The organism is Sphingomonas sp. AP28 (assembly GCF_056680455.1).
In genome coordinates this window covers 633329-1538033 of the sequence record NZ_CM155283.1, presented here as the reverse complement: position 1 = coordinate 1538033, position 904705 = coordinate 633329, and the positions used below count along the sequence as shown (strand labels likewise).

Annotated in this window: 842 protein-coding genes, 11 tRNA genes, 1 other RNA gene, 3 pseudogenes, 3 riboswitches and 1 other annotated feature (2 of these 861 cut by a window edge); of the genes and pseudogenes, 456 read left to right on the top strand and 401 right to left on the bottom strand. The window is 65.4% G+C overall.

From position 1 onward, the window contains the following. From hslO to queE, 3 genes are all read left to right on the top strand, one after another. A protein-coding gene (hslO, locus tag AC1MH0_RS06940; protein WP_480965281.1) for an Hsp33 family molecular chaperone HslO crosses the window boundary here: on the top strand, positions 1-367 show its 3' end. 551 nt of this gene lie to the left of the window's left edge; only the last 367 of its 918 coding nucleotides appear in the window; the start codon falls outside the window, past its left edge; its stop codon occupies positions 365-367. Between the two features lie 300 nt (positions 368-667). Next, complete coding sequence (queC, locus tag AC1MH0_RS06935; protein ID WP_480965280.1) at positions 668-1372, top strand: 7-cyano-7-deazaguanine synthase QueC; 705 nt, start codon at positions 668-670, stop codon at positions 1370-1372. A 1-nt stretch (position 1373) separates the two neighbouring features. After that, on the top strand, positions 1374-2006 hold the full coding sequence (gene queE, locus AC1MH0_RS06930) for a 7-carboxy-7-deazaguanine synthase (protein WP_480965279.1): 633 nt from the start codon (positions 1374-1376) through the stop codon (positions 2004-2006). 245 nt (positions 2007-2251) lie between these two features. On the opposite strand, the gene AC1MH0_RS06925 is transcribed toward queE, so the two are convergent. The 3 genes from AC1MH0_RS06925 to lipB all read right to left on the bottom strand — a co-directional run bounded on the left by AC1MH0_RS06925 (position 2252) and on the right by lipB (position 4299). Beyond that, positions 2252-2962: a hypothetical protein gene (locus AC1MH0_RS06925; protein ID WP_480965278.1), complete on the bottom strand. Its 711-nt coding sequence runs from the start codon at positions 2960-2962 to the stop codon at positions 2252-2254. A gap of 298 nt (positions 2963-3260) precedes the next feature. After that, positions 3261-3542, bottom strand: coding sequence for a hypothetical protein (locus AC1MH0_RS06920; RefSeq protein WP_056065069.1), 282 nt, complete (start codon positions 3540-3542; stop codon positions 3261-3263). A 103-nt stretch (positions 3543-3645) separates the two neighbouring features. Further along, the gene (gene lipB / locus AC1MH0_RS06915) at positions 3646-4299 is read right to left on the bottom strand and encodes a lipoyl(octanoyl) transferase LipB (protein WP_480965277.1); all 654 of its coding nucleotides are present in this window, start codon (positions 4297-4299) and stop codon (positions 3646-3648) included. A 118-nt stretch (positions 4300-4417) separates the two neighbouring features. On the opposite strand from lipB, the gene AC1MH0_RS06910 reads away from it, so the two are divergent. Both AC1MH0_RS06910 and AC1MH0_RS06905 read left to right on the top strand, forming a co-directional pair. Continuing rightward, positions 4418-5278: a hypothetical protein gene (locus tag AC1MH0_RS06910; RefSeq protein WP_480965276.1), complete on the top strand. Its 861-nt coding sequence runs from the start codon at positions 4418-4420 to the stop codon at positions 5276-5278. Then, positions 5275-6015 (top strand): hypothetical protein, encoded by a 741-nt coding sequence (locus AC1MH0_RS06905; RefSeq protein WP_480965275.1) that lies wholly within the window; start codon positions 5275-5277, stop codon positions 6013-6015. Before AC1MH0_RS06910 ends, AC1MH0_RS06905 begins: the two co-directional genes overlap by 4 nt. A 110-nt stretch (positions 6016-6125) precedes the next feature. Here AC1MH0_RS06905 and AC1MH0_RS06900 read toward each other — a convergent pair whose 3' ends face one another. The 3 genes from AC1MH0_RS06900 to AC1MH0_RS06890 form a co-directional block, all read right to left on the bottom strand. Next, positions 6126-6719 (bottom strand): GNAT family N-acetyltransferase, encoded by a 594-nt coding sequence (locus tag AC1MH0_RS06900; protein WP_480965274.1) that lies wholly within the window; start codon positions 6717-6719, stop codon positions 6126-6128. Positions 6720-6723: 4 nt separating this feature from the next. Next, on the bottom strand, positions 6724-7566 hold the full coding sequence (gene hemF, locus AC1MH0_RS06895) for an oxygen-dependent coproporphyrinogen oxidase (protein WP_480965273.1): 843 nt from the start codon (positions 7564-7566) through the stop codon (positions 6724-6726). Between the two features lie 175 nt (positions 7567-7741). Continuing rightward, positions 7742-8191: a tRNA (cytidine(34)-2'-O)-methyltransferase gene (locus AC1MH0_RS06890; protein WP_480965272.1), complete on the bottom strand. Its 450-nt coding sequence runs from the start codon at positions 8189-8191 to the stop codon at positions 7742-7744. A 203-nt stretch (positions 8192-8394) separates the two neighbouring features. On the opposite strand from AC1MH0_RS06890, the gene petA reads away from it, so the two are divergent. The 5 genes from petA (at position 8395) to AC1MH0_RS06865 (ending at position 12858) form a co-directional block, all read left to right on the top strand. Beyond that, on the top strand, positions 8395-8961 hold the full coding sequence (gene petA, locus AC1MH0_RS06885) for a ubiquinol-cytochrome c reductase iron-sulfur subunit (RefSeq protein WP_056489394.1): 567 nt from the start codon (positions 8395-8397) through the stop codon (positions 8959-8961). Between the two features lie 10 nt (positions 8962-8971). Then, positions 8972-10303, top strand: coding sequence for a cytochrome b (locus AC1MH0_RS06880; RefSeq protein ID WP_480965271.1), 1332 nt, complete (start codon positions 8972-8974; stop codon positions 10301-10303). Positions 10304-10324: 21 nt separating this feature from the next. Further along, complete coding sequence (locus AC1MH0_RS06875) at positions 10325-11167, top strand: cytochrome c1 (protein ID WP_480965270.1); 843 nt, start codon at positions 10325-10327, stop codon at positions 11165-11167. 146 nt (positions 11168-11313) lie between these two features. Next, on the top strand, positions 11314-11862 hold the full coding sequence (locus AC1MH0_RS06870) for an adenine phosphoribosyltransferase (protein WP_480965269.1): 549 nt from the start codon (positions 11314-11316) through the stop codon (positions 11860-11862). 252 nt (positions 11863-12114) lie between these two features. Continuing rightward, a complete protein-coding gene (locus AC1MH0_RS06865) occupies positions 12115-12858 on the top strand; it encodes a hypothetical protein (RefSeq protein WP_082453166.1) in 744 nt (247 codons plus the stop codon). Between the two features lie 274 nt (positions 12859-13132). Here AC1MH0_RS06865 and AC1MH0_RS06860 read toward each other — a convergent pair whose 3' ends face one another. The 4 genes from AC1MH0_RS06860 to AC1MH0_RS06845 all read right to left on the bottom strand — a co-directional run bounded on the left by AC1MH0_RS06860 (position 13133) and on the right by AC1MH0_RS06845 (position 17142). Further along, on the bottom strand, positions 13133-13594 hold the full coding sequence (locus AC1MH0_RS06860; protein WP_480965268.1) for a MaoC family dehydratase: 462 nt from the start codon (positions 13592-13594) through the stop codon (positions 13133-13135). Between the two features lie 11 nt (positions 13595-13605). Continuing rightward, a complete protein-coding gene (locus tag AC1MH0_RS06855; protein WP_480965267.1) occupies positions 13606-14910 on the bottom strand; it encodes an alkaline phosphatase family protein in 1305 nt (434 codons plus the stop codon). 177 nt (positions 14911-15087) lie between these two features. Then, the gene (locus AC1MH0_RS06850; protein WP_480965266.1) at positions 15088-16737 is read right to left on the bottom strand and encodes a hypothetical protein; all 1650 of its coding nucleotides are present in this window, start codon (positions 16735-16737) and stop codon (positions 15088-15090) included. Between the two features lie 51 nt (positions 16738-16788). Next, positions 16789-17142, bottom strand: coding sequence for a hypothetical protein (locus AC1MH0_RS06845; RefSeq protein WP_480965265.1), 354 nt, complete (start codon positions 17140-17142; stop codon positions 16789-16791). 125 nt (positions 17143-17267) lie between these two features. Between AC1MH0_RS06845 and AC1MH0_RS06840 the strand changes: the two genes are divergently transcribed. From AC1MH0_RS06840 to AC1MH0_RS06830, 3 genes are all read left to right on the top strand, one after another. Further along, complete coding sequence (locus tag AC1MH0_RS06840) at positions 17268-17507, top strand: hypothetical protein (protein ID WP_480965264.1); 240 nt, start codon at positions 17268-17270, stop codon at positions 17505-17507. A gap of 114 nt (positions 17508-17621) precedes the next feature. Further along, positions 17622-17996 carry a hypothetical protein gene (locus tag AC1MH0_RS06835; RefSeq protein WP_480965263.1) on the top strand — a complete coding sequence of 125 codons (375 nt, stop codon included), beginning with the start codon at positions 17622-17624 and terminating at the stop codon, positions 17994-17996. Positions 17997-18165: 169 nt separating this feature from the next. After that, a complete protein-coding gene (locus AC1MH0_RS06830) occupies positions 18166-18567 on the top strand; it encodes an excalibur calcium-binding domain-containing protein (protein ID WP_480965262.1) in 402 nt (133 codons plus the stop codon). A 21-nt stretch (positions 18568-18588) separates the two neighbouring features. Here the strand turns inward: AC1MH0_RS06830 and ychF are convergent, their stop codons facing one another. Continuing rightward, on the bottom strand, positions 18589-19686 hold the full coding sequence (gene ychF, locus AC1MH0_RS06825; RefSeq protein WP_056047251.1) for a redox-regulated ATPase YchF: 1098 nt from the start codon (positions 19684-19686) through the stop codon (positions 18589-18591). A 344-nt stretch (positions 19687-20030) separates the two neighbouring features. Between ychF and AC1MH0_RS06820 the strand changes: the two genes are divergently transcribed. After that, complete coding sequence (locus AC1MH0_RS06820; protein ID WP_480965261.1) at positions 20031-21095, top strand: NAD(P)-dependent alcohol dehydrogenase; 1065 nt, start codon at positions 20031-20033, stop codon at positions 21093-21095. Positions 21096-21399: 304 nt separating this feature from the next. Here the strand turns inward: AC1MH0_RS06820 and AC1MH0_RS06815 are convergent, their stop codons facing one another. The 4 genes from AC1MH0_RS06815 to AC1MH0_RS06800 form a co-directional block, all read right to left on the bottom strand. Then, a complete protein-coding gene (locus AC1MH0_RS06815) occupies positions 21400-22005 on the bottom strand; it encodes a TIGR02466 family protein (protein ID WP_480965260.1) in 606 nt (201 codons plus the stop codon). Further along, a complete protein-coding gene (gene pth / locus AC1MH0_RS06810) occupies positions 22002-22571 on the bottom strand; it encodes an aminoacyl-tRNA hydrolase (RefSeq protein ID WP_056488650.1) in 570 nt (189 codons plus the stop codon). The genes AC1MH0_RS06815 and pth overlap by 4 nt, the downstream gene beginning before the upstream one ends. A gap of 205 nt (positions 22572-22776) precedes the next feature. Next, a complete protein-coding gene (locus AC1MH0_RS06805; protein WP_480965259.1) occupies positions 22777-23475 on the bottom strand; it encodes a 50S ribosomal protein L25/general stress protein Ctc in 699 nt (232 codons plus the stop codon). Positions 23476-23728: 253 nt separating this feature from the next. Beyond that, positions 23729-24595 carry a TraB/GumN family protein gene (locus AC1MH0_RS06800; protein WP_480965694.1) on the bottom strand — a complete coding sequence of 289 codons (867 nt, stop codon included), beginning with the start codon at positions 24593-24595 and terminating at the stop codon, positions 23729-23731. 200 nt (positions 24596-24795) lie between these two features. Here AC1MH0_RS06800 and AC1MH0_RS06795 point away from each other — a divergent pair, with 200 nt between their 5' ends. From AC1MH0_RS06795 to ppdK, 3 genes are all read left to right on the top strand, one after another. After that, positions 24796-25635 (top strand): glycine--tRNA ligase subunit alpha, encoded by an 840-nt coding sequence (locus AC1MH0_RS06795; RefSeq protein WP_480965258.1) that lies wholly within the window; start codon positions 24796-24798, stop codon positions 25633-25635. 232 nt (positions 25636-25867) lie between these two features. After that, positions 25868-28288 carry a glycine--tRNA ligase subunit beta gene (glyS, locus tag AC1MH0_RS06790; RefSeq protein WP_480965257.1) on the top strand — a complete coding sequence of 807 codons (2421 nt, stop codon included), beginning with the start codon at positions 25868-25870 and terminating at the stop codon, positions 28286-28288. A gap of 91 nt (positions 28289-28379) precedes the next feature. Beyond that, positions 28380-31043 carry a pyruvate, phosphate dikinase gene (ppdK, locus tag AC1MH0_RS06785; protein ID WP_480965256.1) on the top strand — a complete coding sequence of 888 codons (2664 nt, stop codon included), beginning with the start codon at positions 28380-28382 and terminating at the stop codon, positions 31041-31043. 44 nt (positions 31044-31087) lie between these two features. On the opposite strand, the gene AC1MH0_RS06780 is transcribed toward ppdK, so the two are convergent. Both AC1MH0_RS06780 and AC1MH0_RS06775 read right to left on the bottom strand, forming a co-directional pair. Then, on the bottom strand, positions 31088-33232 hold the full coding sequence (locus AC1MH0_RS06780) for a GDSL-type esterase/lipase family protein (protein ID WP_480965255.1): 2145 nt from the start codon (positions 33230-33232) through the stop codon (positions 31088-31090). 36 nt (positions 33233-33268) lie between these two features. Next, positions 33269-35392 (bottom strand): alpha-glucuronidase family glycosyl hydrolase, encoded by a 2124-nt coding sequence (locus AC1MH0_RS06775; RefSeq protein ID WP_480965254.1) that lies wholly within the window; start codon positions 35390-35392, stop codon positions 33269-33271. Between the two features lie 154 nt (positions 35393-35546). On the opposite strand from AC1MH0_RS06775, the gene AC1MH0_RS06770 reads away from it, so the two are divergent. From AC1MH0_RS06770 to AC1MH0_RS06750, 5 genes are all read left to right on the top strand, one after another. After that, the gene (locus AC1MH0_RS06770; RefSeq protein WP_480965693.1) at positions 35547-37916 is read left to right on the top strand and encodes a glycoside hydrolase family 3 N-terminal domain-containing protein; all 2370 of its coding nucleotides are present in this window, start codon (positions 35547-35549) and stop codon (positions 37914-37916) included. A gap of 10 nt (positions 37917-37926) precedes the next feature. Next, positions 37927-39138 carry a D-mannonate dehydratase ManD gene (manD, locus tag AC1MH0_RS06765; protein WP_480965253.1) on the top strand — a complete coding sequence of 404 codons (1212 nt, stop codon included), beginning with the start codon at positions 37927-37929 and terminating at the stop codon, positions 39136-39138. Then, complete coding sequence (locus tag AC1MH0_RS06760) at positions 39126-40415, top strand: MFS transporter (protein WP_480965252.1); 1290 nt, start codon at positions 39126-39128, stop codon at positions 40413-40415. Before manD ends, AC1MH0_RS06760 begins: the two co-directional genes overlap by 13 nt. Next, on the top strand, positions 40412-41824 hold the full coding sequence (gene uxaC / locus AC1MH0_RS06755) for a glucuronate isomerase (RefSeq protein WP_480965251.1): 1413 nt from the start codon (positions 40412-40414) through the stop codon (positions 41822-41824). Before AC1MH0_RS06760 ends, uxaC begins: the two co-directional genes overlap by 4 nt. 333 nt (positions 41825-42157) lie before the next feature. Then, on the top strand, positions 42158-43210 hold the full coding sequence (locus AC1MH0_RS06750; protein WP_480965250.1) for an SMP-30/gluconolactonase/LRE family protein: 1053 nt from the start codon (positions 42158-42160) through the stop codon (positions 43208-43210). Between the two features lie 316 nt (positions 43211-43526). On the opposite strand, the gene AC1MH0_RS06745 is transcribed toward AC1MH0_RS06750, so the two are convergent. The 4 genes from AC1MH0_RS06745 to AC1MH0_RS06730 form a co-directional block, all read right to left on the bottom strand. Then, the gene (locus AC1MH0_RS06745; protein WP_480965249.1) at positions 43527-43703 is read right to left on the bottom strand and encodes a hypothetical protein; all 177 of its coding nucleotides are present in this window, start codon (positions 43701-43703) and stop codon (positions 43527-43529) included. Positions 43704-43757: 54 nt separating this feature from the next. Continuing rightward, positions 43758-46775 (bottom strand): TonB-dependent receptor plug domain-containing protein, encoded by a 3018-nt coding sequence (locus AC1MH0_RS06740; protein WP_480965248.1) that lies wholly within the window; start codon positions 46773-46775, stop codon positions 43758-43760. 203 nt (positions 46776-46978) lie between these two features. Then, complete coding sequence (locus tag AC1MH0_RS06735; protein ID WP_480965247.1) at positions 46979-47710, bottom strand: FadR/GntR family transcriptional regulator; 732 nt, start codon at positions 47708-47710, stop codon at positions 46979-46981. Further along, positions 47700-49046, bottom strand: coding sequence for a GntP family permease (locus AC1MH0_RS06730; protein ID WP_480965692.1), 1347 nt, complete (start codon positions 49044-49046; stop codon positions 47700-47702). The genes AC1MH0_RS06735 and AC1MH0_RS06730 overlap by 11 nt, the downstream gene beginning before the upstream one ends. A gap of 285 nt (positions 49047-49331) precedes the next feature. Here AC1MH0_RS06730 and AC1MH0_RS06725 point away from each other — a divergent pair, with 285 nt between their 5' ends. Beyond that, positions 49332-49589 (top strand): helix-turn-helix domain-containing protein, encoded by a 258-nt coding sequence (locus AC1MH0_RS06725; protein WP_480965246.1) that lies wholly within the window; start codon positions 49332-49334, stop codon positions 49587-49589. Between the two features lie 121 nt (positions 49590-49710). After that, the gene (locus AC1MH0_RS06720; RefSeq protein WP_480965245.1) at positions 49711-52740 is read left to right on the top strand and encodes a glycosyl hydrolase family 28-related protein; all 3030 of its coding nucleotides are present in this window, start codon (positions 49711-49713) and stop codon (positions 52738-52740) included. A 17-nt stretch (positions 52741-52757) separates the two neighbouring features. Here the strand turns inward: AC1MH0_RS06720 and AC1MH0_RS06715 are convergent, their stop codons facing one another. From AC1MH0_RS06715 to AC1MH0_RS06700, 4 genes are all read right to left on the bottom strand, one after another. Beyond that, positions 52758-53963, bottom strand: coding sequence for an MFS transporter (locus AC1MH0_RS06715; protein ID WP_480965244.1), 1206 nt, complete (start codon positions 53961-53963; stop codon positions 52758-52760). A 97-nt stretch (positions 53964-54060) separates the two neighbouring features. Then, a complete protein-coding gene (locus AC1MH0_RS06710; protein WP_480965243.1) occupies positions 54061-55488 on the bottom strand; it encodes a deoxyribodipyrimidine photo-lyase in 1428 nt (475 codons plus the stop codon). A gap of 110 nt (positions 55489-55598) precedes the next feature. Further along, positions 55599-55730, bottom strand: coding sequence for a hypothetical protein (locus AC1MH0_RS06705; RefSeq protein WP_480965242.1), 132 nt, complete (start codon positions 55728-55730; stop codon positions 55599-55601). A gap of 142 nt (positions 55731-55872) precedes the next feature. Next, the gene (locus AC1MH0_RS06700) at positions 55873-56274 is read right to left on the bottom strand and encodes a GNAT family N-acetyltransferase (protein ID WP_480965241.1); all 402 of its coding nucleotides are present in this window, start codon (positions 56272-56274) and stop codon (positions 55873-55875) included. A 185-nt stretch (positions 56275-56459) separates the two neighbouring features. Between AC1MH0_RS06700 and AC1MH0_RS06695 the strand changes: the two genes are divergently transcribed. The 5 genes from AC1MH0_RS06695 (at position 56460) to AC1MH0_RS06675 (ending at position 61628) form a co-directional block, all read left to right on the top strand. Next, positions 56460-56795, top strand: coding sequence for a hypothetical protein (locus tag AC1MH0_RS06695; protein WP_480965240.1), 336 nt, complete (start codon positions 56460-56462; stop codon positions 56793-56795). 300 nt (positions 56796-57095) lie between these two features. Beyond that, a riboswitch (TPP riboswitch) is annotated at positions 57096-57205 on the top strand. Positions 57206-57328: 123 nt separating this feature from the next. Next, entirely contained in the window at positions 57329-59560 is a 2232-nt protein-coding gene (locus tag AC1MH0_RS06690) for a TonB-dependent receptor (protein ID WP_480965691.1), read from the top strand. Between the two features lies 1 nt (position 59561). Beyond that, positions 59562-60695, top strand: a complete 1134-nt coding sequence (locus tag AC1MH0_RS06685) for a phosphotransferase enzyme family protein (protein ID WP_480965239.1) — start codon at positions 59562-59564, stop codon at positions 60693-60695. Next, positions 60692-61249, top strand: a complete 558-nt coding sequence (pnuC, locus tag AC1MH0_RS06680) for a nicotinamide riboside transporter PnuC (protein WP_480965238.1) — start codon at positions 60692-60694, stop codon at positions 61247-61249. Before AC1MH0_RS06685 ends, pnuC begins: the two co-directional genes overlap by 4 nt. A 22-nt stretch (positions 61250-61271) precedes the next feature. Beyond that, a complete protein-coding gene (locus AC1MH0_RS06675) occupies positions 61272-61628 on the top strand; it encodes a hypothetical protein (protein WP_480965237.1) in 357 nt (118 codons plus the stop codon). A 49-nt stretch (positions 61629-61677) separates the two neighbouring features. Here the strand turns inward: AC1MH0_RS06675 and AC1MH0_RS06670 are convergent, their stop codons facing one another. From AC1MH0_RS06670 to AC1MH0_RS06635, 8 genes are all read right to left on the bottom strand, one after another. Beyond that, positions 61678-62070, bottom strand: coding sequence for a hypothetical protein (locus tag AC1MH0_RS06670; RefSeq protein ID WP_480965236.1), 393 nt, complete (start codon positions 62068-62070; stop codon positions 61678-61680). Between the two features lie 54 nt (positions 62071-62124). Beyond that, on the bottom strand, positions 62125-63117 hold the full coding sequence (locus AC1MH0_RS06665; RefSeq protein WP_107954488.1) for a type II secretion system F family protein: 993 nt from the start codon (positions 63115-63117) through the stop codon (positions 62125-62127). Positions 63118-63127: 10 nt separating this feature from the next. Continuing rightward, complete coding sequence (locus tag AC1MH0_RS06660; protein ID WP_480965690.1) at positions 63128-64093, bottom strand: type II secretion system F family protein; 966 nt, start codon at positions 64091-64093, stop codon at positions 63128-63130. Between the two features lie 46 nt (positions 64094-64139). Further along, positions 64140-65429, bottom strand: coding sequence for a CpaE/TadZ family protein (locus tag AC1MH0_RS06655; RefSeq protein ID WP_480965235.1), 1290 nt, complete (start codon positions 65427-65429; stop codon positions 64140-64142). Continuing rightward, positions 65429-66061, bottom strand: coding sequence for a CpaD family pilus assembly protein (locus tag AC1MH0_RS06650; protein ID WP_480965234.1), 633 nt, complete (start codon positions 66059-66061; stop codon positions 65429-65431). The genes AC1MH0_RS06655 and AC1MH0_RS06650 overlap by 1 nt, the downstream gene beginning before the upstream one ends. 71 nt (positions 66062-66132) lie before the next feature. Further along, positions 66133-67767, bottom strand: coding sequence for a type II and III secretion system protein family protein (locus tag AC1MH0_RS06645; RefSeq protein WP_480965233.1), 1635 nt, complete (start codon positions 67765-67767; stop codon positions 66133-66135). Position 67768: 1 nt separating this feature from the next. After that, the gene (gene cpaB, locus AC1MH0_RS06640; protein WP_480965232.1) at positions 67769-68812 is read right to left on the bottom strand and encodes a Flp pilus assembly protein CpaB; all 1044 of its coding nucleotides are present in this window, start codon (positions 68810-68812) and stop codon (positions 67769-67771) included. Between the two features lie 49 nt (positions 68813-68861). Beyond that, entirely contained in the window at positions 68862-69335 is a 474-nt protein-coding gene (locus tag AC1MH0_RS06635) for an A24 family peptidase (protein WP_480965231.1), read from the bottom strand. Positions 69336-69414: 79 nt separating this feature from the next. On the opposite strand from AC1MH0_RS06635, the gene AC1MH0_RS06630 reads away from it, so the two are divergent. Further along, a complete protein-coding gene (locus tag AC1MH0_RS06630; RefSeq protein ID WP_480965230.1) occupies positions 69415-70368 on the top strand; it encodes an alpha/beta fold hydrolase in 954 nt (317 codons plus the stop codon). Next, on the top strand, positions 70350-71450 hold the full coding sequence (locus tag AC1MH0_RS06625; protein ID WP_480965229.1) for an NAD(P)/FAD-dependent oxidoreductase: 1101 nt from the start codon (positions 70350-70352) through the stop codon (positions 71448-71450). The genes AC1MH0_RS06630 and AC1MH0_RS06625 overlap by 19 nt, the downstream gene beginning before the upstream one ends. Positions 71451-71452: 2 nt before the next feature. Here AC1MH0_RS06625 and rnhA read toward each other — a convergent pair whose 3' ends face one another. Genes rnhA through ispH form a run of 3 tightly spaced genes read right to left on the bottom strand, consistent with a single transcriptional unit; the run spans position 71453 to position 73822 of the window. Continuing rightward, on the bottom strand, positions 71453-71917 hold the full coding sequence (gene rnhA, locus AC1MH0_RS06620; protein ID WP_480965228.1) for a ribonuclease HI: 465 nt from the start codon (positions 71915-71917) through the stop codon (positions 71453-71455). Then, positions 71914-72864 (bottom strand): homoserine kinase, encoded by a 951-nt coding sequence (thrB, locus tag AC1MH0_RS06615; protein ID WP_480965227.1) that lies wholly within the window; start codon positions 72862-72864, stop codon positions 71914-71916. Before thrB ends, rnhA begins: the two co-directional genes overlap by 4 nt. A gap of 1 nt (position 72865) precedes the next feature. Then, entirely contained in the window at positions 72866-73822 is a 957-nt protein-coding gene (gene ispH / locus AC1MH0_RS06610) for a 4-hydroxy-3-methylbut-2-enyl diphosphate reductase (RefSeq protein WP_480965226.1), read from the bottom strand. A gap of 79 nt (positions 73823-73901) precedes the next feature. On the opposite strand from ispH, the gene AC1MH0_RS06605 reads away from it, so the two are divergent. Continuing rightward, positions 73902-74582 (top strand): hypothetical protein, encoded by a 681-nt coding sequence (locus AC1MH0_RS06605; protein ID WP_480965225.1) that lies wholly within the window; start codon positions 73902-73904, stop codon positions 74580-74582. Between the two features lie 80 nt (positions 74583-74662). On the opposite strand, the gene AC1MH0_RS06600 is transcribed toward AC1MH0_RS06605, so the two are convergent. Further along, positions 74663-75271 (bottom strand): Dps family protein, encoded by a 609-nt coding sequence (locus AC1MH0_RS06600; protein ID WP_480965224.1) that lies wholly within the window; start codon positions 75269-75271, stop codon positions 74663-74665. A gap of 165 nt (positions 75272-75436) precedes the next feature. Here AC1MH0_RS06600 and AC1MH0_RS06595 point away from each other — a divergent pair, with 165 nt between their 5' ends. From AC1MH0_RS06595 to AC1MH0_RS06585, 3 genes are all read left to right on the top strand, one after another. Continuing rightward, positions 75437-76351 (top strand): ROK family protein, encoded by a 915-nt coding sequence (locus AC1MH0_RS06595; protein WP_056488750.1) that lies wholly within the window; start codon positions 75437-75439, stop codon positions 76349-76351. Between the two features lie 87 nt (positions 76352-76438). After that, complete coding sequence (locus tag AC1MH0_RS06590; RefSeq protein ID WP_480965223.1) at positions 76439-78349, top strand: putative bifunctional diguanylate cyclase/phosphodiesterase; 1911 nt, start codon at positions 76439-76441, stop codon at positions 78347-78349. Then, positions 78349-80199 carry an ATP-binding protein gene (locus AC1MH0_RS06585; RefSeq protein WP_480965222.1) on the top strand — a complete coding sequence of 617 codons (1851 nt, stop codon included), beginning with the start codon at positions 78349-78351 and terminating at the stop codon, positions 80197-80199. The genes AC1MH0_RS06590 and AC1MH0_RS06585 overlap by 1 nt, the downstream gene beginning before the upstream one ends. A gap of 2 nt (positions 80200-80201) precedes the next feature. Here the strand turns inward: AC1MH0_RS06585 and dinB are convergent, their stop codons facing one another. After that, positions 80202-81287, bottom strand: a complete 1086-nt coding sequence (dinB, locus tag AC1MH0_RS06580; protein ID WP_480965221.1) for a DNA polymerase IV — start codon at positions 81285-81287, stop codon at positions 80202-80204. A gap of 100 nt (positions 81288-81387) precedes the next feature. On the opposite strand from dinB, the gene AC1MH0_RS06575 reads away from it, so the two are divergent. Next, positions 81388-82827 carry a phospholipase D-like domain-containing protein gene (locus AC1MH0_RS06575; protein WP_480965220.1) on the top strand — a complete coding sequence of 480 codons (1440 nt, stop codon included), beginning with the start codon at positions 81388-81390 and terminating at the stop codon, positions 82825-82827. A gap of 233 nt (positions 82828-83060) precedes the next feature. Here the strand turns inward: AC1MH0_RS06575 and ctrA are convergent, their stop codons facing one another. From ctrA to AC1MH0_RS06555, 4 genes are all read right to left on the bottom strand, one after another. After that, positions 83061-83762 (bottom strand): response regulator transcription factor CtrA, encoded by a 702-nt coding sequence (gene ctrA / locus AC1MH0_RS06570; RefSeq protein ID WP_480965219.1) that lies wholly within the window; start codon positions 83760-83762, stop codon positions 83061-83063. Positions 83763-83914: 152 nt separating this feature from the next. Further along, positions 83915-85006 carry an AI-2E family transporter gene (locus AC1MH0_RS06565; RefSeq protein WP_480965218.1) on the bottom strand — a complete coding sequence of 364 codons (1092 nt, stop codon included), beginning with the start codon at positions 85004-85006 and terminating at the stop codon, positions 83915-83917. 365 nt (positions 85007-85371) lie between these two features. Continuing rightward, a complete protein-coding gene (mqo, locus tag AC1MH0_RS06560; RefSeq protein WP_480965217.1) occupies positions 85372-87090 on the bottom strand; it encodes a malate dehydrogenase (quinone) in 1719 nt (572 codons plus the stop codon). A gap of 248 nt (positions 87091-87338) precedes the next feature. Then, a complete protein-coding gene (locus tag AC1MH0_RS06555) occupies positions 87339-88244 on the bottom strand; it encodes a LysR family transcriptional regulator (RefSeq protein ID WP_480965216.1) in 906 nt (301 codons plus the stop codon). A 239-nt stretch (positions 88245-88483) separates the two neighbouring features. Here AC1MH0_RS06555 and AC1MH0_RS06550 point away from each other — a divergent pair, with 239 nt between their 5' ends. The 3 genes from AC1MH0_RS06550 to AC1MH0_RS06540 all read left to right on the top strand — a co-directional run bounded on the left by AC1MH0_RS06550 (position 88484) and on the right by AC1MH0_RS06540 (position 90642). After that, entirely contained in the window at positions 88484-89203 is a 720-nt protein-coding gene (locus AC1MH0_RS06550) for a pirin family protein (protein ID WP_480965215.1), read from the top strand. Between the two features lie 210 nt (positions 89204-89413). After that, positions 89414-90016 carry an NAD(P)H:quinone oxidoreductase gene (wrbA, locus tag AC1MH0_RS06545; RefSeq protein ID WP_056064956.1) on the top strand — a complete coding sequence of 201 codons (603 nt, stop codon included), beginning with the start codon at positions 89414-89416 and terminating at the stop codon, positions 90014-90016. A 110-nt stretch (positions 90017-90126) separates the two neighbouring features. Beyond that, positions 90127-90642, top strand: a complete 516-nt coding sequence (locus AC1MH0_RS06540; protein WP_056489424.1) for a YciE/YciF ferroxidase family protein — start codon at positions 90127-90129, stop codon at positions 90640-90642. A gap of 63 nt (positions 90643-90705) precedes the next feature. On the opposite strand, the gene AC1MH0_RS06535 is transcribed toward AC1MH0_RS06540, so the two are convergent. The 6 genes from AC1MH0_RS06535 to AC1MH0_RS06510 form a co-directional block, all read right to left on the bottom strand. Continuing rightward, positions 90706-91086, bottom strand: coding sequence for a hypothetical protein (locus AC1MH0_RS06535; RefSeq protein WP_243644432.1), 381 nt, complete (start codon positions 91084-91086; stop codon positions 90706-90708). A gap of 100 nt (positions 91087-91186) precedes the next feature. Next, complete coding sequence (locus tag AC1MH0_RS06530; protein ID WP_480965214.1) at positions 91187-93445, bottom strand: glycosyltransferase family 4 protein; 2259 nt, start codon at positions 93443-93445, stop codon at positions 91187-91189. Beyond that, positions 93442-94542, bottom strand: coding sequence for a zinc-dependent alcohol dehydrogenase (locus tag AC1MH0_RS06525; protein WP_480965213.1), 1101 nt, complete (start codon positions 94540-94542; stop codon positions 93442-93444). The genes AC1MH0_RS06530 and AC1MH0_RS06525 overlap by 4 nt, the downstream gene beginning before the upstream one ends. Then, the gene (locus AC1MH0_RS06520) at positions 94535-96598 is read right to left on the bottom strand and encodes a glycosyltransferase (RefSeq protein WP_480965212.1); all 2064 of its coding nucleotides are present in this window, start codon (positions 96596-96598) and stop codon (positions 94535-94537) included. The genes AC1MH0_RS06525 and AC1MH0_RS06520 overlap by 8 nt, the downstream gene beginning before the upstream one ends. Then, positions 96595-98793, bottom strand: a complete 2199-nt coding sequence (gene glf, locus AC1MH0_RS06515) for a UDP-galactopyranose mutase (RefSeq protein WP_480965689.1) — start codon at positions 98791-98793, stop codon at positions 96595-96597. Before glf ends, AC1MH0_RS06520 begins: the two co-directional genes overlap by 4 nt. 180 nt (positions 98794-98973) lie before the next feature. Further along, on the bottom strand, positions 98974-100164 hold the full coding sequence (locus tag AC1MH0_RS06510) for a glycosyltransferase family 4 protein (RefSeq protein ID WP_480965211.1): 1191 nt from the start codon (positions 100162-100164) through the stop codon (positions 98974-98976). Between the two features lie 150 nt (positions 100165-100314). Here AC1MH0_RS06510 and AC1MH0_RS06505 point away from each other — a divergent pair, with 150 nt between their 5' ends. After that, a complete protein-coding gene (locus AC1MH0_RS06505; RefSeq protein WP_480965210.1) occupies positions 100315-100617 on the top strand; it encodes a hypothetical protein in 303 nt (100 codons plus the stop codon). Between the two features lie 163 nt (positions 100618-100780). Here AC1MH0_RS06505 and AC1MH0_RS06500 read toward each other — a convergent pair whose 3' ends face one another. Next, positions 100781-101623: an alpha/beta fold hydrolase gene (locus tag AC1MH0_RS06500; protein ID WP_480965209.1), complete on the bottom strand. Its 843-nt coding sequence runs from the start codon at positions 101621-101623 to the stop codon at positions 100781-100783. Between the two features lie 309 nt (positions 101624-101932). On the opposite strand from AC1MH0_RS06500, the gene AC1MH0_RS06495 reads away from it, so the two are divergent. Next, positions 101933-102535, top strand: coding sequence for a TMEM175 family protein (locus AC1MH0_RS06495; RefSeq protein ID WP_480965208.1), 603 nt, complete (start codon positions 101933-101935; stop codon positions 102533-102535). Between the two features lie 32 nt (positions 102536-102567). Here AC1MH0_RS06495 and AC1MH0_RS06490 read toward each other — a convergent pair whose 3' ends face one another. The 10 genes from AC1MH0_RS06490 to AC1MH0_RS06445 form a co-directional block, all read right to left on the bottom strand. Continuing rightward, complete coding sequence (locus AC1MH0_RS06490) at positions 102568-104151, bottom strand: phospholipase D-like domain-containing protein (protein ID WP_480965207.1); 1584 nt, start codon at positions 104149-104151, stop codon at positions 102568-102570. A 124-nt stretch (positions 104152-104275) separates the two neighbouring features. Beyond that, a complete protein-coding gene (locus AC1MH0_RS06485) occupies positions 104276-104419 on the bottom strand; it encodes a hypothetical protein (RefSeq protein ID WP_156348916.1) in 144 nt (47 codons plus the stop codon). Positions 104420-104589: 170 nt separating this feature from the next. Further along, complete coding sequence (locus AC1MH0_RS06480) at positions 104590-105483, bottom strand: hypothetical protein (protein WP_480965206.1); 894 nt, start codon at positions 105481-105483, stop codon at positions 104590-104592. Positions 105484-105521: 38 nt separating this feature from the next. After that, positions 105522-105773, bottom strand: coding sequence for a hypothetical protein (locus AC1MH0_RS06475; protein WP_480965205.1), 252 nt, complete (start codon positions 105771-105773; stop codon positions 105522-105524). After that, a complete protein-coding gene (locus AC1MH0_RS06470; RefSeq protein WP_480965204.1) occupies positions 105770-107302 on the bottom strand; it encodes a PAS domain S-box protein in 1533 nt (510 codons plus the stop codon). Before AC1MH0_RS06470 ends, AC1MH0_RS06475 begins: the two co-directional genes overlap by 4 nt. A 4-nt stretch (positions 107303-107306) precedes the next feature. Continuing rightward, a complete protein-coding gene (locus tag AC1MH0_RS06465; protein ID WP_056064930.1) occupies positions 107307-107672 on the bottom strand; it encodes a CsbD family protein in 366 nt (121 codons plus the stop codon). A gap of 41 nt (positions 107673-107713) precedes the next feature. Beyond that, positions 107714-108043, bottom strand: a complete 330-nt coding sequence (locus AC1MH0_RS06460) for a hypothetical protein (RefSeq protein WP_480965203.1) — start codon at positions 108041-108043, stop codon at positions 107714-107716. A gap of 122 nt (positions 108044-108165) precedes the next feature. After that, positions 108166-108339: a hypothetical protein gene (locus tag AC1MH0_RS06455; RefSeq protein ID WP_480965202.1), complete on the bottom strand. Its 174-nt coding sequence runs from the start codon at positions 108337-108339 to the stop codon at positions 108166-108168. A 197-nt stretch (positions 108340-108536) separates the two neighbouring features. Next, positions 108537-110462 carry a CocE/NonD family hydrolase gene (locus tag AC1MH0_RS06450; protein WP_480965201.1) on the bottom strand — a complete coding sequence of 642 codons (1926 nt, stop codon included), beginning with the start codon at positions 110460-110462 and terminating at the stop codon, positions 108537-108539. A 73-nt stretch (positions 110463-110535) separates the two neighbouring features. Further along, the gene (locus tag AC1MH0_RS06445; RefSeq protein WP_480965200.1) at positions 110536-112881 is read right to left on the bottom strand and encodes a GH92 family glycosyl hydrolase; all 2346 of its coding nucleotides are present in this window, start codon (positions 112879-112881) and stop codon (positions 110536-110538) included. Positions 112882-113242: 361 nt separating this feature from the next. Here AC1MH0_RS06445 and AC1MH0_RS06440 point away from each other — a divergent pair, with 361 nt between their 5' ends. From AC1MH0_RS06440 to AC1MH0_RS06415, 6 genes are all read left to right on the top strand, one after another. Further along, positions 113243-114442, top strand: a complete 1200-nt coding sequence (locus AC1MH0_RS06440; protein ID WP_480965199.1) for an ROK family transcriptional regulator — start codon at positions 113243-113245, stop codon at positions 114440-114442. A 366-nt stretch (positions 114443-114808) separates the two neighbouring features. Further along, positions 114809-117895 (top strand): TonB-dependent receptor, encoded by a 3087-nt coding sequence (locus tag AC1MH0_RS06435; protein WP_480965198.1) that lies wholly within the window; start codon positions 114809-114811, stop codon positions 117893-117895. An 83-nt stretch (positions 117896-117978) separates the two neighbouring features. Then, complete coding sequence (locus AC1MH0_RS06430; protein ID WP_480965197.1) at positions 117979-119073, top strand: glycoside hydrolase family 43 protein; 1095 nt, start codon at positions 117979-117981, stop codon at positions 119071-119073. 122 nt (positions 119074-119195) lie between these two features. Further along, a complete protein-coding gene (locus tag AC1MH0_RS06425; protein WP_480965688.1) occupies positions 119196-121457 on the top strand; it encodes a GH92 family glycosyl hydrolase in 2262 nt (753 codons plus the stop codon). A gap of 14 nt (positions 121458-121471) precedes the next feature. Beyond that, complete coding sequence (locus AC1MH0_RS06420; RefSeq protein ID WP_480965196.1) at positions 121472-122923, top strand: glycoside hydrolase family 125 protein; 1452 nt, start codon at positions 121472-121474, stop codon at positions 122921-122923. Between the two features lie 21 nt (positions 122924-122944). Next, the gene (locus AC1MH0_RS06415) at positions 122945-125269 is read left to right on the top strand and encodes a GH92 family glycosyl hydrolase (RefSeq protein WP_480965195.1); all 2325 of its coding nucleotides are present in this window, start codon (positions 122945-122947) and stop codon (positions 125267-125269) included. Between the two features lie 24 nt (positions 125270-125293). On the opposite strand, the gene AC1MH0_RS06410 is transcribed toward AC1MH0_RS06415, so the two are convergent. Further along, a complete protein-coding gene (locus AC1MH0_RS06410) occupies positions 125294-127051 on the bottom strand; it encodes an aspartyl protease family protein (protein WP_480965194.1) in 1758 nt (585 codons plus the stop codon). Between the two features lie 277 nt (positions 127052-127328). Between AC1MH0_RS06410 and AC1MH0_RS06405 the strand changes: the two genes are divergently transcribed. From AC1MH0_RS06405 to AC1MH0_RS06375, 7 genes are all read left to right on the top strand, one after another. Beyond that, positions 127329-128195, top strand: coding sequence for a cytochrome ubiquinol oxidase subunit II family protein (locus tag AC1MH0_RS06405; RefSeq protein ID WP_480965193.1), 867 nt, complete (start codon positions 127329-127331; stop codon positions 128193-128195). Continuing rightward, entirely contained in the window at positions 128192-130291 is a 2100-nt protein-coding gene (locus AC1MH0_RS06400; protein ID WP_480965192.1) for a cbb3-type cytochrome c oxidase subunit I, read from the top strand. Before AC1MH0_RS06405 ends, AC1MH0_RS06400 begins: the two co-directional genes overlap by 4 nt. After that, a complete protein-coding gene (locus AC1MH0_RS06395) occupies positions 130288-130914 on the top strand; it encodes a cytochrome c oxidase subunit 3 (RefSeq protein ID WP_480965191.1) in 627 nt (208 codons plus the stop codon). Before AC1MH0_RS06400 ends, AC1MH0_RS06395 begins: the two co-directional genes overlap by 4 nt. Beyond that, positions 130911-131216 (top strand): cytochrome o ubiquinol oxidase subunit IV, encoded by a 306-nt coding sequence (locus AC1MH0_RS06390; RefSeq protein WP_480965190.1) that lies wholly within the window; start codon positions 130911-130913, stop codon positions 131214-131216. The genes AC1MH0_RS06395 and AC1MH0_RS06390 overlap by 4 nt, the downstream gene beginning before the upstream one ends. Positions 131217-131316: 100 nt before the next feature. Further along, entirely contained in the window at positions 131317-131505 is a 189-nt protein-coding gene (locus tag AC1MH0_RS06385; protein ID WP_480965189.1) for a hypothetical protein, read from the top strand. Between the two features lie 40 nt (positions 131506-131545). After that, the gene (locus AC1MH0_RS06380; protein ID WP_480965188.1) at positions 131546-131905 is read left to right on the top strand and encodes a GIY-YIG nuclease family protein; all 360 of its coding nucleotides are present in this window, start codon (positions 131546-131548) and stop codon (positions 131903-131905) included. Positions 131906-132053: 148 nt separating this feature from the next. Beyond that, positions 132054-132257, top strand: coding sequence for a DUF5818 domain-containing protein (locus AC1MH0_RS06375; protein WP_120301000.1), 204 nt, complete (start codon positions 132054-132056; stop codon positions 132255-132257). Between the two features lie 262 nt (positions 132258-132519). Here the strand turns inward: AC1MH0_RS06375 and rpsU are convergent, their stop codons facing one another. Then, a complete protein-coding gene (rpsU, locus tag AC1MH0_RS06370; protein ID WP_031393196.1) occupies positions 132520-132720 on the bottom strand; it encodes a 30S ribosomal protein S21 in 201 nt (66 codons plus the stop codon). A 233-nt stretch (positions 132721-132953) separates the two neighbouring features. After that, positions 132954-135179, bottom strand: a complete 2226-nt coding sequence (gene katG, locus AC1MH0_RS06365) for a catalase/peroxidase HPI (protein WP_480965187.1) — start codon at positions 135177-135179, stop codon at positions 132954-132956. A 222-nt stretch (positions 135180-135401) separates the two neighbouring features. On the opposite strand from katG, the gene AC1MH0_RS06360 reads away from it, so the two are divergent. The 4 genes from AC1MH0_RS06360 to AC1MH0_RS06345 all read left to right on the top strand — a co-directional run bounded on the left by AC1MH0_RS06360 (position 135402) and on the right by AC1MH0_RS06345 (position 137405). Next, complete coding sequence (locus AC1MH0_RS06360; RefSeq protein ID WP_480965186.1) at positions 135402-135656, top strand: hypothetical protein; 255 nt, start codon at positions 135402-135404, stop codon at positions 135654-135656. A 184-nt stretch (positions 135657-135840) separates the two neighbouring features. Beyond that, on the top strand, positions 135841-136335 hold the full coding sequence (locus tag AC1MH0_RS06355) for a hypothetical protein (protein ID WP_480965185.1): 495 nt from the start codon (positions 135841-135843) through the stop codon (positions 136333-136335). A 77-nt stretch (positions 136336-136412) separates the two neighbouring features. Next, positions 136413-136961 carry a DUF4142 domain-containing protein gene (locus AC1MH0_RS06350; protein ID WP_480965184.1) on the top strand — a complete coding sequence of 183 codons (549 nt, stop codon included), beginning with the start codon at positions 136413-136415 and terminating at the stop codon, positions 136959-136961. An 84-nt stretch (positions 136962-137045) separates the two neighbouring features. Continuing rightward, positions 137046-137405, top strand: coding sequence for a hypothetical protein (locus AC1MH0_RS06345; protein WP_480965183.1), 360 nt, complete (start codon positions 137046-137048; stop codon positions 137403-137405). Between the two features lie 181 nt (positions 137406-137586). On the opposite strand, the gene AC1MH0_RS06340 is transcribed toward AC1MH0_RS06345, so the two are convergent. Further along, on the bottom strand, positions 137587-137958 hold the full coding sequence (locus AC1MH0_RS06340; RefSeq protein WP_480965182.1) for a Crp/Fnr family transcriptional regulator: 372 nt from the start codon (positions 137956-137958) through the stop codon (positions 137587-137589). Between the two features lie 379 nt (positions 137959-138337). Between AC1MH0_RS06340 and AC1MH0_RS06335 the strand changes: the two genes are divergently transcribed. After that, on the top strand, positions 138338-139351 hold the full coding sequence (locus AC1MH0_RS06335; protein WP_480965181.1) for a cupin-like domain-containing protein: 1014 nt from the start codon (positions 138338-138340) through the stop codon (positions 139349-139351). A 41-nt stretch (positions 139352-139392) separates the two neighbouring features. On the opposite strand, the gene AC1MH0_RS06330 is transcribed toward AC1MH0_RS06335, so the two are convergent. Genes AC1MH0_RS06330 through AC1MH0_RS06315 form a run of 4 tightly spaced genes read right to left on the bottom strand, consistent with a single transcriptional unit; the run spans position 139393 to position 145079 of the window. Beyond that, the gene (locus AC1MH0_RS06330; RefSeq protein WP_480965180.1) at positions 139393-140412 is read right to left on the bottom strand and encodes a cupin-like domain-containing protein; all 1020 of its coding nucleotides are present in this window, start codon (positions 140410-140412) and stop codon (positions 139393-139395) included. 52 nt (positions 140413-140464) lie between these two features. After that, positions 140465-142102, bottom strand: a complete 1638-nt coding sequence (locus AC1MH0_RS06325; RefSeq protein WP_480965179.1) for a tryptophan halogenase family protein — start codon at positions 142100-142102, stop codon at positions 140465-140467. Further along, positions 142099-143568 carry a tryptophan 7-halogenase gene (locus AC1MH0_RS06320; RefSeq protein WP_480965178.1) on the bottom strand — a complete coding sequence of 490 codons (1470 nt, stop codon included), beginning with the start codon at positions 143566-143568 and terminating at the stop codon, positions 142099-142101. Before AC1MH0_RS06320 ends, AC1MH0_RS06325 begins: the two co-directional genes overlap by 4 nt. Beyond that, positions 143568-145079, bottom strand: a complete 1512-nt coding sequence (locus AC1MH0_RS06315) for a tryptophan halogenase family protein (protein ID WP_480965177.1) — start codon at positions 145077-145079, stop codon at positions 143568-143570. Before AC1MH0_RS06315 ends, AC1MH0_RS06320 begins: the two co-directional genes overlap by 1 nt. Positions 145080-145329: 250 nt before the next feature. On the opposite strand from AC1MH0_RS06315, the gene AC1MH0_RS06310 reads away from it, so the two are divergent. Then, on the top strand, positions 145330-148806 hold the full coding sequence (locus tag AC1MH0_RS06310) for a TonB-dependent receptor (RefSeq protein WP_480965176.1): 3477 nt from the start codon (positions 145330-145332) through the stop codon (positions 148804-148806). A gap of 460 nt (positions 148807-149266) precedes the next feature. Here AC1MH0_RS06310 and AC1MH0_RS06305 read toward each other — a convergent pair whose 3' ends face one another. Continuing rightward, positions 149267-150253, bottom strand: a complete 987-nt coding sequence (locus tag AC1MH0_RS06305; RefSeq protein WP_480965175.1) for an aspartyl/asparaginyl beta-hydroxylase domain-containing protein — start codon at positions 150251-150253, stop codon at positions 149267-149269. A gap of 188 nt (positions 150254-150441) precedes the next feature. Further along, complete coding sequence (locus tag AC1MH0_RS06300; RefSeq protein ID WP_480965174.1) at positions 150442-153513, bottom strand: TonB-dependent receptor plug domain-containing protein; 3072 nt, start codon at positions 153511-153513, stop codon at positions 150442-150444. Between the two features lie 206 nt (positions 153514-153719). Between AC1MH0_RS06300 and AC1MH0_RS06295 the strand changes: the two genes are divergently transcribed. Then, positions 153720-154217, top strand: coding sequence for a hypothetical protein (locus AC1MH0_RS06295; RefSeq protein WP_480965173.1), 498 nt, complete (start codon positions 153720-153722; stop codon positions 154215-154217). 180 nt (positions 154218-154397) lie between these two features. Here the strand turns inward: AC1MH0_RS06295 and AC1MH0_RS06290 are convergent, their stop codons facing one another. Further along, entirely contained in the window at positions 154398-155975 is a 1578-nt protein-coding gene (locus AC1MH0_RS06290) for a GH39 family glycosyl hydrolase (protein WP_480965172.1), read from the bottom strand. Positions 155976-156440: 465 nt separating this feature from the next. Here AC1MH0_RS06290 and AC1MH0_RS06285 point away from each other — a divergent pair, with 465 nt between their 5' ends. The 4 genes from AC1MH0_RS06285 (at position 156441) to AC1MH0_RS06270 (ending at position 164914) form a co-directional block, all read left to right on the top strand. After that, entirely contained in the window at positions 156441-159521 is a 3081-nt protein-coding gene (locus AC1MH0_RS06285) for a TonB-dependent receptor (protein ID WP_480965171.1), read from the top strand. Between the two features lie 76 nt (positions 159522-159597). Next, a complete protein-coding gene (locus AC1MH0_RS06280; RefSeq protein ID WP_480965170.1) occupies positions 159598-161127 on the top strand; it encodes a tryptophan halogenase family protein in 1530 nt (509 codons plus the stop codon). After that, a complete protein-coding gene (locus AC1MH0_RS06275) occupies positions 161124-162668 on the top strand; it encodes a tryptophan halogenase family protein (RefSeq protein WP_480965169.1) in 1545 nt (514 codons plus the stop codon). The genes AC1MH0_RS06280 and AC1MH0_RS06275 overlap by 4 nt, the downstream gene beginning before the upstream one ends. Further along, entirely contained in the window at positions 162665-164914 is a 2250-nt protein-coding gene (locus tag AC1MH0_RS06270) for a WD40/YVTN/BNR-like repeat-containing protein (protein ID WP_480965168.1), read from the top strand. Before AC1MH0_RS06275 ends, AC1MH0_RS06270 begins: the two co-directional genes overlap by 4 nt. 65 nt (positions 164915-164979) lie before the next feature. On the opposite strand, the gene AC1MH0_RS06265 is transcribed toward AC1MH0_RS06270, so the two are convergent. The 3 genes from AC1MH0_RS06265 to AC1MH0_RS06255 are packed head-to-tail and all read right to left on the bottom strand — an operon-like array spanning position 164980 to position 169825. Beyond that, positions 164980-166611 carry an alpha-L-fucosidase gene (locus AC1MH0_RS06265; RefSeq protein ID WP_480965687.1) on the bottom strand — a complete coding sequence of 544 codons (1632 nt, stop codon included), beginning with the start codon at positions 166609-166611 and terminating at the stop codon, positions 164980-164982. 2 nt (positions 166612-166613) lie between these two features. Next, a complete protein-coding gene (locus AC1MH0_RS06260; protein ID WP_480965167.1) occupies positions 166614-167411 on the bottom strand; it encodes an SGNH/GDSL hydrolase family protein in 798 nt (265 codons plus the stop codon). Then, positions 167411-169825 (bottom strand): glycoside hydrolase family 31 protein, encoded by a 2415-nt coding sequence (locus AC1MH0_RS06255; protein ID WP_480965166.1) that lies wholly within the window; start codon positions 169823-169825, stop codon positions 167411-167413. The genes AC1MH0_RS06260 and AC1MH0_RS06255 overlap by 1 nt, the downstream gene beginning before the upstream one ends. A 190-nt stretch (positions 169826-170015) precedes the next feature. Here AC1MH0_RS06255 and AC1MH0_RS06250 point away from each other — a divergent pair, with 190 nt between their 5' ends. From AC1MH0_RS06250 to AC1MH0_RS06220, 7 genes are all read left to right on the top strand, one after another. Continuing rightward, positions 170016-171650: a DUF5597 domain-containing protein gene (locus tag AC1MH0_RS06250; protein WP_480965165.1), complete on the top strand. Its 1635-nt coding sequence runs from the start codon at positions 170016-170018 to the stop codon at positions 171648-171650. Positions 171651-171964: 314 nt separating this feature from the next. After that, positions 171965-172540, top strand: coding sequence for an RNA polymerase sigma factor (locus AC1MH0_RS06245; protein ID WP_480965164.1), 576 nt, complete (start codon positions 171965-171967; stop codon positions 172538-172540). Then, on the top strand, positions 172524-173471 hold the full coding sequence (locus AC1MH0_RS06240; RefSeq protein ID WP_480965163.1) for a FecR family protein: 948 nt from the start codon (positions 172524-172526) through the stop codon (positions 173469-173471). Before AC1MH0_RS06245 ends, AC1MH0_RS06240 begins: the two co-directional genes overlap by 17 nt. A gap of 93 nt (positions 173472-173564) precedes the next feature. Then, entirely contained in the window at positions 173565-176408 is a 2844-nt protein-coding gene (locus AC1MH0_RS06235) for a TonB-dependent siderophore receptor (protein ID WP_480965162.1), read from the top strand. A 57-nt stretch (positions 176409-176465) separates the two neighbouring features. Next, positions 176466-178550 carry a hypothetical protein gene (locus AC1MH0_RS06230; RefSeq protein WP_480965161.1) on the top strand — a complete coding sequence of 695 codons (2085 nt, stop codon included), beginning with the start codon at positions 176466-176468 and terminating at the stop codon, positions 178548-178550. Continuing rightward, on the top strand, positions 178547-180814 hold the full coding sequence (locus tag AC1MH0_RS06225; RefSeq protein ID WP_480965160.1) for a glycoside hydrolase family 3 N-terminal domain-containing protein: 2268 nt from the start codon (positions 178547-178549) through the stop codon (positions 180812-180814). Before AC1MH0_RS06230 ends, AC1MH0_RS06225 begins: the two co-directional genes overlap by 4 nt. Then, positions 180762-181070, top strand: coding sequence for an SDR family oxidoreductase (locus tag AC1MH0_RS06220; protein WP_480965159.1), 309 nt, complete (start codon positions 180762-180764; stop codon positions 181068-181070). Before AC1MH0_RS06225 ends, AC1MH0_RS06220 begins: the two co-directional genes overlap by 53 nt. A 298-nt stretch (positions 181071-181368) precedes the next feature. Here AC1MH0_RS06220 and AC1MH0_RS06215 read toward each other — a convergent pair whose 3' ends face one another. The 3 genes from AC1MH0_RS06215 to AC1MH0_RS06205 form a co-directional block, all read right to left on the bottom strand. Further along, positions 181369-182262, bottom strand: coding sequence for an alpha/beta hydrolase (locus tag AC1MH0_RS06215; protein ID WP_480965158.1), 894 nt, complete (start codon positions 182260-182262; stop codon positions 181369-181371). Continuing rightward, entirely contained in the window at positions 182262-184751 is a 2490-nt protein-coding gene (locus tag AC1MH0_RS06210) for a glycoside hydrolase family 9 protein (RefSeq protein WP_480965157.1), read from the bottom strand. Before AC1MH0_RS06210 ends, AC1MH0_RS06215 begins: the two co-directional genes overlap by 1 nt. A gap of 89 nt (positions 184752-184840) precedes the next feature. Next, positions 184841-185764 carry an alpha/beta hydrolase gene (locus tag AC1MH0_RS06205; RefSeq protein WP_480965686.1) on the bottom strand — a complete coding sequence of 308 codons (924 nt, stop codon included), beginning with the start codon at positions 185762-185764 and terminating at the stop codon, positions 184841-184843. Positions 185765-186325: 561 nt separating this feature from the next. Between AC1MH0_RS06205 and AC1MH0_RS06200 the strand changes: the two genes are divergently transcribed. From AC1MH0_RS06200 to AC1MH0_RS06190, 3 genes are all read left to right on the top strand, one after another. Continuing rightward, on the top strand, positions 186326-188137 hold the full coding sequence (locus AC1MH0_RS06200) for a DUF885 domain-containing protein (RefSeq protein ID WP_480965156.1): 1812 nt from the start codon (positions 186326-186328) through the stop codon (positions 188135-188137). A 126-nt stretch (positions 188138-188263) separates the two neighbouring features. Next, positions 188264-188752 carry a DUF3833 family protein gene (locus AC1MH0_RS06195; RefSeq protein WP_480965155.1) on the top strand — a complete coding sequence of 163 codons (489 nt, stop codon included), beginning with the start codon at positions 188264-188266 and terminating at the stop codon, positions 188750-188752. After that, positions 188749-189441, top strand: coding sequence for a VIT1/CCC1 transporter family protein (locus AC1MH0_RS06190; RefSeq protein WP_480965154.1), 693 nt, complete (start codon positions 188749-188751; stop codon positions 189439-189441). Before AC1MH0_RS06195 ends, AC1MH0_RS06190 begins: the two co-directional genes overlap by 4 nt. Before the next feature lie 139 nt (positions 189442-189580). Here AC1MH0_RS06190 and AC1MH0_RS06185 read toward each other — a convergent pair whose 3' ends face one another. Continuing rightward, on the bottom strand, positions 189581-191404 hold the full coding sequence (locus tag AC1MH0_RS06185) for a diguanylate cyclase (RefSeq protein ID WP_480965153.1): 1824 nt from the start codon (positions 191402-191404) through the stop codon (positions 189581-189583). Positions 191405-191542: 138 nt separating this feature from the next. Here AC1MH0_RS06185 and AC1MH0_RS06180 point away from each other — a divergent pair. Beyond that, positions 191543-192238: pseudogene (locus AC1MH0_RS06180) on the top strand (APC family permease); the annotation flags it as partial. A 63-nt stretch (positions 192239-192301) separates the two neighbouring features. On the opposite strand, the gene AC1MH0_RS06175 reads toward AC1MH0_RS06180, so the two are convergent. The 7 genes from AC1MH0_RS06175 to nusG all read right to left on the bottom strand — a co-directional run bounded on the left by AC1MH0_RS06175 (position 192302) and on the right by nusG (position 200650). Continuing rightward, positions 192302-194128, bottom strand: a complete 1827-nt coding sequence (locus AC1MH0_RS06175) for a DUF885 domain-containing protein (RefSeq protein ID WP_480965152.1) — start codon at positions 194126-194128, stop codon at positions 192302-192304. Between the two features lie 168 nt (positions 194129-194296). Then, on the bottom strand, positions 194297-196021 hold the full coding sequence (locus AC1MH0_RS06170) for a DUF885 domain-containing protein (protein WP_480965151.1): 1725 nt from the start codon (positions 196019-196021) through the stop codon (positions 194297-194299). 121 nt (positions 196022-196142) lie between these two features. Next, a complete protein-coding gene (locus tag AC1MH0_RS06165) occupies positions 196143-196919 on the bottom strand; it encodes a ferredoxin reductase (RefSeq protein ID WP_480965150.1) in 777 nt (258 codons plus the stop codon). Continuing rightward, a complete protein-coding gene (locus tag AC1MH0_RS06160) occupies positions 196894-197424 on the bottom strand; it encodes a molybdopterin-dependent oxidoreductase (protein WP_480965149.1) in 531 nt (176 codons plus the stop codon). The genes AC1MH0_RS06165 and AC1MH0_RS06160 overlap by 26 nt, the downstream gene beginning before the upstream one ends. Positions 197425-197556: 132 nt before the next feature. Then, on the bottom strand, positions 197557-198693 hold the full coding sequence (locus tag AC1MH0_RS06155; RefSeq protein WP_480965148.1) for a terminase gpA endonuclease subunit: 1137 nt from the start codon (positions 198691-198693) through the stop codon (positions 197557-197559). Beyond that, positions 198662-199102: a terminase gene (locus AC1MH0_RS06150; RefSeq protein ID WP_480965147.1), complete on the bottom strand. Its 441-nt coding sequence runs from the start codon at positions 199100-199102 to the stop codon at positions 198662-198664. The genes AC1MH0_RS06155 and AC1MH0_RS06150 overlap by 32 nt, the downstream gene beginning before the upstream one ends. A 1107-nt stretch (positions 199103-200209) precedes the next feature. Continuing rightward, positions 200210-200650: a transcription termination/antitermination protein NusG gene (gene nusG, locus AC1MH0_RS06145; protein WP_480965146.1), complete on the bottom strand. Its 441-nt coding sequence runs from the start codon at positions 200648-200650 to the stop codon at positions 200210-200212. 509 nt (positions 200651-201159) lie between these two features. On the opposite strand from nusG, the gene AC1MH0_RS06140 reads away from it, so the two are divergent. Together AC1MH0_RS06140 and AC1MH0_RS06135 are read left to right on the top strand one after the other, a co-directional pair. Beyond that, positions 201160-201501 carry a hypothetical protein gene (locus tag AC1MH0_RS06140; RefSeq protein ID WP_480965145.1) on the top strand — a complete coding sequence of 114 codons (342 nt, stop codon included), beginning with the start codon at positions 201160-201162 and terminating at the stop codon, positions 201499-201501. 93 nt (positions 201502-201594) lie between these two features. Next, positions 201595-201762, top strand: coding sequence for a hypothetical protein (locus tag AC1MH0_RS06135; protein WP_480965144.1), 168 nt, complete (start codon positions 201595-201597; stop codon positions 201760-201762). Positions 201763-201782: 20 nt separating this feature from the next. Here AC1MH0_RS06135 and AC1MH0_RS06130 read toward each other — a convergent pair whose 3' ends face one another. From AC1MH0_RS06130 to AC1MH0_RS06115, 4 genes are read right to left on the bottom strand one after another with little or no spacing between them, the layout of a single operon-like run. Then, positions 201783-202664 (bottom strand): hypothetical protein, encoded by an 882-nt coding sequence (locus AC1MH0_RS06130; RefSeq protein ID WP_480965143.1) that lies wholly within the window; start codon positions 202662-202664, stop codon positions 201783-201785. Then, positions 202664-204088, bottom strand: a complete 1425-nt coding sequence (locus AC1MH0_RS06125) for a replicative DNA helicase (RefSeq protein ID WP_480965142.1) — start codon at positions 204086-204088, stop codon at positions 202664-202666. The genes AC1MH0_RS06130 and AC1MH0_RS06125 overlap by 1 nt, the downstream gene beginning before the upstream one ends. After that, positions 204085-205080, bottom strand: coding sequence for a DUF7146 domain-containing protein (locus tag AC1MH0_RS06120; RefSeq protein ID WP_480965141.1), 996 nt, complete (start codon positions 205078-205080; stop codon positions 204085-204087). The genes AC1MH0_RS06125 and AC1MH0_RS06120 overlap by 4 nt, the downstream gene beginning before the upstream one ends. Next, positions 205077-205547 (bottom strand): hypothetical protein, encoded by a 471-nt coding sequence (locus AC1MH0_RS06115; RefSeq protein WP_480965140.1) that lies wholly within the window; start codon positions 205545-205547, stop codon positions 205077-205079. The genes AC1MH0_RS06120 and AC1MH0_RS06115 overlap by 4 nt, the downstream gene beginning before the upstream one ends. Before the next feature lie 17 nt (positions 205548-205564). Here AC1MH0_RS06115 and AC1MH0_RS06110 point away from each other — a divergent pair, with 17 nt between their 5' ends. Further along, positions 205565-205798: a hypothetical protein gene (locus AC1MH0_RS06110; RefSeq protein ID WP_480965139.1), complete on the top strand. Its 234-nt coding sequence runs from the start codon at positions 205565-205567 to the stop codon at positions 205796-205798. 194 nt (positions 205799-205992) lie between these two features. Here AC1MH0_RS06110 and AC1MH0_RS06105 read toward each other — a convergent pair whose 3' ends face one another. After that, positions 205993-206256 (bottom strand): YdaS family helix-turn-helix protein, encoded by a 264-nt coding sequence (locus AC1MH0_RS06105; RefSeq protein WP_480965138.1) that lies wholly within the window; start codon positions 206254-206256, stop codon positions 205993-205995. Positions 206257-206278: 22 nt separating this feature from the next. Between AC1MH0_RS06105 and AC1MH0_RS06100 the strand changes: the two genes are divergently transcribed. The 5 genes from AC1MH0_RS06100 (at position 206279) to AC1MH0_RS06080 (ending at position 209857) form a co-directional block, all read left to right on the top strand. Then, positions 206279-206965, top strand: coding sequence for a helix-turn-helix domain-containing protein (locus tag AC1MH0_RS06100; RefSeq protein WP_480965137.1), 687 nt, complete (start codon positions 206279-206281; stop codon positions 206963-206965). 255 nt (positions 206966-207220) lie between these two features. Continuing rightward, positions 207221-208594, top strand: coding sequence for a hypothetical protein (locus tag AC1MH0_RS06095; RefSeq protein WP_480965136.1), 1374 nt, complete (start codon positions 207221-207223; stop codon positions 208592-208594). Beyond that, positions 208591-209127: a hypothetical protein gene (locus AC1MH0_RS06090; RefSeq protein ID WP_480965135.1), complete on the top strand. Its 537-nt coding sequence runs from the start codon at positions 208591-208593 to the stop codon at positions 209125-209127. Before AC1MH0_RS06095 ends, AC1MH0_RS06090 begins: the two co-directional genes overlap by 4 nt. Then, a complete protein-coding gene (locus AC1MH0_RS06085) occupies positions 209124-209612 on the top strand; it encodes a hypothetical protein (protein WP_480965134.1) in 489 nt (162 codons plus the stop codon). The genes AC1MH0_RS06090 and AC1MH0_RS06085 overlap by 4 nt, the downstream gene beginning before the upstream one ends. Continuing rightward, on the top strand, positions 209609-209857 hold the full coding sequence (locus AC1MH0_RS06080) for a hypothetical protein (protein WP_480965133.1): 249 nt from the start codon (positions 209609-209611) through the stop codon (positions 209855-209857). The genes AC1MH0_RS06085 and AC1MH0_RS06080 overlap by 4 nt, the downstream gene beginning before the upstream one ends. A gap of 345 nt (positions 209858-210202) precedes the next feature. On the opposite strand, the gene AC1MH0_RS06075 is transcribed toward AC1MH0_RS06080, so the two are convergent. From AC1MH0_RS06075 to AC1MH0_RS06065, 3 genes are all read right to left on the bottom strand, one after another. Then, the gene (locus AC1MH0_RS06075) at positions 210203-210448 is read right to left on the bottom strand and encodes a hypothetical protein (protein ID WP_480965132.1); all 246 of its coding nucleotides are present in this window, start codon (positions 210446-210448) and stop codon (positions 210203-210205) included. Between the two features lie 166 nt (positions 210449-210614). Further along, positions 210615-210803 carry a hypothetical protein gene (locus tag AC1MH0_RS06070; RefSeq protein WP_480965131.1) on the bottom strand — a complete coding sequence of 63 codons (189 nt, stop codon included), beginning with the start codon at positions 210801-210803 and terminating at the stop codon, positions 210615-210617. 42 nt (positions 210804-210845) lie between these two features. Next, the gene (locus tag AC1MH0_RS06065) at positions 210846-211025 is read right to left on the bottom strand and encodes a hypothetical protein (protein WP_480965130.1); all 180 of its coding nucleotides are present in this window, start codon (positions 211023-211025) and stop codon (positions 210846-210848) included. 98 nt (positions 211026-211123) lie between these two features. Here AC1MH0_RS06065 and AC1MH0_RS06060 point away from each other — a divergent pair, with 98 nt between their 5' ends. The 5 genes from AC1MH0_RS06060 (at position 211124) to AC1MH0_RS06040 (ending at position 214238) form a co-directional block, all read left to right on the top strand. Then, positions 211124-211360, top strand: coding sequence for a hypothetical protein (locus AC1MH0_RS06060; RefSeq protein WP_480965129.1), 237 nt, complete (start codon positions 211124-211126; stop codon positions 211358-211360). Between the two features lie 244 nt (positions 211361-211604). After that, positions 211605-212684, top strand: coding sequence for a tyrosine-type recombinase/integrase (locus AC1MH0_RS06055; protein ID WP_480965128.1), 1080 nt, complete (start codon positions 211605-211607; stop codon positions 212682-212684). Between the two features lie 66 nt (positions 212685-212750). Next, complete coding sequence (locus tag AC1MH0_RS06050; RefSeq protein WP_480965127.1) at positions 212751-213227, top strand: hypothetical protein; 477 nt, start codon at positions 212751-212753, stop codon at positions 213225-213227. Then, positions 213215-213703: an ImmA/IrrE family metallo-endopeptidase gene (locus AC1MH0_RS06045; RefSeq protein ID WP_480965126.1), complete on the top strand. Its 489-nt coding sequence runs from the start codon at positions 213215-213217 to the stop codon at positions 213701-213703. The genes AC1MH0_RS06050 and AC1MH0_RS06045 overlap by 13 nt, the downstream gene beginning before the upstream one ends. 28 nt (positions 213704-213731) lie before the next feature. Next, positions 213732-214238: a beta family protein gene (locus tag AC1MH0_RS06040; RefSeq protein ID WP_480965125.1), complete on the top strand. Its 507-nt coding sequence runs from the start codon at positions 213732-213734 to the stop codon at positions 214236-214238. On the opposite strand, the gene AC1MH0_RS06035 is transcribed toward AC1MH0_RS06040, so the two are convergent. Next, positions 214235-215406, bottom strand: a protein-coding gene (locus AC1MH0_RS06035) for an IS3 family transposase (protein WP_133021543.1) whose coding sequence is annotated in 2 segments (ribosomal slippage) — positions 214235-215142 and positions 215142-215406 — 1173 coding nt in all. Because the reading frame shifts where the segments join, the coding sequence is not laid out codon by codon here. The genes AC1MH0_RS06040 and AC1MH0_RS06035 overlap by 4 nt on opposite strands. Before the next feature lie 36 nt (positions 215407-215442). Between AC1MH0_RS06035 and AC1MH0_RS06030 the strand changes: the two genes are divergently transcribed. Beyond that, positions 215443-216096 carry a beta family protein gene (locus AC1MH0_RS06030; protein ID WP_480965124.1) on the top strand — a complete coding sequence of 218 codons (654 nt, stop codon included), beginning with the start codon at positions 215443-215445 and terminating at the stop codon, positions 216094-216096. Here the strand turns inward: AC1MH0_RS06030 and AC1MH0_RS06025 are convergent. The 6 genes from AC1MH0_RS06025 to AC1MH0_RS06000 form a co-directional block, all read right to left on the bottom strand. Further along, positions 216065-216871, bottom strand: coding sequence for a sce7726 family protein (locus AC1MH0_RS06025; protein ID WP_480965123.1), 807 nt, complete (start codon positions 216869-216871; stop codon positions 216065-216067). The two genes, AC1MH0_RS06030 and AC1MH0_RS06025, sit on opposite strands and share 32 nt — an antisense overlap. A 181-nt stretch (positions 216872-217052) precedes the next feature. After that, positions 217053-217127: transfer RNA gene (locus tag AC1MH0_RS06020), tRNA-Glu, on the bottom strand. Positions 217128-217188: 61 nt separating this feature from the next. Next, entirely contained in the window at positions 217189-218952 is a 1764-nt protein-coding gene (gene recJ / locus AC1MH0_RS06015; RefSeq protein WP_480965122.1) for a single-stranded-DNA-specific exonuclease RecJ, read from the bottom strand. 412 nt (positions 218953-219364) lie between these two features. Then, positions 219365-220048, bottom strand: coding sequence for a prolyl hydroxylase family protein (locus AC1MH0_RS06010; protein WP_480965121.1), 684 nt, complete (start codon positions 220046-220048; stop codon positions 219365-219367). 114 nt (positions 220049-220162) lie between these two features. Further along, on the bottom strand, positions 220163-221152 hold the full coding sequence (locus tag AC1MH0_RS06005; protein ID WP_480965120.1) for an RcnB family protein: 990 nt from the start codon (positions 221150-221152) through the stop codon (positions 220163-220165). A gap of 404 nt (positions 221153-221556) precedes the next feature. Continuing rightward, complete coding sequence (locus tag AC1MH0_RS06000) at positions 221557-222102, bottom strand: (2Fe-2S)-binding protein (protein ID WP_480965119.1); 546 nt, start codon at positions 222100-222102, stop codon at positions 221557-221559. Positions 222103-222207: 105 nt separating this feature from the next. Here AC1MH0_RS06000 and AC1MH0_RS05995 point away from each other — a divergent pair, with 105 nt between their 5' ends. Further along, positions 222208-223503: a sugar MFS transporter gene (locus tag AC1MH0_RS05995; RefSeq protein ID WP_480965118.1), complete on the top strand. Its 1296-nt coding sequence runs from the start codon at positions 222208-222210 to the stop codon at positions 223501-223503. 61 nt (positions 223504-223564) lie between these two features. Here the strand turns inward: AC1MH0_RS05995 and AC1MH0_RS05990 are convergent, their stop codons facing one another. From AC1MH0_RS05990 to AC1MH0_RS05975, 4 genes are all read right to left on the bottom strand, one after another. Continuing rightward, on the bottom strand, positions 223565-224698 hold the full coding sequence (locus AC1MH0_RS05990) for a CaiB/BaiF CoA transferase family protein (RefSeq protein WP_480965117.1): 1134 nt from the start codon (positions 224696-224698) through the stop codon (positions 223565-223567). 73 nt (positions 224699-224771) lie between these two features. Continuing rightward, positions 224772-225956 (bottom strand): acyl-CoA dehydrogenase, encoded by a 1185-nt coding sequence (locus tag AC1MH0_RS05985; protein ID WP_353470429.1) that lies wholly within the window; start codon positions 225954-225956, stop codon positions 224772-224774. 67 nt (positions 225957-226023) lie between these two features. Further along, positions 226024-226344 carry a hypothetical protein gene (locus AC1MH0_RS05980; RefSeq protein WP_480965116.1) on the bottom strand — a complete coding sequence of 107 codons (321 nt, stop codon included), beginning with the start codon at positions 226342-226344 and terminating at the stop codon, positions 226024-226026. Positions 226345-226346: 2 nt separating this feature from the next. Next, complete coding sequence (locus AC1MH0_RS05975; protein ID WP_165895153.1) at positions 226347-226523, bottom strand: hypothetical protein; 177 nt, start codon at positions 226521-226523, stop codon at positions 226347-226349. A 125-nt stretch (positions 226524-226648) separates the two neighbouring features. Here AC1MH0_RS05975 and AC1MH0_RS05970 point away from each other — a divergent pair, with 125 nt between their 5' ends. Further along, positions 226649-227269, top strand: a complete 621-nt coding sequence (locus AC1MH0_RS05970) for a S24 family peptidase (RefSeq protein WP_480965115.1) — start codon at positions 226649-226651, stop codon at positions 227267-227269. Positions 227270-227455: 186 nt separating this feature from the next. On the opposite strand, the gene AC1MH0_RS05965 is transcribed toward AC1MH0_RS05970, so the two are convergent. The 9 genes from AC1MH0_RS05965 to AC1MH0_RS05925 form a co-directional block, all read right to left on the bottom strand. Then, positions 227456-228355 (bottom strand): SDR family NAD(P)-dependent oxidoreductase, encoded by a 900-nt coding sequence (locus tag AC1MH0_RS05965; protein WP_480965114.1) that lies wholly within the window; start codon positions 228353-228355, stop codon positions 227456-227458. A gap of 98 nt (positions 228356-228453) precedes the next feature. Next, positions 228454-228819 (bottom strand): hypothetical protein, encoded by a 366-nt coding sequence (locus AC1MH0_RS05960; protein WP_056489016.1) that lies wholly within the window; start codon positions 228817-228819, stop codon positions 228454-228456. A 116-nt stretch (positions 228820-228935) separates the two neighbouring features. Further along, complete coding sequence (phoB, locus tag AC1MH0_RS05955) at positions 228936-229628, bottom strand: phosphate regulon transcriptional regulator PhoB (RefSeq protein ID WP_055873047.1); 693 nt, start codon at positions 229626-229628, stop codon at positions 228936-228938. Beyond that, complete coding sequence (gene phoU, locus AC1MH0_RS05950) at positions 229628-230317, bottom strand: phosphate signaling complex protein PhoU (RefSeq protein ID WP_056057297.1); 690 nt, start codon at positions 230315-230317, stop codon at positions 229628-229630. Before phoU ends, phoB begins: the two co-directional genes overlap by 1 nt. A gap of 14 nt (positions 230318-230331) precedes the next feature. Further along, positions 230332-231111, bottom strand: coding sequence for a phosphate ABC transporter ATP-binding protein PstB (pstB, locus tag AC1MH0_RS05945; protein ID WP_107962677.1), 780 nt, complete (start codon positions 231109-231111; stop codon positions 230332-230334). Beyond that, on the bottom strand, positions 231111-232409 hold the full coding sequence (gene pstA, locus AC1MH0_RS05940; protein WP_480965113.1) for a phosphate ABC transporter permease PstA: 1299 nt from the start codon (positions 232407-232409) through the stop codon (positions 231111-231113). The genes pstB and pstA overlap by 1 nt, the downstream gene beginning before the upstream one ends. Further along, entirely contained in the window at positions 232402-233778 is a 1377-nt protein-coding gene (pstC, locus tag AC1MH0_RS05935) for a phosphate ABC transporter permease subunit PstC (protein ID WP_480965112.1), read from the bottom strand. Before pstC ends, pstA begins: the two co-directional genes overlap by 8 nt. Positions 233779-234118: 340 nt before the next feature. Beyond that, entirely contained in the window at positions 234119-235177 is a 1059-nt protein-coding gene (locus tag AC1MH0_RS05930; RefSeq protein ID WP_480965111.1) for a substrate-binding domain-containing protein, read from the bottom strand. A gap of 46 nt (positions 235178-235223) precedes the next feature. Next, complete coding sequence (locus tag AC1MH0_RS05925; RefSeq protein ID WP_480965110.1) at positions 235224-236450, bottom strand: ATP-binding protein; 1227 nt, start codon at positions 236448-236450, stop codon at positions 235224-235226. 214 nt (positions 236451-236664) lie between these two features. Between AC1MH0_RS05925 and AC1MH0_RS05920 the strand changes: the two genes are divergently transcribed. Genes AC1MH0_RS05920 through AC1MH0_RS05905 form a run of 4 tightly spaced genes read left to right on the top strand, consistent with a single transcriptional unit; the run spans position 236665 to position 239219 of the window. Beyond that, complete coding sequence (locus tag AC1MH0_RS05920; protein ID WP_480965109.1) at positions 236665-237099, top strand: hypothetical protein; 435 nt, start codon at positions 236665-236667, stop codon at positions 237097-237099. A gap of 4 nt (positions 237100-237103) precedes the next feature. Next, positions 237104-237379, top strand: a complete 276-nt coding sequence (locus tag AC1MH0_RS05915; RefSeq protein ID WP_480965108.1) for an HPr-rel-A system PqqD family peptide chaperone — start codon at positions 237104-237106, stop codon at positions 237377-237379. After that, entirely contained in the window at positions 237376-238236 is an 861-nt protein-coding gene (locus tag AC1MH0_RS05910) for an HprK-related kinase A (RefSeq protein WP_480965107.1), read from the top strand. Before AC1MH0_RS05915 ends, AC1MH0_RS05910 begins: the two co-directional genes overlap by 4 nt. Continuing rightward, a complete protein-coding gene (locus tag AC1MH0_RS05905) occupies positions 238233-239219 on the top strand; it encodes a nucleotidyltransferase domain-containing protein (RefSeq protein WP_480965106.1) in 987 nt (328 codons plus the stop codon). Before AC1MH0_RS05910 ends, AC1MH0_RS05905 begins: the two co-directional genes overlap by 4 nt. On the opposite strand, the gene AC1MH0_RS05900 is transcribed toward AC1MH0_RS05905, so the two are convergent. Both AC1MH0_RS05900 and AC1MH0_RS05895 read right to left on the bottom strand, forming a co-directional pair. Continuing rightward, entirely contained in the window at positions 239216-239575 is a 360-nt protein-coding gene (locus AC1MH0_RS05900; RefSeq protein WP_480965105.1) for a VanZ family protein, read from the bottom strand. The genes AC1MH0_RS05905 and AC1MH0_RS05900 overlap by 4 nt on opposite strands. Beyond that, positions 239572-240255, bottom strand: a complete 684-nt coding sequence (locus AC1MH0_RS05895) for an HAD-IA family hydrolase (RefSeq protein ID WP_480965104.1) — start codon at positions 240253-240255, stop codon at positions 239572-239574. Before AC1MH0_RS05895 ends, AC1MH0_RS05900 begins: the two co-directional genes overlap by 4 nt. 62 nt (positions 240256-240317) lie before the next feature. Between AC1MH0_RS05895 and glmU the strand changes: the two genes are divergently transcribed. From glmU to AC1MH0_RS05860, 7 genes are all read left to right on the top strand, one after another. Further along, complete coding sequence (gene glmU, locus AC1MH0_RS05890) at positions 240318-241700, top strand: bifunctional UDP-N-acetylglucosamine diphosphorylase/glucosamine-1-phosphate N-acetyltransferase GlmU (RefSeq protein ID WP_480965103.1); 1383 nt, start codon at positions 240318-240320, stop codon at positions 241698-241700. 22 nt (positions 241701-241722) lie between these two features. After that, positions 241723-243546, top strand: coding sequence for a glutamine--fructose-6-phosphate transaminase (isomerizing) (gene glmS / locus AC1MH0_RS05885; protein ID WP_480965102.1), 1824 nt, complete (start codon positions 241723-241725; stop codon positions 243544-243546). A gap of 252 nt (positions 243547-243798) precedes the next feature. Continuing rightward, a riboswitch (glycine riboswitch) is annotated at positions 243799-243902 on the top strand. 154 nt (positions 243903-244056) lie between these two features. Next, on the top strand, positions 244057-245289 hold the full coding sequence (gene gcvT, locus AC1MH0_RS05880) for a glycine cleavage system aminomethyltransferase GcvT (RefSeq protein ID WP_480965101.1): 1233 nt from the start codon (positions 244057-244059) through the stop codon (positions 245287-245289). A 1-nt stretch (position 245290) separates the two neighbouring features. Beyond that, positions 245291-245662 carry a glycine cleavage system protein GcvH gene (gene gcvH, locus AC1MH0_RS05875; protein ID WP_056057335.1) on the top strand — a complete coding sequence of 124 codons (372 nt, stop codon included), beginning with the start codon at positions 245291-245293 and terminating at the stop codon, positions 245660-245662. A 131-nt stretch (positions 245663-245793) separates the two neighbouring features. Then, positions 245794-247152 carry an aminomethyl-transferring glycine dehydrogenase subunit GcvPA gene (gcvPA, locus tag AC1MH0_RS05870; protein ID WP_426281375.1) on the top strand — a complete coding sequence of 453 codons (1359 nt, stop codon included), beginning with the start codon at positions 245794-245796 and terminating at the stop codon, positions 247150-247152. Further along, positions 247149-248786: an aminomethyl-transferring glycine dehydrogenase subunit GcvPB gene (gcvPB, locus tag AC1MH0_RS05865; protein WP_480965100.1), complete on the top strand. Its 1638-nt coding sequence runs from the start codon at positions 247149-247151 to the stop codon at positions 248784-248786. The genes gcvPA and gcvPB overlap by 4 nt, the downstream gene beginning before the upstream one ends. 150 nt (positions 248787-248936) lie before the next feature. Then, positions 248937-249449, top strand: a complete 513-nt coding sequence (locus AC1MH0_RS05860; RefSeq protein WP_480965099.1) for a CcdC protein domain-containing protein — start codon at positions 248937-248939, stop codon at positions 249447-249449. Between the two features lie 156 nt (positions 249450-249605). Here AC1MH0_RS05860 and AC1MH0_RS05855 read toward each other — a convergent pair whose 3' ends face one another. Continuing rightward, complete coding sequence (locus AC1MH0_RS05855) at positions 249606-250502, bottom strand: DMT family transporter (RefSeq protein WP_480965098.1); 897 nt, start codon at positions 250500-250502, stop codon at positions 249606-249608. Between the two features lie 85 nt (positions 250503-250587). Between AC1MH0_RS05855 and AC1MH0_RS05850 the strand changes: the two genes are divergently transcribed. Both AC1MH0_RS05850 and AC1MH0_RS05845 read left to right on the top strand, forming a co-directional pair. Continuing rightward, a complete protein-coding gene (locus tag AC1MH0_RS05850; RefSeq protein WP_480965097.1) occupies positions 250588-252123 on the top strand; it encodes an aminoacyl--tRNA ligase-related protein in 1536 nt (511 codons plus the stop codon). 175 nt (positions 252124-252298) lie between these two features. Further along, complete coding sequence (locus AC1MH0_RS05845) at positions 252299-252661, top strand: VOC family protein (protein WP_480965096.1); 363 nt, start codon at positions 252299-252301, stop codon at positions 252659-252661. 264 nt (positions 252662-252925) lie between these two features. On the opposite strand, the gene AC1MH0_RS05840 is transcribed toward AC1MH0_RS05845, so the two are convergent. Both AC1MH0_RS05840 and AC1MH0_RS05835 read right to left on the bottom strand, forming a co-directional pair. Beyond that, positions 252926-253996 carry a PA0069 family radical SAM protein gene (locus tag AC1MH0_RS05840; protein WP_480965095.1) on the bottom strand — a complete coding sequence of 357 codons (1071 nt, stop codon included), beginning with the start codon at positions 253994-253996 and terminating at the stop codon, positions 252926-252928. Positions 253997-254038: 42 nt separating this feature from the next. After that, positions 254039-254728 (bottom strand): outer membrane protein, encoded by a 690-nt coding sequence (locus tag AC1MH0_RS05835; RefSeq protein ID WP_480965094.1) that lies wholly within the window; start codon positions 254726-254728, stop codon positions 254039-254041. A 171-nt stretch (positions 254729-254899) separates the two neighbouring features. Here AC1MH0_RS05835 and AC1MH0_RS05830 point away from each other — a divergent pair, with 171 nt between their 5' ends. Then, positions 254900-255079 carry a hypothetical protein gene (locus AC1MH0_RS05830; RefSeq protein ID WP_480965093.1) on the top strand — a complete coding sequence of 60 codons (180 nt, stop codon included), beginning with the start codon at positions 254900-254902 and terminating at the stop codon, positions 255077-255079. A gap of 75 nt (positions 255080-255154) precedes the next feature. On the opposite strand, the gene AC1MH0_RS05825 is transcribed toward AC1MH0_RS05830, so the two are convergent. From AC1MH0_RS05825 to AC1MH0_RS05810, 4 genes are all read right to left on the bottom strand, one after another. After that, a complete protein-coding gene (locus tag AC1MH0_RS05825) occupies positions 255155-255403 on the bottom strand; it encodes a hypothetical protein (protein WP_480965092.1) in 249 nt (82 codons plus the stop codon). A 323-nt stretch (positions 255404-255726) separates the two neighbouring features. Continuing rightward, positions 255727-256254 (bottom strand): molybdenum cofactor biosynthesis protein B, encoded by a 528-nt coding sequence (moaB, locus tag AC1MH0_RS05820; protein ID WP_056057366.1) that lies wholly within the window; start codon positions 256252-256254, stop codon positions 255727-255729. A 5-nt stretch (positions 256255-256259) separates the two neighbouring features. Then, entirely contained in the window at positions 256260-258131 is a 1872-nt protein-coding gene (locus AC1MH0_RS05815; RefSeq protein WP_480965091.1) for a lytic transglycosylase domain-containing protein, read from the bottom strand. Beyond that, complete coding sequence (locus AC1MH0_RS05810) at positions 258128-258910, bottom strand: uracil-DNA glycosylase (protein ID WP_480965090.1); 783 nt, start codon at positions 258908-258910, stop codon at positions 258128-258130. Before AC1MH0_RS05810 ends, AC1MH0_RS05815 begins: the two co-directional genes overlap by 4 nt. A 139-nt stretch (positions 258911-259049) precedes the next feature. Between AC1MH0_RS05810 and AC1MH0_RS05805 the strand changes: the two genes are divergently transcribed. The 4 genes from AC1MH0_RS05805 to recA all read left to right on the top strand — a co-directional run bounded on the left by AC1MH0_RS05805 (position 259050) and on the right by recA (position 265104). Further along, positions 259050-260705 (top strand): electron transfer flavoprotein-ubiquinone oxidoreductase, encoded by a 1656-nt coding sequence (locus AC1MH0_RS05805; RefSeq protein ID WP_480965089.1) that lies wholly within the window; start codon positions 259050-259052, stop codon positions 260703-260705. Between the two features lie 28 nt (positions 260706-260733). Then, entirely contained in the window at positions 260734-262119 is a 1386-nt protein-coding gene (locus AC1MH0_RS05800) for a tetratricopeptide repeat protein (protein WP_480965088.1), read from the top strand. Between the two features lie 343 nt (positions 262120-262462). After that, on the top strand, positions 262463-263395 hold the full coding sequence (locus AC1MH0_RS05795; RefSeq protein ID WP_480965087.1) for a 4-(cytidine 5'-diphospho)-2-C-methyl-D-erythritol kinase: 933 nt from the start codon (positions 262463-262465) through the stop codon (positions 263393-263395). Positions 263396-264030: 635 nt separating this feature from the next. Continuing rightward, positions 264031-265104: a recombinase RecA gene (gene recA / locus AC1MH0_RS05790; protein ID WP_056047175.1), complete on the top strand. Its 1074-nt coding sequence runs from the start codon at positions 264031-264033 to the stop codon at positions 265102-265104. A gap of 385 nt (positions 265105-265489) precedes the next feature. Here recA and AC1MH0_RS05785 read toward each other — a convergent pair. Continuing rightward, positions 265490-266676 (bottom strand): annotated as a pseudogene (locus AC1MH0_RS05785) (IS256 family transposase). A gap of 407 nt (positions 266677-267083) precedes the next feature. Between AC1MH0_RS05785 and AC1MH0_RS05780 the strand changes: the two are divergent. Continuing rightward, entirely contained in the window at positions 267084-267920 is an 837-nt protein-coding gene (locus AC1MH0_RS05780) for a class I SAM-dependent methyltransferase (protein ID WP_480965086.1), read from the top strand. A gap of 16 nt (positions 267921-267936) precedes the next feature. Continuing rightward, on the top strand, positions 267937-268560 hold the full coding sequence (locus AC1MH0_RS05775) for a glutathione S-transferase family protein (protein WP_480965085.1): 624 nt from the start codon (positions 267937-267939) through the stop codon (positions 268558-268560). Between the two features lie 227 nt (positions 268561-268787). Here the strand turns inward: AC1MH0_RS05775 and AC1MH0_RS05770 are convergent, their stop codons facing one another. Next, positions 268788-270125: a dicarboxylate/amino acid:cation symporter gene (locus tag AC1MH0_RS05770; RefSeq protein ID WP_480965084.1), complete on the bottom strand. Its 1338-nt coding sequence runs from the start codon at positions 270123-270125 to the stop codon at positions 268788-268790. A gap of 71 nt (positions 270126-270196) precedes the next feature. On the opposite strand from AC1MH0_RS05770, the gene AC1MH0_RS05765 reads away from it, so the two are divergent. Further along, positions 270197-271477 (top strand): M24 family metallopeptidase, encoded by a 1281-nt coding sequence (locus tag AC1MH0_RS05765; RefSeq protein WP_480965083.1) that lies wholly within the window; start codon positions 270197-270199, stop codon positions 271475-271477. Positions 271478-271788: 311 nt separating this feature from the next. Beyond that, positions 271789-274440, top strand: a complete 2652-nt coding sequence (alaS, locus tag AC1MH0_RS05760; RefSeq protein ID WP_480965082.1) for an alanine--tRNA ligase — start codon at positions 271789-271791, stop codon at positions 274438-274440. A 285-nt stretch (positions 274441-274725) separates the two neighbouring features. On the opposite strand, the gene AC1MH0_RS05755 is transcribed toward alaS, so the two are convergent. Continuing rightward, complete coding sequence (locus AC1MH0_RS05755; protein ID WP_480965081.1) at positions 274726-276372, bottom strand: thiamine pyrophosphate-binding protein; 1647 nt, start codon at positions 276370-276372, stop codon at positions 274726-274728. Positions 276373-276463: 91 nt separating this feature from the next. Between AC1MH0_RS05755 and AC1MH0_RS05750 the strand changes: the two genes are divergently transcribed. The 10 genes from AC1MH0_RS05750 (at position 276464) to AC1MH0_RS05705 (ending at position 285078) form a co-directional block, all read left to right on the top strand. After that, positions 276464-277363 (top strand): SMP-30/gluconolactonase/LRE family protein, encoded by a 900-nt coding sequence (locus AC1MH0_RS05750; RefSeq protein WP_480965080.1) that lies wholly within the window; start codon positions 276464-276466, stop codon positions 277361-277363. 237 nt (positions 277364-277600) lie between these two features. Further along, complete coding sequence (locus AC1MH0_RS05745; protein ID WP_133031584.1) at positions 277601-278311, top strand: CoA transferase subunit A; 711 nt, start codon at positions 277601-277603, stop codon at positions 278309-278311. A 134-nt stretch (positions 278312-278445) separates the two neighbouring features. Then, positions 278446-279267: a 5'-nucleotidase, lipoprotein e(P4) family gene (locus tag AC1MH0_RS05740; RefSeq protein WP_480965079.1), complete on the top strand. Its 822-nt coding sequence runs from the start codon at positions 278446-278448 to the stop codon at positions 279265-279267. Next, a complete protein-coding gene (locus AC1MH0_RS05735) occupies positions 279267-279575 on the top strand; it encodes a DUF5076 domain-containing protein (RefSeq protein ID WP_056047204.1) in 309 nt (102 codons plus the stop codon). Before AC1MH0_RS05740 ends, AC1MH0_RS05735 begins: the two co-directional genes overlap by 1 nt. Next, positions 279575-280210 (top strand): CoA transferase subunit B, encoded by a 636-nt coding sequence (locus AC1MH0_RS05730; protein WP_480965078.1) that lies wholly within the window; start codon positions 279575-279577, stop codon positions 280208-280210. The genes AC1MH0_RS05735 and AC1MH0_RS05730 overlap by 1 nt, the downstream gene beginning before the upstream one ends. Beyond that, positions 280210-280893: a glutathione S-transferase family protein gene (locus AC1MH0_RS05725; RefSeq protein ID WP_480965077.1), complete on the top strand. Its 684-nt coding sequence runs from the start codon at positions 280210-280212 to the stop codon at positions 280891-280893. The genes AC1MH0_RS05730 and AC1MH0_RS05725 overlap by 1 nt, the downstream gene beginning before the upstream one ends. Then, a complete protein-coding gene (locus AC1MH0_RS05720; protein ID WP_480965076.1) occupies positions 280860-281783 on the top strand; it encodes an alpha/beta hydrolase in 924 nt (307 codons plus the stop codon). Before AC1MH0_RS05725 ends, AC1MH0_RS05720 begins: the two co-directional genes overlap by 34 nt. Before the next feature lie 170 nt (positions 281784-281953). Beyond that, entirely contained in the window at positions 281954-283390 is a 1437-nt protein-coding gene (gene leuC / locus AC1MH0_RS05715) for a 3-isopropylmalate dehydratase large subunit (protein WP_480965075.1), read from the top strand. A 97-nt stretch (positions 283391-283487) separates the two neighbouring features. After that, positions 283488-284117, top strand: coding sequence for a 3-isopropylmalate dehydratase small subunit (leuD, locus tag AC1MH0_RS05710; RefSeq protein ID WP_480965074.1), 630 nt, complete (start codon positions 283488-283490; stop codon positions 284115-284117). Further along, positions 284080-285078 carry an NADPH:quinone oxidoreductase family protein gene (locus AC1MH0_RS05705; protein WP_480965073.1) on the top strand — a complete coding sequence of 333 codons (999 nt, stop codon included), beginning with the start codon at positions 284080-284082 and terminating at the stop codon, positions 285076-285078. The genes leuD and AC1MH0_RS05705 overlap by 38 nt, the downstream gene beginning before the upstream one ends. Positions 285079-285100: 22 nt before the next feature. On the opposite strand, the gene AC1MH0_RS05700 is transcribed toward AC1MH0_RS05705, so the two are convergent. Further along, a complete protein-coding gene (locus AC1MH0_RS05700; protein WP_480965072.1) occupies positions 285101-285244 on the bottom strand; it encodes a hypothetical protein in 144 nt (47 codons plus the stop codon). 162 nt (positions 285245-285406) lie between these two features. On the opposite strand from AC1MH0_RS05700, the gene AC1MH0_RS05695 reads away from it, so the two are divergent. The 6 genes from AC1MH0_RS05695 to nadA all read left to right on the top strand — a co-directional run bounded on the left by AC1MH0_RS05695 (position 285407) and on the right by nadA (position 289124). Continuing rightward, entirely contained in the window at positions 285407-285730 is a 324-nt protein-coding gene (locus tag AC1MH0_RS05695) for a DUF1476 domain-containing protein (RefSeq protein WP_480965071.1), read from the top strand. A gap of 1 nt (position 285731) precedes the next feature. Continuing rightward, on the top strand, positions 285732-285962 hold the full coding sequence (locus AC1MH0_RS05690; protein WP_056489106.1) for a BolA/IbaG family iron-sulfur metabolism protein: 231 nt from the start codon (positions 285732-285734) through the stop codon (positions 285960-285962). Between the two features lie 11 nt (positions 285963-285973). Next, on the top strand, positions 285974-286297 hold the full coding sequence (gene grxD, locus AC1MH0_RS05685; RefSeq protein WP_056057434.1) for a Grx4 family monothiol glutaredoxin: 324 nt from the start codon (positions 285974-285976) through the stop codon (positions 286295-286297). A gap of 249 nt (positions 286298-286546) precedes the next feature. Then, entirely contained in the window at positions 286547-287404 is an 858-nt protein-coding gene (locus AC1MH0_RS05680) for an MBL fold metallo-hydrolase (RefSeq protein ID WP_480965070.1), read from the top strand. Beyond that, entirely contained in the window at positions 287386-288111 is a 726-nt protein-coding gene (locus AC1MH0_RS05675) for a DUF4230 domain-containing protein (protein WP_480965069.1), read from the top strand. Before AC1MH0_RS05680 ends, AC1MH0_RS05675 begins: the two co-directional genes overlap by 19 nt. A 29-nt stretch (positions 288112-288140) precedes the next feature. Further along, a complete protein-coding gene (nadA, locus tag AC1MH0_RS05670; protein WP_480965068.1) occupies positions 288141-289124 on the top strand; it encodes a quinolinate synthase NadA in 984 nt (327 codons plus the stop codon). Between the two features lie 69 nt (positions 289125-289193). On the opposite strand, the gene AC1MH0_RS05665 is transcribed toward nadA, so the two are convergent. Beyond that, positions 289194-289346: a hypothetical protein gene (locus tag AC1MH0_RS05665; protein WP_480965067.1), complete on the bottom strand. Its 153-nt coding sequence runs from the start codon at positions 289344-289346 to the stop codon at positions 289194-289196. 165 nt (positions 289347-289511) lie between these two features. On the opposite strand from AC1MH0_RS05665, the gene nadC reads away from it, so the two are divergent. From nadC to AC1MH0_RS05650, 3 genes are read left to right on the top strand one after another with little or no spacing between them, the layout of a single operon-like run. Continuing rightward, a complete protein-coding gene (nadC, locus tag AC1MH0_RS05660) occupies positions 289512-290363 on the top strand; it encodes a carboxylating nicotinate-nucleotide diphosphorylase (RefSeq protein WP_480965066.1) in 852 nt (283 codons plus the stop codon). Positions 290364-290415: 52 nt separating this feature from the next. Further along, positions 290416-290865: a hypothetical protein gene (locus AC1MH0_RS05655; protein WP_480965065.1), complete on the top strand. Its 450-nt coding sequence runs from the start codon at positions 290416-290418 to the stop codon at positions 290863-290865. Further along, complete coding sequence (locus AC1MH0_RS05650; RefSeq protein WP_480965064.1) at positions 290862-291575, top strand: ribonuclease T2 family protein; 714 nt, start codon at positions 290862-290864, stop codon at positions 291573-291575. The genes AC1MH0_RS05655 and AC1MH0_RS05650 overlap by 4 nt, the downstream gene beginning before the upstream one ends. Positions 291576-291814: 239 nt before the next feature. On the opposite strand, the gene AC1MH0_RS05645 is transcribed toward AC1MH0_RS05650, so the two are convergent. Beyond that, on the bottom strand, positions 291815-292072 hold the full coding sequence (locus AC1MH0_RS05645; protein WP_480965063.1) for a hypothetical protein: 258 nt from the start codon (positions 292070-292072) through the stop codon (positions 291815-291817). Positions 292073-292143: 71 nt separating this feature from the next. On the opposite strand from AC1MH0_RS05645, the gene AC1MH0_RS05640 reads away from it, so the two are divergent. The 3 genes from AC1MH0_RS05640 to AC1MH0_RS05630 all read left to right on the top strand — a co-directional run bounded on the left by AC1MH0_RS05640 (position 292144) and on the right by AC1MH0_RS05630 (position 299320). Beyond that, positions 292144-294138, top strand: coding sequence for an autotransporter assembly complex protein TamA (locus AC1MH0_RS05640; protein WP_480965062.1), 1995 nt, complete (start codon positions 292144-292146; stop codon positions 294136-294138). Positions 294139-294200: 62 nt separating this feature from the next. Further along, positions 294201-298280, top strand: coding sequence for a translocation/assembly module TamB domain-containing protein (locus tag AC1MH0_RS05635; RefSeq protein ID WP_480965685.1), 4080 nt, complete (start codon positions 294201-294203; stop codon positions 298278-298280). A 38-nt stretch (positions 298281-298318) separates the two neighbouring features. Then, on the top strand, positions 298319-299320 hold the full coding sequence (locus AC1MH0_RS05630) for a glycoside hydrolase family 3 N-terminal domain-containing protein (RefSeq protein WP_480965061.1): 1002 nt from the start codon (positions 298319-298321) through the stop codon (positions 299318-299320). A gap of 300 nt (positions 299321-299620) precedes the next feature. On the opposite strand, the gene map is transcribed toward AC1MH0_RS05630, so the two are convergent. Further along, positions 299621-300394 (bottom strand): type I methionyl aminopeptidase, encoded by a 774-nt coding sequence (gene map, locus AC1MH0_RS05625; protein WP_480965060.1) that lies wholly within the window; start codon positions 300392-300394, stop codon positions 299621-299623. A 1-nt stretch (position 300395) separates the two neighbouring features. Further along, on the bottom strand, positions 300396-300602 hold the full coding sequence (locus AC1MH0_RS05620; RefSeq protein WP_480965059.1) for a ParD-like family protein: 207 nt from the start codon (positions 300600-300602) through the stop codon (positions 300396-300398). Between the two features lie 106 nt (positions 300603-300708). On the opposite strand from AC1MH0_RS05620, the gene AC1MH0_RS05615 reads away from it, so the two are divergent. Genes AC1MH0_RS05615 through tatC form a run of 5 tightly spaced genes read left to right on the top strand, consistent with a single transcriptional unit; the run spans position 300709 to position 303700 of the window. Continuing rightward, positions 300709-301431: a segregation and condensation protein A gene (locus AC1MH0_RS05615; protein ID WP_056055791.1), complete on the top strand. Its 723-nt coding sequence runs from the start codon at positions 300709-300711 to the stop codon at positions 301429-301431. Continuing rightward, positions 301428-302030: an SMC-Scp complex subunit ScpB gene (gene scpB, locus AC1MH0_RS05610; protein ID WP_480965058.1), complete on the top strand. Its 603-nt coding sequence runs from the start codon at positions 301428-301430 to the stop codon at positions 302028-302030. The genes AC1MH0_RS05615 and scpB overlap by 4 nt, the downstream gene beginning before the upstream one ends. 35 nt (positions 302031-302065) lie before the next feature. Next, positions 302066-302311 (top strand): Sec-independent protein translocase subunit TatA, encoded by a 246-nt coding sequence (locus AC1MH0_RS05605; protein ID WP_056055794.1) that lies wholly within the window; start codon positions 302066-302068, stop codon positions 302309-302311. Positions 302312-302349: 38 nt separating this feature from the next. Beyond that, positions 302350-302874, top strand: coding sequence for a Sec-independent protein translocase protein TatB (tatB, locus tag AC1MH0_RS05600; protein WP_480965057.1), 525 nt, complete (start codon positions 302350-302352; stop codon positions 302872-302874). 43 nt (positions 302875-302917) lie between these two features. Next, on the top strand, positions 302918-303700 hold the full coding sequence (gene tatC, locus AC1MH0_RS05595) for a twin-arginine translocase subunit TatC (RefSeq protein WP_056057478.1): 783 nt from the start codon (positions 302918-302920) through the stop codon (positions 303698-303700). 98 nt (positions 303701-303798) lie between these two features. Here tatC and AC1MH0_RS05590 read toward each other — a convergent pair whose 3' ends face one another. The 3 genes from AC1MH0_RS05590 to AC1MH0_RS05580 form a co-directional block, all read right to left on the bottom strand. Beyond that, positions 303799-303933: an entericidin A/B family lipoprotein gene (locus tag AC1MH0_RS05590; protein WP_056055798.1), complete on the bottom strand. Its 135-nt coding sequence runs from the start codon at positions 303931-303933 to the stop codon at positions 303799-303801. A gap of 302 nt (positions 303934-304235) precedes the next feature. Beyond that, positions 304236-305777: a sensor histidine kinase gene (locus AC1MH0_RS05585; RefSeq protein ID WP_480965056.1), complete on the bottom strand. Its 1542-nt coding sequence runs from the start codon at positions 305775-305777 to the stop codon at positions 304236-304238. Between the two features lie 86 nt (positions 305778-305863). Continuing rightward, the gene (locus AC1MH0_RS05580) at positions 305864-305953 is read right to left on the bottom strand and encodes a NepR family anti-sigma factor (RefSeq protein WP_162236688.1); all 90 of its coding nucleotides are present in this window, start codon (positions 305951-305953) and stop codon (positions 305864-305866) included. A gap of 348 nt (positions 305954-306301) precedes the next feature. Between AC1MH0_RS05580 and AC1MH0_RS05575 the strand changes: the two genes are divergently transcribed. The 3 genes from AC1MH0_RS05575 (at position 306302) to AC1MH0_RS05565 (ending at position 308062) form a co-directional block, all read left to right on the top strand. Next, positions 306302-307105: a response regulator gene (locus AC1MH0_RS05575; protein WP_353464037.1), complete on the top strand. Its 804-nt coding sequence runs from the start codon at positions 306302-306304 to the stop codon at positions 307103-307105. Positions 307106-307180: 75 nt separating this feature from the next. Next, a complete protein-coding gene (locus AC1MH0_RS05570) occupies positions 307181-307318 on the top strand; it encodes a hypothetical protein (RefSeq protein WP_162236661.1) in 138 nt (45 codons plus the stop codon). A gap of 96 nt (positions 307319-307414) precedes the next feature. After that, positions 307415-308062, top strand: a complete 648-nt coding sequence (locus AC1MH0_RS05565) for a sigma-70 family RNA polymerase sigma factor (RefSeq protein ID WP_056057495.1) — start codon at positions 307415-307417, stop codon at positions 308060-308062. A gap of 25 nt (positions 308063-308087) precedes the next feature. Here AC1MH0_RS05565 and AC1MH0_RS05560 read toward each other — a convergent pair whose 3' ends face one another. Next, positions 308088-308270 carry a hypothetical protein gene (locus AC1MH0_RS05560; RefSeq protein ID WP_480965055.1) on the bottom strand — a complete coding sequence of 61 codons (183 nt, stop codon included), beginning with the start codon at positions 308268-308270 and terminating at the stop codon, positions 308088-308090. Positions 308271-308421: 151 nt separating this feature from the next. Here AC1MH0_RS05560 and AC1MH0_RS05555 point away from each other — a divergent pair, with 151 nt between their 5' ends. The 7 genes and pseudogenes from AC1MH0_RS05555 to AC1MH0_RS05525 all read left to right on the top strand — a co-directional run bounded on the left by AC1MH0_RS05555 (position 308422) and on the right by AC1MH0_RS05525 (position 314792). After that, the gene (locus tag AC1MH0_RS05555) at positions 308422-311031 is read left to right on the top strand and encodes a bifunctional [glutamine synthetase] adenylyltransferase/[glutamine synthetase]-adenylyl-L-tyrosine phosphorylase (protein ID WP_480965054.1); all 2610 of its coding nucleotides are present in this window, start codon (positions 308422-308424) and stop codon (positions 311029-311031) included. Further along, positions 311024-311476 (top strand): peroxiredoxin, encoded by a 453-nt coding sequence (locus AC1MH0_RS05550; RefSeq protein ID WP_480965053.1) that lies wholly within the window; start codon positions 311024-311026, stop codon positions 311474-311476. Before AC1MH0_RS05555 ends, AC1MH0_RS05550 begins: the two co-directional genes overlap by 8 nt. A 443-nt stretch (positions 311477-311919) precedes the next feature. Next, positions 311920-312516, top strand: a pseudogene (locus AC1MH0_RS05545) (M23 family metallopeptidase); the annotation flags it as partial. A 47-nt stretch (positions 312517-312563) separates the two neighbouring features. Beyond that, positions 312564-312902, top strand: a complete 339-nt coding sequence (gene erpA, locus AC1MH0_RS05540) for an iron-sulfur cluster insertion protein ErpA (RefSeq protein ID WP_480965052.1) — start codon at positions 312564-312566, stop codon at positions 312900-312902. A 7-nt stretch (positions 312903-312909) separates the two neighbouring features. Then, entirely contained in the window at positions 312910-313680 is a 771-nt protein-coding gene (xth, locus tag AC1MH0_RS05535; RefSeq protein WP_480965051.1) for an exodeoxyribonuclease III, read from the top strand. After that, positions 313677-314465, top strand: coding sequence for a transporter (locus tag AC1MH0_RS05530; protein WP_480965050.1), 789 nt, complete (start codon positions 313677-313679; stop codon positions 314463-314465). Before xth ends, AC1MH0_RS05530 begins: the two co-directional genes overlap by 4 nt. Then, complete coding sequence (locus AC1MH0_RS05525) at positions 314466-314792, top strand: hypothetical protein (RefSeq protein WP_480965049.1); 327 nt, start codon at positions 314466-314468, stop codon at positions 314790-314792. Positions 314793-314913: 121 nt separating this feature from the next. Here the strand turns inward: AC1MH0_RS05525 and AC1MH0_RS05520 are convergent, their stop codons facing one another. After that, entirely contained in the window at positions 314914-316065 is a 1152-nt protein-coding gene (locus AC1MH0_RS05520; protein WP_480965048.1) for an N-acetyltransferase, read from the bottom strand. A 176-nt stretch (positions 316066-316241) separates the two neighbouring features. Between AC1MH0_RS05520 and AC1MH0_RS05515 the strand changes: the two genes are divergently transcribed. Then, entirely contained in the window at positions 316242-317351 is a 1110-nt protein-coding gene (locus AC1MH0_RS05515; RefSeq protein WP_480965684.1) for a fatty acid desaturase family protein, read from the top strand. A gap of 44 nt (positions 317352-317395) precedes the next feature. On the opposite strand, the gene AC1MH0_RS05510 is transcribed toward AC1MH0_RS05515, so the two are convergent. The 7 genes from AC1MH0_RS05510 to AC1MH0_RS05480 all read right to left on the bottom strand — a co-directional run bounded on the left by AC1MH0_RS05510 (position 317396) and on the right by AC1MH0_RS05480 (position 322367). After that, positions 317396-318169 (bottom strand): tetratricopeptide repeat protein, encoded by a 774-nt coding sequence (locus AC1MH0_RS05510; RefSeq protein ID WP_480965047.1) that lies wholly within the window; start codon positions 318167-318169, stop codon positions 317396-317398. After that, positions 318166-318933 carry an alpha/beta hydrolase family protein gene (locus AC1MH0_RS05505; protein WP_480965046.1) on the bottom strand — a complete coding sequence of 256 codons (768 nt, stop codon included), beginning with the start codon at positions 318931-318933 and terminating at the stop codon, positions 318166-318168. The genes AC1MH0_RS05510 and AC1MH0_RS05505 overlap by 4 nt, the downstream gene beginning before the upstream one ends. Positions 318934-318953: 20 nt before the next feature. Further along, positions 318954-319883 (bottom strand): alpha/beta fold hydrolase, encoded by a 930-nt coding sequence (locus AC1MH0_RS05500; protein ID WP_480965045.1) that lies wholly within the window; start codon positions 319881-319883, stop codon positions 318954-318956. Between the two features lies 1 nt (position 319884). Beyond that, the gene (locus AC1MH0_RS05495; protein WP_480965044.1) at positions 319885-320088 is read right to left on the bottom strand and encodes a helix-turn-helix transcriptional regulator; all 204 of its coding nucleotides are present in this window, start codon (positions 320086-320088) and stop codon (positions 319885-319887) included. Then, a complete protein-coding gene (locus AC1MH0_RS05490; RefSeq protein WP_480965043.1) occupies positions 320085-320492 on the bottom strand; it encodes a hypothetical protein in 408 nt (135 codons plus the stop codon). Before AC1MH0_RS05490 ends, AC1MH0_RS05495 begins: the two co-directional genes overlap by 4 nt. Before the next feature lie 201 nt (positions 320493-320693). Beyond that, positions 320694-320948: a DUF6356 family protein gene (locus AC1MH0_RS05485; protein WP_480965042.1), complete on the bottom strand. Its 255-nt coding sequence runs from the start codon at positions 320946-320948 to the stop codon at positions 320694-320696. A gap of 24 nt (positions 320949-320972) precedes the next feature. After that, positions 320973-322367, bottom strand: coding sequence for a glutamate ligase domain-containing protein (locus AC1MH0_RS05480; protein ID WP_480965041.1), 1395 nt, complete (start codon positions 322365-322367; stop codon positions 320973-320975). Between the two features lie 52 nt (positions 322368-322419). Between AC1MH0_RS05480 and AC1MH0_RS05475 the strand changes: the two genes are divergently transcribed. The 4 genes from AC1MH0_RS05475 (at position 322420) to AC1MH0_RS05460 (ending at position 329379) form a co-directional block, all read left to right on the top strand. Then, positions 322420-323235: an LD-carboxypeptidase gene (locus AC1MH0_RS05475; protein WP_480965040.1), complete on the top strand. Its 816-nt coding sequence runs from the start codon at positions 322420-322422 to the stop codon at positions 323233-323235. Between the two features lie 75 nt (positions 323236-323310). Further along, on the top strand, positions 323311-325302 hold the full coding sequence (thrS, locus tag AC1MH0_RS05470; protein WP_480965039.1) for a threonine--tRNA ligase: 1992 nt from the start codon (positions 323311-323313) through the stop codon (positions 325300-325302). Positions 325303-325400: 98 nt separating this feature from the next. Then, positions 325401-325931, top strand: a complete 531-nt coding sequence (gene infC / locus AC1MH0_RS05465; RefSeq protein ID WP_031396176.1) for a translation initiation factor IF-3 — start codon at positions 325401-325403, stop codon at positions 325929-325931. Between the two features lie 532 nt (positions 325932-326463). Further along, on the top strand, positions 326464-329379 hold the full coding sequence (locus AC1MH0_RS05460) for a TonB-dependent receptor (protein WP_480965038.1): 2916 nt from the start codon (positions 326464-326466) through the stop codon (positions 329377-329379). A 167-nt stretch (positions 329380-329546) separates the two neighbouring features. On the opposite strand, the gene AC1MH0_RS05455 is transcribed toward AC1MH0_RS05460, so the two are convergent. Then, positions 329547-332294, bottom strand: coding sequence for a [protein-PII] uridylyltransferase (locus AC1MH0_RS05455; RefSeq protein ID WP_480965683.1), 2748 nt, complete (start codon positions 332292-332294; stop codon positions 329547-329549). Positions 332295-332385: 91 nt separating this feature from the next. On the opposite strand from AC1MH0_RS05455, the gene AC1MH0_RS05450 reads away from it, so the two are divergent. Further along, positions 332386-333675 carry a homoserine dehydrogenase gene (locus tag AC1MH0_RS05450; RefSeq protein WP_480965037.1) on the top strand — a complete coding sequence of 430 codons (1290 nt, stop codon included), beginning with the start codon at positions 332386-332388 and terminating at the stop codon, positions 333673-333675. A 173-nt stretch (positions 333676-333848) separates the two neighbouring features. Here AC1MH0_RS05450 and AC1MH0_RS05445 read toward each other — a convergent pair whose 3' ends face one another. From AC1MH0_RS05445 to AC1MH0_RS05430, 4 genes are all read right to left on the bottom strand, one after another. After that, a complete protein-coding gene (locus AC1MH0_RS05445; RefSeq protein ID WP_480965036.1) occupies positions 333849-334259 on the bottom strand; it encodes a hypothetical protein in 411 nt (136 codons plus the stop codon). 10 nt (positions 334260-334269) lie between these two features. Beyond that, positions 334270-334605 carry a hypothetical protein gene (locus tag AC1MH0_RS05440; RefSeq protein WP_480965035.1) on the bottom strand — a complete coding sequence of 112 codons (336 nt, stop codon included), beginning with the start codon at positions 334603-334605 and terminating at the stop codon, positions 334270-334272. A 55-nt stretch (positions 334606-334660) separates the two neighbouring features. After that, complete coding sequence (locus tag AC1MH0_RS05435; protein ID WP_480965034.1) at positions 334661-335092, bottom strand: CoA-binding protein; 432 nt, start codon at positions 335090-335092, stop codon at positions 334661-334663. 98 nt (positions 335093-335190) lie between these two features. Further along, a complete protein-coding gene (locus AC1MH0_RS05430; RefSeq protein ID WP_480965033.1) occupies positions 335191-336141 on the bottom strand; it encodes an Mrp/NBP35 family ATP-binding protein in 951 nt (316 codons plus the stop codon). A gap of 70 nt (positions 336142-336211) precedes the next feature. Here AC1MH0_RS05430 and hflK point away from each other — a divergent pair, with 70 nt between their 5' ends. The 5 genes from hflK to AC1MH0_RS05405 all read left to right on the top strand — a co-directional run bounded on the left by hflK (position 336212) and on the right by AC1MH0_RS05405 (position 343037). Further along, positions 336212-337345: a protease modulator HflK gene (gene hflK / locus AC1MH0_RS05425; RefSeq protein WP_480965682.1), complete on the top strand. Its 1134-nt coding sequence runs from the start codon at positions 336212-336214 to the stop codon at positions 337343-337345. Continuing rightward, positions 337342-338208, top strand: a complete 867-nt coding sequence (gene hflC / locus AC1MH0_RS05420) for a protease modulator HflC (protein WP_480965032.1) — start codon at positions 337342-337344, stop codon at positions 338206-338208. Before hflK ends, hflC begins: the two co-directional genes overlap by 4 nt. 102 nt (positions 338209-338310) lie before the next feature. After that, positions 338311-339867, top strand: coding sequence for a Do family serine endopeptidase (locus AC1MH0_RS05415; RefSeq protein ID WP_480965031.1), 1557 nt, complete (start codon positions 338311-338313; stop codon positions 339865-339867). A 112-nt stretch (positions 339868-339979) separates the two neighbouring features. Continuing rightward, on the top strand, positions 339980-341620 hold the full coding sequence (locus AC1MH0_RS05410; protein WP_480965030.1) for a helicase HerA-like domain-containing protein: 1641 nt from the start codon (positions 339980-339982) through the stop codon (positions 341618-341620). A 172-nt stretch (positions 341621-341792) separates the two neighbouring features. After that, complete coding sequence (locus AC1MH0_RS05405; RefSeq protein WP_480965029.1) at positions 341793-343037, top strand: M20 metallopeptidase family protein; 1245 nt, start codon at positions 341793-341795, stop codon at positions 343035-343037. 191 nt (positions 343038-343228) lie between these two features. On the opposite strand, the gene AC1MH0_RS05400 is transcribed toward AC1MH0_RS05405, so the two are convergent. From AC1MH0_RS05400 to AC1MH0_RS05390, 3 genes are all read right to left on the bottom strand, one after another. Then, positions 343229-344341 (bottom strand): serine hydrolase, encoded by a 1113-nt coding sequence (locus AC1MH0_RS05400; RefSeq protein ID WP_480965028.1) that lies wholly within the window; start codon positions 344339-344341, stop codon positions 343229-343231. A gap of 118 nt (positions 344342-344459) precedes the next feature. Beyond that, a complete protein-coding gene (gene nadB, locus AC1MH0_RS05395; protein ID WP_480965027.1) occupies positions 344460-346037 on the bottom strand; it encodes an L-aspartate oxidase in 1578 nt (525 codons plus the stop codon). Continuing rightward, positions 346034-346972, bottom strand: a complete 939-nt coding sequence (locus tag AC1MH0_RS05390) for an ABC transporter ATP-binding protein (RefSeq protein ID WP_480965026.1) — start codon at positions 346970-346972, stop codon at positions 346034-346036. The genes nadB and AC1MH0_RS05390 overlap by 4 nt, the downstream gene beginning before the upstream one ends. 266 nt (positions 346973-347238) lie before the next feature. Between AC1MH0_RS05390 and AC1MH0_RS05385 the strand changes: the two genes are divergently transcribed. Together AC1MH0_RS05385 and tldD are read left to right on the top strand one after the other, a co-directional pair. Continuing rightward, a complete protein-coding gene (locus AC1MH0_RS05385; protein ID WP_031393477.1) occupies positions 347239-347472 on the top strand; it encodes a zinc-finger domain-containing protein in 234 nt (77 codons plus the stop codon). Between the two features lie 18 nt (positions 347473-347490). Beyond that, positions 347491-348918, top strand: coding sequence for a metalloprotease TldD (gene tldD / locus AC1MH0_RS05380; protein ID WP_120299871.1), 1428 nt, complete (start codon positions 347491-347493; stop codon positions 348916-348918). Here the strand turns inward: tldD and AC1MH0_RS05375 are convergent. Further along, on the bottom strand, positions 348915-349205 hold the full coding sequence (locus AC1MH0_RS05375) for a CcdB family protein (protein ID WP_353464067.1): 291 nt from the start codon (positions 349203-349205) through the stop codon (positions 348915-348917). The two genes, tldD and AC1MH0_RS05375, sit on opposite strands and share 4 nt — an antisense overlap. Beyond that, on the bottom strand, positions 349206-349451 hold the full coding sequence (locus tag AC1MH0_RS05370; RefSeq protein WP_480965025.1) for a type II toxin-antitoxin system CcdA family antitoxin: 246 nt from the start codon (positions 349449-349451) through the stop codon (positions 349206-349208). Positions 349452-349500: 49 nt separating this feature from the next. On the opposite strand from AC1MH0_RS05370, the gene AC1MH0_RS05365 reads away from it, so the two are divergent. Together AC1MH0_RS05365 and AC1MH0_RS05360 are read left to right on the top strand one after the other, a co-directional pair. Further along, positions 349501-350061 (top strand): pyridoxamine 5'-phosphate oxidase family protein, encoded by a 561-nt coding sequence (locus AC1MH0_RS05365; RefSeq protein ID WP_480965024.1) that lies wholly within the window; start codon positions 349501-349503, stop codon positions 350059-350061. After that, positions 350058-350255, top strand: coding sequence for a putative signal transducing protein (locus tag AC1MH0_RS05360; protein ID WP_480965023.1), 198 nt, complete (start codon positions 350058-350060; stop codon positions 350253-350255). Before AC1MH0_RS05365 ends, AC1MH0_RS05360 begins: the two co-directional genes overlap by 4 nt. 213 nt (positions 350256-350468) lie before the next feature. Here AC1MH0_RS05360 and AC1MH0_RS05355 read toward each other — a convergent pair whose 3' ends face one another. The 15 genes from AC1MH0_RS05355 to AC1MH0_RS05285 all read right to left on the bottom strand — a co-directional run bounded on the left by AC1MH0_RS05355 (position 350469) and on the right by AC1MH0_RS05285 (position 362353). Continuing rightward, positions 350469-351797 (bottom strand): PQQ-dependent sugar dehydrogenase, encoded by a 1329-nt coding sequence (locus AC1MH0_RS05355; protein WP_480965022.1) that lies wholly within the window; start codon positions 351795-351797, stop codon positions 350469-350471. Positions 351798-352011: 214 nt separating this feature from the next. After that, positions 352012-352605, bottom strand: coding sequence for an outer membrane protein (locus AC1MH0_RS05350; protein ID WP_480965021.1), 594 nt, complete (start codon positions 352603-352605; stop codon positions 352012-352014). Positions 352606-352678: 73 nt separating this feature from the next. Continuing rightward, a complete protein-coding gene (locus AC1MH0_RS05345; protein ID WP_480965020.1) occupies positions 352679-353575 on the bottom strand; it encodes a hemolysin family protein in 897 nt (298 codons plus the stop codon). A gap of 8 nt (positions 353576-353583) precedes the next feature. Continuing rightward, positions 353584-354093, bottom strand: coding sequence for an rRNA maturation RNase YbeY (ybeY, locus tag AC1MH0_RS05340; protein WP_480965019.1), 510 nt, complete (start codon positions 354091-354093; stop codon positions 353584-353586). Between the two features lie 9 nt (positions 354094-354102). Next, positions 354103-354498 carry a type II toxin-antitoxin system VapC family toxin gene (locus tag AC1MH0_RS05335; protein ID WP_480965018.1) on the bottom strand — a complete coding sequence of 132 codons (396 nt, stop codon included), beginning with the start codon at positions 354496-354498 and terminating at the stop codon, positions 354103-354105. Beyond that, positions 354495-354752 (bottom strand): type II toxin-antitoxin system VapB family antitoxin, encoded by a 258-nt coding sequence (locus AC1MH0_RS05330; RefSeq protein WP_120300446.1) that lies wholly within the window; start codon positions 354750-354752, stop codon positions 354495-354497. The genes AC1MH0_RS05335 and AC1MH0_RS05330 overlap by 4 nt, the downstream gene beginning before the upstream one ends. Before the next feature lie 48 nt (positions 354753-354800). Then, positions 354801-355805, bottom strand: a complete 1005-nt coding sequence (locus AC1MH0_RS05325) for a PhoH family protein (RefSeq protein WP_480965017.1) — start codon at positions 355803-355805, stop codon at positions 354801-354803. A 386-nt stretch (positions 355806-356191) separates the two neighbouring features. Further along, the gene (gene miaB / locus AC1MH0_RS05320; RefSeq protein ID WP_480965016.1) at positions 356192-357508 is read right to left on the bottom strand and encodes a tRNA (N6-isopentenyl adenosine(37)-C2)-methylthiotransferase MiaB; all 1317 of its coding nucleotides are present in this window, start codon (positions 357506-357508) and stop codon (positions 356192-356194) included. 292 nt (positions 357509-357800) lie between these two features. Further along, on the bottom strand, positions 357801-358487 hold the full coding sequence (locus AC1MH0_RS05315) for a lysophospholipid acyltransferase family protein (protein WP_480965015.1): 687 nt from the start codon (positions 358485-358487) through the stop codon (positions 357801-357803). A 31-nt stretch (positions 358488-358518) separates the two neighbouring features. Continuing rightward, positions 358519-358941, bottom strand: coding sequence for a Fur family transcriptional regulator (locus tag AC1MH0_RS05310; RefSeq protein WP_056047123.1), 423 nt, complete (start codon positions 358939-358941; stop codon positions 358519-358521). 74 nt (positions 358942-359015) lie between these two features. Beyond that, a complete protein-coding gene (locus AC1MH0_RS05305) occupies positions 359016-359504 on the bottom strand; it encodes a GNAT family N-acetyltransferase (RefSeq protein ID WP_480965014.1) in 489 nt (162 codons plus the stop codon). Further along, the gene (tsaB, locus tag AC1MH0_RS05300) at positions 359504-360121 is read right to left on the bottom strand and encodes a tRNA (adenosine(37)-N6)-threonylcarbamoyltransferase complex dimerization subunit type 1 TsaB (protein WP_480965013.1); all 618 of its coding nucleotides are present in this window, start codon (positions 360119-360121) and stop codon (positions 359504-359506) included. The genes AC1MH0_RS05305 and tsaB overlap by 1 nt, the downstream gene beginning before the upstream one ends. Positions 360122-360235: 114 nt before the next feature. Beyond that, entirely contained in the window at positions 360236-360829 is a 594-nt protein-coding gene (locus AC1MH0_RS05295) for a malonic semialdehyde reductase (protein ID WP_056057630.1), read from the bottom strand. After that, positions 360829-361401, bottom strand: coding sequence for a NifU family protein (locus tag AC1MH0_RS05290; RefSeq protein ID WP_093398839.1), 573 nt, complete (start codon positions 361399-361401; stop codon positions 360829-360831). Before AC1MH0_RS05290 ends, AC1MH0_RS05295 begins: the two co-directional genes overlap by 1 nt. Positions 361402-361615: 214 nt before the next feature. Then, positions 361616-362353: an aspartyl/asparaginyl beta-hydroxylase domain-containing protein gene (locus AC1MH0_RS05285; protein ID WP_480965681.1), complete on the bottom strand. Its 738-nt coding sequence runs from the start codon at positions 362351-362353 to the stop codon at positions 361616-361618. A gap of 286 nt (positions 362354-362639) precedes the next feature. On the opposite strand from AC1MH0_RS05285, the gene AC1MH0_RS05280 reads away from it, so the two are divergent. Then, entirely contained in the window at positions 362640-365552 is a 2913-nt protein-coding gene (locus tag AC1MH0_RS05280; RefSeq protein ID WP_480965012.1) for a M16 family metallopeptidase, read from the top strand. Positions 365553-365905: 353 nt separating this feature from the next. On the opposite strand, the gene AC1MH0_RS05275 is transcribed toward AC1MH0_RS05280, so the two are convergent. The 3 genes from AC1MH0_RS05275 to AC1MH0_RS05265 all read right to left on the bottom strand — a co-directional run bounded on the left by AC1MH0_RS05275 (position 365906) and on the right by AC1MH0_RS05265 (position 370849). Continuing rightward, entirely contained in the window at positions 365906-367690 is a 1785-nt protein-coding gene (locus tag AC1MH0_RS05275) for an AMP-dependent synthetase/ligase (protein WP_480965011.1), read from the bottom strand. 164 nt (positions 367691-367854) lie between these two features. Beyond that, positions 367855-369588 carry a gamma-glutamyltransferase gene (gene ggt / locus AC1MH0_RS05270; RefSeq protein WP_480965010.1) on the bottom strand — a complete coding sequence of 578 codons (1734 nt, stop codon included), beginning with the start codon at positions 369586-369588 and terminating at the stop codon, positions 367855-367857. Positions 369589-369769: 181 nt separating this feature from the next. Then, complete coding sequence (locus AC1MH0_RS05265) at positions 369770-370849, bottom strand: quinone-dependent dihydroorotate dehydrogenase (protein WP_480965009.1); 1080 nt, start codon at positions 370847-370849, stop codon at positions 369770-369772. A gap of 298 nt (positions 370850-371147) precedes the next feature. On the opposite strand from AC1MH0_RS05265, the gene AC1MH0_RS05260 reads away from it, so the two are divergent. The 10 genes from AC1MH0_RS05260 to AC1MH0_RS05215 all read left to right on the top strand — a co-directional run bounded on the left by AC1MH0_RS05260 (position 371148) and on the right by AC1MH0_RS05215 (position 380066). Continuing rightward, positions 371148-371591: an SUF system Fe-S cluster assembly regulator gene (locus AC1MH0_RS05260; protein ID WP_480965008.1), complete on the top strand. Its 444-nt coding sequence runs from the start codon at positions 371148-371150 to the stop codon at positions 371589-371591. Between the two features lie 124 nt (positions 371592-371715). After that, positions 371716-373206, top strand: coding sequence for a Fe-S cluster assembly protein SufB (gene sufB, locus AC1MH0_RS05255; RefSeq protein ID WP_480965007.1), 1491 nt, complete (start codon positions 371716-371718; stop codon positions 373204-373206). Next, complete coding sequence (locus AC1MH0_RS05250) at positions 373203-373529, top strand: hypothetical protein (RefSeq protein ID WP_480965006.1); 327 nt, start codon at positions 373203-373205, stop codon at positions 373527-373529. The genes sufB and AC1MH0_RS05250 overlap by 4 nt, the downstream gene beginning before the upstream one ends. Further along, positions 373529-374272, top strand: a complete 744-nt coding sequence (gene sufC, locus AC1MH0_RS05245; RefSeq protein WP_480965005.1) for a Fe-S cluster assembly ATPase SufC — start codon at positions 373529-373531, stop codon at positions 374270-374272. Before AC1MH0_RS05250 ends, sufC begins: the two co-directional genes overlap by 1 nt. A gap of 2 nt (positions 374273-374274) precedes the next feature. Continuing rightward, positions 374275-375348: a SufD family Fe-S cluster assembly protein gene (locus AC1MH0_RS05240; protein ID WP_480965680.1), complete on the top strand. Its 1074-nt coding sequence runs from the start codon at positions 374275-374277 to the stop codon at positions 375346-375348. Beyond that, positions 375345-376559, top strand: a complete 1215-nt coding sequence (locus AC1MH0_RS05235; RefSeq protein WP_480965004.1) for a cysteine desulfurase — start codon at positions 375345-375347, stop codon at positions 376557-376559. Before AC1MH0_RS05240 ends, AC1MH0_RS05235 begins: the two co-directional genes overlap by 4 nt. After that, complete coding sequence (locus AC1MH0_RS05230) at positions 376556-377017, top strand: SUF system Fe-S cluster assembly protein (RefSeq protein WP_056057670.1); 462 nt, start codon at positions 376556-376558, stop codon at positions 377015-377017. Before AC1MH0_RS05235 ends, AC1MH0_RS05230 begins: the two co-directional genes overlap by 4 nt. Positions 377018-377149: 132 nt before the next feature. After that, entirely contained in the window at positions 377150-377503 is a 354-nt protein-coding gene (locus AC1MH0_RS05225) for a HesB/IscA family protein (RefSeq protein ID WP_056057673.1), read from the top strand. Between the two features lie 305 nt (positions 377504-377808). Next, positions 377809-379200 (top strand): amino acid permease, encoded by a 1392-nt coding sequence (locus AC1MH0_RS05220; RefSeq protein ID WP_480965003.1) that lies wholly within the window; start codon positions 377809-377811, stop codon positions 379198-379200. After that, complete coding sequence (locus AC1MH0_RS05215) at positions 379197-380066, top strand: S-methyl-5'-thioadenosine phosphorylase (RefSeq protein ID WP_480965002.1); 870 nt, start codon at positions 379197-379199, stop codon at positions 380064-380066. Before AC1MH0_RS05220 ends, AC1MH0_RS05215 begins: the two co-directional genes overlap by 4 nt. Before the next feature lie 536 nt (positions 380067-380602). Here AC1MH0_RS05215 and acnA read toward each other — a convergent pair. Together acnA and AC1MH0_RS05205 are read right to left on the bottom strand one after the other, a co-directional pair. Next, a complete protein-coding gene (gene acnA / locus AC1MH0_RS05210; protein ID WP_480965001.1) occupies positions 380603-383287 on the bottom strand; it encodes an aconitate hydratase AcnA in 2685 nt (894 codons plus the stop codon). A 241-nt stretch (positions 383288-383528) separates the two neighbouring features. Further along, positions 383529-383879: a hypothetical protein gene (locus tag AC1MH0_RS05205; protein ID WP_480965000.1), complete on the bottom strand. Its 351-nt coding sequence runs from the start codon at positions 383877-383879 to the stop codon at positions 383529-383531. Positions 383880-384021: 142 nt separating this feature from the next. Here AC1MH0_RS05205 and AC1MH0_RS05200 point away from each other — a divergent pair, with 142 nt between their 5' ends. The 7 genes from AC1MH0_RS05200 to AC1MH0_RS05170 all read left to right on the top strand — a co-directional run bounded on the left by AC1MH0_RS05200 (position 384022) and on the right by AC1MH0_RS05170 (position 393264). Next, complete coding sequence (locus AC1MH0_RS05200) at positions 384022-384171, top strand: hypothetical protein (RefSeq protein WP_480964999.1); 150 nt, start codon at positions 384022-384024, stop codon at positions 384169-384171. Positions 384172-384395: 224 nt separating this feature from the next. Next, positions 384396-387800: an autotransporter domain-containing protein gene (locus AC1MH0_RS05195; RefSeq protein WP_480964998.1), complete on the top strand. Its 3405-nt coding sequence runs from the start codon at positions 384396-384398 to the stop codon at positions 387798-387800. A 200-nt stretch (positions 387801-388000) separates the two neighbouring features. Beyond that, the gene (locus tag AC1MH0_RS05190) at positions 388001-388471 is read left to right on the top strand and encodes a MarR family winged helix-turn-helix transcriptional regulator (RefSeq protein ID WP_480964997.1); all 471 of its coding nucleotides are present in this window, start codon (positions 388001-388003) and stop codon (positions 388469-388471) included. Continuing rightward, positions 388468-389877 (top strand): efflux transporter outer membrane subunit, encoded by a 1410-nt coding sequence (locus tag AC1MH0_RS05185; RefSeq protein WP_480964996.1) that lies wholly within the window; start codon positions 388468-388470, stop codon positions 389875-389877. Before AC1MH0_RS05190 ends, AC1MH0_RS05185 begins: the two co-directional genes overlap by 4 nt. Continuing rightward, positions 389874-391037 carry an EmrA/EmrK family multidrug efflux transporter periplasmic adaptor subunit gene (locus tag AC1MH0_RS05180; protein ID WP_480964995.1) on the top strand — a complete coding sequence of 388 codons (1164 nt, stop codon included), beginning with the start codon at positions 389874-389876 and terminating at the stop codon, positions 391035-391037. The genes AC1MH0_RS05185 and AC1MH0_RS05180 overlap by 4 nt, the downstream gene beginning before the upstream one ends. Before the next feature lie 274 nt (positions 391038-391311). After that, the gene (locus AC1MH0_RS05175) at positions 391312-392856 is read left to right on the top strand and encodes a DHA2 family efflux MFS transporter permease subunit (protein ID WP_107953850.1); all 1545 of its coding nucleotides are present in this window, start codon (positions 391312-391314) and stop codon (positions 392854-392856) included. 135 nt (positions 392857-392991) lie between these two features. After that, on the top strand, positions 392992-393264 hold the full coding sequence (locus tag AC1MH0_RS05170; protein WP_480964994.1) for a hypothetical protein: 273 nt from the start codon (positions 392992-392994) through the stop codon (positions 393262-393264). Here the strand turns inward: AC1MH0_RS05170 and AC1MH0_RS05165 are convergent. Together AC1MH0_RS05165 and AC1MH0_RS05160 are read right to left on the bottom strand one after the other, a co-directional pair. Further along, complete coding sequence (locus tag AC1MH0_RS05165) at positions 393261-394313, bottom strand: lactonase family protein (protein WP_480964993.1); 1053 nt, start codon at positions 394311-394313, stop codon at positions 393261-393263. The genes AC1MH0_RS05170 and AC1MH0_RS05165 overlap by 4 nt on opposite strands. 48 nt (positions 394314-394361) lie before the next feature. Beyond that, positions 394362-394490: a hypothetical protein gene (locus AC1MH0_RS05160; RefSeq protein ID WP_480964992.1), complete on the bottom strand. Its 129-nt coding sequence runs from the start codon at positions 394488-394490 to the stop codon at positions 394362-394364. A 143-nt stretch (positions 394491-394633) separates the two neighbouring features. Between AC1MH0_RS05160 and AC1MH0_RS05155 the strand changes: the two genes are divergently transcribed. Continuing rightward, positions 394634-394909 (top strand): hypothetical protein, encoded by a 276-nt coding sequence (locus AC1MH0_RS05155; protein ID WP_480964991.1) that lies wholly within the window; start codon positions 394634-394636, stop codon positions 394907-394909. A 22-nt stretch (positions 394910-394931) separates the two neighbouring features. Here the strand turns inward: AC1MH0_RS05155 and AC1MH0_RS05150 are convergent, their stop codons facing one another. From AC1MH0_RS05150 to AC1MH0_RS05120, 7 genes are all read right to left on the bottom strand, one after another. Next, positions 394932-395207 (bottom strand): hypothetical protein, encoded by a 276-nt coding sequence (locus AC1MH0_RS05150; protein ID WP_480964990.1) that lies wholly within the window; start codon positions 395205-395207, stop codon positions 394932-394934. Positions 395208-395298: 91 nt separating this feature from the next. After that, the gene (locus AC1MH0_RS05145; RefSeq protein WP_480964989.1) at positions 395299-396726 is read right to left on the bottom strand and encodes an efflux transporter outer membrane subunit; all 1428 of its coding nucleotides are present in this window, start codon (positions 396724-396726) and stop codon (positions 395299-395301) included. Positions 396727-396736: 10 nt separating this feature from the next. Further along, positions 396737-399916 carry an efflux RND transporter permease subunit gene (locus tag AC1MH0_RS05140; protein ID WP_480964988.1) on the bottom strand — a complete coding sequence of 1060 codons (3180 nt, stop codon included), beginning with the start codon at positions 399914-399916 and terminating at the stop codon, positions 396737-396739. A gap of 173 nt (positions 399917-400089) precedes the next feature. Beyond that, positions 400090-401367: an efflux RND transporter periplasmic adaptor subunit gene (locus tag AC1MH0_RS05135; RefSeq protein WP_480964987.1), complete on the bottom strand. Its 1278-nt coding sequence runs from the start codon at positions 401365-401367 to the stop codon at positions 400090-400092. Next, positions 401364-401762 (bottom strand): hypothetical protein, encoded by a 399-nt coding sequence (locus AC1MH0_RS05130; RefSeq protein WP_093400325.1) that lies wholly within the window; start codon positions 401760-401762, stop codon positions 401364-401366. Before AC1MH0_RS05130 ends, AC1MH0_RS05135 begins: the two co-directional genes overlap by 4 nt. 314 nt (positions 401763-402076) lie before the next feature. Continuing rightward, positions 402077-402691 (bottom strand): TetR/AcrR family transcriptional regulator, encoded by a 615-nt coding sequence (locus AC1MH0_RS05125; RefSeq protein WP_480964986.1) that lies wholly within the window; start codon positions 402689-402691, stop codon positions 402077-402079. 63 nt (positions 402692-402754) lie between these two features. After that, positions 402755-404056, bottom strand: coding sequence for a UDP-glucose dehydrogenase family protein (locus AC1MH0_RS05120; protein WP_480964985.1), 1302 nt, complete (start codon positions 404054-404056; stop codon positions 402755-402757). A gap of 131 nt (positions 404057-404187) precedes the next feature. On the opposite strand from AC1MH0_RS05120, the gene AC1MH0_RS05115 reads away from it, so the two are divergent. Beyond that, positions 404188-404634 (top strand): phasin family protein, encoded by a 447-nt coding sequence (locus AC1MH0_RS05115; RefSeq protein ID WP_480964984.1) that lies wholly within the window; start codon positions 404188-404190, stop codon positions 404632-404634. A gap of 119 nt (positions 404635-404753) precedes the next feature. On the opposite strand, the gene AC1MH0_RS05110 is transcribed toward AC1MH0_RS05115, so the two are convergent. Further along, positions 404754-405752 carry an inorganic phosphate transporter gene (locus AC1MH0_RS05110; RefSeq protein ID WP_480964983.1) on the bottom strand — a complete coding sequence of 333 codons (999 nt, stop codon included), beginning with the start codon at positions 405750-405752 and terminating at the stop codon, positions 404754-404756. 195 nt (positions 405753-405947) lie between these two features. Beyond that, complete coding sequence (locus AC1MH0_RS05105) at positions 405948-407066, bottom strand: DUF47 family protein (protein ID WP_480965679.1); 1119 nt, start codon at positions 407064-407066, stop codon at positions 405948-405950. Positions 407067-407261: 195 nt separating this feature from the next. Between AC1MH0_RS05105 and AC1MH0_RS05100 the strand changes: the two genes are divergently transcribed. Further along, a complete protein-coding gene (locus AC1MH0_RS05100) occupies positions 407262-407426 on the top strand; it encodes a hypothetical protein (protein ID WP_480964982.1) in 165 nt (54 codons plus the stop codon). A 104-nt stretch (positions 407427-407530) separates the two neighbouring features. Here the strand turns inward: AC1MH0_RS05100 and AC1MH0_RS05095 are convergent, their stop codons facing one another. Then, entirely contained in the window at positions 407531-408856 is a 1326-nt protein-coding gene (locus AC1MH0_RS05095) for an MFS transporter (protein WP_480964981.1), read from the bottom strand. Between the two features lie 114 nt (positions 408857-408970). Between AC1MH0_RS05095 and pgsA the strand changes: the two genes are divergently transcribed. From pgsA to AC1MH0_RS05080, 3 genes are read left to right on the top strand one after another with little or no spacing between them, the layout of a single operon-like run. Then, on the top strand, positions 408971-409522 hold the full coding sequence (gene pgsA / locus AC1MH0_RS05090) for a CDP-diacylglycerol--glycerol-3-phosphate 3-phosphatidyltransferase (protein WP_480964980.1): 552 nt from the start codon (positions 408971-408973) through the stop codon (positions 409520-409522). 2 nt (positions 409523-409524) lie between these two features. Further along, on the top strand, positions 409525-409782 hold the full coding sequence (gene moaD, locus AC1MH0_RS05085; RefSeq protein WP_480964979.1) for a molybdopterin converting factor subunit 1: 258 nt from the start codon (positions 409525-409527) through the stop codon (positions 409780-409782). Beyond that, on the top strand, positions 409779-410228 hold the full coding sequence (locus AC1MH0_RS05080; RefSeq protein ID WP_480964978.1) for a molybdenum cofactor biosynthesis protein MoaE: 450 nt from the start codon (positions 409779-409781) through the stop codon (positions 410226-410228). The genes moaD and AC1MH0_RS05080 overlap by 4 nt, the downstream gene beginning before the upstream one ends. A 118-nt stretch (positions 410229-410346) precedes the next feature. Here the strand turns inward: AC1MH0_RS05080 and AC1MH0_RS05075 are convergent, their stop codons facing one another. The 4 genes from AC1MH0_RS05075 to AC1MH0_RS05060 form a co-directional block, all read right to left on the bottom strand. Then, positions 410347-411000 carry a fasciclin domain-containing protein gene (locus AC1MH0_RS05075; protein WP_480964977.1) on the bottom strand — a complete coding sequence of 218 codons (654 nt, stop codon included), beginning with the start codon at positions 410998-411000 and terminating at the stop codon, positions 410347-410349. A gap of 135 nt (positions 411001-411135) precedes the next feature. Beyond that, complete coding sequence (locus AC1MH0_RS05070; protein WP_480964976.1) at positions 411136-411759, bottom strand: fasciclin domain-containing protein; 624 nt, start codon at positions 411757-411759, stop codon at positions 411136-411138. Positions 411760-412017: 258 nt separating this feature from the next. Next, on the bottom strand, positions 412018-412920 hold the full coding sequence (locus tag AC1MH0_RS05065) for a hydrogen peroxide-inducible genes activator (protein ID WP_480964975.1): 903 nt from the start codon (positions 412918-412920) through the stop codon (positions 412018-412020). A 121-nt stretch (positions 412921-413041) separates the two neighbouring features. Further along, the gene (locus tag AC1MH0_RS05060) at positions 413042-413809 is read right to left on the bottom strand and encodes a sulfite exporter TauE/SafE family protein (protein ID WP_480964974.1); all 768 of its coding nucleotides are present in this window, start codon (positions 413807-413809) and stop codon (positions 413042-413044) included. Between the two features lie 162 nt (positions 413810-413971). On the opposite strand from AC1MH0_RS05060, the gene epsC reads away from it, so the two are divergent. Together epsC and AC1MH0_RS05050 are read left to right on the top strand one after the other, a co-directional pair. After that, on the top strand, positions 413972-414664 hold the full coding sequence (epsC, locus tag AC1MH0_RS05055; RefSeq protein WP_480964973.1) for a serine O-acetyltransferase EpsC: 693 nt from the start codon (positions 413972-413974) through the stop codon (positions 414662-414664). 13 nt (positions 414665-414677) lie between these two features. After that, a complete protein-coding gene (locus AC1MH0_RS05050; protein ID WP_056051400.1) occupies positions 414678-415016 on the top strand; it encodes a DUF2794 domain-containing protein in 339 nt (112 codons plus the stop codon). 155 nt (positions 415017-415171) lie between these two features. On the opposite strand, the gene pncB is transcribed toward AC1MH0_RS05050, so the two are convergent. After that, positions 415172-416476, bottom strand: coding sequence for a nicotinate phosphoribosyltransferase (pncB, locus tag AC1MH0_RS05045; protein ID WP_480964972.1), 1305 nt, complete (start codon positions 416474-416476; stop codon positions 415172-415174). Between the two features lie 83 nt (positions 416477-416559). On the opposite strand from pncB, the gene AC1MH0_RS05040 reads away from it, so the two are divergent. Further along, entirely contained in the window at positions 416560-417174 is a 615-nt protein-coding gene (locus AC1MH0_RS05040; protein WP_480964971.1) for an isochorismatase family protein, read from the top strand. An 85-nt stretch (positions 417175-417259) separates the two neighbouring features. Here the strand turns inward: AC1MH0_RS05040 and AC1MH0_RS05035 are convergent, their stop codons facing one another. Further along, positions 417260-418555 (bottom strand): glycoside hydrolase family 130 protein, encoded by a 1296-nt coding sequence (locus AC1MH0_RS05035; RefSeq protein ID WP_480964970.1) that lies wholly within the window; start codon positions 418553-418555, stop codon positions 417260-417262. A gap of 241 nt (positions 418556-418796) precedes the next feature. Between AC1MH0_RS05035 and AC1MH0_RS05030 the strand changes: the two genes are divergently transcribed. Continuing rightward, a complete protein-coding gene (locus AC1MH0_RS05030; RefSeq protein ID WP_480964969.1) occupies positions 418797-418925 on the top strand; it encodes a hypothetical protein in 129 nt (42 codons plus the stop codon). Positions 418926-418944: 19 nt separating this feature from the next. On the opposite strand, the gene AC1MH0_RS05025 is transcribed toward AC1MH0_RS05030, so the two are convergent. From AC1MH0_RS05025 to AC1MH0_RS05010, 4 genes are all read right to left on the bottom strand, one after another. Continuing rightward, a complete protein-coding gene (locus AC1MH0_RS05025) occupies positions 418945-419667 on the bottom strand; it encodes an EF-hand domain-containing protein (protein ID WP_480964968.1) in 723 nt (240 codons plus the stop codon). A gap of 77 nt (positions 419668-419744) precedes the next feature. Then, on the bottom strand, positions 419745-421184 hold the full coding sequence (locus AC1MH0_RS05020; RefSeq protein ID WP_480964967.1) for a sensor histidine kinase: 1440 nt from the start codon (positions 421182-421184) through the stop codon (positions 419745-419747). Next, the gene (locus tag AC1MH0_RS05015; RefSeq protein WP_480964966.1) at positions 421184-421906 is read right to left on the bottom strand and encodes a response regulator; all 723 of its coding nucleotides are present in this window, start codon (positions 421904-421906) and stop codon (positions 421184-421186) included. Before AC1MH0_RS05015 ends, AC1MH0_RS05020 begins: the two co-directional genes overlap by 1 nt. Before the next feature lie 58 nt (positions 421907-421964). After that, the gene (locus AC1MH0_RS05010) at positions 421965-422873 is read right to left on the bottom strand and encodes a LysR family transcriptional regulator (protein WP_480964965.1); all 909 of its coding nucleotides are present in this window, start codon (positions 422871-422873) and stop codon (positions 421965-421967) included. 95 nt (positions 422874-422968) lie between these two features. Between AC1MH0_RS05010 and AC1MH0_RS05005 the strand changes: the two genes are divergently transcribed. Next, positions 422969-423850, top strand: a complete 882-nt coding sequence (locus tag AC1MH0_RS05005; protein WP_480964964.1) for an aldo/keto reductase family oxidoreductase — start codon at positions 422969-422971, stop codon at positions 423848-423850. Positions 423851-423889: 39 nt separating this feature from the next. Next, entirely contained in the window at positions 423890-424147 is a 258-nt protein-coding gene (locus AC1MH0_RS05000) for a hypothetical protein (protein ID WP_107962814.1), read from the top strand. A 13-nt stretch (positions 424148-424160) separates the two neighbouring features. On the opposite strand, the gene AC1MH0_RS04995 is transcribed toward AC1MH0_RS05000, so the two are convergent. The 6 genes from AC1MH0_RS04995 to AC1MH0_RS04970 all read right to left on the bottom strand — a co-directional run bounded on the left by AC1MH0_RS04995 (position 424161) and on the right by AC1MH0_RS04970 (position 430441). After that, positions 424161-424910: a 3'(2'),5'-bisphosphate nucleotidase CysQ gene (locus tag AC1MH0_RS04995; protein WP_480964963.1), complete on the bottom strand. Its 750-nt coding sequence runs from the start codon at positions 424908-424910 to the stop codon at positions 424161-424163. After that, positions 424907-426844 (bottom strand): sulfate adenylyltransferase subunit CysN, encoded by a 1938-nt coding sequence (gene cysN / locus AC1MH0_RS04990; protein WP_480964962.1) that lies wholly within the window; start codon positions 426842-426844, stop codon positions 424907-424909. The genes AC1MH0_RS04995 and cysN overlap by 4 nt, the downstream gene beginning before the upstream one ends. Then, complete coding sequence (cysD, locus tag AC1MH0_RS04985; RefSeq protein ID WP_480964961.1) at positions 426844-427749, bottom strand: sulfate adenylyltransferase subunit CysD; 906 nt, start codon at positions 427747-427749, stop codon at positions 426844-426846. Before cysD ends, cysN begins: the two co-directional genes overlap by 1 nt. A 275-nt stretch (positions 427750-428024) precedes the next feature. Further along, positions 428025-428465, bottom strand: a complete 441-nt coding sequence (locus AC1MH0_RS04980; protein ID WP_480964960.1) for a CoA transferase — start codon at positions 428463-428465, stop codon at positions 428025-428027. Between the two features lie 5 nt (positions 428466-428470). Further along, positions 428471-429082, bottom strand: coding sequence for a CoA transferase (locus AC1MH0_RS04975; RefSeq protein WP_480964959.1), 612 nt, complete (start codon positions 429080-429082; stop codon positions 428471-428473). A 78-nt stretch (positions 429083-429160) separates the two neighbouring features. Next, on the bottom strand, positions 429161-430441 hold the full coding sequence (locus AC1MH0_RS04970) for an NAD(P)/FAD-dependent oxidoreductase (protein WP_480964958.1): 1281 nt from the start codon (positions 430439-430441) through the stop codon (positions 429161-429163). Positions 430442-430655: 214 nt separating this feature from the next. Here AC1MH0_RS04970 and AC1MH0_RS04965 point away from each other — a divergent pair, with 214 nt between their 5' ends. The 3 genes from AC1MH0_RS04965 to AC1MH0_RS04955 all read left to right on the top strand — a co-directional run bounded on the left by AC1MH0_RS04965 (position 430656) and on the right by AC1MH0_RS04955 (position 432714). After that, positions 430656-431669: a sensor histidine kinase gene (locus tag AC1MH0_RS04965; protein ID WP_480964957.1), complete on the top strand. Its 1014-nt coding sequence runs from the start codon at positions 430656-430658 to the stop codon at positions 431667-431669. Positions 431670-431908: 239 nt separating this feature from the next. Next, positions 431909-432193: a CsbD family protein gene (locus tag AC1MH0_RS04960; RefSeq protein ID WP_056057800.1), complete on the top strand. Its 285-nt coding sequence runs from the start codon at positions 431909-431911 to the stop codon at positions 432191-432193. A gap of 248 nt (positions 432194-432441) precedes the next feature. Beyond that, on the top strand, positions 432442-432714 hold the full coding sequence (locus AC1MH0_RS04955; RefSeq protein WP_480964956.1) for a hypothetical protein: 273 nt from the start codon (positions 432442-432444) through the stop codon (positions 432712-432714). 76 nt (positions 432715-432790) lie between these two features. On the opposite strand, the gene AC1MH0_RS04950 is transcribed toward AC1MH0_RS04955, so the two are convergent. Together AC1MH0_RS04950 and AC1MH0_RS04945 are read right to left on the bottom strand one after the other, a co-directional pair. Further along, on the bottom strand, positions 432791-433276 hold the full coding sequence (locus tag AC1MH0_RS04950) for an Hsp20 family protein (protein ID WP_480964955.1): 486 nt from the start codon (positions 433274-433276) through the stop codon (positions 432791-432793). Positions 433277-433446: 170 nt separating this feature from the next. Next, the gene (locus AC1MH0_RS04945; RefSeq protein ID WP_480964954.1) at positions 433447-433851 is read right to left on the bottom strand and encodes a DUF2147 domain-containing protein; all 405 of its coding nucleotides are present in this window, start codon (positions 433849-433851) and stop codon (positions 433447-433449) included. A 189-nt stretch (positions 433852-434040) separates the two neighbouring features. Between AC1MH0_RS04945 and AC1MH0_RS04940 the strand changes: the two genes are divergently transcribed. Next, the gene (locus tag AC1MH0_RS04940; protein WP_480964953.1) at positions 434041-436662 is read left to right on the top strand and encodes a PAS domain-containing protein; all 2622 of its coding nucleotides are present in this window, start codon (positions 434041-434043) and stop codon (positions 436660-436662) included. Positions 436663-436693: 31 nt separating this feature from the next. Here the strand turns inward: AC1MH0_RS04940 and AC1MH0_RS04935 are convergent, their stop codons facing one another. Continuing rightward, a complete protein-coding gene (locus tag AC1MH0_RS04935) occupies positions 436694-437521 on the bottom strand; it encodes a helix-turn-helix transcriptional regulator (protein ID WP_480964952.1) in 828 nt (275 codons plus the stop codon). 97 nt (positions 437522-437618) lie between these two features. On the opposite strand from AC1MH0_RS04935, the gene AC1MH0_RS04930 reads away from it, so the two are divergent. After that, positions 437619-438524 (top strand): SDR family oxidoreductase, encoded by a 906-nt coding sequence (locus AC1MH0_RS04930; protein ID WP_480964951.1) that lies wholly within the window; start codon positions 437619-437621, stop codon positions 438522-438524. Positions 438525-438643: 119 nt separating this feature from the next. Continuing rightward, entirely contained in the window at positions 438644-440200 is a 1557-nt protein-coding gene (locus tag AC1MH0_RS04925) for an amidase (RefSeq protein ID WP_480964950.1), read from the top strand. A gap of 11 nt (positions 440201-440211) precedes the next feature. On the opposite strand, the gene AC1MH0_RS04920 is transcribed toward AC1MH0_RS04925, so the two are convergent. Then, positions 440212-441486 (bottom strand): MFS transporter, encoded by a 1275-nt coding sequence (locus tag AC1MH0_RS04920; protein ID WP_480964949.1) that lies wholly within the window; start codon positions 441484-441486, stop codon positions 440212-440214. Positions 441487-441760: 274 nt separating this feature from the next. Between AC1MH0_RS04920 and AC1MH0_RS04915 the strand changes: the two genes are divergently transcribed. Together AC1MH0_RS04915 and AC1MH0_RS04910 are read left to right on the top strand one after the other, a co-directional pair. Then, a complete protein-coding gene (locus AC1MH0_RS04915) occupies positions 441761-442873 on the top strand; it encodes a metallophosphoesterase family protein (RefSeq protein ID WP_480964948.1) in 1113 nt (370 codons plus the stop codon). Positions 442874-442925: 52 nt separating this feature from the next. Further along, positions 442926-444179 (top strand): arsenic transporter, encoded by a 1254-nt coding sequence (locus AC1MH0_RS04910; protein ID WP_480964947.1) that lies wholly within the window; start codon positions 442926-442928, stop codon positions 444177-444179. Between the two features lie 21 nt (positions 444180-444200). On the opposite strand, the gene AC1MH0_RS04905 is transcribed toward AC1MH0_RS04910, so the two are convergent. Beyond that, entirely contained in the window at positions 444201-445514 is a 1314-nt protein-coding gene (locus AC1MH0_RS04905; protein WP_480964946.1) for a metal-dependent hydrolase family protein, read from the bottom strand. A 187-nt stretch (positions 445515-445701) separates the two neighbouring features. Here AC1MH0_RS04905 and AC1MH0_RS04900 point away from each other — a divergent pair, with 187 nt between their 5' ends. From AC1MH0_RS04900 to AC1MH0_RS04885, 4 genes are read left to right on the top strand one after another with little or no spacing between them, the layout of a single operon-like run. After that, positions 445702-446208: a 2Fe-2S iron-sulfur cluster-binding protein gene (locus AC1MH0_RS04900; protein WP_480964945.1), complete on the top strand. Its 507-nt coding sequence runs from the start codon at positions 445702-445704 to the stop codon at positions 446206-446208. Continuing rightward, the gene (locus AC1MH0_RS04895) at positions 446205-447191 is read left to right on the top strand and encodes an FAD binding domain-containing protein (RefSeq protein ID WP_480964944.1); all 987 of its coding nucleotides are present in this window, start codon (positions 446205-446207) and stop codon (positions 447189-447191) included. The genes AC1MH0_RS04900 and AC1MH0_RS04895 overlap by 4 nt, the downstream gene beginning before the upstream one ends. Next, complete coding sequence (locus AC1MH0_RS04890; RefSeq protein WP_480964943.1) at positions 447188-449524, top strand: xanthine dehydrogenase family protein molybdopterin-binding subunit; 2337 nt, start codon at positions 447188-447190, stop codon at positions 449522-449524. Before AC1MH0_RS04895 ends, AC1MH0_RS04890 begins: the two co-directional genes overlap by 4 nt. A gap of 39 nt (positions 449525-449563) precedes the next feature. Continuing rightward, on the top strand, positions 449564-450742 hold the full coding sequence (locus tag AC1MH0_RS04885) for a nucleoside hydrolase (protein WP_480964942.1): 1179 nt from the start codon (positions 449564-449566) through the stop codon (positions 450740-450742). Between the two features lie 98 nt (positions 450743-450840). On the opposite strand, the gene AC1MH0_RS04880 is transcribed toward AC1MH0_RS04885, so the two are convergent. The 7 genes from AC1MH0_RS04880 to AC1MH0_RS04850 form a co-directional block, all read right to left on the bottom strand. Next, positions 450841-451446: a hypothetical protein gene (locus AC1MH0_RS04880; RefSeq protein WP_480964941.1), complete on the bottom strand. Its 606-nt coding sequence runs from the start codon at positions 451444-451446 to the stop codon at positions 450841-450843. A 98-nt stretch (positions 451447-451544) separates the two neighbouring features. After that, positions 451545-451620 (bottom strand) — tRNA-Lys (locus AC1MH0_RS04875). A 157-nt stretch (positions 451621-451777) separates the two neighbouring features. Beyond that, positions 451778-452884, bottom strand: coding sequence for a rod shape-determining protein RodA (gene rodA, locus AC1MH0_RS04870; protein WP_480964940.1), 1107 nt, complete (start codon positions 452882-452884; stop codon positions 451778-451780). 19 nt (positions 452885-452903) lie between these two features. Then, complete coding sequence (gene mrdA, locus AC1MH0_RS04865) at positions 452904-454946, bottom strand: penicillin-binding protein 2 (RefSeq protein WP_480955825.1); 2043 nt, start codon at positions 454944-454946, stop codon at positions 452904-452906. A gap of 26 nt (positions 454947-454972) precedes the next feature. Next, positions 454973-455503: a rod shape-determining protein MreD gene (gene mreD, locus AC1MH0_RS04860; RefSeq protein WP_480964939.1), complete on the bottom strand. Its 531-nt coding sequence runs from the start codon at positions 455501-455503 to the stop codon at positions 454973-454975. Then, positions 455500-456372 carry a rod shape-determining protein MreC gene (locus AC1MH0_RS04855; RefSeq protein WP_192238804.1) on the bottom strand — a complete coding sequence of 291 codons (873 nt, stop codon included), beginning with the start codon at positions 456370-456372 and terminating at the stop codon, positions 455500-455502. The genes mreD and AC1MH0_RS04855 overlap by 4 nt, the downstream gene beginning before the upstream one ends. A gap of 106 nt (positions 456373-456478) precedes the next feature. Continuing rightward, positions 456479-457522, bottom strand: coding sequence for a rod shape-determining protein (locus tag AC1MH0_RS04850; RefSeq protein WP_055878614.1), 1044 nt, complete (start codon positions 457520-457522; stop codon positions 456479-456481). A 171-nt stretch (positions 457523-457693) separates the two neighbouring features. Between AC1MH0_RS04850 and mutL the strand changes: the two genes are divergently transcribed. From mutL to AC1MH0_RS04795, 11 genes are all read left to right on the top strand, one after another. Continuing rightward, the gene (mutL, locus tag AC1MH0_RS04845; protein ID WP_480964938.1) at positions 457694-459499 is read left to right on the top strand and encodes a DNA mismatch repair endonuclease MutL; all 1806 of its coding nucleotides are present in this window, start codon (positions 457694-457696) and stop codon (positions 459497-459499) included. 26 nt (positions 459500-459525) lie between these two features. Further along, complete coding sequence (locus tag AC1MH0_RS04840; RefSeq protein ID WP_480964937.1) at positions 459526-459936, top strand: hypothetical protein; 411 nt, start codon at positions 459526-459528, stop codon at positions 459934-459936. Positions 459937-459984: 48 nt separating this feature from the next. Next, complete coding sequence (locus tag AC1MH0_RS04835) at positions 459985-460230, top strand: hypothetical protein (RefSeq protein ID WP_480964936.1); 246 nt, start codon at positions 459985-459987, stop codon at positions 460228-460230. Between the two features lie 154 nt (positions 460231-460384). Continuing rightward, entirely contained in the window at positions 460385-460753 is a 369-nt protein-coding gene (gene rpsM / locus AC1MH0_RS04830) for a 30S ribosomal protein S13 (protein ID WP_056015521.1), read from the top strand. 84 nt (positions 460754-460837) lie between these two features. Next, entirely contained in the window at positions 460838-461227 is a 390-nt protein-coding gene (gene rpsK / locus AC1MH0_RS04825) for a 30S ribosomal protein S11 (protein ID WP_031395237.1), read from the top strand. Positions 461228-461342: 115 nt separating this feature from the next. After that, positions 461343-462413 (top strand): DNA-directed RNA polymerase subunit alpha, encoded by a 1071-nt coding sequence (locus AC1MH0_RS04820; protein WP_031395236.1) that lies wholly within the window; start codon positions 461343-461345, stop codon positions 462411-462413. A gap of 228 nt (positions 462414-462641) precedes the next feature. Beyond that, a complete protein-coding gene (rplQ, locus tag AC1MH0_RS04815; protein WP_056482675.1) occupies positions 462642-463064 on the top strand; it encodes a 50S ribosomal protein L17 in 423 nt (140 codons plus the stop codon). Between the two features lie 94 nt (positions 463065-463158). After that, complete coding sequence (gene guaA / locus AC1MH0_RS04810; protein ID WP_480964935.1) at positions 463159-464715, top strand: glutamine-hydrolyzing GMP synthase; 1557 nt, start codon at positions 463159-463161, stop codon at positions 464713-464715. 78 nt (positions 464716-464793) lie between these two features. Further along, positions 464794-465717, top strand: coding sequence for a subclass B3 metallo-beta-lactamase (bla, locus tag AC1MH0_RS04805; RefSeq protein ID WP_480964934.1), 924 nt, complete (start codon positions 464794-464796; stop codon positions 465715-465717). Between the two features lie 5 nt (positions 465718-465722). Continuing rightward, positions 465723-466376: a DUF969 domain-containing protein gene (locus tag AC1MH0_RS04800; RefSeq protein WP_480964933.1), complete on the top strand. Its 654-nt coding sequence runs from the start codon at positions 465723-465725 to the stop codon at positions 466374-466376. Beyond that, positions 466373-467314, top strand: a complete 942-nt coding sequence (locus tag AC1MH0_RS04795; protein ID WP_480965678.1) for a DUF979 domain-containing protein — start codon at positions 466373-466375, stop codon at positions 467312-467314. Before AC1MH0_RS04800 ends, AC1MH0_RS04795 begins: the two co-directional genes overlap by 4 nt. Here the strand turns inward: AC1MH0_RS04795 and AC1MH0_RS04790 are convergent. The 4 genes from AC1MH0_RS04790 to AC1MH0_RS04775 all read right to left on the bottom strand — a co-directional run bounded on the left by AC1MH0_RS04790 (position 467293) and on the right by AC1MH0_RS04775 (position 470432). Further along, positions 467293-467784: a cupin domain-containing protein gene (locus AC1MH0_RS04790; protein WP_480964932.1), complete on the bottom strand. Its 492-nt coding sequence runs from the start codon at positions 467782-467784 to the stop codon at positions 467293-467295. The two genes, AC1MH0_RS04795 and AC1MH0_RS04790, sit on opposite strands and share 22 nt — an antisense overlap. Beyond that, positions 467784-468881, bottom strand: a complete 1098-nt coding sequence (locus tag AC1MH0_RS04785; RefSeq protein ID WP_480964931.1) for a Gfo/Idh/MocA family protein — start codon at positions 468879-468881, stop codon at positions 467784-467786. The genes AC1MH0_RS04790 and AC1MH0_RS04785 overlap by 1 nt, the downstream gene beginning before the upstream one ends. After that, positions 468881-469765, bottom strand: a complete 885-nt coding sequence (locus tag AC1MH0_RS04780) for an alpha/beta hydrolase (protein ID WP_480964930.1) — start codon at positions 469763-469765, stop codon at positions 468881-468883. Before AC1MH0_RS04780 ends, AC1MH0_RS04785 begins: the two co-directional genes overlap by 1 nt. Before the next feature lie 70 nt (positions 469766-469835). Next, a complete protein-coding gene (locus AC1MH0_RS04775; RefSeq protein ID WP_480964929.1) occupies positions 469836-470432 on the bottom strand; it encodes a gluconokinase in 597 nt (198 codons plus the stop codon). A gap of 170 nt (positions 470433-470602) precedes the next feature. On the opposite strand from AC1MH0_RS04775, the gene AC1MH0_RS04770 reads away from it, so the two are divergent. Next, positions 470603-473638 (top strand): glycosyl hydrolase family 28-related protein, encoded by a 3036-nt coding sequence (locus AC1MH0_RS04770; protein WP_480964928.1) that lies wholly within the window; start codon positions 470603-470605, stop codon positions 473636-473638. 67 nt (positions 473639-473705) lie between these two features. Continuing rightward, positions 473706-474818 carry a lactonase family protein gene (locus AC1MH0_RS04765; protein WP_480964927.1) on the top strand — a complete coding sequence of 371 codons (1113 nt, stop codon included), beginning with the start codon at positions 473706-473708 and terminating at the stop codon, positions 474816-474818. 15 nt (positions 474819-474833) lie between these two features. Here AC1MH0_RS04765 and AC1MH0_RS04760 read toward each other — a convergent pair whose 3' ends face one another. From AC1MH0_RS04760 to treF, 3 genes are all read right to left on the bottom strand, one after another. Then, a complete protein-coding gene (locus tag AC1MH0_RS04760; protein WP_480964926.1) occupies positions 474834-476405 on the bottom strand; it encodes a carboxylesterase/lipase family protein in 1572 nt (523 codons plus the stop codon). Between the two features lie 101 nt (positions 476406-476506). Next, the gene (locus tag AC1MH0_RS04755; protein WP_480964925.1) at positions 476507-477391 is read right to left on the bottom strand and encodes an exonuclease domain-containing protein; all 885 of its coding nucleotides are present in this window, start codon (positions 477389-477391) and stop codon (positions 476507-476509) included. Between the two features lie 69 nt (positions 477392-477460). Then, positions 477461-478987, bottom strand: a complete 1527-nt coding sequence (treF, locus tag AC1MH0_RS04750; protein WP_480965677.1) for an alpha,alpha-trehalase TreF — start codon at positions 478985-478987, stop codon at positions 477461-477463. Positions 478988-479215: 228 nt separating this feature from the next. Here treF and AC1MH0_RS04745 point away from each other — a divergent pair, with 228 nt between their 5' ends. Continuing rightward, positions 479216-479881, top strand: a complete 666-nt coding sequence (locus tag AC1MH0_RS04745; protein ID WP_480964924.1) for a UPF0149 family protein — start codon at positions 479216-479218, stop codon at positions 479879-479881. 60 nt (positions 479882-479941) lie between these two features. On the opposite strand, the gene AC1MH0_RS04740 is transcribed toward AC1MH0_RS04745, so the two are convergent. The 3 genes from AC1MH0_RS04740 to AC1MH0_RS04730 form a co-directional block, all read right to left on the bottom strand. After that, a tRNA-Arg gene (locus AC1MH0_RS04740) sits at positions 479942-480018 on the bottom strand. Between the two features lie 182 nt (positions 480019-480200). Continuing rightward, a complete protein-coding gene (locus tag AC1MH0_RS04735) occupies positions 480201-480461 on the bottom strand; it encodes an SWIB/MDM2 domain-containing protein (protein WP_031394799.1) in 261 nt (86 codons plus the stop codon). A 47-nt stretch (positions 480462-480508) separates the two neighbouring features. Then, on the bottom strand, positions 480509-480712 hold the full coding sequence (locus tag AC1MH0_RS04730) for a hypervirulence associated TUDOR domain-containing protein (protein WP_056048079.1): 204 nt from the start codon (positions 480710-480712) through the stop codon (positions 480509-480511). A 119-nt stretch (positions 480713-480831) separates the two neighbouring features. Between AC1MH0_RS04730 and AC1MH0_RS04725 the strand changes: the two genes are divergently transcribed. The 3 genes from AC1MH0_RS04725 to fghA are packed head-to-tail and all read left to right on the top strand — an operon-like array spanning position 480832 to position 483166. Continuing rightward, positions 480832-481938 carry an S-(hydroxymethyl)glutathione dehydrogenase/class III alcohol dehydrogenase gene (locus AC1MH0_RS04725; protein ID WP_107954987.1) on the top strand — a complete coding sequence of 369 codons (1107 nt, stop codon included), beginning with the start codon at positions 480832-480834 and terminating at the stop codon, positions 481936-481938. Positions 481939-481949: 11 nt separating this feature from the next. Next, the gene (locus AC1MH0_RS04720; protein ID WP_480964923.1) at positions 481950-482333 is read left to right on the top strand and encodes a VOC family protein; all 384 of its coding nucleotides are present in this window, start codon (positions 481950-481952) and stop codon (positions 482331-482333) included. Further along, positions 482333-483166 (top strand): S-formylglutathione hydrolase, encoded by an 834-nt coding sequence (gene fghA / locus AC1MH0_RS04715; protein ID WP_480964922.1) that lies wholly within the window; start codon positions 482333-482335, stop codon positions 483164-483166. The genes AC1MH0_RS04720 and fghA overlap by 1 nt, the downstream gene beginning before the upstream one ends. Before the next feature lie 411 nt (positions 483167-483577). Here the strand turns inward: fghA and AC1MH0_RS04710 are convergent, their stop codons facing one another. Continuing rightward, positions 483578-486637, bottom strand: a complete 3060-nt coding sequence (locus tag AC1MH0_RS04710; protein ID WP_480964921.1) for a TonB-dependent receptor domain-containing protein — start codon at positions 486635-486637, stop codon at positions 483578-483580. A 203-nt stretch (positions 486638-486840) separates the two neighbouring features. Between AC1MH0_RS04710 and folE the strand changes: the two genes are divergently transcribed. Genes folE through AC1MH0_RS04695 form a run of 3 tightly spaced genes read left to right on the top strand, consistent with a single transcriptional unit; the run spans position 486841 to position 488592 of the window. After that, entirely contained in the window at positions 486841-487479 is a 639-nt protein-coding gene (folE, locus tag AC1MH0_RS04705; protein ID WP_480964920.1) for a GTP cyclohydrolase I FolE, read from the top strand. Beyond that, positions 487479-488249: an SDR family NAD(P)-dependent oxidoreductase gene (locus tag AC1MH0_RS04700; protein WP_480964919.1), complete on the top strand. Its 771-nt coding sequence runs from the start codon at positions 487479-487481 to the stop codon at positions 488247-488249. The genes folE and AC1MH0_RS04700 overlap by 1 nt, the downstream gene beginning before the upstream one ends. Then, complete coding sequence (locus AC1MH0_RS04695) at positions 488242-488592, top strand: dihydroneopterin aldolase (RefSeq protein ID WP_480964918.1); 351 nt, start codon at positions 488242-488244, stop codon at positions 488590-488592. The genes AC1MH0_RS04700 and AC1MH0_RS04695 overlap by 8 nt, the downstream gene beginning before the upstream one ends. 154 nt (positions 488593-488746) lie before the next feature. On the opposite strand, the gene leuA is transcribed toward AC1MH0_RS04695, so the two are convergent. From leuA to miaA, 6 genes are all read right to left on the bottom strand, one after another. Next, a complete protein-coding gene (gene leuA, locus AC1MH0_RS04690) occupies positions 488747-490405 on the bottom strand; it encodes a 2-isopropylmalate synthase (protein WP_480964917.1) in 1659 nt (552 codons plus the stop codon). A gap of 192 nt (positions 490406-490597) precedes the next feature. After that, on the bottom strand, positions 490598-491203 hold the full coding sequence (locus AC1MH0_RS04685; RefSeq protein ID WP_480964916.1) for a YceI family protein: 606 nt from the start codon (positions 491201-491203) through the stop codon (positions 490598-490600). 464 nt (positions 491204-491667) lie between these two features. Next, on the bottom strand, positions 491668-492687 hold the full coding sequence (ilvC, locus tag AC1MH0_RS04680; protein WP_480964915.1) for a ketol-acid reductoisomerase: 1020 nt from the start codon (positions 492685-492687) through the stop codon (positions 491668-491670). 140 nt (positions 492688-492827) lie between these two features. Then, positions 492828-493343, bottom strand: a complete 516-nt coding sequence (gene ilvN / locus AC1MH0_RS04675) for an acetolactate synthase small subunit (RefSeq protein ID WP_056048113.1) — start codon at positions 493341-493343, stop codon at positions 492828-492830. 143 nt (positions 493344-493486) lie between these two features. Further along, on the bottom strand, positions 493487-495235 hold the full coding sequence (locus tag AC1MH0_RS04670; protein WP_480964914.1) for an acetolactate synthase 3 large subunit: 1749 nt from the start codon (positions 495233-495235) through the stop codon (positions 493487-493489). 82 nt (positions 495236-495317) lie between these two features. Further along, entirely contained in the window at positions 495318-496247 is a 930-nt protein-coding gene (gene miaA / locus AC1MH0_RS04665) for a tRNA (adenosine(37)-N6)-dimethylallyltransferase MiaA (RefSeq protein WP_480964913.1), read from the bottom strand. Between miaA and serB the strand changes: the two genes are divergently transcribed. Beyond that, entirely contained in the window at positions 496240-497121 is an 882-nt protein-coding gene (gene serB / locus AC1MH0_RS04660) for a phosphoserine phosphatase SerB (protein WP_480964912.1), read from the top strand. The genes miaA and serB overlap by 8 nt on opposite strands. A gap of 130 nt (positions 497122-497251) precedes the next feature. Here the strand turns inward: serB and AC1MH0_RS04655 are convergent, their stop codons facing one another. From AC1MH0_RS04655 to AC1MH0_RS04645, 3 genes are all read right to left on the bottom strand, one after another. Further along, positions 497252-497734: a hypothetical protein gene (locus AC1MH0_RS04655; protein ID WP_480964911.1), complete on the bottom strand. Its 483-nt coding sequence runs from the start codon at positions 497732-497734 to the stop codon at positions 497252-497254. 99 nt (positions 497735-497833) lie between these two features. Continuing rightward, positions 497834-498043 carry a hypothetical protein gene (locus tag AC1MH0_RS04650; RefSeq protein ID WP_480964910.1) on the bottom strand — a complete coding sequence of 70 codons (210 nt, stop codon included), beginning with the start codon at positions 498041-498043 and terminating at the stop codon, positions 497834-497836. A gap of 45 nt (positions 498044-498088) precedes the next feature. After that, on the bottom strand, positions 498089-499246 hold the full coding sequence (locus tag AC1MH0_RS04645) for an SPOR domain-containing protein (RefSeq protein WP_480964909.1): 1158 nt from the start codon (positions 499244-499246) through the stop codon (positions 498089-498091). A gap of 479 nt (positions 499247-499725) precedes the next feature. On the opposite strand from AC1MH0_RS04645, the gene AC1MH0_RS04640 reads away from it, so the two are divergent. Then, positions 499726-501087 (top strand): SPOR domain-containing protein, encoded by a 1362-nt coding sequence (locus AC1MH0_RS04640; protein WP_480964908.1) that lies wholly within the window; start codon positions 499726-499728, stop codon positions 501085-501087. 178 nt (positions 501088-501265) lie between these two features. On the opposite strand, the gene AC1MH0_RS04635 is transcribed toward AC1MH0_RS04640, so the two are convergent. Both AC1MH0_RS04635 and AC1MH0_RS04630 read right to left on the bottom strand, forming a co-directional pair. Then, on the bottom strand, positions 501266-502486 hold the full coding sequence (locus AC1MH0_RS04635) for a dihydroorotase (RefSeq protein WP_480964907.1): 1221 nt from the start codon (positions 502484-502486) through the stop codon (positions 501266-501268). Continuing rightward, the gene (locus AC1MH0_RS04630) at positions 502483-503469 is read right to left on the bottom strand and encodes an aspartate carbamoyltransferase catalytic subunit (RefSeq protein WP_480964906.1); all 987 of its coding nucleotides are present in this window, start codon (positions 503467-503469) and stop codon (positions 502483-502485) included. The genes AC1MH0_RS04635 and AC1MH0_RS04630 overlap by 4 nt, the downstream gene beginning before the upstream one ends. A 122-nt stretch (positions 503470-503591) precedes the next feature. On the opposite strand from AC1MH0_RS04630, the gene AC1MH0_RS04625 reads away from it, so the two are divergent. After that, entirely contained in the window at positions 503592-505151 is a 1560-nt protein-coding gene (locus AC1MH0_RS04625; RefSeq protein WP_480964905.1) for a hypothetical protein, read from the top strand. On the opposite strand, the gene ruvX is transcribed toward AC1MH0_RS04625, so the two are convergent. Both ruvX and AC1MH0_RS04615 read right to left on the bottom strand, forming a co-directional pair. Further along, the gene (gene ruvX / locus AC1MH0_RS04620) at positions 505148-505615 is read right to left on the bottom strand and encodes a Holliday junction resolvase RuvX (protein WP_480964904.1); all 468 of its coding nucleotides are present in this window, start codon (positions 505613-505615) and stop codon (positions 505148-505150) included. The two genes, AC1MH0_RS04625 and ruvX, sit on opposite strands and share 4 nt — an antisense overlap. After that, positions 505612-506718, bottom strand: a complete 1107-nt coding sequence (locus AC1MH0_RS04615; RefSeq protein ID WP_480964903.1) for a DUF3089 domain-containing protein — start codon at positions 506716-506718, stop codon at positions 505612-505614. The genes ruvX and AC1MH0_RS04615 overlap by 4 nt, the downstream gene beginning before the upstream one ends. Before the next feature lie 141 nt (positions 506719-506859). Here AC1MH0_RS04615 and gatC point away from each other — a divergent pair, with 141 nt between their 5' ends. From gatC to gatB, 3 genes are read left to right on the top strand one after another with little or no spacing between them, the layout of a single operon-like run. After that, a complete protein-coding gene (gatC, locus tag AC1MH0_RS04610; protein ID WP_480964902.1) occupies positions 506860-507162 on the top strand; it encodes an Asp-tRNA(Asn)/Glu-tRNA(Gln) amidotransferase subunit GatC in 303 nt (100 codons plus the stop codon). Then, positions 507162-508646 (top strand): Asp-tRNA(Asn)/Glu-tRNA(Gln) amidotransferase subunit GatA, encoded by a 1485-nt coding sequence (gene gatA, locus AC1MH0_RS04605; protein ID WP_480964901.1) that lies wholly within the window; start codon positions 507162-507164, stop codon positions 508644-508646. Before gatC ends, gatA begins: the two co-directional genes overlap by 1 nt. 1 nt (position 508647) lies before the next feature. After that, on the top strand, positions 508648-510129 hold the full coding sequence (gene gatB, locus AC1MH0_RS04600) for an Asp-tRNA(Asn)/Glu-tRNA(Gln) amidotransferase subunit GatB (protein WP_480964900.1): 1482 nt from the start codon (positions 508648-508650) through the stop codon (positions 510127-510129). Positions 510130-510396: 267 nt separating this feature from the next. On the opposite strand, the gene AC1MH0_RS04595 is transcribed toward gatB, so the two are convergent. The 3 genes from AC1MH0_RS04595 to AC1MH0_RS04585 form a co-directional block, all read right to left on the bottom strand. After that, on the bottom strand, positions 510397-510960 hold the full coding sequence (locus AC1MH0_RS04595; protein WP_480964899.1) for a retropepsin-like aspartic protease family protein: 564 nt from the start codon (positions 510958-510960) through the stop codon (positions 510397-510399). A gap of 135 nt (positions 510961-511095) precedes the next feature. Next, entirely contained in the window at positions 511096-511314 is a 219-nt protein-coding gene (locus tag AC1MH0_RS04590; protein ID WP_192977071.1) for a hypothetical protein, read from the bottom strand. A gap of 2 nt (positions 511315-511316) precedes the next feature. Then, positions 511317-511472 (bottom strand): hypothetical protein, encoded by a 156-nt coding sequence (locus AC1MH0_RS04585; protein WP_192145012.1) that lies wholly within the window; start codon positions 511470-511472, stop codon positions 511317-511319. Between the two features lie 121 nt (positions 511473-511593). On the opposite strand from AC1MH0_RS04585, the gene AC1MH0_RS04580 reads away from it, so the two are divergent. From AC1MH0_RS04580 to clpX, 9 genes are all read left to right on the top strand, one after another. Then, a tRNA-Leu gene (locus tag AC1MH0_RS04580) sits at positions 511594-511678 on the top strand. 68 nt (positions 511679-511746) lie between these two features. Continuing rightward, a complete protein-coding gene (gene tig / locus AC1MH0_RS04575) occupies positions 511747-513402 on the top strand; it encodes a trigger factor (protein WP_480964898.1) in 1656 nt (551 codons plus the stop codon). Between the two features lie 107 nt (positions 513403-513509). Beyond that, positions 513510-514427, top strand: a complete 918-nt coding sequence (locus AC1MH0_RS04570) for a hypothetical protein (RefSeq protein WP_480964897.1) — start codon at positions 513510-513512, stop codon at positions 514425-514427. 77 nt (positions 514428-514504) lie between these two features. Continuing rightward, entirely contained in the window at positions 514505-515047 is a 543-nt protein-coding gene (locus tag AC1MH0_RS04565) for a hypothetical protein (RefSeq protein ID WP_480964896.1), read from the top strand. Beyond that, the gene (locus tag AC1MH0_RS04560; RefSeq protein WP_480964895.1) at positions 515044-516060 is read left to right on the top strand and encodes a glycosyltransferase family 2 protein; all 1017 of its coding nucleotides are present in this window, start codon (positions 515044-515046) and stop codon (positions 516058-516060) included. Before AC1MH0_RS04565 ends, AC1MH0_RS04560 begins: the two co-directional genes overlap by 4 nt. 93 nt (positions 516061-516153) lie before the next feature. Then, positions 516154-516876 (top strand): hypothetical protein, encoded by a 723-nt coding sequence (locus AC1MH0_RS04555; RefSeq protein WP_480964894.1) that lies wholly within the window; start codon positions 516154-516156, stop codon positions 516874-516876. Continuing rightward, the gene (locus AC1MH0_RS04550; RefSeq protein ID WP_480964893.1) at positions 516849-517481 is read left to right on the top strand and encodes a hypothetical protein; all 633 of its coding nucleotides are present in this window, start codon (positions 516849-516851) and stop codon (positions 517479-517481) included. The genes AC1MH0_RS04555 and AC1MH0_RS04550 overlap by 28 nt, the downstream gene beginning before the upstream one ends. Positions 517482-517588: 107 nt before the next feature. Continuing rightward, a complete protein-coding gene (locus AC1MH0_RS04545) occupies positions 517589-518278 on the top strand; it encodes an ATP-dependent Clp protease proteolytic subunit (RefSeq protein WP_120299976.1) in 690 nt (229 codons plus the stop codon). 123 nt (positions 518279-518401) lie between these two features. Beyond that, a complete protein-coding gene (clpX, locus tag AC1MH0_RS04540; protein WP_056048170.1) occupies positions 518402-519667 on the top strand; it encodes an ATP-dependent Clp protease ATP-binding subunit ClpX in 1266 nt (421 codons plus the stop codon). A gap of 315 nt (positions 519668-519982) precedes the next feature. On the opposite strand, the gene AC1MH0_RS04535 is transcribed toward clpX, so the two are convergent. Then, the gene (locus tag AC1MH0_RS04535; protein WP_480964892.1) at positions 519983-520399 is read right to left on the bottom strand and encodes a hypothetical protein; all 417 of its coding nucleotides are present in this window, start codon (positions 520397-520399) and stop codon (positions 519983-519985) included. Positions 520400-520532: 133 nt separating this feature from the next. Here AC1MH0_RS04535 and AC1MH0_RS04530 point away from each other — a divergent pair, with 133 nt between their 5' ends. After that, positions 520533-521657: a calcium:cation antiporter gene (locus AC1MH0_RS04530; protein ID WP_480964891.1), complete on the top strand. Its 1125-nt coding sequence runs from the start codon at positions 520533-520535 to the stop codon at positions 521655-521657. Positions 521658-521659: 2 nt separating this feature from the next. On the opposite strand, the gene AC1MH0_RS04525 is transcribed toward AC1MH0_RS04530, so the two are convergent. The 3 genes from AC1MH0_RS04525 to AC1MH0_RS04515 are packed head-to-tail and all read right to left on the bottom strand — an operon-like array spanning position 521660 to position 524078. Further along, positions 521660-522046 (bottom strand): c-type cytochrome, encoded by a 387-nt coding sequence (locus tag AC1MH0_RS04525; RefSeq protein ID WP_480964890.1) that lies wholly within the window; start codon positions 522044-522046, stop codon positions 521660-521662. Further along, a complete protein-coding gene (locus tag AC1MH0_RS04520; protein ID WP_480964889.1) occupies positions 522043-522297 on the bottom strand; it encodes a hypothetical protein in 255 nt (84 codons plus the stop codon). The genes AC1MH0_RS04525 and AC1MH0_RS04520 overlap by 4 nt, the downstream gene beginning before the upstream one ends. 56 nt (positions 522298-522353) lie before the next feature. Continuing rightward, positions 522354-524078, bottom strand: a complete 1725-nt coding sequence (locus AC1MH0_RS04515; protein ID WP_480964888.1) for a M1 family metallopeptidase — start codon at positions 524076-524078, stop codon at positions 522354-522356. A 250-nt stretch (positions 524079-524328) separates the two neighbouring features. Between AC1MH0_RS04515 and lon the strand changes: the two genes are divergently transcribed. The 7 genes from lon to AC1MH0_RS04480 all read left to right on the top strand — a co-directional run bounded on the left by lon (position 524329) and on the right by AC1MH0_RS04480 (position 532441). After that, positions 524329-526722, top strand: a complete 2394-nt coding sequence (gene lon, locus AC1MH0_RS04510) for an endopeptidase La (protein ID WP_480964887.1) — start codon at positions 524329-524331, stop codon at positions 526720-526722. Between the two features lie 127 nt (positions 526723-526849). Beyond that, on the top strand, positions 526850-527122 hold the full coding sequence (locus AC1MH0_RS04505) for an HU family DNA-binding protein (protein WP_056048186.1): 273 nt from the start codon (positions 526850-526852) through the stop codon (positions 527120-527122). A gap of 67 nt (positions 527123-527189) precedes the next feature. Beyond that, positions 527190-527264 (top strand) — tRNA-Val (locus tag AC1MH0_RS04500). Positions 527265-527543: 279 nt separating this feature from the next. Beyond that, on the top strand, positions 527544-528182 hold the full coding sequence (locus AC1MH0_RS04495; protein WP_480964886.1) for a CerR family C-terminal domain-containing protein: 639 nt from the start codon (positions 527544-527546) through the stop codon (positions 528180-528182). After that, positions 528179-529360: an HlyD family secretion protein gene (locus AC1MH0_RS04490; protein WP_480964885.1), complete on the top strand. Its 1182-nt coding sequence runs from the start codon at positions 528179-528181 to the stop codon at positions 529358-529360. The genes AC1MH0_RS04495 and AC1MH0_RS04490 overlap by 4 nt, the downstream gene beginning before the upstream one ends. Before the next feature lies 1 nt (position 529361). Further along, on the top strand, positions 529362-530978 hold the full coding sequence (locus tag AC1MH0_RS04485; RefSeq protein ID WP_480964884.1) for a DHA2 family efflux MFS transporter permease subunit: 1617 nt from the start codon (positions 529362-529364) through the stop codon (positions 530976-530978). Continuing rightward, entirely contained in the window at positions 530978-532441 is a 1464-nt protein-coding gene (locus AC1MH0_RS04480) for an efflux transporter outer membrane subunit (protein WP_480964883.1), read from the top strand. The genes AC1MH0_RS04485 and AC1MH0_RS04480 overlap by 1 nt, the downstream gene beginning before the upstream one ends. Positions 532442-532745: 304 nt before the next feature. Here the strand turns inward: AC1MH0_RS04480 and AC1MH0_RS04475 are convergent, their stop codons facing one another. After that, a complete protein-coding gene (locus AC1MH0_RS04475) occupies positions 532746-533081 on the bottom strand; it encodes a DUF6481 family protein (protein WP_480964882.1) in 336 nt (111 codons plus the stop codon). A gap of 309 nt (positions 533082-533390) precedes the next feature. Between AC1MH0_RS04475 and AC1MH0_RS04470 the strand changes: the two genes are divergently transcribed. Together AC1MH0_RS04470 and AC1MH0_RS04465 are read left to right on the top strand one after the other, a co-directional pair. Next, positions 533391-535019, top strand: a complete 1629-nt coding sequence (locus AC1MH0_RS04470; RefSeq protein WP_480964881.1) for a hypothetical protein — start codon at positions 533391-533393, stop codon at positions 535017-535019. Positions 535020-535127: 108 nt separating this feature from the next. Continuing rightward, entirely contained in the window at positions 535128-537935 is a 2808-nt protein-coding gene (locus tag AC1MH0_RS04465; protein WP_480964880.1) for a TonB-dependent receptor domain-containing protein, read from the top strand. Between the two features lie 362 nt (positions 537936-538297). On the opposite strand, the gene AC1MH0_RS04460 is transcribed toward AC1MH0_RS04465, so the two are convergent. After that, on the bottom strand, positions 538298-538954 hold the full coding sequence (locus tag AC1MH0_RS04460; protein ID WP_480964879.1) for a prolyl hydroxylase family protein: 657 nt from the start codon (positions 538952-538954) through the stop codon (positions 538298-538300). 137 nt (positions 538955-539091) lie between these two features. On the opposite strand from AC1MH0_RS04460, the gene AC1MH0_RS04455 reads away from it, so the two are divergent. From AC1MH0_RS04455 to AC1MH0_RS04360, 20 genes are all read left to right on the top strand, one after another. Then, positions 539092-539919, top strand: a complete 828-nt coding sequence (locus tag AC1MH0_RS04455) for a type II secretion system protein N (RefSeq protein ID WP_480964878.1) — start codon at positions 539092-539094, stop codon at positions 539917-539919. Beyond that, complete coding sequence (gspD, locus tag AC1MH0_RS04450; protein ID WP_480964877.1) at positions 539916-542129, top strand: type II secretion system secretin GspD; 2214 nt, start codon at positions 539916-539918, stop codon at positions 542127-542129. The genes AC1MH0_RS04455 and gspD overlap by 4 nt, the downstream gene beginning before the upstream one ends. Beyond that, positions 542126-543796 carry a GspE/PulE family protein gene (locus AC1MH0_RS04445; RefSeq protein ID WP_480964876.1) on the top strand — a complete coding sequence of 557 codons (1671 nt, stop codon included), beginning with the start codon at positions 542126-542128 and terminating at the stop codon, positions 543794-543796. Before gspD ends, AC1MH0_RS04445 begins: the two co-directional genes overlap by 4 nt. Before the next feature lie 122 nt (positions 543797-543918). Continuing rightward, a complete protein-coding gene (gspF, locus tag AC1MH0_RS04440) occupies positions 543919-545145 on the top strand; it encodes a type II secretion system inner membrane protein GspF (protein WP_093397136.1) in 1227 nt (408 codons plus the stop codon). An 8-nt stretch (positions 545146-545153) separates the two neighbouring features. Then, positions 545154-545594, top strand: a complete 441-nt coding sequence (gspG, locus tag AC1MH0_RS04435; RefSeq protein ID WP_082444053.1) for a type II secretion system major pseudopilin GspG — start codon at positions 545154-545156, stop codon at positions 545592-545594. Between the two features lie 4 nt (positions 545595-545598). Further along, positions 545599-546084: a GspH/FimT family pseudopilin gene (locus AC1MH0_RS04430; protein WP_480964875.1), complete on the top strand. Its 486-nt coding sequence runs from the start codon at positions 545599-545601 to the stop codon at positions 546082-546084. Next, positions 546074-546478, top strand: a complete 405-nt coding sequence (gene gspI, locus AC1MH0_RS04425) for a type II secretion system minor pseudopilin GspI (RefSeq protein WP_480964874.1) — start codon at positions 546074-546076, stop codon at positions 546476-546478. The genes AC1MH0_RS04430 and gspI overlap by 11 nt, the downstream gene beginning before the upstream one ends. Further along, a complete protein-coding gene (gspJ, locus tag AC1MH0_RS04420; RefSeq protein WP_480964873.1) occupies positions 546475-547161 on the top strand; it encodes a type II secretion system minor pseudopilin GspJ in 687 nt (228 codons plus the stop codon). The genes gspI and gspJ overlap by 4 nt, the downstream gene beginning before the upstream one ends. Then, positions 547148-548146, top strand: coding sequence for a type II secretion system minor pseudopilin GspK (gspK, locus tag AC1MH0_RS04415; protein WP_480964872.1), 999 nt, complete (start codon positions 547148-547150; stop codon positions 548144-548146). Before gspJ ends, gspK begins: the two co-directional genes overlap by 14 nt. Further along, complete coding sequence (gene gspL, locus AC1MH0_RS04410) at positions 548143-549228, top strand: type II secretion system protein GspL (protein ID WP_480964871.1); 1086 nt, start codon at positions 548143-548145, stop codon at positions 549226-549228. Before gspK ends, gspL begins: the two co-directional genes overlap by 4 nt. Further along, on the top strand, positions 549225-549701 hold the full coding sequence (gene gspM / locus AC1MH0_RS04405; RefSeq protein WP_480964870.1) for a type II secretion system protein GspM: 477 nt from the start codon (positions 549225-549227) through the stop codon (positions 549699-549701). Before gspL ends, gspM begins: the two co-directional genes overlap by 4 nt. Further along, positions 549698-550423 (top strand): type II secretion system protein N, encoded by a 726-nt coding sequence (gspN, locus tag AC1MH0_RS04400; RefSeq protein ID WP_480964869.1) that lies wholly within the window; start codon positions 549698-549700, stop codon positions 550421-550423. The genes gspM and gspN overlap by 4 nt, the downstream gene beginning before the upstream one ends. Before the next feature lie 66 nt (positions 550424-550489). After that, positions 550490-550566: transfer RNA gene (locus AC1MH0_RS04395), tRNA-His, on the top strand. 111 nt (positions 550567-550677) lie between these two features. After that, the gene (locus AC1MH0_RS04390; protein ID WP_480964868.1) at positions 550678-551727 is read left to right on the top strand and encodes a Leu/Phe/Val dehydrogenase; all 1050 of its coding nucleotides are present in this window, start codon (positions 550678-550680) and stop codon (positions 551725-551727) included. A 188-nt stretch (positions 551728-551915) separates the two neighbouring features. After that, on the top strand, positions 551916-552641 hold the full coding sequence (gene ccmC, locus AC1MH0_RS04385; protein WP_333922851.1) for a heme ABC transporter permease CcmC: 726 nt from the start codon (positions 551916-551918) through the stop codon (positions 552639-552641). 97 nt (positions 552642-552738) lie between these two features. Then, on the top strand, positions 552739-553185 hold the full coding sequence (ccmE, locus tag AC1MH0_RS04380; protein ID WP_480964867.1) for a cytochrome c maturation protein CcmE: 447 nt from the start codon (positions 552739-552741) through the stop codon (positions 553183-553185). After that, positions 553182-555095, top strand: a complete 1914-nt coding sequence (locus tag AC1MH0_RS04375) for a heme lyase CcmF/NrfE family subunit (protein ID WP_480964866.1) — start codon at positions 553182-553184, stop codon at positions 555093-555095. Before ccmE ends, AC1MH0_RS04375 begins: the two co-directional genes overlap by 4 nt. After that, positions 555092-555619 carry a DsbE family thiol:disulfide interchange protein gene (locus AC1MH0_RS04370; RefSeq protein ID WP_480964865.1) on the top strand — a complete coding sequence of 176 codons (528 nt, stop codon included), beginning with the start codon at positions 555092-555094 and terminating at the stop codon, positions 555617-555619. Before AC1MH0_RS04375 ends, AC1MH0_RS04370 begins: the two co-directional genes overlap by 4 nt. Before the next feature lie 134 nt (positions 555620-555753). Beyond that, positions 555754-556137 carry a cytochrome c-type biogenesis protein gene (locus AC1MH0_RS04365; RefSeq protein WP_480965676.1) on the top strand — a complete coding sequence of 128 codons (384 nt, stop codon included), beginning with the start codon at positions 555754-555756 and terminating at the stop codon, positions 556135-556137. Then, positions 556053-556781, top strand: coding sequence for a tetratricopeptide repeat protein (locus tag AC1MH0_RS04360; RefSeq protein WP_480964864.1), 729 nt, complete (start codon positions 556053-556055; stop codon positions 556779-556781). Before AC1MH0_RS04365 ends, AC1MH0_RS04360 begins: the two co-directional genes overlap by 85 nt. 42 nt (positions 556782-556823) lie before the next feature. Here the strand turns inward: AC1MH0_RS04360 and AC1MH0_RS04355 are convergent, their stop codons facing one another. After that, on the bottom strand, positions 556824-557042 hold the full coding sequence (locus tag AC1MH0_RS04355; protein ID WP_056058060.1) for a DUF3072 domain-containing protein: 219 nt from the start codon (positions 557040-557042) through the stop codon (positions 556824-556826). Between the two features lie 51 nt (positions 557043-557093). Continuing rightward, complete coding sequence (gene ald / locus AC1MH0_RS04350; RefSeq protein ID WP_056048250.1) at positions 557094-558200, bottom strand: alanine dehydrogenase; 1107 nt, start codon at positions 558198-558200, stop codon at positions 557094-557096. A 127-nt stretch (positions 558201-558327) separates the two neighbouring features. Between ald and AC1MH0_RS04345 the strand changes: the two genes are divergently transcribed. From AC1MH0_RS04345 to AC1MH0_RS04315, 7 genes are all read left to right on the top strand, one after another. After that, complete coding sequence (locus AC1MH0_RS04345) at positions 558328-558768, top strand: Lrp/AsnC family transcriptional regulator (protein ID WP_056482500.1); 441 nt, start codon at positions 558328-558330, stop codon at positions 558766-558768. A gap of 350 nt (positions 558769-559118) precedes the next feature. Then, a complete protein-coding gene (locus AC1MH0_RS04340) occupies positions 559119-561017 on the top strand; it encodes a potassium transporter Kup (RefSeq protein WP_480965675.1) in 1899 nt (632 codons plus the stop codon). Positions 561018-561162: 145 nt separating this feature from the next. Next, complete coding sequence (locus AC1MH0_RS04335) at positions 561163-561681, top strand: 2'-5' RNA ligase family protein (RefSeq protein ID WP_480964863.1); 519 nt, start codon at positions 561163-561165, stop codon at positions 561679-561681. 66 nt (positions 561682-561747) lie between these two features. Then, positions 561748-561824, top strand: a tRNA-Met gene (locus tag AC1MH0_RS04330). Between the two features lie 439 nt (positions 561825-562263). Beyond that, entirely contained in the window at positions 562264-562653 is a 390-nt protein-coding gene (locus AC1MH0_RS04325) for a phage integrase central domain-containing protein (RefSeq protein ID WP_480965674.1), read from the top strand. 56 nt (positions 562654-562709) lie between these two features. Then, positions 562710-563153, top strand: a complete 444-nt coding sequence (locus AC1MH0_RS04320; RefSeq protein ID WP_480964862.1) for a hypothetical protein — start codon at positions 562710-562712, stop codon at positions 563151-563153. Between the two features lie 445 nt (positions 563154-563598). Beyond that, positions 563599-564603: a glycosyltransferase gene (locus AC1MH0_RS04315; protein ID WP_480964861.1), complete on the top strand. Its 1005-nt coding sequence runs from the start codon at positions 563599-563601 to the stop codon at positions 564601-564603. A 38-nt stretch (positions 564604-564641) separates the two neighbouring features. Here AC1MH0_RS04315 and AC1MH0_RS04310 read toward each other — a convergent pair whose 3' ends face one another. Further along, complete coding sequence (locus AC1MH0_RS04310; protein ID WP_480964860.1) at positions 564642-565655, bottom strand: glycosyltransferase family A protein; 1014 nt, start codon at positions 565653-565655, stop codon at positions 564642-564644. A 548-nt stretch (positions 565656-566203) separates the two neighbouring features. On the opposite strand from AC1MH0_RS04310, the gene AC1MH0_RS04305 reads away from it, so the two are divergent. From AC1MH0_RS04305 to AC1MH0_RS04295, 3 genes are all read left to right on the top strand, one after another. Then, the gene (locus AC1MH0_RS04305; protein WP_480964859.1) at positions 566204-566518 is read left to right on the top strand and encodes an HIRAN domain-containing protein; all 315 of its coding nucleotides are present in this window, start codon (positions 566204-566206) and stop codon (positions 566516-566518) included. 292 nt (positions 566519-566810) lie between these two features. Then, positions 566811-569183 (top strand): FdhF/YdeP family oxidoreductase, encoded by a 2373-nt coding sequence (locus tag AC1MH0_RS04300; protein WP_480964858.1) that lies wholly within the window; start codon positions 566811-566813, stop codon positions 569181-569183. Further along, positions 569180-569968, top strand: a complete 789-nt coding sequence (locus AC1MH0_RS04295; RefSeq protein ID WP_192977044.1) for a formate/nitrite transporter family protein — start codon at positions 569180-569182, stop codon at positions 569966-569968. The genes AC1MH0_RS04300 and AC1MH0_RS04295 overlap by 4 nt, the downstream gene beginning before the upstream one ends. Before the next feature lie 33 nt (positions 569969-570001). Here the strand turns inward: AC1MH0_RS04295 and fdhD are convergent, their stop codons facing one another. The 3 genes from fdhD to AC1MH0_RS04280 are packed head-to-tail and all read right to left on the bottom strand — an operon-like array spanning position 570002 to position 573590. Beyond that, positions 570002-570793, bottom strand: a complete 792-nt coding sequence (gene fdhD, locus AC1MH0_RS04290; RefSeq protein ID WP_480964857.1) for a formate dehydrogenase accessory sulfurtransferase FdhD — start codon at positions 570791-570793, stop codon at positions 570002-570004. After that, positions 570790-571278: a molybdenum cofactor guanylyltransferase gene (gene mobA / locus AC1MH0_RS04285; protein WP_480964856.1), complete on the bottom strand. Its 489-nt coding sequence runs from the start codon at positions 571276-571278 to the stop codon at positions 570790-570792. Before mobA ends, fdhD begins: the two co-directional genes overlap by 4 nt. A gap of 23 nt (positions 571279-571301) precedes the next feature. Then, positions 571302-573590 carry an FdhF/YdeP family oxidoreductase gene (locus AC1MH0_RS04280; RefSeq protein ID WP_480964855.1) on the bottom strand — a complete coding sequence of 763 codons (2289 nt, stop codon included), beginning with the start codon at positions 573588-573590 and terminating at the stop codon, positions 571302-571304. A gap of 126 nt (positions 573591-573716) precedes the next feature. Between AC1MH0_RS04280 and trxB the strand changes: the two genes are divergently transcribed. After that, on the top strand, positions 573717-574685 hold the full coding sequence (trxB, locus tag AC1MH0_RS04275) for a thioredoxin-disulfide reductase (RefSeq protein ID WP_056048273.1): 969 nt from the start codon (positions 573717-573719) through the stop codon (positions 574683-574685). Positions 574686-574707: 22 nt separating this feature from the next. Here the strand turns inward: trxB and AC1MH0_RS04270 are convergent, their stop codons facing one another. From AC1MH0_RS04270 to AC1MH0_RS04260, 3 genes are read right to left on the bottom strand one after another with little or no spacing between them, the layout of a single operon-like run. After that, entirely contained in the window at positions 574708-575466 is a 759-nt protein-coding gene (locus AC1MH0_RS04270; RefSeq protein ID WP_480964854.1) for a hydrolase 1, exosortase A system-associated, read from the bottom strand. Continuing rightward, positions 575454-576128 carry a hypothetical protein gene (locus AC1MH0_RS04265; RefSeq protein ID WP_480964853.1) on the bottom strand — a complete coding sequence of 225 codons (675 nt, stop codon included), beginning with the start codon at positions 576126-576128 and terminating at the stop codon, positions 575454-575456. Before AC1MH0_RS04265 ends, AC1MH0_RS04270 begins: the two co-directional genes overlap by 13 nt. A 28-nt stretch (positions 576129-576156) precedes the next feature. Continuing rightward, on the bottom strand, positions 576157-576435 hold the full coding sequence (locus AC1MH0_RS04260; protein WP_480964852.1) for an acyl carrier protein: 279 nt from the start codon (positions 576433-576435) through the stop codon (positions 576157-576159). Between the two features lie 77 nt (positions 576436-576512). Between AC1MH0_RS04260 and AC1MH0_RS04255 the strand changes: the two genes are divergently transcribed. The 12 genes from AC1MH0_RS04255 to AC1MH0_RS04200 all read left to right on the top strand — a co-directional run bounded on the left by AC1MH0_RS04255 (position 576513) and on the right by AC1MH0_RS04200 (position 592008). After that, positions 576513-578105, top strand: coding sequence for an acyl-CoA ligase (AMP-forming), exosortase A system-associated (locus AC1MH0_RS04255; protein ID WP_480964851.1), 1593 nt, complete (start codon positions 576513-576515; stop codon positions 578103-578105). Continuing rightward, positions 578102-579328: a pyridoxal-dependent decarboxylase, exosortase A system-associated gene (locus AC1MH0_RS04250; RefSeq protein WP_480964850.1), complete on the top strand. Its 1227-nt coding sequence runs from the start codon at positions 578102-578104 to the stop codon at positions 579326-579328. Before AC1MH0_RS04255 ends, AC1MH0_RS04250 begins: the two co-directional genes overlap by 4 nt. A 140-nt stretch (positions 579329-579468) precedes the next feature. Then, the gene (locus AC1MH0_RS04245) at positions 579469-580113 is read left to right on the top strand and encodes an XrtA/PEP-CTERM system exopolysaccharide export protein (RefSeq protein ID WP_480964849.1); all 645 of its coding nucleotides are present in this window, start codon (positions 579469-579471) and stop codon (positions 580111-580113) included. Positions 580114-580123: 10 nt separating this feature from the next. Further along, complete coding sequence (locus AC1MH0_RS04240) at positions 580124-581647, top strand: XrtA system polysaccharide chain length determinant (RefSeq protein WP_480964848.1); 1524 nt, start codon at positions 580124-580126, stop codon at positions 581645-581647. Positions 581648-581651: 4 nt separating this feature from the next. Continuing rightward, positions 581652-582734, top strand: coding sequence for an AAA family ATPase (locus tag AC1MH0_RS04235; RefSeq protein WP_480964847.1), 1083 nt, complete (start codon positions 581652-581654; stop codon positions 582732-582734). 23 nt (positions 582735-582757) lie between these two features. Then, positions 582758-584410 (top strand): TonB-dependent receptor, encoded by a 1653-nt coding sequence (locus AC1MH0_RS04230; protein ID WP_426284215.1) that lies wholly within the window; start codon positions 582758-582760, stop codon positions 584408-584410. Between the two features lie 13 nt (positions 584411-584423). Beyond that, positions 584424-585497, top strand: coding sequence for an ExeA family protein (locus tag AC1MH0_RS04225; RefSeq protein ID WP_480964846.1), 1074 nt, complete (start codon positions 584424-584426; stop codon positions 585495-585497). Between the two features lie 19 nt (positions 585498-585516). Further along, positions 585517-586344, top strand: a complete 828-nt coding sequence (locus tag AC1MH0_RS04220; protein ID WP_480964845.1) for an XrtA system polysaccharide deacetylase — start codon at positions 585517-585519, stop codon at positions 586342-586344. 8 nt (positions 586345-586352) lie between these two features. After that, complete coding sequence (locus tag AC1MH0_RS04215) at positions 586353-587378, top strand: FemAB family XrtA/PEP-CTERM system-associated protein (RefSeq protein WP_480965673.1); 1026 nt, start codon at positions 586353-586355, stop codon at positions 587376-587378. Further along, on the top strand, positions 587375-588649 hold the full coding sequence (locus AC1MH0_RS04210; RefSeq protein ID WP_480964844.1) for a glycosyltransferase: 1275 nt from the start codon (positions 587375-587377) through the stop codon (positions 588647-588649). The genes AC1MH0_RS04215 and AC1MH0_RS04210 overlap by 4 nt, the downstream gene beginning before the upstream one ends. Then, complete coding sequence (gene xrtA / locus AC1MH0_RS04205) at positions 588646-590121, top strand: exosortase A (RefSeq protein WP_480964843.1); 1476 nt, start codon at positions 588646-588648, stop codon at positions 590119-590121. Before AC1MH0_RS04210 ends, xrtA begins: the two co-directional genes overlap by 4 nt. Further along, positions 590122-592008, top strand: coding sequence for an XrtA/PEP-CTERM system amidotransferase (locus AC1MH0_RS04200; RefSeq protein ID WP_480964842.1), 1887 nt, complete (start codon positions 590122-590124; stop codon positions 592006-592008). 141 nt (positions 592009-592149) lie between these two features. Here AC1MH0_RS04200 and AC1MH0_RS04195 read toward each other — a convergent pair whose 3' ends face one another. The 5 genes from AC1MH0_RS04195 to AC1MH0_RS04175 all read right to left on the bottom strand — a co-directional run bounded on the left by AC1MH0_RS04195 (position 592150) and on the right by AC1MH0_RS04175 (position 597045). Further along, complete coding sequence (locus tag AC1MH0_RS04195; RefSeq protein WP_480964841.1) at positions 592150-593820, bottom strand: formate--tetrahydrofolate ligase; 1671 nt, start codon at positions 593818-593820, stop codon at positions 592150-592152. 122 nt (positions 593821-593942) lie between these two features. Beyond that, positions 593943-594428: a DUF4142 domain-containing protein gene (locus tag AC1MH0_RS04190; protein ID WP_480964840.1), complete on the bottom strand. Its 486-nt coding sequence runs from the start codon at positions 594426-594428 to the stop codon at positions 593943-593945. A gap of 27 nt (positions 594429-594455) precedes the next feature. Then, positions 594456-595241, bottom strand: coding sequence for an SDR family NAD(P)-dependent oxidoreductase (locus AC1MH0_RS04185; protein ID WP_480964839.1), 786 nt, complete (start codon positions 595239-595241; stop codon positions 594456-594458). Positions 595242-595253: 12 nt separating this feature from the next. After that, positions 595254-596432 (bottom strand): zinc-dependent alcohol dehydrogenase, encoded by a 1179-nt coding sequence (locus AC1MH0_RS04180; RefSeq protein WP_480964838.1) that lies wholly within the window; start codon positions 596430-596432, stop codon positions 595254-595256. Between the two features lie 31 nt (positions 596433-596463). Next, complete coding sequence (locus AC1MH0_RS04175; RefSeq protein WP_480964837.1) at positions 596464-597045, bottom strand: SRPBCC family protein; 582 nt, start codon at positions 597043-597045, stop codon at positions 596464-596466. A 257-nt stretch (positions 597046-597302) separates the two neighbouring features. Here AC1MH0_RS04175 and AC1MH0_RS04170 point away from each other — a divergent pair, with 257 nt between their 5' ends. Then, positions 597303-598898, top strand: a complete 1596-nt coding sequence (locus tag AC1MH0_RS04170) for an isocitrate lyase (RefSeq protein ID WP_480964836.1) — start codon at positions 597303-597305, stop codon at positions 598896-598898. A gap of 184 nt (positions 598899-599082) precedes the next feature. Here the strand turns inward: AC1MH0_RS04170 and AC1MH0_RS04165 are convergent, their stop codons facing one another. Both AC1MH0_RS04165 and AC1MH0_RS04160 read right to left on the bottom strand, forming a co-directional pair. After that, positions 599083-602202, bottom strand: coding sequence for a PAS domain-containing protein (locus AC1MH0_RS04165; protein WP_480964835.1), 3120 nt, complete (start codon positions 602200-602202; stop codon positions 599083-599085). A gap of 354 nt (positions 602203-602556) precedes the next feature. Further along, on the bottom strand, positions 602557-604110 hold the full coding sequence (locus tag AC1MH0_RS04160) for an aldehyde dehydrogenase (NADP(+)) (protein WP_480964834.1): 1554 nt from the start codon (positions 604108-604110) through the stop codon (positions 602557-602559). Positions 604111-604525: 415 nt separating this feature from the next. Here AC1MH0_RS04160 and AC1MH0_RS04155 point away from each other — a divergent pair, with 415 nt between their 5' ends. Both AC1MH0_RS04155 and AC1MH0_RS04150 read left to right on the top strand, forming a co-directional pair. Beyond that, positions 604526-605617 (top strand): LacI family DNA-binding transcriptional regulator, encoded by a 1092-nt coding sequence (locus AC1MH0_RS04155; protein WP_480964833.1) that lies wholly within the window; start codon positions 604526-604528, stop codon positions 605615-605617. An 80-nt stretch (positions 605618-605697) separates the two neighbouring features. Next, positions 605698-607476, top strand: a complete 1779-nt coding sequence (locus tag AC1MH0_RS04150; protein WP_480964832.1) for an IlvD/Edd family dehydratase — start codon at positions 605698-605700, stop codon at positions 607474-607476. Positions 607477-607903: 427 nt separating this feature from the next. Here AC1MH0_RS04150 and AC1MH0_RS04145 read toward each other — a convergent pair whose 3' ends face one another. The 5 genes from AC1MH0_RS04145 to AC1MH0_RS04125 form a co-directional block, all read right to left on the bottom strand. Next, positions 607904-609319 carry a sugar porter family MFS transporter gene (locus tag AC1MH0_RS04145; RefSeq protein WP_480964831.1) on the bottom strand — a complete coding sequence of 472 codons (1416 nt, stop codon included), beginning with the start codon at positions 609317-609319 and terminating at the stop codon, positions 607904-607906. Positions 609320-609377: 58 nt separating this feature from the next. Continuing rightward, the gene (locus AC1MH0_RS04140; RefSeq protein ID WP_480964830.1) at positions 609378-610268 is read right to left on the bottom strand and encodes an SMP-30/gluconolactonase/LRE family protein; all 891 of its coding nucleotides are present in this window, start codon (positions 610266-610268) and stop codon (positions 609378-609380) included. A 1-nt stretch (position 610269) separates the two neighbouring features. Beyond that, positions 610270-611037, bottom strand: coding sequence for a D-xylose 1-dehydrogenase (gene xylB / locus AC1MH0_RS04135; RefSeq protein WP_480965672.1), 768 nt, complete (start codon positions 611035-611037; stop codon positions 610270-610272). 21 nt (positions 611038-611058) lie between these two features. Next, positions 611059-612228, bottom strand: a complete 1170-nt coding sequence (locus AC1MH0_RS04130; protein ID WP_480965671.1) for a fumarylacetoacetate hydrolase family protein — start codon at positions 612226-612228, stop codon at positions 611059-611061. A gap of 308 nt (positions 612229-612536) precedes the next feature. Next, positions 612537-612613, bottom strand: a tRNA-Arg gene (locus AC1MH0_RS04125). A 61-nt stretch (positions 612614-612674) separates the two neighbouring features. On the opposite strand from AC1MH0_RS04125, the gene AC1MH0_RS04120 reads away from it, so the two are divergent. Then, positions 612675-613430, top strand: coding sequence for a queuosine precursor transporter (locus AC1MH0_RS04120; RefSeq protein ID WP_480964829.1), 756 nt, complete (start codon positions 612675-612677; stop codon positions 613428-613430). Positions 613431-613560: 130 nt separating this feature from the next. On the opposite strand, the gene purQ is transcribed toward AC1MH0_RS04120, so the two are convergent. From purQ to purC, 3 genes are read right to left on the bottom strand one after another with little or no spacing between them, the layout of a single operon-like run. Next, the gene (gene purQ, locus AC1MH0_RS04115) at positions 613561-614229 is read right to left on the bottom strand and encodes a phosphoribosylformylglycinamidine synthase subunit PurQ (protein ID WP_480964828.1); all 669 of its coding nucleotides are present in this window, start codon (positions 614227-614229) and stop codon (positions 613561-613563) included. Between the two features lie 13 nt (positions 614230-614242). Beyond that, positions 614243-614473: a phosphoribosylformylglycinamidine synthase subunit PurS gene (purS, locus tag AC1MH0_RS04110; RefSeq protein ID WP_056050714.1), complete on the bottom strand. Its 231-nt coding sequence runs from the start codon at positions 614471-614473 to the stop codon at positions 614243-614245. Then, on the bottom strand, positions 614474-615253 hold the full coding sequence (gene purC, locus AC1MH0_RS04105; RefSeq protein WP_056050712.1) for a phosphoribosylaminoimidazolesuccinocarboxamide synthase: 780 nt from the start codon (positions 615251-615253) through the stop codon (positions 614474-614476). Between the two features lie 198 nt (positions 615254-615451). Here purC and AC1MH0_RS04100 point away from each other — a divergent pair, with 198 nt between their 5' ends. Beyond that, the gene (locus AC1MH0_RS04100) at positions 615452-615646 is read left to right on the top strand and encodes a type II toxin-antitoxin system HicA family toxin (protein WP_480964827.1); all 195 of its coding nucleotides are present in this window, start codon (positions 615452-615454) and stop codon (positions 615644-615646) included. A gap of 40 nt (positions 615647-615686) precedes the next feature. Further along, positions 615687-616073 carry a type II toxin-antitoxin system HicB family antitoxin gene (locus AC1MH0_RS04095; RefSeq protein WP_480964826.1) on the top strand — a complete coding sequence of 129 codons (387 nt, stop codon included), beginning with the start codon at positions 615687-615689 and terminating at the stop codon, positions 616071-616073. Between the two features lie 8 nt (positions 616074-616081). On the opposite strand, the gene kynU is transcribed toward AC1MH0_RS04095, so the two are convergent. Then, positions 616082-617296, bottom strand: a complete 1215-nt coding sequence (kynU, locus tag AC1MH0_RS04090; protein WP_480964825.1) for a kynureninase — start codon at positions 617294-617296, stop codon at positions 616082-616084. Then, positions 617293-618207 (bottom strand): alpha/beta hydrolase family protein, encoded by a 915-nt coding sequence (locus tag AC1MH0_RS04085; protein WP_480964824.1) that lies wholly within the window; start codon positions 618205-618207, stop codon positions 617293-617295. Before AC1MH0_RS04085 ends, kynU begins: the two co-directional genes overlap by 4 nt. 123 nt (positions 618208-618330) lie before the next feature. Here AC1MH0_RS04085 and parC point away from each other — a divergent pair, with 123 nt between their 5' ends. Next, positions 618331-620580, top strand: coding sequence for a DNA topoisomerase IV subunit A (gene parC, locus AC1MH0_RS04080; RefSeq protein ID WP_480964823.1), 2250 nt, complete (start codon positions 618331-618333; stop codon positions 620578-620580). Positions 620581-620645: 65 nt separating this feature from the next. Next, a complete protein-coding gene (locus tag AC1MH0_RS04075; RefSeq protein ID WP_480964822.1) occupies positions 620646-622319 on the top strand; it encodes a putative bifunctional diguanylate cyclase/phosphodiesterase in 1674 nt (557 codons plus the stop codon). On the opposite strand, the gene AC1MH0_RS04070 is transcribed toward AC1MH0_RS04075, so the two are convergent. The 4 genes from AC1MH0_RS04070 to AC1MH0_RS04055 are packed head-to-tail and all read right to left on the bottom strand — an operon-like array spanning position 622316 to position 625227. Beyond that, positions 622316-623494, bottom strand: coding sequence for a CCA tRNA nucleotidyltransferase (locus AC1MH0_RS04070; protein ID WP_480964821.1), 1179 nt, complete (start codon positions 623492-623494; stop codon positions 622316-622318). The two genes, AC1MH0_RS04075 and AC1MH0_RS04070, sit on opposite strands and share 4 nt — an antisense overlap. Next, positions 623485-624081 (bottom strand): CoA pyrophosphatase, encoded by a 597-nt coding sequence (locus AC1MH0_RS04065; RefSeq protein ID WP_480964820.1) that lies wholly within the window; start codon positions 624079-624081, stop codon positions 623485-623487. Before AC1MH0_RS04065 ends, AC1MH0_RS04070 begins: the two co-directional genes overlap by 10 nt. Further along, a complete protein-coding gene (locus AC1MH0_RS04060) occupies positions 624078-624656 on the bottom strand; it encodes a DUF1285 domain-containing protein (protein WP_480964819.1) in 579 nt (192 codons plus the stop codon). Before AC1MH0_RS04060 ends, AC1MH0_RS04065 begins: the two co-directional genes overlap by 4 nt. A gap of 43 nt (positions 624657-624699) precedes the next feature. Beyond that, a complete protein-coding gene (locus AC1MH0_RS04055) occupies positions 624700-625227 on the bottom strand; it encodes a GNAT family N-acetyltransferase (RefSeq protein ID WP_480964818.1) in 528 nt (175 codons plus the stop codon). Between AC1MH0_RS04055 and AC1MH0_RS04050 the strand changes: the two genes are divergently transcribed. From AC1MH0_RS04050 to AC1MH0_RS04040, 3 genes are read left to right on the top strand one after another with little or no spacing between them, the layout of a single operon-like run. Next, positions 625220-625402, top strand: coding sequence for a hypothetical protein (locus AC1MH0_RS04050; RefSeq protein ID WP_480964817.1), 183 nt, complete (start codon positions 625220-625222; stop codon positions 625400-625402). The genes AC1MH0_RS04055 and AC1MH0_RS04050 overlap by 8 nt on opposite strands. Further along, positions 625402-625773, top strand: coding sequence for a dihydroneopterin aldolase (locus AC1MH0_RS04045; RefSeq protein ID WP_480964816.1), 372 nt, complete (start codon positions 625402-625404; stop codon positions 625771-625773). The genes AC1MH0_RS04050 and AC1MH0_RS04045 overlap by 1 nt, the downstream gene beginning before the upstream one ends. Further along, complete coding sequence (locus AC1MH0_RS04040; RefSeq protein WP_480964815.1) at positions 625754-626053, top strand: Rossmann fold domain-containing protein; 300 nt, start codon at positions 625754-625756, stop codon at positions 626051-626053. The genes AC1MH0_RS04045 and AC1MH0_RS04040 overlap by 20 nt, the downstream gene beginning before the upstream one ends. Positions 626054-626073: 20 nt before the next feature. Here the strand turns inward: AC1MH0_RS04040 and AC1MH0_RS04035 are convergent, their stop codons facing one another. Continuing rightward, a complete protein-coding gene (locus tag AC1MH0_RS04035; RefSeq protein WP_480964814.1) occupies positions 626074-626970 on the bottom strand; it encodes a hypothetical protein in 897 nt (298 codons plus the stop codon). 224 nt (positions 626971-627194) lie between these two features. On the opposite strand from AC1MH0_RS04035, the gene AC1MH0_RS04030 reads away from it, so the two are divergent. The 5 genes from AC1MH0_RS04030 (at position 627195) to AC1MH0_RS04010 (ending at position 630384) form a co-directional block, all read left to right on the top strand. After that, the gene (locus AC1MH0_RS04030; RefSeq protein ID WP_480964813.1) at positions 627195-627875 is read left to right on the top strand and encodes an energy transducer TonB; all 681 of its coding nucleotides are present in this window, start codon (positions 627195-627197) and stop codon (positions 627873-627875) included. 53 nt (positions 627876-627928) lie between these two features. Then, positions 627929-628723 (top strand): MotA/TolQ/ExbB proton channel family protein, encoded by a 795-nt coding sequence (locus AC1MH0_RS04025; protein WP_480964812.1) that lies wholly within the window; start codon positions 627929-627931, stop codon positions 628721-628723. Positions 628724-628814: 91 nt separating this feature from the next. Further along, entirely contained in the window at positions 628815-629291 is a 477-nt protein-coding gene (locus AC1MH0_RS04020; RefSeq protein WP_056058193.1) for an ExbD/TolR family protein, read from the top strand. 59 nt (positions 629292-629350) lie between these two features. Next, the gene (locus AC1MH0_RS04015) at positions 629351-629779 is read left to right on the top strand and encodes an ExbD/TolR family protein (protein WP_056058196.1); all 429 of its coding nucleotides are present in this window, start codon (positions 629351-629353) and stop codon (positions 629777-629779) included. Between the two features lie 245 nt (positions 629780-630024). Then, the gene (locus AC1MH0_RS04010) at positions 630025-630384 is read left to right on the top strand and encodes a tetratricopeptide repeat protein (protein ID WP_480964811.1); all 360 of its coding nucleotides are present in this window, start codon (positions 630025-630027) and stop codon (positions 630382-630384) included. 560 nt (positions 630385-630944) lie between these two features. Here AC1MH0_RS04010 and dcd read toward each other — a convergent pair. Then, positions 630945-631499 carry a dCTP deaminase gene (gene dcd / locus AC1MH0_RS04005; protein WP_055878967.1) on the bottom strand — a complete coding sequence of 185 codons (555 nt, stop codon included), beginning with the start codon at positions 631497-631499 and terminating at the stop codon, positions 630945-630947. A gap of 280 nt (positions 631500-631779) precedes the next feature. Between dcd and AC1MH0_RS04000 the strand changes: the two genes are divergently transcribed. The 3 genes from AC1MH0_RS04000 (at position 631780) to AC1MH0_RS03990 (ending at position 635012) form a co-directional block, all read left to right on the top strand. Next, complete coding sequence (locus AC1MH0_RS04000; RefSeq protein WP_480965670.1) at positions 631780-632412, top strand: N-acetylmuramoyl-L-alanine amidase; 633 nt, start codon at positions 631780-631782, stop codon at positions 632410-632412. 199 nt (positions 632413-632611) lie between these two features. Then, an RNA gene (gene rnpB / locus AC1MH0_RS03995) (RNase P RNA component class A) lies at positions 632612-632996 on the top strand. A 48-nt stretch (positions 632997-633044) separates the two neighbouring features. Beyond that, a complete protein-coding gene (locus AC1MH0_RS03990) occupies positions 633045-635012 on the top strand; it encodes an energy transducer TonB (protein ID WP_480964810.1) in 1968 nt (655 codons plus the stop codon). A gap of 161 nt (positions 635013-635173) precedes the next feature. Here the strand turns inward: AC1MH0_RS03990 and AC1MH0_RS03985 are convergent, their stop codons facing one another. Beyond that, complete coding sequence (locus tag AC1MH0_RS03985) at positions 635174-635812, bottom strand: carbonic anhydrase (RefSeq protein ID WP_480964809.1); 639 nt, start codon at positions 635810-635812, stop codon at positions 635174-635176. Then, on the bottom strand, positions 635809-637389 hold the full coding sequence (locus tag AC1MH0_RS03980; protein ID WP_480964808.1) for a SulP family inorganic anion transporter: 1581 nt from the start codon (positions 637387-637389) through the stop codon (positions 635809-635811). The genes AC1MH0_RS03985 and AC1MH0_RS03980 overlap by 4 nt, the downstream gene beginning before the upstream one ends. Positions 637390-637605: 216 nt before the next feature. On the opposite strand from AC1MH0_RS03980, the gene AC1MH0_RS03975 reads away from it, so the two are divergent. Then, positions 637606-638145, top strand: coding sequence for a J domain-containing protein (locus AC1MH0_RS03975; RefSeq protein WP_056058203.1), 540 nt, complete (start codon positions 637606-637608; stop codon positions 638143-638145). Beyond that, positions 638130-638489 (top strand): (2Fe-2S) ferredoxin domain-containing protein, encoded by a 360-nt coding sequence (locus AC1MH0_RS03970; protein ID WP_480964807.1) that lies wholly within the window; start codon positions 638130-638132, stop codon positions 638487-638489. The genes AC1MH0_RS03975 and AC1MH0_RS03970 overlap by 16 nt, the downstream gene beginning before the upstream one ends. 56 nt (positions 638490-638545) lie before the next feature. Here the strand turns inward: AC1MH0_RS03970 and AC1MH0_RS03965 are convergent, their stop codons facing one another. The 9 genes from AC1MH0_RS03965 to AC1MH0_RS03925 form a co-directional block, all read right to left on the bottom strand. Beyond that, positions 638546-638950 (bottom strand): SufE family protein, encoded by a 405-nt coding sequence (locus AC1MH0_RS03965; RefSeq protein WP_480964806.1) that lies wholly within the window; start codon positions 638948-638950, stop codon positions 638546-638548. A 200-nt stretch (positions 638951-639150) separates the two neighbouring features. Next, entirely contained in the window at positions 639151-639390 is a 240-nt protein-coding gene (locus AC1MH0_RS03960; protein ID WP_480964805.1) for a hypothetical protein, read from the bottom strand. Positions 639391-639399: 9 nt separating this feature from the next. Next, positions 639400-639642, bottom strand: a complete 243-nt coding sequence (locus AC1MH0_RS03955) for a hypothetical protein (RefSeq protein ID WP_480964804.1) — start codon at positions 639640-639642, stop codon at positions 639400-639402. Then, complete coding sequence (locus AC1MH0_RS03950; protein WP_480964803.1) at positions 639639-639992, bottom strand: hypothetical protein; 354 nt, start codon at positions 639990-639992, stop codon at positions 639639-639641. Before AC1MH0_RS03950 ends, AC1MH0_RS03955 begins: the two co-directional genes overlap by 4 nt. 12 nt (positions 639993-640004) lie before the next feature. Then, positions 640005-640316, bottom strand: a complete 312-nt coding sequence (locus AC1MH0_RS03945; RefSeq protein WP_480964802.1) for a hypothetical protein — start codon at positions 640314-640316, stop codon at positions 640005-640007. Positions 640317-640343: 27 nt separating this feature from the next. Continuing rightward, positions 640344-640730, bottom strand: a complete 387-nt coding sequence (pspC, locus tag AC1MH0_RS03940) for an envelope stress response membrane protein PspC (RefSeq protein ID WP_480964801.1) — start codon at positions 640728-640730, stop codon at positions 640344-640346. Position 640731: 1 nt separating this feature from the next. Next, complete coding sequence (gene pspB, locus AC1MH0_RS03935) at positions 640732-641022, bottom strand: envelope stress response membrane protein PspB (RefSeq protein WP_480964800.1); 291 nt, start codon at positions 641020-641022, stop codon at positions 640732-640734. A 1-nt stretch (position 641023) separates the two neighbouring features. Next, complete coding sequence (pspA, locus tag AC1MH0_RS03930) at positions 641024-641689, bottom strand: phage shock protein PspA (RefSeq protein ID WP_056482347.1); 666 nt, start codon at positions 641687-641689, stop codon at positions 641024-641026. Positions 641690-641737: 48 nt separating this feature from the next. Then, entirely contained in the window at positions 641738-641881 is a 144-nt protein-coding gene (locus AC1MH0_RS03925) for a hypothetical protein (protein ID WP_480964799.1), read from the bottom strand. A gap of 172 nt (positions 641882-642053) precedes the next feature. Here AC1MH0_RS03925 and pspF point away from each other — a divergent pair, with 172 nt between their 5' ends. Beyond that, positions 642054-643091 carry a phage shock protein operon transcriptional activator gene (gene pspF, locus AC1MH0_RS03920; RefSeq protein WP_480964798.1) on the top strand — a complete coding sequence of 346 codons (1038 nt, stop codon included), beginning with the start codon at positions 642054-642056 and terminating at the stop codon, positions 643089-643091. A gap of 137 nt (positions 643092-643228) precedes the next feature. Here the strand turns inward: pspF and AC1MH0_RS03915 are convergent, their stop codons facing one another. After that, entirely contained in the window at positions 643229-644437 is a 1209-nt protein-coding gene (locus tag AC1MH0_RS03915) for a cation:proton antiporter (protein WP_480964797.1), read from the bottom strand. Positions 644438-644685: 248 nt separating this feature from the next. Here AC1MH0_RS03915 and AC1MH0_RS03910 point away from each other — a divergent pair, with 248 nt between their 5' ends. Then, the gene (locus AC1MH0_RS03910; RefSeq protein ID WP_480964796.1) at positions 644686-645606 is read left to right on the top strand and encodes a right-handed parallel beta-helix repeat-containing protein; all 921 of its coding nucleotides are present in this window, start codon (positions 644686-644688) and stop codon (positions 645604-645606) included. 126 nt (positions 645607-645732) lie between these two features. Here the strand turns inward: AC1MH0_RS03910 and AC1MH0_RS03905 are convergent, their stop codons facing one another. Then, complete coding sequence (locus AC1MH0_RS03905) at positions 645733-647373, bottom strand: alkaline phosphatase family protein (RefSeq protein WP_480964795.1); 1641 nt, start codon at positions 647371-647373, stop codon at positions 645733-645735. 108 nt (positions 647374-647481) lie between these two features. Here AC1MH0_RS03905 and AC1MH0_RS03900 point away from each other — a divergent pair, with 108 nt between their 5' ends. The 4 genes from AC1MH0_RS03900 (at position 647482) to AC1MH0_RS03885 (ending at position 653035) form a co-directional block, all read left to right on the top strand. After that, complete coding sequence (locus tag AC1MH0_RS03900) at positions 647482-649530, top strand: protein-disulfide reductase DsbD family protein (protein WP_480964794.1); 2049 nt, start codon at positions 647482-647484, stop codon at positions 649528-649530. 234 nt (positions 649531-649764) lie between these two features. Beyond that, a complete protein-coding gene (locus tag AC1MH0_RS03895) occupies positions 649765-651291 on the top strand; it encodes a circularly permuted type 2 ATP-grasp protein (RefSeq protein WP_480964793.1) in 1527 nt (508 codons plus the stop codon). Next, positions 651291-652226 carry an alpha-E domain-containing protein gene (locus AC1MH0_RS03890; RefSeq protein ID WP_480964792.1) on the top strand — a complete coding sequence of 312 codons (936 nt, stop codon included), beginning with the start codon at positions 651291-651293 and terminating at the stop codon, positions 652224-652226. Before AC1MH0_RS03895 ends, AC1MH0_RS03890 begins: the two co-directional genes overlap by 1 nt. Continuing rightward, positions 652226-653035, top strand: coding sequence for a transglutaminase family protein (locus tag AC1MH0_RS03885; protein ID WP_480964791.1), 810 nt, complete (start codon positions 652226-652228; stop codon positions 653033-653035). Before AC1MH0_RS03890 ends, AC1MH0_RS03885 begins: the two co-directional genes overlap by 1 nt. 229 nt (positions 653036-653264) lie before the next feature. On the opposite strand, the gene AC1MH0_RS03880 is transcribed toward AC1MH0_RS03885, so the two are convergent. After that, complete coding sequence (locus AC1MH0_RS03880; protein ID WP_480964790.1) at positions 653265-654041, bottom strand: arginyltransferase; 777 nt, start codon at positions 654039-654041, stop codon at positions 653265-653267. A 128-nt stretch (positions 654042-654169) separates the two neighbouring features. Beyond that, entirely contained in the window at positions 654170-655429 is a 1260-nt protein-coding gene (locus AC1MH0_RS03875) for a threonine ammonia-lyase (protein ID WP_480964789.1), read from the bottom strand. 57 nt (positions 655430-655486) lie between these two features. Between AC1MH0_RS03875 and AC1MH0_RS03870 the strand changes: the two genes are divergently transcribed. Beyond that, a complete protein-coding gene (locus tag AC1MH0_RS03870; RefSeq protein ID WP_480964788.1) occupies positions 655487-656341 on the top strand; it encodes an NAD(P)-dependent oxidoreductase in 855 nt (284 codons plus the stop codon). 149 nt (positions 656342-656490) lie between these two features. Next, positions 656491-658149 carry an amidohydrolase gene (locus AC1MH0_RS03865; protein ID WP_480964787.1) on the top strand — a complete coding sequence of 553 codons (1659 nt, stop codon included), beginning with the start codon at positions 656491-656493 and terminating at the stop codon, positions 658147-658149. A 9-nt stretch (positions 658150-658158) separates the two neighbouring features. Here AC1MH0_RS03865 and AC1MH0_RS03860 read toward each other — a convergent pair whose 3' ends face one another. The 6 genes from AC1MH0_RS03860 to AC1MH0_RS03835 all read right to left on the bottom strand — a co-directional run bounded on the left by AC1MH0_RS03860 (position 658159) and on the right by AC1MH0_RS03835 (position 666229). Continuing rightward, positions 658159-659046, bottom strand: a complete 888-nt coding sequence (locus AC1MH0_RS03860) for an acyl-CoA thioesterase (RefSeq protein ID WP_480964786.1) — start codon at positions 659044-659046, stop codon at positions 658159-658161. A gap of 73 nt (positions 659047-659119) precedes the next feature. Continuing rightward, the gene (locus AC1MH0_RS03855) at positions 659120-660247 is read right to left on the bottom strand and encodes an acyl-CoA dehydrogenase family protein (RefSeq protein WP_480964785.1); all 1128 of its coding nucleotides are present in this window, start codon (positions 660245-660247) and stop codon (positions 659120-659122) included. A gap of 91 nt (positions 660248-660338) precedes the next feature. Further along, positions 660339-661520, bottom strand: coding sequence for an acyl-CoA dehydrogenase family protein (locus AC1MH0_RS03850; RefSeq protein WP_120300063.1), 1182 nt, complete (start codon positions 661518-661520; stop codon positions 660339-660341). A 4-nt stretch (positions 661521-661524) separates the two neighbouring features. Beyond that, complete coding sequence (locus AC1MH0_RS03845) at positions 661525-662829, bottom strand: amidase family protein (protein WP_480964784.1); 1305 nt, start codon at positions 662827-662829, stop codon at positions 661525-661527. A 37-nt stretch (positions 662830-662866) separates the two neighbouring features. Then, positions 662867-664912, bottom strand: coding sequence for a 3-hydroxyacyl-CoA dehydrogenase NAD-binding domain-containing protein (locus AC1MH0_RS03840; protein WP_480964783.1), 2046 nt, complete (start codon positions 664910-664912; stop codon positions 662867-662869). 96 nt (positions 664913-665008) lie between these two features. Then, the gene (locus AC1MH0_RS03835; RefSeq protein WP_480964782.1) at positions 665009-666229 is read right to left on the bottom strand and encodes a serine hydrolase domain-containing protein; all 1221 of its coding nucleotides are present in this window, start codon (positions 666227-666229) and stop codon (positions 665009-665011) included. Positions 666230-666422: 193 nt separating this feature from the next. Between AC1MH0_RS03835 and AC1MH0_RS03830 the strand changes: the two genes are divergently transcribed. After that, the gene (locus AC1MH0_RS03830) at positions 666423-668129 is read left to right on the top strand and encodes a class I adenylate-forming enzyme family protein (protein WP_480965669.1); all 1707 of its coding nucleotides are present in this window, start codon (positions 666423-666425) and stop codon (positions 668127-668129) included. A 131-nt stretch (positions 668130-668260) separates the two neighbouring features. On the opposite strand, the gene glpK is transcribed toward AC1MH0_RS03830, so the two are convergent. Beyond that, a complete protein-coding gene (gene glpK, locus AC1MH0_RS03825) occupies positions 668261-669745 on the bottom strand; it encodes a glycerol kinase GlpK (protein ID WP_480964781.1) in 1485 nt (494 codons plus the stop codon). Positions 669746-669917: 172 nt separating this feature from the next. Here glpK and AC1MH0_RS03820 point away from each other — a divergent pair, with 172 nt between their 5' ends. From AC1MH0_RS03820 to AC1MH0_RS03810, 3 genes are all read left to right on the top strand, one after another. Then, positions 669918-671066, top strand: coding sequence for an AI-2E family transporter (locus tag AC1MH0_RS03820; RefSeq protein ID WP_093398070.1), 1149 nt, complete (start codon positions 669918-669920; stop codon positions 671064-671066). A gap of 54 nt (positions 671067-671120) precedes the next feature. After that, positions 671121-671197 (top strand) — tRNA-Asp (locus AC1MH0_RS03815). 98 nt (positions 671198-671295) lie between these two features. Then, positions 671296-671372: transfer RNA gene (locus AC1MH0_RS03810), tRNA-Asp, on the top strand. A 291-nt stretch (positions 671373-671663) separates the two neighbouring features. Here the strand turns inward: AC1MH0_RS03810 and AC1MH0_RS03805 are convergent. From AC1MH0_RS03805 to AC1MH0_RS03790, 4 genes are all read right to left on the bottom strand, one after another. Beyond that, positions 671664-671864 carry a DUF2842 domain-containing protein gene (locus tag AC1MH0_RS03805; RefSeq protein ID WP_056048481.1) on the bottom strand — a complete coding sequence of 67 codons (201 nt, stop codon included), beginning with the start codon at positions 671862-671864 and terminating at the stop codon, positions 671664-671666. Further along, positions 671861-672394 (bottom strand): 5-formyltetrahydrofolate cyclo-ligase, encoded by a 534-nt coding sequence (locus tag AC1MH0_RS03800; RefSeq protein WP_480964780.1) that lies wholly within the window; start codon positions 672392-672394, stop codon positions 671861-671863. The genes AC1MH0_RS03805 and AC1MH0_RS03800 overlap by 4 nt, the downstream gene beginning before the upstream one ends. A gap of 207 nt (positions 672395-672601) precedes the next feature. Next, entirely contained in the window at positions 672602-672910 is a 309-nt protein-coding gene (locus tag AC1MH0_RS03795) for a cell division protein ZapA (RefSeq protein WP_056048487.1), read from the bottom strand. Next, positions 672910-673131 (bottom strand): hypothetical protein, encoded by a 222-nt coding sequence (locus tag AC1MH0_RS03790; protein ID WP_254687365.1) that lies wholly within the window; start codon positions 673129-673131, stop codon positions 672910-672912. The genes AC1MH0_RS03795 and AC1MH0_RS03790 overlap by 1 nt, the downstream gene beginning before the upstream one ends. A 144-nt stretch (positions 673132-673275) precedes the next feature. Here AC1MH0_RS03790 and gap point away from each other — a divergent pair, with 144 nt between their 5' ends. The 3 genes from gap to AC1MH0_RS03775 all read left to right on the top strand — a co-directional run bounded on the left by gap (position 673276) and on the right by AC1MH0_RS03775 (position 676068). Then, positions 673276-674286: a type I glyceraldehyde-3-phosphate dehydrogenase gene (gap, locus tag AC1MH0_RS03785; RefSeq protein WP_056048489.1), complete on the top strand. Its 1011-nt coding sequence runs from the start codon at positions 673276-673278 to the stop codon at positions 674284-674286. A 61-nt stretch (positions 674287-674347) separates the two neighbouring features. Further along, positions 674348-674881 (top strand): MOSC domain-containing protein, encoded by a 534-nt coding sequence (locus AC1MH0_RS03780; RefSeq protein ID WP_480964779.1) that lies wholly within the window; start codon positions 674348-674350, stop codon positions 674879-674881. Next, a complete protein-coding gene (locus tag AC1MH0_RS03775; protein WP_480964778.1) occupies positions 674878-676068 on the top strand; it encodes a phosphoglycerate kinase in 1191 nt (396 codons plus the stop codon). Before AC1MH0_RS03780 ends, AC1MH0_RS03775 begins: the two co-directional genes overlap by 4 nt. Here the strand turns inward: AC1MH0_RS03775 and AC1MH0_RS03770 are convergent. Then, positions 676065-676553: a TlpA family protein disulfide reductase gene (locus tag AC1MH0_RS03770; RefSeq protein ID WP_480964777.1), complete on the bottom strand. Its 489-nt coding sequence runs from the start codon at positions 676551-676553 to the stop codon at positions 676065-676067. The genes AC1MH0_RS03775 and AC1MH0_RS03770 overlap by 4 nt on opposite strands. Positions 676554-676683: 130 nt before the next feature. Here AC1MH0_RS03770 and relB point away from each other — a divergent pair, with 130 nt between their 5' ends. From relB to AC1MH0_RS03640, 26 genes are all read left to right on the top strand, one after another. Then, a complete protein-coding gene (relB, locus tag AC1MH0_RS03765; protein WP_426281932.1) occupies positions 676684-676914 on the top strand; it encodes a type II toxin-antitoxin system RelB family antitoxin in 231 nt (76 codons plus the stop codon). Further along, on the top strand, positions 676911-677240 hold the full coding sequence (locus AC1MH0_RS03760) for a type II toxin-antitoxin system PemK/MazF family toxin (protein WP_480964776.1): 330 nt from the start codon (positions 676911-676913) through the stop codon (positions 677238-677240). Before relB ends, AC1MH0_RS03760 begins: the two co-directional genes overlap by 4 nt. A gap of 14 nt (positions 677241-677254) precedes the next feature. Continuing rightward, positions 677255-678175: a class I fructose-bisphosphate aldolase gene (locus tag AC1MH0_RS03755; protein ID WP_480964775.1), complete on the top strand. Its 921-nt coding sequence runs from the start codon at positions 677255-677257 to the stop codon at positions 678173-678175. A 74-nt stretch (positions 678176-678249) separates the two neighbouring features. After that, complete coding sequence (thiE, locus tag AC1MH0_RS03750) at positions 678250-678939, top strand: thiamine phosphate synthase (protein WP_480964774.1); 690 nt, start codon at positions 678250-678252, stop codon at positions 678937-678939. Between the two features lie 65 nt (positions 678940-679004). Then, positions 679005-680018, top strand: coding sequence for a L,D-transpeptidase family protein (locus AC1MH0_RS03745; RefSeq protein ID WP_480964773.1), 1014 nt, complete (start codon positions 679005-679007; stop codon positions 680016-680018). Between the two features lie 4 nt (positions 680019-680022). Beyond that, a complete protein-coding gene (locus AC1MH0_RS03740; RefSeq protein ID WP_480964772.1) occupies positions 680023-680628 on the top strand; it encodes a M23 family metallopeptidase in 606 nt (201 codons plus the stop codon). 73 nt (positions 680629-680701) lie between these two features. Continuing rightward, on the top strand, positions 680702-681265 hold the full coding sequence (gene efp, locus AC1MH0_RS03735) for an elongation factor P (protein ID WP_056058307.1): 564 nt from the start codon (positions 680702-680704) through the stop codon (positions 681263-681265). A gap of 101 nt (positions 681266-681366) precedes the next feature. Next, the gene (locus tag AC1MH0_RS03730) at positions 681367-682179 is read left to right on the top strand and encodes an inositol monophosphatase family protein (RefSeq protein ID WP_056048515.1); all 813 of its coding nucleotides are present in this window, start codon (positions 681367-681369) and stop codon (positions 682177-682179) included. A gap of 744 nt (positions 682180-682923) precedes the next feature. Beyond that, complete coding sequence (locus tag AC1MH0_RS03725) at positions 682924-683298, top strand: NADH-quinone oxidoreductase subunit A (protein WP_056048518.1); 375 nt, start codon at positions 682924-682926, stop codon at positions 683296-683298. Further along, positions 683289-683837 (top strand): NuoB/complex I 20 kDa subunit family protein, encoded by a 549-nt coding sequence (locus AC1MH0_RS03720; protein ID WP_056058310.1) that lies wholly within the window; start codon positions 683289-683291, stop codon positions 683835-683837. The genes AC1MH0_RS03725 and AC1MH0_RS03720 overlap by 10 nt, the downstream gene beginning before the upstream one ends. After that, entirely contained in the window at positions 683834-684658 is an 825-nt protein-coding gene (locus AC1MH0_RS03715; protein ID WP_480964771.1) for an NADH-quinone oxidoreductase subunit C, read from the top strand. Before AC1MH0_RS03720 ends, AC1MH0_RS03715 begins: the two co-directional genes overlap by 4 nt. 20 nt (positions 684659-684678) lie before the next feature. After that, positions 684679-685890, top strand: a complete 1212-nt coding sequence (locus AC1MH0_RS03710) for an NADH-quinone oxidoreductase subunit D (protein ID WP_274705252.1) — start codon at positions 684679-684681, stop codon at positions 685888-685890. Further along, positions 685890-686558 (top strand): complex I 24 kDa subunit family protein, encoded by a 669-nt coding sequence (locus AC1MH0_RS03705; RefSeq protein WP_056048529.1) that lies wholly within the window; start codon positions 685890-685892, stop codon positions 686556-686558. Before AC1MH0_RS03710 ends, AC1MH0_RS03705 begins: the two co-directional genes overlap by 1 nt. Beyond that, complete coding sequence (gene nuoF, locus AC1MH0_RS03700; protein WP_480964770.1) at positions 686558-687859, top strand: NADH-quinone oxidoreductase subunit NuoF; 1302 nt, start codon at positions 686558-686560, stop codon at positions 687857-687859. Before AC1MH0_RS03705 ends, nuoF begins: the two co-directional genes overlap by 1 nt. Further along, positions 687859-689853 (top strand): NADH-quinone oxidoreductase subunit NuoG, encoded by a 1995-nt coding sequence (gene nuoG, locus AC1MH0_RS03695; RefSeq protein WP_480964769.1) that lies wholly within the window; start codon positions 687859-687861, stop codon positions 689851-689853. The genes nuoF and nuoG overlap by 1 nt, the downstream gene beginning before the upstream one ends. After that, a complete protein-coding gene (nuoH, locus tag AC1MH0_RS03690) occupies positions 689850-690896 on the top strand; it encodes an NADH-quinone oxidoreductase subunit NuoH (protein WP_056058320.1) in 1047 nt (348 codons plus the stop codon). Before nuoG ends, nuoH begins: the two co-directional genes overlap by 4 nt. Then, positions 690893-691378 carry an NADH-quinone oxidoreductase subunit NuoI gene (gene nuoI, locus AC1MH0_RS03685; RefSeq protein ID WP_055877898.1) on the top strand — a complete coding sequence of 162 codons (486 nt, stop codon included), beginning with the start codon at positions 690893-690895 and terminating at the stop codon, positions 691376-691378. Before nuoH ends, nuoI begins: the two co-directional genes overlap by 4 nt. Positions 691379-691421: 43 nt before the next feature. Continuing rightward, a complete protein-coding gene (locus AC1MH0_RS03680; RefSeq protein WP_480964768.1) occupies positions 691422-692033 on the top strand; it encodes an NADH-quinone oxidoreductase subunit J in 612 nt (203 codons plus the stop codon). Beyond that, positions 692030-692338, top strand: a complete 309-nt coding sequence (nuoK, locus tag AC1MH0_RS03675; RefSeq protein ID WP_082441002.1) for an NADH-quinone oxidoreductase subunit NuoK — start codon at positions 692030-692032, stop codon at positions 692336-692338. The genes AC1MH0_RS03680 and nuoK overlap by 4 nt, the downstream gene beginning before the upstream one ends. Before the next feature lie 5 nt (positions 692339-692343). Next, a complete protein-coding gene (nuoL, locus tag AC1MH0_RS03670; RefSeq protein WP_480964767.1) occupies positions 692344-694449 on the top strand; it encodes an NADH-quinone oxidoreductase subunit L in 2106 nt (701 codons plus the stop codon). After that, on the top strand, positions 694449-696005 hold the full coding sequence (locus tag AC1MH0_RS03665; RefSeq protein WP_480964766.1) for an NADH-quinone oxidoreductase subunit M: 1557 nt from the start codon (positions 694449-694451) through the stop codon (positions 696003-696005). Before nuoL ends, AC1MH0_RS03665 begins: the two co-directional genes overlap by 1 nt. Further along, the gene (gene nuoN / locus AC1MH0_RS03660) at positions 696005-697450 is read left to right on the top strand and encodes an NADH-quinone oxidoreductase subunit NuoN (protein ID WP_480964765.1); all 1446 of its coding nucleotides are present in this window, start codon (positions 696005-696007) and stop codon (positions 697448-697450) included. The genes AC1MH0_RS03665 and nuoN overlap by 1 nt, the downstream gene beginning before the upstream one ends. A 2-nt stretch (positions 697451-697452) precedes the next feature. Continuing rightward, the gene (locus tag AC1MH0_RS03655; protein ID WP_480965668.1) at positions 697453-698184 is read left to right on the top strand and encodes a biotin--[acetyl-CoA-carboxylase] ligase; all 732 of its coding nucleotides are present in this window, start codon (positions 697453-697455) and stop codon (positions 698182-698184) included. A 10-nt stretch (positions 698185-698194) separates the two neighbouring features. Next, complete coding sequence (locus tag AC1MH0_RS03650) at positions 698195-698971, top strand: type III pantothenate kinase (protein ID WP_480964764.1); 777 nt, start codon at positions 698195-698197, stop codon at positions 698969-698971. 63 nt (positions 698972-699034) lie between these two features. After that, complete coding sequence (locus tag AC1MH0_RS03645) at positions 699035-700672, top strand: ribonuclease J (protein WP_480964763.1); 1638 nt, start codon at positions 699035-699037, stop codon at positions 700670-700672. A 4-nt stretch (positions 700673-700676) separates the two neighbouring features. Beyond that, complete coding sequence (locus AC1MH0_RS03640) at positions 700677-700958, top strand: DUF1467 family protein (protein WP_480964762.1); 282 nt, start codon at positions 700677-700679, stop codon at positions 700956-700958. Positions 700959-701108: 150 nt separating this feature from the next. Here the strand turns inward: AC1MH0_RS03640 and AC1MH0_RS03635 are convergent, their stop codons facing one another. Both AC1MH0_RS03635 and AC1MH0_RS03630 read right to left on the bottom strand, forming a co-directional pair. Beyond that, a complete protein-coding gene (locus tag AC1MH0_RS03635) occupies positions 701109-701888 on the bottom strand; it encodes an SDR family oxidoreductase (RefSeq protein WP_480964761.1) in 780 nt (259 codons plus the stop codon). A 76-nt stretch (positions 701889-701964) separates the two neighbouring features. Then, the gene (locus AC1MH0_RS03630) at positions 701965-704250 is read right to left on the bottom strand and encodes a coiled-coil domain-containing protein (RefSeq protein WP_480964760.1); all 2286 of its coding nucleotides are present in this window, start codon (positions 704248-704250) and stop codon (positions 701965-701967) included. Positions 704251-704530: 280 nt separating this feature from the next. Here AC1MH0_RS03630 and AC1MH0_RS03625 point away from each other — a divergent pair, with 280 nt between their 5' ends. The 3 genes from AC1MH0_RS03625 to AC1MH0_RS03615 are packed head-to-tail and all read left to right on the top strand — an operon-like array spanning position 704531 to position 708224. Beyond that, positions 704531-705712 carry a hypothetical protein gene (locus tag AC1MH0_RS03625; RefSeq protein WP_480964759.1) on the top strand — a complete coding sequence of 394 codons (1182 nt, stop codon included), beginning with the start codon at positions 704531-704533 and terminating at the stop codon, positions 705710-705712. A gap of 35 nt (positions 705713-705747) precedes the next feature. Next, the gene (locus AC1MH0_RS03620) at positions 705748-706845 is read left to right on the top strand and encodes a DUF2336 domain-containing protein (protein ID WP_480964758.1); all 1098 of its coding nucleotides are present in this window, start codon (positions 705748-705750) and stop codon (positions 706843-706845) included. Further along, positions 706842-708224 (top strand): sensor histidine kinase, encoded by a 1383-nt coding sequence (locus AC1MH0_RS03615; protein WP_480964757.1) that lies wholly within the window; start codon positions 706842-706844, stop codon positions 708222-708224. The genes AC1MH0_RS03620 and AC1MH0_RS03615 overlap by 4 nt, the downstream gene beginning before the upstream one ends. Here AC1MH0_RS03615 and AC1MH0_RS03610 read toward each other — a convergent pair. Genes AC1MH0_RS03610 through gltX form a run of 3 tightly spaced genes read right to left on the bottom strand, consistent with a single transcriptional unit; the run spans position 708198 to position 711140 of the window. Then, positions 708198-708401, bottom strand: coding sequence for a hypothetical protein (locus AC1MH0_RS03610; RefSeq protein WP_107962026.1), 204 nt, complete (start codon positions 708399-708401; stop codon positions 708198-708200). The genes AC1MH0_RS03615 and AC1MH0_RS03610 overlap by 27 nt on opposite strands. Beyond that, positions 708401-709684, bottom strand: coding sequence for a citrate synthase (locus AC1MH0_RS03605; RefSeq protein WP_060524737.1), 1284 nt, complete (start codon positions 709682-709684; stop codon positions 708401-708403). Before AC1MH0_RS03605 ends, AC1MH0_RS03610 begins: the two co-directional genes overlap by 1 nt. A gap of 25 nt (positions 709685-709709) precedes the next feature. Continuing rightward, positions 709710-711140, bottom strand: a complete 1431-nt coding sequence (gene gltX, locus AC1MH0_RS03600) for a glutamate--tRNA ligase (RefSeq protein ID WP_480964756.1) — start codon at positions 711138-711140, stop codon at positions 709710-709712. A gap of 90 nt (positions 711141-711230) precedes the next feature. On the opposite strand from gltX, the gene AC1MH0_RS03595 reads away from it, so the two are divergent. Further along, the gene (locus AC1MH0_RS03595; protein ID WP_480964755.1) at positions 711231-713513 is read left to right on the top strand and encodes a ComEC/Rec2 family competence protein; all 2283 of its coding nucleotides are present in this window, start codon (positions 711231-711233) and stop codon (positions 713511-713513) included. Between the two features lie 286 nt (positions 713514-713799). Here the strand turns inward: AC1MH0_RS03595 and lexA are convergent, their stop codons facing one another. Together lexA and AC1MH0_RS03585 are read right to left on the bottom strand one after the other, a co-directional pair. Next, the gene (gene lexA / locus AC1MH0_RS03590; RefSeq protein WP_480964754.1) at positions 713800-714474 is read right to left on the bottom strand and encodes a transcriptional repressor LexA; all 675 of its coding nucleotides are present in this window, start codon (positions 714472-714474) and stop codon (positions 713800-713802) included. A gap of 68 nt (positions 714475-714542) precedes the next feature. After that, the gene (locus AC1MH0_RS03585; protein ID WP_480964753.1) at positions 714543-715724 is read right to left on the bottom strand and encodes a molybdopterin molybdotransferase MoeA; all 1182 of its coding nucleotides are present in this window, start codon (positions 715722-715724) and stop codon (positions 714543-714545) included. 581 nt (positions 715725-716305) lie between these two features. Between AC1MH0_RS03585 and AC1MH0_RS03580 the strand changes: the two genes are divergently transcribed. Beyond that, positions 716306-716998 carry an energy transducer TonB gene (locus tag AC1MH0_RS03580; protein WP_480964752.1) on the top strand — a complete coding sequence of 231 codons (693 nt, stop codon included), beginning with the start codon at positions 716306-716308 and terminating at the stop codon, positions 716996-716998. An 89-nt stretch (positions 716999-717087) separates the two neighbouring features. Here the strand turns inward: AC1MH0_RS03580 and moaC are convergent, their stop codons facing one another. The 4 genes from moaC to AC1MH0_RS03560 are packed head-to-tail and all read right to left on the bottom strand — an operon-like array spanning position 717088 to position 720002. Beyond that, positions 717088-717555 carry a cyclic pyranopterin monophosphate synthase MoaC gene (gene moaC / locus AC1MH0_RS03575; protein ID WP_480964751.1) on the bottom strand — a complete coding sequence of 156 codons (468 nt, stop codon included), beginning with the start codon at positions 717553-717555 and terminating at the stop codon, positions 717088-717090. Further along, complete coding sequence (gene trpC, locus AC1MH0_RS03570) at positions 717552-718328, bottom strand: indole-3-glycerol phosphate synthase TrpC (protein WP_136190387.1); 777 nt, start codon at positions 718326-718328, stop codon at positions 717552-717554. Before trpC ends, moaC begins: the two co-directional genes overlap by 4 nt. 1 nt (position 718329) lies before the next feature. Next, complete coding sequence (trpD, locus tag AC1MH0_RS03565) at positions 718330-719322, bottom strand: anthranilate phosphoribosyltransferase (RefSeq protein WP_480964750.1); 993 nt, start codon at positions 719320-719322, stop codon at positions 718330-718332. Continuing rightward, positions 719319-720002 carry an anthranilate synthase component II gene (locus tag AC1MH0_RS03560; RefSeq protein ID WP_480964749.1) on the bottom strand — a complete coding sequence of 228 codons (684 nt, stop codon included), beginning with the start codon at positions 720000-720002 and terminating at the stop codon, positions 719319-719321. Before AC1MH0_RS03560 ends, trpD begins: the two co-directional genes overlap by 4 nt. A gap of 184 nt (positions 720003-720186) precedes the next feature. On the opposite strand from AC1MH0_RS03560, the gene AC1MH0_RS03555 reads away from it, so the two are divergent. After that, positions 720187-720591, top strand: coding sequence for a hypothetical protein (locus AC1MH0_RS03555; protein ID WP_480964748.1), 405 nt, complete (start codon positions 720187-720189; stop codon positions 720589-720591). A 167-nt stretch (positions 720592-720758) separates the two neighbouring features. Here AC1MH0_RS03555 and trpE read toward each other — a convergent pair whose 3' ends face one another. Next, a complete protein-coding gene (gene trpE / locus AC1MH0_RS03550; RefSeq protein WP_480964747.1) occupies positions 720759-722252 on the bottom strand; it encodes an anthranilate synthase component I in 1494 nt (497 codons plus the stop codon). 4 nt (positions 722253-722256) lie between these two features. Next, positions 722257-724212: a peptidylprolyl isomerase gene (locus tag AC1MH0_RS03545; protein ID WP_480964746.1), complete on the bottom strand. Its 1956-nt coding sequence runs from the start codon at positions 724210-724212 to the stop codon at positions 722257-722259. A 150-nt stretch (positions 724213-724362) separates the two neighbouring features. On the opposite strand from AC1MH0_RS03545, the gene tpiA reads away from it, so the two are divergent. Continuing rightward, entirely contained in the window at positions 724363-725106 is a 744-nt protein-coding gene (gene tpiA, locus AC1MH0_RS03540; RefSeq protein ID WP_480964745.1) for a triose-phosphate isomerase, read from the top strand. A 191-nt stretch (positions 725107-725297) separates the two neighbouring features. Further along, entirely contained in the window at positions 725298-725972 is a 675-nt protein-coding gene (locus AC1MH0_RS03535; protein WP_480964744.1) for a hypothetical protein, read from the top strand. 113 nt (positions 725973-726085) lie between these two features. Here the strand turns inward: AC1MH0_RS03535 and AC1MH0_RS03530 are convergent, their stop codons facing one another. Both AC1MH0_RS03530 and AC1MH0_RS03525 read right to left on the bottom strand, forming a co-directional pair. Beyond that, positions 726086-727471: a leucyl aminopeptidase family protein gene (locus AC1MH0_RS03530; RefSeq protein ID WP_480964743.1), complete on the bottom strand. Its 1386-nt coding sequence runs from the start codon at positions 727469-727471 to the stop codon at positions 726086-726088. Next, positions 727468-728859, bottom strand: a complete 1392-nt coding sequence (locus AC1MH0_RS03525) for a serine hydrolase domain-containing protein (RefSeq protein ID WP_480964742.1) — start codon at positions 728857-728859, stop codon at positions 727468-727470. Before AC1MH0_RS03525 ends, AC1MH0_RS03530 begins: the two co-directional genes overlap by 4 nt. Before the next feature lie 165 nt (positions 728860-729024). Between AC1MH0_RS03525 and AC1MH0_RS03520 the strand changes: the two genes are divergently transcribed. Beyond that, a complete protein-coding gene (locus tag AC1MH0_RS03520; protein ID WP_107954842.1) occupies positions 729025-729171 on the top strand; it encodes a lmo0937 family membrane protein in 147 nt (48 codons plus the stop codon). A gap of 94 nt (positions 729172-729265) precedes the next feature. Here the strand turns inward: AC1MH0_RS03520 and rimO are convergent, their stop codons facing one another. Continuing rightward, positions 729266-730621 carry a 30S ribosomal protein S12 methylthiotransferase RimO gene (gene rimO / locus AC1MH0_RS03515; RefSeq protein ID WP_480964741.1) on the bottom strand — a complete coding sequence of 452 codons (1356 nt, stop codon included), beginning with the start codon at positions 730619-730621 and terminating at the stop codon, positions 729266-729268. A gap of 94 nt (positions 730622-730715) precedes the next feature. Here rimO and AC1MH0_RS03510 point away from each other — a divergent pair, with 94 nt between their 5' ends. Beyond that, positions 730716-731858 carry an anhydro-N-acetylmuramic acid kinase gene (locus AC1MH0_RS03510; protein WP_480964740.1) on the top strand — a complete coding sequence of 381 codons (1143 nt, stop codon included), beginning with the start codon at positions 730716-730718 and terminating at the stop codon, positions 731856-731858. A gap of 306 nt (positions 731859-732164) precedes the next feature. Here AC1MH0_RS03510 and AC1MH0_RS03505 read toward each other — a convergent pair whose 3' ends face one another. The 4 genes from AC1MH0_RS03505 to AC1MH0_RS03490 form a co-directional block, all read right to left on the bottom strand. Further along, positions 732165-732491 carry a hypothetical protein gene (locus AC1MH0_RS03505; protein ID WP_480964739.1) on the bottom strand — a complete coding sequence of 109 codons (327 nt, stop codon included), beginning with the start codon at positions 732489-732491 and terminating at the stop codon, positions 732165-732167. Positions 732492-732580: 89 nt separating this feature from the next. Then, entirely contained in the window at positions 732581-733759 is a 1179-nt protein-coding gene (locus tag AC1MH0_RS03500; protein WP_480964738.1) for a vWA domain-containing protein, read from the bottom strand. A gap of 12 nt (positions 733760-733771) precedes the next feature. Further along, positions 733772-735685: a CocE/NonD family hydrolase gene (locus AC1MH0_RS03495; RefSeq protein WP_480964737.1), complete on the bottom strand. Its 1914-nt coding sequence runs from the start codon at positions 735683-735685 to the stop codon at positions 733772-733774. Between the two features lie 216 nt (positions 735686-735901). Continuing rightward, complete coding sequence (locus AC1MH0_RS03490) at positions 735902-736468, bottom strand: CHAP domain-containing protein (protein ID WP_480964736.1); 567 nt, start codon at positions 736466-736468, stop codon at positions 735902-735904. A 376-nt stretch (positions 736469-736844) separates the two neighbouring features. Here AC1MH0_RS03490 and AC1MH0_RS03485 point away from each other — a divergent pair, with 376 nt between their 5' ends. Next, a complete protein-coding gene (locus tag AC1MH0_RS03485) occupies positions 736845-737273 on the top strand; it encodes a hypothetical protein (protein ID WP_480964735.1) in 429 nt (142 codons plus the stop codon). Between the two features lie 54 nt (positions 737274-737327). On the opposite strand, the gene AC1MH0_RS03480 is transcribed toward AC1MH0_RS03485, so the two are convergent. Together AC1MH0_RS03480 and AC1MH0_RS03475 are read right to left on the bottom strand one after the other, a co-directional pair. Then, positions 737328-738182 (bottom strand): AAA family ATPase, encoded by an 855-nt coding sequence (locus tag AC1MH0_RS03480; RefSeq protein WP_121885167.1) that lies wholly within the window; start codon positions 738180-738182, stop codon positions 737328-737330. A gap of 66 nt (positions 738183-738248) precedes the next feature. Continuing rightward, positions 738249-738923 (bottom strand): DUF6975 family protein, encoded by a 675-nt coding sequence (locus AC1MH0_RS03475; protein WP_480964734.1) that lies wholly within the window; start codon positions 738921-738923, stop codon positions 738249-738251. Positions 738924-739255: 332 nt separating this feature from the next. Here AC1MH0_RS03475 and AC1MH0_RS03470 point away from each other — a divergent pair, with 332 nt between their 5' ends. The 6 genes from AC1MH0_RS03470 to AC1MH0_RS03445 all read left to right on the top strand — a co-directional run bounded on the left by AC1MH0_RS03470 (position 739256) and on the right by AC1MH0_RS03445 (position 751822). Continuing rightward, a complete protein-coding gene (locus AC1MH0_RS03470; RefSeq protein ID WP_480965667.1) occupies positions 739256-741529 on the top strand; it encodes a S9 family peptidase in 2274 nt (757 codons plus the stop codon). A gap of 6 nt (positions 741530-741535) precedes the next feature. Then, positions 741536-742252, top strand: coding sequence for an MgtC/SapB family protein (locus AC1MH0_RS03465; RefSeq protein ID WP_136190373.1), 717 nt, complete (start codon positions 741536-741538; stop codon positions 742250-742252). A gap of 369 nt (positions 742253-742621) precedes the next feature. Continuing rightward, complete coding sequence (locus AC1MH0_RS03460; RefSeq protein ID WP_056482153.1) at positions 742622-743647, top strand: aspartate-semialdehyde dehydrogenase; 1026 nt, start codon at positions 742622-742624, stop codon at positions 743645-743647. 552 nt (positions 743648-744199) lie between these two features. Beyond that, positions 744200-748864, top strand: a complete 4665-nt coding sequence (locus AC1MH0_RS03455) for a beta strand repeat-containing protein (RefSeq protein ID WP_480964733.1) — start codon at positions 744200-744202, stop codon at positions 748862-748864. A gap of 149 nt (positions 748865-749013) precedes the next feature. Next, on the top strand, positions 749014-749775 hold the full coding sequence (locus AC1MH0_RS03450; RefSeq protein WP_480964732.1) for an alpha/beta fold hydrolase: 762 nt from the start codon (positions 749014-749016) through the stop codon (positions 749773-749775). 214 nt (positions 749776-749989) lie between these two features. Then, positions 749990-751822: a M2 family metallopeptidase gene (locus tag AC1MH0_RS03445; RefSeq protein WP_480964731.1), complete on the top strand. Its 1833-nt coding sequence runs from the start codon at positions 749990-749992 to the stop codon at positions 751820-751822. A 263-nt stretch (positions 751823-752085) separates the two neighbouring features. On the opposite strand, the gene AC1MH0_RS03440 is transcribed toward AC1MH0_RS03445, so the two are convergent. The 3 genes from AC1MH0_RS03440 to AC1MH0_RS03430 form a co-directional block, all read right to left on the bottom strand. Continuing rightward, positions 752086-752592, bottom strand: coding sequence for a hypothetical protein (locus AC1MH0_RS03440; protein WP_480964730.1), 507 nt, complete (start codon positions 752590-752592; stop codon positions 752086-752088). 77 nt (positions 752593-752669) lie between these two features. Then, positions 752670-754106: an AMP nucleosidase gene (locus AC1MH0_RS03435; protein ID WP_480964729.1), complete on the bottom strand. Its 1437-nt coding sequence runs from the start codon at positions 754104-754106 to the stop codon at positions 752670-752672. 186 nt (positions 754107-754292) lie between these two features. Then, complete coding sequence (locus AC1MH0_RS03430; RefSeq protein ID WP_398456802.1) at positions 754293-754772, bottom strand: peroxiredoxin; 480 nt, start codon at positions 754770-754772, stop codon at positions 754293-754295. A gap of 109 nt (positions 754773-754881) precedes the next feature. Here AC1MH0_RS03430 and AC1MH0_RS03425 point away from each other — a divergent pair, with 109 nt between their 5' ends. The 11 genes from AC1MH0_RS03425 (at position 754882) to AC1MH0_RS03375 (ending at position 772579) form a co-directional block, all read left to right on the top strand. Beyond that, positions 754882-755442: a YqgE/AlgH family protein gene (locus AC1MH0_RS03425; protein ID WP_480964728.1), complete on the top strand. Its 561-nt coding sequence runs from the start codon at positions 754882-754884 to the stop codon at positions 755440-755442. Positions 755443-755704: 262 nt separating this feature from the next. Next, a complete protein-coding gene (gene ahcY, locus AC1MH0_RS03420; RefSeq protein ID WP_107954828.1) occupies positions 755705-757138 on the top strand; it encodes an adenosylhomocysteinase in 1434 nt (477 codons plus the stop codon). A gap of 187 nt (positions 757139-757325) precedes the next feature. Next, the gene (locus tag AC1MH0_RS03415; protein ID WP_480964727.1) at positions 757326-760481 is read left to right on the top strand and encodes a TonB-dependent receptor domain-containing protein; all 3156 of its coding nucleotides are present in this window, start codon (positions 757326-757328) and stop codon (positions 760479-760481) included. A 146-nt stretch (positions 760482-760627) separates the two neighbouring features. After that, on the top strand, positions 760628-762997 hold the full coding sequence (locus tag AC1MH0_RS03410) for a PAS domain-containing sensor histidine kinase (protein ID WP_480965666.1): 2370 nt from the start codon (positions 760628-760630) through the stop codon (positions 762995-762997). Between the two features lie 127 nt (positions 762998-763124). Beyond that, the gene (gene tsaE / locus AC1MH0_RS03405; protein ID WP_480965665.1) at positions 763125-763565 is read left to right on the top strand and encodes a tRNA (adenosine(37)-N6)-threonylcarbamoyltransferase complex ATPase subunit type 1 TsaE; all 441 of its coding nucleotides are present in this window, start codon (positions 763125-763127) and stop codon (positions 763563-763565) included. After that, positions 763562-764542 (top strand): aminoglycoside phosphotransferase family protein, encoded by a 981-nt coding sequence (locus AC1MH0_RS03400; protein ID WP_480965664.1) that lies wholly within the window; start codon positions 763562-763564, stop codon positions 764540-764542. The genes tsaE and AC1MH0_RS03400 overlap by 4 nt, the downstream gene beginning before the upstream one ends. Beyond that, positions 764539-765294 carry a nucleotidyltransferase family protein gene (locus AC1MH0_RS03395; RefSeq protein WP_480964726.1) on the top strand — a complete coding sequence of 252 codons (756 nt, stop codon included), beginning with the start codon at positions 764539-764541 and terminating at the stop codon, positions 765292-765294. The genes AC1MH0_RS03400 and AC1MH0_RS03395 overlap by 4 nt, the downstream gene beginning before the upstream one ends. Beyond that, entirely contained in the window at positions 765287-768247 is a 2961-nt protein-coding gene (gene addB / locus AC1MH0_RS03390) for a double-strand break repair protein AddB (RefSeq protein ID WP_480964725.1), read from the top strand. Before AC1MH0_RS03395 ends, addB begins: the two co-directional genes overlap by 8 nt. After that, positions 768231-771662 carry a double-strand break repair helicase AddA gene (addA, locus tag AC1MH0_RS03385; RefSeq protein ID WP_480964724.1) on the top strand — a complete coding sequence of 1144 codons (3432 nt, stop codon included), beginning with the start codon at positions 768231-768233 and terminating at the stop codon, positions 771660-771662. The genes addB and addA overlap by 17 nt, the downstream gene beginning before the upstream one ends. 64 nt (positions 771663-771726) lie before the next feature. Then, positions 771727-772050: a thioredoxin TrxA gene (trxA, locus tag AC1MH0_RS03380; RefSeq protein ID WP_055877560.1), complete on the top strand. Its 324-nt coding sequence runs from the start codon at positions 771727-771729 to the stop codon at positions 772048-772050. Between the two features lie 97 nt (positions 772051-772147). Next, entirely contained in the window at positions 772148-772579 is a 432-nt protein-coding gene (locus AC1MH0_RS03375) for an avidin/streptavidin family protein (RefSeq protein WP_480964723.1), read from the top strand. 14 nt (positions 772580-772593) lie between these two features. On the opposite strand, the gene argJ is transcribed toward AC1MH0_RS03375, so the two are convergent. Continuing rightward, positions 772594-773820: a bifunctional glutamate N-acetyltransferase/amino-acid acetyltransferase ArgJ gene (argJ, locus tag AC1MH0_RS03370; protein WP_480964722.1), complete on the bottom strand. Its 1227-nt coding sequence runs from the start codon at positions 773818-773820 to the stop codon at positions 772594-772596. 48 nt (positions 773821-773868) lie between these two features. Here argJ and AC1MH0_RS03365 point away from each other — a divergent pair, with 48 nt between their 5' ends. The 5 genes from AC1MH0_RS03365 (at position 773869) to AC1MH0_RS03345 (ending at position 779339) form a co-directional block, all read left to right on the top strand. After that, a complete protein-coding gene (locus AC1MH0_RS03365; RefSeq protein WP_480964721.1) occupies positions 773869-774711 on the top strand; it encodes an energy transducer TonB in 843 nt (280 codons plus the stop codon). 24 nt (positions 774712-774735) lie between these two features. Continuing rightward, the gene (locus AC1MH0_RS03360; RefSeq protein WP_480964720.1) at positions 774736-775038 is read left to right on the top strand and encodes a hypothetical protein; all 303 of its coding nucleotides are present in this window, start codon (positions 774736-774738) and stop codon (positions 775036-775038) included. Between the two features lie 99 nt (positions 775039-775137). Then, on the top strand, positions 775138-777876 hold the full coding sequence (secA, locus tag AC1MH0_RS03355; RefSeq protein WP_480964719.1) for a preprotein translocase subunit SecA: 2739 nt from the start codon (positions 775138-775140) through the stop codon (positions 777874-777876). 298 nt (positions 777877-778174) lie between these two features. Further along, positions 778175-778591, top strand: coding sequence for a secondary thiamine-phosphate synthase enzyme YjbQ (locus AC1MH0_RS03350; RefSeq protein ID WP_480964718.1), 417 nt, complete (start codon positions 778175-778177; stop codon positions 778589-778591). 127 nt (positions 778592-778718) lie between these two features. Next, entirely contained in the window at positions 778719-779339 is a 621-nt protein-coding gene (locus tag AC1MH0_RS03345; protein ID WP_056059563.1) for a CC0125/CC1285 family lipoprotein, read from the top strand. 170 nt (positions 779340-779509) lie between these two features. On the opposite strand, the gene mfd is transcribed toward AC1MH0_RS03345, so the two are convergent. Beyond that, on the bottom strand, positions 779510-782980 hold the full coding sequence (mfd, locus tag AC1MH0_RS03340; protein ID WP_480964717.1) for a transcription-repair coupling factor: 3471 nt from the start codon (positions 782978-782980) through the stop codon (positions 779510-779512). Between the two features lie 121 nt (positions 782981-783101). Next, positions 783102-783368, bottom strand: a complete 267-nt coding sequence (locus tag AC1MH0_RS03335; protein ID WP_056048683.1) for an FAD assembly factor SdhE — start codon at positions 783366-783368, stop codon at positions 783102-783104. A 73-nt stretch (positions 783369-783441) separates the two neighbouring features. Here AC1MH0_RS03335 and recG point away from each other — a divergent pair, with 73 nt between their 5' ends. Next, positions 783442-785493, top strand: coding sequence for an ATP-dependent DNA helicase RecG (gene recG / locus AC1MH0_RS03330; RefSeq protein ID WP_480964716.1), 2052 nt, complete (start codon positions 783442-783444; stop codon positions 785491-785493). A gap of 4 nt (positions 785494-785497) precedes the next feature. Here recG and AC1MH0_RS03325 read toward each other — a convergent pair whose 3' ends face one another. The 5 genes from AC1MH0_RS03325 to serS form a co-directional block, all read right to left on the bottom strand. Then, a complete protein-coding gene (locus AC1MH0_RS03325; RefSeq protein WP_480964715.1) occupies positions 785498-785815 on the bottom strand; it encodes a PilZ domain-containing protein in 318 nt (105 codons plus the stop codon). Between the two features lie 104 nt (positions 785816-785919). Then, the gene (gene tyrS / locus AC1MH0_RS03320) at positions 785920-787161 is read right to left on the bottom strand and encodes a tyrosine--tRNA ligase (RefSeq protein ID WP_480964714.1); all 1242 of its coding nucleotides are present in this window, start codon (positions 787159-787161) and stop codon (positions 785920-785922) included. A gap of 100 nt (positions 787162-787261) precedes the next feature. Continuing rightward, a complete protein-coding gene (locus AC1MH0_RS03315) occupies positions 787262-788389 on the bottom strand; it encodes a peptidoglycan DD-metalloendopeptidase family protein (protein ID WP_480964713.1) in 1128 nt (375 codons plus the stop codon). Further along, a complete protein-coding gene (surE, locus tag AC1MH0_RS03310) occupies positions 788389-789153 on the bottom strand; it encodes a 5'/3'-nucleotidase SurE (RefSeq protein ID WP_480964712.1) in 765 nt (254 codons plus the stop codon). The genes AC1MH0_RS03315 and surE overlap by 1 nt, the downstream gene beginning before the upstream one ends. Then, a complete protein-coding gene (serS, locus tag AC1MH0_RS03305) occupies positions 789153-790430 on the bottom strand; it encodes a serine--tRNA ligase (RefSeq protein ID WP_480964711.1) in 1278 nt (425 codons plus the stop codon). The genes surE and serS overlap by 1 nt, the downstream gene beginning before the upstream one ends. Before the next feature lie 103 nt (positions 790431-790533). On the opposite strand from serS, the gene AC1MH0_RS03300 reads away from it, so the two are divergent. The 5 genes from AC1MH0_RS03300 (at position 790534) to AC1MH0_RS03280 (ending at position 793424) form a co-directional block, all read left to right on the top strand. Further along, positions 790534-790974, top strand: a complete 441-nt coding sequence (locus AC1MH0_RS03300; RefSeq protein ID WP_480964710.1) for a host attachment family protein — start codon at positions 790534-790536, stop codon at positions 790972-790974. 102 nt (positions 790975-791076) lie between these two features. After that, complete coding sequence (locus tag AC1MH0_RS03295) at positions 791077-791352, top strand: hypothetical protein (protein ID WP_480953921.1); 276 nt, start codon at positions 791077-791079, stop codon at positions 791350-791352. A 114-nt stretch (positions 791353-791466) separates the two neighbouring features. Next, a complete protein-coding gene (locus AC1MH0_RS03290; RefSeq protein ID WP_480964709.1) occupies positions 791467-791829 on the top strand; it encodes a hypothetical protein in 363 nt (120 codons plus the stop codon). A 673-nt stretch (positions 791830-792502) separates the two neighbouring features. Next, entirely contained in the window at positions 792503-792973 is a 471-nt protein-coding gene (dksA, locus tag AC1MH0_RS03285) for an RNA polymerase-binding protein DksA (protein ID WP_307085501.1), read from the top strand. A 61-nt stretch (positions 792974-793034) separates the two neighbouring features. Further along, positions 793035-793424 (top strand): PilZ domain-containing protein, encoded by a 390-nt coding sequence (locus AC1MH0_RS03280; RefSeq protein ID WP_480964708.1) that lies wholly within the window; start codon positions 793035-793037, stop codon positions 793422-793424. A 49-nt stretch (positions 793425-793473) separates the two neighbouring features. Here the strand turns inward: AC1MH0_RS03280 and AC1MH0_RS03275 are convergent, their stop codons facing one another. Together AC1MH0_RS03275 and AC1MH0_RS03270 are read right to left on the bottom strand one after the other, a co-directional pair. After that, positions 793474-793629, bottom strand: a complete 156-nt coding sequence (locus tag AC1MH0_RS03275) for a YdcH family protein (protein WP_480964707.1) — start codon at positions 793627-793629, stop codon at positions 793474-793476. Positions 793630-793678: 49 nt separating this feature from the next. Then, positions 793679-793864: a hypothetical protein gene (locus AC1MH0_RS03270; protein WP_480964706.1), complete on the bottom strand. Its 186-nt coding sequence runs from the start codon at positions 793862-793864 to the stop codon at positions 793679-793681. A gap of 46 nt (positions 793865-793910) precedes the next feature. Between AC1MH0_RS03270 and AC1MH0_RS03265 the strand changes: the two genes are divergently transcribed. Continuing rightward, positions 793911-794072, top strand: coding sequence for a DUF465 domain-containing protein (locus AC1MH0_RS03265; protein WP_480964705.1), 162 nt, complete (start codon positions 793911-793913; stop codon positions 794070-794072). Positions 794073-794214: 142 nt separating this feature from the next. Then, a complete protein-coding gene (locus AC1MH0_RS03260; protein ID WP_480964704.1) occupies positions 794215-794649 on the top strand; it encodes a DUF1465 family protein in 435 nt (144 codons plus the stop codon). Positions 794650-794759: 110 nt separating this feature from the next. On the opposite strand, the gene AC1MH0_RS03255 is transcribed toward AC1MH0_RS03260, so the two are convergent. Next, positions 794760-794836, bottom strand: a tRNA-Pro gene (locus AC1MH0_RS03255). Positions 794837-794944: 108 nt separating this feature from the next. Between AC1MH0_RS03255 and lepA the strand changes: the two genes are divergently transcribed. After that, complete coding sequence (lepA, locus tag AC1MH0_RS03250) at positions 794945-796765, top strand: translation elongation factor 4 (RefSeq protein ID WP_056049136.1); 1821 nt, start codon at positions 794945-794947, stop codon at positions 796763-796765. Between the two features lie 331 nt (positions 796766-797096). On the opposite strand, the gene AC1MH0_RS03245 is transcribed toward lepA, so the two are convergent. Further along, complete coding sequence (locus AC1MH0_RS03245; protein WP_480964703.1) at positions 797097-797315, bottom strand: hypothetical protein; 219 nt, start codon at positions 797313-797315, stop codon at positions 797097-797099. A gap of 306 nt (positions 797316-797621) precedes the next feature. On the opposite strand from AC1MH0_RS03245, the gene AC1MH0_RS03240 reads away from it, so the two are divergent. The 5 genes from AC1MH0_RS03240 to AC1MH0_RS03220 all read left to right on the top strand — a co-directional run bounded on the left by AC1MH0_RS03240 (position 797622) and on the right by AC1MH0_RS03220 (position 805671). After that, positions 797622-799940 carry a TonB-dependent receptor gene (locus tag AC1MH0_RS03240; RefSeq protein ID WP_480965663.1) on the top strand — a complete coding sequence of 773 codons (2319 nt, stop codon included), beginning with the start codon at positions 797622-797624 and terminating at the stop codon, positions 799938-799940. 245 nt (positions 799941-800185) lie between these two features. Next, positions 800186-803554: a polysaccharide deacetylase family protein gene (locus AC1MH0_RS03235; protein ID WP_480964702.1), complete on the top strand. Its 3369-nt coding sequence runs from the start codon at positions 800186-800188 to the stop codon at positions 803552-803554. Between the two features lie 107 nt (positions 803555-803661). After that, positions 803662-804393: a molybdate ABC transporter substrate-binding protein gene (modA, locus tag AC1MH0_RS03230; RefSeq protein WP_480965662.1), complete on the top strand. Its 732-nt coding sequence runs from the start codon at positions 803662-803664 to the stop codon at positions 804391-804393. Then, positions 804393-805082 (top strand): molybdate ABC transporter permease subunit, encoded by a 690-nt coding sequence (gene modB / locus AC1MH0_RS03225; protein ID WP_480964701.1) that lies wholly within the window; start codon positions 804393-804395, stop codon positions 805080-805082. The genes modA and modB overlap by 1 nt, the downstream gene beginning before the upstream one ends. Then, entirely contained in the window at positions 805072-805671 is a 600-nt protein-coding gene (locus AC1MH0_RS03220; RefSeq protein ID WP_480964700.1) for an ATP-binding cassette domain-containing protein, read from the top strand. Before modB ends, AC1MH0_RS03220 begins: the two co-directional genes overlap by 11 nt. A 17-nt stretch (positions 805672-805688) precedes the next feature. Here AC1MH0_RS03220 and AC1MH0_RS03215 read toward each other — a convergent pair whose 3' ends face one another. Both AC1MH0_RS03215 and htpG read right to left on the bottom strand, forming a co-directional pair. Further along, the gene (locus AC1MH0_RS03215; protein WP_480964699.1) at positions 805689-807920 is read right to left on the bottom strand and encodes a glycoside hydrolase family 3 N-terminal domain-containing protein; all 2232 of its coding nucleotides are present in this window, start codon (positions 807918-807920) and stop codon (positions 805689-805691) included. 80 nt (positions 807921-808000) lie between these two features. Then, positions 808001-809905 carry a molecular chaperone HtpG gene (gene htpG / locus AC1MH0_RS03210; protein WP_480964698.1) on the bottom strand — a complete coding sequence of 635 codons (1905 nt, stop codon included), beginning with the start codon at positions 809903-809905 and terminating at the stop codon, positions 808001-808003. 463 nt (positions 809906-810368) lie between these two features. On the opposite strand from htpG, the gene AC1MH0_RS03205 reads away from it, so the two are divergent. From AC1MH0_RS03205 to AC1MH0_RS03170, 8 genes are all read left to right on the top strand, one after another. Further along, on the top strand, positions 810369-811901 hold the full coding sequence (locus tag AC1MH0_RS03205) for a flavin monoamine oxidase family protein (RefSeq protein WP_480964697.1): 1533 nt from the start codon (positions 810369-810371) through the stop codon (positions 811899-811901). Positions 811902-812160: 259 nt separating this feature from the next. After that, on the top strand, positions 812161-814731 hold the full coding sequence (locus AC1MH0_RS03200; protein ID WP_480964696.1) for a TonB-dependent receptor plug domain-containing protein: 2571 nt from the start codon (positions 812161-812163) through the stop codon (positions 814729-814731). A gap of 68 nt (positions 814732-814799) precedes the next feature. Beyond that, positions 814800-815327 (top strand): RidA family protein, encoded by a 528-nt coding sequence (locus AC1MH0_RS03195; RefSeq protein ID WP_480964695.1) that lies wholly within the window; start codon positions 814800-814802, stop codon positions 815325-815327. A gap of 170 nt (positions 815328-815497) precedes the next feature. Then, the gene (locus AC1MH0_RS03190) at positions 815498-815977 is read left to right on the top strand and encodes a DUF4126 domain-containing protein (protein ID WP_480964694.1); all 480 of its coding nucleotides are present in this window, start codon (positions 815498-815500) and stop codon (positions 815975-815977) included. Beyond that, positions 815974-817356, top strand: a complete 1383-nt coding sequence (locus tag AC1MH0_RS03185; RefSeq protein ID WP_480965661.1) for an FAD-containing oxidoreductase — start codon at positions 815974-815976, stop codon at positions 817354-817356. Before AC1MH0_RS03190 ends, AC1MH0_RS03185 begins: the two co-directional genes overlap by 4 nt. After that, entirely contained in the window at positions 817353-819011 is a 1659-nt protein-coding gene (locus AC1MH0_RS03180) for an FAD-dependent oxidoreductase (protein ID WP_480964693.1), read from the top strand. Before AC1MH0_RS03185 ends, AC1MH0_RS03180 begins: the two co-directional genes overlap by 4 nt. Continuing rightward, positions 819008-819313 (top strand): UBP-type zinc finger domain-containing protein, encoded by a 306-nt coding sequence (locus AC1MH0_RS03175; RefSeq protein ID WP_480964692.1) that lies wholly within the window; start codon positions 819008-819010, stop codon positions 819311-819313. Before AC1MH0_RS03180 ends, AC1MH0_RS03175 begins: the two co-directional genes overlap by 4 nt. Before the next feature lie 346 nt (positions 819314-819659). After that, positions 819660-820337, top strand: a complete 678-nt coding sequence (locus AC1MH0_RS03170; RefSeq protein WP_480964691.1) for a peptidylprolyl isomerase — start codon at positions 819660-819662, stop codon at positions 820335-820337. A gap of 363 nt (positions 820338-820700) precedes the next feature. Here AC1MH0_RS03170 and AC1MH0_RS03165 read toward each other — a convergent pair whose 3' ends face one another. Further along, positions 820701-822317 (bottom strand): NAD(P)/FAD-dependent oxidoreductase, encoded by a 1617-nt coding sequence (locus tag AC1MH0_RS03165; RefSeq protein ID WP_480964690.1) that lies wholly within the window; start codon positions 822315-822317, stop codon positions 820701-820703. A 54-nt stretch (positions 822318-822371) separates the two neighbouring features. Between AC1MH0_RS03165 and cobO the strand changes: the two genes are divergently transcribed. The 5 genes from cobO to cobS all read left to right on the top strand — a co-directional run bounded on the left by cobO (position 822372) and on the right by cobS (position 826246). Then, on the top strand, positions 822372-822977 hold the full coding sequence (gene cobO, locus AC1MH0_RS03160; RefSeq protein ID WP_480964689.1) for a cob(I)yrinic acid a,c-diamide adenosyltransferase: 606 nt from the start codon (positions 822372-822374) through the stop codon (positions 822975-822977). Positions 822978-823142: 165 nt separating this feature from the next. Next, positions 823143-823338: riboswitch (cobalamin riboswitch) on the top strand. Positions 823339-823510: 172 nt separating this feature from the next. After that, the gene (locus tag AC1MH0_RS03155; protein WP_480964688.1) at positions 823511-823918 is read left to right on the top strand and encodes a DUF1636 domain-containing protein; all 408 of its coding nucleotides are present in this window, start codon (positions 823511-823513) and stop codon (positions 823916-823918) included. Next, the gene (cobT, locus tag AC1MH0_RS03150) at positions 823915-824928 is read left to right on the top strand and encodes a nicotinate-nucleotide--dimethylbenzimidazole phosphoribosyltransferase (RefSeq protein WP_480964687.1); all 1014 of its coding nucleotides are present in this window, start codon (positions 823915-823917) and stop codon (positions 824926-824928) included. The genes AC1MH0_RS03155 and cobT overlap by 4 nt, the downstream gene beginning before the upstream one ends. Before the next feature lie 11 nt (positions 824929-824939). Next, positions 824940-825497, top strand: a complete 558-nt coding sequence (locus AC1MH0_RS03145) for a histidine phosphatase family protein (RefSeq protein ID WP_480965660.1) — start codon at positions 824940-824942, stop codon at positions 825495-825497. Next, a complete protein-coding gene (gene cobS, locus AC1MH0_RS03140; RefSeq protein ID WP_480964686.1) occupies positions 825494-826246 on the top strand; it encodes an adenosylcobinamide-GDP ribazoletransferase in 753 nt (250 codons plus the stop codon). Before AC1MH0_RS03145 ends, cobS begins: the two co-directional genes overlap by 4 nt. Here the strand turns inward: cobS and AC1MH0_RS03135 are convergent. Genes AC1MH0_RS03135 through AC1MH0_RS03125 form a run of 3 tightly spaced genes read right to left on the bottom strand, consistent with a single transcriptional unit; the run spans position 826187 to position 829573 of the window. Continuing rightward, complete coding sequence (locus AC1MH0_RS03135; RefSeq protein WP_480964685.1) at positions 826187-827680, bottom strand: cobyric acid synthase; 1494 nt, start codon at positions 827678-827680, stop codon at positions 826187-826189. The genes cobS and AC1MH0_RS03135 overlap by 60 nt on opposite strands. After that, positions 827668-828606, bottom strand: a complete 939-nt coding sequence (gene cbiB / locus AC1MH0_RS03130) for an adenosylcobinamide-phosphate synthase CbiB (protein WP_480964684.1) — start codon at positions 828604-828606, stop codon at positions 827668-827670. The genes AC1MH0_RS03135 and cbiB overlap by 13 nt, the downstream gene beginning before the upstream one ends. After that, the gene (locus AC1MH0_RS03125) at positions 828599-829573 is read right to left on the bottom strand and encodes an aminotransferase class I/II-fold pyridoxal phosphate-dependent enzyme (RefSeq protein ID WP_480964683.1); all 975 of its coding nucleotides are present in this window, start codon (positions 829571-829573) and stop codon (positions 828599-828601) included. Before AC1MH0_RS03125 ends, cbiB begins: the two co-directional genes overlap by 8 nt. 94 nt (positions 829574-829667) lie before the next feature. Here AC1MH0_RS03125 and cobU point away from each other — a divergent pair, with 94 nt between their 5' ends. Next, on the top strand, positions 829668-830225 hold the full coding sequence (gene cobU / locus AC1MH0_RS03120) for a bifunctional adenosylcobinamide kinase/adenosylcobinamide-phosphate guanylyltransferase (RefSeq protein WP_480964682.1): 558 nt from the start codon (positions 829668-829670) through the stop codon (positions 830223-830225). Between the two features lie 325 nt (positions 830226-830550). After that, positions 830551-831288 (top strand): Crp/Fnr family transcriptional regulator, encoded by a 738-nt coding sequence (locus AC1MH0_RS03115; protein ID WP_480964681.1) that lies wholly within the window; start codon positions 830551-830553, stop codon positions 831286-831288. 21 nt (positions 831289-831309) lie between these two features. On the opposite strand, the gene AC1MH0_RS03110 is transcribed toward AC1MH0_RS03115, so the two are convergent. Next, positions 831310-831528, bottom strand: a complete 219-nt coding sequence (locus tag AC1MH0_RS03110) for a hypothetical protein (protein WP_480964680.1) — start codon at positions 831526-831528, stop codon at positions 831310-831312. Between the two features lie 208 nt (positions 831529-831736). Between AC1MH0_RS03110 and AC1MH0_RS03105 the strand changes: the two genes are divergently transcribed. Next, entirely contained in the window at positions 831737-833584 is a 1848-nt protein-coding gene (locus tag AC1MH0_RS03105) for a DNA cytosine methyltransferase (protein WP_480964679.1), read from the top strand. A gap of 126 nt (positions 833585-833710) precedes the next feature. Here the strand turns inward: AC1MH0_RS03105 and AC1MH0_RS03100 are convergent, their stop codons facing one another. Continuing rightward, positions 833711-834769, bottom strand: coding sequence for a hypothetical protein (locus AC1MH0_RS03100; protein WP_480964678.1), 1059 nt, complete (start codon positions 834767-834769; stop codon positions 833711-833713). A 377-nt stretch (positions 834770-835146) separates the two neighbouring features. Between AC1MH0_RS03100 and AC1MH0_RS03095 the strand changes: the two genes are divergently transcribed. Next, the gene (locus AC1MH0_RS03095) at positions 835147-835284 is read left to right on the top strand and encodes a hypothetical protein (protein ID WP_480964677.1); all 138 of its coding nucleotides are present in this window, start codon (positions 835147-835149) and stop codon (positions 835282-835284) included. A 12-nt stretch (positions 835285-835296) separates the two neighbouring features. Here the strand turns inward: AC1MH0_RS03095 and AC1MH0_RS03090 are convergent, their stop codons facing one another. Then, a complete protein-coding gene (locus tag AC1MH0_RS03090; RefSeq protein WP_480964676.1) occupies positions 835297-835737 on the bottom strand; it encodes an HIRAN domain-containing protein in 441 nt (146 codons plus the stop codon). Between the two features lie 45 nt (positions 835738-835782). On the opposite strand from AC1MH0_RS03090, the gene AC1MH0_RS03085 reads away from it, so the two are divergent. From AC1MH0_RS03085 to AC1MH0_RS03065, 5 genes are all read left to right on the top strand, one after another. After that, positions 835783-835932 carry a hypothetical protein gene (locus AC1MH0_RS03085; RefSeq protein WP_480964675.1) on the top strand — a complete coding sequence of 50 codons (150 nt, stop codon included), beginning with the start codon at positions 835783-835785 and terminating at the stop codon, positions 835930-835932. After that, positions 835929-836141 (top strand): hypothetical protein, encoded by a 213-nt coding sequence (locus AC1MH0_RS03080; RefSeq protein ID WP_480964674.1) that lies wholly within the window; start codon positions 835929-835931, stop codon positions 836139-836141. Before AC1MH0_RS03085 ends, AC1MH0_RS03080 begins: the two co-directional genes overlap by 4 nt. Positions 836142-836151: 10 nt before the next feature. Next, complete coding sequence (locus tag AC1MH0_RS03075; protein ID WP_480964673.1) at positions 836152-836337, top strand: hypothetical protein; 186 nt, start codon at positions 836152-836154, stop codon at positions 836335-836337. Between the two features lie 55 nt (positions 836338-836392). After that, the gene (locus tag AC1MH0_RS03070; RefSeq protein ID WP_480964672.1) at positions 836393-836728 is read left to right on the top strand and encodes a hypothetical protein; all 336 of its coding nucleotides are present in this window, start codon (positions 836393-836395) and stop codon (positions 836726-836728) included. 204 nt (positions 836729-836932) lie between these two features. After that, positions 836933-837613, top strand: coding sequence for a PEPxxWA-CTERM sorting domain-containing protein (locus AC1MH0_RS03065; RefSeq protein ID WP_480964671.1), 681 nt, complete (start codon positions 836933-836935; stop codon positions 837611-837613). Positions 837614-837680: 67 nt separating this feature from the next. On the opposite strand, the gene AC1MH0_RS03060 is transcribed toward AC1MH0_RS03065, so the two are convergent. The 37 genes from AC1MH0_RS03060 to AC1MH0_RS02880 all read right to left on the bottom strand — a co-directional run bounded on the left by AC1MH0_RS03060 (position 837681) and on the right by AC1MH0_RS02880 (position 869136). Continuing rightward, positions 837681-839111: a DUF1996 domain-containing protein gene (locus AC1MH0_RS03060; RefSeq protein WP_480964670.1), complete on the bottom strand. Its 1431-nt coding sequence runs from the start codon at positions 839109-839111 to the stop codon at positions 837681-837683. Between the two features lie 9 nt (positions 839112-839120). After that, positions 839121-841316: a glycoside hydrolase family protein gene (locus tag AC1MH0_RS03055; protein ID WP_480964669.1), complete on the bottom strand. Its 2196-nt coding sequence runs from the start codon at positions 841314-841316 to the stop codon at positions 839121-839123. Between the two features lie 16 nt (positions 841317-841332). After that, positions 841333-841662: a hypothetical protein gene (locus AC1MH0_RS03050; protein ID WP_480964668.1), complete on the bottom strand. Its 330-nt coding sequence runs from the start codon at positions 841660-841662 to the stop codon at positions 841333-841335. Positions 841663-841684: 22 nt separating this feature from the next. Further along, entirely contained in the window at positions 841685-842323 is a 639-nt protein-coding gene (locus AC1MH0_RS03045; protein ID WP_480964667.1) for a hypothetical protein, read from the bottom strand. Between the two features lie 48 nt (positions 842324-842371). Further along, positions 842372-842695 carry a hypothetical protein gene (locus AC1MH0_RS03040; protein WP_480964666.1) on the bottom strand — a complete coding sequence of 108 codons (324 nt, stop codon included), beginning with the start codon at positions 842693-842695 and terminating at the stop codon, positions 842372-842374. 86 nt (positions 842696-842781) lie between these two features. Beyond that, positions 842782-843321: a hypothetical protein gene (locus AC1MH0_RS03035; RefSeq protein ID WP_480964665.1), complete on the bottom strand. Its 540-nt coding sequence runs from the start codon at positions 843319-843321 to the stop codon at positions 842782-842784. A 243-nt stretch (positions 843322-843564) separates the two neighbouring features. Further along, a complete protein-coding gene (locus AC1MH0_RS03030) occupies positions 843565-845973 on the bottom strand; it encodes an SGNH/GDSL hydrolase family protein (RefSeq protein ID WP_480964664.1) in 2409 nt (802 codons plus the stop codon). A gap of 558 nt (positions 845974-846531) precedes the next feature. Further along, positions 846532-848463 carry a hypothetical protein gene (locus tag AC1MH0_RS03025; protein WP_480964663.1) on the bottom strand — a complete coding sequence of 644 codons (1932 nt, stop codon included), beginning with the start codon at positions 848461-848463 and terminating at the stop codon, positions 846532-846534. A gap of 2 nt (positions 848464-848465) precedes the next feature. Further along, the gene (locus tag AC1MH0_RS03020; protein WP_480964662.1) at positions 848466-848885 is read right to left on the bottom strand and encodes a DUF6950 family protein; all 420 of its coding nucleotides are present in this window, start codon (positions 848883-848885) and stop codon (positions 848466-848468) included. Continuing rightward, a complete protein-coding gene (locus tag AC1MH0_RS03015) occupies positions 848882-849526 on the bottom strand; it encodes a hypothetical protein (RefSeq protein ID WP_480964661.1) in 645 nt (214 codons plus the stop codon). The genes AC1MH0_RS03020 and AC1MH0_RS03015 overlap by 4 nt, the downstream gene beginning before the upstream one ends. Continuing rightward, entirely contained in the window at positions 849523-850116 is a 594-nt protein-coding gene (locus tag AC1MH0_RS03010; protein ID WP_480964660.1) for a hypothetical protein, read from the bottom strand. The genes AC1MH0_RS03015 and AC1MH0_RS03010 overlap by 4 nt, the downstream gene beginning before the upstream one ends. Continuing rightward, positions 850113-852794, bottom strand: a complete 2682-nt coding sequence (locus tag AC1MH0_RS03005) for a phage tail length tape measure family protein (protein WP_480964659.1) — start codon at positions 852792-852794, stop codon at positions 850113-850115. Before AC1MH0_RS03005 ends, AC1MH0_RS03010 begins: the two co-directional genes overlap by 4 nt. Before the next feature lie 8 nt (positions 852795-852802). Continuing rightward, on the bottom strand, positions 852803-852958 hold the full coding sequence (locus tag AC1MH0_RS03000; protein ID WP_480964658.1) for a DUF7697 family protein: 156 nt from the start codon (positions 852956-852958) through the stop codon (positions 852803-852805). A gap of 32 nt (positions 852959-852990) precedes the next feature. Then, entirely contained in the window at positions 852991-853551 is a 561-nt protein-coding gene (locus tag AC1MH0_RS02995; RefSeq protein ID WP_480964657.1) for a hypothetical protein, read from the bottom strand. Next, a complete protein-coding gene (locus AC1MH0_RS02990; RefSeq protein WP_480964656.1) occupies positions 853551-854522 on the bottom strand; it encodes a phage tail tube protein in 972 nt (323 codons plus the stop codon). Before AC1MH0_RS02990 ends, AC1MH0_RS02995 begins: the two co-directional genes overlap by 1 nt. Before the next feature lie 12 nt (positions 854523-854534). After that, the gene (locus tag AC1MH0_RS02985) at positions 854535-854975 is read right to left on the bottom strand and encodes a hypothetical protein (protein WP_480964655.1); all 441 of its coding nucleotides are present in this window, start codon (positions 854973-854975) and stop codon (positions 854535-854537) included. Beyond that, positions 854972-855619, bottom strand: a complete 648-nt coding sequence (locus AC1MH0_RS02980; protein ID WP_480964654.1) for a DUF6441 family protein — start codon at positions 855617-855619, stop codon at positions 854972-854974. The genes AC1MH0_RS02985 and AC1MH0_RS02980 overlap by 4 nt, the downstream gene beginning before the upstream one ends. Then, positions 855616-855930: a head-tail joining protein gene (locus tag AC1MH0_RS02975; RefSeq protein ID WP_480964653.1), complete on the bottom strand. Its 315-nt coding sequence runs from the start codon at positions 855928-855930 to the stop codon at positions 855616-855618. Before AC1MH0_RS02975 ends, AC1MH0_RS02980 begins: the two co-directional genes overlap by 4 nt. A 2-nt stretch (positions 855931-855932) precedes the next feature. Further along, the gene (locus AC1MH0_RS02970) at positions 855933-856190 is read right to left on the bottom strand and encodes a hypothetical protein (protein ID WP_480964652.1); all 258 of its coding nucleotides are present in this window, start codon (positions 856188-856190) and stop codon (positions 855933-855935) included. An 81-nt stretch (positions 856191-856271) separates the two neighbouring features. After that, positions 856272-856610, bottom strand: a complete 339-nt coding sequence (locus AC1MH0_RS02965) for a DUF2190 family protein (RefSeq protein ID WP_480964651.1) — start codon at positions 856608-856610, stop codon at positions 856272-856274. 34 nt (positions 856611-856644) lie between these two features. Next, complete coding sequence (locus AC1MH0_RS02960) at positions 856645-856968, bottom strand: hypothetical protein (protein ID WP_480964650.1); 324 nt, start codon at positions 856966-856968, stop codon at positions 856645-856647. Positions 856969-857018: 50 nt separating this feature from the next. Then, on the bottom strand, positions 857019-859046 hold the full coding sequence (locus tag AC1MH0_RS02955) for a prohead protease/major capsid protein fusion protein (protein WP_480964649.1): 2028 nt from the start codon (positions 859044-859046) through the stop codon (positions 857019-857021). After that, on the bottom strand, positions 859039-860556 hold the full coding sequence (locus AC1MH0_RS02950) for a phage portal protein (protein ID WP_480964648.1): 1518 nt from the start codon (positions 860554-860556) through the stop codon (positions 859039-859041). The genes AC1MH0_RS02955 and AC1MH0_RS02950 overlap by 8 nt, the downstream gene beginning before the upstream one ends. Then, on the bottom strand, positions 860553-860765 hold the full coding sequence (locus AC1MH0_RS02945; protein ID WP_480964647.1) for a phage head-tail joining protein: 213 nt from the start codon (positions 860763-860765) through the stop codon (positions 860553-860555). The genes AC1MH0_RS02950 and AC1MH0_RS02945 overlap by 4 nt, the downstream gene beginning before the upstream one ends. Then, positions 860765-862789, bottom strand: a complete 2025-nt coding sequence (locus tag AC1MH0_RS02940) for a phage terminase large subunit family protein (protein ID WP_480965659.1) — start codon at positions 862787-862789, stop codon at positions 860765-860767. Before AC1MH0_RS02940 ends, AC1MH0_RS02945 begins: the two co-directional genes overlap by 1 nt. 52 nt (positions 862790-862841) lie before the next feature. Then, positions 862842-863264, bottom strand: a complete 423-nt coding sequence (locus AC1MH0_RS02935) for a hypothetical protein (RefSeq protein WP_480964646.1) — start codon at positions 863262-863264, stop codon at positions 862842-862844. A 307-nt stretch (positions 863265-863571) separates the two neighbouring features. Next, entirely contained in the window at positions 863572-863751 is a 180-nt protein-coding gene (locus AC1MH0_RS02930; protein ID WP_480964645.1) for a hypothetical protein, read from the bottom strand. Positions 863752-863860: 109 nt separating this feature from the next. Next, a complete protein-coding gene (locus tag AC1MH0_RS02925; protein ID WP_480964644.1) occupies positions 863861-864433 on the bottom strand; it encodes a hypothetical protein in 573 nt (190 codons plus the stop codon). A gap of 30 nt (positions 864434-864463) precedes the next feature. Further along, the gene (locus tag AC1MH0_RS02920) at positions 864464-865090 is read right to left on the bottom strand and encodes a hypothetical protein (RefSeq protein WP_480964643.1); all 627 of its coding nucleotides are present in this window, start codon (positions 865088-865090) and stop codon (positions 864464-864466) included. Next, positions 865080-865796: a hypothetical protein gene (locus tag AC1MH0_RS02915; protein ID WP_480964642.1), complete on the bottom strand. Its 717-nt coding sequence runs from the start codon at positions 865794-865796 to the stop codon at positions 865080-865082. Before AC1MH0_RS02915 ends, AC1MH0_RS02920 begins: the two co-directional genes overlap by 11 nt. Further along, a complete protein-coding gene (locus AC1MH0_RS02910; RefSeq protein ID WP_480964641.1) occupies positions 865797-866024 on the bottom strand; it encodes a hypothetical protein in 228 nt (75 codons plus the stop codon). A 2-nt stretch (positions 866025-866026) separates the two neighbouring features. Continuing rightward, positions 866027-867010, bottom strand: coding sequence for a DUF2303 family protein (locus tag AC1MH0_RS02905; RefSeq protein WP_480964640.1), 984 nt, complete (start codon positions 867008-867010; stop codon positions 866027-866029). Positions 867011-867036: 26 nt separating this feature from the next. Next, a complete protein-coding gene (locus AC1MH0_RS02900; RefSeq protein WP_480964639.1) occupies positions 867037-867462 on the bottom strand; it encodes a hypothetical protein in 426 nt (141 codons plus the stop codon). Between the two features lie 19 nt (positions 867463-867481). Further along, on the bottom strand, positions 867482-867916 hold the full coding sequence (locus AC1MH0_RS02895; protein WP_480964638.1) for a hypothetical protein: 435 nt from the start codon (positions 867914-867916) through the stop codon (positions 867482-867484). 184 nt (positions 867917-868100) lie between these two features. Continuing rightward, complete coding sequence (locus AC1MH0_RS02890; RefSeq protein WP_480964637.1) at positions 868101-868565, bottom strand: phage regulatory CII family protein; 465 nt, start codon at positions 868563-868565, stop codon at positions 868101-868103. Beyond that, entirely contained in the window at positions 868562-868906 is a 345-nt protein-coding gene (locus AC1MH0_RS02885; protein WP_480964636.1) for a hypothetical protein, read from the bottom strand. The genes AC1MH0_RS02890 and AC1MH0_RS02885 overlap by 4 nt, the downstream gene beginning before the upstream one ends. Continuing rightward, entirely contained in the window at positions 868906-869136 is a 231-nt protein-coding gene (locus AC1MH0_RS02880; protein ID WP_480964635.1) for a hypothetical protein, read from the bottom strand. Before AC1MH0_RS02880 ends, AC1MH0_RS02885 begins: the two co-directional genes overlap by 1 nt. Before the next feature lie 93 nt (positions 869137-869229). Here AC1MH0_RS02880 and AC1MH0_RS02875 point away from each other — a divergent pair, with 93 nt between their 5' ends. After that, on the top strand, positions 869230-869445 hold the full coding sequence (locus AC1MH0_RS02875; RefSeq protein WP_480964634.1) for a hypothetical protein: 216 nt from the start codon (positions 869230-869232) through the stop codon (positions 869443-869445). Positions 869446-869529: 84 nt separating this feature from the next. Here the strand turns inward: AC1MH0_RS02875 and AC1MH0_RS02870 are convergent, their stop codons facing one another. Further along, positions 869530-869727, bottom strand: coding sequence for a helix-turn-helix transcriptional regulator (locus AC1MH0_RS02870; RefSeq protein ID WP_480964633.1), 198 nt, complete (start codon positions 869725-869727; stop codon positions 869530-869532). A gap of 92 nt (positions 869728-869819) precedes the next feature. On the opposite strand from AC1MH0_RS02870, the gene AC1MH0_RS02865 reads away from it, so the two are divergent. Then, positions 869820-870494 (top strand): helix-turn-helix domain-containing protein, encoded by a 675-nt coding sequence (locus AC1MH0_RS02865; protein WP_480964632.1) that lies wholly within the window; start codon positions 869820-869822, stop codon positions 870492-870494. Positions 870495-870974: 480 nt separating this feature from the next. Here the strand turns inward: AC1MH0_RS02865 and AC1MH0_RS02860 are convergent, their stop codons facing one another. Beyond that, positions 870975-871214, bottom strand: a complete 240-nt coding sequence (locus AC1MH0_RS02860) for a hypothetical protein (protein WP_480964631.1) — start codon at positions 871212-871214, stop codon at positions 870975-870977. 25 nt (positions 871215-871239) lie between these two features. Between AC1MH0_RS02860 and AC1MH0_RS02855 the strand changes: the two genes are divergently transcribed. The 14 genes from AC1MH0_RS02855 (at position 871240) to AC1MH0_RS02790 (ending at position 876975) form a co-directional block, all read left to right on the top strand. Continuing rightward, complete coding sequence (locus tag AC1MH0_RS02855) at positions 871240-871629, top strand: HIRAN domain-containing protein (protein WP_480964630.1); 390 nt, start codon at positions 871240-871242, stop codon at positions 871627-871629. Between the two features lie 90 nt (positions 871630-871719). Continuing rightward, positions 871720-872130 carry a DUF968 domain-containing protein gene (locus AC1MH0_RS02850; protein WP_480964629.1) on the top strand — a complete coding sequence of 137 codons (411 nt, stop codon included), beginning with the start codon at positions 871720-871722 and terminating at the stop codon, positions 872128-872130. Continuing rightward, a complete protein-coding gene (locus AC1MH0_RS02845) occupies positions 872127-872573 on the top strand; it encodes a hypothetical protein (RefSeq protein WP_480964628.1) in 447 nt (148 codons plus the stop codon). Before AC1MH0_RS02850 ends, AC1MH0_RS02845 begins: the two co-directional genes overlap by 4 nt. After that, positions 872570-872824 carry a hypothetical protein gene (locus AC1MH0_RS02840; RefSeq protein WP_480964627.1) on the top strand — a complete coding sequence of 85 codons (255 nt, stop codon included), beginning with the start codon at positions 872570-872572 and terminating at the stop codon, positions 872822-872824. Before AC1MH0_RS02845 ends, AC1MH0_RS02840 begins: the two co-directional genes overlap by 4 nt. Next, positions 872814-873122 carry an HU family DNA-binding protein gene (locus AC1MH0_RS02835; RefSeq protein WP_480964626.1) on the top strand — a complete coding sequence of 103 codons (309 nt, stop codon included), beginning with the start codon at positions 872814-872816 and terminating at the stop codon, positions 873120-873122. The genes AC1MH0_RS02840 and AC1MH0_RS02835 overlap by 11 nt, the downstream gene beginning before the upstream one ends. A gap of 103 nt (positions 873123-873225) precedes the next feature. Beyond that, positions 873226-873477: a hypothetical protein gene (locus AC1MH0_RS02830; protein WP_480964625.1), complete on the top strand. Its 252-nt coding sequence runs from the start codon at positions 873226-873228 to the stop codon at positions 873475-873477. Next, on the top strand, positions 873477-873644 hold the full coding sequence (locus tag AC1MH0_RS02825) for a hypothetical protein (protein ID WP_480964624.1): 168 nt from the start codon (positions 873477-873479) through the stop codon (positions 873642-873644). The genes AC1MH0_RS02830 and AC1MH0_RS02825 overlap by 1 nt, the downstream gene beginning before the upstream one ends. Beyond that, positions 873637-873828, top strand: coding sequence for a conjugal transfer protein TraR (locus tag AC1MH0_RS02820; RefSeq protein WP_480964623.1), 192 nt, complete (start codon positions 873637-873639; stop codon positions 873826-873828). The genes AC1MH0_RS02825 and AC1MH0_RS02820 overlap by 8 nt, the downstream gene beginning before the upstream one ends. Beyond that, the gene (locus tag AC1MH0_RS02815) at positions 873821-874507 is read left to right on the top strand and encodes a hypothetical protein (RefSeq protein ID WP_480964622.1); all 687 of its coding nucleotides are present in this window, start codon (positions 873821-873823) and stop codon (positions 874505-874507) included. Before AC1MH0_RS02820 ends, AC1MH0_RS02815 begins: the two co-directional genes overlap by 8 nt. Beyond that, on the top strand, positions 874504-875079 hold the full coding sequence (locus AC1MH0_RS02810; RefSeq protein WP_480964621.1) for a Lar family restriction alleviation protein: 576 nt from the start codon (positions 874504-874506) through the stop codon (positions 875077-875079). Before AC1MH0_RS02815 ends, AC1MH0_RS02810 begins: the two co-directional genes overlap by 4 nt. A gap of 2 nt (positions 875080-875081) precedes the next feature. Beyond that, complete coding sequence (locus AC1MH0_RS02805) at positions 875082-875438, top strand: hypothetical protein (RefSeq protein WP_480964620.1); 357 nt, start codon at positions 875082-875084, stop codon at positions 875436-875438. 1 nt (position 875439) lies between these two features. Further along, a complete protein-coding gene (locus tag AC1MH0_RS02800; protein WP_480964619.1) occupies positions 875440-875748 on the top strand; it encodes a hypothetical protein in 309 nt (102 codons plus the stop codon). Continuing rightward, entirely contained in the window at positions 875745-875981 is a 237-nt protein-coding gene (locus AC1MH0_RS02795) for a hypothetical protein (protein ID WP_480964618.1), read from the top strand. Before AC1MH0_RS02800 ends, AC1MH0_RS02795 begins: the two co-directional genes overlap by 4 nt. Positions 875982-876069: 88 nt before the next feature. After that, positions 876070-876975: a site-specific integrase gene (locus tag AC1MH0_RS02790; protein ID WP_480964617.1), complete on the top strand. Its 906-nt coding sequence runs from the start codon at positions 876070-876072 to the stop codon at positions 876973-876975. 95 nt (positions 876976-877070) lie between these two features. Here the strand turns inward: AC1MH0_RS02790 and AC1MH0_RS02785 are convergent, their stop codons facing one another. The 4 genes from AC1MH0_RS02785 to AC1MH0_RS02770 are packed head-to-tail and all read right to left on the bottom strand — an operon-like array spanning position 877071 to position 880766. After that, positions 877071-878087: an arginine N-succinyltransferase gene (locus AC1MH0_RS02785; protein WP_480964616.1), complete on the bottom strand. Its 1017-nt coding sequence runs from the start codon at positions 878085-878087 to the stop codon at positions 877071-877073. Next, complete coding sequence (locus tag AC1MH0_RS02780; RefSeq protein ID WP_480964615.1) at positions 878084-879289, bottom strand: hydrolase; 1206 nt, start codon at positions 879287-879289, stop codon at positions 878084-878086. Before AC1MH0_RS02780 ends, AC1MH0_RS02785 begins: the two co-directional genes overlap by 4 nt. A gap of 40 nt (positions 879290-879329) precedes the next feature. Continuing rightward, the gene (locus tag AC1MH0_RS02775) at positions 879330-880232 is read right to left on the bottom strand and encodes a DUF481 domain-containing protein (protein WP_056481996.1); all 903 of its coding nucleotides are present in this window, start codon (positions 880230-880232) and stop codon (positions 879330-879332) included. A 39-nt stretch (positions 880233-880271) separates the two neighbouring features. After that, on the bottom strand, positions 880272-880766 hold the full coding sequence (locus AC1MH0_RS02770; RefSeq protein WP_056481993.1) for an RNA pyrophosphohydrolase: 495 nt from the start codon (positions 880764-880766) through the stop codon (positions 880272-880274). Positions 880767-880840: 74 nt separating this feature from the next. On the opposite strand from AC1MH0_RS02770, the gene AC1MH0_RS02765 reads away from it, so the two are divergent. The 3 genes from AC1MH0_RS02765 (at position 880841) to AC1MH0_RS02755 (ending at position 884590) form a co-directional block, all read left to right on the top strand. Next, on the top strand, positions 880841-881743 hold the full coding sequence (locus AC1MH0_RS02765) for a histone deacetylase family protein (protein WP_480964614.1): 903 nt from the start codon (positions 880841-880843) through the stop codon (positions 881741-881743). A 33-nt stretch (positions 881744-881776) separates the two neighbouring features. Continuing rightward, positions 881777-883138, top strand: a complete 1362-nt coding sequence (locus AC1MH0_RS02760) for a cryptochrome/photolyase family protein (RefSeq protein WP_480964613.1) — start codon at positions 881777-881779, stop codon at positions 883136-883138. Between the two features lie 207 nt (positions 883139-883345). After that, positions 883346-884590 (top strand): class I SAM-dependent methyltransferase, encoded by a 1245-nt coding sequence (locus AC1MH0_RS02755; protein WP_480964612.1) that lies wholly within the window; start codon positions 883346-883348, stop codon positions 884588-884590. Between the two features lie 81 nt (positions 884591-884671). Here the strand turns inward: AC1MH0_RS02755 and AC1MH0_RS02750 are convergent, their stop codons facing one another. Together AC1MH0_RS02750 and purF are read right to left on the bottom strand one after the other, a co-directional pair. After that, the gene (locus tag AC1MH0_RS02750) at positions 884672-885382 is read right to left on the bottom strand and encodes an SDR family NAD(P)-dependent oxidoreductase (RefSeq protein WP_480964611.1); all 711 of its coding nucleotides are present in this window, start codon (positions 885380-885382) and stop codon (positions 884672-884674) included. A 16-nt stretch (positions 885383-885398) separates the two neighbouring features. After that, positions 885399-886856, bottom strand: a complete 1458-nt coding sequence (gene purF / locus AC1MH0_RS02745) for an amidophosphoribosyltransferase (protein WP_056058607.1) — start codon at positions 886854-886856, stop codon at positions 885399-885401. 120 nt (positions 886857-886976) lie between these two features. On the opposite strand from purF, the gene hisI reads away from it, so the two are divergent. Genes hisI through AC1MH0_RS02725 form a run of 4 tightly spaced genes read left to right on the top strand, consistent with a single transcriptional unit; the run spans position 886977 to position 890112 of the window. Next, complete coding sequence (gene hisI, locus AC1MH0_RS02740) at positions 886977-887339, top strand: phosphoribosyl-AMP cyclohydrolase (RefSeq protein ID WP_133019667.1); 363 nt, start codon at positions 886977-886979, stop codon at positions 887337-887339. Continuing rightward, positions 887336-887821, top strand: coding sequence for a hypothetical protein (locus tag AC1MH0_RS02735; protein WP_480964610.1), 486 nt, complete (start codon positions 887336-887338; stop codon positions 887819-887821). Before hisI ends, AC1MH0_RS02735 begins: the two co-directional genes overlap by 4 nt. Before the next feature lie 32 nt (positions 887822-887853). Beyond that, complete coding sequence (locus AC1MH0_RS02730; protein WP_480964609.1) at positions 887854-888306, top strand: MerR family transcriptional regulator; 453 nt, start codon at positions 887854-887856, stop codon at positions 888304-888306. A gap of 3 nt (positions 888307-888309) precedes the next feature. Continuing rightward, positions 888310-890112 carry an acyl-CoA dehydrogenase C-terminal domain-containing protein gene (locus AC1MH0_RS02725; protein WP_480964608.1) on the top strand — a complete coding sequence of 601 codons (1803 nt, stop codon included), beginning with the start codon at positions 888310-888312 and terminating at the stop codon, positions 890110-890112. A 235-nt stretch (positions 890113-890347) separates the two neighbouring features. Here the strand turns inward: AC1MH0_RS02725 and AC1MH0_RS02720 are convergent, their stop codons facing one another. The 3 genes from AC1MH0_RS02720 to AC1MH0_RS02710 are packed head-to-tail and all read right to left on the bottom strand — an operon-like array spanning position 890348 to position 893960. Further along, positions 890348-891643 carry a cell wall hydrolase gene (locus AC1MH0_RS02720; protein WP_480964607.1) on the bottom strand — a complete coding sequence of 432 codons (1296 nt, stop codon included), beginning with the start codon at positions 891641-891643 and terminating at the stop codon, positions 890348-890350. 47 nt (positions 891644-891690) lie between these two features. Continuing rightward, a complete protein-coding gene (gene cysK / locus AC1MH0_RS02715; RefSeq protein WP_480964606.1) occupies positions 891691-892611 on the bottom strand; it encodes a cysteine synthase A in 921 nt (306 codons plus the stop codon). Continuing rightward, positions 892608-893960 (bottom strand): MFS transporter, encoded by a 1353-nt coding sequence (locus AC1MH0_RS02710; RefSeq protein ID WP_480964605.1) that lies wholly within the window; start codon positions 893958-893960, stop codon positions 892608-892610. The genes cysK and AC1MH0_RS02710 overlap by 4 nt, the downstream gene beginning before the upstream one ends. Positions 893961-894415: 455 nt before the next feature. Between AC1MH0_RS02710 and pdhA the strand changes: the two genes are divergently transcribed. Continuing rightward, positions 894416-895468 carry a pyruvate dehydrogenase (acetyl-transferring) E1 component subunit alpha gene (pdhA, locus tag AC1MH0_RS02705; RefSeq protein WP_056048766.1) on the top strand — a complete coding sequence of 351 codons (1053 nt, stop codon included), beginning with the start codon at positions 894416-894418 and terminating at the stop codon, positions 895466-895468. Continuing rightward, positions 895468-896895, top strand: coding sequence for a pyruvate dehydrogenase complex E1 component subunit beta (locus tag AC1MH0_RS02700; RefSeq protein WP_480964604.1), 1428 nt, complete (start codon positions 895468-895470; stop codon positions 896893-896895). The genes pdhA and AC1MH0_RS02700 overlap by 1 nt, the downstream gene beginning before the upstream one ends. A gap of 37 nt (positions 896896-896932) precedes the next feature. Here the strand turns inward: AC1MH0_RS02700 and AC1MH0_RS02695 are convergent, their stop codons facing one another. The 3 genes from AC1MH0_RS02695 to AC1MH0_RS02685 are packed head-to-tail and all read right to left on the bottom strand — an operon-like array spanning position 896933 to position 900257. Beyond that, entirely contained in the window at positions 896933-897718 is a 786-nt protein-coding gene (locus AC1MH0_RS02695; RefSeq protein ID WP_480964603.1) for a TadE/TadG family type IV pilus assembly protein, read from the bottom strand. Beyond that, positions 897715-898326, bottom strand: a complete 612-nt coding sequence (locus AC1MH0_RS02690; RefSeq protein ID WP_480964602.1) for a TadE/TadG family type IV pilus assembly protein — start codon at positions 898324-898326, stop codon at positions 897715-897717. Before AC1MH0_RS02690 ends, AC1MH0_RS02695 begins: the two co-directional genes overlap by 4 nt. Then, on the bottom strand, positions 898323-900257 hold the full coding sequence (locus tag AC1MH0_RS02685; protein WP_480964601.1) for a Tad domain-containing protein: 1935 nt from the start codon (positions 900255-900257) through the stop codon (positions 898323-898325). Before AC1MH0_RS02685 ends, AC1MH0_RS02690 begins: the two co-directional genes overlap by 4 nt. Before the next feature lie 132 nt (positions 900258-900389). Between AC1MH0_RS02685 and AC1MH0_RS02680 the strand changes: the two genes are divergently transcribed. Both AC1MH0_RS02680 and AC1MH0_RS02675 read left to right on the top strand, forming a co-directional pair. Further along, positions 900390-901043 carry a squalene/phytoene synthase family protein gene (locus tag AC1MH0_RS02680; protein WP_480964600.1) on the top strand — a complete coding sequence of 218 codons (654 nt, stop codon included), beginning with the start codon at positions 900390-900392 and terminating at the stop codon, positions 901041-901043. Positions 901044-901109: 66 nt separating this feature from the next. Next, complete coding sequence (locus tag AC1MH0_RS02675; RefSeq protein ID WP_480965658.1) at positions 901110-901580, top strand: EF-hand domain-containing protein; 471 nt, start codon at positions 901110-901112, stop codon at positions 901578-901580. Here AC1MH0_RS02675 and trmFO read toward each other — a convergent pair. After that, entirely contained in the window at positions 901516-902883 is a 1368-nt protein-coding gene (gene trmFO, locus AC1MH0_RS02670) for a methylenetetrahydrofolate--tRNA-(uracil(54)-C(5))-methyltransferase (FADH(2)-oxidizing) TrmFO (protein WP_480964599.1), read from the bottom strand. The two genes, AC1MH0_RS02675 and trmFO, sit on opposite strands and share 65 nt — an antisense overlap. Positions 902884-902956: 73 nt before the next feature. Between trmFO and AC1MH0_RS02665 the strand changes: the two genes are divergently transcribed. Together AC1MH0_RS02665 and AC1MH0_RS02660 are read left to right on the top strand one after the other, a co-directional pair. Further along, a complete protein-coding gene (locus tag AC1MH0_RS02665; protein ID WP_480964598.1) occupies positions 902957-903400 on the top strand; it encodes a DUF488 domain-containing protein in 444 nt (147 codons plus the stop codon). Between the two features lie 210 nt (positions 903401-903610). After that, positions 903611-903666 (top strand) — a sequence feature (sul1 is cis-regulatory element that is thought to sense ions involved in sulfur or methionine metabolism; They are found in Alphaproteobacteria). 68 nt (positions 903667-903734) lie between these two features. After that, positions 903735-904705, top strand: partial view of a SulP family inorganic anion transporter gene (locus tag AC1MH0_RS02660; RefSeq protein ID WP_480964597.1) — the 5' portion only. It continues 496 nt past the right edge of the window; 971 of the gene's 1467 nt are visible here — the first part of the coding sequence; the start codon lies at positions 903735-903737; its stop codon lies beyond the right edge, outside the window.

Here is a 904705-nt window from a genome sequence, read left to right as displayed (position 1 = left end):
CGGCGGGCTGTTCCTCCAGCATCTTCCCGAAGGCGAGGACGGGCGCGAGCGGTTGCATACCAAGCTCGACCATCCGGAATGGGAGCATGTCGCCACGCTCGGCAACACGATGGGCGTCGACGAACTCACCGACGCGACGTTGCCACTGGAGACGCTCGTCTGGCGCCTGTTCAACGAGGAGGAAGATGTCCGCATTCTCGCCGACATCCCGATCATGCGCGGGTGCCGCTGTGATCCGGATTATATCCGAGGCGTGATCTCGAAATTTCCCCTGGAGGAGCGCCAGTCGATGGCGGACGAGTCCGGCTTCATCATCGTCGACTGTGCATTCTGCGCGACCAAGTTCCCGGTGCCGGTGGAGGATTAAAACCCTCTCCCTGCAGGGGAGAGGGAGGGGCCCGCGCGAAGCGTGGGAGGGTGAGGGCAAGGTTGGGGCGATCACGTGCCCTCACCCTTCCGTCGCCTACGGTTCCTCCCTCCCTCTCCCCCAAGGGGAGAGGGGATGTACGGCGTTAACGGCGTTTTTACGTCTCACCCTTATCTTCGGTTACGTGCTCTTATTCAGCACGTTTTTCTCCCTTGTGGCGCACGTCCGCGCCAAACTCGGGGCTGCCCCGCCGGGCGGCCCCTTTCTTTTTTGTGCTCGCTGGCCTAGCGAGCACGCATCATGACATCCCCTGCTCCCTTTGCGGTCGCCCTCGTATCGGGCGGGCTCGACTCGATGGTATCCGCCGCCCTCGCGCGCGAAGCCGGCCAGCGCGTGCTCGCGCTGTCGTTCGACTATAACCAACGTCACCGGATAGAACTCGCCGCCGCGCGGCGCGTCGCCAGCGCACTCGGTGCCGAGCGCCACATCGTGCTGCCGATGGACCTCTCCGCGTTCGGCGGCTCCGCGCTGACCGCCGATATCGACGTGCCGAAGGACGGCGCGGGTACCGAGGACGGCGGCGGCATTCCGGTCACCTACGTACCTGCACGCAACACGATCTTCCTCAGCCTCGCGCTCGGCTGGGCCGAGGCGGCCGGCGCGCGCGACATTTACATCGGCGTCAACGCGCTCGATTACTCCGGCTATCCCGATTGCCGCCCCGAGTTCATCGCCGCGTTCGAAGGCCTCGCCGAACTCGCGACCAAGGCTGGCGTCGAGGGCGAACCATTCCGCATCCAGGCGCCGCTGCAGATGATGACCAAGGCGGATATCGTCCGCGAGGGCACGCGTCTCGGCCTCGACCTCGGCCTGAGCTGGTCGTGCTACGATCCAACGCCTGCCGGTGAGCATTGCGGCGAGTGCGACAGCTGCCGCCTGCGTTCGCGTGGCTTCGACGAGGCGGGGATCGCCGACCCGACGCGCTACGCCGTAAAGCCGGCCTGACATGAGCTACGCCGTCAAGGAAATGTTCCTCACGTTGCAGGGCGAGGGCGTCAACGCCGGCCGCCGCGCGGTGTTCGTCCGGTTCGCCGGCTGCAACCTCTGGTCGGGCCGTGAACAGGACCGCGCGACCGCGGTCTGCAAGTTCTGCGATACTGAATTCGTCGGCACCGACGGGCTCGGCGGCGGCAAGTTCGCCGATGCGCAGGCTTTGGCGTCAGCGGTAGCGGGCTTCTGGGGAGAAGGGGTGCACGATCGATTCGTCGTCCTGACCGGCGGCGAGCCGATGCTCCAGATCGACGACGCTATCGTCGATGCGCTGCATGCGTACGGCTTCCGCATCGCGATGGAGAGCAACGGTACGATCCCGGCGCATCCGGGAATCGACTGGATCTGCATCAGCCCCAAGGCCGGCAGCATCGTCGTCCAGCGCGCCGGGCACGAGCTGAAGCTCGTCTGGCCGCAGCCGGGCAGTGACATTGAGGAAGTCGAGACCTGGGACTTCGCAAACTTCCTGCTGCAGCCGCTCGACGATCCCAAGGCGGATGCGAACCGTGAGACCTGCGTGGATCTGGTGATGGAACGCCCGCAATGGCGACTGTCGCTCCAGACGCACAAGCTGCTCGGCCTGCGCTGATCGATCGAATAAGGACGCACGGGTAGGGGGCGCTACCGTCCCCCTCCGTCATCCCAGCGAAAGCTGGGATATCCCCGTGTGACTACCGTCATCTGACCCGCAAGATACCCCAGCTTTCGCTGGGGTGACGGACGAGGTTAGGTGGTCGGGATGTCGAATGATGTCGATGCCCGCCGACCGCGTGCTTGGTGCGAAGGGTGCGGACAGATGTGCACCCTCAGATCACTCGACCCTCAGCCGGCAACTCAGCGGGTCGCCATACCCATGCCGGCCGGTGGCCAGTTCTGCGCGCCGCACTTCTTCACGACCCATTCGCCCTTCTTGTTCCAGCAGATCGGATCGAGCCGGATCATCATCGGCGCCGAGCGCTCTCGACCGATGTACCGCGGAAAGCGCTGCTCGCCCCACGGGATCAGGCTGTTGCGCAACTCACGCGAGCGCGCCAGCGCGACGTCGGCGAAATGACCGCGCGGTGCGAACACCGCATCGCGCCCGATCGACCCTGCGGTCTGGCAAAAACCGTACTGCGCCGCCACGGTGGCGAAGCTCGAATAGGTCCGCGTCCCGAACTGGTCGAGCGCGCCCTGACCCGCCCTGGGCCCCGCCGCCTTGTTCACGCGCAGGAAGTATTTGGTGAGCGTGTCGAACGCCCCCTTCAGCTCTTCGCCGTGATCGGCCAAGATCGAATTATAGTTCGGCACGGTCAGCAAAGTCGGTTCGAACTGGCACTGCAACGCCGCGACGTTGAGCGCCGCGCGCATGTGCCATACCAACGCCGCGCGCATTTCCGCCGACGTCGCACCGGGCAGGGGCTGACCAAGGTCGGATTCTTCGCCAGTGACGGCTGCGCCCGAGAAATCGCGCGACTGTAAAAAGAACTGCGCCGACGCCGACTGCGCCATAGCGAGCCCGCTCGACGCCACGCAAAGCGCGAGCGCGGTACGCAACACCTTCATTCCAACCTCCCCAGGGCATTCCAAGTGATCGAATCTAAAGCGTTTCCGTGAAACCCCCAAGCGATTTTAACCTTTTCGACCGGTCGTCCGACGCCATTGTCGGGTGGGAACGTCAGAAATCCGTCGGCGCCGAAACGATCGCTCGACGACGATGCCGCGGGGGCTGCCGTAGAATGCCCAATAGAGGGTGCGGCCGCACGCGCTGCGATCGCCGAAACCATCGCGCACCACCAATAACGAAAAGGGCCGCCCGGTTGCCCGGGCGGCCCTCCACAACGTCGTAGTTTCCTTGCGGAAATTACATTGCGTTGGTGGTCATCGCGTTGTTCGTCATCATGGTGTCGTTCGACATCATCGTGTCGTTCGCCATCATGGTGTCGTTGGCCATCATGCCACCGTTCGACGCACCGTCGACTGCGGTCATGTTGTCGGACATCGTGTCCATGCCCTCAGTGGCGTTCATGTCGGTGACCATCGTGTTGTCGGTCGTCGTCTCGGTCTTCGGACCGCATGCCGAAACGGCAAGTGCTGCGCTGGCGATCAGCGAACCGGTCAGGACCTTGGAAATGAGTGCACGCATGTGGAAGCTCCCTAGATAGAGGATTTGGCTGGCTGCTCGCCCTTAATACCCAAATCGTAGTGGACATTAATCCGATAACGTCTCGCCCTCAAGCCTCGTTTTCTCAAGGACAAGAAACTGTTTCAAGGAAAGCATCGACCGTCAACGCCAAGGCGGCGTCGAAGGTTGCAAGGTCCGCCGGAATGCCGAGCGTTTGCAGGCTCGTAACGCCGTACTCCGGCAGGCCGCAGGGCACGATACCACCGAAGTGCGACAGGTCGGGGTCGACGTTGACCGAGAAGCCGTGGAGCGTCACCCAGCGCTTCACCCGCACGCCGATCGCCCCGATCTTGGCCTCGCGGCCTCGATCGAGCGTCCAGATGCCGACCCGGCCATCGACCGCGAACGCCTCGACGCCGAGTTCGCCGAGCGCCGCGATCACCCAGGATTCGAGCGCGTGGACGTAACACCGCACGTCGCGTCCGCGCTTAGTAAGGTCGAGAACGACATAGCCGATCCGCTGGCCTGGCCCGTGATAGGTGTATTTGCCGCCGCGCCCGGTCGGGATCACCGGAAAGCGCGCATCGATCAGGTCGCCCGGCTCGGCACTGGTGCCCGCGGTGTAGACCGGCGGATGCTCAAGCATCCACAACAGCTCGCGCGCATCTCCAGCGCCGACCGCGACCGCGCGCGCCTCCATCTCGGCGAGCGCATCGGCGTAGGGGGTTAGGCCGGCACTGGTCCGCCATTCGATATCGGAGGGGAGAGGGGTGGTCACCGATCCCAATTGCGCACCCGAATCCGAACTTGCAACCGCGACGAGCGTTTCAACCATGTGGTCAAGTGCGAGGGCTTGGGCTAACTCGCGCTGGAACGGGAATGGCGGGAGCACGGGCATGGCGACGACGGGCGCGAGGACGGGCATGATCAACGCACGCGTGAAGATGGGAACGGTCTGGGATCGCACGATCGAGGTGCTCAACGGACGCACCGGCATGATCGCGCGGATCGCGGTGCTCGGCATCTTAATGCCGACGGTCGTACGCGATGGCTTCGTCGCGTTCTCGTCGCGCACAAACCCGGTTTCGATGCTGGTTGGCGCAGTCCTGACGATCGGCGCGCTGTTCGCGTTGATCTGGGCACAACTCGCGATCGTCGCGATCGCGACCGATCCCGCTGTCGATGCGGCATCCGCCCGTCGCCAGGGAAGCGCGCGCGTCCTGCCCGCGTTCGGCATCACCGTCCTGCTGACCATCGTCGCCGTCCTGCTCGCGATGCCGCCGATCGTCGTTCTGGTGCAGTCCGGTTTCGACTTCGCGGCCGCCGCGAACGGAACGAGCGTCCAGATGACGCCGCCCAGCGTCGGTGCCGCCAGCTTCACCGCGCTCTACGGTCTCGCCTATCTGCTCGTGCTGCTCTGGATCGGCGCGCGGCTGGTGCTGCTCAACCCGGTCATTCTCAACGAGCGCCTCGGTGTCGGTGCGATCCGTCGCTCGATCCAGCTGACCAAGGGGATGACGTGGCGGATCATCGGCGTCCTGGTGCTATTCTGCATCGTGCTGTTGGTAGCGACGGGCGCCGCGCAGTCCGTCACGGGTATCGTCTTCCGTCTCGTGCTAGGCGCGGACTCCGTCGCAACGGCGGCCTTCCTTGCGGGGGTTGCGGGCTCGATCGTCACCACCGCCTTCACGGCGCTCGCCGCCGTCTTCACCGCGCAGCTCTACGTCGCGACCAGAGAGAAACACGCCGTCCCATGAAGCTCGATTTCGCGACCGTTCTCACCGACGCCTGGACGCTGTTCAAACGCGACCGCGACCTGTTGCTGCGGATCGCCGCGCCGTTCCTGTTCCTCCCCGCATTCGCGCTCGCGCTGGTCGTGCCCGATCCGCCGATGCCCGACGCGGCGGCGGGCAACAACGAGGCACAGGCGATGGTCTGGGCCGATGCGGTGCAGACCTGGGCGGCGGCGCATGGCGGCTGGTATCTGCTCGCTTATGTCACGAGCTTCTTCGGCACGTCGCTGTTCTACGCGCTGTATCTCGACCGCGATCATGTCGACCTGCGCACCGCGTTGACCCGCTGCCTGCGGATCTTCCCCCGCTTCCTGCTGGCGATGGTGATCGTCTCGCTGCCGGCGGGGGCAGGGCTGTTGCTGTACGCGATCCCCGGCCTCTACATCCTCGGCCGGACGATGCTGACCGGCCCGGCAATGTTCGCCGAAGCCCCGCTCGGTGCGCTGGCTGCGATCCGCCGCAGTCTCGTACTCAGCCGTGGGTCGGGGCTGCCGCTGATGGGGCTGGCGGCGTTCAGCTACATCAGCGGCTGGCTCGTCGGCGCGCCGTTCATTATGCTCGACCGAGCCCTCCGCGAAGGCGGGCAGGCCAACCCGGTCGCGCTGGCGATCGTCGATGCCGGTGCTGCCGTGGCAGCAATGGCAGCAGGTACAGTGATGGCCCTGATCGCGATCTCTGCTTACCGGCGGCTGGCTAGGTAGGGCGCAGAGTTCAGCGTTCGCCAAGGAAGTAAACTTCCTGCCTCTTGTTCTCCCGCGAAGGCGGGAACCCAGTCTGGATCCCCGCCTTCGCGGGGAAACATGTCTTCTTCCTATGCTCGCTTAGCCAGATACGGGATCTGCGGCGCCGTCTCCGGCGGCAGCAACCCAGACGCCCGCGGGTCCGGAAACGTCTCGATCGTCCGCTTCACCGCCACGAACCCCTGCGCCCGATAAAACCCCAACGCGCTCGGATGATCGAGCGTGCAGGTATGCAGCCAGACCCGCTCCACCCCCTTCGCCCAGGCCCGCGCGCAAGCTTCGGCCATCAGCCACCGCCCATGACCTTGCCCCGCCAGCTCCGGGATCAACCCGAAATACGAAATCTCGCACGCACCCGCCCCGCGAAAGTCGAGTTCGAGCATTCCCACCTCGATCCCCGCGGGATCAAGCACCGCATACACCGCGATCCCCGGATCATGGACGATCGCCGCCAGCGCATCGTCCGCCATCACAAGCCGCGAGAACCACAGCCACGGGCTCCCCACCCGCCGGAATAGCGCGCGATACTTCTCCAGCGTCGGCCGCTCCCACTTCACCAGCCGCAACCGCGACCCGGGGCTAGGTCGCAGGGGTGGCCGCTTGCGCATTTCCAGCGTCGTGACGATCGTCGCGAGGACGTCATCGGCAACCGGGATCAGCGCCACTGGATCACGACCACGTAGCGCGCGGCGGCAGGCTCATCAGGATCGCGTCGATGTTGCCGCCGGTCTTCAACCCGAACAGCGTCCCGCGGTCATAGACGAGATTGAACTCGGCGTAGCGCCCGCGCCACTCGAGCATCCGCCCCTCGTCGGCCGCATCGAACGGCGTATCCATCCGCCGCCGCACGATCCGCGGATAGGCATCGAGAAACGCCTCGCCGACATCGCGCGTGAAGGCGAAATTGCTCTCGAAATCGCCGTCGAGATGGTCGAAGAAAATTCCGCCGACGCCGCGGCTCACTTTCCGATGCGGGATGTAGAAATAGGTCTCCGCCCACTCCCTGAACCGCTCGTAATAGGCCGGATCGTGCGCATCGCACGCCTCCTTCATCGTCGCGTGAAAGTCGGCCGTATCCTCCTCGATCGGCAGCGGCGGGTTAAGATCGCCGCCGCCGCCGAACCAGCGCTTGGTCGTGTTCAGGAAGCGGCAATTCATGTGCACCGCCGGCACGTGCGGGTTGGTCATGTGCGCGACCAGGCTGATCCCGGTCGCAAAGAACCGCGGATCCTCGCCGGCGCCGTGGATCGACTTGGCGAAGTCTCCCTCGAACGTCCCGCCGACGGTCGAGACGTTGACCCCGACCTTTTCGAACACCTTGCCCTTCATCACGCCGCGCACTCCGCCACCGCCGGGTTCGCCTGAAGGATCGATCCGGTCCCACGGCGTGTACTCGAAGCAGGCGTCGGAACCAGCCTCCCGCTCGATCGCCTCGAACTCCGCGCAGATTCGGTCGCGCAGAGATTCGAACCAGTGGCGGGCGGCGGCTTGCTGAGGGTCGAGATCGGTCATGACACCGCCCTTACCAAATCCTCCCCGGAACGGGGAGGGGGACCGTTCGGCTACTTGGCCGAAGGGTGGAGGGGGATTTCCGCGAGCGTTACGGTTGTGATGACGGAGCGGGACGTTCGCGGTGAACCCCCTCCACCATGCTTCGCACGGTCCCCCTCCCCGCGTGCGGGGAGGATCAGCTCGGCCAGCCGCCGGTCTGCCGCAACGCTTCCGCCGCAACGATCCCCGTCGCCACCGAAATATTCATCGACCGCAACCCCGGCCGCATCGGGATCAGCACGCGCACGTCGGCCCGAGCATGCACCGTCTCCGGCACGCCAGCCCCCTCGCTCCCCATCAGCAGCACGTCGTCGCTACGGAACTCGGCCACATCCAGCCTTACCGCGCCCTTGGTGGTCAGCAACACGATCCGCCCCGTCACTTGGCGCAGGAACGCATCCCAATCGGCGTGCCGCACCACGTCGACCGCGCCGACATAATCCATCCCCGAGCGCGCGAGAGCCTTGTCGCTCCACGTGAATCCCATCGGTTCGATCAGGTCGACGCCGATTCCCATGCACGCGGCGGTTCGCAGGATCGCGCCGACATTTCCGGCGATATCGGGCTGGTAGAGGGCAATTCTCATGCCCGATCCCATAGCGTGCCGGATGCCCGGCGGTAACCCAAAGCAAAATGCAGTTGGCAAACCGGCACCCCGCCGTCTATCAAAGGCCAGCCTCCGTGGGGACGGTCGGGCAAGGTGGGCAACGGTTCGTCGAAACCTGAAGCCCCGCCAGGCCACGAAAAAAATAACGTGCAAGGGCGAGATGAATGGCGACAGTCGACGACATGGTTCCTCCCGGCGAATCGCCAGAGCCGTTTCACGAAGAGGCCCATGATCCTCGCCGCCGTGATTTCATCAATATCGCCGCCGTCTCCTTCGCCGGTGTCGGCGCGGTCGCGATCGTCCTGCCGCTGATCAACCAGATGAACCCGAGCGCCGACGTGCTCGCACAGTCGACCACCGAGATCGACCTCTCGAAGATCCTCCCCGGCCAGGCGATCAAGACCTCGTTCCGCAAGCAGCCGCTCTTCGTGCGCAACCTGACGCCGAAGGAAATCTCGGAAGCCGACGCGGTCGACATCTCGACGCTGCGCGATCCGCAGACGCTCGAGCAGCGCACCAAGGCGGGCAAGAAGAACTGGCTGATCACGCTGGGCGTCTGCACGCATCTCGGCTGCGTCCCGCTCGGCGCGGGCGAGGGTGAGAACAAGGGCCCGTTCGGCGGCTATTTCTGCCCGTGCCACGGCTCGGCCTACGACACCGCCGCGCGCATCCGCAAAGGCCCCGCTCCGTCGAACCTCCACGTTCCGGACTATGCCTTCAACTCCGACACCGTCGTCACGGTAGGCTGAGGAAAACACCATGAGCTTTCCCTGGGCCAAGCAATACGAACCGAAGCTGCCGCTGACGCGGTGGCTGGATGAGCGGCTTCCCGTTCCCCGGCTCGTCTATAACTCCCTCGGCGGCGGCTATCCCGTCCCGCGCAACCTCAATTACTTCTGGAACTTCGGCGTCCTCGCCGGCGCCGCGCTGGCGATCCAGATCGTCACCGGCATCGTGCTGGCGATGCACTACGCCGCCAACGGCGCGGTCGCGTTCGACTCGGTCGAGAGCATCATGCGCGACGTCAACGCGGGCTGGTTCCTCCGCTATGCGCACGCAAACGGCGCCTCGATGTTCTTCATCGTCGTCTACACGCACATCTTCCGCGGGCTCTATTACGGCTCGTACAAGGCGCCGCGCGAGATGGTGTGGCTGCTCGGCGTGGTCATCTTCCTGCTGATGATGGCGACCGCGTTCATGGGCTACGTGCTTCCCTGGGGCCAGATGAGCTTCTGGGGCGCGCAGGTCATCACCGGGTTCTTCTCGGCTATCCCGCTGGTCGGCGACACCATCCGGATCTGGCTGCTCGGCGGATTCGCGCCCGACAACGCCGCGCTCAACCGCTTCTTCTCGCTGCATTACCTGCTGCCGTTCGTGATCGCGGGCGTCATCATTTTGCACATCTGGGCGCTGCACATCCCCGGCTCGAACAACCCGACCGGCGTCGACGTGAAGGGCGAGCAGGACACTGTCCCGTTCCACCCGTACTACACCGCCAAGGACGGCTTCGGGCTCGGCATCTTCCTGCTGATCTTCGCCAGCCTGCTGTTTTTCTTCCCGAACTATCTCGGCCACCCGGACAATTACATCCCGGCGAACCCGCTTTCGACGCCCGCGCACATCGTCCCCGAATGGTATTTCTGGCCGTTCTACGCGATCCTGCGCGCCTTCACCGCGGACTTCATCCTGCCGGCCAAGCTGTGGGGCGTGCTGGCAATGTTCGGCTCGATCCTGCTGCTGTTCTTCCTCCCCTGGCTGGACAGTTCGCCGGTTCGCTCGATGAACTATCGCCCCAAGGCGCGGATCGCATTCTGGGTGCTGGTCGCGGATATCTTCGTGCTCGGCTATTGCGGCGGCGCACCAGCCAACGCGTTCTACGTGATCCTCAGCCAGATCTGCGCGGCCTATTACTTCGCGCACTTCCTGATCATCCTGCCGCTCATCTCGCGCTCCGAGCGTCCGCGGCCGCTGCCGAACTCGATCACCGAGGCCGTGCTGGCCAACCATGGTGGCACGAGCCCGGCGCAGACCGCGCTGTCGACTGCGCCCACGTCGCACGGCGCGGCCTCCGCGCCGCACGCCGCGCACTGATACGAACTAGAGGACACACACATGGTTCGTCTCATCGCATCCTTCGTCGGCGCGGCCTTCGTGCTGGTGCTCGGCATCGCGCTCTTCGGCAGCATCTCGGGGGCGATCACCGACCCCGTCGCGCCCTCGGCTGAGAGCGTCGCGCACAAGCACCCCAAGGAACTCGAGCTCGCCTCCAACGGCGTCTTCGGCAAGTTCGACCGTCGCCAGCTTCAGCGCGGGTTCCAGGTTTACAAGGAAGTCTGCTCGGCCTGCCACTCGCTCCGGCTGGTCTCGTTCCGCGACCTGACCAAGATCGGCTATACCGACCCCGAGGTTAAGGCGATCGCCAACCAGTGGGCGATCGAACAGCCGACGATCAACCCCGAGACGGGCGAGCCCGCGACCCGCAAGAACATCCCGTCGGATCGCTTCCCGTCGCCGTTCGCCAACGAGATCGCTGCGCGCGCCGCCAACAACAACGCGCTGCCGCCCGATCTTTCGCTGATCACCAAGGCACGCGAAGAGGGCACGGCGTACGTCCACTCGCTGCTGACCGGCTACACGACGCAGCCCGCCGCGCTGCTGAAGGAGTTCCCGGACATCAAGACGCCGACGGGGCTTCACTACAATCCGTATTTCGCGAACCTCAACATCGCGATGCCGCCACCGCTCACGTCGGATGGCCAGGTCGCTTACGCGGACGGGACCAAGGCGACGAAGGAGCAGATGTCGACCGACGTCGCGGCGTTCCTGACCTGGACCGCCGAGCCCAATCTCGAGGCGCGCCATGCCGCCGGGTTCGCGTCGATCATCTTCATCCTGATCTTCTGCGGCCTCGCCTGGGGCGCCTACCAGAACGTCTGGCGCGACGTTAAGCATTGATGATGGCCGGGCTCCCACGGTAAGGGCGCACGGATAGAGGGAGCGGCGGACGGGCGACAAGCCTGATCCGCCGCTTTCGTTTTGGCCGTCACGCAACACAGCGTCTCGGCACGTCCGCCGCCCCCGCGCGGAGAGAAGGAACGCCCATGTCCGATACCGACGCGCGCAACGCCGATCTGAAGGCCCTTATCCGCACCATCCCGGACTTCCCCAAGCCCGGCATCCAGTTTCGCGACATCACCACACTGTTGCTCGACCCGGCAGGCTGGGCGACCGCGATCGAGCGGATGGTCGAAGCAGTCTCCGGCCCCGTCGACCTAGTCGCCGGAATCGAAGCCCGCGGCTTCCTCTTCGCCGCCGCCTTGGCCGCCCCGCTAAAGGCCGGCGTCCTGCTGATCCGCAAGGACGGCAAGCTCCCCGGCGCCACCATCGCAGAGGACTACGCGCTCGAATACGGCACGGACCGCATCGCGATCCACGCCGACGCCTTCGCGCCCGGCGCGCGCGTCCTGCTGGTCGACGACCTGATCGCCACCGGCGGCACCGCCCGCGCCGCCGTCCGCCTCCTCCACAAGGCTGGTGCGGTCGTCACGCAAGCCCAGTTCCTGGTCGACCTTCCCGACCTGAGCGGCGCGGAAGCACTGCGCACAGACGGCATCGAAGCAACCGCGCTAATTCACTTCCCCGGCCACTGACTGTCCGAAGGACATAACCACATAGCCGTTCCCCCGCGGACGCGGGGGCCCAGCTAAATACCGTAGCATACCGTCACCCTGGATCCCGGCGTTCGCGAGGGAACAGCAAGGGGAGGGCGCCACGTGCGCACAGGCGCTGACCACCAGACGAAACCCCGTCAGACCCCATTCATGGAACTTGCGATACACCGACTCCGTTATGCGATGAATGGCGGCGCGTTGTGTCCGCTCTCCACGTATGGGAGAACTTCCATGTTTATGAAGCGCTTCGGCATTATCGGCCTAGCCTTGGGTCTCGGACTAGGCGTCGCAGGCTGCACTGACGGTTACGGCTATGGCGGCGCAGGCGTCGGTTATGCCAGCGACCCCTATTACGGTGGTGGCTACGGCGACGGCTATTATGGCGCAGGCTATGGCGGCGGCTATGATGGCTTCGCCGGCTATGGCGGCCTGAACTCCTATTACGGCTGGAGCGGCGATTATTATTATCCCGGCTCGGGCGTGTACGTCTACGACCGCTACCGTCGCCCGCACCGCTGGAACGGCAACCAGCAGCGCTATTGGCAGGGCCGCCAGCAATATCGCGGCAACCACAACGACGGCGGTCGCGGCAACTGGGGCGGATTTGGCAACCGCGGCAATGGCGGCCGAGACGGAGGCTGGCGTGGCAACCGTCCAGGCTACCAGGGCAATCCCGGTACACCCGGTCAGGGCCAGTTCGGCAACGGCCGTCCCGGCCGAGGTCCCGGCCAAGGCTGGGATCGTGGCCGTGGTCCCGATCGCGGCCAGTTCGGTCAACCCGGCCAGCCGGCTCAGCCCGGCCAGGTCACCAACCCGCAGCAGCCCCAGGCCCAAGGCGGCTTCCGCGGCAACCGTGGCGACGGCGCGTTCCGAGGCAATCGCGGCGGCGGCGGTCAGCGTTTCGGCGGCGGACAGCGCTTCGGTGGCGGACGTCAGGGCGGTGGCAACCGCGGCGGCGGTCGTCCGGCGCAGTAACTAGAGCAGGTTTGGTTCACGCGAAGGCGCGAAGGCGCGAAGAGAAGGACTAGTTTTTCACGCGGAGGCGCGGAGACGCGGAGAGTAGCTCAGGAACGGCACGGTCCACTCTTCGCGACAGGAAACCCCTCGACGAAGCTCTGCCATCCTAAATCTCTCCGCGCCTCCGCGTCTCCGCGTGAACAAATCTTCTCTTAGCGCCTTCGCGCCTTCGCGTAAAAAACACCAACGTCAGACGAAGAGTCGGAATACGTGAGGGGCGATCGACCGCCAATCAACCGGTCGGCGTGCCAGCAGGGCGGGTAGCTACTAACCCATTAGACACGAACGTCATCACCATCACGTCGTCCTGATTGAACACCCGCATCCGGCTCTTCAAGATCCCCATCTCCGGCCGGCTTGCCGACACGCGCTTCTCCAGGATCTCGGTCTCGCAGCGCAGAGTATCTCCCGGATACACCGGCTTTACCCACTTCAATTCGTCGATCCCCGGCGACCCGAGCCCGGCCTGCTGGTTTTCCTTCAGGTTCGCGACCACCATCGACATCACCATCGCGCACGTATGCCAGCCGCTCGCCGACAACCGCCCGAAATGCGTCTGCGCCGCGGCCTCGTCGGACAGATGAAACGGCTGCGGATCGTATTTCGCGGCGAAGTCCATCACCTCCTCGCGCGTAACCGCGTAGGAACCAAACGACGCGGTCCGACCGACCTCGATATCCTCGAAATACTGCACAACCTCTCCTCTTATCGTTGCAGCACCTTCTGAAAGGGTGCGGCGGTGCCGTCCAGCCCCGCTTCGGCCGGCAACCCGATCAGATCACGCAGCAGAGGCTCGATCGCGACGTTGTCGAAGCTCGGAATGGTCTTGCCCGCCACGAACGCCGGCCCGTTGGCGATGAACAGCGCGCGCATCTCGGGCGCCATGTTGTCATAGCCGTGCATCCCGCCGATCGAAGCCTTGGTCGGCGCGCTCGGATCGACCCGCCAGCCGACATCGGCAAGGCACAGATAGCTCGGCACGCGCGGATTGCGCCCATAATGGAACCGCGCCGGAATCTCTCCCTTCCGCCAGCATTGCAGATGATCGTGGCGGGTCAGCAACCGCGCCTCCAACGCCGCCTCATGCCCCGGCAGCGCGAACAGGGTCGCGTACGGCCCCGTCTCGACGGTGCGATAATCCGCCTTGTCCGCAATCGCGTCGAGCGCCACCACCCGCGTGCTGCTCGTCGCCGCCATGCCGTGATCCGCGACGATCACCAGGTTCGCCCGCTGCCCCAGCGCGGCCAGCCCATCGACCAGCGCGCCGATGCTCGCATCGACATCCGCCACCGCCTGCGTCACGCCCGCGCTGTCCGGCCCACCCGCATGACCCGCGCTGTCGACCGTATCGAAATACAACGTCACCAGCTTGGGGCGGATCGCGGCCGGCCGCCGCATCCAGTCGAGCACCACGTTGACCCGCTGCGTCCCCGAAACCTGCTGGTTGAACTGCTGCCAATCCTCCGGCCGCGTCCCGCCTTCGATCGCACCATGGCTGTTCGGCTTGGCCGTCCCCCCGACCGCGATGTTCGCGCCCGGCCAGAACATCGTCGCAGTCCGGATACCCGCCTTCTCCGCATCGACCCAGATCGGCGAACTCTCGCTCCACCAGAACGGATCGTCGGTCGCCATCGTGAACGTCTCTCCCGGCCGCCCCGGATCCTCCATCTTGTTACCGACGATCCCGCTGCGATCGGGCCGCAGCCCAGTCACCAGAGTCCAGTGATTGGGAAAGGTGATGCTCGGAAACGACGGCCGCATGCTCGCGAACACCCCGCCCGCACGCAGCCGGTTGAGGTTAGGTGTCACGCCACGATCAAGATAATCCGGTCGAAACCCATCGATCGACACGAGAATCGTGACCGGCGCCCGAGTCTCGCCCGGCATCGCAGCCGCCGCCGTCGTGGTCGGAGCAGGCGCAGTAATCGGCGCAAGGGCAGGGGGCGTATACGGATACGCACACCCGGCGAGCGTCAGCCCTAGAAATGCGAGCACAGCCGTCTTCATCATAACCGTTCGTCCCGAGCAGGTGGCGACTTCGCGCGATCCTTACTCGGCACGAACGATGAGAGAAAGCGATCCGTGCGGAGCGAACTTATCCTCGCTTGTTTCCCCGCGAAGGCGGGGACCCAGACTGGGCTCCCGCCTTCGCGGGAGAACAAGAGGTGCTGTCCGATGTTATGCAGCCTACAGCCCCACCGCCAGCTTGCTGAACAAAGTCCAACTCACCGGCGTCTTCCCATACGCCGCCTCCAACGCCGCCGGCTTCGCATACGCAGCGACGGTCCCGCCAAGCGCCAACCCAAGCGGTCCGACGATCGGCGCCCGGTACGCATACCCGACCTCCGCCTTCGTCACCCGGAATTTCCGATCGTGCAGAGGATCGCCCTCATCCGGAAACAGCTCGTCGTTCGCCACATTCTCGAGTCTGCCGAACACCGCATGGCGAGCCGAAAGCTCGTACGTAGCCTCCGCCAGGAACGCGCTAAGCTTCTCCCCAGGCACCCGGTCCTTGAGACTATACGCAAACGTCGTCGCCAGCCCGCCCCGCGCATATTGCACGCTCGCGGTCGAGCGGTTCTCGTCCTCCCCCGGATGCTGCGCCTCGGGTTCCTTCAGCCGCCCATGGCTCACCTGCACCGCCCAGAACGGCGACGGCGTCCACGTCCCCCGCACGCTCCACGAATCGAGCCGCGGCGTCTCGATATTCCAGCGATGCTCGTCCGGCTCGCGCCCCTTGAACGCCGAGGCCTCCAGCTGGAACGCGGGGGTCGCATACCCCGCCGTCACCACGCCGTAGGTGATGTGCGTCGAATCGAACCAGTGATGCGTGATCGGCGACATCGGCTGATACCGCGCCGACCCGCGGTGCATGAACGCGCTCGGCCCCAGCGCCGGCTCGCCGACCGGCCCGCCATACAGGAACAGCGTGTCGCCGTTCCCCAGCCGGTAATCGATCTTCGCGGCAAGCTCCATGAACAGGTCGTGCGGATGCTGCCGATCGACCAGCGGCCGGTCGTTCGCCAGCTCGCCGGTCGCGAACAGATTGGTGTAGCCGCGCGCGCCCATCAGCGGCTCGAGGCTGTTCATAGTCCGCAGCTGGATGTGAAACCGGTCGCCCAGGTCGCGATCCGCCATCAGCATCGCCATCGACTGCACGAACGCCTCGCTCTTCCCGCGCGGCCCCCCTTGGTCGGTCGCCACGCCCCACGCATAGCCATGCGCCATCAGCATCCACTCGCCGACCTGCGCCATATACCCGCGCATCGGCCCCTCCGCGGCCGGCAGCCGCGACGTCCCGCTCCCCTGGCTGTAGAAGCCGGCGGACGTCCCCATCGCCATCCCCGCCATCGCCGAACCCGCCGGCATCTTCGCCAGCGCCGCATCGGACGCCGCGCGATAGGCGGGGTCGGCGATCATCGCATGCCCCATCGCGCCATGATTCATCGCCATCCCGGGCATCGCGGCGTGATCCGTCTGCGCATGATCCATGCCGGAGATAGCCTCGGGCATCGCAGACGATGTGGCCGAAGTCGGAGGAGCGACCGGAGCAGCGTGGCCCATCGCCGAATGGTCCATCGTCGAATGATCGACAGCACTCCCCGGCTGCAACGCGTGAGCCGACGGAGCAGCCGAACGCACACCCGAACGCTTAACCACCGGCCGCGGCTTGGCCTCCTTCACCGTCTTCCTGGGAGCCGCATCAGGCATCGTCATGCCCGGCATGGCCATGGCATGTTGTGCCACCGCACCAACCGGCAACACCGCCCCCACGACACCGCCCGCAAGCAGCATCGCCCTCACGGCCCCAGCTGCGAGAAACCTCGATCGAGTCATCGTTATATCCTTGGAAAAGCCTAAAAATCACGGTGCCTCAGCACCCGACGATCAAGCCTCTCGCGGAGGCCGCAAAGCCGGCGCGACGCCAGTTCCAAGATCCAGCACCGCCACCCGCTCGGTAACCATAGCCGGCTCCCGCAACGCCACGCCGAGCACCCGGGCGGTATTCCAGTTCGAAGGCGGCACGCACCCGATGCACCCATGCAGCGGCGTAGCCTTCCGGTCGGGCGCCTCGTGATCCGGCCGATGGCCCGATATTGCCGCGTGCGTCCCGCGCATCGCCGCCATGTCCATGACGACGGCATGCCTGCGCGAAGCAGACGCATCATGACACGCCGCCGGCGCCACCGCAGGAAACGCAAACGCAGCAAGGAGCAAAGCCAGGATCAGGCGCGCGAGCATGCCGCCGGTCTACCCTCCCGCACGACCCGCCACAACATCGCAGTCTCTCCCCCGAACCCGGCAAACCGCTCGTGGCGCCAAAGCGCAGCCTTGCCCGAAAGCCGCGAAAGGTTCAGCCTCGACCCATGAAGATCCCAAAACACCCCGAACGAACCAAAACCTCAAGCGCCCCCGCCGCCAAAGTCTCGATCAGGATCGGCAAGCGCACCACCTTCGACGCCTCGGTAACAACCGTCGGCCTGCTATCGGTCGGCGCCCTCGTATCCAGCATCCTCTTGTCCAGCGCCGTCATAGTCGCCGCAGCAGGCCGCAAGACCGCAAGACGCCCGCTGGCCTTGTCTGACCATACCAAGACCGACGGCTAGCGCTCAACTGCGGACACTCAATCGCGCGGAATAATTGCCTCAAAGTCGCCGTTCGTTCATCGTTCCCGACAGAGGCGCTAAATCGACGTAGTACGCCAACTGGGATTGCTGCTGATGAAAAACGCGGAAGATAGCTGGTCGGCGGACGATGAGAATAATCGATACGAACAGATCGATCCCGAAGAGGGCTGGGATACAGAGTTGGCAAGCGATCTGGTGCGATCGACGCTATACGTCGGCTTAACGTTTGTCGACCATAATGGCGTCGTTAAAAGGCGAGAACAAATCTTTGGAATAGTCCAAAGCGTTTCCATCACAGCTGGTATAAAGCTGCTGCGGACAAATGGAGAGACGTTCACCATGGCTCCGGTTCTCGACGCGATCGATCCGGGGGATCGGGACCGCTATCAACTCGGTGCCGACGATGAACCTGTCGAAAATCCGGACTTCGTAGCCTGGATAACCGCTATCGAGCCGCTACGTAGTTAACTTGGTCTACTCTGCCGGCACACCTGAATGGCCGTTTATGTAAGCCTGCGCTACAACGCGGAACGTCCGCAATCCTTCCCATAGCAGACATCACGTCTTTGCTGTTTCGCCCCTGCGATAGCAACCGCCGGTAAATATTCGTCAACCACTACGCCCGTATGGTGGCGTCATGGAGCGTTCCTTTATCGCGGTCACGGCGATCGCCTCGACATTGATGTTTGCCGGTGTTTGGAAAGCCACTGAGCCGCAGCCCGTTCCTGCCCCGGCTATCGTCGATACCAAGGCGGTCCCCGACTTGGCGACTGCTGCGCCGCCGGTTGCGCGGCGACGCACTGTCGCGCTTGCCCCGCGAGCCGCCGACGCCGAGCCCTACAACGTCGTTCGACCTGCTTTGGGATCATCGCCAACGGCCCGCCGTTCCACCAACTCCGGGACGGAAAGCTCGGTACTCTACAGCGGATGCCGCGAAGTGCGGGCGGCGGGGGCCGCGCCGCTACACCGCGGTCAGCCGGGATATCGTGCCGGCATGGACGGTGATGGCGACGGGATAGCCTGCGAAAACTATCGCTAACCCGCCACCGCCGCCGAACCCTCAGCTGTGCAGGAAGTGCATCACGTCGCCGTCGTGGACGACATACGCCTTGCCTTCCGCGCGCAGCTTGCCCGCCTCGCGTGCCTTCGATTCCCCACCCAGCGCGATGAAATCGTCGAACGCGATCGTCTCGGCGCGGATGAAGCCCTTTTCGAAATCGCCGTGGATCTCGCCCGCGGCCTGCGGTGCGGTCGCGCCCTCGTGGACGGTCCAGGCACGCGCTTCCTTCGGGCCGACCGTGAAGAAGGTTAGCAGATGGAGCAGCTTGTAGCCCGCGGTAATGACCCGCGCGAGGCCGGTTTCCTCCAGCCCCAGTTCGCCGAGAAACTCGCCGCGATCTTCCGCCGGCATTGTCGCGATTTCCGCCTCGATCGCCGCCGACACCACGACCGCTTCCGCGCCCTCGGCCTTCGCCTTCTCGAACACGCGCGCCGACAGTGCATTGCCGTTCGCGGCATCGCCCTCGTCGACGTTGCACACGTACAGCACGGGTTTCGCCGTCAGCAGCTGCGCCTGCGCGAAGACGCGCGCTTCGTCCTCATCCTTCGGCACGGTCAGCCGCGCGGGCTTGCCTTCGCGGAGCAGTTCGAGCGCCTGGCCGAGCACGGCGGCGCCGATCTTGGCTTCCTTGTCGCCCTGCATGCCCTTTTTGGCGAGGTTCGGCACGCGCTTCTCAAGGCTCTCGAGGTCGCTCAGCATCAGCTCGGTGTCGACCGTCTCGGCGTCTGCGATCGGATCGACCTTGTTGTCGACATGCGTCACGTCGCCGTCCTCGAAGCAGCGCAGCACGTGGACGATCGCGTCGACCTCGCGGATGTTGCCGAGGAACTGGTTGCCGAGCCCTTCGCCCTTCGACGCGCCGCGCACCAGCCCGGCGATATCGACGAAGCCGAGCTGGGTCTCGATGATCTTCTGCGATCCGGCGATCTTGGCCAGCGCGTCGAGCCGCTTGTCGGGCACGCCGACGTTACCGACGTTCGGCTCGATCGTGCAGAACGGATAGTTCGCCGCCTGCGCCGCGGCCGTCTCGGTCAGCGCGTTGAAGAGAGTGGACTTGCCGACGTTCGGCAGCCCCACGATGCCGCAGCGAAAACCCATGATATGCCCTTGGTATAAGAATGTGCGGGCGCTTTAGGGCAGGGCGCGAAGGAAGGCCAGCGGAGGACGCCTGCGCGCATCATCGGCGCCACCTCAATTATCTCCACCACCCCGGCGAAGGCCGGGGCCCAGTTGGGCAACGTCGCTAACGGAAGGTCGGCACGCCGTTATTGCCACCTTTCCAACTGGGCCCCGGCCTCCGCCGGGGTGGTTTCTGATTTGGACGGAAGTCCTGATCGACCCACTCGATTGCCGCAGTGCAGCAAAATAATCATACCGAACGGTAGTTATCATATGGTCGACGATTATATCCCGAGTCCAGCTTGAGATAGATCACGAATTCCATGACCACGACCGCCCACGGCTACGCCGCGCAATCCCCCGAAACACCGCTCGCCCCGTTCAGCTTCGAGCGCCGCGAACCCGGCAAGACCGACGTCGCCATCGACATCGCGTTCTGCGGCGTCTGCCATTCCGACCTCCACACCGCCAAGGGCGAGTGGGAAGGCACGCTCTACCCCTGCGTCCCCGGCCACGAGATCGTCGGCCACGTCACCGCCGTCGGCAGCGACGTCACCAAGTTCAAGGTCGGCGACGTCGTCGGCGTCGGCTGCATGGTCGACAGCTGCGGCGAGTGCCCGTCGTGCAAGGACGGCGAGGAGCAATATTGCGAGACCACCGGCTTCGTCGGCACGTACAACGGCCCCGATCCCGTGCTCGGCGGCCACACGTTCGGTGGCTATTCGGACAAGATCGTCGTCGACGAGGGCTTCGTGCTGAAGGTCTCGCATCCCGAAGCCGACCTCGCCGCGGTCGCACCGCTGCTCTGCGCCGGCATCACGACGTACTCGCCGCTCAAGCACTGGAAGGTCGGCCCCGGCCAGAAGGTCGGCATCGTCGGTCTCGGCGGTCTCGGCCACATGGGCGTCAAGATCGCCAACGCGATGGGTGCCGAGGTCTATGTGTTCTCGACCTCGCCGAACAAGCGCGACGACGCCAAGCGTCTCGGCGCGAAGGACCTGATCGTGTCGAAGGACGAGGCCGCGATGGCCGAGCACGCCAACAGCTTCGACTTCATCCTGAACACCGTCGCGGCGAGCCACAACCTCGACACCTTCACCGCGTTGCTGAAGCGCGACGGCACGATGACGCTGGTCGGCGTCCCCGAGCACGCGCATCCGTCGCCCTCGGTCGGCAATCTGATCTTCAAGCGCCGAGCGATCGCCGGCTCGCTGATCGGCGGCATCGCCGAGACGCAGGAGATGCTCAATTTCTGCAACGAGCACGGCTTGGTGTCGGACATCGAGATGATCCGCATGGACGAGATCGAACCCTCGTATCAGCGCATGGTGAAGAGCGACGTGAAATACCGCTTCGTCATCGACATGGCGACGATGAAGGCGGCCTGATTAGGCAGGGGGCGGTGCTCAACGAGTGCCGCCCCCAACTCCCTCCCCTTCAGGGGAGGGTCGGGGTGGGGCAGTGCCGCGAGCGCATGCATGTGCGGCCAAGCCCCACCCCAACCCTCCCCTGAAGGGGAGGGGGTAAGAAGGCGTCGAATGCTTCCAAAACATCACCACCCCGGCGGAGGCCGGGGCCCAGGTGGGAAGGCTAATCTGATGCAAGGCAGTCCTTCGTTAGCGACGTTTCCCAACTGGGCCCCGGCCTTCGCCGGGGTGGTGCCATTTCAAGCACAGTGCCCGCCCGCCCCAATCACCACCGATAATTGAAACTAATACTGATCCGCTCGCCCTTGGCGGCATTCGGCACGACCTCATGCCGCAACCAGCTCTCCCACAAGAACACACTCCCCGGCTTAGGCTCGGCATAGACGAACGTCCGCAGATCCTCCGCCGCATTCTCCAGCCGCGTCGGCGCCGCCATCATCATTGGCAGCCGCGGATCCTCCAGCTTCAACGCCCCGGCCCCTTCCGGAATCGCCACATACATCGTCCCCGACACGACGCTATGCGGATGAATATGCCCCGAATGCGCGCCCCCAGGCTTCAGGACGTTCACCCAAAGACTGTCCAGCTTCAACTTTCGCCCGCCGAGATCGAACGCGCAATCCTTCGCGAACTGCGCGACATGCTTGTTCAACAACCGCACAAGATCCCCGAACCGCGGATCGCGGAGTGGCAGGTCGTTCAGCGACGCATACGACGTATACCCGCGATACCCATGCGCCTTCGACCACGCGACTCCAGCGCGATCCGCCTTCGCCAGTTCGAGCGCGGCGTCCTCGAGTTCCTCGACCAGATCGTCGTCGCCGAGATCGGCCTCGTAGAACCGCGTGGCAAACAGGGAGCGGGTGGTCATGGCTGCATCCTCAACGCGACATCGTTCATGAAGCGGACGTCGTCGCCTTCCGCCAGCCACTTGGCCTCCGCCGCGACCGCGCCGAGCATGTCGCTCAACGGCTCGATCTCCGCCTTCGCATAATTGCCGAGCACGTACCCGGTGACGCGATCCTTGTGCCCCGGATGCCCGATCCCCAACCGCACCCGGCGAAACTCCGGCCCCAGATGCTGGTCGGTCGAGCGCAGCCCGTTATGACCCGCGGTCCCGCCGCCGGTCTTCACCTTCACGCGGAACGGCGCGATATCGAGCTCGTCGTGGAACACCGTCAGCGCCTCGACGCCGAGCTTGTAGAAGCGCAGCGCCTCACCGATCGCGCGGCCGCTCTCGTTCATGAAGGTCGCGGGTTTCAGCAGCAGGATCTTGGTCGAGCCGATCCGCCCCTCCTGGGTCCAGCCCTGGAACTGCTTCTTGACCGCGCCGAAGCCGTGCACCTCGGCGATCGCGTCGGCGACCATGAACCCGACATTGTGCCGGTGCATCGCATATTGCGCCCCCGGATTGCCGAGTCCCGCCCAGATCTGCACGTGTGATTCTCCAAAAGACCGCGTCGGCCAAACAACCGTGTTCTCCTGCGAACGCAGGAGCCCAGGGTAACGGGCGGCGGCGCTGCTTGATCCTGGGTCCCCGCGTTCGCGAGGGAACAGGAGGGCAAGCCCCATAAAACGAAACGGGCGGGAAAGCCCTAGCTTTCCCGCCCGCCAGATCATCCTAAGACGAAGGGCTGAACCCTCAGTCCTTCTTCTGCGGCGTGATCTTGTCGTCGTGGTTGTCGTCGTCGTTCGGCTCAACGACCGGCTCTTCGTCCGAAGCAGCCTCGGCAGCCTGTGCTTCGGCGACTTCAGCCTCGAGCTCTTCGTCCTCGACGGTCGGCACGGTCGGCGGCACGATCGTTGCGATCGCGAAGTCGCGGTCGTCGATCGCAGGCGTCGCGCCCTTGGGCAGCTTCACGTCGCTGATGTGGATCGAATCACCGATCTCCAGACCGGCGAGCGAAATCGTGATCTCGCTCGGGATGTCCGAAGCGTCGACGACCAGCTCGATCTCGTGGCGCGTGATGTTGAGGACGCCCTTGCCCTTCTTGATGCCCGGTGCGTCGTCCTCGTCGGTGAACGCGATCGGCACCGCGACCGTCACGGTCGAATGCTCGCCGATGCGCAGGAAATCGACGTGGATCGGGCGATCCGAAACCGGATGGAACGAGACGTCCTTCGGCAGCGTGCGCACGCCGTTGACCATCACGACGGAATTCATGAAGTGGCCGGTCATCAGCGCCTTCATCAGCGCCTTTTCCTCGAGGTGAACCGAGGTTGGTTCCTGGTTCAGGCCGTAGATCACGGCAGGCACGCGGCCATCACGACGCAGCGCCCGGGAGGCTCCCTTGCCAACCCGGTCACGCGTCTCGGCTGCGAGCGTCAACTGGTCGCTCATCAATATTCTCCGAAACTCGTTTGTTGTCCTTCCCGCCCACGCCTCCAGGGATGACCATGGACCGGAAGCGCGGGCGCATAGCGGAAGTAGGGGAGAAAAGCAATTCTACCCCTCTCCCCCCGGGGGAGAGGGAGGGAGGCGCGCTTGCGCCGGAAGGGTGAGGGCACGCGCTTGCGGCCGACCGTGCCCTCACCCTCCCACTGCTTCGCAGCGGGCCCCTCCCTCTCCCCGGAGGGAGAGGGATCTAGTGGCATCAATACTTGACCCGCTCAGCCTGCACCCCAAGCTTCGCCAACTGCGCCTGAACGCTGTCCTTACCCGCCAGATGCCCCGCACCGACCGCGATAAACACCGTGCCCGGCGACTTCATCCGGTTCGCAACCCACTCGGCCCACCGCGCATTACGGTCCACCAGCAGCACCTTCGCGACCTCGGGCGAGTCCTTCAAACTGTCGTTCATCTCTTTCGCCAAAGCTTCAGGATCCCCCTTCGCCCACTCGTCGACCATCGTCGCCATCGTGCTCTCGAGCTTGGGCAACTCGTCGATCGTGCTCCCCAGAAACTGGATCTGCGCGGTCTGCGAAAGCCCCCCGAAATACCCGAGCTGCTGCTCCGCGGTCTCCAGCCCGATCACCGGCTTCCCCGCAGCCTTCGCCGCCGCCGTAATCACCTGCTCGGGCCCGTTCGCCGCATCATAGCCAAGCTTCGACAGCGGTGCGATCGACAGGTTGGTCGCCGCCAGCCACGGCTTGAACCGATCGAACGCATTCGCCGGCAAGCCCAGGTCGGTCACCGCCTTCGCATACGCCGTGCGCTTGTCCGCGGGCAGCTGCTCGGTCAGCGTCGGGCCGTCCTTCGACACGCCGGTCGCCATCACCAGCGACTGCATCTTGGCCGGATCCGGCATCACCAGCTCCAGCACCACCTGTTGCGAGCGATCGAACGCAGTCTTCACCGCCTCGTCGAACCACGTCATGCCGGGCTTCAGCACATGGATCGTCCCGAACAAATAGATCGTCGTGTCCTTGTCCTTCACCACCCACAAGGCCGGATCGGCATCGTTCGCGGCTTGCACAGGCTTCGGCGCGACCTGCGCACAGGCGGGCAGGGCGAACGCCATGGCGATGGCAGAGAGCGCGGATCGGAACGAAACGATCTTCGAAAACAGCTTCAAGGGGAGGGCATCCTTATCGTTGGTGCAGCCCATGTAGGACGCCGGACCTTAACGCACCACTTGCCTCCCGCACCCCCATCCGCCAAAGCCCGCGCGTGACCCAACCCCAGATCCAGCCAACGATAAAGCCTCTTAGCTTCCAGCGCATGATCCTCACGCTCCACGATTACTGGAGCGAACACGGATGCCTGATCCTGCAGCCCTACGACATGGAAATGGGCGCGGGCACCTTCCACACCGCCACGACGCTCCGCGCGCTCGGGCCGAAACCGTGGAACGCCGCGTTCGTGCAGCCCTGCCGCCGCCCGACCGACGGCCGCTACGGCGAGAACCCCAACCGGCTTCAGCATTATTACCAGTACCAGGTCATCCTGAAGCCGAGCCCCGCGAACCTGCAGGAACTCTACCTCGGCAGCCTCGCGGCGATCGGCATCGACATGCTGAAGCACGACATCCGCTTCGTCGAGGACGACTGGGAAAGCCCCACGCTCGGCGCCTGGGGGCTCGGCTGGGAGGTCTGGTGTGACGGCATGGAGGTGACTCAGTTCACCTATTTCCAGCAGATGGGCGGCTTCGACATGAAGCCCGTCGCGGGCGAACTCACCTACGGGTTGGAGCGCTTGGCGATGTACATCCAGGACAAGGACTCGGTCTACGACCTGGCGTTCAACGATGCCGGCGTGACCTACGGCGACGTGTTCCTTGAGAACGAGCAGGAGATGTCGAAGTGGAACTTCGAGATCGCCGACACGTATTCCTTGTTCGACCAGTTCCGCAAGCACGTAGCGGAATGCGAGAACAGCCTCTCCGCCAAGCTCCCGATCCCGGCCTACGAGCAGGCGATCAAAGCCAGCCACATCTTCAACCTGTTGCAAGCCCGCGGCGTAATCTCGGTCGCGGAACGCCAAGCCTATATGGGCCGCGTCCGAGACCTCGCCAAAGGCGCCTGCGCCGCCTGGATGGACAAGCACGGATGGGCGGCGTGATGGCTGTTTGTCGACAAGAAGGTTTTTGCGCGCAGAGGCGCAGAGGCGCGGAGCAGAAGGAAATGGAGTCGGCATATCGACCTGCGATCCGGCTTCGGCATGGTGAAAGACGCCTGCGGCGTCAGTTGGTCGCGCGCAGCGCAACCGCTCCAACCTTCTCTTCTACCATTCTCCTCCGCGCCTCTGCGCCTCTGCGCGAAACCCCTTCTCTCTTCTTCGCGTGCGAACCCAAATGACCGACTTCCTTCTCGAACTCCGCTCCGAAGAAATCCCCGCCCGGATGCAGTCCAAGGCGCGTGAAGACCTCGCCAGGCTGTTCGCCGTCGAGCTCGCCAAGGCCGGCATCGCCACCAGCGCCATCGTCACCTACGCGACCCCGCGCCGCCTGACGCTGATCGCGCGCGACCTGCCGCTCGAGACCGCCGCCGTCTCCGAGGAAACCAAAGGCCCCAAGACCTCCGCGCCGCCCCAGGCGCTCGAAGGCTTCCTCCGCAAAACCGGCCTAACCCGCGAGCAACTGATAGACCGCAACGGCACGCTGTTCGCGGTCACCGAGAAGCCCGGCCGCGCCACCGCTGCTGTGCTCGCCGAGGCGATCCCGGCCATCGTCCGCGCGTTCCCGTGGCCGAAGTCGATGCGCTGGGGGGATGCGTCGGCCAGCACTGAATCGCTCCGGTGGGTCCGCCCGCTGCAAGGCATCGTCGCGCTGCTCGGCGAAGAGATCGTGCCGTTCGAGATCGCCGGCATCGCCAGCGGCGCCGCCACGCTCGGTCACCGTTTCCACCACCCGTACCAGATCACGATCGGTGGCGCGCACGACTATGTCGAGAAACTGCGCGCCTGCCACGTCATCGTCGACCACGACGAACGCGCCACGCTGATCCGCGACCACGCCCGCGAAGCCGCCGCGCAGGCCGGGCTCGAACTCATCGAGGACGAAGGCCTCGTCGCGGAGAATGCAGGCCTCACGGAATGGCCGATCCCCCTGCTCGGCCAGTTCGACCCCGCGTTTCTCGACGTCCCGCCCGAGGTGATCCAGCTCACCGCACGCGTGAACCAGAAATATTTCGTCTGCCGCGGGGCCGATGGAAAACTGGCGAACGCGTTCGTCTGTACCGCTAACATCGCCGCGCACGACGGCGGCGCGAAGATCGTCGAGGGCAATCGCAAGGTCCTCGCAGCGCGTTTGTCCGACGCGAAGTTCTTCTACGACACCGACTTGAAGGTCCCGCTCGAAGAGCAGGCGGACAAGCTGTCGAAGATCGTCTTTCACGAAAAGCTCGGCACCGTAGCCGACAAGGTCGACCGCGTCGCGAAACTCGCCCGCTGGCTGGTAGAGGAGGGCATAGTCACTTCTGCTTCTGCTCCCCTCCCGCTCGCGGGAGGGGTCGGGGGAGGGCTTGACGCAACCACCACCGCCGCGTTTGAGGCTAGCCCCTCCCCCGACCCCTCCCGCAAGCGGGAAGGGAGCAGTGAGTTGGCTACCCTCGCCGACCGCGCAGCCCGCCTCGCAAAAGCAGACCTCGTCACCGGCATGGTCGGCGAGTTCCCCGAGCTGCAAGGCCTGATGGGCGGCTACTACGCCGCCGCGCAGGGCGAGCACCCGTCCGTCGCCACCGCCATCCGCGACCACTACAAGCCGGTCGGCCAAGGCGACGACGTCCCCACCGACCCGGTAACGGTGGCCGTGTCGCTGGCGGACAAGCTTGATACGCTTGTGGCATTTTTTGCCTTCGGATTAATACCGACGGGTTCGAAGGATCCCTTTGCTTTACGGCGAGCAGCGCTCGGAACCCTCGCCCTCCTTCAAAGGAATAACATACGGCTACCGTTGGCGACGTTTTTACAGTCTGACTACCTGCCCGATCTTCTGCGGCCGCTAGTCACGGCTGGTTTTGACGTAGATATTAAACGTGATTTCGCAGCATTGAAGCGTAGCGGCTTAGATGCTGAAAACTTTGATGTTCAGCAGTATGTTGCAAAATTGCGCGAGGATTTAATTCCAGTAGGTGTTGCGGACGCGCTAGTGGAATCCGCGTTTGAGATTATTCCATTTTTTATCGACCGCCTCAAAGTCCAGCAACGCGAAGCCGGCGTCCGTCACGACCTCATCGACGCGGTGTTCGCGCTCGGTGGCGAGGACGATCTCGTCCGCTTGCTCGCGCGCGTCCACGCGCTTCAGGCGTTCGTGACCACCGAGGACGGCGCGAACCTGCTCGCCGGCTACAAGCGCGCTGCCAATATTTTGAAGAAGGAAGCGCCTTCTGCTCCCTCTCCCCTGCGGGGAGAGGGTAGGGGTGAGGGGCTGCCAAGCAGTGCAGCGCTCGGTACTGCCCCTCACCCCGACCCTCTCCCCGCAGGGGAGAGGGAGCAGGAGCAGGAAACGCTGTCCTACACCCCCGAACCCGCAGAGACCGCGCTGATGACCGCGCTCGACTCCGCCGAACCCCGCGCAACGGCCGCGATCGCACGCGAGGATTTCGCCGCGGCGATGGCCGCGCTCGCGTCTCTCCGAGCCCCGATCGACGCGTTCTTTGATAGCGTTATCGTAAACGATTCCGATCCCGCCAAGCGATCCGCTCGTCTCGCGCTACTTGAGCGAGTCCGCGCCGCAGTGCACAACGTCGCGGATTTCTCGAAGATCGAGGGGTGATTTGAGGCGAAGTGCAGATGCTCCCAGCGTCTGCACTTTGTGCACTTCCGCGCCGTCTTGCGGGTAAAAACAAACACTTAGAGGACCGACCATGACCCAATATGTGTATCGCTTCGGCGGCGGTGTTTCGGATGGCGGCAAGGGCGACAAGAACCTGCTCGGCGGCAAGGGCGCGAACCTCGCCGAGATGGCGTCGATCGGCCTGCCGGTCCCGCCGGGCTTCACGATCTCGACCGATTTTTGCGCGGTCTATTACGACGAGGGCGGCCAGTTCCCGCAAGGCCTGCGCGACGAGGTCGCCACCGGCCTCGCGCACATCGAGGGCGTCACCGGCAAGAAGTTCGGCGATCCCGCCGACCCATTGCTCGTGTCGGTCCGCTCCGGCGCCCGCGCCTCGATGCCGGGGATGATGGACACCGTCCTCAACCTCGGCCTCAACGACGAGACCGTCGAAGGCCTCGCCGCCAAGTCCGAGGACGCGCGCTTCGCCTGGGACAGCTATCGCCGCTTCATCCAGATGTACGCCGACGTCGTCCTCGAACTCGATCATGGCGCGTTCGAGGAAGCGCTGGAGATTGCCAAGGAAGATCAGGGCTTCACGCTCGACACCGAACTCTCGGCCGACGACCTGCGCAAACTCGTCGCGGAGTATAAGGGCCTCGTCGAGAAGCTCTGGGGCAAGCCCTTTCCGCAGGACGTCCACGACCAGCTCTGGGGCGCGGTCGGCGCGGTGTTCGGCTCGTGGCAGTCGGAGCGTGCGAAGGTCTATCGCCGCCTCAACGACATCCCCGGCGGCTGGGGCACCGCGGTCAACATCCAGGCGATGGTGTTCGGCAACATGGGCGACACCTCGGCGACCGGCGTCGCGTTCACGCGCGACCCGTCGAAGGGCGACCGCGCCTATTACGGCGAATTCCTGATCAATGCGCAGGGCGAGGACGTCGTCGCCGGCATCCGCACGCCGCAATACCTCACCAAGACCGCGCGCGAAGACGCCGGCGCTAAGCCCGCCTCGATGGAAGAGGCGATGCCCGAGGTGTATCACCAGCTCGCCGACGTGTTCGACACGCTCGAAAATCACTATCGCGACATGCAGGACATCGAGTTCACGGTCGAGAAGACCAAGCTCTGGATGCTCCAGACGCGTGCCGGCAAGCGCACTGCCAAGGCCGCGCTGAAGATCGCCGTCGACATGGCCAACGAAGGTCTCATCACCCGCGAGGAAGCGATCCTGCGCATCGAGCCGATGGCGCTCGACCAGCTGCTCCACCCGACGCTCGATCCCAAGGCGCACCGTGATGTGCTGACCAAGGGCCTCCCCGCATCGCCCGGTGCAGCCTCGGGTGCGGTCGTGTTCGACGCCGATGCCGCCGAGAAGAAGGCTGCCGATGGCGTCGCCGTGATCCTCGTCCGGACCGAGACCTCGCCAGACGACATTCACGGCATGCACGCGGCCAAGGGCATCCTGACCGCACGCGGCGGGATGACCAGCCACGCGGCCGTGGTGGCTCGGGGCATGGGCCGCCCCTGCGTTTCCGGCGCCGGCACGCTGTCGATCGACGCCAAGGCGAAGATCATGCGCTGCGGCGGCCGCGAGGTGAAGGAGGGCGACCTGCTCACCATCGACGGCACCACCGGCGAAGTGATGATCGGCGCGGTCGCGACCGTGCAGCCCGAACTGTCGGGTGATTTCGCGACGTTAATGGTGTGGGCCGACGAGGTCCGTCGCCTGAAAGTCCGCGCCAACGCCGAGACGCCGGAAGATTGCCGCGTTGCGCGCGAGTTCGGCGCCGAGGGCGTCGGTCTCTGCCGCACCGAGCACATGTTCTTCGAGAGCAGCCGCATCACCAACGTCCGCCAGATGATCCTGGCGAGCGACGAGAAGGGCCGCCGCGTCGCTTTGGAGAAGCTGCTCCCCGAACAGCGCAAGGACTTCACCGAGATCCTCGAGGTGATGGCCGGCCTGCCGGTGACGATCCGCCTGCTTGATCCGCCGCTCCATGAATTCTTGCCCCACGAGGAATCCGAATTCGCCGAAGTCGCGACTGCGGCGGGCGTCGACGTCGACACCTTGAAGCGCCGCGCGGCGGAGTTGCACGAGTTCAACCCGATGCTCGGCCATCGCGGCTGCCGTCTCGGGGTGACCTATCCGGAGATCTACGAGATGCAGGCCCGCGCGATCTTCGAGGCGGCGGTCGACGTCGCCGAAAAATCCGGCGCAGCCCCGATCCCCGAAGTCATGATCCCGCTGGTCGCCACCCGCCGCGAACTGGAGCTGATGAAGGCCGTCGTCGACAAGGCCGCCCAGGCCGTGTTCGCCGAGAAGGGCCGGACGATCGAGTATCTCGTCGGCACGATGATCGAACTCCCCCGCGCAGCCCTCCGTGCCGGTGAGATCGCAGAAGTCGGCGAGTTCTTCTCGTTCGGCACCAACGACCTGACGCAGACCACTTTGGGCGTCAGCCGAGACGACGCCTCGCGCTTCCTCGGCGCGTATGTCGAGCAGGGCATCTACGCGAAGGACCCGTTCGTCAGCATCGACGTCGAAGGCGTCGGCGAACTGATCGAGATCGCCGCCGAACGTGGGCGCAAAACGCGGGCAGGAATCAAGCTCGGCATCTGCGGCGAGCACGGCGGCGATCCCGCCAGCATCGCGTTCTGCGAAAAGATCGGCCTCGATTACGTCTCCGCCAGCCCCTACCGCGTGCCCATCGCCCGCCTTGCGGCAGCACAGGCAGCACTTAACAAGAAGTGACGTGAAACCCCTCTCTCCCGATCCGCGGGAGAGAGGGGCGGTAGTCAGCTACACCGGCCAGCCGGCGGACCGGCCAACGCGGGCAGGGCAGGCGGGCCAGCCAGCAACGGCGTCGGCCCCGGCAGCGAAAGGTCGACCGCGGGCGCATAATAGGGATCGGCTTCCGCCTCGGGCAACGTCACGAAACGAAACCCCATCTCGCGGTACAGCGCGAGCAGCTTAGGCAGCATCCGCGCATCGAACGCCCCGACATGCATCAGCAGGACATAGGGAATATCGCGCCCAACCTGAGCCTTGGCCCGCGCCCGTGCCGCCAATGCGGCAGCGCGCGCATCGCCCAGAAAGCTGGCCTCCAGCTTGGCGATGGCCCCAGCATCCCGCTTGACCGAGCAGGCGGCATAAACCGGGTTCCAGCTGAAATCGTTGAAGCTCATCGTCACCGCCGCAACCCGATAACCCCGAGTCCGCAGGTCGGCACGGGCGGCGTCGCGAACTGCCGGCGTGCTACCCTCCGAAAGGAACGGATACCGAAACCAGTGCCAGTCGGTCCCCTTAGCGGCGGTAGCAAGCGGCGCTTCGTTCCGCACCACATCGGCGGAAAACGCAGCCGCGCCGACCTTGTCGAGATTGGCATGCGAATAAGAGTGGGTGCCAAGTGGCAGTCCGGCAGCACGCCAAGCCGCGATCGCCCCTGCAGCATCGTCCGGCGCATCCAGCCCGAAACCCGCGTTCAGGAACCCAAAAGCAGGCGCCTTCGCAGCGGCCAGCGCCTCGGTAATCGCCCGGATCACATCCACCCGAGTCTGCCCCGGTATGAGTGGCCCGTGTGCCGGAATATCGTCGAAGGTGATCGCGATGGCAGGCCCCTTGGCCACGCCGCGCTCGGAAGGACCGACCGGCACCGGGGCCGCAGCGCCAATCACCGATCGCGACCGGGCCGACGCACGCGAGCCGCCGAACAGGCTTAGCGGTACGGCGTCGCCCATCGTCTTATAGCCAACTTCGGACGGGTGCAGATGGTCACCCGAGTCATACGCAGGAGACAGCCGATCGGGATGCGCCGGGTCGCGCATCAACCGGTCGAAATCGATCACGGCGTCGAACACCCCGGACGTGCGAATGAAGCTGTTGACGGCCTGCCGATCCGCCTCGTTCTCCGCGGTTGGATGATAATAGGTGTTGCCGCCGAACGGCATCACCGTTCCGCCGATCACCTTGATCCCGTGGGCATGTGCACGCGCGACGACCTGTGAGAAGCCGGCAGTAATCTGCGCGACGATCGCCGCGTGTTGCGAAGGCGTGGCGGGTGCCTCGCGCGTCAGGACGCCAAGGTCGTTGATGCCCTCCAGTACGATCGCCCAGCGCACGCCGCTGCGCGCGATCACGTCGCGGTCGAATCGTGCGAGCATATTGGGACCAAGTCCGTCAAGCAGAACGCGGTTGCCGCCGATCCCCGCATTGACGACGCCGATCGCGCGCGTCGCCGTAGTTCCGCGAAATCTCCGCGCGAGCACGTCGGTCCAGCGGGTGTTGCGCTCGGGCTTAACGCCGTAACCGTCGGTGATCGAGTCGCCGATCGCCACGATCGTACCCGCCGTCGGTGCCGCAGCGACCTCGACATCCGCGATCGCATACCAGTGCGTCGTCGGCGTCGCGCCCGCCCACGTCGCGTCCGCCACCGCGTTGCCGGCCAGCGTGAAACTCCTCGCGCGAGAGCCGGGGTGGCCGGTCTGCGGGCTTGCGGCTTCCGGGAGATATAGGCTGATGGCGAGGTCTGCACCGGCTGCGACGGGCAACGCGACAGCGTCGCTATACATTTCCGCGCCGGGCGGGATGACCGCGTCGCTACGGCCGGAGAAGGTCAGCCGCGCGTCGCCTTCGATCCGCGGCGTACCGGGGGCGACCGATCGGGCGACGTGCGCACCGCCGATCGCGAGGGGACGCGTGCCGAACGCGTTGGAAAGCCGGATGCGTACGCGTTCACCGCCGGCCGAAACCCGCACCACTTGGCGCAGCGTGATCGCACCGGCCCGATCGGCCGGGAGCGCATTGTCCCCCTCGGCGATCATCTGCGCCGACCCCCAGGTTGCAATCCAATGCGCGCCCCGAGCGGGCGTAGTGTCCCGCGCGCCTGCGCCCGTCACGATCAGCGCGCCCAACATCAGCGCTACCGGCCACCGTCTCATCATCGCGTTGTCGTCCTCTCGTATAGTGTCAGCGCGCCGCTATTGCGGATTGCCGGGCGCGTACGGGAAGCGCTGTGCCTTGTACCATGCCAGGTCATGCGCTGGCGCCGCGGCCCCTGCCGGGAGCGGCAGGTCGTTGACCGACATCCAATAGGCAAGGCTGGCATCGCGCCACCAGCGCGCCTCGCGCTCCTGAACCGCGAGATACGTCGCGGTCTTCACCCAGCGCTCGGCATCGACCTCGGTCTTCACGCCGTCCCACTGCCGACGCATGCCGGCCACGTAGCCCACGCCCGCATCGTAATCATGGACCATTTCCGCCCACACCGATCGCCCTGAGTTCGTCCGGTACGTCCAAGGCACATGGTGGAACCACAGCAGGTCGCGCTCAGGGGCAGTCGCAGGATCGGCCAGTTTGCGGGCAAGCTCGGGCGCGTATTGCGTAACCGCGTTGCTCCCGGTCTTGGTCCGATCGAAGCCGATCCCGGCCTTGTCCGCGCGGTGGTAATAGACCGGGTTCCATTCGGGGCGCTTGAGGTCGGCCACCCACGGGCCGGGGCCGTAGTGATGCCCCGTCGCCATGACGTGCGCGAGGCCAAGGGGTGTCATGTAGTCGATTACCGCCTCGCGCGATCCCATCATCATCGCGACCACCGGATCGACGACGGCGGGGGAGGGGGCGAACGTCATCGCCGCCCATTCGCGCGCGATTGGGGCGGCGCCGAGCGTCGGATCCCACGCCATCCGGCCGAACGCGTACCAGTTCGCCTGGTTGAACGTTGACCCTGCCCAGTCACGGTCGCGGCCGATATTCGCCACGCCCGCCATGCCGGTAAGTCTATGACCTTCGACCGAGCCATCGACGACCTTCGCCACGGTTTCGCCGGGCGTCCGCATCGTCTGACTGCCGAGCGTCTCGGCGAACAGCGGCCCGAGATAGGCGAGGTGCGTTGCGAAGCCGAGATACTCCTTGGTGATCTGGAACTCGATCATCAGCGGGGTCCTGGGCATCGCGCCGAACAGCGGATGGAACGGCTCGCGCGGCTGGAAGTCGATTGCGCCGTTCTTGACCTGAACGATGACGTTCGGCGCGAACTTGCCGTCGAGTGGCTTGAATTCGGTATAGGCCTGTTTCGCGCGGTCATCGGGGTCGGTCTCGGCATAGACGAACGCGCGCCACATCACGATCCCGCCATGCGGTGCGACTGCGGCGGCGAGCATGTTGGCGCCGTCCGCATGGCTGCGATGGTAATCGCGCGGGCCCGGCTGGCCCTCGCTGTTCGCCTTGACCAGAAAGCCGCCGAAATCGGGAATGCTGCGATAGATTTCGTCGGTCTTCGCCTTCCACCACGCGGCGACCTGCGGATCGAGCGGATCGGCGGTCTTCAAACCGCCGAGTTCGATCGGCGCCGAGAACCGTGCCGACAAATATACCTTGATCCCGTACGGCCGGAACACGTCAGCGAGCGCGGCGGCTTTCGCGATGTACGGCGCGGTCAGGCTTTCCGTCTTCGCGTTGACGTTGTTGAGGACAGTGCCGTTGATCCCGATCGAGGCGTTGGCGCGCGCGTAGTCGGTGTAGCGCGGGTCGCGGAAATCGGGGAGCGTCCACCAGTCCCACAGCGACGCGCCGGCATAACCACGCTCGACCACGCCATCCAGATTGTCCCAGTGATTGAGCACGCGCAGCTTCACGCGCGGGGTCGAGGTCACGTCGATTCGGTCGATGCTGCCGCCGGTCTGGAGATGTCGCAGCAACGCGAAGCTGCCATAGAGTACGCCGCGATCGGTGTTGGCGGTGACGAGCAGCACGCGGCGGGAGCCGAGCGTGACTGGTCCGACGCGGTATCCCTCGTCGCCGAGCGCTGCCAGGGGAAGGCGGAGTGCTGCGACGTCGGGATCGTTGGTGGTGGCCAGCAGGATCGGCAGCGTGCTCGTCCCGAACAAACCTACGCCGCGGCGTAGTTCCGCGGCGGCCACCTTTAGCGTAGGTGTATCGCCGTGCGCCTCGATCGCGGGTGCACCGCGCGCGCCTGTCGTCGCCGAAGCCGGATATCGCAGCCAGAGATCATAGCCGTCCTCAGCTTGCGCCGGTCCGGTCAAACCAATTACGGCGCCGAACAGAAGCACGAACTTACCGATCCATCGGTCGAATATCGTCATAATCCTCTCCCGCCGTTCCGCACCACATTGACAGGATCGCGGATGATCAGCCATGTTATCGCTATCACGACGACGGCTTCGACAGCAATGCCGCGTTTCACATTAGGAGATAATCTTGGGCGGTACGAAGACAGCAGGGAGTGCGCCGACCTTGATGCCGACGCGGCGTGACCTTTTTGGCCTGCTCGGGTCGGTCTCCATCACAGGGCTCATTCCCGGCGTTGCGTACGCCGCTACCGCGTCACCCACCTACCGAGATCCCCACGCGCCGGTCGATCTTCGGGTCCGCGACCTGATGGCGCGCATGACGCTAGAGGAGAAAGTTGGCCAGACCATTTCCTTGTGGGCGACCAAGGCTGACGTGATGGTGCCGGGTGGGCTTGATTTCGATCCGGTGCGCGCGACCGCGGCGTATCCGGCGGGGTTCGGGCAGGTCACGCGGCCGTCCGACAAGCGCGGCGGGCCGTCGGTCGCAGTGACGGCCGGCGGCACCGGGGCCGCGTGGCGAGGGACGGCTTCGACGATCGCGTTCGTCAACGCGGTCCAGCGCTGGGCACAGGGCACGCGGCTCGGCATCCCGGTGATCTTCCACGAGGAATCGCTGCACGGCTACATGGCGCCCGACGCGACGATGTTCCCGCAGGCGATCGGCATGGCAGGCAGCTTCGACCGCGACCTGATGCGGCGCGGGCAGGCGATCATCGGCCGCGAAGTGCGCGCGCACGGCAGCCACCTCTCGCTGTCGCCGGTCGTCGATATCGCGCGCGACCCGCGATGGGGCCGGATCGAGGAGACGTTCGGCGAGGACCCCTATCTGTGCGGCGAGATGGGGGTCGCCGCGGTTGAGGGGCTGCAGGGCGACAGCACGACGCTGGCGCCGGGCAAGGTCTTCGCGACGCTGAAGCACATGACCGGCCACGGCCAGCCTCAGGCCGGCAACAATATCGGCCCCGCACCGATCGGTGAGCGCGAACTGCGCGAGAGCTTCTTCCCGCCGTTCCGCGCGGTCGTGACGCGGACCGGGATCGGCGCGGTGATGCCCTCGTATAACGAGATTGATGGCGTGCCGAGCCATGCGAACCACTGGTTGCTGGGCGACGTGCTGCGCGGCGAATGGGGGTTTTCGGGTGCGATCGTCAGCGATTACGGCGCGATCGAGGAACTCGACACGATCCACCACGTCGCGCGCGACCTCAACGGGGCGGCGAAACTCGCGCTGGCGGCCGGGGTCGACAGCGCGCTCCCCGACGGTCTCGCCTATCGCACGCTGCCCGCGCAGGTGCGGGCGGGGACGGTGCCGATCGCGCAGGTCGACGCCGCCTGCGCGCGCATGCTGGCCTTGAAGTTCCGTGCCGGCTTGTTCGAGGACTCGGCGGTCGATCCCCGCGTCGCCGCTCGTCTGACCGGTAACGCGGAAGCGCGCGGCGTCGCGCTGGAGGCTGCCCGCAAATCGATGTGCCTGCTGACCAACGACGGCACGCTACCGCTCGCGCCCAAGGGCAAGATCGCCGTGATCGGGCCCAACGCGGCAATCGCGCGGCTCGGTGGCTATTCCGCGCCGCCGCGCCAGACAGTGTCGCTGCTCGACGGCGTGCGTGCGCTCGTGGGGAACGCAGCGACGATCGTCCATGCGCAAGGCGTGTTCATCACGCAGAGCGAGGACCGGTCGCAGGACACGGTGCTGCTCGCCGATCCCGCCAAGAACCGCGCGCTGATCGCCGAGGCGGTCGAGGTCGCGCGCGGGGCGGACACGATCATTCTGGCGATCGGCGATACCGAGCAGACCAGCCGCGAGGGGTTCTCGGCGAACCATCTCGGCGATCGCACTACGCTCGACCTGCTGGGCGAACAGAACGCGCTGTTCGAAGCGCTGCATGCGCTGGGCAAGCCGATCGTGATCGCCGCGATCAACGGCCGTCCGCCGAGCTGGCCGAACGTGATGGCGAAAGCGAACGCGGTGCTCGAATGCTGGTATCCGGGGCAGGAGGGCGGCACCGCGATGGCCGAGGCGCTGTTCGGGCGGATCAATCCGGGCGCCAAGCTGCCTGTGACGGTGGTGCGCGAAGTCGGCCAGGTACCGTTCTACTACAACCGCAAGCTGTCGACCCAGCGCGGTTATCTGTTCGCGGAGACGGCGCCGCTGTTCCCGTTCGGCTACGGGCTCAGCTACACGCGCTTCGAGGTGAGTGCACCGCGGCTGTCGGCGGCGAAGATCGGCATCGCCGGCAGCGTCGGGATCGAGGTCGACGTCGCCAATATCGGTCCGCGTGCCGGCGACGAGGTCGTGCAGCTGTATGTGCGTGACCAGGTTTCGTCGGTCGCGCGGCCGGTCATGGAGCTGAAGGGGTTCGAGCGCGTGACGCTTGCGCCCGGCGAGCGGCGGACGTTGCGCTTCACGCTCGGCCCCAATGCCTTCGCGCTGTGGGACGTCGACATGCGCGAGGTCGTCGAGCCGGGCCTGTTTACGATAATGGCCGGGCCGAGTTCGGCACAGCTGAAATCCGCCATTCTCGAAATCGCCTGAAGGACCTTCGATGCCCAAGATCGTTTCCGCCCGCGTCATCGTCACCTGTCCGGGCCGCAATTTCGTCACGCTGAAGATCACGTGCGAAGACGGTACCACCGGGCTTGGTGACGCCACGCTCAACGGTCGCGAGTTGAGCGTCGCGAGCTACCTGACCGACCATGTCGTGCCGTGCCTGATCGGTCGCGACGCGCACCGGATCGAGGACGTCTGGCAGTATCTCTACAAGGGTGCGTATTGGCGGCGCGGCCCGGTGACGATGGCGGCAATCGCGGCAGTCGACACCGCGCTCTGGGACATCAAGGGCAAGCTCGCGGGCATGCCCGTGTACCAGTTGCTCGGCGGTGCGGCGCGCGATGCGTGCATGGTCTACGCGCACGCCAACGGCACGACGATCGAGGACACGATCGCGGTCGCGAAGGCCGAGCAGGCAAAGGGATACAAGGCGATCCGGCTGCAATGCGGCGTACCCGGTCTCGCCTCGACCTACGGCGTCGCCAAGCACGGCGCGCGCTACGAACCCGCCGACGCCGACCTGCCGAGCGAGAGCGTGTGGTCGACCGAGAAATACCTTCGCGTCGTCCCCGAACTGTTCAAGGCAGCGCGCGAGGCGATGGGCTGGGACGTGCATCTGCTCCACGATATCCACCACCGGCTGACGCCGATTGAGGCGGGGCGGCTCGGCAAGGCGCTCGAGCCGTACAACCTCTTCTGGATCGAGGACCCGACGCCGGCCGAGAACCAGGAGGCGTTCAAGCTGATCCGCCACCACACGACGACGCCGATCGCGGTCGGCGAGGTGTTCAATTCGATCTGGGATGCGAAGGACCTGATCCAGAACCAGCTGATCGACTATATCCGCGCGACCGTCGTGCATGCTGGCGGCATCACGCACCTGCGCCGGATCGCGTCGCTCGCCGACCTGTATCAGGTGCGGACAGGGTGCCACGGCGCGACCGACCTGTCGCCGGTGGCGATGGCGGCGGCGCTGCATTTCGGGCTGTCGGTGCCCAATTTCGGCGTGCAGGAGCATATGCCGCATACCGACGAGACCGATGCGGTCTTCCCGCACGCCTACAGTTTCGACGACGGCATGATGCATCCGGGTGAGGCGCCGGGGTTGGGCGTCGACATCGACGAAGATCTCGCCGCGACTTATGACTATAAGCGCGCGTATCTCCCGGTCGCGCGTCTCGAGGATGGCACGCTGTGCAACTGGTGACCGCCGCCGCCGCGATCGAGAAGCCGCGCGGCAAAGTCCGCTGGATCGTCTGCGCGCTTTTGTTCGCCGCGGTTGCGCTCAGTTATATCGACCGCTTGGTGCTACCGGTGCTCAAACCTGAACTCCAGGCGCGCTACAATTGGAGCGAGCAGGGCTATGCCGATCTCGCGATCGCGTTCCAGGCTGCGTACGGCATCGCCTATGTGCTGTTCGGGCGGTTCGTCGACCGGGTCGGCGCGAAGATCGGCTATGCGGTCGCGGTGACGCTGTGGACGATCGGTCACGTCGCACACGCGCTGTTTACCAGCGCCGGCATGATGATCTTCGCACGCATCCCGCTCGCGATCGGCGAGGCCGGGGCGTTCCCCGCCGCGCTGGCCGCGGCCAACGAATGGTTTCCGCAACGCGAGCGGGCGCTGGCGATCGGCATCTTCAACGCGGGCTCGAATGTCGGTGCGATCCTGACGCCATTGATCGTGCCGGTGATCGCAGTGACGTTCGGCTGGCGGATGGCGTTCATCGCGACCGGGGCGCTGACCGTGATCTGGCTGGTGGCGTGGCTCGCTTTCTACCGGTCGCCGCGCAAGCATCCGCGCATCACGCCCGAGGAACTGGCGTGGATCGAGGCCGATCCCGTGCCCGCTGCCAAGCCGGTCCGCTGGCGCACGCTGCTCCGACTGCGACAGACCTGGGCGTATATGCTCGGTCGGTTCCTGATCGATCCGGTGTGGTGGACCTTCCTGTTCTGGCTGCCCGACTTCTTCAACCGGCAATACGGCGTGAAGATGCTCGATTTCGGTCCGCCGCTGGTCGCCGTGTACGTGCTGGCCGACGTCGGATCGGTCGCGGGCGGCTGGTTCTCGTCGCGGCTGCTCGCACGCGGCCAGACGCCCAACCGTGCGCGCAAGACCGCGTTGTTCGCCTGCGCGCTGTTCGCGTTGCCGATCATCTTCGCCGCACAGGCACAGGGATTGTGGTGGGCGGTCGCGGCGATCGGCCTCGCCTGTGCGTGTCACCAGGGCTTCTCCGCCAATGTGTACGCGATTCCCGGTGACCTGTTCCCACGCGGCATGGGCGGATCGGTGATCGGTCTCGGCGGGCTGGCGGGGGCGTTCGGCGGCATGCTGATGGCCAAGTTCGCTGGCACGATCCTCGCCGGCGTCGGCAGCTATGGTCCGATCTTCGCGGTCGCCGGATGCGCCTATCTCGTCGCGTTGCTGGTTATCCACCTGCTCGTCCCGCACTATACCCCCGTCGATCCGGAACGCCTCGCATGACCCATCCGCTACGCCTCCACCCCGACCGCCTGTTCCCCAGCGACGGCCGCACTCGCGACATCGCGCGCGCGCTGCATGCCGGGGTGAAGGACCTGCCGATCGTCAGTCCGCACGGCCATACCGATCCGGCTTGGTTCGCGGGGAACGAGGCGTTCAGCGATCCCGCCTCGCTGCTGATCGTCCCAGATCATTATGTGTTCAGGATGCTCTACAGCCAGGGCGTGCCGCTCGACGCGCTCGGCGTGCCTACAGTGGATAGCAGCCCTACCGAGAGCGATCCCCGCGCGATCTGGAAGATTTTCGCGGCGAACTATCATCTGTTCCGCGGCACGCCGTCGAGAATGTGGCTCGATTGGGTGTTCGCAGAGGCGTTCGGGATCGACGTCCGCCTCGAACCTGCGACCGCGGATCTGTATTTCGACACGATCGATGCTGCGCTGAAGACGCCTGAGTTCCGCCCACGCGCACTGTTCGACCGGTTCGGCATTGAGCTCATCGCGACCACCGAAAGCCCGCTGGACCCGCTGGAGCATCATGCCGCGATCCGCGCGAGCGACTGGAACGGCCGCGTTGTCACCGCCTATCGTCCCGACCCGGTCGTCGATCCCGAGACGCCGGACTTCGCCGCCAACGTCCGCCACTTCGGCGAGACCGCGGGCGAAGACGTCGGCAGCTACGCGGGCTATCTTGCGGCGCACCGCTTCCACCGCGCGCGCTTCCGCGATGCTGGCGCGACCTCGACCGATCACGGCCATCCTTCGGCTGCGACCGCAGACCTGACGCCCGCCGAAGCCGAGGCGCTCTATGCGCGCGTCATGGCGCAGCCGACCGCCGCAGACGCCGAACTCTTCCGCGCGCAGATGCTGACCGAGATGGCGGCGATGTCGGTCGAGGACGGCATGGTGATGCAGCTTCACCCCGCCGTCTCGCGCAGCCACAACGCCTCGGTGCTCGCGCGCTTTGGTCGCGACAAGGGTGGCGACATTCCGCTCCCCGGCGAGTTCGTCCGCGCATTGAAACCGCTGCTCGACCGGTTCGGCAACAACCCGGCGCTGACGCTGATCCTCTTCACGCTCGACGAGGACACCTACGCGCGTGAGCTCGCCCCGCTCGCCGGGCATTACCCGTCGCTGCGGCTTGGCCCGCCCTGGTGGTTCCACGACAGTCCGGAGGGCATGCGCCGCTTCCGCGAGCGGGCGACCGAGACCGCCGGCTTCTACAACACGGTCGGCTTCAACGACGACACCCGCGCCTTCCTCTCGATCCCGGCGCGGCACGACGTCGCCCGCCGGATGGACTGCGCGTTCCTTGCCAAGCTCGTCGCCGAACACCGGCTCGAAGAGGACGAAGCGCACAAAGTCGCGCGCTTGCTCGCCTATGATCTGGTCAAGCAAGCGTACAGGCTTTGATAGGGCTCGAAGGATGCGCCCGCGGCAAAGACGGTTGCAATCCCGGCCTGATCCCGCTCGCCGCTGACCTTCTCCCCTTCCTCAAAGGGAGGGACTGGGGGTGGGTGGGCCGGCTTTGGTCCCAGAGTGTCTGAACAAACGGAACCTGACCCACCTCCGCCCCCTCAGGGAAGGAAGAAGATTATGCCGCTGCCCAACTGCGAGGTATAAATTCGCGCCTTAGGGCAAGGACGCTTCGCGCAAACAAAGGTCAGGACGATATGAACATGGGCATTGCCGGACAGGCCGAGGTTCCGCCGACGCACCACGACCTGCGTACCCACTGCCCCGCCGATGTTTGAGGATCGCACAGTCGGTCCCTTCCGACCGGGACGTCGCGAGATCCTGTTCGGTGCGGTGGCGATGGCCGCCGCGCCAGCCTTTGGTGCCAGCCTTGCGGCATCGCCGGCCGAGCCGCGCATCGAGCGGATATCGTCGGCATTCGACCGGATGGTCGCGCCCGGTACGCGGGTCGAGACGATCGCGACCGGGATACGCTGGGCGGAGGGCCCGGTATGGGTCGAGACCGGGCAGTATCTGCTGTTTTCCGATCCGCCTGCCAACATCGTTCGGCGCTGGCGCAAGAATGGCCCCGCCGTGCCGTTCCTCGATCCGTCGGGGGCAGGTGGCACCGATCCGAAGCTCGTCCGTGAGCCAGGTGCGAACGGACTGACGCTGGACCGTGAGGGCCGGCTGTTGATCGCGAACAGCGGCGGGCGGTCGATCGACCGCGTGGATCTGGTGACGCGGCGGCGCGAGACGGTCGTCGACCGGTATCAGGGAAAACGGTTCAACAGCCCGAACGACATGCACGTCGCGCGTGACGGGACGCTCTACTTTACCGATCCGCCGTACGGCCTGACCGAAGGCGATGCGTCGGCTCTCAAGGAACTGGCTGTGAATGGCGTCTATCGCGTGCGGCCGGGCGGTGCGGTCGAACTGCTGGACGGCAGCCTGACCCGACCGAACGGAATCGCGTTGTCGCCCGACGAGACTCGCCTTTACGTGTCAGTGTCCGACGAGGTCGCGCCGAGGATCATGGTCTACGACGTGGATGCGAAGGGCGTGCGCAATGCCTGCGTGCTGCTCGATGCCAAGGCCATGAAGGCGCGGGGCGGGGCGGGGTTGACCGACGGCATGAAGGTCGCGCGCGACGGGACCTTGGTGTGCTCGGTACCCGGCGGCATGATGTTCATGACCCCCGATGCCGAGCCGCTGGCGCTGGTGACAACCGGTGCGCCGATCGCCAACTGCGCATTCGGGGAGCAGGGGCGAGCGCTATACATGACGGCCAACGACCGCGTCCTGCGCCTACCGCTGCGTGCGGGATGGCAGAGCCGAGGCTGATCGTTGCAACTCGGCGGGGCTCGTACCCGTTGCGAAAGGACCTCCCTTGCGGAGGCCGGAGCCCAGGTGGGGAACGAAGGTAACGACGGACGCGCCTTCGTTACGTCGACCCTCCCGACTGGACCTCGGCCTTCGCCGGGGAGGGGGAGTTTGGGGATAGCAATATTGCTTGAGTCCGTTTGGGTAATAGAGCGGTTTTAGGCCCGTCACGCTTTGAAAGCATCGGGTTCAGACATGCCCTGCGGCGCTAGAATTCCTGCTAGGGGTGGCTCTACCGGGGGATGGGTGATCAGAATTGCGCGCGGACGCCGAGCCGCTAAATGCGACCGCGCGTGTTGTACTGCGCGGGGTTCACGTCGAGGCCGGTGTTGGTCTGCGGCGCGGCCTCGGGGTCGTGGTCGAACAGGTCGGCGACCTTGAAGACCATGCCGACCTGCCTGGTCCCGCTCGCGGATCCGCCACCGAGGTCGATGAAGACACCGGGTCCAGACATGCCCTGCAGCGCAGAAATTCCCCGGTAGCGGTGGCTCTACCGGGGAATGAGCGATCAGAATCGGGCGCGGACGCCCAGGCGGTAGAAGCGGCCGAGCGTGTCGTACAGCGCCGGGTTCACGTCGAGGCCGGTGTTGGTCTGCGGTGCGGGCTCTGGATCGTGATCGAACAGATTGTCGACCTTGAAGAACATGCTGACCTGCTTGGTCAGGTTCACCGAACCGCCGAGGTCGATGTAGAAGGCACCCTTCATCTTGTTATAGTCGATGGTCGGGTGGTTGGCGGTCGAGGCCGGGCAACCGGTGGTGCAGACGACATATTGATTGCCGAACACGCCGTCCGAGAACCAGCGCTCCTGCAGGTTGAGGCTGAAGACGTCGTTGTCGTAGCTCTGCGTCGCCAACCACTTCCAATCCGGCGTCGCGCCGTTGTTGGCCCCGGCCTGGTCGACCACGTCAACGCCGGCGATCCCGGCGTCGACGAGGAACTCCTTCACATGCGTACCCAGCACGCGGAGCGTGAAGTTGCCAGGAATGCCGAGCGGCTTCTTCCACTGATAGCTCGCCTCGATGTCGAACCCGCTGGTCTTCCACGATGCCAGATTGAACGGCTGGACGTTGATGAAATTGCCGCCCTGGGTCGGGCTGTTCAGCACGAAGCCGCCGCAGAACGCCTGATTGCCCTCGAAGCAGAAGCGGACGATCTGGTCGGGCGACAGCGTCGAGACGACGCCGTCGAGCTTGATCTTGTAGTAATCGAACGACAGGCCGAGACCCGGCGCCCATGACGGGTGCGACAGGACGATACCGACCTCGGTATTGCGCGCGATTTCCGGCTTCAGATTGGGGTTGCCGATCGTGTTCTGGAATGCCTGCACGCCGCCGGCGGGCGGGAAGGGGTTGGTGAAGTTCGGCAGCGTGGTGACGGTCGGTGCGGCGAACAGTTCGGACAGGTTCGGCGCGCGGACGTCGCGCGACGTGACGGCGCGCAACCGGATGCCGTCGAGCGGCGTATCCCAAGTGCCGCCGGCCTTCCACGCCCAGACCGTGCCCGACGTTGAGTAGTGCGTCACGCGACCGGCGCCGTTGAGGTTGGCACGACCGATGGCTTCGCTGTTGAACAAGGGCAGGTTGAGTTCGAGGAAGCCTTCGTACACCTCGTACTTGCCGCGGCCGTTCTTGTAGTTGCCGGCTGCCCAGTTGCTGCCCAGCGCGGAATTCAACAGTGGATCGGCAGGATAGGCGGTGCTGTTGGGGCTGAGTGCGGTGACGCCGGCGCCATAGGGATCGCCGTGGACGTGGTAGAATTCGCGACGATACTCGCCACCGAAGGCAACCGACAACGGCCCGGCCCACAGGTTGAGTGGCTCGCCGGAGAAGTTGAGGCTGGCGACGTCCTGCGTCAGCTTGGTGCGCTGGAGCGGGCCGTTGGCAGGCGTGACATAGGCGAGCGCCGATGCCGACGGCACCGCACCGCCGAAGATGTTGATCGGCTGGCATCCGGCGGCACGCGCGGCCGGATCGGCGCAGACGATCGCGCCGTTCAGCGTGATCGCGTTGGTCGCGGCGACGTAGCGCGGCTGCAACACGGTATTGTCGACGTCGATCGCCGCCAGCGTAATGCCGTGTTCGTAATAGGTGTCGTAGTTCCAGGGCGTACCGCCGATCTCGAACTTGCCCTTCAGGCCGCCGACGAAGCGGTATTGGCGACGGTCGGTCTGGACCAGCGGATCGGGAAAGTTGCCGTTGCTCGTACCGAAGCCGAACTGCGTGATTCCCACGGTATTGGTGGCGGGATTGATCGCCGTCGCACAGCGATCACGCACGAGCTGCGGTAGGAAGGGGTTGGCGCACTGCACGGTCAGGCTGGCGCGGTTGTAGCCCGGGCTTGGCTGGTTGCTGGTCTTCACTTGCGCGATGTTGACGGTCACATAAGCTTCGTTGTTCTCCGCGAAATCGAAGCCTATCCGCCCGAAGCCGTTCAGTCGCTCAAGCGACGATTTCAGCGACGCGCCCGAGCCCGGCGCACCGCTCAGGTCGCCGCCAACGCAGAAGCTGTTGCCGGGGAAGCAGCCGGTAACGCCGGCCGGGGCATTGTTGTTCGGAACGTTGCGGACCGGGACGCCGTTCGAGCCATAGTTGAAATTGTACGGCGCGCCGTTCTGGTCGAACGCGATGCCCTGCAACGGGCCGTTGTTGATCAGACCGTAGCGCGCATATTGATAGGGCTGGGCATAGTCGCGGTAGTTGAACTGCGGCAGGCCGTTGTTCGCCTGTCCGGTGTTGACGAGCGTGGTGGCGCGGTACCAGTCGCGCCCCTTGGCGAGATCGGTGCCGAAATCGCCCGGGCCGACGCCGTCCTCGTCGTCATACTCGCCGCTGACGATCAGGTGCAGCTTATCGCCGAACAGCGACGTGCCGAACGCGGCCTGGACCAGGCCCTGCTTGTCGTCGCCGTAATTGGTGATGCCGCCCTGGACGTTCGCCTTGAAGCCCTTGAAGCGCGTGTCGGTGATGAAGTTGACCACGCCGCCGACCGCGTCCGAGCCGTACGAGGCGGATGCGCCCCCGGTGACGACGTCGACGCGCTTGACCAGCAACTGCGGGAACATGCTGATGTCGGGCACGCCAGAGACGTTTGCGCCGACGACGCGCTGGCCGTCGAGCAGGGTCAGCGTACGGATCGGGCCGAGGCCGCGGAGCGAGAAGGAGCTCAGTCCTTGCGTACCGCTGGACGTGCTGAACGTGCCCGTGGACGCGCCGGTCGAGCCTTGCAGCGACGGCAACTGCGCGACCGCGTTGAAGATGTTGGGCTGCGCGTTCTTGAGGATCTGGTCCTCACCGATCACGGTCGTGGGCGTAGGTGCGTTGTAGCCGCTCGAGACGATGCGCGATCCCGTGACGACGATGTCCTTGTCCGGCGCGGCCTGGTCCTCGGCGGCGGTCTGCGGGGTCAGCGTCTGGGGCGGCGCTGCCGGATCGGCCGATTGAGTCGAAGCGGGCAGGTCGGACGGCGGGGCAATTGTCTGGGCTGCGGCAGGGGCGCAGAGCAACGCGGTGGCCAGCACGATCATGCTGGTTGCGTTAACATTGAAAGATCCGACTGACCGTCGACCGCGCGTAACCTTGTTCATCCGTCCATCCCCTTGTCGCACGTGGCGCGTGCCGTGGTCCGGCTTGGCGACGTGTCATTCTTGTCGTTCTCTACGATATACCGAGCGCGGTATCATCTACGACCATGGTCGCAGGTGCGGCGCGTGAGCCGAAGCCTGACGCGTCAGGGCATCAGGCGCTTGCGGCCTTGCGACAGGTGCCAGCGCATCGCCAGCGCGGCGCCGTCCGCATCCTGCGCACGGATGGCTTCGACGATCGCGTCGTGCTCGTCCATCATCGCCTTAATCACTTCCGGCGCGCGCGACCGCGAGATGTCGACACCGGCGCGCAGGATCCGCATCACCGCGTCCTGGAGGTGATCGAAGACCGGCAGGAACGCGGCGTTGGCGGTCGCCTCGGCGATCGCGCGGTGCAGCACCCAGTCCTCGTCATGCGCCGGCGCGTTCGACAGCAACGCGGTCCGCAACGCCTCCAATGCGTGCTCGATCGCGTCCAGCTGGTGGTGCGACCGGCGTTGTGCCGCGAGCCGCGCCGCCTCCGCCTCCAGTACGAAGCGGACTTCGTAGGTGCCGAGCGTCGCCGCAATGTCGGCCATCGGCATGTGCGACCCGAGCCGCTCCGACGGCCGTCGCTTGACGTAGGATCCCGCGCCGCGCCGGGCCTGCGTGATGCCGTCGGACGCGAGCCTCGCGAGCGCCTCGCGGACGATCGTGCGGGACATGCCGAACATTGTCGCCAGCTTGTCCTCGGCCGGAAGCCGGTCGCCGACCGCGAGCTGTTCGTCGAGGATGATTTGGACGATCGCGGTATAGGCGCGGTCCGCCAGCCTTGTGCCGTTCGCGGCGGGCTTGTCCGGAACGATCGGCGGCGGGGTGCCCGGGGTCTCAGACGACATGGCTGAGCGCCAGGACGAACGCGAGGCCGACGACCGAGATCGACGTCTCCAGCATCGACCAGGTGCGGAACGTGTCCGCGGTGCTGGTGCCGACATAGCTCTTGACCAGCCAAAACCCCGGATCGTTGACGTGGCTGAAGAATACGGAGCCCGCGCCGATCGCCAGCACGACCAGCTCCGGCGACACGCCCGAGCTGGCGACCACGCCCGGCATGATGCCGACCGCGGTAATCGTCGCGACCGTTGCGGACCCAGCCGCGAGGCGGATGCCGACGGCGACCAGCCAGCCGAGTAACAGCGGCGAGATCGAATACATCAGCACGGTGCGCGCGAGCAGGTCGGACAGGCCTGCGGTCACCAGCACCTGCTTCAACGCGCCGCCCGCGCCGATCGCGAGCAGGATCGCGCCCGCCGCGCCCATCGTCTCGTGCCACACCGCGTTCTGGATCGCAGCCTCACGAAGCCGCCGGCCGAACAGCAGCGGGAGTGCGATCAGGTTGGTCAGCAGCAGCGCGACGACAGGGTTGCTCGCGGCGACCAGCCATGCTGTTCCTTTCATACCCGGGATCATCTGGCCCAGCTCGCCGGTCGCGATCATCAGCACCGGCAGGAGCACGATCAGCAGCGACCACAGCCGCAGCGGCGGCGCGATGCCCAGCCCCGGATCGTGCAGCACCGGCGCTTCGAGTCGCACGCCGCGGGTCGTGAACTTCCCCAGCAGCGGACCGGAGATGATCGCCGTCGGGATGGCGATCGCGATGCCGTACAACATGGTCTTGCCGAGGTTGGCGCCCAATGCCTCGACCGCGAGCAGGGGGCCAGGATGCGGCGGGACCAGCGCATGGACGACACCGAGCCCCGCCAGCGCCGGCATGATCAGCCTCAGCTTGGCGGCATCGCGTTCTGCGCCGTCCTTGCCGGTCATTTCCTCGGCGGCCGCGACGACGATCGGCAGCAGCAGGACGAGGCCGGTCTCGAAGAACAGCGGCAGGCCGACGATAATCGCGATACCGAGCGTCGCCCAAGGTGCTGCCTGCTTGCCGGTCAACTGCAACGCGCCTTTGGCAAGCGACGCCGCGGCCCCCGACAGATGCAGCATCGCGCCGAGCGACAGGCCGAGTGCGACGACCAGCCCCGTGCCGCCGATGATGTCGCCGACCCCCTTCTGCACCGCCTTGGCGACATCGGGGAGGGGGAGTCCGGCGAGCAGGCCGACGGTGAACGCGCCGCACAACAGGCCGATAAAGGGGTGGAGTCGACCGCGAACGATCATCAGGACGGCAAGGAATATCCCCGCGAGTGCAGCGATCACGAGTCGCATGTCGGGGCTGATCATCGGCATGCGGGTCGCAGTTGCGCGCGCTCGTCCAGTGCTCGTGACATTACGCCCCTCCCGATAGTCGGCGGCGCGTTCGCCTGCCGAATTGATTGAATATCTGTACGACAGGTCTTTTCGATCTGACAACAAAAAAGGCTTGATTGCGTCCGATCGCACGGCCCATAGTCAAAACCTGTCCAACCGAATCCGCGTAACGGATCACTGGATCAACAGCGACAGCCACCGCGTCTCGGCCACCCATCGGCCGCTACGACTTCGGCCGGCGCACAGGGAGGGATGACCATGGAACGGCCTGGATACGATACGCATCAAGCTTCGGTCGCGACCACTGCCGCGACGTGCGCCGCGTCGCCGCGCCTGACGCCGACGCAGATCAGGGTCCTTCGCGGGGTCCATTCGGGTCTGCTCAACAAGCAGATCGCCTTCGATCTGGGCATCGCCGAGGCTACCGTGAAGGTCCACATGACCGCCCTGATGCGCAAGCTGAACGTCCGCAACCGGACGCAGGCCGCGATCGTCGCGCAGACGCTGGCGATCTGACACTTGCCTTCGATTTCCCTCTGGCGGGGAGGGGCGAAGGGCTACGAATACGACCTTCGTCGCAGATGAAGCGGGCGTCCACGAACGGTAGGACTGCTGTCCTGATAACGGGAGACGGACGATGGTTGCGAAATGGCTGCTCTGCGGAACGGCGCTTCTTGTCGCCAGCCCGGCCGTTGCAAAGACCGTGGCTGCAAAGACGGCGGCGCCAACCAAGTCGGTCTCGGTCTATCTCAGCCAGCCCAACGATCCGCAGGCGGTAACCGTCAAGGGCGTCGGCGATGGCCGCGCGGACGACAGCGCGGCGATCCAGCAGGCGATTGATGCGGCGGCGGCTCGTGGTCATGGCGGCGTCGTTTTCCTGCCGTCGGGACGCTACCGGATCACCCGCACGATCTTCATCCGGTCCGCCGTCCGTGTCTTCGGCGTCGGCGCGACTCGCCCCGAGATCGTACTCGCCGACAACAGTGCCGGCTTCGGATCCGGCGTGGCGGCGATGGTCAGCTTCACCGGCGAGGATCAGTACCGCGTCGGCAAGGCGCCCGTACCGCCGCGCACGAGCGTGCCGTTCGATCCGGCGATCTTCGACGCGACATCGAGCACCTTCTATTCCACGCTGTCCAACGTCGATTTCCGAATCGGCGACGGCAATGCCGGCGCGGTCGCGGTGCGCTTCCGCGTCGCACAGCACGGCTATCTGCGGCACATCGACTTCCACATCGGCTCGGGTCTTGCCGGCGTCTACCAGGCGGGCAACGAGTTCGAGAATCTGCGCTTCTTCGGCGGTCGCTACGGCATCATGTCGGAGAAGACCTCGCCCGCGTGGCAGTTCACGTTGCTCGATTCGGAGTTTCAGGGTCAGCGCGACGCTGCGATCCGCGAGCACGAGGTCGATCTGACGCTGGTCAACGTCGCGATCCGCGATACGCCGGTCGGGATCGAGATCGACCGCGGCTATTCGGACTCGTTCTGGGGCAAGGACGTCCGGTTCGAGAACGTATCGCAGGCGGGCATCGTCGTTTCCGCCGAGAACAGCGTCTTCACGCAGATCGGCTTCGACAATGCGGTCGCCAGCAATACGCCGACCTTCGCGCGCTTCCGCGACAGCGGCAAGACCGTCGCGGCGGCGGGGCCGACCTACCGGGTCGCCGACTTTTCCTACGGTCTGAAGCTGGCGGGCCTCGGTACGATCGGCGAATATGCGACTGACGTTTCGATCGCGCCGCTGTCTCGATTGCCCGCTCGACGCGCGCCTGCGATCCGGGCCATGCCAGCCGTGCGCGAATGGGCGAACGTGCATGATTTGGGCGTCAAAGGTGACGATACCACCGACGACACCGCAGCCTTGCAGCGGGCGATCGACACCCACCGGGTGCTGTATCTCCCGGTCGGTCGCTACCGCGTCACCGACACGCTGAAGCTGCGGCCCGACAGCGTGCTGATCTCGCTACACCCGAGCCTCACGCATCTCTATCTCCCCGACGAGACGCCCGCGTATATGGGTGTCGGCGGTCCGAAGGCGCTGCTGGAGAGCGCGAAGGGCGGCAACGCGATCGTCTCCGGCCTGGGCTTATGGACCGGCGGCGTGAACCCGCGTGCGACCGCGCTTCTCTGGAAGGCCGGCGAGGCGTCGATGATCAATGACGTCAAGATCCAGGGCGGCGGCGGCACCGTGCTGACCAAGGGCAGCCCGATCGGCTTCGGCGATCCGCGCGCGCGCTTCGACGGTCAGCACCCGAGTATCTGGGTGACCGACGGCGGCGGTGGCACGTTCGCGGCGATCTGGTCGCCGAACACGCTGGCCTCGGCCGGCTTCCACGTCTCGAACACCAAGACCCCCGGCCACGTCTACGAACTCTCGGCCGAGCACCATTATCGCGCCGAGATCGTCCTCGACAACGTTGAGAACTGGGAATTCCTCGCGCCGCAGACCGAGCAGGAGGTGCGCGACGGCGTCGACGCGATTTCCACCGAAATCCGCAATTCGCGCAACATCCTGTTCGCCAATTATCACAGCTACCGCGTCACGCGGTCGATCAAGCCGATGGACGCGGCGGTAAAGCTCTACAACTCGGGCGAGATCCGTTTCCGCAACGTCCATGTGAACGCCGAAAGCGGGTTCGCGAGCTGCGACACGAAGGGCTGCGGCACGTATCTGCGCGCGAGCAAGTTCCCGTTCGAGAACACGATCAAGGACATGACGCGCGGGCAGGAAGTGCGCGAACTCGAATTCGCCAAGCTCGACGTGCCGGCCGCATCGGCGACGGGAGTGCGAACTCCGATACCGGCAACGCCTGGCGTGGAGAAACTGGCCGATGGCTTCCATTCGATCGCCGGCGGTGCGGTCGATGCGCAGGGCAAGTTGTACTTCATCGATCGCCGCTTCCAGCGGATCCATGGCTGGTCGAAGACCGAAGGCCTGTCGATCGTGGCGGAAGCGCCGCTCGACGCGGTGAACCTCGCCGTCGACAAGTCCGGCAATCTGCTGGTGCTGTCGTCGGCCGGGCGAGACGGGACCGTCTACAGCATCGATCCGACCAAGCCGGCTGACGTTCGAGTCATCGCACCGACCCCAGCCAAGGCGAGACGCGGTGCGGCGACGGTGCTGCCCGTCAACGTCTGGGCGAACGGCGAGTTCGCCGACCGGATCGATCCGACGACGTACCAATATCCACCGCTCGCCGATTTCTTCACCGGCAAGATGGGCGAGGCGAAGGCGCAGGAATATGTCTCGCCCGACGGTTCGCTGGTGCTGCCGGCGTTCCGCGTGTGGAACCAGGGGCCGGACGATCATCAGGGTTGGCGCTGGTCCGATACGCTCGACTCTTACGGGTTCGTCACGGCGCCCCCCGGCGAGCGGGTGGTGCTGACCAACGGGTCGGAGAACCGCACGTATAGCGGTCTCGTAGGCGACAATGGCCGGGTGACGGACCTCAAGGTCGTCGCACCGCGCGGCGGCGAGAGCGCGACGCGCGATGCGGCTGGCAACCTGTACGTCGCCAATGGACAGGTGTTCGTCTATCGGCCGGACGGCTCGCTGTTACGCCGTATCGACGTCCCGGAACGTCCGCTGCAACTCGTCATCGGTGGCGCGGATCGTCGCACCTTGTTCATCCTGGCGCACCACGCACTTTACTCTATCGGACTGTAAGCGCGTCGGGCGATCGGTCAGATCGCCCGCTTGCGCCGAACCAGGCTGGCCGTCTGGATCAGCGTCGCCAGCGCGGTCAGCACGATGCCGAGCATGACTACGCCGGACCACCCGGCCGCGGCCCAGGCTTGCGTTGCGGCGGCGGACCCGACCGCGCCGCCCAGGAACATCCCGCCCATGAAGATCGTGTTGAGCCGCGCCCGCGCTTCGGGGCGCAGCGCGTAGACGATGTGCTGGTTGGAGACGAGCGCGCTCTGGACGGCGAAATCGAGCACGATGACGCCCACGACCATGCCCGCGATCGACGTCCACACGCCGAACAGGATCCACGACACCAGCGTCAGCGCTGCGCCGAGCGCGATCACCATGTGCGGGCCCTTTCGATCTGCGTACCGTCCGGCGATCGGTGCGGCGAAGATGCCGACTGCGCCGACGATGCCGAACAGCCCCGCCACGTCGGCGCCCATCGCATAGCGCGGCTCCTGAAGTCTGAGCGCGAGGATGGTCCAGAACGCGGTGAACGCGGCGAAGATCAGCGATTGGGTGACGGTCGCCAGCCGCAATGCGCCGAACTCGCGCCACAGCCCGACTAGCGAGCGGAGGAGACCGCCATAGGACAGCGTAGCGGCGGGCTGGCTGCGGGGCAGCTTGATCGCCATCCAGAGGCCGACGGTGAGCGCCATCGGCACGCCGAGCCAGAACATCTCGCGCCAGCCGGCATGCGTGGCGACGAAGCCGGCGAGTGTTCGGCTCAACAATATGCCGCACAAAAGGCCCGACATGACCGTGCCGACGGTTGCCCCGCGTCGGTCCGGCGCGGCGAGGTTGGCGGCTAGCGGAACGATCTGCTGCGCGACCGTGGAGGCGATACCGACCAGAAGCGATGCGGCCACGACGAGCCCCGCGGTGGGCGCGATCGCGGCGGCGACCAGCGCGGCGGCGAGAACCGCGAACTGGATCACGATTAGGCGCTTGCGCTCGATCAGGTCGCCGAGCGGTACGAGGAAGAAAAGGCCCGCGGCATAGCCGAGCTGCGTCGCGGTGGGGATCAGCGTGGACAGCTTGCCCGGCAGATCCTTCTCGATCACGCCGAGCATCGGTTGATTATAATAGATGTTGGCGACCGCGACGCCGGCAGCGGCGGCCATCGCGAACGTCACGCTGCTGGTCAGGACATAGCCCGTCGTACGAGGTTCCGGGCGGTCTTGCGCAGTCGATGTCATGGTCAATTCCGGTGTACGGCGCTGCACCTGACGGGCGCGCCATACTTGCAGGTGAATGGGTCGGGCTGTCGATAGCGCGCGGCGACGCGCATTCGGGTTAGATGGGCAGTTCGCCCGTAAGGTAAAGTGCGGACGGTAGGCTCGACGGCAGCGTAGGTTCAGGCGCGGCACGCGTTGCGGCGGCGTGAAGCCACTCCGGGCCACCGTCGCGGTGTCGGGTCGAGCCGTCCGACCGCGTCGGCACCTTGCCGTAGATCGGCGGCCCGTCGCGGCCGGGCGATCCTGCACCGAACGACGCCGCGATGTTGCCGTAGGTCGACGGATCGCGCCCGTCGAGACTGAGCCGGTCGTTCAGGTAACAGGCAGTCGCCCATGCGGTCTCGGGATCGGGCGTCAGGGCGATGATCCGCTTGGCCCAGTACATCCGCAGATTATTGTGCATCCAGCCATCGACCAGGAACTGGCGCTGGCAGGCGTTCCAGGTCTCGTCTCGCGTGGTCCCGGCGAGCAAGTCGGCTAGCGTTTCCACTTCGGGACGCGGGTCCGAAGCGTGCGCCCCGAGCGTTTCGCGGGCCCAGTCGGATACGCGGTCGTAGCGCTCGGGCGAAGGGAGCGCGTGGGCTTGGTAGTGAAACCACTCGCGCCATGTCAGCAGTTCGTCGGCGAACTTGGTTTTCGCGGCGGCAGGCGCATCGGCGGCGTCGACGGTAGCCATGACTTCGCGCGGGCCGATCACGCCGAAGTGCAGATAGGGCGAGAGCATGCTTGCGCCGACAGGTTTGGTGGCGTCGTTGCGGGTCGTCGCATAGGTCGGCAGCACCGTGTCCATCAGCCGTTCGAGCTTCTTCAGCGCACCGTCGCGACCGGCGGGGAAGTCGGGACTGAGCGCAAGCGAATGGTCGATCGCGGCGTGCTCGACCAGACGGTCCAGATCGGCATCGCTACAGGATTCGAGACGATCGGAGGTGAAGGGCAAGGGGCCGTCATACGCGGCGACCCCCGGCTGAAGATCGGCGATCGCCAGCCAGTCGCCCCGCACCGGCTCATGCTTTCGCCGGAACGCTGTCGTCGAGCCGATGCCGTCGCCGAGCACCGCGGGTGGCACCACGCAGGCGGCGTTGACCGCGAACATCGCGACGTCGGTGCGGGCGGCGACGCGGTCCGACTGCCAGCGCGCGACGAAGGTCGGCTGGTCCTCGACGAATACCGCGGCGCTGTCGGCGGCCAGACGGTAGACAAGGCCCTTCTCGCGCGCGTCGTCGCGGTCGACATGCTGGACGCAGGCAAGACCGCGCTGGCGACAGTCTCGCGCCAGATCGCGGCTCGCACCCAGAATGAAGCGGTGAAGGCGATCGGACGCGTAGGGGTAATCCTCGCGCAGTCCGTGGTAGACGAGGACGGGCAGGCCAAGCTCGTTGCCGAGGTGAATCGCCGCGTCGATCACCGGATTGTCGCGGGCACGCAACGCCTGTTGCAGCCAGCAGAGGACGTAACGCCCGCTTGGTCGGATGTCGGCTGCGTTCATCCGACGAACGCGAGGCGCCTCCGACCAGGATTGTAGTGACGGGACGTTCGAAGCTTGCGGGAATTGCGGTACCATTGTCGCCCAACACGCAGGCTTCGCTCTACGATCCCTTAAGGTCGTGAGTATGTCATTGCATCGAGCGCTTCGGAGATCAGCGCGGCGACGACAGTCTGGCCAAGCGCATCCGCCTCCACCAGGGCATCCTCAAGATGCTCGCGAAGCCGTTGATCGGGATTTAGCATCCGTTGTGGCATATCCGAATATACCGACCGCAACGTCTGACTACAGAAGTTGTCTCTTCGGCTAGTCCCGCAAAAATAACGTTTCGGCCCGCTAATTCTAGAATACGGTATCTCTACCTTACACGTCTGCCCGTCTCTCGACTCATAAATCGCGGTAGTAAAATATCTCTGGTTCGTTTGCCGGACGTAAACCGACGATCTGCCCCGCCGGTTGCCAGTTGGTAAGCCTCAAAAGTCCGACCGCTGCGCTGTTGTCGGCACCCGCTGAAATGAAAACCCGGCCGTTCAAGATCGATTTCAGTTCGGCTATCAACGATTGGGCGATCCCGTGGCGACGATAGTCGGGGTCGACGACCAGTTTGTTCACATAGTCCATGCCGATGCATCCGCCGGTCTGCCACGCGATATAGCCTGCGATGACGCCATCCACTTCGGCGACCAGCATACGGCGCTCGACGATCTCCGCGATCCGGTCTCCGGGAAAGGAATCGAACGCCATCAACCGGGACAGGTCATACGGTTCGGCGGCTCGGATCGCGGTCATGGTCTCTCCCTGCTGCACCCGATCGCTGGTTCCAGGTCGGCGGCTTGAAGGGCAGAACGGACGTTCCGGCTGGAAGTCTCACGAGTTGCTTTAGATCATAGAGATTCCTGGTACGTTCTCGCTTCGAGCAGCGGCCGTGCGCGAACGAGTTGCCTGGACCGTGTTCGCGCGGATAAGCTGGCGCCATGGAAAACACCGCACCGCAGCTCGACCTGTTCACCCGCCTCGAAATCGCGATCGAGGAACGCAACGAAGCCGCCGAAGCCTTCGACGTCTTCAAGCAGGATGCCGTGATGGCACACGCTCCAGCCGCTGGTGCGGAGCCGACCGTGACGAGCGAGGATGCTGCCGATGCTGCAGCGGGTGAGGTCGACGACTTCAACGCCGAAGTGAACGCGCTGCTGCAAGGCGCGACGGACGCCGAGCTTGCGGGCGCGTACGAACAGTCGGGCGGCGAGGTCGGCAACCCGGTGGCCGAGGCGCTGCTGGGCGAGATCAAGCGCCGCGAGGGTCGCGCCTAACCTCGCCAACTGTCGCTGCCGGCGAGACAATTTAAGGCGCGATGAGTCTAAATGCCGCGCTGCAACGTATTTGTAATATCGCTGCGGCGTTGGCACTCCCTTGCCGACCCGGGCGCTGCTCGTTCGTCGAGCTGCCGAGGCGGTCGGCCTACCTTGTTTTCACAGCATGTTTTCTGGGTAGGCCGGCCGCTGCGCGCCGTTCTTGGGGAGGGTCTCGAGGTTCGCCAGCGCACGGCGTGCGACACTCCAGCCAGATCAACGCGATAGCGCTTTCCACCGCCCGCCCAACCGCCTAAGCGAAACGCATCCCCGGGGGGCCGCTCATGCGCGGCTGAGAGGTGGGCAGCAGCCCATGACCCGCTGAACCTGATCCGGCTTATACCGGCGTAGGGAGGGTCTGCGGCTGGCCCGTCGTCCCTCCGATTGGAGTGGACGTGACGTTTTTAACTGCTGGTTGTGTTGTGACTTCCGTTGGGCGCGAGCGTAGGCTTTTAGGCTGTGTCGTGCTGTCCCTGGCGACGAGCCTCGCCGCATTGTCGGCAAATGCGCAGGTGGCTGATCCCGGCGAACCCGCTGAAATACGGGTTGTCGGCAAGCAGGATCCGGCCGGCCTGCTCCCCGACCAGAAGGTGCCGCGCGCGCAAAGTGCGATTTCGGCCGACTTCATCGTCAAGCAGGCGCCGACGCTCAACGCGTTCCAGCTGGTGACGCTGTTGCCCGGCGCGAACGTCGCGTCGAGCGACCCGTACGGCCTGTCGACGAGTTCCAGCCTCACGTTGCGGGGGCTCGGCCAGGACGAGATCGGCGTGCTGATGGAGGGCGCGCCGCAAAACGACATCGGCTATTATTACGCCTATCCGTCGCAGTTCGCGGACCCCGAGAACCTCAAGCGCATCTCGTTGGCGCAAGGATCTGTCGATATCGATTCACCGACATTGGGCGGCGCGGGCGGGCTGTTGTCGCTGTCGCTGGACGATCCGAAGGCGCGTCCCGGCGCACTCGTCGACCTGTCGCTCGGCAGCTATTCGGCGCGACGCGGCTTTTTCCGCATCGATAGCGGGACGATCGGCAACACCGGGCTGAAGGCGTTCCTGTCCTATTCGAACACCCGCGCCGACAATTGGCGGGGTGCCGGTTTCGACACGCGCCAGCATATCGACGCCAAGCTGCTCAACGAATGGGGCGCCGGCAACCGCGCCAGCCTTGCGCTGTCCTACAACGATGCGAACTCGTCGAGCTACCCGAGCCCGACGCTGGCCGAGTGGAACGCGCAGGGTCGCGGCTTCAATTACGACAAACGCTACACGGAGGGGAACACCAACTATTGGCGGCTGTACCGCGCGCCGTTCCGCAACCTCTACGCCTCCGCGCCGGTGCATCTGGTGCTGACCGATCGCCTCGCGCTCGACACCACCACCTACCTCCAGTTCGGCTACGGCAACTCGCCCTACGGCACGCAGCTGACCACCGAAGGCAATTTCCTCGGCACCGAGGAACTGGCGCAGCCGATCGCGCTGCCGGGGGCAGTCGACGGCGTTGCGACCGTGCTAGGCAACTATACCGGTGACCAGATGCGCACCGGCAACGTCAGCAAGCTGACCTTCAAGACCGGCACACACACGGTCACCGCCGGGCTCTGGTTCGACTACGGCACCGACCGCGTCACGCAGTCCTACACCTCGGTCGACGCCGATGGGCAGCCGACCGACCGCTGGGGCTACCGCGCAAAGGCGATCCGTACCGTCGACGGCCGCCTGCTCGCCTACGAGAACCAGCGCACCGTCACCGTCACGAAAGGCTTCTTCCTCGCCGACAGCATCGCACTGACGCCGCGGCTGACGATCGACGCGGGATTCAAGGGTGTCAACGTCCTGCGCAACGGCCGCAACTACCTGCCCGGGCCGCAGGACAAGGTGCGCAACGACAGTTTCGCCGCGTTGCCCCGCGCCGCGATCCACTACCGGATCGACGATCGCCAGCAGCTGTTCGCCAACATCACCACCAACTTCCGCACGCCCAACGAGTTCACGCTCTACAACAGTTATTACGGTGGCGAAGTCGTCGTGCAGGGGACGAACGCGCTCAAGAACGAATATTCGGTGTCGCAGGAGATCGGCTATCGCTTCATCGGCGAGCAGCTCTCCGCCTCGGTGACCGGCTTCCACTACAAGTTCCGCAACCGCCAGCTCGCGACCGTGCTCGACCAGGGCGGCGCGCAGGTCAACGCGACACTCAACGCCGGCGGCCAGACCTCGTACGGCGTCGATGCGGAGATCGACTACCGCCCGGTCGCAGGCGTCAGCCTGTACCTCTCGGGCGAATATCTGCGCGCGCGGATCGACGACGACTTGCCCGTCGGCGCGGACTTCCTGCCGACCAGGGGCAAGCACGCGGTGTCCAGCCCGACCGTCCAGTTCGGCGCGGGTGGGATCTACGACGACGGGCGTTTCTTCGGGAGCGTCGCGTCGAAATATATCGGGCGGCAATATGCGAGCTTCATGAACGATGAGCGCATCAAGGGCTATGCGACGCTCGACCTGTCGGTCGGCATGCACCTCGCCGACTGGCTCGACGGCAAGCGCACCGACCTGCGCGTCAACGCGATCAACGTCACCGATCCGCATGTCCTCGCCGGCGTGCAGTCGGTCAGTACCAATGCGCAGGACACGATCGGCCGCAACGGCACCGTGATCGCCGGTTCGCCGCCTGCCTATTACATTGGCAGCGGCGCTGCGGTCATGGCGACGATCTCGCGGGCGTTCTGAAGTGGCGTCGCAGCTGAAGCATCTGGTCCACGGCATGGGTACGACGCTGGAGGCGCCGACTTGGCCCGCCATCGCTGCAGACGAGGCCGAGGCGGTGCTGGCGCATTTTCCGGCGGCGGGGCGGATGACCGGGCTGCACTGGCATTCCCCGCGACCGTTTTCCGCCGCGACGCTGGTGTACACAACGAACGGTGCGTTCCTGTTGAAGCGCCACCATCACCTGGTCCGCACGGTCGAAGGGCTGGCCGAGGAACACGCGTTTATCGCGCATCTCGCCGGTGCGAGCGTATCGGTGCCCGAATTGATGGCGACTGCACAAGGGGCGAGCGCCGTCGCGATCGGTCCGTGGTCGTACGAACTGCACCGCCAGGCGCCGGGGGAGGATTTGTATCGCGACCGGCTGTCGTGGACGCCGTTCCTGTCGCTCGACCATGCCCATGCCGCCGGCGTGGCGCTGGCGGAACTGCACGTCGCGGCGCGCGGGTTCGATGCGCCAGCGCGACGCCGACACCCCCTGGTCGCGAGTTTCACGATACTCCCTGCCGCCGATCCCGTGGCCGCAGCGTGCGCCTATGTTTCCGCCCGCCCGGCGCTGGCTGCGTTCCTTGCGGACCGGCCATGGCAGGCGCAACTCGCGCGATTGTTCGCGCAGGCCGATAGCGACCTGTCGTCGCTTCTCGCGAAACAGGTGCCGTTATGGACGCACAATGATTGGCACCCCTCCAATCTTCTCTGGACTCGAGAGGGCGCGGTGCGGACCGTGTTCGACTTCGGGTTGGCGGATCGTACGAACGCCGTTCACGACATCGCGACGGCGATCGAGCGGACGGCGGTGCGGTGGCTGGACCTGGGGCAGGGGGCGGACGATGCGATCGCCGATCCCGAGACGGCGCTGGCGCTGATGGCGGGCTATGCCACTGTCCTGCCGCTGCGCGATGAGGAGATCGCCGCGATCGTGTCCTTGTTGCCTTTGGTCCATGTCGAATTCGCGCTGTCGGAGGCCGATTACTTCACCGCCGTCGTGGCGGACACCGCGTCCGCCGCCATGGCTTGGGATGATTACCTGATCGACCATGCGGCGTGGTTCTTCTCGCCTCCAGGCCAGGACTTCCTGCGGCGGATCGCGCCGTCATGACGCCGCTCGAGATCGTTGCGGTCGCCGTCAGTTTCGCCGGGATATGGCTGACCGCCAAGCGCAACATGCTGTGCTGGCCGGTCAATTTCGTCGCTTGTGCGCTTTACTTCAAGCTGTTCCTCGACGTACGGCTCTATGCGGACATGGTGCTTCAGGCGCTGTTTGCGATCGCGATCGTCTATGGCTGGCTGGCATGGGCGCGCGGCAAGGACGATAAAGGCGATGTCGTCGTCGAGCCGTTGCGGCCATCGCGCGCGCTCGCCGGTCTCGGCGCGGGCGCGGTCGGGGCGTTCGTGATCGGCTGGTTCATGAGCCGTTACACCGACGCGGCATTGCCCTGGGCCGACGCGACGCTCAGCAGCTTCAGTCTGGTCGCGCAATATTGGGTCGCGCGGCGTCATGCGGCGAACTGGCTGCTGTGGATCGCGGTCGACGTCCTGTATGTCGGGATGTTCGCCTACAAGGGGCTCATGCTCACGGCCGGCCTGTACGCGGCGATGGTCGTGCTGGCCGTGATCGGATATCGGCGCTGGCAGGCGCGCTCCATCGGCTAGCGCGCGAAACGGAGATTGGGCGTTGGCGGACAAAAAGGACTGGGACGGCGACGCGGTCCGCAAATGGCTGGACGCACGGGGGATTGCCGCACGCTCCGAGCAGGTTGTAGCCGAGCGTGGCGGCCGTGAATTGCAGGATGACTGCGACAAGGCATCAGCCGAGGAAATGGTCTGTGCGCTGATGAGCCGGAGGGGCGTAGCGGACAGCCAAGCCGCGTTTGCTACCGCGCTTGCTGCGCTGTTGGAGCGAGACGAGTATATCTGGCGCGGCGTCTACAACGATACCCGCTTCGACCGGCACGTGCGATCCTACGCTAGAAAGCTCGTTAAAATGGCGAAGACGAACACCGGGTTCGAGAACGTCGCACATTACCAATAGGCTTCGATAGGCCGGCCCGCTCGATGAAGAGCGGGCCGCATTTTAGCGATTAGCGACGGTCGAAGTCGAACCAACCGCGCTTCGTGCCGTCAGTGTTGTACGCCGGGCGCGCCGACGACGCGGCTACGGGACGCGTGTCGGGCGACACGAAGATCGAGCGATCCTCGACCGGCGCACGGGTCGTCGTCACGGGGGCGACCGGCGCTACCGGCGTAGCCTTTACCAGCCGCGCATTCTCATGCTCGGCCTCGACCGCGCGCTTTTCAGCGGCGGCGGCGCGGATGTCCGCATCCTTCTTGGCGGCCGCGTGCGCGTCACGTTCGGCATGATAGCGCGCCTTCCACTTCTTGCCACCGGGATGGCTCGCCAATCCGAACAGCCAGCCGGCGACGAAGATCAGTGCGAGCGCGGCGAATTGCGTGGGCGTGGAAAACAACGGCATCTGGAAAACCCTCCTGTTACGGGGGCTCAACGATCCGCCCGCGTTGCGGTTGCCTTAGCCCTTGAGCAGCGCGTCGGAGATCGAACAGGCGGCTGGCCCGAGGATGACCACGAACAGCACCGGGAGGATGAACAGGATCAGCGGCACGGTCATGATCGCGGGCAGACGTGCCGCTTTCTCCTCGGCACGCATCATGCGTTCGTTGCGGAATTCGCCCGACAATACGCGAAGTGCGGAGGCAAGCGGCGTGCCGTATTTCTCGGTCTGGATCATCGTCGTGACGACGCCCTTCACCGCGTCCAGCTTCACGCGCAACGCGAAGTTCTCGAACGCGCTGCGGCGGTCGGTCAGGAAGCCCAACTCGATCGCGGTAAGGGTAAATTCCTCGCCCAGTTCGGGATAAGCACGGCCGAGTTCGCGCGCGACGCGGTGAAAGGCGGCATCGACGGTCAGGCCGGCCTCGGCGCAGATCACGAGCAGGTCGAGCGCGTCGGGAAGCCCCTTGCGGATCGCGTCCGAGCGCTTCTTGATCTTGTTGTCGAGATACAGGTCGGGTGCCTTGTAGCTCAGGATGAAGCTCATCGCGACGAGTCCGTATTTCTTCAGCGGGCCCCAGGTCGCGAAACCGTCGGTGCCATAGACCCAATAGAGCATCGCCCCGCCGATCACGATCGGCAGCACCAGCCGTCCGAAGATCACCGCCGGCGCCCATTCCTTCGAACGGATGCCGGCCTGCATCAGCTTGACCTGGACCGCCTTGACCTGGCTGTCCTGCAGCACTTTCATCGACGACAGGATGCCGCGCATCCGGTCCGCAGTGTCGTTGCGCGTGACCAGTTTGGCGCGGCGCTTGGTCGAGGCGGTGATGCCGGCCTTTAACTGTTCACGTCGGTCGTTCAGCGCCTTCACGCGCTTCGCCATCGGATCGTGGACCGTCGTCACCGCATAGATCGCGATCATCACGGCGAACGCGGCGACGCCCGACAGGATCGTCGCGACCCAGAGTACGTCGATCCCGAGCAGGGTAGGTCCGGCGGTCTCGCCCATCGTCAGTCCCTCAGATCTCGAAGTTGATCATCTTGGCCATGATGAAGGCGCCGATCGCCATCCATGTCATGCCCCCCATGCCGATCATTATCAGCCGCTCGTCGACGAAGAACCGCTGCATATAGGTGCCGTTGATGAACCAGATCAGCCCGAACACGATGAACGGCAACGCGCCGATGATGTAGGCCGACGCCTTCGATTCTGACGACATCGCTTTGATCTTGAGCTTCATTTGGCCACGCATGCGTAGCACGTTGGCAAGGTTCGCGAGCGTCTCCGCGAGATTGCCGCCGGTCTCGCGCTGGATCGCGATGGTGATAACGAAGAACTGGAATTCGGGCGTGCCGAGCCGGTCCGCGGTCTCCTGCAGCGCGGCGTCCATGGTCCGGCCGATCTTCATCTTGTCGCTGACCGAGCGGAATTCCTCGCCGACCGGGCCGTCGAGTTCCTGGCCGACGACGCCGATCGTCTCGCTGATCGGCAGGCCGGAGCGCAGGCCGCGGACGAGCAGTTCGATCGCGTCGGGAAATTTCGTGGTGAACTTGGTGACGCGCCGCTTGATCGTCTTACCGACGACGAGATGCGGCAATCCGACTCCCACGAACAGGCCGAACAGCAACGCGAGCAGGATAGGCATGCCCTTGAACAGCATGAGCATCGCGACGACCAATGCGATCCCCGCGGTCGCCATGCCGTATTGGCCGACGGTCCAGTCCTTGCCGGTCATCGCGAGCCGCTTGGCCAGCAATACCGGGTTGGGCAGGATGCGACCGAAGGCCACGTCCATCTTGGTGTCGCGCGCGTTCGAGATGCGGCGCATGTGCGCATCCGCGACCGATACCGTGTCGTTGTGCCGATCGCGCAACGATACGAGGCGACGGGATTTCGCACGGCCCGCGGATGGCCCGGCGAACGCGAACACGATCATCCCCAGCACGATACTCGCGCCGATCATCACGAGCAGAAGCGGCGCCATGCCGGTCATCGCGCCATGTCCATCAAACAAGCGTCCACCCGCACGGTCATTTCGCTTTTGCCGGCTTCAGGGTGCGCTTCGTCATCAGGCCCCGCAGTTCGCCGAACTTGCCCATCAGCGACCGGCCCCGTTGGGTCTTGGCGCCGTCGATGCCGCAGTCCGCAACCGCGGCGGCCAGCGCGCTGGCGAGCGCAACGATCGGGGCGACCGTCTTGCTGGTCTTGCCGACCTCGACCATCGGCTTGCCCAGCTTGGCCGCTTGCGCCGCGAGCTTCTGGTCGAACGACACGAGATAATCGATCTTGCGCTCGATCGAACCCTCGAAGTCCTTGCGGCTGATCTCGAGCAGTCCGCCGGTGTGGACCCGGTTGGCGACCACGAACAGATCGATCTGCGATGCGTTCGTCTTGAGCCACGACAGGATGCGGATCGTATCGCGCGCCGCGGCGAGCGTCAGGTCGGTGACGATCACCGCGAGCTTCACGTCATTGATCAAATGCGGGTGCTGGATCATCATCGCCCGCGGCAAATCGACCACGGTGCATTCGAACGCGGCGCGCATTTCCTCCTGCAACTGTTGGAAGGCGGAGCCGTCGGTGACCAACGGCGTGCTGATCGGCGCTTCGGCACTGAGCACCGATAGGTTTTCGGTGGCCTTGACCATCGCCCGTTCGATGAACAGCCCGTCGATGCGGCTCGGGTTCTCGATCGCGTCGGTCAACCCGCGACCGGGCTCGAGGTCGAGGCTGAGCGCACCCGTGCCGAAATGCACGTCGAGGTCGAGCAACGCGGTCGAGCGCTTTTCCTTGTCCGCGAGCAGCCACGCGATCGAGGTCGCGATCGTCGATGCGCCGACGCCGCCGCGCGTGCCGATCACGCCGACCGAACAATGCGGACGCTCCGGCGACAGGTCGACGGGCTTCGGCGCATTGAGCATGATCTGCGCATGGACGAACGCCTCGCGCAGCATGTCGGGATGGAGCGGCTTCAGGAGGTAATCCTGGATCCCGCTGGCAACCAGATCGCGGTACAGGCGGACGTCGTTGACCTGACCAGCGGCGATCACGACCGTGCCGGGCTCGCAGACTTCGGCTAGCGCGTGGATGTCGTTCAGCGGATCGCCCGACTCGGCGAGATCGACGAACAGGATCTGCGGCGATGCGGCAACCGACAGCGACTGGATCGCATTGCGCAACCCACCCTTGTGGATTTTCTCCACCGCCCAGCCCAATTCGGTCGCGATCGGGCGCAGTGCCGCGGCGGTCGTCTCGTCACAGACATAGGCGGTGAAGGGATCACGACTGGCGACGCCTGCAGGCTTCCACGGAGCGTTCATCACTTGCCTCCCGGCGTGGTGGCGGCCAGCGAACCGGCGCCGGTCGGTGCCTTCTTGCGATACGTGTCGATCGCCTTGTACGAGGCAGCGGCATCGGTGGTTTCCGCCCCTTCCTTGCCCCGGACGAGGTCGGCCGGATTGGCGATCATCGCCGCCAAGTTGCTGTTGATCGCGCAGCCGAAGTTGGACGATGTGTTGGCTTCGAACTCGTTCGTCGCGTCACGCGACCAATCCGGGCAGTGCGGCACTTTCGCGCGCATCCGGCTGACGACCACACGGATCGTTCCCGGCGTGACTGCCGCGGGCGTGATCGGTGCATCCTCGCTCAGCAACAAACCATACGTCGCAACCACCGCGGCAACGTCACCACGCGAGGCCGGCGCTTCATCGGCAGGATCGTCGATCGCCACGAGGTCGCCATAGCCGAGTCGCATCGCGCTCATCCAGCCGGCAAGCCGTCTCTGCTCGCCCGCAGCCAGTGCGCCGCCCGACACGCCCAGATCGAGCGCGTAGTCGGACCGACTGACGACCGGCTGGTGGACCGATTCCAGGCCGCGATTTTCCGTGCCCATGCAGCCACCGAGCAACAGCGCGGGGACGAGGGACGCTAACAGGATCGACTTGGTGATCATCGGAAATCCTCGATGCGGTGGTCGCGTGCGGCTGAACCGCGGTGTTCGCGAGCGACGGAGCAGGCGCCGGCTCAATTCGAAAAGCCCGGCATGGGTGCGGCGCCGTTCCTGGTCTTGGCGTTTTTCCCGGTCTTGGCCGTTGCGGTCATGTCGGCCTCGCTGCGACGCACATCGCTACCCGGCATCGGCATGACGGGCGCCGCGACGCCGATCGCCGGCGGGACATAGGATGGTCGGGCGATCGTCGGCACCGGTCGCTTGCCGCCGCCGCTGGCGCTCAACGTTCCCAACAGCACGCGGTCGATATCGGCAGGTGCCCGCGCGCCATCGGTCGGCAACGCGATGTCGCTGGCGTTGTTGACCGGCTTCACCAGGTACGGCGTGATGACGATCACGAGTTCGGTCTCGTTGCGCTGGAACGCGTTGGAGCGGAACAGCGCGCCGATGATCGGCAGGTTGGAAAGACCCGGCGTCTTGTCGTAGCTATTGTTGTTGTTGTTCGAGAGCAGGCCGCTGATCATCATGCTCTGGCCCGAGCCGAGTTCGACCGTCGTCTCGGTACGGCGGGTGGTGAGACCCGGCACGCGCGTCCCACTGAGCGTGATCGCGTTCGCATAGTCGAGCTGCGAGACCTCAGGGCGTACCCGCAGCGAGATTCTACCGTCAGACAGGACCGTCGGCGTATAGGCGAGGCTGATGCCGTATTGCTTGTACTCGACCGAGATCGTGCCGAGCGCCTGTGCCAGCGGGATCGGGATCTCGCCGCCGGCCAGGAACGTCCCCGTCTCGCCCGACAGCGCGGTCAGGTTCGGATTGGCGAGCGTCGTCACCTGACCGAGCGTTTCACCGAGATCGATCGCGCCGAGCAGATCCATCCCGAGCAGGCGCCCTGCCAGACCGACGGTCGACCCGATCGCTGCCTTGGCGGGAAAGCCGAACAGCGTGCTGCCGGGATATGCGCCATTGGCATCGATCGGCGTGTTCGGTGCACCAATGACACCCGGCACGGTCGTGATGCTGCCCTGCCGACCCTGCGCGATGTTGAAGAGGAAGTTGCCCGAACTCCGGCTCGTCAGGTTCACCCCGATGTTCTTCACGAAGTTGCGCGTCACTTCGGCGACACGTACCTGGAGGTTCACCTGCAGAGGCGTGGCGGTCTTCAGGCGCGACAGGACCTTGGTGGAATCGCCGACGAACGCCTGCACCAGCCGCTCGGCTTCGGCCGCATCCTCGGGGGCGGCGACCGTGCCGGTGAGCAGGATCAACCCGTTCATCGGCGTCGCGACGACCTGCGCTTCCGGCATCGCCAGGCCGAGCATCTGCTGGACCGAGTCGAGATTGTTGCCGACACGAACCGTCGATGCATAGACGACCGCGCCACCCTTCGCCGTCGCCGAGATCGTCGTCTCGCCGGTCTTCTTCCCGAAGATGTACAGCTGAGTGGGCGAGCGGACCTGTACGTCGGCAATGGTATCGTCGGCCACGAACAGGTCGCTCATCGGCCGCGTCAGCGTCACGAGGCGCCCGCGACCAGTGTTGACCTGCACGACGGGCAGCCCCGACGATGCCGTCTGCACGCGACCCTGCGCGCGTTGGGCCATGGCAGGAACGGAGGGCGCGGCGGTCGTTGCGGCCAGGGCGACTGCGAGTGGCCACAAGATCTGCCGCCCAGCCGGCGAAGCGGCGCGCGTCATGGAGATACGCATCTTAATTCTTCCCCCCGACCGGAACGACGGTCACTGCGTTGCCGCGGGCGACCCGTACTGCCGGGCCTTGCATCACGACGGTCGCGCCGCCGCTCGGCTGTGGACTGTTCATGACCTGCATCCCGCCACCATTGGGTCCGCCGCCTTCCGGTGGTCGGCCGGGAACCGTGCTGCGCCGATAGCGCGAGACGTCGGCGCCGGTCTGATAGCTGGACGCGCCAGAGATGGGCTGGCTGGCGACCCGCACCAACATCGCCTTCTCGGCCTTCGGATCGGTGCCGTTGGGCACGCTCACGGCGCCCGACGCAATCGCCTCCTCCAGCTCGGCGGAATTGTCGGCGATCGACCGCAGCGACAACGACAGCGAGCCGAGCGTCTGCGCGAGCGCGACCTGCTCCGCGATTTTCGGCGTCGCCTCGATCGTCACGTTGGAGAAGGTCTTGACCTCGGTCTTGCCGTCGGATCCCACCAGATTGTCGGTACGCTGATCGGTCGCGAGCACGCGGATGTTGCGCAGGATCGTCTCCGACACCTTGAGCGGCTCTCCGTCGCCACCGCCCTTCACCTCCTGGGTGAGGACGAGATCGATCCGGTCGCCCGGGAACACGAAACCGGCGACTGCGGCCTGTGCCGACACTGGAACGGTGACCGCGCGCATGCCGGGCCCAAGCGCGGCGGCGAGGAACCCGCGATCGCCGGGCTTGACCAGCGCACCCTGCGTCACCGGCTGCCCGGCGGTGATGATGCTGCGTACCACCGTGCCCTGAAGCGATTTCAGGTCGGTCTTGTCGCGAAGGTAATAGGCGTTGTCGACCAGCTCCTTTGGCCAGGGCTGGAACTTCAGCGCGGTCGCGTCAAGGATGGTGCCGACCGGAAGCGAGCGCGTTGCCACCAGCACTTCGGGACCGTCGATGACCGGCGCGGCGATCGCCACGGCGCCGGCTTGCGGCGTCGAACTGCCGGCGATAAGCGTGCGAGCAAAGAAAGCTGTGATCGCAGCGACTATAAGCGCGCCAACCAGCAAAATGATCTTGCGTGTATCCATGACTAGATCGTGCCTTTCAGGCGCCGCGAATGTACTTCGCTGTTAATCATCACTGAAACTGGTTAAGGAGTGGTTCGCGGAATGCGAGAAGGCCGGCGATTGCTATTGCGACGCCGTAGGGAACCTCGACTTGCCCGATGTTTTTCTTTGCACGATGTTCGATCATCATGACCACCGTGACGAGGCCGCCGCAGATCGACATGACCATCAGCATCGACAGGAATGCAGGAAACGGCAGCCATAAGGCGAGCGCGACGATCAGCTTCACGTCGCCGCCGCCCATCATTCCGAAGTGGAACGCGAGTAGGAAGAGCGCGAACACACCGAGCGCCACGCCGATCTGCAGCGCCATGTCGGGCCACGGATCGAGGCCGTTGGCATACCACCAGACCGGCGCCAACAGTGCGACGGCGGCGGTTTTCCAATTGGCGATCTCGCGGGAGCGCGCATCCTGGATGCCTGCCGAAACCAGCAGGCCGCCGACCACCAGAATCAAAATTGAAAGAGCAATGTTCCATCCCATCGGCTAGTCCCTAACGGACATGGCTTTCGAAAAAGTAACCGTGCTTGGAGGAATTTCGAATGATGCCACGGGCTTGCGCATGACGAGCGACTTGGCAGCAGTGCGCCGGGCGATTCCGGACGACGCGCGCATCGGCTATTGGACCACGCCCGACGGCTGGAAGCTGCGGAGATTCGACTGGCCGGCACGGGCGCCGCGCGGCCGGATGCTGTTCCAGACGGGGCGGGGCGATGTCTTCGAGAAGTATCTCGAGACGTTCGCGCATCTGCATGCGCAAGGATGGTCAGTGACCGCGTTCGACTGGCGCGGACAGGGCGGGTCGGGGCGTTTGTCGGGCGATCCGCATGTCGGGCATGCGAGCGACTACCGCGTGTTCGACGCCGATCTCGCCGCATTCTGGGCCGACTGGAGCGCGAAGGCGGCGGGCGGCAACGTGCCACGCGTGGTGCTCGGCCATTCGATGGGCGGGATGATGGTGATGCGTGCGCTTGCCAATCGCACGATCGATGCCGATGCGGCGATCCTGGTGGCGCCGATGATCGGTTTGAAAGCACCGTTCGGGGCCACGGTCAGCGCGCGGATCGCGCGGTGGATCGCCGGTCGCGGCGATCCCGCGCGGGCGGCGTGGCGCAGCAACGAGCGGCCGGGATCGGTCGCCTCGCGCCAGTCGCTGCTGACGCATGACGCCGATCGCTACAGCGACGAGGGATGGTGGCAGGCGGCGCATCCCGAACTCGTCCTGGGGCCGCCGAGTTGGGCCTGGCTTGCGGAAGGGTTCGCCGGCGCTGCGGCGCTCGCGACCGATCCGCGAGTCGAGTCGATCGAGACGCCGGTGCTGGTGCTGGTCGCGGAGGCCGACAAGCTCGTCGATCCGCGTGCCGCGCTCCGGCTCGCGGCGAGGCTGCCCGATGCGCAGGTGGTCCGCTTCGGTGGCGAGTCCGCGCATGAGATCCTGCGTGAGGCGGACGAGGTCCGAAACCGCGCGCTGTCGGCGATCGATTCGTTTCTGGCCGCGTGCGCGGTCCGACGGTGACGAACGTGTACGACATCGCCATCGTCGGCGCGGGGATGGCGGGGGCGAGCCTAGCTGCGGCGATCGGGTCGCGGGCCCGCGTCCTTGTTCTCGAAGCGGAGGATGCGCCGGGCTATCACGCGACGGGGCGCTCGGCCGCCTTTTGGTCGGAGACCTATGGCGGGCCGGCTATCCAGCCGCTTACCACGGCGTCGGGCCCGTTGCTGCGTGCCGGCGGGCATCTCGCGGCGCTTGGTTCGCTGCACATCGGTCGCGCCGGGGACGAAGCGGCGATGAACGCGTTCCTTGCCGAGTTCGCGGATAGCGAGGTGCGTCTGGACCAAGTCGATCCTGCCACCTTCGTGCCCGGACTGCGCCCCGAATGGACGCTCGGCGTACAGGAAGCGAGCTGCGCGTATATCGACGTCGCCGCACTCCACGCCCAAAGCATCGCCACCGCGCGCCGTGCCGGTGCTGTCTTCGTCACCGATGCCGCGTTTACGGGGGCGGCGCGTGCCGACGGTACATGGACGATCGAGACGAAGGCGGGCGTGTTCCAGGCGCAGACGATCGTCAACGCGGCCGGGGCATGGGCGGATACGGTCGCCGTGCAGGCCGGCGTGCGCCCGCTCGGCTTGCAGGCCTATCGCCGGACTATGGCGCAACTGCGTACCGAGCCGGGTACCCCGGCCGGCATGCCGCATGTCGCCGATCTCGGCGGGCGCTTCTATTTCAAGCCCGAACCCGGCGGGCGGCTATGGCTCAGTCCGCATGACGAGACGCCGACGGACCCATGCGACGCAGCCCCCGAAGAGATCGATGTCGCGATCGCGATCGATCGGTTCGAGCAGGTTGTCGACTGGCGAGTCGCCGCCGTCGAGCGACGCTGGGCAGGGCTGCGGACATTCGCGCCCGATCGCCTGCCGATCTATGGGTTCGACCACGACGTGCCCGGCTTCTTCTGGTGTGCGGGGCAGGGGGGCTTCGGCATCCAGACCGCACCTGCCGCCGCGTTGCTTGCCGCTAGCCTGGTGCTGGGGACCGACCCGGACCCCGCTGTCGCTGCAATCGATGCGGCGCGCTATTCGCCCGCGCGGTTCTAGGTCTACTTGCGTCCGGCAGCGACCGCCGCGTCGCTCGCCAGCTTGTCTGCCCGCTCGTTCTCCGGGTGGCCGGCATGACCCTTGACCCACTGCCACTCGATCTTGTGCCGCGCCACCGCCGCCAACAGCGCGTGCCATAGTTCGGCGTTTTTGACCGGTTTCTTGTCGGCGGTCTTCCAGCCGTTGCGCTGCCAGCCCTTCACCCACTTGGTGAGGCCGTCCATCACGTATTTGCTGTCGGTGTACAGCGTCACCGCGCATGGCCGGGTCAGCGCGTTCAGCGCCTCGATCGCCGCAGTCATCTCCATCCGGTTGTTGGTCGTCGGATTTTCGCCGCCCGCCAATTCCTTCTCGTGCGCGCCCATGCGGATCACCGCGCCCCAGCCGCCGGGGCCCGGATTACCCTTGCACGCGCCGTCGGTGAAGATCTCGACCTTGGTGATGGAAACGGGAGCTTCGTCAGTCATGCGAATAGATCGTCCTTGCGATACGCCTCGAACCGCCGCCAGTACGCCAACGGATCCTTGCGCGTCACCAGCGCATCCGCCGGCGTGTTGAGCCAGTCCCACGCCCGCGTCGCCAGGAAGCGGAGGCACGCCCCCTGCGCCAGTACCGGCAGTGCGGCGCGCTCGGCGGGGGACAGCGAATGCCGATCGACATAGCCCGCGACCAGCGCCTTGCCGACCTCTGCGTCGTAATTTTCGCCGTGCGCATCGAACGCCCAGGCACTGTGCATGATCGCCAGATCGTACGCGCGGACGTCGGTGCACGCGAAATAGAAGTCTATCAGCCCCGTTACCCGGTCGCCAAGCATCAGCACGTTGTCGGGAAACAGATCGGCATGAATCACGTTGCGAGGTAGGTCGGCGGGCCACGCGGCGACTACGTCATCCGCCGCCGCACTCACCATGTCGAACAACCCGGGCTCGATCGCATCCAGATCCCGGCCGCACTTCGCCAGCAACGCGCGCCACCCATCCGGCCCTAGCGTATTTGGGCGCACACCATCGAAGCCGGCAAGGCTCACATGCATCGACCCCATGGCGGCACCGGCCGCGCGTGCCTGCGCTTCGGTCGGATGCGACACCGACACCCCGGTCAGGAACTCGATCAGGCACGCCGGCCGCCCGCACAACTCGTGGATCAGCGCACCGCTGCGATCGGGCAGCGCACGCGGCACTGGATTCCCGTCGACCGCAAGATGATCGAGCATCGCCATGAAGAACGGCAGATCGTCCGCCGACACGCGCTTTTCGTACAGCGTCAGGATGAACCGCCCGGTCGTTGTATCGACCAGATAGTTGCTGTTCTCGACTCCCTCGGCGATGCCCTTGGCCGAGACGAGGTCGCCGTGATCGAACTTGGCGAGGAACGCGCCCAAAGCCTCAGCCGAAACCTGCGTATAGACCGCCATACTAGGCGGCCGCCTCCAGTCCGCGCGGCAGCTTGAACGCGATCGTCTCGCGGTTTGTCTCGACCTCGCGCTCCGTTACTGTGAAGCGCTCTGACAGCCGGTCGACCAGTTCGCGGACCAGCAATTCGGGCGCCGAAGCGCCAGCCGTGATTCCCAGCGTGCCGACGCCTGCGAGGAAGTCCCAGTCCAGTTCGCTCGCGCGCTGGATCAGCATCGCGGGCGTTCCCTCGCGCTCGGCGACCTCGACGAGTCGTACCGAGTTGGACGAATTCGGCGCGCCGATCACGAGCACCGCGTCAACGCTATGCGCGATCGCCTTGACCGCAGTCTGGCGGTTCGACGTCGCGTAGCAGATGTCCTCGCCGCGCGGCGGCAGCATCTGCGGGAAGCGGCGCTGCAACGTCGCCACCACCGCGGCCGTGTCGTCCACCGACAGCGTCGTCTGCGTGAGGAAGGCAAGGTTGGTATGATCGATCGGCATGAACACCTCGGCGTCCTCGACCGTCTCGATCAACGACATCGCGCCTGCCGGAACCTGTCCGAACGTGCCGATCACCTCGGGATGCCCGGCATGGCCGATGAACACGATATGGCGCCCCTGCGCGACCAGTCGCTCGGCCTGGCGGTGCACCTTCGACACCAGCGGGCACGTCGCGTCGAGATATTCGAGACCGCGATTCTGCGCGTCGAGCGGCACCGACTTGGGCACGCCGTGCGCCGAGAACACGACCGGGGCACCATCGGGTACCTCGTCCAGTTCCTCGACGAAGATCGCGCCCTGCACCTTCAGCGTGTCGACGACGAACTTGTTGTGGACGATCTCGTGGCGGACATAGACCGGCGCCCCGTGTTTCTCGATCGCCAGTTCGACGATCCGGATCGCGCGGTCGACGCCTGCGCAAAAGCCTCGGGGTGCTGCGATCAACAGTTCGAGCGGCGGCTTGTCGATTGGGCTCATGATGCCATGCCTCTACGCGATTGCTTGCCTGGACGATAGCCGGTTCCTATGGTGCGCCGCGACAGGGGCCGCTTGCGACATGCGGCGGCCCTTTCGCTCGTTCGAGAAGGTAAGCGTCGCCGTGAAAGCCCCTATCCTAGCCGTTTCTGCGTGTGCGATCTTGTTGAGCGGGTGCGCCGGCAAGGGCGAAGTCGATGCGACCGGCGGCATTTCCGCAGTCCGTTCGGTCTGCCCGCCCGTGGCGATCCCGGCTGCAACCGGCGACATCACGCTGTTCGATCCGGTCACCAGCCGCGACCAGGCCGCGATCGACGTCGCCGCGTACATGACCAACGTCAGATCGACCTGCGCGGATGCGACCGACCAGGTCGTCACCAACGTGACGTTCGATATTCGCGCCCGCCGGACGCGCACCGAGGCGGCGCGCGACGTGACATTGCCGTATTTCATCACCGTCGTGCGCGGCGGCAGCGCGGTCGTCGCGAAGCGTATCGGCCGTGTGGCGTTGCACTTCGACGCCGGGCAAGCGCTGGCTTCGGCGTCGGGCACGACTACCGCCACCGTGTCGCGCGCGGCGGCGACTTTGCCGGAAGACGTTCGGGAAAAGCTGACCCGTCGGCGCAAGGCGGGCGATCAGGATGCTGCGGTCGATCCGCTGAGCACGCCGGAAGTGCGCCAAGCCGTGTTGCGTGCGAGCTTCGAGGCGCTGGTCGGGTTCCAGCTGACCGACGATCAGTTGAAGTATAACGCCACGCGCTAAATGCGCCGTGCGGCTATCGCCCACGGGATTGCCGGAACGAAAGTACGGCCCCCTCTTCGCACGAAAAGGGGGCCGTAATCTTACTTGTCGCTGCGGACCAGTTCGGTCGCGGCGAGGTGCTCCGCCAGGAACCACACCTGCGGCTCGTGCGTGCGAATGATGTTGCTCACCAGCAGATCGTTGGTGCCGTCGTCACCCGATTCGTCGGCAGCTTCGGCGCCTTCATGAGCCTGACGCAGGATGATTTCATGCGCTTCGAGCAGGCGCGCGAGCTGCGTCGGTACGTCCTCGCGACCCTTTGGCGGGCGGGGGATCGTCGTCATCTCCGCAACATCGTGCGACATCGCGATCGAGATACCGCCAAGCGCCATGATGCGTTCGGCGACGAGATCGACGAGTGCTGCCTGCTCCTCGTAATGCTTGTCGAGGAGCAGATGCAGTTGGTAAAACGTTGCGCCCGACATCTGCCAGTGATGCTTTTTGTACATGTCGCGAATCGTCATCGTGTCCGCGAGAACCTGATTCAGCGTCGCGACGCTCTGGGCGCGGGCATTGTCCTCAAGTGCGATCGGCAGGCTCTTCAGCGTGCCATACGGCTGGATCTCGCGATACTCGACCTTGTACTGGGGCTGTGCCTCGACCGAAACATCGGTGTCTGCCTTGATCAGCTTCGCGGGTTTCTTCGCCATTCGGAATTCCTGTCTGTTCGGGTGAACTCGACCGGCATAACGCACGAACGGACGGATCGACAGCAGATCAAATCCTCGTTCAGCGTGATCGTCAGAACCGACCTGCTCTTGACTGGACGGCGTCGGCGAAGGAAGCGGGCGCGGTAAACGTGTTGGGAGTTGAGGATGACGGAAGCACCGCTGGTCGCAGGTATCGAACTTGGCGGCACCAAATGCATCTGCATTCTTGCGCGCGGACCCGACCAGATCGAGGAAACCGTGCGGATACCGACCACGCGCCCCGAAGAGACGCTGGCCGCGATCGAGGCAGTGCTGGACCGGTGGAGCGGGTTCGTGGCGATCGGTATCGCGAGCTTCGGGCCGGTCTCGATCGATCGCCATTCGGGCGATTACGGCCATATCACCTCGACGCCAAAGCCGGGCTGGGCCGGGACCGACATCGCGGGACGGCTGAGCCGGCGTTACGGCGTGCCCACGGGTTTCCATAGCGACGTAGTCGGCGCGGCGCTGGCCGAGGCGTTCTGGGGCGCGGCGAAGGGTTTGCCGGACATCGCCTATGTCACTGTCGGCACTGGTGTCGGCGCCGGCATGATCGCGGGCAACCGGCCGGTCGACGGGCTGACACATTCCGAACTTGGCCACATCCGCCCCGCTCGGTTCCAGGGTGACGACTGGATCGGCAATTGCCCGTTCCACGGCGCGTGCATTGAGGGACTGGTCGCGGGCCCGGCGATCGCGGCACGGATCGGCTTTCCGGCGGACGAAGCTCCCGCCGAGCATCCGGTCTGGGACAACGTCGCCGACGCGCTCGGGCAGCTTTGCCACACCCTCGTGCTCACCGGCATCCCCCGCCGGATCGTTATGGGCGGCGGCGTGATGGGCGCATCGCACCTGTTCCCGCGGGTCCGTGCGGCGATGACGCGGAGCCTTGGCGGATATATCACGCTGCCCGAGGTCGCGCTGGTCGATACGTTCATCGTGCCGCCCGCCTTGGGCAACAACGCCGGGCCGCTCGGCGCAATCGTCTTGGGCGCTCAAGCGCTTGGACATAAGTTACAAACATCGTTCACAGCCTCTTAACTGATTTAGGTTACTATCCTTCGTAACGATGAAGGCACTTGGCGTACCGCAAGGCACGGATGCGGTGGCCGGTGAAGGACGGTAACGATGCGCATTCTGATCGTGGACGACGAGCCAGCGATGCATGACAGCTACCGGCGCAGCTTCGCCGGTCAGCGGTCGGAGAGCGGCGGGGCGCTCGGCGCGATGGCGGCGGACCTGTTTGGAGGATACGCCAGCGATCTGCGCCGCGGAGACATCGCCGGCTTCGCGCTGACGCATGCGCATCAAGGGCTGGACGCGGTTGCGGACGTCGCGCGGGCGTTGGCGGACGGCGAACCTTTCGCGGTCGCGTTCATCGATATCCGCATGCCGCCCGGTATCGACGGGCGCGAGACGGCACAGCGCATCCGGGCGCTCGACCCGGAGATCAACCTCGTCATCGTCACCGGCTTTTCCGATTTCTCGCCGATCGAGATCAGCAAGATTGCCGGGCCCGCCGACAAGATCTTCTACATCGCCAAGCCGTTCGAGGTCGCCGAGGTGACACAGACCGCGACGGCGCTGGCGAAGCGGTGGGAAATCGATCGCGAGCTGAAGGCGGCCCGCGTCACGCTGGCCGCGCAGGTTGTTCAACTCGAAGAGCAGAGCGCCGAACTCGCCGCGAACGAGAGTCGCGCGGTGCATATGGCGACGCATGACTCGCTGACCGATGCGCCGAACCGGCTCGCGTTCCTGCGCGCGCTTGCCGAACGAACGCGCGCGACCGGGCTGTTCGCGACGGTTATGGTCGATCTGGATCGGTTCAAGCTGGTCAACGACACGCTCGGCCATCTGGCGGGCGACGCGCTGATCCGCGAGATCTGTGCGATCCTGCAACGATCGGCGCCGGATGGCGCACTGGTTGCGCGGCTGGGCGGCGACGAATTCGGCATCCTGTTCGAGACGTCCGGCGAGGCGGCGGGTGTCATGGCGTGCGAGCAAGTCGTCGCGGCGTGCTCGGTCACCCTGCAGGTGTTCGGCAATTCGGTGCAGGGCGGCGCGTCGGCGGGTGTGGTCGTCAGCGAGGGTGGGCAGGGCCGCGATCCGGTCGATGTCATGCGGCGGTCCGACCTCGCGCTCAACGACGCCAAGCGCGGTGGGCGAGGGATCGTCCGCCTGTTCGACGAAAGCATGGACGAAGGCATCAGCTTTCGCCGACGGGTCGAGGGTGGGCTGAGCCAGGCGATCGCGAAGGGCGAGTTGAGCCTGGTCTACCAACCGATCGTGTCGCGCGACGCGGTCGAGGTGATCGGTTTCGAGGCGCTCATCCGCTGGAACACCGACGAATATGGCGCGATGAGCCCGAGCACGTTCATTCCGATCGCCGAGGAATCGAACCTGATCCACGAACTGGGCGACTGGGTGCTGGGCGAAGCGCTGCACGTCCTGAAGCAGTGGCCCGGTCAGTATGTCTCGGTCAATTTCTCGCCGCGCCAGTTTCGCCGGCACAATTTCGTCGGGCATATCATGGAGAGCGTCGAGCGCGCCGGGATCGAGCCTGCGCGATTGCAGATCGAGATCACCGAAACCGCGATCTTCGACGATGCCGAACGGGCTGCGGAAACGCTCTACAAGCTGCGCCAGATGGGCTTCCGGATCGCGCTCGATGATTTCGGAACGGGCTATTCGAGCCTGTACAACATCCGCAAGTTCGCGCTCGACTGCCTGAAGATCGACCGCTCGTTCATCGATGGGATGGGTCGGGAGCGTGAAAGCGCGGCGATCGTGCATTCGATCATCCATCTCGGTCGCGCGCTGGGGCTGGGCGTGATTGCCGAGGGGGTCGAGACCGACGCTCAGGTCCAGGCGCTCAAGCTGGCTGGAGCGAGCCATTTCCAGGGCTATTTCTACTCGCGCCCGGTTGCCGCGGATGTTGCACTCGAGATGGCAAACGCGCGCTATCTCGGCGGCGAAGACGATGTGGCCGGTGACGGACCGACGGCACCGCGGCAATTGGGCAACGGGATGCTGAACTGATGCCGACCGTCGGAATGGGTCGCGTTCCGGCGACGCTCGGGCGGCAATTCGGCAAGGTACGGCGGCCTACGTCGCTCGGTGCGAAGCTCGTGCTGATCATGACGGTAGTGGCGCTGTGCGGGACGGTCGCGATCACGGTGCTGTTGGCGTCGATCATCACGCCGAGCTTCACCAAGCTCGAGGACGCGGCGGTCGCTGGGCAGGTGGAACGGACTCGCGCGATGCTGTCCAGGTACGCCGCCGATGTCCAGGCGGAAGCGCGCCACCACCGTGATGCAACAGGGGTGGGCGGGGGCCAACGGGGGTCCGGTAGTAAAGCTACGCCCGCTGCGCGACCTTTCGTCGCCGACGGTATTGCCGAGATAACGGCTGAAGGCCGTATCGACCGCACCGGGTGGAACGGACCCGCCGGTTCGAGCCTGCGGGGCCAGTGGGTCGAACTGCTCGGGCGCACGGACTTCGCGCGTGTTCTTGCCGGTCGGCGATCGGCGCGGTTCTATGCACGACTGGGGGATAGCGTCGCTGCGGTCGGCATCGCGCGAATGGGGGGGGCGGCGCGCACCGATCCCGTGCAGGGCTATGTCGCCATCGCGCGCGTGATCACCGCTAGGCAGCTTTCAGAGACGCTGGGTGTCGAGGCGGCTATAGATCTTGGCTCGGGAAATACGGCGGCGGCGACATTCCGCGGCTCCAGAGCGGCGATCATCGTGCCGATGACCGGCGCCGATGGACGTGTCGTGGCGACGACCCGGTTCGACGTGCCGGACAATGTGGCGAGACTGAGCCGGCGCGTGCTGGTGCTCGCGGTGGCTGGATCGATCCTGCTTCTCCTGCTCGTCCTGATCGTGCTGCGTCGGCTGATCGCGCAACTCGTTCTGCGTCCCCTGTTGCGGATCGAGAACCATATGCGACGCGTGCGCGCGTCGGGATCGCTTGCGCTGCTCGATGAGGACGAGCGGCGCGACGAAATCGGTTCGCTCGGCCGCAACTTCAACGCGATGTTGCAGCAATTAAAGGATTTGCGCGAACAGATCGGCGTGCAGTCGTTCGATCTGGGACGGAGCGAGAGTGCGGTGGCGGTGATGCACAACGTCCGCAACGCGCTTAACCCGATCAGCACGATCCTGAGCCGCGAGATCGCGCAGGCGCCGCCGATCGACCGCGCCACGCTCGACCGGGCGATCGAGGAACTCACGCGAAGCGATGTTTCCGACGAACGCCGCCAGAAACTTGCCGCGTTCGTCTCCGCAGCCATCGACGCGGACGACGCCAACCGCGATTCCACCCGTCACGAACTCAGCATTGGCCGCGAGGCGATGGGGCATGTTCTGGAAATCATCGGTCAGCAGCAAGAGGCGGCACACGAACGCCCCGCGCTGGAGATATGCGACGTCACCGCGATCATCGCGCGCAACGCGACGATCGTGCGCTATCTCGACGGTGCCTCGATCGCGTTCGGGTTTCCGGCTGGGCCCAATCTCGTGATGGCTAATCGGCTGATCCTGAGCCAGGTGATTGGCAATCTGTTCGCCAACGCCGCCGAGTCGATCGTCGCGCGGGGAACCGGCAGCGGATCGATCGTTACCACCATCGATCAGGTCGACGGCCGTGTGACGATCGAGATTCGCGACGATGGCGAAGGGGTCACGCCCGAGGTCGCGGCGACATTGTTCCACCGAGGCTTCTCGACGCGTGCACATAAGTCGGGCGGGCTGGGACTGCACTGGTGCGCCAATTCGGTGAACGCGATGCAGGGTTCGCTGCGTCTGGAGAGCGAAGGGCCGGGGCAGGGCGCGGTTGCGATCCTGACCCTGTTGGCGCCCGATGTAGGGGTCGTCGACGTCGGTTGAACCTACAACAGGCTTGGCTGCACTTCGTCGTCTTCGCCCATGATGCCCGACAAGGTGAGCCCGAGCAGGCGCACGCCGTCCGGCACGGGCAATTGCGCCATCAGCAGGTCGAGCCCTGCCGCGAGGAATGCGGCCTTGTCCGTCACCGGCGCCTGTGATGATCGTGCGCGCGTGATCGTGCGGAAGTCGGCGTGGCGCAGCTTGAGCGTGACCGTGCGACCGCGGGTGCCGTGCCGTTCGATCCGCACCCAAGCCGCATCCGCCACCCGGTGCAGCGCCGTGCGCAGGTCCTCCGCGGTCGTCAGGTTCGTCTCGAACGTCCGCTCCGCGCCGGCCGACTTGGCGGCGCGGTTGACGCGCACGGGCCGGTGATCGATGCCGCGCGCCGCGCCGTAGAGATAGTCCGCATAGCTGCCGAAATGCGCCTGTAGGAACGCGAGCGTCATGCCGTAAAGGTCCGCGCCGGTGAGGATGCCGAGCCGTTCCATCTTCTGCGCGGTCACTGGGCCGACACCGTGGAAGCGCTTGACCGGCAGCGACTGGACGAACGCCGCGCCGCGCTTCGGCGTGATGATGCAGATGCCGTCGGGTTTGTTCTGGTCCGAGGCGAGCTTGGCGATGAACTTGTTGTAACTCACCCCGGCGGACGCGGTGAGACCGGTATCCGCCTTGATCCGCGCGCGAATTTCTTCCGCGATCGCGGCCGCAGTGCCCAGCCCGCGGATGTCCTCGGTCACGTCGAGATACGCCTCGTCGAGCGACAGCGGCTCGATCAGGTCGGTATAGTCGGCGAAGATCGCGCGAATGCGGTCCGAGACTTCACGGTACACGTCGAACCGGGGGGGTACGAACACGAGGTCGGGACATTTTCGGATCGCGGTGACCGACGGCATCGCGCTGCGCACGCCGAACGCGCGCGCCTCGTAGCTCGCGGCCGCCACCACGCCCCGCGCGCGAGATCCGCCGACTGCCACCGGGCGGCCCTTGAGCGAGGGATCGTCGCGCTGTTCGACCGACGCGTAGAAGGCGTCCATGTCGACATGGATCACCTTGCGCTGCGCCGGCGGCTGGGTAGGAGGAGCGGCCATCGTCATCCCAGATAGGGCGGCTGGGCGCGACGATACAGGGCATTCACGCAACCAAACCGCGCGCCACGCATATCAGTCGGCAACGGACGAAGGGATACCGATGCAGGTTGGGACGGAGTGCTGGCGGATCGAACGCGCCGAGCGGATGGCGGTGATCGTCGATGCGGCGGACTATTTCCGGACGGCGCGCGTCGCGATGCTGGGGGCCAAGCGCCGCATCCTGCTGATCGGCTGGGACTTTGATGCGCGCATTTCGCTCGAGCCAGGCGTCGATCGGCCGGGCGAACCCAAGACGCTGGGGGCGTTCATGCACTGGCTGGTCGAGCGCGAACCCGAACTCGAGATCTTCGTGCTGCGCTGGGATACCGGGGCGATCAAGTCGCTGTTCCGCGGATCGACGCTGTTCACGATGATCAAGTGGATGCGGCACAAGCGGATCCATACCAAGCTCGACGGGCATCATCCGACCGCGGCATCGCATCACCAGAAGATCGTCATCATCGACGATGCGCTGGCGTTCTGCGGCGGGATCGACATGACCGGGGACCGCTGGGACACGCGCGAGCACCGCGACGGCGATCCGCACCGCGTCCAGCCATCGGCCAAGCCGTACAAGCCGTGGCACGACGCGATCAGCGCGGTGCAGGGCCCCGTCGCGCATGCGCTGGGCGAGCTGTTCCGTCGGCGCTGGCGACTGGCGGGGGGCAAGCCGATGGCGGCGGGCTTGGCCGGTGGGACGTTCTGGCCTGAGGGGCTTGCGGTGGATTTTCGCGATGTCGATGTCGGCATCGCGCGGACCGAGCCGGAGATGTCGGACCAGGCCCCGGTGTACGAGAGCGAGGCGCTGTTCCTCGGGCAGATCGCTCGCGCGAAGAAGCATCTGTATATCGAGAGCCAGTATTTCGCGTCGCGGAAAGTGGCGGAGGCGGTGGCGAGGCGGCTCGACGAGGCAGATGGGCCGGAGATCGTCATCATCAACCCGACCGTGGCGCAGGGGTGGCTGGAGCCGCTGGCGATGGATACGGCGCGGGCGCGGTTGATGGAGGCACTGCACCGGCGTGACACGCACCGGCGGCTGCGGATGTATCATCCGTACACGAAGGACGGCGCGCCGATCTATTGCCACGCCAAGATCCTGATCGCGGACGACGACGTGTTTCGGTTGGGGTCTTCGAACGTCAATAATCGGTCGCTGCGGCTCGATACCGAGTGTGATCTGGCGATCCGGGCTACCGACGCCGCGACCTCGGAGGGGATTGCGGCGATCCGAGACGGGCTGATGGCGGAGCATCTGGGCGTTGCGGTGGAGGTGGTCAGTGCGATGATCGCCGAGACCGGGTCGTTGATCGAGACGATCGAACGGTTGCGTCAGGACCGGGTCGGCGTGAGCAAGACGCTTCGGTGTTACGAGGTGCCCGATCTGACTGCGGTCGAGGCTTGGCTGGCGGATAACGAGGTGCTGGATCCGGAGGGCCCCCAGGAGATGTTCGAGTCGCTCAGCAAGCGGGGGCTGTTCCGGCGGTGGCGGCGTAAGGCTTAGGGCGGATTTCAGTATCCTCCCCCGCAAGGGGGAGGTGGCGCCGTAGGCGACGGAGGGGGAGGATGCGCAACCGACGTTTCGCTTTCCTCCCCCTCCGTCTGGCGAGGGCCAGCCACCTCCCCCTGGCGGGGGAGGATGAGAGGGGCAGCTTGGCACCCCATAACTAGAAATAAATAGGAAAGGCCGCGGCACCCCCCGATGCCGCGGCCTTCGTGCGCCCGAAAACTGGGGAGTTACGCGACCTGGGATTCGAGCACTTCGTCGGGTTCGCGCAGCACGTAGCCGCGACCCCAGACGGTCTCGATGTAATTCTCGCCGTCGCACGCGAGGCTGAGCTTCTTGCGGAGCTTGCAGATGAAGACGTCGATGATCTTCAACTCGGGCTCGTCCATCCCACCGTAGAGGTGGTTGAGGAACATTTCCTTGGTCAAGGTCGTGCCCTTGCGGAGCGAGAGCAGCTCCAGCATCGCATATTCCTTGCCGGTCAGATGAACGCGGCTGCCGTTGACCTCGACGGTCTTCGCATCGAGATTGACCGCCAGCTTGCCGGTGCGGATGACCGACTGGCTGTGCCCCTTCGAGCGACGGACGACGGCGTGGATGCGCGCGATTAGTTCCTCGCGGTGGAACGGCTTGGTGACATAGTCGTCGGCGCCGAAGCCGAAGCTCCGTACCTTCGAGTCCATCTCGTTGACGCCCGACAGGATCAGCACCGGCGTCGCGACACGGGCGACGCGCAGGCGCTTGAGCACGTCATCGCCATGCATGTCGGGCAGGTTGAGGTCGAGCAGGATGATGTCGTAATCATACAGCTTGCCCAGATCGAGGCCTTCTTCCCCGAGATCGGTGATGTAGACGTTGAACCCTTCGGTCGTCAGCATCAGCTCGATAGCCTTGGCCGTCGTCGGCTCGTCCTCGATCAGCAGCACTCGCATGCGTCGTCCCCTGTTCGCGAGACCGTCCGACACCCCATGTCAGCCGCTCGACTTCCATTCATTAACCACACAACATCTGAAGGCAAAAGGTTAATTTCGAACTAAGGTTGACGCGGCGAATCGCGCTGTTCGCCAGCGAGCGGTTGAATTTCTTACAAATCTTCGGCCGGGGGGCTCGGCGTGAGGTGGGGGCCGAGCAGCGTCCGGTGGACCGTCTTCGGGATATCCTCGCCGAGAACCTCGCGCAGATACAGGCTGCGGACGAGCGTGAAGATCACCACCAGCAATGCGGCCGAAAAGAACAAGCCGAACAGGCCGAAGATCGTGCCGATACCGATGATCGCGAAAACCGTGATCGCGGGCGGGATCGAGATCACGCGGTTCTGGACGTACGGCGTGATGAAATTGGTCTGGACGAGCCGCACGACGGCATAGGTGACGAGCGTACCGACGATCGACGAGGTCCCCTGCGTCGCGGCAAGCCCGAGCGCCGGGATCATCGCTGCGGTGGGGCCGATATACGGAATGAACTCGGACAATCCGGCGAGCAGGCCAAGCGCGGCGGCGCTGGGAACGTTCGACAACCAGAGCCCGATGCCGACCAGGATTCCCATCGTCGTCATCAGGATCAGCGACGAGCCGAGCCACAGCCGGAGCGTCGAGCCGACGTCGAACAGCGCATCCTCGACCGCGGCCCGCTTCGAGCGCGGGATCAGCAGCAGGAAACCGCGCTCGTACACCTTGGGATCGGCGGCGAAGAACAGCGCGCCGACCAGCAGCAACAGGCAGTTGAGCACGAGTTCGCCCGCGCCCGTCACGAGGCCGCCGACGTCCTGCGCGACCTTCGACCCGGCATAGGCCTGCTGCACGGCATCGACGAGCTTCGCGCCGACCGCGCTTTGCGAGAGATACGCGGCGAGTTGGTCGAGCAGCGCCGGTGTCTGGGCGATCAGGACGTTGACCTGGCTGCGGAACTGCACGCCGAACAACCAGACGAGGAACGCGATGACGCCGAGCACGGTGGCGATGCCGAGGCCGAGCGCGGGCTTGCGTGGAACGCGGAGATGGTCGCGGTAGAGATCGGCGATCGCGTGGATGACGATCGCACCCAGGATCGATCCGAAGGCGAGGATGAGCAGGTCGCCCGCCTTGTAGAGCGCCGCGACGACCGCGACGATCACGATGGTCAGGATGACGCGACGGATGAAGCGCGAATCGTCTGCATCGGGGGCCAGGCGGTTCATGTTGCGGCCCGCCGAAAAGTTGGAAGTTCACAAAGTGCACACGCTGGCGCGGTTTGCGCGGATTGTGCACTTCCGGCTTTTAGAGCCGATCCTTGGCTGGCTTGATGGCGGTTTTGCGAGGAGGGCGGGGCGATCATCTTGCGACCGTGGCAGATCGTCGCAGCGTAGGACAGTCGTTCCAAGGACTTAAGGTACGTTCCGGAAACGACGCTCGCTGATCCTCCCCCGCAAGGGGGAGGTGTCGCCGAAGGTGACGGAGGGGGAGGACACGCAACGGCAGTCATCGCCTGCCTCCCCCTCCGTCTGGCAAGTGCCAGCCACCTCCCCCTGGCGGGGGAGGATTGTAGAATGGACGTGGGTATAGCTTAGAGCGCGAGGTCGGGGCTGCGGTCTGGCTTTACGCGCATGGCCGCGGGGCGTGGGCTGGCTGCGACGCCGACCGTGGGCGAGGGGATCGCGAGTTGCAGCGTGTCCGCGGTCGAGGCCCAATGCTCGGCCAAGACGTCCGGAGTCTCGTTGAGCATCACGCCGTAGGTCGGCACGATCTCGCGGATCTTCGCCTGCCAGCCGGCGGTCGCCAGATGGTTCGGGAACACCTTCTTCAACAGGTTGAGCATGATCGACGGCGCGGTCGAGGCCCCCGGTGAGGCGCCCAGCAGCGCGGCGATCGAGCCGTCCTTCGACGCGACGATCTCGGTGCCGAGCCGCAGCACGCCGCCCTTTTCGGGATCGCGCTTGATGATCTGGACGCGCTGACCCGCCTGCCACAGGCGCCAGTCGGCGTCCTTCGCACCCGGGAAATACTCGCGCAGGGCGTCCATCCGGTCGCTGTCCGACATGATGAGCTGGCCTGCGAGATATTCGACGAGGTCGAAATCGTCCCAGCCGACCGCGAGCATCGGCCGGAAATTGTCGAGCGTGACCGACGCCGGAAGATCGAAATACGAGCCTTCCTTGAGGAACTTGGTCGAGAAGGTCGCGAACGGGCCGAACAACAGCGCCTGCTTGCCGTCGAGGAAGCGCGTGTCGAGATGCGGCACGGACATCGGCGGCGAGCCGACCGCGGCCTTGCCGTAGACCTTGGCGAGATGGCGGTGCGTGATTTCAGGCTTGTCCGCGACCAGGAACGAGCCGCCGACCGGGAAGCCGGCATAGTCGTCGGCCTCCGGAATGCCGGACTTCTGGAGGATCGGCAGCGCGCCGCCGCCTGCGCCCGCGAACACGAAGCGCGCCTTGATGACCTGCTTCTCGTCGGTCTTCATGTCGCGCGCGGTGACGCGCCAGCGCGCCTTCTTGCCGCCGATCGTCTCGCGTTCGAGCGAGCGGACCTCGTGGCCCGTGGTCAGCGTGAAATTGTCCTGCTTGGCGAGCGAGGCGATGTACTGGCGCGTGACCTCGCCCCAGTCGCAGTCGGTGCCGAGCGGCGAGCGCGTCGCGGCGAGCTTAGTGCCGGGCGCGCGGCCCTCCATCATTACCGGCACCCACTGCGAAATCTGCTTCGGGTCGGTGGTGAATTCCATGCCGGAGAAGAGTGGGCTCGCCTGGAGCGCGGCGTGGCGCTTTTGCAGGAAGGCGACGTTGGCATCGCCCCACACCAGGTTCATGTGCGGCGTCGAATTGATGAACGAGCGCGGGTTGGCGAGGATGCCGGTATCGACCTGGTGGCTCAGGAACTGGCGCGTGACCTGGAACTGCTCGTTGATCTCGACCGCCTTGGCGATCTCGACCTTGCCGTCGGCCGTGTTGACCGGCGTATAGTTGAGTTCGCACAGCGCGGAGTGGCCGGTACCGGCGTTGTTCCAGCCGTTTGAGCTTTCGTCGGCGACCTTGTCGAGGCGTTCGACCATCTCGATCGTCCAGGTCGGCTCGAGCTCGCGGAGAAGGACGGCGAGCGTCGCGCTCATGATGCCGCCGCCGATCAGCAGGACGTCGACGGTGCGCTCGGTGGTCGCGGCGTCGGCGTGCGCGATCGGCAGCGCGGCTGCACCGCCGGCGACGATCGCCGAGCCGAGCAGGTTGCGCCGGGTCACGCCGGTCTTGGTTTCTGGGGAGATCGTGTCGTTTGCGTCTGGCCGCATGGTCATGCCTTTTCGTTTCGGCATGGTCCGCTGTCCCGACACAGGCCGAAGACGACGAGAATCCATGACCGGATTATCGGGTCAGCCACGCGGAAATCACGGAATCGATACATGAACTACCGACTGAGCGCGGCCGCTGCTCAAAGTCCTCATCCCGGTATCGGGTGTCGTTGGGATCGCGCTGGGGTGCAAACTCGAGCGTCTATCCAGCCTCTTACATGGCATCCGGCCCGGTTTTGCGCAAGGTCGCCGCTTTACGCTTGCCCTGCATTGGGGTCGCGAAGGCGTGCTGCAAGGAAGTCTATCAGTGCCTCGACGCGCGCCGGGCGGAGGGGGCTCGGCGGGGTAAGAAGATGGAGTCCGATCTTCGCGGGCGCCCAGTCGTCGAGGATCGTGACGAGTGCGCCGGACGCGACATGGCGGTCGACGATGAAGTCGGGCAGGCGCGCGATGCCGAGGCCGGCGATCAGCGCGGGGACGATCGCCTCGCCGCTGTTGGCGGTGAGCTGGCCTTGCAGGCGGACCGAGACGTCGGCGCCGCCGGGGCCGTGGAAGCGCCACGGGCCGACGACGTTCGAATAGCCGACCAGCTGGTGCTCGCCGAGTTGGGCCGGGTGCGACGGGGTGCCGTGCTTGGCGAGGTAGCTGGGTGCGGCGACGGTGTGCGCCTGGATGCTGCACAGGCGGCGCGCACGGAGCGAGCTGTCGGGAAGCTCGGCGATCCGCAGCGCGACGTCGAACCCTTCGGCGACGATGTCGACGCGCGCGTCGGAGAGGTGGAAATCGACCTCGATACCCGGGTGCGCGACGAGGAACTCGGCGAGGATTGGCGCGACGTTGGTGACGCCGAAGCTCATCGGGGCGGCGAGGCGGACGCGGCCGGTATGCGCGCTGGCGGCGTCGTGCGCGGATTCCTCGGCGGCGCGGGCTTCGGCGAGGATGCGCGCGGCGTGCTCGGCGAGCGGCTTGCCGGCTTCGGTGAGCGCGAGGCGGCGCGAGGTGCGGTGGAAAAGCGACTGGCCGAGATGCGCTTCGAGACGGGTGATCGCCTTCGACACGGTCGCCTTGCTGAGCCCGACCGCGTCGGCGGCGGCGCTGAACGAGCGGTGCTCGACGACGCTGGCGAAGATCGCCCAGGCTTCGAGATCGGGCAGGCGCATGTGGGGGTCTCCGCAAACATCCGTAGAATACCACCCCGGCGGAGGCCGGGGCCCAATTGGAGAGGCCAATGTAACGACGGACGGCGCGTCGTTATCGATGTCCCCCAATTGGGCCCCGGCCTTCGCCGGGGTGGTCGATTGGCCGGTACAGGATAGCCACCGAAACGATCGGTTTCCAGCGTTTCTATTTACGCCGTAATCGCAGCGCCTATCTTGGGATCAACCAGTGGAGACCTATCATGACGACCACGACCCTTTCCAAAGTAGACCGCCGCCCCTTCGACAGCCTAGGCCATGCCGATCATGGCTGGCTGAACGCGCGGCATCATTTCTCGTTCGCCAGCTATTACGATCCGGCCCGGATGGGCTGGGGCGCGATCCGCGTCTGGAACGACGACCAGATCGCTGCGAACTCGGGCTTCCCGCCGCATCCGCATCAGGACATGGAGATCATCACCTATGTCCGCAGCGGTGCGATCACGCATCAGGACTCGCTCGGTAATAAAGGCCGAACCGAGGCTGGCGACGTGCAGGTGATGAGCGCGGGCACCGGCGTGCGGCATGCCGAGTATAACCTCGAGCCCGAGACGACGACGATCTTCCAGATCTGGATCGAGCCGTCGCGTAAAGGTGGCGCGCCGAGCTGGGGTGCCAAGCCGTTTCCGAAGGGCGAGCGCTCGGGCCAGTTCGTGACGCTGGCCAGCGGGTTCGAGGGTGACGGCGATGCGTTGCCGATCCGGGCGAATGCCCGCGTGCTGGCGGCGACGCTCAAGGCCGGCGACAGCGTCGACTATGCGGTCGGCGAGGGCCGCCATGTGTATCTGGTGCCGGCGACCGGTGCGATCACGATCGGCGACGACGCCTTTGGTGCGCGCGACGGAGCGGCGCTGCTGGGCGGTCAGACGGTGACGATCAGGGCTCGGGAGGACGCCGAGATCGTTCTGGTAGACTCGGAGTAAGCACTTCCCCCTTCCCGCTTGCGGGAGGGGGCAGGGGGTGGACTCGCGCTCACCTCCCGCTGTGACCATCGTTGAAGATACGCACTACGATCCGGCTCGTTTGACGAAGCCGGGTGCCCACCCCCCAGCCCCCTCCCGCAAGTGGGAGGGGGAGCCTAGAAGAAACGCTCCCTCCCGCTTGCGGGAGGGGGAGCCAAGAAGGAAATGCCCATGACCAAGGTTCTCGTGCTCTATTACTCGTCCTACGGCCATATCGAGCAGATGGCGGATGCCGTCGCCGAGGGCGCGCGTGCCGGTGGGGCCGAGGTCGACATCCGTCGCGTCGCCGAAACCGCTCCGCAGGCGGTAATCGAGGCTGCGCACTTCAAGACCGATACCGCGCATGCCGAGATCGAAGGCCCCGCCGCGCTCGAGCAGTATGACGCGATCATCGTCGGTGCGCCGACCCGCTTCGGCCGGATGCCCGCGCAGATGGCGCAGTTCTGGGATACGACCGGCGGCCAGTGGTTCTCGGGCGCGCTGATCGGCAAGGTCGGCGGTGCGTTCACCTCGACGGCCAGCCAGCATGGCGGCCAGGAAACGACGTTGTTTTCGATCATCACCAACCTGATCCATCACGGCATGACGATCGTCGGGCTCGACTATGGCTTCCAAGCGCAGATGGGCGTCGACACGGTCAAGGGCGGCTCGCCCTACGGCGCGACGACGATCTCGGATGGCGACGGCAGCCGGATGCCGAGCAAGGACGAACTCGATGGCGCGCGCTACCAGGGCAAGCGGATTGCCGAGACGGCGGCCAAGCTGAAGGGCTGATCCCCCGAGACTCCGGTGGCTGGAGAGACGAAACTTACCCCGCGGTAAGGGCGTTTCCCCACCACCGGAGCATTTCGCTTCGCGTGCACCAGCTATGCGAGGATATGATCATGGGCCTGTTTTCCAAGGACATCGCGACGTTCGAAGACCTGTTTCTGCACCAGTTGCAGGACGTGTATTATGCCGAGCACCAGATCACCAAGGCACTGCCGAAGATGACCGACAAGGCGACTGCGCCGGGTCTGAAGGCCGGGTTCGAAACGCACTTGCGCGAGACCGAGGGACAGATCGTTCGGCTCGAGCGGATTTTCGAACTGCTCGGCGAGAAGGCAAAGGCCGTAACCTGCCCGGCGATCGACGGGATCATCAAGGAAGCGAACGAAGTCGCGGGCGAGATCGCCGACAAGGCTGTCCTCGACGCGGCGCTGATCGCGTCGGCGCAGGCGGTCGAGCATTACGAGATTACGCGCTATGGCACGCTGATCGCGTGGGCGAACCAGCTTGGTCGCAGCGAGATCGCGGCGATCCTGAAGGAAACGCTCGACGAGGAATATGCGACCGACGACAAGCTGACCGCCATGGCGACGTCGAAGGTTAATCCGAAGGCCGAGGCGGTGACCGCCTGAGACTTTCGCGACGTGAGTAAGGAAACGGGCCGGCGATCCTGCGATCGCCGGCCCGTTTTTCGTTCAGGCCTTCTTGCGCGCGCGCTTGGGCGCCGCGGCGGCGGCGACGTCCTCTTCCTCGTCGGGTGCGTCCTCACCGGCTTCGGTCAGCGCTTCGCCGAGTGCCTTCAGCTTGTCCTGCGACTTGTCGGCCTTGTCGGCGATCTTGGTCGTCGCGGTGCCGAGGCGGTGGAGCAGCGCGTGGACGCGGTCGGCGTCGGGCGTGTCCTTCTCCAACTGCTTGCGCAGCGAACCGAGGTCGCGAAGGATGCCCTTGGCGCCGGAGACTTCGGTATCGGCCAATGCGGCTTCCCAATCCTCGACCATGTCGGCACCCTTGGTAGGCTTGGTCGCGTCGAGCCCGCGATTGATCGCGTTCATCGTTCCTGCAAATTTAATGGCCATGTGATCTCTCTCCGCATGCCTTTGTGGCAACCGTCAACGCGACGTAGCGGCGGAAATGTCCCCTCGATCGTATCGACTTCGATCAGTATCGGGGCCCAAGTTAACGCAGGATATCGCGCCCCTGCGCCTGCCGGATGACGTCGGTGAGCGCGGCGTTCGGCACGCGGTCGGCGAGGACCGGCGAGCAGGCGAGCAGGCCGTTGGGGCAGTAGCGATCGTCGTCCCAGCCGGGGTGGTCCAGGATCGGGTAGAGGCACACGCCCTCGATCGGCACGCCGAGCGACTGAGCGATCTTCACCTCGCGCAGGATCATGCGAAGCCAGGCAGGGCGGGCGCTGCCTTCGATGCCGGTTTCGGCGATGAAGATCGGGCGGCCGTAGCGCGCATAGGCGTCGGCGAGGATCGCATGGAGCGGGCGGCTGAGGGGGTGGTCGTACGACAGCGGTGGACCGCCGTGGATCCACTGGTTGTTGTGGTAGAAGTTGACGCCGACGATATCGAGCAGCGCTGAGCGGCCGCCGATCTGGGGCCACGCCTTCCCTGCGATCATGTCCCAGGCCTGGTATTGTGCGAGGCGGTGGCCTTCGGCGGCGGGGGCGTCGTGCGGGCGGGTGGGGTCGGTTATGACGTTGATGACCGGGTCGGCGTGGACGAACCTTGCGGCGGGGTCGACCGCGAGGATCGCTTCCATCGCGGCGATCGAGGCGCGGGCGAGCTGCACCTTCAGTTCGTAGCCGCGGCGTTGCGCGAACGGGTTGAGATAGGCTGCGTCGCCGCCGCCCCAGGCGAAGAACGAGATCTCGTTGACGGGGGCGTAGAAGCGGGTCTCGCCAGGTGCGGCCGGGCCGATGTGGCGCGCGGCGGCGGCGGCGAAGGCGGCGAAGCGGGTGACGAAGGCAGGCGTCCAGATGTCGATGTCGTCGGGCCAGCCGTAATGGAGCAGGTCCCAGATGACTTCGGTGCCGATCGTGTTGGCTGCGTCTAGCTGGCGGTCGAGGCTGGACCAGTCGTAGCGGCCGGGTTCGAGCTCGATCAGATGCCAGCGCAGGCCGTCGCGGACCGTCAGGATGCCAAGCTTGGCGAGTTCATTGTAATCATGCGCGGCGAGGGTGTCGTGATGGCTGGCGGCGATGACGTCGACGCGCTTGCGGTCGTGCGCGCGGCGGTGCGTGGAGGATTCGAAGCCGCCTTGCAGGAAGCTGCGGAAGAGGCCGGTCGGGCTAGGCAGGGGTGGCCGGTCGGACAGGACTTCGGCGAACAGGGCTTCCCAGCGGGGGACTACGGCGGCGACGGCGTACTCGCTGTCGACCTTGGCGCGGAGGGCGGTGCCGAGGCGGGTTCGGAGTGCTGGGTCTTCGAGGAGCTTCGTGATCGCGGCTGCGACGGCTGGCGGGTCTTCGTGGGGGACGAACAGGCCGCTGACCCCGTCGACGATCTGTTGTTCCGAGCCGTTGTCTCGCGTTGCTATGACGGGGAGGCGTGCGGCGCCGGCTTCGGCAATGACATGCGGCATACCTTCGCCGCGGGAGAGCCAGACGAAGATGTCGAGCGCGGCGAGCAGGTCGGGCACGTCGTCGCGGTCGCCGAGGAAGGTCAGGGCGGTGTCGAGGCCGAGCGCGTGCGCGCGGTTGCGGAGTGCTGCGGCATATTCGGGAATGAAGGCGTCCGGTCCGCCGATGACGACGAAACGCGCACGGGGGTGGCTAGCGTGGACCAGTGCGGCGCCTTCGATGAAGTCCTCGACGCGCTTCTTCGGGTCGAGTCGGCCTAGCCAGCCGATCAGCGGTACGTCTTCGGCGATCCCTAGCGTCGCACGGACCGGCGCGTGGCGCGCGGGGTCGAAGGCGCGCGTGTCGACCATCGACGGGATCTCGACGGCGTGGTGTTCGCGGCCGGGCATGCGGCTGGCGGCGGCGTCGCGGATCGAGGCGCAGACGCCGACATAGCGCGCGGTGAAATGCTTGGGGCCGGCGAGCGCTTCGGAGACGAGGCCGCCATGCTCGATCAATGGCGGGCGAAGGTGCATGCGTTCGAGCGCGGGATAGATGTCCGCGACGTTCTGGCACGAGACGACGACGTCGTACGCGGGCAGCTTGCTCGCGAGGTAGGCGACGGTCTCGTCGAAGCCGAGCGCGTAGGGCGTGCGGTCGACGGGGACGCCGATCGCTTCCAACTGCGCGTGCGTCTGCTCGGGCATGCCGTCTTTTCGGAAGCAGGCGACGACCTCGATTCGGTAGCGTGTCGGGTCGAGCGCCTGGGCGAGCAGGCGCACCTCCGTCTCCTCGCCGCCGACGACGAGCCAGGCGAAGACGAACAGGATGCGGATCGGGCGGGCGTCGGCAGTGAGTGCGGTGCTCAATCGCCGACCTTGAACACGATCTGGAGGAATTCGGGCCGCTCGCCGACCAGCTTTGCGATGAAGGCGGGGGCGTCGTCATAGGGCACGACGTGCGTGATGAGTTGCGCGCGGATCTCCGGGCCACGCGCGAGCAACAGCTTCACCGTCTCGTTGGCAAGGCGGCGGCGGTCCCATTGGAAGCCGAGCCCGCGGGGGACGCGGTTGATCTGCGCGCAGCGGAGGTTGAGGCCGTTGTGGTGGAATTCCTCGCCGAGCCGGAGCCGGTCGGCGCCACCCTGGTAGAAAGCGAGATCGATCACCGTGCCTTGTGGCCTCAGCGCGCGCATCGCGGCGTGGAGGCTGGCGGCGTCGGCGCGAGTCTGGAACACGACGTCCGCGCCGCGATCGTCGCCGCCGTGGAGCCAGCGTGCCTTGGCGTAGGCCCAGGCCTGGTCCTCGGTCATCGCGGTGATGCCGAGGCATTCGGCGCGCAGGCGGCGGAAGGGGGACGGGTCGGCGATCACGACTTCGCTCGCGCCGGCGGCCTGGGCGAACAGGGCCGTCAGCATGCCGACGATGCCTGCACCGATGATCAGCGCGGGACGTCCGCGGATGCCGTCGCCGAGGTTGACGACGTTGGGGCCGAGTAGTTCGGCGTCTGCGTGAAGAATGCCGTTGGCGGCGATCGGCCCCATCTGGCCGATATAGATGCCGAGGATCGGATCGAGCTCGGGCGGGAGCTTGGTCAGCAGGTCGTTGAACGGGTCTGCGGTGTGGCCGGTCTTGTGGCCGAAGACGGTGCCGACGACGTCCCCATTGGCGAAATCGTCGACCCGGCTGTCGCTGACGCGCGCGCATTCCATGTAGCCGAGGAACGGCACCGGATAGTGCGCACTCGGTTCGCCGGGGACGAACACGCCGCGGCCTGCGTCCCAGCGGGAGTGGAGATACGGGTTGCTGTTCTTGACGAAGGTGAGTTCCGTGCCGGCGGAAAATCCGGTGTAGAGCAGGTCAAGGCGGACCTGGCCGTCGCCCGGAGGTGCTTCGTCATAGCCGAAGAAATAGGCCTGGCCGGGGCGTTCGACGCCGAGCGAGCGGACGTGGCGCCACTCAGACATGGATCACCTCCCGCTCGCGGACGTCGATCGCTCGGCCTTCGACGGCGGAACGTTCGATCGCCAGCGCGAGGCGGAGCGTTTCGAGCGCGGCGGGATAGGGGCAGCGGATCCGGTTCTCGCCCCCACGGACCGCGTCGATGAAGTCGCGATCCTCGAGCACGACCGGATCGCTGCCGGTGCCGCGAACAGGGCGACCGCGACCGATGTCGATCATCACGTCGCGATCGGTGAGTTCGATCGCGAGGCCTTCGCCGAAGAGGTGGAGGCCGACGCGGTGGTTCCAGTTGAGCAGGCAGGTGGAGGCGAAATTGGCGATCGCGCCGCTGGCGAAGGTGAGCATCGCGGTACTGGTTGTGGCGACGTCGAGGCCGGGGAAGGCGGCGCGATCGATGTGGCCCGACTGGCCGTAGACGCGGACGACGTCGCCGACGAGGTAGCGCGCGAGATCGACTAAGTGCGTCGTCTGTTCGAGCATCTGGCCGCCCGAAGCGTCCTTCTTCCACCACCAGCGCGGTGGCGGGGTGGAGTCGAGCCAATAGCCGGAGAGCAGGCGGGCGGGGGTTGCCGAGAGCAGCGCCTTCACCTCGTCCACGGTATCGAGATAGCGCCAGTGATAGCCGACCGCGGTGACGAGACCGAGCCGGTCGACTGCGGCTGCGACGTCCTCTGCGGTGCCGAGGTCGATCGCGACGGGCTTCTCGACGAAGAACGGCAGCTTGTGTTCGATCGCGAGGCGTTCGGGTTCGCCGTGCGCGAACGGGGGCACGCAGATGTAGAGCGCGTCCAGCTCGACCGCGGCCAGCATCGCCGCGGCATCATCGAAAGCGCGCGCGCCGAAGCGGGCGGCCGCCTCGGTCGCGCGGGCCATGTCGACGTCGGCGACCGCGACGATCGCGACTTCGTCGAACTGCTCCAGCACGCCGAAATGGCGGTTGGCGATGCCGCCCGCGCCTATGAACCCGATCCGTGTCCGCTCCACGCCGTCTCCCTTTGTGTTTTGGTCTTGCACGGCGGCGTAGACCGCGCGCGTGTCGGCGATCATGCGATCCGCCGAGAACAGGTCCTGCTGGCGCTCGATCGCGGCGTTGGCCATTGTTTTTAGGCTGTCGCGGTCGGCTAGCAGCGTGACGATCGCATCGGCGAAACTGGCCGGGTCTGCGGCGGTCAGGCGACCGGTGACGCCGTCCTCAATCGCTTCGGCATTGCCGGGCGCGACGGTGGCGACGACGGGGAGGCCGGCGGCCATCGCTTCGAGCGCGACCAGCGGCAGGCCTTCGAACGCGGACGGCAGGACGAGCAGGTCGGCGAGCGTCATCAGGTCGGCGACGTCGCTGCGGGTGCCGAGCATGCGGACGGTGCCAGCGAGACCCTTCGCGGCGATGGCGCGTGCGGTTTGCGTCAGGAGGGGGCCTTCGCCGGCGAGCAGCACGATCAGGTCCGGGTGTGCGGCCCGGATTGCGGGCAACGCGTCGAGCAGGAGCGCGTGGCCCTTTTGCTCGGCGAAGCGCGCGACCATGAGCAGGACGGGGGCATTGCCAACACCCCATTCGCCACGGAGGGCTTCGCGTGGACGCGACGGTCTGTGTGCGCCTACGCCGTTGTGGATCGTCGCGACGAGGGCTGGATCGACGCCGGCCGCGCGGTGGCTGTCGCCGACTGCGTCCGACACGCAGATCAGGCGTGCGAGCGCGGCCGAGGTATCGCGGTGTTCGTCGCGTTGGGCGGGGTCGGTGAGGAGATAGGGGAGGTGCTCGGTGCGGATAACCGGCACACCCGCGGCGTGAGCGGCGCGGACGGCGGCGTGTCCTTCCCAGCCTATGCCGGCATGGACGTGGACGATATCGGGCGTCGCGCGGTCGAGCCAGCGGGCGAGGTTCGCATCGTCGTCGAGCGCCTTGACTGCGTAACCCTTGGCGGCGGCGTGTTCGAGCAGGCCGGTGCCGGGGCGGGCGGCTACTACGATCTCGTCTCCGCCCAGTCCTTCGGCGAGCGTCATCATGTGCGCGCCGACGCCGGACGGGGCGAGGCTGTCGGTCAGCAGGCAGATGCGGGTCATTCGGCGGCCATCACGGGGGTTTCGAGGACGGCGGACTTGGCCACCATGCGGCGATAGGTGGCGAGTGCCTGCCCCACGACCTGATCCATATTGTAGTAGCGATACGTCGCGAGCCGCCCGACGAAGGTCACGCCCTCCTCCGCATCGGCGAGTGCCTCGTAGCGTTTGAACAGCGCCTGGTTCTCGGGGCGGGGGATCGGGTAATACGGGTCGCCCTCCGCGCTTGGGAATTCGTAGCTGATGCTGGTCTTCGCGTGGAGCTGGCCGGTCAGATGCTTGTATTCGGTGATGCGGGTCTGCGGCACGGTTTCGTCCGGGTAGTTGACGACGGCGACCGGCTGGAACTGCGCGACGTCGTGCGTCTCGTGGCGGAACTGGAGGCTGCGATACGGCAGCTTGCCGAAGCGGAAGTCGAAATATTCGTCGATCGGGCCGGTAAATACGATATGGTCGACGTCGACGCGGTCGATCACGTCGCGATATTCGACGCCGAGATCGAGCGTGATGCCGGGGTGATCGAGCATCGCCTCGAACATCCGGGTGTAGCCGTTCGCCGGCATCGCCTGGAATTTATCGGTGAAATAGCGATCGTCCGTCGAGGTGCGCGTGGGCACGCGCGCGGTGACGGCGCGGTCGAGTTCGGACGGGTCGAGGCCCCATTGCTTCCGCGTGTAGCCGCGGAAGAACGTCTCGTAGAGATCGCGACCGACCGCTGCGACGACGACGTCCTCGGAGGTGCGGATGTCCTCGACCGATTCCGCGCGGCTGGCGAGGAAGGCTGCGGCTTCCGCGTCGTCCTTGAGCGACAGGCCGTAGAGGTCGTTGAGCGTGGTGCGGTTGATCGGCATCGGCACGAGCTTGTCGTCGACGTTTGCCAGCACTCTGTGTTCGTAGGGGCGCCACTCAGTGAAGCGCGAGAGGTAGTCGAACACGTCGGCGGAATTGGTGTGGAAGATGTGCGGGCCGTAGCGGTGGATCAGCACGCCAGCCGCGTCATGCTCGTCATACGCGTTGCCGCCGATGTGCGGGCGGCGGTCGACGACGAGGACGCGCTGGCCGCTGTCGCTGGCCAGGCGTTCGGCGAGGACCGCGCCGGCGAACCCTGCGCCGACGATCAGCGTGTCGTAGCGTTCGCGTTTCGGCGCGGGGGCGTATTTTTTACCGTTTAAGATGCGGTCAATCTCGGTTGCCATGGCGGTTTGCGTGCGGTCCCAGGATTGCGTGGCGAGCAGGCGGTCGGCTTCGTCGCGCCATGCGCCTTCGCGGGGGAGCGTGAGGGCGGCCTCGCACGCGGCGACGAACGCCGGCGCGTCGGACGCGATCGAGACGGCTGCTGCGTCACCGTAGTGGCGGATCACGTCGACGATCGGCGTCGAGACGACGGGCAAGCCGCCGGCGAGATATTCGGGCGTCTTGGTCGGGCTGATGAAGCGTGTCGCGGCGTTGATCGCGAACGGCATCAGCGCGACGTCCCAGCCCGAGAGATAGGCGGGAAGTTCGTTGTAGCCGCGCCCGCCGAGCCAGTGGATGTTGGCGCGGCGTGGCAGGTGCGCGGGGTCGATCTTCACGACTGGGCCAATCATCACGAACGACCAGTCGGGCCGCTCAGCGGCGACGGCGTCGAGCAGTGCGAGGTCGATGCGTTCGTCGATGACGCCGAAGAAACCGAGCTTCGGGCCGGGAATGTGGCGCTGGTCCTCAGGTTCGGTGTTGCCGGTGCGGGCTTGGGCAAAATGCGCGACGTCGACGGCGGAGGGGAAGGCGTGGACGTCGCGGTGGCGGCCGCGCTTGGCTTCGTACAGGCTGTAGCCGCCGGTGAACACGACGTCGGCACGCGCGAGCAACCGGGCTTCGCGGTCGAGCAGGGCGGGGTCGGCGAAGCGGAACGCGGACAGTTCGTCCATGCAGTCGTAGACGACCGCGGCGGCGTCGAGATGCTCGGCGAACGGGAGCATCATCGGCGTGTAGAACCAGAGCACCGGCTTGGTCCGGATGCTCGTCGCGACAAGCATGTCGAGAAGTTGCCGCAAGCCTGCCTCGACCTGCTCGGCACTCCACCAGTGCGGAAGGCGCGGGCGCAGTGCGATCACGTTGTCGGCGGGAAACGGGTGGTGTTCGAGGAAGGGCAGCGGGTGGTCGCAGAGGATGTGTTCTTCCCAGACGAACACGCTCTGGGTTTGCGCGAACCGCTTCATCAGATGCTGCGGGCGCTGCGTGACGAAATCCCAGCGGAGATGCGAGAAGCAGATCAGCGGCGGCGGCGGGCTCGTATCGTCGGTCGTGGCGAGGCTGGGGGTAGGTCCGATACCGTGCACGCTCTTCCAATCCGCGAATCCGCGGTCATCCGCGTTGTTAATCGAACCTAAGCCCACGCTTCAGACCTGACTATGCAAATGTAATTGCTTTGCATCATGTATTTGCTGGATAATCGCACCCAAACGCACAACGCTATGCTGCCAAGTCCAACGCTCCAATACGGCGTCGCGGGGCCGGAATTCGGCGTAGGTTTCACGCATTGTAAGGATCGCATCGGCAAACCCGGTTGTCGAAGCGGTCATGCCGGTCTCGGGCAGGATGAACTGCAATCCGCAGCGTAATCCCGCGTTGGCGAGCACCGGCAGGCCGGCGAGCATGTATTCGGTGAGGATCGCGGGCGCGCCGTCGTCGATGCCGCAGACGACTCCGAACCTGGCGCGGTTCATCAGGCGGTTGACCTCGTCTATGGGTACGCCCGGCGGTCCGACGAATTCGATCGAGAGATTCTGGTCACGCGCGCGTTGGCGGAGTGCGTCGGCATCCTCGCCGTAGCCGAAGACGCAGAGCGCGCGGACGTCGCGCGGCAGTTGTGCAAGCGCGTCGAACAGGATGTCGTGGCGCTTATACGGCTGCGCGGCGGCGACGTAGATCAGGTCGACATCCTTGGGCGTGCCGAGCGGACGGAACTGGTCGACCGCGGCGAACTCGGGGCCGACCGGCAGGATCACGGTGCGCATGCCGGGGTGGCGGGCCTCGACCTCGTCGGACTGCCACTGCGCGCCGGTGATGACGAGATCGAAATGCTCGCTGACTTCGGGCGGTACGCGCAACGAGGGCGCGTCGATCGAATTGTAGAGGATGATGCTGTTCGCACAGAGCGCGAGGAGCTCGGGCGCGACGCCTAGCCCGAGCACGACCAGGATGTGCGGTGCACCGAAGGTCCGCACGAAGTCGAACATCTCGGTGGAGGCGAACGGCGCGCAATCGTGGTCGAGGCGGAAGGCGCGGCGCGCGAGCACCGGACTGTCGCGGTGGAATGGTGGGTCGCCTTCGCCGCGCCAGTGATGCCAGATCTCGGCCTGCTCGACGATGCCGGCCGCGACGAGCGCGAGCGGAAGGCGTTCGAGATACCCGCCGGCGACGGGCTCGCGGTGGCCGGCGGCACCCGTCCAGGGTCGGCTCACGGGATCGATCGCGCGCCATGCCGATCCGTCGCGAGGAGGCGGTACGGTGAAGGGATCCGCAGGGGGCCAGCCGTCGACCCAGTCGCTGATGACGACGACCGATCGCCGTTCGCTCAACGCCACCATGCATGCATCCCCTGCATCGGTATCTCCCCTAGGTCTTGCTCCCTTTGGTTGCAGGACAGGCGCTTAACGGGCGAAATCGAGGAACGGGATCATGCAGCTCAAATTTTATCCGCGCGCGTATTCCCAATCATGCTCGACCGGCGGCGGGGCTTGCGCCGCGATCGACCATGTGTCGCTCGGTCCGATGCCGATCCTGGGAGCGCCCGATGCGCTGAAGGTGTCGGGCGTGTCGCTGAGGCTGAACGGGCGCGGTGCGGCGCGGGTTGCGGAAGTGCGCCGTTCACGCTCGCGGCCGGGCGGACTGCGGCGAAGGACGTGTTCCTGTCGCCCGCCGATCTTGCCGATGGGCAAGGCAGGGCGGGGGACGCGCGTCTGGTGTCGGTGCCGGCCGCGACGGTGACTCTGTCCTCGCTTGCCGATGCGGGGGTGCCGACGTGGAATATCGTGCTGTAGGCGGTGCTGCTCGCGGCGACGGCATTGCTGGCCGGGGTGGCGTGGATGTTGTGGTGGCAACAGGCGGTGCAAACGCCGCGCGATCCGCACTGACGGTCGGGGTCTTAGGTATCGGCCCGCCGCGTGCTTTCAGATCACGCGGCGGGCCGGCCCCTACGGCCGTTCAGCTTTTCACGAACGCCAGCAGATCGGGGTTGAGGACCTCGGCGTGCGTCGTCAGCATGCCGTGCGGAAAGCCCTTGTAGATCTTCAGCGTGGCGTTCTTGAGCAGTTTCGCCTGCACGAGCGAGGCGTCTTCATAGGGGACGATCTGGTCGTCATCGCCTTGCAGCACCAGCATTGGCACGGTGATCGCCTCCAGATCCGCGGTCTGGTCGGTCTCCGAAAACGCCTTGATGCCGTCGTAATGTGCGAGCGCGCTGCCCATCATCCCCTGACGCCACCAATTCCGGACGACGCCATCCGAGACGACCGCGTTCGGACGGTTGAAGCCGTAGAACGGCCCCGATGCGACATCGAGGAAGAACTGCGCGCGGTTCTGGGCGAGCGCCTTGCGGAATCCGTCGAACACCGCGATCGGCGTGCCGCCGGGATTGGCGTCGGTCTTGACCATCAGCGGCGGGACCGCGCTGACGAGGACGGCCTTGGCGACGCGGCCCTGGGGCTGGCCGAACTGCGCGACATAGCGCGCCACTTCGCCGCCGCCGGTCGAGTGGCCGATATGCACCGCGTTGGTCAGGTCGAGATGCTCGGCGACGGCGGAGGCGTCGGCGGCATAATGGTCCATGTCGTTGCCGGTTTCGGCCTGTGACGAGCGACCATGCCCGCGGCGATCATGCGCGACGACGCGGTAGCCCTCCGCGAGGAAGAACAGCATCTGCGTGTCCCAGTCGTCCGACGACAAGGGCCAGCCGTGATGGAACACGATCGGCTGCGCGTCCTTCGGTCCCCAATCCTTGTAGAAGATGTCGACGCCGTCTTCGGTCTTGATGAAGCCGCTGCTCATTTCGGTAACTCCGTCTTGTCATGGAAGTGCAAGGAAGCGTGCGATTCAGGGTCAAGCCTCTCCGAACACAGGTTTTCCTGATCTGCCGGGCGTTTATCACGTCTACAAATGGCAAACAGAAACTGCGTCGTCAGAGGAATGACACGCCGCGACACGATGTAAAAGCCCGGATCGGACTGGGATAGATCGGTCAATCGTTTATAGGTCATAGTATCGCAACGGCTGAGACCGAGCCGGTTTATTGCAAGATACTGAGTTCACATTTCTTATTGTGGCCAAGCTCACGGTGAGAGCTGGCGGGGGGCGACTATGAGCGGACGACGACTGGGGCCGGGCAGAGTCGAGGCCTTCACGGACGGCGTGGTCGCGATCATCATCACGATCATGGTGCTGGAACTGAAGGTGCCGGAAACGGGCGACCTGCACGCGTTGATCGGGAGTGCGCCGGTGCTGCTGGCGTATGTGTTGAGCTTCGTGAACGTCGGGCTGTTCTGGAACAATCACCACCACATGTTTTCCGCGGTCGAGCGCGTCGACGGGCGCGTGATGTGGGCGAACCTGTTCCTGCTGTTCTGGCTGAGCCTGGTGCCGTTCGTGATCCGCTGGCTCGACGAAAGCGCGTTCGCGGCGGGGGCGACGGCAGCTTACGGCATCGTGCTGGGCTTGGCGGCGATTGGTTATTCGCTGACCGAACGCGCGATCATCGCCTGCAACGGCAAGGAGTCGGCGGTCGCGCGCGCGATCGGTTCCGACTGGAAGGGGTGGGGCAGCATCGCGCTCTATTTCACCGGCGTGCCGCTCGCGTTCGTCAGCCGCTGGTTCGCGATCGCGTTGTACGTGGGGGTGGTTGCGCTGTGGCTCATCCCCGACCGGCGGATCGTGCGCGCGTTCGAGGATGAGCTGCGAGGCTGAGTCCTCCCCCTCGAGGGGGGAGGATTTGCGCATCATTTCCTGGTGCGGAGGCCCCATAGCATCGTCCCGACCAGCGCGATGCCGGCCGCGGTGCCGCCGACCGCGACCGCGGCCATGACCGGCGAGATGCTGCCGTCGGCGCGGTGGAGGTGCGGGCGCAGGTTCTTGAGCAGCGGCTTGCGGCCCGACAGTCCCTCGAACATCTCGCCCGGACCCTCGGGATCGAGGATCTTGTTGTCGGCCAGCCACTCGCGCACCGAATCGAGTTCGGGAACCTCGTACGGGCGAAGCGAGCGGCCATCGCCGCGCAGCAGTTCGATGGTTTCGATCAGCGAGCCGGTTTCCGCGATCGACGTCTCGATCGTGGCGACGTCGGTGTCGAGATGTTCGGCGAGCAGGCCGTTGCGAATGCTTGCGATCGTGTCGCGCTCACCGGCGTTGCGGTCGCGCGCGGCGTCGATGACGACGTCGCATTCGCTGTCGAGCCGCAGCGAACGGTTGTTGAAGTTGGACGAGCCGACGCGAAGCACCTCGTCGTCGACCACCGTCACCTTGGCGTGGACGTAGATCGGCTGCCCACCCGCGGTGAAAGGGTGGTAGAGCCGCAGCCGATTGTGCGGATCCTGTTCGTGCAGCGCCTCGACTAGACGTGCACGTGCGGAGTCCATTGCGATCGGTTCGAGCCAGCCCTCCGCCGTGGTCGGGTGGACGATGACGAACTCGGGACCGTCGGGTTCGCGCAACCGCTTGCCGATCGCCTCGGCCACCTTGCGCGACGCGAAATACTGGCTCTCGGCGTAGAAGAAACGCTTCGTCCGCGCGATCAGGTCGACGTACAGCGCCTCGATGTCGTGGCGGGGCTCCTGCTCGGCCATTTCGGGTATCGTAAGCGCGATGCCGACTTCGACGTCGGTGAAATCAGCCTTCACGTGATCGGGCCAGCAGTCGGCGCCATCGGTCACCGGCTCCAGCGCGCCACCGCCGGACACTTCCCAGCGCCCACGGCACATGTCGCCGAGTGCGCGTGCGACCGGGCCTTGCAGGATCGTGGTCGCGTCGTGCCACGGACCGTAGGGCGAGCCGTCGGGCTCGATCCGGCGCGGTTCGTCGTCGGCATGCGCGCGCGTGTCCCAGCGGTCGACGGTCATGTCGATCCCGCCGCAGAACGCGACGTCGTCGTCGATCACGACCACTTTCTGGTGATGCGAACCGGCGGGGGGATGATGGCCGTCGAGCCGCAGATGGACCTGCGGGTCGCGGATCCACTTGGCGATGCGCAACAGCGTCTGGCCGTGGAACAGCGTCTTGATCGCGCCGGTATCCCAGCGGAGGATATGGATGTTGAGCCCCGGCGTGCGGCGCGCGAGCCAGGTGACGAATTCGCCGACCCGCTCGGGACCGCCATCGTCGTCGTCCCCGCCGTCGTCGCCGCCACCGAAGCGGATGCGCGCGTCGAAATCCCAGCCGACGAGCAGGATCTGCTTCCTGGCCTTCATCATCACCGCGCGGGCGGCTTTGAAATAATCGTCGGCGTCGACGATGACGGTGGCCTGCTTGGCGGGTTCGATCCGCCAGCAGTTGCGGCCGGGCTCGAGCAGTGTTCCGTGAGAATTCATGATGCTGCCATCGCAGGCTTGGCGCGATCAGCCAACCCACGGAGGCGCGTTTTGCCGCTCGATGGACGAACTGCGGGCAGCATTCATTATAAAATGTTCGTGGCGCGCACGCACAATGGGTATCTTATTCGGACAGTTCGTTCTCGGCTGCGTCGAGCGCCTGCGCCAGCAAGGCCGCCACGAGATGGTCGTCCTGGGCGTCGGCAAGTTGCAACGCACGGACGATGGCAATGCGAAGCGAACGGCGATCCTGTTGCGACGTGGTCATCTCGGTACCCTTGGATTTTTATCAGGTCCTCGCCGCAGGTCCTTACCCGGTCGGCAGCGACGATGTAACCTGTTTGACGAACGAACGGCCGCGCGATTGCGCGGCCGTTCGCCGAATGGGATGCCGTCCCGTTACGCGGACGGCACCCGTTACATGAACCGGTCGCCGTATCAGACGGCGTCGGTGTAGACGCGGCGGCGGGCGGCGGTGGTGGCACCGAAGCCTGCAGCGGCAGCGCCGATGAGCAGCGCGATCACGATCATGAACGACGTACCTGCGGCTGCACCGGCGGCGGTGTCGGTCGCCGACTTGGCGGTCTCGATCGTTTTGTTCTTGGTCTGGACGAACTGAGCCTTGGCGCGCGTCACCTGGGCCTGAGCCTCCGGACGGCTGATCTTGCGCTGTGCGGCGACGATGTCGACGATGCGGCTTTCAGCCTGTGCGCCGTCCTGGCCACCCTTTGCGAGTGCCGGCAGCTCCTTGGCGATTTCCTTCTGGGCCTGCTCCGGCGTCATCTGCGCAGGGTCCGACGGTGCGTCCGACAGATACTGAGCAGCTTCCTGGCGAACGTCGGTGACGTCGACATTGGCGACGTCGGCAACCTTCGGGGCTGCTGCGCCGATGCCGGTACCGGCTGCCGATGCGACCGAACCGACGGTGCGGAATGCGCCGCCGATGATGCCGCCGACGGCCGAGGTGAGCAGGTACATGGTTAGGATCAGGGTGACGCCCCAGACGACCAGGCCGTGGATCAGGCCGTCGAACCGGTCATCCACGCCAGCGCCGCGTGCTGCGGCATAACCGCCTGCGCCCAGCGCGATGACCGTCGTGATGATCCAGTAGATCCCTGCGCCGATGCCAAAGCCGGTCGCGCCGGGGGTCGTGCCCTCGACCGGATCGACCAGGCTGAGGCCGATGCCGGTGCCGAGGATGCCGAGCACGAGCTGAATCGCGATCGCGATCACGACGCCGGCGAAGATTGCGCCCCACGAGATGCGGGTCGGGGTCTTCACGCGACGGAAGTCGTCCGTCGGCAGGACGCCGGGATTTACATGGTTAGCCATAATTCACTCCTGTTATTCACGAAATTCGAGGAACGGCGTCAGTCTTTGCCGTGCCTATCGATGGGTGTGTCGATCTGTTTGTCGGCCTTCGCGGTTCCGGCCTTCGAGCCCTTGCCAACCTTCGAGGCTTTGTCGGCCTTGGCTTCGCGGGCGCCGGCTTCGCTTTCCTGCGAGCCGCGCTGTTCGATCGCGGGGTCGCCGATGATCTTGCCGATCGCCTCCTGGATCGAGCCCTTCGCCTGGCGGGTGCGGGCTTCGTCCTGGTCCGATTTGTCCTTGTCGCGCGTCATGCTGCGATCTCCTTCGAAGGCGCCTTGAGGTGGAGCGCGTGCGGGATGGAATCGCCGTCGAACCCCCGCGCGCGCGCCCAGGCGGCGGCGGCGTTGCGGCGGTTGACGCCGATCTTCGAATAGATCCGCGCGACATGGTTGCGCACGGTGTTGCTTGAGACGTCGAGCGTGCGCGCGATCGACTTGTCGTCGAGCCCGCGACAGATCAGCGCCAGCACCTCGCGCTCGCGCTGCGTCAGTTCGTCGAGCCCGACGCCGACCGGCTCGGCGTTCGGCGTGCGGATCCGCGCGAGCTTTTCCATGATCGACCGGCTGAGCCAGCTCGTGTCCTTCATCACCGCCTCGATCGCGTTGACGAGTTCGCGCTCGGACGCTTTGCGCGTGCTGATGTCGCGCATCGCCCACAGCACGCACGCTTCGTCGTCGAGCTGGATCGGCTCGGTCGAGACGATGCAGTCGATGATGTCGCCGTCCTTGCCGCGGATGCGGACTTCGCGGTCGCGGATCGGTAGGCCGGCGTCGATATCGGCCTCGATCGCATGGCGCAGCGCGGGCGTTTCCCACAGGTCGACGTCGCCGAGCGGGCGACCGATGATCTCCGCCGAAGAATAACCGGTGAGGCTGGTGAAGGCCTCGTTGACGTCGCACAGCCGGTGACCATCGCGCGCGCCGATCGCGAGCGCGACGGGTGCGAGCGAGAAGGTCCGCATGAAGCGCTCCTCGCTATGGCGCAGCTGCGTCTCGGCCTTGCGGCGTGGCTCAAGGTCGGCGAAGGTGAACAGCATGCAGGGCTGATCGCCCATGTCGATCGGCTGGCCGGCGACGATCACGAGCTTCGTCTCGCCGTCGGGAAGGCTGAGCTCCGCCTCCATCTGCGGGATGGTGCGGCCCTCGGCGAGGCGCTCCTTGCCGAGATCGCGCTTTTCGCCGCGTTCGAGTACGTCGATATCGTAGACCGTGCGCGACAGTACGGCATCGCGGTCGTGCCCGGTCATGTCGATGAAGCCCTGGTTGACCTTCACGAAGCGAAGATCGCACAGGCGACAGATGACCGCTGGCGCGGGGTTCGCGTTGAACGACTGTTCGAAGCGATCCTCGGCCTCGAACTGTGCGGACACGTCCTGGATGATCATGACGAGGCATTCGGGCTCGTCGTCGTCGTTAGTCAGGACGAGGCTGCGCACCTGATGCACCCAGCGGGGTTCGTCCTCGCCGGCGACCGCGACCTCGACCACGACTTCGGAAAAGGCCTCGCCCGACACGACGCGCTCGATCGGGTAGTCGGCGTCGTTGAGCTTGTGGTTGTTGCGGTAGCGCAGCTGGAATCGCTGGCGGTAATCGTCGACCGTGGCACCGAGATCCTCGACCGAGTCGACCCCGTGCATCCCGAGTGCGGCCGTATTGGCCCACAGGATGTCCTGATCGGGATCGACGAGGATGACGCCTTCGTCCAGCCCCGCGATGATCTGGCGCAGGTGGCGCAGATCGGGGGAGTCACGAAGCGACTTGAGAGGCGGCGCCACGGTCATGCGATCAGTCGCGTTGGCCGTGGACGAGCCATGCGAGGCCGTAGCCGATCGCGGCGGCGCCGAGCGCCCAGAGGACGGGCGCGTCCTTGGCCGATGCCTGCGCGGTCGAGGCGGCACGACGAGCGGCGTCGGCGGCACGATCGCCGGCTTCGCGCGCTTCGCTGCCGATCTTGTCGGCGAGTTCGGGGGCACCGTCGACGGCGTCCTCGATCGCCGACTTGGCGCGGCCGTACAGGTTCTGCGCACCGCCGGCGACCTGGTCGACGACGCCGTCGACCTGCCAGTCGCGGCTGTTCACGGTGTCGCCAACAGCCTTCTCGACCTTGCCGCCGACATAGCGGGCGCCGCCCTGGAATTCGTCCTTGTTCATGTCAGATCCTTACGTTTGGAATTGGGTGGAGAAGGCCTGCGTTACGGCAGCACGCCGCAGCCCGCGGCGGCCTTGCCGACTTCGAGCGCGATCTTCGGGTCGCGGAGTTCGGAGGCGACGCGGATGAGATCGGACGGGGTGAGCACGCCGGGCGTGGTGTCGCCCTGGCGGTACGCCGCGGCGGCCTTGCCCAGACGCTGCAACTGGCTGAGCGAGAGGTTCGCCTGGAGCCGATCACCGACGCAATCGGAGCGCGATTGATCGAGCCCGTAGCGCTGGAGCCCAGACGAAATGCGGGTCGCGGGCGCGGCGCAACCGGCAATGGACGCCAGCAGGGCCAAGGCCCCGGTGGCGGACGTCATGCGCTTCATGTGAGCAGCTCCAGTACATTGCCGCACGCGGGGTATCGCGACGGGACTGGACGCATAAACCTAGCAGTAACTACTTGGTTCCTGGTAGTTTTGTGTAGGACTACTAGCTGTAATGTACCATATCAGGACGTCGCACGCGCCGCATAGAGCCGCGCGAACCGCAGATTGAGCGACCGCGTGCTAGAGTCTTCGGCGACCTTTGCGCGACCCTCATGCCACTCGGCTCGACGCTGAAAATAGCTCGAATCGTCGCTGTCGTCGGCGGGGAAGCAGGTGTCGTCTTGATCCGTCGTCATGGCATTGCCCTTGGTAACCTGCGCCTTCAGTACGAAATTGCAGGCGGCCGCGCGTGATCGGAAACGACTAGGCGACGGAGTAGTATGATCAGTCTGGCGTCAGGGGTAATGACTCTGCGGGGGCGCCGCCGCGGCCGAGTTGGCCGGGCGACGATGTCTGTTCAGGTGGCTTCTAATACCGCAGGGATCGGTGCGAATTATTTCGCCATTGCCGCGGATTGATCGAGCGGCACCACCGGCAACCAGACCGCGCTCGCCGATGCGCCGCCGCGGACGATCGTCACCGTTGCCGGCTTATAGTCCGTTTTCTTCGCGAGGAAGATGTTCGGGACGAAGGTCTGCGGGTTGCGATCGTAGAGCGGGAAGAGGCTCGACTGGACCTGGATCATGATCTTGTGGCCCGGCTGGAAGACGTGGTTCACGGTCGGCAGGCGGAACTTGTATTCCTGCACCTTGCCCGCCGGGATCGCGGTCGGCTTGGCGAAGCTCTGGCGATAGCGACCGCGGAAGATGTCGAGGCTGATCGGCAGTTCGTATCCGCCCATCTTGGGATCGGTCGCGTTCTCGGCGGGGTAGACGTCGATCACCTTGACGACGAAATCGCCGTCGGTGCCGGTCGTCTTTGCGAAGATGTCGGCGATCGGCGCACCCGACACGCGCACCGGCGTGGTCAGCGCCTCGGTGGTGTAGGTCATCACGTCGGGACGGCCATCGACGCCGCGCTGGTCGCTGACGAGCCAATCGCCCCAGCGGCCGTCGCCGAAGTTCACCGGGCGTGGCAGATGCGGCACGGGCTTCGACGGATCGGAGACATAGCTATCGCCGCCGGTCGTCGCCTTGCCGAAGCCGAGCGCACCGCCCTCCTGCAGGTAGATCGGCTTCAGCGGCGACGTGCAGCCCGTCTCGCACGCGAGCGGCCACGTCGCGAACTTGTCCCAGTGGTTCTCACCAGTGTTGTAGATCGCGGCGGCGGGCAGCGTGACGGCCGGGCCATCCTTCAGATACTGGTTGAAATAGGGGAGCAGCATGTCCTCGCGGAATTGCTGCGCGGTGTCGCCATTCCACTGGAACGGCCCGAGGCTGCGGCCCTCGCGGTTGATCTGGCTGTGGCGCCACGGCCCCATCACGAGGTGGTTGTTGCCGAGCTTGCCCTTGGCTTTCAGTGCCTCCCACGCGGTGATCGCGCCGTACATGTCCTCCTGGTCCCAAAGCCCCTGTTCCCAGATCGTCGGCACGTTTGACGGGTTGGCGGCGAGCAGCTTGTCGAGCGCCTGGCCCTGCCAGAAGCCGTCATAGGCGGGGTGCGACACCATCCGCTGCCAATAGGGCAATTGGTCGTAGCCGGACTTCTTCGCCCAGTCGCCGGCCGAGCCGACCTCGCGGAAATTCTCGTAATCGTCATAGCCGCCGGTGGGTGGCGCCTTGCCCGCGCCCTTGTAGCCGGTCTGGCTGCCGAGCCAGGCGATATTGGCGAGGCGGAAGGCGCCGTAGTGGAACCAGTCGTCGCCCATCCAGCCGTCGATCATCGGGCTCTCGGGCGCGGCGACCTTCAGCGCGGGGTGCGGGGCGAGCAGCGCCATCGCGACCGTGAAGCCCTCGTAGGACGAGCCGATCATGCCGACGCGGCCGTTAGATTCCGGCAGGTTCGCCTTGTTCACCAGCCAGTCGATGGTGTCGTACGCGTCGGTGACGTGGTCGACCTTGGTCGGGTTGAGCGAACCGATGACGGGGCGCGTGACGACGTACTCGCCCTCCGACCCGTATTTGCCGCGGATGTCCTGATACACGCGGATATAGCCCGCCTTGACGAACATCTCGTCGGCGAGCGGCAGCGTGGCGAGGATGCTCGCACTGTCCGAGCGGTTCGCGCGACCCTTGGCGTTGTAGGGCGTGCGGGTTAGGACGATCGGCGCGTTCGCTACGCCCTTGGGATAGACGATGACGGTGTAGAGCTTGGTCCCGTCGCGCATCGGGATCATCACCTCGCGCTTTACATAGTCCTGCGCGGCGGTCGGCGGCACGAACTTGGCGGGGATGTCGCCGCCGACGGGCGCGGTCTTGTCCTGCGCGATGGCAGTGGTGGCGAGGGCGATCGAGGCGAGCAGGACGAATTTGACGGACATGGCGAAGGGCTCCGGAAGCGTTGGAGCGAAGCTAGGCGCAACCGGGGCGCGGGGGCAATCGGTCTGACGGTCTTTAGTGGCGCGTTGGGATCGAAGCCGTGGTCGAGGACGAGAACGGCCGGGCCTTCGCGCCCTTGCCCCAGAGCTTGTTCGGTTTCGCGGCCATCACGAAGCGGAGTTCGCCGCCCTGGCGGATCTCGTCATCGCGCAGATAGCTGCGGGTGAGGGGTGTGCCGTTCAGCGTGACGGAGCGGATATAGGGGTTGGCGTCCGACAGATTATCCGTCCGGATCGCGAACTGCTTGCCGCGGGGCAGCGCGAGCGTCGCCTGCGACAGGAACGGGCGGCCGATGACATATTCGTTCGATCCGGGCGCGACCGGGTAGAAGCCGAGCGCGGTGAAGACGAGCCATGCGGACATCTGGCCGAGATCGTCGTTGCCGCTCAGCCCCTCGGGCTTGGCGCCGTATTGGCTCCGCACGATCTGACCCAGCCGCTCCTGCGTCCGCCACGGTGCGCCGGCGTAATTGTAGAGATAGGCGACGTGGTGGCTCGGTTCGTTGCCGTGGATATATTGGCCGATCAGCCCGGCGATATCCTCCGCGTGGCTGTAATCGACCTTCGAATTGTCGAAGTCGAACATCGCGTCGAGCTTCTTCACGGTTTTCGCATCGCCGCCGAGCAGCCGGAACAGCCCCGCCTGATCCTGCGGCACGAACCAGCTATATTGCCACGCATTGCCCTCTGTATAATCGGAGCCGTAATTGATCGCGGTCGGATCGAAGGGCGTGCGGAACGTTCCGTTCGCCAGCCTTGCGCGCAGCCAGCCGGACTTCGCGTCGAAGCTGTTGCGCCAGTTGCCCGCGCGCTTTTCGAACCGCTCGGCGATGGCGGTCTTGCCCATCCGCCGCGCCATCCGTGCGATCGTCCAGTCGTCATAGGCGTATTCGACGGTCTTTGATGCGGCCTCCGGCTCCTTGTCGATCGGGACGTAGCCGCGCTTCATATACTCGCCGAGCCCGCCATAGGAGGCGTGGTCGGCGCTCGCGACCATCGCCTGCAACGCGGCGTCCGCGTCGAAGCCGCCAATGCCCTTCATATACGCGTCGGCGATAACGGGGACCGCGTGATAACCAATCATCGTCCACGTCTCGCGCCCGGCGAATTGCCAGACCGGGAGGATGCCGTCGGGGCTGTGCTGCTGACTGGCGATCAGCGAGCGGACGATGTCGCTGTTGGTCTTCTCGGGCTGGATCAGCGTCAGCAACGGATGTTCGGCGCGGAACGTGTCCCAGAGCGAAAAGGTCGATCGGACGGTGAAGCCGGACGCCTGGTGCACCTGGTCGTCGGGGCCGCGGTAGCGCCCATCGCTGTCGCTCCAAACGCTGGGGGCGAGCAGGCTGTGGTAGAGCGCGGTCGCGAAGATGCGGCGCATTGGTGGGGCCGCCTCGAACTTGACGGCGCCGAGCGCGGTATCCCAGTCGCTTCCAGTCTTGGCTCGGACAGCGTCGAAGCCGCCGGGTTCGCTGTCGAGGTTGGCGAGCGCGCCGGCTTCGTCGACGCCGGAGATCCCGACCTTCACTTCTAGAGGAGCATCGAGCGGCCCGAAATCCAGCCGCGCTTCCAGCGCCTGGCCGAGCTTCTCCGCCAGCGCATCGCTACCGCGGCCTGGGCCCTGGAAGCCCTTGTACGGGATATCCTTCTCGCGGTTGACCAGCGCGTGGCCGACCAATGGAGCGGAGAACCGCATCGCGAAATAGAGTTTGCGGCCGGGCGCCCAGCCGCGCGTCTCGCGGAAGCCGGTGAGCACGCCATCGTCGCGCAGGTGCAGCCCCGACCAGAGGATCTTGCCGGGGTAATTATACAGTGACGACCGGAGATCGACGACGATGTGCGCGGCCTTGCCCTTGGGGAAGCTGTAGCGATGCACGCCGATCCGCGTGCCCGCCGTCATCTCCGCGCGTACGCCCGGACCGTCGAGCGTGACCGCGTAATAGCCCGGCTTGGCGACCTCGCTCGCGTGCGAAAAGCGCGAGCGGTAGCCGGGGGCCGCGGGCGTGCCGGGGTCCATCGGCACGGTCTCGCCCGATACCGGCATGACGAGGATGTCGCCGAGATCGGAATGCCCCGCGCCCGAGAAATGCGTGTGGCTGAACCCCTCGATCGTCGGATCGTCGTAGCGATAGCCGGCGGCGTGGCCGTAGCAGGTGCGGATCACGCACGAGGTATCGGTATCCGGCGACAACTGGACCATGCCGAACGGCGCGACCGCGCCGGGGAAGGTGTGGCCTTCGCCGCCGGTGCCGATGAACGGATCCACCGCATCGCTCGGTTTGGTGGCATCCTGTCCGAAGGCGGGGCCGGCGAGGATCGTGGTGAACAGCGCACTCACGAAGCACGATCGCGTGAAGATGGACATCGAGGTCACCCGTTCGGAGGGGAATAAGCGGGGAAGCTTGCCGGGTGCCAAGTGAACCATGTCGCGCACATCCCCTCTATTCGTTCGGTCGCCAGACTGGCTTCATCGCCAGCTCTTGCGCAACCGCAGAAGTGGATTGGAACATCAAATTGGATAATTCAAACGAACAGTTTGAAAGCGGGGGGATGCAGAAGATGGTCTTTAGACCGGGCCGATATGCCGCGCGTTCACTGAACGCCAATAGTGTGCGCTTGCCAAGCCTCCGCAATCGCGGGATCACTTCGTCGCCAACGCTGAAGTCGCTATGTTGCAGCGCAGTGCGGCTTCGCCTTCTGTTCTCGAACCTGGATTATTGGTCCGCATGACTCTTCAAACGCCGCCGCGTCTGTCGGGGACCAACCTCGAGCGCGCCGCCGACCACAACCAGCGCGTGACGTTGCATGCCATCCGCCTCGGCGGATCGCTGACGCGGATCGACCTTGCACGGATCACCGGGCTGACCGGGCCGGCGATCGCCAACATCACGCGGCGGCTGTTGCAGGAGGGGGTGATCGAGGAGGCGGGGCAGCGCCGCGGCGGGCGCGGCCAGCCGCCGACCAAGCTCGTCGTCCGCGCCGATGCGTGTTACTCGATCGGCGTCAATATCGACCGCGACCATATCACGATCGTGCTGGTCGATTTCCTGGCACAGACCCTTGCGCGCAAGTCGATCGAGATCGGCTTCGCGCTGCCCGACGACGTCCGCGATCTCTTTCGGCGTTCGGTGCGCGCAATGCTGAAAAGCGCGAAGGTCGATCCTGCCAAGCTGGTCGGCATCGGTGTCGCGCGGCCCGATGACCTCGCGCTGGTGGCGATGCCGGGCCGTCCGGCGGCCTATGCGGCGTGGGACGGGATCGACATGGCGACGCTGTTCGAAAAGCCGCTGTCGCTGCCCGTGTTCGTCGAGAACGATGCCGCCGCCGCGGCGATGGGCGAAATGCAGCTCGGCTTCGGACAGAATTACAGCAGCTTTTTCTACATCCTCGTCTCGTCGGGGCTGGGCGGCGGCTTCGTTGCGGATGGCGCGTATGTTCGCGGCACGCACGGGCGCAGCGGCGAGCTTGGTTTCATGGCGGCTGGCGGCGGCAAGCGGGGGCGCGAGACCGTCCAGAAACTGGTCTCGCTGTCGGGGCTTGCCGAGCATCTGGCGAGTGCGGGGTTCGAGATCGGGCAGGTGCTGCACCAGGCCGAGTGGGCACCGGATGTCGAACGCTGCCTGGAGGAATGGGTGGAGCGGGCGGCTCACACGCTGTGCACACCACTCGACGCGATCAACTGCCTGATCGATCCGGCGGTGATCCTGATCGGCGGGCGCCTGCCGAGCCGGTTGGTGGAACGGGTGGCGGAGCGCGTCAACGCCTTGATCCGGGACGCGACCGATGCTCCCGCGATCGCGCCGGTCCGCCGTGCCGCGTTGTCGGAGGATGCGCCAGCGGTCGGTGCGGCGATCCTGCCGTTCAGCCACTTCCTGCTGCCCAAGGCCGGGGCGCTCTGGAAAGATTCGGGCGCGCCCGCGGACTGACGCCGGCCGCCAATTCAGCACTTTGATATCCGAGTGAGTTGCCCGGAACGCATGGCGTTGCGGAGGCGGACGGCTGTCTTCGCGGCGTGCGACTATTTGAGAACAAGCGAAAATCATGGTGATGTCTTCATCCAGACTATCGACACGCCAACGGGTATTCGTCAAGTTATGTCCGCAACGGGCCAAAACTAGATCAACAATCTATTTGACAATTTGCTTTTGTAATTGGCAGATAGACGCGTCGAGACTGTGCACCGACAGAATCCGATTCAACCGGACAGCCCAACCGAAAACGGTGGGCAGGCGCGCTATTCGCAGGGGTAAGTGAGGGGGCGCAGGCATCCTCACGAGGAAGAGGAAAGTCTGATGACCGCAAGCATAGAATCGTGCTCGATCGTGGCGCGTCGCCATCGTCCGTTGTCGTTCCTGTTGGCCACGGTCAGTCTTACTGCTGCGTTGGCCGGTGCCGCGCAGGCTCAACAGGCCGCGCCCTCCGCTATGCCTCCCCAGAGCGCGACGCCGTCCGACCAGGCGGAGCCCGCCTCGACTGCTACGGCGGAGTCCGGGCAAGCCGCCGGCACGACACAGCCGGATGGGTCGGCGCAGGACACCGCCCCTGATCCAGCACAGGACATCGTCGTTACCGGGTATCGGCGCTCGATCGAGAAGAGCCTCACCCAGAAGCGCGAGGCGAACGCGTTCGTCGACGTGATCACCGCCGAGGACGTCGGCAAGTTCCCCGACAAGAACGTCGCCGATGCGTTGCAGCGCGTGCCGGGCGTGGTCATCACCCGCGACGGCGGCGAGGGCAGCCGGGTCAGTATCCGCGGCCTTCAGTCGGGCCTGACGCTCACCTTGCTCAACGGCAATTTCCTCGCCGGCGCCGACAGCGGTGAGCCGCAGCGGTCGTTCAACTACGTGCTGTTGCCGTCCACGTTCATCGCCAGCACCGAGGTCTACAAATCGCCCGAAGCGCGGCTTGAGGAAGGCGGCGTCGGCGGCACGATCATCCTCAACACGCGGCGGCCGTTCGACGTGCCGGCGTGGTCGGGTTTCGTCTCCGCCGAGGGGACGTATTCGGACACGACCGAGAAGTACGAACCGCAGCTTGGCGGGCAGGTGTCGTGGAAGAACAAGGAGGAGACGTTCGGCCTGCTGGTCGGCGGCGTCTGGCAAAAGCGCACCAACCGCGAGCTGCGCAGCTCGTCCGAGAGCTGGCTATGGTGGAGCGATCGCGACGCGCAGGGCAACGTCCTCAAGCCCGCGACCGACGTCGACGGCAAGACCTTCGCGAACAACGACGCAATCTCCTACTGGCCGGGCCAGGGCACGACTGCGCGCGATGGCACGCATTATTCGGGCTATTGGGCGCCGCAGTCGGTCAACGCCGAAGTCTTCGACCAGGAGCGCGAGCGGTACGGGATCCAGGCGACCGCACAGTTCAAGCCGTTCGAGTCGGTCACGGTCACCGCGAACTATTTCCGGTTCGGCTATAGCAGCAACTTTACCTCGAACGTGCTGAAGATCCCGGAATGGGGCTACGACAATTTCTTCACCGGTGCGACGTTCGACAAGAGCGGGACGATCTTCCAGTCGGCGAACTTCGCGGTGCCGGCGGCGGGGACGGGCTGCCTCGCGCGCCCGACCCCGTGCACGATGGAGACGCCGCAGATCGCCGGCACGTACAGCCGCGAGAAGCAGGTTTCGAACACATTCGAGACCGAGGTCAAATATAGCCAGGATCGCTTCGACGCCGTCCTGAAACTGGGCAAGACCAAGTCGAGCGGTGGCCCGTCGGTGCGCTTCAGCGTCGCCGCCAAGCCTCGCCTGACGACGCCGGGCCGGGAGCAGAACGGCAATCTGGTCAGCAACTGGGACATCTCGGACGGCATCGCCAATTTCGAGTTCTCGCCCGAGCTGCAGAACAACATCCGCAACGGGATCGCGCAGATCGACGTGGGCTCGACCGGATCGAGCTTCGTCAACAGCGATCTCGGCCAGCGTTATGCACAGCTCGACCTGACAAGGCGGTTCGACGGGTTCCTGAAATCGGTGCAGATCGGCGGCAAGTGGCGCGACCTGAAGATCGGCCGCGAGACCGGTCGCAACGACTGGTATGCCGATCCGGCGACGCTGCTCCGCTATCAGGATACCGCAGCTGGCGCCGTCGCGCGGCCCGAATTCTTCTACGCGAACCAGATCGGCAACATTAACGGCGGCTTCAACGCGAACGTCGTGCCGGGCATCAATTTCGACGAATATCTCAAGTATCTGAATTCGACCTACGGCCAGGCGGTGCGGGTCTACGAGCCCGACTTCGTCTACGCGCTGGGGGAGCGGGTCTTCGCCGGTTACGCGCAGGTGAACTTCGGGACCGGTGGACTTCGCGGTAACGTCGGCCTCCGCATGGCCAATACGAAACAGTCGGGCAACACGTCCGATCGCCTGCAATATCTCAACGACTATTGCGTCAACGGGCCCGGTGGGGCGGCCGATCCCAACCGTCCGCTCGGCCCCGATGGCAACTGCCAGGTGCTGCCGCTCAGCGTGCGCGAGACGATCGTCAACACGCGTGCCGACCAGTCGAAGACGTACACGGACTGGCTGCCGAGCTTCAACGTGTCGTACGAGGTCACGCCTGATCTCCTCGTTCGCGGCGCAGTCGCGAAGGTGATCGCGCGGCCGTCATTCGAGAATCTGGGGTCGCAGCGGTCGCTCACCTTCCGCTCGGATGCGTATGCGTTCGATCGTGGCCAGTTCGGTGAGTTCGCCGGCTGGTCGGGCAGCGGCGGCAATTCGGACCTGAACCCGTTCTCGGCGTGGCAATACGACCTTGGCATCGAATGGTATTTCCACCGCGGTTCGGTGCTCGGCGCGACCTTCTTCCGCAAGGATGTGTCGGACTTCGTGGTGCCGTTGGTGCTCAACGTCACCCGCGACGTCAACGGAACGCAGCAGTTGATCCAGCCTTACTCGACCGTCGCGAACGGATCGAATGCGCGGTCGCAAGGTGTCGAACTGTACGCGCAGCACACGCTGTCGTTCGGTCTCGGCGCGCAGGTCAACTTCACCTATAACGACACGTCGGTGGCGGACGTGACGCTCGACGGGCAGAAAGTCGGTTCGTCCGCGCTCGTCGGCAGCGCCAAGACGCAGGTCAACGCCTCGGTCTTCTACGAACACGGCAAGGTGCTGATGCGTGCCTCGTACAACCGGCGGGGCGAAGTCGTCGGCGGGTTGCAGTCGGGCCTGAACGAATACACCGATCCGTATGCACAGGTCGATCTCAACGCCGCATACGCGCTGACCGACCGGCTGAACCTCACCGCCTCGGTGATCAACCTCACCAAGGCCGAGGAAAGCCGCCATCTCGGCAATGATACGAAGGACCGCTTCACCTACCGGAATTACTTTGGGCGGCGGGCCTATGTGGGCGTGTCGTTCAACTTCTGATGACCTGGTTTGATCGGCTTGTCTCTCGGGTGGCGCCTTCGCGGCGCTACCCTCCCTTTTCTCGCAGCGTCGCGTCACCGCATGTGGGCGAAACGCGCGGACGGCGCGGGGTTCGGATCGCGCTGACCGCGTCCGCGCTGATGATGTGCGGGCTGGCGAGTGCGTCGAACCCGATCGTTCCCGGCTGGTATGCTGACCCCGAGATCCGGGTATTCGCCGTGCGCTACTGGATATATCCGACCTATTCGGATCATTACGGCAAGCCCGACGTCACCAGCCGTTTCTCGGCCGCGCAGAAATTAGCGCGGCAACGCAAGACGGTCCGTCCGTCCTACGGCATGCAGACCTTCTTCAACGCGTTCTCGTCACCCGATCTGGTGCACTGGACCAAGCACGACCATGTGTTCGACGTGCGGAACGCCGCCTGGGCGGCCTATGCGATCTGGGCGCCATCGGTGATTCAGGCGAACGGGCGCTACTACATGTTCTTCAGCGCGAACGACATCCAGAGCGATGCGGAGGTTGGCGGGATCGGCCTCGCGGTCAGCGAGCGGCCCGGTGGTCCGTTCAAGGACGCGATCGGCAAGCCACTGGTCGGCGCGTTCCACAACGGCGCGCAACCGATCGACCCGTTCGCGTTTCGCGATCACGATGGCCAGGTCTATCTGTTCTACGGCGGCTGGAAGCATTGCAACGTCGTCCGCCTCAGCCCCGACCTCAAGCGCATTCTGCCGTTCGCCGATGGCTCGACCTACAAGGAAGTGACGCCGCCCGGCTATGTCGAGGGCTCGTTCATGATCGAGCGCAAGGGCGTCTATTACCTGATGTGGTCGGAGGGCGGCTGGACCGGCCCGGACTATAGCGTCGCCTATGCGACCGGGCCGGGGCCGACCGGGCCGTTCACGCCGCGCGGCAAGATCCTGTCGCAGGACCTGCGCATCGCGCGCGGGGCGGGGCATCACTCGGTCGTCAACGTCCCCGGCACCGACGACTGGTACATCGCGTATCACCGCCGTCCGCTCGACACCGATCGCGGCGAACACCGGCAGATCGCGATCGACAGGATGGTCTTTGCCGCCGATGGTCGGATCGAGCAGGTGGTGATGACCGATGCGGGCGTGAAGCCGCGATCGATCGGCGTGCAGAAGCCGACACGAAATACAGGGAGAGCGATGTGATAAACAGGGCGATCGCCAATTTGCGCGGCACGGTAGCGGCGGTTGCGTCGCTCGCTCTCGTCGCGCCCGCGCCGATTCTGGCCCAGACCAAGGCGACGGCCGCCGCGTCGGCCAACGGCGCGATGCAGCCGCAGGACCAGCCTTCGGTCGATCTGGTCAACCCGCTGATGGGGACCGATTCCGACTACACCTTGTCCTACGGCAATACCTATCCCGCGGTGGCGGTGCCGTGGGGGATGAACTTCTGGACGCCGGTTACAGGCAAGACGAACAGCGGCTGGGGCTACACCTACGACGCGAACAAGATCAACGGCATCAAGCAGACGCACCAGCCCAGTCCCTGGATGAACGACTACGCCGCGTTCTCGCTGATGGCGACGACCGGTGCGTTGAAGGTGAAGGAGGACGAACGCGCGTCCTGGTACAGCCACAAGGCGGAGGATAGCCGGCCGTACAGCTACAAGGTCTACCTCGCCGATTACGACGTATCCGCGGAAGTGGCGCCGACCAACCGCGCCGCACAGTTCCGCTTCACCTTCCCGCAGAGCAACGACGCGCACATCATCCTCGACGGCTATGCCGGCGGCTCGATGGTCTCGATCGACAAGGCCAAGCGCCGCATCTCCGGCTATGTCCGCAACAACCACGGCGGCGTGCCGGACAATTTCCACAATTACTTCGTCGCCGAATTCGACCACGACTTCACCGTCAGCCAGACCTGGGACGGCAAGGGCCAGGTCAGCGCGACGTCGACGCGCGAGGGTGACCATGTCGGCGCGGTCGTCAGCTTCAAGACGCGTAAGGGCGAGCAGGTCGGCGTCAAGGTCGCCTCGTCGTTCATCAGCCTCGAACAGGCCGAGCGAAACCTGCGCGGCGAGATCGGCGGCGACGGGTTCGAGCAGACCAAGACGAAGGCGAAGGCGATCTGGCAGCGCGAGTTCGACCGCGTCCAGGTCACCGATCCCAACCTCGACAACCGCCGGATCTTCTACTCGGCGCTGTACCGCATGCTGCAGTTCCCGCGGATGTTCCACGAGGTCGATGCCAGGGGCCAGACCGTCCACTACAGCCCGTATGACGGCAAGGTGCACCCGGGATTCCTCTACACCGACAACGGTTTCTGGGACACGTGGCGCGCGGTCTTCCCGTTCTTCGCACTGATGTATCCCGAGCGCGACAGCGAGATCATGCAGGGGCTGGTCAACACCTACAAGGAGTCCGGCTGGCTGCCCGAATGGGCGAGTCCCGGCCACCGCGACGTGATGATCGGATCGAACTCGGCGAACTTGATCGCCGACGCGTATCTGAACGGCGTGCGCGGGTTCGACGTCGAGACGCTGTACCAGGCGATGGTCAAGAACGCGACGACCTCGCAAGGGAGGCCGGTCGACAAGAAGGGCAAGGTCGTCGGCGCGGTCGGGCGCGAGGGCGTCGAATACTACAACCGGCTCGGCTATGTGCCGTATGACGTCGGCATCAACGAGAATGCCGCGCGCACGCTCGAATACGCCACCGCGGACTTCTCGATCTCACGGCTCGCGGCGGCACTCGGCAAGACCGAGGATGCGAAGCTCTACGCCACGCGCGCGCAGAATTACCGCAAGCTCTACGACACGCAGAGCGGCTGGATGCGGGGCCGCAAAAAGGACGGCAGCTGGTCGACGCCGTTCAGCCCGTACAAATGGGGCGACGCGTTCACCGAGGGGAATGCGCTGCATTACAGCTGGTCGGTGATGCAGGACGTGCAGGGGCTGGCCGACCTGATGGGTGGGCGCGAGGCGTTCGTGAAGCGGCTCGATTCGATCTTCACCACGCCGCCGATCTTCGACGACAGCTATTACGGGCAGACCATCCACGAGATCCGCGAGATGCAGATCGTCGACATGGGCCAATATGCGCACGGCAACCAGCCGATCCAGCACATGACCTATCTCTACGACTGGGCCGGGGCACCGTGGAAGACGCAATATCACGTCCGCGACGTGATGAAGAAGCTCTACTCGCCCGCGCCGGACGGCTATCCGGGCGACGAGGACAACGGCCAGACCTCGGCGTGGTACGTGTTCTCCTCGCTCGGCTTCTACCCGGTCACGCCTGCGGTCGGGCAATATGCGATCGGCAGCCCGCTGTTCCAGACCGTGAAGCTGACCATGCCGGGCGGCAAGACGCTGACGATCGAGGCGGCGAACAATGGCCCTGGCAACGTCTATATCCAGTCGGCGAGCTTCAACGGCACCCCGCACGACAAGCCCTGGCTGACGCGCGCGGCGTTGCAGCAGGGGGGCACGCTGCGGTTCGTGATGGGGCCGACGCCGAACACCGCCTGGGGTGCGGCAAAGGCCGATGCGCCGTTCTCGATGAGCGCACCGGTGGCGGGACGTTGACCGTGGAGACCGGAATGCGCCTTCGTCGACGCGACGTGATGACGGGCGCCGCCGCGCTGGCCGTCACCGCCAGCCTCCCGCGCGCTGCGTTCGCCGCTGCCGCCGCGCCACTCGTGAGCAAGCGACCGCCGCGCGGCCAGCGCCGCTTCGTCAGCCCCGCGGTCGAGGCCGAGATCGCGCGCGTGAAGTCGAAGATCGCCGACCCCGAACTCGCCTGGCTGTTCGAGAATTGCTATCCCAACACGCTCGACACCACGGTCAAGATCGGCACGGTCGATGGCAAACCCGGGGGCAAGCCCGACGCGTTCGTCATCACCGGCGATATCGAGGCGCTGTGGCTGCGCGACAGTTCGGCGCAGATGCAGACCTATGTGCACCTCGCGCCGAAGGATGCCGGCCTGCGCCGCGTGTTCACCGGGCTGATCGCGCGGCAGGCGCGCTGCATCCTGATCGACCCTTACGCGAACGCGTTCATGGAGGATCCGACCGCCAGGTCGAACCTCGGCGCGCGGACCGACCAGACCGACATGAAACCGGGCGTCGCCGAGCGGAAGTGGGAGATCGACTCGCTCTGTTATCCGATGCGGCTCGCGCACGGCTATTGGACCGCGACGCGCGACAAGACGCCGTTCGACGATCTGTGGGCAAAGGCGATGCGCCGTGCGGTCGCGACTTTCCGCGAACAGCAGCGCAAGGACGGCAAGGGCCCGTATCATTTCCAGCGCCTGAACGTCTCGCCGACCGAGACGCTGATGTTCGAGGGCTACGGCGCCCCGACGCGGAAGGTCGGCCTGATCCATTCAATGTTCCGCCCGTCGGATGACGCGTGCCTCTATCCGTTCCTGATCCCGTCGAACCTGTTCGCGGTGTCGGCGCTGCGCATGCTTGCGACGGTCCAGCGCGAAGCGCGCGGCGATATGGCGGGCGCGACTGACAGCGAAGCGCTTGCGAGCGAGGTCGAGGCGGCACTCCGCGCGCATGGCCGGATGCCGGACGGGCAGGGCGGCGAGGTCTGGGCGTATGAGGTCGATGGCTTCGGCAACGCGATCTTCATGGACGACGCCAACGTGCCGAGCTTGTCGGGCCTGACGCTGCTCGGCGCGGCGGATCGGAGCGACCCGCTGTTCCGCCGCACCGCCGCGCTCGCGTGGAGCGATCGCAACCCGTATTTCTTCACCGGCACCGCCGCGCGCGGGATCGGCGGCCCGCATATCGGGCTCGACATGATCTGGCCGATGTCGATCATCACGCATGCGATGAACAGCGACGACGACGCCGTGATCCGCCAGTGTCTTGCGTGGCTCAAGACGACGCATGGCGGCACCGGGTTCATGCACGAATCCTTCGATAAGGACGATCCGGCCAAGTTCACGCGCAGCTGGTTCGCCTGGGCCAATGGATTGTTCGGCGAGCTGATCCTCGACCTCGAGCGCCGCAAGCCTGCCTTGCTGGCCGCGCATTACTGATATGGAATACGGGAGACTTACATGACCACCGCCAACCGCCGCCAAGTGCTCGCCGGCACCGGGCTTGCGGGCCTCGCCGCCGCGTTGCCCGTCACCAACGCGGCGGCCGCGCAGGCGCCGGTCGCGGGCAAGCCCGATTTGTTCGTCGGCACCGGCGGCCACGGTCATACCTATCCCGGCCCATCGCTGCCGTTCGGGATGGTGCAGCTCGGCCCCGATACCGACAACAGCCGCTGGGATGCGTGCTCGGGCTATCACCAGGACGATGGCTCGATCATGGGCTTCAGTCACACGCATCTGTCGGGCACCGGGATCGGCGACATGCTCGACGTGCTGGTCGTGCCTACGCGCGGACCATTGCAGCTGAAACCCGGCGCGCTGGGAAAACCCGAAGAGGGGTATCGCCAGCGTTTCACCGACGAACTCGCCGAGCCCGGCTATTACCGCGTGAAGCTCGAATCGGGCGTGCTCGCCGAACTCACCGCGACCGCGCGGACCGGCCACCACCGCTACACCTTCCCGCAAGGGCCGGGGCACATACTGGTCGACTTCGCGCACATGATCCTCGACGTCTGGGACAAGGGTACGTTGATCGACGAGGCCTCGCTGGCGATCTCCCCCGTCGGGATGCTGACGGGCAGCCGCCGCGTCCATCGCTGGGCAAAGGGCCGACGCATCCATTTCGCGATGCAGCTGTCGCGCAAGCCCGACCGCGTCCAGTTCTTCGGTGACGACGACGCGGCTGCACCCGCGGGCGCGAAGGGCGTTACCGGCAACCGCCTGAAGGTCGCGTTGTTCTTCGACCAGGCGGGCGGCGCGCCGATCCTTATCAAGACCGGCATCTCCGCGGTCGACGTCGCCGGTGCAAAGGCGGCGCTCGACGGCGAGGCGGCAGGGTGGCAGTTCGACGCGGTGCGGCGCTCGGCGGCGCGCACGTGGCAGGCCGAACTCGACCGCGTCCGCGTCGATGGCGGCACGCCCGAACAGCGCACGATCATGGCAAGCGCGCTGTATCACGCGTTCCTGTCGCCGACGCTCTTTACCGACCGCGACGGCCGCTATGTCGGGCTCGACCGCAAGGTGCACCAGACGACCGCCGCCGAACCCGCGTTCAGCACCTATTCGATGTGGGACACTTACCGCGCGCTGCATCCGCTGCTAACCCTCGTCCAGCCCGACAAGGCGGCGCAGTTCACGCGCGATCTCGTCCGCCAGACGGTGCAGAGCCCGACCGGATCGCCGGTCTGGCCGCTGCAGGGCGTCGAGACCGCGTGCATGATCGGCTGGCATTCGGTGTCGGTGCTCGCCGAAGCCTGCGCCAAGGGGATCAAGGCGGATTACGCCGCGGCGTGGCCGCAGATCCGCAGCCGCGCGTTCGATCGCAATTTCCCCGACATCGACAGCACGCTCGGCCGCGGCTTCTATTACGACCTTGGTTTCGTGCCCGCGGACAAGACGTGGGAGTCGGTCAGCCGCACGCAGGAATACGCCTATGACGACTGGGCGATGGCGGTGCTCGCCGACGCGGCAGGCGCCAAGGCCGACGCCGCAGCGCTCCGCACGCGCAGCCTCAACTACCGCAACGTCATCGATCCCAAGATCGGTTTCGCCCGGCCGCGCTTCGCCGATGGCAGCTGGTGGGCCGATTACGATCCGATCCAGCTCGGTCATAACCCCGACAAACAGCGCGACTATACCGAGGCGAACGGATGGCAGGCGACGTTCCTCAACCAGCACGACGTCTACGGCCTGATTGCGCTGTTCGGTGGCGATGCGGGGTTCGTGACAAAGCTCGACGCGCTGTTTACCGCGCCGTCGACGCTCCCCAAGAATGCGCCGCCCGATATCACCGGGCTGGTCGGCCAGTACGCGCACGGCAACGAGCCGGACCAGCACGCCGCCTATCTCTACGCCTATGCGGGCGCGCCGTGGAAGACGCAGGCGATGGTCCGTCGCCTGCTGACCGAGATGTACAAGGCCGAGCCCGACGGCGTCATCGGCAACGACGATTGCGGCCAGATGAGCGCGTGGTTCATCCTGTCGGCACTTGGCTTCTATCCGGTCGATCCGGTCAGCGGCGTCTATGTCTTCGGTTCGCCGCTGTTCGACGCGGCGCAGGTCGATCTCGGCCAGGGACGCACGTTGCGCGTCGTTGCGAAAGGCAACGCGCCGGCCAGCCCCTATGTCCAGTCGGTCCGTTGGAACGGCAAGCCCTGGACACGGAACTGGATCGCACACGCCGACATCGCGCAGGGTGGCGAACTCGAATTCACGATGGGACCGAAGCCGTCGTCGTTCGGCACCGCCAAGGCAGACCGCCCGCCGTCTTTCGGATCCCGGCCGTGATAAGGGTGCTTCGCCTGCGTTCGGTCAGCCGTCGAGCCCGTACCGCGCCGCGCGTTTGGCGACGTTCGGGTTGATCGCTAGCGCGGCCTTGCGGTCCGCGTCCGCCGCTTCGGTCTTGCCCGCGCGTCGTTCGGCGATCGCGCGGGTGTAGAGCGACCAGGCGTTGCGGGGGTTGGCTTTGACCGCGGCGTCATAGTCGACGAGCGCAGCGTCGAGCTTGCCGAGACGCAGGTTCACCAGCGCGCGGCTGTCCAGATAGGCGGCATAGCCGGGGCGGAGCTTCACGGCGGTGTTGCAATCGGACATCGCACGATCGAGCTCGCGGTTCAGCAGCGCGCGCGCCCAGCATCGGCCGTTAAACGCGGTGGAGCGGGCGGCGTCCTCGGGATGCATCTTCAGCCAAGCATCGTAATTGACGATCGCGAGCTTGGGCTGGTCGAGATTTTCGTACAAGCCGGCAAGCTGGAGCCGGCGATCCGATCCGGCAGGCAGCGCGCGATCGGCGACCTTGGCATCTTCGCCCGCGCCATCCGGATCGCGGCTCATCAAGCGGAGGCGTGCGCGCAGCAGGCGGACGTCGGTGTTGTCGGGCATGAGCGTCACGGCCTTGTCGAGATCGGCCGCGGCAAGCAGGAGCTGGCCGTGCGCGAGCCGGGCTTGTGCGCGCTGATACACGTAGCGTCCTTCGGTCGGCGCCATCGCCACCGCCTTGTCGAGATCGGCGAGACCCTCCTCGATCCGGCGCTTCGACAGGAACACCGCGGCGCGTCGGCTGAACCCCTCGGCATCGGTCGGTACGGCGGCGGTGTCGGTCAGGTCGAGCTTCTCGCCCGCGGTGGTACGCGCGCCGCTTGGCGTCAGCCCGAAGACCGGACCGCCTTCATAGGTCATGTAGAGCAGGTGGTTCGCGTTCGACACGAAGATGCGGTGCGTCAGGAAGAAATCGAACCCGATCAGCATGTCGCCGTCGATCCGGATGTCGGCGATCTGGAATTTCGGATGCGGCACGATCTCGCCGCCGAGGTCGATCGTGTCGAACGGAGCGCGCCAAGTCGCGAGCTGCTTCGAGCCGATGCCCGAGTTCAAGCCGACCGCGGTCACGCCGGGACTGGTCGGGGTGATGCCTGCGCGCTTGGCCGCGGCGAGCGTCATGACGGTGGTCTGCGCGCCCGAATCGAACACCGCGCGCATCTTGACCCCGTTGACCAGGACGGTGCCGATCGTGTGCGGCTTCCACGGTCCGGTGCCGCCGCGTTCGAGCGGGATCGTCGAAAACGGTTTCCCCGCGGCCCAATAAGCGAGCCCGACATTGCCACAGCCATCGACCCGGATCAGCCGCACCGCGCTGTGCGGCAAATCGTATTCGACATCGGCGAGACCGAGGATGTTCTGGCCGAGCAGACCGGCCGTCCCCGTGTCGCTGCCGCCGACGATGAAGCTCACACGCGGGATGGGCAGGCCGGCGAGTGAGAAATCCTTTGCGCTGGCGACCGCTGCAGACGTGTCGCCGTTGACCCCGCGCAGCCGGAACCAGGGGGGAGCCGGTTCGCTCGACAGCCCGAACTCCGCAGCCGACGCGCGCGACACCGTGCTGTAGAACGCGCCGCTGTCGACGATGAACCGCGTGTCGTGCGTGCCGAACTTCGCATCGACCATCGCGCGGCGACCGGTGAGGGTCACGGGCAGTTCGGCGATCTTGCTGACCTTGCACGCGGCCACCGCCGGGCCAGCCGCCGTCAGGCTCAACAGTGCGATCACACTCAACCGAACCCGTCCGCGCATGCCCGTCTCCAAATCCCGACTCTCGATCCCAGGCGGAAGACTATCGGAGCGACTGCTGCGGGCAAGTGACGACGGCGTCACGCGGAGCATTTGGATGATCGAGCGAAAACCGGATTTGGGCATGAAGTTTTTGTTAAGGAGCAGCCGGACCGACAGTCGCGCGTTGCGGCGATGGGAACCTTGGAGCATCACGCCACAAGACGGCTTCTTCATGCTGCCGGCGCGAAACCGTTCCTGCGCGCGGGCGGTGCGACAAGGGGGCCAGGTGTTCGTTCGAATGAAGTGTAGTCTATCGCGGTTGGCGCTGCTCTCGATCCTGATGGGTCTAGGGGGCTGCACAGCGTTGTCGCATGGGTTCTTCAACCCGCAGGGGCCGGTGGCGGGGCACGAGCGCGACCTTTTCGTCACCGTGTCGATCGTGTTGCTGTTCGTCGCGGGACCGGTGCTGCTGCTGACGCCGCTGTTCGCGTGGCATTACCGGCTGTCCAACCGGAGCGATGCGTACCGGCCGAAGTGGAATTTCTCCTGGTGGGTGGAAGGGCTGATCTGGATCCCGCCTGCCGGGATCGTCATCGGGCTTGCGGTACTGTTGTGGCACTGGACGCAGATCGACGATCCGTATCGGCGGTTGCCGGGCGCGGCGCCGGTCGAGGTGCAGGCGATCGCGCTCGATTGGAAATGGGTGTTCGTCTATCCCGACCTCGGCGTCGCGTCGGTCGATCGGCTGACCATTCCCGCCGGGCGCCCGGTGCATATCAAGCTGACCAGCGGCACGGTGATGCAGTCGATGCTGATCCCGCAGCTCGCCGGGCAGATCTATGCGATGGGCGGGATGACGACCGAGCTGAACATCCAGGCGCACCGGCCGGGGCGGTTCCGCGGCGAGAACACGCAGTATAACGGCGTCGGCTTCCAGCAGCAGAAGTTCGACGTCGTTGCGGTGTCTCCGGCGGACTATGATCGTTGGGCTGCGACTGCAGGAAGCAGCAAGCGCACGCTCGATGCGCAGACGTGGCGGCGGCTGTCTGCGCGGTCGATCATCATGCACCCCGTGGACTTCGCGCACGTCACGCCCAACCTGTTCGAGCACGTCGTCGCCGCAACGGGTGGCATGACACACTCCCTTCCGAAGGCCGTTCGATGACCGTTTCCGTTCCCCTCTGGCCAGCGGTGCTCGGCCGGTTCGGCTGGCAGGACTTGCCGTTCGTGCGCGCATGGGAGAACCCGACGATCAGCGAGATCATCGGCGCGTTCGCGGGCGCGCTGGTGGTGGTCGGTGCGGTCGTCGTCGCCGCGCTGCTGACGCGCTATGGCAGGTGGCGGTATCTGTGGACCGAGTGGCTCACCAGCCTCGATCACAAGAAGATCGGCATCATGTATATCGTCGTCGCGTTCGTGATGCTGTCGCGGGCGCTGGTCGAGGCGGTGCTGATGCGGATGCAGCAGGCGGTCGCGATCGAGAACCCCGGCTTCCTGTCGCCCGATCATTTCGGACAGCTGTTCTCGACGCATGGCTCGATCATGATCTTCTTCATGGCGATGCCGTTCCTGACGGGGATGATCAACTATGTCCTGCCGCTCCAGATCGGCGCGCGCGACATGGCGTTTCCCTGGGCCAATTCGATCGCGCTGTGGCTGACGATCGGTGCCGCGGGGCTGATGATGGCGAGCCTCGTCGTCGGCGAATTCTCGACCGGCGGATGGAGCGGCTACCCGCCCTATACGGAGCGCGCGTTCAGTCCCGGCGTCGGTGTCGACTACTGGATCTGGGCGGTGACATTGGGGTCGATCGGCTCGACGATGGCGGGCATCAACATCGCCTGCACCGTCTACAAGCTGCGCGCGCCGGGGATGCGGTTCATGCGGATGCAGATGTTTGCGTGGACCAGCCTGTGCACGTCGATCCTGATGATCTTCGCGATGCCGCCGCTGACCGTCGCCACGCTGCTGCTCGCGCTCGACCGTTATCTGGGGTTCCATTTCTTCACCAACGACCTTGGTGGCAACATGATGAACTACGCCAACATGTTCTGGCTGTTCGGTCATCCCGAGGTCTACATCCTGATCCTGCCCGCGTTCGGCGTGTATTCGGAGGTCGTGTCGACCTTCTCGACCAAGGATCTGTACGGCTACACCTCGCTGGTGATCGCGACGATGGCGATCGCGGTGCTGAGCTTCACCGTGTGGGTCCATCATTTCTTCACGATGGGGCAGTCGGCCAACGTCAACGCGGCGTTCGGGATCGCGACGATGACGATCGGCGTGCCGACGGGGGTCAAGATCTACGACTGGATCTGGACGATGTTTCGCGGCGAGGTGCGCTTCACCGTGCCGATGTTGTACGCGCTCGCGTTCATGATGACGTTCGTGCTGGGCGGGTTCACCGGCATCATCCTGGCGATGCCGCCGCTCGATTACCTCGTCCACAACACGCTGTTCCTGGTCGCGCATTTCCACAACATGCTGATCCCGGGGCTGCTGTACGGGATGCTGGCGGGCTATCATTACTGGTTCCCCAAGGCGTTCGGTTTCCGCCTCGACGAGCGTTGGGGTCGGATCGCGTTTACCTGCTGGGTAGTCGGGTTCTACCTCGCCTTCTTCCCGCTGTACGTGCTCGGCGCGAGCGGGATGGCGCGGCGGACGCAGGCGATCTTCGAACCGTCGTTCCGGCCCTGGCTGTACGTCGCCGGCGTCGGTGCGTTCGTCCTGCTGGCGGCGCTGACGTCGCTCGGCATCCAGCTGTGGGTAAGCATCCGCGACCGTGCCAAGACGCAGGTCGAAGCCGGCGACCCGTGGGATGGCCGCGGGCTCGAATGGTCGGTCAGCGCACCGCCGCCCGAATACAACTTTGCGGTCCTGCCGCTGATCGACGGGCGCAACCCGTTCTACGATCACAAGCATGACGAGGGCCAGCCGGATCCTTACGCCTCGCCGCCGTCGTACGAGGACATCGTCGTGCCGCGCGGCAGTGCGACCAGCGTCGTGATCGGGCTCACCGCCGCAGTCGCCGCGTTCGGCCTGATCTGGGAGATCTGGGGGCTAACCATCGTCGCACTCCAGGTGATAGTCGCGGCGGTCGTGCTGCGCAGCTTCGGTCGCGACCAGCATCGCACGATCCCGGCTGCGGAAGTCGCGCGCGAGCATGAGGCTTGGCTTGCCCGCGTCCGGGCGACGCCCGCGATTCCGCGGCAACTGGAGACCGCCGCGGTCAATCGCGGCCTTGCGGAGATCGTCGCGTGAGCGAACCCGAACTGGCGCATGCCGGCCTCAACCTCGGCGACACCGGCGCGCTGACGCAGGACCAGGCGGAGAACGCGATCTTCGGCTTCTGGATTTTCCTGATGAGCGACGCGGTGATCTTCGCGCTGCTGTTCGCGACCTACGGCACGATGATCGCCAGCACCGTCGGTGGTCCGACGCCTGCCTCCGAGTTCAAGCTGCTGCCTGCGTTCGTCGAGACGCTGTTGTTGCTGACGAGCAGCGCGACGTTCGGCCGCGCGACGATCGCCATGAAGTACGACGAACCCCGCCGCGTGCTGTTCGGCTGGCTCAGCGCGACGCTGGGCCTAGGCCTCGTCTTCCTCGCGCTCGAGGCGAACGACTTCGCGACGATGTTCGCGCATGGCGCCTATCCGATGCGCAGCGGCTTCCTGTCGTCGTTCTTCGCGCTGGTCGGGCTGCACGGACTCCACGTCGCGGTCGCGTGCTTCTGGCTGGTCGTGATGGTCGCCCAGGTCTGCGCCTATGGCCTCGATGCCTGCGTCAGGATCAACCTGTTGCGGCTGGGGCTGTTCTGGCACCTGCTCGACATCGTCTGGATCGCGATCTTCTCGGTCGTCTACCTGCAAGGGAACATCGGATGAGCGACCGGACCCGCGAACTCAGAACCTATGCGGTCGGCTACGGATTGTCGCTCGTGCTGACGGTGGCGGCCTTCGCGATGGTCCGCTGGCCGTCGTTCGGTGCGCGCGCGATCTTCGGCAGCGTGCTGGTGCTGGGCCTCGTCCAGATGGCGGTGCAGTTCCGCTGTTTCCTCCACATCAGCCTCAAGCGGTCATCGCGCCACGACCTGCAACTGATCCTCTTCTCCGCGCTCATCATCGCGCTGATGGTGTCGGGAACGCTGGTGATCCTGTTCAACCTGCGCGGGCGGATGATGGGGTGAGGGCGGGCGACTGCGTAGCGGGGTGAACCGAACGAGGGCTCGCAGCGTTTGAACGGCAGCCGACACGCGCGACGTGCGCGGCGCAGTAGGAGAGTAGAGCGTGGCGCAATCACCGTTCCTGAACGATCCGCGGGAACAACTGGCCAGGCACATCGCTGCGGCGGTCGCCTCGCCGATCACCGAGGTCCGCGCCATGCACATCAGGGCGGCGGAGCATCTCTCCGAACTGGCGAAGGAGAACCGCCTGCCGGCGCGCTCGGGCAAGACCAAGACGGCGAAAGACGTCTAGAGGTTTCGGACCGTATCGACCCGTCGGCGAATCGACGACGATGACATCGATCGGCTGGATGCCGGCGGCTCGGCGAGCCTGTCAGAACTTTCGCGCCGCGACCGCCGGTTCGCGCAACGCGAGACACTCCGTCTATATCGTGCTGCTGCATGACTCGCGGTTCCCGGAGCGCTGGGGACTGTATGTCGGGCAGACGTCGCGCGATCCGGACTGGCGGTTTGATCAGCACAAGCTGGGGTACAAGGCGAGCGGTGCGGTCAGGAGGTTCGGGGTGCATCTGCTGCCCCAACTCTTCGAACATCTGAACCCTATGCAGCAATGGGAGTCGCTCGACCTCGAAGCCGCGCTCGCCGATGCGTTTCGGGAGGCGGGCGTTCCTTGGGTCGAGGGCGGCCATTAGCGCGCGACCGGCATCGGTGCGGAGAGTATCGTTCGATGCAGTGATCGACCTGGTCGTTGGGCCAGAGAAATAATATGCGGCGTAACTGCATGGAAACGCCTCGCTTCTTGGGATACGCGCGATCTCGATCAACGGGGATGGCACGCGCATGACGACAATCGGGACAGTAATCGACGAGACCGGGATGCTGCTTCGCGATGGCGGTGCATTCTATCTGCGTCGGGACATCGGCGGTCGCTACCAGCTCGAGCTTCACCGCGTACCGGTCGATCTGGTCGAGAAACGGGTGCGCGTGCGCGGTACGCTCGTCGGCGCCGACCTGGTCAACGCGGACGGTGTCGCCCCGGAATAGACGTATTAAGCTATGGATGGCGGCGTGAGGCCTAGGGCGGAGCCGGTACGGGCTCAACTGCCAAAGACGTCAGACAGCCATGACCGTCGGCAGCGATGATGCTGCTGTGAACTCACGGTTACGTCGGCAGGATGACGGGATCGAGTGGATACGCGATGTCGCGAATCAATCGGCCAGTGCCGCAGGCGCCATTCCGGAACGGCGCATGATGTCGGACCGGGCTTGCACGACCATTATCGTGCAGGACCCGGTCCGGGAACGATCAGTTATCGCGCTCGGCGCGCTTGCGATCCGCCTTGCGTGCACGGCTGACAGCGGCAGCATGCTCGCGGGCACGCTTTTCCGATGGCTTCTCGTAATGACGACGAAGCTTCATCTCGCGGTACACGCCTTCGCGCTGCAGCTTCTTCTTCAAGGCGCGGAGGGCCTGGTCGACGTTATTGTCGCGAACGATTATTTGCATGCTATCTAGGGCTCTCGGCTATCGTGACGGTCTTTCGAATCAACGCCCGCTTTATGAGCGACGCGACCGGAAGCCAAGTCCCGAATGGCTTTGACGACCGCTAGGCCGTCGTTGAACGGATTTTTAGCCTGTTTGGCTCGATCGTCAGACCTTGAAACGGGCCGGTGACGGCAAAGCCGTGGTGTGCCGGAACCTGTCCAGATCACCACGGCTTGTCTTCATGTCACGTAAGCTCAGGTCGCCTGGTTGGACGACACAGGCTTGGCCGAGATGTCGAAACGATCGGCGTTCATGACCTTGACCCAAGCACGAACGAAGTCGCGAACGAACTTCTGCTCGTGACCGCTCTCGGCATAGACCTCAGCCGTCGCCCGCAGCTGCGAGTTCGAGCCGAAGACCAGGTCGGTACGAGTCGCCTGCCACTTCTTCTCGCGACCACCACGATCGTAGCCGATGAACTTCTCGTCACTCGACGTGTCGACCAGATCCCAGAACGTATCGTTGTCGAGCAGGTTGACGAAGAAGTCGTTCGTCAGCTGACCCGGACGCGTGGTGAGTACGCCCTCGGGCGCATCGCCGAAGTTCGCACCGAGCACGCGCAGGCCACCGACCAGCACGGTCATCTCCGGCGCGGACAGGCCGAGCAGCGAAGCCTTGTCGAGCAACAGCTCCTCGGTCTTCACCGGGTGACGCGTCTTCAGGTAGTTGCGGAAGCCATCAGCCTGCGGCTCCATCCACACGAAACTCTCGACATCGGTCCACTCCTGCGTCGCATCGCCGCGTCCACCAAGGAACGGCACCGACACGTCGTGACCGGCATCGCGTGCCGCCTTCTCGACCGCTGCCGAACCTGCCAGCACGATCGCATCGGCCAGCGACATGTCGCCGCGCAGCTCGTTGAGCTTGGCCAGGACCTTGCTCAGCTGCTCGGGCTCGTTGACCGGCCAGTCCTTCTGCGGGGCGAGCGCGATGCGCGCACCGTTCGCACCACCGCGGTGGTCCGACCGGCGATAGCTCGATGCCGACGCCCAGGCGGTCTTGACCAGCTCGCCGATCGTCAGCCCGCTCGACAGCACGGCGTCCTTGAACGCAGCGGCGTCGGCGTCCGACGGCGCGGTGCCCTCGGGAACCGGATCCTGCCAGATCAGCGTCTCTTCCGGAACCTCAGGCCCGAGGTAACGAACGCGCGGACCCATGTCGCGGTGCGTCAGCTTGAACCAGGCGCGTGCGAACGCGTCGTCGAGTGCCGACTGATCGTCACGGAAGCGCAGCGCGATCTCGCGGAACTCGGGGTCCATCTTCAGCGCCATGTCGGCGGTGGTCATCATCGTCGGCACGCGCTTGTTCGGATCGCGCGCGTCGGGTGCCATGTCCTCAGGGGCCGGGTTGACCGGCTGCCACTGCTTCGCGCCGGCCGGGCTCTCGGTCAGCTCATAGTCGTACTTGAACAGAAGGCGCAGGTAATCGCCGGTCCACTTGGTCGGGTTGTTCGACCATGCGCCCTCGATGCCCGAGGTCGTGATGTGGCCCTGGCCAATCTCTTCGCTGTCGGTCAGCCAGCCGAGACCCTGCATGTGCACGGATTCAGACGACGGAGCCTTGAAATGCGGCGCGGGCTTGGCGCCGTGCGACTTGCCGAACGCGTGACCGCCGGCGGTCAGCGCAACGGTTTCCTCGGAGTTCATCGCCATCCGCAGGAACGTCGCCTTCATGTCGCGTGCCGACAGGAGCGGGTTCGGATCACCGCCCGGACCTTCCGGATTGACGTAGATGAGACCCATCTGGATCGCAGCCAGCGGGCCTTCGAGCTCGGGCATGTCCTCGCTGATGCGCGTCTGCGCGCCCTCGTTGACCCACAGCTCTTCGGCGCCCCAGAACGTGTCGCCCTCGGAAGCGAAGACGTCCTTGCGGCCGCCGGCGAAACCGAAGATCGGCCCGCCCATGCTCTCGATCGCAACGTTGCCGGCGAGGATGAACAGATCCGCCCAGCTGATGTTCTTGCCGTACTTCTGCTTCAGCGGCCATAACAGGCGACGCGCCTTGTCGAGGTTGCCGTTGTCCGGCCACGAGTTCAGCGGCTCAAAACGCTGCTGGCCCGACGACGACCCGCCGCGACCATCGGTCACGCGGTAGGTGCCGGCGGCGTGCCACGCCATGCGGATCATGAACGGGCCGTAGTGACCGTAATCGGCAGGCCACCAGGACTTGCTGTCGGTCATCAATGCGGTCAGGTCAGCCTTGAGCGCGGCGTAGTCGAGCTGCTGGAACGACTCGGCATAGTCGAATTCTTCGCCCATCGGATCGGGCGAAACGCCGTGCTGATGCAGCATGTCGATCGGCAGCGCGTCGGGCCACCAATCCTTGTTCGTGCGACCGAGCAGCGAGCGGGCCTTGACCTCACCGCCACCCTTGCCGCCCATTGGGCAGCCGCTGTCCTGGGGCTGTTCGTAATCGGCCATCTTGGCGTCCTCTTTCAATGGGTATTACAAGCTTGCAGTTACGATGCAGGATTTCACCGATATTTGTCCAATCGATTATTCGGTGCAGATCGATCATGCTACTCGATCACCATCACGGGCGTGTAAGCTACCTATCTTTGCCGTCCTGCGCACCGAGATCAAGGCTGCGGGGGAAAGTGTCTATTCGGCGACCAGGGCGGGCATCCAGGCTTTTGCGGGACGGTGCGCAAGGTGGTCGCCGACAAGGATATCAAGGTCAGCATCATCCAGCCGGGCTCGGTCGATACGCCGATGCAGGAATGCAGCGTGGCGCAGAAAGCGCAGGCAATCGCGGATCACAGGATGCTTCATGGCGGTGAGGTGGCGGGGACGATCCTGTTCGTCCTGACCCGGTCGGCTAACGCGGACATCGTGAACTTGCGGATCGAGCCACGTATTCCGAAGACGAGCTTATGTTGGGTGCAAGCGGCCCGTTAGTGTACCGCTATGCAGCAATTAATCTGAATTAGCATGCAGGCTAGACAGGCAAGTCTTGTCGTTTAGTTGGCATCAATGTCTTTATAGACGCAGATTAATACACCATCGGTGAACATTTTCACGAAGTGGCACGTTATCGATCCGATCGCTGTAGTAGCTCGTAATTCACGCCTGGAGGTGCTTCGTGGCATTGGATCGTTTCATAGAGTCCGTGACAGCTGGACTACAGTCTTTCGTCGCGACAGGGGCCAGGGATATCGAGTCCGGCCGTGCGGATGTGCTGCAAGATCTTCATTTGACCGAGCAGGCGTGGGCAACCGACGGCGTGCGGAGTGGAAACTGGTTCGTGCGCGACGGCGATCACGTCGCGTTCACGCCGACGACCCGCAACGGTGCGCCGCTCACCATTGGCGGCCAGACGACGAATTTCATCCCTGCCGACCGCTTCGCGGATTATCTGGTGAACGTAAGGGACGGCATCGAGCGCGGGGACTTCGACAACGAAATTTCCAGCGCGTTGCACGGATCGTCGGGCGTCGGCGGCGTCGCGCACGTGGCGGTCCCGCCACCACGCGAGGGCGCGCCGGATCAGGTCAGGCAAGCGCAGCAGAACGACGCGCTGGCTCACGTTGGTCGCAACCCGGACGGATCGCCGGCTGCGATCGGCCCTCGTTCATAGCGGCGTTCATGGCGAGGCTTCCGCCCGCACGAATGGCTTCGACACTCATTTCCTTACGAACGAACCGGAGAAAAACGATGAACATGAAGCATATCGCCCTGTTGCTCACTGCCGCAACGTCCACCGCGTCGCTGGCACAGACACCGCCGCCACCGCCGCCGCCCGAGGCAAAGACCGCTGCGATGCCCTATGTCATGGCCGCCGGCATGAGCGATCTTTACGAGATCAACTCCAGCCAGGTGGCGTTGCAAAAATCCCAGACGCCTGCGGTACGCCGCTTCGCGTCCATGCTGATCAAGCACCATCAGACGACGACGGCGGCGACGATGAAGGCCGCGACGAAGGCAGGTCTCACGCCGACGCCGCCTGTCTTGGATGCCGGTGCTACCGCCTCGATCAACGAACTGCAGACGGCGCCCGCGGCGGATTTCGACCGGCTATATCTCGGCCAGCAGGTTCCCGCGCATCAGGCTGCGCTCGACCTTCATCAAAGCTACTCGACCGGCGGTGACCAGGCTCCGCTGCGGACCTCGGCCAAGGCTGCGGTCCCGATCGTCAAGCAGCATCTGGATGCCGCGATGAAGCTGCAGGGTGGCAAGTCCATGAAGACGATGTCCGGTATGTGAGGGGTGGTGGAGCGCTTCTCGGAGCGCTCCATTCCTTTCCGTTTTGCGTGATGTACGAGAATAGACGGTCAGGAGTAAGATATTTTGAGCACTTCACTGCCATCGCCCGAAACCGATTCCGGGCCCAAGCTCGTCGGTAACGACGACGGAACGGCAGGCCATTATTCGGGCGAAGAATATGACAGCTATCGCAAGGAGCAGCCTCGCAACGTCGAGGTCGGCACAAGTCGCGGGAATCGTGAAGCGAATATCTTAGCGTCGAATGCCGCCGCAGGGGAAAGCATCCCAGCGGAGGCGGGACGTCGCGCGTATGTCGACGAGAAGACTGGCGAGGTGCACGGCAGCGGCGCCGGTGCGGGCGGTGGCAACGCGACCGAGGATTACGGGTCGAACACCACGGGCGGCGGTGGTGAAGTTCGTGAGGCGCAAAGGCCTGATCGGTAAGATCTACGCTGGGTATGATCTACGGGGGCCCGGTGCAGATGATTGAGAACACACTACGATGAAACTCTCGCGGAGTTTACGCAGGCGAGAACCACGCGGGCTCGAACTGCAGCAGCCTTGGTTTGATCGGCGATAAAGCGCGCAGGGCGGCAAGATCGAGAATTCGCACCTTCCTGCCTTCTCACGCGAACAGGCCCTCCTCTCGCACTTCACGCAGTTTACGGTTCACGTGAACCGCGGTGAACTCGGTGAGGTCCCCGATTACCTCCTGGGTAAGCGGAAAGTCGAATGCGTCATCCTCGACGGTGCCAATCGGGCTGAGGCGTGTGTGCAGATCCAGGAGCAAGCGTGCCAACTGCTCCTTGGTAGAGGTGTGTCCAGTCACCGCCAGCGTGTCCATGAGCGCGAGATGCTCCATTTGCGCGGCAAACGTGAAAAGCGCACCGAGGCGCGGCATTTGTGCATAGATCGGCCCGAGCCGCTCGAAAGGTACGAAGGCTATGGTTGCTTCGGTAACTGCGATCAACGTGTCCGCCGCACGCGTCAGCACCATGTTACTCAACGTCGACCAATTTATTCGTGAGCTTAAGACTCGTGCGACTGCGAAGTCGAGCGCGGATTGGCGAAGGCCGTCTGCGCACAACGATCGCGGCGATACCTCTCGATCGGTGAAAGCCGACGGTGGTTCGGGCAATGGGCCCACCGGCAGCTGAGCCTGGTATCTGCAATGCGATAAGACTGTGGTCCGACCCCGAGCGTTGCGGGCATGCTTGCATGGGGCGTTGCACGTCCGCTACTCATTCTCGGCTATGGTTTTTGTTTTGGCGGCTGGTACTCGCCGACGCTTACTTTGGGTTGTCGACGGGCGCGTGCACCCGCTATCGTCGTGAACGATGCTGCCCGTACATTCGCCTGGTTCAGGTCGTCCCGCCATGGGTCGTCATGTCGTCGAGCGCGCTGCCGTCGATGCGGCGGTTTTCGCTAGCGAGATCGTGACGGCGTTCCAGCCTGTCGTGCTGCGCGGGCAAGTACGGCACTGGCAAGCCGTCGCCGCCGGACGCGATGGCGATCGGGCGATGGCGGAATACCTTGCGGCGTTCGGGGCACGCGGCGGCAAGCCTCTCGACGTGATGATCGCGCCACCCGAGGCGGAGGGGCGCTTTTTCTACGCCGACGAAACGCTCGCGCACTTCAACTTTCACCGTCAGCAGGTCCCGATCGGCGCGCTGGTAGCCGAGCTTTTACGCTTCGCCGAAACCGACGCGGCGCGGCCACACACGCTGTACGCAAATGCTGCAACCGCACCCGAGCATCTCCCGGACTGGGAAGACGCCAATCCGCTCGATCTCGGCGTGGACGCGCCTGCGCGCCTCTGGATCGGTAATGCGACACAGATCGCGACGCATTATGACACGTCGATCAACATCGCCTGCGTGGTGGCGGGACGGCGTCGGTTCACGTTGTTTCCGCCCGACCAACTGGCCAACCTCTATGTCGGGCCGCTCGACCATACCATGGCCGGGCCGCCATCGAGCATGGTCGATCCCGAAAACCCGGATCTGGTGCGCTACCCGCGGTTCGCCGAGGCGCTCGCGCAGTCCCAGATCGCCGAACTCGAACCCGGCGACGCGATCTTCATTCCGCCGATCTGGTGGCATCACGTCCGCTCGTTCGGCCGGCTCAACGTGTTGGTCAATTACTGGTGGGAACATCGCTCGGGTGCGGCGTTCCTCGCGCTGGTCCATGCGATCGGTGCCGTTCGCGATCTTCCCGTTGCCGAGAAGCAGGCTTGGCAGAGTTGGTACGATCATCTCGTTTTCGCGCCACAGGCCGCATGCGCCGCCGATCATCTGCCGGCACCCGCGCGTGGCATTCTCGGACCGGAGAGCGTCGAGCGAACCGGCAGGATACGTCAGTTCCTGATCAACATGCTGCAACGGGGCTGATCGGACGACTGCTCGATGAGGCGCCGTGGATCAACTGACCATCAGCAACCCATGTTTTGCCGCAAGGCCGCGCGCATCCGCTCAAGCCCGTCGCGATCCGCCTTGCCAAGGACACCTCGGACGTCCGGCGGCAAATGCGCGGCCGGCTCGCCATCGGTCTGGAACACGAGATGGTCGAACATCGTCCGCCACACGCGGCGCTGGTCCTCGGGCAGGGTGCGCAGCGAGAACAGCGCGAGCAGCAGCGCGTCGTAAGGGCTTGCCATGCTCCGTGGCGCCGGATCCCACCAATAGTTGCAAAGCATGTTGACCGGCGCGAGGGACGCCACCGCATGCCACCAGTGGAACGGAATATAGAGAGCATCGCCCGGTTCGAGTGTCGCTTCCCAAGCGTTGTCCATCGCGTCGGCGAACCGGGGGTAGCGGGCGAGGTCGGGGGCGTCCGGATCGACCATGCTGACCGGCGTGCCCGCGGGCGTCAGTTCATACGGCCCCATATACAAATTGCCGACCTGGTCGGGTGGGAAGAGCGTGAAGCGACGGCGACCGGCAATGACGATCGCGATGTTCTCCATGAGGTCGTAATGCGTCGCTACGCGGATCGCGTTGCCCAGCCAAAGCCGCGGCACGACCGCGGGATCAACCAAATCGATGCCCTGCTCGTCGACGAAGCCGGGCAGGAGGTCGGGAGCGGAGATCGACTGGACCGCCATCGCGTACGGGTGCGCCACCGCGCGATCCCGCAAAAGCCGGTCGAGGAACGGATCGAGTGGCGACCGTCCACGCGTGAAGTTCAGCGCGGTCATGTCGGGCTGATAGAAAAAACGTCCCTCGATCTCCGGCGGCCCGACGATCGCGTTCACAGAATCGGCATGGCTGAACGTCTTCAGATAATCGACCAGCGCGGTGTCGGATGTTCGGGCAGCACGGACCGCCGGCCAGTCGGCAGCCAGACCCCGAAGGACCACGGGCCGTGCGGCGGGGCGAATTTCGCGGTCGAAGCGTGCTCGGTCGATACCGTGGACTTCAGCGATCGGGGTGGGGGCGGCAAGGCGGGTCATGACGCGTCGGGCAATGCCGACCACCGGAATGCCACGTCTGCGAGATCCCGCATCACAATGGCGACCCCCCGCCGCCGACGTCGAACGGCGATTCGGCGGTGAATGCGAAAAACGGAACGTCGTCGGACGCGGTCCGCGCAGGGACGGAAGCGGAGGGCGATGGCGTAGCCTGCGGGGCGAGCGGAGAGAGCGCGGTGCGTCGCAGGAAGTCGCCATGCGTCGGCAGCCGCTGCGCGGTGTCGAGATAGCCGCGTCGCATCTGTTCGAGCGCACTCGCTACCTTGTGTTCGTCGAGCGCGTCGGCGGCTGGTTCCCAGCCTTGCGGCGTGATCCCCTGGCCGAGACAGACGGCTACCCAACTCGGGTTGCTGAACAGATCATAGCCTTCGCGGAACAGCCGCCCCTTGCCCGCGAACAGGTCGATCTTGCGTTGCAGGCTTTCGGGGACGTCCATCGTCCGGACCTGGTTCCAGAAAGGTGAGTCGTCGCGGCGCGTCGCCTTGTAATGCAGAATAATGAAATCGCGGATGTCCTCGTACAGGTCGTGCATCTGCCGGTTGAATTCGTCCCGCTCGACGGGATCGAACCGCTTGTCGGGAAACAGGGCGATCAACCGCTGGATCCCCGCCTGGACGAGGTGGATGCTGGTCGATTCGAGCGGCTCGATGAACCCGCTGGACAGGCCGAGCGCCACGACGTTGCGGTTCCAGCAGTCGCGGCGGCGACCTGCGGTGAACTGCAGCCGTCGCGGGTCCGCGAGCGGCTTCCCCTCCAGGCTCGCGAGCAGTTGCGCTTCGGCTTCATCGTCACCGAGATACTTACTGCAATAGACCAGGCCATTGCCCATCCGGTGCTGCAACGGGATACGCCATTGCCAGCCGGCCCGATGCGCGGTCGACCGCGTGAATGGGTCGGGCGCTTGTGGGTCAGGCAATTCACAGGGCACCGCGACCGCGCGATCGCAAGGAAGCCAATCGGCATAGCTCTCATAGCCGGTGTGCAGCGTTTCCTCGATCAGCAGACCCCGGAAACCGGAGCAGTCGATGAACAGGTCGCCTTCGATCCGTCGGCCGTCCTCAAGCGTCACGGCGGCGACATAGCCGTCGTCGGGACGTTGATTGACCTCGGCAATCTTGCCTTCCACCCTGACGATGCCGGCCTGCTCGGCATAGTCCCGCAGGTATTTCGCATAGAGCGAAGCATCGAAATGGAACGCGTAGAAAAGCTCGCGGACCGGGGATCGGGCATCGCTGGACGCGCGCCCGAATTTGCCGCTCGCGGCAGCCACTGCGCTCATCGACCATGCCGAAATGTCGTCGAGCGGTCGCCGCGCTTTCTCGCGCAGCCAGAGCTGGTGAAAATGGATGCCTTGCAGGTCATGGCCGTAGTTGCCGAAAGGATGGAAATAGCGCTCGCCAAGCGCACCCCAGTCGACGAACTCGATTCCGAGCTTGAACGTCCCCGACGTCGCTTTCAGGAATGCATTCTCGTCGAGGCCAAGCATCTGATTGAAATTGATCAGCGGTGGAATAGTCGCCTCGCCAACCCCGACCGTTCCGATCTCTTCGGATTCGACCAGCGTGATCTCGGTATAGCCGTTGTTGAGAAACCGCGCGAAGGCCGCGGCGGCCATCCAGCCGGCGGTGCCGCCGCCGACGATGACGACGCGACGGATCAAATGTTCGTTCATTGCAAAAGGTGTCTCGACTGGGCCGCGCGATAGGCGGCATGACTGGGGATATGCGGCAAGGCGGTTGCGATCTCTTTGGTCAACTGTGCCATTGCCGCCCGGGCGATCGCGGATGGTACCGCCGCCACGAGCGGATCGATCCGTCGCGGCAGCACGCCGTGACCGATGAGCACGGCAGCCCAGCCGTCGCGCGCGAATGTCTCCTCCTCGTAAAACGGGAGACGGCCTCGCTCGGTATATTGCGCGAGCGAATGTGCCAGACTGGCGGGCGGCTCGGTAGCGGCAAGGGCCTGCCATAACGGATCGTCTCGGCGCGCGGTCTTGTAGTGCAGCGCCAGGAAATCGCGGACACGCTCGGCTTCGGCCAATGACTGGCGGTTGAACTCGGCCGCTTCGCCACGGGTCGGTACCCGCCCGGGTAGCATCGCTATCAGTCGGTCGATGGCGCTGAGCGCCAGGTGAAGATTGCACCATTCCAGCGGCTCGATCTGGGTCGCGACGTCGCCGATCGCGATGCAGTTACCCCGCCATGGTTGCGGCCGTGTCCCGGCACGAAGGTGGATCGGGTCGCCGGGAAAAGCGCCTGCGACGTCGTACAGGACCTGCTTCGCTTCGGCATCGTCGATACGGCTTGATGCATAGGCGAACCCACTTTGTGCACCGCTGGTCCAATGCCATCCGGCCGGATGGGCGACCGCGGTGGTGAGAACTGCCGGTTCAGCTGGCACCTCGGCGAGCAGAACGCGGTCGCACGGTAGCCATCGGGTCCAATCGTCCCGAACGTCGTCTAGCGCACCGCGGAGCCAAGCGCCCGGGCCGCTGGCATCGACGAACAGGTCGGCCGCCAGGCGGCCGCCGCCGGAAAGTTCGACAGCTGTAATCCCGTCACCATCGTCGCGTAGGACGCTTGCGATCTCGCCAACGATTTCACGTACGCCGACATGCAGGGCAAACGCGCGCATCATGGTCCGGTAGCGCGGAAGGTCGAGGGTCAGGCCATATTCGTGATCTGCAAAGGGCGTTTCGGGAATCGACGGCGCGAACCTTCCTGCGCGGGCGAGCACTGCTGCAGGCGAGTGACTGTCGAACGGGGCAGTTGATCCTTCCTGTGCGGATCGCGCCCAGTGGAGATGGAACGCGGTCGGACCGAACGCGCGGCCATAGCGACCATAGGCATGGACGAAATCGGGCAGTCCCGTCGCCCACCCGCTAAACAATGTGCCCAGCCTGTATCCGCTGCCGGTACGGACGATGCCATCGGCTGGGCCGATGCCCAGGTCGTCGTGAAACCCGAGCAACGAGGGCAAGGTACAGGCGATCCGATCAGCGAGCGCGTCGGGCGAGGGCGCGCAGTTCAGGATCGTCACATCGAGGAACGGTGCGCGGCGCTTCAGCGCTGCGGACGCGTTCCACGCGGTGATACCGCCACCCGCGACCAGAACACGCTCAAGTCGGTCCTGCTGCATCAGGCGGCGTGTGCCATCGCGCAGTAATGCTCGATAAAGCTGCGGTGGTCCGGACGGCCGGCGACGTCGTCGGCAATATCATTTCGCAAGGCGTCGAGGCTGCCGATCAACGCGTTCGACTCGACCGGGTCGGCGCGGCCGTCCCAGCCTTCCGGGACGATTCCCTGTCCGAGATATACCGCGACCCAGCTCGGGTCGAGGAAGACGCCCTCGCGATACTTCACGACCCGTCCGCGCCTGCGCCACAGCTCGAGCTTCTCCGACAGGCTGTCTGGGATCGCCATCGTCCGGACGTAGTCCCAAAATCGCGAGTCGCTCCTGGTCGTGGCGTGATAGTGGAGGATCAGGAAATCGCGGATGCGATCATATTCCAGGTCGATCAACCGGTTGAACTCGTCGCGGTCAGTCGCGCCGATACGTCTTTCCGGGAACACCTCGATCAACGTCGTGATCGCCTGTTGGACGAGGTAGATGCTGGTCGATTCGAGCGGCTCGAGAAACCCGCTTGCCAGACCGATCGCTACGCAATTGCCGACCCAGCTGCGCCGACGACGTCCGGCTTTGAAGCGCAGCACGCGAGGGGCGGCAAGCGCTTCACCCTCAACGGCGGCCTCGAGCGCACGCCGCGCGTCGTCATCGGAGACGAAGTCGCTGGCATAGATATAGCCATTGCCCGTGCGGTGCTGAAGCGGGATCCTCCAGCGCCAGCCCGACGGCATCGCAATGGCGCTCGTATAAGGTGTCACTGGGGTGCGGGTGCGGCACGGCATCGCTACGGCGCGGTCGGTCGGGAGCCAGTGCGACCAGTCGACGAACGGCTCCGCCATCGCCTCACCCAGCAACAGCGCCCGAAAACCCGAGCAATCGACGAACAGGTCTCCCTCGATCCGTTCGCCGCCGTCCAGAACGATGGCGGCGATGTCGCCACTGTCATGGTCGCGTTCGACGGACAAAATGACACCCTCGGTCCGGCGAACGCCCATGCCCTCGGCGAGTTCGCGGAGATAGGGCGCGAAAAGCGTCGCATCGAACTGGTACGCGTACCCGTAGGTACCGGACAGCCGTCGACGATCGGTTTCCGGACGCTCGAACTTGTTGCTGCGTGCCAGCGCACAGGCATAGGACATCGAATCCAGCGGCGGCATTGATACGCCCTCCCGCGCAAGTCGAGCCCAGTAATGCTGGAAGTCCACTCTGCCGGAACCACGACCGAACGTACCGAACGGATGGATATAGCTATCGCCGATGCGGTTCCAGTCGCGGAACTCGATCCCCAGTTTGAACGTCGCTCGGGTGCGCGCCATGAAGTCCGCTTCGTCGATGCCGAGTCGTTCGTTGAACGAGCGGATATGTGGCAGTGTGGCTTCGCCGACACCGACCACCCCGATCGCCTCGGATTCGACCAGACGCACCGAGCACTGGGTCGGCAGCAAACGCGACAAGGCCGCTGCGGTCATCCACCCGGCCGTACCGCCGCCAACAACCACCACGCGCGTTCTAGGTTCTGCCATGACCGGCACCAGATACTCTCCCGACGCTCCTAATATTGGCGCTACCGCTGGATCGTCCAACATCCGGCCCGTTGCGTCAACCGTTGTTGAATGGCGCGGCAACGTGACGGAATTGTCACGATTTGAGCCATTTACAGTTTGATTTCTATGGAATGATACCGCAAACATATGTCGCACGCCGGGGCTGTAAGTACTCGGGGCAACAGGGAGCAGGCGCGATTACAGCGCCGAGTTTTAGGAGGGGTCCAAGATGCGCCGTATCGCGCCGTCGAATAATGCTGTTCGCCACATCGTCCGTTTTTTGCACAGTGCGTCGGCGACGACATTGTGCGTAGCCTTGGCCGGCGTCGCGCATGCCCAAGCCGGGCCGGACACCACGCAGAGCAACGTGCGTGTCGCAGATCAGGCGTCGCCTACCGGCGCCAAAACCGGGCAGGGCACCGCAGGCTCGACCAAACCCGCAACCGCGGCGAGCGATCCATCGGCGAGCGATGCGCAGAGCACTGCCGCAGCCGATACCCCCGGTGCGCCGGGTGAGATCGTCGTCACCGGCATCCGTCAGAGCCTTGCCAACGCGCAGGCGATCAAGCGGAACTCCGATACCGTGGTCGACGCGATCACGGCGACCGATATCGGTGCCTTGCCCGATCGATCGGTGACCGAGGCGCTGCAGCGCGTACCTGGTGTGTCGATCAGTCGCTTCGCCGGCGCGAACGACCCCGACCATTTCTCAGTCGAAGGTTCGGGTGTCGTGATCCGCGGCCTGAACTTCGTCCGGTCCGAGTTCAACGGGCGCGACGCCTTTGCCGCAGGTATCGGCGGCCAAGCACTGAACTTCAGCGATGTCCCGGCCGAACTGCTCGGGTCGGTGGAGGTCTACAAGAACGTGACCGCCGCCTCGATCGAGGGTGGTCTCGCCGGAACGGTCAATCTGAACACGCGAAAGCCGTTCGACAAGAACGGCCTTCAGATCGGCGCCGACGCGGAAGCGAACTACGGCGACTTTGCCAAGAAGTGGACGCCGACCGGGTCGCTGCTCATCAGCAACACATGGGATACGCCGGTCGGTAAATTCGGCCTGCTCGGCGACGTCTCCTATTCGCGGATCCGCAGCCGGGCGGACGGTGTCCAGATCACCAATTTCCAAGCCCGCGACAACAGCCAAGTGCCCTACCAGAATGGCAACGGCGTGCTGGTCTGCCGCAACCCGCTCCCGAGTAATTCCGACACCACGACTCTGCCCGCCGCCGGTGCCGCGTGCAACGCCGCCTCGGCACCAGGGGCGGACGGTTTCGCCGATCTGTCGACGGGGCAGTATTCGCCGCTCGGTGGCCAGTATCGTACGCAGGACTTCGATCGCAAGCGCGATGGCGTCGCGCTGGCCGCACAGTTCGAGTCGAGCGATCGCTCGTTCCTCCTGACCGGGCAGTATATCCGGTCGCATACGACAAACGCGACCAGCGAGCACACGTTCGAAGCCGCGCCCGATCTGTCCGAATACAGCACCTTTCCGAACGGATGCCAGCAGAACAGCAACGGTCCACTCTATAACAACAATGGCACGACGCGCGCGGAATGCCCGGTCGGCAGCTTCACCAACTACACCTACGACGCCAACGGACTGTTCAAGAGCGGCTATATCACGACGCCGGGTACGGGTTTCCGGACCAATCGCAGCGGAACGCCGTCGACCACTTCCATCCCCACCGGCGGTGCACCGATCTCCCTGTCGCGGGGCCAGACCTTCGAGCGCAACGTCATCAACGACTTTGGCCTGAATGCTGAGATCCATCCGACACGGCAATTGTCGGTCGCGCTTGACGCCGATTATACCCGCTCCGAGCATGACACGTTCAGCCTGAACATCTTCGGCGAGACGTTCGCCGACCAGGAACTCGACTTGTCCGGAAGCGTGCCGACCGTCATCTCGCACAAGCCCAGCACGCTCTCCGCCGCGTGGGCGACGCCGGCCAACGCTGTCCTCGCCGGACAGACCGACAGCCAGTATTTCGCCGATCCCAATACGACGTTCTGGCGCGCTGCCATGGATCATGCCGAGCACAGTGTCGGTAAGGAATTCCAGTTCAAGGCCGACGCGACCTATGACTTCGACGAGGGCGGCTTCCTGACGAAGGCCCGGTTCGGCGCACGCTACGCCGATCGCGACCAGACGGTCCAGTATTCGACGTATAACTGGGGGATGGTCAGCGAAGTCTGGGCCGGATATCCGGTAACGGTGAACCAGTTCGGGGGTGATCGTGCGGATTACTACACGTTCCCCAACTTCTTCCGCGGCGCCACGACCGCGCCCCCAGGCGCTTATTTCTACAATGGCGATATGATCAAGGGGTATAGCGACGCCGTTGGCTTCCTGAAGCAGGTCGAATCCGTCGCGCAAACTCAGAACGGCAATGCGCAGCAGCAATGGCGACCGCTGGCCGAACGTCCGGGTGTCGTGGCGGGGACGAATTACCTGCCGAACGAGATCCAGCGGGTCCACCAGAAGGACTTCGCGGCGTATGCCATGGTGTCCTTCAAGACCGCGTCGGCGAATGATGGGCTCGGTTTCAGCGGTAACGTTGGCGCGCGGTTCGTGCATACCGGGCTGGACTCGTTTGGGACCAGCACGATCCCGAACCAGGCGACGTTGAACATCACGTCCAGTTACGACGTGCGCTGCGCCGTCTCGACCGTGCCGGCGGGTGCTCCTCCCGGCACGAATCCAACGCGTCCAGGCGGCGTCTGCAACCTCGGCGCAAACGGCTATGCTCAGTTGCAGCAATTCTCAGGCGTGAACTCGGTCAACTTGTTCAACCAGGCCAAGACGAGCTACACCTACCTCCTGCCAAGTGTGAACCTGAAGCTCGGCATCACGCCCAGATTGCTTGCCCGCCTGTCGGGGTCGAAGGTGCTGACGCGTCCGGACTCCGCACTGATCCGCAATTATCAGCAGATCTCGATCGACGGGAACGGGAATTTCCTGAGTACGGTGGGCAACCCATATCTAAAGCCGGCGACCGCGTATCAGTTCGATCTGACCGCGGAATGGTATTTCTCGAAGGTCGGGTCCTTGACCATCGACGCATTCTACAAGGATGTGAAGGACTTCTTCTACCAGTCCGTCGTCAACCTGCCATTGCAGAACAACGGTATCACGTTCCCGCTGCTGACCCGCGGTCCTGCAAACTACAATGGCCACGGCAAGATCAAGGGTGTCGAACTCGCCTATCAACAGACGTTCGACTTCCTGCCGGGCGTGTTGAGCGGGTTCGGATTTACCGGCAACTATTCGTTCATCCAGAGCTCCGGGCTGCCGAATTCGTTCCTGAACGGGGGCACTCCGGTTGGCAACGTAGCGCCGCAGACCAAGACCGGAAGCTTACCGCTCGAAGGCCTTTCCAAGCATAACGTCAACGCCACGGTGTTTTATGAAAAGGGTCCGGTTTCGCTCCGTGCAGCGTATAACTGGCGGTCGAAATACCTCCTCACCGCAGCTGACGTGATCTTCCCCTATACGTCGATTTTCCAGGCTGCGGCCGGCCAGCTCGACGCATCGGCGTTCCTCAACGTCAACAAATACATCAAGATCGGCGTGCAAGGTGTGAACCTGACCAACTCGGTGACCAAGACGCTACAGGCGTATAGCGGCGATCCGAGCGCGTTGGCGCCCCGATCCTACTTCGTCAACGACCGCCGCTTCTCGTTCATCCTGCGTGGCAATTTCTAGGAGCCGCGGCGCGCGCTGGAGACGCTTTGAACGCCGTTTGCACGTGCGCTGGATATGATGTCGGCGCGAAGCATGATGTAAAGTGACATTGCGGTGATGCTGGTCGAGTAATGGACATTACCCGACCAGTTATCGCCGCGATGTCGTTTTTCGGAATTGGTTGGGTGCGAAACTGTAGACTATGAATTGCACGCATCTGGTTCGTGCATCTCGCGCCATGCAACGGGACACGGGGAATTTATGCGAGTACTAACTTGCATAGTCCGTTGCGTGAGCCTCATCCGTCGTCGGGAATCCACAACTGACGGGCGGTGACGCCGAAACCCCGATCGCGCCGTCGCGTCGTACCCGAGTGCTCCCGAGAGGGGGCTTTGGCCGTGCCAGGCGTGGTCAATGCCGCCTTCGAGGCGAAACTCGGCACGTCGTATCGCCATACCGACCTGATCAAGCGACCGCCTCTCTAGCGTACGACGACGGCAAACAATTCTGTCAGCGCCCAACGATCGACCATCGTCGTATCGGGATGCCAGGCGTCACCGATGAGCACGACGCGGGGTTGGAGGCTTGCGTTGTTCGCCTCGTGTTCGGTCGTATCGTCGAAGACCAGCGCTTCGCCGGGCACCCAGCCTTTGGTGTGTTCGCCCACGGTCAACGAACACGAGTCGGGAATGATCAGCGGGACATGCACGACCACCCGCGCGTTCGTGACGCCGACGTGACGCGGTATCTGTGTCTGAGGCTTGAGAATCGAGAACATCAGGTTTGGCGAACGGTTCGCGATATCCGGGACCGGCAGGGCGGCAAACGCCGCGATTGTCGTTGGACACGCGGCGGCGTTTCCCTCCACGACGGTCCCGCCACGCCACAAATGCGCTGCGCTCCATGCCGTGCTGTTATTCAGCGCGGCCCATTGATCGAGCGGAACGCCCGTCGGATGATCGACGTAGGGAGCGGACGCGCGCTCGTTTGCCGCGACCAGCGCAAGATACTCCGTCGTATAGTCCGCGTGGTGTACCGCCATCGCGGTTAAGCCAGGGATGCGGGCAGGGTCGAAGAACTCGGCTTGCGGCAGGTCGCTAAAAATAAGCGCGGTGTCGCCGTTCGCGATCACGTCGGCGAAACGCTCGATCCGCGCGGCCTGCCCGGGGTTAAGCGAAAACGTCTGGGACGCCGTTCGCAGGACGGGTTCGAGGAAGTTCCGACGACGCGCGATAGCTGCGGCCTTGTATCGCTCCGCATTGGCGAGGGGACCGTTCAAGGCGGGCGGGGTTGCGCCGATCGCCTGACGCACGACCAGTGCGGCTGCATAAGGTTCCTCCGCGTCTTCACCAAGCGCCTCGACCAGCGATCCTTTCATCAACAGGCCTAGCAAGTCGCGCGGTTCGAGTGCCAGTGCTGCCGTGATCGCAGGGACGGCCGCGCGCAGATTGCCGGTTGCGCGGTGCATGGCCGCTAGCCGTTTCCAGGCTGATGCGTCACTCGGCGAGCGGGCGGTCAGGTCCGAGAGGAGGCGTATGGCGCGAGGGAAATCCCGGTCAGCGGCGGCCTTGTCGGCTTGGTTGGAGAGATCGCTAGAGCGTAAGTCCATAAGTCTTTTGGAACCGGCGGCGATGTCCGCCGCCGGTTCCACCTTGCTTAGAAGTCGACGGTCACACCGGCGAACAGGTACCGGCCCATCGCGTCATAGACCTGCGGATAGGTGTTGCCGTTGCCGAAGACACCCGACAGATTGTTCGACCCGACGATCGGTGGATCACGATCGAACGCGTTGTTCACACCGACGTGGAACGAGAACTTGTCCGCGACGCGGATCGATGCCGCGATGTCGATGTAATCATACGACGGAAGGCGACGATCAGAGTCGAATACCAGAGCCGGCGCCGCGAGGAAGCCGTTGGTGCTGCCGTGATCGACGTTCACGCCCGACAGGTGACGCCAGTTGACCGAGATCTGGCCGTTGCCCGGCGCATTATAAGTCACGCGCAGCTTACCACGATATTTCGGCGAGGGAACGCCGCAGACCGTGCCGTAAAGCCCCTTGCAGTCGTACGACCTCGTGCCGTCCGCCAGCGTCGTGCCGGGTCCGACCTCGAGCTTGTCGAGGAACGTGCCGGTATAGTCCAGACCGATCGAACCGGCGTTGTTCAGACCGATGCGGCTGAAGTCGAACCGGTAGCTACCCGAAACGTCGACGCCGCGAGTCCGCAACTGACCGACGTTCAGGTTGGTGTTGACCACCTGGCCGATGGTGCCGAGAAACAGAGAACCGTTGGTCGGGTCACGCTGGACTTGCGCACAGAAGGTCGGATTGCCGCTCGCCAGACACTGGTCGAGGATGATCTGAGCACCAACCGTACCGATCGTGTTCTTGACGCGGATGTCGAAGTAATCCGCCGAGATCACCAATCCGTGCAGGAACCCGCCCGGTGATAAGACTGCACCCGCGCTATAGGTGTCCGATACTTCCGGCGTCAGATTGACGTTGCCGCCACCGAACTGGTTGTACTGGTTGGCGCTGTTGGCGACGATGTTGCCGAACTGCGCCGCCGTCACGCCCGTTAGAGCGCACTGGGCGGCAGTCTTGCCATTGACCAGGCCGCCGACTGCCGCACCCGCACAGGCATCGCTGCCGGTGAACAGGCCCTGGCTCTGCGGTGCGAACAGTTCCTGGATGTTCGGTGCACGGACTGCACGGTTGTAGCTGCCGCGGAACCGCAACGGGGTGGCAGGTGCCCATTCCAGCGTGCCCTTGTACGTGTTCGTGCCACCGGCAAGGTTGTACTTCGAGTAGCGGTAGCCGCCGGTCGCGACGAGCGACTGGAAGAACGGCTTGTCCTCAATCAACGGGACGCGCGCTTCGGCGAAGAACTCGTAGACGTTGAACTGGCCGGCAACGCTCTTGGTTGGACCACCCTGGCCAGCGAGATCGCCGGTCTCGAACGCGGCGTCGGTCCTGAGGTCGAGCTTTTCCTTGCGGTATTCGGTGCCGAACGCGATGCCGATGCCATTTTCTGCCAGCGGCGAAGTGAAGCCGTATTTGCCGAGATCACCGGTGATCGAAGCACTGGCGACGTATTCATCGACTGTGCCCTGCTGGAAGCCCGGAGTTTGGAGATAGGACAATGCGCCGGCCGAAACGCTGTTCAGGGTGAAGATGTTGTACGGCACGCACCCGGCGGCACGGGCAGTGGCGTCCGCGCAGACGGCCTGACCGTTCAACGTGACGACGTTCAGTGCCTGACGGGTCCGGCTCAACGAGAAGTCGTTACGATAGTTCTCGGCATAGACCACCCGGCCGAACTGGCCGTAAGCATCGTAGCTGAACGCCGAGTCGAGTTGACCCTTCACGCCGAGGACATAGCGGTAATCGGTATGACGGACGTCGTTGACGCGACCACCGCCTTCGACGTTGCGCTTGCCGATCGATACTGCGCCGGTCGTGCCCGCCACGCCTCCGCCGGCGCCGTTCACGGCACCGCAGATCTCGCCGCGCTGCGACGCCGACAACAGCGGATTGTTGCAGTTGATGTTGATGATTTGGCCAAAGATACCCGACGGAGCAATCTGTGCCTGGGTACGATCGTCCATGAACATGAATTCCATGTACGGGTGGAACCCCGAGCTCACCTCGTAGTCGGCGAATGCGCCGGCGGTGTAGCGCTTGTCCGGACGCTGGTAATAATTGTACGGCGCAAAGTTGAAGGCGTCGCGTGCGTTGACGAAGGATCGGAACGTATTGCCCGTGGCAGGGTCGATCGTACGCTGCGCGCCCGAACCACCGTTCAGGATGAACCGTGCCGGGCTGGTCGTGCCGGAGCCCGAGCAAGCGAAGCCAAGCGTCGTGCGCTGCTCTGCCAACGAACAGGACGAATAGTCATACTTGTTCTGGGTCACCGCATCGGTTTCGCGGTATCCCGCAAACGCCGTGACATGACCGCGACCGTCGGACGTGCCGCCGCCGATCACCGCGGAAATGTTCTTCGTCGCGCCCAGGACGGTGTGGCCCCGCGGATAGGGAAAGCCGCGACCAGCCGCGCTGGAGAACACGGCATCCGCGGTGTCGTTGCCGTTATTATGGTCGAAAAGGCTGTACTGCGCATCCAGACGCACGCCCTCGAACTTGGTGTTCATGACGAAGTTGACCACGCCGGACACCGCGTCCGAGCCGTAGGTGGACGACGCACCGCCGGTGAGCACTTCGACGCGATCGATCAGCGTGGCGGGGACGAAATTAAGATCGGCGGCCGACGAGTTCGGATCGCCCGGCATCAGGCGTCGGCCATTGACCAGCACGAGCGTACGCTGTGGCCCGAGGTTGCGCAGATCGACGGTTGCCGTGCCGCTGGCGCCGTTCGACAGCGCGCTGCCCTGGCCCGAGAAGACCTGCGGCAGGTTGTTGAGCAAATCCTCGGTCCGCGTCGCGCCCTGCAGCCGCACTTCCTGCGAGCTGATAACCGTCAGCGGGCTGGCCGACGTCGCATTGGGATTTGCAATTCGCGAACCGGTAACGACGATTTCGGTTTTGGCGTTGGCCTGAGTCTCGGGCGTGGCCTGCGTCGCCGGATCGGTGGGCAACGCGGAGGCGGAGCTGCCTCCGACAACTGGCGCGGTCGGTACCGTAGAGGTGTTCGCGTCCTGCGCCCATGCCTGCGCCGTCATGCCCAGACTGCCGGCGACGATCGTCGTCGCTAGCAGGCGAATTCTCATATTATTCAATGTCATGCCCCTTTTGTGTCGTCACGCATCTGTGGCAAAAGAGGCCGCTTCGGGCATATGACAAATCGTTCACACGAAATTAAGTTTTGCCTATGTGGCTGTAAAACAACAATATGTCGGAATGGGTGACGTATCGCTAATCAGGAGGTGCCAGAACGATGTCTGCCGTAACAAAGTGCGCGTTCCAGGGGGGGGCGATGGGCATCGCAGCCGTGATGGCGGCGGCGTCGGGGGCAGCTCAGGTGGCTGCGCCTTCGTCCCCGGAGATGGCGGCGCTCGTCGAATGCCGGGCGATTACCGACGATGCGGCGCGCCTGGCGTGTCTGGATCGCGAAGTGGCTTCGCTGGCTGCGCGGGTGTCCTCGGGAAGCGTGGTACTCGTGAGTCGATCGACTGTGCTGGCCAAGAGACAGGCGCGTTTTGGGCTGCCTGGCCCGGATTCCGACCTGTTCAAGGACAAGAATGGTCAGTCGGTCGCGTCCGTCAAAGGCACTGTCAGGACGGCCGCAACCGACGGGTACGACAAGTGGGTCATCGTACTTGCCGACGGCAGCCGCTGGCATCAAGTCGACGACTATTCGTTGAGTTCAACACCGCTTGCCGGGCAGTCTGTCGTCATCAATCGCGCCGCAATCGGCACCTACAAAATGGCAGTCGAAAAACAGGCGTCGATCCGCGTGCGCCGGGAACCCTGATGTCTGAGATCGCCGCATCATCGTTTCCGTCACGCCTGGTCACGTGCTTTGCCGTATAAACCGAGGTCTATCGGCTCGATAGGGGAGGGCGGTCGGGACAACCGATGCCTTCCCGCGAACAATCACCAACCAAGACCGATGTGCGCAAATTCGCGCGTGCGTGCTGCGGTAGCGTTATGGTCAGTTATGACGCAACTCCAGCATGACGACGTCTTGTTCGCGCATGGGTAGAGTTAGTCGATAAGGCGTCCCGGCTCGTACGTGCAGGTTTCTGATCTCCGGAGCGTCGAGCGTAGCGTTATTCAGTTTTTGCAGTTGGGCGTCGGTCAACTTGGCGGGGCGGCCCATTTCCAGATAGGTCGAATAGGCGTCGTTTTGCCGAAAGCCGGTACGCCGCGTTCGCAGCTGGTATGACCCCGGCTTCAATCCGGTCAGGTCAAGCGTCAGTGGCGTGGTCTGGCCAGGCTTGCGCAGCTTGGTGAAGAATGGCCGGTTGCTGACGGGCTGGTTCGGTAATATTTCTCTCCAGGCCAGCACTTGCAAAGTACCGTCCTTCAAGGTCGCGATGGTCTGATCGTCACCTGTGGGCAGTTCACGATCGCCGAGATCGGCGAGATATTTGTACGCGAACCATGCCGGCTTCCGTACGCCCTGCGGCGTCATCAGCCCAAATCCTCCTTCGAATGGTCGCGTCGGTGGGCCCGGCTCTTCGAACAGGTCGCTATAGGTCCAATAGCTCATGCCTTGCGCCAGCCCTTCGGTGCGGCGGAGCTTCGACAGGATGTACGCCGCGCTGAGATAATCGTCATGAATGGGATCGCGCGGATTGTAGCTCGTACTCCATTCGGTGAAGAAGAGTGGAAGGCTGGATCGCCCGGCCGCCGCCATCTCGTTGCGAACCTTAGCGACGTCCTGAACAATGGCATCCGGGTTACGCGACAGCTTGTTGTCACCTTCACCTTTTTCGTCGAGAAAGCCGCCTTCGACGCCATACGTGTGCGTGGTGATGAAATCGACCGGGACATCGTTCGTCTTGGCGTAGGCGAGGAATTCGGGAACCCAGGCAGCGCCGGCGGTGGAGGGGCCGCCGATCCGCAGCAAGGGGTCGATCGCCTTAACCGCGCGTGCGGTGCGGGCATAATAGTCGAAATACGCCTTCTGGTCCGCCTTCTGCCAGAAGCCGTCGAGGTTCGGCTCGTTCCAGAATTCGAAATACCAACTGCGCACTTCCTGTAGGCCGTACCGCGACACGGCGTGGCGAATGAATGCGTCGACCAGAGCCGTCCATTTGGCAGGCTGGGGATGGGAGGTGTTGCCCTTCCAATAAAAGATCGTCTGGTTGGATTGCTTCATGCCGTCAGGGGTGAAACCAAGTTCCACGAAGGGTTTCAGGCCCATTCCGAGCAACCGATCGTAAAGCCTGTCGATACGGCGCCAGTCGTAGACGGGTTTGCCATCGACCTCTCGGTAAACCCCGAGCTGGTCGGCAAAGATATTGTGGAATCGGATGTAGCGAAACCGCAGCTCTTTCTGGACAATCCGCAGTTGCGCGAGACTGTCGTCGCGTTCGAGCGTGCCAGGAAAGTCGGCGCCGACCGACATCTCCGCCATCCGGTTGCGGAGCCTGGTTTCGCCACGCACGTCGACAACGATGTTGCGAGCCGCAATGCCTTGTGCGGTTGCCGGGCCCGAAACCGCGAGCCCCAGAATTATGCTGGATGCCACGGCGACTGCCTGTGGTGCGTTCCGAAAGCCCATTCTTGTATCCCCCGACCAAAGCGTCCGCGTCGTCGTCGCACTATCGACACTATCGATGCCGGCTCGTCGGCACAATTATCAGCTTAAAGCCAGCGAGCGACAAACGCGCTGAAACCCAAACCGGCTGGCAGGATACCTGATCAGTTGCATCAGGAACTAAGACAGCATCGCTTCCCATAATCTCAGATCGGTAAATCGGAATCGGTCTTCGTCAGAGCATTTGCGGGGAGGAACGAACAGCAAGCCGGCACGGCTATGGTCGTTCGAACGGCGCCGTTGGTCCCCAGTCTTGAAGACAGTCGTGCGATATCCGTGCGGAGTCAGATGTCAGTATGTAAGAAATAACGAAAGATTTAATTGTACTACAATAATGGTCGGGCTAACGCCGCTCGTAGCGCCGTGGTCATAAGGTGCGTCTTGGAGAATGCGACGCGCCCGGGGCCGTTGCAGATGGGGGAGGATTTCATGAGCGTTTCCATTAGCGATCTCGGTCGACGTCGGAACGGCGTAGCGGCGATACGGGCAGGCGTGTCCTTGGTGGCGCTGCTCGCCGCCAGCGGCCCGGCGTGGGCGCAGGCCGAGACACAGGCGATCTCCTCCAATACGACACAGGCCGCTGCGCCGGGACAGGGCGTGGGCGATCCGGCGGCCGACCAGACGGATGGCGACATCGTCGTCACCGGCCGTCGCGCCGCACTCGAGGCGGCGGACGAGCGCAAGCGCCGGAGCGAGACGATCGTCGACTCGATCGTTGCGGACGATGCCGGCAAGCTTCCCGACAACTCGATCACCGAGGTTCTTCAGCGTGTCTCGGGCGTGTCGATCGTGCGCTTTGCGGCGCTCGGCGATCCCGATCACTATTCCGTCCAGGGTTCGGGCGTGCAGGTCCGCGGCCTGACCGGCGTGGCGTCGCGCCTCAACGGCCGCGAGATCTTCAGCGCGAACAATGGGCGTGCGATCCTGTGGAGCGACGTGACACCGGAGCTGATGTCGGCGGTCGACGTCTACAAGGCCTCGACGGCGGACCTGATCGAGGGCGGCACCGGCGGCCAGATCGATCTCCGCACCAAGCTGCCGTTCGACTTCAACGGCAAGTTCCACGTCGCGGGCACCGGCGAACTCGCGCTCGGTGACATGGCGAACAAGGCCGATCCTTCGGGCTCTGTGCTGGTCACCGACTCGTTCGATACGCCGATCGGCCGGATCGGCCTGCTCGGCGACGTCGCGTTCAGCCAGTTCAGCTCGCTGTCGCAGTTCATCCGCGTCAGCCCGTATTTCAAAACGAAGCTCAGCGATGGCAATGAGCGCTATGTTCCCAGCGGCTTCGCGTATGGCGACGAAGCGTTCCAGTACAAGCGCTACGGCATCTATGGCGCGGCGCAGTGGCAGCCGGCCGACTCGCTGACCTTCACCGGCAGCTTCTTCCAGTCGCGCTACAAGAGCCAGTCGAGCGATTACGGCACGCAGCTGGATTCGCAGACGTTGGCTGTCGATCCGGCGAGCAGCACGTTCGACAGCAACGGCCTGCTGACCAAGACGAACGCGCTGTTCAATCGCGATACGGGGACGTTCCTGCCCACCGGCGGCTCGGTCAACAGCAGCGGCAACAAGGGGTTCGTGGAGAGCAACACGCGGACGCGCGATTACTCGCTGTCGTTCGCGTGGGCGCCGCAGGACAGCCATCTGTCGCTCAAGGGTTCGCTGCAGCGTGTCGATTCACGCCAGATCTACGATCGCATCGACATCTTCCGCGACATCGGCTTCGGCCAGAGCTTCGGCATGGACCTGACGGGCGACCTGCCGGAGATCAGCGTCGGCCAGGCGACGCAGGCATCGTTCGCCAATCCGGCGAATTATTTCTGGACGGCGTCGATGCCGCACAACGAGCGCAACAAGGGCCGCCTCGATGCCGGCCAGCTCGATGCCGAATACACGTTCGACAACAGCTTCTTCCGATCGGTTAAGGTCGGCGGGCGCTACGCCAAGCGGACCGAGCGCGATCTGGCGAACGGCTATAACTGGACGGCGCTCGGCCGCGGCTGGAACGGCGATCCGCAGCTGACCTACGCGAATGCCGCACCGGGCGACGTTGCCAGCCACGCATTCAAGGACTTCTTCCGCGGCGACACAACGCTGCCTGGCAACCTGATGTTCGCGTCGGAGAGTCTGGCGGACCGGTTCAACGTCAACCGCACCGGGCTGGTACAGTCGCCGCCGGCCGGCTTCTGCACCGGGCGCGAGTTCGACTGCTCTGCATCAGGGCCATTGCCAGCGACGGGTTATGGCGGCCTGTCCGGCATTCGCCAGCCGGGCTTCATTCTGCCGGGCGATCAGGTCGACAACCGTACCAAGAATATCGCTGGCTACGCGTTGGTTCGTTTCGGACCGGTCGAGAGCAAGCGTGGCATCTCCGGCAACATTGGCGTGCGCGTCGTTCATATCGAGAACGAAGGGAGCGGTTTTATCCAGCAGAACGGCGGGACCGTCTTCTTCCGGAATGGGGCCCAGGTGTCGCTTGCGAATACCTTCCTTGCACGCGGCGGCAAGGCGGACTTCACGCGCGTCCTGCCGTCGGTAAATGTCGAATATTCGCCGACCGACCGGATCAAGGTACGCGGCGGGTACAATATCACGATGGATCTGCCGACCTTCAACGCTTTACGCGCCTCTGGTTCGATCGGCGTGGCGACGACGCCCAGCCAGACTCCCGGCGGTATCGGGACGTTCAATAACTTCACTGCGGACACCGGTAATCCGTTGCTGAAGCCGACGCTGTCGAACAATTTCGACCTGTCGCTCGAATATTATGGACGTGCGGGGACGTCGTTCCACATCGCGCCGTTCTACAAACGCCTGACCAACCTGCCGATCTATTCGCTGACGAACCGGCAAGTCACTGTCTTGTTCACGGATGGGACGACGGAGAATGTCACGGCGTCTGCGACGGATTACAGCAACTCGACCAAGGCGGCGACCGTCAAGGGCGTCGAGGTCGGGGGGCGCTTCTTCCTCGACATGCTGCCCGGTGCGCTGGCCGGGATCGGGTTCGAGGGCAACTACACGTTCATCAAGAGCAGCAACCCCGGTGATGTCTACCGCGACATCACCGGGGCCGTCCGCAACGACGCGCCACTGGTGGGGCTGTCGAAGCACAATCTGAACGCGACGCTGTTGTACGAGCGTAACCCGATCTCGCTGCGGATCGCCTACTCGTGGCGCTCGCAATATCTGCTGTCGACGAACAGCAACGGCACGAACGGTACGTACACCTATTACAGCGCGCCGGGCGTCGTCAGCAATCAGGATGGCGGCCTCGATGCCTCGACCCAGATCGCGCTGCCGATCTATGGCGGCAATTACGGGTCGATCGATGCCGGCGTCCGCTTCAAGGTGACCGATTATCTGTCGTTCGGCGTGCAGGGGACCAACCTTACCGCGTCGACGCAGCGCACGCTGATGGGGGGGTATCCTGGCGGCAAGCTGGTTGGGCGTAGCTGGTTCCAGGCCGATCGTCGCATCAGCACTGGCATCAACCTCGCCTTCTGACGATGATGGCCCGCCCGCCGACACCGTGTCGGCGAGCGGGCGAAGCGAGGCTGCAATGGGCAAGCGGATATTGATCGTGGGCGGCGGGACCGCCGGGTGGCTGACCGCGGGCTATCTCGCCAAGCGGCTCGGCGCGGACCTGCCGGATGGCGTCGCGATCACGCTCGTCGAATCGCGCGACATCGGGATCCTAGGCGTGGGCGAGGGGACGTTCCCGACGATCCGGCGGACGCTCGCGACGATCGGGATCGACGAGGCCGATCTGGTCCGTCGCTGTGGCGCGACGTTCAAGCAGGGTGCGAAGTTCGTGCACTGGCGCCACGCGCCGGGGCAGGGGGCAACCGATCATTACTCGCACCCCTTTCAGGTCGCGGATTCGAGCGACGGCCTTGAACTGCTCCCCTATTGGCTGCTGGGTCATGGCGGCACGGAGAATTGGGACGAGGTCTCAAATCCGCAGAAGAAGGCCGCAGACCGGCATCGCGCGCCCAAATTGCCAACCAATCCCGATTATGTCGGGCCGCTGAACTACGCGTTCCATTTCGATGCGGTGGCGCTTGCCGGGCTGTTGCGCGAGCAGGCCGTGAAGAACGGCGTCCGGCACCTGACCGACACCGTCAACGAAGTGCTGCTCGAAGCCGATGGCGCGATCGGGGGCGTGCGCACCGAGCAGAACGGCGTGCTGGATGCGGATCTCTACATCGACTGCACCGGCTTTCGCGCCGAACTGATCGGCAAGGCGATGAAGGTTCCGTATCGCTCGTGCCGGGACGTCCTGTTCTGCAATCGCGCGATAGCCGCGCAGCTACCCTATGCGCGGCCCGAAGAACCGATCGCCTCCTACACGATCTCGACCGCGCAGAAGAACGGATGGATCTGGGATATCGGGCTCGATCGGCGGCGCGGCATCGGCCATGTCTACTCGTCGGACCACGGCGACGACGAGACGGCGGAGCGCGTCCTGCGGGGCTATCTCGGCGCGGCGGGTGAAAAGGCCGATGTGCGCCACTTCAAGTTCGATGCCGGCTACCGCGAGGTTAACTGGCACAAGAACTGCGTCGCGGTCGGGCTGTCGAGCGGCTTCTTCGAGCCGCTCGAGGCGACCGGCATCGCGTTTGCCGAAGTGTCCGCCGGGATGATCGCCAACCTGTTCCCGTGGGGCGGCGATTACGAGACGTCCGCGCGCCAGTTCAACGCGAATATGCTGCGCCGGTACGAACGCGCGCTCGATTTCATCAAGCTGCATTATTGCATCTCGGAACGGCGCGACACGGCGTTCTGGCGCGACAACGTGGCCGACGCGTCGGTACCCGACAGCCTGCTGGAACTGCTCGACCGGTGGCGCTTTCGGCCGCCCAACGAGCTCGACATCGACGGTCAAGTCGACATCTTCACCGAGGCGAGCTGGCAGTATGTCCTGTACGGCATGGGGTGGAAGACGGACCTGAGCGCGAAGGCCGGTGCCCTGCGCTATCATGAGGATGCGCGGCGGGCGTTCGCCGAGGTGGAGCGTCAGGCGCGCTACGCGATCGCCAACCTCCCGTCGAACCGGGACCTTGTCGCGTACGCCCAAACCCACAGCTTTGGTGCGCGGGCCGCGGCATGACCAGCGACGGCGCCGGCCGCGTCACGAAGGTCGTCATCGTCGGCGGGGGCACGGCGGGCTGGATGACGGCCGCGGCGCTATCCCGGCTGGTGTTGAGCGGCGTGTCGGTTACGCTGATCGAGTCCGAGGAGATCGGTACCGTCGGTGTCGGCGAGGCGACGATCCCGTCGCTACTCGACTATAACCGCATGCTCGGGATCGACGAGGACGCGTTCGTTCGCGCGACCGGCGCGACGTTCAAGCTGGGGATCGAGTTTCGTGACTGGACACGGCTAGGCGACGCATATTTGCACCCGTTCGGGACGCATGGCCGCGATATTGGCGGGGTATCGTTCCACCAGCTCTGGTTGCGGCAGGCCGCGCTGGACACCGCTACGGACGGGGCCGGTGCCGGACCGATAGGCGACTATTGCCTGTCCTCGGTGGCGGCGCGGCGCGGGCGGTTCACGCGGCCGAGCGCGAATCCCCAGTCGGTTCTGTCGACACTGTCCTACGCGTTTCACTTCGACGCAGGACTGTATGCGCGGTTCCTGCGTGACCTTGCGGAGGCGGACGGCGTGGATCGCGTCGAGGGCCGGGTCGTCGATGTCGAGCGCAACGCCGGGACCGGCTTCGTCGAGGCGGTGCGTCTTGCCGGCGATCGCCGTATCGAGGGCGAGCTCTTCATCGATTGCAGTGGGTTCCGGTCGCTGTTGCTCGGTGGTGCGCCCGACGTCCCGTTCACGAGCTGGAAACAGTGGCTGCCGTGCGATAGGGCCTGGGCCGTGCCCAGCGCACGACGCGGCGCGCTGACGCCGTACACGCGCGCGACCGCCGATGTCGCCGGATGGCGCTGGCGCATCCCGCTCCAGCACCGCGTCGGGAACGGCTATGTCTATTCCAGCGCCCATATCGACGACGACGCGGCGAAGCAGGCGCTGCTGGCGGGGCTCGACGGCGAAGCGATGGGCGAGCCACGCCAGTTGCGCTTCGAAGCCGGTCGGCGCGATCGGTTGTGGGATCGGAACTGCGTTGCGATCGGGCTGTCGGGCGGGTTTCTCGAGCCGCTTGAATCGACCAGCATCCACCTGATCCAGTCGGGGATCACGCGGCTCATGAGCCTGTTTCCCGACTTGGGCTTCAGTGCGGTCGAGATCGACGAATATAACCGCGTCATGCTGCGCGAATACGAGCAGGTCCGCGATTTCATCATCCTGCATTACCATGCGACGGAACGGTCGGACTCCGCATTCTGGGAGCATTGCCGGACCATGGCGCTGCCCGCCTCGCTGGAGGCCAAGCTGGCGTTGTGGTCGGACAAGGCGCGCGTGTTCCGCGAACAGGGCGAGCTGTTCACGCCCGACAGCTGGATCGCGGTGCTGCTCGGCCAAGGCATCCGGCCGGCGTCGTTCGACCCCCTGGCCACCGCGCTGCCGGCCGACGAGTCCGCGCGGTTCCTGGCGCATGTTCGGGACATGATCGACAAGACAGCTGCGGCGATGCCGACGCACGAGGCGTTCATCGCCCAGAACTGCGCTGCACGAACGCACCGGGCGGCATGATCCCGTCGCGGCGGCGCACAGGCGGACGGCTGGCTTCCGTAAGGCGGCTGCGCATCGTCGCGACGACGGCGTTGCTGCTGGCGTCCCTCGCAACGCCGGGGTCCGCCCGCGCGCCGGACGCGGTGGCGTATCGCTGGACCAACGTGACCGTCGGCGCGGGCGGGTACGCGCCCAACATCGTCTTCAGCGCGGTGGAGCGGGGGCTCGCCTATCTCCGGACCGACATGGGGGGCGCGTATCGCTGGGACGAAAAGAGCGCGCGCTGGGTGCCGCTACAGGACGGTAACGCGGTGCCGAGCTACATGGGTATCGAGAGCATCGCGCCCGATCCCCGCGATCCCGATGTCGTCTACATGGCGGCAGGGGTGGGCGCCAGCCAGCCCGCGGCAATCCTGCGCTCCGCCGACCGGGGACGATCCTGGCGGATCACGCCCGTCCCGTTCGCGATGGGCGGCAACGAGGATGGTCGCGGGCTCGGCGAGCGGCTCGCGATCGACCCCAACGCGATGCGGCGACTGTTCTTCGGCTCGCGGCACGACGGCTTGTGGCGCAGCGACGATGCCGGCGCGACCTGGGCAAAGGTCGCGCGCTTTCCAGTCGCGGGGCTGGGACGCCCCGGTTTTCGCCGGACGCATGGCGGGGTCGCCTTTGTCGCGGTCGATCCTACCAGCGGCGGGGCAGGCCGACCGTCGCGGCGCGTGTGGGCCGGCGTTGCCGATCCCGGCGCCACGCATCTGTATCGTTCGGATGACGCCGGCGAGACGTGGATCGCGGTGACGGGCCCGGCGCTGCTCGCTGCCAAGGGCGTCGTCGATCAGCGGGGCGTGTTGTGGGTCGGCTATGCGAGCGGGCTGGGGCCGAGCGGCATCGCAACCGGCGCGGTGTGGCGCTACGATCCCGACGGCGCCGGCCGCGACGTGACCCCTGCCGTGTGGCGCGATACCGGGGCGGAGGGCGCATTCCTCGGCGTTGCGGTGTCCGCGATGTCGCCGGGAACCGTCGCGGTCAGCACCGTCGACCGCTACAAACACCGGGACTCACTCTGGATCAGCCGCGACGACGGCCGAAGCTGGGACGATGTCGGGCCGCGCAGCCGGCGCGACGTGTCGGCGACGCCGTTCCTGTTGCATGAGGGCAAGGGCGCCGATTTCGGCCACTGGATTTCCGGCCTTGCGATCGATCCGTTCGATCCTGGTCATGTCGCCTACACGACCGGCGCGACGGTCTACGCGACCCGCGCGCTCAGGCGTTCGGGCGAGGTCGACTGGACGCCCTGGACCCGCGGGATCGAACAGACGGCGATCATCACGCTCGCATCGCCGACCGGGGGCGCGCCGTTGATCTCAGGGTTCGGCGATCTCGCCGGCTTCGTGCACGACGATCTCGACCGCTCGCCGCGACCGACGTTCGTCGATCCGTACATGTCGAACACCAACACCATCGACTACGCCGGGATGGCGCCGAACGTCGTCGTCCGAAGCGGCAGCCGGTACCTGGACAGGCCGCGTGACGCGTCGATGGGGCGGTCGGAGGACGGCGGCCGCACCTGGACCGCGATCACCGTGCCGCCGATGGGCAACCCGCCGCGGCGCGAGGACCTGAACGGCGATTGGCCGATCACCGTATCCGCCGACGGCACGACGATCGTCGTAGCGACCCCGGTCCCGCAGGCGTCGCGCGACGCCGGCCGCCATTGGTCGATCGTCGCCGGGCTGCCGGGCAAGATCCGTGCAGTCGCCGACAAACGCGACCCAAGGATCTTCTACGCGGTCGACGTCCTGCATGGGCGGCTGCTGGTCTCGCGCGATGCTGCGGCCAGTTTTTCCGCGGTCGCGGGCCGAGGGCTGCCGGCGGATCTCAAGCCGGTCGGCCGGCAAGGTCGCGAAGCGCAGAGCAGCCTCGTGGCGGACCCCGACCGCACGGGAACATTATGGCTGCTGGCGGGCGAACGGCTGTTCCGGAGCATCGACGGCGGCGCAAGCTTCGCGCCCGCGAATGGCGAACTGCGGGTCGAACTCTTCGGTCTCGGCCGGAACGGTGTGTTCGCGATAGGAACGCTTGCCGGTGTTCGGGGGGCTTGGCGCTCGGTGGATCAAGGACGGTCCTGGGCGCGGATCGACGACGACGCGCATCGCTGGGGCGGTCGCTACCGCGTCATCTCCGGCGATCCCCGGCGCGAGGGACGGGTCTATATCGGCACGGACGGCCGCGGCCTGTTCTACGGCGATCCGATCGCGCCGCGATAATCCGGCACTCACGAACGCCCGGCATGCATCGCTAGGGTCGGCTCGAAGGAGCGGAACGTCGAATGCTAGACCAGGCCGCGGCCTTCCAGCTTCAGGACGGGGACGAACCCCTCGCCGGGGTTGGCGGGCATCGTCAGGTGTAGCCCGCGTGCATCACGGCGGTGCGCCATGCTGCCGCCGCCGAGCAGGGTCACGCGTTCGACGACGCCGTCGGCGAAGCGGTTGCGTCCCAGTGCTTCGATCGTGACGTCGCCTTGCGGCCAGCCCAGGAACAGCGCGTAGAGCGCCCCCTTGTTGGTGGTGAAGCGCACGTCGCGCGACGTGAACACGCCTGAAGACTGTTCGTTCTGCATCCCGGCCTCGAGCTTGGTCGGGCCTTCGCCGTAGATCCGCCATGGCCGCGAGCCGAAGATCGCCTCGTCGTTGACCGCGATCCAGCGGCTCATGCCGTCGAGGATCTTCTCCTCCTCGCCGTCGATCGATCCGTCGCCGGGCTGCGGGATCGAGAGCAACAGGTTGCCGTTCTTCGAGACGACATCGGCAAGCCGCTGGATCACCTGTTCCGCGGTCTTGTAGCTTTTGTCGGTGAGCCGCGCGACATTGTAGAACCAGTCGCCGATGCACGTATCGGTCTGCCACGGCTCGTCCCACAGATGATCGGTGAAGCCGCGCTCGACGTCCTGCACGAGGCCGAACCGTGCATAGGGCTTCAACTGCTTGGCGGTGAGCACGACGTCGATCTTGCCGTGCCAGGCGATGGAGCGGTTATAGTAGTCCGCCGCTGCCTGGAGCCCGATCGGCCCGAACGGCAGCTCGTAATCGTCGAAATAGCAGAAGTCGGGCTTGTACTTGTCGATCAGGTCGGTCTGGCGGAGCAGCCATTTCGCGGCATAGCCTGGATCGTTCGGCGGCGGCGTCTCGATCCACTGGCCGTCGTTCGCGTCGTGCCATGCGTTCATCGCCGCGATCGTGTCGATGCCGTTTGGCAGGACCGCATGCGCGCCGGTGTAGAGCTGTTGCGGGTCGAGCCCGTCCCACCATGTGCCGCGCCCATCGGCGGTGCGCAGTTTGAACGCGTCGTAGCGCTGGCCCTTCAGCGGCCCTGTCGGATCATAGCCATAGGCAGTCTGATACCAGTGCCAGCTGTGCGCGGCATGGTTCGAGACGCCGAACTTCAACCCGGCTTTCCGCGCCGCCTTTTCCCAGGTGCCGACGACGTCGCGCTTGGGTCCGACGCGGAGCGAATTCCAAGCGTGATAGCGGCTGTCGTAGCAGTCGAGATTGTCGTGGTGATTGGCGAGCGAGACGAAATATTTCGCGCCCGCCTTCGCATAGCGGGCGATCAGCGCGTCGGGATCCCAGCGCTCCGCGGTCCAGCGGTTCATCACCTCCATCATCCCTGACATGGTCGGATGGCCGTAGGTCTTGAGGTGATGTTCGTAGGCGGGGTGACCCTGCATATACAGGAAGCGGCCGTACCAGTCGCCTTGCTCGGGGACCGACTGCGGCCCCCAATGCGACCAGAGGCCGAGCTTCGCGTCACGGAACCACTCGGGGTAGCGATAGTGATCGACCAGCGATTGCCAGGTCGGCTGTACCGGCCCGCGGGCCAGCCCCATCGGGCTCTGCGCGAGCGCATGTGTCGCGGGGGCAAGGGCGGCGATCCCGGCGAGGACAGACCGGCGGCTGAGATCGATACTCACTTGGCCGCAAGGGTCCGGCGGATCGCGGCGAGGGCGAGCGGGCGCATTACCGCATAGCCGGCGGGGGTCGGGTGGACGCCGTCGCTCGCCAGCCCCGGCTTCATCGCGCCTTCGGGTGTGGCTAGCGCGGTGTAATAGTCGACATAGGTGAAGCCGTTCTTCGCCGCATAGGCCTTTAACCAGCTGTTGATCGCGCGAATCTGCGGCACCGGCTGCTTGTCCTTGCTCCACGGAAAGGCGGCGGCGGGCGGGGTCGAGGCAATGATCACCCTGATACCGTTCGCACGCGCGAGGTCGGCCATGCTGGCGATGTTGCCCTGGACGATTTCCATCGTCGAGGCGCCGGTATTGCCGGCGATGTCGTTAGTACCCGCCATGATGTGGACCGCACGCGGTTTCAGCGCGATCACGTCCTCGCGGAAGCGCACGAGCATCTGCGGCGTGGTCTGGCCGCTGATGCCACGATCGACCAGTCCGCCGGTGAACAGCGCGGCGTCCGCACCGATCCAGTTGTCGGTGATCGAATCGCCCATGAACACCACGCGGACCGGTGTGCGGGATGCCTTGAGCTGTTCGTTCTGCGCGCGGTACCGGCAGAGTTGGCCGAAGTCGCGCGTGAGCATGTGAAGCTTCCATGCCTCCCACCCGGCGCCGTCGGTTGGTGACGAATGCGCAGGGCAGGGGGCGGCGACGATCCCGACCGGGTCACCGGCATAGGGATCGCCCGGGACATTGGTCTGCGCAGCTGCCGGCAACGAGACCAGCCCCATTGCCGCAATGGCGATCTCGCGCATCACTTCGCAGCGACGATCTGGACCAGCGACGCGACATCCTGCCCAGTCGGCAGTTTGCCCGACGCGGTCAGCCGCCGGGTCTTGTCGTCCCAGCGCAGCACCGCCTTGCGCCCGCCCTTGGTCCGATAGTCGTTGGTCACGCCGTCATCGTCGTACAGCGCGAAGCTTGCATCTGCACCGGGATATACCCGGATGCTCTCCAAGGCCTGCGCCGTTGCCGTGCTCGGCACCTGGACGCCCATCGGGATGATCGACCCGGCGCGCACGAACAGCGGGATCTTGTCGATCGGCGCATTGGCCGTGACGGTCTGGCCGCCGGTGAAGCGCTGGTTGGTCCAGTAGTCATACCATTCGGCACCCGCCGGCAGATAGACCTGGCGGCTGGTTTTGCCCTGTTCGGTGACGGGTGCGACCAGGAAGGCGGGGCCGAACATATATTCGTCGCCCATGTCGGCAACGTTGGGATCGTTCGGGAAATCCATGAACAGCGCGCGCATCATCGGCGCATTGCTCTCGTACGTGTGGCGCCCGAGCGAATAGATGTACGGCATCAAAGAATACCGCAGCTTCAGGAAGTTCGCGAGAACCGGCTCGGCCGCTGTGCCGTACTGCCAGATCGCGGTGGCGGGGCGCTGACCGTGGATCCGCAATGTCGGCGTGAACACGCTGTACCCGAACCAGCGCGTGAACAGCTCGGGGTAATCCGCGTAGTCGGGCGCCATCGCGGTCGCACCCGCCGGATCGAGCAGCACGGGACGGGTCGCCTTGGGTCCGTTCGGCCATTGCCAGCCGCCGATGTCGCTGCCCCAATAGGCCATGCCGCTCGCGGTGAAGCCGAGTCCCGCGGGGACCTGCCGGTGCAGCGCCTCCCAGGTCGACTTGATGTCCGACGACCAGAACAGCCCGCCGTTGCGCTGCGCGCCGAGATAGGCCGCGCGCGACAGGATCAGGTTGCGCATCGTCGGGCGATCCTTCGCCGACCCGTCCGCCACGCTCATCGTGTGGAGGAGCGGGAAGACGTTGTGATAACGATCGCCCGAACCGATCGAGTAGAAGCTGCCGTCGGGCACCAGATCCGGCTCGGTCTCGTCGAGCCAGAACCAGTCGAAGCCCTGGCTGGCGATGTTGTCGCGGATCCGGTCCCAGAACCAGTGGCGGGCATCGGGGTTGGTGCTGTCGAGCAACGCGCCGGCGCGATCGGAGCGTATCGGCAGGCCATCGACGACGTTGCCGTCCTTGTCCTTCAGCAACCAGCCCTTGCTCGACAGCAGATTGAAGTAGCGCGATTCTTTTTCGAACCGCGGCCAGACGCTGATGATGGAGTGCATGCCCATCGACTTCAGCTTGTCGTTCATGCCCTTGGGATCGGGGAAGTAATTCCGGTCGATGTCGAGCTGACCCATGCGCGACCAATAGAACCAGTCGAGCACCATGATGTCGAGCGGCAGGCCGCGGCTGCGATACCCGGTGGCGACATCGAGCAATTCCTTCTCGGTCTCGTAGCGCGCCTTGCTCTGTATGAGCCCGAACGCGGCCTTTGGCGGCAGCGGCGTGGCGCCGGTCAGCGTGGCGTAGCCGGCATAGATTTCGTCGGTGGTGGCGCCGGTGATGACGAAGAACGAGACGCGCTCGCCGACGTCCGACTGCCAGTGCGTCGCGCTGTGCAGGCCGGGTGACACGACCGTCGAGGACGGGTTGTCCCAGACGATGCCATAGCCTTTGTTGGTGACCATGAACGGGACGCAGACCGTCTCGCCCGCCGGCGCATCGTAATTGTGGCGGCAGTCGATCGTGCGGCCGCGCAGGTCGAGCTTGCCTTCCTGGTTCTGGCCCAGGCCGTAGTAATGCTCGTCTGCGGGCGAGGCGAAGCTGGCGCCGACGCGGAACGTCTTCTCGCCGTTGACGGTGTGCGGCGCCATTTCCCAGCCGGTCATCTGCGTCAGCATCGAGCCGTCGGGCTTGCGGATCGTCACCGACACGGGCGGCAGCGACGGCGCGAAATAGCGCTCCATCTGCGACGGCGCCTTGGGCCAGGGCTTGGCGTCGACCGAAAGCGACAGCGCGGATGAGGTGAAGACGTCGGCGCCTGCGTCGCTACGGTGCGTCCAGCCGGCGGCATCGGGCTTGGCGTTGGGGCCATCGCCGGGGGGCGCGTCGATCTGCCCGCGGTCGGTCGCGATCGTCACGCGGACGATGTTGGGGGCATAGGCTTCGACCGAAACCAGGCTGCCGTTGCGGTCGACCGTCGCGATCGGTGCGGCAAAGGCGGGAGTGCCGAGCGTGGCGAGCGCGACCCCGATGGCCAACCGTGCGACCAGACGCGACGACCAGCCCCGCGACGAGCGGTCTAGTCGTGACGTCTTGCCGGACTGATTGGACGGCTGCGTGACGACACGGGCTGGGGCAATATGCATTAAAATCCTCTCCACGGGCTTATGCCCTTACGGTAACGCGATCATGGCCGGAACGGCGATTTTGTCGTATAATTGCAGATACGGGAGATGGATCAACTGTATTTCCGTTGATCGTCGCACCCCGGGACTAGAAATCCGGGCGTAGCCCGTTCGCTTTGCGCTCACGGAGAAGGATGCAGTCTTGGTTCGTATGAATAAGCTAATCGCGGGCGTGGCCCTTTCCGTGTCGTTGAGCGGCGGTAGCGCGTCCGCGCAGACCATGACCGAGGTTCCGCGGATCGTCGGCAAGGCGGGTCGGCATGCGCTGATCGTCGACGGTGCGCCGTTCCTGATGCTGGGCGCTCAGGTCAACAACAGCAGCAACTATGCCTCCGCGCTGCCGCAGGTGTGGCCGATGCTCGACCGGATGCATGCCAACACCGTCGAGATCCCGATCGCGTGGCAGCAGGTCGAGCCGGTCGAGGGAAGGTTCGACCTGAGCTTTCTCCAGACGCTGCTCGATCAGGCGCGGACGCATGACAAGCGCGTCGTACTGCTCTGGTTCGGGACGTGGAAGAACACCTCGCCCGGCTACACGCCGGATTGGTTCAAGGCCGACAATCGCCGTTTTCCGCGGATGAAGATGAAGGACGGCACCGACCATTACGTCCATTCGCCGATGTTTCGCGCGACGCTGGAGGCGGACAAGCGCGCGTTCGTCGAGGTGATGAAATATCTTAAGGCGCATGATCCTCAGAACACGGTGATCATGGTGCAGCCCGAGAACGAAGTCGGCAGCTATCGCTCGCCACGCGACTACGGCCCGCAGGCGAATGCGGTGTTTGCCAAGCCCGTGCCCGCCGAACTCGTAAAGGTGCTGAAGAAGCCGGGCGGCAGCTGGACGCAGATGTTCGGCGCGCAGGCCGACCGCGCGTTCAACACCTGGCACACGGCGCGCTTCGTCGATGAAATCGCCGCGGCGGGCAAGGCGATCAAGCCGTTGCCGATGTACGTCAACGCGTCGCTTGCAGGGCCCTCGAACGTGCCTGATCCGACCGGCGTCGCAAGCGGCGGACCGCAGCAGGACGTGCTGGATATCTGGAAGGCGGCGGCGCCTGCGCTCGATTTCCAGGCGCCCGATATCTACGACCGCGATGCGGGCCATGTCGCGCTGTACCTCGATGCGTATGCGCGGCCCGACAATGCGCTGATGGTGCCCGAGATCGGCAATGCGAAGGAGTTTGCGCGGTTCTTCTATGCGGCGCTCGGGCGCGGTGCGATCGGCTATGCGCCGTTCGGCATGGATGACACCGGGTATTTCAACTATCCGCTCGGGGCGAAGGCGCTCGACGACGACACGGTCGACGCGATCGGGCTGAAATACGCAGCCCTTTCGACGATGGCGCGCGACTGGGCGAAGATCGCGTTCGACCATCCGACCTGGGGGGTCGCCAAGCCCGACGTCGGCACGGGCCAGACCACGCCTCAGACCACGACGATGGGCGATTGGACGATCGCCACGAGCTATGGCGAATGGCAGTTCGGGCAGAAGGACTGGACGTGGATCAAGTCCGAGCCGCCGGTCTGGGCGAAGGAGCTGGTCGGCGGCGTCGCGGTGGCGCATCTTTCGCCGAACGAATTCCTGGTGGTTGGCGATCACGTCCGCCTGAACTTCGGGACAGCGAAGGGCGGCCCCAAGAATGGTTCGGTGTTCCGCGTCGAGGAGGGCCGCGTGGTCGACGGGCGCTGGGTGACGAGCCGCATCTGGAACGGCGACCAGACCGATTACGGGATCAACCTGATAACTCCGGTCGTCCTGAAGGTGACGATGGGCAGCTACAGGTAGAGCGGCCAGTTCGACTAATATCGAGCAATCAGACTGATGCGGTTTCGACGGTTCCGAGTTGGTGGCGGGCGGCGCGCTTGCGTGGGCATGCCCGACTTTAGCGATTGGCGTGCTCGCGTTTCGGACTGCAACCGTCCTGTGGTGCGTAACATTGCGGCGCGCCTACCTCGTCAGATGGAGGTTGGCGAACATCGTCACGGAACGCGATCGGTTGATCCCGATCGTTGTCGAGCAGCGTTGAAGAAGTCCGAATTTCCGATCGGTCGTGACGGAACTGTCCCCGCCGTGCATCCTTGATCCGGGCAAGGGGTGATATGACGCGTTTGAGTACCGAACTCGTGACATGGGTCGCGCGGCAGATTTTGCCGCACGAACCCGCGTTGCGGCGGTGGCTTCGAACGGGCTTTCCCGGGATCGACGTGGATGATGTCGTGCAGGAATCCTATTGCCGGCTGGCGGCGGTGCCCGATTTCCGGCGGGTGGAAGATCCGCGGCGGTATCTGTTCCAGACGGCGCGCAACGTCGTTTTGACCGAGTTGCGCCGTGCACGGGTCGTGCGGATCGACGCGGTCGGGACGAGTGCCGATCTCGAACGCGCGCTGGCTGTCGATCATCTGTCACCCGAGCGTATCGTCGCAGGGCGCGGCCTTTTGGCGCGGGTCGAGCATCTGCTCGCTGACCTTCCGGAACGAAGCCGCACGATCTTTCGCATGCGCAAGGTCGAGGGACTGTCGCAACGGGATATCGCGTCGACGCTGGGCATCACGGAAACCATCGTCGAGAATGATCTGGCACGGGGATTGAAGACCATATTGAACGGACTTTCGGCGGAGGATCGCGCCGACCTGCCTGCCCGCACCGTCAGGAGCCGTCATGCGCGACCAGCCTGACGCCATCGAGACGGCGGCGGCGCGGTGGGTCGCTCGGTTGGACCGGGCACCGGACGATGCGGATCTGACGCGCCAGATCGAGGACTGGTGCGCGGAACATCCGCGTCATGCTGGCGCTTTGTTGCGCGCTCGGGCGGTGTGGAGCGGGATCGACTTACAGGGTGCGGACGACGGTTCGGTCGACGTCGCGTTCGAGACCCGACCTTCGTTGTCGCGCCGTCGAATGCTGGTTGCCAGCGGGGGGCTGGCGGTTGCCGCTGCGGCAGTCGGTGCGCTCTGGTTGGGGGCGCGGCGCGAGACTGCGCTGGCCACCGCGGTCGGCGAGCGCCGTATCGCAAAGCTCGACGATGGCTCGACGATCGTCCTCAACACGGCGAGCCGTACGCATGTGCGCATGACGCCCGAGCAACGCTCGGTCGCGCTCGATGACGGCGAGGCATGGTTCGCGGTGGCGAAGGACCATGCGCGACCGTTCATCGTCTCTGCGGGCGACGTCCGCGTGCGTGCGGTCGGAACCGCCTTCGCGGTCCGGCGCCATGTCGGCCGCGCCGAGGTGACCGTGACCGAGGGGCGCGTTAGGGTCTGGTCGGTCGCCGTGCCGGAACGGTTCGTCACGCTCGACGCGGGCAAGCACGCGGTGGTCGCCGACGCGTCCGGCACCGCCGAGACGATCGTGTCGACCGCCAGACCTGCCGAGACGCTGGCGTGGCGAAAGGGCGAGATCGTGCTCGACGGCATGACACTCGGCGACGCGGCCGCCGAGTTCAACCGCTACAACGCGCGCCAATTGTCGGTCGAGGCGCCACTGGCGGACCGCCGGATCGTCGGCTGGTTCCGGACCGATGACATGGAAGGCTTCGCGCGGTCGGCGGCGGCGATGACGGGCGCGCGGATCGAGCGCGACGGCAGCGACCTTAGGGTCGTCGAATAAATCCGAAACGGGCTGACGGAAACCCGCCGGCCGCGCATCTCTACCGACAGACGCGCTCAAGACGCGTTCGGGACATCGCAGGGGAGGAATATCATGCGTTCACAACTGTATACGGGGCTGGTGTTGGCCAGCGCCCTGGTCGTCGCGTCGCCCGCCGTCGCTTTTGGACAGACCCGCAGCTTCGACATCGCGGCACAGCCTGCGTCGAGCGGCATCGTTGCGTTCGCGCGACAGGCCGGTATCCAGATCATCGCGCCCGAGGATGCCACGCGCGGTCGGCGGATCGTCGCGATCCGCGGCAATCTCGCGGTCGCCGACGGGCTTCGCCGCATCGCTACCGCATCCGGCCTGAGGCTGGTGTCGTTCGACGGCCGCACCGCCGTGCTTGCGACCGGTGCCGTCGCCGCGCCGCAAGTATCGCAGACCGATCCGGCGACCCCGGTCGGCGTCCAGCCCGAGACGCAGCAGGCCAGCAACGAACTCAACGAGATCGTCGTCACCGGCACGCGCGCCCGGGGCCAGACCGTCCTGACCTCGTCGTCGGCGGTCACCGTCGCGACCCGCGAGGATCTGGACCGCAAGGCGCCGCGCTCGACCGCGCAGGCGCTCGAGCTGATCCCGGGCGTGTTCGTCGAGGGATCGGGCGGCGAGGTGTCGAACAACTTCTCGGTCCGCGGCCTCGCTGGTGGTGGCCAGCAATTCGTGCAGTTGCAAGAGGACGGGCTGCCTGTCTTCTACATCAACGCGCTGAGCGACACGATTTTGAAGCAGGAAGTCTCGATCGACCGGCTCGAAGCGGTGCGCTCGGGCTCGTCGGGCATCCTGACGGTCAACGGTGCCGGCGCGACGGTCAACTTCATCACGCGCAAACCCGATTTCGACACGTCCGGCGGCACGTTCCAGCTGACTACGTCGAGCTTCGGCACGGCACGCGTCGACGCGTTCATGACCAAGCCGATCGCCGAGAACACCGCGATCTCGCTGGGCGGGTTCTACCGCAAGGACGACGGCATCCGCGATCCGGGCTATGACGCGAACCATGGCTTCATCTTCCGCGGTGCGATCGCGCAGCGCTGGACCGGCGGCAAGCTGACGCTGTCGGCCAAGGTCGTCGACGACAGCAACATCTTCTATGTCGGCATTCCGCTGACGGGCGTCGGCGATCCGAAATCGATTCCCGGCCTGTCCGCGACCCACGGCCTGCTGCAGAGCCGCGACTTCGCCCTCGTCCGGACGCGCACCTCGCCGACGACCGGGCGGTCGTTCCAGCCGATCGACCTCGAAGACGGCGTCCACACCAAGGCGCAGTCCTACGGCTACGACCTGACGCAGGACATCGGCAGCGAATTGAACTTCTTTGCGCGCGGCCGCTACACGAACTTCGGCACCGACTTCAACTCGATCTTCTCGTACGACAATTCCGGACTGGGACTCGCGTCGGACCGGTTGGCGAACAACCCGACCAGCGCGCAGACGCTCGCGCGGTTCGCGCCGCAGGGGGCCAACAAGCTCGGCATCCGCTACGTCGATACCGGCCAGGTCATCACCGGCACCGCGGCGCTCAACGCGATCAACGGCAACGGTCTGCTCGCCGAGAGCGTGATCGGCCGCAATCGTGCGTCGGTAAAGGAGTTCAACAGCGATACCGGAATCACGTGGCAGACGCCGACCAACTCGCTGACGCTGGGCGGGTTGTTCACGCGGTCAAGCCGCTACAACGACGCGATCGGTGCCTCTACGTTCCTGACCGACGTGCAGGATCGGGCGCGCCGCGTCGACGTGGTCGCACTGAATGCGGCCAACGCCGTCGTCGGTTCGCTGACCGAGAACGGCTTCCTGACCTATGGCACGTTCGGCGAAGGCCCGAGCCGCGCCAAGTTCAGTTCAATCTCGGCCTATGCCACCGACCAGCTGACGTTGTGGGACAAGCTGCGGATCGACGGCGGCGCGCGGTTCGAGCATTTCGTGTTCAACCGACTGGCGGGCGACACGCTCAACCGTGCGCCGGTCCCCGGTTCGGGCACCTATGACGCTGCGGGGAATTTGCTGGTCGACAACGATAACATCATCGCCAACAACTACATCAACAACAGCTTTGCCGGCACGTACACGGCGCAGCGTCGCGAGTTCAACAAGGTCGCGTGGACGCTGGGCGCAAACTACCTGATCACCCCGCGCCTCGCAGTCTATGGCCGCTATGCCACCGGGTTCCAGGCGCAGGAGCAGAACACGCCGACCAACCTGCGCTTCGCGGAAGGCGGCGTGCGCTATTCGAGCAGCTTCCTGCAGGCATCGATCACCGGCTTCTACACCAAGTTCCTCGACTACCCGCAGTCGCGCGACATCACCTCGACCGTCGGCGGCGTGCAGATCACGCAGCAGCTGACCGCCAATTCGGGGATCAAGGTGTATGGCGGCGAGTTCGACGTGACGCTGCGCCCGACGACCTGGTTCCGCCTGCAGGCAAGCGGCGTGATCCAGGATTCGAGCATCAGCATCGGTGAGTTGATCGCACGCCGCAACGGTGTCGTCGTGGATCTCAACACGATCGATCCTGCGCTACGGGCGACCGTGCAGGGCTTCGGCGGCAATCGGCCCGAGCGTACGCCGGCGCTCAACATCAACGTTACGCCGGCGATCGTGCTGCCGAACAATCTGGGCGAGATTTATGGCAGCTGGAAGCGGATCGGGAAGATCTATGCCGACGTGTCCAACTCGCTCGAACTGCCCGCCTATTCGGTGTTCTCGGCCGGCGTGCTGTTCCGGCTCGACGAAGGTGTGTCGTTGTCGGCGAGCGTCGAGAATATCGGCAACGTGATCGGGCTGACCGAAGGCAATCCGCGCGGCGGGTTCGTCGAGAACACCGGCCGGAACACGTATTTCGCGCGTCCGATCAACGGCCGCAACGCGGTGGCGAGCGTGCGCTTCGACTTCTAGGTCCCCCCCCTTGGGCGCGGTTCACCCCAGCCGCGCCCCTTTTTCTTCGGAGACATCATGATCCGCTTCACCTCCGCGCTGGCGCTCGTCGTCGCGCTTGCCGGCGGTGTCGCCGGATCCGCCCAGCGCACGCCCGTCGACGACCGGGCCGAGCGCGACACGGCACCGCTCGCGTTCCGGATCGACGAAGGGCGCAACATCAATGCGTTCGTGCGCGATGGCCAGACGGCGGCGCACCTGCTGTTGCGATCGGGCGACATGCCGCGCATCCTGTCGGCGTTTCCTGCGGGCAACAGTGCGGTCGGCTTGTGGTTCGACAAGATCGACCGGCCCGCGACCTGGACGCTTGATACACCGCCAACGCCGTCGCCGATGACGGATGCGAAGGGGCGGCCGTTGCATGCGGTGCAGGCGGTCGCCAGCATCGACGTGCCGGTGCTGCGCTTCCGGCAGGCGGTGCTCTCGTCGATCCGGGTGCTGCGCGACTACGAGGCGCTGGGGAAGGCGCCTGCCGAGATCCTGGTGGCGGGGCGCTACGACGCGGATCTTCGCGGCGGGCCGGGGATGGTCTGGGCGCGCGACCGGCTTGACGGTGCGGCAGGCTATGTCCTGTCGGTTCGCGGGCTCGACGGTGCGATCGTTGACAAGGACGGCATCCGCGCGGGGAAGGGCGGGCGTATCCGGATCGCGATCGTCGCGGGTAGTGGCGAGACGCCGCTCACTCCGCTTGGCGGCGACGCGCTGCTGACCAGTGGCGCGCGGGCCGATCCGCGTGCCCGTAATGCGCTGTCGTACCTATCGTACAAGGAGAAGTTCCTGGCAGGGTCGTGGCGCTTCGACACGTATTTCGGGCGCGACACGCTGATGTCGCTACGGCTGCTGATGCCTGTGCTGCAGCCGGCGGCGGTCGAGGACGGCCTCGGCGCGGTGCTGGCGCGGCTCGCGGCCAATGGCGAGGTCGCGCACGAGGAGGATATCGGCGAGTTCGCGGTGCTTCGGAATGCGAAGGAAGGCCGCGGGCGGGTCGCGTCGCCGGTCTATGATTACGCGATGGTCGACGACGACTTCATGCTGGCGCCGGTGGCGCGGGCCTGGCTGTTGGACGCACCGCGTGGTCGCGCGCGTGCTGCCGCCTTTCTCGCCGCGCCGGCGGGCAAGGGGTTGCGGCAGGGCGACCTGATCGCGCGAAACTTCGCCTGGGTCGTCGATCGCACGGCCGCGTTTGCCGCGCGGCCGGGCTACAAGGCGCTGGTCGCGATCAAGGCGGGGCGGTTGACCGGCCAGTGGCGCGACAGCGAGGAAGGGCTGGGACGCGGCCGGTACGCGTATGACGTGAATGCGGTGTGGGTGCCCGCCGCGCTGGCCGCGATCGAACGGTTTGCCGCCAGTGGCCTGCTCGATCGCTACGGCACGCCGGAGGATCGCGCGGCGATGGCGAAGGCCGCGGCGCAGGCGCAAGTCTGGCAGCGCGCCGCGCCGCGGTTGTTTGCGATGACCGTGCCGAACGCGGAGGCGAGCGCCGACATCGCCGCCTATGCGCGCAACGTCGGCGTGCCGCCTGCACCTGCCCTGGCATCGCTCGGGACCGCGCCGCTCGCGTTCAACGCGTTGTCGCTCGACGATGCGGGAAAGCCCGTGCCGGTGGTGCATTCCGACGACGGGTTCGCGCTGTTGTTCGGCACGCCTTCGCCGGCCGATCTCGATCGATCGGTCGATGCGATGATGCGACCGTTCCCGGCGGGGCTGATGACCGATGTCGGGTTGCTCGTCGCCAACCCGGCCTTTGCGCCGGCGGACGTGCAGGGCCGGTTCGGCGCGACCGCCTATCACGGGACGGTGGTGTGGTCGTGGCAGCAGGCGATCCTCGCCGCGGGGCTCGATCGCCAGTTGTCGCGCAGCGATCTTCCGGGGGTGACGCGGCGCCGGCTGACGTCGGCGCGCACGCGGTTATGGCGTGCGATCGACGCGGCGGGCGAGGTGCGGACGTCGGAGCTTTGGTCCTGGGCGTACGCGAACGGGCGCTACACCGTCGCGCCGTTCGGTGCGTCGAGTGCGGATGTCGACGAGTCCAATGCGGCGCAATTGTGGAGCACGGTGTTTCTCGCGCTCCGCCCGCCCGCCGCGCTTCGTCCGCAGAAGTGACGATCGACCGTCGCGCGCTGCTCACGCGGGCAGGACTGCTTGCCGCGGCGGCTGCGGTGCCGATGCCGGCAGGAGCGGCGGCGCGACGGATCGACGATTTGATCGCGGCGATGACGATCGAGGAGAAGGCCGGCCAGCTCAGTTGCTTCAACGACGACGTCCGCCCAATCGGTGCGGTGTTCAACCCGGTCGTCAATGCCAGCAGCGCGGACGCCATGCTGGCGCGGGTGCGTGCCGGCCAAATCGGGATGCTGTTCAACGGCTACGGCGTCGCAGGCGCGCGACGGTTGCAGGCGGCGGCGTTGCAGAGCCGGTTGCAGATCCCGCTCGTGCTGGCCGCCGACGTCATCCACGGCTGTCGCACGATCTTTCCGATCCCGCTTGCCGAGGCCGCGGCGTTCGACCCGGACCTGTCCGAACGCGCGGCGCGGGCAGTTGCGCGCGAGGCGACGGCGGGCGGTCTCCACTGGACCTTCGCGCCGGTGGTCGACGTCGCGCGCGACCAACGCTGGGGACGCGTGGCGGAGGGGGCGGGCGAGGACGTGTATCTCAACCGCCTGCTCGCGGTCGCGCGGGTACGCGGGTTCCAGGGCCCCGACCTGAAGCGCGCCGACGCGATGTTGGCGACGCCCAAGCATTTCGCGGGGTATTCGGCGGTGCGCGGCGGCATGGAATATGCCGCGGTCGACATGAGCGAGGCGGAACTGCGCGAGACTTATCTCCCGCCGTTCGCGGAAGCGTTCGCGGCGGGGGCCGGCGCGACGATCGCTTCGTTCACCGATTTCGGCGGCGTGCCGGTGACGGCGAACCGCCATCTGCTGACCGATGTCCTGCGCGGCGAGCTTGGGTTCGCCGGCGTTTGCGTGTCGGATTACGACGCCGACCGGGAATTGATCGCGCACGGGATCGCGGCGGACGAGGCCGACGCCGCGCGGCTGTCGATCCTCGCCGGGATCGACGTGTCGATGCAGAGCGGGCTGTATAATCGCCACCTGCCTTCGTTGGTCGCGAGTGGCGCGGTACCGATTACGGCCGTTAATCAAGCGGTGCGCCGGGTGCTCGCGTTGAAGGAGGCGCTAGGGCTGTTCGACGATCCCTACCGGTCGATGGACGCGCGGGTCGAACGCCGCGAGACGCGCAGCCCGGCGATCCGGCGTATCGCGCGCGAGGTCGCGACGCGCGCGATCGTGTTGCTGAAGAACGAGGGCGAGCTCCTGCCCCTGCCGCGGGCCGGCAAGCGGATCGCGCTGATCGGGCCATTTGCTGCCGATCGTGCCAACCTCGACGGGCCCTGGTCGTTCGCCGGTGAACAGGGGGTGGGGATCGACCTCGCGACCGGACTCCGTGCGCGGCTGGTGGACCCGACGTCGTTGATCGTCGAGCCGGGATCGGGCGTTCACGACCCTCTCCCCGGCGGCATCGCGCGCGCTGTTGCAGCGGCGCGACGTGCGGACGTCGTGCTGCTGGCGGTCGGCGAGGCGGGCGATATGTCCGGGGAGGGCAACAGCCGGGTCGAGATCGACGTCCCCGCCGCCCAACGCGCGCTTGCCGAAGCGGTCGCCGCGACCGGTACACCGGTCGTCGTGCTGTTGCGCCACGGTCGCGCGCTGGTGCTGGACGGCGCGATCCGCAATGCGCCGGCGATACTTGCGACGTGGTTTCTCGGCGAAGCGACCGGCGATGCGGTCGGCGACGTGATCTTCGGGATCGAGGGGCCGTCCGGCCACCTGCCGGTCAGCTTCCCGTTCGCGAGTGGACAACAACCCTGGTCCTACGATCACCGCGCGACCGGCCGCCCCGCGACCGATGCCGACCCGGTGGAAGGCGGCCGCGCGCGGTGGCGCGATGCGCCGGACCGTGCGCTGTATTCTTTCGGTCACGGGCTGACCTATGGTCGCCTGACGCTCGAGGACGTCGCCTTGCCCAAGACCATGGCATGGGACGGCGAACTCGCGATCGAAGGGAATGTCCGCAATGCCGGTGACCGCGATGCCGTTGCGCTCGTCCAGCTGTACATCCACGACCGCGTCGCCAGCCGCACGCGGCCGGTCCAGCAACTCAAGCGGTTCGTACGCGTCGACGTGGGGGCGGGCGATCGTCGGAAGTTCACGATGAACCTCACTCGCGCCGACCTGGCTTTTGTCGCCCAGGACGGCACGGTGCGAGCAGAGCCGGGCGATTTCGATGTTCGGATCGCGTTGAACGGGCCCAGTGGTGGAACACGTCTGTCGTTCGATCTGGCACCTAAGATACCGAAGTCGTAGGCGTCATCGGCTCGGATCGGCGCAGCAGGCCGGCCATGTCGTAAACGTGGCATCGATCGCCGCGCATTTCGTGATGCCGAGCATCGCCGTCTACTGCGCGACCAAATACGCGGTCTGGGCGATCACGGAAGGGTTGCGCCAGGAGCATGACGACATCCGGGCGACGATCAATTCACCCGGAGTCGGGGCTACCGCGCTGGCATCACCGACCCGGATATCGCCACCGCGCCGACCAGGTCGCGTCGGAAGTTGCTGACTTCCGACGCGAGCGCGCGCGATCCGGTACGCACTGGAGCAGCCGGACGGCGTGGACATCAGCGAGGTGATCGTCTGCCCGACCGCAGCCGGCATGTAGGCGACGCTGCGCAACCGGTCCGGGCGGGCTTTCTGTCCGCCCGGACCGGTCGTCGAGGTGAGCAGGCGTCTGCGACCGAGACGAACGAAGCCGTCCAGGTGAGCAGGGGGGCTTCCTGCGGAAGGCTTCTGGCCGCGAGAACGTGATGTGTGGATTGACGCCTAGGGCGACGTGTCGGACAACCGACGTAATCTGCGCCTTATTTCTTGGGTCGGGTTGCAAGCCAGCCGCTATCGGCCAGCCAGTCTTGCAGGCGGTCGGGCCAATGCAGGATCGAGGTCCGGTTCGACTCGTCGAGATTGAACGCATGGCCGCTGTCGGCATACATGTGCAGTTCGGCCGACACGCCACTTTTGCGCAGCTGTTCGTAAAGCGCGACCGTCGGTGCCGCGCAGCAGGGATCGCGGCTGCCGGCGACCAGGAACGCGGGGGGTGCGTTGGCGACGGCGGTGGCGGGGATGCCTTTTGGTCCGGGGAAGACCAGCACTTGAAAGTCGGGGCGAGCGGACTGTCCGTCGATCGCATCGACGGCGCCGCGTCGGACAGGCTCGGGATTGTCGGCGATCAGCGACACGAGTTCGCCTCCTGCCGAAAAGCCCATCGCACCGACTCGCGACGGATCGATGCCATAGTCTGCGGCGTGCGCGCGCACCCAGCGCAGCGCGCGCCGCGCGTCGTTTGCGGCATCGCCCTCGACCGAATATTTCGAACCGGGCTCGTTCGCGAGGCGGTATTTGAGCACGAACGCGGTCACCCCCATGCGGTTCAGCGCGGTCGCGACCTTGGTGCCCTCGTTCGTCCAGACCAGCAGTTTGTGCCCGCCGCCGGGCATGATCACCATTGCTGCCCCGTTACGGTTCGCGGGGCTGGCGGGAAACGCGAGCAGCGACGGATCGTGGATGTTGCGGATCCAGTAATCGCGGCCGATCTCCGCCTCCCCGCGACGCGCAGCCGAGCCCGGTGCGCCGTCGGGCCAGAGCTTGATCGCGGTGTAGCGGGGCGGCTGCTCCGGCGCCGGGTCCTGTCCTGCCAAAGGAACGGTTGCGAGGGTCGCCGCCACCAGCAGCGCGATGGAGGCGAAAACAGGCCGCATCACTTCACCTCCGCCGTCGCGGCCATCGCCGCGCGTGCGGCGAGAATGTAGGCCGAGGTCGTGCTGACGGTATATTCGTTTTCGAACCACAGGAACGGCCAGTCGGCCTTCAGTTCGGGAAAGTTGGGCTTCACGATCAACACGCCGGGCACCATCCCGCCCGGGATGAAGCTGTAGTCCGCGCGGTTGTGCCCGTAGCCGACCAGCTTCGACGCGGTGCCGACGGTCGACACCAGCGACAGGTTGTTCGCCGGATGCCGTCCCAGCACATAGTCGATCGCGTCGAGCGTGTAACGGGTTCCGACCAGCTCGGGGAACGCCTTGTGCACCAAGTACATCGTCGTACCGAAGCTGACGACCTGGTTCGAGCCCGCCCAGGACCCATCGCTGATCGGCACGCCGAACGGGTTCTCGGCCTGCTCCCGGTCGGCCTTGGCCTTCATGTCGCGGACCAGCGGCAGCAGCTGCGCGCGGTATACGGCGTCCATGTACGGGATTGCGCGCACGGCGGACCCCGCAATGCGTTCAAAATTCTGGCGGACGACGGGAAGCAATGCGCGCAGGCGGTTCGCATAAAGCGGGTCGCCTTTGCTGGTGATCAGCAACTCCACGGTCGCCGCGACATTGGCGCCCTCGGCGGAGCGCGGGGAGGTCGAGTCGTCGCGTCCGTCGCCCGCCGCCACGACGCCGTGCTGTTGCCGGCTCCACAAGGTCTTCGCCGCCGCCAGCGCTTCCGACGCCATTTTTGGATCGCTCGCCGCAAGCGTACGCGCGGCTCCGGCGAGCGCGCCTGCGACCAGCAGGTTGTTGGCGGGAAGATCGGTGGTGAACGCCCAGCGATCGTCCTGTGCGCCCGACGCTCCAGCCTTGCGCTCGGCCGGCTTGAGCGACGGGTCGAACGTCAGTCCATCGGTCTGCGACCCCGCGTCGCCTAGATGGGCATATTGGCGCAGCGCCGGATCGACGATGCCGACGATCGCGTGTCCGAATACCTTGTATTGGGCGAGCAGCTGCAGCGTGCCGTGGCGGATCTGCTGGAGCGAATCCTCGATGCCGTCGGGCTTGCGGATCTCGACCGCGCGTGCCGCCTCATCAATGCTCGTTTCGTCCCAGTCGAGTCCGAACAACTCGCGTGCCCAGACGAGGTCGCGCACCACCGATGCGTTTTCGGGCGTCTGAATGTCGTAGTCGCCCGCATCCTGCCAGCCGCCCACCGCGAGACCGGGGATATGCTCGCCGGCCTTGAACGGCGAGTCGAGGCTGGCGCCCATCTTGTAGCCGTCGAAATGGACGATGTTCGGTGGTGCCTGGCGCGCGTCGTCGAGGTGCGACGGGGCGGACCAGACGCGATATTGCTCGCGGATTCCGACATGGTCCATCTGCTCGGCCATGAACGTATCGAGCGAGGTCTGCCAGATCCGGTCGTATGCATCGGCCGAAATCCGGAACGGATTGGTCGTCCGCCCAGCATAGGAAATAGCGTAGATACCGGGTGCGCGTACGCTCGAAAAGTCGAACGCCGCGTAATCGTAGCGCGTCCAGTGTCCACGCGGCTGGGTCCTGGCGCGAAGTACCGACTGTTGCCGACCGTCCGCGGTCAACCTGACCAGCTCCGCTTCTCCCGGTGCCGCGAAGTTCGGGTCGAGCTCGATCCGCGCGACCTTGGGACGGGCAGGGGTGTAGCCGGCCTGGTTGAACGAGACGACGGGCTGTCGCGTCCAGTTCTTCACGACGTTGGGGCGGACATGCCAGACGACCGCGTTGTCCTTGGCACCGGCCGCGATCATCGATCGGACGACGAACCAGCCGTTCTGCGCACGCGCACGCGCATCGTAGAGCGCCAGCGGACCCTGGTCGGACGTGATGGTGACGCGAGTCATCGGGTCCTCTGGTGCGAGCGTGATCGACTTGCCACCCGACGCCAGCGGCAGCGGATCGCCGGAGCCGTCCTTCGCCATCGGCCCGGTCGGGTGGCGCGGGAACAACCCCGGCGCCGTATCCAGCAGATAGGACTTTCCGAAATAAGCGGTCGGCAGGAAGTCGAGATTGAACCCCGCCTTGCCGACCAGGTTCGCCGGCAACGGGCGGTCGAGATCGACGGCGATCCGGAACCCTTCGCCCTCGGCGGTGACCTTGACGCTATAGTCGAGCTTGGCGTCCTTGTACGCGGAGCGCACCACCAGCTGGTTGGGTTCGGTGCCGCGCGTGCGACTGATGAAGGCAGGAACCCGCGCCCATTGCTCGGGAGTGTTGTCGAGGCGCACCGCCCCGTCGGTGGCGATCCGGTCGCCGTGCAGCACGATCTGGATTCCGGCATTCTTTTCATCGAAGAAGATCGGGCTGAACTGGTTCTGATCGACGATGACGCTCAACCCCTGCGTCTCGAGCGTTTCGGCGGGGCTAACCGTCAGCGATTGCGCGCAGACCACGCTGGAAACTGTACAGAGGCTCACCGAAGCGAGGACGGTGGCGATGCTCTTGCGTGGCACAATCTCTCCTGTCGAACGTCGTGGCCGGAGGCGCGCTTGGTCGCGTCGCTCTCCGGCGGAGTATCGTAAACGTGGGACGGCCGGGTCGGTTACGCGGTCTTCAGCCAGCCATGCATCGCCATCCAGCGAGTGAACTCGTCGAACCAGCCGGTGCTGGTGGTCGTCTTCGGGTACATGCCGAAGCCGTGACCACCCTGTTCGAAAAGATGGAACTCGACAGGCCGCTTGGCCGCGCGCCAGCTGTCGATCAGTCCATAGCCGCCATTGCCGAAGAACGGATCGTCCGCCGCCAGAGCGACGAACATCGGCGGCGCATCGGCCGGAACCGTCATGGCGGCGAGCGGTCCGTAGATGTTGCCGATGAAGGCGGGCTTCGCATCCTGCCCAGCGACGGTCGTCGCCATCGTCAGCATCGCACCCGCGGAAAAGCCGACCATGCCGATGCGGGCGGGATCGACATGCCATTCCCCGGCACGCTTGCGGACCGTGGCGAACGCCGCCCGCGCATCGGCGATCTGCGGCGCAAGGCCGGCCATCATCGCAGCAGCGCTTGGACGCGGCGGCCGCGTGCCCTGTGGCGCGGGCCGCGCGAACGTCGCGAGATCCTGTGGTGTCGGGTTCAGGCGATATTTCAAAACGAACGCAGCGACGCCTTTCGCGGCAAGCGCACGCGCGACGTCCCAGCCCTCGTTCTCCATCGACAGCGTCTGGAACCCACCGCCCGGCGCGACGATCACCGCGGTGCCGGTGGCCTTGGCAGGATCCGGCAGGAAGGGGGTCAGTGTCGCGACGGTGACGTTGCGGGCGAACACGCTGCCATATTGGCTGTGCCACGCCTCCGGCGCAGTCGCTCCCGGGAGTTTACCGGTACCGAGCGCGATTGCGTCGGGCTGTGCCGGGATCGCGATCGGCGCCATGGTATCGGACTGGGCCAGCGCCGGCGCGCTCAAGGCAATCGCCAGACTGGAGAGGCATAAAAGCGGGTGTCCCACCCATCGACGAACGGCGTTCATGCGGAACCCGAATCCCATAGTCGCTCTCCCATTTTTATCGTTCTTTCGCCAACGATATCGATAGCGCTACCATAGTACAATGGTCCTCGGTTCGCTTTTGGACGTGTGCGATATGCCGAGACGGCGCGGCTTAATTGCGAAGGACGCAATTGCTGCGAATGCTGCAAGTCGAGCGGTCGCTACTGGGCGGGCATTCCAGTCTTCGGCGCAGGGACGAACGTGCGAGCAGGGCTGGCCGATTGGTGGGATCAAGCCCCGGTGCGCTCCCCAAGCCGTGATCGAGGCTGCTCGATACCGGTACCGTCGTCAGGGTCGGGGACCGACTGTCATACGATCGCGCGCACCGAATATCGGGAGGGCGGGAGGCATCTTGTGCCCAAACCGACGCCGATCAGACGGCAGGGCAGGAAGGAGCTCTCAAAGCCAAACGGACGTTCTCCGATACGGCGCCACGAGGTGCAAAGGCCCTCCGGTTCGCCTCCGCTATTCGGAAGTGTTGATCATTGCAGTGACACGGGGTGACGGCTAGCGCAGATGCGTAACAGATAGGAAGATGCTGTGATGCTCACCAAGCGCGCGTTTGTCGGAATGCTGATGGCGGGCGCAGCTCTGCCGCTGATCGACCCCCGGATCGCCAACGCGGCAACCGGTAGCGGTAATGACGATGCGCGGCTCCTGCGCTTTCTCGATGCCGCGTTCGATGCAAGCGTCGCGCTCAGTCCGGAGACGCAGACCAGCCTCGGTCTCAAGACCAATTACGACAGGCTCGACGATTATACCGATACTGCCGCACGGCGCGCACAAGCTTTGCAGGATACGCAGCTTGCCGACCTGCAACGCAACTTCGCAGTCGATCGGCTCGGACCCGATGCGCGACTGAGCTACCGCCTGTTCGAGGCGCAGGTCGCCACGGACCGTCGGCAGTTCGCGTTCCGCGACTATGCCTTTCCGGTGTCGACGAACGGCAGCCCGGCGGGCAACATTCCGGTATTCCTCATCAACCAGCACCGTATTGCCACGGTGGCCGACGCTTACGCCTATGTGGCACGCTTGCGTGATTCCCTGCGCGTCATGCGGGAAGTCGCCGCGACCATGCGCAAACAGGCGGCCAAGGGCATCGTGCCGCCAAAGATGGTTTTCACGCCGGCGCGCGGCGATGCCCGCCAGGTCATTACCGGCGCGCCGTTCGATGCGGGCCCGGACAGCAGCCTGCTCGCCGATTTCAAGGCTAAGGTCGGCAAGCTCAGCGTGTCCCCGGCTATCAAGGCAGCGCTGATCGCGGATGCGGTCGCGGCGCTGAAAGGGCCGTTCCGCCAAGGCTTCGACGTACTTTTTGCCGCACTCGATGAGATCGAGCCTCTCGCCAAGGGCAATGACGGCGCCTGGAGCTTGCCCGGTGGCGACGCATATTATCAGGCGCGGCTTGCCTATTACACCACCACCGAGATGACGGCAGAGCAGATCCATAAGCTGGGGCTCGATCAGGTGCGTTCGATCCACGCCGAGATGACGGCGGTGATGAAACGGGCGGGTTTTGCCGGATCGCTGCAGGACCTTTTCGTGGCGCTGCGGTCCGACCCGAAGTTCAAATATCCGAACACCGATGCGGGGCGTCAACTCTATCTCACCGACGCGCGCGCGGCGATCGCGCAGACGATGGCCGCCGCGCCGCGCTTCTTTCGCCGACTGCCAAAGGCGCCGCTGGAGGTGCGCGCGGTCGAGACGTGGCGACAGGAGACAGCCGCGGTCGCCTTCTATGATCAGCCCGCGCCGGATGGCTCGCGGCCGGGGATCTTCTACGTCAACCTAGCGGACATGACGCAGGTGCAGAAGACACAGGTCGAGGGGATCGCGCATCATGAAGGCGCGCCGGGGCACCATTTCCAGATTGCTCGCGCACAGGAATTGACAGGCGTGCCGAAGTTCCGCCGCTTCGGCTATTATGGCGCCTATACAGAGGGTTGGGGTCTGTACTCGGAACGGCTTGCCAAGGAGATGGGCGCCTATGGCGATCCATATTCGGAACTGGGCATGCTGGCGTTGCAGGTGTGGCGCGCGTGCCGCCTGGTGCTCGATACGGGGATGCATGCCAAGCGCTGGAGCCGCGACCAAGCGGTTGCCTATTTCACGCAAAATGCCCCGCTCTCGGCTCGCGATGTGGTCAAAGAGGTCGATCGCTACATCAACAACCCCGGGCAGGCGACGAGCTACATGGTGGGGCAGCAGCGTATATCGGCTCTCCGGCGCAAGGCGGAAACCGAATTGGGTGCGCGCTTCAACATCCGCGATTTCCACGAGGTGGTGCTGGCGCATGGCGCTCTGCCGCTCGGGGTGCTGGCCGAACAGGTCGATGCCTGGATCGGTGTGGCCTGAGACTTACGTGTGTCGAACCGACACGCGGCGAGGGGCGGATCATAGGATCCGCGAACGATGACCGCATGCTCCTGCTGGAAAGCCCTTCCGATGACGCCGTTCATGACTTTGAGGCCAGCGATAGCGGTGACACTCGCCTTACTCGTCGGAGCGTGTGCGGGCGCGCCACCCGTGGCTAGAACCGGTACGACGCCGCAATTCGTCGCCGAGCGCTTCTTCGAGGGGCGGCTCGACGGCCTCGGCACGCTCAAGATCGTTCTGCATGCGCCGACGACGACGCACGTCAGCAGCGTCGGTCACGTCGTCGCGGATGGAACACTGGTGCTCGACCAGCATATCGAACAGCAGGGCAAGCCCGCGCGCGATCGGCAATGGCGGATCCGGCCGCTTGGTAACGGGCGCTATACGGGTACGCTGACCGACGCGTCGGGCCCCGTGACGGGGGAGGTCGAGGGCAACCGGCTTCACCTCGACTTTCCCATGAAGGGCGGCGTGCGGGTGGATCAGTGGCTGACGTTGTCCAGCGATGCACAGGTTGCGCAGAATCATCTGATCGTCCGCAAGCTGGGTGTCACCGTCGCGACGCTTGATGAGACGATCAGGAAGCTGCCATGAGCGGGCATCGCGAGCGCCACCTGGTCTCGCGGACGGGGTGGTTGCGCGCGGCGGTGCTCGGCGCGAACGACGGTATCGTCTTGACCGCGAGCCTGATCGCGGGGGTCGCCGCATCGGGCGCAACGACCGGTGCGGTGCTAGTCGCGGGGTCGGCGGCGATGATCGCGGGCGCGATGTCGATGGCGACTGGCGAGTATGTCTCGGTCAGTTCGCAGGCGGACAGCGAGGCTGCGGATCTAGCCCGCGAACATGCCGAACTGGCGAGCGACTGGGCGCACGAGCATGACGAACTGGCGCAGATCTATGTCGCGCGCGGGCTCGATGCGACGCTTGCGTATCAGGTCGCCGCGCAGTTGATGGCGCACGACGCGCTCGGCGCGCACGCCCGCGACGAGCTGGGCATTTCCGAAATCGTCATGGCGCGCCCGATCCAGGCGGCGTTCGCGTCGGCGGTCAGCTTCGTGAGCGGTGCCGTTCTGCCGCTCGTGGTCGCTGCGCTGGCGCCGGCGCCGCAGCGGCTGGTCGCGGTGATCGGCGCGACGCTCGTGTGCCTCGCGATCCTTGGCGTGGTCGGCGCGATGGCAGGGGGAGCCCGCCCACTGCGCCCGGCCTTTCGCGTCCTGGTCTGGGGCGCGGCGGCGATGGCGGCGACCGCCGGGATCGGGCATCTCGTCGGCAACGCGGTATAAGCGTCATGCCGTGCACCGAGACGGGACAGCGGGGGCAGCGGGGGGCAGCGGGGGCAGCGTCCCCGCGCCGTCCGGGCGGCGAACGTTCACGAAGACGATACCCAGTCTTGCGGAACTTATTGCTCCTGGATGTTCGAAATCACGCCGCAAGCGTGCTGATGGTGGCGCGGTTGCGGCCGGCTCGCTTGGATTGATACAGGGCCATGTCTGCCGCCTGGATGAGGGTTGCGCCATCCCGGTCCATGGCGTCGGACCAGGTTGCGATGCCGAACGACATGCTGGTCGAGCCCAGCGTGCGGTTGCCATGCCGGACGGTCAACTCCGCAATGGCCTGGCGTACGGTTTCGACGCGGCCGGCAAGCGCCTCCGCGGTCGTGCCCGGCGCGATGATCGTGAATTCCTCACCGCCGAAGCGGCAGACGACATCGCCGTCGCGGAACCGGCTGCGCATCTCCGTGGCGACGGTCTGCAGCACCGAGTCGCCGGCATCGTGACCGAACTCGTCGTTGAAGCGCTTGAAATGGTCGATGTCGCACATGACGAGGCTGAGCGGTGTTCCAGCCCGCGAGGATCGGGCGATCTCCAGCTTGAGCGCTTCTTCCATATAGCGACGGTTGAACAGGCTGGTCAGCGGATCGCGGATCGTCTGTTCGCGCAACGATCGCTGCAAGCGGTGGTTGACCAGCGCGGACGCGATGTTCTCGGTCAGCACGTTCATCCGGAAGCGGTTCTCGGCTTCGATCCGTCCCTGGAGGTAAAGCACGCCGATGACCTCGCCCCCCGCGAGCAACGGTTCGCAATGATACACCTCGTCTTCCGCGACGTGCCCGCAGACGATGTCGCGGCTGGGGTCTTCGACGAAGTGGCTCTGGCCACGGCGCAGCGCCCAGCACCGCTCCGGCGCGAAGCCTTCGATCGGCACGGTGATGCCGCCCCAGCTCGCGACCGGGGCAAGACAATTGCGCGAGTTGTTGTGCGCGTACAGGGCGCCGGGGATGGCCGGGAGGACCTGCGGAACGAACACCCGGATGATCTGCGCCAATTCGTCGTCGGTGCGCGCGGCCTGCATGCGATGCGCCATGCCGCCCAGCAGTTCGATCACGTCGCCGCGTTCGCGAAGCGACCTCGTATTCTGCTCCAGCTCCGTGTTGACGATCTGTAGTTGCCGCTCGCTGGCGCCTTGGTCGGCGACGGCGCCCCTCAATCGGTCGGCCATCGCATTGTAACCCACCGCGAGGCGGGTGAACTCCCGCGATCCCATCGCCGTGTCGATCCGAGCCTCGTGCTCGCCGCTGCCAAGCGCGGTCATGGCGCGCATCATCGTCTCCAGGGGGCGGCGGATCCCCCGGACGAGCAGTGCAAAGCTGCCGACGACGACGAGCGCGACGGCGATCGCACCCAGTATCGCCAGTCTTTTGCCGCTTTGCAGTCGCTGAACCGCGACGTCTTGCCGGATGGTCTGAAGGGCGCGTTCCTCATCGAGAAAGCCCTTTGCGCGCACGCTGATCGCATCCATCAGTTCGCGCCCTCGGCCACTTGCGACGACTGCCACCGCCCCGGAAAAATCGCCACGACGGGCCAGGTTTAGTGGCTGCAGCAAAAAGGCGGAGCGCTCCTTCATCAGCGACGCGATTTCCTGGGCCCGTGCGTGCTGAAGCGGATTGTCGTCCGTCTGTTCAACGACACGCGCGATGGTTTGCGCGGCGCTGTCAACACGTTCGGCGAACGACCGGGCATAGGCTGGGTTACGGGTAATGATAAACCCACGCTGCCCGGATTCGGCCTCCCGCAAATCGCCCAGCGCCGCCTCGGTCGTCTCTATGATCCCGGCGGAATGCGTGGCCCCATGAAAACTCTGGCTGGCCTGGTACGACGCGTCGGCGAGAAGCCCTGCCAGCGACGCTAACGCCAGGAGCACTATGAGCCCGATCGCGGTGATACGCGCTGTCAGCGAGACGAACATCGCAGCATGTTTAGCCCGAAGAGCTTAGCGATAGGTTACGCGGGTCACGCGAAGCAGCGGTTTCCGGGGATTGATAGGGCTGCTTAAATGCGGGTCATCGTCTCGCTCGATCATCGCCCGGCGTCCAGCGACCCACCAACCGCAGCAGTGATGGCGGCCGCAGCGATCGTGTTCTTCGCCTTCTACGGCTTCGATGCCGTGGCGACGACGGCCGAGGAGACGAAGAACCCCAAACGAGACCTGACGATCGGTATCATCGGCTCGATGCTGGTATGCACCGTGATCTATATGGCCGTGGCGATCACTGCAGTCGGTGCCCTGCCGTTCGTGCAGCTCGCCAATTCGCCGGAGCCGCTCGCGCTCGTGCTCGTGCTCGTGCTGCGCCAACTGAGCCAGCCGTTCGCCGCGCAGTTGATCGCGCTGGCCGCCGTCATCGCGCTCCCTTCGGTGATCCTGGTGATGATGTACGGTCAAAGCCGTATCTTCTTCGTCATGGTGCGCGACGGCCTGTTGCCACGACGTCTCGCCACGGTCAGCCCGCGGTCGGGAGGGCCGAGTTGGCGAATGCAGGCACCTTGATTGCATTCATCTCTGTGGGTGTCTGCCTGATCGTGCTGCGCCGGATCGCGCCGGACATGCCGCGCCTGTTCCGATGCCCCGCCGCGTATCTGGTGGGAGCACTGACGATCGCCGGTTGCCTACCTTCTCGCCAGCCTGCCGACGGCGACGCTGATACGCTTCGTGACCTGGAATATCGTCGGATTGGCCATCTCCTTCGCCTACGGACGGCGAAAGAGCGACGCGGGACGTTCTGAGCCTCTCGTCGCAATCTGACGGCGCCGGCCCAGGCGCATCGCCGCGCTCGAATGTCGAAGGAGCGTGGCCGACAGCTAGCCGTCAGGCAGTTCGCGCGCGTTCCTCGACAATTCGCTCCAGCATCGATAGCGGCATCGCACCGGCTTCCAGGACGTCGTGGAAATGCTTCAGGTCGAAGCGATCGCCGGCGATGGCCTTGGCCTTTTCGCGTGCGCGCAGCCATGCGGCATGGCCGATCTTGTAGCTGCACGCCTGTCCTGGCGAGACGCAGTATCGCTCGACCTCACGCTGCGAGCGTCCGGTCGCGAAGCCGACCGTATCGACCATGTACTTGGTCGCCTGATCATGCGTCCACCGCTTGGTATGGATGCCGGTATCCACGACCAGCCGTGCGGCGCGGAACAGGAACGATTGCAGATAACCGGCGCGTTCAACAGGCGAGGCATAGCCCCCGAGTTCGTCGGCGAGTTGCTCCGCATAAAGCGCCCAGCCTTCCAGATACGCGTTGAAGAAGGCGATCTTGCGCAGCGGATGCGTGGGCGCACGTTGCGCGGTCGATATCTGCAGATGATGCCCCGGCACGCCTTCGTGATAGGTGAGGCTCGGCAACGTGTATTTCGGCCAGTCGTGTACGTTCTTGAGATTGATCCAGTAGATCGCGGCGCGCGACCCATCGAGCGGCGCGCGGAAATAATAGCCGTTGGGTGCGCCGTCCTGGATTTCGGGCGCGACGCGGCGGATCTCGAGCGCAGCGTTGGGCGGGTTGGTGAAAGCTTGTGGTAGCCGTGCCTGCATCGCCTGGACGCCGGCGTTGAGACTGGCGAGCAGTTCGGCACGGCCGGCGTCGGTGTTCGCAAACAATTGCGCGGGCAGGCGGTTGAGCTGGTCGAGGCGGGCGCCGACACTGCCCTGCGTAAGACCCTGTCCACGCAGGATCGGGTCGAGCTGCGCGGTGAGTTCTGCGACCTGTTGCAGGCCCATGCGATGGACCTCGTCGGGCGTCAGGTTGGTGGTGGTCGCCTGCGCCAGCGCGGCTGCGTAGATCGCATCGCCGTTCGGGATCGCCCAGATACCGGCGGCAGTGCGCGCCGACGGTCTCAGCGAGCGTAGCAAAGCGATCTGGCGATCGAGCGCCGGATAGACCTGCGTCGCGACGATCCGGACGGCGCGCGCCTGCCAATCGCCCGCGATATTCGCTGCGCCGGTGCGGCTGGTCAATGCCTGGACGAGCTGGTTGTCGGCAGGGTTGGGCGACCGGAGCTTGGCCAACTGACCGAGCGCGAGATCGAGCGAGAAATCGGGCGCCAGCCGGCCCTTGGCGGCTTCGCGACGCTGAACCTCGGTCTCGTTATCGAGCTGGCGGCCCATCATCGCCAGACGATCCAGATAGGCCTTCGCGTCATCCGCCGTCTTGACCGGGTGGGTCGAGGCAAGGAAGTCGGGCAGCGAAAAGTAGACGCCGTCCTGTTGCGTGATCGAATAGGGGCCCTGCGGCGAGGATAGGCCGAACCGCTCCGGGCCGACCATGTTCGATTGGATGTTGAAGAGGACGACTTCGCGATCGATGCGCGCCTGTGGCGATAACGAGGCGGGATCGACGGCGGTGACAAGCGCCTGCGCCTTGCGGTTCCGCGCCAGATCCTTCGAGATAGCGGCGTAGCTGTTGTCGCCCAACATATGGCGCAGATCGGCATTCTTGCCGGTGTCGAGCCCGAGCGAAGTGGCGAATTCCGGCGATTGGCGCACGGTTTCGGCCAGGACCTGATCGAATACCGCGTTCAGCCGAGCGTCGCCCGGCGACGGTGTCGCGGCCCCGCCCGCCGAAGTCTGCGCAAGCGCAGATTGCGCGGGCAGCGCGCTCAACGCGGCGGTAGCGGCACTGGACATGATAAAAGCGCGACGATCCATGCCGATGTTCCTGACTGTGAAGCGAGTTGCGCCACGCTAGGCGACAGCGGGTCGGTCGCGCAACCCGGCTGTGCCAAGCCGTCCGGGGCCGCTGCAGCTTCCGCCCCTCGAGATGCGGTAACGCTGCCGGGGCTTGGTTCGACAGCGGGACGACGGGCTAGATGAGCATCAGCGCGTTTTCTCCGCGGCGATCCATGTCAGCATCTCGGTCTCCATCGCCGGCAGGGGCACCGAACCCATGTTGAGCAGGGCGTCGTGAAAGCGGCGCTGGTCGAAGCGGTCGCCCAAATCCGCCTCCGCCTTCGCACGTAACTCGCGCATCTTCATCTCGCCGAGCTTGTAGGCAAGCGCCTGGCCCGGCCAGCTGATGTAGCGGTCGACCTCGATCTCGACGTCCAGCTTGGCAAGCGCGGTATGTCCGGTGAGGTAGTCGATCGCCTGCTGGCGGCTCCATCCCATCGAGTGGATGCCGGTGTCGATGACCAGGCGCGCGGCGCGCCACATCTCGAAGGTCTCTCGGCCGAATTCCTCATACGGCGTGCGGTACATGCCGAGCTTGGTGCCGAGCCATTCCGAATAGAGCCCCCAACCTTCGCCATAGCCCGAGAAATACGTCTCGCGGCGGAAAGCGGGACGGCTGGGGGCTTCCAAGGCCATCGCGGCCTGATGGCTATGGCCGGGGACACATTCGTGCAGGGTCAGCGCGACGATATTATAGAGCGGCCGCGATTTGAGGTCGTAGGTGTTCATGAGGCACGCGCTGAGCCCGCCGCGACCCGAGGTGTAGACCGGCGCGATCGCGTCGGGCACCGGTTGGATGGTGAAACGGTAGCGGGGCAGCGTGGTGAAGACGTCCTTCAGCCGCCCATCCATCCGCTTCGCGACATAGGCCGAGAAGCCAAGCAGCTCGTCCGGCGTTCGAGCGTAGAATTGGGGATCGCTGCGCAGGAAGGCTAGGAAATCGGCGAAGCTCCCCTTGAAGCCGGTGGTGGCGATCGTCGCCCTCATGTCGGCGTCGATGCGGGCCACTTCCTTGAGGCCGATCTGGTGGATCGCCTCCGGAGTAAGCTCCAGGGTCGTGTATTCGCGGATCTGGCTTTTGTAGAAAGCTTCGCCGTTCGGCAGTGAGGCTGCGCTGACGGTCGTGCGCGTTCCGGGCAGGTAGGTATCGCGGTAGAAGGCCAGGAGCTTCGTGTAGGCGGGGGCCGCGGCGGTATCGACCGCGGCCAGCCCATCGGCGAGCAGCACGGCCTGCTGGCTCGTCGGGATCGAAGCTGGCATCGTCTTGAACGGTTCGGCGAGGGGGTTGTCGGCGCCCGGCCTCGTGAAGGCGGCGATCGTCGCGTCGCGCCCGACGAGAGACACACGCGGGGGCGTGAAGCCACGTTTCAGTCCGACACGCATGTTCGCGATGTTCTGGTCGAACCAGCGCGGCACGTCCTTCAGTCGGCCAATGTAGCGGCGATAGTCTTGGGCGGTTTCCAGCGGGGCGTAAGGCTTCACCTCGCCCCAGAAGTAGGTGTCGCTGTTCAGCGGGGCCTCAAAGGTACGGAAGTCGATGTTCGCGACCTCGGCCCGAAGCGATTCCTTGAGAACAGCGGCGTTCAGGCGCTCCTCGGACGAAAGTTGCGCCGCAGGGATATGCGCGATGCGGTCAAGAACAGTGGTCCAATAGGTGCGCCGGCGCGCCCAGTCGGCAGGGGCGACAGCGGGAAAATGATCATCGGACTTGCTGCGCAAGCCGTCCGCGATCTGCGCGAGCTCCTTCTGTCGCCAGACCCATTCAGCGTCGTAGATCGCCTTTAGTTGCGCATCTGCCGTGCTTGGGAGGGGCTGAGCCGTGGCGGGGGCAAGTGCGAGCAGCACCGTTGCCGCTGTAAATCCGAACCGCATCGAGTTCCCTCCGTCCACTGTTGCAGCAGTCGTATCCGCACGGGTCGGCAAGGGAAAGGCGCGCCGGCTTCGCATCGGTCCTCCGCGTGGAGTCGGTTGCGTCGTGCCGTCGTTCGCACGACTAACCGCCGTAGCGTTCGGTTTTGATGTTGGAGGCGTCCAGGCCGGCCGAAAGCGCGCCCTCCGTCGCGATGTTGACGAAGCCGTTGGACCCACAAACGAACACTTGGGCGGGCTTTCGGGGAAGCCGGGCCACGATATCCTTCACCATGGCGCCGTCGATCCGTCGTCTGAAGTCCGTTGGACGGATCGGTTCTTCGCGCGTGATCGCCAGAGCGAGGGCGAAGGACGTGTCGTTGACCGCGGTGGAATGAAGCTCCTCTGAAAACAACACGTCCGCAGCGGTTCGTGCGGACAGGAGCAGCGCCGTCGGCACGGAGAGGGACAGCGTGCGGCGGTGTCGGATCATCGCCATCAGAGGGACGAGACCGGAGCCCGCCCCGATCAACAACACCCCATCGACGGCAGGCTCCGGCCAGAGGAAATGGCCGCCAAGCGGACCACGGAGCTCGATTTCGTCCCCGATCGCCGCGACATCGTGGAAGAACGATGACACTTCGCCATCCGGCAGGCGCTCGATCGCGAGTTCTATGATCGCGGGGGAAGAGGCGGACGACGTTGCCGTCGACGCGATCGAATAGCTGCGCATGGCGCTGTAGCCACCCGGTGCCGTCAGCCGGACATCGACGTGCTGCCCCGCGATGTGCACGAACGGTTTGCCCAAGCGCAGGATGAAGCTCTTGATGCTCGGTGTCTGCTGGACGATGTCCTCGATGACGCACGATTGCCACGGCACGGTCTGCGCGCTGCGTTCAGTCATTGGTGTATCGCTGCTCACGCCACGGATCGCCGTAGATGTGGTAGCCGTGCCCTTCCCAGAATCCGGGCTCGTCACGTGTCGTGAATTGCAGTGCGTTCACCCACTTGGCGGACTTCCAGAAGTAGAGATGCGGAACCAGAAGACGCGCTGGTCCTCCGTGGTCGCGCGAGAGCGGCTGGCCCGCATAGGTGAGGGCGACCATCGCCTTGCCCGATAGAAGGTCCGCCAAGGGCACGTTCGTCGAATATTTATCGTAGCAATGTGCAAGGACGAAATCGGTGGGAGGGTCGAGACCGGCATCGGCAAGTATGTCTTCGATGAGCACGCCCTCCCAGGCGGTGTCGAGCTTGGACCAGGAGGTGACGCAGTGAATGTCCTTGGTCACCTTCGTCTTCGGCAGGGTGTTGAACTCGCTCCAGTTCCAGACTTTGACGGGCTTCGGACCGATCTTGACCGTGAATTTCCAATCGGAAGGCTCCACGTGCGGCGTAGGGCCAGCGGACAGGACGGGAAAATCTTCCACGAGATGCTGACCTGGCGGAACTCGACCGGAGTCATCGCCGCTCGAACCGCGGCCGGAGAATCCTCTGGTGACCATGATGAATCCCTTGGCTTGGCTGATGGAACGGATCGGGCTTGAGTTCAGAAGCTGATGCTACATCCTTGTGGCTGCGACCTGCATGGCAGCCTCGCGACGTTCGTATAGTCGCTGCCACTCCGGAGCCTCGCCGCGCTCAGCCCAAACATCGCCGAGCACCTGGTTGACGAACGTCTTCAAAAGGTTGGGGTCCTTACGAACCTCCATGAACTCGCGGGCCAGTTCGACCCATGCCGCGCCGCGGTGCTGGCTATAGCCGGACCAGATATGGAAGCTGCGGTGTCGCGGCCCGTTCTCGGGAGCATGGGCCCGCCACTCGCCGTTCTGATCCATCCACGGCTTGTGCGATTCTTCAATGTCGCAGCCAGTCTCGCACCGATACCAGGCGCGCTTCGGGTTCTCCTTCGGTTCCCACCGGATGCCGGGGCCTGTTCCATCGCCCCAGACCAGCACCTGCATGTGGCCACATTCGGGGCAGGGGACGTAGCGGTGTTCTTGCGTACCGGCGTGAAACAGTGCGTCGATGCGGCTGATACCGGCCAGCGTGGGCGTTGATCCCGCAGCGCTCAGCGGCTCGTCGGACGTCTGGTTGCGCTTGAATGCCAAGCGGGCAGGGTCGCCTTCGAGGCCCGACGACACCGGGTAACCATCCGGTTCTTCGAGCAGCACGCTGTCGGTTGTGACGCGCCGGAATTCCTTCGGGCTATTCGCACCCTTGATCTGGATCCAGCCGCCCTTGAAGCGCTTGGCCCTGATCTGGTTGTCTCGGTGCCGCGGCTTGAACGTCGCGACGGTGCGGATGATGGGCCACTGAAGCACCGGGTCGAGATCGTCTCGGCTGTACTTCTCGGCGTCGTCGATCGTCGGCTGATAGATCAGCAAACGCCGCGGACTCTGGTGGATGCACCAGCCGATGTAGTTCTGAACGATCTGCGAGTAGCCAATGCGGCTGCTCTTCTTCACCGATATCTGCGTGGTCGCCGGATCGGTGAACGCGTCCGCTATCCCGTCCTGGAACGGGAAGGCGCGGAACCGTTTGCCGTTATCGAGACGAGCGTGGATTGCAGACCATGCCGACAGCGTCAGGATGGGCTTCGGCTTCCAAGCCGCGATCCATTCACGCACCGCCGTCAGGATTGCTCCCGCCGGCGCGGCGATCACCTCAGTCGTCGTCTCCGGGGGCGTCGTCCTCATCCATGCCCCCGCCCATCGACTCCTCGACCCGCGTCAGGCTGAGGTCTTCGAGCGCGTCCTGAATTGCCTGCTCGATCCGAGCGCGAAGGAGTTCGTCACCCTTGGCGACGATGGCGGGCACGCGCATCAGGCGGCCCATGGAAACGGCGATGACGCTGGTAACGGCCATCGTCATGTCGGGCAGCGATGCGAGCTCCTTGCGGTCGAGCGCGTTCGCGGTCGCGATCTTGTCCGCCTGCTCTTTGGTAAGGCGGGTGCGCTCAACTTCGAACGTTGCCGTTCCCTCGCCCGACGTGGCGAGCTTGCGGACCTTAAAGTCGAGGTGTGCCTCGACATACTCGTTGGCGGTCAGGCCAGGCCGGGGGAAGTCACCCGCCTGCATCCGATCGCGAACCCAGCTGTCAGACATGCCGACGAGCCACGCGACCTCGGCGCGAGTTAACGCGACATCCTCTATACTTGAAATTGCCGCCTCCCATTACTTGAGAATGGCTGATTTCCGCCGTTTTAATTCTAGCGGCGGCGGCATCCTAGGAGAACCCGTGCCTAGAAAAGACCTGCGCCTTTGCCCCCCGTATTACCCGGCATCCCAGGAAGGACCCAAAGGGCCACCCCGGCCCTTTGCCATTGGTGCGCTGGGTCTCGTACCGCTCGCAAGCGACCCGGCACATGACGATCTGGGGGGCGACGGGGGCAGCTCTTGTCGTTCAGCCGCCAAAGTCGTGGCGGTGCAGCCCGACCTCATACCAGGCCGCCGCAGTACGTCCCAGTTTAAGACGGTCTCGTCTGATTGAATTGACTCTCTCGATAGACCTTAGAAAGTTTAAACCATTATGATTTAAGTAAGACCGCAGATCGAGCGGCAGCAACCAAAAGGGGCAATATGCTGGAGAATCTCATGATCGCCGTCGGTATCATCTGGGGCGGCTCAATCGTGCTTCTTGCATGCTTACTGGCGACAGACGCTCGAGCCGCGCGATCTGCTACTTCAAAGAAGAAGGCTAACGCCCTCGAACTGTAGCCCGCAGGTCGATCGCTGCTTGCTCAGCCTGCTCGACCAGCTGCTCCCTGCGGCCCTGATGGCGTAACCCTGAGGCCGCGCGTTCGGCAAACCACTATCGTAGGCTGGCTGGAAGGAACGCATCTGTTGCCGCGGATAATTTTGTTGTAGCTTCGAGTCGTCGGTTCAACGTGGCGAACTGGCGCTATTCTTTCAACATTGGCCACGTCGTAAGGAGCCCGCTTTGAGCGAAGACCGCGACAACGCCGACGTTGATAAGATATTGTCCAACGTGCTTTTAGTACTCGATCTCAGACAAGAGCACTTGGCTGCAGCTCTAGTGGGTCAAGCCCTTACTTGGTTGCGCTGGCCAGACGAACGTCATTCGGAACCTACGGACTGATGGCTACGGCCCAGCGGGCCTACAAATTTACCATACCGTAGGACAATCGCGCGGAGCACTGCTCCGGCATCAAGGGATGAGGGTGGCCTGCCACTGCGCTCATCGCGGCCCGCTTATGCGGCGATAGGCGCATCATGTACCTCATCCGTTCCGAGGAGCCAAGCCCCGATCTTCATGTTGATGCCTGCGAATGCGACCAGCACGAACTTGCCATCGCCATCCCTTACCACCTCGCCAGACAGGCCAGCACCTGGACCATCTGTGACCTTGACCGGCTGCCCGATCGTGAACGCCTGACGCTGCCCCATCTTGGCTGCTCGCTTCCCCCGTTCTTCGATGCGTCGGGCCTCAGCTATCTCGGAGTCACCGATCGTCGGGATAGCGCCAAGGAAGCGGAATACCGAGAAGCCGGGATGTTCGGAGAAGGGCAGCGCGGCGATGCGCGCTAGGTCGTGGCGACGATCAGCGCGAGCGAACACGAACGTCGGCATGATCGGCGCTGGGTATTCGACCCGCTCGCGCGCTGGTCCGCGACGGCGGGTGAGCGTCTGCACCGGGCTCCACACGTCAAAGCCAGCTGCCTCCAGCGAGGCGACTAAAGGCAGCGTACGCGACGCCCCCGTTCGAAGGATGCACCAATCGTTTCCTCGCGCCATAGTCTCGACCCTTACGTTAATTACAAATGGTCCGACCTGATTGATCGGTAATACGTCGCTAACCAGGCCAATTAATGTGCTGGCAAAGATCGGCGCCCAAGACGCAGTGTGATATTTGGGGAGGCCGAGGTGACCGTGAAATCTGCACTGCTGCACGCACGATCGTTCAAGAACGATAGCTTGATAAACAGCCTACTGATCTCCTGCTCTGCTTCGGCCGGCTGGCTAGCGCTAATTGCTGGAGTTTACTCAGTATCGTAGCCGAGAGCTCGAGCCTGATTGACTGCATCGCCATTATTATGCTGCCATCTGCTCGTCGGGCTGCCTGCTGATTGTCCGTTCGCCAGTGTGGCGGTGCCCAGTAGCTCTCGCAGTGCGTTGGAGATGCCGGACCACAGGAGATATCCATGACCGAGCGCAACACACCCGAGCCCGTCGACAATGCCAGCATCAAGTCCGGGGATGCCGATCGCACCGCGGACGGCTTCGGCCAGGGCAATGGCTACTCCGGTGACGAATACGACAGCGCAGACCATGCCGCGGAACGCCACCTTCAGAACCGTGATGGTGCTCCCAACGCAGGAGCCGACGAGCCGGCCGACGGTCGCGACATCCCGCCGGAAGCTGGGAAGCGCGCCTACATCGACAACAAAACTGGCGAAGTGCACGGTAGCGGATCGGGTGCCGGTGGTGGCAACCCCGGCGAGGATATCGATCTCGACACGTCGCGAAGCGGTCCGGAGGACTGATGATCCAGTCTTTAAGTAATTGTAAGGACTAAAAAAGTAGATCGAAATTAAGCGATAAGTGCGATTTCGATCAAGAATTTGGGGGCGCAGCGCATGCCAACGGACAACACCAGCTCGAACAGCGACGAGCATCCGATCAACCGCTCTCCCTCCGACCAAGGTGATTATCTGAAAATGCTGGGACGTTGGGCCCGGGGAGATATCCCGGTGTCCGGCCCCAGCGGGCACAGCGAACGTAGTGACTCCGGCGACAAGATCTGAACACGTTCTAGCAGCCAAGGTCACGCGTGCTCCTCCAGCTTTCGCTGATCGGCTGGCGGACCCGGTATGGCCATCCGCCGGTAGCGTTCCGCGGTTGACCGGCTGGCCTCCCGAGCCTCGTCCTGCGCCGCGACCTTCGTTCGCAATCGGGCCTCGATCCACGAAACGGGCTCAGCTCGACCGGCAGCGCTGAGCAACGCCGCGTTCGTTGCCTCCTCGCCGTGAGTGTTGAACCACTTCGCGATCAGGGCCCGGGCTGACTTGGCCGAAAGCCCCGCTACCCCCAGCAGCGCCACGCCAGCGTCGAACAAAGCTTTTTTCGGATCGATCGGCGACGCGACAGCGTCAGTAGATTTATCTACTGAACTATCTCCTCCCTCCTTCCTCTGGCGGGACTTTTCCCCACCGGTGGGTAACTGGTTCCCCACCGCTTCCCCACTAGCCCCGCTCTTACGAGGCTTCAGTTCCCCACTGGCGTTGGTTGAAGAGGGGGCAAGTTCCCCACTCGACGTAGTTGAAGGGGTATCGGGTTCCCCACCGTCGCGTGTTGAACGGGCCTCGATGTTCACCCAGTTCCGAACCGCTTCCGTCTGCGGATAGGTGGAATTGGGCTTCTTGGGACGCTGGTACTGGCAGAAGTTGCGCACGGCACCGTAGCGCTTGCCGCCAGCCTCGTACGACATGATACAGCGCGCTTCCGCCAACTCGTCCAGCAGCGCGACAGCATCGACGCTGTCCGCCGGCAGCAGCCGCATCTTCAGCTTGATAGGCGACCACTCGAACGAGCCCATGTCGTCGCATTCGTTCCAGATGCCGAGGAACATGAGCCGCGCGAATGGCGACAGCGAGACATAGGTCTCGTCGGTCCAGAGGCCGGGATGGATCGATCGAATACGCGCCATTATGCACCTTCCCTGGAACTGTAGAAATCGCTGCCGCGGACGGCTGAGTTTGCGCCGAAGAACCAGCCGAGAGCCTTCCCGGAGGGGCCGCTGCGGCGCTTGGGGACGAGGAACTCGACCTTGTTGCGCACGGCCTCCATATCGGTCCGCCACGCCTCGTATTTTGCGCCAAACTGGTCGTCCGGTTCCTGCTTCTTCAGGTATTCCTCCTCGCGGTAGACGAAGAGGATGACGTCGGCGTCCTGCTCGATCTGGCCGCTGTCGCGGAGGTCGGACGGCATAGGGCGCTTGTCCGGACGCTTCTCGACGTCGCGACTGAGTTGGGCCACCGCCATCACGACGAGGCCTTCGGACTTGGCGAACTGCTTGAGGCCGACGCTGACTTCGCTTGCATGCTCGTACGGCGACATGCCCTTGCGGCTGTGCGCCATCAGCTGGAGGTAATCGACGACGACCAGCTCGAGCTTCTCGCCCTTCGCTGCCAGCTTGCGCTTGTGGCTGCGGGCCTGGCGGATCAGCTTTGCCAGCGTCAGGCCAGATGTCTCGTTGATCTCGATCGGCAGTTCGTCGAACCGCGTCTTGGCAGACAGCACCGCGTCCATCTCATGCGGGCGAACCGTGCCGTCGCGAACATGTTCGTAGGGCACGCCGCCGCGCGTTGAGAACGTCATGTCGGCGAGCATGCGTCGGGTGAGTTCGTCGGCGCTCATCTCCAGCGAGAAGATCAGGACGCCGTGACCCATGCCGGCCGCGCCGATCGAATAGGACGTGACCAGCGAGGTCTTGCCCATGCCGGGGCGACCACCGACGACGACAAGGTTCGATGGTCGCAGCACGCCGATCGCGCTGTCGAGCGAGTTGATCGTGCCGCAGCGGACGCCAATGATCGGTTTGCCGAAACTGTCGATGACGGCCTGCGCGTAATCCCCGATCGATGCCTGAGCGGTGACGACCTGCTCTGCCAGTTCAGCGACAGCCTCGTCAGCGTCGGCGACCAACTCCTCGCGCGTCACTGACAAGTTGCGGGCCGACGCGACGACGTCCTTCAGGCCTGCGACCATTCGCCGCCGGCTCGACAGCATCGTGATCTGGTCGAAGTACGCCTTGGTCCGCGCCTTCGGTCCGGCATTGAGGTTGGCGGCGGCCAGCACCGAATATGCCCGCGGCCATTCGCCATCTTCGGCGAAGTGCGGCGCCAGTGTCACGACGTCGACCGCGCCCGACGCAGACTGCTCGATCATCTTGCCGTAGATGCGGCCGTACAGCGGGACCGAGAAGTCGGCGGGCCGGCAACGATCGGCAACCTCGTCGATCAGCTTATTGTTCGCCAGCAAGTCGCCGAGGAAACCTATCTCGGCCTCGACGTTGTGGAGCGGGCTGGCGGTCTCGGCCGTCGCGAACTGTTCTTCGAACGCTCCGCTCATGCCCGGATGCCCCGCAGCTGATCGTTCCAGTCCTTGAAGCCATCGGCAGGCCACATGATCCGGGTCGAGTAGCCTTGCTCGATCAGTTCTTCCTCGACCTTCTCGACCGCGGCACGGCCGGCGGCATCGTTCTGGCCCGCGATCACGATCGAGACGATGCGACGCGGGTATTCGATGTACGGCATCATCGCGGTCCCGAGCGTCACCCAGACCTCGGCGCCGAGTTCCTGCGCTAGCGAGAGTCCATCCTCGGGGCCCTCTGTAACGATCAGCTCGTCACCCACGCTATCCGCATCCGAGTTGATCCGCAGTGCGCCGCCCTTGATCCGCCCCAGGCTGCGCTTGGGCTTTTCCATGCGCGCCTTCTGCTTCCCACCGTCGGCGAGGAAGATGCGCTGCAGGCCGATTAGCTGGTCGTCGCCGTCGACTACCGCGCCGACCAGCGCCGGCAGGTCGGGACCGCATTCGCCCGTGTCGTCATCGTACCAGGCCGGCGTCCTTGCGAAGCGGATCGTGTGCGGGATCGGCATAATGATTCCTCGGCCGCGCAAGTAGATTTCGGCAGGCGTGCCGGGGGCTGGAACCGCCTTCTCCCAGACCAGCCGAGCGCGATCGATAGCGCGTTGCCGGTCGCCCTCGTCCTCCGCCGCCGCCTTCGCCCGCTGCGCCGGATCCACACCGGGCAGGCTCGCCGCGCCCAACCACTTCATCGCGTCGAGGAAGCCGATGTTCTCGGTCTTCATCACGTACTTCACGATGTCGCCAGACGCGTTGCAGCCGAAGCAGTGATACGTGCCCTTGGCATCGTTCAGCTGCATCGATGGCGTGCGTTCGTTGTGGAAGGCACACAGGGCGCGCTTCTCGTTCTTGCCAGCGCGGACGACCTTGCGGGTGCGGGCGACGACGTCGCTGATGTTGTAGCGCTGCTTGGCCTCGTCGACCGCCTGCCGGAAAGCGGCGTCACGCTCAGCGCGTCCCGTGGAACGGCTCATCGTCCGCATCCCTTCTCGGTTGCGATCATCTCGAGCCATATCGCGGTCAGCGCATGCACCCGGCGGATTAGAACCTCATGCGGCAGCAGTTCGTGCGGCTCAGTTAGGTTATCCGCCTCGATCGCGATGATCGCTGGCAGCAGGTTGGCGATCGTCAGCGCAGCCGCTTCGTCACCACTGCATACGGCTCCGGCATCCGCCCAGCGGCCGCCGACCAGCGCAAGCAGCGGATCCGCGAACCGGCCACCCCATTCGTGGCAACCGGCTAGGAACGTCGGCAGATCAATGGGCGAGGCTGTGTTGGCATACGCCGCCGCCCGGTCCTCCGACTTGCCCAGGACGCGGCCCATGTCGCCCCAGGTCGCGCCATCGTCGGTCTTGATCGACGTGATGACGGCGTTCTGCGTATCGACCGCGGCTGACGCGGAGAACGTGCGACGGCGTCCGTGGATGTACGGTGCGTTCATGCGGCAATTGCCTCTGCATGGTGAAAGACAGGAAAGCGCGGCAACGGATCGACCTTACGGTCATCGCGATTGCCAATCTGATCGCGGCGCTGACGGATGCCATGCGCAACGCCGACCTCGGCAACGACGTCGTGCACCGGTTCCTCGACGAGCTGGATCATCTGAACTGGATGACGATCCATGGCCCGCCTCAGCGGATGCTCAACGACATCATCGAGGTCGTGCGCGGTACGGTGCCGGTTAATGACTGAGGGTGGGGTGACCGCAGGCATCTTGGGAAGCGCGATCACCCCGGTATCCGTCGCGCTATGCGGGTCGCGCGTTGTGACCGGCAGGAGAGAGGGGAGCCGGCCCCACGGATGTTGTGTCGCGATTGCCGTAAGTCGCTGGTTCGCGCCAACGGGCATCGATGGACACACAGATCGCTTCCGGCGATCACCCCTGCTCATGATCGATTTCTTGAAACATCGGATGCTTCCTCGACAGGGTAAAGGTCTGGCCTCAGCAAATGTCGTGACAACCCCGTCTGTCGCTCGACCGCCAAAACGTACCGCCCGGGTAATGCGCTTCGGCGTCGAACGAGTTGCCAAATGTTCGGGGGCGTGCATCCACAGATTTCGGCCAGCCGCCCTTGGCTTCCCGCCGTTGCGATGGCGAAGAGAAGCACCTCGTGCGGATCAATTTGCGGGGTGGAGCGATGCTGGTGCATAGCTTCCTATATCGCGCCACGCATGTGGCTGTCCATAGAAAGCTATGCAGTGATGATTGATCGAGAACGCCTGCGTGATGAAATGGCTCTGAAAGGCTTCTCTCAGGCGTCCCTCGCCGCCGCAGCAGGTGTCAGCCCTGCATCTATCCAACAGATCTTGAACGGGTCCACGAAGCAGCCACGTTCTATTCGGAGTATCGCAGCAGCTTTAGGCGTAAAAACAGACTGGTTGGAAGGTATCTCAGACCACAAGATTCGTGAGTTGTCAGAAGATGAGCTGGAAGGTGATCGAGAGCCCAAGTTAGTAGCTTACCTTACGGAAGAGCTCGAGGTGTTAACTAGCTCCGAAAACACCCCCGTTAATTATCGACGTATCCTCATGAGTCAGTCTTGGTACGATAAAATCTCAGGAGGTAGGTACAATGACGTTATCATGTATCAGATTACGTCTGTGGAGATGGCACCGACTCTGATGCCTGGCGACGATACGTTGGTGGCGGTAGCTGAGAAATTTGACGGAGATAACGGGTCCATCTGGCTCCTATCCTATGGTGATAGATACCAAATCCGACGTTTGCGTAGACGCTCCACCGGTATGTTGGAGATGTTTTCTGACAATCCAATTTATCCAGTGGAGGGCGTTTCCGACAATGAAGTGGGCATGATCGGTAAAATTATCTGGCAGGGGCGAAAGCTTGCCCATAGCTAACTATGGACAATCCATAGATTTCGATGTAGAAAATGCAGGCCAGCAGATCGCTTACGAGCCGAAGACGCTGACCGCAGGCCGTAAAGCATGCTCTCCTAGGAAGCCTCTGCCGCACTCCTGCGTCCTCGCAGGAGAACGCACATGGCAACGCACCTCAAACATACAGATTTCGCATACACCCCGGCGTCGACTCCGCGCCCGAACATCCGGGTCGCCTTCATTGCAGGCGAGGCAACCACCGCGGTCCATGACGCGATGGCGAAGCTGCCGGCGGACACCCGCGATGGCACGTTGGAGGATCTGGTTTCGGACAAGGGCGTCGCAGCGGACGTCGAGCTGATCCAGAGCATGACCTGCTCGCTAATCGAGACCGCTCGGGAGCTCCTGTCCCCGCGTATGTACACCGCGTTCCTGCGTTGGGGCGAGACGGCGTCGCACCTGTCGTCCTTCTACGGGAGTGACGAGGAAGGTGAGGTGCGCTGTCGCGCGAGCGGTGACGCTCTCCGGGCGGTGGCTGCCATTCCGGCGGAGAACGCGCACGACATGATGTTCCGGGCGATGCTCACGGGCTTGGAAGCAGGCGACTGTTCGAGCTTCGGCCCGTTCGAGGTCGAAACCTCGGAACACGTTTACCCGCTGGAGCTCCTGTCAAAGGGGCTGGGTAACGACCTCGCGTCTCTCTCGCCGATCGCCGACGAGTTCGAACAGCTGAGCACGCGGGCGTGGGCGCTGTCGAACTCGAAGTCCTCGTTCTCCGCCCCGGTCGGCGGTGCGATCACGAGCGCGTTCAGCTTTGCGCGCGGCGAGGACGATCCGCAGAACGCGGCACCCAGGCCCGTTGTAATGGACGGCTACGATCGCTTCATGCGCGGTCCGCTGATCCAGTGGCAGCGGGCGTATGGCAGCTACAGCGAAATCAAAACGGAAGCCGATCGCTTTCACCGCGAGGTTGTGCTGCCGGCTCACGCGCGGTTCGAAAAGGTGAGAGGAAAGTGGCCAGCAGGCTATGACTTCGCAAAAGACCCTGCTGCTCAGGCAGAGGTCGATGCCGTCGACTACTGTGATCTCGAGGAACGCGGCGATGCGTTCTGGGGTCACCTGTATGACGCGAAGATCAGGCTCTATTTGACACCCGCGCCAAGTGCCTCCGAGCTGGCCATCAAGCTCAAGGTGTTCTGCGAGAACCGAGATAGTGACCTGACCCGCAGTGGAGAGGTCATCGAGCAGATGATGTTCGACGCCCGTCGCTTCGGTCGACACGGCGCGCACCTACAGACGGACCAGCGGCTTCTCAACGCTCTCACCGCTAGGCGGCACGAGTTCGAGGCTGCCGACAAAGGCCCGTGGACGACAGAGCAGGAGGACGCTTATTTCGCCCGCGTCGATGCCGCCGAGATGGTCTTGCTCGATACTCGGGCCACTACTCTCGAGGGCGTGATCGCTAAGCTCCGCGTTGCATTCATGAACCAAGACGCTGCGGACTGGTCGGACCTCGCGATCTCGAACACCGCAGATCTTAAGTTCGTGGAAGGTCTGCGTATGTCCGGCATGTACGAACGCATGGCGTGGGGTGCGATCGAGGACCTCGCCCGCATCGCAGGTGTCAGCTTGGCGGAGCAGGGCGCGTGATCGGGCTTCTGTCGCACGGCTGGCCCGAGACCGGCTACAGCCTTGAACAGATCGAGCAGCTCGGACCCGAGCACTCGGCGCCGGCCTCCTTCGGCAACTACGCGGTCCGAACCTTGAAGCTGAAGGGTGGCAAGTCGCTCGATCTTGGTGCCAACGACGTCGACCGTCTCCTGATGCGGCCGGTCCAGCTGTTGCCCGCAGAGCCGGGTACCGGACTGTGCCACTGGTATCTTGAGGATGACGCTCCCGAACTCAGTACCACGCCTGTCGTCGCTTGGGCTTTGTGCTTGGATGGCGAAGTCCGTCCGGTAACCCCCGGCGGCGTCGATGGCGGAACGGGCACGGCGGACGGCGACTGTTTCGTACGGATGCCCGACGGAACGATCCGTGGCGTAGGTACGATGTGTGACCCGAGCGGATTTCCGAACGAGGCGGAGCTCCTTGCTTATCTCCTTGAGCAGGAGGCTGCGCGTGCAGAACATCGCCGCGCCGCAGCAGCACACGCAGCGAGCAAGGCGGAGGCAGCGGCATGACTCAGTTCTTTCATTCCATGGTGTCCGACTGGCGCCCGGTGAGCGAAATTCAGGCAATCGGCCCGCTTATGCAGACGGTCGGTCAGATGAAGTTTGCCATCGTCACGATGAAGAACGGCGAGGACATCCGGGTCGCGGACTACGAGCTTGAAGATCTGCTTCATCGGCCGATCCAGATCATGCCCGCCGATCGTGGAACGAAGCTGGTCCACTATCTGCTGGATGCGACGCCGGAGCATTGGACAGTCCCGCTCTCAGGCTGGGCGCTATGTATGGACGGCATCACCCGCCCGATGACCGCCGGCGGTGTCGTATGCGACAGCAGCGAGCATCCCTATGGCGTGTTCGTCCAAATGGCAGACGGTAGTGTCACGCAGGTCGGACCGAATGGCGATGAGCACGAGGACGCCGACATGATGCTTCGGGTGCTGGTGCAACGGGCTCGTCTCGATGCCACAGCTACCTCCGACGGGGGCGCAACATGACCTGCGCATCCTGCCGACACTGGGATCGCTACGCCGAAAGCGACATCTCGAAGAAGTTCGGCGACTGCCGGTTTAACCCGCCGCGCATCAGCGAAACGCTGCTCGCCCGGATGCTCCCTGGCCTGAGCGTGCCGCTGCAGGAGTACGACGACATTGAGCGGGATATCTACGTCGCCAGCGCCTTCCCGGTGACACACCAGGAGAGCGAGTGCGGCCGGTGGGACGGGAGGGTTCCGACATGCTGACGAACCGATCGGCGAACTCATGCGCGTCGTGCCGTCACTGGCACCGCACGGGGCCGAAGCTGGCGAACGCCCAGCGCGATCCCTCATGCGCAGCGGACGAAGGCACGTGCCAGCGGCGAGCGCCCAGCGTCGTACAGGGCAACTCGCCTTTTCCGGTTTCGATGTTCCCGGTCACTCACGAGAGCCGCGGCTGCGGAGAGTGGGTCGCGAGGACCGGCGCCGGTGGCGGGCCCGATGGCGGGGAGCGTGCGGGGCAGGGCGGAGATCTCGACGCTAACGTCACGCCGTTCCGCAGGATCGCAGCGTGATCCTGCAGAACGCCCCCAGAGCTCGCTGCGGCGTTGGCTACGCCGCCTTAGGAATGCGATCGATCAGGTCGGTCAATGTTTCGCCCTGGAAGCTATGCGGGCGGACCTGGCGATCAGGGAGGGATAAGCGCAGGCCTCGCCGCTCGGCTGCCTTCATATCGCGCACTCGAACGGCCAACGCGAACAACGAGCCCTCGAACAGGATCGTAGAAGCTTGGTCATCGGCTTGGTCGGCGGTTGGCATGCGTACCAACGTCGCCTGTTCTTTCCACGGCAAGTCCATCGGTCTCATCCCCCTCAACACAGGGGCGGTACCACCCATTGCGACTGCCCAACTTGATATAAGGCAAGGTCAGTCCGGTCTGAAAGAAACGTTAGCCCGGGATACTGTAGCGTCCGATTGTCGCGGCGCCGGCTGTGTTCCGACCACCGCGACATCGGATCATTGGTCAGTCGGTTTCGCTCGTGCCACTGCCGTCGTCCGTCGACTTCCACTTGCCCTCGGCAACCTTGTCGTCGTCGCCTTCGATCGCCTGCTCGTACGCCGCGCTTTCGTCCGCGATGCCAGCCTCAGCGCTCTTTTTGGCGGTGTCCTTGAAGTCAGCTGCGCTCGGATCAGTCGGATTGCTGTCAGTCATGATCAATTCCTTGCTTGCATAATTGTCGGCGGGAGGCGCAGCCTACTCGGCGTCCTCGTCGGTATCCATGTCGTCACGACCCGCCTTCGCGAGATCCTCGACCTTGTGCTTGTCACCGGTCTCGCCGGTCTGATCGCCCGTCGTCGTACCGGTCGGGTTCTGCTTCTTGATATCCTCGGCGGGGCTCGCGCCTTCGTCGGAGTTCGGTTCGCTGTCGCTCATGGTCCGCTCCTCTGGTGGAACGGTACTAACGTGCGGCTGGCATATGCCGGGTCCGATCAATCTTCCTATCACACGTTAACCGCCATGAGGATCGGCTGATGCCGTTACCAGTTGAGAGCTTCCCAGATTGGCCTGCTGCGATGTCCCGTGAGCTGGCATTGGCATATACCGGCGTTGCCCAAACCGAGCTGCGGGCTTGGGAAAAGCGCGGCCTGATCCGCTTCCTGCCGATTGGGCCGCGGGGAACTGCGATCACCCTGCGGGCTTCGCTCGATAACGCGCTGGCGCTGGTGTTCGGGAATGATGCCGCTGCTGATGCAATCGAGTTCGATTAATGGGCGCCCTCGCACGCCTGGAAAAACTCCCGGATTGGCCTGCTCGCATGACGGCCGACGTTGCAGCCACTTACATGGGCATATCTAAGTCGACCTTCATGACGCGGTTCAGTTCGACCGGAGTGAGGGAAGGCTCAAACGTCCTGTGGGCCCGCGTGCAGCTGGACAGGATCATTGCCAAGCAGTTCGCCATCCCCCAGCCTGTCGCCAACGGCGATGGAGATGACTCGTGGGACGACTTGCGGTGAAGAACGTCACCGAACGCAAAGGACTGCTGTATTTCCGGCGCAAGATTGCAGGGAAGGACACCTACATCCGCCTGCCGGCCATCGACAGCCCCGACTTCGCCGAAGAGTACGCGCGCCTCTCGAAGCCCGAAGCCGTCGTCGTGGGGCCTGCGCGCGGCACCCTCGGTTGGCTGGTCGCTGACTACCGCGCCAGCCCGGAGTGGAAGGCCAAGGGGCTCAAGACGCGGGAGAACCAGGGCCGCTATCTTCAACTGATCGCGACCGAGCACGGTCACCGAACTGTTGCGGGCGTCCGGCCGGTCAGCCTGTTCAAGATGCGCGACGCCTATGCCGACACCCCCGGCAAGGCGAACGTATGGCTGAGCGCGTTCGGGTCGCTGATGCGCCACGCGATTAAGCTAGGGCTGCGCGACGACAATCCGTGTGACAAGATCCCAATCCTCGCGATCGGCGAGCACGAGCCGTGGCCGGCTGACCTGTTGGCGGTGTGTCTCGCCGAGGCTACGCCGATGACGCGCCTCGCTATCGTCACCGGGCTATGCTCTGGACAGCGCATCAGCGACTGCGTCCGTATGCAGTACGGTTGGATCACCGCCGGCATCATGGAATTCACGCAGGTGAAGAAGCGAAAGGGCGGCGTGACGAAGGACGTCGCGGTGCCGATGCATCCCTTCTGGCTGGAGGAGCTTGCCAAGCTGCCGCGTCGTTCGGTCACGCTGCTCTACGAACGTTCGGGCGCGCCGTTCAAGACGACGGCCGCCATTCAGGAGCGGCTGCGCAAACTGATGTCAGAGCCGGCGGTGCAGGAGGTGATCGCGGATCTGATCGCGCGCGAGATGATCGTCGAGGACGCCAGCTTCTCGTTCCACGGCCTGCGCAAGAACGCGTGCTGCTACCTGGTCGAGTGCGGCATCAACGACAGCGAGATCGGGGAGATCCTTGGCATGTCGCCGGAGATGGTGCGCCACTACAGCAAGCGGGCGAGGGCGCTGATGGTCGCGCGTGGCGCCGCCGACCGGATGACCGGGGGCAAAATTCTTACGGTGAGAAAGTTTGGGGTTAATCTGGGACAATAGGCTCGGCCTAGCTATCAGCTGTCCGACACATCGACACGCGCAAGGTTGTTATATACGCCTTCGCACATGCGAAAAATCAACGTCATCATGCTCGTGGCGAACCTTGTCGTCTTCGGTCTCGTGCTGATATTTTTTGATGCTCAGGCCGCGGGTATGATCCAGAAGGGTGACTGGGAGTACAAAGATCTGGTCGCCGTGCTGTTGACGGTGGTTACGGTCGCTCTGACATTTATTGGTCTTATTGTAGCTGGAGCTGCCATCTGGGGGTACCAGTCAATCCGGTCGATCGCCGAACGGAAGGCGGAGGAAACGTCTAGATCCGGCGTTGACGACTACCTACATTCGGAACACTTCAAATCAGGGCTCGACGTAGCAATCCGCGAGCGCCTTGACGCAGAGGCAAAAACCGCTGTTCAGGATGCCTTAGCACCGGCCGTGGTCAGATCGGATCAAGCGCCTGAATATCATCCAAACGGGGGCAGCGCGCAAAGCGGCCTTCCAGCCTCTGAAGCGCAGAGCGAGGACGTGCAATGGCGCGATTGAGCATAAGGGGCCTCAAGCCTGAGGTCGAAGAGATTATTACCCGGCACCAGAGAGAGGCACCCGTCAAGGTTGGCTCAATCGCAACCGACCTTGGCATGACCGTAGCGATTAGCGATTTACCCCTGTCGATATCTGGAACGCTTTCACGCGAGGGCGCCGCCAAGGATCAATGGAAAATTCGAGTTAACCGCCACGAACATCGGCATCGTCAACGGTTTACAATTGCCCATGAAATTGCTCACTTCGTTCTTCATCGGGATGCTATTTCGGACAAGGTTATCGACGACACGTTCTATCGGAGCGGTCTCTCCGAAAAACGTGAGTTCGAAGCAAATGCAATGGCAGCGGAAATTCTAATGCCGTGGCCTTTAATCCATGAACTCATGTCCAATCACGGCACAGATGTAGGGCAGCTTGCTCGACTACTTGAGGTGTCGGAGGCTGCCATGCATATTAGGCTAGGCCTCCGTACCTGAGGTGATTCGCTGGGAAGATCACGGATTCATGGATTACTTCCCGGCGTTGACGACCCGAGCAGCGGAAATGAACGCCCTTCGTCATTTGGCAGGGCCGGTAAAAGACCTGATGTTTCCGATAGTTCGCGTCCAAGCTTGGCCAAGGTTACGTGCTGATGCACCGCTACTCGTTCCTAGGAGCATAGCCGAATTCGTAGAAGCATTTGATGGTAAGCCCGCGGCACTAGATCTCGCGATGCCGAGAACCGATCTCGAAAGCGAGGTCGCGGATCAAGGGCGACGTGAGATCGCGGCACTTCGTGATCCCACTGATGGTTTTCGGACATGGTGTGACCTAGTTGCCCCATGGCAGTGCTTCACTCCGACGTTGCAGTGGCATGACGAAGCTAGCGTCCTGCTACGGCAGTTTGATCGTCTCGCCGGGATCGGCCGCGGTTTGGTCGTTCGGCTTCGGCGATCTCAGTCATGGAATATTACCAACGTCGTCCTGCTACGAGTGAGCAGCCCCCACCGGGTGGTCCGGGTAGATAGTTAGTGCATCGTCGCCTCCGCCGCCATTGCCGGGCGTAGGTGGAGCGAAGCGGAGCCGGAGGCCGGCAATGGCGGGGTCGCTGCTGCTGGCGCCGGAGGTCGATAGCCCAGGCTGCTGTGTGGTCGGACGGTGTTATAGTGACGCCGCCACGCCTCGATCAGCACCCTTGCCTCGGCGAGGCTGTAGAAGATCTCGCCGTTGAGTAGCTCGTCGCGAAGCGAACCGTTGAAGCTCTCGTTATAGCCGTTTTCCCATGGCGAGCCCGGCGCGATGTACAGCGTCTTCACGCCGACTTGGCCGAGCCATTTCTGGACCGCGGTAGCGATGAACTCGCTGCCATTGTCCGACCTGATATGCGCTGGCGGACCTCGCGCGATGAACAGCTCGGCAAGCGCCGCCAGCACGTCTTCGTGTTTCAACTGACGTGCGACGGTCAGCGCCAGGCACTCCCTGCTGGCCTCGTCGATGATCGTGAGGATCCGGAACTTGCGCCCGTCGTGCGTTCGCGCTTCGACAAAGTCGTACGCCCAGACATGCCCCGGATACTCCGGCCGCAGCCGGATGCACGAGCCGTCGTTTAACCACAGCCGGCCACGCTTGGGTTGCTTCTGTGGTACCTTCAGCCCCTCACGCCGCCAGATGCGTTCGACACGCTTATGATTCACCGACCACCCCGCGGCATGCAGCAGTGCGGTCACCCGGCGGTAACCGTAGCGTCCATACTGCCCGGCCAGCGCAACGATGTCCTCAGTCAGCGCCTGTTCGTCATCTGCCCCACACGGCACCTTGCGCTGCGTCGACCGATGCTGCCCGAGCACGCGACACACCCGTCGCTCGGATACGTCCAGCACCTCTTTCACTTGGTCAATGCAGCGTCGGCGCCGCGCGGGGCTTAGAAGTTTCCCCGTGCCGCCTCCTGCAGGATCAGCTTGTCCAGTGTCAGGTCGGAGATCGCACGCCGCAGCCGCAGGTTCTCCTTCTCCAGATCCTTCATCCGACGAGCCTGATCCGTCTTCAGCCCACCATATTCCTTGCGCCAGCGGTAATAGGTTTGCTCGCTGACCGCGATCCGCCGACACGCCTCGGCGGTCGTCCCGCCCTGGCCCAGGACGATTTCAACTTCACGCAGCTTCCCGATGATCTCTTCCGGCTTGTGCTTTTTCGCAGGCATTCGTCGTCCCTTCCTTGATCCAGACTCTCATAGTCGATGGACCGCTCAGAAGGGGGCAGCTCACGAGCGGCGGCGCTCAATGGCGTCCGGCTGCTGGTTGTCATGGACGCTGAGCAAATCTCGCTACGCGAAGACATTACAGTGCTTGCGCAGACTATTTCTACCACCATGACCAGCGTGGCAGATCTGCTGGGCGCAGCTAATTTATCCTTCGTAATAATGGGATCCAGCTTTCCCAGCGAGTTTGCATCTATTGATGCGAGTAACGCCACGCTTCCAATTCGGGAAAGGCAGCTTTTTTCTTTATTATCGGGCAGTCCTCCGCTGCTCCGCGCCGGGATTTTGCCTTTTTATGGCGACCATGCCGCAGTGTTTGCCGCCGAGCGCGAGCCAGCATTCCGCGGGTTACCACGGATCGATTATCCCACGAGTAGATCTTGGATTTATCACCGGAAGCCAATCGCCGACGGTTTTGGGCGCGCCGCTGAGGCGGTAGTAGCGGATCCCGCTTGGCTCCCCGACCTCATGTGCTGGGGAGCCCATGAAATAAACCGAGCGGCTTCAGGCGACCTGGCAGGCTTGGGGGCCGCTGCGCCGTGGACGGCTGTTAGAATTAATATCCACCTTCACCATCAAGCGAATTTTGGCGGCGACGCTACTATGCCGGTTGAAGAGCCTTGGTCTGATTAAATCGCTCCATCAAAACCCTAACGTCATCGGGCATTGCACTGAATGATCGGCCGACGTGATCATAAATCTGCAAATCATCGTCATACTGGCGGCAACGATCATCAACGACGGTAGCTATCGGTCGTGCCGATCTGCTCCAAACGCGTAGACGAGAAAGGTCGATGGGCGAAATTGGCCGACCTGCCGTGGCATCACTGAATGCAGTCGTAGCCGCTTTATACCTAGATCGAAGAAAGCGGCGGACCGCTTCACGAATCTTATCCAAATCCAGTTCGCTCGCCGCTGCGACAAGGTCCTGTCTCTTCGTTCGTGCGGCTCCGGGGCCGGTGAGCGCTTCTAATTCTGCTACTGGAAGTAGATCTAAAAGCGCTGGCGCAGCAAGCATCGGGCATCGGGCAGCAACACGGATGGGTCTCACTTTTAGACCTCGTGAGCTTGGCATGATTTCCGATAGGCCTACGAATTCTGGAACCCGAGACATCACGGCGTTCATATGACACGAGGCCGCGACGACCGTTACCTCGTCGAATGTCCGTGAGTAGGCCGCGACCTGCTGATCAATACGATTCAGGTTATCTTTGCTGGACTTCACTTCGAAACAGCGGACCAACGTGTCGATCACAACGATGTCTGCTCGATTTGCCTGCCGCCCAACGATTAACTCCGATACGACGGACGCATGGCGCAGCTCGCCACAGGCGCGCAGATGCTGCAGAAGCGCCACTTTTGCTGCTGCCTCCGCAGGGCGAGCAAGACCGGTCGCAATCTCGTTCACATCGGTCTCCGGACAGGATGATCGGCTCTTTGAAACAGCTTCGAGACTCGCACACTTTGTTCGCCCGCGTCGACCCCAAGCATCATCCTAGCCAACCCTATTCAACCTCGGGGGCAAAACCATCAAACAAGCGGGGGCAACCAACGCAAATCTTAAACAAAAATCCGCAGAAAACTGCGAATGGTGACCCCTACGGGAATCGAACCCGTGCTTCAGCCGTGAAAGGGCCGCGTCCTAACCGCTAGACGAAGGGGCCTGCGTGGTGGAGGCCGACTAAGGGGAAGGGGGCGGGGCGTCAAGCGTTTCGATACAAGAATTTAGTCGGCCCAGGCCGCATCCTCGACATGGAGTTCGGCTGAGGGGCGCGAGGACCAGTCGTCGATCTTCGCGCGGCCCGCGAGCCACAGCTTGCGGTGGGGGGCGGCGCCGAGCAGCGCCTGGCCCAGCGCGCTCTCGGCGGCACGGAATGCCATTGCCTTGATGCTGCGGCCGTCGTCGCCCGCGACTATGGTGCGGACGTGGCCGTTGCCGACCACGTCCGCCTTGATCACGCGGACCGGGCCCATCGCCACGCGCGGCGCTGGCCAACCCATGCCGTAGGGGCCGCCTGCCTCCATCGATTCGACGAGGCCGGGATTGACGCCGCCTGCCGCAAGCACCGCGTCGAGCAGGAGGGCACGATCACCATTCGAGCGTTCGACCGCGGCGGCGAGGCGTTCTTCGAGGAAATCGGTGAAGGCGGGGATGGCGGCTTCGGCGATCGTCAGGCCGGCGGCCATCGCGTGCCCCCCGCCCGCGACGAGCAGGCCGTGTTCGCGCGCGGCCATCACCGCCGCGCCGAGGTCGACGCCGGGAATCGAGCGGCCGGAGCCCTTGCCGATGCCGTTCTCGTCGATCGCGATGACGATTGCCGGGCGGCCCAACTTTTCCTTGAGGCGGCCGGCGACGATACCGATCACGCCGGGGTGCCAGCCATGGCCGGCAACTACGGCGACCGCGCGGTCTCGGCTGGAGAGGAGGTCGGCGGCCTCCTGCACGGCGGTTTCGATCGCGCGGCGTTCTTCGTTGAGGCGGTCGAGTTCGGTGGCGATCGTGCGCGCTTCGTCGGGGTCCTGCGTGGTGAGCAGGCGGACGCCGAGATCGGCGCGACCGACGCGGCCGCCGGCGTTGATGCGCGGTCCCAGCGCGAAGCCCAGGTCCGTGCAGGTCGGGTTGCGGGTCAGGCGCGAGGCTTCGATCAGGGCGGTGACGCCGATGTTCTTGCGCGCGCCCATGACCTTGAGGCCCTGCGACACGAACGCACGGTTGAGGCCGCGGAGTTGGGCTACGTCGGCGACGGTGCCGAGCGCGACGATGTCGAGCAGGTCGATCAGTTTCGGCTCGGCGCGGTCCTTGAAGAAGCCGCGCGCGCGGAGCGTGCGGACGAGCGCGGCGGCGGCGAGGAAGCACATGCCGACCGCGGCGAGGTGGCCGTGCGCGGCGCCTTCGGTCTCGTCGAGACGGTTGGGGTTTACCAGCGCCAGCGCGTGCGGGAGCGCGGTCGAGCATTTGTGGTGGTCGATGACGATCACGTCGACCTTCGCGTCGCGGGCGGCGTCGAGCGCGTCGAACGCCTGCGCGCCGCAGTCGACCGTGACGATGAGGGTAGCGCCTTCGCCGGCGAGGCGGACGAGCGCTTCGCCCGACGGGCCATAGCCTTCGAGCAGGCGGTCGGGAATGTAGGGGCGCGCTTCGATCCCGAGATCGCGCAGGACGAGAACCATGAGTGCAGCTGAGGTTGCGCCGTCGACGTCGTAATCGCCGAAGATCGCGACCTGTTCGCCCGCCTGGACGGCGTCGGCGAGACGCTCCGCGGCGCGGTCCATGTCGCGGAAGATCGACGGGTCCGGCATGAACGCGCGGATCGAGGGGGTGCGGTGCGCGTCGAGCGCGTCGCGGGGACAGCCGCGCGCAAGCAGGAGTTGGGTGACGAGGTCGTCGCCCGAGCCGCCGACACCGAAGCCATCGCGACCGTCGGCCGAGAGCGCGCGCCAGCGCCAGGGTTGGCCGAGGATCGAGGAGGTCACGCCGAGAACTGTCATGTCTCGGACGTAGTGGCTGCGGGGGGATTGTCGAGCGGGGAGGGGGGCGTGGCTAGGGCGATCCGGCAACCGCGTGCACCGCGTGCGTCTTGTTCTCCCGCGAAGGCGGGAGTCCAGTCTGGGTCCGCGCCTTCGCGGGGAAACAGTTTTGCGCTGGTTCTAAGAAGGCGGCCGGTTGGCGAAGGGGAGACCCTAATTCCGTTCGTGCTGAGTAGCGACCGAGTAGCTTCGTAGAAGCGTATCGAGGGCGCGGATCGAAGCATGGGTTTCCCGCACCAACCTGTCCTTCGATACGCCGTCTCGCTACGCTGCTGACGCAGCTACTCGACGGCTACTCAGGACGAACGGGGAGGGGGCGCGACCGTGGCTCGGCCACGGGAGTGGCAGGTGACGTGATGCTCTGCTCAAGCCCTCACTTCATCCACGGCCGCTCGCGAAACCACTTCGTCACGATGTACTTCACGCCCTCCACCACCGGCATGCCCTCGTGCAGCGTCAGCCCGTTCGGGCTCCCATCCGGGTTCATGTTGTTCCACGCGAGCAGCATGCCGCGTTTCGGGGCGATCTTCACGCCGGCTTGCGGGAACCAGGTCGCGCCGCCTTCGGGGACGTCGTTGAGGAACACCATCGCGGTCCAGGTGCGCTGGCCGCCCTGCTCCTGCATCTTCGCCCAATAGCTCTCGGACTCGTGAAAATAGTCATGGTGCGCGCGGAATTGCTGGCCGGGGGCGTAGCGCTGGCCCTGCATCGTCTCGCCGTGGAGCAGGTCGATCCCGAGCAATGTCGCGATCGCCTCGTCGGTCGGCTGCACCTCGGGCGACCAGCGATCCATGTCGCAGCTCTCGCTGGTGCGGAAATTGCTGTTCGGGCGATCGGACAGCAAGGTCGACGGCCGTCGCTTCGAATCGATCACCGCGATCAGCCGCTTGCACGTCGCAGGATCGAGGAACTTGTCCTGATAATAGAATTGCACCGTGTCCATCGCGATGCGCTGCACCGCGGGATTGGCGTCGAGGCGCGCGGCGACCTGCGATCCGAAGGCCTGGCGGACTGCCGCGGCCGGATCGACCTTCTTGGCTTTTGAAAAGATACCCACGTCGCAGGATTTGGCGAAACGTCTTCAAAACGCAAGAGCCCCGCGATGATCTTCACCACCGCGGGGCTCTCCCCTGTTACTGCGTGACGGTAAGCCGGAATTCTCAGAACGGGCTTACCAGAAGATGTCGTACACCGTGTCGACCACGCGGCCGCTGTCGAGATCGACCAGCAACGCGTCGTTGTAGTAGCGCACCCAGCGATACGGGCCGTACGCCTCGGGCAGGCGGTAGGTGTACGGGTCCTGGATCCAGTAATTCTGGTTGTAGAGGATGCTGTTCAGCGAGAAGCCGACGCCGAAGCGACGATAGCCCGATCCCCAGCCGCTCGGTGCATAGTAACGTGGGAGGCGGTAGGCGCCGCGGTTGGATGCGCGGTAGTTGCTCCAGGCATAGCGGTTGTCGTTGCGCCAGCCGCGATTCCACGCGCCGCCCTGGTTGTAATGGCCCTGGTTGTAGCCGCCGCGACCATAGCCCTGGACGTTGCCGTAGGCGCGGTTGGGCTGGCGGTTCTGATAGCCATCGCGGCCGCCGTTGCGCCAGTCGCCGCGGTTGTCACCACGGTTGTCATTGCGCCCGTCGTTACGCCAATCGCCGCGTCCGCCGTTACGATCGAACTGGCCGCGATCCGCTTGCTGGTTGCCGCGATCGAAACCGGGGCGTCCCTGGTCGCGGTTCCAGTCGGGGCGGTTCTGGCCGGCCTGCGGGTCGGGACGGTTCTGGCCGTTCCAGCCCTGACCGTTGCCACGCTGGCCGTTCCAAGCCTGACGGTCTCCGCCCTGTCCGCCGCGCTGCCCGTTCCAATCGGGACGACCTTGACCATCGGGACGCTCGCCGCGGATTTGCGGTTGCGTGCCGAGATCGGCGCGTTGCGGGCGCTGGCCTTGGTCGGGCGCCGCCGGGCGATCGGGACGCTGCTGCTGGAAGGGTTGTCCGTCCGGACGTGGGCCCCGATCGCCGCGATCCTGACGCTGGCCGCGGTCGGGACGCTGGCCACGATCACCGCGGTCCTGGTCGACCTGTTGCGCGGTCGCGGTCGATGCCATCATGGTTGCCGGCACCAACGCGGAAGCCGCCATCAAGAGTTTGAGAAACTTGCCCGTCATTGCCGTCGTCCTCGACTGCCGGCGCACGAGCCGGCTCCTATGATGGGTTGGGTCTAGGCGTCGGGGCGTGTGGGGAGGCTGAATGGGTTCGTCAGCGATCAGACAGGTTTAGGTCGGATACGTCGCTACGTCTCTGAGGCATCCACCCCGGCGGAGGCCGGGGCCCAATTGGGGGCGGAGAGTAACAAGGCGCGCGACCAATTACCTTGGACGTTCCAGTTGGGCCCCGGCCTTCGCCGGGGTGGTGCAGCAGGGGTAGCGGCAGTTACGCGGGCTGTAATCGGGTACGCTACCGAGTCATCACAGACATCTCGCTCTTCCTTGTTCTCCCGCGAAGGCGGGAGCCCAGACTGGACTCCCGCCTTCGCGGGAGAACATGCTTTGGTTGGGTAGTGGAGCGTGCGCTACCGCGTCGGCGGCGGAACCAGCGCCGGCACCAGCCGCGCGGAGTCCGCCGGATCGATCCCCGGCCGCGGTCCGGCGGGGATAACCTCTTCCCCCCGCGTCGCCCTTCCGGCGCGTTGGATCGCCTCGACCGCCCGAGGATACACCCCGCATCGGCACAGGTTCGTGATCTGCTCGCGGATCAGCGCTTCGCTCGGGTCGGCATTGCGCTTCAGCAACGCCGCCGCCGCCATGATCATCCCCGGAATGCAGAACCCGCATTGCGACACCGACACCGCGATAAAAGCCAGCTGCACCGGATGATTGCGTTCGCGCGACAGTCCCTCGATCGTCGTGACGTACGCGCCCTCGATCGACCCGATCGGCACCCGGCAACTCCGCACGGCACGTCCATCGATGTCGACCGTGCACGCGCCGCACTGCCCGATGCCGCAGCCATATTTGGTCCCCGTCAGGTTCGACGCATCGCGCAGTGCCCACAGCAGCGGCGTCTCGTTGTCGAGCTTGTATTCGATCGGTTCGTTGTTGACGGTGAAGCGGCTCATGCCCGCCGTCCTAGCTCGCCGGGACGGATCGCACCACGCGGCATTGCCACGCGCTGCCGCCCCGGCTTATGTCGCGCAGATAATACCGCGAGGGGGCGCACCACGATGCACGTCGATACCAAATCCACACCAGCGGCCGGAGGCGATGCCAGCCACGGCTACGACGCGCCCGACCTGCGCGTGTTCGTGTTCGCGCTGTTCTTCATCTTCGGCGGCATCACATCGCTGAACGACATCATCATCCCGAAGATGAAAGAGCTCTTCACGCTCGACCACGCGACCGCGATGCTGGTCCAGTCGGCATTCTTCCTCGCCTATGCGCTGTTCTCGATCCCCGCCGCGGCGATCGTGCGCAAGGCCGGCTATATGCGGACCGCGTCGATCGGCCTCGTGACGATGACCGCGGGCTGCCTGTTGTTCATCCCCGCCGCAGGGCAGGCGAGCTTCGGCATGTTCCTGTTCGCGCTGTTCGTGCTCGGCGCCGGCATCACCGTGGTGCAGGTCGTCGCCAACCCGCTGATCTCGGCGCTCGGTCATCCCAAGTCCGCCTCGAGCCGGCTGACGTTCGCGCAGGCGTTCAACTCGCTCGGCACCACCATCTTCCCGTATGTCGGCTCCGCGCTGATCCTCGGCGGGCTGGCGACGGTCGACTCGTCGACGCTCACCGGCGCCGCGCTCGACGCGTACCGGACGGAATCGTCGCGGACCGTCGTGCACACTTATATCGGCCTCGCGATCGCGCTGCTGATCGTCGCCGCGGTGGTGTGGACCCGCCGCAACCGGCTCAACGAGGAGCAGGACCAGACCGGCAGCATCTTCCATGCGTTCACGTTGCTGAAGCGCCCGCGTTTCGCGATGGGGACGGCGTGCATCTTCCTGTACGTCGGCGCCGAAGTCGCGGTCGGCTCGCTGATCGTCAATTACCTGATGCAGCCGAGCGTGATGGGCCTGAGCGACGTCGCCGCGGGCAAGCACGTGCCGTTCTACTGGGGCGGCGCGCTGGTCGGCCGGTTCATCGGCGCGTACGTGCTGAACAAGGTGTCGCCGGGCAAGGTGCTCGCGGGCGTCGCGACGGGCACGCTGGCGCTGATCCTGATCTCGGCGAACACCGAGGGCGCGCTGTCGGGCTGGGCGTTGCTGGCGATCGGCCTGATGAACGCGGTGATGTTCCCGACGATCTTCAGCCTCGCGTCCGAAGGTCTCGGCAAGCGTGCGGCGGAAGGCTCGGGCGTCATCGCCACGGCGATCGTCGGCGGCGCGATTGTCCCGTATCTGACGGGGATGCTGGCGGACAAGTCGGGCAGCCTGCACTTCGCGCTGCTGCTCCCGGCGATCTGCTACGCACTGATCCTAGCGTACGGTTTGTATGCCCGGAAGCCGGTGGTCGAAGCGGGCTATTAAGCGCGTTCCCCCGCGAAGGCGGGGGCCCAGACTGTGTCCCCGCCTTCGCGGGGACACATGCTTAGTCGGTAGACCCCAACATCGGCGCGGCCCGCCCGGTCGCGAGATCCGCATCGGAAAACCGGATCGGCGTACGCAGCCCCAGCACCAAAGACCCATCCGGCCGCGCGACTTCAATCGCCATCCCTCGCGCGATGACCTGCGGATCCTCGAAAGCCTGCGCGACCGTATTGATCGGCCCAGCCGGCACCCCCACCGCCTCCAGCCGCGCCAGCAACGCCAGCTTAGGCACCAAAGACGTCGCCGCCTCTATCCCCGCAAACAACACATCCTTGAACGCCAATCGCCCCGCATTGGTCGCGAACCGCGAATCGTCGCGCATCTCGGCCAACCCCATCGCGTCGCAGAACCGCCCGAACTGCCCGTCATTCCCGACCGCCAGGATGAACCACCCATCGCTGGTCGGGAAAACCGCATACGGACACACGTTCATATGCGCATTCCCGACCCGCGTCGGCGACACCCCGCTCGCGAACCAGTTCATCGCCTGGTTCGCCAGCACCCCCGTCATCGTATCGAGCAACGCCATGTCGATCTGCTGACCCTTGCCGGTCCGCTCGCGCATCGCCAGCGCCGCCTGGATCGCGATCACGGAGTACAGCCCGGTCATGATGTCGGCGAACGCGACGCCGATCTTCTGCGGCGCGCCGTCCGGCTCGCCGGTCAGGTCCATGATCCCGCTCATCCCCTGGACGATGAAGTCGTAGCCAGCGCGGGGGGCGTAGGGCCCGTCCTGCCCGAACCCGGTGATCGAGCAATACACCAACCGCGGATTGATCGCAGCCAGCGCAGCGTAGTCGAGCCCGTATTTTACGAGCCCGCCGACCTTGAAGTTCTCGATCACGACATCGGCGTCGGCGATCAACTCGCGGACGATCGCCTGCCCTTCAGGCGTGGTAAAGTCAGCCACGACCGACCGCTTGCCCCGATTGGCGGCATGGAAATACGCAGCGTCGCGCGTGCCGTCGGGGTTGTCGATGAACGGCGGCCCCCAGGTTCGCGTGTCGTCGCCGGTCGGGCTTTCGATCTTGACCACCACGGCACCGAGATCGGCAAGAACCTGTCCTGCCCAAGGACCCGCAAGGATCCGGGCGAGTTCGACCACCTTCAAACCGGCGAGGGGCGTGTCCTTCACCTATGTTCTCCCGCGAAGGCGGGAGCCCAGACTGGGTCCCCGCCTTCGCGGGGAAACAAACTGCCTAATTCGATCAAAACGCAGCGATACCCGTGATCGCGCGCCCAAGGATCAGCGCATGCACGTCATGGGCGCCCTCGTACGTGTTGACCGTCTCCAGGTTCATCAGGTGGCGCATCACCTGATACTCACCCGAAATCCCGTTGCCGCCATGCATGTCCCGGCTCATCCGCGCGATATCGAGCGCCTTGCCGACGTTGTTGCGCTTGACGATCGAGACCATCTCCGGCGCGAAACGGCCCTCGTCCATCAACCGCCCGACGCGCAACGACGCCTGCAACCCGAGCGCGATCTCGGTCTCCATGTCTGCCAGCTTCTTCTGGAACAGCTGCCGTCCGGCGAGCGGCGTGCCGAACTGGTTACGATCCAGCCCGTACTGTCGCGCGGCATGAAAACAGAACTCCGCCGCGCCCAACGCTCCCCACGAAATCCCGTACCTAGCCCGGTTGAGGCACCCGAACGGCCCCTTCAATCCCTGCACGTCGGGCAGCAGCGCGTCGTCGCCGACCTCGACCTCGTCCATCATCACCATGCCGGTGATCGACGCGCGCAAGGAGAGCTTGCCCTCGATCTTGGGCGTCTCCAGCCCTTTCATCCCGCGCTCCAGGATGAAGCCGCGAATCCCGCCGCCATGATCGTCCGACTTCGCCCAGATCACGAACACGTCGGCGATCGGCGAATTCGAGATCCACGTCTTCGCGCCCGAGATCACATAGCCGTTGGCCGTCTTCTTCGCGCGCGTCGTCATCCCGCCGGGATCGGAACCCGCATCCGGCTCGGTCAGCCCGAAGCAGCCGATCCACTCGCCGGTCGCGAGCTTGGGCAGGTATTTGCGCTTCTGCTCTTCGGACCCGAACGCGTTGATCGGGTACATCACGAGGCTCGACTGCACCGACATCATCGAGCGATAGCCCGAGTCGATCCGCTCCACCTCGCGCGCGACCAGACCGTACGCGACATAGGACGCACCGACGCCGCCATATTCCTCGGGGATCGTCGGCCCGAGCAACCCGAGCGCACCCATCTCGCGGAAAATCGCGGGATCGGTATGCTCGTGCTGGAACGCGTCGATGATCCGGGGCGCGAGCTTGTCGTCGGCATAGGCCTTCGCGCTGTCGCGGATCATCCGCTCGTCCTCGCTCAACTGATCGTCGAGCAGGAACGGATCCGCCCAGTCGAACTTGCCCATCCCGGCCATATGAATCTCCTTCGTTGACCGCCGACTTCGTGGTTCGGCCAGCGAAAGTCCACCCCTGACGAGATGTTTACGCGTCGATCAGCGTCAGCACCGCGATCGTCACATGCTCGCGGTCGCCGATCGTCTCGATGCGGTCGACCACGAGATCGGCGACGATATGCCCGCGCACCGCGAACTCCGCTTCGGGCAACGCTTCGATCCAGTCTCGAAGACCGGGTACGGGCACTGCCGCGATCGTCAGCCGGTGCAGCGTACCGACGAACGTAGCGCTCGCCCAGGGCGTGCACGCGATCGACTCGACGTGCATCGTCAGGCCTGCCGCCCCCGCATGGCCGCGGAGCGCGCGGATCAACAGCGTGCCCGCATCGGGGCCACGGATCGCGTCCATCCTCACGATCCGTGCCGTTCTATGAAGGTTTCGATCCGCGCGACCATCGGCGCGCGCGGCTGGCGACCAAGTCGGAGATCGTGGACCAACCGCGGATCGCCGACCGCCAACCGGCCGAATTTCGACGTCGGCATGCCGGTCTGCCGCAGATATCGGTCGATCTTGATGAGAACGGACATGGTCGCTCCTTCCTGTTCCTAGCCCAAGACCCCGCCCGAGTCTTCGCCTGTGTTCATGATCTGTTCCGGCAAATCCTACTTGTCTAGGAAAATTCCTACGCTACGGTTCGGGCGTGGCTAGAACCGTGTCCGATCCCGATCCAAGAACCGCGCTGGCGACGCTGGCCGCGGCGCGTGGCGACAGTCTGGCGGCATTGTCGGCGATGCTGGGGCGCAACGCGGCGTACCTTCAGCAATATGTCAGGCGTGGATCGCCGCGGGTGCTCGGCGAACGCGACCGCCGATTGCTGTCGGACTATCTGGGTGTGAGCGAAGCGACGCTGGGTGCGCCCGCCGACCGGCCGGCAGGGTTTCGCGTCCGCAAGCTCGACGTCGCGGCGTCGGCGGGGCCGGGCGCGCTGGTCGATGGCGAGATCGTGCTCGGCACCGATACGCTCGACCCCGGCCTTGCGCGGAAACTCTTGCTAAGGGACGGGCAGGCGGCGATCATCCGCGTGCGCGGCAATTCGATGGAGCCGGGACTGTTCGACGGCGATCACATCGTGGTCGACACGGCCGACCGTACGCCGCGCGCAAAGGGAGGTGTATATGTCATCCGGATCGACGACGCGGTGATGGTGAAGCGCGTCGCCTTGGTACGGGGAGCGCTGGTGGCGAAGAGCGATAACCCGGACGCGGCGGCTGTGCCGGACGGAGCGATCGCCGTCATCGGCCGCGTAGTCTGGCAAATGCGCGAGCCGCGATAAGGGTGACGGTCGATGCTCTGATCCTCCCCCGCTAGGGGGAGGTGGCACCGAAGGTGACGGAGGGGGAGGGCACGGCACGGACCGTATCTCATGCCGCCCCCTCCGTCAGGCTGACGCCTGCCACCTCCCCCTGGCGGGGGAGGATCGTTTACGATGGCGTTCTGCGACCTGGACTAAGTGCGACCGTCAGCGCCCCTGCAACTTGCTCAGGATAGTCATCGACTGTTCCGAGCCAGACTGCGGGACGATCTCGCCCGCGCGGTCGATGATCGCGTCCCAATGTGCCGCGACACCTTCAACCGAAAGGTCGTCGCCCGTCAGCAGCTTGCCTTGTGTCAGCGTCACGTACGCCGCTTGGAACACGCCGGCGCCCGCGCCGACGATCATGTTGGTCGGCGCATCTTCCGACACGAGGAACACCGCGGCAGGCGCGACCTTGTCGGGGGAGAACGCCTTGAACGCTTCCTCGGGGAAGATGTCCTGCGTCATCCGCGTGCCCGCGGTCGGCGCGATCGTGTTAACCTTGATATTGTTCTTCGCGCCCTCGATTGCGAGCGTCTTGGTCAGGCCGGCGAGGCCGAGTTTGGCCGCACCATAATTTGCCTGGCCGAAATTGCCGTAAAGACCGGTCGAGGATGCGGTCATCAGGATGCGGCCGTAATTCTGGCCGCGCATCGTGTCCCACACCGCCTTGGTGGCGTTGGCCGAGCCGTTGAGGTGGACGTCGACGACGAACTTGAAGTCCGCGGGCTCCATCTTGGCGAAGCTCTTGTCGCGCAACACGCCGGCGTTGTTGATGAGGATGTGGACGCCGCCCCATTTCTCGGAAGCGCGGGCGACCATTTCGACCATCTGGTCGTAGTCGGTGACGCTGCCGCCGTTCGACATCGCTTCGCCGCCGGCAGCCTCGATTTCCTCGACGACTTTCAGCGCGGCGTCGGAATGGCCGGTGCCGTCGCGGGACGCACCGAGATCGTTGACGACGACTTTCGCGCCGCGGCGAGCGAGTTCGAGCGCATATTCGCGCCCCAAGCCGCCACCCGCACCGGTCACGATGGCAACCCGGCCATCAAAGCGAATAGACATGGAAAAGGCGCTCCTCTCTTATCGTTGGAGCGCCTTTCCTAGAACGTAAAGCTAGCCGTGCAAGCGGCGGATAGATCCGCCACCTACGCAGACGTCAGTTACTTGCCGCCGCGGTTGCGGCAGCCGTCCTTGACCGTCTTCGAGCACACCGGATACGTCGCCGGTGCTGGCGTCGGCGGCGTTACCGTCGGCTGGCCGAACGTCACGCGACCCGCGCCAGGCGCCATCGGTGCGCCTGCCATAGGTGCGGCTGGTGCCGCTGCCGGATCGGCAGGAGCGGCCATTGCCTGATCCGCCGGTGCAGCAGGCGCTGCGGGGTCGGCAGGGGCAGCCTGATCGGCCGGTGCCGTCTGCATCGCGGGATCGGCCGGTGCGGTCTGCGCGGCGGGGTCTGCCGGCGGCGTCGTCTGGGCAATCACGGGCGACGCGAGAAGAGCGGCAGCGGCGAGAAGGATGGACTTCATGTGAATCTCCTAAATGGGTGCACCATTTTGGTAGCGCGACGTCTGAACGCACTAAGTCGCGCTTGGGTCCTTCGTTTCGCATCCGATTCCATTCGCCCCATCGCGGGACAGAGTCCTTACCCGCCCGTATCGAGCGAATACCCCGCCGAACGGACGGTGCGGATAATGTCCGGACGCTCGCCGACGTTGATCGCTTTCCGCAGCCGACGGATGTGCACGTCGACCGTCCGGCTCTCGATATCCGAGTCATGCCCCCACACCGCATCGAGCAGCCGCTCGCGCGAAAACACCCAGCCGGGATGCTCGAGGAAATGCTTCAGCAGCCGGAACTCGGTTGGTCCGAGCGACACGACCTCGCCCGAACGACGGACCTTGTGGCCGACCGTGTCCATCTCGATGTCGGCATAGCTGAGCGCTTCACCGGCGAGGGCAGGACGGACGCGGCGCAACACCGCACCCACACGCGCGACGAGTTCGCGCGGCGAGAATGGCTTGGTCACGTAATCGTCGGCACCGGTTTCGAGCCCGCGCACGCGATCCTCTTCCTCACCGCGAGCGGTCAGCATGATGATCGGCACGTTCTGCGTCTCGGGTGCGCGGCGCAGGCGGCGACACACCTCGATCCCCGACAGCCCCTCGACCATCCAGTCGAGCAGGACGATGTCGGGCACCTTCTCCTTGGCGAGCAGCAGCGCTTCCTCGCCATCCGGGGTATGCGCGATCTCGAAATCCTCGCGCTTGAAATGCCAGACCAGCAATTCGGCCAGCGCAGCATCGTCTTCGACCAACAGCATTTTCGCGCGTGCCATTATGCCTGCTCCTTCTTTATGCCGCGTTCGCGATCGACCATCTGCGTGCCGGTCGCGGCGAAATAGACCATCTCGGCGACGTTGGTGGCGTGATCGCCGATCCGCTCGAGGTTCTTGGCGACGAACAGCAGATGCGCGACCTGGCCGATCGTCCTGGGGTTCTCGACCATGTAGGTGACGAGCGTGCGGAAGATGCTGTCGTAGAAATCGTCGAGCGCATTGTCGCACTCGACGACGCGGACGGCTTCCTCGGGGTCGCGCGCGGCGAACGCGTCGAGCACGTCGTGGACCATCTCGCTCGCCATCCGGCCCATCGCCGGCAGGATCGAGATCGGCTCGATCCGGTGCTCGCTCTCGATCATCGGCACGCGCTTGGCGATGTTCTTGGCGTAATCGCCGATCCGCTCGACGACGCCGGCGATCTTCAGCGCGGCGACGACTTCGCGAAGATCGACCGCCATCGGCGCGCGCAACGCGATGATCCGCACAGCGAGCCGCTCGACCTCCGCCTCGATGACGTCGATCTGCTTGTCGGCGACGCGCACCTGTTCAGCGAGCGCGAGGTCGTTGCGTTGCAGCGCCTGCATCGCCTTGTCGATCGCGTCCTCGGCGAGCCCGCCCATCTGCGAGATCAACCCGCGGAGCTCGCCGATGTCGTTGTCGAAGGCCTTGACCGTATGCGTGTTCATGGTCGTTTCCCCACTCAGCCGTAGCGGCCAGTGATGTAATCCTTGGTCCGCTCTTCGCGGGGATTGGTGAAGATGTCCGAAGTGTTGCCGTATTCGACCAGCGTGCCGAGGTGGAAGAACGCGGTCTTCTGGCTGACGCGCGCCGCCTGCTGCATGTTGTGCGTGACGATCACCATCGCGTAGCGGCCGCGCAGTTCGTGGATCAGTTCCTCGATCTTGGCGGTCGCGATCGGATCGAGTGCCGAGCACGGCTCGTCCATCAGGATGACCTCGGGATCGACCGCAATCGCGCGGGCGATACAGAGACGCTGCTGCTGACCGCCCGATAACGCGGTGCCGCTGTCGCTCAGCCGATCCTTGACCTCGTCCCACAGGCCGGCCCGCCGCAGCGACTTCTCGACGATCCGGTCGAGATCCGCCTTCGCGCCCGCCAGCCCGTGGATGCGCGGGCCGTAGGCGACGTTCTCGTAGATCGATTTCGGGAACGGGTTGGGCTTCTGGAACACCATGCCGACGCGGGCACGCAGCTGCACCACGTCCATGTCGGGCGAATAGATGTCCTGGCCGTCGAGCTTGATCTCGCCGGTGACGCGCGCGCTGGCGACGGTGTCGTTCATGCGGTTTAGCGTGCGCAGGAAGGTCGACTTGCCGCAGCCCGACGGGCCGATGAACGCGACCACCTCGTCCTGGTCGACGTCGATCGAGACGTCGTTGATCGCGATCTTGCTGCCATAGGCGACGGAGACGTTGCGCGCCGTCATCTTGAGGATGGGAGGCTTGAAAGGTTTTGGCATCACCAGCGGGTCTCGAATCGGTTGCGGAGGTAGATCGCGACGCCGTTCATCGCGAGCAGGAACACGAGCAGGACGATGATCGCGGCGGAGGTCTTCTCGACGAAGCCGCGGCTGACCTGATCGGACCACAGGAAAATCTGGACAGGCAGCACGGTCGCTGGATCGCTCAGCCCGGACGGCGGGGCAGCGATGAACGCGCGCATGCCGATCATCAGCAGCGGCGCGGTCTCGCCGAGCGCACGCGCCATGCCGATGATCGTGCCGGTGAGGATACCGGGCAGCGCGAGCGGCAGGACGTGGTGGAAGACGACCTGCACCGGTGATGCGCCGATCCCGAGCGCGGCGTCGCGGATCGACGGCGGCACCGCCTTGATCGCGTTGCGCCCGGCGATGACGATGACGGGCATCGTCATCAGCGCGAGCGTCAGGCCGCCCACTATAGGTGCCGAGCGCGGCATGCCGAACGTGCCGAGGAAAACGGCCAACCCGAGCAGACCGAAGATGATCGACGGCACCGCGGCGAGGTTGTTGATCGAAACCTCGATCAGGTCGGTCCAGCGGTTCTTCGGCGCATATTCCTCGAGGTACAGCGCCGACAGCACGCCGATCGGGAAGGCCAGCAGCAACGTGACGATCATCGTCAGCAGTGAGCCCTTGAACGCGCCCCAGATCCCGACGCGGGTGGCATCGGTCGAGTCCGCCGAGGTGAGGAAGCCCGCGTTGAACCCACGGGTCAGCGCGCCGCTCGCCCTCAGCCGCGCGACGATCGCTTCGGCATCGCGCGTGCCGTTGCCCTTGGCGGCGACGTCGATCGGGCTGGAGACGGGAACTTCGAACACGGTCTTCCGCTGGAGCAGCGACGGATCGGCCTTGATCGCATCGCGGACCACCGCCCAGGCGCCGTCGGAGAGAAGATCGGTGCCGTCCTTGCCGAACGCCTTGGTCGCGGCGGAATCGACGGTGCCTTCGAGCCCTGCGCCGGCAAGCGCGAGATCGGCACCGCGACCGACCAAGCGCGCGGGCTCGATCGGCAGCTTGGCGGCGGCGAGATCGATCGGGAGCGACACGCGCGTCTCGACGAAACCGCTTGCGCCCTGCATCACCATCGTGATCAGCAGATAGGCGAGGAACGCAGCGGACAGCCATACCGCGGCGAGCCCGGCGAAGCGGAAGCGGCGCTCGGATGCATAGCGACGGCGGATGCGCGATTGCATCGCCTGCGTCGTCCAGTCGGTCGGCACGCGGCGCACGGGCTCCGCATTCGTCACAGGAATCTGGGGCACGAGCGTGTCACTCATAGGCTTCGCGGTACCGTTTGACGACGCGCAGCGCGACGATGTTGAGAAGGAGCGTCACCACGAACAGCGTCAGGCCCAGCGCGAACGCGGCGAGCGTCTTGGGGCTGTCGAACTCGGCCTCGCCAGTCAGCAGGTCGACGATCTGCTTGGTGACCGTCGTGGTGCTGGCGAAGGGGTTGAGCGTCAGCGTCGCGACGCCGGAGGCGGCCATCACGACGATCATCGTCTCGCCGATCGCGCGGCTGACCGCGAGCAATACGCCGCCGACGACGCCGGGCAGGGCGGCCGGGAGCAGCACGCGGCGGATCGTCTCGGACGAGGTCGCGCCCATCGCGAGGCTGCCGTCGCGCATCGACGACGGGACCGCGGCGATCGAATCGTCCGCCATCGACGACACGAACGGGATGATCATGATGCCCATCACGAGACCCGCGGCGAGCGCGCTTTCCGACGACGCCCAACTGATCCCGACCGATACGGCGAGGTCGCGCACCGCGGGCGCGACGGTCAGCGCGGCGAAATAGCCGTAGACGACGGTCGGCACGCCCGCGAGCACCTCGAGGATCGGCTTCATCCACTTGCGCGTGTTGGGCGCTGCATATTGCGTGAGGTAGATCGCGCTCATCAAACCAAAGGGAATGGCGACGATCATCGCGATCACCGCGCCGATGAAGAACGTCCCCCAGAACAGCGGCACCGCGCCGAGCGACGCGCCCGGATCGCGCCCGTCGATGACCTGCGGGCTCCAGTGCGTGCCGAACAGGAAATCGGTGATCGGGACGACCGAGAAGAACCGCGCGGACTCGTACAGCAGCGAGGCGACGATGCCGACCGTGGTCAGGATCGCGATCAGCGATGCGCCAAGCAGCATCAGCATCACGACCCGCTCCACCTGAGTCCGCGCGCCGAACCCGGGCTTCACGCGGGTGAAGGCGAACGCGCCGCCGGCAAAGGCGAGCAGCAACGCGGCGGCGGTGGCGATCCAGTCGTAGCGCGATTGCGCCGCGGCGTAGGACGGGGCGAGCGTGCGGGCGAGCCCATGGAACGCGCCGAAGCTGCGACCTTCCGCGAGGCTGCGCGCTTCCGACAGGATCGAGGCGCGGTCGAAGCCGGGGGGCGGGAGCTGGATCGCGGCTGGCGTGGCAAGCACAGCATCGGTGACGAGCGCCGGCGCGGTCATCGACCAGACGACGAGGAATACGAGCGGCGGGATCGCGGTCCACAGCGCGACGTACCAGCCGTGGTGCGACGGCAGCGAACTGAACCGCACGGTGCTGCCGGCGCGGAACCCCGTGGCGCGGACGCGCGCGGTCAGCCAGCCGATCAGGCCCAGGCCGAGGACTAGGAAGAGAAGAGCGATGGGGGACATCAGGCGGGTCCTCCCGATGCTATTATTCCGGCATACACCCGATGGAGCACCCGGGGGAGAGACTCCCCCCCGGCGAAGGCCGGGGTCCAATTGGAAAGGTCGGGGTAACGGGGCGCTGCGAACACCAATGCAATGGTGCCCAATTGGGCCCCGGCCTTCGCCGGGGTGGTTGCTTTGTTATGCGAAGCCGTGACCGCCGAGTCATTCGAGGTTGTGACCGCCGAAGTATCGTTCCCCCGCGGACGCGGGGGCCCAGCTAAGCCAGGATAGCGCGCTTGGCTCCTGGGCCCCCGCGTCCGCGGGGGAACTAGGACGGGAGTGCGGTTGGACGAAAAACCCATCACGACAAAACCGCCGGATCCAGCACAGTCTCATTCGCGATGATCGCCGCCGACCGCGCCTGGATCTCAGCCGGCGAAGCAATCAACCCCCGCTTAACCAACGGCCCCGCCGCCCCCCAGTTCGCCGCATACAGCTTAAGCAAATTCCGCAGTCCCGGAATCGCGGTAAGATGTGCCTTCTTCACATAGATATATAGCGGCCGAGACCCCGGATACGCATTGTCCGCGATCGTCGCATAGGTCGGCGCGACGCCCGAGATCGATACCCCGTTCACGTCGTCCTTGTTCTCTTCGAGATAGCTGTACCCGAACACGCCGATCGCATTGGGGTTCGACTGGAGTTTCTGGACGATCAGATTGTCGTTCTCGCCCGCATCGACATACACCCCGTCCTCGCGCACCCGCGTACACAGCGCCTTGTGCGCCTCGGCATCGGACTTCGCGAGCGCCTTCGCCGAAGGATCGCTAGCCTCGCATCCCTTGGTAAGGATCAGCTCGGCCAGCGCATCGCGCGTGCCACTGGTCGCCGGTGGCCCGTAAACCTGGATAAGCACCGCGGGCAGCGCAGGATTGACGTCGCGCCACACCCGAGCCGTGTTCACCTTGCCCCCCGGATTGGCGGCCAGTGCCTTGTAGAGATCGGTCGGCGTCAGCTGCATCTTCGGGCCGTTCTTCGCCTCGGCAAAGGCGATGCCGTCGATTCCGACCTGGATCTCGATCACGTCGCGCACGCCGTTCTTCGCGCACGTCGCGTACTCGCTCGCCTTCATCCGCCGCGATGCGTCCTCGATATCGGGATGCGCCGCGCCGACGCCCGCACAGAACAGCCTCATGCCAGCCCCGGTCCCGGTCGATTCGATCACCGGCGCCTTCGCATCGGGATCGTTCGCGACAAGCTGTTCGGCGATCATCGTCGTGAACGGATAGACCGTCGACGACCCGACCGCGGTGATCTGGTCACGCGAGCCCGCACCGCCGCCGTTCGCCTGATCGACGCACGCTGCCAAGGCACCCAACACTCCAAGAAGAACGAACCGCTGCACCAGAATTCCCGTCATGCACCGGCCTTAGCGGTACTTAAGACGATCCTGTGTGACAGTTGGGTTACCCTTTTATGACAGCACCTTTGGCAGTCCCGCCGCTCGGGGGCAGGATGACGGAAACCACCGTCCCGACACCGACCTGACTTGCGATATCGAGCCGCCCGCGGTGCCGCTCGACGATGTGCTTGACGATGGCCAGACCTAGCCCCGTACCGCCCAGCGACCGGCTGCGCCCCGCGTCCGCGCGATAGAAGCGCTCGGTCAGCCGCGGAATATGCACCGCGGCGATCCCGTCGCCCTCGTCGCGGATCGACAGGCGGATCATTCCGGCATCGTCGCGCTTCAGTTCGATCGTCACCGGCGTCCCTGCGCGCCCATATTTCATCGCGTTGCCGATGAGGTTGTGGAGCATCTGCGACAACTGCACCCGATCCCCCGACACCGATGAGAGGTTTGGATCGATCGTCGCGACCAGATCATGCCCGCGATCGCCCGCGGCATCGGCCAGTTCCTCGCGCGTGTCCTCGACAAGCTGCGCGAAATCGACCGCCTGGTCGGGCAGGCGAAACTTCTCCGCCTCGATTCGCGACAACGAGATCAGATCCTCGACCAGCCGCTGCATTCGCCGCGCCTCGTCGTCCATCACCTTCAGGAACCGCGCACGGACCTCCGCATCTTCGCCCGCCTCGTCACGCAGAGTCTCGATGAACCCGAGAATCGACGCCAGCGGCGTGCGCAGTTCGTGGCTCGCATTGGCGACGAAATCGATCCGCATCCGCTCGGCGGCATAGTTGCCGGTCTGGTCGACGAGGTGGACGATGCGCTGGCCTTCCGAGGTCTCGCTGAGCAGCATCTCCCAGCGTTGATCGCGCGTGCCGAGCCCGACGAGCTCGATCGGCCGCTCACCATCAATAGGTCCCGGCGTCCCAAGGCGCTCGGCGGCGGCGGGGTGGCGGATCGCGACGCGCGCGTCCTCGCCGAGGATATGCGTGCCGAGCAATGTCCGCGCGGCGCGGTTGGCGACGATCACGCGGCCGTCCTCCACCAGCATCACCGGCGCGACGATCGCGTCGAGGACGTCGTCGAGCACCGACGGCGACACGCCGGCCGAGTCGTCCGTCGCCGGCGCCTCGTCCCCGGTGCCGGCCGCGACCAGCGCGGCGGCGATGCCACCGACCAGCGCGACGATCGCACCCTGAACGTCGCGCGTGATGGCAAATACCGCCACCGCAGCCACGACGACCACGACGATCGCCCAGAACGTACGCAGCCCAAATCCGGAAAGCATTGCGGTCTCCTCGGACGGAATCGGCGTCCACGCCTCGCGCCATACAGCGATGACGCGCAAACCGGTATGCTGCGTTCGTGCGTCGCAGCGACTTCCCACGATCTTGCAGGCGGCGGCAAAGCCGTCCTACTCCGGCACGGTCGCACCGCAGCTTGCGCGGCGATATTGTCAGCGCTTCAGGATTGTGAAAGGGCTAGGGTCTAGCAGGGGCATCATGAGCGACGACACGCAACCCAACCAGGACCCGGCCGAAAGCCCGGATAGCGATGCGCAAGCCGGAGTGCCGACGCGTCGCCGCGTGCTGGCGTTGGGTGCGGTGACCGCGGGGGCGGTCGTGTCGATTCGCCCGGCGCTCGCGCAAACCGCCGGCTCGGTGTTGAACTGCGAGATCCCGGTTCCCGATCCAGGCCGCGCGGGCAGCTATATCGATGCGAACGGCGGCGTCGTGCCGGCGCGTACCAAGGGTGCATTCCCGCCCTCGACCCGCGCGTTCAAGGGCGAAGAGGTCAAGCGTGCGATGGCCAGCGGCAGCACGCTGCCCGGTGTCGATTCGGACCGCAGCCGTGCCTACGTCAAATATATCCGCCGGTTGCAGCGCGGCCAGGGCGGCTTCACCTGCTTCGCATCGTTGCAGATGCCGCGCGGCTGAGGCCGTGTCGGGGACGATCTTTCGGGGACCGCCCGACAATGGCCTGCTGATCGCGCCGCTCGATGAATTCACCGCGGTCTATCACCGCGCGTCGGGGATCACGCATCTGTTGACCGAGCCCGCGCCGCAGATATTGGCGGTATTGGGGGAGGGGCCGGTCTCGCTCGACGCGCTGCTCGCCCGCCTGGCGCAGGACTTCGACCTCACCGACGGCACGCGCGAGGCGTTGGCGGCGCGGCTCGACGAGTTGGTCGAAGCCGGGCTCGTCGAGCGGACATGAGGCACGCCTTTTCCGTGCGGATCGGTCCGGTCGGCTTCCGCATCGGCTCCGACTGGCGTGCGCCGATCGCCGAACTGGAAAGCCTGTACCGCGACTATCCCAAGCCGCGCGACGGCATCCCCGACTTCACCGTCCGCCTGTTCGCACGCCGCCCCTGGCGCAGGTTCGTGCGTCCCTCCGTGGAGATCGGTGGCGATTATATGCTGCCCGAAGCCGCGCCGTTGCCGTTGCGGCAGGGTTTGCTCGCCGCCGAGATGGCGATGAACCTGCAGATGGCGCTCGGCGCCCGGCGGTATCTGCTGCTCCACGCCTCCGCGGTCGAGCGCGATGGCCGGGCGTTGTTGATGACCGGCATCTCGGGCGCGGGGAAGTCGACGCTGGCGACCCTGCTGGCGGCGAAAGGCTGGCGGTTCATGGGCGACGAGTTCGCGTTGCTCGATCCCGCGACCGGCTTGATTCATGCCTTCCCGCGGCTGATCAGCCTGAAGAACGACGCCATCGCCGCAGCCGAAGCCGCCTGGCCTCAGGCGCGGATGGGACCGCTGATGCCGGCAACGCCGAAGGGCGACATTCGCCACATGGTTCCCGACTCACGCGCGATCGCGGCGATGGACATGCCTGCCACGCCGGCGCTGCTACTGTTTCCGCGCTATGGGTTCGATGCGGAGGCGCGACCGGTGCCGCCTGCCGAAGCGTTCGTGCGGATGACGCAGGCCTCGACCAATTATGTCGCGCTGGGTGAGGCGGGGTTCGGCGCGCTGACGGGCCTGATCGCAGGCGTGCCGTCGGTCGCGATCGATTACCCCGACGGCGCGAGCGCGATCAAGCAGGTCGAAGCCCTCTGGTCCGCCTTGTGAGCGACGCCCGAATTCTTGGCCGCGCGCTCGCCGATCCGGCCAGCGTCGGCGGGCTCGACGCGGAGGGCTGGACCGCGCTGCTGGCGATGGCGCGTGCGGAGCAGTTGATCGGTACTCTGGCGATCCGGGTCGACGGCCTGCCGATGCCGGTCGCGGTAGAGGCGATCCTCGCCGACGCGCGCGCCGCCGCCGAACACGGCCGTCGCGCGGCGCTCTGGGAGGCGGAGATGGCGCGGCGAGCGCTGGCCGCGGTCGATTGCCCGGTCATCCTGCTGAAGGGCACTGCGTTCGTCGCGGCAGGCTTGTCGGCAGGGCAGGGCCGCTCGATCGGCGACCTCGACATTCTCGTCCCGCGTGAATCGATCGACGCGGTCGAGGCGGCACTGCTCGCGGCAGGCTGGGAATGGGTGAAGCCCGACCCGTATGACGACGCCTATTACCGCCGCTGGATGCATGAACTCCCGCCGCTGATCCACCGCGAGCGCGACCGGATGATCGACGTCCACCACACGATCCTGCCGCTGACCGCGCGGATCACGCCCGACGCCGATACATTGATCGCCAACAGCGCTGCGCTGCAAAATGGGCTGCATATGCTGCATATGTTGTCGCCGAACGACATGATCGTCCATGCCGCCGCGCATCTGTTCGCGGACGGCGATCTCGCCGGCGGCCTGCGCAACCTGTGGGATGTCCGCTGCCTAATCGACGAATTCGGCACCGCCGGGCTCGAGGCGGAGGCGCGGCAGCACGGGTTGCACCACGAGGTGGCTCGGTCGCTGAGGCTCGTCGATACGCTGTTCGGCGAGGGCAAAGCGATCGGTATCGACCGCGCCTATTTCCGCCGCGTCACCGCACGCGACGACTGGGGCAGGCCGACCCGCCCTCTCACGCGCTTCGCCTTCTACGTCCGCTCCCACTGGCTTCGCATGCCCCCGGCGATGCTTGCTCGACACCTCTGGATCAAGTGGCGCACGAGCTAGTTCAATCGGGCGCCACGCCCCCGCCGTGCAAACCACACAAGGAGCAACACGACCGTGATCGCCAGTGTGTCCGCGATCCAGTCGTGAATGTCGCAGTCCCGGTGCAGCGACGGGATCGACTGCAGCACCTCGATCAGTGCGCCGAGGAACGACAGCCGTTCGCCGATTCGGAAGAGCCGCGCGGTCGGGAACGAAAGCGCTGCCAAAAGCGCCATCGTCGCGAACGCGAGCATGTGCTCGAACTTGTCACCGAACTGGTCCGTCGGCATGTGTGGAGGCTTGGGTAACAGTGCCATCGTGACCGCGAATACAATCGCCACGACCAGCGCGACACGCGTGAGCGTTGTCCGGTTCATGCGCCGAGCCTTTCGAGCATCGGGATGAGTTCGTCGAAACCGTCGATCACCGCGTCGGCACCAAGCTCTGCCACGGGCTGCATCAGAAAACCGAAGCTGCAGGCGATCGTCGGCAAACCTGCCGCTTGCCCCGCCTGGATGTCGAAGATCGAATCGCCGACGAACGCCGCGCGATCTCCGCCGCCCCCGCTTTCACGACACAGCTTCACCATCTCGTGGATCGGCATCGGCGAGGGCTTCGACTCCGCCATCGTATCGCCGCCGAGGATGCATGCAAATCGATCGGTCAGCCCGAGTTCGCCCAGCACGGTCCGCGCGAACCGTTCGATTTTGTTGGTGACGATCCCCAGCGTCACGCCCTTCGCAGCCAAAGCGTCCAGCGCGTCGATCACACCTGGGTAAGGCTTTGTGAGAACGCAGATATTCGCCTCGTAATAGGCGAGCAGTTTGGCGTGCAGCGCATCGAGCATAGGTTCGTCATACCCGCCGGTCGCGGTCAGGCTCTGCTTGAGCATATGACGCGCGCCGCCGCCGATCATCGGTTTGACCTCATCGACGGTAAGGGGCGGTCGATTTATCGAGCCGAACGCGTGGTTGACCGCGGCGGCTAGGTCGCCGCTCGTGTCGAGCAACGTGCCGTCCAGGTCGAACCCGACGATATCGAATAAAAAATGCGTCATTGGGTGCGGGCCTGCCAGCGAGACTATGGAATTGGCAAGGCTTTCGTGGCAGCGATCCTTCCATGACGACGCATTCCATCGACCAACCGATTCCAGTTCACCCCATCGCTGTCGTGATCCTCGCCGCCGGCAAGGGTACGCGGATGACATCCGATCTTCACAAGGTGCTTCACCCGATCGCCGGCCGACCCATGCTGTTGCATCTCGTCGCAAGCGCGGCGGCGTTGCAGCCGGCGAAGACCGTCGTCGTGACGGGGGCAGGGCGTGAGCAGGTCGAGGCGGCGGTGGCGCCGCTTGGGATCGCTACTACGCTCCAGGCGGAGCAACTCGGCACCGGCCACGCGGTTGCGCAAGCACGCGAGGCGCTGGCCGGGTTCGAGGGCGACGTCCTGATCCTCTACGGCGACGTTCCGCTCGTCACCGCAGCGACGATGCAGCGGATGATCGACCGGTTGCACGGCGACGATACGCCCGCCGTCGTCGTGCTCGGCTTTCGCCCCGGAAATGCCGGCGCCTATGGTCGCGTCATCGCCGACGCCGCGGGCCGGATGGACCGGATCGTCGAGTATAAGGACGCGTCGGAGGCGGAACGCGCGGTGACGCTGTGTAATTCCGGGCTGATGGCCGCACTCTCGACCGACCTGTTCGCGCTGCTCGACCGGCTCGGCAACGACAACGCGGCGGGCGAATATTACCTCACCGATATCGTCGAGCTTGCCGCCGCCGCTGGTCGTTCGTCCGCCGTCATCGAAACCGGCGCGGACGAGGTGGCCGGCGTCAACAGCCGCGGCGAACTCGCCGGCGTCGAACGTGCCTGGCAGGCGACGCGGCGCGCGCAGGCGATGGCGGACGGCGCGACATTGATCGCCCCCGATACCGTCTGGTTCTCGCACGACACGCAGCTCGGCCGCGATGTCGTGATTGAACCCAACGTCGTATTCGGCCCCGGCGCGCGCATCGCTGACGGCGCGACGATCCACGCGTTCAGCCATATCGAGGGCGCCTCGGTCGGCAAGGGCGCGAACGTTGGCCCGTTCGCCCGGCTCCGCCCCGGCGCGGATCTGCACGCGGACGCCAAGGTCGGCAACTTCGTCGAGGTGAAGAAGGCGGTCATCGGCCAAGGTGCCAAGGTCAGCCACCTCACCTATATCGGCGACGCGGACATCGGGGCGGGCGCGAACATCGGCGCGGGCACGATCACCTGCAACTATGACGGCTATTTAAAATACCGCACCGTGATCGGCGCGGGCGCATTCATCGGCTCGAACTCGGCGCTGGTCGCACCCGTCACCATCGGCGCAGGTGCGATCGTCGCAGCGGGATCGGTTCTGACGGAGGACGTCGAGGCCGATGCTCTTGCGCTGGTCCGCCCGCCGCAGGTCGTTAAGCTCGGCTGGGCCAAACGCTTTCGCGAACAGATGTTGGCGCGTAAGGCGGCCAAGTAAGTTTCCACGGAGTAAGATGTAAATGTGCGGCATCGTTGGAATTTTGAGCGGCGAAGATGTTGCCGGCCGTTTGCTGGACGGCCTCAAGCGGCTCGAATATCGCGGCTATGACTCAGCCGGGATCGCCACCGACAATGACGGCGCGATCGAGCGCCGGCGAGCGTCGGGCAAGTTGGTCAATCTAGCGAACGAACTCGCCTCGCATCCGCTGCCCGGCAAGACCGGGATCGCGCACACCCGCTGGGCGACGCATGGCGGCCCGACCACCAACAACGCGCATCCGCACGCGACCGGCGAGGTCGCGGTGGTCCACAACGGCATCATCGAGAACTTCAAGCCGCTGCGCGACGAACTGATCGCGCGCGGCCGGACGTTCACCAGCGAAACCGATACCGAAGTCGTCGCGCACCTGATCAGCGAGAAGGTCGAGGCGGGGATGGACCCCGTGTCGGCGGTCCGCGAAATCCTGCCGCGCCTTCACGGTGCGTTCGCGCTCGCGATCCTGTTTCGCCAGCATCCCGACCTGCTGATCGGCGCGCGCCTCGGCTCGCCCCTGGTCGTTGGCCACGGTGACGGCGAGATGTACCTCGGCTCGGACGCGCTCGCGCTCGCGCCGTTGACGCAGCGGATCGCGTATCTCGACGAGGGCGATTGGGTCGTGCTCACCCGCGACGGCGCGCAGGTCTACGACCGCGAGAACAATCCCGTCGAGCGCGCGATCACGCTGTCCGGGATTACCGGCGAGGTGATCTCGAAGGGGAACCACAAGCATTACATGCTGAAGGAAATCTACGAGCAGCCGATCGTCGTCGCGCAGACGCTCCGCTCGTACCTCAAGCGGATGGAAGGCGAGGTCTCGCTGCCGATCCCCGAGTTCGATCTGTCCACGATCAAGCGCGTCACGATCGTCGCATGCGGCACGAGCTTCTATGCCGGCATGGTCGCCAAATACTGGTTCGAGCAGTTCGCGCGCGTGCCCGTCGATCTCGATGTCGCCTCCGAGTTCCGCTACCGCGCGCCGGTGATGGAAGACGGCGGCCTCGCGCTCTTCATCTCGCAGTCGGGAGAGACCGCGGACACGCTCGCGGCGTTGCGCCACGCCAAAGCCGAGGGCCAGAAGATCGCGGTCGTCGTCAACGTGCCGACCAGCTCGATGGCGCGCGAGGCGGATCTGTTGCTGCCGACGCATGCCGGCCCCGAGATCGGCGTGGCCTCGACCAAGGCGTTCACCTGCCAGCTCGCCGTGCTGGCCGCACTCGCCGCGAACCTGGCGCGCGCGAAGGGGTTGCTGACGAGAGACCAGGAGCGCGAGATCGTCCGCCACCTCGCCGAGGCGCCCGCCGCGCTCAACGGCGCGCTCGCGTATGACGAGGCGATCGAGGCGATGGCGCACAACATCGCCGGCGCGCGCGACGTGCTGTATCTCGGCCGCGGGACCGATTACCCGCTGGCACTTGAGGGCGCGCTGAAGCTGAAGGAAATCAGTTACATCCATGCCGAGGGCTATGCCGCCGGCGAGATGAAGCACGGCCCGATCGCGCTGATCGACGAGCATGTCCCGGTCATCGTCATCGCGCCCTCGGGCCCGCTGTTCGACAAGACCGTCAGCAACATGCAGGAAGTCATGGCGCGCGGCGGCAAGGTCGTGCTGATCTCGGATTACGACGGCATCCAGGCTGCCGGCGAAGGCTGCATGGCGACGATCACCATGCCCAAGGTCCACCCGCTGATCGCGCCTTTGGTGTACGCGGTACCGGTGCAGTTGCTCGCGTACCACGTCGCGGTGCTCAAGGGCACGGACGTCGATCAGCCGCGCAATCTGGCGAAGAGCGTTACGGTCGAATAATCCGCGGCGTGGTTGGAGCTGGTACACCCAACCACAGACACCACCCCGGCGAAGGCCGGGGCCCAGTTGGGTGACGGTAGTAACGACGGATAGTCCGCTGTTACGACTACCTTTCCAACTGGACCCCGGCCTTTGCCGGGGTGGTGCCAGTCGCGGGCTATCCACGGATTTCTTCCCGCGACCCTCATCCCTCGATTGACTAAGATTGTGCGCCGCGTCACAACTCGCGGCGTCGATGTCGGGCAACCGGCATGGCACCGCGCGGGAGAGCGTTTCCGGTCCTTTCAGGGCTGATGGAACCGCCGAAGGAGCAACCACCCCGGAATCTCTCAGGCACCAGAGACCGCGCAGGAGCAATCGACACTCTGGAAAGCGTCCTGACGTAAGTCGAGGGCCACCGAAGGGGTAAGCGCTGGACATATCCCGCGCGAAAGCTCTCAGGTCCCGTGACAGAGGGGGTTCGGATCGTTGCACCCATTGGTGCCGCGCGCCCCTTCGACGGAGACGACCATGAGCGATTACGCCAGCATCATCGATCAGGCCGACGACTACGTCGAGCCCGAGATCCTGCCCTTGCCGCTCGACGCATGGCACCGGGCGCACGGCGCACGGATGGTCGAATTCGCCGGCTACGAGATGCCGATCCAGTATGAAGGCATCATGGCCGAGCACGCCTGGACGCGCGACTCGGCCGGGCTGTTCGACGTCAGCCACATGGGCCAGCTCGTCTTCTCCGGCGAGGGCGTCGCGCACGCGCTCGAAACCGTCCTGCCGGGCGATATCGCAGGCTTGGGCGAAGGCAAGATGCGCTACTCGCTGCTGCTCGCACAGGACGGCGGCATCCTCGACGACCTGATGGCCACGCGCCTCCCCGACGATCAGCCGTCGCCGTTCTCCGCGCAGGACGTCGAGCCCGAAGCCTACGACCCGCTCCACCCGTCGCCGACCGCAAGCGGCAGCTTCTACGTCGTCGTCAACGGCGCGACCAAGTATGACGACATCAGCTACCTGATCGAGCATCTGCCCGACGACGTCACGATCAACATCCTCGAAGACCAGGCATTGCTCGCGGTGCAGGGCCCCAAGGCGGTCGAAGCAGTCGCGCGGATCGTCCCCGGTATCGACGGTCTCGTGTTCATGACCGCCGGCGCGTTCCACTGGAACGACGTCCCACTCTGGATCAGCCGCTCGGGCTACACCGGCGAGGACGGCGTCGAGATCTCGCTCCCCGCCGAACACGCCGTCGCGTTCGCCGATGCGCTGCTCGCGCTCCCCGAGATCAAGCCGATCGGCCTCGGCGCACGCGATTCGCTGCGTCTTGAAGCCGGCCTCCCGCTCTACGGCCACGACCTCGATCCCGAGATCACGCCGGTCATGGCCGACCTCGGTTTCGCGCTGTCGAAGCGCCGCCGCGAAGCCGCCGACTTCCCCGGTGCCGAGCGTATCCTTACCCAGCGCGAACACGGCCCCGCCACCAAGCGCGTCGGCCTGATCGTCGAGGGCCGCCAGCCCGCGCGCGAAGGTGCCGAAGTGATCGACGATACCGGCGCGACGATCGGCCGCCTCACCAGCGGTGGTTTCGCACCCACCCTCGGGAAGCCGATCGCGATGGCGTATGTGCCGCTCGCGCTCGCCGCCCCCGGCACCCGCATCGAGATCGCGCAACGCGGCAAGGTCCACACCGCCACCGTCACCGCGATGCCCTTCATTCCCCACCGCTACGTCCGCGCAGGAGCCAAGTGATATGAGCCGTTACTTCACGCAGGATCATGAATGGGTCGACGTCGATGGTGACGTCGGCACCGTCGGCATCTCGGAATACGCGCAGAGCCAGCTCGGCGATGTCGTGTTCGTCGATGTCCCGGAAGCCGGCAAGACCTTGTCGAAGGGCGACGAAGCCGCAGTCGTCGAGTCGGTCAAGGCCGCGTCCGACGTGTATTCGCCGGTCTCGGGCACCGTCACCGAGGGCAACGCGGCTTTGACCGACGATTCCAGCCTGGTGAACTCGGATGCCGAAGCGGCGGGCTGGTTCTTCAAGCTGACGCTCAGCGACCCGAGCGAACTCGACAGCCTGATGGACGAAGCCGCCTACGCGACGTTCGTCGAAGGGCTGTAATTCTAGAACCCCCTCCCGCTAGCGGGAGGGGGCAGGGGGTGGGCGCGCGCTCACCTCCAGCGTTCCGCCCGCAATAGGCCGGGCGCCCACCCCCGACCCCTCCCGCATGCGGGAGGGGGGAGTTGATGCCGATGCGCTACCTTCCCCTGACTCAGCCCGACCGTGCGGAAATGCTCGCCGTCATCGGCGCCTCGACCATCGACGACCTCTTCGTCGACGTTCCCGAAGCCGCGCGCCTCGACGGCCCGGTCCGCGACCTGCCGATGCACGCCTCCGAAATGGCGGTCGAACGCCACATGTCGGCGCTCGCCAAGAAGAACCTCACCGCCGGCGAAGCACCGTTCTTCCTCGGCTGCGGCGCGTACAAGCATCACGTTCCAGCCAGCGTCGACCACCTGATCCAGCGCGGCGAGTTCCTCACCGCCTACACGCCGTACCAGCCCGAAATCGCGCAGGGCACGTTGCAGATGCTGTTCGAGTTCCAGACGCAGGTCGCGCGGCTGCTCGGCACCGACGTCGCCAACGCCTCGATGTACGACGGCTCGACCGCGTGCTGGGAAGCGATCGTGATGGCGCGTCGCATCACCAAGCGTGGGCGTGCGATCCTGTCATCGGGCCTCCACCCGCATTATGTCTCGGTCGCGAACACGATGGCCAAGTTCACCGGCGACGTGCTCGACACGACCGCGCCCGAACTGGTCGCCGACATGGACCTCGACCAGCTGATCGCGAAGATCGACGACGACACGTCGTGCGTCGTCGTCCAGTATCCCGACATCCTCGGCCGCATCGCCGACCTGCGCCCTCTCGCAGACGCATGCCACGCGAAGAAGGCGCTGCTGATCGCGGTCGTCACCGAGCCGGTCGCGCTCGGCGCAATCACCTCGCCCGGCGAGATGGACGCGGACATCGTCGTCGGCGAAGGCCAGTCGCTCGGCGTCGGCCTCCAGTTCGGCGGACCTTATGTCGGCCTGTTCGGGTGCAAGGACAAATATGTCCGCCAGATGCCCGGTCGCCTCTGCGGCGAGACCGTCGATGCGGACGGCCGCCGCGGTTTCGTCCTGACGCTGTCGACCCGCGAGCAGCATATCCGCCGCGAAAAGGCGACGTCGAACATCTGCACCAACTCAGGGCTCTGCGCGCTGGCCTTCTCGATCCACATGACGCTGCTCGGTGAAGCCGGTCTGCGCCAATTGGCCGAGGTGAACCACGCGGGCGCGGTCTCGGCGGCGGAACGCCTGTCGCAGATCCCCGGCGTGGAACTCGTCAACGACAGCTTCTTCAACGAGTTCACGCTGAAGTTGCCCGTCGAAGCCCGCCCCGTCGTCCGCACGCTCGCCGATCGCGGCATCCTCGCAGGCGTGTCGCTCGGGCGCCTCTACCCCGGCCAGGACGCACTCGCCAACGGCCTCGTCGTCGCCGTGACGGAAACGACCACCGCGGAGGACGTCGAAACGCTTGCGTCCGCACTCCAGGAGATACTGGCATGACCATCAACCAGAGCGGCTGGCGCCCGACCTCGCCCGAGGCGAACACGAGTAACGTCCCAGCATCGGTAACCGGCAACAAGGCGCTGATGCTGGAAGAAGCCCTGATCTTCGAGATCGGCGACGGCGAGACGACAGGCGTAGATTTCGACACCTTCGGTTCTCCTGCGAACGCAGGAGCCCAGGGTACCAAGGACTCCGATCATGGCCCTGGATTCCTGCGTTCGCAGGAAAACAAGCTGGGCGGGTTGCTCCGCACCAACCCCATCGGCCTCCCAGGTCTCTCCGAGCCGGAAACCGTCCGCCACTACACCCGCCTCTCCCGCCAGAACTACGGCATCGACCTCGGCTTCTTCCCGCTCGGCAGTTGCACGATGAAGCACAACCCGCGCCTCAACGAGAAGATGGCGCGGCTCCCCGGTTTCTCCGACGTCCACCCGCTCCAGCCGGTCGACACCGTCCAGGGCGCATTGGAAGTCATCCACCAGCTCGCGCACTGGCTCGTGACGCTGACCGGCATGACCTCGGTCGCGATGAGCCCCAAGGCGGGTGCGCACGGCGAACTCTGCGGCATCCTAGCGATCCGCGCCGCCCTCGAAGCCAAGGGCGAAGGTGCGCGGAAGATCATCCTCGTCCCCGAGAGCGCACACGGCACCAACCCCGCCACCGCCGCGTTCGCCGGCTATAGCGTCGAAGATATCCCCGCCACCGCCGAAGGCCGCGTCGACACAGCCGCGCTGAAGGCCCGGCTCGGCCCAGACGTCGCCGGCGTGATGATCACCAACCCCAACACCTGCGGCCTGTTCGAGCGCGACATGCGCGAAATCTCCGACGCGGTGCATGCGGCGGGCGGCTTCGTCTATTGCGACGGCGCGAACTTCAACGCGATCGTCGGTCGCGTCCGGCCGGGCGATCTCGGCATCGACGCGATGCACATCAACCTGCACAAGACCTTCTCGACCCCGCACGGCGGCGGCGGTCCGGGTTCGGGTCCGGTCGTGTTCTCGGAGGCTCTGACCCCCTACGCACCGCTGCCGTTCGTCGAGAGGCAGGGCGACCAATTCGTCCTGGTCGAGGAAGAGAATGCCGACGAGCATCACGCCGGCAGCTTCGGCCGCATGGTCGCGTTCCACGGCCAGATGGGCATGTTCACGCGCGCACTGACCTACGTCCTCAGTCACGGCGCGGACGGCCTGCGCCAGGTTTCCGAGGATGCGGTGCTCAACGCGAACTACATCCTGCGCAGCCTCGACGACACGCTCGACGCGCCGTTCGGCCCCTCGGGTCCGTGCATGCACGAGGCGCTGTTCTCGGATTCCGGCCTCGCCGCCGGCTTCTCGACGATCGACATCGCCAAGGGCCTGATCGACGAGGGCTTCCACCCGATGACGATGTATTTCCCGCTCGTCGTTCACGGCGCGATGCTGGTCGAACCGACCGAGACCGAATCCAAGGCGGCGCTCGACCAGTTCATCGCCGCGCTCCGCTCGGTCGCCGAACGCGCGAAAGCCGGCGACCCCAGCCTCAAGACCGCCCCTCACTTCGCCCCCCGCGCGCGCCTCGACGAGACGCTCGCGGCACGCAAACCGGTACTGGTCTGGAAGGACCCCGCTCCGCTGGCGCAGGCTGCGGAGTAAACCTCGCGGTTCTCCTGCGAACGCAGGAGTCCAGGGTTACGAACGCTGCGTGCCGTAACCCTGGACTCCTGCATACGCGGGAAAACGGATTGCCCAGAACACCGCAACCGATCTAGCCTCCGCCCCAACAGGGGTGGGGGTCAGGATCCAATGCAGGCGCACGAAGTACAAGGCTGGATAAGCTACGCGATCACCGCGGTCGTCATCGGCATCGTCTTCGCGGTCCGCTGGCGCCGCATGAGTATCGTAAAGCCGCTCAAGCTCGAACGCCTCTGGATCTTCCCCACGCTCTACGCCGCCGTCACGCTCTACATGTTCGTGATGTACCCGCCACACGGCCTCGCCTGGCTGTTCTGCGCACTAGCCCTCGTCATGGGCGCAGCACTAGGCTGGCAACGCGGCAAGCTCATGCGGATCACGATCGATCCCGACAGCCACGCACTCAACACGACGTCCTCCCCGGCAGCGGTCCTGTTCATCGTAGCGATCGTCGCAGTCCGCACCGGCGCCCGCGCCGTAATCGGCGACGGCCACGCCCTCCATCTAGACGCCTTCGCCATCACCGACATGCTGGTCGCGCTCGCGCTTGGCCTGTTCACCACCCAACGCATCGAAATGTACCTCCGCGCCAAGCGGATGCTCGAAACGGCCCGCGTCCGCTAACCCGCCGCCCGGTAACGATCCTCCCCCGCCAGGGGGAGGTGGCTGGCCCTTGCCAGACGGAGGGGGAGGAAAGCGAAACCTCCGTTCCGTGTCCTCACCCTCCGACGCCTTCGGCGCCACCTCCCCCCTAGCGGGGGAGGATTACAGGTCTCGCCATCAAGCGATCGCTTGCTCGGTCTCCTCCCGCCGCCGGACATGCTCGCGCCACACGATATACAACCCGCTCGCCACGATGACCGGCGCCCCGACCCAGGTGGCCTCCGCCGGCAGCGTGTCGAACACCAGCCACCCCAGCAACGTCGCCCACAACAGACTCGAATAATCCATCGGCACCACCACCGACACCGGCCCGAGCCGCAACGACGTCGTCATTGCGATCTGCGCCAGCCCGCCGAAGATGCCGACGCTCGCCAGGCAAATCCACGCGACCAGATCATGCGACTGCGCCGCCCTCCCATAGAATACCGACAACGGGATCAACGAGAGTGCCGAGAACCAGAACACTGTCGTCAGCGCGCTCTCGGTCTTGCCGATCTGGCGCAACAGGATCGACACGCTCGCCGTCCCGAACGCCCCCGCCAGCGCACACCCCGCACCCCATAACGGGAAGTGATCCCCGCTTCCGGGCTGTGCGACGATCAACACACCCGCGAACCCGGTCGCGACCGCTGCCCAGCGGTGCCACCCGGTAGGCTCGCGCAACACCAGCGCCCCCAGGATCGTCGCGAACACCGGCACCGTGAACCCGATCGTCGTCGCCTCCGCGAGCGGCAACGCAACGATCCCGTTAAAGGTGAACGCCATCGCCGACAGCCCCACGATCGCCCGCACGACATGCGCAGGCAACCGCTTGGTCGCGACCGAAGGCAGGCCCGGCCCCGCGACGATCACCGCCGACACCAGCAAGCACGCGCCGAACTGCCGGAAGAACAAGATTTCCGACACGCTCGCGCCGTGCCGCTCGGCGAGCTTGATCGCGGTATTCATCAGCGCGAAGATCACGACCGACAGCAACCGCATGCCGATGGCGGGAAGGATGCGGTCGGTGGGCATGCGCGACCCCTACGCAAACCACCGCCGCGTCGCCACCCCGCAACTCACACGTGACGAAGCGCCGCGTTCGCGATAAGCGCACCCCATGATAAAGCGCGCACTCCCCGTCACCCGCGAGGCGGATTTCTCCGCCTGGTACCAGGCCGTCATCTCCGAGGCCGATCTCGCCGAGGAATCCGGCGTCCGCGGCTGCATGGTCATCCGTCCGTGGGGCTATGGCATCTGGGAGCGCATCCAGCGCCTGCTCGACGACCGGATCAAGGCGACCGGTCACGAGAACTGCTATTTCCCGCTCTTCATCCCGCTCTCGTATTTCGAGAAGGAGGCCGAGCACGTCGATGGGTTCGCCAAGGAAATGGCCGTCGTCACGCACCACCGTCTCAAGGCCGACGGCTATGGCCGGCTGATCCCCGATCCCGACGCCAAGCTCGAGGAGCCACTGGTCGTCCGCCCGACCTCCGAAATGGTCATCGGCGCCGCGTTCGCACGCTGGGTCCAGTCGTGGCGCGACTTGCCCGTGCTGATCAACCAATGGGCCAACGTCGTCCGCTGGGAAATGCGCACGCGCATGTTCCTGCGCACCAGCGAGTTCCTCTGGCAGGAAGGCCACACCGCCCACGCCACCGCTGACGAAGCGCGCGACGAGACGCTCAAGATGCTCGAAGTCTATCGCGATTTCGCGGAGGAATGCCTCGGCGTCCACGTGATCGCCGGCGAAAAGCCCGAGAACGAGCGCTTCCCCGGCGCCGTCGCGACCTATTCGATCGAGGCGATGATGCAGGACGGCAAGGCGCTGCAAGCCGGCACCTCGCACTTCCTCGGCACCAACTTCGCCTCGGCGCAGAACATCCGCTTCCAGAACGCGGGCGGTGAGTTCGAGCTGTGCAACACCACCAGCTGGGGCGTGTCGACGCGGATGATCGGCGCGGTCATCATGGTCCACGGCGACGACGACGGCCTGCGCGTGCCGCCGATGATCGCACCGTGGCAAATCGTGATCGTGCCGATGCTGCGCGACGTCCCCGAGGACGCGGCGATCGTCGAGTATTGCAAGTCGCTCCAGGCCGAACTCGCCAAGCAGTCCGCGCTCGGCGAACCGGTCCGCGCGTTGCTCGATCTCAAGCCCGCCAAGGCCGCGACCAAGCGCTGGGGCTGGGTCAAGAAGGGCGCGCCGATCGTGATCGAGGTCGGCGGCCGCGACATGGCGGGCGGCAACGTCACGGTGATCCGCCGCGATCGCCTGTACCGCGAGGACGGCAAGCTCGACAGCGTCGCCACGCCGCGCGACGCGTTCGTCGGCGAGGTCTCGGGCATGCTGGCCGAAGTGCAGGCGACGCTCCACGTCGAGTCGATGAACCGCGTAAAGGGCAACATCGTCCCCGCCAACGACTTCGCCGCAGTCGAGGCGCATTTCGCCGACGGTGTGAAGAACCCCGGCTGGGTCGACGTCCGCTGGTCCAAGCCTACGGGGGCGGCACTCGAAAAGGTCGTCGAGCGGTTGAAGGCGCTCAAGCTCACCATCCGCAACGCGCCGATGGGGCAGACCGGGTGCGACGATGGCGCGTGCATCTTCACCGGCGAACCCGCGGTCGAACGTGTGCTGATCGGCCGCGCCTACTAGGCGCGCCGATCGGCGTCACGTCTGGGGCTCGATCAGGATTTGGCGCCAGGGGCGGAAGCGCTTTTGATACTGATGCCACGGAACAACCGAAACGGGCCGGTCTGTCGGCTGCGTTGCGGTGCTTCCTCAGCTATCGTCGTAGCGGCTTTGGGCGGTGCGACCTTAGGGGGCAGGCATGGGCGTGACGGGGATCGGCGGCTTCTTCTTCCGGGCAAGGGATCCGGAAGCTGTACGTGCCTGGTATGTCGAGCATCTTGGTGTCGGGTCGGGCCCCTACGGGTCGTGGGAGACGCAGGCCGGGCCCAGCGTCTTTGCGCCATTCGCGGTGGATGGAGACTATTTCCCCACGGATCGGCCGTGGATGCTCAATCTGCGCGTCGACGACATCGATGGCCTGATTGCGACGCTTCGTGCGGCGGAGATTGTCGTAATCACCAATCCCGAATGGGACATGCCTGGTTTTGGCCGCTTCGCGCGGATCCATGATCCGGAAGGTAATCCGATCGAACTGTGGCAACCCGACGAACCAGAGGCTTGAGGATGCGCCCGAGCTTGGTCTGACGATCAGCGGTAGTTCGGGAGAGGGCGCGCTAGTCTCGACCTTGCCGACGCGGCGACCTTCCCCCCTCCCTGGAAGGGAGGGGCCGGGGGTGGGTTGGCCCGATTGAGCCACCACGGTTCGGGTGTGCGGAAGCCGAACCAACCCAACCCCTCCCTTCCAACGAGGGGGGAACAGGTTGGCCAGTCATCTCTACCAGTTGATTGCCCCAGGGTTTTAGCCGAGCCCGACCTTCGTCCCCGTCTAGAATAACTCCCCCTGAGGCCCCCGCGGTGCCCGGAACAGATCACTCCGCAAGGCCACCCGCTCCCGGTTCAACTGATGCTTCGCGCAAGCAATCCGGAACCGCGTCCCCAACAGGTCTGCCCAAGGTCCTTGCCCCTGCATCCGCGTAAAGAAGTTCGGATCATTGTCGCGCCCGCCCCGCAAAGACGCGATCGTCGCCATCACCTTCCCCGCGCGATCGGGGAAATGCTCGTCCAGCCAAGCCCGGAACAGCGGTGCCACCTCATGCGGCAATCGCACCGGGATGAAGAACGCTCGTGTCGCTCCAGCCTCCGCCGCCCGTGCGATGAGTTGCTCGATCTCGTGATCGGTGATCGCCGGGATCACCGGCGCGATCGACACGTACACCGGCACGCCCGCATCGGCGAGCTTGCGCACCGCCGCCAGCCGTCGCTCAGGATGCGGCGCACGCGGCTCGACCGTCGACGCGACCTTGGGATCGAGCGACGTGATCGACATCGCCACCGCCGCCAACCCCTTCGCCGCCATCGGCGCCAACAGGTCGATATCCCGCACCACCCGGTCCGACTTGGTCGTGATCGTCAGCGGATGATCGGTCTCGGCCAGGACTTCGATGATGCCACGTGTGATCCGCCAATCGGTCTCGATCGGCTGGTACGGATCGGTGTTCGTCCCCAATGCCATCGGCGCCACGACATAACCCGGCTTTCCCAGTTCCGCGCGCAGCAACGTCGCCGCGGACGGCTTTGCGAACAGCTTGCTCTCGAAATCCAGCCCCGGCGACAGGTCGTGGAAGGCATGGCTCGGCCGCGCGAAACAATAGATGCAGCCGTGCTCGCACCCCCGATACGGGTTGATCGAGCGATCGAACGGCACGTCGGGCGAGGCGTTGCGGCTGATGATCGTCCGCGGCGTCTCGACCGTTACCGTCGTCCGCAATTTCGGCGCGATTCCGTCGATCCCCTCGCGCATGTCGAGCCAGTCGCCGTCTGCCTCGGTCTGCGGCAGGTTGAACCGCCGGCTCTCACTGTTGAGCGTCGCTCCGCGAACCGGACGGGCCTGTTTCATCGCATGAAACTAGGCGCCGTCATAGAACATAGCAAGAACAAATCAGAAGTGGACGCCAAGCCCCGCGACGATCTGGTGCCGGCTGAAATCAAGGCTCGCCTTGTCCGAACCGTCCGACACTTCGTAGCCGTTATAGTCGGTATAGACGTATTCAAGCTTGCCGTAGAAATTGCGGCCGAGCCCTGCCTGTACGCCGGCGCCGACATGGAAGCCGTTGAGGTTGTCGGACAGGCGGAAATCGTCCTCTGGAAACTGCGGATCGGAATAGCCGATCCGGATCTGGCCGTTCGAATAGCCGCCCTTGATATACAACACCGTCGTTGGGTTCAGCAGGTATCCGGCACGTACGCCGGCGGTCAGGTTGCGCCCCGCCGAGATGCAGGACCGCGTGCCGTCGCTGGGGAGGCATTGTTCGACGCTCGATCCCTCGATGCCGCCATAAACGCCCAGCATCGTGCCGGCGTTCACCACCACGTCATACCCGGCCTCACCGCCATAGGTAACACCGCTCTTGCCTTCGCGTACGCCGGCGGTGTCGGTGGCGGTTTCGACGTTCAGCTCGGTAACGATCCGGTCGTATCCGATGCGTGGCTCGATTCGGAAGCCGCTGACGCCCTCTCGGGTGCGATCGTCGAACCCTTCGCGGGCGAAGTCCGAGCCTGGACCGGATTGCGCGAACGCCGGTGCCGCGGGTGCAGCGGCAAGCGCTGCGATAAGCAGGAACTTGTACATGTAAATCGATCCCCTGTGGATCGGCCCCCTGGCCGATCCGCCGGTGGACACTTTGCGTATGCCCGCCTTCCGAAAGGTTAATCCGACACACATGCATTCATTTTGGATCCGTCTGGGACCGGAAGCGAATCATCGCTCGCAGCGCGGCCGCAATCCGACTAGGGCGAAGCGATGACGGAACAGACGACGGTAGAGCGCGCTTTCGAACTGGCGCGATCGGGAGAATGCAGCTCGGTCAATGACTTGCGTCAACGATTGCGGCGCGAGGGCTATGATGCCGTGCATCTTCATCTGCATGGCTCGTCGATCAACCGGCAGCTGATCGAGCTCATGCACGCAGCCAAGGGCTGACCCCGCCAGCGCAAGTACCGGCTCGAATCGGCGCTGCGACGCGGCCCGTTTGTACGTCGGGCCGCGTAGCGCGGGTCACTTGTCGGCGAGCAAGGTCTTCTTCGGCATGTCGAGACCACGTGTGGTCCACTCGGCTGAGGTGTGGCACGTCGTCCGTCCGATACGGCTACCAGTCACGGCAGGGTCGGTCAGGCAGTATTTCTGTGTCTTCGCGTCATATTTGAGCAGCGTCTTCTGCTGCGGATCCGATGGCGCCGCAAACGCTGGCGCGCCGACGACAAGCGCTGTGGCGAGGGCGAGGGTCTTCAGGATGATCGAAGTCATGGTCGCGTCCTTCATGGTCGAGTGGCGCCCCGGTCGGGCGGTATCTCGATCAATGCACCGAGCGTGCCAGTTCTATAATACAGTGATACGCCGTGACGAACGCGCTGGAACAGCGTGATTTTTGTTCGCACTGCCGTGAGGACGTCGTGACATACCGGCCGGGAAAAAACGCCACAATCTGGTGAGGATCGCAGCTTGTTTGTGAAGCGTCGATTCGGCCGAGCCGCTTTCGTATACCGATCGGTAAATCGGGGCGCGCCGCGTCCGGGTCCTGGAAAGGGTCAGGGCAATAAAGGCGGATCGCGTGCTGCGAATCCCGGCGGTTAGCGCTCCAGCAGGCGCGGCATCAGCTCGACGAAGTTGCAGGGGCGGTGGCGGCTGTCGAGCTGATCGCGGAGGATGCCGTCCCAGCCGTCCTTCACCGCGCCGGTCGAGCCGGGTAGCGCAAAGATATACGTGCCGTGCGACACGCAGGCGCACGCACGCGACTGGACCGTCGAGGTGCCGATCGTCTGGTAGCTGAGCATGCGGAAGAGCTCGCCGAACCCGGGGATCATCTTCTCCGCCACCTGTTCCACAGCTTCAGGCGTCACGTCGCGCCCGGTGACGCCGGTGCCGCCGGTGGTGATGATGCAGTCCACCTCCGGATCGCCGATCCAGGCGTGCAGGCGCGAGACGATCGTCTCGACATCGTCCTTCTCGATCCGGCGATCGGCAAGAACATGCCCCGCCTCGGTCAGCCGCGCGACCAAAGTGTCACCCGACCGATCCTCGGCAAGGCCACGGGTATCCGACACCGTCAATACGGCGATCCGCACCGGCAGGAACGTACGGCTTTCATCAATCGGCATGAAATTCAGTCCGCGCGCGTGACAGTGGTGGACTGTGGCCCGACGCTGGCATTCACCGCAACGGTGGCATTCAAGGGCGCCGTGCTCGCACGATATTGCGTGTACGGCTTGGCTGCCATCCGCACCGCGGTTGCACCAGGCAGGCCGGGGAAGCGCGGCCACATGCCCTGCGCGAGCGCGTTGCGGCTGGTCGACGCCTTCTTGCCGCCCTGTGCCTCGTACATCCAGTAGTTGCGCAGCACGGTGGTGACGTAGCCGCGCGTCTCCCAATACGGGATGCTCTCGATATACATCAGCGGATCGCCGTTATCGTGGACGATCGCGTTCCAGTCACCGACCGGGCGTGGACCCGCGTTATACGCCGCGATGACCTTGGGCAGCAGCCCGCCGGTGACGCCCGCCATGTCGCGCAGCCGCTCGAGATGACGCTGGCCGACATCCATGTTGGTGCTCGGCTTGGTCAGCGCCTTCACGTCGATCGAGGTGCCACGCTCGCGCGCGAAGTCGGTCGCGGCGGCGGGCATGATCTGCATGAGGCCATAGGCACCGGCCGGGCTCTTGATCGTGTTGCGGAACCGCGACTCCTCGAGCGTGTGCGCGTAGACCAGCGCCTTGTCGATGTGCCAGCCGCTGTCGGGTGTCCAGTTCGGCGTCGGATAGCGCGCCTCGGCGGTCGACGTGACCCCCTGCGGGCAGTTGTGTGCGAGCCAGACGGTCGTCGCGGGCAGGCTCAGCGCTTCGGCCACGCGGACTAAGTTGGCGAACTCGCGCGGGTCGCCGATCTTCGCCTGCTGGCGGATGACGGTATCGGCCAGCTCGGTCTCGCCGACCTCGACCAGCGCGGCGGCGACGCGGACGTTCGGACGCTTGCCGACGACCTTCCAGTCGCTGGCCACGAGCCCGCCGACGGACGTGCCCTTGTCCTTCATCGCAAGCTGCTGGCGCGCGAGTTGGCCGTAGAAGCTTTCGCCGAACTGCGCCGCAGCCTTCAGCCGACCCTCGATTTTGTCGGGGCGCGAGCATACCATGTCCGCGCGCGACGCCCAGTACAAAGCCGCCGCGCGGAGATCGACATCGCCGGCACGCGCCGCGACGCCCTCGAACCCGGTCTCGGCATTCGCGCAATCATTCTGCCGCCATGCCGACAGTGCGCCGACCCAACGGCCCTGGACGGCCCAGTCGCCGACGCCATCCTGTGCCTTCGCCGCCATCACGCGCGCGTTCACATCGTCGCCCTGAAGGAAGTAAATCCACGCGATCTTCTGCTGCCACTCGGTCAGCGCTTCCGGAGTCAGCCCCGGCGTGCTTTCCAGCAGCGACTGCGCCTCACGACCCATGTCCGCCTTGACGTAAGGCTGCATCTTGAGCGCGAGATCGGACGCGATCAGGTCGCCCTGCAGGCTCTTGGTGCGGACCCGACGCGGCGCGCCGTCCTGCCAGATAAGCCGCTGCGCCGTGGGGAGGGGGGGCAGGTCGACCGCACCGCGGGTCGTGGCAAGGCGCGAGATTTGCGCGGCTTCGGGCAGTTCGGGCGCTTCGTTGAGCAGCGCGACCAGCGGCTCCATCTCGACGCGGGGCGAGCCCTTCGCCGTATACATCTCGGCGCGCGCGATCGCGTGCAGCGGGCCGGGCTTCATCGTGTCGAGCCCGATCTGCGCGTCGGTCCACTTGCCGTCGCGGATCGCCGCGAACACGGTCCTGTACGCCTCGCGCTGGCTGGCATCGAGCTGGTCGGGGATCTGCTCGATCGTCGGTGCGCCGATCAACTGCGTCGTGCCAAGCCGCGCATCGCCAGCGGGCTCACCGGCAATGGTCGCCGCGAGTGCTGGAAAGGGGAGGGCGCTGAGCCCCAGAACGATAGCTAGAGTCCGAATCATCTCACACCCTCTTGCGACGTCAGTCCGCGCATCAGCATCTGCAAATCCTTCCAGGCCTCGGCCTTGGCCGCGGGCTTCTCGATCAGAAACCGCGGATGAAAACTCGCGACCACGCCGGTCTCGTCGGAAGCTTCGCCAGACGCCGAACCGGACTCCGTTTCTCCGGTCTTATGGTTAAACCCGTGTAAACGCCCGCGCGCCGCCTGTAATTCCGTCCCGAGGATCGCACGGCTCGCCGCATTGCCCAGCAGCAGCAGCCGCTTCGGCGCAACCAACCCGATGTGATGCTTGGCGATTTCCGACAGCCGGGCCTCGACCTCGCTCTGGATCCTTCCGGCCGTCGGCCGCTTCGCGCAGACCGCCGCGAGATGCACCTCGTCGCGCGTCAGACCGATCGCCGCGAGCATCTTGTCGAGCAACCGGCCCGACGCGCCACTTAGCAACGCCCCCGCATCGCCGTCGTCCCGGTCGGGACAATCGACAAGCACCATGACCGTAGCGTCAGCTGGACCGACGGCAGCCAGCGAAACTCCGCTCCAGTCCGCCTCGGGAACCTCCGCGCTGCTCCGCCAAGTCAGGAAATCGGCGAGCAAAAGCGGCATGGCGGACGGTGCGACGACCGGCGCAACAGGTGCTGCGGCTGGTAGGATCAGCGGTTCGGGCGCCGCAAACCAGTCGCGCGGGACGTCGTCGACCAGCGTGTCGACGCCAGCCTCGTGCCACCAGTCGAGCGCGCTCGCCGCTGTATTTCGCCAGTCGATGGTTTGGTCCGCCCCCACGGGGTAACCTATGCTGCACGGTTGACGTGGCGGTCAACTCGCGCAATCGCCATATTGGACAAGATGGTGCCGGCCCGAGCCCGAACGAAGGGTGGGGCATGAAGCTGAGGCAAGAGGGGACATCCCCCGGGAGACGATGATGACGACACGTGAATCGATGCCGTACGACGTGGTGATCGTCGGCGCTGGCCCGGCCGGTCTCTCGGCAGCGATCCGCCTGAAACAATTGGCGGCCGAGAAGGACGCCGAGATCAGCGTCTGCGTGCTCGAAAAGGGCTCCGAAGTCGGCGCGCACATCCTGTCGGGCGCGGTCATCGATCCCAAGTCTCTCGACGAACTGCTGCCGAACTGGCGCGAGGACGGCTGCCCGCTCGCCGAGGTGCCGGTGACCGAGAATCATCACTGGATCCTGACCGAAAAGGGCAAGCGCGAGCTTCCCGAATTCCTGACCCCGCCGTTCATGCACAACAAGGGCACCTACACCGGCAGCCTCGGCAACCTCTGCCGCTGGCTCGCGGGCAAGGCGGAGGAACTCGGCGTCGAGATCTTCCCGGGGTTTGCAGCCGCGGAAATCCTGTTCAACGACGATGGTTCGGTGAAGGGCGTCGCGACCGGCGACATGGGCGTCGCCCGCGACGGCACGCACAAGCCCGACTATACGCCGGGGCTCGAACTCCATGCCAAATACACGTTCTTTGCCGAGGGTGTGCGCGGCCATCTGTCGAAGGAGGTCATCCGCCAGTTCGATCTCGCCAAGGACAGCCAGCCGCAGGTCTACGGCCTGGGCATCAAGGAGTTGTGGGATATCGATCCCGCGCTCCACAGCCCGGGTCGCGTCATCCATACGCAGGGCTGGCCGCTCGGCGACGATGCAAACGGCGGCAGCTGGCTGTATCATCAGGCGAACGGACAGGTGTCGCTCGGCTTCGTGACTTGGCTCAACTATTCCAATCCCTATGCATCGCCCTTCCAGGAAATGCAGAAGTGGAAGACGCACCCCGAGATCGCCGCGATCCTCAAGGGCGGCAAGCGCGTATCTTACGGCGCGCGCGCGATCAACGACGGCGGCTTGCAGTCGATTCCCAAGCTCGTCTTCCCGGGCGGCGCGCTGATCGGCTGCTCGGCGGGCTTCCTCAACGTGCCGCGGCTCAAGGGCACGCATGGCGCCATGAAATCGGGCATGATGGCCGCGGACGCCGCTGCGGAGGCGATCGTATCGCAGCGCAGCCATGACGAACTGGCCGCCTATCCCGAGGCCTTCGACGCATCGTGGCTCAAGAAGGAGCTCTCGGTCGTCCGCAACGTCGTGCCGCTGGTCAAGAAGTTCGGCGATCTGGTCGGGTCGGGGCTCGCCGGCGTGACGATGTGGCTCGAGCATTTCGGGATCAAGATGCCCTTCACGATGGGCCATCACCCCGACAATGAAAGCCTGTGGCGCAAGGATCAGGTCAAGAAGCCGGTCTATCCCAAGCCCGATGGCGTCCTGACGTTCGATCGCCTGTCGTCGGTGTTCATCTCGAACACCAACCACGAGGAGGATCAGCCAGTCCACCTGACGCTCAAGGACGCGAGCGTGCCGATCGCCTACAACCTGCCGATGTACGACGAGCCCGCGCAACGCTATTGCCCGGCCGGCGTTTACGAGGTCGTCGGCGAAGACACCGGCGATCCGAAGTTCGTCATCAACGCGCAGAACTGCGTTCACTGCAAGACCTGCGACATCAAGGACCCCACCCAGAACATCAACTGGGTCGTACCAGAGGGCGGCGGAGGCCCCAATTATCCCAACATGTAAGCGTCTGTTTCTCGCACTCGGTCTCGTCGTGGCGGCCCCCGCCACGGCGGCGACAACCGATTTGTCCGCCTATCTGAAGGCCCGCGCTGCCGATGCCGCCGGCGAGACGGACCTCGCAGCGGCCAGCTACGCCAAGGTGCTGGCGGCATCGCCCGACGATCCCGTCGTCGCGATCCGCGCCTACCGCGAGGCGCTGGAGGCCGGCGACATGCCGCTCGCCACCCGCGCCGTCGCGGTGCTGAACAAAGCCGGCGTAGCCCCCGCCGACGCCGCGCTGATCCCGCTCGCCGATGCCGCCCGCCGCAACGATGCGAAGGCCGCGAGCGCAGCGATCACCACCTTGTCGAGCGGCCCCCTCGTAGTCCTCGCACCCTCGCTCTACGCCTGGGTAGCGCATGCGGAAGGCCGCGATCCCGAACCGTCGCTGGCGACCGCCGCGAAGGATCCCGTCGCCAACCGCTTCGCCACCGAAACGCGTGCGCTGATCGCCGCGGCACCGCGCAAGCAACCGCTGTCGATCGGCGTCTCGCGCCTGCTCGCCCGCCTAGCCAGCGATCTCAGCGCAGGCGAACCCTCGCCGCTGTCGATCGCGCTAACCCAGGCAGCCCTGCGCGCCGACCCGAGTTACGACGCAGCGCGCGTCCTCCTCGCCGATGCGCTGGCCCGCAACAAGCTGGTCGACCGCGCGCTCGTCGTGCTCGACGGCGTCGACGCCAAGAGCCCCTCCGCACCGGCAGCCGCCGCCGAGCGCATCGACATCCTCGCCACCGCCGACCGCAACGGCGAAGCACTCGCCGCCGCTAAGAACCGCGTCGACCAGAAGGGGTCTGAGCCCGCCGACTGGCAACGCTACGCCGACCTATTGCTGACCACCGGCAACCCCGCCGAAGCCGCGACCTGGTACCAGCGCATCATCGCCGCCGACGGCGCGAAGGGCGGCAGCTGGGGCAACTGGCTGCAATATGGCGGCGCGCTCGACCAGGCCGGCCGCTGGCCCGAAGCGCGCGATGCGCTCGAAAAAGCCGTCGCCCGCGGCCCCGCGCAACCGCTCGCGCTCAATTATCTCGGCTTTGCGCAAGTCGAGCACGGCGACGACATTCCCGCCTCGATCAAGCTGTTAGAACGGGCCAGCCGGATCGACCCGACCAACGCCTCGATCACCGACTCGCTGGGCTGGGCCTATCACCTCTCCGGCAACACCGCCCAAGCGCTCCCCCTGCTCGAAACCGCCGCGCAGGCCGAACCCACCAACGCCGAAATCGCCGACCACCTCGGCGACGCCTATTGGAGCGTCGGCCGAAACTACGAAGCGCGCTACGCCTGGCGCGCCGCCTTGCTGACCGCCGAATCCGCAGACACGGCACGCATAACCGCCAAGATCGCCAACGGCCTCCCCCCGAAAGCCCGCCGCTAGACTCTCTCTCCCATCGGGAGAGGGAAGGGGCCCGCACCGGAGGTGTGGGAAGGGTGAGGGCAAGGCGAGTTGCCGGTGGGGGGCCGTTTTGCGAGATCATCACCAAATTTTGAGCGCCGAACGAGCCGCGGAAGTGATCGTGACAACGCCCGCGACTGGTGAGGTGCACGGCACCTCAGGTCCGCCGTCATCCTGACGAAAGTCAGGATCCAGGGTAACGATTGGTGCCGTCCTTGGCTCTGGATCCTGACTTTCGTCCGGATGACGCGCTTAAACCCGCAGACATCACGCGTATTACGCTAAACCGCGCTGGAACCCTTCGCCGCCAACTTCCGAGACCCAAATGCCCGCCATCACCGACCCCGCCCCCGCCAAGATCAACCTGGTCCTCCATGTCCGCCGCCGTCGCCCCGACGGCTACCACGATCTCGAAACGCTCTTCGCCTTCGCCACCGACGGCGACCTGATCACGGTAGAACCCGCCCAAACCAACAGCCTCACCATAACCGGCCCCTTCGCCGCAGCACTTCTCCCCGTCCAAAACACCACCCCGACCCTCAACACCCCCCCGGCGAAGGCCGGGGCCCAATTGGGGACAGGCAATGACGAAGCACCGCGCCTGTCCGGCAATGCCCCCTGGCATGGCAACCTAGTAACCGCCGCAGCAGACGCCTTCACCACCGCGTTCGCCCCCGAGGCCCACCACGCCATAACCCTTGAAAAGCACCTCCCCATCGCCTCAGGCATAGGCGGAGGCTCAGCCGACGCCGCCGCCACTCTCCGCGCGCTGGCCCGCCTCCACGGCATAGCCCCAACCGACCCCCGCCTCCACAAAATCGCCGCAAAGCTCGGCGCAGACGTCCCCGCCTGCCTCGCCAACCGCCCCACGCTAGGCACCGGCAAAGGCGACACCCTCACCAATCTCGAAGGCCTGTCCGGCACCCCCCTCCTGCTCGTAAACCCCGGCGTCGCGGTCTCCACCGCCGCCGTCTTCAAGACCTGGGACGGCCACGACCGAGGCCCGATCGCTGAAGGCAATCTCCTCGACCGCGCAAAAGCCGGCCGAAACGACCTCGAGCCCCCCGCGCTGGCCCTCGCCCCCGTAATCGCCGAAGTCCGCACCCTCCTCGACAAGGCGCACGGCGTCCTCCTGTCCAGAATGTCCGGCTCCGGCGCCACCTGCTTCGCGCTATTCGAAACCCCCGAAGCCAGAGACACCGCCGCCACCGCCGCCCAAGCCAAAGGCTGGTGGACCCTAGCAACAACCCTCGCGTGATCGATCAATAGGCGGCGGCACCTTTGAGACTGGGCGCTACCGCGCCGCCACCGCCCGTCATCCTGACGAAAGTCAGGATCCAGAGCAGCAAACGAAACCAGCCGTCACGGACACCCTTCAAACATCGGATCCGTTAGCTGTCCAAACCCCGCGTCCAAACAACCCGAACCGATCTCGACCTAAACGCCCACACCGCCGATCCCGTCCCTCGTCGGTCATCCCGAACGTGTTCGGCATTATATCCCACAACAAAAGCACCTCCCCGGCGAAGGCCGGGGCCCAGTTGGGAAACGCTCCTGACGGCAGACGCACACCGTTACGCCAACCTCTCCACCTGAACCCCGGCCTACGCCGGGGAGGCGCACTTGCCCGAATCGTGTCCGCACGGAACGTCTTCCAACGCCTGCACTCAAAGAACTCACGATCCCGTGGGCCTGAAGCTTCGAGCATGCGGACCCGGTAAATGCCAGAGTGACGCCGTCCCGGCACCCGACGGGCTCCGCACGACCCCATCGCCGCAAATTTCCCGCAACAAACCTCGCGTTCCCCACTTGTTCCACAAGAACAAAGAGAATACATGGTGTTTGACACGTTGAATGGCACGCGCGCTTGCTTTAGCGATGGGAGCATATTCGATGGCCGCTAATCTGAAAGTGATCGACACCGGCATGGCAACCGCAACCAACGACCGGCAGAAGGCGCTCGACGCCGCGCTCGCGCAGATCGACCGCGCCTTCGGCAAGGGCTCGGCAATGCGCCTGGGCTCCAAGGAAACCATGCAGGTCGAGGTCATCTCGACCGGCTCGCTCGGGCTCGACATCGCGCTCGGCGTCGGCGGCCTGCCGCGCGGCCGCGTGATCGAGATCTACGGTCCGGAAAGCTCGGGCAAGACCACGCTCGCGCTCCACGTGATCGCCGAAGCGCAAAAGGGCGGCGGCACCGCCGCGTTCGTCGATGCCGAGCACGCGCTCGACCCGGTCTACGCCAAGAAGCTCGGCGTCAACATCGACGAACTGATCGTCTCGCAGCCCGACACCGGCGAGCAGGCGCTCGAGATCGTCGACACGCTGGTCCGCTCGAACGCGATCGACGTACTCGTCGTCGACTCGGTCGCGGCGCTCGTGCCGCGTGCCGAAATCGAAGGCGAGATGGGCGACAGCCATGTCGGCCTCCAGGCCCGCCTGATGTCGCAGTCGTTGCGCAAGCTGACCGGCTCGATCAGTCGCTCGCGCTGCATGGTGATCTTCATCAACCAGCTCCGCATGAAGATCGGCGTCATGTACGGCAACCCCGAGACGACGACCGGTGGCAACGCGCTGAAATTCTACGCCTCGGTCCGCCTCGACATCCGCCGCATCGGCGCGATCAAGGCCGGCGAAGAGGTCACCGGCAACCAGACCCGCGTCAAAGTCGTCAAGAACAAGGTCGCCCCGCCGTTCAAGCAGGTCGAGTTCGACATCATGTACGGGCAGGGCGTCTCCAAGCTCGGCGAGATCCTCGATCTCGGCGTGAAGGCGGGATTGGTCGAGAAGTCCGGCGCATGGTTCAGCTACGATAGCGTTCGCCTCGGCCAGGGCCGCGAGAACTCGAAGACCTTCCTCAAGGACAACCCCGAAACCGCCGACCGCCTCGAAAAGCAGATCCGCGCGCGCACCGACAAGGTCGCCGAGGAAATGATGGCCGGCCCCGAAGAAGGCGACGACGCGTAACGCTCTTTACCCTCTCCCCTACGGGGGGAGGGAGGGACCCATTGCCTTCGCAATGGGAGGGTGAGGGCACGCGGTGGGTTGTAAAGACGCTTGGTGATTTCACACGATGCGCGGTGCTTAGCATTGTAAGTCGGTGTACCTCGACAATGGCGCAACTGCCCGATCAACGGCGCAAGGCCCCACAAAATTGCGTCAGGTGAGACGCGTCTCAAAACCACCCCGGCGAAGGCCGGGGCCCAATTGGGGGACGGCAATAACGAAGCACTGCGCTCCGTTATTTTACGTTCCATTTGCCTACCGGCCGCCGAACCGGTGTGGTCGTGTCCCACGTGTGGTGTAGCTTCAGCGGCGTAGCCGCTATGACCTCCGGGCAGGGCTGGGTCGATCACGCCGACATGGACGATAACGTGACGGTGGGATCATCGCTCAATTGCGTCACGCTTTCCAGCGTCATGCAGCGTCCCCGCTGGACTGCCCACTCGTCGTTCTGCTCGAGCAGCAAGGCGCCAACGAGGCGTGTGATGGCATCCTCGTTGGGAAGGTTGGTACGCCGCTTGATCTGGCCGTTGAGGCGTTCGAGCGGATTGGTCGAATGTAGCTTGGTGCGATGCTGTGGCGGGAACCACGTGTATGCGAGCACGTCTTCCTCCGCCGTATCCATGAGCTTGGCGAGCTTGGGCACGTTGGGCCTGAGCTGGTCGGCGACCTTACGCCACTGACCCTTGGCGGCCTCGGGCGTCTCCTGCGCGTATGCTGTAGCGATGAAGGCGGAGACGACGCGGCGCCCGCTCTTACCGGCATGGGCCGTGGCGTTGCGTGCGAAGTGGACGCGGCACCGTTGCCACGTGGCGCTGAACACCCGCGATACGGCTGCTTTGATACCCTCATGCGCATCCGAAATGACGAGTTTCACGCCGCGTAAGCCCCGTCGCGCAAGGCTGCGCAGGAAGTCCGTCCAAAACGTTTCGGCTTCCGACGCGCCGATCACCATACCGAGCACCTCGCGCCTGCCGTCGCCGTTCACGCCGACCGCGATGGTGACCGCGACCGAGACGATCCGACCGGCTTGGCGGACCTTCAGATAGGTGGCGACGACCCAGACATAGCGCCAGTCGCCTTCGACAGGCCGCTCGAGGAACGCCTTCACGCGGACGTCGATCTCCTCGCACAGCCGGCTCACCTGGCTTTTCGAGATGCCGACATTCCCATCGCTTTCACCAAGTCGTCGACCGACCGGGTCGAGATGCCTTGGATGTACGCCTCCTGGACAACCGCGGTCAGCGCCTTCTCCGAAAGGCGACGAGGCTCCAGGAAGGCTGGAAAGTCGCTGCCGGTTCTCAGCTTGGGGGTCCGCAGCGCACCGGTGCCAGCCCGCGTTTCCCAGTCCCGATCGCGGTAACCCTTACGTTGCGCTAGGCGGTCGCAGCTCTTCTCGCCATATTCGGCGCCGGTCAGACCGCCGACCTCCAGATCCATCAGCCGCTGCGCGGCAAAGCCAATCATCTCGCGTAGAAATTCCGCATCCGCGCTCTTTCCCACAAGCGCCTGCAGGTTCATTATATCGTCGGTCATCGAAGGTCTCCGTTGGTTGAGTCTCGCAACCCAATCCTGTCCGAATATCTTCGATGGCCACCCGTGAACCTGACCGGCCGCTACGGCGCTGGATGATAGCGCGCGGCCGGTCAGCTTCACTACCGCTGAGCTACACCGCCATCTGGGACACGACCCATCGGTGTTGCGCACCGAGCGCCAGCACCTTGTTCTACCGCGAAGGCGGGAGCTCAGCCTGGACCCCCGCCTTCGCGGGAAAACAAAGCTGCTGATGTCGGTATGCGTGCCTACATGGGACCAAAAACACCGCGTCACAAATACCGCGCCAGCGTCTGCACTTTGTGCACTTCGGAGCCAATGTATCGATTATGTAAGACCCTATAGACCGTCGGATAGTCCCCCCGCCCGAGCATGAAACGGATCAGCGCATGACCACCGCTTATGACTGGACCGGTAGAATAGGCGACGTCTGGGCCGAGGAATGGCGTCGAACCGACCGCAGCTTCACCAACCTGACCCCGCATTTGAACGCCGCGATCCTGTTCGCCGCCACCCCCCAAACCCACAAGATCATCGACATAGGCTGCGGCGCCGGCGCGACCTCACTCGCCACCGCGCAAGCCCTCCCAACCGCGCAGATAACCGGCATAGATATCTCACCAAACCTGATCGAGATCGCCAAACACCGCGCCAAAACCCAAACCAACGCCAGCTTTGAGTGCGCGGACATCACCGCCGTCGCGTCGAACCACGCCCCAATCGACCTCTACGTCTCCCGCCACGGCGTCATGTTCTTCGCAGACCCCGTCGCCGCCTTCACCACTTTGGCCGAAGCCGCCGCCCTCTATGCAACGCTCGTCTTCTCCTGTTTCGCCGACCGCGCCGCCAACCGCTGGGCCACCGAAATCATCACCGCGACCGGCGGCAATGCAGACGCTCCGGCGAGCACCGCACCCGGCCCCTTCGCCTTCGCGGACCCGACCTACGTCGCGAGCATCTTCGAGAAATCCGGCTGGCACGTCGCGGCACCCGAACGTATCGACTTCGCCTACCGGGCAGGGGAGGGCGCCGACCCCGTAGCCGACGCGGTCGACTATTTCCGCCGCATCGGGCCAGCCGCCTCGGCCATCCGCGACGCCGCCCCCGAGGAACGCCAGCGCCACATCGCGCGTCTCACCCAGGTCTGCGACCGGTACCGAAGCGGCGACACGGTGGAATTCCCCGCCGCCGCCTGGATCTGGACCGCGCGCAAATCGTCCGAATAAAAAACAGGGGTTCAGCATGATCATCGTCCACCACCTCGAAAATTCGCGATCGCAACGGATCCTGTGGATGCTCGAGGAACTCGGCCTCCCCTACGAGATCAAGCGCTACGAGCGGAACAAGGCAACGATGCTCGCGCCGCCCGAACTGAAGAAGGTCCACCCGCTCGGCAAGTCGCCGGTCATCGAGGATGACGGTCAGGTGGTCGCCGAGACGGGTGCGATCGTCGAATATCTCGTCGACAAGGCGGACGGCAGGCTCGGCGCCCCCGCCAACCGCGCCGACGCGCTGCGCTACCGTTTCTGGCTACACTATGCGGAAGGCTCGATGATGCCGCCACTGCTCCTGAAGCTCGTCCTCGCGCGCATCCCGATCCTGGGCAACGCGGCGACCAAAAAGATCCAGCCGATGATCGACGTCCACCTCGACTATGTCGAATCCGAACTGTCGAAGCGCCCCTGGTTCGCCGGCGCCGAGATGACCGCCGCCGACATCATGATGAGCTTCCCCCTCGAAGCCGCCCGCAGCCGCGGCGGCCTCAACGGGTCCCGTCCGGCGACGATCGGGTGGCTGGCAAAGGTTCACGCACGACCCGCGTATCAGGCGGGGCTCAAGAAGGGTGGGCCGTACGCCTACGCTTGAGGCCGCAAGTCGGGAACCGGCTCGGGCCCAAAAACGCAACCTTTCCCCAAACACCACCGCGGCGAAGGCCGGGGCCCAGTTGGAAAGGTTGGAGTAACGAGGCGCGGCGGTCATCATTAGCGTCCCCCAACTGGACTCCGGCCTTCGCCGGGGAGGTACTTCTTCAGTGGACCGCCAGCGTATAAGGGCATCTTCGAGACGTCATCGGCTCGACATCGCCAATCGCCTCAAGCCTGCCCCGGCCCGATCTTCTCGTAGCTATCCACGTCCACCTTCGGCCCATGCCCCGTCGGCGCATGCGGAAAGTCCCGATCCGCAGGCTCGCGCTCATCGAGCCCGCCTTCCCACTTCGCCACCACGGTCGCCGCCACGGCATTCCCGATCACGTTGGTCGCCGAGCGCCCCATGTCGAGGAAATGATCCACCGCCAGAATCAGCAGGATCCCCGCCTCCGGAATCTTGAACATCGACAGCGTCCCCGCGATCACCACCAAAGACGCGCGAGGGACCCCCGCGATCCCCTTCGACGTCACCATCAGCACCAGCAGCATCGCGATCTGCTGCCCGATCGGCATGTCGATGCCATACGCCTGCGCGATGAACAGCGACGCGAACGTCATGTACATCATCGACCCGTCGAGATTGAACGAATAGCCCAGCGGCAGCACGAAGCTCGCGATCCGCGGCGGCACGCCGAACCGGTCGAGCGCCTCCAGCGTCCGCGGATATGCCGCCTCGGACGATGCCGCCGAGAACGCGAGGATCAGCGGATCGCGAATATACCGCACCAGCAACCGCGTCCGCGGCCCGATCAGCAGGAACGCGATCCCGATCAGCATCGCCCACAGCAGCGCGAGCCCGATATAGAAGCTCAACATGAAATAGCCGAGCTGACCGAGGATTGCCGGCCCCCGCTCGGCAAGCGTCGCGGTCACTGCCGCAAACACCGCGAACGGCGCGAATCGCATTACGTAGTTCGTGATCTGGAGCATCACCGCGACCAGCGCTTCGATCGCCTTCACGAGCGGCGCGGCCTTCTCGCCGATCGCGGTGATCGCGACGCCCACGAATACCGAGAACACGACGATCTGGAGGATCTCGTTGCCCGCCATCGCCGCGATCATCGAATCGGGGACGATATGCGTGATGAACTTGGCGAGATCGAACGCCGCGCGATCGACGCCGCTCGACGCGGTCGCCGGCGGGATCGCGAGCGCGAGGCCGACGCCCGGCTGCAGCACGTTGACCAGGATCAGGCCCAGGGTGAGCGACAACAGGCTCGCGCAGATGAACCAGCCGAGACTGCGCAACCCGACCCGCCCGAGCGCACCGGTATCGCCCATGTGCGCGATGCCCACGACCAGCGTCGAGAACACCAAAGGTGCGATGATCATCTTGATCAGCCGCAGGAACAGCGTCGTCACGATCGAGAAATAGCCCGCGATGTCCTTCAGCCGTTCGGCGGACTCGGCCGTGCCGTTGTCGATCGACGCGTTCAGGATCCAGCCGACGACCATCCCCGCGACGAGGCCGAACAAGATGTAGTAGGTTAGCCGCTTGGCCATTAATCGCTCCCGAGAATTGCCGACAGGGAAGGGGATTGCGGCGCCCGGGTCAAGGACCCTATCGTCCGGCGATGTCGACCGTACGCCCCAAGCCCGCCTTCAGCCCCTCGCGCCGCGACCTGCTGAGCCTCGCAATCGCGGCCCCGTTGCTGTCGACCACCGCGATCCTCCGCGCCGCCGAGCCGGACCTGTCGGCACTGTCCGACATCACCGGCGCGACCAGGCCGATCGACGCCACCGAACGCGCCGCGAGGCTGGTCCGCGCGCAATCGCTGATGAAGGCGGCGGGCATCGGCGCGGTCCTGATCGAGCCGGGTTCGTCGATGATCTACTTCACCGGTGTCCGCTGGCACACGAGCGAGCGGCTGACGCTGGCGATCCTCCCGGTCGAAGGCGAACCGTGCATCGTCACGCCGTTCTTCGAGGAACCGTCGGTGCGCGAGACGCTTGCCGTCACCGCCGAGGTGCGCGTCTGGCAGGAGGACGAGAACCCGCTGGCCGTGGTCGCCGGCTTCCTGCGCGACCGCAAGCTCGCCGCGCGGCCGATCGGGCTGGAGGCGGAGGTGCGGTACTTCGCCTATGCCGGGCTCGCTCGCGTGCTGCCCGACGCCAAGATCGTGTCCGCCGACCCGGTCGTCCGCGCCTGCCGGATGATCAAGACCCCCGCCGAGATCGCGCTGATGCAGGCCGCGACCGAGGTCACGCTCGCCGCGTATCGCTGGACAAAGCCGCGTGTCGAGAAAGGCATGACCGGCCCGGAAATCGGAGCACTGATGAACGCCGCCACGAAGAAACTGGGCGGCGCCCCCGAATTCGCGCTCGCGCTGATCGGCGAGGCGTCGGCCTATCCGCACGGCAGCCGCGAGATCCACCGCGTCGCCGACGGCCAGGTCGTGCTGATGGACTGCGGCTGCACCGTGCAGGGCTATCAGTCCGACATCTCGCGCACCTGGGTCCACGGTACCGCGAGCGCCGACCAGCGCAAGACATGGGACCAGGTCGCCCGGGGGCAACAGATCGCGTTCGCCGCCGCGAAGATCGGTGCGCCCGCTGGCAGCATCGACGACGCGGTCCGCCGGCATTACGAAACGCTCGGCTACGGGCCGGGGTACAAGCTCCCCGGCCTGTCACATCGTACCGGCCACGGCATCGGCATGGACGGCCACGAACCCGTCAACCTCGTCCGCGGCGAGACGACGAAGCTGTCAGCGGGGATGTGCTTTTCCGGCGAGCCGGGCATCTACATTCCCGGGAGGTACGGCGTGCGGATCGAGGATTGCTTTCACATGACCGATGCGGGCCCGAAATGGTTCAGCGAGCCGCCTAAGTCGCTGGATGCGCCTCTAGGATAGCTGGTTCAGGGACACCTAAGCCAACTCGCATTCCACGACCCCGGCGGAGGCCGGGGCCCAGTTGGAAAGGTGGCAATCGAGCGCAGTTCTTCGTTAGCCACGTTCCCCAACTGGGCCCCGGCCTCCGCCGGGGTGGTGGTGTTGCTCTTGCCGAATTGCAGCACTCCGTTGTTCTCCCGCGAAGGCGGGAGCCCAGTCTGGGTCCCCGCCTTCGCGGGGAAACATGCTGCCTCGGTTCAACGGGATATGTCTCGACCACACCCCCACACCTCCACTTGAGCGAACCGCCCCGCTCGCCTAAGTCCCCGCGCATGACATCGACGAACGACATCCGCCGCGGCTTCCTCGACTATTTCGGTTCGCAGGGGCACCAGATCGTGCCCTCCGCGCCGCTCGTGCCGCAGAACGACCCGACGCTGATGTTCGTCAACGCCGGGATGGTGCCGTTCAAGAACGTCTTCACCGGCCTCGAATCGCGCCCCTACACCACCGCGACCTCGAGCCAGAAATGCGTCCGCGCCGGCGGCAAGCACAATGATCTCGACAATGTCGGCTACACCGCGCGCCACCACACCTTCTTCGAAATGCTCGGCAACTTCTCGTTCGGCGATTATTTCAAGGAGCAGGCGATCGTTCACGCCTGGACGTTGCTCACGCGCGAATGGGGCCTGTCGCCCGACAAGCTGACCGCCACCGTCTACCACACCGACGACGAGGCGTTCGATCTCTGGAAGAAGGTCGCAGGCCTCCCCGATCACCGTATCATCCGCATCCCTACCAAGGACAATTTCTGGTCGATGGGCGACAACGGACCGTGCGGGCCGTGCTCTGAAATCTTCTACGACCACGGCGACCACATCTTCGGCGGCCCTCCAGGCTCCCCCGACGAGGACGGCGATCGCTTCGTCGAGATCTGGAACCTCGTGTTCATGCAATATGAGCAGGAGAATGCCGAGATCGTCGGCAACCTGCCCAAACCCTCGATCGACACCGGCATGGGGCTCGAGCGCATCGCCGCGGTCATGCAGGGCGTCACCGACAATTACGACACCGACACGTTCAAGGCGCTGATCGCAGCGTCGGGCGCGCTGACGCACACCGCTACCGATGGCGCCAACACCGCCAGCCACCGCGTGATCGCCGATCATCTGCGCACCGCCGGCTTCCTGATCGCCGACGGCGTGCTGCCCGCGAGCGAGGGCCGCGGCTACGTCCTGCGCCGGATCATGCGCCGCGCGATGCGCCACGCGCATATCCTCGGCGCCAAGCAGCCGCTGATGCACCGTCTGGTCCCCGCGCTCGTCACCGAGATGGGCGCCGCCTATCCCGAACTGGCGCGCGCCCGTCCGCTGATCGAGGCGACGTTGCAGCAGGAGGAAACGCGCTTCCGCCAGACGCTCGACAAGGGGCTAAAGCTGCTCGACGAGGCGACCACCGGGATGACCGGCGGCACGCTCGCCGGGGACGTCGCGTTCAAGCTCTACGACACCTACGGCTTCCCGTACGATCTCACCGAGGACGCACTGCGCGAACGCAATATCGCGGTCGATCGCGCCGGCTTCGACACTGCGATGGCCGAGCAGAAGCGCGCCGCTCGCGCCGCCTGGAAGGGCTCGGGCGCGAAGGCTTCGGACGACGTCTGGTTCGACATCGTCGAGCAGACCGGCGGCACCGAATTCCTCGGCTATGCGTCGGACACCGGCGAGGGCGAGGTCGTAGCACTGGTCAAGGACGGCGCGCGCGTCGACCACGCCACCACCGGCGATACGGTCGCGATCGTCGTCAACCAGACGCCGTTCTACGGCGAGAGCGGCGGCCAGGTCGGTGACGCGGGCCACATCTCCAACGACAGCGGCCTGCGCGCGAACGTCACCGAGACCTCGAAGCAGCTCGGCCGCGTGTTCGTCCATCACGCGATCGTTGACGCCGGCGAGATCAAGGTCGGTGACCCGGTCAAGCTCCAGATCGACGTCGCCCGCCGCGCGCAGATCCGCGCCAACCACTCCGCGACCCACCTGCTGCACGAAGCCCTCCGCGAACGCCTCGGCACGCACGTCGCGCAGAAGGGCAGCCTTGTCGCGCCCGACCGCGTGCGCTTCGACTTCTCGCAGCCGGTCGCGATGACTCCCGCCGACATCGCGCAGGTCGAGGCCGACGTGAACGCGCAGGTCCGCGGCAACGGCGCGGTGACGACGCTGCTGATGACCCCCGACGACGCGATCGCGATGGGCGCGATGGCGCTGTTCGGCGAGAAATACGGCGACGAGGTCCGCGTCGTGTCGATGGGATCGACCGACGAGGGCACCTACTCGATCGAACTGTGCGGCGGCACGCACGTCACCGCGCTCGGCGACATCGGCTTGTTCAAGGTCGTCGGCGAAGGTGCGGTCTCGAGCGGCATCCGCCGTGTCGAAGCGCTCACGGGCGAAGCGGCGCGCGCGTACCTGACCAGCCGTGACGACCGCCTGCGCGAGGCGGCGGCGGTGCTGAAGTCGACCCCCGACGAGGTCCCGGCGCGCGTCGCATCACTGCTCGAAGACCGCCGCCGCCTCGAACGCGAACTCGCCGACGCGAAGAAGGCGCTTGCGCTGGGCGGTGGTGGTTCCGGCGAAGCGGCCGGGCCGGAGCAGGTCGGCGGCGTCGCGTTCATCGGCCAGGTGCTCAACGACTTCGAAGCCAAGGGCCTGCGCGGCGCGGTCGACGAAGCCAAGCAGCGCCTCGGCTCCGGCATCGCGGTGATGGTCGCGATCAACGACGGCCGCGCCTCGGTCGCGGTCGGCGTGACGGCGGATCTGGTGGCCAGCCACAACGCCGTAGACCTGCTCAAGATCGCGGTGGCCACGCTAGGCGGGCAGGGCGGCGGCGGCCGTCCCGACATGGCGCAGGGCGGTGGGCCGGATGGCGACAAGGCGGGCGAAGCAGTGGCGGCGGTGCGGGCGAAGCTTGAAGCGGCAGGCGCCTAAACTCGCGGAACGTCGCACGATAACCCCAAGCAGTGCTCCCCCGCGGACGCGGGGGCCCAGCTAAATACAGTCGGCGAGCTTGACTCCTGGACCCCGCTTTCGCGGGGGAACAGGCTGCGTCGATGAAGTAACACGCGACAACTAGCTCCACCCCGGCGAAGGCCGGGGCCCAGTTGGCACGTCCGGAGTAACGGAGGACGGTGCGTCGTTACTGCCGTCCCCCAACTGGGCCCCGGCCTTCGCCGGGGTGGTACTTCTTCTTGCGGGGCTCAATCGAGCCGAGGCTCACGCCGCCCCACGCACCTTCGCCAGCGTAGTCCCCGCAGTGATAGCCTCGATATCCGTCACCAGGTGCAGCATCCGCACCCCGCCGCTCGCCATCGCCCGGTCCAACGCCCCGGCGAAATCCTCCGTCCGGGAAACAGTCTCCGCCCAACACCCATAAGCCCGCCCGAGCGCAGCAAAGTCTGGGTTCCGCAACCCGGTCCCAGAAACCCGCCCCGGATACTCCCGCTCTTGGTGCATGCGGATCGTCCCGTAGCCGCTGTTATCCACGACCAGCACCAGCATGTCCGCGCCGTGCGCGACCGCGGTCGCCAGTTCCTGCCCGTTCATCAGGAAGCACCCGTCGCCAGCGAGCGCAACGACCGTCCGCTCGGGATGCCGCAACGACGCGGCCACCGCCGCCGGTACCCCATACCCCATCGCCCCTGCGGTGGGCGCAAGCTGCGTCCCCGGCCCGGCATACGCCCAATATCGATGCCACCATCCCGAGTAATTTCCCGCTCCGTTGCAGATGATCGCATCCGCCGGTAACCGCTCGCGCATCGCCGTCACGCACGGCCCGAGGTCCATCACCAGATCCCGCGGCGCCGGCGTCGACCACGCGAGCCACTCCGCATGCGCCTCCTGCCCGGCAGTTCGCGGCGGCAGATCGACCGCCAGCAAAGCCTCGGCAAACTCTTCCATCCCCGCACATACCGCGACATCCGCGCGATACGCCCGGTGCAACTCGTCAGGATCGGGATGGATGTGGATCAGCCGCTGCCCCGGATGATCGGGCGTGATCAGCGCATAGCCGTCAGTCGTTGCCTCCCCGAGCCGCGGCCCGACTACGAGCAGTAAGTCGGCCGCCTTCACCCTCTCGACCAACTTCGGGTTGGGCCCATATCCAAGGTTCCCCGCCCAAACCGGGCAGTCGTTCGGGATCGCATCCTGCCGCCGAAACGCCGCCACCACCGGGATCCCGTTACGATCTGCCCAAGTCGAGAACGCCCCTGACGCCGCTACATCCCAGCCTGCGCCGCCGACGATCGCTAACGGCCGCTCCGCCGTTGTCAAAAGGTCGGCGAGCAAGTCCAACGTATCGGTATCGCAAGCCTGCGCGACCCGTTCGACCCGCGGCCGATCGACCGCGTCGACCACGTCCAGCAGCATGTCCTCGGGCAGCGCGAGCACCACCGGCCCCGGCCGCCCCGACATCGCCGTCGCATAGGCGCGCGCGACATATTCCGGGATCCGCCGCGCATCGTCGATCCGCGCCGCCCATTTCGCGATGGGCGCGAACATCGCCTGGAAATCGATCTCCTGGAACGCCTCACGATCACGCGTGCCGCGGTCGATATCGCCGACGAACAGGATCATCGGCTGCGAATCCTGCAACGCGACGTGCACCCCGATCGAGGCGTTGGTCGCGCCCGGCCCGCGGGTCACGAACGCCACCCCCGGCCGATGCGTCAGCGTCCCGTCCGCACACGCCATGAACCCGACGCCGCCCTCCTGCCGACACACGATCAGATCGATCGCCGGGGTATCGTGCAGCGCGTCGAGCACGGCGAGGAAGCTCTCCCCCGGCACGGTGAAGATCCGGTCGCAGCCCTGTGCGACGAGTTGATCGACCAGGATACGGCCGCCGGTGCGTGGTGTGATCATCGGCGCATCCTGCCGTCCGTTGCGCGCGAAGTCGAGACGCGGTTACGCTGGCGTCGAAGCTGGGACCAACCCGACTCGCCTGGAGAGGATCATGACCGACTTCACCACCGTCGCCGACGGCCTGCGCTTTCCCGAAGGCCCGGTGGCGATGCCCGACGGCAGCGTCATTCTCGTCGAGATCGAGGCCGGCCGGATCACGCGCATCGCGCCCGACGGCACCACGTCGACGGTCGCCGAACCCGGCGGCGGCCCCAACGGCCTCGCGATCGGCCCGGACGGGAAGCTCTATTGCTGCAACAATGGCGGCTTCGCTTGGCGCGAGGCGAACGGCTTCCTCACTCCGCACGGCCAGCCGGACGACTATTCCGGCGGTCGTATCGAGCGGATCGACATCGCCACCGGGGCGGTCGAGACCCTCTACAAGGACGGCGACTTCGGCTGCTCGCTGCGAGGTCCCAACGACATCGTCTTCGATTCGCACGGCGGCTTCTGGTTCACCGACCACGGCAAATCGCGTGACCGGGAACGCGACATCACCGGCATCTTCTACGCGAAAGCCGACGGGACCCAGATCGAAGAAGTCATCTTCCCGAGCGAAAACCCCAACGGCATCGGCCTCTCGCCCGACGGCACGCGGCTCTACGCGGCGGAGACGTTCACCTGCCGCCTGATGGCGTTCGACATCGTCGCGCCCGGCAAGGTCGCCAACGCCTCGGGCACGTCGCTCTATCGCCCTGCCGGCTACAAGTTCTTCGATTCGCTCGGCGTCGAGGCATGCGGCAACATCTGCGTCGCGACGATCGGCGAATGCGGGATCAGCGTGATCTCGGCCGACGGGGAGCTGGTCGAGTTCGTCGCGACCGACGACGTGTTCACGACGAACATCTGCTGGGGCGGCGCGGACATGATGGATGCCTACATCACCTGCTCGGGCAGCGGCAGGCTTGTGAAGACCCGGTGGAAGCGGCCGGGGTTGAAGCTGGTGTATTGAAGGCGTCGGAGGAGGCCCGGTACTTCCGCCTCAACCGTCATTCCAACCCCAACCCAATCCGTCATTCCCGAGGAGGCGGGAACCCATACTGGCTGGCTTCGCCTTATGATCGTTAGCCTTTGAGGATATGGATCCCCGCCTTCGCGAGGATGACGGAGAGATGCGGCGTGTCGCTCGTGGGACGTTGCCGAGTGCGAGGCGGCGCCGTATGCGAGGCGAAAGACGGTAGGAGGATGCATGGCGAACAAGCGCTACACCGATGCGGCAACGGCACTCGAAGGCGTGCTGTTCGACGGCATGACGATCTGCGCGGGCGGGTTCGGGCTGTGCGGCATCCCCGAGCGGCTGATCGACGCGATCGAGGCGTCGGGCGTGAAGGACCTCACGATCGCCAGCAACAATGCCGGCATCGACGGGCAGGGCCTCGGCAAACTGCTCCGCTCGCGGCAGGTGAAGAAGATGATCTCGTCCTATGTCGGCGAGAACAAGGAATTCGAGCGGCAATATCTCAGCGGCGAACTCGAGGTCGAGTTCTGCCCGCAGGGCACGCTCGCCGAACGGTGCCGGGCAGGGGGGGCGGGGATTCCCGGCTTCTACACCAAGACCGGCGTCGGCACGCAGGTCGCCGAGGGCAAGGAGACGAAGGTCTTCGACGGTCAGGAATACATCCTCGAACGCGGCATCCGCGCCGATCTGGCGATCATCAAGGGCTGGAAGGCGGACGAGAGTGGCAACCTCATCTTTCGCAAGACCGCGCGCAACTTCAACCAGCCTATGGCGACTGCGGGGAAGATCTGCGTCGCCGAGGTCGAGGAGATCGTCCCCGTCGGCAGCCTCGATCCCGACACGATCCACCTGCCGGGTATCTACGTGAAGCGGATGATCGTCGGTGCGCCGTACGACAAGCAGATCGAGTTCCGCACCGTCCGCGAGCGCGCGACGGCATGACACGAGGCCTGATGGTTGATCGCGAGCGCTCCCCGTTCTCCTGCGAACGCAGGAGCCCAGGGTCACGAGCGCTGCGGGTGGTATCCTGGACCCCTGCGTTCGCAGGGGCACTGGTGCTCCAAGGCTGCGTCAGCGTGTCCGCGCCGACCTCGATCGCAGCCACACCGACTGTCTCCGCCCCCGTCACCGTCGACGGCGTCCCCGCCGGCATGCAGTATCTCTACGCCTCGGGCGAAGCCGCCGCGGTCAGCATCCAGGCCTGGAACGCGCTCGTCGGCTACGTCGGCTCGCAACGCACACCAACCTCCGTCGTCCTCGCCCAAGGCGCCTCGCTAGCCGCCCCCGCCTGGACCACCTGCGGCACCAAGCCCAAAGCCGCGGTCTTCGACGTCGACGAAACCGTCCTCCTCAACCTCGGCTTCGAATACGATGCATCCTCCGGCCAGCCCTGGTCCGATCCCCGCTGGCAGGACTGGGAGCGCACCGGCGTCAAGCAGGTCGCGCCCGTCCCCGGCGCCCTCGCCGCACTCGGCCAACTCCGCGCAATGGGCGTCACGGTGATCTTCAACACCAACCGTTCCGCCGCCAACGCCGCGCAAACTGAGGCCACGATCGAAGCCGCCGGCCTAGGCCCCGCGCGCCACGGCGAAACGCTGTTCCTCGCCGGCGACGACGCGATGGGCTCGAAGAAGGACGGCCGCCGCGCGGCGATCGCGGCGCGGTACTGCGTCGTCGCGATGGGTGGCGACCAGCTCGGCGACTTCAGCGACCTGTTCAACGCCGGCCAAACCCCCGCCGCCCGCCGCGCCACGGTCCAGTCGCCCGCGATCGCCGCGAAATGGGGGGCAGGGTGGTTCGTCCTCCCCAACCCGGTCTACGGCACTGCGCTCAAGGGCAACCGCGACGAGGTATTCCCACCAGCAGTCCGCTGGGCCCCGACAGGAGGCGTACGCTGATGGCCGATCATCCCAACGCAATCGCGCTCGACAAGGGCGCGCAACTCACCAGCGAATCGGTCGAGGTCGCGCGGATCTGGATCACCAACGGCGCCGGCAGCAACGTGCTGATCGACGCGGGCATCCTCGAGGATCCAACCGTGTTCGGCTACCTCCTCGCCGACACGATCCGCCACGCCGCGCGCGCCTATGCGGGCACCTGGGGCCTCGACGAGGACGCCGCGTTGCAGGCGATCGTCGACGGCGTCGGCACCGAGCTCCGCGAACAATTCACGACCATCACCACCATCCAGGAAGGAATGCACTGATGCCCTGGGACCGTAACCAGATGGCCGCGCGCGCCGCCAAGGAACTGAAGGACGGCTATTACGTCAATCTCGGCATCGGCATCCCGACGCTCGTCGCGAACAACATCCCCGAGGGTATGACCGTCACGCTTCAGTCCGAGAACGGTATGCTCGGGATCGGCCCGTTCCCGTACGCGGGCGAAGAGGACGCCGACCTGATCAACGCCGGCAAGCAGACGATCAGCGAGCTCCCCTCGTCGGTGTATTTCAGCTCGGCGGACAGCTTCGCGATGATCCGCGGCGGCCATATCGACCTGACGGTGCTGGGCGCGATGGAGGTCAGCGAAGGCGGCGACATCGCCAACTGGATGATCCCGGGCAAGATGATCAAGGGCATGGGCGGCGCGATGGACCTCGTCGCGGGCGTCAAGCAGATCATTGTCGTGATGGACCACACCGCCAAGGACGGCAGCCCCAAGTTCATCCCGTCCTGCACGCTGCCGCTGACCGGCAAGAACGTCGTCGACATGATCGTCACCGATCTGGCGGTGTTCCAGCGCGCGGATCACGACAGCCCGTTCAAGCTGGTCGAGATGGCGCCGGGCGTCACCGCGGACGAGATCGCCGCGAAGACCACTGCGCGCTACACCGCCTGATGGGCTACACCCTCGTCACCGCGAACCGCAATTACTCAAGCTGGTCGCTGCGCCCCTGGGTCCTGATGAAGGCGCTCGGCATCGACTTCGAGGACCGGATCGAGCCGTTCCTGGCGCCGGTGAATTACGAGGCGTTCCGCGCCTTCTCGCCGACGGGCCAAGTACCGGTGCTGATCGACGGCGAGCGAACGGTGTGGGATTCGCTCGGCATCATCCTCTACCTCGCCGAGCGTGACGACGGCGTCTGGCCGGTCGACGCCGAGGCACGCGCGTGGGCGATTTGCGCTACGGCGGAGATGCATGGCGGGTTCTCCGCGCTCCGCAACGAGCGGACGATGAACGTTGGCGTTCGCGTCGACGCCGCCCCCGGCAGCGCTGCGCTAGACCGCGATGTCGCGCGGATTGCCGAACTCTGGAGCGAGGGACTCGATCGGTTCGGTGGCCCCTGGCTCGGCGGCGCCGAGTTCACCGCCGTCGATGCGTTCTACGCCCCGGTCGCGTTTCGCGTGCGGACCTACGGGATCGATGTCGGCCCGGCAGGTCTCGCCTGGGTCGAGCGGATCATCGCCCACCCGGCGATGCGCGAATGGGAAGCGACCGCGCTCGCCGAGACATGGCGCGAGGAAAGCCACGAGGCCGACCTCGCGACATGCGGATCGATCACCGCGGACTTCCGCCGCTGATGCGCCGCGCTGCGATCGTCATAGCGCTGATCGTGATCCTGATCGCAGGCACGGCGTTCACCGCAGGCCCCGGCACGCTCAGCGTGCTCGACGGCATCATGGGCGGCGGGCGCGGGACGGCGCGCATCCGCGAGGGTGTCCCGTTCGGCACGCAGGGGCAAAAGCTCGACGTCTGGCGCCCATCCGGTGGCGCCAAGACCGGCCTGCCGGTGCTGATCTTCTGGTACGGCGGCGGCTGGGTCCACGGCTCGCGCGGCGCCTACGCGTTCGCGGCGCGCGCCTATGCGAAGGCAGGCTACGTCGTCGTCATGCCCGACTACCGCAAAGTGCCCGACGTGCGCTTCCCTGCCTTCCTCCAGGACGGCGCCGAAGCGGTGAAATGGACCCGCGACCACATCGCGGAGGCTGGCGGGGACCCGAACCGGATCGCCGTCGCCGGCCATTCCGCGGGCGCCTACACCGTCGCGATGCTGACGCTCGACCAGCGCTGGCTGAAGGCTGAAGGCGTCGACCCGCACATCATCAAGGCCGCGGTCGGCCTGTGCGGCCCGTATGATTTCTACCCCTTCACCGCCAAGCGCGCGATCGACGCGATGCAAGGCGCCGCCGACCCGGTGATGACCCAGCCGATCCACTTCGCGCGCCCGGACGCCCCGCCGATGCTGCTGATCACCGCCGGCGACGACACGCAGGTAAAGCCGCACAACGCGATCAACCTCACCGCGCGGCTGAAGGCACTCGGAGTGCCGGTGACGCATATCGACTACCCCGGTTTGAGCCACGAGAACGTTGCGATGGCACTCTCGAAACCGTTCCGCGGCAAGGCGCCGGTGCTCGTCGACAGCGTCACGTTCCTGAACAAGGCGATGCCTCCCCTCCCGTCATCCTGACGAAAGTCAGGACCCAGGATACCAAGCACCGCCCTACGTAACCCGTGATCCTGACTTTCGTCAGGATCACGGTCTTCGTCCTGATACGCGGCACGCCGAAGCATTCTTACGACCGAAAATTACTTACAACCTTGGCCTCGCACCCCTTTTCGGTTAACGCGCGCTCCATCATGGCTACCCCACAAACGCTGTACGAAAAGATCTGGGCCGCGCACGTCGTCGAACGCCGCGACGACGGCACCTGCCTGATCTATATCGACCGCCACCTCGTCCACGAAGTCACCAGCCCACAGGCCTTCGAAGGTCTCCGCGTGGCAGGCCGCAAGGTCCGCCGCCCCGACCTGACGCTAGCCGTCCCCGATCATAACCTCCCGACCACAGCGCGCAAAGACGCCGCCGGCCGCGTCCTGCCGATCGCCGACCCGGAAAGCGCGCAGCAACTCGACGCGCTCCGCGGCAATACGACCGAGTTCGGCATCGACTATATCGACGCGACCGCCGCCGAGCAGGGCATCGTCCACGTCGTCGGCCCCGAGCAGGGCTTCACGCTCCCCGGCACGACTTTGGTCTGCGGCGACAGCCACACCTCCGCGCACGGTGCCCTGGGCGCATTGGCATTCGGGATCGGCACCAGCGAGGTCGAACATGTCCTCGCCACGCAGACATTGTTGTTGTCGCAGGCCAAGACGATGGAAGTCCGCGTCGACGGCGAACTCGGCTTCGGCGTCTCCCCCAAGGACGTCATCCTAGCGATCATCGGCAAGATCGGCGCGGCGGGCGGCACCGGCCACGTCATCGAATTCACCGGCAGCGTGATCCGCAACATGTCGATCGAAGGTCGCCTGACGATCGCCAACATGTCGATCGAGGCGGGCGCGCGCGCCGGCCTGATCGCGCCCGACGACACTACCTTCGCCTATCTCAAGGGCCGCCCGATGGCTCCGACCGGTGAGAACTGGGATCGCGCCGTCGCGTGGTGGCGCAGCCTCGCAACCGATCCCGGCGCCAAATACGACAAATCCGTCACGCTCGATGCCGCGGATATCGCCCCCGGCCTCACCTGGGGCACCAGCCCCGAGGACGTCGTGCCGATCACCGGAGTCGTCCCCGAACCGTCGAGCTTCGCCGATCCCGCCAAGCAGGCCGCCGCGCAGAAGTCGCTCGATTACATGGGCCTCACCGCAGGCACCGCGATGCGCGACGTGCCGATCCAGCACGTCTTCATCGGCAGCTGCACCAACAGCCGCATCGAGGACCTCCGCGCCGCCGCGGCGATCGCCGCCGGTCGCCATGTCGCGACCGGTGTGCGCGCGCTCGTCGTCCCCGGCTCGGGCCTCGTCAAGCGCCAGGCCGAAGCTGAAGGGCTCGACCGAATCTTCATCGCCGCGGGTTTCGAATGGCGCGAACCGGGCTGTTCGATGTGCCTCGCGATGAATCCGGACAAAGTCCCTGCGGGGGAGCGTTGCGCTTCCACGTCGAACCGTAATTTCGTCGGCAGACAGGGTCCCGGAGCGCGCACGCATCTGGTATCACCCGCGATGGCGGCGGCGGCGGCGGTGACCGGTAAGCTGAGCGACGTCAGAGAGTTGATGGGGGAAAAGGCGTGAAGAAGGTTTTCGTATTGCTGGCGGCTGGCGCAATGATCAGCGGCGTCGCGGCCTATGTCGCATCGGCGCGTGTGGTTCCGGAGCGCACGGAACAGCGATGACTCCCGTCACGACCGTCTCGGGCCGCGCCTATCCCTGGGGCGCGAAGAACATCGACACCGACGTCATCATCCCGGCGCACTGGCTGAAGACGATCACGCGCACCGGCCTCGGCCGCGGCGCGTTCGAAACGGTCCGCGCGCAGCCCGGCAACATCTTCGACGACCCGCGCTATGCCGGCTCGCCGATCCTCATTGCCGGCGATAATTTCGGCTGCGGCTCCAGTCGCGAGCATGCCGCGTGGGCGCTCGCCGACATGGGCATCACCGCGGTGATCGCGCCGAGCTTCTCGGACATCTTCTCGGGCAACGCGTTCAAGAACGGCATCGTGCCCGTCGTGCTTCCCCAGGAGGCGATCGACCGCTTGATGGAAGTCGCAAAGGACCAGACCGTCACCGTCGATCTCGAGACGATGACCGTCACTACCCCGTTCCAGGACCGCTTCACCTTCGAACTCGACGCATTCCGTCGCCAGTGCCTCATGGAAGGGCTGGACGAAGTCGGCCTGACGCTGGCAAGGGATACCCAGATTTCGAAATTCGAGGAGGCGGTCGCATCGAATCGCCCCTGGACGACGGTGGAGAGCGGGTATGCGAGCATTGGTGTCGAAGGCAGTCGGCGGACCTGAAACTCTGGAAATGGTCGAGCTGCCCGATCTGGTAGCCGGCCCCGGACAGGTGGTGGTCGCGGTCAAGGCCTGCGCGATCAACTTTCCCGACGTCCTGATCATCGAAGACAAATACCAGTTCAAGCCGCAGCGCCCGTTCGCACCGGGCGGCGAGATCGCCGGAACGATCGATTCGATCGGCGAAGGCGTCACCGGCTGGGAAATCGGCGACCGCGTCATCGCGATGCTCGGCCACGGCGGCCTGTGCGAGCAGGTGATCGCCGACCCCGCCAAACTGTACCGCCTTCCCGAAGGGCGTAGCTTTGCCGAGGGCGCCTCGCTGATCCTCACCTACGGCACGACGATCCACGCACTGCTCGACCGCGGTCACATCAAGGCGGGGCAGACGCTGCTCGTGCTCGGCGCGGCGGGCGGGGTAGGGCTCGCCGCGATCGAACTCGGCAAGGCGTTCGGCGCCAAGGTCGTCGCTGCGGTCTCTTCAGAGGAGAAGGCCGCCGCCGCCAAGTCCGCGGGCGCCGACGAAACGCTGATCTACGCCCGCGCCCCGTTCGACAAGGACCAGTCGAAGGCGCTCGCCGAGCAGTTCAAGGCCGCAGTCGGTCGCGACGGCGCACACGTGATCTACGATCCGGTCGGCGGCGACTATGCCGAGCCCGCGCTGCGATCGATCGCGTGGGAGGGCAGGTATCTCGTCGTCGGTTTTCCCGCCGGCATCCCGAAATTGCCGCTCAACCTGACGCTGCTGAAAAGCTGCGACGTGTGCGGCGTGTTCTGGGGAGCATTCGCGGCGCGTGATCCGAAAGCGAACCAGGCACATATCGAAACGCTGTTCGATCTTTGGGAAGCGGGAAGGATCGCGCCGCGTGTAACCGAGACATTTGCGTTCGAGGACGGCGGCAAGGCTATCGCGAAGATGGCGGCTCGCGGTGCTATCGGGAAACTCGTCGTAGAGGTTGGCTGAGCGCAGCCGCCTCTACCGGGGGTCAGATTAGTTTGTAAGCGACGGCGGCGATCGCGCCCCACATCGCCATCGACGCGAAAATGCCATAGGCAAGCCCGTGAACGACCGGCGGCGTGGCGCGCGCCTTGGTCAGGGGAACAGGTGGCAGTTGGGATAGCGTCGACATATCACTCTCCTAATCCGTGCACTGTGTCACGTGATCGACTTATATATCGTTACAACCGGACCATAGTTCCAGTAGTTTTTGTACGTTTCTGTCGATTGTTGCGCGAGCGTGATGCGCGACCTATCTCGGGGCCGACGACAAGGCTGAACGGGGACCCGCGCAATGACCAACTTCGACGACCGCGAACGCGCCAGCGAGGTGAATTTCGCGCGCGAGGAAGAGATGGCCTTCCGGATAACGGCGCGTCGTAATCGCTTGCTCGGGGTATGGGCGGCGCATGAAATGCAGCTGACCCCCGAGGAGACGGATGCGTATGCGACCGCGCTCGTGCATGCCGACATGGAAGGCGGCGGCGACGACGACGTCGTGCGGAAACTGGTCGGCGACCTGACCGCAGCGGGGCTCGACCATGACGAGGCTACGGTCCGACGCGCGCTCGCGCAGCAGATGATCGAGGCGCGTCGCCAATTGCTGGAGTCGCATTGATATGCCGATGGCTGCCAACGATATCGAAGCGATGATCAAGGACGCGATCCCCGATGCCCAGGTCGAGATCACCGATCTCGCAGGGGACGGCGATCATTATGCTGCCAAGGTCACTGCCGCCAGCTTTGCCGGGATGAGCCGGGTGAAGCAGCATCAGGCCGTCTATGCCGCACTTGGCGGTCGGATGGGCGGCGTCCTGCATGCACTACAGCTTACGACCGCAATTTCCTGAGGACCGAAGACATGACCGACGATTCCAACGCCCGCATCGACGCCCTGGTAAAAGCCAGCCCGGTAGTCCTGTTCATGAAGGGCAGCCCGCTGTTCCCGCAGTGCGGCTTTTCCAGCCGCGCGATTGCGATCCTCAACCATCTCGAGGTCGAGTTCGAGAGCGTCGACGTGTTGCAGGACCAAGGCATCCGGCAGGGTATCAAGAGCTATTCGGATTGGCCGACGATCCCGCAGCTTTACGTCGATGGCGAATTCGTCGGCGGCTCGGACATCATGATGGAGATGTATGAGAGCGGCGAGCTGGCGCAGTTGTTCGAGACGCAGAAGGCCAACTGATCGAGGCACCGGGTGGGTGGATCGACGCGAGACCGGAAGGAAAAGCGGTCGATCCACCCTGTGAACGCGATCGCGTTCGGTGACGGCACACTAGTTGCACGGCCCATGCCAGAACCTGCCGTTCGCAGTTTTGGCGACGTTCGATAGTTAATCCAGGTTTGGCCCGACGTCGGCCTGTAAGAGTTTCCGACAGCTCTCCGCGAGCAACGAGGTCTTGCCATCGCCGCGTCGAGCCGCCATTTCGCATTTATGGCTGAGCATCCGACCGGTATCCCGATCCAGCTCGAGCCGCTCGTCGTTCGCGTGCTCGCGCCCAACGCCTCTCCCTACACCTATACGGGTACGCAGACGCACATCGTCGGCACGACCGATATTGCCGTGATCGATCCCGGTCCAGATGATCCCGCCCATATCGGTGCGCTGGTGCGCGCGATCGATGGCCGCCCGGTCAAGGCGATCGTCGTCACGCATCACCACCGCGACCATAGCCCGGCGACCCGTCCGCTCCAGGCGCTAACCGGCGCCCCGATCGTCGGCGCGGCGCCGTTCGACCTCACCGACATGGGCGCGCGAGCAGACGCGTCGTTCGACGCCGCCTACGCCCCTGATCGCGTTCTTTCCGAGGGCGATAGCGTCACCGGCACAGGCTGGACGCTGGAGGCGATCGCGACTCCTGGCCACACCTCGAACCATCTTGCCTTCGCGCTACCCGAGACGAAGGCGCTGTTCTCCGGTGATCACGTCATGGGCTGGTCGACGACGATCGTCTCGCCGCCCGACGGCAATATGACGGCGTACATGGCCAGCCTCGAAAAGCTGATGGGGCGTGACGACCGGGTCTATTACCCCGGTCACGGCGAGGCGATCGACAAGCCGCAACGCCTCGTCCGCGGCATGCTCGGCCACCGCAAGCAACGCGAAGGGCAGATACTCCGCCTGCTCCGCGACGGCGCGCGGCCGATCCCGGCGATGGTCGAGCGCATGTATGTCGGTCTCCGCCCGCAACTCGTGCCAGCCGCGGCACGATCGGTGCTGGCGCATCTGTACGACCTGCAAACCCGCGGACTGGTTATCGAGGAAGGCGAGACATGGCGAACGACAGCGTGACCGAACCCGTGCGCAAGAGCGGCGTGGCCCCGTTCTTGGCGAAAGCCGTTGGCGTCGTCTTGATCCTCGTCCTCGCGGGGCTGCTCGTGCTCTGGGGTGTGCAGCGCTACGTCAGCGACCGGCTCACGCCCGATCCGACGACGATCGCCAGCGCGAGCCTCGAAGGCCTGCGCGAGCAGAACCGCCTGTCGGCATTCGCCGCGCGTTACGTCGCGGTCGTCACGTCGAAACAGTCGCAGCTCGGATTCACGACCGAGAAGACGCTGATCATGCCCGGCATGGTCCGCTACGAGGTCGACATGGCCAAGCTGACCCAGTCCGACGTCGCGTGGGATGGCAATTCGAAGACGCTGTCCGTGCGCCTTCCCGCCGTCGAAGCCGATGGCCCGCAGGTCGATCTCAACGCGGTGCGCGAATATGGTTCGGGCGGTGTGCTGACGACGTTCACCGATGCCGAGAAGCGCCTCGACGCCGCCAACCGCCGTGCCGGCCAGATCGAACTGATCCGCCAGGCGCGCGAACCCGCGATGATCAAGCTCGCGCGCGACGCGACGCGCCGTGCGGTCGAACGCAGTTTCGCGATGCCGCTGCGGGCTGCCGGAATCGACGCGACCGTCGCAGTGCGCTTCGCCGACGAGCCGACCGCGAATACCGAACGCTGGGACACCTCGCGCTCGCTGCAGGACGTGCTAGGGAATCGTCGCTAGAAGACGGGCGCTAAACTCGGGATACGACCATGGAATTGAAGCAGAACTTCGCCGGTATCGACATACGCGCCGAGATCGAGCGCCTCCGCAAGGAGAAGAACGCCGTCATCCTCGCGCATTATTATCAGAAGCCCGAACTTCAGGATCTGGCGGATTTTGTCGGCGACAGCCTCGACCTGTCACGCAAGGCCGCGGCTACCGACGCCGACGTGATCGCGTTCTGCGGCGTGCGCTTCATGGCCGAGACCGCCAAGATCCTGTCGCCCGACAAGATCGTGATCCTGCCTGACATGGACGCTGGCTGCAGCCTCGAGGACAGCTGCCCGCCCGAGCAGTTCGCGGCCTTCCGCGCGAAGCACCCCGATCACATCGCGCTGACCTACATCAACTGCTCGACCGAGGTGAAGGCGCTCTCCGACATCATCGTCACCTCGTCGTCGGCGGACACGATCCTCGCGCAGATCCCGCCCGAGCAGAAGATCATCTTCGGCCCCGACCGCAATCTCGGCGGCTATCTCGCGCGGAAGACCGGCCGCGACATGCTGCTGTGGCCGGGCGTGTGTATCGTCCACGAGGCGTTCAGCGAGACCGAGCTGATGAAGTTGAAGGCGCAGCATCCCGGCGCGCCCGTCGTGGCGCATCCCGAGTGCCCGCCGATCATCCTCGATCACGCCGATTACGTCGGCTCGACCCGCGGGATACTCGATTACGCGCTGGCGATGCCGGGCGATACGCTGATCGTCGCGACCGAGCCGCACATCATCCACCAGATGGAAAAGGCGCTCCCGAACAAGCGCTTCATCGGGGCGCCGGGTGCGGACGGCAACTGCAACTGCAATATCTGTCCGTACATGGCGCTCAACACGCTCGAAAAGCTGTACGTCGCGCTACGCGATCTGTCGCCGCGGATCGAGATCGAGGAGGGGCTTCGTCTACAGGCGAAGAAGAGCCTCGACCGCATGCTGTCGATGGCGTCGAATACCGTCGGGAAGGGTGATCTCGGGCCGAAGTGACGGCGCGTTTCACTAAACGGTCGGCTGGGGTGGATGATCCCGGCCCGCCGCGTCTACATCAAGACGCGCTCAGAGCGCCGGGACGTCGGCACCGCTCAACTGGGCAAGCGCCTGATCGATATGGATGGCGGCAAGCGGCAACTGGAGCGCGTCGGCCAGCGTAAGCGCTTCGTCCAGCAGGGCATGCAGGCGTGCGGTATCGGCCATCGTCGTGGTGGGCATAAGAATATCCTCGGTAGTCATCGGGCAACCCTCGACGTTCCAAATGGTTCCATGGCGGCAAAATAAATATGCGAGTCGAATGAGGTGCAAAGTCGCTGTCCCGGAGATCGATTTTTTGGCACCGGGCGCCGAACATATTTTCGACCAGCAATCCGGAGACGCCAGGTGAAGACAGCATTGCCCGAGTCGTTCGATATCAACGCCTTCGTCGCGGCGACGCTGGCCGAGGATCTTGGCACGATCGGTGACATCACGTCGGCCGCGGTCATCCCCGCAGACGCGCGGTTCACCGGCGTCATGGACAGCCGCGATCCGATCGTCGTCGCTGGCCTCGACCTTGCCGAAGCCTTCTTCCGCGCGCTGGACCCGGACGTGCGGATCGAACGCCTCGTCCGCGATGGGCAGCAGGTAACGGCCGGCACCGAACTCATGCGGCTCGAAGGGGCAGGGCGCGCGATGCTGACGGCAGAGCGATCCGCGCTCAACACCGTCCAGCATCTGTCGGGCATCGCGACGATGACGCGCGCGTATGTCGACGCGATCAAGGGGACGGGCGCAATCCTGCTCGACACGCGCAAGACGATCCCGGGCCTGCGCGTGCTGGAGAAATACGCGACCCGGATGGGTGGTGCGCAGAACCACCGCATGGGGCTGTGGGATGCCGCGATGATCAAGGACAATCACGTCGCGGTCGCGGGCGGTGTCGCCGAGGCGGTCCGGCGCGCCAAGACGGCGGGAATCGCGCAGATCATCGTCGAGGTCGACCGCATCGACCAGATCGAGCCGGCGCTGGAGGCGGGCGCGACCCACCTGCTGCTCGACAACATGCCGCCGGCGATGTTGCGCGAAGCGGTGGCGCTCGCCGCCGGTCGTGTCCCGACCGAAGCATCGGGCGGCGTCAATCTCGACACCATCCGCGCGATTGCTGAATCTGGCGTGACCTATGTGTCGGTCGGCCGCTTGACGCAGTCGGCGCCCGCAGCAGATATAGGGCTGGACTTCGCGACCGTCGAATAGCTCCGCCAGATCCGGCGCGGGCCTTCGGCTGGCCAGGTCAGGGAGTAGGACCATGATCAGGCCGGTTGCCATCGTTCGCTACGAGCGCCTCTATTGGGCGGCGTTCATACTGGATACGGTCGTCGCGGCGATGACCTGGACGCAGCGCGAGGCGATCGTCACCGCCTATCCGGTACTCGCCAAGGCGACATGGATTTTGCCGACGTTCCAGGCGATCGGGATCGCAGTGACGGTGCTGCTCTGGTACTTCACCGCGCGCGCGCCGAGCGTCGTCGCGAAATGGGTGGTCGTGATCCTCGCCGCCTTGTCGACCTGGGCCGCCATCCAGGCGCTCGCGACGGGTAGCGCGATCGTCGGCACGGCATCGATCCTCTCGCTCATCGCAGAAGCACTCTACGTCGCTGCCGCCGTCCAGCTTTTCCGGCCCGGCAGCAAGGCTTGGTTCGGTGAGGACGATGACGCCGATTTCGACACCGATACCGACAGAGGGAACGTCGCATGATCTCCAGGCTGACCCTCGCCGCCGTCGCGATCGCACTGCCGAGTGTCGTGCAGGCGCAGGCCTATCAATGCTCGACTCCCACGTCGGTCGAGCGCGTCCGCCCGGACCTGCCGTCGGAGAGCCAGCCGAAGCGGGATATCCCGATCGGCAGCTACACGCTCGCGATCACCTGGGCGCCGCAATATTGCCGTGAGAATGGCGATCGCACCGGGTCGACCTTCCAGTGCGGCGCGGGGAACCGGTTCGGCTTCACGCTGCACGGATTATGGCCTGATGGCGTCGGCAAGGACTGGCCGCAATATTGTCATGACGCCGAGTTCGTGCCGCCGCCCGTGATCCGAGCGCATCTCTGCACGACGCCGTCCGCGCAGTTGCTCCAGCATGAGTGGGCCAAGCACGGTACCTGCATGCCCGGCTATCGTCCGGCCAAGTATTTCAACCAGTCGGCCGGACTCTATGGCAAGCTCCGCTATCCGGACATGGACGCGTTGTCGCGTGCGCCACTGACCGCAGGCCGGTTCGCGGCTGCGATGGCGGGCGTGAACCCCGGCCTGAAAGCGGACATGATGCGCGTCACGGCCACCAAGCAGGGCTGGCTCGACGAGGTCTGGATCTGCCTCGACCGCCGCTTCCGCTACCGCCGCTGCCCCGTGCATCAGGGCGGACTGAACCCGAGCGCCCCGCTCCAGATCTGGCGTGGGAGTCGGTAGTCGGTAGTCTTCCGGAGGATTTGGAATTTTTTCCGTTCGTGCTGAGTAGCGACCGAGTAGCTCCGTCAGGAGCGTATCGAGGGCGCGTATCGAAGCATGGGTTCCGCGTCCAACCTGTCCTTCGATACGCCGTCTCGATACGCTCCGTTGGAGCTACTCGCCGGCTACTCAGGACGAACGGAAGACGGACGAACGGAAGAGCGGCGAACGGAAAGGGGGCGGACAGGCGGGAGCGCCCTCTACCGCCGGTCCCTCAACCAAACCAGCACCGCCGCCAGCACGCCGACCCCAGTCCCAACCAGAAACCCCGGCGTCGCCTGCCCGATCGCAAAGCCGACCCCCGCACCGCCCAGTATCCCCAGCGCGACGAGGAACCCGCCCGCAGCGCTCGGGTCCTTGTGGGGGGGGAGGGTGTCGCGGGAAGTCGGATCGGTCATCGCCATGTCCTGCCACGCGCCGCCGCCAGATGCCACCCACCCGCCAAGCGCGATCCGCACCCCGACGAAACGTGGCGGAAATACGGCGTTAGATACTGTTCCGCAACGACAAGCCCGGCTAGGAGCCGGACATGGTGTTCCGCGTCGGGCGAGCCGGGCCGGCCGCCGCCTTTTTCGTTCTGACGACAGCGGGTGCCCTACCTTGCGCGGGCATACGTGCCGCAGGAGCACAAACCGCGCCCGTGTCGACCCAAACGCAAGCAACGCCGACCGCCGACACACCGATGTCGCTCGACCCCAATTCGCCGCTCGCCCCGCTGCCAGACATCGGCGTCGCCTGGCCCGATCTCGCCATGTCGCCGATGGACCCGGCCGCCACGGTCGCCGCGGTCGATGCCAATGCGGAGAGCCGCTACGCCTGGCGGATCGACGGCATAGACGGGATCAACGACGCGCTGCTCCGCCAACGGTTCGCCGCACTGTCCACGCTCGACGCGAACGATCACCAGGCCGCCAACGCCGCGCAACTCGATCGCCGCGCCCGCGAAGATGCCGACCTGCTCAACAGCCTGCTCCGCGCGGAAGGCTATTACGACTCCAACGTCGTCACGCGCGTCGAACCGGGCGCGAAACCGATGGTCGTGCTTTCGGCCACCCCCGGTACGCTCTACACATTCAAGGGCGTTACGATCGATGGCATCGCCGCGGCAAGTGACAAGGCACCAGGCCTGACGACTGCGTTCGGGATCAAGCCCGAAGACCCGGTCAATTCCGATGCGATCGTCGCGGGGCAGGCCAAGCTGACGACGCAGATCGGCCGCGAGGGCTTTCCTTTCGCCAAGGTCGGCGATCCGGCTATCGTCGTCGACCACGCGACCCGCACCGCGACGCTCGACCTGTCCGTCCAACCCGGCGGCGCGCGCAAGTTCGGACAGGTCGTCGCGCTACCCGGCAATCGCGTGTTCGGCGCGGACCATGTCGCGGAGATCGCGCGCTTCTCGCCTGGCGACCTATACGATGCCGCCAAACTCGACGACCTCCGCCGCGCGCTGATCCAGACCAGCCTCGTCTCCGCGGTCGATCTCAAGCCAGTGCAGGGCGCGACCCCCGATACCGTCGATATCGCCGTAAAGCTCGATCGCGCGCCGCCGCACACCATAGCGGGCGAACTTGGCTACGGCACCGGCGAAGGTGCGCGTGCGGAACTCAGCTGGACGCACCGCAACCTGTTCCCGCCCGAAGGCGCGCTGACGCTGCGCGGCGTGCTGGGAACGCAGGAACAGCTCGGTTCGGTCGTCTTCCGCCGCAACAACTTCAAGGCGCGAGACCGGGTGCTGACGCTCCAGGCGTCCGCCGCGCATACCAACCGCGACGCCTACGATGCGAAGACCTATTCGCTCGCCGGCACGCTCGAGCGCCAGACCAACATCTTCTTCCAGAAGACCTGGACGTGGTCGGTCGGTGCCGAACTGCTCGCGTCCGACGAGCAGGACGTGATCCTCTCGACCGGCGATCCCCGCCGCCGGACCTTCTTCATCGGCGCACTACCGACCAGCCTCAACTACGACGGCTCGGACGATTTGCTCAACCCGACCAAGGGCTTCCGTCTCGGCGGCCGGCTCAGCCCCGAAGTCTCGCTGCAAGGTTCGGTGTTCGGCTATGCGCGTACCCAGTTCGACGGGAGCGTCTATCGCCCCTTTGGCGATCGGGTGGTGCTCGCCGCGCGTACCCGGCTCGGCACCATCGTCGGCGCGCCGCGCGATCAGGTCGCGCCTTCCCGCCGCTTCTACGCGGGCGGCGGCGCGTCGGTGCGCGGCTACGGCTATCAGTCGATCGGCCCGCGCGACCCGAACAACGACCCGATCGGCGGCCGCAGCCTGACCGAATTCTCGATCGAGGCGCGCGTCCGCGTCCTCGGCAGCTTCGGGATCGTACCGTTTCTCGACGCGGGCAACATCTACACCTCCCCGCTGCCGAAGTTCACCGGGCTGCAATACGGCACCGGGATCGGCGTGCGCTATTATTCAAACTTCGGCCCGATCCGCCTCGACGTCGGCACCCCGATCAACCCACAACCCGGCGACAGCCGCATCGCCGTCTACGTTTCGCTGGGACAGGCGTTTTGACCGAAGAGGTCACTCTTCCAAGGCGCCGGATCGCCTGGTGGCGGTGGATCGCAAGCGCGGTCATGGCGCTGCTCGCGATCGTCGGCGCGGCGTTGCTGATCGTCGACACCGACATCGGCCACCGTTTCGTCGCGGACCGGATCGCGGCGATCAAGACCGCGAACGGCCTGCGCTTCACGGTCGGTCGGATCGACGGCTCGCTATACGGCGACACCCGCCTGACCGATCTCCGCGTGTACGATCTTGAGGGTCTCGTCTTCCAGGCGCCCAACGTCACGCTCGACTGGTCGCCGTTCGACTGGTTCTCGAACCGCTTGGAGATCCGTCGGCTGATCGTCGATCGCGCGATCCTGACGCACACCCCGCGCACGCGCCCGTCGAAAAGCCGTGGCCCGATCCTGCCCGACTTCGACATCCACATCGGCAAGCTCTCGGTCGGCCGCCTCACGCTGGCGAAGCGCGTACTCGGGACCGAGCGGATCGGGACGCTCGAAGGCCGCGCCGACATCCGCTCCGGCCGCGCACTCGTCGACCTCAAGGCACGCGTCGCCGGCAGCGACGACCTGAAGCTCCGGATCGACGCCGAGCCCGCACGCGACCGTTTCGACCTCGACGTCGCCGCGAAGGGGGCCGCGGGCGGCGTGCTCGCGCGGATGGTGAAGGCGAGGGGCTCGGTCGCGCTCGCGGTCACCGGCGACGGCAGCTGGGCGAAGTGGAGCGGCCGCGCGAACGGCATCGTCGGCACGACACGCGTCGTCGATCTCGCACTCGCGCAGGTCGCCGGCCGCTACACGCTGTCGGGCACGCTCGCGCCGTCTTCGCTGCTGAAGGGCCGGCTGCAGCGGCTGACGGCGCCGCGCGTGCTTGTCAACGGCAGCGCCGGGTTCGCCAATCGCCGTCTCGACGGCCAGCTCTCGCTGCGCACGCCCGCGCTGGCGGTCGACACGACCGGCATCATCGACCTCGCAGCCAACGCCTACCGCGACGTGCGGATCAAGGCACGACTGCTCCGGCCGCCAGCGCTGTTCGACAACATGACCGGCAACGTGGTGGAATTGCGTGCGATCCTGGACGGCCCGTTCGCGACCGCCGCGTTCGACTATCGCCTCGACGCCAGCCGGTTCGCATTCGACCAGACCGGGTTCGAGAACGCGCACGCCGCCGGCAAGGGCCGCCTGTCCGCGGCGCCGGTAACCGTCCCGATCCGCTTCACCGCGGCGCGTGTGACTGGCGTTGGCACCGTCGCAGGCGGGATCCTGCGCAACCTTTCGGTCGACGGCCTGCTCCGCGTGACGCCGACGCTGCTCACCGGCGACGCGCTCAGGCTCCGCTCGGACAAGCTCACCGGCAGCATCAATCTCGCGGTCGACCTGCGCAACGGCCAGTTCGAGGTCGGCATCAACGGCGGGCTCGGCCGCTATCTGATCCCCGGCCTCGGCATCGTCGACGTGAAGTCCACACTTCGCGTCGTCCCCGGCCCGAACCGCCACGGCACGCGCGTGATCGGTCAGGGCAGCGCGCAGATGGTGCGGCTCGACAACGCCTTCTTCCGCAGCCTCGCCGGCGGGCTGCCGCGGATCACCACCAACCTCGAACGCACCACCGACGGCGTGCTGCACTTGACCAACCTCGTCCTCACCGCGCCGCAGATCCGGCTGACCGGCAACGGCTATCGTCGTCGCGACGGCACTTTCCATTTCGAGGGCGGCGGGCGCCAGCAGACTTACGGCCCGGTGACGCTGAAACTCGACGGCCAGATCGAAAAGCCGACGCTCGACCTCGTTTTCGCCAGCCCCAACGCGACGCTCGGGCTGTCGAACGTTCGCGCGCGTCTCGACCCGACGCCGCAGGGTTTCGCGTTCACCGCGGCGGGCGGATCGCGGCTCGGGCCGTTCACCACCAACGGCGCGATCCTGTTGCCGCCCGGCGCCGATGCGACGATCGCCATCGCCGCGCTGAACGTTGCCGGCACCAAGGCGAGCGGTAACATCGCGGTCGTCGATGGCGGCTTCAACGGCGCGCTTGCGGTTGCCGGCGGCGGCATCTCGGGTGAACTCCTGTTCCGCCCGGTCGGCCAGATCCAGCGTATCGAAGGCCACCTCGCCGCAAAGGCCGCGACGCTCGACGGCATCGCGCTCCGCCAGGGCAAGTTGGACTTCGTCACGTTGCTCGATCCCGCCGGCACCTCGATCGAGGCGACCGCGACCGGTCTCGGCCTGCGTCGCGGCACGTTCAGCCTCGCCCGGTTCAACGGTTCCGCGTCGCTGCGCGGCGGCGTCGGCACGATCAAGGCATCGATCGCCGGCTCCCGCGGCCGCGCGTTCGATATCCAGAGCGTCACCCAGGTCACTGCCACGAGCTACGCGATCTCCGCGCAAGGCACGCTCGACGGCCGCCCGCTTAAACTGCTCACGCCGGCGGTTTTGACCCAGGAAGAAGATGGCTGGCATCTGGCGCCGACCAAGCTCAGCTTCTCGGGCGGCGAGGCTCAGGTCGGCGGCCGCTTCACTGCCGCCAGCACCGCGATCGACGCCAGCCTGACGCGCATGCCGCTCGCGATCCTCGACATCGCCTATCCCGGGCTCGGTCTCAGCGGCAGCGCGTCGGGCAGCTTCACGATCGCTACCGCGAATGGTGCAGCCCCGACCGGCAAGGCGAACGTGACGATCCGCGGGCTCAGCCGCGCCGGCCTCGTCCTCTCGTCGCGCCCGATCGACGTCGGCGTCGCGGCGGTGCTCTCCCCCGACAAGCTCGGCCTGCGCGCGGTGATCGCGTCCGCCGGAAAGACGATCGGCCGCGCGCAAGCCCAGCTCGCGCCGCTGGGGCAGGGGGACCTCGCCTCGCGCATCACCAACGCCCGCCTGTTCGGCCAGCTCCGCTACAGCGGTCCTGCCGACACGCTCTGGCGTCTCACCGGGGTCGAGCTGTTCGACCTGTCCGGCCCGGTCGCGATCGGCGCGGACGTCGTCGGCACGCTCGCCAACCCGACCCTGCGCGGCGTCGTCCAGGCCAACGGCGCGCGGATCGAGAGCGCGACGACCGGCACCGTCCTCACCAACGTCCAGGCGACCGGCCGGTTCGGCGGCTCGCGGCTCGTCATCGACCGGTTCGGCGCGGACGCGGGCAAGGGCGGGCGCGTCACCGGTACAGGCCAGTTCGAATTCGCCGCCGCCGCCGGGATCGGCCTCGACCTAGCGCTCCAGGCCGACAAGGCGGTGATGATCAACCGCGACGATATCGGCGCGACCGTCTCCGGGCCGCTAACGTTCAAGTCGAATGGCTCGGGTGGCACGATCGCGGGCGATGTCGTGCTCGACAAGAGCCGCTACCGCCTCGGCCAGGCCACCGCTGCCAGCGCCGTCCCCCAGCTCAACATCCGCGAGATCAACCTGCCCGACGGCGGCGAGGAAGTCGCGACCCCGACCAAGCCGTGGACGTTGGCGATCAAGGCCCGCGCGCCGAACCAAGTGATGGTCAGCGGGCTTGGCCTCACCAGCGAATGGTCCGCCAACCTCCAGATCGCCGGCCAGCCCGAGAACCCGGCGATCACCGGCCGCGCCACGCTGATCCGCGGCGACTACGAGTTCGCGGGGCGCCAGTTCGAGCTGGCGCGCGGCGTGATCCGCTTCGACGGGCAGGTGCCCGCGAACCCTGCACTCGATATCGAGGCGAACGCGGACTCGACGGGTTTGAGCGCATCGATCCGGGTCACCGGCTATGCGCTCAAACCCGAGATCGGCTTCACCAGCACGCCCGCGCTGCCCGAGGACGAACTGCTCTCGCGGCTGCTGTTCGGCACCTCGATTACGAACCTGTCCGCGCCCGAGGCTCTCCAATTGGCTGCGGCAGTCGCGGCGTTGCAGGGCGGTGGCAGCGGCTTGAACCCAATCAACGCGGTGCGCCGCGCGGCCGGGCTCGACCGCCTGCGCATCCTTCCCGCCGATCCGCAGACCGGCCAGGGCACCTCGATCGCGGCGGGCAAATACGTCACGCGGCGCCTGTATGCTGAGATTGTGACCGACGGTCAGGGCTATTCCGCCACGCAGGTCGAGTTCCAGGTCACGCGCTGGCTGTCATTGCTGTCGAGCATCTCCACGCTCGGCCGGCAGAGCGCTAACGTCCGCGTGTCGAAGGATTATTGAAGGATGATCGCGCACGCCGGTTTCGCTAGGAAGAACGCATGAAGCCCGTCATCTTCGGCCTGTCCGGCCCCGTCCTCACCCCCGCCGAACGCGCGTTCTTCGCCGAGTGCGAACCCGCCGGCTACATCCTGTTCAAGCGCAACATCGTCGACCGCGCGCAGGTGAGGGCGCTCACGGACTCGCTCCGCGCGCTGGCCGGACGCCAGGACCTGGCGATCCTGATCGACCAGGAGGGCGGCCGCGTCGCGCGGATGGGAGCGCCCGAATGGCCCGTATTCCCTGCCGGCCCGGTGTTCGATGCAGCCTATGAACGCGCGCCGATGACCGCGATCCAGGCGGCACGCGCCAACGCGCAGGCCCTCGGCGTAATGCTCAGCGAGGTCGGAATCACCGTCGACTGCCTGCCGCTGCTCGACGTGTCGCAGCCGGATACGACCGACGCCGTTGCCTCGCGCACGTTCGGTTCCGACCCCATGCGCGTCGCGGCGCTCGGCCGCGCGACGCTCGAAGGGCTGGCGGAAGGCGGCGTGGTCGGTGTCGTCAAGCACATGCCCGGCCACGGCCGCGCGAAGGTCGACACGCACCACCACCTCCCGACCGTCACCGCGACCGACGCCGACCTCGAGGTCGACATCGAACCGTTCCGCACGCTCAACCAGGCGCCGATGGGCATGACCTCGCACATCGTCTTCGACGCCTGGGACGCCGACCGCCCCGCGACGCTGTCGCCGATCGTGATCGACGAGATCATCCGTCAACGGATCGGCTTCGACGGTCTCCTGATGACCGACGACATCGACATGAAGGCGCTGTCCGGCACCGCCGGCGACAAGGCAGCGGGCGCGATCGCGGCGGGGTGCGACCTCGTGCTCGATTGCTGGGCCCGGATGGACGAGATGGTCGAGATCGCCGGGCGGCTGGGGGAGATTTCGGAAGCGTCGCGTGGGAGGCTCGATCGGGCGATGGCGTCGGTCGGCGCGGCCAAGGGTGACTTCGCAGAACTGATCGCAACGCGCGATGCGCTGTTGGCGCGCGGCTGACTCTAGCCCATCATCCCCCCCCGGCGGAGGCCGGGGCCCAGTTGGAAAGGTCGCAGTAACGAAGTGCAACGGTAGTCAGTACCGTTCTCCAACTGGGCCCCGGCCTTCGCCGGGGTGGTGTTGGTGGAGGGGCCCCCGTTCGTCCTGAGTAGCTGCTGAGCTTGTCGAAGCGGCGTATCGAAGGACGGGTTGGCGCGGGGAACCTGTGCTTCGATACGCGCCTTCGGTACGGCTCTGACGAGCCTACTCAGTCGCTACTCAGCACGAACGGAATGAGTTGACCGGTCGCGAACCCCGCGATCACCCCAACCTCCGAGCCCGCTCATCCCCGCGCAACGTCAGCACCTCGACCCCGCCGCGCGTCACCGCCACCGTATGCTCGAACTGCGCCGAAAGCTTGCCGTCGTCGGTGACCACGGTCCACCCGTCATCCTTGGTCGACACCTTGCGCGTCCCCTGGTTGATCATCGGCTCGATCGTGAACACCATCCCCTCGCGTAGCGTCATGCCCGTCCCGGCGCGTCCGAAATTGAGCACCTGCGGCTCCTCGTGCATCTCGCGACCGATGCCGTGCCCGCAATAGTCGCGCACCACCGCGTAGCCGTGCTTCTTCGCATGCCGCTCGATCGCGAAGCCGATATCGCCGAGATGCACGCCCGCCCGGACCTGCCGAATGCCCTGCCACATCGCCTCCTGCGCGACCCGCACGAGGCGCTTCGCAGCGGTCGGAACGGTGCCCACCATATACGTCTTGCTCGAATCGGCGATGAACCCGTTCTTCTCCAACGTGATGTCCAGATTGACGATGTCGCCGTCGCGGATGATGTCGCGTGGGTTCGGCACGCCGTGGCAGACGACGTGGTTGATCGAGCTGTTCAGGACATATTCGAAGCCATATTGCCCCTTGCTCGCGGGCCGGGCGGCGAGGTCGTCGGTGATGTAGCGATCGACCATGTCGTTGACCTGCAACGTCGACAGCCCCGCCAGCTCCTGCTCGTCGAGCATCTCGAACACCGATGCCAGCAACGCGCCCGACACGCGCATCAGCGCCAGTTCGGCCGGCGTCTTCACCATCTCAGGCTGCCGTTCTGTCGGCGACGCGCACCGAGGCCGCGGCGAGTTGCGCGGTGACGATATCGTTGAACGACAGCGTCGGGTTGGCCTCGGCGAGCATGCCGATCTTCATCCAGAACTCCGCCTGCGCATTGATCGACCGGCACAGCACCTGGCTCGCCCGCCGCGCGTCCTCGTGCAGCGCGTCGTCGATCTTCACGATACCCATTCAAACCCCACATCCGCCGTGACCATATGAAACGTCTACGGTCCATATGGTCGGTCGTCAAACGTGGAGGGTGGATGCTCGGCAGCGCGCGCTGTAGCGTCCGGCAATGGACGATGCCCAACTGACCCTGGATCTCGACGGATGGGAGGGGCCGCTCGATCTGCTGCTCTCGCTCGCGCGCGGGCAGAAGGTCGATCTGCGAAAAATCTCGATCCTCGCGCTGGTCGAGCAGTATCTGGCGTACGTCGACTCCGCGCGCGCGCTGAAGCTGGAACTCGCCGCCGACTATCTCGTGATGGCGGCATGGCTGGCGTATCTGAAGTCGGCGTTGCTCCTGCCACGCGACCCGCTCGCCGAGCCCGATCCCGAGGAACTGGCGCTGCGGCTGCAACTGCGGCTCGAACGGCTGAGCGCGATGCGCGAGGCCGGTGCGCGGCTGATGGCGCGAGACCGCACCGGGCGCGACGTGTTCCTGCGCGGCGCGCCCGAAGGGCTACGGACAGTGCGCAAGGCCGCATGGCAGGCCGAGATCTTCGACCTGATCGCCGCGTACGGTCGCATTTCCGCGCGGACGCGGCCGGTGATGCACGTCGTCGCCGACCGCGAGGTGATGACGCTGGAGGCAGCGCTTGAGCGCGTGTCGATGCTGGTCGGCGAGCGGATCGACTGGAGCGTGATTGAGAGCTTCCTCCCCGAAGCGGGCGAACGTCTACGGCGATCGGCACTCGCGTCGAGCTTCGTCGCGGCGCTCGAACTCGCGCGGCAGGGGAAGATCGAACTGCGCCAGGCGTCACCCTTCGCGCCACTGTATCTGAGAGCCCGCGCGTGACCCCGCCCGACGACTTCACGCGCGCCGTCGAGGCGGTGCTGTTCGCGGCGGAGACTCCGCTGACGCTCGACGCGATCCGCGCGCATGTCGGCACCGGTGACGTCCGCGCGGCACTCGACCAACTTACCACCGACTATGCCGGCCGCGGCATCGCCATCGTCCGACGCGGCGACCGATGGCAGTTCCAGACCGCACCCGACATGGCGCACATGCTGCGCCGCGACCGCGAGGAACCGCGCAAGCTCAGCCGCGCGGGGATCGAGACGCTGGCGATCATCGCCTACCACGAGCCCGTGACCCGCGCGGAAATCGAGGCGATTCGCGGGGTGCAGATCTCGAAGGGGACGCTCGACGTCCTGATGGAAGCGGGCTGGGTGAAGCCGGCCGGGCGGCGCGAAGTGCCGGGACGCCCGCTAATGTTCGCGAGCACGCCTGCATTCCTCGTCCATTTCGGCCTCCAGAGCCGCCGCGACCTTCCCGGCATCGACGATCTGCGTGCTGCGGGGCTGCTCGATCCGGTCGATCTCGCCTTCGATCGCCTCGAAGATAGCGAAGATGACAGTGGGGATGGCGAGGTGGCTGGCAAAGCGGCGGGATGAGGCTTAGATAGGGTTCAGTTTCCAGGAGAATTGCCATGGGCGGTTTTAGCCCGATTCACTTGCTCGTTCTCGCGGTCGTCGCGATCCTCCTTCTCGGCGGCGGCCGATTCTCGAACCTGATGGGCGACGTCGCCAAGGGCGTGAAGAACTTCAAGAAGGGCATGTCCGAGAACGACGACGAGACGCCGGCCAAGCCATCGGCACGGATCGAAGCGCAGAAGACTGCCGATCCCGCGTTCGATCGCGACGGCAATCGCGTCCGCGACGACCGTCCTGCCTGAAGCCGGCAGAGTTGACGACCCTAGATAGGCGCGGCTGAATGTTCGATATCGCGCCCTCCGAGTTTCTGCTCGTGGCCTTCGTCGCGCTCGTCGTGATAGGTCCGAAGGACCTGCCCAAGGCGATGCGCGTGGTCGGCTATTGGGTCGGCAAGGCGCGCGGCGTCGCGCGGCAGTTCCGCTCGGGCTTCGATTCGATGGTCCGCGAGGCCGAACTCGAGGAAATGGAAAAGCGCTGGGCGTCGGAAAACGAACGCATCATGCGTGAGCATCCGCAGACGGGCACGGACTCGACGGCCGATACCACGCAGGTGGTGCACTCGCCGGAGACGGAGGAGCACCGCCGCGATTATCGGTCCGTCGATCATACCGACGAGCCGGTGATGGTTGAGAAACCCGTGGTGGCTGCCGCGTCCGGGCACGCTTCGCCGGTACCGGCCGAGCAGGAGCATAAGCCATTGGCGGATCGCGGTCCGGACCTGTCCGACGGACCGCTGGATACGCCGGCCACGACCGCGCCCCAACCCGACGACAAGACAGGCAAGTCCGACGTGGCGTCATCGTGAACGCAGCGGCCGTGACTATCCTCCATAACGCCGAAAGCCAGACATGAGCGAGATCGACGAAAGCCGGGCGCCGTTGCTCGACCATCTGATCGAGCTGCGGCGGCGGTTGCTCTATTGCATCGCTGCGCTGGTTGTGACGTTCGCGGTGGCGATGTATTTTGCCGAGAATATCTTCGGCTTCCTGGTTCACCCGCTGCTCGCGGCGGGTCAGAACAAGGTGATCTATACCGAGATCTTCGAGGCGTTCTTCGTCCAGATCAAGGTCGCGTTCTTCGCTGCGATGATGCTGTCATTCCCGGTCATCGCGAACCAGGTGTGGCAGTTCGTCGCGCCGGGCCTGTACAAGAAGGAACGCGGCGCGCTGCTGCCGTTCATCCTCGCCACGCCGGTCCTGTTCCTGACGGGCGCCGCGATGGCCTATTACGTCGCGATTCCGATGGCGCTGCACTTCCTGCTCGGGTTCGACGGAATGGTCGGCGGAATCCACCGCGAGGCGCTGCCGGCGATCGGCAACTACCTCTCGTTCACGATGCAGTTCCTGTTCGGCTTCGGCATCTCGTTCCTGTTGCCGGTCCTGCTGATGCTGCTGGAGCGGGCAGGGATCGTCACGCGCAAGCAACTGATCGGCGCGCGGCGCTATGCGATCGTCGCGGCGTTCGCGATTGCCGCCGTGCTGACGCCGCCGGATATCGGTTCGCAGCTGCTTCTCGCGATCCCGCTGGTGATCCTCTACGAACTCGCGCTGATCGGCATCTGGTTCACCGAACGCAGCCGGGCAAAGGCCAAGGCGGTCGAGGGCGACTCCACTGACATCGTCGAGAGCTGACCCGAGCCACAGCGGTTATACAAATAGCAGTGCCGATACGAAAAAGGGGCCCGGTGCATGTGCACCGGGCCCCTTTTCATTATCATAAGCGCAAAGGCTTACTTGGCGTTGTCCGCGGTCTTCGCAACGGTCTTGCCCGCCGACGCCACGTCCTTGCCTGCGCCCTCGACCGTGTTGCATGCCGACACCATCAAAGCGCTGGCTACAATCGCCAGTCCAACCAACTTACGCATGATACTTCCTCCTAGAAGGGCTTGAATGCCACGGGAGGGGGAATGTTCGGTGGCGCCATTCGTTCCGCCGCTGGAACCAACGCACGGTGAGAAAAGGCTATTTTCGGAATAAAGGCCCGGCAGCATCACCAAGGGGGGAGGGTGTGCTACCGGGCCTGTGTTCTGGATAGCGAGAGCGGGGGGGCATAAAGTCGCTATCCGAAGTGTAGAACGGCAACGGCGATGGTCGGTTCCCGCTTTTCTTCGAATCTATTCAATTAAATGGATCGTTTGATTTCGATCAGCCGATTTCGGCAACAGACCTAGTCGCGCCCCGTAATGGCGAAAGCAATCTCGTACGCGCCGACCAGTGGATCGTGGTGGAGAGGCGACCGCAACTGGCGGGACAGACCTTCCATGACGCGACCATAGCGCGACAGGGCCTCTCGAAACGCGTCGCTCTCGACCAGGGCGCGCGAAACGACGCGGACAACCGCCCGGTCCGGCTTGTCGGCAAGCTTGTCGGCCGGCTTCACCACGATCCTGATCTGCGCAGCTGGATCGCAGCTCATCGCCAGTTCGATCGTCTCCGTCACCAGAAACGCCAACGCGACCGCGACGTCCTGGTTGACCAGATACGGATCGATATCCAGCGTGATTCCGAGCCCGTGCGAGCGATCCGACGCGGTCGCGCGGATATTGGCGGAAAGCTCGCCGATCATCGTCCGCAGGTTCAACCCACGATTTTCCTCGAGCTCGGCGAAGTGATTGCGGTGGACCACGGCCAGCGCATCGACGCGACGCTGGATTGACGAGTAAGCTGCGGTGGCGTCAGGGCTGGGGGCGCTGCGGGCGTGAAAGTTGATCAGGCTGGAGATGACCTGAAGGTTGTTCTTCACGCGGTGGTGCACTTCGCGGGTCAGCTTGGTCTGGCGCACGAGCCCTTCGGCAAGGCCGGCCTCGTGCAAAGCAACCGTCCGGCTGATCGACTGGAAGGTTTCTCCGAGTTCGCGAATTTCCTGGGCGGGCAACGTGTGGACGGTGCCGAAGTCGAGTTCCTCGCCAGGCGTGAAGGCGGCGACCGCACCGCGCAGGCGGCGGAGCGGGCGGATCAGAAGCCGGTCGACCACGAACCACGCGATGCTCGCCGCGGCGATCCACATCAGCAACGGCAACAGCATCGCCACGATCAGCGACGACGTCACCGGCGCACTGCGAATGCTGGTCCGCAACGCGAGTCCGGCGACGCCGAGTTCGGTCCGCATCGTCTCCATGCGATCGAGCGGGCGCTCGTCGGCGATCGTCTCGAGGTGAAGCGCGTCCTCGTCGAGCACGATCGCGCTGCTGAACGCAGACGCGCGCGTCGAGGGGCGCCCGATCTTTTCCAGGAACGCGCGTGGGAAGAAGGCGCGGGCAGATGTGTCGCCGCTAGGTCCGGAAATCGCGAGGATCAGTCCATTGTCGGGGACGATCGCTGCCGCGACGGGCATGTTGTCTTGCCGTACGGTCACCGGGTTGGGCAGCGGAACGCCGCACAAGACATGGCCGGCGCGCTCGGTGATGATGAAGCGCGTACCGGCAGAGGATTGTTGCGCAAATACGCCCTGAGCGCGCGCGCAACTCGGGGCATCGGCAGGATCTGTTCCGAGCGCGTTCACCGCCACCCGAAGCGCGGTCATGTCACCAACCAGTTCGATCGCGATGGCGCGCGCGCTTTCGTCCGCCGTCACGCGCAACCGAGCACGAGCCTCAGCGTCGGCAAGTCGCGTGGTCTGCAACGTGGCAAACACAGCGATCAAGGCCAACGGCAATAGAGCCGCACTGATAATCAGGAAAAGTTTTGCGCCGGTCGGTAAACTGCCCATCGCGGACAGCAGGCGGCGTTTATTTAGCGGCGCTGGCTCCGGGGAGGTCGTATCTGGAGCGGTCACTATGGGCTCGCGGCCCACCGTCAGTCCAGCTTGCCGAGGAGTTCGAGCAAGTCGTCCGGGATCGTCTCGTCCACGGTCTTCTGGTATACCGAGCGTAGCGCCGAACCCATTTGTTGATCCTTATCAGGGACCTTGGCGGGCTTCGCTGCAGGCACTGTCTTCTCCGTGTCGTGGCCCAAACTCAAAACTTCCCCCTGCACGACGCAAACCAATCATGTGATGGCGAGCACAACTGCACCATTGGGCACCGGACTACACACTCGCGAAAGATGTTCGTGAAACCAAATAGCATCTGGATGGTTCCACACCCGAGCGAAAAATACGCATCTCCGCTCGATCGCGTCCGATACCTGGCGACGATGGCGTGGACACGGGGCATTTTCGACCGACACCATTGCAATGACGCGAGCCACCCGACACATGAGGGGCCGCGTAGGATCAGGGAGTATTCGTTACCCATGTCTCTTGGACAGCAACTTGCACCGCACCTTCCATTTTTGCGGCGCTATGGCCGGGCCCTGACCGGCAGCCAGATGCACGGCGACAAATATGTGCGCGCCACGCTCGAGGCGATCGTCGCCGCGCCCGAGGAATTTCCCCGCGACGTCGATCCCCGTCTCGGCCTGTACCGCATGTTCCAGGCGATCTGGAACTCGGCGAACTTCGACGAGGTTGGTGACGAGAGCGTCGGCGATGCCGAGGGCCACGAGGCCGTCGCCCGCGCCCGCCTCGCCCGGATGACTCCGCTGTCGCGTCAGGCACTGCTGCTGACCGCGATGGAAGGTTTCACCCCTGAGGACGCTGCGTATCTGATCGAGGTCGATACCAGCGAAGTCGACGATCTGGTCGCGGACGCGCTGTCGGAGATTGAAAACCAGACCCGCGCCAAGGTTCTCATCATCGAGGACGAGCCGATCATCGCGATGGATATCGAGACGATCGTCCGCGATCTTGGTCACGACGTCACCGGCGTTGCGGTCACGCGTGACGAAGCCGTCGCGCTGGCGATGGAAACACGTCCCGGCCTCGTTCTTGCGGACATCCAGCTCGCCGACGACAGCTCGGGCATCGACGCGGTCAAGGACATCCTGGCCGAATTCGAGGTCCCGGTGATCTTCATCACCGCGTTCCCCGAGCGCCTGCTGACCGGCGAGCGTCCCGAGCCGACGTTCCTGATCACCAAGCCGTTCCAGCGGTCGACCGTGAAGGCCGCGATCAGCCAGGCACTGTTCTTCGACCAGGCGACCGTCCCGACCGCCTGAATGCGACGGCGCGTACCGGGTTCGTGACCGCAAGACGGTTACGGACCCAAAACGTTTTTCGCGAGTTTGGTGATTATGGCTGATCCGAACGAACCAATTCATATCGATACCGAGGATGCACGGGCTGGCGCCACGCCGCACATGACCCGGTACATCCTGGCGATCTCCCTCGTCTTGGTCATTGTTATCTTTGGCTTTATAATCCTGCGCTGAGCTGGATTATGAGCAGTTCGCTGGTATTTCCCGCGACCTGCGCCTATGTCTGTCGTCCGTGTACGGCAGTGTTTTATCGGGATTGATCGGATTACCATGACCCAGCCTGCTTCGCCCGTGGACGACGAAATGGATGATGTTGTCGAGCCGGTCGAGCATGTCTCCTTGTCGGATGCCGAATTCAAGGTTCAGCTTGCCCAGGTGATCCCGCATTTGCGCGCGTTCGGTCGCTCGTTGTCGGGTAGCCGGGACCTAGCCGACGATCTCGTGCAGGAAACGCTGCTCAAGGCTTGGGCTGCGCGTCTTCGGTTCCAGGCCGGGACGAACATGCGTGCGTGGACGTTTATCATCCTTCGCAACCTGTATTTGTCACAGATGCGTCGGGCGCGCTTCAAAGGTGAGTGGGACGATCTGGTCGCCGACCGCATTCTGGCTGCTCCCGCTAGCCAGGACCGTCATGTCGAGCTTGGCGATATGCAGCGTGCGTTGATGCATCTGCCTCAGCCGCAGCGTGAAGCGCTGATCTTGGTTGGTGCTGGCGGCTTCGCTTATGAAGAGGCGGCCGAAATCTGCAGTGTTGCCGTTGGAACGATCAAGAGCCGCGTTGCGCGTGGTCGCGTTGCCCTCGAAACGATCCTCACCGATGGTTCGCTACCATCGCGACGCGATCATGAGACGGATACAAGTAAAACCGCCCTCGATTCGATCATGGGCGATGTCGAAGAACTCAGTCGCGGTCGCTAAAGCCGATTAACTTATGCCGCATTGCTCAGTTAAAGCGGTGCGGCATCGCGTCCAGTCGACGCAACATCATCATCATATCGTCGGGTACCGAGTACGTGTCGTCGAACGCGCCACGCAGCGCGTGACCGATAACGTCGGTTGCGCGGGGGCGGCGCCCTACCTGTTGGCCGTTCTCTTCGCGCCTGATCGTGAGGAATGCGTAAGTCATGTTCGCTACAACGGGCCATTAGCGTTTTCGTTGCTTTATCGTGACACGCGTAGGCAGCGGATTATAGCGATGACGCATGGCTTTAGTCTCACCTGAACTGGCGATAAACGCCGCGCTCGACCGCGCAAGACTTTGGTCCCCATTCCTGGCGATGGTCCTCAACCGTGAGCCGGACTTGGCGCGATCGCTGACGGCCGGCAAGCTGGACCTCTCCGTGTCGAGTGCCGAAGCCGACATGCCGGTCGCGCGTCGCCTGCGGATCGAGCGACGCGCGATGGCGCTCAACGTCGCGATCGGCGATCTGGCGGGTGTTCTCGATCTCACCGCGGTGACCGGCGCGCTGACCCGCTTCGCCGACTATGCGCTCGACACCGCGATCCGCACCGCGATCGAGGAGCGGACCCCCGGCGCCGAACCGCGCGGCTTCGTCGCGATCGCGCTCGGCAAGCAGGGCAGCAGCGAACTTAACTACTCGTCCGACATCGATCCGATCCTGTTATTCGACCCGGCGACGCTGCCCCGACGTCCACGCGAGGAGCCGGAAGAGGCGGCGGTTCGGATCGGCAAGCGAGTCGTCGAACTGCTGCAGGCGCGTGACGGCGACGGCTATGTCCTGCGCGTCGACCTCCGCCTGCGGCCATCGCCCGAGATCACCCCGATCGCGTTGCCGGTCGATGCGGCGATCGGCTACTACGAGGCACAGGCGCTGCCATGGGAGCGTGCCGCTTTCATTCGAGCGCGCGCCGCAGCGGGCGATGTCGCGCTGGGCCAGCGGTTCCTCGATGCGATCCGTCCTTTCGTGTGGCGTCGCGCGCTCGATTTCGGCGCGATCGGCGAGATCCGCGGCATCTCCGCCCGCATCCGCGATCATCATTCGCAAGGCCAGGTATTCGGCCCCGGCTATGATCTCAAGCGTGGGCGCGGCGGCATCCGCGAGGCTGAGTTCTTCGCGCAGATCCACCAGCTGATCCACGGCGGTCGCGATCCCGCCCTGCGCGCGCCTGCCACCCGCGATGCACTCGCCCGGCTGGCCGAAGCAGGATGGATCGGCACCGACGAATCGACTGCGTTGATCGACGGCTACACGCTGCTCCGAACGATCGAGCACCGCGTTCAGATGATCGACGATCGCCAGACGCACGCCTTGCCGACCGGCGACGCGCTCGACCGCGTGGCGAAATTGCACGGGCTGGACGATTCGGGCGCTCTGTTGGCTATGCTAGAACCGCGCGTCACCGCGACCGGCCGGATCTACGACGCGCTCGACGATACTGTCCGCCCGGCCTTCTCGCATGACGCGGTGACGCTAGAAGCCGACCTAGCTGCGGCGGGGTTCGACGAGCCCGAATCGGCACGTCGGCGGATCGAGGCATGGCGAGGGGGCGCCTATCCCGCGCTGCGCAGTCCGGCCGCGCGTGAGGCACTGGAGGCGGTATTGCCCACGCTCGTCCCCGCGCTGGCAACTGCGCCCGTCCCGCAGGCGGCGCTACTCCGGCTCGATGCGCTGCTCGAACGCCTGCCGAGCGCCATCAACATCTTCCGCTTGTTGGAGGCAAGGCCGGGCCTAGCAACGTTGCTCGCTGCCATCCTCAGCCACGCGCCCACGCTCGCGGACGATCTCGGGCGTCGCCCCGATCTGCTCGACGGGCTGATCGATGCGACCGCGTTCGAGCCGGTCGGCGACGTCGCGGCGCTGGAAGAGACCATGCGCGCGGGCGAGGCAGGTGGCGACTATCAGTCCAGGCTCGACCATGTCCGCCGCGTCGTCGGCGAGCTTCGATTCGCGCTTGGGGCACAGATCGTCGCCGGTGCGTCCGATCCGCTCGATGTCGCGGCAGGCTATGCACGCGTCGCGGAGGCGGCAATCGGCGTCCTCGCCTGCGCGACGATCGACGAATTCGCCAAGGTGCATGGCCACGTGCCGGGCAGCGAACTCGTGGTGCTGGCGCTAGGACGGATGGGCGGCGCGATGCTGACCCACGCCTCGGATCTCGATCTCATCTATCTGTTTACCGGCGATTTCTCGGCGGAGTCCGATGGTCCGAAACCACTCGGCGCCACACTCTATTACAACCGTCTCGCACAGCGGCTGACCGGCGCGCTGTCGGTCGCGACCGCCGCGGGTCCGCTGTACCAGATCGACACCCGGTTGCGGCCATCGGGCGGGCAGGGGCCACTGGTCGTCACGCTCGACAGCTTCGCCCGCTACCAGCGCGAGGATGCCTGGACCTGGGAGCACATGGCGCTCACCCGCGCCCGCCCGGTATTCGGATCGACCGAAGCTCGGGATGCGGTGGCGGCGATCGTCCGCGGCGTGCTCCAAGGCGATCGACCGGCGCGCGACGTGATCGCCGACGCTGGGACGATGCGCAGCGACATGGCCGCGCACAAACCGCCCAAGGGGGCACTCGACGCCAAGCTGCTGCCCGGCGGCCTAGTCGATCTCGAATTCGCCACCCACGTCGTCCAGCTCGTGAACAGGGCCGGCTTCGATCCCAATCTAGGCGGCGCGATCGATGCATTGATCCGGGAAGGGCTAGTCCCGCCGTCGCTCCGCCCGGCGCATGATGTCCTCACGCGCCTGCTCGTGACGCTGCGGCTTGTCGCGCCCGATGCCTCGCCGCCGGGGCATGCCACGGAGGATCTCATCGCGCGCGCGATCGGGGTGGCGGACTGGGCAGCGGTAGTTGCCACGCTGGAAACGACGCGGCAGGAGGTGCGCCGGTTTTGGGCGCAGGTGACGGGAGAGCAGCATGGATGAAGGTTCGAAGATCCCCGACGTATCGGTGACGATCGATGACGCCGTGGTTTCGCTCGCGAGCCTCGGCGCGCCGCTGGTGGTGTATTTCTACCCGAAAGACGACACGGCCGGTTGCACCACCGAAGCGAAGGACTTCTCCGCACTCTCTGACGCGTTCTCAGCGGCAGGCGTAACCGTCGTCGGCGTCTCGAAGGACAGCACCGCGTCGCACGCAAAATTCGCGGAAAAACATGAACTTGCGGTCCGGCTTGCCAGCGATGTCGAAGGTGCTGCCTGCGAGGCTTTCGGCGTGTGGGTCGAGAAGGCGATGTACGGTCGCAAGTACATGGGCATCGAGCGTGCGACGTTCCTGTTCGGCGCCGACGGCACGCTGGCGAAGGGCTGGCACAAGGTCCGCGTGGCCGGCCATGCCGGGGCGGTTCTGGCCGCCGCCAAGGCGCTCTGAACAGCCCGCAGTAACGTTCGGAGATTCGCCGACATTTCACATCCGATGTCGTCGGCGGCTTCCTGTTCCCTCGCAATCGTCCCAATTTGCATCAACTCGCCGCATCAACCTGCCGCTCCGCCGCGCCGACCGTGCGGGGCTATTGCCCGGAACGGCGGTATCCGGCCTAACCCACACTGTCTGGTGCGCGGAGGGGCTGCGAGTCAGGACAGAGTTTCGGAGCCGTCCGCCTTGAAGCGAACGGCCCTGCATTTTTGTGTCGGGGACCAATGGTCGAATTTACCGCAGCAGCCATCGTGACGCGCCTCAAGGCCGTGTCGATGGTGTCCAAGTCGTTCACGTTTCGCCGTTTGGCGGTCGCTGCAACAGTAATGGGGATGGCCACGGTCGGCGCCACTGCCGAGGCTCAGGTCGTCGCCTCCAAGGTAGCGCACCACGTCGCTGCGACCGGTGGCCCGATGATTGCCGCGAACACCGAGGAAGCGACCGCCGATCTCCGCGCCGACGCGCAGTTCCGCACGCTGTTCCAGACCTGGAAGAAGCTCGATGCGACGCAGCAGGGTGTGATCGCGATCCCGTCGGTTCAGCCGGTCCACTCGCTTTCGTTCACCAGCAATTTCGGCATTCGCTCCGACCCGTTCCGCGGCACCGCGGCGATGCATGCTGGCGTCGACATTCCAGGCCCGGTCGGCACGCCGATCTACGCCACCGCCGACGGCATCATCGCACACGCCGGTCGCCAGGGCGGCTACGGCAATATGGTCGAGATCAGCCACGGCAAGGGCATCGCGACGCGCTACGGCCATCTGTCGAAGATCCTCGTCGGCGACAACGCGCGCGTCGTTCGCGGCCAGTTGATCGCGCTGATGGGCTCGACCGGCCGCTCGACCGGCTCGCACCTTCACTATGAAGTCCGCATCGACGGCCACGCGGTCAACCCGGTGCCGTTCCTGACGACCGCCGATTATCTCCTCGCCGCGCAGGACCGCTCGGTAAACGCGATCCCCGTCTCGACAGGCGGCCCCGCCGCGCAGGACTGATCAACCCCAAGGTTGCCGCCGCTACCGCAACCCCCTATCTCCAGCGCATGGCAACGCTGGTCCACGACATCATCCTCACCCCCTCCGCTGCGGCGCGCGTCGCGGCGATCGCCGTCAAGCAGGGGAAGCCGGCGATCCTGCGACTCTCGGTCGACGGCGGCGGGTGTTCCGGGTTCCAGTACAAGTTCGGGTTCGCCGATTCGGTCGAGTCCGACGACGTGATCGCCGAGCATGACGGCGTGAAGCTGGTCGTCGACAGCGTCAGCATCGATCTCGTCCGTGGCTGCGCGGTCGATTACGTCGAGTCGCTCGCCGGTGCGGCATTTAAGGTCGAGAACCCCAATGCCGCATCGGGTTGCGGCTGCGGCTCCAGCTTCTCGGTCTGAGACTGCCATGAAAATCGTCACGTACAACGTCAACGGCATCAAGGCGCGGTTGCCGCGGCTGATCGAGTATCTTGTCGAGGCGCAGCCGGATATCGTCTGTCTCCAGGAACTAAAGTCGAGCGACGACACCTTCCCGATCGCCGACATCGAGGCCGCCGGATACGGGGCAGTCTGGCACGGCCAGAAGGCTTGGAACGGCGTCGCGATCCTCGCCAAGAGCGGCACGCCCGTCGTGCGCCAGCGGGGACTCGAAGGTGAGCCCGAGGACGAGCACAGCCGCTACATCGAGGCGGAGGTCGACGGCCTGATCGTCGCCGCGCTCTATCTGCCCAACGGCAACCCGCAGCCCGGTCCGAAGTTCGACTATAAACTCCGCTGGATGGACCGCCTCGCGGCCCGCGCGTGCGTCCTGCTCGCGGAGGAAAAGCCGGCCATCCTCGCGGGCGACTACAACGTCATCGCCAACGACGACGATACCTTCTCGGTCCGCGCGATGCAGGACGACGCGCTCATGCAACCGGAAAGCCGCGAGCATTACCGCGCGCTCGTCGCACAGGGCTGGACCGACGCGCTCCGCACGCAATTCCCCAAGGGTGGCGTCTGGACGTTCTGGGATTACCAGGCGGGCGCGTGGCAGCGCGACGCCGGGTTCCGAATCGACCATCTGCTGCTCAGCCCGCAGGCGGCCGACCGGATGATCGATGCCGGCGTCGACAAGGCCTATCGCGGGCGCGAAAAGGCGAGCGATCATGCGCCGACCTGGGTCCGCCTGCGATGAAGCGGCTGCTTCTTGGTATCGCTTTGGCGAGCCTGTCCGGCGCTGCGATGGCGCAGGACCGCGAATATTGCCCCGATCGTCCTGGCATCGACACGCCCGCCTGCACGATCGCGCCCGGGAAAATCTCGGTCGAGACGTCGATCGCGGACTGGACGCGCGACGACCAGCCCGGCTCGCGCGAGGACAACATCCTGTTCGGCGACACGCTGGTTCGCGTCGGCGTGAGCGACTCGATCGAGGCGCGGGTCGGCTGGACGCCGTTCGGACACGACCGGATGCGCGCTTCGACCGGCCTCGATACGGTGAACGGTGTCGGCGACGTGTCGCTCGGGATGAAGGCGAACCTCCACAATCCCGACGGCGCCGGCTTGTCGGTATCGGTGCTGCCGTTCGTGACGCTGCCGGTCGGGCGCTCGTCGATCGGCGCCGGCGATTGGGGCGCAGGGTTCCTCGTCCCCGTGACCTACGAGATTTCCGACACGGTCTCGCTCGATCTGACACCTGAGATCGATGCTGCGGTCGATCAGGACGGCGACGGCCGGCATCTCGCGTACAGTTCGACCGCTGGCCTCGCGGTGAAGCTCGACAAGGCCTTCACGCTTACCGGCGAGATGCAGGCGCTCCGCGACGACGATCCGCAGGAGCATGAGACGCAGGCGGTCGCGGCGCTGTCGCTCGCATGGATGGCGAACGACGACCTCCAGTTCGACATATTCGGCGCGGCGGGGTTGAACGCGAACACGCCGGATGCGCGGGTCTACGCCGGCATTTCCCGGCGGTTCTAGATGCTGGCCGGCCTGCTCCTGCTCCAAGCGGTAGCCGGGCCACCGCTTCCACCCGAATTGCGCAAGCGGCTTGATAGGCCGACGATGCCGTGTCCGGTCCAGACCGACCCCGATGGCGAGATTGTCGTCTGTGCGCGTTCGACCGACCAACGGCTGGCGACGCTAGCCGATCCGGTCCAGCCGCCGCGGAGTGACCAGCTGTCGTTCCGGCTGCCGGGTGGTGGCAAGGGGAATGTCCACGCGATCCGAACGCAGCTACCCGGCGCAAGCGGGCAGGGGGCTGCGGTCACCCTCAAACTTCCGTTCGGCAATGGGAAACGGGAGTAGGGGCAGCAACAACCGTCGGTTTAGCCTTCTTGTTCTCCCGCGAAGGCGGGAGCCCAGTCTGGATCCCCGCCTTCGCGGGGAAACACGCTGTTCTTCGGTGGAAGAATGTCGCCGCCTCGCCCTAAAGCACCCGCTCGTACACCTGGTACACCTTGTTAACCCGGCTCTCGATCGTCTCGGCGATCGACCGCATCCCTTGATTGTCGTCCAGGATCCAGCCGATCTCCGCGCGCTGCGCCCCGTAATTCTCGACCGACGCGCGGCGGATATATTCGATCATCATGAAGGCCAGCTGGCTCGCCATCCGCGACGCCTGCAACTCCTTCACCACCCCCATCAGCGGCACGCGCACCGTCCGTACCTTAGGTTTGCGCAGCCACCACAACAGCTTCGCCCAGCCGAACGGCAACAGGCTCCCGTTGAGCGGTTTGATCGCCTCGTTCAGATCAGGCAGCGTGATCATGAACGCGACCGGCTTGCCGTCCAGCTCGGCAATCCGGATCAGGTCGTTGAACACGATCGGCTTCAGCTTCACGCCCACGTCCTTGATCTCCGGCGGGGTCAGCGGCACGAATCCCCAATTGTCGCGCCACGCGTCGTTGAGGATCGACAGGATGATCGCCGCCTCCTCCTCGAACTTGGTCTTGTCGACGTTGCGGACGCTGATCCGCGTGTTCTTCTCGCCCGACTTGATGATGCGCTGGACGATCGGCGGGAACTGCTTGGTGACGTCGACCTCATAGGTCATCAGCTGCTTGATCGGACGGTACTGCGCCCATTCGATCCAGCCACGATATTCGCGCTTGGCGTGGCCCATCATGATCGTCGGCGGATGGTCGTATCCGTCGATCAGCAGGCCCGGCTCCTCCCAGATCGACATGCTGATCGGCCCCAGCGCGCGCGTCATGCCCTGCTCGCGCAGCCATGCCTCGGCGCGCTCCAGCAGCGCCTGGAACACGTCCTGCCGCTCCGCTTCCATCAGCCCCCATTGGCCGACGCCGGGCCCGAACCCCTGCTCGGGCGGCATCGTCAGCGCCAGTGTATCGATATGCGCGGAGATCCGCCCCACGACGCGTCCGTCCTCCTCGGCCAGGAACAACTGCGCCTTGGCATGGCTGAACCAGCCGTTCTTCTCGGGCGTGATCAGTCCCAGCGCTTCCGACTTCAAAGGCGGCACCCAATTGGGATCGTCGGCATAGAGACGAAACGGCAGATCAATGAAGATCTTGCGGTCCTTCTTGGTCTCGACCGGTCGAATGATGAGCTTGGCCATGTCGTGTTCCCAAATACGCAGTTGCGCGTGTCTACCCAGCGAAGCGAATAAAGGCGAGTGACACGTGCGTCATCGCAGGACCCTGTCAGAGTGATCGGGTTTCCTCCGGCACGGCGGCTCCGCGCGACCTGTAAATGCCACGGTACCGCCACTATCTTCGGGCAATGGACATGCCCATGGACACATCGCTCAGCCTCGCTCACGGCACGGCCGCTCCAGCTTCCATTCCCGCGGGTTCGCCCCGTGTCGGAGGGATGGAGCGCGTTGCCGACGACAAGGCGATGCTCCGCGCAGCCGCAGACCTGACGCGCGATCTGGTGAAGCCGCGTCCGGCGATCTACTGGGCCGACCTCATCGCCTCGATGGTGGTAGGCTACGGTGCACTGGCAGTGGCGGCCACCTCGACGTCGACGCCGGTGGTGATCGTCGCCGGCATCGTGGCAATGCTGGGTCTATACCGCGGGTTGAGCTTCATTCACGAGGTCAGCCACATGAAGCACGCCTCCGTGCCGAACTTCCGGCTCGGTTGGAACGTGCTCGTCGGCATTCCGCTGCTGACCCCGTCCTTCATGTACGAGGGCGTCCACAATCTCCATCACGCCAAGACGCGCTACGGCACGGTCGAGGATCCGGAATATCTGCCGCTCGCGCTCATGAAGCCGTGGACGCTGCCGCTGTTCATCGTCGTGTCGGCGCTCGCACCGATCGCGCTGCTGATCCGGTTCGCGATCCTGTCGCCGATCTCGCTACTGTCGCCCAAGCTGCGGACGATGATCGTCGAGCGCTATTCGGCCCTTGCGATCAATCCGCAGTTCCGCCGCCGCGCTCCCGAAGGTGAGGCAAAGGTCTATTGGGATCGGCTCGAGACGGCTGCGAGCCTGTGGGCGATCACGCTGATCGCGATCACCGTGACCGGCGTTTTGCCCTTGCGCGCGTTCGTGACGATCTTCGCGGTCGCCTCGGCGTTCGCGGTCCTCAACCAGGTCCGTACGCTGGTTGCGCATCTGTGGGAGAATGACGGCGAGCCGATGACCGTGACCGCGCAGTATCTCGACACGGTCAACGTGCCGCCTCCGGCGCTGCTGCCCGCGCTCTGGGCACCTGTGGGTCTGCGCTACCATGCGCTGCATCACCTGTTGCCGGGTCTACCCTACCACGCACTCGGCGAGGCTCACCGCCGCATCACCGCCGAACTCGACGCGCTCTCGCCGTATCACAAGGCGAGCTATCCTGGTCTGCCCGGTCTGGTGAGCAAGATCGCGCGCAGCACGATGGTCCGCCGCTGATATCCCGATCGGGCCGGTCGTTCGCGACTGGCCCGATCATCCTGTTATTTCGCGGCGTCGAACTGCTTCAGCGCCGTGACCGCGTTACGCCCGACATCGCTCGTCGGTGCCAGTCTCGCGGCGGTTCCCCACGCTTCGCGCGCCGCCGCTTCGTCGCCGGACCGCGCGGCGATATTGCCCGCTTCCAACTGCACCGACGCATCGTCCGCCGAGCGCTTCAGGGCCTGCGCGATATCCGCCTTGGCGCGCGGCAAATTGTCCATCCGCCGCGCGAGCGTCGCCGACAACAGCCACGCAAGCGGATCGGCGCCCGCGGTCGTCAGCGCGAGATCGAGATCGCTGCGCGCCGCATCCAGTTCATCTGCGGCGACCAGCGCCCGCGCATGGTCGAGCTGTGCCTCACCCAGCGGCAGTCCGGTCAGCGACCCCGCGGTAAGCGCTGAATCGAGCGCAACGCGCGCCTTGGCAGGCTGTCCGGATGCGAGCCAGGCATTGCCGGCCTGCGCCCAATAATTGGCCGCGCGCGTATCCTTCGCGATCTGAGCCTCCCGCGCCGCTTCCTCGAATTCGGCCGCCGCGGACGGCCAATTCTTTTCGGCGGCGAAGGCGAGCCCGGCGCATTGCCGCGCGAAATACCGTCCCCCACTGATTCGCCAGCGCCCCGCCTCGGCTCGCGCGCTGGCGGGGTCGCTCTGCGTCAGCGCGACGCACCGGGCGAACCGATCGCCCTGCGCATCGACGGGACCGGTGGTGGCGGGACCGGTGGCGGCACTGGGGGCGGCGGCCTGCACAGCGGCAAGCAACATTATCAGGATCATAAGGCGGCGATCACATCCTCGACCGCCCGGATGATGAGGGAAATGTCGCTGTCACGCGACAGGCGGTGGTCGCCGTCCTTGACCAGCCACGTCTGCACGTCGGCTGAACGCAACAGCTCGGCGAGGCGCGCGGTACGATGCCACGGCACGTCCGGATCGCGCTGCCCCTGGACCAGCCGGACCGGGCCGTCGAACGCGATCTCGCCGAACATCAGCCGGTTGGCCTCGCCCGACGACCAGAAGGGGCGCGTATAGACGGTCGGCTGGGGACCATAGGGGTTCTTGCGCTCGATCCGCCCGTTGCTGAGCAGCGCCATCTTCTCGTCGGTGGTGAAGCCCCAGTCGGTGAAGTCCGGCGCCGGCGCGATGCCGACCAGCCCCTTCACCAGATCGGGCCGCATCTTCGCCGCCAGCAGCATCAGCCAGCCGCCCATCGACGATCCGACGAGGACCGCGGAGTCCTCGACGAGCGCGTCGATCATCGCCAACACGTCGTCGCGCCAGTCGACCAGCGTCTGGTCCTCGAACGCGCCTTCGCTCTGCCCGCACCCGCCATAGTCGAACCGCAGGAACGCGCGTCCCTCGGACTTCGCCCACGCCTCAAGCGTCACCGCCTTGGTCCCCATCATGTCGGACGCATAGCCCGAGAGGAACACGATCGTCGGTCCGGTCACGCCCTCAGCCGCGGGGGTGTGATGATAGGCGAGGCGAGGGCGCTCCTTGGCGGGGGGCGTCGGTGCAGGCGGCGTGGCGGTATCGGTCATTCCGACACCTTAGCCGCCCCTCAGTCGCGGAGAAAGGCGTCGAGTGCAGCCTGGAACGCGGCAGGCTGATCCAGCATCACGAAATGCGCCGCATCGCCGACATCGACAAAGGTTACGTGCGGCGCCGTCGCGTAGGCCTTCCGATAGAGCGCATCGGCGACTAGCTTGGTCGGCCCAACCGCGTTCCAAGGATAGACCAGCGTAATCGGCGCGGCGATCGACGCCATGTCGGGACGCAGGTCGGTCGTCAGGTCCTCGTACATCGCCTGCGCCGAGACTCGCGCATCTGCCTTCGCCGCCCACGCGGCAACCGCCGCGCGTGAGTTCGGCTTCAGTGCCATGCGCGCGGCGAGCGCCTCGTTCGCCGCCGGATTCGCCGGCTTCCCGTACGCCGCGGCCATGCCCGCGCGCATCGCTCTGGCCTGTGGTTCGAGCGCCGCCACGGTCGCGCCGGGCGCGAAGATCTCGCCGATATATGGCAGCGAATCGACGATCATCAGCTTGCCGACGTCATCCGGATGCGCCTTGGCCAGCATCAGCGCCACCAGCCCACCCATCGAATGCCCGACGATGGCCGGCTTGCCGAGCTTCGACTGGGCAATGAGCGTGCACAGGTCGCCGACGATCCCATCGAGAATGCCCGGCGACAGGTTCGCGCGCGGATCGTCACCGCCAAAGCCGTTGACCTGCACCACATACACCCGGTGCGACTTGGCGAGGGCAGGGACAACGCCCGCCCCTACCGCGCGGGGAGACGACAACCCTGGAATGAGCATCACGGGCGTCCCCTTGCCGATCGTCTGCACCGAGATATGCGGCATCTGCGTCTCGCTCGCATCGACCTTCGGCGCGGCGGCCGTCGCAGCCTGCGCGTAGCTCGCGGCGGGACTCAAGACGATCATCAGCGTCACGGCGGTCGCTGCAAGGCGAGCTTTGAAGTGCGAAATCATGTCACGGCTCCTTCGACGGGCTGGTGAAGATATTCTCGATCGCGAGGTCGAACAGTTCGGCGATCTTGAACGCGAGCGGCAGCGACGGATCGTAGCGCCCCGTCTCGATCGCATTGACGCTCTGCCGCGACACGTCGAGACGGTCGGCGAGGTCGCCTTGGCTCCAGTCCCGCTCGGCGCGCAGCACCTTGAGGCGGTTCTTCATGAGCGACCGGTCCTCACCGCGAAGATATTGACACAACCACCCAGCATTAGTCCGGCAAACCATAGGATACCCGCCGCATAGGCGGGGATGTGCACAGCCAAGCCGAAGCTTTCTAGAAATCCCCAGATCGTCGTCGCCGATAGCATGAAGCCAGTCGCGATCAGCGTCTGTCGGATCGTGAGCATTCGGATATATTCGTCTGGCTCGTCAGTGAGATAGCGACCCCAGGCCAGAAAAATTCCGACCAGTGGCAGCGCCGGCAGGATGGCGGCGGCGTACGCGAGGGCCCCATGGGGCGGACGGGTCCTGAACAGAGCAACGATGCCAAACAGCGCGCCCATGTAAACGAGGCTGAGGCCCAGCACAGTGTAATTGTACCGGCGGAGAGCGGGACTCTTATGCATGGTCAAGTGTCCTTTCGAATCAGTAAAGGAAACTTGTCATTACATGGGTTAAGAGTCAACGTCGCTTTACATAAACTAATCTAATCGTCGGTAGGGGAGCGCCGAGATGGCGAAGGGGCAGGCGGCCTCAACCCAGCCGCGAACGGGTCCTGGGCGTGACTTTATCCTAACCTTTGAAGCCGGCGGGCTTCCGAAAGATCGTCAAATAATGAATTCGACCGTTTTCATCTGCGTCTGATCCGCCGCGACCGCGCCGCGCTTCAGCACCATCTGGCGGTGCAGTTCGGCAACCGTGTCGCTCCCGCGGGTCTTGCACAGCGCCGGTATGAACGCGTGGACCAGCGCGCCGAGGCCGCCCTTGATCATGGTCATGCCGAAGCGTCCGGCGACGCCGAAATGCTCGACATAGCTCTCCCCGACGGTGGCAGGGTGGTCGAGGAACAGGCGGCGGAACATGGGCGGTCTCCTGCTTGCTCTGTATCAGGTGGCGAGAGCGTCGACCATCCCCGCCGCCAGCACGCTCAGCGTGTCGTCGCGCGCGCCCATCACCACGATCCGGTCGCCCGGCCGCGCCTCCGCGACCAGCGCCGCGGCGGCCTCGGCGCGGTCGGCGACATGCCGCGCGTCCCGACCACCCTCTACGATCTGCCCGACGATGTCCGCACTGGTGACCTCCCGCGTGACCGTCCCGCCGTAATAAGCGGGGTCGGGAAGGATGAGCACATCGTCCTCCGCCATCCGCTCGACGAACGTCGCGACCAACTCGCGCCCCATGACCTTCAACGGCCCATAGCCATGCGGCTGGAAGAACAGCAGCAATCGACCGGGAAACGCATGAAGCGTGTCGAGCGTCGCGGCGATCTTGTCCGGGTTGTGCCCGAAATCGTCGATCACCGCGACCCCGCCGGCCTCGCCAACGAGGTCGAAGCGACGACGCAGACCTGTGAACCCGGCAATCGCCTTCACCGCATCGGCCAGCGACACGTCCGCCGCCATCGCCGCCCCGATCGCCGCGAGCGCATTCGACACGTTATGCCGCCCAGGCACGGCCAGCTTCACCGGCGTCCGCACGCCGCGCGACACGATGTCGAAGCGGATAGCGAACGGTTCCGGCTTCAGATTCTCGGCCCGGAGATCGGCCGAAGCATCGATAGCAAAGGTGGTAATTTGACCCCGCGGCAGCCGCGAGGCCAGTGCCGCCGCATCGGGATCGTTCGCGTTCACCACCGCCGTCTCGGCCTTGGCGACGAAGTCCCCGAACAGCAGTCGCAGTTCCTCCAGCGACTTGTGGTCGAGGCTGACGTTGTTCAGCACCGCGATCTTCGGCGCATAGCCCGCGATCGACCCGTCGCTCTCGTCGACCTCGCTGACGAATGCCTCTCCCTCGCCGACCAGCGCACTCGCGAACGGGGCGTCAGGCGTGGCGAAGTTCTTCATCACCGCCCCGTTCATCACCGTCGGATCGCGCCCGACGGCATGCAGGATCCAGCCGATCATGCCGGTAACGGTCGACTTGCCGCTCGTCCCCGCGACACCGATCGGCAACCGGCTGTCGTTGAACAGCGACGCCAGCATTGCCGCACGGGTCGAGCGGGTACAGCCGAACGCATCCGCGGCGATCAAGTCCGGCACGGTCGACTCGATCGCCGCGGAAGCGATGACGAGCTGGTCGGCCGATACGATCCCGCTGCCGTCTTGCGGGAAAAGTGCGACGCCCTTGGCGGCGAGGTCGTCGAACTTCGCAGGCACGCGGCCCTGGTCGAGGTTGCGGTCCGAGCCGGCAACGGTCGCGCCGCGGCCGGCGAGGATCATTGCGAGCGGCATCATGCCGCTGCCGCCGATGCCGACGAAGAAACAGGGTTTGCTGATATCCATCGGCCCGCGATATGGGCGGTTTGGTAACGGGGCAAGGTCGGGAACACGAACAATGCGCATCGGTGTCCTCGCCGCGTCGAGCCGGACCAATCCCGCGGCGATCCCCAAGATCACCGCCTACGCGGCCACTGCGTTCCCGGAGGTCGAACTCGTCTTCCACCCGCAATGCCTAGAGACCGATGGTCACTTCGCCGGCTCCGACTTTCGGCGGGCGGCGGCGTTCCTCGAATACGCCAACGATCCGGCGTTCGATGCGATCTGGTTCCTGCGCGGCGGCTATGGCTCGAACCGCATCCTGGCGATGGCCATGCCCGAACTCGGCCGCGCCGCTCGTCACAAGACCTATCTCGGCTATTCGGACGTAGGCTTCCTGCTCGGCGCACTCTACGCCCGGCGGATCGGCCGGCCTGTCCACGGGCCAATGGTCAGTGACATCAACCGCCACGATGGTGAAGCGACGGTCGCGCGATCACTCGGCTGGATGGTGCGCGGCGATCGGGCCGGGCTGGAGCCGGGACTGAACGGGCACCCCTCCGCGGCGTTCAACCTCAGCATCATCACCTCGCTGATCGGCACGCCGTGGCTGCCCGACCTGACCGATCACGTCCTGATCGTCGAAGAGGTTTCCGAGCCGATGTACGCGATCGACCGCATGCTGTTCAAAGTCGCCAACGCCACGCAGTTGAAAGGCATCGCCGGCCTGCGCCTCGGTGCGGTGACGGCGGTGCAGGAGAACGATCCACCCTGGGGCGAGACGCTCGACTACATGATGGTGCGGTGGAGCCGCGACATGGGCGTGCCGTATCTCGGCCGCGCGGAGGTCGGTCACACACAGGCAAACCATGTCGTCCCGTTCGGGGTAGCGTGACGTTCGACGCCGGCTTGCCTATATAGGGTGTGCGACGGCATAAGCCGCGCCTCTTCCAACACCAGAAAGTCCTCCATGTCCGCCATGTTCCGAATCACGCTGCCCGACGGTTCCGTCCGCGAGGTTGCGCCCGGGACTACCCCCGCGGATGTCGCCGCCGCGATCGGGCCGGGCCTCGCCAAGGCGGCGCTCGCCGCGCGCATCGACGGGCAGGTGCGCGATCTCAACCGGCCGTTCGAGGGCGATACCGCACTCGCGCTGGTGACCGCACGCGACGAGGCGGATGCACTCGAGCTCGTCCGCCACGATCTTGCGCACGTCATGGCAGAGGCAGTCCAGCACCTGTTCCCCGGTACGCAGATCACCTTCGGCCCCGCGACCGACGACGGCTTCTATTACGACTTCGCGCCGAAGGACCGCCCGTTCACCGAGGAGGACCTGCCCGCGATCGAAGCCGAGATGCGCGCGATCATCGCCCGGAACGAGCCGTTCCTGCGCGAGGTCTGGTCGCGCCAGCAGTTGATCGATCGCTGGACGCAGCAGGGCGAGAGCTTCAAGGCCGAATGGGCCGCCGAACTGCCCGAGGGCGAGGAACTGACGATCTACCGCCAGGGTGAGTGGCTCGACATGTGCCGCGGGCCCCACATGGCGTCGACCGGGAAGCTCGACCCCGCCGCGTTCAAGCTGACGCGCGTCAGCGGTGCGTATTGGCGCGGCGACCAGAAGAACGCGATGCTGAGCCGCATCTACGGCACTGGCTGGCTCAACAAGAAGCAGCTCGACCAGCATCTCTTCCGTCTCGAGGAAGCCGCCAAGCGAGATCATCGGAAGATTGGCGCGGAGATGGACCTGTTCCACCTCCAGTCCGAAGCACAGGGCTCGGTGTTCTGGCATCCCAAGGGCTTCGTGCTCTGGCGCCAGATGGAGGCGTATATGCGCCGCCGTCTCGATGCCGCCGACTATGCCGAGGTCAAGACCCCGCAGCTGATGGACGCCAAGCAGTGGGAGCAGTCGGGCCATTGGGGCAAGTACCGGGAGAACATGTTCGTCGTGCCCGACGAGATCCCGAACGTCGAGGACGAGGGCGCAGTGTTGTCGGGCGAAGGCGACCTGATGGCGCTGAAACCGATGAATTGCCCGGCGCATGTGCTGATCTTCAAGCAGGGGATCAAGTCGTACCGCGATCTGCCGATCCGGATGGCCGAGTTCGGCTGCTGCCACCGCAACGAGCCGCATGGCGCGCTGCACGGCATCATGCGCGTCCGCCAGTTCACGCAGGACGACGCGCATATCTTCGTTCGCGAGGATCAGCTGGTCGAGGAAGTGCGCAAGTTCTGCGAGCTGCTCGACAGCGTCTACAACGACCTCGGCTTCGACGATTACGCGGTGAAGCTCGCGCTGCGCCCCGAGAAGCGGTTCGGCGAAGATTCGATGTGGGACAAGGCCGAGGCGGAGCTGCGCGAGGCAGTGATGCAGTCGGGCCTGAGCGACACGATCAAGGCGAACTTCGAGGAACTGCCGGGTGAGGGCGCGTTCTATGCGCCGAAGCTCGAATTCCACCTGACCGACGCGATCGGCCGGACTTGGCAGGTCGGCACGATCCAGTCGGACCGCGTGCTGCCCGAGCGACTCGACGCGTCGTACGTCGGCGCGGACGGCGAACGGCATCGCCCGGTAATGCTCCACCGCGCGATCCTCGGCACGTTCGAGCGCTTCATCGGCATCCTGATCGAGCATCATGCCGGCCGCTTCCCGCTTTGGCTCGCGCCGGTGCAGGCGGTCGTCGCGACGATCGTGTCGGATGCCGACGACTATGCGCTGGAAGTTGCGGCGAAGCTGAAGGCGGCAGGCATCCGGGTCGAAACGGATCTGCGCAACGAGAAGATCAACTACAAGGTGCGCGAGCATTCGCTGGCGAAGGTGCCGAACCTGCTGGTCGTCGGCAAGCGCGAGGCCGAGGAGGGCAAGGTTGCGCTGCGCACGCTCGGCAGCCAGGCCCAGACCATCCTGACGCTCGACGAGGCTATCGCGCGTCTTGCGGACGAGGCTCGCGCACCCGATATGTGATCCAACGGGGCCGGCTTTCCGAGCGCGGGTTTCTGCGCTATACGCCGGCCCAAATATTGTCAGAAACTTCAGGAGCAAACCCCATACGTCCTCCCACGATGCGCCGGCCGATGCAGACGCCCGCAATGAACGGCCCGCGATTTAACGAATTCATCCAGAGCCAGAAGGTCCGCGTGATCGATCACGAGGGCGAGAATCTGGGCGTGATGTACACGCGCGAAGCGATCGAGCAGGCAGCCGAGCATGGCCTCGACCTGGTCGAAGTGTCGCCTAACGCCGATCCGCCCGTCGCCAAGTTCCTCGATGTCGGCAAGTTCAAGTACGAGGCGCAGAAGAAGGCGAACCTCGCACGCAAGTCGCAGAAGACGCAGGAGATCAAGGAGATCAAGATGCGTCCGAACATCGACGACCATGACTACGACACGAAGATGAAGAAGGTGAATGACTTCATTGGCGAGGGCGACAAGGTCAAGATCACGCTGCGCTTCCGCGGTCGCGAACTCAGCCACGGGCAGCTCGGCATGAACCTGTTGAAGCGCGTTCAGGACGACGTCGCGGAGATCGCCAAGATCGAGGCGTATCCACGCATGGAAGGCCGTCAGATGCTGATGGTCCTCGCGCCGAAGTAGCCCGAACGCGGTTTCGGCCGCTACTGCGAGAGAGTTGAAGGCTGGTCGGTCCCAAGGGACCCGCCGGCCTTTTTCGTGCGGGGGCGTGGCAAGCTTGAACTTAATTCAGCATACCGTGAGGCGCCAACCAACAGCCATCTACCCGTCTCGCCTCTCCATGGAAGGGAGGGGTAAGGGTGGGTCGGCAACTTTCATCCCCGAGCCCTGAACGCAAAGAAACCGACCCGCCTCACTCACGCCTTTGCAGGAAAGGAAACCGGAAGAGGGTACATCTGCGAACTTGGCAAAGTCACACGCGCTGTTACCCGCCCCGCCATCCACCGCACCCCCGTCGTCCTGCCGAACCGCCACCGAAAACAGTTGCGATTTGAAACTAGGGTTTGCTGTCTGTCACTATGTGGCGGTTTGGAGACACAATGTTCAAAAAACCGGTTTCCGTATGCGGAAATCACTAGACGTATCAGTGTGTATCTCTCTATTACGCTCCAAACCACAAATTCGAAAAACTCGAATGGTCAGGGAGAGAATGCCGATGCGTATGACCGCATATCTGTTGTCCGCCGTTGCGACCGCGGCGATCGTCACGCCGGCTTTCGCGCAGCAGGCGACCACCACCGTGGAAGCGCAGACCACCCCGTCACAGGCAACCGCAAGCGGGGCGGTCGCTGGCCAGACCAACGGGGCGACGGACGCGGATACGACGCGTGCCGCCAGCGCCGCAGCCGATACGACCGGTAATTCGAGCGACATCATCATCACCGCAACCCGCCGTTCGGAGCGTTTGTCGAACGTCCCGATCGCGGTTTCCGCAGTGGGGCAGGAAGCGTTGCAGAACTCAGGCGGCAGCGACATCCGTTCGCTCAACCAGCTCGCACCGTCGCTGCTCATTTCGTCGACGGGCAACGAGTCCAACGCCTCTGCACGTATTCGTGGTATCGGTACGGTCGGCGACAATCCCGGCCTCGAAAGCTCGGTCGCGGTCTTCATCGACGGTGTCTATCGCAGCCGCACCGGCGTCGGTCTCAACGAACTGGGCGAGATCGACCGCGTCGAGGTGCTGCGCGGGCCGCAGGGTACTCTGTTCGGGCGTAATGCGTCGGCGGGTTTGATCAACATCATCACACGGTCGCCCGAGTTCGACTGGCATGGCAATGCCGAGGCGACCTATGGCAATTACGATCAGAAGCGGCTTGCCGGCGGCATCACCGGGCCGTTGATCGCCGAGAAGCTCGCGTTCCGGGTCGACGGCGTCTATGTGAACCGCAACGGCTTCTACAAGAACGTCACCGCGGCGAACGGCAGCGAGAGCCGCGTCAACGACCGCGATCGGTATTTTGTCCGCGGCCAGTTGCTGTTCAAGCCGACCGATACCTTGAGCTTCCGCCTGATCGGCGACTATTCACACCGCAAGGAAAGCTGCTGCGGCGCGGTTTATTACAATCAGGTCGAGACGACCGATCCAACGGCTAACGCAGCCGGCGTCGCGCCGTTTTTCGCGACGGTCAACACCGACGGCGCTGTCGTCAACAACACCAGCAATCGCATCGTCGACATCCTACGTCGCCAGGGCGCTGTCTTCCCGCTGGCCGGCAACACGCCGAACCCGTACAGCCGTGACGTCGCGGTCACGCCCGGACAGACCTATCGCAACCTGACCAAGGATTACGGCGGCTCGCTGCAGGCCGATTGGGATCTGGGCGGCGCGACTTTCACCTCCATCACCGCCTACCGCGAGTACAAGTCGGGCAACGCAAGCGACATCGACTATACCAATATCGATCTGACGCACCGCGCAGCCGACGGCAACGCGTATCGCCAGTTCAAAACCTTCACGCAGGAAGCGCGCCTGCAGGGCTCGCTGTTCAACGACAAGCTCGACTGGTTGGTCGGCGGCTTCTACTCGAACGAGAAGCTCAAGCTTGTCGACAACGCATCGTTTGGTGCGCAGTACGGGCAATTCGCCGCCTGCCGCCTCGTCGCGACGGTCAGCCCGGTTGCCGCGCTCCAGAACCAGAACAATCCGGGCTGCTTGAGCGCTGCCGGACGAGCGACGCTGAATGGTGCGTTCGGCGCCTTTGCGGGTCCGTTGATCACGTCGGCGCTCGACCGACTGACCGGTGGCGTCGGTCTCGGCGGTGGCGTGAACAGCGTCGGCGACTCGGGCTCGATCTACCGGCAGAAGAGCGAGAACTACGCGTTCTTCACGCACAACATCCTGCACCTGACCGACACGTTGTCGCTGACAGGCGGTCTGCGCTACACGCACGAGACGAAGAAGTTCAACGCGAAGTTCAACAACAACAACACGGTCTGTCCGATCCAGCAGGCTGCTCTGGCACCGCTGACCATGTCGCAGAGCGGCGCGACCGCGTTCGCGCAAGGCATCGTCACGCTGACCTGCACGGGCAACTCCAGCCCGGCGCTGAATGCCCTCAACCTTAACGACAGCTTCGGCGATGGCGAGTTCACCGGCACCGCGGTCCTGTCGTGGAAGCCGTTCACCAAGTTGCTGACCTATGCGTCGTACGCCAAGGGCTACAAGGCCGGCGGCTACAACCTCGATCGTTCGGATCTGGGCGGCGTCAACGGCGTGCTTTCGGCGCGGACCAATGCCGATGCACCGGGCCTGCGCTTCAACGCCGAGAAGGTGAACAATTACGAGATCGGTGCGAAGTTCAACACGCGCGGCTTCACCTTCAACGTCGCTGCATTCCGTGAAGAGTTCACCGATTTCCAGCTGAACACCTTCAACGGCTCGATCTTCGTCGTGCAGAACGTCGAAGCGTGTAAGGACAATCTGAACGGCCTCGACACCGACAACGGGTTCAACCCCGTCACCGGCGCGCAGACCGGCACGTGCCCAACGAACCGCTCGAAGAAGCCGGGCGTGATCTCGCAGGGTGTCGAGCTGGAAGCGACGATGTCGCCGATCAAGCAGGTCACGTTCACCGCGGGCTACACCTATGCCGATACGCATTTCCGCAAGAACCTGATCGGCAGCTCGACAACCGGCGAGGCACTCGACCGCGCACTGTTCCTGCTGCCGGGCAGCCAGTTGTCGAATGCCCCCAAGAACGTCGTCACGACGTCATTCGCCTGGACGCCGGATATCGGTTCGAACGGCATGTCTGGTCTGTTCTACATCGATAGCCGACTGTCGTCCGACTACAACACCGGCTCCGATCTTGCGCCCGAGAAGAAGCAGGATGGCTTTGCACTGGTCAACGCGCGCGTCGGCCTGCGTGGCAAGGATCAGGCTTGGGCACTCGAGTTCTGGGCCCAGAACGTGTTCAACAAGAACTACATCCAAGTCGCGTTCAACACGCCGTTCCAGGGTGCCGGGTCCTCGGCCAACGTGCAGCGCTTCGGCGGCACCGGCAACGCGCTGTACTCGGCATTCCTCGCCGAGCCACGCACCTACGGCCTGACGCTGCGCTCGCGCTTCTGATCGGGTGACTGAATGAAAAGCCGGCCCGCAGTTCGCTGCGGGCCGGCTTTTTCGTGCCCGAGCTCCCTAAAAAACCCTTGTTCTCCTGCGAACGCAGGAGCCCAGGATTACAGGTGCCACGCTCCGTTACCCTGGGCTCCCGCTTTCGCGGGAGAACCGGAAGCGCGCTAAGCGGCCAGATCGATCTCTTCGCCTGCCGCTGCCGCCAGCAGCCGCCGCTCCAGCGTCCTCAACCGCGCGGGCTGGGTGATCCGATCGCCGGTCAGGTCGGTGACGTAGAAGGTATCCACTGCGCGCTCGCCATATGTCGCGACGTGCGCGGAGTGGATCGTCACCTTCGACTGGAACAGCGCGTTGGCGAGCTGGTTGAGCAGTGCCGGCCGATCGCGAGCATTGACCTCGACCACGGTGAACCGGTTCGACGCCTTGTTGTCGACCAGCGCGTTCGGGACGATGTCGAACGCTTCCGCGCGCGTCCGGGGAAGGGGCTTTGCCACCAATCGGTCGGCAAGCTTGCCGCGGTTGGCGAGCGCATCCTCGATCGCAGTCTTCAGGCGGGAAAGCTGCCCCGACTCGTCGAACGGCCGCCCGAAAGGGTCCTGGACGAGGAAGTTGTCGACCGCCATCCCGTCGCGGGTGGTATGGATGCGCGCGTCGATGATGTTGCCGCCGGCAACGTGGATCGCACCCGCGATGCGGTAGAACAGCCCCGGATGATCCGCCGCGTAGATCGTCACCAACGTCGCGCCGCGCCCTGGATAAACATGGGCATCGATCGCGAGCTGCGCGTTGCCCGTGGTCGCCAGGAAGCGGGCGTTGTGCGCCAGCACGTCTTCGGGTTCCGCGATCCAATAGGCTTCGGTTAGCCGGTGGACGAGCGTTGCGAACGAATCCTCGCCCCAGCCGAGCGCGTCCCGCAGATGCTGCTGCTTGGCGGCGATCCGCTCGGCGCGACCCTTCTGTTTGTGGCCCAGCCGCAGCACTTCCTCGGCTGATTCGTACAGGTCGCCGAGCAGCTGGCGTTTCCAACCGTTCCACACGCCGGGTCCGACCGCGCGAATGTCGACGATCGTCAGGGTCAGCAGCAGGCGGAGGCGCTCCGGGCTCTGCACCACATCGCAAAAATCGAGGATCGTCTTGAAGTCGCTGAGGTCGCGCTTGAACGCGGTCGCCGACATCAGCAGGTGCCAGCGTACCAGCCAAGCAACCGTCTCTGTCTCGGCAGGCGTCAGGCCGAAGCGGGGGCACAGGCGCTGTGCCACCTCCGCGCCGAGGATCGAATGATCGCCGCCACGGCCCTTGGCGATGTCGTGCAGCAGGACCGCGACGTAGAGCGCGCGCCGCGACACGATCTGTTCGAAGATCGCACTGGCGAGCGGGTGGTCCTCCTTGAGGGTACCGCTTTCGATCCGCGCGAGCAGGCCGATGGCGCGGATCGTGTGTTCGTCGACGGTGTAGTGGTGGTACATGTCGAACTGCATCTGTGCGACGACGCGCGCGAAATCGGGCACGAAGCGGCCGAACACGCCGGCTTCGTTCATCCAGCGCAGCACGAGTTCGGGATCACGCGGCGAGGTCAGTACATCGAGGAACAGGGCGTTCGCGGAGGGGCTGTTGCGGACGTCATCGACCAGCTTGGCATCCCGCGCGGCGGCGCGCATGGCGAGCGGGTGGATCTCTACACCGTGCTTGTCGGCGAGTTGGAAGATCTCGATCAGGCGTTCGGGATCGGCCCGGAAGAAGTCGTCGCTGGGCAGCGCGAGGCGTCCGCGATCGAGCACGAAGCCGTTGAGCTTGCGCGGCGACCGGCGGATCGTCGGCAGGCCGAAACGCCGTCCGCGGGCAGCGAACTTTTCGTCGAGGTGCGCGAGGAAGACGCCGCTGAGCGTGCCGACGGTCTTTGCCTGCAGGAAATAGAACTGCATGAAGCGCTCGACCTTCGATTTGCCGGGGCGGTCGGAGAAGCGCATCCGGTCGGCGATCTCGCGTTGCAGGTCGAACGTCAGCCGATCCTCGGCGCGGCCAGTGATGCTATGAAGGTGGCATCGGACCGCCTGGAAGAAATTGTCGGCGCGGTGGAATAGCCGGTATTCCGCCTTGGTGAACAGCCCGACCTCGACCAGTTCGGCGGCGCGCTGGACGTCGTAGATGTATTTGCCGATCCAGAACAACGCGTGAAGATCGCGCAGGCCGCCCTTGCCCTCCTTGACGTTGGGTTCGACGACATAGCGCGTGTCGCCCATCTTGCGGTGGCGCGCGTCGCGTTCGGCGAGCTTGTCGGCGATGAAGGTGCGCGCGGTGTCGGCCTGGACCTCGGTCTTGAAGCGGTGCGACGCCTGTTCGTAGAGGTCGGTGTCACCGCAGACGTAGCGCGCTTCGAGCAGCGCAGTGCGGACGGTGACGTCGCTCTTGGCCTGGCGGACCATCTCGTCGAGCGAGCGGCTGGACTGGCCGAGCTTCAGCCCGAGATCCCATAGCGCGTACAGCATCGATTCGATGACGCGCTCGGCCCAGGGCGTCTGCTTGCCGGGGGTCAGGAAGCCAATGTCGACGTCCGAATGCGGCGCCATTTCCGCGCGGCCGTAACCGCCGACGGCGATCAGCGTGAGGCGCTCGCCCGAAGTGGGATTGGGCAGGGGGTAGAGCCGCTGGGTCGTGAAATCGAACAGGATGCGGAGCAGTGCGTCAATCAGATAGGCCTGCGCGCTGGACGCTTCCAACCCGCGCGATGGATGTTCGACGAGGCGACGTTCGACTTCTACCCGACCTTTCTCCAGCGCTGCCTTCAACAGCGTGGTCGCGTCGCGGCGCAGCGCGGTCGGATCAACGCCCTCCAGCGCGGCTATGGTTTCGGCGACGGCGCGACGATCGATGATCGTGCGACGGTTGGGGAGGTGATCGAAGCGGCCGGACATGACGCCCAGATAGGCGCGCCGGTCGCGTGCGTCATCAGGATTGCGCAAATGGTCCCCGAAACGTAACCGGACGCCCGAGTGGAGGACGAAAATGAGCGAACCATTGCGCGTGGCCCTTGCGGGTCTGGGGACCGTTGGCGGCGGTGTTATTCGATTGCTGGATGCGAACCGCGAGTTGATTGCGCGGCGGGCCGGGCGCGAGATCGAGATCGTCGCGGTTTCGGCGCGTGATCGGGGCAAGGATCGTGGCGTCGATCTGTCGCGGTTCGCGTGGGTCGACGACACGACGGCGCTGGCAAAACAGCCGGGTGCGGATGTCGTGGTGGAGCTGATTGGGGGCTCCGATGGTCCGGCGCTGACGCTTGCGCGGAGCACGCTGGGGGCGGGGCGGAGTTTCGTCACGGCGAACAAGGCGATGATCGCGCATCACGGCCTGGAACTCGCGCGGGCAGCCGAAGGGGCGGGCGTCGCGTTGAAGTTCGAGGCGGCCGTCGCGGGGGGCATTCCGGTCATCAAGGGGCTGCGCGAAGGTGCTGCGGCGAACGAGATTGCCCGCGTCTACGGCATCCTCAACGGTACCTGCAATTTCATCCTGTCGAAGATGGAATCGGAAGGGCGCGACTTTGCCGAGGTGCTTGCCGAAGCTCAGGCGCTGGGGTTTGCCGAGTCCGATCCCAGCTTCGACATTGATGGCGTCGATGCAGCGCACAAGCTGTCGATCCTAGCGGCGGTCGCGTTCGGGACGCAGCCGGCGTTCGACGACGTTGCGATCAGCGGCATCCGGCATCTGCTGGGGGCGGACATCGCCGAGGCGGCGGCTTTGGGGTATCGCGTGCGGCTGCTCGGGCTGGCGGAAGCTGGGGCGGACGGACTGTTCCAGCGCGTCCATCCGCATCTGGTGCCGATCGATCATCCGCTTGCGCACGTTACCGGCTCTCTGAACGCGGTCGTGGCGGAAGGTAATTTCGTCGGCCGCCTGTTGTTTCAGGGTGCGGGTGCGGGCGATGGCCCGACCGCGAGCGCGGTAGTGGCCGACCTGATCGACATCGCGCGCGGCGAGTTCGGCCCGCCGTTCGCGATGCCGGTGGTGTCGCTTACGGCAGCGCCCAAGGCCGACAGTGGAGAGCGGCGGGGGCGTGCGTATCTGCGCTTCACCGTGGCAGATCGGGTCGGGGTGCTGGCGGAGATCGCTGCGGCCATGCGGGATGCGGGCGTGTCGATCGAGAGCCTGATCCAGCGCGGGGCGATCGCCGATGGCAGCGTGCTGGTAGCGATCGTAACGCACGAGAGCCCGGAACGCTCGATTGCGCATGCTTTGGAGAAACTACGCGGGTCGCAGAGCCTGGTCGGGCAGCCGATGTGGATGCATATTCTGGATTGAGGGTCTTCTGCTCCCCTCCCTGGGAGGGAGCGTAAGGAAACTCACGTGTGTCAGCATACCGCTTGCTAGTCGACTGGCTCTTCCGTGTTCTCCCGTGAAGGCAGGAGCCGAGCCTGGGTCTTTGCCCTCGCGGGGGAAGCAACGTCGGGACAGATCGCTCACCCGAAGGGCGCTCAGTTCTTTGGATCGTCCAGCACGATCGGCACGCGGCCGCGTTTGTCGGGTTTCTTGGCGAGGGCGCTCTTGATCAACCCTACCGCGGCTTTCGCGATGGGGGCGATCGGTGGGCCGAAGCCGACCTGGCATCCACCCTGCCGCGCCGCGCAGGGCGTGGTCGACAATTCCAGCGCACGGAGACCGCTAAGGTTGGGATTGGAGGCGACCGGGTGGTCGGGCGGGCCTCGATCGTCGCGCATCGGCAGGCGCGGGGTGGACGTCGCGGACTTGCCGCAGACGATGATCTCGCTGCCGTCCTTCGTCTGCGTGGCGCACGGGTCGACGAGGATCGAGAAGCGTTCGGGCGCAAGCGATGTCACCGGGGTGGCGGTGGCTTGAAGCAGCACGGAGAGGATTATTGCGAGCATGACCTGATCCTCAAGGCGCGGGCTTGCGGAACGAGGTGCCGCCTTCGCCGCCGACGGTCATCGTCACCCCCGCCATGCCACCACCGACCTGGAACGGGCTGAGATCGGCGAGTGGCGAGGTGCGGTGGAGGAGGCGGGTGCGCTCGTTGCGGACGCTCTCGTGTTTGGGATCTCCTACATCGTGCTCGATGAACGGTACGCGGAATCGATCGGCGGTGCGCAATCCGCAGATCGTTATGTCGGTCTCGTTGGCGCTCGGGATACAGGGCTGCTCAGCGGCCATGCGGGCCTTTGCCGTCGCCATCAGCGGGTCCTCGATCACCATCGACAGCAACATCGCGAGCATCGGCGCCTCCCGGACAGGATCGCAGACTGACGGCGATCGTCGGCGAGGGCAAGCGTCATTGCTCGATCTTGGCGATCCCGAGCCTGGGGATATCGATCGCGGGGCACCGGTCCATGACGACTTGCAGGCCGGCGGCTTCGGCGCGTGCCGCGGCCTCGTCGTTGATGACGCCGAGTTGCATCCACACCGCCTTGGCACCGGCTGCGATCGCCTGATCGACGGCCTCACCCGCAGCGGCCGAGTTGCGGAAGATGTCGACGATGTCGATCGGATCGCCGAGTTGCGACAGGTCGCGAAACACGAATTCGCCGTGGACATGCTCGCCGGTGATCTGAGGGTTGACCGGGATCACGCGGTAGCCATGCGCCTGAAGCTTGGCCATCACGCCGTAAGAGGGGCGATCCGGGCGGTCGGAGGCGCCGATCATCGCGATCGTGCGCGCATTTTCGAGTAAAGACTTGATGTCGGCATCGGCGGTCAACGGCATCGATGCCTCCTGCGAGAAGAAACCTGGTCCGCTCGTACCGCGACTCTACGCGTCGGGTACGACCGGTAATTACACAACGTGGATCAGGCCTGCGGGTTTCACAGTTTTACGAGCCATGCGACGACCTGAGCCGCGATCGGCATGAAAATCATATCGTCCGGGTTCGAGGCCGGCGGCGTGCCAGCATCGGAGGCTGTACGGATCGAGATCGTCAACGGCACGCGGCCGAGGAACGGGATGCCGAGTTCGCGCGCTGCCGCCTCTGCGCCGCCATTGCCGAATGGGTCCGACGCTTCGCCGCAATGTGGGCAGACATAGCCGGCCATGTTCTCGACGAGGCCGATGATCGGGATGCCCGCCTTTTCGAACAGGTCGATCGCGCGGCGGGCGTCGATCAGCGCGAGATCCTGCGGGGTCGAGACGATCACCGCGCCTGCGGGGCGGTATTTCTGGACCATCGTCAGCTGGACGTCGCCGGTGCCGGGGGGGAGATCGAGCACCAGCGTATCGGCCACGCCCCAGTCCGCCTCGACCAGCTGGCCGAGCGCACCCGCCGCCATCGGCCCACGCCAGGCGATCGCCTTGCCCGGCTCGACGAGCTGGCCCATCGACAATAGCGGCACACCGTACGGGGTGGGGACGGGGTCGAGCACCTTGTCCTTCGCGGTCGGGCGTGTGCCCTCGACGTTCATCAGTCGGGGCTGCGACGGACCGTAGATATCGGCGTCGACCAGCCCGACGCGGCGACCCGCACGCGACATCGCGATGGCAAGATTGGCCGCGAGCGTCGACTTGCCGACGCCGCCCTTGCCGCTGGCGACCGCGATCAGCCGGCGGGTCGAGCGTTCGGCTGTCACCGCGATCCGCACTTCGGTCACGCCGGGCTGCGTCGCGGCCATCCGCACCGTCGCCTCCAGCGCATCGCGCGCCTGCGGGTCGAGCCCGGTCGCGTCGATGATGATGCCCGCTCGGGTCCCTTCGAGCCGGACGGTCGCCCGCTTGCCCGCTACTGCAGCGACCGCCGCCTTTACGCCTTCGATGTCGATCATCCGCGCCAGATAGGACCGCTAAGGCCGCTTGGCACTGTTTTTCCGCCAGCGCACACCTATAAAGGTTGGTATGACGATCTTCTCGCGCTGGTTCCGGCGCCCCGATATCCTCGCCACCGAAACACCGAAAGGCCCTTGGGGCGGCTCGGGCGACGACGGTAACAGCGGCCCGCGCAACCCCTGGGCGCAACCTCCCGGAGGCCGCAAGACCACGGCCAAGCCGACCGCGCTGGACGAGTTCCTGCGGAAAGCGCGCGGTTCGGGCGGCGGCGGTGGCGGCACTGGCGGCTTTGGCGGCCTGCCGTCGGGGGCCAACGCCCGCGCGCTGTGGGCGATCGGCGTCGCGATTATCGCGGTCGTGTGGATCCTGTTCACCTCGGTCCATCAGATCGGCCCGCAGCAGCGCGGCGTCGTCACCTATTTCGGCAAATACGCGGGCACGCTCGATCCTGGCGTTCGTCTGACGATGCCCGCGCCGATCGCCGACGTGACGGTGGTCGACGTGCAGAAGATCCGCACGGACAATTTTCCAGTCGGTGACGGCGAGAATTTGACGCTGACCGGCGACCAGAACATCATCGATCTGGCGTATTCGGTCCGCTGGGATATCTCGGATCCGCGCGATTACGTGTTCCAGCTCGCCGAGCCGAACGACACTGTTCGTGCCGCTGCCGAGAGCGCCATGCGCGCGGTGGTGGCGACGACGACGCTAGACCAGGCGATCGGCACGGGTCGTACCGTGATCGAGCAGCGCGTCGCTGAACTGACGCAGCAGATCCTCAACGACTACAAGTCGGGCGTCCGTATCCAGGGCGTCGCGATCAAGCAGGCCGCTGCGCCCGCGCGGATCGTCGAGGACTTCAACGCGGTCACTGCCGCGCAGCAGGAGGCAATCGCCAACCTCAACCAGTCGCGCTCCTACGCGCAGCAGGTCGTGGCGCGCGCGCAGGGTGAGGCCGCGTCGTTCGACAAGGTCTATGAGCAGTACAAGCTCGCGCCGGAAGTGACGCGTCGCCGCATGTATTACGAGACGATGGAGGCGGTGCTCGCCAAGAGCGACAAGACGATCGTCGAGACGCCGGGCGGGGTGGTGCCGTATCTGCCGCTGTCCAACGCCAAGCGTCTGCCGAACCCCGAGGCTGTCCAGTCGACACCAGCGCCTGCCGCGGCGGCGGCTGCCCCCCAGCCTGGAGCTGCCCAGTGAACGCCGTGAGTTTCCGCAACCCGATCCTCGCCGGGATCATCGCTTTGTTGCTGGTGATTCTCGCCGCATCGACCTTCGCGATCGTGCCCGAGACCAAGCAGGCGGTGATCCTGCGCTTCGGCCAGCCGATTCGTACGGTTAACGCATGGCAGCCTAACACGCCATTCGGCCAGACCGGTGCCGGCCTGATCGCGCGTATCCCGTTCGTCGACCGCATCGTCTGGATCGACAAGCGGGTGCAGGATCTGGAGCTCGACAACACGCTGGTGTTGTCGACCGACCAGCTTCGGCTCGAAGTCGACGCCTATGCGCGCTACCGGATCGTCGACCCACGCAAGATGCGTAACGCGGTCGGCAGCGAGGATCGGATCCCGGACCAGCTTCGACCGATCCTCGGGTCTGCGCTGCGCAACGAACTCGGCAAGCGGCGCTTCGTCGAATTGCTCAGCCCCGAGCGCTCCGAGCTGATGGACAACATCCAGAAGGGCCTCCAGCGCGTCGCGAGCCAGTACGGCGTCGAGATCGTCGATGTCCGTATCAAGCAGGCGAATCTTCCCGTCGGCCTGCCACTCGAAAGCGCGCTGAAGCGCATGTCGAGCGCGCGCCAGCAGGAGGCGATCACGATCCGTGCCGAAGGCCAGAAGCAGGCGCAGATCGTGCGTGCGCAGGCCGATGCCGACTCTGCGAAGATCTATGCCGAGAGCTTCGGCAAGGACGCTGACTTTTACGATTTCTACCGCGCGATGCAGTCGTACCGGCATACGTTCGGTGCGGATGGCGGCGCGACGCCTGAAGGATCGACATCGATCATTCTTTCGCCGAACAACAGTTATCTGAGGGAGTTCGAGGGCCGCGGGCGTTAAGCCTGCGGAACCTTTCGGCATCCGTTCATATTCAAGCATCGTTCAGAACGGCATCCCTAGGGGGTACCTGTTTCGATTGATGAAACGAGAGGACAACATCTAGTGCGTTACGCCTACGCCATTACCAGTGCTCTTCTCCTCGGCGGTGCGACCGCGACGCTCGCGCTCCAGCCGAGCGGCGCTCAGGTCGCGCAGAACGAACCCGGTGCGATCCAGGCGGTCTCGCCGAAGCCCGGCGCGCCGATGAGCTTCGCCGACATGGTCGCGCGGCTCCAGCCCGCGGTCGTGAACATCTCGACCAAGCAGACGATCGTCCAGAAGCAGCAGGCCAATCCGTTTGCGGGCACGCCGTTCGGCGACCTGTTCGGCGGCATGGGCGGCGGCGGCCAGGGTGGCGCGCCGGTCAAGCGCGAGGGCGCCTCGCTCGGCTCGGGGTTCCTGATCTCGCCGGACGGCTATGTCGTCACCAACAACCACGTGATTTCGCCTGGCGCGCAGGGCGCGTCGGTCGACTCGATCACCGTGACGCTCAGCGACAAGAAGGAATATGTCGCCAAGGTCATCGGCAAGGACCAGGACTCGGATCTCGCGCTGCTCAAGATCGACGCGGCCAACCTGCCGTTCGTGAAGTTCGGCGATTCGAACGGCGCGCGCGTCGGCGACTGGGTCGTCGCGATCGGCGAGCCGTTCGGCCTCGGCGGCACCGTCACCGCGGGTATCGTTTCGGCGATCAACCGCGTTACCGGGCAGGGCGGTGCGTATGACCGCTTCATCCAGACCGATGCCTCGATCAACCAGGGCAACTCCGGCGGCCCGATGTTCGATCTCAATGGCAACGTGATCGGCGTGAACTCGCAGATCTTCAGCCAGTCGGGCGGCAATATCGGCATCGGCTTCGCGATCCCGGCAGCCGTGGCCAAGCCGATCATCGCGACCTTCATGAAGGGTGGCACGATCGAGCGCGGCTATATCGGCGTGCAATTGGGTCGCAGCGGCCCGATCGACGAGGATACGGCAGCAGCGCTCGGTATCGCCAAGAATTCAGGCGAACTGATCAACGATGTTACCGCCGGCGGTCCATCGGCGAAGGCGGGTGTTCGCGCCGGCGACGTGGTGACCAAGGTCAACGGCACGCCGGTGACGGCGGAGCAGTCGCTGTCCTACCTCGTCTCGAACGTGAAGCCGGGTCAGACCGCGCGTCTCGACATCTTGCGCAACGGCAAGCCGGTGGTCGCCAATGTGGTCGTCGTACCAAGGCCGAGCGCGGACAAGCTGGCGGCCGTGGTCGGCGGCGATGCGCAGGGCTTCGGCACCGACGGCGGCGATGACGGCGACGATAGCGCGACACCTGCTGCACCGACGGCCGGCGCAGCGCTCGGGATCGGCGTCCAGCCGCTGACCCCTGCGATCGCACAGGCGGTTGGCGTCGAGGCAGGCACGCAGGGCGTCGTGATCGCGGTGGTCGCGCAGACCAGTGATGCGTTCGGCAAGCTCAAGCGCGGCGACGTGATCATCTCGGTCAACGGTACGCCGGTTCGCACCGCGGTCGACGTCCAGAACGCGGTCAACGTCGCCAAGGCGGCGGGGCGCCCTCAGGTCCTGCTGCAGGTCAAGCGCGGACGCGCCCCGGCGCAGTTCCTGCCGGTCAAGATCAAGTAATCCACGACCGACACGACCGACCTGAAAAGGACCGTCGCTCGCCCGAGCGGCGGTCCTTTTTCTTTGCGGCGCGCGGGGTTAGGGTCTGCGCCGGATACAGAGGACGAGAACCATGAGCGACGGCATCTTCATCGGCGCGAGCGTGGACGGGAAGCCGCAGACGCTGGAACTGAAGCGCGCGAACCGCCACGGCCTGATCGCTGGCGCGACCGGCACCGGCAAGACGGTGACGTTGCAGGGGATCATCGAGGGGTTCTCCGCGAACGGCGTGCCGTGCTTCGTCGCCGACGTGAAGGGCGACCTGTCCGGCCTCGCGATGGCCGGCTCGCCGACCGCGAAGACGCATGCGACGTTTGCCGAGCGCGCCAAGGCGATCGGCGACGATAGCTGGGCGTATGCCGACAACCCGGTGCAGTTCTGGGACCTGTTCGGCGCGCAGGGCCATCCGATCCGCACGACGATCAGCGAGATGGGGCCGCTGTTGCTGGCGCGGCTGATGGACCTCAACGAGGTGCAGGAGGGCGTGCTGACGATCGCCTTCCACGTCGCCGACAAGGAGGGGCTGCTGTTGATCGACCTCGACGATCTGCAGGCGATGCTGACCGAATGCGCCGGCCGGGCGGACGAACTGACGGTGACGTACGGCAACGTCTCGAAGCAATCGATCGGCGCTATCCAGCGCTCGTTGCTCCAGTTGCGCACGCAGGGCGCGGAGAATTTCTTCGGCGAACCGGCGCTGGAGATGAACGACTTTATCGGCGTCGACGACCGGGGTCGGGGGATCGTCAACATTCTTGCCGCCGACAAGTTGATGGCCTCGCCGAAGCTGTATGCGACGTTCCTGCTGTGGCTGATGAGCGAGCTGTTCGAGCATCTCCCCGAGGTCGGCGATCTCGACAAGCCGGTGCTGTGCTTCTTCTTCGACGAGGCGCATCTGCTGTTCGATGAGGCGCCCAAGGCGCTGCTGGAGAAGATTGAGCAGGTCGTCCGGCTGATCCGCTCGAAGGGGGTCGGCGTGTATTTTATCACGCAGAACCCGATCGACATTCCCGACACCGTGGCGGGGCAGCTCGGCAACCGCGTCCAGCATGCGTTGCGGGCGTTTACCCCGCGCGATCAGGCGGCGGTGCGGTCGGCGGCGGAGACGTTCCGCGCGAACCCGGGCGTCGATGTCGCGACGATCATCACCGAGATGAAGGTCGGTGAGGCGCTGGTGTCGCTGCTCCAGGCGGATGGGTCGCCGACGCCGGTCGAGCGCACGCTGATCAAGCCTCCCGCCTCGCGCGTCGGGCCGATCACGCCGGCGGAGCGGAAGGTGATGATCGAGACCGATGCGGTCGGGGAGAAGTACGACACGCTGGTCGATCGCGAGTCGGCGGAGGAATTGCTGGCGGCGAAGACGCAGGAGGCGAGTGCCGCAGCGGCCGAGGCGAAGGCGACGACCGAGGCGGAGAAGGCTGCGGCTGTTCAGGCAAAGCTCGATGCGAAGGCGGCGAGAGAGGCAGAACGAGCCCGGGTTGCGGACCAGCGCGTGGCTGATCGGCAGCAGCGCGAGGCCGACCGCGAGGCGGCGAACTCGCCGTGGACGAAGATGGCTTCGTCGGCGACGCGCGCGGCGAGTTCTTCGATCGGGCGGCAGGTGGCGAACGAGATCGGCAAGCAAGTCTTCGGCACCAAGTCCCGCCGCTCGTCGAGCGGCGGCTTGGTCGGTACGGTACTGCGCGGGGTTTTAGGCGGGCTGTTCCGGGGGTAGACTGCCTCAGCGATCGGGGGCGGGCAGCCCCACACGAAGGCCACCCCGGCGAAGGCCGGGGCCCAGTTGGCAAGGTCGATGTAACGGAGCGCTGCCCAACCTTATTGCCGTTTCCCAACTGGGCCCCGGCCTCCGCCGGGGTGGGGCTCAAAAAGCTAAACAGGAGTTCCCGATGTCACTCGATTTCGAATCCACCACCGACTGGGCGCCGACCGACTGGACCGCCGTCGGCGAGGACAGCCTCGACGATGCGATCACGCTCCGTCGTGCGATCCATGCCGATCCCGAGGTCGGGCTCCATTGCCCGCGTACCTCGGACAAGGTGAAGGCTGCGCTCGCCGGGCTCCCGCTCGAAATCCGTGAGGGGACGTCTACCACCGGCTTCGTCGCGACCCTGCGCGGCGGGCGCGGTGGCACGGCTGGTGGCAACGGCCGCACAGTGCTGCTCCGCGGTGATATGGACGCGTTGCCGATGCAGGAGGAAACCGGCCTGCCGTTCGCGTCGAGGATCGATGGCGCGATGCATGCCTGCGGCCATGATTCGCACACCGCGATGCTCGTCGGCGCGGCCAAGGCTCTGTGCGCCCGTCGCGATGAGTTGCCCGGCACGGTCGTGTTCATGTTCCAGCCTGGCGAGGAGGGGCATCACGGCGCACGCCACATGATCGCCGACGGCCTGCTCGACTTGCCCCTGCCAGAGGCGGGCTTCGCGCTCCACATCTCGCCTAACATGCCGATGGGCCATGTCGTCAGCCGCGCGGGCACGCTGATGGCGTCGACCGACACGCTGCGTGCTACGATCACCGGTCGCGGGGGGCACGCCGCGATGCCACACGACTGCCTCGATCCGCTGCCGATCGCCTGCGAGATCGTAACGGCGCTCCAGACCTATGTCGCACGCCAAGTGGCCGTTACCGACCCTGCGGTGCTGTCGATCACGAAGCTCAACGCCGGCTCCGCGCACAACGTCATCCCGTCGACCGTCGAGATGCTCGGCACGATGCGCACTCTCTCGGAGCGGACGCGCGAGCAGGTCCGCGCGGCGTTCATCCGCATGGTCGAGGGCATCGCCGCCGCGCATGGCGCAGTCGGTACGCCGACGATCGAGGAAGGCTATCCGGTCACCGTCAACGACGAGCGCGCCACCGACCTGATGAAGGCGTGCGCGACCGTGATCGGTGGCGAGGGCGCGTATCAGGTGATGCCGCCGATGATGGGCGCGGAGGACTTCTCGTACGTCCTTCAGAAGCTTCCCGGTGCGATGGCGTTCATCGGTGCCGCGCCCGAGGGTAGCGATCCGCGTACCAATCCGCCGCTGCACAACACGAAGATGACGATCGACGAACGCGTGATGGCGCATGGGATCGCGATGCACTGCGCGGTGGCGGAGCGGTTCCTGGCGAACGGGTTCGACTGACCGGCGGTGGCCGTGGTCTGCGTGGAACGGCTGGGCGTAGCGGTTTAGGGCGAGCCGCTCGCGACTGGCCATCCCGCGCAGTCCGAAAGGTTATGATAAAGTCACACCAAGACGGTGTTTGAGGCTGCATCCGGAGTAGCGCACTGGCACCCGGTCTCGGCCATTCCATGCTGCACTGCAGCACGGAAACATCAGCCTCTTGGGCGCGTGGTGCCCGCATAGTTGGCCACCGCCGCTGCGGCCGCCTGGATCAGTTTCTGGCGTTCGGGCATCGGCCGGATGGTGTCGCCGATCATCACTGCGATCCCATATCGACGGCCATCGGGGGCGGTGAGCAGACCGACGTCGTTGAAGCCGGCGTTGCGGCGGCCGAGGTCCTGGCCGGTGCCGGTCTTGTGCGCGATCTCCCAGCCGCCGGGGAGTGCGGCGCGCAGGCGCGCGCGGCCGGTGACCGAGCGGCCCATCGTATTGAGGAGGATCTTGGTAGAGGTCTCCGACAACAGGTCGCCCTTCGCCAGCCGGGCAATCGCATCGGCGATCGCGATCGGCGCGGCACCGTCGGGCGGATTGCGCACGTACGCGTTCAGCGCAGCCTCGCGCACCGCGGGCGATAGCCGGTTGCGTGCCGTCATGAAGCCACCATTGACCGCGTAGGACGGCTGCCAGACCAGTCCTGCCGTGCCGCTCTGCAACAGCCGCTCGCCCGGTCCGAACCGGATCGCACCCAACTGTTTGCGCGCGATCATCGACCGCACCGCGGACGGCCCACCGACACGCGTGAGCAACCGGTCGTTTGCGGTATTGTCGCTATGCGTCAACGCGCGCGTCAGCAGCTCGCCGACCGTCGTCCGATATCCGACGCCCTTGACCAGCATCGCGATCGGCTGGTGGAACAGCGTCAGGTCCTGCGGCCGTACGACGATCGGCTCGTCGAGGCGGATCTTGCCCTGGTCGCGCAGGTCCATCACGGTCATCGCGACCCAGAGTTTGCTGACCGACTGCTGCGGCAGCAACTGCCGCCCGCCGGCCTCCACCGTCCAGCCATCGTCGACCGCGCGTATCGCGATGCCAGCCTTACCCTGGAACCCACTCTGCAGTTCGGAGATCGCGTTGACCAGACCGGCGGGCGCGGGTCGCGGCGTACGCGGCAGGGGCGGCGGCACCGGGATCGACACGAACCCCTCGGATTGATGCACCGGGGAAACGGCGGGCGGGGTCGGTCGCGACGCCGATCCGCATCCGGCGAGCGCCGTGCCGAACAGGGCGGTTGCCAGAAGACGCTTGAACGCACTCGCCGATGTCATGATGGATTGAACGCCCTGCACTGAAGCATCGATCCTTATCCGTTGATCGGCCACGCGAAACTGCGGCAGCACGTCGCTGCGACGAAGCGCGCCGACGATGCGCCGAGCCGCCGTCACGCTAGGGAACGAGAACCGTATCGACCGCCTCGGGCAGCGTCTCGGGGTAGTCGAGCGTGAAATGGAGCCCGCGGCTCTCGTGCCGATGCAGCGCGGATCGGACGATCAATTCGGCGGTCTGGAGCAAGTTGCGCAGCTCGATCAGGTCGGGCGTGACGCGAAAATGCTGGTAATATTCGGCGACCTCGTCGTTGAGCAGTTCGATGCGGTGCTTGGCGCGTTCGAGCCGCTTGGTGGTGCGAACGATGCCGACGTAATTCCACATGAAGCGACGAATTTCGGTCCAGGTCTGCTTGATCACGACCTCTTCGTCGGAGTCTGTGACGCGGCTTTCGTCCCACGGGCGGATCGGCGGGGGCGGGGGCAGCGAGCCCCACGCGGCTGCAATGCTGTCCGCCGCCGCCTCGCCAAACACGAAGCATTCGAGCAGCGAGTTGGAAGCGAGGCGGTTGGCACCATGCAAGCCGGACTCAGTGCATTCCCCGGCTGCGTACAGGCCCGGAAGATCGGTCTTGCCGTGTTCGTCGATGACGATGCCGCCACACGTGTAATGTTGCGCGGGGACGACCGGGATCGGCTGCGTCGTCATGTCGATGCCGAGACCGAGCAGCTTCTCGTGGATATTCGGGAAGTGATGGCGGATGAACTCAGCCGGCATGTGGCTGATGTCGAGATGGACATAGTCGAGCCCGTAGCGCTTGATCTCGGCATCGATCGCGCGCGCGACGATATCGCGGGGGGCGAGTTCCATCCGCGCGGGGTCGTAATAGGTCATGAAGCGCTTGCCGGTCGATGGATTGATCAACCGCCCGCCTTCGCCGCGGACCGCCTCGGTGATCAGGAAGTTCTTGACCTCCAGATTGTAGAGGCAGGTCGGATGGAACTGCATCATCTCCATGTTGGAGACGCGGGCGCCCGCGCGCCATGCCATCGCGATGCCGTCGCCGGTCGCGCCGCGGGGGGCGGTCGAGAACAGGTACGTCCTGCCTGCGCCGCCGGTCGCGAGGATCGTCGCGCGCGCGGTGTAGAGAGCGACGCGTTCGGTCTTGCGATCGACCGCGTAGACGCCCCAGACGTTGCCCGAGCCCGAATAGCGTTCCTCGTGGCGGCCAGTGGCGAGGTCGATCGCGATCTGGTCGGGCACTAGCGTGATGTTCGGATGGGCTTCGGCGGCCTTCTGCAACGCCTCCTGCACCGCCCAGCCGGTCGCGTCGGCGACGTGGACGATGCGGCGGTGCGAATGGCCGCCTTCGCGGGTCAGGTGCAGCGCGTTGCCCTCGGTCTCGAACGGGACGCCGAGATGCGTCAGGCGTTCGATCGCGGCGGGGGCGCCTTCGACGACCATCTCGACGATCGCGCGGTCGTTGAGCCCGGCGCCGGCGACCATCGTGTCCTCGACATGGTTCTCGAACGTGTCGCCAGGTTCAAGCACCGCGGCGATCCCGCCTTGCGCCCAGGCGGTCGAGCCTTCGTTGAGCGCGCCCTTGGCTAACACCGTGACCTTGAAGCGGTCGGCGAGGTTAAGTGCCGCGGTTAGACCTGCGGCGCCCGAGCCGACGATCAGGATGTCGCTCGTCATGCGTTGGCGGCGCGGGTCAGGCTGAGGAAGACGTCCTCGAGATCGGGCTCCTTGGTCGAGACGTCGACGATGCCGAAGCCGCTGCCTTGAATGGCGGCGAGGACTTCGCCGGCGTTCACGCGGTCCTTCTTGTAGGTGATTTCGAGGGTGCGCGTGCCCTTGAGCGCGATCTTCTGGAAGCAGGCGTTGGCGGGGATGTCGGTCACGTCGCGATCGACGGTGACGGCGACGATCTTCTCCTGCGCCTTGCCGACTAATTCGCGCGTGGGTTCGTTGGCGATCAGGCGGCCGTTGTTGATGATCGCGATCCGGTCGCAGAGTTCCTCGGCTTCCTCGAGATAATGCGTGGTGAGGACGACCGTCACGCCGGCCTGGTTGAGGCTGCGGACATAGGTCCAGAGCTGTTGACGCAGTTCGATGTCGACGCCAGCGGTCGGCTCGTCGAGGACGAGGACGGGGGGCGAGTGGACCATCGCTTTCGCTACCATGAGGCGGCGCTTCATCCCGCCGGACAGCGTGCGGGCATAGGCGTGCGCCTTGTCCTCGAGATGCACCGCGTGGAGCAACTCCATGGTGCGGCGCTTCGCCTTGGGGACGCCGTAGAGGCCAGCCTGGATTTCAAGCGTCTCGAACGGCGAGAAGAAGGGATCGAACAGGATCTCCTGGTTGACGATCCCGATCGACGCCTTGGCGTTGCGCGGGTGCTCGTCGATATCGAACCCCCAGATCGCGGCGCTGCCGTCGGTTTTGTTGACCAGCCCGGCGAGGATGTTGATCAGCGTCGACTTGCCTGCGCCATTGGGGCCGAGCAGCCCGAAGATCTGACCGCGGGGGACGTCGAACGTCACGTCGTCGAGCGCGCGCTTGGGCGGGGCGGTGCCGACGGGCGCGTAGGTCTTGCTGAGGTTTTTGATGGCGATCGCGGCTTCGGTCATGCCAGCGGCATAGCGGGGCGGGCGGGGCTGGTCATCCCCTCGGGCGTTGCAAAGAAGATTTGTTCACGCGGAGGCGCGGAGACGCGGAGGTGTTGCGCTCGTCGCGTAGCGACCGCTCAATGACCTACCTACGGAACAGATCATGATGTCTCCCGACCGACAGGCTGGATGCAACATCTCCGCGTCTCCGCGTGAACCCATTCTTCCTGCTCGCCTGCGCGGAAGAACCAATTGCCCGGCCCGCGCGCGCTTGCTATCGCGCCCTCATGCATCCGCCGCTCGAAACCACCCGCGTCACCCACGCCCGCGTCGCCTGCGATGGCGCCACCGACATCCCCGGCGGCGCAGCGCTCGGCCACCCGCGCGTCTGGTTGCAGATCGACGAGACCGGCTATGTCGATTGCGGCTATTGCGACCGCCGCTTCATCCTCGTCGGCGGCGCCGCCGATGGCGCGGACCAGTCGACTTTGCGCGATCACGGGGATGGCGCGGGGCGCTAAGCCTCTTATATCTATCGGATGACGATAGCAGCAGACCCCCGTTCGTTCCTCTACCGCGATACGCTGGACCCCGAACAGGCGCAGGCGCTGACCGCCAAGGCGCTGGGCAAGGCCGATGATGGCGAGCTGTATCTCCAGTACCGCAAGGCCGAGGCGTTCGGGTTCGACGATGGTCGGCTGAAGACCGCCTCCTACGACACCAGTTCGGGCTTTGGCCTGCGCGCCGTCTCGGGCGAGATGACCGCGTTCGCGCATTCGAACGAGATGACGCCCGCCGCCATCCGTCGCGCCGCCGAGACGATGGCGCTGATCGAACCCGGCGTTGCTGCGAAGGCCGGCCCGCCGCAGGGCACCAACCAGCGCCGCTACACCGCCGCCGATCCGCTCGACCTCGTGCCGTTCGCGGACAAGGTGAACCTTTGTCAGACGATCGATGCCGCCGCGCGCGCCCGCGATCCTCGCGTCGCGCAGGTGTCGGTCAGCCTTTCCGGGACGTGGTCGGTGGTCGAGATCGTCCGCGCGGACGGCTTCGTCGCTACCGACGTCCGCCCGCTGGTACGCCTCAACGTCTCGATCGTCGCCGAGCAGAATGGTCGCCGCGAGACGGGAAGCTACGGGATTGGCGGCCGCTATCTCTACAACGACCTGTTCGAGCCCGCGACGTACAACCGCGCGATTGACGAGGCATTGTCGCAGGCGCTGGTAAACCTCGACTCGATCGCGGCACCGGCGGGCGAGATGACCGTGTTGCTCGGCAATGGCTGGCCCGGCATCCTGCTACACGAGGCGATCGGTCACGGGCTAGAGGGCGATTTCAACCGCAAGGGCACGTCGGCGTTCTCCGGGCGGATCGGCGAGCGCGTTGCCGCCGAGGGCGTGACGGTGGTTGACGACGGCTCGCTCCAGGATCGCCGCGGCTCGCTGACGATCGACGACGAGGGCACGCCGACGCGCGAGACCGTGCTGATCGAGGACGGCATCCTCAAGGGCTATATGCAGGACCGCCTCAACGCACGGCTGATGGGCGTCGAGGCGACCGGCAACGGCCGTCGTGAAAGCTACGCGCATGCGCCGATGCCGCGGATGACCAACACCTTCATGAAGGCCGGCAACGACGATCCCGCCGAACTTCTGTCGCGCGTGAAGAAGGGTATCTTCGCCAAGGCGTTCGGCGGCGGGCAGGTCGACATCGTGTCCGGAAAATTTGTGTTCAGCTGTACCGAGGCGTATCTGATCGAGGACGGCAAGCTCGGCGCCCCGATCAAGGGCGCGACGCTGATCGGCGATGGTCCGAGTTCGCTGACCAAGGTGCGCGGGATCGGCAACGACTTCGCGCTCGACGAGGGCATCGGGATTTGCGGTAAGGGCGGGCAGTCGGTGCCGGCTGGTGTCGGCCAGCCAACGTTGCTGGTCGACGGGCTTACGGTCGGTGGGACGGCGGCTTAAAACCCAGAGATCAACATATCGAGCGCAGCCTTGATCTCGAACTGTGCTGCGGCGAGGGTAGTGACAGTATCTTCGATATCGCGGACATCAATCGCGCGCGCTAGCGGCGTGATCATGGTCAGCGCCGTGCCGTCGATCACGAAGGTCGGAGTCAGCCGCTTGAGTGCGACGGTGTCGATCGGGCGAAGAGGCACCACGAAGCGGGTCGGCAAATCGGCCAGAAGATCAGACTGGCAATCGATCACCAGAACGTTGCCGCGAACGCGGTAGACGTCGAACTGTGCCATTCAGAGCGACCGAAAATGGGCGAGCGGATCGCCGTTCTTTTCGTACCAGTGGTTCCAGCCCTCTATCGCCTCGCGATTTTCTTCCTTCCAGCGCCGCTCCTGTTCGACTTTCGTTGCGTGCCTAATCGCGTGTTCGCTGATCTGGGAGAGGTTGAGCCCTACCTCCCGTGCCGCGGCTACGATGCCGGTATCGAGCGACATGTTGACCGATTTGCGCTTGCCGGTTGCGACGGGATCATGTTTCATGAGCATAGAGTATGCGCGTCGATGATGCGGGTCAATTCGGAGGCGAACGATGGACTTCTTCCCCGCACTCACCGACGATCATTGCGCGTTCGTGATGCGGCAACCGGTATTCTTCGTTGCTACCGCCGCGGAAGGTGCGCGGATCAATCTCAGTCCCAAGGGCATGGACAGCTTTCGCGTACTCGATCCGAAGACGGTCGCGTATCTCGACGTCGGTGGGTCGGGGAACGAGACGAACGCGCATCTGGGCGCAGATGGTCGCATCACGATCATGTTCTGCGCGTTCGACCAGCCTGCGCTGATCTTCCGCATTTATGGCAAGGGGCGTGCGGTGTTGCCGCAGGACGACGGCTGGGCTGACCTCTACGCGCAGTTCACGCCGCTGCCCGGCACGCGGCAGATCTTCGTGATCGCGGTCGACGAGGTGCAGACGAGCTGCGGCTGGGGCGTGCCGTTCATGACGCTGGAGCGCGAGCGGCAGACCTTGTCGAAATATCACGCGAGGCAGTCCGACGACGAACGGGCCGAGGAATTGGCGGGGCCAGTCGCGAGCATCGACGGCTTGCCGGTGCGGCTCGGCACCGTCCTGCCGGAGCGCGTCGGCGTATGAGCCTGGTCGAACTGGGGCGGTACAGCCGCAACGAGGCGCATATCATCGTGGGCCGGCTGGAGAGCGAAGGCATTCCGGCGGTGGCGTTCGATGGTGGGATGTCGATCATGGAGGGCAGCTGGTTGCTGATCCCGGTTCGCGTGATGGTCGACGAGGATGACCTCGACGAGGCGAGGGGGATCTTGGCGGGGTGAGCAGGTGCGTTAGGCGCTGGCAGGAAACCGCCGACCTAACCCCCGGGTCGTCATTCCCGCGCAGGCGGGAACCCATACCGGCAAAGCTCGCGAGCTAATCGACAACCCTTGAGCATATGGGTCCCCGCCTCCGCGGGGATGACGACAAGTTGGGATCGCCTGGCGGATTACCAGCGTATCGGAGGGCGGAGTCTCGACCACCCTCCGCCAAGATCAGCCCCCAGCGCTAACCCGCCAGATCGCGTTGCCGACGTCGTCCGCGACGAGCAGGCCACCGGTCTTGTCGGTGATGACGCCGACCGGACGACCCTGCGCGTCGCCATCCTTGTTCAGGAAACCGCCGAGCACATCGACCGGCTTCGCGTTTGCCGCCGGGAAGCCGGTGTCGCCGAAGGGCACGTAGACGACCTTGTAGCCCGACACCGGCTTGCGGTTCCACGAGCCGTGCTCGCCGACGAACGCGCCGTTAGCGAACTTCGCGCCGAGCTTCGTATCCGCGGAGAAGGTCAGGCCTAAGGCGGCGACGTGCGGTCCGAGCGCATAGTCGGGGCGCTTGGCATATTGCTGGAGCGCCTGGTTCTTCGGCTCGACGCGGCTGTCGGGATAGCCGCCCCAATAATACCATGGCCAGCCGAAGTGATCGCCGAACTCGACCTGCGTCAGGTAATCCGGCGCAAGGTCCGAACCGAGCATGTCGCGTTCGTTGACGACGGTCCACAGGCCGCCCGACTTGGGATTGATCGCCATGCCGTTGGGGTTGCGCAGGCCGGCGGCGTAGATCCGCCAGTTCTTGTCCTTCGGCCAGACCTGCAGGATGTTGGCGCGGTATTTCTCGGCGTCCATGCCGTTCTCGGCGATGTTCGACGACGAGCCGACACCGACGTACAACGTCTTGCCGTCGGCCGCGGCGATGACGTTTCGCGCCCAGTGATTGCCGCCGGGATTGAGCTTGATGACGAGCTCGGGCTTGGCGGTGATCTTGGTCTGACCGTCGGTGTACGGCACGCGGACGAGCGCGTCGGTGTTGCCGATGTAGAGCTGGCCATCGAGCAATGTCATGCCGAACGGCGAGTTAAGACCGCTCATGAACACCGACTTCGTCTCTGCCACGCCGTCGCCGTTCGCGTCGCGCAGCAGCGTGATGCGGTTGGCCGAGGGCACGCCGGCGCCGGCGCGACCCATCAGCACCTTCATCACCCAGCCGGTGATTCCGCCGCCTTCGCGCGGGGGCGAGTTGGTCTCGGCGACCAGCACGTCGCCATTGGGGAGGCGGTACATCCAGCGCGGGTGGTCGAGCCCTGTCGCGAAAGGCTGGACCTTCAGACCCGCAGCAGGCGTCGGCATCGCGCCGTTCTGCCAGCCGACGACCTTGGCGACCTTGACGGTCGGGATCGTCTGGATGCGGGGATCGGTGATCTTGGGCAGCTTGCCAGCGACCTGATCGACCGACAATTCCGCCGTATCGGGCCAGGCGAGATACGTGACGCCCGCGGCGATCACGAGCAGGATCAGCCCGAGGACGATGAGAATGTGTTTGCGCATGGGAGGAGATTAGGGGGACGAGGGGGCGGGGGCAATCCTCTCCCGCACGGGAAACGGCCGGCGTTGATCACGTTATTCCAGACCTTCACGAATGCACCCGCGACGTCTCGTTCGCATCATGGGCGTATGCATCTCCGCCAACGCGGGCACCGGCAATAGATCACGTCGACATTGCTCGGCTACGACTATTGCCGACCACGTCAGCTTGTGGAGGTCAGAACCGGATCGGCATGCCCACGAACGCCTGCCAGGTCTGGTTGTCGACATGCTTGACGTCCATACGCAGCCCGTAGCGGCGATCGATCCGATACTCCGCACCACCGCCTACGACGAAGCTGCTTCCCCACGCGAACTCGTCGCCGATCCCGATCTGGTCGCGAATGCGGTATTTGTTGCCGCCATAGCCGACAGAGCCATATGCCATCAGGCGCGGTGTCAGGACGTAACCGGCGCGCACGGTGCCCCGGACACCAAACTTTGGCTTCTGGTCGTAGACGAGGCCCTCGAACGTCGCCCTGTTGTCGCGGCCACCAGCGGTCCCCGCGATTTCGACGCCCAGTCGCCAATTACGCGAGGCGGCGATATCGTAGCCGGCGAATACGCCACCACCCAAGCCATTGGCACGATAATAGCGGTCGTACCGAGAGACGAGCGTATCGTTCTCATATTCTTCGAACTCGAGCGCAAAATGATGCTCGAGCAGCCCCGCTTCGATTCCTATCGACGGACCGGAGAACGGACGGTCGACAATCTGTGCCGCGGCCCCATTCGCGATCGTCATCATCGCCAGACCCATCGCATACCGCATCGCCAATCTCCCTGTGGAGTGACGATCATTGCCGTATCGAAATGAACGGGGTTTTGCAGATCGACGAGATTGATCAGTCTTCGATCAATTCAACCTTCGGCGGATGGAGGCGCAGGCGATTGATGCGGCGTTCGTCGGCGTCGATGATTTCCAGCTTCCAGCCACTCGGATGATCGACGCATTCGCCGATCTGCGGGACATGCCCGGCGAGCAATGCCGCGAGGCCGCCCAGCGTGTCGATGTCGCCGTCGACTTCCGCCAGACGTGGATCGATCAGTTCGGCGGCATCCTCGAGTTCTGCGCGCGCGTCGGCATCCCATGCACCGCCTTCGATCGGCATCATCAGCACCTGCGGCGCCTCGTCGTGCTCGTCCTCGACCTCGCCGACGATCTCCTCGATCAGGTCTTCGAACGTTACGAGGCCTTCGGTGCCGGAATATTCGTCGAGCACGATCGTCAGGTGGACGTGCTTCTGCCGCATGTCCGCGAGCAGATCGAGCGCACCGCGCGACATCGGCGCGTAGAGCGGTTCGCGGATCAGGCCGGCGATCGACGTCGGATGCTCGGCACCCGTTGCGAGGATGTTGAAGACGTCCTTGATGTGGACCATGCCGATGATCGTATCGAGGTTGTCGCGGTAGACCGGCAGGCGGCTGTGACCGGCTTCGGCGAACAACTTGACGAGATCGGCGAACGGCGTCTCTTCCTCGACCGCGATGATGTCCGCGCGGGGCACGCCGACGTCGCCCGCGTCGCGCTCGCTGAAGTGGAGCAGGTTGCGGACCATCTGGCGCTCGAGCGGGGTGAGATCGCCCTTCGCATCGGGGGCGGGATCGCCCTCGTGCCGGTCGATCGCATCCTCGAGCTGGTCGCGAAGGGATTCGTCTTGAGCACCGAAGATCAGGCTCTTGAGCCCGCGCCAGATACTGTCGCTACTATCGCCGTTACCGGCATTGGGGCCATCGGCCATCGTGGTCGTCAGTCCTCTGTTATCAGATAGGGGTCGTGGAGGCCCAAGGCGGCGAGCGCGTCGCGTTCGATCTGCTCCATGCCCTCGGCCTCGTCGTCGTCGATATGGTCATAGCCTAGCAGATGCAGCGTGCCGTGCACCATCAGATGCATCGCATGATCCTCGACCGAGATACCGCGCTCGGCCGCTTCCGCGACGCAAACGCCGTGCGCGAGGATTATGTCGCCGAGGAGGACTTCGCCATCGTCCGAATTCTGGCTGACGGTGGCAAGCAGGTCGGGCTGGACCATCGGGAAGGACAGGACGTTGGTCGACTTGTCCTTCTGGCGGTACTGCTTGTTGAGGATGTGGACCTCGTCGTCCGACGCAAGCCGGATCGAGATCTCGACCGTCGCCGCGCTGGTCAGGAGTTCGCCGTGCGGAGTCCGCTGGATCGCTGCCGTTGCCGCGCGCAGGGCGAGGGCGTCCCAATCCTGTTCGGGCCAGGGGGCGTCGGAAGAGAGCGCGATTTCGAGCATGCAGGTCCTTCAGGCGAGATCGGTCAGGGCGAAATCATTACCCTTGTAGAGAAGTTCCGCGCCATGGGTTTTCGCGCAGGCATAGGCGAAACAATCGCCCATGTTGAGCTGTGCGGGGTGATTCCCCTTGCCGTAGCGTGCCGCCGCGACAATCGCCTGCTGGCCTTCGCTATGGTCGATCGGCACGAGACGAAGTCCGGCTTCATACGCAAAGCTCGAAATGAGGTCGGCCGCCTGCTGGAGGCTGACGGTTTTCAACCTTGCGATGGCCTGCGCTGCTTCCCACGCGCCGACCGCGCAATAATAGCGGTCGACATGCGCCTCGATCACATCGGCGAAATCGTCCGCTTCCGGCTCGCCGTGAACGATTGCGACAATAGCGGATGCGTCGACGAGAATGGTCAATCATCGTCCTCATCGTTCAACGAATCGTAGAAGGCCTTGTCGGCCTCAAGTCCTGTGGACTCGCCTAATGGATGCGCCTCGCGCCAGGCGCGCAATCGTTCTCGCATGCTCAGCGGAGGAGCTTCCGGTGCCAATTCCGCTTTGCGCTTACGCAGTAGATCACGAACGACCTCGGTCTTGGTCACACCCAGACGCGCTGCAAGCTCTGTCGCGAGTTCGGCGGTTTCGTTGTCCTTGATGTAGAGAGATGCCATCGTCATCCTCCTGGGATATCCCGGATATACTCCGGGATATCCCACGCATCAACCATCGGTTCCGTCGTAGGCCTCGACGACGCGGCCGACGATCGGGTGGCGGACGACGTCGCCGACCGTGAAGCGGCACATCGAGATGCTCTCGACACCTTCGAGGCGGCGGACCGCATCTGCCAAACCGGACGCCGCGACACCGCCGGGGATGTCGACCTGCTTCGGATCGCCGCAGATCACCATGCGGCTGTTCTGGCCGAAGCGGGTGAGGAACATCTTCATCTGTGCGGGCGTGGTGTTCTGCGCTTCGTCGAGGATGACGAAGGCATCCGCAAGCGTGCGGCCGCGCATGAAGGCGATCGGGGCGACTTCGATTTCGCCCGATGCGATGCGGCGTTCGACCTGCTCGGCGGGGAGGCAGTCGTAGAGCGCATCGTAGAGCGGGCGGAGGTACGGATCGACCTTCTCCTTCATGTCGCCGGGGAGGAAGCCGAGGCGTTCGCCCGCCTCGACCGCGGGACGTGACAGGATCAGCCGCTGGACGCTACCGTTGATGAGCTGCTGCACCGCTTGGGCGACCGCGACATAGGTCTTGCCCGTACCTGCTGGCCCGAGCGCGAAGATCATGTCGTTGTTGGCAAGCTCGCGCATGTAGTGCGCCTGCGCCGGCGTGCGCGGGACGATCGTCTTTTTCCGCGTGCGGATCATGATCGGGGGCGCGGCGCCGCCACCGGCATCGGCGCGGATGATGCCTTCGAGAACGGGTTCGTCCGCCATCGCGATCGACGCATCGACCAAGCCTGCGTCGACGTCTTCGCCGCGCTGGATGCGGGCGTAGAGATCGTGGAGTACGTCACGCGCCTTGGCGACCTGTTCGGCGGTGCCCTCTAGGCCAATCTTGTTCCCTCGTGCAGTGATGTAGACGCCGAGGCGATTTTCGAGCGCTACCAGGTTCTGGTCGTACTGGCCGAACAGCCGGACGAGCAATTGGGGCTTGTCGAACAGCAGTTCGACTCGGGCGCGGTCACCGGACTGGGCGGGAACGGGTTTACGGCTCATACGGTCCTTTCAGGGTGTCAAAGGTTACGCCTGGAAGCGTCGAACCGTAACCTTTGAAAGGAAGATGAGCACGCCAAGCGACGCGTTCAAGCCGCGCCGGAGCACTGGCCGAGAGATGATTCGAGTCGCGTGGGCGAAGCTGCATCGCGGGCGAGTGTGACAGGCGATCGGGGTGTAGGACAGCGAAATCGCGGGGGGTGGTTTCAAGACCCGCACGTATTGCTTTGATGCCTCAGGGACGCCGTTGTAATCCTCCCCCGCAAGGGGGAGGTGGCGCCGAAGGTGTCGGAGGGGGAGGACACGGATCCATGCGTTGGCGCTTGCCTCCCCCTCCGTCAGGCAAGCGCCTGCCACCTCCCCCTTGCGGGGGAGGATCAGATTGGGGCTCAGGCTGCCTCGGCGATCCGTTCGATGCCCGTCAGGGAGTTCGGGCCGGCGGCGGCTAGCGTCACCTCCACCAGGTCGCCGATCGCGTGGTTGCCAATCAGGTGGACCGATTGCAGCCAGGGGGATTTGCCGATCAACTGGCCGGGGAGTTTTCCCGCGCGTTCGAGCAAGACGGTGCAGGTGCGCCCGACGGTGGCGGCGTTGAAGGCGTGCTGGTCGCGGTTGAGCGCGGCCTGGAGGCGCTGGAGGCGTTCGTCCATGACCGATTCCGGGACCTGCTCGACGATCGAAGCGGCGGGGGTGCCGGGGCGGGGGCTGTATTTGAAGCTGTAGGCCTGCGCGTAGCCTACCGCGTCGACGAGGCTGAGCGTGTCCTCGAACTCGGTATCGGTCTCACCGGGGAAGCCGACGATGAAGTCGCCCGAGAGTGCGATGTCGGGGCGGACTTCGCGGACGCGGTCGAGCAGGCGGAGGTAGGAGTCGCGGGTGTGGCTCCGGTTCATCGCCTTGAGGACGCGATCGCTGCCGGCCTGCACGGGGAGGTGGAGGAATGGCATCAGGCTCTCGATGTCGCGGTGCGCGTCGATCAGGCCTTGCGTCATGTCGTTGGGGTGGCTGGTGGTGTAGCGGATGCGCGCGAGGCCGGGGATGCGGTCAAGGTCGTGGATGAGGTCATGGAGACCGCGCTCGTTCTCGCTCCAGGCGTTGACGTTCTGGCCGAGCAGCGTGATCTCGCGCGCGCCGGCGTCGACCAGCGCCTTCGCCTCGTCGACGATCGCTGCGAACGGGCGGCTGATTTCCGCGCCTCTCGTGTAGGGGACGACGCAGTAGGTGCAGAATTTGTCGCAGCCTTCCTGCACGGTGAGGAACGCCGAGGGGGCGACCTTTCGACGCGAGGGGAGCGCGCCGAACTTCGACAGCAGCGGCATGTCGGTGTCGAGCGACGGCGTGCCGGCGGCTGCTTTCGCGACGAGAGCCGGCAAATTGTGATAGGCTTGCGGGCCGACGACGATGTCGACCTTGGCTCGGGTGAAGATCTCCTCGCCCTCGGCTTGCGCGACGCAGCCGGCGACCGCGATCATGGGGGTCTTGCCGGACTTGCGGCGCTGGTCCTTCCGGAGGCGGCCGATGTCCGAATAGACCTTTTCGGTGGCGCGTTCGCGGATGTGGCAGGTGTTGAGGACGACGACGTCGGCGTCGACGGCGTCGGCCTGGGTGAGGCCCTGGGCGGCCATCAGTTCGGCCATGCGCTCGCCGTCGTAGACGTTCATCTGGCAGCCGAAGGACTTTACGTGGAAGGTTTTGGGGGGAGACATGCGGGACGCCCTACCAAATTTGTGTGCGTGGGGGGAGGGGGGCGTTGCTGGTTGGTATAACGTGGAAGGGCGCTTGGCGATTTGCACCTCCCCGGCGGAGGCCGGGGCCCAGTTGGGGCACGTTGCTGACTGAGGTCTGTGCCTCGTTACTGCGACCTTTCCAACTGGGCCCCGGCCTTCGCCGGGGTGGTGTTCCTCTGTTGGGAAGCGGTCGCGCTTTCTTGTTCTCCCGCGAAGGCGGGAGTCCAGACTGGGCCCCCGCCTTCGCGGGGGAACACTCTTTGTTCGCGAGTTACAGCGCTTCCATGCGGCGACGGGCTTCGGCGGTTATGGCTTTTCGGTCGCCGTATTCCGCGGGGTCGAAGGGTTCGGCGAAGTGCAGCGTCGCGGCGAAAGTGCCCCGGCGCTTCAGGACGCGGGCGGCGTGGTGTTGGCCGGGCTCATCGCCGACCCAGGCGAGTTCGTCGGTGGCCGCGCCGTAATCGATGCGGACCGGTTGGACCTTCACACCGGGCGGGGGCGGGTCGAGGGCTGCCAGCAACGCGGCTTTGAAGGGGAGCAGCGTGGTGCCATCTCCCGTCGTTCCCTCGGGGAAGAGGGTTACGGGCCAGTCTGCCGCCAACGTGTCGCGGATCTGGGCGATCTGGGCGGTTACCGCCATGCGGTCGGCGCGGCTGACGAAAATCGTGTGGTTGAGCGTGCACAGCCAGCCGACTAGCGGTGCGCTGCGGAGTTCAGATTTCGCTACGAACGCGCTGCCGGTCGCACCGGACAGCAACAGGATGTCGATCCAGCTCAGATGGTTCGAGACGAAGACGACGTCATGGCGAAGCGGCGTGCCGACGACGCGGGGACGGGCGCCGACTATGCGCGAGATCAGCCCCAGGAACCGCGGCGGCCAAGGCGATTTGCGGCCGAACAGCCGCCACATACCGTGCAACGGCAGCGCCAGGACCAGCGCGACCAACAGCGCCGCCAACCGCGCGCCAAGGCGGATCCGGCCGATCGCGTCAGTCCTTGCGGGTGAGCGCGACGCCGTAGAGTTCCATGCGGTGATCGACCAGCCGGAAGCCCAGCTTCTCCGCGATCGCCTTCTGTAACTGCTCAAGTTCGGGATCGACGAATTCGATGACCTTGCCGCTCTCGACGTCGATCAGGTGATCGTGATGCGCCTCGGGCGCAGGCTCATAGCGCGCGCGGCCGTCGCCGAAATCGTGGCGGTCGAGGATGCCGGCTTCCTCGAACAGGCGGACGGTGCGGTACACCGTCGCGATCGAGATGCCGGGGTCGATCTGCGACGCGCGCTCATAGACCTTCTCGACGTCGGGATGGTCGTCAGCCTCGGACAGCACGCGCGCGATGACCCGGCGCTGCTCGGTAATGCGCAGGCCCTTCTCGTTGCAGAGTGCTTCCAGATCGATTTTGCGCGGCATGTGTCGTTCCCTCGTTGAGTGCCATGTAGGGCCTCCGCGCTGTTGCGAAAAGGGATAGTGACTCGCAATAAGCCTTAACTGTTGATATCTTTCGAATATGTATGTGCGTCATACGCGACGCCGGTCTTGCCGCGGTAATAGGCGCGACGTTCGCCGACCTTGGTAAAGCCGTGGGCATCGTACATCTTGACCGCGTCGTTGCCCGCCCGGACCTCGAGATGGAGCTTGGCGATGCTACCGACCGAGCAATCGGCGATCGCCGCGCGGATAAGCGCCGTGCCGACGCCGCGGCGGCGATAGTCTGGCGCGACCGCGATCAGCAGCAGTTCGGCTTCGTCGGCGACCGACCGGGTCATCGTGAAACCAGCGGGGAAATCGTCGACGAACGCGATCGTGAGGTGGACGCCGGTCAGTGCGAGCACGCCGAGGCACTGGCTGCGCGTCCATGCCTCGCCGTAGCTCGGGTCGAACGCCTCGGTCATCAGCGCGTCGACGATCGCGAGATCGCGCGCGTCGCCGGTGCGGAGCGTGACAGTGCGAGTGGCGGCCTGACGCGTGGCCATTATTTCGGGACCGACGGCTTGGCGTCGGGCGCGCGGCCGTAGATCGGGCTTGGTGCGAGGGCGGTCAGTGCCGCGGGCAGCAGGATCGCGGAGGCTGCGTCGGGAAGCGCTTCGGTGAGGTCCAAGCCGTCGTCGAGTGCGGCAAGCCAGCGGATGCCGTTGCCGACTGCGCGCCGTCCTGCCAGCGCGGCGAGCGCGGCGTCGGGCTTCAGCGATACCATGTCGGATCGCGGCGACAGATCGGCGGAGAGCGCTTGCATGAAGACCTCGCCATGCCCGCCTTCCATGATCACCGCAATATCGTCGGTTAAGCGGTCGGCGAAACCGGCGGCGGCGATCAGCGGGAGCGAGGAAAACCCGGCGATTTCCGCGCCCCAGCCGAGCGCTAGACCGCGGGCGGCGGCGATGCCGACGCGGACACCGGTGAAGCTGCCGGGGCCGCAATCTACGATGATGCGGTCGGCTCGGCCGCCGTTGGGAAGCTCGGCAATCATCGGGATGAGGCGTTCGGCGTGGCCACGGCCGACGACTTCGTGCGCGCGGGCGATGACGGCGCTGTCCTCGATGAGGGCGACCGAGCAGGCGGTGGTGGATGTTTCGATGACTAAAGTGCGCACGTCTTATTCCCTCTCCCCCTCGGGGAGAGGGCTAGGGTGAGGGGCAGCCAAGCAGTGCGTCGCCTGGGACAGCCCCTCACCCAACCCTCTCCCCGAGGGGGAGAGGGCTATTTATCAAGCGATGCTGTTGAACTTCGCGAAGTCAGGGCGGGGCGAGCGGGCGTAGATCGTCGCGGGATCGCCGTGGCCGAGCGTCGAGATGAAGTTGGTCCGCACCGCGGGCGTGTCGTGGAAGAACGCCGCATCGACCTTGCCCGCGTCGAAGCCCGACATCGGCCCGGTATCGAGCCCGAGCATCCGCGCGGCGATGATGAAATAGGCGCCCTGCAACGTCGAGTTGCGGAACGCGGATGCCTCGCGCAGTTCGGCATTGCCGTCGAACCACGACTTCGCATCGGCATGAGGGAACAGCTCTGGCAGATGCTCGTGGAAATTCGTGTCCATGCCGATGATCACCGACACGGGGGCGTTGAGGATCTTCGGCTGGTTCTGCGCGCTGCACGCATCCGCCAGCTTCTGCTTGGCCTCGTCGCTGGTGACCCAGATCAGGCGCGCGGGAAGCTGGTTGGCCGATGTCGGGCCCCACTTCATCAGGTCCCAGATTGCGTGCAGCTCGGACTCGGCGACCGGCTGATCGGTGTAGCCGTTATAGCTGCGGGCATCGCGGAAGACGGCATCGAGGACGGTGTCGTCGAGTTTCTGACGCATCAGACGGCTCTCACTTCGGTGACTTCGGGGACGTAGTATTTCAGCAGCTGCTCGATGCCGTTCTTGAGCGTGGCGCTCGACGACGGGCAGCCGGCGCAGGCACCCTGCAGCTGGAGGAAGACCTTGCCCTTGTCGAAGCCGCGATAGACGATGTCGCCGCCGTCGTTGGCGACCGCAGGGCGGACGCGCGTGTCGATCAGCTCGCGGATCTGTGCGACGATGTCGGCATCGGCCGGGTCATCCGACAGCGCCGGCTCGTCCGACGGCACCGAGAAGCCGGCGCGCGCGGGCTTGAACAGCGGCATCGCGGCGGAGAAGTGATCGAGCAGGATCGCGAGCACGTCGGGCTTCAGGTCCGACCAGGCGGTGCCGGGCGCGGCGGTGACCGAGACGAAATCGCGGCCGAAGAACACGCCGGTGACGTCGCCGAGGCCGAAGATCGCGTCGGCAAGCGAACTCACCTCGGCTTCCTCGGGGGTGGCGAAGTCGCGCGTGCCGGCTTCCATGACGGTGCGTCCCGGCAGGAACTTCAGCGTCGACGGGTTGGGAGTCGATTCCGTTTCGATGAGCATGAGGGGCATGTGGCCCGAAGGGAGCGGGGGATCAAGCGCGGAACGGGAAACGGTTTCTTTCGGGGGGTGAGTTCGCTTCTCGACCCTTCTTGCTCCCTCCCTCCCTCGTGAAGGGAGGGGTTGGGTGTGGGTGGGTTCGTTATTGCCGTCACGCTCGCCAAGCGGCCGACCCACCCCCAGCCCCTCCCTTCCAGGGAGGGGGGCAGGAAGGGTGTCAGACGTCGAGCTGTTTCACCGCGGCGTTCCAGCTGCCGATGTTGCGGACCGCGTCCTGGACGAAGGCGGAGCGGCGGACGACGCCGAGGAACAGGTCGGCGATCCACTTGCCGGGATTGCGCAAGGGGCGTTCGAACTGGATCAGCAACACGACTCGGGTGCCGCTGGTGTCGTTCCAGACCTCGTGCTGATAGGTGTCGTCGAACACAAGCGTCTCGCCTTCCGCCCAGCGGACGGTACGGTCGTGGACGCGCATGCGGACGTCGCCGTCTCGCGGGACGATCAGGCCGAGGTGGCAGGTGATGAGGCCCTTGGTCACGCCGCGATGCTCGGGGATGTGGGTGCCCGGCGCGAGGATCGAAAAGAACGCGCTGTTGAGGCCAGGGATGCGCGCGACGGCGGCGGCGGTATCGGGGCAGCGCGCGAGGCTTTCCTCGATCGGGTAGCCATAGCCGTAGAGGAAGAACGAGCGCCATTTGTCGACCTCGGCGATCGAGCGGTGATCGGGCGAGATCGTCGCGAGGCTGGGCGACGCTTCGCCTTGCAGCGCGACGCGGACGGCTTCGTCGCGGATCGCGGCCCAGTTCTCGCGCAGGCCTGCGGTCCAGGCGAAGTCGCGGACGTCGAGCACGGGATCGTTGGCGACCAGCGAGGACGAGGCGATCATCCGGTCGAACACGCCGCGCAGGTGCTTGCCGACGCGGATGATCAGCGGGCGGTTGGCCTCGGCGACCATCGGTGCGCCGGGTTTGGGTGCGCCCGAGATCACGTTCAGATCAGGCACGCGGGCGCCTCGGCGTGCTGCCGGTTCGCCCGAATCCCGCCACAATGAACACTGCCCCAGTTCGTGGCCCAGTTCGGCTTCGACCAACATCTCTACCCTAGTATCCAGGCGCGCCCCGGCGCCGATCCCCTTGTTCGGACACGATATACCGGCAGTGTTGGACGAAATGATGGCACCGCTCGCTCGGTGCGGAGGCAGGGCACTGGCGAGCGAGGCCCGCGACCGCTACAGGTGAACCATGGTGTCCTTTTCGCGCTTGTACCGCGCTCCCGTCCTGTTCCCCGTCATCCTCGGCCTCGCCATTCCGGCGAGCGGCCAGATGGCGACGCAGCAGGCCGTATCCACCCCCACGAAGGAGGCGCCGACGCTTCCCGAACTGGCGGGGATCGATACGACCGCATGGCTCTACAAGGGCAGCGATCTCACGCGGGATCCCGAGTGGAAGTTCGGCACGCTGCCCAACGGCATGCGCTTTGCGGTGCGCAAGAACGGCGTGCCACCGGGCCAGGTGTCGGTGCGCGTGCGGATCGATGCGGGGTCGCTGAACGAGACCGATAGCGAGCGGGGGTTCGCGCATTTCATCGAGCATCTGTCGTTCCGCGGCTCCGAATACGTGCCGGACGGTGAGGCCAAGCGGGTGTGGCAGCGGTTCGGGGCGACCTTCGGGTCTGATACCAACGCGCAGACGACGCCGACCTCGACCACCTTCAAGCTCGACCTTCCGTCCGCGACCGAGTCCGGCCTCGACGAGAGCCTGAAGATCATGTCCGGCATGATGGAGAAGCCGGTCATCACCGATGCCTCCGTCACTGCCGAGCGGCCGGTCGTGCTGGCGGAACAGCGCGAGCAGCCGGGGCCGCAGGTGCGGTTCGGCGACGCGATCCGCGCGACGTTCTTCGCCGGGCAGCCGCTCGCGGATCGCTCGCCGATCGGCAATATCAAGACGCTCGAGGCCGCGACCGGTGCGACGGTGAAGGCGTTCCACGATCGCTGGTACCGGCCGGAGAACACCGTCGTCATCATCTCGGGCGACATGGATCCGGCGCTGTTCGGGCGGCTGATCGTCAAGAACTTCGCGGACTGGAAGGGTATCGGCCCGGTCGTGCCCGCGCCCGATTTCGGCAAGCCCGATCCGAAGGCGCCGGTCTCCGCGACGATCGCCGAGCCGGCTATTCCGGCGGTGGTGACGCTCGGGGTGGTGCGCCCCTGGGAGTATAAGGACGACACCGCGATCATGAACCAGAAGCGGCTGGTCGACGTGCTGGCGACGCGGCTGATCAGTCGCCGTTTGGAAACGCGGGCGCGCGCCGGCGGCAGTTTCCTCCAGGCGGGCGTGTCGATCGACGACGTGTCGCGCTCGGCGAACCTGACCAGCGTCAACATCGTGCCGATCGGGACCGACTGGGAAGCGGCGTTGAAGGACGTCCGCGCGGTGATCGCCGACGCGCAGACCAACGCGCCGAGCCAGGCCGAAGTCGACCGCGAATATGCCGATTTCGACACGATCATGCGGACCAGCGTCGAGACGGCGAAGGTCGAGGCGGGGTCGAAGCAGGCGGACGATATGGTCGGCGCGCTCGACATCCGCGAGACCGTGGCGGGGCCGGAGACGTCGTACAAGATTTTGCAGGACGCCAAGGCGAAGGGCATGTTCACGCCCGCTACGCTGCTCGCGTCGAGCAAGGCGATCTTCGAGGGCACGGCAACGCGTGCCCTGGTAAATACGCAGACGCCTGATGCGGGGTCTGCGAACAAGCTAGCGACCGCGTTGAAGGCGGACGTGTCGGGCTTGGCTGGCAAGCGTCGCGCGCAGGCGGCGGTCGACTTCTCGAAGCTGCCGTCGCTTGGCAAGCCGGGCGTCGTCGCGAGCCGCGAAAAGATTACCGCGTTCGACATGGAGCAGGTGAACTTCGCCAACGGCACGCGCGTGCTGCTGTTCCCGAACGCGGGCGAGACCGGGCGCGTCTATGTCCGCGTGCGGTTCGGGGGCGGCTATACCGCAATCCCGTCGAACCGGCCGACGCCGGCCTGGGCGGGCGATCTTGCGCTGGTGGCTGGGGGTATCGGCAAGCTCGATCAGGGCGATCTCGACCAGTTGACCGCGGGGCGGCGGATCGGGCTCGACTTCGGGATCGACGACGATGCGTTCACGCTGAGCGCGATCACGTCGCCGGCGGATTATTCGGATCAGTTGCGGCTGATGGCGGCGAAACTCGCGTTTCCGGCGTGGGATCCGGCACCGGTGGCGCGTGCCCGGGTTGCTGCGCTGGCGGGGTTCGCAGGCTATGACTCGTCGCCGGACGGCGTGTTGTCGCGTGACCTCGAGGGTCTGCTCCGCGCGGGCGATCCGCGTTGGGGGACGCCGTCGAAGCCGACCGTCGAGGCGCTGAATGCGAAGGACTTCCGCGCCTTCTGGGAGCCGATCCTGAAGACCGGGCCGGTCGAGGTCTCGATCTTCGGCGACGTGAAGACCGAGGACGCGATCGCCGCGGTGGCGAAGTCGTTCGGGGCGATGAAGCCGCGGGCGGCGGTGTCGACGGTCGGCGCGCCGGTCGGCTTCCCCGCGCACAACGCGACGCCGGTGATGCGCGCGCATACCGGCCCGGAGAACCAGGCGGCGGCGGTGATCGCGTGGCCGACAGGTGGCGGGATCGACAACATCGTCGAGGCGCGGCGTCTCGATGTGCTGGCGCAGGTGTTCAGCGACCGGCTGTTCGAGCGGCTGCGGCAGGCGGCGGGGGCAAGCTACAGCCCGAACGTGTCGAGCCAGTGGCCGGTGGGCATGACCACCGGCGGGCGGATGGTCGCGATCGGGCAGGTGGCGCCGGACAAGGTGTCGTTCTTCTTCCAGATCGCACGCCAGATCGCGGCGGAACTGGTGTCGACGCCGATCGCGGCGGACGAGCTGGACCGGATCAAGAAGCCGATGGGGCAGTATATCCTGCGCGCCTCCACCGGGAACCAGTTCTGGTTGCAGCAGCTTGGTGGCGCGACGTTCGATCCGCGGCGGATCGCGGCGACGCAGCGGATCGCTTCGGATCTGGTGGCGACGACGCCGGTGGAGTTGCAGGCGACAGCGGCGAAGTATCTGCGGCCGGAGAAGGACTGGACAATGGCCGTGGTGCCGACTGCGGCGCCCGCGAAGAAGTGAGGCACTGCCCCTCTCCCTTTAGGGGAGAGGGAAGGAGGAGCCGTAGGCGACGGGAGGGTGAGGGCACGTGCTTTAGCGGGCGTGCCCTCACCCTCCCACCCGCAAGAGCGGGCGGGTCCCTCCCTCTCCCCAGAAGGGAGAGGAGAATGTGTCTCGCGGCTTATCCTACGGTTGTTAAACGCCAGCCGAAGTCGCGATCCTTAAGTCCCGCTCCCCGCCGGGGAGAGGGAGGGAGGAGCCGCTTGGCGACGGGAGGGTAGGGGCGTTGGGGGCGAGCGTTTTGAGCCTCACGCCCCTCACCCTCCCACGCGCAAGGGCGCGCGGGTCCCTCCCTCTCCCCTGAGGGGAGAGGGTTACTTGTAGAGCGCGTCCAGGCGTTCGCCGTAGGCCTGTTTCAGGACGTGGCGGCGGATCTTCAGACTGGGGGTCAGTTGCTCGTTCTCGATCGTGAACGGACCGTCCGCTAGTACGAACCTTCGCACACGCTCCGTTACGGTCAGGTCCTTGTTCACCCGCTCGACCGCATGTCCGATCGCCGTCCTGAACTCGCTGTTCTCCGCCAGACGCGCGAAGCTGCACGCGTCGCCGTTGCTCGCGCACCATTCCTGCGTCCATTCCGGGTCGGGCACGATCAGCGCGACCATGTACGGCCGCTTGTCGCCGGCTATCATCGCCTGCGCGATCTCGGGCTGGAGCGTGAGCATGCCCTCGACCTTTTGCGGGGCGACGTTTTCGCCCTTGTCGTTGATGATCAGGTCTTTCTTGCGATCGGTGATGCGGATCCGCCCGCGGTCGTCGATCTCGCCGATGTCGCCGGTGTGGAGCCATCCGTCCTTCAGCACCTTGGCGGTCTCGGCATCGTTGCGCCAATAGCCGTGCATGACGAGTTCGCCGCGCACCAGGATCTCGCCGTCCTCGGCGATCCGGACTTCGGTGTCGTTCAGCGCGGGGCCGACCGAGTCCATGCGGACGCCAGCCTTGGGGCGGTTGCACGAGATGACGGGGGCGGCTTCGGTCTGGCCGTAACCTTGCAGGAAGGTGAGGCCGAGCGCCTCGAAGAACAGGCCGACTTCGGGATTGAGCGGTGCGCCGCCGGAGATCATCGCCTTCAACCGGCGGCCGAACTTCTTCGAGATCTTGGGCTTGAACAGCGTCGCGACGGCGGCCTGCATGGGGCGGTCGATCAGGCGGAGGCGGCCGGCATAGCGCTTGCCGCCGATGTCGAGCGCCTGGCGCAGCAGGTACGCGGACGCGCCGCCCTGTTTCTCGATCGTCTTGGAGATGCGCGTGCGGAGGACTTCGAAGAGGCGGGGGACGACGAACATGATCGTCGGGCGCGTTTCCTCGATGTTCGCGGCGAGCTTCTCGAGGCCTTCGGCGTAGTAGATCTGGCCGCCCAGCGAGATCGGGAAATGCTGGCCGCCGGTGTGTTCATAGGCGTGGCTGAGGGGGAGGAACGAGAGGAATACCTCGTCGTCCCAGCCGAAGTCCTCCGAGATGACGGACGCGCAGCCGGCGCAATTGTGGAGGATCGCGCCGTGGTGCTGCATCACGCCGCGTGGCGCGCCGCCGGTTCCGCTCGTGTAGATGATGCAGGCGAGATCTTCGCGTTCGAAGTCGGCGCGGGCGGCGGCGGTATCGGGCGCGGTCTGGTGCGCGGCGATCAGCGCGTGCCAGTTGTGGAAGTCGATCCCGGCGGGGACCTTCATGTCCTCGAACCCGATCACGGTCTGCGCCTGGTTCGAGCGGATGACTGCGGGGAGGAGCGTCTTCGCCAGCTTCGCGGTCGATACGATGATCGCGCAGGCGCCGGCGTTCTCGATGATGTGGAGGTGATCGCGCTCGGTGTTGGTGACGTAGGTCGGCACGGTGATGCACCCCGCCGCCATGATCGCGAGGTCGCTGAGGCACCATTCGGGTCGGTTCTCGGCGACCAGCATGACGCGGTCGCCGCGCTTCAGGCCGATCGCGGTCAGCGCGGTGGCGAGGCTGGCTACCTGGCGCGCGGCTTCGGCCCAGCTGGTGGCGACCCAGGTGCCGCTCGTCTTGGTCCAGAGGAACGGGGCGTCGCCTTTCTCGGCGGCGCGCGTGAAGAACATCGTGACGAGGTTCGGGAAGCGTTCGAGCTGGCGGGCCATTGTCTCTCCTGACGTGCTCTGCGAGCTTGCCTTGGCGGGGGTGCTCGATCTTTGGTGTAGTATAGCCCGTTGGTGTGTCACGCTCCAAGCGTGTTTCCCCGCGAAGGCGGGGACCCAGACTGGGCTCCCGCCTTCGCGGGAGAACAAGAAGAGGGGAGGGCGGCTTACTCCGGTGCGCGCTGGAGTGCGCCGACGCGCTGGATCTTGGTGACGGTACCGTCCTCCGCGATCGCGACACCTTCGCTGCGGGGGTCTGCGGCGCCGACCCATTTGCCGCCTACGCGCTCGATCGCGTTCGCTTTCAGGCCGAGTGCTGCGACCTGTACGGTCTCGCCGAGCGCTTGCAACGCGGGGACCATTGCTTCGCGCTCGGTGCCCTTTTCAGCAGCAGCGACGTGGCCGGGCGCATAGAGCAGGCCGAGTGCGATCGACTCCTGCGCGGACAGTTTCCAGTCGACCACGCCGATGATCGCCTTGGCGACCTGCGCGATGATCGTCGATCCGCCCGCCGCGCCGACCGCGAGGCGGACTTTCCCGTCGGGGCCGTAGACGATCGTCGGGGACATCGAGCTGCGCGGGCGCTTGCCGCCCTCGACGCGGTTGGCGACGAGCGCGCCGTTCCTTTCAGGGACGATGTCGAAGTCGGTGAGCTGGTTGTTCAGGACCGTACCGTCGACGGTGATGCCGGAGCCGAAATAGCCCTCTACGGTGGTGGTCACCTCGACGACGTTGCCGCGGGCGTCGACGGTGGCGATGTCGGTGGTGCCGGGCACTTCGCTGACCGGTGCGCGGGTGCGTGCGGGGGCGCCGGGGGGCGAGCCGGCGGTGACGGTCGCCATCGTCTTCGTAGGGAAGATCAGCGCCGAGCGCGCTGCGAGATACTTGGTGTCGAGCATGCCTTGGACGGGCACGCGGACGAAATCGGGATCGCCGACGTACAGGTCGCGGTCGGCATAGGCGAGGCGCGAGGATTCGGCGAACAGGTGCCAGGCCTGCGCGCTGTCCTTGCCGAGCTTGGCCATGTCGAAGCGTTCGAGCTGCTTCAGGATCATCAGTACGGTGATGCCGCCGGACGAGGGCGGTCCCATCCCGCACACGCGGTAGATGCGGTACTTGACGCAGACCGGCGGGCGCGACTTGGCGTCGTAGCTGGCGAGGTCGCCGAGCGTCATCTTCGACGGATTCCGCGCGGCGGTGTTGACCGCGGTGACGATCTTCTGCGCCTGCGGGCCGACGTAGAAGCTGTCGGGGCCTTGGGTGGCGATGCGCTGGAGGAGCGCGGCTTGCTGCGGGTTCTTGATCGTGGCTCCGATCGCGACCGGCGAGCCGTCGGCGGCTGAGAATAGCTTGCGCGTCTCGGGCGTGATGTGGTCGCCATAGGCGGTCATGCCGTTGACGAGGCGGGGGGAGGCCTGGAAGCCGTTGGTCGCGAGCCGGATCGCGGGGGCGAACAGTTGCGCCCAGGGGAGCTTGCCCGAGGCGCGGTGTGCGAGCGCCATGCCGCGGAGTGCGCCGGGGATGCCGACGCTGCGACCGCCGGGGACTGCGTCGCTGTGGCTTAGCGGCGTGCCGTCGGGGGCGTAGAACCAGCGTGCGTCGGCGGCGGCGGGCGCCTCTTCGCGCGCGTCGATCGTGCTGAGCGCGCCGCCCGCCGCGTGGGAAATCCAGAAGCTGCCGCCGCCGATGCCCGAGCTTTGCGGTTCGACGACGTTGAGCGCGAGCATCGTGGCGATCGCGGCGTCGGTGGCGCTGCCGCCGGCGCGGAGGATCTCGACGCCGGCGGCGGCGGCGCGGGGGTCTGCGGCGCTGACCATGCCTTGGTCTTTTGCCGGGGCCGGCTGACGGGCTTCGGTGGCAGCGGGGACGAGGAGGGCGAGCGCTAGGAGTGAGGTCTTCATCGCGGCGGAGCCTAGCGCGGTTCGGGTATGAGGCAACCCGTCTCGCAACCTCGCGATCCTCCCCCGCCAGGGGGAGGTGGCTGGTGCTTGCCAGACGGAGGGGGCGGAAGGAGAAACCGCTGTTGCGCGTCCTCCCCCTCCGTCACCTTCGGCGCCACCTCCCCCTGGCGGGGGAGGATCGTTAGGCTTCGGCCGCCACCGCGTTGGCGACCGTGGCGAAGCCGTCGCGCTTTAGCAGCGCGTCGAGTTCGCGGAGGATGCGGGCGGGGAGGCCGGGGCCTTCATAGACCAGCGCGGTGTAGAGCTGGACGAGGCTCGCACCGGCGCGGAGGCGGGCATAGGCTTCGGCACCGCTGTCTACGCCGCCGACCGAGATCAGGGGGATCGCTGCGCCGGTGGCCTTGCGGAAATCCGACAGGCGTTGGCGGGCCAGCGGGGCGAGGGGGGCGCCGGAGAGGCCGCCGGTTTCCTGGGCATTGGCCGAGCGCAGGCCGGGGCGGGAGATTGTCGTGTTGTTGACGATCAGCGCGTCGATGCGGTTGTCGATCGCGGCGCGGGCGATGTCGTCGATGTCGGCGGGTTCGAGGTCGGGGGCGACCTTGAGGAAGATCGGTGTATTCCCTTTGGCGGCGGTGCAGGCGGCGAGGAGGTCGCGGAGCGCGGCGCCGTGCTGGAGATCGCGCAGGCCGAGGGTGTTGGGGGAGCTGATGTTTATGGTGATATAGTCGGCATGGGGTGCCGCTTGGATTACGCCGTGGACGTAGTCTGCTGTGCGATCGGTCGCGTCCTTGTTGGCGCCAACGTTGATGCCCAAAACGCCTTCACCGCCCGGCCCCTTGTTCACCCGCGAAGGCGGGTGCCCAGACTGGGCACCCGCCTTCGCGGGTGAACATACTCGGGAGAGGGCCGCGTCCAAGCCGCCGTTGTTGAAGCCCAAACGGTTGATCACCGCGCAGTCTTCGGGAAGGCGGAAGATGCGGGGTTTGGGGTTGCCGGGCTGCGCGAGCGGCGTGAGCGTGCCGATCTCGACGCTGCCGAAACCCAAACCGAAGAAGCCGTCGATCGCGCGCCCGTCCTTGTCGACGCCTGCTGCCAAGCCGACCGGGTTGGGGAAGGCGATCCCCGCCACGGTCGTCGCGAGCCGCGGTACGCTGGGGGCGAGTGGCGTGCCGGCCTTCCCCCATGCGCCGAGCGCAGCGATGGTGAGAGTATGCGCGCGCTCGGCGTCGAGACGGAAGAGGATTGGGTGGTAGAAGGCCATGCGCATCGTCCTTGCTCCTTCCACCTGTCGGGAAGGGTCATTCTTGCTCCCCTCCCTGGAAGGGAGGGGCTGGGGGTGGGTTGGTCCGTTGGCTGGTGCTCCCTGACGTCAGCAGCCGACCCACCCCCGACCCCTCCCTTCCAGGGAGGGGGGAAGTCAAGCTTTCGGGTCATCCACGACACACAAAACCGCCGCCCAGTTGCGAGTCGTTAGCACGGCTCGCCGGGTTGACGATGCACTGCACAAAGCCCATTTGACCAATCGGATCATATCGGTCCGATTGGACTCCGAAGCCACCATGCGTCTTTCCAGCCTAGCCGACTATGCGGTCGTGATGATGAGCGCCGCGGCGCGTCATTGCGGCGGTATTGCGCGGTTGAACGCGACGCTGCTCGCGGAGGAGACCGGCGTGCCGCTGCCGACCGTGCAGAAGCTGGTGAGCCGGCTGTCCGCCGCAGGGCTGATCGAGAGCACGCGCGGCACCGGTGGCGGGTTTCGTTTGTCGCGACCACCCGCGATGATCTCGCTCGCCGACATCATCGAGGCGGTCGAAGGTCCTATCGCGCTGACGTCTTGCGTCGATGGCGCATCGCAGGATTGCGGCGTCGAGCAGACGTGCAAGGTGAAGCCGCACTGGAACGCCGTCAACGGCGCGGTCCGCGGTGCGCTCGCCGGTGTGTCGCTTGCCAGCCTTTCGCAAACCCCGGTTTTACACCCCCCTCTTTCACAAGTGCCCGCATGACGCGCGCGGCGCCTTACCCCTTCCTCCGCGCTCTCTGCGCCTCTGCGCGCAAAGAATCTTGTTCGCGCAGAGACGCAGAGATCGCCGAGTTTTTAGAGAGCCGCGCCGCGGCGGAGATGGAATGATGGCTACCCGGAACGCAGAGGCATACGCCGCCGCGAACAAGACGTACGAGTGGGGCTTCTCCTCGGACATCGAACAGGAATTCGCGCCGAAAGGTCTGTCGGAAGACACGGTGCGCTTCATTTCCGCCAAGAAGGGCGAGCCGCAGTGGATGCTCGACTGGCGGCTGAAGGCGTTCGCATTGTGGCAGACGATGGAGGCGCCCGACTGGTCGAAGCTCAACGTGCCCCCGATCGATTACCAGGACGCGTATTATTACGCGGAGCCCAAGGCCAAGCCGAAGCTCGGGTCGCTCGACGAGGTCGATCCGGAGATCCTGCGCGTCTACGAGAAGCTCGGCATTCCGATCGGTGAGCAGAAGATGCTGGCGGGCGTGGTCGAGGATCCGCTGAACGAGGATGGCACCCCCAAGCGTCGCGTCGCGGTGGATGCGGTGTTCGACAGCGTCTCGGTCGCGACCACGTTCCGCAAGGAGCTCGAGGCCGCGGGCGTGATCTTCCGCTCGATCTCCGAGGCGATCAAGGAATATCCCGATCTCGTCCGGAAGTGGCTCGGCAAGGTCGTGCCGCAGCGTGACAACTATTTCGCGACGCTGAACTCGGCGGTCTTCTCCGACGGGACGTTCGTCTACATCCCGGAAGGCGTCCGCTGCCCGATGGAGCTGTCGACGTACTTCCGCATCAATGCCGAGAATACCGGGCAGTTCGAGCGCACGCTGATCGTCGCGGACAAGGGGTCGTACGTCTCGTATCTCGAGGGCTGCACCGCGCCGATGCGCGACGAGAACCAGCTGCATGCCGCGGTGGTCGAACTGGTCGTGCTCGACGATGCCGAGATCAAGTATTCGACCGTGCAGAACTGGTATCCGGGCGACGAGAACGGCGTCGGCGGAATCTACAACTTCGTCACCAAGCGTGCGTTGTGCCAGGGCAAGAACTCGAAGGTTAGCTGGACCCAGGTCGAGACCGGCAGCGCGATCACGTGGAAATATCCGTCGTGCGTGCTGCTTGGCGATGGCTCGGTCGGCGAGTTCTATTCGGTCGCGGTGACGAACAATCGCCAGCAGGCCGATACCGGCACGAAGATGATCCACCTCGGCAAGAATACGCGCTCGACGATCGTGTCGAAGGGGATTTCGGCCGGGCGTTCGGACAACACGTATCGCGGGCTGGTGCGCGTCGCGCCGACTGCGGAGGGCGTGCGGAACTTCACGCAGTGCGACAGCCTGCTGCTGGGCGACCAGTGCGGCGCGCATACCGTGCCGTACATCGAGGTCCGCAACCCGTCCGCGCAGATCGAGCATGAGGCGACCACATCGAAGATCTCCGAGGACCAGCTGTTCTACGCAATGTCGCGCGGGCTGGACCAGGAGACGGCGGTGGCGCTGATCGTGAACGGCTTTGCGCGGGAGGTGCTGCAGCAACTGCCGATGGAGTTCGCGGTGGAAGCGCAGAAGCTGCTGGGGATCAGTCTTGAGGGGTCGGTCGGGTGATTGCCTTACTTGCTTTGCAAGTAGCTGTGGTCCTGTCGAAGGCTGACGAGCAGTCTTTTCACGATTATCGCGACTGTGTTGTTCGGCAGGTTGCTTCTGCCAATCTTGTCAGTAGAGATCGCGAAATTATCGAGGCTGCGCGTAAAGCCTGTGCCGATGACCGGCTTGCTGCCGGAATGGAACTTGCGGCGGATGATGTCGAGCACGAAGCTGTGGGTAAGAAGCTCAAGGCTGACGTTGGTGTACGTCTGAACGTGATGGAAAACGAACTTACCGCGGATGCCCTTAGCGGGCTCGTGGATCGACGGATGAAAGCGCAATAATGCTAAAGATTGAAAACCTCCACGCCGAGATCGACGGCAAGGAAATCCTCAAGGGCTTGTCCCTGACCGTAAACGCGGGCGAAGTGCACGCGATCATGGGGCCGAACGGGGCGGGCAAGTCGACGCTGGGCTATGTGCTCGGCGGGCGGCCCGGCTATGAGGTCACGGCGGGCTTGGTGACGTTCGACGGCGTCGACCTGCTCGAGCTGGAGGCGCATGAGCGCGCCGCGGCGGGCGTGTTCCTCGGCTTCCAGTATCCGGTCGAGATCCCCGGCGTGTCGAACGTCCAGTTCCTCCGCGAGGCACTCAACGCCCAGCGTGCGACGCGGGACGAGAAGCCATTGTCGGGCGGCGAGTTCCTGAAGCTCGCGCGCGGGCAGGCGGATCTGCTCGGCATGGACTACGACATGCTCAAGCGGCCGGTGAACGTCGGCTTTTCGGGCGGCGAGAAGAAGCGCAACGAGATGGTCCAGATGGGCATCGTCAACCCCAAGTTCGCGATCCTCGACGAGACCGATTCGGGGCTCGACATCGATGCGCTGCGCGTCGTCGGCGATGGCATCAACCGCATCATGCGCGCGCCCGACAAGGCGGTGCTGCTGATCACGCATTACCAGCGGTTGCTCGATTATGTGGAGCCGGACTTCGTCCATGTGCTGGCGGACGGCAAGATCGTCCGCTCGGGCGGCAAGGACCTCGCCAAGCAGCTCGAGAGCGAAGGCTATGTGGGGATCGCCGCGTGACGATGCTGCTCGACCTTCCCTCGACGCGCGAGGAATCGTGGCGCTGGGGTGATCCGGCGGCGATTGCGGCGGCGGCCGGACTGCCGCGCGGCGCCGCGCTGGACGCCGATACGTGGTTTATGGACCTGCCGGGTGCGCGGGCGCTGTTCGTCGATGGCGTGCTGGATCAGGGTCGGAGCGATTTGCGCCACGTCACGATGACGGCGATCGATGGCGGCAAGCATGCGCTTGGTCGTCGTACAACGGGCAATGGTTGGTCGATCCGGGTCGAGGCGAATGCCGGCGTTGAGCTTCTCCAGATCGTTCACATCGCGACGGGCGGCGAGAACCAGCTTCCGGCGGAGATCGTGCTGGCCGATGGCGCGAGCGCGTCGGTGGTCGAGACGTATGTCGGGGCTGGCTGGTCGAACCGGTCGACGCGGATGATGCTTGGCATGGGTGCCAAGCTGACGCGCGCGGTACGGTTGCTTCAGGCCGATGGTTTTGTGTCGTTGCGCGACGAGGTCGAGGTCGGCGCGGAAGCGAGCCTGATCGTCACTGTGTTGGGCGCGGGCGATGCCGGGACGCGGATCGATGGGGCGATCACGGTGACGGGTGACGATGCGTTTGCCGAATATGGCGGCGCGTTGCTGACACGGAACGACCAGCGGCAGGAGTGCGCGGTGTCGGTGCGGCATGCTGCGCTGAACGGGCAGAGCAAGCAGATCTGGCGTGCGGTCGCCGCGGACAAGTCGACGGCGAGCCTTGCGGCACGGGTCGAGGTGGCGCGCGATGCGCAGAAGACCGACGGGGTGCAGTCGTTGCGCGGGTTGCTTTTGCAGCGCACCGCCACGGTGAATTTGAAGCCCGAGCTGGAGATCTTCGCGGACGACGTGAAGTGCGCACACGGCGCGACGGTCGGCGAACTCGACCAGCGCGCGCTGTTCTACATGCAGAGCCGCGGCATCCCGCACGCCAAGGCGCAGGCGCTGCTCACGCGCGCGTTCGTCGGCGATGCGTTCGTGCAAATTGCGGATGAGACAGTTCGCGAGGCTTTCGTGGCGGACGCGGATGCGTGGCTGGAGCGGGCGTTGTGAGTGTGATCGCCGACGTTCGCCCCTTGGATCGCCTGTCGGACTTCCCGGCGATCCCCGAGGGCTGGGCGTATCTCGACACCGCCGCGACTGCGCAGAAGCCGCAGGTCGTGGTCGACGCGATTACGCGCGCTTACGGCGAAACCTATGCGACAGTGCACCGCGGCGTGTACCAGCGGTCCGCTGACATGACCGTCGCTTACGAAGCGGCGCGTAAGGCCGTGGCGCGGTTCATCGGCGCGGGGTCGCCCGACGAGATTGTGTTCGTGCGCGGTGCTACCGAGGCGATCAATCTGGTCGCGCAGTGCTGGGCCGGGAAGCAGTTGAAGGCGGGCGACCGCATCCTGCTCTCGATGCTCGAGCATCATTCGAACATCGTGCCGTGGCAGATGATCGCGGAAGCGCGCGGCGTCGCGATCGACGTGTTGCCGTTGACGCCCGATCACCGCATTGATCTCGACGCTATGGAGCGGATGATCACGCCGGCGCACAAGCTGGTCGCGCTTGGGCATGTCTCGAACGTGCTGGGCTCGGTACTCGATGCCAAGCGCGCGACCGAAATCGCGCATTCGGTCGGCGCGAAGATCCTGCTCGACGGCTGCCAGTCGGTGCCGCGGATCACGGTCGACGTGAAGACGATCGGCTGCGATTTCTACGTGTTCTCCGGGCACAAGCTGTACGGGCCGACCGGGATCGGCGTGCTCTGGGCCAAGCCGGAACTGCTCGACGCGATGCCGCCGTACCAGGGTGGCGGATCGATGATCGACAAGGTTTCGTTCGCCAGGACCACCTACGCGCCGCCGCCGGGACGGTTCGAGGCGGGGACGCCGCATATCGTCGGGGCGCTCGGGTTGCATGCCGCGATCGACTATGTCGAGACCATCGGGCTCGACGCGATCCATGCGCACGAGACGGCGCTGGTAACGGCGACGCGCGAGGCGCTGTCGGGGATCAATTCGGTGCGGCTGTACGGCCCGGCGGACTCGGCGGGGATCGTGAGCTTCACGATCGAGGGGGTTCATCCGCACGACATCGGCACCATATTGGACGAGGAGCGCGTCGCGATCCGTGCCGGCCATCATTGTGCGCAGCCGCTTATGGAGGCGCTGGGCGTCGAGGCGACGGCACGCGCGAGCTTCGGCGTGTATAACGGGCCGGCGGACGTCGAGGCACTGGTGCGCGGTATCGAGCGAGTAACGAGGATCTTCAAATGAGCGATCGGTTCGAGATCGAGGAAGTGGATGCCGTCGCATCGCCGCCCAAGGCGCGCGTCGTGATGGAGACGGACTCCGACGCGGAGCGGAAACGCGATTATCTCGCGGGATTCCTGGCGCAGAAGCCGCAGGTGGATTCGCCCGGCGAGCCCGGTGGCGCGGTGTACGATGCGATCATCGATGCGCTGAAGGAGATCTATGATCCCGAGATCCCGGTGAACATCTATGACCTGGGGCTGATCTACGGCGTCGAGGTGACCGAGGACGGGCATGCGGTGGTGGCGATGACGCTGACGACGCCGAACTGTCCGGTCGCGGAGTCGATGCCGGCCGAGGTCGAGATGCGCGTCGGGTCGGTGCCGGGGGTCGGGTTTGCGGAAGTGAACCTGGTCTGGGATCCGCCTTGGGATCCGCAGAAGATGTCGGACGAGGCGAAGTTAGAGCTGGGCATGCTATGACTTTTCCCCTCCCGCATGCGGGAGGGGGCAGGGGGTGGGCCCGCGCTCACCTCGCGAACGACAGTTATGAGTGGCTGGCCGGGAGCCCACCCCCGGCCCCTCCCGCTTACGGGAGGGGGGAAGGAAGAAGAGATGGCAACGACATTGCGAGCACGGCCGGCGGCGCTGAACCTCACGGCGACGGCGCACGCGCGGATCGCCGACCTGATGGCGCGGGCTCCGGAAGATGCGATCGGGGTTAAGCTGTCGACGCCTAAGCGTGGGTGTTCGGGGCTGGCCTATTCGGTGGATTACGTCACCGAGGCCAAGCCGTTCGACGAGCGGATCGATACGCCGGGGGGGACCTTGTTCGTCGATGGCGGGTCGATCCTGTACCTGATCGGGTCGACTATGGATTGGGTCGAGGACGACTTCACCGCGGGGTTCGTGTTCCAGAATCCCAACGCCAAGGGCGCCTGCGGATGCGGCGAGAGCTTTACCGTTTGAGTTGCAGCGTTAGCTAGTTTGTGTCGCTGCGAAGGCGGGAACCGAGGCTGGGCTCCCGCCTTCGCGGGAGAACAAGGACGAGCGGACTGCCGTTCGATCTCGGCTCCGCTTTTACCACCCCGGCGAAGGCCGGGGTCCAGTTGGGAGACGCTGCGGACATAGCGCTGCGCATAGTCACAATGACCTTGCCAACTGGACCCCGGCCTCCGCCGGGGAGGAGATTTCCCTGGAGTAGGTGTAAGTCTGCTGGTCTTGCCCCCCTGTCCCGTCCTGTGCCACTCCCCGCGCAACAAGAGGGGATATCCGTGGCCAGTCTGTTTCGCCGAAAAATCGTTACCGAGCAGCCTCCCGAGCATCAGCTCGCGCGGACCTTGTCGTGGCCGCACCTCGTGGCGATGGGCGTCGGCGGGATCGTTGGCACTGGCATCCTGACGCTGATCGGCGTGGGGGCAGGGCTTGCCGGGCCTGCGGTGATCCTGTCCTTCATCATAGCCGGCGGGATTTGTGCCTGCGCTGCGCTCGCCTATGCCGAGATGGCGACGATGATCCCGGCGTCGGGCAGCGCGTATACCTATAGCTATGTCGTGCTCGGCGAGCTGATCGCGTGGGTGATAGGCTGGAGCCTCATCCTCGAATACTCCCTCGTCGTGTCAACCGTCGCGGTCGGCTGGTCGGGCTATGCAGCACCGTTGCTGCGCGGCGCTTTTGGCTTTCCCGAGGCGCTGACGCTCAGTCCCGAGCTTGGCGGCATCCTCAACGTCCCCGCGATCTTCATCATCGCGGTCGTCGCGGGCGTGCTGTCGTTCGGCACGCGCGAGAGTGCGACGCTGAATGCGGTGCTGGTCGGCGTGAAGATGATCGCGCTCGCCGTGTTCGTGTTCATCGCGCTGCACTATTTCAACAGCGCCAACCTGCACCCGTTCATGCCCTATGGCTTCCCCAAGGCCGTGCAGCCCGACGGGGCGGAGCGGGGCGTGATGGCGGCGGCGGCGATCATCTTCTTTGCGTTCTACGGCTTCGACGCGATCTCGACCGCGGCTGAGGAGACCAAGAACCCCGGCCGTGATCTGGCGATCGGCATCGTCGGGTCGATGGTAGCGTGCATCGCGATCTACATTCTCGTCGCGGTCGCCGCTGTCGGCGCGCTGTCGTACACCAAGTTCGCCGGCAGCGCAGAGCCGCTCGCGCTGATCCTGCGCGAGATCGGCCGCCCCGGGTTTGCGACCTTCCTTGGTGCGTCCGCCGTCATCGCGTTGCCGACGGTGCTGCTCGCGTTCCTGTTCGGGCAAAGCCGCATCTTCTTCACGATGGCGCGTGACGGGTTGCTGCCGTTGAGCCTTGCAAAGGTCTCGAAGCGGGGCGCTCCCGTCCGGATCACCTGGATCACGGCGGCAATCGTCGCGGCGATCGCAGGGCTGTTGCCGCTGGCCGAGATCGCCGCGCTGGCCAACGCGGGCACGCTTGCGGCGTTCGTCGCGGTCTGCGCCTGCATGCTGGTGATGCGCCGCCGTGCGCCCGATGCGGTGCGGACGTTCCGGGCGCCGGCGGCTACGCTGGTGGGAACGATCGGTATTCTCGGCTGTCTGTACCTGTTCTTCAGCCTGCCTTCGAAGACGCAGCTGTATTTCGGGCTGTGGAACCTGCCCGGACTGGTGATCTACTTCGTCTACGCACGGCCGAGGGCGCTCGCCGAATGAGCGGCTGGACGATTGGAATCATCGGTGGCTCGGGGCTGTACGCGGTCGACGGGATCGAGGATGGCCGCTGGCAGACCGTCGAGACCCCGTGGGGCGAGCCATCGGACGCGATCTACACCGGCCGCGTCGGCCATGTCTGTGTCGCGTTCCTGCCACGACATGGCCGAGGCCACCGCATCTCCCCCTCCGAGCTCAACGCCCGCGCGAACATCGATGCGCTGAAGCGGCTCGGCGTGACCGACGTTCTTGCCGTGTCGTCAGTCGGCTCTCTAGTCGAGCAGCGCCCGCCGGGGAGTTTTACTGTCGTCGACCAGTTCATCGATCGTACCAAGGGGCGGCCGTCGAGCTTCTTCGGTACGGGCCTGGTCGCGCACGTGTCGATGGCGGACCCGGTTTGTCCGCGTCTGTCGCGCTATGCCGCCGACGCCGCGCGGGAGGCGGGCGCGCAGGTCGACGACCGCGGGACCTATCTCGCGATGGAAGGCCCGCAATTTTCGACGCGGGCGGAAAGTCGGCTCTACCGCCAATGGGGGTGCGACGTGATCGGGATGACGGCGATGCCCGAGGCGAAGCTCGCGCGCGAGGCGGAGCTTCCGTACGCGCTGGTCGGGATGGTGACGGATTACGATTGCTGGCGCGAGGACGAGGCGGGCGTCGATGTCGCGCAGGTCGTGGCGCAGCTTGGCGCGAATGCGGCGAAGGCTCGGGCGATGGTGATGGCGTTGCTGCGCGCGTTGCCGGTGGAGCGTGAGGCTTCGCCGATTGATACGTGCCTCGATAGCGCGATCATTACTGCGCGGGAGGCTCGCGATCCTGCGCTGGTGGCGAAGCTGGATGCGGTGGCGGGGCGGGCGCTTTCGGTCTGACCTCAATCCTCCCCCGCCAGGGGGAGGTGTCGCCGAAGGTGACGGAGGGGGCGGACACGCATCAGACGTTATCGTTTCCTCCCCCTCCGTCAGGCTGGCGCCTGCCACCTCCCCCTGGCGGGGGAGGATTGGGCAGGTATGTGCCCTCGAAATTAGTCAGGTGAAAAGTTCGTCATTCGCCGCGTTCGACATATCCCTGCAACATATCGGGGCGAAGGGGAGTGCGTCGCCGCTCCCTCTCCCCCTGTGGACGGCGACTTGACCGGGTCTCCCCTGTCCCGGTCTTCTCCCTGAACTACGGGGCGATCCTCGCGATCGCCCCGCCTTTTTTCCGTTCGGGAGCGCGGGGAGTCGCGGCGCGAGACGCGCTACAATAATCTGAGATTTTGGAAGCCTATCTATCCTCCCCCGCAAGGGGGAGGTGGCAGGCGCTTGCCTGACGGAGGGGGAGGTAAGGGAAACCTCTGTTTCGTGTCCTCCCCCTCCGTCGCCTACGGCGCCACCTCCCCCTTGCGGGGGAGGATCGTAGGGCAGTCTTACGCGGCCAGCTTGCGCAGGACGTAGTGGAGGATGCCGCCGTTGAGGAAATATTCCAACTCGTTGACGGTATCGATCCGGCACTTGGTCTCGAACGTCTCGCTGGTGCCGTCGGCGCGGGTCATCTTGACCGTGACGTCCTGGCGCGGGCGGATGCTCGCGACGTCAAGGATCGTGAACGTCTCCGATCCGTCGAGGCCGAGCGTCTTGCGATCGATCCCTTCCGCGAACTGCAACGGCAGCACGCCCATGCCGACCAGGTTCGAGCGGTGGATGCGCTCGAAGCTCTCGGTGATTACGGCGCGGACGCCGAGCAGGTTGGTGCCCTTCGCGGCCCAGTCGCGCGACGAGCCGGTGCCGTATTCCTTGCCGGCGACGATCACGAGCGGCGTGCCGTCCTGCTTGAAGCGCATCGCGGCGTCGTAGATCGCCATGACCTCGCCGTCGTACTTCGACATGCCGCCCTCGATGCCGGGCACCATCTCGTTCTTGATGCGGATGTTGGCGAAGGTGCCGCGCATCATCACGTCATGGTTGCCGCGACGCGCGCCATAGCTGTTGAAGTCCGCCTTGCTGACCTGATGCTCCTGCAGGAAGCGACCTGCGGGGCTGTCGGCCTTGATCGAACCGGCCGGGGAGATGTGATCGGTGGTGATCGAATCGCCGAGGATCGCGAGCGGCTTGGCGTCGATGATGTCCTGCACCGGCGACGGCGTCATGCTGAGGCCCTCGAAGTATGGCGGGTTGGCGACGTAGGTCGACCCTGCGCGCCATGCGTAGGTGTCCGAACCGGTGACGTCGATCTCGCGCCACTTGGCGTCACCCGCATACACGTCGCCGTAGCGCGCGCCGAACATGCCGGCGTCGATGTTGGCGTCCATCGTCGTGCGGACTTCCTCGTTGGTCGGCCAGATATCGCGCAGATACACGTCCTGGCCGTCGGACCCCTGGCCCAGCGGCGTCTCGATCATGTCGGTCGTGACGGTGCCCTTGATCGCATAGGCGACCACGAGCGGCGGCGAGGCGAGGAAGTTGGCGCGGACGTCAGGCGACACACGGCCTTCGAAGTTGCGGTTGCCCGACAGCACCGACGCGGCGACGAGGTCGTTCTCGTTGATCGCGGCCGAGATCGCAGGCGCCAGCGGCCCCGAATTGCCGATGCAGGTCGTGCAGCCATAGCCGACGAGGTTGAAGCCAAGCGCGTTCAGGTCCGCGGTGAGGCCGGCCTTGTCGAGATAGTCCGTGACGACCTGCGAACCGGGGGCGAGCGAGGTCTTTACCCAAGGCTTCGACTTGAGACCGAGCGCGTTGGCCTTGCGCGCGACGAGCCCTGCGGCGACCAGCACCGACGGGTTCGACGTGTTGGTGCAGCTGGTGATCGCGGCGATGACGACGTCGCCGTCGCCGATGTCATGCTCGCGACCTTCGACCGCGACGCGGGCGGGCTGCTCCTTGTGGTACAGCTTGTGGAGGTCGCTGTTGAACACCTCGTCGACCTTGTTGAGGCTGACGCGGTCCTGCGGGCGCTTCGGGCCGGCGAGGCTGGCGACGACAGTGCCCATGTCGAGTTCGAGCGTGTCGGTGAAGACGGGGTCCTCGGCATTCTCGTCGCGCCAGAAGCCGTTGGCCTTGGCATAGGCCTCGACCAACTCGACGTTCTCGTCCGAACGCGCAGTAAGGCGCATGTAATCGAGCGTCTTGTCGTCGATCGGGAAGAAGCCGCAGGTCGCGCCGTATTCGGGCGCCATGTTGGCGATCGTCGCGCGGTCGGCGAGCGTCATCGACGACAGGCCGGGGCCGAAGAACTCGACGAAGCGGCCGACCACGCCCTTGGCGCGCAGCATCTGCGTGACGGTGAGCACGAGATCGGTGGCGGTGATGCCCTCGTTGAGCTTGCCGAGCAGCTTGAAGCCGACGACCTCCGGGATCAGCATTGACACGGGCTGGCCGAGCATCGCGGCCTCGGCCTCGATCCCGCCGACGCCCCAGCCGAGCACGCCGAGGCCGTTGATCATCGTCGTGTGGCTGTCGGTGCCGACCAGCGTATCGGGATACGCGATCATGGTGCCGTCGCCGTGGTCACCCGACGATGCCGACGACCAGACGGCCTGGCCGATATATTCGAGGTTCACCTGGTGGCAGATGCCGGTGCCGGGGGGGACGACCTGGAAATTGTCGAGCGCCTTGCTGCCCCACTTGAGGAACTCGTAGCGCTCGATGTTGCGCTCATATTCGAGGTCGACATTGTCGTGGAACGCCTGCGGGGTGCCGAACTCGTCGACCATCACCGAGTGATCGATGACGAGGTGGACGGGGACCTGCGGGTTGATCTTCTCGGGGTTGCCGCCGAGCTTGGTCATCGCGTCGCGCATTGCGGCGAGGTCGACCACGCAAGGGACACCCGTGAAATCCTGCATCAGCACGCGCGCCGGGCGATACTGGATCTCGCGGTCGCTGCGACGCTCCTTCTGCCAGTCGACGATCGCCTGGATATCCTCGCGCGTGACGGTCACGCCGTCCTCGAAGCGCAGCAGGTTCTCGAGCAGCACCTTCATCGAAAAGGGCAGGCGGCTGATGTCGCCGAGCTGTTCGGACGCCTTGGCGAGGCTGTAATAGTCGTACGACTTGCCGCCGGTGGAGAGGCTGGTGCGGGTCTTGAGGGTGTCCTGGCCGATGGCAGTCATAGGGGTCCTTCCCGTGGGCGTCGGGCCGCCGGGCGCCGAGGGGAAAGCAGCCGTATAGGCCACGCGGGCGCGTCGGGGACCGAGCGAAAAATGCTGTTACCGCTGGGGCCTTAGCAAGGGGGAGCGGATCGGGGAAGGGCGCGGGGACGCCCCAGGCCGGTTATTCCGTGCTGGCGGTACCGTGTTGTCGGGCAGGCTAGCGGTCAGGCGGGCGGGCCCGGCTAAAAGTCTGGCCGGCGGGTCAGGCGGGACCGTCGCTTTCGTGGACGCTCGCGGCCCGGCGCAGGAACATGTTCATGCGATCGACCGCGGAACGGGTCAGCGATATCGTGCCGCCCTCCGAATAGGGCTCGATCTGCGCATCGGCGACTAGGTGCGCGATCCAGCGCTCGCCTACCGCCGGGGGCGTCTTGGTCAGCGCCATCAGGTCGGATGCGGTCACCGCCTCGCCGCTGGCTTCGGCGACGAACAACCGCAACATCATGTTCCAGGCATGTTCGTCGAATATTTCGCTGGGGAAGATCTCGCCGCGCATGCCGCGCACAGTGAGGAGGTTTTCTGCAGTGCGAGCCGATTCGGTGTCGATTGCCATGCGTTAACATGACATATCGCGGTTTCGACGCGCTACCAAAAACGGCAGCAGAAACGCCGGAATTCTGCGGCTAACACAGGTTAAAAGATGTCGGCATAACCTGGCGTATTGCGCGGGATCGCGCTAGCCGCGAACACGAGGCATGGGCCCCGATACCGACGACACCCGGATCCTGCGCAGCGCCATCGAACACGCCTTGGCTATCGCCGACGCGCAGCAGCGATACCTGTTGGCTGCGTTGTTGGCGCATTGCCTCGACGAACTGGCGGACAAACCCCCGGCAAGTGCCTGACCGTTCGCGGAAGAACAGCGCAAGCTCGGGATTTGCGGCGACCGCGCAGCGCAATATCGGACGGCCAAAACCGGCCCCGCGGTGACAATTATACAACGTTCGATACACAATGTTACAGTCGCGTGATTGCCGCGTAGTCATTGATTGCGTTCCCAAAATGGTCTGCATACCCTCTCCAAATTGGCGTACGTCTTACAGCGGGCGGCGCGGACAAGGGGTTGAATGTGACGATTATAGCTACCTCGCGCATGCGCGGCGCTCGTACTGGATCGCGCCCCGCACGTGTGACGCTGCTGACCTCGACGGCGCTGCTCGCCGCGGCGGCCCTGCCATCGATAGCGGCTGCACAGGATCGCCTGCCGATCCTCGAATCGATCGCCTATGGCAGCGCGCTGAACCCCGCCGATGTCTTCTCCGAACCGAACATCGTAATCTCGGCGCCGGGCACGCCGACCACCGCGCAGGACCCCGGCAACGGCGTCAATGGCGTCGGCCAGATGACGATCTCGTCAGGGGGCGGCGGCGTCGGCTTGTGCACGGGGACGCTGATCAATCCGCGCACGGTGATCTTTGCCGCGCACTGCGTGAACGAGAACGCTGCCGGCACTGGCGCGCAGAACCCCTGGGGCTATGGTGCGCAGGGCGGCGGCATCCCGATTGCGTTTGGTTTCCAGCAGAACAACCGTCCGGCCCTGCTCGACTGGTTCCTGCCGACGACTGCGACCGGCGCAGTCAACACGCAACAGTACAAGACCAACACCGCCAACTTCCTCTATAACGTCAACCAGGTCGTCTATAACGCCAACTCGCTGAAGCTCGGGCTGGCGCAGAACTTTCTGCAGGGCGACGTCGCGATCGCGACGCTCGATACGCCGGCGGCAAACGTGCCGACCTGGGCGCTGCTGCTGTCGGCGCTGCCCGCGCCTGCGACGATCGGCGACACGACCGGCACCGGCTATCACGTCACGATCACCGGCTATGGTCGCAACGGCCAGGGTGGCACGCTGGTCGGCGACACCAACGGCGTCGATTACCGGCGTCGCATCGCTGAGAACACGATCGGCATCCTCGGTTCGTTCGACGACCTGAACGGGTTCCTCTACGGTGAGACCGGCGGCATGCCGCAGAACCTGTACCAGCTCGATTTCGACGATCCCCGCCGGGGTACCGCTGCTGCGAGCCCGTATGATTTCAACGTGTTCAAGGACGCCCCGCTGGCCAAGGAAGGCACGACTGCGGGTGGCGATTCGGGCGGACCGCTGATCCTCGACCGCACGTTTGCCAAGCAGGTGGTGATCGGCGTCCTATCGGGCGGCAACCGCTTCTTCGTCCAGACACCGTTCGGGGCCTATGGGACGGCGAGTTTCTACCAGCCGCTCTATCTGTTCGCGGACTATATCGCTGCCAACAACCCCTATCGCTACGCCCAGGCCAAGACCGGCGACGGCCTGTGGACCGATGCGTCGCACTGGGTGACCGCGCTCGATCCGAACTACCAGATCATCGTCGACGGCAAGCTGGTGAACGGCGTTCCGACCACGGTCGGTGCGGGCATCGCCGGCGATGGCAACAAGTTCGGCCAGATCTGCTTCCAGACCGACTGTCTCGATGTGAAGACCGGCGTCGAGACGATCGACGGCGTACCGGTGGCTAACGGGCCACGTCCTGCCGCCGGACCTGCGCTGGCGGCGCTGTCGCCGACGCTTGCCAACGGCCTGCCGGGCGCGAGCAATTTCGTGCCGAACAACATCGACCCCGATCGCACGACGCAGCGTAGCGCACGCTATTACGACGTCACGCTGTCGGCGGCCGGTACGACCACGCTGAACTCGGCGGTGACGGTCGACAAGTTCACCGTCGCGGGCAGCACGGCCAAGCTCGCCGTGACGTCGGCCGGGTCGCTCACCAGCCTGATGACGATCAACCAGGTGACCGGCGTCGTCCAGAACGACGGCGTGATCTCGACGCCCGGCGATTACTTCATGCTGGCGGGCATGCTGACCGGCTCGGGCCGGATCAACACGCCGTTCTTCACCAGCGTCGCCGGGATGATCGCACCCGGCACGACGGGGACGATCGGCACGCTGACGATCGGCGGCAACGGCGTGCTCGCCTCGGGCACCAACCTGCTGATCGATCTCGGGCCGAACGGTACGTCGGACAAGCTCGCCTTTGCGGCGACGACGTTCAACGCGGCGGGCGTGGCGACCAACGGCATCGCCAATCTTGGCGGTCGCGTCGGTTTCGCGCCGGTCGCGGGTCAGACGATCCGGTACAACGACCTCTACACGATCGTCACTGCGCAAGGCGGCATCACGGGTTCGTTCGCGGCTGCGACACCGCTCAGCGCGATCCTGACGCCGAGCTATGTCTACAGCGCCAACGCGGTGCAGGTCCGGATCCTCGCGGGTCAGTATCGCAACGTCGTGGCCGCGACGCCGGTGCAGTCGGCCTATGCCGGGCTGCTCGACCAGAACCGTTCCAACTATGCGGCGCTGAGCAACGTCTATGGTTCGCTCGACCTGCAGAACGCGGCGACGATCCGTTCGACGCTGGAGGGCCTTGCGCCGCGGGCCGAGACGCTCAAGTCGAGCCTCGGCGTCGCGTCGATCGACACGATGTCGCGCTTCTATCGTGATCACATCGCGCAGATCGATACGCGTGGCGGGCTCGGCGGTACGCTGGCGTTGATCGGCAAGCCGGTCCAGGTCGCGTCGCTGATGGCGAGCGACCTGCCGGGCGGGCAGGACACGATGAGCGACTCGAGCGGCACCGTATTGCAGCAGGGGCGCCTGCCCGACGACATGAGCGGCTTCATCGCGGGCGGCTATATCGACGGCAAGAGCCGGTCGATGCCGGGGACCAATCCGTTCGGCGGGCATGACAAGTTCGACGGTTACTTCGCGGCGGCCGGTCTTGAAAAACAGGCAGGCGAGGGCGGCGTGATCGGCTTCTCGTTCTCGTACACCAACACCGACGGCACCACCGGTGGCATCGCGCAGCGCGCCAAGGGCGAGCTGTTCCAGGGTACGCTGTACGGCAAGCTGGAGACCGCATCGGGGATCGTCCTCGATACGCAGTTCAGCGCAGGCGCGTTCGTCGCCAAGACCGATCGCACCGTCGGCTTCGTCGGCACCAGCTACCGCCTGCGCGGCACCGACAACGCGTTGACCGTCGTCAGCGAGGTCGGGCTCGGCAAGGCGTTCGACCTGTCGATGCTCAAGGTCGGCCCGCGCGTGTCGATGCGCGCGAGCCATATTGGCTTCGGCAAGTCGATCGAGACTGGCGGCGGACCGGCTCTGTTCGTCGATCGCGACAGCTTCGACAGCCTGCAGGGTCGCGCCGGGCTAGTGCTCAGCGGCAGTGGTTCGTTCCGGCCTTATGCCGCGGCGAACTACGTCCATGACTTCCAGTCGACGCCGGGCGTGTTCGGTGCGAACTTCGTCGGCGGGATCGGTCCGAACGCACTGTTCGGGCTGGCCGGGCAGGACAAGAACTGGGGCGAGATCAGCGCCGGGCTGACGCTGGTCGGCGACAGCGTCGACATCTCGGTCGGCGCCGACACCACCGTCGAGCGCAAGGACGTGTCGAACCAGTCGTACAAGGGTTCGATCAAGTTCCGCTTCTGATCGGGGGCGTTTAGATCGTTGGAATGGCGAAAGGGTCATCCGCTCTTGCGGGTGGCCCTTTTCGTATTTCCGGCCGAGCCTGTGTGAGATTCGGGGGGCCGAGCGCTTTCGAGGCGCGTCTATCCACCAGTCCGCCGTCCTCACGTCAACATGCAAAACGCGCAATTGACTGCCTGGGCAATGGTTGCCATGGCAACGATATGGCGTTCTACACCAAATCTGAATTCGGGCCGGACTGTTCGCTCGGTTACCTCGCGCGGCGGATCCATCAGATCGGGCAGAGCCTGATCGAGCCGGTGTTCGCGGCGGAGGGTCTGTCCGGGACGCAGTGGTCAGCGCTCATGTCCATCCTCGCAGGCCGGGCCGCGACGTGTGCCGACCTCGCGCGGGATCTTTCGCACGACAAGGGTGCGACGACTCGGCTGGTCGACGCGATGGAGCATAATGGTTGGGTCACGCGGTCGCGGGCGAGCGACGACCGGCGCGTGCTGAATCTCGAACTGACGGCCGACGGCAAGGCGGTCGCGATCCGGTGTCGCGATAAGATCATCGAATACTGGAATAGTCTGCTGACGGGCTGGGACCGGGCCGAAATCGAGAAGCTGATCGAACTGATGCAAAAACTCCGCACGACGCTGGACGACGCTCTGACCGAAGGACGCCGCGCATGAAGATTGGCACTGCCCTGGCCCCGATCACGGTGGCGGGGCTGCTCGCGGGATGCGCGATCCCGGCGTCGAAGACTGTCGTTGAGCCGGTATCGGCCACCGCGCTCGGGCTGGCGCCGGATGCGGCGCCGGTGATCGCGGCCGACTGGTGGCGGTCGTTCGGCGATCCGCAGCTCGATCGGCTGGTGCGCGATTCGGTGGCGGGCAGCCCGTCGCTCGATGCGGCGCTGGCACGGGTCGCGCAGGCGCAGGCGGTGCTGTCGACGCGGCGTGCCGACAATGGCCCCGACGTGACGCTCGATGCGCAGGAGCAACTTGCGCGGTTGAGCGGTCGCTACACGATCCCGCCGCCCTATGCCGGATCGACGCGGTTCGTCGGGTCGACCGCGGCGAACCTCAGCTGGAACCTCGATCTGTTCGGGCGTCAGAAGGCCGCGATCGAGGGCGCGCGGGCGTCGGTGCGCGCGGCTTCGCTCGACGTAGCGGCGGCGCGGATGGCGCTGTCGGGGGCGGTCGTGCAGACCTATATCGATCTCGAACGCGCCGAGGCGCAGGCGGGGATCGCGCAGCGGACGATCTCGACGCGCCAGAATTCGCTACGGCTGGTGAACGTGCGGATCCGCAACAACCTCGCGAGCAAGCTCGACGCACAGGCCGCGACGACTCTGCTGGCGCAGGCGCGCCAGGCGTTGCTGCGCGCGCAGGCGGCGCAGGTGCTCGCGAAGAATGCGCTGGCGGCGCTGGCCGGGCGTGGTGCGAATTATCCGGCGACGATCGGTGCGACCGCGTTGCGGCTCGATGCGGCGCTGCCGTTGCCCAAGACCGTGCCCGCCGACCTGCTCGCGCGACGTGCCGATATCGCGGCGGCGCAGGCGCGGATCGAGGCTGCGGCGGCCGGGCGTCAGGTTGCGCGGAAAGCGTTCTATCCGAACGTCAATCTGGCGGCGCTGGCGGGGTTCCAGGCGGTCGGGCTCGGCAATCTGTTCTCGCTCGATGCGGGCACGGTCGGCGTCGGGCCGGCGGTCCATCTGCCGATCTTCGACAATGGCCGGTTGAAGGCGGACCTCGCGGGCGCGACCGCGGCGCTCGATCTGGCGACCGCGGACTATAACGACCGGGTGATCGGCGCGGTGCGCGAGGCGGGCGATGCGGTGGCGCGGATCGGGGCGCTCGACGCCGACCGGCAGCGACAGCGCGAGGTGGTGCGGGGCTATGCCGAGACCGGGCGGCTGAACGCGATCCGCGTGTCGAGCGGCCTCGATAGCCGGCTCGATCTGGTCGACAACGACGTCCGCACGCTGGCCGCCGAACAGGCCGATGCCGACCTCGCCGCCGATGCCGCGCAACAGCGCGTGCAGCTCGTGCTGGCGCTGGGTGGTGGTTATGATTTTCAGGGGATGACGCGATGACCGATACGCAAACGCCGGCGCCCGCCGCGGCTCCGACCGGCAATCCGCGCGCACGCAAGCGCGCGCTGACGATCCTCGGTGTGGTCGTCGTGATCGGCGCGATCGTGTGGGCGGTGTTCCACTTCCTGCTCGCCGCACCCGAGCAGGAGACCGACGATGCCTATGTCGCGGGCGATATCGTGGCGATCACTGCGCGCGACCCGGGGCAGGTGACCGCGATCCATGCTGACAATACGCAGGTCGTGAAGGCGGGCCAGCCGCTGATCGACCTCGACGCCGCGACCGCGGATGTCGGTGTGGCGTCGGCGGAGGCGGAACTCGCACGGGCGGTGAGGGCGACGCGGTCGGACTTTTCTAAGGTGAACGAGACCGGGGCCGCGGTCGTGCAGGCGGAGGCCGAACTGGCGCGGGCGCGGAACGATCTCGCGCGCCGTCGTGGGGCGGCAGCGGAAGGCGCGATCTCGGGTGAAGAACTGAGCCATGCCGCGGACCAGGTAAAGGTGGCGAGCGCGACGCTGCAACTCGCGCGCAGCCAGCAGGCGCAGTCGAAGAACGGCGTCGTCGGCACCACGGTGTCGAACAACCCGGCGGTGCTGGCGGCGATCGCGGCGTATCGGCGCGCGGCGATCACGCGGAGTCACATGCACGTGGTGGCGCCGATCGATGGCGTCGTGGCGCAACGGACCGTGCAGCTTGGGCAGCAGGTTTCGGCGGGGCTGCCGCTGATGGCGGTGGTGCCGCTCGACCGGGTCTGGGTCGATGCGAACTTCCGCGAGACTCAGCTGCGCGATCTGCGGATCGGCCAGGCGGCTACGGTGACGGCGGACATGTACGGAGATGATTTGGTCTATCACGGCCATGTCGTCGGGTTGGGTGCGGGTAGCGGCAATGCGTTCGCGCTGTTGCCGCCGCAGAATGCGAGCGGGAACTGGATCAAGATCACCCAGCGCGTGCCGGTGCGGATCGCGCTCGACAAGGGTGAGCTGCGGCGCAATCCGTTGCGGGTCGGGCTGTCGGTGAACGCGATCGTCGATACCGCGGACAAGTCGGGGACGATGGTCGGGCGGCCTGCGGTGGCGGCGTACAAGGGGCTGGCGACCGGGCAGGGGGATGCTGCGGTCGATGCGAAGATCCGCCAGATCATCGCGGCTAACCGGTGATGATTTTGCGGTGGCCATTACTCCGGTGCGGTCCTGCTCTCCTTGTTCTCCCGCGAAGGCGGGAGCCCAGTCTGGGTCCCCGCCTTCGCGGGGAAACAGGGAACGGGCCGTCTGCTTTGTTGGGGCCACCACCCCGGCGGAGGCCGGGGCCCAGTTGGAGAGGTGGTCGTAACGGCGCGCTGCCTTCCGTTAGGCTCGTCCCCCAACTGGGCCCCGGCCTTCGCCGGGGTGGTGGCGTGGTCGAGGTTCACCTTTGCGAACGGAGTGCCACCTGATGGCAGCCCCCTCCGGCGCCGGTCCCGCCCCTCTCGTCGGCGGCTCGCTCGCCCTCACCGCATTCGCGCTCGCGCTCGGCACCTTCATGCAGGTGCTCGACACGACGATCGCCAACGTCTCGCTTCCCACCATCGCCGGCAATCTCGGCGTTTCCAGCGACAACTCCACCTGGATCGTCACCGCGTTTGCGGTCGCCAACGGAGTCGCGGTGCCGCTGACCGGGTGGCTGATGGGCCGGTTCGGCGTGGTGCGGACGTTCTGCGTGTCCGTCTTCCTGTTCACGATCGCATCGTTCCTGTGCGGGATCGCATGGGACCTGCCGTCGCTGATCGGCTTCCGCATTCTCCAGGGCGCGGTATCCGGGCCGATGATCCCCGGCAGCCAGGCGCTGCTGATCGCGATCTTCCCCGTCCACAAGCGTTCCACCGCGCTCGGCATCTGGTCGATGACGACTCTGGTCGCGCCGATCATGGGGCCGATCCTGGGCGGCTACATCTCCGACAATTACCACTGGAGCTGGATTTTCCTGATCAACGTGCCGTTCGGGATGTTCTGCGCGTTCGTGTGCTGGAACAAGCTCGGCAAGCGCGATACGCCGACGCGGAAGCTGCCGATCGACCAGGTCGGGCTGATCCTGCTGGTGATCTGGGTCGGGGCGCTGCAGATCGTGCTCGATCTCGGCAAGAACGACGACTGGTTCGCCGCCGACCGGATCGTCATCGCCGCGGTCGTCGCCGCGATCGGCTTTGTCGGCTGGATCATCTGGGAGCTGACCGACGCCAACCCGGCGGTGAACCTGTCGCTGTTCAAGAGCCGCAACTTTACGATCGGGACTATCGCGTTCTGCCTGGGTTATGCGGTGTTCTTCGCCAACACGCTGCTGCTGCCGCTCTGGTTGCAGACGCAGCTCGGCTATACCGCGACCTGGGCGGGACTGGTCGCCGCACCCTCGGGCGCGGTGGCGGTGATTCTGACGCCGTTCGTGGCCCGACTCAGCGGCAAGATCGACGCGCGCATCCTCGCGACGGTCGCGTTCGCGTCATTCGGCTACTCCTATTACCTTCGCTCGGGCTACACGACGGGCGCGAGCTTCTACGACCTTATGCTGCCGCTGATGGTGCAGGGGATCGCGATGAGCACGTTCTTCCTCGCGATGCTGACGATCTCGCTCGACCGTATCCCGGCGGAGCGGCTGCCGTCGGCGACGGGCATCTCGAACTTCGCGCGCATCACCTCGGGCAGCTTCGCCGCGTCGATCATCACGACCGCCTGGGATCGGCGCGAGACGCTCCACCAGAGTCGGTTGTCGGAAGCGATCGGCACCGGTTCGCCCTACCAGATGGCGCAGGGTGCGCTGACGCGGATGGGGCTGACCGACGTGCAGGCGGCGGGTGCGATCACGCGGCAGATGGTGGCGCAGGCGTATCTGCTCGCCTCGACCGACCTGTTCCGTATCTCCGCATGGCTGTGCTTGGCGATGGTCATCATCGTGTGGTTCACGCGACGCGCGAGCCCTCCGCAAGGGCCGATCGCAGCGGATTGATCGCTCCGGTTGTCGTTTCTGACCACCGGCGGACCGTCGTACGATTGCCCGCCGATTGAAACGTTATCGCAACAACTTGGCCCCTAACGGTGGCTTTACCAGATACGAACTGCCTGTGGGGGGCCGGCTACCATGATGACCAAGAACACCGTTTTGCGGATCGCAGCCGCATGCCTTTTGTCGAGCGCGGCGGCAGTCTGGGCCGGTACGCCGACGACCTGCATCCAGTCGATCAGCACGCCGCGCCTGGTCTGCGACGAAGGGGCGTGCGTGCGTGTCTCGGTCAAGGAATTGTGCGACGCGGTGCGCGCGTCCTATCCCGTCAAGCGCCGTGCGGTGAAGCCCATCCGCATCGACGACAACCCGGTCCGTACCGAACTCACGCTGCTCATCGCCAGCGTCAGCTAAGCGACGAAGGCGAACGCGGCGCCGGGGACATGTACCGCGAAGTCGGTCGGAGCAAGCGTCCCGTCCGGCAGGATATCGAGCATCGTCACGCGCTGATCGCGTTCGTGGACGACGATCATCCGATGTTCCTCTTCCAGCACCATGAAGAAGCGCGGCGATGCGCCTCCGCTGGCGATATGCTGAAGGAGGGTGGGATCGCCGCCTTCGTTCAGCGCGAAGACCGCGATGCTGTCATGGCCGCGATTGGAGACGTACAGCCGGTCGCCCGCGGCATTGGTACCGATGTGCGCGATGATGTTTGCGCCGTTCCAGCCTGCCGGAAGGGTAGAAACGGACGCGCGGGGCTTCAGATCGTGACCCACGACGGTCAGCGCGACAAGCGTGCTGTCGAGTTCGCAGGCGAGATACGCCGATTTCGGGTGCTGCTCATGGAACAGCAGGTGTCGTGGCCCCGATCCGGGCACGGCCTTAAGCGCGGTGTACGGCTCTCCGACTGTTGCCCGTTCCGCGTCGAATGCGAAGGCGAGCACTTCGTCGGTGCCGAAATCCGCAACATACAGGAATTGGTTGTCGAGGCCAAAGCCGACCCAGTGCGCGTGCGGCGATTGCTGGCGTTCGAGATCGGGGCCGCTACCGCTATTGGCGCGCACGGTCGGCTGGCCAATCGGCAGCCCGCTCTGCGGATCAAGCCGGAACAGCGAGACGCTGCCACTAGCGTAGTTCGCGACCGCGACGCAGGTTTGCGTGCGATCCAGCGCGACGTGGCACGGTGCTGCACCACCGACCGGGACGTGCGCCAGCCGGAGCCAGCCCGAGGCGGTGCGACGGTGGACGCCGAGCGCGCCGACGTCCTGCTCGTCGACCAGGTAGTGGAGATCGAACCGCGACGAATATGTGCCGAACGATGCGTTGCGTGCATCCGGATACGGAGCGCCAGCGGAGCCGGTTCTGCTGAGAGGATAGACGCCTACGCCGCCACCGCCGGCATAGGTGCCGATCCAGACCGATCGTGAGGTTTCAAGATCGGAGCGGGTGTCGGGAGGAGTCATGTAACGGCTCCTAGCCGCGGTCGGCCCGTCGTCGCATCCCAATTCGGATCAGCGTTCGAGCAGCGCGATCAGCTGTTCGCGGTACAGCAGCGCCAGTCCCTCATGCATCTGCGCGATGATCGGGGTCGGCGCACGCATGGCCAGCACGGACTGATCATCCATACGGCGTTCGATCACGGAAGGGTGCGGCAGGAAGTCCATAATGATCGCGATGCGCCGGCAAAGTTCCGGCGGGATTCCGCGACACGGTTAACGCCGGTAACCGCAGCAAGACGTGGATGTTTCGCCAGAATTTTCGAAGGCTGGTATTGGCGTCGGCGTTGCCCTACCGCGGCGCGATGGGCGATCTGGATAGACTGGTACCTTCGGGGATAATCGAGCAATGGGTCTATCACCTGCGACGACAGCGTTCGCGGGCGAGCGACGCGATCTGGCTGATAGACCAAGGGTTTACCCTGCATGACGGGCAGGATGGTATCCCGTCGCACGACGCCACCGCGCGCTGGCGGGCGGAACAGGAAACCGTGGTCGAGGAAGTGACCGCGTTGCTTGCGCTCTACGACAAGATCAACCTCGGCAAGGCCGACATCGCCTGACATTCCCCGGTCGGATGGGCCGCTATCCGACATCACCGTAGCTCCTGCGGATCAGGTCGCCGGTCTGCTCCAGCGACACGCTTTGCGGTGGTTCGGCATCGGGCATTTTTGCGACCAGTTCGGCGGTCGCCGCGAGTTGAAGATGTCGCTCGCTGAGTACCCGATGCGCGGTATATGCCGCGTCCGAGCGCGCTGAAGCTGCAAGTACCCGTTCCTGCGCGGCCCGGTCTTCGTGATACGAGACACGATCACGCCACGCTGCGGCGTTCGTCTCCGTCTGTTCGATGTCGTCAGTCATACTGCGGTCCGTTCGTCGTCAGACTTGATCTACTTTAGTTGCTCCTTACAGTATTATGTTGGTTAACGCATCGGTTCTGGATGTATTTACCTCATGCGGCGGGGCGACTTGGCGCCTGCCAGCCACCACCCAGCGCACGAAACAGGTCGACTTGCGCCCCTGCGATCCGCGAGTCCGCCGCCGCGAGATCCGTATCCGTATCGGCAAGCGTGCGTTCGGCGTCGAGGACGTCGAGGAAGTCGATCTGGCCCTCGCGCTGGCGAGCGCGGGTGATGCGGGCGGCGGTGGCGGCGTTGTCGTGCGCGGACTGCAACTGCGTGCGGCGATCGAGTTCGCGGGCGTAGTTGGACAGCGCGGTCTCGGTTTCCTCGAGTGCGGTAAGGACGCTCCCGTCGAAATTGGCAAGTGCGCCACGCGAGTCCGCCTCGGCGCCGGCGATGCGGGCGCGGGCTGCCGACTGGTTGAGCGACCAGTTCAGCAACGGGCCGAGCAGCCAGCGGATCGGGCCGCCGGTGAAGATGTCGCCCACGCTAAGCGCGGTCGAGCCGATCGAACCGCCGAGCGAGATCTGCGGGTAGAGCTGCGAGGTCTGGACGCCGATCCGCGCGGTGGCTGCCGCAAGCCGGCGTTCGGCGGCGTGGACGTCGGGGCGGCGGGCTAGCAACGTCGCGCCGTCGCCGATTGGAATCGGCTGGTCTAGGCGCGGCGTCGTCGTGCGGGCGCCGGCGGTTGCGGGAAGGTCCTGCGGGGTGCGGCCGGTGAGCGTGGCGAGGCGGAACAGCGCCGCCTGACGTTCGGCCTCGATCTGCGGAATGTTGGCGGCGCGCTGATCGCGCAGGGCTGCGATCCGGACCTGGTCGAGGCGGGCTGCACGACCGGCGTCGACGCGCTTGCCGGTCAGCGTGTTCGACTTGTCGAGCAGGTCGACGATTCGCCGCGCGACCGCGAGGCGTTCGGCGGACGAGGCTGCATCGACGTAGGCGCGCGTGGTGGCGGCGACGATCGAGACGCGGACGGCATCCGCATCGGCCTGCGCGGCGCCAACGTCACCGCGGGCTGCTTCGACGTTGCGGCGGACTCGGCCGGCGAGATCGACCTCGTAGCTAACGTCTAGGCCTACGTCGTAGGTGGCGCGCTCGCGGTCGAGGCCGGGCAGGTTCTGGAGTTGCGAGGTGCGCGCGTAATTGCCGCTCGCGCCCGCGTTCACCTGTGGCTCGCGGTCGGTCTTCGCGCCGCGCAGGGACGCGCGGGCGCTATCTAGCCGGGCGACGGCGACGCGCAAGTCGGTGTTTGCCGCGAGGGCATCCGCGACGAGGCCGTCGAGGACGGGGTCGCGGTACATCCGCCACCAGTCGTTGTCGGGCGCCGTCGTGACGGTGGCAGCGGTGCCGTTGGCAGAGGGCGCGGTGACGAACGACGCCGCCGCCTTGGGTGGGGTGATCGGCGCGACATAGTCGGGGCCGGCGGCGCAGGCGGCGAGCGTCAGCGCCGAGAGGCTCGCAAGGAGGGCGGACTTCATGATGCTGGTCCTATTCGACTGGCTGAAGGGTCGGCTGGGCAGCGGCTGGCTTGCGGCGTTCGAACCGCAGCGCCAGCGCCCGTGCGACGACATAGAAAGTGGGGGTGAAAAGCAGCCCGAACCCGGTCACGCCGATCATCCCGAAGAACACCGCGGTCCCGAGCGCCTGACGGAGTTCCGCACCGGCACCGGTCGCGATCACCAGCGGCACCGCGCCGAGAATGAACGCGAAGCTCGTCATCAGGATCGGCCGCAACCGGTCCTTCGCTGCGCGGACCGCCGCCTCGACCGGGGTGAGCCCGTCCTGTTCCTCGGCCTGCTTGGCGAACTCGACCACGAGGATCGCGTTCTTCGCGGCGAGCGCAATCAGCACGACCAGGCCGATCTGCGTGAGGACGTTGTTGTCCATACCTCGCAGGTTCACGCCGGTCATTGCAGCGAGCAGGCACATCGGCACGATCAGGATGATCGCGAGCGGTAGCGTCAGGCTCTCGTACTGCGCGGCGAGCACGAGGAAGACGAACACGACCGCCATGCCGAAGACGAGCGCGGCGGTGCTGCCGGCGGCCTTTTGCTGGTAGGCGATGCCGGTCCATTCATGCGCGTAGCCAGCGGGGAGCGACGCATCGGCGAGCTTCTCCATCGCGACCAGCGACTGGCCCGAGGAATAGCCTTTGGCGGTGTCGCCATCGACTTCGACCGCGGGGAACAGGTTGTAGCGGACCACGCGGTACGGGCCGGTCTTGTCCTTGAACGTCGAGACCGAGCCGACCGGGACCATCTGGCCCGAGTTGGAGCGCGTCTTCAGGTTGGCGATGTCCGCGGTGGTGTTGCGGAACGGCGCGTCTGCCTGTGCCGTGACGCGGTAGGTGCGCCCCAGCAGGTTGAAGTCGTTGACGAACGCCGAGCCCAGATAGACCTGCAACGCCTCGAACACGCGCTCGGGTGGGACGCCCAAGAGGTTGGCCTTGGCGCGGTCGACGTCGGCGAAGATGCGCGGGGTGGCGGTGTCGAAGAACGTATAGATCTGGGCGAGACCCTTGGTCTGGTTCGCCTGGCCGATCAGCGCGTAACTCGTCTTGCCGAGATCGGCGTATCCGTGGCCGCCCTGGTCCTGCACCATCAGACGGTAGCCGCCGGCCGAGCCGATGCCCTGGATCAGCGGTGGCGGGACGATCAGCAGGCGCGCTTCGGTGATGTCGCCGGTCGCTTTCTGCGATTCCGCCATGATGCTCGCGAGCGTAACGCCTAGCTTCTTGCGCTCCTCGAAGCTCTTCAGCGGGATGTACGCGGCGGCCGAGTTGGGTGCGAGCGTCTGCGAGGGGCCATCAAAGCCCGCGAGCATGACCGCGCCCTTGACGCCGGCGAGTGGCAGGATGCGTTTCGCGACCTTCTGCATGACCGCATCGGTGCGCTCGACCGACGAGCCGGGCGGAAGCTGGATGACGGTCAGGAAGTAGCCCTGGTCCTGCGCGGGAACGAAGCCCGACGGGGTGATCGTGAAGACGCCGACCGTGACCGCGATCAGGGCGGCATAGGCGATCATCATCCGGCGCGGCGCGGTGACTAGGCGCGCGGTGAGGCGGGCATAGCTGTCGCTCATCCGCTCGAACCCACGATTGAAGGCGTCCCCGGCGCGTCGCACGGTGCGGGTCAGGCGGTTGCCGGAGTCGGCGGGTGCGGTCGGCTTGAGCAGCATCGCGGCGAGCGCCGGCGACAGCGTCAGCGAGATCAGCAGCGAGATGATCGTCGCGGTCGAGATCGTCACCGCGAACTGGCGGTAGAACGCGCCGGACAGCCCGGTGAGGAACACGGTCGGGATGAACACCGCGCACAGCACGAGCACGATCGCGACCAGCGCGCCCGACACTTCGTCCATCGACGTGCGCGCCGCCTCCAAGGGGGAGAGCCCGTGTTCGAGGTTGCGCTCGACATTCTCGACCACGACGATCGCGTCATCGACGACGATGCCGATCGCGAGGACGAGGCCGAACAGCGACAGGTTGTTGAGGCTGTACCCGGCAGCGGCGAGCACCGCGAAGGTACCGATCAGCGAGACCGGGATCGCCACGATCGGGATGATCGCCGCGCGCCACTTCTGCAGGAAGACGAGGATCACCAGTACCACGAGGACCATTGCCTCGAAGAGCGTGTGCTTCACCGCGTCGATCGACTGCGCGATGAACTCGGTCGGGTTGTAGATGACCTTGTATTCGAGGCCCTTGGGGAAGCGCTTCGACATGCTTTCCATCTCGGCGGTGACGGCCTGCGCCGCGCCGAGTGCGTTCGAGCCGGGACGCTGGAAGACCGCGGCGATGACGGTCGGCTTGCCGCTGAGATAGGTATTCGCGCCGTAATCCTGCGCGCCGAGTTCGACGCGCGCGACGTCCGAGACGCGGACCTGGCGGCCTTGCGCATCGGTGCGGATGACGACGTCGGCGAACTGTTTGGGATCGGTCAGGCGGCCTTGCGTCTCGACGTTGAGCTGGAATGCGCTGTTGCCCTTGTCGTACGGCGGCTGGCCGAGCGTGCCGGCGGCGACCTGGACGTTCTGTGCACGCAACGCCGCGACGATCTCGCCGGCGGTGAGGTCGAGTGCGGCGGCGCGGCCGGGGTCGATCCAGATGCGCATCGAGTAATCTCGCGCACCGAACAACTGCACGTCGCCGACGCCGTCGATCCGGCTGAGGCGATCGCGGACCTGCGTCAGCGCGTAGTTGGAGATATAGCCGCGATCGAGCGAGTTGTCGGGCGAGACGAGGTTCACCACCATCAGGAAGTCGGGCGACGTCTTGCGCGTCACCACGCCGAGACGCTGGACGTCCTCGGGCAGGCGCGGGACGGCGACCGCGACGCGGTTCTGGACGAGCACCTGGGCAGCGTCGAGGTTGGTGCCGATCTTGAAGGTGACGGTGATCGTGACCTTGCCGTCACCGGTCGATTGCGACGACTGGTACAGCATGTTGTCGACGCCGTTGATCTCCTGCTCGATCGGTGCGGCGACGGTTTCAGCGACGGTCTCGGCGGAGGCGCCGGGATAGGTCGCGCTGACGGTGACGGTGGGGGGGACGATGTCGGGATATTGCGACACCGGCAGCGTCATGTAGGCGATCGCACCGACGATCGTGATGATCACCGCGATCACGCCCGCGAAGATCGGCCTGGTGATGAAGAAGCGCGAGAAGCGCATGGTTTGTGTCCTCGAAAGAAGAGCGACGGACACGCCCCAACACCACCCCGGCGGCAGGGCCCCATCGAAGTATTACTTCGATGGGAACCCAGGCCGCGGCCCAGTTGGGCGAACCGCAATAATTACGTCGAAACGCTATCCCACCTGGGCCCCGGCCTTCGCCGGGGTGGTGGTTACTTGGCGAGGGTGGCTTCACCCGAGATGGGCTGGACCGATGCCGGCGCAGTCGTACCCGACGCCACCACGATCCGGCCGACCTTCGGCGCGACGGTCGCGCCGGGCATCGCCATCTGCGTGCCTTGGATGATGATCCGGTCGTTAGGCCCGATCCCCGAGCGCACGATGCGGAGGCCATCGACCACCGGCCCAAGCTCGACCGGCTTCTGGCTCACGACGTTCTTCGCATCGATCGTCAGCAGAACCTTCCGCACCTGATCGGTCTGCACCGCATCGTCGGGCACCAGCAGAGCCTGCCGCGTCCCCGCACTCGCGAGGCGCATGTTGCCGAACATCCCCGGCGTCAGGAAATACCCCGGGTTGGCGAGCACCGCACGACCACGGATCGTGCCCGACCGCTGGTCGAGGCCGTTGTCGGTGAAATCGAGTTTGCCCTTCCAGCGATGCTCGGTCTCGTCCTGCAACTGGATCTCTACCGCGGCCGGCGTCGCGCCGGGCTGACGTGCGCGTTGCGTCTTGAGGTACAGCGCCTCAGAGCCGTCGAACGTGAAGTAGATCGGGTCGAGCGCGTTGATCGTCGTCAGCACCGTGCCGCCGGTACCTTCGCCGCCCGCGACCTGATTGCCCGCATCGACGCGGCGATCGGAGATGCGACCGCCGATCGGTGCGCGAACCTGCGTGAAGCCGACATCGAGCGCACGGGCGCGTTCGCGAGCCTGCGCCGCGGCCAGTGCGGCCTGAGCTGCTTCGAGCCGACCGCGCAGGGCGTCGACTTCGCCTGCGGAGACCGCTTCGTCAGCGACCAATCGCTGTGCGCGACCGAGATCGGTGCGGGCCAGAGAAAGCGCGCTCTTTGCACTGGCGACATTGGCATGCGCCTCAGCCAGGGCAGCCGCAAACGGGCGGGAGTCAATCGTGAAGAGCAGCTGCCCCTTGCTGACGATCTCACCATCGCGGAAATGGATGCCGGTGACTTCGCCTGCTACGCGCGGACGGATCTCGACGGTGCGGCTCGGTGCGAAGCGGCCCACATAATCGTCCCATTCGCTGACCTGCCGTACCAGCGGCGACGCGACCGTGACGGAGGCGGGCGGGGGGGCCGCCATCGCCGCGTCGGGATGATCGAACATCTTCACGCCGACCGCGCCGAGCAGCGCGATCGGCACGAGCACCATCGCGCCGCGCTGCCACGCCGGCCGTCGGTGACGGTCCGCGGGCGGCGACGCGACGACGTCGGCGTCGTTCGCGGCCGTGATCGTGGTAAGTTGGTTCACGCTGCGATGCTCCGCTTCTGCTGGATGCCGACGCGCATGCCGGTCACGCTCTCGACGAGCGTTTCGATCTGTGCCTCGGCAAAGCCGGCGGCGAGGAAGCCCTGGATCTCGGCCATCGGCAGCGCGAAGCCGCGACGCCAGGCGTACACGGCCATCCGCCGCAGCGCCTCGAGCCGGGGGTCGGCGAGCCGCGACGCGGTGCTCAGGCCGAACAGGCTGCCCATTGCCCGCGACATGCGGCTCGGGCCGGACAGGCTGCGCAACGTGTCGCGCTTGGCGAGGGCGATGACGCTCCATTCCAGCGCGGAAAAGCCGGTCGGGGCAGGGGCTGCCACGGCCTGCGTGCGGCTGGTGACGGGCGAAGCGAACATGTTGTCGAGGTCGAGATAAGCCATGGGATTGTCCCCCTTTTGATCTTGGGCAAGCGCTGGCCTTCGTCGGTGGACTGTCCACCGACGTCAGCTGGTCGCAGGGCGTGCGCGGTCGTTGCCGGCACATCACCGTGCCGCGCTTGCCCGCTTGGAATTTTCGAAAATCAGGCCGAAGCCGTCTTAGGTTTGAACCGTGGTCATGGGTTGGTGTCCCCGGCTGCCCCATCCGAAGTAGGAGAGAGCTTCGATACCAGTCGGTATATAAACCTGACGTTCATCTAGTCAACAAGACTTTTGTACCGGCCGGTATTTTTTCCGCGGCGCGGTAGAAAGCGTGTCTATTTGGTTGGCCACATGAGCATGCTCGTCTCGACGAGCTGCTGGAGCTCGGTGCAGCTCGCGCCCGAACCAGCTTGAATCGACAGCCCCTGCATGATCGCGAAGAGGTAGCGCATCAGCGCGTGCGACTCGAGGCCGTCGGGGAACTCGCCCGCGGCCTTGGCTTCGTCGAACCGCCTCATCAGCGCGGCTTCGGACGACGCGCGGCGCTTGGCGACTTCGGCCTTGATCGGCTCGGCTTCGGCGCTGCATGCGACGCTGCTGATCACGCTGAGGCACCCCTTGGGGTCGCAGGTGCTCATCTGCATCTGCAACGCACCGCGGAGCAGGTTTTCCGCTACGGCACGGGCGGTCGGCGCGTCGAGCGCGGACGTCATATAGGCGAGCTTCTCGCGCTCGTAGAGGTCGAGCGCCTTGTGAAACAGCGCCTCCTTGTTGCCGAACGCGGCGTACAGGCTGGGCTTGGTAATCTTCATCTCGGCGGTCAGTTCCGCCATCGATGCGCCCTCGTACCCATTGCGCCAGAACACGCGCAACGCACCCGCCAGTGCCTGGTCGAGATCGAACTCGCGGGGGCGGCCCTTGGGGGCGGTGAGCGTGCAAAGCCTATTCATACCGTTCGGTATATAGTGAGAGCGCGCAAAAGGTCCAGTGACTGGAATATGTTGCCGGGACGCTCACCGACCGACGGCGGTGTAGGCGAACCCGGCCTGTTCGACGTCGGCGCGCTGATAGACGTTGCGGAGATCGACCATCACCGGCCCGGCCATCACGCGCTTCAGCCGCGCAAGATCGAGTGCGCGATAGGCATCCCATTCGGTCACGATAACGACCGCGTCGGCACCCTCGGCCGCGTCATAGGCGTCGGTGCAGTAGACGAGGTCGGGCATCATCGCCTTGGCGGGCGCCATGCCCTCGGGGTCGTGCGTGCGGACCGTTACGCCGGCGTCGGCGAGTGCGGTCGCGATCGCGAGGCTGGGGGCGTCGCGCATGTCGTCGGTGTTGGGCTTGAACGTGAGGCCGAGCAGCGCGACCGTCTTGCCGCGGGGGTTGTCGCCGAGCGCGTGCAGGACTTTCCGGCCCATCGCGCGCTTGCGGCTGTCGTTCACCTTCACGACGGCTTCGACGATGTGGACCGGGGTGTCGTAATCCTCGGCGGTCTTGAGCAGCGCTAGCGTGTCCTTGGGGAAGCACGAGCCGCCATAGCCCGGCCCGGCGTGAAGGAATTTCTTGCCGATCCGGTTGTCGAGCCCGATCCCGCGCGACACGTCCTGCACATCGGCACCGACCACTTCGCACAGGTCCGCGATCTCGTTGATGAAGGTGATCTTGGTCGCTAGGAACGCGTTCGCCGCGTATTTGATCAGCTCGGACGTGCGGCGACCGACGAACAGGATCGGCAATTCGTTGAGATAGAGCGGGCGGTAGACGTCGCGCATGACCTGTTTGGCGCGCTCGTCCTCTGTGCCGATGACGATGCGGTCGGGGCGCTTGAAGTCGCCGATCGCGGCGCCCTCGCGCAGGAATTCTGGGTTGGAGACGACCGCCACGTCGACGTCCGCGCGCTTTTCACGGAAGATCGCCTCGACTCGGTCGCCGGTGCCGACGGGGACGGTCGACTTGGTCACGACCACGGTCGGGCCGGTAACCGCCGCAGCGATCTCTTCGGTGGCGGCGAACACGTAGCTGAGGTCGGCGTGGCCATCACCGCGGCGTGACGGCGTGCCGACCGCAATGAAGATCGCATCCGCGCCCGCGACCGCGCTGGCGAGATCGGTGGTGAAGGTCAGCCGGCCCGCGGCCACGTTCGACGCTACGAGCTGGTCGAGGCCGGGCTCGAAGATCGGCATCCGGCCGGCGAGCAGCGCGTCGATCTTCGACTGGTCCTTGTCGACGCAGATCACGTCATGCCCAAAATCCGAAAAGCAGGCGCCGGACACCAGGCCGACATAGCCAGAACCGATCATCGTGATGCGCATGGACGTTCCCCGTAAAAGCCGCGCGACCTATCGTGAGTAATGCGCGCGGGTGCAAGCTGGCGGGCGCAACCAAAGCCGATCATACCGGTTGAAACTTCGACCAACCGATGGCGCAACACAGGAGCGAGACGATGGCGGACGACTTCAAGCAGGCAGTCGATGACGGTGCGAACGCGAGCAAGGCGGCGACCGACCGCGCGGCGGATGCGGCCAAGGGCGCGGCGGACACGATGCGCGAGAATGCCGAGAAGGCGCGCGATGCGTTCTCGGAGAAGGTGGTCGATCCGGCGCGGCGTGCGGGCGAGGCGATGAAGGAATCCGGCGGCAAGATCGCCGAGGGCGGCGCGACGATCGGCAAGGCGATGATCGACCAGGCCGAGCAGAATGCGCGCGAGGCCTTCGCGGCGATGCGCGAGGCGGCGAGCGCCAGCGACCTGAGCCAGGTGATGAAGATCCAGGGCGATTACCTGCGCGAGCAGAGCCAGCGCAGCATGAGCCAGGCGCGCGAGATCGGCGAGCTGATCATGAAGTTCGGCAAGGACGCGGTCGCGCCGTTGCAGGGCGGCGGGATCAAATAGGCGGTCTGGCCGATACGCCGCTCCCCGTTTCGCGGTGGAGCGGCGTACGGACGAGCAAGAACGCCGCCGCTCCGACACGATGACGTAGCGGCGGTGGACCAGCCTCAACTATTTCTCGCTTAGACGAACAGTCCGACGAGCCAGTACGTGCCGGCGCCGATCAGTCCCGCGGCAGGCAGCGTCAGCGTCCAGGCCACGACGATGTTGCTGGCGACGTTCCAGCGGACGGCGGACAGGCGCCGCGCTGCGCCGACGCCGACGATCGAACCAGTGATGGTGTGAGTCGACGATACGGGGATGCCCCAGAAGGTCGCCGCGAACAGCGTGATCGCGCCGCCGGTTTCCGCGCAGAACCCTTGTGCGGGAGTGAGACGGGTGATCTTCGAGCCCATCGTGTGGACGATCCGCCAGCCGCCGGACAGCGTGCCGAGCGCCATCGCCGTCTGGCAGGACAGCACGACCCAGAGCGGCACATGGAATTCGCCGCCGAGCAGGCCCTGCGAATACAGCAGAACGGCGATGATCCCCATCGTCTTCTGCGCGTCGTTGCCGCCGTGGCCGAGCGAGTAGAGCGCGGCGGAGATCAACTGGAGCTTGCGGAAACGCTTGTCGACGCCGAGCGGGGTGAGCTTGAGGCTGGTCCAGGCGACGATCAGGACGAGCACGAGCGCCAGCATCAGGCCGATCGCGGGCGAGGCGAAGATCGCGAGGACGGTGGCGATGACGCCTTTCCAGACGATCGCGCCGAAGCCGACCTTGGCGATGCCGGCCCCCAGGAGCCCGCCGATCAGCGCGTGGCTGCTGCTCGAGGGGATGCCGAGCACCCAGGTGATGACGTTCCACGCGATCGCACCCATTAGCGCGGCGAAGATCACCTGCGCGTCGATGACGTGCGCCTGGACGATGCCGGTGCCGACGGTCTGCGCGACGTGGAGGCCGAACACCGCGAACGCGATGAAGTTGAAGAACGCCGCCCAGAGGACGGCGTATTGGGGCTTCAACACACGCGTGGAGACGACGGTGGCGATCGAGTTCGCCGCGTCGTGGAGGCCGTTCAGGAAGTCGAACAGCAGCGCGATGCCGATGAGGCTGATGAGGAGCGGGAGGGAGAGGATCATGCGCGGCCGCCCGCGGTTACGCGGATAAGGTGCGCCGCCGCTCTCTCAACCACTCCACCACCCCGGCGAAGGCCGGGGCCCAGTTGGAGAGGTCGCAGTAACAGCGTACCGCCCTCAGTTATTACCGTCCCCCAACTGGGCCCCGGCCTTCGCCGGGGTGGCGCCTTGTTGGAGCGTCGCGACTCGTACGTCACTTCAAGCATGGTCGATGACCAGCCCCTGGATCTCGTTCGCGACGTCCTCGAAGCGGTCGACGATCTTTTCCAGGCTGCTGTAGATCTCGCGGTTGATGATGAAGGTCATCGGGTCCGCACTGATCTTCGAGGCCTGGAACAGCGCGCGCAGGCCCGTGTCGTGGATATCGTCGGCATGACCCTCGATCTGGATCAGCCGCGCAGTCAGGTCGTGCAGCCGCCCCGCGTTGGTGCCGAGCGAGCGCAGCAGCGGGATCGCCTCCGCGGTGATCCGGGCGGCCTCTACGATGATACCCGCCATGTCGCGCATCTGCGGCGAGAACTCGGTGACCTCGTACAGTGCGATCGCGTTGGCGGTACCGTTCATCTGGTCGATCGCGTCGTCCATAACGCCGATCAAATCCGTGATCGCACTGCGGTCGAACGGCGTCACGAACACGCGGCGGACGTCTTGCAACACCTCGCGCGTGATATCGTCGGCCTCGTGCTCGCGCTTGACGATCTCGGCGATCTGACCCTCGATCGAGCCTTCGCCGTGGAGCAGCCGTGCAAGCGCATCGGCGCCGGCGACCAGGGTCGCGGCATGCGCGTCGAACAGTTCGAAGAACCGTCCCTGCTTCGGCATCAGCGACTGGAACCAGCCCAGCATCGGAATTCTCCTTTTCGCACTCGTGCGTACGACGGGTAAGATACGTTGCGCGAGCGACGCCGGGATCGGCGGCTCACGGAAAGCAGCGATCAGCGCCTTCAGGCCGGGCTCATTGACAGCCTCCGCCGCGCGATCAAGCGTAAACCAGCGTGTGTCGCGTTGATGACGCTCGGGCCAGTCGTCGACTTGCTCGACGAATGCGAGCGGAAACACGGTGACGATCATGTCGCGGTAGCGGCCCGTGCGGCGGCGTTTTCGGTACGCGAATTGTCCGACCGGAGACGGGCAAGGGATGCCGCGGATGCCGGCTTCCTCATACGCCTCCTGCGCGGCGGCCTCGTGGCTGGCGAGGCCTACAATGGGGTTGCCCTTGGGGATCACCCAGCGGCCGGTGTCGCGCGAGGTGATCAGCATGACGCGGGCGTGGCCGACTTCGTCGATCACATAGGGAAGTGCGCCGATCTGCTCGATGGTTCGGGTCCTCGCACCCGCAGAATCGCGGGGAAAGTCGGGAGCTTATACCCGGTTTTTACGCAAGGATAGCGGCGTAGCGGAGAGTTTTCGGACCGTCACCGCGGGTCCATTTCTGTCCCATTGCCGGACGCCGCCACCTTAACCACCTTTGCCACTGGTCGAATTGGTAAACGCGACGTTAACGTTTGCATCATGACCAGACGCCTAGTCCTTACCAACGAAGCCGCCCGCCACCCGCTGCGCCGTTCGCTGCCGCCGCCGGTGATCGCGAGCGCAAGGAACGATGATCAAGACATCAAGCTGTTCCTCCTCAGCTTCGGCGCGTTCTTCACCTGCTTCTACAGTTTCATCTTCTGAAGCATTCCCGCACCCTTTTCCGTTCGAGCTGAGCGCAGTCGAAGCACCGGCGTTTGGGACTCACCCTTCGACTTCGCTCAGGGCGAACGGAATTGGGTTTGAGGCTACTCTCTCAATGTCGGCAAACACCCGACCGAGTCGTCGTCGCAGGCTCGGTGGAGCTTTTGCGCGAGCCATGCCGAAACCAGGCACATCGCCGCGACGAGAAACAGCATGTCCTCGGGCGTTACGCCCATCGCGGTGATGCCGATGACGAGGATCGAGCCGATCGTCATCGCGCCCGAATTGACGACGTTGTTCGCCGCCACGGTGCGCGCGGTCTGGTCCTTCTCGACGGTCGTCGTCAGGAACGCGTAGAGCGGCACGACGAACATCCCGCCGGTGATCGCGATCGCCAGCAGCGTCGCCAGCACGGGGATTGCACCCGGCTGATGGATGAACCCCGCCCAGTCGTAATAATGCCCCGGAGCCGCGGGCGTCCAGTTGCGTGCCAGGAACGAGAACAGCACGACGAAGCAGCCCATCGCGATCACCGACGCGGGCGAGAACTTCGCGGAAATCCGCCCGCGCAGCATCGAGTTGATGACCACCGAGCCGATCGCGACCCCGACCGAGAACACGGCGATCACAAAGCTTGCGACTCGCTCGTCGGCGGTCAGCACGTTCTTTACCAGTGGCGGAAAGACGATGATGAGCACTGCGCCGATCGTCCAGAAGAAGCTGATCGCGACGATCGCGAGGAACAGCCGCGGGATATGCAGCGTCGCACTGATCAATCGCCATGATGCGGTGAACGGGTTGTAGTCAAGCTTCAGCGGCGGGCCTTCGCGCGGTGCCGGCGGCACCTGGCGGCCGGAGAACCAGCCTATAACCGCAACCACCAGCACGCTGGCGGCGGCGCCCTCGATCGGAATCCAGCCTGCGGTGACCGTGCCCAACAGGATCGCGAGATACGTCCCTGCCTCGACCAGCCCAGTGCCGCCGAGCACGTCGCACGGTTTCAAATGCTGCGGCAGGATCGCGTATTTGATCGGCCCGAAGAACGTCGAGTGCACGCCGAGGCACAGCACCGCACCGAGCATCAGCCCGATCCCCAGCGACGGGTGCCCGGCACGCGCGACCATCAGGCCGGTCGCGCCGAGCAGCATGATGCCGATCTCGACCGTCTTCACGATCCGGATGATCCGCGCCTTGTCTTCGCTGTCCGCCAATTGCCCGGCGAGTGCGGACAGCAGGAAGAACGGCAGGATGCCGAGTCCCGTCGCCAGCGCGTTGAAATTGGCCTCCATCTTCGGATCGTTGAAGACGGCATAGGTCGCGAACAGGACCATCGAGGTCTTGAACAGGTTATCGTTGAACGCGCCGAGAAACTGCGTGGTGAACAGGGGCAGGAAGCGACGTTGCTTCAGCAACCCGAGGGCATTGAGCATGACGGGAAATAGCCCTGATCGTTGCGGTAATGTGTCGAACCCTTAGCCGAGCGTCATCCGCACGCCAACGTTAAACCGGTTTCGCCCCGCGACCGACCGGTATAGGGGTGGTGGGTGCTGAGCTTGCCTAACCTCCTGACATTGTCGCGGATCGTCGCGGTGCCCCTGCTGGTCTGGTTCCTGTGGTGGCCCGACTGGGAGGCGGGGTACGGCATCGCCTTCGTACTGTACTGCCTGATGGGCATCACCGATTATTTCGACGGCTACCTCGCGCGATCGAGCGGCGCGGTGTCGCGACTGGGCATTTTCCTCGATCCGATCGCCGACAAGATCATGGTCGCGGCGGTGATCCTGATCCTAGTCGGGACGCGCGATATCCCCGGCGTCCACATCATCGCCGCACTGGTGATCCTGCTGCGCGAGATCGCGGTGTCGGGCCTGCGCGAGTTCCTGGCGCAAGTGCAGGTGTCGGTGCCGGTATCGCAGCTCGCCAAGTGGAAGACGACGCTGCAGCTCGTGTCGCTCGGCGGTATCATCCTCGGCGGAGTAGTGCCCGACATGCTCTGGGTCCATAATGTCGGCATCGTCTCGCTGTGGGGTGCGGCCGTCCTCACGCTGCTGACCGGGTGGGATTACCTCCGCGTCGGCCTGAAGCACATGGACTGAAAATGACGATACGGATGGTGTATTTCGCCTGGGTGCGCGAGCGTATCGGCACGGGTGAAGAGTCGGTCGACCCACCTGCGAGCGTCGTCACGGTCGCCGACCTGGTCGACTGGCTGGCGGCAACGAGTGCGCCGCATGCGGAGGCGTTCGAGAACCGGTCGCGGCTGCGCGCGGCGATCGACCAGGACTTCGTGCCGCTCGAGACGCCGATCGGCGCGGCGCGAGAGATTGCGATCTTTCCGCCGGTGACGGGCGGATGATCCATATCTCCGTCCAGCAGTCGCCGATCGACATCGCCGCGGAAATGACGCGCGCGGAAGCAGCGGGGGCGGGCGCGGTGGCAACGTTCACCGGGCTCGTGCGCGCGGACGACGGCGTCGGAACGCTCGAACTCGAACATTATCCGGGGGCGACCGAGGCGGCGTTGCTCAAGGTGGCCGAGGGTGCAATCGAACGGTGGTCGCTGAGTGCAGCGGTTATCGTGCACCGCGTCGGGCCTATGCATCCGGGGGAGCGGATCGTGTTCGTCGCGGCAACGGCAGCGCACCGCGGCGCGGCGCTCGAGGCCTGCACGTATGTGATTGACCGCCTGAAGACCGATGCGCCGTTCTGGAAGCGCGAAACGCGCGGTGCCGAGGCTAGTTGGGTTGAAGCGCGTGACGGAGATCATGCTGCTGCTGCCCGGTGGGAAGCGACGCAAACATAAACGCAGCCACCCGAACGTTTTCTTCCGCGAAGGCGGGAGCCCAAACCGGGTCCCCGCCTTCGCAGGAAAACAATTATGGCGGGCCGCGCCTCCTAAGGGAACCGCGGCCCGCGATACTTCAGCCGAGCTTCGGGACGCTCATGCCGTTGGTAAGGTGAACGACGCCGTTCGTCTCCTTGATGTCCGCCGTATCGACATACGACTTGATACCGGCCGTGTCGGTCAACTCGATGTTTCCGTTCGGCCCAAGCCCTGCGATCAGCGGCTGGCCTGCTAGCGTCGTCAACGTGGCCTTGCCACCGCCTGCAGTGATCTGCGCCTTCAACTGGTCGGCCGTGATCGCACCTGCCACGACGTGATACTTGATGATCGTCGCGAGCGTTGGCGCCGACTCAGGCTTCAGCAGCGTGTCGAGCGCACCGACCGGAAGTCGCGTGAAGGCTTCGTCGCTCGGCGCGAACAGCGTGTACGGTCCGGGACCTGCGAGCGTCGCCTGCAACTTCGCGGCCGTCACCAGCTTGGCAAGCGTCGCGCGGTTCGGCAGCGTCGGCAGCGCGGCGGCAATCGTCGTAGTCGCCGCGGCTGTCGAGGCGGCGGGCGCACCGGCAGCCTGTGGTGCCGCCGTGGTCGCGCCCGGCACCGCTGCCGTGGGAGCAGTCGTCGTCGGTGCTGTCGTCCGAGGCGCCGCCGGTGCGGTCGTCTGTGCGGTCGCACCGGTCGCAAGGAGCAGGCTCGATGCGGCTGCAATCATAAGGTTCGTCTTGACAGTCATCTGCAACTCCAGAGAGTGTTAATGGGACGTATGAAACTCGAACGAACAGAGCTGGGTGATCGGTAAGTCAAGCTCAATCAATTTCCCGATGAGATGTAGCATCGGCGCGATGAACGGAACCTGACTTCGCGAAAATCAGCTCAATTTCGGCACGATAACGCCGTTCACGACGTGGACCACACCGTTCGACTGGCGGACATCTGCGGTCTCGATGTAACTCTTGTTACCGTTGACGTCGGTGAGTGCGATCACTGCACCTACCAGCGTCGCGGTGATCGGATCGCCCTCGACCGTGGTCAAGGTTGCCGAACCGCCACCGGCCGCGATGCGCTGGCGCAGGTCGTCGGCTGTGATGGCGCCCGCCACTACGTGATACGTCAGGACCTTGGTCAGCGACGCCTTGTTCTCTGGCTTTAACAAGGTGTCGACCATGCCGGGCGCGAGACGGCCGAACGCGTCGTTGGTCGGTGCGAAAACCGTGAACGGACCCGGGCCCGACAGCATGCCGACGAGGTCGGCGGCCTTCACGGCAGCCACGAGCGTCGACAGGTTCGGCGCGGCCGACGCATTGTCGACGATCGTCCGCGTGGCCATCATCGGCACGCCGCCGACCGTTGGGTTGGCTACCGCGGGCGGGCCGTTCGGGACGGCGAGCGCGGGATTGGTCGACGGACTGGCTACGTCGTCCTTCGATTTGCCGCTACACGCGGCGAGCGCCAGTGCACTCGTCATCAGCAGCAACGGAAGCGTCTTCGACATCGTTAATTCTCCACCGAAACTGAAATTCATACGATCGAACGCGAAGTTGGTTGCGCACGCGTGCCGATCTCGCACCTGGACGAACCGCAAGCGGGCCTGAAACGCGACGATCCCCCTGGAAGGGAGGGGTAGGGGTGGGTTGGCTTCCGCATTGGCGAGCGATTATGGTCTGCTTCCGCATTGGCGAGCGGTTATGGTCTAAAGCCGGCCGACCCACATCCGACCTCTCCCTTCCAGGGACGGGAGTAGGTTTGCGGGCTATTGAACGTCGGCCAGGGCCTTCGCCATCAACCGGAAATCCTTCTCGCGCGGACTGGCCCGGCGCCATACCAAGGCGATTTTGCGCACGGCGTTGATCTCGTCGAGCGGCCTTGCGGTAATATTCGTGTTGTCGAGAATCCCCGCCTTCAGCGCCATCTCGGGCAGCATCGTGATGCCCAGCCCGTTGTCGACCATCTGGACGATCGTATGGAGGGACGTCCCGAGCATCGTCGCTTCCGCGCGCAGCTCGGGCCGGTTGCACGCGCCAAGTGCATGATCCTTCAGGCAATGCCCGTCCTCGAGCAGCAGCAACCGCGCCTCATCGATCGCCGAAGCCGGGATCGCGGGCAGGGCGGTCGGTTCCTCGCCCGAGGGATACGCCACAAACAGCCGGTCCTCGAACAGCGTCTCCGACGTCACCTCACCACAGGCATAAGGCAGGGCCAGCAGCACGCAGTCGGTACGCCCGTTGTGCAGGCCCTCGCACGCCGGGCCGCTCGGCTCCTCGCGCAGGAACAGCTTCAGGTCGGGATAGTCCTTCCGCAACCGTGGCAGGATCCGCGGGAGCATGAACGGCGCTATGGTCGGGATGACGCTCATCCGCATGTCGCCCGACAGGGGCTGGCCGGCGGCACGCGCCATGTCCCCCAGTTCCTCCGCCTCGCGCAACACCCGCCGCGCCTTCCCGGCGATTCCGTCGCCCAGTGGCGTGAACCGCACCACGCGGCGGGTACGCTCCACCAAGACGACGCCGATCAACGTTTCCAGTTCGCGGAGGCCCGCCGACAATGTCGATTGCGTCACGAAACACGCCTCTGCCGCGCGCCCAAAATGACCGTGATCCTTCAACGCAACGAGATATTGCAGTTGCTTGAGGGTCGGTAGGTAGGTTGCAGCCATTAATCGCCTCTATCGATCATCGATGGATAAATAGAGTGCGTAGTCGATAATACCAGCGGTGTTGTTCCGCAGCGCACAACGGGTCGGCCGGCTCGGCGCACGGCCCGTCGGCACCCCGAAATCAGTGCCAGATCGCGCGGTAGAGGCCTAACAGGCTGGTAATCGTCAGTATCACGCCGACCAGGACCATCAGCGTCTTCGCTGGCACGCGTTTGGCGAGCATCGCGCCGAATGGTGCGGCCAGGACGCCGCCGATCAGCAGCCCTACGGTCGCCTGCGTGAACGCCGCCCAGCCGAGCTGCGTGATGAACGTCGCGGAGATCGTCGCGGTGAGGAAGAACTCGGCGGTGTTCACCGTGCCGATCGTTGTCCGTGGCGATGCACCTTGGACCAACAGATTCGACGTCACCACCGGGCCCCAGCCGCCACCGCCGGCCGCATCGAGGAAACCGCCGACGAGTCCGAGCGGCTCGACGATCTTCGGCTCCTTCTGCTTGGGCGGATAGCGCAAGCCCCGGTACAGCAGGTACACGCCGATCGACGTCAGATACGCGAGGATGAACGGCTTGGCGGTGCTCGCATCGATGTTCGACAGCACGTACGCGCCCAGCACGCCGCCGATCACGCCCGGGATCATCAACCGCAGGAACAGCGTCCAGTTGACGTTCTTGTGCAGCACATGGCTGATCCCCGACACCGCGGTGGTGAAGGTCTCGACGGTATGCACGCCCGCCGATGCCGCGGCCGGTGGCACGCCGACCCACAGCAGCAGCGTGTTCGAAATCACCCCGAACGCCATCCCCAGCGCGCCATCGACGATCTGCGCGGCGAACCCGACCAGGATAAACGGCAACAGCGTCTCGAAGCTCAAGGTCGTCAGGTCGAACATCGGCATCCCCTCAATATCGCGCGCAGAGTGCAACGCGCGGGCTTATCCCACAACAAAGATAGGCTTTACCCCGATCCCGATGCGTTGAAGCAGCCCTTGCGTGCGGTTCTGGAAATCGGTCGTTCGATACCCTAGATACGGAAATCGCGAAGGGGACTGCGGATGTCGAGCGGATTACTGGCCTATCTGGATTCGATCCGCGCCCGCGATCCCGCCCCGCATTCGCGCGCCGAAATCATGCTGTACCCAGGCGTCTGGGCGCTCGGTTATCACCGCATCGCGCACCGCCTGTACAAGGCGAAGCTTTATTTCCTCGCGCGCTGCGTCAACCACTGGTCGCGGTTCACGACGGCGATCGACATCCATCCGGGCGCGACGATCGGCCGCAATTTCTTCATCGACCACGGTTTCGTCGTGATCGGCGAGACCGCGGAGATCGGCGACGACGTGACGATCTACCAGTGCGTCACGCTTGGCGGGACCAGTCCGGACAACGGCGTGCAGGGCAAGCGCCATCCGACCATTTCCGATGGCGCGATCATCGGCTCGGGTGCGCAGGTGCTGGGCCCGATCACGCTCGGGAAGCGCTCGCGGGTCGGCGCCAACGCGGTCGTCACGCGCGACGTGCCTGCGGGCACGACGGTCGTCGGCATCCCCGCGCGCGCGACGACGATCGAGGGCGGCAACGCGCCCGAGGTGCCGCGCTTCGTGCCCTACGGGACGCCGTGCAGCGAGATGTTCGATCCCGCCACGCAGAAGATGGAGATCATGCGCTGCGAGCTGGAGACTATGCGCAAGCGGCTCGACGCGCTGCTCGCGGACGAGCATCCAGAGAACCGCCGCGACCGCGCATGATGGTGGATAACTGATGGGCGTCGTCCCTTTTCCCACACCGTCCAAGGCGACTCAGGTCGGCTTCGAACGCCTCGAGCTGAACCGGATCCTGGATCTTTACGGCCGGATGGTCGCGGCGGGCCACTGGCGCGACTATGCGATCGATCTGGGCAAGGATGCCGCGGTCTTCGCCGCCTTCCGCCGGGCCGCCGAGAGGCCCGAGTTCCGGATCGAGAAGCGCCCGTCGCTGCGTAACAAGCAGGGCATGTGGGCGCTGATCGGCGAGGCCGGTGCGGTGGTGAAGCGCGGGCATGAACTCGGGCCGGTGCTGGCCCCGGTCGAGCGGCGGTTCATGAAACTGGTCGAGGACTAGGGCGAGCAAGTCGCCTTGCGATCCTCCCCCGCCAGGGGGAGGTGGCAGGCGTCAGCCTGACGGAGGGGGCGGATACGGAACCGAGGTTTCCCTTTCCTCCCCCTCCGTCTGGCAAGGGCCAGCCACCTCCCCCTGACGGGGGAGGATCGATAGGGTCATACCAAAACCGGCGCGGTCTCGCGGTCCGCTTCTCCGAATACCCGCAGATACCGCGCAATCTCCGCAGGCTCGCCGGTCGCCTTGGCCGGATTATCCGACAGCTTAACCGCCGGCCGCCCGTTGGCCTCGATCACCTTGCAGACCAGCGAGATCGGCTCCAACGCCGCTGCCCCATCTGGATCGCAGCCGCGGAAATCGTTGGTCAGGTTTGTCCCCCAGCCGAAGCTCATCCGCACCCGCCCGTGGAAATGGCGATACGTCTGCTCGATCGTGTCGATGTCCATCCCGTCGGAGAAGATCAGCAGCTTGGTCTTCGGATCGACGCCCTGCTCCTCCCACCACCGGATGATCTGCTCGCCACCCGCGATCGGTGGCGCGCTGTCGGGTCGGAAGCCGGTCCATTCGGACAGCCAGTGCGGTGCGTTGCGCAGGAACGCGGTCGTACCGAACGCGTCGGGCAGCGCGATCAGGAGGTTGCCATTATAATGTTGCCGCCAATGCTCGAGCACGCGGTACGGCGCCTCGGCAAGCTCGGCGTCGCTCTCGGCCAGCGCGGCGGTCACCATCGGCAGTTCGTGCGCGTTCGTGCCGATCGCCTCCAGGTCGGCGTCCATCGCCAGCAGCACGTTGGACGTGCCGATGAACCGGTCGCCGAGCCCTTCCTTCAGCGCCTCGACGCACCAGCGCTGCCACAGAAACCCATGCCGCCGCCGCGTGCCGAAATCCGACAGCACCAGGTCGGGCAGCTCGCGCAACCGCTCGACCTTCTCCCACAGCTTGGCCTTGGCGCGCGCATAAACGATGTCGAGCGCGAACCGCCCGCGACCGCGCAGGGCCGCGCGCGATTTCAGCTCGTTGATGATCGTCAGCGCGGGGATTTCCCACATCGTCGTGTGGCTCCAAGGCCCCTCGAAATGCAGCTCATACTGGCCGTCGACCTTGCGCAGATCGTACGCCGGCAGCTGGAACTCGGCGAGCCACGCGAGGAACTCGGGCCCGAACATCTTTTGCTTGCCGTAGAAACTGTTGCCGGCGAGCCAGATCAACTCCTTCTTGGCGAACCGGAGCGTGCGTGCGTGATCGAGCTGTGCGCGCAGTTCGTCTTCGTCGACGATCTCGGCGAGCCGCACGGTCTTGGTCCGGTTGATCAGGGCGAAGGTCGCGCTGACGTCCGGGTAGACCTGCCGGATCATCTGCAACATCAACAACTTGTAGAAATCGGTATCCAGCAGGCTGCGGACGATCGGATCGAGCCGGAAATTGTGATTGTACGTCCGGGTGGCGATATCGGTCACGGCCATGCGCGTGGGCTCCTGCGTTGCGTGAGGCTGCGGGTGTCCGACAAGACGCGTTTGTGTCAAGCAGGCGGCAAAGGAGACGGGCGATGGCGCGGTTCGTGGTCGTGGTGGATACGCAGTGGGATTTCATGGCGGGCGAGGGCGCGCTGAGCGTGGCGGGGGCGGAGGGGCTGGTCGCGCCGATGGGCGCGTGGCTTTCCGCGCTGGAGCCGCACGAGACTGTGGGCGTCCTGTTCACGTTCGACACGCATTTTGCCGAGACGTACGCAGCCTCTCCCGAAGCGGAGATGTTTCCGATCCACTGCGTGCGGGGGACGCGGGGGTGGGGCAACATGCTCGACATCGCGCTGGTCGACTCAACGATCCCGGTGTGGCGGATCGAGAAGGGGGTGTTCGACATGTGGGCCGAACCCGGGCTTGCGATCGAGGATGCGCGAGATGCCGAGCGGCCGACGATCCTGCGCGAAGACTTTTTCGCCGCGCTGGCCGCGACCGGCGTCACCGATGTCACGGTAATCGGGGTTGCGGCGGATTACTGCGTCCGTTGGGCGGTCGATGGCCTGCTCGCGCGGGGTTTCGTGGTGAGCGTACCGGCGAGCCTGACGCGGGGGATCGAGCGGCAGATCGAAGCGGTTGCCGTGGAAGATTTTGCGGGGGCCGGGCTGATTGTCGAACGCGCCAGGACGCCGAACGCAGCGTAAGATTGTTCTCCCGCGAAGGCGGGAGCCCAGGCTGGGTCCCCGCCTTCGCGGGGACACATTTTACTGCCGAGCGCGGACCCGCTTCTCACGCCATCGCCGCAAGCAGCCGCCCGACATCGACGGACGCGAACGAGGCGAAATTGTCGGCCACCCCGAACGGCAGCAACAGCGTGCGATCATGGACAATCCCGCCGCAGCTATAGACGACGTTGGGGACGTAGCCGTCGCGCTCGCTCGGGCTTGGCACGATCAGCGGATCGGTCATGCGGGCGAGCAGCTTGGTCGGGTCGGCCTTGTCGAGCAGGCATGCGCCGATGCAGTAATTACGGACGCTGCCGACGCCGTGGGTCAGTACCAGCCAGCCCTCGTCGATCTCGATCGGTGAGCCGCAATTGCCCATCTGGATGAACTCCCACGGCCATTTCGGCTCGACGATCTTGGTGCCGCCGTCCCAGGTCAGCAAATCGTCCGAGGTCAGGAACCAGATATTCTCGTTATCCTGCCGCCCGAGCATCGCATAGCGCCCGTCGATCTTACGTGGGAACAGCGCCATGCCCTTGGTCGCCGAAACCGCGCCGCGCATCGGCTGCATCTCGAATGTCTTGAAGTCCTCGCCGCGCAGCAGTTCGCACCGCGCTTCCGAGCCGCTGAAGGCGGTATAGGTGCCAAGATAATGAACCTCGCCCTCGTCCTCGAAACGAACGAGACGCAGGTCCTCGATCCCCTGGTGCTGGCTCGGCAGGATCGGGAAGATCACGGTTTCCGACAACTCGCGACTACCACCGCATTCCAGCCGGGTGGGACCGCCATCGGTTGCGCCCTGATCGGTCGGTGTGACCCGCGGTGGCACCGCGGTCTGGCTCGCGGGATCGACCGAGAAACCGTCGTCGGGCGACCAGCTCCCGGTGCGGAACGTGACCGACGAGACATGGCCTTCGCCGATGCCGCGTAGCGACAGGATGAAGCGCAGGCCGCCTTCGGGTGCGTTGGCTTGATCGGGATCGAGGACCATGCTCGGATTGAACAGCGCGGCTGCCTCGAACGAATATTCGCCGCTGAGATAGGCGCCGATCAGCAGTTTCTGGTCGGCGTCGATCTCGCGCGGGTCCTTCAGCACCGCCATGATCTCGCCGAACCGGTGCAGGAGAAGCTCGTCGACATCGCGGTGGCGTTCGTCGAGCGACTCCATCACGCGACGACGCTCGGCGCGAAGTTCGTCGGGCGACAGCGACAGCACGCGGTCGATCACGCGGGCGGCGCGGGGGTGGCCATCGACCTTGAACGCGCCGGGATATTCGATGTTGAACGGCCGGATGACGGTCCGCGATGGGTCGGGCCGCAACTGGATATTGGAAAAGGCGACGAGTTCGGCTTCGGCCATGGTCGGCTCCAGGTGACGCGCTGTCGCCGCGCCGAAACGAACGCCACGACACCGCGAGGGGTGCCCGGCACTGAACGCCGAAACCACCGCCTTGGCTACATGAATTCAGTGTCACGCGCGGCTACCGAAACACCGCGGAAAACTTCGCCTGTCACACCACCAGCTCGATCATTCGACGCACGAAGGAAGCGGTATGCAGGCTGAACCATCACGACCCGGCAATTGTGCGATTGGCCGCCACATGCCGCGATCCCGGCATCGCGACGTGAAGGGCGAGCCGATCCAGCGCTCCGCCTGCCGGTGCTGCGGCGCGGCGATCGTCAAGTCCGCGGTCAGTCGTCGCTGGATCGTGTCGGGCATGCTCGGCTGATTAGATGTCGCCATTATCGTCAGGGGTCGCGACGTTCCGGAGGCGGGGCGCTCGGTTCGTCCGAGCCGTTCCGCCACGTCTCGCCGCCCGCGCGTGGCAGTTCGCCATGGGTCAGCGCGCCGTCATGGTTCCGGTCGAGCGCGGCGAAGCGCGTTGCCGCGGCCTTGGCGAACTCGCCTGAATCGATGCCGCGGTTCAGGTTCGCATCGGCCGCAATCACCGGCTCCGGCAGGTCGAAGAAGCCGTAGCGCGCGGCGCCGATGCGTTCGTGGACGGTGGCGGTGCTCTTCTTGCTGTCGCCATTGCCGAACTGCATGCCCTGACCGCCGGACCCACCGCCACCACCTCGCCCGCGTCCGCCACGGCCGCGCTCGCCACCTTCGGACCGCGGCCCGCGTCCGCCGGATGTGACGCGAATCTCGGGGACCAGGACGTTTTCGTAGTAAGCGATGTCGTCGGGATCGATCTCGCCGTCCTTGCCGCGATCGAGCACCGCGAAGAAACGCGCGGCATCATGCTGGAATTCGGCCAGCGTGATCCGTCCGTCGCCATCGGTATCTGCGCCCGCGAACCACAGATCCTGCGCCGCGCCCGGCTTCAGCGACGCGCGGAACGGTTCGCCCATCGGACTGATGAACAACTGACCGCGGCCTCGCGCCGGACCGTGTCCACCCTGAGGGCGCGGAGCCTGTGCCGCACATCCGGCTAGCGCGGCGGCGATGCCGAGATAAAGAATACGCATGCAATCTCCCGAAATGCCGTGATATTCGTCTGACACCGCGATCGTTGCCGCGATTTTTCGGCTGACCGTGGCCCAGTTCAGATCGGCAACGTCACGCGCGCGAGCAATCCGACGCCCGGTCGGTTCTCGATCGTCGCATCGCCGCCATGCGCGCGTGCCACCGCGCGGACGCTGGCGAGGCCAAGCCCGCTGCCGCCGCTGTCGCGGTTGCGCGATTGCTCGGCACGGAAGAACGGCTCGAACGCGCGGGCAAGATCCGCTGGCGCCATGCCCGGTCCAGAGTCGCACACCTCGACGATCGCCACCCCACCCTCCCGGCGCACCTCCACTTCGGCATGGCCGGCATATTTGACGGCATTGCCGACCAGGTTCGCGATCAGCGCCTTCAACGACGGCGCATCGCCCTCCAGCGCGAGCGGGTCGCCCGGATGCAACGCCACCGCATCGCCGCGATCGGCAAAATCGTCCGCGACGCTCTCGGCCAGCGAGCGGAGATCGAGCCGCTGGCGGCGGACATGCCGGGTCATGTCGCGGACGAACGCCATCGCCGAACCGATCCGCTCGCTCATCTCCTGGATGTCGCCTTCGCTTGCCGCCCGGATATCGTCCGGCGCCTTTTCGAGCCGCAACGACAGCCGCATCAACGGCGTCCTCAGGTCGTGGGCGACCGCCGCTATCAACGTCGTCCGATCCTCGACATAGCGGTTCAGCCGCTCCTGCATCAGGTTGAACGCGGTCGCCGCCTCGGCGATCTCGGGAGGGCCGACGATCGGCAGCGGTTCGGCGCGCGGATCGCGACCGAGACGTTCGGCGGCGGCGGCGAACAGCGCGATCGGCCTTACCACGCGCCGCGCCATCACCCAGGCCACCGCGGCCGCGACTACCATCGCGACCAGGAACCACAGCACGATCCGCATACGCCAGGGGCCGATCGTTGTGTGCGTCGGCCGGATCACGCGCCACCGGCCGTTCGGCGTCTCGATCGACACGACGAACGGGCCGAACAGCGCATTATCGAACGATGGCGGCAGATGCCCCGAACGGCCCATGCCGAGCGGCAGCGGCGGCCGGAGTGCGCCTGCGAACAGCGGCATCGCCGATCGCTCGGTCTCGACGGTCACCTTGGTCCGCGCAAGCCCGAGATCGGCGGCGATCGATTCGGCGAGCCGAGCGTCGCGCGGATTGTCGGTCGGGTGGGGCGACCCGGTCGCTATCTCGACCTTCAACTGCCCGGTCGGATCGCGTCCGGTCCGCGCGACGGCAGCGACGCGATTGGCGGTGAAGATCTGCGGCCGCGGCGGCGGCATCAGCAACACGATCGCGAAGTTCAGGACCTGGACGAGCAGCACGGTCGTCAGCCCCAGCACGAAGATGCGCAGGAACATCGGCCATGACCGCTGAGGGTTGCGCCGTATTGGCGGGCCGATCCTGGCCGCCCGCATCGTTTCGTCGGGCATCGTTTCGTCGGGCATCGTCTCGTCTGGCATCGTCTCGTCGGGCATAATCATATCGCGCATCACAGGCGCACCACGCGGGGAACGAAAAAATAGCCCTCGTTGCGGATCGTCCGGATGATCTCGTCGTCGTGCGAGCGCAGCTTGCGGCGCAAGCGGCTGACCTGCACGTCGATCGCGCGATCGAACGCGTCGGTGTCCGGCCCCCGTGCCGCCTCCAGCAACGCATCGCGCGCCAGTACCCGCCGTGGTCGCTCGACGAACGCGCGCAGTACCGCGAACTCGCCGTCGGTCAGGTCGATCAGCGTACCGTCCGGATCGAACAGTTCGTGCGCCGCGAAATCGACGCGCCAGCCGAGGAACCCGAACGCGCGGCTGTCGCCTGCATCCTGCATCTCGCGTGCACGCAGCGCGGCACGAACCGTCGCCAGTATCTCGCGCGGGCTGCACGGCTTGGACAAATAATGGCTCGCACCGATCTCCAGCCCCAGGATACGGTCGGGTTCGTCGCCCAGCGCGCTCAGCATCACCACCGGGGGTGCGCCGGTTCGCGCCAGTCGACGACACACCGACAGGCCGTCCTCGCCGGGCATCATCACGTCGAGCAGGATCAGCGACACCACACACCGCGCGAGCACGCCGTCCATCTCCTGCGCGTTCGTCGCGGTCTCGACCTGATAGCCGTGCATGCCGAGGCTTTCGGCTAACAACGTGCGGATCATGTGGTCGTCATCGACTACCAGCAGCACGGGTTTCGCAAGGTCGGGGACGGGGCGTGGGATCATCCGCCGGTCCTGCCGCACGAGTGTGTTCGAGATATTTCCGCGGACGGTCGGACGTGGATCATTTTTCGGAGCGCCTAGCCGCAACGAAATCGATGAACGCGCGCAATGGTGCCGGGAGATACCGCCGTCCCGAGTAATAGAGGAACGGACCGGAGAAGCGCTGCCACCACGGCTCCAGCACCGGCACCAGCGCACCGCTGTCGAGATGCGGTCGCAGCCAATCCTCGAACAAGTGGATGATGCCGGTCCCCGCCAGCGCCGCATCGACCGCGAGATCCGTGGCCGCGCCGACGCGGACGATCAGCGGTCCGCCGGGCTCGACCTTGACGATCTCGCCGTCGCACTCGAACTCCCAGGGCATCATCGAGCCGCTGGAAAACTGACCGCGGATACAGGCGTGGTCGAGCAGGTCGCGGGGATGCACGGGCGTGCCCCGGCGGGCGAGATAGTCGGGGGACGCCGCGGTCGCGAACCGTTGCTCACGCGGACCGATCGGTATCGCGATCATGTCGAGTTCGAGCCGTTCGTCGTAGCGGATGCCGGCATCGCACCCCGCCGCGAGCATGTCGACGAAGCTGTCCTCGGCGATCACCTCCAGCCGGATATCGGGATAGGCGGCGAGGAACGCCGGCACGATCGCGGGCAGCACCAGCCGCGCGGCGCTGACCGACACGTTCAGCCGCAACGGTCCCGCGGGCAAGTCGCGATAGCCGTTGACGACGTCCAGCGCCGCCTCGACTTCGGCAAGCGCTGGGCCGAGCCGGTCGAGTAGGCGCGCACCGGCTTCGGTCGGCGCCACGCTCCGCGTCGTCCGGTTGAGCAACCGTACGCCGAGCCGCGCCTCCAGTCGGCGAACCGCTTCGCTCAGCCCCGACGCACTGCCGCCGCTGATCCGTGCGCCGTCCCTGAAGCCGCCCGCCCGCGCGACCGTCACGAACGCGGAGAGATCGCCTGCATCCACTGCCATTGTGCGCGCTCCCGTACAGCCCGTGCCGATACTGCCGCGTTATCGTAACAGCCAACGCGGTCCATATGAAGGTCACACTTCGAAAGGACCGGATCATGACCACGCACGGCATCACCATCACCGCCCCGCTCGCAGGCCACACCGTCAACCGCCTCGGCTACGGTGCGATGCGACTCGCCGGGCTGGGCGTGTTCGGGCCTCCCAAGGATCGCGACGCGGCGATTGCGGTGCTTCGCGCGGCAATCGGGTCAGGCGTGAACCATATCGACACGAGCGACTTCTACGGCCCCCACGTCACCAATCGCCTGATCCGCGAGGCACTGCACCCGTATGCCGACGACTTGGTGATCGTCACCAAGATCGGCGCGCGGCGGGGACCTGAAGGCTCGTGGGATCCTGCCTTCTCGGCTGCGGACCTGACCAGCGCGGTCCACGACAATTTGCGCAACCTGGGGCTGGAGACGCTCGATATCGTCAATCTGCGCGCGATGTTCGACGCGCATGGCCCCGCCGAGGGCTCGATCGCCGAGCCGCTCGCGACGCTGGTCGATCTCCAGCGGCAGGGTCTGGTCCGCCATATCGGGCTCAGCAACGTCACGCCGACGCAGGTCGCGGAAGGGCGCGCGATGGCGACGATCGCCTGCGTTCAGAACCAGTATAATCTCGCGCACCGCGACGACGATGCGCTGATCGACGAGCTGGCCGAGGCGGGGATCGCGTATGTGCCGTTCTTCCCGCTCGGTGGGTTTTCGCCGTTGCAGTCGTCCGCACTGTCCGACGTCGCACGAGATCTGGACGCGACGCCGATGCAGGTCGCGCTCGCCTGGCTGTTGCAGCGTTCGCCGAGCATCCTGCTGATCCCCGGCACGTCGTCGGTCGGTCATCTGCACGAGAATTTGGCGGCGGGGGAGATCGTGTTGCCAGCCGACGCGATCGCGACACTCGATCGCATCGGGGAGGACGCCGCCAGCGAGTAAGCATTTCCGTCCGGGCGGCGGACGGCTAACGGCAGCGTCATGGCCAAGAAACGCTACCTCACCGCGACGCTGCCCGACGGTTATGTGAAGACGATCGGCCCGACCGCGACACCGTTCACGCATTACTGGCGAATCGTCGCGGTGCTGGCCAACGGCAAGACCGAGATCTTCTGGGGCCACACCAAGTCGCTCGTCGAAGCGAAGAAGAAGCGCAACGCACTGGCCGAGGCGGCAACGCAACGCGGGTGGCAGCGCTACGACTTCGAGTTCGTCGAGCTGGTGGCCTCCGACGGCTGATACCGTTCGCTATTCATGCGGGCGGTAGCGCCTTCACCAGCCCGAGCACGCGCGCCGCCAGTTCCATCCGGCAGATCAGCAAATCGGGCAGATACGGATCGGCGCAATTATAGACGAGCGGCGATCCGTCGACGCGGCTGACGTGCAGCCCGGCCGCCTGCGCGACCGCGATCGGCGCGCAATTGTCCCACTCATATTGCCCGCCGGTGTGGAGGTAGATGTCGGCCTGGCCGCGCACCACCGCCATCGCCTTCGCGCCCGCCGATCCCATCGGCACCAGCGTCGCCCCCAACGTCTCGGCGACCGCCACCGCCTCGCGCGCGGGCCGGCTGCGGCTGACCAGCATGCGGAGCGGATCGCCCGCCGGTTCGAGCGGCTTCGGCGAACCCGAGGTCAGCGTCATCCCAAGCCCCGGCAGTGCGACCGCGCCCACGATCGCGACGCCGTCGATCGCGAGCGCGACGTGCACCGCCCAGTCGGTCCGCCCTTCGCCATATTCGCGCGTGCCGTCGAGCGGATCGACGATCCACGCGCGGCGCACCGAACAGCGATCGCCGGTATCCTTCTCTTCCTCGGACAGGATCGCATCGTCGGGCCGCGCCGCGCGCAGCATCCGCATGAGGAAGGTATTGGCCTGCTCGTCGCCCGCCTTGCCGAGATCCTTGCCGGTCAGCCCGCTGCTTTTCTGCAACGCGAGCAATATTTCGCCCGCCTCGGTGGCGAGGCGTTCGGCGAGACGGACGTCGCTTTCTATGACCGTCATTTAAGCGGCATGATCTGGCGGACGATGAACGCGGCGGCTTCGGCCGGGGTCATCTCGACCGTGTTGACTCGGATCTCCGCATTGCGCGGCGCCTCGTAAGGGCTGTCGATCCCGGTAAAGTTCTTCAAATCGCCCGCCCGTGCTTTCTTGTAGAGGCCCTTCACGTCGCGACCTTCCGCCACATCGAGCGGCGTGTCGACGAAGATCTCGATGAATTCGCCCGCAGGCAGCATCGCGCGCACCATGTCGCGCTCGGCACGGAACGGCGAGATGAACGCGGTGAGGACGATCAGCCCGGCGTCCGCCATCAGTTTCGCAACCTCGCCGACGCGCCGGATATTCTCGATCCGGTCCGCCTCGGTGAACCCCAGGTCCTTGTTCAGCCCGTGGCGGATGTTGTCGCCGTCGAGCAGGAAGGTGTGGCGGTTCATCAGGTTGAGCTGTTTCTCGACCTCGTTGGCGATCGTCGACTTGCCCGCCCCCGACAGCCCCGTGAACCACAGCACCGCCTGTTTCTGGTTCTTCAATTGGGCATGCGCCTCGCGGCCGATGTCGGTCGCCTGCCAGTGGACGTTCTGCGAGCGGCGCAGGCTGAAATGGACCATCCCTGCCGCGACCGTCGCATTGGTGATCTTGTCGATCAGGATGAACCCGCCGAGCACCTTGTTCGGAGCGGCACCTTCCTGAGCATAGGCCTCGAACACGATCGCGCGATCGGTGGTGATCTCCGCCACGCCGATCGCGTTGAGTTCGAGCGTCTTGGTCGCGAGCCGCTCCATCGTGTTGACGTTGACCTGGTATTTCGGCTCGCGGACCGTCGCCGACACCATCTGGGTGCCGAGCTTCAGCCAATAGGAGCGGCCGACGATCAGCGGCTCGTCGTCCATCCAGACGATCGTCGTTTCGAACTGGTCCGCGGTCTCGGGCGGCGCATCCGACGCGGCGATGACGTTGCCGCGCGAGCAGTCGATCTCGTCGGCGAACGACAGCGTGACCGACTGCCCCGCGACCGCTTCGTCGAGGTCGCCGTCGAGCGTCGTGATCCTGCTGATCGTCGAGGTCTTGCCACCGGGCAGCACACGGATCGCGTCACCGGGCTTGACCGTACCGGCGGCGATCTGGCCCGAGAAACCGCGGAAATCGAGGTTGGGTCGGTTGACCCATTGCACGCTCATGCGGAACGGCTTGGCCTGGTCGTCGTCGACATCGACATCGACGGCTTCGAGATGCTCCATCAGCGTCGGGCCGGAATACCAGGGCATGGTTTCGGACCTGAGGGAGATGTTGTCGCCCTTGAACCCCGAGATCGGCATCGGCGTGAACGCGGTAATGCCGATGCTCTGCGCGAACGCCGCATAGTCCGCGACGATCTCGTCGTAGCGCGCCTGGTCGTAACCGATCAGGTCCATCTTGTTGACCGCCAGCACGAGGTTCCGGATGCCGATCAGGTGCGCGAGATAGCTGTGCCGCTTGGTCTGCGTCAGCACGCCCTTGCGCGCGTCGACCAGGATCACGGCGAGATCGGCGGTCGAGGCGCCGGTCACCATGTTGCGGGTGTATTGCTCGTGGCCGGGCGTATCCGCGACGATGAACTTGCGTTTCTCCGTCGAGAAGAAGCGATAGGCGACGTCGATCGTGATGCCCTGTTCGCGCTCGGCGGCGAGCCCGTCGACCAGGAGCGCGAAGTCGATCTCGCCACCTTGTGTGCCCACGCGCTTGCTGTCCGCCTCTAGGGCGGCGAGCTGATCCTCGAAGATAATCTTTGAATCATACAGCAACCGGCCGATCAGCGTCGACTTGCCATCGTCGACCGATCCGCAGGTGATGAAGCGCAGCATCGTCTTGTTGCGATGCTGGTCGAGATACGCGTCGATATCCTCGGCGATGAGCGCGTCGGTCTGGTAGGCCGATTCCTGGATTGCGATGTCGCTCATCAGAAATACCCCTCCTGCTTCTTCTTTTCCATGCCCGCGCCGCCTGCATCCTTGTCGATCGCGCGACCCTGGCGCTCGCTGGTGGTGGTCAGCAGCGTTTCCTGGATGATCTCGGACAGCGTCGAGGCGGTGCTCTCGACCGCGCCCGTCAGCGGATAGCAACCGAGCGTGCGGAAACGGATCGAGCGATTGACCGGGACCTCGCCGGGTTCGAGGCGGAAGCGGTCATCGTCGACCATCAGCAGCATGCCGTCGCGCTCGACCGTGGGGCGGACGCCCGCGTAGTAGAGCGGCACGATCGGGACGTCGTTGAGCTGAATATATTGCCAGACGTCGAGCTCGGTCCAGTTCGAGATCGGGAACACGCGGATACTCTCGCTCTTCGATTTTCGCGCATTGTAGAGGTTCCACAATTCGGGGCGCTGGTTCTTCGGATCCCAGCCATGCGTCGCGGTGCGGAACGAGATGATGCGTTCCTTCGCACGTGACTTCTCCTCGTCGCGCCGCGCGCCACCGAACGCCGCGTCGAACCCGTGCAGGTTGAGCGCCTGCTTCAGGCCCTCCGTCTTCCACATGTCGGTGTGGAGCGCGCCGTGATCGAACGGATTGATCCCGCGCGCGGCGGCTTCCGGGTTCTGGTAGACGAGCAGTTCCATCCCGCTCTCGGCCGCCATCCGGTCGCGTAACTTGTACATCTCCTGGAATTTCCAGGTCGTGTCGACGTGCAGCAGCGGGAAGGGCGGGGGCGACGGATAGAACGCCTTGCGCGCGAGGTGCAGCATTACGGCTGAATCCTTGCCGACCGAATACAGCATCACCGGCTTGTCGGCCTCGGCGACGACTTCGCGCAGGATGTGGATTGCCTCCGCCTCGAGCCGTTCCAGATGGGTGAGTGTCTTCGCCATGATGTGTCTCCGCGGCGCCGTTTGCCCGGCGCAGGGCGGTGTCGGCAATCAATGCATTCTTCGGTCGGGGAACGCTTCGCTATCTCATGCCGCCCGTGAGAGCATTGCGTACCATGGTCCATTTCGCACCGGAGTTGCCCGCCCGCAACAGTCACCCTGTTCGCAGCCAGCCTTAGCGTTGCCCCGATCGGCTACGCCGGCGAGATGCACGACTGGCCGCACCTAGCGCGGGGAGCATCTGTTCGGGAAAGTCCGCCGCGCGTAATTCGAACGTCCTACGCGACGCCCCACTTCGCGAGCAGCATGGCGCCGTCGGAGCTTGGCGCGATCCGGCCCGGCGTGCGGGACAGGCGCGGGGCAGGGGCTGCCTGCCAGATGCCGTCGACGACGACGCCGCGATCGGCCATGTGGCGGTGCGTCGGCACCTCGTCGAGTTCCAGCACGGGCGCAAAGCAGGTGTCGGTGCCCTCCAGCGCATCACACCAGTCGTCCCGCGACTTGGTCACGAACACCGAGGCAAAGCGTCGCGCGGTTTCGGGCCAGCGCTCTACGAGCATCTGGTCCACCGCGAGGTCGGCAGGAAGCCCAAGCCGATCGAGCAGTTCGGCATAAAATTTCGGCTCGATCGCGCCAACCGAGACGTAGCGCCCATCGGCGCAGGTGTAACAGCGGTAGAACGGCGCGGCGCCCCCGAGCAGACTTCGGTCGCGGTCCATCGACATCACCCCGGCCGGGACCATCCCGCGAACAGCGCCATCATCGACGAAACCCCGTCGACGATCGCCGCATCGACGACTTGGCCAAGCCCGGATCGCGTGCGTTCGAGCAGCGCCGCAAGGATACCGGTGACGAGATACAGCGACCCACCGCCGAAATCGCCGATCAGGTTGAGCGGCGGCGGCGGCGGTGTTCCCGGCGTGCCGATCGCCGCGAGCGCTCCGCTGAGTGCGATGTAATTGAGGTCGTGGCCCGCGACATGCGCGAGCGGGCCGGTCTGTCCCCATCCGGTCATCCGCCCATAGACAAGCCGCGGGTTGCGTTCGAGCATCACCTCCGGACCGAGCCCGAGCCGCTCCATCACGCCCGGTCGCAGCCCCTCGATCACGACGTCGGCGCGGTTCGTGATTGCAAGCGCCTGTTCGCGCCCCACAAGCGTGCGAATGTCGAGCGCGAGCCGCGCGCGGCCGCGGTCCAGCACGGGATTGCGAAAACCGCCGCCGACCCGCTCGATCCGCAGTACCTCCGCACCGAGATCCGACAACAGCATCGCCGCATGTGGACCCGGCCCGATGCTGGCGAACTCGACGACCCGCAGGCCCGCCAGCGCAGTCATGCGCCGATACTCATCATTGCCATGCGATCCGATATCCGCGCTGTTCGGTTGCAAGGTGCGACCGATGCCGAACCGGAGTCAAGAAAGCGTCGGCGGGTCCAGCTGCACCATGTCCTTCAGCATGATGTCGGGGTCGGCGAGGATGGCCCGGTCGATCATCGCGCCGGCTTCCACCAGCTTGCGCCCCTGGACGTAATCCTTGACCGCACCCACGCAGTCCAGCGCGATGACGCAGCCGTCGCGCACGTACACGACCGAGAATTTCTTCGTCGCCGGATCGCCGCGCAGGACCGTGTCGTCATGGCCGATCGACAGTCCGACGGTTTGCAGCTTCAGGTCATACTGGTTCGACCAAAACCACGGCACCGCGTCATACACCGCCGGCTGGCCGACGATGTCCTTCGCCACGACGGTCGCCTGGTCGTTCGCGTTCTGCACAGATTCGACACGCACCGCCGCGCCGCCGGCAAACCGGTTGGCGTGCAACGCGCAGTCGCCGATCGCATACACGTCCGGCACGCTCGTCCGGCATGCGTCATCGACGGCGACGCCGTTGCCGCCCGCCGCACCCGCGTCGATCAGGGGTGCGACTTCGGGAAGGATGCCGATGCCGACGATCACCATGTCGGCGGCGATGATGGTTCCGTCCGCCAGCCGAACCCCGGTGACGCGGTCGTCACCAAGAATGCAGTCGACCGACTGGCCGAGCCGCACGTCGACGCCGTGCGCACGGTGCTCCGCCTCGAAGAACCGCGACAAATCTTCGCCCGCGACGCGCGCGAGTACCCGGTCGAGGGCTTCGAGCAGGATGACGGACTTGCCGAACTTGCGCAGCACCGCGGCGGCTTCGAGCCCGATATACCCGCCGCCGATCACGACCGCGGTCCCGACATCCGGCAGTTCGGCGATCATCCGGTCGGCGTCGGCGCGGTCGCGTACGGTGTGGACGCCGGTGAGATGATGGCCTGCGCAGGCCAGTCGTCTGGGCGTCCCGCCCGTCGCCCAGACCAGCCGCCCATAGCCGATCGTCGTACCGTCCTCGGTCGTCGCGCTGTGGCCGACCTGATCGACCGATACGATGCGCGATCCGAGCCGCAGATCGATGCGCTGCTCGGTCCAGAACGCCGCCGGTCGGATCAGAATACGGCCGAAGACTTTCTCGCCCGACAGATATTCTTTCGACAAGGGCGGCCGTTCATAGGGAAGCTCCGCCTCCTTGCCGACGATCAGGATCGATCCCTCGAAACCGGTCTTGCGCAGTGCGATCGCACACGCCGCACCGCCGTGCCCGCCGCCGACGATGACGACATCGGCGAACACCGGCGTGTCCCGCGGCGCATCGCCTGTCATGCTGTCCATTTCGCTACCCTCGTCCATCTGGTGCCCGGTCGAGTAGCACGCCGATCTGCCCTCGTGGTGCGCATTCCTAGGGGCCATGCCGGATGACCTCAACTGCGGCCGCAGACCCGTGAGTGCGGCGAACACCGCCACTTGCGCGAAGTTAACGTAAAGCGCGCGCGGTGTGTATTAGGCTTCGTGGCCGGGCTTTGCGCTCGGACGGGGGATTGCCGAAGTGATTGCGGACGGAACTGCCGAAATACCCAAGGCGCATGCGTGGGACCCCGACCATCTGCGGCTTGCGGTCACCGCCGCGGGCGTTGCCCTGTGGGCATGGAACGTCGACACCGACGCCTTCACGATGGACGAGCGCGGTTTCGAGCTTTGGGGCCTCCCGTGGCGCGCCGAAGTCACGTTCGAGGAATTGTCGGCGCATATCCATCCGTCCGATCGCGACCGCGTCCGCTCCGCCTTCGCCGCCACCCGCGCGGTGCTTGGCAGCTACGAGACTGATTTCCGGATCATGATCGGCGAGGAGGTCCGCTGGATCTCGGCGCGCGGGCAGGGCGAGGATGTCGGGATCGTCGGACGGACGATGTTCGGCATCTTCCTCGACGTCACCGGCCGCAAGCAGGCGGAGGAAGGCAACGAACTGCTCGCCGGCGAAATGAGCCACCGCGTCAAGAACCTGCTGGCGATCGCGAGCGGCCTGACCGCGATAACTTCGCGCACCGCGCCCAATACGGAGGACATGGCGCGCGAACTGACCGAACGGTTGAGTGCGCTGGGGCGAGCGCACGATCTCGTCCGACCGTTGCCCGGCGGGCAGGGCGACGCGGCGTTGCTGGGCGACCTGCTCTCGGTGTTGCTCGCACCCTATGACGACATGGGCGCCTTCAAGGGCCGCATCCGCGTCGCGGTCGAGCGCATGGGCGTCGGGGAGAACGCCGCGACCGGGCTGGGGCTGATCATCCACGAACTCGCGACCAACTCGATGAAATACGGCGCGTTGTCGGCACCGACCGGAACGCTCGACCTGTCCAGCACCGCGACCGACGACGAAGTGATCCTGACCTGGCTCGAACGCGGCGGTCCGGAAGTCGAAAGCCCGAATGCCGGGGAAGGCTTCGGCAGCAAGCTCGTCCGCCGTACCGTTGCCGGGCAGCTTGGGGGCTCGATCGCCTATGAATGGTCGACGGGCGGGGTGATCATCACGCTGACGATGCGGCGGGATCGGCTTTCGTCCTGATCGGGCTCGCGCTCGGCCGGGTTAGTAGTTTGGCACCTGATTCGGGTGCAGGAATACTGCGGAAACATCCGCGGTCCGATGGGTTATGTCTCTGGGCAATATGAGTTTCGGGTCGAACGGACGCCGAACCCCTTAGCCCGTGCGACCCTATCGTTTTAACCAGCGCGGAGCAGCGCGGGATATTCCCGCCGGCTTCGTCGTTTGAAGCCCCATCATCCACGTATCGAAGGAGATCATTCATGAACACCGACACCCTCAGCGGCGCAGCAACGGACGTCAGCGGCAAGGTCAAGGAAACCCTCGGCGGCGCGATCGGCGACAAGTCGCTGCAGAGCGAAGGCGCAGCGGATCAGCTGACCGGCACCGTCCAGAAGACGGTCGGCCAGGCCAAGGACGTCGTCGAAGAGAACATCCGTCCGCTGGTCGACTATGTCCGCCAGTTCTCGAAGGAGCGTCCGTTCACCGCCGCAGCGGTTGCCGGTGTACTGGGTATCGCCCTGATCAACACGCTCCGCGGCAAGTAAGCCTCGGCGTGTCGCGGCGGGGGCGCGTGATCGCTCCCGCCGCTATACCTTCACTCGCGTTACCGAAGACCTACGACGCCAAGCGCACTCGATCGTTGCGCTACCGATAAACAAGGCGCGGCTGGTCGATCGAACATTCGACGACCTCATCGCGAACCATCAACACCAATTCGCTGCAATTGCGGACCGTGATCCACGGTCGCGCTGCTGAACACCTATGTCGATCGGACTTCGGAGAGGAGACCCGCATGACGGATCATACGGATTACGAAACCGATTACGATTCCAATCTCGTCGTGGGACACCGCGATCGGCGATCCGACGACGACTGGGACAAGGTCTGGAATACCGACGATCGCAACCGCGATACGCTCCGCAAGATCGAGTTCGGGCTGGCGGTCATCGCCGCGGGCGTAGCACTCGTCATGGTCCGCGGCGGATGGCTGCGGATGACCGCTCGACCGAACCATGTCGTGCCCTCGGCGGCCGATATTCACGTCCAGATGCCGCCGCCGCGCTAAGCCGCGCGCCTCGAATACATAGCGCCCGAACAAAATAACGACTGCCACCATTTGGGCTGGCAGTCGTCATTCCCTTTTATGCGGCGGAGCGTTCCGCCTGCTTGTCTTCGAGACGATCGCCGCTGCGATCATTGGCTGCGGCGCCGGTGATCTCGATTCGGCGCGGCTTCATCGCCTCGGGGATTTCGCGCTTCAGCGCGATGCGCAGCAGGCCGTTGTCGAAGCTCGCATTCTGGACCTGCACGAAGTCGGCAAGCTGGAAACGGCGCTCGAACGCGCGGGTCGCGATGCCGCGGTGGACGAAGCGGCCATCGTCGCGTTCGTCGGGCTTGCGCCCGCTGACCGTCAACTGGTTGTTCTGCGCGACGATCTCGATGTCGTCGGGCCGGAACCCGGCGACGGCGAGCGTGATCTGATAGCTGTCCTCGCTCTCGCGTTCGATATCGAACGGCGGGTAGCCATCGACCGTCTCGGTCCGCGCGGTCGCTTCTAGCAAGTCGAACAGCCGGTCGAAACCGACCGTGGAACGACGGTAAGGCGTAAAGTCGAAGTTCGTCCTCATATCCAAATCCTCCATGTGAGCAATCTGAGCACGAGGGGCGCCGGTAAAGCCGGTGCCCTCAGTCACCGGACCGATCGACGCGTCCGGCGACCGGGGAAATAATTTCGCGTCCGAACGCGTCAAGATTTCCGAACGGAATTTTTCCACCGATCGCGAGCGGCTGCGATCCGCTACTTGATGCGCTTCCACGACTGCGTCTTGCAGCCGAACCCGGCGAACATGCAGCCTTCGCCGACCAACGTGCGGGCATCGACCTGCGTGATCGTGCCGGACACGGTCTGGCCGACATCGGGAATGAAGACCTCGCCGCTCCATCTCCCTGGCTCGTCCTCGACGAAATCGCGGAACAGTTCCTCGCCGACGAGCTGGTCGACGCCGCCGCGCTGCGCGTCCTCGATCGCAGTGCGACTCGCCCATACGACTTTCCCGCAGATCGCGTCGCGACAGCGCTTGAAGGTCACGTGGACGGTGTTGTGCGGGTTGGCCCAGATTCCGGCAGGCGGCGAAGTCCGCGCCGCGGCGGGCGCGGCGATCAGCGATAGCGCCAGGATTGCGGCCGAATATTTGAAAAGCATGTCATCCTCTCGATTTCCCTACCGGATCGAACGTGCCAAACCTCGCTTCGAGCCCTGTCGAAAGGTAAAACCGAAATTTCGATTGCCACCTATGCGGCTGATTTGGCTCAGTATCTAATGGTCGGCGTTGCGATGATTTGGTCTCTACCCTAGCTACCGGGATTGGTGAGCATCGACGAGTAGACTGTTTTGACTGATATCATCGACAGCGCCGTCGAAAGCGCCCCGAAAATGACGGCGGACGCAGAGCGGATCGCGGCCGAGCTGATCGCGCAGGACGTCGGCACCGATCCGTTCGTCGCGGCCGTGCGGGCTACGCGGATGCCGATGATCATCACCAATCCCCGACTGCCCGACAATCCCGTCGTCTTTACCAACGACGCGTTCTGCCGGTTGAGCGGCTATAGTCGGGCGGAAATCCTCGGCCGCAATTGTCGCTTTTTGCAAGGGGCAGAGACCGACCCCGCGACTGTCGTCAAAATTCGCGAGGCGGTGCGGCAGGTCAGGCCGATCGAGATCGACATCCAGAACCACCGCAAGGACGGCGAGCTGTTCTGGAACCGCCTATTGCTGGCGCCCGTGTTCGATACCGAAGGCGTGCTCGCCTATTTCTTCGCCAGCCAGGTCGATGTGACGCTCGAGCGCGAACGGCTGCAAGGCTTGGAATCGAGCAATGCCGCGCTTCTGGCCGAGCTGACCGACCGGTTGCGGATGCAGCAGGAGCAGGAGCGCGAGCTGGCCTTCACGCTGAAGGCTGCCCGCTTCGGAACCTGGAGCCTGGAAATCGCCAGCAAGCAGCTGACTGCCTCCGATACGTGCAAGGAAATATTCGGCCGCCCCAACCACGAGCCTTTCTCCTACGAGGATCGGCTCGAGGCGATCCACCCCGATGATAGGGCGAAAAGCGTCGCCGAAGTCCGTCGCTGCGTCACGGAGGGCACCGACTATGACGTGGTCTACCGCATCTATCGGCGCGATGGCGAGTTGCGGTGGATCGCCTCGCGTGGTCAGCCCTTCTTCAATACCGAGGGCGAGGCGTTGCGGATCGCTGGCGTCTCGACCGACATCACCGATCAGCGCCGCAGCGAGATCATGCGCGCGGCGCTCGTCGAACTGGGCGACGTGTTTCGCGACACGGACGAACCGGATGATATCTCCTTCGCCGCTGCGCGCATCATCGGCCAAACGGTCGGGGCGGACCGAGCGGGCTATGGCGAGATCGACGCCGACACGCTCACGATCATGCGCGACTGGAGTGCGCCGCGTGTCGCGCCTCTTTTCGGGAGCTTCGATCTACGCAGCTTCGGAACGTACATCGACGATCTCAAAAACGGCGACGAAGTGTGTATCGAAGACGCGCACACCGATCCGCGGACGCGGTCGACGGTCGCTGCGCTCGAGGCGATTTCGGTTCGCGCTATCGTAAACATGCCGATCATGGAAAACGGACGGCTGGTCGCGATGCTCTACCTCGGCAGCGGCCGTGCACGGCAGTGGCGCGCGGATGAGGTGGCGTTCGTGCGCGAAGTCGCCGAGCGTACCCGGATCGCGACCGAGCGGCGGCGCACGGAACAGGAGCTCGCGGCTCTCGCGGCGTCGCTCGAACAGCAGGTCGCGGCGCGGACCGGCGAGCTCCAGCATGCCGAGGACGCGCTGCGCCAGTCGCAGAAAATGGAGGCGGTCGGCCAGCTCACCGGCGGCGTCGCGCACGATTTCAACAATCTGCTCACCGTCATTCGCTCGGCGACCGACCTGCTGAAGCGTCCGGACCTCAGTGCGGAACGGCGCGAACGCTATATCGACGCGATCTCCGACACCGCCGATCGTGCCGCGAAACTCACGGGGCAGCTGCTCGCCTTCGCGCGGCGACAGGCGCTCCAGCCCGAGGTGATCGACGTCGGGCACAGCCTGCGCGTCATCGCCGATATGCTGGGCACGCTGACGGGCTCGCGGATCGTCATCGACATCGACGTGCCCGAGACGCCGCTGTTCACCAACGTCGATCCGAGCCAGCTCGATACCGCACTCGTGAACATGGCGGTCAACGCGCGTGACGCGATGGACGGCGCGGGCCATATCCTGATCGCGGTGCGGCCCGCATCGTTCATCCCCGCCGTTCGCTCGCACCCGGCCGTGCCGGGACGCTATGTCGCGATCTCGATGACCGACAGCGGCACCGGCATCGAACCCGAGAAACTGGAGCGGATCTTCGAGCCGTTCTTCACGACCAAGGGCGTCGGGCAGGGCACCGGCCTAGGGCTCAGCCAGGTGTTCGGGTTCGCCAAGCAATCCGAGGGCGACATCGTCGTCGAAAGCCCACCCGGCGAAGGCGCGACGTTCACCTTGTACCTGCCGCAGGTCGACGAGAGCGACCGTCCGGTTGAGAACGACACCGTCCAGACGCTGGCCGACGGTCATGGAACCTGCGTGCTGGTCGTCGAGGACAACAGGGAAGTCGGTACGTTCACCACGCAGTCGCTGGCCGAGCTTGGCTATGTGACGGTGTGGGCGGCCAATGCGCAGGAGGCGCTGGCGGAGCTAGGCAAAGATGCCTCGCGCTTCGACATCGTCTTCTCAGACGTGGTGATGCCGGGGATGAACGGCATCGAACTCGGCAAGGCGATCCGCGCCGACCATCCGAGCCTGCCGGTCGTGCTGACGTCGGGGTACAGCAATATCCTTGCGCAGGACGGTACGCACGGGTTCGAACTGCTCCACAAGCCCTATTCGGTCGAGCAATTGTCGCGCGTGCTGCGCAAGGCGGCGGGATGGGGAGGCGCCGACAGAAGTCCGGACGGCTTGGCGGACTAGGGGATCGGCCCCCGATCCGCGCGCGAAAGGCTCAGGCGGTCGGCGCCATCAACGACCGGATACGCTGGGCCGTTTCCGGGGTGGCGGGATTGTAGACGATCATCCCGAGTTCCGGCCGACCGTCGACCGCAAACGCCGAGAATTCGAGCTCGAGCAGGCCGTGCACCGGATGGTGAAGCCGCTTCAGCCCGTCCGCGTGCCGGGCGACGTCGTTGTCGCGCCACAACGCATCGAATTCCGGACTGAGCCGCGACAGTTCCTCGACCAGTTGGCTGATCTCCGCACCCGCACCTGCACGCGCGGCATCCGCGCGAAACGTACCGACGACATAGCGGGCGACGTTGAGCCAGTCCTCCTGCGCTGCCTTGATGCTCGCATTGGTGAACATCAGGCGCAGGATGTTGCGCTGGTCGCGGGGAAGCGTCGCATAGTCCGTCAGCAGGGTCGCCGCCGCCGCGTTCCACGCGACCACGTCCCAGGTCGGCGTCTTGACGATCGCCGGGCTGAATTCGAGTGCATCCAGTACGCGCTGAAGCCGGGGTGTGACTTCGTCGGAGGCGCGATAGGTCGCTTCGGGCGGATGGCCGAGACCAAGCACGAAGAGGTGCTCGCGCTCGGGCTCGGTCAGCATCAGGCCGCCGGCGATGCGGTTGAGGACGTCGGCCGACGGCGCGCCGCCGCGACCCTGTTCGAGCCAGGTGTACCAGGTCGCCGAGATGTTCGCGCGCTGGGCGACCTCCTCGCGGCGCAGGCCGGGCGTCCGGCGCCGGCCGCCACTGAACCCGAACGCCGCGGCGTCCATGCGTGCCCGGCGATCGCGCAGGAACGTGCCGAGCGCATTGTCAGTCTCGATAGACATCGTCATCCTGTTGAAGATTATACCATGATAAGGTCACTACTTTTACAGGTGTCGAAGTACGCCCAAGTCTTGCGCCGGACAATATCGGAGAGTTTGGATGCGTGTATTTTTGACGGGTGCTACGGGCTTCATCGGGTCGCGTATCGTGCCGGAACTGATGAGTGCCGGGCATGAGGTCTTGGGTCTTACCCGGTCGGATGCCGGCGCGCGGTCGCTGGCAGAGGCTGGCGCCGAGGTGCACCGCGGCGATCTCGTCGATCTCGACAGCCTGCGCAGCGGTGCGGAGCAGGCGGATGCGGTGATCCACACCGCGTTCGATCACGAGTTCACCAACTTCGTCGCGAACTGCGAAAAGGACCGCCGCGTGATCGGCGCGATGGGGGAGGTGCTCAAGGGGAACGATCGTCCCTTGATCATCACCTCGGGTACCGGGATCGGCGATACTGGCCCCGGCAAGCCTGCGCTCGAGTCCGCGTTCAACCCCGATTATCCCAACCCGCGGATCGCGTCGGAAAAGGCGGGGCAGGCGCTATTGGAGGCAGGCCTCGACGTCCGTGTCATGCGGCTCCCGCAGGTCCACGATACGGTAAAGCAGGGGCTGATCACGCCTTACGTCGATATCGCGCGCGAGAAGGGGGTGGTCGCCTATGTCGGTGACGGCGCCAATCGCTGGCCCGCTGCGCACGTGCTGGACGTAGCGAAACTCTACGCGCTCGTGCTCGACAAGGGTGAGAAGGGCGCGCGGTACAATGCCGTTGCGGAGGAAGGCGTCAGCGCGCGGGCGATCGCCGAAGTCGTCGCCGCCGGGCTGGGCCTGCCGACGCTATCGCTGACTCAGGAGCAGGCGAACGATCATTTCGGTTGGTTCGGCATGTTCGCCTCGCTCGACATGCTCGCCTCCAGCGACTGGACGCGCGCGCAACTCGGCTGGAACCCGACCGGTCCCGGATTGATCGCCGATCTTGAAGCCATGGACTATGCGCCGGGCCTAGTCGCAGCCTGACCGGGCATCCCGCTGGCGGCAATTTATAGTTTGCCGTCAGCGGGATACGCGTCGAGCAGATGCCGCTTGCATCGGTGCGCGGCTCGGGACCATCCTGCGACATTGTATACGGGGGTCTCATGCGTCGTCTCATCACTGCGGTACTGCTCGCCTGCGTTTCCACGTCTGTTCTCGCCAGGACGGTGGTCGTCGAGGAGGTGTCGCTCGATCGGTTGAGGACGCTGATGAACGACGGCGCCGCGAGCAGCGTCGACATCACCCAGGCCTATCTCGCGCGGATCGCAGCGATGGATCGCAAGGGACCGGCGCTGCACAGCGTCATCGCGGTCAATCCCGATGCGCTCGCACAAGCGAGGGCGCTCGATGCCGAACGCAAGGCAGGACATGTGCGCGGTCCGCTGCACGGCATTCCGATCCTCATAAAGGACAATATCGAGACCGTGGATCCGCTGCCGACGACCGCGGGCAGCTTGGCGTTGCGCGACAACATGACGCGCCGTGACGCGCCGATGGTCGCCTATCTGCGGCGCGCGGGCGCGGTCATCCTCGGCAAGACCAACCTGTCGGAGTGGGCGAACATCCGCTCGACTCATTCGATGAGCGGTTGGAGCGCGGTCGGCGGGCTGGTGCGCAATCCCTATGCGCTCGACCGGACCGCGTGCGGCTCTTCGTCGGGATCGGGCGCCGCGGTCGCCGCGAGTTTTGCCGCAGCGGCCATCGGTACCGAGACCGACGGGTCGGTCGTGTGCCCGTCGTCGCTGAACGGTCTGGTCGGTTTCAAGCCGTCGATCGGTCTGGTCAGCCGCACGCATGTCGTGCCGATCAGCCATAGCCAGGACACGCCGGGACCGATGGCGCGCAGCGTGACCGACGTTGCGATCCTATTGTCGGGCATGGTCGGTGCGGACCCGGCGGACCGCGTGACGGCGGCGGCGGTGACCAAGGATTATGCCGCAGGACTCTCGGCCAACGCGTTGTCCGGCATGCGGGTCGGCGTCGTCCGGCCCGACGGTATGTCCGCGGATCTTACCACCCGCTACAACGCGGCGCTGAACGTGCTGCGCGCAGCGGGTGCCGTGCTGGTCGAGGTCAAGACGCCCAAGCTGGACGGACTGGGCGAAGCGGAACTGATGGTCCTGAAAACCGAACTCAAGGCGGACCTGAACACCTATCTCGCGACCACGCCATCGACGGTGCAGACGAAGACGCTGGCCGCGGTGATCGCCTTCAACCGCGCGAATGCCCCGACCGAGATGCCGTTCTTCGCGCAGGAATTGTTCGAAGACGCGGAGAAGACCAAGGGGCTCGACGATCCCGCGTACAAGGCCGCGCGCGCAACATCGCTGCGGCTGGCGGGAGCGCAGGGGATCGACGCGATGCTGCGCACGGCGGGTGCGCAGATCCTGGTCGAGCCGACCTACGACGCGGCATGGCTGAGCGACCCGGTCTATGGCGACACCTATGCCGGCCCTTCCGCCGCGACGTTGCCAGCGGTCGCCGGCTATCCGCATTTGACCGTACCAATGGGTCTCGTGTGGGGGTTGCCCGTCGGTCTGTCGTTCATCGCCACCAAGGATGCCGACCAAACCGTGCTGCGCGCCGGCTATGCCTATGAACAACGCGCCAAGGCCCGGTCGGCGCCGCGGTATTTGCCGGCCATCGCCGTCGATCGGTGAGCCGGGGGGGCTTACCCCTCTTTCTGCTTCGTCTCGGGCATTGCGAAGAAATACAGCATGAAGCCAGCGCCCGCGACGACGGCCAGGGTCAGGAAACTCACGCTGTAGCCCGCCCAGACGATGATCGCGCCGGCCAGTGTCGCGGACAAGGCCGCGCCCAGGCCCTGCGCGCTCGCCACCGCACCCTGGCTGACGTTGAAGCGCCCTGTCCCCTTGGTCAGGTCGGCGATCACGACCGGGAACAGCGCACCGAAGATACCTGCGCCAATGCCGTCCAGTGCCTGCACGCCGACCAGCCACCACGGATTGTCCGACACGGTGTACAGCGCGCCACGCGCCGCGAGGAACCCGAAGGCGACGAGGAACAGCGGCTTGGTGCCCCATTTCTCGGTGTTGCGGCCGACCACGATCGCGACCGGTACCATCACCAACTGCGCCGCGACGATGCACGCGGCGGTCAGCGACGTCGCCTGGTCCTTGCCGACGGTGCGCGCGAGCAACTGGCTAACCGACGTCAGCATCGCCGCGTTGGCGAGGTGGAACAGGAACGCAGTCCCTGCAAAGATCATCAGCGGCTTGTTCTCGACCAGCGCCTTCCAGCCGCTCGGCTCCTCGCAATCGTCCTCCGGCTCGCAATCGAGACCACGCGCGACCGCGTTGTCGATGTCGTCGTTCTTGATCCGCGACGCGGTCACGATGCTGGCCACCGTCAACGCGCCCATCAGGTAGAAGACGACGACCGGTCCGAACTTCCACGCGAGCACACCCGCAAGCGCCGCCGACACGGCGTTGCCCGCGTGGTTGAACGCTTCGTTGCGACCGACGCGCTTGGCGAACAGTTTCGGGCCAACCAGTCCCAGCGTGATGGCGGAGATCGCCGGCGCAAACACCGCGCCCGCAACCGCCGCGATCGACTGGGTGACCGCGACCGCGGTAAAGCCACTGACGATCGGCAGCGATACGCTGCTGAGCGTCACGAGCAGCGCGGCGATCATCACGATCCGCGGCTTGTTCCTGCTGCGATCGATGAGGCCGCCCGCGGGCGTCTGCGAGATCAGGCCGACGATCCCGGCGATCGTCAGGATCATGCCCACCGTCGCCTCGTTCCAGCCATGCGCAGGCCCACGCACCGCGACTAGATAGATGGCGAGGTACGGCCCGAGCCCGTCGCGAACGTCGGCAAGGAAGAAGTTCAGCGCGTCGAGCGTCTTCTTCGGCGCGGATTTGCCGTCCGACCCGCTCTTGGCCTTGCCGTTGCTGGCGGATGCCGTGTCCGTCGTGGCCATGAGAATTCCCTGAAATATCGGTGTGGTCGAGCCGGGTGCCGCTCGAGAAACCCGCGCGCCGTCGGATCGCTAAAGCTGTGGAGCCGGGCAAAGTTTCCACGTCGCCGAAATATTGTTCGGCCTGATATTTTCCAGTGATGTCAGAAGCTAAACCGAAACTGAACGAGCCCGTTAAGTCTGAAATCATGAAGTTATTGTCACGGAACGATGAACGCGCAGCCTCGCTATGGGCAGCATCGGCGGATCATCTGCCACACGACTTGAAAGTGCTTTAATGACAGGATGTCTGACCTGGATTCACTTTGGCGATCTCCATGTCGACGAGGCCGATGGGTATGAAGGACTGTTCCGGTTTCGCGCGCTGATTGCGAGCGCCGAGGCGAATCTGGGCGACGCGGTCGACTTCGCGCTGTTGCCCGGCGACAATGCCAATCACGGTACCGACGACCAGTATGCGCGGATCGCGGACGCTATGACAGGGCTGTCGTTGCCGTGGCACGTATTGGCGGGCGATCATGATTTCGAACCCGGCGACCTTACCGCGATGCGCGCGATCACGGCGAAGATGGCGCCCTATGCGGAGACGATCGCGGGCTATCGCTGCCTGTTCCTCGATATCGTCTCGGCGGGGAAGGGCGGTCCCGATTTCCGGATAGACCCCGACCAGCGCGCCTGGATAGAACGCGAACTGAGCACCGCTGCGGTCGCGGGCGAGCCGGTGGCAGTGTTCATGCATGCCTATCCCGGTGACCTGCGCGACGATCCCGACGGTATCGCCGGGCTGTTCGCCGCGCACCGCGTCGCGTTCGTCGACACCGGCCACACGCATTACAACGAATTGCTCAACGACGGCCGCGTGATCTACGGCGCGACCCGCTCGACCGGCCAGATCGAGGAGGGCGCACCCGGTTTCTCGATCATCACGCTCGACGACGGCGTGCCGAGCTGGCGGTTCCAGGCGATCGACGATCCCTGGCCACTCGTCCAGATCACCAGCCCCGCCGACCGCCGCCTGATCACCGACCCAGCGCGCGCCGACAAAGTGCCCGGCAGCGCCTTCACGGTCCGCGCGAAGGTGTTCGGCAGCGCAGACACGGTGTCGCTGCACGTCGATGACGGCCAGGCCGTCCCGATGACGCGCGTCGACGGCGTGCCTTCGCTCTGGAGTGCCTCGGTCGATGGCGTAGCCGATGGCCTCCACCATCTCGCCGTCCGGTGTGACGGGAGCGAGGACCGGATCGAGATCCTCGTCCGCGGTGCAGGGGCACGACCGAAGCGCAATCCTCCCGTAGCGCTCGGCCGCGACGTGAACGCGATCGGTGCCTGGCCTGAGCGTGGTATCGACGGCGCGCAACGCGGCCCGAACAAGAACGGACTCGATTGGTGAATACCGCAACGATGACGATAATCCGGCGTATCCGCTCCCGGATGCCCGCGGCATGACGCTCCATACCTACGCAATCTGGGCGATCTGCTTCGTCGCGACCTTCGGCGTGATCACGCGTCCGTTCAAGCTGCCCGAAGCGGTCTGGGCGGTCGCGGGCGCGGCGGTGTTGCTCGTGTTCGGGCTGATGTCGCCCGCTGCTGCATGGGCCGCGGTGCTCAAGGGTGGCGACGTCTATCTGTTTCTGATCGGCATGATGCTGCTATCGGAAGCTGCCCGCGAGCAGGGGCTGTTCGACTGGGTCGCCGAGCACGCGGTCCGCCTCGCAAAGGGATCGACCAGCCGCCTGTTCGCGCTCGTCTTCGGCGTCGGCATTGTCGTCACGACCTTCCTCTCGAACGACGCGACCGCGGTAGTGCTGACCCCCGCCGTCTATGCCGCGGCGAAGAAGGCGAAGGCAGACCCGCTGCCGATGCTGTTCGCCTGCGCGCTGATCGCCAACGCGGCGAGCTTCGTGCTGCCGATCTCCAACCCCGCGAACCTCGTGCTGTACGGTGGCGAAATGCCGTCGCTGGGTGCGTGGATGGCGTCGTTCGCACTGCCGTCGCTGCTGTCGATCGGCGTGACGTTCCTCGTCCTGCGCTGGGTCGAGCGCGAGCGCCTCACCGGCCAGTGCGAGACCGTCGTCGAGACCGGCACGCTGCCGCGTGGCGGCAAGATCGCGCTGGGCGGGATCGTCGCGACCGCGGTTCTGCTGATCGCTGCGTCCGCACGGGGCTATGAGCTGGGACTGCCGACCTGCCTTGCCGGTATCGCGACGATGGCCGCGATCTGCATCGGGGAGCGCAAGTCGCCGTTTACGACGCTCGGCTCGGTATCCTGGGCGGTGCTGCCGCTGGTCGCGGGCCTGTTCGTGTTGGTCGAGGCGCTGGCAAGCACCGGCGTTATCACGATGCTGGCGCGCTGGCTGGCGGCGGGCGCGGCGCAATCGCCGTCGACGACCGCAGGCGTTGCGGGGACGATACTGGCATTCGGTTCGAACCTTATGAACAACCTGCCAGCCGGATTGATCGCCAGCACCACGTTGCAACAGGCGCAGGTTCCGCAGATCGTTACCGACGGCCTGCTGATCGGCGTCGACCTCGGCCCGAACCTGTCGATCACCGGCTCGCTCGCCACCATATTGTGGCTGACCGCGATCCGCCGCGAGGGCGAGGACGTCGGCTTCTGGCGGTTCCTCAAGGTGGGCGCGGTGGTGATGCCGCCATCGCTGTTCGCCGCGCTCGGCGCGCGCATGCTCATAGGCTGAGCGCGCGCCGAGGGAAGACGATCAGATGCCGGCAGCAGGCGTCTTCGCGACCGTCCCACGGTGCATGACGAACTCGACGTGTTCGAGCCGCGTGACGTCCTGCAGCGGAGACCCCGCCACGGCGATGATGTCCGCGGTCTTGCCCGGTGCCAGTGTGCCGATGTCGTCGCGCCCGAGCAGGTCTGCTGCACCCACCGTGGCGGCGGCGATCGCCTGGGTCGGGGTGAGCCCGTTCCTGACCATCAGCGCGAACTCGGTGGCGTTGTCCCCGTGCTTCGACACGCCGGTATCGGTGCCGAACGCGACCTTGACCCCTGCGGCATAGGCGCGGCGGTGACTGGCCGCCATCGCCGCGGCCGCCGCCTCGGCCTTGACGATCGTCGCCGGCGGCAATGCACCGCCGCGCGCCTGGGCCAGCGCCGCGACGGGCGCGATCTCGGTCGGCACCAGATAGGCGCCCTTGGCCTTGAACAGCCGGATCGTCTCGTCGTCGAGGAACGTGCCGTGCTCGATCGAGTCCACGCCGGCCTCCAGCGCGGCCTTCGTGCCCTCGGCGGCATGGCTGTGCGCGGCGACCTTGCGGCCGAGCGCGTGCGCGGTCTCGATGATCGCGCGCATTTCCTCCGGCGTCATCGCGCGGCCGAGGCCGCCGCTGACGTTCGACAGCACGCCACCGGTCGCCGCGAACTTGATGACGCGCGCGCCCAACGCGACCTGCGCCCGCACGGCGCGGCGGCAATCGTCGGGGCCGTCGCACAGGTTCATTTCCTTCGCGTGCACCATGTCCGCGAATTCCTCCGCCAGCCCGTTGCCGCCGTCGCCGTGCCCGCCCGTCACCGAGATCATCTCGCCGGCATTGGTGATGCTCGGCCCCTCGATGGTGCCGGCATCGATCGCATCGCGCAGTGCCCGGATACCGCGCGGGTCGCCGCCCAGGTCGCGAACCGAGGTGAAGCCTGCCGCCAGCGTCGTGCGCGCATTTGCGACGGCGGTCATCTCGTCGTCGAACCGATCGCGGTTGAGCGCTTCCAGCCGCGCGCGCATCGGATCGCCGCCGATGCCCCAGAGATGGACGTGCATGTCGACCATGCCGGGCAGTACGAATGCGGTACGCAGGTCGATCAGCCTCGCCCCCTGTTCCGGTGCGACGAAGCCATCGCGCAGCTCGACGATCTTCCCGTCGCGGACGATGATCGTGGTGTTGCCGCGCGGCGCCTGCCCGGGCCTGTCGAGCACCGTGCCCGCTTGAATATAGGTCGTGGTCGATGGCTTGCCCTGCGCCAGTACCGGTGCCGCGACGATTGCCGTCAGCCCGATCATCCATGCCTTGATCATCACATTCTCCCCCTTTGATGCGTGATGCTCGCCGATGCGCGCCGCGCCGACAAGGGGGCATCGATCTATCTTCACGATCGCACCGCCAGACGCTTGGCAGACCCCGCTGATCGCGACTATACCGCTCGGTACTGAAATACGGATTCGGCGGTCGCAACGACACCGTCGGCTCAACAGGAGAGTGGCGATGTCGATACTTGTCAACGGGTCAGCGGTGGCGCTGCCCGACGATCCCCGTGTCTCGCTGCTCGATCTGTTGCGCGAAGGGCTGCACCTGGCCGGCACCAAGAAGGGCTGCAATCAGGGCGCGTGCGGTGCGTGCACCGTGCTCGTCGATGGTGAGCGGATCGTGTCCTGCCTCGCGCTCGCGGTGCAGTATGACGGGCGTCAGGTGACGACGATCGAAGGGCTCGCGGACGGCGATGCGCTGCATCCGTTGCAACAGGCGTTCATCGATCACGACGGGTTCCAGTGCGGCTATTGCACGCCGGGCCAGATCTGTTCGGCGATCGGCATGGCGGCGGAGGCGAAGCGCGGTGTGCCGAGCCATGTCAGCGCCGATCTCACCGCCGACGTGACGCTCACCCGCGAGGAGTTGCAGGAGCGGATGAGCGGCAATCTGTGCCGCTGCGGCGCGCACAACGGGATCATCGACGCGATCCGCGAAACCGTGGCAGCGGAGATGACGGCATGACCCCCTTCACCTACGCGCGGGCCGAAGACGCGGCCGATGCTTTGCTGCTCGGGCAGGCGAATGCGACGGCATACCTTGGCGGGGGCACCAACCTGGTCGACTTGATCCGCGAGACGGTCGCGAAGCCAAGCGCCCTCGTCGACGTGACCGGGTTGTCGAATGAGATCGAAGAGACCGAGGGCGGCGGGCTGATGATCGGCGCGGCGGTCCGCAACACCGCTATTGCCGAGCATCTGGCTGTGCGGACGCGCTATCCGGTCTTGTCGCGCGCGATCCTGGCGGGGGCGTCGGCGCAGATCCGGAACATGGCGACGGTCGGCGGCAACCTGCTCCAGCGGACCCGGTGCACCTATTTTTACGACACCGACGGATCGCGCTGTAACAAACGCGCGCCGGGGTCGGGCTGCGACGCGATCGAGGGTTTCACGCGGGGACACGCCATTCTCGGTGCGTCGTCGGCGTGCGTCGCGACGCATCCGTCGGACATGTGCGTGGCGCTCGCCGCACTCGATGCGGTCGTGCATCTGCACGGGCGGGGTGGGGCCCGGACATTGCCCTTTACCGAGCTTCACCGCCTGCCGGGCGATCATCCCGAGTTCGATACCGTGCTGGAACCCGGCGAACTCATCACCGCGATCGAACTGCCGCCGCTGAATTTCGCGGCCAACTCGACCTATCGCAAGGTGCGCGACCGAGCGAGTTACGCTTTCGCGCTGGTCTCGATCGCAGCAGCGCTGGAGATCGAGGGCGGCGTCATCAAGGACGTGCGGATCGCGCTCGGCGGGGTCGCGCACAAGCCGTGGCGCGCGTCGAAGGCGGAGGCGGCCTTGCGCGGTGGCCCCGCCACTGAAGAGGCATTCCTCGCCGCCGCCGTCGCCGAGATGGCGGACGCCGCGCCGCTTCGCGACAACGGTTTCAAGATCGCACTGACCAAGCGCACCCTCGTCGCCGTGCTTGGCGACCTTGCCGGAGCAGCAGCATGAGCATCGTCGATACGGTCAAGGAAACCGCGCAGGGCCTGATCCAGGGTGCGATGAGCAAGCTGGTGCCGCTCGCACCCGACAGCTGGGTTCCGGGCGGCGTGCCCGACCCGTTGATCCGCCAGCAGCATGGGCTGATCGGTACGTCGGTGTCGCGGCTGGATGGCCCGCTCAAGGTGCGCGGTGCGGCAACCTTCGCGGCCGAGTTTCCGCTGGAGGGCATGGTCTACGCTGCGCTCGCCTATGCCACGATTCCGCGCGGGCGGATCGCGGCTATCGATACCGCCGCGGCTGAGGCTGCGCCCGGCGTCGTGGTGGTGATGACGTACCTCAACACGCCACGGATGAACCCGCCGGCGGTGTTCGGCTCTTCCCCCACAGCGGCGGGACCGGCGGACCTGCCGATCATGCAGGACGACCGCGTCCACTGGAACGGCCAGCCGATCGCGGTCGTGCTCGCCGAGACGCAGGAACAGGCCGATCATGCCAAGTCGCTGATCGTGGCGACCTACGCGGCCGAGCCTTCGACCACGTCGCTTGCCGCGGCCAAGGAGGAAGGCCCCCAGCAGGGCCTGTTCATGGGCCAGCCGTTGCTCAACGAGATCGGCGATGCGGATGCGATGCTCGCGGCGGCGCCGCACAAGGTCGATCATGTCTATCGGACGCCGCGCCACAACCACAACGCGATCGAGCCGCATGCCGCGACGATCGCGTGGGTCGGCGACGAACTGATCGTCCACGACGCGACACAGCTCGTCACCGCGGAGGCGCAGACGATCGCCGACGTGTTCAACCTGAAGGCGGCACAGGTGCGCGTCACCTCGCCGTTCGTCGGCGGTGGATTCGGTGGCAAATGCCTGTGGGATCACCAGATCCTCGGCGCTGCCGCGGCCAAGCTCGCCGGGCGTCCGGTCCGCATCGCTCTGTCGCGCGAGGGCGTGTACCGCGTCGTCGGCGGGCGGACGCTGACCGAGCAACGCGTCGCGATCGGCGCGGACGCGGATGGTCGCTTCAAGGCGCTGGTCCACACCGGCATCGCCGCGATGACCCCGCACAACAACATGCCCGAACCCTTCATCCTCGGCACGCGCGGCGGCTATGCGGCGGACAGCTTCAAGCTGTCGGTCGAGACGGTCACGATGAACATGCTCGCCAACACCTTCATGCGCGCACCGGGCGAGGCGGTCGGCACGTTCGCGCTGGAATCGGCGATCGACGAGCTGGCGGTCGAACTCGGCATGGACCCGATCGCGCTGCGCATCCGCAACGAGCCGGACAAGGATCCGACCTCGGGTTTGCCATTCTCCTCGCGGCATATCGTCGAGGCTTGGCGCAGCGGCGCGGAGCGGTTCGGCTGGAACGAGCGGAGCGCCCAGCCGGGAACGCGTCGCGAAGGCGAGTGGCTGATCGGCATGGGCTGCGCGACCGGGACCTATCCCTATTACCGTATGCCGGGCGCCGCCGCACGGATCACGCTGCGCCGTGACGGGCACGCCCTCGTCGAGATCGCCGCGCATGAGATGGGCATGGGGACCTCGACGACGACGGCGATGGTGGCCGCCGATCGCCTTGGACTCCCGCTCGAGCGCGTCTCGGTCGGCTATGGCGATTCGATCATCCCCGGCGCGATCCTGGCTGGCGGATCGCAGCAGACCGCGGCGATCGGCGCGGCAGTGATTGCCGCGCATCATGCGCTGGTCGCCGAACTGCTGAAACTCGCGGGCAATGATTCGCCGCTCGCGGGCCTGTCGCCCGACGAGGTCGGCAGCGAGGATGGCGGGCTCGCCAAGCTCGACGATCCGTCGCGACGCGAAAGCTATGTCTCGATTCTCGAACGAGCGCAGCGCGAGAGCGTCGTCGTCAGTGAGGAAGCATCGCAGCCGCTCGAACTGATGCATTGGTCGATGCATTCGCACAGCGCGCTGTTCTGCGAGGTGCGCGTCAACGCGGTCACCGGCGAGACTCGCGTCAGCCGCTTCCTCGGCGCGTTCGATTGCGGTCGCATCCTCAACCCAAAGACCGCGCGCAGCCAGTTCCGCGGCGGGATCGTCATGGGCCTCGGCATGGCGCTGATGGAGGAAACGCAGTTCGACGAGCGCAACGGTCGCATCATGAACCCGAGCCTCGCCGAATATCATGTGCCCGTGCACCTCGACGTGCCAGAGATCGACGTGATCTGGACCGACATCGCCGACCCGCACACGCCGATGGGCGCGCACGGCGTGGGCGAGATCGGCATCACCGGCGTCGCCGCGGCGGTGGCGAACGCGATCTACAACGCCACGGGAACGCGCGTGCGTGACTTGCCGATCACACTGGACAAGGTGCTGATCTGATCGGAGAGCGTATGGCCAGTCCTGCCGGAGATCGCCTGCATGGACTGGCAGGAATGGCATACCGATCTGGCGGGGAAGAGTTGCGCGATGGCCTTTCGTTTCGTCCCGGTGGGCTGCCTCATCGCGCTGCTTTCTCTCGCAACGCCTGTCGCGACCTCTGCTCAGAATGCGTCGGCCAAGCGGCTCGTCCTGATCGATGATGACGTCGTCGGTCTCAACGGCGCGCCTGCGCTGCTGCTTCAGGCACCGGGCGTCGAAGTGCTGGGGATCACCACGACCAGTGGTTCGGTATGGCGCGATACGGCGACCGCCTATGCGCTGCGGACCGTCGAGATTCTCGGGCGCACCGACGTGCCGGTGGTGCCGGGCGCGACTTTTCCGCTGGTGAACAACGAGGCGGCGACCAAGCGGTGGGAAGGGCTGTACGGTCGGCTCGAGTTCAAGGGACCTTGGACGGAGCCCGTGTCCGGCGATACGCCTGGTACGTCGTCGCCTTCGGTAGTGCCGAGCCTGCCGATCGGCGATCCCGTCACCAAACCGTCCGGCGAGATCGCCGCCGCGTTCCTCGTCCGGATGGTCCGCGCGCACCCGCACCAGATCACGCTGTTCGCCACCGGTCCTATGACCAACATCGCGATCGCGCAAAGCCTCGACCCGAGCTTCGCCGCGAACGTGAAGGAACTCGTCTACATGGGCGGCAGCCTCAATCCGCAGCAGTCGATCGACACGCCGGCAGCTGCAGAGTTTGCGCGCGAATTCGTCAACACGCCGCGCCGCGAGTTCAACATCCGCTGGGATCCCGAAGCCGCACGGATCATGGCGCACGGCGCGTGGCCGAAGGTGACGATGGTCCCGATCGACCCGTCGACGGGCACGCATTGGACGCGCGGCTTCCTCGACAGCCTCAAGCCAGCCCACACGGCGCTGACCGACACACTTCAGACTGGGCTCGAACCGGGATTTCCGATGTGGGATGAGATCGCTGCGATGGTCTGGCTTGAGCCCGCCATTATAACGCGCGTCGAGATGCTCTACATCGATTTCGACACCAGCCAGACCGCCGGATACGGCGATACCCTATCGTGGCACGACGCATACCGCCCATATCTCGGCGAACGCGCGCAGACAGTCGTGCTTCGCGTCGACCGCGATAAGATGGAGGCGGCAATGCGCGCGCTCTACACAAGACCTCTGAAGCGTAGGCCGTTTTTGCGGTAAAGCCGTCCACCCGATAAGGACATTCGCTCCCCAAGGCGGCTCCCGGACGGAACATACGTAACCATCGACGCCCTGAGCCAGAAATCCGCGTGCAGGACTCACTCTTGGGATTCCCGCCACCGGCGCACGGCCTCCTCATACGCCTGCTTTTGCCCGCGTAGCGCGTCTTCCGCAGCCTCTATGCTGGAGGAGCGAGCCTGCTCCAACGCGCGACGATCCCGCGCAAGCGCCGCCTCGCGTTCGGCGAGATCTTTCTTCTTCCGGTCAAAGTCTGCTTGTACCGACGTCAAAGCCTCCTCAGCCGCATCAAGCTCGTCGCGTTTCGGCCGCGGCTTGGGTTTGGGTTTAGCCTGAGGTTTCGCTCGCGGTTTAGCGGCAGGTTTCGGATCGGCATCGGCATCGGCATCGGCATCGGCATCGGCATCGGCATCGGCATCGCGCGGCGCGGCAGGCGCCCGCTGTTCGGGCAGTGCCGCAATCTGTTCAGCGGTCGTCCCACGCGAATGCTTCACGACCGTGCCGGGGGAGGCGAGCGGTTCCGCCATCAACGCCGGATCCGTGACTTGCTCGGCAATGCCCCGCGCGAACAAGTCGCGGTCGCTACCCCACGCCGCCAGTGCCGCCTTCTGGCTCGGCGCAGCGACATACGCATCGTAGAAACCCGCTACGGTCCGGTACACCTTCAACTGTCGGACACGCGCCATGCCAACCGATAGCGCGGCGCGCAGCGCGGCGAAAGTTGCCTGATGCAGGTCACTGCCGATGCGACCAATCGGTGCCGGTATCTAGAGCTATAAGAAAATGGTGGACGCACTTGGGCTCGAACCAAGGACCCGCTGATTAAGAGTCAGCTGCTCTACCAACTGAGCTATGCGTCCATTCCTGGGCGGTTTTGAGTGGCGCCCTGGTGTGGCGCCCCGCTGCTGGAGGCGCGCTGTTAGCAGACTCATCGGGGGCCGCAACCCCCTTTTCGTCGATCCGAGTCCGTTTTGGTCGATCAGGCCGTTTTTTTTGCGAATTAAGAGGTTTTCCGCGTCACCAGCCGACCGTCATGCGGTTCTGGCGGTCGATCGACATCAAAATGCCTAGGCAGAGCAGTACCGTCATCTGTGCCGAACTGCCGAAGCTCACCAGCGGCAACGGGATGCCGACGACAGGGGCGAGGCCCATCACCATCATCAGGTTGATCGCGACGTAGAAGAAGATCGTCGTCGACAGGCCCGCCGCGGTCAGCCGGCCGAAGCGAGTCTGGGCGCGCTGGCCCACCTCGATGCCCCAGCGGATCACCAGCAGGAACGCGAGGATCAGCAGACAGCCGCCGACCAGGCCCCATTCCTCCGCCATCGTCGCGAAGACGAAGTCGGTATGCCCCTCGGGGAGGTAGTCGAGGTGGCTCTGCGTGCCCTGGAGGAAGCCCTTGCCCCAGATCCCGCCCGAGCCGATCGCGATCTTCGACTGGCTGATGTGATAACCAGTGCCGAGCGGATCGCTCTCGGGATCGAGGAAGATGAGGATGCGGTTGCGCTGGTAATCGTGCAACGCGAAGTTGATCGCGAGCGGGATCGCCACTGCGGCGGTGATCGCGCCACCGACGAACAGGCGCAGCGGTATGCCTGCGAGGAACATCACCGTCGCGCCGCCCGCGCAGATCATCAGGGCGGTGCCGAGATCGGGCTGCTTCATGACGATCGCGGCCGGTATGCCGATCAGTAGCGCCGCGGGCCATACCGCGCTGAACCGTCGCGTCTCGCCAGGCGGGAGCATGTCGTAGAATTTGGCGCAGGCGAGCACGATCGCGGGCTTCATGAACTCGGACGGTTGCAGGCGGATGAAACCGAGGTCGAGCCAGCGCTGCGACCCGCCCGAGACCTTGCCGAGGATCTCGACCGCGACCAGCGACACGACGATCAGCGCATAGGCCGGCAGCGAGCCCGCCTTCCACGTCCGCTCGGGGACGTAGGACAAGGCGATCGCACCGGCGAGCAGGACGAAGAAGCGGATGCCCTGCGACAGCGCCCAGGGCTTGAGCGAGCCGCCGGCCGCGGAATACAGCACGACCTGGCCAAAACAGCCGATCGCGACCACCAGCAGGAGGACGCGCCACGGCAGCTTGGCGAGCGGCTCAGGAACGATACGGTTCATCGCTGACGCTCGGTTCGGTTCACGGCTGGCGGTCCCTTGAATCATCTTCGGCGACCGTAGCGCCCGGTGCCGTCAGCGCCTCCTGCGTGGCGTTGGCCATGTCGGTGGCGTTCTCGACCGCGGGGGCGTCGCTGGGCACGATCGCGTCGGTCTTGGTGGCGATCGCCGCCGGGGGCGCGGATTGCGCCTTGCGGTAGGTCTCCGCGGTCGCCGCCATGCGCGTACGGATGTCGCCACCCCAGGTCGGTTCGACCTCGGCGAGCGATTTCAGCGCGCGCTCGCGGTCGAGCATGTAGGTCATGATGTCGCGGCCGATCATCGGCGTGTCGAGGTTGCGCACGGTGTGGCCGTTATGCTCGAGCACGACCGCAAGCGCATAGCGCGGATTGTCGGCGGGCGCGAAACCGATGAACAGCGCGTGGTCGCGCATCTTGAACGGCAACTGCCCGTTCTTGAGCACGCCCGACCGCCGCTCCGCCATCGTGATGCGACGAACCTGCGCAGTACCGGTCTTGCCTGCGATCGCGACTCCCGGGATCAGCAGTTTCGCCGCGCCGCCGGTACCGCCCTGGTTGATCACCCCGAACATCGCGTCGCGGACGCGCGCGAGATGCTCGGAGTCGATCGCGAGGGCAGGGGAGTCGCGGTGGACATGGCTGGCGAGAATGCTCGGCTGCAACGCGCGCCCCGACGCGAGCCGCGCCGCCATCACCGCGAGCTGCAACGGGTTGGCCAGCACATAGCCCTGGCCGATCGACGCGTTGAGCGAATCCGCCACGGTCCAGTCGTGCTTGTACTTCTTCAGCTTCCACGCCGGATCGGGCACCGTGCCGTAACGCTGCGTCGAGAAGGGCAGGTCGAACTTCTGCCCCATCCCCAGCGTCCGCGCGATCGGCGCGATCGCGTTGTAGCCGACCCGCCGCGCCATCTCGTAGAAATAGATGTCGCAGCTCTGCATGATCGCGTTCTTGAGATCGAGCGGACCGTGGCCGCTTTTCTTGTGGCAATGGAACACGCTGGTCCCGAGCCGCATCGCGCCCGAGCAATTGACGCGTGTCGACGGATCGACGCCGGCGTTCATCAGCGCGAGGCCGTTCATCGGCTTGACCGTCGAGCCCGGCGGATACAGCCCCTGCGTGACCTTGTTCATCAGCGGCACGTGATCGTCGTCGCTCAGCATCTGCCATTCGAGATGGCTGATCCCGTCCGAAAAGCTGTTCGGATCATAGGCCGGCATCGACACCATCGCGAGCATCTCGCCGGTGCGGGTATCGAGCACCACGACCGACCCGGAGTTGGTGCCGAGCCGCCGCGCCGCATATTCCTGAAGCCCGACGTCGATGGTCAGCCGTGCTGTCTTGCCGGGTACGTCGGGCTTGGTCGCGAGTTCGGCGACCAGCTTGCCGCGCGCGGTGACCTCGACGCGCTTGGCGCCGGCGACGCCGCGCAGTTCGGTCTCGAGCATCTTTTCGAGCCCGTCCTTGCCGAGCTTGAAGCCGGGGGTGACGAGCAGCGGGTCGTGCGTCTTCTTGTACTGCTCGGCGTTGGGTACGCCGACATAGCCGGTCAGATGCGCGACCGCGGCACCCGCGGGATAGCTGCGCGCGAACCCGCGGGTCGGCGCGACGCCGGGCAATTCGGGGAGGCGGACGCTGACCGCGGCAAACCGCTCCCAGTCGAGATTCTCCGCGACCTGTACGGGCTGGAATCCCGCGGCATGTTCGAGGTCGATCGCGATCCGCTCGACTTCCTCGGGCGGTAGCTGGAGGATGCGACCGAGCAGTGGCAGCACGCGCTCCTTGTCGCGGAGGCGGTCGGGGATGATGTCGACGCGGAAATCGGTGCGGTTGTTGGCGATCGGCACGCCGTGGCGGTCGACGATCCAGCCGCGGCGGGGGGGCAGCAGCGTCATGTTGACGCGGTTGCTCTCCGACATTTGCGTGTAGCGCTCGTTCTGCGCGATCGACAGCCATGCCATCCGCCCGGCGAGCAGCAGCCCGACGCCGCCTTGCGCTGCGCCCAGCATCCACGCGCGCCGCGAGAAGCTGTACGCCTGGGACATCTCGGTAACGATCCGCGGGGTATTCCTCACTCGGCGCCCCGCTTGTTCTGGATCGCCGCGACGATGCGGGCCGCCAGCGGGAACATCAGGATCGTGACCGCGATCTGCGCGATCAGGATGGTGTCGACATGCGCGCCGACCGGCACCGCGATGAAGCGCCCGGCGATGATGCACGCCGCGATCAGCCCGCCGCCGATCAGCCAGTCTTGCCAATAGTCGCGAAACGCGAGGCGCTGCTCGATCATGTCGATCGCGACGAACGCGAGCGACCACATCAGCACGGCGCTGCCGAGTGGCTGGCCGCTGACGAGGTCGTCGAAGAAGCCGAGCGGGGCTGCGGCCCAGGGCTTGAACGCGAACCGGGCTAGCAGCCGCCACGCGAGCAGCATGACGAACCCGAACGGGGGGAGGAGGGGGATCGTCGCGACCACCGGGATGATCGTGACCAGCGACCCGGCCATGACCGTCGCCCAGGGGATCGCGCGCGACCGGCCGGCGGGGATCTTGGTCTCGAACGGCTTGTAGTCGACGCTGTCCATCAGGCGGGGCGGCATCATTGCTGCGTCACCGGGCGAGGCGGGGGCACGGGCATGAACATCCGCTCGACCAGCGCGAAGTCGAGCGTGTCGGGATCGGCGAAGGCGCGTGCCATCACCGAGTCCGAGCCTGCCTTGGTCACGCGGGCGACGGGGACGCCGGGCGCGTAGATCCCGCCGGTGCCGGTCGTCACGAACAGGTCGCCCGCGTTGAAGCGTACGTTGGTGGCGTTGACCGAGCGGATGTCGATCATCCCGTCGCCGCGCCCCGCTGCGATCGCGGGCATCCCGTCGCGCGTGCGGCGGACGGGCACGATGCTGTCGCCGTCGCTTAGCAAGAGGATGCGCGCCGCGTTGGGGCCAGTCTCGACGACGCGCCCGATCAGACCGTCGGGGCCGCGCACCGGCATGCCGGGCAGCACGCCGTTCCAGCGACCCGCGTTGAGCAACGCATAGCGCCGCCCGCTCGACGCGCTCGAACTTACCAGCCGTGCGGTCACGACCGGCGCGGTCGAGCGTTCGCGGATCGCGAGCAGGCTGCGCAACCGGCGATTGTCATAGGCGATCGTCCGCGCGCGCATCAGCAGCGCCCGTGTCCGCTCGCGATCCGCTCGAAGCGCGACGTTCTCCTGCTTCACGAAGAAGTAGTTGCCGATCGCATCGGGGATGCCCGAAATCGAAGATCCTACCGTGGCGAGTCCGGTCGAGACCGGCGTCGTCACCCCCGCCACGCCCATCCGCAGCGCTGAAAACGCGGGCGGATTGAACGTCGACGCGACGAGCAGCACCAGGCCCACCACCGCACCAGCGACGGCGAGCACATAGCCCATGAACACACCATATTGCCGACGCCGGGAAAACCCCGTGCGCCGGTCGCGGGCTGGCGCCATGCGCCTGTCCCCCTGTCTCGGGCGCCGCCAAAGCGCAGGGGGACCTACCCCTGCGACTCGGACGACGCGATTTCGTGTCCGCGTGTCTTAAAGCAAAAACAATCTCTTAGCCGCTCATCAGCACGCCGCGGAACAACGGATCCTCGAGCGCGCGACCGGTGCCGAGCGCGACGCAGGTCAGCGGGTCCTCGGCGACCGTCACCGGCAGCCCGGTCTCGTCGCGCAGCACTTCGTCCAGACCCTGCAGCAGCGCGCCGCCACCGGTCAGCACGATGCCCTGGTCGACGATATCCGCGGCCAGCTCCGGTGCCGTGTTCTCGAGCGCGACGCGGACGCCCTCGACGATCGTCGCGACCGGCTCGCTGAGCGCCTCGGCGATCTGGCCCTGGTTGATCTGGATCTCCTTGGGCACGCCGTTGACGAGATCGCGGCCCTTGATCTGGATAATCATGCCGATGCCGTCGACGGGCGGCTTGGCGATGCCGACTTCCTTCTTGATCCGCTCCGCCGTCGCTTCGCCGATCAGCAGGTTATGGTTGCGGCGGACGTACGATACGATCGCCTCGTCCATCTTGTCGCCGCCGACACGCACCGAGGTGGTGTAGGCGAGACCACGCAGCGACAGCACCGCGACTTCGGTCGTGCCGCCGCCGATGTCGACGACCATCGAACCGATCGGCTCGGTGACCGGCATGTCCGCGCCGATCGCCGCCGCCATCGGCTCCTCAATCAGCCAGACCTGCGACGCGCCCGCGTTCGACGCGGCATCGCGGATCGCGCGGCGCTCGACTTTGGTCGAACCCGACGGCACGCAGATCACGATCTCGGGCCAGCGCGCGAACTTGCGCGGGCCGTGGACCTTCTGGATGAAATACTTGATCATCTGCTCGGCGACGTCGATGTCCGCGATCACGCCGTCGCGCAGTGGCCGGATCGCCTCGATGTTGCCCGGCGTCTTGCCCATCATCATCTTGGCGTCGTCACCGACCGCCTTGACGCGCTTGATACCGTTGATCGTCTCGACCGCGACCACCGACGGCTCGTTCAGGACGATGCCGCGGCCACGGACGTAGACGACGGTGTTCGCGGTGCCGAGGTCGATCGCCATGTCGTGCGACATGAACTTGAAGAAACGCGAGTAGAAGGCCATTCAATCAGGGTCCCGTATCCAGTCCGCCGGACGGGCGAACCGCCAGCAAAAACATGCGCACACACATCATCTCGCGGAGCCCGCCGGTGGTTTCGAGCACCGGGTGCCTATACTGTATTAAGTGGCGTTTGCGGGTCGCGGGATGCCGTCGCTTGGTCTAGACGCAAACCCATGTCAATACGGCGTCTCCCCGAGCATCTGGTCAATCGCATCGCCGCCGGTGAAGTGGTGGAAAGACCCGCCAGCGCGTTGAAGGAGTTAGTCGAAAACGCGATCGATGCAGGCGCGGGCCGTATCGCGATTCTCCTTGCAGAAGGAGGCACTTCGCGGATCGAAGTCGCCGATGACGGCTGCGGGATGACCCCCGCGGACATGGCCTTGGCGCTCGAACGCCACGCGACTTCGAAGCTGCCCGACGAGTTCATCGAATCGGTCGTGACGCTCGGCTTTCGCGGCGAGGCGTTGCCCTCGATCGCGAGCGTCGCGCGGCTGACGATCGAAAGCCGGATCCGCGGCGCCGAAGGCTGGGCGCGCACCGTCGACAATGGGAAAGTCGAGCGCGAAGGCCCCGCCGCGCTCCCGCCCGGCACGCGCGTCGTGGTCGAGGACCTGTTCGCCCGCGTCCCCGCCCGCCGCAAGTTCCTGCGCTCCCCCCGCGCCGAATACGCCGCCTGCCTGGACGTCGTCCGCCGGCTCGCAATGGCACGGCCCGACATCGGTTTCACGCTGGAGCATGACGGTCGCCGCGCGCTGTCGGCGATGCAGGTCGAGGACCGGCCGGGCAGGGTGGCGACGCTCACCGACCGCGCGCTCGCCGACAATTCGGTGGCGATCGACCTCGAGCGCGAAGGCCTGGTGCTGGGCGGCGTCGCCAGCCTGCCGACCTACAATCGTGGCATCGCCGACCACCAGTATCTCTTCGTCAACGGCCGCCCCGTAAAGGACCGCCTGCTGATGGGCGCGATCCGCGGCGCCTATGCCGAGATGCTCCCGCGCGACCGCCACGCCGTCGTCGCGCTGTTTCTCGACATCCCGACCGACCAGGTCGACGTCAACGTCCACCCCGCCAAGACCGAAGTCCGCTTCCGCGACCCCGCAATGGTAAGAGGCCTAATAGTCTCCGGCCTCCGCCGAGCCCTCGACGCCGCCGGCCACAGAAGCCAACGCGCCAGCGAGTCCGCCCTTTCAATGTGGCAACCAGAACAAACCTCCTCTCCCCTCCGGGGAGAGGAAGGGGCCCGTCCGCAAAGCGGATGGGAAGGTGAGGGCACGCCCCAAAGGCTCCTCCTGGAAAACCGCTCCTACAGCTCCGTCAACGACTCCCGCCCCACCTTCTTCGCCGCGCCCCCGCAGGCAAGAGCCGAACCCGCCTGGACACCCCCACCCCAAACCGCCGCTTTCCCGATGGGCGTAGCAAGAGGCCAAGTCGCCAAGACCTACATAGTAGCCGAAGCCGAAGACGGCCTCGTCCTGGTCGACCAGCATGCCGCCCACGAACGCCTCGTCCTAGAACGCATGCGCGCAGCCCTCGCCGGCGGCACCATAGCGTCCCAAGCCCTCCTCATCCCCGAAGTCGTAGAACTCGACGAATCCGCCTGCGACCGCCTCGAGTCCCGCGCCGAAGAACTCTCCGAATTCGGCCTAGACCTCGAACGCTTCGGCCCCCACGCCATGCTGGTCCGCGCCACCCCCGCGCTCTTGGGCCAAAGCGACCCGAAAGGCCTGGTAACCGACCTGGCCGACGAACTCGCCGCCTTCGACGAAGCTCTCTCCCTAAAGGAGCGCCTGGACGCGGTCGCCGGCACGATGGCCTGCCACGGCTCCGTCCGCGCCGGCCGCATATTGTCGGTGACCGAAATGAACGCGCTGCTCCGAGAAATGGAAGTCACCCCCCATTCCGGCCAATGCAACCACGGCCGCCCCACCTGGGTGAAACTCGAGCACGGCGATATCGAGAAGCTGTTCGGGCGGAAGTAATCGGCCGATTTGGGGAGCAATCATAAATGACCTTGCAGCGCAGTGTGAGGAGTGAGCTTGTCCGAACGGTCACTGTGGCATGGATTGTGGGAGCTATCGGCGGCACGGTCATATCGGTGATCGGCCTAGCGCTTTTCCGGGGATTTCTTGCGCTCGTAGTGCTTCCGCTGATGCTGCCCCTTGCAGTCACCGTGTCAGCTTTAGCGTATCTGCCTATTTTGCTCGCCGTCACCGTCTTTCCCCGCGGGATGTTGCGGCACAAGGCGATCTGGACCGTCGGCGTGCCAATCGCCGTTGCAATGGCCAGCTATTGGCCGGGCGGGTTTACATCGTTTCCCTTCGGCGTCGACTTCAGCGTTTTTACGTCCATAACGGGCGCGGCGATCGCTGGCGGCTGGTGCCATTATTTCACGGAGCATCTCTACGATGGGATCTGAACGGTCGCCGAGGTGGTATTTATACGTCTGAGGCTGCATGCACTCGATATGGACTCCCTCTCGCTATTCGGCCTAGCCGCGGTATCGTTCACCCTCCTATGCTACGCCAAGGAAGCCGGTTCGCACTGGTGGACGCTCGGTTTCGCATTCGGTTGCGTGCTCGGTTCGATCTACGGGTTCCTGCAGGGCGCGTGGCCGTTCGGGGTGGTCGAGCTGATCTGGACGGTTGTCTCGTTCCGCCGCTGGCTCAAGATGCGCCAGGCTGCACCGTCCCACGCGGAACCGCTCGCTTGACACTGCGTTAGCGCGCGCCTATTCGAACTCTCCCCGACACGACGGTTCCGGCGGCGCTTGTTTGCGTTCGTCGCTATCGTGCGTTTCGGTTCATCGCTAAGAGATGAGGTCTGTGCAGCCATGCCGGACCTCGTGGAGCAGGAGAACCAAGTTCATGGCACGTATCGCGGGTGTTAATATCCCGACCAACAAGCGCGTGGTGATCGCGTTGACCTATATTCACGGCATCGGTTCGACCAAGGCCAAGGAAATCGTCGCGAAGCTCGGCATCGCTGACACCGCCCGCGTCCAGGACCTGACCGACCAGGAAGTCCTGCACATCCGCGAGACGATCGACGCCGATCACACCGTCGAGGGCGATCTGCGCCGCCAGACCTCGATGAACATCAAGCGCCTGATGGATCTCGCCTGCTATCGCGGCCTGCGTCATCGCAAGGGCCTCCCGGTCCGCGGCCAGCGCACGCATACCAATGCGCGCACCCGCAAGGGCAAGGCCAAGCCGATCGCCGGCAAGAAGAAGTAATCCACTTTTTTAATGGGTTACTCCGCCGGCGCTGGTCCCAACGGGCCGCCCGGCGTCACGCAGATACAGGTCAGGAAATACACCATGGCACGCGAACCTCAGCGCATTAAGCGGCGCGAGCGCAAGAACATCACCTCTGGCGTCGCTCACGTGAATGCCAGCTTCAACAACACCATGATCACGATCACCGATGCCCAGGGCAACGCGATCTCGTGGTCGTCGGCCGGCGCAATGGGCTTCAAGGGCTCGCGCAAGTCGACTCCGTACGCGGCCCAGGTCGCAGCGGAAGACGCCGGCAAGAAGGCCGCCGAGCACGGCGTCCGCACGATCGAAGTCGAGGTCAAGGGCCCCGGCTCGGGTCGCGAATCGGCACTGCGCGCGCTTCAGGCAGTCGGTTTCCAGATCACATCGATCCGCGACGTGACCTCGATCCCACACAACGGCGTTCGTCCTTCGAAGCGTCGTCGCGTCTGATTTCTCCGACGTTGTCCGCGCGCGGTCGTCCCTGATCAGGTCGAACGTGCGTCGCGGATGCATTTTAATGGCCGGCGGAAGTCCTTTCCGTCGGCCCCCAAATTAGGGGAAGCATGTGTCTGTCAACGCAAAGAACTGGCAGGAACTCAAGAAGCCCAGCGGCCTGGAGAAAAAGGCCGGTGGCGACACCAAGCGCAAGGCGACTTTCATCGCCGAGCCGCTCGAGCGTGGCTTCGGCCTGACGCTCGGCAACGCGCTGCGTCGCGTGTTGCTCTCGTCGCTGCAGGGCGCGGCCGTCACCTCGATCAAGATCGAGAACGTGCTGCATGAGTTCTCGTCTCTGGCCGGCGTCCGCGAGGACGTGACCGACATCGTCCTCAACGTGAAGCAGATCGCGATCCGCATGCAGGGCGAGGGGCCCAAGCGCCTCCAGCTCTCGGCAACGGGTCCGGGTGAAGTCAAGGCCGGCGACATTGCCGTCTCGGGCGACATCGAGATCATGAACAAGGATCTTGTGATCTGCCACCTCGATGAGGGTGCGACGCTCAACATGGAGCTGACCGCCGACATCGGTAAGGGTTACGTGCCCGCGACCGCAAACCGCCCGGCCGATGCGCCGATCGGTCTGATCCCGGTCGATGCGCTGTACTCGCCGGTACGTCAGGTTTCGTACAAGGTCGACCCGACCCGCGTCGGTCAGGACCTGGATTACGACAAGCTGACGCTGACGATCGAAACCGACGGCACGATCACCCCGGAAGACGCAGTCGGCTATGCCGGTCGCATCCTCCAGGACCAGCTCGCGCTGTTCGTCCACTTCGACGACTCGTCGGTCACGCGTTCGTCGGCCCCGATCGGCCAGGCAGCCCCTGCTGCCGGTGGTGCGGAGCCCGCAGGCGACACGCAGCAGATCAACCGTTACCTTCTCAAGAAGGTCGACGAGTTGGAACTGTCGGTGCGCTCGGCGAACTGCCTCAAGAACGACAACATCATCTACATCGGCGATCTGGTCGGGAAGACCGAAGCCGAGATGCTGCGTACGCCTAACTTCGGCCGCAAGTCCTTGAACGAGATCAAGGAAGTGCTGTCGTCGATGGGTCTTCGCCTGGGTATGGAAATCCCGGGCTGGCCACCTGAGAACATCGAAGAGATGGCCAAGAAGCTTGAACAAGAGATAATGGGATAAGTGGTTCGGGGCTGAGTAATATCGGCCCTGACCTCTTGTTCACCTGCGAAGGCGGGTGCCCAGACTGGATCCCCGCCTTCGCGGGGAGACAATCGAGAGAAGGGCTAAGGAAGCGTCCTAGGCGCAACCTTAGTGTGACCTTTGGACTACGGCGATTGGCAGTGGCCGCAACACTGCCTGCTCCCGGGTACCTCACACGGCCCCTGAACGAACGAAAAGGTATTAAACATGCGCCATCGCGTAGGCGGCCGTAAGCTTCAGCGGACCTCGGCCCATCGTCTTGCTCTGTTTCGCAACATGAGCGCCGCGCTCATCAAGCACGAGCAGATCACCACCACCGTCGCCAAGGCGAAGGAACTGCGTCCCTACGTCGAGAAGCTGATCACGCTCGCGAAGAAGGGTGGCCTGTCCAACCGTCGTCTCGCGCACGGCAAGCTGCTCGACGATGCGCAGCTGATCAAGCTGTTCGACACGCTCGCGACCCGTTATGCGGATCGCAACGGCGGCTACACCCGCGTCATCAAGGCCGGTATCCGCATGTCGGACGCCTCGCCGATGGCCGTCATCGAGTTCGTCGACCGCGACGTCTCGGCGAAGGGCCAGGATTCGGGTCCGGTGATGTCGGACGCCGAGTACGACGACGCAGCGTAATCCCCGCCTAATCGTATTCGAATTGCAGGCCGCGTTTCCCATCCGGGAGGCGCGGCCTCTTTCGTTACGGGTCCCATCCGGCTATGCGCCCGACATGGAGCACCCAGACAGCATTCTCATCGTCGATTTCGGCAGCCAGGTAACCCAGCTGATCGCCCGCCGCGTGCGCGAGGCTGGCGTCTATAGCGAGATCGCCCCCTTCCAGTCCGCCGAGGCCGCGTTCGACCGGATGCAGCCCAAGGGCATCATCCTCTCCGGCGGCCCCGCCTCGGTCACCACCGAGAACTCCCCGCGGGTGCCGCAGCGCTTCTTCGAGGCGGGTATTCCGATCCTCGGCATCTGCTACGGCCAGCAGGTCATGTCCGCACAGCTCGGCGGCAACGTTATCGTCTCGGGCGATGGCGGCGAGTTCGGCAGCGCGTTCATCGAGGTCAAGTCCAACTGCGCGCTGTTCGACGGCCTCTGGGCCGAGGGCGAACGCCACCAGGTCTGGATGAGCCACGGCGACAAGGTCGACGCGATCCCGCCCGGCTTCACCCCCGTCGCGACCTCGACCGGCGCGCCCTATGCGATCGTCGCCGACGAGGCGCGGCGCTTCTACGGCGTGCAGTTCCACCCTGAGGTCGTCCACACCCCCGATGGCGGCAAGCTGATCGCCAACTTCGCGCGCCACGTCTGCGGGCTCAGTGGCGACTGGACTATGGCCGAGTTCCGCGAGACCAAGATCGCCGAGATCCGTGCGCAGGTCGGCAAGGGCCGCGTCATCTGCGGCCTGTCGGGCGGCGTCGACTCGGCGGTCGCCGCGGTGCTGATTCACGAGGCGATCGGCGAGCAGCTCACATGCGTATACGTCGACCACGGCCTGATGCGCGCCGGCGAGAGCGAGCAGGTCGTCAGCCTGTTCCGCGGCGCGTACAACATCCCGCTGATCCACGTGAACGTCGAGGAGCTGTTCCTCAGCGGCCTCGCCGGGATCACCGACCCCGAGCTGAAGCGCAAGTTCATCGGCAAGACCTTCATCGACGTGTTCGATACCGAGGCCAAGAAGCTTGGTGGCGCCGAGTTCCTTGCGCAGGGTACGCTGTACCCGGACGTGATCGAGAGCGTCAGCTTCACCGGCGGCCCGTCGGTGACGATCAAGAGCCACCACAATGTCGGCGGCCTGCCCGACCGCATGAACATGAAGCTCGTCGAGCCGTTGCGCGAGCTGTTCAAGGACGAGGTCCGCGTGCTCGGGCGCGAACTCGGGCTCCCCGAGATCTTCGTCGGTCGTCACCCGTTCCCCGGACCCGGCCTCGCGATCCGCATCCCCGGCGAAGTCACCAAGGAACGCTGCGACATCCTGCGCAAGGCGGATGCGATCTACCTCGAGGAGATCCGCGCGGCGGGCCTCTACGACACGATCTGGCAGGCTTTCGCGGTGCTGCTCCCGGTCCGCAGCGTCGGCGTGATGGGCGACGGCCGCACCTACGACAACGTGCTGGCCCTGCGCGCGGTCACCTCGACCGACGGCATGACCGCACAGGCGTTCCAGTTCCCCGGCGACTTCCTGCCGCGCGTCGCGACCCGGATCATCAACGAGGTCAAGGGCATCAACCGGGTGACGTACGACTACACCTCGAAGCCCCCCGGCACGATCGAGTGGGAATGAACTAGACGCACGACGCAATCCTCCCCCGCCAGGGGGGTGGCTGGCTCTTGCCAGACGGAGGGGGAGGACACGAAACAGATGGCATCGCATACCGCCCCCTCCGTCAGGCTACGCCCGCCACTTCCCCCTGGCGGGGGAGGATCGCTGAGCTTCCGCGCGCGGTCGTTGATGGGCGCACTAGCGATCGCCGCCAGCGCACCGCTGCTCCTCGGCGCCGCGGACCCGCCCGCCTGGACGCGCGCCCAAGCCCCGTTCCCGATCGCCGGCCCGATCACCTATGTCGGCAGCGAAGGCATCGCCGCCTACCTCATCAAGACCAGCGCAGGCGCGATCCTGATCGACGGCACGCTCGCCGAAAATGCCGGCATGATCGAACGCAACATCGCGGCCGCCGGAGTACGCCCACGCGGCGTAAAGTTCATCCTCGTCACTCACGCGCACTTCGATCACGCCGCGGGTGTAGCCGCACTCAAGCGCGCAACCGGCGCTCGCGTGGTAGCTGGCGCTCGCGATGTCCGCGCGCTCGAAACCGGCACACCGCCCGGCGAGACCAGCTACGGCGTCATCCGCTTCCCGCCCGTCCACGTCGACCGCGGCGCACGCGACGGCGACAAGGTCACGCTCGGCAACGTGACGCTGACCGCACGCGCCACGCCCGGCCACACGCCCGGCTGCACGACCTGGACGATGCGCATCCCCGCCAAGCCGCGCCCGCTAGACGTCGTCTTCCCGTGCAGCGTCAGCGTCGCCGGCAATCGCCTGATCGGCAACCGTGCCTATCCCGGCATCGTCGCCGACTATCGCCGCAGCATCGCCATGCTTGGTTCGCTGCACGCCGCCATCGTCCTCCCGTCGCACCCCGAACTCGCCGACGTGATCGGCAAGGGCAAACGTCGCCAAGCCGGCGACACGACTGCGTTCATCGATCCGACGTTGCTGCCGAAGATCGTCGCGAAGGCCAAGGTCGCGTTCGACGCCGATCTTGCCAAGCAGGCACGCTAGACGGCATGCTGGTCCTCTGCGGCATCGCGGTGATCGTCGCGGGCTTCCTGCTCCGGTTCAATCCGCTGCTCGTCGTCGCCGTCTCCGCGCTCGTCACCGGCCTTGCCGCCGGGATAGCACCCCTCGCGATCCTCGCCGCGTTCGGGAAGGCATTCAACGAGAACCGGTACGTCACCGTGATCTACATAGTGCTGCCGGTGATCGGGATGCTCGAACGCCACGGACTCCAAGAACGCGCCCGACTCGCGATCGGCAAGCTCCGCGGCGCGACGGTAGGGCGCCTGTTAATCGGCTATCTGCTGTTCCGCCAGCTCACCGCAGCACTCGGCCTGACCTCGATTGCCGGCCCGGCACAAAGCGTCCGCCCCCTGGTCGCACCGATGGCCGAAGCCGCCGCCGAAGCGCAGGGCTTTGCGCCCGGCGGCGACCGCATCCCGGCGATGGCGGCCGCGACCGATAATATCGGGCTCTTCTTCGGCGAGGATATCTTCATCGCGATCGGTTCGATCCTGCTGATGAAAGGCGTGCTCGAAGGCTACGGCATCGTCATCCAGCCGCTCCACCTCTCGATGTGGGCGATTCCGACCGCGATAGCTGCGTTCATCATCCACGGCTTCCGCCTATGGCTGCTCGACCGCCGACTGGCGCACGCGCGTTGATCGGCACCGGCTTCATCTACGGCGTCGCCGGCCTGATGTTCGCCGCGTTTGCAATCCTGAGCGCGACCGATCGCACCAACCCGAAACGCTTCGGCAACGCGGCGTTCTACGCGGTGCTGGCGATCAGCTTCCTGCTGGGGGGAAAGCTCGGTGATGTCGGCAACGGCGTTCTCGTCCTGGCGCTCGTCGCGATTGCCGGGTCAGGCGCGATGGGAAGGGGCGGGCGTGCTACGACTACGCTCGACGAACGGCGTGTCGAGGCGGCCCGTCTCGGTAATCGGATATTCCTGCCCGCCCTCATCATCCCGGCCGCAGCACTTGGCGGTACGGTTCTGTTCCGCACAGTCCCGAGCCTCGTCGACCCCAAGCAAGCGACGCTCGTCGCGCTAACCTGCGGCGTCCTGATCGCACTGGTCGCGATGCGCCTATGGTTCCGCCCCCGCATCGCCACACCACTCGCGGAAGGCGTCAGGTTGATGGACGCGATCGGCTGGGCCGCCGTCCTACCGCAGATGCTGGCAAGCCTCGGAGCGGTATTCGCGCTCGCCGGTGTCGGCGACGTCGTCGGCGGTCTGGCCGGTCACGCGATCCCCGAGGGCAGCCTGATCGGTGCAGTCCTCGCCTATACGCTCGGCATGGCACTGTTCACGATGGTCATGGGCAACGCGTTCGCGGCGTTCCCGGTGATGGCCGCGGCGATCGGTATCCCGCTGCTCGTGCGCCACTATGGCGGCGATCCCGCGGTGGTCGCGGCGATCGGCATGCTCAGCGGATTCTGCGGCACGCTGATGACGCCGATGGCGGCCAACTTTAATCTCGTCCCCGCCGCCTTGCTCGACCTCAAGGACAAGAACGCCGTCATCCGCGCGCAGATACCGACCGCGCTGCCCTTGCTCGCGGTCAATATCGGCTTGCTCTACTGGCTGGGTTTCCGCTGACCTGACGTCCTGATCTTCGTCCCAAGCATCACCAGCTTGCCATCGATGCCGAACCAGTGCGGCGTGCCTGCCGGGATCAGGAACACGTCGCCGACCGCAAGCTTCCGCGTCGTGCCACCCTCGATCCGGTCGCCTTCGACCAGCCCCGGAAAGCGCAGCTTCGGCGCGACCAGCGTACCGCCCGAGACGAGCGTCCCCGATCCCGCCATCACGGTCGCATATTCGGCCTCGTCCGGGTGCACCGCAGGTTTGCCCGGCGCCTTCCAATATTCGAGCGAGGCGCTCGTCCCGTCCGCCTGTACCAACGGCGCCATGGCGAACCCCTGGCCCGGTTTCATTGTCTTCTCGAGCGCAACGATCCGCGCGCGAACGTCGGCCGATGCAGCGAAGCTCGTCGGATCGCTGGCGGTCTGCGCGGGCAGGGAGAAGGTCACGCCAATAGCTAGCACGACCGCAAGCAACGGCCGCATCACAGCTTCACCGTCCGGCCTTCGCGGACGGACCGATAGATCGCCTCGACAATGCGCATATCGCGCAGGCCCTCTTCGCCCGAGACGATCGGTTCGCGCCCGTCGAGAATGCATTCGGCCAGATGATCGACCTGCCCCGCGAACTGCGTCTTGCCGGGGCCGGGCGGGGGGCTGGTGATCGCAGTCTCGCGCCCGTCGCGGCCGGTCCACATCTTGTTGCCATCATAGCGCGTCGCCGGCTCCAGCTCGATGCGCCCCTTGTCGCCCATCAGCAGGATATGGTTCTGATTGGCGCTATACATCGACTGGCATCCGGCGATCGCGCCCGACGGGAATTCGAGCGTCCATTCGATCATGTCCTCGACCTCGCGAAAACGCGGATCGCGACGGTCGGTGGATTCGCGCGCGGTGACCGCGATCGGCTCCTCGCCGGTCATGTAGCGCGCGGCCTGCAGGCTGTAGATGCCCATGTCCATCAGCGACCCGCCACCGGACAAGGCGCGCTTCAGCCGCCATTTGTTCGGATCGCCCTGGACGAAGCCATGCTCCGAACGGACGTAGCGGATCTTGCCCGCCGCACCCGACTTGGCCAGCCGCATCGCCTCCAGGTTGAACGGCTCGAAGTGACAGCGATAGCCGATCATCAGCTTCTTGCCCGCGGTCTTGCACGCCCGGATCATCGCCTCGCATTCGGCGACCGAGATCGCCATTGGCTTCTCGCACATGACGTGCTTGCCGGCCTTCGCCGCGCGGATGGTGTATTCGGCATGCATCGAATTGGGCAGGCAGACATAGACGATGTCGACGTCGGGATTGTCGCGGATGCGGTCGAAATCGGCGTAGGTATAGATTGACCGCTCGGGCACGCCGTACTTCGTCGCGGTCGCGAGCGCCTTTGCCCGGTCGCCGCTGACCAGCGCGGTTACGCGCGAATGCTCGCAATTGACGAACTGCGGCAGGATCGTCTGCAACCCGTAATAGCCGAGCCCTACGATAGCATAGCCGAGCTTCCGATCGGGCGCCGCACGCGCCACGCCGCTCGATGTGGCGGCCAGCGTTGCCGCGGCGACCAGGAGATCACGCCTGCCGAATTCCATCAGGGTTCCTTTCGAGAAACTGGAAGCATCTTTGCCGATCCGCGCGGAATGAGCCAGCCGCCATCGGCGAGCCAGTCCGCAAGCCGATCGGGCCAGTGCTGGATCGAGACGCGCTCCGACCGCGTGCCGAGATTGAACGCATGATCGGTGTCTGCGTAAAGGTGCAACTCTGCCGAAACGCCCGCCGCACGGAGCTGTGAATACAGCGTCATCGCCGATGTCGCGCAGCACTGGTCGAGCGACCCCGCAACGAGGAACGCGGGCGGCGCGTTTACGACCGCCTTGGCCGGCGTGCCGAGCGGCCCCGGATAGACGAGCACCTGGAAGTCCGGCCGTGCACTCACCCGGTCGATCGCGTCCGTCGGCGTTTGTGCCGGCGCGGGGTTGTCGGCGACGACTGACACGAGTTCGCCGCCTGCCGAAAAGCCCATCACGCCGATCCGGGCAGGATCGATCGCGTAGTCGCTCGCATGCGCACGGACCCACCGGACCGCACGCCGCAGATCGGCTGCCGCGTCGCGCTCGATATCGTACGATGAACCCGGATCACGCGCGAGGCGGTATTTCAGGACGAACGTCGTGACGCCGTAGCGGTTGAGCGCTTTGGCGGGCACCTCGCCCTCGTTGATCCACACCAGCATGCGGTGACCGCCACCGGGCGCGACGATCACCGCGGCACCGTTGGCATGGCTGGGGGCGGGACGGTGGATCGTCAGCGTGGGGTTGTGGACGTTGCTGACATAGCTGTCTTTTACCGTCTCGGCCTCGGTCCGGCGCGCTTCCGATCCGGGCGCGCCGTTCGGCCAGAGCGCCACGACGGGGGCCTGTTGCGCAGCGGCGGGCGCGGAGACCAGCATGAGGGCGAAAGCAACGCGTAGCGACATCAACGACCCTCGACCGCACTCCTGCGCGAGTACTGCCACCGAGTGTCGGCCTTGCCGATCGGCTTGGCTATTACGACCTTCGTCGTGCGTCTTCGGCCGACCCGGCCGTGCCGGATGTCTCGCGTCCGATCCACGCGAGCGCTTCGGCGCAAAGCCGATCGGGCGCGTCCTCCGCATCGAGCGTGACGGCGCGCTCGTCGGGACCCAGTTCTTCAAGGGTATCGAGCTGACTCGCGAGCAGGCTGGCCGGCATGTAATGGTCCGCACGGTGTACCAGTCGTCGGGCGAGTTCGCCGCTGTCCTTCGTATCGAGGAACACGAACAGCAACGGCATGGCGACGGCGTCCGCCAGTCGATCGCGATAGGCGCGCTTCAACGCCGAACACGCTGCAACCGCAGTACCATCCGTCCGGGCCGCATCGTGCAATCCGGCTGCAATCCTATCGAGCCAGGGCCAGCGATCCTGATCGTCGAGCGGCTTACCCGACCGCATCTTCGCGACGCTGTCGGAACTATGGAAATCATCGCCCTCAAGGAATTCGCAGCGCAGACGTCGCGCAAGTTCGGCACCCAGTGTCGACTTGCCGCTGCCGCTGACGCCCATCACGATGATGGCATAGGGTGGCGCGTCGGCCGGATCGGGGATCGTTTGGAAGGAAGGAGGCACTGGCTCTCCATAAGCTGCGCGCGGTCGGTTCGTCACCGTCTATCGTCCGTGCGCGCGGGATCGGCTACTACGACCTTGGTCGTGATCGCCTATGGTCGCATGCGCCACTACCTGCGGTGCAGACTGGCGGACATCGTCCGGCGCGTCCCACAACAATCTCGGGTGAGCCTGTGAAACTGACACTAGCGATCGCGCTTCTGGGGACGACCGTTCCAGCGTTTGCAGCCCCCCGTTCGGCCTCTCCGTCTCAATCGGCATTTCTCACCGCACCGGCAGATCCACGCGCGGTGACGGTTCGCGCCCGCGGTGACGGCCGAACCGACGATACCGCCGCGATCCAGTCCGCGATCGACAGCGCGGCGAGCGCGAAGGGCGGCGAGGGCATCGTCTTCCTGCCCGCCGGCCGCTACCGCATCTCGCGAACCATCTTCGTCTGGCCGGGCGTGCGCGTGTTCGGAACCGGCAAGACGCGTCCCGTCATCATGCTCGGCGCGGCAACCCCAGGGTTCCAGACCGGCGTGGCGAACATGCTGTTCTTTACCGGTTCGCGCGCCGACACCCGCGCCGCGCCGCCAAAGGTACCGGTGCCACCGCCGACCAGCGTACCGTTCGACGCCACCATCGCCGACGCCAATTCGGGGACGTTCTACTCCGCGCTCAGCAACGTCGATTTCGAGATCGGCGACGGCAATCCCGCGGCGACCGCCGTCCGGTTCCACTTGGCGCAGCACGCGTATCTGAGCCATGTCGACTTCCACATCGGCTCCGGGTTGGCCGGTATCTACCAGGTCGGCAATGTCGGGCAGGACCTGCGCTTCTTCGGCGGGCGCTACGGCATCCTCAGCGAGAAGACCTCGCCCGCGTGGCAGTACACGCTGCTGGATTCGTCGTTCGAGGGCCAGCGCGAGGCGGCGATCCGCGAGCATGAGGCGGGGCTGACGCTCGTCAACACCAGCATCCGCAACGTCCCCGTCGGGATCGAGATAGACCGTGGCTATGGCGACTGGCTATGGGGCCGCGACGTGCGGTTCGAGAACGTCTCGGACGCGGCCGTCGTCATCAGCAACGAGGACAATGTCTACACGCAGATCGGCTTCCAGGACGCCACTGCCAGCGCCGTGCCGATCTTCGCGCGGTTCCGTGACAGCGGGAAGACCGTGGCCGGGCAGGGCGCGCGATACCGGGTCAAGGCGTTCAGCTATGGCCTGACGCTGTCGGGGCTCGGTGCGACCGGCAAGTACGAGACGCGCGTCGATGCCGCGACGATCCCGGCAATGCCCACGCGGATACCGCCCGCGATCCGCGCGCTGCCGCCCGTCGCGCAGTGGTTCGACGTCCGGAGCGCGGGCGCAAAGGGCGACGACGCGACCGACGACACTGCGGCGATCCAGCACGCGATCGATACGCACCGCGTGGTCTATTTCCCCACTGGCTTCTATCGCGTTTCTGATACGCTGAAGCTGCGGCCCGACACGGTACTGATTGCCCTGCATCCGGACATGACCCAGATCGTCCTGGCGGAAGACATGCCGGCCTTCCGCGGCATCGGTGCCGCCAAGGGGCTGATCGAAAGCGCGAAGGGTGGCGCGGCGATCGTCTCTGGCATCGGCCTGACCACCGGCGGTATCAACCCACGCGCGACCGCGTTGTTGTGGAAGGCCGGCGCGGACTCGCTGGTCGACGACGTCCGCTTTCACGGCGGCCACGGCACCAGCGGCGCCGACGGCAGTCGGATCGATCCGTACAACGCCGACCACACCGGCGACGCCGATCCGCGCAAGCGCTGGGACGGCCAATATGCGAGCCTGTCGGTCACCGATGGTGGCGGCGGCACGTTCAACAATTTGTGGACGCCCAACACCTTCGCCGCCGCCGGTCTCCACGTCTCGAACACCAGCACGCCGGGCCATGTGTACGAGATGTCCGCCGAGCATCACGCGCGCGCCGAGATCGTCCTCGACGGCGTCAAGAACTGGGAGTTCCTCGCGCCGCAGACCGAGGAAGAGGCGGGCGAGAGCCGCAACGCGCTGTCGCTCGAGGTTCGCAATTCGAGCAACATCCTGTTCGCGAACTATCACGCCTATCGCGTCACGCGGTCGCTCCAACCGGCGCCATCGGCGGTGCGGATCTACAATTCCGACGATATCCGCTTCCGCAACTTGCATGTGAACGGGGAAAGCGGGCTGGCGTTCTGCGATGCGGAAGGCTGCGGCACCGACCTGCGCGCGAGCAAGTTCCCGTATGAGAACGCGATCCAGGACATGACCTCCGGAGCGGAGGTACGCGAACGCGAGTTCGCGGTGCTGGACGTAAAGCGCGGCGCCACGCCGGTCGCGACGTCCACTGGCCCGGCCGTCCGCAAGCTGGAAGACGGGTTCTACTCGATCGCCGGCGCGGCGGTGGATGCGAAGGGCAAGCTCTACTTCGTCGAGCATAATACGCACCGCATCTATGGCTGGACGGCGAGTAAGGGGCTGTCGGTCGCCGCCGATGCGCCCGTCGATCCGGTCAATCTCGCGGTCGATCGCTCGGGTAACCTCATGGTGCTGTCGTCCGATGGCGAGGCAGGAACGGTCTACAGCATCAAGCCCGGCGACCCCGATAGCATAGCCGTGATCCCACCCACGTCGGTCACCCCGCACCGCGATGCGAGCGTCGCACTACCCGGCAATTTCTGGGTGAATGGCGAGTTCAGGGATCAGATCGATCCGGCGACCTACCAGTTCACGACGCTCGGCGAGATGTTCGCGCGCGACATGGCCGTGCCCAAACCGCGCGAATATGTCTCGCCAGATGGCTCGCTGGTCCTGCCCGCGTATCGCACCGTCCAGCAGGGGCCGCCCAACCATCTCGGCTGGCGCTTCTCGGACGCACTCGACACCTATGGTTTCGTGAACGCCAAGATCGGCCAGCGGGTGTTCGTCAGCAACGGCTCCGAAGCCAAGACGTATAGCGGGCTGGTCGGCGCCGGCGGCAGTGTCACGGATTTGAAGCCGTTCGCCAACCGCGGCGGCGAAAGCGTCGCAGTCGGGCTGGACGGCCGCGTCTACCTGGCGAACGGACAGGTGTTCGTCCACGACGCCGACGGTCGCGAGACCGGACGGATCGACGTGCCCGAACGCCCGCTGCAACTGATCTTCGGCGGCGCGAATGGGCGGACGCTGTTCATCCTGACGCACCACGCGCTGTACGCGGTCGAAACCTGAGCGACGTTCGTTGCTTAGGTGGCACCGCTGACGCATGACACCCGCCGATAGCTGCAAAGGAACGGGCATGATCGACTGGACCACGACACGACGGTCGGCCCTGACCGCGATGGCGGCAACGCTCGCCTTCCCGGCGGTCGCGGCCGGTGGCGGCAAGCGGCGGGTACGGTTGATCGCCGGCACCTACGCCCGGGAAGGCGGCAAGGGCGTGTATCCGATCTCGTTCGACCCGGATCGCGACACATGGCAGGTCGGCACGCCGGTATCGGGGATCGACGACGCGTCGTTCGGCGTCGGCGGCGGCCCAGGCGGTGCGTATTACTCCGTCCGCGAGAAGGCCGCGGGCGAGATCGCTGCCTACGCCCCCGACTGGTCGCACCGCGGCACCGCCGCCACGTCGGGCGCCGACCCGTGTTACGTCGCGATCGACCGCGCCAGTGCCTGCCTCGCGGTCGCCAATTATTCGAGCGGCAGCGTGGCGTTCCACCGCCTCGACCCGCGCACCGGCGTGCCAGGCGAACCGGTCATGTTCCGCCACACGGGACAAGGCCCGAACAAGGCCCGGCAAGAGGCATCGCATGCGCACTGGGTCGGCTTCAGCCCGGATCGCCGCTGGCTGCATTCGGTCGACCTGGGGACGGACACGATCTTCGCCTATCGCTTCGACCCGCGTGCGCGTTCACTGGCCGAACCGGTTGCGGCATGGCGTGCGCCGCCGGGCGCGGGGCCGCGCCATCTCGTCCATCATCCCCGCCGCCCGCTCGCCTACGTCGTATGCGAACTCTCCAACACGGTCATCATGCTCGACGCCCGCGCAAACGGCAGTTTCACGACCCGCCACACGGTCTCGACGCTGCCAAGCGGGTATAAGGGCGCCTCGCAGGCCGCGCATATTGAGATCGACCGGGCCGGGCGGCGGCTCTACGTCTCGAACCGCGGCCATGACAGCGTTGCCGTCTTTGCGCTCGACGCCTCAGGCGTGCCGAGCCTGCTCCAGCATATCCCCAGCGGCGGCACGTGGCCGCGCTTCCTGCTGGTTCTCGAAGCGCAGCGCCGTGTCGTTGTCGGCAACGAGCGATCTGGCGATCTGGCGATATTCCGGATCGAACGCGATGGCCGACTGACCGCAACCGGACAGACGCTGTCTGTGCCCGGCGTGGTCTTTGTCGGCCAGATCTAGCACGCGTCCGCTAGTTCAGGGCACCCGCTGTTCGAGCAACGGTGTCGCCGCGACATAGCGTGCCTGCTCAACGAATGGTTCCGAACGCGTCTGCACGTCGACGATCTGGCGTGAAATAACGCCCTCTCCGGATGGCGCGGGCGACCAGTGCGGCAACCCGGCGGCGTTCGGATTGGCGGTCTTGATGAACGCGGCGAAATACCCCTGGAACACCGTCGAAATCCGGCGATCGTCCGCCGTCCACGCATAAGCCGGGTTCGTGTCGAGGTTGCCCAGCGCGTATTCGATCTCCGCGCTGTGCACTGCCCCGATCGGCGGCACGTCGGGATTGGTCAGCGGCGGCAGCGCGGCCGGACGGGGATGCGCGAAATGATAATAATAGGTTGGCTGGCGCGTCCGGCGGTGCAGGTCGAACCATTTCCACGTCGACGCGCCGAGAAATGCATCGCTTGCCAACGCGGTCGCCGCGACGGGCACGTCGGCATCCGACTTCGCCGGGTACAAGGCGAGCAGGGCGTCCGCATCGGTAAAGAGCTTCGCGACGCCCGCGCGATAATTCGCCACGGTCGGCGGTTGCCCGGCAAGAATGCTCGTCCAGCTTCCCTCCTGCGAGTTCGCACCGACCAGCAACGGCACACGCGCCGCGCGCCCGGCGGTGTAGGTATCGATCGGCGGCTCCGTCAGGAACTGCCCGTCGACGATGAAGTCCGCGCGGAACCGCTGCGTCCCCTGCGCAGCAAGCAAAGCCTCGGCCGGCATCGCACGAAGTGCGTCGAGCGACGACGCACCCGCTGCGACCGCGAACGCATCGCCGTCCTTCGTCGCCACCGCGAGAGGCTTGGGGCGGAAGGTCGGCGGCAGCACGCCGCCGCTCTCGCCGATCGCGCCGGCGAACTGCGTGCGGGTGAGTGGCGAGGTCATCAGCACGCTGACCGACATCGATCCCGCGCTCTCGCCGCCGATGGTGATCCGCGCAGGGTCGCCCCCGAACGCGGCGGCGTTGCGCCGGACCCAGGCCAGCGCCGCGGCCTGATCGAGCAGGCCGTAATTCCCCGCGGAATGGGTCGGCGATTCCGCTGCCAGCGCGCTGGTCGCGAGGAACCCGAACGCGCCGAGCCGGTAGTTGATCGTCACGACGACGATGCCCTTCTGCGCCATCGCCGCGCCGTCATAGCGCAGTTCCGACCCGTCACCCGCGATCGCGCCACCACCGTGGATGTAGAACAGCACGGGCAGCCGCGCGCCCGGCTTCGTGCCCGCCGGCGTCCAGACGTTGAGCGTCAGGCAGTCCTCGCTGATACCCGGCGAGCGGAACTTCATGTCGGCGAACAGTGGTTGCTGCATGCAGCGCGCACCGAAACGGTCTGCCTTGCGGACACCAGTCCATTGCGCTGCAGGCCGCGGCGGCTGCCACCGCAACGGCCCGATCGGTGCCGCCGCATAGGGGATGCCCAGATACGCATCGACCGGCGTCGCGGCGGTCGAAACGTGCGTGCCCTCGATCGCGCCGTTCGCGACCTGCACGCGCTGCGCCGTCGCCGGTGCGGCCACCAGCCCGACCGCCATTCCCCAAGTCGCCAACCGCATATCGCCCTCCGCTATCGCTTTGGGACAATGGTCGCACCCCACCCGGCGTTTGCCAAGGCGGACGGTCGCTATTCCTTCACATGCCGGCAGCACCCGCCTGCTCAGGCTGCCGTAAAGCTGGCCGCGATAGCCGGCAGATCGAGCTCGACTTCGGAGACCACGCGGATCGTTCCGCCGAGCCGTCGATACTGCTCGGCTCGGCGATAGGCGCCGCTCTTGCGCGCCGAGTAGCTGAACGGCGCGCGTCCGGCGATGACGAGCATGGTCGTCGTGTTGCCGACCGCCGATACGATCCGCCCGCCGAGCGCGGCAATCGCGCACGCCAGCCGCCCGTCGCGAGGTTCGCCGAGAAGGGCAATGCGTTCGCCGATGAGCGGACCGGTAGGAGCAGGCCGCGGCGCAGGGCCGGGCTTGCGCGGTGGCTTCAGCCATTCGTCGAGCGCGATACCGGTATGGTCGATCGCCTTGACGATTACCCAGCCGGCGGCGCGCGCATCGCTCAGCGCGTCATGATGCTTGTGCGCGATCCCGAGATATTGCGCGAGGCCGCCCAGCCGGTGGCTCGCCAGATCGGGCCAGGCGCGCTGCGCAACACGGACGCTGTCGAGCCAGACCGTCTCGATCGGGGGACGGTCATGGATGCGGCACGCCGCGGCAAGTGCGCCCTTGTCGAAATAGGAATGCGCCACCGTCGTCCGGCCCGACAAATGACCATCGACAATGCTATGGATGTCCCCGAAGCAAGGTTTACCCGTGACGTGCTGTTCGGTGATCCCGTGGATCCGAGTATTGAACATGTTGAATTCGTCGCGCGGATCGACCAGCGTCTCGTATTCGAAGATCTCGCGGCCGTCGCGAAACCCGACGATCCCGACCTGGCAGATGCTGCTGACGCGCGAGCATGCCGTCTCGACGTCGATGACGACGAAATCCGGTGTGAGCATATTGGCGACGTCGGTCTGGCTAGCGGGCGCGGGGTCGAGCATTGCACGTTCATATGTGGCGCCGGGTGCCGTAAGCAACCATTGCCGCCGGAACGTTCGCTGGCGCCTGCCTTACTTCGCCTTCTGCGCCAGGTCGGGATAGCGGTCGAGGATCGCGCTGGTCACGCCGTTGGTCCAGCCGAAGCCGTCCTGCACCGGATATTCGCCGCCACCACCCGGCGTACGCTGCTCGATATTGTATTTTTCCAGCATCTTGCCCGTTTCGGCATAGGCCGCGCCGACGGTCCCGAGCCACCGCCTGGCGATGTCCTTCGCGAGCGCCGGTTCGCCGTTCCGCGCCAGCCCGGCGATCGCGACCCATTGCAGCGGCGCCCAGCCGTTGGGTTCGTCCCATTGCTGCCCGGTGTTCAGCGTGGTCGTCCGCAGGCCGCCCTCCGCCACCAGCGACTTGCGCACCGTCGCGGCCACCGCTTTCGCCTGCACCGGCGAGGCAAGTCCGACGAACAGCGGATGGAGCATGGCGGCGTTGGTGCTGGCGGTGGGCTTGCGCGTTGACAGGTCCCAGTCGGCGTAACGCGCGCTGGTGGCTTGCCAGAGGTAGCGGTCAATCGCGGTCTTGCGCTTCGCCGCGAGCGTCGTGAACGCAGCCGCGCAGGGTGCGTCGTCAGCCGTACGACAGCCTTCCGCGATGCGGCGCTCCATTGCCCACAACAGGCTGTTGAGATCGACGGGCACGATGTCGGTGGTGTGGACCGTTGCGAGCGACTTCGGATCGCGGAGCCAGCGCGAACTGAAGTCCCACCCGCTCTCCGCACCCGCACGCAGGTTGCGCTGCGTGTCGGCGGCGGGGCGGGGAGCAGCCTTTGCCGCGGTCTCGACGTCCTCGGCATAGGATTCGTCACGCGGCGTATCGCGGTCGTCGTAATAGCGGTTCAGCATGCTCCCGTCTGGCATCCGCACCACGCGGAGGCAGGCGGGCTTCCCGGCCAGGCACGTCGTGCCCTTCATCCAGAACGCGTGCTCGGCGCGCAGTGCCGCCAGCCGACGCTTCGCCACCGCGAGATCGGTGCTGGTCGAGAGATCAAGCATCAGCGCGTAATAAGGCGGCTGCGACCGGCTGAGATAATAGGTCCGCGTCCCGTTCGGGATATGCCCATACCGCTCGATCAGGCTGGTGAAATCGTCGAGCATCGATTCAACGAGCGGTTGCTGGCCATCGACCTTCAGCCCCAGCATCGTGAAGTAGCTGTCCCAGTAATATATTTCGCGAAAACGTCCGCCCGGCACGACATAGGGGGCCGGGAGCGGCAGCGCGGAACTGCCCGCGACCGGCGCAACCGGCTGGCGCACGAGTTGCGGCCAGAGCGTCCGGACGTGCGTCCTGAGATCGCCCGAGCCCCGATCATTCTCGCCAGGCACCACGAAATTGGCGAGCACGAACGCCTTCAGCGCGGGGCCGGTGGGTTTGACCCGCACATAGTCGGCCATGATCGCCTCGGCCGCACGGTTGGGGACGGCGTCGACGAACGTCTTTCCATCCGCGAAAACATGGCCTTGCTGCACGGCGTCGAACAACGCGCCGTAGAGGTCGGCGGGCGATCGAACCGACGAAGGCGAGATCTGCTGCGCCGGAGCCATCGTCGCGATCGAGGCCAGCGCGGCGAAACGGCAAAGGGTTCTGATCACGTACGAATTCCCGGTCCGGTGGGCGACGCGAATGCAATGGAAGGATCGCCCGCACGAGGCAAGTGTCACGCCCCCCGTCCATTCCGGTGGGCGCAGGGCTTTGCGCCACTCGTCGCTGGCAGCGCACATCATCGGCAGGCTATGACGCACTGCATTCTCCAAGGCAGCCGACCAGAACCCATGAAAAACCTTCCCTCCCGTTTCCGACGCCTCGACGGCGCGCTCGCCGATCTTCCGCTCGAGGAGCCGATGCTGCTCACCGAACTCGACGGTTTTCTGACAGGCTTGGTGGTAGGCCCCGACACGATCCCGCAGAGCGAGTGGCTCCAGAGCATCTGGGGTTCGGACGACAGCGTCGACCCGCCGTTCGACGATCCCGCCGACGTCCAGTGGTTCGTCGATGCGGTGATGGCACGCTACGCCGAGATCGTCCGCGACCTGACCCGCAGCAAGCCTCAGCCGATATTCGACACCGACGACCGCAATGGCGATGTCCTCTGGGAAGCCTGGATCGATGGTTTCGCCGAAGCGGTGGCACTCAGGCCGGAAAGCTGGACGGCGTTGGGCAACGGCACCGATACCGATACCGCCGAAGCCGTGGCGCAGATCATGTCGCTGATCGCGATCGTCACCAACGAGACCGAACTCGACAGCGTCGAGGTAAACGCCCTCGACGCGCACGCCCCAGCGCAGATCGTCGCCGCCGTCCTGAAACTCCATGCAGCGCATTCCCAAAGCGCGGGTGCATCATCAGGCACGCCGGTGGTCGCCACGCCGACGAAGATCGGCCGAAACGATCCATGTTCATGCGGTTCGGGAAAGAAATCCAAACGCTGCTGCGGATAAACGTGCCGGCCTTCCGGCGTCCGGATGCGACCCAAACGGCAACGCCTACTGAGGAAAAGCTGGTGCCCCCGGCGAGATTTGAACACGCGGCCTACGGTTTAGGAAACCGTCGCTCTATCCGGCTGAGCTACGGGGGCATTGGCCGACGCAATACGCCGGTCGGGTGGGACGATCAAGCGCGGGGATCGCGTCCGGTCGTGCACAATCGCGTTCGAGCAACGACGATATTTCGGTATCTCGACCCCTCGACGAGTCCGATCAAGGGGCGACGGGTATCGCTCACGATGCCCCGTCGCCGCTTGCCGTGCAGTGCGGGCGGTTAGGCCTTGACGTGCTGCGAGATGTACTTGTTCATTTCGAACATCGTGCACTTGTCACGCCCGAAAACCTTCTTCAGCTTCTCGTCCGCGAGGATCTCGCGCTTGTTCTCGGGGTTCTGCAGGTTGTGGGCCTTGATGTAGACCCAGACCTTGCTGATCACTTCGCTGCGCGGGAGCTTGTCGTTGCCGACGATCTCGCCGAGCTCGGGAGAGGGCTGGACGGGGGCGTGGATGCCGCCGGTCTTGGGAGCTGTAGCCATAAGCATTCCTTCCTGTTGCGCGCGTGCGTTAGGCACTGCGCGCGTGGTCACGCCTTGGTGAGCGCGTCCGCCTTGTGCGCTGCCTTGCCGCCCTTGTCACTCCTTACGATGAACTGCGGCTCCTCCTTGGACGCCTTGACGGTGTGGCCCTTGATCTTCGTATCGCTGGTCTGCTTCTTCTCGACAGTGCCGTGCGCTTCGCCGCCGTGCGATTTCCAGGTGACCTCGTCGCCCTTCTTCGGATCCTTCATCGCGCCATCTCCTTGATTTGAAAGGATCAAGCGCGGCAACGCGGCATTGGTTGCATCGCCTGCGGGTTGCGGAGACGTGGCGCGAGGGCCATCAGGGCGGCAATCAAGGAGACCCACCCATGAAGACCCGCGCCGCCGTAGCCTTCGAGGCAAAAAAACCGCTCGAGATCGTCGAACTCGACCTCGAAGGGCCGAAATTCGGCGAAGTGCTCGTCGAAATCATGGCCACGGGCATCTGTCATACCGACGCGTACACGCTCGACGGGCTTGATTCGGAAGGGTTGTTTCCGAGCGTTCTCGGCCATGAAGGTGCCGGAATCGTCCGCGAGATCGGCGCGGGCGTGACCAGCGTCGCGGTCGGCGATCACGTCATCCCGCTCTACACGCCCGAGTGCCGCCAGTGTAAGTCGTGCCTTAGCCAGAAGACCAACCTGTGCACTGCTATCCGCGCGACGCAGGGCAAGGGGCTGATGCCCGACGGCACGACGCGGTTCAGCTATAAGGGCCAGCCGATCTTCCACTACATGGGCTGCTCGACCTTCTCGAACTTCACGGTGTTGCCGGAGATCGCGGTGGCGAAGATCCGCGAGGACGCGCCGTTCGATACCTCGTGTTACGTCGGCTGCGGCGTCACGACGGGCGTCGGCGCGGTGGTGCATACCGCCAAGGTCCAGCCGGGTGACACGGTCGTCGTGTTCGGGCTCGGCGGGATCGGGCTGAACGTGATCCAGGGCGCGCGGCTTGCCGGCGCCGGGATGATCGTCGGCGTCGACATCAATCCGGACCGCGAGGAATGGGGCCGGCGCTTCGGCATGACCCACTTCGCCAATCCCAAGGATGTCGGCGACATCGTCCAGCACATCGTCGCGCTCACAGACGGCGGCGCGGACTACACCTTCGACGCGACCGGCAACACGACCGTGATGCGGCAGGCGCTCGAGGCGTGCCACCGCGGCTGGGGCACCTCGATCGTGATCGGCGTGGCCGAGGCGGGCAAGGAGATCTCGACGCGGCCGTTCCAGCTCGTCACCGGGCGCAACTGGCGCGGCACCGCGTTCGGCGGCGCGCGCGGGCGGACCGATACACCGAAGATCGTCGACTGGTACATGAACGGGATGATCGAGATCGACCCGATGATTACGCACCGCCTGACGCTCGACGAGATCAACAAGGGCTTCGACCTGATGCACGCCGGCGAGAGCATCCGCTCCGTCGTGATCTACTGAGGGGCGGGGCCATGTTCAGCCATATCATGCTCGGTGCCGACGATATCACCGCGTCGAAGGCGTTCTACGACGCGGCTTTGGGCGCGCTCGGCGTGCCCGAGGGCGTCGTCGATGAATGGGGGCGGGTGGTCTACGCACACGCTGGCGGCCGTTTCCTGCTGACGAAGCCGATCGACGGGCAGCCGGCAAGCCATGGCAACGGCAGCACGATGGGCTTCGTCGCTGCGTCGCCCAAGGCCGCCGATGCGTGGCACGCCGCGGGTCTCGCGAATGGCGGGACCGCGTGCGAGGATCCCCCTGGTATCCGCCAGGGTACCGCTGGTCGCACGATGTATCTGGCCTATCTGCGCGATCCGTCGGGCAACAAGCTTTGCGCATTGCACCGGATCGCGTGATGGAAACCGTATCCACCAGCAAGGCGTATGGCGGCACGCAGGGCGTCTACCGCCACGCATCGACCGCAACCGGCGCCGACATGACCTTCGCGGCCTACGTCCCTCCGCATGACGAGGGCGCGCGTTTGCCGGTGCTGTGGTTCCTGTCGGGGCTGACCTGCACGCACGCCAACGTCATGGACAAGGGCCAGTATCGGCGCACGTGTGCCGAGCTTGGCGTCATACTGGTCGCGCCGGATACCTCGCCCCGCGGCGACGACGTGCCCGACGACGAGGCGTACGACTTCGGCAAGGGCGCGGGCTTCTATGTCGATGCGACGGAAGAGCCTTGGGCGAAGAATTTCCGGATGCGGTCCTACGTCGAGGACGAGCTGCCCGCGCTGATCGCGACGGAGTTTCCGATGGCGGACATGACGCGGCAGGGGATCTTTGGCCACTCGATGGGCGGCCATGGCGCGCTGACGATCGCGCTGCGCAATCCGGAGCGCTTCCGGAGCGTTTCGGCGTTCGCCCCGATCGTGGCGCCGTTGCAGTGCGCTTGGGGCGAGAAGGCGCTCGGCGGATATCTCGGGCCGGACCGGACGACATGGCGGGCGTACGACGCGTGCGCGCTGATCGAAGATGGCGCGCGGGTGATGGACATCCTGGTCGATCAGGGGGACGCGGACGGTTTCCTCGCCGAGCAGTTGAAGCCCGAGTTGCTAGCTGAGGCTTGCGAGGCGGCGGGGATCGGCCTGACGTTGCGGATGCAGCCGGGGTATGATCACAGCTACAATTTCATCTCGACCTTCATGGCGGATCACGTGGCGTGGCACGCCAAGCGCCTGAAGTGATCGTCTCTTCCCTCCGGTGAGGAGGGGCATCTGCTATCTTCCCCCTCCCTTAAAGGGAGGGGCCGGGGGTGGGTAGGCTGCTTGGTAAACGCCGCGGCCAATCCAGACCGGCCCACCCCCAACCCCTCCATTTCAGGGAGGGGAGCAATGCGGTAGCGATCCTTCGAAAGCTCAAGTCGGTGCCGTACGGCAGGCACCTTGCTCCGGTTCTGTCACGCAGCCGGGAGACCGGTTAGTGTCCCCGTCATTGCGAGGCGGGGAGGGCCTTTAAATCCTCCCCCGCAAGGGGGAGGTGGCTGGCACTTGCCAGACGGAGGGGGAGGCACGCACCGCCCTCTGCTCCGAGTCCTCCCCCTCCGACGTCTTAAGCGCCGCCTCCCCCTGGCGGGGGAGGATCGTTTGCGTCCTCGCTTAGAACTTGAACCCAGCCGCAATGCCATACCGCCGCGGGTCGATCGTAAAGATATTCGTGAACAGCCCCGACGACTGGTCGCCGACCGCCTGGCCCGTGATCGAGTCGCTGTTCGTCAAATTCTGCACGAAGCCGCGCAGGAACCAGCGGTCTTCGGCGCCGTTCAGCTGCACCTGCGCGTTGATCACCTCATAGCCCTGCACGCGGTCGACCAGCTGGTTGAAGATCGAGGCTGTAAAGCCGCCGGTGTAGTTCAGATCCACGCGCGGCACGATCGACATGCCGTTGCCGAACCCGATCGTGTACTGCGCGCCCGCCGAGAATTTGTAGGTCGGTGCCTGAGGCAGCTTGCCGCCGCGGATGTTGACGCCGACGCCGTCGATGACGCTGTACGGCAGAGCACCGGTCGGGACGCCGAACAGCGCGCGCAGCGCCGCCGGAGGATTGGCCGCAGTGGAAGCCAGCACCGAACACAGGCTGTACGCGCCGGTGGTGTTGGTCGTCGGGATCGCCACGGGTGCGCGCAGGCCGAGACCTGAGTTCACCGCGCCGACATACGTGTTCACCCCGACGATATTGCCCGCGGTGGTCGGCACGACCGCGCAGTTTGCGGCGCTCTGCAGGTCCTTGATGATCACCGCATCCGAGCGGCCGCCCGACGGATCGCGCGGATTGACCAGGAACTTGTCCGCCGACACCTCGCTGTGGAGATAGCTCGCGTTCATGTTGACGACGAACGCCGGGATCGGGCTGAGGATCGCTTCCGCCTCGACGCCGTAGACATTGGCGTCGACATTGTCGTTGACCGCAGTCCGCGCGACGATCCGGCTCAGCTGCAACTGCTTGTACTTGTAGTAGAAGCCCGTGACATTCAGCCGCAACGCGCCGTTACCGAAGGTATTCTTCGACCCGATCTCGAACGAGTCGATCTTCTCGGGCGTGAAGGTCGTCGGCACCGAGAAGGTCGCGGGCAAGGGCGGATTGATGCCGCCCGACTTGTAGCCGCGCGAATAGGACGCGTAGATCAGATTGTCCGGCGAGATTTTGTAGTCGATCACCGCACGCCCCGTCAGCCGCGAGAAGCTGACCTTGTCGAGCGCGTATTCCTGTACCCCGGCGCGCGTGGAGTCGAAGTCGGTGGTGGTGTAGTTCAGCCCCTGCGTCATGTTCGACGCGCCGATCGGGGTCAGCACGTTCAGCGTGATGTTGCGCGCTTTCACGTCCTTCTCGTCGTGGTTGTAGCGCAGGCCGAGCGTCAGCTTCAGCTTGTCGTTGAACTCGAAATAGGTCTCGCCGAAGATCCCGTAGGATTTCAGGCGGAAATCGTCGCCGTCGTTGCGGTAGAACGGCGTCGCGAGGAACGCGTTGCCGTTGACGCCCGGGATCGCCGCCGAGCTGGCCGCGCCGAGCACGCCCGATGCGTAATCCAGCCCGAACGCGTTGACGAAATAGTCGGTGTTCTGGCTGCGCGAGTCGACATAGATGCCGCCCAGCAGGAAGTTGAACATGCCGTCGAACGAGCTGTCGATATGCGCCTCGGCCGAATATTGCCTGTTCACCTGGCGCGAGCGATCGACGTCGAGGCTCTGCGCGTAACAGCCGATGCCGTTGCCGCCGAACACGCCGACATTGTTCGGATCGGCACCCGACTGGCACGCGCCGCCGGCCGGGCCATTGGGGATCAGCACGGAACGGACGCCATTGAGATAGCCAGTATTGACCAGCGCACCGCCGGGCAGCGGGATCACCACGCCGGGGCGGCCAATCGCGTTCAACGTGTTCAGGCCGACATTGCCCGCGAGCGGGTTCTCGACCGCGAGGTTGAAGTCGGTCGTGCTGTCGACCGTGTTGCGCGAGAACCCGCCCGTGAAGTTAAACGAAACCGGACCGAAATCATGGAAGATCTTGGCGGTGTACTGCTCTTCCTCGGCGAAATAGGTCGGGTTGGAGTCGATCCGGACGGTGCGGACGTCGCCGGGATTGACGACCCCGGCATAGGTGTCGGTCGCATACAGGTTCTGCAGGCCGATCGCGGCAATCTCCGGATGCCCGAGCTGCGTGCCGGCAATCCCGAAATACTGTGTCGAGGCAAGCGTCGCTGCCAGCGTCGAGTTGCCGTTCGGCGTTTCGTTCGCGAGCCGGTCGGGAAGGCAGCCCAGGATGCCGGTCGGATCGCGGTGGCAGAGCTGTTTCTGGATACGGCTGCGGTTGTCCTTCTCGCGGAAATAATAGCCGATCAGGTCGACGCGCGTATCGCTGGTCGGCTCCCACGACAACGTGCCGCGGATCGAATACAGGTCGCGCCCGTCGATCTTCGAATTGTCGTAGGTGTTCTTGGTATAGCCGTCGCGGTTGAGATACGTGCCCGCGACGCGGATGCCGAGCGTGTCGGTGAAGGGCAGGTTGATCATCGCCCGCGCGCGCTTCGAATCATAGTTGCCGTACTCGGCTTCGGCGGCGGCGTGGATCCCCGACAGGTCCGGCTTGGCGGTGATGAAGTTGACCACGCCCGAGGTGGCGTTACGGCCGAACAGCGTACCCTGCGGGCCGCGCAGGACCTCGATCCGCTCGAGATCGAAGAACTCGCTTTCGAACAGTCGCGTGGTGACCAGCGGCATGTCGTTGACGTGGATCGCGGTCGCCTGGTCGCAGGTCGCGCCGACGCAGAGATCGCCGATGCCGCGGATCGTGAAGCTCGACGTGGTGAAATTGGTCTTGGTGAAGGTGACGTTGGGCAGCGTCTGCTGGAGCGCACTCGGGTTGACGATCTGCTGCTTCGAGATCGTGTCCGCGGTAAAAGCGCTCACTGCAATCGGAACATCCTGCAAACGTTGCGATTGGCGTTGCGCGGTAACCACGATATCCTGAGACGCATAGGCGCTGGCCGCGGTATCGGCGGGGGTGGTCTGCGTCGATGTGCCGGGCGTCGACGGCGCTTCCTGCCCGGGGCCATTGGTGGGGCTGGCGTTTTCAGCCGATGTGGTGGCCGTCTGGGCCATTGCCGGCGCAATCGACAGGAGTATCATCGCCGAGGCGGCGAGCAATTCGAACTTGGCCATGTCAGTCCTCTCCCCGATCGTGCCGGTCTGTGCCGATTCACGATTTAGTTTTTCAGGTATGGCGAAGTAACGACGAAAACGATCTAGCGTCAACGCATTTTGAGCCCCGGATTACTGGGATTTATGGCACGTTGCTGAAATGAAACAGTTGCAAAAGAGGACCCATGTTCCGATGGTTGGGTATGCTGACAAAGGGTGTTGCGATGCGGGATGAACTGAACGGGTCCGATGGGCGGCCGGTCGAAGCCGATGTGATTGGTCGCGACGGCAAGGTAATTGTGCCCGAAGACGTAGCGTCGGCAATCCGTACGCTGATCCGCTGGGCGGGCGACGATCCGAGCCGCGAGGGGCTGCTCGACACACCGCGTCGTGTTGCACGTGCGTGGAAGGAATATTGCGCCGGCTACGCGGACGATCCTGCGAAGCATCTCGAGCGCGTGTTCGAGGAAGTCGGCGGTTATGACGAGATCGTGCTTTTGAAGGACATCCCGTTCCAGTCCCACTGCGAGCATCACATGGCGCCGATCATTGGCAAGGCGCACATCGCGTACCTGCCGCGCAATCATGTCGTCGGCATCTCGAAGCTCGCGCGCGTGCTCCACGGGTTCGCGCGGCGGTTGCAGGTCCAGGAGCGGCTGACCGCGGAAGTGGCCGACTGCATCTGGGAGAACCTCAAGCCGCAGGGTGTCGCGGTGGTAATCGAGGCGAGCCACGCCTGCATGACCGCGCGTGGCGTCCGCACGCCCGGCGTGACGATGGTCACGAGCCGGATGATGGGGGTGTTCCGCGACGACGAACGCAGCCGCAAGGAAGTGCTGGCGTTGATGGGGCGCGGCGTTTGATGCGAACCGTCCTGGTGACGGGCGGGGCGAAGCGGCTGGGTGCGGCGATCGTCCGGCGGCTGGCGGCGGACGGGCACGCCGTTGTCGTGCACCAAGGGCATTCGCCGGACGAGGCGGCGGCGCTGGTGGCGGAGATCGTCGATGGCGGCGGGCAGGCCGCTGCGGTGGCGGGCGACCTGAGCGATCTCGGAGCGATCGGCGACCTGTTCGCGGCGGCGCGAGCCGCGATCGGGGGGCCGATCGACGGGCTGGTCAACTGCGCATCGAAGTTCGAGTTCGATCGTCCGCCGAGCGTCGATCCGGTGCTGTTCGCCGAGCTTGGCGCGATCAATTGCGGCGCGCCGGTATTGTTGGCCTCCGCGCTCGCGTCGCAGGACGATGTTGTGGACGGCGCGGTGGTCAACGTGCTCGACCAGAAAGTGGCCAACCTCAACCCGGACTTCTTCTCGTACAGTTGCGGCAAGATCGCGCTGGAGGGGGCAACGACGATGCTGGCGCAGGCGCTCGGCCCGCGTATTGCGGTGAACGCGGTATCGCCGGGGCTGACCTTGCCGAGCGGGGACCAGAGCGACGAGGAGTTCGCCGAGGTGGCGAGCGACAATCTGCTACGGCAACCGGTCGGTGCCGAGGCGGTCGCGGATGCGGTGGCGTGGCTGCTGACCGCGAAGGGCGTGACGGGGCAAAATCTGTTCGTAGATTGCGGGCAGCGGTTTCTGGCGCGCGATAGCGACGTGATGTTCGACCGGGCTCAAGGGGGGCGACATGGCTGAGTTCACGACGATCCTCGACGGGCTCGAAGTCATGATGCGGCTCGGCATACATCCGCACGAGGTGGCGCCGCAGCGGGTGGTCGTCTCTGTCGAGATGACGGTGATGTATCCAGACCCGCTCGACGAGGATGCGATCGAGGAAGTGCTCGACTATGATTTCGTCCGCACGGGGATTCGAACGCTGACGGCGGAGCGCCCGTTCGCGTTGCAGGAGACGCTCTGCGAGGCGATAGCCGGGCTGTGCTTGGCGGATGCGCGAGTGCGTCGCGTGAAGGTGCGGACGGTCAAGGCCGACGTCTATCCCGACGCGCGTGTCGGCTGCGAGATCGTCCGCACTCGCTGATCCTCCCCGTGCTGGGGATTACGCAACCGCAAGTGATGTACTGCTCCCTCTCCCCTCCGGGGAGAGGGCTGGGGAGAGGGGCTGTTCCAGGCGGAGCACTGCTTGGCTGCCCCTCACCCCGACCCTCTCCCCGGAGGGGAGAGGGAGGTGCGCATCAGGCTCGGTTGGCGGCCGACAATACCGCGCGGACCGAGGCGGTGGCGATGTCGGTATCCATGCCGACCCCGAACACCGTCTTGCCCTCGGCCGTCCGGCATTCGACGTACGCCGCAGCCTGTGCATCCGCGCCGTGGCCGATCGCGTGCTCGTTATAGTCCACGACGTCCAAAGCCGGTCCGGTCGACTCCGCGATCGCCGCGATCACGCCCGAGATCAGCCCGTTGCCGCGCCCCGAGATCGACCGCTCCTCGCCATCGATCGCGACGCGACCGATGAACACCCGCTGCCCCGAGGCGCCGCTCTCCTCGTAGTCGCGCAACTCGACCCGGTCGTCCGCCTGCGGCATGTACGTCCGTTCGAACAGGCCCCAGATATCCGCTGCGTTCAACTCGCGGCTAGTCTCGTCGGCATAGGCCTGCACGTGGCGGCTGAAGTCGGCCTGCAACCGCTTGGGCAGCTTCAGCCCCTTGTCCTGCTCGATCACCCAGGCGACGCCGCCCTTGCCCGACTGCGAGTTGACGCGGATAACCGCCTCGTAGCTGCGGCCGAGATCGGCGGGGTCGATCGGCAGATACGGCACCTCCCACAACGTGTCGTTCTTCGCCTCCTGCGCCGCGAAGCCCTTCTTGATCGCGTCTTGATGCGACCCCGAGAACGCGGTGAAGACCAGGTCGCCGGCATAGGGTGTGCGCGGGTGGACGGGGATGTTGGTGCAGTAATTGACCGTGTTCACGACGCCGTCGATGTCCGACAGGTCGAGCTTCGGGTCGACGCCTTGCGTGTACATGTTGAGCGCGACGGTCACGAGATCGCAATTGCCGGTGCGCTCGCCATTGCCGAGCAGGCAGCCCTCGACCCGGTCCGCGCCCGCCATCATGCCGAGCTCCGCCGCCGCGACGCCGGTGCCGCGATCGTTGTGCGTGTGCAGTGAAATTGCCACCGCGTCACGGTTGCGGATGTTGCGGCCGAACCACTCGATCTGGTCGGCATAGATGTTCGGCGTCGCGCACTCGACGGTCGCGGGCAGGTTGAAAATGATCGGGTTCTCGGGCGTCGGCATGAGGACGTCCATCACCGCCTCGCAGACTTCCAGGCTAAAATCGAGTTCGGCGGTCGAGAAGGTTTCCGGCGAATATTCGAACTGCCAACGGACGTTCGGCTGCTTGGCGGCTTCGTCGCGCAGCACCTTGGCACCGTCGATGGCGATCTGCTTCACCTGCGCGCGGTCCATCCCGAACACGATCTTTCGCCATGCCGGCGACACCGCGTTGTAGAGATGGACGATCGCAGTCTTCGCGCCGACGAGGCTGGCGAAGCTCGTCTCGATCAGGTCGCGGCGCGACTGGGTCAGCACCTGGATCGATACGTCGTCGGGGATGCGGCCGGTCTTCACGAGGCCGGAGATGAAGTCGAACTCGGTTGCACCCGCACTCGGGAATCCGACCTCGATCTCCTTCAGGCCGACCTTGCAGAGCAGGTCGAAGAAGCGCGTCTTCTTCTCCGCATCCATCGGGTCGATCAGCGCCTGGTTGCCGTCGCGCAGATCGGTCGACAGCCAGCGCGGTGGCTTGACGATCGTCTTCGACGGCCATTGGCGATCGGGCAGGTCGACTTGCGGGAAGGGACGGTATTTGGTCGATGGGTCGCGCAGCATGGCCAGTCTCTCGTGTCGTCGGGAGCGTTCGGGTCAGCCCTTAGGCGCGAGGCACGGGGCATGGCCACCGCGCAAACGATCGGCGCGCCTAAGGGCGCGTAAGTCGAAGCAGCAGGAGGCGGCCGTGCGTCATTAACGTCGTCCTATCGCGCGGACACGTCCCGTGTCCAGCGCGATAGGAATTTTGACAGATTATTGCGCGGCGAACGCAGCGTTGATCGTCAGGTCGACCTTATCTGACACGACCGGAGCGTAAGCACCGATATTGAAGTCGCTACGCTTGATCGAGGTCGTTGCGCGGAAGCCGAAGTTGAGCTTCTTGTTCATCGGGTTCGCGCCGGCACCGATGAAGGTCGCCTGGAGCACGACCGGCTTGGTGACGCCCTTGAGCGTAAGATCGCCGGTGATCGTCGCCTTGTCGCCGGTCGCGACGACCTTGGTCGAGACGAACTTGGCGGTCGGGTAGGTCGCGGCGTCGAAGAAGTCCTTCGACTTCAGATGGCCCGCGAACGGTGCAGCAGTAACCGAGAGCTGGTCGATCGCGAAATTCACCTCGACCTTGGTCGCGTTCGGCTTGGCGGGATCGATCGTGATGCTGCCCCCCGACGCGCCGAGCTGCCCTTCGAGCATCGAGAAGCCCATGTGGTTGACGGCCCACGTGACCTGCGTGTGGTTCGGATCGACCGCGTAGGTGCCGGCGGCGACGCGAGCCTTGACGGGCGCGCCGGGGACGCCTGCGGTCTGGGCCAGTACGGGCGCGGCGGTGAGGGAGAGGATGGTTGCTAGGACTAGGCGCATGCGGGGTCTCCTGTTTGACGCGCGATGCTGGCCGAGCGGGGCGGGCGCGTCAAACGACGTTATGCCAACGCAGTGTTTCGGAATTGGGTCGGTGGGCGTCGCGCTCGCGCTCCCGGTGTAGTGCACCACCAGCGCTCGTTCCCCCGCGGACGCGGGGGCCCAGCTAAACCACGATCACCGCCCGAGACCCTGGACCCCCGCGTTCGCGAGGGAACAGAAAGGGGAGACTGGCTCCCACCTTATAATAATAATACCACCCCGGCGAAGGCCGGGGCCCAATTGGGGGACGTCGCTAACGGAAGACGGCGTTCCGTTACTCGAACCTTCCCAACTGGGCCCCGGCCTTTGCCGGGGTGGAGGCACGCGCGGAAACGCCAGCCCGTCGGCCCCGGCGAAGCCGTGCCCTATGGGCAGGCTCCGTCGTGCCGGCCGCGCTCACGCGCTTTCGCGCGCTCGCGTTCACGTCAGTTCTTCGCCTTGTCCACCAGTGCATTCTTGCCGATCCAAGGCATCATGCCGCGCAATTCCGACCCGATCTTCTCGATCGGATGCGCCAGCGCCTGCTTGCGTGCCGCCTTCAGTTCCGGCTGCCCAGCACGGTTGTCAAGGATGAAGTTCTTGACGAACCGCCCCGACTGGATGTCGGCCAGGACGCGCTTCATCTCGGCCTTAGTCTCCGACGTGATGATGCGCGGACCCGTCGTGATGTCGCCATATTCGGCGGTGTTCGAGATCGAGTAGCGCATGTTGGCGATGCCGCCCTCGTACAGCAGGTCGACGATCAGCTTGGTCTCGTGGAGGCACTCGAAATACGCCATCTCGGGCGCGTAGCCGGCCTCGACCAGCGTCTCGAACCCGGCCTGGATCAGGTGGGTGATCCCGCCGCACAGCACGGCCTGCTCGCCGAACAGGTCGGTCTCGCATTCCTCGCGGAAGTTGGTCTCGATGATGCCCGAGCGACCGCCGCCGACGCCCGATGCATATGCCAGAGCGATGTCGTGCGCGTTGCCCGACTTGTCCTGGTCGATCGCGATCAGGCAGGGGACGCCGCCGCCGCGGACGTACTCGCTGCGCACGGTATGGCCGGGGCCCTTCGGCGCGATCATGATGACGTCGAGATCGGCGCGCGGCTCGATCAGGCCGAAATGCACGTTGAGGCCGTGGGCGAACGCGATCGTCGCGCCCTGCTTGAGGTTGTCGTGCAGGTCGGCAGCGTAGATCGCCGCCTGATGCTCGTCGGGCGCGAGGATCATGACGATGTCGGCCCAGGCGGCAGCTTCCTTGTTCGACTTGACCGCGAAGCCCGCCTCGATCGCCTTCTTGGCGGTCGCCGAGCCTTCGCGAAGTGCGATCGCGACGTCATTGACGCCCGAATCGCGGAGGTTCTGCGCGTGGGCGTGGCCCTGAGAACCGTAGCCGACGATCGCGATCTTCTTGTCGGTGATGAGGTTCAGGTCGGCGTCGCGATCGTAATAGACACGCATTAAAATGGTCCTTTCGATAGGGTGTGTTCCTCCGCGAAGGCGGAGGTCCAGGCTGGGCTCCCGCCTTCGGACGCCCTTCAAAGTATTACTTTGAAGGAAAGCCCTTCGCGGGAGAACAAAACTAAAAAAGCGGAGAAGTGTTAAGCGGGCTCTTTGCCGCGGGCGATCGCGACGATGCCGGTACGGGCGACTTCGATCAGACCGACTTCACCCATAAGTTCGACGAACTTGTCAATCTTGTCGATCCCGCCGGTGACCTCGAACACGAAGCTCGACGTCGTCGCATCGACCACGCGGGCGCGGTAGACGTCGGCGAGGCGCAGCGCCTCGATCCGGTGGTCGCCGGTGCCGCGGACCTTCACCAGCGCCAACTCGCGCTCGACGTGCGCGCCCTGTGCAGTAAGGTCGGTAACCTTGTGCACCGGCACCAGCCGGTCGAGCTGCGCGATGATCTGCTCCATTGTCGCCGGCGACGCGCTGGTGACGATCGTTATCCGGCTGACCGACTTGTCCGCGGTGATCTCGCTCACCGTCAGGCTCTCGATATTATAGCCGCGCGCGGTGAACAGGCCGGCGATCCGGGCGAGGATGCCCGGTTCGTTGTCGACGATGACGGCGAGCGTGTGCCGCTCAGCCTTTTCCTGGGAAATGTGCATGGTTTAGTCTCCCCCCCGCCCGCTTGCGGGAGGGGGTAGGGGGTGGGCGCGCGGATGGCCGCAGGCGATGCCGGTCGGGATTGAGCGCGAGCCCACCCCCGGCCCCTCCCGCATGCGGGAGGGGGGAAGAAACAGCTCGACCATCACACCAGCGCCTTCGCTTCGTCGTCCATCGTGCCGGACACTTCGTTCGCCTGCAGGATCATGTCGGTATGCGCCGCGCCCGACGGGATCATCGGGAAGCAGTTGGTCAGCTGCGACACGCGGCAGTCGACGATCACCGGGCCGTCATACGCGAGCATCTCGGCGATCCCGCTGTCGAGCTGGTCGCGCGTCTCGATCAGGATGCCCTTCCAGCCATACGCCTCGCCGAGCTTCACGAAATCGGGCAGCGAATCCGAATAGCTCTCGGCATAGCGGCTCTCATAGGTGAGCTCCTGCCACTGGCGGACCATGCCCATATACTGGTTGTTGAGGATGAAGATCTTCACCGGCAACCGGTATTGCGATGCGGTCGCCAGCTCCTGGATGTTCATCTGGATCGACGCCTCGCCGGCGATGTCGATCACCAGCGCGTTCGGATTGCCGAGCTGCGCACCGATCGCGGCGGGCAGGCCGTAGCCCATCGTGCCGAGACCGCCGCTCGTCAGCCACTTGTTCGGCTTCTCGAACCCGAAATGCTGGGCGGCCCACATCTGGTGCTGGCCGACCTCGGTCGTGATGATCGGCGAGCGCGCCTGCGTCGCGTCGAACAGCGCCCGGATCGCGCGCTGCGGCATGATCTCGTTCGGGTCGTTCTCGGGGAAATCGAGGCACTTCACCGCACGCCAGCCGGCGATCCGCCGCTGCCAGTCGGTCGTGTCGGGTTTCGGATGCTGGCGGCTCTTCCAGATCCGGACCATGTCCTCGAGCGCATGGCCGACGTCCGCGATGATCCCGAGATCGACGCGCACGGTCTTGTTCACCGACGAACGATCGATGTCGATATGCACCTTCCGCGAGTTCGGGCTGAACGCGTCCAGCCGCCCGGTCACGCGGTCGTCGAAGCGCGAGCCGAGCGCGACGACGAGGTCGGCCTGGTTCATCGCCATGTTGGCCTCGTACGTGCCGTGCATCCCGAGCATGCCGAGCCACTGCGGGCCGGAGGCGGGATAGGCGCCGAGGCCCATCAGCGTCGACGTCACCGGCGCGCCGGTGATGCGGACGAGTTCGCACAGCAACTGGCTCGCGGCCGGACCCGAATTGATGATGCCGCCGCCGGTGTACAGGATCGGACGTTCGGCCGCGGTGAGCATGTCGACGAGCTGCTCGATCTGCGACTGGTCGGCCTTCACCTGCGGGCGATAGGTCTTGTGCTGGATCGGGCCGGGCTTCTTGTAGCGCGCGGTCGCGACCTGCACGTCCTTGGGAATGTCGACGACCACCGGCCCCGGACGACCCGAAGTAGCGATGTGGAACGCCTCGTGGATCACGTCGCCGAGCTTGGCGGGATCCTTCACGAGATAGTTGTGCTTCGAGCAATGGCGCGTGATGCCGACGGTATCGGCTTCCTGGAACGCGTCGGTACCGATCAGCGCGGTCGGCACCTGGCCGGTGATCACGACCATCGGGATCGAGTCCATCAGCGCGTCGGTGATGCCGGTCACGGCATTGGTCGCGCCGGGGCCCGAGGTGACGAGCACCACGCCGGGCTTGCCGGTCGAGCGCGCATAGCCTTCCGCGGCATGCGTCGCAGCCTGTTCGTGGCGTACGAGGATGTGCTTGATCCGGCCGCTGCGGAACAGCGCGTCGTAGATCGGCAGCACGGCGCCACCCGGATAGCCGAAGACGACCTCCACGCCGAGATCGCACAGCGCCTCGATCAGGATATCGGCTCCACTCTTTTCGGTCATTTCATATCATCCTTTGCGAGAACGCTGCCTTTAGCGTCTCGTGGTGGGGCCGGCTACCGATATAAAAGATGCGTGTCAAACATCATTTGAGCAATATAGTTTCAAATTGCTGCAGGCGCGTTGAGAGATCGAGCGCTTCGGTGCGGGTCCAGCCGGGCGGCGGCTGGTGTCGAAGCCACGTATACTGGCGCTTGGCATAGCGCCGCGTGGCGAGCGATCCGGCGGCGATGGCGTCGGGTTTCGAGGTCTCGCCGCGGACGAGCGCGGCGATCTCGGGCACACCGATCGCGCGGCGGATCGGGGCGTCCTGCGGGATGTCGGTGCGAGCGAGCAGCGCAGTGATTTCGTCGCGGCTGGTGTCGGCCATTTCGGCGAAGCGCTGGCCGATGCGCGCGTTGAGCCAGTCGCGGTCGGGGATCAGGATCAGCGCGCGGACGTCGATCGTCTCGCCGATCCCGCCGACCTTCTCGGTCTGCCAATCGGTGAGCGTGCGGCCGGTGCCGCGGACGACTTCGAGCGCTCGGGCGACGCGGGTGGTGTCGGCGGCGTTGAGCTTGGCCGCAGCTTGCGGGTCGAGTTGCGCGAGTGCGGCGTGCGCCTCCGCCACGGGTAGGGCGCGGACCTCCACGCGGAGGGCCGGGTCGATCGCAGGGACGGGCGCTATGCCGTCGAGCAACGTGCTGATGTAGAGCCCGGTGCCGCCGACCAGGATCGGCAGCTTGCGCTCGGCGAGCGTGTCGCGGATCGCCTGCGTCGCCTCGGCGGCCCAGCGCGCGGCGGAGTAGGCCGCGTCGGCGGCATCGACATGGCCGAACAGCCGGTGCGGGGCGCTCGCTTCTTCTTCTGCCGACGGGCGGGCGGTGAGGATGCGGAGGTCGGCATAGACCTGCGCGGAGTCGGCGTTGATGACGACGCCATCGTGGCGCGCAGCGATGGCGAGCGCGAGCGCGGACTTGCCGCTCGCGGTCGGCCCTGCGATGAGCGCCACCTTCGGGAGATGTTCTATGTTCACGGCAACGCTTATAGCCTCGGGCACGCTGACCGCAGGCGATATTTCGACCGCGATGGACCGCCTGCGCGACGCGGGCTGCGCACCGGGCGCGAGCGGCTGGATCGATGAGGGCGAGGCGGCCGACCTGATCTTTGCGATGGCGCCGGACGCGGCGCGGGTCGCGCTCGAGGGGGCATTCCCCGCGACTGATGTCGTCGTACAATCGAGCCTGACGCGCACCAAGACGTTGATCGTCGCCGACATGGACTCGACGATGATCACCGTCGAATGCATCGACGAACTCGCCGACTATGCCGGGATCAAGCCGCAGATCGCCGAAATCACCGAACGCGCGATGCGCGGCGAACTGGATTTCGAAGCGGCGCTCGACGCTCGCGTGGCGCTGTTGAAGGGGCTGGCGGAAAGCGACATCGAACGCTGCCTAGCCGAACGCGTCAAGATCATGCCGGGCGCGAAGGCGCTGGTGCGGACGATGCGCTCGCGTGGGGCTCTCGCGGTGCTGGTGTCGGGCGGCTTCACGCGGTTTGCCGAGCCGGTAGCGAAGGAGATCGGCTTCGACTATGCGATCGCCAACGTGCTGGAGATCGAGGGCGGAACGCTGACGGGGACGGTGACCAAGCCGATCGTTGGGTCGAACACTAAGCTCACGACGCTACGGGCGGCGATCGCCGAGCAGGGGATCGTGGTCAAAGAATCGCTCGCCGTCGGCGACGGTGCGAACGATCTGGCGATGATCGAGGCGGCCGGGCTGGGCGTGGCCTACCACGCCAAGCCGCTTGTTGCGGCTGCGGCAGCCGCGCGCATCGATCATGGCGACCTGACGGCGCTACTATACGCTCAGGGCATCGCGCGTCGCGACTGGGTCACAGCATAAGGTTATTACCCCTCCCTGAAAGGGAGGGGCAGGGGGTGGGTCGGTTTCCGCATGTTCGAACCTCGTTGGCTCAAACCGGCCGACCCACCCCCCAACCCCTCCCTTCCAGGGAGGGGCGCAGAAGTGAGGTTTACCCCTTCGCCAGCGGCGTCCCGCTCGCGTTGCAAACATACGTCGCAAGTTCCTCACGCAACGGCAGGCCCTTGATCGGCCGCAGAGGACCGTCATGCGCGACATTGGTCTCGACCAACGCGCGGTTCGGACCAACCCCCAGCACATGGAATAGCCGCTTGCCGCAATCGGTCTCGGTGCGCGCATAGGCGACCTTGCCCTCATGCTCCTGCCGCAGGATCGCGATGATCGTGCCGCTTGCCGCCTTCCGCTCGCGCAGCAGGAAATGCCGCGACGTCGGATCGGACGGGGTAGGGATCAGCCGGCCCTTGACCGTCAGCTGCTCGGGCTTGGGTACCGCCACCTCGGTCTCGGCAAGGTTGCGCAACGACACGCCGTTATCCATCATCGCGTCGGTATTATTAGTAGCGGGCTGCTCGCCAGAACACGCGGCCAACAGCGTTGCGCCGGCAACTGCCAGCGCCAAGGTCTTCGAAATCATGCATCTAGCTCCCGGTCGATGTCGAAACGAAACGACCGGTCCGGCTATTTGATCCCTGCCGCACCCGATCGCTCGCCCGCCGGCCAAAGGCACGATCGCTCAGCGCGCCTTCTTGTCAGCCACCCGGTCCGCCCGCGCCACGGACTTCGGAGGAACGGCAGGGTCGCAGATGCGACGCGTCGGTTGGCACGCAATCCCGACCGTCGAACACCCTTTGACGCTCGGCGCGGTAGGACACGCGCGGCACTGCTGCTTGATCTCGGTGCAGGTCGATGGCGCGGACAGCAACGCCAGGGTCAGGAAGAACATGCGCAAATCCTCGTCAAAAGTACCGCCGCAGACCCGCACATCCGCTCAGGGCGCGACGATCACGCACGCCACGCCAGACGCCGAGCAAGCCCGCGTAGCATCCGCCTTCGATGCAAAGCCACCAGCCTGCAGCCGCGTCACACCATTGGCCTTCGCGTAAAACGGCTGAGCACCGCGCAGCTTGCCGCGAACCTTGTTCCACTGCGTCTCGGCATTGCCCTGATCGCGGAACGCGCCAAGCTGCACGCGCCAATTGCCCGTCGCACGGACCGGCACGGACTTGGCCGCAACAGGTTTTGCCGGCACAGGCTTAGGCGGCTTCACCTGCGCCTGCCTGACCGGTGTCGGCTCGCGCACCGGTTCACGCGTAGGCGCGGGTTCACGCGTTGGCGCTGGCTCGCGCGTCGGCCCGGGAACTCGTGCGGGAAGCGAACTCGGCGGAAGGTTGGACGGACGTGGCGTGCTCGCGGTACGCAATGGCCCCACCGGCATCTGTCCCACCGTCGTTCGCGAAGGCCCCGGCGGCGTGGACTGCAACGCGTATTGTTGCGCCAGCGCGGTACCCTTCTCGCGGTCGGCGGGCGAGATATACTGGTCCATCTGCGCCAGCGTCTGCGAGGCGGATTGCAGTCCCGATGCCGAAGCCCGCGTCATCAGCGCATAAGCCCGCGGAAAATCGCGCGGTATGCCGTCGCCGTTGAACAGCATCGTTCCGAGCACGAGTTGCGCGCGCGGTTCGCCATGCGCGACCGATTTCTGCAGCCACGGCAGCGCATCCGTCTTCTTGCCCGCCTGGAACAGCGCGAGCCCGTAATTGTCGGCCGCCTGCACATGGCCTTGCAGCGCCGCCTTCCGGAACCAGCTCTCGGCGAGCACCGGATCCAATGTCACGCCGCGCCCGAGCTTGTACGCCTGCGCTAGATTGAACTGCGCATCGGCATCGCCCGCCACCGCCAGCGGGCGCCACTCGGTGATTGCCCGCGCATAGTCGCCCTTCGCCCAGGCATCGACGCCCGCCTTCACATCGGCGAACGCGGGGACGGTGGCCAGCATCCCGCTCAACGCGACCGCACCCACCCAAAGCTTACGCCGAACCGTCATCGCCATCCCTCTTATCGTCTCGTCGCCACCATGCCGCTGTTCGTCGCGCAAGGCAAAGGGCCAGCGTGTGTCCAGTCCAACATCGTCGGCAAGGTAAGTCATTATGAAGCCGCGTTAACCGCATCTTCAACCCGACATGGCACTTCGTTCGCGAATAGCAGGGGTCGGGGACTTATGCGCGTGTTGGCGTTTGCAGTGCAGAACGGGAAATCAGGCGAGACGGCTTCGACGGGTCTGCTCTCTGTCCGGGCTGATCGCGCCGAACACGGCCCGATGGTGTCGATCGATTCGCACGCCTCGCTGTCTACTGAGTTGAGCAAGGGCATCGCAGAGGGGACGTCGCTTATGTGCACCACCTCCGCACCCAATCCCAAAATAATGCGCCTACAGGGCTCGACGGCAACCATCGTACCCCGACTCTTTAGCTGCGGCCATTCCAACCAGCGATTGGCGACGGCGGCGATCCACCGATCGTCCCGTCCCGCGAATGCGCGGTGGCTCTCTTCGATTCTTGTCGGAAGCGAATGCGCACGTCGCGCCGCTGCCAGCCTAGCCTACCCATTGGAACAGGGATGATCCCGATGAACACGCGCGCACTTCTCCTGGGCGGCATGTCCGCCCTGCTGCTAGGTGGTACGATGGTCGGATGCGCGGCCAATGGCGGCGGTATCGCCTCGGCCAGCGATCGAAGCCGCGCGGTCACGGCAAAGGGCGCGATACGCGATGCGAGGCAAGCGGAGGCTGCGCTGCTGCGCCGCGACGGTCCGGTCGCGATCGGCTATGCGGAACGTGCGGTGGCGTTCGCGCCGCGGTCGGCGACGTACCGCATGCTACTCGGTCAGAGCTATCTCCAGGCTGGTCGCTTCGCCTCGGCATCGCGCGCGTTCGCGGATACGCTCCAGTTGTCGCCAGCCAATGGCAAGGCGGCGCTGAACCTCGCCTTGGCCCAGGTCGCGACCGGGGATTGGCAGTCGGCCCGCCAGACGCTCAGCGCGAATGCGGAACGCATTTCCCCGGTCGATCTCGGGCTGGCTTTGTCGTTGTCCGGCGATACCGCTGGCGGCATTGCAATGCTGACCGATGTCGCGCGTTCACCCGCGACGAGCGCAAAGGCGCGCCAGAATCTTGCGCTGAGCTTTGCGCTGGCTGGACGCTGGCAGGAGGCGCGCGTCGTTGCAGAGGCCGACATGGCCCCTTCGGATGTCGATGCGCGCCTTGAACAATGGGCGACGTTCGCACAACCTGCCCATGCATCGGATCAAGTCGCGAGCCTGCTGGGCGTCCATGCCGTCGCGGATGCGGGGCAGCCGATTGCGCTTGCCCTGAACGCGCCGACGCCGGTCGTCCCGGGCAGGGCCGAGCAGTCGCTGGCCGCGACGGATCCGGTGGGCGCGGTCGCGTCTGTCGGGACCGCGCCTGTCGCTGCCACGGCGGTTGCCGTCGCGGCGGCACCTGCTGCCAACATGGTCGCCAGCGCCCCGACGATAGCGTTCGGACCGCGCGCAGAAGTCGTGCAGGGCTTGCCAGCGACGATGCTTTGGCCCGCAAACCGCCCGATCAAGGTCGCGGCGACGCCCTCTGCGACCGGCCGGGGTATGGCGACCACGGCGTACGAGGTGAAGTCAAGCAAGGCGGCGGGAACGGCAGGAAACTGGTACGTTCAGATTGGCGCGTTCGATAACGTCGGTGTGGCGAAAGATGCGTGGGGCCGCGCATCGCGTCGGTTCGGCATGCTGACCCGGTTTGTGCCGAATGGTATGAACTTCAAGGCCAGGGGCGAGGACTTCTACCGCCTCTCGGTCGGGGGCTTCAGCCGGTCCGCCGCGACCGCGATGTGCCGTGAATATCGCGCCAGGGGAGGCTCGTGCTTCGTTAGAACGGGCGCCGGCGATACGATGGCGCAGTGGTCGCGCAAGTCCGACACGCAGCTGGCTTCGCGTTAGGGGCAAGTAACGCGGCTTCCCCGTTCCGTCCGACGTCCCGACGGAAGCCTCGTAAGCTAGAACCGACGCCCAGGCCCGACCATCACTCGGCGAGGACTGGCGCGCCCATGTGCCACCGTCGCCGGCATTGGCTAACCGCTACCGGCGTGGTTCGACGTGTCGACAGGCCGACGCCGGCTCACCGGACCTCGCGCCCGCCCTTCCACAACCGCATCACCCGGCCCTGCACCGGCAAGCCGTCGAACGGGGTGTTTCCCGCTGCAGCTTTGAAGGCCTCGCCGACGATCTGCCACGGCGCCTGCTGGTCGAATAGCATCAGGTCGGCCGGCTTGCCCGGTTCGAGCGTCCCTGCATCGAGGCCCAGGATCCGCGCAGGGTTGCTTGCCAGCAACGCAAGCAGGCGTTCGAGCGTAAGATGCTCGTCGCGTACCAGCGTGAGCGCGAGGGGCAGGAGTGTTTCCGCACCTGCCATACCATTCGAGGCGTCGGTGAACGGCAATCGTTTCTCTTCCGGGCCGCGCGGCTCATGGCCCGAACACAGCACGTCGATGGTGCCGTCGGCGATCGCATCGAGTGCCGCACGCCGGTCGCTTTCGGCACGGAGCGGCGGCGAGAGCAAAGCGAAACTGCGAAAGTCGCTGACCGCGATCTCCGACAGGTGTAGATGCGCGGGCGTGATGCCGCAGGTGACGGCGACGCCGCGCCGCTTGGCCGCGCGGACGAGGTCGAAACCCGCCGCGGTCGTGACTTGGCGGATATGGATCCGTGCACCGGTGTCCTCGGCGAGCATCAGGTCGCGCGCGATCGCCAGCGCTTCGGCGATCGCCGGCGCAGCGGGGAGACCGAGCCGTGTCGACGTCTCACCCTCGGTTGCAACGGCTCCGACGGTCAGCCCACCGTCTTCGGCATGCGCTATCACCGTCACGTCGAGGTCGCGCGCGTAGGCCAGCACGCGCCGCATCACGCCGCTGTCGGCGATCCAGTGCTTCCCCGTCCCGACCGCCTTCGCACCGGCCGAAAGACAGATCGCCATCTCTGCGAGGTCGTGTCCCGCGAGACCACGCGTGGCGGCGGCGATCGGATGGATCCAGAGGTCGGGCTTGCCGATCAACGCCGCTCGCTGGACGATGCCGGGGTCGTCCAGTACCGGCGACTGGTCGGGCATCAGGCCGATCCGCACGATCCCGCCGGCACGGAACGCAGCACGATCGACCTTCGCCACGCCGAGATCGACGATTCCCGGCGCGACCGTCTTGCCGCCGCAATCGACGACTTCCGCATCGGCGGGAATATCGACGATACCGGTCGCGACGATGACGCCGTCGCGGATCAGCACATTGCCCTTCGTCACGCCTCCGACCGGGCACGCGAGCGTTGCGTTGGTAAGCGCGAGAATCATGCCCAACCCTCCACGCCGCGTGCTCTTCGGGTCAGCACGTCGAGGCAGGCCATGCGGACGGCGACGCCCATCTCGACCTGCTCGGTGATCGCCGAGCGTGGGTGATCGGCGACCGAGGAGTCAATTTCGACACCGCGGTTCATCGGGCCCGGGTGCATCACCAGCGCGTCGGGCGCAGCCTTCGCCAACCGGTCGAGCGTCAATCCATACCGCAGGCGATACTCACGCGTGGAGGGCACGTACGCGCCGTCCATCCGTTCGTTCTGAAGTCGCAGCATCATCACCACGTCCGCACCCTCCAGCGCCCTGTCGAAATCGGTGAACGCGGTGACACCCATCCGCTCGATCATCGGCGGCATCAGCGTCGACGGCGCACAAACCCGGACCTCGGCGGCAAGCGCGGTCAGCGCCAGGATGTTCGAGCGCGCGACGCGACTGTGCAGGAGATCGCCACAGATCACGACGCGCTGCCCCGCGATCGAGCCCTTCCGCCGCCGAATCGTCAGCGCGTCTAGCAGCGCCTGCGTCGGATGCTCGTGCCGCCCATCGCCCGCGTTCAGCACCGGACAATCCACCTTGTCCGCGATCAACCGCACCGCGCCGCTCGACATATGCCGGATCACGATCACGTCCGCGCGCATCGCGTTGAGCGTCATCGCAGTATCGATCAGCGTCTCGCCCTTCTTCACGCTCGACTGCGCGGCGTGCATGTTGACGACGTCCGCCCCCAGCCGCTTGCCCGCGATCTCGAACGACAGCAAAGTCCGCGTCGAGTTCTCGAAAAACGCATTGATCTGGGTGAGACCCGCCAGCCGCTTGTCGGGCGTCGCATGAGTCCGGTTAGCGCCGACCCACGTCTCCGCCTCGTCGAGCAGGAACGCGATCTCGTGGGGCTGGAGCCCGTCGATACCGGTGAGGTGCCGGTGCGGGAAGACGGCGCCGCCGTCGATGAGGGTGGCGGGGCGGTGATCTGAGGTTCGCATTAAAGCTGCGGGATAGTGGCGGCGGGCGTGAGGGGCAAGCGCTGCTACGATCCGCAGTTCGGTGCGATGGTTAACCAGAATTTAGGCTAGGCATGGGATGCCATCCGGCGAGCGGGGGATCGATGCACGACGGATTGGTAGACGCGACCGACATACGCTGGTGGGAAACGCGCGCGTTTGCCGTGGCACTCGTCCTCCTGTCCGCGGTGCCGTTGCTGTGGCCCGCGCTGCCGCCGCTCGGCGACCTGCCGGGGCACATGGGACGCTGGCATATCGCGATGACGCTGCCGACGTCGCCCGATCTGCAGCGCTATTATGACTATCGGCTGGCACTGATCCCCAACTTGGGGATGGACCTGCTTGTGCCGGCTCTTACGGGTTTAATCGGATTCGAACCGGCGACGAAGCTGGCGGTGATCGCGATCCCGATGCTGACCGTCGCCGGACTGCTGTGGACCGCCCGCGAGGTACACGGGCGAATGCCGCCGACCGCGATGTTCGCGCTGCCGCTCGCCTATGCGTGGCCGTTCCAGTTCGGCTTCGTCAATTTCGCGCTCTCGCAGGCGTTGGCCTTCTGCGCGCTCGCGTTGTGGTTACGGCTCGGGCGGCAGGAGCAATTGGGCTTGAGGGCGGTCGTATTCGTGCCGATCGGCTTCGCGCTCTGGATTACGCACAGCTTCGGCTGGGGCATGTTCGGACTGATGGCGGCGGCAGCAGAGCTCGCCGTATTACGGCGCGATAGACACTCCTGGATCGCCGCGTTTGCGACGACGGCCGTTCGTTGCCTGCCCCTCGCGCTGCCGCTGGTCGTCATGATCGCCTTGATGTTGCACCCGCCTCCCGAAAGCGGTGCCACCGGCCTGGGCGCCGCGGGCTGGTTCGACGTATCCGCCAAGGCCTTGTGGATGGCCTCGATCTTCCGCGACCGTTGGATGCCCTACGACATCGCCTCGCTCCTGTTTTTGGTTGCGATCCTGTACGTCGCAGCCCGCAGCCCGAGGCTCGGCTTTGCCACGATGCTCGGGTGGCCAGCCCTCGCTTGCCTGGCGGCGTTCGCGATATTGCCGCGGTTGATGATGGGCGGCGCCTATGTCGACATGCGGATGGCCCCGGCCACGCTTATGTTGGCGGTCATCGCGATCGCACCGCCCGCATCGAACGCGTCGGATCCCGTTCGTTTCGCCCGAATTTGGGCCACCATCGGGATCGCATTCCTGATGATTCGGCTCGCCGGCACGACAGCCAGCTTCATCGAACGCTCGACGGAACAGGAACACGAACTCGCAGCGATCTCATCCATTCCGCGAGGCGCGGCCGTTCTCGCGCTCGTCAGCCGACCCTGTGGTGGTGTCTGGTCCGATCTGCGCCGCGATTCGCTGCCCGGCATGGCGATCGTCCGGCGCGACGTGTTCACGAATACGCAATGGGCCCTGGCCGGTCAGCAACTCCTGCGGATCCGCTACGCTCAGGCCGCACCGTTCACTGCCGATCCCACGCAACTTGTCCTGCCGAAGGTCTGTGCGGTAATCGGCTCGAATTTCGCCGCCGCGATCGCACAGTTCCCGCGCGCAGCATTCACGCATGTCTGGACGCTGGGTTTTCCGCCGGGGGCGGCAAAGACTGCGGACCTGCGCGTCGTCTGGACCAACGGCGAGTCCACGCTCTACCGCGTCGTGCGCTAGATCTGCGCCGTCACCAGCGCGTCGATCGCACCCTGCAGGATGTAGGCGGCGGCCATCTTGTCGACGAGTTCGGCGCGCTTGGCGCGGCTGGCGTCCTGTTCGATCAGCGTGCGGGTGACGGCGACGGTCGACCAGCGTTCGTCCTGGAGCAGGATCGGCAGCCCCATGTCCTTCAGGTTCTGCGCGAACGCCCGCGTCGATTGCGACCGCGGGCTCTCGCTGCCGTCGAGGTTGATCGGTAGGCCGATGACGAAGCCGACGACCGCCTGCGCCTTGATGATCTCGGCGAGCGCGGCCTTGTCCTTCTGGAACTTGGTGCGGCGGATTAGCAGGGCAGGGCTCGCGAACGACCAGCCAGCGTCGCAGAGTGCGGTGCCGATCGTCTTGGTGCCGACGTCGAGGCCGATCAGGCGGCCGCCGTTCGGGAGCGCATCGCGGAACTGCGCGGCGGAGAGCGTGATCATTGGAAAGCCTTCAGGCGGCGGTTGGCGTCCGCGCGGATGTTCGCCCAGAACAAGCTGTAGTCGTAGACGTGGTAGTTGTTGCCGGGCAGCACGTACGGCCCAAGGCTGGGCGGCTCGCCGATAAAGAGGAAGCCGCGCTCTGCACAGCGTGCGGGGACGCTGCCGATCGCAATCGTCGCGGTCTTCAGGTCGGCCGACGGGACGAGCGTGCCGAGGTTCGCGGTGGCGGGCGCTGCGGCGTCGGCGGTGCCGGTCAGCGGATTGGTGCAGACCATCGGCGTACCCTTGCGCGGCTGGCCGTTAAAGCCGGTGGTCTGGTCGTACGCGTCGACGATCAGCGACGGATCGGCAGGTTCGGCAAAGCTCTCCCACGACAGGATACAGCCGGTCTGGTCGGCGGCGCGGCATTCGACGAGGCCCATCTTCGGAAGATCGGTCGCGCGCGACACGGGCCAGCCGACGACATACGCCGCGACGATCCTCGCCTTCAACTTCGGGTCGTTCGCAACGCGGTCGCGGAGCAGGCGGGTGAGGTGGAGCGCGCCCTGGCTATGCCCGGCGAGGATGATCGGGCGGGTCGGGCCGGCTTCCTTGAGGAACCGGTCGAAGGCGGCGGAGACGTCGCCGTATGCCAGCGCCAGCGCGCGTTCGCTGTCGGCGACGCTGGTCAGGAATGCGCCGAACGTCGCCTGGCGATACCGCGGCGCCCAAATGTCGCCGGCCTCGTTGAACGCGCTCGCCTGGCCGCGCAGGAAGAGTTCAGCACGGGCGTTGGTCTCGGGATCGTCGATCGGCGCGTTCCAGTGGTCGCGGTTGATGTACGAGGTCGGGTGGATGAAGAAGATCGCCGCGCCCGTGCCGGGCTTGCCGGGCGTATAGCCGGGCGGCGTCCAGAGCGCGGGGTTGCCGAGCGCATCGGGGCGGGCGAGCCACATGATCTCGCGCGCGTAAATATTGCGCGGGGCTTCGCGTTGCGCCTGGAAAGTCTCGCTCGGGACCATCACCGCGCGCATTAACTGCGTGCCGAACAGGCGGTAGGCGAGCAGCGCGGCGATCGCGAGGACGATCATCGAGGCGACGAAATAGAGAAACTTGCGGGCCAAGCGGGACCTTCCGTGCAGGCGGTCCGGCTCCCGTGCCGTATGCGCGCCGCCGTTGCAATCGCGCACCTTCGTGTTCCCACGCCTCCGCGGGGAACATGAAGGGTGTTGCGCCGCCTGCGCGCCCGGTGCTAGCCGCACGGCATGTCCGTAGATACTGCAACCGTGAAGCGGATCGCGAGCCTTGCGCGCATCGCGATCACCGACGAGGACGCCGCCCGCATGGCGCCGGAACTCGGAAACATCCTTGGCTGGATCGAGATGCTCGAAGAGGTCGACACGACCGGTATCGAGCCAATGACCGCCGTCATCCCCAACGCGCTGCGGCTGCGCGACGACGTCGTTAACGCCGACCCGCTGACCGGCGGCGGCATCCGCGAGCAGGTTTTGGCCAATGCCCCGGCGGCAGAGCATGGTTTCTTCGCCGTGCCGAAGGTGATCGAATAATGAGCGAACTTACCGATCTGGGCATTGCAGGCATCCGCGACGGCGTCCGCGATGGCAGCTTCAAGGCGCGCGAAGTCGCCGACGCGTTCATCGTAAAGGTGAGCCAGGCCAAGGCGTTGAACGCGTTTCTTGTCGAGACGCCCGAGCACGCGATCGCCGCCGCCACCGCTGCCGACACAGCGCGCGCAGCCGGCGAGACGCTCAAGCCGCTGGCCGGCGTGCCGATCGGCATGAAGGACCTGTTCTGCACCAAGGGCGTCACGACGACCGCAGCGAGCCACATCCTCGAAGGCTTCACGCCGACCTACGAGTCGACCGTCTCGCAGAATTTGTGGGACGCGGGCGCGGGGATGCTCGGCAAGCTGAACATGGACCAGTTCGCGATGGGCTCGTCGAACGAGACCTCGGCGTTCGGCAACGTGATCTCGCCGTGGAAGCGCAACGACGGCGGCAACGCCTCGCTCGCCCCCGGCGGGTCTTCGGGTGGCTCTTCGTCGGCAGTCGCCGCACGGCTCTGCCCCGGCGCGACCGGCACCGACACCGGCGGCTCGATCCGCCAGCCCGCCGCCTTTACCGGCATCAGCGGCATCAAGCCGACCTACGGCCGCTGCTCGCGCTGGGGGACGATCGCGTTCGCCTCGTCGCTCGACCAGGCGGGGCCGATGGCACGCGACGTCCGTGACTGCGCGATCCTGCTCGAGGCGATGGCCGGGTTCGACGCGAAGGACGGCACCTCGTTGCAGCTCGACGTACCCAAATGGGAAGCGGGCTTGTCGGGCAATCTCAACGGCCTGCGCGTCGGTATTCCCAAGGAATATCGCGTCGACGGGATGCCCGAGGAGATCGAGGCGCTCTGGCAGCAGGGCATCGACTGGCTCAAGGATGCCGGCGCGACGATCGTCGAGGTCTCGCTCCCGCACACCAAATACGCGCTGCCGGCCTATTACATCATCGCGCCCGCCGAAGCGTCGTCGAACCTCGCGCGCTACGACGGCGTGCGCTACGGGATCCGCGACCTGCCGACCGGGGCCGGCTTGCAGGACATGTATGCCGCGACCCGCGCCGACGGCTTCGGCCCCGAGGTGAAGCGCCGCATCATGATCGGCACCTACGTCCTCTCGGCCGGTTTCTACGACGCGTACTATACGCAGGCGCAGAAAGTCCGGACGCTGATCGCGCGCGATTTCGAACGGGCCTGGGAAACGTGCGACGTCCTGCTGACGCCGACCGCCCCCTCGGCAGCGTTCGCGCTCGGTGAGAAGTCGGCCGATCCGATCGCGATGTACCTGAACGACGTCTTTACCGTGCCGTCGTCGCTCGCTGGCTTGCCGGCGATGTCGGTGCCGGGTGGCCTCGACAAGCAGGGGCTTCCGCTCGGGCTGCAGATCATCGGCAAGCCGCTCGACGAGCAGGGCGTGCTGAACGCAGGGCTCGCGATCGAACAGCGAGCAGGATTTACCGCGCGACCAGAGGCTTGGTGGTAACATGAGCGATTATCGTATCCAGGGCGAAACCGGCGAGTGGGAGGTCGTGGTCGGCCTCGAAGTGCACGCGCAGGTGACGTCGAACGCCAAGCTCTTCTCGGGCGCGGCGACCGCGTTCGGCGCGGAGCCCAATACGCAGGTGTCGCTGGTCGATGCGGCGATGCCGGGCATGCTGCCGGTGCCGAATCGCGAGTGCATCCGCCAGGCGGTCCGTACGGGCTTGGCGATCGAGGCGCAGATCAACAAATGGTCGCGGTTCGACCGGAAGAACTATTTCTACGCCGATCTGCCGCAGGGCTATCAGATCAGCCAGCTCTATCATCCGATCGTCGGCGAGGGCGCGATCGACATCAGTCTCGACGAGAAGAACCCCGATGCCGCGGGCAAGCGGATCGGCGTCGAGCGCATCCATGTCGAGCAGGATGCGGGCAAGCTGATGCACGACCAGCATCCGACGCAGTCGTACGTCGACCTCAACCGGTCGGGCGTCGCGCTGATGGAGATCGTGTCGAAGCCCGACCTCGCGTCTCCTGCGGAAACAGGGGCTTACCTGCGGAAGTTGCGATCGATCCTGCGCTATGTCGGGTCGTGCGACGGCAACATGGAAGAAGGCTCGATGCGCGCCGACGTCAACGTCAGCGTGCGCAAGCCTGGCGACGAACTCGGCACGCGGACCGAGACGAAGAACGTCAATTCGGTGCGCTTCGTGATGGCGGTGGTCGAGCAGGAGGCCAAGCGTCAGGTCGAGGTGCTCGAGGCCGGTGGCAAGATCCAGCAGGAAACGCGGCTCTACGATCCCGATCGCAACGAGACACGGTCGATGCGGTCGAAGGAAGACGCGCATGATTATCGCTACTTCCCCGATCCCGACCTGTTGCCGCTGGTGCTCGACGATGCGTTCCTGGCCGAGTGCCGCGCATCGCTGCCGGAACTGCCCGATGCAAAGCGCGCGCGGTACGAGGCGCTCGGGATTACCGCGTATCAGGCGACGGTGCTGACCGCCGAGGTCGAGGCGGCGCGGTGGTTCGACGCGTTGCTCGACGCGGGCGTGAAGCCGGCGGCGGCGGCGAACTGGACGACCTCGGAATTGTTCGGCGCGCTGAACCGGACCGGCAAGGATATCGAGAACTCGCCGGTGTCGCCGGCGCAGGCGGCGGAATTGCTGGGGCTGATCGCGGACGGGACGCTGTCGGGGAGCCTCGCCAAGCAGGTGTTCGAGGTGATGCTCGAAACTGGCGACGGCGCGGCGAAGGTGGTCGAGGATCGCGGGTTGAAGCAGACCAGCGACACCGGCGCGATCGAGGCTGTGATTGCTGACGTGATGGCGGCGAACGCGGACAAGGTTGCGGATTATCGGGGCGGTAAGGACAAGCTGTTCGGGTTCTTTGTGGGTCAGACGATGAAGGCGATGGGGGGGAAGGCTAACCCTGCCGTGGTGAACGAGGTTCTGAAGGGAATGCTTGGGGAGTCGGTGGCTTCGTAAGCTATCACTGAGCAACCTGACCGATCTCCCGCCCTGCCTGCTCTCCCGCGAAAGCGGGAGCCCAGGGTAACTGAGTGCAGCGCTGCTTGATTCCTGGGCCCCAGCGTTCGCGAGGGAACAGAAGGGGAGCCGCGTCCGTACACAACCACCCCGCCGAAGGCCGGGGCCCAAGTGGGGGACGTTGCCGACTGAGGGCAGCGCTCCGTTACTGCAACCTTTCCAATTGGGCCCCGGCCTCCGCCGGGGTGGTTGTGTACGGAGGCGGCCTTACCCGTCCACCTTCTGTGGATGATGCGGCACTAGGATCAGCGTGTTCTCCTCCACCCGCCACGACGCGAGGCGCGACAGGAAGTTCATCCCGAGCACGTTTGTCTCGCCGAACGCGGGCGACACCACCACCTGCAAGTCCCGCGCGACGATCGCGCCGAGACGCAGCGAGGCGATCGTGCCGGTCTTAGCCGCGATCGACCCGTTAGCGGTCTGCAACACGATCGGCACCACGCCGACCCGCGCCTCAACCCCGGCAGCCTCCGCCGTCTTCTCCGAAATCGCGGTAATCGTCGCGCCGCTATCGATAAGCAATCGCTGGCTCACTCCGTCGATCGTCGCCCGTGCCCAGAAGTGCCCATCCGGCGACATCCGGATTCGGACCTCGCCGCCGACCACCTTTTGGTCCTCGATCTTCAAGAACCGCGCGATCTTGCCGACATAGGGATCGAACTGCCGCCGCTGGTCGATCGCAACGAACAGCAGTCCGACGAGGACAATCGTCATCGCCAGATTGACGAGCGTGCGGATGATGGGGATGCGCTGCGCCAGAATCAGCAGCAATACGGCGAGCCCGAGCGCGATATAGAGGCTCTGGTGCTCGGCGAAGGTGGGGATCGTGAGGATTATCGGGTCCTGATTGGCGGAGGTGGTATCATGTAGATAGCCACCCCCGCCTGTATGGTTGCTGACGCGCGCTTACTGCGCGTCGTTGTCCTGGTTCTTCACGACGCCACCGGTACCACCGACGCCATCGGGCAGGCCGGTATCCGTGAACGTCTCAGGCTCGTCGCCGCCTTCGCCACGCTCGACCGCGTCGGACCGCGACTCTACCGCCTGTTCGATATCGCTGCGGGTATCCTCGTCACGATCCTCGGGCAGCGTTTCGGGGTTCGTGCCGGAATGTGGATCGCTCACGCTCAAAACTCCGGCTGGACAGGCGCGGGATCGTTCGACGGCGTTCCCGGCGCGGGCACGTCGATGTCGGGCGCGGGCGGATTGAACTCGGGCGGCGGCGCAGTCGGCTCGACCGGGGGCGTCGGGGTCGGGAATTCTGCCGGGGGTTGGGTAGCCATGATGTCTCTCCTTCTGGATGTTCAACGCCTGTAATCGAGCGCGGTTGCGTTGGGAGTTGCCTATGTGCTTGCCCCCGCATGCATCGTTGGTATAGACGCGCCCGCTACGGCGATGTCCTGTGCGGGCGTGGCGGAACTGGTAGACGCGCTTGGTTTAGGTCCAAGTATCGCAAGATGTGGGGGTTCGAGTCCCTTCGCCCGCACCAGCCCGCCGCGCAGGCGAGGCGACCGCCCGAAGAATTATCCTGAATGCTCTTTTAGACAAAGGCCGGACATGCAGACTGTCGAGACGTTGAACGAGGGCCTCAAGCGCGCCTTTACGCTCACCATCACCGCGAAGGATATCGATGCCAAGGTCGATGTCGAGCTGAAGCGCCTCGCGCCGCAGATGAAGATGCCGGGCTTCCGTCCGGGCAAGGTGCCGGCGAACCTCATCCGCAAGATGCACGGTCCGGCGCTGACGCAGGACGCGCTGAACGCGGCGATCCAGGAGAGCGTCCAGACGCTCGTCGCCGAGAAGCAGCTTCGCCCCGCGATGCAGCCTTCGGTCGAGCTGGAAGACGGCTATGACCTCGGCAAGGACGCCGTGGTCAAGGTCGAGATGGAGGTCCTCCCGCAGGTCCCCGCACCGGCGATCGACGGCATCAAGCTCGAGCGCCTGACCGTGCCCGTCGCGGACGATGCGGTCACCGAGCAGCTCCAGAAATTCGCCGACCAGCAGAAGAAGTGGGACGACGCGGCTGACGATTACGTCGCCAAGATGGGCGATCTCGTCACCGTTGATTTCGTCGGCAAGACCGCCGACGGCGTCGCGTTCGAGGGCGGCACCGGCACCGACATGGGCGTAGAGCTCGGTTCGGGTCGTCTGATCCCCGGTTTCGAGGATCAGCTCGTCGGCGTAAAGACCGGCGACGACAAGGTCCTGAACGTGACCTTCCCCGAGGAGTATCAGGAGAAGTCGCTCGCAGGCCAGCCGGCGACGTTCGACATCACCGTCAAGTCGGTGAAGACCGCGGGCGAGAGCAAGATCGACGAGGATCTGGCCAAGTCGCTGGGTCTCGAGAGCCTCGAGCAGCTCACGGGGCTGTTGAAGGGTCAGATCGAGCAGGAGCATAACGGTCTCACGCGCACGCACATGAAGCGCAAGCTGCTCGACCAGCTCGCCGAGGGTCATGACTTCGAGGTTCCGCCATCGATGGTCGAAGCCGAGTTCAACCAGATCTGGTCGCAGCTCCAGCACGAAGCCACGCATGAGGCCGATCCCGAGGCTGCGATGGCCGAGATGGAAGGCGAGCGCGACGATTACCGCAAGATCGCCGAGCGTCGCGTGCGCCTCGGCCTGCTCCTGTCCGAGATCGGTCAGGCGAACGGCGTCGAGGTTTCGAACCAGGAAATGCAGCGTCTGCTCGCCCAGGCTGCGCAGCAATATCCTGCCGAGCAGCGCCAGCAGTTCATGCAGTACGTCCAGCAGGAGCCGATGGCGGCCGCCCAGCTGCGCGCGCCGCTGTACGAGGACAAGGTCGTCGACTTCCTGTTCGAGAAGGCCGAGATCACCGACCGCGAAGCGACGCGCGAGGAGCTTGAGGCCGCGATCGAGAGCGAGGACGGTTTCGCGAGCGGCACGCACACGCATGATCACGACAACCACAAGCCGAAGAAGAAGGCTGCTGCCAAGAAGGCCAAGCCAGCGTCGGACGAGGCTGCTTCGGATGACACCGTGACGGACGAGGCGCCTGCTTCGGACGCGACGGACGAGGCCAAGCCTGCGAAGAAGGCGCCTGCCAAGAAGAAGGCGGCTCCCGTCGAAGCAGAGACGGCTGTGACAGAATCGTCGCCGGTTGCTGCCGAGAACGCAGAGGGCACCGAAGCCGCAGACGCACCGGCGAAGAAGCCGCGCGCGAAGAAGGCCGCGACCAAGACCGAGTTGTAAGAACCTAATGCCGTCGGTCGCCATCAATGGCGGCCGACGGGTTGTTCGCGGTATTATAGCCTGCCAGGATAGATACTCATCGTATGTCCTTGGTTTAAGGTTAGTTTATGCGGCAATGGCTTTCTGCGGTATTCCAAACCGTGTTTGCAACGCTGATAATCTTGGCGCCGGCCGCGATAAATCGCAGTCCTTTTATTTTCTACGACACGACTCATTATTTGGAGTTGGGGCAGTCCATTTTCGCTGCGGCCCATATTCCCCTTGAGGGGTTTTCGCCCCAAGGCGCTGCGGCGATTTTTGTTCCCCACGATCCCCCAACGGCAATATCCGACCCTGCGAAGTCTGTCGCCAAGACGCCCGACAAGAACATGTCGTTGAGTTATGTCGGTGGCAGATCCCCCTATTATTCGCTTGTCCTGACATTGGTCATCAGCCTGGGCGGGTTGTGGCTGGTGGCTATCTTGCAAGCGTTGATCGGGGCTTGGTTATGCCGCACGGTCGTTTGGTCTTTGCCCGACCCAAGTTTTGGTGCGTATCTCGGGCTGGTCACCGTGCTGACATGCGGGTCGAGCCTGCCGTACTTCGCTGCGTTCACGATGCCGGATATCTTTGCGGCCTATGCGCTCGTTGCGATGTGCCTTCTGGCCGTGAAAAGCGGCAGGAACCTGGTAACGCTCTCCGCACTTTGGGCCGTCGCCGCATTCGGTATATTGGCGCATGCGACCATCCTGCCTCTCGGCATCATCGCGTGGGTCGGTATCGTCGTGGTACTTCGCTCATTGCGATGGTCTTGGGGACAGGCGGTGTGGCGCGCGCGCTGGCCGTTGAGTGCGGTCGTCATAGGCGCACTCGGCATGCCCGTTTTCGCGTGGACCACGCAGCTGGTGTTGCACGACTCTCCGCGAAGCCCGCCGTATCTCATGGCGCGTATTCTCGCCGACGGGCCTGGTCGCCTCTATCTGGCCGATCACTGCGATGGTCCTGCCCAGTTGCGATCTGCAAGTATCGCGATAGGCCGAATATAGACCATAACGCGATTTTATGGTCGACGGACCCGCAGGACGGCGTCTTCTATTTCGCTGATTACGACACGCGCGTTCTGATGTCGAATGAGCAGCTCAAATTCGTGATTGCGTCGATCGCGTATAGTCCTGGGTTGGCGTTCGATGCTGCAATGACGAATAGCTGGCGCCAGCTTTCGACGCTGTCCATCGGGCCGGAGATCGGGGCGACGAAGCTTAGTTGGGATACGATGGTCGGTAAGACCATTCCATACGCGAAGCAGTCGATAACTGGGTCCAGATCTTATCTCGGAAACTATTACTTCGCACTCATAGATCCTTTGATCGCCTTTGTTTTCATGCTGTCACTGGCATTCGTCCTGTGGCACCTGATGCAGTCGGATATAATTGCCGCTTGGCGAACCCCGGAAACACATCGTGTCGCGATCATATTGGCTGGGGCTGCGGTCGGCCTGATGATTATAATAGTGTCCAACGCAATTCTCTGCGGCACGTTGTCCGGTCCGACAAACCGATATCAGGGGCGACTGACATGGCTCCTTCCAGCAATCGCGTTCCTCATGTTTCGTCATTCGGAGTTCCGAACTATGGCGACAGAAAGCAGCAAAAGGCGTCACGTATGATAGAGGGTATCGATAGGCAGGGACTTAAAGTCGCCGTTCTGCTTCCATGTTATAACGAGGCGGCGGCCATCGCGCAGACGGTGGCGGGTTTTCGTGCCGCACTGCCGGACGCCGTGATCTACGTTTACGACAACAATAGCCGGGACCACACCGTCGAGGTCGCGCGCGCTGCCGGTGCCGTCGTCCGGACCGAGCGCATCCAGGGCAAGGGCGCGGTCGTCCGCCGGATGTTCGCCGACATCGATGCCGACATCTACGTCATGGCCGACGGCGACGCGACCTACGACGCAGCCTCCGCGCCGAATCTGGTAAAGCGCGTCCTCGACGAACAACTCGACATGGTCGTCGGCTCGCGCATCAGCCAAGTCCAGGAAAGCTATCGCCGCGGCCACCGTTTCGGCAACGCGCTGCTCACCGGTATGCTCGCCCGCCTGTTCGGCCGCAGCTTCACCGACATCCTGTCCGGCTACCGCGTCTTTTCGCGCCGGTTCGTGAAGAGCTTCCCATCACTGTCCGCCGGGTTCGAGATCGAGACCGAGATCAGCGTCCACGCGCTCGAACTGAAGATGCCGATCGGCGAGGTCGAGACGCCCTATTACGCGCGCCCCGAAGGCTCCGAATCGAAGCTGAGCACCTATGGCGACGGCTGGCGCATCCTCCGAACGATCATGACGCTATACCGGATCGAGCGGCCGCTCTGGTTCTTCGGCGCGATCGGCGGGGTCTTCGCACTGCTCGGATTGATTCTCGGGATGCCGCTGGTCCTGACATATATCCAAATCCACCAGGTTCCGCGCTTCCCGACCGCAATCCTGATCACTGGGCTCGGCATCTTCGCCGCGCTCAACGTGTTCACGGGGCTGATCCTCGATACCGTCGTGAGAGGTCGTCGAGAGGTGCGTCGGCTGGCGTATCTGGGTCATCGGGCGCCGGGATGCGACCAACACGAAGCGAGTTCGACTGTATCCGGAGTGCGCCGGGCGGACACGGTCCTGCCCGTCGCAGTGAACTGACCGCCGGTCGGTTCGCTGTTGGCGGCCGACAGGTGATGAAAGCGACGACTGCTTTGTTCCCGGACCGGGTTCAATCGAGAACGGTGGTGTTGAATGAACAAGCCCTTGCGCGCCGAAGTGCCGACCGACCGTGTCGCCGACTTTTGCATCGTCGTCACCGCCATCATCCTCGGCTGCTGGATGCGACTGCGCGTCGGTCTTCCCAAGCTGGGGTTCGCCAACGAGGAAGCCGGTAACGTCGCAAGAGCGATCGCCGAAGGCCGCGGCTTCGCGGATCCGTTCTTCCAGGGCCAGGGGCCAACCGCCCACCTGTTGCCGATCAGTCCCTCGATCGCAGGCGGACTGCTGCACCTGTTCGGGCAGAGCGTTGTCGGCCAGGGCGTCATTCTGGGGTGGTCGCTGGTGGTCACGGGTGCGTGCTTTGCCGCGGCCGCCTATTGCATTTTCCTGCTGGGCGCGACGCGACGGACCGCCGTCGTCGCCTTTGCGCTGCTTTGCTTGGTACCGCTGCACAGTTTCACCGAAGCCGTCCGCTGGCAGACGTGGGATGGCGGATTGGGTGCGCTGCTGTGTCTGGCGTGCTTGGCAATCGTGCTGCGCGGCGAGCGTGACAACACGTCGCGTCATTTCATCGGCATGAAAGCGGCGTTGCCGGCACTGACCTTCATCGTCAATCCGATCACGGGGCTCGCCGCCATCGCGATTTCGGCGCTCTCGTCCATCATCATCGGCGGGACGGCATCGTTGGCCCGCTCGGCCTTCTGCTCGTCTGCGTCGTCGCCGTGCCGATGCCGTGGGTCATTCGCAACGCGGTGATGTTGCAGCATCCGATCCTGACACGAGACAATCTGGGCCTCGAGCTCGCCTTGGCCAATCATGCGGGCGCGGTTGATCCAGACGACCCGCGGACCGCGTATCTCGCGCGGCTGCGGGCGATCCACCCCTATGGAAACCGGGCGCCCGCGCAGGCCATGACGGCAGCCGGTGGCGAGATACGATACAGCCGCATGCTCCAGGATCGCACGGTAATCTGGATGAAGGCCCACCCCGTCGAGGTCGTGGGGATCTGGAGCCGGCATATCGGCGAACTGCTCTTTCCGCGTCCTTGGATGTTCTCGATCGAAAACGAAGGGCGGGGAAGAGAACGGTCGATATTGGCCGCGCTTGTCACGGTCCTCGCGATCATGGCGTTTATTGCGGCGGCGATCCGACGGGACTTCGGGTTCGTCTATCCGGCGATCATCGTCGCCACGATCGTGTGTGCGGGTGTTCCGTTCCAGCCGGTACCGCGGTATTGCTGGGTGATGTTTCCCCTGCTCGCGTGCCTTGGGGTCGACCTGGTCGCGAGGCTTTGGCAGGGGCGTTCGTCTTGGCGCGTCCCGCGGGCCGTCCGGCACCGTGCCGATAGTGCTGCGATGTGAGGCCGGCCTGTAGCGGCTGACTGCGGCCGCCGCGGCGTTGGCAGGACTTGAACTCGCTCATACAAGCGCCGATGTTGGCGGTTCACTGGGGCATAAGAGAGATTTCCATGCACAATCCGTTCGAGACCGGCGATTTCGCGAGCCCGTTGGCCAGCGCCGGGCTCGGCCTGCAGCAGACGCACGCAGGCCTGGTTCCCATCGTCATCGAGCAGTCGAACCGCGGCGAGCGTTCGTTCGACATCTTCTCGCGCCTGCTCCGCGAGCGCATCATCTTCGTGACCGGCGGCGTCGAGGACGGCATGGCCTCGCTGATCACCGCACAGTTGCTCTTCCTCGAGTCCGAGAACCCGAAGAAGGACATCTTCATGTACATCAACTCGCCGGGCGGTGTCGTCACGGCGGGCATGGCGATCCACGACACGATGCGGTACATCCGTCCGCGCGTCGGCACCGTCTGCATCGGCCAGGCCGCGTCGATGGGCAGCTTCCTGCTTGCTAGCGGCGAGCCCGGCATGCGCGTCGCGATGACCAACGCGCGCATCATGATCCATCAGCCATCGGGTGGTGCACAGGGCATGGCCAGCGACATCGAGATCCAGGCACGCGAGATCCTGCGCATCCGCAAGCGCATGAACGAACTGTATTCGCAGTATACCGGTCAGCCGATCGAAGAGATCGAACGCCGGATGGACCGCGATACGTTCCTCGAAGCGAACGAGGCGAAGGATTTCGGTCTGATCGACGAGGTGTTCGACAAGCGTCCGGCGGTATCCGAGGATGGTGCGAAACCCGCCTAAGCGACACTGGCATGGGGCGAATCGTAAACCCCGCCGGTTTATTTGATTGTAGGAACTCCGGGGTGCGTTACGGTAGCGGCCCCGGAAACGGCACGTGCACCGACATGCGCGAGAGGTGATTGAATGACGAAGCTGAGCGGTGGCGACTCGAAGAGCACCCTCTATTGCTCGTTCTGCGGGAAGTCGCAGCACGAGGTCCGCAAGTTGATCGCCGGGCCGACGGTCTTCATCTGCGACGAGTGCGTCGAGCTATGCAACGACATCATCCGTGAGGAGACGAAGTCTGCGCTGGTGTCCAAGAAGGACGGCGGCGTGCCGACTCCGCAGGAGATCTGCGACGTCCTCGACGATTACGTGATCGGCCAGAAGCGCGCCAAGCGCGTGCTGTCGGTGGCGGTGCACAATCACTATAAGCGGCTCAACCACGGCGCCAAGGGTGCCGATGTCGAGCTGTCGAAGTCGAACATCCTGCTCGTCGGGCCGACCGGGTGCGGCAAGACCCTGCTCGCGCAGACGCTTGCCCGAATCCTCGACGTGCCGTTCACGATGGCCGATGCGACGACGCTCACCGAAGCCGGGTACGTCGGCGAGGATGTCGAGAACATCATCCTCAAGCTGCTCCAGGCGTCGGACTACAACGTCGAGCGGGCACAGCGCGGCATCGTCTACATCGACGAGATCGACAAGATTTCGCGGAAGGCCGAGAACCCCTCGATCACGCGCGACGTGTCGGGCGAAGGCGTGCAGCAGGCGCTGCTCAAGCTGATGGAAGGCACCACCGCGTCGGTGCCGCCACAGGGTGGGCGGAAACATCCGCAGCAGGAATTCCTGCAGGTAGATACGACCAACATCCTGTTCATCTGCGGCGGTGCGTTCTCGGGTCTCGAGAAGATCATCGGCGATCGTCTCCAGGGCAAGTCGATCGGTTTCGGCGCGTATGTCGCTGGGCCGGACGAGCGGAAGACGGGCGAGACGCTGAAGTCGGTCGAGCCCGAGGATCTGCTGAAGTTCGGGCTTATCCCCGAGTTCGTCGGCCGTCTGCCGGTGATCGCGACGCTCGAGGATCTCGATGTCGACGCGCTGGTGAAGATCCTCAAGGAGCCGAAGAACGCGCTGGTCAAGCAGTACCAGAAGCTGTTCGAGATGGAGGACGTCGCGCTCGGCTTCACCGACGACGCACTGGTCTCGGTCGCCAAGAAGGGCATCGAACGCAAGACCGGCGCCCGCGGGCTTCGCTCGATCCTGGAGAGCATCCTGCTCGACACGATGTTCGACCTGCCCGGCATGGACGGCGTCGACGAAGTGATGATCGACAAGGACGTGATCGAAGGCCGCAAGGAACCGATCCGCGTCTATGCCGAGAAGAAGAAGACCGGCGACGCTGCTTAAAGCGGAACGGGTTTGAGATACGGGAAAGGGCGTCGAGTGATCGGCGCCCTTTTTCGTTTTGGGGCAGAGCGCGGGCTGCTCTTCTGACTGTTCCCCCGCGAAGGCGGGGGTCCAGGGTACCAGGCTGTAGCGATCGTGACTCCTGGACCCCCGCTTTCGCGGGGGAACGGCAGGATGTGACCTGACCCAGGGAGAACGGGCGATATGCCCCGTCTTCACTCACTACATTGGCGTTCCTTCTATCTTGGGGGACATTGTAGGGTTCGCGGCGACGACGTCGGGACCCGCGTGTGGCCGGCGGCGCCACTACGGTCCTCAGGTCAAAAGCCGAGCCCGCTCCAAGTCCTTTGGACGTCCGAACAGCCTAAGCATCTCGGCCAGTTCAGCACGGTCAGGCACATAAACCACGCGCTCATCCACAAAAATCGGCACGCGCGTTCGCGGCAGCACCTCCGTCCAGCCTGAGCCCGTCGCAACATGAAACCCCGCCATGATCTCGACGACCAACGGCGGTGCCTCCCACCGCCCGAACAGCGTCGATCGGAACAACGAACTCGCGCCATCCTTGATGGGCACGACTCCGAGCCCGTCCATTGCCCTTCGAGCATCGCCTACGCTCATGAGCACATCGACGTCGCCGACTTCGATCGGCGTCACGCCGTGAAGCGCCACCGCCGCGCTGGAAATGACCCACCACGGGTCGTGAGCATCCCGCATCGCATCGGCGGTCATGATGAGCGTTTCGCGGAGATCGCAAGCGAACATCGCCGCAACCTACTCGATGCTTACCGCCTCGCAATCGCCCCGACTCGGACCCTTATCGGCCCTCGCGCATTCGTTATCCAAGTGGAACGAGGGAGCATGCATGACGATCGAAGTGGCCGACCGACCGAACGAACACGTGGTGGAGACGATGCCGGACCGTCTGGCGCTGCCGATCTGGACGCTGATCGCGCCGGGCCTGGGACTGCTCGCTGTCCTCGTCGGCCTCGCCAAGATGGGCACGCTCGGCACCGCGGCGGCCGTCATCGTCCTGATCGGCAGCGTCCTCGCCGCCGTCCATCACGCCGAAGTGATCGCGCACAAGGTCGGCGAGCCGTTCGGGACGCTCGTCCTCGCGATCGCGGTCACCGTGATCGAGGTGTCGCTGATCGTCTCGCTGATGCTCTCCAACGCCGGCGACGCCACCACGCTCGCGCGCGACACGGTGTTCGCGGCGATCATGATCATCCTCAACTTCATCATCGGGATCTGCCTGCTCGCGGGCGCGGTGCGGCATCATGAGCAGCGGTTCACGCTGAAGGGCATGACCGCGGCGCTCGGCGTGCTCGCGGCGATGGCGGTGCTGTCGCTGATCCTGCCCAACTATACGTCGTCGACGCAGGGCCCGACCTACGCGTCGTCGCAGTTGATCTTCGTCGCGGTCGTATCGCTGATACTCTACGGCACGTTCGTGCTGGTGCAGACGGTGCGCCACCGCGATTATTTCCTGCCCTCGACCGACGACAAGGACGATCACGCTGCGCCGCCATCGGGTCGCGCGACCGGGATCGCCTTCGCCGCCTTGCTGGTGGCGTTGGTGTCGGTGGTGCTGCTCGCGAAGACGCTGTCGCCCACGATCGAGGCGGCGGTGCTCGGTGCCGGCCTGCCGCTGACCGTGGTCGGCGTGGTGATCGCGGCGCTGGTGCTGGCACCCGAGAGCTTGGCAGCCTACAAGTCGGCGCGCCGTAACCGGCTGCAGACCAGCCTCAACCTCGCGCTCGGCTCGGCATTGGCGACGATCGGGCTTACGATCCCCAGCGTCGCGATCGTGTCGCTGGTGCTCGACCTGCCACTCGCGCTCGGGATCGATGCGAAGAGCATGACGCTGTTGGCGCTGTCGCTGTTTGTTGCCACGCTGTCGCTCGGCACCGGGCGGACAACGGTGTTGCAGGGTGTCGTCCACCTCGTGATCTTCGCGGCCTGTCTGTTCACGACGGTCGTGCCGTAAGCTCAGGGGCCCTGCGTCGACAGGTAGGCGATGACGGCGGCGCGGTCCTTCGGGTCGGGGAGGCCCGCAAACGCCATGGTCGTGCCGGGCACCATCTTGCGCGGGTTGGTGAGCCAGGCATCCATGCGTTTGGCGTCCCAGTTGCCACCAAGCGCCTTCAGTCCGGCAGTGTAGGAGAAGCGCGGGCGCCGCTCGCCGATCGGGCCGCCCATAACGCCGTAGAGGTTCGGCCCATCGGTATCGCCCGCATATTGCCCGATCGTGTGGCACGCGGTGCAGCGACGGAAGACGCGTTCGCCGCTGGCGATCTGGCTGATCGTGCCGGCGTCGGGGCTCGAACCGCAGCCGGCGAGCGCCAGCGCAAGCAGTGGCCACCGCGGCAGGGTCATCGTTTCTGGCGTGCGGCCAAGGCGAGGCCGGCGGCGATCTGAACGACGGCGTAGAGGCGACGGCGGCCGGGACGGTCGACGAACGGCTTCACCAGTTTCTCGGTCCCGAGCGCATCGTCCTTCCAAAGATCGACGTGGCGGCGGGGTTGGAGAAGACCGATCAAGCCGTCGCCGACCATAAAGATCGCCGCCATCTCCGCCGCGCGCGATACCCAGATGTTCTCCTGCGCACGCAGGAGTCCAGGAGTCACGAGCGTCGTCTCTTGATACCCTGGGCCCCCGCCTTCGCGGGGGAACGGCGGAGAGGTCATTGGGGCTTGGCCTTCGCAGCTTGCGCGGCTTTCCAGGCGGCGACGTCTTCCAGTGCGACATTCCGCCGCAAGACCAGAGCGTCCGGGTCGATCACGACATGCGCGCTCGCCGGCACAGACAAGCTCGCCTTCCCCCCAGTCATCGGCAAAGTCCGCGTCTTCCCATCGATCTGCACCTGCACCGGAAGTGGGAAGGGGCCGTTACCCGGCACTTTCCAGGCCAAACCCAGCGTATTCCCCGTCCGCGTCTCGACCAGTTCGGGCAGCGCGGCTTGCCGGAGATACACGTCGAAGAACCACGTAAAGTCCTTCCCCGTCACCCTCCGGACGTGCCCTTCATATTCCTTTGTCGCTCCGAACCGCGGCGCGAAATTCCCCGGCTTCGGATCGGCGCGCCCATACACCGCCAACCGGGTCACATCGAAGAACGCCTTGTCGCCGATCAGTCCGCGCAGCGTGTGAAGCATCCACGACCCCTTGTAGTAGATGTCCTGTCCAGCACCGCCCTTGTCGAGCTCGTACACCTCCTCTTCGGTGGTGACGCGCTGCTGCGTGATCGGCTTGAGGTTCATGATCGAAGTGCGCTCGCCCTGCATCATCGCGGCATAACGCGCACGCCCCTCGCGCCACTGGCCGTAGAGCGGCTGCATGTAGGTGCCATAGCCCTCGTGCAGCCAGTAATCGTCCCAGTTGGCAGCGGTCAGCTGGTTGCCGAACCACTCGTGCGCGAACTCGTGCTGGAACAGCCAGTCGAACCCTTCCGGCGCCTTGGCGTATTCGTTGCCGTACGCGTTGATCGTCTGGTGCTCCATGCCCTTGTGCGGCGTCTCGACCACGCCGAGCTTCTCGTCGCCGAACGGATAGGGGCCGATCATGCTTTCGAAGAAATCGAGCGTCGGCGCGAACTCGGCGAACAGCTTTTCCGCCTGCACCTTCTCGCCCGGCAGGTACCAGTAATACATCGGGATGTTGTTGCCGAACCGGCTCTTGTACGCGCCGCTGATCTCCTCATACGGCCCGACGTTGAGCGCGATACCATAGGTGTTGGGATGCTTGGCGCGCCAGTTCCAGGTCGTCCGGCCGTCCGCCAGCGTATCGACGCCCAGCAGCACGCCGTTCGATGGCGCCTTCAGGCCCTTCGGCACGGTGATGTGCAGTGTCACCAGCGCGGGCTCGCCGGTCGGGAAGTCGAGGCACGGCCAGAACAGGTCGCAGCCATAGCCCTCCGCGGTCGTCGCGAACCAGGTGCGGCCATCGGGCGTCTTCGACCAGACCATGCCGTCGTCCCACGGCGCCTTCACCGCGACGTGCGGCGTGCCGCCATAGGTGATCTTCGCGGTGACCTTGCCGCCAGCGGGGACGGGCTTTGGCAGCGTGATCATCAGCCGTCCCTGGGGATTGCTCCACGCCGAGGGTGCGAGCGGAACGCCGTCGATCGCGATCGCGCTGACCGGCAAATTGCGGTCGAGATCGATCGGCAGGCGGGTGAGGGGGGCCTTCGCCGTAAAGACCAGCGTAGCCACGCCGTTCAGGCTCTCCGTCTCGGGCAGCACTTCGAACGCCAAGTCCGCGCTATCGAACCGGAGCGCGGTCTGCGCGGGCGTCAGTACGCCACCAGACCGCTGCGTCTGCGCGGTGATCGCGGGCTCGCCCTTCTTCGGGAGCGGGGCGGCGGCGAGAAGCGCGGTGGCGCTGGCGGCGAGTAATAAGCGCGAAATCATGCCGCGTTCTCGCGCCTGGGCGGCTCGCGCACAAGTGCGATCCGACACCGCCCGTTCTCCTGCGAAAGCAGGAGCCCAGGATCACGAATACCGCCGCCCGTTACCCTGGACTCCTGCGCCCGCAGGAGAACGGCTGGGCTTCGGGCAACGCGCTAAAACCCCTAACCACCGCCAACCAATTGATGGACGGTTCATCCTCACCATATAAGCTGTAGATTATGCCCCCATGCAGGCACCCACCGGAGCGTTCATGACCCAGTACCCCGTCCTTCCCCTTCGCGACATCGTCGTGTTCCCGCACATGATCGTGCCGCTGTTCGTCGGTCGCGATAAGTCCGTTGCCGCGCTCGAAGCGGCGATGGCGGCGGACAAGGAGATCTATCTCGTCGCGCAGATCGATCCGGCCGAGGACGATCCCTCGCGCGACGATCTGTATTCGATGGGCGTCACCGCGACCGTGCTCCAGCTTCTGAAGCTGCCCGACGGCACGGTCCGCGTGCTGGTCGAGGGCAAGGGCCGTGCGACTCTGGAGACGCTCGACGAAAGTGGCGACTTCCTCACCGCCACGGTCGAACCGGTCGCCGATGCCGAGGTCGAAGGACCCGAGCTCATTGCGCTGATGCGCTCGGTGGTCGACCAGTTCGAGAATTACGCCAAGCTCAACCGCAAGCTGTCGTCGGAAACGTCGGTGCAGCTGTCGGAAATCGAGGACGCGTCGAAGCTCTCCGACGCGGTGATCGCGAACGTCCAGATCAAGGTTGCCGAGAAGCAGGCGATCCTGCTCGAAACCAACCCGTCGAAGCGTCTCGAAATGGCGTTCGCGGCAATGGAGGGCGAGCTGGGAGTCCTGCAGGTCGAGAAGAAGATCAAGAGCCGCGTCAAGCGCCAGATGGAGAAGACGCAGCGCGAATATTACCTCAACGAGCAGTTGAAGGCGATCCAGCGCGAACTCGGCAACGAGGACGGCGAGGGCGAAGGCGATGAGATCGCCGAACTGACGCAGAAGATCGCGACGCTCAAGATGAGCAAGGAAGCGCGCGGCAAGGCGACGTCGGAGCTGAAGAAGCTCAAGACGATGGCACCGATGAGCGCCGAGGCGACCGTCGTGCGCAACTATCTCGACGTGCTGCTCGGGCTCCCTTGGGGCAAGAAGTCGAAGATCAAGAAGGACATCGCCGCCGCACAGGTGACGCTGGACGAGGATCATTATGCTCTCGAGAAGGTCAAAGACCGGATCGTCGAGTATCTCGCCGTGCAGGCGCGCACCAACAAGCTGAAGGGGCCGATCCTGTGCCTGGTCGGCCCTCCGGGCGTCGGCAAGACCTCGCTCGGCAAGTCGATCGCGAAGGCTACGGGGCGCGAGTTCATTCGCCAGTCGCTCGGTGGCGTGCGCGACGAGGCCGAGATACGCGGCCATCGCCGCACCTATATCGGCTCGTTGCCGGGCAAGATTGTGACGAACTTGAAGAAGGCCGGCACGTCGAACCCGTTGTTCCTGCTCGACGAGATCGACAAGCTCGGTCAGGATTTCCGCGGCGATCCGGCGTCGGCACTGCTTGAGGTGCTCGACCCGGAGCAGAACGGTAAGTTCCAGGATCACTATCTGGAGGTCGATATCGACCTGTCGGACGTGATGTTCGTCTGCACCGCGAACTCGCTCAACCTGCCGCAGGCGCTGCTCGACCGCATGGAGATCATCCGTCTGGAGGGCTATACCGAGGACGAGAAGGTCGAGATCGCCGAGCGCCATCTGGTCGAGAAGCAGATCGAGGCGCACGGCTTGAAGCCGGGCGAGTTCACGCTGACGCAGGAGGGGCTTCGCACGCTCATCCAGCAATATACGCGTGAGGCCGGGGTGCGCACGCTGGAGCGCGAGATCGCCAAGCTGTGCCGCAAGGCGCTGCGCCAGATTCTCGAGAACAAGACGACCAGCGTCACGATCACGCCCGAGAACATCGGCGAATATGCCGGCGTGCAGAAGTATCGCCACGGGCTTGGCGAGACTGAGAACCAGATCGGTGCGGTCACCGGGCTCGCCTGGACCGAAGTCGGCGGCGAGCTGCTGACGATCGAGAGCGTGACGGTCGCGGGCAAGGGGCAGGCCAAGCTCACCGGTACGCTTGGTGACGTGATGAAGGAGTCGATCGAGACCGCGTTCAGCTATGTGAAGGCCCGCGCGCCCAGCTACGGGATCAAGCCGAGCCTGTTCGCGCGCAAGGATATCCATATCCATCTGCCCGAGGGTGCGGTGCCGAAGGACGGTCCGTCCGCAGGCATCGGCATGGTCACGTCGATCGTCTCGACGCTGACCGGCGTGCCGATCCGGCGCGAGGTGGCAATGACCGGCGAGGTGACGTTGCGCGGTCGCGTGCTGCCGATCGGTGGCCTCAAGGAGAAGCTGCTCGCCGCGCTGCGTGGCGGGATCGAGACGGTGCTCATCCCGGCCGAGAACGAGAAGGACCTCGCGGAGATCCCGGCGAACATCAAGGCGGGGCTCAAGATCATCCCTGTTTCGCATGTCGACGAGGTGCTTCGCCTGGCCCTCACCGAGCCGCTCGAAGCGATCGAGTGGACCGATGCGGACGAGTTGGCGGCACTGCCACCGACACCGATCGCGCCGGTCGGGGGTGGCCTTCACCACTGATCCATGTTTGGATCGTAAGCGACGATACGGCGGTTTCGTTTGACAGCAGACGGGGCCGCCGCATTATTGCGCGCTGACTGCGGCCGTGATTCTATCGCGGCCGACTTGAGACTTTCCGGGGGACTATATGAACAAGCAGGAACTGATCGCGACGGTTGCCGACACGTCCGGGCTGGTGAAGGCCGACGCGGTCAAGGCCGTCGAGGCGGTGTTCGACGCGATCGAGGCATCGTTGAAGAAGGGCGATGAGGTTCGCCTAGTCGGTTTCGGCACGTTCTCGATCTCGAAGCGCAAGGCGTCGACCGGCCGCAATCCCCGGACCGGCGAGCCGATGACGATCAAGGCGTCGACCCAGCCGAAGTTCAAGGCCGGCAAGGGCCTGAAGGACGCGGTCAACTAGAACCGGTGTCGATAGGGCTGGACAGGTGGACGGGGTCTGCCTAAAGGCCCGCTTCCGAACGAGTTTCGGGCGCGTAGCTCAGTGGTAGAGCACACCCTTCACACGGGTGGGGTCGCTGGTTCAATCCCAGCCGCGCCCACCAGATTTACGCCGGTTCCTTCGCACGAAGGGGCCGGCGTTGCTGTTTCTGGGGTCCGTCGGGGTAGTGGATCTCGCGGCGAGGTGGTTACGCCGCGTCCGTCATCCTGACGAAAGTCAGGACCCAGAGCCACGTAGTGCAACGCTCGTTACCCTGGGTCCTGACTTTCGTCAGGATGACGGTGACGTGCGCGAAGATTGAGGTACGACGCTGACCGATCCGCCGCGCAACATGACAGCTTCTTCATTAGGCTGGTTCGTTCGATCGAACTAAACGCCGCCCGTGGTCCAGTCCCGACTCCTCGACATCGCGATCAGCGAATTCGGCACCAAGGGGCTGGAGGGGGCGAGCACGCGCGGAATCGCCGCCGCCGCCGGCACAGCAATGTCCTCGATCACCTACCACTATGGCGGCAAGGAGGGCTTGTACCTCGCCGCCGCCGACCGGATCGCCGAGCGCATGTCCGCAGTAATGGGCGACCCGTCCGAGCTGTCCCGGGAGCTCGCGGCGGACGACGTCGGCGAAGCCCGTGCCCAGATCCACCGCATCTTCGGCCGACTCGCGGACAAGATGGCGAGCAACGAAAGCGCCGACTGGACGCTGTTCGTGCTGCGCGAACAGATGAAGCCGGGCGAGGCGTTCGAGCGCATCTATGGCGGCGTGATGGGCCAGATGGTGCGCAGACTGAGCGATCTCGTCTGCATCGCCACCGGCTGTGCCGAGCTCCGCACCGGCAGGATCGCGACGATCACCTTGATGGGGCAGGTCATCACGCTGCGGGCGAACCGCGCGACCTGCCTCAAACTGCTCGAGCGCGATGTGCTCGAACCCAACGACATCTTCGATATCAAGGCGCGTATCGACGCCAATATCGACGCTATTCTCGATTCGATGCGTGCTGAAGAACAGGGCCAGGCATGACCGACCAGACGAACCACTCCGACGCCAACCACGACGATGAGGATCGCAAGGACGATCCGAACGGCGAGGACCAGCAGTCCGATACCGACCAGCAGGACGAGTCCGACGACGACAAGGCCGAGGGCGACGACAAGAAGCCGTCGGTCTTCAAGAAGCCGCTGTTCTGGATCATCCTCGTCATCGTCGTCGGCGGGCTGATCATCGGCGGCGTGCTCTACTGGCTCCATGCGCGCCAGTTCGAATCGACCGACGACGCGTTCGTCGACACGCACATCGTCCGCCTCGCACCACAGGTCGCGGGCACGCTGGTCCAGGTCGCGGATATCGACAACCGCCACGTCGAGGCCGGGCGGCTGCTCGCGGTCATCAAGGCATCCGGCCGCGACGCGCAGGTCGCCGAGGCGCAGGCAAACGAATCGCAGGCCCGCGCACAGTTCGCGCAGGCGCAGGCGCAGGTCACCGCCGCCGAAGCACAACGCCAGCAGGCCGCGGCACAGGCACGCGTCCCGATGGCGGCGGCGGTAAAGGCGCAGCAGGATCTCGCCCGCTACGAGGCGTTGCTGCGGCTCGATCCGAGCGCTGTCGCCGGCCAACAGCTCGATCAGGCGCGCGCCACTGCTCGCCAGACCGCCGCCGATGCGGCTGCCGCGCGCGAACAGATCGACACCGCCACCGCGCAGATCAGCGTCGCCCGGAAGCAGGTCGGCGCGGCCAAGTCGGTGATCGACGCCCGTCGTGCGCAGGTCGACCAGGCAAACGTCACGATCGGCGATCTCCGCCTGACCGCGCCGGTCGCGGGGCAAGTCGTCAACCGCTCGGTCAACGTAGGCTCCTATGTCGCGCCCGGCACGCAGCTGATGGCGATCGTCCCCGACACAATGTGGGTGACGGCCAACTTCAAGGAAACGCAGCTCACGCTGATGAAGATCGGCCAGCCCGTCGAGATCCATGTCGACGCGTATCCCGGCGTCGACTTCAAGGGTCATGTCGACTCGATCCAGCGCGGCGCTGGCCAGGCGTTCGCCCTGCTGCCCCCGCAAAACGCGACCGGCAACTACGTGAAGGTGGTCCAGCGCGTCCCCGTCCGTATCGTGTTCGACGCGAAGAACGGCCCCGATCCGAAGCGCTATCCGATCGGCCCCGGCATGTCGGTGGTGCCGACCGTCAAGGTCCGCTGAGGTGGCGAAAGCTCCTGCAAAAGCCGATGCGGGGGGCGGTCATGTCTGGTCGCCAAGCCGGTCGGCGGCGGGCAAGTACAGCCCGTGGCTGATCGTCGCGATCATTTCGATCCCTACCTTCATGGAGGTGCTCGACACCTCGATCGCCAACGTCGCGCTCGATCACATCTCGGGCGGGCTGTCGATCACCACCGATCAGGCAACGTGGGTGCTGACCAGCTACCTCGTCGCCAACGCGATCGTCATTCCGATCTCGGGCTGGCTGTCCGACGCGATCGGCCGGAAGCGCTATTTCCTGCTCTCGATCGCACTGTTCACGCTCGCATCGCTGCTCTGCGGCCTCGCGCCGAACATCGGGACGCTGGTCGTCGCCCGCGTGCTGCAAGGCATAGGCGGTGGCGGCCTGGCGCCGGTCGAGCAGTCGATCCTCGCCGACACCTTCCCGCCGAAACAACGCGGGATGGCGTTCGCCGCCTTCGCGATCGTCGTCGTCGTCGGGCCGGTACTCGGCCCGACGCTCGGCGGCTACATCGTCGAATATTCGAGCTGGCATTGGGTGTTCCTGATCAACGTGCCGGTCGGCATCGCCGCGTGGTTCCTGGTCGAGACGTTCGTCGACGAGCCCGACCAGGTGAAGAAGGACCGTGACGAGCGCTTCAAGAACGGCCTGACGATCGACTATGTCGGCGTCGCGCTGGTCGCGCTCGGGCTCGGCTTCCTCGAACTCACCTTCGACCGCGGCGAGCGCGAGGACTGGTTCGCGAGCGGCTTCATCGTCATGTCGGCGATCATCGCCGCGGTGTCGCTGGTCACGCTCGTCGTGTGGGAGTTGAACCACAAGGACCCGGTGATCGACCTCAAGCTGATGAAGAACCGCAACTTCGCGCTGACGATCGGCGTGATGGGCGTCACCGGGATGATCCTGTTCGGCACCACGCAGCTGATTCCGCAGATGCTGCAACAGGTGCTCGGCTACAGTTCGCTCGATGCCGGCCTCGCGCTGACCGCGGGCGGCCTCGCGACGCTCGTCATGGTACCGTTCGCAGGGCGACTGAGCGGGCTGGTCGACGTGCGCTTCCTGCTGTTCCCGGCGTTGCTGGTGCAGGCGTTCGCACTGTGGAACATGAGCCACCTGACCGCTGACATCGCGTTCTCCGACGCGGCGTTCGCGCGGCTGTTCCAGGCGATGGCGCTGCCGTTCCTGTTCGTGCCGATCAACGCGATCGCCTATGTCGGGCTCAAGCAGACGCAGACCGCGCAGGCGTCGAGCCTGCTCAACGTCTCGCGCAATCTCGGCGGCACGATCGGCATCTGTTTCGCGCAGACGCAGCTTGCGGGCGGGTTGCAGCGGCATCAGTCGGAACTGACGCAGACACTCAATCCGCTCGATCCGAATTACAATGACTGGATGCAGAAGGCGACGAGCGTGTTCGGAGGGCAGGGCGATGCGACGACGCCTTTGGCGGTTCTCTACAGCCAGATGCAGCGGCAGGCGACGATGCTCGCGTTCCTCGACGTGTTCCGCGCGATGATGGTGGTCGTGCTGGTCGTCGCGCCACTGGTTCTATTCATGCGCTCCGGCAAGACCGGCGGCGCCCCCTCGGGAGGGATGCATTGATGCGTGCGCGGTTCATGGTGGTTGCGGTTGCGGCCCTGCTCGCGGGGTGCACCGTCGGCCCGAATTACACGCCGCCCGAGATGGCGGTGCCGCCGGCGTTCGTCGGTCCGCAGGCCACAGTGGGTGCGACCGTCGATCCTGCGCGCTGGTGGTCGGCGTTCGGCGATCCGCAACTCGACGGCCTCGTCGAGCGCGCGCTGAAGGGCAATCCCGACATCGCGATCGCCGCCTCGCGTGTGCGCCAGGCACGGTTGCAGGAGATCGTCGCGCGCTCGCAAGGGTTGCCGAGCGTCAACGCCAGCGCCAGCCCGAGCCATATCGAGTTCAGCAAGAACGCCGGCCTCTCGTCGATCGCACGTGCGTTCAGCGGCGGCACGGGGGCGGGCGGCACCGGCTCGACTGGGGGGATAGCGTTGCCCGGCAGCGGGATCACGACGTACTCGGTCGGGTTCGACGCAAGCTGGGAGCTCGACCTGTTCGGCGGCGTGCGGCGCAGCACCGAAGGCGCGCGGGCGCGGACGGAAGCGGCGGTCTGGTCGAAGCGCGATGCTGCGGTGACGCTCGCCGCCGAAGTCGCGCAAGCGTATTTCGCGCTCCGGCTCGACCAGGCGCAGATCGCGACGATCGAGGGCGAGATCGCCAACCAGCAGCGCGCGCTGACGATCGCGGGCAATATCGCCAAGGTCGGCCTCGTCCCACCAATCGACGTCACCCGCCAGCGTGCTTCGATCACGTCGACGCAAGCGCGCGCCGAACCGGTCCGTGCCGATGTCGACGTCCGCATGCACGCGCTGGCGATCCTGCTCGGTGAGCCGCCCGCAACGTTGATGACCGAACTCGCTGCGCCTTCGGCCGCGCCACTCGGCGTGCCGACGATCCCGGCCGGGTTGCCGTCGGAGCTATTGCGTCGGCGCCCCGACGTGCACGCGGCTGAGCGTGATCTGGCGGCGTCGACTGCGGATATTGGCGTGGCGGTGGCGGATATGTATCCGAAGTTCAGCCTGACCGGCATGAGCCAGCTGATCTCCACTGCGCTCGGCAATCTGTTCTCGGGTGACAGCCTCCAGCTGACCGCAAGCGGCGCGGCGCAGTTCCCGTTGCTCGACTGGGGCCGGCGCAAGTCGACTGTGAAATCGCGCGAGGAAGACCGCGAGCAGGCGTATCTGCGCTATCGCTCGACGGTGTTGCAGGCGTTGCGCGATGTCGAGGATCCACTCGCGCAGATTGCCGCCGAGCGTCGCCGGAACGCGGCGTTGCAGCGCGCGGTGGTCGATGCGCAAAGCAGTGCGAAGGCGGCGGAGTCGCAGTACCGGACGGGGTTCGTAGCGCAGACGACGCTGCTGAATGCGGAGACGGACGTGCTGACCGCGCGCGAACAGCTCGTGTCGAGCGATGCGCAGTTGCGGCAGCTGACGGTGGCGCTTTTCAAGGCTTTAGGGGGCGGTTGGGAGCAGGCGGAGTAAGGGGCGCGCTTCAAATCCGTCCGTTACACCGCACTTCGTGTTCTCCCGCGAAGGCGGGAGCCCAGTCTGGGCTCCCGCCTTCGCGGGAGAACAAAGTAGCGGGGAAGGGGGCCTGCGATTTAAAACACCACCCCGGCGAAGGCCGGGGCCCAATTGGGAAACGTCGGTAACGTAGGTGCGCGCTTCACCACTGCGACCTTGCCAATTGGGCCCCGGCCTTCGCCAAGGTAGTAATCTTTTCGGCAGGTGCTTTCAGAGATCAGTCGGTAAATCAAAATGGGCGGCCAAACGACCGCCCCAAAGATCACTTCTTCTTGTTCTTCCGCGCCGCGTACTTCGCGTCGCGAATCGCCTTCTTCTCGGCGTCGGTCAATTCGACCTTAGCCTCGGCCTCGCGCTTCTTAGCAGCAGCAGCCTCAGCCTCAGCCTTCTTCGCAGCCTTCGCCTCGTCCTCGGCAGCACGCTTCGCAGCACGCTTCTCACGCTCAGCCGCTTCCTTGGCCTCACGCGCCGCAAGGCGCTCGGCTACGACCGCTTCGTCGATCGGCGGCTTGGCACGCAGCGCTTCGAGCGCCTTCTGCTTGGCGGCGGCTGCGCTGCTCGTGCGGTCCTGGAAACTGGGGTCCTTGAAAGAGGCCATTGTCGTCGAATAATCCTGTAATGATGGTCCACCCGCCCGAACGCAGGGATGCGCCGGCGGTGACTCTGGCAGCGCCTGTAAATCATCGCGCGCCGGATCGGAAGAGATGTGTTCGATAGCGCGGTTTTCAACCCCATGCGTCAGTAGCGCCCCAATCGACAGTCATCGAACCGTCATATCATAGTCATGCAAGCGTCATCGAAATCGCATCGCGGCGTCATCTGGTCAGCCTAACCGCCATGTCACGGTCGGCAGGGGGGAGCCTGGGTCGATCCGAACAATCAACGGTACGACTCGGGAGTCCTTCGCATGACCAGCTTTACTCGCCTCGGCACGATCCTGCTGACCGGCACGGCCTGCCTCGCACTCACCGCTTGCGGCGGTGCCGACGACGTCGCTTCGCCGGGCGCTGGCACGGTGATCATCACCCCGCCAGCCACGCCGACCCCGACGCCGTCCACCCCGACGCCGACCCCATCGGCGATCACGGCCGCTCAGTTCGCCTCGACCTCGGGCGGCCGCGCGGACGGCACGATCACGATCAGCGCCGACGAGCAGCTCGCGATCGTCAATGCCGGCACGAACAACAACGTCAGCGGCACCAACGTCCTGACCGGCGTGTACCCGACCGCCGCGACGTCCGCCACGACCGCGACCGACCCGTCGACGCTCAACGCGTTCTTCACCAGCACGAACTTCGTCGGCGCGCTGAATGGCCCGACCGACACCGCGTTCCAGGGCTGGACCTGCAACTCGACCTCGGCACAGTTCGGTGGCAGCACGACTGCCAGCTGCATCGCGGTTCCCGCCGTCGGCGCCGGTGGCTCGGCCGCGGCGTGCCCGACCGGCACGATCGACGACGGCCTGGTCCAGACGTTCCGCGCCTGCCGCCTGCCGACCAACATCACGTCCAGCCTGACGCTGCCGAAGATCGCCGGCGTGTTCTACCGCCTGCGCGGCCAGACCGAAGTCGGTGCCGATGTCGGCACGACCGGTGCCGATACCGGCGTGACGCTGACGATCGCACCGGGCGTCGTCGTCGCCGCGGATTCGACCGAAGTCACCGCCGATCTCCTGCTCGTCAATCGCGGGTCGAAGATCAGCGCCGTCGGTACGCGCGACGCACCGATCATCTTTACGTCGCAGCAGAACCTGGCCGCCAACGGCGTCAGCGATGCGACGCAGGGCCAGTGGGGCGGGATCATCCTGCTCGGCCGCGCCCCCGTCGCGGTCTGCGCGACCGGTACCGGCCCGAACAACGCGGGCGGCACGAGCACGACCTGCCAGCAGGCGATCGAAGGCGTCACCGGGCGCTTCTACGGTGGCCCGACGGCAGCCGACAACAGCGGCACGATGCAGTATGTCCAGATCCGCTACAGCGGCATCGCGATCAGCGACGGCAACGAGCTCCAGGGCCTGACGCTCGGCGGCACCGGTTCGGGCACGACGATCGACCACGTCCAGAGCCACAACTCGGCCGATGACGGCATCGAGATCTTCGGCGGTACCACGAACATCAAGTATTTCGCGGTCACCGGCGCAGACGACGACGGCTACGATATCGACAACGGCTATCGCGGCTTCATGCAGTTCATCATCGCCGCACAGCGTCTGCTGGGTGCGACCGCCGACTCGTTCTCGACCGAGATCGACTCGAACGGTGCCGAGGACCTGCTGCCCCGTACCTTCGGTCAGTATTCGAACTTCACGTTCGTACAGACCGCACTTGCGCCGGCAGCGATCCGCCAGCGTGGTGGTTCGGACATGCGCTTCATCAACGGCATCGTGAAGTCGCCTGCGACCGTCGCCTGCCTCAACCTGATCGCGCAGGAAACCAGCCAGGCCGATCGCTCGACGATCCGCGCGGCCGATGCCTCGAAGCAGGACCAGGGCCCGCCGATCTTCACCTCGGTCTACTTCAACTGCAACGGCCGGTAACGCTTCCGGTCGGCTCTCCGCAGTCGATGATGTGAGCAGCGATGCCGGGGTGGTTCCAAAGACCACCCCGGCATTCGCCCATAGACCCCCTGATCTGGATATTCGGCCATGCAAACGCGCTTCGGCTATGCCACCTTACTTCTCCTGACCTCGCAGCTGGTCGCGCCCGCGGTACTCGCCCAGACCGGCGGCGCTGCACCCGCTCCAGCCACCTCGCCGCCCGCCTCGACCACGCAGACCGGCCCGACCTCGACACCGGTCGACACCTCCGCGCCTCAGGCTGCCGGTGCAGAGGCCGCCGGAGCGCAGGCCGAAGTGTCGACGCCGGGCTATGATCCCAATGGCGGCGAGGACATCGTCGTCGTCGGCCGCAACATTCCGAACTTTGTCCGCGCAACGCCGCAGGTCGTCTCGATCCTGTCGACCGAAGACATCGCACGCACCGGCGAAGGCGACATCGCCGGCGCGCTGTCGCGCGTCACCGGTCTCAGCATCGTCGGCAACGGCTTCGTCTATGTCCGCGGTCTCGGCGACCGCTATTCGTCGTCGCTGCTCAACGGCTCGCCATTGCCGAGCCCCGAGCCGCTGCGCCGTTCGGTCCCGCTGGACATCTTCCCGACCACGATCGTCGGCTCCGCGCTGGTCCAGAAGACCTATTCGGTGAACTATCCCGGCGAGTTCGGCGGCGGCGTGATCAACCTCACGACCAAGGCGATCCCGGACAAGAACTTCCTGTCGTTCGGCGGTTCAGTCTCGGCCGACACCGCGACGACCAGCGAACTCGGCTACACCTATTATGGTGGCGATGCCGACTGGATCGGCTTCGACGACGGCACGCGGAAAGTGCCGAGCTTCATCAAGAACGCGCCGAGCGGTACCGGCAACATCTCCGCCGCGCAGGCCGCGACCCTCAGCAACGCCTCGACCTCGCTGCTCCAGCGCAACAACCAGCTGCCCGCCAATTTCTCGGGCGAGATCAGCGGCGGCTCGGTGTTCGACATCGGTTCGGGCCGGCTCGGCGTGATCGCATCGGTCAGCGCGAGCAACACCTTCCGCACCCGCAGCATCACGCAGCAGGATTCGGTCACCAACGAGGGGCTGCTCCGCAACGATTTCCAGACCCTGTTGACCGACAACCGGATCGTCGCCAACGCGCTGATCGGCGTCGGCTACGAGTTCGGCGAGAACAGCATCAAGCTGACCAACGTCTATATCCACGACACGCTGAAGCAGGCGCGTGGGTCGGCGGCGACCACCTACAACAACTCGAGCGGCCTGCGTTTCCAGCAGAACACCAACTGGTTCGAACGCCAGCTGTTCGAAACCCAGCTGGTCGGCGCGTTCAAGCCCGTCGACGCGCTAACGCTCGACGTCCGCGGTGCCTATGCCAATTCGAAGCGCAATGCGCCGTACGAGCGGCAGTTCGACTATCTCTGCTCGAACACCACCACGACCGGCCAGCCGATCACGGTGCAGGATCCGAACGGGACCGGCGGCGCGCAGTGCAACGGCGCGTATCAGGTGACGCAGCGCTTCTCGCCGTTCGCGTCGATCATCTTCAGCGAACTGAAGGAAGACCTCTACAGCGGGCAGGCAGATGCCGCGTACAAGCTGTCGACCGAGCGGCCGATGACGCTGTCGACCGGCTATTTCTACTCGGATACGAAGCGCACGTCTTCGCGTCTCCAGTTCAACTACCAGACGCCGCGCGGTGGCGGCACCGCGCCGGGCTATCCGTACAATCTGCTACGTCCGGATTACCTGCTGGCGATCGATACCAATGATCCACTCAACTCGCTGGAGTTGCAGTTCAACACCCCGCTCGGTGCGTATCAATATGATGCGTCGCTGCGGATCCACGCGGGCTATGTCCAGGCTGAAGCCGAGGCGACCGACGGTGTCCGCGCGACGATCGGCGTGCGCTACGAGACGGCGGACGAGCGGGTTACCCCGATCGGCGCGACCACGACGCGGCTGAAGAACGATTACTTCCTGCCGGCCTCGACGCTGACCTGGAATTTCGCGCCCGACATGCAGCTTCGCGCCAGCGCATCGAAGACGATCTCGCGCCCGCAGTTCCGCGAGCTTGCGCCTCAGCAGTTCCGCGATCCCGAATCGGATCGCCTGTTCTTCGGTAACCCGCTGTTGCAGGATACCAAGCTCTACAATCTCGACGCACGCTACGAATGGTTCTTCGCGCGTGACCAGCGCTTTACGCTGGGGGCGTTCTACAAGCGGATCGACAAGCCGATCGAGCAGGTCGGCTTCTACACCGGCGCCGACGATCGTCTCCAGACCGGCTTCACCAACCTGCCCAAGGCCAAGCTGTACGGCGGCGAGGTCGAGTTCCAGAAATACGTCCCGCTCGACACGCTCGGCAGCGATTTCTTCGCGACGCGCCGCCTGCTGTTCATCGCCAACTACACCTATACGCAGTCCTCGATTACGGTGGACGGCAGCTGCGTCCCGAACGTGGTTGACCAGACGACCAAGGTGGCAGGCTGCCAGACCGGGTTCGCGCCCGCGACGGGTAACTTCCGCGACGGCGCACCGCTCACCGGCCAGTCGGACCACCTCGTCAACGTCCAGCTCGGTCTGGAGGACACCAAGCGGCTGTCGCAGATCACGTTGTTGTTCAACTACGCCAGCGACCGCGTCACCAACCGCGGCCCGTCGAACCTCGGCGGCACGGGGTTCCTGCCCGACATCATCGAGAAGCCCGGCATCCGCCTCGACCTCGTCGCCCGTCAGGGTGTCGAACTGCGCGGCGCCAAGTTCGAGGTGAAGGCCGAGGCACGCAACCTCACCAAGACGCGCTTCACCGAGGGGCAGACGTTCGAGAACGGCAACAAGGTGTACATCAACCGGTACAACCTGGGTCAGGTGTTCACGCTGGGAATCAGCACGACGTTCTGATGACGTCTTGAGAAGGGCACCTCCCCGGCGAAGGCCGGGGTCCAGTTGGTGAGGTCGCGTAACGAAGCGTTGCCCTACGTTAGCGACGTTACCCAACTGGACCCCGGCCTTTGCCGGGGAGGTGCTTGGGGTGCTGGAGGACGGAGGCATAGACGCTGAGGTGTCGTGGTTGTCGCTGAGATCCTCTAATCACACCGTTGAAGGCCGCCACGCGCAATCCTCCCCCGCCCGGGGGGCGCCGAAGGTGACGGAGGCGGCGGACACGGAACAGCGGTTATCGCTGACCGCCCCCTCCGTCAGGCAAGTGCCTGCCACCTCCCCCTGGCTGGGGAGGATTGTAAGCCGAGCGACATGCCGGGATCTCAGCCCCAAGGCTTCTCCCGAAACCATTTGGTGATCACATACTTGACCCCCGCGCGTACCTTCATCCCGTGATGCAGCGTCGCCGCGTTCATGCTCCCATCCGCCCGCCGGTTGTTCCAAGCGAGCAGCTTGCCCGTCTCTGGCTGCACGATCTTGTCGATCGCCTTGAACCGCGTCGCGCCGCCAGCTTCAGGCTGGTTGAGGTAGATCATGACGGTCCACGTCCGGTTCCCCGCGACCCCGCAATAGCGCTGGTAATCGACGCCGTTCGGCTCGAAATAATCGGTGTGTCCCTTGAACTCCTGCCCGACCGCGTAGCGCTGCCCTTGCAACGGTTCGCCGTACACCGGGTCGAGTCCGGTCAGTGCCGCGATCCGGCGTTCGACCTCGATCGCGGCCGGATCGAGCGGAGACAGATCGCCCGTCTCGCTCGTCCGATAGTTCGCATCCCCGTTCGAATCGGAGATCGTCGACGGCCGCCGCACCGCGTCGATCCGCTCGATCAACGTCGCGCACAGGTCCGGCGGCAGGAAGTCGCGCCGCACGAACAGGTCGAGCTTGGGGCTTGGTACGCGCTGGACGCCGGGTACGGAGAGCCGCGCGATGATCGCTTCGGGAGGCAGGCCGGAGCCGCTGGACGGGAGGGGATCGGACATGAGCGTCTTCTGCCCATCGCCGACGCGAAGCGCTACCCCATCAGAATCGAAGCGACCAACGCGCAAGCCATTGACGCGGAATTGTAACATGGCATGCCTACGCGACGAAGAGAGCGGGAAATTGGGGTGGGTCGCGGATGCGATTGAAGCTGGACGCGCGGGCGCGCCGTATCTTGCGGCGTATGCCGGTCGTGAATGTCTATAGTGTCGTCGAACTCGCGCTCCTGGCCGGGCTGGCGACGCAGTGCGCGCGGCTGGCTTGGACGATCGTGACGCCGATCACGCCGCTGGGCGACTGGCGCCCGGCCGTGCCGATGGTCGTAGGCTCGCCTGCCGACATCTTGAGTGGGTTCGATCCGTTCTTCCGCCTCGGCGGTGCGCCCGGTGCGCCCGCCACCGTGACCGCGCTCCAATTGACCCTGTTCGGTACGCGCATCGACGAAGCGATGGGACGCAGTTCGGCGATCATCGCCGGCCCCGACGGCGTCCAGCAGAGCGTTGCGATCGGCGACGAGATCCAGCCGGGCGTTCGCCTGAAGGCGGTCGCGTTCGACCATGTCACGATCGATCGCGGCGGCGCCTACGAAGACCTGTTCCTCGACCAATCGGGATCGGTGACGCCGGTCGTTCCGGGCGCGGCCCCGGCTGGCGCAACCGGAGCGATCGCCCCGGTCGTCGGCATCCCCGTCACGCAGTTGCGCAGCGAGATCGGCTTCATCCCCCGCATCGACGGCGGCCGCATCAGCGGGCTCACCGTCCGCTCGCAAGGCTCGGGCAACGCATTCCGCTCGGCCGGGTTGAAGGACGGCGACGTCGTGACCTCGATCGGCGGCCGCCCGGTATCGGGCCCCGGCGATCTCGACCGCATCGTCAAGGATTTCGCGGGCGGCGGCAACGTCCCCATTACCGTAGAACGCGGCCAGGATACCCTGCCGCTCGCCATCACGATCGCGCCCCCTAAATGAAAAAGCTTCTCCTTGGCCCCGTCGTAGCCCTCGCGCTGGCGGCCGGCGTTCACGCCCAGACCACGCTCAACGTCCGCGATGCCGATATCCGCGCGTTCATCGCCGATGCCGCCAAGGTCACCGGGCGCACGTTCATCATCGACAACCGCGTCGCCGGCAAGGTGACCGTGGTCACCGATCGCCCGCTGTCGCGCTCCGAATATTTCGAGATCTTCCTCTCGACCCTGCGCGCCAACGGCCTCGTCGCGGTGCCGACCTCGGGCGGGGCGTTCCGCGTCCAGCCGCTCGACAACGCCGCCTCGCAGCCGAGCCGGATCGGTGTCGCAGGCGCCGCACGCAACAGCTACGTCACCGAGATCATCCGACTCCGCGCGATCGACGCACAGTCCGCGGTCGAGACGGTTCGCCCGCTGGTCAGCGCGCAGGGCTCGGTCAGCGCGAACCGCGGCGGCAACAGCCTCGTCGTGGTCGATTTCGCCGACAACATCCGCCGCATCCGCGAAGTCCTCCGCCGGATCGACACCGACACGTCCTCCACGCGCGTCGTCGCGCTGAAGAATGCAAGCGCGAAGGAAATCGCCACCGCGCTCCAGGGTCTGATCGGTGCCGGTACCGGCGGCGGTCAAGGCGGGCAGGGCGGTGGCGCCGCCGCCGGCCCGAGCGCATCCGTCGTCGCAGTGGAAGGCTCGAACGCGGTCGCGTTGCGCGGCGATCCGACGACCGTCGCCCGTCTCGCACAGGTCGCCGCCGACCTCGACCAGAAGGCGCGCAACGGCACCGAGATCAAGGTCGTGTTCCTCGAGAACGCCGATGCAGAGCAGCTGTTGCCGGTGTTGCAGGAACTCGTCGGCCAGACTCCGACCCAACCCGTGCAGACGTCGCTATCCCGCTCGAACTTCGGGTCGAGCAGCACCAACGGCGCGTCCGGCGGCCAGTCGAATGTTTCGCAACCGCAGATCCCACAGTCTGGCTCCACATCCGGCGGTGCGTCCGGCTCCGGCCAGGCCGCGATCACGTCTGCTGGCCGGTCGGCCGTGGTCGTCACGCGCTTTGCCGGTGCCAACGCGATTGTCATCGCCGCGCCTGCCGAGATCCAGCGCCAGCTGAACGAGGTCGTCCGACAGCTCGACACGCGCCGCGAACAGGTGCTGGTCGAGGCGATCGTCGCCGAAGTCTCGGACTCGACCGCGAAGACGCTCGGCGCGCAGTTCATCGTCGGCGATCCCAGCGGCGGCGCTTTCGGCGCGTCGACCTTCTCGAACTCCGCCCCCAACATCCTGCAGATCGCCGGCGCGATCGGCGCTACCCAGCTCAATACGTCGAGCACCACGACGACCAACACCGATGGCAGCACGACCGTCACGAATACGACCAGTCCCGCAGCCGACACGCTCCAGCAGTCGGCGATCGCCTCGATCCTCGCGGCGGCAGGCGGTTTCGGCGGCTTCGGCGGCAAGATCGGCAGCACGTTCTTCGGCGCGATCATCAACGCGGTGAAAAGCGACACGACCTCGAACCTCCTCCAGGTCCCGCACCTCGTCACGCTCGACAACCAGGAGGCGCACAGCCTCGTCGGGCAGGAGATCCCGATCACCACGGGGCAGGCGCTCAGCACCAATTTCGACAACGCCTTCCGCACCACGCAGCGCCAGAATGTCGGCATCGAACTGACCGTGCGGCCGCAGGTAAATTCGTCGGGGACGGTGAAGCTCAATTTGCGCCTGGAGGTCAGCTCGATCGCCGGGCCTGTGTCGAGCGACAATAGCGACCTGATCCTGAACAAGCGCGAGGTCGAGACCGTCCGCACCGTCGACGACGGCCAGATCGCGGTGATCAGCGGCCTTCTCGACGACAACGAACGCCGCACGATCGAGAAGATCCCGCTGCTTGGCGACTTGCCCGTGCTCGGCCATCTGTTCACGTCGAAGGCGAAGCAGCGGTCGAAGACCAACCTGATGATCTTCATCCGCCCAACGATTTTGCGCACCGCGGAAGACAGCCGCAAACTGACCGAGCAGCGCTACGGCTATGTCCGCCTGCAACAGGGTCTGCAGGAGCCGGGCGCTGAGCCGTCGATCGACCAACTCGTCCGCGACTACATGGGCGCCGCCCCGCCGATCCCGAGCGCACCGATCCCCGGCAACATCGAAGACCCGCGCATCGCGGTGCCGGTACGCACCTCGACGATGGTCGTGCGGCCCAAGAAATGATCATCCGCGAAGGCCACGAGATCGACGCTTCTACTCCCCTCCCGCTTGCGGGAGGGGTCGAGGGAGGGCCTGTCTTACTCACGGACGATGCGATCGAGGGGTATGTCATTCCCTCCCCCAACCCCTCCCGCGAGCGGGAGGGGAGCAGTGCAGCGGTATCCTCGACCGAACTCCCCCAGATCACCATCCCCTACGCCTTCGCCAGAAAGTTCGGCGTCGTCGTCGACCACACCGACACCGACTCCCACCTCACCATCGCCATGCGCGCCGGTGCGGACCCCAAAGTCCTGCTCGAACTCCGCCGCTACCTCGCCCGCCCGTTCGACGTGACCTTCGTCGAGCAGATCGCGTTCGATCGCCTCCTCTCGAACGTCTACGCGATGGACGGCCAGGCCAACGCGCTCGCCGCGGTCGGCATGGGCGACGAACTCGACCTGCTCGCGGGCGACATGCCGACCGCGGAGGACCTGCTCGACACCGCCGACGACGCCCCCGCGATCCGCCTAATCAACGGCATCATCGCCGACGCCGCGCGCAACGGTGTGTCGGACATCCATATCGAGCCGTACGAGTCCGGCCTCGTCGTCCGCATGCGCATCGACGGCGTCCTGCGCGAGACGCTGCGCATGCCGCCCAACGTCGCGCCGGTGGTGGTCAGCCGCATCAAGGTCATGGCCCGCCTCGACATCGCCGAGCGCCGCGTCCCGCAGGACGGTCGCATGGGCCTGACGCTCGGTGGCAAGCTGCTCGACGTGCGCGTCTCGACGCTGCCGAGCCGCGCCGGCGAGCGCGTGGTGCTGCGTATCCTCGACAAGGAAAACGCCGGCATCGACCTCGAAGCGCTCGGCCTGCCGCCCGCACTGTTCGCGTTGCTCAATGAGGCGTTGAGCGAACCCAACGGCATCATTCTCGTCACCGGCCCGACCGGTTCGGGCAAGACCACCTCGCTCTACGCGGCGCTGCGCCTGCTCAACGACGGCAGCCGCAACATCCTTACCGTCGAGGACCCGGTCGAGTATGCTGTCGACGGTGTCGGCCAGACCCAGGTCAACCCGAAGGTCGGCCTCACGTTCGCGGCAGGGCTGCGCGCGATCCTCCGCCAGGACCCCGACGTCGTCATGGTCGGCGAAATCCGTGACCGCGAAACCGCCGAGATCGCGGTGCAGGCATCGCTCACCGGGCATCTGGTGCTGTCGACCGTCCACACCAACGACGCGATCGGCGCGATCACCCGCATGCGCGACATGAAGGTCGAGAGCTTCCTGCTTGCCTCGACGCTCCGCGCGGTGATCGCCCAGCGCCTCGTGCGGCGGCTGTGCCCGACGTGCCGCAAGGCTGTGCCCGCGTCGGACACGGTAGCCCCGCTGCTCGGCATCGCCTCCGACGCGATCGTCTACGTCGCGCAAGGCTGCGAAGACTGCAACCAGACCGGCTACAAGGGCCGTATCGGCGTGTTCGAAGCGGTCCGCATCGACGACACGATCCGCCGCCTGATCAATACCGACGGCCACGAGTCGGAGATAACCGCGCACGCGTTCGCGAAGTCCCCGAACCTGGCGCAGTCTGCTCGCGACCTAGTCCTCTCAGGCCAAACCACAGCCGAAGAAGCCGTCAGAGTATCCCGCCGCGACACGACCGAGATCGTGCCTGAGGTGGCAGATGCGTAACGCCTCTTCCCCCCTCCCTGAAAGGGAGGGGCTGGGGGTGGGTCGGCCCGCTCGGGCCACCGCCCCCCGCCTAAGCAGCCAACCCACCCCCAACCCCTCCCTTTCAGGGAGGGGAGCACGTCGTGGCTGATTTCGACTATATCGCGATCGACACCAAGGGTGCGGAACGCCGCGGTCACGTCGCCGCGGCCGACATCGACGTCGCCCGCGCGACCCTCGACGCGCGCAAATTCTACGTCGTGAAGATCACCCCCGGCGCGCCGCCACAAGCCTCCAAGGGCCGCCCCCTCTTCGGCCTCCAGCTCGGCACGCCGAAGATGTCGGGCAAGAACCTCACCCTCTTCACCCGCCAGCTCGCCACCCTGAACCGCGTATCCCCGCTGGAGGAATCGCTCCGCACGATCACCCGCCAGACCGAACAGGACAGCGTCCGAACAATAGTCCAGCACGTCCACGCCGGCGTCGTCGAAGGCCGTCGCCTCGCCGACGCGATGGCGCGCGAACCGAAAAGCTTCCCGCCGCTCTACCGCGCGATGGTGTCCGCCGGCGAAAGCTCGGGCTCACTGCCGACGATCCTCGACCGTCTCGCAGCCCTGCTCGAACGCCAGGCCGAGATCCGCGGCAAGCTCATCACCGCGCTCGCCTATCCCTCGATCCTCGCGCTCGTCGCGTTCGGCGTCGTCACCGCGCTGATGATGTTCGTGGTGCCGCAGGTCGTCGAGCAGTTCGACACGGTCGGCCAGCAACTCCCGCTGCTGACACGCATGGTGATGGCGTTCTCGGCGTTCCTCGTCGGATACTGGTGGGTGATGCTGCTGATCGTCGTCGGTGGCGGTCTCGCCGGATGGCGCGCGCTCAAGGACCCGACGCTGCGGCTCGCGTTCGACGGCTGGCTGCTCCGCATCCCGCTGCTCGGTCGCCTGATCCGCGACCTTCACGCCGCCCGAATGGCGCGCACGCTCGGCACGATGGTCGCGAGCCGCCTGCCGCTGCTCGACGGTCTCAACCTCACCGCCAGCACGATCCACAACCGCCGCCTTCGCCAGGCCTCGGACCAGATCGTCGACGCGATCCGCGGCGGTGGTTCGCTCTCCGCCGCGATGCGCCGCGCGGGCGTCTTCCCGCCGCTGCTGACGTATCTCGCGGCGAGCGGAGAAGCCGCCGGTCGTCTCGACGAGATGCTTGAGCGCGCCGCCGACTATCTCGAACGCGAGTTCGACCGCTTCACCGCCACCGCACTCTCGCTGCTCGAACCGCTGATCATCGTCGTGATGGGCGGCATCGTCGCGACGATCGTGCTATCCATCCTGCTCCCGATCCTCCAGCTCAACACGCTGGCCGGACAATGAGGTTGTTCATGCGTCCCGAAGATAAAAAGAAGCGCCGCGAGGCCGGCTTCACCCTCGTCGAGCTGATGGTCGTGATCGTCATCATCGGCCTGCTCGCCACCATCGTCGCGCTCAACGTGCTGCCCTCGGGCGATACCGCGCGGATCCAGAAGGCGAAGGCCGACATCGCCCAGATCGAGGGCGGGCTGGAACTCTACAAGCTCCAGAACATGACCTTCCCCAACACCACGCAGGGGCTGAACGCGCTCGTCTCTGCGCCGGCGGGTCTCGCCGATCCGTCGCGGTATCAGCGTGGCGGGTATCTCAAGAAGCTGCCGAACGATCCCTGGGGTCGCCCGTATCTCTATGCCTCGCCCGGTGCGCACGGCGAGGCCGACGTCTGGACCTTCGGGGCGGACGGCAAGGAAGGCGGCGAGGGGATCGATGCCGATATCGGCAGCTGGCAATAGGTCCTTGGACTGGGTCCCCGCCGGCGCGGGGACACTTTCGCGGAGACGCGAAAGTGGTTTCACGCTGGTCGAGCTGATGGTCGTCGTCACGATCATCGGACTCGCATCGGCGGTGGCCGTTCTCGTCATGCCGGACCCGCGCGGCCGCGTGCTCGACGAGGCGACGCGTTTCGCCCTGCGCACCCGCGCCGCGCACGATTCGGCGATCGTCGAGGCACGCCCGGTGAGCGTCTGGATCAGCGGTGGGGGCTACGGCTTCGACCGTCGGTTGGCGGGCGGCTGGACGCCGATCGCCGAGAAACCGATGCGCGTCGAACGCTGGAACGACGGCACTAGGGCCAGCATCGGCGACACCAGCGGCCGGATGCGCGTGACGTTCGACCCGACCGGCCTCGTCGATCGTCCTGCGGAGATTCGCCTCGATCGCGGCGGCGTCGCGGCGACCGTCCACATCGATGCTGACGGCAGCGTAAGAGCCGATGCCGGCTGAGCGCGGTTTCACGCTTCGTCGACGTTACGCCGAACACGGCTTCACGTTGATCGAAATCATGGTCGCGCTGGCAGTCTTCAGCCTCGCGGCGATGGCGCTCGTGCGTCTGGAAAGCGCGACGATCCGCGGCGCCTCGATCCTCGACGAAACGCTGGTCGCTCAGATGGTCGCGCGCAACGTCGCGATCGATGCGGTCACCAGCGGGCAGCCCCCGATCGCAGGCCGCGTCACTGGCGTTGAGACGAACGGCGGCCAGCCTTGGACGTGGACGCGGCAGGTCAGCGCACTCGGCGGATCCAGCGTGTTGCGGATCGACGTGGCCGTCGCCGACCGGACCGGCACGCAGCTCGGCCGCCTGACGATGGTGCGACCCGCGCCGCGGATGGTGATGTGACGCCTCCGAAAACCGAGGCCGGCTTCACGCTCATCGAAGTCATGGTGTCGCTCATGATCTTCGGGATGATCGCCGCGGCAGGTGTCGCGATCCTGTCGTTCAGCGTGAAGGCGCAGAGTTCGACCGGCGCCAAGCTCGACGACATCAGCGCGCTCACGCGGACGATGTCGATCCTGTCCGCCGACCTCGCCCAGGCATCGAACCGCGCTACCCGCGACGAGGCCGGCACCAGCGTTCCCGCGTTCATCGGCGAGAGTGGGTCGGGCGTCACGCCAATGCTGCGTTTGGTCCGCGCCGGCTGGAGCAACATCGACGGTACTGCGCGCTCCAGCATGCAGAAGGTCGCCTACCGCGTCGATGGCGGCGTACTCCAGCGGATCGCCTATCCGATGGTCGACGGCGCGCAGCCACTGCCGCCTGCCGCGTTGCTCACCAAAGTCCGCCAGATCGCACTCCGCTATCGCATCGCGGGCGCCTGGAGCGATCGATGGGACGGTACGAGCGGCAGGCCCTTGCCCGACGCGATGGAGCTCACCGTCCAGCGCGAGGACGGGACGCAGTTCCGCCAGATGTTCCTCGTCGGCACCAGTTACGTGCCCGCGCCCTCCGACTTAACCGGTCCGGGGACCACGCCGCCACCCGTTACCCCTCCGGGACAGGAGACGCCCGGTGCGCGCACCTGATCTCGGCATTCGACGCGGGCAAGAACGGGGCGCAGCGCTGCTCACCGTGCTGATGCTCGTCGCGATCATCGCGGTGATGGCGGGCGCGGCGCTGGAGAAACTCCGGCTGTCGACTCGGCTGGCGAGCAACGCCGCGACCGGCGAGCAGGCGCGCGCCTATGCACTCGCGGCGGAGACGATGGCGCTGACCCGCGTCTCCAACCTGCTCGCGCCAAAGCCTACGCGGGTCACGCTGGCCGGCGGCTGGAGCAACACCCCGTTCGGCCTGCCGGTACCCGGAGGCTTCGCGACCGCGCGGGTGCGTGACGGTGCCAACTGTTTCAACCTGAACTCTCTCGTCGGCATGACGACCCCGGGCGTATACGTCGCGCGTGGCGACGTCCGGCCGCAGTTCGTCCGCCTGATGCGGCTGCTCGACGTGCCGGTGCAGGTCGCGGAACAGGTGGCGGCGGGCACGACCGACTGGATCGACAGCGATCAGGACCAGTCACCGATGGGGGCCGAGGACGGCGCGTATCTCGGTCGCGTGCCGTCGTACCGCACCGCCGGCACGTTGATGAGCGACCCGAGCGAACTGCGCGCCATCGCCGGGATGACGCCTGAGATCTACACGAAGATCCGGCCGTGGATCTGCACGCTGCCCTTCGCCAAGCCCTCTCCGATCAACGTCAACACGCTGCTGCCCGAACAGAGCGTGCTGCTGGCGATGATGTATCCGGATACTCTGTCGGTCGGCGCCGCCCAGCAACTGCTGCTGCGGCGACCGGTGCAGGGCTACGCCACGTTCGACGAAATGCAGAAGGGCGCGTCGTTGCTCGGCGCCGCCAATATCGCGCCCGGCGCGGACGCGCAGGTGCTGTCGAAATGGTTCACGCTCGATATCGACGTGACGCTCGGGACGACACAAATGCAGGAACGTGCACTGATCGACGCGAACCGGCTTCCCGCGCAGCTCGTATCGCGGCAATGGGGCGAGCCATCATGACGACTTTGCTGTTCCTTCCCGCCGGCGAGACCGGATATCGTTGGATGCGCGTCGCGGACGCGGGCGTGGTCGGGGAGGGGGAGGGTATCCCCGATGCGATCGACGACGAGACGATCGCGGTGGCGCCCGCCGATGCGGTGACGCTGCACTGGGCGGAACTGCCGTCGCGGTCTGCCGCGCAGGCAACGGCGGCCGCGCGTATCCTGGCGAGCGAGGCGAGTGCGTCGCCGCTCGCCGAACTCCATGTCGCAGTCGGGGACGAAGGCGCGAGCGACCGACCGATCGGCGTCGTCGGTGCCGCGACGATGCGCGACTGGCTGCTGATGCTGGCGGAGGCAGGCGTCGATCCGGTCGCGGTCATTCCGGCGCCGATGCTCCTTCCGCGACCCGAAGAGGGGTACGCGCGGGCGGAACTCGCTGGCAGCGGTGTCGTGCGCGGCACGTCCAGCGGGTTCGCCGACGAAGCGCGGCTGACGGAGCTGGTGACCGGCGGCACCGCGCCCGCGACGATCGACCGCGATACGCTGGAGGCAGCGATCGTCGCCGCCGTCGCGTCACCGCCACTGGATTTGCGGCAGGGGCCGTTCGCGCGGCGGCGACGGTTTGCAATCGACTGGGGGCTGATCCGTCGGCTCACGCTGTTGTCGCTGACGATCCTGGCCGTGACGCTGGCGATCTCGCTCGTCCGCATCGCCAAATACAGCTTCGGCGCGGATGCCCTGGAGGCGGAAGCCAACACCGTGGCGGTCACCGGCCTGCCGCGCGGCGAGACGGTCGTCGACGCCAGCCGCCAACTCGACGAGCGCCTGTCGCGCGTCCGCGGCCCGGGGCTCGGCTTCACCAGCACGACCGCGGCGGTGTTTGCAGCGGTGCGCGCAACCCCCGGCACCGAAGTCACGGCGCTCGATTTCCAGGCGAACGGCGACCTGCGCCTGTCGGTGGCCGTCGAACGCGAAGCCTTGGCGACCGACCTGAAGCGCGCGCTCGAATCCGCCGGCTTCTCGGTCCGCGCCGGCGTGTTCCAGGCCGCCGCCGGCCGCGTGACGGGCGACCTCACGATCAGCCCGGAGAGCGGCCGATGACCGGACTGAAGACGTGGTTCGAAGGACGCTCGCTGCGGGAGCGGCGGCTGTTACTCGTGATGGCGGGGCTCGCGGTGCTGACGTTGCTCTGGGCGCTGATCATCCGCCCGGTCGGCGACGGCTTGTCGAGCGCGCGCGAACGTCACGCAGATGCCGTCACGCGGCTCGGCGAGACGCGCGCGCAAGTCGCGACGTTGCGCGATATCCAGCGGACCCGCGCCACCCCGCTGACCGGCACGCTCGCCGACGCGGTGCGCGCTGAGGCGGACCAGGCCGGCTTTGCGCTCGCCTCGCTCGATCAGGACGGCGCGAGCCGGGTGCGCGTCGGCATCCAGTCGGCGCGTCCCGCGGCGCTGGTCGCGTGGCTGGCGCGCCTCGAACGGCTCGGTATCCTAGTCGATTCGGTGGCGATGACCGACAAGGGCGACAAGACCGTTGCCGTGGCGCTGACGTTGAAGGCGCGCGCGGCATGAGGCGGATACGCTTGCGTACCGGCCCCGCCGCGCTGTTCGGTGGCATGCTGCTGATCGCGTTGATCATCTTCCTGCCGATGCGCGCGGTACTCGGCTGGGTCGGCGTCGGCGACGAAGGGCTGGTCGCGCGGCGCGTGTCGGGGACGATCTGGGGCGCGACGCTGACCGAAGCGCGGTTCGGCGACCTCGCGCTCGGCGATCTGCACGCGCGGCTGTCGCCGCTGCCGCTGCTGGTCGGCCGCGCGACGATCGTCTTCGCCGGTCCCGAATCCGTGTCGGCCAAGCCGTTGCGCGGGTCGGCGAGCGTCAGTCGCCACGGCTTCGGCGTCGACCACATGACCGCCACGGTCGCGACCGGCCGGCTGTTCGCGCCAGTGCCCGTCTCCGCGCTAGACCTCGACGACGTCTCGGTCCGCTTCCGCGATGGCCAGTGCGAAGCCGCCGAGGGCCGCGTCCGCGCAACGCTGGCAGGTGACGTCGGCGGGATCACCTTGCCGCAGTCGGTCAGCGGCACCGCGCGGTGTGACGGCACGGCGCTGCTGCTCCCGCTGGCGAGCCAGGCCGGGACCGAGAGCATCGCGCTCCGGATCGAGGGAGCAGGGACCTACCGCGCCGAGCTGTCGCTGCGTCCATCCAATCCGCTGGCGGTGCAGAAGCTCGAGCAGGCGGGCTTCGTGAGCGGCTCGAACGGGTACAAGCTCGCCATCGAAGGACGTTTTTGACGTCTTTTTGGCAAGTCGACGGTTGACGCCGCCCGGCGACCCCCGCTAGGGGGCGATGCCTACGCGGCGGTCGTAGTTCAATTGGTTAGAGCGTCGGCTTGTGATGCCGGATGTTGCGGGTTCAAGTCCCGTCGGTCGCCCCATTATTTCGTTATTTTCGATAAGCGTCTGCAATGCGGCGCTTTGGGCTGGTAAAACCCCCGAGAAAATAATATTTCGCGTCCCGGTAATATTATTCTCCTCAGGAGCCGGCGATGACAGCGGTTTGGGACCTTCCCGATTTCGACGACCACGAGGGCGTTCATGCCTTCACCGATCCCGAATCGGGCCTCCGCGCGGTAATTGCGCTTCACTCGACCAAGCTCGGCCCGGCGGCTGGTGGCACGCGGTTCTGGCATTATGCCGACAATGGCCGCGCGGTGACCGATGCGTTGCGCCTGTCGCGCGGCATGAGCTTCAAGAACGCGATGGCGGGCCTGGAGCTCGGCGGCGGCAAGGGCGTGGTCCTTGCGGCCAAGCCCGGCGACGTCATCACGACCGCCCAGCTCGAGGCGTTCGGTCGCGCGGTCGATTCGCTCGGCGGGCGGTATGTGACGGCGGAAGACGTCGGCATGTCCGAAGAGCGCATGAAGGTGATCGCCACGCAAACCCGCTACGTCTCCGGCCTGCCGGTCGCTAGCGGCGCTGCGGGGGGCGATCCGGGGCCGTACACGGCGCTCGGCATCTATCTCGGCGTGAAGGCGGCGGCACAGCGTGGCCTCGGCGCGACCGACATGAAGGGCGTGCGCGTCGCGATTCAGGGCGTGGGCTCGGTCGGCGGCGGGCTTGCGCGGTTGCTGGCGAAGGACGGCGCGGTGCTGACGCTGGCGGACGTCGACGAGGGCCGGGCGCAGAAGCTCGCGGGCGAACTCGGCGCGACCGCGGTCGCCGCAGAGGCGATCGTGACGACCGAGGCGGATATCTTCAGCCCGAACGCGCTGGGTGCGATCCTGACCGAGATGTCGATCGCTGCGCTGAAGGCGAAGATCGTTGCAGGTGGTGCGAACAACCAGCTTAGCGTCCGCGAGGACGGTGCTCGGCTGCATGCTCGCGGCATCCTGTATGCGCCGGATTATGTGATCAACGCGGGCGGGATCATTAACGTCGGCCTGGAGTATCTGGGGCAGGGAGACGAGGCTGAGGTGAAGGCGCGTATCGCGCGTATCCCGGATCGATTGATCCAGGTCTGGGACGAGAGCGATCGTTCGGGCGAGCCCGCGTCAGACGTTGCGGATTCGATCGCGAAGGGCCTGATCGGCCGGTAAGATCCTTCTCCCCTCCGGGGAGAAGGTGGCACGAAGTGCCGGATGAGGGTGGTTGGGGCAAACGATCCGAACCTCAAGCCCCTCACCCTCCCACCGCAAGCGCGGCGAGCCCCTACCTCTCCCCGACGGGGAGAGGGGCTCAAGTCCAAGGTGACAGCCTCGTATTGTTGCCATAATGGCTATCCCCAGTGGCCACCCTACACGCCTTCGCAAACCCCGCGCGCTTCCTGAAGATCGCCAAGCCGTTGACGCCAGCGCTTTTCTGGGCCGGCGTAGCGCTGATCGTGCTGGGCTGCTGGGCGGGCCTAACCCAGACCCCGCCCGATTACCTCCAGGGCGAGACCGTCCGCATCCTCTACATCCACGTCCCCGCCGCCTGGCTCGGCATGGGCGGGTGGAGCGGGATCGCGATCTCCAGCATCATGTTCCTCGTCTGGCGCCACCCGCTGGCCAGCGTCGCGGCACGCGCGATCGCGCTGCCGGGCGCGGTGTTCGCGGCTCTATGTCTCATGACCGGCTCGATCTGGGGACGGCCGACCTGGGGGACGTGGTGGCAATGGGACGGCCGGCTGACCTCGATGCTGCTGCTGTTCTTCGTCTATCTCGGCTACATGGCACTCGCGAAGGCGGATGCGGATCGTGGCGGCGACGGGCGCGTGCCGGCGCTGTACGGGATCGCCGGATCGGTGCTGCTGCCGATCATCCGCTATTCGGTGGTGTGGTGGAACACGCTGCACCAGGGGCCTAGCATCGGTCTCACGCAGTCGACGATCGCGGGCTCGATCCTGTGGCCGCTGCCTATCATGCTGGCGGGGTTCACCTTCGTGTTCGCCGGGATCGTGCTGATGCGGATGCGGACGATGCTGGCCGTCGCAAAGTCCGAAGCCCGCATGCGCCGGATGGCGAGAGCATGAACCCCTGGCCGTTCGTGACTGCTGCTTACGTCGTGACGCTGGGTGGCGGTGCGGTCATCGCGTTGCTGAGCTATCTGGCTATGCGCAGGGCCGAGAAATGAAGGCCAAGCATCAACGCCTGACGCTGGCGCTGCTGGCGCTCGGCGCGGTCGTGGTCGCCGGTCTGCTCGCGCTGTCGGCGCTCAAGGATCAGGCGGCGTTCTTCTACGCGCCGTCCGACGTGCGTCGTGACGGCCTCCCGCTCGGGCGCGCGGTCCGGCTCGGCGGGATGGTCGAGAGCGGTTCGGTGAAGCGCGCCGCCGACGGCATCACCGTGCATTTTACCGTCACCGACGGCCAGGCGACTACGCCGGTCGTATTCGCGGGCATCGTCCCCGACCTGTTCCGCGAGAAATCGGGCGTCGTCGCCGAAGGCCAGTTCCAGCCCAACGGCAGCTTCGTCGCGTCGAACCTGCTCGCCAAGCACGACGAGAAATACATGCCGCCGGAAATGGCCGGCAAGATGCACGAGACCAAGACGCTCGAACCGGACGGCAAGCAATGATCGCCGAAGCAGGCCTAGCCGCGCTCTGGTTCGCGGGCGCGCTCGCGGCGTTGCAGCTCGTGATGGCAGCGATCGGCATCGCACGCGGTCGTGAAGACCTTGCGGCGGCGGTCCGGCCGGTCGCGATCGTCCAGGGTTTGTTGGCACTGCTAGCGATGGCGCTGCTGATCGAGCTGTTCCTCGACTCCGACATGTCCGTCAAACTCGTCGTCGAGAACAGCCATTCCGCCAAGCCGTGGCTCTACAAGTTCGCCGGCGCATGGGGCAATCACGAGGGCTCGATGCTTCTCTGGGTGACGATCCTCGGGCTAGCCGGCGGCGCGGTGGCGATCTTCGAGCGCTCGCTGCCCGAACGCACGCTCACTGCAACACTCGGCGCACAGGCGACGATCGCGCTCGGCTTCTACGCGTTCCTGCTCTTCTCCTCGAACCCGTTTGCGCGGTTGAACCCTGCAGCGCCCGATGGCCTCGGCCTCAACCCGCTGTTGCAGGACCCGGGTTTGGCGTTCCACCCGCCGACACTCTACACGGGCTATGTCGGCCTCTCGGTAGCGTTCTCGTTTGCTGTCGGTGCGCTCGTCACGCGTGATGTGGGGCCAGCGTTTGCGAAGGCGATGCGCCCCTGGGTGCTGATCGCGTGGATATTCCTGACGCTCGGCATCACCGCCGGATCGTACTGGGCCTATTACGAACTCGGCTGGGGTGGCTGGTGGTTCTGGGATCCGGTCGAGAACGCTTCGCTGATGCCATGGCTCGCCGCGACCGCATTGCTCCATTCGGTGACCGTGCTCGCGACGCGCGACGGCCTGCGAGCCTGGACGATCATGCTGGCGGTCGTCGCGTTCTCGATGTCGATGATCGGCACGTTCCTGGTGCGCTCGGGCATCCTGACGAGCGTCCACGCCTTCGCGGTTGATCCGGAACGCGGCGCCTTCATCCTCGCATTGCTAGCGATCTACATCGGCGGTGCGCTTGCGCTGTTCGCCGCGCGGATCGGCACCGTTCGCGCTGGCACGACCTTCGATCCGGTCAGCCGCGAGGGCGGGCTGGTCGCGAACAACCTGCTGTTGTCGGTAATCCTTGGGATCGTCCTGATCGGCACGCTCTACCCGATCGTCGCGGCGAGCTTCGGCGTGCAGCTGTCGGTCGGGCCGCCGTTCTTCAACAAGGCGGCGGGGCCGATCGCGTTGCTTCTCGTAGCGGTGATGGCGGTCGGGCCGCTGCTTCGCTGGCGACGGGACGATGCGAAAGCGGTGCTGCGCCGCGTGATGCTGCCGATCGGCGCGACGCTGGTGGCGGCAATCGCGTTGCTGTTCGTCTGGCCGGGCGTGCTCCCTTGGGCCGGGCTTTCGCTGGCCGCCGGGCTCGCCGTCGCCAGCGTCGCGCCTCTGTGGAAGCGCAATCTGAGGCGCACGCCGCTCTTTACCTACGGCATGGTCATCGCACATCTCGGTATCGCGGTCAGCCTCGCCGGGATGGCATCGGACAGCGCCTTTACCAAGGAAACGCTAGTCGCGGTCCGCGCGGGCGAGCCAGCGCGGGTCGGGCCGTACACCGTGACGCTCGACGGCATTTCGCCAGTGATCGGCGAGAACTGGTCGGCACTGGAAGCGCGGCTCACTGCGACACGCAGCGGCAGCGAGAGCATCCTGCGCCCGCAACTCCGCTTCTTCGCCAACCCGCCGACGAGCACCAACGAGTCCGCCATCCTGACGGTACTAGACGGCCAGCTCTATACCGTGCTCGGCCAACCGGACGGGCAGGGGCGCTGGCAGCTCCGACTCTGGTGGAAGCCGTTCGTGACGCTGATCTGGTTCGGCGGCGTGCTGATCGCGGTGGGGGGCATGCTGTCGCTGATCGGTCGGGTGCTCCGCGAGCGACGGGCGGCGATACGGGCTGAATGGGCATGAAGCGGTTCGCACTCTGGGCGCCGCTGGCGATTTTCGCGCTGCTGTTCGCGGTGGTGGCGAGCGGGCTGTTCCGGCCCGCGGAGAAGGTGGTGCGGTCGGCGATGGTCGGCAAGCCGCTCCCCGACTTCGCGCTGCCGGCGATGGTCCCCGGCAAGCCGGGCCTGACCAGCGCGTCGTTCCGGCAGGGCAAGCCGCGGTTGCTCAACGTGTTCGCGAGTTGGTGCATCCCGTGCATCGCGGAGGCGCCGCAACTGATGCGTCTGAAGGCGATGGGCGTGCCGATCGACGCTATCGCAATCCGGGACACCGCGCCTGCGATTGGCGGGTTCCTCCGACGCAACGGTGATCCGTACGAACGTATCGGCAGCGATCGGGCGAGTCAGGTGCAGTTGGCGCTGGGTTCGTCTGGCGTGCCGGAGACGTTCGTGATCGACGGCCGCGGGATTATCGTGAAGCAGATCATCGGCGATATCCGTCCGGAGAATGTCGCCGAGATCGTGCAAGCCGTGAAGGACGCACGGTGAGGGTGCGTTTCTTCATTCCTCTCCCGCTTGCGGGAGGGGTTAGGGGAGGGGCTTCTCGTGCCTCACCAACCGCGCGCGCGCGTCATGCCCTCCCCCGACCCCTCCCGCGAGCGGGAGGGGAGGTCGTTGCGGCGCTGTTGCTGTGTATCTCGCCGGCCTTAGCCCAGCCGGTTGCGCCACCAGCGCATTACGCCAACGTGCAACTCGCCGACCCGGCCAAGGAAGCCTCCGCCCGAGCGCTGATGGAAACGCTGCGCTGCCTCGTCTGCCAAGGCCAGTCGATCGCCGACAGCGATGCCGACATGGCGGCCGACATGCGCGCGCTCGTCCGCGAGCGGATCGAGCGTGGCGAAAAGCCTGCCTCGATCCGCGACTGGCTGATCACTCGCTACGGCGACTACGTGACGTATGATCCGCCCTTGTCGGGGCTGACGTGGCCGTTGTGGCTCGCGCCGATCCTGCTGCTTGGCATCGGCGGCTGGATCGCGCGGTCGAGCTTCCGGCGGAGGACACGCTGATGGGGTATTTCTGGCTGGCCGCGATCGGCGCGGGTGCGTTTGTGCTGCTCGCGGTATTGAAGGTGAACCGCGTCCTGTGGACGATGGTCGCTGCTGCGCTGATGCTAGGTGCGGCGGGATACGCGTGGCAGGGGCAGCCAGGGCTTGCCGGTCACGAAGCGTTGCCCGGGCTTGCCGCAACGCCGGACGACAGCGCGATGCTCGAACTGCGCGACCAGATGCTCGAGCGGTATACAGGCGCGGCAGCGTATCTGGTTGCGGCGGACGCGATGACGCGAATCGGCGACCGGCGCGCGGCGGTGCAGGTGTTGCTCGGAGGGCTCAGGATGGCCCCGAAGAGCGTGGTGATGTGGACGGGCCTTGCCAACGCGCTGGCGGCGCACGATGCCAACCAGGTTTCGCCGCCTGCGCTTTTTGCGTTCCAGCAGGCGATGCGGTTGGCACCAAAACATCCTGCTCCGCCGTTTTTTCTGGGGCTGGCGTATGTGAGGGCGGGCGAGTTCGCGACCGCTCGGCCGTATTGGGCAAGGGCGCTGGCGTTGACGCCGGCCAACATCTCGTACCGAGGCGAGATCGCCACTCGGCTAGCGTTGCTGGATCGGTTTCTGGCTATGCAGGATACGCCGAACGCAGGTCAAAAATAATCCCGTCATCCTGGGGCAACCCAGAATGACGGGATGAATGGCTTACTGCCCGCGGCCAGTCTTCGACTGCAATTCGTCGATCTTCTTCGACGCATCCGCCTTGGTCAGCGTCTCGTCGAATTCCTCATGCGCTTCCTCGGACAGCGTCTTGAGATAGCTCGCCTGTGCGCCGGTCATCTTTTCGTCGCCGGTGGTCCAGTCGTCCGGGTCCTTCTCGGCGTTCGAGAACGGTTCGGACTTGGGGTTCGGGGTGTCGGACATTGGAAATTCCTTTCCCCTGTCTAACACCCATGTTCCGTATCCGTTCCCGAGTCAGCCGGCCCATGCTTCGTAAGGTAAACCTAGATCATCGGCGACCGCCTTGTACGCGATCTTGCCCTTGTAGACGTTCAGCCCGTTGGCGAGGTGCGGGTCGGCCTTCATCGCCGCCTCGGCCCCCAAATTGGCGAGCTTCAGCGCGAACGGCAGCGTCGCATTGTTCAGCGCGAACGCCGAGGTGCGCGCGACCGCGCCCGGCATGTTGGCGACGCAGTAATGGATCACGCCGTCGACCTCGAACACCGGATCCTCGTGCGTCGTGGCGTGCGACGTCTCGAAGCACCCGCCCTGGTCGATCGCGATATCGACCAGCACCGAGCCGCGCTTCATCGTCTTCAGCATTTCGCGCGTGACGAGCTTCGGCGCAGCGGCGCCCGGCACCAGCACCGCACCGATCACCAGATGCGCGTTCTTCACCGCTGCCGCGATCGCAGCCTTCGACGCATACGCCGTCTTTATCTGGCTTGAGAAGAACATGTCGAGTTCGGCAAGGCGATCGTTCGAGATATCATAGATCGTCACGTCGGCGCGCATGCCGACCGCCATCTGCGCGGCGTTGACGCCCGAGACGCCGCCACCGAGGATCGCGACCTTCGCCGGCGCGACACCGGGAACGCCGCCGAGCAGCACGCCACGTCCGCCCTGCTCCTTCTCGAGATAATGCGCGCCGACCTGCACCGACATGCGGCCCGCGACCTCGGACATCGGCTTGAGCAACGGCAGCCCGCGGCGATTGTCGGTGACCGTCTCGTACGCGATGCAGGTCGCGCCGGACTTCATCAGCCCCTCGGCCTGCGGCTTGTCCGCGGCGAGGTGGAGATAGGTGAACAGCAGATGGCGCGGCTCGAGCATCGCGATCTCGCTCGGCTGCGGCTCCTTGACCTTCACGATCATGTCGGCGCCGGCGAACACCGCGGCGGCCGTCGGCAGGATCGTCGCACCCGCGTCGACATAGTCCTGGTCTTCGAAATCGATCCCCGAGCCGGCCTGCGTCTCGACGACGACCTCGTGACCGGCCGCGACCAGTTCGGCGACCGACGGCGGGGTCAGGCCGACGCGATATTCGTGGTTCTTGATTTCCTTGGGGACACCGACGCGCATTGATTCCACTCCATTATCGTTTGCGCCATACTAGCGCGGCTTGGACGGGAAGGGTTCGCAAACTGGTCGCGGTGCGATACCGTATCTGCAAGATGATTGCATCTGTTGCCGTCGAAACGGGATAATCTTGAGCATCACGATCGAACGCAGGATTCTGGACCTGCTCGCCGCCAATTCCGACCTGACCAGCGCTGAGCTCGGCGACGCGGTCGGTCTGTCGGCGAGCGCCGCGCATCGCCGGGTCGCGCAGTTGCGTGAGAGCGGCGCGATCACCGGCTATCGTGCGGTGCTGTCGCAAGCCGCGCGCGGCGATCCGAGCATCGTGCTCGTCAACGTCACGCTCCGCGATCAGCGCAAGGAGACGATGGCAGCGTTCGAGGCGGTAATCGTCGAGTGTCCGCAGGTCGTGCAATGCTTCCTGATGAGCGGGGAGGCGGACTACATGCTCCACGTCGAGATCCGCCACGGCGAGACGTTCGAGCGCATCCACCGCGAGACCTTGTCGCAACTGCCCGGGGTAACGCGGTTGGCGTCGCACTTCGTGATCCGTGAAGTGATCCGGCGGTAAACGGCGGTGGACTGAGCCTTGATGCGTCCCAGACTTCTCCCCTCCCTGAAAGGGAGGGGCCGGGGGTGGGTCGGCTTCCGCATTATCGAACGTCGGCGGCACAAGCAGACCGACCCACCCCCAACCCCTCCCTTCCAGGGAGGGGAGCAAGTGTAGGCTACGCTTCAATACTAGACCGATCAGCCCCAGTTAATCCACGTTGCCCGCCTCGCCGTTGCCGCCTCCCGGCCCGCATGCTAAATGCGCGCGCTTGGGGCACAGGGTGAAATCGGAAATTCGATGAAGATTGCTGCACTTCCGGGTCGATTCACCGTCCAGTGAGCGTCGACCAGACCGCCGCGGCCTCGACCGTGCCACCCGCCAATCTCGATCTCGAGACGGGGCATCACAACTCCGACGGCATGCTGAAGCTTGCCTTCGGTGCGATCGGCATCGTCTTCGGCGATATCGGCACCAGCCCGCTCTACGCCTTCCGCGAGACCTTCGCCGGCCACCATAAGCTCGCGCTCGACGCGGCGCACATCATGGGCGTCATCAGCCTGATGTTCTGGTCGATGATGATCGTCGTGACGGTCAAGTACGTCATCATCATCATGCGCGCCGACAACAAGGGCGAAGGCGGCAGCCTTGCGCTGCTCGCGCTCGTCTCGGGCAAGACCAAGACCAAGCGCTGGAGCAAGGGCATCATCCTGCTCGGCGTGTTCGCGACGGCGCTATTCTACGGCGACAGCATGATCACGCCCGCCGTCTCGGTATTGTCCGCGGTCGAAGGCCTCGCCGTCGCCGCGCCCGCTTTCGGTGGCCTGGTGCTGCCGATCGTGATCGTCATCCTGATCGGGCTGTTCTGGGTGCAAAAGAGCGGCACCGCGCGTATCGGCCTCGTCTTCGGACCGATCATGCTCGTGTATTTCAGCGTCATCGCGGTGCTCGGAATCCTCAGCATCGTCCAGACCCCCGAGGTGCTCTGGGCGCTGTCGCCGCACTACGCGGTCGAGTTCTTCATCATCGACCCCGAGCGCGCGTTCCTGGCACTCGGCTCAGTCGTCCTCGCGGTCACCGGCGCGGAAGCGCTGTACGCGGACATGGGGCATTTCGGCCGCAAACCGATTGGCCTGTCGTGGCTGTTCTTTGTGCTCCCCGCGCTGATCCTCAACTATATGGGGCAGGGCGCGCTGCTGTTCCGCGACGGTCGCGAGGCTCTGGTCAGCCCGTTCTACAACCTCGCCCCCGAGAGCCTCCAGCTTCCGCTCGTCATCCTCGCGACGATGGCCGCGGTCATCGCCTCGCAGGCGGTCATCTCCGGCGCGTTTTCCGTGACGCAGCAGGCGATCCAGCTCGGCTTCATCCCGCGCCTCCGTATCGAACATACCAGCGCCTCGACCGCGGGCCAGATCTACATCCCGCTCGTCAACGGCGCGCTGATGGTGATGGTGATCCTGCTCGTCCTGTTCTTCCGCACCTCGTCGAACCTGACGAGCGCGTACGGGATCGCGGTGACCGGCGCGATGTTCATCGACACCTGCCTGCTCGGCGTCGTCCTGTTCCGGCTCTGGAACTGGCCGAAGATCGCCGCGATCCCGCTGCTGGCGATCTTCTTCACCGTCGACGGCGCCTATTTCGCGGCAAACCTCACCAAGGTGCCTGCGGGCGGCTGGTTCCCGCTGCTGGTCGGCTTCATCATCTTCACCTTCCTGACGACGTGGTCGAAGGGGCGGCAGTTGATGATCGACCGGATGCACGAAGCGGCGATGCCGATAAAGGTGTTCATCGGCTCGGCCGCGAGTTCGGCATCGCGCGTGCCGGGGACCGCGGTGTTCATGACCTCGACCGCGGACGGCGTGCCGCACGCACTGCTGCACAACCTCAAGCACAACAAGGTGCTGCACGAGCGCGTGATCCTGCTGACCGTCAAGATCGTCAGCCAGCCCTACTGGCCCGCGCACGACCGTGCGGTGCGCGAGGAGCTTGGCGACGGCTTCCACCGCCTCGTGCTGCGCTACGGCTTCATGGAGGACGCCGACGTGCCCGCCGCGCTGCGCCAGGTCCATAATTGCGGCGCGGACTTCAAGATGATGGACACCAGCTTCTTCCTGTCGCGCCAGACGCTGCTCGCGTCGGACAAGCCCGGCATGATGATCTGGCGCGAAAAGCTGTTCGCGTGGATGCTGCGCAATGCGGAAAGCGCGATGGAGTTCTTCCGCCTGCCGACCAACCGCGTCGTCGAGCTGGGCAGCCAGGTCGAGATTTGATGTCTTACCCCATACGCTTCGCCAAAGTCGCACCGCCCCGGCGGAGGCCGGGGTCCAGTCGGAAAGGTTGCAGTAACGAAGCGCCACGTCCGTCATCGACGTTTCCCAACTGGACCCCCGCCTTCGCCGGCGGGGAGCCTCTATGATGACCGGTCCAATCGAAGTCGCCCCGATCATCGTCACCGCCTTGTTCGGCCGCAAGGACACCGCGTTCTTCGACTCCATGCGCCGCGAGCATTTCCCGCCCGAGCGCAATCAGCTCGACGCGCACCTGACGCTGTTCCACCACCTGCCGCCCTCGGGCCTCGACGAGCTCAAGCACCGTCTCAACCAGGAAACGCGCGGCATCCGTGCCCCACAGGCCCGTGTGGGCGGCCTGATGTCGCTAGGACGGGGTGTGGCCTACCGGATCGAGTCCCCCGAGCTCGTGGGCATCCGAGCGCGTCTGGCAGACGCGTTCACCGGCATGCTCACCCCGCAGGACGCCGGTGGCTGGCGTCCGCACGTCACCATCCAGAACAAGGTCAGCCCGCAAGTCGCCAAGCTCCTGCTCGGCAATTTGCAGCGCGATTTCACGCCGAAGGACGTCGAAATCGCCGGTATCGGCACGTGGTGGTATCGCGGCGGGCCGTGGGAAGCGATCTCCCGACACATGTTCGCTTGACCGCCTCGAAACCGCTTCCTATAGGCCGCGCCTCGCAGGGAAGAACGCTTCCCTGACGGACGGTACGGCGAAGTAGCTCAGTTGGTTAGAGCACGGGAATCATAATCCTGGGGTCGGGGGTTCAAGTCCCTCCTTCGCTACCATCCTTGCGTAGACAGCGGTACACACCGGTCTACTCACCCTTGCAGATCGGCGATTTCTGCCCTTCGTAATGGCCTGTCAGGCTCATGACGGTATCCCCGCATCTACCATGCGACATGGCACAATCCATGGCATCGGCTTTCGGTGAACATGGTATCGGAGCAAAGCCATGCGGACTGATGCAAAGAATTAAGCCCTTGAAGGCCAAGACAGCGTCCTAATGTGTTAGCGGCGCCGGCAGCCTTTACGTTTAGGTTAGCCCGTCCGGCGGCCGTCACGCTGGTCGAGGCACGCAAGCGCCGCGACGAGGCAAAGGTCCAGCTAGCCGCAAATGACCCTAAAATCGAGAATAAGACGTCGCACGGGGAGCGCGCCGTCTGCACACACCCTGAAGGTCTTCGGCGAGCGCTGGTCAGCACTGAAAAATAAGTCGCCGAGAATATTATTCCAGTGCTCAGGGACCTGCCGATCACGTCGATCAATGCGCCCAAGCTACTCGCGGTGCTCAATGACGTCGATGCGCGCGGGGCGGTAGAGACGGCCCACAGGCTCAGCGAATGCCTGTCTGGCATGTTTGCCTCCGCGATCGCCGCGGGGATCGCTGACAACGACTCAGCGGCCTCCTGGGCTAAGACGCCAAGCGCCAAGCTGCGAGTGAAGTCGCAGCCCTCGATCATCGACGGCATCCGTGAGCAAGCGGACCGAATGGCCGCGACGAGTGAAATGCTCGTAAAGTGTGAGGCCGAGCGCTGCCGCGCCACGACGAAGCTTGCCCTTCGCCTGCTGGCGCTCACGGCTGTCCGGCGGAGTAAGCTGGGCGGCGCTAGATAGACGGAGTTCGATGGATTGGACGGCTCGGTCTCGCCTTGGCGTATCCCAGCGCGCGCATGAAGGGCGACGAGGATCGAAAGCTGGAAGTGCAGGGCGACCACCTAGTACCGCTGTCGGCGCAAGCCGTTGCGATCCTGCGCGTGCTGAAGCCGCTCATCGGCGACCTCGCGCTCCTGTTCCCACGCGAGCCCCACCTGCACAAGCCAATCTCAGAAAACACGATGCGTCAGTTGCTGGTTCGCGCCGGCTACTATCAGCGCGATGTGCCGCACGTTTTCCGCGCGGCATTCAGCACGATCATGAACGAGCGATTGAAAAGCAAACGACTCTACCTTGGATTTAAACTCTTTAAACTTCCAAAAAGGGTGACGATCAGTCCCTCGATAAAGGTTGCCCCCGAAGAATGTAGAAATTCTGCACTTACGAATATGCTAGGGTTCACGGTTTGGCGTTTCGCTTTAGACCATCCGGTGTTGAGATACTCGCTTACGAAAAACTAGACCATACCTGTAGTTTTACTATTCGAATAAGCAAATAGGACTGGTGTCAGTTGGGCTTTAGGCGGGCCGGCATACCGATTCTTGGCAATTTTTGAAACTTTCACGGTATCGGCGCCACATCCGTTAGCCGCGCTAGTTCTTTGCTGCCGGCACGAACACCGCGTAGGCGAGGTAGCACACATCGCACATCACACGTCGGAGAGTCGGCAGGATAATTCGCACGAGATACAGCGCATTGCTGAAACTTCAGGGAGAGATCTCCGAAGATATCCCTGGTGGACGCACGGGAAGCGCTTAATGGCGCATTGAAGCAGGCCTTTTGCATGCGGAGATGGTGTCCGGAACCATGGGTCTCGTCAAACAACGCTAACCGCGACGCCTCCGCGATCCGTTCACCGCCACGCTTTTCAAGCAGGTAGGCCACACGTGGCCCATTGACTTCCCAATGCGCGGCACGCCACGTTCCCCTCGCAGTACGAGGGCCAAGGGCGGATTTTTTGCAATGATTTCTGTGATAATTTGCACGCGGGATCGGTGCGACCAGTTGGCAGAGGTGTTGACGAGTGCGACAAAGATGATCGTCCCTGACGATCTTTGTTGGGAAATGGTGATTGTCGACAATGGAAGTTCCGATAATACTCCCGACGTAATAGCCAGCTTTTCGAACAGACTGCCGATAAGGAGGGTGTTCGAACCTGAGCCTGGGCTGTCTAACGCACGAAATTGTGGAGTTTCGGAAGCCCGCGGCAGCTACATCTGCTGGACAGACGATGACGTTCGGCTTGATCCCCGTTGGATCGCATCATATGCGAACGCTTTTACAAGCCACCCCGAAGCTGCCGTTTTTTGCGGCCCTATAGAGCCTGTACTGCTCGGGTCGACGCCTGCATGGTTTTCCGCAAACCGCTCCCAGTTCGGACGATTGCTCGCAGAACGTGATTTAGGACCGGTCTCGATTCCGATCGATGGGACGGATGGATTAATTCCGTATGGGGCAAACTTCGCTGTTCGAGCGGCTGAGCAGCGACTGTACAAATTCGATCCAAATCTTGGCGTCGGACCGGGGCAACGTCGTTTGGGCGAAGAAACCTCAGTCTTACGTGAGATTTTCGGCAAAGGGGCAACAGGATGGTGGGTGCCATCTGCGGGAGTAAGACACCTCATCCCGGAAGCTCGGCAAACACTGGACTACGTCCGCCAATACGAACGTTCATCAGGCGAGACCTGGGCTTACCTCTCATTGCGAACGTCGCAGGAGGCTCAAGTGGCCGGTCTTAATGGTCCTCGGTTTAGCGGGGTGCACTACTGGCTTTGGCGAAGGTACTTTACTCTCCGCTTACTAGCTAGCCGTCCGGGTAAACCGACGAGCGGAAAGAAACTTTCTATGGAAATGGAATTGGCATACACGCGCGGGGCAATAGAGTACATGAAACGATCAGTGGATTTGTAAGATTCAACGGATTGAGCTTAAGGCTACTGGTGAAGCGACTACGAGATAGTGAAATCATCTTTTCGTAATCGAAAAGATACCAACCCTGGAAGCCCAGCAATTGGGCGCCCGAGTGATATACTCTCGGTGTTCAGCACTTCGCGCAATAACGGTACGTTGGTTTCCCTGCGTTGGGCTAATGCCCGCAGCCATAGAAACATGAAAAACTTACAGCTGCTCTTTAGTTCTGCGCTTATCACCGCCACGGCTCGTTCGTTACCTACAAAACGCTTTTTAGCTTTTGCCCACATTATTAGCTGGTAAGCAGCGCGCTTTATTGCTGCGGGACTGTCCCAGGACATAGCATTCTCGTAGATGTTCACCCCGTCCATACAAGTTGAACCTAATGCGAGATCGATAGTGCAGCGCTGAGCGGCCGCTGCACTATCGAGCCAGAACAACCGGTCTTCCCCCGCGGTACGCAGCGATTCGTCGAATCGGACAGCGCTCAGCGCCGCCCAGCGATAAACCACTGTGGAAGTCTGTACTAAGTAGCTTTCGGCGAAGGCTTGGATCGCGTCTGGGCTTTCCATCTCAAAGACGGCGTTGGTCCCGATCACCCGTGACTTACCCAAACGGTTAAGAGTTCGAGCCACTTCGGGTCGCGCGTTAAAATACGTGGCGGCCTCGTTTAGTCGTTGATGATCTGACCCGTAGAAATCGGCTCGACCTGCCAACGCACGCATTGCGCGGTCCAGATGGTCCGGCGCCCATACGTCATCCGAATCTAGAAACGCAACGAAATCCGGGGGATTGTCAGTCAATCGATCTAACGCCGTGTTACGGGCGGATCCTGGACCGCCGTTGCTTTGGGTAATCACTTCCCATTCAGCGTCCATGATAAAGCCAGTTTCCGCTAATTCCTGTTCGGCGGAGAGCGGTGACGCATCGTCAACAATTATTACCCTGACTGCCGTACTTTCAATAACTTGCTGGCGGACAGAATCTAATGCGCGCGTCAATACGCCGGATTTTAATTGGTAAAACGGTATAATAATCGCGACACTGGTCATTAACAGACTCCTTCAGAGTCAAATTGGCGCAAGTTTTCAGCTTGGCTTTTCCGTTCGTTGGCTTAGTACGCAACTGCTAGCGCGCACCTTTATCGTTCTGCCAATACCGGTGTCTGATGGCTAACTCGGCACAACGCTGCTGTAGACAGTTGGTGATAACCTCATCAACGTTGGTTGCATTGAGGCCGCAGCGGTCACCGACAATGGTGTCGTGGGTCATCGCTTCGCGAAACTGCATAACTGGCGATATCGCGCGACCGGGATCAGTGTGGTCATCCATCGCGGCAGGGTGCCTCAGATGGCAACGCACGTCCAGACTATAGCCGTCCTCCCGTTTTCAGCGCTGCCGTGACAGGGCAAGTCCGCACGGTGAGCGACAGAGTGGATAAAATTTCGAACACCGCCACCGGCCGCAATCCCAATACGATAGCGGCCGGTAGGGATACTGTGCGTCCACACAGCAACCGACGAGTTGGCACTCGTCAAGCATGGCGGGCCAGCCGCTAACGCCCCACACCTAATCGCCAGTCGCAATCGGGCGACACGCGGTGCCCGGCGATCCCGTCGACCTGGCGCGCCAGCCTGACAATCCGCACGACAACGTGGCCATCGCGATCTTCACGACGACCAGCAAGACGTGTGTTGGTTACCTGGGGCGGGTGAAGGCGCAGTGGATCGGGAGCAAGATGAACCGGCGCGTCGAGGTAACAGCGATCTATGAGCGCATCTGGAGCACTGGAATGAACGGCTCTCCGGTCGGGTTGGTGCTCCGCATAAATATGGACGGCGAAATACCAGAGGTGTCCGCGGTAGACGGCGATGTGGTATCCGGGGTGGGACAGTCCGGGCCGGACTGTCGATGACGTTCGGCGCCAACATCAGGGCAAGATATATGATGTGATACAGTCCGAAAAACGATAAAAATACAGTGTAATATCGACGGACAATGTCAGGTATTGAGGTAGCTTCCGTCGCTACCATTCCGGAACACATCGGAACGCGTGCAAGCCGCGGTATCGACAGGCGCATTCGATCACCAACAGCGAAAAACTCGTCTTAGCGATCTCCGCGCAGGCTCCTAAGGCTGGGCCGATCGGTAAGCCTTCGTGACATTCTTATCCTGTCATTGAGCGGCGACCGGCGGGAGAGACGAGTATGCGCGACAAACGCCCTGATGGGATCACCGATTATACCGGTCCGGCCGGCGGCTGGGGCGCGCTGAAGGCGGTTGCCGTCTCGCTCAAGGCGCAGCAGATTGTCGTGCGCGGCGGCCAGACGCTGCTAAAGTCGAACCAGCCCGACGGCTTCGATTGCCCGAGCTGCGCATGGCCCGACCCGAAACATACCTCCTCGTTCGAATTCTGCGAGAACGGCGCCAAGGCCGTCGCGTGGGAATCGACCGCCAAGACGATCGGCGCCGACTTCTTCGCCACGCATAGCGTGTCCGACATCTGGAAGCAGAGCGATCACTGGATCGAGGACCAGGGCCGTGTCACCGAACCGCTCCGCTACAACGCCGCCACCGATCACTATGAGGTCGTGAGCTGGGCGGATGCCATGCGCGAGATCGGTGCAGGTCTCGCCGCCGTCCCCGATCCCAACCAAGCCGAGTTCTACACCTCGGGTCGCTGCTCGAACGAGGCGGCGTTCCTGTTCCAGCTGTTCGTGCGGCTGTACGGCACCAACAACTTTCCCGACTGCTCGAACATGTGCCACGAGGCGACCTCCGTCGGGCTGCCGAAGTCGATCGGTATCGGCAAGGGCACCGTCAGCCTCGAGGATTTCGACCACGCCGACCTGATCCTCTCTATCGGCCACAATCCCGGCACCAACCACCCGCGGATGATGGCGACGTTGCGCGAAGTGTCGAAGCGCGGCGGCAAGATCATCGTGTTCAACCCGCTCAAGGAACGCTCGCTCGAACGCTTCGAATCGCCGCAGTCGGTGGTCGAGATGGCGACGATGTCGGCAACCCCGATCGCCAGCAGCTATTACCAGGTGAAGGTCGGCGGCGACGCAGCCGCGCTGAAGGGCATCGCCAAGGCGCTGGTCGCGCTCGACGAGGCGGCCAAGGTGTCCGGTGGCGAGCGCGCGCTCGATCACGCATTCATCGCCGAGCATACCGCCGGGCTCGACGACTATATCGCCGATCTCGCCACCACCGAATGGGCGGATATCGAGCGCTCCAGCGGCCTCTCCCGCAGTGATCTCGAGGAAGTCGCGCTCGCCTATTCGAAGTCGAAGTCGACGATCTGCTGCTACGGCATGGGCGTCACGCAGCACCGCACCGGCACGACCAACGTCCAGCAGATCGCGAACTTGCTTCTCCTGCGCGGCAACATGGGCCGGCCAGGCGCGGGCATCTGCCCCTTGCGGGGCCACAGCAACGTACAGGGCGACCGTACCGTAGGGATCACCGAGCGGCCGATGCCCTTGCTGCTCGACAACATGCGCGACGTGTTCGGGTTCGAGCCGCCACGCGATCACGGTCATTCGGTGGTCGAGAGCATCGCGTCGATGCGCGACGGCCATGCCAAGGCGATCGTCTGCCTCGGCGGTAACCTCGCCATCGCCTCGTCCGATCCGCAGGCGTGCGCGGAGGGCTTCCGCAACCTGGATCTCGCGGTCCACATCACCACCAAGCTCAACCGCACGCAGTTGCTGATGGCGAAGTCGACCTACGTCCTGCCGTGTCTCGGCCGGACCGAGCTCGACATGCAAGCGACCGGCCAGCAGTCGGTGACGGTCGAAGATTCGATGTCGATGGTCCACGCCTCGCGCGGCTTCCTGATGCCGCCGGGCGACAACGTGAAGTCGGAGATCTGGATCGTCGGCGAGATCGCCAAGGCGACCTTCGCCGCCAAGGGCCGCGCGCCGGTCGAGATCGACTGGGACGCCTATGTCGGCGACTACAGCCTGATCCGTGACAAGATCGAGGCGGTGTTCCCCGCGTTCGCCGACTACAACGCACGGATCCGCAAGCCGGGCGGCTTCCACCTGCCGAACTCGGCGGCGATGCGCGAGTGGAAGACGGACAGCGGCAAGGCGAACTTCATCGTCGCCAATGGCGTCGAGGAGGATGAGAGCGCGGGCGATCCGACCGTGCTGCGGCTCACCACGCTGCGCGCGCACGATCAGTACAACACCACCGTCTACAGCCTCGACGACCGCTATCGTGGCGTGTTCGGGCGCCGCGACATCCTGTTCATGAACGAGCGCGACATGGCGCGGCTTGGGCACAAGGAGGGCGACGTCGTCGACATCGCCACCGCGCTTCACTTCGCACGCGCCGACCGTGTCGTGCAGAAGCTGATGCTGGTCCGCTACGCGCTGCCCGACGGCTGCGTCGCCTCCTACTACCCCGAGACGCAGCCGCTGATCGCGCTCGAGGATCACGATCCGCAGAGCTTCACCCCTTCTTACAAATCCATCCCGGTGACCGTCCGTCCCGCCGCCGCCGACATGGGTTCGGATCGCGGCGTGGTGCGCGCGGGGATCGTCGGGCACGAGAGTAAAGTCCCCGCATGAGCACCGGCTATTCGTCGACGATCGACACCTATGCGACCCTAGCGGCGACCAAGGCGGAGGCGTTGCGGCGCTCTCCCGCGGGGTTCTTCGCCGGCGCGATCCTAGCGGGCACGTATATCGGCATCGCGATGATTCTTGCGCTCAGCACGGGCTCGGGGCTCGAACCCGGTGTGCGACCGTTGGTAATGGGCGCAACCTTCGGGCTTGGGCTGATCCTGACCGTGTTCGCAGGCGCCGAGCTGTTCACGGGCTATGTGATGTATCTCGGCTTCGGCCTGGCGCGCCGGACGATCACGATCGGAGACGCGCTCAAGCTCGCCGTCGTCGTGTGGATCGGCAACCTTGTGGGCGGCGTCGTGCTGTCGGTGGTGTTCGCGGCGGGCGGCGGCGGGGCGATCTTCGCCAACGCCGATACGATGTTTCACGCGTACGTCCTGCACAAGGTGTCGGTCGACGCGACCGCGCTGATGGCCCGCGCGATCCTGTGCAACTGGCTCGTCTGCCTCGCGATCTGGACCGCGGCACGGATGACAGGCGACACCGCCAAGTGCATCGCGATGGCCTGGATCCTGCTCGCGTTCGTCGCCGCCGGGTTCGAGCATTCGGTCGCCAACATGACCGCGCTGACGCTCGGCCTGCTGGTGCCCAACTCGTCGATCGACCTCGCGGGCATGATCCGCAATCTTGCGATCGTCACGGTGGGTAACACGATCGGTGCCTTGGTCTTCGTCGTCGGCGGCTATCTGGTTGCGTCGAAGACGGACGCGGTACAGGCCGCCAAGTAACCGTGGTTTCGCGTAGCAGCGGCGGGCTTGCTGCTACGCGAACACGTCCCAAGGATCGTTTACCACCAGGATCGCGTCGCTGCGGGCGAGCGCGAGCAGCGTCAGGCCGTGTTCGCGCGCATGATCGATCGCCAAGCTGGTCGGGGCGGAGATCCCCACCAGCATCGGCGCACCGGCGATCAGCGCCTTGTCGACCATCTCGAAACTGATCCGGGAGGTGACGAGGATGAAGCCGTCGATCGGCTGCCCAGCGACAGCGATGCCGCCAACGAGCTTGTCGAGCGCATTGTGACGGCCGACGTCCTCATACGCCGCAACGATCCGACCTTCGCGATCGCACGCGGCCGCGGCATGGATCGCGCCCGTAGCCGCGTTGAGAGGCTGGTGAGCGCGTAAGCCACCCAGCGCGGCAAACAGTGCGTCCACAGGCGTGTCGGGCTTTGGCGGCGTCTTCGGGACCGGTTTGCGGAGCTGTTCGAGCCCGGAGATCCCGCAGAGCCCGCAACTCGTGTCGCTGGTCCGGTGCCGGACGCGGTCGTGGATGCGCCCCTTGCAGCGATCGGACAGCCCGACACGAACGATCCAGCCCGCTTCCGCCTCGAAAATATCGATATCACGCACGTCGTCGGCATTGTCCGCGAGCCGCTCGGTCAGCAAGAAGCCGGTCGTGAACTCTGCCAAGTCGGCGGGCGTCATCATCATCACCGCATAACCAAGCCCGTCGATCTCGATAGCGACAGGGACTTCGACCGCGATCGCGCGCTCGCCCGCGGTAATCGAGTCAGGCCGCAGGATCTTGATCGCTTGCGTGCGCGACGTGCTCATAGGGTATCAAGGTCCTGTGGCGTGTTGACGTTCGGGATAGGCGCACTCGCCGGGATCGGGATAGCCCCGATCGCCTCAGCCCAACCGCGCACCGATCGCCGCGGCACGGTCTCGATGTGGGTCAGCAAATTGCCAAGCAAACCCGCCTCCCAATGCCCGAGCACCGGGGCGTCAGGGCAATAGGCGGAGGCGCGATGGGACAGCGCCGTCAGCAACCCGTCCGGCAACCACGGCATGTCGCACGCGATCGTCAGCACCGACGTGAACCCGTTCGAGGCCGCATAACCGAGCGCGCCAGCTATGCCCCCCAATGGCCCGATATCCGCGCTTGGTAGGTCAGGGATCGCCCCGTCGCGTCCCGCGATCACCGCGGTCTCGACATGAGGCAACAGCAGTGCCCGCGCATGCTCAGCCAGCACGCGCCCGTCCAACACCGCCATCGCCTTGTCGGACCCGAAGCGCGACGACCGTCCTCCCGCGAGCACGACTCCGAGAATACGCTGCCCGGTCAGCGCGTCTTCTCGATCTGCACCGGCACAGATTTCGCCGCCGGAACATGGCTTTCGCGGGCATGGTGAGCAACCGGTATGAGCAGATTGCACTCGGGGTAATACGCGCCGAGGCAGCCCTCGGGGATCGCATATTCAACCACGCGCAGCTTGTTCAGGCGGCGATCCGTATTGCCACCCGCATCGCCGACCAGATCGACGTCGTCGCCATCGGTGATCCCCATCCGAAGCATGTCGCTACGGTTCATGAACACGATGTCGCGCGTGCCCTTCACGCCGCGGAAGCGGTCGTGATAGCCATAAACGGTCGTGTTGAACTGGTCGTTCGACCGCAGCGTCATTAGCCGGAAGCGGCCCTCTGCCTCCTCGAACCCGGTCACGTTCAGCGCCTGCGGGACATTGATCTCCGCCTTGCCGCTCTTCGTCTTCCACTCGCGATGCGCTGCGGGCACGCCCTTCCAGAAGCCGCCCGGCGTGAACATCTGGTCGTTGAAGTTCTTGAACAGGTCGGGATACGTCACCTCGATCGCATCACGGACGCGCGCGTAATCACGCACCCACGCATCCCAATCGAGCTTCGGATTGGGCGCCAGCGTCGCCTTGGCGATCCCCGCGACGATCGCCGGCTCGGAGAGCAAGGTCTCGGAAGCCGGCGTCGCCTTACCCTTCGACCCGTAGATCTGGCTGAACGAATCCTCGATCGACACGCTCTGCGGCCCGGTGCCCTGCATGTCCGTCTCGATCCTGCCGAGGCAGGGGAGCAGATACGACGTCTCGCCTGGCAGCAGGTGCGAACGGTTGAGCTTCGTCGCGATATGCACCGTCAGGTCGAGCGCGCGCCATTTCGGCTCCATCCGTGCATGATCGGGAATCGCCCGGACGAAATTACCACCAAGCCCGACGAACGCCTGTGCACTGCCGTCGAGCACCGCTTCGCACGCCTCGACCGTATCCCAGCCCTTCTCACGCGGTGGCTCGAACCCATATTGCACGGCAAGCTTGTCGAGCGGCGCGAGTTCGGGCTTCTCGGTGATCCCGACGGTGCGCTGGCCCTGCACGTTCGAGTGACCACGAACCGGACCCATGCCCGCACCGGGCTTGCCGATGTTGCCACGGAGCAGCATCAAATTGACGACCATGTGGACGTTGTCGATCCCGCCGACGTGCTGCGTCAGCCCCATGCCGTACACCGCGATGACCGCCTTCGACTTGGCATAGACCTTCGCCGCCGCCTCGATCTCGGTACGGGGCAGGCCGCTCTCATGCTCGATCGTCGCCCATTCGGTCGCACGCGCGACATCGGCGAACGCCTCGAACCCGGTCGTGTGCTCGGCAAGGAACGCGTGATCGAGGACGGGCAGGCCGTTGATCCGCTTGGCGTTGTCGTCGGCCTCGATCAGGTATTTGCACATCCCCATGATCGCGCCGACGTCGCCGCCAGTCTTGAGCTGGTGATATTGCGAGGCGATCGGCGTCGACTTGCCCGTCACCATCTCGATCGGGTTCTGTGGGTCCTGGAATTTCTCCAGCCCGCGCTCCTTGAGCGGATTGAACACGACGATCTCGACCCCGCGCTTCGCACAATCGCGCAACGGATGCAGGAACCGCGGGCTGTTAACGCCGGGGTTCTGCCCGAAGTAGAAGATCGCGTCGCACTTCTCATAGTCCGACAGGTGGATCGTGCCGACCGCAGAGCCGATCGCCGACTTGAGTCCCACCGAGGTCGTCTCATGGCACATGTTCGAGCTGTCGGGCAGGTTCTGACTGCCATACATCCGCGCGAGCAGGCTATACATGTACGACGTCTCGAGGCTTGCGCGACCAGACGCATAGAAGATGACCTTGGTCGGATCGTACGTCTTCAGCTTGGCGCCAATGCCCGCGAACGCCTCGTCCCAGCTGCATGCCGCATATTTGTCGGTCGCGGCATCATACTTCAACGGATGCGTGAGCCGCCCGGCCTGTTCGAGATCGAAGTCCTTCCAGCCGATCAGCTCGCTGACCGTATGCTTCTCGAAGAACGCCGGCGTCACGCGAAACGAGGTCAGCTCCCACGCGGTCGCCTTCGCCCCGTTCTCGCAGAATTCCGCGACATGCGGATGGGCCGGCTTGCCCCAGGCGCAACTGACGCATGCAAAGCCATCCGGCTTGTTCTGGCGGGCGAGCTCGCGGATCACTTCGGGCCCGACCTTCTCGCGCGCAGAAATCTCGACTAGCGACTTCATCGAGCCCCAGCCGCCTGCTGGTGCCGTGTAATCCTCGATCTCTACGGTCCGGTCGTCGCTCATGCTCATCTCCGCTTTTATTGTCCAACGCAGTGGCAAAGCTTTCGATGCAGGCGACACAGATTTACCGGCGGTTCAAATCCGGTCGCGCATCCCCTAGATGCAGTCTCGAATCTCCAAGGAACTCCGATGACGACGCACACGACCCGCATGCTTATCCTCGGCTCGGGCCCCGCCGGGCTCTCAGCCGCGATCTATGGCGCACGTGCCGGGATGGCGCCGATCGTCGTGCAGGGCATCCAGCCCGGTGGCCAGCTGACCACGACCACCGACGTCGAGAATTATCCCGGCTTCAAGGACGTGATCCAGGGCCCGTGGCTGATGGAGCAGATGCAGGCTCAGGCCGAGCATGTCGGCACGCGGATGATGTGGGACACGATCGTGCAGGTCGACCTGACCAGCCGCCCGTTCCGCCTGATCGGCGACAGCGGCGACGTGTATGAGGGCGACACGCTGGTGATTGCGACCGGCGCGCAGGCCAAATGGCTCGGCATCGACAGCGAGGAGCCGATGAAGGGCAAGGGCGTCAGCGCCTGCGCGACCTGCGACGGGTTCTTCTACCGCGGCAAGAAGGTGGCGGTGATCGGCGGCGGCAATACCGCGGTCGAGGAGGCGCTGTACCTCACCAACCATTCGCCTGACGTGACGCTGATCCACCGCCGCGACTCGCTCCGTTCGGAGAAGATCCTCCAGGAGCGGCTGTTCGCTCACAAGGGCGTGACGGTGCTCTGGAACAAGGAGGTTCGCGAGTTCGTCGACGGCGGCGGCAACGCAGGGCTGGTCGCGCTGGAGCTCGAGGATACGGTGACCGGCGAGCGCTCGCGGCTCGCGGTCGATGGCGGGTTCGTTGCGATCGGGCATCACCCAGCGACCGAGCTGTTCCGCGGCCATATCGACCTCGATTCGGACGGGTATATCTCGGTCGAGACCGGGTCGACGCGGACCAGCGTCGAGGGCGTGTTCGCGTGCGGTGATGTCGCCGACAAGGTGTACCGTCAGGCGGTGACGGCGGCGGGGACGGGCTGCATGGCGGCGCTGGACGCCGAGCGCTTCCTCGCGGCAGCAGAGTTTGCGGAGCTTGCCGAAGCGGCTGAATAAACGGCGTTATTGGGAAAGACGATCAGGCCAGGATATGCCTGATCGCGGCCTCCAGCGCGGCGCCTGCCGAGCCGGTGAAGCTGTGCGAGTCGGTGTCGATCGTCTCGGTCGCGACTGCGGTCCCGGCTACTGCCGCAAAGGCGATAGCAGTCGCGTCGCCGCGAGCTAGGATGACCGCGGCGTTGGGTCCCCAGCGTGTTAGCGCCGTCAGGACACGGACGGTTAGTGCCTCAGGTTTCGCGCGAGATATTCGCCATAAGCCTCTGAATAGATTGCGGACGTTTACCCCTCCTCGTAGGGCTCTGTGCCAAGCCCTTGGGTCGCGTAGCGCCGTCGTGTAGCGGGCGCGGATGGCGGCGGCGGGGGGGAGGTCGTCGATCGGTTCGACGACCCAGGGGTTGGCCAGGATGATCCGGTCGATGCCCGCGGATCGGCCGAACATCGCCAGCGTGGAGGCTGCGTCGCAGTTGCCGAAGCCTATCAGGTGCGTGACGTGTGGTGCCGCCGCACGGAAGGCGGCGGCGGCGGCGATCAGGTCGGGTTCGGCGGTGAGGAAGCCGCCATTGTCACCAGTCGCATCCCCGACGCCGCGGCGGTCGTAGCGGAATATGGGAATGCCCGTTTCGGCGAGGCGGTGGGCTAGCGTCGCCATGCCGCGGTGTGCGCCGCTGCGGATCTCGTTGCCGCCGGAGACGATGAGAAGGCCGGTCGTGCCGACTGCGTCGTCTAGCGTGGCGGCGAGCGTTTCGCCCTCGCAAGCGAACGTGATCAGCTCTCGCATGATGCGATCCAATGGACGATATCGTCGGCAAGTTGCTGTGCTAGAACGGTATCGTTCCCCGGTTCCGATCGGCGCCAGAGCGGCGCTCCGGTGAAGGTCGCATCGGACGGTCGAGGATCGGTATCCAGGCGCACGATCCGGCACCGTCCATCGTGGCGGGGTACGGCACTGCGGAGCTGGACAAGCATTTCCGAAGCCAGAAGATTGCCCGCATATTCGTTTTTCGAGGCACTTTCGGGCCTGCTGGCGGTGCGTGTGCGTTCGAGGTCTCGGACGAGATTAATTCCGGGCTGCGGGGCCAGATGCCAGCGACCGGCCATAGTCGCGTCGATGTCGAGCAGCGCGCCGCTTCTTATGGAGAGTGCATAGGTCTTCACGCCAAGTCGCTCGGATAGCGTGCAATAGGCTTCGCGCTGGTGGGACAGTCGTGCATCCACGGTCGCGACGAGGCTTTCGCCGGTGCCGGGGAAATCGGGGAGGATGCTGCCAATCCCGCGATCCGCAAGCGCGCGCAGGATCGTGCAGGCAAACTGCCGGGTGCGGTTCGCTTCCTCGAACAGCGGAAGCGCGGCGATGACGATCGGGCCGGTGTCAGGGCCGAACCGCAGCATCGCTTCGCGACCACGGCGCCACGCGTATTGTTCGAAGCGAAGGCCCGTCATCCGCTGGAGGCTAGACCGCCCGCTGGAGCTAGACCAGTGCCTTGGTCGCGGCGAACTGGACCAGCGCGCCGAACGTCTCGAGCATCTCGCCGTCGACTTCGTCGTCCTCGATCAGGATGCCGAGACGGTCCTCGAGTTCGGTGAGCACGCTGGCCACCGCCATCGAATCGAGCTCGGGCAATGCGCCGAACAACGGCGTATCGTGCGTGAAGGTCGCGACGCGGTCTGCGCTGAGACCGAGGATATTGGCCAGGACGGCGCGTACCGTCGTTTCGACTTGTGTGGTGCCTTCGAAGATCACGAGCATCGCCTGAACCGTTACGAACCGGGCTCCGCTAGCGTGTGGGGGTGAATTCGGCAACGGGTTGGCGCTATTAGTGGCACATGATCGCGCTCGACCCCAAGCCGTACCCCATCGACCATGTCGCCTCGCGCGGTGCGTCTGACGCCGTTGCGTTGGTCGACAAGGCGGGGGCCATGACGTTTGCCGAACTTGAGGTGGGGGTCGGCGCGCTGGCGGGGTGGTTGGTGGGGCAGGGGCTTTCGACAGGCGACCGGGTGGCGACGTGGCTGCCGAAGACGCGGGTCGCGTGCCTGATGCCGCTGGCGGTGGCGCGGGCGGGGCTGGTGCATGTGCCGGTCAATCCGCTGCTTCGGCGGGCACAGGTTGCGCATATCCTGGCGGACAGCGGCGCTCGGTTGCTGGTGACTCAGGGCGTGCGGGCTGGGACGTTGAACGATGGTGACGTTCCGGAAGGGTGTAGCGTGGTGGACGAAACTGACGCGTCACGTGTTCCCCGGCCTTCGCCGGGGAACCAGGAGGGTGGCGTTCTGGGGCCATCCGATGTGTATCCCGGCACGCTAGCCGCAATCCTCTATACGTCTGGATCAACTGGCCGGCCGAAGGGCGTGATGCTGAGCCATGCGAACCTGTGGCTCGGGGCTATCTCCGTCGCGCATTATCTGAAGCTGAAGCCAGAAGACCGGGTGCTCGGCGTCCTCCCGCTGTCGTTCGACTATGGCCAGAACCAGCTTTTCTCGACCTGGGCGGCGGGGGCGTCGGTGGCGCCGCTCGACTATCTGGTCGCGCGCGATGTCGTGAAGGCGGTCGAGCGGTTCGAGGCCACGACGCTCGCCGGCGTGCCACCGCTATGGACGCAGTTGCTCGAGGCGGAGTGGTCGGTCGAGACTGCTGCACGGTTGAAGCGGTTGACCAACTCGGGCGGCGCGCTGACGCCGCGGCTGGTGCGAGGTTTGCGCGCGCGGTTTCCGGCGGCGGATGTGTATGCGATGTACGGGCTGACCGAGGCGTTCCGGTCGACCTATCTCGACCCCGCGCTGATCGATACGCATCCCGACGCGATGGGGCAGGCGATCCCGTTTGCCGAGGTTTCGGTGGTGAAGCCCGACGGCACCCGCGCTGCGCCGGGGAAGGCGGGAGAACTCGTGCATTCGGGGCCACTCGTCGCCCAAGGCTATTGGCAGGACGCGGAGCGCACCGCGCAGCGGTTTCGGCCGGCGCCCGATGGTAACGGCATGGCGGTCTGGTCGGGGGATACCGTCGTCGAGGGCAAGGACGGCCTGCTCCGATTCGTCGGCCGCGATGACGAGATGATCAAGAGCGCAGGCAACCGGATCAGTCCGCTCGAAATCGAGGAGGCCGTACTGGCAGGCGGCGAGGCGCGCGAGGCGGTCGCGGTCGGCGTGCCGGACGAGCGGCTGGGGCAGGCGATCGTCGTGATGCTGGCGGGGGATACGAGCGAGGAAGCGTCGTTGCGGGCGCGATTGCGGACTGCTCTGCCGAGCTTCATGCAGCCGGGTGTGTATTTATGGCGCGAGGAATTACCGCGTAATGCCAATGGGAAGCTGGACAGGTCTGCCATTGCGTCGGAGGTAAAAGCTTGTTCTCCCGCAGAGGCGGGAGCCCAGTCTGGGCCCCCGCCTTCGCGGGGGAACAAGGAAGGGAGCGCGTCATGAAACCGATGGGTGCTCTTCCTCGGGAGTTCGCGCAGCGGGATGGTCCGCTGAAGATCGGCGGACGGACGGCCGACGACTGGGCCGTGCACGCCAGCGACACGCCGCTGTTCGTCTACGACATGGCGATCGTCGCTGCCCGCATCGCGCGGTTCCGCGCGGCGATGCCGGGGATCGATCTGCACTACGCGATCAAGGCCAATCCGCACGCCGACCTGTTGACCGCGATCGCGCCGCTGGTCGACGGGCTCGATGTCGCTTCCGCGGGCGAGCTTGAAAAGGCGCTGACCTTCAAACCCGCGCAGTCGATCAGCTTTGCCGGGCCGGGCAAACGCGACGACGAACTCGCCGCCGCGATCACCGCGGGCGCGACCCTCAACATCGAGTCGGAAGGCGAGGCTGCGCGTGCGTTCGCTATCGGCGGGCGGCTTGGCTTGAAGCCGCGGATGGCGGTCCGCGTGAACCCGGATATCGAGTTGCGCGGCTCGGGGATGCGGATGGGCGGGCGCGCATCGCCGTTCGGGGTCGATGCGTCGCGGGCCGCCGCGCTCGTCAAAGCTATTTTAGAGGCGGGCGCGGACTGGCGCGGGTTTCATATCTATGCCGGCAGCCAGGCGCTCGATCCCGCAGCCATCATCGAGACTCAGGCCGCGACGATCGCACTCGCGGCGCGGTTGGCGGAAGAGGCTGGCGTCGCGCCGCCGTTCGTCAACCTCGGCGGTGGTTTCGGCGTGCCGTATTTCGCAGGCGACGTGGCGCTCGACGTCGAGCGGGTCGGCGATGCGTTGGGCGAATCGCTCGCTTCGCGCCCGGTCATCCTCGGCGAAACGCGCTTCGCCATCGAACTGGGCCGCTGGCTCGTCGCGGAGTCGGGCGTCTACCTGACCCGCGTCGTCGACATAAAGCAAAGCCAGGGCGAGACCTTCGTCGTCGTCGACGGCGGCCTTAACCACCAGCTCGCCGCCAGTGGCAATTTCGGCACCGTCGTCCGCCGCAACTACCCGATCGCGGTCGCCGCGCGGATGGGCCAGGAGGCCGCGGACACCGTGTCCGTCGTCGGTCCGCTCTGCACCCCGCTCGACCGGCTCGGCGACAAGGTCGCGCTCCCCCCCGTCCATGTCGGCGACCTCATCGCGATCTTCATGGCGGGCGCCTACGGGGCGAGCGCCAGCCCGAGCGCGTTTCTGGGGCATCCACCCGCGTCCGAGATCGTTACTGGTATATAAGGCGCAGTTGCAGTGCCTTGGCGGGGCATGGTTACGGGGCGCTCCTAACGCTATCTTCACCTGTTACTTGCATAGCGAAGGCTGAGTTAGCCGCCCGTCGGGCAACCGATGGACGGTGCGGCGCCAGGAGAAAGTTACCCATGCGTTCCGGATCTGTATCGAAATCCCTGCTGACCCTAGGCCTCGCCGCGACCACGCTCGGCGCGTGCACGACCGGCAGCACGCCGCCCGCGTTGCCGCCCGCTTCGTTCGTCGCGAACCAGGAACTGCCTGGTGAGGAATATGTGATCGGCCCGCTCGATCAGCTCAACATCTTCGTCTGGCGCAATCCAGAGCTGTCGTCGAAGGTCCAGGTGCGTCCTGACGGCCGGATCACGACGCCGTTGATCAACGACCTGCCCGCGGTCGGCAAGACGCCGGCGATGCTCAGCGACGACATCAAGAAGGCGCTGGGGGCCTATATCAAGGACCCGATCGTCTCGGTGATCGTCGAGAATTTCAGCGGCACCTACAGCCAGCAGGTCCGCATCGTCGGCGCGACCGAAAAGCCCGCGTCGATCCCGTACCGCGCCAACATGACGCTGCTCGATGCGATGATCGCGGTCGGTGGGCTCAGCCAGTATGCGGCGGGCAACAAGGCGCGACTGGTGCGCTACGATCGCGCGACCGGCAAGCAGACCGAGTTCGGGTTGCAGATCAACAACCTGCTCAAGAAGGGCGATTCGTCGGCCAACGTCCGGCTCGCGCCGGGCGACGTGATCATCATTCCCGAATCGATGTTCTGAGGCGATCGGGATGAACGGGATCTACGACGAGGTGCGGATCGCGCTGCATGCGATCTGGACGCGGCGCTGGCTGGCGCTCGCGGTGGCATGGGGCGTGTGCGTGCTCGGCTGGCTGGTCGTGTCGCAGATCCCGAGCCGCTACGATTCGACCGCGCGCGTATTCGTGCAGATGCAGACGATCCTGCCTTCGGGCATGGACGGCGTGCCCCAGGTCGCGCCGATGACGGTCGACACGATCCGCACGACGCTGATCTCCGCGGTGAACCTCGAAAAGGTCGTGCGCGGCACCGATCTCGCGAACACCGTGTCGAGCGACCGCGACGTCGCCGACCGCGTCGCGGCGCTGGCCCCGAACATCAAGATCGTGTCGCAACAGGATAATCTGTTCCAGATCACGACGAGCGCCGCGACCCCGAAGCTCGCACGCCAGATCACGCAGAAGCTGATCGACCTGTTCGTCGAGCAGAACCTCGCCGGCGATCGCTCGAAGACGACGCAGAGCCTGACCTTCCTCGACCAGCAACTCGCCTCCCGCCAGAAGCAGCTCGCCGATGCCGAGGCCAAGCGTGCCGACTTCCAGAATCGCTATCTCGGCGCTCTCCCCGGCACGGGTTCGGTCAGCGACCGGATCAGCGCGGCGCGGTCGCAGATGTCGCAGGTCGACGGCGATCTCGCCGCCGCGCAATCGAGCCTTGCCGCGGTTCAGGGCCAGATGGCCGGGACGCCGGCAACGGTCGCGGGGACGGGGGGCGTCGCTGGCGCGGCCGGGCCGGCGCGCGCACGGCTCCAGGCGATCCAGGGTCAGCTTGCCGACGCCCGCGCGCGCGGCTATACCGAGAACCACCCCGACGTGATCGCGCTGAAGAGCCAGCTCGCATCGGCCACCGCGGCCGCGCGCAGCGAGCCGCTGGCGGGCGGCAATGCAGGGGGCAGTGCGCAGAACCCGCTCTACGCGTCGCTCCAGTCGATGGTCGCGGATCGCACCGCCACCGTCGCCTCGCTGCGGATGCGGCGCAGCCAGTTGCAGGGCGATCTCGACCTGCTCAATTCGAAGCTGTCGGGCGATCCGGAAGTCGCCGCCGAACAGGGCTCGATCGATCGCGATTATCAGGTGCTGAAGGACCAGTACGACGCGCTGCTCAAACAGCGCGAGCAGACCGCGATCGTGGGTCAAGCGCAGTCGCAGAGCGACCACGTGAAGTTCAGCGTGATCGATCCCCCGACGATGCCGAGCAAGCCGAGCGCGCCGAACAGATTGCTGCTACTCACGGGGGTTCTGATCGCGGGACTCGCGGCGGGAATCGGCGCGGCCTTCGCGATGGGGCAGCTGCGATCCACGTTCGCGACGACCGCGCGGCTCGAAAAGGCGGCAGGCATGCCGGTGATCGGGTCGATCGGCGAAGTGGTGACGCGCGTGCAATCCGGCCAGCGTCGGCACAAGTTGAAGATGTTCCTGGGCGGTACGGCCGCACTGGGCGTCGCCTATGTCTTGTTGCTGGGGGTAGAGATCCTCCAGCGTGGGCTGGCGGCATAGGGGGATGACCGTGACGAAGCCTGATCGCGAACCCTCGCTGCTCGAACGAGCGGCCAAGGTGTATGATTTCAACGCGCACGCCCGGCTGCGCGGTACCATCGTGCCGACTCCGCCGCAGGTCGACGCGCCGCTGGTTGCGCCCGTGGTCCCCCCTGTCGTCGAGGTGCCGGAAACCGAGTTGCCGAAGCTCGAAACGCAGGTCGAAGAGATGCCTGTTGCGGCGTCTGCGCCGGTATCCGAGACCGAGCCGTCGCACGAATTCGTCGATCCCACCTTCCTCGCGATCCCGGAAGAACTGCGCGCGCCGGTCGGTGACGAGCTTCCCGACGAATTCTACCTGCCCGACGAAGCATCCGACACCGTGCGGATCGATCGCGGGATGCTGGCGGCGAACGGCATGATCGTCCCCGGTGCGCCCGTCGGCCCGCTTGCCGAGGAGTTCCGGCTGATCAAGCGGCAGTTGCTGATCACCGGCGCGCGGATCGCGGAGAGCGGGAGCGCCGACAAGGCGCGCATGATCCTGGTCTGCTCGGCGCGCCCCGGCGACGGCAAGACGTTCTGCGCGATCAACCTCGCGCTCTCGATCGCGGCCGAGCGTGATACCGAAGTGCTGCTGGTCGATGCCGACGTCGCCAAGCCCGATGTCGTCGCGCAGCTTGGCCTCACCGATGGCCCCGGACTGCTCGATGCGCTGGGCGATACCCGGATCGACGTCGAGGATCTCGTCATCCAGACCGACGTGCCGCATCTCTCGATCCTGCCTGCCGGGTCCAAGACCAGCATGGATACCGAACTCCTCGCCAGCGCGCGGACCAAGTCGGTGATCGCGCGCCTGCTCGAGGCCAATCCGCGCCGTGTCGTGATCTTCGATTCGCCCCCTGCGCTGGCGGCGTCGCCGGCATCGGTGCTGGCGATGCGGGTAGGGCAGGTGATGCTCGTCGTCCGCGCCGACCACACCCCCGAGAACGAATTGCGGGCGGCAGTGAACCTGCTCGACGGGTGCGAGCATATCCAGCTCGTGCTGAATGCCGTGTCGTTCGTCCAGGGCGGTGCGCGGTTCGGCAGCTATTACGGGCATGCGTCGTGATGCGGACACTGCACACCAGGCGTATGGCCCGGAAGTTGGCGTTGATCGCCGGCGGTTGCGTGCTCGCGGCACTGCCCGCCACGCCGGTCGTCGCGCAGGCCGATCTGCCGACGCAACCCGCGCAATCGTCGCGCCGCATCACGATCAATCCGTATGTCGAGGCAAACCAGACGCTGTCCGCCGATCTCAACGGTGGCGACGTGCTGACCTATACCAGCCTCGCCGCCGGCGTCGACGCGGCGGTCCAGACCCAGCGTATCTCGGGCCAAGTCAGCTATCGGTACGAGCATCGATTCGGCTGGGGCGATCGTCTCGGCGACGACGATATCCATTCGGGCCTCGCGCGCGTCGATGCGCGCGTCACGCCGAACCTCACGCTTGAGGCTGCCGGTATCGCCACCCGGTCGCGCTCCGATATCCGCGGCGCGGCGCCGGGCGTCCTCGTCGGCAATGTGAGCAACGTCAGCCAGATCTATTCGGTCTATGCCGGCCCCAGCTTCACCAGCAACGCCGGCCCGGTGGCACTGAACGCGAACTACCGGCTCGGCTATACCAAGGTCGATACGCCGACGTTCGGCGATGCGGGCCTGGGCGGGCAACGGCTCGATTATTACGACGATTCGATCGGCAACACCGTGACCGCCAGCGCCTCGGTGCGCCCCGGTGCGATCGCTCCGTTCGGGCTCACGGTCAGCGGCGCTTACGACCGCGAGACCGCCAGCCAGTTGAAGCAGCGTTACGAGGGCTATTACGGCCGCGGCGACATACTCCAGCCGATCTCGCCCTATGTCGCGCTCACCGCCGGCGTCGGTTACGAGAAGATCGAGACGAGCCAGAAGGATCCGGTCGTCGACGCGACCGGCACGCCCGTGCTCGATCGCGACGGTCGCTTCGTCACCAACGAGGCATCGCCGCGCCGCGTCGCCTATCGCACCGACGGCATCTATTACGACGCCGGCGTCGTCTGGCGGCCCAATCGCCGGACCTCGGTGGAGGGGCATGTCGGGCGCCGCTACGGATCGCTCAGCTACACCGGCACCGCGACCTATCAGGCATCGGACTCCGTCGGCCTCGCGGTCAACGTGTATGACGGCGTGCAGACCTTCGGCCGTCAGCTCCGGACCGGCATCGGCAATTTGCCGACCAGCTTCCTGAGCGGCAACCAGCAGGGTTTCGGCCAGCAGTTCAATGGCTGCGTGTTCGGCTCCACGGGTGCGCAACCCGGCGGCTGCCTCAACGACGTTTTCCAGTCGATCTCGACCGCCAGCTACCGCGCACGCGGGATCGACGGCGTGATCTCCGCCACGCGCGGGCGCTCAACCTGGGGCGCGGGCATCGGCTATGCCAACCGCAAGCTCTATGCGCCGCGGCTCGCGCCCGGCTTGGTCGTCGCGGGTCTCGACGACGAAAGCTATTACGGCCAGCTCTTCTACACGCGCAGGCTGACCCCGGTTTCCGGCGTCAACGCCGACCTGTTCGTCAATTATTACGACAGCGGCGTCGACGACATCACCGGCGATACCGGCGTGTGGTCTTACGGCGGGACGGGGACATATTTTCACAATTTCGGGCGTCTCGGCACCACCGCGTCGCTCGGGCTTTACAGCTTCAAGGTCGGCGACCTCGACAGCGACTGGTCGGCGCAGGCGCTGATCGGTGCGCGGTACCAGTTCTGAAGGCAAGCAGCTTATGTACGATCAACATTATGGACTGACGGGTCGGCCTTTCCAGCTCACCCCCGATCCCAAATTCTGGTTCGAGACCGCCACCCACCGCAAGGCGATGGCGTATCTCGGCTATGGTCTGGCGCAGGGCGAGGGCTTCATCGTCATCACCGGCGATATCGGCGCGGGCAAGACGACGCTCGTCGGTCATTTGATGGACACGACCGACCTTCAGCGCCTCAACGCGATCAAGCTGGTCTCGACCGCGATCGAGGCGGACGACCTGCTGCGGATCGTCGCCACCGACCTCCAAGTCGATCCCGCCGGCCTGAGCAAGGCCGAACTGCTGACCGCGATCGAGCGCGGGCTGCACGCGGTCGCGCGAACGGGAAAGCGGACGCTGCTGATCGTCGACGAGGCGCAGGCCTTGCCCGTCGATGCGCTCGAAGAACTGCGGATGCTGTCGAACTTCCAGGCCGGCGGCCACGCGCTGCTGCAGATCGTCCTGCTCGGCCAGCCCGAGTTCCGCGACCGGCTCCACGGCTCGGAGCGTCTCGAACAGCTCCGCCAGCGCGTGATCGCGATCCACCATCTCGAGCCGATGGAGGAGCATGAGGTCTCCGACTATCTCGCGCACCGCCTGACGGTGGTCGGCTGGACGGGGAACCCCGATTTTACCGAGGACGCCTTCGCGGCGTTCTTCACCGGGTCGGCCGGTGTGCCGCGTCGCCTGAACCAGCTTGCCGGGCGCGTGATGCTTCACGCGGCGATCGACGACCTCACGGTGATCGACGGCGATACGGTGCAGGCGGTGCAACGTGACCTTGAGGGCGACCTGCCAATGATCGCGCAGGACCGGGGAAAAGGTGCGCATGACGCGCACGAACCGCGCGAACCTATGTTCACGCCGCATGCTGACACGCCGAGCACCGATCCTGCGGTCGAGGAGCGGCTCGCTGAACTCGAGGCGCGGGTGGACATGCAGGACAAGGCGCTACGTCGCGTGCTGACGCTGCTGGTCGACTGGGTCGAGGGCGACGATACCAAGCCGGAATACGCGCCGATCCGCGGTGTGGCCGCCTGGCACGATGCTGCCTGAAATGCCTGTTCTCAATGGCATGTCCGTCGATGTTGAGGACTGGTTCCAGGTCGGCGCGTTCGAGAAGGTGATCGACAAGGCCGACTGGGACACGCTCCAGCCGCGCGTCGAGGCCAACACCGACGCCGTCCTCGCGCTGTTCGCCGAGCGCGATACGAAGGCAACGTTCTTCACTTTAGGCTGGGTCGCGCATCGCTATCCGGCGCTGATTCGGCGAATCGTCAATGCGGGGCACGAGATCGCCAGCCATGGCTGGGATCATCAGCGTGTCTTCACGATGACGCCGGACGTGTTTCGCGCCGACCTCACACGTGCTCGGACGGCGATCGAGGATGCGGCGGGGACGAAGGTTACGGGGTATCGCGCGCCGAGCTTCTCGATCGACCAGCGGACGCCTTGGGCGCACGTCGAACTTGCCGAGGCGGGCTATGCCTATTCCTCTAGCGTCGCGCCGGTGAAGCACGACCATTACGGCTGGCTCGATGCGCCGCGCTACGGGTTCAAGCCGCTCGCCGACAGCGCCCTGATCGAGGTCCCGGTGACGGTCGCCAAGTTCGGCGAGCGCAAGCTGGCGACCGGCGGCGGATTCTTTCGGCTGCTTCCGGCGGCGATCACTGATCTCGCGGTGCGCCAGGTCAATCGCGAAGACCGACCGGCGATGTTCTACTTTCACCCGTGGGAGATCGACCCGTCGCAGCCTCGAGTCGACGAGGCACCGATGCGGTCGAAGATCCGCCATTATTCGCGGCTCGGGGCGATGGCCGGCAAGTTGCGCGGACTGCTTGGCCGGCACGATTGGGGCCGCGTCGATACGGTCGTCGCGCGCGAAGCGGCGCGACTGGCGTGACTGCGCCGATGCCTGTCGGCGTTCGCGAAGTCGACCTTCGCGATACGGTCGAGTGCGCGCGGATCACGGCGTTCGTTGAGGCTAGCGATGGTGCCACGCCGTTCCATCTGCCAGCGTGGAGCGTCGCGGTGCAGGACGGTTGCGGCCAGCGCGCGCATTATCTGGTTTCGGAGAGCGAAGGCGCGATCGACGGTGTGCTGCCGTTGACCGAGATGCGCTCGCCACTGTTCGGGCGCGCGTTGGTGTCGACCGGGTTCGGTGTCGATGGCGGCGTTCTTGGAGGTGCGGTCGAACCGCTGTCGGCGGCGGCTTGGAACCTTGCGCTGCGGGCCGGCTGCCCCTCGGTCGAGTTACGCGGCGGTCCTGCGCCAAGCGGCTGGGATAGCGACGACACCAGCTATCTCGGCTTCGTTCGCGACCTGGCTGCGGATGACGATGCGGAACTGCTCGCGATCCCCCGGAAGCAGCGCGCCGAAGTCCGCCGTGCGCTCGGCTTCGACCTTGAGATCGTGATCGGCAACGACCGGAAACTGCTCGCCGAGCATTACCGGGTTTACGCGGAGTCGGTTCGCAACCTCGGCACACCGGTCTTTCCCGCCAAGCTTTTCCGCAGCGTTACGAGTGTGATGGATGCCGATATTCTTACCGTTCGACACAAAGGTCGTGCGGTAACCAGCGTCCTGAGCCTGTATTTCCGCGGCACGGTCTATCCCTATTGGGGCGGCGGGACCGACGCGGCGCGAGGATTGCGCGCCAACGACCGGATGTATTTCGCGCTGATGGCGCATGCGCGCGCGCGCGGTTGCACGCGGTTCGATTTCGGACGTTCGAAGACCGGTACGGGGGCGGCGGCGTTCAAGAAGAACTGGGGATTTACGCCCGAACCGCGGCTCTATGCCAAGCGCAGCAACGGGCCAGCGCGCGAGGTGAACCCGCTGAACCCGAAATACGCGCTGATGGTGCGGACGTGGAAGAAGCTACCGCTCTGGGCGGCCAACGCAGCAGGACCGTGGATTTCCCGAGGCCTGGGGTGAGCCTGCTCTTCCTCGCGCACCGCATCCCCTTTCCGCCCGATCGCGGCGACAAGATCCGCAGCTTCCACATTCTCCAGTATCTGGCGAAGCGAACGCCGGTGCATCTGGTGGCGTTCGCTGACGACGAAGCCGACTTCGATCCGCCTGCGATGTTCACGGATATGCTGGCAAGCTACACGATCCTGTTGCGCGAGAAGTCGCAGAAACGTGCGGCGGTCGAAGCACTCGTAGCCGGTAAGCCGGTCTCGTTGACCGCCTTTGCGAGCGCGGCGATGCAGGACGCAGTCGATCGCGTCTTGCCCGAGGTTAGCGGGGTCTACTGCTTCTCCGGCCAGATGGCGCAGTATCTGCCGGTTGGCGGTCCGCCGGTCGTGATGGATTTTGTCGACGTCGATTCGGCCAAGTTCGCTGGTTTTGCCGACGACGCATCGGGGCCGATGCGGTGGATGATGCGCCGCGAGGCTCGGCTGCTTGGGGCGTTCGAGCGCGAGGTGGCGGGCAGAGCGTCGGCAAGCCTGTTCGTCAGCGAAGCCGAAGCTGCGCTGTTTCGAGACGGTGGTGCAACCGGACGGATCACTGCGATTGAGAACGGCATCGATTCAGCGAAGTTCGATCCGGCAGCCAACTTTGCCCGCCAATCTTCCCCCCTCCCTGAAAGGGAGGGGCCGGGGGTGGGTCGGCTTCCGCAGACGCAACCGGTCGGGACACAAGCGGGCCAACCCACCCCCAACCCCTCCCTTCCAGGGAGGGGGGCAGAAGCGTTGATCGTCTTCACCGGCCAGATGGACTACCGGCCCAACATTGACGCCGTCATCTGGTTCGCACGCGACATCCTCCCGCTCGTGCGCCAACGCTATCCCACCCACTTTGCGATCGTCGGCCGTGCGCCGAGCGCCGCCGTTCAGGCGCTCGCGAGCGATCACGTCACCGTCACTGGCGCGGTCGACGACGTCCGAGGCTGGCTCGCCGCCGCGGACGTCTGCGTCGCCCCGCTGAAACTCGCCCGCGGCATCCAGAACAAGGTGCTCGAAGCGATGGCGATGGCGCGCCCCGTCGTCGCCTCGACGGCCGCTGCCGAAGGCATCGATCATGCCGGCACGATCCGGATTGCCGCGACCGCGCAGGAATTTGCGGAACGTATCTGCGAACTGCTCGAAGCGCCAGACGCCGCTGCAACGCTCGGCCAGTCCGCCCGCGCGCAAGTCATCCGCCGCTATGGCTGGGACGCCCGCCTCGCGCCGTTGGACGCGCTGCTCGGCCTCCCGGCATGACCGCATGGCGTCGTCACGGCATCGCGCTCGCGGTCGTCGCGGCGCTGATACTCCTGACGTTCCGAAGCGATGTCGCCGATCTCGCGCATATCTGGTGGACCAGCACCACCTTCGGCCACTGCCTCTTCATCGGCCCGGTGATCGCATGGCTCGTCTGGCAACGCCGTGCCGAGCTCGCGCAACTGACCCCGACCGGTTGGTGGCCCGGCCTAGCACTCGTCGCGATCGGCGGGTTCGGCTGGCTGATGGGAGACGCCGCTTCGGTCGGGTTCGCGCGCCAACTCGGGCTCGTCATGATGCTGCAAGGCGCGGTCGTGACGATCCTCGGCCCCAACGTCGCGCGAGGGTTGCTCTTCCCGCTCTCCTACGCGTTCTTCCTCGTGCCGTTCGGCGAGGGTCTCGAACCGCCGCTCCAAACCGTCACGGTCGCGATCGTCATGCCGTTGCTCCACCTCGTCGGCGTACCCGCGGTGGTCGACGGCGTGCTGATCCATGCCGGGCGCTATTACTTCGAGGTCGCCGAGGCCTGTTCGGGCGCCAAGTTCGTCATCGCGATGGTCGCGTTCGGGGTGCTCGTCGCCAATCTCTGCTTCGTGTCGTGGAGGCGCCGCGCGGTTTTCCTCGTCGTGTCGGTCGTCGTCCCCGTCATCGCCAATGGCTTTCGTGCGTTCGGCACGATCTGGGCGGCGGATCTGACTTCGGTCGAGGCGGCGACCGGGATCGATCATATCGTCTATGGCTGGGTGTTCTTCGCGCTGGTCATGGCGAGCGTGCTGGCGATCGGCTGGCGCTGGTTCGACCGTGCGCCGGACGACCCCGCGTTCGATCCGGTGAAGCTTCAGGCCACACCACGCAACCGGACCGATCTAGCCATTGCGACGGCGTTAGTCTTAGCCGCGGTTGCAGTGTTCCCAGCGTGGAGCGCGGCAGTCGCCAGCCGCGCGCAGCCACTCCCCTCGCATATCGACCTTCCCGAGATCGCCGGCTGGCACCGCGTGCCCGTCAGTACGCACGCGCCGTGGACGCCCTCTTACCCAGGCGCGGACCATTATCTGTTCGGCCGCTACGCCGACGCGACCGGTGCGCAGGTCGACATGAGCATCGCGGTGTTCGGCAGCCAGCACGAGGGCAAGGAACTGATCGCCTACGGGACCGGCGTGCTGCGCGAGGAAGATCGCTGGGTCCGCGTCGCCGACCTGCCCGATATTGCAGGGGGAAGCGTCATGCGGATCACGGCGCCCGGACCCGTAGAGCGGATCGTCGCGACGTGGTACCGGGTCGGCGACACGACCACGCAGGACGAAACGCTGGTGAAGATCGAGACGATGAAGGCGCGGTTGCTCGGGGGGCCGCAACGCGCGGTGGCGATCCACCTGTCGGTCGAGGGCGCCGATCCACGCCCGATCGCGCGCTTCCTGGCCGCGCTCGGACCGATCGCGCCGATCGCCGATCACGCCGCGGGGATGCGCTAGATGTGCGGCATCGCCGGGATATTCCACCCCGGTACCCCGAAGCCGGTCGACCCGAACCGCGTCCACGCGATGATCGCGGCGCTGTCGCATCGCGGCCCGGACGGCGACGGCATCTGGACCGCGCCGGGCGTCGGTCTCGGCCATCGCCGCCTGTCGATCATCGACCTCGAAGGCTCGCCGCAGCCGATGTCCGATGGCTCGCTGACGATCACGTATAATGGCGAGGTCTATAACTTCGCCGAACTGCGCGACGAATTGACTGCCAAGGGCGCAATCTTCCGGACGTCCGGCGACACCGAAGTCCTGTTGCACGCGTGGCGCGCCTGGGGGCCGTCGATGCTCGATCGGCTGAACGGCATGTTCGCCTTTGCGATCCATGACACCGCCGCGCACACGCTGTTCCTCGCGCGCGACCGGATGGGCGTGAAGCCGCTCCATTATGTCGAGCTGGCCGACGGATCGCTGGCATTCGCGTCCGAACTGAAGGGTCTGATCGCGCATCCACAACTCCGCCGCGTACCCGATCTGGGCGCGGTCGAGGATTATCTTGCATTCGGGTATGTCCCCGATGATGCCTGCATGGTCGCGGGCGTAAAGAAGCTTGCGGCCGGGCACTTCCTGCTGGTCGAGCGCGGCAAGTCGGTCCCGCAGCCGCGCAAATGGTGGGACGTCGACTTCTCGAATCGCGCGACCGGCTCTGCCAAGGCGCTGGGCGAGGAACTGGTCGACCGGATGCGCGCCGGCGTGCGGTCGCGGATGGTCGCCGACGTGCCGCTGGGTGCGTTCCTGTCGGGCGGGGTGGACAGCTCAGCGGTCGTCGCGCTGATGGCGGAGGCGAGCCCGAAGGCGGTCCGCACCTGCACGATCGGGTTCGACGAGGCCGGGCATGACGAGCGAAGCTATGCCGACACCGTCGCGCGCCGCTTCGCCACCGATCACCGCGAGCGCGTCGTCCAGTCAGGCGATTTCGGGCTGATCGATACGCTGGTCGCTAGCTTCGACGAGCCCTTCGCCGATGCGTCCGCGCTCGCCACCTATCAGGTCTGCGCGCTCGCTCGCGAGAGCGTGACCGTCGCGCTGTCTGGAGACGGTGCGGATGAAGCGCTCGCCGGATACCGTCGCTACAAGTTCCAGTCGGTCGAGGAGCGCGTCCGCGGCTTGCTGCCGTCGCATCTCCGCGCCGACGTCTTCGGGACGCTCGGCCGCTGGTATCCGAAGGCCGACTGGGCGCCGCGGCCGCTCCGCGCGAAGTCGACGCTGCTCGCGCTCGCGCAAGGCGGCGGCGAGGCCTATGCGCGCTCGGTCGGCGTCACTACGCCCGAACTTCGCGCGCAGCTGTTCAACGCGGGCGCTCGCGCGAAGCTCGGTGGGTACCGCGCCGAGGATCGCTATGTCGCGACGATGGCGAACGCGCCCGCGCGCGACGCGATCGACCGCGCGCAATATGCCGACATCAAGCATTGGCTGCCCGGCGACATCCTGACCAAGGTCGACCGCACAAGCATGGCGGTCGGCCTCGAAGCGCGCGAACCGTTGCTCGACCACCGCCTGATCGAATTTTGCGCGACGCTGCCGGTGACCATGCGGTTGCGGCGCGGCGAGGGAAAATGGCTGATGAAGAAGGCGATGGAGCCGTATCTGCCGCGCGACATCCTCTATCGCCAGAAGATGGGCTTCGTGACGCCGATCAGCGCGTGGTTCCGTGGCGCGCTGGCGGGGGAAGCGTCGGCGCTCGCCAAGTCGCGCACGCTCGGCGAGACGGGGTGGTTCGACATGGCGACGCTCGCGCGGATCGCGGACGAGCACCGCATGGGGCGTGCTGAGCATGGTCGGACGTTGTGGCAGTTCGTGATGCTCGAGCGGTCGATGAAGCGGATGTTCGGGTAGGACGGCGCGAATCCTCCCCCGCCAGGGGGAGGTGGCACCGAAGGTGACGGAGGGGGAGGACACCGAACCAGCGTTTCGCGTACCTCCCCCTCCGTCTGGCGAGTGCCAGCCACCTCCCCCTGGCGGGGGAGGATTAGGGGTTTAGAACAACCCTTCGATCAGCCCGTCGTCGTTCAACCGGATCGCTTCCGCTGCCGGCACGCGCGGCAGGCCCGGCATGGTCATGATCTCTCCGCAGATCGCGACGACGAACCCGGCACCGGCGGCGAGGCGGACTTCACGCACTGGCACGATGTGCCCGGTCGGCGCACCGAGCAGGGCAGGGTCGGTCGAGAAGCTGTACTGCGTCTTGGCGAGGCAGACGGGCAGGTGACCGTATCCGGCATCCTCCCAGCGCTTCAACTGCACGAGGACGCTCGGTTCTGCGACAGCATGCTCGGCGCGGTAGATGCGGCGGGCGACGGTATCGATCTTGTCGAACAGCGACAGTTCGTCGCCATAGATCGGCGCGAACCCGCCCCCGTGCGCGTCGCAAAGTTCGGCGACCGCATCGGCCAACTCGACCGCACCGGCGCCACCCTCGGCCCAATGGCGACACAGGATCGCGCGCGAGCCGTGGTGCGCGGCGGCCTCGACGATCGCGGCGATCTCCGCATCGCTGTCGGTGTAGAAATGATTGATCGCGACGACCGCGGGCACGCCGAACTGGCGGATGTTCTCGATATGCCGGACCAGATTGACCGCGCCGCGACGGACCGCGTCGACGTCTTCGCGTGCCAGGTCGGCCTTGGCGACGCCACCGTTCATCTTCAGCGCCCGCGCGGTCGCGACGATCACGACCGCGTCGGGGGCAAGGCCAGCCTGGCGGCATTTGATGTCGAAGAACTTTTCCGCGCCGAGATCCGCGCCGAAGCCCGCCTCGGTCACCACGTAGTCGCCGAGCGAGAGCGCTGCCCGCGTCGCGATCACCGAGTTGCAGCCATGCGCGATGTTGGCGAACGGCCCGCCGTGCAGGAACGCCGGCGTCCCCTCCAGCGACTGGACGAGGTTCGGCTTGATCGCCTCCGCCAGCAGCACCGCCATCGCGCCGTCCGCCTTCAGGTCGCGCGCGGTGATCGGTTTGCGGTCGCGGGTATACGCCACGACGATATCGCCCAGCCGCCGCTCCATGTCCGCGAGCCCGTCGGCGAGGCACAGGATCGCCATCACCTCCGACGCGACCGTAATGTCGAAGCCCGATTCGCGCGGATAGCCGTTGGCGACGCCACCGATAGACTGGACGATATCGCGCAGCGCGCGGTCGTTCATGTCGAGCACGCGCCGCCAGACCACGCGGCGGACGTCGATCTGGAGTAAGTTGCCCCAGTGGATGTGATTGTCGATCATCGCCGCGAGCAAATTATGCGCCGCGGTTATCGCGTGGAAATCGCCGGTGAAGTGGAGGTTGATGTCCTCCATCGGCGCGACCTGCGCACGACCGCCACCGGTTGCGCCACCCTTGGTCCCGAAGCACGGGCCGAGCGAGGGTTCGCGCAGGGCGAGCACGGCCTTGCGCCCGGTATGGCGGAGCGCATCCGCGAGCCCGATCGAGGTCGTGGTCTTGCCTTCGCCTGCCGGGGTCGGATTGATCGCGGTGACGAGGATGAGCTTGCCGTTGGGCGAAGACTTGCGCGCGTTCAGCCATTCGAGCGAGATCTTCGCCTTGTACCGGCCGTAAGGCTCGATCGCGTCGTCGGGAATCTGCAGGCTCTCGGCGATGGCGGCGATAGGGTGCAGTGCGACGCTGCGGGCGATGGCGATATCGGTTTCCATGGCGCTGACCTAGCGGGGCCGGGAACGGCTTTCCAGACGATTAGGAGTCCCGAATGCAGAACGGCGCCCGCTTTGTGAAGCGAGCGCCGTCTGTAATCCGCCGTCGGAAGGACGCCGTATGATTACATCGTCTGCAGTTCGGTGATGTGCGTCTGGACGACTGGCACGATTCCGGCTGCGACAGTCTTCAGGTCCGCCACGGTGCCCTTGTCGGCATAGCCCTGCTGCAACGTCAGCGCCTTGGCATGCGCCGCCTTCTGCTGCGTCACGTACAGCCGATCGCGCGCCGTGCCCTTTGCCGCGCGAAGTGCCGCGACGTTCTTCGCGCCCATCGGATCGAGCTTGGGTGGTGCGACCTTCACATGCGCCGCCATCGCCGCGGCCTTCACGTCCTCGGTGCTCTTGGTGTGATCGGTGATCATCATCTGCGCGAAGCTCTTGAGCTTCGGATTGGTGGTCGTCTCGAGCAGGATCTGGCTCGACGTCTTCTCGTACAGGTCGCCGGCGCCGGCCTTCATCACATACGTCGAGGCGGGCATCGGCGCCTGTGCGGAGACGGCGGCGATCGGCAGCGCGATCAGCGCGGCGGCAGTCAGAAATCGTGTCATGGTGTTCTCTCCTGTTGAGGCTTTCGGTCAATCGTTCGCGGTACCGGGCTCAGCCATCTTGCGGTGCATCTCGGCGAGCACGGCGTTGGGCGTGACGTTGGCGATCGCCGACTGGACCTTGTTCTTCCAGCCCGACACGACCGAGGCCTTGCCGGACATCAGCGCGTCCCAGCCGTCCTTGGCGACGTCCGCCGGATCGCTCTTCTTGGGATCGCTGCCGACGTCGGTGTCGAGCATGTGCGCGCGGTCGAAGAATTCGGTATCGACCGGGCCGGGCATCAGGTTGGTCAGCGTGACGCCGTCCGCATCCTTGATCTCGTTCTGGATCGCGGCGACGAAGCTGTCGACGAAGCTCTTCGTGCCGTTATACACCGCCTGGAACGCGCCGGGGATGTAGCCTGCGATCGACCCGGTCACGAGCACCTTGCCGGTGTTGCGCGCGACCATCGGCGGCAGCACCTTTTGCAACAGATACGCCGTGCCGACGACGTTGGTGTCGACGACCTTGCGCCACTCCGCCAGATCCTGATCGAGGAACGCCTTGCCGAGCCCACGCCCTGCGTTTGCGCAGACCAAGTCGATCGTCCGGCCGTTCGTGGCCGCAAGCAACTCGTCGACGCCGTCGATCGTCGACAGGTCGGCCTGGAGCGACTGAACATCGGTGCCGAACTGCTTGAAGTCTTGCGCGGCGGCGTCGATCAGGGGTTCGTCCGCCACGACGAGAATGTCGTAGCCATCCTTCGCCGCCAGGGTCGCCAGCTCGAAACCGATACCGGTCGACGCGCCGGTGATAATTGCGAATTTATCAGCCATTGTCAGTCATCCTCAGTTGAAGCCGGGCTTGAGCACGACCTTCGTCACTTCGTTCTGGTTGTTCTTGAACATGTCGTAGCCCTTGGGCGCGTCCTCCAGATCCATGCGGTGCGAGATCAGGAAGGTGGTGTCGATCTTGCCCTCCATGATCGCGTTGAGCAGCGCAGGCATGTAGTGCTGGACGTGCGTCTGGCCGGTCTTGAGCGTCAGCCCCTTTTCCATCAGCGCACCGAGGGGGAACTTGTCGATGAACCCGCCATAGACCGCCGGCATCGACACGCGACCGCCCTTGCGGCAGGCGATGATAGCCTGCCGGATCGAGTGTGCGCGATCGGTCCCGAGGAAGGTCGAGGCCTTGATCTGGTCGACGACGTTGTCGATGAAGAAGCCGTGTGCCTCCAAGCCGACGCTGTCGATCACCGCGTCGGGGCCGATCCCGCCGGTCATGACCATCAACGCTTCGTATACTGCCGACTGCTCGTAGTTGATCGTCTCGGCGCCGAACTTCTTCGCGAGGTCTAGGCGGTGGGGGAAGTGGTCGATTGCGATCACGCGCTCGGCACCCATGAGGAACGCCGACTGCACCGCGAACAGCCCGACCGGACCGCAGCCCCAGACCGCGACCGTGTCGCCGGGTTCGATCTGCGCGTTCTCCGCCGCCATCCAGCCGGTCGGCAGGATGTCGGAGAGGAACAGCACCTTCTCGTCGTCGACACCGTCGGGGATGACGATCGGGCCAACGTCGCTGAACGGCACGCGGACATATTCCGCCTGTCCGCCGGCATAGCCGCCAGTCATGTGGCTATAGCCGAACAACCCGGACATGGGCTGGCCATAGATTTCCTGCGCGATATCCTGGTTGTCGGCGGGCAGGCCGTTGTCACACGCCGAATACTGATGCTTACCGCAATGATAACAGCTGCCGCAGGCGATCGTGAACGGGACGACGACCTTCTGGCCCTTCTTCAGCGTCGACTTCGTGCCGACCTCGACGACTTCGCCCATGAATTCGTGGCCGAGGATGTCGCCAGCCTGCATCGTCGGGATATAGCCGTCGTACAGATGCAGGTCGGAACCGCAGATCGCGGTCGCGGTGACCTTGATGATGCAATCGCGCTGGTTGACGATTTCGGGATCGTCGACCGTATCGACGCGGACGTCGTGCTTACCGTGCCATGCCAAAGCGCGCATCAGCGTCGCTCCTCAATAAGAATCGCGCGCATCAGGCCATCTCCTCTTCATGCTGCCTGCGGTTCATCGCGGAGGTAGCGATCTCGCCGGTTTCCATGAGTTGCTTGAAGCGGCGCAGGTCCCGACGGGCCTGAATCGCAGGTTCGCGCTGGAACATTTTGGCGATCAGCTTGCCGATCACGCCACCCGGCGGATCGTACAGGATGGTCGCGACGACCACCGTGCCGCGCGCGCCCGCATCGCGGAACTCGACGCGGCCGCTGTTAGGCACATCGGCGCCGTCCTCCGACGACCATGCGATGAAGTTGTCCTGCGCTTCGTCGGTAATCGCCGACATCCATTCATAGGACTTTCCCGCTGGACCCTTGACCACCCAATGCGAGCGGCGCTGGTCGAGGACGTCGATACGCTCGACATTCTCCATGAAGGTGGGAAGGTTTGCGAAGTCGCGGAAATAGGCGAACAGTTCGGCGACCGGGCGATTGATCGTAACCGCACGGGCAACGATGCTGCTGCCCTTGCCGTCCGCAAGGTCCTGCGTAGCGTCCGCTACGGCGTCGCTTCGCTTGGACGTGCTTAGTGGAGCATCATCTCTGGGATCGCTTTCAGTCATCACCGTCTCCTGGCTGCGAAGTCCTTCCAACAGTGTCCGAAGACCTATGTTCCGCTGCCTTGGTCTTGAACTTGCAAGACTTGATATCGATCAGGACATTCGGCCCCGGGCGAAATCCACCCAGTGTCACGAAGTTTACATCGTCACATTCGGGAAGCGGCGTTCGTTACACGCGCACGCCAATCTTGGGGGGTTTTGGCCGCTGAGAGATGTAAACATACCTACACGTCGATCATCGCAGCAGACGAGGATCGCCCGTGACCTACCAGACGCACATCGCCCAGTTGACCAACCTCATCGCTTACCAAAACGGCACGTGGGACGCGATCTCACCAGAGTCCGTCGCGCGGATGCGGTTGCAGAACCGGTTCACCACGGGCCTCGACGTCGCGCGCTATACCGCAGCGATCATGCGCAAGGACATGGCAGCCTATGACGCGGACCCGGCGCACTACACACAGTCGCTGGGCTGCTGGCATGGGTTCATCGCGCAGCAGAAGATGATCAGCATCAAGAAGCATTTCGGCACCACCGACCGCCGGTATTTGTACCTGTCGGGCTGGATGGTCGCGGCGATGCGCAGCGAGTTCGGCCCGTTGCCCGACCAGTCGATGCATGAGAAGACCACCGTCCCCGCGCTGATCGAGGAACTCTACACCTTCCTCCGCCAAGCCGATGCACGCGAACTCGGCATGATGTTCCGCGACGTCGACGCCGCGCGCGCATCCGGTAACGCGATCGAGGAACAGCGGCTGCTCAACGCGATCGAAAACCACCAGACGCACGTCGTGCCGATCATCGCCGACATCGATGCGGGCTTCGGCAATGCCGAGGCGACCTACCTGCTCGCGCGGAAGATGATCGAGGCGGGGGCCTGTGCGCTCCAGATCGAGAACCAGGTCAGCGACGAGAAGCAGTGCGGGCATCAGGACGGCAAGGTCACCGTGCCGCACGAGGACTTCCTCGCGAAGGTCCGCGCCTGCCGCTACGCGTTTCTCGAACTCGGCATCGAGGACGGCATCATCGTCACGCGCACCGACTCGCTCGGCGCCGGCCTTACCAAGCAGATCGCGGTCAGCAAGGCAGCGGGCGACCTCGGCGACCAGTACAACTCGTACCTCGATTGCGAGGAGATCGATCCGGCGACCGCGCAGAACGGCGACGTCATCCTCAACCGCGACGGCAAGCTGCTCCGCCCGAAGCGCCTCCCGTCGAACCTGTTCCAGTTCCGCGCGGGGACCGGCGAGGATCGTTGCGTGATGGACTGCATCGCGTCGCTACAGAATGGCGCCGACCTGCTGTGGATCGAGACCGAGAAGCCGCACATCGAGCAGATCGCCGGCATGGTCGACCGCATCCGCGAGGTCGTTCCGAACGCCAAGCTCGTCTATAACAACTCGCCGAGCTTCAACTGGACGTTGAACTTCCGCCAGCAGGTGTTCGATGCCTGGTCCGCCGAGGACAAGGACGTCTCCGCCTACGACCGCGCGCGCCTCATGAGCGTCGATTACGACGGCACGACGCTCGCCGACGAAGCCGATGAACGCATCCGCACCTTCCAGGCGGACTCAGCGAAGCGCGCGGGAATCTTCCACCATTTGATCACGCTGCCGACGTATCACACGGCGGCGCTCTCGACCGACAACCTCGCCAAGGAGTATTTCGGCGATGCGGGGATGCTCGGTTATGTGAAGGGCGTTCAACGCAAGGAAATCCGCGAGGGCATCGCCTGCGTGAAGCACCAGAACATGTCTGGTTCGGATCTTGGCGATGACCACAAGGAGTATTTCGCGGGTGAGGCGGCTCTGAAGGCTGGCGGCGCGCACAACACGATGAACCAGTTCGCGGCCTGACGCCCAAGCCGGAGCGAAAGCTCCGGCGCGGCCCCGCGGCAGGCCCGGCCGGCGGGGCAAAAGCCCCGTCCGACGACGCGGCTTTGCCGTGGCGCGAGCCTAGTTTCGGGAATTTTAGCTGAAACAGGCAGTTCTTCCGACGATCCTTCCCTTGGCGGGGGAGGATCGTTTGGTTGTGACCGGTTTACTCCGCCGGGTCCACCCGGTCCGCCGCGAGCGGTTCCACCAGCGCCGTCTCGCCAAGCGATGCCAGCACCGCCGCCGTCAGCGCGTCGAGCCCGTACGGCTTCTCCAGCATGATCGCATCCGTATCGCCCTGAACTGACGCGGTATCACCGCTCGCGAACACGATCCCGACACCCGGTCGCAGCGCGCGCGCAGTGCGGGCGAAGTCCGGTCCCGACACGCCGGGCAAGTTGATGTCGGTCACCAGCGCGTCGATCGGCACGGTCTGAAGCGCGGTCATCGCGTCCTCCGCGCTCGCCGCGTCGACCACTACGAAGCCACTGCCTTGCAGCATCTCGGCAGTGTTCGCGCGGATCATCTCGTCGTCCTCGACCAGCAGGACGGTGCGCCGCGCCGATGCGTCCAAGCGTCGATCCGCCTCGATCCGCGCATCGCGCGCGACCTTGGCGGCAGGCGAGTCGCCGCGCTGCCGATTGGCCAGCACTTCGCGGAATTTCCGTGCCAGCGCCTCGCGCGAATACGGCTTCGACAACAGGTCGACGCCGGCATCGAGCTTGCCGCCGTGCACGATCGAGTTCTCGGTATAGCCCGATGTGAACAGCACCACGAGATTGGGCAGCCGCTCCTTCGCCTTGCGCGCGAGTTCCGGGCTTTTCAGCGTTCCGGGCATCACCACGTCGGTGAACAGGATGTCGATCGGCACGCCGCTCTCGACCACGTTGAGCGCGCTGGCCGCGTCGACCGACTTCAGGACGCTGTAGCCGAGATCGGTCAGCAGTTCGACGACGGTGGTGCGGACCTCGTCGTCGTCCTCGACCACCAGCACGGTCTCCGTGCCGCCGCAGATCGGCCCCGCATCGGCGACGACCTCGACGTCCTCGCTCTCCATCGCGCGCGGCAGATAGAGCTTGATCGTGGTGCCTTCGCCGACCTCCGAATAGATCTTCACATGGCCGCCGGACTGTTTGACGAAGCCGTAGACCATCGACAGGCCCAGGCCCGACCCCTTGCCTTCGCTCTTGGTCGAGAAGAACGGCTCGAACACCTTCTCGATGATCTCGGGCGACATGCCGCTGCCGGTGTCGGACACCGCTAGCAGGACGTACTGCCCGGCTTCGACCTCCTCGTGGCTGCGCGCATAGGCGTCGTCGAGGTGGGCGTTGCCGAGTTCGATGGTGAGTTTGCCTTGGCCATCCATCGCGTCGCGCGCGTTGATCGCGAGGTTTAGCAGCGCGTTCTCGATCTGCGCGGGGTCGATGAAGGTGTTCCAGAGGCCACCGCCGACCACGGTCTCGATCTCGACGCCTTCGCCGATCGCGCGGCGCAGCATGTCGTCCATGCCGCGCACGAACCGTGTGACGTTGACGACCTTCGGCTCCAGCGCCTGGCGACGTCCGAATGCGAGCAGCTGCGAGGCGAGCTTCGACCCGCGCGTGACGCCGGCCATCGCGTTGGCGACCCAGCGTTCCGCACGCTCGTTGCCGGCGAGGTTCTTGCCGAGCAGCTGGAGATTGCCCGAGACGACCTGGAGAAGATTGTTGAAGTCGTGCGCGACGCCGCCGGTGAGCTTGCCGACGGTCTCCATCTTCTGCGATTGCGCGAGCTTGGCTTCGGCCTCGCGGCGCTCGCCGATCTCGGCGATCACGCGCGCCTCCAGCGTCTCGTTGAGCTGGCGTAGCTGGTCCTCGGCGCGCTCGCGGTGGCGGACCTGGCGGGCGAGCGCTTCGGCCTGTTCGCGCAACGCGGCCTCGGCGGCGCGCTGGTGCGTGATGTCGGTGTGGACGCCGACCCATTCGATGACTTCGCCGCCTGAATCGAGGATCGGCAGGCTGCGTACGGCGAACGTGCGCCATGCCCCGCAATGGCGGCGAACGCGGTGTTCGAATACGAACATCGACTTGTTCAGGACGGCGGTGGTCCACGCCTTGATCGTCGATGCGACGTCGTCGGGGTGGATCGCGTCGGCCCAGCCGAAATTCTGGTATTCGTCGATCGACTGGCCGGTGAGCGTCGCCCAGCCGGGTTGCTCGCCGATCATCCGACCATCCGGGCTGTTGGTCCAGAGCACGCCGTGGACCGCGTCCATCGCGGTGCGGAAGCGGCCGTTGCTGATGCCGAGTGCGGCCTCGCGTTCAGCCCGGTCCTCGACGTCGATCCCGAGCACGTAGATACCGGCGACCGAACCGTCCGCCTGGACATGCGGGACATAGCGGAATTCGGAGCGGCGCGGACGGCCGTCGCGGTGCGGGAAGACGGTCTGCGCGATGAAGCTCTCGCCGGCCAGCGCACGCTCGAACGAGGGGCGGCGATCCTGGTACACCGCGTCGCCGAGTACCTCGCGGACGGGTTTGCCGATCATCGACTCCGGCGCGACGCCGAGCCATTCGTCATATTGCGCGTTGGCGAGACGGTAGACGTGGTCGCGGTCTATGTACGAGATCAGCATCGGCACGGCGTCGGTGACGCGGCGGAGTTCGGCTTCGCTGGCGGCGAGGCGGTGCTCGGCTTCGACGCGGCCGCTATTGTCGACCATCGTGCACAGGACGCCGCCGACAGTGCCACCGGCGCAGTAGACGGGCGTGTAGAACAGATCGAGCGTCAGCGTTTCGGGGCCTTCGGGACGCTGGAACAGGATCGGCTGGTCGCGGTAGGCGACGGTCTCGCCGCGGAGGCCAGCTTCGAGGACGGCGCGGTTCCAGTCCCACACCTCGGGGAACGCGGTCGCGACCGGGCTGCCGAGCGCGGCCGGGTGGCGGTCGCCGGCGACGGCGCGGTAGCTGTCGTTGTAGAGCATGATGTGCTCGGGCCCCCACATCACGACCTTGGCGACGGGCGAGTTGAGGATGTTGGCGAGCGTGACGCGGAGTTCGGCGGGCCACGAGTCGATAGGGCCGAGAGAGGTCGCGCTCCAGTCGCGCTGGCGGACGAGCATCCCGCATTCGCCGCCGCCGATCAGGATTTCGGCGGGCTTTTGCAGGGCATCGCGGTCGCGCATCTGCTGGAGCGCGGTGCGGACGATCGCGGCTGCGTCGCCATGCCCTCCGTCGGTCAATTCGTCGATGTAGCTGCCGAGGTCTGCGGGCAGGGAAATGGTGCGCGACGAGTCAGGCGTTGTCATGCCGGACTAGTGAGTATCGCGCGCACGCCTGTCAATGATTAGAGGTGTGGGGGAGGGGGCGGATCGCGCATCCATCCGGGCATACCCACTTAGCTCCACCCCGGCGAAGGCCGGGGCCCATTTGGGGGACGTCGCTAACGGAGCGTTGCCCTTCGTTACGACCACCTTTCCAACTGGGCCCCGGCCTTCGCCGGGGTGGTGGCCGGTAAGCCGGGATGGTGGCGAGTAAAAAGCGTTCGAACCCAAGCATGTTTCCCCGCGAAGGCGGGGACCCAGACTGGGCTCCCGCCTTCGCGGGAGAACAAGGAAGGGCGCCCTGCCGTTCGGCAGCGCGCCCTTCCTTCTCTCATCTGATCAGCCCTCGGTGCGCGGCAGGCCGAGCGGGTTGTCGTGCTTGACCGCCTTCGGCAGCAACGCGTCCGGCAGATCCTGGTAGCAGACCGGGCGCAGGAAGCGCTCGATCGCAGCCGTACCGACCGAGGTCGTGCGCGGGTCCGATGTCGCGGGGAAAGGCCCGCCATGCACCATCGCAGGAGCAACCTCGACGCCGGTCGGCCATCCGTTCGCGAGGATGCGGCCCGCCTTGCGCTCGAGCACCGGCACCAGTGCCGCGGCGTCGGCATAATCGCCTTCGTCGATCTGCAGCGTGATCGTCAGCTGACCCTCGACCTGTTCGAGAACCTGGCGGACCTCGGCGAGGTCGGCGCAGCGGACGATGATCGAGGCAGCCCCGAACACTTCGTGCGACAGCGCGGGGTCGGCGACGAACGCCTTGCCGGTGGTCGAGAACAAGGCCGCACGACCGCGGTTTGCGCCCTCGGCCTCGGTGCCGCGGGCGAGCGTCTCGACCGCATCGTGACCGGCAAGCGCGGCGACGCCCTTGTCGTAGCTGGCATGGATGCCAGGGGTCAGCATGACTTGCGGCGCAGCCTCGCCAAGGGCGGCAGCGGCGGCTTCGACGAAGGTGTCGAGGTCGGGACCATCGACCGCGACGACGATGCCGGGGTTGGTGCAGAACTGGCCCGAGCCCATCGTCAGCGAGCCGACATAGGCCTTTCCGAGCGCTTCGCCGCGCGCCGCGAGGGCCGCGGGAAACAGGATCACGGGGTTGACGCTGCTCATCTCGGCATAGACCGGGATCGGCTCGGGGCGGGCTGCGGCGAGTGCCACCAGGGCCAGGCCACCGCCGCGCGAGCCGGTGAAGCCGACCGCCTTGATCCGCGCATCCTTGACCAGCGCTGCGCCCAGTTCGTTCGCGGGCCCCTGGACCAGCGAGAACACGCCTTCGGGCAGGCCGCACTTGGCGACTGCGGCCTGGATCGCCTTGCCGACCATCACCGACGTGCCGGGATGCGCGGGGTGGCCCTTGACCACGACCGGGCAGCCAGCGGCGAGTGCCGAGGCGGTGTCGCCGCCTGCGACCGAGAAGGCTAGCGGGAAGTTCGACGCACCGAACACCGCGACCGGGCCGACCGCGATGCGGCGTTGGCGCAGGTCCGCGCGGGGGGCGGGCTTACGATCGGGCTGTGCTTCGTCGATGATGACCGAGGCCCAGGTGCCGGCGCGGAGATGCTTGGCGAACAGGCGCAGCTGGCCGGTGGTACGGCCACGCTCCCCTTCGAGGCGTGGGCGGGGCAGGCCGCTTTCCTGAATCGCACGGGCGACGAGCGGCTCGTGGATCGCCTCGATCTCGTCGGCGATCGTCTCGAGGAATTTCGCGCGGGTCTCGGGATCGGTTTCGCGGAAGGTGTCGAAGGCGGCCTCGGCGAGCTTGCAGGCTTCCGCGACGTCTTCCTCGCTCGAAACGGCAAAGGCAGGCTCGATCTTCGCGTCGGTCGACGGATCGATCGCGAGGAAGGTGACGTCGCTGTCTACGGCGCGCGCGCCGATTGGGAAGGTACCGTCCATGTCAGTTCTCCAAATCAAATCGAGGGACGCGCCGACCAGGGCGGTGGTGCGTCGGGAAATCGTTGGCCAAGATACGTGCCGACCGTGAAGGTGGCGCTATCACTCCCGGACCCGTCATCCAATGTGGTGCGAAGGCGAACCATGTTCCAGTGCGTAGCAGCAGTCGCGGACGACAATGTGACATTGACGCCAAGGCGTGGGTAGCATTTTCGGATCAGGTCGTGTCGCACGCGTTCCTCCCGTCCGTTCCCTATGCGCATGCTGCACAAGATGGTGCCGATTAGTTGTCCGACTAATGTTGGGAGCGATAACACGCAAGCATGAACCAGCGTGACGCGATGTTCTCTGAGTATACGACTACGTTGATCGAGATTACATGCTGATAATATTGCAATCACCTGCTAAAAAGCGCGGCATGAGCCTAGCTACGCGCAAGCCGCGCAACACTTCGGGCCGCAGAAGCGGCGCCCCTACCATTTCCGACGTCGCGGTTCTCGCAGGCGTTTCGCCGATGACCGTATCGCGCGTCATCAATGGCGAGGCCAAGGTCCGGGAGGCGACGCGCGAGGCCGTCAACGTCGCGATCGATACGCTGCGATACGCCCCCAACCGCGCCGCGCGCAGCCTGGCCGGCGGCGGACAGATGCGGATCGGCCTGCTCTACAGCAATCCGAGCGCGGCATATCTAAGCGAGTTCCTGGTCGGCAGCCTCGAACAGGCGAGCCGCAGCGACGTGCAGTTGATCGTCGAGAAATGCGACATCGGCGACCATGAGATCGAGGTCGCGCGGCACATGATCGAGAGCGGGATCGACGGCGTGATCCTGCCGCCGCCACTGTGCGATTCGCGCGCGGTGCTCGACGTGCTGACGGAGGCCGGGGTACCGACCGTGGTCGTCGCGACCGGGTCCCCGCCGGAAGGGTCGGCCGCGGTCACCATCGACGATTTCGAGGCGGCGCGGGCGATGACCGAACACCTCGTCAAACTGGGGCATTCGCGGATCGGGTTCATCATCGGCAACCCGAACCAGACCGCCAGCCGCATGCGTCACGAGGGGTATCTCGCCGCGATTGCGGACGCCGGCCTGGAGCCCGACCAGTCGCTCGTGGTCGGCGGCTTGTTCACCTATCGCTCCGGCCTTGATGGTGCCGAGCAATTGCTCGACGCGAAGGACGCGCCGACCGCGATCTTTGCTAGCAACGACGACATGGCGGCGGCGACTGTCGCTGTCGCGCATCGCCGCGGTCTGGACGTGCCGGGCGACCTGACGGTGTGCGGGTTCGACGACAGCGCGCTCGCGACGACGATCTGGCCCGAACTGACGACGATTCACCAGCCGATCGCCGACATGTCGCGCGCGGCGGTCGAGTTGCTCGTCTTGGCGATCTTCAATCGTCGCAGCGGCGGCAAGGATGCGAACGGCCACGTCGTTCTCGATTATACGCTGGTCCGCCGTCAGTCGGACGCCGCGCCGCGTCGCCGACCACCATCACGCTTTCACCTATAGTGTTTGCAGGCGCTTGACCGACTGACGACCGTCGCGATAGCGCTCCCATTGATAACAAGCGGTGTTCAGGAGAGTTTGCAGTGGACCGCGTACCGGTGAAGCCGTTCCGATCGCGCGACTGGTTCGCCGATCCCGCCCGCTCGGACATGACCGCGCTGTATCTCGAACGCTTCATGAACTACGGGCTGACCCCGGCGGAGCTGCGCTCTGGGCGGCCGATCATCGGTATTGCGCAGTCGGGCAGCGATCTGAGCCCGTGCAACCGTATCCATCTCGAACTCGCCAAGCGAACGCGCGACGGGATTCGGGATGCAGGCGGGATCGCGATGGAGTTTCCGGTCCATCCGATCTTCGAGAATTGTCGGCGGCCGACTGCGGCGCTCGATCGGAACCTGGCGTATCTGGGGCTGGTCGAGACGCTGTATGGCTATCCGATCGACGCGGTCGTGCTGACCACCGGCTGCGACAAGACCACGCCGAGCGGAATCATGGCGGCGTCGACCGTCGATATTCCGGCGATCGTGCTGTCGGGCGGGCCGATGCTCGACGGCTGGCATGACGGCGAACTGGTCGGGTCGGGCACCGTAATCTGGCGCAGCCGGCGCAAGCTGGCCGCGGGCGAGATCGACGAGGAGGAGTTCCTCAACCGCGCCACCGACAGCGCGCCGTCAGCCGGGCATTGCAACACGATGGGCACGGCCTCGACGATGAACGCGGTCGCCGAGGCGCTGGGGTTGTCGCTTACCGGCTGCGCGGCGATTCCCGCACCGTACCGCGAGCGCGGCCAGATGGCGTACGAGACCGGGCGGCGGATCGTCGAGATGGCGTATGAGGACCTGCGCCCGTCGAAGATTCTCACGCGTGACAGCTTCCTGAATGCGATCCGCGTGGTCAGCGCGATCGGCGGGTCGAGCAACGCGCAGCCGCACATCATGGCGATGGCGCAGCATGCGGGCGTGACGCTGTATCCGGAGGACTGGTCGGATCATGGCTACGACCTGCCGTTGCTGGTGAACATGCAGCCGGCGGGCAAGTATCTCGGCGAGCGCTTCCACCGGGCGGGCGGCGTTCCCGCGGTGCTGCACGAACTGATCGCGGGCGGGAAGCTCGACACGAGTTGCCTGACCGTCACCGGCCGATCGATCGGCGAGAACATCGCCGGGCGTGAGACGCGCGACCGCGAGATGATCAAGCCGTTCGACGCGCCGATGATGGAGCGCGCCGGCTTCCTGGTGCTGAAGGGCAATCTGTTCGATTTCGGGATCATGAAGACCTCGGTGATCTCGCCGGCGTTCCGCGCGCGCTATCTCTCGACTCCGGGGGCCGAGGATCGGTTCGAGGCGCGGGCGATCGTGTTCGAGGGCTCGGACGATTACCACCACCGAATCAACGATCCTGCTTTGGAGATCGACGAGGGCTGTATCCTCGTGATCCGCGGGGCGGGACCGATCGGCTGGCCGGGCTCGGCGGAAGTGGTCAACATGCAGCCGCCCGACGCGCTGATCCAGCGCGGCGTGCTCGCGCTGCCGACGCTCGGCGACGGGCGGCAGTCGGGGACGTCGGACAGTCCCTCGATCCTGAACGTGTCGCCTGAGAGTGCTGTCGGCGGCGGACTGTCGTGGATCCGGACGGGCGACGTGGTGCGGATCGATCTGGTTGCGGGCACCTGCGATGCACTGGTCGAGCCCGACGAGATTGCGCGGCGGAAGATCGAGGGCCTGCCACCGGTACCCGAGAGCAATACGCCTTGGGAGGAACTGTACCGTGAAAAGACTGGGCAGCTTGCCGAGGGCGGCGTGCTGGACTTCGCGGTGAAGTATCGCGGGATTTCGGCGAGGACGCCTCGGCATAACCACTGAGCCTGAGGCCTGACGTCTGAGGGTGGGGCTTGGTGTCTCACCCCATCTTCAAGCGACTGATCATCTTCCGCGCCGAGAATGCATATGGCCGAGCCTTGCGATCAATGCGCAGGGCTCAGCCAATATGGTTTTGCGCGTCCGCTGGAGTGACCGAAGGAGGCGGCCAAGCGCCTCGAAACGTGGTATCGTGAATCGACGTCGTCCCCCAAAAGCGCCTCCCCGGCGAAGGCCGGGGCCCAGTTGGGGGAGGTTGCTAACGGAGGAGGGCGTGCCGGTATTTCCGCTTCGCCAACTGGGCCCTGGCCTCCGCCGGGGTGATGCTATCGTGGGGAGGGCATTGGCGGTCTGACACGACCACGCCAAGTCGAACCCCGCGATGACTCGTACCTACCGGACCGCGACCCAAGCCGCGGTCCGGCAGTCGGCATCAGCCCACCATGTCTTCCAGCTCGCGGCCACGCGTTTCCGAAACCATCTTCCAGACGAAGAAGAACGAGACGAACGCGGACAGGGCGTAGAAGCCGTAGGTGAGCGACAGTCCGAGCGAGATCGCCATCGTCGGGAAGCTCACCGAGATCGCGAAGTTGGCGAACCACTGCGCGAAGCCGGCGACCGCCAGACCCGAACCACGAATCTGCGTCGGGAACATTTCGCCGAGCATCACCCACATGATCGGGCCCCAACTCAGGTTGAAGAACACGACATACGCGTTGGCCGCGATCAGCGCGATCAGGCCGTTCTGGTCGGACAGTCGCAGCGAACCCTCGACGATCGCACCGCTAGCGAAGCAGATCGCGACGATCGACAGCGCGACGGTCATGCCCGCGGACCCGATCAGCAGGAGCGGCTTGCGGCCGATCTTGTCGACCAGCGCGACGGTGAGCAGGCAGGCGATGATCGAAAGCGAGCCCGACAGGATGTTGATGAGCAGCGCATCGCTCTCGCTGAAGCCGACCGACTGCCACAGCACCGAACCGTAGTAGAACACGATGTTGATGCCGACGAACTGCTGGAAGATCGCGAGGCCGATGCCGGTCCAGACGATCGGACGGATCTTGCCGCTCGCCTTGTCGATCAGGTCGGACATCTTGGGGCGGTGATGGTCGCCCGCCAGCGAGTTGCGGATCTCGGCGACTTTCCGCGTGGCTTCGGTGGCGCCGAACAGGCGCGTGAGGACGACCTGCGCCTCGTCGTAGCGGCCCTTGAGAACCAGGAAGCGTGGACTTTCGGGGATCAGGAACAGCGTGACGAGATAGATCGCGGCCGGGATGACCTGCATCCAGAACATCCAGCGCCATGCCGGGTAATCGAGCCAGAACAGCGCCGTGGACGATCCGGCGACGCGCGCGAGGTACCAGTTGGCGACGAACGCGCCGGTCAGGCCGGTGATGATCATGATCTGCTGGACGCTCGAAAGCCGGCCGCGGACGTTCGCGGGAACGACTTCGGAAATGTAGACCGGTGCGAGCACGCTGGCAGCACCGATGCCGAGGCCGCCGACAATGCGCGCGAGCACGAACATCGTCGCCGAGGTCGCAGCGCCTGCGCCAAGTGCGCTGACGATGAAGAGCACCGCGGCGATCATCATGACGTTGCGGCGACCGAGATTGTCTGCAAGCCGCCCGGCCATGAACGCGCCGACCGACGAACCGATCAGGATCGCGCCGACGGTGAAGCCGGTTCCGAGCGACGACAGTGCGAAGGTGCTCTCGAGCCCGGCCTGCGTGCCGTTGATGACGCCCGAGTCATAGCCGAACATGAACCCGCCGATGGTCGCGACGATGACGATCATCGCAATCAGCGCTCGGTTCACTTGGGGCGCGGAATCTGCCGCAATAGTCATTGGTTTTCCTCTCCGTGACGACGCTCTGACGGCGGCGTTTGTAGTAAGATGGGGTTCATTACAGGGTAATCGGTTCGACCGGGACGCCGGGAACGGCGACGTGGAAGGTGAACAGGTTTCCGGCCAACGGTTGGGCGGCGAGCGCTTCGTCGTCCAGTCCCTTTGCCGCGGTCGTCGCATAGGCGGTCCGACCGTCGGGGCCACCGAGCGCGATCTTGGTGACGTTCGAGACGGGGAAGCGGACGATGTCGGTGCAGACGCCGTCCGGCGCGAACCGGCGTGCGGCCCAACCGCCGAAGAATCCGATCCAGACTCCGCCCTCGGAATCACAGATCGCACCGTCGGGGTAGCCATCGTCCGGCCCGAACGTCAGGAAGACATGCGGTTCGCCGAGCGTACCCGCTGCATCGACCGGATAAGCGTGGATCTGCTTGCCGAGCGTGTCGACCGCGTAGAGCGTTCGGCCGTCGAGCGAGATCGCCGGGCCGTTGGTGATCGCGATCGCCGGGACTTCGGTCTGCGTCAGCACGCCTTGGTGCCAGTGATAGATCTGTCCGGTAAGTTCGGCTTCGGCATTGTCCATCGTCCCGAACCAGACGCGACCCGACGGATCGCGCGCGGCGTCGTTCAGGCGGTTGCCTGGCGTTTCGGCATGCACCGGCATGACCAGCGTGAAAACGCCGGTCGCCGGATCGAACCGGTGAAGCCCGCCGCGGACGCCCGCCAGGAACCCGTCGTTCTCGATCGGCATGATCCAGCCTACTTGGTCAGGCGCCTCCCACGTGTCGAGCGTTCCCGTCGCGGGGTCGAACCGGTGCACGCACGGTGCCTTGATATCGACGAACCAGAGCGCCGCATCGCGCGCGACCCAGATCGGCCCTTCGCCCAGCGTCGCACCGACCTCGCAGACGCTCTCCGCGGCGATCTCGACGGGGGCCCCGCGGCTCATCTCAACGCCACCCGGCATCGACGAAGTAATCGTGACCGGTGCACATCCGTGCATCGTCGGAGGCGAGGAACAGCACCAATGCCGCGACGTCGGCGGGCTGTACTCGGGTCTTGAGGCACTGCGCGGCGATGATCTCGGCCTCGCCCTCGGGCGTGTACCATTTCAGCTGGCGTGGCGTCTCGACGTTGCCGGGGACGATCGTGTTGACGCGAATGCCGTCGCCACCGAGATCGCGCGCCATGGCGCGGGTCATACCCTCGATACCGGCCTTGGCCGTCTGGTAGATCAGCAGTTCGGGCAATGCGAGGTGCCACGAAATTGAGCCGAAATTGAGGATCACGCCGCCGCCGGACCGCTTCATCGACGGGACCACGGCCTGTCCGGTGAAGAACAGATGGCGCAGGTTGGTCGCCATCCGCTCGTCCCAATAGGCGGGCGTGATTTCCTCGATCGTGTGGCGATCGTCGTTGGCGGCGTTGTTGACGAGTACGTCGATCCCGCCGAGCTGTTCCTCAATCGACGCGATCGTGGTCTTCAACGCATCGATGTCGCGCAGGTCGAGCTGCAGGAATATCGGCGCGGTCGCGACGTCGGGCGTCAGCGTCTCGATCAGCGTCTGTGCGGCGTCCTTCGCCATGTCGACGAACGCGACATGCGCTCCCTGGCGCGCGAACGCCTCGACCAGGCCGGCGCCGATCCCCGATGCGCCGCCGGTGATCAGGACGCGCTTGCCCTTCAGGCTCGGATAGATCGCCGTCTGGTCGGCCATTTCGGTCTTCTGCAACACGCGTTACGCCCCTTGATTCGTTTTGAGCCCGAGCAGGCCCCGGCCGGCGAGATTGCGCATCAGGTCGCCGATCCCGTAATTCCAGGGTGCGGCATCCTTCGACGTCGTCACCGGATTGACCAGCGCGCCGAGCTTCGGGTTCGAGATCGTCACGACGTCGCCGACAGCATGCGTGAAGCCGCGGCCGGGCTCGTTACGGTCCTGCGTCGGTGCGAACAGCGTGCCGAGGAACAGTACGAAGCCGTCGGGATAGTGATGCTCGCTCATCGCCTGGCGAACGAGTTCCTCGGGATCGCGGCTGATCTGGTCCATGCTGCTGCTGCCTTCGAGGCGGTAGCCGTCGGCGCCCTCGATCGTCAGCGCGATCTGTGCGGCGCGGACGTCGTCCATGCCGAACGTCTCGTCGAACAGGCGGATGAATGGGCCGATCGAACAGGACGCGTTATTGTCCTTTGCCTTGCCGAGTAGGAGCGCCGAGCGCCCCTCGAAATCGCGCAGGTTGACGTCGTTGCCGAGCGCCGCGCCGAGCGTGCGGCCGTTGCGATCGACGACCAGCACGACTTCCGGCTCAGGGTTGTTCCAGGTGGAGTCGGAGCGAATGCCGATCTCGCCACCCCAGCCGATCGTCGACAGCGTCGGGCCCTTGGTGAAGATCTCCGCGTCGGGGCCGATCGCGACCTCCAGATATTGCGACCACATGCCGTCTTCGATCAACGCCGCCTTCAGCGCGGCCGCCTCGGGCGAGCCCGGCACGACCGAGCGGATGCTACCGCCGACGCGCTCCTCGAGACGGGCGCGGACCGCGGTCGCAGCGGACGCATCGCCGCGAGCGCGTTCTTCGATCACGCGTTCGAGCGCGGAGACGGCGAAGGTCACGCCCGATGCCTTTACGACCTGGAGATCGATCGGGCTGAGCAACCGGGTCCTTGCGCCTGCTTCCGGCGAAAGGGTCAGTTCGTCGAGCGCCCCGAGATCGGTGCCGGCGCCGGTATCAAAATTCCCGCCCGCGATCAGGTCGGCGACCGTCGGCGCAACGGCGGACATGTCGAACACTCGGCCACCGCGAACGACCACCGGCGTCGGACCGTCGCCAAGGTCGATTCGACCAAGCAACGTCGCCTGTTTCCAGTCGACCGGCAAAGCCGCCGTCGACGTGAATGCGATCTCCACGATGTTATCCCCTCCTTCTTTGTTAGCGGTACCGTATGCTGCGCAGCGTCAGCGTCAAGTCCCCAATCCTGACGTCGCGTCGCAGGCTGGCGCGCGCTCTTGTGGTGATCGAGTTAAACTGAACCAATTAATCGTACAATTAAAATATGAGACGTCGTCGGCAAGGGTAATGGCAGACGGTATGCGTCAAGATGCGAATGGGCAGCCTAAAGGCGGGCTACGAAAACCGTGGTATCGATATCATCTCGCCAAGGTCGACACGCATGGGCGAGTTCGGTTGAGTGCCGTAAAGGCTTAGGCAGCCCGTCGGTTGGCGCGCCCGGAGGGGTTCGAACCCCCGACCGAGGAGGTAGAAGCTCCTTGCTCTATCCAGCTGAGCTACGGGCGCGCGCTGCGGCGACGACTAGCGCGGATTGTGCGGGCTTGGAACCTCGATCATAACGCCGGGCATGGAAATTGGAACGGATCAGGCGCCCGGGCTCGAACCGGTCGACGCGAATGCAGTCGGCGGGGCGCAGTTTCGGTATTTCGACTTCGTGATGGCGGCGTTCGTCACGATCCTGCTGCTGTCGAACGTGATCGGCGCAGGCAAGCGCGCGGTGATCGACCTGCCGTTCATCGGCGCGTGGCCGTTCGGCGCGGGCATCCTCTTCTTTCCGGTCAGCTATGTGATCGGCGACGTCCTGACCGAGGTGTACGGCTATGCGTACGCGCGGCGCTGCATCTGGGCGGGGTTCGGCGCGATGCTGTTCATGGTGTTCATGTCGGCGGTCGTGGTCGCGCTGCCGCCCGATGCCGGTTGGACGGGGCAGGCCGCTTACGAATCCGTGTTCGGGCAGGTGCCGCGCATCGTGTTCGCGTCGATCTGCGCGTTCTGGGTAGGCGAGTTCGCCAACAGCTTCGTGCTCGCGCGGATGAAGATCTGGACGCAGGGGCGGATGCTGTGGACTCGCACGATCGGCAGCACGATCGTGGGGCAGGCGTTCGACAGCCTGATTTTCTATCCGCTCGCTTTCTACGGCGCGCCGGACTGGCCGGTCGAGGCGATGCTGATGGTGATGGTCAGCCAGTTCCTGCTGAAGGTGTCGTGGGAGGTCCTGCTGACGCCGCTGACGTATGTGGCGGTGGGGTGGCTGAAGCGCCGCGAGGGTGTTGACGTGTATGACCGCGGGACGGACTTCTCGCCGTTCCGCACGCGGGTTTGAGGCCTCGACCTTGACGCTCGCGTTTGGGCTTCCGTTCCCACCCGTTCGTGCTGAGCGAAGTCGAAGCACCTGAGCCTCAGGCCCTTCGACTTCGCTCAGGGCGAGCGGGAGGAGTGGGGTAACGGAAGGGTTAGGCGCTGACGGCTTCGAGCAGGCCTTCGAACAAACGACGGCCATCGGTGCCACCGTGCGCCGCTTCGATACGACGCTCCGGGTGTGGCATCATGCCAAGAACGTTGCCCTTGTCGTTCAGCAACCCGGCGATATTCCGCGCGGAACCGTTGACGCTTTCGGCATAACGGAACGCAACCCGGCCTTCGCCTTCGAGGCGGTCGAGCGTCTCGGTGTCGGCGAAGTAATTGCCATCGTGGTGCGCGACCGGGAACGAGACGCGCTCGCCGGTGGTGTAGCCCGACGTGAACGTCGAGCTCGCCGTCTCGACCGTCAGCGCGACATCGCGACAGACGAAGTTCAGCCCCTCGTTCCGCATCAGCGCGCCGGGAAGCAGACCCGCCTCGGTCAGTACCTGGAAGCCATTGCAGACACCTAGCACGGGCAGGCCCTTGCCCGCCTGCTCGACGACTGCACGCATGATCGGCGACCGTGCGGCGATCGCGCCCGAGCGAAGGTAGTCGCCATACGAGAAGCCACCCGGTACCGCGACCAGGCCGACGTTCGCCGGCAAGTCCGCATCACCGTGCCAGACCATGAGCGGCTTGACGCCGGTCACCGCCTCCAGCGCGACGGCGATGTCGCGGTCGCAGTTGGAGCCGGGGAAGACGATGACCGCAGTCTTCATGACAATACCGCCTTCATGCCCGCTCGACCCGGTAGTTCTCGATCACCGTGTTGGCGAGCAGCTTGCGGCACATGCCGTCGATGGTGGCGTCGTCGGTATCGTCGGCGACCTCCAGTTCGATCAGCTTGCCCTGGCGGACGTCCTGCACGCCGTCGAAGCCGAGGCTGCCGAGTGCGTGATGGATCGCCCGGCCCTGCGGATCGAGCACGCCGGGCTTCAATGTCACGAAAACCTTGAGTTTCATTTACTTGCCCCGGTTCTTGCGATGCTTTTCGAGGTCGAGGACGGCGTTGTCGGCACCCTCGGGCAGCAGGCCAAGACGGCGTGCAACCTCTTGATACGCCTCGACTTCACCACCGAGATCGCGACGGAAGCGATCCTTATCCATCTTCTCGTTGGTTTCCATGTCCCACAGACGGCAGCCATCGGGGCTGATCTCGTCCGCAAGGATGATCCGACCGAAGTCGTTGTCGAAGATGCGGCCGAATTCGAGCTTGAAGTCGACGAGGCGGATACCGACGCCGGCGAACAGCCCGCACAGGAAATCGTTCACGCGGATCGCGAGGTCGGCGATGTCGTGCATCTCCTCCTGGCTTGCCCAGCCGAACGCGGCGATGTGTTCGTCGGAGATCATCGGATCGCCGAGCGCATCGTCCTTGTAGTAATATTCGATGATCGTGCGGGGCAGCTTGGTTCCCTCCTCGATCCCGAGGCGCGTCGAGATCGAGCCGGCGGCGACGTTGCGCACGACGACTTCGATCGGGACGATCTCGACCTGGCGGATCAGCTGCTCGCGCATGTTGAGCCGGCGGATGAAGTGCGTCGGCACGCCGATATGATCGAGCAGCGTGAAGATGTGCTCGGAAATCCGGTTGTTGAGCACGCCCTTGCCGTTGATCGTGCCCTTTTTCTGGGCATTGAACGCGGTCGCGTCGTCCTTGAAATACTGGATCAGCGTGCCCGGCTCGGGACCCTCATAGAGGATCTTGGCCTTGCCTTCGTAGATCTGGCGGCGGCGAGCCATGCGCGGTCCCCTGGATATCGAGCGATAAAAATCGAGCGGCCCCAGCCTACGCGAGATCGTTCGCGAAGCCGAGGCCGGAATAGGCCGCGCCTATAGGCGAAGGGTGCGGGGGGTGCAATCGCGGCTTCAGTTGGCGACTATGGTTGTACAGCGGAACGTTGAAACCCCGTGCTGCATTGTGTATAAGTGTGTATCGGGGTGGGTATACGAAGTGCCGAGATCATCAAACGGATCGGCAAGGCCGGTTGGGTCGAGGTCCGGCAAACCGGATCGCACAAGCACTTTCGTCACGCGACATTGCCGGGAACGGTGACGGTGCCGCATCCCAAATCGGAGATGGCGATCGGTACGCTCAAAAGCATCGAGCGGCAGAGTGGCGTGCGGCTTCGCTAGGTGCACGGTTTGGTTACATTCCTCGAAGGATTTGAGAGTCATGGCGATCGTCCACTACCCTGCGATTATCGAGCGCGCGGATGACGGCTTCAGCGTATTTTTCCCTGACCTGCCCGGATGTACTTCGGCGGGTGTCACGATGCAGGAGGCGGCGCTTGGCGCGGAAGAGGCGCTGAGCGGCCATCTGGCTATCATGGCGCAATATGGCGATCCAATCCCCGAGCCGTCGTCGATCGACACGATCGCACGCGATCCGGACGTTGATGAGGCGGCGCGCGTGCTGGTTCGCGGCGATCGGCCCGGGCGGGCCGTGCGCGTGCAGGTCTCGATCGACGAGGGATTGCTCGCGCGGATCGATCGGGTCGCCAGCAACCGGTCGGGGTTCCTGGCGGACGCAGCCAGAGCCAAGCTGGCAGCGATGGGGTGAGGTTCTGCTTACGTAACGGCTAGGCGATGGGAGAAGGTTGGATCGCGCCACGCTTCGGTTTCGATCGTTTCGCGCAGGATGTCGCCAGCTCGCCAGACGTCTCTATGGCTGAGGTACAGAGGCGTCAGGCCTAAGCGCAGGATGTCGGGGTCCCGGAAGTCGCCGATGACGCCGCGGGCGATGAGCGCTTGCGTGAGCTCGTAAGCGTGCGGGTGGCGGAAGCTGATGTGGCTGCCGCGTTTGGCGGGGTCTCGGGGGCTGACGCAGTCGAGGCCTGAGGAGTCGCCTGCCGCGGCTAGGATGTCGAACAGTTGCGCGCTCTTGGTGGCGACGGCGTACTGGTCGATGTCGGCCCATAGGTCGAGCGCGGCTTCTAGCGCGGCAGTCGAGAGCATGGCGGGGGTGCCGGCGAGCCAGCGCTTCATGCCGGGGGCGGGGCGATAGGCGTCCTCGAACGCGAACGGCGCGGCGTGGCCCATCCAGCCGGAGAGCGGGCTGGCGAGCGCGTCCTGCCAGCGCTTGGCGACATAGAGGAACGCGGGCGCGCCGGGGCCGCCGTTAAGGTATTTGTACGTGCAACCGACGGCAAGATCGGCGTTTGCGCCGGTCAGGTCGATCGGGACCGCACCGACGCTGTGGCTCAGGTCCCAGAGCATGAGCGCGCCGGCATCGTGCGCGCGGGTGGTCCAGGCGGCCATGTCGAAGCGATCGCTGGTCTTGTAGTGGACGTGGGTGAGCAGCAGCACCGCGGTGTCTTCGTCGAGCGCCGCGGCTAGGTCTTCACGGGCCACCACTTCGAGCCGTGCGCCGGGGACGCAGGCGACTGCGCCCTCGGCGATGTGCAGGTCGGTAGGGAAGTTACCGGCCTCGCTGATGACGGTGTGGCGGTCGGGGTTGCTGCGGAGAGCGGCGACCAAAGCCTTGAAAAGATGCGTCGAGGTCGTGTCGCCGATGATCACCTCGTCCGCAGCCGCGCCGATCAGGGGAGCGATCTTCGCGCCGATCCGCTGGGGGGCCTCGATCCAGCCTTCGTTCCAGCTGCGGATGAGGCGGTCGCCCCATTGGCGGGTGGCGACGTCGGCGAGTGCTGCGGGCGTGGCCTTGGGCAGTGCACCGAGCGAGTTGCCGTCGAGGTAGATCACGCCTTCGGGGAGCGCGAACTTGTCGCGACAGGCGGCGAGCGGATCGGTTGCGTCGAGTGCGCGGGCGTTTTCGAGAGTCACTGGGTCTTTCCGAAATAGGTAAGGATCAGGCGTTTGGCTTCGGCCCAGGCGGGCGTTTCCGGCGTGATCAGTTCGACATGGCCGGTCGCGGGGATGGTGTGGAGCGTCGCGGTGTCGCCGGCCGCAGTTGCCTTGGCGACATAGTTGGTCGCCATGACGAAGGGGATGATCCGGTCCTCGCGGCCGTTGATCAACTCCTGCTTCATTCCGAGCGGCAGGAGGCGCGGGACAGATGTGTCGGCGTAGACATCCGGGTGCTGCGGCGTGGGCGCGCCGACCAGTTTCGCAACGACTTCGGTGCCGCAGCCATTGTCGGCGTTCGTCGCGGTGGCTTCGAGATCGGGCAGGCCGCCGAGGCTGATGACGTGGCGGATACGGAGCGGATGCGCGGTGTGGAGGGGGCTCGACGCAGGGATCTTCGGGCGGGCGGCGAGCCAGAGTGCGAGATGACCACCAGCCGAGTGGCCGATCGCCAGCACAAGCCGCGTGTCGAGGTTATACTTCTTCGCGTTGACCGTGAGTTGATCCGCCGCCGTCGCAGCATCCGCAAAGGTGCCGGGATAGCCGCCGCCGGTGCGGTCGACGCCGCGATAGTCGATGTTCCAGACCGCGACGCCGGTGTTGCGCAGGTCGTCGGCGATCCAGTTCATCAGGCTGCGATCGGCGATGCTCGTCGTCCAGCAGCCGCCATGGACCATCACGACCACCGGGAACGGCCCCTTGCCGCGTGGGAGCCAGACGTCGACCTTCTGCATCTGGTCGCTGCCATAGTCGACGGTAGCATCGGGCATCGGTTTCTGCCGCTTGGTCAGGTCGGGCCATGTCAACAGCTTGGCCGGCGGGGGAGCGGGCGTTTGCGCCATGACGGGCGTGGACATTGCGGCGAGCGCGATAAAGGCAAGGCGGATCATAAGGTTGGTGTAGCGGGCTCGATCGACCGCGTCATGCGGGCATATCGTCGTGATCGAACGTGCAGGCCGCTTCGTACGTTCATGCTTTGATCGTTTCGTTCGCGGCTGCTATCGCTGCGCGCAATGGCCACCGATTTCAAAGATCCGTTCGACTCCATCGTCGACGCCCCCTTCGACAGTGCGCTGTCCGAGCGGTATCTAGTCTATGCCTTGTCGACGATCACCGCGCGGTCGCTGCCCGACGTGCGCGACGGGATGAAGCCGGTGCATCGGCGCCTGCTGTGGGCGATGCGACTGCTGAAGCTCGATCCCGCGCAGGGGTACAAGAAATGCGCGCGCGTCGTCGGCGACGTCATCGGCAAGTATCACCCGCACGGCGACCAGTCGGTCTACGACGCGATGGTCCGTTTGGCGCAGTCGTTCGCGATGCGCTATCCGCTGGTCGACGGGCAGGGCAATTTCGGTAACATCGACGGCGATAACGCCGCCGCCTACCGGTATACCGAGGCGCGGCTGACTCAGGTCGCGATCGACCTGATGGACGGGCTCGACGAGGACGCGGTCGCGTATCGCCCGACCTATAATGGCGAGGATCACGAGCCCGAGCTGTTCCCGGGGTTGTTCCCGAACCTGCTGGCGAACGGCGCGAGCGGGATCGCGGTCGGCATGGCGACGAGCATTCCGCCGCACAACGCGGCGGAGCTGTTGGAGGCGGCGATCGTGCTGATCGATACGCCCGACGCCGACGATGCGGCGATTCTTGAGCATGTGAAGGGGCCCGATTTTCCGACCGGCGGGCTGGTCGTCGACCCACCCGCGGTCATTCGCGAATCCTACGCGACCGGACGTGGTGGCTTTCGCGTCCGTGCACGCTGGGAGACCGAGCGCGAGAAGGGCGGCGGCTGGCAGCTGATCGTCACCGAGATTCCGTACGGCGTGCAGAAGGGCAAGTTGATCGAGCAGATCGCCGATCTGATTAACGCCAAGCGCCTGCCGATCCTCGCCGACGTCCGCGACGAATCGGATACCGAGATCCGCATCGTGCTCGAACCGCGCAGCCGCACGGTCGATCCGCAGATCCTGATGGACGGGTTGTTCCGGCTTACCGATCTCGAGACGCGGATCAGCCTGAACCTCAACGTGCTCGACAAGGATCGCACGCCGCGAGTCATGTCCTTGCGCGAGGCGCTGGCGGCGTGGGTCGATCACCAGTTCGTCGTGTTGCGCCGGCGGACCGAGCACCGGCTGGCGAAGATCGCCGACCGGGTCGAACTGCTCGACGGCTACCTGATCGCGTACCTCAATCTCGACCGCGTAATCGAGATCATCCGCACCGAGGACGAGCCCAAGAAGGTGATGATCGCCGAGTTCGCGCTGACCGATCGTCAGGCCGAGGCGATCCTCAACATGCGGCTGCGGTCGTTGCGGCGCCTGGAAGAATTCGAGATCAAGACCGAGCGCGACAAGCTCGACAAGGAGCAGGCGACGCTCGCCGCGTTGCTCGCCGATCCGAAGAAGCAGCGCGCGCGGATGAAGCGCGACATGGCAAAGATCCGCGATCGATACGGGCTTGAGACTCCACTCGGCAAGCGGCGCACGACGATCGAGGAGCACGCGCCGACGCGCGACATTCCGCTCGAGGCGATGATCGAGCGCGAGCCCATCACCGTGATCCTGTCGCAGCGCGGCTGGATCCGGGCGATGAAGGGGCACAATGATCTGGCGAGCCCGGAGGCGCTGAAGTTCAAGGAGGGCGACGGCCCGGCCTATGCATTCCATGCGCAGACCACCGACAAGCTGTTGCTAGCGGCGGAGAACGGGCGGTTCTACACCTTGGCGGCGGACAAGTTGCCGGGCGGGCGCGGGTTCGGCGAGCCGGTGCGGGCGATGATCGACCTCGACGGCAGCGTCGGGATCGTCGCGCTGCTGCCCGCTAGCAAGCATCCGAAGCTGCTGGTGGTCGCTACCGACGGGCGAGGCTTCTCGGTGAGTTCGGCGGAAGTCGTTGCCGAAACCCGCAAGGGCAAGACCGTGATGACGCCGCGGCCAGGTTCGCAGTTGAAGATCGTCAGGCCGATCGGGCCCAACGACGACTATGTCGCGGCGATCGGCGATAACCGGAAGATGCTGGTGTTCCCGCTTGCCGAACTGGTCGAGATGACACGCGGGCAGGGACTCCAGTTGCAGCGCTACCGTGACGGCGGACTGGCCGATGCGATCACATTCGTCTTCGCCGACGGGCTGAGCTGGGCGATGGGCGGCGGCACCGGCCGGACCAGGACCGAATCGGACCTGGGACCCTGGCGTGCGGCGCGCGGCGCGGCAGGTCGGATGCCGCCGACTGGCTTCCCGCGCGACAATCGGTTCGGATAATGGATCAGAAAGGCCCCATTCAGGGTCCTTCAGAGCCTCTTAACGAACGCGCGGTACCGGGGGTAATGCCATCGCCTGCCCTCGAAGAGACCGGATTGCCGATCGTGACGAGCGATCTGGTCGCGCGTGGGCTCGAACTCGTGCCGATCCCCGCGGTCCATGTCGTGCTGAACGGCGGGCAATTCGAGCTGTACGCCATGAACCGTGCCTATCGTCTGGCAGGGTTCGGCGTCGTTGCCGAGCGTTCGCGGATGATCGCCGAGCTTGGCGACCAGATCCGTGCGTTCCTGTGTTCGCAGCAGATCAGGTCCGATTTCGACTGGGTGATGGGCGACGTGATCGACTGTCGGCACTACCGCGTGACCATCGCGCGGTCCGATCCCGTGTTCTGCGACCGGTGCACGATCAGTTTCATCGACCTGACGTCGCAGGTGCAGACCGAGCGCAGCCTGCGCCGCGAGATGACGACGGACAGCCTGACGGGGCTGCTGAACCGCGAAGGGTTTGCCGACCTGATCGAGGAGATCGAGGATCATGCATCGAGCGCGGTGCTGGCGATCGACCTCGATCGATTCGGCCGGTTGAATTCGTGCCTCGGCTCGCTGGCGGGGGATGAGTTGCTCATCACCGTGGCGCGGCGGATCAAGGGCGCGTTGCGCGCACGCGACACGCTCGCCCGGATCGGCGGCGACCAGTTCGGGATCCTCATGACGATCGAAAAGGATCGCGAGGAGGCTCAAGCGCTCGCCGAGCGGATCCACCGGACGCTGATGACGCCGTTTCGCCTGACCGACTACGAGATCAGCGTCGAGTGCTCGGTAGGTATCGCTTATGGTGCCGACGAGTCCGGCGACAGCGTCGAACTCGTCCGCCACGCGCAGTTCGCGGTAAAGCGCGCCAAGGTCAGCGGCCGCGCGGAATTCTATCAGGTCCAGGATTTCGCGATCGCCCGCGCGCAATTCGGCATGGAGACCGCACTACGTCGCGCAATCGAGCACCGCGACCTGCGGCTCGCCTATCAGCCGATCTGCGATCTGGCCACGGGTCGGATCGTGTCGTTCGAGGCGTTGGCGCGGTGGACCGACGGGGACGGGCATGAGCATTCGCCGACCGAGTTCATCGCGGTCGCCGAGGAATCGGGACTGATCGTACCGCTCGGGCGATGGGCGATCGACGAGGCGGCGCAGACGCTGGCGCGTTGGGATGCAGCCAATGGCGGACCATGCGGCGTCAGGCTGGCCGTGAACCTGTCCGCGATCCAGCTGCAGCGCGACGCGATCGCGCCGGTGCTGCAGGCCGCGCTCGACTTGACGGGGCTGTCCGGGGATCGGTTCACGCTCGAACTCACCGAAAGCGCGATCGTCTCGGATCCGGATCGGATCGCCGGCACGATGCACGCGCTGAAGGCGCTCGGCACGAACCTGGCGATGGACGATTTCGGGACGGGGTATTCGAACCTCGCCTATCTGCAGAAGCTGCCGATCGACATCCTCAAGATCGACCGAAGCTTCGTGACGGGCATGCTCGCGGACCGCGACAAGGTGTCGATCGTCCGCGCTATCCTCAGTCTGGCGCAGGCACTGGGGATGCGGACGACGGCCGAGGGGGTCGAGACCCACGAACTTTCGCAGACGCTGGCGGCGCTCGGGTGCACGTACGGGCAGGGATATTTCTATGCGCGGCCACTGGAGGCGGATGCGGCGTATACGATGATCCAGTCCGCCGCCGCCGCGAACTAGGCGGAGACCTTCGCCACCATTGCATCGGCAATGATCGCCACGCGTTCCGCGTCGGGGAACCCTTCCCCAATCCACTGCGTCTCGACGCGGCGAAGCATGGCCGCGACATCGGGACCCTTGCGCAGGCCACGTTCGACCAGCGCGCCGCCGGAGAACGGAAACGCAGGTGGCGTCCAGTCCCTGACCGCGGAAATGTCCTCACCCGCGACGAGCAGACGATCGATCGCACCGGCCACGCCGACCCGATAGGCCAAGGCTAGAGGCCCTTCCTCACCGGGCCCGGCGGTGGCGGCGATCAGGCGTTTGCGGTCGAGGTTGGAGAGCTTAAGCCGCGCGCCGACGGCTTCGGCCGCAGCCGGGGCGATCGCCACCGCGAGCCTGCGGATCGGGTCGGGCACGATGCCTGCCGCAGTTTCGCGGTCGGCGAGCAGGGCGAGGCGCTCGGCACCGGCCGCGTCGATCTCGGGCAGCACGGCGCGAAAGATGCCGCGCTCGACCATCAACGCGACGACCGCCACGGCGTTGGCCGCCACCAGCAGCTTCAACACTTCGCTCGCGACGCGCTCGCGGGAAAGCGCCATCAGGTCGTTGGCGCGCGCGGTGCAGGCGTCGAGCCCCGCTTCATCGATCGCGGTGCCGAACCGCGCGTGGAAGCGGAAGAAGCGAAGGATGCGCAAATGATCCTCGGCGATCCGCTGCAACGGATCGCCGATGAAGCGGACGCGCCGGGCCGCCAGGTCGTTGAGGCCGCCGAAATAATCGAAGATCTCGCCGGTCGCCGGATCAGCGTAGAGCGCGTTCATCGTGAAGTCGCGCCGCGCCGCGTCCTCACGCCAGTCGTCGGTATAGGCGATGATCGCGTGGCGGCCGTCGGTCGAGACGTCGCGGCGCAGCGTCGTCACCTCGACCGGACCTGCGGGGGTGACGGCAGTAATCGTGCCGTGCGCGAGGCCGGTCGGAACCGCCTTGATCCGCGCATCCTGGAGTCGTTCGATCACTTCCCGCGGGGGCAGGCGGGTGGCGATGTCGACATCGGCGACGTCGATCCCCAGCAGCGTATCGCGCACCGCGCCACCGACGAAGCGCGATTCGCCCTCGGCCACGCCGAGAACTTTCGTCAGTGCCTCGAGGCCGTCCCGCTCGCGCCACGGCGCGGCCGGGAGTATCAAGACCACCTCAGGCGGCGGGCAAGGTTGACGATCATCGCGGCGGTCGCGCCCCAGATACGGCGCTCGTTCCACATGATCTCGTAATAATGCCGGTCATGGCCCTGCCATTCGAGCGTCGCCTCGACATGGTTCGACTCGTCGAGCAGGAACGCGAGCGGGACTTCGAAGACGCTCGCGACCTCCGCCTCGCTGGGCGTGAAGACCAGGTCGGGCGGGATGACGCCGATCACCGGCGTCACCTGGAACCCGGTGACGGTGCGGTAGCTGTCGGCCTCGCCGATCAGGTGGACCTTGTCGCGGGGGAGGGCGATCTCCTCCTCGGCCTCGCGCAGCGCGGCGGTGACGACATCCTCGCCGGGATCGATCCGACCGCCGGGAAACGCGATCTGACCGGGGTGGCGGCTCATCGTGTCGGTGCGCTGCGTCAGGATCACGCCGGGATCAGCGCGGTCGGTCACCGCGATCAGCACCGCGGCGGGAAGCAACGTGTCGGCGGCTGTGAGATCGCCGTCATGCTGGTCGCCGGTGAGCAGGATCATATGCGACCCAGCGCCCTTCGCCAGCGCCGCCGTCAGTCGGTCCGCCAAGCTCATGCAGCGGGCTCCAGCGGGAAGAACGCACCATCGCTCCACAAGCCTGCGGGCGTCGCGTCGTCCGCGATCGCACGCTCGGCGAGTTCGTAATAGACCGAGCGAACGACCAGCGCCTCCATCCCGCCGCGCACGGCGAGGTAGGGACGTGGACCGCCATCGCCATCGGCCGTATCCTCGACGAAGCGCAGCGGATGCTCGGGGCCGGCGGTGACGAGGTCGCCGGTGTTGAGCCGGAAGGCGAGCTTCGCATCGCGACCGGTGCCCTCGGCCTTCATCTCGACGGCGATGAAGGGCGCGTCCTCGACCTCGATATCGAGCTTTTCGACCGGCGTGACGAGGACGTGGCTGCCATCGGGTTCGCGGCGCAGGATCGTCGAGAACAGCCGGACCATCGCCGGGCGGCCGATCGGCGAGCCCTGGTGATACCAGGTGCCGTCCCGCGCGATCCGCATCTCGCTGTCGCCGCAATGCGTCGGGTTCCATTTATCGACCGGCGGAAGCTTGGCCTCCTCAACCAGCTTGGCGATCTCGGCGAGACTGAGCGAGGCGATATCGGGGATGGGATCCATGGGCATGGCGGCGGACTAGGCGGGCAGGGGGCCGAGGTAAAGCGGTGGCTTATGCGGATGCGGTGACCGGCGTGGTCTCGGCAACGCGGGGGCTGAGCATCCCACCGGTGTCGGGTACCGCATCGCCGCGCGCGAGCAGGCGGTGGCGCTCGACCGGCCCGGGGGCGGCCCAGCGCGCGGTGCGCTCAGCGGTGAAGCCAAAGAACCGGCCGTAATAGTCGGGATCGCCGATCAGCATGAGCGCGTCGTCGAGGCCCGCGGCGGTGGCAGCGTCGAGCGCTTGCGTCATCAGGCGACGACCGATGCCATCGCCCTGATGGTCGGGTACCACGGCGACCGGGCCGACCATGACCAGCGGGATCAGTCTGGCGTCGTCGACCAGCGCAATCGGCCAGCACTGGATCGAGCCGACCAGGACGCCGTCCTCGATCGCAGCGAAGCTGAGCGCGGCGACCGGCTTCGTGCCACCGCGGATCGTGTAGGCAGTGCGCGTGAACCGGTCGGGGCCGAACGCTGCATCGAGCAGCATCTCGATGGCGGTCGGGTTGATGCTGTCCAGGGGAACGAGAGTGATCAACGGCATCTCCTGCCCGGACTGCGCCGCGGACACGCGCGAAGGGCAGCGCGCTTTAGCCTTGGCGGCGCTGAACGCAAGGATAACCGAACCGACATTCGAACGACCCGGTGCTCGGGCGATCCTCGCCGAACGGTGTGACTTTCATCTCGCGGTGCGTCTGCTAGAGGCGCGCTGATGGAAGACAGTCTCCAACTCGAAGTCCACGATCTCGAAGTGCAGGTCCTGACCGGCATCTATTCGGAGGAGACGCACCTGCCACAGCCGCTGCGGATTTCTCTGACCGTGGACATGGTCTGCCCGAGGCAGTTCGCGCCGGATACGCCGCTATCGGCGTCGAAGAACTATCTCGATCTCAAGAACGCCGCGACCTCCGCGCTGCCGCCCGGCGTGCATTTCACGTTGATCGAGGGCGTTGCGGATCATATCTGCGAGACGCTGTTCCTGCAGGATGCGCGGGTCCTGCGGGTGAAAGTGAAGATCGTGAAGCTCGCGATCGCCGAAGCCGATGAGGCTATCGGCGTCACACTTGTCCGACATCGTCGCTGATCGCATGCTGCTGAAGCTGGCTCCGGGCGGGGACATCGCGGCGCTCGTGCGTGACGCGGTTGGCGAATCGCGGGTCGTCCTGATCCCGGCTGACCTGGATGCGCTGACGATGGCGCAGGCGAGGGCCGCGATCGGTCCCCTCGCGATCGAACTGGCGCCTGCGGTTCGCGTCAACGCGGTCGTGCCAGCCGAGGGGGCTCGTCAGGCCGACCTGGACGCAGCGGTCGCTTTCCTGGAGCAGGCGCGCTCGACCACCGGACAATTGCTGGCCGTCCGGTAGTAGGGCGCTTCCCGAACAGCTCAGCTCTTGCGGGTTCGTCCGCACGGACCCAGCGCCGCCAGGACGAACGCGTAATCCTCCCGCGCGATGGTCGCGTCACCCGCCTCCAGCGATCCCGTGCTTTTCTCCGGCAAGGTCTGCGGCAATGCACAGGTCAGCCGATACCAAAGTAGCGTCTCCTGCGCGGGGGGCGCGGCCGACTCGTCGACGATCTCGCTCAACGCTACCGCCCAGCGCGGCTGTTCGCCGGGGCGACGCAGTACCGACAGGGATACCGGGCGCTGGTCCGCGGTCGTCAGGAAGATCTGGGTCTCGCCTTCGCCAGGCAACGCGCCCGGCACGTGGAATGCGTTGCCGACGCCGGTAATGACGGGCGGTGCGTCGCTCGCGAGTGCGTCGTGGGCGATCTTCCGTGCCCGCGCATCCGCTGTCGGCGTCCAATCCAGCTGAGCATCGGGCGCGACCAACTGGACCTGGTTCACCGCGCCGGACACCGGTCGCGCGAATAAGAGCACCCGCGCCTTCTTGAACTTGGGTACCCGGCCGGCCGCATCGGGCATCACATCGAGCAAATACCCGATTCGCGGCGGCAGGCCGTCGGCGCCGCGGATCAGCGCGGTGACGTCCACCTCGACATATAGTCTGACATGACCCGCAGCGAGATTCGGCGCCTCGGCCGGCTTGATCTTTGTCGTCGACCGGACCGTCGCGTCGGCGATCACCGGGGCGGACAGGACCAGGTCGGCAATGTCGGAATACCCAACTCCGCCAGCCGCTTCTGCGTGCGCCGCGCCCTGCGATGGACCCGCGATATCGGCGGAAACCCGAGGTGCGGGCTGGGCTTGCCGAGCGCCGACCGGGGCCGCGGCGATGCTGATCGAGAGGGCCGAAGCCGTAACGTGAAAGAGAAGATTCATGTCTTCAGGCTACGCTAGGCAAGCTGAACGATACAGAAATAATTCTGCCATCCTATGGTTGTACGTTTGTTGCGTCCGACAAAGCGTTTGCGTGTCGCAGAACGTGGCGATAGGACTTGCGTACTGCCCCGTGGTTATTCCGGCCAACGGCAGACGCATGTGCCGCGTACCCATTGCGGGCCCGTGCGTACGGAGCAGGCAGATTAAGGGAGTGTCGTTTCTGAATGGCCTATACTGACCAGAAGATGTCCGGAGGCAAAATCGTCGCGATCGTGATCGTCGCGCTGATTCATGCGGCCTTGGGCTACGCTTTCGTCACGGGCCTCGCGTATCAGTACGTGAAAAAGGCCCAAGAGAAGATGACGACGTTCGACGTGGAGCCGCCACCGCCGCCGCCTCCGCCCGACGAGCCCCCGCCGCCGCCACCCGACCAGCCAAACCTGCCGCCGCCACCGACTACGGTCGTGACGCCGCCGCCAGTGGTCGTAACGCCGCAACCAGCGCCCGCGCTGACGACGTCGAGCATCATTCCTCGGTTCCAGCCGACGGCACCGCCGTCGCCGCCAGCACCACCAGCACCGCCGGCACCGCCGCCGGCGCCGCGTGTCTCGCAGGCTGCTGGACTCAAGGGTAACCCAGGGCAGTATTTCGGCGCGGATAACTATCCGCCGTCGGCACAGCGCGAGGGTGCTCAGGGTCGTGTTTCGGCGAAGCTGACGATCGGTACGGACGGTCGCGTGACCGACTGTTCGGTGACGTCTTCCAGCGGCAACACGACGCTGGATGATGCAACCTGCCGGATCTCCAAGGCCAGGGTGCGTTTCACGCCGGCCAAGGACGAAAATGGCGCTGCCATGACGTCGTCGTACCAGCTGAACATCAGGTGGGTCCTGCCTCAGGAATGATCCATCCTACGTCAACCGCACCAGATAAAATTCAGTCAGAGGACTAAGCGAACATGATCACCACCATTCTTGCGGCGGCAGGGACCGCCGCTGCCGACGCCAACCCGTACGGCCTGCAAGCTGCACTTCGTGAAGGCGGTCTGATTTCGCAGACCGTGTTCGGCATCCTCGTGCTGATGTCGATCGTGTCGTTCTACATCCTGTTCTCGAAGCTGTTCGAGCAGCAGAAGATCATTGGTCAGGGCAAGCGCGTCCGCCAGGCCTTCTGGTCGTCGAACTCGCTGCGCGAAGGTTCGGCCAAGCTTGAGAAGAACTCGGCCTACAAGCAGATCGTCGACGACGGCCTGGCCGCTCAGGAGCAGCATTCGAAGCTGACCGATCCGGTCGAGGCTCATGACTGGCTGCACGGTTCGCTGGCGCGTTCGGAAGCTGCGATCAATTCGAAGCTGGGTGGCGGTCTCGCGTTCCTCGCGACGGTCGGTTCGGTCTCGCCGTTCATCGGTCTGTTCGGTACGGTTATCGGCATCTACCGCGCACTGGTGAAGATCGGCGCATCGGGTCAGGCGTCGATCGACAAGGTCGCAGGGCCGGTCGGTGAAGCCCTGATCATGACCGCCCTCGGTCTGGTCGTCGCGGTTCCTGCCGTTCTGTCGTACAACTGGCTGCAGCGCCGCAACAAGTCGATCGCAGAGGACCTGTCGGCCTTCTCGAACGACGTGCTCGGCTTCCTTGCTTCGAACGGCGCAGTCCGTCCGTCGATCGCTTCGGGCGCCAAGCCGGTTCCGGCCAAGCCGGTCACGACGACCACGACTGCCGGCCAGACCGGTGGCGTACCGCGCGCCAACTAAGACGCGAAAGGCGGGGCGGCTGTTCGCAGCGGCCCCGCTTCATTGCCGCCGGCGGTTCCGGTGGCGATTATATGGATAGGATAGTTCGCACATGGCGATGAGTGTTGGTGGCGATTCCACCGAGAGTTCGATATCGGACATCAATACGACGCCGCTGGTCGACGTCATGCTCGTGCTCCTGATCATCTTCCTGGTGACGACGACCGTCGCGGTCCAGGCCGTGCAGCTGAAGCTGCCGGATGTTCGTTTCGATCCGACGATGACCAAGCCTGAGAACGTCTCGCTGTCAGTGACGTCCGCCGGTGGGCAGTGCCAGGTGTACTGGGGTCTTTCGCCGGTGACTCACGAAGAGCTGCTGCAGCGTGCTGTCGACAAGCTGAAGGCTGAGATCGCACGTCAGGGCGGTGTCAACGCGGCTGGTCTCGAATTGCCCGAGGCTCATATCCGCGGCGACGTGAATGCACCGTATCGCTGCATCGGCGCGACGATCTACACGATGCAGCAGGCTGGGTTCGCCCGCGTCGGCTTCATCTCCGAACCGCCTCCCGGCGGCACCACTGAACGTTGATGGCGAACGCTGATGCCGAACGCTGATGATCGCTCGGACGTATTTAGGAGTAGTATAAGATGGCAATGAGCGGCGGCAAAGAAGATGGCGCGCCGATGATGGAAATGAACATGACGCCGTTGATCGACGTCCTGCTCGTTCTCCTCATCATGTTCATCATCACGATCCCCATTCAGACGCATGCGGTGAAGGTCGACCTTCCGGTCAACAGCAAGAACCAGCCGCAGAACCCGGTTGATCCGCAGAAGAACAAGATCTCGATCGATCCCGCCGGTACGGTTGCCTGGAACGGTTCGCCGGTCGACGAGGTCACGCTGCGCCAGTATCTGGACCAGTCCGCTGGCATGACGCCCGAGCCCGAACTCCACTTCCAGCCCGATCCCGAATCGAAGTACGAAGTGGTCGATCGCACGCTCGCCGTGATCAAGCGGTCCGCGATCACCAAGCTCGGCTTCATCGGCAACGAGCAGTATCGCAACGCCTTCTAAGCGCTCGCGTACAGCATCGAACGTCCAAAGGGCGGTCCTCCGGGACCGCCCCTTTTTTGTTGCTCGCTCAGGATCGGGCGGCGGCTGGAGCCGGGCGGCAAAGCACTCGGCAACCTATCGATAGACCGCGGTCTGCAATGGCTGGGCGAACTTGATCAATGTGCTTGTATGGCAGTCATCGAAGTGACACACCGTTGTCACAAAAATGAAACCTTCCGACACGCGAAGGTCAATGGAGATGGATCATGCGCAAGACCGTCCTGTTCGTTCTCGCAACCCTGGGTGCCGCCACGCCGGCGTTGGCAGGTCAGTCCGCCTCGGTCGATCGCACTGGGTACGTCGCGATAGCGTCTGGCGACCTGTCGACGGCGGAACAGCGGATCATCGCGGAGCGGAAGATCTTTCCACAGCGTCCCGAACTGATGCTCAACCTGGCGTCGGTGTATCACCGTACCGGTCGCGAGTCGGAGGCACGCGCGCTGTATGCGGCGGTGCTCGACCGCCCAGCGGTCGCGATGGACCTGCCATCGGGCGCAGTGGCGTCCTCGCACGATCTGGCCAGCCGTGCGTTGGCGCGGCAATCGCAGCAGATCGCAACTCGCTGACGACTGACGCGCGCCGTCCGAGGAGGTCGCGTACTACCTTGTTCTCCCGCGAAGGCGGGAGCCCAGACTGGGTCCCCGCCTTCGCGGGGAAACAAGCTGAGTAGGCGGTTGATCGTATCTTCACAGCTGCGAACAGCTATCAGCTGTAAGGAACCTCACCGTTCGATCGGATCGCGATGACGGCGGTTCGAAGGTACTGCGATTAGGCGGCAATTCGACAACGTGTCGTGCACTATTCGCTTGCGACCTCGCGGTCGTTAGCGGCGGAAACCCCGTCGATCACGACAAGCATTTCACTACCCCGGCGAAGGCCGGGGCCCAGTTGGGAGCCGCTGCCAACTGAGCTGTGAGCGTCATCACCGAGACCTCACCACTTGGACCCCGGCCTTCGCCGGGGAGGTCGGCTAGCAGGGCATGCTGTTTGCTCACTGCCGACAAGTGGCTGCCATGTTGCGGGGAGCATCGCGGAATCGCGCAGTTCGGCGACATGAAGCAGTTAGATCAGCTTTAACCCTGAGCAACCGTCTGCGGTGGTCTCGCCCGATCCCCGAGCCCAAGCTTTAGAGCCGCGGCAGCGTCACCCCGCGCTGCCCCATATATTTCCCCGCACGGTCGGCATAGCTCACTTCGCACGGTTCGTTCCCCTTGAGGAACAGGAACTGGCACGCCCCCTCATTGGCGTAGATCTTCGCCGGAAGCGGCGTGGTGTTGGAGAACTCCAGCGTCACATGGCCCTCCCATTCCGGCTCGAGCGGGGTGACGTTGACGATGATCCCGCAGCGCGCATAGGTCGACTTGCCGAGGCAGATCACCAGGACGTCGCGCGGCACGCGAAAATATTCGACGGTCCGGGCGAGTGCGAAGCTGTTCGGCGGGATGATACAGACGTCGGTCTTGCGATCGACGAAGCTGTTCGCCGCGAAGTCCTTTGGGTCGACGATCGCGCTGTCGACGTTGGTGAAGATCTTGAACTCGTCCGCAACGCGCGCGTCGTAGCCATAGGACGACAGCCCGTACGAGATGCAGCCGTCGCGGCGCTGCGCTTCGTGGAACGGCTCGATCATCGCATCGCCCAGCGCGCGTTCGCGGATCCAGCGGTCGGACATCACGGACATGGCAACTCCCTTTTCGGAAGCGGCTTTCGCGCGGATGCGGGCTCACGGCAAGAGGGACGCGCCGAATCACGTGTAGCCCCGTCCGAGACTTCCCCAGGAAGCGTCTGCTTACGCGCGTAGGCTATTGATGCGCTCGGGCGGTGGCGTCACAATGCAACGTCACGATCATGGCGGTCGAGACTGCGCCATCGGTGCTGGCCCGACGGCAAAAAGGGAAGCTGGCTTGAAGTTCATCGAGACCCCGTCACCCAATTTCGACGACCGTTCGCTGCCCATCACGATGATCGTGCTGCATTATACCGGGATGCAGGACGGTGCGTCGGCGATCGCTCGGCTGCGCGATCCGGAGGCGAAGGTGTCGTCGCACTACCTTGTCGAAGAGGACGGCACCGTCTTGCGGATGGTCCCGGAGGACAAGCGTGCCTGGCACGCGGGCAAGTCGCATTGGCGCGATGTCGACGACGTCAATTCGGCGAGCATCGGAATCGAGATCGTCAATCCAGGCCATGAGTTCGGCTATCGTCCGTTCCCGCCCGAACAGGTCGCCTCGGTCGTGCAGCTGGTCGCCGAGATCAAGGATCGTCACGAGATCACGCGCGGCAACATCGTCGGCCATTCGGACATCGCACCGGTGCGCAAGCGCGATCCGGGCGAGCTGTTCCCGTGGCACGAACTGGCGCGACGCCGGCTGGCGTTGCCGCGGCCGACCAAGAACCTGATGGACCCGGGCTGGACCGAGGGCGGCTTCTGCCTCGCGCTCGAACGGTTCGGCTACGACGTTGAGAACCGGATGGCGGCGACGATGGCGTTCCAGCGGCGGTTCCGCCCGGAGCTGGTCGATGGCGAGGTCGATGCGGAGTGCCGGTGCATCCTGCTGGCGTTGTTGCTGCCGAAGCCGATGGGTGACGACTGACGAACGCTACGGTCTCCCCTCCCTGGAAGGGAGGGGCAGGGGGTGGGTCGGCCGGCTTTTGTCGTAACCGTTCCATGATGCGGAACCCTACCTACCCCCGACCCCTCCCTTTCAGGGAGGGGGGAGCGTTGCGCTGGCGGAGCGCGTTGGCCACGAAAACGGTGGTGCATCGCCCGCACCCGCGCTAGGGCTCGCCGCGCCAGAGGGTCGGGCGGCCGCGGGTGTTTTCGGACACGCGAGGAAAGTCCGGGCTCCGCGAAACGACGGTGCCGGGTAACGCCCGGCGAGGGTGACCTCAGGGAAAGTGCCACAGAGAGCAGACGGCCAACCCTCGGCCTTGGTCGGGGCGGTCAGAGTGAAAGGGTGCGGTAAGAGCGCACCGCGCGCCTGGTAACAGGGGCGGCACGGCAAACCCCACCGGGAGCAAGATCGAATAGGGGTGGCACATGGGCTTCGTTTCAGCTCGTCACCCGGGTTGATTGCTTGAGGCGGCGGGCAACCGTCGTCCTAGAGGAATGGTCGCCTAACTTCCGTATCGAAGGATCGGAAATGGACAGAACCCGGCTTACAGACCCTCTGGCATCCTTCCCCGAACCAATGCAGACTTAGGCCGTAACAGGTCGGGGGAAGTGATGCGTTTGAGAAAAATCGGTCTGCTGAGTGGCAGCCTGTTGGCGATGACCGCGGCGTCGGCGCAGACGGGGGCTCCGCCAGCGACCACCGTCCAACAGGATTTCGACACCGCCGCGGCGCTCGATGCGAAGGGTGACAAGCCCGCCGCGCTCGCTGCGTGGCAGACGCTCGAGGCACGCACCAAGCCCGGCTCGCGCAGTCGCGGCGTCGCGCTGATCCGCAAAAGTGCTGCGCTCTTCAAGCTCGATCGGTCCGACGATGCGGTGACCGCGGCGCGAGCGGGGCTCGCCTTGTTGCCGGCGACCGATGCGACGCTCGCCGAGGATCGCTGGCGGGCGAATTACAATCTCGGCACCATTGCGGAAAACGCGCTCGACTATGCAGGGGCGAGCGATTCCTACGCGAGCGCCGAGATTGCCGCCGACACGCCCGACTTGAAAGCCGCATCGATGCTGGCGCTGGCGAACACCAAGACGTTCACCGACCCTGCCGCCGCGGATGCCGCACTCGCTCGCGCCGACGCACTGCTGAAGCCGCTCAAGACCGATGGCAAGCTGAAGGCGCTGGTCGCGCGGCGCCATGCGATCCTGCTGCTCAACCGCGGCGCCTACGAACCGGCGCGCGCCTATGCGGTCGACGCGGTCAAGCAACTCGGTGGCCTAACCTCGCAGACCGACGTTACCGACGTGTCCGCGCGTTCGGATGCGGCGATCGCCTCGCTGCTGGCGGGCAAGGCGGACGATGCCCGCCACTATATGGCGATGACCGGGGCGGGGCGGCTGACAAAGGGCGAGTTCGATCCTGCGGTACAGATGGACGTCCCGCCCTGCGGCGGCGAAGCCGATCTGCGTCCCGCGGACATGGCGGTCGTCGAGTTCACGATCGGCGACGACGGCGTGGTGCGGAACGTCGCGCCGATCTATGCGGCAGGCGGAGGTGCGGTCGCGCTGGAGTTCGCGCGTGCGGTTCGCGACTGGTCGTGGACGCCCGAGCAGGTCAAGGCGCTGCCCGCGTTCTTCCGCTACAACGTCCGCGTCGAGATGCGCTGTTCGACCGCGTTCGAGCGTCCGTCGATCACCAAGTTCCTCGACGCGGACATGGCGACATGGCTCGAATCGAAGGGTCTCGCACTGCCGGTCGAGGAGCGCGGTGCCGATGCGATCTCGGTCGTAGGCCAGCGTGCCGCGCTGGCCGCAGCGGAGGCGAAGTCCGGACCGACGTCGCTCGCCGCGTTGCCACCGCTCTATCAGCTCGTGAACAACGCGGTGGTCGGGCGCGAGGAGACCAACGTCCTCGCACGTCGGGCGCTGGCGATCGCCGAGGCGCAGGGCGCGCCACCGACCGCGCGTCTGCCGCTCGACATCGGCATTCGTGAAACCAACAGCGCGGACAGCTGGAAGGATGGCGCCTATGCACGTGCCGTGACTCCCTTGTTGTCGATGCCAGTGTACGCGAATGATCCCAAGGCGCGGTCGGCGATCCTGTTGCTGATCGCCGAACGTACCAACTCGCGCAGCCGCCGTGCGGTGCTGTTGCAGCAGGTCGCCGACGACAAGGGGCTTGCCGCAAACGATCCGCTCCGCGTCGGCGCGTTGATCCGCCTCGCCTCGCTCCAGCAGCAAGCGGGCGAGACCGCCACCGCGCGCGCGACCTTCGAGCGGTCGGGACTGGCCGCGAACCAGTGCGCGATCCTCGATGCGCCGCCGCACTTCCTGTCGGCGGGTGGCGTGTTTCCCGACGAGGCGCGGATGTGGGGTTTCGAAGGCTGGACCAAGACGCAGTTCGATGTCGATGCCGATGGCCGGGTGCTGAACCAGCGTGCGGTGCTAAGCTATCCGCCGTTCGTGTTCACCAAGGCGGGCGTGCAGACGGTGGCAGGGGCGCGGTGGAGCAAGACCTTCCGCCCCGATGGCGGCGTCGGCTGCGGCGGGCTGTCGCAGCAGGTGCGGTTCAAGATGCCGGGATGAGGCTTGGCTCTGCGATCCTCCCCCGCCAGGGGGAGGTGTCTGGCGCTTGCCAGACGGAGGGGCGGTAAGGGAACTTCCGCCCCGTGTCCGCCCCCTCCGTCGCCTTCGGCGCCACCTCCCCCTGGTGGGGGAGGATCAGCGAGAGGCATCATCCCGCCAGCCTACATCAGGACCTTGTCCGGCCGTCCGACTTCCTCCAGCACGGTCGACGAATCGATCTCCATCATCGGTTTGATCAGCCCGTCGCGGATGTCGTAGACCCAGCCGTGGAGCAGCACCTCCTGCCCACGCGCGAACGCACCCTGGATCGTCTTGGTGCGCGCGAGCCGGACGAGCTGATCGCGGACGTTGACCTCGACCAGCCGGTTGACCTTCTGCTCGCGGTCTGGCTGCGCGTCGATCTCGTCGGCATGATCGTGCAGCACGCAACGTGCGGTGCTGAGCCAGTCGTCGACGGGTCCGGTGGTGCCGCCATCGAGGGTGGCGCGGATCCCGCCGCATGCATAATGGCCGCAGATGATGATGTGCCGCACGCCGAGCACGTCGATCGCATATTGCAGCACCGACATCAGGTTCATGTCGTCGTCGTTGACGAGATTGGCGATGTTGCGGTGGATGAACATGTTGCCGGGCGGCGTCATCGTCATCTGTTCCGGGCCGACGCGGCTGTCCGAACAGCCGATCCACAGGAACTCCGGGTTCTGGCCGACCAGCTGGCGCTGGAAGAAGTCGGCGCTCTCCTCGATGATCTCGGCCGCCCACGCCTTGTTGGCGAGCAGGAGCTGCTTGTACTGCCTCATGCGAAACGAACCTCGGTCTGGGGGGCGTTGATCAGCTTGACCGTCCGCAGCGCGAGATCGCCGCGGATGAGCACGGTGATGCCGCGATACGCGGCACCCTTGATGAACGCGTTGATGATGTCGACGTTGTCGAGATCGACATAGCTGGTCGACGACAGGTCGATCAGCAGGTTTGCATTGTCGGGCACCTTGGCGAGCGACTTCTGCAGTTCATATTTGTGGATGAAGTACAGGTTGCGACGCGCGCGAACGAGGCAATCCTCATCGTCGCAGGCAAAGGTGATCGCGGTACGGAAGTTGCGCGCGACGACGAACACGAAGCCGACCGCAAGGCCGATGACGATGCCTTCCAGAAGGTCGGTGAACAGGATCGCAGCCACCGTGACGACGAACGGAATGAACTGCGTCCAGCCCTGCTTGAAGCGCTCGGTATAGAGCTTCGGCTTGGTCAGCTTGTAGCCGGTCGCGATCAGGACGGCGGCGAGCGCCGACAACGGGATCAGGTTGAGCACTGCCGGGATCAGCGCGACGCTGACCAGCAGCCAGAAGCCGTGCAGGATCGTCGACAGCTTGCTCTCGGCCTTGGCATCGACGTTCGCCGAAGAGCGGACAATGACGGACGTGACGGGCAGGCCACCGATCAGGCCGGACAGGATGTTGCCGCCGCCCTGTGCCATCAGCTCCCAGTTCTTGTCGGTCGAGCGACGGCGCGGATCGATCTCATCGACCGCCTTGACGCTCAGCAGCGATTCGAGGCTGGCGACGATCGCGAGCGTGACCGCGCTGCTCCAGACGATGCCCATCGTGATCCCCGAGAAATCAGGGAAGGTGAACAGCGACGGGAATTGCGACAGAGTCTGCGTGATCGGGACCTGCACCAGATGCGTCGCCTGAAGCTGCCAGTCGGGCTTCACGACGCCCAGCAGCATGTTGCCGAAGATACCGATCAGCACGACGACCAGCGGGCCGGGAACGAAGCGCAACGGGCCGTCCTTGGGCTTCGCGCCATCCCACCAGAACAGGAAGACGAGGCTGACCGACGCGATCAGGATCGCGCCCGGCGTGACCGCGGCGCTGAGACTGTCGAAGATCCGCGAGAAGGTGTTGATGCCGTTCGCGGTGGTGAATTCGAAGATGCCCTCGGCCTCACGGTCGAACCCGACCGCATGCGGGATCTGCTTGAGGATCAGGATCAGACCGATCGCGGCCAGCATGCCGGTGATGACCGACGACGGCACGAACTCGCTGAGGATGCCCGCGCGGGTGAGCGAGAAACAGATTTGGAGCACGCCGGCAAGGACGACCGCCATCAGGAACATCTGGTAGCTCGGCATGCTCTCGATCGCGGTGAGCACGATCACCGTCAGGCCAGCGGCGGGGCCGCTGACCGACAGCGGCGACTTCGAGAACAGGCCGACCGCGATGCCGCCGACGATCCCCGAAATGATGCCGGCGAACAGCGGCGCGCCGGATGCGAGCGCGACGCCAAGACAGAGGGGCAGCGCGACCAGCGCGACGACGATGGAGGCGGGAAGATCCGCTCGCCATGTGGTAAGCTTTGGAATGAGAGTCGGCACCAGGGCTCCTATCGCTAAGGTGTCGGCTGGGAATACGTCCGCACCGGACGCATCTATCCATGCCACATGACAAATAGTTCATGTTCATTAATCGATGAACGGTGGCTGACTCAAGTTGGAATGTTGCGACGCGGAAGATTGTCGGATCGGGGGAGTTTCGGCGCCGATAGCTGCGCGCGGTTGCGTTGTCCGTGGGGACGCCTATCTCGGACCGCTATGGCTCGAAGCACGACACGATCTTCCGACTGGGGTTTTCCGCGCTGGCGCGAATATGGCGCGAGCACCGAGGCGGTTACCGTCCGGTTGTGCGATCGGCATGGCTGCAATGAGCCCGGTAACTGCCCGGCGCCCAAATCGCCCAACAGCCCCGATCGCTGGTATTTCTGCATGAACCACGCAGGCGAGTACAACCGCGGCTGGAATTATTTCGAAGGGTTGAGCGCGGAGGAAGCGGCCGAACGCGAGGCGGCGGAGACGCGGACGGCAGACGGCTATACCGATCCGAAGCACTATGCCTGGGCTGGCTCGGGCGACGGTAGCCGGTCGCGCGACGAGATGCGCGCGCTGGAGGTGCTCGACCTGGAACCCGACGCGACGTTCGAGGACGTTCGTGCAGCATGGCGGCGGATGGCCAAGGCGAACCATCCGGATGTGCGTCCTAACGACAAGGACGCGGCAAAGCGGTTCCAGGGCGTGCAGGCGGCGTATGAGGTCCTGAAGGTCGCCGAGGATCAGCGGACGTGGAAACCGGCGTGATCCGGGTCCTCGCCAGTCGTTGGCAGGGTAGCGTTCTGGTTTGCGGCAAGTGCTCGAAGAAGCTGGATGGCGGGTTTGGCGAAAAGGGGCGCACGTCCCTCGTGAAGCTGCTGCGTCAGGCACTCGGCGTCAAGAAAGGCCGCAAGTCGGACCGCGGCGTGGTCGAGGTCAAGTGTCTTGGCGTGTGCCCGAAGAACGCGGTGGTGATGGTCGATGGCGCCCGGCCGGACCGATGGATGCTGGTCCCGGCTGGTACAGATGCCGAAGAGGTCGTCGCTACGCTCAGCGAACCCGCCAGCGTGCCCTCACCCTCGCCGCCTCCGGCGTCTCTCCCTCGCTCCTGAGGGGAGAGGGAAGGGGCCCGCGGCCACTTGGCCGTGGGAAGGGTGAGGGCGCGGTTTTAAGCGTACCGCTCGGCCGTTTCCCGGATCAGCGCAATCATGTTCGGAATCCCCTGCGTCCGGTTCGAACTCAGCTGCTTGCTAAGATCGAACGGCGCCAGTTCCGCCTTGATGTCGGTCGCGACGATCTCTTCCGGAGTCTGATCCTGCACCGTCAGCAACACCAGCGCGATGATCCCCTTGGTGATCGCCGCATTCGAATCCGCCAGGAAATGCAGCCGACCATCGTCGGTCGTAGTCGGATACACCCAGACCGACGCTGAACACCCACGCACCAAAGTCGCATCCGTCTTCAACGCGTCCGGCATCGGTTCGAGCTCCTTGCCGAGGTCGATCATCAGGCGATAGCGGTCGTCGGGTTCGAGGAAGTCATATTCCTCGCGAATGTCGGTGAGAGTGGCCATTCCCGGTCGGTAGCGGTTCGGCCTCAGCGCTTCAACAGCGGCGCCCCAAACCAGTGCCCGTATCGCTGAATACCACCACCCCGGCGAAGGCCGGGGCCCAGTTGGGGGACGGCTTTGGCGAGGTGCAGTCCTCCGTTATTGCCACCTCTCCAACTGGGCCCCGGCCTCCGCCGGGGTGGTCCGTCTTTAGTCAAGAAGCTCTAGAGATCCACCCCGGCCGCGATCGCCTCGAGCTTCTTGATCCGCTCCTTCAGATCCGCGATCTCGATCCGCGATCCTGTCGACACCGCGACCGGCATACGGCCGTCATGCAACTGGTCCAGCTCCATCCGCCGCAGCGAGAGCCATCCGCGCCATCCGGCCAAGCCACCGGCCACGATCATCGCCAGCCCAGCAAGGCTCGCCAGCGCCAGGGTAATATAGACGTTCGGTTCGATCATGTCCGCCTCCTAGCGGTCGCGGAGCCGTTCGATCTCTCGGTCGAGATCGACGCTCTTGTGGTTGTCGGTGATCACGCGCTCGAGCACCTGGATGCGCTCCTTCATCTGCTGCACCTCGTCGCGCAGCCGCAGCGCATCGATGCTGTCGACCGGGTTCGTCGGCGCGTCGCCCAGCGCGCGGTAGCGAGCGGTCAGCACCTTGGCGACCATCACGATCAGCACGATGCAGACGACCATCGAAAAGGGGTTCATCGTGTCTCTCCTTCGGCGGGGCTCGCGGTGCGGCCCATCAGCGTTAGTGTCGGTGAAGTCTCTAAAGGCAGCGATGGAGCAAAGGGTAGATCGGTCCTGAGCCGTTCGATCTCGTCGGCAACGCCGATTCCTCGGTCTGTGACGATCCGTTCCAGCACTCGTACCCGCTGTTCCAGCCGTTCGGTGTGCGCCGCATATTGCGCGGACTTCTCGGCGGTCTGCGCATTGAGTGCTGTTGCCATGCGCTCCTTGTGCTTGATCCAGTCCTTGAAGACGCTGCTGCCGATCCCGAGGATGACCGGCAGGCCGATCACGATGAAGACGAGCAGGAAGATCGTGAAGTTGTTCATGATCTATGTCCTTCAGCGGTCACGGAGTGCTTCGATCTCGCGGGCGGTACGCTCGGCGGGATCGGTGGCGATGCGTTCGAGCACTGCGATCCGCTCTTCGAGGCGGGAGACCTGGCCGGTCAGGCGTTCGTTCTCGCTGCTGAGCAATTCGACCTTGCGATCACCCGCCGGGTCCTGCTTGTTCCCGCCGCCCCAGCTCATCGAGTTGCCCCAGTCGTCGCTCGGCGGATAGCCGTGCTTGGTACGGATCCAGTTGTTCGCGATCCAGCCGATGGTGGTGATGGCGATGATCGCGATCACGAACCCTGGTCCTGCCCAATTCATCGTCATTCTCCCTGTTGACGCCGCGTTTCAGCGCAGGCTGTCGATCTCTGCCGCGAGGCTGGTGCTGTTGCGGCTGGTGTAGTGCGTCTCGATGTCGGCGAGGCGGCGGTCGATGTCGCGGAACTTGCTGCGGACCTCGGCGGTCGAGCGCTTCGGGTTCGAACGTACGCCCTGCCAGAACTTCGCGTCGTCGGGTGTCTCGTACAGCCCGACCGGCTTTGTGTGCGCCATCCAGGCAATCAACATGTAGGCGATGGGCACGATCGGGAAGCCTGGCCCTGTGATCGTTACGAGCACCGCGGCGATCCGGACCCACAGAGCGTCTATCCCGGTATAGTCGGCGATTCCCGCACAGACGCCTTTCCACGTGGCATTATGTTTATCGAGGTAAAACTGGGTGCGACTAGCGGACATTTCAGTTCCTCCTATCCAACGGGCGATCAAGTGGGCGGTCGGTCGTGCGGTCCGACAGATACGGCGACTGGGTGGTGCCGAGGCCCGGCTTCCAGTCGGGATTGTCGGCGGCGATGATCCGTTCGACGGTCATCACGCGGTCTTCGAGGCGGCGGGCGAGCAGTTGCATCTCGTCGAGCAGCCTCTCGTCCTCCTCGGTGATCCGGGGCGCCTGCTTCCACTTGGTGATGTAGTGCAGGAAAACCCATGGCAGCCCGACGAAGATGGTGGCGCACACAAGTACGGTGTTCATCTCAATCGTCCTTCTTCATGCGCGCCTTGAGCGCGGCGAGCTGGGCGTTGACCTTGTCGTCGCTGCGAAGCTCGGCGATTTCCTCCTCGAGCGTCTTGACGACCCCGAGCCCCATCGCATCCGCACGGCCCTCGGCCTCGTCGACGCGGCGGTCGAGGATGTCGAAGCGGCTGAACGCCTCGTGCGTCTTCGGGCCATTGTACATTTCCCGAAGTCGCGTCCGGTTGTTCGCGCTTTCCAGCCGGGTCTGTACCGCGTTCTGCTTGGTGCGCGCCTCGCGGAGCTTGGTCTGGAGCTTGGCGATGTCCTCCTCCGACGCGCGAAGCGCATCGTCGAGCACGCCGACCTCCGCCTTCAACTGCTCGGCCATGTCGAACGCCTTCTGGCGCTCGACCAGGGCTGCCTTGGCGAGGTCCTCGCGGTCCTTGCTCAGCGCCAGCTCGGCCTTCTCGGTCCAGTTGTCCTGGAGCTGCTCCAGCTTCGAGATATGGCGACGCATCTCCTTCTGGTCGGCGATGGTGCGCGCGGCGGAGGCGCGAACCTCGACCAGCGTTTCCTCCATCTCGAGGATGATCATGCGGATCATCTTCGACGGGTCTTCGGCCTTCTCGATGAGATCGGCGAAGTTGGCGGCGACGATGTCGCGGGTGCGGGAAAAGATGCCCATGTAAATCCTACTCCAGGGGTCGGCCCGAGGCTCTAAGCCTTCGGGGTCTTAGGCCACGATTGCGGTGGTCGCCGCAATGGGGGCTGCGTTGTTCGCGATCGCGGGGCCGACTGCGCCGAGGACGCAGGTTGCGCTGACGACGATGGTGCAGAGGGTAGCGGCGACGGTGCGGGCGATGTTGGTGTTGAACATGGTGGGTCCCCTTTGAGGCTGGTCGGTTCCGCTATTCGGCGGGTTGCCTCGAGCATTGCATCTGTCGTGCCAGTTTCGAAAATGGCGGAATTGCAGGGGTTTGCGCGATTTCGGCTGTCGGAGCGGCGCCTCGAGCTTGCCAAAAGTTGGGAATTCGCGCCACATCTTCGCCATGGAGCGAACCACACAGGTCATCGGCGAGTCCGGCACGTTCATGGCGGCGCTCGAACGCGCATCGCGGGCGGCAGCGTTAGACCGGCCCGTGCTGGTGATCGGCGAGCGTGGCACGGGCAAGGAACTGGTCGCCGAACGCCTTCACCGCTTGTCGCCGCGGTGGGATCAGCCTTTGGTCATCATGAACTGTGCGGCGCTGCCAGAGACGCTGATCGAGGCGGAATTGTTCGGGCATGAGGCCGGCGCGTTCACTGGCGCAACCAAGGCGAGGGTAGGGCGGTTCGAGGAGGCCGATGGCGGCACGCTGTTCCTCGACGAGTTGGGGACGCTGTCGATGGCCGCGCAGGACCGCCTGCTGCGTGCGGTCGAATATGGCGAGATCACGCGGATCGGCTCGTCGCGACCGATGCGCGTCGACGTGCGGATCGTGGCGGCGACCAACGAGCATCTGCCCGACAAGGTCGACCGCCACGAGTTCCGCGCCGATCTGCTCGACCGCTTGTCGTTCGAGGTGGTGACGTTGCCCCCCTTGCGCGCGCGGACCGGCGACGTGGTGGTTCTCGCCGAACATTTCGGTCGGCGCATGGCGTCCGAACTGGGGCGCGAACGCTGGGAAGGGTTCGGCCCGGCGGCGATGGACGCGCTGATCGCGTATCGCTGGCCCGGCAACGTCCGCGAACTGCGCAACGTCGTCGAGCGGGCGGTGTATCGCTGGGAACAGGCGGGGCCGATCGACGCGATCGAGATCGACCCGTTCCAGTCGCCCCATCGGCCGGGCGCTTCGACTGCCCCGAAGCCCATGGTGGTAACCCCACGCGCAGCCGAACCGGACGATGGCGAAGACCCGGTCGTCGCGTGCGAAGAAGGCCCGTCGGACTTCAAGTCCCGCGTATCCCGCTTCGAACGCGACCTCCTCTCGCGAGCTTTATCGGAACACCGCTTCAACCAACGCGCCACCGCCGAGGCGCTAGGCCTGAGCTACGACCAACTCCGCCACGCCCTGAAACGCCACGACCTCCTCAACGCTGGCGCCTGAGCCACTTCCCCCCTCCCTGAAAGGGAGGGGCCGGGGGTGGGTCGGCTTCCGCATCAGGCAACGTCCAGCGACACAAGCTGGCCGACCCACCCCCAACCCCTCCCTTCCAGGGAGGGGCGAAGAAGGGGCAGCCACCGTCACCCGCTCTTCCCCACCAGCCCCGCCAGCTTCTTCAACTTCGGCGCGACGATCGGCACGGTGAGCATCGTGCTCGCCAGCGCCATCAGCAACAGCGCGGTGAAGGTCTCATTCGTGATGATCTTCTTATCCAGCAGGATGTTGACGAAAATGATCATGATCAGCGCCTTGGTCTGGAGCAGCCAGCCGATCGCCGACGCCTCGCCCGGCCGCCATTTCAGGATACGCCCGGCGGCGTGAACCCCCGCCAGCTTGCCCCCGACCGACGCGACCAGCAGAAGCGCCGCCGCGCCGAACACCGCGTACCCGCCGACCGCCCACTGCGTCTTCAACCCGGTCGACAGGAAGAACACCGGCATCACCGCGAGCAGCACGAAATGGCGGAACTGGTCCATCTTCGCGGTCGTGAACCATTTCGAGTCGAGCACCGCGCCCGACAGGAACGCGCCGACCATGAAGTGCAGCCCCGCCCAGTCCGCCGCGAACCCGCAACCCGCGAGCCAGATCAGGCTGACATACCAGCGGTCATTCTCCTCGATACGCGCCATCAGTTTGCGCACGATCAGCGTGGCCACCGCGAACCCGACCAGGAAGCCGCCCTGCCGGCCGACGCGCTCCCAATCGAGCAGGATCAGCGCGAGCACGCCCCAGATCGCGATGTCGTCGAGGCTCGCATAGCGCAGGATCCGCTGGCCGATCGGCTGGCGCAGCACGTCGAGCTTCTCGAGGAACAGCACCAGGATCGGCAGGGCGGTGACCGCGCAGGCCATGCCGATACCGAGCACCACCTGCCACGTCGCACCGTCCGGCCCACGCCAGCCTGGGTAGCGCAACATCAGCACCGCAGCGATGCTGCCGGTAATCAGCGGCACCGCGAGCGCGAGGCCCGCCGTCACACCGGTCTCGCCGCGCCGTTTCCAGGCCTCGCCGAGATCGAGTTCGATACCGGCGACCCACACGAACATCATCACCGCCCACCAGGCGATGCCGTTCAGCGAGCCCAAGGTCGCGGGCGTGAAAACGGTCGCGTAATAGTCCGGATACGCCGCCCCGAGCACGCCCGGCCCGAGCAGGATGCCGCCGAAGATCTGCACCACCACCAGCGGCGCCCAGTAATCGGTCCGCCCGAGCCGCCACACCAGATACGGCACGGTAAAGATGATGAGTATCGCAAGGAGGAAGACCTCCGTCGGCGTCATGGCGTGCATGTGGATCCCCCGCGCCGGTCGGTTCCCCCCGCCGGCTTTGTTACGGTAGCGGTATTATGCGCTCGTTGCGGGCACGGCAATATCCGGAAGCCGGGATCGACCCATCCCGGTTCATTCTTTCCAATGCCTCATAACGGGACAGGCGCCGTCGAAGCGCGGCGGACGGTCTGGCCGGACCGCGACGTTCCGTGCGATCACGCAGCCCATATTGTCGGTGGGCAACCGCCGCGGAACGAAGAGGATCTCGGATGAAACGATCGTTGCTCGCCCTCGCGCTGTGCGCCGCTCCCGCGTTCGCGCAAGGTTCCGCACCGTTCACGGTCAACGGGCAGGGGTTCGCGACGCTGCAGGAGGCGGTCTCGTCGATCCGACTGGGCACCGCGACGATTCTGATCGCGCCCGGCACCTACCGGCAATGTGCGGTGCAGGCCGGCGGCCACGTCACCTTCAAGGCGGTCAAGCCCGGCACCGCGATCTTCGAGAAAGTCGCCTGCGAGGACAAGGCCGCGCTGGTCCTGCGCGGGCAGGGCTCGGTCGTCAACGGCCTCGTCTTCCGCGGCTACCGCGTATCGGACGGCAACGGCGCGGGCATCCGCACCGAGATGGGCGACCTGACCGTCACCAACGCGATGTTCCTCGACAGCCAGGAGGGTATCCTCGGCGGCGAACCGACCGGTCAGAAGATCCTGATCGACCATTCCACCTTCGCCGGGCTTGGCCAGTGCGACGAATCGCCAGGCTGCTCGCATGCGATCTACCTCGCCAACAAGGGCAGCGTGACGATCACGAACTCGCGGTTCGAGCGCGGGACGGGCGGGCACTACGTCAAGCTGCGCGTGCCGACCGTGTCGATCACCGACAACAGCTTCGACGATACCGCGGGGAAGAAGACCAACTACATGGTCGACCTTCCCGAAGGCGCTACCGGCCTGATCGCGCGCAACACCTTCGTGCAGGGGCGCAACAAGGAGAACCACACCGGATTGATCGTAGTCGCGGCGGAGGCGCAGACGTACCCCTCGACCGGGTTGCGGGTCGAGGGGAACGACGCCCGACTGTCGCCTGGGGACGGTAGCAGCCCGGCATTCCTCGCAGACTACAGCCACGACAAGCTCGCGCTGGGGACGAACCGGTTGGGGTCAGGGTTGCGGTCGTTCGAGACGCGCTGAAATGGTACGCTGCCGAGGCGATCGTTCGAGGTAGCGCTCCAAAAAGCTTGTTCGCCCGCGAAGGCGGGAGCCCAGACTGGACTTCCGCCTTCGCGGGAGAACAGGCTTTTGAGTAAGACGCAGCGCTCAGTTAGCGCAGGTAGTTGCAGCACCCGGCTCGAGATCCAGGCACCGCCCATCCAGCCCACTCACCGGCAACCCGATCGTCGCCGCCAACGTCGGCACGATATCGACAGTCTCAACCGACAGCGGCTGCTCGAACCCCGTCATCCCCTTGCGCCAGAACAGGATCGGCACGCGGCGGTCGTAATCCCAGGGCGACCCATGCGTCTCGACATACCCCCCCGCCGGCGAAACGATCGTCGTCACGCGCGGCTTGAGCAGTACCACCATCTGCCCCGACCGCTCCGGATAGAACGACGCGCGCGCCCGCTCGATCAGCGTCCACGTCTCGGGCGGGGACTTCGCCATCGGCGTCGCCATGATCTCGGCAGCCGAGTACGCACCCGCAATCTGCGGCATCGCGCGATACCGGCGCAGCGCCTCGGTAAGCACCTTCGCCTGCGTCTTTGCCGGCAGCGTGTCGTCGATATACACGTCGCCCTCGGTCCCGAGCAGCACGCTACCCGGCAGCCCAAGGTCCTTGGCGATCGCGGTGCCGACCTGCTTGGCGAGCACGTTCTCGTCCATGTGCGCCTCCATCGGCATCGCGCGCTGCTGCTGGCGCTCGGTCGCGTCATGCGCGCCGTGATCCGCGGTCAGCACCACCTCGTAATCGACGCTGGTCTCGTCCATCACCGCGAAGAAATCGCCGAGCGTCTTGTCGAGCTGCGCCATCTGGATGCACATCTCGGTGCCTTGGGTGCCGTAGGTGTGCCCGATGTAATCGGTTGCCGACGCGCCGATATCGATGATGTCGGTCTGCGGCCCCTTGCCGAGCTTCATGTCCTGCACCAGCGCCGCCGCCATCGCGAACACCGCGGCGTCGGAAGCCGGCGACACGCGGAAGCCCTTCGCGTCGCCGGCCTCGCGCTCGAAGCGTCCCTGGCCGTAGGTCTTGCCCGCGATCACGATCGGATGGTTCACGCCCGCGCAATAGCCGGGCAGCGGCAGTGCCGACTGCGGCTTGGCGATCAGCGCGGCGACCGCGTCGCGTGTCCGCTGCACTGCCGGCGGCACCGCGCGACCGGCATACGACACGTACGTCTTGCCGTCCCACCACCAGAGTTCGTCGACCTTGTGGCCGCCCATCATCACCGCCGCGCGATCCTTCCCCGCGACCGACACCGAGCGCGTCCGCGGATCGCGCGCCTTCATCATCTCGCCGAGCGTCGGCACCTTCAGGTGCATATCGGACACGGTGTAGCTGTCGTGCGTGCTGCCAGTGATGCGCTCGTCCTCCGAGCAGTAGACGATCTTGTCGGGTCGCCCGGCGCGCTGGTCTACCCAGTTGTTGGCGATGATCCCGGTATGCGCGGGCCGCATGCCGGTCAGGATCGTCGAGTGACCGGGGCACGTCTCGGTCGCGGCATGGCTCTGATACCCGCTCGGAAACACCGCGCCGTTCAGCAGGCGCGTGAAGCCGCCCGTATAATGATTGCGATATTGCTGGAACAGATCGGCGGCGAACTGGTCGACCGAGATCGCGACGATCAGTTTCGGCGGGGTCGTCGGAGTCGCCGGCGCAGGTGGCGCGGGTGTCGGTGAGGTCTGGGCAGAGACCGAAGCGGCCGAAGTCAGCAGGAGCGCGGCGATAAGTGCTTTCACGAACAGTCCTTTAGACAGCGATGACCATCGAGCGGGGCCGTCGCTTTGAAGTGCAATACGACAAGGTCACCGCTATGGCTTTGCGCGATGAACGAAACAAGGATGGCCATGCGCGGATTACGTTGCGTCCTCATGACGGTCTTGCTGGCCGTCTGCGGGCTGGCGAGTGCGCCCGCGCTTGCGGAATCGCTGAATGGCTCAAGCCAGCATCTGATGATGAAGCTGGTCGCTGAAAGCGATCACCCGAAAGCCGGCGCGCCGCTGACGATAGCGCTGGCAACGACACCTGAGACTGGCTGGCACGGCTATTGGCGCAACCCCGGCGATGCGGGCTTTCCGGCGACGTTCGACTGGACGCTGCCAGCGGGTGCGAAGGTGAGCGAGCCTGAATGGCCGGTACCGACGACGCTGCTGATCGCGGGCCTGATGAACTATGTCTACGAAGCGCCCTACGCGCCGCTCGTGACGATCCAGGTCCCGGCGGGGCTGACGGCGGGGTCGAAATTCCCGATCCGCCTGAAGACGAGCTATCTCGTCTGCTCAGCGACGATCTGCGTGCCCGAAGAGAAGGCGCTCTCGCTCGACCTCACGATCGGTGACGGCGCGCCATCGCAGGCCGCCGCGTTCGCAGGCTGGCGTCAGGCGATCCCCAAGCCACTCGACGCCGGTGCGGCCTATGCAGCGAGCAACGGGACGATGCGGATCGCGGTGCCGTTCCCGGCGAGCGCGAAAGCCGACAAGGCGTATTTCTTCCCCGTCACCACCAGTGCGATCGAGAATGGCGCGACGCAGACGGTGACGCGCGACGGCGACCGACTGACGATAACGACGAAGGTTGCGGCGAACGCGAAGACCGGCGGCCCGATCGAGGGCGTGCTCCGGATCGGTGATGGGCAGGGGCTCGGCGTCAAGGCGACGCCCGGTGCGGTGGCTAAAGCGGCCGGCGGCGACGCTACGAGCGCGAACGGCGAGAGCCTCTGGCTGACCGCGCTGATCGCATTCGCGGGCGCAGTGCTCGGAGGCCTGATCCTCAACATCATGCCGTGCGTGTTCCCGATCCTCAGCCTTAAGGCACTCAGCCTCGCACGCGGCGGCGCGAGCGAGAAGGATGCGCGCGGCGAGGCCTTGGCCTATACCGCGGGCGTCGTGCTGGTCTGCCTCGGTCTCGGCGGCGCGATCCTGGCCTTGCGCGCAGGCGGATCCGCGGTCGGCTGGGCGTTCCAGTTGCAGCATCCCGGCGCGATCGTCGCGCTGCTGCTGCTGAGCACCGCGATCGCGTTCAACCTCGCCGGGCTGTTCGAGGTCCCGACCCCACGCTTTGCCGGTGAGAGTGGCGCGAGCGGCGCGTTCGCGACCGGCGCGCTGGCGGCGTTTATCGCGACGCCGTGCACCGGTCCGTTCATGGGCGCGGCGCTTGGCGCAGCGCTGGTGCTGCCGTGGCCGGCGGCGCTGGCCGTGTTCGGCGGGCTCGGGATCGGCTTGTCGCTGCCGTTCCTCGCGATCGGGTTCATCCCATCGTGGCGACGGTGGTTGCCAAAGCCCGGCGTCTGGATGGAGACGTTCCGCCACATCCTTTCGGTGCCGATGTTCCTCACCGCGATCGCGCTCGGCTGGGTGCTCGGGCGACAGACCGGGGTGGATACGCTGACGCTCGCGCTGGTCGCGGTGCTGGCGGTCGGCGCGGTGCTGTGGATTGGCGGCTCTCGCCAGCGCAAGGGGAAGTCGTTCGGCGTGGTCGCGCAGGTCCTGCTGCTCGTCGTATTCGTCGGCAGCGCGGTATTGATCTCACGCGCACCGCCGGTCGCCGCCAAGACCGCGACCGTGGGTGACGAGGCGTTCACCGAGGCCAAGCTCGCCTCGCTGCGCGCCGAAAAGCGCCCGGTGTTCGTCTACTTCACCGCCGACTGGTGCCTGACGTGCAAGGTTAACGAGAAGGCCGCGATCGACACCACCGGCGTCCGCGACGCCTTCGCCAAGCACAAGGTTGCGGCCTTGATCGGTGACTGGACCGACGGCGACCCGGTAATGGGCCGCTTCATCCAGGCGCACAACCGCGCCGGCGTCCCGCTGTATCTCTACTACGCACCAGGCGCAGCCGAACCCACAGTCCTCCCGCAGGTTCTCACGCCGGGCGTACTGGAAGGGTTGGGCGCATAAACCACGATCCTCCCCCGCCAGGGGGAGGTGGCTGGCGCTTGCCAGACGGAGGGGGAGGAAAGCGAAACCGCTGTTCCGTGTCTTCCCCCTCCGTCACCTGCGGTGCCACCTCCCCCTTGCGGGGGAGGATTGAACGGCCGTCAGCTTACTAATGCTTACACACAAGGACTTGTGCACCGCACCAATGCGTTGCAGCATGGAACCGCAACGCTTGATGGGGAATTGACCGTTTCGATGGGGAAACAAGCGTTCGACGAGATCATGGGCACATCGGGCGACACGACCGCCCGGCCCGAACTGGCGGCTCTCGGCAAGTGGATCGAGGATACGCCCGACGCCGAGCTGCGACGCCGGCAGGAAGCCGCCGAGACGACGTTCCGGCAACTCGGCATCACCTTCGCGGTTTACGGCGAGAATGAAGCGGCCGAGCGGATCATCCCGTTCGACATCGTCCCGCGCGTGTTCCTCCACGACGAATGGACGCGGCTCTCGGAAGGCCTCGTTCAGCGCGTCGAGGCGATCAACGCGTTCCTCGACGACATCTACGGCGAACGTCGTATCCTGAAGGAGGGCATCCTCCCCGAGGACCTCGTGCTCGGCAACGCGCAGTTCCGTCCCGAGATCGCCGGCATCCGCCCGCCGCACGGCGTATGGGCGCACATCTGCGGCATCGATCTGGTCCGCACCGGCCCCGACGATTTCTTCGTGCTCGAGGACAACGCCCGCACGCCGTCGGGCGTCAGCTACATGCTGGAAAACCGCGAGGCAATGCTCCGGCTCTGCCCCGAACTCTTCCGCGAGTTCCGCGTCGCGGCGGTCGACAGCTATCCAGATCTGCTGCTCGAGACGATGAAGTCGGTCGCGCCGCACGGCACGGGCTCCAACCCGACGTGTGTGCTGCTGACCCCCGGCCACTACAATTCCGCCTATTACGAACACAGCTTCCTCGCGGATTCGATGGGCATCGAACTCGTCGAAGCCGCCGATCTGGTTGTCGACGACGACATCGTCTGGATGCGGACGATCGCGGGGCGGGTGAAGGTCGACGTGATCTACCGCCGGATCGACGACGATTATCTCGACCCGCTGGTGTTCCGTCCCGACTCCACGCTCGGTGTCCCCGGGCTGATCGCAGCCTACGCCGCCGGAAACGTTGCGATCATGAACGCTCCGGGCAACGGGATCGCCGACGACAAGGCTATCTACAGCTACATGCCCGACATCGTGAAATTCTACTCAGGCGGCGAGTGCAAGCTGCGCAACGTCGAAACATGGCGCTGCCGCGAACCCCAGGCGCTGAAATACGTCCTCGACAACCTCGCCGAAGTCGTCGTTAAACTCGTCGACGGCTCGGGCGGCTACGGCATGCTCGTCGGCCCGACCGCCTCGAAGCAGGAGATCGAGGATTTCCGCGCCGCGCTCATCGCGGAACCGCATCGCTACATCGCGCAACCGACGCTCGCGCTGTCGACCGTGCCGACGATGGCGGACGCGGGGCTAAGCCCACGCCACGTCGATTTCCGCCCGTTCGTGCTGACCGGATCGAAGGGCGTTCAGGTCGTGCCGGGCGGCCTGACCCGCGTGGCGCTCAAGGAAGGATCGCTGGTGGTCAATTCTAGTCAGGGCGGCGGGACGAAGGACAGTTTCGTGCTGATGGCCGATCAATCGCAACGCATGGGGCCGGGCGGGATGTCGCAGACGATGGGCGGCATGTCGCAGTCGCTTGGCACGATGCTGCCGTCGGCGGGAGGGGACACCTGATGCTCTCGCGGACCGCATCGTCGCTCTACTGGCTCGGGCGTTATTTCGAGCGCGCCGATTTTATCGCGCGGCTGGTCGAGGCCACCGTACGCTTGGACGTGCTGTCGTCGCAGCCCGCGGGCGAGGCAGCTTGGGCGTCCGCGCTCGCCGTCACCGAGACCGAGGAGTCGTTCACGACGCTCGGCGCGGGCATGACGCAGACCGAGGTGGTCCGCTTCCTGACGCTCGATTCGAGCCACCCCGGCTCGATCGTCCGCTGCGTCGACATGGCGCGCAACAACGCGAAGGCGGTCCGCACCGCGCTCACCCGCGAGGCTTGGACCGCGATCAACCGCGCCTGGCTGTTGTTCGAGAACCGCACGACGCCGCGCAGCACGACCGATCAGATGAACCTGGTCGAGGCGGTCAAGACTGAGACGCGCGGGTTCGAGGGTGCGATCCACCGCATGCTCCGCAACCAGACGACGTGGTTCATCCGGCTCGGGCAGGCGGTCGAACGGGCCGACAACACGGCGCGCCTGCTCGACGTCAAATACCATATCCTGTTGCCCGAGGGTCAGAAGATCGGCGGCGCGATCGACCGTGATCAGTGGACGACGATCCTCCAGACCGTCTCCGCGGTGACCGCATATCGCTGGCTCTACAGCGACGGTCTGCGCCCCGCCGACGTGATCGACCTGCTGATCGCGCGGTCGGAATTGCCGCGTAGCCTGGCCGCCTCCGTCGAGGAGACGGTCGACGTGCTCAACCTCCTCGCCAAGCGCACCGGCAGCCATGGCGAGGCCGACCGCATGGCCCGGATGCGCGCAAGCCGGATGGCCAAGACACGATCGGGCGAGGTCATCACCTCGGGCCTTCACCAGTATCTGCAGGCGTTCATCGCCGAGAACGCGCTGCTTCACGGCGCGATCGGCCGCCAGTTCAAGTTTCTCTGATGCGGCTGTCGATCGATCATCACACGACCTATCGCTTTACCCAGCCGCAGGGGCGGTTGGTGCAGATGCTTCGGCTGACGCCCGAGAACACGCATGACCAGACCGTCGCGTCATGGCGAATCGACGTCGATTGCGACGCACGGTTGCGGCCGGGGCGCGACGGCTTCGGCAATGCGGTGACGATGCTGTATGCCGAGGGACCGGTCGACGGGATCGAGATTACCGTGACGGGCGAGGTTTTGACCAGCCATTCCGACGGCGTCCTGCACGGCGTGCACGAGACATTGCCACCCGCCTTGTTCCTGCGCTCGACCGAGGCGACCGCGCATGACGACGCGATTGCAGCGTTCGCGGCTGAGGCGGCGGTCGGCGCACGCGATCGGATCGGTGCGCTGCACCGGCTGAACCGGGCGTTCCACCAGCGGTTCGAATTCGACGCCGGGCGTCCGGAGCCGGGGCTTGCTGCTGCGGCGGCGTTTGGCAGGGAGAGCGCCACGCCGCGCGACATGGCCCACATGTTCGCGGTCGCCGCGCGTTCGCTCGGTGCGCCGGCGCGGTATGTTTCCGGTTATCATCACAATGATTACGAGGTGGTGCATCTCCCGACGCCGCACGGTTGGGCGGAGGCGTTCGTCGACGGTCTCGGCTGGATCGGGTTCGATCCGTGTACGGGGATGTCGCCGGAGGAGCATTACGTCCGCGTCGCGATGGCGCTGGATGCGGCTGGCGCGGCACCGGTGGCGGGTTCGCGGTTGGGCGAGGGTGGCGAGGAGCTCGACGTCGACGTCGTTGTGCAGCGCGAGGATTAAGATGTGTTTCCCCGCGAAGGCGGGGACCCAGACTGGGCTCCCGCCTTCGCGGGAGAACAGGGGGCAGGGGTTCTTGAGGGTACCACCCCGGCGAAGGCCGGGGCCCAATCGGCAAGGTGGTCGTAATGGAGCGCTGCACTCAACTAGCGGCGTTTCCCAATTGGGCCCCGGCCTTCGCCGGGGTGGTGGTTCTTGGAACCTGCAAGTGGACTAAATGAGTTCCCCGACTTCAAACCAACGCCGCTACCCGAGCCGCCGGCGCCCCTAGATCAAACTCCTCCAACCGCCGCCACCCAGCCGGCCCCAGTACCTCCAGCGGCCGATACCGCGTCTTGTACTCCATCCGCGGCGAGCCTTTCACCCAATAGCCAAGATACACGTACGGCAGTCCGGCATCGCGCGCGCGCAGGATGTGGTCCATGATGATGAAATTGCCGAACCCCGGTCGCGCCGCGTCGTCGGCTGCGAAGAAGCTGTAGACCATCGACAACCCGTCAGCCTGGCGATCGGTCAGGCACGCGCCGATCAGCCGCCCTTGCACCCCATCGACCGACGGCTCGCGATATTCGACGATCAGCGAATTGACCGGCGAATGCTCGATCATGTCGGCATAATCGTCCTCGTCCATCCCCGCCATGCCGCCGCCCGGATGACGCGTGCCGAGGTAACGGCGCAGCAACTGGAACTGCTCGTCGGTCGCCCATGCCTTGCACGCGGTCACCTCGATGTCGCCGAGCCGCCTGAGCAACTTTCGCTGCGTCGCGTTCGGCACGAATGCGTCGGTCACGACGCGGACCGACACGCACGCGGTGCACCCCGCGCACGACGGACGATACGCCACCCCCTGGCTGCGACGAAAGCCGATCCGCCCCAGCGCATCGTTCAGCTCGCTCGCATGCGGGCCGGTCAGCTCGGTGAACACCTTTCGCTCCTGACGATCCGGCAGATACGGGCACGGCGCAGGGCTGGTGACGAAGAAGCGCGGGAAACGAAAGGGCGCGGTCACCGAGCGGAAAGTCCTTCAGGCAGGCGCGATCAGCCGCGTCGCCCGATATATGGCCGCCCTGCGCCACCATGCAAAGCGGTTTACCATCAATGTCGGTTAACGCGTTAAATCACCGTATCAGAATGGGATCACGCCAATTCGACGGTCGACGTCTCGTACCCGCCAGCCCGCAATGCTCCCACCAGCCGGTCGAGATGCGCACGGTCGCGGAGTTCGCATTCGATGTCGGTGATAAGCCCCTTCGCTGGCAACGTCGTGAAGACGCGCTGATGATAGATCTCGATGATGTTGACGCGTTCCTGGTCGAAGATCCGCGCGACATGGAACAGCGCGCCCGGCTTGTCCTGCAACCGGATACGCAACCGCGCGAGCCGCCCCGACCGCGCCAGATCGCGCAACAGCACGTTGGCGAGCAGCCGCGTATCGATATTGCCCCCGCACAGCACGATGCCGACGGTCTTCCCCGCAAACCGCTCGGGATGCGACAGCAGCGCCGCCAGCCCGGCGGCCCCCGCACCCTCGACCACTGTCTTCTCGATCTGGAGCAGCAGGCTGACGGACTCTTCGAGGCTGCGTTCGCTGACGAGGACGATGTCGTCGACCAGTTCGGCGACGATCTTCGAGGTGATCGCGCCCGGCTCCTTGACCGCGATACCCTCGGCCAGCGTATCGCCGGCGCACGCCATGTCGGTGCCGTTGATGCGGTTGTACATCGACGGGAACAGCTCGGCCTGCACGCCAACGATCTCGATCGGGTGACCGCCTGGCGCTTCGCTCAACGCGCGCGCGACCGTCGACATGCCCGAGATCAGCCCGCCGCCGCCGATCGGGATGACCAGAGTATCGAGCTGCGGCACGTCCTCCAGCATCTCGATCGCGACGGTCCCCTGGCCGGCGATGACGCGGGGATCGTCGAACGGGTGGACGAAGGTGAAACCGCACTCGCCTTCAAGGATGCGGGCGTGCGCATAGGCCGCGTCGAACGTCTCGCCGTGGAGCACGACGTTGGCGCCGTGGCCTTCGGTCTGCATGACCTTCACGGTCGGCGTGTTGGTCGGCATCACGATCGTCGTCGGAATGCCGAGCCGGTTGGCGTGATAGGCAAGGCCCTGCGCGTGATTGCCCGCCGACGCCGCGATGACGCCCTTCGCGCGCGCTTCGTCCGACAGCTGCAACAGCGTGTTGAGCGCACCGCGCTCCTTGTACGCCGCGGTGAACTGCAGGTTCTCGAACTTCAGATACACCGTCGCGCCGGTCATCTTGCTCAGCGTCTTGCTGATCAGCGTCGGCGTGCGGACGATCGAGTCGCGGATCCGGTCATGCGCGACGCGGACGTCGTCGATCGAGACGGGGAGGGTGGGTGCCGCTACGGCAGCGTGGGTAGCCATGCCCGACCCGCTAGACCATCTGGCGCGCATGGGAAACACCGCTTATGCGCGGACGCTATGGCAAAACTGGCATTCATCGGAACCGGCGTCATGGGCGCGCCGATGGCGGGACACCTCGCCGCGGCAGGGCACGACGTCACCGTCTACAATCGGACTCAGGCCAAGGCGTTGGCTTGGGCCGATAAATACGGCGGCAAGGTTGCCGACACGCCGGCCGCGGCGGCGAAGGACGCCGATGCGGTGTTCGCCTGCGTCGGCAACGACGACGATCTGGCCGGTGTCACTTTAGGCGAGGACGGCGCGTTCGCCGCGATGCGCGACGACGCGGTGTTCGTCGATCACACCACCGTCTCCGCGTCGATCGCGCGGCGGCTCGCGGGCGAGCGCACGCTGGTAGTCGACGCACCGGTATCGGGCGGACAGGCTGGCGCGGAGAACGGCAAGCTCTCGATCATGTGCGGCGGCTCGGCCGAGGCGATGGCGAAGGCCGAACCCTTCATGCAGGCCTATGCTTTGCGCATTGTCCATGTCGGCGGAGCAGGCGCAGGGCAGACCACCAAGATGTGCAACCAGATCGCGATCGCCGGCGTGATCCAGGGCGTCGCCGAATCGCTGCGGTTCGCGCAAAACTCCGGCCTCGATCTCGACAAGGTGTTCGAGGCGATCTCGGGCGGCGCGGCGCAGAGCTGGCAGATGGTCAATCGCTGGCCGACGATGGCGAAGGACGAGTTCGACTTCGGTTTCGCGGTCGACTGGATGCGCAAGGATCTTGGCCTCGCGCTCGACGAAGCACGACGCAACGGCGCGGTGCTGCCGGTCGCGGCGCTGGTCGATCAATTCTACGCCGATGTTCAGGCGATGGGCGGCGCCCGCCAGGATACGAGCGCGCTGGTACGGAGATTGCCGAAGTGATCAAGCGCAACACCACAGCACTGCTCCCCTCCCTGAAAGGGAGGGGCCGGGGGTGGGTTGGCCCGTTGTCCAGGCACCAGGCTACCCCAACCAGCCGACCCACCCCCAACCCCTCCCTTCCAGGGAGGGGGGCAAGAGCGGCGCTGGTCTTGGCATTGCTGCTCCCGACCCCCGCGCTCGCCGACGGGATCGTCGACAACATCAACGGTGTCACGATCGCAGACGGTGGCCGCGTGATCCACTTCAAGGCGATCCTGGTCGACAAGGATGGTCGCGTCACGCGTCTCGTCCCCCCCGGCGAGGAAGCACCGAAGCTGAGCCGGAAGGAACTCAAGAAGAACGCCGGCAAGCCGCTGTACGACTGGCGCGTCGACATGGGGGGCAAGACGGTGTTGCCGGGCTTCATCGACGCGCACGGCCATGTCCTCGAAATGGGCTTCGGCGCGCTGTCGCTCGACCTGTCGATGACCAAGTCGCTCGACGAGGCGAAGTCGCGGATTGCCGCCTACATTGCCGGCAATCCCGATCGCAAATGGGTCCTGGGCCGCGGCTGGAACCAGGAGGCGTGGGGGCTGGGCCGCTTCCCGACCGCCGCGGACCTGGAGTCCGTCTCCGGCGGCCACCCGATCTGGCTGTCGCGCGCCGACGGGCACGCCGGCTGGGCGAACCGCGAGGCTATGCGCGAGGCCGGGGTCACTAGCTCGACCGTATCTCCGGCGGGCGGGCGGATCGAGAAGACCGGCGGCGCGCCCGCGGGCGTGTTCGTCGACGGCGCGCAAGGATTGATCGAGAAGGTCGTGCCGCAACCACTGCCCAAGGAGCGCGATGCCGCGTTCCTGACCGCGCAGCGCATCCTGCTCGGCTACGGCGTCACCGCGGTCGCCGACATGGGCACGACGCTCGACGACTGGCTCACCTATCGTCGAATGGCCGATATCGGCGGGCTTCGCGTCCGCATCATGAGCTATGCGATGGGCGTCGAAACCGCGAGCCGGATCGGCGGCAAGGGGCCGACGCCGTGGCTGTACAACGACCACCTGCGGATGGGCGGCGTGAAGCTTTATGCCGACGGCGCGCTCGGGTCGCGCGGCGCATGGCTGCTGAAACCCTACTCGGACGCACCGGGCCAGTCGGGGCTCGGCTTCCTGACCGACGACCAGCTCCAGAACCAAATGAGCCGTGCGGCGATGGACGGGTTCCAGGTCGCGGTCCATGCGATCGGCGACAAGGCGAACCGGGAAGTGCTAGACGCGATCCAGGTCGAGAGCGAGACCTATACCGGCGATCGCCGCTGGCGGGTCGAGCATGCGCAGATCGTCGATCCGACCGACCTGCCACGCTTCGGCAAGTTCGGCACCATCGCCTCGATGCAGCCCACGCACGAAACCAGCGACCGGACGATGGCCGAGGCACGGCTCGGGCCGAACCGGTTGGCCGGCGCCTATGCATGGAAATCGATGCTGACCAACGGCGCCAAGCTCGCCTTCGGGACCGACTTCCCGGTCGAGAAGCCCGATCCGTTCGCGACCTGGGCGGCGGCGTTCACGCGCCAGGATGCCGATGGTCAGCCACAGGGGGGATGGCAGCCACAGGAACTCGTCACGCGCGAACAGGCGTGGTGGGCGATGACCGGTGCGGCCGCCTATGCCGGGTTCGCCGAGAAGCAGTTCGGTGCGCTCGCGCCCGGCCAACGTGCGGACTTCATCGTCGTCGATCGTGACCCGACGATGGCCTCTCCAACCGACCTGCGCGCGACGAAGGTCAGCGAGACGTGGATCGGCGGGGAGAAGGTCTGGGTGCGCAAGTAACCGCGCGGGTTACTGGCGCATCCTGATCAACCCCTCCTGCGCGACGCTGGCGACGAGCCGGTCGTCGCGCGAGAAGATGCGCCCGCGGTTGAACCCGCGGGCATGTCCGGACCACGGTGCGTCGCAGGCGTAGAGCAGCCAGTCGTCCGCGCGGAAATCCTCGTGCAGCCACAGCGAATGATCGAGGCTCGCGGTCTGCAGCCCCGGCGTGATCCAGTTGACGCCGTGCGGCAGCAGCGCGGTACCGAGCAACGCCATGTCCGACGCATAGGACAGGATCGCGCGGTGCATCGCCGGATCGTCGCCGATCGGCGCGACCAGGCGGAACCAGTTGGCATGGGCCGCGGGTTGCGGAACGGGCTCGATCCAGCTGCGCGGGTTGACCGGACGGATCTCGATCGGGCGCTGGCGCAGCATGTGCGCGCGGTATTTCTCGGGGATGCCGTCGATGCTCTCCAGGCGCAGTTCGCGATCGGAGCGCAAGTCTTCGGGCGGCGCGACATCGGGCATCGCATCCTGATGATGCAATCCGGCCTCGGGCGTTTGGAACGACGCCGCCATGTTGAGGATCGGCTGCCCCTTCTGCATCGCGATCACGCGCCGCGTGGCGAAGCTCCGCCCCTCGAAGTCACGGACCACGCGGAAGACGATCGGATAGTCCTCGTTCCCCGGCCGCATGAAATACGCATGCAGCGAATGCGCCGCCTTGGGGCTTTCGGTCGAGCGTTGCGCAGCCTGCAGTGCCTGCGCGATGACCTGCCCACCGAACACGCGACCGACCCCGCCCGGCTGCCGCTTCCCTACGTAGAGATCGGTGTCGACCTCCTCGATCTCGAGCAGGTCGACGAGACCCTGGGCGAGTGCTTCCGGCGACGTATCGGCAGTATCCAAGCTCATCTGACCTCCGTGTTCACCCGCGAAGGCGGGTGCCCAGACTGGGCCCCCGCCTTCGCGGGGGGACAGGTTCGGGTCAATACCCCGCCGCTACTGCTAGCCGATCCGCATGAAAGTTCGCATCCCCGAACATCTCCGCCAATACCCGCGCGCGCTTCATGTAGAAGCCGATGTCGTATTCGTCGGTCATGCCGATGCCACCATGCATCTGGACGCCCTCCTGAACGCTGAGCGTCGTCGCCAGCGCCGTCATCGCCTTGGCCACCGACACCGCCTCGTCCGCGCGGTCGCTGCCCTGGTCGAGCAACTGCTGCGCCTTGAGCACGGCGGCCCGCGCCACCTCCATCTCCGAATACAGGTGCGCGGCGCGGTGCTGGAGCGCCTGGAAGCTGCCGATCAGCATCCCGAACTGCTTGCGCTCCTTCATATAGCCGATCGTCATGTCCATCGCCCCGCCGCCGACGCCAAGCAACTCCGCCGAAGCGCCGGTCCGCCCTGCGCGGAGCATGCGATCGAGCGGCGAACGGCCCGCGTCGACCTCGCCGATTACCGCATCCGCATCGACCTCGACGCCCTCGAACTTGAGCCGCGCGGCGAGGCTCGAGTCAGCGAGGCGCTCAGCGTTCGCAGTCAGCCCTGCGGCATCCTTCGGCACGGCGAAGAGCGTGATACCGTCCGTGTCGTCGGCACTACCACCGGTGCGCGCAGCGACGATGATCAGGTCGGCGGTGTGGCCGTGCGTGACGAACCGCTTCGCGCCGGTCAGCTTGAAGCCGTTACCCGAGCGTTCGGCCTTCATCGCCACCGTATCGCGATGCTTGGCGCCCTCGTCGATCGCCAGCGCCGCAACGGTCTCGCCGGCGATTATGCCGGGGAACCAACGTTCGGCCTGCGCCGTGCCCTTGAGCGCCTCGACCGCCGCGACCGCAGTGGAGAGGAACGGGGAGGGGGACAGGTTGCGCCCGATCTCCTCCAGCACCACGCCCGCCTCGACATGACCGAGCCCAAGCCCGCCCTGGTCCTCGCCGATCAGGATGCCGGTAAAGCCCATCTCCGCGAACTGCTTCCACAGGTCGCGCGAGAAGCCGGTCTTGTCGTCGGCATCGCGCAGAGCCCGCATGTGGCTCACGGGCGCGTGTTCGGCCACGAAATCGCGGATGGTGTCCTGAAGGACGGTCTGGTCGTCGTCTAGATACAGTGGCATTCTGGTTCCCCCGCGGAGGCGGGGGCCCAGGAGCCCCACGCGCAGCGTTCGTGATTCTGGGCTCCCGCGTTCGCGGGAGAACGGTCAAAGGTCAGGCAGGCAATTCCAGGATTCGCTTGGCGATGATGTTGAGCTGAATCTCGCTGGTCCCGCCCTCGATCGAGTTCGCCTTGGTCCGCAGCCAGGACCGCGGGATCGCACCGCCGCGCGACCGATCGCTGTCCCATTCGAGCGCATCCGACCCGCCTGCCGCCATCATCAATTCGTACCGACCCTTGTTCAGTTCGGTCCCGTAATATTTCATCATGCTCGGCTGGGCCGGGTGCGCCTTGCCTGCCTTCAACTCGTCGATGAACCGCTCGGACATCGCCCCGAACGCCTTCGCGCGCACCTCGAACAACGCGATCGATGCGCGCAACAGCGGATCGGCGAGCCGCCCGTCATGCCCAAGCCCGACGGTTGCGATCGCGCCATCGATCAGCGGATTCCCGCCGCTCGACGCCAGCCCCATCCCCGAGATCATCTCGCGCTCATGCCCGAGCAGATATTTCGCGACGTCCCAGCCCTTGTTCTCCTCGTAGACGCGGTTGACCTTGGGCACCTCGACATTGTCGAAGAACGTTTCGCAGAACGGCGAATTGCCGCTGATCAGCAGGATCGGCTTGGTCGACACGCCCGGCGAGGCCATGTCGAACAGCACGAAGCTGATCCCGCCCTGCTTCGACGTCTTGTCGGTGCGCACGAGGCAGAAAATCCAGTCCGCCTTGTCGGCGTAGGAGGTCCACACCTTCTGCCCGTTGACGAGGTAATGGTCGCCCTTGTCCTCAGCCGACGTCGCAAGCCCGGCAAGATCGGACCCCGCATTCGGCTCCGAATACCCCTGGCACCAGCGGATTTCGCCGCGCGCGATCTTGGTCAGGTGATCGAGCTTCTGCTCCTCGGTGCCGTATTTGAGCAATGCCGGCCCGAGCATCGAGATCCCGAACGAGTTGAGTGGGTTACGCGCCTTTATGGCTGCCATCTCTTCACGCAGGATCTTCGTCTCCGCAGGCGACAATCCACCGCCGCCATACGCCTTGGGCCAGTCGGGCACGGTCCAGCCCTTGGCGGCCATCTTGTCGAGCCACTCCTTCTGCGCAGGGCTCGAAGGCTTGAACTGGCGCCCGCCCCAGCAGACGTCGTCCTCAGAGCGCACCGGTTTGCGCATCTCGGGCGGGCAATTCTCCGCGAGCCACGCACGCGTTTCGGACCGGAAAGTATCGAGGTCGGACATCGGATCAGCTCCTGCTTAGTCGATTGCACAGCGCGGCGACGGCGATCGCGTCGTGGTCGCGGTAACGGTTGGTAATGACCTGCACGCCGATCGGCAGGCCGCGCGGGTCGGTCCCGACGGGCACGCTGGTCGCGGGCAGATTGGGGAAGGTGGCGAGGCCCGCCCAGGCGAACTGGACGCCGAACGGGGTATCCTCGCCGTCGATCGGCAGCGTGCGCCGCGCGACGTTGCGCTCGGCGATGTGCGCGAAGGCGTTAACGCCGCTCGCCGGCGCGATCACCGCGTCGAACTGCTCGAACAGCGCACCCCAGGCGCGTTGCATCCGCGCCTGCGAATCGAGCAGGTCGAACCAGTGCGACAGCGTCGCGACCTTGCCATCGCGCGCGGGTCCGCCGCGGGTCATCGCGATGCCGAGCATCCGCATATAGTCGGCATGCTGAGCAGCGAGGTCGATCGGCGGGCGGCCGCTTGAAATGATGGCGCCGGCCGCGGCGAGAGCTTCACCGACGCGCCCGATCGCGCCGACGATCGACGAATCGACGCGTGCCGAGGGATGCGCGGTGAGCAGCAGGATGCGTGGTCGGGCTAAGTCGACGGTCGCGCGCGGCAAGGGGATGTCGGCGAGGATGTCGAGCGCAACGGCCAAATCTTCCGGATTGCGCGCCAAAGGACCAATGACGCCGAGAGCTGCGCTCGCCCCATCGGTGCCAGGCACGCGGTGGCCGACATCGGACAGGGCGCCATAAGTCGGCTTGTGCCCCCAAACGCCGCAGAACGCGGCCGGCACGCGGATCGACCCGCCGATATCGGAGCCGAGCTCGAGTGGTACCATCCCCGACGCGAGCGCCGCCGCCGCACCACCCGACGATCCGCCGGGTGTCAGCGTCGGATCGATGGGATGATTCGTCCGGCCATGGATCGGGTTGTCGGCCTGCCAGTCACTCAGCCGCACCGGCACGTTGGTCTTGCCGAGGATCACCGCGCCCGCGGCCTTCAGCCGGGTTACGGCGACGGCATCGCGGTCGACGATGTTGTCACGGTGGACGCCGACGCCCCAACTGGTCGGAAGACCGGCGACGTCGAAAGATTCTTTGACCGTCATCGGTACGCCGAACAGCAGCCGGTCGTCCGGACCCTCCGCATCGAGCGCCCGCGCCGCCTCTCGCGCCCGCGCGAAATCGCGGACGACGACGGCGTTGATCGCACCGTCGCGCACCTCGATCCGCGCGATCGCCGCGTCGCACTCGGCGAGCGCGGTCGTCTCGCCCGCACGGATCGCAGCCGCAGTCTGAAGCGCGGAACGCTCCATCAGCGATCGACTACCGGCAAGAAACGACCGCGACCGATCACTTCAGTCGACCACCCGATGCCGCGGCGTCCTTCAGCGACTTTGCCACCGGGAACCCGTATTTCTGAAGCCCCGCGACGACCTTCGCCAACCCCTCGGACTGCGCCCAGAACATCGGGCCGCCGCGGTACACCGGCCAGCCATAGCCGTAGATCCAGACCACATCGACGTCCGACGCGCGCTGCGCCTTGCCCTCTTCGAGGATCAGCGCGCCCTCGTTCACCATCGTGTAGAGCGTCCGCACGACGATCTCCTCGTCGCTGATCTCGCGCGGCGTCACGCCCGACTTCTTGCGGAAATCGTCGATGATCTCGGTAACGCGCGGCGAGTTCGACGGCGTCCGCTTCTCGTCGTAATCGTAGAACCCCGCCTTGGTCTTCTGGCCCCAGCGGTTCTCCGCCGCCAGCGCATCGCGGATGTTCTCGATCCGGCTCGGGTCGCGGTGCCAGCCGATGTCGACGCCTGCCAGATCACTCATCTGGAACGGCCCCATCGGCATCCCGAACGCGACATGCACCTTGTCGATCTGCTCCGGGCTCGCGCCCTCCAGCAGCAGCTTGGTCGCCTCGACCTGCCGTGGCATCAGCATGCGGTTGCCGATGAACCCGTAGGTTACGCCCGCCACCACGGCGACCTTCTTGATCTTCTTCGCCAGCGCCATGACGGTCGCCAACACGTCGTCCGCGGTCTTATCGCCGCGCACCACTTCCAACAATTTCATCACGTTGGCCGGCGAGAAGAAGTGCATGCCGACCACGTCCTCGGGCCGCTTCGTGCACGCGGCGATCTCGTCGATGTTCAGATACGAGGTGTTCGACGCGAGGATCGCGCCAGGCTTGGCAATCGCGTCGAGCTTGGTGAAGATCTCCTTCTTCACCTCCATCGTCTCGTACACCGCCTCGATGATCAGGTCGCACTCGGCAAGGTCGGCGAAGTCCAGCGTCGGCTTCAGCGCGCCCATCGCCTGCTCGACCTGCTCGGGCTTCATCCGGCCCTTGGCGGCGGTCGCCTCGTAGTTCTTCCGCACCACGCCGGTGCCGCGGTCGAGCGCCTCCTGCTGCATCTCGACGATCGTGACCGGGATGCCCGCGGACAGGAAGTTCATCGAGATGCCGCCGCCCATCGTGCCCGCGCCGATCACGCCGACGCGCTTGATCTCGCGAAGCTTGGTGTCGGCGGGGACGTCGTCGATCTTGGCGGCCTGGCGCTCGGCGAAGAAGATGTGGCGCTGGGCTGCCGACTGCACGCCGGTCATGAGCTTCATGAACTCCTGGCGTTCGAACGCGATGCCCTCCTCGAAGCTGGAGCCATCGGTGGCCTTCTCGACGCAGGCGATGTTGGCGGGCGGCGCGTCGAAGTTACGGAAACGCCGCGCATTCTCCTTCTTGAACGCGGCGACCGCATCGGGATCGGCCTGCGCGGTCTTCTCGGACGCGCGGGGCAGGGGGCGCTTGGTCGCGATCTCGCGCGCGAACGCGACGGCGTCGGCCTCAAGCGAGTCCTCGCCGACGATCTTGTCGATCAGGCCGGCGTCGAGCGCCTTCTTCGCCGAGATTGGGTCGCCCTTCGCGGTCATCTCCAGCGCAAGCTTCACGCCGGCGATGCGCGGAATGCGTTGCGTGCCGCCAGCGCCGGGCAGCAGGCCAAGCTTCACTTCAGGCGTACCGATCTTCGCCGAGGGAACGGCGACGCGGTAATGGCAGCCGAGCGTGACTTCGCAGCCGCCGCCGAGCGCGGTGCCGTGGATCGCTGCGACGACGGGCTTCGACGAGGCTTCGATCATGTCGACGACGGTGGGCAGGCCGGGCTCGACCATTTCCTTGCCGAACTCGGTGATGTCGGCGCCCGCGAAGAACGTGCGTCCGTCGCAGCGGATCACCATCGCGGTGATGCTGTCGTCGTTAACGCCTTCCTTGATCGCCGCTTCGAGACCCTGCCGGACCGCGGCGCCGAGCGCGTTGACGGGAGGATTGTTCGAGATGATGACGAGCACGTCGTCATGGCGTTCGGTGCGGATCGGGCCAGTGTTCGTTGACGGGGTCATCATATTCTCCTTGTTCTCCTGCGAAAGCAGGAGCCCAGGGCCACATCGGCAGCCCTGTGTGATACTGGACTCCTGCGTGCGCAGGAGAACGGAAACTCAGGTCATCGCCGCGTAGATCATCGTCTTCAGCTCGCGGCGGATGGGATAGAAACTGCTCGGCGAAAGCTGTGTCATGAACACCATCGACAGGCGTTCGACGGGATCGACGAAGAACGCGGTCGAGAACATCCCGCCCCAGTAGAATTCGCCCTTCGACCCCGGCACCATCGTCTTCGCGACGTCGTCGGTGATCGCGAACCCGAGCCCGAAGCCGGTGCCCGCGTTCGACGCCTCGCTAAACAGCGACTTCGACATCGCCGCGAGATCGGATTTTCCGGGCAGATGGTTCTGCGTCATCAGGTCCAGCGTCTTGCGTCCGAGGATGCGCGCGCCGTCGAGTTCGCCACCGTTGAGCAGCATCGTGTTGAAACGGTGGTAATCGATCGCGGTCGAGACGAGCCCGCCGCCGCCGGACACGAGCTTGGGCTGCCGGCTCCACGCGCTCTCCGCGCCGCGATCGTACATCACGCGACCCTTGCCCGGCGCGAGCGTGTAGCAGTCCGTCAGGCGATCGAGCTTGTTGGCGGGGACCTGAAAGAAGGTGTCGTCCATCTTCAGCGGCGCGAAGATGCGCTCTTTGAAGAACTGGTCGAGCGGCAGGCCCGACACGCGCTGCACGACCGCGCCGAGCACGTCGGTCGCGACCGAGTAATTCCACGCGGTGCCTGGCGAGAATTCGAGCGGAATCTTCGCCAGCGCGCCGATGAAGCCGTCGAGGTCATACCCGCCGTGCCAGCCCTCGATCTTGCCGTCGCGGTAGGCGGCATCGACGTTCGACCGGTTCTGGAAACTATAGGTCAGCCCCGAGGTGTGGCGGAGAAGGTCGACCATCCGCATCGGCTCCGCGGTTGGTCTGGTCACGAACGGCACGCCGCCCCCACCGCCATCATAGACGCCGATATCCTTGAACTCGGGCAGCACATGGTGGACCGGCGTATCGACCGCGACGAGGCCCTGTTCGACCAGCATCATGAACGCGACCGATGTGATCGGCTTGGTCATCGACGCGATCCGGAACAGCGAACCTTCGTCGACGCTCTTGCCGCCCTCACGCGCCGCGCCCGCATTCGAGAAATGGACGATCTCGCCGTCGCGCGCGATCAGCAATTGCGCGTTCGGCAGCTTGCCCGAATCGATGTAGCGCGTCTGGAGCAGCGTATCGATCGCCGCCAACCGGCTCGCATCGAAGCCGTGCGCGGCAGGTTCAGCGATTCTCATGATTTGGCCGTCCCTGTCATGACCCGCTCCATACCCCTAGTTCGAACTTGGTGCCTCTATTGCCTTGAGTGCGGCAGGAATCAACTATAACCTGTCTTCGAACAGGCGATAAGCCAAACCCGAAATTCAACTCTGGAGTCAACCGGTCTTGGCAAGCGAACCGATCATCGCACTCGATCCCTCCTGGCCGGCGATGTCGCTCGCCGATGCCGAGCGAATGCTGACCGCACCCGGCGCGAAGTTCGAGATGGAGATGCTGACGATCGACGGCATCGAAACGCGCATCTGGAAGAACGCGCCCTCGTCGTTGCGCTGGCTGACCGAGGCGGCGCGGGCGCATGGCGAGCGGGTCTTCACCGCGTATGAGGACGAGCGCGTCACCTACGAGGCGAACTTTCGTGCGATCGCGGTGCTGGCGCATCGGTTGCGCGAGATGGGGATCGGTCCCGGCGACCGCGTCGCGCTAGCGATGCGCAACCTGCCCGAATGGCCGGTCGCGTTCTTTGCGGGTGCGAGCATCGGCGCGATCATGGTGCCGCTCAATGCGTGGTGGACCGGCGCGGAGATGGAATACGGCCTCGCCGATTCGGGCGCGCGTGTGCTTATCACCGACGACGAGCGCCATCACCGGTTGGAGGCGGCGTATGCGACGCTGCCGGCGCTGGAGCACGTGTTCGTCGCGCGCGCCGCGGAACCGCTGACGGGGATCGTGACGCGGCTTGAGGACGTGATCGGCACCCCGCACGACTGGGCTGCGCTGCCCGATGTAGGCCTCCCCGAAGCGACGATCGCACCCGACGACGACGCGACGATCTTCTACACCAGCGGCACCACCGGCGCGCCCAAGGGAGCACTCGGCACGCACCGCAACATGATGTCGAACATCATGTCCGGCGGTTATTCGTCCGCCCGCTCCTTTTTGCGGCGCGGCGAGGCGCCGCCCGAGCCAACGCCACGCGTGACCTTGACCGTGATCCCGCTGTTCCACGTCACCGCCTGCTCGGCGGGGATGATGGGGGTGATCGCGACCGGCAGCACGATGATCTTCATGCGGAAATGGGACACGATCCGCGCGATGGAGATCATGGAGCGCCAGAAGGTGAACATCACCGGTGGCGTGCCGACCATCGCGTGGCAGTTGCTGGAGCATCCCGACCGTGGCCGCTACGACCTCTCGTCGCTCGAATCGATCGCCTATGGCGGCGCGCCGGCGGCGCCCGAACTGGTGAAGCGCATCCATGCCGAGTTCGGCGCGATGCCCGGCAATGGCTGGGGCATGACCGAGACGATGGCGACCGTCACGCATCACGGCGCCGAGGATTATCTCAACCGCCCAACCAGCGCGGGGCCACCAGTCGCGGCTGCCGACGTGAAGATCATGGCGGACGACGGCCTGACGGAGATGCCGCTGGGCGAGGTCGGCGAACTCTGGGCACGCGGCCCGATGATCGTGAAGGGATACTGGAACAAGCCCGACGCGACCGCCTCGACCTTCGTCGACGGCTGGGTGCGGACAGGCGATCTTGCCCGCCTGGACGACGAAGGCTTCTGCTACATCGTCGACCGCGCCAAGGACATGATCATCCGCGGTGGCGAGAACATCTACTCCAGCGAGGTCGAGAACGTCCTCTACGCACACCCAGCGGTGACCGACGCGGCGTTGATCGGCATCCCGCACCGGATCCTCGGCGAGGAGCCGGCGGCGGTGGTGCATCTCGCACCGGGCGCGGTGACGACCGAGGCGGAGTTGCAGAGCTGGGTGCGGCAACATCTGGCGGCGTTCAAGACGCCGGTCGCGATACGCTTCGTCCACGAGACGTTGCCGCGGAATGCGAACGGGAAGATCTTGAAGAAGGATCTGCAGGTGCTGTTCGAGGATCGCGTGGGGGCGATGGGGTAGGCTGCTGCTCCCCTCCCTGGAAGGGAGGGGCTGGGGGTGGGTCGGTTTCCCCATACTCGATCTGGCGTGGATCGAACCGGCCAACCCACCCCCCCAACCCCTCCCTTCCAGGGAGGGGAGCATGATGCTTTTTACGAACGGCCCGCCGCCACCACCGCATCGACGGCCGTCTTCCACCCAGCCAGTCTCGCCTGCCGCTCGTCCTCTCCCAGCGACGGCGTGAACGTCTCGACCTCGCCGCGCATGGTCGTCGCCTCCTCCAGCCCTGCGAACAAGTCCGCGCCGACGCCGGCCAGCATCGCCGCGCCCAGTGCGGTCGTCTCCGCGAACCTCGGCCGCTCGACCTCGATGCCGAGCAGGTTTGCCATGTCCTGCGCCATCCAGTCGTTGGCGACCATCCCACCGTCGATCCGCAGGCTGTGCCAATCGATCCCGTCGGCGGCGAACGCAGTTTTCAGGTCGTGCGTCTGGTACGCCATCGCCTCCAGCGCCGCGCGGACCACGTGAGCCTTGCCAGTGGCAAAGCTCAGCCCCGAAATACTGGCGCGCGCGTCCGGCTCCCACCAGGGCGCCCCCAGGCCGCTAAGCGCGGGGACGAGGTACACGCCGCCATTGTCGGGCACGCTGCGAGCGAGCGTTTCGGTTTCCGCCGCCGCACTGATCAGGCCGAGCGTGTCGCGGAGCCACTGGACGAGGCTACCGGCGACGAACACCGAACCTTCCAGCGCATAGGCACGCTTCCCGCCGAGCTGCCACGCGACCGTCGAGAGCATCCGGTGGCGGGAGGTCGGTGGCGCTGCGCCGGCATGGGTGATGATAAACGCGCCGGTCCCGAACGTCGCTTTGGTCTGGCCCGGCTCAAGGCAGGCCTGGCCAATCGCTGCGGCCTGCTGGTCGCCGGCGATACCGCAGATCGGAATTGCCACACCGAAAGCCGTCGTCTCACCGAAGTGTCCGGCGCAATCGACGATTTCCGGCAACGCCGCCCGCGGCACGCCGAACAGTGCGCAGAGCCCGTCGTCCCAGTCGCCGGTGTGAACATCCATCAACGCGGTTCGCGAGGCATTGGTCGCGTCGGTGACGTGCAACCCGCCGGTCAGCTTCCAGATCAGCCAACTGTCGACCGTACCGATCGCGAGACGCGCACCAGCCTTCGCAAGCTGCGGCCATTCATGCATTGCCCAGCCAATTTTGGAGCCGGAGAAATACGGGTCCAGCAGCAGGCCGGTCGTCGCCTGGACTTCCGCCTCGTGCCCCCGGTCGCGCAAGTCCCGGCAGAGTGCCGCAGTGCGTCGGTCTTGCCAGACGATTGCGGGCGCGAGCGGTTCGCCGGTTTCGCGGTCCCAGAAGACGGTCGTCTCGCGCTGGTTGGTGATGCCGATCCCCACGATCCGGTGTGCGCCGCCGGCCTGTGCGACCATCGCTGCGGTGACCCGGAGTGTCTTGCGCCAGATCTCGGCGGCGTCATGCTCGACCCATCCGGCACGCGGGTAATACTGGTCGAGCGCACGTGCCTCGCTGGCGATGCAGCGGCCGTCGGTCGCGAAGAGCATGGCGCGAGTGGAGGTGGTGCCCTCGTCGATGACGAGAATTAGATCGTTGGCGTCGTTCGACATGCTTGAATGCTAGCCATGATTACGGAATGGGGGAACAAAGGAAAATGCTATGACGGACGAGGGTCTTCGCCAGGAAACGCACCAGCCGGGGGGCAGGGACGACATTGTCGCGGAAGGTCCGCCGGCGGAGAGTGCGTTCGGGCTGCCGATAGCGGTCGGGGTCGAGGATGCAATGCGTATCGCGCAGCGTCGGGATCGGTTGCTCGCGGCGTTGACGCTGACCGCGGGTGTCGGTCTGATCCTCGCTACGCCGTTCGCGCTGAAATCGGGGGCGGAGTTCTTCCTGCCGCTGACCATCGCGCTCGTGATCTCGGTCGCGCTGGTGCCGGTTCTGGAGTGGCTCGAGCGGCGGCATGTGCCGTCGCCTCTGGCAGCGATCCTGTGCATCCTCGTCTTCCTCATCGCCGCGAACATCGCGATCGCCGCGATCCTTGTCCCTGCGACCGACTTCTTTCGACTGTTGCCGACACGGTTGGATCGGATCCAGAGCAACCTCGCGCCGCTGCTCGACCTGTATTCAAGTCTCGAGAAATACGTGAACAAGACACTGCGGCAGGTCGCGTCGACGCCGATCAAGCAGCCGGCGACCGCAGGCGTAGCCGCGCCGGGCTCGATCCTCGAACTCGCCGCGACATCCGCGCCGGCGGTTATCGTGCAGTTCTTGTTCGGCGTGCTGATCGTCTTCTTCTTTCTGTCGGGCTGGACGCGGATGCGGCGGCAGACGATCACCGGGCGGACCAGCTTCGACGGGGCGATGGCGACCGCCCGCGTCATCCAGGATATCGTCGACGACGTGTCCGCCTACCTCGGCACGATCACGCTGATCAACATCGTGCTGGGCATCGTTACCGGGACGGCGCTGTGGTTCATCGGCATGCCGTATCCGGCGATGTGGGGCGGGATCGTCGCGCTGCTGAATTACATCCCGTATTTCGGGCCGGTGATCGGTGCGTTCCTGCTCGCGCTGGGCGGGCTGATGACGTTCTCCGACATCTGGATGGCGATGCTGCCGCCGGCGCTGATGTACGGGCTGCACCTGGTCGAGGCGAACGCGATCACGCCGTTCGTGGTCGGGCACCGGCTGACGATCAGCCCGTTGCTGATCCTGATCTCGCTGAGCTTCTGGGGATGGGTGTGGGGCACGTCGGGCGCGTTGCTCGCGGTCCCGCTGCTGATCATCATCCAGACGATCGTGAAGGCCGCTGGCAAGCCCGACATCGCCGGGTTCCTGTTCGAGCACGGGACGCTGGTGCAGCCCAAGACCGGGCGGAACCGTCGGCGCGGGGACCCGCCCGAGGCACAACGTGAAACCGGCGGATAATTTGGGTTGACGGTATCCGAACCCTCGCCTAGTTGCCGCCTCCACGCTGTTTCAGCGGGTGTAGCTCAGTTGGTTAGAGCGCCGGCCTGTCACGCCGGAGGTCGCGGGTTCGAGTCCCGTCACTCGCGCCATCGTTTGCCCTGCCCGGGTTGATGGTTGGAGATAGTGTTGAGGTTTTGACGAGCCTTCCGCTGTGTCCCTTGGGGCGCTAGGGTTCGTCATTGGGAATGCGGGTGTAGCTCAGTTGGTTAGAGCGCCGGCCTGTCACGCCGGAGGTCGCGGGTTCGAGTCCCGTCACTCGCGCCACCCTATGGTTGGCCGAGACCCTTCAAAGTTTTGGATGCTGCGAGCATTCCGTTCCGTAGATCATCCGGAACCACCAACCCCTTTTCGTTCGTGCTGAGTAGAGACCGAGTAGCTCCGTTAGGAGCGTATCGAGGGCTCATATCGAAGCATGGGTTCCGCGCGCCAACCTGTCCTTCGATACGCCGCTGCGCGACTACTCGATGGCTACTCAGGACGAACGGGGGAGGGGGCGTGTGTCGCGACACCCGGAGGGCCGAAGAGCGTGTCGAGCAGAGCGGCAGCTGGCAGGCGTTAGCGCCCGAGCTCCATCCACCGCAGGACCGGCTTCAGCGGTGCTATCCAGATCAGGCCGGTGAACAGGTAGAACACGAGTTGCCCCAGCCAGTGCCAGCTGCCGACGATGTTCGACAGGCTGACGATGGCCACGCACCACACCAGGATCAGGAGCAGGATGCCGAGCATGCCGACGGGTTTGCGCCAGGTTGGCGTCATGGCGTGATCCAGTCTGATTCGGTGGCGATGGCGTGGAGCGGGACGTCCCACGGGTCTGGGGTCAGCGTGTCGACTTCCTGCAAAGACAACGCAACCCCGACGCGCCAGGCGTTCGGGTGGGCGAGGAAGGCGCGGTCGTAATAGCCGGCGCCCTGGCCAATCCGGTTGCCGTTGCGATCGAAGCCGACGAGCGGGGTCAGGATGATGTCGGGTTCGAGTTCGGCGGCGTCTTCGGCTGGCTGGTGCAGCCCGAATGGACCTGCGATCAGCGCCGCTTCGGTTGCCCAGGACAGGAAGCGCATCGGCAGCGAGCGGCGGACGACATGGGGCAGGGCGATGACGCATCCGGCATCGACCGCAGCGCGCGCAAAGGGCGAGGGGTCCGCTTCGCCCCCGAACGGGACATAGGAGGCGACCGTCAGTCCGGGTTTCAGCCGTGCCAGAAACGCCGATGGCACAGGAAGCTCGACCGGCGGGCGCGCTTCCCGCGCGGCGCGGAGCGAAGCTCTCAGCGCGCTCTTGTCGGTCATGCGCAGGCGACCCTGAGATATTGGGGACGATATGGTGGTGTGGCGGGCCCACCATGGCCGTGTGCCGGGTTATCCACTGACGCACGGTACGTCAGGTGGGGACCATGTGCTTCGGACCAGGATCCTAACAGGGACAGCCCCCTATGGATGATGAATAGCCTCAGGGATAATAAAGGCTCGTACCGGGCAGAACCCGCCACAACCAATCTAGGCGTTCGGAGGGCTTAGCTCAAGGGCTTGTGCAAGCCCTTCGAGACGATCCGCGATCCGGGTGAGTGCGATTTCGCTGACGGCAGATCCTTCAGGCGGGCGATGCGCGGCTTCGTCGAGGTCGTCGGCGAGCATCAGCGCGACGAACAGCATCGCGCGCTCGGCGCTGAGACCGCCAGCCGCACGGTCCGCGGTGGCCCAACGCTCGGCTACCATCGCACCGAGCAGGCGTACGCGGGACTCTTCGCCATCACGGCAGGCGACGGCATGCGGCCGGCCGCCGATATCGAGCATGACCTGTGCCATCAGTTGGGGCTCCCACGCGTGATGACGTCGTCGAGCGCGGCGACGGCTTCGGCCATCCGCGCCTTGAGGGCTGCATGGCGCTTGGCAAGGGCATCGCCGGCTTCGGCGCGCGCGGCTATAGCGGATTCGATCCGTGCGATCGCGGCGTCGATCCGTTCGACGGCAGTAGGCGCGTCGCTTTGGTCGACAGGCGTCGGCGCATCGGTAATTGTGTCTGACATAGCATGCGAGATAGCATGGCCGGGGTGTGCGACAAGCCGGTTTCGCCGCCCTGATCCGCGATCCACGGTGTTGACAGGGCGCCCCACCGCCCCGCAAAGGCTGCGCGCCCGGAACGGACTCGCGGGCGTAGCGGAGAGACAGCAATGACGGTCAAGGTTGCGATCAACGGTTTCGGGCGCATCGGCCGTCTCGTCGCCCGTGCGGTACTCGAACAGTCGAACGGCGCACTCGAACTCGTCGCGATCAACGATCTCGGCGATGCGAAATCGAACGCCTGGCTGTTCAAGCGCGACAGCGTGCACGGCAAGTATCCGGGTGAGGTTTCGGCCGAGGGCAACGAACTGGTCGTCGACGGCAAGCGCATCCGCGTCACCGCCGAGCGTGACCCGGCAAACCTGCCGCATGCCGAGCTGGGCGTCGACATCGTCCTCGAATGCACCGGCTTCTTCACCGACAAGGCTAGCTGCCAGAAGCATCTCGATGCGGGTGCCAAGAAGGTGCTGATCTCGGCACCGGGCAAGAACGTCGACCTGACCGTCGTTTACGGCGTCAACCACGACAAGCTGACCGCCGAGCACACGATCGTCTCGAACGCGTCGTGCACCACCAACTGCCTGGCGCCCGTCGCCAAGGTGCTGAACGATGCGATCGGCATCGAGCGCGGCCTGATGACGACTGTCCACGCCTACACCAACGACCAGAAGATCCTCGACCAGATCCACCCGGACCTGCGTCGCGCGCGTGCTGCGGCGATGTCGATGATCCCGACCACGACGGGTGCCGCTCGTGCGGTCGCCGAAGTGCTGCCGGAGCTGAAGGGCAAGCTCGACGGTTCGGCGATCCGCGTGCCGGTGCCGGACGTGTCGCTAATCGATCTGACCTTCACGCCGTCGCGCGATACGACGCGTGAAGAGGTGAATGCGGTGCTGAAGGCGGCCTCCGAGAGCGGCCCGCTGGTCGGCGTGCTCGACTGGTCGGACGAGCCGCTGGTGTCGATCGATCTGCAGCATACCCCGGCGTCGTCGACGATCGACAGCCTGGAGACCGCGGTGATCGACGGCAAGCTGGTGCGCGTCGTCAGCTGGTACGACAACGAGTGGGGCTTCTCGAACCGGATGGTCGATACGGCCACCGCGATGGCGAAGTTCATCTAAGCTCGCGATCTATGTACTTCCTCTCCCGTTCGCTTCGAGCGCAGTCGAGAAGTCGTCTCCCGTGACAGATGGTGTCTCGACTGCGCTCGACACGAACGGGGAGGGGGCGGTGGCCCAGACCCCGGCCTCAATTATGGTTGGCACGATTGCCGGGATCGCGCGCCACCCCCGCGCGAAAGCCCCGATGGAGGTTATCGACGATGTCGAGATCACCATCGAGGCCGGCTTGCACGGCGACTTCCGGGGTCGCGTGAAGCCCGGCGGCAAGGGGCGGCGGCAGGTCACGTTGCTCGAGCGTGGCGACTGGGACGCCGCGATGGCCGAAGTCGGACGCGATATTCCGTGGTACGAGCGGCGTGCCAATCTGCTCGTCGACGGCTTCGATCTTCCCCAGATACCCGGCACGCGGCTCCGCATCGGCGCGGACGTCGTGCTGGAGGTGACGCGCCACACCGATCCGTGCGACCGCATGGACGCGCTGGCGCCAGGATTGTTCGCTGCGCTGACGCCGGACTGGCGTGGCGGGGCATGTAGCCGAGTTTTGATGGGCGGCAGAATCGCCGTCGGTGATGAGATCAGGATCGAAGAACCATGACCAAGCCGTTCAAGACGCTCGATGATATGGGTGACATCCATGGCAACCGCGTGCTCGTCCGCGAAGACCTGAACGTGCCAATGGCCGAGGGTCGCGTCACCGACGATACCCGTCTGCGCGCCACCGTCGCGACGGTTGGCGAACTCGCCGACAAGGGCGCGATCGTCCTCGTCCTCGCGCATTTCGGCCGTCCCAAGGGCGTCCCGAGCCCCGAATTCTCGCTGTCGCAGGTCGTGAAGCCGTACAGCGAAGTGCTCGGCCGTGAAGTCCGCTACATCGATTGGGAAGGGGCAGATGACGCTGTTGCGACGCTTGAGCCCGGCGATATCGCGGTGCTGGAGAACACGCGCTTCTTCGGTGGCGAGGAGACCAACGACGCGGCGGTCGTCCAGCGGTTTGCAAGCCTTGGCGATCTCTACGTCAACGATGCCTTCTCGGCGGCGCACCGCGCGCATGCCTCCACCGAGGGTCTTGCCCACGTATTGCCCGCCTTTGCCGGCCGCGCGATGGAAGCTGAACTCGACGCTTTGCAGAAGGCACTCGGCGAGCCCGAGCATCCCGTTGCGGCGGTCGTCGGTGGCGCGAAGGTGTCGTCGAAGCTCGACGTGCTGCGCAACCTCGTCACCAAGGTAGATCATCTGATCATCGGCGGTGGCATGGCGAACACCTTCCTCGCGGCGCGCGGCGTCGATGTCGGCAAAAGCCTTTGCGAGCATGAGCTTGCGAGCGTTTGCGAACAGATCATGGAAGCTGCGGACAAGGCGAACTGCACGGTCCACCTGCCGTACGACGTGGTGGTCGCCAAGGAGTTCAAGCCGAACCCCGCCACCCGAACCGTCAACGTCCACGAAGTCGCCGCCGACGAGATGATCCTCGACGTTGGCCCGGCCGCGGTCGAGTCTCTCGGCGACGTGCTGAAGAACTGCCGCACGTTGGTGTGGAACGGTCCGCTCGGCGCGTTCGAGACGCCGCCGTTCGACAAGGCGACCGTCGCGCTCGCCAAGACCGCTGCGGCACTCACCGAAGGCGGATCGCTCGTCTCGGTCGCCGGCGGCGGCGATACGGTTGCGGCGCTCAACCACGCGGGCGTTGCGGACGCGTTTACGTTCGTCTCGACGGCGGGCGGCGCGTTTCTCGAGTGGATGGAAGGCAAGGACCTTCCCGGCGTCGCGGCGCTGACGCGTTAAGGCGCCGGTTCCCGCAGCAACGGGACGAGCAGAGTATTGAGTTCATTCAGGTCGAACGCGCCGGCTTTCGCATAGCGAACCACGCCGGCGCGATCGATGATGTAGTTGGTTGGGAGGGCGCCCATAACCGCGAACGGCCCTTTGATTCGCCGCGCCGACGGGATCGTCATCGCGGCGAACAGGGGTTTCAGCTTGAACGCCGGCAGCGAATCCTCCGTTGCCACCGCGAACACGCGCAGGCCGTTGTCCTTGCGAATGCGGTAATAGCTGTCGAGCAGCGGAAGCTCTGCCTTGCACGGCCCGCACCATGTCGCCCAAAAGTTCAGGACGACGACCTGCCCGTGCAGATCGGCACTGCGCACCTTGCTCCCGTCGATCAACGTCAGTTCGAACGGCGGCGCTGGTTCGCCGATCTTGACCGCGGCCGGTGCCGCGGATGCCGCCATGAGCAACGCGCTTGCGATGACGCCCTGCAAAACCCTCATTGCCTGCCCCCCTGTTTTTGCCAGTCTCGGCGTCGCGCGCGTTCACGTCAATTGCGACGTCTGCGGTCGGGGCGGGGGTTGATCGATGATCCGGGCCGTCCTATGTTTAACATGTTAAACGGAGACTCGGATGCTCGGCGTCAGGCTCGATAGCGAACTCGAAGAGCGACTCGCGGCGGTTGCGCGCACCCAAGGGCGCAGCAAGAGCGATATCGCACGCGAAGCCGTGCGACGCTATGTCGAGCGCCACGACGAGGCATTCCTGGCGGAGGCGAAGCGCCAGTCGCTCGCGGCGGCTGATCACGATAGGCAGGCAGGTGAAGAGGATTGGGACGCACTAATCGGTGCGCCCCCCGCATGAAATTCGTCCGCGGTATGATCGTCGTCGGAGCGGGTAAGGGCGACTTCTCTGGCAAGCCGCGCCCTTTTCTTGTCGTCCAATCAGACCTCTTTGCAGATCACGAGACGATTTCTCTGTGCCCGCTGACCAGCGTCATTAGCGGGACGAACCTGTTTCGCGTGTCGCTCGAGGCATCGGCGGAAACCGGCCTGTTTCGCGATAGCGAGATCCAGATCGACAAGGTTGATACGCTCGACCGCAACAAGATCGTCAAGATTATCGGTACGATACCCATCACCACCATGACCCGAGTCGACGACGCGCTGCGCCGCTGGCTCGAACTTTAAGACAGGATTTCAGCATGACTTCCATGATCACTCCCCAAGTCAAAACCATTCTCGACAAGTACGAGGCCACCAGCCCGGCGGTGAAGGCCAACCTCGCGCGTATCCTGATGCAGGGCAAGCTCGGCGGCACCGGCAAGCTCGTGATCCTGCCGGTCGACCAGGGGTTCGAGCATGGCCCGGCGCGCAGCTTCTCGGTCAACCCGCCGGCGTACGATCCGCATTACCACTATCAACTCGCGATCGACGCGGGGCTCAGTGCCTATGCCGCGCCGCTCGGGATGCTCGAAGCGGGAGCGGATACGTTTGCCGGGCAGATCCCGACGATCCTGAAGTGCAACAGCTCGAACAGCTGGGCGACGACGATCGACCAGGCGGTGACGGCGACGGTGTCGGACGCGGTGCGGCTCGGGTCGGCGGCGATCGGCTTCACGATCTATCCGGGCGCGGACCAGTTCTTCGACCTCGTCGAGGAAATCCGCGAGCTGAGCGAAGAGGCGAAGTCGGTCGGCATCGCGACGGTGATCTGGTCGTACCCGCGCGGCGGCGAGCTGACCAAGGACGGCGAGCTCGCTTTGGACGTCGGCGCCTATGCCGCGCATATCGCGGCGCTGCTCGGCGCTCACATCATCAAGACCAAGCTGCCGACCGCGCATATCGAGCAGAAGGAAGCCAAGCCGCTCTACGCCAACTCCGACTGGTCGAAGCAGTCGGACCGCGTGAAGCATGTCGTCCAGTCTAGCTTTGCCGGGCGTCGCATCAACGTGTTCTCGGGCGGCGCGTCGAAGGGCGAGGACGCGATCTTCCAGGACGCGCGCGACATCCGCGACGGTGGCGGCAACGGCTCGATCATCGGCCGCAACACCTTCCAGCGCCCGCGCGACGAAGCGCTGGCGATGCTCGACCGGATCATCCGGATCTACAAGAACGAGGAATAAGCTTCGTTTTGCCCGCTCGTCATTCCGCTACGCGCCGGGGTGACGAGCGAGGTATGAGAGGTTAGGGGGCGGACATGACCGAATTCGAAGATCCGCTGGGCCCGCTCGATCCCAATTTCGCCGAAAATTTCCGCCGCGATATGCGTCGGCCGACTTGCCAGTTGTATCTGGTGTCCCCGCTCGAGTGCGGTGGCGACTTTCCGGAGCGTCTTGCTCGGGCGCTTGATGCTGGCCCCGTGGCCGCGTTCCAGTTTCGCGTGAAGGATATCGACCAGCATGCGGCTGCCGCGCTGGGCGAGCCGTTGCGGGCGATCTGTGCCGAGCGTGACGTCGCGTTCATCGTCAACGACGATATCGGGTTGGCGAAGCGGCTCGATGCTGACGGCGTGCATCTCGGGCAGGACGATGGCGATCCGCGCGAGGCGCGGGCGCAGCTTGGGCCCAATGCGCAGATCGGCGTGAGTTGTCATGGCAGCCGTCATCTGGCGATGGAAGCGGGCGAGGCTGGGGCCGACTACGTGGCGTTCGGGGCGTTCTATCCGACCACAACGAAGACGGTCGAGCATATGGCCGAGCCGGTTATCCTGTCTTGGTGGTCGACGCTGTTCGAGATGCCGTGCGTCGCGATCGGCGGGATTACGCCCGAGAATGCCGCACCGCTGGTTGCCGCTGGGGCGGACTTCATCGCGGTATCCAGTGCCGTTTGGGGTGGCGACGAGGTCGCTGCGATCAAGGCGTTCGGCGAGGTTCTCGCGAAGCGCTGAGCCGTTGGAAACAACCGTCGTCCCGACCGTTTGATGCAGCAGCGTAACGGTTTGGGATGATAGGCATGACGGCATTTGCGATGGAGGCTTCGGTTCTTGCGGCCTGCCTGCTGGGTGCCGCGTCGCCCGCATTGGCGCAGACAGCGCCGGCCAAGACCGTGCCGATCGATCGCAACGTGCTCCACGTGCAAGTGATCCTCGATCATCTCGGCTTCGGGCCGGGCGTGCTCGACGGGCGCGGCGGGCAGTCGCTGGTCGCTGCGCTGAAGGGGTTCCAGGAGGCGAAGGGTCTGCCGACTACCGGTAAGCCCGATGCGCGGACTTTGCAGGCGCTATATCCATACCGTGCTGCGCGGCCGACCGTGACGGTCGCGCTGACCCCCGAGATGCTGGCGGGGCCGTTCGTTAATCCGTTCCCGACGGACCCGGCCAAGCAGGCCGAACTCCCATCGCTCGGCTACAAAAACGTCATGGAGAAGCTCGGCGAGATGTTTCACACGACGCCGGCAGTGATCGTCGCGCTGAACTCGCCGACGACGAAGCTGGCGCCGGGCACCAAGGTCGTGTTTCCCAACGCACTGCCATCGTCGCGCGCGTATGATCCGAAGCTGAAGCCCGACTGGATCGCGACACTCACCATGCTGAACGTCGATGCGAAGCAACCGCAGGCGGACCATGTCGTCGTCGACAAGTCCGACGGCGTGCTCCGCGTGCTCGATGCGAACGACAAGCTGATCGCGCAATTCTCCGCGACGATGGGGTCGAGCCACGATCCGCTGCCGCTCGGCACGTGGAGGATCAAGGGCTCCGACTATAACCCGAAGTTCCATTTCAATCCGGCGTTGTTCTGGGATGCGAAGAAGGGGCAGCAGAAGGAGATGCTGCCGCCGGGGCCGAACGGTCCGGTCGGCGTCGTCTGGATGGACCTTTCGAAGGAGCATTACGGCATCCACGGCACGCCGAACCCCGAGACGATCGGACGCGCTGAGAGCCATGGTTGCATCCGCCTGACCAACTGGGATGCGGCGAGGTTGTCGATGATGATCAAGCCGGGGACCAAGGCCGTGTTCCAGGCCTGAGGTGATGACGCGGACGTTCTGGATCATTCTCGGGCTGATCGTGGTGGCGGTCGGCGCGTTCGCCTCGATGGTGTCGTTCGGCAGCAGCGGTAGCGGCATCGAGCGCCGGATACCTTGGCGCAAGCTAGCGCCCGCCGCCGAGGGTCCCACTGTTTCCGTGACGCCGGGAGCGCTGGCCGTCCCCGTGGCCGGCGTATCTCGGAAAGCAATCGCCGACAGCTGGAACGATGCGCGGGGCGGCGGTCTGCGCAGCCATCACGGGACGGACATCATGGCACCGGGCGGCGCGCCCGTCGTTGCGGCTGCGCCGGGGCGGATCGAAAAGCTGTTCCAGAGCGGGCTTGGCGGGATTACGCTTTACGTCCGCTCGCCTGATCGCCGCTGGACCTATTATTACGCACACCTCGCCGGGTACGCGGCCGGCATTCGTGAGGGCATGGCGGTCAAGGCGGGCGATACGCTGGGCTATGTCGGCGATACCGGCGATGCCGGGGCGGGCAATTACCATCTGCATTTCGGGCTGACCAAGATGCAGCCGGGTGAGCGCTGGTACCAAGGCGAGAACGTGAACCCGTACCCGCTGCTTGCCGGAACGAGGGCATCCCGCTAAAGCCCGCCGCTTCGGGTTTCCGCAGAGTTATGCTTCGCGGACGGCCCCTAGCTCTTTCCAGCAGGAATCGGTCATGAAGATCAACGCGGTCGAGATTCGTCCCGGCAACATTCTTGAATATGAGGGCGGCATTTGGCGCGCCGTCAAGATTCAGCACACCCAGCCCGGCAAGGGCGGTGCCTATATGCAGGTCGAGATGAAGAACCTCATCGACGGCCGCAAGAACAACACCCGCTTCCGCTCCGCCGAGAGCGTCGAGAAGGTGCGGCTCGAGACCGTCGACTTCCAGTTTCTGTTCCGCGAAGGCGACATGCTCACCTTCATGGACAAGGTGAACTACGAGCAGATCTCGCTCGACGCCGACATCCTGGGCGACGCAGCGGCGTTCCTGCAGGACGGCATGGACGTGGTGATGGAGCTCTGGGAAGAGCGGCCGATCTCGGTCCAGCTGCCCGATACGATCGAGGCGTTGATCGTCGAGGCGGATGCCGTCGTGAAGGGGCAGACGGCTTCGTCTTCGTATAAGCCGGCCGTGCTCGAGAACGGGGTGCGCGTGATGGTGCCGCCGCATATCGGTGCGGGCACGCGGATCGTGGTGGATGTTTACGAGCAGACCTACGTAAGGCGCGCGGACTAACCTTCGCTGCCACGAGAAGGGTGAGTGCTGGCTGCGTCATCGCGCCACTTTCCTGGGAACACCAACCCGCCCTCTTCCTAGTGGAGAGGTGGAGATTTTTAATGCCCAGCCATTCCGGCATCATGACCGTCATTGAGCGCGCCGCCCGCAAGGCCGCGCCGCGTCTGCGTCGCGACTTCAACGAGGTCCAGCAGCTCCAGGTGAGCCGCAAGGGTCCGGCCGACTTCGTCAGCCAGGCCGACCAGCGCGCCGAGCAGACGATCTTCGAAGAACTTTCGCACGCGCGTCCCGACTGGGGCATGCTGATGGAGGAGCGCGGCGAGGTCGAGGGTGACCCGAACAAGCCGCGGTTCATCGTCGATCCGTTGGATGGGACGTCGAACTTCCTCCACGGCATCCCGCATTTCTGCATCTCGATCGCGGTTGAGGAGCCGATGCCGAACGGCAAGCGCGAGGTGACCACCGCGCTGGTGTATCAGCCGCTTACCGACGAGAGCTTCTGGGCGGAGAAAGGCCGGGGGGCTTGGCTCACCGATCAGCGTCTGCGCGTGTCGTCGCGGCGTGATCTGTCCGAATCGCTGATTGCTACCGGGATTCCGTTCCTGGGGCATGGCGACTTCGCGCAGTGGAGCCGGATTTTTGGCGCGGTTGCACCTGAGGTTGCGGGGATTCGTCGTTTGGGTGCTGCGGCGCTCGATCTGGCTTGGCTTGCGGCGGGGCGGTTCGATGGGTTCTGGGAATCGAACCTGAAGCCTTGGGATGTTGCGGCTGGCATGCTGTTGGTGAAGGAAGCCGGCGGTTTCGTGACCGACTTCCGTGGTGGCGATCGTGCGATGGAGCGCAACGAGTTCCTGGCCGCGAACGACGCGCTGCACTCGCGGTTGCATAAGCTGGTGGCCGGCGCGCTGCGCTAATCCTCACGAACTATCCTCCCCCGCCAGGGGGAGGTGGCTGGCGCTTGCCAGTCGGAGGAGGAGGTAAGGGGAAACCTCTGTTCCGTGTCCTCCCCCTCCGTTACCTTCGGCGACACCTCCCCCTGGCGGGGGAGGATCGTGAGGTCGGATGAGGATCCGTTCACTGTGGTGACGGTAATACTCCCACCTTATCCGTCACCCCAGCGAAAGCCGGGGTATCCCCGCGATGTCCGCCGCGTCCGCCAACGACGATACCCTAGCTTTCGCTGGGGTGACGGGGCAGGAGCACAGGCCAGAGTGACCTAATGTCTGTCCGTCATGCCGGGCTTGTTCCGGCATCCACGGTTCCGCAGTTCTCGCCAATCGTTGGTCCGCGGTGCCGAGGGGCCCCGGAACTACTCGTTGCGTCTCCTAGAGCCGAGGTCAGCCTGTTTCCCCGCGAAGGCGGCGACCCAGACTGGGCTCCCGCCTTCGCGGGAGAACAAGGAAGGGCGGACTGTCGTTCGAACGCGGCTTCTGTCTTGCTTCAGCGGGCCAGTACCGAACACGTCCGGAATGACGGATCAGTATCGGTGCCGTCGCCGCCATCGAACGAATGCACCCGCTGACGGACGCCAAGTAACGCATGTTTCCCGCCACCCCCGTCCCTCCTCTTGCGAGTGATTCTCACACCCTCCTAGCCTTGCCCATCACCCCCCATCGGCCTAAAGCGGCCCCGTTCCGTTCGCACTTGCGAGAAGCAATTTGGTCGACCTGTCGCACTATCTTCCGATCCTCCTGTTCCTCGGGATCGCCATCGCATTGTCGAGCACGTTCGTGTTCCTGCCGATGGCCGTCTCGCGCCTCACGGGGTCACACAAGCCTACGCCTGAGAAGCTCAGCGAATACGAGTGCGGCTTTCCCGCATTCGAGGATCCGCGGAGCCAGTTCGACGTACGCTTCTACCTGATCGCCATCCTCTTCATCATCTTCGATCTCGAGGCCGCGTTCCTGTATCCCTGGGCCGTCTCGGTCTTCACGCTCGGCTGGACCGCGTGGATTTCGATGATGATCTTTATCGGCGAATTGGCCCTTGGCCTCGTCTACGCATGGAAGAAGGGAGCACTCGATTGGGAGTAGAGCTTCAGCCCGCACCCGGTTCGCCCAGTTCGCTGGTGCCACCCGACCAGGGCTTTTTCGACGGATTGAACGGTGAGCTGACGGACAAGGGTTTCCTCGTCACGTCGACCGAGGAACTGTTCCAGTGGGCGCGCACCGGCTCGCTGTGGTGGATGACGTTCGGGCTCGCCTGCTGCGCGGTCGAGATGATACACGTCAACATGCCGCGTTACGATCTGGAGCGCTTCGGCGCCGCACCGCGCGCGTCGCCGCGCCAGTCGGACGTGATGATCGTTGCCGGCACGCTGTGCAACAAGATGGCCCCGGCACTCCGCAAGGTCTACGACCAGATGTCCGAGCCGAAGTACGTGATCTCGATGGGATCGTGTGCGAACGGCGGCGGCTATTATCATTACAGCTACAGCGTCGTGCGCGGCTGCGATCGGATCGTGCCGGTGGACATCTACGTCCCCGGGTGTCCGCCGACGGCTGAGGCGCTGCTGTACGGCATCATGCAGTTGCAGCGGAAGATCCGGCGGTCCGGGAGCATCGAGCGTTGAGGGCTCCCGCACCAGCTTACACGTCGAACGACGGCGTGATCGACAGCGCCCGCGCGGCGCTCGGCGGCATGCTGATCGACGCGGTCGATCATGTGGGCGAAGTCGCGCTGCACGTTCGTCGTGAAGACCTGTACGACGCGATGATCGCGCTGCGCGATACGCCGGGGCTTGCCTACCAGCAGCTCATGGAGATCGCCGGCGTCGACTATCCGGATCGTGCTGAGCGCTTCGAGGTCGTCTATTGCATGCTGTCGCTGACGCGGAATCACCGCCTGCGCGTGCATGTCGCGACCGACGAGGAAAAGCCGGTGCCATCGGTGACTGACATCTGGCCGGTCGCCGGCTGGCTCGAGCGCGAAGTGTACGACATGTACGGCGTGCTGTTCAGCGGCAACCCGGACCTGCGCCGCATCCTGACCGACTACGGTTTCCGTGGTCATCCGCAGCGCAAGGACTTCCCGCTGACCGGGTATGTCGAGCTGCGCTATTCGGAAGAGTCGAAGCGCGTCGTGTACGAGCCCGTGCAGCTTGCGCAGGATTTCCGTACGTTCGATTTCATGAGCCCGTGGGAGGGTGCGAATTACGTGCTCCCGGGTGACGAGAAGGGCGCGTTGCCCCAGGCCAAGGGTGCGCAGACGCCGTTGTCGGCGGACACCATCGTCAAGGCCAATGCGGCGCAGTCGCCGACGCAGGCCCCGACTGAACCCAAGAGCACCGAGTCGACCGCGCAGACGGGCGCCGGCAAGTCGGAGTCCGATGCGACGCCGAACCCTGCCAACCCCGACGTGGTCCCGACCAAGGGTGGAGGACAGAACCAGTGAGTCTGTATGTCGAAGAGCTTCTGGGCGAAGCCGACGCAGCCGATCCCACGACCGGCGACGTCACGATCCAGAACTACACGATCAACTTTGGTCCGCAGCATCCGGCCGCGCACGGCGTTTTGCGCCTGGTCATGGAGCTCGATGGCGAGATCGTCGAGCGCGTCGACCCGCATGTCGGCCTGCTCCACCGCGGCACCGAGAAGCTGATCGAGTACAAGACGTACACGCAGGCGCTGCCGTATTTCGATCGTCTCGATTACTGCTCGCCGCTGTGCATGGAGCATAGCTGGGTGCTCGCGGTCGAGAAGCTGCTTGACCTCGAAGTGCCTGAGCGAGCGCAGTATCTGCGGGTGTTCTTCGCCGAGCTGACGCGCATCTCTAACCACATGCTCAATTTGGGCTCGCACGTCATGGACGTTGGCGCGATGACGCCGAATCTGTGGCTGTTCGAAATTCGCGAAGATTGCATGAACTTCTTCGAGCGTGTCTCTGGCGCGCGCATGCATTCGAACTATTTCCGTCCGGGCGGCGTGCATCAGGATGCGCCGTTGAAGCTGCTCGCCGATATCGGCGACTGGCTCGACACGCGCTTGCCGCGGCTGTTCGAGGATGCGATCTCGCTTGTTGCGGACAACCGCATCTTCAAGCAGCGCAACGTCGACATCGCCGTGGTCAGCCGCGACGACGCGATCAAGTGGGGCTTTTCCGGCCCGATGATCCGCGGCTCGGGGATTGCCTGGGATCTGCGCAAGTCGCAGCCCTACGACGCCTATGCCAAGATGGACTTCGAGGTGCCGGTCGGTACGCGCGGCGATTGCTACGACCGGTTCATGGTGCGCGTCGAGGAAGTGCGTCAGTCCGCGCGGATCATGAAGCAGTGCCTGCGCGACATGCCCGAGGGGCCGATCGCGTCGCTCGATCGCAAGGTCGTGCCGCCCAAGCGTGGCGAAATGAAGCAATCGATGGAAGCGCTGATCCATCACTTCAAGCTCTACACCGAGGGCTTCCACGTACCCGCCGGCGACGTCTATGTTGCCACTGAAAGCCCCAAGGGCGAGTTCGGCGTGTACCTGGTCGCCGATGGCTCGAACAAGCCGTACCGCTGCAAGATCCGCCCGACCGCGTTCTCGCATCTGCAAGCCATGGACTTCATGGCGAAGGGCCACATGCTGGCGGATACGACCGCGATCCTCGGCGCGATGGATATCGTTTTTGGTGAATGTGACCGCTGATGGCTGAAGCTCCGAAAATTCCCGACGAGGCCGAGACCCGCGCCCGCTGGGGTTCGTTCGCATGGACGGACGAGAACCAGGTGAAGGCGAACGAAATTCTCGGGCGCTATCCCAAGGGTCGCGAGCAGTCGGCGTCGATCCCGCTGCTCGATCTGGCGCAGCGCCAGGTCGGTGCGGAAACGCAGACGCAGGGCTGGTTGCCGGTGCCGGTGATCGAGTTCGTCGCGCGTCAGATCAGCGTGCCGTACATGCGTGTGTACGAGGTCGTGACCTTCTACACGATGTTCAATCTGGCGCCGGTCGGCCGCTTCCATGTCCAGGTCTGCGGCACGACGCCGTGCATGCTGCGTGGGTCGGACGACGTCCTGGCCGCGTGCAAGAACCGCGGGCTGGTCAAGGGTGGCACGACGCCGGACGGTATGTTCACGCTGACCGAGGTCGAGTGTCTCGGCACGTGCGCCAATGCGCCGATGGTGCAGATCAACGACGATAACTTCGAAGACCTCGATTACGATAAGACGACCGAGATCCTCGAGGCGCTGGCCAATGGCGGGCACCCGACGCCGGGGCCGCAATTCGGTCGTCGCGCAAGCTGCCCAGAAGGCGGCCCGACCTCGCTGAAGGCGATGGTCGACGCGAACCACGATTACCGGGGGGAGTGGGCCTGATGCTCGCCGACAAGGACCGCATCTTCACCAACGTCTACGGTTTCCAGCCGTGGAACATCGACGCGGCGATCATGCGCGGCGATTGGGACAACACCAAGGACCTGATGGCGCTCGGCCAGGACGCGATCATCGACGTGATGAAGGCGTCGGGTCTGCGTGGCCGTGGCGGTGCAGGCTTCCCGACCGGCACCAAATGGTCGTTCATGCCGAAGGAGCCGAAGCCCGACCGGCCGAACTTCCTCGTCATCAACGCCGACGAATCCGAGCCGGGCAGCTGCAAGGATCGCGAGATCATCCGCCACGATCCGCACAAGCTGATCGAAGGCGCGTTGATCGCCGGGTTCGCGATGCGCGCGCGCGCGGCGTACATCTACATCCGCGGCGAGTATATTCGCGAGGCCGAGACGCTGTTCGCAGCCGTCGCCGAGGCCTATGACCGCGGCTTCATCGGCAAGAACGCGTGCGGGTCGGGCTACGACTTCGACGTGTTCGTGCATCGTGGTGCAGGCGCATACATCTGCGGCGAAGAGACCGCGATGTTGGAGAGCCTCGAGGGGAAGAAGGGGCAGCCGCGGCTGAAGCCGCCTTTCCCGGCAGGTGCTGGCCTCTACGGCTGCCCGACGACGGTCAACAATGTGGAATCGATCGCGGTTGCACCGACGATCCTGCGGCGTGGTGCTGCATGGTTCTCCAGCTTTGGCGCGGAGAACAACCGCGGCACGAAGCTGTTCCAGATCAGCGGTCATGTGAACAAGCCCTGCGTCGTCGAGGAAGAGATGAGCATCTCGTTCCGCGAGCTGATCGAGACGCATTGCGGCGGTATCCGTGGCGGCTGGGACAATCTGCTCGCGGTCATCCCGGGTGGCTCGTCGGTGCCGCTCGTGCCCGCCGCGCAGATCATGGACTGCGCGATGGATTTCGATGGCCTGAAGGCGGTCGGTTCGGGTCTTGGCACCGCGGCGATCATCGTCATGGACAAGTCGACCGACATCGTCCGCGCGATCAGCCGCATCTCGTACTTCTACAAGCATGAGAGCTGCGGCCAGTGCACGCCGTGCCGCGAGGGTACCGGTTGGATGTGGCGCGTGATGGAGCGGATGCGCACCGGCGACGCCGAGCTGTCCGAGATCGACATGCTCCAGCAGGTCACCAAGCAAGTCGAGGGTCACTCGATTTGCGCACTGGGCGACGCGGCCGCATGGCCGATCCAGGGCCTGATCAAGCATTTCCGCCCCGAGATGGAGCGCCGTATCCGTGAGCGCGGTGGCGACACCGCGCCGATGATGGAAGCCGCAGAGTAATGCCCTTAGTCAAAGTCGATGGCGTAGAGATCGAGGTGCCGCAGGGCGCCACCGTGCTGCAGGCGTGCGAGCTTGCCGGCAAGGAGATCCCGCGTTTCTGTTATCACGAGCGCCTGAGCATCGCCGGCAATTGCCGGATGTGCTTGGTCGAGGTGAAGCCCGGTCCGCCCAAGCCGCAGGCGTCGTGCGCGCTGCCGGCGGCGGACAAGCAGGAGATCTTTACCAACTCGCCGATGGTCAAGAATGCCCGCGAGGGCATCATGGAATTCCTGCTGATCAACCATCCGCTCGATTGCCCGATCTGCGATCAGGGCGGCGAGTGCGATCTTCAGGACCAGTCGGTTGCCTATGGCCGCGGCCATTCGCGCTACGACGAGAACAAGCGCGCGGTTACCGAGAAGTATATGGGTCCGATCGTCAAGACGGTCATGACCCGCTGCATCCAGTGCACGCGCTGCATCCGGTTCGCCGAGGAAGTGTCCGGCGTCGAGGAGATCGGTGCGATCTTCCGCGGCGAGGACATGCAGATCACCTCGTATCTCGAGAATGCGGTCAAGAGCGAGCTCTCCGGCAATGTCGTCGATCTGTGCCCGGTCGGCGCGCTGACGTCGAAGCCGTATGCGTTCGAGGCGCGTCCGTGGGAATTGCGCAAGACGCTGACGATCGACGTGATGGACGCGGTCGGCACCAACATCCGGCTCGACAGCCGTGGTCGCCAGGTGCTGCGCTGCGTCCCGCGGATCAACGAGGACGTGAACGAGGAGTGGGCGACCGACAAGACTCGCCATGCGATCGATGGCCTTGTCCGTCGTCGTCTCGACAAGCCTTATGTGAGGGTGAACGGCAAGCTGGTTCCCGGGACGTGGGACGAGGCTTTCGCAGCGATCAAGGCTGTGAACGCCGGGTCGAGCGTTGCGGCCGTCGCTGGCGATCTGGTCGATTGCGAGACGATGTATGCCGCCAAGGCGCTTTTGGCGAAGATGGGTTCGAGCCTGCTCGAAGGCCGTCAGACCGGCATGGATTATGATGCGACGAGCATCGCCGCAGTCAATTTCAACACGACGATCGCCGGCACCGAGCGTGCCGACGCGATCCTGCTGGTGGGCACCAACCTGCGCTGGGAAGCGCCGCTGGTGAACACGCGGGTGCGCAAAGCGATCAAGAAGGGCGCGAAGGTCTTTGCGATCGGGCCGGAGACGGACCTGACGTACAAGGTCGAATGGCTCGGCGACGATCTGGCGCTGCTTGGCGCTCTGCCGGAGGCGGTGACGGAGGCGTTCGGCAAGGCTAAGCGTCCGATGGTGATCGTGGGTGGCGGCGCGCTGAAGGGTGGCCATGTGGCTGCGTTGAAGCTTGTCGACACACTCGGCCTCGTGAAGGCGGACTGGAACGGCTTCAACGTCGTTCACATGGCGGCCTCGCGGATGGGCGGGCTGATGCTCGGTTATGCGCAGAAGGGCGGCATCGCCGACGTGATGGGGGCGAAGCTCGGCTTCTTCCTCGGCGCGGACGAGGTCGATTATTCGAAGTTCGCAGGGTTCAAGGTGTTCGTGGGCCATCACGGCGACAAGGGTGCGGCGGCTGCCGACGTCATCCTGCCGGGTGTAACGTACGCCGAGAAGTCGGGGACGTGGGTCAATCTCGAGGGTCGTGTCCAGCGCGGCGAGCGCGCGGTGTTCGCACCGGGCGACGCGCGTGACGACTGGTCGATCTTCCGCGCGCTGTCCGACACGCTCGGCCACACGCTGCCGTTCGACAGCTTCGAGGGGCTGCGCGAGGAAATGTACGCTGACGTGCCTGCGCTGCGTCATCAGGCGCTCGCGACGTTCGAGTGGAACCCGCCTTTGCTCAACGGTGCAGGAGAGGGTGTCCTCGCCGGCTATCCGATCAAGGACTTCTACCTGACCAACGCGATCTGCCGCGCGTCGCCGACGATGCAGCGGTGCTCGGCCGAACTTCTCCACGGGGAAGATTACGCGGAGGCAGCCGAATGATCTCCTGGTTCGAATCCTCGCTCGGTTACGACTGGGCGTTCTTCCTCGCGACGATCATCGACATTCTCGTGATCGCGCTGCCGCTGATGCTCGCGGTGGCGATGATCATCTATGCCGACCGCAAGATCTGGGCGGCGATGGCGTTGCGGCGTGGTCCGAACGTCGTCGGTCCGTTCGGTCTGCTGCAGAGCTTCGCCGACGGCCTGAAGGTGTTCCTGCAGGAGACGATCGTCCCCGCAGCCGCCAACCGGACGCTGTTCCTGCTGGCGCCGATCATCACCTTCACGGTCGCGCTGATCGTCTGGGCGGTGGTGCCGTTCGGCGTCGGCGTCGTGCTCGCGGACATCAACGTCGGGCTGCTCTACGTGCTCGCGGCGTCGTCGCTCGGCGTGTACGGGATCATCCTGTCGGGCTGGGCGTCGAACTCGAAATACCCATTCTACTCGGCGCTTCGTGCGGCCGCGCAGATGGTGTCGTATGAAGTCGCGATCGGCTTCATCCTGATTTCGGTCGTGTTGTGGACCGGCAGCTTCAACCTGTCGGCGATCGTGATGGCGCAGAAGTCGCACGTCTGGTTCTTCAACGGGTACATCCTGAACCCGCTGATGTTCCCAATGGCGGTGATGTTCTTCATCTCGTCGCTGGCCGAGACGCAGCGCGCACCGTTCGATCTGACCGAGGCGGAGAGCGAGCTCGTCGCCGGATACCAGACCGAATATTCGTCGATGTCGTTCGCGCTGTTCTGGCTCGGCGAGTACGCCAACGTGCTGCTGATGTGTGCGCTCAACGCGACGCTGTTCTGGGGCGGCTGGCTGCCACCGGTCGATTGGGCGCCGCTATACTACGTGCCGGGGATCATCTGGCTGTTCGCCAAAATCCTGTTCTTCTTCTTCCTGTTCAGCTGGGTGAAGGCGACTGTGCCGCGCTATCGCTACGATCAGCTGATGCGGCTCGGCTGGAAGGTCTTCCTCCCCGTCTCGCTGTTCTGGGTTTTCCTCGTGTCGGGCTATCTTATGCTGACGCGCGTTGGAGTGGGTTCATGAGCGTCGCTCAGATCATCAAGTCGTTTACCCTGTGGGAGTTCGTGAAGGCGCACGCGCTGACGCTTCGCTATTTCTTCAAGGAAAAGGCGACGATCAACTATCCGTACGAGCGCAATCCAGTGTCGCCGCGGTTCCGGGGCGAGCATGCGCTGCGTCGTTATCCGAACGGCGAAGAGCGGTGCATCGCGTGCAAGCTGTGCGAGGCCGTGTGCCCCGCGCAGGCGATCACGATCGAGGCCGAGCCGCGTGACGACGGTTCGCGCCGCACAACGCGCTACGACATCGACATGACCAAGTGCATTTACTGCGGCCTGTGTGCCGAGGCGTGCCCTGTCGATGCGATCGTCGAGGGGCCGAACTACGAATTCGCCACCGAGACGCGCGAAGAGCTGATCTACGACAAGTCGAAGCTGCTCGATAATGGCGACCGTTGGGAAAGCGCGATCGCGGCGAACCTTGCCGCCGATGCGCCGTACCGTTAATGGCGCGCTCATTCTTCTCGTGGGCGTCTAAGGGGCCGCAATCGTGATTCAGGCCTTAGCCTTCTACCTCTTCGCCTTCGTCGTCGTCCTGTCGGGCGCGCTGACGATCGCGTCGCGCAACCCGGTCCATTCGGTGATGTGGCTGATCCTCGCGTTCTTCAACGCGGCCGGCCTCATGATCCTGGTCGGTGCCGAGTTCATCGCGATGCTGCTCGTCATCGTCTATGTGGGTGCGGTCGCAGTGCTGTTCCTGTTCGTGGTCATGATGCTCGACATCGACTTCACCGAGTTGCGCGCAGGCGTCGCCCGGTATTTCGGGATCGGTCTCGCGCTCGCCGTGGCGCTCGCCGCCGAGGTGATGATCGCGATCGGCGCGTGGAGCACGGGCCCGATCCAGCTTGCGCGTCGCGCCGCACCCATCGACGACGCCGTGCCCAACATCCAGGCGATCGGTAACCTTCTCTACACACGCTATCTGTTCGTGTTCGAAGGTGCCGGCCTCGTGCTGCTGGTCGCGATGATCGGGGCGATCGTGCTGACCCACCGCCAGCGTGGCGGCGTCAAGGCGCAGAACATCAGCCGCCAAAACGCACGTCGTCCGCAGGACGCCACGCGCAACACGAGCCCGGTCGTCGGGCAGGGAGTCGAACTGTGACGATCGGTCTCGTCCATTATCTGGTCGTCGCGGCGATCCTGTTCACGATGGGGGTGCTTGGCATCTTCCTGAACCGCAAGAACCTCATCGTCATCCTGATGGCGATCGAGCTGATCCTGCTGGCGGTGAACATCAATCTCGTCGCGTTCTCGGCGTTCCTCCACGATCTCGTCGGACAGGTGTTCGCGATGTTCGTGCTGACGGTCGCCGCGGGTGAAGCCGCGATCGGCCTCGCCATTCTCGTGATCTATTTCCGCGGTCGCGGCACCATCGCGGTCGACGACGTCAACCGGATGAAGGGGTAATACGGTTGATCCAGCTTATCGTCTTCCTGCCGTTACTGGCCGCGATCGTTGCCGGGTTCGGCAATCGCGCGATCGGCAACGTGCCGGCGAAACTCGTCACCACGGCTGCGCTGTTCGCGTCGTGCCTGTTGTCCTGGCCGATCTTCATCGGTTTCCTCTCGGGCACCAGCACGGCCACTGTCGCGCCGCTGCTCGACTTCATCCACTCGGGCGACATGAACGTCGCGTGGTCGCTGCGCGTCGATGCGTTGACTGCGGTGATGCTCGTGGTCGTCACGTCGGTCTCGGCGTTGGTCCATTTGTATAGCTGGGGCTATATGGATGAAGACCCCGACCAGCCGCGCTTTTTTGCGTATCTGTCGCTGTTTACCTTCGCGATGCTGATGCTCGTGACGGCGAACAATCTCGTCCAGATGTTCTTCGGCTGGGAAGGCGTGGGTCTCGCGTCCTACCTCCTGATCGGGTTCTGGTTCCGCAAGCCGTCGGCAAGTGCGGCCGCGATCAAGGCGTTCGTCGTCAACCGCGTCGGCGATCTCGGCTTCATGCTCGGTATCTTCGGCACGTTCCTGGTGTTCGGCACGGTCTCGATCCCCGAGATCCTCGCCGCGGCCCCCGGCATGGCGGGCTCGACGCTCGGCTTCCTCGGCTACCGCTTCGACACGATGACGGTGCTCTGCCTGCTGCTGTTCGTCGGTGCGATGGGCAAGTCGGCGCAGCTCGGCTTGCACACTTGGTTGCCGGACGCGATGGAAGGCCCGACCCCGGTGTCGGCGTTGATCCACGCGGCGACGATGGTCACCGCCGGCGTGTTCATGGTGTGCCGCCTGTCGCCGATGTTCGAGATGAGCCCGGTCGCGCTGACCGTGGTCACCTCGGTCGGTGCCGCGACCTGCCTGTTCGCGGCGACCTGTGGCCTCGTGCAGACCGATATCAAGCGCGTGATCGCGTATTCGACCTGTTCGCAGCTCGGCTACATGTTCTTCGCGGCGGGCGTCGGCGCGTACGGCGCGGCGATGTTCCACCTCTTCACGCACGCGTTCTTCAAGGCGCTGCTGTTCCTTGGCGCCGGCTCGGTCATCCATGCGATGCACCACGAGCAGGACATGCGCTATTATGGCGGGCTGCGTAAGAAGATCCCGGTGACGTTCTGGGCGATGATGGCGGGTACGCTCGCGATCACCGGCGTCGGCATCCCCAGCATCTTCGGCAACACCGCGATCGGTTTCGCCGGCTTCCATTCGAAGGATGCGATCATCGAGGCGAGCTGGGCTGCGGGCCAGCCGGGCGTATGGTTCGTCGGTGTGCTCGTCGCGTTGCTGACCAGCTTCTATTCGTGGCGTGTGATGTTCCTGACCTTCTGGGGCAAGCCGCGCTGGGCCGCATCGGAGCACATCCAGCATGCGCTCCACGACGCGCATGGTCACGATGATCATGCGCATGACGCGCATCACGCGGACGACCACCACGCGAACCCGGCTCAGGCCGAGGACGCAGGACACGCGCCGCATGGTCATCACGACGCCGCGCATGCACCGGCCGAAGGCGACGGTGGGTATCACCCGCATGAGAGCCCGTTGCCGATGCTGATCCCGCTGATCGTCCTGTCGATCGGCTCAGTCCTCGCCGGCTTCGTGTTCCACGGCTTCTTCATCGAGCCCACCGCAGGCGAAGAGTTCTGGAAGGGCGCACTCGCGTTCCGCGAACATCTGATGCACGAGATGCACGGTGTGCCGTTGCTGATCAAACTGTCGGCGACGATCGCGATGCTGCTCGGCCTGCTGACCGCCTGGTACGCCTATATCAAGGCCCCGACGTTCCCGGCCAAGGTCGTCGAACAGTTCGGCGTGCTCTACGACTTCCTGCTGCATAAGTGGTATTTCGACGAGCTGTACGACCTGATCTTCGTCCGTCCGGCGTTCGCAATCGGCCGCTTCCTGTGGCACCGCGGCGACGAGAAGACGATCAACCGGTTCGGGCCCGACGGCGCGACCTGGGTCGTCCAGATCGGCAGCCGCGTCGCCAACCGCTTCCAGACGGGATACCTCTACACCTATGCCTTCGTCATGCTGATCGGGCTGACCGCAGCCGTAACCTGGGCGATCGGACTGTAATGACCGGCTTTCCTATTATCTCCGTCCTGATCGCGGTCCCCATGATCGCCGCCGTTGTGTGCCTTTTCGTTTCGGCGAACGCGGCGCGGACGCTGGCGCTGGCGGCAACGCTGATCGACTTTGTTCTCGGCATCATGCTGTGGATGAACTACGATATTGGCGGCGCGCAGTGGCAGTTCGTCGAGCACGCCCCCGGCATCTTCGGCCCGTTCGGCTGGTCGCTCGGCATCGACGGCTTCGCGCTGATGCTGATCATGCTCAGCGTGTTCCTGATGCCGATCTGCATCGGTGCCAGCTGGCGCTCGATCACGACCCGCGTGCCCGAATACATGGCGGCGTTCCTGTTCACCGAAGTGCTGATGATCGGCACGTTCGCGGCGCAGGACCTGTTCCTGTTCTACGTGTTCTTCGAAGCCGGCCTGATCCCGATGTACCTGATCATCGGCATCTGGGGCGGCGCGAACCGGATCTACGCCTCGTACAAGTTCTTCCTGTACACGCTGCTCGGCTCGGTTCTGATGTTCATCGCGATGCTCTACATGGCGAAGACCGCGGGCACGACCAGCATCCCGGCGCTGATGAACTACGACTTCCCGGCGCATGTACAGACATGGCTGTGGCTGGCGTTTTTCGCGTCGTTCGCGGTCAAGATGCCGATGTGGCCGGTCCACACCTGGTTGCCCGACGCGCACGTCCAGGCGCCGACCGCAGGCTCGGTCATCCTGGCGGGCGTGCTGCTGAAGCTCGGCGGATACGGGTTCCTGCGGTTCCTGCTGCCGATGTTCCCCGAAGCCTCGGGCCAGCTAACCTGGCTGATCTTCGGCCTGTCGGCGGTCGCGGTGATCTACACCTCGCTCGTCGCGCTCGTGCAGTCGGACATGAAGAAGCTGATCGCCTATTCGTCGGTCGCGCACATGGCGATCGTCACGATCGGTTTGTTCGCGTTCAACCGGCAGGGCATCGAAGGCGCGATGATCATGATGCTGAGCCACGGCCTGGTATCGGGTGCGTTGTTCCTGTGCGTCGGCGTGATCTACGACCAGCTCCATACCCGCGAGATCTCGCGCTACGGTGGTCTCGCGATCAACATGCCGAAGTATGCGATCTTCTTTCTGTTCTTCACGATGGCCTCGATCGGGCTGCCGGGCACCAGCGGCTTCGTCGCCGAGTTCCTGTCGTTGATGGGGACGTACCAGGTCTCGACCTGGACCGCGCTGCTCTGCACGACGAGCATCATCCTGGGTGCCGCGTACATGCTGTTCCTGTACCGCCGCGTCGTGTTCGGTGAGATTAAGGCGGACGACGTCCGTGCAATGGTCGACCTGTCAGGCCGCGAGATGTGGCTGCTCGCTCCGATCGCAGCCGTCGTGCTGTGGATGGGCGTGTATCCCGAGAGCTTCCTGGCACCGATGCGCAAGGACGTGGGCGTGCTTCTCGCCCGTGTCGATCGCGCCAAGCCGGCCAGCGATTCCAACCCAACGGCGGGGAACCCCGCCACCGTCCACGCGGGGAACCCCGCCACTGTCGATAGTGCCGCGCACGGAGAGGCACACTGATGGATTATGCCGCTAACATCGCAATGACGCTGCCGGAACTGGTGCTGGCGTTGGGTGCGATCGCCCTGATGCTCGTCTCGGCCTGGGGCGGGGACAAATCGACGCGCTCCGTTTCGATCGCCGCTGTGTTCGTCCTCGTTGGGGCAGGGATCGCATTGGTCGGTCCGGCGTCGTCGGGCGGCTATGCGTTCGACGGTCTTTACCGCGCAGACGCGTTCGGCGCGTTCGCCAAGGTTCTGATCTACATCGCTTCGGCGGTCGCGATCGTCATGGCGCCGAGCTTCTTCGCACGCACCCACGGCGACGATCTGCGTCCGGAATATCCGGTGCTGATCCTGCTGTCGGCCTGCGGCATGGGCATCATGGTCTCGGCAACCGACATGCTGACGCTGTATGTCGGTCTCGAGCTCCAGAGCCTTGCGGCCTATGTCCTCGCCAGCTTCATGCGGCGCGATGGGCGTTCGGCGGAAGCCGGCCTGAAGTATTTCGTGCTCGGCGCGCTCGCCAGCGGCATTCTGCTGTACGGCATTTCGCTGGTCTACGGGTTCAGCGGCACGACGTTGTTCTCGGGCATTTCGGAAGCATACGCCGGCACCAAGTCGCTTGGCCTGTTGTTCGGTCTGGTGTTCGTGTTCGCTGGCCTCGCCTTCAAGATCAGCGCCGTGCCGTTCCACATGTGGACGCCCGACGTGTACGAGGGCGCCCCGACACCGGTCACCGCGTTCTTCGCGTCCGCCCCCAAGGTAGCGGCGCTGGCGCTCAGCGTCCGCGTGGCGGTCGATGCGATGGGCCCGGCGACGGACCAGTGGCGCCAGATCGTGATCTTCGCGGCACTCGCGTCTATCATCCTCGGTGCGGTCGCGGCGATCGGCCAGACCAACATCAAGCGCCTGCTCGCCTATTCGTCGATCAACAATGTTGGCTTCGCATTGATCGGTCTCGCGGCCGGGACGCCTGAGAGCGTGTCGGGCGTGCTGATGTACCTGACGATCTACGTCGCGATGACGCTGGGCTCGTTCCTGGTCGTGCTGCAGATGCGTGGTGACGACGGGCAGCCGGTCGAGACGATCGACAGCCTCGCCGGCATGTCGCGGACCCGTCCTGCATTGGCGGCGGCGCTCGCGATCTTCATGTTCAGCCTCGCCGGCATCCCGCCGCTGTTCGGCTTCTACGCGAAGTTTGCGGTGTTCAGCGCAGCGGTCGACGCTGGTCTGTTCCCGCTGGCGGTCGTCGGCATCGCGGCTTCGGTGATCGGCGCGTATTATTATCTGCGCGTGGTCAAGACGATGTACTTCGACGATCCGGCACCCGCGTTCGCGCCGATGGAGAGCAAGGTCGAGGGTGGCCTGATCGCCATCGCCGCGGTGTTCGTGTCGCCAGCCGGCTACCTCCTCATCCCCGTGCTCGGCGCGTGGACGATGGCGGCCGCACGGGCGTTGTTCTGAGCATCATCCGCACCGTCGCGGAAACAGGATCGACCAACGCCGACCTGCTGGAGCTTGCGCGCGGCGGTGCCGAGGACGGTCTCTGGTTGCGTGCGATCCGGCAGACAGCGGGGCGGGGGCGGCTCGGGCGTGAATGGTCGTCGCCCGAGGGTAACCTCTACGCCAGTACGCTGGTCCGATTGAGGCCGAACGATCCGCCGGCCGCGAGCCTCGCGCTGGTTGCTGCGGTTGCCTTGCAGGAAACCGTGTCCACTTTCCTCGTCGCGGGGATCTGCCAGGGTACGACCGACGCGAGCGAGACGCTGGTCCTGAAATGGCCCAACGACCTGCTGCTCGCGGATGCCAAGTTGTCGGGTATCCTGCTCGAACGCACGGACAATGCGGTGATCGTCGGCTACGGCGTCAACATTGCGCACCATCCCGATTTGCCCGACCGTGCGACGACCGACCTCGCCGCGCACGGCGTGGTTGTCGAACCGGCAATGTTCCTCGACATCCTCGCCGACAGTTTTGCGCGTTGGATCGGTCGCTGGCGGACCGAGGGTATCGCCCCCGTCCGCGAGCGCTGGGTCGATTGCGCGCATCCTGCAGGCACCGCGCTGACCGCTCGCCTCCCCGACGGCAGCGGGATTGACGGCTTGTTTATCGGGCTCGACAGCGACGGCGCGCTGATCCTCCGCTTGGCGTCTGGCGAGCGGCGTGTCATTCACGCTGCCGACGTCTTCCTGCTTTGAGGCCCCGCTGATGCTGCTCGCGATCGATGCCGGCAATACCAATGTCGTGTTCGCGCTCGTCGAGAGCGGTGAGATCGTCGCACGTTGGCGGATCGCGACCGATCCGCGGCGTACCGCAGACGAGTATGCGGTGTGGCTGAGCCAGTTGATGCAGCTCGGCGGGCATGATCGCACTGGGGTCGAGGGCGTGATCGTCGCCACCGTTGTTCCCCGCGCGCTGCACAACCTCCAGGTGCTCGCGTCGAAATACTTCGACACCGACGCGCTGATCGCAGGGCATGCGCCAGTCGAATGGGGCATCGCGATCGATGTCGACGAGCCTGCCTCGCTCGGTGCCGACCGTGCGGTCAACACGATCGCTGCGCATGCGCTGCATCCCGGCGACCTGATCGTGATCGATTTCGGCACCGCGACCACGTTCGACGTCGTCGACTATAGCGGCGCGTACAAGGGCGGGATCATCGCGCCGGGGATCAACCTTTCGCTCGACGCACTAGTGACCGCCGCGGCGAAGCTGCCGCGGATCGCGATCGAGGCACCGACCGATACCAGCGTGATCGGGCTCAACACCGTCTCGCAGATGCATATCGGCATCTATTGGGGCTATGTCGCGATGATCGAGGGGCTAGTCGCGCGGATGAAGCGCGAGATCGGCCGTCCCGTGAAGGTCGTCGCCACCGGCGGCCTTGCCACATTATTCGAGAAACAGACCGACGTGTTCGACGTCATCGAAGCCGACCTGACGATCCAGGGGCTGGCGATGATGTGGGATCGTCACCATATCTAGGGCCATTGGGCTCGCGCCGACCGGCCTGCGGGCCATATTCCTGTATAATCCTGAAAGTAATCAATGACTCCGAAGAACGAACTCCTTTTCTGTGGCCTTGGCGGCTCCGGCGAAATCGGCATGAACGTCAACCTGTACGGCTGCCAGGGCAACTGGGTGATGGTGGATCTCGGCATCACCTTCGCTGATCCGCAATATCCCGGCGTCGACGTGATCCTGCCCGATCTGTCCTTTATCGAGGACCGGATCGACGACCTGCTCGGCATCGTCATCACGCACGGCCATGAAGATCATATCGGCTCGCTGCCGTATCTCGCCGAAGACCTCGGCGTGCCGATCTACGCGACGCCGTTCACGATGGGCCTGATCCGCGGCAAGCTCGAGGAAGAGGGCATCGCCAACCGCGTGAAGCTCAAGATGATTCCGATGGGCGGCAATTTCCAGCTCGGGCCGTTCGGCTTCACCTTTGTTGAGATGTCGCATTCGATCCCCGAGGCGAACGCGCTGTTGATCGACACGCCTTACGGTCGCGTGTTCCACACCGGCGACTGGAAGCTCGACAAGAACCCGGTGATCGGCAACCCGACCACGCCTGAGGGCTTCATGGCGATCGGCGACAAGGGCGTCGACGTGCTGGTCTGCGACTCGACCAACATCTTCAACACCACCGCATCGGGCAGCGAGAGCACCGTGCGGAAAGGTCTGTTCGAGGAGGTCAGCAAGGCCAAGGGCCGCGTGATGATCACCAGCTTCGCGTCGAACGCCGCGCGTCTGCACACGTTCGGCGAAGTCGCGAAGGAAACGGGGCGCAAGCTGTGCGTGACCGGGCGTTCGCTCGACCGGATCATCAAGGTCGCGCGCGCGACGGGCTATCTGAAGGATTTTCCGGACACGATCAGCCCGGACGAGGCGATGCGCCTGCCCAAGAACAAGGTGCTGATCATCGCCACCGGTGGCCAGGGTGAAGAGCGCGCGGCGCTGGCGCGTGTCGCCAATGGCCAGCACACGATCACGCTCGACGCCGACGACACGGTGATCTTCTCGTCGAAGCAGATCCCAGGCAACGAGGTGCAGATCGGTCGCATCCAGAACACGCTGGCGGCCAAGGGCATCCGCATGATCACCGAGCGCCAGGCGCACGTCCATGTATCGGGTCACCCGGGTCAGCCGGAACTCGCGCAGATGTACGACTGGCTGCGGCCGGACGTGCTCGTGCCGACGCATGGCGAGATGCGCCACATGATGGAGCATGCGCGCTTTGGGCTCGAGCAGGGCATTCCGCGCGCGATCGTGCAGAGCAACGGCGACATCATCCGTCTGGCGCCCAAGGGCCCGGCGAAGATCGGCAATGCGACCGTCGGGCGTCTGGTGCTCGACGGCGACGTGATCCTGCCGGCGGACGGCGCGACGCTGAGCGAGCGGCGCAAGCTGGCGATCAACGGCCAGATTTCGGTTGGTGTCGCGCTCGGCAAGGACGGCCGGATGGTCGGGCAGCCGCAGGTTCGCGTGCAGGGCGTGCCGGTCGAGGAAGACCGCGCGGCGTTCATCGCCGATGCGGTCCAGGCGGCCGCGGACACGGTACGCGGTGGCAAGCGCGAGAGCGAGAAGATGCGCGAGCAGATCCGTCTCGCAGTGCGCAAGGTCGCCAAGCGCTGGACCGGCAAGCAGCCGATCGTCGACGTGCTGTTGATCGAGGGCTGATCGGATGCGCTGGACCTCGTCACTCGCGATCTACGTCCTGTTCTGGTCGTTCTCGGTGTTCCTGGTCCTGCCATTCGGCGTGAAGACGACGCGCGAGGTCGGGGGCGAACACGTCCCCGGCCAAGCGGAAAGCGCGCCGCACGAGTTTCGGTCGGGGCGGACGGCGTGGCGGGTGACCGTTGTGGCGACGGTGCTATTCGTGCTGTTCCAGCTGAATTATTCTTACGGCTGGATCACACCGCAGAGCGTCGACCTGTTCGACCGTGGGAACATGGTCACGCGCTAGGACGGCCCCTTGATCCTCCCCCGCCAGGGGGAGGTGGCACCGTAGGTGACGGAGGGGGAGGACCACGCAACAGCGGTTTGTGCTTACCTCCCCCTCCGTCTGGCAAGTGCAGCCACCTCCCCCTTGCGGGGGAGGATCAAAAGGTGAGCATCATCCCGGCGATGCGGCCGAGCCCGCCAGCAAACCGCCATCGATATTGATCTCCGTCCCGGTGATGTAGGTCGCCTCGTCCGACGCGAGCATCACCGCGACCGCGGCCACCTCGTCCGGCATTCCGAACCGCTTCAACGGCGTATCCGCCACCAGCGTCGCCATCCGCGCCTCCCGGTCCGCTCCATCCCCGAGCATCGGCGCCCAGATCGGCGTCAGGATCGCCGCGGGATGCACCGAGTTGCAGCGGATCTTCCACCCCTGCTGCGCGCAATACAGCGCCACCGTCTTGCTGTGATTGCGGATCGCGGCCTTCGACGACGCATAGGCCGCGGCGAGGGGGATCCCGACCAGCCCGGATCTCGACGAGATGTTGATGATCGAGCCGGCGCCGGCCACCTTCATCGCGCCGATCGCATAACGACAGCCGAGGAACGTGCCGTCGAGGTTGACCGCATGGACCGCGCGCCAGTCTGAAAGGCTAGCATGTTCCGGATCATGCGCGACCATGCCGTGCTCAAAACCCGTTACGCCCGCATTGTTCACGAGCACGTCGACCACCGGAACGATCTCCGCCAAGCGCTGCCAATCCGCCTCTTCGCGGACGTCGAGCCTTTCGAACCGGCAGCCTATCTCCGTCGCAGTCTCGACGCCGGCGGTTTCGTCGATGTCGGTGAGGATGACGATGGCGCCTTCGTCATGGAAGCGCTCGGCGATCGCGCGGCCGATGCCGCGGGCTGCGCCGGTGATGACGCAGATCTTCATGTTCAGTCTTGGCATTTGGGCCTCGAAATATGAGTCCGGTCGGCGGATTGCTCCGTTATCGGTGACGTTGAATCATTTCGGGAGGTCGTTTTCAGCGCAGGCGCTCGATCGCCTGCGCCAGTGCCACGTACAGCTTGCCCATGTCCGACGACAGCAACGTGACCCCGAGCGGTGAGCCGTCGCGTTGCGTCAGGATCGTGCGGAGCATTGCTTCGAAGTCGTGGATGTAGCGGTTGACCATCTCGCGGAAGGGCTCGTCCTCGTCGTACAGACCGGCGATCTCGCGGACTTCGCTGGCGTCGAGGATGCGGACGGCGCGTCGCGTGAAGACGCCGCGGTCGCCCTTGAGATACGCGCTCCATGCGCTGTCGGAGATTTCGGGTGCGATGGCCTTGGTGATGTCGATCGAGGCGGAATTGAGCGATTCGATCAGCAGCGAAACGCGGCGCGCGAAGGTGTCCCGGTCGGCATCTTCGCGCTCGGTGCGCGCCTCTTGAAGCCGCGTTTCGACGATCGCGGTCTGGTCGACGATCGCCTGGACTTCGCGCGCGAGCCGTTCGGTCGCGCCGGTGGCGGCGTCGACCGCGGCGCCCGTGGCGTCGGTGAGCGCCTTGACCTGGCGTTCGACGGTGTCGTTGGTCGCGCGGCGCATGGCGTCGGCGCTGGCGGCTTCGAGTGCGGCTGCAGCCTCGGGTATGACCTTCGACAGCGTCTCGCGCGCCTTGTCGGCGGCGACGGCGGCGGTCTCGCGGACGCGGTGGAGCGCTTCGATCAACTGCGGTGCGGCGTCTTCGGCGAAATGCTGAGTCCGGCCAATCGCCTCGTCGACCATATGACCAAGCGCATCGGCCTTCGCGCGGCCGGTGTTGAGCGTGTTGAGCAGGTCCGTCGAAAGCGTGTCGAGAACCTGACGCTGTTCGCCGATTACGCCTGCGATCGCCTCGATCGCGTCGTGCGTGCTCTCCGCGGCGGTGACGAGCGCGAGCAGTTCGGGGCGCGCCGAGACGACGATGCTCTTGCTGGCGAGCACCTGCGTATCGAGGCGGCCCAGTGCTTCGGGCATCGTCTCGTCGATCTCGCGCGCGGCGGCATCGAGTGCGACGAGCAGCGTCTCGGTCGTCGCAATCGTCCGGTGCGCCATATCGTCGCCGGCTCGCAACGCCTCGGTCATCGCGTCGGCAGAGCCGCCGAGCGCGCTGATCGATGCGGCGAGATCCTGGGTGCGCTCGGTGCCGTGGCGGTGGAGCAATTCGATCCTGGATTCGACTTCGCCGAGCCCGGTGTGGAGATCGTCGACGATCCGGTCGCCCGCGCTGCGTTGCAGGTCGAGGCGGATCGCGACGCGTTCGATCGCGTCCTCCACGCTGGCGATCCGCTTGGCGAGCGCTTCGGCGCTGTCGCGAGCGGCGCTGTCGAGCGCGGCCTGGTTTGCGCCAACCATTGCCAGCATCGCGTCACCCTGCGCGGCGATGCCGCGGCGTGAGTGATCGACGGCGTCGGCGGTGCGGTTGAGCAGCGCGTCGACTGCTGCGGACATGCCGTCGGTGACTGATTCAAGATGCGCGCCGGCGGTCTGGCTGGTCGCCTCCATGCGCACGATGTGTGCGGCAAGGCGCTGTGCGGCGCCGCTCGCCATCGCGTCGGCATCGCGACCGCGCTCGGCGAGCGCGACGATCTGCGCATCGAGTGCGGCGGCATGCTCGCTCGCAGACAGCCCGGTGCGTTCCAGGCGCTTGGCGACGTCGTCGATATCCGCCTGTGCGCGGGGGAGGGTGGCGATCAGCACGCCGAGGCTCGTCTGCGCGCCGGCGGTCGAGGTCGCGAGGTTGCGCGCGTGCGCTGCAGCCTGGTCGATCTCGGAGACCATGCCGCGGCCGATTGCCGCGAGTTGCTCGGTCGCGCCACCACCCATCGCCATCAACGCGTTCAATTGTTCGGCGAGGTGTTGGCGGTTGGCGTCGATCGTATTCGAGAGCGCGGCGACGCTGCGTTCGAGGCTGGCGGCCTCATCACGCATTGCCTGTGCTGTGATACCGAACCGGTGCGCTTCGCTACGGCTGGTCCGCATCGCGAGTAGCCAGACGATGCCGATCAGCGCGGGGACGATGCAGAGCGCGGCGATGAACTGGACTAAGGCAACCGGCTCGATGGTCGCGAGCGAACCGCGCGCGAGCCACAGCATCGCCGCCAGCCAGATAACCACGACCGCGACCGCGACACCCACGTAAAGGCGTCCGCGGTCGGGCGCAGGCTGTTGATAAACCTCGTCGAAGTCCGTTTCTGTGACGGTGTCGGACATGTTTTCTATCACCGGATCCATCACGATATCCGCGCGAATGGGATGGGCATTGCCTGCCGACGCGCGAAACCCGATCATTGACGAACCCCCGTTCATGAACTGCGGAAGTATCATGAATTGCAGCGGGACAAAACGGATGATGCGATCTTCGCACGTTCATCCGTCCGGTAAGCAGGGCGGCACGGCGTATGGTCCGACCACCATAGGGGCAGGGACCGTCGGTCGACGGAACGCGCGAGAATTTGGGTATCGATCGACGTGCGGTTTCGCGCCTGTAACGCCGAACCGAGCCTTGGCGCAGGGCGGTTCGGCCGAACGCGGGCTTTGCAGGACGGCGCGTACCGCCTAACAGCCTGCGATGCTTGCCGGCCTATTATTTGCAATTCATGACGCCGACGATCGCCCCGATCGTCTTGCTGCGACCTTGCCCTTCAGCGGCGTGACGCTGATCGAGTATCAGGCGCGGTTGCTGATCGCCGCCGGCGTTTCGCAGATCATCATCGTCGTCGCGCGCATGACCCCCGAGTTGCTCGGGGCGATCAACCGCATCGGACGACGCGGCGTGAGCGTCGATACGGTACGATCCGCGATGGAAGCGGGCGAGAAACTTCACCCGCTGGCACCGGTGCTGATGCTCGGCGACGGGCTCGTCACCACCGACGCGATCGTCAAGGCGATGGCGGTCGAAGATGGCGACTGCCTGCTCGTCGTCCCCGAGAGCGACGCAGGGCCGGGGTTCGAGCGTGTCGGCGGCCAAATGGCGTGGGCCGGCGTCGCTCGGCTGAATTCGAGCCGGATCGCCGAAGTCGCGGGCCTGCCGCAGGATTACGATCTCCAGTCTTCGCTGTTGCGGTTCGCTGTACAATCGCGCGCGACACATGTGCTGTTGCCGACCGATGCGGTGCGCGGTGGGCATGGGATCGAGCGTCAGGCGCGGACGCTGGAAGAGCGCGGGCGCGCGGTGCTGATGACGATCGTGTCGGGGCGGCGGGGCTGGTTCGACCGCTTCGTTCTCGCGCCTATCGCGCGGCTGGCATTGCCGTTGCTGGTCGATCGTGGTGCGGCGGGCACCACGGTTGGAGCCGCCGGCGCGGCGCTGGGCGTGGCCGGATTGGTGACGATCGGCTTCGGGCTGCCGTCGATCGGTCTGATATTGTCCCTCGTCGGATGCATAGCCTTGGCGCTCGGCTCGGTGCTCAGCGGACTTCGCGACGATGCGCCGATGGCCCGGGGGCAGACCCTCGCGATCGGCGGCGTGGCGGCGGCATCGATCCTGGTCTTCGCGTTTTTCGTCAGTGGCTATGCGGGAAACAACACCGCATTGGCGATCGGTACCGCGCTCGTCGCGATCGGCGCGCTGGCCGAACGCGCCATACTCGAGCGCGAACGGCAGATGTGGTGGGGAAGTCCGGCAGCCTACCTGCTGATCGTCGCGCTGTTCGCGATCCTGGGGTTCCCGGTGTTCGGGCTCGGCCTGACCGCGGTGTATGCGACCGCGACGCTGGCGGTCGTGATCGAGCGACTTCGCCGAACGCCTTAGGCGGACCTTAACGTCCGGAGGCTAAGCACGGGATCATGTCGGTCGGTCCAGACCCAGTGCGTGACGTCGTGTCGCCCTATGATCCCGTTGCGCGAGCGGAGGATGCACGCCTGCGCGCGGACGCGCGGCTGACCGGAACGATCGCGGATTTCTTTCTCGATGCCGACGCACGGCTCGACGACCGGACGCGACAGATGCTCGCGCAGGTGCTCGGCGCGATCGTCGGGGCGATCGAGTGGGACATCCGCCGACATGCCGCACGACTGCTCGCGGGTGGCGGCGCGACGCAGGCCGGCGAGGCGATGTTGAAGGCCGGGGCGGGGGGCGTTCTGGATCGGCTCACGCGGGCGGGATTGCTCCGCGATGAAGAATTGATGGACGAACTGATCGCGCGCGTACGCCATGACCTGATTGCCGCCTCGTTGCCGGTCGAGGTCGCCGAACCCGACGAAGCGAGTTTGCTGGTGCGGCTGGCGGGGGTGCCGGACAGCGTGGTGGCGTCGGCGGCGTCTGCATTACTGGCTGCGGAAAGCCGGCGGCGGGTGGCGAACGAGCAAGGATCTGTCGGGGGCAGCGAGTTACCCGCCGAACTGCATCACCGGCTGGTGTGGTGGGTGGCGGCGGCGGTGCGCGACGGCCTGAAGTCCGTCACGCGCGAAAGCGACCGGGCGATCACCGATGCGGCACAGCGCAGTCTCGCCGCGCATGACGAGGGTGAACGGCCAGACGCGGTCGCGACGCGGCTCGCCGGTGCGCTCGATGCGCGACCGAACGAATTGCCTGCGGTGCTGGTCGAATCGATCGGCGACCGGCGGCTGTCGTTGTTCGTCGCGGTGTTGGCGCATGCGATCGGCATCGCGTTCGATCAGGCGCGGGCTATCACGCTGGACCCGGAGGGCGATCGGCTGTGGCTCGCGTTGCGCGCGATCGACCTCGATCGGCCGACGATCGCACGGATCGGGCTGGCGCTGTCGGAGGCGGATCCGCGGCGCGATATCGAGGCGTTTGCGGATGCGCTCGATGCGATCGTGTCGGTCGGGGTCGAGGATGCGCGTGCGTCGCTCGCGCCATTGGCGTTGAACCGCGATTTTCGGATGGCGTTGCGCGCGCTGGCGCGTACGGGTCGGCGATGAGCGTGTTCGACCCTTCGATCGAAAGTCCGATTGCGCATGCGATCGTTGCGCCCGACGGTTCGCTGTCGTTTGCGGACCCGGCGCTGGTTGCGCTCAACCAGCGGGCGGGCGGGATGCGCGGTGCGCCACTTGCGGTGCCACAGCTTGCGACGATCGCTCGGTTGGCGCGTCGGCTGGGGATCGTCGTGTCGCGCGGCGTGGTCGTCGCGGACGACGAAACGGACGTAGATCTTTGGGTGCGGGCTCAACCGGATGGTGAGAACGTACGGCTGACGGTGAGCGGCTGGCGCGAGATCGCGGCGTGGCGGCCGGCGCGACCGTCGCCGGATACGCAGGACGATTTCCACGGCAGCGATACGGATTGGCGGTGGGAGACGGATTCCGCGCTGCGGCTGACGTTCGTCACGCTCGATGCAGGGCCGAAGCACGGGTTCGACGCCTTCGCGTTGCTGGGCCAGCCGCTGACGGCGATGTTCTCGCTGGATACCGGTGTGGATGGGGCCTTGCCGATCCTCGACTCACTTGCGCGGCGACGCTCGATGACGGCGCAACCGGCTCGGCTGCGGAGTTCCGGACGCGCGGTGACGTTGACGGCCAATGTTCGACACGATGCGGCGGGCGACTTTGCCGGGTTCGTTGGCGCTGCACGCATGGTAGTCGAAGACGCACCGCCCCCTGCTGTCTCGACCGAGACACTGTCGCCGACCTTTACGAGCGGACTCGACAAGGCGTTGCGGGTTCCTCTCGCGCGTATCGTCGCGAACGCGGACAGCATCAATGCGCAGGCGGATGGTCCGGTGCAGGGCGATTACGCGGATTACGCCGCGGATATTGCCAGTGCCGGACGGCATCTGCTCGAACTGGTTGATGACCTCGTCGATCTCCAGGCGGTCGAGCGGCCCGATTTCGCGCTGGTGCCCGAGCCGATCGACCTTGCCGATGTGGCTCGACGGGCGGCCGGGCTGTTGTCGGTGCGCGCGGCGAACGCAGGCGTCACGATCACGCGCCCGGCGCTGGACGTGCGTGTTCCGGCGCTCGGCGATTTCCGTCGCGTGTTGCAGGTGCTGGTCAACCTCGTCGGCAACGCGGTGCGCTATTCGCCGCGTGGTGCGCAGGTGATCGTCACCGTGACGCGGACGCAGACCCACGCGGTCGTCGTGGTCGCCGACAAGGGCAAGGGAGTCGCGCCCGAGGATCAGGTGCGGATCTTCGAGAAGTTCGAGCGGGTCGATCCGTCGGAGGCCGGCGGCAACGGGCTCGGCCTGTATATCGCACGGCGTCTCGCGCGGGCGATGCAGGGGGATCTCACGATCGAAAGCGCACCCGGCGAAGGCGCGCGGTTCGTCTTGACCTTACCGGCGGATCCGGCGCGCCACTAATATCAGCGCGAGGCCGAATGCGGCGAGGAATGCGCCGCGATCCGCCCATGGCCGCTGGTCGAGCATGAAACTCGACTGCGGCCAGTGGACGTATCCGAGCCCCTGACCGATCCAGAGCAGACCCATCAGCGCGCTGAGCACGCCGACGATCATCAGGATCGGCCGGAGCGTCTTCATCAGCGTGACGCCATCGGGACGTAATCACGCGCGGTCGGACCGCTGTAGAGCTGGCGTGGACGGCCGATCTTCTGGTCGGGATCGGTGATCATCTCGTTCCACTGCGCGACCCAGCCGACCGTGCGGGCAAGCGCGAAGAGCACCGTGAACATCGACGTCGGGAAGCCGATCGCCGACAGGATCACGCCCGAATAGAAGTCGACGTTCGGGAACAGCTTCTTCTCGATGAAGTACGGATCGCTGAGCGCGAGACGCTCGAGCTCGATCGCGACGTCGAACACGGGGTCGGTGACGCCCAGCTCGCCGAGCACTTCCTTGACGGTCGTCTGCATGACGGCCGCGCGCGGATCGTAGTTCTTGTAGACGCGGTGACCGAAGCCCATCAGGCGGAACGGATCGTTCTTGTCCTTGGCGCGAGCGATATACTCGGGGATGCGGTCGACGGTGCCGATCTCATGCAGCATGTTGAGCGCGGCTTCGTTTGCGCCGCCGTGCGCGGGACCCCACAAGCAGGCGATGCCGGCGGCGATGCACGCGAACGGATTGGCGCCCGACGAACCGGCGAGACGGACGGTCGAGGTCGACGCGTTCTGCTCGTGATCGGCGTGGAGGATGAAGATGCGGTCCATCGCCTTTTCGACGATCGGGTTCACGACATACTTCTCGGCGGGCACGCCGAACGTCATCTTCAGGAAATTGCCGGTGTAGCTCAGCGTGTTGTCCGGATAGACGAACGGCTGGCCGACACTGTACTTGTACGCCATCGCGGCGATCGTCGGCATCTTGGCGATCAGGCGGTGCGACGCGATGACGCGCTGTGCCGGATCGTGGATGTCGGTCGAATCGTGATAGAACGCCGACAGCGCGCCGACGACGCCGCACAGGATCGCCATCGGATGCGCGTCGCGGCGGAAGCCACGGAAAAACTGCGCGAGCTGCTCGTGCACCATCGTATGGCGCGTGATCGTGGTCGAAAAGTTCGCCAGCTCGTCTTCGCTCGGCAGTTCGCCGTTGAGAAGCAGATAGGCGACTTCCATGAAGTTCGACTGCTCGGCCAGCTCGCCGATCGTGTAGCCGCGGTGCAGCAGCGTGCCCGCGTCACCATCGATATAGGTCAGCTTCGACTGGCACGATGCCGTCGAGGTGAACCCCGGATCATAGGTGAAATTGTCTGTCTGCGCGTACAGCTTGCGGATATCGATGACATCGGGTCCGACCGTACCGGACATCACCGGATACTCGAAATCCTTGCCGTCGACCTTGAGGGTTGCGGTCTCGCTCATGCTTGTATCCTTCCTCGAAATCTTATCAGCTAGCCATCCGGTCGGCGATCCGTCCCAGGCTCTCGTCGCGCCCGAGCAGGTCGAGCACGTCGAAGATCCCCGGCGACGTCTTGCGTCCCGTCAGCGCGGCGCGAAGCGGCTGTGCGACCTGGCCGAGCTTGACGCCCCGCGCTTCGGCCACGCGCCGTACCGCGCCTTCGAGCGCCTCCGTATCCCACTCGGCGAGCGCGTCAAGTTCGGCATGCGCGTTCGCCAAAATGACACTCGCTTCACCTTGCAAAAGGCTCGCTGCGGCGTCATCCATTGCCAATGGGCGCTGGCTGAACAGGAAATTCGATCCCTCGGCCAGCTCGTTCAGGTTCGCGGCACGGGGCTTGAGGACCGGCATCGCACGCGTGAGCAGGTCCAGTCCGCCGGTCGGCAGATCATGGCCGAGACGGTCGGCGGCGAGTTGCGCAAGGCGCGCGTCGTCGGCTTCGCGGATGTAGTGGCCGTTGAGGTTCTCGAGCTTCTTCAGGTCGAAGCGCGACGGCGACTTGCCGACACCCGACAGATCGAACCACGCGACCGCCTGTTCGCGACTGATGATCTCGTCGTCGCCGTGACCCCAGCCGAGCCGGAGCAGATAGTTGTCGAACGCCTCGGGGAGGATCCCCATCTCGTCGCGATACGCTTCGATGCCGACCGCGCCGTGACGCTTCGACAGCTTGGCGCCGTCGGGGCCGTGGATCAGCGGGATGTGCGCGTAGATCGGCTCGGGCCAGCCCATCGCGCGGTAGATCGGCAGCTGGCGGAACGCGTTGTTGAGGTGATCGTCGCCGCGGATGACGTGCGTGACGCCCATGTCGTGATCGTCGACGACGACGGCAAGCATGTAGGTCGGCGTACCGTCGGAGCGGAGCAGGACGAGGTCGTCGATCTCTTCGTTCTTGACCGTGACGGCGCCTTGAACGCGGTCCTCGATCGTGACGGCGCCTTCCTGCGGCGCGCGCAGGCGGACGACGTGGGGGAGGTTCGGTGCTTCGCTCTCGGGGCGATCGCGCCAGGGGCTGCGGATGCGGAGCGGCTTCTTCGCGGCCTGTGCCTCGGCGCGCATCGCCGCGATCTCGTCATTGGTCATGTAGCAGCGATACGCGTGGCCCTTCGCGACCATCTCGTGCGCGACCTGAGCGTGACGCTCGGCGCCCGCGAACTGCATGACGACGTCGCCGTCCCAGTCGAGCCCGAGCCAGCGCATCCCGTCGATGATCGCGTCGATCGCCGGCTGGGTCGAGCGGACCCGGTCGGTATCTTCGATACGCAGCAGGAACTTGCCGCCATTGGCCTTGGCGAACAGCCAGTTGAACAGCGCGGTGCGCGCGCCGCCAAGATGCAGGAACCCCGTCGGCGACGGAGCGAAACGGGTAACCACGGGTGCGGCCGAAGCGGCGGTGCCCGTATCAGATATTGCGCCCAACCGCGGGTGCTCCCAGACTGATGAAACGATGGAGAAACGATGGCCATGACAGCCGTCGCCGCCCCTAGCATGCGTCCTTGGCGGCGACAAATGGGCGTGCCGCGATGGGGGGCTGTCGTCGGGCTTGCCGTGGAACGCTGGCTCGAGGCGGAGCGCGACCAGTTGGTGTTGTGGCTGCCGGTGATGCTGGGTGGCGGGATAGCGTTGTGGTTTGCGCTGCCGGACGACGCGGCGTGGTTCGTGACGATATTGGTGCTGGTGGCGGGCGGGCTGGCATGTCTCGCCGTGGGACAAGGCGGTCGCGCGGCGCGCGTGCTCGCGGTAGGATTGCTGACGGCTGCATTGGGGCTCGGGCTGATCTGGGCGCGATCGGTGTCCGTGGCGCGACCCGTGCTCGGCGGCCCGACGATCGCGCGTTTCTCGGCGAAGGTCGAGGCGATCGAACCATTGGTGGCGCGCAAGCTGGTCCGGCTGACGCTACTGCCGGTCGGGAGGGGTGCGGAGACGGACGGGCAGCCGGTCGCCTTGCCGTACCGTGTCCGCGTCAATCTGGCAGAGGCGGATGCACCGAAGCTCTTGGGGACGGGGGCGATCGTCCGCCTGAGAGCCCGTCTGATGCCACCCCCTCTACCCGCGGTACCGGGCGCATATGATTTCGCTCGCGTCGCGTGGTTCGGCGGGATCGGCGCGACGGGGCGCGGCTTCGCACCGGTCGTCGTCACCACGCCGAGCGGATCTGGAGCCGGTATCCGCGTCGCACTCTCGCACCACATCGTATCGCGACTGGACGGCAGCGCGGGCGGGATCGCCGCCGCACTCGCGACCGGCGACGTCGGCGCGATCAGCGAGGAGGACTCGGAGGCGATGCGCCGCGCCTGGCTCGCGCATCTGCTGTCGGTAAGCGGATTGCACATTACGGCTGCGGTCGCGGCGACGATGCTGATCGTGTTGCGGTTGCTCGCGCTTAGTCCCAGGCTGGCGCTGCATGCGCGTTTGCCGTTGATCGCGGCGCTTGCCGGGGCGGCGGCAGCGATCGGGTACACGTTATTGACGGGAAGCCAGGTTCCGACGATCCGGTCGTGCGTCGCCGCGCTGCTCGTGCTGGCGGCACTGGCGATGGGACGCGAGGCGATGACCTTGCGCCTCGTTGCGGCGGGGGCGGCGTGCGTCATGCTGGTGCTCCCCGAATCGGCGGCGGGACCCAGCTTTCAGCTCTCGTTCGCGGCGATCACCGCAATCATGGCGCTGCACGAACATCCGACGATCCGCGCTTTTTTCGGACCGCATGAGGAGGGACGAGGCCGTCGTCTCACACGGGGCGTCGCGTCGCTGCTTCTCACGGGGCTGCTCGTCGAGTTCGCGCTGATGCCGATCGCGGTCTACCATTTCCACAAGGCGGGCTTGTACGGCGCGTTTGCCAATATAGTCGCGATCCCGCTGACGACGTTCGTGGTCATGCCGCTGGAGGCGCTGGCGTTGCTTCTGGATGCCGGCGGACTTGGGGCGCCGATCTGGTGGCTGGTTCAACGGTCGCTCGACGCGCTTCTCTGGCTCGCGCATGTCGTCGCCGGCGCGCCGGGATCGGTCCGATCGTTGCCCGCGATGCCCACGGCGGCATTCGCCTTGATGATCGTCGGCGGTATCTGGATCGCGCTATGGCGAACGCGCTGGCGGCGGCTGGGTTTACTGCCGCTCGCGGCTGGGGCGGTCTGGGCACTCGCGACACCCGCCCCGGACATTCTGATCACCGGCGACGGTCGCCACGTTGCGGTACGGACGGCCGCGGGGCTGGCTATGCTGCGCGATCGGGCGGGCGACTATACGCGGGACATGCTCGCCGAGAATGGTGGGGTGGGCGGCGAGCCCTTGTTGATGGCGGACCAGCCCGATGCGCGGTGCAGCCGCGATCTGTGTATGACCGACATCGCCTCTCGGGGACGGCCGTGGCGGATACTTGCAACCCGCAGTGCCTATATGGTCCCGATCGCTGAACTCATCGCCGCTTGTCGCACCGCCGACGTCGTCGTCAGCGAACGCGGTTTGCCGAACCACTGTGTGCCGCGATGGCTGAAACTGGACCGCCGTGTTATGCGGCATACGGGCGGCATCGCGCTGACCTTGGGGACGGGGACGGTCGTGACGATATTGAACGCCGGCGACCGCCACCCCTGGCGCGATCCGCCTGTCCTTGAGCGTCCTGCGCATCTTTTCAGATCGCGGCACGCTGAGTTTCACGATGGTACGTCTGGGTTTCGGGCCAACCGAAGTCGCTGGAAGAATGATGTTCACGCGAAAGCGCAAAGGCGCGAAGATGATGCGGTTCGGGAGACCGTCCCGAACTCCGCGAGCGATCGGGGAGCGTCGTCGCCTTGACCTCTTCGAAGTGAAGGTAGGCGCCCCCCCAAATGCAACATCTTCGCGCCTTAGCGCCTTCGCGCTATCCAAATCATCAGCCGAAGCACGCGGTGGTCGGCGTTGAACTTTCTCGCGGAGACGCGGAGCAGTGTCTCAGACGATGAACCGGACCAGTTTAATGGCTGTCCGGTGATTCATCCGTCGTCGTTTAAATCAGCCGGTTCTCCCCAAGCGCAACACCTCCGTGTCTCCGCGCCTCCGCGTGCACAAGATCTTGCGACCGCGCAGAGTAGGAGGCGGCGGCTCAGTCGTAGCGGCGGAGGATGCCGGAGAGTTTGCCTTGGACGCGGACTTGGGCGGGGGCGTAGCGTTGGGGGTCGTAGGCTCGGTTGGCGGGGTCGAGGCGGACCATGGCGCCTTCGCGGCGGAAGTATTTTAGGGTGGCTTCGCTGTCTTCGATCAGGGCCACGACGATCTCGCCGTCTCGCGCCGTTTCGGTGCGGCGGATCAGGGCGTAGTCGCCGTCGAGGATGCCGGCTTCGACCATCGAGTCGCCCGAGACTTCGAGAGCGTAGTGTTCGCCCGTGCCGAGCAACGCGGCGGGGACGGCTAGCATAGTGCTGCCTTCGAACGCCTCGATCGGGACGCCGGCGGCGATGCGGCCGTGGAGGGGGATCTCGATGACGTCGTTGGCCGGTTGTGGCGTCGCGGCGGCGGGGGCGGCCTTGACGTTCGACGCCTTCGACGGCGTTTTTTTCTCGGCACGCTCTGGCATTCGCAGCACCTCGAGCGCGCGCGCGCGGTTCGGCAGGCGGCGGATGAAGTTGCGCTCCTCGAGCGCGCTGATCAGACGGTGGACGCCCGACTTCGACTTGAGGTCGAGGGCGTCCTTCATCTCCTCGAACGACGGCGAGACGCCGGTATCGTTGAGGCGATCGTTGATGAAGCAGACGAGTTCGTGCTGCTTGCGCGTGAGCATGGCGGTTCTCCGTCCGGAACAGACTGGGAACTTCTATGGAACATAATTAACGCCGTCAAGCGCTCGCTTCACGCGATCACAAGGATTTCCGCCGATTCGCCTGTCTTTGCAACCGGAGCGTTGCCGGGGCGGACGATGAGGCAGGTAGAGCGGGCTAGTGTCAGGAGCATCGAGCTGTCCTGGATCGTCGAGGCATAGGCTTTGCCGTCGCGCAGTTCGGCGCGGAGATAGTCGGTGCGGGCGTTGTTCGCGAGGAGGTCTTCGCCGAGCAGCGCGTGGGTCGACTGGGGGAGCGGGTTGCGTGCGCCCGCCATGTGCGCGACGACGGGTTTGACGAACAACGTCGCGGTGACGAACGCGGAGACCGGATTGCCGGGGAGACCGAGCACCATCATCTCGCCGATCCGGCCGGCCATCATCGGCTTGCCGGGGCGCAGCGCGATCCGCCAGAAATCGATCGTCCCGCCGGCGGCTTCGATTGCGGGACGGACGAGGTCGTGGTCGCCGACCGATGCGCCGCCGGTGGTGACGAGCAGGTCTGCCTCGACGCTGGCGAAGGCGTCGCGGAGGATCTCGAGATTATCGGGGAGGATGCCGAGATCGACGATGTCGACGGGCATGTCGGCGAGCATCGCGGCGAGCATGATGCCGTTCGATTCGGGGAGCGCGACGCCGTCGGTGGTCGAGCCGGGGGGGACGAGTTCGTCGCCGGTGGCGGCGACGGCGACGCGGACGCGGCGGTTGACGGTGAGGCTGCCATGGCCGCCGGTTGCGGCGACGGCGATGCGCGCGGGGCTGAGGCGGTCGCCGGCGGCAATCAGGCGGGTGCCGGTCGAGAAGTCGAGGCCCTTGCGGCGGGTGTTGCGGCCGAGCGTTGGCGGGCCTTCGCCGGCCAGGATCAGGGTTTCGCCGTCACGCGCGGCTTCTTCCTGGACCATGACGGTGTCCGCGCCGTCGGGCATGGCGGCGCCGGTGAAGATGCGGGTGGCTTGGCCCGGGGCGACGTGGCCTGCGAAGGGGCGACCGGCGGCGCTTTCGCCGATGACGGTCCAGGGGCCGGGGAGGTCTTCGAAGCGGATCGCGTAGCCGTCCATCGCCGAGAGATCTGCGGCGGGCTGCGTGCGGCGGGCGAGGATGTCCTCGGCGGCCCAGCGGCCGGCGGCTTCGCGTAGCGTCACGGTCTCGTGGCCGACGCGGGGGGCCATGGTGAAGAGGCGGGACTGGGCTTCGGCGACGGGGACTAGGGTCATGCGTAAGGCTCTGTTTCTGGGCGGCTCTCCTGCTGGAAGTGCAGGAAGTTCACACGCTGGGAGACATTTGGCGGGCGCGGTTCTGAGGTTCAGGTTTGGAACGGTCTCGTCCGGTGGAAGGTCCGGTGGGAGGGGATAGTTTTCGGGTGTCTGGCGCTTTGCCATGGGTTTGGGATGTAGGACAGATGTTGTCGAGACTCCGGTGGGCGGCGGGACGGTCCGTTGCTCTCTGCGATGCTTGATATCGAACATTTGCGACATCCTTCTTGTTCTCCCGCGAAGGCGGGAGCCCAGACTGGGTCCCCGCCTTCGCGGGGAAACATCGGTTTGGCGGGCGTCGCGCTTCGTTACTGTGACCTTCCCAATTGGGCCCCGGCCTTCGCCGGGGTGGCGCTGGGGGGATGGTCTGCCGCCACTTTCTTCCGGGCCGGCGAGTGGATGCGCGTGATCGCCTGTCGCCTCTCCAAACGCTCGGCCAGCGCGGGTTCATCGCTTGCGGGGCTTTGTTTGGGGGAAAGACACACCAGATCAGTATGATGACACGCAATCAGCCTCGGGCGAGAGACAGGATCGGGGCGGCGGTGGGTGCTGTCCTGTTGCAGGGGGTGCTGGGCTATGCGCTGCTTAACGGGCTGGTGGTGCCGATGCCAGCAGCGGTGAGCGATGCGTTGAAGGTGTTCGATGCGGCGCCGCCTCCGCCACCGCCGCCCGAGGAGAAGGTGCGGCCTCGGCCTTCATCTAGCCGCAAGCCGGAGGGGGCCGCGTCGCCGCCTAATTTGAAGTCGAAGGCTACGGAGGTGGTGGCGCCGCCCCCGGTGGTGCCGGTTGTTATCCCGCCGCCGGTCGTGGTTGCGGAGAAGGCTGGAGTCGGGGCGCAGGCTACTGCGGGCGCTTCGGATGTGCGCGGGCCGGGTACCGGGAGTGGCGGAGTCGGGAATGGCACCGGCAGTGGGGGATATGGCGATGGCGACGGTGGAGGTGGCGCGGAGACACCGCCGGAGTGGCGCAGCGGGCGGTTGCGGGATTCGGATTATCCACGGGAGGCCGCCGAGACCGGGATCCGGGGGCGGGTGTTTGTGCGGTACTTGGTCGAAACCAATGGGCGGGTGTCGGGGTGCCGCGTGACCCGGTCGAGCGGGAGCCGGGTGCTGGATAATTTGACGTGCCGGCTGATCGAGCAGCGGTTTCGGTATGATCCGTCGCTCGATGCCGCGGGCCGGCCGGTCGAGTCTACGATCGTGGAAAGCCACGACTGGTCTATGGATGGGGATTGAAGTCCCAGGCTAGGAGCGCTCTGCTTGGCTTGCCCTCACCCTCGCCGCCTTTGGCGTCTTTCCCTCTCCCCTTTGGGGAGAGGGTTCTCTTACGCGGTCCAGTTGCCGGATTTGCCGCCGCTCTTGGCTCGGACGCGGATGTCCGAGAGGACCATCGTCTTGTCGATCGCTTTGGCCATGTCGTAGATCGTCAGGAGCGTTACCGTGGCCGCCGTCAGAGCTTCCATCTCGACGCCGGTCTTGCCTTCGGTCGAGGCGGTGGCGGTGGCGGTTACGCCGGTTTCGTCGACGACCAGGTCGATTTCCACCTTGGTGAGCGGGAGGGGGTGGCAGAGGGGGATGAGGTCGCTAGTGCGCTTGGCGGCCATGATGCCGGCGACGCGCGCGACGGCCAGGACGTCGCCCTTTTTTGCGGTGCCGGCGCCGATCGCCGCGGCGGCTGCGGCGGACATGGTAATGCGGCCGGAGGCGATGGCTTCGCGGGCGGTGACCGCCTTGCCGCCGACGTCGACCATTCTCGCCGCGCCGGCTTCGTCGATGTGGGTCAGGCCGGTCATCCGACGAGAGCGCGCGTTGCGGCTTCCACGTCGTCCTGGCGCATGAGCGCTTCGCCGATCAGGAAGCAGTGGATGTCGTGCGCGGCCATCGCATCGAGTTCGGCGCGCGTCGTGAGGCCGCTTTCGGCGACGAAGGTGCAGTCCTTGGGGGCTTTGCCGACGAGGTCGTAGGTGCGCTGGAAATCGACCGAGAAGTCGCGCAGGTCGCGGTTGTTGACGCCGATCAGGCGCGACTTGAGCCTCAGCGCGCGCTCCATCTCGTGCGCGTCGTGGACCTCGACCAGCACGTCCATGCCGCATTCCAGCGCGGAGGCCTCGATCTCGGCCATCTGGATGTCGTCGAGTGCTGCGACGATGATCAGGATGCAGTCGGCACCGATCGCGCGTGCTTCGGTCGACTGCCACGGGTCGACCATGAAGTCCTTCCGCAGCACGGGGATCGAGACGGCGTCGCGCGCGGCGGTCAGATAGGCGTCAGAGCCCTGGAACCACTTTTCGTCGGTGAGGACCGACAGGCACGCGGCGCCGCCGGCTTCGTAGGCGCGAGCGTGGGCTACAGGATCGAAATCGGCGCGGATCAGGCCTTTGGACGGACTCGCTTTCTTGACCTCGGCGACCAGCGCGTAGCCGGTTTTGGCGTCCAGCGCGGCGCGGAAGCCGCGCGGCTTCGACATGCGGGCGATGCCGGCGTCGATGTCGGCGAGCGATGTGGTTGCCTTGCGCGCAGCGACTTCGGCGCGCTTGGTCTCGAGGATACGGTCGAGCATGGTCATGTCAGTAAGCGATCCAGCGGGCGAGCAGCGCGTCGGCGCTGCCGGTGTCGAGGGCGGCGGCGGCTTTGGCCGCGCCGTCGACGAGAGTGGGGACGGTGCCGGCGACCATCAAGGCGGCGGCGGCGTTGAGCAGGACGGCGTCGCGGTAGGCGCCGGTCTCGCCCTTGAGCAGGCGGCGGAGTGCGTCGGCGTTGTGGTGTGCGTCGCCGCCGCGGATGTCGGTGATGGCGTGGCGGGTGAGGCCTGCGTCTTCGGGGGTGACCTTGCCGGGGAGCGTAACGCTGCCGACCGAGGCGACGATGCTGGGGCCGGCGCCCGACAGTTCATCGAGGCCTTCTTCGCCCGAGACGACCAACGCGGCTTCGGTGCCGAGCTGTTCGAGTGCTTCGGCGTAGAGCGCGACGTAGTCGGGGCGGGCGATGCCGATGAGCTGGCGGGTGGTGCCGGCCGGGTTGGCGAGCGGGCCCATCAGGTTGAAGATCGTGCGCTTGCCGATGCGCTGGCGGATCGGGGTGATGCGCTTCATCGCCGGGTGGTGGTTGGCGGCGAACAGGAAGGCGATGCCGATCTCGTTGAGGCTGGCCTCGGCGGTGGCGCCGGCGCGGTCCATGTCGAGGCCGAGGACTTCCAGCGTGTCGGCGGCGCCGGCCTTGCTGGAGGCGGCGCGGTTGCCGTGCTTGGCGACGGGCACGCCGGTTGCGGCGACGACCAGCGCGACGGCGGTGGAGACGTTCAAGGTGTGGTGGCCGTCGCCGCCGGTACCGCAGACGTCGATCGCGCCGGCGGGGGCGTCGATCGGGATCATCCGGTTGCGGAGCGCACGCGCGGCTTCGGCGATCTCGATGCTGGTTTCGCCGCGGGTCGCCAGGTCGGTGAGGAAGGTGGCGATCGCGTCGTCGCTCGCGCGGGCGTTGAGGATGTCGGCGAACGCTTCTCGGGCGGATTCGCGGGAGAGGGGGGAGGATGGGTCGGGGAGGAGTGTGGTGGTGGTCACATTCCCCTCCCGCTTGCGGGAGGGGTCAGGGGAGGGGCTTTCTGTCCAGCCGAGTTCGTGGGTGCGGCGCTGCCCTCCCCCGACCCCTCCCGCAAGCGGGAGGGGAGTTGGTGGGGGATGTTCGCCATCTTCAGGAAGTTGGCGAGCATTTCGTGGCCGTGCTCGGTCGCGATGCTCTCCGGGTGGAACTGGACGCCGTGGATCGGCAGCGTCTTGTGGCGGAAGCCCATGACCGTGCCGTCCTGCGCGGTCGCGTTGACGATCAGCGTGTCGGGGACCGCGTTGACGATCAGCGAGTGATAGCGCGTGGCGATGAACGGTGAGGGCAGGCCGGCGTAAAGCCCGGTGTCGTCGTGGACGACGGGCGAGGTCTTGCCGTGCATGAGCCCCCCGCGCTCGACCTTGCCGCCGAAATGTTGGCCGATCGCCTGGTGGCCGAGGCACACGCCGAGCAGCGGCTTGCCGGCGTCGGCGCAGGCGGCGACCAGATCGAGGCTGACGCCAGCCTCGGTCGGCGTGCAGGGCCCGGGGGAAATGAGGAACGCGTCCGCGCCCGACGACAGAGCCTGCCCGGCGGAGATCGCATCGTTGCGGACGACTTCGACCTCGGCGCCCAGTTCCATCAGGTAATGGACCAGGTTCCAGGTGAAGCTGTCGTAATTGTCGACGACGAGGATCATGGCGTCGCCATAGCCGATGCGGGGCGCGGTGCAACAGCGCTCGCCCGGGACGGTTCGGCGCTAATTGTCCTCGGCATAGTCGCGAAGGGCGATGGTGGTTCCTATATCGCCCGGGCAGGCGACCATCATTCAGTGCGGAGCAATGCTGCATGACGGACGTTGTTCGCTCAAAGGAGCCTGATCCATGTTTCGTACCGCCGTCCTTGCCGCACTGATCGTATTCCCCGCCATGGCGTACGCGCAGGAGGCGCAGGTCGACACCCCGCCGCAGCGCATTCGCAGCGTGACGCTGACCGGCGACCAGGCGTGCCCGAAGTCGACCGCCGGCGAAGTCGTGGTGTGTTCGACGCTCGATCAGCCGTATCGCATTCCGAAACAGTTGCGCGACGACAAGCCGATCGCGGCGCAGAACCAGAGCTGGGTCAATCGTGCGGCGTCTATGGATCAGCTAGGGCGTGTCGCGGGCGGGTTGCCGGATACGTGCTCGGCGGTCGGCACCGGCGGACAGTCGGGCTGCTTCCTGGCGCGCAACAATGCCTATGCGCAGGAGCGCCGTGCGCCGGCTAGCGAGACGAATACGACGCCTTAATTTGATCAGTGTCGGTTGATGCGTGGTTGTAGTCAAGCAACCGCCTCTACCACCCCGGCGAAGGCCGGGGCCCAATTCGGGGACGGTGTTAACTGAGGTTGCGCGTTGTTACGGCGACCTTCCCAATTGGGCCCCGGCCTTCGCCGGGGTGGCGTTATCGGGCGGGCCTACTGACCGAAGACCGGAGCTTTCGCCCGGCTGACTGCTTCGCGCGCCGCGGCGAGAATGGCGCCGGCCTTGGCTTCGCACTCGCGCTGTTCGTATTCGGGAATGCTGTCGGCGACGATGCCCGCGCCCGCCTGAACGTGGATCGTGCCGTCCTTCACCACTGCGGTTCGCAGCACGATGCACGAGTCCATCGAGCCGTCGGGCGACAAATAGCCCACACCGCCGGCATACGCACCGCGGCGTTCGGGTTCCAGCTCGGCGATGATCTGGCATGCGCGGACTTTCGGCGCGCCACTGACCGTACCGGCGGGGAAGCCGGCGAACAGAGCGTCGAGCGCATCCTTGTCGGGGGACAGCGTGCCGACGACGTTCGAGACGATGTGCATGACGTGGCTGTAGAATTCCACGCCGTAGCTGGCGGTCACCTTCACCGATCCCGGCGCCGCGGCGCGACCGACGTCGTTGCGGCCAAGATCGAGCAGCATTAGGTGTTCGGCGCGCTCCTTCGGGTCGGCGAGCAGGCCGATGCGGTTGGCTTCGTCCTCGGCGGCGGTCTTGCCGCGGGGGCGCGTGCCGGCGATCGGGCGGATCGTGACTTCGTCGTCGCGGACGCGGACGAGGATTTCGGGGCTTGAGCCGATCAGCGCGAAGCCGGGCAGGTCGAGGTGGTACAGGAACGGCGACGGATTGATGCGGCGTAGCGAGCGGTAGAGCTCGAACGGCGGCAATGCGAACGGCGTGCTGAAGCGCTGGGCGAGCACGACCTGGAAGATGTCGCCGGCGAGGATATAGTCCTTCGCCGCCGCGACCATCTCGCCGTAGCGGCCTTCGGGGAGCGCTGGCGTGTAGGTCGGCTCTGCGACGTCGGCGCGGATCGGTGCGGGGACCGGCGTGCTGGCAAGCTTGGCGGCGACCGCGTCGAGACGCTCTTCGGCCTCGGTCACGATCGAGTCGGCATCGCGGGCCGGATCGGGCCAGGCGGGCGCGACCAAGTAGAGTGCGTCGGTCAGGCGGTCGAACACCAGGATGACCGTCGGACGTACGAAGATCATGTCGGGCAGTCCGAGCGGATCGACCGGCGGCTGCGGGAGAGTCTCGACCAGCCCGATCGTCTCATAGCCGAAATAGCCGACCAGGCAGGCCAGCGCGCGGGGCAGTTCGGCGGGAACGTCAGCGCGACATTCGGCGACCAGCGCGCGGAGAGCATCGAGCGTGGGCACCGGGCACGGCGCGAACGTCTCGCGATCGGTTGCCCAGTGGCGGTTGATCTCCGCGCTGTGGCCATGCGCGCGGAACAGCAGGTCGGGGGCTAGGCCGATCAGGCTGTGGCGGCCGCGGGTCTCGCCGCCCTCGACCGATTCGAGCAGGAAGTCGCCGCGGCCCGGCTCGATGAGCTTCAGCGCGGCGGCGACTGGCGTTTCGGTGTCGGAGACCTGACGACGCCAGACGAGCGCGGGACGCCCTTCGGCCAAGGCTTCACGCGCGCTCGTCATACGATCAGTTGCCCGAGCCGCCCTGGCCGAGCAGGTCGGCACGGACGCGCGCGAGTGCGGCCGGGTTGGTCTTTACGCCGACATCGGCGCGGACCGCCTTGGCGAACTGCTCAACATATTCGCGACCGACCGAGCGGGCGATGTTGCCGCGCGCTGCCTTGATCGCGGCGTCGTTACCCGTCGCGTTGCCGCTCTGGACGTTGTCGAGCTTGATCACGAACCAGCCGCTGTCGTCGGGGGCGGCCAGCGTCTTGGCGGTGTTCGGCGCCATGCTGAACATCAGCGCGAGCGCGGGCGGTGCGCCGCGCGGATCGGCGGCGAGCTGCGCACGGGCGGCGGTCAGCGTGCGGGCGGGCGGCATCGGCAGCTTGGTCTGCGCCAGCGACTGCTGGATCGGCATGCCCTTATTGATGCGCGCGAGCACTTCGCCGGCGACGCGACGCGCGGCCTGGCGGGCACGGTCGGCGGTCACGTCCTTGAGCACCGCGGCGCGAACCTGTGCCAGCGGACGCGGGGCCGAATGGACGACGCGGCCGAGCGCGACGACGGCAAAGCCGCCATCGGTGCCGACCTGGACGAGCTGCGGGCCGTCGCCATCGGCAGCCTGGAATGCTGCGGCGACGAGTGGCGTAAGCGCGGGGTCGGGCTTGCTGGCGGGATCGTCGGGGTTGATGCCGCTGGCGATCAGCGCGGGCGTGGTGACGGCCGCGAGCTTCTGGTCGGCGATGACTTCGTCGAACGTCGCGTTCTTCGACAGCGAATCGTCGATCTTGTCGTGGATAGCCGACAACGCTTCGGCAGATTTCCGGATACCGAGCGCGGCGGCGATTTCCCCACGCACCTGATCGAGCGAACGCGCCGCGACCTTTTCGATCTTGTCGACCTTGGCGACGGTCCAGCCGAGCGGCGTGCGGACCGGGCCGATCACCGCACCGCTGGCAGTCGCGAAGACGGCATCGGCGACCTGTGCGGACGTCGTTCCGGCATAGGCGGCCTTCTCGACACCGGTCTGGGTCGAGGCTTCGAGACCGGCACCGCGAGCGGCGTCGGCGAGGCTGGTGCCACCCTTCACCTTGGCGGCGATCGCGGCGGCACCGGCCTGGTCGGCGACGACGACCTGCGTGATGTCACGCTTCTCGGTCGCGGCGTAGCGGGCGCTGTCCTGCTGGTAGGTCTTGGCGATCTCGGCCTCGGTCGGGACGGCCTGTGCCTTGACGGCCTCGGGCGTGATCATCGCGTAGCGGACGACACGGCGCTCGGGGACGGTGTAGCGGGCGATGTTGCGCTGATAGAAGGTGTTCAGGTCCGCATCGCTCGGCGCGGGGCCGGCGGGGACGAGGGCGGCAGGAATGAAGCCGATCGTGCCGGTGCGCTTTTCGAGCAGCAGCGACGCGTAGGGAAGCGCGAGCTGGCTGGCGACCTGGGTCGCGCCGTTCGAAGGCAGCGTCAGCTGCTGCGCGAAGGTATCACGCTCGATATCGCTGCGGATCTGCGCGTCGGTCAGCTTCCGCTGGGCGAGCACCTGGCGGTAGAGATTCTCGTCGAACTTGCCGGTCGGGCCCTGCAAGGCGGGGATGCTGGCGATTTGGCCATCGATCGCGCGCTTGCTGACGACCATGCCCTGTGCGCGGCCGAACTGTTCGAGCGCCATGCTGGAGATGATCCGGTCGAGCGTGCCGTCGAAGCCGCCCTGGTTGACGAAGGTCGCCATGTCGAGCGTCGGCTGCTGCTGGCGGAAGCCCTCCATCTCGGTCTGCGCCTGCGTCTTCAGCTGGTTCGCGGTCACGTCCGCCTTGCCGACCTTGGCGACGTCGCCGCCGGTGATACCGGCACCGCCGGTCATCGAGCTGAGCCCGGTGACGTCACCCGCCGCGAACGCAAGCGCGATCACGCCGAGTACCAGGAACGTGATGATCACGCCGACCTTCGAATGGGTAAGGCGGCGGAAGAAAGCGAGCATGGACAGCCGATCGACAGGGATAGGAACGCGGTTGCTTTACGGGGACGAGGGCGGCTCTTCAAGTCGGGCGCGCAACGTTGCTTGGGGTTGTGTGGGGTTGTGCGGGGCGGGTGCGGCGCTATCGCTGGGCAAAACACGCGGGAGATGACGATGCGGCGTAAGCTTGTAGCCGGAAACTGGAAGATGAACGGGTCGCGCGCGGCGCTGGTCGAACTCGATACGATCGCGGCGGCAGCGGCTGCGGCGCCGGGCGTTGATGTCGCTGTCGCAGTGCCGTTCACGCTGATCGACGCGGCGTCGCAGCGCGTGCCAGGGTTGGCGATCGGCGCCGAGGATGTGCACGAAGCGGATTCGGGCGCGCATACCGGGTGCGTGTCGGCGTCGATGGTCAAGGAAGTCGGCGCGAGCTTCACGATCGTCGGTCATTCCGAGCGTCGCGCGGACCAGCATGAGACGAGCCATGACGCCTGGGCGAAGGCGGCGGCGGCGCGGCGGCAGGGACTGAACGTGATCCTGTGCTGCGGCGAGACCGAGGCGGAGCGCGATGCGGACCGTGCCGAGCGCGTGGTGCAGGCGCAGATCGAGAAGTCGGTGCCGGACAATGCGGATGGGAGCTGGTTCACGCTCGCTTATGAGCCGCGCTGGGCGATCGGGACGGGGCGCACGCCGACGCTGGACGAAATCGCGGCGATCCATGCGATCGCGCGCGCGAAGTTGCGGATGCTGATCGGTGACGCGGCGGCCGGGGTGCGGATCCTGTACGGCGGTTCGGTGACGGGCGCGAATGCAGCGTCGATTCTCGATACGCCGAACGTCGATGGGGCGCTGGTGGGTGGCGCTAGCCTGACCGCGGAGAAGTTCGTGCCGATCATCGAGGCTGCCGCGGGGTTGTGACGGTCGGTCCGGTCAATCTTGATCCGGATCTGGACGTTTATGATCCGGATCTCGGATAGAGCGTGTTAAGTCTCGATAAACATGGCGGTCTTATGGTCCGTGACACGATTCGACGGTCAAGTTTCAGGCCGGGACTTTGAACGGACAACTTCGGTGCGAGGGTTGATATGGCCAGGTGGTTCCCCGGTTGCGTGAGTGCCTCGCTGATCGCGAGCGCCGTCCTGTGTCCGATCGCGGCGCGTGCCGAGACGCCGCGCGAGTTGCTGACGCAGGCTGGGTTCGTCGACCGCGATCGCAATGTCGCGCTGGCGCGGATCGACCGGGCGGCGGCGGCGGCGGGGCAGGCGCTGAGCCGTTCGCCGAACGACGCCGAGGCGGCGATCATGCAGGCGATGGCGAAGGGGTATCGCGCCAAGCTGCTCGGCAACCGGAGCGAGGCGATCGCCGCGCGGAAGCAATATGAGGCGCTGGTCGTCCGTTATCCGCGCAATGCCGAGGCGCAGGCGGCGCTGGGGGCTTGGCATGTCGGGGTGATCGCGAAGCTCGGGCGGTTCGTCGGGCGTGCGGTCGCGGGCGCGCAGAAGGCCACCGGGTTCGAGGCTTTGGATCGGTCGGTGGCGTTGGGTGGTAACCGCGCGATGTTCGCCGGGCTTGCCGGGTTGTTGCGGCTGGAGCTGGATCCGAACGATGCTCGGGGACGGGCGCTGGTCGAGACGGCGAGCAAGGCGCCGACACCGACCGCGATCGACGGGTATGTGCGCAAGGCTGCGGTGGCGGTGCTGGTGCCACTGCGGGCCGGCGATGCGAATGCGACGAAGGCGCTGGCGGACAAGTTGCTGCCGTTCGGGCAGTTTGCGACGAGTTAGCTGGTCCTGCGCGGAACTCGGTAAAATACCCAGTTCCCCCGCGGAGGCGGGGGCCCAGGATCTCGAAAGCTGGCGTTTGTAACCCTGGACCCCCGCCTCCGCGGGGGAACGGGCTAGGCGCCGTATCGCTTCGCTAGCATCGCGAAGGCCGCACGCAAGGCGTAGGCCTCGCCGCCTTTAGGGCGTCCCGGCTTGGCCGATGGCCGCCACGCGAACACGTCAAGATGCGCCCACGCAGCGGTCTTCGGTACGAACCGCCGAAGGAACAACGCGGCGGTAATCGCGCCCGCGAACCCGCCATCGGGTGCGTTGACCATGTCGGCGATGTCCGACTTCAGCATCTCGTCATAGCCGTTCCAGAGCGGCAGGCGCCACATCTGGTCGTTCTGTTCCAGTCCGGCCGCGAGCAGGTCCGCCGCGAGCGACTCGTCGTCGGTGAACATCGGCGGCAGGTCGGGGCCGAGCGCGACGCGCGCCGCCCCCGTGAGCGTGGCGAAGTCGAGGATCAGTTCGGGATTGCTCTCGCCCGCCTTGGTCAGCGCGTCGCCGAGGACGAGGCGGCCTTCGGCGTCGGTGTTCGTGTTCTCGACCGTCAGCCCTTTGCGCGTGGCAAGCACGTCGCCGGGGCGGAAGGCGTTGCCGGCGATGGAGTTTTCCACCGCGGGGATCAGGAGGTGGAGGCGGACCGGGAGTTTGGCGGCCATCACCAGGCTCGCCAGCGCCAAGGCGTGTGCCGCGCCGCCCATGTCCTTCTTCATCAGCCGCATGCCGGCCGACGGCTTGATATCGAGCCCGCCGGTGTCGAAGGTGACGCCCTTGCCGACCAGCGCGATGCGGGGGTGCGAAGCGTCGCCCCATTCGAGTTCGATCAGCCGCGGCGCGCGGTCCTTGCTCGCCGCCTGGCCGACTGCGTGGATCATCGGATAGCCGGTCGCGAGCGCGTCTCCGCGCGTGGTCGTGACGGTCGCGCCGTGGCGTTTGGCGAGCGTCTCGGCAGCGGCTTCAAGATCCGCAGGGCCCATATCCGACGCGCCGGTGTTGACGAGGTCGCGGACGAGCGCGGTAGCTTCCGCGAGGCGAACCGTCTCGTCGATACGCGCGGCGTCTTCGGTCAGCAGCACGCGGGGGCCGGTCGCGTCGGACTTTACGTACCGCGTGAACTGGTGCTGGGCGAGCATCCAGCCAAGCCCGACCGCACCGACCGGCCCTTCCGCCAGGCGATACGTGCCCGCGGGCAACGATGCTTCGAGCGACGCAATCCGCCACGGCGACGTGAACGCTTCGTTGCAGACCAGCAGCATCGACCAGTCGTCCGCAGTCTCGCCGGGCAGCACCGCGCGGTCGCCGGGCTTGCCGGTGAGGCGGTGCGCGGCGATCGTCGTGCGGATGCGCTGAGACTGTCTCGCGAGCCAACCTTTATACGTATCGGGGTGGACGACGTGGATCGTCCGCGCGGGCTGGCCGCGGTCGGGTTGGAGCATCGAAGCGAAGTCGGTCATTGTGCAGGTGCCACCAGGAGTTGTTCGTATCGGCCGTTCGCGCCGGGCTCGGCATAGGTGCTGAGCAAGAGCGTGCGGTCGGGATAGGTGATGCGGTAGGTGCGGTTGACGAAGCCGCCGCGCAAGCGGGTCTTGCCGGATTGTGCAAACGCGGTCGGCTCGCCGAGTGCGCCGAGGCTCGTCTTGTAGTCGGTGAGCGCGACCGGCTTGAAGTAATAGTTGGCGTCTTCGGTTAGCCCCTTGCGGTCGAGCGTACCGGTGCGGAGCTGTTCGTAGACGGCGCGGGCGCGGGCGAGTGCGGCCGTGTCCTCCGCGCTGGCGGCGGCGGGCGGCAGGACGATCTTGGCGACGCCAGCCGCGATGCGGCCCGTTGCGTCGCTGAACCAGCTGTTGGTGAGAACGACGATCGCCGCCTTGTCGTCCGGATAGACGGTGTTCTCGGACAGGAAGCCGACCGCTTCGCCGCTATGCTCGACATAGCGGCGGCCGTTCGCGCTGCCGGTGAAGACGCCGAGGCCGTAGCCGTTGCTCGATCCGTCGGCGAGTTTCACCGGCGTTTCCTGCGCGGCCCAGTCGTCGGCTGGGAGCGTGGTGCGATTGAGGCGGGCGACGTCCCATTTGGCGAGGTCTTCGGCGCTCATCGAGAGTTCGCCGGCGGCGTAGAGCCAGCCGTCCGCGCTGGGCGTTTCGGGGCGAACCGGGCCGAGGGCGAAGCGGCCATAGCCTTGCGGGAAGGCCTTGCCGATCGCCTTGTCCTGGTCGAGCGCGCGGATGTCGAGCGGCTTGAAGATGCGTTGCTGGAGGAAGGCGAGCAGCGGTTGGTGCGCGACCTTCTCGACGATGAGTCCGGCGACGACGTAGCCCGTGTTGGAATATTGCCACTGCGTCCCGGGCTGGAAATCGAGCGGTTTCTTTGCCCAGCGATCGACGATCTGCTGCGGCGTGACGGGCTTGGCCATCGCCGCGAAGCTGTAGTCCTGCGGCCAGTAATCCTGGAGGCCGGACGTGTGGCTGAGCAGCTGGCGGATCGTGATGCGCTCGCCGTGGGTGATGCCGGGGATGTATTTGGCGACGGTGTCGTCGAGCGACAGCTTGCCTTCGTCTTCCAGCAGCAGGATCGCGGCGGCGGTGAACTGCTTGGAGATCGAGGCAATCTGGTAGGGGAGTTTGGGGTCCGCCGTGGCGATCGCTTCGGACGGTTTGCCATACGCCTTGGCGAACACGATCCGGCCGCCGCGCACCACCGCGATCGAGGCTGAGGGCACGCCGGTATCGCCGAGCGCGCCGGTGACCAGCGTGTCGATCTGCGCAGTTTCGGCGGGGGTGAGCGATTGCGCGAGGGCGGGGGTGGGGAGCAGCGCGGCGACGGCGAGGAGGCGGAGGATCATGGCGTGCAACGAAGCAGAACCGGCCCGCGCACGCAACGCCGTGATTTTTATTCCGTGGCGGTTGAAGGGGTTAGCCTAGGGCAGAAATGTTGACGGAACACGCCGTGTTACACGCACGTTTCATCGTCCGACCGGGAGCCTTTTCACGTCTTAGGGGACACAACCATGCTGTATACCATCGCCGTCATCCTGCTGATCCTCTGGCTGGCAGGCTTCGCCTTCCATGTCGCAGGCGGACTGATCCACATCCTGCTGGTGATCGCGGTCATCGTCGTTCTGGTGAAGCTGTTCACCGGCCGCAACGTCGTCTGACCACTGTTCTCCTGCGGACGCAGGAGTCCAGGATTACAGGCGGTGTCGCTCGTGGTCCTGGGCTCCCGCTTTCGCGGGAGAACAGTAAGCGGGGTTAGGCGGCGGGCACCCCATAGAGGTCGTGATCGTCGGCGTCTTCGATAGTGACCGGGACGATGTCGCCCACCGTCAGGTGGCCGGCGTCGCGGAGGAAGACTTCGCCGTCGATCTCGGGCGCATCCGCCTTTGAACGCCCGGTGGCGCCTTCCTCGTCTACCGCATCGATGATCACGTCGAGCGTGCGGCCGATCTTGGCCTGCAACTTCGCCGCGGAGATTGCCGCGGTCTTTTCCATGATGCGGGCGTAGCGCTCTTCCTTGAGCTCTTCGGGCACGTGGTCGGGGAGCAGGTTCGCCGCCGCCCCTTCGACCGGCTCGAAGCGGAACGCGCCGACGCGGTCGAGTTGCGCTTCGTCGAGCCAATCCAGGAGATACTGGAAATCCTCCTCGGTTTCGCCGGGGAAGCCGACGACGAAGGTCGAGCGGATCGTGATGTCCGGCGCGATCGTCCGCCAGTTGTGGATGCGCTGGAGCACTTTCGCGTCATTGCCGGGGCGCTTCATCCGGCGCAGCACCGACGGTGCGGCGTGCTGGAACGGGATGTCGAGATACGGCAGCACGAGACCTTCCGCCATCAGCGGGATGACGTGGTCGACGTGCGGATACGGATAGACGTAGTGGAGGCGGACCCACGGCGCGATCTTGCCGAGTTCGCGCGAGAGGTCGGTCATGTGCGCGCGGACTTCGCGAGCCTCGTTGCGGGACATCGGGCCACCGGTCTTCACCGGCCAGCTAGCGTGGCGCAGGTCGACGCCGTATGCCGAGGTGTCCTGGCTGATGACCAGCAGTTCCTTCGTGCCGGCTTCGACGAGCTTTTCCGCCTCGCGCAGGATCGCGTCGGGGCGGCGGCTGACGAGGTCGCCGCGCAACGACGGGATAATGCAGAACGAGCAGCGGTGGTTGCAGCCCTCGGAAATCTTCAGATAGCTGTAGTGGCGCGGCGTCAGCTTCAGGCCGGCGTCGGGGATCAGGTTGAGGAACGCGGAGGGCGGCATCGGGGCGGCCTCGTGGACCGCGCCGACGACCTGCTCGTATTCGTGCGCGCCGGTGATCGCGAGGACTTGCGGGAAGCGCGCGCGGATCGCGTCGGCTTCCTTGCCCATGCAGCCGGTGACGATGACGCGGCCGTTCTCGGCGATGGCTTCGCCGATCGCCTCGAGGCTTTCCTCCTTGGCGGAATCGAGGAAGCCGCAGGTGTTGACGAGCACGATGTCGGCGCCGGCGTAATCGGGCGACATCTGATAGCCGTCGCCGCGGAGCTGCGTGAGAATCCGCTCGCTGTCGACGAGGTTCTTGGGACAGCCGAGCGAGACCATGCCGATCTTCGGCGGGGAGGGAAGTAATGTTGCCATGAAGCCTGCGCACATAGGCGCAAAGTTCGGTTTTTTCTAGGCGGCGGAAAATGCATCCGGCATGGGTGGGGAGATTGCGCGGGAAGGAACCGATATGCTGGCGATTGGACTGATGTCGGGGACGTCGCTCGACGGAATCGATGCCGCGTTGATCGAGACCGATGGCGAGGCGTTCGTGCGGCCGATCGCGTTTCGTGGCGAGCCCTATTCGGATGCGGCGCGGGCGCAGCTAGCGGAGGCCACGCGGATGGCGCTGACGTTCGACAAGCCGCGCGCCAGTCCGCCGGTGGTCGCCGCGGGCGAGCTGATTACACGCGCGCACGTGTTCGCGGTGCACAAGCTGCTGGCGGAGGCGGGGGTAGCGGCGGCGGACGTCAATGTGATCGGCTTTCACGGCCAGACGATCGCGCATCGGCCGGATCGAGGCTGGACGTGGCAGATCGGCGACGGGGCTGCGGTTGCGCGGGCTACCGGGATTACGACGGTGTCGGATTTTCGCTCGGCCGATGTGGCGGCTGGCGGGCAGGGGGCGCCGCTGCTGCCGGTGTATCATGCAGCGTTGGCCGCCGGGCTCGAGGGACCGGTTGCAGTGCTGAACCTTGGCGGCGTGGGGAACATCACCTTCATTCCAGGCGAGCTGGACATGCATGATTCGCGCGAAATGTCGCCGGAGCCGGCGCAGATGGCGGACCGTAACAGGCTGGTGGCGTTCGATACCGGACCGGCGAACGGGTTGATCGATAGCTGGGTCGAGGCCGAGACTGGCGCCCGGTATGATGCCGGAGGGGCGTTGGCGGCATCCGGGCGGGTGGACGAGACGGTGTTGACGGCGATGCTCGATCACCCGTTTTTCGATGCGCCGCCGCCGAAGTCGCTCGATCGGAATGATTTTACGATCCAGCCGGCTCGGGGGCTGTCCGCTGCTGATGGGGCCGCGACTTTGACGGCGTTTACAGCCGCTACCGTGGCTGAGGCTTTGCGGCATTTGCCGGCTCGGCCGGTTCGGTTGCTGGTTGCGGGGGGTGGTCGGCATAATCCGACGATGCTGGCGATGATTGCGGAGCGCACCGGGTTGGTGGTGGAGCCTACCGATGTGCTTGGTTGGAATGGCGATGCGCTGGAGGCCGAGGGGTTCGCGTATATGGCGGTGCGGACGTTGAAGGGGCTGGCGATTAGTTTTCCGGGGACAACGGGGGTTCCGGTGGCGATGGCTGGTGGGGTTGTGGATCGGGCCTAGTTTGCCGACCAGCGTTTAAAAGCTTGTTCTCCCGCGAAGGCGGGAGCCCAGACTGAGCTCCCGCCTTCGCGGGAGAACAAGGAGGCGGGGGGCGCCGCTTGGGTCACTCGCACCCGCTTCCCAACCTATCGCCTTTACCCTGAAACGACGCCACCCCGGCGGAGGCCGGGGCCCAGTTGGGGGACGTTGCTAACTGAGGCTGCACCCCACCACTGCGACCTTTCCAACTGGGCCCCGGCCTTCGCCGGGGTGGTGCAGGGTGGAGTGGGCGGCGGCCTCGTATTTTCGTATTTTCGTATTGATGTATCAGTGCGGCTTCTTGGCCTTGGCCGGCTTCTTCGGCTCGGGCTTCTTCGGCGGGGTCTTCTTCTCCGCCGCATCCTTCGCACGCAACGCCGGCGCTGCGATCGCTGCTGCAATACCCGCGATCACCGTCGCGCCAACCGCGATCGCCGTCTTCGGGTGCGACTTCACCGCGTCCGTCGCGGTCGCGAGGCCAGCCTTTGCCGCATCGGTCGCGTCCTCGACCCAGTCGCTCGTCGCCGCGGTCTTCTTCGCGTCAGCCTTCGGCTTGTGGTCGTCGTCGTGATGGACCTTGGCGTGCGGCATGGCGGAGTTGGGGATCGACGACATAGGGCTTGTCCTTCGGTAAGGGATGATGCCCGATAAACCGATCGCGTCCGTGACGGTTCCGTTACGGTCAGCCGCTTACCGCGCCGAAGTCACCGTTTGCGGGTCAGTTCGCGCATCGCGTCGTCGAGCCCGGCGAGGCTCAGCGGGTACATCCGGTCGGTCATCAGTTCGCGAATGATCCGCACCGACTGCGAATAACCCCATTGCGCCTCGGGCACCGGGTTCAGCCATGCCGCCGCCGGATACGTGTTGGTCAGCCGCTGCATCCAGACCGCGCCAGGCTCCTCGTTGAAATGCTCGACCGAGCCGCCGGGATGGGTGATCTCGTACGGGCTCATCAAGGCATCGCCGACGAAGATCAGCTTGTAGTCGTGGCCGTATTTGTGGAGCAGATCCCACATCGGCGTGCGCTCGGCGAAGCGGCGCGTGTTGTCCTTCCACACGCCTTCGTACGGGCAGTTGTGGAAGTAGAAGAATTCTAGGTTCTTGAACTCTGTGGTCGCGGCTGAGAACAGTTCCTCGCAGAGCTTGACGAACGGGTCCATCGAGCCGCCGACGTCGAGGAACAGCAGCAGTTTCACCGCATTGCGACGCTCGGCGCGCATGACGATGTCGAGATAGCCCTGCCGCGCGGTGCCAGCGATCGTGCCATCGATGTCGAGTTCGTCGGCGGCGCCGTCGCGCGCGAAGCGGCGCAGGCGGCGCAGCGCGACCTTGATGTTGCGGGTGCCGAGTTCCTTGGTGTTGTCGAGGTTGCGGAACTCCCGCTGGTCCCAGACTTTCAGCGCGCGCTTGTGCGTGCTTTCGCCGCCGATGCGGACGCCTTCGGGATTGTAGCCGCCGTTGCCGTAAGGTGACGTGCCGCCGGTGCCGACCCATTTGCTGCCGCCCTGGTGGCGTTCCTTCTGCTCCTCGAGGCGTTTCTTGAGCGTCTCCATGATCTCGTCCCACGAGCCGAGCGCCTTGATCGCGGCCATTTCCTCGGGGGTCAGGAATTTCTCGGCGACCGCCTTTAGCCAGTCCTCGGGGACTTCGCCGGCGGGCGTGCCGTAGCTGGTGGCGAGGCCGCGAAAGACCTTGGCGAAGACCTGGTCGAACTTGTCGAGCAGCCCCTCGTCCTTCACGTACACCGCGCGGGAGAGGTAGTAGAAATCCTCGGGCGTCCGCTCGATCACCTCGGCATCGAGTGCTTCGAGCAGGATGAGGTGCTCCTTGAGGCTGGCGGGGATGCCGGCGCTGCGGAGTTCGTCGAGGAAGTTCAGGAACATGGGGTCACGTCCTCACTTGGTAGCCGCGATCGGCAGTTCGATCGCGCTGGGCTGCGCGGTCGAGTGGAAGACGCTGATCGTGGCCTTGCGGTAGTCGGCGGGCTTGGCGTCGAAGATGTTGGCGACGTAGGTCTGCGGGTTGCGGTCGTAGAGCGGGAACCAGCTCGACTGGACCTGGACCATGATGCGGTGGCCGGGGAGGAAGACGTGGCTGGCGTTGGGTAGCACGACGCGGAACTGCGTGGGCTGGCCGGCGACGATCGGCGTCGGCTTCTCGAACCCGTCGCGGTAGCGGCCGCGCAAGATGTCCATCGAGACGGCGAGCTGGTAGCCGCCCATCTCGGGCTTGTCCGAATATTCGGCAGGATAGACGTCGATCAGCTTCACGACGAAATCGCCGTCGGTGCCGGTGGTGCTGGCGATCAAGTCGGCGACGGGCGCGCCGGCGATTGCGACCGGGCTGGTGAGCGGCGGCGTCTGGTAGGTGAGGACGTCGGTGCGGTCGGAGAACGGGCGCTGGTCGTCGACCAGCCATTGCCGCCAGGTCGAGCCGGTCGCGTAGGTCGGGCGGATCGGGCGGAGGCGGTAGGGGATCGGCTTGGCGGGATCGGAGATATAGTCGTCGTGGCCGTCCTGTGCGGGCGCGGTGGCGCCGAGGCCGCTGGCGGGCTGCAAATAGAGTTTCTGCGTGGCGGTCGAGTTCGGCCAGCCGGCGAGCGTCTGCCATCGGTTCGTGCCGGTCTGGAATGCGATGACGGGGGCGAGCGGGGGCGGTGTCGCGCCGGTCTTCAGCGCGCCATCGAGGAACGGGAGCAGGACGTTCTTCCTGAACCAGAGCGCAGTGTCGGCGTCGAAGCGGATCGCGCCCAAGGTCGAGCCATCGCCGTTCGCGCCGCCATGCGCCCAGGGGCCGAGCGCGAGGTGATTGACGTGGTTGGGGTCGACTTTCGATACCGCTTCGTAGGCCGCGACCGCGCCGTAGATGTCCTCCTGGTCCCATTGGCTGGCGACCCAGAGCGTCTGCACGGTCTGCGGCTGCTTCGGCAGGATCGTCTCGAGCGCCTGGCCTTGCCAGAACGCGTCATACGTCGGGTGATCGTGGAGGCGGTTGACGAAGGGCAATTGTTCGAGCCCGCGGCTTTTCACGAATTCGCTCGCGGATCCGGCGCGGAGGAACGTGTCGTAATCGTCGTAGGCGTCGCGCCAGAGGTCGCCCGCTTCGCCCTTCGCCGCGTCCTGCGTATAGTAATAGTCGTAGCCGATCTGCCGGAAGGCGCCGCCGTGGAAGTCGTCGTCGCCCTTCCAGGTGTTGATCACCGGGTTCATCGGGACGGCGGCCTTGAGCGCGGGGTGCGGGTTCACGAGGGCCATCGCGGCCATCATGCCGTCGTAGCTGCCACCGATGATGCCGACACGGCCGTTCGAGTTCTTAAGGTTCTTCACCAGCCAGTCGATCGTGTCGTAGGCGTCGGTCGAGTGATCGACTTTCGTCTTGTTGAGCGGGCCGATCAGCGGGCGTTCGTTGATGTACGCGCCGTTCGAGCCGTTCTTGCCGCGGACATCCTCGAACACGCGGATATACCCTGCGTCGAAGAACATCGCGTCGACGGCATGGAGGTTCATCGCGCCGTTGGGACTGGAAAATCGGCTGGCGCTGCTCTCGGCGTTGTAGGGGGTGCGCTGGAGGAGAATGGGCGCGTCGGTGACGCCCTTGCGCTGGACGATCACCGCGTGGAGCGTGACGCCGTCGCGCATCGGGATGTCGACCTCGCGGCGGTCGAAGTCGAAGCTGGCGTTGGCGGGGACGAACTTGGCGGGGATGTCGCCACCGGGAGGCGGGGACTTTTCCTTCTGCGCACCGACGATTGCGGGCGTGGTGGTCGCGAGCAAGGCCAGCGTGATCGTCGTAAGAGCCTTGAACCGCATCGTTATCCTCACCGTCTTCTGCGGTACGGTGGTGGCACGGTTTCGAGGGTGGCGGCAATGCTTAGTATCAACGCTTCGGATTGAAGCGTGCGGCTCTTCTGGCTCCCCTCCCTGGAAGGGAGGGGCTGGGGGTGGGTCGGTTTCGGTATCGTGGCACGGTTGCGACCAAAGCTGGCCGACCCACCCCCGACCCCTCCCTTCCAGGGAGGGGGGAAGTCAGCGGGCGATGGGCTCGCCGCTTACCGGAACATACGCGTCGATCAGCGCGCCGACATAATCGGGGTTACGGCTGGTGAGGCCCGCCGCGGCATGCGCTTTGCCGTAGATGAAGCCGTAGACAGGATAGATCCCGCCGCCGAGGCCATCGACGTCCTTGTACCAGACCTTGACGTCGCTCCAGTCGTTGTTGCGCGAGACGTCGAACAGCGTGACGTCCTGTTCGGCATGCCCGCGCTCGCCGTTCTGGCGCGACCAGTTGGCGTGGGTGAGCATGACGACGCGCTTCTCGACCACCCGGCTGACGACGGCGACATGGCCGAACGGCAGGCGCGGGGTCTTGGCGAAGACGATGACCGCGCCTTCCTTGGGCTTGTGCGTGCGTTCGTACTTGCCGTCGGCCTGCTCCCACCAGGTCCAGGCGTTGCCGTAGATCTGGATACCCGACGCGGCGCGCGCGAAGGGGACGCACTGGCCGACATAGTCGAGCAGAGAGGCGGATGCGGGGGCGGCCATGCCGATTGCCAGCAGTGCCGGCGCCCAACGACGGAAAGCATACAATCTCATGCCGCCACCTTGCCGGACAGGTATGGCATTATTGTTGCCGCAGATGGTTAATGTGCATCAAGCAATTGGTCTGGCAGCGTCGTTGAAGGGAGGCGCGACTGATCGCTCGACGTGGTTCCCACAATCCCGATCACTATGGATCGGAATATGTGGGTCGTTGTCTTGCGATGCCTTTGATACGTAACCGTATTAATGAGCCATCCCAGCAATAATCGGTACGCCGCGTGCTTTGCGTTCAAAGTGGTCGCGTCCCCGCTAACTTGAAGTTTCTACGTCGACTAAGCATGTCACGTGATTTTTATGTCGGTTCAGATATCGAGTCGGACGGGTGATCACAGCTTCGCGTTTTCATAAAAACATAATAAGGATTATGATAATGACGGTCGACATCAGCGAGAAAATGGGTGCGGATACGGCGCAGGCTTTACTGGCCGGGACAGTCAACTGGAAGCAATATGACGGCAGCCGGATCGCCTCGAACGCCAGTGGTGGTGCGGTATATCTGGCGATGTGGGGGCAGCTGTTCGCGATTCCCGACGGGGCAACCTTCAACACCGTTTTCAACAACTGGAACGACATCATAATCAGCGACTATCTAGTCGCCGAAATGCCGAGAGGACCTGCGCTATCCTCGGGTTCGTTCACCGCGGTCAGCGTGACGTCGCCCGCCCAGTATCTGGTGACGTTGGGCAAGAAGCTGTGGATTCCCGACCCGGCAACCGTGACGCGGTTCAACTTCCGTGGTCCGGTGACGATCCCGCACCTCGCGCTGGACTATATCCCGACCGGTGCCAACGTCAGCTGAGCGGGGTGGCGTGAACCGGCGGCGCGAACGCACGCCGCCGGTTCGCCGAGCCGATCACCCCTGGTTCTTCTGCCGCTTTGCCATGAACGCCAGGCGTTCGAACAGCATGACGTCCTGTTCGTTCTTCAATAGCGCGCCGTGGAGCGGCGGGATCGCCTTGGTCGGGTCGCGGTTCTGGAGGATGTCGAGCGGCATGTCCTCGTGCAGCAGCAGCTTCAGCCAGTCGAGCAGTTCGCTGGTCGAGGGCTTCTTCTTGAGGCCGGGGACGTCGCGGACGTCGTAGAACAGGTCCATCGCCTTGCTGACCAGGATTTTCTGGATGCCGGGGAAGTGGACGTCGACGATCGCCTGCATCGTGCCGCGGTCGGGGAACTTGATGTAGTGGAAGAAACAGCGGCGGAGGAACGCGTCGGGCAGTTCCTTCTCGTTGTTGCTGGTGATGATGACGATCGGGCGCTCGACCGCGCGCACCGTTTCCTTCGTCTCGTAGACGTGGAATTCCATCCGATCGAGTTCCTGCAACAGGTCGTTGGGGAACTCGATATCGGCCTTGTCGATCTCGTCGATCAGCAGGACGGGCGGCGCGGGCTGCGTGAACGCCTCCCACAATTTGCCCTTGCGGATATAGTTGCCGATGTCGTGGACGCGCGCGTCGCCGAGCTGGCCGTCGCGCAGGCGGGCGACCGCGTCATATTCGTAGAGCCCTTGTTGTGCCTTGGTGGTCGACTTGATGTTCCATTCGATCAGCGGCGCGCCCAAAGCCTTGGCGATCTCGTAGGCGAGCACGGTCTTGCCGGTGCCGGGTTCGCCCTTGATCAGCAGCGGGCGGCGCAGCGTCACGGCGGCGTTGACCGCGACTTTCAAATCGTCGGTCGCGACGTAGCTCTGGGTGCCCTCGAAGCGCTTCATGCGATGTCCCGTCCGGTTCTGAATACCGGGTATGGATAGAGGGGAAGCGTCGGTCAGTGCAAGCGGTCAGAGGTCGCCGCGTGCGCTCGACCGCGCTTCGAGCAACGACCACAGGCCGCGGTGCTGTGCGAAGAGTTGCTGCGCGCCGAACAGGATCGCGCGCTGGCAACCGGGCGATGCACCGAGTTCCGCGACGAGTGCGGCGGTGTCGGTCTCGGACGGGATGGTGAGCGGGGGGACGGCCACGCCGAACCGCTCCGCTGCGACATCGAGCACCCGGCGGATCGCGCGCCACTCGATAAGGAGCGCGGCGACGGCCCCGGTGGCGCACCCCCGTCGCTCCGAACGCGCCAGCATTTCGAGCGCGTGACGCTCTCCGACCAACGCCGACTCGGTTTCCGCCTGGCCTGGGGTCGAGGGAAGTGGGCCGACCGCGGCGGTGAGATGGGCGAGATACGTCCGCTCGTCCGCAAAGCCGCTGGCCGCGACCGAGAGCCAATGCGATGCCTCGGGCTGGACCGCGCGCGCGGCCACGTCGGCGATCAGGCCGGGATGCTCGCCGTGAACTCCGCATAGGGCGTGAACTGCGTCGGAGAGGTTGCGCAGGTCGGAGCCACCGCTGGTAAGGCGAACGCAATGCGGGTGCGCGGCGCTGCCGTCCGCGTCGGCAAGGGTGACGACCGCGTCCCATGCGCTCCGCTCGCCCGGCTCCCCGTTCTGTATGCCCGCGTTCGAAACCATCATTCCCCGGCCGTGCTGCACCACGGAAAGTCCAATCCGCGACGATGTTGCGCTCGCCTTAAACGAAGGACGTAAAGACGAAGTGTACGCGGCGTTCATTATGCCGTGTTGGACGGAAACGACGATTGCGCGGGTCATGCCGTCAGGTCGGGCGCGTTTCGGTCCACCTGCCATCGCGATGCGGCCTTTACGCAAGCGCATGCCGCCGCGATAACGCGCGACCGAACATTTTCGGGTCCGTCGGGCGGTGTCCGGCAGGATGATTCCACGGAGACTACAGGATGCGCACATGGTTGCTCGGGCTTGCACTTGCTTCGGTCGGAACCGCCGCGATGGCCGCTGATCAGGTGACCCCGCCCGCAGTGCCTGCCGCGCCGTTGCCTGCGCCCGCCCCTGCGCCCATCCGCCCGGTCGAGGCCGCAAAGCCCGGCGACCTGACGATGGCGCGCGTGTTCGGCAATCCGGACCTGTCGGGATCGCAGCCGAAAGCGGTACGGCTTTCGCCCGACGGCACGCTGCTGACGAGCTTGCGCAACCGCGCCGACGAGAAGGAGCGCTTCGATCTCTGGGCGGTCGATACCGCGACCGGGCAGGCGCGAATGCTGGTCGATTCGAAGACCGTCGGCAGCGGTGCCGAGCTGACCGAGGCCGAGAAGATGCAGCGCGAGCGCGCGCGCATCGGTGGGCAGAAGGGCATCGTCGCGTATGACTGGGCGCCCGATGGCAAGTCGATCCTCGTGCCGCTCGACGGCGACCTGTATCTCGCCGACCTCGACGGTAAGGTGAAGCGGCTGACCAACACACCCGGCGGCGAGCTGAACCCGGTGGTCAGCCCCAAGGGCAGCTTCGTCTCGTTCGTCCGCGACCAGAACGTCTTCGTGCAGCCGCTCGCCGGCGGCGACGCGCGCGCGGTGACGACCGGCGGTGGCGGAACGGTGCACTTCGGCGAGGCGGAGTTCGTCGCGCAGGAGGAAATGGATCGCCGCACGGGCTATTGGTGGTCGCCCGACGAGCAATATGTCGCGGTCGAGCGGTTCGACGAGGCCCCGGTCCATACCGCGACGCGCGCGTCGATCGGCGCGACCGGGACCAAGGTCTACGAGCAGCGCTATCCGGCTGCCGGTACACCCAACGTGCTGGTCGACCTGTACATCATGAAGCCGGATGGCTCGGGGCAGGTGAAGGTCGATCTCGGCACCAACCCGGACATCTATCTGGCCCGCGTCGACTGGACGCCGGATGGCCGGATGCTGCTGGTCCAGCGCCAGAGCCGCGACCAGAAGCTGCTGGAGATGCTCCGCGTCGATCCGGCGACGGGCAAGTCCACCGTGCTGTTCACCGAGAAATCGGGCGTGAAGAGCTGGCTCAACCTGTCCGACGCGTATCACGTTTTGAAGGACGGCAGCCTGATCTGGCGTTCGGAGCGGAGCGGCTATGGCCAGCTCTACCGGTTCGCGTCGGGGAAGTGGTCGCAGCTTACCAAGGGCGACTGGGTCGTCACCGATCTGGTCGGTGTGGACGAGACGAAGGGGCGGCTGTTCTTCCTTGGCAACAAGGACGACGTGCTCGAGCAGCAGCTCTATTCGGTCGATGTCGCCAAGCCGAACGTGATCACCAAGTTGACCGAAGCCGGCTGGTGGAACAGCGCGACGATGGATGCGGCCGCGAGCCGCTTCATTATCTCGCGCTCGAACCCCAAGCAGCCGACTCAGGTCTATCTAGCCGACGCGACCGGCAAGCGGATTTCGTGGATTAACGAGAATGCGGTGGTCGAGGGGCATCCTTACTACCCGTATCTGTCGAGCCACCAGGAGACCAAGTTCGGAACGCTCAAGGCCAAGAACGGCATGACGCTCCATTACGAGATGATCACGCCGCCGCTGGAGCCCGGCAAGAAATACCCGGTGTTCTTCGAGCATTACGGCGGGCCCGGCACCGGCCAGCAGGTCACGCGCGGCTGGCAGGGTGCCTTGCCGCAATACCTGGTCGATCGCGGCTGGATCTATTTCAAGATCGACAATCGTGGCTCATATAATCGCGGCAAGGCGTTCGAGGACCAGATCTATCACGCGATGGGGACGGTCGAGGTCGAGGACCAGCTGTCGGGCGCGAATTATCTGAAGTCGCTGCCGTTCGTCGAGCCGAGCAAGATCGCGACCTATGGCTGGTCGTATGGCGGCTATATGTCGTTGAAGATGCTGGAAAAGACGCCGGGCGTGTATGCGGCCGCGGTCTCGGGCGCGCCGGTCACCGACTGGCAACTGTACGACACGCATTATACCGAGCGGTATCTCGGCGATCCGGCGAAGGACCCGGCGAGCTATTCGACGTCGGCGGCGGTCGAGGAGGCTAACAAGATCGTCGATCCGTTGCTGCTGATCCACGGCATGGCGGACGACAATGTGTTCCTCGACAATTCGACCAAGGTGGCAGCAAGGATGCAGGCGACCGCGACGCCGTTCGAGATGATGTTCTATCCGGGCTACACGCACCGCGTGGCGGGGCCGGGGATCAGCGAGCATGTCTGGGGGACGATCCTGAACTTCCTCGACCGGACGGTGAAGGACAAGCCGGTGCCCGAGGCGGCTGCGGTCCCGGTCAAGTAAACGCCGGTGCGGTTCGTCGAGACGTTTCACCTGTGGCCGTTCCTCGACACGGTGGTGAGCTATATCGCCGCGTTCGTGTTCGGGACGCTGATCGGGGCGGAGCGGCAATATCGCCAGCGGACCGCGGGGTTGCGGACGAACACGCTGGTCGCGCTCGGGTCGGCGGCGTTCGTCGATCTCGGGCAGCGGCTGGGCGGCGACGTCGAGTCGATCCGGATCATCGCCTATGTCGTGTCGGGGATCGGCTTCCTCGGCGCGGGCGTGATCATGAAGGAGGGCATGAATGTCCGCGGCCTCAACACCGCGGCAACGCTCTGGTGCTCGGCGGCGGTAGGGTCGTGCGCGGGCAGCGACATGATCGCGGAGGCGGGGTTGCTGACGTTCGTGGTGCTGTTGGCGAACACCGCGCTGCGGCCGCTGGTCGACGGGATCAACCGGATCCCGACCGAGGGGCGGACGATCGAGGCTACCTATAGCGTGATGGTGACGGTTGCGGCGGGGGATGCGGGGCCGATCGGCGATCTGGTGGTCGAGCATCTCGAGGCGGCGCAGTTGCAGGTGGCGGAGCTGGATGTAACCGAGCGGGGGGAGGACCGGGTAGAGATCGCGGCGACTCTGGTGGCGACGAACGTGCCGGCGGAAGAGCTGGATGCGATCACGGATCACCTCGCGAAGGTGCACGGGATCGAGCATGCGACGTGGCAGGCGCGGACGCACGACTGAGCGGGGCGGATCTAGCTGTGCACCTTCCCTAACCACCACCCCGGCGAAGGCCGGGGCCCAGTTGGAAAGGTCGCAGTAAAGGACCGCAGCGCTCAGTTAGCAACGTCCCCCAACTGGGCCCCGGCCTCCGCCGGGGTGGTGCCACTTCTGGGGCAGATGCTGTCCATCTCGCCAAGCTAGCGTGTTCTCCCGCGAAGGCGGGAGCCCAGTCTGGACCCCCGCCTTCGCGGGGGAACAACGAAGCAGGTGCAACGGTCGTTGCGATCCACTCCCCCGAAACTCCCCCTATCCACGCAACAAGTCGAAAGCCGTTGGACCTCGCCGCGCAACGTCGGTACTGCCCGCCCCAAGTCCAATCGGAGTTATGACATGGGTTATCGGGTGGTGGTCGCAGGCGCGACCGGCAATGTCGGGCGTGAGATCCTCAACATCCTGGCGGAACGCGAGTTTCCGGCGGACGAGATCGCTTGCGTCGCGTCGTCGCGCAGCCAGGGGTTGATGGTCGACTATGGCGACACCGGCAAGCAGATCAAATGCACGAACATCGAGCATTTCGACTGGAACGGCTGGGACATGGCGCTGTTCGCGATCGGCTCCGAGGGTTCGGCGATCTACGCGCCAATCGCTGCCGCCGCAGGCTGCGTCGTGATCGACAATTCGTCGCTGTATCGCATGGACCCCGACGTGCCGCTGATCGTGCCCGAGGTGAACCCCGAGGCGATCGACGGCTACAAGGTCCGCAACATCATCGCCAACCCCAACTGCTCGACCGCGCAGATGGTCGTCGCGCTGAAGCCGCTGCACGACGCCGCGAAGATCCTGCGCGTGGTCGTCTCGACCTACCAGTCGGTGTCGGGCGCGGGCAAGGCGGGGATGGACGAGCTGTTCGAGCAGAGCCGCAACATCTTCGTCGGTGATCCGGCCGAGCCCAAGCTGTTCACCAAGCAGATCGCGTTCAACGTGATCCCGCACATCGACAGCTTCCTCGACGACGGCTCGACCAAGGAAGAGTGGAAGATGGTCGTCGAGACCAAGAAGATCCTCGACAAGAAGATCAAGGTCACCGCGACGTGCGTCCGCGTGCCGGTGTTCGTCGGCCATTCCGAAGCGATCAACATCGAGTTCGAAAACGAGATCTCGGCCGAGGAAGCGCAGAACATCCTCCGCGAGGCACCCGGCATCATGCTGGTCGATAAGCGCGAGGACGGGGGGTACATCACGCCGATCGAGTGCGTCGGCGACTTCGCGACGTACATCAGCCGCGTGCGTGAGGATCCGACCGTCGAGAACGGCCTCAACCTGTGGTGCGTCAGCGACAACCTCCGCAAGGGCGCGGCGCTCAATGCGGTGCAGATCGCGGAACTGCTCGGGCGTCGGCATTTGCAGAAGGCCTGATTCGCGCGGGCCGTCGCGGCCCCGCATCCCGTCCGAACTCGGCGTCCTGACCGCGTCGTCACCCAAGGTGACGGCGCGGTTTTTGCGATTCGTGCCGGCGACACGAAAAATCGGCGGCGCGTGGCGGCCGAACCATTCCCGGTCAGTTCCAATCAATGTTCCGAGATAAACCCCAAATCGGGTTGGCATATTAACTGTCAAAATCGGCTGTTCCGGTACTTACACAGCAAATGACGTATCGAGCAAAACAATAACGGTTTTGATCAAAGACCATAATGATTTTAAGTTAGGGCAATAACAGAGATGGACTGTAGTGGTTCCTGCACTGTTCTTATTTATTACAGTAACCTGCTGTTAGTATTGTCAGGGTGAACATGCTCCCGTTCCGGTAGTCGATCCTGATGTCGACGATCCGGGAAGTTTTGGCTGCTGTTGCAGTCGTCAGTGGAGGGTTGTTTGATGACTGACGCATTTGTTCGCCCGCATGTTCGTGACGCTGTGACGTCGACTGGGGTCGACGCGACGGCACCGTCTCCCGCTTTGCAGTCCGTGATGCGTTCTCGCGCCTTGCGCCGCTTGCGAGACGGCGTTTCGCTGATCGGGCTGGCAACCACGTCGCTGTTTGCCGCGCAGTCGGCGGCCGCACAGACGGCGCCCGTCCCAAACCTGGTCAGCGCATGTTCGGGCGTCAGCCTGCCGCCATCGGCGGTCACGGAAATCCTTCGCCCGGTACTCAACGGCATCGTCGCGCCGACTCAAAGCACCATCAACGGCGCACTCTCGAGCGTGAGGGTCCTCGCGCTGCTCCCCCTGGTGAACGTTGACGTCACGACGCCAGACCTCAGCCTCGATGCCGACGGACTGCTGGACAACGCCGCAACCGGCAAGAACATCACGCTGCAGGTCTTGAACTCGAAAGGGCAGATCGTCGGGCCGGCCGATCGCTGCGATACGCAGGCGGACAGCTTCTCGTTACGCAACACGGCGGGTATCTCGATAGGCGGCAACCGGATCACCGGACTCGGCAGTCCCGGGGCCGACGCCTCGGCGGGCGAAGTGAACTCGGTCGCGTTCGGCAATGCGGCAAGCACGGCCATTACGGCGACGGAATCGGTCGCGTTGGGCACGAGCGCGACCGTACGTGCGGGTGCAGTCGGCGCGATTGCGCTAGGCACGCGCGCGAACGTGGGCGTGGATGCAACCGGGGCGATTGCGTTGGGCACCGATGCGAGCGCCACCGGCGTGAACGGTGTCGCACTTGGCGCATTAAGCCGCGCCGACCGTGGACCGCTGGCAGGCTACGGCGCCGTCGGCCTGGGCACCGTCGCGCAGACTTCGGTTGGCGAGGTCTCGGTGGGCGCACCCGGTGCGGAGCGACAGATCACCAACGTCGCTGCGGGCTCGGCGGCCACCGATGCGGTCAACGTCGCGCAGCTCACCGGCGTGCAGGCGCAGATCGGCACGCTCTCCACCGGTGCGGTCCAGTATGACGATGCGAGTAAGGCAAGCGTGACGCTGGCCGGTGCCGGCACCGGTGCGGCCCCGGTCGCGCTCCGCAACGTCGCGGCAGGCACGCTCGGCGCGACCTCGACCGACGCCGTCAACGGCAGCCAGCTGTTCGCGACCAACACCAACGTCTCGAACCTGGCGACGAACATCAGCAACGGCGCGATCGGCGCGCTGCAATATTCCAGCGCCGCAGCGCCGACAGTCCCGAATGGCGGCGTTCCCTCCAACGACGCCGCGCTGGTCGGTGTCGCGGCCGGACCGGTCGGGCTGCACAATGTCGCCAATGGCGTCGTTGCCGCCGGATCGACCGACGCCGTCAATGGCGGGCAATTGTCGACTGTGACGGACCAGGTCGGCACGCTGGCCGGGCTCGCCGTGCAGTATGATGACGTGACGCGCACCCGCGCGACGCTCGGCGGGGTCGGCACCGGCGCGGCGCCGGTCGCGCTCGGCAACGTCGCGGCAGGCTCGCTTGGGGCGACTTCGACCGACGCCGTGAACGGTAGCCAGCTGTTCGCGACCAATACCAACCTCACCAACACCAACACCGCGCTGACGAACCTGACCACCAACATCAGCAATGGCGGCATCGGCGCCGTCCAGTATTCGAACGCCGCGGCGCCGACGGTGCCGAATGGCGGCGTGCCGAGCAACGACGTCGCGCTGGTCGGTGCGGCTGCAGGGCCGGTCGGGCTGCACAATGTCGCTGCGGGTGTCGTCGCGACGGGATCGACCGATGCGGTCAACGGCGGTCAGCTGTCGACGGTCGTCGATCAGGTCGGAACGCTCAACACGCTGGCGGTCCAGTATGACGATGCGACCCGCGCCCGCGTGACTCTGGGCGGCGTCGGTGCGGCACCGGTGGCGATCGGCAACGTCGCGGCGGGAACGCTAGGTGCCACCTCGACCGACGCGGTCAACGGCAGCCAGCTGTTCGCGACCAACACCAACGTCACCAACCTGACGACCAACATCGCCAATGGTGCGATCGGTGCGCTGCAATATTCCAGCGCAGGTGCACCGACTACGCCGAACGGTGGCGTGCCGTCGAACGATGCGACGCTGGTGGGTGGTGCCGCCGGCGCGGTCGCTCTGCACAATGTCGCGGACGGCACTGTCGCGGTGGGTTCGACCGACGCGGTCAATGGTGGTCAGCTTGCCCTGGTCTCGGGGCAGGTCGGCACGCTGAACGGTTTGGCGGTGCAGTATGACGATCTCAGCCGGTCGCGGGTGACCTTCGGGGGAGCGGGCGCACCACCGGTCGTGCTCGGCAACATCGCGGCGGGGACGCTCGGCGCGACCTCGACCGAGGCGGTGAATGGCAGCCAGTTGTTCACGACCAACGCCAACGTCACCAACACGAATACGGCGCTCACCAACCTCACGACCAACATCGCCAATGGCGGGATCGGCGCGGTGCAATATTCGAATGCCGCGACGCCGACCACGCCCAATGGCGGCGTGCCGAGCAACGATGTCGCGCTCGTCGGTGCGGCTGCCGGCCCGGTCGGGCTGCACAACGTCGCCGACGGCGTCGTCGCGACCGGTTCGACCGACGCGGTCAATGGCGGGCAACTCGCGAGCGTTTCCGGGCAGGTGAGCGGACTGTCGGCGCTGGCGGTGCAGTATGACGATATCGGCCGGTCGCGGATCACGCTCGGCGGCGTAGGGACCGGTGCGGCGCCCGTCGTGATTGGCAACGTCGCGGCAGGGACGCTCGGCGCGACCTCGACCGAGGCGGTCAACGGCAGCCAGCTGTTCGCGACCAATACCAACGTCACCAACCTGACGACGAGCATCGCGAATGGCGCGATCGGTGCGCTCCAATATTCGAGCGCAGGCGCACCGACCACCCCGAACGGAGGCGTGCCGTCGAACGACGTGACGCTGGTCGGGGGTGCCGCTGGTGCCGTCGCCTTGCACAATGTCGGCAACGGCGTGGTCGCGGCCGGCTCGACCGATGCGGTCAATGGCGGCCAGCTGGCAACCGTCTCCGGCCAGGTCGGCAATCTCGCCGCGCTGTCGGTGCAGTATGACGATCCGACCCGGACGCGCGTGACGTTCGGTGGGGCAGGCAACGCGCCGGTCGTGCTCGGCAACGTCGCAGCGGGAACGCTCGCGGCAGGGTCGACCGAAGCGGTCAACGGCGGGCAGCTCGTTGGGCTCGGCACCAGCGTCGCGGCGGGTCTGGGTGGCCTGTCGAGCTACGACGCGGCAACTAACCGCGTGCTCGCCTCGATCGGGTTCGGCGGGGTGCAATATGGCAACGTGCAGTCGGTCTTCGACGCGGTCGATGGCGCGATCAACGGCGGCGCGGGCATCCGGTATTTCCGGGTCCTCTCGACCCGCGGCGACAGCGTCGTGACGGGCACCGACAGCATCGCGATCGGGCCGGAAGCGACCGCGACCGCGAACAATAGCGTCGCGATCGGCACCGGATCCTCGGCACTGCGTGGCGGGACGCTCGGCTATGCCGCGCTCGGGCTGGCCGGCCTGCAGAACTCGGTCGGCGAAGTGTCGGTCGGGTCCGCCGGTGGCGCTCGCCAGATCACCAACGTGGCGGCAGGCACGGCAGCAACGGATGCCGCCAATGTCGGCCAGGTCGCAGGCGTCGCGGCGCAGGTCGCGGCGCTCGGCACCACCACCGTCCAGTACGACAACGGCACGAAGAACGCGATCACGCTCGGCGGTGCCGGCGGGACGGTCATCTCCAACGTCGCCGCCGGCAACGTCGCCGCCGGGTCGACCGAAGCGGTCAACGGCGCGCAGCTTGCGGCGACCAACACGCAGGTGGCGAACAACACGACCGCGATCACCAACCTGGGCAACCAGATCAGCAACGGTGCGACCGGGCCGGTGCAATACTCCAACGCCGGCAGCGCCACCACGCCGAACGGTGGCACGAAGACCAACGACCTGACGCTAGTCGGTGCGGCGGCCGGTCCGGTCGGGCTGCACAACGTCGCCGGCGGCTCGATCGCGGCCGGCTCGACCGACGCGGTCAATGGCGGTCAGGTCTACGCCTTGGCGCTGACGGCGGCGAATGCGGTGTCGTACAACACCGACGCGAACGGCGCGCGGACCAACACCGTGACGCTGGCGGGCGGCAATGCGGCGGCGCCGGTGACGATCGCCAACGTGGCCGCGGGCACGGTTGCGGCGGGGTCGGCCGAAGCGGTGAACGGTGGGCAGCTCTACACTACCAACCAGGCGGTCGCGACGGCGCAGGGCACCGCGAACAGCGCGCTCGCAATGGGTAGCAACTCGGTGCAATACGGCCCCTCGCGTACCAACGTGACGTTCAACGCAGGCGGTCAGGCGACCGTGCTGAGCAACGTCGCGGCGGGCGTATCGACCACCGACGCGGTCAATCTCGGGCAGCTGAATTCGGGCATGAACTCGGCGGTGACGCAGGCCAACGCCTATACCGACGGACGGATCGCGGCGCTGGACTTCGACTTGCGCAACGTCCGCCGGGACAGTTTCGCGGGAACGTCTAACGCGCTGGCCGCGGCCGGACTGCCGCAGGCTTACGAGGCGGGCAAGGGCATGATCGCGATGGGTGGCGGCACCTATGCCGGCCAGTCGGCGGTCGCGGTCGGCATGTCGAAGGCGTTCAGCGACGGTCACACCGTCGTCAAGCTGAGCGGCACCTACGACTCGCAGGGCCGTGCCGGTGCATCGGGTGGGATCGGCTATCAGTTCTGATCCCAACGGTTTGGTGTCGGGAACGGGCGGCCTTCGGGTCGCCCGTTTTCGTTTGGAGCCCAGGGTCGCTCGAAGTCGGTGAAGCGAGCGCGGGTTGACTCGGGCGGCGGCGGACACGACTTGGCGGCGAACCAACGCAGGATGTGACCGTGGCCAGCACCCCGACCGAGACGCAATTTTTCGAGAGCTTCGACGGCACGCGCCTCGCGTGGCGCGAGGTCGGCGAGGGGCGCGCGGTAGTCCTGATCCACGGCTATTTCTCCGACGCAAAGACCAACTGGATCCGCTACGGCCACGCCGCGAAGATCGCGGCCAAGGGCTTCCGGGTAATCATGCCGGACCTGCGCGCGCACGGCGAAAGCGACAAGCCGCACGGGCTTGAAGCATATCCGGCGGATGCACTGACGCAGGACGGCCACGCGCTGATCGCGCATCTCGGGCTGACGGAGTATGATCTTGGCGGCTATTCGCTGGGTGCGCGGACGACGTCGCGGATGCTGGCGACGGGCGCAACGCCGCGGCGGGTGATCTTCTCGGGCATGGGTCTCGAAGGACTTACCCAGACGTCGCGCCGCGCCGGGCATTTCCGGAATATTCTGACCAAGCTGGGGCAGCATGTGCAGGGTACGCCGGAGTGGCTGGCGGAGGCGTTCCTGAAGACGACGGGCGGCGATCCGGTCGCGTTGCTCGGTATTCTCGAGACGTTCGTCGACACGCCGCTGGACAGCGTAAAGGCTATCCGGCAGCCGACCTTAGTGGTTTGTGGGGGCGAGGATCAGGATAACGGGTCGGCGCCCGATCTCGCGGCGGCGCTGCCGAACGGGAAATATGTCGAGACCCCCGGCGGTCATATGAGCGCGGTGGTGAAGCCCGAACTCGGCCAGGCGATCGCAGACTTTCTGGCAGGCTGACGGCCTGTCCTCGATCCTCCCCCGCAAGGGGGAGGTGGCTGGCTTTTGCCAGACGGAGGGGGAGGTAAGCGACCACCTCCGTTGCGCGTTCCTCCCCCTCCGTCGCCTTCGGCGCCACCTCCCCCTTGCGGGGAGGATTGCGAAGATTGGGTCCTGGGCGGTTGACCAGGCGACGGCTGGCCATCACTCTGGGCGCATAATCCAGGGGAAGATCATGATCCGTACCGTCTCTCTGATCGCGCTCGCGTGCGCGATCGCCGTGCCGTCCATCGTGCAGGCCCAGACTGCAGCACCCGCCGCCACCGGCAAGCCGACCGTCGCGCAGGCCGATGCGTTCGTCGCTGAGGCGGAGAAGGCGATGGCAGCGGCCTCGCTCGACGCCAACCGCGTGGCGTGGGTGAACGCGACGTACATTACCGACGACACCGACGCGCTGGCGGCGAAGTCGGGTGCGGAGATGACCGATCTAGGGGTGAAGTACGCGCTCGGCGCCGCGCGCTATGCGTCGCTGCCGGGGCTGTCGTTCGATACGAAGCGCAAGCTCGATCTGCTGCGCGGCGGGCTGACGCTGCCGGCGCCGACGCGGGCAGGGGCGTCCGAGGAACTGTCGACGCTGACCACCAAGATGTCGTCGTCCTACGGCAAGGGCATGGGGACGCTCGACGGCAAGCCGATCAACGGCTCCGACATCGAGGCGGCGATGGGTTCGACGCGCGATCCGGCCAAGCTGACCGAGATGTGGACGAGCTGGAACGACAAGGTCGGCGCGCCGATGCGCGGCGACTATGCGAAGATGACCGCGATCTCGAACGAGGGCGCGCGCGAGCTTGGCTACAAGGATGTCGGCGCGTTGTGGCGCTCGGGCTACGACATGACGCCCGAGCAGTTCGCGGCCCTGACCGACACGATCTGGAAGCAGGTCGAGCCGCTATACATGGCGCTCCACACCTATACGCGGTGGAAGCTGAACGAGAAATACGGCGACGCGGTGCAGGCAAAGACCGGGCCGATCCGCAGCGACCTGCTCGGCAACATGTGGGCGCAGGAATGGGGCAACATCTACGACATCGTCGCACCCAAGGGCGCGGGGGATCTGGGCTTCGACACCGGCGATCTGCTCAAGACCAAGGGCTATGATCCGCTGAAGATGGTGAAGCAGGGCGAGGGCTTCTATTCGTCGCTTGGCTTCGCGCCGTTGCCGGAGACGTTCTGGAAGCGGTCGCAGATCACCAAGCCTGCCGACCGCGACGTGATCTGTCACGCATCGGCGTGGGACATCGACGCCAAGGACGATATCCGGATCAAGATGTGCACGAAGGTGAACGCCGACGACTTCGTCACGATCCACCACGAGCTCGGCCACAATTACTATCAGCGCGCGTACAAGGCACAGCCGTTTCTTTATGCGAACGGCGCGAACGACGGCTTCCACGAGGCGATCGGCGATACCGTCGCGCTGTCGATCACGCCGGATTACCTGGTGAAGATAGGCCTGCTCGACCAGGCGAAGGTGCCGAGCGCGGACAAGGACATCGGGCTGCTGCTGCGCCAGGCGATGGACAAGGTCGCGTTCCTGCCGTTCGGGCTGCTGATCGATAAGTGGCGTTGGGGGGTGTTCTCGGGTCAGATCCCGGCGACTGGGTATCAGGCGGCGTGGGATGCGTTGCGGCTCCAGTATCAGGGCATCAAGCCGCCGGTCGCGCGTGACGAGACCAAGTTCGACGCTGGCGCCAAATACCATATCCCGGCGGCGGTGCCGTATACGCGGTACTTCCTGGCGCGGGTGCTGCAGTTCCAGTTCTACAAGGCGGCGTGCGAGCAGTCGGGCTGGAAGGGGCCGCTGCACCGCTGTTCCTTCTACGGCAACAAGGACGTCGGCACGAAGCTGAACGCGATGCTGAGCATGGGGCAGTCGAAGCCCTGGCCGGATGCGTTGCAGGTGTTCACCGGGAGCCGGGAGATGTCGGGTGCGGCGCTGGTCGAGTATTTCGCGCCGTTGAAGGCTTGGCTGGACGTACAGAACAAGGGGAAGCCGACTGGGTGGTGAGGGGCTCTTGCCCGTCACCTTCTAGTTCCCCCGCGAAGGCGGGGGCCCAGGGTTACGAACGCTTCCATGGTTTTAGCTGGGCCCCCGCCTCCGCGGGGGAACGAGAAAGGTGGGACTTTCCGTCTAGCCCCACCCCGGCGAAGGCCGGGGCCCAGTTGGAACGTCTTGAGTAACTAAGCTCATCGCTCCGTTGGCGACGTCTCCCAACTGGGCCCCGGCCTTCGCCGGGGTGGTGTCTCAATATGGGGAATGCAGTGGGATGCTTACTCCGGAACCGTCCCCGGATCGGCGATGCCCGCATCAAACGACTTCGACGAATCCGCCCCGTCAGCCTGATGCGCGTGCTTGCCCTTCGGCTTGGGCGTTGATGGTGCCTTGGGCGTGCTCCCACGCAAGGTCAGCAGCGCGCCAACCGCCGCTCCGGCAACCGCGACACCGCTGAAGATCGCGGCCGCACCCCATTTGCCGCGGGTCTTTTCCGGGGGCTTGGCGACCGGGACGAGCGCTACCGCGTTACGCGCGGGCACCGGGCGCGGCGTGCTGCGCTTGGTCGAGCGTGGCTTTGGCGCAGGCTTGGCGGCAGGCTTCGAAGGCACGGCAGCCATGGGCTTGTCCGCGATGGGCTTCGCGACCGGTACCGGTTTGGATGCGGCCGGCTTGGCGGACGACGTCGCCGCCGGTGCCGCCTTCGGCGCGCTCGTCTTGCGCGGCGCACGGCGGCGGGTGACGGGCTTCTTTGCTTCCGTATCGGGCGTGTCGGTGTCGGCCACTTCTATCTTCCCTCAGCAATGATTCCGGAAGCGTAACGCATTCCCGTGCGATCCGCTCCGATTTTCAGCCGCCCCCTTTACCGGAAAGGCGGCTCATCGAACGCGCGGAGCTTGCGGCTGTGGAGCTTCGACCCTTCCAGGCGGAGTTGCTCGCACGTCTCGATCCCGATCCGCAGATGCTCGCTGATCGCGCGTTCGTAGAAACGGTTGGCCTGGCCCGGCAGCTTCAATTCGCCGTGGAGCGGCTTGTCCGAGACGCAAAGCAGCGTGCCGTAGGGGACGCGGAAGCGATAGCCCTGCGCCGCGATCGTCGCGGATTCCATGTCGATGCCAACCGCGCGGCTGAGCGAGAAGCGGAGTGCGGACTTCGAGTAACGAAGTTCCCAGTTGCGATCGTCTGTCGTGACGATCGTGCCGGTGCGGAGCCGACGCTTGAGCTCCTCGCCCGACTGACCCGAGACGATCTCCGCCGCCTTGGCCATCGCGAGCTGGACTTCGGCGATCGCGGGGATCGGGATTTCGGGGGGCAGGACGTCGTCGAGGACATGGTCGTCGCGCAGATACGCGTGCGCGAGGACGTAATCGCCGATCCGCTGGCTCGGCCGCAACCCGCCGCAATGACCGATCATCAGCCATGCCTCGGGACGCAATACCGCGAGATGGTCGCAGATCGTCTTCGCGTTCGAGGGGCCCACGCCGATGTTGACCAGCGTGATGCCGGTGCGGTCGTCTGCCATCAGGTGATAGGCAGGCATCTGGTGACGACGCCAGGCGCTGTCGGAGATGATCTTGTCGATATCGTCGCCCGACGAGATCGTGATCCCGCCCGCGCCCGACAGGCTGGTGAAGCGCGAGCCTTCGCCAAGCTGCGTGCCGGCCCAGCGGACGAACTCGTCGACATAGCGGTGATAGTTGGTGAACAGCACGAAGCGCTGCGCGTGCTCGGCGGGCGTGCCCATGTAGTGGCGGAGGCGGGCGAGGCTGAAATCGGTGCGCAGGCCGTCGAACAGCGCGAGTGGACGTGTCTCGTCGTTGGCGACCCAGAGGCCATCGGCGATCTCGTCGCCGATATGCGCGAGTTCGGTCGCGGGGAAGTGGCGCGACAATTCGGTCGCGGAAACCTCGTCGAGGCTCAGCGCGTGGCCGGGCTCGATCACATAGGGGAACGGGATTTCCTGGCGACCCTCGACCGCTTCGACGGTGACATCGTAATCCTCGATCAGCAGCGTCAGCTGTTCGGTCAGGTATTCGGCGAAGATCGCGGGCTTGGTGACGCTGATGCGGTATTCGCCCGCGTTGACCAGACGGCCGAACGACCGCAGCGGGGTCGGGCGATCGACGCCGCCCTTATAGGTCAACCGGATTTCGGGATAGGCGAACGAGCCGTCGGTGCGGCTGGCGGGATCGGGCGTCGTGCCGTCGGCGATATAAGCGCTCATCGCGGCTTGAAGGCGCTCGACGGAAGCGCGGTAGAGGCGGTCGAGGTCGGCGACGAGGTCGGATGCGATTGTCATCGGGCAGTGTTAGGTGGCGGACGTTACGGTGGCAAGACCACCGGCTTCTTCGAATCCTCCCCCGCCAGGGGGAGGTGTCGCCGAAGGTGACGGAGGGGGAGGGCACGGAACAGATGTTGCCCATTCCTCCCCCTCCGTCTGGCAGGCGCCAGCCACCTCCCCCTGGCGGGGGAGGACTCTAAGAGGTCAGATTTCGCTCAGGAGATGTTCGGCCGAACTCACCTTGAACTCGCCCGGGGCCTCGACGTTCAGCTGCTCGACCACGCCGTCATTGACCAGCATCGAGTAACGCTGGCTACGCGTCCCCATGCCGAAGCCCGAGCCGTCCATCGTAAGCCCGATCGCCTTGGCGAAATCGCCATTGCCGTCGGCCAGCAGCGTGATGTCGCCGGCGCCTGCCGACTTGCCCCATGCGCCCATCACGAACGCGTCGTTGACCGAGACGCAGGCGACCTCATCGATGCCCTTGGCCTTGAGCTCGGCTTCCTTCTCGACGAAACCGGGGAGGTGCTTGGCCGAGCAGGTCGGCGTAAATGCGCCAGGCACCGCGAACAGCGCGACCTTGCGGCCCTTGAAGAAGCTGTCGGTATCGACCTGGTCGGGGCCGTCTGCGGTCGCCTTGACGAGGGTGGTGGTGGGAAGCCGGTCGCCGACGCTGATCGTCATCTGAAATCTCCTATCGCCGCGCGTTGGTCGCGGGCGAGCCGTACCTTGGACGCGGGCGCGCGTATTTCAAGCGTGGCGGGCGATCGTGCGCGTCGCTATGGTCGAACGCATGGACAAGACGCCCTTTCTTTCCGGACAATTCCTGCTCGCGATGCCGGGGATGAGCGACCCGCGGTTCGCCCGCGCGGTCATCGCGATGTGCAGCCATGACGAGAATGGCGCGATCGGCATCGGGATCGGCGCGACTATCGACGGGCTGGGCTTCCACGATCTGCTCGAACAGTTCGGGATCGAGCCGGGCGATGCGCCCAACGCACCGGTGCATTTCGGCGGGCCAGTCGAGCCTCGGCGCGGGTTCGTGGTGCACTCGTCCGACTGGGGCGGGCAGGACTCGGTCGACGTCGCCGGGCGGTGGAAGCTGTCGAGCACGGTCGACGTTCTGCGCGCGATCGCGGAAGGGAAGGGACCGTCGGAATGGGTAGTGGCGCTTGGCTATGCCGGTTGGGATGGCGGGCAGCTCGAGGGTGAGCTGTCGCGGCCAGGCTGGTTCAACGTGCTCGGCGACACCGAATTGCTGTTCGATACCGCTGCGGAGGATCGGTGGACGATGGCCTTCGCGCAGGCCGGCGTGGATCCGCGGTTGCTCGTCGCAGAGACGGGCAGGGCCTAATCTTCCCCCCTCCCTGGAAGGGAGGGGCTGGCGGGGGCGGCCGGTTGGCTGGCTCTGCACACGCCTCAAACCGACCCACCCCCAACCCCTCCCTTCCAGGGAGGGGAGTCGAAGAAGGGCAGTGCAGCTAACGCGAACGGCATCCCCGAGCATCATATAAAGATATCTTTATATTTGATTTGGGCCCCCTGATCCCCTAAGTGACCCCACATCCGGCACGGGCATGAGGCTCGCCGATCACAGAATTTCCAGGAGACCCATCGTGGCCACCACCCTCGCCCCCGCGCAGTCCGGCAATGCGACCGACTACGTCGTCGCCGACATCAGCCTCGCCGATTTCGGCCGCGCCGAGATCAACATCGCCGAGACCGAAATGCCCGGCCTGATGTCGCTGCGCACCGAATTCGGCGCAGCACAGCCGCTCAAGGGCGCGCGCATCACCGGTTCGCTGCACATGACGATCCAGACCGCCGTGTTGATCGAGACGCTGACCGCGCTCGGCGCCGATGTTCGCTGGGCGACCTGCAACATCTTCTCGACGCAGGACCATGCCGCCGCCGCGATCGCCGCGACCGGCGTGCCGGTGTTCGCGATCAAGGGCGAGAGCCTTGCGGATTACTGGAACTACGTCGGCGACATCTTCTCGTGGGATCGCGACGTCGAGGGCCAGACCGCCAACATCATCCTCGATGACGGCGGCGACGCGACGATGTTCGCGCTCTGGGGTGCCAAGCTCGAAGCCGGCCACACGATGCCCGAGCCCGAGAACGAGGAAGAGGTCGAGATGCAGCGCGCGCTCAAGGCGTACGTCGCGAAGAACCCCGGCTACCTGACCGAGACCGTCAAGAACCTGAAGGGCGTCTCGGAAGAGACCACCACGGGCGTCCACCGCCTGTACGAGATCGCCAAGAAGGGCGAGCTGCCGTTCCCGGCGATCAACGTCAACGACTCGGTCACCAAGTCGAAGTTCGACAACCTCTACGGCTGCAAGGAATCGCTGGTCGACGCGATCCGTCGCGCGACCGACGTCATGCTCGCCGGCAAGGTCGCCTGCGTTGCCGGCTTCGGTGACGTCGGCAAGGGTTCGGCCCAGTCGCTCCGCAACGGCGGCGCGCGCGTGATGGTCACCGAAGTCGATCCGATCTGCGCACTGCAGGCGGCGATGGAGGGCTTCGAGGTCGTGACGATGGAAGAGGCCGTGAAGCGCGCCGACATCTTCTGCACCGCGACCGGCAACGCCGACGTCATCACCGCCGATCACATGAAGGCGATGAAGCCGATGTCGATCGTCTGCAACATCGGCCACTTCGACTCGGAGATCCAGATCGCCGCGCTGTCGAACTACGACTGGACCGAAGTGAAGCCCGGCACCGACCTGGTGAAGTTCCCGGACGGCAAGCAGATCATCATCCTGGCGAAGGGTCGCCTGGTGAACCTCGGTTGCGCCACCGGCCACCCGTCGTTCGTGATGTCGGCCTCGTTCACCAACCAGACGCTCGCGCAGATCGAGCTCTGGACCAAGGGCGAGAACTACAAGAACGAAGTCTACGTCCTGCCGAAGCACCTCGACGAGAAGGTCGCGATGCTCCACCTCGAGAAGCTTGGCGTGAAGCTGTCGAAGCTCTCGGACAAGCAGGCCGGCTACATCGGCGTGCCGGTCGAGGGCCCGTTCAAGCCGGATCATTATCGCTACTGATCCTCAGGATTCCGTAGGGTTTTCGAAAGCCGCGTCCGCCATCAGGCGGGCGCGGCTTTTTCGTTGCGCATCCGTGTTGCAGGCATGTCACACAACCGTAATGTTTTGTTGTAAGGATTGAACAATAGACAGAAAAGGTGTCCTTTCGGCTTGAGTAAAACAGCTTAGGTTCAGAGGGTTTCTTACTATGGTTGGCATCTCGATCCGGAAGTCCGGATTGTTCGTTACTGCGTCTACGGCCGCATTCGTATTGGCCTCGGCGATCCCGGCAGCAGCGCAGACAGCGACGCCGGTAGACGCCCAGACCCAGGCACCCGGCACCGATCCGGCCGCTTCGGCGGGATCGGATACCACTACGGGCGCGGTTGCGCAGACCGTTGCACCGGAAGCCAATGCCGGTAGCGAAATCGTCGTGACCGGTTCGCGTATCGCGCGTCCGACGCTGGATTCGCCGGCTCCCGTCACCACGCTGACGATTGCCGATCTCACGCGCACCGGTGCGATCACCGTCGGCGATGTCTTGAACGACCTTCCCTCGTTGCGTTCGACCTACAGCCAGGCGAGTTCGACGCAGTTTATCGGCACCTCGGGCCTGAACTTCCTCGATATGCGCGGCCTCGGCGTCACCCGCACGCTGGTGCTGGTCAACGGTCGTCGCCACATCACCTCGTCCGAGGGCGATTTCCTGGTCGATACCAACACCATCCCGACCGACCTGATCGAACGCGTCGACGCGGTTACCGGCGGCCAGTCCGCGGTCTACGGCTCGGACGCGATGGCCGGCGTCGTCAACTTCGTGCTGAAACGCAACTTCGAGGGCCTGACGCTCAATGCGCAGAGCGGCTTGAGCGACAAGGGCGATCACGGCACGTATCGTCTCAGTGGTACCTACGGTCAGAACTTCGCCGATGGCCGCGGCAACATTGCGCTGAATCTCGAATATAACCAGTCCGACCTCGTCACCTATGCCGACCGGCCAGGTCTCACCGGTGCGTACACCGGACGTCGCCAGTTCCAGATCGTCGACAGCCCAGCGCTCGACAACACGGTTCCCAACCGCACGTTCCTAAACAACGTCCATAGCTTCGGTTACGACAATGGCGGCAATTTCATCGCCTATAACGGCTCCGGGATCGGCAGCTGCGGCAACGGCACCGTGGCGGCAGGCTGCCTCGCCAACGGCTATCCCCGGGTATTCGGTTTCAACTCGGGTGGATCGCTGTACGAGTATAATTACGGTACCGACTTCCGCCCGGCGGGCTCGAACAACAACAATGGCGGCGACGGCGGCATCCTCAACGATCGCGGCACGCTCCAGCCGTCGCTGAAACGCTACGTTGCCAATCTGCTCGGCCACTTCGACGTGTCCGACGCCTTCAAGCCGTTCATCGAGGCGAAGTTCGTTCGCGTCGAGAGCTTCAACCAGGGCACGCCGACGTTCGCGCAAGGTGGCGAGCAGGGCACCGTCTCGGATGAGGACGCCAACGGCAATCCTTTCACGCGTGCGGCTATCGGCGGGTTCGGCCGGCAGACGATCGGGATCCCGATCTCGTTCGACAATCCGTATCTTCAGCCCAGCGACGCCGCGACGATCCGTTCGCTGCTGCCAGCCGGAGCCCAGTTCTTCCGCCTGAACCGCAACAACAACGATTTCGGGACGCGCGACGAATTCGACCGCCGTGATACCTATCGGATCGTCGGCGGCGCGGAAGGGACGTTCAACACCGACTGGAAGTATGATTTCTCGGTAAATTATGGCGAGTTCCGGACCCGCTCGTCGTTCTTCAACAATCGCGTCAATCAGAACTTCTACAATGCGGTCGATACGGTGCGGAACGCCGCAGGCACTATCGTCTGCCGGATCAACCAGACCAGCGTCACCGATCCGAACTGCGTGCCGTTGAACGTGCTCGGCAACGGCGCTCCCAGCCAGGCTGCGCTAAACTACATCAACACGACGTCGCAGCGGACCGGCAAGGCGACCGAGTTCGACGTCACCGCAAACATCGTCGGCGACAGCTCGCAACTGTTCGAACTTCCCGGCGGGCCTGTTCAGTTCGCGTTTGGTGGCGAGTATCGCCGCGAGACCGCTTCGTATTCGTACGACGACCAGGTGAAGTCGGGCGCGACCTTCCTCAACGCCATTCCCGATTTCGCGCCGCCGTCGTTCGCGGTGAAGGAGGCGTATGGCGAGATCAACGTGCCGCTGCTCAAGGGCACGCGGTTCGCCGAGGAACTGTCGGCGAATGCGGCCGTCCGCGTTGCCGACTACAAGGGTTCGGCGGGTACCGTCTGGACGTGGAATGCGGGGGCGCTGTACGCGCCGGTCCGCGACATCAAGTTCCGCGTCAGCTACGCCAAGGCCGTTCGTGCGCCGACGTTGAGCGACCTCTACTCGTCGCCGTCGCAGAACTTCGATCTCTTGAACGATCCCTGCGACATCAACTTCATCAAGACCGGTCGCTCGACCCGCGCCGCCAACTGCGCGGCGGCCGGCGTTCCCGTCAACTTCATCAACAATGCGGCACGTGGGGGCAGCACCGAATTCCTGTCGGGCGGCAACCCCAACCTCGAGGCGGAGACGTCGCGGAGCTGGACGTACGGCGTCATCCTGCAACCGTCGTTCATTCCCGGCCTCGCGATCACGGCGGACTATTACGACATCAAGATCAGCAACGTCATCGCCGCTGTCGGCGCGCAGACGATCCTCGACGCCTGCTACGACGCAGCATCGCTCGACAACCAGTTCTGCGGTCTGATCAACCCGCGTCAATCGAGCGGGGAGTTCGCGCAGACCGCGTTGCTCCAGAGCACGGTGAACTTCGCGGCGCTGCGGGCCAAGGGCATCGACGTCGACGTGTCGTACAACCGCCGCATCTTCGCCGATGACAAGATCGCGCTGCGGTTCGTCGGCACTTGGGTTCGCGATCGCACGGATTATCCGTACCTCGACAACCCCGGCCAGAAGGAGCGCGTCAAGGGCGAGCTGGGCGACCCGGTCTACAACTTCAACGTTTCGGCGGACTATACGCATGGGCCGGTCACGCTCGGGTACCAGCTCCGCTACGTCGGTCGGCAGTCGATTACCGATTGGGAAGCACAGCACGACACCAATGGCGTCGCCGCCCTCGATCCCTATTATGCAGACCGGGTGTATTATCCGTCGGTCGTCTATCACGCGCTCCGGGCGTCGGTGGATGTCGACAAGCGGTTCACCTTCTACGGTGGTGTCGACAACTTGACCGACAAGAAGCCGCCTTACGGTTTGCTGGGTAACGGCGCCGACGCGATCTTCGATAACGTCGGACGGTTCATGTACGTTGGCGCGCGCGTGAAGCTCTAATACCCGTCCTCCTGCGAGAGGACACATAGTTCGCGAAGGGCGGGTCCGCATGTCGGGCCCGCCCTTTTCATTGTCTCGTGGCTTTCCCCGGGGGGAGGGTTTGGCCTACATGGTCGGATGATGTCGCAACGGCCTACCCAAACATGATGATCGGGACCGGTGTTGCCGTGACGGTCGGGGCGATGCTTCTCATGCTGATCCTTGGCGGACTGGCGCTGCTTTACGCTGGCCTGAGAGCACGCGCCGATGCGTCCAAGACGGTCGAAGCCAACGCCCAGTTGCAGACGATCCTTGACGGATCGCCTGCGATCGTGACGGTGATCCGGTCGGGCGGGCGGATCGAGATGACACGGCGGATGGCGGATTGGCTCGGGCTGGACGCGCCGCCCGGCTCGATCGCAGAGCTTGCCGCCGGGGGAACGGGATTGTCCGCCGATGACGCCGCGCGGTTGATAGCGGATATCACCGCCGCGCAGCGATCGGGGCGGGCGTTCGTGCGGTCGGTGCGGTTGCAGGGCTCGACGCGGGCGATCACGTTTCGCGGGGGCCGCGCGCCCGGCGAGATGGGCGCGATGGGGGCGGTGCTGCTATGGGCGTTCGACGCTACCGACAGCGAGGCGGAGATCGCGCGGCTGGGGGCGGAGACCGCGCGGCTCGGCCAGGCATATGAGTCGCTGACCGGGCTGATCGAGGCCGCACCGATGCCGATGTGGTACCGCGCGACCGATCTGCGGCTGGCGATGGTCAACACCGCCTATGTCGATGCGGTCGAGGGGCGTGACGCCGCCGACGTCGTCGCGCGCGGGCTGGAACTGGTCGAGGGATCGGGGCGGGGCGGGCCTCTTGCGGGCGCGGCGGTCGCGCGGGAGCAGGGCCGGCCGCACCAGCAGGTCCTGCCCGCGACGATCGACGGCGCGCGGCGGTCGTTGCAGATCTACGACGTACCGTTGCCGAGCGGCGGCGTGGCCGGGTTCGCGATCGATATCGAGGAGCTCGAGCAGGCACGGTCCGGGGCGAAGCGCTTTGCCGAGGCACAGCGCGCGATGCTCGATCGGTTGTCGGCGGGCGTGGCGCAGTTCGGCGGCGATCGGTCGCTCGTGTTCTGCAACCAGCCGTTCCGGCGGATGTTCGCGATGCGCAGCGAATGGCTTGCCGATCGCCCCGAGTTCGACCGCGTGCTGGAGCGGATGCGCGAGGCGAACCGGTTGCCCGAGGTGCGCGACTTCCCAAGCTGGAAGGCGGAGCGCCGCGACTGGTTCATGCAGACCGGCAGCTCGCCCGGCGCTTCGGCTGGCGGGGGGGCGATGGAGGAGAACTGGCACCTTCGCGGCGGCACGCATCTTCGCGTCGTCGCGCAGCCTTTGCCCGATGGCGGCCTGCTGCTGATCTTCGAGGATCGCACCGAGCAGGTCCAACTCGCGAGCGCGCGCGACACGTTGCTGCGCGTGCGGACCGCGACGTTCGACAATCTGTTCGAGGCGCTGGGCGTCTTTGCGGCAGACGGGCGGTTGCAGCTTTGGAACAACCGGTTCCGCGCACTGTGGGGGCTGGAGGAGGAGTTCCTCGCCTCGCACCCCCGCGTCGATGCGTTCGCCGAGGCGGCGGGGGCCAAGCTCGCGACGCCTGGTCGGTCGGCGCTGATCCCGGATCTCGTGCGGTCGGCGACGGTCGGGCGCCAGCAGCGCGGCGGGCGCGTGGCGTTTGCGGACGGCCGGCATTTCGAGTTTGCCGGCGTACCGCTGCCCGACGGGAACGCGCTGTTCACGATGCTCGATATTACCGACAGCCGGCGCGCGGAGCAGGCGCTGCGCGACCGTGCGGATGCGCTCGAGGCGACCGACAAGGTGAAGACCGCGTTCGTTGCCAACATGAGCTACGAACTGCGCACGCCGCTGACCTCGATCAGCGGGTTCGCGGAGATGTTGCATGGCGGGTATGCGGGCGCGCTGACGCCGCAGGCCGAGGGGTATGTCGGGGCGATCCTCGAGTCGGTCGAGCGACTGGGGCTGCTGGTCGACGACGTGCTCGACCTGACCCGCGCGGAGAGCGACCGCGCGGAGACGGATCGCAGCGACGTCGACCTGGCTACCACCGTGCGCGCGGCGGCGGAGACGATCCTGCCGTCGGCCAAGCGACGGAAGCTCGACTTCGCTATCGAGGTTGGGCGGTCGACGGGGCGGGTGAACGGCAACCCGAAGCGGCTGAAGGAAGTCGTCGAGCATCTGCTTCGCCACGCGGTCGCGGCGACGCCGGATGGTGGGCGCGTGCTGCTGCACACCGACGGCAACGCTACGACCGCGCGGATCGTGGTATCCGACGACGGGGTCGGGATGGACGCGGAGGCGGTGGCGCATGCATTCGACCGGTTCGCGGAGTCGAAGCCTATGGGGGATCGCGCGTTGGGGCTGGGGTTGCCCTTGGCCAAGCAGTTCGTGGAAGCGCACGGCGGTACGATAGAACTGGTCTCCGAGCCCGGCGCGGGTACCCTGATCACCGTAGAATTGCCGCGGCGATGATGGTGGGTCTTCTGCTCCCTCTCCCCTCCGGGGAGAGGGCCGGGGTGAGGGGAAGCCAAGCAGCGCAGCGCCTGGAACAGCCCCTCACCCAGCCCTCTCCCCGGAGGGGAGAGGGCTTGTGCGCGTGATCCGTCTACCTGACCCGCAAGCTACCGAAGCGTTCGGGGCTATGCTTGCCGACCTAGTCCGCCCCGGAGACGTTATCACCCTCGAAGGCACGCTCGGCGCCGGCAAGACCAGCGTCGCCCGCGGGCTTCTCGCCGCGCTCGGCCTCGCCGGCGAGGCGCCATCGCCTAGCTTCGCGATCGTCCAGCCCTACGAGCCACCTGAAGTCCGCTTCCCCGTGCTCCACGTCGACCTCTACCGGATCGACGACCCCGCCGAGATCGAGGAACTCGCGCTCGACGATGCCCGCTACGATTCGCTGCTCCTGGTCGAATGGCCGGAGCGGGCGGGCCCCGATTACTGGCCCGACGCGCTTCGCCTAGCCCTGACGATCGAGGCGGACGGCACGCGCGGCTTGACTATCGGCGTGCCGGAAGCTTGGAGGTCGCGATGGCCGACATGACCCCGCCGCCCGGCGCCGCCGCTTTTCTCGACGCCCATGGCTGGGGAGGCGCGCGCATCCTTCCGGTCGCCGGCGACGCCTCGTTCCGCCGCTATTTCCGCGCGATCGAAGGAGGGCGTCAGGCCATCCTTATGGATGCGCCCCCGCCGCACGAAGATCCCCGCCCGTTCATCATGGTCGCCGAATGGCTCGTCGAACGCGACTTTGCGGCGCCGGCGATCCTGGCATGCGACCTCGACCAGGGGCTCGTGCTGATCGAGGATTTCGGCGATATCCGTTTGCGCGAGACCGTCGACGCGACCCCGGACGAGGAACTGTCGCTTTATGCGCCGGCGATCGACCTGTTGGTGCGGCTGCGTGCGGAGCCGGCTGGACCGGTGCCCCCCTACGACCGCGCGGTACTACGGCGCGAGGCGCGGTTGTTCGTGGAGTGGTATTGCCCCGCAGTTGGGGTCGAGCCCGATCTCACGGGCTGGGACGCGGCTTGGGAGGCGGTGTTCGATCATGCCATCGCCGAGACGCCGATCACGGTACTGCGCGATTATCATGCCGAAAACCTGATGCTCGTCGGGCCGGAGCGATCGCTCGGCCTGCTTGATTTCCAGGACGCCTTGGCAGGGCATCCGGCCTATGATCTGGTGTCGCTGTTGCAGGACGCGCGGCGGACGGTCGATCCGGCGGTTGAGGCGGCGATGCTGGAGCGATATCGTGCGGCGGCGGATGCGGGGCCAGAGACTGATGATGCCTTCATGAACGCGTATCACGTGCTCGGGGCGCAGCGGAATGCCAAGATCCTCGGCATCTTCACGCGGCTGTGGAAGCGCGACGGCAAGCCGCATTATGCGACGATGTGCCCGCGCGTGTGGGCGTATCTAGAGCGCGATTTGGCCCAGCCGGTTATGGCGCCGGTCGCGGCATGGTTCGCGGCGAACGTGCCGCCCGCGTTGCGCGGCGATCCACTGGCGCTGAAGGCGTGACCCGCCAGCAGACGATCCGCCCTGTCCCTCGCGGCACGGTGCCCGAGACGGCGATGGTGATGGCGGCCGGCCTGGGCAAGCGGATGCGGCCGCTGACCGCGACGCGACCCAAGCCGCTGGTTCAGGTCGCGGGCAAACCGTTGATCGATCACGTCTTCGAACGCTTGCAGGCCGCCGGGATCAAGCGCGCCGTCGTCAACGTGCATTACCTCGCGGACACGCTGGAGGCGCACGTCACCGACCGGTTCGCGGGGATCGACGTGGTGATCTCCGACGAGCGGAAAATGCTGATGGAGACGGGTGGCGCGCTCGTCCAAGCGCGGCATCTGCTCGGCGACGCGCCGGTGCTGGTCGTCAACAGCGACAACCTGTGGATCGACGGGCCGGTCGACGCGATCAGGCTGCTCGCGTCGCGCTGGGACGACGCCAAGATGGACGCGCTGCTGTTGATGGTGCCGCTCGCGCGCGCCAACAATTACGGCGGCATGGGCGATTTTTATCTCGGCAGCGACGGTCGGATCGCCGGGCGGCGCAAGCCCGGCCGGGTCGCGCCGTTCGCCTATACCGGTATCCAGATCCTGCATCCGCGCCTGATCGCCGACTGGCCGGAGGGACCGTTCTCGACGAACATATTCTGGGATCGCGCGATCGAGGCGGGCCGTGCTTACGGTCAGGTCCACCAGGGCCTGTGGTTCGACGTCGGCACGCCCGCCGCGATCCCGAAGACCGAGGCGATCCTAGCGGATGGCTGATATTGCCACGGCGGATCGCCCGACGCTCTACACGATCCCCGCGCACCGCGCGTTTGCGGACGCGCTGGTCGCCGGCCTGACCCGGCGGGCGGGGCGCGATCCGCTGGCGCTCGCCCGCGCGCTGGTCGTGCTGCCCAACAACCGCGCGGTGAAGGCGGTTACCGAGGCGTTCGTGCGCGCGAGCGGTGGCGGGCTCGTCCTGCCCCGGTTGGTGGCACTGGGCGATCCTGAGATGGGCGAGGCGGTCGGCGCCGCGCTCGATCCCGCGGACGATATCGATCCGCCGATGCCCGCGGTACCGCCGTACCAGCGGCGCATGATCCTCGCGCGGCTGGTGTCGGAAGAGCGCGCGCGCGAAGGGCATCCGGTCGACGCGGCTGAGGCGGTGCGCCTCGCAGGCGGACTCGCGCGGACGCTCGATCAGTTGCTGGTCGAGGAGGTGCCGCCGACCAAGCTGCGCGATATCGAGCTTGGCCCCGAACTGACCGAGCATTGGCGGCGCGCGCTGGCGACGTTCGAGATCGTGCTGCAACGCTGGCCGGGAGAACTCGCGCGGCTGGAGCGGATCGATGCGGCGACGCGGCGCTCGGCGTTGCTCGATCGGCTCGCCCAGCGTTGGCGAAGTGCACCGCCCGCCGGGATCGTCTGCGCGGCGGGCGTGACCGATTCCGCGCCCGCAGTCGCGCGTCTGCTCCGCTGCATCGCCGACATGCCGCAGGGCATGGTGGTGTTCGCAGGGCTCGACCTAGCCCTGCCGGATGAGGAATGGGACGCGCTCGGCCCGCATGATCCGCACCCGGTGACCGGGCTCACGCGGCGCTCGATCGAAACGCATCCGCAGTTCGATGCGAAGCTGATGCTCCTGCGCATGGGCGTCGCCCGAGGCGAGGTGCAGACATGGCGCGAGGGCGGCGGGCACGACGCCGACCCCGCGCGCGGCCGGGCGATCGCCAACGCGCTGGCGCCTGCTGACTTCACCGGCAAATGGACGCAGATCGCCGCGGAGGATCGCCGCTTGAAGGGCGTGACCGCCGCCGAACTCGCGACCCCGGCGGAGGAGGCGCAGGCGATTGCGCTCGTGTTGCGCGAGGCGTTGGAGGTGCCCGAGCGTACCGCGGCGCTGGTCACGCCCGATCGCGCCCTGGCGCGTCGGGTGGCAGCGCATCTCGGGCGCTGGAACATCGGCATCGACGACAGCGCGGGACGGCCTTTGTCGATCCTGCCGCCGGGAACGTTGCTCCTCGCGCTGGCCGAGGCGGCGGCACAGCGCTTCTCGCCGCTCGCGCTGCTGGCGTTGCTGAAGCACCCGCTAGTGCGCGCGGGCGAGGATCGCTTGCTGTGGCTTGATGGCGCGCGTGCGCTCGACCGTCGGTTGCGCGGACCAAGGCCGGCGGCGGGGCTCGACGGGATCGCCGGACATCTGGAGGAGCGCAAGGGCACGGCGGCGACATGGTGGACCGATGTCCAGCCGCTGCTGACGCCGCTCGCAGGCGCGTTCGATCAGGGGCCGCAGCCCCTGGCGTCGGTGCTAGCCTGCCTGCGCGAGACGGCGCAGACCTTGTGCGGCGACAATCTCTGGTCGGGCCTCGCAGGGCGTGCCGCAGCGGAGTTCCTCGCCGATCTGGAAGCCGAAGCACCCGCCGGACCGCCGCGGATAGATCCGCGCGAACTGCCACAGCTGTTGCGCACGTTGCTCGATGAAGTCGCGGTCCGGCCAGCGCCGGGCGGCCACCCACGACTCGCGATCTACGGCCTGATCGAAGCGCGGTTGCAGACCGCCGACGTCATGGTGCTCGGCGGGCTGAACGAAGGCGTGTGGCCGGGGCGGCCTGCGCCGGACCCGTGGCTCGCACCACGCATCCGCATGGAGCTCGGGCTGCCGGGGTTGGAGCGGCGTGTCGGCACGGCGGCGCATGATTTTGCGCAAGCGTTGGGTGCCCCGCGGGCGGTCGTTACCCGAGCGCGGCGAGACGCGAAGTCACCCGCTTTAGCCTCGCGCCTCTGGCTCCGTTTGCAGGCACTCGCAGGAGATCGGTTTGAGCGCGCATCTGCACTGGAAGGCTGGACGCGCGCGCTCGACGATCCGGGCGAACATCTCCCCGCCGACCGTCCCGCGCCGTCGCCGCCTGCGCTGCTACGTCCGAAAGCCATCTCCGTCACCGAGGTGGACCGGCTCAAGGCCGATCCCTACGCCTTCTACGCGCGCCGCGTGCTCGGGCTGATGCCGCTCGACCCCGTCGACGCCGACCCCAGCGCAGCGTGGCGCGGGACGGCGGTGCACGACATCCTCGAGCAATGGTGGAAGCAGGACAACTGCACCGTCGACACACTACGACAGCGCGCGAAGGCGATGCTCGACGACGAGCGCACGCATCCGATGATGCGCGCGCTCTGGCAACCGCGCCTGCTGGAGGCGATCGACTGGATCGCCGGCGCCATAGTCGCGCAAGGCGAAGACGGCCGCACGGTCGCCAGCGCCGAGGGCAAGGGCAAGATCGAGATCGCCGGCGTGACCCTGTCGGGCCGCTACGACCGCATCGACAAGCTGCCCGACGGGCGCCTCGCGGTGATCGACTACAAGACCGGCAAGCCCCCTTCGCCCACTGCCGTACGCGCCGGTTACAGCCTCCAACTCGGCCTGCTCGGCCTGATCGCCGAACGCGGTGGCTTCCCAGACGTCTCGGGCACCGCAGTCGCGTTCGAATATTGGTCGCTCGGCAAGAAGCGCGACGCGTTCGGCTATATCGAGAGCCCGGTCGATCCCGAGGGCAAGCGCGACAAGATCCCGACCGCCGAATTCACGTCGATCGCCGCGCACAACTTCACCGAAGTCGTCGGCGAATGGCTCACCGGCAGCGCCGCCTTCACCGCGAAACTCGTCCCCGAATACGCCCCCTATGCCGAGTATGACCAGCTGATGCGACGCGACGAATGGTATGGCCGTGAGCGGTGATGCGCTCGCCACGCTGCCCCGGCTGAGAGGCGCGCAGGCCGATGCGAGCAACCCGGCCTCGCACGTCTGGTTGTCCGCGTCTGCGGGCACGGGGAAGACCCAGGTGCTGGCGGCGCGCGTGTTCCGCCTCCTGTTGCGCGGCGTAGATCCCGGCGCGATCCTCTGCCTGACCTTCACCAAGGCCGGCGCGGCGGAGATGGCGCAGCGCATCAACGGGCGCCTCGCCGCGTGGGTGCGGATGCCCGCCCCGGCGCTGGCGGCGGACCTGATCGCGCTCGGCGAGAGCCCGGTACAGGCGTTGCAGGACCGAGCGCGGACCCTGTTCGCCAAGGTCCTCGATGCACCGGGCGGAGGCCTCCGCATCCAGACGATCCACGGCTTCTGCCAGGGACTGTTGGCAGCGTTCCCGGTCGAGGCCGGGCTGACGCCAGGCTTCCGACCGCTGGAAGCGCGTGAAGAAGGCGGGCTCGCACGCGAGGCGCTGGCGTCGATGCTGTCGGATGCAGAGCGCGAAGGCCGCGAACGTCCGGTCGAGATCGTCGGGCGGCTGTCGCTGCGGATGGGCGAGGGCGGGGCGGAGGCGTTCCTGCTCGCCTGCGCCCGTGCGCTGCCGGCTCTGGAGGCCCTCCCAGTCGGCATCCAGCCGTGGCTTCGGCGCGAACTCGGGCTTCCGTCCGGAGACATCGATGAGGCGATCACGGAATGGTGCGACGCGCTAGACCTCGATGCGATCGCTCGCATTGCTGCGGCGAACCGCGCGTGGGGAACTGCAACCGGGCAGGCCGCAGCGGCGACCGTGCAGCGCTGGCTCGATTCCGAGGATCGCGCGGCGACGTTGGACGAGCTCGCCAGCGTCGTGCTCACCGGCACGGGCACGCAGCGCAAAGCCTCGAAGAAACTGATCGATGCCGAGCCTGATTACGAAGTGCTCGCGCGCGATCTGGGCGAGGCGTGCACCGACGTCCTGTCGATGGTCCAGCGCGCGACCTATTGCGACCTGCTCGCCGACGGGCTGGAAGTCGGGCGCGATTATGCGCGCGGCTATGCGCTGGCCAAGCGCCGCGCGGGGGCGGTCGATTTCGACGACCTGATCGCGACGACGGTGGCGCTGCTCGACCAGCCGGGGATCGGCGAATGGGTGCGCTACAAGCTCGATCAGGCGACCGAGCACTTGCTCATCGACGAGGCGCAGGACACCAACGGACACCAGTGGCGGATCGTCCGCGCGCTCGCCGACGAGTTCTTCGTCGGCCGCGGCATCTACGCGCCCTCGACGCGCACGCTGTTCACGGTCGGTGACTACAAACAGGCGATCTTCGGCTTCCAGGGCACCGACCCGCTCAATTTCCAGGCGGCCGAACAGTATTTCGGTGGTCGTGCGAGCGAGGCGGAAGGCGACGACGACTGGCCCGAAGAGGAGCGCGGGCTCCCCTTGGCCCGGCTGTCGTTGCGCCACTCGTTCCGGTCGACGCGCACCGTGCTGGAGTTCGTCGACGCCGCGATCGAGGCGATCGGCGAGCCGGGCCTCGGGATCGCGGGCGAAGTCGAACAGCACGCCAGCGAGGTCGCCGGGCCGGGCACCGTGACCCTGTGGCCGCCGGTCTCCGCTGGTGGCAGCGAGGACGACGAAGAAGGCTGGGTCGACGACGCGGTGCGCAAACTTGCGAGCGATATCGCGCGCGCGGTGAAGGGCTGGCTCGCGTCCGACACCGGCCTGATGCTGGAGAGCAAGGGGCGGCGGCTGCGGCCCGAGGATGTGATGATCCTGGTCAAGCGACGCGGCGACCTCGCCTCGCTAATCGTCGCGCGGCTCTATGCCGAGGGCGTGCCGGTGGCCGGCGTCGATCGCCTGCGGCTGAACGCGCCGCTCGCGGTGCAGGATCTGCTGGCCACAATCCGCTTCGTGTTGCAGCCTGAGGACGACCTGTCCGTCGCGGCGTTGCTCGTATCGCCGCTCATCGGCTGGACGCAGGACGAACTGATGGCCGCCGCCCCGCGCGAGGCCGGGCCGTTGTGGCGCCACCTGCAACGCACGCAACCCGCGACGCGGCTCGCCCCGTTGCTGGCGATGCTCGCACGCGCGGATATCGCGACGCCCTACCAGTTTTTGGAAGAATTGTTGTCGGGCCCACTCGACGGTCGCCGCAAACTGATCCGCCGGCTGGGCACTGAGGCACGGGATCCGATCGAGGAACTGCTCAACGCCGCGCTGACGTTCGAGAGCACGACGACGCCGTCGTTGCAGCGCTTCCTCGACTGGTTCGATCGCGGCGATGTCGAGATCGTACGGGATCCATCCGCGCCGCTCGACGCGGTGCGGGTGATGACCGCACACGGCGCGAAGGGGTTGCAGGCGCCTCTGGTGATCTTGGCGGATGCGACGGCGGACCCGTCGGCGGCACCGCGCTCGATCCTGAAATGGTCGCCCGAGCCTGGGGCAGCGCCGATCCCGGTGTTCCGGCCGCGATCGGCTGAGCGCAGCGGCCCGCTGGATGCCGTCGTGTCGGCCGCCGAGCAGCGCGAACTGGAGGAGCATTGGCGGCTGTTCTACGTCGCCGCGACCCGCGCGGAAGAGCGGCTGGTGATCGCCGGTGCGCTCGGGCCCCGCGCGAAGGGGGTGCCGCCGGAGAACAGCTGGTACGCTGCGTCCGATCGGGCACTGACGGCACTCGAGGTGCCGGTTGGTGAGGGTGCCCGGACGTTCGCCGGGGTCGAGCCTCAGCCTCCAGTCGTGGCAAAACCTACGGCTTCGATCCGGGAGATCGAGAACGCACACCTCCCGGCTTGGGCGCACGAACCAGCGCCACAGGAGTCGCGTCCGCCTCGTCCGCTGTCGCCGTCTGCGCTGGGCGACGACGCCGTGTCCGATCCACCGCCGACGCCCGCTATGCGCGTCGCAGCGGAGCGGGGTCGGCTGATCCACGCGCTGTTCGAGCGGCTGCCGGCCGTGGCTGCCGCCGATCGCGCGACGAAGGCCGATAGCTGGCTGGCGAAGGCGGGGGGTGTCGGTGATCCCGCCGCACGGTCCGAGATCGTTCGGAGCGTCGTTGCCGTGCTCGACGATCCACGCTTTGCCGAACTGTTCGGCGCGGATACCCTCGCCGAAGCACCGATCGCCGCGACTCTCGCGAATGGCATGGTCGTATCGGGCACGGTCGATCGCTTGCTCATCGAGGCAAACCGCATCCGCGTCGTCGACTTCAAGACTGGCCGCCGCGCACCGCGCGGTCTGGACGACGTGCCGGAATATCACCTGAAGCAGATGGCCGCCTATGCCGAAGCTTTGAGCGTGATCTTTCCGGGGCGGTCGGTCGAGGCAGCCTTGCTGTACACGGCAGGCCCGCGGTTGATTGTGCTGGACGACGAGACGCTGGCCGCGAACAAGCCGCACTATCGGCCCACGGAGCAAAGCTAGCGCCCCGGTGGTTGAGCGCACACGCGAGCGACCTTAGATACGACTCAACCAAGGAGAATTCATGATGGCGACCAAGCAGATCACCGATGCCAGCTTCGATGCGGACGTATTGAACGCCGACGGCCCCGTGCTCGTCGATTTCTGGGCGGAATGGTGTGGCCCGTGCAAGATGATCGGGCCGTCGCTCGAGGAAATCTCGGAAGAACTCGGCGAGAAGGTGACGATCGCCAAGCTCAACATCGACGAGAACCCCGACGCGCCGGGCAAGTACGGCGTCCGCGGCATCCCGACGATGATCCTGTTCAAGGGCGGCGCCCCGGCGGCAACCAAGGTCGGCGCGGAGCCCAAGGGCCGGCTGAAGGCTTGGCTCGAGGGTGAACTGGCCTGATACCAAGCCTTTGGCTGAATATATAGGCGTCATAGTTTAGAACTATTCTCATGTGGCCGGCGATGCGGTAAGGTCTTCTATGAACAAGGAGGCTGCTATGAATGCATTCGTCGGCAACTGGGTCAATGAACTTGGATCCGAGATGGACATCGTGCGAGCTGTTCCATTATCTCTTCCGTCAACGACATTGGAGCATCTGCAGATTGATGGGACCTACAGGACGCGTGTAGGTGTCGATAACAACGGGGAATTTTTCCCGATGGTCGGCTTCGTGACCGGCGATCTCATTAGTTTTTGCGTGAGCTACAATAGAATCGACGACGATGGTAAGCATCGGTCGACGTGTACATGGGCCGGGCAGTATCTTCCTGATCAGCGACCAGATGGTACATTTGATCCCCGCGACTCACGAACGTCGATCCGGACCTTGTGGCATCTCGTGCCAAATCTGACGGATCCAAGCGGCGCTGCCGAATATGGTTGGCTGCTCGCACATTCCGGCGGGAATGCGTTCACTAAACGGAATTAATCGAACGTCCTGCTTTAGCTGCGATAGTCGGCGTTGATCGAGATGTAGCCATGCGTGAGGTCGCAGGTCCAAACCGTGGCCCGGCCTTCGCCTAGTGCCAGATCGACGCCGATTTCGATCTCGTGGCCCTTGAGATGCGCAGCGACCGGCGCCTCGTCATAGCCGCTCAGCGCCAAGCCACCCTCGGCAACCTGCGTATTTCCGAACCGGATCGACAGCGTGTCGCGATCGGCGGTTTCGCCGGCCTTGCCTACCGCCATCACGACGCGCCCCCAGTTTGCATCCTCACCGGCAATCGCGGTCTTCACCAGCGGCGAGTTGGCGATGCTCATCGCGATGCGGTGTGCGCTGCGGTCGCTGTCGGCGCCGGTTACCTGGATCTCGATCAGCTTCTGTGCGCCTTCGCCGTCGCGAACCACGAGCATGGCGAGTTGATGGCATAGGTCTGCCAGTGCAGCGCGAAAGGCGTCCGCCCCCACGCTGTCATCATCCGCCAGCGCGACGTTACCGGCCTTGCCGGTCGCGAAGGCCAGCACGGTGTCGCTGGTCGAGGTGTCGCTGTCGACGGTGATGCACGAGAAGCTCGGCGCGTTCGCCTTCGAGAGCGCGGCTTGCAGGAACTCGGGCTCGACCGCAGCGTCGGTAAAGATGAACCCGAGCATCGTCGCCATGTCCGGCGCGATCATCCCCGAACCCTTGATGATCCCGACTAGGCTCACGGTGCGATCTCCGATCACCGCGGTCGTCACAGCGCCCTTGGTGAAGGTGTCGGTCGTCATGATCGTCACCGCGGCATCCTCCCACCCGCACGGCGCGGCGGCGAACGCGGCGTCGAGCCCGGCCTCGGCCTTGTCGATCGGCAACGGCACGCCGATCACGCCGGTCGAGGACACGAACACGTCCGAAGGCTGGCACCCGAGATGCGCCGCGGTCCGCGCCGCGATCGCCTCGACCGCCGCCCGACCCCGCGATCCGGTAAACGCGTTCGAATTGCCCGCATTCACGACCAGCGCCCGCGCCTGACCAAGCGTCAGCGCCGCGCGGCACCACTCCACCTCGGGCGAGGGGCATTTGCTGGTCGTCAGCACGCCCGCAACGACCGTCCCCGGCTCCAGCGTCACGAACGTCAGGTCGCACCGGTCCCACGCCTTGTACTGCGCGCGCGCGACATGCAGCGCGACTCCGTCGATCGCGGGCGCGGCGGGGAAGGGCAGGGCGAGGGGGGATGTGGACGTCGACATGGCTGCGGCATAGGATGAAACCGGGCGGGCGTCATGGGGGAGTTTTCAATGAAAGTCGGGTTTTTGGCGGCATGCGCTTTGGTGCCGGTTTCCAGCGCGTCCTTTGGCGGAGGGCAGGCTGCTGCGCCGGTACCGATCGATCCGGCGTCCTGGATATCCTACGAAGACTATCCGACCTCGACGATCAAGGTGGGTGACCATGGCACGGTGGGATATCGGATATCCGTCCGCGAGGATGGCAGCGTCTTGTCGTGCATCGTGACGTCGTCGTCGGGTGTGCCGGCCTTGGACCAGCAGACTTGCACCTCGCTCATGCAGAGGGCCCGGTTCACCCCGGCAAAAGACTTGGCGGGGCGTCCGCGGGCGGGCGAGTATGACGGCAAGGTTACGTGGACCGTACCGCAATCCGCGACCGAGGGGACGCCGACGATCTCGATGCGGGTGATGTTCACGACGGTGCTCGACGCTGATGGTGGTTTGGCGCGCTGTGGCCTGGTGATGCAGTCTAGAGAAAATCCTCCCCCTACGCAGGTCTGTCGGTCGATGCGTGAAACCGCCATGCGCAGCGGCATTGCCCACCGTGGGGATGCGCCGAACGGGGTGGTGTTGATCAATGAAACGACGACTGAATTTAACGGCAAGCCGGTCGAAGGCCGCGCGGCGGAAGGGCTTACCGAGATCGGGCGGCGTACGGTGCGTTTTCACGTCGATGCAACGGGGCGCGCTGTTGATTGCCACGAGCAGACATCCGGCGAGGTGTTCTTGCAATCACGGTCGCCATGCTCCGGCGACATGCGTTACCGGACCTTAGATGGCACCGCGGTCGAGACGGAAGGTGTTTTGATCGATCGGGCCGGGTGGCGACGTCTCCTCGACGCAGATGACGTATAGGTCTGTAGGTTCCGCAACCTGCCGGTGAGGTTTCGATTGGACGAGCGGTATGACACTCCCTATGTCCGGTTCCGCATGAACCTGCTGCTACTCCTCTCTGCCCTGTTGTCCGCGCTCACCGGTGCGGTGCCGGGTATGCGTGGGCAGTCCGCCCAGGCAGTGGTTCAAGGCAACGTCTGCTCGCAGTCGATAGCAGCAACGCCGGCCAAGGTCTTGATAAGACCCGTATCCGGCCTTCCTGCCCTGCCGCAGGTCGTCGCCGCCACCACGTTGCGCACCATCGCCATTGTCTCGCTTCCGCTATGGGCAGAGCGCCGCCGCGAATAGCGTCTTGGTGTGACCTTATCGTAACCTTTGGATCCGCGTGATCCGCTTCCGCGTGCGCCCACCGTGTGCCGCCGCGTCTCAAATTCAGGAAATCAGCCCATGTTCGGTGGCCTCGCCAAATCCTTGTTCGGTTCGTCTAACGACCGCTACGTCAAGTCGCTCAACCCGATCCTCGTCAGGATCGCCTCGTTCGAGCCTGCGCTTCAAGCGATGTCGGACGAGGAGCTGTCCGCACAGACCGTCAAGTTCCGCGCGCGGCTCGCAGAGGGCGAGAAGCTCGACGACCTGCTCCCCGAGGCGTTCGCGACCGTCCGTGAAGCGGCGCACCGCGTGCTCGGTCAGCGCCATTACGACGTCCAGATGGTCGGCGGCATCGTCCTCCACCGCGGCGAGATCGCAGAGATGCGCACCGGCGAGGGCAAGACGCTCGTCGCCACGCTCGCGACCTATCTCAACGCGCTCCCCGGCGACGGCGTCCACGTCGTCACCGTCAACGATTACCTCGCGGCCCGCGACGCGGAGTGGATGGGGCAGGTCTACACCTTCCTCGGCATGACGATCGGCGTCATCATCCCGAACCTGTCGGACGAGGAACGCCGCGCCGCATACGCAGCCGACATCACCTACGGCACCAACAACGAGTTCGGCTTCGACTATCTGCGCGACAACATGAAGTACGAGCGCAGCGCGATGACGCAGCGCGCGTTCAACTTCGCGGTGGTCGACGAGGTCGATTCGGTGCTGATCGACGAAGCCCGCACGCCGCTGATCATCTCGGGCCCGACCGACGACAAGTCCGAGCTGTACATGCAGGTCGACGCGGTCGTGAAGCAGCTCGAGCCGATCGATTACGACAAGGACGAGAAGCAGAAGACGATCATCCTCACCGAGGACGGCACCGAGAAGGTCGAGCGGATGCTCGAGGCGGCCGGGCTGCTCGAGGGGCAGAATTTGTACGACTTCGAGAACACGCAGGTCGTGCACCACCTCAACCAGGCGCTACGCGCGATCGTGATGTTCAAGTCGGACATCGACTACATCGTCAAGGACGGCAAGGTCATCATCATCGACGAGTTCACCGGTCGCATGATGGACGGCCGGCGCTGGTCGGACGGCCTGCACCAGGCGGTCGAGGCGAAGGAGGGCGTCCAGATCGAGCCCGAGAACCAGACGATGGCCTCGATCACGTTCCAGAACTATTTCCGCATGTACCCCAAGATCGGCGGCATGACCGGCACCGCGGCGACCGAGGCAGCCGAGTTCTACGACATCTACAAGATCAACGTCGTCAGCATCCCGACCAACGTCGAAGTGAAGCGCGTCGACGAGGAAGACGAGTTCTACAAGGACACCAAGGACAAGTTCGCGGCGATCGCCAAGAAGATCAAGCATCACGCCGATCTCGGCCAGCCGGTGCTGGTCGGCACCGTGTCGATCGAGAAGTCCGAGATGCTGAGCGAGTTCCTGGTCGGCGAGAACGTCGATCACAAGGTGCTCAACGCGCGCTTCCACGAGATGGAGGCGCACATCGTCGCACAGGCCGGACGCAAGTCCGCGGTGACGATCGCGACCAACATGGCGGGGCGCGGCACCGACATCAAACTCGGCGGCAACCTCGAATTCCGCATGCTCGACGAGCATCCGGAGTTGGTCGAGGGCACGCCTGAGTATGACGAGGCGGCGAAGCGGATCACGATCGAGATCGAGGCGGAGAAGCAGGCGGTGTTGGCTGCGGGCGGCCTGTTCGTGCTCGGCACCGAGCGGCATGAGAGCCGGCGTATCGACAATCAGCTGCGCGGGCGCTCGGGGCGTCAGGGTGATCCGGGGCTGTCGCGCTTCTATTTGAGCCTCGACGACGATCTGCTGCGCATTTTCGGGCCGGACACGCTGTTCGCCAAGATGATGCGCAACAACATCGAGGACGGCGAGGCGATCGGCAGCAAGTGGCTGTCGAAGGCGATCGAGACCGCGCAGAAGAAGGTCGAGGCGCGCAACTACGACATCCGCAAGCAGGTCGTCGAATATGACGACGTGATGAACGAGCAGCGCAAGGTCATCTACGAGCAGCGCGCGGACATCATGGATGCCGACACCGTCGGCGACGTGGTGACCGACATGCGCGCGGAGACGGTCAACGTGATCGTCGGCGATGCGTGCCCGCCCAACTCGTATCCCGAGCAGTGGGACGTCGCGGGCATGAAGACGCGACTTGCCGAGGTGATGAACCTCGAGCCGCAGATCGACGCGTGGCTGCTGGAGGAGTCGGTCGACCCCGAGGTGATCGAGGAGCGCGTGCGCGCGATGGCGGACGAGGCGATCGCGCAGAAGTCGGCGGATCTCGATTCGGAGACGTGGACGTCGGTCGAGAAGTCGATCCTGTTGCAGAATCTCGACCATCACTGGAAGGAGCATCTGGCGACGCTCGATGCGTTGCGTCAGGTCGTCCACCTCCGCGCGTATGCGCAGAAAACGCCGATCAACGAGTATAAGCAGGAGGCGTTCTCGCTGTTCCAGCGGATGCTCGAGACGATCCGCGAGGACGTGACCAAGACGATCGCGCACGCTCAGTTCCAGATGCAGGCGCCGGTCGGGTTGCCGGAGCTGCCGGACTTCATCACGACGCATTTCGACCCGTTCACGGGCGAGGATGATTCGAACGACTTCGATGCGGGCACGCGCGGCCACATCACGTCGACGATGCCGCCGTTGCAGATTCCGCAGCCGCAGGAGGCCGATATTGGCGAGGATCCTGCGAACTTGGAGGGTGTGGTCAGCCGCAATGCGCCTTGTCCGTGTGGGTCGGGGCGCAAGTATAAGCAGTGCCACGGGGCTGTTTGAGGGACTGACAGACTGACGGTGCGGCCTCCTGACTTGTACCACCCCGGCGGAGGCCGGGGCCCAGTTGGAAAGGCCGGATTAAAGGGGCACTGTCCTTCGTTAGCGACGTCCCCCAATTGGACCCCGGCCTCCGCCGGGGTGGTGCAGTATGATGCGGCCTTCTGTTCTCCCGCGAAGGCGGGAGTCCAGGCTACCGGCGATGGCCTATGGGACTCCTGGCCCCCCGCCTTTGCGGGGGAACGGCAACCCCCGGGGAAAGGGACACGGAGCAACCCTCCCGACCGATCGTTAGGACCCCATGCGCCAAGCCACCACGATCCTGACCATCAACACCACCCGCCAAGGCCTCGTCGACGTCACCGACGAGATCTCCCGCTGGACCCGCGACCAACGCATATCGGAGGGCCTGTTGACGGTATTCTGCCGTCACACCTCCGCCTCGCTCCTGATCCAGGAAAACGCCGCGCCCGAGGTGCGAACCGACCTCGAAGCCTATTTCGCCCGTATCGCGCCCGAATCGCGCGAGTATCTCCACGACGACGAAGGCCCGGACGACATGCCCGCACACCTCCGCACCGCGCTCACCCAGGTCCAGCTCTCGATCCCGCTGATCGACGGCCTACTCGCGCTCGGCACATGGCAGGGCATCTACCTCTTCGAGCATCGCCGCCGCCCGCATCGCCGCACATTGGCGCTGCACTTGATCGGCGTTTAGACGAAACGTGAAAAATGAGTCAGTAAGGTGGCGCATTGGAGCGAACCCGTTCATCAACCGTTCCACCACTGACGGCTATTAAGAGGCGTTTCGCCGCACTCGCCGCGAACGGAGACATACCATGTTCATGAAACCTGGTCGCAAGGTCGCATTGGCAGCGCTCGCAACGGGCGCTCTATTGCTGGCCGGTTGCGCGACCGAGACCACCTATCGGCCGGCGACGGGCCAGGGGTTCAGCCGCACCGGCTATAGCGACCGGCAGGTAGAGCCGGGCCGCTTCCTCGTCAGCTTCGCGGGCAACAGCGTGACGTCGCGCGATACGGTCGAGCGTTACCTGTTCTTCCGCGCGGCTGAACTGACGTTGCAGAACGGCTATGATTATTACCTGATGGCCGACCGCGACACCAACCTCCAGTCGCGGACCTACTCGACGCCGGGTATCGGTGGCGGGTTCGGCTATGGCGGCTTCGGCGGCTATTGGGGGCCGTCGTGGCGCTATTACGGGCGCGGCTTTGGCTGGCGCAACTGGAGCCCGTATGGCGGCTTTGGCGGTGGTTTCGGCGGCGGCTATGGCGGTTTCGGTGGTGGCCCATGGGGCAACGACTTCGATATCCGCACGATCGATCGCTATGAGGCGACCGCGGAGATCGTGATGCGCAAGGGCCCTATCCCGCGCGACAACATCCGGGCGTTTGACGCACGCAAGGTTGTGGACAGCATCGGACCGAGCGTCGTGTTGCCGAAGTAAACGTTACCTTCGAGATGCCAAAAAGGCCGGGCTACCCCAGTGGTAGTCCGGCCTTTTTCGTAGCGCTACTCCCTCTCCCCGTCGGGGAGAGGGCCGGGGTGAGGGGCCGTTGCAGAGGGTAACGCGCGCGGCGCCCCTCACCCAACCCTCTCCCCGGAGGGGAGAGGGCTTTAGGAAGCAGCCTTCGCCAGCCCCTTCGACAGCTGTAGCGCCCCGTGCAGCCGAGCCTTCGGATCGCCCCACGCGCGTTGCAGCACCAGCTTGCTGTCCGGCCGCAACCGCGCGACGCCGTTCAGCCGCTCGACATACGCCAGCAGCTTGTCGATGTTCGGCGGCTTGTCGTCGTGGAACGACACCAGCACGCCCTTCGGCCCGACGTCGATTTTCGACACGCACGCGCGTTTCGCGTTCAGCTTGATCTCGATGACCTTGATCAAATTCTCGGTCGCGTCCGGCAGCGGCCCGAAGCGATCGATCATCTCGGCGGCAAACGCCTCGATCTCCTGGCCCTCGTCGAGATCGTTGAGGCGACGATACAGCCCCATCCGCAGGTCAAGATCGGGCACGTAATCCTCGGGGATGAGGATCGGCGCATCGACAGTAATCTGCGGCGAGAAATCGCGCGGCCGCGACGAGGTCATGCCGCCAGCCTTTGCGTCCATGATCGCCTCTTCGAGCATCGCCTGGTAGAGTTCGAACCCGACCTCCTTGATATGCCCGGTCTGCTCGTCGCCGAGCATGTTGCCCGCACCGCGAATATCGAGATCGTGGCTCGCCAGCTGGAAGCCAGCCCCCAGCGAATCGAGATCGGACAGCACCTTCAGGCGTTTCTCTGCGGTTACGGTCATCTGACGCTCGGGCGGCGTCACGAGATACGCGTACGCGCGCGTCTTCGACCGGCCGACGCGCCCGCGCAGCTGGTACAGCTGGGCGAGACCGAAGCGGTCGGCGCGGTGGACGATCATCGTGTTGGCGGACGCGATGTCGATCCCGCTCTCGATGATCGTGGTCGAGACGAGCACTTCGAACTTCTTGTCGTAGAACGCCGACATCCGCTCCTCGACTTCGGTCGGCGACATCTGGCCGTGCGCGACGACGAAGCGAATCTCGGGCACCTGTTCGCGAAGGAAATCCTCGATCTCGGGCAAGTCCGCTACGCGCGGCGTGACGACGAAGCTCTGCCCGCCACGGTAATGCTCGCGCAACAGCGCCTCGCGCAGCACGACCGGGTCGAACGGCATGATGTACGTCCGCACGGCGAGGCGATCGACCGGCGGGGTTTGGATCACCGACAGCTCGCGGATGCCCGACATCGCCATCTGCAGCGTGCGCGGGATCGGCGTCGCGGTCAGCGTCAGCATGTGGACGTCCGCCCGCAGCGCCTTCAGCCGCTCCTTGTGCGTGACGCCGAACCGCTGTTCCTCGTCGACCACGACCAGCCCGAGCCGCTTGAAGTCGATATTCTTCGCCAGCAATGCATGCGTACCGATGACGACGTCGATCGTGCCGTTCGCGAGCCCCTCCTTGGTCGCCTTCGCCTCGCTCGCGGTGACGAGGCGCGACAGGCGGCCCATGTTCATCGGGAAGCCTTCGAAGCGGGCGACGAAGTTGTTGTAATGCTGGCGCGCGAGCAACGTCGTCGGGCAGACGATCGCGACCTGCTTGCCGCCCATCGCCGCGACGAAGGCGGCGCGCAACGCGACCTCGGTCTTGCCGAAGCCGACGTCGCCGACCACCAGCCGATCCATCGGTTTCCCTGCGGCGAGGTCGCCGAGCACGTCCTCGATCGCGCGGTCCTGATCCTCGGTCTCCTCGTACGGGAAGCGATCGACGAAGCTGGGGTAGCCGCTCGCATCGGGTTCGAGCACGTCGCCCGGATGCAGCGCGCGTTCGGCGGCAGTCGCGATGAGTTCGCCGGCGATCTCGCGGATCCGCTCCTTCATTTTCGACTTGCGACGCTGCCAGCCTTCGCCGCCGAGACGGTCGAGCGTCGCGCCTTCCTCGGACGAGCCGTAGCGCGAGAGGACGTCGATATTCTCGACCGGCACGTAAAGCTTGTCGCCGCCGGCATAGCTCAGCGCGACGCAATCATGCGGGCTCTGGCCGACGGGGATCGAGGTCAGGCCCTCATACCGCCCGATGCCGTGCTCGGTGTGGACGACCAGATCACCCGGCGTCAGCGTCGCGAGTTCGGCGAGGAACGCGTCGGCGGATTTCTTGCGCTTCTTGCGGTGGACGAGGCGGTCGCCGAGCATGTCCTGCTCGGTGAGGACCGCGATCCCCGGGGCGGTGAAGCCGTGATCGAGCGGCAGGACGATCAGCGCGACGCCGAAGCTGCGCGCGGTGTCGGCGATGCCGAGCGCCTCCTGCCAGGTCTCGGCGTGCTTGCCGCCCTTCATGCCGTGGTCGGCGAGGAGGATCCCCAGGCGTTCACGTGCGCCGATCGAGTAGCTGGCGAGGATCGGCCTGCGACCCTGTTTCCGGAGCTTCTCGACGTGATCCGCGACGGCCTCGTAGATGTTCGTTTGCGCCGCGCGCTCGGGGCCGAAATCGCGCGGGCCGTCGACGTCGAAGTCGAGGACGGTGTCACTCGTCGGCTCGTGGAACGGCGAGGTGATGTGCGCGGCGAACGCCTCGACGCCGCCGGACCATTCCTGCGCGTCGAGATAGAGCGCCTTGGCGGGCATCGGACGATAGCTGCCGGGCTGGGCGGCCTCGGCGCGCTTGCGGTTCTCGTAATAGTCGGCGATCGATTCGAGGCGGCTCTCCACCGCCGCGGCGACGCCGTTGTCGCGTACCACGACGTCGTCGGCGCCGAGATGGTCGAACAATGTCGCCATCTTCTCCTCGAACAGCGGCAGCCAATGCTCCATGCCCGCGATGCGGCGGCCTTCGGAGATCGCCTGGTACATCGGATCGCCGGTCGCGGTCGCCCCGAACGCATCGCGGTAGCGGGTGCGGAAGCGCTTGATCGAGTCCTCGTCGAGCAGCGCTTCGGAGGCGGGGAGCAGGACGAAGCCGTCGATCCGGCCAGTGGTGCGCTGGTCGGCCGCGTCGAACGTGCGGACGCTCTCGATCTCGTCGCCGAAGAAATCGAGGCGAAGCGCGTGGTCTTCGCCCGACGGGTAGAGATCGACGATCCCGCCGCGCACCGCGTACTCGCCCTGGTCATGGACGGTGTCGGTGCGGACATAGCCGTTCGCCTGGAGCAACACGGCGAGCTTGTCGCGGCCGATCCGTTCGCCGGGCGCGAGCCGCGCGACGAGCTGACGGATGCGGAACGGGGTGAGGACGCGCTGCGTCGCGGCGTTCGCGGTGGTGAGGAGGAGCTGCGGACCCTTGGGCTTGCCCTGCAGGCGTTGCAGCGCGGCGACGCGCTCGGCCATGATGCGGAGCGTCGGCGAGGCGCGGTCGTAGGGGAGGCAGTCCCAGGCCGGGAAGCTCAGCACTTCGAGATCGGGCGCGAAATAGGCTGCGGTCGAGGCGACCGCGCGCATCGCAGCATCGTCCGGCGCGATGAACACCGCGCGCGTCTTCGCGGCCCGCGCGAGGTCGGCAAGTAGCGACGGCTGGAAGCCGGACGGCACGCCGGAGAGAATCAGCGGTGAGGTCGCGGAAAGGATCGTCTTGAGGTCTGGCATTCGAACTCCCCCCTCCCTGGAAGGGAGGGGCTGGGGGTGGGTTGGTATGGGGTGCGCGTCACGACCGCCAAGCGGCCGACCCACCCCCAACCCCTCCCTTCCAGGGAGGGGCGCAGAAGGATTACTTCACGACGGTCACGTAGTTGATGTCGCGCATCGCCTGCATCATTGGGCCGTCCCACTCGGGCGGACACACGATCGAGCCGATCGCCCAGCCCATGATATCGACGTCCTGTTCCTCCAGCAGCGCCTCGAACCAGTCGAGCTCTTCCGGCGTCCACGTCCGGCCGTAGGTCGCGAAGAAGCCGCCGATCATCATGTCGGCCTCGCGCGTGCCGCGGTGCGAGCTGCGAAAGCCCAGGCGCTTGAGGCGGGTCTCGTGGTCCATCGTATCTCCAAACACGAAGAGCCGGCGACCCGCTGGCGGCGGGCGTCGGCTTGGCTATATGAGGCAGATAGTCATGCGACCCGAAATCCTCAATCCGCTGTTCGCCGAAACCCTCGTCCTAAAGGGGGTGGGGCCCGCGCTCGCCAAGCCGCTCGACCGGCTGGGGCTCGCGCGCGTCGTCGACGTCGCCTTCCATCTGCCGACCGGGTACGTCGATCGCCTGCCACGCACCGAGCTGATGTCGAGCGATGCCGGGCGGATCATTGTGATCACGCTAACGGCGCGCGAGCACCGTGTGAGTTCAGGCCGAGGCCCAACGCGAGTGCAGGCGACCGACGAGCTTGGCAATTACGTCAGCCTGATCTTCTTCGGCGGCAGCTCTAGCTGGGCGAAGAAGCTGCTGCCGATCGGCGAGGCCAAGCGCGTCTCCGGCCGGCTCGACGAATATGGCCAGGAATTGCAGATCGTCCATCCCGACATCGTCGAGCCGGACGAGGAGTTGCGCGAGCGCGAGCCGATCTATCCGCTGTCGGAAGGTCTCACGTCGCGGCGGCTGGCGGCGTTGACCACGCAGGCGGTCGCGCGCGCGCCGGATCTGGCCGAGTGGATCGAGCCGGGCCTGAAGGCGAAACGCGAATGGCCCGGCTGGCACGAATCACTTGCGCGCATCCACGCCGACCCGTCGGACGCGAAGGCGCGCGAGCGGCTCGCCTATGACGAGGTGTTCGCGAACCAGCTCGCGATGACGCTGGTCCGCGCCGACACGCGCAAACGGCGGGGCAGGGCTCTCCACGGGGACGGCCGTCTGCGTGATCTGCTCAAGCTGCCCTACACCCTCACCGGCGCGCAATCGCGGACGGTCGGCGAGATCGAGGGCGATCTCGCGCAGACTGCGCCAATGTTGCGGCTGCTGCAAGGCGATGTTGGCTCGGGCAAGACGCTGGTCGCGGCAATGGCGATGCTGATCGCGGTCGAGGCCGGTGCGCAGGCGGCGATGCTCGCGCCGACCGAAATTCTCGCCCGCCAGCATTACGAGACGCTGCGAAAGACGCTCGCCGGGCTGCCGATCGAAATCGGCGTGCTCACCGGCCGCGACAGGGGACGCGCGAGAGAGGCGACGCTGATGGCGTTGGCGAACGGTGAAATCGACATCCTCGTCGGCACGCACGCGATCTTCCAGGACGCGGTGGGCTACAAGGACCTGGGTCTGGTGGTAGTTGACGAGCAGCACCGCTTCGGCGTCGCGCAGCGGATGACGTTGCAGGCCAAGGGTGTCGCGCCGCCGCACCTGCTCGCGATGACCGCGACGCCAATCCCGCGCACGCTGACGCTGGCGCAATATGGCGAGATGGACGTCAGCCGCCTCGACGAGATGCCGCCGGGCCGCCAGCCGATCGAGACGCGTGTGATCTCCGAAGACCGGCTCGACGACGTGGTCAACGCGCTCGGCCGGCATCTGGCCGATGGCGGCCAAGCCTATTGGGTGTGCCCGCTGGTCGAGGAGAGCGAGAAGAGCGACCTCGCTGCTGCCGAGATGCGCGCCGAAACGCTCCGCGCGCGCTTCGGGGAGGAGGTCGCGCTCGTCCACGGCCGGATGAAACCCGCGGAGAAGGACGCGGTGATGGCCGAGTTCTCTGCCGCGCGCACGTCCGTGCTCGTCGCGACGACGGTGATCGAGGTCGGCGTCGACGTCCCCAACGCCACGCTGATCGTGATCGAGCACGCCGACCGCTTTGGCCTCGCGCAACTCCACCAGCTCCGCGGACGGGTAGGCCGCGGCACCGGACGGTCGATCTGCCTGCTGATGCGCGGCTCCTCGCTCAGCGAAACATCGCGTGCGCGCCTCGCCCTGATGCGCGAGACCAACGACGGCTTCCGCATCGCCGAGGAGGACCTTCGGCTACGCGGCGCAGGCGAATTGCTCGGCACCAAGCAGTCGGGCGAGATGGCGTTCCGGCTCGCGACCCCGGACATGATGGCCGACCTGCTGCAATGCGCGCACGACGACGCGCGCCTGCTGATCGACCGCGACGGCGGTTTGGAGGGGCTGAGGGGGCAAGCGGCTCGCACCGCGCTCTATTTGTTCGACCGGGACGCTGGGGTTGCGTTGCTTCGCTCCGGCTGATCCGTCAGCTGTTGCGGGTCATCACCATGAGCATCGTGTAATAGTCGGCCAGCGGGATCGTCCGTTCGAGCTCGCAGCCGACCCGCCCGCCGAGCGACCATCGTACCACCGCGTCGACATAGCCGAGAACGGGCAGGCGGATCCGCAGGCGGCTGCCGGCCGCCGGATCGCCGTCGCACCGCGCCATCACCCCGTTCGCGGACATGTTCACCAACACCAGCTTCAGCGTGTGGCCATCACCGTCGAGCGCATGCGTGCGGTGCATAACCTCGTCGCGGGGCTCGCCGCGTGCATCGCGAACGGCCATTACATAACGTGGCATCGATCGCTCCCCTGGAATAACCATCCCGCCTGTGTACGGCGTGCGGCGTGAACCCGATACGAACGGTGATGCTTAACGCGACGTTCTTCGAAACGAGAATGCGTCTATTTTGAGGGGGTTAGCATCCCATGTCGTTTCTTGCCGAGGCTGAGCCGCACGGGCGATGCGACGCCGATGGTAGCGGTCGGCTCGCGGACGGCCTCGCCATCCACGCGCACCGCGCCCTCGGCGATCTTCCGGCGGGCCTCGCCGTTGGAGCCGACGAAGCCCAGTCCGACGAGCGCTTCGACGATACCGATCGCGCCGCCAGCGACGGCATAGCTCGGCAGCGAATCCCCTGAAGCGCCTTCTTCGAACGTCTTCCGCGCAGTCTCGGCGGCTTGCTCAGCCGCCTCACGTCCACGACACATTGCGGTCGCTTCGTTGGCAAGGACGATCTTGGCAGCGTTGATGTCCGCGCCTTCGAGCGCTTCGAGACGTGCGATCTCGTCGAGCGGGAGGTCGGTGAACAGCTTCAGGAAGCGGCCGACGTCGCGGTCGTCGGTATTGCGCCAGAACTGCCAGTAATCGAAGTGCGGCAACTGGTCCTCGTGCAACCAGACCGCGCCCGACATCGTCTTGCCCATCTTGCCGCCGTCCGCCGTGGTGATCAGCGGGGTGGTGACACCGTAGACCTCGGTCGAGTCCATGCGACGTGCGAGTTCGATGCCGTTGACGATGTTGCCCCATTGGTCCGAGCCGCCCATCTGCAACCGGCACTGGGCGCGACGCGATAGTTCGAGGAAGTCGTACGCCTGGAGAATCATGTAGTTGAATTCGAGGAAGCTCAGCGACTGTTCGCGGTCGAGGCGGAGCTTGACCGAGTCGAACGCGAGCATCCGGTTGACCGAGAAATGCTGGCCGACATCGCGCAGGAACGGAATGTATTCGAGCGCGTCGAGCCACTCGGCATTGTCGAGCATCACCGCGTCGGTCGGGCCCCCCACTTCACCCTCAGGCGCGAAGGTCAGGAAGCGTTCGAAGATACGGCGGATCGAGGTGACGTTGGCCTTGATCCCGTCCTCGCCGAGCAGCTTGCGCGCTTCGTCCTTGAAGCTCGGGTCGCCGATCTTGCCGGTGCCACCGCCCATCAGGACGATCGGCTTGTGCCCGGTCTGCTGGAGCCGGCGGAGCAGCATGATCTGGACGAGGCTGCCGACGTGGAGCGACGGCGCGGTCGGATCGAAACCGATATACCCTGGCACGACCTGCTTGCCGGCGAGCGCATCGAGCGCGGCGGCATCGGTCATCTGGTGGACATAGCCGCGCGAGGTCAGCGTGGTGAGCAGGTCGGACTGGTAGGTCATGGTGCGTCTCGTTCCCCTTCCGCTTGCGGGAGGGGTTAGGGGAGGGGCTTCCTCGCCCCCATGCCCTCCCCCGACCCCTCCCGCAAGCGGGAGGGGAGAATCACGTTCGTGGCAGTTGCGAAGTCGGATCGACAGGAGTCCGACCCTTGCGCAGTTCGAAGTGCAGTTCGGGGCGATCCGCGAACCCGGTGTCGCCCGACAGCGCGATCGTCTGGCCTCGCTTGACGCTCTGCCCGCGTTGCACGAGCAGCTTCGACGCGTGGCCGTAAACGCTCGTCCAGCCGCCGCCGTGCTTGATGATGACCAGCCCGCCCAGCGCAGCGATGCCGTCACCGACATAGGCGACCACGCCGTCAGCGGCCGCATGGATCGGCGTCGAAACCGGTACCGCGATCTTGATGCCGTCGTTGCGTTCGCCGCTCGCACCGTGGCCGAAGCGTTTCACGACCTTGCCGTCGACCGGCCACAGGAACCCGCCGCTCGCGAGACGCGCCGGCGCGGTGACGACGGCGTTCGACGGCAGCACGCGCCGCGGTGTCGCGATCGGTCGTGCCGGCGCCTGATTGCTGGCCAGCGCGGGTTCGCCTCCGGTCAGGATGTCGTCGATGTCGAGCGTGAAAGCGCGCGCGCGTTCCGACGCGCTTGCAGTGCCGCCGCTAGGCTCGCCAGGGATCTGGATACGCTGGTCGGCGCGCAGCACGTAGGGCTCGACGAGCGCGTTGGCGGCTACGATCCGCGACCATTCGACCCCATATGCGCGCGCGATCGCGATGCCCGTCTCGCCGCGGCGGACCTGGTGATAGCGGCCGCCGGGGATCTGCAACCGTTGGCCGGCTTGGATCGAATAGGGCGATTCGAGGTCGTTCGCGCGCGCGATCGCTTCGAGGCTCGCACCACTGCGATCGACCACGCGGCTCAGCGTATCCCCGGGGCGGACCACATAGGTCGTGTCGGGAATCGCCTTCGCATCGGCGCTGACCGGCCGCGCCTCCCAGGCGGGGCGCGGGGCGGGCAGGGTGGTAACCTCGCCGGTATCGCGGCCGGGAATGTCCTGCGACGGCCGATCGTCGCGCGGCGTATCCTCGCGCGGCGAATCGTCACGGGGGCGCGGCGGATCGCGGTACGGACGCTGTGGCGGATTACCGTAGCCGGCGGGGCGATCGACGTGCGGAATGCACGCGGTCAGCGCGAGCGTCGCCAGCGAAACCAGGACGCCCGCACGCCGCATCAACGATAGGCCTGCTTCAGCATGTCCATCGACTCGAAGTGCGTGAGGTCGAGGTGCAGCGGCGTGACCGACACGTACCCCGCCGCCGTCGCTTCGAGGTCGGTTGCGTGCGCCGGCGTCTCGACGGTCCGGCCGAGCGCGAACCAGTGATATTCGTAGCCGCGCGGATCGGTGTTGCTGACGATCTGCAACCGGCCGTAATCGCGGAAACCCTGGCCGACGACGCGCACGCCCTTCACCGCGTCAGCCGGGCCGGCAGGAAAGTTGATGTTGACCAGCGTACGCGGAGCCAAGGGTGCGTCGACCAGCGGCCGCAACACGCGTTCGCCCCAAGCCGCGGCGGCCTCGAACGGCACGCTGTCGCCCATGCCCTCGCGGCTGTAGATCTGGCTCAGCGCGATCGATCGGATGCCGCCCAGCGCACCCTCCATCGCTGCCGAGACGGTGCCCGAATAGGTCACGTCCTCGGCAAGATTAGCGCCCCGGTTGACGCCGGACAGGATCAGGTCGGGCGGGCAATCCTGCATGATCTTGGCGAGCGCCATCATCACCGCATCGGTCGGCGTGCCCGCGACGGCATACCGCTTCTCGCCGTGCTTCCGCACCCGGATCGGCCGCGACAGCGTCAGTGAATGCCCAGCGCCCGACTGTTCCTCGGCGGGTGCGACGATCCAGATATCGTCGGACAGCGTGCGCGCGATCGTCTCCAGCACCTTGAGCCCAGGCGCATGATAACCGTCGTCGTTGGTAAGCAGGATCCGCATCAGCGCGTCGGTTCTAGGACGGTCAGCCCGCCGAGATACGGCTGGAGCACCGCCGGCGCTGCGACCGAGCCGTCCTCCTGCTGATAATTCTCCAGCACCGCGACCAGCGTCCGACCGACCGCGAGCGCCGAGCCGTTGAGCGTGTGGACGAACCGCGTGCCCTTCTCGCCCTCGGGCCGATAGCGCGCGTTCATCCGACGTGCCTGGAAATCGGTACAGGTCGAGACGCTGCTGATCTCGCGATAGCGCGCCTGGCCCGGCAGCCAGACTTCGAGATCGTAGGTGCGTGCTGCGGTGAAACCCATATCGCCGGTGCATAGGAGCATCCGCCTGAACGGTAGCTGCAAGGCGTCGAGCACGCCCTCCGCGCACGCCGTCATGCGCTCGTGCTCGGCTTCGGACATGTCGGGGGTGACGATCGAGACCATCTCGACCTTGTCGAACTGATGCTGGCGGATGTAGCCGCGCGTATCGCGACCCGCAGCGCCCGCCTCGGAGCGGAAGCACGGCGTCAGCGCGGTGAAGCGCAGCGGCAGTTCGGCTTCGCTGAGGATCTGTTCGCGGACGATGTTGGTGAGGCTCACCTCCGCGGTCGGGATCAGCCAGCGGCCGTCGGTGGTCCGGAACAGGTCTTCCGAGAATTTGGGAAGCTGGCCGGTGCCGAACACGGCCTCGTCGCGGACCAGCAACGGCGGCGAGACCTGCTCGAAGCCGGCGTCGGCGACATGATCGAGCATGAACTGGCCGAGCGCGCGTTGAAGCTTGGCGGCGGGCCCGCGGACCAGCGTGAAGCGCGCCCCCGACATCGCCGCGCCGGTCTCGAAATCGAGACCGATCGCAGGACCGATCGCGTCGTGCTCGCGCGCGGTGAAGGCGAACGTCGTTGGCGTGCCCCGCGTATGGACGAGCGCGTTGTCGTCCTCGCCGCCGCCCTCGGGCACGTCGGTTGCGGGAAGGTTGGGAATCGCGGCAAGCATGGCCTGGAGTTCGCCACCAAGCCGCGCTTCGTCGGCCTCCAGCGTGGGCAACGCCTCCTTCAGGCTTGCGACCTCGGCCATCAAAGCCTGCGCCTTGGCCTCGTCCTTCTGCGCCTTGGCCTGGCCGATCGCCGTCGACAGTTCGTTGCGGCGGGTCTGCGCGGTCTGCGAGTCCGCTATCGTCGCACGGCGCTGCTCGTCGAGCGTCACCAGCGAGGCGGACTGCGGTGCGACACCACGCTTGGCGAGGGCGGCGTCGAAGGCGGCGGGATCGTCGCGGATCAGGCGTATGTCGTGCATGGCTGGGCTATGCCGACCGGCGGGGGCGTACGCAAGGCGGCGCAACCTCCCCGGCACGCGGCGCGTTCACCCCGCATACGCATAGCGAAAAGGAGAGACACGCATGCATCTTCCCCACAACTCCGTAGTGCTCATCGCGGACGGCCGGAAAATGCTGTTCCTGCGCAACGAGGGCGACGCCGAGTTCCCCAATCTCGTCGTCGAAAAAGCGCAGGAGCAGGACAATCCGGCGACGCGTGACCAGGCGACCGATTCCGCAGGCCGCGCTTCGTCGCCACAGGGCGGCGTGCAGAGTTCGGTCGAGCCGACCGATTTCCACCAGATCGAGGAGGACCGCTTCGCCGCGGACGCTGCCGACTTTCTGAAGACCGGTGCGCTGAAGAACAAGTACGACTCATTGATCGTGGTTGCACCGCCGAAGACGCTCGGCGAACTGCGCAAGCATTACCACAAGGAAGTCAGCAGCCGCCTCAAGGGCGAACTCGACAAGGACCTGACCGGGCACCCGATCAAGGACATCGAGAAGGCCCTCATGAACGCCTGATCGTCGGATACGAAAAGGCCCCGTCGGAGGATCTCCGGCGGGGCCTTTTCTGTGCAACGTTCCAGAAGTTAAGCTGCAACCGCCCTTGTTTTGGCGAAACACTTGCGCGCTACCAGCGCAGCGGCCGCCGCACCGAACAGCAGGACCATCGGCGGAGCCGGAACGGGTGCCGGCGGACCACCGCTCGACCCTGTGCTGCCGCTCGAACTGGCGCTGCTGGCGCTCGACGCGCTACTGGCGCTGCTCGCGCTCGATCCGCTGGCGGACGAGCCGCTGCTGCCCGAGGACGCGGAGCTGCCCGACGATCCGTTCGAGCTCCAGCCGCCGGTAGAGTTCCAGCCGCCGCTCGACCCCCAACCCTTGCTGCTCGACCCGTAACCCGAAGAACTGCCGCTGCTGGCCGACGACGCGGACGAGGCCGACGACGCCGAGGATGCACTGCTGGTCGACGACGACACGTCGCCGCTCGATCCGCCCGATGCGGACGAGACGTTGCCACTCGACCCGCCCGATGCCGAGGATACGTTGCCGCTCGACCCACCCGAGGCAGACGAGACGTTGCCGCTCGACCCACCAGTCGACGACGTGCTGGAGATGGTCGCGCCGCCCGTGCTGGTCGAGGAACCACCGCTGGACGTCGAAGACGCGCCGCTGCTGGTCGAGGATCCGCCGGTGGAGGTCGATCCGCCGCTCGACGTCGAGGAGATCACGATGCTCCCGCTCGATCCGCCGCTCCCGCCGAAGCCGCCGCCAAAGCCACCACCGAAACCGCCGAATCCACCGGGCGTGCCGAAGAACCCACCGCTACCGCCGACCACCACCGGGACAGGGCCCGCGCCACCACCTCCGATATAGCCGTCGCCGACCGGAACCGGAACCGGTGCTGCGTTCGCGACCGTCACCACGGTCGGCGCGCACGTCTGGCGAGTCGTGGTGACGACCCGGCGCACGCGCGGTCGAGCTACGGCAGCGATCTGCGGGCGCGCGACTCGCTTGACCAGTACGCGCTTGGTATTGGCAGTACGCTGCGGACGCTCGGCGATATGCACCGCGCCGCCGCCGATCAAAGCGCCGCCGCACGCGCACGCGCACAATTTCGCCAGGGCCATCCTCACCGACATATCGTCACTCTTTCGTTGCCGGCACCCTCGTGTTGCCGGATCCCCGTACGCAGTATTCGGAACTGCTATCCGACTAACTGCAAAACAAAGCGTTAAGCGCAAGTGGCTTAACCACATTCGACATGGTTAAACGAGGATTTACCTGTGCGGAATACTGGATGCTATCGTTAACGTGCCGCACTGGGACACAGTCGTTGCCTGCCGCCCTGCGCGCGCATTTTAAACGTATGCCAGCGACCGCGAAATCGCCGATCTCGCGACCGCAATTTAATGTCGGTTTCGGGGCAGAATGCGCAAGTCCTGTCGCTTGTGGTCCCCAGCACGTGAGACTATAGGCGCTTTCACCATTTGGGGGCGGTCCTTGGAAATCAGCGAGGCTGATACGACGGGGCCAGAGGGAGAGTGGTATGGCGACCGTGATGAATCGTATGGACGATACCGGGAATTCCAGTCGAGAGGCCGCCAACGACAGCGGCGAGGATGGCTATCGTCCAGACGCGGACGAGCCGTTCATGAGCTTGAAGCAGCAGGCGTATTTCCGCCGCAAGCTTCAGGAGTGGAAGGAGTCGATCCTGCGGGAGTCGCAGGAAACGCTCTCCCAGCTGCAGGTCGATTCGCTGCGTGAGGCGGATCTGACGGACCGCGCTTCGAGCGAAACCGACTGGTCGATCGAACTGCGCACGCGCGACCGTCAGCGCAAGCTGGTCTCGAAGATCGAAGCCGCGATTCGGCGTATCGACGAAGGCGAATATGGCTATTGCGAGGTCACTGGCGAGCCTATCAGTCTCGCACGGCTGGAAGCGCGGCCGATCGCGACGATGACGGTCGAGGCGCAGGAACGACACGAGCGTAACGAAAAGGTGTCGCGCGAGGATTGAGCGCGCCTACCGATGGGGAAGAGAGAATGCTGTGTTCGATCATGGTAAAATCGGTCGCGGCATGAGCATCGACACTGGGTCGGCCGGCGCTACCGAGAACCGGCGACAGCGCGAGCGGGACAGCTTGCTACTGGTCGCTCAGGTTCGGGTTGGCGATGAAACCACGGCACGCGAGGCTAGGGTCCGGAACCTGTCCGAGACGGGCTTAATGGCCGAACTTGCCAAGGTCGTCGATGTCGGGACGCCTGTCACGGTGTCGTTGCGCGGGATCGGTGACGTCGCCGGCACGGTCGCATGGTGCACCGAGGGGCGGATGGGCATCTCGCTCGATGTACCCATCGATCCACTGAGCGTGCGCAAGCCTGCGGGCGGGGCCAAACCGTCGACGCCGCTATACTCGGCCAAGGCTTCGGACAGCGCCTACGCCTTGCGGAATCCAAAGCCGCTCTGACTTCGCAAGCGGCTCCCCGGTATGATCCGGGGAGCGGTATCGATACCCGTTACAGGCTGACGATCTCTTCCTTCAGCCGCAGCTTCTGTTTCTTCAGGCTCGCCAACAGGCTCGCGTCGGGTAGCGGACGATGGGTCTCGTCGGCGATACGCTGATCCAGCACGGCATGCTTGGTTTCCAGGGCTGTCTGATGAGTCGTCTGCACGGTGGGATGCCTCCTGCATTCGGGTTGGGGGATCGAGTAAACCACTCTGTCATCGAAATGTCTTCATCGGAAATCGGCGAAATCGGTTGATCGAACGATTTGGCGCGACGGACTGATCGATGATGTCGCGATGCTCGGTTGATACCTTTTCGACCCCGGCGTGACGGAGTGCGGCGGTTTCTTGCTCGCGCGCCGCGCTGCGTTTGCTAAGGGCAGCGCACACGACGGCAGCCATCGGGGGACGAGTGGACGACGCGCAGACCAGAGTTCGACTTGATTCGATGCGGATCGAGCACCGGGATCTCGATGCCGCGATCGCCGCGCTTGCGCTGGCATCGACGCCGGATCAGTTGCAGATGGCTCGACTGAAAAAGCGCAAATTGCGGCTGCGTGATGAGATCGCGTCGCTGGAAGATCTGTTGATCCCGGATATTATCGCTTGAAACCAGTGCTCTAGTCCGAGTTTAGCACCGAGTGACGCATTTTGGGACAGGTAATGGTTAGCGGAACGTTAACCTGTCTGGATGGGATCTGACCGGTATGCCATCTGCGTTTGCGATGACCCACCCCGGCTATGAATCGCGGATGCAGCGCCGCCTGATCGATGCGCTGTATAGCGAGGCGATGGTGCTGGCGGATGAAGCTCGGACCTATTTCGACGAGGCCGGCAGGGTCGAACGGGAAGCGCTCGATCCGTTGGTCCGGGTCAGCTTCAGCTGCGAATCGCTGAAGGTCACGACCCGACTGATGCACGTCATTGCGTGGCTCCTCACCCAGCGGGCCGTCCAGTCCGGCGAATTGCACGCGAACGATGCGCTCGATCCTGCTCGGCGACTGGGCGATGCGCCGGTGACCGATGCGGCTTTGTTCGCCGTGCTGCCCACGCGCGCCCGCGACATGATCGAATCCAGTGTCGACTTGCATCGGCGCGTGGCGTTGATGGACGAGGCGCAGGATATGCCGGAAGTCAAAGCGAGCCCGGCTCGGTCGATGCAGCAGCGTATCGCGAGCGCATTCTGACGCGCTCAATATTGTAACGGCGGCGGTATTCCCGGGATCGCCGCCACGCTCAAATCGTAGAAGAAGAGTTTTGTTCGGGGAGGGGGAAACTCACCCCATAAAATCGGCAATGGTCGGGGCGATAGGATTCGAACCTACGACCCCTGGACCCCGAGACCAGTGCGCTACCAGACTGCGCCACGCCCCGACAACATTGCCGGTGAGCGCCCTAGCCGCGACATCCCGAACGTTCAAGACAATTATGGAGTGTGTCCACGATCTATCGCACACGCGGTGTCGCTGCTAGGAGCGCGCCATGACTCCGCTCGACCGCATCCGCAATTTTTCCATCATCGCCCATATCGACCATGGCAAGTCGACGCTCGCCGACCGGCTGATCCAGGAAACTGGCGGCCTCACCGCGCGTGAGATGTCCGAGCAGGTGCTCGACAACATGGACATCGAGAAGGAGCGCGGGATCACGATCAAGGCGCAGACCGTGCGCCTCGCCTATCACGCCAAGGACGGCCTCGATTACGTCCTCAACCTGATGGACACGCCGGGGCACGTCGACTTCGCCTACGAGGTCAGCCGCAGCCTGGCCGCGTGCGAGGGCGCGCTGCTGGTGGTTGATGCCGCGCAGGGCGTCGAGGCGCAGACGCTCGCCAACGTCTACCAGTCGATCGAGCACGACCATGAGATCGTTCCGGTGATCAACAAGATCGATCTGCCCGCCGCCGAGCCCGAGAAGGTGCGCAAGGAAATCGAGGACGTGATCGGCATCGATGCATCCGAGGCGGTGCTCGCGTCGGCCAAGTCGGGGATCGGCATCGTCGAGATCCTCGAGGCGATCGTCACGAAGATCCCGCCGCCCAGCGGCGACCCGGAGGCACCGCTGAAGGCGATGCTGGTGGACAGCTGGTACGATCCGTATCTCGGCGTCGTCATCCTGGTGCGCGTGATCGACGGGGTCCTGAAAAAGGGCCAGCAGATCAAGTTCATGCAGACCGGCACGATGCATCTGGTCGACCGCGTCGGCTGTTTCCGTCCGAAGATCGAGCAGCTGACCGAGCTCGGCACCGGCGAGATGGGCTTCATCACCGCGCAGATCAAAGAGGTCGCGCAAACGCGCGTCGGCGACACAATTACCGACGCGAAGCGACCTGCGCTGGAGGCGCTCGCGGGCTTCAAGGAAGTCCAGCCAGTCGTGTTCTGCGGAATGTTCCCGGTCGATGCCGCCGAGTTCGAGAAGCTGCGCGAGAGCATCAGCAAGCTGCGACTGAACGATGCGAGCTTCTCGTTCGAGATGGAGACGTCGGCCGCACTGGGCTTCGGCTTCCGCTGCGGGTTCCTCGGGCTGCTGCATCTGGAGATCATACAGGAGCGCCTGACGCGAGAATATGATCTGGACCTGATCACCACCGCGCCGTCCGTCGTATACGAGATCGAGCTGACCCACCCTGATCCGTCCGGCACGACGCATATCGAGCTGCACAACCCAGCCGACATGCCCGAGCCGAACAAGATCGCGACGATCAGCGAGCCGTGGATCGAGGCGACGATCTACGTCCCCGACGAATATCTCGGGTCGGTGCTCAAACTCTGCCAGGACCGCCGCGGTATCCAGAAGAACCTGACCTATGTCGGCGGTCGCGCGCAGGCGACCTACGAACTGCCGCTGAACGAAGTGGTGTTCGATTTCTACGATCGGTTGAAGTCGATGTCGAAGGGCTATGCCAGCTTCGATTACCACCAGATCGGCTACCGCGAGGGCGACCTCGTCAAGATGGGCATCCTCGTCAACGAGGAGCCGGTCGACGCGCTGAGCATGATCGTCCACCGCGGCACCGCCGAAGTCCGCGGTCGCGGCATGGTCGAGCGCTTGAAGGAGCTGATCCCGCGCCATTTGTTCAAGATTCCGATCCAGGCGGCGATCGGCGGCAAGGTGATCGCGCGCGAAACGATCAGCGCGATGCGCAAGGACGTGACCGCGAAATGCTATGGCGGCGACGCGAGTCGCAAGAAGAAACTTCTGGAAAAGCAGAAGAAGGGCAAGCTGAAGATGCGCGAATATGGTTCGGTCAGCATCCCACAGGAGGCGTTTATCGCCGCGCTCAGGATGGGCGACGACGCGTAGGCGTCTGAGGCTAAGCGGCGCAGCAGCCTAGCTGAGGCTCACGCCAAGCCGGACGGCGACCGACCGAGATCTTCCTCGCCCGTGTCGTCCGACGACGCAGCTTTACCGCGGCGCGGCTTAGATTGAGTTCGAAAGCTAGTGCGCTCTTCCTTGTTCTCCCGCGAAGGCGGGAGCCCAGTCTGGGTCCCCGCCTTCGCGGGGAAACATGCTACCCTGTGTGCGGGGATCGACGTCGAATCTTTCCGGGGTGGAGGAGCGACGTTGAAACGCTCATCAACCCAAACCCCGAATGCCTACCCGTGCTGGAACCGCGCATCGCCGCCCGTCGCCGTCACTCGTACGTCGCGACTCCAAACGCGATGTAGCCGATGCACAGGATGATACGCGTCAGCCACGCCGCTTCGCCGTGCAGCACGACGCTCGCTGCAATCGCGGCGATAAATGCCGCCATGATCGTCCAAGCCTGCCAGGCGAAAGGGAACGGGAAGATGCCGCCGGTCGCACTAGGCTCGAACCAACCCGAACGCCGAATGGTCAACCAAAATCGCATCACGAAGTCCATAGGGCGAAGCTAGCATGGCGTTTCCGCTTCCTGCCATCGGCAAAAATATCGCACCGTGTCGCAAACCCGCACTCACCCCAAAACGCCGTAACCAACTGTCATCATACCAACACATTCCCGGCCTAACCGCCCGACCGGGGAGTGAGCGTCGCGAGGCGTCGTCGGGCCGTCCGGGGAGGGCGGTCGATGGCGCGCCGCGGCGTTGCGTATTGGGATGTGTGGCCGCTCGTCAGGGACGGCGCCGCACCATTGGGGAATATCATCGTGAAGATTTCGGTCGTTAAGTCGGCGCTGATGCTCGGCGTCGCGTTCGGTTCGGTTGTGGGTGGCTCGGCCGCGTTCGCGCAGGCGGCACCGGTCCAGGATCAAGTCCAGAACCCGGCAGGGCAAGCTGGTGCCGAGGAAGGTCTGGACGACATCGTCGTCACCGCCGAGCGCCGGTCGGAAAACCTGCAGAAGGTGCCGCTCTCGGTCGGCGTCGCATCGGGTGACGCGCTCCGCACCTTCACCGCAGGCGGCGACGACACGCTGCTCGCGCTGTCGGGTCGCGTCCCCGGCCTGTATGTCGAATCGACGACCGGCCGCATCTTTCCCCGCTTCTACATCCGCGGCCTCGGCAACATCGATTTCTACCTCGGCGCCTCGCAGCCGGTCACGATCATCCAGGACGACGTGATCCTCGAGCATGTCGTGCTGAAGTCGAACCCGGTATTCGACGTCCGCCAGGTCGAAGTGCTGCGCGGTCCGCAGGGCTCGCTGTTCGGCCGCAATACCACTGCCGGCATCATCAAGTTCGACACGAACAAGCCGACCAACGACTTCGAGAGCCGCGCATCGGCCTCGGTGGGTTCGTACAACAGCGTCAGCCTCGACGCCGGTGTCGGCGGGCCGCTGATTAAGGACCTGTTGTCGATCCGCCTGTCGACGCTGATCCAGCACCGCGAGAACTACATCGACAACGCGTTTGCGGGGACGAGCGCGGACAGCACCGCGACGCCGCGCAAAGACGCGATGGGCGGCTTCGACGACCGCAACGTCCGCGTGCAGCTCGCGCTGACGCCGGGTGAGCGTTTCACGCTGGACGTGTCGGGCCATGCGCGCTGGTATGACGGCACCTCGACGATCTTCCACCGCGCCGCGTTGAAGAAGGGCTCGAACGACGTGTCGGCCGAGCCGCGCAACACCGTCTCGCTCGACGAAGGCAACGACAACCCACAGAGCTACAACACCTATGGCGGCTCGGTCCGCGCGAGCTACGACTTCGGTCCGGCGGCGCTGACCTCGATCACGGCCTACGAGACGACGTCGGGCTTCAGTCGGGGCGATACCGATGGCGGCGCGGGCGCGAACTTCCCGGTCCGCGGCGTCGCCAACGGCTTCGGCCAGTCGCAGGGCCAGATCCGCGACCTCGACCAGTGGTCGCAGGAGTTGCGCATTGCCGGCACGCCGGGTGGCCGCTTCAACTGGCAGGTCGGCGGCCTGTATTTCGACAACCGCGACATCACCGATTTCTATCAGCGGACGTTCTTCCTGACGACGGCGGCGCGCAACCCGAACAACTGGGTGCGCCTGCACGACGTCAACACGTCCTGGGCCGGCTTCGGCCAGGTCAGCTACGAGCTGATGGACAAGCTGACCGTCACGCTCGGCGGCCGCATCACCGAAGACAAGAAGCGTACCCAGCTGCTCAAGACGGTGCAGAACGTCGCCGGCGTCAATCAATATCCTGTCGGTTTTCGCCGCGACGTCACGCTGAAGTCGACCAAGCCGAGCTGGGATGCGAGCATCCTGTATCAGGCGAGCCCCGACATCAGCCTGTATTCGCGGGTCGCCCAGGGCTTCCGCGGACCGACGATCCAGGGCCGTTCGGCGGTGTTCAACTCCGACTTCTCGACGGCCAATTCGGAGACCATCCTGTCGTGGGAAACCGGCGTCAAGACGCGCCTGCTCAATAATACGCTGACGCTTAACGCTACGGTGTTCGGCTACCGCGTCAACGATATCCAGCTGAACGGCAACGACGTGAACGGCAACGGCATCCTGTTCAACGGCAACAAGGCCGAGGCGTACGGCATGGAAGCCGAAGCCAATTGGAAACCGGTACCGAACCTCACGCTGGGCGCCGGCCTCAGCCTGCTGCACAGCGCGATCCGGGACAAGACGACCGAGGTGCAGATCTGCGCGCTCAACAATATCGTGGTCTGCACGCCGTCGGCGCCGGTTCGTCCGGTGGTGGGTGCGTTCGGTACGACGTATCTGGTCAAGATCAACGGCGAGCCATTGCCGAATGCACCGGAATACAATGTCGACCTGACCGCACGCTACGACCAGCCGCTAAGCAACGGCGGTCGCGCGTTCATCGCGGGCGACTTCAACATCCAGGGCTATACGCAGTTCGTGCTGTACAAGACCAAGGAGTTCACCGCGAACGGCAACTTCGAAGGCGGTCTGAAGATCGGTTATGCCGCGCCCGGCGACGCGTATGAGTTGGCGGTGTTCGCGCGCAACATCACGAACGAGAAGAACCTCAAGGGCGTGATCGAGAACTACATGGCCGCAGTGTTCAACGAACCACGTATCATCGGCGTGTCGCTCAGCGGCAAGTTCCGCTGATTTCTTCCCCCCTCCCGCAAGCGGGAGGGGTTGGGGGTGGGCTCGCGCTGTCATCAGACGTGGCGTTTGTTCGGGCCGGCCGCCCACCCCTCGGTCCCCTCCCGCGCGCGGGAGGGGATGCAGAAGATTATCGGACTTCTCTAAAGTCTGCGTGACGCATTTTTCAGCAGCGCGCACGCGAGCGGCATTGTAGCGAAATGTTGCGGCGAGTTGCCGTTTTCCTTCGGCCGGTTGATACTCGCTCCATGTCGCTCAATCCCGTATTCTATGATGCAAGCGGCCGTCGTCGTCGGCGGTTCACGTTCGGCGTCGCGGCGTTCATCGCCTTGCTCCTGCTGTCGATCGCGATGTTCGCGGTCTCAATCGGCGCGGTACCGACCGCGCCGCTGCTGCCGATCGAGCCCGAGCATCCCGCGCTCCACAAGCTGCCGGCGCCGCGTGGTGGTATCCTCCGCGAGACCCGGCGCGACCTGAATTACTACGCCAAGCAATTATTCGGTACGAGCGCGGCCAAGCCAGGCGTCGGCAACGGCGCCAATCCTGCGCTCGCGATCGCCTTCCATGCGCCGTGGGACCAGGCCAGCACGGCCAGTCTCGCGCGACACGTCGAACAGCTCGACTGGCTGATCCCTGGCTGGGTCTCGATCACGGGCAAGGATCACCGCATCACCGTGTTCCGCGACCAGGCGGGACGCGACATCCTCAACAAGGCGGTCCACCGGCCGATGATCCTGCCGATGGTGCAGAACGCCGTCGACGGGAACTGGGACGGCGCGGGCAGCGCCGCTCTGTTCGCCGACCCGAAGGCACGCGCGGCCTTCCTCGACAAGCTCGTACCGTTCCTCAACGCGAACCATGCCGGCGGCGTGTTCTACGATTTCGAGGATCTGCCTGTCGCGGCACAACCCAATTACCGCGCGTTCCTCGCCGAAACCCAAGCGCGATTTGCGCCCCGGGGGTGGGTCGTCGCCATCGCCGCGCCGGTCGCCAATCCCGACTGGAATCTGCCCGCCTATGCCAAGGTGACCGACAAGATCTTCCTGATGGCGTATGACGAGCACGAGACGAGCGGCGCGCCGGGGCCGATCGCGTCGCAACGCTGGTTCGCGCGCATGGTCGCCGACGCAGCGCGCGGAATCCCCCCCGCCAAGCTGGTCGTCGCGATCGGCTCCTATGCCTATGACTGGCACGCCGGCGCGGATGCCGGCAACGGCGATGCGCTCGACGTCGAGGAGGCGTGGCAGGCCGCAGCGGACTCGGGCACCGTCCCGACCTTCGACAAGACCAGTGGCAACAGCAGCTTTGCCTATTCGGAGGGCGGGGTGCAGCATCAGGTCTGGTTGCTCGACGCGGCGTCGGCGTACAACCAGATCGCGTTCCTGCAAAAGGCGGGCCTCGGCAGCGTGGCACTCTGGCGTCTCGGCTCCGAGGATCCCGGGCTTTGGTCGATCTGGGGCCGCGACCACCGGAAACTGCCGATCCCCGATTCGATCGATAACATGCCGGCCGGTACCAACGTCGATATCGAGGGCAGCGGCGAGATCCTCAAGATCGCCGCCGAGCCCGTCACCGGCATCCGCGACGCGGTGCCGGCGAAGGACGGCACGATTGCCGACGTCAACTTCACGCGGATGCCGTCGCCCTATGTCGTGGTCCGGACGGGCTATCGTCCGAAGCAACTCGCGCTAACCTTCGACGACGGGCCCGACCCCGAATGGACGCCGCAGATCCTCGATGTCCTCAAGCGCGAGCATGCGCCGGCGACCTTCTTCGTGATCGGCGAGAACGCGCTGACCGAGCGCCCGCTACTGGAGCGGATGGTCAACGAAGGCCATGAGATCGGCAGCCACACCTACACCCACCCGAACCTCGCCAACGTGTCGCAGCGGCAGGTCAAATACGAGTTGAACACGACGCAGCGGCTGTTCCAGGCGTTCACCGGGCGTTCGCTCCGCCTGTTCCGCGCACCCTATTTCGGCGATGCCGAGCCGAGCACCGCGGACGAGATCCTGCCGGCGCTCGAAGCGCAGCAGCGCGGCTACATCTCGGTCGGTCTCCACGTCGATCCCGACGACTGGAAGCGGCCGGGCGTCCAGGCGATCATCGACCGCACGATCGCCGGCGTCGAGGCGGGCAACCCCGGACGCAGCGGCAACGTCATTCTGCTGCACGATGCTGGCGGCAACCGCGCCGAGACCGTCGCAGCACTCCCGATCATCATCGAACGGTTGCGGGCGATGGGCTACAGCTTCGTCCCCGTCTCGACGCTTGCCGGGCTGTCACGCAATCAGTCGATGCCGGTGATTTCATCGAGCGACCGCGTCGCCGCGGTCGCCGATCTCGCGTTGTTCAGCACGCTCGGAGGAATCGTCGTTGCACTCCGCTGGATCTTCGGGATCGCGATCACGATCGGCATCATCCGCGCGCTGGCCCTGTCGGCGCTCGCCCTGATCCAGGCCCGGCGCGAGTTGAAGACGGTGTTCCCGGCGATCGACCCGTCGCGGTTCGTTACGGTGATGATCCCCGCGTTCAACGAGGAGCGGGTGATCGTGCGCGCCGTTGAGGGTGTGCTGGCGTCGAACGACGTTGCGATCGAGGTCATCGTGATCGACGACGGATCGAGCGACGGCACCAGTCGCGTCGTCGCCGAGGCGTTCGCCGGCGACGACCGCGTGCGCCTGCTGACGCTACAGAACGGGGGGAAGGCGCGCGCGCTCAACCGTGGACTCGAACTCGCGCGGGGCGAGATCGTAATCGCGCTCGATGCCGATACACAGTTCGAGCCGATGACGATCGCGCGCCTTGCACGCTGGTTCGACGATCCGAAGCTTGGCGCGGTCGCCGGTAACGCGAAGGTCGGCAACCGTGTCAATCTGATCACCAAGTGGCAGGCGCTCGAATACATCACCGCGCAGAATCTCGAACGGCGTGCGCTCGCGCGGCTGAACGCGATGACCGTCGTGCCGGGGGCGGTCGGCGCGTGGCGGCTGGAGGCGATCCGCAGCGTCGGCGGCTATCCCGACGATACGCTCGCCGAGGACCAGGATCTGACGATCGCGATCCAGCGTCACGGTTGGACGGTCCAGTACGACCAGTTCGCGATCGCGTGGACGGAGGCGCCCGAGACGATGCGCGCGCTGGCCAAGCAGCGGTTCCGCTGGGCGTTCGGGACGTTGCAGTGCCTGTACAAGCACCGATCGGCGATCGGCCGATCACAGCCGCGCGGGCTTGGCTGGGTCGGGTTGCCGCAGGCGATCGTGTTCCAGATCGTGCTCGCGTCGATCTCGCCGATCATCGATCTCGCGCTGTTGGTCAGCTTCGCCTCGACCTATCTCGCGGTGCAGGCGCATGGCTGGGAACAGACGAGCCATGACGTCTACACGATGCTCGCCTATTGGCTGATCTTCACCGCGATCGACCTGCTCGCCGCGACGATCGCATTCGCGCTGGAGCGGAAGGAGCGCTGGAGACTACTCTGGCTGCTGATCCCGCAGCGGATCGGCTACCGCCAGGTGATGTACTACGTCGTCCTGAAGGCGATCGCTCAGGCGTTGCGTGGACCTTTGGTCGGCTGGGGCAAGCTGGCCCGGACCGGGCGGGTCACGGCGAACTAGGCGCGCAACATATCGATCCGGCTGGCGTTATGGCCCTGCGCTATATATCGGTACGCGCGGAGTTCGAGAGGGCAAGCGGTATGCGGTATCTGACGTCGGCACTGGTGATGACGGCCAGTCTAGGAGCAACGGGTGCCCAAGCTCAGCGGCGCCCGCCGCTGGTTCTCGCGGCGGCGTCGTTGCAGGAATCCCTGAGCGCGGCGGCTGATGCGTGGGCCAAGAAGGGGCATGTGAAGCCGACAATCTCTTTCGCGGCATCGTCGGCGCTTGCGCGGCAGGTCGAGTCCGGGGCGCCGGCGGACCTGTTCGTGTCGGCGGACGAGGACTGGATGAATGAGCTTGCCGCGAAAACCCTGATCGTCGCCAGCACCCGCGTCACGTTCCTCGGCAACCGCCTCGTCGTCGCGGCGCCAGCGGGTAGCAAGGTGCGGATTCCGGTGCGCCCGCCCGCTGCGCTCGTTCGCGTACTGACCGCCGGACCGTTGGCGATGGCGGATACCGCCGTGCCCGCCGGGAAATACGGGCAGGCGTCGCTCGAGAAGCTCGGCGTCTGGGCGCAGGTGTCGCCGAAGGTAGTTCGCGCGGAAAATGTCCGCGCGACGCTGGCGCTGGTCGAGCGCGGCGCGGCGCCGCTCGCGATCGTCTACGCGACCGATGCCAAGGCGTCGGCCAAGGTTCGTATCGCCGGGGTCTTCCCCGAGGCGACGCATCCCGCGATCACCTATCCGATCGCGCGGCTGAAGACGTCGATGAACCCGGAGGCTGAGGGCTTCCGCCGCTTCCTCGTCTCGCCTGCGGGCAAGGCGATTTTCGTCCGCTACGGGTTCTCCGCGCGCTAGTGCTCGACGCGACCGAATGGGGGATCGTTGCGCTGTCGTTGAAGGTCGGCGGCGTCGCGATGGCGGTGACCTTGCCGATCGCGTTCGCGCTGGCGTGGCTGCTCGCGCGCGTCCGTTTTCCGGCGAAAGTCGTCGTCGATGCGGCGATCCATCTGCCGTTGGTCGTCCCGCCGGTCGTGACCGGTTGGTTGCTGTTGCTGGCGTTCGGACCCAATGGTCCGATCGGCGCTCGGCTTCAGGAGTGGTTCGGCGTGACGGTCTTGTTCCGCTGGACCGGCGCGGCGATCGCTGCGGGCGTCATGGCGCTGCCGTTGATGGTGCGCGCAATGCGGATCTCGATCGAAGCGGTCGACAGGCGGCTTGAAAACGCCGCGCGAACGTTAGGTGCGGGGCCGTGGCGCGTGTTCTGGACGCTGACCTTGCCGCTCAGTATTCCCGGCGTACTGGCCGGTGCGGTACTCGGCTTTGCGCGATCGATCGGTGAGTTCGGCGCGACGATCACCTTCGTTTCCAACGTGCCCGGCGAAACGCAGACGCTGCCGCTGGCGATCTACTCCGCGCTCCAGCAACCCGGCGCCGATGCGCTCGTGTGGCGATTGTCGTGCGTATCCGTAGGCTTGTCGTTGATCGCTCTGATTGCGTCGGAACTGTTGACGCGTCGTGCGGGGCGGGGTCTCCATGTCCTTTGAGATCGATATCGAGAAACGGCTCGGCGATACGCAGGTGTCGTTGACGCTGGAGGCAGGCGAGGGGGCGACGGTGCTGTTCGGCCCGTCTGGCGTCGGAAAATCGAGCGTTCTCAACATGGTTGCCGGGCTACTCCGCCCCGACCGCGGCCGGATCGTGGTCGATGGCGAAACGGTGTTCGGGAACGGCGTGAACGTGCCACCCGAGCGCAGGAAAGCCGGATATGTCTTTCAGGAAGCGCGATTATTCCCACATAAGCGCGTGCGCGCGAACCTGCTGTACGGCGTCCGTGGGGAGGCCCAGCGGTTCGAGGATATCATCGGCTTTCTCGGCATCGGCCATCTGCTCGAACGCTGGCCGCGCACGCTCTCCGGCGGCGAGGCACAGCGGGTGGCGATTGGCCGGGCGCTGCTCAGCCAACCGCGCTTCCTGTTGCTCGACGAACCGCTGTCGTCGCTTGATCGTGCGCGCCGCGAAGAGATCATGCTGGCGATCGAGCATGTCCGCGACGTGCTCAAGCTTCCGATCCTGATGGTGACGCACGACCCAGAAGAGGCCGAGAGGATTGGAAACCGGGTCGTGCGGATGTAGCTTCGCGGAAGACGCAGTTATACCAATTCGAAGCTCTGTTTCTCGCCATCGACCGAACTCGTCGCAACCCAGAGGTCGAACAGGCCCGGTTCGATCACCCAATCGCCGTCACCCCAGAAGCGCAGGTCTTCGCGCCTCAAAGTCAACGTCACGCGCTTCGATGCGCCGGGTGCCAGCGAGACGCGCGCGAACCCCTTGAGTTCGCGGACCGGCCGGGTGCGGCTGGCGACCCGGTCGTGGATGTAGAGCTGCACCACTTCGTCGCCGGCTCGGGCACCGGTGTTCGTAACGGTGGCGGTCACCGTGAGCGCACTTGTCATCCGCGCTGGCACGAAGACATTCGAAATCGAGAAGCTGGTGTAGCTCAGGCCGTGACCGAACGGGTATAGCGCTTCGTTCCTGGTCTCGCGGTAGCGCGATTTGTATTCCTGACTCCCCGTATCCGGCGCCGGACGGCCGGTGTTCTTGTGGTTGTAGAAATAGGGTTCCTGCCCGCTCTCGTTGGGGAAGCTGGCGGCCAGCTTGGCCGACGGGTTGACGTCGCCGAACAGGACGTCGGCGATCGCATGGCCGCTTTCGGATCCGAGGAACCACGTCGCCAGGATCGCCGGCGCGTTCTTCACCGCACCATGCAGGGCAAGCGCGCGGCCGTGGCGGAGCAGCACGATGATGGGCTTGCCCGTTGCGGCGACGGCTTCGGCGAGCGCCATCTGTGGTGCGGGAACGGTGATCTCGGTACGCGATTGCGCCTCGCCCGACATGAGTTGCGATTCGCCGATCGCGAGCAGGACGATGTCCGCGTTTTGCGCAGCAGCGACGGCAGCGGCGATCCCGCCGAGCAGGGGAGCTTCGATCTCGGATCCGGGCGCCGTCGTCACGGTCAGCCCGCGTGCGCGCAGCCCTTGGGCGACCGAGACGTTGAGCTTTTCGTCGGCCATGAACGCCCAGGTACCGACGACATTTTTGCGGTCCTCCGCGAACGGCCCAATCAAGGCGATGCGACCCGGATTCTTCTTCAGGGGCAGCAGCGTGTTGTCGTTCTTTAGCAGCACGATCGAACGTGCGCCGGCCTCGCGGCTGAGCTTCAGCATGGCGGGCGTCGAGACGCTAGTGCGTTCCGCCTTCTGGCTGACCGAGCGATAGGGGTTGTCGAACAATCCGATCGCATCCTTCAAGTGAAGCACGCGGCGGACGCCTTCGTCGAGCTTTGCGAGCGGAACCTCGCCCTTCTCGACAAGGTCGGGCAACCAGAGATTGAACAGGTTGGACTGCATGGCCATGTCCATTCCTGCCATGAACGCCTTCTTCGCGGCGTCGCGGCCATCGGTGGCATAGCCGTGCGCGACGAGTTCCTCGTCCGCGGTGTAGTCGCCGACGACTATCCCGCGAAACCGCCATTCGCCGCGCAGCAGATCGGTCATCAACCAGTGATTGCCGCTGGAAGGAACGCCGTCGATGTCGTTGAACGCGCTCATCAACGTCGCCACGCCCGCATCGACCGCAGCCTTGAACGGCGCGAGATGGACCTCATGCAGCGTGGCGGGCGAAATCTCAGTGAAGTTGTAATCCTGGCCACCGGACACCGCTCCGTACGCGGCGAAATGCTTGGCACAGGCGGCAACGCGGGTTGGGTCGCGAAGGTCGTTGCCCTGAAAACCGCGGACGCGTGCCTTCGCCAGCTGCATGCCGAGATACGGGTCCTCGCCGGAGCCCTCCGCGACCCGGCCCCAGCGCTGGTCGCGCGCGACGTCGACCATCGGCGCGAAGGTCCAGTGGATGCCGAGTGCAGTGGTCTCGAGCGCCGCTGCGCGGGCGGTGCGTTCGGCAAGGTCGGGATCGAATGCGCAGGCCTCGGCGATCGGCAGCGGATAGGCGGTGCGTAAACCGTGGATGACGTCACCCGCGAAGATCAGCGGGATCTTGAGCCGGGTCGCGAGCGCCGCATCCTGCGCGGCCTTGGCACCGGCATAGCCGACACCATTGAACAGCATGCCGATCTGCCCGGTCCTGATCCGCGCGATCTGTTCGGCAGCACCGCCGGTCGCGAGGCCGGGGTTGAACGGCACGCCGATCGGCCGGATCTGATCGGAGAAGCAGCTGAGTTGGCCGGCTTTCTCCGCAAGCGTCATCTTGGCGATCAGGCTCTCGATTCGGTCGCTCTGCGCGAACGCAGAGGTCGAGCCGAGCGACAGGCCAGCGATAGCTGCGCCGCCGGCCAGCATCTGACGGCGGTCTAGAATGGGCGACATATCCTGCTCCTCAGTCTTTGGAGCGGGGTTAGTCGCTGGACCGCGGTTCCGCAAACTTGCGGAACCGCGGTCGTCTGCGCTCAGCCCAGCGCGCGCGTGAACAGTCGCGTCAGGCGAGCGGAGAAGGCGCGGGCATCGATCGGACGCTCGCCATCCGCAATCTGCGCCTCGTCGAACAACAGATGCGCCGCGTCCTCGCGGAGTGCGGTCTCGTCTTCGCCGAGCGCGGCAAGCTTGGCGATCAGCTCGGAACGTGGGTTAATCTCCAGCACCGGCTTGGCTGCGGGCATCGCCTGACCGCTGGCGGCAAGGATGCGTTCGAGCTGGCGATCCATCCCGCTATCGGATGCGACCAGGCAGACCGCGCTGTCCGTCAGACGCTGGGATGCGCGAACCTCCGAGACTGCATCCGCCAGCGTCGTCTTCACGAACGCGATGAAGTCAGCGACTTGTGGCGACGCGTCGGCGGTGGGCTGCTCGGCGCCACCGACTAGCGGAATCAGCCCGAGATCGGCGGCTCCTTGCGTGACCGACTTGAACGGCTTGCCGTCATGATCGATTCCGGCCGTGACCCAGAATCCATCGACCGAATCCGGCAACAACAGCACTTCGATCCCGCGCGCGCGGAACCCTTCGAGCTGGGGCGAGGCTTCGAGTCGGTCGAGATCGGTGCCGACCGCGTAGTAGATCGCGGTCTGGTTGTCCTTCATCGCCGCGAGGTAATCGGCGACCGAACGCCATGCGCCGCCGGACGTCGTCGTCTTGAACCGAGCAAGCTTCAGCAGCGCTTCGCGCCGTTCGAAATCCTCGTACAGCCCCTCCTTCAAAACCGCGCCGAAATTCTCCCAGATCTTCGCATACGCGTCAGGGTCGCGCGTCGCGAGCTTGTCGAGTTCGCCCAGCACGCGGCCCGTCACGCCTTTGCGGATCGCGGCGAGCATCGGGCTTTCCTGGATCATCTCGCGCGAGACGTTAAGCGGAAGGTCGGACGAATCGACCAGCCCGCGCATGAAGCGGAGATAGCGCGGCAGGACCTCGGCGTCTTCGGTGATGAAGACGCGTTTGACGTACAACTTCATGCGGCCGTTGCGGTCGGAGTCGAACAGGTCGAACGGTTTGGCCCCCGGCACATAGGCGAGCACCGAATATTCGTGCACCCCTTCGGCGCGGTAGTGGAGCGTCAGCGCGGGTTCGTCATACTGGCCGGAGACGCTGCGGTAGAAATCTGCATAGTCCTCGGCCGAGATATCCGCCTTTGGCTTGGTCCACAGCGCGGCACCGTCAGCGATATCGACCGGCTCGGAATCGGGCTTTTCGCGGAGCGTGATCGGCACGGGTACGTGGCCCGACTGGTCCTTGATGAGGCGCTCGACCGTGAACCGGTCGGTGTAGGTGGTCGCGTCTTCGAGCAGGTGCAGCACGACGCGGGTGCCGCGGGCAGGGGCGTCGGCGGTCGGCACGTCGGCGATCGTGTAGGTGCCGAGGCCGTCCGACGACCAGAGCGAGGCGATGTCCGCGCCGGCGCGACGGGAGATCACGTCGACCTTCGAGGCGACCATGAACGCGGAATAGAAGCCGACGCCGAACTGGCCGATCAACTGCGCGCCATCCGAACCGCTCGATGCCGCGATCCGGTCCATGAACGCCTTGGTGCCCGAGCGCGCGATCGTGCCGAGCGCTTCGCCCATGTCATCGGCGGTCATGCCGATGCCGTTGTCCTCGATCGTCAGCGTCTTGGCCTCGGAATCGAGTGTGATCGCGATCGCCAGCCGGGTCTCGTCGCCGAGCAACTCGGGGGCGCTCAACGCCTCGTACCGCAGCTTCTCGCACGCATCCGCGGCGTTCGAGATGAGTTCGCGCAGGAATACGGTCTTATCCGAGTAGACCGAATGCACCATCATGTGGAGCAACCGCGCGACGTCCGCCTCGAAGGCGTGGGTCTCGGGCGCGGAGGTCTCGGCAGCGGAAGCGGTTTCGATGGTCATAGGATGTGACAGGTCTCTTGGTGAAATGATCAGTCCGAGAATTGGCCGGAGCACGTACCGAATTCAAGGCCCGCGTGGTTGCACGGGTTGCCGCCTCAAGATCGTCACCGCGGCGTTAAAGATTTCATTTGCGTTACATGTCAAAGCAATGTTCAATCCGAATCGTCCAGTCAAAAGATGCAACGTGTCGAGATATCGCGTGCAAAGGAACGATGTGTTCTTTTGTGATCGCTGTCCGACGTCCATCGGGGCTGGCGGGGGATGATGATCCTGCAAGGCTGCTGACGGGTTCGACCCGCCGGCAATTCTGATCTTCGGCAAACCCAGGGGGGTGCCGTTTCGGGGGGCCTTGATGACTAGACACGGTGTGATGACACGCAGGACCTTGTTGGGCCGGCTTGGCCTGATGGGAGGGTTGAGCGCTACGCTTGGCGCAATGCAGGCTTTAGGTCTTACCAATGGAGTGATCGGTACCTCGCAGGCGGAGGGGCTGGCGATGTTGCCGCCGGGGGTCGGCAAGGGAACGCATGTCGTCGTGCTAGGGGCCGGGATCGCGGGGCTGACCGCCGCATACGAACTCGAACAGGCAGGCTTCCAGGTCACGTTGCTCGAAGCGCGAGACCGGGTCGGCGGCCGCGCCTGGACGGTGCGGGACGGCGACAAGATCGAGATGATCGGAGAGCAGACGCAGACTGCCAAGTTCTCCGAAGGAATCTATTTTAACGCCGGACCTGCGCGCATTCCAAGCTTCCACCAGGGGCTGATCGGGTATGCGAAGAAGTTCGACGTGCCGCTGGAGGTCGAGGTCAATTCGAGCCGCTCGGCCTATGTGATGGGCGAGAACGGCAGCAAGATCCGGATGCGGACCGCGATCAACGACATGCGCGGCCACATTGCCGAACTGTTGGCGAAGGCGATCAACCAGGGTGCGCTCGACCAGTCGGTGACGGCGGCGGACAAGCAGAAATTGCTACCGTTCCTCAAGGCATACGGCGACCTCGGTACTGACTATGCGTTTGCGGGCACCGAGCGATCGGGGTTCGGGACCGCACCGGGGGCGGGCGTCACCTTCTCGTCGGCGGGCAGCGCAGTGCCGATGGACCAGTTGCTGGCGAACGAACGGCTGCCGATGACGCTGTTCGAGGACAATCTCTACATGCAGGCGACGATGTTCGAGCCGGTCGGGGGGATGGACCGTATCCACGCCGGGTTCGATCGCAATCTGCGCCGCCCCGCGATCCGCGGTGCCGAGGTCACGAAAGTCCGTCACACCGCCCGCGGCGTCGACGTCGTCTACCGCGACAAGGCAAGCGACGTGGTCGACACCGTGACGGCGGATTACATCATCTGCACGATCCCGTTCCCGGTGCTCGCGACGATCGATACCGACTTCTCGCCCGCGCTGAAGAAGACGATCGCGGGGGTGGTCTACGATCACTCGAACAAGGTCGCATTCGAAAGCCCGCGCTTCTGGGAACGCGAACAGATCTATGGCGGCATCTCGTTCGTCGGCGGCCCGACGACTCTGATCTGGTACCCGTCGGCAGGGCTGCATTCCGCGCGCGGCATGATCCTGGGCTGTTATTCGTCGGGACCCAATGCCGCCGAGTTCGCCAAGCGGCCGATCGCGGAGCAGATCGCGTTCTCGCGCGGGGTGATCGACCGGCTGCACCCGGGGCATGGCGGCGATCTGGTCAACGGCATCGCGGTGAACTGGCACAAGATCCCGTACAGCCTGGGGCCTTGGCCCGACTGGAACGCGGGCAGCGCCAATGGGCGGCAGGAGGGGCATATCGATACGCCCGAGTTTCGCTTGCTCCAGCAACCCGACGGCCGCGTCTATTTCGCCTCCGCCGCACTCAGCCAGACGCCGGGCTGGCAGGAGGGCGGCATCCAGTCTGCGCAAGGCCAGGTCGTCGCGCTGGCTAAACGCGTCGCGGCGCAGGGCGCCAACCGGACTGTACTGGGTCCACGCGATGGAAGACGTGCAGCCTAACACCAGTGCCTCAAGGCAAAACGTTGCATAATAGTGACAGCGCAAACAATAGTTGCGTATTAAATATTCATTAGATCCGAATCAGTTGTCACGTATCTTCCTATAGTCAATCCTGACCAAGGTTAAAGATTTAAGCAAATCGGGGTATGGGACTGCGAAACGGTGTTTCGTGGATCGGGTAACTGTAAATAGATGGCATAAGATCATCGAAGAATATTGAGGATAGCTGAAGGCGCTCAACAATAAGGGGGGAAACCTTATGCGGATCGTTACCAGCATTTCACGCGGCGCACTTATCGTGGCGCTCGCCAGCGCCGGACACATGACGGCCTCCGCGCAAACCGCGTCGGTTACCGTGACCGATCCCCAGACCGGATCTTCCGAGATACCCGACGACATCATCGTCACCGGTACGCGCGCGACAGGCATTACCGCGGCCGAAAGCGCTGCCCCGATCAAGGTGCTCGACGCCGAACTCATGAGCCATGTCGGCCAGCCCAACCTCAACCAGGTGCTGACCCAGCTCGTACCGTCGTTCACGGCGCAGGCGTTCGGCGGCGACACCGCCAACCTGACGCTGTCGGCGCGGTTGCGTGGGTTGAGCCCGAACCACACGCTGGTCCTGATCAACGGCAAGCGACGGCACGGCACCTCGAACCTCGCCGTCCTCGGCGGACCGTACCAGGGTGCGGCGACCGCCGATCTCGACCTGATCTCGCCAGCGTCGATCAAGCGCATCGAGGTGCTGGAGGATGGTGCAGCCGCACAATATGGCTCGGACGCGATCGCCGGCGTCATCAACGTCATCCTGAAGGACGACAAGGAAGGCGGCGACGCTTCCCTGACCGCGGGAGAGAATTACGACACCGGCGGCCGCACCTATGGGGGAAGCCTGCACCTCGCGACCAAGGTCGGTGAAAACGGCTTCATCAACGTCACCGGCTTCTACCGCTATCACGACTTCACGCAGGTCGGCGGGCTCGATCGACGCGTCACCGACATCAACGGCAAGCTGCTGACGAGCGCGACGACGCCGTCGATCACGCCGCTCCAGCAAAGCCTCTATCCGGGGATGTCCGACTTTCCCTACGTGAACAAGATCAGCGGCGATGCGCAGTCGCGCCTCATCAACCTCCAGTATAACTCGGCATATGATTTCGGCGGTATCGAGGCGTACAGCTTCGGCACCTATTCACGTCGCGTCGCCAGCGCCTACGAGAATGTCCGGGTGCCGACCCGCGTATCGCGCACCGTCGCGGGGGTGACGACCTATTTCGATCCCGAGGGCGATAGCCCGGTCAACGGCTTTTCCCCGCGTGAGAAGATACGCGAGGAAGACATGGCGTTCACCGGCGGCGTCCGCGGCGACGTCAGCGGCTTCCACTACGACCTGTCGTCGACGTTCGGTCAGGACAAGAACGAGATCTATACCGTCAATTCGGCGAACGCCTCGCTCTACGCGGACACCGGCTTTACGCCGACCACCTTCTACAACGGCTTTTTCAAATCGAGCGAGCTGACCGTCAACGCCGACTTCACGCATGAGATCGAGGCGGGCATGGCGGCACCGATCAACCTCGCCTTCGGTGGCGAGTATCGCAAGAACGTCTATCAGATCGGCGCGGGCGATGCCGCCTCGACCTACAAGGAAGGCGGGCAGTCCTATCCCGGTTTCCGCAGTTCGGATGCGGGCGTCAACGGGCGGAATTCGCAGGCGGGTTACGTCGATGTGGCGCTGATGCCGGTCGAGGGCTGGAAGGTCGATGTCGCAGGTCGGTACGAACATTATTCCGATTTCGGCAGCAAGTTCATCTACAAGGGGACAACGCGCTACGACTTCTCCGATGCGTTCGCGTTGCGGGGCACGTTCTCGACGGGGTTCCGTGCACCGACGCTGGCGGAATCGTTCTACTCCGCGACCAACGTCTCGCCCACTTCCGCGTTCGTGCAGCTGCCGGCCAATTCAGCCGCGGCCAAGCTGCTTGGTTTTGCCAATTTGAAACCGGAGAAGTCCACCAACTACAGCTTCGGGACGGTCATCCGGCCGGTGCCGCGCCTGACGATCACGATCGACGCGTATCAGGTAAAGATCGAGGACCGTATTCTCGGCACGGGATCGCTGTTCGGCGGCGGCGGCGCGACCTCGCCGGTCAACGTCAACTTCCCCGTGGTGACCGCGGCGATCCGTGCGAATGGCAACGTCCTCGATCCAACGGTGACCCAGACCGGCATCAACATCTTTACTAACGGCGCGGACACCAGGACCCGTGGCATCGATGTCGTTGCCAGCTATGCGAGCGATTTTGGCGAGTATGGCAATGCGACCTGGACCCTGTCGGGCAACTACAACCAGACCAAGATCACCAAGGTCATGTCGGCCCCACCGCTGGTCAACGTCCTCGGGCAGACCATCACTGTGCCTCTGTTCGATCAAGGCGCCCGCGCCAATATCGAGACCGCATCGCCGCGGGTGAAGGTCATCGGCTCGACCTTCTATTCGATCGAGAAATTCTCGATGACGTTGCGTGGTACGGTCTACGGCAAGAGCTCGGCCAGATACAGCCCGGACGGCGGCACTTTCTACAAGCAGACGATCGGGACCGCGTTCATCGGCGACGTCGAATTGAACTTCAAGGCGACCGACGATCTGGAGCTGTCGATCGGGGCGAACAACGTCTTCAACAAGAAGTCGCCGACACTCGGGCTGGTACCGGGTACGACCAATGCGACCCTGGTCGGCGGCGGCAACCAGCTCGACGCGCCGCTGACGTTCAGCCCATACGGGATCAACGGCGGCTATTATTATGCGCGGATGAACGTGAGCTTCTGAGAGATCGGACGCGGCGTTACATCGCGCCGCGCCCGAACCATTCGTATCGGCAATTGGGAGAAAGACGTATGATGATCAAAATGAAAGCCATCGCACTGACCGTGGCAACCTGCACGATGCTCGCACTGCCCGGCGTGGCGATGGCGGCCGATACCAAGTCGGCGATCGTTCGGCATGCTAACACTCCGCCCGGCCTGATCCTGCAGGGCGTTACCGTGCCGGCAGGGGCGAAGATGCTGTATCTCAGCGGGCAGCTCGCGGCGCCGATCGACCCGGCGAGCAAGACGCCGCCCGCGCAACTGACGATCGCCGATTTCGGCGATACCAAGACGCAGACGATCAGCGTGTTCACCAAGATCAAGACGATCCTGGCCGCGCAGGGCTATGCGATGAGCGACGTCATCAAGCTGACCGTGTTCGTCGCTGGTGATCCGAAGCTTGGCGGCAAGATGGACTTTGCCGGCATGAACGACGCCTTCAAGATGTATTTCGGGACGGCGGAGAACCCGAACACCGTCGCGCGGTCGACCGTTCAGGTCGCAGCGTTGGCGGGGCCGGCGTTCCTGGTCGAGATCGAGGCGACGGCGGCGAAATAAATTCGGGCGGAGGTGGCCTTGTGTTCGCTTTCGATATCAGGTGCTTGGTCCGGTCGGGTGGTTGGCTGACGGTAACCCACGACTGGATCGAGGCCAGATCGGATGCGTAACGAATTGACGCTCGGGGCGGTGCGTGGGACGATGTTGGACACACCGGACCGGAGACCGCCATGCTTGTCCCCTCGCTCGCTCACGGACTGATCCTCGCCTTCGTCATCGGCATCGTCGCGGGGTTGCGCGCGATGCTGGCGCCCGCCGCGATAGCCTGGGCCGCTAGCAAGGGGACGTTGCCGTTGCAGGGTACATGGCTCGCGTTCCTCGGCTACCGGTTCACGCCGTGGATATTCACGCTGCTCGCGGCCACCGAACTCGTCACCGATCAGCTTCCGTCGACACCCAGCCGCAAGGTTCCGGCTCAGTTCGGTGCGCGACTGCTCACGGGAGGGCTGTCGGGCGCAGCGTTGGGGTTCGGCATCGGCGCGCCGTTGCCGGGGATCGTGCTCGGCGTCGTCGGTGCGGTCGTCGGTATCTACGGTGGTGCAGCGTTGCGCGCACGACTGGCGGTGGCGTTCGGTAACGATCGGCCAGCCGCGCTGATCGAGGATGCGATTGCGATCCTCTTGGCGGTGCTGGTGGTGTTGTCGATCTGATGCGGACGTTCGACGCGATAATCATCGGCGCCGGGCAGGCCGGACCAGCGCTGGCCGGCCGCCTCACCGCCGCGGGCATGACAGTCGCGCTGATCGAGCGGAAACTGGTCGGCGGCACCTGCGTCAACACCGGGTGCATGCCGACCAAGACGCTCGTCGCCAGCGCCTATGTGGCACATCTGGCCCGACGTTCGGCTGAGTTCGGCATCACCGTGGGAGAGATCACGGTCGATATGCCCGCGGTCGCGGCCCGCGCGCGCAAAGTCGTGATGGATGCACGATCAGGCAACGAGCGCTGGCTCGAGGGCATGGCGGGCCTGACCCTACTACGCGGCCATGCACGCTTTACCGGGCCCTCCACCATTCTAGTCGACGGCGAGGCTCTGACCGCACCGCGCATCTTCCTCAACGTCGGCGGACGCGCGAGCGTGCCCGACATGCCGGGCGTCGGCGACGTGCCGCATCTCGACAATACCGACATGGTCGCGCTGGAGCAGGTCCCGGCGCACCTCGTCGTCGTCGGTGGCAGCTATGTCGGGCTGGAGTTTGCGCAGATGTACCGACGGTTCGGCGCCGCGGTGACGGTGGTCGAGCGCGGCGAACGATTGATCGGGCACGAGGATGCCGATGTGTCCGACGCGGTGCGCACGATTTTGGAGGATGAGGGCATCGCGGTGCGAACCGGCGCGAATTGCATCGCCTTCGCGCGGCATGACGTCGGCGTCGCGGTTTCGGTGGATTGCCACGCGGGCGATCCGCAGGTGGTCGGCAGCCACGTGCTGCTCGCCGTCGGGCGACGTCCAAACACCGACGATCTTGGGCTCGATCTTGCGGGGGTGGCGATGGACGAGAAGGGCTACGTGATCGTCGACGACCTGTTGCAGACCAACGTTCCCGGGGTTTGGGCACTGGGCGATTGCAACGGCCGCGGCGCCTTCACGCACACCGCGTACAACGATTTCGAGATCGTCGCTGCGAACCTGCTCGATGGCGATGACCGGACGTTGAGCCAGCGGCTGGTCGGCTACGCGCTTTACACCGACCCTCCGCTCGGCCGGGTGGGGATGACACAGGCCCAGGCGGAGCAGACCGGGCGACCGATCCTCGTCTCGAAGCGGCCGATGACCCGCGTCGGGCGCGCGGTCGAGAAGGGCGAGACCAAGGGGTTCATGAAGATCGTGGCGGATGCGGAAACACAGCGGATATTGGGGGCGGCGATCCTCGGCACGGGCGGCGACGAGGCGATCCACGGGATTCTCGACATGATGAACGCGGATCAGACGGTGTCGACGCTGCGCTGGGCGGTGCCGATCCACCCGACCGTGTCCGAGCTGATCCCGACGCTGTTGCTCGGGCTCGAACCGGTGGCGCGGACATGAGCGATGTCGGCGCGCGCGACCATCAGATGTTCCCCGTGCTCAACGCCGAGCAACTCGAGACGGCAAAGCGCTTTGCCAGCGGCCTTGCGCGCGTCTTCGCGGCGGGCGAGCAGGTCTATGCGATCGGCGACCAAGGCGTTGCGGCATGGCTGGTGCTCGCGGGAACGATCGACGTCGTCCGTCGCGACGGGCTGAGCCACGAGGCACCGATCACGACGCACGGCCCGGGGCAATTGACAGGCGAGGTCAACCAGCTTGCCGGCCGCCCGACGATTGCCGGCGGCACGGCCGGACCCGAAGGTTGCACCGCGCTGCCGTTCGATCCCGCGCACCTGCGTGCGCTGATGGTCGGGTCGGCGGACGTCGGCGAGATCGTGATGCGCGCGCTGATCCTGCGCCGCGTCGGCCTGATCGAGCAGGGCAGCGGGGGGACCGTGATCGTCGGCGTGCCGGGCAGTCCCGATGTCGTCCGGTTGCAGGGATTTCTCACGCGATCGGGGTATCCGAACATCGTCCTCGATGCGGCATCGGACGACGAAGGACATGCCTTAGTCGAGCGGACCGGGGTCGCTTCGAGCGACCTGCCGCTCGTGGTCTGTCCGAACGGTGCGGTGCTGAAAAGACCGTCGGATATCGAGGTGGCCGCGTGCCTCGGCATTACCCCCGACCTGGATCCGGACGTGGTCTATGATGTCGCGATCGTCGGCGCGGGGCCGGCCGGGTTGGCGGCGGCGGGGTATGCCGCGTCCGAGGGGCTGTCGGTGATCGTGCTCGACGAGCGTGCGATCGGCGGGCAGGCGGGGGCATCGGCACGGATCGAGAATTACCTGGGTTTTCCGACCGGCATTTCGGGGCAGGCGCTGGCGGGGCGTGCGTTCAACCAGGCGCTGAAGTTTGGGGCGGAGATCGCGATCCCGCTGACCGTCGAGCATCTCGATTGCGACGAGGATCGGCCTGCGGGCGACCCGCTTGCGCTCGAACTGCCGGGCGATCGACGCGTCCGATCGCGCACGGTGATCGTCGCGTCGGGCGCACGGTATCGGCGGCCGGACATCCCCGACCTGGCGGAGTTCGAGGGCGCGGGCGTGTCGTATTGGGCATCGCCGATCGAGGCGCGATTGTGCGAGGGCGAGGAGGTCGCGCTGGTCGGCGGCGGCAACTCGGCGGGGCAGGCGGTGGTTTTCCTAGCGCCGCGCGTGAAGCACCTGCACCTGATCGTGCGCCGTCCGTTGGCCGCGACGATGTCGAAATATCTGATCGACCGCATCGCCGCGCTGCCCAACGTGACGATTCGCGTCGGCACCGAGATCGTCGGGCTGGAGGGCGAGCGCGCGTCCGGGCTGACCGGCGCGGTCTTCCGGCAACGCAGCGACGGTGCGGAGACGCGGTGCGCGATGCGGCACCTGTTCCTGTTCATCGGCGCCGACCCCAATGCGGGCTGGCTGAAGGGCTGCATCGATACGGACGAGAAGGGGTTCATCGTCACCGGCGGCGCCGCGCTGCCGTTGCAGACGAGCCGGACCGGGGTGTTCGCGATCGGCGACGTCCGCGCGGGCTCGACCAAGCGCGTCGCGGCGGCGGTCGGCGAGGGCGCGGCGGTGGTCGCGCAGATTCACATGATATTGGCCGACATGGTGGAAAGGCGCGCAGGATGATCTACGGGTGTACGCATATGGAGACGATCCGCGACGTGACGCCGAGCGCGAAGGGGTGCGAGGAGTGCCTCAGGATCGGCAGCGAGTGGGTGCATCTGCGGTTGTGCCGGGAATGCGGCCATGTCGGCTGTTGCGACGACTCCCCACACCGCCACGCGACCGCACACTTTCACGCGACACGGCATCCGATCATCGAAGGGTATGACCCGCCGGAGGGCTGGGGCTGGTGCTTCGTGGACGAGACGATGGTCGATTTGCCGGACCAGACGCCGCAAGTGGGGCCGATCCCGCGGTATGTTTGAGAGCTACCCAGCGCAAGAAGTTTCGGACGAACTGGCTACAGGTACACCACCCCGGCGAAGGCCGGGGCCCAGTTGGTATGGCCTGAGTGACAAAGCGCAAACCTACATTACCGACGTTCCCCAACTGGGCCCCGGCCTCCGCCGGGGAGGTGCCTACTCGGACGAATGGAACTAAGCCGAAGCGCTCGCTGGTGCATGCTGAGCGGTGCAAAACGTACGTTGGTACCAACGGTGATCACCGGTTTACTCCACGTCACTAGATACCCCTCCACGCTTGCCTCGCCGCAAACGGACAGGTAGCCGGCCCCGATCGGTAAAGGCGTGAGTGATCGAAATGCGGCGTTTGATGATCGGCTTCGTAGCCCTTGCGGCCTTGGCCACGGCAGGAACGGCGCAGCCGGCAAGGCGGTCGGTACAGCGCGCCGAACCGGGACCGAAGCCGGGCCTTGTTCGCGTGCGCTTAGTCACGTCAGAGGGGCCGATCCTGTTAACACTCGACGCGCGCCACGCACCGAAGACGACCGCGAATTTCCTCGCCTATGTCGATGACGGCCGGTTCGACGGCACCGATTTCTACCGCGCGAGCCGCCAGAAGTCGGCCCCGAAGCTCGGCTTCATCCAGGCCGGCATCCGCACCGATGCGCGCCGGATCCTGCCACCGTTTCCGCTCGAGACCACGGCGATGACCGGGATCAAGCATCTCGACGCGACGATCTCGATGGCACGCGGGATGACCCCGGCGTCGGCGGGCGGGAATTTCTTCATCACGATCGGGCCGGCGCCGGTGATGGACGCGCGCGCGGGGTATCCGGGCTATGCGGCGTTCGGGCATGTCGTCGCGGGGATGGACGTGGTGAAGCGCATCCTCGCCAAGCCTACGGGGGGCGGCATGGATGCGTTCAAGGACCAGATGATCCTGAAGCGCGTGGCGCTGGTCAGTGCGCGGCGGTTGGACGGGGTGGCCAAGCCGACGGGGTTGCCACGAGCTTGGTTGATCGAGACGGGGCCGCAACGGCGGAAGTGAGTTGAGGGCGATCTGAAGTTTGTCGGATCTTAGGGTGAATTGCCACGATCGCACGCATTGCCATCGAATATGCTAGGCCTGTCGAACGCGACGGCCTTCCGCATTCCCCACCTCCCCGGCGAAGGCCGGGGTCCAGTTGCGAAGGCCTGAGCACCTGAACGCCGGGCGCAGTTACCACTGTTTCCCAACTGAGCCCCGCCCTCCGCCGGGGTGGGGTGCTCCAGTTTGATGCTGATGGTCATGCTTCAAACCTAAATGCCACAACCGTCTATGTTACCCCGCGAAGACGGGAGCCCAGGGTCACGACTGCCAACGTTTGTGGCTCCTGGACCCCCGCCTTCGCGGGGAACAGTAGCGTCCGAGTCAGGCCGTCAGGCTGAGCGCAACAGCCTCCGCCACCTTGATACCGTCGACCGCGGCGGAAAGAATGCCCCCCGCATAGCCAGCGCCTTCGCCCGCCGGGAACAGGCCGGCGGTGTTGAGGCTGACGAAATCGTCGCCTCGCGTGATCCTGACTGGCGATGACGTCCGTGTCTCGACGCCGGTGAGCACCGCGTCGGGATGGTCATAGCCAGGAATCTCACGCCCGAACGCAGGCAGAGCCTCCCGCAACGCAGTGATCGCAAACTCCGGCAAACACTCCGACAGGTCGGTCATGTGGACGCCCGGCTTGTACGATGGGATCACCGACCCGAGCGCAGTCGACGCGCGGCCTGCGAGCAGGTCGCCGATGCGTTGCGCGGGCGCCTTGTAGTTCGAACCGCCGGCGACATAGGCGCGCGATTCCCAGTGGCGCTGGAGTTCGATCCCGGCGAGCGGGTGGCCGGGATAGTCGCGCTCCGGGTCGATGCCGATGACGATCCCCGAGTTCGCGTTGCGTTCGTTGCGCGAATATTGGCTCATGCCGTTGGTGGCGACGCGGCCCTCTTCGGAGGTCGCGGCGACGACGGTACCGCCCGGGCACATGCAGAAGCTGTAGACCGTGCGGCCGTTTTTGCAGTGGTGCGACAGGCTGTAGGCCGCCGCGCCGAGATCCGGGTGGCCGGCGCATGGCCCGAAGCGTGCTTCGTCGATCCACGACTGTGGATGCTCGATGCGGACGCCGATCGAGAAAGGCTTGGCCTCGACATGGACGCCCCTGGCATGGAGCATCTCGAACGTGTCGCGCGCGCTGTGGCCGACGGCGAACACGACGTGGTTGGCCTCGAGATAGTCGCCGGTGCTGAGATGCAGGCCGCGGAGTTGGCGGGTACCGGCTTCCTTGACGATGTCGAGACCGTCGACGCGGGTCGAGAAACGGTATTCGCCACCGAGTGCCTCGATCGTCTCGCGCATGCTCTCGACCATCGTGACGAGGCGGAAGGTGCCGATATGCGGGTGCGCTTCGGTGAGGATTTCCGGGGGCGCGCCGGCCTTGACGAACTCGGTCAGGACCTTCCGGCCTAGATGGCGCGGGTCCTTGATCTGGCTCCAGAGCTTGCCGTCGGAGAAGGTCCCGGCACCGCCCTCGCCGAACTGGACGTTGGATTCGGGGTTGAGGACGCTCCTGCGCCAGAGGCCCCAGGTGTCCTTGGTACGCTCGCGAACGACCTTGCCGCGGTCGAGGATGATCGGGCGGAACCCCATCTGCGCGAGAATCAGGCCCGCGAAAAGCCCGCAGGGGCCTGCGCCGACGACTACCGGGCGGGGGCCGGTGTAGTTCGGGCCTGACTTGGTGACGAAGCGATAGCCGGTGTCGGGCGTGCGCTGGACGTGGCGATCCTTCCTGAAGCGCGTGAGGACGGTGTCCTCGTTCTTGAGCGTGACGTCGACCGAATAGACGAGCTGGATGTCCATCTTGTCGCGGGCGTCGTGTGCGCGCCGCGCCACGGTGTAGCGGATCAGGTCGCGCGGAGTGACGCGCAGGCGGTCGCGGATCGCGGCAGGGAGCGCTTCGTCGGCGTGGTTGAGCGGCAGCTTGAGGTCGGTGATGCGGAGCATGCCGCACGCTCTAGCGCCGCGCGGCGCGATCCGCCATCGGGGGCAGGAGAGGAGATGATCATGCGGACCGACGACGAGCAGAATGCCAAGAGCGCCAAGCGGAAAGAGGTCCAGGACCGGATCGTCGCGAGCAAGACGATCGAGAAGGGGCTGATCATCGTTCACACCGGCAAGGGCAAGGGCAAGTCGACCGCCGCGTTCGGCATGGCGGTGCGAATGATCGGGCATGGGCGCAAGGTTGGCGTCGTGCAGTTCGTGAAAGGCGCGATGGCGACCGGCGAGAAGGCGATCTTCGACGCGTTTCCGGATCTGTGCGAGTTCAAGCCGATGGGAGAGGGGTTCACCTGGGACACGCAGGATCGCGCGCGCGATATCGCTGTGGCGCGCGAGGCGTGGGACGAGGTGAAACGGATGGTTGCCGACCCGTCCTATGCGATGGTGGTCGCGGACGAGCTGAATATCGTGCTGCGGTATGACTATCTGCCGGTCGACGAGGTGCTGGCGGTGCTGGCGGCCAAGCCTGAGATGACCCATGTCGTGGTGACCGGGCGGAACGCGCCGGATGCGCTGATCGAGGTGGCGGACCTGGTGACGGAGATGACGCAAGTGAAGCATCCGTTTCGGTCCGGAGTGAAGGCTCAGGCGGGCGTGGAGTTCTGAGCCCAACGTCATGCCGGGCGCGTTCCGGCATCCACGGTTCCGCAAGCTCGGCGGTGGTAGGTATGCGGACGGGTGGACCCCGGAACTAGTCCGAGGTGACGGAGTGATTGGGACGGGTGCCTTCAATCATCGGGTGTTGTCTTGCGCCTCTTCATCCGCCCGCGTAACGCTCGACCTGCGACAGGTTTTCCCGAGGCGGCAACGCTTATGGAAATGAAAATGGGAACGGGAAACACCCGGCTGCCCCTGCAACTGTACGCGGCGAGCCATCGTGCCTCATGCCATTGGGATGGTCCCGAGAAGGCGGCGCGGCCGGCGTTGACCCGCGAGCCAGGAGACCTGCCCGTCGCGGTCGTCTTTCGTTTGGCCAGGGTGCGCCGAACGGACGGGTAACACCCCGAGCGACGACATCGCTTCGCGTCGCGCGAAGGCAGGAGGCGTGCGCCTCTCGCCCTTTGCGCGGTGCGGGACCGACTGTCCCAAGGGGTTCCTATGCCAATTTCACGTCATTCTAAGATCGTCCGGGTACGGACATGCTGAAGCCGGTCGAGGACGGCGTCGCGGTGGTCGCGTGCAATACGTGTCGCCATTCCGCGGACTCGCGCGATGACGAGCAGGGCCAGCGTGGCGGCGCGCGGCTGGTCAGTGCGCTGAAGGCGGTGCAGGCGAGCGATCCCGCCTATGCCGACGTAGCCGTGCAGGAAATGCCGTGCCTGTTCGCGTGCCAGGATTTCTGCACCATCCATCTGCGCGCACCTGCCAAGGTCGGCTATGTGCTCGGCCGGTTCGAGCCCACCGAAGACGCCGCGCGCGCGATCCTCGATTACGCGCGGCTCTATGGCGAGAGTGCGTTCGGGCAGGTGCCGTTCAAGCAATGGCCGCAGGGGGTGAAGGGGCATTTCATCACCCGCACGCCGCCCGCCGGGTTCGTGGTGGAATGACCTTTTTTCCGACGACCGGGGCATTTCTATCGTCCTTGAGCGCGTTGCCGGAGCCCGACGAAGCCGCTCGATCGGCGGCGGTGACGCGGCAGGGGCAACTGACCAAGCCGCCGGGTTCGCTCGGGCGGTTGGAAGAGATTGCCGTCTTCATGGCCGGCTGGCAGGGCCATGAACGCCCGCGGCTCGATCGCGGCCGGGTGGTGGTCTTCGCGGGTAATCACGGCATCGTCGATCGCGGTGTCAGTGCGTTTCCGGCCTCCGTCACCGCGCAGATGGTGGCCAATTTCCAACATGGCGGTGCGGCGATCAATGCGCTGTCGCGCGCGGCGGGGCTCGATCTCAGAGTCGTCCCGCTCGATCTCGACCGGCCGACGACCGATTTCACCGTCGCGCCTGCGATGTCGGAAGAGGAATGCCTCGCGGCGATCAACGCGGGCGCCGCCGTCGTTGCGGACGCGCCCGATCTGATCGTGCTCGGCGAGATGGGGATCGGCAACTCGACCTCGGCCGCCGCGCTGTGCCTCGCCAGCTTCGATGGCTCGGCACGCGACTGGGTCGGGCCCGGTACCGGAGTCGACGACGACGGCATGGCCCGCAAGATCGCGACCGTGGAGGCCGGGCTGGCGCTGCACTGGGACGCACTGACCACCCCGTTCGAGACGCTACGCAGGCTTGGCGGTCGTGAACTTGCGGCGATCGCAGGCGCGGTCCTCGCGGCGCGTCTCGCTGGCATACCCGTCATGCTCGATGGCTTCATATGCTGTGCCGCGGTCGCGCCGATCGCCGCTGCGTGCCCAAATATCCTCGCGCATTGTCTTGCCGGCCACGTGTCGGCCGAGCCCGGTCATGCGCGCCTGTTGCGGGCATTGGACCTTGATCCCCTGCTGTCGCTAGGCATGCGGCTCGGCGAGGGAAGCGGTGCGGCCACCGCGACGTTGCTCGTTCGCGCGGCGCTGGCGGCGCACGACGAAATGGCGACCTTTGCCGAGGCGGGGGTCTCGGTCGCGTGACCGGCTCGCACATGCTGTACCTGATGCGGCATGGCGCTCCCGTCCGCGAAGGCCTGTTGCTGGGGCGAACGGACGATCCGGTGACGGAGGCTGGCGTTGCGGCGTGCGTCGCTCGAGCCGGGGGACTGGAGGTTGCCGCGATCATCTCGTCCGACCTGACGCGTACGCGCGACTGTGCGATGGCCATCGGCCGTGCGCGAGGCATCGTCGGCACGGTCGATCGACGATGGAGTGAACTCGACTTCGGGGCGTGGGACGGGTTGCGGCCCGCCGATATCGATCCCGCTGCCTTTACGCGGTTCCACGACGATCCGGACGCCGCCCCGCCGCCGGATGGTGAGCGATGGTCGTCGTTGCTGGACCGGGTCGGCGATGCCCTCGCGGCACTTCCGCCGGTGCCGACGCTGGTCGTGACGCATGGCGGCGCGATCCGGGCGGCGCTCTCGGACCTGTGCGGGTTCGACCGGCGCCAGACATGGGCGTTCGACCTGCCCTATGCCGCGCTCGTATCGCTGCGCATCTGGCCAGGGCCGGACCGGACGGCGCAGATCGTCGGGCTGGCGACGTGAAGCGCCTGATCGTCGCGTTCGCCTTCCTGACGCGCCTGCCGATGCCGCGGGTCGAGGTCGGAGCGGACGATTTCGCGGCCGCGATCCGGTTCTATCCGATCGTGGGGCTGGCCATCGGTGCGCTGGTCGCCGCGGCCGGTTGGGCAGGGGCGTTGATCGACCCCTGGACCGGGGCGTGCGCCGCCTTGCTGACCTGGATTGCCGTCACGGGAGCGTTGCACCTCGATGGACTGGCGGATCTCGCCGACGGGCTGGGTGCAGCACATGGTGACCGGACTCGCCTGCTCGCGGTCATGGCCGATCCGCATATCGGGAGCTTCGGCGTCGTCGCGATCGCGGGCCAGATGATCGCCAAGCTCGTGTTGCTGCACGCGGTCGGGCCGACAGGCTGGTGGCTGGTCGCCCTGGTGCCGTTTGCGGCCCGGATGGGGCCGCCTGCCTGGGCTGTCCTGTTGCCGCCGTTGCGGGCCGGCGGATTGGGCGCGGCGGTTGCCGGCGCGGTTCGCACGCGTGATCTGGTCGGTTGGGGAGTGGTCCTTGCGCTGACCGCGGTGGCTGCGCCGGGCCTGGTCGCAACGCCGATTCTCATCCTTGGGGCAGCAGCGTGGCTACGCCGCAAGCTGGGCGGCGTGACCGGCGACGCGCATGGGGCAGGGATCGAACTGGTCGAGACGGGACTGCTACTCGCGTCAGCCGCCGCCGTTGCCGTCGGCGTTTCGGCCGGCGTTCCGGCCGGCGTGCTGGGCTAGGTCGAGCATCGCATCGAGATCGAGGTGGCGTTCGAGCGTCGCGGCGATCGCATCGAGCGCGGCATCGATCGATGCCGCGTGGTCGGGTCCGACTGCATCGACGCCCAACCGCGCCAGCCACGCGGCGCGTTGCCCGGCAAGCGCGAACAGGCCGTGGACGTAGCTGCCGTGGACCAGCCCGTCGGCGCTCGTCGCACCCTCCGCGCTGCCGTCGACACGGTGGCCGACGGGGCGGCTCAGGTCGAGCCCGGTCGTCGCTCCCATGTGCATCTCATACCCTTTGAAACGTGCACCGTTCGCGGTCCCCTCGATCCGTTCGAGCGTCTTGGTCGGCGTGAGAACCGTGTCGATATCGAGCAGCCCTAGCCCGGCGATCGTCGTCGCCGCGCCTTCGATGCCGTGCGGGTCGGCGATGCTGCGACCGAGCATCTGGTACCCGCCGCACAGCCCGAGGACCGGCCGGCCGCGACGGTGATGCGCGAGGATATCGATGTCCCAGCCCTGCGCACGGAGGAAAGCGAGGTCGGGGATCGTGGCCTTCGATCCTGCAAGGACGATCATGTCCGCCTCGGGGATCGGCGTGCCCGGAGGGACCATCACGAGCGCGACGCCGGGTTCGAGCCGAAGCGGATCGAGGTCGTCGAAATTGGCGATCCGCGGTGTGATCGGGCAGGCGATCGTCACGCGGCGTCGGCTGGTTGCGGAAGGGCGCTCGAGTATTACCGCGTCCTCACTGGGTAGGCGCGCGGCATCTGGCAGCCACGGCACGACGCCGTAGCCGCGCCATCCGCTGCGCGCCTCGATCGCTCGATACCCGTCGTCGAACAGCGCCGGATCACCGCGGAACTTGTTGACGAGGAAACCGTGGATCATCGCCGCATCGGCGGGGTCGATCACCGCGCGCGTGCCGACGATCGAGGCGATGACGCCGCCGCGGTCTATGTCGCCGATTAGGATCACGGGGACTTTGGCGGCGCGCGCGAAGCCCATGTTGGCGATGTCGGCGGCGCGCAGGTTGATCTCCGCCGGGCTGCCCGCACCCTCGACGACGACGAGATCGCAGCTTGCCGACAATCGCGCGAAACTGTCGAGCACGTCGACGAGCAAGCCTTCGCGACCCTCCCGCCAGAGCGCCGCGGCGAGCGTGCCGCGGACCCGCCCGCGGACGATCAGCTGCGAGGTACGGTCGCCCTGCGGCTTGAGCAGTACCGGGTTCATGTCGACGGTCGGCTCGACGCGACACGCGATCGCCTGCGTCGCCTGCGCGCGGCCGATCTCGCCGCCGTCGGCCGTGACAGCCGCATTGTTCGACATGTTCTGCGGCTTGAACGGGCGGACCGACAAGCCGCGATTGGCGAACGCGCGACACAATCCCGCGACGAGGACGGACTTGCCGACGTCCGAGCCGGTGCCCTGGAGCATCAAAGCTGCCATGCGATTGCTCCGGCCATGACGAGGAGTAGGACGCAGGCCCGGCGATAGATGCCGAGCGCCGCGCGAAGGTCGGTGGCCGTCAACTCGTTGCGGCCGTCGCCGATATAGGACTTGGCGACGACGATGCCGTCATAGGCGATCGGTCCGGCAAGGCGGAGGCCGAGTGCGCCGGCCATCGCCGCCTCGGGCCACCCCGCGTTGGGCGACGCGTGATTGCCGGCATCGCGGATCATCGTGCGCCAACCGCCACCGCCCGCGACGCAGAGCAGGACGCCGCTGAGTCGTGCGGGGATGAGGTTTGCGACGTCGTCGGTCCGCGCCGCCGCCCAACCGAACACGCGCCACCGCTCCTCGCGGTGTCCGATCAGGCTGTCGGCGGTGTTGATCGCCTTGTAGGCCCACAGGCCGGGCATTCCGGCGACGAGGAGCCAGAACAGCGGCGCGACGACTCCGTCGCAGACGCTCTCAGCGAGGCTTTCGATGGCGGCGCGGGCGACCCCGGCTTCGTCGAGCGTCGCGACATCGCGGCCGACGATCATCGCGATGCGGCCGCGTGCGCCTTCGAGGTCGCCGGCTTCGAGGGCCCGTGCGACCGGCACGACATGGTCGTGGAGGCTGCGGATCGCCAGCCCTGGCGCCGCCATCAGGGCGACCGCGATCCAGGCCACGGGGCCGAACACCAAGCGCGCGACTGACGTTGCGGCGAGCGCCACCCCAACGGCTGATGCGACGAGTGCGAGTACCGTGACGACACCGGTGACGCGGCGGGTCGTGTCCGACAGCGTGGGTCGATTCCAGCGGGTCTCGGCCCAACCGATCATGCGCGCGAAACCGCCGACCGGGTGGCCGATCCGCGCATACAGCGGTGCCGGCCAGCCGATCGCGGCGTCGATGATGATTGCCAGCGCGGCGACCGGCTCAGACATTGCCGAGCGCTTCGTCGAGGCGTGCGAAGGCGTCTTCACCGCCGGGGACGCCTAGCCTCAGCCAGCGGGGCGAGTGATCGAAGGTGCGGGTCAGGATGCCGGCTCGTGCAAGATGTTCGAACAGGTCTTGCGCCATGTCGGTCTCGACCAGCCGGAACAATGCGCATTCGCCGCGGGCTTGCAGGCCATGGCCGGACAACATCGCGTCGAGCCTCGCGGCGCGTTCGACGATCGAGACCCGCGCGGCGGCGATCCATTCGGCGTCTTGGTAGGCGGCGATGCCATAGGCCACGGCGTGCGCCGAGATCGGCCAGCTACCGAGCCGCCGGCGCATCGCGACGACGTGGTCCGGCGGCGCGATCACGAACCCCAGTCGCACGCCGGGCAGGCCGAAGAACTTGCCGAACGACCGAAATACGATCGCGCGGTCGTCGGGACCGAGCAGGGGGATGAGGCTCGTTCCGGGCAAAATGTCGGCGAACGCCTCGTCAACGACCAGAAAGGCACCGTTGCGCGCGATCCGAAGCAGGCTTTGCGGCATGTCGTGGCGGCCATCGGGATTGTTGGGGTTCGCCAGCATCAGCGTGCCATCGGCGACCGTATCGATCGCGCCCCGTGCTATCGGAGCGGCGTCGTCGATCGCTTCGGCATGCGTGGCGTAGCTCGGAACGACGAACCGGACGGGGCTAGGCAGGTCCAGCGCGGCCAGCGTTCGCAGGCCGAGTTCGCTGCCGGGCAGCGCGACGACGCGGTCCGCGGTCGTTCCGAACACCGCAGCCGCCGCGGCTTCCAGTTCGGCGATCGCGGCGGGTGAGGGAAGGCTGTGCAGGTCGACCGTCCAGACGCGCTCGGTAGGCCAGGCGCAGGGATTGATGCCAGTCGACAGGTCGAGCCAGGGGCGCGGCGCATCCGGGTAGCGGGCGGCGGCGAGATCGATCCGTCCACCGTGGATGCGTAGGGCGTTCATACCGTCTTTCACTCGGATCCGCGGGCTTTCGCTTGATCTTCCGAGCGTCATCGTCATTCCGGGCACATCGAGCAAGTGCGAAGGAGACGGTGGGATGCAATCGGTCGGAGCACCGTTCGGGAGAAGCCTGTTCGTATTGGGCGGCGCGCGCTCGGGGAAGAGTCGCCATGCGCAGGCGGTGGCCGAAGCTGCGGCCGCTGACCAGGCGATACGGCTCGTTTATATCGCGACCGCGCAGGCGTTCGACGACGAGATGGAGGACCGGATCGCGCGCCACCGCGCCGACCGCGACGGTCGGTGGCGGACCGTCGAGGCTCCGCTCGCGCTCGGTGAGGCGCTGGTACGCGAGGATGGGCCGAACGTCGTGATGCTGGTCGATTGCCTGACCCTGTGGATATCGAACCTGCTGCTCGCCGACGAGGCGATCGCGGCCCGCGTGGATGACCTGGTCGAGACGATTGACCGGTTGAAAGGCCGCGTAATCCTCGTGTCGAACGAGGTCGGCCTAGGCATCGTGCCGGATAATCTGCTGGCGCGGCGCTTCCGCGATGCTGCAGGATTGCTGCACCAGCGGATCGCCGCGCAGGTCGATACCGTCGATATGGTGATGGCCGGGTTGATACGGCGTTGGAAGTCTCCGGCCAGTGTTTGAGCCGTTTAAAATGACTATCGCTTAGAAATCTTACCCGGATCAAGTATTCGTGAATAATGGTGACGATCATTTGTTCGGTGTATAAACTTAATCTGGCTCTTAGCGGATCGGATTTTGGCAACGTGATTGATGACCGCGGAAACCCGTGATTTCATTTTTATTTGCGAAATCCGAAAATTGATTGGAGCAAATTGGCGGTATGAAACATTAATTAAAACATTCCGTCTCCGGTTATGTTAAAAGAGATTATCGCCAGCCGATTTTTTGGGCCCTGACGACCGAGAGATGCATGTGCTCCCGCCCCGATTTCTGCGGGATTACACTTATGGCTACGACGCCCAGCCCCCTGGCGCTGATGGTTCGCAAGTTGGAAACGCACGCGATGCTCGATGACGGCGACCGCAAGGCGCTGCTTGCGCTGCCGTACACGCTGCGCACGTTCGAGCCGTCCTCCTATCTCGTGCGAGAAGGCGACGCCCCTGATCAATGTGCGGTGTTGCTCTCGGGGTTCGCATATCGCCAGAAACTTACGGGAGCCGGAATGCGACAGATCGTCTCGCTCCATATCCCGGGCGAGCCGCTCGACTTCCAGCACCTGTTCCTCGATGTCGCGGATCACAACGTCCAGACGCTCACGCGCGCGGAGATTGCGACGATCCCGCGGTCGGCGCTGCGCGAACTGGCGCGGAGCCGTCCGGCGATCGGCACCGCGATCTTCGTCAACACGCTGGTCGAGGGCTCGATCTTCCGCGAATGGATCCTCAACATCGGTCGCCGCGATGCCCGGTCGCGGCTTGCGCACTTCCTGTGCGAATTCGCGATCCGTCTCGACATGCAAGGGCTGACGGGGGCCGAGGGCTACGAGCTACCGATGAGCCAGGAGCAGCTCGGCGATGCGCTGGGGCTGACGGCGGTGCATGTGAACCGGACGATCAAGTCGCTCGAAGCGGATGGGCTGATCGGCCGCAACCGCCGCCGCATCAGCTTTCCGCAATGGGACGCGTTGCGCGAACTCGCCGACTTTTCGAGCCGCTACCTGCATCTCGCGCAGCAGGTCAACTAGTCTCCTAGCGCGCCGTGGAACCTAGCGTTGATGGGCGTGGTCGACCGAGTCGATGATCCGCCCGCCGGCCATGAAGACCGCGATCGGACAGACGGCGAATAGAAGCCAGCCGCCGTATCCGGGATATTGCTGCAGGTAGTGCATCCCGCGTTCAACCGCGCCGACCCCGAGGCCGTAGATGACGAGAAAGGCCTCGAACTTGGTCTTGATGACGAAGAGGCGTGCAAAGCGGGTCCACATGCGAGCACCGCAGCAAGATGCGTACCAGTGGCGGATCTCTGCCGTTCTCGTTGCTGCGAACGTAGTTAACTGTAAGTTAACCCGACAGGGCAGAACTCTGCGCTTCTGACGCGAGAATACCGGAAAACCTCCGCTGTTTCCACCGAGACAAAGGGTGTGAAATGGAAAACTGTCAGAGCCTCATTCCAGTTAATTTGCGGTGCCCGGCATGAAGACGCCGGACATGCTCGACGGCGTGATTAGCGCCGCCATCCCGTTCTATCGGGATTACTCGATCGGCATAATCGTTGACAACTTCGCGGGCGGGGGCGGGGCCTCCACCGGGATCGAAGCGGCGACCGGACGCGACATCGATGTGGCGATCAACCACGACGAGGAAGCGATCGCGATGCACACCGCGAATCATCCGCGGACGCGCCACCATTGCCAGAGCATCTGGAGCATCGACCCGCTAGACGCGGTGACGATCGATGGGGCGCCGCAGCCGGTTCGGCTTGCGTGGTTTTCGCCGGACTGCACGCATCATTCGAACGCCCGCGGCGGGAAGCCGCGCGAGAAGGGTATCCGCGATCTCGCCTGGGTCGTCGTCTCATGGGTCGAGCGGCTCGGTCCGAAGCTCAAGCCGGCGGTCATCAAGGTCGAGAACGTCGAGGAGTTCCTTACCTGGGGCCCGCTTGACGATGAGGGCAAGCGCATCCCCGGCCGGAACGGCGAGGAGTTCGCCAAGTGGGTCGCAGCGCTTCGTAAGCACGGGTACAAGGTCGATTGGAAGGTGCTGAAGGCGTCGCGTTACGGGACGCCGACGATCCGCAAGCGCCTCTGCCTGATCGCCCGGTGCGACGGCATGCCGATCATCTGGCCGGAAGAGACGAACGGACCTGGCACGCCCGCGCCGTACCGCACCGCCGCCGAGTGCATTGACTGGTCCATCCCTTGTCCGTCGATCTTCCTGACGAAGGAAGAGGGTCGCGCGATCGGTGTGAAACGTCCGCTCGCTGACGCGACGATGGCCCGGATCGCGAAGGGCATCCAGCGGTACGTCATCGACGCTGCGCAGCCGTTCATCGTGAACCTGACGCATCACGATACGTCCGACAGGACCGAAGGCGTAGATGAGCCCTTCCGCACGATCACCGGGGCCAACCGAGGCGAGAAGGCGCTGGTCGTGCCGATCGTCTCGTATGCCCAGCAGGGCGGCGGCAACCGGAGCGTCGAGGATCCGATGCACACGATCTGCGCGTCGACGAAGGACCAGAACACGGTGATCGTCGGCCATATCACCAAGTTCCACGAGGGATCCGTCGGGCACGCCGCGGACGAGCCGCTGCATACGATCACTTCGAACAGCTACATCAAGCGCCCAGGTGGAAACGTGCCGCTTGGCATCGTCGCCGCCACGATCGAGCGGCAGTTCGGCGCCAGCGCCGGGGCCTCGATCGCCGAGCCGCTTGGCACGGTGATGGCAGGCGGGGGCGGCAAGAGCGCGCTGGTGACGGCATTCCTCGCCCAGCACAACACCATGCCGCACGGCGGTATCCACGCGGGTCATAGCGCCGAAGAGCCCATGTCGACCGTCACGACAACGGGATCGCATCAGGGCGTGGTTGCCGCGCATCTGATCAGCTTGAAGGGATCGGACCGGCGCGACGGATCGGTCGAAGAGCCCGTTCCCGCGATCACCGCCGGCGGGCTTCACGTCGGCGAGGTGCGGGCGTTCCTGCTAAAGTACTATGGCGGCGAGAGCAGCGACGAGGGGCACGACGTTGATGCGCCGCTCGGCAGCGTGACGACGCGCGATCGCTTTGGCCTCGTCATGGTCCAGGGCGAGCCGTACGAGATCGTCGACATCGGTATGCGCATGTTGACGCCGCGCGAACTGTTCGCCGCGCAGGGCTTCCCCGCCGACTACATCATCGATCCGATCGGGCCGAGCGGGAAGCCGCTGACGAAGACGGCGCAGATCCGGATGTGCGGCAACTCGGTGTGCCCGCCGCTCGCCGCCGCGCTGGTCCGCGCGAACTATCTTCAGCCAGTGGCAGCGGAGATCGCAGCATGACCGAGAACCTATGCGCCTTGGTGAGCGCTCGTTTGCGCCGTCCCGGCACCTATCGAACTGACGCCCTTGTGACGCGTTCGGTGGCGGGCATTATACCCCCAGGGATATCCCCACGCGTGGGGCGGTCTACATGTCTACCGCCCAGGTTTGCTCGGGAACGTCCCCGGCGGTGGTGAGCCGCTCACGGAATGCCTCCGATGTCTTTAAACCGAACCCGCTTTGATCGGCGAAGAAGCTGAACCCGCTGTCATCGCCTGTGTACGTTATCAGAGAGTTAATGGATTTTGTGCGATCAGACATGATAACATGGATCACCATATGACCATCGTAAATGGGGTGGGGTGAATCTTCTGGTTTAAGTGGATCTCGGTTCAAAAGGTCTGCAACGACGGTTGGAGTAAATTGATAATTATTTCTTGTTGAACCAACAACTTCATCTACTCTACAAATTATGAGGTGGTTGCGGACATACCTCGAAAAAAGAAGAGGATCTCCTGCGAGGAGCCGTCCTTCGCTATCACAGCGCCACAATTTTACTCCATACGGAAGCTTCTCGAACCCAGCGCGGCTCCGATACAGGAATTCTAGCCATCCACCCCACATTTCGTCGAGCCGTTCATCTGACCTAGCTTCTACAATGAAGTGCGCCGTCGCACGGGCCATCATAATCGCCATAGGAGCACTCATTGCGTCATAGACGGCAGGTTGATCGACGGTCGTTTCGAAGTAAAACTGATCGCGGCCGGAACCCTTATAAGTTAGAACGCCATCTCGAAAATTCTCACTCTCGCAGCGATGACTCCACGTTGTAACTGTATCTCCATCGTCGCTGTAAAGGTAGTTCAATGACACGGACTCGGCCTCCTCAGTATCCAGAGGCCAAAGATCTGCGAAACACTCGTTTGTCACCGGTCGTGATCCGTCGCCACCTGCTTCCGCTAAAGCGGCAATAGCTGCTTCGGCTGCAGATTTTCGACCCGACCATTGTATGAGGGTCTTACCCATAACCACAGATTTTTGGGAGACGCCGGCCACGACATAGTTGCCGCATCTGTGGCGTATACCTCCCGGTCGTAATGGCAAGCGAACAAGCGGCGGGCGCTCCGCAGTTCTCATCGACGTCAAAATGTCTGAAATGCCGACCAGTCCGACTGATGGACTTACTAGCGTCGAAATTAACGTCATGGCGGCCCTCCCGAATCGGTTCAGTTATCCTGCTTTCTGTTCGGGTTTAACGCAACTAAACAGTAAAGCCTCGTAGAGATCATTCGGCGCTGAGGTGAAGGGCAGGGCGCTATGTTGCCGCCATGGCTCGACCTCCCCGCGGCCAAGGTGCATCGTTTCTGCTGGACTGGTCGCCGCGCCGCATGGGCATGACCTTACTCGGCACCGCTCGATCGAAGCCTCGATGAGCGGCCGGAAGCGCTGGACCCACCTCGACCAGATGGTCGGCGCCGGGACACTTGCAGCCGAATCCGCCCACTTGCGACCAGATGGGCATTGTCGCACCATCGTAGGGCCGGTTCCGGGAACGATCCCAACCGCTACAAGGAAACCCTTCGATGAATATCACACCGCCCGGCCGAGCAGCGTCACCGAATTCCGGCGTAGAGCAACTTCTGAAAGAGCAGAACCGGAAGCTGACTGATATCTACGACGTACTGGCGCGCATTGCGGCCACGCTCGAAGAGCGGCGATAGGCGACAATTCACTTAGGCTCCGAACTCTGGCCCTTCCTCATCAGGATAGAACGCGTGGGGATCGTACACCGGTCGCTGCGCCGGCCGCATCTGGCGGGGAGGGGCGGGCTTCGGAACATCAGGGACCGGGTCGGGCAGGGTAGGTAACCCGCCTCCGAACCGGATCCGGATATAGGCCCCGTTCCCGTGCATCGCCTGGAAGACCGCAGTCGCGTCGTCTTCCTTCATCCGCTTGCCGATCAGGGGCGCACGCTCGGCGCTGACGTAGCCCAGCTGCGTGCCGCGATCGCTGAAGATGGCAACGGCGTTCGCGTCGAACGGGTTCTTCGGCTCGAGGCGTAGCTCGACGACGTCACCCGGGGCGCAGAGCATGCACTCCATCCGCCTGTTGCTCTTCGACTTATCCTCGTTCGGAAAGTCGATGCCGACAATGGAGGTGGTGAGTTCGTCCATGCAGATAGTTTGCCCGAATCGGTCGACCGCGCATAGGCTCTGCGAATGGACACCCCACCACTGCGGCTCGACGTGATCGAGTTCCTCGACGATCAGAGCCTGCTAGAGGAATACCAGCGGACAGATGGCGAACCTGGGAATCCCCTTGCCGATGATCTGCTCGCGGAGATTAACCGGCGTAACCTCGACATATGACGGTCCGCAAGATCGTCTACACGATCCCCGCGGATGCCACGAAGGACGTCGCCGTGTTTGAGCACGACCTCGGCCCCGACGTGATTGTTCAGGTCCGCAGCGAGCGCGGTCGCGTCCTGAAAATGCGTGTAGATGTCCTGCCAGGTCGGGTACTGGTTCACTTCAAGGATGGGACGAGTGAGCAGCTGAAGGTCGTGATCATTGGGTAATGCATCACCGATGAGCGACCGAGACGTGATGGTGAAGGCCGGCGAGATACTCGCCCAGCACGGCGCGCTTACCGCGGACTATATTATCGAGCAGATGAACGAGGTCCTCGGCGATCGTGTAGCGGTCGAGGACTGGCGACGGGTCGCCGCTGCGGTCGACGAGATCACCGGCGCATCGTCAACCGGGGCGAATTGAGAACAAACGCGGAACGGTGTAGGCAGCACGGCTGACGAGTCGGAGCCGTGTTACCGTGTCCAAGCCTAACCGAACGACTTTCATCGCCTTGGTGGTGATCGACGATGCGATCAGGAAGCTGCAGTCGGAAGGCCCGTTGAAACTTCCGCAGCATGGCCTGCGCCTGGCGCTGGCGTACCTCTACTCCACCTGCTTATCGAAAAACCGCGACCCGTTCGACACGCTGTGGCTCACCCTTCTGGGTCGCGACCGTCATCCGCCAGAGTTCCGAGTGACATGGGCGGGAACACAGTTCGCGCGGATCTGTCAGGACATCGAGGTGCGGCAGGACATCGCCCTTGGCGAAGCTATGGCGCGAATTAGGGCCGATAAGCTTGTGACGCCGAGCTAGCCGTTTGCGCCGCAGCGTCATCTCTGCCTTGATGAGTGACGACGCGGTATCATCTGCGATAACATCTATGCTTAACAAAAAGGCCAATCGTTCCAGTATGATACGAGTTTAGCATTGTAAGAATCGTACGGCGCATTTTAGTGAACGGGAGGTTAACAGCGCCTCCAGCCCCGCTCCTGTGCGTGGCAAGATGGGGGATAAATTATGAGAACTTTGTTGTCTGTCGCCGCAATTTTGATGTCGGCAGCTGGATTACCTGCTGCGGCTCATGCAAGCTCAAGCATCGACAATCCTTCGAGTGGCGGCGGCGTCGGTAGTTGGGGCCCATCAAGCGGCCAGTCATACGGGCAGGTGTTTAGTGCGCTTGATACCGTACTTACGAGCTACACCCTGAATATCGGGTCAAGCTCCGGCTTTTCATACGTTAGCCAGATCTTTGCATGGAACGGCTCTGGCGTAACTGGATCAGCCCTATTCACCAGCGGTATTCAAAACACGCCGCTGTCCCGAGCAGATGTGACTTTCAATCCCGGCGCTTTCGTAACTAACGGTTCGCAGTACATTGCGCTAGTCACGAATCAGCCAGGTGGTAACCCCTTTGGGGGCACCGGTGCCGGCTCTATGGGGACTGGCACGGCCTCGAGTGGATTTGTTTTCACGGGGAACGCTCCGGTACAAGGCAACTCTTGGGCTTGCACGACTGGTTGCGGTATCTCCGCTAAATTCCACGCAGACTTTGCTTCCGCCGCACCGGCAGTTCCCGAGCCCGCCACCTGGGCGATGATGCTTCTCGGCATGGGCGTGGTCGGCTTCGCCATGCGTCGCCGGATCAAGGTGTCGGAAGTGAACTTCACGAACCATGTGCGCGCGATCGCGGCTTCGTAAGCGACCAAATAGACTGACGACAGGCCGCCCCCTCGCTAGAGGGTGGCGGCTTTGTCATGTTCGCGGCTTAAAGCACCGGTGCCGCCATCAAACGCGAGGCGGCGCGATAGTCGAGCGTTCCGCGCTTCAGCATCGTACCGTCGCCAAGTTCGCCATCAGAGCAGTTGAGCAGTTTGCCGATGCACTCGCGGTTCCAGGTTTCGCGCGCCTTCGGTTCCCAGCCTTCCATATAGTCAGCGTGGAAGGTCGACCCGCCCGACATTCGCATGCCGGCCATCCGGTCCGATGAGAACCACACCTCGCCGTCGCTCTTCTCGATCGTGTAGACGACGCCCTGTGTGAGCTCCGGGATCAGATACGGGTGACTGGCCGGACACCGAAGCTGCCCGGTCATCTGTCCGTAGGCCCCATGGGTCAGGTGCGAGCGGTGATCTGCGCTGTCGAGCGTGCCGGTCCAGCAATTGCCAAACCCGATCATTGCCATAACCTGGCCTGCCCCGCCGCAGTCGGCGATGGCCTCGCCGATCAGCAGGCGATGGTCGGACGGCCTGCCCGCCGTGATGCAGCGGAAGTGGAACGTGGAGTTTTCCGGCTGCTTCTCGCCCATGCGTTTCATGTCGAAGCCGGAGACGACGCGCAGACCGGTTGGCAAACCAGTGCAGCCCTTGGCCGCCTCCCTGAGGCACTCCGGATCATTATCGGGAAGGCGCTTGTAGTAGATCGAGATATAGTCAGGCTGAATGACCTTGCCCGCCGCAGTTATCAGCGCGGGCACCCAATAGGCTGATCGGTTCAACTGGTTCGAACAGGTGCTGTCGCCTGCTGCCCTCAGTGACGAGTATGTGCTGTCATATCGGCCGGCGGTGTTGCCGAACCACTGGTGAGGGTGCGGCGATCCACCCGCGATACCGGGGTAGAGGATCGGATCGTCGTAGTTCAACTGTCCCGCGTTGCAGATCATCCGGAAGGCGCCGACCACGTCCGGCTTGCCCGATGGTACGACCGCGTTGGCGCCAGGGGAGAGGAAGCTTGCCAGATCGAAGTTGCTTGCGATCGGCACAATGCTAGCCGGTAGCAATGGCGCGGCGACGGCTCGGCGCGCGCATCGCTTCACGACGCCGGGTGCTGGATCGCCGATCGTGTCGTTGTCGCAGCGGACGTCACCGAGGGCCGTCAGCCGCCGCGTCTGGTCGACAGCGCCATAGCGGACCTCGCCCCAGCCGGTCGCCTTGCATATCTCGCCCTCGCCCGCGCAGTCGACGAACTCGGATGCGGGATTTGGCCGTGGCGCGATCGCGGCGAGCCGATCGGTGCGGGCTTTTGCCGCCGCGGACGCGAGCGCTCCGGCGCGGCCGAAGCAGTCGACGTCGGCCTGCAACTTCGTCGCGTCGGTCGAGGTTGCCAAGCGGTTCGAAGCCACCGACGAGCAACCGCTGATTGTCTGCGCGGAGGCCGGACCGATCAGGAACAGCGATGCGAGCATGATTAGATAGCGCATGGTCATCGCCTATATTCCTGCCAAGGTCGTAAATGCGTTGTCCGAAACAGCACCGCCGATCTGAATTTGAATACCTAGTGGGCTTGTGGAGGATACGTTAGTTCCCCCGTGGTAAAGGCCGAGTTTTCCGTCCGACCTGTTAAAAACATGACTGTCGATCGTCATGCCCTTCATCCAGCCGTTGCCATTAGGCTCGTGAAGATTGATCCGGTACCGCCAAGTTTTGCCGCCGTCGAAGCTGGCAGCTCCTTGAATAGATCGATAGCTTGAGTTTCCGTTCTCCGAGCACGGGATCGCATCGAACGTACAAAAGATTTGCTGCGGTTCGTTTGGCGGCGATACATAGCAAGGCTCACCAACAATTCCATCGAACAGCTTTCCAGTATTGTTGACCATTGGGCGTTGATCAGGAGTCACCGCATCGGGAATGGCCCACGTCAACCCGCCGTCCGCGCTTACAGCGCGACCAAACGTATAATAGTTTGAGTATTGATCGCCGCCATCGCTTGCGGCGCACACGCACTCCAAGGTTCCATCCGGCAGTACCCGAAGGCTGCTGTCGAAGGCACCGGCCTTGAACCATGTGCCGTCAATGCCCTTAGCGAAGACCTTGCCGCGTCGCGTCCATGTATGAAGGTCGGGACTGGTAGCATAGGCTACTTCGCTTCCGTTCGACGTTCCATAGGTGAGAACCCATAAGCCCGACTTCAGGGAGTAGACCATGCCGCCGTTGAAGGCCCAGTAACCATCATCGTTGTTGGCAAGAAGGACCGGGTTAGCGGCATCCTTCGTCCAGGGACCATCGGGACTGTCCGCTGTGGCTATGCAGAGGTTCTGGATGTTGTCACCGCCATTGCGGGTCCGGTAGCCAGAATACGACATGACCCACTTGCCAGTTGTTGGATGCTGGAAGATCGTTGGGTTGTTGGCATCGCCGTAGTCGTAGCTACCGTTAGGTCCGTTCGGAATATCGGGATTAGTCGTGTCCCTGTTGGTGAAATGGGGCCATGCGATTTTTGCGCCAGAAGGAACGGACGCGGCGATATTACGCCACGTTGCCGAGTTGCCGCCGGCATTGCCACCCGCACCAAGAAATACACCTGCACGAGTAGCAGTGCCACCGAGCGCCGGCGCGTTAGAAATCCACGCGACTTCCTTTTGATCCACGATCATGACGATATTGCTACCGTCACAGCGAATTCCAATCTCAACCTGTTCATTAGGCGCGGTGACCCGCGCATAATTCATAACCGGATAATCGGTGCCGCCGACACGATAAATCAACTGAACGCGATTAAAGCGGCTGTCCAACTGGACATGCCAGTAATTATTCGCGTCCAAATACCGCGCGACGATGTTTGCTAAACAGGCAACATCAGTAGCGTTGTATGACGAAACCCGCGCCTGCACCGTATGGTCTGTCGATCCAGTGTCGAACGTCGCGGTTCCTGCATAGACCTGCCGTGTTGACTTCAGGACGCCATTACCATCGATCGCAAAAAGTCCTGCATCCGAACTGGACCATTGCTTGCCGCCGCTGGTTGTCGTGCGTGCCTCGACAGATGTACCCGCCGCCCCTGAAAACGTGTCGGAAGCAATCGGAGGTATCGGCCCGTCGATTACGAGGTCATCGGTCCGAGTTACCCCGTTAAGCGTCTTCCTTACGCGCACTGTCGTAGTCTGCCGCGCGCTTGGCGGGCTCACTCCAACGACCAGCTCGTTACCGGAAAGAGCAACGGCACCACCGGCGCTGTCTATCAATTCCAGAATAGCCCCGGCCTCGATCCCTACAACCGGGCCGATCGTCGTACCTGCGGGGGAACGGTCCGCGGAAAAGGAGTTTCCAGCCAACGAAACAGCGCGCAGGGTTGGCGTCGGCGTCGGCGTCGGGCTAGGTGTCGGAGTGACGCCGCCAGGGATGGGCGTACCGACCGCGGCGAGGACGCCAGCCAAAGCACCGACCATAGCCACGCTATATGGGATGAAGACGCGCCGCGTTGCACCGCCTGCGCCATGCTGGAGCACGACTTCGGTGAGCATGGTCGGATCGAGCGCCCCGCCCGTCGACAGGGCGCCTGCGTCGGCAGGATTGGCCGCTGCCGCGACACCGGCGCGCACCGCCGCCGATGCGACAGTATCCTCGACCGTGAGGCGCGCGGGGCGGCGATCCGGGAACCTGGGGTCCCAGAGGAGAATGGTCTTCATGGGGCTGTTCCTTGGATCAATTGGCGGCGGTGGCGGTGATGACGGCGGTGGCGGCCTGCGCCTGGGCGAGCGCTGCCGCCTGTTCGGCTGCCGTGGCCGCGTACCGCGCGGCGAGCAGGCCGCGTTCGGTCAGCGCCATCGCCAAGCGGATGCGCGCCTGCCGCTCCGGAGACAGGAAGGGCAGCACGATCTCGGCCGATGCGGCGATGCGATCGTAGGCAGTCTGCGTGCGCGCGACCGCGGATCCGATCTCGGCCGCGGTCCCGACCGACGGCGTCGGCATCGTCGCGCAGCTGGCAAGGGCCATCGACGCCGCGCAGAGCGCAGCGGTCAGCAGTTTCTTCATGGTCAGTCCTTCGCGTGAGAGATCAGGACCAGGCGCCGGCGACGAGCGCGGCCTGGAATGACATGGCGTACCCGGCGACCTTCTCGGCGCGGTCGATCCCATTGATGATGCGCCGCGCAGAGGTGAACTGGACGGCCGTTGCAGCGCCCTTCGCCGGCAGGTAGCGCGCGAACTTATGCCGCCCGACCTTGTCCCCAGCGAACCAGCCTTCGGACATCCCCCGCACCATGACGCGTGCAGAGATCTCGGTGTCGAGCGCGAGATCGAAGTTGGCGAGCAGTGCTCCGTTCAGCCCGAGCTCGTCGTCTGCCGTCTCATAATTGCCGTCCCACGTCAGCTGCACGTCACCGCGACCGTACGGAACCTGCCCGCCATGCTTGCCCGGCTTGCCGTACGCCTTGCCACGACCGCGGCCGATCTCTGTCACCGGCTGCATCTTGGCGCCGGTCTCATGGAGCGAAGTGGCGAGCCCGTACGCGACATACGCCAGCGGGGAGCCCTGCGCGGCGAACGCGGCGAGCTTCGCCTCGATGCCCTCGACCTGCGCTTTCGTCATCGTCCCGAACAGCGGGCGAATCGACGCGAAGAATTTGTCCGAAGACGCCAACCCGTGCGCCGGGCGCGCAGGGGCGGTCGCCGGCTTTGATGCCGTCGCGGTCATAGTTGGTCTCCGATGTGAGGGGCCCGCGGCAATCGCTCGCAGGCAGGATCAATCGATCTTGTCGAGCTTCCGCAGCGCCGAGGTCATCTCGGGCGGCACGGTCGGCTTGCCGGGCAGTACCGCGTCGAGTGCATCGATCGCGCTTTGTCCTCGGCGTTTGAAGAACGTGATAATGCCCGCGCCGATCGCACCAGCACCGCCACCCGTGCCGAGCGCAGCGAACAGATCGACCTGATGCTCTACGATCCAGACCGCTGTGATGAGCATCGCAAGCCCGGTGACGATGCCGTCAAGGATCCAGCGCTTGGGACCAGGTGCGTCGAGAGTAATGAACAGTCGGACCATGAAACAGGCGAGAAGCCCGACAATCATGGACCCAGCCGGGAAGCTGTACCCTAGGATCGACCAGATAACCGGTACCGTTACGCTCGGTACCGCAGCGATAGCCCCCTCCCGCATTACCGCAGTCCGACGGCAGCGGTCGCCATCAGCAGACTCACGACGAGGATCGCGATCGGTCGGCGCAACTGGGGCCACCTCGACCACATGTCGACGGGCAGGGGGGCCTTGCGCAACTGGAACTCGATCATCGGCTCGGCGAGGATATGCAGGGCCATCCACAGGAACCCGCAGCCGACCGATAGCGGGTCGAGCCAGCGCTTCAGTTCGGCCACCTTCTCGATCGTCGCGGCGTCGCCCGAGCTCCACGACCAGAGGCTGACCGCCTCCGCCCCGCCGCGGCTGGCCACCGCGCAGCCAGCGAGGAACACGATGAACCGGTAGACCGAGACCGGGTCCGTCGGATGGTCGATCGCCCGCGCCGCCCAGATCCGCCGCCCCTGCTTGCCCGCCATCATCAGCCCGAGGCACATGGCTGCGGTCATGACGAACAGGTTCCAGGCAAGCAGTCCCGGATTGTCCGCGAGGGATGGGGGCGCCAGCGCGGACGTCGCCCGCATTGCCTCCCCGATGTAGTTGCTCGTGGCTGTCGCGTTCATGCGTCATCCTTTCTGCTGGGGCTGTCAGCAGGTTGACAGCCGACTGCTGCGCCGCCACGCCCACCGCATGTTTAAAAATGTATTGAAGAGCGCCGCCGCGATCGAAATGGACCGCCGCGGCGCTGAGGCTAAATCATCGAATCCGCAGGGCGGGAAGTGCCATGCCTGCGGCAATGACTGCGCTCCGGACGCCAAGATTTGCGCGGAGTGTGTTGACGACCGAGCTTGGTAAAGAGCGCACCGTTACATCCGAGCATCGCGCATAAGCTGCGCGAACTCCCGTTGATGCCCAAGTTTGTTCTCGTGCAGGCCATCATTGAACGCCACGCCGTTTGAGCCCACCCCCACGTAAAGGGTTGGAACGGTCGCAGTGCCGGGGCCGTTCGTGGTCATGGTCTCTCCGAAGCGAACTGGAATGGCGCCGCTTGCCAGGACGATGGCGGTCTTCGCCGCGCTCGACGCCAGTGTCGCTACGTAGACGGTCGCACCGACAGCTTTCCCCATCCGGATCATCAGCGCGATACCAGCTGCGAACTCCGCGTCGTTCTCGGGGTTGGTCCCCAGATTGATCAGGATGTTTCGCGGCTGCATTGCCTCCAGGATGCAGAACAGTCGGAAGATCGCGCCGCGCGTGGTCGCGCCGCCGACGCCGGATATTGCAACGCGTCGTTGCCCGAGCTTGTCGGCCAGCAGCGCGGAGTATCGCTCAGGCGCAAGGACACCGAAGCCCTCGGTCTTGCTGTCGCCGATGCATAGCCAGTCTCCGAACACGTCGTACGGCGCGCTCGTCTGCCAGCTCAAAAGCTTTGCGGTTCCGGTAACGGCCGCGATCACCGCAGCGCCATGCATGAGGCCATGCTTCGTGTTCTGTCCGGTCGCCGTGTATGTGTAGAGGCCACCGTCGCTGACCGTCGTGCTGTAATAGGATGGCCCTGCGGTATCGATCACCGAGACCCGGTAATCACGAACCAGTTTCTCCACCACTAGCGAATAGGTGCGATTCATGGCCGCTACGAAAGCCGTGCCGTCGATGTTGACCATCGTCTTCTGGTCAGCAGGATCGCTTGCCGGGATATTGCCGCTTCCATCCCAGCTGTTATAAATGTTCAGTTTCCCCGTCTCACGGTCCACCGTGAACAAAATTCCGTCGACCGGGAGGCCATCGACTGGGACGGCCGGGTTCGTTGCGAACATCACGTGCGAGGTGCTGCTCGTGAACTGGAATTCGGCACGGTACACCATACGATCCAAGCCCGTTATGCGCTTGGTACTCAGGTTCTGGGTCGGATCTCCTGTGCGCAACACGATCGCGCCGGCTCCATCCGTTGCGAACGGCGGGCCATTCTGAATATAGGTTGAGGGAACGACACCGAACGTCGTGCAACGATCCACGATCGCCTCGCCTGGCTCAACCGGATCGGCGAGACGGTAGTAGAATTCCACGTCCAGGGTCGCGCCGGCTGCGTCAAATTTCAGAACTGTGTCGTTCAGCCCACTGCCCAGGCCCGCCGGCCAGTTGTAGAATGGCTCGCGAGTGTTCGGCGTGAACTTGATACCCGCCTCGTGGGCAAAGCCAAGAATGTCGCCAACCTCTAGAATGAATGGCTGCCCCCCGTTGGCCGCCATAATCGTGTCGAAGCTAACGGTCGACACGCCGGAGGGCAGTGAGAAGCTGGCGTTCGTTGCAGCCGCAGCGTGTCGGTTGGCGTCGTTCGTCTTGATCGCGCGGATGATGGCGAAAGTGCCAGCCCCCGCCAAGTTGACCTTGAACCCGGTCAGCAGCGCGCGGCGAAGCTGGTGCCCGCCGACTGCAAATACTTGACCAATGCTCGAGGTCATCGTCCCAGTGCCGCTGCACGCGCCGACCGCCACAGGGGTAGGGAATACCTTGCTGACAGGAATGGGCACCGCTGCGATGGCGCGGGCTGCTGACGCCTCGGACGCCGCCGCCGCAGATATCGCCGCGGCGCTCGCGTCTTGCGCATCCGTCAGCACCTTGCCCAACAGGTCCGCCCCGTCGATCGTGAGCTCGACAACGTCATCGGCACCGATTGTTAGGCTCGCACCCGCCGAAGGCGCGCTATCGACCCGCGCCCCATAGCTCGCAGGGCGGTTCATAGGCGCCGCGTCGCTGTCGATCGCGTGCGCCAAAACGCGCAAGTTTCCGTACAACCGCGTGCGCCCGGCGATCTGGAACGCCATTGCCAATGTGGCCGCATCGCCGATCTCGCCCGCATACGGCAAAGCCTGGCGAGTCGGCTTGTTAAGCCGAATGCGAACGTCGTTCGTGATGACGCCGTCGACCGTCGTTACCCCCGCCAGCCGTATTCCCTCGGCGTTGCCGTTCGTCGTCAGAGCAAGGTCGACCAATGGGGCGCCCGGCGTGTCCGGGGCGAGACGCACCTGGGCGCGCATGGCAACGCCCGTGAGATCTGGCCCACGAACCCGCAGCGGGAACTCGTACACTTCGTCATTGCGCCAGACGTCGAGCGTCAGCGATGCTGCAGTTGCCATCAGTATCTCCAGTGGATCAGGTGTTGAGGCGCGCGATGCGCAGCGGGATCGTGAAGCTGGCGCCGATTGCGAGCAGCGGGGCAGTGAAGCCGACCGAGATCGAGGTCGGCGAAACAGCGGCGACGTCGTGAACGGCATATCCGGCGATGGTAGCCGAGGGCAGGGCCATCAGCGGGTCACCGGCGACGACGCCCCAGCCAGCCGGAATGGCAACGACGAGGCGGCGCGTGCCGGCGCTGATTGCCACGGTCGCGGTTTGCGTCAGGTTGACCGTGCCGAGCAGAGCGGACGCGTTCTTGCCGTCTGCGCCGTTCGCGCCGTCTTTCCCATCCTTGCCGGCCGCACCGACCAGCGAGGCGATGAACTGCGTCTTAGTACCGCCATACCCAAGCGACCGGGCGATGTCGTAAGCGGACTGCCCGTCGACACCGTTCTTCCCGTCGATGCCGTCGCGTCCGTTCGTGCCGTCGCGCCCGTTCTTCCCATCTCTGCCGCGGAGGTCGGGATTCGCCGCTGGATCGGTGACGAAATCGATGTCGACGACAGCACCTTCCATCAGCACTCCGCGGACGATCAGTGCGGCCATTGCCTGTCCGACGTTGGGCGGGCTCAATGAGAGGCGCATAGACGTCCGCCCTGCGCCGCCCGGCTCAAAAATCAGGTAAAGCCGCCGGTTAAGCGGGACAGTCTCATGTGTCACTCGATCTGAGCCCCCTGATTGTAGCGCCCGCCACCACCGCCGCCGCCATCACCGCCTGGCGCAGTCGGCGTACCGGGGTAGGTGCCGTCCGCGCTTTGCGTCGTGACGTATCGGATCAGGACGTAATCGGCCGATGCCAGTGCCTCGATCGCGGGTGACGCGACCGCAGAGTAGGTCTGCGCGGAGAGGCTCCAGAGCACGACATACTCAATGCCACTCGTCAGGCCTTCGACCGAGCCAGATGGGAAGGCGATGGTGCTGCCGTCGTCGATCACCGCCGAGAATGCTGCGATGTTGACGCTGTCCGCATCACTGGTCACCGGGTAGGCGACAGTCTGGCTGATGATCCGATATACGGCTCGCGACTGGTCGACAAGATAGGATGGCGGAACCGACAGGTCAGGGGTCGGGGGCGCATTGCCCGTCTTGCCTAGGCAGAACGGATGCTTTGCCGCAGTTTCGGAGCGACAGGTAAGCGTCACCCCCATCGTACTGCCCTCGATCTCGCGGTTACGGACGACGACATCGCGCGCAACGAGTGACGCTTCGGGGATGTCGACCGTCAGGCAGTCGCCCGGCCGATATCCGATCGCGTACACCTTGGCCGGCAGCACGATGCCGTCGAGTTCACGGCCGTTCCACATGGTGTACAGCCCCAGCTGCACGCCTTGGTCGACCTGCTGCACCAGCGGGAAGGTCAGTTCGGTCGGCCGGCTACCTCCATCGGCAGCAACGTATGCGGGGATCGCGACGGCATCGAGCGGCACCTCTTCCCAACCATGAGTTTCCAGCCGCACTCGCGCGATCACGGTGTTGCGGCGCAGGCGACGCGATGCCGTGCCGGGTGCATCGATATCGCCCGTGATGTCCTCAGACGTGATCGTGCCGATCGAGACCCGCGGCGCCGAGTAGGTGCACGAAAGCTGTGCGCCGACCGGCATTACCTCGCCGCCGCCCGCCTGGGCGATCATCTTGAGAATGTCCCAGCTGTTATCCGACGTCGTGTAGACGATACCGCCGACCTTCCAGCCGTTGGCGTCGCAAACGTTCGCCCAGTCGACGAATGGCGCAATGTCGATACCACCGACCTTCAGCCCGCCGCCTGCGATGAGAACGCCGTTCTGGATCCGACCGAACGCCCAAGTCAGCGCGTGAAGGGCAGGGCATTCCGACCAAATGTAAGTCGTCTCGTCGCCGAGACGGCAGGAACCGTTCCCACCCGGATAACTGCTGTCGAGACGGGGGTCGTAGACATAGACGCCCTCGACGATTCGCCCGCGCTGCGGGACACCGTTCGGGTAGATCTTGCCCTTTTCGTCGAACTTCAGCGTCCAGAGATCTGCGGCCAACCCGGATAGCTTGTGCGCAGCCGACCATCCCGGGAAATTGCCCTGTGGTCCGGACAGCGCGCGCCCTTCGGGCACAGCCCCGAGTTGCTGATCAAGCCACATGTAGCCGGCATAAGCCCCGCCGATCGCGGTACCGTTGAGCGCCACACTGACCTTGTTGATCAGCAACGGTCCCAAACTGCGAACCGGTCCGATGCTATGGACGGTGACCCAGCTTTCGAGGCTGTTCTTCGAGCCATAGTACTGGCGGTGCACAACGTTGCCGCCGGAATAGGTGCGTCCGATCGCAACCGGCAGTCCTGCGTCTTTGTCGATCTTGAACTGTGTGGCGCTCCCGCCGATCGATCCTTTCGGCGTCCCTGCAGCCAGTGACAGAACCGCGCTCGCCGCGCCGGCGATCGCGCCGACTGCCGTCAAGGTCGCCGCTGACACGCCGAGGAAACCGGCCGTCGCACCTGCTGCGGCACCGGCGCCTGCGGTCGCGCCAATGAGGCCCGCGCCTGCCGCGGCGCCGACGCCCGACGCGACCAGTGCCACCGCACCGATCACGAACGCTGCTGTCCTGAGCGTCTTGGACATCGCTAGACCCGCCAGGCCGCAATGTATTCGACAGGCTGCAGGATGTCCGCGCCTTCGAGGTCCTGATGATAGCCCAGCACACGCCCGTTGCCGACGGCGATCGTCAGCGCGCCATCTAGAGGCGCTTCGCCGGGGATCATGACGATATCGGCGACGCGCGCCGCCGCCGGCGCAATCCGCTCGAGACCCATGCCGTCAAGCGCTTCGGACAGCGAGCTGTAACCGGCGCGCTTCAGCGCGAGCAGCGAACCGGCACCGGTCGTGTATGACCCCGCTTTGCCCAGTTGGGGGCGGTGCCCCATCTTGCGTAGGACGAAGGCGGCCAGCCGGGCGCAATCGTTCTTGCCGAGTTCCCACGGCTGCCCCTTGAAGCGATCGACGGCCGCCTGTGCCGCCTGCTGACGCCGGATCATCTCGATCATAGCCCCATCGCTCCCAGGAAAGAGGCACGGGTCGTGCCGCTGATGACGCTGACGGCCGACGGAGGCTTCTCGACGCCCCAATAGCTCGTGCGTTCGATGCCCGTCATATTCGACAGGCCCAGTTCGCCGGGTGCGACCAGCTGATGCCAAGCATCGGAAAGGCGCGCGCCGATTTCCTGATCGTGGAAGGGCTCAAGCGCGGATGTGCAGCGCCATTCAACCGACCGCGTACCTTTGCCGACGCGCAGCCGCGGGACGTCCAGTTCGCCGGCGAACAGCTGGATAGGCTCGGGCAACGGCAAACCCGTCGCACGATCGATCACCGCCAGCCAGCCATTGACGAGGCCACCCTGCGCAGTCGCGGAAGTGAGTTCGGAAGCGGCGATCGCGCTGGGCGGGACGAAGGTCAGCAACCAGTCCGGCGCCTCGTCGCCAATCCCGTCCTTCAGCGTACTTGCGGCGACCAGCGCGCCGAACTTCGCATCGAGGCCAGTGAAGACCTTGGCGCCCCAAGCCACTTCGCCAGCGCCGACTAGGTGGCGCATGGTATAGCCTGGCAGCACCACCTCGACGAGCGGGGCAAGCGGCGACTGCCCGGCGCGCAACGACGCCGACATCTGAGGGGTCAGACGAAACGTCATTTCCGCTCCTGGATACTGAAGGCGAGGGGCTTGGTGCGGTTGCGCTCGAAACCAGCGCCCTTGTCAAACCCGACAAGCTGCCCTTCGATCATCGGATCCTCGAAGTGACACGGTTCGTCATCGACCGTGATAAAGCGCAGCATGGGCCATATCGGCACAGCAGCACGACCTGAGGCATCCGCCAGCACCTGAGACCTGATCATGTGCACGTAATGAACGCCGGCATGCACGATGCTGAAGAACACGCCCCAGTGAAGAGCAGCGTTCGGAATCATGCCGCTGACGCGAAGGAGCGAACCAGTCTGCCCAGCCCCATCGACGACGCCGTTGCCTCGTATCAGCGTCGGGGTGTTGGGCAGGCGCAGTGATATCTTGGCATCGGCGGTCGTAGCCTCCATGAGCGAGGCGACCAGCTGACGGCTCTCGGCGTCCTGCCGCAATTGGGCTGTCGATACGTCTACGACGAAGCGATCGCCCATCCTCGGGATCTGCAGATCGGCACCGCCCAGCACGCCTTCCTGGTTGCCGGAAAACAGGCGTGGCCGGATCGTCAGATCGGCAATCCGGGTCCAGGGGATGAGGATGCTCAACGGAAACGTCCCAGCCGCTTCATACCGGCTGCCTGTGCGTCTGCCTGGCCCATTGCTGCCCCACCGGCTGCGCCTTGCATGGCGGCGTTCGCGTCTCCGGCCTGGATCTGCGCCCAGAACTCAGGCGTCATGAGGTTGCCGCTGAAGTAGTTGTGCGTGACCCCGCCGCGTGGCTGATCATCGCCCATGCGGCGCGTTGCCCCTGCTGGCGTGACCCGTGTCCCTTTTGGCAGCCAAGCCTTTTCGGGTCCGTGCTCACCGAGAAGAGCCTCGCCGCCTGACCAGTATTCGGTGCCAGACGCGAGTTTCGGCAGGTACGGCCCGCCGCCCGCGCTCACGGTTCCGACATTGAGATCCGCGCCGGCGAACGCCGAGGACCCGCCCGCAAGGGCCGATGCTCCACCGATTAGCTTGGTGAACGCGCCAAGCAGCCCGCCGCCACCCGCAGACCCGATCTTGCTGAGCGTCCACTTCGCGAGCATCTCAGAAATGGCGTCGAGGCCGCGCTGGCGGAACATGTCCATGATCGACTTCGTCCCTCCGGTCATGGCATCGCGATAGTAGCTGGCGAGGTCGCGGATCCCGGCCTTGCGCTTGTCGTAATCGTCGGCACGCGACTGCACTTCGGCATCGCGCTGAATCTGGATCAGGCTCATCGTGTCAGCGAGAGGGTCGTCGGCGCCGAACAGCACCTTGAACTGGGCGAGTTGCGCGTCAGCCTGGCGCTTCTGCTCTTGGTGATAAGCCTCCATCTTGTAGCCGGATGCCTGCCCGGTTGTGAGCTTTCCGGCCGTCTGAAGCTTCGCGATCTTCGCGAGTGATTCGGCGTATTCGTCGGCTGCGGCGCGCGCCGGATCGAACTGCTTCACGACCTCATCGAGATCGCTGTCCAGTTCACGGTTCGCCTTGGCAAGGTCGCGAGTGTCCTTGGCAGCGTCGGCCGATGCCGATCGCTGCGCCGCAGTACGCGCCCATTCCACGTGCCAGTGACCAGTCTCCGCGAAAACCTTCGTCAGGCGAACGCCCTCGGCGGCGAACGCATCCTTGATCTTCTTGGCCGTCACACCGGCCTGGAACTGGATGTCGAGGGCATTCCCGCGCTCGTGCGCGCTGGTGCCGGGCCGCGCGACCGGGTTTTCCTTCGGCTTCCCCTGAGCGATCCATGCGTCGTACAGCTGCTGCTGGCGCGCGGTGCTGCGATCGGCGCTGTTGACTTGCAGGCCTGCGGCGCGGGCAATCGCGGACGCCTCACGTGAGGTCACCTCACGCCCGTACTGGCGAGACGTCTCGCCAGCGGCCTTCTGCTTGTCCTGCTCGGCTTTCACGGCAGCAGCGCGGTTGCGCTCGATTGTCGCAAGCTCGCGAGTCAGCGCGGAATCGACGTCCTGCCCAGCCTTGATGCGGGCGCGAGCGGTGTTGCGCGCGGCAGTGGCCTGATCGTCGTACTGCTTCTTGATCCGGGCCATCGGGTCCGCCGAGCGCGCCGCGGACTCGGTCGCGAGGTCGATGCGCGTACCCATCAGGTTGCGCTTCGCTTGGTCGATTGCCTTCTGGTTGGCCTGAAGCTGGGTTTGCAGCCCGGCCACGCGGCCGCTCGATTCCGTCAGTGCCAGCGTGCCAAGTTCGCCGCGCTGGCCAGGGCCCTGCGAACGGGTCTTGTCGATATTCTCCTGCGCGATCGCCTGGTCCAGCAGCGCCGCGGTCACGGCGCGGATTGACATCTCGCGCTTCAGGTTCTCCTTTGCGAGGATGTTCGCGCGCTCGGCAGCCGACCGCTCGCTCTTGGCGGCAGTTTCGAGAGCTTCGGCCTGCTCCCGAATTGATGCCGCGACGCCCTCGGCCGACCGAGCGAACCGCTCCTTTGCCAGCCGGGTGTTCTCGGTCTCCGTGGCGTCCTTCTTCAGCTTATCGACGCCGTCCTGTACCGCGTCGCTGAAGTTCAACAGTTTGCCAACCAGCGGGCCAAGGACGAGCATGCCAGCGGTAATGGCGAGGCCCCATGGCCCGATCATGAACCTGGCGAAGTTGCCTGCCTTGCCTTCGAGGTTGGAGAATTGCCCGGCGACTTGGCCGCCCTGGATGGCGAACACCTGCAGGGCGTTCGTGCCCATGCTCAACTGCGTGAACGTGTCCTGCAGCTGATAGCTCAGGCCCTGCATCGCCGCGCGCTGTGCGCCTGCCGAATTGCCCGCCTTGCCGTGGTTCACAGTTACGGCGTCCAGCGCCGCCTGCTCCTGCCGGAGCTTTGCGACATAGTCGTCGAGCGAGATGGCACCTGCGCTGATCAGCGTGCGTGCCTCGGCCATCTCCTTATCGAACCGCTGCTGCGCCCCGTACGCGGGATCGATCGCGGCGCGCAAAGCGGTCGCGCGCGCCTCCATCTTGGAATACGCGGCTTCGAACACAGCTGCGGACGATTCAGCGCTCTTGCCGATGTTGTCACGGACGCCGGCAGCCATGTCGAGCTTGGTCGGGTTGAGACCCGGCAGCAACGCCGCCAGCTTCGACGCCTGCTTGTTGGCGAATTCCATCGCGGCATCGGCGTCGCGCCCAGCCTTTACGGCCGACTTCGCCAGGCGGTTGAATGCGGCATCACCGGTCGCGCCGATGGTGTCTAGGTCGGCGACGACCTGCGCCTTACCTTCCGTGCCTAACCGAATTGCGATCTGACGTGGCATCGGACCTCCTATTCGGTGAAGTCGTCGGGCTCTTGGCCGGACAGGTTGTCGATGATGATCGGCTCGACCGCTGGGAGCACGTCGGCGAGTAGCGCCAGGTCAGTCCTGCGGTGCGAGCCCATCGTCATGATCGCGCCGAAGTCGAGCCCGACCGGGGCGCCCATCACACCAGAACGAAGCTGGCGATCGCAGGCGGTCAGGACGCGCCAGACGCCTTCTTCGGCTTCGGTCTGCGGCTCTTCGACGATGTACGGGCACTCGTTGCAGCGCCGCCCCGTTTCCGCGGTGCAGGCTTGTTGGCAGTATCGCTGTCCGGCATCGCCGCCGCCCCAATGCCACTCGGAGAGGCGGCGAAGGCGTTTCCCGGCTCTTCCCGCTCGCGCTCGGCGGTGACGAACGGGACAACGTACGCGGCATCGAACGCTTCGAACGTGACAGGATCGGCAAGCGCCATGGCGAGGTTTTCAGCTGAGAACGGTAGCGGCTCGCCGGCGCCAACGTCGCCTTCGTCGGCCATGAGGCAGACCCCGCGCCAATCCTGCGCGCCTTCGGTGATCAGGGCGCGGCTCATGGCGTCGCCCATTTCCTCGAGCATGTCGATCGCCGAAGTGCCGTCATCATCCGCCTCGGCCGCCGAGACGTTCCGCGCCGCGCGGCGCGCGCGCATCAGCATTGATCGGTCGATTGGCGCGAACAGCACGTCGGCACCCATAACAGGCGACCATGCCGCCCCCTGCGGCTTGCGAACGAGCAGCATCAGGCGGTGTACGAAGGGACGTCGTTGATCAGCGTGACCACGACCGAGTTGCCGGATGCGGCCTTCGACGACTGCCAATTGAAGGCCTGCATGATGCCGTTCGGACCGGTCACCGGCTTCTTTGCCTGCGGCATGAACACGCGGCCGACCAGGAAGACCAAGCTGAACGCGCCGAAGTTCCAGCCAAAGGCCAGTTCCATAGGCGTAGGCGGCTGCGAGGTCGCCGCGTCGAGCAGTACGCGATCCTTGAAGCGGACGTTCACCGATCCCGACATCTGCGCCATGCCCGGGTCGCTGTCCTCGATGCGGCCGTCGGGCTGGATCGTCTCGACCTTCTCGAGGTTGTTCGAATAGGTGAAGTCGGCGCCGACGACGCTGCCGAGCAGCTGACCGTCCTTGCGTACGAAGCCGACCGCCTGCGGGAATCGGGTCGTCGCCAGCGTCGCCGGCGAGGCCGCACCGACCGTCCCCGCAACCGGCGTGGTCTCACCGATGCAGATCAGGCTGCAGGTCGCATTGAGTAGGCCGGAACGCGACTGCGAGATCCGCAACTGGTTGCCACGCGCACCGCGGTTGACCGAGAACGCCGGAACTTCGGGAGCGCCGACCTCGATCGACATCGACGGCAACACGATCGCGCCCGACTTGAAAACGTGCGTGAACGTGCCCGATGCGCCCGAGACCGTCGGATCGCCGAAGAACAAGCGCAGCCAGCGGCCGAAGTTGCGGACGTCGACCGGCACCACGATGTCACCGTCATTGGTGGCAACATCGGGGGTCGGGTCCTGCATTTCGCGGCCCATGCCGAGCAGATCGCTTTCGATCAGCGGGCGCTCTTCGCCGAGCGAGTGGCTGACGAGCGGCACATTGAACCACGGGTCACTCGCTGCGGGGACAACGCCGGGCGTGGTTTCGAACGCTGCGACGACCTTGGCGTTAGAGCCGCGGGCGCGGGTGGGGGCGACGGCCATTCGGCTTCTCCTTCAGGACAGTTCAGAATCGGTGACGTAGGTAGCGGTAAGCACGAGCTCGGCGCCGCGGGGCGGTTGCGCGCCCTCCGTGAAGATGTCTTCGCTGCCGGGGGCAGAGATGCCGAGCCAGTCGCACAGGCCGCCGAGGTGACGGTCAGCAGCGATCGCGGCGCCGAAGCGGACGAGCATGTCGTCGAGGGCTTCCTCGCTGGTCATCGTGGGCGTCTCGATCGCCACGAACTCGATCGGGATCCTGTGTGACCAGTTATAGGCGAGGGGGCTCAGGTCGATCTCGGGCTCGCCGGGCTCGCCGGTGCGAATGATGATGCGGCCGTTCGCTGGGACGCGGGCGGGCGCCGCCTCTTCGCCGTCCAGGCCGACAACTTCGGCTTTCGGTACGGCGACGGCCGTGAGCAACTTCAACGCCTTCAGGATATCGAGCTTCTTGCTCATTTCGCCCCCAGACGCTCGGTGAAGCGAGATTCGAAGTTGGCAGCCCAGCGCTGCGCGACGACGTCGAGATCAAGCACGCGCGGTAGGCGGACGCTGGGCACCATGACGAACATCAGGACCGGCTTGGGATCGCGGCCCTGCGCGCGCCTGCCCTTGGTGGCGAGACGGAAGCCGCGGCCGTTACGGGCGCCGACGGCATTGATGAAAGCCAGCACACGACCGGCGCGACCACGCTTGAAAAACAGATCCTGGTTGAACGCGTTCTCGACCTGCGCCGGCGTCATCTTGCTGCTCGAGCCGCGACGGCCGCGCGCGCTGGGGACGTTCTTGGTCGGGATGGCGAGGAACCGGCGTCCGGCGAGCGGCACAATCTGCGCACCACGGGAAAAGGCGTCAATGATGTCCGGCGCGTTCGACCAGATATAGCCCGACGGGGTCATGCTGCGCCGCTTCTCAGGAAACACCCGATCTCGCCACGTGTTCGCCAGCCGTTGCCCCATACCGGCGCCGGTGACCTGCTCCCGTAGTTCGAGCAGCGCCTTATAGGTCGTGTCACGCATGGCGAGCGACGCGGCTTCCGCCAGATCGCCCTCGATACCGTCCATGAGCGACTTCATGTCGAAGTCGCCGACGTTGATCCTCACGCGACCGGGCTTCCGCCGATCGTCCAGGTCAGGCCCTCGACATCGAGCATGGGCTCACCGAGGAGCTTATACGTGGCATCACCGATCACAACGATGTCACCCTTGGCGGGCATCGTGACGTCGCTGACTCGAATTTCGAAGACGTTGGTGCCCTCGATGATCTCCTGCCCGCCGAAACCGACCGCTTTGTCCGGCTGCCCGAAAATGACGCGGACACCAGCCCGACCCGGACCATCCTTCGGGTAGTAGGTGACCTCTTTTGACCCCGGCGCACTGAACAGGGCGTCCAGCGCCAGGGCGAACGGGTCCATGATCAGGCCTTGTTCTGCCGGCGGGCGCGGATCGCGGCGACCAGGTCGTCTTTCAGCACGGCTGGGCCGACCGAGACGGCTTCCGCCTGCGCGATCAGCCGAAGCTCATCGACCTGGAGGCTGTCGAGGTCGTCGGCGCGGGCAAGCCCGGCTTTGATCAGCGCATCAGCCTGTTCAGGCGACGTTTCGATGACTCCGCCGGACGGATAGGACAGCTTGCCGTCGACCGGCGCTGCGCCGACCAGATAGATCTTCTTCATCGCTGATCTCCAGCAAAGGGGGCGGCGCGACACAGCCACGCCGCCCAGGTGCACCGGGTAATAGGGGAGGGAACCCCGGTGTTAGGCTGCGATCTGCCCGGTGAGCAGGACGGAACCGGTGACGTCTGCGGAAGCTGCCGACGCTGAGGCAACGCCGCAAAGCACGCCGCCCGCCGTGGCGGTGAACGCCTTCGCGGTCGCGTCGAAGTAGATCTTCGTGGTGCCCGCGACCCATGCGGCACCGGCGACCTTCGGAACGGGGTTGAAGACCCCGACACGCACGAACGAGACGTCTTCGTTGATCGCCGCATCGGTCGAGGCGATGCCAACGACGGCACCGATCAGCGCCGGGGCGCCGCTGGCGACCGCGTAGGGCGCCGGGAGGGTGATGTTGTCACCCAGCTGGACATAGTTCTTCATGATGGGTGTTCCCTAAATACGGAACCGTCGCGTGTTAGGCGACCGGCTCACGATGCTTCTTGATCGCGGCGATGATGTCCGCCTTTTTCGTGGCGTCGTTCAGCGGCACACCCTCCTTGGTCACGAGGATATGCAACTCGGCGACAGTCATGCCGTCGAGATCTTCGTCGGACGCTTCGGATGCGTCGTCGGGCAGATCCTCCGGCTCGCCGTCGAGCAGGTTGTTGTCCTTCAGGCGCGTGGCTTCGTCGTCGGAGACGATCAGCGGGCCTTCGACCGGCTGGCGGAGTTCGCCGTTCGTCGGCGTTCGGGAGTTCGAATAGACGACCGTCGCGGTCGCCAATGTGACGATCTTCATGTTGCTGTCCTCGCAGGAGGACCGGGCGACCGCGGGCCGCCCGGTCAGGGTCAGGCCGGGGGGGCGCCTGGGTTCTTGTACAGACCGCGCCAGTCGAGGACCTTGGCGGTGGCATCCAGGCGGGCCTTGAACTTGATCCCGTCGACCTCGAACGACAGGTGCGTGTCGGTGAAGACCTCTTCCTGCCCTTCAAGATGCGCCAACAGCACCGTGTCATAGGCGTTCGGATCGGCTGCCAGGTACCAGCTGTAATCGACGATGCGCTCGTCGATGACCAACTGCAGCTTGCCCGAGAACGGGTTGATGTTCCCGTTCGAGGTGGCCGCGACGACCGCGAGGAACTGCTCGGCAGCAGTTTCCTGGAGCGGGCCGACGATCAGGAAGGCCGGACGGATCGACATATTGCCGCCCTCCGCCGTCTTCTGCTGCCGCATGGCCGCCCGGCCTTCGCCGACCGCCTTGACGGTGATCGCCGTTCCGGTGCCGGCGAGGTTGGCGTGCGCGGTGCTGAAGAGCGGCGTGCCGTCGTACACCGTCGGGTTGCCCTGCAGCTGGCTGTAGACGAGGTCGGATTCGAGATCCGCCGCCTTGTTGGCGAACTGGGTCGGGATACGACCGAACAGTCCCTTGTCATCGTTGATGATCGCCTGACGGGAGATCGGGATGATGCGCGCATAGGTCGCCAGCTTGTAGGTATCGCCGGTGTCGGTCAGCGCGCCATGCTTGATCTCGCCGTTCTCCTTCACGAGCAGCAGCGCAGGCGCGTCGCCCATGCCGATGATCGATGCCGGACGGAAATCGGGCAGCGTGCCGGTCGAGACCCAGCCGCGGAAGCTCTGCGGCGCAGCAGCGAACGCCTGACGGACTCGGCGATTGGCCGCGTTGCCGAGCGCGTTGGCGAAATCGCTGGTCGTCAGCGCTCCACCGCGCATGCCGAGCGCCTGACCCGCGACCTCGTGCTTGCCGAGACCCGACGTGCGGATGCCGGTGCGCTGGAGGTAGTCGCGCCCGAGTTCCAGAAGGGTGAGCCCCCGAAATTCGCGCGCGGCTTCGGCCCGCTCGCTGCTGATGCCGAGCGCGTCGGGCTTCACCGACGAGTTGGCGGTAAGCAGCAGGGCATCCTCGACCGCGGTGCGATAGCCGTCCTCTTCGGTGCCCGAGCGGCCGGCGCGGGCGTCGATCGGATCACGCGTACGTGCCGCGATCAGGCGATCAGCGACACGGCTCTGGAGCTCGCCTTCGGTCAGAGGCGTGGTTTCGTTCACGCCGATAAGCTCGAGCGCGAATGCGTCGCCGAGGTCGGCGGTGCGAGCGCACTGCTCGCGGATGCGAGCGATCGTCACCACCGCGCCGCGGGACTGCGGTTCGGGGGTTGGCGCGGGCGCCGGGGCAGGTGCGGGAGCCGGGGCAGGCGTCGGCGCGGGTGCAGGAGCGGGCGTCGGCGCGGGCGCCGGCGCCGGGGTGGGCGTCGGATCGGGCATTGTTGGTCCTTCGGGGTTCGCGGTCGCGCCGCGGATGGTGCAGGGATGGCCGCCCTGCTCGGCGCTCCGCTGTCGCACTTGCGCAGCGGCATCGAATGGCACGGTGACGAACGAGAGCTCGACCGGCTCCCAGTCCGTAGCGAGCATGTGAGGGTGTTCGCCCTCCCGCTCCGTGCGTTGGAACTCGAACACGTTGTACGACACGCTCAGCGAGCGGATGTGCCCGTCGATGATCTTGGCGACGGTGTCGGCTACGTCTGGCGTCTTTGCGAGGCGCACGCGCGCGGTGCCCTCGCCGTTGGCGATCGACACGCTGCCCGGCACGACTGAACCGAGAACGCTGCTCAGGCTGTACGTGTTGTGGCTGTCGAGCAGGCAGGCGCCGGCATTCAGGCGCCCGAGGCGGACGGCGCTGGCGTCCATCGAAAGCTCTTCGACGTAATAGCCACCGTCATACCAGTCGAACCGAATGCCGGCCGCGCCGACCGACCACACGACCTCGATCGAGTTGTCGCTTTCGCGAAACGAGGCTGGGCGCGTTTCGGCCGAGCGCGACAGGAGCGGCGCGGTAACCGACCGGCTATTGAGTTCAGGCATCTGGCATGGTCCCTACGAGAAGGCGGCGAGCGATCGCGATCAGCAGCCCGCGCTCGGCATCGGCCGGGTTGCTTGCAGTCGGGTCGCTGGTGTTCGTCTGGAACGGCGTGAACGGGTCGCCCTTGAAGGCCAGCCCGAGGGTCTTCAGCAGCGCCTGGTGATCGGCGATCTGCTGCATCATCTCAGGGGCATCGAAGCCCCGCGAGTTGAGCAGGTTGGGCCGGCTTTCTAGGCCAGCCTGCATCTCAAGAATGTCAGCTTTTGCGTCGCCTTCGCGGTCGATGCTTTCGAACGGCGGGGGCGTCCATTTCATCTCGACCGGCTTGGCGCTGGTCAGGCCGAAGTCGCTCGCGGTGCCGTGGAACCAGCCCCAGATGCGATCAAGACAGACAGGGATGATCGTCAGATACTGAAGGCGGCCGACGGTCCGCTTAAACTCCAAGTGCCCAGCCTTGTAGCTGGAGAAGTTCACGTTGCTCAGATCGCCGGTCATCTGCTCGTGCGTCACGCCGACACCGGCAGAGGCGGCGAGCATCGCAACGCGGAACAGGTCACCGATCCCGCCCGACTTGGGCGGCGTGGAGAAGGTGATCTGCTCGCCGTCGTCCAGCGTCTCGATCATGCCAGGCACGAACTCTTCGATCGGCGGGCCGTCCCGGTCGCCCTCGACGGGCATACCGATGTTCGGGTCCTCGCCCTCCTGCGCCGGCGGGCGATACCGGAAGCCGACCATGCACGCAGCGATGTTGGCCTTGACGACTTCGGCCTCGATGCCCTCGTCGACATCACCGAGGCGTTTCACGACGCTCTCGAAGATGGAAACGCCCTCGGACTGGCCGATCCATTCCGAGTGGAACAGGTGGATCACCTCGTCAGCGGGGAACCGGATCGTGTCAGAAGATGCCCACTTCTGCCCTTGGCGGTGCTTGTAAAAGTGGAACGCGGCGACTTTGTTGTCGGCGTCGTACTCGATCCCGCGGTCGATGCCGGCGCCGACTTTGTGAGTGGCGAGCATGCCCTTGTCGAGCAACTGAAGGCGCAGCGGAACACCGCTGGCAACCTTCACCGTCCGCTTGGCGATGAACACCTCGCCGTCGCGCAGCATGGACCGGACGAACAGTTCCTGAAGGCCATACAGATCGAGGCGGCCGTAATAATCACAGGCTTTCACCCAGTCTGCCCAAAGTTTGGACAGCGACTTCGAACCCTGGGGCGCCCCAGTCACACCCCAACCGACGAGGCTGTTGAGCAGAGCGTTCAGCGCCTTCCGCGCAAAAGGATTCTCGGCAACCAGCTGCAGAATCGTCAGCCGATCGATATATCGCTTGGCGCGCGCGTCGTTCGGGCTGCCCGTGTTCACGTAGAAGTCGCGATCGTTGCGCCCTGCGAAGCGCCTACCCGACCGCGGCGCGCTACGTGGCGCCGTTCGATCCAGCATCGTCCGGGCAGCCTGCCGCCGCAGGCCGGCCACTGGCGACATGAAGCCGACCGCGCGATCCACCCAATTCATCGACGACCGACCCGCCCAACGATGAAGCGCGTGCGCCGCGACGTCTGCGATGCGGACGCCGCCAACTCTGCCTTCACGTCGGCGCGAACCGCGCGGATGTCCGCCAGCGATTGGTATTCGGTCTTGCGGCCGTCGGCGAACGTGATGCTGCGGATACCGCTGACGATTGCGGCGTCGAGCTTGTCCAGGTCGGAAGGCTGATATGGCATCAGCGTCTCCTTTTCATCCAACTGCCCGACCGATTGGCGAACTTCGTCGGTTTGGGCGGGGTGGGCGGCGGTTCAGTCGTCGGTGGCGCCAGCTTCGGCATCCGCTTCTTGGCGATGGCTGCCTCTGGAGCGGGTGAAACAGCTTCGACCACGGCGTTGAGCTTCATGCCCAGCTGGATCAGACCGGCCAGCGCCGCCATAGCGTTGACGCGGCAGTCGGTCGCTTCGTTGGCCTTGCCTTTTGGACAATCCCAGACGGTGAACACCCGACCGCTGAGAACCTTCGGAATAAGCCGCTCGGCCGTCAGCTGCTCGTACCAGGCCAATTCACGCTTCGTACTGAAGTGCATGTAACCCGGTCCCGGCTCACTGAACGTCAAGCGGGCTCGAAGCGTATCCTTGGCAGAATTGACGCCGATGATGATCGGCTTGAAAACCGTGCGCGTCCGGTTGCTCGGGCGGGTGGTCGGCCACAGTGGCGACCGCTTGCCGTTGCGATCCGATGCGCCCTTGGTGGCCCAGACTTTCCGTCCGAGCCGTGCCTTCGAGAACTCGTAGACTTCCTTAGCGCGGTGACCGCCGGAATCGATGCAGGTCGCCTCAATCGCAAACTCGCGACCGTCCGCGCGCTTGAATGTGCGCAGCAACTGGCGGTCAACTTCGTCCCAAGTCGACTTCTTGGAGGTGTCGCCCTCGACGATGACGTAAAGAAGCGACCAGCTTTCCTCGTTCGCGCCCCACCCGACGAACTCGAGTTCGACGCGATCATCCTGCGTATCGCCGCCAACCGTGATGATGCCGACACCGTCAGGGACTTCCGCCGGCCAAATCTCCGCGCGAGCGGCGAGCAGTTCGGCGACAACCTCCTTCGAAGATGACCGCCTGTGCGGCTTTCCCAACTGGGTGTTGTCGAACTTCACCCGCTTGTCGGGATCGTTCTTGCTCGCCAGCCACTTCGCCGCGATCTTCGGAGGGGCGTCATTCGGCCAAGGACTGAACACCTTGCCGGCGGTGAAACTCGCATGCTCGTTCGAGACCGGCCAGGTACCGCAATCCGGACAACGGGCACGGTAGACGGCATGCCGCGGGCCTTCCCACCAGTCCCATATCAGCGCGACCGCGTCGGAATCCGGAGCCGCCTTCCATGCCGCAGCGTACGCTGACAACGGGTCGACGTGTTTACCGCAGCAACGGAAGCGCTTGGTCTGGTGCCACCGGATCGTGCCCAGCGCGGTTAGGCGCTGGCCTTCGTTCCATCCACACCCGCATTCTTCGCATAGCACCTGCGCCGTTCGAGGATAATGCGCGGTGACGTTGCCGTCATCGTCATAGTCCTTGTCCCAGTTGATGTGCTTGAAGAAGTCCAGGAAGTTGCGGTGACCGCACTCTGGGCACTCAACCGAAGCCTGCCGCTGGTCGCCCTCGAGATAGCTGCTTTCGATGAGGCTTTCGCCTTCGATCGTCGGCGAGCAGACCCGAACCGAGAGCGATCCGACGTAGGTTGCCATGCGCTCGTCGGCGAGACCGATCGGGTCACCTTCGCGGGTGATCGGATACTTGTCCGTCTCGTCGCAAAACACGCGCTTGACCGGGCGACGTGCCAGATTGTCGGGGCTGCCGGCGCCGGCGAGGGCGAGGAAGCCTCCGGGGAACGCCTTGTAGAGCAGGGTCTCTTCGGCCGATCGGGTCTTCTTCGTGCCGATCAGCTTCCGCAGGACAGGGGTGGCCCGAATGAGCGGGGTGATCCGCTCTTTCGAGAATTGCTCGGCAGCCGCCTCCTTGGGCTGCACGATGAGCATCGGCGCGGGATCGAGGTGAACGAAGAAGCCGACCGCGTTCTCGATGAGCGCGGTCTTCATCAGCTGCGTGCAGACCATACCGGTGATCGTCTCGACGCCGAGCTCGGTCACCGCGAGCATCGGCCCGCGCGCAATCTCTACGGTCCGGGTCGACCAGTCGCCTGATGTCGAACCTGCCTCAGGGGCAAGCTTACGAAAGCGATCGGCCCACTCGGGAACGCTGATCCGTGGCGGCGGGGTGAGTCCGCGCCGCCACGATCGTTCTAGCCGTTCGTCCTTACTCTGCGTTTGCGAAGTCGGCTTCCGGCTCGCCGAGGGAGGCGAGGTGCTGCTGGACATGCTCGTTCAGCGCCTCCAGCAGCGGCTCGACAGCGATCCCTAAGGAGGCGGCGATCAGCGGCGAGACGCGCGACGGCCAGTTGAGCCAGGCATCACGCAGCGACCGCGCCATGTTGAACAAGAGGGTCTCGGCAACTTCCAGATCCACAACGTCGCCAGCTTCACGGCGGGCGGCAAGGAGACTGCGAGCAGCGAGACCGTTTTCCTTTACCCGCTCTGCTTCACCGGTGAGGGCGAACCTGCCGGCGAGCACCTCGGCGATGAAGTCCTCGTCGTCCAGGCGCAGCGGATCGGGCGCCGCGTCCGCAGGTGCGGACACTTTCGCGCCGCGCTTCGGGGTGCGGGCACTGGGTGCGGACATTGGAGGCGTGTCCGCACCACTGTCCGCACCCTCCGCAGCACGCCTATTTGTGCGGCGCCATCCAGTTCCAGCAAGCGAGCGATCGAGCTTGCCGTCAGATGAAACCCGCAGTTTTCCTTCACTTATGGCCCGCCGGACTAGCTTATCGCTGCACCCATCGAGGCGGGCAAACTCGCGAATGCTGACGGTGTCGGAGGGTGCGGACATTTCAGGTGCGGACCCCTTTGGCGAGTTGTAGCTGGGGATCGTTCACGCCTTTGCCCCCCGTATTACCTGAGAGCCCAGGAAGGACCCAAAGGGGTGGGCCTCATCGGCCTCGGACGGCTGCCCGGAGGTCGATCGCGGCCTGCTCAGCCTGCTCGATCAGGCGCTCGCTGCGCCCTTGGTGCCGCGACCCTGACGCCATGTCCTCGGCGATACGCAGCACGCGCATGCCGATAGCTTCGACGTGGTCGGCGGTGGTGAGCCTCAATGGCGGTGCGGTCACATGACGCCCTCCAATGGCACATACGACAAGAGCCGCAACCCTTGCGGGCGCGGCTCTAACAACTGGTGATGTGCATAGAGATAGGTGCGCAACAGTCAAGCGGTATTGATCAGGCAAGTCGCTCCTTCATCGCGACAATGTCGGCCACGAACATGACGACGATGCGCGCGGCATCGATCGCCGACCGCGCGTTGTTCGCAAGGTCCGAGCCCGCGGTACCGGCAGGCTGGTCGAAGCGGCACACGTTCTCGTACACGCTCCAGTACTTGGCAGGCACATACCCCTTGATCCGCTTCAGATCGTCGAGGGCTTCCTGCTCTGCCCACCCGTTGCCCTGTCCAGCGCCGGGGATGCGCGCCAGATCCATGACGAGGGCCTTGCCACCCAGCCGGGACCATAGCGTCTCACAGTGGTCGATTGCGGCGACCTGGCTATCGGACAGCAGCTTGGCAGCCTTCCACCGCGCGACCGGCGTGCCGCCCCGATTGATCAGCGTGTGCTCGGTCACCACGCGCCCAGCATCCCGCAGCGGCACGTCGACGATGGCGTGGAACCCGCGCGCAACCTGGATCGCTGGGGCACCGATAGCCTCGCCCTTCGCCGTCACCGCCTCAGCCATGCGCTGCGCCGGTGTCTTCGATTGCCTCTTGATCTTCGTGCTGGCCTTCGCTGCCCTAGCCATCGTGCTACCCCCTGCTCTTGTAGATATGTGTCATGCTGCCATCTGCTCGTCAGGCTGCTTGTCTTCGTCGATGGCCTTGTCGCCTGGGTCGACGCCGAACATGCGAACGTAATCCTCTCGGCTAGGCATCCGGGCGCCGCGGTCGGGATTGCGGCCCTGCGGCTTCGGGCGGGTCGGATCAGCCGCGACCGAGAAGCGGCTGCCGAGCCCGGCGACGATCTCCGCGGCTTCCTCAGGTCGGCACCGCTCAACCTCAGCCGAGGCGTTAGGGCGGCCGGTGCTGGCCTCGACTAGCTGCGACAACCGCCACTGCCGCTGGATGCGGGGCGGGGCCGGCTGGCTCATCGCTGCCGACCTGATCTCGGAGATCGAGGGGAAGAACTTCATCGTGCGGGCAGCGGCCATGGCACCAGCCATCAGCACGTCCGCGGGTATGTCGCTCAGCTGCTCGGCGTAGACGTCTAGGCGGGCGAGCGCTTCGGCCTCAGATACCCGCGCTGCCGGATAGGCCACGACCAGTTTCGCCATCACGCGATCCACGGCCCGGGGCGAACTCGTCTTCGGTGCCGCGCGATACACGTCGAGCGCCTGCTTGGCGTCCGCGAGTTCATCGCCAACGAGTACCGGCAAGTCAGCGGGCAGGGGTTCAGTCCGCAAAACCAGATCGGCGAGCCTCCCGCTCAACGAGGGCTCTTGCCATCGGGGTGAGGTCGTTACCGCGTTGCGCTGGTCGACGGTCGTGAGTTCGTTTGCCATTGAAGCTCTTCCAGTTTTTGACCCAGGTTCTCCACGAAGCCTGCCAATCGAGGCTCCTCGTGCCTTGCGTGGTGTGTCGATCGATGAAGTGCTCGACCTGTTCGGCTTCGACGCCAGGCGGCCACGCTGCCATGGCCTTGCCGGTGATCGAGTCCGGCTTGACGACCGGAGTGAAGTCGAGAGGAACAACCGTGCCGCCTGCATCGTGCTTGCGCCCCACCTTCGGGGGTATGGTGGTTCTTGGTAGTTTGGGTGCCACAGTGGCGGGGGTAGCCGCCTCTCTGACGGGGGTGACTGTCTGACGGGGCGTCACTGTGACGGGGGTGCCAGCCTGACGGGGGTGTACGAGGTAGATACGCCCGCGGCCCGGCAGATCCTGCCAGTTGATGTGGCCTGCATCCTTTAGCGCCTGCACGGCACGCTGAACGCTGCGCTCGGAGAGCTTTGTCTTGCCTGTCAGGCCGGTCGGACCATTGATGCCGGGCCAGCAACGAGCCTCGTCGTTCGCCATGATGGCGAGCACGTTCAACACGCTCTGCTCAGGCGCGCTGATGCCCTCGACGCACATAGCAGCGCGGCAGAGGTCGAAGCCGGTCAGGATGGTCACTTAGAACTGCACCTGCTGCATGGCGATCGCGTGCTTCAGTTCGGCCAGCTTTGGGCGGGCGTGCTGGAACCGCTTGCTCTCGTCGCGATAGGGACGCGCCAGACGCCGAGCCCGCGCATGGGCAATGCCGCGCGCGATCTCAGCGTCCAGTGCAATCATCGGGTCGACGTCGTCATCGACGGGCTCGGGAGCCCGACCAGCGGCGATGCGTTTGATCAGGCCCCACATGGTCAGGCCTCCGCCGCGCCGAAGAACACGGCCGACGGGGTCTCGGCATCAACCTTCTCGACAGCTTCCGCGAAGGCATGGTCGAACGAACGGTCGGCCCGGTAGAGGTCAAACCAGAACTTCACGCCCTCGGTCGTCTTGCGGTACCGGAGCCGTGCCCCGATCCGGTAGAACGGTCCCTTGGCGAAGATTGGGATCGCGATGAAGAACATCGTCGGGACCTTGATCGTGCCGCCCTGCTTGGTGCGCGTCTCGTGCTCGACCGAGAACCGGATGTGGCCCTCGCCCGAAGCGAGGTTCGTGGCCTCCTCGACGTTGGCCTGCTCGTAGACCTTCAGCCCTCGCGACAGCTCGACCAACGTGGCGAAGTCCGCGATGCTGTCGATGCCGCCGTTGACGTTGACGAAGCGGCTCAGATCCTCCGGGAACTCGTCACCGGCAACGGCGATGTCGCCAATACGATCCTCGAGGAACAGCGCGAACTGGCCCATCGACATCACGACGGCGTTTGCTTTCGTCCAAGCCTTCCACTCTTCCGACAGCGGGAAGGCGAATGACGTCCGATGCTTTCCATGACGAAACTCGCCGATGCCATCGCCATCGGCCCGATGATAATCGAGGACGGCCGTGATCTTAGGCGCCGTCTTGCTGTCGTCCGCGAACACAGCACTGTCGTTGTCACCGAAGCGGTTCACATGCGCGATGAAGCTGTCGAGCGACGTCATTGCCGCCGTACCGCGGCGGTAGCGAGGATTGTCCAGGTTGCTGTCGAAGAAGTCAGGCGACACCGGTTTGATTCCGCCGTTGCCGATAATGACCAGAACTTCCGCGCCGCTTGCCGGGTCCGCGACGGTGATGATATCTGGCTTCAGGTGGTCGGTTACGAATTCACGCGTCGCTTCGAACACTCCAGCGATTCCGGCGGCGGTCGCGAGGCCGGGCGCATACAGCGCGTCCAGCGTCTCGCTGTTGATGTCTTCGGGCATTCTTCGTCTCCTTGGTTGATAGAGGATCAGACCGACCGCACGTCGCGGGCGGTATTGTCGGCGACCACGCGGGTGCCGAAGAACACGCCCTGGTCGGGGCGATCGCGGGAGAGGCGCCCGTCGTTATCGGCGAACAGCAGTGTGCCCGGCTGGTCGGGCGTCGGCGCGGTGACCTTGATCGCCGGCGTGACGACGTGCGCGCCGTTCATCATCTTGATGTCGAGCTTGATCGTCAGCGAGCCCTTGGCGACGCCCTTGCCGTTGTCAGCGTGGTCGGCGATCTTCGCGACGAGCTCGCGCAGTTCCGCCGACGCATCGAGATCGAACTGACCATCGTTCAGGAGGCGGATGGTGTCGGCCAGCGTCGCTGAGGGCGGGGTGCGTCGGCTACCATCTGCGGCGCGGGTCGAGAGAACCTCGCCCGTATCCTTATCGAATGCTTCTTCGGCCATGATTATGCTCCTTCGGGGGTCAGTAGGATTGGGCGACATCGCGCGCGTGGCGGATGCGCTGGGCGTCTTGGTGGTTGAGGACGGTGCGTCGGGCGTGCTCAGGCGTGCCGGCGATCTCGGCTAAGATGACCGCCTTTCGCTCGTCCAGGGTCATGCCGCCGACCTTCATCTTGTCGTTCAGGGCCCAATATTCTTCAGGGCACCAATCCCGGGACGCGCGCTTGATCGCGAGGCGACCAGCAGCTTGAGCTTCCTCGTCACCATTCCGCCAGAAGTTGCGGACGCCGACTTCGCGGCCGATCTGCTGCAGCTTCTCCCGCATCCCTGGCTTTTCCATTGACCGTTTCTTGCCGGCCGCTGTCGCCGCTTGATGGCGAGCCTTGAACTCGGGTGTCTGCCGGGTGGCCTGGATCTTGGCGTCGCGAGCCGCCCTCAATCCGGGGCGGCTGTGCACCTCCCGCATTGCGCAGGCACGGCACCGGCCTTTGGATTCAGGGCTAATCGCCGACGGGCAGTCGGAGCACGTGCGCGGCGCAGGCCGCAAAGAACCGTCCGCAGAACCGGGCTCAACCGGCGCTGCGCTTATGAGCGCGTCCATAGTCATCTCCGTTGCGGGGTTTTCCGCGTAAATTCGTGGCTTAATCGGTTTCGATGAGCGCCATTGCGGCGTCCATCGCGGCTAAAACTTCCATCTGGTGACGGATCTCGGTGCGGATGTTGCCCGCCTCGCGCCGGCTGACGCTGCCATCTGACAGGGCCATGCAGACCGACTGCGATACGTCAGCGGACTCCTTGGCGTGACGGCCGACGAGCGTGAGCATGTCGGCGTTCGAAGCTGGGGCATCCGGGAGCTTGACGAGCACGAAGCCCATCGTCCCAGCCAAGGCGCGAGTAACATGAGGCCAGCCGTCGCGATCGCGCGCCAGCGGCTCAAGGTCAGCGATCACGTCGAGGGCTACAAAGCTCTCGGGCTTGTTCACCGACTGGTTGTCGCCCAGCGCGGACTTGCCGACCCGGCAAAACTCCGCAGCTGCTTCGAGCCCGCCGACGCCCTTGATCATCTCGCAGGTCGCGCGCTTCAGGTTCAGCTTCTCCGGGGTCACTGGGGATCCCCCGCTGGAAAAGTCGCTGAGGCTTCCGGATGACGGCGAACGCGGTCGAGATGCATACCCGCTACATGATAACCGGCACGCTGACTTTCGCCCCAGGGGCTTTCAACATCGACCTCGTCGAAGTCCGAATGTCGGCCCTCGTCCCAGACGCAGCGACCGTACCGAGCAGCGTTGCAGCTGTTCACGACGATGGACGCGGCAATCGTGAAAACCACGCCAGCCACGTACCCGGCAATCACAGGCATAACCGGGAAGGCGACGACGTGCGCAATGCCAGTAACGGACACCAAGCCAACCGCAGCGATCGCGGGGAACAGATAGGCGCTACGCATCAGGCAGCCTTTCGATCACGGGAGGGGCAGTCAGGGGAGATGCACGCACGCACCGCGGAATCACCGGTCAACCGGCAGCGCGAGCAGTGCGAGACAACGATCGCCGGGATCTCGGCATACTCAGGCTCGGTGATCGTGAAGCCCGCGACGGACTTGCCGCCGATCAGCATGACGACCAATGGCGCAGCCGCGACGCGCGCGCTCATCTCGAAGGGAAGGGTGAGCAGCATCTATGCCCCCGCGCTTTCGGTGCCGCGGATTGACTCCGCAGCACCGTCCGCCATCGTCGTGCTGCAACACACCGACGAAAGGATAGGCCACCCATGCTCATACCCGGAGATCTCAGCGTTCCCGTGCTCTGCAATTGCGGACACGAATTCGAGGTATCTGTTGCCGGGCGAGACCTTGAGCGGCTCAAGTACAAATGTCCCAGCTGCGGAACCGTCAACGGGTTCGACAAGGACCAGATCGTCAGTATCGTCGCCCAGTACGATGTCGCGAAAGCCGAGTTCGCTAAGGCGTTCCGCAAGCTCAGGTGACACGCAGGCCGAGAGAGAGGCGATTGACGCCTTCAGTGCGTCCAAGCCGCCGAGCGTTAGAGTCAAAGAACCGATGGTAGCCACTTATGCTGCTTCCTTCTGTTCTATGGGGGTGGAGCGACCGCGCGCAGCAAGTGCTTCAAGCGCGAGGGCGGTCCTTGCATCAACATCAAGCGCTCCGCTCTCGAGCCTCGACACGGTCGACTGGTTGAGCCCCAGCATGGCTGCAAGCTCTGCCTGCGTGGCTCCGAGCGCCTTGCGCGTCTGTTTGATCGCATCCATACGCCAACAGATATGCTCGCGTGCATATTAGGTCAAGCGGATTATGCACGCGTGAATTAGCGCGTCCGCCGATGCCATATTATGCGCAGCGCATGACGAGCGTTCTTGCTGCAAATGTGAAGACACTACGGTCCAGGTTAGGACTGAGCCAGCAGGCGTTCGCCGAGCGCTTAGGGGTGCAGCAGTCCTATATTTCGAAATGGGAGACGGGCGCTGTCGTACCCTTGGGCGACAGCATTGCAGCGCTGGCAAAGCTGGCGGGATGTTCATTCGAGAGTTTCAAAGCAGAGCCTCTTGGACAAACGGCGGACATCACGGCCGACCAGCCTGTTGCGCGATCCGCCGACGGCGGGGAAACAGCGCAAATCAGTCGCTTGGATCTGTCCCTCCCGATGGGACCGGGCGCGAGCGTTGATGATTACGTTGAGGACGAACCGCTAGAATTCGATCTGGGCTATCTTCGTTCATTCACACGGACGCCGCCGAACCGGCTACGTCTAGCTGCAGGCACAGGCGATAGCATGTTCCCGACGCTTGTATCGAACGACCTTGTATGGATCGACACGACGCAGAACCAGCTGCTGCACTCTGATCGTATCTACGCCTGCGCGATCAACGGCGGGGCGGCGATCAAGCGCCTCAGGCCGGTCGCCGGCGGAGCCCGAATACTCGTCATCTCCGATAACAAGACGATCGACGCCTACGAGGTGGATGCCAACGAGGTGGTCATCTGGGGTAGGGTGATCCGGTTTGCGAGGGACTTATGATGGCAAAACGAAGCACGCTTCCTTTCGGACCTAAGGATGTATTCCGCCAAGCTCGAGACTTTGACAAGGCCGCGTCGGAAATCTGGAAGGCGCACAGCGTCGATCCGTTAACTGGCGATCTGTTATCTGAGCCTTTGGTGATTCCGCATATCGTTTGTTTGAGCTTCGCTCTAGAGCTTTATTTAAAAAGCCTCCTCTATTTCACAACAGGGGTTAGCTCGGGCGTTCAACACAGCTTGGTCCAGATATTTGCTGGAATTGCCCCTGACGCCCAGGCCGAGGTTAAAAGATACTGGTTAAATGATCAACGTACCATTGCGGACCGTCGAGCACGTGCATATGTTCTCGGCACCCCGGAGGAGTCCTTTGAGGACACGCTTGCAGAGAATGACCGAGCTTTTGAGCGGTGGCGGTATATATTTGAGGCGCATTCAAATTGGACTGGGCCTGGCCTCGTTAGAGCCGTTAGGGGGTGCCTGGTCAATCGTTATGCGGAACTCGCGGACGTCGTTTAGAGAGCCACATTCCCCGTTCGTTGAACTCTAAGACGATAATACAGGAAGCATCTGTATCTTTGGGAATGTACTCTATCACGAGCCCTCCACCCTCCATGTCTGGATCATTGGTGCCCTCGAAGCGCAGCAACTGCGCACCTAAAAGATCCCGCGGTACCTGCTCGCCGTCGCCATAGACCGTAGGTAGAAGGGTCTCGTGCTTCATCCTGCGATGATATACATCGGTACCCGTGGTTAGGCAATTGTCACTCGCGATCGTCGGCATAGACTACCCGAACAAGCGCGGCCCCGGTCGGCGCTTCGAGCTTGAGATATGCAGGCCTAGCGAGCCGATTGAGCTACGCCCTGAGCCCGGCAACCAGTTCGACGAACATGCGATCGCGGTATTCTCCTGCCGCGGCATCCAACTTGGCTATCTGGCGTCCGAACGCGCCGTACTGATAGGGACGCTTTGGCGACAGGGACACGAGACCCGTGCTATCTTCCAGGCGTTAGAGGCAAAGGTCGGATGGGTTCGCGTCGCATTCCGGGGTGATGAGCCTGTGTTGCCCCCGGAGCATAAGGCCACCCAAATAAATGACCCTAGCGGGTTCTGGCCCGATCCCATTTACGACGAATAATATTCCTGCGTGCATTTTATTACTTGAGGATATGCACGCGAGCATATATGTAGCTTCCAACAGGCCATACCGGCTTGTCGGGAGGTCGGCGTGGGTTTGCCCCGTTCAGCATTTCAAACTCGGAAGCCACCGCGGGCAGGTCGCCCAGCGTGGAAGTGCGCCGAGGAATACAAGCGGTGGCTGCGGAAGCTGCCTTGCGCTCGGTGTGCTCAGCCCGCCGGTAACTTGGCTAATCCAACGGTCGCCGCACACGTCGACCACGCAGGCGGTAAGGGGCTTTCGACGAAGGCGCCCGATAGCGCGTGCATCCCCCTCTGCGACGACTGCCACAAGGAGCAGCATCGCGCCGGGTGGATGACGTTCGAGAAGCTGCTCGACGGCGCATGCGCGGTCATCCTGGCGTCCATCTACTGGGTGGAATGGCTGGCGACCGACAACGGTCGCGCATGGGAGCGCGAGCTCGCCGCCAACCCAGCGCCGCAGCGGGGGCGCGCAGCGTGACCGGCCGCACCATCAAATCTCACGACCCTGATCTCGATCAGACGATCATCGATATGTCGTCCGCGTGCCACCGGCTGCGGCTGGCTGAGGATCGCGTGATCTATCTCCGGGGCAAGGAAGAGCACCCCGCCGTGCCCGCCGCTGTGGCGCACGCCGCGGCGATCCGCGACACGCTGGCGATGCGCGCCGGTCGCATGGGCATCAAGCCCGCGTCCGCGCTGCGCCTGATCATCGATCAGCACGAGTTCCTGCGTCAGAAAATGGGCCGCCGGCCGAACATGGAGCAGCTGGAGGCATCGGTCGCTGCCGCTGCCGATGTTCTCGCCCGCCAGGCGGTCGCTGATCAGGCGCTCGCGATCGAGGCGGAATCAATCGCGCGCCGCAGCCGTCATCTGGACGGGGCAGGGGTCGCCGCTGTCGAATACCTGAGGGCCTGCGCATGACGATGGTCTGCACCCCCTCATCGAACTGGCAGGGCACCGAACAGGATGGCTCTCGCTGGACGGTTCAGCAGGTCAGCGTGCTGATGAAGCTTGGCAAGGACCCGCTGGTCGTCCGCACCGTGAAGGTGTGCCGCACGCCGTTGCAGACCGTCGAGCTTCCCTCGCTGCTAATCCGCAAGGGCGGGACGCAGGCGAAGGTCATCCTCCCGTCGGGCCTCGTGCAATGGATGGACCTACCCCGTGGCCGATAAGCAGCTGATCAACGCGATCGCCGACACTGGCATTCCGCACGAGGAAGCTCAGGACATGGTTGACCGGGTCTTCTCCGCGATGCGTGATCTACTTGTCGCCGGGAAGACGGTAGGCATTTCCGATATCGGTCGCCTGCGCGCACCGTCCAAGGTCGTCAAAGTCGGCTTCCCGCCAAACTCCCTGCGCGAGCAGCGGAAGGTGGAGCTTCGTCACGGTGCGCTGCTCGATCAGGGCGAAGCCTATCCGGATCCGCGAGCCGCGCCGCGGAAGCGGTCAACCTACGGAGGCGGTCGATGACGCCCGCGCAGCCCCGCCCGCAGGCGCCCGACCTCTGCGGCAAAGTCACCCCTGAAGTCATGACCGAGCTCATGCTCGCAATCCTTAATCGTGGAGATCGTCGATGACCTGGAACGTTGCCATGTGGGCCCTCGGCTTGGCGTCGCTGATTACTATGGCTGGCGTCTCGCTGACGACGTTGTTCTTCGCGCTCGTCCCGAATTGGGCGCGCATCTGGGACACCGCCTGCGGGCGACCCTGGCCGATCGCGCGCCACCCCGTTTCCCCGACTGCCTCGGTCCTGCCCCTCAGGACGTCTACCTCCAAGCTGCGCACCGTCGAGGCCGATGCCCAGCCAACCCATGAGGCCGCGTGATGGCTCAGTGGCGCCGGGTCGAACTCGCACCCGATCATTGCCTTCTTGCCCGCCTCGCACCGGGTTCGCCCAGCGACGGTGAGCGCGTGCTCGTCAGTGTCAGAGGCAGGGGCCGCATGTACGTGCCGGCCGCGCGCTGGAACGCCGCGGAGGTGCACCGTGGCTGACGTAGCCGACATGGCGAACGACGTCGCGCAGGCCGCGCTCGATCGCAACATCCGCGCCGCCAGTGCGCCCATCGCCATCGGCGTTGAGGGCGAATGCCGGGAGTGCGGCGAGCACACCAAGCGCATCCTGATGGGCCGCTGCGCCCGGTGCCGTGAACCTAAGAAGGGATATGCCCGTGGTTGATCAATCAGAACAGCAAGCGGTGCCGGTTGCGCAGGACGAAGACGAGGTGGACAATCTTGTCCGCATGGTGGCTAATTGGATTAGCTTCTCTTCGTCGTGCATCAAATCTGGCGAAAGCTGGACCGCCACCTGCGAGACGATGAAGGCCAGCGCTTTCAAGGCGCTCGACGTTCTCGGCAACACGAACATCGTCGCCCTCACTCCCGATGCCACCCAGACGCGAGAAGCGGAGGAAGCAACGCGTCACTTCCATGACGGAATGTTCTATTATCGAGGACTGCTTGATCAGATTGCCGAACATATCGGGCCCGAAGCTCGTCGCGCGGAAAACGGCGACGAGATGGAAAGCGTCGTTCGTGCGCGCCTACCTGATTTAGTTAAAGCCGCAATGCACCCCGCTTGGTTGCCGATCAGCGATGACGCAAAGAGCGGGGCGATGGTCGAGTTGGTTGTCGACTATAGCGACGGCGATCATCCTTTAGCGGACGGCATCCTCGCCTGCACGGTGGGCTTCAATACGCTTGCCGATACCGGCGAGGACGAGTGGAAGTTCTCGGGGTGGTGCTGGACTCACGATCATTTCGTCCAGGGCAAAGGCACGCCGGTTGCTTGGCGTCCCTCGCGCTTGAACGCCACCGACGACTGTTTGCCCGCACTGCCCGCCCGAGACGCCGCATGACCCCCAATCCCAACCCGAGCCCCGAGTTGAAGGGGTGCCCGTTTTGCGGAAAAGCGCCTTGGATCGAACTTGAGAAAACATCCTTCGCCGTGATGTGCGTCAACGCGCACTGCGGGGAATCAATGTCTCGCTGGTTTCCGACGGAAGCCGAAGCCATCGCCGCCTGGAACACCCGCGCCCTCTCGCAGACACTGCCAGCGCCGGGGGAGGTGGAGGACGAGCCATTGAAACTTTGCCTGTCCGACAGGGAACGGATGCAGGCGGAATGGGCTGATCTGGCAGACCACTTTGGGCATGAAGCAGCCGCCATATCCCCATCCCTCGCCACCGTTGCGGCAGCGAATGACGAAGGGGTGGCGCTGCTTCGGGAGCAGATCGGTCGCGAACTAATCGGCTGGGACAACCAGATGTCGCCGGAAGCTATCGCACACCCGAACAACGCGGCGTTCTTCGCGCACTGGCTGGACGTCACAGACCCGAATGATGGTGAGCAGGCCAAGCATTATCAGGCGGGTATCAACATGATCCTACGTCTCGCCACCTCACGCTCGCAACACGAAGGGGCTGAATAGACATGTCCGTCATCGAAGAACTGATCGCCGAGGCCAAGCGCCAGCGCCGTAATTCGCCACCGCCCGCCTACTTGTCGTTCGTCGACAAGGCCCTGTGGCGTCTCGGGTGGCTGGACGGCTGGTGCGTCCTGAAAGGCGAGATTGCCAAGCGCCGCCCGTTCCGCTGGGCGTGGCAGGCCAAATGCGCCGTGCTGCTTTACACCGAGTGGAACGCGCCGAAAGGCCACGAGGCCCGCGCATCGATCCGGCAACAGTGGAGCTATGCAGGCGGCCTAGCGGAAATGCTCGACGAAGCCGGTGAAGGCTACCTTTCCCCATCCGACGCGATCGACGAAGATCGCCAGTACTGGGACGAATAGCATGAACCCGACCACCAACACCGAGGCGGGGGCTGTTGCAGACGTGGCGGCGCCCAAGTTCGTCGCGGCTGGAACCGTGATCATGCGCCGATCGGATGTCATTGGTCTGCTGCACAAGCGGATCGCGCAGGCGCATGAAGAGGCCCGCGACGTTGGCGAGAACGGCAGCGTGGCGAAGTTCACCGCGGTTCGCCACAAAATCGCGGCGTACATGGCCTTGCTCAGCGATATGCGCGCTGTTCCAAAGTTCATCAACGAGACGCCTGCCACGCTTGCCCAGCACCTTGAGCAGGGGGCGACGGCATCATGAGCGCTGCACCGTATTGGCCGCGCATGCTCAAGCGATCCACGGCCGCGCAGTATTGCGAGCTCACCCCGCAGCAGTTCGACGCCGAGGTCTATGCTGGCCGCCTGCCGATGTCGGTTGCGATGGCCGGCGGGCCGCGGTGGGACCGCGCCGCGCTGGACACCAGCCTCGACGAGATGTCGGGCGGGGGCAACGACTGGCGCAAGGATCAACCGGGGCTGCGCAGTGCCGCATGATCTCCCCAAATATGTGAAGCGGGTTCGCTCGAAGGGTAAGGAGTATCTGTACTTCGACACCGGCAAAGTGGTCGACGGGAAGCGTCTGATGACGCGCCTTCCTGGTCTTCGTGCAGACGGGTTCGGGGGCAGCTATGCCGCCCTGATGGGCCACCGCAACCGGAAGGTGAAGTCGGCGCTGATGACCGTGCCGATACTCGTCGGTCTCTATCAGCGCAGCGTGGCCTATGGCACGCTCAAGCCGGCATCGAAGAAGCTGTACGACATCTACCTTCGTCGTCTGGAGAAAGCGCTGCCGACCGCGCCAGTTACCGGGATCACGAAAGGCGACATGCGGACGCTGCTCGATAAGATGGGCGCCACGCCAGGTGCGGCGAACGCCTTCTTGCGGACGAGCGGCGCGTTGTTCGCATGGGCTGTTGATCGCGATCACCTGCTCAAGAATCCGTGCGATGGTATCGCGCAGATGGCGGGTGGCGAGCACGAGCCATGGCCGACCCCAGTTCTCCGGGCAGGCTTGGCGGCCGAGGACGACGCTGTTCGGCTGCTCGTGAACCTCCTCTACTATACCGCGCAGCGGCTGGGCGACGTGCTTAAGATGCAGTGGTCCGACGTCGCCGACGATCGGGTCGAGGTGGTCCAGGACAAGACGAAGAAGCCGCTCAGCATCCCTATCCATAGCGCACTTAAGGCGGAGCTTGCCCTGCGGACGCGGGGGGAGGGGCCGATATGCCTTACGACCCACGGCAAGCCGATGCGCGACGACAACGCTCGCAAGATCCTCAAGGCGTTCTCAGCCGCCGCCGGCGCGCCGAGCGTGCCGCACGGCCTGCGTAAGAACGCCGTGATCGCGCTGCTCGAGGCTGGCTGCTCGGTTGCTCAGACCGCCGCGGTTAGCGGTCAATCGCTCTCAATGGTGGAGTGGTACGCCCGCCGCCGCAATCAATCGACGCTCGCCGATGCCGCAATGGAGGCATGGGAGAGCAAATCGTGAACTTACAAACAGTGGAAAACTCCGCTCGCGACTCGCGCAATTCCGCCATCTCGGGTTATCTGTAAGTTAACCCGACGCCCGAGGAAGCGTATGCGTCAGATACGGGGGACATGCATGACGCGATCGGCCCCCCGGATATCGAGCGTGCGCGCGCAATCCTCGGCCAGCACGACGCCGTCGTCAGTCTCGCGGACCTTCCCGAATGCCGCGCGGAAGTCGGCGAGGGTGCCCATCGCGACCAGGGCGTCCTTGCCGTCGTCGCCACCGATCCCGACCACGGTGCCGTCGCGCGCATCGGCGATCGAGCGGACCTGATCGGTGCGCGCGGTCATCGTCGGGCCGCCGTCGAAGATGTCGACGTAGTTCTCGAACGCGAACCCCTCGTTCTCGAGCATCCGCATCGCCGCGCGGCCCGAGGGATGCGGAAGGCCGATTGCGGCACGCGCGGTCTCGGTGAGCATCGCGGTGTAGATCGGATGCTTGGGCATGAGGTCGGCGATGAACTGGTGGCCGTTGATCGCATTGAACTGATCCGCGTCCTGGAAATTCATCCCGAAGAAGCGACCCGCAAGCCCGTCCCAGAATGGCGAGCCGCCCGCTTCGTCGATCACGCCGCGTAGCTCGGCGAGGATTCGGTCGGCGAAGCGCGCGCGGTGCATCTTGATGAACAAATAGCGGCTGCGGGCGAGCAACAGGCCCAAGCCGCCGGCCCGCTCGCCCGGGTGCAGGAAGAGCCCGCCGACCTCGCTCGCGCCCTCGAGATCGGTGGCGAGCGAGAGCATGTCGGCGCGGAAGGTGCGGTTCAGCTCGCGGCTGTGCTGTGTCAGCTGGCCGATCCGGTAGCTGTAGAACGGATAGCTTTGTCCCACTTGCGTGAAGATCTGGCAGGTGCCGCGGACTTCCTTCGTCTCGGTATTTTCGAGGATCAGGACGAACAGCTCGTCCTGGACAGGGCCGTCGGTGCGCGCGAAGGCGGCGTGGCTGCGTTCGAGCTTGGTGGTGAGGGCGCGGCGGTCGGGCGGCAGATTGGTGAAGCCGCCGCCGGTCAGCTTGGCCATTTCGTAGAGGTGCTGAAGGTCGTCGTCGACCGCGGCCCGGATCCTGAAGCTCACAAGCGGCCCTCCGCGATACGCAATATGGTGACCGCCGACAGCGCCGCGCGTTCGGCGAGGCTGTCGGGGATCATGAATTCGTCGGTCGAATGGATCGCGCCGCCGCGGACCCCCATTGTGTCGACGACCGGCACGCCGGCGGCCGCGATGTTGTTGCCGTCGCAGACGCCGCCGGTGGCTTTCCAGGCGATGTCGAGGCCAAGGTCCGCGCCGGAGGCCTTGACCAGATCGAACAGGCGCGCGGCGCCGTCGTCGATCGGCTTCGGCGGGCGGCTGAAGCTCCCATGGACCTCGATGCGGACGTCGTGCTCGGCAGTAACCATCGCAACGGCGGAGTCGATGTGCGATTGCGCCCGCGCGATATCGTCGAGCGTCGCGGGGCGGAAGTTGATGCGGAGGATGGCGAGGTCGGGGACGACGTTGTTCGGACCACCGCCCTCGATCCGCGCCGGGTTCACCGCGAGACGGGGTCCGCGGACCTTCGACAAGCGCACCGCGATATCGGCCGCCGCGACGAGCGCGTTGCGGCCGTCTTCGGGGTTGCGGCCGGCGTGCGCGCTGCGACCGTGGACGATGATCGAGAAGTTGCCCGTGCCGCCCCGTGCACCGGCGAGCGTGCCATCAGCGAGGGCAGGTTCGTAGGTCAGCGCGGCGACCTTTCCGTGCGCGGCGCGAGCGAGCAGCGCTGCGGAGGAGAAGGAGCCGGTTTCCTCGTCCGAGTTGATGACGACGTCATAGCCGATCCGCGCGGCGAGGGGGCTGGCCTCGACTGCTCGAAGTGCGGCTAGCATCACGGCGAGTCCGCCCTTCATGTCCGCGACGCCGGGGCCGTTCAGCCTGCCGTCCTCAAGCCACTTTAAGGTCTGAAAGGCGTGATCGACCGGGTAGACCGTGTCCATATGGCCCGTGAACAGCATGCGGACGGGCGCGTCGGGACGCACGACAAGGTGCAGGTGCTTGCCGTGCTCGATAGCAGAGACCACGCCGTCCGCGCCGACATTGTCGACGGGCGTCGGCTCGACCAGCGTGATCTCGCCCGGCAGGCTCGCGAACGCGTCGCCGAGCAATCCGGCCATCGTCGTCAGCCCGGCAAGGTTGCGCGTACCGCTGTTGATCGCCGCCCAAGCCTCGACCTGCGTCAGCATCGGTGCAGCGCCCGCCGTGTCGACCGCATCGCGCTCTATCGGTGTAAGTCCCCTCATCACGCGACCCTAGCGAGGCTGGACGTGTGTGGGAACAGCGTCAGAAGCTGTAGACCAGGGACGCGCGGCTGGTGGTGTCGGTCGAGACCGAACCGACCGGCGGTTCGCTTTCATACTGGACGCTGTACGACAGTGCGGCGGACAGGGGTCCGATCAGCTTGGCGTTGAGCGATGTCGTGCCGCTGAGCGTGCTGTTGTAGCGCTGGACATAGGCGGAGGCGACCTGGCTGACCGACAGGCCGCTCAGGATCCGCACGCTGAAATTGGCGGTGCCACGCGCGGCGATGCTGCTCTGCTCGGTGTCGTCAGTGAATTCGGTGTAGCGATACGCTGGCCCGAGTTCGAGATCGAGCTTGGTCCCTGCGGTCTTGATCACGCTGTAGCCGGCACCGACCGAGGTCGAGTAGCGGTTGAAATAGCCGAGGAACCGATCGCCTTCATATTGCGCGACACCGTAGATATAGGCGCGGTCGTCGATCTTGTAGTTGGGTTCGTACGAGGCGAGATAATGCTCGCGCGTCGTGATGTTCTGGTTCGACTGATAGTCCGCCTGCGCATGGAATTTCTGGCGCCAGCGAAGGCCTTCGCGGTTTAGGTCGAGCACGGCCGTGCCGCCAGCAGTGTCGGAATTGCCTGTCGTCAGATAGCCGCCGACCTCGGCCTTGCCGCTCCACAGGTCGAGGAAGCTGGCCTGGCGAATGACCTGCGTGCGCTGCGCTGCGCGGTCGGCTTTCCACTTTTCGGCGATCGCCAGCACCGCGTCGCCGCTAAGGGGATCGGCGGCGCGTGCGTATTTGGCGATCGTGTTGACGTCCGCTTCGTTCCCCGCCTCCAGCGCCGCGTCGAGCATCGCGCGGATCGTCTCGGGGATCATCACCGACTGCGGATCGGGCGCGTTCGCCAGCAGCAGCGGGGCGAGCAGAAGAGGGGCTAAGCGGCGCACAGCCGTTCCGTAACGGCAGCGTGACGGAATGGGAACTGCTCAGCGTGTCGAGGTTGCGCCGAGATGTGGCGCGAAGGCGGCGAGTACCTGTTCGTAGAGCGCCTTCTTGAACGGCACGATCAGCCGCGGAAGGTCGGCGGGATCGCTCCAGCGCCACGCGCGGAATTCCTCGTGGTCGGTGGCGATGTTGACGTCCGCGTCGGTGCCGAGGAAGCGGTACAGGAACCAGCGCTGCGTCTGGCCGCGCCATTTGCCCTTCCAGACTTTGCCGAGCAGTTCGGGGGGAAGGTCGTAGACGAATTCGCCGGGCGCTTCCGCGATCAGCTCGACTTTGTCCGGCATGACGCCGGTTTCCTCGCCGAGTTCGCGCAGTGCGGCGGCTTCGGCGTCCTCGCCGGGATCGATCCCGCCCTGCGGCATCTGCCATGCCTCCAGCGGTGAATCGTTGCGCTGGCCGACGAAGATCTTCCCCTCCGCGTTCATGAGCATGATGCCGGCGCAGGGACGGTAGGGCAGGGTCGAAACGTCGGTCAAAATAGTCTCCGCAACGCAGGTGCTTGGGGCTCGGGCAACTTGGGAGTCGGCAGGCGCGCTCCTACCTACGGAGCATGATCCACGTCGTCCACCATCCCGACTATGTCACCCCCGCGCCGGCGCGCTCGACCTATCGCTGGAACAAGAACGGGCTGATCCGCGATCTGCTGCTCGACAAGGGCGATGCAGTGACGTGGCACCGCGCCGAAACGACGCCGACCGCGTGGCTGGAAGCGGTGCATGACGAGGATTACGTCGCCGAGGTGCTTCGCGCGGACGTGCCGAAGGAGAAAGAGCGACGGATCGGCTTCCCGGTGACCGCGGCGGTGGCGTCCCGTGCCGCGATCGTGCCGCACGGGACATGGCTGGCCGCCTGCCTTGCGCTGGAGCACGGGTTTGCGGCGAATACGGCGGGCGGGAGCCATCATGCGCTGGCGAACACGGGCGCGGGGTTCTGCGTGTTCAACGATCTTGCGGTGGCGGCGGCGCGGTTGATCGACGAGGGGCGCGTGGCGCGGGTGCTCGTGGTCGATTGCGACGTTCACCAGGGGGATGGGACCGCGGCGCTGCTCGCCGGGCGGCCGGAGATCGCGACCTACTCGATCCATGCGGAGAAGAATTTCCCGGTACGGAAGGCGCGCTCTACGCTCGACGTGCCGTTGCCCGACGGGGTGGGCGACGAGGCGTATCTGGCGACGCTGGAGGCGACCCTGGTGCCGTTGCTCGACGAGTTCCGGCCGGAGCTGATCCTGTATCAGGCGGGCGTGGACCCGTTCGAGGGCGATCGGCTGGGGCGGTTGGCCCTGACACTGGACGGTCTAGCGCGGCGGGAACGGCTCGTCGCTAGCCTGGCGATCAGGCGAGGTCTCCCACTCGCGAGTACGGTCGGCGGGGGCTACGGCGACGATGCGCTGGCGATCGCGGAGCGGCACGTGGCGGCTATCATGACGCTGGGGGAAACTTTCGCAGCGGCGTGATGCTGGATCGCGGGTTGCTGCGTTGGGCAAGCGATGACGACACCTGTTCTTCTCTGGCTGCGCCAGGACCTCCGCCTTCACGATCACCCCGCGCTGATCGCCGCCGCGCATGCCGGGCCGGTGATCCCGGTCTACGTGCTCGACGACGATGCACCGGGGAAATGGAAGATGGGCGGGGCGCAGCGATGGTGGCTGCACCACACTCTCAATGCCTTCTCGAAGTCGCTGCAGGAAAAGGGCTCGGAGCTGGTTCTGCGACGCGGGGAAGCGGTCGAAGTGCTGACAGCATTGATGGAGGAAACCGGCGCTGCCCAGGTGCACGCGATCCGCCATTACGAGTCTTGGTGGCGCAAGGCCGAGGCGGCGCTTGGCGATAGGCTGTGCCTGCATGATGGCAACCATCTTGCCCGCGTCGAGGATGTGAAGACGGGGTCGGGCGGGCAGTTCAAGGTGTACTCGTCGTTCTGGAAGGCGCTCAACCAGATGATGCCGCCGGGCGACCCCGAGCCGGCGCCGCGCACGATCCCCTCGCCGTCGAAATGGCCGAAGAGCGAGAAACTGGCGGACTGGGACCTGCTGCCGGCCAAGCCGGACTGGTCGGCGGGGTTCGGCGACTGGACGCCGGGCGAGGCTCAGGCGTTGGAGAACGCGAAGGCGATGGCGCCGATCGTCGAGGCGTATGACGTCGACCGCAACATTCCGTCGATCGAGGGCACCTCGCGCCTGTCGCCGCATCTTCATTTCGGCGAGATCTCGCCGCGTGCGGTGTGGCATGCGGTCGATGGCCACGGCGACGCGACGACGTTCCGCAAGGAACTGGCGTGGCGTGACTTTACTGATGGCGTCGTGCTGACGATGCCGGATTACGGCGATACGAACGGTCGGCCCAAGTTCGACAAGCTGCCGTGGCGGTCGGGTAAGAACGCCGAGGCGGATCTGAAGGCGTGGCAGGAGGGCAAGACCGGGTATCCGATCGTCGATGCCGGGATGCGACAGCTTTGGGCGACCGGCTGGATGCACAACCGCGTGCGGATGATCACGGCGAGCTTTCTGGTGAAGCATTTGCTGATCGACTGGCGCGAGGGGGAGCGCTGGTTCTGGGATTGCCTGGTCGATGCGGATTACGGGAATAATTCGGTGAACTGGCAGTGGGTCGCCGGGACCGGGGTGGATTCGAACATGTTCGGGCGGATCATGGCCCCGCTGTCGCAGTCGGAGAAGTTCGATGCGGGGGACTATATCCGCGAATGGGTGCCGGAGTTGGCCAAAGTGACCGGCGAAGCGATCCATGATCCGGAGGAATCCGGCTGCCGGCCGAAGGCGTATCCGGCAAAGATCGTCGGCCACCGCGAAGGCCGCGAGCGTGCGCTCGAAGCTGGGCGGCACGCGCGCTAGGGTCGCATTTTCTCCCCTCCCTGGAAGGGAGGGGTTGGGGATGGGTCGGGTTCCGCTCGGTCGACCGTCAGTGGCTCGAACCCACCAACCCACCCCCGGCCCCTCCCTTTAAGGGAGGGGAGTGCATTGTGGTCTTGATTACGTTCCAGCCGTTTCCGCGCCGACGCCTCTTTCCTAGCCGTTGCCCGTGTTGCATGGAGCGCCGCGATGACCGTCGTTTCCGCTTTCGATGATGTGCCCGCTGCGCAGGGTTCCACGGTTACGCGTCTCGTTGCGCCGGTGTTTCACCGCCTGCTCGACCGGATCGATGCGGGGCTTGAGAGTGGCGGCATAGACGCGCATTTGCCCGACGGCACGCGGCGGCTGATCGGCGGTCGGGCTCCGGGGCCTTTACCCATCGTGACCGTTCACCGCTGGCGCGCGCTGGTGCGGTTGGCGACCGCGGGATCGGTCGGCTGGTACGAAGGCTGGGCGGCCGGCGACTGGTCGAGCCCAGACCCGGTACCGCTGTTCGACCTGTTCATGCGCAACCGCCGCTCGCTCGGGGGCGCGGCACGGTCGGGGGGCGTAGTGCGGCTCGCCGCGCGGGCGTGGCATCGGATGCGGCGGAACGATCTAACTGGCTCGCGCAAGAACATCGCCGCGCATTACGATCTCGGCAACGACTTCTACGAAACGTGGCTCGATGCGAGCCTGACCTATTCGAGCGCGATCTTTGCCGAGCCGTTCGACGATGCCGAACCGCATGAGGCGGCGCAGGGGACCAAGCTGCGCGCAATCCTCGACCGGACCGGGGCGCGGGCGGGCGATACGATCCTGGAGATCGGCTGCGGTTGGGGATCGTTCGCCGAGATGGCGGCGCGCGCGGGGGTCGGCGTGCACGCACTGACGCTGTCGACGGAGCAGAAGCGGCAGGTCGACGACCGGATCAGCGCAGCGGGGCTCGACGGCGTGCGCGTGGCGCTGACCGATTACCGCGACGTCACCGGTACCTATGATGCGGTGGCGAGCATCGAGATGGTCGAGGCGGTCGGCGAGGAATATTGGCCGGTGTATCTCGACGCGATCGCGCGGGCGTTGAAGCCGGGCGGGCGTGCGGCATTGCAGTATATCTCGATCGACGATGCGATATTCGATTCCTATTCGCGGAGTGTCGATTTCATCCAGCGCTACGTGTTTCCGGGCGGGATGCTGTTGTCCGAGCCGCGGTTTCGCGCGCTGGCGGAGGCGCGTGGGTTGGCGTGGGAGGACCGGCGCGGGTTCGGGCTGCACTATGCCGAGACGTTGCGGCGGTGGCGCGTCGCGTTCGATGCCGCGGTTGCGGAAGGGCGATTGCCGGCGCGGTTCGATGCGCGGTTCGTAGCGTTGTGGCGCTATTATCTGATGTATTGCGAGGGCGGGTTTCTAGGCGGCGGGATCGATGTCGCGCAGGTCACGCTGGTGAAGCGCTGACGTTTTCCTGCGTACGCAGGAATCCAGGGTAACGGGCGGTGGCGATTGTGATCCTGGGCTCCTGCGTTCGCAGGAGAACGGTTAGGCTACCCGCTCGAAGTGACCAGCTTCAAAACCTTCGATTGCGAGCGCAACGATGCGATCTGCCACGACAGTCGGTTCCTTGACCGAGTTCGGATCCTCGCCCGGATACGCTCGCGCGCGCATCTTCGTCCGGGTAGCCCCAGGATCGACGATTGCCGTACGGATTGCGCTGATCTCGGCCATCTCGTCGCCATACGCGCCAAGCAATGTCTCGAATGCAGCCTTCGAAGCGCCGTAGAGGCCCCAATACGCGCGAGGCTTGCGGCCGACGCTGGAGGTCACGCCGATCACTCTGGCCGACTTGGCCTTCTTCAGCATCGTGTCGAATGCGGCGATCATGGCCGCCTGCGCGCTGACATTGAGCGTCAGAACCTGCGCCATTTCCTTCGGATCGATCGCCGGGACCGACGACAGAGAACCCAGCATGCCAGCGTTAAGCACCAGAATATCGAGGGCATCCCAGCGGTCACCGATCGCCGTCGCCAAGCGCGCGATGGATTCGCTCTCGGCCAAGTCGAGAGGCGCGATCGTCGCCGAGCCACCAGCCGAATGGATCGCCGCCTCGACCTCTTCGAGACCACCCGGCGTACGCGCCGTCAGGACGACATGCGCGCCCTTTGCCGCCAACGCGATCGCGGTCGCAGCGCCGATTCCGCGGCTGGCGCCGGTGACCAAGGCCAGCCGGCCTTCGAGAGGCTTGTCCGTCATATCAGCTCCGCGAGTATCAGATGACGCGTTCGGCGAGCATCGCGAACTGGTCGACTTCCGAGCCTTCGTCATGGTCGGTCAACGTCGTCGGATAGTCGCCGGTGAAGCACGCATCGCAATATTTCGGGCGCACATCCGCGCGCTTCGCCTCGCCGAGCGCCTTGTAAAGCCCGTCGATCGAGATGAAGTTGAGGCTGTCGGCATGAATAAAACCGGTCATCCCACCGAGATCGAGCTTGGCCGCGAGCAGCTTCTCGCGCTCGGGCGTGTCGACGCCGTAGAAGCACGAATGCCGCGTCGGCGGGCTGGCGATCCGCATGTGCACTTCGGCGGCACCGGCTTCGCGCATCATTTCGACGATCTTGAGCGAGGTCGTGCCGCGGACGATCGAATCGTCGACGAGGATGACCCGCTTGCCCTTGATCAGCGCGCGGTTGGCGTTGTGCTTGAGCTTCACGCCGAGGTGGCGGACCTTGTCGCCGGGCGAGATGAACGTGCGGCCGACATAATGCGAGCGGATGATGCCGAGCTCGAACGGGATGCCCGATTGCTGGGCATAGCCGATCGCGGCCGGCGTGCCCGAATCGGGAACCGGGATAACGAGGTCTGCATCGACCGGCGATTCGATCGCGAGCTGCGCGCCGATCGCTTTCCGCACCGAGTAGATCGAGTGATCGTCGACGATCGAATCGGGGCGCGAGAAATACACCCATTCGAAGATGCACGGCCGCGCGGCCATCGGTGCGAACGGGCGGATCGATCGGATCTCGGAACCCTGGACGATGACTAGTTCGCCGGGCTCGATCGCGCGGACGAAGGTGGCGCCGACCACGTCGAGCGCGACCGTCTCGGAGGCGAAGATCACCGCATCGCCTAGCTTGCCCATGACGAGCGGCCGGATACCGAGCGGATCGCGGCAGGCGATCATGCCCTCGGGCGTCATCACGATCAGCGAATACGCGCCTTCGATCTGCTTCAGCGCATCGATGAAGCGATCGAGCAGCGTCCGGTAGTTCGAGGTCGCGACGAGGTGGATGATCGTCTCGGTATCGCTGGTCGACTGGAAGATCGACCCGCGGCGGACGAGCTCGCGTCGCAGCCGCATCGCGTTGGAAATGTTGCCGTTATGCGCTATCGCGAAGCCGCCGGTCGACAGCTCGGCATAGAGCGGTTGGACGTTGCGCAAGGCTGTCTCGCCGGTCGTCGAATAGCGGACATGTCCGCAGGCGACGGTGCCTGGCAGCGACCGGATCACGTCGTCGCGGTCGAAGTTGCCGGCGACGTGACCCATCGCGCGGTGCGTGTGGAAATGCGCGCCGTCGAAGGTCGTGATGCCGGCGGCTTCCTGGCCGCGGTGCTGCAACGCGTGCAGCCCCAGGGCTACGAGCGCGGCTGCGCCATCGGTGGCCGAAACGCCGAACACCCCGCATTCTTCGCGGAGTTTGTCGTCATCATAAGGGTTTGTCGTCAGCATGCCGGTTCTCACGTCGTGCGGAAGCTGCCCTATACGAGCGGATCGCCGGCTTGTCGCCTGTTTGTAATAACATTGCGCGTCGCTGGTCGCATCGGGCCGGGTTTCGGGTATATCCAGGCCATGACACACAGCCGCGACACGGGCCTGACGCTCGATCCGAAATTTGATTCCGCCGGGCTCCTGACCGCGGTCGTCACCGATCGCGTATCGGGCGACGTGCTGATGGTCGCGCATATGAATGCGGAGGCGCTGGCGGAGACGCAGGCGACCGGCGAGGCGCATTTCTGGTCGCGGAGCCGCGAAAAGCTCTGGAAGAAGGGCGAAACGTCGGGGAACGTGCTGCGCGTCGCCGAGCTTCGGATCGATTGCGATCAGGATGCGGTGTGGGTGATCGCGGACCCGGCGGGGCCGGCGTGCCATACCGGCGAGCGGACGTGTTTCTTCCGGCGGATCGAAGGGGGCAAGCTGGTGCCGGCCGAATGAAGCGCGCGTTGCTGCTCGCGCTCGTCCTCTGCGGGTGTGGGCGGGAGCCGGCGACTGCTGTGGCGGACACCGCCGGGGCTCGGCTCGAAGCTGCGGCCGAAACGGCGGGGATCGTGCCCGACCCGAACGCGCCGCTGCAGGGATCGTGGGCGCGCGATACTGACCGGCTCTGCGTCGTCGGTACTGAGAAGACCGCACGGATCGGCGTCAGCGTCGACTATGGCGAGGATCAGGCGTGCGCCGGATCAGGGACCGTGGAGCGGTCGGGCGATGCGCTGAAACTCGCGTTCGGTACCTGCAAGTTCGACGCACGCTTCGACGGTGATCGGATCGTTTTTCCCGCCGAGGTCCCTGAAGCCTGCGAGTCCCTCTGCAGCGGCCGCGCCTCGCTCGCGGCACTGACCGTCGACCGGCTCAGCGAATCGCGATCGGAGGCTGTGACGCTACGGTCGACGAAGGGAAAGTTGCTCTGCGGCAATTGACGTTGACGTAAACGAGAGTTATTTCTCCGGGGATGGCGACACAAGCATCCCCTCGATTGCGGGCGACCCCGCAATCCTACGCGGTGATCGAGCCGCGGCATGATCGCGAAAGCTTCACGATCTCCGACCTCTCCGCCGAATTCGACGTGACCGCGCGGGCGCTTCGTTTCTACGAGGACGAAGGCCTGATCGCGCCCGAGCGTCGCGGTACTCAACGCATCTATTCGCACCGCGACCGCGCCCGGCTCGCCTGGATTCTCAGAGGCAAGCGCGTCGGGTTCAGCCTCGGCGAGATCCGCGAGATGATCGACCTCTACGATCTCGGCGACGGCCGCCGTGCGCAGCGCCAGGTCGTGATCGAGCGCAGCCAGGCGCGGATCGCGCTGCTGACCGCGCAGAAGCGCGACATCGATCTCGCCATCGACGAACTCACCAGTTTCGTGGCCCTCCTCGAAGTGAGCCGCGCCCAGGACAACCAAGGATAAACCATGCCCCAGTATACGCCCCCCGTCCGCGACACGCGTTTCGTCCTCGAGCATGTCGTCGGCCTCGATCGCTACAATAACCTCCCCGGCTTCGATGCGGCCTCGCCCGACGTCGTTGACGCAGTGCTCGAAGAAGGCGGCAAGTTCGTCGCCGAGGTGCTGTTCCCGTTGAACCTGTCGGGTGACCAGCAGGGCTGCACGCGGCATGAGGACGGCTCGGTGACGACGCCGGACGGCTTCAAGGAAGCGTATAAGCAGTATGTCGAGAGCGGCTGGGCGACGCTCGGCAACCAGCCTGAATATGGCGGGCAGGGCATGCCGCACGTCGTCTCGACCGCGTTCCAGGAATACATGATCTCGTCGAACATGGCGTTCGCGATGTATCCAGGGCTCACGCACGGCGCGATCGCCGCGCTGATCGCCAAGGGCTCGGACGCGCAGAAGGCGATGTACGTGCCGAAGATGGTGTCGGGCGAATGGGGCGGGACGATGAACCTGACCGAGCCGCAGTGCGGTACCGATCTCGGCCTGATCCGCACCAAGGCCGAGCCGCAGGCGGATGGCTCGTACGCGATCACCGGCACGAAGATCTTCATCTCGTCGGGCGAGCATGACCTGACCGAGAACATCATCCACCTCGTGCTGGCCAAGACGCCAGGCGCGCCGGACAGCTCGAAGGGCATCTCGCTGTTCGTCGTGCCGAAGTTCCTGGTGAACGAAGACGGTTCGCTCGGCGCGCGCAACGGCGTCACCTGCGGCTCGATCGAGCACAAGATGGGCATCCACGCGAACTCGACCTGCGTGATGAACTATGATTCGGCGACCGGTTGGCTAGTCGGCGAGGAGATGAAGGGTCTCGCCGCGATGTTCATCATGATGAACGCCGCACGTCTCGGCGTAGGCCTCCAGGGGCTCGGCGTCGCCGAAGTCGCCTACCAGAACGCCGTCCAGTACGCGCAAGATCGCCGCCAGGGTCGCGCGCTGACCGGGCCGAAGGAGCCGCAGGAGAAGGCGGACACGCTGTTCGTGCATCCCGACATCCGCCGCATGCTGATGGAGGGCAAGTCGCTGACCGAGGGCCTGCGCGCGCTGATCCTGTGGACCGCGCTTCAGGCCGATCTCGAGCATCACGCCGAGACCGAGGAAGAGCGCCAGCTCGCCGGTGACATCATCAGCCTGCTGACCCCGGTCATCAAGGGCTACGGCACCGACATGGGCTATGCGATCGCGACCAACGCGCAGCAGGTTTACGGCGGCCACGGCTACATCGCCGAATGGGGCATGGAGCAGTATGTCCGCGATGCGCGGATCGCGATGATCTACGAGGGCACCAACGGCGTGCAGGCGATGGACCTGGTCGGGCGCAAGCTCGCGCAGAATGGCGGGCGCGGGATCCAGGCGTTCTTCAAACTGGTGGCGGACGATGTCGCGGCAGCGAAGGGCGATCCGGCGACGGCATCATTCGCCGAGGCACTGGAGAAGGCGAACGGCCAGCTTCAGGCGGCGACGATGTGGTTCATGGCGAACGGTATGAAGAACCCGGAGAACGTGGGTGCCGGCGCGGTCAGCTACATGCACCTGATGGGGATCGTCGCGGTCGGCACGATGTGGCTGCGGATGGCGGTCGCTGCGACCAAGCTGAAGGCGGCGGGCGAGGGCGAGACTGCGTTCCTCGACGCCAAGCTGGTCACGGCGCGCTTCTATGCCGAGCGGATACTGCCGGATGCCGGCGCGCTGCGTCGCAAGATCGAAGGCGGAGCTGAGTCGCTGATGGCGCTGCCACCCGAAATGTTCATGGCCGCCTGATCGCAGGTGGGGCGGGTTGCTCAGGCAGTCCGCCTCGCGTTCGTTGGCAAACTGCCCCTCGCAACCCGTTCGTGCTGAGCGAAGTCGAAGCGCCTGCGCTACGACCATGCCTTCGACTTCGCTCAGGACGAACGGACAACAAGGCAGGCCACAGCCTTCTCACCATGCCGGACTGGTTTTGGGGGTGACGGAGTGGCGTTGCCACTACGTCGACCAACCGCACACTGATGATCGATCAGTTCTGCTTGGCGACGCCAGTCACAGGTGTCGGAACCGCTGCGGGTAGCGATGGCGCGGTATTTGGCTTGCGCCGTACGCCGTTCAACTCGGCAGCGACTGGCCCAGTGGGCGCAACGACTGCAGGCACCGGCACCGCGGTTAAAGTCGCCTGCACCCGCATGCATTGCGCCGGATCGGCACGCTTGAACTGCCGGCAGTTCCACAGCGACTTCTCATAATTGCTCGACCGATCGCGCAGGTAGCTGAAGCCCATCGCCGCAGTCTGGGCCGGTGCCAGGGGCAGCGACGTCGGCGCCTTGCTCCCATCCACCCACGCCATGTACCGGCAGAACGGCTTGTCCCCACACGCCTGGGCCGCAAGCGCAGTGAGCCCGTCCGCAGTCTGGTTACGCGGCAGGGCGACCAAAATCGTATCACCGTCGAGGGGCACTACTGGAGCGGACGCAGGCGTCGCCTCGGCAGCCGAGCCGAACCCCATCGCGATCGACGCTTCCGCCAATGCCGCATCCGCCTCGGCGAGCGCGGCGCCCGTCTTGTGCGCGTCGGACAGGCCGGCAAGCTGCGCGATCACCGGCTCGACGGTCTCGGGATGACGCCCGAACGCGGGCGGCGTGCCCCACCAGCCCGACCAGCGGAAGAACAGATGCGTGTTTACGGCCGTGATCTTGTCGAGGCTCGACTGCCAATACGGCACGACCCAGTTGGTATGGTAGTGTGTGGCATAGCCGACTTGGCTGAACACCGCGCCGCCAAGCGCCGCGCCGGCGACTTCGCGCGCGCGGCGCCAGGCGTCCTCGGTCGGGTGCCAGCGGGTGATCGCGCCGTCGCAGCTGAAGCTGAACTGGCAACCGGTGGTACGGTCCTGTCCTTCGAACACGACTCCGCACACGGTCTTGGGGAAGGCCGGATGGCGCAATCGATTGAGCACGACCTGCGCCACCGCGCGTTCGCCGAGCGTGTCGTCGCCGGCTTCGTACAAGATCCCTGCCGCCATACAGTCGGTCGCCCGCGCGAGGTCGTCCGGTGCACCGGCAAAGCGGAACGGCTTTGCCGCCGGATTTGGCTCGGTCGAGAAGGGCACCGTCGCGTTGAAGGCGCGGGCGTCGGTCGGCGTCAGGTCAACGAATTTCAACGGTTCGACCTTGGGTATCTCGGCCTTCGGTACGACACGTTGCCGCGGCAGCGCCATGTGCTTGGCCGGGACGATGACCGGCGCATTGACAACGACCCAGGCCGGACCGACGATCGCCAGCCCGACGATGCCGGTCAAAACGCCATGCAACGCGGTCAACCCGCGCGCGGAAGAGGATGATGCGCCGCGCGCGAACGTAGGACCTGTCACTGTTCGGGCAGGAAGTCCGGGACCGACAGATAGCGCTCGCCGGTGTCGTAGTTGAACCCGAGCACCCGAACGTTATCAGGCAGATCGGGGAGCTTCTGGAGGATCGCCGCGAGCGTCGCGCCCGAGCTGATGCCGACCAGCATGCCCTCTTCGGTCGCCGAGCGGCGCGCCATGTCCTTGGCCACTGCGGCATCGACCTCGATCACGCCGTCGAGCGCCTGGGTGTGGAGGTTGACCGGGATGAAGCCGGCACCGATGCCCTGGATCGGGTGCGGCCCGGGCTGGCCACCGGCGATGACCGGCGAGGCGGCGGGCTCGACCGCGTAGACCTTGAGCGAAGGCCATTCCTTCTTCAGTGCCTCGGCGACGCCGGTGATGTGGCCACCGGTGCCGACGCCGGTGATGATCACGTCGATCGGCGTGTCACGGAAGTCGGCAAGGATTTCCTGTGCGGTCGTAGTGACATGCACGGCGATGTTCGCAGGATTTTCGAACTGCTGCGGCATCCACGAGCCGGGCGTCTGCTCGACCAGTTCCTTCGCACGCTCGATCGCGCCCTTCATGCCCTTCTCGCGCGGAGTCAGGTCGAAGGTCGCGCCGTATGCGAGCATCAGGCGGCGGCGTTCGATCGACATGCTCTCGGGCATGACGAGGACGATCTTGTATCCCTTCACCGCGGCGACGAGCGCAAGGCCGATGCCGGTGTTGCCGCTGGTCGGCTCGATGATCGTGCCGCCGGGCTGGAGATGGCCGTCATTCTCCGCCGCCTCGATCATCGCGAGCGCGATGCGGTCCTTGATCGACCCGCCGGGGTTCGAGCGCTCGGACTTCACCCAGACTTCGGATTCGGGGAACAGCTTCGACAGGCGGACGTGCGGCGTGTTGCCGATCGTATCGAGGATCGAGTTGGCCTTCATGGCTTGGCTTCTCCGTGTTCGGGTTCGGTCTCTAGGATCTCTGGGGGATCAAAGGTTTTCGCGCGGCCTAGTTCCGGGAACAGTCGCGCCCAGCCGATCGTGATCGCAATAGCACCGACGCCACCGAACACCACCGCGCCGACGGGGCCGAGCAGCGACGCCATCACGCCGCTCTCGAATTCACCGAGCTCGTTCGAGGCCGAGATGGTGAGCTGCGAGACCGCGCTGACGCGGCCGCGCATGGCGTCGGGCGTGTGGAGCTGGATCAGCGACTGGCGGACATAGACCGAGATCATGTCCGCGCCGCCCGCGACGATTAGCGCGACGAGGCTGAGGACGAAGGCCGGCTGGACGGGGATGCCGGCGATCGTGCCGGGCGCGATGTCGAGCAGGTTCACGATCGGCGTTGCGATGCCGAAGGTCAGGATCGCGAGGCCGAACACGACGACGGCGATCAGCATCTTTACGCCGACATTGGTGCTCATCGGCCGGAACGAGAACCAGATCGCCGTCACCGCGGCGCCAATGCCCATGCCGGCTGCGAGTACGCCCAACCCTTGCGAGCCGACGTGCAGGATGTCGCGGGAGTAGACCGGGAGCAGCGACGTTGCGCCGGCGAGTAGCACCGCGAACAGATCGAGCGTGATCGTCGCGAGGACGAGGCGGTTGCGGCGGACATAGGTGAAGCCCTCGATGATGCGGGCGAGGGGGCGATGGTCGGTCTGCGCGGCGGGCTGAGGCACCGGGCCGATCAGGAACATGAAGAGGAGCGCGACGACGAACAGGATCGTCGCGACGCCGTATGCGACCTCCGGGTGGATCGCGTAGAGGAGGCCCCCGACACTGGGGCCCGCGATCGTGCCGACCTGCCAGGCGATCGAGCTGACCGCGATCGCGGTCGGGAGGACGGCGCGGGGGACCAGGTTGGGGGCGAGCGCGGAATAGGCCGGGCCGGAGAAGGCTCGGGCGACACCGAACGCGACGGCAGCCACGAACAGGACGCCGAGCGTGAGGTGGCCGGTCCAGGTCAGCAACCACAATGTCGCGGCGGTGAGCACCAGCAGCGCCGTCGTGCCGCGGACGATCCAGCGGCGGTCGAAGCTGTCCGCGACTAGGCCGGTGATCGGGGTGAGCAGGAACAGCGGCACGAACTGCGCGAACCCGATCATGCCGAGCATGAAGGCGGCCTGGCGGATGTCCATCGTCTCGCGGGCGATGTTGTAGACCTGCCAGCCGATCACGATCGACATCGCGCTGACGGCTAGGGTGCCGGTGAAACGGGACAGCCAATAGGCGCGGAAATTGGCGATCCGTAAGGGATGCTGGTGGGGGTCTGCGGTGGAGTCCATTGCGGTTGGCTTTAGGCGGTGGCGAGAGGGAAGGGCAACCGGAGCTTTGCTTGGGGTGAGGATAGTGGCTTAAAGCTAAGCCAGTGTGTTTCCCCGCGAAGGCGGGGACCCAGACTGGGCTCCCGCCTTCGCGAGAGAACAAGGGGGTGGGGAGGGGGCTACGTTGCCGCCCGTGTGCGTGCGATCACCCCCCCGCCCCCTCAGCAGCACCACGGCGAAGGCCGGGGCCCAGTTGGGGCGCGTTGCTAGCTGAGAACTGCGCGTCATTACTACGACCTCCCTACTGGGCCCCGGCCTTCGCCGGGGTGGTGGCCTTTTCATAAGGGCAACGGGTGGGAGCGGAACCCATCCCAGGCCCCCAAAACCATCATACCCCAGACGGGAATTGATGTTCCGCCCCGTCCGCGCCTATAGGCTCCCTCAACTCCCCTACGGAAAACGAGGTTTCCCACATCGTGGCCAAGACCCCCCCACCAGCGCGCGCAATCGCCGAACCGCCGATTACGAACCGCGAACGACCGGCCGAACCAAAGCCGTACGAAGCGTCGAAGGATGAACTGCTCGAAATGTATCGGCAGATGCTGCTGATCCGCCGTTTCGAGGAAAAAGCGGGCCAGCTCTATGGCTTGGGCCTGATCGGTGGCTTCTGCCATCTGTATATCGGCCAGGAAGCGGTCGCTGTCGGGCTGCAGTCCGCGCTCAACGGCGAAACCGATTCGGTGATCACCGGCTACCGCGATCACGGCCACATGCTTGCCTACGGGATCGACCCGAAGGTCATCATGGCCGAGCTGACCGGGCGCAATTCGGGTATCTCGAAGGGCAAGGGCGGGTCGATGCACATGTTCTCGACCGAGCATAAATTCTACGGCGGCCACGGCATCGTCGGTGCGCAGGTGTCGCTCGGCACCGGCCTCGCGTTCAAGCACAAATATTCGAACGACGGCGGCATCTGCATGGCCTATTTCGGCGACGGCGCCGCGAACCAGGGCCAGGTGTACGAGAGCTTCAACATGGCCGAGCTGTGGAAGCTCCCGATCATCTTCGTGATCGAGAACAACCAGTACGCGATGGGCACCAGCGTCAACCGCGCCTCCGCCGAGGACCAGCTGTATCGCCGCGGCGAGAGCTTCCGCATTCCCGGCATCCAGGTCGACGGCATGGACGTGCTCGCCTGCCGCGGTGCTGCCGAGGAAGCGCTGGCGTGGGTCCGTGCGGGCAAGGGTCCGGTCATCCTCGAGATGAAGACGTACCGTTACCGTGGCCATTCGATGTCCGATCCGGCCAAGTACCGCACGCGTGACGAGGTCCAGGCGGTCCGCGACAAGTCGGATCCGATCGATCACATGAAGAAGCTGCTCGACGCGCAGGGCGTGACCGAGGCGGACCTCAAGTCCCTTGAACAGGAAATCAGGAAAATCGTGAACGAAGCCGCCGATTTCGCCGAGCAGACCCCGGAGCCGGATGCTGCCGAGCTCTACACCGACGTTCTGGTGGAGAAGTACTGATGGCGATCGAGATCAAGATGCCCGCGCTCTCCCCGACGATGGAAGAGGGCACGCTGGCCAAGTGGCTCGTCAAGGAAGGCGATAGCGTCAAGTCGGGCGACATCCTCGCCGAGATCGAGACCGACAAGGCGACGATGGAGTTTGAGGCGATCGACGAAGGTACGATCGGCTCGATCGCGGTCGCCGAGGGTACCGACAATGTGAAGGTCGGCACGGTCATCGCGACGATCCTCGAAGAAGGCGAGAGCGCGAGCGACGCCAAGCCCACCGAAACGCGCTCCGGCGATGCGGCCAACGCTGCGCCGAAGGAGACGCCGTCGGACGACAAGGCACCCCCGGTTCCAGAGGGTTCGTCACCTGCCAAGGCGGAGAGCGGCACGCAGCAGCTCGTCGCGTCGGCAGAGAAAGTCGGCATCTCCGACCCCGCGATCCCCGAGGGCACCGAGATGGTCAAGACGACGGTCCGGGAAGCCCTGCGTGACGCGATGGCCGAGGAAATGCGCGAGGACGACCGCGTCTTCGTGATGGGCGAGGAAGTCGCGCAGTATCAGGGCGCGTACAAGGTCACGCAGGGCCTGCTCGATGAGTTCGGCGACCGTCGCGTGATCGACACGCCGATCACCGAATACGGCTTTGCCGGCATCGGTGCGGGCGCGGCGATGGGCGGCCTTCGCCCGATCGTCGAGTTCATGACCTTCAACTTCGCGTTGCAGGCGATCGACCACATCATCAACTCGGCCGCCAAGACCAACTACATGTCGGGTGGCCAGATGCGCTGCCCGATCGTGTTCCGCGGTCCCAACGGCGCCGCGTCGCGCGTGGGTGCGCAGCATTCGCACAATTTCGCGGCGTGGTATGCGAGCGTGCCCGGCCTGATCGTGATCGCGCCGTATGACGCGGCGGACGCGAAGGGCCTGCTCAAGGCCGCGATCCGCACCGAGGATCCGGTCGTGTTCCTCGAGAACGAGCTGATGTACGGCCGCAGCTTCGACGTCCCCAAGCTCGACAACCACGTCCTGCCGATCGGCAAGGCGCGGATCGTCCGCGAGGGCAAGGACGTCACGATCGTCAGCTACTCGATCGGCGTCGGCATTTCGCTCGAAGCTGCCGAGAAGCTCGCCGACGAGGGCATCGACGCGGAGGTCATCGACCTGCGCACGCTGCGCCCGCTGGACACCGAGACGGTGCTGAAGAGCCTCGCCAAGACCAACCGCATGATCATCGTCGAAGAGAACTGGGCAACCTGCTCGATCGCCTCGGAGATCGTGTCGGTGGTGATGGAACACGGCTTCGACGACCTCGACGCCCCGGTGCTGCGCGTGACCAACGAGGACGTGCCGATGCCCTACGCGGCGAACCTCGAAAAGCTGATGCTGGTCGACGTCGCGAAGGTCGTCGCGGCTGTCAAGAAGGTCACGTACAAGTAAGTTTTAGGCGCAGTCGCGTAACCGCCGCGACTGCGCTTCAGCTCGAATATGTGTCGCAGGTGTTGCGCGTTGCGGCGGGCGACGGATTGTAGACCTGACCGAAATCTCGCCGGTCGCGTACGATGAACGACGCGATATAATGGAGCTTGGCAGCCCCGCCGGGCAGCCATCCGGTTCCTGCGACCGGCTTGTAGTCGTAATTGATCTCGACGAACATCACGCCCGAATTGTTTGGCGCGATGACCTTCGCCCCTGCATCGCCCATCCCGCCGACGATCACGCTACCGGGATGCGATGCAGAATTGTCGGCCCCCGACTGGTTGGTATTGACGCCGGCAGTCGGATCATAGGGTACCGCGTTGTTATCTGCTGCGGACGGCGTTCCGCCCGAAATTCGGGTGCGTCCATAGCTTGAGTCGTAGCCAGCGCCGGATTTCGTTCCGAGGCATCGTTGCCAATGGATCGTCTGCTTGCCGTCCTTGTCCGCTTCCAGGCTTGACACGGTAATCCGGCCTCGCGTGGTCAGGTCCCATCCGAGCCCCTGGATCTTGGCGGCGGCGAACGTATCGTTGATGTCGACCTCGCGCAGTTGCTGCGTAGCCAGAGAGCTTTGCATTCCCACGCGCGAGGCGTTGTCGGCCAAATTGAGCGCGATCTGGCTGACGCGGAGGTTCGCCAGTGCCAGGTTCGCGGTCTCGACCCCGTAGAGGCCAAGCGCGATGACAAGCGGCGCGGTGAACGCGAACTCAATCAGGGCGAGCCCGGATTGGTCCCGCTGAAATCGCCGGGCGAAGCGTGCGGGGCGAGTGGCGGTTTGGGTCATGTGCATATGTTCTTCACCGCGGCCGTCGACTGGGAGGCGTAGGGCTGGTTCTTCAAGAAGGTCTTCGCGGCAATGACCTGGGTCGACGATCCGCCGAAGAAGCTCGCTACCGGGAACAGGCGTGGATAGCTGATCCTGACCGTGTAGAGCGTCACGTCGTTGGCGCCGCCCTGCCCGGACGAGCCGGGATCGGTGTCGTACGATCCGTTGCCATTGATATCGTCGAAACATTCCTTCGGATCGCGCACGCCGTTGCCGTTCGTATCCGTGAACGGTTCGGGTTTTGCCGATGCAAAGGTCGCGTAGCTCTTGCGCTTCGGCGTGCCTTCGAAGCTCGCACCGGGGGCGGCGGTCTTGACCATCGCCAATACGGCCTGATCGATGGCGGCCGCATTGTCCGCGCCCCCCTGGATCGCTGAATCACGCCCCGCTTTCTGGATCGCGCCCTCCAGGATGGACTGGGTGTAGACCTGATACATCAGCTCGCCCAATCCCATGATCATTGCCAGCATGACCGGAAGGATCATCGCGAATTCGATCGCCGTCACGCCGCGGTGGTCTGCGCGGAACCCTGCGCGCGACCGTTGAATGGCGTTCGCGCGGTTCATTTGGAAATCCGCAACATGGCAACCTGATTGGCGATCGTCTTGAACGCCGTCTGCAGCGAGGCGTTGTCGCTCGCGTAATAGGCTTGGTTGGGCGAAGCGCAGGCCGTCAGTTGCGGTGTTAGCACCTGGCTGAACCCGATCACGAAGACCTTGATATTGCGTGCCTTCGCAGCTGTGCACTCGGCTAGAAAGCGGGCGTTGTGATCCTCCAGTTGTTCAGACTGGTTGCCGTCGGTCACGCGTTTGTCGTACCGTTCGATCCCGTACATGCCGTAAAGGTCGTAATTCGGTTTCATGTCGCCATCGGTCATGAATACGATATATCGGTTCGGCACCGTACGGCCTGGCCAGGGGGCGGTATCGCCGGCGAAAATGCCGGTCGGCGAGATCAATCGGGTTCCCCAGATCATGCCCGTATCGTGGTACGTACCACCCTGCGGCTTGAAGTCGGTGGCGTTGACATAATCGCTGACATCGTCGCGCGACAATTTGGCTAGGCGTTGGACCTTCTTGCCGCATGAAACATAGCCGAGCGATATGTTCTGGTTCCAAGCCGGATTGGGATTGGCGATCATGTTCGTGTAGGTGGCCCGCGCCTGGTCGTTAGGGGTGACATAATAGTCGCCATACGGGGTCGTGCTGTTGCCCGCGAAGATCACGCCGCTAGTCGCCGCCTGCGCTCCAAGACCGCGATAATAGATGACATCGGGCCACATGGGTCGCCAGCGGGTAGCGTCGCTGCTCGGGACCAGATCCGGATCGAGATCGGGCGGAAGGTCGTTCTGGTCGAAACTCGACGCGCCTTGATCGGTATCGCGTTCTTCTAGGCAACCCTGCCAGGTCGCGGTCGCACCGGTGATCTTGCTCGGATCGGGTACCGCGACACCCGTCGTGTATTTGCTGACGTCGTAGCTCACCTGCGTATAGTACCAGTTGGGCCTCACCGGCTGCGACGTCACGGTGCAGGTTCCTACGTTCGACGTCGACGTATTCGCCGTCCACGACACGGTCGAACTGGTTGCGGTGCCCGTAGTCGTATAGCCTTTCGACGGTGAACGCCCTGCATAGGCGTTGCAGGCCGACAGCTGAATGTTCTTGTACGTCGTAGTGCTCGTTAAGCCGTTGTTGACATCGCCGATCACCCGGCGACTTTCATAGTTCCAGTTCTTCACGAGATAGTCACTGGACAGGCTCGAGACGGCATAGCCGGCGTTGACCGTCGACGTGTACGTGACGAAGCCATAGCGAATGTTGGTCGTCGGATCGACGTTGCCGGCCAGCGTGTCATAGAAATTCATCACACCAGTACGCAGACTCGACAGTTTCGAGTTCCACTTCTCGGCCGTGTAATAACCGATGTTACCGTCGTTCTGGGTGTACGTCACGACAGGCTGGCCGCAGCCGTCCGGTCCGTCGCTCGTGTTGCAAGCCATCGACCCGGTGGTATCGAGCACGAACATGATATCCGCATCCGCGACGTCGTAACGCGCCTCGCACTTCACGCTGAGCGTGACGTCGGGGGCGGCGAACATCTTCATGATCGTCATCGGCACCTGCGAACTCGCGGTCCCGGCAACCTGCTGGTCGGTCGTCTTGGTCGGCGTAAACACGGCGGTCTTCGTACCCATCCAGCCCTTCTGGAAATTATTCCTGAAGAACGTGCTCGCCTGGGTGGTTGCGACATCGTCCAGCGTCGAGTTGTCGCTGCTCGTCATGAATTTACGACCGGCGAGCGCGCCGGCGTCGCACGCCTGTTGCAGCCTGACCTTCACGACGTAGAGTCGCGCGGCATCGATCGCCGAACCCGCCAACGCCGCGAGCGGGATCATCGCCGCCGCCATGATCGCAATCGTGTTGCCGCGGACGTCGGTGCGCAACCGGCCAAGAACGGTCGTCGGCTCGTGCAGTCTCGTGTCGTGCTTGCTGATCATTGGTGTTCCGACGAGATCATGATCGATCCCGTCGTCGCCATGCAGGGTGATCCACCAAATCCGGCTCAAGATATATGGTTAAGACGACGGTAAGCTGCTGCGCGGTCGCTGTTATGTCGTTATGGCGAGGCGATGATTCACGCAGACCCCGAGCGAAGCCTTGCGCTCAGTTATGCTGCGGCTGCCAGGCGTCCCGGATTGGCCGCGCTGTTCGCACTCGACGACAGGCTTGCCGCGATACTGCGGTCGACGCGCGAACCGCTGATCGGACAGATGCGACTGACGTGGTGGTACGAGGCTTTGCGGAGGCTCGATATCGCGCCGTCACCCGCCGAACCCGTCTTGGCCGCATTGCAGGACACGGTTTTACCGTCGGGTGTATCGGGCGCGATGCTGGGCAAGTTGACCGACGGGTGGGACGTGCTGCTCGAACCCGATCTCGATGACGCGGCAATCGAGCGGTTCGGGCGCGACCGTGGGCGGCATTTGTTCGAGCTTGCGGCGATCATCCTCTCGGTCAGCGACGATCGTATCGGCCTGGCTGGCGAGGGGTGGGCGCTCGCCGATCTGGCCCACAGGCTTACGGAAACATCAGGTCGTGATCTGGCGCGCGCTCGGGCTCGCGAGGCTCTCGACGCGGCGATGAGGGGGCGATGGCCTTCGTCTGCGCGCGCGCTCGGCGCTCTGGCCCTGTCGGCGCGGTTCGACACGGGGTCGGAGTCCCCTCTACCCGGCAGCCCCAGACGTGTTGCGCGGTTGGCGTGGCATCGATTGACCGGATACTGATCAATCCCCCGGGGATCGCTCGCGGCAAGGCCTAGCGTGCAGGCTTTGCAGTTGGGGGCGGCGGCGATGTGGCGGTATCTGGCAGGTGGAGTGGCGGTGATCGCGTTGATCGCCGCGGGGTTCATGTTTTTCAGCGGCAAGGCACGGCCGGGGCCGGTGTTGCCCCCGCAACCCGCGGCGCAGGTCGGCGGATCGGCATCGGGATCCGATCCGCTACCCAATACGGCGCCCGAGGCGACCGACAAGACGCGCGAGCAGAAGCGCTTCGATCGCTACGACAAGGATCGTGACGCGAAGATCACGCGTGAGGAATATCTGGTCCAGCGGCGCAAGGCTTACGCGCGGCTCGACATGGACGGCGACGGCAAGCTGTCGTTCGACGAATGGGCGGTGAAGGCCACGACCAAGTTCGCCGATGCCGACCGTGACAAATCCGGCGCGATGACCGCGCCGGAATTTGCCACGACGGCGGTCAAGCGGAAGGGGCCAGCTCGGGTGAATTGTCCGCCGGCTCAGCCAGTTGCCGAGGAGAGTTGAGCCACTCTGCGAGCGCCGCGCGGCCTCGGTCGGTGTACATCCGCTTGCGGTCGGTCTTCTTCGTCCGACCGGGGATCGGCGGGAAAAGCCCGAAGTTGACGTTCATCGGCTGATACGTCTCGACTTCCGCACCGCCGGTGATGTGCCCCAGCAACGCGCCGAGCGCAGTCGCATAGGGCGGCGGCGTCAGCGTCTTGCCGGTCAGTTCCGCCGCCGCGAACAGCCCCGCGAGCATGCCAATGCCGCAGCTCTCGATATAGCCCTCGCAGCCGGTGATCTGCCCAGCGAAGCGGATGTTCGGGCGGGACTTCAGCCGCAACGTCGCGTCGAGCAGTTCGGGCGAGCGGATGAACGTGTTGCGGTGCAGCCCGCCCAGCCGCGCGAACTCGGCATTCTCGAGGCCAGGAATGGTACGGAACAGGCGAACCTGGTCGGCGTGCTTCATCTTGGTCTGGAAGCCGACGATGTTCCACAGCGTGCCTTGCGCATTGTCCTGCCGGAGCTGAACGACGGCATGCGGCCAGCGTCCGGTCTTCGGGTTGTCGAGCCCGACCGGCTTCATCGGGCCATAGCGCAACGTATCGACGCCGCGCTCCGCCATCACCTCGATCGGCATGCAGCCGTCGAAATAGGGCGTGTCCTTCTCCCACTCCTTGAACGGGGTCTTCTCGCCGTCGATCAGGCCCTGGTGGAAGGCGAGATACTGGTCCTTGTCCATCGGGCAGTTGATGTAGTCCTTGCCCTCTCCCTTGTCCCAGCGCGACGCGAACCACGCGGTGTCCATGTCGATGGAATCGCGGTGCACGATTGGCGCGAGCGCGTCGAAGAAGGCGAGCGCCTCGCGGCCGGTCTCGGCACCGATCCCGGCGGCAAGCGAGGCGGCGGTGAGCGGACCGGTGGCGATGATCGTCGGGCCCTCGGGCAGCGCGTCGATGCGTTCGCGAACGAGCGTGATGTTCGGATGCTGGTCGATCGCCTCCGTCACGCTGGCCGAGAAATTGTCGCGGTCGACCGCGAGCGCGGAGCCCGCGGGAACGCGGTGGATGTCAGCCTGGCGCATGATCAGCGAGCCGAGCGTCCGCAATTCCTGGTGGAGCAGGCCGACCGCGTTGCTGTCCGCATCGTCCGAGCGGAAGCTGTTCGAGCAGACGAGCTCGGCAAGGCCGTCGGTCTGATGCGCGGGCGTCTCTTCGCCGCTGCCGCGCATTTCGGACAGGCGGACCTTGAGGCCGGCTTCGGCGAGTTGCCAGGCGGCTTCGGAACCGGCGAGGCCGCCGCCGATGACATGGATATCGTGGGTCATGCGCGTGCGATAGCGCGGGACGCCCGTCATGTCAGCGGTTGTCGTGTCGGGGGTGCGGTCCCACTTCGTTCTCATGACCCACCCGACGAAGATCTTCACGATAGGCTATGAGGCTACGACGATGGCCGATTTCCTCGCGGCCCTGAAGGCGGCGGGGGTGGAGCGGGTGATCGACGTTCGCGCCTTGCCCCTGTCGCGGCGGCCGGGCTTCTCGAAGACGTCGCTCGCCGCTTCGTTGCTAGAGGTCGAGATCGATTACGTGCATCTGAAGGCGCTCGGAACGCCGAAGCGCGGGCGCGATGCGGCGAAGAAGGGCGACGTCGCGACCTTGACCGCGGTGTATGACGAGCAACTCGAACTGCCCGAGGCGCAGGCGCAGGCGGCGGTCATGCTCGGACTGGCGGCCGAGAAGCCGAGTGCGCTGCTGTGCTACGAGCGCGACCCGTGCCATTGCCACCGGACCTTGTTGCTGCAAGCGGTAGGCGAGGGGACCGAGGTAGTGGATCTGTTTACGTGAAGGCCTACTAGCAAGGTTTAGTTGACGACCAGAGTACCCCGTCACCCCGGACTTGTTCCGGCGTCCACGATCTCGCAAATTCAACGCCGATGGCTTTGTGGAGCGGTGGATGGGGGAACATGGCCGGCATGACGGAGCTGCGTAGGTCGCGCGCCCGCACCGCTTGCATGTTGCATCGCAGTGCGCCCTCCGCTAACAAACTCACACTCGCTTGGACCCGGTGCAATTCCGGGTGGCTATTCCGGCCGCCGATCCGCCGGACAACGCAACGACGCCTTTGAACGAACCGCCCGCGCAAATCGCCGCGGTTCCTGCGTCCTATGCGGACAAACACATGACATCATTTTCTCGGTACCGAACCGAATGGTTCAGCGGCCCGACGGCCGCGCGCCGTGACGTCCTCGCCGGCATGGTCGGCACCTTCGCGTTGATCCCCGAGGTCATCGCCTTCTCGTTCGTCGCGGGCATTGACCCCGAAGTCGGCCTGTTCGCGTCGTTCGTGATCGGCATCGTCATCGCCTTTGCGGGCGGACGCCCCGCGATGATCTCGGGTGCAGCCGGCTCCGTCGCGCTGGTCGCCGCCGCGCTGGTCCACGCCCACGGCCTCCAATATCTCCTCGTCGCGACGATGCTCGCAGGGCTGCTGCAGATCGCGTTCGGCCTGGCCAAGCTCGACGTACTTATGCGGTTCGTCTCGCGCTCGGTACGAACCGGGTTCGTCAACGCGCTCGCGATCCTGATCTTCGCGGCGCAGGTGCCGCAGATGGTCGGCGTCAGCTGGCAGGCCTATGCGATGATCGCGGGCGGTCTGGCGATCATCTACCTCGTGCCGCGGATCTCGAGCGCGATTCCGTCGCCGCTGATCTGCATCGTCGTGCTGACCGCGATCGCGATGTGGTTTCCCATGCCGCTGAAGACGGTTGGCGATCTCGGGCGGTTGCCGTCGGAACTGCCATCGTTCGGCCTGCCCAACGTGCCCTTCACGTGGGACACGTTGCGGATCGTCGCGCCCTACGCCCTCGCAATGGCCGCGGTCGGGTTGCTCGAGTCGATGATGACCGCCAGCGTGGTCGACGACCTCACCGAGACCACCAGTTCGAAGGCTCGCGAATGCACCGGCCTCGGGCTCGCCAACATTGCCGCGGGGGCGTTCGGGGGCATCGCCGGGTGCGGCATGATCGGCCAGACCGTCGGCAACGTCCGCTATGGCGGGCGAGGGCGGCTGTCGACGCTGGTCGCCGGCGTCTTCCTGCTGGTGGTCATGGTCCCGCTGCGTCCATGGGTCGCGCAGGTACCCGTCGCGGC

Bases quoted from the DNA above. Each gene is read 5' to 3' on its own strand.
- rodA (WP_480964940.1), bottom strand. From the start codon at position 452,884: ATGAACCGTATCGTTCCTGAGCCGCTCGCCAAGCTGCCGTGGCGCGTC.
- AC1MH0_RS05450 (WP_480965037.1), top strand. From the start codon at position 332,386: ATGAGCGAACCATTGCGCGTGGCCCTTGCGGGTCTGGGGACCGTTGGC.
- AC1MH0_RS06725 (WP_480965246.1), top strand. From the start codon at position 49,332: ATGGAACGGCCTGGATACGATACGCATCAAGCTTCGGTCGCGACCACT.
- AC1MH0_RS06595 (WP_056488750.1), top strand. From the start codon at position 75,437: ATGACGGAAGCACCGCTGGTCGCAGGTATCGAACTTGGCGGCACCAAA.
- AC1MH0_RS05925 (WP_480965110.1), bottom strand. From the start codon at position 236,450: ATGCTTTCCGGATTTGGGCTGCGTACGTTCTGGGCGATCGTCGTGGTC.
- AC1MH0_RS05185 (WP_480964996.1), top strand. From the start codon at position 388,468: ATGAAGATTGGCACTGCCCTGGCCCCGATCACGGTGGCGGGGCTGCTC.
- AC1MH0_RS03510 (WP_480964740.1), top strand. From the start codon at position 730,716: ATGCTGGCGATTGGACTGATGTCGGGGACGTCGCTCGACGGAATCGAT.
- AC1MH0_RS02830 (WP_480964625.1), top strand. From the start codon at position 873,226: ATGACCTGGAACGTTGCCATGTGGGCCCTCGGCTTGGCGTCGCTGATT.
- AC1MH0_RS03020 (WP_480964662.1), bottom strand. From the start codon at position 848,885: ATGATCGAGATGATCCGGCGTCAGCAGGCGGCACAGGCGGCCGTCGAT.
- glmU (WP_480965103.1), top strand. From the start codon at position 240,318: ATGACGACGCATTCCATCGACCAACCGATTCCAGTTCACCCCATCGCT.
- nadB (WP_480965027.1), bottom strand. From the start codon at position 346,037: ATGACGAGCGACATCCTGATCGTCGGCTCGGGCGCCGCAGGTCTAACC.
- AC1MH0_RS05805 (WP_480965089.1), top strand. From the start codon at position 259,050: ATGACGACACGTGAATCGATGCCGTACGACGTGGTGATCGTCGGCGCT.
- AC1MH0_RS03060 (WP_480964670.1), bottom strand. From the start codon at position 839,111: ATGCGCTATCTAATCATGCTCGCATCGCTGTTCCTGATCGGTCCGGCC.
- AC1MH0_RS05550 (WP_480965053.1), top strand. From the start codon at position 311,024: ATGGATGAAGGTTCGAAGATCCCCGACGTATCGGTGACGATCGATGAC.
- rplQ (WP_056482675.1), top strand. From the start codon at position 462,642: ATGCGCCATCGCGTAGGCGGCCGTAAGCTTCAGCGGACCTCGGCCCAT.
- leuC (WP_480965075.1), top strand. From the start codon at position 281,954: ATGGCTACCCCACAAACGCTGTACGAAAAGATCTGGGCCGCGCACGTC.
- AC1MH0_RS05585 (WP_480965056.1), bottom strand. From the start codon at position 305,777: ATGGGCAGTTTACCGACCGGCGCAAAACTTTTCCTGATTATCAGTGCG.
- AC1MH0_RS03240 (WP_480965663.1), top strand. From the start codon at position 797,622: ATGCTCGGCGTCGCGTTCGGTTCGGTTGTGGGTGGCTCGGCCGCGTTC.
- cpaB (WP_480965232.1), bottom strand. From the start codon at position 68,812: ATGGATACACGCAAGATCATTTTGCTGGTTGGCGCGCTTATAGTCGCT.
- AC1MH0_RS05275 (WP_480965011.1), bottom strand. From the start codon at position 367,690: ATGGCCCGCCAGCTCGAACGCTTCCCGAACCTCGTCACGATGTTCTTC.
- AC1MH0_RS06245 (WP_480965164.1), top strand. From the start codon at position 171,965: ATGACGCGTTTGAGTACCGAACTCGTGACATGGGTCGCGCGGCAGATT.
- AC1MH0_RS05910 (WP_480965107.1), top strand. From the start codon at position 237,376: ATGAGGCACGCCTTTTCCGTGCGGATCGGTCCGGTCGGCTTCCGCATC.
- AC1MH0_RS06085 (WP_480965134.1), top strand. From the start codon at position 209,124: ATGACTCAGTTCTTTCATTCCATGGTGTCCGACTGGCGCCCGGTGAGC.
- AC1MH0_RS05530 (WP_480965050.1), top strand. From the start codon at position 313,677: ATGAAGCGGCTGCTTCTTGGTATCGCTTTGGCGAGCCTGTCCGGCGCT.
- xylB (WP_480965672.1), bottom strand. From the start codon at position 611,037: ATGGCCGACCAGACGGCGATCTATCCGAGCCTGAAGGGCAAGCGCGTC.
- ychF (WP_056047251.1), bottom strand. From the start codon at position 19,686: ATGGGTTTTCGCTGCGGCATCGTGGGGCTGCCGAACGTCGGCAAGTCC.
- pncB (WP_480964972.1), bottom strand. From the start codon at position 416,476: ATGGCCGTGACCGATATCGCCACCCGGACGTACAATCACAATTTCCGG.
- AC1MH0_RS03530 (WP_480964743.1), bottom strand. From the start codon at position 727,471: ATGACCGACTTCGCTTCGATGCTCCAACCCGACCGCGGCCAGCCCGCG.
- glpK (WP_480964781.1), bottom strand. From the start codon at position 669,745: ATGTCGAACGACGCCAACGATCTAATTCTCGTCATCGACGAGGGCACC.
- AC1MH0_RS02960 (WP_480964650.1), bottom strand. From the start codon at position 856,968: ATGAAGATCGTCACATTGGCGACCGCGACGGTCGTCTATTCGAACTCC.
- AC1MH0_RS06320 (WP_480965178.1), bottom strand. From the start codon at position 143,568: ATGCAGCAGGACCGACTTGAGCGTGTTCTGGTCGCGGGTGGCGGTATC.
- AC1MH0_RS05570 (WP_162236661.1), top strand. From the start codon at position 307,181: ATGGCTGATCCGAACGAACCAATTCATATCGATACCGAGGATGCACGG.
- AC1MH0_RS03740 (WP_480964772.1), top strand. From the start codon at position 680,023: ATGACGCGGACGTTCTGGATCATTCTCGGGCTGATCGTGGTGGCGGTC.
- AC1MH0_RS03665 (WP_480964766.1), top strand. From the start codon at position 694,449: ATGACCGGCTTTCCTATTATCTCCGTCCTGATCGCGGTCCCCATGATC.
- AC1MH0_RS06840 (WP_480965264.1), top strand. From the start codon at position 17,268: ATGAAGATCCCAAAACACCCCGAACGAACCAAAACCTCAAGCGCCCCC.
- AC1MH0_RS06150 (WP_480965147.1), bottom strand. From the start codon at position 199,102: ATGTCTGACAGCTGGGTTCGCGATCGGATGCAGGCGGGTGACTTCCCC.
- AC1MH0_RS05010 (WP_480964965.1), bottom strand. From the start codon at position 422,873: ATGGCAGTGGATGCAGGCGATCTCTCCGCGTTCGTGACGGTCGCGCGG.
- AC1MH0_RS05720 (WP_480965076.1), top strand. From the start codon at position 280,860: ATGCGGATCGATCACCGCGGACTTCCGCCGCTGATGCGCCGCGCTGCG.
- AC1MH0_RS03085 (WP_480964675.1), top strand. From the start codon at position 835,783: ATGGACACCCCACCACTGCGGCTCGACGTGATCGAGTTCCTCGACGAT.
- AC1MH0_RS04225 (WP_480964846.1), top strand. From the start codon at position 584,424: ATGTACGATCAACATTATGGACTGACGGGTCGGCCTTTCCAGCTCACC.
- AC1MH0_RS05070 (WP_480964976.1), bottom strand. From the start codon at position 411,759: ATGTCGAAGACGCTTCCGTTGCTGCTGATGACGAGTGCACTGGCGCTC.
- AC1MH0_RS04025 (WP_480964812.1), top strand. From the start codon at position 627,929: ATGATCACCACCATTCTTGCGGCGGCAGGGACCGCCGCTGCCGACGCC.
- ggt (WP_480965010.1), bottom strand. From the start codon at position 369,588: ATGAAGACCTCACTCCTAGCGCTCGCCCTCCTCGTCCCCGCTGCCACC.
- AC1MH0_RS04220 (WP_480964845.1), top strand. From the start codon at position 585,517: ATGTCCGTCGATGTTGAGGACTGGTTCCAGGTCGGCGCGTTCGAGAAG.
- AC1MH0_RS06830 (WP_480965262.1), top strand. From the start codon at position 18,166: ATGGAGCGTTCCTTTATCGCGGTCACGGCGATCGCCTCGACATTGATG.
- AC1MH0_RS05180 (WP_480964995.1), top strand. From the start codon at position 389,874: ATGACCGATACGCAAACGCCGGCGCCCGCCGCGGCTCCGACCGGCAAT.
- AC1MH0_RS03925 (WP_480964799.1), bottom strand. From the start codon at position 641,881: ATGTTCAACACCAACATCGCCCGCACCGTCGCCGCTACCCTCTGCACC.
- AC1MH0_RS03860 (WP_480964786.1), bottom strand. From the start codon at position 659,046: ATGAGCTTGGATACTGCCGATACGTCGCCGGAAGCACTCGCCCAGGGT.
- AC1MH0_RS03315 (WP_480964713.1), bottom strand. From the start codon at position 788,389: ATGCGGCGTGCGGGCGTCCTGGTTTCGCTGGCGACGCTCGCGCTGACC.
- AC1MH0_RS04175 (WP_480964837.1), bottom strand. From the start codon at position 597,045: ATGACTGAAAGCGATCCCAGAGATGATGCTCCACTAAGCACGTCCAAG.
- gspM (WP_480964870.1), top strand. From the start codon at position 549,225: ATGACCGGACTGAAGACGTGGTTCGAAGGACGCTCGCTGCGGGAGCGG.
- AC1MH0_RS06405 (WP_480965193.1), top strand. From the start codon at position 127,329: ATGAAGTGTAGTCTATCGCGGTTGGCGCTGCTCTCGATCCTGATGGGT.
- AC1MH0_RS04910 (WP_480964947.1), top strand. From the start codon at position 442,926: ATGACGCTCCATACCTACGCAATCTGGGCGATCTGCTTCGTCGCGACC.
- leuD (WP_480965074.1), top strand. From the start codon at position 283,488: ATGACTCCCGTCACGACCGTCTCGGGCCGCGCCTATCCCTGGGGCGCG.
- AC1MH0_RS06740 (WP_480965248.1), bottom strand. From the start codon at position 46,775: ATGATCGTGCTGGCCACCGCGTTGCTCTGCGCCCCTGCCGCAGCCCAG.
- lexA (WP_480964754.1), bottom strand. From the start codon at position 714,474: ATGCTCACGCGCAAGCAGCACGAACTCGTCTGCTTCATCAACGATCGC.
- tpiA (WP_480964745.1), top strand. From the start codon at position 724,363: ATGCGGCGTAAGCTTGTAGCCGGAAACTGGAAGATGAACGGGTCGCGC.
- AC1MH0_RS03235 (WP_480964702.1), top strand. From the start codon at position 800,186: ATGTCGCTCAATCCCGTATTCTATGATGCAAGCGGCCGTCGTCGTCGG.
- AC1MH0_RS02985 (WP_480964655.1), bottom strand. From the start codon at position 854,975: ATGAGCAAGAAGCTCGATATCCTGAAGGCGTTGAAGTTGCTCACGGCC.
- AC1MH0_RS06590 (WP_480965223.1), top strand. From the start codon at position 76,439: ATGCGCATTCTGATCGTGGACGACGAGCCAGCGATGCATGACAGCTAC.
- mrdA (WP_480955825.1), bottom strand. From the start codon at position 454,946: ATGTCCCAGGCGTACAGCTTCTCGCGGCGCGCGTGGATGCTGGGCGCA.
- nuoG (WP_480964769.1), top strand. From the start codon at position 687,859: ATGCCCTTAGTCAAAGTCGATGGCGTAGAGATCGAGGTGCCGCAGGGC.
- AC1MH0_RS03155 (WP_480964688.1), top strand. From the start codon at position 823,511: ATGCTGAAGCCGGTCGAGGACGGCGTCGCGGTGGTCGCGTGCAATACG.
- thrS (WP_480965039.1), top strand. From the start codon at position 323,311: ATGTCCGCCATGTTCCGAATCACGCTGCCCGACGGTTCCGTCCGCGAG.
- AC1MH0_RS03870 (WP_480964788.1), top strand. From the start codon at position 655,487: ATGGCAAAACTGGCATTCATCGGAACCGGCGTCATGGGCGCGCCGATG.
- AC1MH0_RS03080 (WP_480964674.1), top strand. From the start codon at position 835,929: ATGACGGTCCGCAAGATCGTCTACACGATCCCCGCGGATGCCACGAAG.
- AC1MH0_RS03595 (WP_480964755.1), top strand. From the start codon at position 711,231: ATGGGCGTGCCGCGATGGGGGGCTGTCGTCGGGCTTGCCGTGGAACGC.
- AC1MH0_RS04000 (WP_480965670.1), top strand. From the start codon at position 631,780: ATGATCGTGCTGCATTATACCGGGATGCAGGACGGTGCGTCGGCGATC.
- AC1MH0_RS06535 (WP_243644432.1), bottom strand. From the start codon at position 91,086: ATGGCCATTAAATTTGCAGGAACGATGAACGCGATCAATCGCGGGCTC.
- AC1MH0_RS06110 (WP_480965139.1), top strand. From the start codon at position 205,565: ATGGTGAAAGACAGGAAAGCGCGGCAACGGATCGACCTTACGGTCATC.
- AC1MH0_RS03625 (WP_480964759.1), top strand. From the start codon at position 704,531: ATGCTTGCCGGCCTATTATTTGCAATTCATGACGCCGACGATCGCCCC.
- AC1MH0_RS04530 (WP_480964891.1), top strand. From the start codon at position 520,533: ATGACGATCGAAGTGGCCGACCGACCGAACGAACACGTGGTGGAGACG.
- AC1MH0_RS05050 (WP_056051400.1), top strand. From the start codon at position 414,678: ATGGGCGTCGTCCCTTTTCCCACACCGTCCAAGGCGACTCAGGTCGGC.
- AC1MH0_RS04545 (WP_120299976.1), top strand. From the start codon at position 517,589: ATGCACAATCCGTTCGAGACCGGCGATTTCGCGAGCCCGTTGGCCAGC.
- AC1MH0_RS05575 (WP_353464037.1), top strand. From the start codon at position 306,302: ATGTCTCTTGGACAGCAACTTGCACCGCACCTTCCATTTTTGCGGCGC.
- AC1MH0_RS03135 (WP_480964685.1), bottom strand. From the start codon at position 827,680: ATGGCAGCTTTGATGCTCCAGGGCACCGGCTCGGACGTCGGCAAGTCC.
- AC1MH0_RS04480 (WP_480964883.1), top strand. From the start codon at position 530,978: ATGCGTGCGCGGTTCATGGTGGTTGCGGTTGCGGCCCTGCTCGCGGGG.
- AC1MH0_RS06525 (WP_480965213.1), bottom strand. From the start codon at position 94,542: ATGTCTGAGTGGCGCCACGTCCGCTCGCTCGGCGTCGAACGCCCCGGC.
- AC1MH0_RS05295 (WP_056057630.1), bottom strand. From the start codon at position 360,829: ATGCGTCAGAAACTCGACGACACCGTCCTCGATGCCGTCTTCCGCGAT.
- AC1MH0_RS03005 (WP_480964659.1), bottom strand. From the start codon at position 852,794: ATGCCACGTCAGATCGCAATTCGGTTAGGCACGGAAGGTAAGGCGCAG.
- AC1MH0_RS06770 (WP_480965693.1), top strand. From the start codon at position 35,547: ATGCCGACGCGGCGTGACCTTTTTGGCCTGCTCGGGTCGGTCTCCATC.
- addA (WP_480964724.1), top strand. From the start codon at position 768,231: ATGGCCGTGAGCGGTGATGCGCTCGCCACGCTGCCCCGGCTGAGAGGC.
- AC1MH0_RS06910 (WP_480965276.1), top strand. From the start codon at position 4,418: ATGGCGACGACGGGCGCGAGGACGGGCATGATCAACGCACGCGTGAAG.
- AC1MH0_RS03730 (WP_056048515.1), top strand. From the start codon at position 681,367: ATGCCCAGCCATTCCGGCATCATGACCGTCATTGAGCGCGCCGCCCGC.
- cysD (WP_480964961.1), bottom strand. From the start codon at position 427,749: ATGGCGAAGACACTCACCCATCTGGAACGGCTCGAGGCGGAGGCAATC.
- AC1MH0_RS04535 (WP_480964892.1), bottom strand. From the start codon at position 520,399: ATGACCGCCGATGCGATGCGGGATGCTCACGACCCGTGGTGGGTCATT.
- AC1MH0_RS05345 (WP_480965020.1), bottom strand. From the start codon at position 353,575: ATGGCCGATGGCCCCAATGCCGGTAACGGCGATAGTAGCGACAGTATC.
- AC1MH0_RS03435 (WP_480964729.1), bottom strand. From the start codon at position 754,106: ATGACAATCGCATCCGACCTCGTCGCCGACCTCGACCGCCTCTACCGC.
- AC1MH0_RS05860 (WP_480965099.1), top strand. From the start codon at position 248,937: ATGCAGGCGCACGAAGTACAAGGCTGGATAAGCTACGCGATCACCGCG.
- mutL (WP_480964938.1), top strand. From the start codon at position 457,694: ATGTCAATACGGCGTCTCCCCGAGCATCTGGTCAATCGCATCGCCGCC.
- AC1MH0_RS03960 (WP_480964805.1), bottom strand. From the start codon at position 639,390: ATGATCGAACCGAACGTCTATATTACCCTGGCGCTGGCGAGCCTTGCT.
- AC1MH0_RS05605 (WP_056055794.1), top strand. From the start codon at position 302,066: ATGGGCGGTTTTAGCCCGATTCACTTGCTCGTTCTCGCGGTCGTCGCG.
- AC1MH0_RS03830 (WP_480965669.1), top strand. From the start codon at position 666,423: ATGTCGCTCGCCGATGCCGAGCGAATGCTGACCGCACCCGGCGCGAAG.
- AC1MH0_RS02760 (WP_480964613.1), top strand. From the start codon at position 881,777: ATGACGACACCTGTTCTTCTCTGGCTGCGCCAGGACCTCCGCCTTCAC.
- pspA (WP_056482347.1), bottom strand. From the start codon at position 641,689: ATGGGCATCTTTTCCCGCACCCGCGACATCGTCGCCGCCAACTTCGCC.
- phoB (WP_055873047.1), bottom strand. From the start codon at position 229,628: ATGGCACGCGCGAAAATGCTGTTGGTCGAAGACGATGCTGCGCTGGCC.
- AC1MH0_RS06730 (WP_480965692.1), bottom strand. From the start codon at position 49,046: ATGATCAGCCCCGACATGCGACTCGTGATCGCTGCACTCGCGGGGATA.
- AC1MH0_RS03455 (WP_480964733.1), top strand. From the start codon at position 744,200: ATGCGTTCTCGCGCCTTGCGCCGCTTGCGAGACGGCGTTTCGCTGATC.
- AC1MH0_RS04455 (WP_480964878.1), top strand. From the start codon at position 539,092: ATGCGATTGAAGCTGGACGCGCGGGCGCGCCGTATCTTGCGGCGTATG.
- AC1MH0_RS05665 (WP_480965067.1), bottom strand. From the start codon at position 289,346: ATGCCCACCACGACGATGGCCGATACCGCACGCCTGCATGCCCTGCTG.
- AC1MH0_RS03950 (WP_480964803.1), bottom strand. From the start codon at position 639,992: ATGAACAACTTCACGATCTTCCTGCTCGTCTTCATCGTGATCGGCCTG.
- AC1MH0_RS06060 (WP_480965129.1), top strand. From the start codon at position 211,124: ATGCCGTTACCAGTTGAGAGCTTCCCAGATTGGCCTGCTGCGATGTCC.
- AC1MH0_RS05965 (WP_480965114.1), bottom strand. From the start codon at position 228,355: ATGTCTATTCGCTTTGATGGCCGGGTTGCCATCGTGACCGGTGCGGGT.
- AC1MH0_RS06340 (WP_480965182.1), bottom strand. From the start codon at position 137,958: ATGGTGCTGACGCGTGCGGCGGACACGTTGATCGCAGTTACCGAAGCA.
- AC1MH0_RS05895 (WP_480965104.1), bottom strand. From the start codon at position 240,255: ATGACGCATTTTTTATTCGATATCGTCGGGTTCGACCTGGACGGCACG.
- AC1MH0_RS04200 (WP_480964842.1), top strand. From the start codon at position 590,122: ATGTGCGGCATCGCCGGGATATTCCACCCCGGTACCCCGAAGCCGGTC.
- pnuC (WP_480965238.1), top strand. From the start codon at position 60,692: ATGACGCCGCTCGAGATCGTTGCGGTCGCCGTCAGTTTCGCCGGGATA.
- AC1MH0_RS03775 (WP_480964778.1), top strand. From the start codon at position 674,878: ATGACCAAGCCGTTCAAGACGCTCGATGATATGGGTGACATCCATGGC.
- AC1MH0_RS04015 (WP_056058196.1), top strand. From the start codon at position 629,351: ATGGCAATGAGCGGCGGCAAAGAAGATGGCGCGCCGATGATGGAAATG.
- tyrS (WP_480964714.1), bottom strand. From the start codon at position 787,161: ATGACCTACCAGTCCGACCTGCTCACCACGCTGACCTCGCGCGGCTAT.
- purF (WP_056058607.1), bottom strand. From the start codon at position 886,856: ATGCTGACGACAAACCCTTATGATGACGACAAACTCCGCGAAGAATGC.
- AC1MH0_RS06600 (WP_480965224.1), bottom strand. From the start codon at position 75,271: ATGGCGAAGAAACCCGCGAAGCTGATCAAGGCAGACACCGATGTTTCG.
- AC1MH0_RS06870 (WP_480965269.1), top strand. From the start codon at position 11,314: ATGTCCGATACCGACGCGCGCAACGCCGATCTGAAGGCCCTTATCCGC.
- AC1MH0_RS06065 (WP_480965130.1), bottom strand. From the start codon at position 211,025: ATGAGCGACAGCGAACCGAACTCCGACGAAGGCGCGAGCCCCGCCGAG.
- glyS (WP_480965257.1), top strand. From the start codon at position 25,868: ATGACCGACTTCCTTCTCGAACTCCGCTCCGAAGAAATCCCCGCCCGG.
- trxB (WP_056048273.1), top strand. From the start codon at position 573,717: ATGACGACGCACACGACCCGCATGCTTATCCTCGGCTCGGGCCCCGCC.
- AC1MH0_RS06575 (WP_480965220.1), top strand. From the start codon at position 81,388: ATGCAGGTTGGGACGGAGTGCTGGCGGATCGAACGCGCCGAGCGGATG.
- pstA (WP_480965113.1), bottom strand. From the start codon at position 232,409: ATGAGTGACACGCTCGTGCCCCAGATTCCTGTGACGAATGCGGAGCCC.
- AC1MH0_RS05165 (WP_480964993.1), bottom strand. From the start codon at position 394,313: ATGACTCCTCCCGACACCCGCTCCGATCTTGAAACCTCACGATCGGTC.
- AC1MH0_RS05620 (WP_480965059.1), bottom strand. From the start codon at position 300,602: ATGGGTATCGTGAAGATCGACGACGCGCTGCACGAGGACGCGCGGCGG.
- AC1MH0_RS04190 (WP_480964840.1), bottom strand. From the start codon at position 594,428: ATGACACGATTTCTGACTGCCGCCGCGCTGATCGCGCTGCCGATCGCC.
- AC1MH0_RS05525 (WP_480965049.1), top strand. From the start codon at position 314,466: ATGCTGGCCGGCCTGCTCCTGCTCCAAGCGGTAGCCGGGCCACCGCTT.
- recG (WP_480964716.1), top strand. From the start codon at position 783,442: ATGCGACCCGAAATCCTCAATCCGCTGTTCGCCGAAACCCTCGTCCTA.
- AC1MH0_RS06375 (WP_120301000.1), top strand. From the start codon at position 132,054: ATGACGACAATCGGGACAGTAATCGACGAGACCGGGATGCTGCTTCGC.
- thiE (WP_480964774.1), top strand. From the start codon at position 678,250: ATGACCGAATTCGAAGATCCGCTGGGCCCGCTCGATCCCAATTTCGCC.
- AC1MH0_RS05175 (WP_107953850.1), top strand. From the start codon at position 391,312: ATGGCAGCCCCCTCCGGCGCCGGTCCCGCCCCTCTCGTCGGCGGCTCG.
- AC1MH0_RS05725 (WP_480965077.1), top strand. From the start codon at position 280,210: ATGGGCTACACCCTCGTCACCGCGAACCGCAATTACTCAAGCTGGTCG.
- AC1MH0_RS03165 (WP_480964690.1), bottom strand. From the start codon at position 822,317: ATGCTCCGCATCACCGACCTCAAGCTGCCGCTCAACCACGCCGACGAA.
- trxA (WP_055877560.1), top strand. From the start codon at position 771,727: ATGGCGACCAAGCAGATCACCGATGCCAGCTTCGATGCGGACGTATTG.
- AC1MH0_RS05130 (WP_093400325.1), bottom strand. From the start codon at position 401,762: ATGGCTTATCTCGACCTCGACAACATGTTCGCTTCGCCCGTCACCAGC.
- AC1MH0_RS06435 (WP_480965198.1), top strand. From the start codon at position 114,809: ATGACCGCAAGCATAGAATCGTGCTCGATCGTGGCGCGTCGCCATCGT.
- AC1MH0_RS06390 (WP_480965190.1), top strand. From the start codon at position 130,911: ATGAGCGACCGGACCCGCGAACTCAGAACCTATGCGGTCGGCTACGGA.
- AC1MH0_RS02700 (WP_480964604.1), top strand. From the start codon at position 895,468: ATGGCGATCGAGATCAAGATGCCCGCGCTCTCCCCGACGATGGAAGAG.
- AC1MH0_RS03500 (WP_480964738.1), bottom strand. From the start codon at position 733,759: ATGTTCCTGAACTTCCTCGACGAACTCCGCAGCGCCGGCATCCCCGCC.
- AC1MH0_RS04180 (WP_480964838.1), bottom strand. From the start codon at position 596,432: ATGCGCGCTTTGGCATGGCACGGTAAGCACGACGTCCGCGTCGATACG.
- AC1MH0_RS06005 (WP_480965120.1), bottom strand. From the start codon at position 221,152: ATGACGGGCAAGTTTCTCAAACTCTTGATGGCGGCTTCCGCGTTGGTG.
- folE (WP_480964920.1), top strand. From the start codon at position 486,841: ATGCGGGATGAACTGAACGGGTCCGATGGGCGGCCGGTCGAAGCCGAT.
- AC1MH0_RS03000 (WP_480964658.1), bottom strand. From the start codon at position 852,958: ATGGGCGCCCCGGTCGGGCTCGACTTCGGCGCGATCATGACGATGGGC.
- AC1MH0_RS03280 (WP_480964708.1), top strand. From the start codon at position 793,035: ATGAGCATCGACACTGGGTCGGCCGGCGCTACCGAGAACCGGCGACAG.
- AC1MH0_RS03325 (WP_480964715.1), bottom strand. From the start codon at position 785,815: ATGCCACGTTATGTAATGGCCGTTCGCGATGCACGCGGCGAGCCCCGC.
- AC1MH0_RS05170 (WP_480964994.1), top strand. From the start codon at position 392,992: ATGACCAAGAACACCGTTTTGCGGATCGCAGCCGCATGCCTTTTGTCG.
- AC1MH0_RS04925 (WP_480964950.1), top strand. From the start codon at position 438,644: ATGCGTCGTCTCATCACTGCGGTACTGCTCGCCTGCGTTTCCACGTCT.
- argJ (WP_480964722.1), bottom strand. From the start codon at position 773,820: ATGTCGACGTCCACATCCCCCCTCGCCCTGCCCTTCCCCGCCGCGCCC.
- AC1MH0_RS04390 (WP_480964868.1), top strand. From the start codon at position 550,678: ATGACAGCGGTTTGGGACCTTCCCGATTTCGACGACCACGAGGGCGTT.
- AC1MH0_RS04735 (WP_031394799.1), bottom strand. From the start codon at position 480,461: ATGGCTACAGCTCCCAAGACCGGCGGCATCCACGCCCCCGTCCAGCCC.
- AC1MH0_RS06350 (WP_480965184.1), top strand. From the start codon at position 136,413: ATGAACATGAAGCATATCGCCCTGTTGCTCACTGCCGCAACGTCCACC.
- AC1MH0_RS05735 (WP_056047204.1), top strand. From the start codon at position 279,267: ATGGCCGATCATCCCAACGCAATCGCGCTCGACAAGGGCGCGCAACTC.
- AC1MH0_RS03090 (WP_480964676.1), bottom strand. From the start codon at position 835,737: ATGGACGAACTCACCACCTCCATTGTCGGCATCGACTTTCCGAACGAG.
- gspG (WP_082444053.1), top strand. From the start codon at position 545,154: ATGCGTCCCGAAGATAAAAAGAAGCGCCGCGAGGCCGGCTTCACCCTC.
- AC1MH0_RS04995 (WP_480964963.1), bottom strand. From the start codon at position 424,910: ATGACGGTCATAGAAAGCGACGTCCGTCTCGCCGAACGCCTCGCCACC.
- AC1MH0_RS06925 (WP_480965278.1), bottom strand. From the start codon at position 2,962: ATGAAGGTGTTGCGTACCGCGCTCGCGCTTTGCGTGGCGTCGAGCGGG.
- AC1MH0_RS05510 (WP_480965047.1), bottom strand. From the start codon at position 318,169: ATGATCCTGATAATGTTGCTTGCCGCTGTGCAGGCCGCCGCCCCCAGT.
- AC1MH0_RS05765 (WP_480965083.1), top strand. From the start codon at position 270,197: ATGTCGACCGTACGCCCCAAGCCCGCCTTCAGCCCCTCGCGCCGCGAC.
- AC1MH0_RS02750 (WP_480964611.1), bottom strand. From the start codon at position 885,382: ATGACGGACAAGCCTCTCGAAGGCCGGCTGGCCTTGGTCACCGGCGCC.
- gcvH (WP_056057335.1), top strand. From the start codon at position 245,291: ATGAGCCGTTACTTCACGCAGGATCATGAATGGGTCGACGTCGATGGT.
- AC1MH0_RS06040 (WP_480965125.1), top strand. From the start codon at position 213,732: ATGGATTACTTCCCGGCGTTGACGACCCGAGCAGCGGAAATGAACGCC.
- gspD (WP_480964877.1), top strand. From the start codon at position 539,916: ATGAAAAAGCTTCTCCTTGGCCCCGTCGTAGCCCTCGCGCTGGCGGCC.
- AC1MH0_RS02900 (WP_480964639.1), bottom strand. From the start codon at position 867,462: ATGGCCGAAGAAGCATTCGATAAGGATACGGGCGAGGTTCTCTCGACC.
- AC1MH0_RS05015 (WP_480964966.1), bottom strand. From the start codon at position 421,906: ATGATCCCACGCCCCGTCCCCGACCTTGCGAAACCCGTGCTGCTGGTA.
- AC1MH0_RS03895 (WP_480964793.1), top strand. From the start codon at position 649,765: ATGGGGAAACAAGCGTTCGACGAGATCATGGGCACATCGGGCGACACG.
- AC1MH0_RS06715 (WP_480965244.1), bottom strand. From the start codon at position 53,963: ATGACATCGACTGCGCAAGACCGCCCGGAACCTCGTACGACGGGCTAT.
- AC1MH0_RS06105 (WP_480965138.1), bottom strand. From the start codon at position 206,256: ATGCACCAGCATCGCTCCACCCCGCAAATTGATCCGCACGAGGTGCTT.
- AC1MH0_RS06155 (WP_480965148.1), bottom strand. From the start codon at position 198,693: ATGAGGACGACGCCCCCGGAGACGACGACTGAGGTGATCGCCGCGCCG.
- AC1MH0_RS06475 (WP_480965205.1), bottom strand. From the start codon at position 105,773: ATGACGCGCGACAAGGACAAATCGGACCAGGACGAAGCCCGCACCCGC.
- AC1MH0_RS06875 (WP_480965270.1), top strand. From the start codon at position 10,325: ATGGTTCGTCTCATCGCATCCTTCGTCGGCGCGGCCTTCGTGCTGGTG.
- AC1MH0_RS06745 (WP_480965249.1), bottom strand. From the start codon at position 43,703: ATGTCTGGACCCGGTGTCTTCATCGACCTCGGTGGCGGATCCGCGAGC.
- AC1MH0_RS05390 (WP_480965026.1), bottom strand. From the start codon at position 346,972: ATGACCGAAGCCGCGATCGCCATCAAAAACCTCAGCAAGACCTACGCG.
- AC1MH0_RS04700 (WP_480964919.1), top strand. From the start codon at position 487,479: ATGCGAACCGTCCTGGTGACGGGCGGGGCGAAGCGGCTGGGTGCGGCG.
- AC1MH0_RS03855 (WP_480964785.1), bottom strand. From the start codon at position 660,247: ATGCCACTGTATCTAGACGACGACCAGACCGTCCTTCAGGACACCATC.
- AC1MH0_RS06170 (WP_480965151.1), bottom strand. From the start codon at position 196,021: ATGCGGTTCGGATTTACAGCGGCAACGGTGCTGCTCGCACTTGCCCCC.
- AC1MH0_RS04370 (WP_480964865.1), top strand. From the start codon at position 555,092: ATGAAGCGGTTCGCACTCTGGGCGCCGCTGGCGATTTTCGCGCTGCTG.
- AC1MH0_RS05440 (WP_480965035.1), bottom strand. From the start codon at position 334,605: ATGCTCGCGATGTTGCTGTCGATGGTGATCGAGGACCCGCTGATGGCG.
- AC1MH0_RS05650 (WP_480965064.1), top strand. From the start codon at position 290,862: ATGATCTCCAGGCTGACCCTCGCCGCCGTCGCGATCGCACTGCCGAGT.
- AC1MH0_RS05080 (WP_480964978.1), top strand. From the start codon at position 409,779: ATGATCCATATCTCCGTCCAGCAGTCGCCGATCGACATCGCCGCGGAA.
- AC1MH0_RS06650 (WP_480965234.1), bottom strand. From the start codon at position 66,061: ATGATCACCAAGTCGATCCTGTTAGCGTCCCTCGTCCCCGCGCTGTTG.
- AC1MH0_RS04270 (WP_480964854.1), bottom strand. From the start codon at position 575,466: ATGCGAGAGCTGATCACGTTCGCTTGCGAGGGCGAAACGCTCGCCGCC.
- AC1MH0_RS04095 (WP_480964826.1), top strand. From the start codon at position 615,687: ATGGCGATCGTCCACTACCCTGCGATTATCGAGCGCGCGGATGACGGC.
- AC1MH0_RS04165 (WP_480964835.1), bottom strand. From the start codon at position 602,202: ATGACAACGCCTGACTCGTCGCGCACCATTTCCCTGCCCGCAGACCTC.
- AC1MH0_RS03430 (WP_398456802.1), bottom strand. From the start codon at position 754,772: ATGACGATCAGCGTCGGCGACCGGCTTCCCACCACCACCCTCGTCAAG.
- efp (WP_056058307.1), top strand. From the start codon at position 680,702: ATGAAGATCAACGCGGTCGAGATTCGTCCCGGCAACATTCTTGAATAT.
- sufB (WP_480965007.1), top strand. From the start codon at position 371,716: ATGGCTACCCGGAACGCAGAGGCATACGCCGCCGCGAACAAGACGTAC.
- AC1MH0_RS04235 (WP_480964847.1), top strand. From the start codon at position 581,652: ATGACCGTGACGAAGCCTGATCGCGAACCCTCGCTGCTCGAACGAGCG.
- AC1MH0_RS06080 (WP_480965133.1), top strand. From the start codon at position 209,609: ATGACCTGCGCATCCTGCCGACACTGGGATCGCTACGCCGAAAGCGAC.
- AC1MH0_RS05745 (WP_133031584.1), top strand. From the start codon at position 277,601: ATGGCGAACAAGCGCTACACCGATGCGGCAACGGCACTCGAAGGCGTG.
- AC1MH0_RS04295 (WP_192977044.1), top strand. From the start codon at position 569,180: ATGAGCACCGGCTATTCGTCGACGATCGACACCTATGCGACCCTAGCG.
- rpsK (WP_031395237.1), top strand. From the start codon at position 460,838: ATGGCACGCGAACCTCAGCGCATTAAGCGGCGCGAGCGCAAGAACATC.
- AC1MH0_RS03645 (WP_480964763.1), top strand. From the start codon at position 699,035: ATGACTCCGAAGAACGAACTCCTTTTCTGTGGCCTTGGCGGCTCCGGC.
- cobT (WP_480964687.1), top strand. From the start codon at position 823,915: ATGACCTTTTTTCCGACGACCGGGGCATTTCTATCGTCCTTGAGCGCG.
- AC1MH0_RS03025 (WP_480964663.1), bottom strand. From the start codon at position 848,463: ATGTCCAAGACGCTCAGGACAGCAGCGTTCGTGATCGGTGCGGTGGCA.
- AC1MH0_RS05630 (WP_480965061.1), top strand. From the start codon at position 298,319: ATGAAGCCCGTCATCTTCGGCCTGTCCGGCCCCGTCCTCACCCCCGCC.
- AC1MH0_RS06115 (WP_480965140.1), bottom strand. From the start codon at position 205,547: ATGAACGCACCGTACATCCACGGACGCCGTCGCACGTTCTCCGCGTCA.
- AC1MH0_RS03195 (WP_480964695.1), top strand. From the start codon at position 814,800: ATGATGATCAAAATGAAAGCCATCGCACTGACCGTGGCAACCTGCACG.
- AC1MH0_RS03610 (WP_107962026.1), bottom strand. From the start codon at position 708,401: ATGAAGACGCTCCGGCCGATCCTGATGATCGTCGGCGTGCTCAGCGCG.
- AC1MH0_RS06330 (WP_480965180.1), bottom strand. From the start codon at position 140,412: ATGACCCGCCTTGCCGCCCCCACCCCGATCGCTGAAGTCCACGGTATC.
- AC1MH0_RS06750 (WP_480965250.1), top strand. From the start codon at position 42,158: ATGTTTGAGGATCGCACAGTCGGTCCCTTCCGACCGGGACGTCGCGAG.
- clpX (WP_056048170.1), top strand. From the start codon at position 518,402: ATGACGAAGCTGAGCGGTGGCGACTCGAAGAGCACCCTCTATTGCTCG.
- purS (WP_056050714.1), bottom strand. From the start codon at position 614,473: ATGAAACTCAAGGTTTTCGTGACATTGAAGCCCGGCGTGCTCGATCCG.
- AC1MH0_RS05035 (WP_480964970.1), bottom strand. From the start codon at position 418,555: ATGGCCGAAGCCGAACTCGTCGCCTTTTCCAATATCCAGTTGCGGCCC.
- guaA (WP_480964935.1), top strand. From the start codon at position 463,159: ATGGAGCACCCAGACAGCATTCTCATCGTCGATTTCGGCAGCCAGGTA.
- AC1MH0_RS04465 (WP_480964880.1), top strand. From the start codon at position 535,128: ATGCAAACGCGCTTCGGCTATGCCACCTTACTTCTCCTGACCTCGCAG.
- AC1MH0_RS03345 (WP_056059563.1), top strand. From the start codon at position 778,719: ATGAAACCTGGTCGCAAGGTCGCATTGGCAGCGCTCGCAACGGGCGCT.
- AC1MH0_RS03065 (WP_480964671.1), top strand. From the start codon at position 836,933: ATGAGAACTTTGTTGTCTGTCGCCGCAATTTTGATGTCGGCAGCTGGA.
- AC1MH0_RS04800 (WP_480964933.1), top strand. From the start codon at position 465,723: ATGCTGGTCCTCTGCGGCATCGCGGTGATCGTCGCGGGCTTCCTGCTC.
- AC1MH0_RS05840 (WP_480965095.1), bottom strand. From the start codon at position 253,996: ATGAAACAGGCCCGTCCGGTTCGCGGAGCGACGCTCAACAGTGAGAGC.
- AC1MH0_RS05215 (WP_480965002.1), top strand. From the start codon at position 379,197: ATGAGCGGCTGGACGATTGGAATCATCGGTGGCTCGGGGCTGTACGCG.
- AC1MH0_RS06135 (WP_480965144.1), top strand. From the start codon at position 201,595: ATGCCAACGGACAACACCAGCTCGAACAGCGACGAGCATCCGATCAAC.
- gatB (WP_480964900.1), top strand. From the start codon at position 508,648: ATGAGCGATTATCGTATCCAGGGCGAAACCGGCGAGTGGGAGGTCGTG.
- AC1MH0_RS05830 (WP_480965093.1), top strand. From the start codon at position 254,900: ATGACGGAACAGACGACGGTAGAGCGCGCTTTCGAACTGGCGCGATCG.
- AC1MH0_RS04755 (WP_480964925.1), bottom strand. From the start codon at position 477,391: ATGCTCGACCCCGCGCCCGCTAGCCAGACCGACGTCGCCAATATGCTC.
- fghA (WP_480964922.1), top strand. From the start codon at position 482,333: ATGGAAACCGTATCCACCAGCAAGGCGTATGGCGGCACGCAGGGCGTC.
- mfd (WP_480964717.1), bottom strand. From the start codon at position 782,980: ATGCCAGACCTCAAGACGATCCTTTCCGCGACCTCACCGCTGATTCTC.
- AC1MH0_RS06655 (WP_480965235.1), bottom strand. From the start codon at position 65,429: ATGAACGCTCCGTGGAAGCCTGCAGGCGTCGCCAGTCGTGATCCCTTC.
- moaC (WP_480964751.1), bottom strand. From the start codon at position 717,555: ATGACCGGCCTGACCCACATCGACGAAGCCGGCGCGGCGAGAATGGTC.
- AC1MH0_RS05365 (WP_480965024.1), top strand. From the start codon at position 349,501: ATGGACTTCTTCCCCGCACTCACCGACGATCATTGCGCGTTCGTGATG.
- AC1MH0_RS06415 (WP_480965195.1), top strand. From the start codon at position 122,945: ATGACCACCGCCAACCGCCGCCAAGTGCTCGCCGGCACCGGGCTTGCG.
- AC1MH0_RS05330 (WP_120300446.1), bottom strand. From the start codon at position 354,752: ATGGCATCTCTCTACATCAAGGACAACGAAACCGCCGAACTCGCGACA.
- AC1MH0_RS03495 (WP_480964737.1), bottom strand. From the start codon at position 735,685: ATGCGGTTCAAGGCTCTTACGACGATCACGCTGGCCTTGCTCGCGACC.
- AC1MH0_RS02975 (WP_480964653.1), bottom strand. From the start codon at position 855,930: ATGGACCCGTTCGCCCTGGCGCTGGACGCCCTGTTCAGTGCGCCGGGG.
- AC1MH0_RS05615 (WP_056055791.1), top strand. From the start codon at position 300,709: ATGGACGATGCCCAACTGACCCTGGATCTCGACGGATGGGAGGGGCCG.
- AC1MH0_RS03115 (WP_480964681.1), top strand. From the start codon at position 830,551: ATGGCTACGACGCCCAGCCCCCTGGCGCTGATGGTTCGCAAGTTGGAA.
- AC1MH0_RS03485 (WP_480964735.1), top strand. From the start codon at position 736,845: ATGACGGTCGACATCAGCGAGAAAATGGGTGCGGATACGGCGCAGGCT.
- ccmE (WP_480964867.1), top strand. From the start codon at position 552,739: ATGAAGGCCAAGCATCAACGCCTGACGCTGGCGCTGCTGGCGCTCGGC.
- AC1MH0_RS03835 (WP_480964782.1), bottom strand. From the start codon at position 666,229: ATGAGAATCGCTGAACCTGCCGCGCACGGCTTCGATGCGAGCCGGTTG.
- AC1MH0_RS02810 (WP_480964621.1), top strand. From the start codon at position 874,504: ATGACCCCCAATCCCAACCCGAGCCCCGAGTTGAAGGGGTGCCCGTTT.
- AC1MH0_RS03040 (WP_480964666.1), bottom strand. From the start codon at position 842,695: ATGATTGTCGGGCTTCTCGCCTGTTTCATGGTCCGACTGTTCATTACT.
- AC1MH0_RS06410 (WP_480965194.1), bottom strand. From the start codon at position 127,051: ATGCGCGGACGGGTTCGGTTGAGTGTGATCGCACTGTTGAGCCTGACG.
- AC1MH0_RS03845 (WP_480964784.1), bottom strand. From the start codon at position 662,829: ATGGAGCGTTCCGCGCTTCAGACTGCGGCTGCGATCCGTGCGGGCGAG.
- rpsM (WP_056015521.1), top strand. From the start codon at position 460,385: ATGGCACGTATCGCGGGTGTTAATATCCCGACCAACAAGCGCGTGGTG.
- AC1MH0_RS06445 (WP_480965200.1), bottom strand. From the start codon at position 112,881: ATGTCCATCTTCACGCGATCGTGCTTCGTGAGTGCGCTGTTCACCACG.
- AC1MH0_RS06240 (WP_480965163.1), top strand. From the start codon at position 172,524: ATGCGCGACCAGCCTGACGCCATCGAGACGGCGGCGGCGCGGTGGGTC.
- AC1MH0_RS04565 (WP_480964896.1), top strand. From the start codon at position 514,505: ATGTCGAATGAGCAGCTCAAATTCGTGATTGCGTCGATCGCGTATAGT.
- AC1MH0_RS06460 (WP_480965203.1), bottom strand. From the start codon at position 108,043: ATGAAGCGCATGACGTCCGCCACCGGGGCCTTGGCCCTGCTGGCGTCC.
- AC1MH0_RS05750 (WP_480965080.1), top strand. From the start codon at position 276,464: ATGACCGACTTCACCACCGTCGCCGACGGCCTGCGCTTTCCCGAAGGC.
- AC1MH0_RS06775 (WP_480965254.1), bottom strand. From the start codon at position 35,392: ATGACGATATTCGACCGATGGATCGGTAAGTTCGTGCTTCTGTTCGGC.
- AC1MH0_RS04525 (WP_480964890.1), bottom strand. From the start codon at position 522,046: ATGACCCTGCCGCGGTGGCCACTGCTTGCGCTGGCGCTCGCCGGCTGC.
- alaS (WP_480965082.1), top strand. From the start codon at position 271,789: ATGACATCGACGAACGACATCCGCCGCGGCTTCCTCGACTATTTCGGT.
- AC1MH0_RS06585 (WP_480965222.1), top strand. From the start codon at position 78,349: ATGCCGACCGTCGGAATGGGTCGCGTTCCGGCGACGCTCGGGCGGCAA.
- AC1MH0_RS06275 (WP_480965169.1), top strand. From the start codon at position 161,124: ATGACCAGCGACGGCGCCGGCCGCGTCACGAAGGTCGTCATCGTCGGC.
- serS (WP_480964711.1), bottom strand. From the start codon at position 790,430: ATGCACGACATACGCCTGATCCGCGACGATCCCGCCGCCTTCGACGCC.
- AC1MH0_RS05565 (WP_056057495.1), top strand. From the start codon at position 307,415: ATGACCCAGCCTGCTTCGCCCGTGGACGACGAAATGGATGATGTTGTC.
- AC1MH0_RS04640 (WP_480964908.1), top strand. From the start codon at position 499,726: ATGAACACGCGCGCACTTCTCCTGGGCGGCATGTCCGCCCTGCTGCTA.
- petA (WP_056489394.1), top strand. From the start codon at position 8,395: ATGGTTCCTCCCGGCGAATCGCCAGAGCCGTTTCACGAAGAGGCCCAT.
- AC1MH0_RS05040 (WP_480964971.1), top strand. From the start codon at position 416,560: ATGGCGCGGTTCGTGGTCGTGGTGGATACGCAGTGGGATTTCATGGCG.
- AC1MH0_RS04585 (WP_192145012.1), bottom strand. From the start codon at position 511,472: ATGGCTACCCAACCCCCGGCAGAATTCCCGACCCCGACGCCCCCGGTC.
- AC1MH0_RS05995 (WP_480965118.1), top strand. From the start codon at position 222,208: ATGCACGTCGATACCAAATCCACACCAGCGGCCGGAGGCGATGCCAGC.
- AC1MH0_RS06635 (WP_480965231.1), bottom strand. From the start codon at position 69,335: ATGGGATGGAACATTGCTCTTTCAATTTTGATTCTGGTGGTCGGCGGC.
- ppdK (WP_480965256.1), top strand. From the start codon at position 28,380: ATGACCCAATATGTGTATCGCTTCGGCGGCGGTGTTTCGGATGGCGGC.
- AC1MH0_RS05095 (WP_480964981.1), bottom strand. From the start codon at position 408,856: ATGCTCAATGCCCTCGGGTTGCTGAAGCAACGTCGCTTCCTGCCCCTG.
- AC1MH0_RS03400 (WP_480965664.1), top strand. From the start codon at position 763,562: ATGACCCCGCCGCCCGGCGCCGCCGCTTTTCTCGACGCCCATGGCTGG.
- AC1MH0_RS06540 (WP_056489424.1), top strand. From the start codon at position 90,127: ATGGGCCTGTTTTCCAAGGACATCGCGACGTTCGAAGACCTGTTTCTG.
- AC1MH0_RS04855 (WP_192238804.1), bottom strand. From the start codon at position 456,372: ATGGCGCCAGCCCGCGACCGGCGCACGGGGTTTTCCCGGCGTCGGCAA.
- AC1MH0_RS05190 (WP_480964997.1), top strand. From the start codon at position 388,001: ATGGCGTTCTACACCAAATCTGAATTCGGGCCGGACTGTTCGCTCGGT.
- AC1MH0_RS06705 (WP_480965242.1), bottom strand. From the start codon at position 55,730: ATGCTAAATCCCGATCAACGGCTTCGCGAGCATCTTGAGGATGCCCTG.
- AC1MH0_RS03415 (WP_480964727.1), top strand. From the start codon at position 757,326: ATGGTTGGCATCTCGATCCGGAAGTCCGGATTGTTCGTTACTGCGTCT.
- AC1MH0_RS06480 (WP_480965206.1), bottom strand. From the start codon at position 105,483: ATGGCTAACCATGTAAATCCCGGCGTCCTGCCGACGGACGACTTCCGT.
- AC1MH0_RS05410 (WP_480965030.1), top strand. From the start codon at position 339,980: ATGAGCGACGGCATCTTCATCGGCGCGAGCGTGGACGGGAAGCCGCAG.
- AC1MH0_RS06500 (WP_480965209.1), bottom strand. From the start codon at position 101,623: ATGAGCAGCGGCTTCATCAAGACCGAAGACGGCGTCGACATCTTCTAC.
- AC1MH0_RS03555 (WP_480964748.1), top strand. From the start codon at position 720,187: ATGTTTCGTACCGCCGTCCTTGCCGCACTGATCGTATTCCCCGCCATG.
- AC1MH0_RS03300 (WP_480964710.1), top strand. From the start codon at position 790,534: ATGCATCTTCCCCACAACTCCGTAGTGCTCATCGCGGACGGCCGGAAA.
- AC1MH0_RS03180 (WP_480964693.1), top strand. From the start codon at position 817,353: ATGAGCGATGTCGGCGCGCGCGACCATCAGATGTTCCCCGTGCTCAAC.
- AC1MH0_RS06700 (WP_480965241.1), bottom strand. From the start codon at position 56,274: ATGACCGCGATCCGAGCCGCCGAACCGTATGACCTGTCCCGGTTGATG.
- gspI (WP_480964874.1), top strand. From the start codon at position 546,074: ATGCCGGCTGAGCGCGGTTTCACGCTTCGTCGACGTTACGCCGAACAC.
- AC1MH0_RS03545 (WP_480964746.1), bottom strand. From the start codon at position 724,212: ATGCTCGCTTTCTTCCGCCGCCTTACCCATTCGAAGGTCGGCGTGATC.
- AC1MH0_RS03110 (WP_480964680.1), bottom strand. From the start codon at position 831,528: ATGTGGACCCGCTTTGCACGCCTCTTCGTCATCAAGACCAAGTTCGAG.
- AC1MH0_RS02955 (WP_480964649.1), bottom strand. From the start codon at position 859,046: ATGCCTGAACTCAATAGCCGGTCGGTTACCGCGCCGCTCCTGTCGCGC.
- AC1MH0_RS06720 (WP_480965245.1), top strand. From the start codon at position 49,711: ATGGTTGCGAAATGGCTGCTCTGCGGAACGGCGCTTCTTGTCGCCAGC.
- AC1MH0_RS06130 (WP_480965143.1), bottom strand. From the start codon at position 202,664: ATGGCGCGTATTCGATCGATCCATCCCGGCCTCTGGACCGACGAGACC.
- AC1MH0_RS06605 (WP_480965225.1), top strand. From the start codon at position 73,902: ATGCGGCGGCCCTTTCGCTCGTTCGAGAAGGTAAGCGTCGCCGTGAAA.
- AC1MH0_RS04460 (WP_480964879.1), bottom strand. From the start codon at position 538,954: ATGTCCGATCCCCTCCCGTCCAGCGGCTCCGGCCTGCCTCCCGAAGCG.
- AC1MH0_RS03620 (WP_480964758.1), top strand. From the start codon at position 705,748: ATGTCGGTCGGTCCAGACCCAGTGCGTGACGTCGTGTCGCCCTATGAT.
- AC1MH0_RS03795 (WP_056048487.1), bottom strand. From the start codon at position 672,910: ATGGCACAGGTCATGCTCGATATCGGCGGCCGGCCGCATGCCGTCGCC.
- AC1MH0_RS06565 (WP_480965218.1), bottom strand. From the start codon at position 85,006: ATGAACCGCCTGGCCCCCGATGCAGACGATTCGCGCTTCATCCGTCGC.
- AC1MH0_RS05900 (WP_480965105.1), bottom strand. From the start codon at position 239,575: ATGAACCGGACAACGCTCACGCGTGTCGCGCTGGTCGTGGCGATTGTA.
- AC1MH0_RS06710 (WP_480965243.1), bottom strand. From the start codon at position 55,488: ATGAACGCAGCCGACATCCGACCAAGCGGGCGTTACGTCCTCTGCTGG.
- trmFO (WP_480964599.1), bottom strand. From the start codon at position 902,883: ATGACCCACGATATCCATGTCATCGGCGGCGGCCTCGCCGGTTCCGAA.
- cobU (WP_480964682.1), top strand. From the start codon at position 829,668: ATGCAATCGGTCGGAGCACCGTTCGGGAGAAGCCTGTTCGTATTGGGC.
- AC1MH0_RS05020 (WP_480964967.1), bottom strand. From the start codon at position 421,184: ATGCGCGATATGATTATGCCCGACGAGACGATGCCAGACGAGACGATG.
- AC1MH0_RS03270 (WP_480964706.1), bottom strand. From the start codon at position 793,864: ATGGCTGCCGTCGTGTGCGCTGCCCTTAGCAAACGCAGCGCGGCGCGC.
- AC1MH0_RS02880 (WP_480964635.1), bottom strand. From the start codon at position 869,136: ATGCTGCTCACCCTTCCCTTCGAGATGAGCGCGCGCGTCGCGGCTGCG.
- thrB (WP_480965227.1), bottom strand. From the start codon at position 72,864: ATGGCGGTCTATACGCAGGTTTCGGCTGAGGCTTTGGGCGCGTTCCTC.
- AC1MH0_RS03175 (WP_480964692.1), top strand. From the start codon at position 819,008: ATGATCTACGGGTGTACGCATATGGAGACGATCCGCGACGTGACGCCG.
- fdhD (WP_480964857.1), bottom strand. From the start codon at position 570,793: ATGAGCACGTCGCGCACGCAAGCGATCAAGATCCTGCGGCCTGACTCG.
- AC1MH0_RS06905 (WP_480965275.1), top strand. From the start codon at position 5,275: ATGAAGCTCGATTTCGCGACCGTTCTCACCGACGCCTGGACGCTGTTC.
- AC1MH0_RS03820 (WP_093398070.1), top strand. From the start codon at position 669,918: ATGCGTATCGCGCAGCGTCGGGATCGGTTGCTCGCGGCGTTGACGCTG.
- AC1MH0_RS03985 (WP_480964809.1), bottom strand. From the start codon at position 635,812: ATGAGGCAGTACAAGCAGCTCCTGCTCGCCAACAAGGCGTGGGCGGCC.
- AC1MH0_RS04935 (WP_480964952.1), bottom strand. From the start codon at position 437,521: ATGTCTATCGAGACTGACAATGCGCTCGGCACGTTCCTGCGCGATCGC.
- AC1MH0_RS06235 (WP_480965162.1), top strand. From the start codon at position 173,565: ATGCGTTCACAACTGTATACGGGGCTGGTGTTGGCCAGCGCCCTGGTC.
- AC1MH0_RS06845 (WP_480965265.1), bottom strand. From the start codon at position 17,142: ATGCTCGCGCGCCTGATCCTGGCTTTGCTCCTTGCTGCGTTTGCGTTT.
- AC1MH0_RS03885 (WP_480964791.1), top strand. From the start codon at position 652,226: ATGCGGCTGTCGATCGATCATCACACGACCTATCGCTTTACCCAGCCG.
- AC1MH0_RS06455 (WP_480965202.1), bottom strand. From the start codon at position 108,339: ATGACGACGGATCAAGACGACACCTGCTTCCCCGCCGACGACAGCGAC.
- moaD (WP_480964979.1), top strand. From the start codon at position 409,525: ATGACGATACGGATGGTGTATTTCGCCTGGGTGCGCGAGCGTATCGGC.
- epsC (WP_480964973.1), top strand. From the start codon at position 413,972: ATGTCGAGCGGATTACTGGCCTATCTGGATTCGATCCGCGCCCGCGAT.
- AC1MH0_RS05240 (WP_480965680.1), top strand. From the start codon at position 374,275: ATGCTGCTCGACCTTCCCTCGACGCGCGAGGAATCGTGGCGCTGGGGT.
- AC1MH0_RS06520 (WP_480965212.1), bottom strand. From the start codon at position 96,598: ATGACCCGCATCTGCCTGCTGACCGACAGCCTCGCCCCGTCCGGCGTC.
- AC1MH0_RS06550 (WP_480965215.1), top strand. From the start codon at position 88,484: ATGACGACCACGACCCTTTCCAAAGTAGACCGCCGCCCCTTCGACAGC.
- AC1MH0_RS04515 (WP_480964888.1), bottom strand. From the start codon at position 524,078: ATGATTTCGCGCTTATTACTCGCCGCCAGCGCCACCGCGCTTCTCGCC.
- AC1MH0_RS05505 (WP_480965046.1), bottom strand. From the start codon at position 318,933: ATGACCGATACCGCCACGCCGCCTGCACCGACGCCCCCCGCCAAGGAG.
- AC1MH0_RS04920 (WP_480964949.1), bottom strand. From the start codon at position 441,486: ATGGCCACGACGGACACGGCATCCGCCAGCAACGGCAAGGCCAAGAGC.
- AC1MH0_RS05520 (WP_480965048.1), bottom strand. From the start codon at position 316,065: ATGGCCAAGCTCATCATTCGACCGGTCGAGACCAAGAAGGACCGCAAG.
- AC1MH0_RS03875 (WP_480964789.1), bottom strand. From the start codon at position 655,429: ATGGCTACCCACGCTGCCGTAGCGGCACCCACCCTCCCCGTCTCGATC.
- AC1MH0_RS06380 (WP_480965188.1), top strand. From the start codon at position 131,546: ATGACATCGATCGGCTGGATGCCGGCGGCTCGGCGAGCCTGTCAGAAC.
- AC1MH0_RS06215 (WP_480965158.1), bottom strand. From the start codon at position 182,262: ATGCGGCCTGTTTTCGCCTCCATCGCGCTGCTGGTGGCGGCGACCCTC.
- AC1MH0_RS04630 (WP_480964906.1), bottom strand. From the start codon at position 503,469: ATGCGAACCTCAGATCACCGCCCCGCCACCCTCATCGACGGCGGCGCC.
- ilvN (WP_056048113.1), bottom strand. From the start codon at position 493,343: ATGCACATTTCCCAGGAAAAGGCTGAGCGGCACACGCTCGCCGTCATC.
- AC1MH0_RS05850 (WP_480965097.1), top strand. From the start codon at position 250,588: ATGATAAAGCGCGCACTCCCCGTCACCCGCGAGGCGGATTTCTCCGCC.
- AC1MH0_RS04060 (WP_480964819.1), bottom strand. From the start codon at position 624,656: ATGCCCATGGATCCCATCCCCGATATCGCCTCGCTCAGTCTCGCCGAG.
- secA (WP_480964719.1), top strand. From the start codon at position 775,138: ATGTTCGGTGGCCTCGCCAAATCCTTGTTCGGTTCGTCTAACGACCGC.
- AC1MH0_RS06190 (WP_480965154.1), top strand. From the start codon at position 188,749: ATGAGCGGGCATCGCGAGCGCCACCTGGTCTCGCGGACGGGGTGGTTG.
- AC1MH0_RS03095 (WP_480964677.1), top strand. From the start codon at position 835,147: ATGAATATCACACCGCCCGGCCGAGCAGCGTCACCGAATTCCGGCGTA.
- moaB (WP_056057366.1), bottom strand. From the start codon at position 256,254: ATGCCGATTGATGAAAGCCGTACGTTCCTGCCGGTGCGGATCGCCGTA.
- AC1MH0_RS03890 (WP_480964792.1), top strand. From the start codon at position 651,291: ATGCTCTCGCGGACCGCATCGTCGCTCTACTGGCTCGGGCGTTATTTC.
- AC1MH0_RS05110 (WP_480964983.1), bottom strand. From the start codon at position 405,752: ATGATCCTCTCCCTCCCGCTCCTCATCAGCCTCATCGGCATCGCGCTG.
- AC1MH0_RS05480 (WP_480965041.1), bottom strand. From the start codon at position 322,367: ATGGATATCAGCAAACCCTGTTTCTTCGTCGGCATCGGCGGCAGCGGC.
- AC1MH0_RS04840 (WP_480964937.1), top strand. From the start codon at position 459,526: ATGACCTTGCAGCGCAGTGTGAGGAGTGAGCTTGTCCGAACGGTCACT.
- erpA (WP_480965052.1), top strand. From the start codon at position 312,564: ATGGCAACGCTGGTCCACGACATCATCCTCACCCCCTCCGCTGCGGCG.
- queC (WP_480965280.1), top strand. From the start codon at position 668: ATGACATCCCCTGCTCCCTTTGCGGTCGCCCTCGTATCGGGCGGGCTC.
- AC1MH0_RS06255 (WP_480965166.1), bottom strand. From the start codon at position 169,825: ATGCATATTGCCCCAGCCCGTGTCGTCACGCAGCCGTCCAATCAGTCC.
- treF (WP_480965677.1), bottom strand. From the start codon at position 478,987: ATGGCTCCGGCGCAGCAGATCTCGCCTTCGTCGGTTCGATCGCCCGCC.
- AC1MH0_RS03375 (WP_480964723.1), top strand. From the start codon at position 772,148: ATGAATGCATTCGTCGGCAACTGGGTCAATGAACTTGGATCCGAGATG.
- AC1MH0_RS04645 (WP_480964909.1), bottom strand. From the start codon at position 499,246: ATGACTTACCTTGCCGACGATGTTGGACTGGACACACGCTGGCCCTTT.
- AC1MH0_RS04980 (WP_480964960.1), bottom strand. From the start codon at position 428,465: ATGGACCGCGACCGAAGTCTGCTCGGGGGCGCCGCGCCGTTCTACCGC.
- AC1MH0_RS03790 (WP_254687365.1), bottom strand. From the start codon at position 673,131: ATGTCAGACACAATTACCGATGCGCCGACGCCTGTCGACCAAAGCGAC.
- AC1MH0_RS04045 (WP_480964816.1), top strand. From the start codon at position 625,402: ATGGAAGACAGTCTCCAACTCGAAGTCCACGATCTCGAAGTGCAGGTC.
- AC1MH0_RS05225 (WP_056057673.1), top strand. From the start codon at position 377,150: ATGGCAACGACATTGCGAGCACGGCCGGCGGCGCTGAACCTCACGGCG.
- AC1MH0_RS06485 (WP_156348916.1), bottom strand. From the start codon at position 104,419: ATGACCACGTCGCAACAGGATCGCCGTTCGCTTCGCATTGCCATCGTC.
- hemF (WP_480965273.1), bottom strand. From the start codon at position 7,566: ATGACCGATCTCGACCCTCAGCAAGCCGCCGCCCGCCACTGGTTCGAA.
- AC1MH0_RS04765 (WP_480964927.1), top strand. From the start codon at position 473,706: ATGATCGACTGGACCACGACACGACGGTCGGCCCTGACCGCGATGGCG.
- glf (WP_480965689.1), bottom strand. From the start codon at position 98,793: ATGAAGCGGTTCGCGCAAACCCAGAGCGTGTTCGTCTGGGAAGAACAC.
- lepA (WP_056049136.1), top strand. From the start codon at position 794,945: ATGACTCCGCTCGACCGCATCCGCAATTTTTCCATCATCGCCCATATC.
- AC1MH0_RS05350 (WP_480965021.1), bottom strand. From the start codon at position 352,605: ATGCGGTATGCGATGGGTCTGGCGATGATGACGATCGCGAATGGGGCC.
- AC1MH0_RS05755 (WP_480965081.1), bottom strand. From the start codon at position 276,372: ATGATCACACCACGCACCGGCGGCCGTATCCTGGTCGATCAACTCGTC.
- AC1MH0_RS04790 (WP_480964932.1), bottom strand. From the start codon at position 467,784: ATGCGGCCGTTGCTTGCGGTCGTGCTAGCTATTGGCGTGACCTTCTCC.
- AC1MH0_RS05140 (WP_480964988.1), bottom strand. From the start codon at position 399,916: ATGCGCTTCTCGCGCTTCTTCATCACCAGGCCGATCTTCGCGGGCGTG.
- AC1MH0_RS06140 (WP_480965145.1), top strand. From the start codon at position 201,160: ATGACCGAGCGCAACACACCCGAGCCCGTCGACAATGCCAGCATCAAG.
- AC1MH0_RS03200 (WP_480964696.1), top strand. From the start codon at position 812,161: ATGCGGATCGTTACCAGCATTTCACGCGGCGCACTTATCGTGGCGCTC.
- AC1MH0_RS02755 (WP_480964612.1), top strand. From the start codon at position 883,346: ATGACCGTCGTTTCCGCTTTCGATGATGTGCCCGCTGCGCAGGGTTCC.
- AC1MH0_RS03215 (WP_480964699.1), bottom strand. From the start codon at position 807,920: ATGTCGCCCATTCTAGACCGCCGTCAGATGCTGGCCGGCGGCGCAGCT.
- AC1MH0_RS04310 (WP_480964860.1), bottom strand. From the start codon at position 565,655: ATGACCAGTGTCGCGATTATTATACCGTTTTACCAATTAAAATCCGGC.
- AC1MH0_RS05690 (WP_056489106.1), top strand. From the start codon at position 285,732: ATGCCGATGGCTGCCAACGATATCGAAGCGATGATCAAGGACGCGATC.
- gap (WP_056048489.1), top strand. From the start codon at position 673,276: ATGACGGTCAAGGTTGCGATCAACGGTTTCGGGCGCATCGGCCGTCTC.
- AC1MH0_RS04945 (WP_480964954.1), bottom strand. From the start codon at position 433,851: ATGCTTTTCAAATATTCGGCCGCAATCCTGGCGCTATCGCTGATCGCC.
- AC1MH0_RS06175 (WP_480965152.1), bottom strand. From the start codon at position 194,128: ATGGATCGTCGCGCTTTTATCATGTCCAGTGCCGCTACCGCCGCGTTG.
- AC1MH0_RS05960 (WP_056489016.1), bottom strand. From the start codon at position 228,819: ATGAAGTCCATCCTTCTCGCCGCTGCCGCTCTTCTCGCGTCGCCCGTG.
- AC1MH0_RS04720 (WP_480964923.1), top strand. From the start codon at position 481,950: ATGTTCAGCCATATCATGCTCGGTGCCGACGATATCACCGCGTCGAAG.
- AC1MH0_RS02780 (WP_480964615.1), bottom strand. From the start codon at position 879,289: ATGAGGGGACTTACACCGATAGAGCGCGATGCGGTCGACACGGCGGGC.
- AC1MH0_RS04960 (WP_056057800.1), top strand. From the start codon at position 431,909: ATGAACACCGACACCCTCAGCGGCGCAGCAACGGACGTCAGCGGCAAG.
- AC1MH0_RS03630 (WP_480964760.1), bottom strand. From the start codon at position 704,250: ATGATCGGGTTTCGCGCGTCGGCAGGCAATGCCCATCCCATTCGCGCG.
- AC1MH0_RS02875 (WP_480964634.1), top strand. From the start codon at position 869,230: ATGCTCATACCCGGAGATCTCAGCGTTCCCGTGCTCTGCAATTGCGGA.
- AC1MH0_RS06310 (WP_480965176.1), top strand. From the start codon at position 145,330: ATGCGCCGTATCGCGCCGTCGAATAATGCTGTTCGCCACATCGTCCGT.
- AC1MH0_RS03105 (WP_480964679.1), top strand. From the start codon at position 831,737: ATGAAGACGCCGGACATGCTCGACGGCGTGATTAGCGCCGCCATCCCG.
- AC1MH0_RS03605 (WP_060524737.1), bottom strand. From the start codon at position 709,684: ATGAGCGAGACCGCAACCCTCAAGGTCGACGGCAAGGATTTCGAGTAT.
- gatC (WP_480964902.1), top strand. From the start codon at position 506,860: ATGTCCGTAGATACTGCAACCGTGAAGCGGATCGCGAGCCTTGCGCGC.
- AC1MH0_RS04185 (WP_480964839.1), bottom strand. From the start codon at position 595,241: ATGGCTGATAAATTCGCAATTATCACCGGCGCGTCGACCGGTATCGGT.
- AC1MH0_RS02735 (WP_480964610.1), top strand. From the start codon at position 887,336: ATGAAGCGCGCGTTGCTGCTCGCGCTCGTCCTCTGCGGGTGTGGGCGG.
- AC1MH0_RS05005 (WP_480964964.1), top strand. From the start codon at position 422,969: ATGACCACGCACGGCATCACCATCACCGCCCCGCTCGCAGGCCACACC.
- AC1MH0_RS05780 (WP_480965086.1), top strand. From the start codon at position 267,084: ATGACCACCGCTTATGACTGGACCGGTAGAATAGGCGACGTCTGGGCC.
- gcvPB (WP_480965100.1), top strand. From the start codon at position 247,149: ATGACCATCAACCAGAGCGGCTGGCGCCCGACCTCGCCCGAGGCGAAC.
- AC1MH0_RS05405 (WP_480965029.1), top strand. From the start codon at position 341,793: ATGTCACTCGATTTCGAATCCACCACCGACTGGGCGCCGACCGACTGG.
- AC1MH0_RS02965 (WP_480964651.1), bottom strand. From the start codon at position 856,610: ATGAAGAACTATGTCCAGCTGGGTGACAACATCACCCTCCCGGCGCCC.
- infC (WP_031396176.1), top strand. From the start codon at position 325,401: ATGCGCCGGCCGATGCAGACGCCCGCAATGAACGGCCCGCGATTTAAC.
- AC1MH0_RS02710 (WP_480964605.1), bottom strand. From the start codon at position 893,960: ATGGACTCCACCGCAGACCCCCACCAGCATCCCTTACGGATCGCCAAT.
- ispH (WP_480965226.1), bottom strand. From the start codon at position 73,822: ATGAGCCCAATCGACAAGCCGCCGCTCGAACTGTTGATCGCAGCACCC.
- AC1MH0_RS06420 (WP_480965196.1), top strand. From the start codon at position 121,472: ATGCGCCTTCGTCGACGCGACGTGATGACGGGCGCCGCCGCGCTGGCC.
- AC1MH0_RS03030 (WP_480964664.1), bottom strand. From the start codon at position 845,973: ATGCCGTTCACGACGTCGCCGCTGTTTCGCCGACCTCGATCTCGGTCG.
- AC1MH0_RS06630 (WP_480965230.1), top strand. From the start codon at position 69,415: ATGACGAGCGACTTGGCAGCAGTGCGCCGGGCGATTCCGGACGACGCG.
- pspB (WP_480964800.1), bottom strand. From the start codon at position 641,022: ATGAACACCGTACTTGTGTGCGCCACCATCTTCGTCGGGCTGCCATGG.
- AC1MH0_RS04900 (WP_480964945.1), top strand. From the start codon at position 445,702: ATGTCGATACTTGTCAACGGGTCAGCGGTGGCGCTGCCCGACGATCCC.
- parC (WP_480964823.1), top strand. From the start codon at position 618,331: ATGGCCACCGATTTCAAAGATCCGTTCGACTCCATCGTCGACGCCCCC.
- AC1MH0_RS05845 (WP_480965096.1), top strand. From the start codon at position 252,299: ATGGGCGTGACGGGGATCGGCGGCTTCTTCTTCCGGGCAAGGGATCCG.
- AC1MH0_RS04215 (WP_480965673.1), top strand. From the start codon at position 586,353: ATGCCTGTCGGCGTTCGCGAAGTCGACCTTCGCGATACGGTCGAGTGC.
- AC1MH0_RS04710 (WP_480964921.1), bottom strand. From the start codon at position 486,637: ATGGCCAAGTTCGAATTGCTCGCCGCCTCGGCGATGATACTCCTGTCG.
- AC1MH0_RS02925 (WP_480964644.1), bottom strand. From the start codon at position 864,433: ATGGCTAGGGCAGCGAAGGCCAGCACGAAGATCAAGAGGCAATCGAAG.
- AC1MH0_RS06495 (WP_480965208.1), top strand. From the start codon at position 101,933: ATGAGCGGACGACGACTGGGGCCGGGCAGAGTCGAGGCCTTCACGGAC.
- AC1MH0_RS04745 (WP_480964924.1), top strand. From the start codon at position 479,216: ATGAAAAACCTTCCCTCCCGTTTCCGACGCCTCGACGGCGCGCTCGCC.
- AC1MH0_RS02665 (WP_480964598.1), top strand. From the start codon at position 902,957: ATGACCCACCCGACGAAGATCTTCACGATAGGCTATGAGGCTACGACG.
- AC1MH0_RS04085 (WP_480964824.1), bottom strand. From the start codon at position 618,207: ATGATCCGCCTTGCCTTTATCGCGCTCGCCGCAATGTCCACGCCCGTC.
- AC1MH0_RS03350 (WP_480964718.1), top strand. From the start codon at position 778,175: ATGCGCCAAGCCACCACGATCCTGACCATCAACACCACCCGCCAAGGC.
- AC1MH0_RS05030 (WP_480964969.1), top strand. From the start codon at position 418,797: ATGCCGCGATCCCGGCATCGCGACGTGAAGGGCGAGCCGATCCAGCGC.
- AC1MH0_RS05100 (WP_480964982.1), top strand. From the start codon at position 407,262: ATGACCAGACGCCTAGTCCTTACCAACGAAGCCGCCCGCCACCCGCTG.
- AC1MH0_RS06125 (WP_480965142.1), bottom strand. From the start codon at position 204,088: ATGAGCGGAGCGTTCGAAGAACAGTTCGCGACGGCCGAGACCGCCAGC.
- AC1MH0_RS03850 (WP_120300063.1), bottom strand. From the start codon at position 661,520: ATGTCCGACCTCGATACTTTCCGGTCCGAAACGCGTGCGTGGCTCGCG.
- AC1MH0_RS05000 (WP_107962814.1), top strand. From the start codon at position 423,890: ATGGCCAAGAAACGCTACCTCACCGCGACGCTGCCCGACGGTTATGTG.
- AC1MH0_RS04655 (WP_480964911.1), bottom strand. From the start codon at position 497,734: ATGATTTCGAAGACCTTGGCGCTGGCAGTTGCCGGCGCAACGCTGTTG.
- serB (WP_480964912.1), top strand. From the start codon at position 496,240: ATGTTCACGGCAACGCTTATAGCCTCGGGCACGCTGACCGCAGGCGAT.
- AC1MH0_RS04260 (WP_480964852.1), bottom strand. From the start codon at position 576,435: ATGCTCGTGATCTTCGAAGGCACCACACAAGTCGAAACGACGGTACGC.
- AC1MH0_RS04975 (WP_480964959.1), bottom strand. From the start codon at position 429,082: ATGACTGCGCTGGCGGGCCTGCGGGTCGTCGAGTTCGCCAGCATCGGG.
- AC1MH0_RS06880 (WP_480965271.1), top strand. From the start codon at position 8,972: ATGAGCTTTCCCTGGGCCAAGCAATACGAACCGAAGCTGCCGCTGACG.
- cbiB (WP_480964684.1), bottom strand. From the start codon at position 828,606: ATGTCTGAGCCGGTCGCCGCGCTGGCAATCATCATCGACGCCGCGATC.
- AC1MH0_RS03470 (WP_480965667.1), top strand. From the start codon at position 739,256: ATGGCCGCTGATCAGGTGACCCCGCCCGCAGTGCCTGCCGCGCCGTTG.
- AC1MH0_RS06695 (WP_480965240.1), top strand. From the start codon at position 56,460: ATGGAAAACACCGCACCGCAGCTCGACCTGTTCACCCGCCTCGAAATC.
- purC (WP_056050712.1), bottom strand. From the start codon at position 615,253: ATGGCTCGCCGCCGCCAGATCTACGAAGGCAAGGCCAAGATCCTCTAT.
- AC1MH0_RS06510 (WP_480965211.1), bottom strand. From the start codon at position 100,164: ATGGTGGCGTTGAGCGAACGGCGATCGGTCGTCGTCATCAGCGACTGG.
- tatC (WP_056057478.1), top strand. From the start codon at position 302,918: ATGAGCGAGATCGACGAAAGCCGGGCGCCGTTGCTCGACCATCTGATC.
- tatB (WP_480965057.1), top strand. From the start codon at position 302,350: ATGTTCGATATCGCGCCCTCCGAGTTTCTGCTCGTGGCCTTCGTCGCG.
- AC1MH0_RS05980 (WP_480965116.1), bottom strand. From the start codon at position 226,344: ATGGACGCGATCCGTGGCCCCGATGCGGGCACGCTGTTGATCCGCGCG.
- rpsU (WP_031393196.1), bottom strand. From the start codon at position 132,720: ATGCAAATAATCGTTCGCGACAATAACGTCGACCAGGCCCTCCGCGCC.
- AC1MH0_RS04725 (WP_107954987.1), top strand. From the start codon at position 480,832: ATGAAGACCCGCGCCGCCGTAGCCTTCGAGGCAAAAAAACCGCTCGAG.
- AC1MH0_RS05145 (WP_480964989.1), bottom strand. From the start codon at position 396,726: ATGAAGTCCGCCCTCCTTGCGAGCCTCTCGGCGCTGACGCTCGCCGCC.
- AC1MH0_RS03840 (WP_480964783.1), bottom strand. From the start codon at position 664,912: ATGACCCCGTCAACGAACACTGGCCCGATCCGCACCGAACGCCATGAC.
- AC1MH0_RS05430 (WP_480965033.1), bottom strand. From the start codon at position 336,141: ATGATCGACATCGAAGGCGTAAAGGCGGCGGTCGCTGCAGTAGCGGGC.
- grxD (WP_056057434.1), top strand. From the start codon at position 285,974: ATGACCGACGATTCCAACGCCCGCATCGACGCCCTGGTAAAAGCCAGC.
- AC1MH0_RS06850 (WP_480965266.1), bottom strand. From the start codon at position 16,737: ATGACTCGATCGAGGTTTCTCGCAGCTGGGGCCGTGAGGGCGATGCTG.
- AC1MH0_RS02995 (WP_480964657.1), bottom strand. From the start codon at position 853,551: ATGCTGCTCGTTCGCAAGCCGCAGGGGGCGGCATGGTCGCCTGTTATG.
- AC1MH0_RS04915 (WP_480964948.1), top strand. From the start codon at position 441,761: ATGACAGGATGTCTGACCTGGATTCACTTTGGCGATCTCCATGTCGAC.
- AC1MH0_RS05815 (WP_480965091.1), bottom strand. From the start codon at position 258,131: ATGATTCGGACTCTAGCTATCGTTCTGGGGCTCAGCGCCCTCCCCTTT.
- AC1MH0_RS02910 (WP_480964641.1), bottom strand. From the start codon at position 866,024: ATGTGGGGCCTGATCAAACGCATCGCCGCTGGTCGGGCTCCCGAGCCC.
- AC1MH0_RS04570 (WP_480964897.1), top strand. From the start codon at position 513,510: ATGCGGCAATGGCTTTCTGCGGTATTCCAAACCGTGTTTGCAACGCTG.
- AC1MH0_RS05150 (WP_480964990.1), bottom strand. From the start codon at position 395,207: ATGACTGACGACATCGAACAGACGGAGACGAACGCCGCAGCGTGGCGT.
- AC1MH0_RS03615 (WP_480964757.1), top strand. From the start codon at position 706,842: ATGAGCGTGTTCGACCCTTCGATCGAAAGTCCGATTGCGCATGCGATC.
- AC1MH0_RS06250 (WP_480965165.1), top strand. From the start codon at position 170,016: ATGAATAAGCTAATCGCGGGCGTGGCCCTTTCCGTGTCGTTGAGCGGC.
- AC1MH0_RS03075 (WP_480964673.1), top strand. From the start codon at position 836,152: ATGAGCGACCGAGACGTGATGGTGAAGGCCGGCGAGATACTCGCCCAG.
- rnhA (WP_480965228.1), bottom strand. From the start codon at position 71,917: ATGACTGACGAAGCTCCCGTTTCCATCACCAAGGTCGAGATCTTCACC.
- AC1MH0_RS03915 (WP_480964797.1), bottom strand. From the start codon at position 644,437: ATGCACGCCATGACGCCGACGGAGGTCTTCCTCCTTGCGATACTCATC.
- AC1MH0_RS03770 (WP_480964777.1), bottom strand. From the start codon at position 676,553: ATGAGGGTTTTGCAGGGCGTCATCGCAAGCGCGTTGCTCATGGCGGCA.
- AC1MH0_RS04635 (WP_480964907.1), bottom strand. From the start codon at position 502,486: ATGATTCTCGCGCTTACCAACGCAACGCTCGCGTGCCCGGTCGGAGGC.
- AC1MH0_RS04160 (WP_480964834.1), bottom strand. From the start codon at position 604,110: ATGGACGGTACCTTCCCAATCGGCGCGCGCGCCGTAGACAGCGACGTC.
- AC1MH0_RS06890 (WP_480965272.1), bottom strand. From the start codon at position 8,191: ATGAGAATTGCCCTCTACCAGCCCGATATCGCCGGAAATGTCGGCGCG.
- pspF (WP_480964798.1), top strand. From the start codon at position 642,054: ATGGAGCGAACCACACAGGTCATCGGCGAGTCCGGCACGTTCATGGCG.
- AC1MH0_RS06285 (WP_480965171.1), top strand. From the start codon at position 156,441: ATGAGCGTTTCCATTAGCGATCTCGGTCGACGTCGGAACGGCGTAGCG.
- AC1MH0_RS05655 (WP_480965065.1), top strand. From the start codon at position 290,416: ATGATCAGGCCGGTTGCCATCGTTCGCTACGAGCGCCTCTATTGGGCG.
- AC1MH0_RS03755 (WP_480964775.1), top strand. From the start codon at position 677,255: ATGACTTCCATGATCACTCCCCAAGTCAAAACCATTCTCGACAAGTAC.
- AC1MH0_RS05835 (WP_480965094.1), bottom strand. From the start codon at position 254,728: ATGTACAAGTTCCTGCTTATCGCAGCGCTTGCCGCTGCACCCGCGGCA.
- AC1MH0_RS03525 (WP_480964742.1), bottom strand. From the start codon at position 728,859: ATGATCCTCCGCCTCCTCGCCGTCGCCGCGCTGCTCCCCACCCCCGCC.
- AC1MH0_RS06780 (WP_480965255.1), bottom strand. From the start codon at position 33,232: ATGATGAGACGGTGGCCGGTAGCGCTGATGTTGGGCGCGCTGATCGTG.
- AC1MH0_RS06260 (WP_480965167.1), bottom strand. From the start codon at position 167,411: ATGCGCGAGATCGCCATTGCGGCAATGGGGCTGGTCTCGTTGCCGGCA.
- AC1MH0_RS03490 (WP_480964736.1), bottom strand. From the start codon at position 736,468: ATGAGATTGTATGCTTTCCGTCGTTGGGCGCCGGCACTGCTGGCAATC.
- AC1MH0_RS03560 (WP_480964749.1), bottom strand. From the start codon at position 720,002: ATGATCCTCGTCGTCGACAATTACGACAGCTTCACCTGGAACCTGGTC.
- AC1MH0_RS05825 (WP_480965092.1), bottom strand. From the start codon at position 255,403: ATGACTTCGATCATCCTGAAGACCCTCGCCCTCGCCACAGCGCTTGTC.
- AC1MH0_RS03045 (WP_480964667.1), bottom strand. From the start codon at position 842,323: ATGACCGCGACGGCATCAAAGCCGGCGACCGCCCCTGCGCGCCCGGCG.
- AC1MH0_RS05230 (WP_056057670.1), top strand. From the start codon at position 376,556: ATGAGCGATCGGTTCGAGATCGAGGAAGTGGATGCCGTCGCATCGCCG.
- AC1MH0_RS06070 (WP_480965131.1), bottom strand. From the start codon at position 210,803: ATGACTGACAGCAATCCGACTGATCCGAGCGCAGCTGACTTCAAGGAC.
- AC1MH0_RS05675 (WP_480965069.1), top strand. From the start codon at position 287,386: ATGGCGAACGACAGCGTGACCGAACCCGTGCGCAAGAGCGGCGTGGCC.
- AC1MH0_RS04255 (WP_480964851.1), top strand. From the start codon at position 576,513: ATGATCGCGCTCGACCCCAAGCCGTACCCCATCGACCATGTCGCCTCG.
- AC1MH0_RS04010 (WP_480964811.1), top strand. From the start codon at position 630,025: ATGCGCAAGACCGTCCTGTTCGTTCTCGCAACCCTGGGTGCCGCCACG.
- nuoN (WP_480964765.1), top strand. From the start codon at position 696,005: ATGGATTATGCCGCTAACATCGCAATGACGCTGCCGGAACTGGTGCTG.
- AC1MH0_RS05370 (WP_480965025.1), bottom strand. From the start codon at position 349,451: ATGAAACATGATCCCGTCGCAACCGGCAAGCGCAAATCGGTCAACATG.
- AC1MH0_RS02790 (WP_480964617.1), top strand. From the start codon at position 876,070: ATGACGCGCCTTCCTGGTCTTCGTGCAGACGGGTTCGGGGGCAGCTAT.
- ruvX (WP_480964904.1), bottom strand. From the start codon at position 505,615: ATGATCACGCTCTCCGCCGCGCAGTTCCGCGATGCGCTCCCGAACGGC.
- AC1MH0_RS06645 (WP_480965233.1), bottom strand. From the start codon at position 67,767: ATGCGTATCTCCATGACGCGCGCCGCTTCGCCGGCTGGGCGGCAGATC.
- AC1MH0_RS03635 (WP_480964761.1), bottom strand. From the start codon at position 701,888: ATGCCAAGACTGAACATGAAGATCTGCGTCATCACCGGCGCAGCCCGC.
- AC1MH0_RS04475 (WP_480964882.1), bottom strand. From the start codon at position 533,081: ATGGCCTCTTTCAAGGACCCCAGTTTCCAGGACCGCACGAGCAGCGCA.
- recA (WP_056047175.1), top strand. From the start codon at position 264,031: ATGGCCGCTAATCTGAAAGTGATCGACACCGGCATGGCAACCGCAACC.
- AC1MH0_RS04375 (WP_480964866.1), top strand. From the start codon at position 553,182: ATGATCGCCGAAGCAGGCCTAGCCGCGCTCTGGTTCGCGGGCGCGCTC.
- AC1MH0_RS06470 (WP_480965204.1), bottom strand. From the start codon at position 107,302: ATGACCGTGGCGCCGCCTCTCAAGTCGCTTCGTGACTCCCCCGATCTG.
- AC1MH0_RS06315 (WP_480965177.1), bottom strand. From the start codon at position 145,079: ATGGCAGAACCTAGAACGCGCGTGGTGGTTGTTGGCGGCGGTACGGCC.
- AC1MH0_RS05515 (WP_480965684.1), top strand. From the start codon at position 316,242: ATGGACACATCGCTCAGCCTCGCTCACGGCACGGCCGCTCCAGCTTCC.
- AC1MH0_RS04505 (WP_056048186.1), top strand. From the start codon at position 526,850: ATGAACAAGCAGGAACTGATCGCGACGGTTGCCGACACGTCCGGGCTG.
- AC1MH0_RS06290 (WP_480965172.1), bottom strand. From the start codon at position 155,975: ATGGGCTTTCGGAACGCACCACAGGCAGTCGCCGTGGCATCCAGCATA.
- ctrA (WP_480965219.1), bottom strand. From the start codon at position 83,762: ATGCGAGTGCTGCTGATCGAGGACGAGCCGACGACGGCCAAGGCTATC.
- AC1MH0_RS06440 (WP_480965199.1), top strand. From the start codon at position 113,243: ATGACTCTTCAAACGCCGCCGCGTCTGTCGGGGACCAACCTCGAGCGC.
- AC1MH0_RS05280 (WP_480965012.1), top strand. From the start codon at position 362,640: ATGGTGTCCTTTTCGCGCTTGTACCGCGCTCCCGTCCTGTTCCCCGTC.
- AC1MH0_RS03125 (WP_480964683.1), bottom strand. From the start codon at position 829,573: ATGAACGCCCTACGCATCCACGGTGGACGGATCGATCTCGCCGCCGCC.
- AC1MH0_RS02695 (WP_480964603.1), bottom strand. From the start codon at position 897,718: ATGACCCAAACCGCCACTCGCCCCGCACGCTTCGCCCGGCGATTTCAG.
- AC1MH0_RS02950 (WP_480964648.1), bottom strand. From the start codon at position 860,556: ATGAATTGGGTGGATCGCGCGGTCGGCTTCATGTCGCCAGTGGCCGGC.
- gcvPA (WP_426281375.1), top strand. From the start codon at position 245,794: ATGCGCTACCTTCCCCTGACTCAGCCCGACCGTGCGGAAATGCTCGCC.
- mreD (WP_480964939.1), bottom strand. From the start codon at position 455,503: ATGATGCCGCCCCGCCTGATGGACAGCGTCGACTACAAGCCGTTCGAG.
- AC1MH0_RS04785 (WP_480964931.1), bottom strand. From the start codon at position 468,881: ATGGAATTCGGCAGGCGTGATCTCCTGGTCGCCGCGGCAACGCTGGCC.
- AC1MH0_RS03145 (WP_480965660.1), top strand. From the start codon at position 824,940: ATGCTGTACCTGATGCGGCATGGCGCTCCCGTCCGCGAAGGCCTGTTG.
- AC1MH0_RS05375 (WP_353464067.1), bottom strand. From the start codon at position 349,205: ATGGCACAGTTCGACGTCTACCGCGTTCGCGGCAACGTTCTGGTGATC.
- AC1MH0_RS03460 (WP_056482153.1), top strand. From the start codon at position 742,622: ATGGGTTATCGGGTGGTGGTCGCAGGCGCGACCGGCAATGTCGGGCGT.
- AC1MH0_RS02800 (WP_480964619.1), top strand. From the start codon at position 875,440: ATGAACCCGACCACCAACACCGAGGCGGGGGCTGTTGCAGACGTGGCG.
- cysN (WP_480964962.1), bottom strand. From the start codon at position 426,844: ATGAGCGACATCGCAATCCAGGAATCGGCCTACCAGACCGACGCGCTC.
- AC1MH0_RS02730 (WP_480964609.1), top strand. From the start codon at position 887,854: ATGGCGACACAAGCATCCCCTCGATTGCGGGCGACCCCGCAATCCTAC.
- recJ (WP_480965122.1), bottom strand. From the start codon at position 218,952: ATGACAGTTCTCGGCGTGACCTCCTCGATCCTCGGCCAACCCTGGCGC.
- AC1MH0_RS02935 (WP_480964646.1), bottom strand. From the start codon at position 863,264: ATGTCCGCACCCAGTGCCCGCACCCCGAAGCGCGGCGCGAAAGTGTCC.
- queE (WP_480965279.1), top strand. From the start codon at position 1,374: ATGAGCTACGCCGTCAAGGAAATGTTCCTCACGTTGCAGGGCGAGGGC.
- AC1MH0_RS05435 (WP_480965034.1), bottom strand. From the start codon at position 335,092: ATGCCGTTGACCGCCGATGCCGACATCAAGTCTTTACTCGAAAATGCG.
- miaB (WP_480965016.1), bottom strand. From the start codon at position 357,508: ATGTCTCCCCCCAAAACCTTCCACGTAAAGTCCTTCGGCTGCCAGATG.
- trpE (WP_480964747.1), bottom strand. From the start codon at position 722,252: ATGACGAGCGCGCGTGAAGCCTTGGCCGAAGGGCGTCCCGCGCTCGTC.
- AC1MH0_RS05695 (WP_480965071.1), top strand. From the start codon at position 285,407: ATGACCAACTTCGACGACCGCGAACGCGCCAGCGAGGTGAATTTCGCG.
- AC1MH0_RS04245 (WP_480964849.1), top strand. From the start codon at position 579,469: ATGCGTTCCGGATCTGTATCGAAATCCCTGCTGACCCTAGGCCTCGCC.
- AC1MH0_RS06095 (WP_480965136.1), top strand. From the start codon at position 207,221: ATGGCGAAGCTGCCGGCGGACACCCGCGATGGCACGTTGGAGGATCTG.
- modA (WP_480965662.1), top strand. From the start codon at position 803,662: ATGACGGCCAGTCTAGGAGCAACGGGTGCCCAAGCTCAGCGGCGCCCG.
- AC1MH0_RS04155 (WP_480964833.1), top strand. From the start codon at position 604,526: ATGAGCCTAGCTACGCGCAAGCCGCGCAACACTTCGGGCCGCAGAAGC.
- dcd (WP_055878967.1), bottom strand. From the start codon at position 631,499: ATGTCCGTGATGTCCGACCGCTGGATCCGCGAACGCGCGCTGGGCGAT.
- AC1MH0_RS05120 (WP_480964985.1), bottom strand. From the start codon at position 404,056: ATGCGCATCACGATGATCGGTTCTGGCTATGTCGGCCTGGTGTCCGGC.
- AC1MH0_RS04560 (WP_480964895.1), top strand. From the start codon at position 515,044: ATGATAGAGGGTATCGATAGGCAGGGACTTAAAGTCGCCGTTCTGCTT.
- AC1MH0_RS06805 (WP_480965259.1), bottom strand. From the start codon at position 23,475: ATGAGCGACCAGTTGACGCTCGCAGCCGAGACGCGTGACCGGGTTGGC.
- AC1MH0_RS05590 (WP_056055798.1), bottom strand. From the start codon at position 303,933: ATGCGTAAGTTGGTTGGACTGGCGATTGTAGCCAGCGCTTTGATGGTG.
- AC1MH0_RS06815 (WP_480965260.1), bottom strand. From the start codon at position 22,005: ATGACCACCCGCTCCCTGTTTGCCACGCGGTTCTACGAGGCCGATCTC.
- AC1MH0_RS02690 (WP_480964602.1), bottom strand. From the start codon at position 898,326: ATGAACCGCGCGAACGCCATTCAACGGTCGCGCGCAGGGTTCCGCGCA.
- AC1MH0_RS03900 (WP_480964794.1), top strand. From the start codon at position 647,482: ATGCGCGGATTACGTTGCGTCCTCATGACGGTCTTGCTGGCCGTCTGC.
- nadA (WP_480965068.1), top strand. From the start codon at position 288,141: ATGGAATTGAAGCAGAACTTCGCCGGTATCGACATACGCGCCGAGATC.
- AC1MH0_RS05075 (WP_480964977.1), bottom strand. From the start codon at position 411,000: ATGACTGTCAAGACGAACCTTATGATTGCAGCCGCATCGAGCCTGCTC.
- AC1MH0_RS06920 (WP_056065069.1), bottom strand. From the start codon at position 3,542: ATGCGTGCACTCATTTCCAAGGTCCTGACCGGTTCGCTGATCGCCAGC.
- AC1MH0_RS03245 (WP_480964703.1), bottom strand. From the start codon at position 797,315: ATGCGATTTTGGTTGACCATTCGGCGTTCGGGTTGGTTCGAGCCTAGT.
- AC1MH0_RS02840 (WP_480964627.1), top strand. From the start codon at position 872,570: ATGACGATGGTCTGCACCCCCTCATCGAACTGGCAGGGCACCGAACAG.
- AC1MH0_RS04240 (WP_480964848.1), top strand. From the start codon at position 580,124: ATGAACGGGATCTACGACGAGGTGCGGATCGCGCTGCATGCGATCTGG.
- AC1MH0_RS03055 (WP_480964669.1), bottom strand. From the start codon at position 841,316: ATGAAGACCATTCTCCTCTGGGACCCCAGGTTCCCGGATCGCCGCCCC.
- pspC (WP_480964801.1), bottom strand. From the start codon at position 640,730: ATGTCCGCTAGTCGCACCCAGTTTTACCTCGATAAACATAATGCCACG.
- AC1MH0_RS06820 (WP_480965261.1), top strand. From the start codon at position 20,031: ATGACCACGACCGCCCACGGCTACGCCGCGCAATCCCCCGAAACACCG.
- AC1MH0_RS02805 (WP_480964620.1), top strand. From the start codon at position 875,082: ATGTCCGTCATCGAAGAACTGATCGCCGAGGCCAAGCGCCAGCGCCGT.
- AC1MH0_RS06665 (WP_107954488.1), bottom strand. From the start codon at position 63,117: ATGGGCGAGACCGCCGGACCTACCCTGCTCGGGATCGACGTACTCTGG.
- AC1MH0_RS03800 (WP_480964780.1), bottom strand. From the start codon at position 672,394: ATGACCGACAAGAGCGCGCTGAGAGCTTCGCTCCGCGCCGCGCGGGAA.
- AC1MH0_RS04030 (WP_480964813.1), top strand. From the start codon at position 627,195: ATGGCCTATACTGACCAGAAGATGTCCGGAGGCAAAATCGTCGCGATC.
- AC1MH0_RS03050 (WP_480964668.1), bottom strand. From the start codon at position 841,662: ATGAAGAAACTGCTGACCGCTGCGCTCTGCGCGGCGTCGATGGCCCTT.
- nuoH (WP_056058320.1), top strand. From the start codon at position 689,850: ATGATCTCCTGGTTCGAATCCTCGCTCGGTTACGACTGGGCGTTCTTC.
- AC1MH0_RS04140 (WP_480964830.1), bottom strand. From the start codon at position 610,268: ATGAGCCGCGGGGCCCCCGTCGAGATCGCCGCGGAGAGCGTCTGCGAG.
- AC1MH0_RS03805 (WP_056048481.1), bottom strand. From the start codon at position 671,864: ATGACGCCAACCTGGCGCAAACCCGTCGGCATGCTCGGCATCCTGCTC.
- AC1MH0_RS05310 (WP_056047123.1), bottom strand. From the start codon at position 358,941: ATGCCGCGCAAAATCGATCTGGAAGCACTCTGCAACGAGAAGGGCCTG.
- AC1MH0_RS06300 (WP_480965174.1), bottom strand. From the start codon at position 153,513: ATGAGAATTCGCCTGCTAGCGACGACGATCGTCGCCGGCAGTCTGGGC.
- AC1MH0_RS03190 (WP_480964694.1), top strand. From the start codon at position 815,498: ATGCTTGTCCCCTCGCTCGCTCACGGACTGATCCTCGCCTTCGTCATC.
- AC1MH0_RS04445 (WP_480964876.1), top strand. From the start codon at position 542,126: ATGATCATCCGCGAAGGCCACGAGATCGACGCTTCTACTCCCCTCCCG.
- pstB (WP_107962677.1), bottom strand. From the start codon at position 231,111: ATGCCAAAACCTTTCAAGCCTCCCATCCTCAAGATGACGGCGCGCAAC.
- AC1MH0_RS05360 (WP_480965023.1), top strand. From the start codon at position 350,058: ATGAGCCTGGTCGAACTGGGGCGGTACAGCCGCAACGAGGCGCATATC.
- AC1MH0_RS05285 (WP_480965681.1), bottom strand. From the start codon at position 362,353: ATGGTCGCCGAGGCCAACCGCCCGCTGATCATCCGCGTCGGCAAGCAC.
- AC1MH0_RS05305 (WP_480965014.1), bottom strand. From the start codon at position 359,504: ATGGCCACGCGTCAGGCCGCCACTCGCACTGTCACGCTCCGCACCGGC.
- relB (WP_426281932.1), top strand. From the start codon at position 676,684: ATGCTCGGCGTCAGGCTCGATAGCGAACTCGAAGAGCGACTCGCGGCG.
- pstC (WP_480965112.1), bottom strand. From the start codon at position 233,778: ATGTCCCCCATCGCTCTTCTCTTCCTAGTCCTCGGCCTGGGCCTGATC.
- AC1MH0_RS06230 (WP_480965161.1), top strand. From the start codon at position 176,466: ATGATCCGCTTCACCTCCGCGCTGGCGCTCGTCGTCGCGCTTGCCGGC.
- AC1MH0_RS03640 (WP_480964762.1), top strand. From the start codon at position 700,677: ATGCGCTGGACCTCGTCACTCGCGATCTACGTCCTGTTCTGGTCGTTC.
- AC1MH0_RS06325 (WP_480965179.1), bottom strand. From the start codon at position 142,102: ATGAACGAACATTTGATCCGTCGCGTCGTCATCGTCGGCGGCGGCACC.
- AC1MH0_RS06490 (WP_480965207.1), bottom strand. From the start codon at position 104,151: ATGAATTCTCACGGAACACTGCTCGAGCCCGGCCGCAACTGCTGGCGG.
- AC1MH0_RS04075 (WP_480964822.1), top strand. From the start codon at position 620,646: ATGCCATCGCCTGCCCTCGAAGAGACCGGATTGCCGATCGTGACGAGC.
- AC1MH0_RS03100 (WP_480964678.1), bottom strand. From the start codon at position 834,769: ATGACGTTAATTTCGACGCTAGTAAGTCCATCAGTCGGACTGGTCGGC.
- AC1MH0_RS04905 (WP_480964946.1), bottom strand. From the start codon at position 445,514: ATGATCAAGGCATGGATGATCGGGCTGACGGCAATCGTCGCGGCACCG.
- AC1MH0_RS06450 (WP_480965201.1), bottom strand. From the start codon at position 110,462: ATGTCCGTCAAATTCGTCCTGCTCGCCTCGATCGCCCTCGCCACCACT.
- AC1MH0_RS05400 (WP_480965028.1), bottom strand. From the start codon at position 344,341: ATGACATCGGCGAGTGCGTTCAAGCGTCTTCTGGCAACCGCCCTGTTC.
- AC1MH0_RS06050 (WP_480965127.1), top strand. From the start codon at position 212,751: ATGCGAAAAATCAACGTCATCATGCTCGTGGCGAACCTTGTCGTCTTC.
- AC1MH0_RS04035 (WP_480964814.1), bottom strand. From the start codon at position 626,970: ATGAATCTTCTCTTTCACGTTACGGCTTCGGCCCTCTCGATCAGCATC.
- AC1MH0_RS05475 (WP_480965040.1), top strand. From the start codon at position 322,420: ATGCGCATCGGTGTCCTCGCCGCGTCGAGCCGGACCAATCCCGCGGCG.
- AC1MH0_RS06120 (WP_480965141.1), bottom strand. From the start codon at position 205,080: ATGAGCCGTTCCACGGGACGCGCTGAGCGTGACGCCGCTTTCCGGCAG.
- AC1MH0_RS06200 (WP_480965156.1), top strand. From the start codon at position 186,326: ATGCTCACCAAGCGCGCGTTTGTCGGAATGCTGATGGCGGGCGCAGCT.
- AC1MH0_RS06465 (WP_056064930.1), bottom strand. From the start codon at position 107,672: ATGAACAAGGACGAATTCCAGGGCGGCGCCCGCTATGTCGGCGGCAAG.
- cysK (WP_480964606.1), bottom strand. From the start codon at position 892,611: ATGAAGGCCAACTCGATCCTCGATACGATCGGCAACACGCCGCACGTC.
- AC1MH0_RS02825 (WP_480964624.1), top strand. From the start codon at position 873,477: ATGGCTCAGTGGCGCCGGGTCGAACTCGCACCCGATCATTGCCTTCTT.
- AC1MH0_RS03220 (WP_480964700.1), top strand. From the start codon at position 805,072: ATGTCCTTTGAGATCGATATCGAGAAACGGCTCGGCGATACGCAGGTG.
- AC1MH0_RS04020 (WP_056058193.1), top strand. From the start codon at position 628,815: ATGGCGATGAGTGTTGGTGGCGATTCCACCGAGAGTTCGATATCGGAC.
- AC1MH0_RS03410 (WP_480965666.1), top strand. From the start codon at position 760,628: ATGATCGGGACCGGTGTTGCCGTGACGGTCGGGGCGATGCTTCTCATG.
- tig (WP_480964898.1), top strand. From the start codon at position 511,747: ATGCAGACTGTCGAGACGTTGAACGAGGGCCTCAAGCGCGCCTTTACG.
- surE (WP_480964712.1), bottom strand. From the start codon at position 789,153: ATGCGGATCCTGCTTACCAACGACGACGGTTATCATGCGCCTGGGCTC.
- AC1MH0_RS05770 (WP_480965084.1), bottom strand. From the start codon at position 270,125: ATGGCCAAGCGGCTAACCTACTACATCTTGTTCGGCCTCGTCGCGGGG.
- AC1MH0_RS03975 (WP_056058203.1), top strand. From the start codon at position 637,606: ATGGCTCGAAGCACGACACGATCTTCCGACTGGGGTTTTCCGCGCTGG.
- rimO (WP_480964741.1), bottom strand. From the start codon at position 730,621: ATGGCAACATTACTTCCCTCCCCGCCGAAGATCGGCATGGTCTCGCTC.
- AC1MH0_RS06295 (WP_480965173.1), top strand. From the start codon at position 153,720: ATGGGCATCGCAGCCGTGATGGCGGCGGCGTCGGGGGCAGCTCAGGTG.
- gspL (WP_480964871.1), top strand. From the start codon at position 548,143: ATGACGACTTTGCTGTTCCTTCCCGCCGGCGAGACCGGATATCGTTGG.
- AC1MH0_RS05060 (WP_480964974.1), bottom strand. From the start codon at position 413,809: ATGTTCGACCTGACGACCTTGAGCTTCGAGACGCTGTTGCCGTTTATC.
- AC1MH0_RS04490 (WP_480964885.1), top strand. From the start codon at position 528,179: ATGACCGACCAGACGAACCACTCCGACGCCAACCACGACGATGAGGAT.
- AC1MH0_RS04970 (WP_480964958.1), bottom strand. From the start codon at position 430,441: ATGGACAGCATGACAGGCGATGCGCCGCGGGACACGCCGGTGTTCGCC.
- glmS (WP_480965102.1), top strand. From the start codon at position 241,723: ATGTGCGGCATCGTTGGAATTTTGAGCGGCGAAGATGTTGCCGGCCGT.
- AC1MH0_RS04835 (WP_480964936.1), top strand. From the start codon at position 459,985: ATGGACTCCCTCTCGCTATTCGGCCTAGCCGCGGTATCGTTCACCCTC.
- AC1MH0_RS04300 (WP_480964858.1), top strand. From the start codon at position 566,811: ATGCGCGACAAACGCCCTGATGGGATCACCGATTATACCGGTCCGGCC.
- AC1MH0_RS03650 (WP_480964764.1), top strand. From the start codon at position 698,195: ATGCTGCTCGCGATCGATGCCGGCAATACCAATGTCGTGTTCGCGCTC.
- map (WP_480965060.1), bottom strand. From the start codon at position 300,394: ATGGTGAAGACGCCGGCCGAACTGGCGCTGATGCGCGTGTCGGGCGCG.
- lon (WP_480964887.1), top strand. From the start codon at position 524,329: ATGACCCAGTACCCCGTCCTTCCCCTTCGCGACATCGTCGTGTTCCCG.
- xth (WP_480965051.1), top strand. From the start codon at position 312,910: ATGAAAATCGTCACGTACAACGTCAACGGCATCAAGGCGCGGTTGCCG.
- AC1MH0_RS04685 (WP_480964916.1), bottom strand. From the start codon at position 491,203: ATGCGCCTAGTCCTAGCAACCATCCTCTCCCTCACCGCCGCGCCCGTA.
- AC1MH0_RS04850 (WP_055878614.1), bottom strand. From the start codon at position 457,522: ATGGCCTTCTACTCGCGTTTCTTCAAGTTCATGTCGCACGACATGGCG.
- AC1MH0_RS05500 (WP_480965045.1), bottom strand. From the start codon at position 319,883: ATGATTTCGCACTTCAAAGCTCGCCTTGCAGCGACCGCCGTGACGCTG.
- AC1MH0_RS04890 (WP_480964943.1), top strand. From the start codon at position 447,188: ATGAGCATCGTCGATACGGTCAAGGAAACCGCGCAGGGCCTGATCCAG.
- AC1MH0_RS05490 (WP_480965043.1), bottom strand. From the start codon at position 320,492: ATGCATAAGAGTCCCGCTCTCCGCCGGTACAATTACACTGTGCTGGGC.
- AC1MH0_RS04950 (WP_480964955.1), bottom strand. From the start codon at position 433,276: ATGAGGACGAACTTCGACTTTACGCCTTACCGTCGTTCCACGGTCGGT.
- AC1MH0_RS03505 (WP_480964739.1), bottom strand. From the start codon at position 732,491: ATGTCGTCGATCCCCAACTCCGCCATGCCGCACGCCAAGGTCCATCAC.
- trpC (WP_136190387.1), bottom strand. From the start codon at position 718,328: ATGACCATGCTCGACCGTATCCTCGAGACCAAGCGCGCCGAAGTCGCT.
- AC1MH0_RS03585 (WP_480964753.1), bottom strand. From the start codon at position 715,724: ATGACCCTAGTCCCCGTCGCCGAAGCCCAGTCCCGCCTCTTCACCATG.
- AC1MH0_RS02795 (WP_480964618.1), top strand. From the start codon at position 875,745: ATGAGCGCTGCACCGTATTGGCCGCGCATGCTCAAGCGATCCACGGCC.
- AC1MH0_RS03520 (WP_107954842.1), top strand. From the start codon at position 729,025: ATGCTGTATACCATCGCCGTCATCCTGCTGATCCTCTGGCTGGCAGGC.
- tldD (WP_120299871.1), top strand. From the start codon at position 347,491: ATGACGATAGCAGCAGACCCCCGTTCGTTCCTCTACCGCGATACGCTG.
- AC1MH0_RS02885 (WP_480964636.1), bottom strand. From the start codon at position 868,906: ATGCGTAGCGCCTATCTGTTCCCCGCGATCGCTGCGGTTGGCTTGGTG.
- AC1MH0_RS06270 (WP_480965168.1), top strand. From the start codon at position 162,665: ATGATCCCGTCGCGGCGGCGCACAGGCGGACGGCTGGCTTCCGTAAGG.
- AC1MH0_RS06185 (WP_480965153.1), bottom strand. From the start codon at position 191,404: ATGTTCGTCTCGCTGACAGCGCGTATCACCGCGATCGGGCTCATAGTG.
- dinB (WP_480965221.1), bottom strand. From the start codon at position 81,287: ATGGCCGCTCCTCCTACCCAGCCGCCGGCGCAGCGCAAGGTGATCCAT.
- AC1MH0_RS03170 (WP_480964691.1), top strand. From the start codon at position 819,660: ATGATCGGCTTCGTAGCCCTTGCGGCCTTGGCCACGGCAGGAACGGCG.
- AC1MH0_RS05065 (WP_480964975.1), bottom strand. From the start codon at position 412,920: ATGGCTGCAACCTACCTACCGACCCTCAAGCAACTGCAATATCTCGTT.
- AC1MH0_RS03955 (WP_480964804.1), bottom strand. From the start codon at position 639,642: ATGAACCCCTTTTCGATGGTCGTCTGCATCGTGCTGATCGTGATGGTC.
- AC1MH0_RS04550 (WP_480964893.1), top strand. From the start codon at position 516,849: ATGCCGTGGGTCATTCGCAACGCGGTGATGTTGCAGCATCCGATCCTG.
- AC1MH0_RS03910 (WP_480964796.1), top strand. From the start codon at position 644,686: ATGAAACGATCGTTGCTCGCCCTCGCGCTGTGCGCCGCTCCCGCGTTC.
- sufC (WP_480965005.1), top strand. From the start codon at position 373,529: ATGCTAAAGATTGAAAACCTCCACGCCGAGATCGACGGCAAGGAAATC.
- AC1MH0_RS05555 (WP_480965054.1), top strand. From the start codon at position 308,422: ATGGTCCTCAACCGTGAGCCGGACTTGGCGCGATCGCTGACGGCCGGC.
- nuoI (WP_055877898.1), top strand. From the start codon at position 690,893: ATGAGCGTCGCTCAGATCATCAAGTCGTTTACCCTGTGGGAGTTCGTG.
- acnA (WP_480965001.1), bottom strand. From the start codon at position 383,287: ATGACTGCCATCGGCCAGGACACCCTCAAGACCCGCACCAGCCTCTCC.
- AC1MH0_RS03480 (WP_121885167.1), bottom strand. From the start codon at position 738,182: ATGAAGCGCTTCGAGGGCACCCAGAGCTACGTCGCGACCGACGATTTG.
- leuA (WP_480964917.1), bottom strand. From the start codon at position 490,405: ATGCTGCGCGACCCATCGACCAAATACCGTCCCTTCCCGCAAGTCGAC.
- AC1MH0_RS04120 (WP_480964829.1), top strand. From the start codon at position 612,675: ATGGAAATTGGAACGGATCAGGCGCCCGGGCTCGAACCGGTCGACGCG.
- katG (WP_480965187.1), bottom strand. From the start codon at position 135,179: ATGGCCGATTACGAACAGCCCCAGGACAGCGGCTGCCCAATGGGCGGC.
- AC1MH0_RS02870 (WP_480964633.1), bottom strand. From the start codon at position 869,727: ATGGATGCGATCAAACAGACGCGCAAGGCGCTCGGAGCCACGCAGGCA.
- AC1MH0_RS03475 (WP_480964734.1), bottom strand. From the start codon at position 738,923: ATGGTTTCGAACGCGGGCATACAGAACGGGGAGCCGGGCGAGCGGAGC.
- AC1MH0_RS06075 (WP_480965132.1), bottom strand. From the start codon at position 210,448: ATGGACTTGCCGTGGAAAGAACAGGCGACGTTGGTACGCATGCCAACC.
- gcvT (WP_480965101.1), top strand. From the start codon at position 244,057: ATGAGCGATTACGCCAGCATCATCGATCAGGCCGACGACTACGTCGAG.
- AC1MH0_RS04250 (WP_480964850.1), top strand. From the start codon at position 578,102: ATGAAACCGATGGGTGCTCTTCCTCGGGAGTTCGCGCAGCGGGATGGT.
- AC1MH0_RS03705 (WP_056048529.1), top strand. From the start codon at position 685,890: ATGGCTGAAGCTCCGAAAATTCCCGACGAGGCCGAGACCCGCGCCCGC.
- AC1MH0_RS05290 (WP_093398839.1), bottom strand. From the start codon at position 361,401: ATGCTCATCGAAACGGAATCGACTCCCAACCCGTCGACGCTGAAGTTC.
- AC1MH0_RS02905 (WP_480964640.1), bottom strand. From the start codon at position 867,010: ATGCCCGAAGACATCAACAGCGAGACGCTGGACGCGCTGTATGCGCCC.
- AC1MH0_RS02970 (WP_480964652.1), bottom strand. From the start codon at position 856,190: ATGAAGAAGATCTATCTGGTCGGCGCAGCGCCGGTCGACGGCAAGCTG.
- AC1MH0_RS02990 (WP_480964656.1), bottom strand. From the start codon at position 854,522: ATGGCCGTCGCCCCCACCCGCGCCCGCGGCTCTAACGCCAAGGTCGTC.
- AC1MH0_RS02945 (WP_480964647.1), bottom strand. From the start codon at position 860,765: ATGCCATATCAGCCTTCCGACCTGGACAAGCTCGACGCCGCAATCGTC.
- AC1MH0_RS06400 (WP_480965192.1), top strand. From the start codon at position 128,192: ATGACCGTTTCCGTTCCCCTCTGGCCAGCGGTGCTCGGCCGGTTCGGC.
- AC1MH0_RS02685 (WP_480964601.1), bottom strand. From the start codon at position 900,257: ATGATCAGCAAGCACGACACGAGACTGCACGAGCCGACGACCGTTCTT.
- bla (WP_480964934.1), top strand. From the start codon at position 464,794: ATGGCATCGCATACCGCCCCCTCCGTCAGGCTACGCCCGCCACTTCCC.
- mqo (WP_480965217.1), bottom strand. From the start codon at position 87,090: ATGACCATGCGGCCAGACGCAAACGACACGATCTCCCCAGAAACCAAG.
- AC1MH0_RS06000 (WP_480965119.1), bottom strand. From the start codon at position 222,102: ATGAGCCGCTTCACCGTCAACAACGAACCGATCGAATACAAGCTCGAC.
- AC1MH0_RS05115 (WP_480964984.1), top strand. From the start codon at position 404,188: ATGGCGGACGACTTCAAGCAGGCAGTCGATGACGGTGCGAACGCGAGC.
- AC1MH0_RS03945 (WP_480964802.1), bottom strand. From the start codon at position 640,316: ATGAATTGGGCAGGACCAGGGTTCGTGATCGCGATCATCGCCATCACC.
- gatA (WP_480964901.1), top strand. From the start codon at position 507,162: ATGAGCGAACTTACCGATCTGGGCATTGCAGGCATCCGCGACGGCGTC.
- AC1MH0_RS03265 (WP_480964705.1), top strand. From the start codon at position 793,911: ATGCGGATCGAGCACCGGGATCTCGATGCCGCGATCGCCGCGCTTGCG.
- cobO (WP_480964689.1), top strand. From the start codon at position 822,372: ATGATCATGCGGACCGACGACGAGCAGAATGCCAAGAGCGCCAAGCGG.
- AC1MH0_RS05795 (WP_480965087.1), top strand. From the start codon at position 262,463: ATGCCCGCCATCACCGACCCCGCCCCCGCCAAGATCAACCTGGTCCTC.
- AC1MH0_RS06335 (WP_480965181.1), top strand. From the start codon at position 138,338: ATGGGTCGTCATGTCGTCGAGCGCGCTGCCGTCGATGCGGCGGTTTTC.
- AC1MH0_RS06425 (WP_480965688.1), top strand. From the start codon at position 119,196: ATGCAGCCGCAGGACCAGCCTTCGGTCGATCTGGTCAACCCGCTGATG.
- AC1MH0_RS04065 (WP_480964820.1), bottom strand. From the start codon at position 624,081: ATGAGCTTGGCGGACCGACTGACGGCGGCGCTGGCGAAGGGCGCTGGG.
- AC1MH0_RS04280 (WP_480964855.1), bottom strand. From the start codon at position 573,590: ATGAGCGACGACCGGACCGTAGAGATCGAGGATTACACGGCACCAGCA.
- AC1MH0_RS06100 (WP_480965137.1), top strand. From the start codon at position 206,279: ATGTGGCTGTCCATAGAAAGCTATGCAGTGATGATTGATCGAGAACGC.
- hisI (WP_133019667.1), top strand. From the start codon at position 886,977: ATGACACACAGCCGCGACACGGGCCTGACGCTCGATCCGAAATTTGAT.
- AC1MH0_RS03365 (WP_480964721.1), top strand. From the start codon at position 773,869: ATGAAAGTCGGGTTTTTGGCGGCATGCGCTTTGGTGCCGGTTTCCAGC.
- AC1MH0_RS04320 (WP_480964862.1), top strand. From the start codon at position 562,710: ATGAAGGGCGACGAGGATCGAAAGCTGGAAGTGCAGGGCGACCACCTA.
- ilvC (WP_480964915.1), bottom strand. From the start codon at position 492,687: ATGCGTGTCTATTACGATCGCGACGCCGACCTGAACCTCATCACCGAC.
- AC1MH0_RS05025 (WP_480964968.1), bottom strand. From the start codon at position 419,667: ATGCGTATTCTTTATCTCGGCATCGCCGCCGCGCTAGCCGGATGTGCG.
- uxaC (WP_480965251.1), top strand. From the start codon at position 40,412: ATGACCCATCCGCTACGCCTCCACCCCGACCGCCTGTTCCCCAGCGAC.
- AC1MH0_RS04315 (WP_480964861.1), top strand. From the start codon at position 563,599: ATGCGCGGCACGCCACGTTCCCCTCGCAGTACGAGGGCCAAGGGCGGA.
- AC1MH0_RS04955 (WP_480964956.1), top strand. From the start codon at position 432,442: ATGACGGATCATACGGATTACGAAACCGATTACGATTCCAATCTCGTC.
- AC1MH0_RS04355 (WP_056058060.1), bottom strand. From the start codon at position 557,042: ATGTCCGACACCCCGAACCCCAAGTCCGAACCGTTCTCGAACGCCGAG.
- AC1MH0_RS04670 (WP_480964914.1), bottom strand. From the start codon at position 495,235: ATGACCGAAAAGAGTGGAGCCGATATCCTGATCGAGGCGCTGTGCGAT.
- wrbA (WP_056064956.1), top strand. From the start codon at position 89,414: ATGACCAAGGTTCTCGTGCTCTATTACTCGTCCTACGGCCATATCGAG.
- AC1MH0_RS06865 (WP_082453166.1), top strand. From the start codon at position 12,115: ATGTTTATGAAGCGCTTCGGCATTATCGGCCTAGCCTTGGGTCTCGGA.
- AC1MH0_RS03990 (WP_480964810.1), top strand. From the start codon at position 633,045: ATGCGTTTGAGAAAAATCGGTCTGCTGAGTGGCAGCCTGTTGGCGATG.
- AC1MH0_RS03760 (WP_480964776.1), top strand. From the start codon at position 676,911: ATGAAATTCGTCCGCGGTATGATCGTCGTCGGAGCGGGTAAGGGCGAC.
- AC1MH0_RS03745 (WP_480964773.1), top strand. From the start codon at position 679,005: ATGACGGCATTTGCGATGGAGGCTTCGGTTCTTGCGGCCTGCCTGCTG.
- AC1MH0_RS02865 (WP_480964632.1), top strand. From the start codon at position 869,820: ATGACGAGCGTTCTTGCTGCAAATGTGAAGACACTACGGTCCAGGTTA.
- nuoF (WP_480964770.1), top strand. From the start codon at position 686,558: ATGCTCGCCGACAAGGACCGCATCTTCACCAACGTCTACGGTTTCCAG.
- AC1MH0_RS03035 (WP_480964665.1), bottom strand. From the start codon at position 843,321: ATGAACGCGACAGCCACGAGCAACTACATCGGGGAGGCAATGCGGGCG.
- AC1MH0_RS04230 (WP_426284215.1), top strand. From the start codon at position 582,758: ATGGCCCGGAAGTTGGCGTTGATCGCCGGCGGTTGCGTGCTCGCGGCA.
- AC1MH0_RS05985 (WP_353470429.1), bottom strand. From the start codon at position 225,956: ATGGCCGGGATGGGCAAGTTCGACTGGGCGGATCCGTTCCTGCTCGAC.
- AC1MH0_RS02725 (WP_480964608.1), top strand. From the start codon at position 888,310: ATGCCCCAGTATACGCCCCCCGTCCGCGACACGCGTTTCGTCCTCGAG.
- AC1MH0_RS05205 (WP_480965000.1), bottom strand. From the start codon at position 383,879: ATGGCAATCGACACCGAATCGGCTCGCACTGCAGAAAACCTCCTCACT.
- AC1MH0_RS05260 (WP_480965008.1), top strand. From the start codon at position 371,148: ATGCGTCTTTCCAGCCTAGCCGACTATGCGGTCGTGATGATGAGCGCC.
- AC1MH0_RS05445 (WP_480965036.1), bottom strand. From the start codon at position 334,259: ATGCTCGCAATAATCCTCTCCGTGCTGCTTCAAGCCACCGCCACCCCG.
- AC1MH0_RS04885 (WP_480964942.1), top strand. From the start codon at position 449,564: ATGGACTGGCAGGAATGGCATACCGATCTGGCGGGGAAGAGTTGCGCG.
- AC1MH0_RS06855 (WP_480965267.1), bottom strand. From the start codon at position 14,910: ATGATGAAGACGGCTGTGCTCGCATTTCTAGGGCTGACGCTCGCCGGG.
- AC1MH0_RS06205 (WP_480965686.1), bottom strand. From the start codon at position 185,764: ATGAACGCCGTTCGTCGATGGGTGGGACACCCGCTTTTATGCCTCTCC.
- AC1MH0_RS05930 (WP_480965111.1), bottom strand. From the start codon at position 235,177: ATGACGGGAATTCTGGTGCAGCGGTTCGTTCTTCTTGGAGTGTTGGGT.
- dksA (WP_307085501.1), top strand. From the start codon at position 792,503: ATGGCGACCGTGATGAATCGTATGGACGATACCGGGAATTCCAGTCGA.
- AC1MH0_RS05560 (WP_480965055.1), bottom strand. From the start codon at position 308,270: ATGACTTACGCATTCCTCACGATCAGGCGCGAAGAGAACGGCCAACAG.
- AC1MH0_RS04760 (WP_480964926.1), bottom strand. From the start codon at position 476,405: ATGCGGTTGGCGACTTGGGGAATGGCGGTCGGGCTGGTGGCCGCACCG.
- AC1MH0_RS02675 (WP_480965658.1), top strand. From the start codon at position 901,110: ATGTGGCGGTATCTGGCAGGTGGAGTGGCGGTGATCGCGTTGATCGCC.
- AC1MH0_RS05775 (WP_480965085.1), top strand. From the start codon at position 267,937: ATGATCATCGTCCACCACCTCGAAAATTCGCGATCGCAACGGATCCTG.
- htpG (WP_480964698.1), bottom strand. From the start codon at position 809,905: ATGACCATCGAAACCGCTTCCGCTGCCGAGACCTCCGCGCCCGAGACC.
- AC1MH0_RS04695 (WP_480964918.1), top strand. From the start codon at position 488,242: ATGGCTGAGTTCACGACGATCCTCGACGGGCTCGAAGTCATGATGCGG.
- AC1MH0_RS06800 (WP_480965694.1), bottom strand. From the start codon at position 24,595: ATGGCGTTCGCCCTGCCCGCCTGTGCGCAGGTCGCGCCGAAGCCTGTG.
- AC1MH0_RS04650 (WP_480964910.1), bottom strand. From the start codon at position 498,043: ATGTTCTTCCTGACCCTGGCGTTGCTGTCCGCGCCATCGACCTGCACC.
- AC1MH0_RS04265 (WP_480964853.1), bottom strand. From the start codon at position 576,128: ATGACGGGCCTTCGCTTCGAACAATACGCGTGGCGCCGTGGTCGCGAA.
- AC1MH0_RS06735 (WP_480965247.1), bottom strand. From the start codon at position 47,710: ATGTCGTCTGAGACCCCGGGCACCCCGCCGCCGATCGTTCCGGACAAG.
- AC1MH0_RS05355 (WP_480965022.1), bottom strand. From the start codon at position 351,797: ATGCGCAAACACATTCTCATCGTCCTCGGGCTGATCCTGCTCGTGATC.
- AC1MH0_RS06660 (WP_480965690.1), bottom strand. From the start codon at position 64,093: ATGGCGCCGCTTCTGCTCGTGATGATCGGCGCGAGTATCGTGCTGGGG.
- purQ (WP_480964828.1), bottom strand. From the start codon at position 614,229: ATGAAGACTGCGGTCATCGTCTTCCCCGGCTCCAACTGCGACCGCGAC.
- AC1MH0_RS05495 (WP_480965044.1), bottom strand. From the start codon at position 320,088: ATGAAGAACCGCCTCAAGGTGCTGCGCGCCGAGCGGGACTGGAGCCAA.
- AC1MH0_RS05730 (WP_480965078.1), top strand. From the start codon at position 279,575: ATGCCCTGGGACCGTAACCAGATGGCCGCGCGCGCCGCCAAGGAACTG.
- ybeY (WP_480965019.1), bottom strand. From the start codon at position 354,093: ATGCTCGAAATCGCGCTCTCTTCCGACGCCCCCTGGCCCGAACAGGAT.
- manD (WP_480965253.1), top strand. From the start codon at position 37,927: ATGCCCAAGATCGTTTCCGCCCGCGTCATCGTCACCTGTCCGGGCCGC.
- AC1MH0_RS02680 (WP_480964600.1), top strand. From the start codon at position 900,390: ATGATTCACGCAGACCCCGAGCGAAGCCTTGCGCTCAGTTATGCTGCG.
- AC1MH0_RS02765 (WP_480964614.1), top strand. From the start codon at position 880,841: ATGATCCACGTCGTCCACCATCCCGACTATGTCACCCCCGCGCCGGCG.
- AC1MH0_RS05640 (WP_480965062.1), top strand. From the start codon at position 292,144: ATGGTGTTCCGCGTCGGGCGAGCCGGGCCGGCCGCCGCCTTTTTCGTT.
- AC1MH0_RS06795 (WP_480965258.1), top strand. From the start codon at position 24,796: ATGATCCTCACGCTCCACGATTACTGGAGCGAACACGGATGCCTGATC.
- AC1MH0_RS03260 (WP_480964704.1), top strand. From the start codon at position 794,215: ATGCAGCGCCGCCTGATCGATGCGCTGTATAGCGAGGCGATGGTGCTG.
- AC1MH0_RS06030 (WP_480965124.1), top strand. From the start codon at position 215,443: ATGGACCGCTCAGAAGGGGGCAGCTCACGAGCGGCGGCGCTCAATGGC.
- AC1MH0_RS05680 (WP_480965070.1), top strand. From the start codon at position 286,547: ATGGCTGAGCATCCGACCGGTATCCCGATCCAGCTCGAGCCGCTCGTC.
- AC1MH0_RS06045 (WP_480965126.1), top strand. From the start codon at position 213,215: ATGGCGCGATTGAGCATAAGGGGCCTCAAGCCTGAGGTCGAAGAGATT.
- AC1MH0_RS05855 (WP_480965098.1), bottom strand. From the start codon at position 250,502: ATGCCCACCGACCGCATCCTTCCCGCCATCGGCATGCGGTTGCTGTCG.
- AC1MH0_RS06305 (WP_480965175.1), bottom strand. From the start codon at position 150,253: ATGCACCGCGCAACCGGCAATCTGCGCGCGGCCGTCCCTGCGATCACG.
- AC1MH0_RS06555 (WP_480965216.1), bottom strand. From the start codon at position 88,244: ATGCGCCTGCCCGATCTCGAAGCCTGGGCGATCTTCGCCAGCGTCGTC.
- AC1MH0_RS05385 (WP_031393477.1), top strand. From the start codon at position 347,239: ATGCATCCGCCGCTCGAAACCACCCGCGTCACCCACGCCCGCGTCGCC.
- AC1MH0_RS05580 (WP_162236688.1), bottom strand. From the start codon at position 305,953: ATGGGTTCGGCGCTACGCTCGGTATACCAGAAGACCGTGGACGAGACG.
- AC1MH0_RS02860 (WP_480964631.1), bottom strand. From the start codon at position 871,214: ATGAAGCACGAGACCCTTCTACCTACGGTCTATGGCGACGGCGAGCAG.
- hflK (WP_480965682.1), top strand. From the start codon at position 336,212: ATGACGATCTTCTCGCGCTGGTTCCGGCGCCCCGATATCCTCGCCACC.
- AC1MH0_RS04930 (WP_480964951.1), top strand. From the start codon at position 437,619: ATGCGTGTATTTTTGACGGGTGCTACGGGCTTCATCGGGTCGCGTATC.
- AC1MH0_RS03335 (WP_056048683.1), bottom strand. From the start codon at position 783,368: ATGGACCACGAGACCCGCCTCAAGCGCCTGGGCTTTCGCAGCTCGCAC.
- AC1MH0_RS04145 (WP_480964831.1), bottom strand. From the start codon at position 609,319: ATGACTATTGCGGCAGATTCCGCGCCCCAAGTGAACCGAGCGCTGATT.
- AC1MH0_RS05200 (WP_480964999.1), top strand. From the start codon at position 384,022: ATGGGCCCCGATACCGACGACACCCGGATCCTGCGCAGCGCCATCGAA.
- AC1MH0_RS03965 (WP_480964806.1), bottom strand. From the start codon at position 638,950: ATGGCCACTCTCACCGACATTCGCGAGGAATATGACTTCCTCGAACCC.
- AC1MH0_RS04555 (WP_480964894.1), top strand. From the start codon at position 516,154: ATGAACAAGCCCTTGCGCGCCGAAGTGCCGACCGACCGTGTCGCCGAC.
- AC1MH0_RS05635 (WP_480965685.1), top strand. From the start codon at position 294,201: ATGGCGCTGCTCGCGATCGTCGGCGCGGCGTTGCTGATCGTCGACACC.
- ald (WP_056048250.1), bottom strand. From the start codon at position 558,200: ATGCGCGTCGGTGTCCCCAAGGAAATCAAGAACCACGAATATCGCGTC.
- AC1MH0_RS05325 (WP_480965017.1), bottom strand. From the start codon at position 355,805: ATGAGCCGTAAACCCGTTCCCGCCCAGTCCGGTGACCGCGCCCGAGTC.
- AC1MH0_RS04195 (WP_480964841.1), bottom strand. From the start codon at position 593,820: ATGGAAACCGATATCGCCATCGCCCGCAGCGTCGCACTGCACCCTATC.
- AC1MH0_RS04470 (WP_480964881.1), top strand. From the start codon at position 533,391: ATGACCAGCTTTACTCGCCTCGGCACGATCCTGCTGACCGGCACGGCC.
- AC1MH0_RS03425 (WP_480964728.1), top strand. From the start codon at position 754,882: ATGGACAAGACGCCCTTTCTTTCCGGACAATTCCTGCTCGCGATGCCG.
- AC1MH0_RS05455 (WP_480965683.1), bottom strand. From the start codon at position 332,294: ATGTCCGGCCGCTTCGATCACCTCCCCAACCGTCGCACGATCATCGAT.
- gspN (WP_480964869.1), top strand. From the start codon at position 549,698: ATGAGGCGGATACGCTTGCGTACCGGCCCCGCCGCGCTGTTCGGTGGC.
- AC1MH0_RS05485 (WP_480965042.1), bottom strand. From the start codon at position 320,948: ATGTTCCGCCGCCTGTTCCTCGACCACCCTGCCACCGTCGGGGAGAGC.
- AC1MH0_RS06670 (WP_480965236.1), bottom strand. From the start codon at position 62,070: ATGCCGTTGTTTTCCACGCCCACGCAATTCGCCGCGCTCGCACTGATC.
- AC1MH0_RS04625 (WP_480964905.1), top strand. From the start codon at position 503,592: ATGCACGACGGATTGGTAGACGCGACCGACATACGCTGGTGGGAAACG.
- AC1MH0_RS04780 (WP_480964930.1), bottom strand. From the start codon at position 469,765: ATGTCGCTACGCGTTGCTTTCGCCCTCATGCTGGTCTCCGCGCCCGCC.
- AC1MH0_RS06835 (WP_480965263.1), top strand. From the start codon at position 17,622: ATGAAAAACGCGGAAGATAGCTGGTCGGCGGACGATGAGAATAATCGA.
- AC1MH0_RS04335 (WP_480964863.1), top strand. From the start codon at position 561,163: ATGACCGGTCCAATCGAAGTCGCCCCGATCATCGTCACCGCCTTGTTC.
- AC1MH0_RS05125 (WP_480964986.1), bottom strand. From the start codon at position 402,691: ATGAATAGGCTTTGCACGCTCACCGCCCCCAAGGGCCGCCCCCGCGAG.
- AC1MH0_RS05265 (WP_480965009.1), bottom strand. From the start codon at position 370,849: ATGGCCTTCTACCACCCAATCCTCTTCCGTCTCGACGCCGAGCGCGCG.
- AC1MH0_RS03445 (WP_480964731.1), top strand. From the start codon at position 749,990: ATGATCCGTACCGTCTCTCTGATCGCGCTCGCGTGCGCGATCGCCGTG.
- AC1MH0_RS03015 (WP_480964661.1), bottom strand. From the start codon at position 849,526: ATGACGTTTCGTCTGACCCCTCAGATGTCGGCGTCGTTGCGCGCCGGG.
- AC1MH0_RS04895 (WP_480964944.1), top strand. From the start codon at position 446,205: ATGACCCCCTTCACCTACGCGCGGGCCGAAGACGCGGCCGATGCTTTG.
- AC1MH0_RS05460 (WP_480965038.1), top strand. From the start codon at position 326,464: ATGCGTATGACCGCATATCTGTTGTCCGCCGTTGCGACCGCGGCGATC.
- addB (WP_480964725.1), top strand. From the start codon at position 765,287: ATGGCTGATATTGCCACGGCGGATCGCCCGACGCTCTACACGATCCCC.
- AC1MH0_RS05920 (WP_480965109.1), top strand. From the start codon at position 236,665: ATGAGCGACGACACGCAACCCAACCAGGACCCGGCCGAAAGCCCGGAT.
- xrtA (WP_480964843.1), top strand. From the start codon at position 588,646: ATGACCGCATGGCGTCGTCACGGCATCGCGCTCGCGGTCGTCGCGGCG.
- phoU (WP_056057297.1), bottom strand. From the start codon at position 230,317: ATGAACACGCATACGGTCAAGGCCTTCGACAACGACATCGGCGAGCTC.
- AC1MH0_RS04880 (WP_480964941.1), bottom strand. From the start codon at position 451,446: ATGGCGCGTGTCCGACAGTTGAAGGTGTACCGGACCGTAGCGGGTTTC.
- AC1MH0_RS04730 (WP_056048079.1), bottom strand. From the start codon at position 480,712: ATGAAGGATCCGAAGAAGGGCGACGAGGTCACCTGGAAATCGCACGGC.
- AC1MH0_RS05705 (WP_480965073.1), top strand. From the start codon at position 284,080: ATGCGAGCATTGGTGTCGAAGGCAGTCGGCGGACCTGAAACTCTGGAA.
- AC1MH0_RS05975 (WP_165895153.1), bottom strand. From the start codon at position 226,523: ATGTCCGTTCTCATCAAGATCGACCGATATCTGCGGCAGACCGGCATG.
- AC1MH0_RS05700 (WP_480965072.1), bottom strand. From the start codon at position 285,244: ATGTCGACGCTATCCCAACTGCCACCTGTTCCCCTGACCAAGGCGCGC.